This is a genomic window from Streptosporangium album (assembly GCF_014203795.1).
GTDB classification, from domain to species: domain Bacteria; phylum Actinomycetota; class Actinomycetes; order Streptosporangiales; family Streptosporangiaceae; genus Streptosporangium; species Streptosporangium album.
Window position 1 is genome coordinate 343372 of the sequence record NZ_JACHJU010000001.1, and the last position, 911847, is coordinate 1255218.

A 911847-nucleotide genomic window follows, 5' to 3' on the forward strand; every position below is an offset into this window, starting at 1 on the left:
CTGGATTCGGCACCCGAGATGGTGGCCGCCCGTCCCGGTCAGACGATCATCGCGGACAAGAACTACTACGGCCGCGCCTTCGAGCAGGCCCTCACCGAGCGTGACCTGAGGCTGCTGCGCCCAGCCCGCAAGGGTGAGCCCGAGCGGGCCGGAGCACGCTTGTTCAAGCCGTTGCGGCAGACCATCGAGTCGATCAACCAGACCTTCAAGGGCCAGCTCGACCTGGAACGACACGGTGCCCGTACTCCTGCTGGCGTCATCATCCGCGTACTGACACGGATCCTGGCACTGACCGCCGCAATCTGGCACAACGACAAGACTGGACAACCGATCAAGCGATCCCTGATCGCCTACGACCACTAACTGTGACCGAAGCCCTTGGACTCAATCATCTAGGCGTGGAGCGAGGGCGTCCATGATGCGAGCGTGCAGCCACTCCGGCGGCTCGTCGGCTGGCGGTTCATCCGGGAGGTCTGTGGTCATGCTGCCCATGCTCACCTCGGCCGGTGATCGCCCGCAGGGTTTCCAGCTACTGCCCGCCTCGTAGGCCGGGCGGTAGCGCGCCGGAGGATGGCGCAAGATCCCGTCCGCACGCCAGGACCACACCCGGTTGGGCGGAACCGAATCGGACTTGGATGCGAGCCAGCGACAAGCCGGAAACCTCGCTGTCCCGAAGGACAAGGGTGCGGCTGACGGCCGAATCGCGAAGCTTCCAGGTATGCGAAAGGCCGCCCTACCAGATCCAGCAGAGCGGCCTTCGTCGTGCGTGAACTAATTACGGACGATTGACCACACCCCATCAGCCTTGATCGATGCATACCGTGCACCAGGGGGCAGTGCGACGCTGCCGTTGTAGGCGCCGACCTGGCAATCCCCTCGAACCGTAGAGACTTCTGTTGTGGTGATCTCTCGCTTTAGGATCTTGCTAGTGCGCTGCGCGCCCTCGCTGGGGCAGGCCCTGGCCTGCCCGCACTCCTGCCGCCCGGGGCCGTAGAGGTCTCCGGGGTCAAGGGCGGCCGAAGGCCGTCGCGCAGCGATCGCGTCAGCGACCCTTGAGGCCGGAGCAGGCGGCCCCGGACACTGCGCGGCGCATCCCCCGGCCCGCACGAGGTATTCGATCAGGAGAACGTGGCGGCTCATGCCGCCTCCTTCCGGTCGTGCCGCGCAGCGGCCCTGCGTTTCCTCTTGTCCTCCTTCTTCTGCCGTGCCGCGGCCCGCAACCGCCGCTGAACCGACGGATCCAGCCGCTCGAACTCCACCGGCGAAAACATCGCGTTCGTCGAGTGCAGCCGCATCGTGTTGAAGTCGTCGATCCAGGCGGCGATCGCACGACGAGCCTGCTCACGGGTGGCGAACGGCTCGCGGCGCAGTAACTCGAACTCCACACTGGAAAAGAACGACTCGGCCGCGGCGTTGTCCAGCGCCGAACCAACCCGCCCCATCGACTGGACGATGCCCATCCGCTCACAGGCCTGCCGGAAGTCGGCCGCGGTGTACTCCGACCCTTGATCACTGTGAAACTTCACGCCCGCGACATCGCCGCCCCGCAGTGCGACCGCCATCTGCAGCGACGCGGTGGCCAGCGCGGCTCCCTTATGCGCGCTCATCGCGAACCCGAGCACCCGGCGGGAGAACAAGTCCTCGGTGGCCGCCAGATACAGCACGCCTTCAGCGGTGGGGATCTCAGTGCCGTCCCCGCACCAGGCCACGTCCGGCCCGGGGGCGGTGAAGTCCCGCCGCAGATGGTCATCGGCCCGCCACCGGCCCCGGCCCAGCCGGGTGGTGTTCTTGCGCTTGTTCCTGGGCCGGGCCACCAACGCACGTTCAGCCATGATCGCGGCCACGGTGTTCTCGCTCACCCGCCAGCCCAGCCGGCGCAGCCGGGCGGTGATCCGTGGTGATCCCTCAGCGCCTTTGCGCTGGTGAAACAGCGAGACGATGGCCTCGGTCAGCCGTATTCGGCGGCGTTCACGCTCACTCGGGCCCTCGCGCCCCCGCCGCGACCACTTATAAAACCAGGACTGCGACACCTCCAGCGCCCGGCACGCAACCGCGTGCGCAACGCCGTGCTCGGCCCTCTGAGCGGCGATGAAGCCGGCCATGCTCACCTGCCCATCGCGTCCTTGACCCAGAGGGCCACCGAGCGCTTGAGCACATCACGCTCCATCGCCAGCTCCGCGACCTCCCGGCGCAGCCGGACCAACTCGGCCCGCTCGTCCTCGCCCAGGCCGCCGTTGCCGGCCCGGCGCCGCTGCCGGGCCATGTTCACCCAGTTGGCCAACGTACCCGCGTTGACGCCCAACTCCCGGGCCACCCGCACGATCGGCCTGCCCGTCTCCTCCACGATCCGGACCGCACCGTCCCGGAAGTCCTGCTCGAACCTTCGCCGTGTCTCTGTCATCGCCGTCCCCCTTAAGGCGATATCTCTACGTTACGAGGGGAAGCCCAGACCTTGTTCGCCACCAGGTCATGGGTTCGACCGTTTGCGTCCAGCGTCCAGACAGAGAAGTAGCCCTCACCGCTGTGGCGGATCTTCAACCGGTGTAGGCCGCGGCTGGTGCTGCTCAGCCGGATGACGTCGTCTCCTGTGCCTCGGGTGGTGATTGACCAGGCGCGCGATTTAGTGAGGGGGAGGACTTCCAGGGACCATGCGCCGTCAGCTTTGATGCTGAACGCGGCGGTCTTGTTGGAACTGCTGGTGTTGAACGCTGCGGTCCCTTTGTAGGCGCCGACCTGGTTTGCGAGGAGGTCGTTTTCTTTGCCTGCTGGGTTGAGTGTCCACACGGAGAAGTAGCCCTCCCCCTCGTGGGTGATCTTGACGATGCCTGGGGCGGTGGTGGCCCGGATGCGGATCAGGTCGTCTCCTTCGCCCTCGTAGTGAGTACCTGCTGTGGTCGAAGGCGTTGCGGCGTTAGCCGGCGGGGCGATGAGCATGGCTGACGCCAGCGCAGCAAGTGCGGCGAGTATGCGAAGGGGGCGCATGATGTGGCTCCAGGGCAGGGAGATGGTCTGGGAGAGAAGACGCGTGAGATGTGTGCCAGGTGCACATGCGGGGCTGGTGTGCTGGGATCGTCGTTCATGATCTTGCCGAGCGTTGTCTCGAACGCCTCGGCCTGTTGCGGAGTCGGTTCCTTCGACACTCGCAATGAGGTTGACGTTTCGCCCGTCGCAGGACGGGTTGGGGCTATCAGCCTCCTGCTTGGCCTCGTTGATGCCCTGGAGGAGGGTGTTGCCGCCCTGGGCGCCTCAGCGTGGTGATGGGTTCCAGGGGTCAGGCGGCCAGGTCGTACAGGAGGCGCCGACGCTCGCGCTCGGTCAGCCCGCCCCACACGCCGCACGGCTCGCCGCGCTGCAGCGCGTACTCAAGGCACTCGGCACGCACCTCGCATCTGCGGCAGATCCGCTTCGCTGCTTTCGGGGAGCAGCCCTGCTCGGGGAAGAACGTCTCCGGATGGACCTCGCCGCACCGGGCGAAGTCCCGCCAGGTGGACGTGTCGTCGGTCACGTCGTCGTACTGACGCTCTGGCCAAGCTCGTACGGTCACGGCTTCTCCTACCGATCAAGAACCGAGGGTCGGCAAGGTGGCGAAGGCGATCACAATCGCGACCGCTCCCCCGCCTAGTAGTACTTCGTTAAGTTACGAAGTGTTATGGGGCGCGTACATTTGATGGCATACGTGGCAAGCGCCGGTCCAGGTGGCGAGTAAAGCCTGGAGTTCGCCGAGAACCTCATACAAGGTCAGGCCGGCGCAGGGACTTTTGGGTCTAGCCGTAGTTCGGTACAGAATACCTGCGCTAATGCGGCCAGGGTGACGTGGCGGTGCCAGCCGAAGAAGCTCCGCCCCTCAAAATGCTTGAGGCCAAGACCGGTATTGAGCTCCCGGTAGTCATGCTCGATCCGCCAGCGGATCTTGGCGAGCCGGACGAGTTCGCGCAGCGGAGTCTCGGCGGGGAGATTGGTGATCCAGTAATCGGTGGGTTCGGATTCGCCTGCCGGCCATTCCACCAGCAGCAAACGCGCAGGCAGGCTGCCGTCGGGGTTGCGGGGGATGTCTTTGTTGGCCAAGAGAACCGGTAGAGCCATGAAGCGTGATCGCATTTTCGCGCCCGGATTACCGCTGGTCTTCCTTGTGCCTTGCCGCCAGGTCACCCGCCGCAGATTCGCCCGCCCTGCCGCCAATGCGAGATTGCGCAGATTCGATGGCTTGCCTGGATAGCGTGGTCTCGGCGGGCGCCCCTTGCCGCTGTACTCCGGCAGTTCAGGCACCGCATCTCCGGGATAGGCCGACAGATCATCGGAGACGGCCGCCACGTAAGACAGGCCGCGGTCCTCCAGTCCCAGCCGGAAAGCGGTGCAATCGCCATAACCGGAGTCAAAGACCACCGGAAGATCGGTGCCGACTCCCCACTCGTCGTACATCTGGTCGATCATGTTTAACGCCAGTCGCCACTTCTCCTGGTGACCGACGTCCTGAGGGATCTTGCACCGGTCGCGGCGCTTGTGGACCGTTTCCGCCTGAACCGGATCCTCGATCTTGGCCGGGTCCCACGACTCGGGGATGAACAGCCGCCAATTGACCGCGGACGAGGCATGGTCGGTGACCAGATGTGCGCTGACGCCGATCTGGCAGTTTCCGGTCTTGCCCAGGGCTTGTTCGTGAATAACTGTCAGAGTTGATCTGCGGGGCAGTCATCGGCGGACGTAATACGATCTTGCAGTTGCTCGAGCGTACGTGCGGGCGATCCGGGGATCGGCGTGACGGAGATTTTGTGCAGGTCGAGGATCCGGTGGCCATCTTGGAACTGGTTGGACAAGTTGGTGCGGGTGACGCCCAGCAGGCGGGCTAGGAGGGTGCTGGTCGCGGCCTTGCGGCGACGGAGTAAAGCGGTCAGGAGCCGGTGGAAGTGATCTAGGCTGCTGGTCTGCGGATGGAGGTAGCGGCGCGGGCGGTGGAAACGGCGTTGAAAGGCCGCCTCTGCCAGCGCGTCCCAGTAGGGCTCCGAGATCTGCACCAGGCGGGCGAAGTCCGAGCGCGGCATGCCGGTCAGGGCCGGATCGGTGAGCATCCAGGTCACGTCCGGATCGATCGGTTGGTTGGTCTCGGCTTCTTCGGAAAGTCTGGGAGGGGTGGGGGCCAGGGTGTAGTTCCAGTCGCCGTGGAATGCATCGGGTGTGATCGGCAGGGCATGGAACTCGGCGGGCGTGACGGCGGTGCCCAGTGGGTAGTTGCCGGTGTCCAGTTCGGCGCTGACTCTCAGTCCGGCCTCTGTTGTCGTCGCGGCGATCGTCTCGATGACGACCTGGTAGCTGGTCAGCGGGCGGCCACGCCAGTTGGCGGTGATGTGGCAGAACATCCGGTGCTCGATCTTGTTCCACTTCGAAGTGCCGGGAGGAAAGTGGCAGACCGTGATCTCAAGGCCGCTCTCGCGGGCGAAGTCGTGTAGTTGCTTCTTCCATGTCCAGTAGCGGGGGTTGTTGGAGCCACCGGCGTCCGCGGTGATCAACAGCCGGGTGGCGTGCGGGTGGTCGAGACAACCGCGGCGTCGCCACCAGCGGCGGACGGACTCCACCGCGAACTCGGCGGTGTCGTGATCGGTTCCGACGTTGACCCAGCCGCTGTTGGTGGCGAGGTCGTAGATTCCGTAGGGGATGGCCACTGGCTGGTCGCTGGTGACGAGGGTGTGGCTGTCCACCTTGATCGGGTTCTTTCCCGGTTGCCAGGTACGTCCAGGCCGGTCGCGGTTGCCGAGCCACTCTTTGGCTTTGGTGTCGATGCTGATCACCGGCTGGTCGTCGTCGAGGAAGGCGGCGGCGGTGGCGTTGAGATGGGCAAACTGGGCGTCGCGATCCGGATGCCGGGTGCCTTCGGTGGTCTTGGCCGTGCCCTGCAGGCTGTAGCCCAGGCCGTGCAGCAGGTGGCCGACGGTTGTGGCACCGATCGGATGCTTCTGCGCGGAAAGGGCATGGGCCAGGCTGCGCAGCGACAGCGTGGTCCAGCGCAGTGGGGAGACGGGGTCGCCGCGAGTGTGCGGCTCGATCAGTGACTCAAGGGCCGGTAGCAGGCCGGGGTCGGTGACTGTCAGCGGTTTGCGCCCGGCGCCCGAGGCCCGGATGCGGCGGGTCGGCGCGGGGTGCGTCTCCAGCTCGATGATGCCACGCGCGATGGTGGCGGTACTGATGCCGGAGGCTGCGGCCACCAGGGCAATCCCGCCATGGCCGAGCACGGCGGCCTCGCTGGCCAGGTAGAGGCGACGGCACCGCTCGTCAAGGTGCGGCAGGATCTGCTCGAACTTGGCCCGCAGCTCGGCTGCGGGTACATCTTCCTTCGAAGAGGCGGTCATGCTCCAGCGTCTCACCGTCGACCCGGTCCCGCAGATCAACTCTGACAGTTATTCACGAACAAGCCCCCAGCGTCCCGGAATACATCCGGGCCACTCCCGGAGAATTCGGGCCGTCCTTGGGGAAGCCGACATCGTCGATGACGACCGCCTGCGGACCGATCCGTTCCAGCGCCCAATGTGTGAGGTTTTCCCGGACCGGTTCGTAGTCCCAGGTCGAGTCGGCCATGAATTGCTGTAACCGCTGGGTGTCAACTCCCAGACGCTCCGCCATCGGATCCATCGACTTGCGCCGCCCGTCCAGCATCAGCCCCCGCAGATACAACTCGCCGGTGGCGAGTTGATCACGGCGACGAAGCACCCTCCGCAGCATCTGATCTGCAAACTTCTCAAGCCGCGGGCGCACCGGCGCCATCTCGTCAGGTGTCACGACAACATGATCCCGAAGTGACTTCTCAAAATGATCACGCTAGGTGATCGACAATCTAACGAAGTACTACTAGAGAGACGATCATGAAGGTCGAGACGCGCAACGGCATGTCGCGCAGCGAGCGATACGCGACGTCGCTGGCGGCCAGGGCCAGGCCGCCGAGCAGGAGAGCGGCGATCCCCGGTGACAGGACCGGTGCGAAGTCGAGCACGGCGGGCAGGGAGATCAATCCGGCCAGGCCGATGATGATCGCGGCGATCGCGGTCATGATCCTCATCGGGCGGCCCGGACGTGCAGGGCGGGGGCGCCGACGTTCGAAGGCGAGGGGCATGTCGAGATCGTCATGGGGTTCGTCGCGGCGGAGCGGCGGCGGGTCCGGGTCCATCTGGCGGTCTCCGTTCGTGATCTTGTCTGGTTACTGTGCGTGCGCGGGCGCCGAGCCATGCCCGGTGTTGCAGGTGACTGTGACGTGCACTGTGACAGGGACGCTGTTCCGCCTCGTGTCTTTAAGGGGGAGCGGGGAAATGGCCGTCACAGCACCGGGGAACTGTGACGATCTTCGGCGTCACAGTTCCGCGTCACAGTTCGCCATCCGGTGACTCTGGGTAGTCGTCGAGGTCTCCCCGGCGGGTGTGGATGACCTCGAACACGCCGAACGTGTCGGTCTCTTGAATGCAGCCCCAACCCATGAGGATCGGGCGGCACTTGCGCACCCACGACTCACCCCGCCGGGCCCGCCGTTCGAGTTCGTCGTACAGGTCCGACCAGCGGAACCGGTTGCCCTCGCCGATCTTGGCGTGCAGGACGTCGAGCAGGATGTCGAGGGCCTCGTCGCGGTGCACGATCGGCCGGAAATGGGCCTCGTCGGGGTCTTCGGGAAAGTCCATGTCCCGGCCGGGCAGCATGCCGCCGTCGTCGACCTCAGTCTCGACGCCGTGGCGTTCGAGTTCGGCGATCGCCTCATCGAGCACGGGCTGCGCCTCGGGGCTCTCGCTGAGGGTGATCGCCAGGTCGCCGACGACGGCGCCGGCGACCTGCTCGCGCTCGGCCTGTTCTTCCTCGGGGCCGGGCTCGGTCTCGTCGTCGTAAGGGTCGCCGAGGTCGAACCCGGTCTCGGGCTCCTCGTCGAAAGGCGTGGGCTCGCTGCGGCGCTCGGCCGCCGACGGCTTGGGCGGCAGGGGCTCGGCGGGGATCGTCACCCTCGGGGCCAGCCGGTCGTCGAGCAGCACGGCGCCCTGCAGCGGCGCGGGGCCGGCGAACGCGTACTGCCGGGGGGCACGGTCGCGCTCGGCGGCCCGGGCAGCGGCGAACCGCTCGTACGGCTCGCCCCACGACTCAGCCGTGACCGGGTCGAGCGGGTCGACCAGGTGCATGTACTCGGCGATCGCGCCCGTGATGTCGGACCCGTCGCGGGCGGGCCGGGCGAACCGCGCGGGGATGGCCTGGCGGTTCAGCGGCAGGTGCCCGAGGGCGGCGTAACACATGCCGCCCTGCCGGTTGCCCCACGCCCACGGCGTCGCGCCCATGTCGAGCAGCTCGGGCGGCATGACGAGGGCGGCGTCGTCGGGGTCCTTGACCCCGAAGTGCAGCAGGTCGCCCGCGTTCGAGCGCAGGTTCGTGTCGATCTTGTCGTGCTTGGCGATCTGCACCTCGGGCATGAGCTGAATACCCACCGAGGCGGCGCGCTCGGAGAGCTGCGTCATGTGCGGGTTGTTGAACAGCGCGGCCGCCTCGTACACGTGCACGAGCAACCACGTCAGGCCACAGCCGGGTTCCCACTCGCGGCACACCTTGCCGAGCAAGTTGCGGCGCGGATCACCGAGAAAAGCCGCCCGTCGCGGGATCGTCACGTTCACGAGGCGATGGAAGAACGCGCGGATCGCCGAGGGGTGGGTCAGCACGTAGGCCGCGCCCTCGCCGATCGCGCCGAGCTGCTGGTCGGCCTTGACGGGGTCGCACAGCACGATCGCCGCGTCCTTGCGGGTGGCGACGCACACGTCGATCTGCTCGCCCGCCAAGCCCTTGCCCGAGCGGGTCATGCCGACGATGGTCATGTGGGAGTGCGGCTTGTCCTCGCCGTCCTCGGTCTTGGCGGCGACGTGCGGCAGCAGCAGGGACAGGTCGAGGCCATCGCGGTACTTCCCGAGGCCCTCGATCGGCTCGACGATCGACTCGCCCGGCGCGGTCGGACCACCCCACGGGAACGGCCTCTTGAGCGGGTCGACGCGCAGGATCGTCACGCCGACCTTGTCAAGGTAGTCGCCGACGGCGACCGTCGTGCCGCCGAGGATGCCGCCGCCGAAGCGCGTGAGCTTCTGCAGCACGCCGCGCTCGGTAAGGTCCTCGGGCACCTCGCCCTCGCCGAGTTCGATGCCCACGTGCAGCACCTCGGGCGTGTTGGCGAACACGGTCATCTGTGAGTCCTTGACCTGCGGCATGTGCTCGGCGGTGAACTGCTGCCAGCGGACGGGCACGTTCCCGGCAGCCGCGCCGAACCCACCGGCGGCGCGTTCGAGCTCGCGCATCGCTGAGGAGGTATGCCGCCTGTTCCAGATCATCGCCGACGCGACACCGAACACCCCGGCGGCGATGAGCACATACTTGTTCGGGCCGTACGCCACGGTGTAGGCGATGACGCCCACGGACGCAGTCACGTTGAACAGTTCGTGCCAGCGGCCGAGGTCACGCCGCCGAGTCAGGTGCAGCGACACGTACAGCATGACCGCCCCGGCGACCGCGATGCAGAACGCGGTGAACGCCTGCACATCGTAGTGCCGGGCGAGCCACCAGGCGGCCGGGGCGATGCCAATCGCGGTGACGACCAGGACCCACGGGGCCAGCACACGCCACAGGGCCGACAGCTCGCCCCCGACCTCGCCAAGCTGGCGGCGGGTCTTGCGTTCAACCTTGCGTTCCTCACGCAGGCTGCGATTCGTCAGCACCATGATCAGAGTTCCAATTTCTCGTCGTCCGGGCGCTTGGGCCTGCCCTTGCCCTTGCCGTACTTTTTGTCGCGCAACCCGTCGACCGCGACACCGCAGTGCTTCTCGAACGAGGGGTACAGCGAGCGCACCCCGGCGCGAGCGAGCTTGAGACACACGGCGGCCGTCACGAGGCCGACGGTCGCCCGCATCGCCCGCAGGTACTTGTCATCACCCTGGTCGACGCCCTGGCGCTGTGCTTCCTTGAGCAGCGCGTAACAGCGCTTGAGCAGCTCGCGGCGGCGATCGGAGAACTCGTGTTCGAGGTCGCGCAGCAGTTCCTCGGCATAGCGGCCGTACAGGCGTATCTGCTCGGGCTTGCGGGTCGGATATTTGACCAGGTCAGCGGCACGGCGTGCCATGCGTCACCACTCCAGCGCTCGGGGGTTGTGCGGGTCTTCTGGATCTTCTGGGTCGGGGATGGCACCGGGCGGCCAGATCATCGGCTCAGCCAGTTCGGGCGGCTCGACGTCGTCGCGTTCAGCGGGGTACAGATGCGGGGCCGCCGCGCGGGCCGCGCTGCGCAACTTCCACCACAGGCCGGCCAGCAGGCAGGCCAGCAGCACCGCGGCCAGGACGACGCCGAGCAGCATCAGCGCGACAACGACTGAGGCGATCAGCAGGGCAACGCCGAGCACAACCTTGGCCAGACGACCGATGATCTGCCTGGGACGCCGATAGAGCCGCTGCTGCCGCCACCAGATGACCGGCGGGATCCCGTCGTACATGGAGCGGCGGAACCCGGCAGCGAAGGCGAGCGCCGCAACGATCAGGAACAGGTACATCATCGGCGCCTCTTCCTCGCTCGGGCGGAGATGCCGAGCCGGTCGCCGAGCTGCTGGCACCAACCGGGCAGGGCAGCGCCGATCAGGAGCCCGAACAGGAGCCCGGCGGCGACACCGGCCAGCTCGCGATCCAGGCCCCACTGGATCAGGCCCAGCCGCACCGTGGCCGAGAGCACAGCAACGACGACCAGGAGAGCTGGCATCCGCGGCGTGCGGGAACTCCTGGCGGCAGCAGACGGTAACGGCGCGGTGGGAGGTGCGGCCGATGCCGGTCGGGCAACGCGGTGAAAGGTGGAGGACTCCTCGCTCATGCCGTCACCTTCTTCGTCGTCGCTGCGCGGGCCAGGCAGCACAGGATCCGGTCGACGAGTGCCAGGGCAACGATGCGAGCGGTCACCGCGCGCCGCCCGCCGGGCCGCGGCCGTTGAGCGGCACGAGTGTGCCGGTACGGAGGAACTCCTCACGGTCGATCGGGTGACCGTCAAGCACGCCCGGAAAGTCGTCGTCCTCAGGCTCCGGGCCGCTTCCGTTCGTCGCTGCGGCGCGGTCGCGCCACGCCTGCCGCAGCGCCGTGATCCCGGGGCCGGCCAGCATCTCGGCGGGGGTCATGCCAGCGGTCAGCTCTTCATCGGTCGGCTCGTCGACCTTCGGCACGGAGATGGCATGGTGACCGTTCAGAGCGGTGGACAGGATCGCGTTCTTGAGCGCGAAGTCGGTCCGCTCTGCATCCTCGTCGTACCGGTCCTCGCCGGGCTCGGCGGCCTTCAGCGCGGGTGGCACGGGCGGTTCTGGAGTGGGCTCCTCGACGGTCTGCTCCTGCCGCTCCCGATCCACCTCGGCAATGAGGTCTTTCGCCTCTTGGGCCTCGATGCCCCACCGCTCCTTCAGAGGCCGCCAGCCGAGCCTTTTGCGGCCCGGCTCCAAGCTCTCCTCATAGGCGAGCCGTGCCGCCTCGTACCGGTCGACTGCCACGAGACGAACGGTCTCCGTGACGGTCTTGATGATCGTCTCGGGCTGGCACACGTGCTCCGGCTCGGACTCTGCTACAGGCTCTGGAGGGGAGGTCTCAAGCGCCTGGCGGGCGCTGCGCACCAGCCACATCAACAGCTCGTAGGCGAGCACGAATGCCACCGGCGCGAGTGCGCTGAGCAGGCGCGATCCCAGTCCGCCGTTCCACCCCTGTGCCACGTTCGCCACGAGCGTGACCACGCAGCCGAGCATCAGCGCGATCCATACTCCGAGTGGCACGGGGATGTTCCGGCGGGAGCAGTAGACCATCACGAGCGACGCCATGACGATCACGCCGTCCGACATGGCCGGGTAGAGGATCGCCATGTCGTGCGGCTCTCCGAGCGCGAGCGCGAGGGCGTAGAAGTGGTGGTACGAGACGTAGGCGGCGGCTCCGGCGACGCCCAGCAGGATGGCGATTGCGACGCCCCGGATCAGCCGGTCACCGGATGCCTCCGTGCCAGTCGCCGGCCGCGCCTGCGAGGTGGCCGAGGCCTTCTTGGTACGGGCTCGAAACGGGGCCGCCGCGAGGCTCCACATGCGGCCGAGGATCCGGCGGCCGTGCCACTTCAGCTCCATGTCGGCTCCTCCTTGACGATAGGTGTATTTGCACCTCAAGCTAAGGTGCAAATACACCTACCGTCAAGGAGACTCCAGAGATGACCGGGAGATTGCTTCGTGCACAGACACCCAGCTACCGTGATCGTGTGCCCAACCAGCCGAAGACGCCCAACAGGACCTTGCGCTTCGGCGACCCGGAATGGGAGGGATTCGGAGTCTTCTCCGAGGCGCGGGGCAGCGACCGCACCAAGATCCTCGCCCTGTTCATCGACGCCTGCCTCGGCCGACCCGTCCAGCTCCCCGCCCCACTGCCGCCGGCCCACTTCGCGGCCCTCCTGAAAACGGCGGCAAGCGAGACCGAGAAGGCCCTGCAGGCCGAAACGAACGACAGCAGGCGCGAAGTGCTCGACCGCAAGCACAAGGCGCTCCAGGCCCTGGCCACCGAAGCCGCCGAACGCGCCAGCCAGCAACTCTCGTAGACTGGACAGCGAAGAGCGCCGGCCCGGGGAAGGGCCGGGGCTCTCGCATCTGGGCAACTGGAGCAGGATGTCCACCGGCGCCCCAGCCGCGACACACAGGGGCCGTACGGTAGCAATCGATGCCCCCACGGTGGCCACCTCGTCGGCGACGTCCATCATTCCCTTCGGCCTGGCAAGGAAATCGCCAACGGCACCCCCGAGGACTCTTCGGCTGCCGGGGCAACTCGCCGAGCGGATGACCATCGCTCGCGAGAAACTCGGCGAGACGGCCGCCCGGAACGAGGTGGTCGTCCTCGACGCCGAACTGGCCCGCTCAAGAGCGTGGTCCGCGACAGCTGGCGGCCTCTTCTCGCCAGTTAGCGAAGTCGGCGATCTCCTCGAAAGTGGCAGCCCCCGAGGCTCGTAATGGCGCACAGGTGCGCATGTCGAGCTCGAATGTGTCAGCAGGGCTACCGGTAGCCATAAACGGACATTAGTGGACATTAGCATATCTTCTAGATTTTTCTGCGCTTCAGTGTCGCTCTAGGTCGGTCAACGCTGCTCCAGGACAATGAAGTAATCCCAACGACTTTCACGTGATCTTGCCGTACTCGATGTGGGTGAGAACGAGAGCGGCCTTGGCGATATCGCCGACTCGGCTGGGGCTGAGCGTGATGTGCTGAAGCGTCCGCCAGCGTTGCTCCAAGAGCGCGAAGCCACGTTCTCCCAGGCAGCGCAGAGAACGGAGAAGCGCGTTTCTGGTACGGGTGTCAACGTCCAGGTCCCGTCCGTCGGCGGGCTGCTTGACCGGGACGTAGATGCCGATGCCTGCGCCTTCGTAGCCCGAGTCGGCCAGCAGCGGCATGTCCCTGAGATAGGGGCGGATGGCATCGAGAACCTGTTCTCGCGCTGCGGTGATGTCGTGGGTGGAGCCGGGAAACGCTCCGGATATCCAGATCGGGAAGCCGCCGGGCTGCATGAGGGCTTGGAGGTTGGCGGCGAAAGCGCGGGCCTTGCCGGAGTACCACGCGTCGATCTCCTTGCCCTTCACGCTGGTCTTCTTCTCGCCGACCCGGTCGATGCTCGTCAAGGTGCCGTCGATGATCAGGTGAGGCAGTCCGTCGTCGCGGGCCCGCTCCAGTGCGTCCTTCAGTTCGGGTGCCTGCTCTGCCAGGACATCGATGACTTCGTCCAGGTAGCGGTAGGAGGTGGAGCGGGACAGGCCGAAGCCTCGGCCGAGGTTGGGGATGTCGCCGCCGTTGCGGAACCACACCAGACCGAATACCGCCTGCCACCAGGTGGTTCGCTTCCTGGTGCCCTTGCGGGTGCCGCGCACGCGTCGTTCGCGACCCAGCAGCTTGGAGAGATAGGAAACCAGCTCCCGTGGGACGTCGAGGATGGCACGATAGGAAATCACGTGGAGTCCTTCGGAGATTACGGATCGTGAACAATCCGCTTCTATCGGGGACTCCACGGTCATGTCAGGCGAACGACGGCACCTCTACATCTCGGCCGCTTCGCGCAGGACCATCCCGTTTTGCCTGCTGGGATTACCTCAATCAACGCCGCTAAAGGCCAGCCAACGCCACTAAAGGCCGTTTAACGCATTTGTTGTTCGTTTCGAATTACGGATAACCCTGACTTTGATGATGGTGTTTCACCAGGTCGGAGCCCATTTGATAGTTTGCATTGCCTTGTTCGCATCCCACGTACAAAAAAGGCTGTATTGTTACGGCCAGCAACGAGAAAGCCCGGCCCCTCGGCAAAGGGGTCGGGCTTCTGTAGAACAACTGGACCTGGGTCCGAGCGCTGTTCTGGGCTGTCAACGCTGTCCAGTGTAGCGCTCTGCCGCCGAGCGGTCTCCAGGTCCGGCGACCGCCTGTGTCTCAACGACAGCGAGGAAGCGCCCCATGAGCGACAGCAAGAACTTCTGCATAAGCGTGACCGTCCCGGAGAGCTGGGGGCGACAGGTGCGGGTCGTCATCCTCACGATTGTGGTGATGGTCCTCGTAGTCGCGTACGGCCGCGAGGACCTGCTCGCACTCCTGGCGCACCCATAGTGCCGTGAGCGCCTCGGCTCGCCGGCCCCACCAGGATGCTCCTTATCCTGAGCGCACGCCCTACAACGAGGGCGTCTCCACCGTCGAGTCAGACGTCGCCGAACTGCTGACCGGGCAGGTCGAGATTCGTGACCTGCTGGCGCGTGTCGTGGCCTGGCTCGAAGGCGTACAGCCCTCGCAGGCCTCGCAGACCCACCTGCGAAGAGCCTCCGCCGTATGGCGGGGGTTCTTCCTTACGTTCCACCGGAACGACGAAAGGCCCCCAGCCTCGGCCGGGCTCTCGTACGTGCGGGCCGGCCGTCGCGGAGTGGGATTCCACGACGACCGGAGCTACGGTCCTCACCAAGAAGATCAACCTTATGTACATCCCACCATGCCTCACTGGCAGATGGACAACCTGTCGAGCAACTCCGCCAACACCAACGTCCCACGGCCAATTCGGTCGCGGGACGTTTTCATGATCGTGCGCATCTCATGCGCAAAAATCTTGGGTTTCCATGGGGGGCGCTGGGGTCTGATGACACATCACTTGTTGCGTTTCCGCTGGTCAGAGCCTAGATCGAATCCGGGACCAGCAGGGCTACGCACTCCACGTGGTGGGTCATCGGGAAGGCGTCGAAGGCACGCAGGTCGGCCAGTCGGTAGCCGCGCTCGGCGAACAGGGCGAGGTCGCGGGCGAGGGTGGCCGGGTCACAGGAGACGTAGACGATCCGGGTGGCCAGGAGGGTGGAGACCTGGTCGACGACCTCACGGCCCAGGCCGGCCCGGGGCGGGTCGACGACCACCAGGTCCGCCCTCTCGATGTCGAAGCGGTCGAGGGCGTTCTCGACGCGGCCCCGGGCGAAGCGGGCCTGGGGCAGGTCCCGGAGGTTGCGTTCGGCGTCGCGCACGGCGACGACGTCGGATTCGATGCCGAACACGGCCCCCTCGGGACCGACGGCCTCGGCCAGGCCGGCGGCGAACAGGCCGACGCCGCAGTAGAGGTCGAGGGCCCACTCCCCCGGCTGCGGGTCGGCGAACTGAAGCACCGCGGCGAGCAGCGTGGCGGCGGCGCCGGGGTGGACCTGCCAGAAACCGCTCCCGGTGACCTGGAAGTCGCGGTCGCCGACCCGCTCGGTGAGGTGGTTGCGGCCGTGGACCACGCGGGTGCGGCCCTTGCCCTCGTCCACGAACACGGCCACGCTCGTGTCGAGGTCGGGGATGGCCACCGTACGGCGGGGCTTGGGCGCGACCACGACGGCCTGGTCCCCGCCGCTGGAGGCGATGACCTCGACCGAGGAGGCGTTGCGCCAGTTCATGACCTCGGCACCGACGTTCTCCACCTCGGGGTGGGCGATCAGGCAGAGATCCACCGGCTCGATGTCGTGGGAGCGGTGACGGCGCAGGCCCGCGACACCCTCGCGGTCGACGGCGAACTGGACACGGGTGCGCCAGCCCAGGCCGTCGGGGGCGCCCGGCACCTCCTCGACGACGCCCTTCCAGTCGATGCCGGCCAGCCGCTTGAGCTGCTCGACCACCACATCGGTCTTGAGCAGGCGCTGAGCGTCGAGAGAGGCGTGCTGCCAGTCACACCCTCCGCAGCGGCCGGGACCCGCGAACGGGCAGGGCGGGGTCACCCGGTCGGCCGAGGGCTCCAGGATCTCGACCGCGTCGGCCCGCAGGAACCTGCTGGTCTCCTCGGTGATCTCCGCGAGCACGCGCTCGCCGGGGAGTGCGTGCCGGACGAAGACCACCCGGCCGTCATGACGGGCAACGCACCAGCCGCCGTGTGCGACCGGTCCGATCGTCAGTTCAATCGCCATGCCATGCCCCCAGGGTCCGTCGTGGTCAAGCCTCCCTACGTCAGGAGTACACAGGAAAGGTTATGCCTTGCCGTCCTCGCCTCGGGCCACCCCGTCACCGGCCTCCGCGTTCCGGGCGGCCTCCTCGTGGCGATCCTGGAGGCCGGCGGCCTCACGCCGGCGGCGGCGGACGGCGTGGGGGGCGTAACGCTCGGGGCGACCCTTGAGCCGGTCGGAGGAGTGCAGCTGCCAGGGCACGCTGGTGACCATCACACCGGGCTGGAAGAGCAGGCGGCCCTTGAGCCGGAGCGCGCTCTGGTTGTGCAGGAGATGCTCCCACCAGTGACCGACGACGTACTCCGGGATGTAGACGGTCACCACGTCGCGGGGCGAGCGGCGGCGCAGCGACTTGACATACTCCAGGACCGGCCGGGTGATCTCTCGGTAGGGGGAGTCGAGCATCTTCAGCGGCACCGGGATGCCCCGCCGCTCCCACTCCTCCTGCAGTGTCCGGGCCTCCTCCCCCTCCACCCCCACGGTGATCGCCTCCAGTGTGGAGGGCCGGGTGGCACGGGCGTAGGAGAGCGCGCGCAGGGTCGGCTTGTGGATCTTGGAGACCAGGACGACGGCGTGGTTGCGCGCGGGCAGCATCGACTCGTCCAGCTGGGAGTCCTCGGGCACGGCGAGCTCGCGCGCCACGTTCTCGTAGTGGCGGTGGATGGCCTTCATCATCAGGAACAGCACCGGCATGGCCACGCAGACGATCCAGGCGCCATGGGTGAACTTGGTGAGCAGCACGACCACCAGCACCACGCCGGTCATGACGCCGCCGAAGAAGTTGATGACCCGCGAACGCCTCATCTGCGCCCGGACCCTGGGATCGGTCTCGGTCTTCAGATGCCGGGTCCAGTGCCGCACCATGCCGGTCTGGCTCAGGGTGAACGACACGAAGACGCCCACGATGTAGAGGTTGAGCAGACGGCTGACGTCGGCCTGGAAGCCCCACAGCAGCAGGCAGGCGGCGGCGGCAAGGATGACGATGCCGTTGGAGAAGGCCAGCCGGTCGCCCCGGGTGTGCAGTTGGCGCGGGAGGAAACGGTCCTGGGCGAGGATGGAGCCGAGCACCGGGAAACCGTTGAAGGCGGTGTTGGCGGCGAGGAACAGGATCAGCGCGGTGACGGCGGCGATGACGAAGAAGAACACCGATCCGTTGCCGAAGACCGCCTCGGAGACCTGCGCGATGATCGGCGGCTGGTAGTAGCCGGGCCCGGCCGGCCGGCCGTTGATGAGCACGTCACGGGCGGCGGAGACGGGGTCGGCGAGCTTGACGCCGGAGGCCAGGCCGAGCGTGATGATGCCGACGAACATCGTCACCGCGACCAGGCCCATCAGCAGCAGCGTGTCCGCGGCGTTCTTGCTCTTGGGCTTGCGGAAGGCGGGCACGCCGTTGCTGATGGCCTCGACCCCGGTGAGTGCCGCGCAGCCGGAGGAGAATGCCCGCAGGATCAGGAAGGCCGCCGCGAAGGACGTCAGGTGGGTCTGCTCCGTCACGATCTCGTAGCCGGCGGTGGGCGCGCGCAGCTCGTCGCCGAGCACGAGCAGCCGGAAGCCGCCCCACACGATCAGGCCGATGACCGCGAACATGAACGCGTAGGTGGGGATGGCGAAGGCCGCGCCGGACTCGCGGATGCCCCGGAGGTTGACGATCGTCAGCAGCACGACGATGACGATCGCGACCAGCGGCTTGTGCTCGGCGACGTAGGGGATCGTGGCGCCCACGTAGTCGACGCCGTTGGCCACCGACACCGCGACGGTGAGGATGTAGTCGACCATGAGGGCGCTGGCGACGGTGAGGCCGGCGTTGCGGCCCAGGTTGACGGTGGCCACCTCGTAGTCGCCGCCGCCGCTGGGATAGGCGCGCACGTTCTGCCGGTAGGACGCGACGACCGTCAGCATCACCAGGACGACGGCGGCCGCGACCCAGGGGGCGAAGCCGTAGAAGGCGACTCCGCCGATGGAGAGGATGGCGAGGATCTCCTGAGGGGCGTAGGCCACCGAGGAGAGGGCATCGCTCGCGAAAACGGGCAGCGCGATCCGTTTGGAGAGCAATTGTTCATGCAGTTGTGTGCTGCGCAGGGCACGTCCGATGAACAGGCGCTTCACGAGGTCCGTCACCTTCGACACGTCTGCCGATGCTAGTCCCCATTGGCGCATCCCGCTGACGCGGCGCTCCCTGGGCGGGCCATACTGGCTAAGTACATCGGGAACAAGATCCGCCTCAACCCGACCGGCGGGGGAGCATGCATATCGTGATCATGGGGTGTGGCCGAGTGGGTTCGACCTTGGCGCACATCCTGGAGGACAGCGGCCACTCGGTCGCGATCATCGACCGTGACCCGCAGGCGTTCCGCCGCCTGCGGGCCGGCTTCCGAGGTCGCCGGGTGACCGGGGTCGGTTTCGACAAGGACGTCCTGGAAGAGGCAGGTATAGAGTCGGCCGGCGCCTATGTGGCGGTGAGCAGCGGCGACAACTCCAACATCATCTCCGCCCGGGTCGCCCGCGAGACGTTCGGCGTCGACAACGTGGTGGCCCGCATCTACGACTCCCGGCGGGCGGAGGTCTACCAGAGGCTGGGCATCCCCACCGTGGCCACGGTCCGCTGGACCGCCGACCAGGTCCTGCGCCGGGTGCTGCCCGAGGGCGCCGAGCCGCTGTGGCGCGACCCGACCGGATCCGTCGTGCTGGCCGAGGTCGCCTACCACGCCCGATGGATCGGCACCAGGATCAAGGACCTTGAGGAGGCCGCGGGCACGCGCACGGCGTTCGTCAACCGGCTGGGCGAGACCCTGCTGCCCAAGAGCGACTCCGTGGTGCAGGAGGGTGACGTCCTGTACGTCATGGCGGTCGAAAGTGACATGGACCGCATCAACAAGGTGCTGTCCGGTGCGCCGGAGGAGGATCACTGATGCGCGTCACCATCGCGGGAGCCGGAGCGGTCGGCCGGTCGATCGCCGCCGAACTCCTGGAGAACGGGCACGAGGTCCTGCTCATCGACATCGATCCCAAGGCCATCAAGATCGACACGGTGCCCCGGGCGGAGTGGCTCCTCGCGGACGCCTGCGAGATCTCCTCCCTGGACGAGGCCGGCCTGGCCGACTGCCACGTGGTCGTCGCCGCCAGTGGCGACGACAAGGTCAACCTCGTCGTCTCCCTGCTGGCCAAGACGGAGTACGGCGTGCCGCGCGTGGTCGCCAGGATCAACCACCCCAAGAACGAGTGGCTGTTCAACGAGTCGTGGGGGGTGGACGTGGCCGTCTCGACCCCTCGCCTGCTGAGCGCCCTGGTCGAGGAGGCGGTGAGCGTCGGCGACCTGGTCCGGCTGATGACCTTCCGCCAGGGTCAGGCCAACCTGGTCGAGCTCACCCTGCCCGAGGACGCGCCGGTGGTCGGCCAGCGCGCCGGCTCGGTGCCGTGGCCGAACGACACCGCCCTGGTCGCGATTCTGCGCGAGGGACGTGTGCTGGTGCCCACCGCGGACGACCCGCTGGAGGCCGGGGACGAGCTGATGTTCGTCGCCAGCCAGGAGGTCGAGGAGGAGCTGGCCCGGCTCCTGTCGGCGCACCGCTCCGTCCGCTGAGAGACCACCGGTCCCGTACGGCGTGCCGTACGGGACCGGTCTGCTTCCAGCGACCGCTGCGGGCTCAGGGCAGCGCGGGTGGCCGGACCGGGGTCCGGCCTCTGGACAGCAGCCACACCATGGCGGCCAGGCCCGCGACCTGCAGCGGCCAGCCCATCACGATCTTCAGGATGCCCAGCTCGGCGACGGCGTCGTTGCCGCCGATCAGGTAGACGGGGAGCTGCACGGCCACCCGGACCACGCACGGGATGAGCAGCATCCAGGTGAGCCGGGAGCAGAGCCGCACGACGGCCGGATCGGCGCGCCAGCCCGTCGGGTCGCCGGTGACGGATCCGATCATGAAGCCCACCACCGGCCACCGGGTGACGATCGACAGCAGCATCGCCACCGAATAGGCGGCGTTGTAGAGGATGCCGGGCAGGTAGACGGCTCGCGCCTCGCCGGTGCGAGAGGCGAAGAACGCGCCCACGCCGATGCCGACCAGGCTGTTGAGCACGAACTGCGGCGTCGAGCGCTGCAGCAGCCGCACGATCAGCAGCACCACCGCGGCGGAGATGCTGACGATCAGGGACGTCTTGAGGTCGGAGGTGACGATCCACATCACGGTGAAGGCGATCGTGGGCACGGCGGCCTCGACGATGCCGCGCACCCCACCCAGAGCCTTGGCGAGCTGGACGCGTATCGCCGCCTCCACCGTGTCGTGGGCGGCGGTCTCATCAGTGGTGGTCATGTTCTCGCTCACCGCTCTGTGGTCGTCGATCGTTCACGCACCGCCCGCCGGACGGAGCTCGTATCGGGGGTTGAACATCACCTTGCGCCCGTCCTGCACGCTGACGAGTCCCTCGGCGAGCACCATCCGGCCCGGCTCGATTCCGGCGATCTTCCGGCGGCCCAGCCAGATCAACTCGATCACGTCCGAACCGTCGTAGAGCTCCGCTTCGAGCGCGGGGGCACCCCCACGAGGCCTCAATGTCACCGTACGTAGCGTACCGGTAACACAGAACCGCCGGCGCCCGGCGCACGAGACGATGGGAGTGGCGCCGTGGCGATCGAGGTCCTGCTGGAGTTCGGTGGCCTCCATCTCGGCCTGACTTGTGGTCAGGCGCCGGAAGAAGCCCCGAAATCCGCCCTGTTTATGCGGTTCCTGAGAACCCACGACCTCTCCTTCACATACGTGTCGAATCAGCCTACGCGATTCAACCCGTCAGCGAATCTCCGCTATCTCCGGACCGCGCTTGAACGGGTTGAGGTCGGGCACGTGGCCTTCGGCCGCCTGCTGCTCCATCGCCTGCCTGGCCTCCGGCGGAAGGCGCAGCCCGATCGCCTCCTTGGGCGCCATCGGCTCGTCCCCGCGGACCACGACGATGTCGCGGATGACGCTCTCCAGCGTCGCGGCGGCCTCGGCGTCCAGCGCGGCACGCCCGCTGATCACCGCGCGGAGGAACCAGCGCGGGCCGTCGACGCCGATGTAGCGGACGGGCTGGGCGACGCCGTCGGCCGGAACCTTGGCGGCCAGCTCGACACCGAACGGCCCCTCCCGCTCCTCGGTGGTGCCCCCGGCGCTCTTGACTCCCCCGGCGAGCTCGTCGCGCACCTCGTCCCAGATGCCGTTGCGCTTGGGCGCCGCGAACGCGTGCACCTGGAGGGCGCTCTCGTCCACCATGATGACCGCACCGACGATCTGCTCACCGGCCAGGTTGAGTTGCACCTCGAATCCTGGGTCGACCGGCAGGTGCATGCCACCGAGATCGACCCGCTCCCGCTCGGGGTACGGCTCGCCGGAGTCCCATGGGCCGGACTCACGTGCCGGGACCTGCTCGACCGGCTCGACCTCCTCGGCTCCTGCTGGGAACTCCTCGCGACGGCGACGTCCGAACACTTTCCTCACACTCCTTGAAGTCAACGGCCGGTGGATCCGAACCCGCCGGCGCCTCGCGCCGATCCGGGCAACCGGTCCACCTCGTAGAACGCGGCTCTCTCCACCCGCTGGATCACGAGCTGCGCGATTCGATCCCCCCTGCGCAGCCGTAGCGCGTCCTTGGTGTCGGTGTTGAGCAGCGTCACTCTGATCTCGCCCCGGTAGCCCGCGTCGACGGTGCCGGGCGCGTTCACGATCGTCACGCCGTGCTTGGCGGCCAGACCGGAACGCGGATGGACGAACGCGGCGTACCCGTCGGGCAGGGCGATCGCCACCCCGGTGCCCACCATGACCCGTTCCCCGGGGAGCAGTTCGACGTCCTCGGCGGCGTAGAGGTCCGCGCCCGCGTCGCCCGGGTGGGCGTAGGACGGTAGCGGCAGTTCGGCGTCGAGCCGGTGGATCAGCACCTCGACGTTGTCGGTCACGGGTTCACCTCGTACTCGTGGTGTTCGTCGATGATGGCCTGGGCATCTCCGTGCTTGGCGAAGTGCTCCATGCCCACCTCGACGAAGAGGGCGGCGGCCCGTACGGCGACCGGGCCGTCCGGCGAGCCGATCCGCCCCTCAGCCTCAAGGTACGCCTTCCGGCCGGATACTCCGGTACACCAGGCACGCAGGTGCAGAGTGGTGCCGACCGGGACCGGCGCGAGATAGTCGGTCTCCAGCCGTCCGGTGACGTAGGGACGCTGCAGAAGCCAGATGGACATGCCGATGACCTCGTCCATCGCCGTTGCCAGCACGCCGCCGTGCGCGAGGCCCGGCGCGCCCTGGTGTGCCTCCCCCACGGTGAACTCGGCCGTCACCGTGATCCCGTCAGGGGAGGTGGCGTTCAGATGGAGGCCGGTCGGATGCCGGTCGCCGCAGCCGAAGCAGTGGCCGTAATGCGGGCCGAGCGGGGCGCCGGGGGCGGGCGCGCCGGGGAGCGGCTGCGGCCGGACCGCTCCCGGCGGAGGGGTTGTCACGGTGGAACGGGTCACGGAGCAGAACGTTACTCCCTGGGCTGCGGTGACTTCTCATTCACCGGCTCATCGGGCTCGGGTGGCTCCGCCACCGGTCCGGGCGCTCCTTCGGGCACCGGTCCGGGCGGTCCTTCGGGCACCGGTCCGGGTGCCGGTGGAAGGGCACGCTGATGGCCTCTGAGCTCGGGTAGCGCCCGGTAGATCACGGCGGCGACCGGCACCGCCACCGCCGCCCCGGCGATGCCCGCCACGATGCCGCCCACGGCGAGCACCAGGATGATCGCCAGCGGGTGGAATTTCAGTGCCCTGCCGACGATCAGCGGCTGGAGCACGTGGTTCTCCAGTTGCTGCTCCACCACCAGGATGCCGAGGAAGATCAGGGCGTAGATCGGGCCCTTGGCGCCGAGGGTGACCAGGGTGGCGACCGCGCCGGCGAAGAAGATGCCGACGATGGGGATGAAGCTGGCCAGGAAGATCAACACCGCCAGCGGCGCCCAGAGCGGAACGCCCATCCCGGCCAGCACGACACCCATGATCACCCCGTGGACGGCGGCGACCGCCACGGTGCCCTGCACGTAGTGCGAGAGCGTCACCCAGGCGGCCCGGCCCGCCCGGTCGACGCGGGGCGCGGCCCCCCCGAAGGCCTGCAGGAACCACGACCAGATCCGGTCGCCGTCCTTGAGCAGGAAGAACGTGACGAAGAGCAGCAGCACGATGGAGGCCAGCACCTCCAGCGCCACCGTGGCGCCGGTGAGGACGGTCTGGGTGATCTGGTTGCGCTGCGCCGTGACCTGCTTGGTGACCTCGTCGATCCACGCGGTGATCTGATTCGGCTGCAGGTGCAACGGCCCGGTGTAGAGCCAGTTCTCGATGGTCTTCGCGGTCGCCCGCACCTGCTCGACCAGCCGGGGGAATTCGTCGTTGGCCCGCAGCCCGATGAACCAGCCGATGCCCCCCAGCACCGCCAGCGCGATCAGAATGGTGATCCACGTGGCGTAGATCGGCCGCATCCCCCTGTTCCGCAGCCACCGGGTGACCGGGAACAGCAGCGCGGTCAACAACAGCGCGACGGCCACCGGCAGGACCACGATGTGGAGTGTGGCGATGAACTGGGCGAAGTAGAACACCGCCCAACCGATGATGATCAGACACAGACTCCACGCGGCCAGGCGGAGCAGCGTGCGGGGCACCAGCTGGGTCAGTCGTTCCCGATCGGAGATCACACCCCAAGACTGGCACGCCGCATCCGGGAATGCGCGCGGTTATCGGCCGGACGCGGAAAGGAGGGGTCCTCGCCGGACCCCTCCCACCGTGCCACGTTGCGGGCCGGGTCAGCGCTCCTGCGGCGGCCGGTAGATCACCCTGTCGTCGAGGTAGCAGCTGCAGCTTCCACACCCTGGAGTCATAACCTGTCCTCCCCTCGCTTGTCCTTCCGACCGTACGGCCGAGACCGTCCGCCCGAAAGGACAGAGTTGCGTACGGAATCAGGCGAGGGCGACCTCCACCACCAGATCGCCGTCGCCCGGCTGGAGCACGAACTCCTCGATGACGCCCGCGCCGCACAGGTCGTCCTGCGCCTGCCGTACGAGATCGGCCTGGGGGCCGGTGACGGTCAGCCGGGAGACCTCTCCGCGCATCGAGAGCCTGGCGTCGGACTTGGCCTTGCGCACCCGGCCGAGCACCGTGGCCACCACCGGGAGCAACTCCGCGTCGCCGTCCCGCTCGGCGGCCGTGGGCCAGGGCACCCGGTGCACCGACCCCTCGCGCCACCAGGACCAGACCTCCTCGGTGACGAACGGCAGGAACGGGGCGAACAGCCGGAGCATGACGTCCAGCGCCTCGCGCAGCGCCGCGTGGGCCGAGCGGGCGGCCGGGCCGGTGTCGTAGGCGCGGGCCTTGACCAGCTCCAGGTAGTCGTCGCAGAACTCCCAGAAGAACCGTTCGGTCCGCTCCAGCGCCCGGGTGTGGTCGTAGGCCTCGAACGCCTCGGTGGCCTCGCGGACCACCTGCGACAGCCGGGCCAGCATCGACAGGTCGATCGGCTCGGTGACCTCGCCGCCGTCCTCCCCCAGACCCAGGACGAACCTGGAGGCGTTCAAAATCTTGACCGCCAGGCGGCGGCCGATCTTGAACTGTCCCTTGTCGAAGGTGGCGTCGGTGCCCAGGCGCCCGCTGGCGGCCCAGTAACGGATCGCGTCCGAGCCGTACTCCTCCAGCAGGCCCATCGGCGTGACGACGTTGCCCTTGGACTTGGACATCTTCTTGCGGTCCGGGTCGAGGATCCATCCGGAGATCGTGGTGTGCTTCCACGGCAGCACACCGTGCTCCAGATGGGAGCGGACGACGGTCGCGAACAGCCAGGTGCGGATGATGTCCTGCCCCTGAGGTCGCAGATCCATCGGGTAGACCCGCTCGAACAGGTCGTTGTCCTGCTCCCAGCCGCCCACGATCTGCGGGGACAGGGACGAGGTCCCCCAGGTGTCCATGACGTCCGGGTCGGCGATGAAACCACGCGGCTTGCCCCGTTGGTCCTTGGTGTAACCGGGCGGCACCTCGGTGGAGGGGTCCATGGGCAGCGTGGACTCATCCGGCAGGATGGGCGAGGAGTAGCCGGGTTCGCCCGCGTCGTCCAGCGGATACCAGACCGGGATCGGGACGCCGAAGAAGCGCTGCCTGGAGATCAGCCAGTCGCCCGCCAGGCCCTCGACCCAGTTGTCGTAGCGGGCCTTCATGTGGGGCGGGTGCCAGGAGAGCTCCTCCCCCCTGGCCAGCAGGGCATCCCGGAGGGCGCGGTCGCGTCCTCCGTTGCGGATGTGCCACTGGCGGGTGGTGACGATCTCCAGCGGCTTGTCGCCGTTCTCGTAGAACTTCACCGCGCGCTTCACCGGCCGCGGCTCGCCCTCCATGCCGCCGGACGCGCGCAGCAGCTCCACGATCCGCTCGCGGGCGCCGTGCACGGTCTTGCCCGCCAGCTCGGCGTACGGCTCCGCGGGGACGCCCTCGGGCGCCTCGGGGAGCATCCGGCCGTCCCAGCCGATGACGGCCCGGGTGGGCAGGTCCAGCTCGCGCCACCAGGTGACGTCGGTGATGTCGCCGAAGGTGCAGATCATCGCGATGCCGGAGCCCTTGTCGGGCTCGGCCAGGTGGTGGGCCAGCACCGGCACCTCGACGCCGAACAGCGGCGTCCTGACCATGGTGCCGAACAGCGGCCGGTAGCGCTCGTCGTCGGGGTGGGCGACCAGCGCCACGCAGGCGGGCAGCAACTCGGGGCGGGTCGTCTCGATCCAGACGCGGTCACCGAACCCCGCGGCCCGCTGCTCGGCCGAGAGCGTGAATCCGAGCCGGTGGAAGGAGCCGGGCCACTCCCGGTCCTCCAGCTCGGCCTGGGCGACGGCCGTACGGAAGGTGACGTCCCACAGCGTGGGCGCCTCCGCCACGTAGGCCTCACCGCGGGCCAGGTTTCGCAGGAAGGCGCGCTGGGAGGCGGCGCGCGCGCCGCCGTCGATGGTGGCGTAGGTCAGCGACCAGTCCACCGACAGGCCGAGGCGCCGCCACAGCTCCTCGAACGCCTTCTCGTCCTCGATGGTGAGCCGCTCGCACAGCTCGATGAAGTTGCGGCGCGAGATCGGCACCTGCCGCTTGGCGTCGGGTCTGGCCGGCGGTTCGAACTGCGGGTCGTAGGGGATGGAGGGATCGCAGCGCACGCCGAAGTGGTTCTGCACCCGGCGCTCGGTGGGCAGGCCGTTGTCGTCCCAGCCCATCGGGTAGAAGACCTCACGGCCGCGCATGCGCTGGAAGCGGGCGATCGTGTCGGTGTGGGTGTAGGAGAAGACGTGGCCGACGTGCAGGGATCCGGAGACGGTCGGTGGCGGGGTGTCGATCGAGTAGATCTCCTCCCGCGTGCGCGACCGGTCGAAGCGGTAGGTGCCCTCGGCCTCCCAGCGGGCTACACATACGGCTTCCAGCCCGTCGAGAGTCGGTTTCTCGGGCATGGGCGCATGGCGCGGTCGCTGTTGTGTCATGCCTCCCCATGGTAGGGCTTCACGCGACATCCGGCCGGGGAGGACTAGTGTTTCTGGTGCAGAGTGGAAAAAGGGGAGGACCCAATATGGCCGGCAAGACCGAGAAGCAGGACATGGCCTGGCGGGCCATCGGAGGCCTGGTGGGGCTGGCCACCGCCTGGGCCGCCAGGAAGGTCATCGGGTTCGCCTGGGAGAAGACCACCGGCAAGAAGCCCCCGTCGGACAACGAGTCCCTGGACATCAGTCTCGGTGAGGCGATCGGCTACGCCGTGGTGATGGGGGTGGGCATGCAGGTCGCGCAGATCCTGACCGCCCGCACCGCCCGGAAGCGTTACAACGCCTGGAAGGCCGTGAAGGACACGGCCAGGGACGTAACCTCCTGACGGTGGGGCGTGCCGCGGCGCGGAGGGTCAGGACTCCAGGGCGGCGAGAAACTCCTTCGCCCAGCGGTCCACGTCGTAGGTCGCCACCCGTCTGCGCAACGAGCGCATCCGGCGGGACAGATCGTGCGGCGTGGCCCGCATCGCGGTCAGCATCATCCGCTTGAGTCCGTCGATGTCGTAGGGGTTCACCATGAACGCCTGGCGCAGCTCGTCGGCCGCACCGGCGAACTCGCTGAGCACCAGCGCGCCGCGCAGGTCGTTGCGGCAGGCGATGTACTCCTTGGCGACCAGGTTCATCCCGTCGCGCAGCGGGGTCACCACCATCACGTCGGCGGCCAGGTAGAGCGAGGCCAGCTCGTCCCTGCCGTAGGACTGGTGCATGTACTGCACCGGCTGCAGGCCCAGCTCGCCCTGCTCCCCGTTGATCCGGCCGACCTGCCGATCGATCGAGTCGCGCAACCGGACGTACTCCTCCACCCGCTCCCGGCTCGGCGTCGCGATCTGCACGAACGCCGCCTCCCCCGCCTTGATCGAGCCCTCGCAGAGCAGCTCCTCGAACGCCTTCAGCCGCTGGCCGATGCCCTTGGTGTAGTCGAGGCGGTCGACGCCGAGCAGCACGCACTCGGGGTCGCCCAGCTCGGCGCGGATCTCCTTGGCCCGCTCGATGATGTGCGGCTCGCGGACCAGGGAGTCGAACTCGCCGAAGTCCACGGAGATGGGGAACGCCGCGACCCGGACGACCCTGTCGTCCACCTGGATCTCGTTCTTCTGGTGCTGCAGGCCCAGCAGGATGCGGCAGAGCCGGATGAAGTTGGACGCGCCACCGGGGCGCTGGAACCCCACGAGGTCGGCGCCCAGGAGGCCCTCCACGATCTCCTTGCGCCACGGGAGCTGGGAGAACAGCTCGACGGGAGGGAAGGGGATGTGCAGGAAGAAACCGATGCGCAGGTCGGGGCGGAGCTTGCGCAGCATGGCCGGGACCAGCTGGAGCTGGTAGTCCTGAACCCACACCACCGCGTTCTCCGCGGCCTCCTCGGCGGCGGCGCGGGCGAAACGCTCGTTGACCGTCCGGTAGGCCTCCCAGGTGGTCCGCGAGTAGACCGGGGGGGCGACCACGTCGTGGTAGAGGGGCCAGAGGGTGGCGTTGGAGAAGCCCTCGTAGTAGAGCTCCACCTCCGACTCCGACAGCGGCACGGGGATGAGGTGCATGCCGTCGTGGTCGAAGGGCCCGAGCTGCTCGTCGGGGGCGCCGTGCCAGCCGATCCAGGCGCCCTCCCGGCGCTGGAGGACGGGGGCGATCGCGGTGACCAGGCCGCCGGGGCTGCGCCGCCAGGTGTCCTCCCCCGCCCGGTCGACGGGAAGGCGGTTAGCCACGATCAGAAACGGACTGCGGCCCTGCACAAATTCCTCCAGATAGTAGTCTTACCCGTAACGACTACCCAATCTGGGCGTTTCTATGACTTTACAGGTGGAAGTGTCCGGTTAATCCTTAGATCCGCCCGGACCATCGTGGCGAGCTTCCGGGTGGCGGCGCGGTTGAGCGCCCCGCCGGCCACGGCGCCGGTGAGGAAGGGGCCGAGCGTGGTCAGGTTGCGCCCGAGGGTACGCATCAACCGGTTGCGCAGCGCGGTCTTGGTGGCGGTGCCCAGCGCGACGGTGACCGTGGCGGGGGACATGGGGTCGACCCCGCGCTGCTTGGACCAGGCGGTGACGAAGGCCATCGCCCGCTGGGAGCCGTTACCGGGCACCGGTATGCCGTAGACCTCGTGAAGCTCGGCGATGAGCTTGACCTCGATCGCGGCCACCACGAGAGTCTCGGCCACAAGCTGGGCGGGGGCGGACAGCAGCAGGGGCGGAGCGGCGAACTCGGCCGCCGCGAGGGCCCCGCCGATGGCGCCGACCGTCATGGTCGCCTTGGACGCGGTGCGCGCCAGGTCGTCCGCCAGCGCCTCGGAGGTGAGACCGTGGTGGTGTTCGGAGAGGGTGGCGAGATCGCGGATCGGGATGCGGGGGGCCACGGCCATGAACATGTCGGCCAGCCACCGGCCCCGGCCCGTCCCGGATGCCTTGGCCTTCTTCGCCCCTGTGGTCAGCCTCGTCGTGAGGCGGCCGAGCAGCCGTCGCCGCTCGGCGCCATCCATGTCGCCGGGCTCCGCGAGCCTGCCGACGATCTCGGCCACTTCGTGCTCCGGTGTGCCGGCCGACCCCTCGGCCGTGGAGTCGTCCGGCTTGGCACCGGTCCCTCTGTTCTCTGACGGCATGTCTCGGAACCTCCTCAAGGCTTGTCCTGGGGCCCTACCCTTCCATTGGAGAGCACACTTCGGACAGGCCGTCGGAATGATCGTCAGGCCGCGCACTCCCGGCAGATCTGCTGGCCGTTCCTTTCAACGGCGAGCTGACTGCGGTGATGCACCAGGAAGCAACGCCCGCAGGTGAACTCGTCGGCCTGACGAGGAATCACCCGGAGCGAAAGCTCCTCGTTCGACAGATCCGCACCCGGCAGTTCGAGCGACTCGGCGAGATCCGTCTCGTCGATGTCGATGCTGCCCGAGGACTTGTCGGTACGGCGTGCCTGCAGTTCCTGAAGACTGTCCTCATTGAGGTCGTCGTCGGTCTTGCGTGGGCTGTCGTAATCGGTTGCCATCGGTCTGCTCCATCCCCCTCATCTATCTGTCTGCGCCGGCTCGCGCGTATGTAACGCACGAGAGGCCCAACTTGTGCCCAATCCGACAGAGAGATTCCTGCTTCGGTACCCCGCTGGAATAGGCGCTGAACCTCCCTACACGTGAGGGACCCGCCGCCAATAGGCATGGTTAGCCAAATATGGCGTAAACCACAGCGTTGGCGACATGAACCACCGTGTTCGACGGCACATCCAACCACATGTACGGCGTGAACGAGACGCCCCCCGCCGGATCAGCGTGCCTGGAGTCTCACAGTCACCACCAGACCTCCTCCGTCCCTGGGAACGGCGGTCACGTTGCCCCCGTGAGCCCGCACGACCGCACGGACGATGGACAGCCCGAGACCCGCTCCCCTGGCCGATTCGACCCGGTCGGCGTTGAGCCGCCGGAACGGCTCGAACAGGCTGTTCACCTCGTATGCGGGCACATGCGGCCCCGTGTTGGCCACCTGAACAACCAGTGCCCCCTCCACCATTCCCGTACGTACCCACAAACGTCCGGATTCGGGAAGGTTGTGCTTTATCGCGTTCTCCACGAGATTGGCCACGCAGCGCTCCAGCAGCACCGGATCGCCTTCGGTGGCGGCGTTCCGGAGCTCGGCGGTCATGGTGACCCCGGCCTCCTCGGCACGCGAGGTGAGCTGGTCAACGGCGGTCTCGGCGACGTCCTTCATGTCCACCGGCTTGCGCACGCTAAGCTCACGCTCGCTGCGGGCCAGGAGCAGCAGGCCCTCGATGAGCTGTTCGTTGCGGGCGTTGACCTCCAGGAGCGTACGGCCCAGCGCCTTGAGATCCCCCGACGCCTCGGGGTCTCCCAGGGCGATCTCCAGGACCGTCCGATTGATCGTCAAGGGGGTCCGGAGCTCGTGTGAGGCGTTGGCCACGAATCTTCGCTGTGTGTCGAACGCCACATTGAGCCTGGTCAGCATGGCGTCGAAGGTATCGGCCAGTTCCTTGAGCTCGTCGTTGGGCCCCTTGAGGTCGATCCGCTCGTGGGCGAGCGTGGTGCCGGAGAGCTTGCGGGCCGTCGTGGTCATCTGCTGGATCGGCTTGAGCGCCCGGTCGGCGACGAGATAACCGATGATGACCGCCAGGATGCCCACGCCCGCCAGGGCCATCAGCGAGCGGCTGAGCAGGGCGTTACGTGCCTCATAGACCGCGGCGACCCGGGCCAGGTTCCACTGCTCCTGGAACTTCTGCTCGTAGAGGGCCGGCGCGTCCGGCAGGCTGACGTGCGGCCAGGCCTCGTTGATGGCCCAGCCCACCATCATGTAGATCACGAACAGCAGGAGCATCCCTGCCACGAAGAACAGCACGCCGTAGGTGATGGTGAGCCGCCACCGGATGCTGACCCGGTCGATGACCGCCCTCGCCCAGTCGGGGATCGTGGGCCGCACCGGAGGGACACCCGTCGGCGGCGGCCCGTCCCATACCGGCGGTCCGGTCGGCGGCGGGGCCTGGGCCCGGACCGGAGAGGTGAAGGACGGCCGCTCGCCCTTCCTGGCCTCCCTCTCGGAGTGCGGGCTGATCATCGGATGGGTGGGCACGGATCCGCGCGGCTCACCGGCCGGAACGGCGGCGCGCCGTTCCTCTCCCCCGCTCTCTGGAACACTCACAGCTTGTATCCGACTCCGGGCACCGTCTCGATCACCTGAGGCTCGCCCAGCTTCTTCCTCAGCGTCATCATGGTGACGCGCACCACGTTGGTGAACGGGTCGATGTTCTCGTCCCAGGCCTTGTCCAGCAGATCCTCCTGGCTGACGACGGCGCCCTCGGCGCGCATCAGCTCCTCCAGGACCGCGAACTCCTTCTTGGTGAGCGCGACCTCCTGACCGTCCCTGGTGACCAGCCGCTTGCCCGGGTCGAGGCGGACCCCGGCCCGTTCCAGCACCGGCGGCAACGCCGGGGCCGAGCGGCGGCCCAGCGCCCGCACCCGCGCGACGAGCTCGATGAACACGAAGGGTTTGGCCAGGTAGTCGTCGGCGCCCAGCCCCAGCCCCTCCACCTTGTCGTCGACGTCCCCGGAGGCGGTCAGCATCAGGATGCGCGACGCGGTCCGCTCCGCCACCAGGCGGCGGCAGACCTCGTCGCCGTGGACCTTGGGCAGGTCCCGGTCCAAGACGATCACGTCATAGTCGATGTAGCCGGTCCGTTCCAGCGCGCTGGCACCGTCGTAGGCCACATCCACGGCCATGGCCTCCCGCCGGAGCCCGGTCGCGATCGCGTCGGCGAGCACCCGCTCGTCCTCAACCACAAGCACCCGCACGGCCTTTCGTACCTCCTGTGAAATAAGGGAGAGCCGCTGAGCGGCCTCCCATTGTCGGCACACTCCCCGTAAGCCGGCGGTAAGGCCGGTGCCCCAACAACCACAGTCCGTGATGTGTGACACATACAGGTTTAGCCGATACGCGTTGCTGGGTACAGCCGGAGCCAACCCCCATACCAGCTTTACCCTTCAGTCCCCCTTGAGAAAGAAGGTGAGATGGGCGAGTTCACCACCACGATCGAACACCGCCTCGACCAGGCCTACAGGAACCTGCAAGAGGCCGAGTCGAGCGGCGACGACTACCTCGCCGACACCCTCACCGCCGAGATCGAGGATCTCCGCCGTCTGGCCACAGACAACGGCGTCCCCATCCAGCGCTGATGTGAAAAGCCCCCCGGTGCGTCGCCGGGGGGCTTTTTCATGTGCCGGCCGGGCCTTGCGCGGCCGGCATGCCTTCAGGCGTCGCGCTCCGGGTTCAGCGGTACCAGCAGCTCGTGCAACTCCTCGAACAGGCCCGGCGCCGCGCAGAGCGTGAGCTCCGGGTTGGCCGGTCTGCCGTTCAGACCGCCCAACCTGGCTCCCGCCTCGGTGGCGACGAGACCACCGGCCGCGTAGTCCCAGGCCTGCGGACCCCGCTCGTAGTAGCCGTCCACCCGGCCGGCCGCCACCGAGCACAGGTCCGCCGCCGCCGAACCGGCCCGGCGGATGTCGCGCACGCGCGGCACCACGTGGGTGAGCACCTCCGCCTGGACCTTCCGCCGCCCGACCTCGTAACCGAACCCGGTGGCGATCAACGCCCGGTTCAGCGGCACACCGGTGTTGCAGTGCAGCCGCTCCCCCGCCAGCCACGCGCCCTCGCCCTTGGCCGCGGTGAAGACCTCCCCGCGGGGCACCACGTTGACCACGCCGGCGACGACCTCGCCGTCGACCTCGACCGCGATGCTGACCGCCCAGTCGGGCAGGCCGTACAGGAAGTTGACCGTCCCGTCGATCGGGTCCACGATCCAGCGGACCCGGCCGCCGCCGGTCGAGCCGCCCTCCTCGCCGAGGATCGCGTCATCCGGCCTGACCGCCTTGATCCTGGCGCGGATCAGCTCCTCCGACGCCCGGTCCAGCGCGGTCACCACGTCGGTGGGGCTGGACTTGGTGGCCAGCACCTCGGGCCGGGCGGGCCGTTTGGCCAGGAGCATCTCCCCGGCCTCCCGGGCGATCTCCTCGGCCAGGTGGGCGAAGGTGCCCACGGTCTCCACCGTCACGATCGCTCCCCCCTCATCGTCGTTTCGCGGGGCGCGCCGGGTGGCCGGTCCGGTTCACGAGAGCGACTCCGGCCGCTTCCACTCCCGGCCGAGAACGTGCTGGTCCAGGAAGGCCAGCACCGTCTCGTACCAGACGACGGCGTTGCCCGGCTTGAGCACCCAGTGGTTCTCGTCCGGGAAGTACAGGAACTTCGACTCCACGTCCGAGCGCTGCAGGTCCCACCACAGGCGCAGGCCCTCGCCGATGGGCACCCGGTAGTCCTTGTCCCCGTGGATGACCAGCATCGGCGTGGAGATCTCCGGCAGGGACAGGTGCGGGGAGAGCTTGCCGTACAGCTCACCGCCGACCGGCCCGAACTCCCGCTGCCAATAGGCGGGGGCGTCGGTGGTGCCGGCGAACTGGTCCAGGTTCCAGAGCGAGGCGTGGGTGACGATCGCCTTGAACCGGTCGGTGTGCCCGGCGACCCAGTTGGCCATGTAGCCGCCGAACGATCCGCCCATGGCGGCGGTCCGGGTGGCGTCCACCTCGGGCAGCTCCAGCGCGGCGTCGGTGATCGACATCAGGTCGGCGTGGGTGCGCGGGCCCCAGTCGGCCCAGCCGCGCCTGATCATCTCGGGTCCGTAACCGGTGGACAGGCAGGGGTCGGGCAGCAGGACGGCGTAGCCGTGCTGGGCCATGATCCACGGGTTCCACCGCCATGACCAGTCGTTCCAGCTCGACAGCGGGCCGCCGTGGATCCAGAGCAGGAACGGCGCGGGGTTCTCCGCCGAGGCCCCCTCGGGCAGCACGAGCCAGGCCCGGACCGTCGCACCGTCGTCGGTGGTCGCGGTGACCTCGGTCAGGGTGCCGGGCAGCTCCAGCTCGGGCGCCGGGGAGGCCAGCTCCTCGACCGTGCCGTCGGCGGTGACGCGGACCGGTCCGGCGGCGCGGTCCACCGCGCTGCGCAGCGCGTAGACGGCGCCGTCGGAGGCGACGTTGAGCGAGGAGTAGGCGCCGTCGTCGGGCGTGAGCCGCGCCGGCTCGGAGCCGTCGGCGGGGACGTGGAAGATCGGGCGCCGGCCGTTGTGGTCGGCGGCCACGTACAGGGAGCGCGAGTCGGGAGCCCAGGCGATGTCCGCCGGCCAGAGCTCGCCGCCGGCGGCGTGCCCCTCCCCGGTGGCCAGGTCCACGACCCACAGGGTGGGTTCGGGGATGCTCTCGGCGGTGGCCTGGTTGGCGCGCACGCACACGACCAGACGCCCGTCGGGAGAAACCTTGATCGGACCGTCGAAGTCGTGGCCGTCCTGCTCGGCCAGGACCCGCTGGGCTCCGGCGTCGGCCGTCTCGATCGCCACCAGCCGGGAGCGCGTCTCGCCGGCCGGCAACAGCACCGTCCAGGTCGTCACGACCGTCCCGCCGTCGGGGGTCACGTCGTAGGAGGCCTCGGTCAACGCCTTGCCCGGCTGCGGGGTGAGGTCCCTGACCTCGGTCAGCCGGTCGTCGCCGAGGTTCCCGGCGAACAGCCGGGGCTCGCCGGGGCCGAGGTCATGGTCCCAGTAGCGCACCGGGGAGCTCTCGTGCAGGATCGCGCTGATCCCGGCCTCCTTGCGGGCCTTGCGCCGCTCGTCCTCGGTGGCCTCGTCACCGGGCAGGACGTCGGAGCCGAAGACCACGCTCCGGCCGCCGGTCGCGAAGCCCGCCACGCCTCCGGGCCGGGAGGCGATCTGCCTGGCCTCGCCGCCGGCCGCGGGCAGCAGCCAGAGCGCCGGGACCTCCTCGTCTGCGTCCTTGACGGTCGGGTCGGGGCGGCGCGAGCCGAAGAGCAGATCACCCTCGGAGGTGAACTCGGCGCCGGCCTCGCCCTTGACTGATCTGGTCAGCCGGTACGGTCTGCGCCCGTCGAGGGGGATCTCCCACAGGGACGTTCCGTAGGACTTGCCGTCGGCGTTCAGGGCCTGCACGATGCTGACCAGACGGGTTCCGTCAGGGGAGAGCCGCAGGGACGCCACCCGCGGTACGCCGACATAGTCGCGAATGTCGTTGAAAGGGGTCACCCTCCGAACCTACATCGGGCGTCGTCACCGGTCGCGCATCCGTAGGGGCCCGCCACCGAAAAACCAGATGTGACCATGCATGAGGACGTCCCGGCATGCGGTTTGATGAATGCCATGGGGACCTATGACGCATTGCTCGTCGTCTCGTTCGGAGGGCCGGAGAAGCCCGACGACGTGATGCCGTTTCTGGAGAACGTCGTGCGGGGCCGGGGGATCCCGCGCGAGCGGCTGCTGGAGGTCGAGGCTCACTACCAGCGTTTCGGCGGGATGAGCCCGATCAACCAGCGGTGCCGCGACCTGATCACGGCGGTCGGCCCGACCATCGACCTGCCGGTCTACTGGGGGAACCGCAACTGGCATCCCTATCTGGAGGACACGCTCCGCCAGATGGCCGCCGACGGCGTGCGCAGGGCGGCGGCGTTCGTCACCGCCGCCTACAGCTCCTACTCGGCCTGCCGGCAGTACATCGACGACATCGCGCTGGCCAGGGCCGCGGTGGAGGGCGCCCCGGAGATCGTCAAGCTCCGGCACTACTTCGACCACCCCGGCTTCGTCGCGGCCATGGTGGAACACACCCGCGAGGCGCTCGCGGAGCTGCCGGCCGAGCACCGGGACGCCGCGCGCCTGGTCTTCACCGCACACAGCATCCCGACGTCGATGGCCGACACGGCCGGCCCGCAGGGCGGGGCCTACGAGGCGCAGCTACGCCGGGCGGCCTCGTTGATCACCGCCGAGCTGGGCGGCGACCGGCCGTGGGACCTGGTCTGGCAGAGCCGCAGCGGCGCCCCGCACATCCCCTGGCTGGAGCCCGACGTCTGCGACCATCTGCGGGAGGTCGACGCCCCCGCGGTGGTGCTGGTGCCGATCGGGTTCGTCTCCGACCACATGGAGGTCGTCTACGACCTCGACGTGGAGGCGGTGGAGGTGGCCGAGGAGATCGGTCTCCCGCTGGCCAGGGCCGCCACCGCGGGCACCCACCCCCGGTTCGTCTCGATGATCGGCGAGCTGCTGGCCGAACCGGAGCCGGTGGCCTGCGCGGCCACCTGCTGCCCCGCCCCACCGCGCCGCCCGGTCCAGCCGTCGGGGGCGGGCCGTCAGGGGTAGGCGCGGGCGTAGCCCTGGGAGATGGACATGACCTTGGCGACATACGACCAGGAGTGGTTGTAGAACCAGATGGCCTTCTCCAGCTTTTTGCCGCCCTGCCCCGCTCCGTTGGCGCACAGGTAGCCGGCCGCCGAGGGGACGGCGTCGTAGGGGCTCCAGATGTTCGCGACGCCGTCGCCGTCGCCGTCCACACCGTAGGTCTTCCAGGTGGCGGGCATGAACTGCATGGGCCCCTGGGCTCCCGCCGAGGACGGCCCGTTGTTGCGCCCGTGCGAGCTCTCCACCTGGCCGATCGCGGCGAGCACCGTCCATGACAGGCCAGGGCAGGCCACGGCCGACCTGCGATACAGCTCCAGGTAGCTGCCGGGCCGTCCGACGGCCACCTGCCGGACCGCGCCCGGCTGCCTGCCGGTGGTGGCCTCGTCCGTGGTCGCGTTCTCCGTGGCGGGCCTGCCGATGGTGGGCTTCTTCACGGCGGCCGTACGGCCCGCGCCCACGGTGACCACCTGGGCGCCGGAGCTCAGCAGCCTGCGCACCCGGGCGTTCAGGGTGGCCACGGCCTTCTGCGGACCGTTCACCAGCAGTGCCACGCCCGGCAGCAGCCCGAGCCGCCGCCCGGTCTCGGCGCTCACCAGGCCGTCCACGCCGGGCAGGCCGAACGGGGCGGAGGCCGCGACCCTGAGCCGGATGCCGCCGTCCACCTGGTACTGCGAGCCGAGGGCCAGCCCGAGACGGCGCACGGCCGAACTGTCGGCGACGAACTCTCCCGCGGCCAGCGCGCTCCAGACGCCGGGCTGCTCGGCCACGGCCTTCGGCGCCCAGGTGCGGAACCGGGACGGATCGACCGCGAGCAGGTTGAGTCCGACCCCGGAGACCTTGACCGCGCCCCCGTCGAAGGAGTCCACCTTCTCCACATACTTGAGCTGGGAGATGTCCTCCAGGGTCTGCTGGGACAGTGTCGCCTGGGAGATGACCAGCAGCCGGGGCGGCGTGAGGGCGATCTCGGCGCTCTGGGGTGCCGGGGTGGGGCTGGCGACCGGAGGGCTGGGCACAGGGGTGAGCGCCGCCAGGTCCCGGACGCCGGACTCGGCCGCGGCGACCGTGAGAGAGCCGGTGGGACGGGTGACGACGAACACCACGCCGCCGACGACCGCGAGCGCGACCACGACGGCGAGTATCGTGACGAAAGCCCACAACCGGGGAAGATGCGACACCGCGCTCACGTTAGCCCCAACAGGCCGCGGCGCGTGCCATTGCCAGGAAAATAGCTTGCCAGGCAGTGGTTTGGTGCGAAATCGTCGGTACGATCTACGTCTGAAACGCGCAAGGGGGAACCGCCGGTGGTCGGGCCGTACCGGGAAATGTTCAGCGCGCCCGGGGTCAAGGGGTTCGTCATCGCCGGGCTCATCGGGCGGATGCCGATGTCCATGCTCGGCATCGGCATCATCCTGCTCATCGAGGCCCTCACCGACTCCTTCGCCATGGCGGGTGCGGTCGCGGCCACCGTCAACGTCTCCTACGCCGTCGCCGCCCCCCTGACGGGGCGCCTGGTGGACAGGTTCGGCCAGGCCAGGGTAATCGTCCCGCTCACCCTGACACAGGGTGCCGCGCTGACGGCCCTGATGCTGTGCGCGCATCTCCGGGCACCCTCATGGGTCCTGTTCGCCGCCGGCGTCGTGACCGGCGCGAGCTCGGTGTCGCTCGGCTCGCTCGTGCGTGCCCGCTGGTCACACCTGCTGGCAGGGTCGGCCCGGCTGCACGCGGCGTTCTCCTTCGAGTCGGTCGCCGACGAGATCGTCTTCGTCGCCGGGCCCGCGCTGGTCACCGCCCTGGCCACCATGGTCAACCCCTACGCCGGCCTGATCGTGGCCCTGGCCTGCCTGGTCGGGGGCACTCTCGCCTTCGCGGCGCAGCGCGGCACCGAGCCACCGGTCCGCCCGTACGACAGGCACTCGGGCACCCCGATCACCATTCCCGGCGTCGTCCTGCTGTCGTGCGTCTTCCTGGCGATGGGCGCGGTCTTCGGCTCGCTGGACCTGATCACGGTGGCGTTCGCCGAGGAGCACGGCGCCAAGGCCGCCGCCGGGCTGCTGCTCGCCGCCATCGCCTGCGGAAGTCTGGTCTCCGGGCTCTGGTACGGCGCGCGGCAGTGGAAGGTCTCCCTGCGCCGCCGCTTCGTCCGCGCCCTCGGGGTCTTCGCACTCGGGCTGACCCCGATCATCCTGATCGGCGACGTCAGGGTGATGGCCCCGGCGCTGTTCCTCGCCGGGCTGGCCATCTCTCCGACGATCATCACCGGCTACACGCTGATCGAGCGGATGGTCCCGGCCAACCTGCTCACCGAGGGCATGGCGTGGCTCTCCACCGCGATCGGGTTCGGCGTGGCGCTCGGCGCCTGGGCGGGTGGCCGCCTCACCGACGCGTTCGGCGCTTCCAACGCCTACGGGTTCTCCTTCGCCTGTGCCCTCCTCGCCGTGATCATCGGCGTGGGCGGCTCCGCCTGGCTGCGGACCCCTGTCCCCCAGCAGCAATCATGAGTATTGTTCACCTTCGCGAGCGGAGCGAGGGTGGACATGAGCGAGATCTTCCGTAACTGGGCCGGGAACCAGTCCGTCACTCCGGCGGAGGTCCGCGCCCCCTCTTCGACCCGGGAGGTGGCGCGGGCCGTACGGGACGCCGGCGCCTCGGGACGCCGGGTCCGCATGGTCGGCACCGGCCACTCCTTCACCGGGGTGGCACTCACCGACGGCCTGCTGCTGCGGCCCGACGCGCTGACGGGGATCCGCGAGGTGGGCGACGGCTGGGTGACGGCGGCCGCGGGGACACCGCTCAGCGCACTCAACGAGGAGCTCGCCCGGATGGGCCTGGCCCTGGCGAACATGGGCGACATCACCGCCCAGACGCTGGCCGGAGCCATCCAGACCGGCACCCACGGCACCGGCAGGGAGATCGGCGGGCTGGCCGACCAGGTGCTCGGGCTGGAGCTGGTGCTCGCCGACGGCGAGGTCGTCACGGTGTCCGGCGGCGGCACGGGGAAGATCCGCGACGGGGTCGGCGAACGCGACCTGTTCGACGCGGCCCGGGTCGGCCTGGGCGCGCTCGGCGTGGTGACGGCCGTGACCTTCCGGGTGGAGCCGTCGTTCCTGCTGCGCAGCACCCGGCAGCCGATGCCGCTGACCGGGATCCTCGACTCGCTCGACGCGCTCACCTCGGAGAACGAGCACCTGGACTTCTTCTGGCTGCCGCACACCGACACCTGCCTGACCAAGCGGAACAACCGGAGCCCCGGACCGGCGGACCCACCGGGCGCGTTCCGGCACTGGCTGGACAACAGGTTCCTGGAGAACACCTTGTTCGGCGCGTTGTGCGGGATCGGCGGGCGGTTCCCGGGCGCCGTCCCCCGGCTCAACGCGATCTCCGCGGCGGCGCTGTCGGCCTCCACCCACACCGACGCCTCCTACAAGATCTTCACGAGCGTGCGGGACGTGCGATTCCTGGAGATGGAGTACGCCATCGCGCGCGAGCACCTCGGCCAGGCGCTCCGCGAGACCCGTGATCTCATCGAGCGACGGGACTGGAAGATCACCTTCCCGATCGAGGTGCGGGTCACCCCGGCGAGCGACGCGTGGCTGTCCACCGCCTACGGCAGGGACTCGGCCTATGTCGCCTGCCACGTCTACCGGCCGACGCCGAACCCCGCCTACTTCGAGGGCGTCGAAGAGATCATGACCAGGCTGGGCGGGCGCCCGCACTGGGGCAAGCTCCACACCCGTGACGCGTCCTACCTGGCCACGGTCTACCCCAGGTTCGGCGACTTCTCGGCGCTGCGGGACCGGCTGGACCCGCGGCGGATCTTCGCCAACGACTACCTGGACACCGTCCTGGGCTGACCCGCCTGCGGAGCTCCGGCGTCTCTCCGCGCCGACTCCGCGCCGACTCCCCGCCACATGGTCCGGGTAAAGGTCTGAGCAAAGCCTCCCACGAAGAACGACGCGTCGGCGTGTCTGCCGTTGCTGCGACGGGTCCGACGGGCAGATTCGCAGACGCCCCGCGCCACTCGACCCCGAGGGAGTCCGCTGGAGATGACCTTCTCCCGCCGTTCAGACCCGCCGCCACTCCGCCCGGAGACCGGCAGGCCCGTCGCAGCGCCGTCTTTCGGCTCTTGGCCCAAGTTCACAACGGCACCCGGAGTTATTCGGGAGAATCCGTCGAGGACCCTGAACGTGCTGCTCCATACCGGTACCCGATAACAGATGAATGGAGCAAATGTGACCGGCGTCACATCGCTGCGAGCCCCATCCAGGAAGGCGATGTTCGGACATGCCGGGTACGGTGCTGGCAGGCAACCGGCACACGCGAGAGACTCAAGGGTCCGGGGGAAGATTGAGCACGACGACGAAGGGACTCGCATGCAGGAGCTCCGACTCGTCGCGGTGAGTGAGGACGGGACCTATCTCGTGCTGGCGACAGCCGGCCGGGGGACCCGGTTCACGCTGCCCGTCGACGACCGGCTCCGTGCTGCCGTCCGCGGCAACTTCTCCCGTCTCGGCCAGTACGAGATCGAAGTGGAGAGTCCGTTGCGCCCCAAGGAGATCCAGGCCCGGATCCGTGCCGGCGAGACCGCAGAGGAGATCGCCGCCACGGCGGGTATCCCGGTCGAGCGGGTGCGGTGGTTCGAGGGCCCCGTGCTCCAGGAACGTGAGTACATGGCTCAGCAGGCGCAACGCTGCGCCGTGCGACTGCCGGGCGACTCCGCTCCCGGTCCCACCCTCGGCGACCTGGTCGCCGAGCGGCTGACCCGTCGCGGCGTGCCCGCGGACGAGATCGAATGGGACTCCGCCAAACGGGACGACAACCTGTGGCGGATCAAGCTCGGTTTCGTTTGGAACGGTCACAGCCGCAACGCCGAATGGATCTTCGATCCGCGCCGGCGTCACATCACACCACACGACGACGAGGCCATGCGCCTGTCCGCCGGCGAATACGTCGAGCCGGTCGAGGACTCCATCGTCACGCCGTTCGTGCCGCGCGTGGCCAAGCTCGCGCCGGTGCCGCCGCTGGCACCCGAACCGCTGAACCAGCCGCCGGTCTCGTTCCCCTCGGTGGTGCGCGCCGAGCCGCCGCCCCCGACTCCGACGGCCCCGGCCAAGCCCGCGTTCGCCCAGCCCGAGGCTCCTGCGGCCTCCGTCCAGCCCGAGGCTCCGGCCGTCTACGAGCAGCCGCCGATGCCGCCGATCCCGCCGGGATACGAGCCTCCCAAGATCTCGGTGCCACCGCTGCGCGCCCCGGACCAGCCCGGATACGGGCCGGTCAGGACGCCCGAGCCGGTCAGGACGCCCGAGCCGGTCAGGACGCCCGAGCCCACACCGGCCGCGCCCGAACTCCCCGCCGCGTGGGGACCGGTCAGGACGCCCGAGCCGGAAAGGACACCGGAGCCGGTCAGGGCGCCCGAGCCCGCCGCCGCGGAGGGACCGGAGAGGACGCCCGAGCCCGCCGCCGCGGAGGGACCGGAGAGGACGCCCGAGCCCACGCCGGTCCCGTCACCGCCCACCGTCGCGCGCGAGCAGGCCGAGACTGCCGGCGCCGAGTCCGAAACCGTCGTCGTCCCGCAGGTCGCCGAGGCCTCCCCGGCGTCCGAGGCGGCTCCCCCGGCCGAGGTCACGCCCGAGCCGGCACGGCCCGAGTCCGTCCGGGAGCAGTCCCCCGCTTCCGGGACGGAGACCGCGCGCGAGGAGGAGTCCTCCGCCCACGGGCCCGCGGCCGAGACGGCACCGCCTCAGGACGCCTCGATAGCCGTGCCCGCGGCACGTGTCAGCGGAGACGAGCGGGCGCCCGAGGCCGAGCCGGTCGAGGAGGACACGCGACCGGCGGACACGGCGGCGGCGCGGAAGGCCGAACTCGAAAAGCCTCCGGCGGAGAAGCCCTCGGAGCAGCCGAAACCGGCGCCGGCACCGGCACGTCCCGCGAAGAAGGCCCGGGGACGGCGCGCGTCGGTGCCGACCTGGGACGAGATCATGTTCGGCGCCCGCCGCCAGGACTGACCGCACCGCGGCGGAGCGGGGGGTGACCGGAAGACACCGGTCACCCCCCGCTCCGCCGTACGGGGCCGTGGAAGACGGTCAGAGCCGTCCGTCCGCGACGAACGGGGCGAGCCAGCCAGGCGTCACCTCGGCGGCGAAGGCCACGCCCTCGGTCTCGCCGACGTCGATCGCCTCGTAGCCTCCGGTGCCCGCGCCCACCCCGGCGACCACGGTCAGCAGGCCGGCACGGCGCTGGAACCACGTCTGCCGCAGGGTCCACCCGACCAGGGCCCGCTCCTCCACCACGGCCTGGGAGCGGCGCAGCGACCCCGACCGGACCGACAGACGGGCCCCGTCGTAGGTGTGGCCGAGGGACCGGTAGCGGTCCAGGCCGAGCGGGACGCCCAGCACCGCGAGGATCAGAGCCGGCACCGCGAGCCCCCACCAGAGCGGCGACCACACCGTGGCCGCCGCCGCGCAGAGGGCGATCACCAGCCACGGGAAGACCGCCCGGAACAGCCGGCGTCTGCGCGCCGCCACCGGGTGCGCGCGCAGCCCGGTGGCGATCGGGCCGATCGCCTCACCCACCACGTCGAGCACGACGGCGCGGGGAGACACGGGCATCAGCTGGCCCCGGGTCTCCGAGTCGCCGAGACCCGTCACGATCGCCCACGCGCGGCCGAACCCCGCGCCGCGCTCGGCCAGTCCCTCGACCAGCTCGAACCCGCGCACCCTGCGCCGTTCCAGAGACACGCTCCGGCGGGTGAGCAGGCCCCGCTCGGCGACGAGGTAGCCCTCTCTGCCACGCAGGGTGAAATTCCAGTTGAACACGGCGTACATGACCATGCCGGCGACCGGCATGGCGAGCACCAGCAGCACCAGCGCGACGACGAGAAGAACGGGATGGCCCCAGAGCCACTCCCCCGCGCTCACCACGACCCGCCCGTCGATCCTGAGCTCCGAGCCCCACTGGAACAGCAGGCCCACGGCACCGGCCACCAGCGCGAACGGGGTCAGCAGGTAGGCGCCCGACAAGGGTCCGTAGGCAAGCCATCTGCGCGGCACCACGAAGAACACCCGCTCGGGGGTCGTCTCGCCGACCTCGTGGCGGGCCGTCAGGGGATCCGCCGTTCCCACCGGCACGCCGGAGGCGGTGAGCGGATCGGCGGACGGGTCGCCCACCGGCACGGTGGGGTCCGGTGCGCCGGCCGCCCCCTGCGCCTGGGCGCGCCGGGCCATCCGGGCCCGGGCATGCCAGAGGAGCACGGCCTTGAGCCGTTCCGCCTCCTCGACGGTCACCCCGTCAAGCTCGCCCTCCTGCTTGTCGCCGCCCGCCCCGGTGTCGATCCTGAGCACGGCGATGCCGAGCACGCGGTGCAGCGGCGGGTTGCTGACGTCGACGCCGCGGATGCGCTCCAGCGGAATCGTCCGCACCGACCTGCTCACCAGTGCCCTGGTGAGCTCCAGCCTGTCGCCGACGACCTTGTAGGTGAAGGTCGCCCAGCGGATGGTGGCGTAGAGGACCGACCCCACGACGCCGAAGGCCGCCCATCCGAACGAACTCGGTGAGAACCCGCCGAGGAACAGGACGCCCGCCAGCGGAAGGACGAGCGAGGGCAGCATCCGGATCGGATCCGTCAGCAGCACCTTGGGGCTGAGCCGCAACGCCGGGCTGAAGGGCGGCGGGCCGTACCCCTGACCGCCGGGCACGGTCTGGACACCCTCCGGAACGGCCGGCGGCCACGGGGGTCCGGTTCCACCTTCGGGTGCGACCGGCGGGGGGTTCTGGAAGGGCGGCTCCGCGCGGCCCTCGCGGACGCCCGGCTCCCCGTGGGGACGACGGTCGTCGGGAGACTCGGTCACGTCGCGTCGTCCCTCAGCTCTTCGGACCGCCGGGCGAGCCCCTCGGCCAGGGCGGCGGCGACCCCGTAGTCGAGACCCTTGATCGTGGACGACCCCGCGTGGGAGGCGGTACGGATCTCGACCGTGGCCAGTCCCAGGGCCCGCTCCAGCGTGCCCTGCGCCTTGTCCACCGTCTGGATCCGGCTGACGGGGACGAACGTCCATTCCCTGGCGATCCATCCGGAACGCGCGTAGACGACGTCACCGCTGAGCTCCCACCGGTGCACGGCATAGCGCCAGAACGGCTCGGCGATCGCGCCCGGCACGACGAGCACCGCCACGAGGACCGGCAGCCACCAGATGTGGTCCACCATCCAGACGGGCAGCCAGGACCACCGGGCGCCGTCGATCCATCGGGTCAGGAAGAAGGAGCCACCGACCAGGACGACGGACCAGAACACCCCTTCCAGCAGCCACAACGCGACCGCCTTGCGGGACACCGGATTGGCGGGGGGACGGAGTGGAACATGATCGCGGCCGAGGCTCCACCCGCCGTGCTCACTCATGCGACCTGCCACCGCGGCCCTGTCCGTGACATCGCTCTGCTCCTCCGCATGGTCGCTCACGCTGTCAGCCTAAACGGTCGCGCCCGGGCGGGCAGACCGTCGTGTCAGCGATCTGTCAGCCGCTCCTCCGCCGTGTCAGGCGCCGATCAGAAAAGTGTCAGTGGGGCCGTGCACTCTGATGACGGTCACTAGGGAGAGAGGCTGATCATGCGATATGCCATCCAGGCAGAGGGTCTGGTGAAGCGGTACGGGGAGACCCGCGCGCTCGACGGGGTCGACCTCGCCGTGCCGCAGGGACGGCTGCTCGGTGTGCTGGGCCCGAACGGGGCCGGCAAGACCACCGCCGTGCGGATCCTGGCGACGCTGCTCCGCCCCGACGAGGGCACGGCCTCGGTCGGCGGGTTCGACGTGACCGGCCAGGCCCACCAGGTGCGGTCGCTGATCGGCCTCACGGGGCAGTACGCCGGGGTCGACGAGACTCTCACCGGGGTGGAGAACCTGGTGATGATCGGCCGCCTGCTCGATCTGTCCCGGGTGGACGCCAGGGCCCGGGCCGCCGAGCTGCTGGAGCGGTTCGAGCTGACCGGCGCCGGGAGCCGGGCGGCCAAGACCTACTCGGGCGGCATGCGCCGCCGTCTCGACCTGGCGGCCAGCCTGGTCGGGCGGCCCCAGGTGCTGTTCCTCGACGAGCCGACCACCGGCCTCGACCCGCGCAGCCGCACCGAACTGTGGAGCGTGGTGCGCGATCTCATGGCCGACGGGGTCACGGTGCTGCTCACCACCCAGTATCTGGAGGAGGCCGACCAGCTCGCCGACGACATCGTGGTGTTCGACCACGGCAGGGTGATCGCCTCGGGCACCTCCGACGAGCTGAAGGCGACCACGGGGGCGCAGGTCCTGGAGGTCCGGCCGCTCCGGGCGGAGCACCTGGACCTGGTCGTCCAGGTCGTCACCGACGTCGTCGGCGACGTCCCCGGCGTGTCCGGCGGGAAGATCGTGGCGGCCGTGCACGACCCCGCGGTGGTGCCGGCGATCGTACGACGGCTGGACGACCTCGGAGTCGTCGCCTCCGAGATCTCGCTCCGCAAGTCCAGCCTCGACGAGGTGTTCCTCGCCCTGACCGGCCACCCCGCCGAGGACAGACCCACCGACAACAGAGAAGAGGTGTTCGCGTGACCACGATGACCGTTCCGGTCCCGGCTCCGGCCAGGCGGGTCGGCCTGGCCGCGGGGTTCCGCCAGACGATGACGCTCACGTGGCGCAGCCTGGTGCAGATCAAGCACAACCCCATGGAACTGCTCGACCTGAGCGCGCAGCCGGTGATGTTCCTCCTGCTGTTCACCTACGTGTTCGGCGGCGCCATCGCCGGAAACACGGAGGACTACCTGCAGTTCGCGCTGCCCGGCCTGGTCGTGCAGAACGCGCTGTTCGCGACGTTGACCACGGCGATCGGTCTCAACACCGACATCACCAAGGGCGTCTTCGACCGGCTGCGCAGCCTGCCCATCGCCCGCACCGCACCGCTGGCGGGCAGGATCATCGCCGACACCGCCAAACAGCTCTGGGCGCTGTTCCTGTTCCTGGGGATCGGCACGATCCTGGGTTTCCGGATCCAGACCGGGGTGGCGGGTGTGCTGGGCGCGGTGGCGCTGCTGCTGGCCTTCGCACTGGCGATGTCCTGGATGTCGGTGCTCATCGGCCTGAAGGCGAAGGACCCGGAGAAGGTGCAGATCTTCGCGTTCTCGCTGATGATGCCGCTGACGTTCACCAGCAACGCGTTCGTGCCGACCAACACGATGCCCGGCTGGCTGCAGGTGTGGGTGGACGTCAACCCGGTGACGCAGCTCGCCGACGCCGTCCGCGGCTTGCTGATCGGCGGCGAGGTCGCCGGACCGGCGATCAACTCGCTGCTCTGGGCGGTCGGGCTGGTGGTCGTCTTCGCCCCGCTGGCGATCCGCGCCTTCCGCAGCCGGACCTAACCTGTCCGGAGTGTACGGCGGCCTGCCCGCCGGAAGACGGCTGTCGACGAGAATCGGGGTGGTTGCGTGCTGGTGGTCCATGGTGCCTGGGTGGACGGGCGGCTGGGGGTCTGGGCGGAGGACACCGCCTTGGCCCCGGGGTCCGCTTCCCGTGCCACGTTCCGCCCTCATCCGTTCGCGGCTCCCGTGGCCGCCCTCGGCGCGGTCCTCCCCGCGAGCGCCTCGCGCTCCCCTGCCGCGGCCGAGGAGCGCGAGCTGACGATCCTGCTCCCCGGCTCCGTCCGGGGTCCGCTGCCCTCGCCCGAGTCCGGGCTGGCGCGCTCGGCGCGGAGCTCGCAGAGTTCGCGGATCTCCGCCTGGCGCGTCCCCGCGCTGCTGCTCCACCCGGCCGGCGCACTCGCCCTGCTCGATTCCCTGTCCCGTCCGGACGCGGAGCCGTACGGCCTCGGTCCCGAGGATGAGCCCGTATGGGCCCCCGGCCTCTCCCTGCGTTACTTCGCCGTGGTCGCCGAACACGCGCGGAGCCTGGTCCGGCGCGGCCGGATCCTGCCCCGGCTCATGCACCAGGACGGTGAGTACGCAGCCCGCTGGCGGCCCGTGCTGACCGGCGCCGATCCGGCGGCGATCGGCGACCTGGCCGCCGCCATGCCCCGGGTCTGCAGGGCCGTGCCCGGGGAGCGCCCGTCGGCGGACGTGCTGCGCGAGGCACTGAACGGCCTGGTGGACGGCGCGGCACGGCTGTCACTGCCCGAACGCCTCATCCTCGGTCATCGGCCGGGGACCAGGGCTCCGCTGCCCGACCGCTGGCTGTACGCGCTGACCGGCGAGGACGCCACGCTCACGGCCGTCAGGGACACCGAGGCGGCCGCGCTGTCCGACGCCCTCGACGGCTGGTCCGCCTCGGCACACGAGCTGGACGGGCCGGTCCGGGCCTGCTTCCGGCTCATCGAGCCCGCCGGTGAGGAGGAGTCCTGGAAGGTGGAGTTCGGCCTCGTGCCCGGCCGCTCCCAGGCCGGCTCCGGCCGTCCGCCTGCCGGGGCGGACGACGCAGGCGGACCGGTCGGCTACCTGTCGGCCGACCAGATCAGAGCCGGGGAGAGCGCCCCCTGGCTGCCGGAGCGGCCCCAGGAGGTCCTCCGCGCCGACCTCGGCCGAGCCGTCCGGCTGCATCCCGACCTCTACGGTGCGCTGCGCGACCCCGAGCCGTCCAGCCTGGCGGTCGAGACGGCATGGGCCTTCTCCTTCCTGCGCAACGGCGCGCCCACGCTCAGAGCCGCCGGTTACGGCGTGCGGCTCCCGGCGTGGGCGGGGCGCCAGGGTCTGGGCCTGAAGCTGACCACACGCGCCGTCCCCGGCGAGGAGGGGTCCGGACTGGAGCGGCGGGTGAGCTTCCGGCTGGACGTGGCCGTCGGCGACCACACGATCACCGGGGAGGAGCTGGCCGAGCTGGCCGGGCTCAGGATCCCGCTGGTTCAGATCAGGGGGCAGTGGGTCGAGCTGGACGACCAGCAGATCAAGGCGGCGCTGGAGGTCGTCGAGCAGCGGGGCGGCGGCGAGATGACCATGGGTGAGGTGGTCCGCAAGGTCGTGGACGGCGGTGACGAGGACCTGCCGCTGGTCGCGGTGGACGCCGACGATCTCCTGGGGGATCTCCTCTCCGGTGAGGCCGAGCGCCGCCTCACCCCGGTCGCCGTGCCACGGGCTCTGGAGGGGACCCTCCGCCCCTACCAGGAGCGCGGCCTGTCCTGGCTGAGCTTCCTGTCGGGCCTGGGCCTGGGCGGCGTCCTCGCCGACGACATGGGACTCGGGAAGACCGTCTCCACCCTCGCCCTGCTGCTGTCCGAACGCGAGGACGGCATCCCCCTGCCGACCTTGCTGGTCTGCCCGATGTCGCTGGTCGGCAACTGGCAGAAGGAGGCTGCCAGGTTCGCTCCCTCGTTGCGGGTCTACGTCCACCACGGCGGCACGCGCAGACGGGACGACGGGCTGTCCGCGGCGGTGCGGGAGTCCGACCTGGTCGTCACCACGTACGGCACGGCACTGCGGGACCTGGGAGCGCTGGCGGGCCTGAAGTGGGGCAGGGTGGTCTGCGACGAGGCCCAGGCGATCAAGAACGCTGCGGCGCAGCAGTCGCGGGCCGTACGGGCGATCCCGGCGCGCACCCGGCTGGCGCTGACCGGCACCCCGGTGGAGAACCACCTGGCGGAACTCTGGTCGATCATGGAGTTCTGCAACCCCGGGCTGCTCGGCCCCGCCAAGCGGTTCCGCATGCGCTACCAGGAGCCGATCGAGACGCGGGGCGACAAGGACGCCGCCGGGGCGCTGAAGCGGGCCACCGGGCCGTTCGTGCTGCGCCGCCTCAAGACCGACAAGACGATCATCTCCGACCTGCCCGAGAAGCTGGAGATGAAGGTCTGGTGCACGCTCACCCCGGAGCAGGCGGAGCTGTACAGGGCCGTGGCGAACGACATGCTGGACAGGATCGGCGGCTCCGAGGGCATCGAGCGGCGGGGCAACGTGCTGGCGACCATGACGAAGCTGAAGCAGATCTGCAACCACCCCGCGCATCTGCTGCGGGACGGCTCGCAACTGGCCGGGCGGTCGGGGAAGCTGGCCCGGCTGGAGGAGCTGGCGGAAGAGGTCGTCGAGGAGGGCGACAAGGCCCTGGTCTTCACCCAGTACACCGAGTTCGGCTCCCTGCTGCAGCCCTACCTGGCCGCCCACCTGGACCGCCCGGTGCTGTGGCTGCACGGCGGGCTGTCCCGGAGGCGGCGCGAGGAGCTGGTCGAGCGGTTCCGCCTCGACGACGAGCCGATGCTGTTCCTGCTGTCGCTCAAGGCCGCGGGCACCGGCCTCAACCTGACCGCCGCCAACCACGTGATCCACGTGGACCGGTGGTGGAACCCCGCGGTGGAGAACCAGGCGACCGACCGGGCCTTCCGGATCGGCCAGACGAAGAACGTACAGGTCAGGAAGTTCATCTGCGTGGACACCCTGGAGGAGCGGATCGACGACATGATCGAACGCAAGAAGGCGCTCGCCGAGAGCGTCGTCGGCACCGGCGAGGACTGGATCACCGGCCTGTCCACCGAGCAGTTGCGCGAGCTGTTCCGGCTCGGCCCCGGGGCGGTGAGCTGAATGCCCCTTGAGAACGACGCGGACGGCTCGGCGGCGGAGGTGCCGTTCGGCGAGCGGCCGGCCGACTTCTACTCCCCCGCCGTCTCGCTGAGCCGGTTGCGTCCCCGGCCGGACCCCGCGACGGCCCCCGCGGACCTGCTGCTGCGGGCACTGGAACCACCACCGGTCAAGGTGCGGCACATCCCGCTCGTCGACCTGTTGAGGAAGCCCTACCGGGAGCTGGGCGGCGAGTAGGGCTCCCCTCCCCTGCCCGCGACGGCGACGATCTCCTCGCGGGACAGGAGCCGGCCGCGCTCGTAGCACCGGGAGTATTCCTCCCGGCCGAGCGCGGCCATCGTGCGCTCGGTGATCCGCACATGGTCGAAGTCGACCACCGCGTCGATGCCCCGGACCGTCGCGGCGCCCCCGAGAAGCATGGCGGCCGTGGCCGGGTCGCCCTCCGACAGCACCAGCCCGGCGGAGCCGATCAGCACGAGGCCGAGCACGGCCACCTCCGCCGACTCCAGTGCCTGCCGCAGTGCGACGCCGAGCAGCCGCCGGCCGCGGGTGAGGTCTCCCTCCTGCTCCGCCAGCAGGCCCAGCGCCGCGTTGACCGAGGCCTGGGTCGACAGCGGGACGCCGGGCGTCTCGTCGATCACGCGCATGGCCTCGGCGTAGTAGTGCCTGGCCTCGTCGAGCCCGCCGTCCTCGCGGGCGAAGTCTCCCCGGGCGCTGAGCAGGTTCAGCATGGCGATCCGGTCGCCGTTCCTGACGGCCTCCTTGAGGGCGTCCTCCAGGATCTCCTCCGCCGCCGCCCGGTCTCCCGCGAGGTTGAGCCCGAGTGCCAGCCGGGAGCGCATGTAGGCGACCTCGTCGACCGCGCCGATCTTCTCCATCAGGGCGATGGCCTCGTGGACCGCCTCCAGCGCCCGTGTGGGCTCGCCGTGGAGGAAGTCCAGCTCCGCCAGCTCGGCGAGCACATTGGCGATGCCCCAGCGGTCCCCGATCTCCCGGAAACCGCGCAGGGCGGCCGCCAGCTCGGTCCGGCCCTCGGCGATACGCCCCGCGAAGAAGTGCCCGTACCCCTCGAACAGCCGCGCCGAGGCGATCACCCACGGGTCGGGGTGGGCGAGCATCTCGTCGAGATAGTGGTCACCGCCCGTGAACACGCCGGTGAACAGCGCGATGATCGGCCCCGCCATCACCACCAGGGGATGCCACGGCCGGGGCAGCCCCTCGCGCGCCAGCCGTACCACCTCGGCCAGCTCGGCCCGCGCCCTGTCGAGCTCGATCCCGGCACCCGCCGCGTTGGCCCCGTAGGAGGCGCGGGCCAGGACGAGCGAGGCGAGGTCCGCGCCGTCTCCCACCAGCCCGAGCACCTCACGCGCGCGCCGGGCGCCTTCGATCCGGTAGCCGCGCAGCCACCAGTACCACCCCAGGGCGCCGACCATCCGCAGCGCCAGATCGAACCTGGCCGTCTCGACGGTCCATCGGAGCGCGGCCGACAGGTTGTCGTGCTCGGCGGCCATCGCGGCGACGGCGGCGAGCTGCCCGGCACCGCGGAGACCGGGATCGGACGTCTCAGCCAGTTCAGTGAAGAACACCGCGTGCGCCAGCCGTACGCGGTCGTGCTCGCCGGCCTCGGCCAGCCGCTCGGCGGCGTAGGCACGGATGGTCTCCAGCATCCGGTAGCGGACGACGGCGTCGTGGCTGTGGGCCACCACCAGCGACTTGTCCACCAGCCGGGCCAGTACGTCGAGCACGTCGGCCCGTGCCAGACCCTGCCCCGAGCAGATCGCCTCGGCGCAGTCGAGGGCGGCGCCTCCCGCGAAGGCGGACAGCCTGCGGGCCAGCGTCCGCTCCTGCTCGTCCAGCAGATCCCAGCTCCATCCGACCACCGCGCGGAGCGTCTGGTGGCGGGGCAGCGCCGTACGGCTGCCGCCGGTCAGCAGACGGAAGCGGTCGTCGAGCCGGTGCGCGATCTGCTCGGCGGAGAGTGAGCGGAGCCGGGCGGCCGCGAGCTCGATGGCGAGCGGCATGCCGTCGAGCTCACGGCAGATCCGCACCACCGCGGCGGCCTCGGCCTCGGGCCGGTATCCGGGGCGGACGGCCGCGGCGCGTTCGGTGAACAGACGCACGGCCGGGTATCCGAGGGCCTCGCCCGGATCACCGTCCCCGGGAGGGAGATCGAGCGGAGGCACCGGCCAGGTCATCTCGCCGGTGATGCCGAGCGGCTCGCGGCTGGTGGCCAGGACGCGCACCCCGGGGCACGCCGCCAGGACCTGGTCGGCGAGCGCCGCCGCCGCCTCGACCACATGCTCGCAGTTGTCCAAGACGATCAGGAGCCGTTTGCCCGCGAGGCCCGAGACGAGGCGGGCCAGCGGGTCACGGGCGGCGGGCACCGCGATCGCGGCGGCGGGAGAGGCCACAGGGGACGGATCGCGTAGTTCCAGTGCCGAGAACACCGCCTGCGGAACCTGGCTCGGCTCGGCCACCGGGGCGAGCTCCACCAGCCACACCCCGTCGGGCATCCGGCCGGCGACCGCCTCGGCCGACTCGATCGACAGCCGGGTCTTGCCCGCCCCGCCGGGACCGAGCAGGGTGACCAGCCGGTGGCCGGCGAGGAGCTCGGTCGTCCGTGTCACGTCGCGTTCCCGGCCGACGAAGCTGGTGATCCTGGCCGGCAGGTTGCCCCGTCGCGGAGCCGCGAGCGGTGCGGCGCTCTCCACCGGAGGCGGATGGGGCGGACCGCCACCGCCGGCCGGCGAGCCGCTCTCACCGGCCGGCGGGAACCGTAGACCGTTCTCGGCCCACTCGTGGCGCAACATGGAGAGGTGGAGAGCGGCCAGCTCGGGCGAGGGATCCGCGCCGAGCTCGTCGGCGAAGGCCGCGCGGGCGTCCTCGTAGGAGGCCAGGGCCTCGACGTGGCGGCCCGAGCCGTACAGGGCGCGCATGAGCTGGCCGCGGAACCGCTCACGCAGCGGATGGGCGGCGATCAGCGCGGGCAGCTCCGCGGCCACCTCGGTCTGCCGTCCGAGCAGCAGCTCGGCCTCGACCCGATCCTCGACGGCGGCCAGGCGGAGCGTGTCCAGCCGGGCGACCGCGGCGGTGACGGAGTGGTTGCCCGGCAGGCCGGCCAGGGCGGGCCCGCGCCAGAGCGCGAGCGCCGCGTGGAGCGCGGCGGCGGCGTCGCCCGGGGCGCCCGCCATGAGGAATTCGCGGCCCTCGGCTGCCAGCCGGACGAACCGGTGGGCGTCCACCCGGTCGGGGTCGACGGCCAGCCGGTAGCCGGCCGCACCGGCCTCTACCAATCCACGCTGATCGGCCAGAACAGTACGTAATCGGGAAATCAACGCCTGCAATGCGTTTCCCACCGCGTTCGGCGGACAGTCCTCCCACACCCCGTCGACCAGCCGGTCGATGGACACGACCCGGCCCGCGTCGAGAAGCAGCAGGCCGAGAAGGGTGCGCAGGCGTTGCCCGGTGATCTCGACCGCCTTGCCGCGACGGCGGATCTCCAGGGGCCCAAGGATGGCGAAGGTCATTTCCGTGTCCAACCTCACCCCCTCCATGCTTTGATTCTGTCCGATTCCCGAGCATTTCCGCGCCATGGAACCTCGCGATCCGGTCTGCGCATCTTCCAGACCCGCGTAGCATCATCGGGCATGGGGCAGCCGAATACGTCTACGCGCCGCCCGCGGCAGGCCATCGGAATGGTGCTCGCCGCGGCGTTCGTTGTCGTCTCATCCGGCTGTGGGATGGTGGGGAGCTCCGCCTCTGCCGACAGGCTGCAGCTGGAGCCGATCAGCGTTTCGAGTCCCCGGCTGAAGGACGGCGCACCTCTGCCGTCCGGCTACTCATGCAACGGTTCGGCCGGCAATCCACCTCTGCGGTGGTCGCGGGTGCCGGACAGGACCAAGTCCGTCGCGATCGTGGCGGACAACAACGCACGCACCGGTGGAGAGGTGAACTGGGTCGTGTTCGACATCGACCCGCGCACCAACGAGTTGGCCGAGGGCAGCGTCCCGGTGGGAGCCGTGGAAGGAAGCACGACAGGTGGCAAGGTGGGCTATACCCCTCCATGCCACGCCCAGGAGAACTATCGTTTCACTGTCTACGCGCTCGACAGCAAGGTCGACCTCAGAAAGGGTGCCTCCCTCGACGAGACCTTGAAGAGCATCGCGGACAAGACGATCGCCTGGGGACGGCTCACCGCGGCACACATCGAGTGACAGGCCAGACACCGGAGGTAGTAGTGGTTACCGATTCTTCACTTAGGGTGTGACAACGCTCATAGTGGTCCGACACAATCAGATCCAATGTCCGAGCGCAGGTGATGCAAGGGGGCAGGTCGCGTCGATGGCCGCGCGACCTCACCGGCGCCGCTGGAAGGCCATGGCCTTGAGGGTGGTGCAATGATCGCGGTCGTAGTGAGTTTGGTCGCCGTCGTGCTCCTCGTGCTCGTCGTCGTGGCACTGGGAATGCGGTCGATGAACCGCAGGGAGAGCGCGCTCCCCGCAGAGCGCCTGCGTGAAATGGCGGAGAAGGAGGCGCAGACGCCCGCCACGTCCATCGACGACTTCGCGACACGCGAACCGAAGATGAACCACTTCTCGCCTGACCTCACCCCGTTCGACGAGCCCAAGCCGCCGCGCCAGCCGCGCCCGGCGAGCTCGCGCGGCAAGAGAGGCATGAACGAGTTCGGCCAGGCCGACGACTACGACGACGACTACTGGACACGGCTCCAGGCTGACGAGGGTGGTTTCGGAGGGTCCTTGGCAGCTCGGATGGGTGCCAGCCGTCCCGTCGAAGGCGATGATCCGTCGCGAGCGGACGCCAACGCGGCCACCATGCAGGTGCCGCTACCGAGCAGATCCCCCTCTCCCCGGGTGGACGCGGACGCGGTGACCACGCAGGCACCGCTGCCGAGCAGGACACCGGCGCCCCGGCCCGCACCGGCACCGGCACCGGCACCGGCCCCCGTGTCGGCCTCGGCCTCCCTGCCGTCGGGCCTCGACGGCCTTGTCGGACCGGTGCAGCCGAATCCGGCCCCCACCAGCGCCGCACTCGCCGAGCAGAGGACGGTCACCTTCGCGGCTCCCACGCCCGGCGCCTTCGGCGAGAGCCGTACGCCGCGCTCGAGTTCCCGCAGAAGCAGCCGTAACTCCGGTCCGGGTAACGGCTCCCCCTCCCGTCCCGACCCGCTGAACGACCCGCTGGGCGGCTCCTATCCCCGTAGCACGGGCTCGGCGGCCTCCAGCGGTTCCATGCCGGCGCTCGGCGGTTCCGCCGGCTCGGATCACGGCACCGGCCCGCTCGCCCCGATGCCTCCGATGGGCCCCACGACCAGTGGCGGCTTCCCCGCGCCGGGCCCGGATCTGCTGGGGGCGCCCTACGGCGCCACCCCGGAACCGCCCGTCTCCGACAACCCCTGGGCCCAGGCCACCGCTCCGGGCTCCGGAGGCTGGCCGGCCACGAACGCCGCCGACATACTCGACGACCCCGCGCCGTCCTACAACTCGTACCAGACGCCGGTGTACGACGCTCCGCCCGCGGCTTCCTACGAGGTGAGGCCCGGCTGGGCCACCATCGACGACGACACGCTCACCGGACCGACTTCGGCGATCTCCACACCGACCGGCCCCTCCCGCAGCGTCTCCTCCCATGAGGACCGTGCGGCCGAGGCGCGGCCGGGCGGGAGATACGGCTACGACCCCCAGCAGCGCTCCACCCCGGCGACGTCCGGTGCCTGGCCGGAACCCACCTCCGGAAGCGGTGACGGCGCGAACACGAGCTGGCCCAGCTACGGCGACCTCTACGGCACCACTCCCGCCGTCACTCCCGACGGACAGGGCCACGGCGACTCCCGCGGCAACCACCACCGGGCGCAGGAGCCTGACTATCCCGACTATTACCGCTGATTCCCCCTCCCTCGGTAAAGGCCGCCGGTAACCGCCCAGGCGGAGGGAGGGGACATCATAGAGTCTGCCCATGGAGGCAGACACGAAGAGTGACACCGCCCGCACCGAGAGTCGCTTCATGTCCGTGGTGCGGCACGATCTACCCGCCTCTCTGGTGGTCTTCCTGATAGCGGTCCCTCTCTCCCTCGGCATAGCGGTGGCCTCGGGAGCACCCCTCGCGGCCGGTCTCATCGCCGCCGTGGTGGGGGGTGTGGTGGCGGGCTTCCTGGGCGGCTCTGCCGTCCAGGTGAGCGGCCCCGCCGCAGGGCTCTCCCTGGTGGTCGCCGATCTGGTCCTGACATACGGCTGGCGCGCCACCTGCATGATCACTCTGCTGGCGGGTGTCCTGCAGCTCCTCCTGGGGCTGTTCCGGGTCGCCCGCGCGGCGCTGGCGGTCTCTCCGGCCGTGGTGCACGGCATGCTCGCCGGAGTCGGCGCGGTGATCGCGCTCTCCCAGTTGCACATCGTGCTGGGCGGCAGCCCGCAACGCTCCGCCATCGAGAACCTGGTCGAACTGCCTCAGCAGATCATCCACAACCACAACCACGCGGTCTTCGTCGGCCTGCTCACCATCGCGGTCCTGGTCGGCTCGGCCCGGCTGCCACAGCGGCTGCGGATCGTCCCGGCGCCGCTGGCGGCCCTGCTGGTCGCGTCGGTGACCGCCGGGGTGTTCGGCTGGGATGTCACCCGGGTCGACCTCTCCCAGAGCCTGAGCGAGTGGTCCACGCCGGTCTGGCCGCGAGGTGACTGGCACGCGGTCCTCGGAGCGGCGATGCTGGTCGCCCTGCTGGCCGGGGTGGAGTCGCTCCTGTGCTCGGTGGCCACCGACAAGCTGCACAACGGCAAGCGGGCCGACCTGGACAGGGAACTCACCGCCCAGGGCCTGGCCAACATGGTGACCGGCGCGCTGGGCGGCCTGCCCGTCGCGGGGGTCGTCGTACGCAGCGCGGCCAACGCCCGCGCGGGTGCGCGGAGCCACTGGTCGGCGATCCTGCACGGCGGGTGGATTCTGGTGCTCACGGTCTGTCTGGGATGGACGATCAGACTCATCCCCATGGAGGCGCTCGCCGCGCTGCTGGTCTTCATCGGCGTCCAGATGATCAACATGGGGCACCTGCGCAACCTGCGCGGCCACGGCGAGGTGCGGGTCTACGTCATCACCATGGCCGGAGTCGTGCTGCTCGGTCTCGCCGAAGGAGTGCTGTTCGGCCTGGGCCTCGCCGCGCTGTCCGCGCTGCGCCGCCTCACCTGGATCACCGTACGGGCCAGGCCCGAACCCGACGGCCGATGGCATGTGCTGATCGGCGGCTCCCTGACCTTCCTCGGCGTGCCGAAGCTCACCTCGGAGCTGCAGGCCATCCCGTCCGGGGCGGGGGTCCAGCTGGACCTGAACATCGACTTCATGGACAACGCCGCCTTCGAGGCCGTCCATGCCTGGCGGCAGGAGCACGAGCGCGGCGGTGGCACGGTGGACATCGACGAGGTCCACGACGAGTGGTACGCCATGGCCGCCAGCGGCGCCCGGATGTTCCCTGCCAAGACGCCGCCGCGCGCGCCGGAGCGCTGGTGGCTGCCCTGGGCCCACCGGCGGAGACAGCCTGTCCCCGAGGGTCCCCGGCCCCTGACCCGGCACACGCCGGCGGCGGGCAGCCCCGCCGTACCGGACCTGCTCGCCGGGGCGCGGGAATTCCACCGTCGTACGGCGCCGCTGGTCCGTCCGTTCCTGCGTGCGATGGCACGCGGGCAGGAGCCCTCCCATCTCTTCATCACCTGCGCGGACTCCCGGGTCGTGCCGAGCCTGATCACGGCCAGCGGCCCGGGTGACCTGTTCACCGTCCGCAACATCGGCAACCTGGTGCCGCGCCGCGGCTCGGCGTCCCCGGACGACTCCGTGGCCGCGGCGATCGAGTACGCCACCGAGACGCTCAACATCCAGACCATCACGGTCTGCGGCCACTCCGGCTGTGGGGCCATGGCCGCGTTGCTGAGCGGTGGTGAGAAGGCGTCGTACATGCCGGCGCTCGATCGCTGGCTGCGCCATGGCAACCACAGCCTGGCCAGGTTCATCGCCGGCGAGAGCGACGGCGCCGACGACGGCCCGCTGGACCGCCTCTGCAGGGTCAACGTGATCCAGCAGCTGGAGAACCTGCGGACCTATCCCGAGGTCGACCGGCTCGTCCGCGAGGGGCACCTGCAACTGGTGGGCCTCTACTTCGACATCGGCACGGCCCGGGTCCATGTCCTGGAAAAACCGCCGGTCACCGCCAGTCCGCTCTGAGCGGACGGCTTGCGCCAAGGCCCACGCGGCGGGGCTGCGCTGCCGTCCCGTCGCCGAGACCGTCCGCGACACCTGGGCCTGGCTCCGCGACCTCCCGGCACAGGATCGTTCCTTCGGCAGGCACGGCATCGACCCCGAGAAGGAGGCCGCGATCCTCGCCGAGTGGGCATAGGGGAAGGCCGCGCTGTCAGGCGTGGCCGTCGAGGAGCCCGGCGTCGTGGACGAGCAGCGCGATCTGGACACGGTTGTTGAGGCCGAGCTTGGCCAGGATGGCGGAGACATGGGTCTTGACCGTGGGGACGCCGAGGTAGAGCACGGCGGCGATCTCGGCGTTGGACCTGGCCTGGCCGACCGCGAGGGCGACCTCGCGCTCGCGGTCGTTCAACAGGGCCAGGCGGTCCGTGGCGTGGCTGCGACGCCGGTCGTGGTCTCCGTCGGCGACCCGGGCGATGAGGCGCCGGGTCACCGACGGGGACAGGACCGGGTGGCCCCGGGCCACCTGGCGCACCGCGGTCACGATCTCCTCGGGTGGGGTGTCCTTGAGGAGGAATCCGGCGGCTCCGGCACGGAGGGCGCGCAGGACGTGCCCGTCGGCGTCGAAGGTGGTCAGAACGATGACCTCCGGTGCGCGGCCGCGGGCGCGCAGGCTCTCGGTGGCGGTCAGCCCGTCCATCATGGGCATCCTGATGTCCATCAGGATCACGTCGGGGGCGTGCCGGTCGACCAGGGCGAGCGCCTGGGCGCCGTCACCCGCCTGGGCGACCACCCGGATGTCGGAGGCGCCGCCCAGCATCATCGCCAGGCCGGCGCGGACCAGCGGGTCGTCGTCGACGATGAGCACGCCGATCGCCGGGGGCTCGGGGGTGCTCACGGTGCCCATGGTAGCCAGGCCGCCAGCCGCCAGCCGCCGTCGGCGGCGGGTCCGTGCTCCAGGTGCCCACCGGCCAGGTCGACACGTTCGGCCAGGCCCACCAGCCCCTGACCGGGCCGCCCGCCGGGCATGGGCGCCGCGGCGGGGGCGGTGTTGCCCACCTCCACGGTCAGTCCCCGGCCCGGTGCCCCCGCCAGGCGTATGCGCACCCCGGCTCCCGGGGCGTGCTTGCGGGCGTTGGTCAGGGCCTCCTGCACGATCCGGTAGGCGGTGCGGCCCACCCGGTCCGGGGCGGTCCCGACGACGTCCTCAGACAGGTCCACCCGCATCCCGGCCTGACCTGACTCGTCGGCGAGTTGCCGGACGTCGGCCAGGGTGGGCTGGGGCAGCTCGCCGACCGGGGCGCGGAGCACGCCGACGACCTCACGCAGGTCCTGCAGCGCCTGGTGAGCGCTCTCCCTGATCACCTTGGCCGCGCGGGCCACGTCTTCCGCGGGGGCGTCGGGGCGATATTCCAGCGCGCCGGCGTGCACGCTCAGCAGCGACAGCCGGTGGCCGAGCACGTCGTGAATCTCCCGGGCGATCGCCTCGCGGACGTGGTGCTGGGCCTGCTCGGCGCGGAGGAGGCTCTCGGTCTCGGCGCGGGCCGCGCGGTCACGCAACGAGAGCACGAGCTCGCGCCGGTGGTGGACGAACAGGCCCCAGCCGACCGCGGCGCCCTGGAGGGCGACACCGAACGCCAGCAGCAGAAGAGAGGACGTATCCGGCTCGGGACGCAGTACGACGTAGACGACGGCCGTGAGCAGGCTCAACACGAAGACGGCCGCCGTGGTCCGCGGGTGCCGGTGCACCGCGACCGTGAACAGCGCCGCCAGCATCGCACCGGCGACCAACTCGAAGAACGCCGACAGGGTGACCAGCACCACGGCGAGCTCGACCGGCCGGCGGCGGCGCAGCCACAGAGCGGCGCAGCTCAACGCTCCGGCGAGCTGGTCGAGGTTGAACAGCCACCTCGGTGACAGGAAGGGTGCCTGCAGGCGCTCGGCGGACACCAGGAGCCCGAAGGCGACCGCGAGCAGGAACAGGGCGATGTCCACGGCCCAGTCGCGGGGGCTCCGCCGGGGCGCGGAGGCGGTCACAGATCCATTCATCCTTCCCGGAGCGTACGGCGTCGGAGGAGGTATCGGCCGTTGCGCGCAGCGGCCGATACCAAAGTCTCGGCACACGGTACTTCCGTCGGCCATGACGGCCGGGAGCGGCTACACCGGTCGAGGTGGGAGATCCCGATGACCGATCCCCGGCCACGGCACCGATCCCTAGCGTCGAACCATGCGTAAAGCCATCCAGTCGCTGGGGGTCGTCATGGTCCTCGAGGGCGTCAGCGGGACCATCGACCACCTGGCCGTCCAGCCCTTCTTCGGGCTGTTCCTCAACTTCTTCAACCGCGTGATCGTCAGCCGCGTGGACTTCCTGGCCGACCACGCGCTCTACGCGAACCTGAGCCTGGCGGCCCTGGGGGTCGTCGTGGTCGTCGCCGCCGACCGGACCCAGCCGTCGTGACGTCCAGGATCGCCTCACCCGATCCGCAGCCCCAGGGGCACCGGCCCGCGTCCGCCCCGGCCGACCACCCCGGTGGCTCCGGGCGCACGGCCCGACCCGCCTCTCGTGGGGGGCGGGCGCTACGACGCATCGCACCCGCGGTCGGGCTGTTCTTCCTCGCCCCGCTCATCGCCGAGTATCTGCTCGGCAACATCCCCACATCCGAGATCGCGGGCGCGCTCCTCCTCGCGCCGATGTATGGCGGCGGGGCGGTCCTCATCCGCGAGGCGGCCCGCCGTACCGGGCGCGGCTGGCCCACTGTCATCCTGCTGGCCTCGGCATACGGTGTGCTCGAAGCGGGCCTGCTCGACCAGTCGCTGTTCAACCCGTCCTTCGAGGGCTACGACTTCCAGGGCGCCGCGCACATCCCGGTTCTGGGGATCAGCGCCCACTATGTTCTGACCTTCGTCGGCGGGCACGCGATCTGGAGCATCGGGGTCCCGATCGCCGTCGTCGAGACCCTGGTCCCCCGTCGGAGCACCACCCCCTGGCTGGGCGGGTCCGGCCTGGCCGTCACCTGCCTCCTTTTCGTCTCCGGCTCCGCCGTCATCTTCTACGGCATATCCGAAGACGAACGGTTTCTGGCGTCGGCGTCCCAGGTGATCGGCGCCGCTGCCGTGATCGCGATCCTGATCGGTACCGCGTTCGCCGTCGGGCGGCGTCCCCGGCCGAGGATCGACCGCCGGGCACCGGATCCGTGGCTGGTCGGCACGGTCGCCCTGGCCGTGTCGGGACTGTTCTTCGTCCGGCCCGAAAGCTGGCCGGGCACCGCCCTCGGCGTCGCGCTCATCGCCCTGATGACAACGGTGGTCGCCCGGTGGTCGCGGCGTGCGGGATGGGCCGCCTCCCACCGGCTCGCACTGGCCGGCGGCGCGCTGCTGACCTACGTCTGGGCCGGTTTCCTCCTGCTCTCCCTGGAGAACTCCGCGAGCACCGCCAACCTGATCGGCCAGGCGATTCTCGCTCTCGGCGCGGTCGTCCTCCTCGCCGTGGCCGCCCGAAGGACGAGACGGACATGGACGGCGGCGCCATGAGCCGGCCGATCCGACCGGCCTCATCAGCGACGGCATCCGTTTCGGGGACGAAAACCTCGTGGCCGAGCAGACGGATCGATCTTCCTCCGCCGAGGACGGTTGATCCGTCCCAGCCGGGGAAACGGAGGGTACAAAGAGAAGAGGCTCCGCCATGACCGATGCTCTGCGCCTGCCGGTGAGGTCCCAGGACACGACGCTGATCCTGCGGCCCGAAGGGGAGCTTGACGTGAACACGGCGGTGCAGTTGCAGGACTGGCTGGACGACTACCTCGACGGCGGCCCCCGCGCGACGACCCTGGTGGACCTGTCCGGCCTCACCTTCATCGACTCCCCCGGGTTGGCTGTGCTGCTGGCCATGCGCCGGCGACTGGCCGACGGCGACGCGGTCGTCGCCTACGCCGACCCGGCCCCGCAACCCGCGCGGCTGCTGCGCATCACGGGCCTGGCGGCCAACCTGCCGGTCTTCGACACGCTGGACGAGGCCCTGCGGTCGCTGGACGCCGGGTAGCGGTGGAGGACCGGCGATCCGTCCGGCCGGAGGTCAGGAGCGGGATCGCAGGGAGGCGACGGCGTCGGCGGCGGTGGGCTGCACCGCGAAGGCCTGGACGAGCCCGGTCACCCGGAAGATCCTGTTCAGCCGGGAGTTGAGGCCGGTCAGGACGACGCTGCCGCCGCGCTCCGACAGCAGCGTGCGAATGGCGAGGAAAATCCTGATACCGGTGGAATCGCAGAAGTCCAGAGCGGTCAGGTCCAGCACCAGGTCACGATGGTCCGGGGTGAGAACGGTGCGGATGTCGGCGCGCAACTGCTCGGCGTTGGTGAAATCGAGGTCCCCGGACAGGGCGACTACGGGCACGGACGCCACAGACTGCTGCGCCCCGTCCTCAAGGGTGAATCGGACGACGGCGGTCACCGGGATATCCCTCCAATCGGAGCGGACAGGGCGTCGATGACGGGAAGCCGGTGCCGGTCGCCATGGCGGCCGGCGAGGCGTTCACATCGCTCACCCGCTTGCTCACATCCTTCACGGAGCACTCAACGGGTCGCCCCGCAGGCGAGATCACTGCAGGGACGGCCACGCACATCCTACCTGTCGCCCCGAACGCCTCTCCAGCCGTCACGCCGACGGCTCCTCTCTTCCGGCCGGTCCCACCCGCTCCCGATGCCGATGCCGTATCCGGGTCCGGGACCGGGTCCGGCCACATGCGTCACGCGGCGACCGGGACGAGGTCTCGTCGGCTGGTCAGGCCGATGTGCTCACCGTAAGCCTCACCTCACGTATGAAGAGATCTCCGGCACTGATAGGAAGGTGTACGGCCTGCGCTGAAACCCGCGGACGTGAGGAGCCTGTCATGCTGTTCGAGGCCGGGCGTGGCCCGGCATTCACCCTCTCATGCGACGTGCACGAGAGGGCGACCATCATCCGTGTCGGCGGAGAGCTCGGGTTCACCTCGGCTCCGCTCCTCCGGGAGCAGCTGGACCGTTTCCGGGGGCCCGGTACGGCCTTCCTCATCGTGGATCTGACGGATGTCACCTTCTGCGATTCGGTCGGGCTGAGCGAGCTGGTCTCCGCCCTGCAGCACAGTGAGGCCGTGGGCACCCGGTTCGCGCTCAGCGGCGTTCACGGCTACCTGGCGCGCGTGCTGACCATCACCGGTCTCCGCAAGACCTTCGAGATCCATCCCGGCCCCGAGGACGCGCTGCGCCAGGCGTCGGCGGCCCGGCCTGACGGCGGGCGTGCCGGCTCGCCGGAGCCGGACGACGCCCCGCCTCCGCCCGCGCCCGCGTCATGACCGGTCCTCGCCAGGCACCCGCACCGGAGGGTGGTGTGGTCTCAAGTCGCCTGCAAGCCCGCTGTCCTATCTCTTGAGACGTACGGAAGTCCCATCCCCAGTCTCAGGAGAGAAGATCATGCGTGGTGCCCTGCGCTTTTCCCTCGGATTCACCACCGCCGTTCTGGCGCTCGGCCTGCCGTCCACCGCGACGGCGGGGACGGGCACATCGGCGGCATCCGCCGCAGCGATCTGAGACGGGAACGCCTTCTCCCGGCACTCCGGCCCCCCGGTCGTTACCGTCTCGTGAGCGGTCTCCTCGGCGGCTCCGTCAACGGCACCGACGATCGATTCGAGGATCTGGCTCGCTCGGTGCCTGTTCGCGCGGTGAGGGGCGCGCTTGTTGCGTCGGATGCTCTTTCTCGAACTCTTGTCGTTCTCACCGTAGGCATTGCGGCGATCCTTGGCGTAACTCAGCCGCTTAGCTTGCCTTTTAACCTCTGGCCTGCTGCATTGCGGCTCTGGCTGTCTCCATGCGGGATCCGGTTTCCCCTGTCGGAGGCAGGGCTGCCATAGTCGTTAGGTGGATCATCGTTCCCGCCCCTGGGTTCAGCGACGGTTGCGGTCGCTGGTTTGGCTGGAGTTGCTCAATATCCCACTGCAGGCGGTGGTCTGGTTCGGCGTGGTGGGGTTTCCGGTGACAGCGGGAAACAGCGTGGGTTTCGCGTTGTTCGCGCTTCTCTTGCTGGAGGGAGCCGGGTATTGGTTTGCCAAACTCCGCCAGATCGCCACGCGAAACAGGTCCCTCCCAGGAGCTGGAGCCTTCGTGGTCGCCCGCAGGGGTAACGTTGCCGTGCTGGTCGCTGGATTGCTGTTCATCGTCTGGGCGGTGGTGATCGATCCGGGGGCGGGAAGCTGGCCCGGTCTGGGGTTCGGGCTGTTTGCGGTGCTGGAGCATGTGAATTACTTCCATGTCCAGCTCATGTACGACACCGCTGAGGATCTCCGCTACCTGCGCTCGCGTGGCTTGCGCCGCGCCCATCTGGCCCGCGATCTCGCAGTCCAAGGAAGAGTGCGTCGCCTATCGCGCCCGTGATGACGAACGGTGGCCCTCGAGACCAACGCGGCTCCGCCGTTGGCCGGTTTGTTGAGGCGAGTGGAGGTTTGGTCGTTCGCGGGACATGGAGACGGCCTTGGCGTGATCATGTGCGTTGCTGAAGACGCTGACGATCACTACCAAGGCCGTGAGGATGAGTGTGCTGAACGAGGCTGCCCGTGTCGAGTCCCTGACTGTGTTGTCCCGGTTCCGGACCGGCTTCTATGACTGCCTGAGCGCGCGGGCTGATGCACTGTTCGAGCTAGCGGAGGCGTTGCTGTGTACCGACGGACCGGTCAAGACGCTGGTGGATCTGGCGTTGGCGCCCGAGCACCGGCGCGGTCATGGCGCGTTGTACGACGGGTTGAACAGCGGCCGGATCGAGGTGGCCCGGTTGCGCCGGTCGCTGTCGGCCCTGCCGCTGCCGCGGGCCGCCGACGGGCGGATCGTGCTGGCGGTCGATGTCAGCCCGTGGCTGCGCTCGGACGCCCCCACCAGCGCCGAGCGATTGTTTTGTCACGTCTACGGGCGGGCCAAGAGCGCCTCGCAGTTCATCCCCGGCTGGCCGTACTCGTTCGTCGCGGCGCTGGAAAGCGGCCGCACCTCCTGGACCGCGATGCTGGACGCGATCCGCTCGGGCCCCGAAGACGACGCCACCGCGGTCACCGCCACCCAGCTACGCGAGGTGGTCCAGCGACTGCTGGACGCCGGCCAATGGCGCCCGGGCGAGGCGGACATCCTGATCGTGGCCGACGCCGGCTACGACGTGACCCGGCTGGCTTTCCTCCTGGAAGATCTGCCTGTTGAGCTGCTGGGACGGATCCGCTCCGACCGGGTCTTGCAGCTCCCGGCACCTCCACGTCTGCCCGGAACCAATGGCCGCCCGGCCAAGCACGGCGGCCCGTTCGCGCTCGGCGACGCCACCACCTGGCCCTCGCCGCATATCGTCACGACCACCGAGACCACCCGCTACGGCACTGCCACCGCCACGTGCTGGGATCGGCTGCATCCCCGGCTCACCCACCGCGCGGCCTGGCTGGATCACCAGGGCGAACTGCCGATTCTGGAAGGATCACTGATCCGGCTGCAGGTTGAGCGCCTGCCCGGCAACAACGAGCCCAAGCCGGTGTGGCTGTGGTCCTCGCACACCGGCCTGACCGCAGACCAGGTCGACCGGCTCTGGCAGGCGTTCCTGCGCAGGTTCGATCTTGAGCATACCTTTTGGCTGTTCAAGCAGACTCTGGGCTGGACCACGCCCAAGATACGGGCTCCTGAAGCCGCCGACCGGTGGACCTGGCTGATCACCGTCGCGCACACCCAACTCCGTCTGGCCCGCCACCTGGCCGAGGACCTACGCCGCCCGTGGGAACGGCCCGCCGCCCCGGGCCGTCTCACTCACCCCTGCCCGGGTGCGGCGCGGCTTCCGGAACATCCGCGAGAAGACCACCTGCCCCGCCGGTGCACCCAAACCCGGAAAGCCCGGCCCCGGACGACCACCCGGCTCCACGAACCGCCGACCGGCACCCCACTACGACGTCGGCAAAACCATCAAGCGAGAAACCACCCTCGCTGCCCGGCTCGGACAGACAGGTTAAAGATCAACTTAGAGGGCGTTTGAGAAGGTCAGCTTGAGGGGTGGAGTTGCGCCACTTCAAGGAGTCGCATCAGCTCACGGAGCCGGTTGGCAGACTGCGGACATGTTCGGGGAGCGCGGCATGTCACGTATGCGGCCACCGTGGCCGCAGCGTCGATCATTGGGAGGCTGAGGCCTCCTTGACCGCGGCGGACAGCCAGACGGTCAGCGCGGTGAGGGTCACGACGGCGATGACGATCAGTGCGGGAAAGTACCAATCTGGGAAAAGAAGCCCGAGATCGACATCGCCAGAGGGGTATAGCACGATCGCGTAAGTGCCCAATACGGCCAGGGCGAGAGTGAACAGGTAGACCATGCTGGCGGCCGTGCACAGCACGAGGCCGCTGACGGTGGATCGACGATTCAGCCAGCCACCCAGCGCGGCGAGTACGGCCGCCTCGACGGCGAGGATGAGAGTGATGCCGAGCGTCACCTTCCGCGCCCACGCGATCTCGTTGTCCAGCCGGCTTGGCAGCAAGTCGTTCCAGGGCTCGTGCCAGGAGTTGAGCCCCGTTTGGGCGGCCAACTGGAGCGCGATCAGGGTCACTCCGGCGTACAGCAACGGCGCTGCCAGAGTGCACAGCAGAGCGGGCGAGCGTTTCAGGTGTCGCAGGTCCATGATCGATTAGACGGCTGACTCAAACTGAGCGTTCCGCGACGGATCACCTCTAGGTGCTTGAGATGGTGATCATCTCTGTCAGTTGCAGATGCAACGGGCCTGGCGTTGGGCGGGTCCGCCGCGAGTAAGGCGACGGGCAATACCGGCGATGGCGGCCCAGCGGATGATCGCCGCAGACACCGCGGGATCGCGTTCGTAGTCGCGAGCCAGACGGCGGCAGGCGGTCAGCCAGGCCAACGTCCGCTCGACCACCCACCTGCGTGAGATGACGTTGAACCCACGCTGGGCAGCGGGCTTGCGCACGATCTCCAGGGTGGTGCGCAGCGTGTCATGAGTCCAGTCCACCAGCCGTCCGGCGAAGCCTTGGTCGGCGAAGACATGCCGGATCGGGGTGGTCAGGTACGTCGACAGCAAGGTGGTCTTGGCGCCGTCACGGTCTTGCCAGCTTGCGGCCATCACTGCGACCGTGACCAGCAGGCCGCTGGTGTCGGTGACGATGAACCGCTTGCGGCCGTTGACCTTCTTGTTCGCGTCGTAGCCGCGGCTGTCGCGGCCGACTGTGTCGGCGCCCTTGACGCTTTGCGAGTCGATGATCCCCGCCGACGGCTCATCGGCGCGGCCGGCCTGCCGGCGGGCCGACATGCGCAATTCGGTCAGCAGCATCTCGGTGACGCCGGCTTCTTCCCACTGCTGGAAGTACCAGTACACGGTCTGCCATGGCGGCAAGTCGGTGGGCAGGTACCACCATGGACAGCCGGAGCGCACCACGTACAGGATCGCGTTGACGATCTCCCTGCGCGGATGCTTCTCCGGACGTCCGCCGGTGTTTGGCTCGGGCAGTAAGGGCTCGATCAGCTCCCACTGCGCGTCGGTCAGGAGGGCGTCGCGCAGGAGCGACCAGGCGTCGCCCCGGGCAGGTTCGGCGATGGCGGCGCGCACCGCGATGTCGAAGTCCGCCTCGCCGAACCGGATCCGGAACCCGGGCACGCTCGCCCGCGCCCGGTAGTCGGCGATCAGCCGCTGGACCGATTCGGACCCGCGCTCCGTCAGACCGTCGAGTGTGGAGCTGATTGACCAGTGATCGGTGCGCTCGTGTTTGGCGAACAGGATGGGCAGGACCTCGGCCGTCAGGAAGGGGGCGTCAAGGCGCAAGGTGAGCTTGCTGCCGCGCCCCAGCATGCGCCCAATCTCCCCGTCCGCGTCGCTGGAGCCCAGCATGGCCTGCATCTGGAACAGCAAGACTTTGGCGCGGTCACGGCCGAAGCGCGCGGCCTCCTCCAACACCGCCAGCGGGCCGTCGACCTCGCCTGCCAGGCTCGCCAGGCGGGCTTGCTCGATCTTCGCGTCCCATTCGCGCTGGGTCTCGCACTGTGGGCGGTCCAAAGCGTGGAAGTCGGCATAGAAGTCGTACATCAGCTCATAGAAGGAGCCGTGCCGCTGCGGGCCCATGGCCGTCCAGGTGAACAGCTCGTACGCCGCCCGTTCACCGTGCTCGTCCACGTCTTTCGGGTCGAGGAACACCACGCCCGCGTCCGCCTCCAGCGAGATCTGCAGCGATCACCCGAGGAGGACGGCGACATCCTCCTCGTCATCCTCGTCATCGATGTCATAGCAGTCCTCGGCCCACGGCGAGTCCAGATCGCGCAGCCACCCGATGTCACCGGTGCCGCAGAGCCGGTGGACGAACCTACCCGCGTCTCGCCAGCCGTCGGTCGTCAGGAGGAACTCCCGGAAGGACCGCGGCAACACGCACCCCAGCCGCGCCTCCGCCGCGGCCACCTGCTCAGCGGAGGCGGGCGGGAAGCCCAGCCAGCCATCGCTGACCGGCTCCTCGAACGCCGAGTGTGGCTCCACGTCGTAAACGGCGAGCCACTCCCCGCTCCAGCGCCTCAGGAACGGTTTCCAGGCGGCACGGTCCACGCGGCACTCCTCCATGTCGGTGATGTCACGCTCATCCCAGCAGAGGCCCCCGACAGAGCGGGCCGATATGGCCGTCATGAACCGGTAAGTTCCTGGGGGTGTCACGCAGCCCCTGGCGCTGGTGGGCTGCGGCCCTCCTTGCCGCCTCCTCCGGCCTCGCCGTCAACTGGTTCCTCCCGGACGGGTTGATCGTCTCCGGTGGGGATCCGCGCTGCCTGGGTCCCGCGGTGACCGACCAGGTTCCGGTGCATGTGGTGTACGGCTGGCTCCCGGTGGTCTGGTACGGCGGGGTGCCCGCCGTCGTCCTGGGCCTGCTGGCCACCTGGATCGGGCTGCGACACGGCCACCCTCGGCTGGGACGGGCAATCGTGCGGGTCCTGGTGGTGATGCCGCTGGTCGCGTACGGGGTGTGGCCGCTCGGGTTCACGGTGGACATGCTCATCGGCGGTGACTGCGTCGACGCCTGGGGCGGCGTGCGGGGCCTGCTCTTCTTCCTCGGCCCGGAGCTTCCTCCGTTGCTGGCGGCCGCCTGCATGCTCGCCGCGACGAGGACGGCCCGGCCCGGGGGGTCGCTGCGCCGGGCCGTGGTGGCGCTGGTCCCGCTGATGCTTCTGGCGTTCCTCCCGGTCACCGATCACGCACCCGGGGCCGTGTCCGACTGCCCCGCTGACGCGAGCGACTTCGTCTGCCTGGTGCGGCAGAGCGGCGACGGACCCTACAAACGGCTGCCCGACCGGGAGTTGCTGGCCTTCGGGCGGCAACTGTGCGAGGCGTACGTCAGGAAGGATCCGGCGGAGATCGCCCGTATCCAGCAGCGGGACGGCGTCCACGTCCTGTCGATGGCAGGCACCCTGGCCGGGATCTGCCCCCGGGCGGCGGCGGACCTGCGGGCACAGCGCGAGCAGCAGAGCCGGGAAATGGACGAGTGGGAGGCGCAGGAACAGCGCAAGTGCGACGAGGCGCCCCGGCACCGGCCCAGGCTCCGACCGGTCAAGGTGTTCCGCGAGCGGACCTGGACCGACTACGGCGTGCTGGAAGGCTACGGCGACGCCACCGTCGCCAATGACGTCGACCCCGGCGCGTTCGGCTCCGACCTGCTGGATGCCGCGCAGCGGGACGGGCTGGTGGCCGTGTCCCAGGGGGCGGTCAACGTGCTGGTCGACTCCGACATGGACGTCTGCCTGACCGGTGAGCTCTACCGCCGCCGCCCGCCGGTGGAGACCAGGGGCTGGGACCGGGTGGTCGAGTTCGGCCTGGGCACCTCCTCCGGCCGGATCGAACTCGCCGACCAGAGCGGCGGCGACCCCCTGCCCAACCTCGCCGGCCTGGGCAAGGGCCATTATCGGATCCGCCTGCACTACCGCGTCTCCGAACGCGACGACTCCCAGCATCTGCTGATCATGTCGTTCCCCGGAAGGAGTGATCGCACCGTGAACCTGAAGCGCTGACCACACCTCCGGGCGTCCTTTCACTCCAGAACGCGCTCCAGCCCGGCGTGCGGTTCAGGTTCTGGATCGACCGGTGGACAGGACGGGTTGCACAGCACGTCGACCCGGACATCGGTGACCGGCGCGGTGATCTGCTCGACGACGTCGGCCGGGATCGTGCCGTCCATGACAACGAGCCGCTGAATCAAGACCTCCGTCTCGGCGAGGGCGAGTCCCCTGGTGCGGCACGTGCCGCACGTGGCCTCGTCCCTGACGATCGGGAAGGCGTTGAGGATGTGGGCGGCATCGTCGCGGGAGTGCCGTAGGGCGAGGGCGGACGAGTCGGCCTGTGGGCCGGGTTCTCATTCCGCATGCCTATGACCTGCGGCGGAATCAGGGGTATCGCCTCTGAGCTACCAGAACGCTGCCGTCAATTGACAGCGTTCGCCGCTGTCTTCCAACGCCATGTGCCCCCGATGTGCCCCCTACGCTTCCGCGTCATCCTCAAGGACCGTCATCCACGCCGGCGCTTCCACGGCGCGAACGCCTTCCCCGGACAAGCGAACGCGACCCGTTCCGAAGCCACCGGATTCCGAAACCGATCAGCCACATCTGGACGGCCAGCAACGGAACCGCCGACAGCATCCCCGTAGTGAAAGCCTCCTCCATCGCGGGCGAGCCACCACAGTCCAGGACACCGCCCCGTTCGTACTGCCCACACTGGACTCCGCGGATGACGCTCATCACGACGAGCCAATCCGCGAACGCGAGCACCGGCAGCGACATCACCGCGACGAAAGCGGCACAGCCCGCCCTGCCCTCCCCCGCCGTGCCCGTTCTGACCGGGACCGACTCAAACCGCCGGCCCATGTCCTGCTCCCGCCTCATGTGAACGAAGCCAAGCATGGATATGTGATAGATCCGAGGAGAGGATGTGAAGGTTCTGCACATCAGGCCCATGCGGCCCGCTTCGATACGGAGCGATCCTGACGCCAACTTGGTCCCCGCCGAGAACCGGCATGTGCCGGCATGTCGGCGTTCAGCACGGTGACCACTGCCTGCGTCAGCGGACGAACTCGCCCACCTGCCAGCGGTCGTCACCGGCCTCCCGCCACAGACAGGCGGTCACGACCGGCATGCCGTCCTCGTCGCAGAACGCGGGCTCTTCCACACAGTGACGAAAGACTTCGGGGACCGAGTCGAGCACCCCTGGCCGCGGCCCGTCGTTCCCGTACGGACTCATCAGCGCCTCGTGATCAAAACCGCGGATGTATGCGCCCCCGCTGAGAAGACGATGGAGCGTTCGTCTCCGGGGCCGTTACGCATCGAGGCCATCTCCTCCACCGGACCCCGGCCTGCATCGAAGGAGCGATAACGGCTCTCCCAGTCCGGGCTCAGGATGGCCTCCAAAATCGTGTGCCCTCGTTACGCCCTGCCCTCGTAGATCTGGGTGATCTTGGATGTCCGATCCGGTCACCTGCGAAAACAGCTCGATCATGGGGATGAGCAGCGGTTACGCTTGCGGGCGTCTCGCGTCACTTCTCGCTGCTTTTGGTACTCCCACGGAACAGCGACGGAACAGAGCAGAAGCTTGGAGGCGCCCGTGGCGATGCCCAGGAAGGGCTCACGGCCCATCAGCGTCGACGGCACCGCCTTCCGCTGGCGGATCCGGCACAGGCCCACCTACTGCCAGGGCAATGGCTGGAGTCCCCTCACCGTCACCGTTGAACGGACCGAGGAGCCGGGACGTGTTCTCGTGGTGTCACTTCCCTGCGCCCGGCCGGACAACCGGCTCGGAGAACGGACGATCGCGGTCCGCCCCGCCCTCGTCGCCGGATGCATCCGGCGAGCCATCGAACAGGGATGGAACCCCGGGCAACCGGGCGCGGCATTCACCCTCACCGTCACCGAGGACGAACTGGCCGTGCTCCTGGGCCAACCGCCTCAGTACCTGATCCCCTTCCTCTGGGGCATGATCCCCGAAGGCGGAGGCATCGAGGACCTCCCTCGATGCACCCAAATCTGGATCCGGGACAAACAGCACACCAGCCAGGCACCTTCTAATCCGTAGGGAAGGGCAGGCCCCTTGTCGATGGCCGGCCTGCCTGCTCAGACGGTAGATGCGGATTGGTGGAGTGTGACCATGTGAGGGGGTGTTGCTGTACGGCGCTCGTCGTGAGCCGCGGAGTGGCTAGCCGGGCGATCACTTCACGTTCACCTTTATTCGCGCGGGCTTTGATGCACGGCGCGCCCAAGATCGGCGACTTGGAACAAATCCTCAGGATTCACGCACTGTCGGCCCAACCTTTGGTCTCCTCACCGGCGTCGGTAACGGTTGAGAGGAGTCATGTTGGACCGCAACGACAGCTTCCGTGAGTTCGTCGCGGCGCATCAGCAGTCGCTGATGCGCACGGCATACCTACTCACGGGAGACGCCCACCTCGCCGAAGACCTGCTGCAGAGTGTCCTGCTCAAGTTGCTCGGACGCTGGCCCAAGCTCTCACATATCGACAGCCCGGAGGCGTACGCGCGCAAGGCTCTGCTGAACCAGCACATCTCGTGGCGGCGGCGCCGGGCCAGCACCGAGCTGCCGAGCAGCGCGCCGCCGGAACTGTCCTACTCGAGCGAGAACTCCACGGTCGTACGGCTCGCCGTGCGTCAGGCACTTATGCGGTTGTCTCCGCGGCAGCGAGCGGTGATCGTGCTCCGTTTCTACGAGGACCGCACGGAACGCGAAACCGCCGAGTTGCTCAACTGCTCGATCGGCACCGTGAAGAGCCATGCCCACCACGCGCTGGCCCGCTTACGCGATCTAGCGCCCGACCTGGCGCCGAGGTTCGCTGAATTGAACGACATCCAGGAGGCACGCCGATGACCTGGCTACGGGGAGTGCTGAACGACCTGGCTGAGGATTCGCCTCAGGTAGACCTGGCCGAACGGACCATCAACATCTACAAGCGCAGGCGCCAGAGTGTCATCTCACTCGTCGCGGCCGCGCTGGTGGTCGTCACCGCGCTCGGCGTGACAGCCGTTGTACGGCTGCTGCCCACCCAGCCGGGCGTTGCAACCACCCCAGATATGGTCACCGATCTCCCCGCGCGTGGGGTCGGCCCACTGAGCCACGCCTACAAGACGTTCTGCCAGCCGGAGCACGGCAAGGTCCCGCCGGACTGCAGGGACGGCGGCTGGAGGGTGGTCACCCAGACCGGCAGGACCTACCACGTGCCGCAGGCGCTTACCAGCCTCAGCGCCTACCGGGGAGTAGGACTGCGGGACAGTCCGCTGGCGATCAGCCAGGACGGTCGCAAGATCGCCTACTACAGTGCCACGGAGAGCACTTTCGTGGTCCGCGACCTGGCCTCGGGTGAGCAACTGACGGCCCCGACCAAGGTCCCGCAGGCGTGGCTCGGCAGCATTTCCCACCTGCTGCTGTCCGGGGACGGCCGCTTCCTGGCCTTCACCAAGAACCCGGCGTTGAAAGACCCGGCCATGCTCATCGACATGCGCGAGCGCATGGTCCGCCCCCTGCCGAACGACTGGAACCCCATCGGCCTCTCAGACGACGGCAACACAATCACGCTCGCGCAGTACGCGCCCAAATCACGGCTGCAGACGATATCGAGGCTGTGGGCGACCTCCACGGCGGGCAACGCCACGGCCGTCGAACTGCCGCAGAACTACCACTTAAGCCCACTCGCCTCCGACGGAAAGACCGTCATGGCGATCGAGAATCGCAGCACGCTCTCCGAGCCCTGCCGTAAAGGCGACCTCGTACGCCTCGATGCGCGGACGGGCAAGGCGCTCCAGAGGATGACTGTGAGCGGACTGCCTGCGGATGCCAACGGGATCTCGTTGCGTACGTGGCGCAACGCCACCGAGGTGACAGCTCTGACCATGTCCATCCGATGCGGGCCGGCCCCCAAGAACGATCCAGGCCCATCCGAGGAACGGCGCTTCGATCCACCCTACGAGACCATGACCGCCTACGCGGTGAACACCAAAACGGGCAAGGCTCGAAAGATCGCCACCTACACCGCGCAAAGCTACTTCGACATCGTCCTCCCCGGCCCCACAGGGGCACTTTGACTCAGGTCGTTCGTGGGGCGGTAGTCACCCTCGGCGGCACCGCCGTCCCCCGGGACCATGCCGAACCCTTCCCAAGGCGGCATCCGCAGGAAGTGTGCTGCGGGTGCCGCCGGATTCCCGGGAGCCGACGCCCTCTCGCATCTGTTCTCCAAGCCGGCCGAGAAGGCGGGGCTCGGGCACTGGCAACCGTACGAGCTGCGGCACTCCCGAGCCCTCGCTCATGCTCGCGCAGGTGACTCCGTTGCACGTCGTCTCCGATGTCGTCGGGCACGCCAGCATCGCGATCATCAAGGACGTCTACGGGCACCTCATGGAGGGCGCCAACCGCCGTCACGCTCAAGATTCCGGACGCTGTCTCGCCACCCTCGGCATCACGTAATCAAACCGGACAAAACGCGAGAACGCCGGAGCCTTGCGGCGACGTCAGCATCGGCGGCGCAGGCGATGGGGAACGCCGCGCCGTCACCGGTGCCCTCTCCGACGAATTCGCTGCGCCGATGGCCAAACTCCAAGCAGCCCACCTAGCTGCGACATTTCGTCACGTATCTACCTCTTCCAGATTCTCTGTCAGGTTATGTCCCTGACTATCCAGAAGCTGCTAGGCACCCCAAAGGGCGCTTTCTATGCAAAACCCACACGCATCGCTGATACCGTTTCGCCGTCATGATCACTCAAGTCTCGTAGGGAGAAATACTCTTATGGCACTGACTGACAGCGGCGGTTCATCATCGAGAATCCTTCCCGGCCTTCTACCACGTACCACGGCGCTGACGATCGCATTCGGACTGGTGTTCGCGCAGGTTGCTCAACCGGCGACTGCCAGCACCGGCGCTCACAGCGCCCAAACCATCGCCTCGGTTGAGGGCGACGACACCGGACCAGCTACCGGGGTCGGCACCGACATCATCGACGAGTCGGACGTCAGCGCGGCGGCCGCCTCAAATTGCCAGTGCGTCGCGTTCGTGCAGCGGTACTACGGGCTGACCGGACAGATGAGGAACGCCACCGACATGGGTGCCGTCCTGAAGCAGAACAGGTTCCAGTATGTCGGGCACGGCATAGCACCCAGGAAAGGTGACGTAGCCGTGTGGAAGGACACCTACTACCCACGCTTTGGGCACATCGCCATCGTCGAGTCGGCGACCTGGGACTCGCCTGGTTGGATCGTCAAATTCCGCGGCGCTAACCAGGGCGGGTCACTCTTCACGCAGAAGAACTGCCGAAATGTCAGCATTAGGGCAAACATGGGCTACACTGCGGCCTACTACTACCGCCGCTAAGCGCGAGCGGTCCCCGCCAGGATGCGAGACCGGCTCGACCCACCTGGTGGGCATGACTCAGGGGCCCGGCGTTCTCGCGTTTTGTCCGGTTTGATTACGTGATGCCGAGGGTGGCGAGACAGCGTCCGGAATCTTGAGCGTGACGGCGGTTGGCCTTGGCGATGTTGGTCCGGCCGCAGAACTTCAAGATTCCGATGGCCAGATTCCGCAGGGCTGCCATGACCGCGGGTCCCGATCCGGTGCGGACCTGGCTGGCGTCCTCGCGGTAGGTGACGTCGCGGATATGGTGCAGGGCCTCGATCTGCCAGTGCGCGCGGATCCACGCGGCGAGGTCGGCGGGCCGGGCCTGATGCGGGGCCAGGCTGGTGACGGCGTAGACGGTGACGGTCTTCCACCGCCCGCCCGCGCGGGGCCTGGGAGCCACCCGTGTTAGCAAGCGTGTTAGCAGGTAGCGTCGATGATCTAGAAAGCGAGAAGGCCCGCTACCATGTTTTCCCTGGTCACGGGCCTTCCTTGTCTGGCGCGGCCGAGAGGACTCGAACCCCTAACCTTCTGATCCGTAGTCTCAGGCATAGGGTCCAGACAAGTTCACTGAGGTTCGTTTCTCCTGGTAGCGGCCTCTCGCGCATCGCGACGAACCCCAGTGAACTCGCGCTGGTTGCTACAGCCGTTGCTACAGCGGCGTTGTCGCCTACCTGTCCATACGAATGACGGCGTAGGTGCAACGTCTACGCGGTGGGTGGCGTCTCGTCATCCACCGCACGTGGCCTGAGTCGTGGGAGCCCTCAGCGTCAAGCAAGTCACTCGCGATGCGCACGGCCGCCTGGTCGAGCTGATGCGCTTCATCGCCAACCCGCTGCGGGTCCGGTTGCTGGAGGAAGGCCTACCGCTGACGCCGCCAGCGTAGAACTACGGATCACACGGGCTCTGCCCCGTGGTCCTGGGCAATGCGGTCGATGTGCGCGGCGAGCTCGAAATCCTTCTCCGTGAGCTGGTTGCCTGAATCGTGGGTCGTGATCGAGAACGTGATCCGCTGCCACCTGATGTCGATGTCCGGGTGATGCCCGACCTCGCGGGCCTTCGCCCCGACATACAAGGCCAGGTGCAGACACTCGTGGTAGGTGTGAGCGAACGTCCGGGCGATCGCGTCACCGCGCCGCTGCCAACCCGGAAGGTCAGCGAGACGGCGGGTCATCTCCTCGTCGGTCAACGGCTGAGGGGGCATCGAAGTCCTCTGAGTCAGGCAGTGATCGCCTTTAGCATCTCACTCACCTGCCGCCCATGGGAGGTTCGAGCCCACGGCCTCATCGCCGGACGGATCCCGAGCAGCGCGGTCTTCATCCGCGCCGAACCGGTCTCCCGGATCAACCGCACTACGTTGCCCGCAGTGGCCACGGCGCGCTCGGCTTCTCCGCTCGCGGCAAGCGCCGTCGCGAACCGGGCCTGAAACACACCGACGTCGCGCTGCGACTGCGACGGCTGCCGCTCCAGAGCGCTTTCCCACAGCGCGGCCGCCTCACCGTGCAGACCCAGCCGCCCGTAGCAGGTGGCGCGCTGAATACTGAGGTACTGCGGGGTCCGGCGGGCAGCATTGCCCCACGCGAAATCGTCGTCGATCGCGTCGGTCAGGTTCGCCGCTTCGTCCAAAGACCGCTCGCATTCGCGCCGGTTTCCCATGAGGGAGCGGCCATGCGCCTCCTGCTGCAGCGCCAAGATCTGGACCTTCGGGCACAGCTGACGGTGATCAGCGAGCACGGCCGAGGCGAGATCCACCACACCAGCGCCGTCCCCGGTGTCGGTCCGCAGCATCGCCTTGTTGACCAAGGCGTACCCGATGAGCTGCGGGTCGTGGGCGCGATGAGCCATGTCCAGCGTCTCCGCCCGCCAACCAGCGGACTGTCGAAGGTCGCCGGCGTCCTGGTAGAGCCAGCCGACCAACGCGGCATACGCGGTGCCGACGCGCAGCAACTCCCGGCGAAGCGCGTCCGAAGCTTGCCCGGCCAGCTCGCCGATGAGCCGATGCTGAGCGATCACCGTAGGGATCAAATGGTGCGGGCCAAGGTACATGTCGGCCATGTAATGACCATGAAGCTGGGTTGAGAAATAGCCGACCAATTCCGGCGCAACATGATGATTCGGCAAGGCAGGACTTTCATGAGGTGTGATCTCCCAAGGCGCGGAGAGGTCCCCGGGCCTTGTGTCGGAGCCAAGAAGCTCATCTTCGCTCAGGTCGAACACCCGACACAGCAAGGTGACGTAGAGCGAGCTCGGACGCCATGCCCCGCTCTCCCACTGACGGATCGAGCGACAGATGCTCTCAGTTGTCGCCAGCTGCACATCATGCCCCGCCGCCTCCCTCAGTCGCGCAGCCAGGCCCTTCTGAGACAGCAGGTGATCCCTGCGTCCCTGCCGTATCAGCGCCGCCCATGGGGTCGGTTCATCGAGCATCTGTGCACCTCGTCGACAGTCGGATGAGAGGGGGAGGAAGGAGGAAGGCCGCCCCACCTTCCTCAAGCATCCTCTTGCTTCCTCTCCCGGTAAGCGGTTCCGAAAGGTTCTTATTGTTTTGACGCATTAAACGGGCCCGTTAGGACGCGGTCAACGCCTAACGGGCCCTTAATCGGACATCGGAGGTCCGACCCGTGAACCACGCTAGTACAACTCCCTTATATGGGTCGATGGATTCTCCCCTTCTGAATTCCAGACAAATAGAACATAACGACGCCGAGGAGTGCAGCGACGCAAAAGCGGAAAAGCACGACAAGGCGTTGGCTGCCGTGCAGCGACTGCTGAAGGTCCGGGGAGCTCACTCTTACGTCGTTCACACGCACCACCTGAGCCTGTTCGGCGATGGCCGACCGTTCCCGCTGGGAAAGCGCCAGCGGTACACCCCCGAACTGGTCGTTCACAGCGACGTAGGATGGGTGATCGCCACGGTGGCCATAGGGCAGCGCTCCGGCTGCTACCTGGTGTCCATATCGCAAGGCCCCAACCTCGAGACAGTGCCCTCTGCGCATCCTGAAATGGTCGCGAACCTGGTCCTCACAGCACAGCCAGCAGCACAGCCAGGCGGTACGGCATGACGAGCACCGCCACGAGCACCGACATGACGGGCACCGTGGAGCCACGGCTCCGCGTCCCCTTCGTCATCGCTCACGCGGGCGAAAGCGCGCCGCAATCTCTGTCGTTCGTCAATAAGCCGTTCAGCGGCCTGCGGCTTGTCTACGACAACCCGCGCCGTGGCGATGAGGTTGGCAGAGTACTTCGCGCCCGAGTCCTGAACAACCGGCGTGGTGAGCCGCAATGGAAGCTGCTCAACACGGCTCGCCAGTGGCGATGCATGGAAAAGCTCCTGTGCCAGGTCTGCGGCCGAGTCGCGACAGACCCGAAAACGGGCCGCATCCCGTGGATCACCACCGCCACCGCGTTCCGCGAGATCCCCGGAGACGCGGACAGCGGCCTGACCAGCGCGCCCCCGACCTGCGCCGCGTGCATCCCGGAATCGCTCAGCATGTGCCCTCGGCTTCACGTGTCATCCGCCGTCTGGACCGTGGCCCGCCGCGAGCCCGCAGCGATCCTGGCGGACATGTACAGCCCCGACCTGAACGGGAGACCCGTTCACACAGGTGAACGCAACTTCTTCGTTGGCCTGGACGAGCCGGACCTGCTTCGTTATGCGCTCGCCACACAGTTGGTCGTCCGTATCGAGGACATGCAGCCCGCGCCGCACCTGGCGGGCACCCCCTAAGCCCGCGGCGGCACGGAGAGTCCTCCTCCCGTGTCGCCGCGACAAACTCCCCGCGAGCGGCGGTGCGCGACTTACCGGGCCGCTCGCGGGGTTCGACGGACCGCACGACACCGTGGCCACGAGACGAAATCGCCCTTCACCCCTCGCCAGAGGTGCGCGCGAAGAGCGACAACCCTCTCGTGGCCACGGGCACCACGGCTCCTTCCCCCCTCTATGAAAGGAACGCCACGAGATGGAAGGACGATTAGAGTTTGATCGGTGGTTCGGCCGACCTGGGACACTGGTACTTCAGCCGACCACGCTATGCAATCTCGATTGCGTGTACTGCTATCTGCCGTTCCGGCGACTCAGCAATGAGATGTCCCCCGAGATCGCCCAGGCCGTTGCCGACTCGGCTGCGGATCTGACCGACCCCGGCGGCCAACTGGATATCGTGTGGCACGGCGGGGAGCCCCTGGCCCTGGGCCAGCGCAAGTTCACCGCCCTGCTCGCGCCGTTCGAGCAGCTCCGTCACGCGGGCCGAATCCAGCACAGCGTGCAGACCAACGCCACGCTCATCGACGACGAGTGGTGCGACCTGCTCGCCCGTTACCAAGTCCGCGTCGGCGTCAGCATCGACGGCCCAGCGGCTCTGAACACCCGACGGGTCGACCTTCGCGGCCGGCCTGCCTTCGACCGGATCGTGCGCGGCATCCGCCGCCTGCGTGACCACGGCATCCGCTTCTCCGTGATCGCCGTCGTGGGGACCGAAGGCATTGAGCAGCCCGAGTCCCTCCTGGACTTCCTCGCAGACCTGGGGCCGCACACCATCGGCCTGAACGTGGAGGAGATGGAAGGCGTCAACGACCAGCGGTGCGGGATCGCCCAAGACCAAGCCGAGCGATTCTGGCAGCGGGTCCTGAACTGGCGCAGGACCCACGACGGAGGACCTGCGTTGCGGGAGCTCGACCGACTCGCCGACTACCTGTACCTCGCACGCAGCGGGCAGCGCGACGAGTGGTGCAGATACGGCCTCGATCCGATTCCGACAGTGTCGGTGGATGGAGACGTGGTGCTGATGTCGCCCGAGCTGGCTGGCATCAGCGACGACGCCTACGGCGACTTCCTCGCCGGGAACGTCCGCTCCCAGAGCATCTCCAGCATGCTGGCCCAGGCGCACCGGCTGCGCTACGTCCGCGAGTTCATGACCGGCCTGTCCCGCTGCCAGGCCGAATGCGAGTTCTTCGACTTCTGCCGGGGCGCGCAGGCATGCAACCGCTACTTCGAGAACGGCAGCTTCGCCACGACGGAGACCGACTACTGCCGACTCACCCGTCAAGCCCTCATCACCGCTCTGCACACCTCAACCAAAAAGGAGATCGCAGCATGACCATGCTGGAGTGCCTGGCCACCACGGATGCGAAGGTGGTCGACGACCTGATCAGTACCAGCACCTTTGAGAACCCCGATCCGATTCGAGCCGCCAAGTTCGACAACAAGCCGAGCTGGGACAACGGCAAGGGCGGATTCAACAACAAGCCGAGCTGGGACAACTGGAGCAAGAAGAAATAGCAGATGACCGTCGTGGGCGCGGGATCACCGCGCCCACGACGGGACCAATATGGAAGGCAAGACAATGGAAACCGCCGTACGCCAGACGAGCGTTACGCTGCCCGACCTGGACGACGCCGACCTGGACGAGGTCGATTCGCTGGAAGGCGAGCACGGCAAGCTGCGCGACTTCCGATACGCCGACGCCAGTCTGCGCGAGCTGCCCCTGTCGGGAACCCAGCTCATGGACGGGCGCATCACCGGCCTCACCACCCAGCGTGCCCGCCTGGAGGAACTGCGCCTGCACTCGGTGGAGTTCTCCGACTGCGACCTGTCCGGCCTCCGCTGGGAGGACAGCAAGCTCTCCAGGGTCGTGTTCGTCGACTGCAAGATGCTCGGCGCTGCGTGGGAGAACGTCACGCTCGATGACGTGGTCTTCGAGCGGTGCAAGTTCGACCTTGCCGCCTTCACCCACATGCGCGCCATCGGGGCAGTCATCTTCTCGTCCTGTTCCCTGCGTGAGGCGAGGTTCTCCGCAGCCGACCTGAGCGATGTGGCGTTCGACGAGTGCGACCTACACCTGACGGAGTTCGATGGCGGCACCTATCGTGGTTGCGACTTGCGCGGCAACGACCTGTCCGGCCTTCGCGGCGTGACCGCGCTCAAGAAGATCATCGTTGATCGGCCGCAGCTCCAGGGCCTCGCCGAGGCGTTCGCGGCCGAGCTGGAGATCACCGTCAGTTAGGACTACGACAACTGCTGCACGGGAGGCGGAGACATGGGCGTACGACTGCTGTTCGACCAGTTCAGCGACATCCAGGGACGTATCGACATCGGGGACGTCAGGCAGGCGGGCGACACGCCGGGCTACGACGACGGCGTGGCCGTCGTCCCACGTAGGGGCTGGGCAGCCCTCAGAGAGGAAGAGGCCGAACGATTCCGGCCCGACGCTGACACGCCGCTCAGCATGACGATCGAACTGGTCAGCCAGGATTTGCCGGTCTTCGCCTCCGACGACCTCCAAGCCCGTGTGGATGCCGCAGCCGCTCTCGACCCGCTGGAAGGCCGCTGGCCGCACAGGCGCCTCGCCTGCACAGCCAGCCCGCCCGGCCAGCTCACCAGCACCGAGGACTCCACGACTGGCCACCGGATCGGACTGCACGTCGACAACTTCGACCGGCTGACCTACTCTGCCCGGCAGAACAGCCGCCGACGCCTCTGCCTCAACCTGGGACCCGGCACCCGCTATCTCCTGGTCGGCGACCGGGACATCAAAGAGATATGCCGCGCCCTGGGCTGTGACCAGGACAGGTACTACCCGCACACCGACGACCTGCGCCGTTACGTCGCAGATGGGCACACACTGCGGTGCCTCCGCATCCGGCTTGACCCCGGCGAGGGATACATCGCCCCCACGGAGTTCCTGCCGCACGACGGTTCTACGGCCGGCATGCGGGAATGGTCACTCGCCGCCTTCTGGCTGGGCTGAGCCGCCCAACGCAAAGAAGCCCCGCCCGTCTCCGAAGAGACGAGCGGGGGCTTCTTTGAAGTCCAGCTACGGCCGGTTTCCCGGACGGCCGTACGGAGCGCCGCCTCACGACGGTGCGGTCTCGCGGTGCTCCGGGATGGGCGCCCCCACTCCTCCCGAATTCACCAAGAGAAGCAGGGCGCTTCGCAAACCGCCACGGACATTTCCAGCACTTGTACGGCGCGTCGCCCAAGGTGTCCTGCTACACGTCGTAGACCTGGAGGACCTCGTCACCGTAGTGGTTAATCACCTTAACCGCGATCTTGCCAGTGGCCGGAGACCGGAACGGCTGCGAACGCGTGGTGTAGAGCGCAGCCCAAGCGTCCTCGTCGATGTCGGCCTTGAGTGCCTGCTTGAGCCGCTTGTACGGATCGTTGCCACCGGTGAAGTAGCAATGCCGGACGAAGAACGACTCGCCGTCGTAGTCCGTGTCGATCATCCAGAGGGCGATCTCGTTCGTGCCGTTCGAGCGGATCGCGCCCTGGGTCGGGTCGTAGACGTCAATGCCCCGGATCTCCACCACAACGCCTTCAGCCGTCTGCTGGATGTCGATGTCCGGCTCGCCGAAGACCATGAACAGGTTGCCGCTGCCGGTCTTCGGCGCCATCACGGAATCCGACAACGACACCGATGAATGGCGGACTGGCATACCGGAGAGCCACCACCTCCAGATCGGCGACATTCTGCTCTCCGCAGTAGTCGCTGGCCGTGCCAAGGCGGCTCGCGTCGAGGAATCCCACCTGCCAGCCGCAGCTGCAGGCTGTGTCTCCCCACTCCGCCGGCCAGACGCGGTAAGCGAGGCTGCTCTGCAAGATCATGAGGCATGGGCATGGCCGGCTACTGCTCGAAGACGCGGTCCATGACGGCCTGGCCTCATCCCTATGGCGGAGACGGATGATGACCAGCACGGCTAATGTTGATCCCATGGTCGAGCGGCGTCCCTTGATCGTGCGCAGGCTCCGGCCCGGCCACTGGGTGGCCGTCGACGCGATCGCCGCTGTCGTGCTCGCCGTCGCCTTCTGCGCGGCGGCCTGGCTGGCGTCGCAGTACGCGACGATCCCGCTGATCGCCGTCGCCTGCCTGCCGCTCGCGGTGCGGCGACTGTGGCCGTTGCCGGTGTTCTCGGTGGTCCTGGCGGCGACGGCGGTCGCGCCGCTCGCCGGGTGGGAGGAGGCGTACCCGGCGCTGGCGGTGGCTTTGCATGCCGTGGCCCTCCTCGAACCGCGGCGGCCCGCGGCGGTCGCGTTGATAGCCGCCCTGACGCTCACCGCGGTGGGTCAGGCCGTCGCCTCGGTCTCGTGGGCCTTGGCGCTGTCGGCGTGCGGTTTCGCCTGGTTGGTGCTCGGTCTCGCCTGGATCATCGGCGTCGCGGTCCGGGAGCAGCGCGCGCACGCGGCGCGTGCGGTCGTCCAGTCCGCCCAGGCCGCGGCCACAGCGGAGCGGCTGCGGATGGCTCGCGAGCTGCACGACGTCGTCGCGCACAGCATGAGCCTGATCTCCATGCGCGCCGGCATCGCCAACCACGTCGCCGACACCCACCCCGCCGAGGCGCGCGAAGCGCTGACGCTCATCGAGGACACCAGCAGGAGCGCGCAGGCCGACCTGCGGCGGCTGCTCGGCCTGCTCCGCGACGACCCGGCCGACCGCGAGGCGTGCTACGGCCTGGCCGCACTACCCGGGCTCGTTGTCGGAGCCGCCACGGCCGAGGTGGAGGTGGACCTGTACGTCGAAGCTGGCCTGACGGTCACCGACGGGCTCGCCTTCGTCGTCTACCGCGTCGTCCAGGAGTCGCTCACCAACGTGATCAGGCACGCGGGCCCGACGCGCTGCCGGGTCGCCGTCAGCACGTACGACCGGCGGGAGCTCGTGGTTGAGGTGATCGACGACGGTCGGGGGGAGGCGCCCGGCTGGGGCGGCGGTCACGGGTTGGCCGGAATGAGGGAGCGGGTGACCATGTACGGCGGAACCTTCTCAGCGGGGTCGGAGCCTGGGGGCGGCTTCGCCGTGCGTGCTCGGCTGCCCTTGGAAGGTGAGCGGTGAGCGTGTCCACGGTGCTGGTCGCCGATGACCAAGCGCTGCTGCGGGCCGGGCTGCGCATGCTCATTGACACGGCGCCCGACCTGGAGGCTGTGGGCGAGGTGGGCACCGGGCGGGAGGCGGTGGAACTGGCCAGGCGCCTCCGCCCCGACCTCGTGCTCATGGACGTACGGATGCCCGACCTCGACGGGATCAAGGCCACCGAGCTGATAAGGGCCGACCCGGTCACCGCCGCGGTCAAGGTGATGATGCTGACCACCTTCGACCTCGACGAGTACGTCTACGCCGCGTTGCGCGCGGGTGCCAGCGGATTCCTGCTGAAGGACGCCAGACCGGGCGACCTGCTGGAAGCGTTGCGGGTGGTGGCGGCGGGCCAGGCGCTGCTGGCTCCCTCCGTCACCATGCGGCTCATCGGGGAGTTCGCCAGGCGCGAGCCGGCCGGTGTTCCGGGGGCGTTGGCGGCCAGGCTCGCCCGGGTCTCCGGCCGGGAGCGGGAGGTGCTCGTGCTGGTGGCCAGGGGGCTGGCCAACCCGCGGATCGCCGAGCGGCTCGGCCTCGGCCTGGCCACGGTCAAGACGCACATCCGCAGCCTGCTGGCCAAGCTCGACGTCCACGACCGGGCCCAGCTGGTCATCGCCGCCTACGAGGGCGGCGTGGTCACGGCCGGTTCAGCGCCGGTAGGCGACCTCGGGGAAGGCGGGTGAGGGCCCGTCCAGCAGCGGCTCCTTCTGCTTGCGCAGGTGCAGGTCGAAGAAGGCCAGCGGGTAGGCCTTCTGGAAGGCCAGCGCCCGCTCGGCCGGGATCGTGCCGACGATCTCCTCGACCTCTGCCTTGCTGAGGCCCAGCGGCTTGGCCGACATCGGGATCAGTAGGACGTCGTCGCCGAAGGAGTTGTGGGCCGCCCCCTTGAGTGTGAGGTTGAGCCTCCAGCCGCGCAGGCCATCCCAGAACGTGCGCAACGCCGGGTTGGTCGATATGCCGCCCTTTCCTTCGGTGTCGACCACCAGGTAGGGCCGGTCGAGCCCCGACTGCGCCACCTTGCCGAACACGGCGCCGTCCAGGCCCAGCCCGGCCCTGATGCGTTTGTCGGCGTACATCGCCGAGGAGGTCGCCGCGCCGCCGAGCGAGTGGCCGAACATGCCGATCCGCTGAAGATCGAAGACGTGTGCCTTGTCCAGCGTGGGCAACTGGTCCAGGACGAACCGCACGTCCGCCACCCGGACCTCGACCGCCTTGGCGAAGTCGGTCACCTCGGGCCCGGTCTCCACCCTGCCGTCGGGGAACTCGACCACCGCCGCGTCGTAGGTGTGGTCGATGGTGACCACCACGTAGCCTCGGCTGGCCAGTTCCTCCACGACGCCGGTGCCGTACGCGCGTGAGGCGTTGGCGCCGGGTGAGTAAAGGATCACCGGCAACTTGCCGAGGCCTTGATCGATGGGGGCGCCCTCGTGACCGTCGGTCGTGTCCAGCAGAACAGAACCCGGCTTCAGCCCGTTGTCCTCCAGGTATCGGTCGGCGGCCGCCTTGGGCAGCCAAGGAGCGACTTTGTGGTTCTGCGCATCCTTCGCCGGATACCACAGGCTGACCATCAGTTCGCGCTTGGCGCCCGACGTGGTCCAGGGGTCCTGGCGCGATTGATCGGTCAGGTGTACGGATACGGTTCCCACGGGATGCGGCCCTGTCGGTGAGGGGATCATCAGGCGCTGTGCCTGGACGGTTGCCGGGGCGCCGCAGGCGGAAATCGGCAGGACCAGCGCGAACGCCAGAAGGAGAGCTCGTTTCATACCTTTCACGATGTCGGCCATGACCAGCCGCGGCCTCGGGCGCTGGCACGATCTTCCGCTCAACCCGGGAAGGTAGCGCCCGAGGCCGACTCCACCCTGAGAGCCAGGTCCGGCGCTCGGGTTCGCGCGATGGGATGCGAAGTAAGGACGTTTCCCCTGGTCAGGATCTCCGTAGGGGGCGCCGGAAGCTGCCGGTCGCAAAGGCCACTCCCGGTGATCGGAAGTGGCCTTTGAACTGCGAGCCGACGAGGGGAATCGAACCCCTGACCTTCTGTTTACAAGTCGAATGAAAACCGTCCAGGACCGTCCACCGCTGTCTCGCGCGCCTGGTCGAGCGGGTCTACGGGGTCCGGGAATCCAGGCGTGTCCAGTGTCGTCCAGGACCGTTGTTAGCATCTGCGTTAGCAAGATCACCGTTCGTGGCGTCCGGAGACCTGAGCCGGCTACCGCTCCGCTTGAAGGATCTCCATCGCCTGGAGCACGTCCGTGACAACGTGGTCGGCCTCGTGCTCCTGGTGCTGCGACGTCCCCCGGTCGACCCAGAGCGTGCGGAGGCCGGCGGCCCGTCCCCCACCGATGTCCTTGACGGGGTGATCACCGATCATCCATCCCCCACCGGCCAGACTCATGCCGCACCGCCGGGCGGCGATCTCGAACAGACCGGCATCGGGCTTGCGGATGCCTTCGAGTCCCGAGAGCGCGTAAGCGTCGACGGCCTCGGCCAGTCCCGTCCGCTGGATCTTGCCGAGCTGGTTGTCCGCCGTCCCGTTGGTGACGATGGCCACCTTCCAACCGGTTGGCACAGAGGGAACTCCGCGGCCCATGCCCGGAACGCCTCGTCCAGGTTCACGAGCGTGTTATCCAGATCGAAGAGCGCGAGCCGTTGCACGATCATCACCCTACGGGCAGACGGTCTTCTCAACCGGCAGCGGATGGATACCGGGCTGCAGCGAGGTCGTCGGCGAGGTCCTTTATGGTGAGGTCGGCGTTCAGCGCGGTGACCACCGCCTGTGTCAGCGGGCGGAGGACGTAGACCTGCCGCACCGCTTCGAGGGCCACGGGGACCTCGTAGTAGTCCTCGGCGAACCGCCGGAACGTCTCCGGAGACGGGTCGACGAGCCGCGCGAACAGGTGTGTCGCGCCGTCGGGGTCGCTCACGCCGTCCGGGTAGTCGATCTCGCCGACCTGCCAGCGGTCGTCGCCGGCCTCGCGCCACAGGCAGGCGGTCACGACCGGCATGCCGTCCTCGTCGCAGAACGCGGACTCGGCCACGCAGTGGCGAAAGACCTCGGGGACGGAGTCGAGCACCCCCGGCCACGGCCCGTCGTTGCCGTACGGACTCATCACCGCCTCATGGTCGAAGCCGCGAATGTAGGCACCCGATCCCGAGAAGACGATGGAGTACTCGTCCCCCGAGCCGTTGCGCATGGAGGCCATCTCCTCCCCGGGGCTCCAGTCCGCGTCGAAGGAGTGGTAGCGGCTGGACCATTCCGGGTTCAGGATGGCCTCCAGTACCGCCATGGACCGGCACAGGTCGCGGAGCATTGGGATATCGGGTAGCAGCCGGGCCACGTCATGAGCAGTCATGCAGCTCATCCAATCGGATGCCGGTGACATCCTCCCGATGTGTTCTCCTCCTGGCACAGGGGACTACCAGCACTTCAGCAAGGGCGGCGGCTGAGACCTCGGTCGGCATCGCGGGGTGGTGCCTGACCTGTGGTCCGGCCTCTCATCGGTTCTCGGTGTTTCCGGCCTTCTCACACCCTCGTGTGCCCTCGTTGTGTCCTGCCCTCGTAGATCTGGGTGATCTCCGATGCCCTGCCCGCCCACCTGAGGAAACCTGTCGATCAGGACGCTGAGCAGGGGCTACGGTTGCGACTGGCTTTCATCGTTTCTCGCTGGTCTCGGCCATCCCACGGAACAGCGACGGAACAGAGCAGGAGGTGGCCTCATGGCGATCCCGAAGAAGGGCTCACGGCTCATCACCGTCGACGGCACCATATTCCGCTGGCGCGTCCGTCGTAAGCCCACGTATTGCCAAGGGAACAGCTGGGGCCCGATGACGTTCGCGGTGGAACTGGCCGACGCGTCGGGTCGCGCCCTTCTGGTGTCGCTTCCCTGCTCACGGCCGGACGCGTGGTGGGGAGAGCGGACGATGGCCATACGGCCGGCGCTCGTGACGGCGACCATACGCACGGCACTTGATCACGGCTGGGATCCACGGCAAGCAGGCAACGCCTTCGACCTTGAACTCACTGATGAGGACCTGACCGAGTTGATGAACAGCCAACCGCCGGCCTACGACGTTCCTTTCATGCGGAGATAACTTCCCCGGCGACCAGCACGACCATCCGCTTTCAGGCGGACTGATCATCCTGACCGGCCAAGAAGGCGTACGGACGCCGAGTGGGGTGGGATCGCCTCACCCCCGTATGGGTACACCGACGCCTGAACCCAGCTCCCTGCGGACGGGCAGCAACCGGGACAGCAGAGCCGTGGCCAGCCCGGCGATCAGCCCGGCCTCCAGCATGCGCTCCAGGATGATCATGTGGATGATCCACGGCAGCGCCGCCCTCAAGGGGAGCACCACCAACTCCAGCACGAGGGCGTAGAGCACCGCGGCGGCCAGCCCTGCCACCATGCCCTTGGCGACCGGCGACGTCCCGGACAACCCGGCCACGCCGGCCGCGAGGGCGGCGCCGAAAGCGGCTCCGGCTGCGACGAAGCCCGACAGGGTGGTGCCAGGGCTCTGGAAGACGTAGCCGTTGACTGTGCCCGACACCATCGCCGTGATCATCGCCGCGGCGGCTCCGCAGCCCAGAGCCAGGGCGATGCGGCCATTGCGGCGGGGCATCGGCGGCCGGCGTTCGCCGAGGGTGGCGAGACGTACCGCCATCGGGGCCAGCATGAGCAGGACGATGGCGATCAGCAGCTGGACGCCCAGCGACAGCCGGGTGTCCAGCACGATCTGCGCGCTGATCAGGACGTGTGCCAGCGGGTCGGCTACGGCCGGATATTTCTGGATATGGGCGATGATGATGTCGGTTTGGATGCCGTAGAACGTCCGCGCGCTCAGCGTCACCACCGCTGCGATCAGCAACAGCGGCGCCAGCGCCGACCACAGGCCGTGCACCCGCGGCGCCCACACCCTCGCCACCCACCGCACCCAGACCCCCAGCAGCAGGCCCGCCACCGCCAGCACCACCAGCCCGGCGAGCTGCACCGGCACGGGGAACGGGGCCAGCGCGTGGTCCGTCATCCTGCTCGGGGCCAGAACCCAGCCACCCGCCAGCCCCACGGCCAGGCCCAGCGGCACGTGCACGGCGTCGCTCTCCGCCCCCACGGCCCGCAACGCCCGCAATCCCAGCGCGACGGCCAGCAGCAGGGCGAACACCTCCGCTGGCCACGGCAACGTGTTGGTGCGTCCCTGCGCGGTCAGCGACGTGGCAGGATCCATGGTCAGGGAGAAACAGCCGCCCAGGGCCAGCGGAAAGACGAAGCCCTGGCGCACCAGCGGCGCCTGCTCGTCCAGCGCGGCCCGGCGTACGGCGAGATGCGGGTGGGTGCGCACCCGCAGCGACACCGGCCACCGGCGCGGAGCCGGCGCCTCCTCGAACAGGCGGCGCAGCGGCGTCGCGTCCTCCTGCCACGACAACACGCGGGCGTCGGCCGTCAGCTCACGCGACTGCAGCACCACCGAACGGGTCAGCCACGACAGCACCGCCAGTCCGGCGATCTGGGCGGCGAACAACCACGACAGCACCACGCTCGAGCCGAACGGCATCTGCTCGGACCGCAGGAACGGCGCCTGCTCCGACAGCACCCCGTTCACGGCGGCGAGCAGGCCCGGCACGAGGATCACCGCGGCGTACGATCGCCACATCGCCATCGTCACCGCCGTGATGTCCAGATCCCTGTTGCGCACGTGCGCCAGCTCGTGCAGCACCACCGCACGGAACAGCGCCCGGTCGCGCTCGAACAACATCCAGGTGCCCCGGCTGATCACGACATACCTGTGCCCGGCCCGGCCGAACGCCAGCCCGGCCACCGCGGGGTTGAGCACGTCGAGCAGGAAGACGACCCGGCGGCCGCCGAGCACCTCCTCGGACATCCGCCGCAACTCATCGTGGACCTCGCCGACGACCGGACGCAGCCGCCGGCGGCGGATCCGCCAGGCCGGGCCGAACCAGTACTGCAGCCCTGTGAGCAGGATGAGCGTCGCGAAACAGAGCAACGTGCCCAGCCGGAGATCCTGATCGGCCGCACGGCTCATTACCTCGCACGCAGGATCGTCCCGGCCCTTCAGCGCCGCCAGCAAACACGCCTCCCTGACCTTCGCCGGGACCTCCGACCCATGCGTCGACAGCAGGTCGAACACCCCTGGCCGGTAGATCGCGGTCGTCGCGAACGCCAGACTGATCAGCAGGACGAACGCGGACGCGGTGGCCGACGGGATGCGGCCGTTCATGACGGCTTGCGGGCGAGCTCGCTCACCACCGCATCGGCCAGCGCATCGGCCTGTGTCTCCGATATGCCTATCCGGCGCGCCTTCCGGTACGCGACCTTCCGGATCTCCGCCAGCCGGGCCGGCGGCAACGGCGGCGGGCCCTCGGGCAGCTCCCTCGGACGACGGCGCAACCGGCCGATCAGCCGACCGGTCCACGAGCCGACATCCTTGCCCACATCCATGAGCACCGTGGTCACGACGCCGGAGACGATCGCCGTCACCAGCATCTCGTCCACCCCTGGCAACCCGAACCCGAGCGGCTCCCGATGAGACCTCGACCTGTTCCTGCCGCCGAGCGCGTCCCAGGTCTGATCGAACAGGGGCAATTCGGAAGGAGCGATTCTCGTCACGACTCGACGGCTGAGATCCTTGGCGAACACATCGGACACCTGGGCCTCCAACACGGGAATTCTGTTCCCTGAAATATAGGCAGCCCCGAGGTCCGCTGTCTGTGAATCATTACACTCTGGACCAGCTCGCACTCTCCGCCACTTTTACCGTATAACGCACCCTGCGGCTTGCGGCAAGGCCCGGGGCATGCTGCCTCATCGCGCGGGCACGAATGGTCGTGCTCTCGCTGGGGCCTGGTGAAGGGACGATGTGGAACTGCACGAGGCCCTCCGCGCTCTTCCTCCCGAACGGCTGATCCTGCTCGTCCCCATGGACCGAGAGGAGTATGCGGAGTTCCGCTCGCGCGTGCAAGCCGCCTTGGGGATTCGAACCCCAGACCCCTTCATTACGAGTTAGAACACGATCGTCCAGGACCCTCCACAGCCGTCTTCCGGGCCTGCTCGGGCGGGCTTCATGAGATCCCTCAGTCCACGGTCGTCCAGATCCGTCCAGACCCGTTGTTAGCACCCGCGTTAGCAAGATCGATAATTGCGGCTGGTGGTCACCCCTACTGCCTTCGCACGTAATGGAGTAGGCGCACAGCCTCAACGGTCACTTCCTGCTGAAGAGCAAGATCTCGTTGGAGATCCTGCTTGTCGTACAACTCGTCCCCCATCGTGCTTACCACGGGCACCCACTCGCCGCCGTCGCCGGTTGCGTAGTCCCTCCAGACTGATCCAATGTCCACCGTGTTATGTGCGGCATGGTTACGAGCTTTGATCGCGTGATCAAGAAGGTCTAGAGTGTCCGCCCAGGCGTCTCTATCACCAGCACTGAGCCGAGCCTCTATCTCCCTCAGCCGTTGCCCTGCCGTACGCCGTCTCCTCACAGTGGACGGATCGAGATGATCCAAAATCGCACCTAGAACATCTTCTACCTCGGCCGCCTGCGCGATTATCAGCCCGCGGAGTCGATGCATCGAAACTGAGGTGCCCCGAACCTTCCGGACATTGGCCCGACTACGCGCCGCTGATCCTCCTGGGTGCTGCGGCCGGTCTCCGGCAAGGAGAAGCACTCGGCCTGGCTGTCGACCGGATCAACTTCGCCGAGGGCATGTTGACGGTGGACCAGCAGGTCGTGGTGATCGATCGGCGTCCAACGCTGGCTCCGCCGAAGACGAGAGCATCCGTCCGCAACGTCCCGATACCGGCCGTTCTCGCCGATGCGCTGGCCGAATACATCGACAGGCACAAGCCTGAGGATGTGCTGTTCCGGACGACGCGCGGGAACCTGGTCCGTCGCGACTATTTCAACGCCGACGTCCTGAAGCCCGCGATCTTCTCAGCGGGGGTGCCGGTGGACATGACGTTCCACGATCTGCGGCACACCTTCGCCAGCACGGCACTCGCCGAGGGCGTGCCCATCTCCGAGGTGTCCCGGTGGCCCGGGCACGAGTCCATCACCACGACCGTGGATCTCTACGGGCATCTGGTCCCGGAGGCATCCGAGCGGGCTCGCACGGCCCTGGACCACGCCTTCGCCGCGGCGCTCAGACTTACGTGAATGTGCCCCCATTGTGTCCTCTGAGCACTTCGATCTTGCCGAGCGGAGGCTCCGCCGCAGGTCAGAGGAGGAAAGGGCGGACGAGTCGGCCTGTAGGCCGGGTTTTGTCCTTCACTCGCGTGAAGGGGCGACCATCCATCTAGGGCCGGCGTTGCCGACGGCCTCAAGCGGTCTACCCGCGCGGCTCGGGCGGGCAGCCCTCAAACGTCGCGCGCGGGACGCTCCGGAGAGCGTCCCTTCTTGACCTTGCTCCGGGTGGGGTTTACCAAGCCGCCCACGTCACCGTGGGCGCTGGTGGTCTCTTACACCACCGTTTCACCCTTACCTCCCTTTCGGGAGGCGGTCTGTTCTCTGTGGCACTGTCCCGCGGGTCGCCCCGGGTCGGCGTTACCGACCACCCTGCCCTGTGGAGCCCGGACCTTCCTCGGCGGGTCTCCGAAGAGACCCGACGCGGCCGCCCGGCCGGCTCGTCCGCCGTGTCTCCCAGCCTAACGGTTCCCCAGTGGTCTCCAACCGAACGGCAAGTCGCCTCCGGTGGAATGGGGACCAGGCCGACCCCCGGGGGTCACGAGCATCCGGGGGACGACCGATGAGAGCACGACCGGCCGGGCCGGGTGGGCACCGTACGACGAGGCCCTTCGCATCCGCGTGGGCGGGCGACCGCCGGTTCAGCGCAGATGCGAGGTGTCGTTGAACGCCTTGACCACTGCCGGCCCGTCGGCGTAATACTCGATCTGGGACAGGGCCGCCAGATCAAGATGCATGCGGTACAGCGCGTCCAGGGGAGCCAGCAGCGCGAGCCGGAGCAGCATCTTGATCGGCGTGACGTGGGAGACGGCCAGGACCGTCCTGCCCTCGTAACGCTCGACCAGCCGGTCCCCGGTCGCCTGGACCCGCCGCGCCGCCACCTCGAAACTCTCCCCACCCGGCGGCGCGGCGGACGGGTCCGCCAGCCACGCGGCGAGCTCGTCCGGCCAGCGGCGCTGGATCTCGGTGAACGTGTATCCCTCCCAGTCACCGAAGTCGGTCTCCCTGAGCCCCTCCTCGACGGCCACCTCCAGCCCGAGCCGGGTGGCGACGATCTCGGCGGTGGCGCGGGCCCGCCTCAGCGGGGAGCTGACGACCACCTGGATGCCGTACGGCTCGCGCGACAGCCTGGCCGCGACGGCCTCCGCCTGGGTGATGCCGTTGGCGGTGAGCTCGGGGTCGCCGAGCCCGGAGAACCTGCGCTCGGCCGAGAGCGGGGTCTCGCCGTGCCGCAGCAGGAGCAACGTGGTCGCCACGGTCGTGGGCGGGCGCCAGCCGGTGCCCGCCGCCACGGGTGCCACCGCCTCCTGCCCCGCTGAGACGTCGTCGGAGCCGAGGAGGTCGAGGAGGGAGTCCTGCGCGGCGGCCGGAGAGGCGGAAGCCCTGGCCTTACGGCCGGGCCCCCCCGCCGGGGAGCCGGCCAGTCCGTTCTCCCGGGAGCCGGGGGAACCCGTGGCCGAGGAGCCGCTGAGCCGCCAGGGGCGGCCCTTGGCGGCGGCGTCCATGGCCTCGTTGGCCAGCCGGTCGGCGTCCTTGTTCTTCTCCCGGGGAATCCACCGCCAGGTGACCCTGAGCCGCCTGGCCAGGGCGGCGGCCTCCAGCGCGAGCGGGCGCAGACCCTCGTTCTTGATCTTCCATCGGCCGGCCATCTGCTCGACGACCAGTTTGGAGTCCATCCGGACCTCGACGGCCGCGCCGTCCCCGGCGAGGGCGAGGAGGGACTGCAGTCCCGCGATCAGCCCCCGGTACTCGGCGACGTTGTTGGTCTGGGTGCCGATCGCCTCGGCGGTCTCGACCAGGACCTGGCCGTCCGCGGCGTCCTTGACGACGGCGCCGTAGCCGGCGGGCCCGGGGTTGCCCCGGGACCCGCCGTCGGCCTCGATGACGTAGGAGGTCACAGCCCCGACTCGGCGGTGCGGACGAGGATGCGGCGGCATTCCTCGCAACGGATGACCTCGTCGTGGGAGGACGCCTTGATGCGGTTGATCTCGGCGATGGACAGGCTGGTGCGGCAGCCGAGGCAGCGGGCGCCCTGCAGCATCGCGGCTCCCACCCCGAACTGCTCCCGGAGCTTCTCGTAGAGGGCCAGCAGGTCGGCGGGGATGTCGGCGACGATGCCCGAACGCCTGCCCTTGACCTCGGCGCTCTCCTTGTCGATCTCGGCGAAGGCGGCGTCCCTGCGGTCTTCGGCGGCGTCGCGGCCGGCGGCGAGCCTGTCGCGCTCAGCCACGATCTTGGCCACCTGCGCGTCGGCCGTCTCCCGGCGCTCCATGATCTCCAGCACGACCTCCTCCAGGTCGCCCTGGCGGCGGTTGAGGGAGATGATCTCGGACTGGAGGCTGGCCAGGTCCTTCGGGGAGGACACCTGGCCGGAGTCGAGCCGCTTCTGGTCCCGCTCGGCGCGGACGCGGACCGAGTCGACGTCCGCCTCGGCCTTGGTCTGCTCGCGGGCCAGGTCACCCGCCTCGGTCTCGGCGGCGATCGCCTGGGTCGCGAGCCTCGCCACGCGGGCGGAGATCTCATCGATCTCGGCCAGCTCGGGCAGGGTGCGACGACGATGGGCCAGCCGGTCGATGACGGAGTCGAGTTCGGCCAGGTCGAGCAGACGCTTCTGGGCTGCCGGGGCTGCTTTCACTTCAAATCCTCGCACTCTGCTTTTGTATTCCAGGCGTCCGTGACCGTCTCGGATACGCGCGTCTCAACAGTAATCCCCTTCTCGGCCAATCCGGACGTCAGACGGCGTGCCGCCTCGGCCAGCCAGGGCCATTCGGTGGCCCAGTGGGCGGCGTCGATCAGCGCGGGGCCGCCGGGAGCCTCCATGAATTCGCTCGCCGGGTGGTGGCGGAGGTCGGCGGTGAGGAAGACGTCCACGCCGGCGGCGCGGGCCGTACCGAGGAGGGAGTCTCCCGATCCCCCGCTGACCGCGACCCGCCGGACCTCGCGGTCGAGGTCGCCGGCGACCCGCAGGCCGCCCGCCGTACCGGGGAGCCCGCGCGCGGCCTGCCGGGCGAACGCGTGCAGGGTGAGCGGGGCGGGCAGTGTGCCGATGCGGCCCAGACCGCGCCGGGGATCGTCCGGCGAGGGCTGCAGGGGGGTGAGCGGGCCGGTCAGGCCCACGGCGCGGGCGAGCGCGTCGGAGACACCGGGGTCGGCGACGTCGGCGTTGGTGTGGGCGGTGAAGAGGCCGACGTCGTTTCTGATCAGCGTGTGGACCAGGCGGCCCTTGAAGGTGGTGGCCGCGACGGTCGTGGTGCCGCGCAGGTAGAGGGGGTGGTGGGTGACCACCAAGTCGGCGCCCCATTCCAGGGCCTCGTCGGCGACGGCCGCCACCGGGTCCACCGCGAACAGGACCCGGCGCACCTCGGAGGAGGGGTCTCCGCAGACGAGCCCGACCGCGTCCCACGACTCCGCCCATCGGGGATCGTAGGCCGACTCAAGCTCTTGAACGACATCGGCGAGGGTAGGCACGTGCGCAGACTACCGGCCTGTATCCCCGCGCAGGGGAATCGCCTAATGTAAGCGGATCACCACCCTCGAAGGGCCGGCCCGTCGGTGCCTCCTCCCGAAAGGGTCCGGCCCCGGCTGGACCGTGAGGCTCCGCGTTGACCGGCACCAGCCGTCACGGACGCAAGGAGTGCGGATGAGCCCGACCATCGCGATCATCGGCGCCGGGTTCGGCGGGCTGTGCATGGCCATCCAGCTGGAGCGGGCGGGGATCCGTTCCTACACGGTCTTCGAGAAGGGACCCGGTGTCGGGGGCACCTGGCGGGACAACACCTATCCGGGTGCCGGGTGCGACGTCCCCTCGCATCTGTACTCCTTCTCCTTCGAGAGATACTCCAGCTGGACCCGCCGCTATCCGGGACAGCCCGAGATACTCGGCTATCTGGAGAGGTGCGCCGACAAATACGGCCTGCGCCCGCGGATCCGGCTGAACACCGAGGTCACGGCCGCCGCCTTCGACGAGTCGCTGGGCAGGTGGCGGGTGCACACCTCCTCCGGTGAGGAGCTCTTCGACGTGGTGGTGTCGGCGGTGGGGCAGCTCAACCGCCCGCGGCTGCCCGGCATCCCGGGGATGGCGGACTTCGCGGGCGCGGCGTTCCACTCCGCCCGCTGGGACCACTCCCAGGATCTGACGGGCAGACGGGTGGCGGTGATCGGGAACGGGTCGTCGGCGGCGCAGCTCATCCCTCGGGTGGCCGAGGCCGCCGGGCGGCTGGACGTCTTCCAGCGCACCCCGAACTGGGTGATCCCCAAGCCCGACGCCGTATTCGGCGGAGCCGTCCGGACGGCCCTGCGCCGTCTGCCGTTCCTGCAGCGGGGCTACCGCGAATGGATCTACCGTTACGCCGAGGCGACCCTCTACCGGGCCCTCGCGGGCGGGTGGAGCGCCGGACTTCTGCGCAGGCGCGCCCTGGACCACCTGCACCGCCAGGTCCAGGACCCGCGGCTGCGGGCCAAGCTGACCCCCGGCTACCCGGTCGGCTGCAGGCGGGTCGTCATCGACAGCGCCTTCTATCCCGCGCTGACCCGTCCCAACGTCGACCTCGTCACCGAGCCGATCGTCCGGATCACCCCGGCGGGCGTCGAGACCACCGCCGGCCTCCACGAGGCGGACGTGATCGTCTACGCCACCGGGTTCCAGGGCACCGGTTTCCTGACCCCCATCGACGTCGTCGGCCGCCATGGGCGCCGCCTGGCCGAGGAGTGGAAGGACGGGGCCGAGGCCTATCTCGGCATCGCGGTGCCGCACTTCCCGAACCTTTTCCTGCTGTACGGGCCCAACACCAACCTCGGGCACAGCTCGATCGTCTTCATGATCGAGTGTCAGGTCCGATACATCATGGGCTGCCTGCCGCACCTCGCGCGGAGGGGGCCGATGGAGGTGCGGCCCGAGGCGATGGACGCGTGGCGGCGGAGCCTGGAGCGGGCCATGGACACCATGGTGTGGGGGGCGGGCTGCACGAGCTGGTACAAGAACGCGGCGGGCCGGGTGACCAACAACTGGCCGTCTCCGACGCCGGTCTACCGTAGGCTCACCCGGGCGCCCCGGCCCTCGGCGTTCCGTTTCGCGCGCGGACCCGTCCGGACAGCGGGGGCGGACTGTCGATAACGTCTGAGGCGACGAGAGACACCCGCGAAGAAGGGCCTGCCCGTGTCCGCTGACCTCCACCGTGACGCCGTGGTCGCCGATACCCACAACGACCTGCTGATGGCCGTCACGGCACGGCCTCCGCGACAGTGGGCGTCGTTCTTCCGCGAGCGCTGGCTGCCCCAGCTCCACGAGGGCGGGGTGAACCTGCAGGTGCTGCCGGTCTTCGTCGACGACGCCTACCGGCCGGAGGGGGCGCTCAGGCAGACCCTGCGCATGATCGAGTGCGCGCACACGCTGGCCGAGGGCAACGCCGACGCCGTACGGCTCTGCGTGGACGGCGCGCAGATCGACGAGGCGCTCGGCGAGGGCAGGATCGCCCTGGTGCTGGCGCTGGAGAGCGCCCCGGGCCTGGACGCCAGCGTGGAGCTGCTGCCCACCCTGCACCGGCTGGGCGTGCGGGTCGCCTCGGTCGCGCACTGGGGCCGTACGGCTCTGGCGGACGGCAGCGGCGAGGACGCCACCGGCAGCAGGCTCACCGCGGCGGGGGTGGAGGCGGTCCGGGAGATGGAACGCCTCGGCATGATCTTCGACGTCTCGCATCTGGGAGCCTCCGGGGTGGGACACGTGCTGGAGCTGGCGACCCGGCCGGTGATGGCGACCCACTCCTCGGCCCGCGCCCTGCGCGAGCACCACCGCAACCTGACCGACGACCAGATCCGCGCCATCGCCGCGACCGGCGGCGTGGTCTGCGTCAACTTCCTGGCGGCCTTCCTGTCGGAGGACCCGGCCGAATACACCGTGGACCGGCTGGTGGACCACATCGAGCACGTCGTGAGCGTCGGCGGGATCGACCATGTCGGACTCGGCCCCGACTTCATCCGCGAGGTCATGCACGACGTCACCCCGCCGTGCTGCGAGGGGTTCAGCTACAGCGGCGTCGACGCCATGGCCGCCATCCCCGGGCTGGCGGGCCCCGGCGGGCTGCCGCTGGTCACCGACGCCCTGCTCAAGCACGGCTTCGCCGACGAGGAGATCGTCAAGATCCTCGGCGGCAACGTCCTCCGGCTGTTCCGCGCCGAGCTGGGGGTGCCCGCGTGAACCTCGACCTGATGCTCGCGGACCTGGAGGAGCTCGTCGCCTGCGAGTCGTTCTCCGCCGACCACGGGGCGGTGGCGCGCAGCGCCCGGGTGGTCGCCGACCTGGGGGTGCGGAGGCTCGGCGCGCGGCCCGAGACGATCGTGATCGACGGGGTCACCCATCTGCGATGGACCTTCGGCGCGCCCCGGGTGCTGGTGGTCGGCCACCACGACACGGTCTGGCCGGTCGGGACGCTGGCCGAGCGCCCCTGGTCTCTCGTGGACGGCATCGCCCGGGGGCCGGGCGTGTTCGACATGAAGGCCGGGCTGGTCCAGGCGTTCCACGCGCTGGCCTCGCTGTCGTCGCCGGACGGGGTGTGCCTGCTGGTCACCGGGGACGAGGAGGTCGGTTCGCGGTCCTCGCGCGCGCTGATCGAGGAGTCGGCGCGGGGCTGCGCGGCCGCGTTCGTGCTGGAGGCGAGCGGCGACGGCGGTGCGCTGAAGACCGCGCGCAAGGGCACCTCCAACTACGGGGTCACCGTGCACGGCAGGGCCGCGCACGCGGGGCTGGAACCGGACAAGGGGGCCAACGCCGCCGTCGAGCTGGCCCACCAGATCCTCGCGCTCAACGTGATCGCCTCGTCGGTGGACGGCGGGACGGCACCGGACGACCTGGGGCCGACCACGGTGACGCCGACCGTGCTGTCGGGGGGCACCACCGTCAACACCGTGCCCGCGCTCGCCAGCGTCGAGGTCGACGTGCGGGTGCCCACCGTCGCGGCGCAGAACCGGGTGGACGAGCTGGTGCGGGCGCTCGTCCCCCGGGTCGCCGGGACCCGGCTGGAGGTGAGCGGGGGGCCGAACCGGCCGCCGCTGGAGGAGTCCTCCTCGGCGCGCCTGTTCGAGCTGGCCTGCCGGATCGCGAAGGATCTGGGTATGGAACCGCTGCGGGGGGCGTCCGTGGGAGGCGCGTCCGACGGGAACTTCACCGCGGGAGTCGGCTGTCCGACACTCGACGGGCTCGGCGCGGTGGGCGGTGGCGCGCACGCCCCGCACGAGCACGTGGTCGTCGCCGAGATGCCGGACCGGACGAGGCTGCTGGCCGGGCTGATCACCGCGGTGCTCTCGGGGGAGGACGGCGGGTGAGGGGCGCTGTCCGCGACGACCCGGATGCCGGGGCCGCGGCCCGGGCGGCGGGGGTGCGTGTCGCCGAGCTGTCCGAGCTGGCCGGCTTCGAAGAGGTCTACCGGCTGTTCGACGACATCTGGCAGCCCGATCCCGGCAACCCGCCGATCACCGTCGAGCTGATGCGGGCGCTGTCGCACGCGGGCAACTACGTGGCCGGCGCCTATCGGGGCGATCGGATGGTCGGAGCCTCGGTGGCGTTCCTCGGCGCGCCGGCGGGACAGGTGCTGCACTCCCACGTCACCGGCGCCGTGGCCGGGAGGGGGGTCGGGTTCGCGCTCAAGCTGCACCAGCGCGCCTGGGCCCTTGACCGGGGTCTGGAGCGGATCACCTGGACCTACGACCCGCTGGTGCGGCGCAACGCCCACTTCAACCTGGTCAAGCTCGGCGCCCTGCCGGAGGAGTACCTGCCGTCCTTCTACGGCGCCATGGGCGACGCGATCAACGCCGGCGACGAGTCCGACCGGGTGCTGGCCGTCTGGCGGCTGTCCGAGCCGCAGGTGGTGGCCGCCGTCCGGGGCGAGCCGTACCGGCCGGAGGTCCCGCCGGGTGCGGCGTCCGGGCTGGCCGGACGCGACGACGGGCCGGTCCCCGGTCGCCGGGACGCCCGGGTGGTGCTGGTCGCGACGCCGCCCGACGTCGAGGCGCTGCGCCGTGCCGACCCGGCCGCGGCCGGGTCGTGGCGCCGTGCCGTACGCGACGTGCTGGGCGGGCTGATGGGGGAAGGCGCCCGGGTGACCGGGTTCACCGGCGAGGGCGACTACATCGTGGAGCGGTCCGCCTGAACGGCGGCGACATCGAAGGGGGACGCGGCACAGGCCGCACACCATCATGAAGATCACTGGAATCGAACTGCGGCGGATCGCGATGCCGCTGGTCACGCCGTTCCGCACCTCGTTCGGCACCGAGACCGAACGCGACGTGCTGCTCGTGCGGGTCGTGACACCCGAGGCCGAGGGCTGGGCCGAGTGCGTGGCCATGTCCGAACCGCTCTACTCCCCCGAATACGTCGACGGCGCCGCCGAAGTGCTGCGCCGCTTCCTCATTCCCGCGCTGCCCGCCCACACCGACGCCCACGGCGCGGGCCGGGCGATGGAACCGTTCAAGGGCCACCGGATGGCCAAGGCCGCCCTGGAGACCGCCGTCCTGGACGCCCAGCTCCGCGCCGGCGGCCAGTCGCTGGCCTCCTTCCTCGGCGCCTCGGCCGACCGGGTGCCGTGCGGGGTGTCGGTCGGCATCATGAACTCCGTCCCCGAGCTCCTCGACGCCGTCGGCGGCTACCTGGCCGAGGGCTACCTCCGGATCAAGCTGAAGATCGAACCCGGCTGGGACCTGGCCCCCGTCCGCGCCGTGCGCGAGCGCTTCGGCCCCGAGGTGCTGCTGCAGGTCGACGCCAACGCCGCCTACACCCTCACCGACGCCCCCCACCTGGCCAAGCTCGACGAGTTCGACCTGCTGCTCATCGAGCAGCCCCTGGCCAACGACGACATGGTCCAGCACGCCGAGCTCGCCAAACGGCTGAGGACGCCGATCTGCCTGGACGAGTCCATCGACTCGGCCGCCCACGCCGCCGCGGCCATCACCCTGGGCGCCTGCTCGATCATCAACGTCAAGCCCGGCCGGATCGGCGGCTACCTCGAAGCCCGCCGCATCCACGACCTGGCCCGCGCCCACGGCGTCGCCCTGTGGTGCGGTGGCATGCTGGAGACCGGCATCGGCCGCGCCGCCAACCTCGCCCTGGCCGCGATGCCCGGTTTCACCCTGCCCGGCGACACCTCCGCCTCGCGCCGCTACTACGCCACCGACATCACGCCGCCCTTCGAGCTGCACGACGGCCACCTCGGCGTGCCCACCGGCCCCGGCATCGGCGTCGACCCCGTCCCCGGCATCCTCGACGAGGTCACCACCGCGACGGAGTGGATCACCGTCTAACCGGACAGGTAGCCCTCACGGACTCGGGAGCGGGAGAGCTTCCCGGTGGGGGTGCGGGGCAGTTCGTCACGGAACTCGATGACCCTGGGGTGCTTGAACCGGGCGAGGCGCGGACCGAGGTGCTCCAGCAACTCCTCCACGGTGGGCCGGGGACCGGGTCCGGGCTGGACCAGGGCGACCACGCTGTGGCCCCACTCCTCGTCCGGCACGCCGATGACCGCGACGTCGGCGACCGCCGGATGCTCCAGCAGCGCCGCCTCGATCTCGGCGGGGTAGATGTTCACCCCGCCCGAGATGATCAGGTCGGTACGGCGGTCGCACAGGAACAGGAACCCGTCCTTGTCCATGAAGCCGATGTCGCCGGGGGTGTACCAGTCCCCGCGCATGCTGGAGGCGGTCTTGGCCGGGTCCTTGCGGTAGGTGAATCGGCCGAGCCCCGACTTGATGGAGATCATGCCGGGCTCGCCCGCGGGGACCTCCTCGCCGTCGGCGTCGAGGATCCTCGCCTCGAAGCCGGGGGCCGGGCGGCCGACCGTGCCGGGGTGTTTCAACCAGTCGTGCGGCTTGACGGAGAAGGCGATGGTGGACTCGGTGGAGCCGTAGTACTCGTAGAGGACGGGGCCCCACCAGTCCATGATCTGCTGCTTGACCGCCACCGGGCAGGCCGCGCCGGTGTGGATCACCTGACGGAGTGACGACACGTCGTAGGAGTCCCGGACCTCGGCCGGCAGCCGCAGCATCCGGTGGAACATCGTGGGGACCATCATCGCGTTGGTCACCCGGTGCTTCTCGATCAGTTCGAGGACGACGGCCGGCTCGAACCTGGGTGCGATCACCAGGGTGTGGCCCAGGTGCAGCGCGAACATCGTGTGGGCGCACGGCGCGGAGTGGTACATCGGCGAGGTCACCAGGTGGACCTCGTCGCCCGGCCGCAGGTCGCAGACCTCGCCGACGAACCAGGCGACGAGCGGTATGGCCGCCTCCGGCTCGGCCCCGGACAGCGGCCGCTGCACGCCCTTGGGGAATCCGGTGGTGCCCGAGGTGTACCACATGACCGCTCCGGCGGACCTGTCACAGGGCGCGGTCACGGGCTGGCCCTCGGCCAGCCCGGCGGTCCCGGTGAGGGCACCCGGCACGGGGTGGTCATGGTCGGCGACCACGACCTTGGCGTCGCAGTCGGCCAGGATGTAGGCGATCTCGGCCTCGGTCAGATGCCAGTTGACCGGCACGTAGTACAGGCCGACCTGCCCGGTGGCCATCAGCATGACCACCGCGTCGAGGCTGTTGGGCAGCACCCCGGCGACCACGTCCCCGGAGGTGAGTCCCCGAGCCCGGAGCCCGTGCGACACCTGGTTCACCCTCGCGAGCAGCTCGCCGAAGGTCGTCACCGTGCCGTCGGCGTCGATCACCGCCCGGCGCTCGGGATCGGCCTCCGCGATCCGGTAGAAGCCGGGGAGTGCGCTGATGTCGGCCATGGGGCCCCTTCTCGGGCTCAGAGCTCCAGCGGATCGGCGAGGCGCGCCCGGTGGATCCGCGGCGGGCCGAGGAGCACCTCGTCGGCTTTGGCCCGCTTGTAGTAAAGATGCGCGTCATGCCCCCAGGCGAAACCGGTGCCGCCGCGCATCCGATCCTTGTCCCGCCGCCGGTACTTCATCAAGGTCCGTATCGGCTCCGATCAGCGCGCATTTACGCTGACCAGCGGCGGATCGACGGCACGGAGCGATGCTCTACAGGGGAAGCAAAAGCGATCTTTGCCTTCACTTGGCCGTTAAGCACCAGGAATCGGTAATCATCTCTTCAATGTGATCGTCTGATCTCGGGGGGAGATTGGTGTGATCACACGGAAATCACGGTCCGTACGGACCCGGCTGACGCTGGCCGCCATCGTCGTCGCCGCCCTGGGCAGCCTTCTCGTCACCTCCATGCTGACGATCTCGCTGTACAAAGTGGCGAACGAACTGCGCACGAACGAGGTGGCCGGCGCCGTCCTGGAGATCATCCAGCTTGACAGGCAGTCGACGACGCCCGTCATCCTGCCGCAGGGGGACGCCGCGGGCGTCCAGGTCCTGGACTCGGCGGGACGGGTCGTCGCGTCCACCCCGTCGCTGACCGGCGCCCCCCGGGTAGCGGACTTCGCCCCTCCCGCCGGGAAGGCTCGGGCCGACCAGGAGGTCTGCGGCATCCCCGCATTCCCCGACCGGTGCATGGTGGTCGTGGCCTTCTGGGTCTACCAGCCGCAGGGCGACCTGCTCGTCTACTCCGCCGACGACGTCGTCCCCTGGTACGTCCAGCCGGGGGTGCTCGCCCTGTTCATCGGCGCGTCCCTGCTGTTCACGACACTGGCGGGGTTCGGCACCTACTACCTGGTGACCCGGGCGCTGCGTCCGGTGAGCGACATCAGGGACAACCTCGAGGAGATCACCGCGACCGACCTCGGCAAGCGCGTGCCGGTGCCGCACGCACGGGACGAGATCCGGAATCTGGCCGAGACGATCAACCAGACCCTGGACCGTCTGGAGACGGCGGTGGAGCAGCAGCGCCGGTTCGCCTCCGACGCCTCCCACGACCTGCGCAGCCCGCTCACCGCCATGCGCGCCCAGGTGGAGGAGGCACTGCTGTACCCCGAAGACACCGACTGGAGCGCGAAGGCCACCGCGATGCTCGGCAGCCTCGACCGGCTCCAGGCGATCGTCTCCGACCTGCTGATGCTGACCCGGCTCGACTCCAACGCACGGATGTCCAAGGAGCGGATCGACCTGTACGAGCTGTGCCGCGGCGAGCTGGACCGCCGCCCGCGCCGTGTCCAGGTGATCCGGGAGCTGACCCCGGGGCTCGTCGTGGAGGGCGACCGGCTCCGGCTGTCGCGCCTGCTGACGAACCTGCTGGACAACGCCGAGCGGCACGCCGTGTCGCGGATCTGGGTGAGCACGGCGGAAGAGGACGGCATGGCCGTTCTCGAGGTGCTCGACGACGGCGAGGGCGTCCCCCAAGACCAGTGGGAGATCGTCTTCCGCCGGTTCACCCGGCTGGACGCCTCACGGAACAGGGACGCCGGGGGCACCGGGCTGGGGCTGGCCATCGCCAGGGAGATCGCCCAGGCGCACGGCGGAACCCTGGGCCTGGCGGAGAGCCCGCAAGGTGCACGTTTCCTCCTGCGGCTGCCCCTGATTCGCTAGGGTTCCCCTGTGGCACGGGGATTTGGGGGACTACGCCGCGATGATCTGCTCCGGACCGCCTGTGACGTCATCGCGGCCCGGGGATTCGGGCACACGCGGACGGTGGACATCGCACAGGCCGCCGGAGTCAGCCAGGCGTTGCTGTTCTACCACTTCGAGACGGAGGAGAAGCCGCTCGCCCAGGCCTTCACCTGCGCCGACCCCGACGGCTCGACCTGGCGGATCATCTCGCTGATCGACGGCCTGTCCACGCAGATGACCGTGCACAGGCGTGTGCTGCCCCGGGCCCGCATGGCCGAGCTCGTCCGTACGGCTACCGCGGCGGAGCCGGGCCTGCCTCCTGACGCGCTGTCCTGAGCAACCTGCCGGGCAGCACGACCATGAGCATGGCCAGGGCGATCAGCCCTCCACCCAGGCAGACGGTCCCGGTGAGCGGCTCGCCGTACATCATGACGGCCAGGGCGGTCACCCAGAGCGGCTGGGCCGACAGGATCACCGCGGCGGGCACCGGCGGGACGTGGAGCTGGCCGAACGAGCGGGCCAGGAACCCCAGGGCGCAGGCCACGATCGACAGATGGCCGAGGACCGCCCAGTCGCCCGGCGTCTGGGGCAGGGTGAGACCGTCCGGCGCGGCGAGGGCGCCCGCCATGAGCGCGATGACGCCGAGCTGGATCACCGCGACCGCGTAGACGTCCCGCCGCGACCCGGCGAAACCGCCGAGCACCAGCGTGTGCGCCGAGTACAGCACCGCCGACAGCAGGGTGACGGCCAGCGCGGGGAGGGAGACGCCGCCCCCCTCCTCCTGCAACAGGGTGAAGATTGTCAGAGCGGCCAGCGCGAGCGCCACCGCGGCCCAGGTGCGCCCCGAGACCCTGGCGCCGAGCAGGATCAGCCCGAGGACCGGAGTGATCACTACATTGGAGCCCACGGTGAAACCCGAGACCGACGAGGACAGGTCGTGCAGCGCGACCGCCTGGGCCGTCTGGCCCACGCCGAACAGCAGGCCGAGCAGGACGCCGGTCGACCAGATGCTCTCCGACAGTCCTCGCAGGCAGCCCGGGCTGAGCCCGAACAGGACGAGCGCCGCGATGCCGTACCGCTCGGTGAGCAGGTCGGCCACCGGGATGCGGACGATGAGATCCTTCATCAGCGGGAACGCCGACCCCCAAGCGGCGCTGACGAACATCAGAAGCACTACTCCCACGAGGGGGCGGGGAGTGGATACCACTGCCATGACGGAAGGATCGCATCACTGCGAGCGACCGGACCGTCACGGTAAGGATCGAGAGTGGCCTGAATGCGACGTTGAGTGAAGGAGTTCACACCGGCGGGAGAGCCCTCCCCTCCCCCGGGTCGGGGCCAGGGGCCGGTCGCTGTTCCGACCGGCTCTCCCGCCCGGCGCCGGGGTGCGCGTACGGCGGGCCCCTAACGGAGGTTGCGGGTCAGCAGGTCGATGAGCGGCTCGCGGCGGACGCAGCCGGCCAGGGCGAAGGAGTCGGCCAGCGCGAGCAGGTCACCGTCGGACAGGCCACGGAAGAGCTCGGCGTACTCGGGCAGCAACGCCTGGGCGATGAGGACGTGCCGGACCAGGTCGTCGGTCTGGTAGCGGGCGCCCCACGGGTAGGGGTCCCACGCGGGGAACTCGGTGGCCACGAGCGAGTGCAACGGCGCCGGCACGTCGGCGGACTCCTCCATCGTGGAGCCCCACCGGTCGGCGCCGAGCCGCGCCTTCTTCCCGATGAACGCGCCGAACCGTTCCGTGTACGGCCCGGCCGCGCAGACCAGCCCCTGCAGTCCGACGTCCTTGTAGGTCCACAGGGACCAGCCCGCCCCGTGGGCGTCGTAGGTGTCGAGCTGGTCGGCCAGGATCCGGTAACGCTGCTCGTCGACGGCGGGGTCGCCGGTGTAGACGGGGCCGAACTCGCCGGCCCAGACCGGGGTGCCGGTCTCCCGCTGGAAGGTCGTGCGCCGCTCGAAGGCCAGTTCCAGCCGTGCCCGGTCCACCCACTCGCCCCTGGTGTAGCCGGGGTGGGCGCGGGGGCTTGAAACAGAGCGATGCCAGACCGGCGCCGTCGACGGTCTGGCATCGCCCTGCTGGGAGGCGCCCGCTCACCGCGGTGCGCCGGCTCCGTCTCGCTAGTACGGCAGTCGCCGCCCGTTCGGTGTCCGCAGGTCAAGCTCGATCCTTGCCACAGGTCTTCTGGGCTTGGAGATAAGGATCTGCCGCATCGTACTGACTCCTTTATCAATTACCTGTACGGGCTGGACTGTCATCCCTTACCGGGATTGGGGCATCTCCTCGCGGACGGTCAGTCAGAAAACCGGGCCTGTCGAACGCGTGGACAGCTCGAACCAGACGACCTTTCCGACTCTTCCCCTACGCGTGTGGCCGGTGCCCCAGGAGCGGGACAGCAGGTCGACGAGGAGGAGCCCACGGCCGCCCTCGTCGTTCCCGGGCTCCTCTTCGGCCCTGAGCAGGACGGGGTTTTCGTCCTCGACCTCGCAGCGCAACATGTCGCCCTGGGAGGAAAGAGTGAGAAGTGGCTCTCCCCATCCGTGGAGCAGGGCGTTGGTGACCAGCTCGCTGACGAGCAGTTCGGCGACCTCGCTCTGCTCGTCGTATCCCCAGTCGGCGAGCTGGGCACGGATGAGATGCCGGGCCGCGGGCGTCGAGGAGGCATCGGAGAACAGGACCCACGAGGCCTGCCGGGTGCGTGCCGCGCGGACGGCGTGGGCCACGAGCTCACCAAGTCCGCGCACGAGTCCCTGGAGCCGGCGCCACACCTCCGGGCGACCGTTCTCCGGCCGGGTCAGGGATGCGGACCGGCCTGCCGCCGCACCCTCTGCCGCGGGGCTCCGGCGGCACACAAGTTCAGGCTGCCTGGGCATAGGAACCCCGGTGAGCCGGAATGCTGCGTCCATCGGGCATGAGCTCGCCGGTGTCTTCGAACAGCACCACACCGTTGCAGAGCAACCCCCACCCCTGTTCCGGATGGAACGCCACAAGACGGGCCGCATCGTGATCACGAGCGTCCGCGGGCGGACACGAAGGCTTGTGCTGACACATGACCGTTACCTCGATCCTCATTGATCGCAGGAGAGTCCTTTGGGAGCCACCGGTTCCGGGCTGGTGATGACCGGCATTCCGGTCCGGTTGAGCTGCTTTCGCTATCCACGATGCTCCTACCGGGACCCGGCGTCTGCGCTGGCAGCACCCATTTGGGCTCCATGCCAACCGCACCCCCGGCATACCTGCTAGCTGCAATGCGCCGGCCGGGGCCGGCTGCGATCCTGGATATGTGGCCCTACGTTGTCTCATCGTCGACGACAGCGATCACTTCAAGGAGGCCGCACGCCGTGTGCTCGAACCAGAGGGGATCGCTGTCGTCGGCATGGCATCGACGACGGCCGAAGCTCTCCGGCAGGTAGACGAGCTCCGGCCGGATCTCGTGCTGGTCGACATCGATCTCGGCGAGGAGAGCGGATTCGATCTGGCCTGGCGGCTTACGGACGCGGCGGACGCGGATCCGCTGAGCGTCATCCTGATATCGACCTACGCCGAGAAGGACTTCGCGGAGATGATCGCGACCAGCCCGGCCATCGCGTTCCTGTCGAAGCCAGACCTCTCACGGAGAGCGATCGACGAGATCCTGCAGAGAGCGGGCGACACGGGTCGACCCGATCGAGACTAGCGAGTTCCGAGGAAGGCGATCACCGCGAGGACCCGTCGGTGATCGTCTTCCGTCTCCGGTAGCCGCATCCTGGCCATGATGCTGCGCACGTGCTTCTCGACCGTGCCCTCGGTGATCCAGAGCCTGTGGGCGATCCCGGCGTTCGAGCGTCCCTCCGCCATCAGGGAGAGAACCTCGCGCTCGCGCTGTGTGAGGAGTTCCAGCGGGTCGTTCCGGCGGCGGGCCGTGATGAGCTCCTTCACCAGGCTGGGATCGACGACCGAGCCGCCGTGGACGATCCGTTCGACCGTCTCGACGAAGTCGGTCACACCGATCACCCGGCTCTTGAGCAGGTAGCCGACCCGGTGCCCGGTGGCGAGCAGTTCCATCGCCTGCTCGACCTCGATGTGCGCCGACAGCAGGAGAATGCCCGTCTTCGGGAACTCCTCACGGATCACCCGGGCCGCGTCGAGTCCTTCGGTCGTGTATCCCGGAGGCATCCGGATGTCGACGACGACGAGGTCGGGACGGCACTCGCGGACGAGGGTGAGGAGCTCCGGCGCGTCTCCGGCCTGGCCGACGACCTCGAACCCCGACCGCTCAAGCAGGCTCGCGATCCCCTCTCGCAGGAGCACGTCATCGTCCGCCAGCGCTATCCGCGTCCGCCCTTCGTCCACCGCTCTATCGCCTCTTGCCCGTAATAGTCACACCCGGGTGAAAAGGATCGCGCCTCCCACCAAACACCGGCGATCCGGGTAGTCACCCGCAACGGGGTGACCGATGTCAACTGCGGGCGCAACCGCCCCGTATACCCCGCGTGACATGGGAGTAATATGGTAGTCATGCGCGCGCGGCTATTGTCGTTGCTGTTACGTCCGACGCGCCCACCCCTCATATGGGGGATCAGCGTCGGCGTGTTATGCGTCACGGCAGAAGCCCTCCTGACGTATCCGCTGCAGCAGATCGCGCCGGGGGTCTCCCTGGGCGTAGTTTACCTGCTCGGTGTTCTGGTGGTCTCGTTAGGCTGGGGTCTGGGACTGGGCATGGCGACCGCGGTGGTCAGCGGCATCGCCTTCGACTACTTCAACAACCCGCCCTTCGGGACCCTGACCATCTTCAGCAGCTGGTCGTGGATGCCGCTCGTGATCTTCCTCGTCGTCGCGCTGCTGGCCAGCTGGGCCGCGACGCTGACGCGGTCGCTGGCCGTCGAGGCCGACGAGCGCCGCCGTGAGGCCGACCTCGACGCCAGGCTGGCCCGGCTCCTGCTGCGTACGGAGCATCTGCGCTCGGCGCTGCCGGCGGTCTCCCGCCGCCTGGCACAGGCGCTGGGGCTGCCGTTCCTGGCGATAGAGCTCGGCGCGGTGACCTCCGACGATTCCCATACGGCGTTGCCCCTGTTGGAGGGCGCCGCCGCCCTCGGCACACTCGTCGTCCCCGCCGGCCTGCCGGAGGCCACCCTGCGCCGTCTGAACGAGTGGGTCGTGCCCTCGCTGAACGCGCTGCTGCGGGCGGCACACGATCGTGAGGCCATCGGGCGCGACCTGGAAGCGAGCCGCGACGAGCTCCGCCGGGTCGCACAGGAACAGGCCGCGCTGCGACGTGTCGCGACGCTGGTCGCGCGTGGAGTCTCTCCGGCGGAGATGTTCGGCGCGGTCGCTCGCGAGATGGGGCTCATCCTCCAGGCGGACTGCACGGCGATCGAACGTTACGAACCCGACCGCGCGGTGGTGGTGGGCTCATGGAGCGGGCGCGGCCCCGAGTCCGCACTGCCCCCCGGCTCGCCTCGGCCGCTCGACGAGCAGAGCATCTCGGCGCTGGTGCTGGGGGCCGGGCGGCCGATGCGGATGACGGACTACGACCACGGCCCCGGAGAGATCTCCGAGTGGGCCCGGGCGCAGGGGATCACCTCTTCGATCGGCAGCCCCATCGTCGTCGAAGCACGCCTGTGGGGCGTGATGATCGCTTTCTTCAACGCTCCGGAGCCGCAGCCCGCAAGCGCGGAGGAGCGCATGCTGGACTTCACCGAGCTCGTCGCGACCGCGATCTCCAACGCCCAGGCCCGCGACGAGCTCGCCGCCTCCCGCGCCCGCGTCGTCGCGGCCTCCGACGAGACCCGGCACCGCATCGAACGTGATCTGCACGACGGAGCACAGCAACGTCTCGTCTCGCTCGGGCTTGATCTGCGGGCCACGGAGGCCACCTTGCCGCCCGAACTGGCAGAGCTGAGAACCCGGCTGTCCCGGACCGTTGACGGTCTTACCTCTGTCGCGGAAGACCTGCGGGAGCTCTCCCGGGGCCTTCATCCGGCGATCCTCTCCAAGGGCGGTCTCGGGCCCGCGCTGAAGACGATCGCACGCCGCTCCGCCGTACCGGTCGATCTCGTCCTGAACATCGGCCGGCGACTGCCGGAGAGCGTCGAGGTCGCCGTCTACTACATCGTGTCCGAGGCACTGACGAACGTGGCCAAACACGCCCACGCCACTATGGTGTGCGTCGAACTCGACGTGGAGAGCGCGAGCGTCGAGATCTCGATCCGCGACGACGGACTCGGCGGAGCCGATCCCCACCACGGCTCGGGGCTCATCGGCCTCAGCGACCGCATCCAGGCTCTCGGCGGCAGGATGGACGTCGTCAGTCCCGCGGGAGGCGGCACGACGCTGCTGGCGACGATCCCTGTCTGGAGCGGATGACGGCCGCTCTTCCCCGGTCCTCACCACGGGGCCGGGGCCGCCCTCCGTCGCCGAGACGGCGGGCAGGTCGTCCGGCAGGCGGTCACGGAGTGCGGCGGTGGTGACGACCGCCCTGGCTCCGGCGTCGGACAGCACGTTGACGAGCCGGTCGAAGGGGAGTTCCTGGTGGGCGTAGGCGTCCAGCGCGGATGTTCCCCGAGCCCTTCGCCCGCCTCGACCGGGAGCGGCGCGACCTGATGGAGGCCGACTCGCAGCTGCACGTGCTCGGCGAGGACATCTGCGACCCGTACGGCGGAGCCTTCAAGGTCACCAGGGGCCTGTCCACCAGGTTCGGCGCCCGCGTGCGGTCCACCCCGCTGAGCGAGGGTGCGATCACCGGGGTCGGAGCCGGCCTCGCCCTGGCCGGGGACAGGGCGATCGTCGAGATCATGTTCGCCGACTTCGTCGCGCTCGGGCGGCCCTGCCTGTTCTTCGAGGACAAGGTCCTCTACACCCGGCGGATGTACGAGGGCGGGGTCGTGGACGACCTGTTCCGCTACGAGATCGACGGCGACGTCGCCCGGTTCCGGCAGACCGCGCTGAACGGGACCTTCCGGGAGCCGACCTGGAGGGCGGCGCCATCGTGGTCACCCTGCACGCCGACGCCGCGGTGATCATGGCCGTCCCCGTCGTCTTCCCCGGCCAGATCTGCGCGCTGTCGCTCACCGCCCCGCATCCGGAGGTCGTGGAGACCCGTGACGGCGGCTTCGCCGTACGGAAGGTGGTCAACCTGGGCCTCGCCTACGACCACCGCTACGTCAACGGCCGCGAGTCGGCCGAGTTCCTCGGCGCGCTCAGGACCGCCCTGGAGACCCCCGGCGCCGGCGACCCCCGCTGAACCCCGCACGGGCACCGGCCCGGTTTCCCGGCGGCGGGCAGCGGTGGGAACATGACCTGGTCATGACGAACCAGACGGAAGGCCATCACCGGTGAGGCGGCTACTCACGGTCCTGCTGTTCGCGTGTGCCGCGCTACTCGGCGTGGTCACCCCCGCACAGGCCCACAACGTGCTGATCGGCAGCGATCCCGGAGACGGCGCTCAGCTCGCCACCGGTCCCGAGAAGATCACACTCACCTTCGACCAGCCGGTACGGCAGGGCTTCGCGCAGATCAGCGTGACCGGCCCCGACGGGACCCGCTGGGAGGACGGCACGACGACCGTCAGCGGCCAGAAGGTCAGCGTCGGAGTCAGGCCCCTGGGCCCGGCCGGGCAGTACGCCGTCGGCTACCGCGTCCTGTCCTCCGACGGTCACCCGGTGGCCGACAAGGTGACCTTCACCCTCACCACCGCGGGCACGGGCACCGCGTCCCAGCCGGCCCCGGTCTCCTCGGCCGCCGCGCCGCAGGCGCCCGACCTGAGCGCCCAGGCCGCCGAGGCCGCGCAGAACGGCGGAGCCGGGATGGCCGTGCTGTGGATCGCCTGCGCCCTGGTCGTGCTGGGCGGGGCCACCATCGTGGCGCTGCGCCGTACGAAGGAGCGGGGGACGCAGGGATGACCGTGACCGTCGAACGTGCCCCCGGGGTGGGCACGGTCAGGAAGCTGCTGGCCGGCGGGCTCGTCTCGGGAGCCGTGCTCGCCGTGCTGGCCGCGACGGTGTTCACCGCGCAGGAGGCGGTGCCGGGGATCGCGCTGCCCGGCCCGCTGGTGGAGTACGGCCTGCCGGTGCTGCGGGTGCTGCTGGACCTGGCCGCGGTGGCCGTGGTCGGGCTGAGCCTGCTGCCCAGGATGCTCGGCTTCGACGACCCGGAGCGGACCGAGCCGGTCATGCGCCGGGCCCGGCCGGCGGCGGTGACGTTCGCCTGGGCGTGGGCGGTGCTCGCCCTGGTCGTCATCGTCTTCCAGACCGCCCAGCTCAACCCCGGGCTCGTCCCGACCCCGGGGATGATCGCCGAGTACGTCGACAGCGTCGGCGCGGGCCAGGGGATGCTCTTCAGCGCCGCCTGCGCGCTCACCTACGCCGGGATCGGGCTGCTGGCCGTACGGTTCGGCGAGAAGGTCCCCGCCGAGCTGCGGATCGTGATCGCCTTCTTCGGCCTGCTGCCGATCCCGGTCACCGGCCACGCGGTCGACTCGGTCTGGCACGACCCCATCATGATCTCGATGGAGCTGCACGTGATGGGCGCGGCCGCCTGGACGGGCGGGCTGCTCACGATCGTCACGCTGGTCGCCGGAGACCGTGAGCTACTGGCGCGGGTCCTGCCGAAATTCTCCAGGCTCGCCACCCTGGCGCTGGTCCTGGTCGGCCTCTCCGGCCTGGTGAACGGCCTGGCCTCGATGGCCCTCACGCAGGGGGTGGAGTTGCCGGGCGCGGTGTTCACCAGCGACTACGGGCTGCTCGTGGTGGCCAAGACCGCGTGTGTGGCGCTGCTGATCCCGTTCGCCGCCCACATCCGCTTCCGCCTGCTGCCGCGCATCGCGCGGCGGCAGGGGACGGCGGTCGCGGCATGGGCGGCCGCGGAGATCACCGTGATGGGTCTCGCCTACGGCGTCGCGGTGGCGCTGACCACGGCCTCCATGTCCTGAGCCCGCAGGCGGTAGCGGCTCATGGCCCACTCGCCGCCCACCCACAGGACGGCGAGCATGAGGCCGCCGATCACCATGGTCATGGGCGGCACCAGCGGCGGGGTGTGGTAGGCCACGCTCTGCAGGCGGAGCGCCTGGTCGACGAGGACGGTGGCCGCGAGCGAGCCGGCCAGCGCCCGCAGCACCGGGATCCGGATCAGGAACGCCAGGTCGACGGCGAGCGCCCCGGCGATCAGGAAGATCGGCACCGACGAGCGCGGGAAGTCGGCCAGCGCCAGGAGCGGCCAGATCAGGGTGCGGTAGGCGATGTAGACGCCGATCACGGCGGTGGCCGCGAACATCCGGCCGATCATCGCGCGGGCGAAGACCAGGACGATCACGGCGGCGGCCGCCGCGTAGAGCGGATAGACCTGGTCGGGCACCGGCAGGGAGAATTTGACGACCATCATCCGGTCCACCGCGCGGCCCATCTGGTCGGCGGCGAACTGCAGCAGGGTGGGCTCGGCCTCCGGATGCCCCCCGTCCCAGGCCGCGATGCCGAACACGCCGTACTCCTGGTGCTGTGCCGGGAACCAGACGTTCTCGAACAGGAACACGAAGAGCCCGCCGAGGACCATCGTGCGCGTCCGCCCCGTGGGCGCGCCCATGAACCAGCCCCTGATCACCCCGCAGACCATGAGGAACGTGCCGAAATAGAGCATCATGTGCGACGGGCTCCACGAGGTGATGTCGAGCCCGTTGATCCGGTGGTTGATCAGGTCAAGCGGCACCGCGGTCAGGAAGATCCCGGTGCCCCAGCCGACGAGGCGCTGCGCGGTCCTGTCCACGCCGTAGCCGGTGTAGAGATGGATGATCGTGAGCGTCAGGGCGATGGCCGTGCCGACGCTGTTGAGCAGATGCGGCGGCGCCAGGTCGTCACGGAGCCACTTGAAGTGCCAGGAGACGTCCCAGGAGGCGCCGAGCACCTTGAAGGAGAAGGCCACCAGCCACCCGAGGTACAGCAGCCGGAACAGATCCTCCGGAGTCTCACGGCCGGCCTTCCCCCGGGTCCAGTAGGGCAGGGCCCACTCAATGACTGGAGTGGCTCTTCGTCTGAGGCTCTCGACTGACTTCACGTGTCGAAATGATGCCCGGGCTTTACCTTGCTCCGCAATCGGGAACATCCCTGAGGCATGGGCAGGGTCTCCCCTCCATATCCTGACAATTGCCTGCTTCGGGAGTTTCCGTGTGGGATGGCGGGGCCTGGCCGTCTCAGGTGCCTCTCAGCTCCCCTGAGTAAGCTCTCGGCATGAATCTTGCGGGGAGGTCGTCCACCTGGGTCGCGGTGGTCGCCGTGCTGGTCATCGGGGTCGCGACCTGGCTGCTGTGGCCGTCCGCGCCACAGGTCCGCGTCCAGGACCAGAAGATCACTGTCCTTGACGGGCCCGGCGGCGACCAGCGGGTCACGCTCGACACGAGTTTCTTCCCCCCCGCCGGGGGTGGCAGGGCACCGGCGGTGCTGCTCGCGCACGGTTTCGGCGGCAGCAAACAGAGCGTCCGGGCCGCAGCGGTACGGCTGGCACAGGAGGGTTACGCCGTGCTGACCTGGTCGGCACGGGGCTTCGGCCAATCCACCGGCCAGATCGCACTCAACTCCCCCGACTACGAGGTCAAGGACGTCCGCCAGCTCGTCGACTGGATGGCCAGGCGGCCCGAGGTCCAGCTCGACGCGGCCGGCGACCCTCGGGTGGGCATCGCGGGCGGCTCGTACGGCGGGGCGATCGCGCTGATGGCCGCCGCCTACGACGGCAGGATCGACGCGATCGTCCCCCAGATCACCTGGTATGACCTGGCCGACGCGCTGTTCCCCGACGCAGCCGGCCGGGGGCCGCAGAACGGCGTGTTCAAGCGGATGTGGGCGGGGCTGTTCTTCAGCCGGGGCGGCCCGACGCCCGAGGCGGGGCTGGGCGGGGTGGGCGGACCAGGTGGACGTGCCGCTCCGCCCGCCACGCCGCCCGCCACGCCGCCGACCGCGCAGGAGATCCGGTGCGGCCGGTTCCTCCCGGAGATATGCGACATGTATCAGCAGGTGGCCCAGACCGGCCGGGCGACCCCGGGCGCGATCGAGACCCTGCGCAGGGCCAGCCCGATCTCCGTACCAGGGAAGATCAGGATTCCGACGCTGCTGCTCCAGGGACAGCGCGACTCGCTGTTCCCCCTGGGGCAGGCGGACGCCAACGCCAAGGCCGTCGCCGCGACCGGCGCCCCTGTCGGCGTGGCCTGGTTCGACGGCGGCCACGACGGCGGCAACGGCGAGGTCGACTGGATCCACGAGCGGACCCTCGGCTGGTTCGACCGCTACCTGAAGAAGGACACCGGCACCGACCTCGCGGGCAGCCCGTTCACCGTCACCCGCGACGGCGGCAGGGACCCGGGGACCCGCCGCCCGGTCCAGCTGCACGCCACCGCGGACGGCTATCCCGGTCTGGGCGGCACCGCCCGGACCACGGTGCCGCTCACCGGCACGGACCAGCAGGTGGCCAACCCGCCGGGCGGGTCCCCCGCCTCGATCTCCGCGGTCCCCGGCTTCGGCGCTCTCGCGGGTGGCGCGGGGAACCTGAGCGTGTCCATCGACATGCCGGGCCAGAGCGCCACCTTCGACTCCGCGCTGCTGGCCGCCCCGCTGCAGGTCACCGGCAGCTCCACCGTGAAGGTACGGGTGCACTCGGAGGAGACCTCCGCCGACGGGGGCACCGGCCCGGGCGAGGTGACGCTGTTCGCCAAGCTCTACGACGTGGCCGGGGACACCCAGGCGCCGCTCCTGCCCGAGTCGCTCGCCGCTCCCGTCAGGATCGCCCTTCCCGAAGGCGGCACCGGCGAGGCCGTGGTCAGCCTGCCGGCCATCGATCACCGCTTCGACGTCGGGCACCGGCTGCGCGTCGCCTTCACCACCACCGATCTGGGGTACAACACCCCCTCCGCTCCGGCCGTCTACACGGTCGGCCTGGTCTCGCAGGCCGTGAGCGTGCCGACCGACGCCGCCCTGCGGACCCCCGCCGGCGGGCCCGCCTGGTGGACCTGGGCACTGCCGCTGGCCTCCCTCGTCATCGCGGGAGTCCTGCTGCTCACCGGACGCCGGCGCGGCGAGTACGGCCACGCCCCCGCCCCGGACGCCGTACCCCTGCGGATCGACGGCCTGACCAAGGCCTACCGCAACGGCGAGCTGGCGGTGAACGACCTCTCCTTCACCGTCGAGCAGGGCCAGGTGCTCGGCCTGCTCGGCCCCAACGGGGCGGGCAAGACCACCACCATGCGCATGATGATGGGCCTGATCCACCCCGACGCGGGCGAGATCCGGATCTTCGGCCGCCGGGTCGTCCCCGGCGCCCCGGTCCTGTCCCGGCTGGGCTCCTTCGTCGAGGGCCCCGGTTTCCTGCCGCACCTGACCGGCCGGGCCAACCTGGAGCTCTACTGGAAGGCGACGGGCCGTCCCGCGCAGGACGCCCACTTCGCCGAGGCCCTGGAGATCGCCGGGCTCGGCGGAGCGCTGGAGCGCACCGTGCGGACTTACTCCCAGGGCATGCGCCAGCGTCTGGCCATCGCGCAGGCCATGCTCGGCCTGCCCGACCTGCTGGTCCTCGACGAGCCCGCCAACGGCCTCGACCCGCCCCAGATCCGCGAGATGCGCAGGGTCCTGATCTCCTATGCCGCGCGGGGCCGTACCGTCATCGTCTCCAGCCACCTGCTCGCCGAGGTGGAGCAGACCTGTAGCCACGTGGTGGTCATGCACCGGGGCCGCCTCATCACCGCCGGCCCGGTGAGCGAACTGCTGCGCGGCCGTACCTCCGCCAACGGCTCGGGCACCCGCCTGGAGGACGTGTTCCTGGACCTGATCGGAGAGAAAGCATGAGTGACGTCCACGGCTCCGGTACGGCTCTCGCCGGCTCTCCGGACGGCGGTTCGGCGGCCGGCTACCTGTCCGGACGCACGCTGCCGCTGGCGGTGGAGGCCGTCCGCCAGTTCAAGCGGCGCCGCACGCTGGCCATGTTCGGCCTGCTGCTCGCGCTGCCGTGGGTCCTGGTGATCGCGTTCACGTTCGGCGCCGGGTCCGGCCAGCCGGGCTCCACGCTGCGCATCTCCGACCTGGCGACCGAGGGGGGCCTGAACTTCGCCGCGTTCGCGCTGTCGGTGTCGGTCGGCTTCCTGCTGGTCGTCGCGGTGGCGCTGTTCTGCGGCGACACCGTGGCCAGCGAGGCGAGCTGGTCGTCGTTGCGCTACCTGCTGGCCGCTCCCATCCCCCGCGACCGGCTGCTGCGGCAGAAACTGATCGTCGCCATGGGCTACTCGGCGGCCGCGGTGATCTGCCTGCCGCTGATGGCTCTGCTGGCCGGGACTGTCGCGTTCGGCTGGAACGACGTCCGGGTGCCCGGTACCGGCGAGACCATCGCCGCGCTGGACGTTTTGCCCCGTTTCGGGATTGTGATCCTCTATGCCCTGATCAGCCAGTTCGTGGTCGCCGCACTGGCCTTCCTGCTCTCGGTCAGCACCGACTCCCCGCTCGGCGCGGTCGGCGGGGCGGTCGGCCCGGTGATCGTGAGCAACATCCTGCAGGCGGTGGAGGCGCTCGGCCCGCTCCGGGAGTTCCTTCCGACCTTCTGGAACACGGCCTGGCTGGACGCTCTGGCGCCGCAGCCCGACTATGGCGGCATGATCAAGGGCGTCGCCGTGTCGATCACCTACTCGGCCGTCCTGGTCGCCGTCGCCTTCCGCCGCTTCCGACGCAGGGACGTCGTTTCTTAGCGTTTCGAGGCCACTTTCCGGTTACTTGGATATTCGCCCCGAATATTCGCCGCGCGCGTCTACGACATAGCGGCATGGACGCTTTTCATATATAGGGCTAGCTATGTCCGTTTTTTACCCTTATGAGTTTTTTCATCATGTTCCAGGGTAGGAATCCCGCCGAATCGGAAGCGAGATGCCTCCGACACGTTCAGAGCGACAGACGCCAGTCCTCGGCGGCGTCTTCCCCCGTCCGGCCATTGATCGGTTTCTGGTGGGCGGACGGATCCCAAGACGGAGTGATCGATTGGGGAGTGGTGACCGTGAAGTGCGGAGCACAGATAGCCCTGGCTGTCGGTGCCGGATACCTTCTGGGCCGGCACCGCAAGTTGCGGATGGCGCTCGGGCTGGCGGCGGCCGGCGCGACCGGCAAGCTGGGCGCGGGCGGGAGCGACCTGCTGCAACAGGGCCTGAAGCTGCTGGGCTCCTCTCCGGAGCTGGAAAAGATCGTTGACAGCGTCCGCGGCGAGCTGCTCGAGGCCGGCAAGGCCGCGGCGCGGGCGGCGGCGGGCAAGCAGATCGACACGCTGACCTCCAAGCTCCACAGCCGCGTGGAGTCGTTGCGGACTCCGGGTGGCGGCGGAGATGAGGAAGAAGAGGAAGAAGAGCCCATCCGCGGACGCCAGGCCCGGGGCGGCAAGGGCGGCAAGGCCCGCGCCGGCCGCGAGGAGCCGGAGGACGAGGAAGAAGAGGAGCTCGAAGAAGAGGAAGAGGAGGAAGAGGAGGAGGAGCCGATACCCGCACGCGGGCGGCGCGCCACACGCGGCCGGAGCCGTCCGGTGAGCAGGACCCGCGCCGTGCCCGAAGAGGACGAGGAAGAAGAGGAGGAAGAGGAAGAGGAGGAGGAGGAAGAAGAAGAGGAGCCACCGGCCAAGAGCGCACGACGCCGGGGCGGCGTGCAGCGTGAGAAGGCGGCCGCAGGCAGCCGTCCGGTCCGCCGGACGCGGGGGTGAGCCCGATGGCCGAGGAATCCCGGGCTCAGCCGGCGGAGGAAGCCGGCCCCGCACTCCCCATCGACCAGCTCACCCAGGAACTGCGGAACCTCGCCGAGGCACTCGGGGAGCGGATCCTGTCATCGGCGACCGACAAGATCGGCGGTCTGACCGAGCGGCTGACCGACTATGTCGGCAGCGGTGGAACGGACCTCCTGGGAGCGATCACCGGATCATCGAAGCACCCGATGGCGGCCGGGCTCAAGGGGGTGGCCAAGATGGCCGGGGGCGGCCTGCTCAAGAAGATCACCAGGGGTGGCAAGAGCGGTAAGAGCAAGAAGCTCAAGCTGACCAACATCGTCGAGGCGCTCGACGTGGGTGCCCCACGCAGGCTCGTCTACAACCAGTGGACCCAGTTCGAGGACTTCCCCAGCTTCATGAAGAAGGTCGAGGGCCTCGACCAGGAGACCGACGAGAAGACGAGGTGGAAGGCCCAGATCTTCTTGTCGCACCGGACCTGGGAGGCGACGATCATCGAGCAGGTGCCCGACCGGCACATCATCTGGCGCTCCAAGGGGGCCAAGGGCTACGTCGACGGTGCCGTGACCTTCCACGAGGTCACCCCCGACATGACCCGGATCCTGCTCGTGCTGGAGTACCACCCGCAGGGACTCTTCGAGAGGACCGGCAACATCTGGCGGGCGCAGGGCCGGCGGGTACGCCTGGAGTTCAAGCACTTCCAGCGGCACGTCATGACGCAGACGCTGCTGCACCCCCACGATGTCGAGGGCTGGCGTGGCGAGATACGCGACAGCCAGGTCGTCAAGGACCACGAGACCGCCCTCAAGGAGGAGCAGGAGCAGCAAGAGCAGGAGCAGGAGCCGCAGGACGAGGAAGAGCCGAGGGAGGAGGGGATCGAGGAGCAGGAGGAGGAGCTGGAAGAGGGAGAGCAGGACGAGGAGGAGCCCGAGGAAGAGGAAGAAGAGGAGCCCGAGGAGGAGCCCCGGGCGAGACGCCCGGTACGTCGGCGCCGCGACACGGAGACGGGCGGCGACAGGCCACCTCCGCGCCCCGCCCGCCGCCGGGCCGGCACCCGAGGCGCATGACCCGGAGACCGGGAAGCGGGCACCGAGCCGAGGAGGCAGCAAATGACCATCGTGCAATCTTCGGAAGGCGGGGCAGCCAGTCGTAGGTCTTCATCGAGCCTGGCCGACGTCATCGACACGATCCTCGACAAGGGCATCGTGATCGACGCCTACATCAGGGTCTCACTGGTCGGGATCGAACTCCTGACGATCGACGTGCGCATCGTCGTGGCCAGCGTCGACACCTACCTGCGTTTCGCGGAGGCCGTCAACCGGCTGGATCTCACGCAGACCGGCGGAAAGGGCCTGCCGGAGGTCATGGAGGGCATGACGCAGGGCGTGAGCAAGTCGAAGACCAAGGGCATCACCCAGGGCGTGGTGGAAGCGGCCGGGGAGAAACTGCGCGACCTCGTCGGCGATTCCGATGAGCCCGAGGAAGATCACGAACCGGTCCCCCGCCGGCATCGGAGGCGGGAGGAATGAAATGCCCGGTTCTACCGGAAAGACGCGGACCGCTGGGACGGAGGAAGCCACCCGGCGCAAGCAGAGCAGCGGTTCCTATATCTACGGCATCGTCCCGGCAGACGTCGAGCTTTCCTCCGACGCCCGCGGCCTAGGCGATCCACCGGGGCGGATCAAGCTGGTACGGCACGGCCAGATCGCCGCGCTGATCAGCGAGGTCACTCTGGACCGGCCGCTCGGCAGGCCGGACGACCTGATCGCCCATCAGCAACTGCTGGACGGCGCGGCGGTCGAGGTGCCCGTACTGCCGCTCCGCTTCGGAGCGGTGGTGACCGGCCCGAAGGCGGTCGTCGACGAGCTGCTCCGCCCGTATCACGACGAATTCCTGGCAGCCCTGAACGAGCTTGAGGGGCGGGTGGAGTACGTCGTCAAGGGACGCTACGTCGAGCAGGCGGTGATCGGCGAGGTTCTCGCGGAGAACCCCGAGGCCGCCCGGCTGCGCGAGGAGATTCACGGCCTGCCGGAGGAGGCGACGTGGGACGCGCGGATCCGGCTCGGAGAGGTGGTCGGCGAGTCCGTCGCGGCGAAGCGCGAGGCCGATACGGACATGCTGGTCGACGCCCTCGCTCCGCGGAGCGTCGCCGTCGTCGTACGTGAGCCGACCCATGAGCAGGACGCCGTGCACGTGGCATTCCTGGTCGAGAACGGCCAGGAGGCCGAGTTCAAGAGAATCGTCAAGAAGTTCGGCAAGCAGTGGACGGACCGGGTCACCCTGCGCCTGCTCGGTCCGCTGGCACCGTACGACTTCGTCATGACGCGGCGAGGGGATGAATGACGGATGGAGCTATTCACCATGATCTTCGGCCTGCCGTTCGCTCCGATCCAAGGGTTGATCAAACTCGGTGAGCTGGTGCAGGACCAAGTCGACCTCGAGACCCGGCACCCCGCGGCGGTCCGGCGCCGGTTGGAGGAGTTGGAGGAGGCCCGGCTCTCCGGCGAGATCACCGAGGAGGAGGAGGCCGAAGCGGTGGAACAGGTCCTCGAACAGATGACGGCCCAGCAGGACCTGCCCGGCATCGCCATGCCGAGCAGAGGCGGAGAAGAAGAGGACGAGGGGGGATGACCTCGTGCCGGTCAAACGCGGAACCCGCGACAAGCGCGCCACTGAGACGGAGTCCTCCGACGACCTCTACGAAGAGGACGAGGACGAGACGTACGACGAGGAGGAGGAGGACGACTTCGAGGACGAGGACGACTTCGAGGAGGAGGACGAGCCGCCGGAGGACACTCGGCGCGCGAGCCGGCGGTCACGCGCCCTCTCGGCGGTGACCGCGGGCAAGGCCGGGCTACGGCACATCAGCGACCTGACGTCGAAGGAGGTCGAGGGCGTCACCTTCGTACGGCCGACGGAGGACGGCTGGCAGGTCGGGGTCGAGGTCGTCGAAGACCGCCGGATCCCGTCCTCGGGAGACATCCTCGCGCTCTACGAGGTGGAGATGGACCAGGAGGGGAACCTGCTGTCCTACCACAGGACGCGGCGTTACAAGCGCGGCAGTGGCGACAACTGTGGAGCGTCGTGAGATGACCAATCCAGCACGGTCCGGTTACACCTCCCCACAGGGTTACGGCAGGGGGGCGCCCTCGGGGGGCGGGTCGGCCAACCTGGCCGACATCCTGGAGCGGGTGCTCGACAGAGGCGTGGTGATCGTAGGGGACATCCGCGTGAACCTGCTGGACATCGAGCTGCTCACGATCAAACTGCGGTTGCTGATCGCCTCGGTGGACACGGCGCGGGAGCTGGGCATCGACTGGTGGGAGCGCGATCCGTGGCTCAGCGCGCAGGACGGCGAACTGGAGGAGGAGAACCGCAGGCTCCGTGAGCGGTTCGCCGTCGCGGAGGGCCGCCGGGCGGGACGCCGGCCCCTCGATGCGCGGGAAAAGGCCTCCGGGGCTCGGGAGGAGACCTCCGGGGAGCGATCCCCCAGGGGGAGGGAGCGCGGTGACTGAGGTCGGCACATACGTCTACGCGATCACACGTGAGGCGGGCGGTTCCCCCCCGGCGGATCTGACGGGTGTGGGAGGAGCACCGGTGAGGACGGTCGAGCACGCCGGCCTCGTCGCGTATGTGAGCACCGTTCCCCTGGAGGAGTTCGGGGAGGAGCCGCTGCGACGCTCGCTGGAGGATCTGGACTGGATCGGGGCCACGGCCCGCGCCCACCATCACGTCGTGGAGTCCGTGGCGGAGACGGTTCCGACGGCCCCCGTCCGGCTCGTGACCGTCTACAGCAGCGAGGAACAGGTGAGTGACCTGCTGGCCCGGCGGCACGACGACTTCGTCGCGGTGCTCTCCCGTGTCGTCGGACGCAGGGAGTGGGGTGTCAAGGCGTACGCGGCGCGGGAGACGGCGCCTCCCCCGGCCGAGGAGGAGCCCACCGGAGGGGACGGTCCCGGCACCGCCTACCTGAAACGCCGGCAGGCGAGCCTGCACAGCCGCGAGGACGCGTGGCGTCACACGGCCGCCCAGGCCGAGCGCGTCCACACCACGTTGGCCGACGTCGCCGTCGCGAGCCTGCGCCAACGCCCCCAGGACCCGGAGCTGTCGGGCCGCACCGAGTCGATGGTGCTCAACGGCGCCTACCTTGTCGACGACGACCGCGTCGGCGAGTTCACCGCCGCCCTCGACGCTCTCCGCGAGCGGGAAATCGATCTGGAGCTCACCGGTCCGTGGGCCCCTTACTCCTTCACCGCCCTCGATCTCGACACGGCCGGGCCGGAGGCGCCCGATGCCCCCTAGGATCTCGCGAGGCGCCGCGCCGGCCGCCGAGGGGCGTCTTCCCCCGCAGCGCGTGGCACTCGTCGACCTGCTGGACCGGCTGCTGGCCGGTGGCGTCGTCGTGAGCGGGGACATCGTCCTGTCCATCGCCGACATCGATCTCGTGCGCATCTCGCTACGCCTGCTGATCATGTCCGTCCGGGAAAACGAGACGGCCGGGTGGGAGCCCACGACGGAGCGGGAGACCCGGTATGAACCGGTCTGGAAGTGAGCCCCCCGTGGAAGGCGCGGGCCCGGCCCCGGAGACGCGGCGGCGCGACACCGCGGGAGGGAACACGGCGCCGCCCGACACACCGCGGTCGGACACGGCACCGCCGGACACAGCACAGTCGAATGCGGCGCGGCCGGACACGCCACAACCAGGCAGGGCGCGGCCGGACACGTCGCGGTCGAGCCGCTGGCGCATCGACACCGACTCGGAGAAGGTCGAGCGTGATCTGACCTGCCTGGTGCTCACCCTCGTCGAGCTCGTCCGCCAGCTGGTGGAGCGGCAGTGCGTGCGGCGGATGGAGCAGGGCGACCTGTCCGACGAGCAGATCGAGGCGCTGGGGACGACGCTGATGCGCCTCGAGGAGGCCATGACCGAGCTGCGCGAGCGCTTCGATCTGTCCCCGTCCGATCTCAACCTCGACCTCGGACCGCTCGGGACGCTCCTGCCCACGGACTGAACGGTGCCGCGGCCCCTACCCCCAGTGGGGCGGACGATCCTCCAGCAGGCGGGCGTCATCGTCGTCGTCCGAGCCGCGCCATTCGCCCCACCCGAGATCGGTGTCGTCGCTGGTCTGGTCGGGCAGGATCGGTGGCCCGTCGTCGGAGAGGTCGACGGGGCGCAGGTCGTCGGGCTCGTTCACTGTCACCTGTACATGCTAACCAGCGTCATGGTGGGTCATTCCTCCTCCGGAGAGAGCGTGTCGCCGTACGCCCGCGACTTGATGCCCGCGCGATTGCGGGCCAAAGGACAGGCAAGGGCACAGGCGGTACGATGCTGTGTCAGATGTGAGCTACGCCCCCTGTCAGCTACCCCCGTGAGGCGGCCCATGGCAACGCCATCAGGATGGCGGCGAGACGGCAATCTCCCCAACGAGCTGACCAGCTTCGTGGGACGCACCAGGTTGCTGACCACCCTCCGGCAACGGCTCCGTGAGCACCGTCTGGTCACCGTGACCGGCATCGGCGGTGTCGGCAAGTCCCGGACGGCGCTGCGTATCGCGCATCTGATGCGCGGGCAGTTCAAGGACGGCATCTGGTTCGCCGACCTGGCGCGGCTACAGGACTCCGGGATGGTCCGGCACACGATCACCTCTGCGCTCGGGATCGCCGACCAGTCCTCCCGCTCGGCGGACGAGACGCTGATCGAGTGGCTGGGCGACCGCGAGATCCTCCTGATCATCGACACGTGCGAGCACCTGGTCGACGCCTGCGCCTCGCTCTTCGAGGACCTGCTGACCAGCGCCGGCGGTCTGACCATCCTGGCGACCAGCCGCCAGTCGCTGAACGCCCAGGGTGAGCACACGGTCACCATCCCGCCGCTGGCCGTCCCCGGCGACGTGCCGGGGGAAGACGTCTTCAGCAACGAGGCGGTGCAGCTCTTCGCCGCGCGGGCGTGCGCGGTGGTGCCCACCTTCATGCTGGACGAGCAGAACATCGGCCCGGTGGCCGAGCTCTGCCGCCGCCTGGACGGCATCCCGCTCGCCATCGAGCTGACCGCGGTCCGGATGCGCGCGCTGTCGGTGGAGCAGATCCTCGGTCTGCTGACCGACCGGTTCAGCCTCCTCGCGGGCGCCAGCCGTACGGCGTTGCCCCGCCACCAGACGCTGCGCGCCGCGATCGGCTGGAGCCACGAGCTGTGCGAGCCCGCGGAGCGGCTCCTGTGGGCACGGCTGTCGGTCTTCGCCGGTGACTTCGAGCTCGACGCCGCCCGCTACGTCTGCTCCGGGGATAACCTGCCCTCCGAAGACATTCTCGACCTCATCTCCAGCCTGGTGGAGAAGTCCATCCTGCTGAGCGACGGCACGGTCTCGGGTCACCGCTACCGGCTGATCGACACCCTGCGCCAGTACGGCGAGGAGTGGCTGGAGAAGCTCGGCGAGACCGCAGCGGTCCGGGAGAGACACCGCGACTACTACATGCAGCTGGCCAAGAGGAGCGAGGACGCCTGGTCCGGCGGCCGCCAGGTCTACTGGTACGTCCGGATGCGCCACGAGCACGACAACGTCCGCGTGGCCCTGGACTACTGCCTGCGCGACCCCTCGCAGGTGCAGGCGGGGCTGAAACTCCTGTCCTCCCTGTGGTTCATGTGGGTGGCCTGCGGGCTGGCCCGTGAGGGCAAGGTCTATCTGGAGAAGACCCTGGAGCTGACGCCCCAGCCGAGCCCGGAACGGTGCAAGGCGCTGTGGGTGCTCTCCTACATCCACAGCGCGCAGGGCAACATCGCGGGGGCCATCGACGCGGCCGAGAAGTGCAGTTCGGACGCCGTCCGGGTGGGCGACTCCGGGGCGGTCATCCTGGCCACCAAGATGCTCGGCACCGCCGCGTTCCTCCAGGGCGACCTGCAGAAGGCCAGTGCGCTGCTGGGCGTCGCGATCGAGTTCCACAAGAGCGGCCGGGAGCTCAACCCGGGGTTGCTCCCCTCGATCGTCGAGCTGTCGATGGTGCTGCTCATGCAGAACGACCCGGCCGAGGCCGAGGTGCTGCTGCGCGACTGCATCGCGGTCTGCACCCAGCGCGGCGAGCTGTGGCTGCGCTCCTACGCCATATACGCGCTGGCCAGTGTCCACCAGGCGATGGGCAACACTTCGGAGGCCATGGTCAACGCGCGCGAGTCGCTGCGGATCAAGCGTCAGTTCCACGACGTGCTCGGCATCGGTCTGGCGATCGAGGTGGTCGCCAAGCAGGCGCTGGAGAACGGGCAGCCGCTGCTCGCGGCACGGCTGATGGGTGCCGGGCACGCGAACTGGCGCACCTTCGGGATGCCCCAGATGAACTCGCCGTTCTTCAACTCGGAGCATGACCGGTGCATCAAGGAGTGCAGGCGCGTCCTCGGCGAGCAGACGTACGAGGAGACGTTCTCCCAGGGCAAGAAGCTGAACCTGGAGGAGTTGATCGAGCTCGCACTCGGCGACGAGGAGCAGGACGGCCCGCTCTCCCCGATGCGCTGATCAGTGGACGGAGGTCCCTCCGGCCTGCTGCCGCCAGGCGTCTGTGTAGCGTGAGCTGGTCAGCGAGTAGTCGACGCTCCCGCTGATCCAGAATTCCAGGCCGCGCACGTAGGCGAGCACCGCCTCCGAGCCGAGCGCCTCCAGTGAGGGGCGGACCGCCACCATGTCGGCGATGGCCCGGTTGCGCATCTTGCCGATCGTCTCCATGGCCCGCTGCCTGGAGTAGCGCCGGTGCCTGGCGAGCACGTTCACCAGGTTGTTGCAGGAGTTGCCGCCACTGCTCTCTTTGGCGTAGGAGATGAGGTCGTTGTCCCAGACGACGATGTCGTTGGCGCTCTCGGTTATCGCGCGTATCCCGGGGTGGCGCCATTCGTGAGGGGTGAGACGGCGGCCGCTGGCGACGTCGATGAGGGCGAAGACGGTGAGCATCGCTCCGGTCCGCCGCCTCATGAAGATGTAGTCGGCCAGGGGCGGCACCACCTCGCCATCACGGTTGGCCGCCTCCCAGACCTGGGCGGAGAGATATTCCTTGGTGAGGGTGCGCCAGCGGTCGAGCTGGTCGGCGTCGCCGAGGGCGGCGATCCTGCCCTTGATCTCCAGCAGTGCCTTCGCGAACACGTCGTCGACCGGCTGGCCCACCTCCATGTCGTCCAGGACGGCATGGAACAGGGGCAGGTCGCGTGCCATGTCCGCGGCACGCCGGTCCGACTCGCAGAAGACGTCGTCGAAGGCGAACAGCCACACGCACCAGTCGGTCACCAGACGGAGCGTGTCGTGCTCGGCGTAGGGATACGTCCGGGCGGACAGCCATCCGTATTTCGCCTGCCGGTAGCGCTCCACCGAGTCTGGATCCTGAAGCATCCGCGAGTCGATGAGCCATTCGAGGGTCTCTTTGTCGACCTGTTCGACGTAAGGGTTCACCTCGCTGGGGAAGGGGCAGGGGAGCGGAGGGATTTGGAGATTTCGGGCGGCCTTATGAGCAATACGGGTTCCCACCCGTCAAGAATGGACGAAAAAAGGGTTTTTTCCTATACATCTAACAACACTGCATCATAGGGAATCCGGTTGATGATTGAACCAATTTAGGTATTCATCCTGTCCGAAAATCCGGGCCGCCTCCCTCGCCGATGGAGTGCCCTCGTCCGGATCCGCACCGGCCGAAAGAAGTGCCCGGATCACCTCGGGCTCCTTCTTGAAGACCGCGCCGGACAGCGGCGTCTGCCCGCGGTCGTTCGCCCGCCCCGGGTCGGCGCCCAGGGCGGTCAGGGCGCGGACCGTCTCCGGGTGCCCGTGGTAGGCGGCGAGCATCAGCAGGGTGTCCCCGCTGTCGTTGGACAGGTTGGCCGGGACCCCGGCCTCCACATACGCGCGGAGCCGATCGGTCTGCCCGGTCCTGGCCAGGTCGAACAGACGGGTCGCGAACTCCTCCAGCTCCGGGTCAGGCTGCATGGGATCCATTGTGCCCCGATAGGGTGCCCATTGACCTTGGGGGTAGGCGGAATTCACCGGGGACCCCACGGGTTCATGTGAAGAGACGACCGACGAAAGGCTGGAACACGGTGTTCGACCCGACGGATCTCTACCGGCTCAGCGGAGACGTCCCTGAGCTGACCGATCCGGTGCTGCTCTACCACTTCGACGGGTTCGTGGACGCGGGCGGTGCCGGACGGCTCGCCGTCGGCCACCTGCTCGGCGAGCTGGAGCACCGGGTCGTCGCGACCTTTGACGTGGACCGCCTGCTCGACTACCGGTCCCGGCGGCCGATCATGACCTTCGACACCGACCGATGGACCGACGTGGAGAGCCTGGAGATCGTCCTCCGCCTCGTCCACGACAGCACGGGCACGCCGTTCCTGCTGCTCAGCGGCCCTGAGCCGGACCGCGAGTGGGAGCTGTTCAGCGCCGCCCTCGACGCGCTCGCCACCCGGCTGAACGTGAGCAGTCTGGTGACCATCCACGGCATCCCGATGGCCGTCCCGCACACCCGCCCGCTGGGCGTCACCGGTCACGCGAGCCGCTCCGAGCTCGTCACCGGCCGGACCAGTGACTTCGGCAAGGTCCAGGTGCCCGGCAGCGTGGCCGCGCTGATCGAGTTCCGGCTCGGCGCCAAGGGCCACGACGCCCTCGGCTACGCCGTCCACGTCCCGCACTACCTCGCCCAGGCGGAGTATCCCGCGGCCGCGGTGACCGCTCTGGAGGCGATCACCGCGAGCACCGGCCTGGTGTTCCCGCTGGAGGGCCTGCGCGAGGCCGCCGGCCGGACCGACACCGAGATCGCCGAGCAGATCGAGGCCTCCGACGAGCTGTCCACCGCGATCACCGGGCTCGAACAGCAGTACGACGCGTTCGCCACCGGCTCCCAGCGTGGGAGCCTGATGGCGGAGCCTTCCGAGATGCCCACCGGCGACGAGCTCGCCGCCCAGTTCGAGGCCTTCCTCGCCGAGCGCGACGAGCAGCGCGGTGACTGACATCAGCGTCGGCCTCATCGGGTACGGCGTGGCCGGGGCGTTCTTCCACGCCCCGCTGATCGCCGCGACCCCGGGGCTCCGCCTGTCCACCGTGGTGACCGGCGATCCCGGACGGGCCGCGGAGGTGAGGGAGAAGTACGGCGCGCGGACCGTCGGCGACGCCGCCGAGCTGTGGGACACGAGCGACCTCGTCGTCGTCGCCTCGCCCAACCGCACCCACGTCCCGCTGGCCGAGGCCGCCCTGAAGGCGGGCCTGCCGGTCGTGGTGGACAAGCCGCTGGCCGCCACCGCGGCCCAGGCCCGTGATCTGGTACGGCTGGCACGCGACCTCGGCCTGATGCTGACCGTGTTCCAGAACCGGCGCTGGGACGGCGACTTCCTCACGATCGAGCGGCTGGTCTCCTCCGGGGAGCTCGGCACGGTGAACCGGCTGGAGTCGCGGTTCGAGCGCTGGCGTCCCATCCCCAAGGGCGGCTGGCGCGAGCTCGGCGGCCCCGACGAGGTCGGCGGCCTCCTCTACGACCTCGGCAGCCATCTGGTGGACCAGGCCCTGCGCCTGCTCGGTCCGGTCACCCACGTCTACGCCGAGTCCGACATCCGCCGCCCGGGAGTCGCCTCCGACGACGACACCTTCATCGCCCTCACCCACACCGGCGGCGCCCGTTCCCATCTGTGGGCCAGCGCGGTCGCCCCCCGGCTCGGCCCCCGCTTCCGGGTCCTCGGCTCCGAGGCCGGATATCTGAAGTACGGCCTGGACGTCCAGGAGGACCGCCTGCGTGCCGGTCTGACCCCTGACTCCCCCGGTTTCGGCGAGGACCCCCGGGAACGGTGGGGCACCCTCGGTACCGACGACGCCAACCGCCCCGTCCGCACCGAACCGGGCGCCTACCTCGACTTCTACAGAGCTGTGGCGGCGGGCCTGCGCGACGGCACCCCGCCCCCGGTGGACCCGGAAGAGGTGGTGGAGGCCCTCACCGTCCTGGAAGCCGCCCGCCGGTCGGCCGCCGGACACCAGGTGGTCGCTCTCTGAGCGTGGCCGGAAGGGCCGCCGACCGGATCCTCCAGCAGCGTCGGGAGCCGCCTCCCCGGCCGTGACGGACGGGGAGGCGGCCGGCTCCCGGCCGGGGTCAGTCGCGCAGGCGGGAGCGGAGCGCTCCGGAGTCGGACTCGGTCCACCCCTGGGTGGCGAGCCACGGCAGAGGTCCGCCGAAACGGTCGTCGAGCACCCCGAGGAACTGCTCGATGTACTCCCGGCGTGGCCGGTGGTCGTCGGCCGGGCGGGAGTCGAGGTCGTCGCGGTAGGTGGCACTGCCGCGCAGGCGTGCCAGGATGCCCTCCAGCCGGTCACCGGTGGCGGTGTAGTCGGTGACGATCGCCTCCCGGGTGGCTCCGGCGACCTCCAGCGCCAGGGCGCAGACGACCCCGGTGCGGTCCTTGCCCGCCGCGCAGTGCACGACGGCGGCACCGTCGTAGTGCGCCATGGCGCGCAGCGCGGCCAGCACCGAGTCGGGACGGTCACGGAGGTAGTTGTAGTAGAACCCGGTCACCTTGAGCTCGGCCAGATCCTCCTCGCTCCGCTCCTGCCAGGGCAGCACCCGGTCGGCGTCGATCCGGTCGACCCGGTCGGCCTCGACGTCGGTGTGCCTGCCTCCCTCGGCGAACAGGGTGAGGTGGTGAATGCTGATCTCCGGCACCGCCGTGAGCGGCCCGGGGCCCTCCAGGGACACCTCGGCGCCGGAGCGCAGGTCGATGACATGGCGGAGCTTGAGCTCACCGACGAGGAGCCTGACGTCGCGCTCCGTCAGCCCCTGCAGGTTGTCCGACCGGTACACCCGGCCGAAACTCGTGGTCCCGCCGTCCACCGTGGCGAGCCCGCCGAGGTCGCGAACGTTGACGGCACCTTCAAGATCGATCCATCGCGTGAAGTCGTTCATCATCGATGAGCCTATACGCCGGGGTATGGCCGCGCGGTTAACGCCCGATGCTCATTGCCGCAACGCCGGCGGGCAGGAAGGGCCGCCGATCGCCGTGCCCCTACGCCGCGCGGGCGCCCAACCCGCCTCACTCCCCCGCGCGGCGCAGGAGCTCGAGGGTGCGACCCATTCCCGCCTGGTTACCCAGGCTGCGGTAGATGTCCTGGGCCTGCCTGAGCGGGGGGATCGCCGCCCCGCGGTCACCGGCCTCCAGACGCGCCTCGCCGAGGTAGCGCAGGCTCCTGGCCATCCACCAGCGGTCGTCCAGCTCCTCGAAGGCGTGCACGGCCCGCTGCAGCCACTCCTGTGCCTCCTGGGGACGGCCCAACCGGCTGTGGGCGCGCCCGGCCGACAACTCTGCCCTGGCCACCCCCCAGGAGTCACCGAGCGCGGACAGCATCTCCGTGGCCCGCCGCACGTAGGCCAGTTCGCGGAGCCCGTCCGCCGGGTTGCCGACCTCGCCGGCCGCACGCAGGCACCTGGCCTCCTCCCAGAGCTCGCCCCGGAGCCGGAACGTCTCCGCCGCCCTTTCCAGGCTGAACCCGGCGCGCGCGAAGTCCTGTTCGGCCGCCCTGGTCTCTCCCCGGTCGCGCAGCGCCCGCGCGCTCGCACCCAGTACCTCGCCGTAGGCGCGCAGGGTCTGCGCCTCCGAGTAGCGGTTGCGGTCGTGCTTGAAGACCTCCAGAGCGTCCTCCAGCAGCTCCCTCGCCTCCTCGGGCCTGCGCTGGGCGAGCCGGAGCTCGGCCAGGTTGCGCTGGGTCCTGGCCGACCACCAGCGGTCGTCCTCCCCTTTGAAGGCGGTGATCGCCCCGATCAGGTAACCCTGGCCCCGGTCGAGGTTGCCGTCGCTGAACAGGCTCATGCCGACCGAGCGCATCGCCCGTGCGGCCCACCAAGCCTCCCCGAGGTCGGTGAAGATCTCCAACGCCCGTTCGGCATCCGCTCTGGCGGTCTGGTGGCTGCCCTGCCCACCGGCCACGGCGGCCCGGTCCAGCAGCGCGATGCCCAGGACCCTGGGGTCGTCCATGTGGACCGCGGCCTCGCACACGATCCCGGCGACCGTATGCCAGTCGGACCAGTAGGCGCGCAGCGAGTGGCAGAGCGAGCAGAAGGCCCGGCCCAGGCCCCAGGCCAGCTCCCACATCTCCAGGTTCCGGGCCTGGTTGACGGCGGCGATCAGGCTCAGCCGCTCGGCGTTGAGCCAGTCGGCCGCCGACGCCTGGGCCCGCGTCATCGACCCCGGACCGGTGTTCCTGCCGCTCCGGCCCCAGTCCTGCGGCCAGCGGGCCATGGCCGCACTCTCGGCACGGCGTCGGTAGCCGGACAGCACACGCTCGATGGCCACCCGGCGCCGGCCGTCGCCGTCGCCGGTGACGGCCAGCTCACGGGCGAAGATCCGGACCAGGTCGTGCAGCCGGTAGCGCATCACGCCGGAGAAGTCGACGCCCGAGCACTCGGCGAGCTGGGCGTCGATCAGCGCCTCGAGCTGGTCGGCGCCGTCCAGCTCGGAGGTGGCCAGCAACTCTCCCGCCACCCAGCCCGGCACGTCGGGGGCGGTGAGCAGGCTGAGCAGGCGCAGCAGGCGACGCTGGAGACCAGTGCAGTCGTCGTAACTGAGCTGGAGTGAGGCGCGCACGCTCTTGTCCAGCCTGCGGGCGAGTTCGAGCTGGTCCAGGCGGCGGCGCTCGTCTCTCAGCCGGTCGGCGAGCTCGCGCATGGTCCAGGTCTCCCGCGTCGCCAGGCGACCGCCGCAGATGCTGATGGCCAGCGGCAGATGATCGCACATGCGGACGATCTCCTGGGTGGACTCCAGGTCGCCGGCGACCCGGTCGTCCCCGGCCAGCCGGGCGAGCAGTTCCACCCCCTGCGCCTCGCTGAACACCGAGAGCCGCTTGTCGTAGGTGTTGAGCAGGTACAGCGGCTGCCGTGAAGTGATCATGACAGCGCAGCCCGGCTCGGCCGGGATCAGGTCCTTGATCTGGTCCCCGTTCTGGGCGTTGTCCAGGCCGATCAGGATGCGCCTGCCCTTGGTCCACGTCAGCCAGAGCTTGCGCAGCTCGGTGAGGCCCCCGGGGTCGGTGGTCAGCCGCACCCCCAGTGCCCGCAGGAAGCCGATCAGCACCTCCTCGGGCTGGACGGGCGCCTCCACCGTGCCACGCAGGTCGGCGTAGAGGCGGCCGTCGGGGAATCGGGCGGCGATCTCGTGCCCGAACCTGGCGGTGAGCATGGACTTGCCCACACCGCCCCTGCCGTACACCGAGACGACCAGGGGCGAGGTCTCCTCCTCCGAGCCGCGGGAACGGTCGCGGCCGGCGAACACCTGGCGCAGTTCCGCCAGCGACTCGGTCCGCCCGGTGAAGTGCGCCGCGACCGGGGGCCACTGGTCGGGCGGACGCCAGGACGGGCCCTCGCCCGCGGTGGGCTCCTCCGCCCGCGTGCCGGTGGTCGCCCAGGTGAGCAGGCCGACGAGGAGGGCGGCGAGTACGGTCACGCCGATCTTGGCCGCGGTGGGCAGGTCCCAGACGTCCAGCGAGGTGGCCAGGATGCTGGCCACCGCGGCGGCGATTCCGGCGGCGGCGGGAGCCGCCAGCGAGATCGAGCGCCTCGGCGGTCGCGGACCACGGCGATCAGGCACGTTCGACGGCCCGGGCATCCACACCCCCCGGAGAAGTCCGCGGCACGTCCGCGGCCCCGGCCCAGCCGACGTGTTATATCAAGATTTATTGAACCAGATGACCAACCGGAACGGGTTGCTCCACACGACGTTCACCGGTCGGCTGAATGACGTTCCGTCAAACTCCCGGGGAGGCGCGGCCACGCGCCGGACCCGGGGGCCGAGAGCGCGCTCCCGGCCCCCCGATCCGGCGCGCCCCACCGGCCGGCCGATGACCGGCCGGGGATGTGACGACGGGGTACGGCGTGCGCGCCGTACCCCGTCGCCGGACCGTGCCGGTCCCTTTCGGGGTCTCCTACAGGCCGATCACCTGGCAGGTGGCCTTGGCGGTCTTGGACGGGTCGCTTTCGGAGGTCGCGGTCAGCGTGACCTTGGCCAGGCGGCTGCCGCCGGAGGCCCGCTGGGCCTTGACGGCCACCAGTGCCTGCTTGCCGAAGTCCGCGGTCACCAGCTGGTTCGGCAGCGAGGCCGTCCAGCCGTCGCCCGCGACGGTGGCCGAGAGCCGGTAGACGTCGCTCTTGAGGTAGGCGCTCACGTCCTCGGGGTGCTGCCCCTGGGCGGTGGCGGACCTACCGGTGTTGAACAGCGGGAACCGGCAGGAGGACAGGCCCTTGCCGTCGGGGATCCCGGCGGCGGGGAGCAGTTTCAGGCCGCGCTTCTGCGGCCCGGCGCCGTCCAGGGAGCGGACGGCCACCGTGTAGGACAGGATGCCCTCGCGGTCGCGCTGCACGTCGAGGACGTAGAAGTGGAGCCTGTTGGCCTCGTCCACGTACTCGTACTCGGAGCCGGAGTCGGTGCCCGCGTGGAAGAGGGCGTCCGACAGCTGGCGGTAGTCGCCGATCGTGATGGGCACGGCGGTGCCGTCGGGCAGGACGTAGTCGGTCATGCCGATGTCCTGGGGGTTGGCGTCGACGACCCACTCGAAGGGCGCGCGGTCGGCGTTCTTCGTCTTGGCCAGGAGCACGCCGGAGTCGGGGGTGAAGGAGTCCGCGCCCATCCGGTCGACGACCTCGACGGTGTAGTTGTCGTAGCCGCCGCCGTCGCAGAGCGGGTCCGTCGCGACGTCACAGGCGGGGCTGCGGTCGCCGTCGCCGAAGGCGATGTTGACCCCGGACAGGCCGGTCGGTCCCGGCTGAGCCACCCGGGCGGTCACCTTGGCCACGACGAGACCGGACTCCGCCAGCGCCTCACGGGACAGGCGCAGCACGTTCCGCTCGTCCACCATCGCCAGCTTGATCTTGTTGCGGAGCATGTGCTGGGCGCCCATGGATCCGCCTCCGGTGGGCGGGATCGACCAGCGGCTGTGCGGGCCGCCGGGTCCGTTGAAGCTGCCCCTGCTGAGCATCTCCCAGATGCCGGTGTAGGCCCGGCGCGGCGGCACCCCGAACGGGTTGTTGTAGTTGTCGCCGATGCCCAGGATGTGGCTGAGCTCGTGGGCGTAGACGCCCTGGCCCGAGCTCTCTGCCTGGGTGGACGAGCCTCCTCCGGCGTTGGGCCAGATGGAGGAGGCCGAGGCCCAGGAGGTCCACTCCACGTACCGGGTCTTGGCCCAGTTGGGCAGGGCCGGGTCCGGCGGGCCGAAGTCGTCGGTCACCGCCTCCTTGGCCGGGAACTTGATCGGCCCGAACTCCTGCCAGGTGGCCGATTCGTCCTGGCCCGCGCTCAGATAGAAGACGAAGTCGAATCCGGCGGGGACCTCCTCGCCCTCGGCGCCCACCCACGCGGCCCGGCCGTCGGTCCTGATGTTCTTGTTGCAGCTGTCGCCCGCCGGGCAGGCGGTGCCCCCCTGGAACTCCATCGCGTACTCATGGGACTTGCCCGGCATCTGGTACGGGCCGAAGGAGGTCAGGTCCACGCCGTAGCGGCCTCCGGAGTCCTCCATCCAGTACTCGTGGATGGTGTGGCCGCGGTTGAGCTCGTTGGGGGTGTTGAGGAAGTCCTTGTAGAACTGGGCGACCTTCTCACGGGGGATGTCGTGGGCCTCGGCGCTGGGGTTCTTGAAGACCGTCGAACCCTGGGGCTGGGTGACCACGAACGGCTGGTTGGGATAGTCCAGCAGGACCAGCGCGCCGCGGAAGGTCCGCGTGGAGCCCTTGGCCGCGGGGTCGGCCCAGTTGGTGCCGGGCGGCTTGGTGTAGTCGGCCCACGTCATGTGGTCCGGGTTCTTCCAGTTCTGCGGGTCGACCGGGGCCGGACCACCGGGTTTGGCGCGCAACGTGGCAGCGGGTTCGTCCCGCTGCCAGGGCTGGGTCTGAGGCCACTGGTTGAGGCGCCAGGGGTGTTCGGGCTCGGGGGAGGGCTCAGCGGAGGCGGGAAGGGAGGCGATGCCGATCGGGATCAGCACCACGGCTGCGATCAGTGCTTTCAGCAACCTGGGGGGACGAGTCACGACAAACGACGCTATAGATCGTTTTAAGTAAGATCAACCGACATTCTGTAATGAAGTGATCTACCGGCGCGTCTGGTACCGGATATTTGAGATCAACAGACCGGAGCCCTTAACCCTTCCGAAGGGGACAGACAGACAGGAGTGTCTATGCCGACGCGCCCGGGCCACCTTGTCGGCCCAGGCGCGCTACCAGCGATCGTCGTGCACAGCGCGCCGCTTGTCCTCCCCGTGTGCGGGCCGCCCGTCAAGGGCGGCGCCGTCGCCGTCCGGGGCAACCGGGTGATCAGGATCGGACCTCGCCGGGAGATCGAGCCCGCCTATCCCGACCTCCCCCGGCCCGCTGACCCGCTGGCCCGGCATGATCGTGCCGGGCCTGATCGACGCCCATCTCCGGCTCGGCCGGATTTCCGCCACGGCGTTCGTCCACGGCGTCACCGCGTGCTCGCCCGCGACCCCGACCCGGATCTCGACCGGCTCCTGGTCGAGGCGGTGACGATGGGCGGGGCACGCGCCCTGGGCATGGCCGGGGGGCCGCACCGCCTGGGTTGCCTCGGTCCCGGCAGCCGGGCCGACTTCGCCGTCTTCGCCGTGAATGCCGACGAGCGGACCGCCTACACCGCCCTGCTCCGCGAGGGGCCGGGACGGTGCGTGGCCACGGTCGTCGGCGGCCGGCCCCGCTGGCGCCTCGACGGCGACCGGAACGTCGCCGGCGAGGCAAGGCGTCTCGCCTGATCCCTCCGGTCCGCATGGGCCATCCCAGAAAAGGTCTACTTCCCGTAGAGAGAAACTACCCTAAATGGGGTGTAAGCAGGAAGAATGCAACTTAGGCAGCGTTTTTCTGACCTGCGCTGGCCATGGCGGTCGGAATACGCACTGGTCGCGATCCCTCTCGGGCTGATGCTGGGGATCACGGTCGTCGACGTTCTGACTCCGAACTATATCCATCTGGGCCCGCTGCTGATCTCGGCGCCCGCGATCACGGCCTCGTTCGCCGGCCCCCGGCTCACGGCGGCGATCGGCGTCCTGGCCATCGTGGACCAACTGATCATCGCCGCGCACAACGGCAGCCTGGGCACGCAGAACCTGCAGGCGCAGGCTCTCGCCCTGATGGTGGTCACGGCGTTCGTCGTGATCTATGCCTTCCTGCGGGACCGGGAGCGACGGGCGCTGATACAGGTGCGGTCGGTCTCCGAGGCCGCACAGCGGGTCCTGCTGCGGCCCCTGCCCGCGCGCATCGGCCCGCTGCGGCTCGCCTCCGTGTATCTCGCCGCCGAGGAGGAGGCTCAGATCGGCGGCGATCTGTACGGCGCCGCACGGACCGCCCGCGGGACCCGGCTGATCATCGGCGACGCCCGAGGCAAGGGCCTGGACTCCATCTCCGAGGCCGCCCTGCTGCTCGGCGCCTTCCGTGAGTCCTCTCGCCGCCATGCCAGCCTGCCCGACCTCGCGGCCGAGCTGGAGGAGAGCGTCAACTCGGACCTGGAGCAGTCCACCGAGGAGGAATACGACATCGAAGAGAGCTTCGTCACCGCCGCGGTGCTCGAGATCCCCGACGACGACCCGGTGGTCAACATGATCAGTTGCGGGCACCCCCCGCCGCTGATACTGCGCGGCGACCAGGTCACGACGCTCCACGCTGGCCGGCTCGCGCCCCCGCTGGGCCTGGGCGGGCTCTGCGATCCCGACTACCACGTCGAGACGTTCAAGTTCGAGCCGGGCGACATCCTCCTGCTCTACACCGACGGCGTCATCGAGGCCCGCGATCCCGCCGGCGTCTTCTATCCGCTGACCGAGCGGATCGCCAAGTGGATCGTCGAGTGGGCCGAGGACGGCCCCGAGGCGCTTCTCCAGCACATCCACGACGATCTCCTCGCCCACGTCGGCGGACATCTGGGCGACGACGCCGCCATGATCGCAGTCGAACGCCTCAACAGCGGCGCGGCGACGATCTCGAACGTCGCTTCCCGGGCCTGCTCGCCTCGATCCTGAACGCCACGCCGCCCACACCGGCTCCGTGCCGGATACCGGTGCGGCCGCCGCCGAAGATCGCACGGCAGCAGCCCGGCTTCCGGCGGCTGAGGGGTCCGATAATCGCCGGTGCGGCGCTGCCCCGCCGATGATGCTGGAAACATGACCACGACAGACTTGGCAGAGCAGCAGACCGGCGAGTCGCGCGCGGACGCGCCTCAGGATGACGCCTGGGCGGTGATGGAGAGGTTCTACGTGGCCGAGGCCGCGTACGTGGCCGCGGGCGGATTCGGTAAGGCCGACTATGACGAGGTCGCCGCCTATCTGGATCCTGAGGTCATACTGCACCAGGCCCCCGGGTTGCCGTTCACGGGAACGGGAACGTGGCGGGGCCGTGATGGCATGGAGCGGTTCCTGGCCACGTTCAGCGAGGTCTGGGAGTCGATGGAGTTCCTGGAACAGGAGCACTGGGGCGACGGCGACACCGTCGTGGTACGGAACCGGGTGCGCTTCCGCGCCCGCGCCACCGGCAGGGAGATCGACACCCTGATCCTGCAGATGATCACTGTCAGGGACGGACGCATGCTCGAATGCCGTCCGTTCTACTGGGATCCCACCGCCATCGCCGACGCCTGCCGGCGACCCGGTGACGACGTCGACTGAGTCAGGCCTCCACCTGCCGCTCCCCTACGGGAGGAGCCGGATGCGGGCCCGCATCCGGCCGGGTGAGTGACCCGTTCAACCGTGGCTCGGGCTCACAACCCCGTGCCTCTTCCGAGCCAAGGGCCGGGAGCGAACACGGCCCCGGCGGTGGCCGGCGGGAAGTCCCCCGAGCCGTCCCTGCCCGGGGCGCTCAGCGAGTTGAGGACCGAGACGAGCCGCTTCTCCTCGTAGACGAAATGCGACTCCAGCAGGGCGGCCAGGCCGTCCAGCTCGGCCCGCACGCGCTGCGCCTCGGCCGGGTCCGGGCCCGCCTCAAGGCCGCCGAGCAGTTCTTCCAGCCTGCGCAGGATGTCGGTCACCACGTGGTGGTCGCGCCTCAGCTCTTCGAGCACGGGGCGCAGCTCGGGGAACCGCTCCGCCAGGACGGGGAACGCCCCGTCGTCCTCTCCGGTGTGATGCCGGCTCAGTGCCGAGCAGAACGCCAGGCAGTGCGCCCGTAGCTCCCGGGGACGCTCACTGCGGCCGTCGAGGTAGGAGCCGACGTCCTCGCGGAGCGAGGCCAGCTCCTCGCGGAGCCAGAGGTGAACATTGATCAATTGGTTGCCGAACGCCGCCAGGCGGCCGTCCGGTCCGGTGGGTGTTTCCATGGCTGTCCCATGACTCGGCGCCTCCATGCCCGCAGCGGTCTCTTTGCCGGGTGCACTGCGACGCTGAGGCGGGATTTCATCACCCTTCCGGCGGGACGTCAAATGATCACCGGACAGTGGGTCCGGCCCTGACCGCTTCCCGCTCTCAGGGCGGAGGTCTCCAGCGCGGCGAAGCTCAGCCCCACGCCGCCCGCCTACAGCGCCTACGCCCGCGGATACCGCTCCGCTTCCGGCGGGGAGGCCCCCGAGACACCGGAGAACTCATCCGTCTTCATCGTTTTCCATCCCCGTCAAACACGTTGCGGTCGCCGTCAAAGCGATCGCCCTTGAACGCGCCGGTGAAGGCTGAACCCATGAGCCGGTCGGCCAACCGGATGAGACCGGCGGTCGACCCCGCTGTCGGCCGAGCAATCCGCGCCGGCTTCAACGATCGATGGCGGAAGCCGTACGCTCTTGGGATGCTCAATACCCGCTATGCGCGCTCTGGAATGGTTTGTACGATTGATCACCTTGCCTCCAGGGCGGGCGTGGCCATGCTTGAGCGGGGTGGTTCGGCGGCTGACGCGGCGGTCGCGGCGAACGCCGTGCTCGCGGTGACCGCGCCGCACATGTGCGGGCTGGGCGGTGACCTGTTCGCGCTCGTCCACGACGGCACCGGCACGCCCTCGGCGCTCAACGCGTCCGGGCGGGCCGGATCGGGCGCCGACCCCGAGCGGCTGCGCGCCGAGGGACACACCCGCATGCCGCACCGCCACGACATCCGTTCGGCCCCGGTGCCCGGCTGCGCGGACGGCTGGCTGGCCCTGCACGGCCGGTACGGCAGGCTGCCGATGGCCGAGGTGCTGGCACCGGCGATCGGGCACGCCCGGGACGGGTTCCCCGCCTCGCCGCTGATGGTGCCCGGCCTGGAGACGGTCGGCCCTCTGTGCGAGGACTTCGCCGCGGCCCGGCAGGCCGGTGACCTGATCCGGCGTCCCGGGGTCGCGCGGGCACTGGAGGCGCTGACGGGCGGACGGGACGGGTTCTACCTCGGCGAGTTCGGCGAGGGGCTGCTCGCGGTCGGCGCCGGCGAGTACACCGAGGACGACCTGGCCAAGGACGGCGCGGAATGGGTGGACCCGCTCCGGGCTCGGGCCTTCGGGCACGACGTGTGGACGATGCCGCCCAACTCCCAGGGATACCTGCTACTGCTCGCCCTCGGCATCGCCGAGGGGCTCGATCTGCCCGCCGACCCGGCCGACCCGCTCTGGGCGCATCTGCTGGTGGAGGCCGCGCGGCTGGCCGGGCACGACCGGCCGGAGGTGCTGTTCGAGGGTGCGTCCGTCGACGAGGTGCTGGGGTCGGCCGCCGCACGCCGTACCCTGATCGACCCCGCCGGCCGGATCGCGGTGCGCGACCTCACCGCGCCGGGCGACACCACCTACCTGTGCGTGGTGGACGGCGACGGCATGGGCGTCTCCCTGATCCAGTCGAACGCCGCCGGCTTCGGCAGCCTGGTCTTCGAGCCCCGCACCGGTATCAACCTGCACAACCGGGGCATCGGGTTCTCCCTGGTCCCGGGCCACCCCGCCGAGTACGGTCCCGGCCGCCGCCCGCCGCACACCCTCGTCCCCGCCCTGGTCACCCGCGCCGACGGGTCCCTCCGCTCGGTCGTGGGCACCATGGGCGGCGACGCCCAGCCGCAGATCCTGCTCCAGGTCCTGACCCGCCTGCTCGCCCACGACCAGGCGCCCGGTGAGGCCATCGGCGCCGCCCGGTGGCGGCTGGCCTCCGGTACCGGTTTCGACACCTGGGACACCCCCGACCAGGCCGTGGTCGAGATCGAGGACGGCGGCCCGTGGAGCGACGGTCTGCGCGACCGGGGACACCCCGTCGGCGCCATGCCGTACGGCTCCTCCTTCGGCCACGCCCACCTGATCGACGTGCTGCCCTCGGGCGTCCTGGCCGGGGCGGCCGACCCTCGGTCGATCATCGGGGCGGCCGCGGGACTCTGACCGGGGGATTTACGGCCGCAGAACGGGTAGGGCGGCGATATGAGTGAAATGCCCGCAGACCGCAAGGGTCTGAGCGACGAGCAGGCGGTCGAGGTCGAGGAGTGGACCGACGACCTCGGTCTCCACCACGAGATCCGTGAGGAGGCCCCCGGACACCAGGACACCCTCGACGAGCGCCTCTGGCGCGAGGCCCCGGACCGCGGCCGCGTTCCGCGCGAGGAGAGCCACCGTCTGGTGGCGCCGGACAAGGGCATCGGGCCGGACGAGACGTCCGAGGAGTATGCCGAGGACGTCGGCGCCGACAACGGCGACCTGTCAGCCGAGGAACGCGCCATCCACATCGACCCCAACGCCTGACGCGGGACCACGGTCCCGCCGGCCGCCGGCGGGTCCCGTGGCGACGCCCTCGGGTCGCGGCGGCCTCCGGCCCCGGCTCGCGAGCATGCCGACCAGTGGAAACTGGGCCGGCCCGGGGCCGCGTCGACGGCGCTCCGGGACGTCAGCCGGACGACTTGGCGGTCAGCCCCGCGACCAGGGCGTGCAGGTCGCCGACGACGTGGTCGGCGTCGGCGGCCTCCGGCCGGGCGGCATGGAGGTGGCCCCAGGGACCCCGGCGGATCAGGGCGGTCCGCATCCCGGCCGCGCGGGCGGGCCGGACGTCGTTGTCGAGCCGGTCGCCCACATAGAGGATCTCGCCGGGCTCCCGCCCCGAGACTGCCACGACCTTGGCGAAGAAGGCGGGGTCGGGCTTGGAGACGCCCCAGCCGTCGGAGGTGTGGATCGCGTCGACGGGCAGGTCCATCGCGGCCAGCGCGCCATAGGCCTGCGGGGGCTGGTTGCCCGCGATGATCAGCTCGTATCCGAGGCCGCGCAGCGCGGCCAGGCCGGGCCGTACGTCCGGGTAGAGGTCGTCGGCGTCGAAGTTCACCCGGAGCCCGTCAGGATCGTCGCGCTTCCATGCCTCCTGCTCCGCCTCGACGTCGAACCCCGGCCTGACGATCTGGAAGGCTTCCTCGAAGGACCTGTCCAGCGCTGCCATACCGCCCAGCACGCCGAGCATGGTGAACCGGGTGACGCCGAGCCGGTCGGCCCAGCGTGACCAGATCCGCGTCTCGTCGATCAGCGTCTCCCCGACGTCGAACACCAGCGCCCTGACCACAATCTCCCCCTCTGTTCGGCTCACCGATCCTATGCAGTACGGCCGGGCCAGACCGAACCCGCCGAAGCGGAACGGCGTGCAGGGGGGCCGTGACCGTGCGCATATCTCTCACGCCTGAGGGAATTCGATGGCACACTTAGAGTGTCTGTTCGGACACGAATAGGCACAGTCGATGGTGATGACAGCACAAGGACGACTTCCCCGGCACACCTCCCAGGAGAACCCGCCACCACCTCACCCGGCGAGAGAGCTCTTCGAGTCCCTTCCTTCCACCTTCCGCCTCCGGGCCGAGATCATCGACGGGAACCTCCTCTTGCGCCCATCCGGAACCCCTCAGCACGCCCGCATCGCCAGACGCCTCAGCAGAGCACTGATTCCGGTCGAAGACGCGAACGGATGGGAGAGCTTCTCAGGGGACGTCGACATCTGCATCGAGGGTCCACGTGACACCGTGATCCCCGGCTACTGCCTGGTCCGCGCGGACGCCCCGCTCTGGGGTGACCGGGAGATCCTCTCCTCAGGGCTGATCATGGTGGCCGAGGTCGTCCCACCCGGCAGCATGGAGACAGACCGCGCTACAGAGCCCCGGATCTATGCGGGGTGCGGCATCCCGATCATGCCGATCATCGACCCGGTCGTCTCTCCGCCGATGGTCACCGTCCTCAGCGACCCCGAGGACGGTGCCTACCGGACCATGGCCCACACCGAGATCGGCAAGCCGGTCCGGATCCCCGCCCCCGTCGACTTCGACCTGGACACCTCGATCTTCCTGTGGTCCCCGTCGGACCCGTGCTCCCCCGCCCCGGGGCCCGAACCGTCGGCGGGACTCAGAGCTGGTCCATGACCTTGCGGATGCGCTTGTCGGAGATCGAGTAAGGAGTGCCGAGGGTCTGGGCGAAGTAGCTGACCCGCAGCTCCTGGATCATCCAGCGGAGCTGGCGGACGTCGTCGTCGGAGCGGCGGGCGGGCGGGAGCTTCTCGACCAGGTCGTGGTAGTCGTCTTCGAGGTCATGGACCTTGTGCATCCGCTCCTCGTCACGGAGCCGGTCGTCGGGCAGCTTCTCCAGCCGCCGCTGGGCCGCCCTGAGATAGCGGAGCAGGTCCGGCAGACGCCTGTAGCCCGTGCCGGTGACGAAGCCGGGGTAGACCAGGTCGGCCACCTGGTCGCGGATGTCCTCGACCGCGGCGGTGGAGCGGCCCTCGGGCAGGAGGGTGGTGACCGAGTGCCAGACCCGCAGGATGCCCTCCACCCTGGCGACCGTCTCGGCGGTCGTGTCGAAGAGCTCGGCACGGACCTTGTCGTGCAGGACGGTGAAGGCGGACTCGTCCCAGACCGGCCCGCCGTACTGGCTCATCAGCTCGTCGGCGGCACAGGCGGTGCAGTCGTCGAACAGCGCGACGGCACCGGCGTGCGGGCTGCGGCTGAGGGCGAGCTTGGCCTGGTTGTCCAGGCGGCCGAGCACCCACTTGGCCGGGGACGGGGTGTTGAGCAGCAGCAGCCTGCGGGTGCCCTCCCACATGGCGCGGCGCTGCTCGGCCTCGGTCTCGAACATGCGGACGGCCACGGTGGCGCCCTCGTCGGCCAGCGCGGGATAGGCCTTCATCCGGCGCTGCTCGAAGGTCTTGGGCAGCTCCCCCACGTTCCATGTGGTCAGGCCGGACTTCTCCAGCCCGTCGGCGGCCCTGGACAGGGTCTGGCGGAGCTTGGGGGCGAGCCGACGTTTGAGGTCGGCCAGGTCCTTGCTCTCGGCGAGCTTGTGCTTGCGGCCGTCGATCACCCGGAAGGTGATCTTCAGGTGGTCGGGCACCAGGTCGAGCTGCCACGCCTCGCGCGGCACCTGGACGCCGGTCAGGTTGAGCAGCTCCCGCTCCAGCACCGCGAGCAGCGGCTCCTGGGTGGGCTCGGCCCGCTGGAGCACCTGCCTGGCGTAGTTGGGCGCGGGCACGAAGTTGCGCCGGATGTTCTTGGGCAGGGCTCGGATCAGCGCGGTGAGGAGCTCCTCGCGCAGGCCGGGGATCTGCCAGTCGAAGCCCTCGACGTTCACCTGGTTGAGCAGGGCGAGCGGGATGTGGGCGGTGACGCCGTCGGCGTCGGTGCCCGGCTCGAACTGGTAGGTCAGTGGGAAGCGCAGTCCTCCCTGCCGCCACACGTCGGGATAGTCGCGCTGGCTGACGTCACCGGCCGACTCGCTGATCAGCATCGACTTCTCGAAGCTGAGCAGGTCGGGCTGGTCTGCTCTGGCCTTCTTCCACCAGGCGTCGAAGTGGCGTCCGGAGACGACGTCGGCGGGGACGCGATGGTCGTAGAAGTCGAACAGCGTCTCGTCGTCGACGAGGATGTCGCGGCGGCGGGCGCGCTCCTCCAGCTCCTCGACCTCTTCGAGAAGCTTGCGGTTCTCCCTGAAGAACGCGTGATGGGTCTCCCAGTCGCCCTCGACCAGGGCGTGCCGGATGAACAGCTCGCGGCTCAGCTCGGGGTCGATGCGCCCATAGTTGACCTTTCGCTGCACCACAAGCGGCACGCCGTACAGCGTGACCTTCTCGTAGGCCATCACGGCGCCCTGGTTCTTCTCCCAGTGCGGCTCGGAGTAGGTGCGTTTGATCAGGTGCTGGGCGAGCGGCTCGACCCACTCAGGCTCGATCTTGGCATTGACCCGGGCCCAGAGGCGGGAGGTCTCCACCAGCTCGGCCGACATCACCCACAGCGGCTGTTTCCTGGCCAGCGCGGAGCCGGGGAAGATGGCGAAACGGGCGTTGCGGGCGCCGGCATACTCCGTGAACGGCCGGCGCTGTTCGGTCATCGGCCGGCGCGGTCCGTTCGGAGACCGCTGGGGACCCTCGTTCGCCGTCTTCTTGTCGATGTCCTTGACGCCGACGTGGGACAGCAGACCGGACAGCAGCGACATGTGGATCTTCTGCTCGTCGCCGGGGGTGCTGTTCTGGGTGACGCCGAGGGACTTAGACATCTGACGGAGCTGGCTGTAGACGTCCTGCCATTCGCGTACGCGCAGGTAGTTGAGGAACTCGGACTTGCACAGGCGCCGGAAGGCGCTGGAGGACAGCTCCTTCTGCGACTCCTGAAGGTATTCCCACAGGTTCAGGTAGGAGACGAAGTCCGACTCCTTGTCGGCGAAGCGGCGGTGCTTCTCGTCGGCGGCCTGCTGCTTGTCGGCGGGGCGCTCGCGCGGGTCCTGGATGGAGAGCGCGGCGGCGATGACCATGACCTCACGGACGCAGCCGTTGTTGTCGGCCTCCAGCACCATGCGGGCCAGGCGCGGGTCGACCGGCAGGCCGGCCAGCTTGCGGCCCAGCGGAGTCATCTGCCTGGCCTGGTCGAACGCGCCCAGCTCCTGGAGCAGGTCGTAACCGTCCTTGACCTGGCGCTGGTCCGGCGGCTCGACGAAGGGGAAGGCCCCGATGTCGCCCAGGCCGATGGAGGTCATCTGCAGGATGACCGAGGCGAGGTTGGTGCGCAGGATCTCCGGGTCGGTGAACTCCGGCCGGGTGAGGAAGTCGTCCTCCTCGTACAGCCGGATGCAGACGCCCTCGGAGACACGGCCGCAACGGCCCTTGCGCTGGTTGGCCGACGCCTGGGAGATCGCCTCGATGGGCAGGCGCTGGACCTTGGTGCGGTGGCTGTAGCGGGAGATGCGGGCGAAGCCGGGGTCGACCACGTATTTGATGCCGGGCACGGTCAGGGAGGTCTCGGCCACGTTGGTGGCCAGCACGACCCGGCGGCCGGAGTGCCGCTGGAAGACCCTGTGCTGCTCGGCCGCCGACAGCCGGGCGTACAGCGGGAGGATCTCGGCGTCCTTGCGCTTGGACAGCGCCTCGGCGGTGTCGCGGATCTCGCGCTCACCGCTGAGGAAGACCAGGATGTCGCCCGGGCCCTCGGCGCACAGCTCGTCGACGGCGTTGCCGATCGCCTGGATCTGGTCGTCGTCCTCGGCGATCGGCCGGTAGCGGACCTCGACAGGGTAGGTCCGGCCGGAGACCTCGACGATCGGGGCGTCGCCGAAGTGCTTGGAGAACCGCTCCGGATCGATGGTGGCCGAGGTGATGATGATTTTGAGATCCGGCCGCTTCGGGAGAAGCTGCTTGAGATAGCCGAGGATGAAGTCGATGTTGAGGCTGCGTTCGTGCGCCTCGTCGATGATCAGCGTGTCGTACTGGGTGAGGTCGCGGTCGGTCTGCAGCTCGGCCAGGAGGATGCCGTCGGTCATCACCTTGACGAGGGTGCCGTCGCTCACCTGGTCGGTGAACCGGACCTTGTAGCCCACGGCGTCACCGAGCTGCGTGTCCAGCTCCTCGGCGACGCACTCGGCCACGGTCCTGGCGGCGATCCTGCGGGGCTGGGTGTGCCCGATCAGGCCCCGGACGCCCCTGCCCAGCTCCAGGCAGATCTTCGGTAGCTGGGTCGTCTTTCCGGAACCGGTCTCACCGGCGACGATCACGACCTGGTGGTCGCGGATCGCCTCCAGGATGTCGTCCCTGCGCTGGCTGACCGGCAGCGCCTCCGGATAGGTGACAGCGGGCACCCCGGCACGGCGGGCGGCCACCCGGTGCTCGGCCTTCTCGATGTCGGAGGTGATCTCCGCGGCGATCTTCTGCTGTGCGGCGCGGTTTCTGACCTTGCGCGCGCCGTCGAGCCGGCGCCGGAGCCGTCGCTGGTCACACAGCGTGAGCTCGGGCAGGCGCGCGTGGAGGTCGGCAAGTGGAGATGTCAACGGAGGCGTTCCCATACTGCTTCCAGAGTACTTTCAGCCCGCAAGTCAGGAGCCAACCGCCCATCGTGCCCGACCCTCCGCACGACCGCATCCCAATTTGAAGCGCCCTCCACGGCCGAAGCCGAAAACTCCCGATGTGTTCGACCGGAAACCCTCAGATCGCTAAGGTCGGCTCCGTGGACGAGATCACCGGTGTCGGGCGGCTGCTGGACGGCGCGCGCGCCACGATCCGCCGCCTGCACCCGATGGAGGCGTGGCAGGCCGCCCGCCGGGGGCCATCATCGTGGACACCCGCCCCGAGTTCCAGCGCCGTACGGCCGGCGAGGTTTCCGGGGCCGTCGTCGTCGAACGCAACCATCTGGAGTGGCGGCTCGACCCCGGCTCCGACGCCCGGATCCCGGAGGCCGGCTCCCCTCCCGTCTGAGCCGCCGCCTCCCCACCGGCCCGCGGACGGCGCCGGGCGGGAGGACCTCTCATGCGCCGCGTCCGCGGACGCGGGAAGGGTCCCCTGCCGCAGTGCGGCCGGGGACCCTGCTCGGAACGGTTGACGGACGGTGGTTACGGAAGGGCGGGGTAGGCGTTCTTGAGCAGCTCACGGAACTGCGCGGAGAACCACTGCCCGGAGAGTGGGGCGTTCGGCAGGGAACCGGTCAGGTTGTTGCCGTTGCGCTCGTTGCCGGTGTAGGTCGGGTCGCACATCCGGTCGAAGCCCTTGCCCTCGTCGTTGGGGATGAGCGAGCTGGAGCCGTCGGACTCGCCCGGGGGCTTGATCCAGACGTAGGCGTCCAGGCCGGCGGCGGGGCTGGCCTGCGGGCGCTCGCCGAGGCCGGCGCCGCTCTGGTTGCACCAGTTGCCGGCGTGGATGCGACGGTCCACCCGCGACTGGTCGACGAAGGTGTTCATGTCGGTGGAGGTGCTGGGAGCGGCCGGACGGGCCGTGCCGCCCCACCCGTTGCGGGAGGTGTCGATCAGCATGCCGAGGCCGGACTTGAAGCCCTTCTGGATGAGCAGGGTGCGGAACGCCTGGGCGTAGGAGAGCTCGTCGACGTAGAAGTTCCAGTCGACCCACCGCGACTGGCGGACCGTCTGGCCGTTGACCGTGCTGTTGATGGTGAAGTTCGGCTCCTTCAGAGCCGAGTAGTTGGCGGTGTTGGTGATGAAACCGTCGACGCTGTCGAAGCCGGCCGCGGTGCCGGAGACCGTGCTGGCGAACAGGTCGGCCGAGGGGCCGAAGTTGGTGTCCCAGCCCAGCCAGCCGTGGTGTCCGGCGTCGATGTAGGTGTAGACGTTGTTGATCGCGTGCAGCTTGTCGAGGGCGTACCTGACGCCGTTGACGTAGGCGCCGCTGTCCTTGGCCTCCTGGCACTTGGCCACGTTGAGGTTGGTGATCAGGTTGGGCAGCGAGTCGATCTCGATGACCGTCGCGATCCGGAGCGCGGCGTACTTCGACTCCTTCATGATCGCGGCGATCGGGTCGATGTACTCGGTCTTGTAGCGGTTCAGACCGTTCTGGGCGATGAGTAGCTCACCGTTGGAGGCCAGCGCCGAGCAGTCGCGGTTCGGCAGGTTGTAGATGACGAACTGGATCGTCAGCGGCTTGCTGCCGTTGGCCGCGTCCTGCTTGAGGGCCTCGTCCAGGTGGGCGCGGAGCCCCTTGGCCGAGGCGGTTCCCTCGATGGCGGCGATGCGGTCCAGCCACACGCCGGTCGAGATGTTGGCCACCGCGGAGCCGCCCGGCTCCGCCGCGGCCTTCGCCGACCAATCGGGATTGACGTAGCCGGTGGCCCCGGCGTACGGGTTCTCGACGTGCTCGCCGGTCGGCGGGGTGCCGTCGTCGTCCTCCTCGGTCGCGGTGACGGAGACGCCGGTGTGCCCGGTGGCCGCGGCCGCGATGGTGGCGGTGCCGTTGGTCGCGTCGGCGTCCTGCGCGGCCGAGACGGTCACGTTCTGCGCCGTGTTCCAGTTGGCGGTCGTGAAGGTCAGCGTGGAGGGCGAGATGGTGATGTCGGCGTCACCGGTCTTGGTCAGGTTGACCGTGACGTTGCCGGTGGGCGCCTTGCTGAGCCTGAAGCCCACCGTCTTGGAACTGCCCTCGGGAACGCTGACCGAGGTCGCCGAGGCGACGATCGACGCGGTGCCGGTGTCGGAGCCCACGGTGAAGGGGACCGCGGTGCTCTCCTTGGACAGGACCGGGGACCCGTTGTCGTAGGCCTTGGCCGTGGCGGTGTGGCTGCCCGCCGCCACGCCCGTCGCGGGGTAGCTGTACGGGGCCGAGGTGTCGGTGTTGACCAGTGCGCCGTCGACGTAGAACTCGACCTTGCTGACCGCGCCGTCGTCACCGGCCGTCGCCGCGAGCGGTACGGCGGAGCCCGCCGGAATGGAGGCGCCGCTCACCGGGCTGGTCAGGCTGACCGTCGGAGCCTGGTTGGCCGGCGGCTGCCCGCCGCAGGTGACGCCGTTGACCGTGAAGGCGGTGGGCTTGGGGTTGCTCCCACTCCACGACCCGTTGAAGCCGATGCTGGTCGACGCGCCGGTGGCGAGAGCGCCGTTCCAGTCCAGGTTCTTGGCGGTGACCTGGTTGCCGCTCTGGCTCCAGGTCGCCGACCAGCCCTGCTGGAGCTGCTGGTTGCCGGGGAAGGCGAAACCGAGAGTCCAGCCGGTGAGCGCGTCACCGAGGTTCTTGAGCGTGACGTTGGCGGTGAACCCGCCCTGCCAGTCGTTGGTGCTGTAGGCGACGTCGCACGAGACTGCGGCGTGCGCTGTGGCGGCCTGCCCGGCGGCGAGACCGGTGGCGGCCACGAGCAGGGCCGCCGTGGTCACCGCCCGGGTGCGCCACGCGTGACGGCGCGGATGAGCTCTCATTCGTAATCATCTCCAGGACGAGGGTGGGAGCGCTCCCATAGTCCGGATGTTTCGGGCGTGTGTACAGCTTGTTGCACGCCGCGGGCACTTCGCCAGGACTGTCCCCGCCCCTGACCTCACCGAATGCTTTTCTGGTTCGATGAAAGTTTCAAAGGCCCCGGGTCCGCCCCAGACGGCGGAGCCCGCGAGAGACCGACGATCGCCGGACTCGCCGGACTCCGGACGGCCCGGCCGCGGGGCCTCCGCCGAACGGAGCCTCTCCCACCGGACACGTCATCTCAGGCGGGTCGGGTGCGCCGGCGCCGGGCTTCCCGGTACGGGCCGCGTGACGACGCCCTACTGCTCGGCGGCGGCCATGGCGGCGCCCACGATGCCGGCCTCGTTCTGGAGGGTGGCCGGCACGACGTGCGTGCGCACCTCCACCTTGGGCAGGAACTTGTCCGACTTCTTGCTGACCCCACCCCCGAGGATGATCAGCGAGGGGGAGAACAGCGCCTCCACATGCTGCAGATACTCCTCGACCCGGCCCGCCCATTTGTTCCAGCTCAGATCGCGGTCCTCGCGTGCGTGGTCCGAGGCCCGCTTCTCCGCGTCCTTGCCCCTGATCTCCAGGTGCCCGAGTTCGGTGTTGGGCACCAGGCGGCCGTCGACGAACAGGGCGCTGCCGATCCCGGTGCCGAAGGTCAGCATCAGCACCACTCCTGCCCTGCCGCGGCCCGCGCCGACCGCCATCTCGGCCATCCCCGCCGCGTCGGCGTCGTTGAGCACGATCACCGGCAGCCCCGTCGCCTTGGTGAACAGTGCCCGCGCGTCCTCGCCGATCCACGACTGATCCACATTCGCGGCCGACCTCGTGACCCCGTCCACCACGATCCCGGGAAAGGTCACACCGACCGGCCCGGTCCAGGAGAAGTGCTCGACGATCTGCGCGACCACCGCGGCGACCGCCTTGGGGTCGGCGGGAACCGGCGTCGGGATCCGCAGACGCTCCCGGGTCAGCTCTCCTCTGGCGGTGTCCACCGGCGCACCCTTGATCCCTGACCCACCGATGTCGATTCCCAGTGCTTCCATGACATCCACCTCCTGCTCCGGGCTCCTTCCCCGTGACAGGCCGCTGATGCCCATCCGTGATCCTCCGCGATCCGCTGATACCGATCTGCAGTGAGCGGTCAACCCGGCTGAAAGCGGTCCATCACAGACTGCGGACATCACAGCGGGAAAGGACCCCTCCGATGACACCTCTGCGCACCGCAACCGGCCTCGCCCTGGCCGCCGTCCTCGTCTCGATCGCCCCATCTGCCGCACAGGCCGCAGCCGGTCCCGCCGACACCACCGCGGCCAAGACCACCCAGTGGGGCCCCACCTACTCCCCCGGCCGCAAGGCCAAGGCCCTCGGCTCTCTGACGGCCTCGGACGAGGACCATGAGGACATCCCCGCCGCCGGGACCGTCCGGATCTCCGGCAGGCTCCACGACCTGACCCGCAAGGGCACCGCCTGCGGATGGGCGGTCTTCCGCGTCACCTACCGGACCCCGGACGGGAACCTGCCGTTCAGGCACCGCAGCGTCAGCACCTGCTCGTACGGCACGTCCAAGCCGTTCGCCTTCGCCTACCACGACGTCTACGAGGTCGAGCTCAAGGTCTGCGCCGAGCCCAAGGCCGCCAAGCCGTCACTCACCTGCCTCTACGCCGGCACCTGGAAGGTGCTCTACGTGTCCAGCTGAGCGCGAGGCCTCCTCCCCCGGCAGGCCACGGCGGACCTCTCCGGCCGGGGGCCTTTCGGGACTACCGCGACGGGGAGGGGATCACCCGGGCGGCCGGGTGATCCCCTCCCCAGGAGGGCCGACGCTCCGGCCCGTGCGCCATCAGCCCTCAGCGGCGGCGACACGACGCCGGCGGTGGAGACGGACGGCCAGGGCGAAGCCGCCCAGAAGCAGCGCGACCAGCCCCCCGATTTCGCCCTTCTACCCACCTTCGGCACCCCATAGTGGGACGTGCCTGAAGCGATCGACCACTGGGCGGCCCGGAACCCGGCCGCTCAGCACGGACCGCAGCAAGCATTCGCAATCAGGGAGTAGACAAACGCAAGAAAATGACCACTCATCGCGAAATCACCGGCAGACGCGAGGACGGAGCACCCGTTCCCCGACGAAGGCCGCGCGGGCCCTCGCGATGGGAACCCACACGATCCGCCCTAACGTTTCACGGGACCCGTTGACGCCCTGACCACGAGCTCGGGCTCGAAGAGCAGCTCGTCCGCGGGGACCAGGGCCTTGTCGATCTGGGCGGAGAGAAGGTCGACGACCGCGCGGCCCATCGCGTCGATCGGCTGGCGCAGGGTGGTCAGCGGCGGGTCGGTGCAGTTCATCAGCGCGGAGTCGTCGTAACCGATCACCGAGATGTCGTCGGGGACCGACAGCCCCGCCCGGCGCGCCGCCCGGATGGCGCCCAGCGCCATGACGTCGCTTGCGCAGATGATGCCGGTCACGCCTCGCCGTATCAGCCGGGCCGCCGCCGCGTGGCCGCCCTCCAGGGAGAACATGGTGTGCTCGACGGACTCGGAGTCCAGACCGGCCGCCGCCAGCTTGCGCCGCGAGGGCACATGGTCCGGCGGGCCGAGCACCATGCCGATCCGCTCGTGCCCGAGCGAGCGCAGGTGACCGAGCGCCATCTCGGCGGCGGCCACGTCGTCACACGAGACCTGGGGGAAGGCGAGGTGTTCCACCGCGGCATTGACCAGCACGGTCGGCAGGCGGCGTTCCAGTAGCAGCCGGTAGTGGTCGTGGGAGGCGTCGGCCTGGGCGAACAGTCCCCCGGCGAACACCACTCCCGACACCTGCTGCTGGAGCAGGAGGTCGACGTACTCCGCTTCGGAGACCCCGCCCAGCGTCCTGGTGCACAGCACCGAGGTGAACCCCTGCTGAGCCAGCGCTCCCCCGACCACCTCGGCGAACGCCGGAAAGATCGGGTTCTGCAGTTCGGGCAGGACCAGCCCCACCAACCGGGCCCGGTCCCCGCGCAACTGCGTCGGCCGTTCGTATCCGAGCACGTCGAGTGCCGTGAGCACGGCCTCCCGCGTCGCCTCGGACACGCCGGGTTTCCCGTTGAGCACGCGACTCACCGTCGCCTCGCTCATCCCGACCTTCTTGGCCACCTCTGCAAGCCGTCGCGTCATGGCGAAACTATACGGCGTTGGGCGCAAGTATTTGCGCCTCCTTGCGAAAGTCATCGCATATTTCCCGTATAGCACTCCCCTTCCTGATCATCACTCCCCTTCTCACGCCGCCACCGGAAGTCGCGGAGGTCGCCGGGGAGCTCCGCGTGGGGGCGACGGCGGCGGGCGGAGGATCCACGGGACAGGCCTAAGCCTCCGTGATCCGACCGGCGTTCGCGTGGATGTGCCTGGTGGTGTGCACAGCCTCCAGCATGCGCCGGTCATGGGTGACCAGCAGGAGCGTACCCGGATAGGAGACGAGGGCGGACTCCAGCTGCTCGATGGCGGCCAGGTCCAGATGGTTGGTCGGCTCGTCGAGAACGAGGAGGTTCACCCCACGGGCCTGGAGCAGGGCGAGCGCGGCACGGGTCCGCTCCCCGGGTGACAGCGTGGCGGCCGGGCGTAGCACGTGCGCCGCGCGCAGCCCGAACTTGGCGAGCAGCGTGCGCACGTCGGCGGGGGCCATGTCCGGGGCGGCTGCGCCGAAGGCGTCCAGCAGCGGTTCACCGCCGAGGAACAGGCCCCGCGCCTGGTCCACCTCGCCGACGACCACGCCGGGGCCGAGCGAGACGTTCCCCTCCTGGAGCGGAAGCCTGCCCAGGAGGGCGGCCAGCAACGTGGACTTGCCCGAGCCGTTGGCACCGGTGATCGCCACCCGCTCGGCCCAGCCGATCTGCAGGTCGACCGGGCCGAGGGTGAAGGCGCCTCGCCGTACCACGGCCTCGCGCAGGGTGGCGACGACGGCCCCCGCCCTGGGGGCGACGGCGATCTCCATGCGGAGCTCCCACTCCTTGCGGGGCTCCTCGACCTCCTCCAGCCGCTCGATCATCCGCTCGGTCTGGCGGGCCTTGGCCGCCTGCTTCTCCGTCGCCTCGGTGCGGAAGTTCCGGCCGATCTTGTCGTTGTCGGCCGCCTTGCGCCGCGCGTTCTTGACGCCCTTCTCCATCCAGGCGCGCTGCATCCCGGCCCGCTGCTTGAGCGAGGCGACCGTGCCGGCGTACTCCTCGTACTCGTCGCGGGCGTGCTGCCGGGCGACCTCGCGCTCGGCGAGGTAGGCCTCGTAGCCGCCGCCGTAGACCCCGATCCGCTGCTGGGCGAGGTCGAGCTCGACGACCCGGTTTGCCGTCCTGACCAGGAACTCACGGTCATGGCTGACCAGCACCGTCCCGGCGCGCAGACCGGTGACGAAGCGTTCGAGCCGCTCCAGCCCCTCCAGGTCGAGGTCGTTGGTGGGTTCGTCCAGCAGGAAGATGTCATAACGGCTGAGCAGCAGGGAGGCCATCCCCGCACGGGCCGCCTGCCCGCCGGAGAGCGCCGTCATCGGCCGGTCCAGGTCGACCGCCAGGCCAAGCTCGGCGACGACCTCCTCCGCGCGGTCCTCCAGGTCGGCTCCGCCGAGCGCCAGCCACCTCTCCAGGCCCGTGGCGTAGTCGTCGTCGGCGCCGGGGCGGCCCTCGACCAGCCCCTCGGTCGCGGCGTCCAGCTCACGCTGGGCGGCGGCCACTCCGGTCCGCCTGGCCAGGAAGTCCGCGATCGTCTCGCCGGCCCGGCGTTCCCGCTCCTGGGGCAGGTAACCGACCACCCCCGAGGGGGGACTGAGCCGTACGGTGCCGTGCTCCGGAGGCATCAGGCCGGCGAGGATCCGCATCAGGGTGGACTTGCCCGCGCCGTTCACCCCGACCAGGCCGACGACGTCGCCGGGAGCGACGACCAGGTCCAGTCCGGAGAACAGCGCGCGGTCTCCGTGTCCCGCGGCGAGATCCTTGGCGACGATGGTGGCACTCATGGGGAAACGCTATCTGCTGCCCGCCGCCGGGGTCGCATCCCGCAGGCCGGCCCCTCCTCCCGGAGCAGGCCCCAACCACGACCCCTATTCCCGGCAAATCGGACGTTTACCTTCCAGGCTCCGGAGGTCGTGCCGTCGCGCGGACGCCCGCCCGACCTGCGCGCTTTCCATCCAAACGTTACTCGAAGGATATTTGATCAAGACTTTTCCGCAGCTTTAGACAACTTTCCGGCCAACGGCTCCGTCTATATGAGTGGAAGCGATCACCCCCGACCGCTTCTCTCAACGGGGAGAAGGAAAACTTGATGAAACGGATCGTTGCCGGCCTCCTGTCCGCGGCCGTGGGCGGCTCGCTGCTCCTGTCCACCGGTACGGCCTCCGCTGAGCGCACCGCCCTCAGCGTGCACATCGACGGCGTGAACCCGAATCCGGTCGTCGTGAAGAACGGCGATGACACGAGGGTCACGATCGAGGTCCGCACCACCGAGGCCACCCGGGTCGAGCTCCGCCTCAAGCCGGTCTCCGACCGGTTCCGCGCGCTCGACGCGCAGGAGCCCAAGGTCATCCACGAAGGCGACCTGTGGCGCTTCAGCACGAGCTTCGACGAGAACGACGTCGAGGGCCGCTGGCTCGCGGTCGCCGACGCCTACGACAAGGACGGCAAGAAGGTGACCGACCAGGTCAACTTCTCCGTCAAGCAGGAGCAGGAGAAGGCCGAAACCCGACTGGACCGGTTCTCCGCCGGCCCCGACGTGGTCCGCAAGGGCCGTTCGGTCTACTTCACCGGCCGCCTCCGGGCCGACGACGGTGGCCACTGGAAGGGCGTGGACGGCGAGGAGGTGGGAATCTACTTCCGCTCCCGCGACTCCAGCGCCTGGAAGTGGGTCACCTCCGCCGACACCGGCTGGAAGGGCACCTTCCGTGCCAAGGCTCGCGCCTCCAAGAGCGGTGAGTACCGTGCGGTCTTCGAGGGGAACGACGACCTCGGCGACAGCACCAGCCGGTCCGACCGGGTCCGGGTCTGGTACAGGTAGCCACCTCGGGCGGCGTCCGCCCCGAGCGGGCGAATGACCCACGTTCCCGGTTCACGGGGGGGCACGTAGACGACACGGAGGCCCAGGTCGGCCTGTGCCTCCGTTGTTCTTCTTGCAAAGTCACGCCTATAGCCACAGATAGAGCATTACGCTCAGGATAAGGATCTTCGCGACTGTTCAGGCAAGGGGCGAACGTGGTGGAAGAAGAGTGGGCGAGGCGGGGGATCGACGTCAACACTCCGAGCGTCGCCAGGCTGTACGACTACTACCTCGGCGGCAAGGACCACTTCGCGGCCGACCGCGCCGCGGCCGAGGAGATCCTCTCGATAGCCCCCGAGCTGCGCATGGCGGCCCGGGAGAACCGCGCCTTCCTCGGCCGGGCCGTCAGGTTCGCGGCGGAGGCGGGGATCAGGCAGTTCCTGGACATCGGCACCGGACTGCCGACACGGGGCAACGTCCACGAGGTGGCGCACCAGGTCGCACCGGACGCGCGCATCGCCTACGTCGACAACGACCCGATCGTCCTCGTGCACGCCAGGGCGCTCCTCCGCGATGCCCGTGAACAGGTCACGGTCGCCCCGGGTGACCTACGACAGCCCGAGGAGATCCTGAAATCTCCCGAGGTCCAGCACCATTTCGACTTCTCCGCGCCCATGGCCGTGCTGCTGGTGGCGGTCATGCACTTCATCACCGAGTCCGACGACCCCCGGCGCATCGTGGCCACATTGCGGGACGCCATGCCGTCCGGCAGCTATCTGATCCTCTCCCACGGCACCGGCGAGCACCGGGCCGAGGCCGCGGACAGGGGGACCAAGGTCTACGAGCGCGCCAACTCGCCACTCGTCCTCCGCCCCCGTCAGGAGATCCTCGACCTGTTCGACGGATTCGAACTGGTGGATCCGGGACTCGTCTGGCTGCCCGAGTGGCGGCCGGACGGACCTCCACCTCATGGCGATCCCTCGCAGGAGCTGATCATGTGCGGTGTGGGGAAGAAGGTCTGATGACCGCCCGCCTCGGGCTGGGACTGCCGCAGTACGGCCGGTTCGCCGACCCGGAAGCGCTCGTCACCGTCGCGCGGGAGGCGGAGGCGCGGGGTTTCACCAGCCTGTGGGTGGGCGACCGCCTGCTGACACCGCTCGCCCCCAGGGACCGCTATCCCGGCGGCGACGGCACGATCCCGCACGCGCACCGCACGTTCCTGGACCCCTTCGCGGTCCTGTCAGTCGCGGCCTCCGTCACCTCGCAGATCCGCCTGGGCACCAGCACGCTGAACGCGAACTGGTATCCCCCCGCGCTGCTGGCCCGATCGCTCACCACGATCGACCAGCTCAGCTCCGGCCGCCTGGAGGTGGGATTGGGCCTCGGCTGGTCCCGCGACGAATACGCGGCGGCCGGCATCCCCTGGGAGGGGCGGGCCGCGCGGTTCGACGCCACGCTCGACGCGCTCGAGACCATCTGGCGTGACGACCCGGTGAGCGTCACCGACCGGCGATGGGACATCCCGCCCAGCCACATCTTCCCCAAACCCGCCCAGCTCCCCCGGCCTCCCGTCCATCTCGCCGGTTTCTCACCCGCGGCGCTGGCCCGCGTGGGCCGCCGCGCCGACGGCTGGCTCGCGGCCTCCATGCCTCTGCCCATGTTGACGGCGATGTGGGGAACGGTCAGAGAGTCGGCCGAGCGGAACGGGCGCGACCCGGACGAGGTGCGGGTGATCGTGCGAGCCAACCCGATCGTGGCCGGCTCCCCCTCCGGTGCCGCACCACCGGGGAGCCGGACCGTGGAGCAGATCGGCGATCACCTCAGGGCCACCGCCGAGGCGGGCGTTCACGAGATCTTCCTGGACCTCCAGCAGACCGCGCACGACCCCGCCCACCTGCTCGACCTGGCCGAGGCCCTGCGCAAGGCGTCCGGCCTGTGAGCCGGGTCACTGGTTGACGTCGCGGTCTCCGGGCAGTCGGACGGGCACACGGACCTGAGGGGACTGCGGCGATGATGACAGGTGACTTCTACGACTACTTCGAACTGCTGGACGAGGCGTGGACCAACGCGCGGTTCCCGCACCGGCTCATCCCCGAATTCGCGAAGCTCGACATCGCGGGGCTGCCGTACCGGGGTGCGCGGAGCCTGCTGACCGGGTTCGTGGTGCTGGAGATGAACCGGGTGGGCCCCTCGATGGGGACATTCTTCGGCGTGCACAACGGGCCGGCGATGGGGAGCATCGACCGGCTGGGCTCCGACGAGCAGCGAGAGCGGTGGTTGCCGTCGATGGCCGCGATGGAGAAGATCGGGGCGTTCGCGCTGACCGAGCCCGACGGCGGTTCCGAGTTGCCGGTTCCGGATCCCAGCTGGTTCGGTCCGCCGAAGAACACGTTGTAGCGGTTCACGGGGTCCTGACCTTCCGATCGAGTGGTGCAAGATCGCCCTGAAGTACAGAAGACACCTTAACCACAGACCCCGCTTAAAGATCATTTCCGACACTCCGACCGCCGCAAGGACCGACCAGGCCCGTCCCCGGCCGGCCCTCCACGTCGTTCAGTGGTCGCGACGGGCGACAAGGCGGGCGAGCACCGCCAGCTCGGCGCCCGGCACGGACGCCGAGCCGGCCGCGCCCAGATGGCCCAGCGCCCGCGTCAGCAACTCGTCGGCCTGCGCCTGGCTCCAGGCACGACCGCCCACGGCGTCGACGAGCTCGGCGGCCCGGACCAGATCGGCGTCGGACAGGGGATGCTCCCCGTGATAGAGCCTGGCCAGCTCCCGCCCGGCCGAGGTCGAGGAGGCGAGCGCGGCCACGACCGGAAGGGACTTCTTGCGGCTGCGCAGATCCGAGTAGACCGGCTTACCGGTCACCGCTGGATCTCCCCAGATGCCCAGGAGATCGTCGACGAACTGGAACGCCAACCCCAGATCCCTGCCGAAGGCGTCCAGGTGCTCGACCTGCTCCTGGCCACCTCCGCCGAGCAGCCCACCGAGCGCGCAGGCGCACCCGAGCAGAGCGCCGGTCTTACCCGCCGCCATGCTCAGACACTCGGCGAGCTCGACATCCTGGCGCCGCTCGAAGGCGACGTCGGTGTTCTGGCCTTCCAGCAGCTCCTGGATCGCGACGCTGAAGATCCGCGTCGCCCGCGAGGTGTCGGGATGCCCGCCTGTGGCGAGCACGTCGAAGGCCAGGGTCAGCAGGGCGTCACCGGCCAGGATGGCCGGACTGACACCGAAGACGGTCCAGGCGGTGGGACGGTGGCGCCGGGTCCTGTCACCGTCCATCACGTCGTCGTGCAGGAGGGAGAAGTTGTGCGCCAGCTCGACGGCGACCGCGGCCGGCAGCGCGGCGGCGGCACCACCCCCCACGGCCTCGGCCGCCAGCAGGACGAGCGCGGGACGGATCGCCTTGCCGGCGTCCGCCCCGGCCGGTCGGCCGTGCTCGTCCCACCAGCCGAAGTGGTAGCCGGCGATGCGCCGCATCGATGGGGGCAGCCTGTCGGCCGCCGGGCGCAGGGCGGACTCGACCATGTCGCGACTCCAGTCCAGCACCTCGCGCGCCGAACGCCCCCCGGCTGTCACCTCAACCGCGGTCATGTTCCTCCCTCTCTCAGTGGCCGAGCTCGACGTCTTCGAGGATGCCGAGCGCGTCGGGGACCAGCACGGCCGCGGAGTAGTAGGCGCTGACCAGGTAGGAGATGATCGCCTTCTCGCTGATGCCCATGAAACGGACCGACAGGCTGGGCTGGTACTCGTCGGGAATGCCCGTCTGGTGCAGCCCGACGACGCCCTGGTTGTCCTCCCCCGTCCGCATGGCGAGAATCGACGTGGTGCGGGTGCCGGTGATGGGGATCTTGTTGCAGGAGAAGATCGGGACGCCACGCCAGGCGGGCACGGTGCCCCCGCCGATGTCGAGGCCGACGGGGTAGATCCCGCGGCTGTTGCACTCCCTGCCGAACGCCGCGATGGCGTAGGGGTGGGCGAGGATGAACTGCGTGTTCCTCCGGCGGCTGAGCAACTCGTCAAGGTCGTCAGGGGTGGGAGGCCCGCTCCTGGTGTGGATCCGCTGCTTGAGGTCGGCGTTGTGCAGCAGCCCGAAATCGGGGTTGTTGATCAGCTCGTGCTCCTGGCGCTCCCGCAACGCCTCGATCGTCAGCCTGAGCTGCTGCTCGATCTGGTCCATCGGGTCGTTGTAGAGGTCGGCCACCCGGCTGTGCACGCGCAGCACGGTCTGCGCGACGCTCAGCTCGTATTCTCGGGGCGAGACCTCGTAGTCGACGAACGTCCCCGGCAGGTCCGGCTCTCCCGCATGCCCGGCCGCCATCTCGATGGCGGCCTCCCCATACTTGTTCTGCGGCCCCTTCGGACCGGCCTGTACCCGGTGCAGGTGGGCCTGGAGCGCCTGAGACTGGTCGGCCAGCTCCTGGAACGCCTGCCGGGGCAGGATCATCGCCGTCCCCGCGGTGATCGCCTTGACCGTGAACTCCCACTCCGCCTGCGGCCCCGCCAGCATCTCGTCTCCGAAATGGTCGCCGTTGGCCAGCACCCCCAGGATGACCTCGTCACCGTAGGGTCCGGTGCCGACCTTGTTGAGCTTGCCGTGCGCGATGAGCACCACCTCGTCGGCCGGCCGGCCCGCCTGCGCGAGCACCTCCCCGGCTGCGAACTCCCGCTGCGCGAACCGCTCCCCCAGCGCCTGCAGCAGCTCGGAGTCGTCGAAGTTGCGCAGCGTCGGCAGCTCGCACAGCTCGGCCGGGACCACCTTCACCTGCGATCCGACGGTGGTGAAGCTCACCCGCCCGTCGCCGACGGTGTAGCTCAGCCGCCTGTTCACCCGGTAGGTGCCGCCCGAGACCTGGACCCACGGCAGCATCCTCAGCAGCCACCGGGAGGAGATCTCCTGCATCTGGGGCGCCGTCTTGGTCGTCGTCGCGAGATTGCGCGCCGCGGCCGTACCCAGACTCAACTGCGCCCTGCCGGCATCGAACTCCGTCACAACACACCACCTGTCCGCACTCGTGTCGAAAGAGAGAAATGAGGGGTCGAATCAGAAAAGGGAAGAAGCGGAATCGACCATCGCCAAAGCCGCAACATCGCCCTATTCCTGGCACGAAAATCCGGATGCAGACCGCGATCACGGACAGGACTGATTTTGGAGTTCTCCTAAATAGCCTGTCAAGCATTAAATATTATTTGGCAAAATTCAAACGCTACCATTATCAGGAAATGCGGAACTAAAATATAAAGACTCGGTTTTGACGGTTATCATCATGGATCGCCCACGCCTGCCCCTTGCTGGGCGATCCGGCTTTCAGGCGAGGACCGGGTGGCGGCCAGAGCGGGTGGGGAGCCGTCATGAAGGGGTCACCGGCTCTGTTCCGGAGAGCGCGGCCCACGGGCGATCCTCACCGGGCACCGGGGAGACCGGCCCGCCTCTCCCGGGTCTCACCGGCCCGCGGATCGTACGGCAGTGGCCCCGACCAGGAGATCCCCGGCCGGGGCCACGGTCGGCGCCCGTGCGGGCGGACCGGATGTCGAACAGTCGATCCGGATCCGCTAGCGGACCCCGCGCCTGCCGTACAGGGTGACTGCCAGGTAGACGCCCGCCGCGGCCAGGACCACCTGGATGAGCAGCTGGATCCAGTCGAATCCCCGGGTGACGCCCACTCCGAGCGCGCGGGCGATCGCGGTGCCGATGAGTGCCGCGACGATACCGATCACGATGGTGAGCCAGATCGGGATGCTCTGGCGCCCCGGCAGGACCAGGCGTCCCAGTGCGCCGATGATCGCTCCGATGACGATGGCGGTGATGATGCCGGTAATTGTCATGGTCCACGCTCCCCATACTTGTCTACTGGTCGTATACCCCTAAAGAGAGAATTGACATCCTTCCGGGTCTCAGGACACCGGAATTCCCGAACAGAGGGGCCACGGACCCCCATAACGGCCGGAGCCCACCCCCGCGCCGCCACTCCACGGCCACGGTGCCGCCGGGCGGCGCGGCCCGGTCATCACCGATATGATCTCTCTGTCCGGCCCCGGTCCGGCAGACCGTCGTGCGCGGTCGTTCCGCGTTTCCTCCCCGTCCTGAGGAAAACGGGGCGTCCACGCTGTGGGTGCTTGGCGAGGAGACCACGTGACCACTGGAGAACAGCCCGGCCGGACCCCGCCTCCCGACCTCGACGACACGACCGTCGAGGCGCTGGGCAGATTGTCGGAGGCCCTGGAGACCACCGAACGGGCCCGCGGCCACCTCTACTCCTTCCACCAGCTCACCGGCCACGCCGACCTGCAACTCGACCGTGCCGTGGAGTTGCTGCGCGCCGCCGGCCACGCCGACCTGGCCGACACCGTGGCCGACGAGCTGATCGGCCGCGACGTGCTGCCCGGCCAGTGGACCTTCCAGGTCGTGGAGGAGTACGACGACGGCTACTACCGTTCCTTCACCGAACTCGAGGCTCGGATCAGGGACCGGCTGGCCGGCGGCCGCCGCCACCTGTACGAAGCGCTGATGCGGGCGCGACGTCAGAGCTGAGGACCACATGCCCGAGCCCGCGCGTCCCATCCGCCCGGCGGACGGAACGTAAGCCGGACATCCGCTGCGGGACGGCGCACCGTACAGTGTCGGCATGGGCATGGTCGAAACGGTGGGTCTGGTGCTACACCCGCGACGCGACTCGAAAGTGGCCATCGACACGATCGTGGAGTGGGCCCGCGATCGGGGGGTGACGGTGTACGGCCTGCCCGACGAGATCGGGCGGATCGACTGCAGCGCGGTCGCGGTCGACGCCGACACCCTCGTGGAGTGCGCCGATCTGCTGGTCAGTCTGGGGGGCGACGGCACCATGCTGCGCACCATGCGGCTCATCGCGGGACGGCCCACCCCCATCCTCGGCGTGAACCTCGGCAAGCTCGGCTTCCTCGCCGAGATCGACGTCGACGACCTGCCCTCCGCGCTGTCGTTCATCGACAACCACGAGTACACGGTCGAACCCCGGATGGCGGTGCGCGCGATTCTGCCCGGCGACCAATCCGTGACCGCCTTCAACGACATCGCCCTGGTCCGCATCCCCGGCGACGGGCTGTCCGCGGTGGCGATCTCGGTGGAGGGCCATCCCTTCGTCCGGTACGCGGCCGACGCCGTCATCGTGGCGACGCCCACGGGTTCGACCGCCTACAGCTTCTCCGCGGGCGGCCCGATCGTGTCCCCGACGGTCGAGGGGTTCCTCGTCGTGCCGGCGGCGGCCCACTCGGCGTTCAACCGGGCGCTGGTGCTCTCCGCCGACGAGCAGGTCATCCTTGAGGTGCTCCCGACGAGCGGCCGGCTGGCCGTGGAGGTGGACGGGGCGATCGGCGCCCATCTGTGCGCCGGAGACCGGCTCACCGTCACCGCGATACGTGCCCTCGCCTGGGTCGTACGGCTCGGCACCACGAGCTTCTACGAGCGAGCCCGCCGCAAGCTGCGGGTGAACGACAGCGCCGAGATCGGCTAGGGCGCGTTCTGCGGGTCTTCGCCATGGCGGGACCCGCCTGACCGTCACGCCGACGGTGACGCCCACCATCACTCCTCCCCCGGGTAACGCCACCGGCCTGGTCGGCTGGGCGACCCAGGGTGGCGGAACCACCGGGGGCGGCGGCGCCCTGGACGTCAAGCGGGCCAGTGACCACGTCACCGTCTCTGGAACAGGTTCTTCGACCACGACAAGACCATGCTGCTCGGCCACAGCGACGGCAACGGCGGCGAGGACATCGGGCACCTGCGGGTGACCTACCACCACGACTGGTTCGACGGCACCAACCACTCCGTCAAATCCGGTGCCGGGGACGCCGGGGGGAGCGTGGCCTCCATCCCCTACTCCTACTCGCTCGACCCCGCGGCCAACGTCAAGTCGGTCGTGAGCGCCGGCGCCGGTGCGGGCCGGATCGCCCTCTGATCCCGCCGCGAGCCCTCCGCCGAACTCCCTGAGCGTGACCGGGCCCCCGGGAGCGGGGTCCGGTCACCCCTGGCCCGTATTTCGGCCCCACACGTGGCGGGACCGAAATACCGGGCGTGCCGGGGAGCCTTCGCTATGCTGATCTCTCCCGTCACGGCGGGCTACAGCATCTGGTCTCAGCGTGGAGGCTTATCCGTGCCCGAATGGCCTTCCACCCTCGACGTGACGGAGCTGACGACCGGCGGCTGGCGCCCGACCCCGTTCCGCCAGTTCATTCTCAAGATCCACAGCCGATGCGATCTCGCGTGCGACTACTGCTACATGTACGAGATGGCGGATCAGAGCTGGCGCTCCCGCCCTCGCCAGATGTCCCCGGCGACCGTCGCCGCCGTCGCCACCCGGATCGCCGAGCACGTCCACGCGCACGCCCTGCCCACGGTCGAGGTGGTCCTGCACGGGGGCGAGCCGCTGCTCGCCGGGCAGGAGCCGATCCGGGAGGTGGTCTCCTCGATCCGTTCCGCGGTCGGCCCCTCCGCCCGCGTCGACGTCAGCCTCCAGACCAACGCGACCCTGCTCGACACCGCCTACCTCGAGCTTTTCGCCGAGCTGAACGTACGGATCGGCGTCAGCCTCGACGGCGACGCGGAGATGCACGACAGGAACAGGCGACGCCCCGGCGGTGGCGGCAGCCATGCGGCGGTCGTCGCCGCCCTGGACCGCCTCTCCTCCTCCCCCTTCCGGCACCTGTTCGCCGGCCTGCTGTGCGCGGTCGACCTCCGCAACGACCCGATCGCGACCTACGAGGCGCTCCTGGAGTTCGATCCGCCGGCCGTGGACTTCCTCCTCCCCCACGGCAACTGGTCTGCGCCCCCGCCCGGCCGCGTGCCGGGCTCGGACGCCACGCCGTACGCGGACTGGCTGATCACCGTCTTCGACCGGTGGTACGGGTCTCCCCGGCAGCCGACCCGCATCCGGCTCTTCGGTGAGATCATGCACCTGCTTCTCGGGGGGGTGTCCACGAACGAACAGGTGGGGCTCTCCCCGGCCGGGATGGTGGTGGTCGAGACCGACGGCGGGATCGAGCAGTCCGACATCCTCAAGTCCGCCTACGACGGTGCGGCGTCCACCGGACTGCATGTGGCACGTGACCCCTTCGACGCGGCGCTGGCGCTTCCCTCCGTCGCCGCACGCCAGATCGGCGAGCTGGCCCTGGCGCCGCAGTGCACGGCGTGCCCCGTGGCACGCGTGTGCGGCGGGGGCCTCTACGCCCATCGCTACCGCGCGGGCAGCGGCTTCGCCAACCCCTCGGTCTACAGTCCCGACCTGCTCCGCCTCATCACCCACATCAGGCGAGCGGTCGCAGCTGATGTGTCCACGCTGAAAGGATCTCGATGAACCTCCGTGAACACCGGATTCCCGCGGATACGTTCTCCGATCTGTCGGCGGGCGGGGGTGGCGTGGCGGCAGCACGCCTGCTCGCGGCCACGCAGTACAGCAAGCACGTGCTCCTGGTGCGCGGGGTCGTGGACACGGCTCGGGCGGCCGGGCACCCCCAGGCCGACGACGCGCGCCGGGGCTACGACATCCTCACCGCCGTCCAGGCCGGGCACCCGGAGGCCGTCGACGCGGTGCTGCGCTACCCGGCGGTCGGGGCGTGGGCCCGCCACACCGTCAGGAAGCTCTCCGAACCCGGCGCTCCCGCCGTACCGGCGCAGCTCGGAGCGCTGGCCGTCGCCGCGGCGCTACGATCCGGCACGGCCTGCACGGTCGAAGTGCCCGTGACCGACGGGACGATCACGATCCCCTCCGTGGGACAGGTCCTCGTCCCCGGCGGTGCCGGCCGGGCGACGATCCGCTGTGTTCCGGAAGGGGCGGAGGTCGTGGGAGACGGCTTCCGGATCGAGATCTCCCCGTCCTCCGACGGCGGCACCCCGGGCTGGCGGCCCCTGCGGGCCTTGACGGCCGATGCCGACGGCAGGCGCCTGCGGGTTCTGGTCGACGACCTCGATCCCTGGCGCATGCCGGGCGCGACGGCCCTGAGCGGCCGGCTCAACGCGACGCGGCTGGCGTACTGGCAGTCCACGCTGGACTCGGCCTGGGGCCTCCTCTCCCGGCATCACCCGGCGGTGGCCGACGAGGTCGCCACGGTCATCTCCGTCTTCGCCCCGATGGCCGTGGAGAACGCGGGGCAGTCCAGCGCGACCTCCCGCGAGACCTTCGGCTGCGTGGCGCTCTCGGAGCCACCGGACGGGTGCTCGCTCGCGGTGACGCTCGCCCACGAGGTGCAGCACGCCAAGCTCTCCGCCCTGCTCGACGCCGTTCCGCTGCTCGAACCCGATGACGGTTCGCGGCACTACGCGCCCTGGCGGGACGATCCCCGCCCCCTGGGGGGCCTGCTTCAGGGTGCCTACGCCTATCTCGGCGTCACCGACTTCTGGCGGCGCCAGCGCGCGCATGAGAAGGGCAAGGCCGCCGTCCTGGCCGGCGCCGAGTTCGCCCAGTGGCGGGAGGCGGCGCGCCTGGTCTCCGGCACGCTGGCGGGCAGCGGGCGGCTGACCGCGGCGGGAGAGGTCTTCCTCACCGGAATGATCACACGGCTGGACGCGTGTGCGGCCGAGCCCGTCCCGGACGAGGCCCTGGCGCTGGCCCGCGAGGCGGGCCGGCTCCATCGCGACCGGTGGATCGAGCGTAACGGTTAGGCCCTCTCCCGCGGCCCGGAAGGGACTGCGGGACGGGACTCAGATGGCGGGCGGGTCGAAGTCGAAGTCGAGGCGGTCGTCGCGGGCCGCCACGATGACGTCGGGATGGCCCTGGCCGAGCACGCGGTGGTAGCGCTCGAAGGTGTCGGCCCGGAGGGTGTCCGCCTCCTCGGCATGCCCCTCCGCTCGCAGGTCCTGGACCAGGTTGGTGGCGCAGGCGAGGGTGAGCGGGTGGTCCACTCCGAGGACGTCGCGCAGCCGGAGAAGGGTGTTCTGGCTCAAGGCGAGCGCGTCGGCGCTCTCCCCGAGGACCGCGAGGTCGCTGGCGAGATTGATGGCGCATGTCAGCGAGTAGTGGTGGTCCACGCCGAGTGTCCGGTTGAGACCCTCCAGCGATATCCGGTCGAGCTGCCGGGCCTGCTCGGCGTCCCCGTGGACCCGTAGCAGCAGCGCGAGGTTGGTGGCGCACCCGTAGTTGAAGGGGTGGTCCTCGCCGTACATCGTCGGGTAGCGGGTGGAGGTGTCCCTGAGCAGTTCGAGCGCCTCGCCGGTGCGCCCTCCGGCGCGCAGCGCGTTGGCCAGGCACAGGGCGGCCGCGAGGGTGTCGGGGTGATCCCGGCCGAAGATGCGTTCCTGCCGCTCGAAGGTGTTCTCCGCGAGCTCGAGCGCCTCGTCGATCGCGCCGGCCCGGCGCTTGGCGATGGACAGGTCCTTGGCTGCGCGCAGCGTCCAGGGGTGGTCGGCGCCGAGCTCCTGCAGGCCGTATTCCAGGGCGTCCTCGCCCAGGTCACAGGCCTCGAAGTATTCGCCGCTCAGCCGTACGACGCGGGCGAGGCCGTTGCGGAAGGCGAGGATGTTCTGCTTGCTGGAGCCTGAGCCGGCCCTGCTCTGCACCATGTAGGTTCTTTCGAGCAGTTGGCGGGTCGCGGTGTAGTCGCCGAGCAGGAGATAGTCGATGCTCAGGTTGTTCATCGCGCGCAGCGTCCGCCGGTGGTCCGGCCCGAACACCGCCTCGTGCTGACGCAGGGACTCCTTGTCGTGTTCCAGGGCCGCGGAGAACTCGCCACGTGCCCGGATGTCGGCGCCATAGCTGTTGGTGAGCAGCAGCGTCTCGGCGTGCTCCGGACCGAGCACCTCCACCATGCGGGCGAGCGTCACGCGGTTGAGGTCGTAGGCGGCCTGGTACTCGCCGAGCTCGCGCACGATGATGCCGAGATGGCGCTGGGCTGAGAGGACGTACTCGTCGTCGTCGCTGGAATCCTCCCGCCACCGGGCGAGGAGGCTCTCGACGAGCACCCGTGCCGACCTGAAGTCGCCCGAGGAGTAGAGGTAGCGCGCCACGTCGAGGACGAAACGGCGGACCTGCGGCTCCTGGCTCTGGGCGACACGCGCCGGTGTCACGTGGCCGAGCAGCTCGGAGTAGCGGGGCCAGGCCGTGTTGTCGTCGGGCTCGTCGGGCGCCGCGGCGGCGAGCAGGAGATGCACCTCGTGCCGGAAACTCTGGCTCTCCTGCGCGTTGAGCTCGTCACGGAGAAGCGCCTGGACCAGCCGGTGGACCTGGATGGTGCGGCTGACGGAGTCGAGCCGGACCAGGGCGTAGCGGCCGAGCTCACGGATGGCCCGGCTGACGAGGATGGGGTTGCCGAGCAGCGCGCCGAGCCGGGAGTCGGCCTCCGCCTGCTCGGGCAGCGGCGCGAACACGTCCCGGGGGATGGGCTCGGGGCCGAAGAAGGCGCAGCAGCGCAGGAGCTCGACGGCCGCGGGCATCTTGGAGACGAGCTGCGCCACCGACAGGGACCAGGCGGCGGTCATCGACACCGGGTAGTCCGACGGCTTGCTCTCCGCCAGCAGGAGTGCCGTCTGCTCGTGGAGCAGCCGCAGGTATTCGTCGACGGACATGCCGGTCTCGGCCTGGAGCGCACCGGCCTGCTCCAGCGCCAGCGGCAGGTCTCCGAGCTCCTCCGCCAGCCGGTCGGCCTCGTCGCGGCTCACCGCCTTGGACACCCGCTTGCTCAGGAACTCGATGCTCTCCTCGCGGCCGAACACGTCGACGGCGACCGTGTCGACGACACCCTGCCACCGGTGGTTGCGGGAGGTGATCAGGACGTGTCCCGGCCCGCGGGGCACGATCTCGTTGAGGTCTTCCGGCTGGTCGGCGTTGTCGAATATCAGCAGCCACTTGTCGTACGGCTCGCCTCTGCGCAACGCGTCCAGCACGGCCGCGGCGGCGTCCTCGATACCGGTGGTGGCCGCCGACGGCAGACCGAGGTAGGGGGCGAGCCCGGCCAGGGAGGAGCGGACCAGCATGGGCTGGTCCGCGGGGACCCACCAGACGAGGTCGTAGGCGGACCGGTAGCGGTAGGCGTACTCGATGGCGACCTGGGTCTTTCCGACACCGCCCAGCCCGTGGAGGGCGTGCGGGACCACCGCGGTGACCTCGGCGGTGACTCCCTTGCGCAGCTGTTCGAGCAGATCGTCTCTGCCGGTGAAGTTCTTGTTTCGCTGCGGAACCTTACCCCACACGTCCGGCGACCGCCCCGATGCCCGCGACGTCCCGGAAGAGTGCGAAACAGACACGCGATCGCCTCCACTGACCTAGTTCTGCGCTCATCCTAGAGCCGGTTTAACCGAACGTTTATAAGCCGGTTGGACAGAACCTTCTATTCGACTCGCTTAACTTGAAACACTTTCGTGACAACGGAGGGCGAAAAGAAGTCTCACTCCCCGGGATCATAAGTCACAAAAATCCCTAATAGCTACAAACGTCCTAGTCCATACGGGGTCGAAGTTGACCTCATAACATGGAAGGATGGAGGCGTCAAGGTGTTTGATGAGCCAGGGAGCCCAGGTGGGTGAGCAAGGTACGGATTTCGGCACAGACCTCATCGATGTGACCGATATAAGACTGAGCGACCTCGACGGAGTAGAGGAGTCCAGTCTCGCGCTCGCACTGCGCCGGTTGCTTAGCGAGGAGGACAGCGGCCCGGTCGCCGGATTCACATCGTCAATCTAACAAGGCTTGACGGCACCGCCCTGGATGTGCGAGACAAGGTGTCACAAAGGGACCTTCCACCAATAACCAGGGCGGTGTTGTGGACGACGCGGACTGGCGGCGGCTGATCGACCAACTCCGCAGCGGAGACTGCACGCCTTTTCTCGGAGCGGGGGCCTGTTACGGCACCCTCCCGACCGGCTCTGAACTCAGCAGGAAATGGGCAAACAACTACAAATACCCCTTTCCTGATGACCATGACCTCGCCCGCGTCATGCAGTACGCGGCGGTGCTGGAAGGCGACCCCGTCTCTCTCAAAGAGCAGATCTGCGAATACCTCCGATCGCACGGACTGCCGGACTTCGCCCATGCCGGCGAACCCCACGCGCTTCTGGCCAAGTTCAAGCTGCGTGTCTTCCTCACCACGAACTACGACAACTTCCTGGTGGAGGCGCTGGGGGGCGCGGGCAAAGCAGCCAGCACCGCGATATGTTCCTGGGCCGACCGCAACCCCCAGGAGACACCGGAGCTTCCGGAGCCCTCGGTCGACGAGCCGCTCGTCTACCACCTCCACGGAAGCTGGACCGAGCCGTCGTCCCTGGTCCTCATCGAGGACGACTACCTGGAGTATCTGGCCAACGTGGCGGCGGCCCAGGCCTCCGGCAACCGGACGCTGATCCCCATTCCCGTCCTGCGCGCGATGACCACCCGCCCCCTCCTGTTCGTGGGTTACAGCCTGCAGGACTGGACGTTCCGCGTGCTCTTCCACGGCCTTCTCCGCGCCATACCGGCCGTCCGCCTGCGGCGCCATGTGAGCGTGCAGCTGCTCCCACCGGTGAACACGCCGATAGCCGAGGCCGAGGAGCGGGCGAAACAGTACCTCGTCCGCTACCTGGACGCGGGATGGCGCATCTCGATCTTCTGGGGCACCGCGGCCCAGTTCTGCGATGAGCTGCGGCGCCGGCTGGGACCGGACGCATGACGTCCGCGGGGCACGTGCAGAGCGAGACCGGCCAGCCGTACGTGGGGCTGCGCGCCTTCCGGCAGCAGGACAGGGGCCTGTTCTTCGGCCGCGAGCGAGAGGCGCGGGAGATCGCCACCCTCTGGCAGGCCGACAGGCTGACCGTGATGTACGGCACCTCCGGTGTCGGCAAGACCTCACTCCTGCACGCGGGGGTCCTGCCGTTCCTCGGCTCCGACCGCGTCGACGCCCTGCCGGTGGGAAGGGTCGCCCCGGACCCGGCTCTCCTGGTCTCCACCGCGCCGGTACGGAGCGTCTACACCCTCAGCCTGCTGTCCTCCTGGTCAGCCGCACCCCCCGCCGAGCTCGCCGGCCTGACCATCCGCGACTTCCTCGACCGGCGTCCCGCACGCGTCGACCGCTACGACGATCCCATCCCGACGCTCATCTCCATCGACCAGGCCGAGGAGATGTTCACCGGCGCCCCGTACCAGGAGTCCGACCTGGAGGAGTTCGTCGCCCAACTGGCCGACGCCCTTCAGGCCAACGCGGGACTACGCCTGCTGCTGTCGATGCGCCAGGAGTATCTCGCGTCCATCGTGCCCTTCGAACGCGTGCTGGGCCAGGGCTCCCGCTCCTGGTTCCACCTGCTGCCCTTCCGGCGGGAGACCGCGCTGGAGGCCATCCGGCGGCCGTTGGACGGCACCGCACGCAGGTTCGGCGACAACGCGGCCGAACTGCTCGTGGACGACCTGCAGACCGTGACGATAGACAACGATCAGGGGGAACGGACCGTACTGAAGGTCAGCGGCGTCGAACCGGTGCAGCTCCAGGTGGTCTGCTCCGCGCTGTGGGAGTCGCTGCCGCCGGAGGTCCACGAGATCACCGTCGACCACGTACGGCTGTACGCCAACGTCGACCGTTTCCTGACGGGCTTCTGCAGGCGGATGCTGAAGGAGGTCGCCGAACGGCACAACGTTCCCGAGGGCAGCATCCGCTCCTGGCTCAAACGCGCCTTCATCACCGAGCACGGCACCCGCGGCACCGCCTACGAGGGACTCCACCAGACCTCGGGCATGCCGAACGCGGTGGTCCGGGCCCTGGAGGACCGTCACATACTGAAGGCCGAATACCGGGCGGGCGCCCGCTGGTACGAACTGCAGCACGACCGTCTCATCGCCGCCATCCGGCACACCGATCCCGAGACGTCCCTCCAGGCGGCGCGGACCGCCCTGTCCCGGGCGCAGTGGGCCCACGCGCGGGAGCTGACCGAGGACGCGGTGCGCACGGCGGAGTTCGACGACCTGGGAGTGCGCGCCGGAGCCGAGGCCATCTTCGGTGACGTCGCGGTCGGCACCGGGGAGCCGGAGACCGCGCGGAGACACTACGACGCGGCGGCCGAGATGTTCGCCGTGCTGCAGCGGGCCGACGGTGTGGGCCGGGTCCTCGCCGCCAAGGGACGCCTGTCGCTGAAGCTGGGCGACTTCTCCGAGGCGGTGAGCGCGCTCAGCGCCGCCGTCGCGAGAGTGCCGGGTGACACGTCGGCGCAGACCGATCTCGCGCGGGCTTTCTGGCACGTCGGGCAGCCGCGCGCGGCCCTCATCGTCCTGAACGGCGCTCTCGCCGTCACGGGCGAGACACTGCTGGACGCTCTGGCCCTTCGCGGGGCGATCCTCGCGGACCTGGACCAGCCCAAGGCCGCGCTCCGCGATCTCGACCTCGTCCGCCAGCACCAGCAGCCCGCGACCCTCGCGGCCCGCGCGCTGGCGCTGGCCCTGGCCGGCCGCTTCGACGCCGCCGAGCAGGAGGCGGCCGACGCGATCGCGAACGCGGGACACGACGGTCCCGTGCTGCTCCGCGCCGCCCGTGTCCACGTCATCCTCGGCAACGCCGGAGCAGCCGCCGCTCTGGCCGCCCGGGCGGTCAGAGCGGATGATCCCGCCCTTCCCGAGCATCTGCGGGAGCAGGCCCGTCGTCTGCTTCCGGAGCCGGACTGACGCCCGCCGGCGTGGCCTCCCGCCAGATGTGGTCGAACTGGCGGACCCAGTAGAAGTACCAGCGCTCATTCAGCGAGCGGCTCAACTCCAGGTGCATTCTCGACGAGGTCGAAGAGTTGTGGAAACCATGGATTTCGACGATCGCCCGCCCTTTCGGGGTATCCGGGTCGATGAGCACGATACTGAATCCGGGATTGTACGGCAGGAGCCGATACCGGAACCGTCCCTCCGTCTCCCACTTGCTCATGAGGTCCAGCCGCTCGATCGCGGTGTCCAGTGCGGCCGGAAGCCTCTGTATAGGGAAATCGACGGAATCATCCAGCTGCCGGGAGGCCAGCCTCACCGCGGTCTTCTCCGCCGGGTCGAGAATCACCACACGGACCGCCCCTCCGGCGCGGGCCAGCACGACCTTGCGCAGCACTTCACAGGTCTGGGCGGAGAGCAGGTTCACCGCGGACGGCGCGAACACCCGGACGTCACGCGCGCCGGCCAGAGCCGACGACAACGGCACGGAGTCGAAGGCGGACCTGTCTCCCAGAATGCTCGCGGAGGCCTCGTGATGCTCTTCCGGGAGGGTGAGCCGGTAGACCAGAATTCCCACGCCGGAAAGGAGAGCAGCCCATTTCAGCTGATCCGGGACCACATCTCCGAAGATCGATACAAGGGCGAAGGCGAACACGACGACGGTCACGACATGGGCATCGATGTTCTGCCGGATTCTCAGGTCCTGGATTAGCCGTCGCAGCCAGACCACCACGCCTCCTGTGGGCCTTCTCGCCGCTCACGGCCCATGAGTACATTGTCGACGACGGGAATTCGGAATGCGCGTCACCAAGGCGATTCCGTTGCTGCGGTCTCTCTGCACCGCATTCGCGGATCTCGGGGCGGCGGAAGGCGACCCGGTGATCTCCGGCGGCCGTCGGTCGAGTGCGGGAGACCTGTCCGGCCGATGCCGTCGACACAGGTCCGGCACGCGGAGCGGGCATGCCACACCCGTGAGACGTTCTCCGGCGGGTCAGCCCGCCGGCGGCTGATCACCGGTCGCGGCGCGCCGAGGGGTCCGCCACGGATGGCGGCGGAGCCGCCTCAGGGACGGGACGACGAGCCGTTCACCGTCAGGACGTGCTCCGGCGTCTCGATGGCGGGGAAGGTCCCCGTGTCGATGATCCCATGCTCGTTGTAGGCCGCCTCTATCAGAGCGTGCGCCTTGGGCTCCAGCTTCCACAGGGCCCGGTACTCGCGGGCGGTGGCCAGCGTGATGCCGGCCTCATGGGCGATGTCGGTCGCGCGGGGGACGAACCTGCGCTCGATCTGCTTGTCCCAGTACTCCCGCGCCGAGCGCATCAGAGCCGCGCGCTGAGCCGTGTCGACGACCGGCTGGACGGTCCCCACCAGCTCGACCGCCTCGTCCTCGTCCTCGTCATAGCCCATGGACCTGGACGCGGGCAGTGCCGGGGAGTGCGACTCCCCGGTCTCGGGGGCCCAGGGAACGGGCGGGCTCAGGTCGATCAGGGCGGAGGTGTTGTAGAGCGCTCCGATCTGCGACAGCAGCGCCTCCTGGCGGGCCGTGTCGACGGCCAGGCCGGTGTGCTCCACCGCCCGGTCCATCGCCCGGTCCAGCTTGGTGAGCGCCGTACGCATCCTGCGGTCCGACGCCCCGGCCTCGCGGAGCGCACGGGCACGCTTGGCGGCCAGCGCGACACGGGTGAGCCTCCGGTGGGTGTCCACCTCGCTCGCGGTGCGGTCGCTGACCTCGGCCAGCCCGACGCGGACCAGCATGCGTTCGGGGGTGATCCGCCAGTTGATGCGGGCGCGCCCGGTGATGCGATGGCGCTCGATCGCCATGCCACGCTCCCAGAGCCACGCGGCCACCAGCGGAGCCGCGAGCCGGAAAACGGCCTCGGCGAGGCTGCGGGCGTCCATGCTCGACAGCACCGCGGACAGGCCGGTGAGCGTCCACACCGCGACGCCGTCGATGCCGGCGGAGTAGTTCTCCCTCATGTTGCGGCGGGCCCGCACGGCGCTGGTGATCACAGCGACTTCGATGAACGCGAAGAGCAGGAGCCTCAGGGGACCGTCGAAGCCGAGCACGTCGCCGGAGAAGCGCCACATGCCCTGGGCGGACACTCCGGTGGCGATGCTCGCGGCCACGATGGTGAGGATGTCCTCGGCCGGGCGGGGGGCGACGAAACGGTGGAAGAACCGGTTACCGGCGCGGTAAAGGGCACGGAGGATGAAATAGGCCAAGCCCAGAAGGAGCAGCGCGGTCACGCAGATGATGACCGTTCCGACCGGATGATCCGATGCGAAGGAGGTGATTTGATCGATGGGGGGCATCAGTCACTGTCCGTCATTCTCGATGTCCGACAGGATATGGACGCGATCATTCCAGAATGTTGGCACTTTGTTCGCGGAACGGGGAGGCACCCCTGTGACGGAAGGGAATCCGTGGACCGGTCCGCGAAGACCGGACCGGCGATCTCACTCGGGCGCGGGAACCGGGTCGTCCCCGGCGGAAACCTCCGCTCCGGGCGCGGGGACCGGGTCGTCCCCGGCGGAAACCTCCGCGATGGTGTCCAGGATCTGCCGGCCGTACTTCGCCAGCTTGTTCTCGCCGACCCCGCTCACCTCACCCAGCTCGGCCAGCGACGACGGGGAGCCGGTCGCGATCTCGCGCAGGGTCGCGTCGTGAAAGATCACGTACGCGGGCACGCCCTGCTCCTTCGCGGTGGCGGCACGCCAGGCACGGAGCCTCTCGAACACCGCGACGGCCTCCTCCGGCAGGTCGGCGGAGGCGGCGCGGCGGGCCCCGCCGGCCCGTGACCCGGACTCGGACCTGGCCCGCGCAGCCCGCTCCGGCTCGCGCCGCAGCATGACCTGGCGCCGGCGGCCCAGCACCTCGGCACTCGCGTCGGTGAGCAGCAGCGTGCCGTAGTCGCCCTCGACGGCCAGCAGGCCCTGGGCGAGCAGTTGGCGCACCACGCCACGCCATTCGGCCTCACCCAGCTCCGTGCCGATGCCGAACACCGTCAGGGAGTCGTGGCCGAACTGGGTGACCTTGGCCGTCTCCCTGCCGAGCAGGATGTCGATGATCTGGCCCGCGCCGAACTTCTGGCGCCGCTCACGCTGGAGCCTGAACACGGTCGACAGAAGCTTCTGGGCGACGACGGTGCCGTCCCACGCCTGGGGCGGAGTCAGGCACGTGTCGCAGTTGCCGCAGGCCGTAGCGTGCTGGCCGAAGTAGGCGAGCAACCGCACGCGGCGGCACTCGACCGTCTCGCAGAGAGCCAGCATGGCGTCGAGGTGGGTCTGCAGGCGGCGCCGGTGGGCGTCGTCGCCCTCGGAGGTGTCGATCATCTTGCGCTGCTGCACGACGTCCTGGAGGCCGTAGGCCAGCCAGGCGACGGACGGCAGGCCGTCGCGTCCCGCCCTGCCGGTCTCCTGGTAGTAGCCCTCGACGGACTTCGGCAGATCGAGGTGGGCGACGAACCGCACGTCGGGCTTGTCGATGCCCATGCCGAACGCGATGGTGGCGACCATGACGAGGCCGTCCTCCCGCAGGAAGCGCGCCTGGTTCGCGGCCCGGGTGCGCGCGTCGAGTCCCGCGTGGTACGGCAGCGCCGGGATCCCGTTCTCCACCAGGAACGCGGCGGTCTTCTCGACCGACCCCCGCGACAGGCAGTAGACGATGCCCGCGTCCCCGGAATGCTCGGAGCGCAGCAGCTTGAGCAGCTGCCGCCTGGGTTCGTTCTTGGGCGCTATGCGGTACTGGATGTTCGGACGGTCGAAGCTCGACACGAAGTGATGGGCCTTCTCCAGGTTCAGTCTGGAGGCGATCTCGGCGTGGGTGGCCTCGGTGGCGGTCGCGGTCAGCGCGATACGGGGCACGGCGGGCCAGCGCTCGTGCAGCGCGGACAGGGCGAGATAGTCGGGCCTGAAGTCATGCCCCCACTGGGCCACGCAGTGCGCCTCGTCGATGGCGAACAGGGAGATCGTGCCGCGGTCGAGCAGCCGCAGCGTCGAGTCGGTCCGCAGGCGTTCCGGCGCCAGATAGAGCAGGTCCAGCTCGCCCTCGAGGAAGGCGGACTCGACCTGACGGCGCTCGTCGGGGTCCTGCGTGGAGTTGAGGAACCCCGCCCGCACGCCGAGCGCGGTCAGGGCGTCGACCTGGTCCTGCATGAGCGCGATGAGCGGTGAGACGACGACACCCACGCCTTCCCGCACGAGCGCGGGGATCTGGTAGCACAGCGACTTTCCGCCACCGGTCGGCATGAGCACCAGCGCGTCACCACCGGCCACGACATGGTCGATGATCTCCTGCTGACCTTCCCGGAAGGAGTCGTAGCCGAAGACGCGGTGCAGCACGCGCGACGCGTCGCCCACCTCGGGATCGCTCACGGGGGAAACCATCGGGTCATTCTACGAGGCCCCGTACGGCAGGCCGGTCTTTTCACCCACGACGCGGCCGGGGCCGCTCCCTCCGGGGTCACCTCCTGCCGAAGGCTCCGATCGAGGCATGGAAGAGACCCATCAGCAGGACACCGGTGGCGAGGGCGGCCGCGCCGCCGAGAGGGTGGCGCTGTATGTGGGCTCCGGCCAGGAGTAGCGCCGCGATGCATAACATGGCCCATCCGGGCACCAGCCCACCCGGATCGAGGAGCCCGGACACCGCGAAGAATCCCGACGCGACCACGGTCACCCCCGCCACCGTCAGCGCGAATACGCGAGAGGTTCTATCGTGTGCCATATTATTCGGCATCCGAATCATGTGGGAACGCTAGCATTGGCCGTGTGCAGCCACAAGAGTCCGTCACGGAGAGCCTGGCCTTCCTTCTCGGCAAGCTGGGTCAGATGGCAACCGGCCGGTTCGCCGACCGTCTGGCCCCTCTCGGCCTGCGTCCCCGGCACTGTGCCGTCCTCGAACTGCTGGCCACCGCCCCCCTTGGACAGTTGGCCCTCGCGCAGACCATCGGGGTGACACCCAGCGTCGTCGTCGACATGCTCGACGAGTTGGAGGCCGTCGGCGCCCTACGGCGGGTGCGCGACAGCACGGACAGGCGGCGGCAGGTCGTGGAGATCACGGATGGCGGGCGCGCTCTGGCCCTGTCGGCCGCACGCCTGGCCAAGCAGGTCGACATCGAGCTTCTCCGCGAGCTCGATTCCACGCAGGCAACCGCGGTCCGTGAAGGGCTGGCCCGTGTCGCCGCCGCGCAGGGCCTACCTGTCACAGGGTCCGCGCCCACTCGGAACGCGGCCCCTACGGACCCGGGGCCGGCCACGTGAGCCGGTCAGGACGGTGCGCGAGAACGGCTCACACCAGGGAACCGGCGGGCGCATCGGCCCTCCGGTCCATCCCGCTGCCGGAAGCCGGAAGCGTCAGCCGTCCCCCTGAGTGCCCAGGGGGGTCGACGCGCTGAAGACCAGCGCGGGGGGGACGTTGAGCCAGACCGTACCCGCGGTGTCCACGGTGGCGAAGGTACGGTCCAGAAGCTCACGGAACCGCCAGAACCGCCGGAAGGGCACCACGGTCAGGGTGATGACGGTGCTGAAGGTTCCACCCGGAGCGAGCACCGTCGACACCTCGTCCAGCACGTGCTTCTGCTGATCTCCGTGGAACAGGGTCCACGGGAGCGAGGAGATGACCGCGTCGGCCCGTGCCACCCCGGCCCGCCGTAGGAGTTGGCTCAAGTCCCCGGCATCACCCGCGACCACTTCCAGCCAGGGACGGCTACGCCGCAGGTGGCGGACCATGTCACCGTTGAGTTCGACGGCGAGCTGCCGCCCGCCCTGCGGCAGGCGGTCGCGGATCGCGTCGCTGATCACGCCGCCGCCGGCCCCCAGCTCGACGACCACGGCCCCCTTGGTGTCCGGGACGACGGACGCGGCCAGGCGGGCAACGGCTTTCGAACTGGGCGCGATCGCACCCAGTTGGTACGGATTCCGTATGATCGCGCCGAGGAAGCTGCGGGTGTCCCCCTCGGCGGAAAGCGTCTCAGCACTCATCAGAGACTCATTCCCGCAGCTAGGAGCGTTATGCCGGGTTTACGTGCTTGCTGACCGACATCCCCGGACGCCCTCTCGGCCGGCAGGCCGAGGCCCGCCGGGGCCGCCCCGCCGGGATGAGACCACGGCCATGGATCCCGGCGGCTGCAGGGTGCCGGAAGCCGCGCCCGGCGGCGAGGCCGGGCGCTGCCTACCGGTCGGCTTCCACGCCGTTGGGTACGGTCCGGTCGAGGATATGGGTGTCGGGGAGACGCTGGTCGGCCGGTGTCGACGGGCCGTCGGACAGCGCTGGGGCGGAGTGCGGGGCGGCACGGCCGGACTCGGAGGGTGTTGCCCGTTCCAGGAAGCGGAGCAGTTCGACGGGGAAGGGCAGCACGAGGGTGGAGTTCTTCTCGGCGGAGACTTCGACGACGGTCTGGAGCAGGCGTAGTTGCAGCGCGGCGGGATGCATGGCCATCGTTTCGGCGGCTTGAGCCAGCTTCTTCGAGGCCTGTAGCTCACCCTCGGCGGTGATGATGCGGGAGCGCCGTTCACGTTCCGCTTCAGCCTGCCGCGACATGGACCGCTTCATCGACTCGGGCAGCACCACGTCCTTGATCTCGACACGGTCGATGTGCACGCCCCAGCCCACAGCCGGGCTGTCGATCATCAGTTCCAGGCCCTGGTTGAGCCGCTCCCGGTTGGACAGCAGGTCGTCCAGTTCGCTCTTGCCGATGATCGACCGCAGCGAGGCCAGCGCGACCTGGCGGATGGCGGATTCGTAGTCCTGGACGCCGACTACCACACGTACCGGGTCGACGACCCGGAAGTAGATGACGGCATCCACATGAACCGTCACGTTGTCCCGGGTGATGGCGTCCTGGGCGGGCACCGGCATGGTGACGACCTGCATGTTGACCTTCTGGAGACGGTCGGCGACCGGCATGATCAGGGCGAGTCCGGGACCACGGACCTCGGCGCTGACCTGCCCGAACCGGAAGACGACGCCCCGCTCGAACTGTCTGACGACCCGGACACCGGCCTTCAGCCATATCGCGGCCAGCACCAGGACCGTGATCAGCGCAGAGATGACGATGGTGGTCATTGCGTCCCCCTATGTTCCCCCTCGGTCCTGCCGCCCGAAGGCTCCCTCAGACAGAAACGCCAGGCCAGGCCGGACGACGCGTGGTGCAGGCGTTGCGCATCGGTGTCGAAGGAACACGCACGGTCCGGGCCCTCGACCGGCGACCGGCATTGGATCTCACGCAACGTCCCGCGTTCGCGATCACTGGGCACGGCACACCTCCGGGAGGCGTCTGTCCGTCCGGCGCAGTCTGATGACTTCGCCCATTCGGACACTTTCTATCGTAACTCTGCAGAAAGTTACCGATATGCACCTTTACCGAAAAGACCACGTGGCCCGCATGTAGCCCTGATAGAGCCTGGCCACGAGGCTCTCCCTCTTGCCGGGATCACATATGGATCATCGCGCCACATATGGAGTGAAGCGAGATCCGGGATTTCACCCTCACCGCGCCAGGGCGGCCGGCGGCGGCGCGCACCTGGGGCGGCGGGTGCGCCCAGTCCGCGCCGTGGTGGATCGCGCGTCACCAGCGCGCGGGATCCACCACGGCGAGCCGGGACGGAGGGATCAGGCGAGGTTCAACTGCCAGGAGACGCCGAAGCGGTCGTTGGTCCAGCCGAAGCGCTTACTGAAGCCGTAGGAGCCGAGCGGCATCAGCGGCTCGCCGTTCTCCGACAGCGCCGCGTACAGGCGCTCGATCTCCGCCTCCGACTCGCACTGCACGTACAACGAGACCGACGGGGTGAAGGTGAAGGCGTGCGACACGTTGCTGTCGATGGCCATGTACTCCTGGCCCGCCAGCGTGAACGTGGCGTGCTGCACGCCGCCCTCCACGCCGGGGCCCTCGGAGCCGTAGCGGACGAGAGTGTGGATCTTGGCGTCGTCGAACAGCGACGTGTAGAACGTCACCGCTTCCTCGGCGGCACCTTGGAACATCAGGAAAGTGGTGATCTTCTGCGACATCGGATGGACTCCCGTCAGGGTGTGGAGAAGGTGATGGTGTTCTTGGCCACGGAGGCGGCCTGCTCTCCGGTGGCCCCTTTCTCGGGTGAGCCTCGCCCTTGGCCCGGGGCTCGCGCCGGCTCGGCCAGACACGGCCCCAGAACCGGCGAAAGCGCTCCATCCACTGATCGACCTCGCATAGACGCCGCATCGCCGACGTACAGCCGCCCAGCACCCCGGACCCGCACGCCGGACCCGCTGTCGCGCAGGGCTCGCAGATGCTGCGGGACCGCCGGCTGGGAGATCCCGAACTCCCGCCGAATCACCGCGGTCACCCCACCTGAGCTCGGCTCACCGTCGGCCGGCAGTTCCAAGATCCGGTGCCGGACCGCCAAGGACGTCGAACGCGTGCACTCGACGAGTGTTTCAGCTTGAACTTATATAAGTCAAATACGATAGATGGGGATGCCGTACAGAATCCGGCCGAGCCCAGCGGCGCCACAGGGCCGGTCGCGGCAGCCGGCGGCTGGAGAAAGGCAACCCAGACGGGGACCCGACCAGGGCCGATACTTACCCTGACCTGCGGTTACAGTTCTTGGGGACCCACCAGTGCCCGATCCCGTCCGTGGTCGTTGTCACTCAGTTGGTCACCCAGAACTCACGCTCTCCGCATACCCTCTCGGGCCTTCCCGCAGACGTCCCGTCCATTGCTCCACAACCCGGAGGCCTGGTAGCCGAACTGGTCGAACAGGTCCGCCGTCCTTGTACCAAGTGGGTCGCTTCGCAGTCACCGGCGAGACAGAGCGCGAGTGATACCGGTGGCAATGATGGTGACTCGCACCCGGCCCGCGATGACAAGACCGTAGGCGACCCACTGGCCAGCGCCAGTGAGCATCGGGGGGATGTACGGCTTCTCGGCCGGTTCGCCTCAGGCGAGGGCGGGGGCCGCGAGCATCCCAGAGGCCATGACGCGCAGCGACGCGGCCAGCCGCGTTGCCTCTCCACGCTCCAGCAGCCGCAGGACCGGCTCGCTCTGGAGGCTGCCCAGCAGGATGTGAGCCAGCAACTCCCCGTCCAGGTCGGGGCGCCGCGCGACGATCAGCGCACTGGTGTGGCTGTGCCAGAACCGGTATACGGGATGGTCGCCGTCTTCGCCCCGGCGCTCACCCTGCTCCTTCCACTCCGGCCTGGGCGCCGCCGTAGCGGCGTGGCCGAGCGCCGCGAGGAGCCCCTTGTTGCGGCCGACGACGTCGACGATCGCGTCCAGAAAGGCCATGAGCCGCTCCTCGGGCGGGGCGCCGGGCCCCAGCGGCGGAGGTGCGCTCGCCACGGCCTCCTCCAGGGCGTAGGCCCGCTCCTGCATCAGCGCGACCATCAGTCCCATCCGGCTGCCGAAACGGTGGAACACCGTGCCCTTACCGACCCCGGCCGCGGCGGCGACCTGTTCCATGGAGATCTGCTCGGGCCGGTGCCGGGCGAGTAGCTCCTCGGTCGCTCGCAGGATGGCACGGCGGTTGCGTGCCGCGTCAGCGCGTTCGCGACGCTCCTCGATCATCGGCTTCTCTTCCACGTGGACAACTGGACCAGCGGTCAAGTACTCTCGCATCGAACTTGACCACTGGTCCACTTTATCTCCAACCCGGGAGGACGGCATGCGCCGAATCCGTTATCACGCCTATGGCGGCCCTGAGGTGCTCACCATGGAAGAGGCAGAGACCCCCAGCCCGGGCCCCGGTCAGGTGCGCATCCGCGCCGAGGCGATCGGCGCCAACTTCGTCGACGTGAAGTTCCGCCAGGGACCGGACGCCGGCGGGATCTACCGGCGCGACCTGCCCGCCGTGCTCACCGGCGACGTGGTCGGCGAGGTCGACGCGGTGGGACCGGGCGTCGACCCCGGCCTCACCGGCCGGCGGGTCGCCGCGCTGGCCGAGGACGCCTTCGCCGACCACGTTCTCGCCGACGCCGGATGGCTCGCGCCCGTGCCGGAGGGAATCGACGACGCCACCGCGAGCATGCTGCCGATGGGCGCCCCCGTGGCACTGGGCGCGTTGCGCGCCGCCCGGCTGGCTCCCGGAGAGACTGTGCTCGTCCACGCCGCGGCGGGAGGGATCGGCCATCTGGCCGTGCAACTCGCCAAGATCTCCGGTGCCGGTACGGTGATCGCCACGGCCGGTTCCCGCGCCAAGCTGGACTTCATCCGCGCGCTCGGCGCCGACGCGGCCGTCGACTACTCCGCGGAGGACTGGCCCGAACGGGTGCGCGAGGCCGCGCCAGGAGGAGTCGACGTCGTCCTGGACTCCGTCGGCGGCCGCATCCTGCTGCGCAGCCTCGACCTCCTGGCGCCGTTCGGCCGGGTCGTCGTCTACGGAGCGGCCGGTGGCGAGGCCACCGACATCCCGCTGACCAGCCTGTTCGCGATGAGATCGGTGGCCGGATTCTCGCTGCTCGCCTGGCGTGCGGCCGCGCCGCAGCAGGCACGTGAGGACATGGACCAGGTCGCGCGGCACGCGGTTGAGGGCAGGCTGCGCGCCGCGCTGCACGCCCGGCTGCCGCTCGACGAGGCGGCCGAAGCGCACCGGATCATGGAGAGCCGCTCCCAGCTCGGCCGCGTCCTCCTCGTGCCCTGAGGCCACCAAGAACTCCTGGCTGAATGATCAACGCGCGCCAAGCCCGGAGCCGTGCGGGGTGCGCCGACGGGGTCGTCCGCTTACCGCCCGGGGGTGGCGCTGCCGTCCCAGCTGCGGCAGCAGCGGCTCGATCCGCTCCCACAACTCGTCCGGCACGATCCACGGCCGTCCATCGTTGTCCGGCTCCGTACGTGGTCGTTGCCACCCGGTCGGTCGCTCGCCCACGTCACGTTCCCCGGCAAGGTCACTCTCTACCTCAAAAGGAAGCAAAGAACGGAAGTTCCCGCTCGGCGACCTCACGAAGGAGGCCACAACCCAGCTCCGTAACCGCGCGAGACTCCGTATCCAGCAGCCGATCTACCGGGAGCACAGCTCCTCGGGCCTGGCTTTCACAGCCGCGATTGCAGGCCACGCACCTCAACGAGCAGGACTGATCCAATCGATCACCCCGTGCCGGGCAAACGAACCTTTCTTCACGTCAGGTGATCGGTCTCCGTCGATCAGGCCGCGTGAGGCTCGAACCACACCGAGCCCAGATCATGACCGGAGGTGAGGCGGACATCAGCGTTCAGTGCCGCAGCCAGATGCCGCAGCAAGGCGATCGTCGGAGCGGTTCCGCCTTCTTCGATACACTCGATCTCATCCTCGGTCATGCCCGCACGCTCGGCCAACTCCGCCACGGTCAGCCCAAGCGCACCACGCCGGTCATACAGCGCCTTACCAAAAGCCAACGCCTCGCGGATCATGATCCGTTCGGGATCCTCGGTCTGAGGTTCAGGTCGCACCCAGCGGGTGTGATAACCGGCCATCACACCTTCCTCTCATAGATCTCGGCCACCGGCCCGTGATGGTCGCGTTCACAGACCTTCTGCGCCTGGACCGCCCTGTCGATCTGCCGTTGATCGCGCTGCTTGGCCTTGCGGAAAACCGTGAGCAACACGAGCGTCCTACCCGGAGTACACCAGTACGTCACCCGAGCTGCAACATCACGGAGCCGAACCCGCAGTTCCCAGACCGGCCCTTCCAGATGGTCCGACCACGGACCGCCAAGCTCAGTCCCTTTTTCTGCCAGTAGACCAGCTACCTCGCCAACCCGCTTGAAGTCGCTGTCACTCAGGTTGTCGAGCCACTCACGGACCTCCGGCTCGATCTCAAAGCCATACGGCTTACGACCTGGCGAGGTGGTTTGGCAGCAAAAAGAGAAGCCCCTCGCCTGTTTTCGCAGGTGAGGGGCTTGTGGTGGGCACTACTGGGTTCGAACCAGTGACATCTCGCTTGTAAGGCGATCGGAGCAGGAGCGCGACCAAGGCGTATACCGGCCCTGACCTGGGCGTATGGTCCATGCCCGTCCACCGCTTTCCGGTCCCGTCCGTGGTCGTTGTCACCCAGTTAGTCACACAGAACTGGCGCTCTTCGCAGGCTTTCGCGGCTCCTCCACACAGACGTCCCGCCCGTTGCTCCACAGCTCTGAGGCGTGATGTCCGAACCAGTCGAACAGCCCGTCGTCCTGGTAGTGGCGCAAGCGCAACATCAGCAATTCGCCTCCGCACTCATGGCACAGGAGGATCTGCCAGCCTTGCCGAACGAGTCTCTTCAACCTGGCCGAATCTCCAGTCCAGGCATGAGCCAGGGGTTATATTCCAAAGATGACCTGGGAGATCGTCCTACCTGGAACCCGTAGAGTCCTGGTTCCTGAAACTCTGTGAGAGTGATCCAGACTCGGCGATCCTCGTCGAGAAGGCGATCGACCGGCTCGCCGAGGTCGGCCCCACCCTCGGTCGCCCCTTGGTGGACACGTTGGAGGACGACGACCTGAACAACCTCAAGGAGCTCCGGCCAGGCTCGCGAGGGCGGTCAGAGATTAGAATCATCTTCATCTTCGACCCCGACAGAGAAGCGGTCTTCCTCGTAGCCGGAGACAAGGCAGGCAAGTGGTCGCGCTGGTATGACGAGGCGATCCCGCTGGCCAAGTCTCGCTACATGGAGTACCGCGGGGAGAAGAGGGCCGAGAAGACCAAGGAGGACAGGCGATGAGCCCTGCGCGCCGCTGGCAGGAGGTCAAGGCTGAGACCCACCGGCTCCATCCCGAGCTGGCCGATCCCGAGCGTCAGGCTGCCGCCGAAGCCGAACTGGATGCATATGTGGCGGGTTATCACCTGAAAGAGCTGCGCAAGTCACTGGGTAAAACCCAAGCCGAGGTCGCCGCCGCGCTCGGCATCTCCCAGTCGCGGGTCTCCCAGATCGAAAACGGCGACCCTGACGCCATGGAGTTGGAAACTCTCCGGGCCTATGCGGCCGCGCTGGGCGGACACGTCGAGGTGACGATCAGTGTCGGCCCACACTCAGTCAAGGTCGCCTGAGGTAAGCGCTTGTCTGGGCCACCCCCTCTGTGGCGCGTACGCCCTGCTCACCGTGCCGCCCCGGATGCGGGGCGGCACGGTGATAGCACGGAGCCCCATCCAGAAAGCTTGGATGGAGCTGTTGCGGCTGGTGGGCACTACTGGGTTCGAACCAGTGACATCTCGCTTGTAAGGCGAGCGCTCTACCGCTGAGCTAAGCGCCCCAGAGATCCCGTACGGCAGACGGGATAACACCTTACGCCAATCGGGAGGACTTCAGCACATCCGACGACCATGTGGCGCCGGCGTCGGGGACTCCGGCCGCCCGCCAGCCGAGGAGGGCCGCGCCGAGCATGCCCGCGTTGACGCCCAGGGCGGCCGGGCGGAGCGGGGGCGCGTCGCGGAAGGTCAGGCGCGCGCGGAGGCGATCGGCCAGCGGGTCGGACAGGGTGCGGCCCGCCTCGGACATGCCGCCGCCCAGAACGATCGCGGAGGGGTCCAGGAGCAGCGTGTAGGTGGCCAGGGCGAGGGACAGGGCCTCGACGGCGTCCTCCCACACCTCCGTGGCGAGAGGGTCACCGGAGAGGGTGAGCGCGGCGACCTGTTCGGCCGTGGCGGGTGAGGCGGCACGGGCGGAGTAGCGGCGGGCCACGGCGGAGGCCGAGGCGTAGGTCTCCAGGCAGCCGACCTGGCCGCAGGCGCACGTCTCTCCGGCGGGGAAGACCGGGATGTGGCCGATCTCGCCGCTCCATCCGGCAGTCCCGCCGTACGGCTCGCCGCCGAGGATCACGGCACCCGCGATGCCCGTCCCGATGGGCAGGAACAGGAAGTCGGAGACCTCGCGACCGGCTCCGAGCACGCTTTCGGCGAGGCCTCCGGTGCGCACGTCGTGGCCGAGCATGACGGGCACGTCGAGCGAGACGAAGTCACCCGCCGGGACGTCGCGCCAGCCGATGTTGGCGGAGTAGAGGGCCGCGTCCGCGGTGACCAGTCCCGGTACGGCCAGGCCCACTCCGGCTGGGGTGCCGCCTCCCGCGACGGCGAGGTCGGCGATGAAGGACCGGATCACCTGGACGACGGTGCCGGGCCCTTCGTCACGCGGGGTCGCGCGGCGTTCGGCGAGAACGATCTCCCCCGAGCGGGTGACGAGACCGCCCTTCATGGACGTGCCGCCGACGTCAAGGGCCACAACGAAGGAGCTCATGCACGCATCCAGCAGATCGAAGGGGCGGGATCGAGCCCGACCTTAGCGCACGGGGAGATCGACAGATCCCGCTGCATACCCGCAAACGCATCCAAAGATGATTTATGAGTATTAATGGACCCGCCCAAGGACACGGTTCAACGCGGCTTCGACCTCGTCCGCCAGGCCAGGGGCGTGGGAGGCGGTGAGCTGCTCATCGGTCCGCGCCAGCCGTACCGACCCGCAGGATCGGCATTCCACCTCACCGAGCCGGCAGATGAGGGCGACGGAACCGCACGAGGAGCATGTGTCGAGATCGAGATCGTGGGTGCGCTGGCAGTCCGGGCAGATGAGCACCTGGGTATCCCGGCGTACACCGCGCTTCCACGGGCTGGCGCCACGGACCGGGTCGGTCTGCCTGGCCCCGCAGGAGAAGCAGGGCATGATCGCCTCCGGAAGGTCCGAGACCGGCGGACGCTCCGTGAGCGTCCGCCGGTTCACCGCTTAGGGAAGTTCGGCGAGCACCTTGCGGTACTCGGCGATGTCGCGCGGCTCTGGAATCGGGTTGACGACGTTCCAGCGGATCACGCCCTCGCCGTCGATGATGAAGGTGCCCCGCGTGGCGATTCCCTTCTCCTCATCGAACACACCGTACGCCTGAGCGACCTGTCCGTGTGGCCAAAAGTCGGAGAGCAGAGGGAATGTGTATCCCTCCTGATCGGCCCAGGCGCGGTGGGTGAACACCGAGTCGACCGAGACGGTCAGCACCTGGACGTCCTCGGGCGCGGTGGCGATGAACTCGTCGCGGATGGCGCAGAGCTCACCGTGACAGACGCCGCTGAACGCGAGAGGGTAGAAGATCAGTACGACCTTTTTACCCTGGTAGTCCGAGAGCTTGACCGGAGTGCCGTGCTGATCCTTCAGCTCGAAGTCCGGAGCCGGGGAACCTACCTCGACTGCCATGTGAAAGGTCCTTTCGTCGGATGACCGGCAAACGTCATCATCCTGCCGTACGGCTCGCGTGAGCCGTACGGCAGAGCGGGAGCCCTCAGCGGCGCGCCTTGGGCGTGGCCAGCCTCGTTCCCGACCAGTCGGGGGCGGCACTGATACTGCTGGTCTGCGAGAGACCTGCCGTCGTGGCATCTTCCCCGATGTCGCTTGGCTCCACGTGCCCGTCCCGCCCGGCCTTGGGGGTCAGCAGCCAGATCTGGCCCCCCTCGCTCAGGTTGGTCAACACGCCGCTCAGGGCGTCGAACAGATCGCCGTCACCGTCGCGCCACCACAGCAGCACGATGTCGACGACGTCCTCGAAGTCCTCATCGACCAGCTCGTTGCCGGTCAGTTCCTCGATGGAGTCGCGCAGATCGTCGTCGGTATCCTCGTCCCATCCGATCTCCTGCACCACCTGACCCGGCTTGAGACCGAGTCGTTCGGCCAGGCCGCGTTCGCCCTGCGCCTGACCCGCGGTCGCGCTCACGTTTGTCCCTCCTGCTTGGATGGCCCCGCGATTACACGGTGCTCAAAGTGCTTCGGCACAGTCCACACGCTGTGACCCTCGGTCGTCAACGGTCGCCACGGCAACGACTGGGCTACGTATGAATTAGCCCGACAAAAATGACAAACGGACCTGGCGCTCCTGATTGTCGACGTTGAGATCCACAACGGCAATGGACTGCCAGGTGCCCAGCGCGAGCCGCCCGGACAGAACCGGGACGGTGGCGTACGGAGATATGAGAGCAGGCATGACATGCGACCGGCCATGCCCTCTGGATCCGTGCGCATGCCTCCATCGCTCGTCGGCCGGAAGCAGATCCTCCAGGGCCGCGATCAGGTCGTCGTCGCTGCCCGAGCCGAGCTCGATCAGCGCGATCCCCGCGGTCGCGTGCGGCACGAAGACGTTCAGCAGTCCGTCTCCCCCACATGACCGGACGAAGCTCTCGCACTCGGAGGTAATGTCGTGCACCCGCTCGCGGGAACCCGTTACCACCTCGATTGTCTGAGATCTCACATACCCGATCCTACGATCCATCCTGAGCTGGGACGACGACCGCGCGCGGTCTGGACGACACCGGATGCACACGACCATCGCTGAACCGCACCATATAAGGGGGTACACACCTTATATCTCTCGACTGAATGATCTTTCTTTACCGCCTCAGAGGGAGTGGTTTCCGGTTTCCGGCCGCGTCGCCATCTGGTCCGCCGCCATGGCCGCACGGAGCCCCGTCACGTCCTTGGAACCGGCCGCCACCAGGGATTCCGGGATTAGTCCGCCCCGGACCTCCAGAAACGGGAGATAGGCATGTACCCTTTGGTGGAAATTCGTCCTACCATCGGTGGTCTAGGCCACTTATATGCCCCTGCCAGCAGGGACCTCCTGGTTACCGGTCAGTAGAGATGCACTTTCCGGGGTAAGCGACCAGGATGGAAGACGACCTACACCAGACAAAAGTCCATCCTCGGAAGGCGAGACCCAGTGGCTTCCGGACGCCAGCGTTTCTCGGTCATCAGCGACGGCCTACCCAGCCAGCTCCCTGATGTCGACCCCAGTGAGACCCAGGAGTGGCTTGAGTCGCTCGACAACGTCATCAAGACGGAGGGGCGCACTCGGGCCCGTTACTTGATGCTTCGCCTGCTGGAGCGGGCCCGCGAACACCAGGTCGGCGTGCCCGGCCTGCGCAGCACCGACTACATCAACACCATTCCGCCGGAACGCGAGCCCTGGTTCCCCGGTGACGAATACGTCGAGCGCCGGATCCGCGCCTACATCCGGTGGAACGCCGCCGTCATGGTGACCCGGGCCAACGCCCGCACCAACGTCGGCGGGCACATCGCCACCTACGCCTCGGCCGCGTCGCTCTACGAAGTGGGCTTCAACCACTTCTTCCGCGGCAAGGACCACGGCGAGTCCGGCGACCAGGTCTTCTTCCAGGGCCACGCCGCGCCGGGCATCTACGCCCGGGCGTTCCTGGAGGGCCGTCTCAACGAGGCCCAGCTCGACGCCTTCCGACAGGAACTGTCGCATGGCGTCAAGGGCCTGCCCTCCTACCCGCATCCGCGCCTGATGCCGGACTTCTGGGAGTTCCCCACGGTCTCCATGGGCCTCGGCCCGATCGGCGCGATCTACCAGGCCCGGTTCAACCGCTACCTGCTGAACCGGAAGATCAAGGACACCAGCCGCAGTCATGTCTGGTGCTACCTGGGCGACGGCGAGATGGACGAGCCGGAGTCGCTCGGCGCGATCGGCGTGGCCGCGCGCGAGGAGCTCGACAACCTCACGTTCGTCATCAACTGCAACCTGCAGCGACTCGACGGCCCGGTGCGTGGCAACGGCAAGATCATCCAGGAGCTGGAGTCCTACTTCCGGGGCGCCGGCTGGAACGTCATCAAGGTCGTCTGGGGCCGCGACTGGGACCCGCTGCTGGCGGCCGACGTCGACGGCGTACTGGTCAACAAGATGAACACCGTCCCCGACGGCCAGTTCCAGACCTACTCCGTCGAGAGCGGCGAGTACATCCGCGAGAACTTCTTCGGTGGCGACCCCCGCCTCCGCAAGATGGTCGAGCACCTGTCGGACGAGGACATCCGCAAGCTGTCGCGCGGTGGTCACGACTACCGCAAGGTCTACGCGGCCTACAAGGCGGCCCGCGAGCACGTCGGCCAGCCGACGGTCATCCTCGCCCAGACCATCAAGGGCTGGACGCTTGGCAAGGACTTCGAGGCGCGCAACGCGACGCACCAGATGAAGAAGATGTCCAAGGCCGAGCTGAAGGAGTTCCGCGACCGGCTCTACCTGCCGATCCCGGACTCCGCGCTCGATGCCGACCTGCCGCCCTACTTCCACCCGGGCGAGAACGACCCCGAGATCGAATACATGAAGGAGCGCCGCGCGGCCCTGGGCGGTTTCCTGCCCAAGCGCGTGATGCGCGCCAAGCCGGTCGCGCTCCCGGGCGACGCTGCCTACGCGCAGCTCAAGAAGGGTTCCGGCAAGCAGAACGTCGCCACCACCATGGCGTTCGTCCGGCTGCTGAAGGACCTGATGCGCGACAAGGAGATCGGCCACCGGTTCGTGCCGATCATCCCGGACGAGGCGCGCACCTTCGGTCTTGACGCGATCTTCCCGACCGCCAAGATCTACTCGCCGCACGGCCAGACCTACGACGCCGTGGACCGTGACCTGCTGCTGTCCTACAAGGAGTCGACCGAGGGTCAGATCCTGCACGAGGGCATCAGCGAGTCGGGATCGATGGCCTCGGCGATCGCCGTGGGCTCGGCGTACGCCACGCACGGCGAGCACATGATCCCCATCTACATCTTCTACTCGATGTTCGGCTGGCAGCGCACCGCCGACCAGATGTGGCAGCTCGCCGACCAGATGGGCCGGGGCTTCCTGCTCGGCGCCACCGCCGGTCGCACCACGCTGAACGGTGAGGGCCTGCAGCACGAGGACGGTCACACCCCGCTGATCGCCTCGACGAACCCGGCGGCGGTGTCCTACGACCCGTCGTGGGGTTTCGAGGTGGCCCACATCGTCAGGGACGGCCTGCGGAGGATGTACGGCGAGCGGCCGGAGAACATCTTCTACTACCTGACCGTCTACAACGAGCCCTACCCGCAGCCGGCCGAACCCGCCGACCTGGACGTGGAGGGCCTGCTCAAGGGCCTTTACCGGTTCGCCGCGGCTCCGGCCGCACCGGGCCCGAAGGCCAACATCCTGGTGTCCGGCGTGGCCGGCCCGTGGGCCGTCGAGGCCCAGCGGATGCTGGCCGAGGAGTGGGGGGTGGCGGCCGAGGTCTGGTCGGCCACCTCGTGGGCGGAGCTGCGCCGTGAGGCGCTGGCAGTCGAGGAGCACAACCTGCTCAATCCCGACTCCGAGCAGCGCGTGCCGTACGTGACCCAGGCGCTGTCGGCGGCCCAGGGGCCGTTCGTGGGCGTCAGCGACTACATGCGCGCGGTGCAGGACCAGATCGCCCAGTGGGTCCCGGGTGACTGGACCTCGCTCGGCACCGACGGTTTCGGCCTGTCGGACACCCGGTCGGCGCTGCGCCGCCACTTCCATGTGGACGCGGCGTCCATCACGCTCGCCGTGCTGACCCAGCTCGTCAGGCGCGGTGAGCTCGACGCGACGGTGCTGAACGAGGCGATCGCCAAGTATCACCTGAAGAACGGTGTTACCGAGGCGGGCGGCGCCGAAAGCAACGACACTCAGTCCATGGGGCTGTGATCCTCGCCGGGCGGGTCCTTCTTTGGAAGGTCCCGCCCGGTTAGTGTGGAATCGCTTCCCCCGGCGAACGATTCGAGGGGAGCATTACGTGCGAAGAATCCTGGCGACCGCCAGTGCGACGGCGATCCTGTCCAGCGCGCTGGCCGCCTGCGGCAATGGCGCCATGACCAACGGGTACGGCGCCGCGGGCGGCCCTTCCACCCCGGATTCCGTCCAGAGCCCGGCGCAGGGTTCTGCTGAGCCGGCGGGCCCGATCGCCTGGAGCGCCTGCACGGACCTCGAGCGCCCGGACGGGCAGGCTCCCGCCAAGCCCGACCCCAACCTGCGGTGCGGAAAGCTGAAGGTCCCACTCGACTACGCCAAACCCACCGGCGAGATGCTGGACATGGCGGTGATCAAGGTCAAGGCCACCGGTCCCGGCGAGCGGATCGGTTCCCTGGTCTTCAACTTCGGCGGCCCCGGCGCGTCGGGCGTCGACACCCTGGCCAGAGCCGCCAAGGTCTTCGGCACCCTGCGCGCCCGTTACGACCTGGTCAGCTTCGATCCCCGTGGGGTGGAGCGCAGTTCCGGGGTCAGGTGCGGCGACAGCAAGATCATGGACAAGTTCACCTCGATGAACAGTCTGGCCACCACCCCGGCGGAGCAGGCCGAGATGGACCAGACCGTCAAGGAGTTCGCCGACGCCTGCCAGCAGACCTCCGGCAAGATCCTCCCCTATGTCGGCACGGTGAACGCCGCCCGGGACATGGACCGGCTCCGCGAGGCGGTGGGCGACAAGCAGCTCAACTACTTCGGCATCTCGTACGGCACGCAGCTCGGCGCGGTCTACGCGACCCACTTCGCCAAGAACGTGGGCCGTTTCGTGCTGGACTCCCCGCTCGACCCCAGCGTCGGCCTGGACAAGCGCACGCTGGTCCAGACCCGGGGATTCCAGCACGCCTACGAGGCCTTCCTGAAGGACTGCGTCAAGGGGCCCGGCCCATGCGAGATCGGCGCCGACACGACGATCGCGAACAAGAACGTCGACACGTTCCTGACCGACCTGGAGAAGAAGCCGCTGCAGGTCGGCGCTCGCGAGCTCACCCAGGGACTGGCGAGCACCGGTGTCTCCGCCGCGCTGTACTCCAACCTGACCTGGCCGCTGCTGGAGCAGGGCCTGAGCCGGGGGTTCAAGGGCGACGGCCGTATCCTGCTGGCACTGGCCGACAGCTACAACGGCCGTAAGCCCGACGGGTCCTACTCGACTCTCATGAGCAGCTTCCCCGCCATCAGCTGCGTCGACACCGCCGAACGGCCGACCCCCCAGGAACTGTCCGCGACCCAGGCCGAGGCGATGAAGATCTCCCCGCTCTTCGCCAGCCAGGGCATGGGCAGCATCTGCCGGTTGTGGCCGGTCCCGGGCAGCGACGAGGCCAGGAAGGTGAACGCCGCCGGCTCCGGGCCGATCGTGGTGGTCGGCGGCACCGGCGACCCCGCCACGCCGTACGAATGGGCGCCGAGGCTGACCGAGGATCTCAAGACGGGTGTGCTGGTCACCTACAAGGGCGAGGGCCACGGCGCGTACCTGTCCGGCGACGCCTGCGTGAAGAAGGTCGTCGACGGCTACCTGATCGGTGGGAAGACCCCCGCGAAGGGCACCACCTGTCCCACGTCCTGACGGCGGGAAACGCCCTCCGCACCGCCCGCCGTCTCATCGCCGACAGCGGACGGTGCGGCTACCGGCAGGTCTCCAGCCGGGGTGGATCGGTCGGTGGCGGCCACGGTGGCGGCCACGCCGAGAGCGGCGACCTGCCGCAGCGAGGGCCCGTCGATCAGCTCGCTGGCGATGTACGGCGTCTCGCCGTCGAGGTCGGCGGCGAGAACGCGTGCGGTGCAGAAGGCCGCCACCCGCTGGGTCCCGCTTCGCGTGCGAGCTCGCGCGCGAAGCGGGACCGCGCGTGAGCCTCGCCGGTGAAGCGGACGTGCAGCAGCTTGATCGCGGCGCGCTCCCCGCCGTCGGACTCACCGAGATAGACGATCCCCTGCCCGCCCTCTCCCAGCCTGTCCCTGAGCGTGTAGTCCCCCGACTGCGGCGGGTCCCCGGGCCGCAGCGGTCTGGTCTCCGGCTCGGGGCCGAGCAGCCCGAAGCCGCCACCGTCCAATTGGAGATCGTCAAACGCACGGGACGGCTGAGGTCCCTCGCCGAGGAGGTCACCCAGTCCGTGCTCGGCGAGTACGGACTGACCTACGCCGACTTCGACGTCCTGGCGACGCTGCGCCGGGCCGGAACCCCCTACCGGCTCAAGCCCGGCCGGGCGGGGCGGCAGGGGGATCTCACTCGAGATCCGGGGTCCCCGTGAGCACGCCGGGGATCTGCGGGGAGAACCGCTCCGGCGGATGCTCCGGGGAGACCTCCGCGGTCTCCTCCGCCCAGCGGACGCGGTCGAGCCGGAAGATCCGCGCGTCCTGCCGGAGGCGGCACAGACCCACGAGATACCAGTGACCGCCACGGCCACCCACGAAGATCGCCGGTTCCACCTCGCGCGTGGTGGTCCGGCCCTTGCGGTCCTCGTATTCGATCCGCAGCACCCTGCGGTGCAGCAGTGCCAGCTCGATCACCCGCGACACCCGGGGGTAGGGCTCCGGCTCGGCGGCCGCGCGCGCCGGGGCGAGCGGTTCTCCCTCCCCGGTGCCCTTGGAGGGCGACAGCGCCGCGGTCAGCTTGCGCAGGGCGCTGTGGGCGTGGAGGGCGAGGGGGTCGTTTCCCGACCGTTCGAGCGCCGTGGCCACCGCCACCGCCTCGGCCGGGGTGAAATTGAGCGGGGGCAGGGACATGCTCCTGTCGAGGACGTAGCAGCCGCGCCTGCCGGGCTCGGCGTATATCGGCACTCCCGACCGCTGGAGCGCGGAGATGTCACGCTCGACCGTGCGGACGCTGACCTCGAACCTGGCGGCGAGCTCACGCGCCGACCGGAACCGGGGCGAGATCGCGCGGAGCTCCTCGGCGAGGGCGTAAAGCCGGTCGGTGCGGTCCACACCTATGACGTTACGCGGCGACGCCGACAGCCTCGGTGGGCCCCAATCCCCTTGCCGCGGTTGAACCGACAAAACCACGTCGATAGCCTGTGGCGACACATCTCATTGGAGTTCGATGGCTTCAGGACAAGACCACCCACCGACTGCTGGACGGCCCCCCTCGCCGGTGCCCGCGGCCAAGCCCTCGGGCTTGAAGGCGTCCAAGGCCATCACGCTCACCGGGATCGGCGTCGTCTCGCTGCTCCTCATCGGCTACTGCTCCGCGCAGGACGACTACGACGAGGTGGGCGCCGACTGCGTGGACCTCAACAGCCGTCAGCCGGACGGGTCCTACACCGTCGTGGACGAGGACTACTGCGACGACTCCCACTCGCACTACTACGGCTCCCGCGGCGCCTACGGGTGGTACTACGGGGGAGTGCGGTCCGGCATGCGGATCCTGCGCGGCACCACCGTGCGCCCCTCGGACGTCCACATCACCACTCGCAAGGGCACCGTCATCCAGCGCGGCGGCTTCGGTGGGCGCGGCGGCTGGGGCAGCGGGAGCTGAGCTCGGGCAGATGAGACGCGACACCTCGCTCCCCCGCGACGGCTGGGAGAGCATCATCGAGGGCCAAGGCCTGGCCTACCACCGTTCGGCCCATCCCGAGGGCCTCGACCGCCCCTACTGGGACGAGGCCGCGCAGTACGTCTTCTCCATGGACGAGGTCCTCGACCTGGAGAACCAGGTGGAGGAACTGCACCGGATGTGCCTGCACGCGGTGGAGCACGTCGTCGAGCGCGGCCGCTACGCCGAATTCGCCATCCCCGGATGGGTGGCGCCGGAGATCGCCCGTTCATGGGAGCGGAACGATCCCCACCTGTTCGGCCGGTTCGATCTGCGCTATGACGGGACCGGCCCCGCCAAGCTGCTGGAGTACAACGCCGACACCCCGACCAGCCTGCTGGAGAGCTCGGTCGTCCAGTGGTTCTGGCTGCGGGACCGCTACCCGGACGACGACCAGTGGAACTCCATCCACGAACGGCTGATCGCCCGGTGGCAGCAGATAGCGGCCGGTCTGCCCACCGGACCGGCGCACTTCGCCTGGACCACCATGGACCAGACCGGCGAGGAGGCGATGACCCTCGCCTACCTCCAGGAGACCGCCGACCAGGCCGGGCTGAAGACGATCGCCGTGGCCATGGAGGACATCGGCTGGGACGGCCTCAACCTGCGGTTCGTGGACATGGAACGCCGGGTGATCCGCTCGCTCTGCAAGCTGTACCCGTGGGAGTGGGCGATCGCCGACCCGTTCGGCGCCCATGCGGTGCGCCAGCAGGTCTCGATGACCTGGATCGAGCCGTTGTGGAAGACGCTGCTCTCCAACAAGGCACTGCTCGCGGTGCTCTGGGAGCTGTACCCGGGCCATCCGAACCTGCTCCCGGCCTACCTCGACGGACCCCGCGACCTGTCGTCCTACATCGTCAAACCCCTGCTCGGCAGGGAGGGCGCGAACATGCGGATCGTCACTCCTGACGGCCGCGTCGAGACCGCCGGCGGCTATGGCGCCGAGGGCCACGTCTACCAGGAGTTCCAGGCACTGCCCGTCTTCGACGGCTGGCGCCCCGTGCTCGGCGCCTGGGTCGTCCACGACGAGGCGGCCGGCGTCGGCATCCGTGAGACCTCAGGGTTCGTCACCGACGACACGTCGTCCTTCGTCCCGCACCGCATCGAACTCTGACCCCTGGAGAGAACCCCATGAGCCCCACCCCCCTGCCCAGCCTGGTCCCCGTCCCGATCCGCGGCGAGGCGTTCTCCCTGGCCGAGACCCTCGGACGCGGCGCGCTCGCCATCGTCTCCTACGCCGCGCTCGGTGTGATCCTGCTGATCATCGGCTTCTACGTGATCGACATGGCCATCCCCGGCAAGCTCAGCCACCTGATCAAGTCCGACCGCAACCCCAACGCCGCCCTGCTCACCGGCTCCGGTCTGGCCGCCATCGGGCTGATCGTCGCGGCCTCCATCTGGTCCTCGGGCGGAGCGCTGCACGAGGGCCTGCTCGCGACCGCGGTCTTCGGGCTGGTGGGCATCGCCGTACAGACGGTGGGGATGGTGGTGTTCGACAAGGTCGCCGGGATCTCGGTCCGTGAGCTGGTCCAGGAGCCCGACCTCCAGCCCGGCGCCCGCCTCCTGGCGGTCACCCACCTGGCCATCGGCCTGATCACCGCCGTCGCCGTCATCTGAACCGGGGCCGGCGGGCCGCGCCCCGGCCTGTCCTGCGGACGGACCGGGCGCCCGCGCACAGGCCGTCATCCCGGCCGTCATCCCGACCGGCCCACGGGCGGCGCCGGGGCGACGTTCGGGACAACGGCTGGCGCATCTCACGCGACCTGGCACTCTTAGTGACGTGAGGGAGCGGAACGAGCGAGCCGGCAAACACGACGACGTCGTGATCAAGCTCAGCAGAGAAGAGATCGACCAGAACCGCATACGAGAAGACACCACACTCAGGCTCGAACGGGCCATGGGCACGCTGGGTACGGCCGCCATGTCGAGGATGGACGACCGGCTGATGTGGTTCCGTGCCCTGTCGGCCGAGGACAGATCCTGGGTCGGGCTGGTCGCCCAGGCGGGGATCGCCGCGTTCGTGGAGTGGTTCCAGCATGCCGGGGAGGGCCGTCCGACCCCCAGCATCGAGTTCTTCGGCACCGCGCCCCGGGAGCTGAAGCGCTCCATCTCGCTGCAGCAGACCGTGGACATCGTCCGGGTGGTGGTCGAGGTGGTCGAGGCGCAGACGGGAGATCTGGCCGCGCCAGGCGGGGAGGACCAGCTCCAGCAGGCGATGCTCCGTTACACCCGCGACGTGGCGTTCGCCGCCGCCCAGGTCTACGCGCGTGAGGCCGAGGCGCGTGGCGCCTGGGACGCCCGGCTGGAGGCGTTGATCGTGGACGCGCTGGTCCGGGGTGAGGTCGACGACGGTCTGCACTCGTGGGCCGCCGCGCTCGGCTGGACCTCCTCCCCCATCGTGGTGCTGGCCGGACAGGCGCCCGACGACGACCCGCAGGCGGTGGTCGACGGGCTGCGCGACCGGGGCCGCAGATCCGGGCTGGACATGCTGGCCGGGGTCCAGCACGACCGGCTGATCGTGATCGTGGGGGGTGCGGACAGTGTCAGCGCCGCCGCCAGGCATGTGCTGCCGCGCTTCGGTCCCGGCCCGGTCGTGATCGGACCGGAGGTGAACGACCTGCAGGCGGCCGCGAGCTCGGCACGGGCGGCGATCGCCGGCCTGCGGGCGGCATCCGGGTGGCCGGACGCGCCCCGGCCGGTCCACGCCGAGGACCTGCTGGCCGAGCGGGCGATCGACGGCGACTCCGACGCCAGGGGGCAGTTGATCGAGAACGTCTATCTGCCGCTGGTGGGCACACCGCTCCTCGACACGCTCGCGACCTACCTTGAGCAGGGCACGTCCCTGGAGGCCACGGCCCGGTTGCTCTTCGTCCATCCGAACACGGTGCGCTACCGTCTCCGTAAGATCACCGAGCTGACCGGCTACCAGCCCACGGAAGGGCGCTCCGCCTTCACCCTGCAGGTCGGGCTCATCCTCGGCCGCCTGTCCGAAACGACCGTAATCTAGGGCTCTCTACTTAACGTCCACGAAACTCGCGCTGTAGATTTCCTACAAGAAGATGTGGATAAAGTTCGTTCGTATCCTTATCTGAGTAGCGGACTCCTACAGGGCAGGCTTGATTTCGTGCTCGCCATCGTCGCTCCGGGCCAAGGCGCCCAGACTCCAGGCTTCCTATCTCCATGGCTCGAAATGCCGGGCCTGGCAGACCGCCTGTCTGCCTGGTCCGACCTTGTCGGCCTCGACCTGATCACCTACGGGACCACCGCCGACGCGGATGAGATCCGTGACACCGCCGTCGCGCAACCACTGCTCGTGGCCACCGGGCTGGCCGTCGCCGAGATCCTCGGAGCGTCACCCGACGTCGTCGCCGGGCACAGCGTCGGCGAGCTGACCGCCGCCGCCCTGTCCGGGGTGCTCACCCCGGAGCAGGCTCTGGCCTTCGTCCGCGAGCGCGGCCAGGCCATGGCCAAGGCCGCCGCGGTCACCGAGACCGGCATGGTCGCCGTCCTCGGCGGCGTCGAGGAGGACGTGCTGGCGGCCATCGGCAGGCACGGTCTCACCCCCGCCAACATCAACGGCGCCGGGCAGATCGTGGCGGGTGGGACGCTGGCTCAGCTGGAGGCGTTCAGGGCGGAGCCGCCCGCGCGCGCCCGGCTCATCCCGCTCTCGGTCGCCGGCGCCTTCCACACCGTGCACATGGCCTCGGCGGTCGACTACCTCCGCGAGGTCGTCGCCGACGTCACCCCCGGCGACCCGTCCACCACCCTGCTGTCCAACGCGGACGGCGCGGTGGTCACCAGCGGTGCCGCGTTCGTGGAACGCCTGATCAACCAGGTGGCCAGCCCGGTCCGCTGGGATGCCTGCATGGCCACCATGGCCGGACAGGGAGTCACCGCGATGATCGAGCTGGTCCCCGGTGGTACGCTCACCGGCCTGGCCAAGCGCGCCCTGCGCGGGGTGACCACCGTTGCCTTGAAGACCCCCGACGATCTGGACGCCGCTCGTAAGGTTCTCCATGAATCGGCGTGAGCCCGACGCGGCGAGCGCCGCGGCCCGTGAGGCACAGATGGCTTACGCAGCGAACGAGGAGTGGTGAGCGACGGATGAAGACCTTGCAGGGCGCTCCTGGTGCCAAGATCCTGGCCCTCGGCCACTACCAGCCGTCCAGGGTGGTCACCAACGCCGATCTGTCGGCCACCATCGAGACCAACGACGAATGGATCCAGAGCCGCGTCGGCATCAAGGAGCGCCGGATCGCCTCCGAGAACGAGTCGGAGATCGACCTGGCCGTGCAGGCCGGTGGCAAGGCCCTCGCCGCGAGCGGGCTGTCGGCCGACGACATCGACCTGGTGATCGTCGCCACCTGCACGCTGGAGACGCAGATCCCCAACGCGGCCGGCCGGGTGGCCAACCGGCTGGGCATCGACGCCCCCGGCGCGTTCGACGTGAACACCGCCTGCTCCGGATTCTGTTACGCGCTGGCCGTCGCCAACGACGCGATCCGCGCGGGCTCGGCCACCAACGTGCTGGTCATCGGCACCGAGAAGCTCTCCCAGTGGATCGACTGGACCGACCGGACCACCGCGGTGATCTTCGCCGACGGCGCGGGCGCCGCGGTCGTCGGCCCGTCCGACATCCCCCGCATCGGCCCGGTGGTCTGGGGCAGCGCAGGTGACAAGTCCGACGCGATCATCATCAAGGACCGCGACTCCTTCCTGCACCAGGAAGGCCAGACCGTGTTCCGGTGGGCCACCACCGCCCTTCACCCGGTGGCCAGGCAGATCTGCGAACGTGCCGGGGTGGACCCCGCCGACCTCGCGGCCTTCGTGCCCCACCAGGCCAACCTGCGCATCATCGAAGCCATCGCACGCAAGATCGGCGCCGACAACGCCGTCATCGCCAAGGACATCGTGCTGGCGGGCAACACCTCTGCGGCGTCGATCCCGCTGGCACTGTCCCGGATGGTGGAACGCGCCGAGATCCCGTCGGGCGGGCTCGCCCTGCTGCTGGGCTTCGGCGCCGGCCTGACCTATGCCGGTCAGATCGTCGAGATCCCCTGAGATCCTGTACGGCTGAGCCGTACGGGACCCGTGAAGCTTGTACGGCTCCGCCGTGCAGAACAAGAAGAAATCGAATCCAAGGAGAACACGCGACATGGCCCTGACCGAGCAGGAGATCCTCGCTGGTATCGGCAAGATCATCAACGAGATCACCGGCATCCCGGCCTCCGAGGTCAGCCCGGAGAAGAACTTCGTGGACGACCTCGACATCGACTCGCTGTCCATGGTCGAGATCGCCGTCGCCGCCCAGGACGAGTTCGGCGTCGAGATCCCGGACGAGCAGCTCAAGCACCTCAAGACCGTCAAGGACGTCATCAACTTCATCCAGAGCTAAAGACGTCTGAAGATTTCCCGGCTTTGACCCGCGATTCACAAGGAGCGCAGAACGTGAACACAGACCAGGCACGTGTCGTCGTCACCGGGCTCGGCGCGACGACGCCCCTCGGTGGAGACGTCGCCTCGACCTGGTCGGCGCTTCTCGCCGGTCAGTCGGGGGTCCGCACCCTCACCGAGGACTGGATCGACTCGGTCCCGGTGAAGTTCGCCGCCGTCGCCGCCGTGGACCCGACCGAGGTGCTGCCCCGGCCGGAGGCACGGCGGCTCGACCGGGCCGAGCAGTTCGCACTGGTCGCCGCCCGTGAGGCCTGGGCGCACGCCGCGATAGACAAGGTCGATCCGGAGCGTCTCGGCGTGGTCGTGGGCAGCGGCATCGGCGGCATCACCACGATCCTCGCCGCCTACGACACCTTCAAGGAGAAGGGGTGGCAGCGGCTCTCGCCGTACACCGTCCCGATGCTGATGCCGAACGGCGCGGCGGGATGGATCGGCATCGAGATCGGCGCCCGGGCCGGCGTGCACGCCACCGTGAGCGCCTGCGCCACCGGCGCCGAGTCGATCGGCTACGCCATCGAGATGATCCGCTCCGGACGCGCCGACGTGGTCGTGGCCGGCGGCACCGAGGCGGCCATCCACCCGCTGAACATCGGCTCCTTCGCCGCCATGCGGGCCATGTCCACCCGTAACGACGAGCCCACGCTGGCTTCCCGCCCGTGGGACAAGGGCCGCGACGGCTTCGTCCTCGGCGAGGGCGCCGGCATCGTCGTGCTGGAGTCCGAGGAGCACGCCCTCGCACGCGGCGCCAAGATCTACGCGGTGGCCGCCGGCGTCGGCTACTCGGCCGACGCCCACCACATCGCCCAGCCGGAACCGACCGGCGCCGGAGTCATGCTGGCCATGCGCCGCGTCCTGGAGAACGCCGGCCTCACCGGCCAGGACATCAAGCATGTGAACGCGCACTCCACCTCCACCCCCGCGGGTGACGTGGTGGAGACCATCGCGATCAAGCAAGTCATCGGTTCCCACCCGCTGGTCAGCGGCACCAAATCGATGACCGGCCACCTGCTCGGCGGCGCCGGTGGGATCGAGTCCGTCTTCACCATTCTCGCGCTGCACGAGCGGATCGCGCCCGGCACGATCAACGTGGACGACCTCGACGACGACGTCGAGGTCGACATCGTACGCGGTGCGCCTCGCGCGCTGCCCGACGGACAGATCGCCGCGATCAACAACTCCTTCGGGTTCGGCGGACACGACGTCGCCGTGGCCTTCACCAGCATCTGACAGGGAGCTAGTGATGACTGTGCTCGACAACAGGGTGGTGACCGATGCCTCCGACAAGGAGGCTGTCGATCCCCGTGACCCTCAGGTGCGCCTCGCTGCCCTCTTCGACGAGGGCTCCGTCCGGCTGATCACTCCCGTGGACCGCAGCGGCGTGCTCTCCGCGATGGGCCGCGTCGAGGGCGTGCCGGTCGTGGCGTTCGTCAGCGACGCCCGCGTTCAGGGCGGCGCGATGGGGAGCGAGGGCTGCGAACACATCGTGCACGCCTACGACGTCGCGGTCCGCGAGCGGGTTCCGGTCATCGGCGTGTGGCATTCGGGCGGCGCCCGGCTGGCCGAGGGCGTCGAGTCGCTCCACGCGGTCGGCCGCGTCTTCGCCGCGATGACCCGCGCCTCCGGCGTGATCCCGCAGCTGTCGGTGGTGGTCGGCCCCGCGGCCGGCGGTGCCGCCTACGGCCCGGCGCTGACCGACATCGTGATCCTGGCCGACGAGGGCCGCATCTTCGTGACCGGCCCCGACGTCGTCCGCAGCGTCACCGGCGAGCAGATCGACATGGCCGCCCTCGGCGGCCCCGAACCACACAGCAAGCGCAGCGGCGTGGTCCACGTGGTCACCAAGTCCGAGACCGAGGCCTACGTCCAGGCTCGGCGCCTGGCCGTGCTGCTGGGCCACCAGGGCCGGATCCGCGCCACCGTCGACGAGGTCGACTTCGGAGATCTCCTGCCGGAGAACCCGCGCCGCGCCTACGACGTGAAGCCGCTGGTCAACGGCCTGCTCGATGAGCCGGGCGTCGAGCTGCACCCCAAGTGGGCACCGAACATCGTCACCACGCTGGGCCGTCTCGGAGACCGGACCATCGGAGTGATCGCCAACAACCCCATGCGCCTGGGCGGCTGCCTGGACTCCACCTCCGCCGAGAAGGCCGCGCGGTTCGTCCGCATGTGCGACGCCCTGGGGGTTCCTCTGGTCGTCCTGGTGGACGTCCCGGGTTATCTTCCCGGCGTCGGCCAGGAGCATGACGGCGTGGTCCGCCGCGGCGCCAAGCTCCTGCACGCCTTCGCCGAGGCCTCCGTGCCGCGGGTCACGCTGGTGACCCGCAAGGCGTATGGCGGCGCGTACATCGCGATGAACTCCCGCTCGCTGGGCGCCACCAAGGTCTTCGGCTGGCCGACCACGCAGATCGCGGTCATGGGGGCGGTCGCCGCCGTCCGCATCCTCAAGCGCCGCGAGCTCGCGGCGGCGCCCGACGAGGAGCGCGCGGCCCTGGAGGTCAGGCTCGCCGAGGAGCATGAGATCCTCGCCGGCGGCCTCGACCGGGCCATCGAGCTCGGCGTGGTGGACGAGGTCATCAAGCCCGACGAGACCCGCGGGGCCATTGCCAAGGTCCTGGCGCAGGCCACCCCGGCCCGCGGCGCCCACGGGAACATCCCGCTCTGACCTGCTTCGACGACGCCCCCGCCGGCTCCTGCCGGCGGGGGCGTCGTGATCTTCCCGGTCGCGTCCGCCCAGCGGTGATCTTCCCGGTCGCGTTCCTCCCCGTCGCGTTCCTCCCCCGTTCCCCGTCGCGCCGATGACAAGGATCTTGCTGTGCTGTGTCGTGTCCGTCATGGCTCAACCATCGGCGGCCAGCAGGTTGGTCGGCCCGGTGGTGAGCGCGGCGGAGGAGATCTCCGGGTGCTGGGCCAGGGCCTCGGCGATCTGGACGACCCGGGCGGGCCGGGCGTTGATCCACAGCCGGGCCTCGGCGGGAAGCGTCCACACCGGGTGGGGAATCTCAAAAAGATCGCAAATCAAGGTCAACGCGGTCCGAGGCTCCTGACGCGATCCTTACCGGCACGCCGTGTCACCCCGCACGGGGCCGGGGCGGTCCGCCCGTCCGCCTGCTCACAGCACTCTTCTGGCCCCCGGCAGGGAACGCACCGCATAGGCCAGGCCCCAGCACAGCGGCAGCGCGAAGGCGGCCATCACGGCGAACTTGACGACGGCCGGCGCGTCCAGCGGGCGGAAGGCGTAGCCGAGCCCGACCAGCACCACCGGGTGGACGAAGTAGACCGCGTAGGCGTGCTCGGACAGGAACCGGCCACGCGGGCCCTGCCGGTCGAAGCGCTTACGGAAGAGCCACAGCAGCCCGATGGCGAGGGCGACGGCGAACACCGAGTCCCACACCGCGACGGCCAGCGTCTGCAGGGCGCCGCCGGTGACCGCCGAGAGCGGCAACAGCACCAGCGTCACGACACCGGCGGTCAGGAATCCCAGCCGGCCCGCCCGCGGCGTCAGCGCCTCGAGCCAGCGCCGCCGGTGGGCGAGCACACCGACCGCGAACAGGCCCGCGTACTGCGGCAGGTAGGCGGGTGACGGCAGGCCGACGACCGGCCAGTAGGCACCGATCGGCACGGCCAGCCGCCAGAGGAAGGTGACGGCGGCCAGGCCGAGCGCGAAGGCGATGACCGCTCTCGCGCCCGGTGCCGCCGGGGTGTCCGCGCCGGATACCGGCCGGGCGAAGTGGCGCCAGAGCGCGTAGAGCGCGGCGAACCCCAGCAGCACCTCGACGAACCACATCGGGCCCGGGTCCCAGCTGAAGAGGTAGAACAGCCAGTACGGCAGGTCCGTCACACCGGACGCCGCCTCCACCGAGGAGTAGGAGCCGAAGTTCACCAGGGGGCGCACAAGGAGGAGGAAGATGAGCAGCGGGACGCCGAGACGCATGAGGCGATCCCTGAGGAAAGGCCACGTCCCCTTCCTGTCGTAGGCGCCCGGGGTGAAGAACCCTGAGATGAGAAAGAACAGACCCATGAAGAAGGCTTGGTCGAAGGTGACGAGAATGTCCAGCGCCACGCCTGAGGAGTCTTTGGCAGGTTCGGCGTAGAACCATAGAGGGATGTTGCCGTAGGTGAGGGCGACGTGGTGCAGCACCACGAGCGCGGTCAGCGCGACCCGCAGGTTGTCGATGTAACGCAACCGCGCGGTGGTGGTCTTGGCGGTGACGGTCATGAGTGGGGGGCTTCCTGGGTTCGGGCGGCGTGCTCGAAGAGGTCGGCCAGCTCGTGGGCGTGCGCTTCGAGGTCGTGTTCGGGATAGGCGGTCCAGTAGGCGAACATGCTGTCCACGGCCGCCGAGTGGCTGACGGCCATGACGCGGACGTCGAACGGCCTGAACTCTCCGCTTTCCTGGCCGAAGCGGTAGATGTTCTCCAGCGACTGGAGCAGTTCCTCGCTCGTGTCGATCCCGTAGCGGGGCCTGCCGTCCGGCAGCCGAAGGTTGTAGAAGATCTCGCCCAGCGCCTTGACCTGCGCCGGATGGTCGCGCATGTGCTCGGCGGAGGCGATGATCTGGGTCCGGAGCAGTTCGGTCGCGCTCTCCAGACCCTCGATCCGGGCCAGGACGTGCTGGACGGCCTCGGCGTAGACCTGCGTGACGACCTCCTCCATCAGCTCGTCTTTGCCGGCGAAATGGTAGGAGATGACACCCTTGCTGATGCCCGCGTGCTGGGCGATCCGGGCCAGCGACGCGTTGGCGAACCCCTGCTCGGCGATCACCTCGATGGCCGATGCGACGATCTGCGCCCGGCGGGCCGTCTCGATGAACGACCTCACCTTCTGGCCGCCTGGATTATTTTCTGGCCGCATGGCCAAAATTTAGCACATGCGGGCCGCCATGAGAGGCGTGGACGGCGTGCACCCCGGTGGGCGGGTCACGAGGATCGGGCCCTCGCCCCCTTCCCGAAGGAGGGGAACCCGATCAGACCGCGGCGTGCAGCCAGCGGACGGGCGCACCCTCGCCCGCGTAGCGGAACGACTCAAGCTCCGCGTCCCACTGCTTGCCGAGAAGGCGGTCCAACTCCTCCTCCAGCACCACACGACCCTGGCGCGCCATGAGCATGGCGGAGCGCAACCGGTCTTCGGGCACCAGGATGTCACCCGTGGCGCCGATCACCGCCGTGAACGCGCCAAGGGACGGGGTGTAGGCATGACGGGACCCGTCGGCACCCGGCGAGGCGTCCTCGGTGATCTCAAAGCGGATCCGCTGCCAGCCCATCAACGACGAGGTGATGGCCGCCGCCGTCCCCTGGCGTGCCTCCCACTCGGCCTGTGCGCGCACATGGCCGGGCGCGGCGGGCTGCGGAGTCCAGGTCAGGTCTACGGGCACGCCAAGGACACCCGCGACGGCCCATTCGATATGAGGGCACAGCGCAGGCTGAGCTGAGTGGACGTAAAGCACGCCACGAGCAGACACCGGACCTCCCGTTTCGTACGAGGTGCGCCTTCCCCAACGGCCTCGTCCCAGGATGATCACAAGTGACTGAAGGAGAGACTACCGTCGGTTGTGACGTGGCACCAGAGGGGGGTCATACCGAGATGCTGTGCGGCGGACGCCCCGCTCGGGGCATGCTCGGATGGAAAAGTCCCAGCGACCTGGTGATCACCTCCCGGAGGACCGGATGGACGCCGACATCAAACGGGTAGAACCCATCCCCGGAGCGCCCGCTCTGATCAGGCCGGGCCAGCTTCTGACCGATGCCGCAGGAGCGGCCGCCGTCGCCCGGTGGACCACCGCCGTGAGCGAGGCCGACGGGATCTTCCGCGTACGGCTCTCGCCCGGTGTGGACGTCTGCGACCTGGCGACCACGGTGCGCGATCAAGGCAATCTCGCCTCCCCCAACCACATCCTGGTGGGACAGCCGCTCTTCTTCGGCGGCCCCGCGTCGCGCCCCTTTCCGGCCACTCCCCCTCCTGCGCCCAAAGCTCCCGAGGCGCCCGAGAGCACCGTGACCGTGGCGATACCCGACACCGGGCTGACCGCGCACCCCTGGTGGCAGGAGCGCCCCTGGTGGCGGGACCAGCGGCGCGAGGCCGCCGAACCGCCCGACTCGGACGGCGACGGGAGACTGGACGCCCAGGCCGGCCACGGCACGTTCATCGCCGGGCTTGTCCTGCGATCGGCTCCCGGCGTGCGGGTGCGTCCGCTGCGCGTGCTGAACAGCCACGGCATCGGGGACGAGGCGGGGGTGTTGCGAGCCCTGGCGCGACTCAGGAACGACCCTCCCCAGGTGCTCAACCTCTCCTTCGGCGGACACACCTTCGACGATCACCCGTCCCCGCTGATGGAGGCCGCGTTGAGGGAACTGACGGACACCGCCGTGGTCGCCTGCGCGGGCAACACGGCATCGGACCGCCCGTTCTGGCCCGCCGCCCTACCCGAGGTGATCGCCGTCGGCGCGCTGGACGCGTCCGAGGAGACCAGGGCCCCCTTCTCGGCACACGGCCCATGGGTGAACGCCTGCGCCCGAGGTGAGTGGCTGACCAGTTCCTTCATCGAGTACGAGGCCTTCCGGGGGTATGCGTGCTGGAGCGGGACCTCCTTCGCCGCAGCCGTGGTCAGCGGGGCCATCGCGGCGGCCGCCGGGAGCCGGACGCCGAAGGAGGCCGCGGCTCACATCCTCGATCCGGCGCGGACCCGGCAAATTCCCGATCTGGGGGCCGTTGTGGCCGCACCAAGGTAAAGTCTCACCCAAAGTCTTCGCATGAACACACAGGGTGTTCAATGTGACCTCGGGGGCGCCGGTGAGTGACCAGCACGGGATCAGCGCCGCACTGGCAGGTGACCAGGCGGCATGGGACATGCTGGTCGGCCGTTTCTCCGGGCTGCTGTGGTCCGCGGTGCGGGCCTATGACCTGAGCGCGGCCGACGCGGCCGACGCGGTGCAGGGGACGTGGCTACGGCTGGTCGAGAGCCTGCACACCATCCGCGACCCGGACCGGATCGGCTCCTGGCTGTTCACCACGGCCAAGCGCGAGGCCTCCCTTCTGAGCAGGCGGAACCGGGGCGAACGGCTGATGGCCGACACCGAGCATGCCCATCCCGACCCGGCACGGGCCGGGCAGGTCCACCCCGACCCGGCAGTGACCGTGCTCACCGCCGACGAGGGCCGCCGGCTGTGGCGGGCCGTCGAGGAGATGCACGAGCCCTGCCGCTCACTGTTCCTGCTGATGGCCGCCGCGCCCGACGCGGGCGTCCACCAGCTCGCCGGCCGCCTGGGCATGCCCAGCGGCAGCTACGGCCCTACCCGGGGCCGTTGCCTGAACCGGCTACGCACCATGCTCACCGCCCAGGAGGCGACACCGTGACCCGACATCCTCCCTCGATCGACGACGAGTCCCTCATCGCCGCGCTCCGCCTGACGGGAGGTCACGACCCTGTGCCCGCCCACGTCTCCGCCGCCGCGCGGGCGGTCTACGGACTGCGGATGCCCGGGGCGACCACGGCCCAGCCGGCGGCCACGCCCACCCCGGTGGGCGTCCGGTCCGCCGACGAGCCACGGCTGCTCCGGTTCGCCGCCGCCGAGCTCACCGTGGATCTGGAGGTCACGTCCATGGACGGTCTGGTCGATCTGGCCGGGCAGGTGTCCCCTCCTCCGGAGGCGGGCACGCGGGTGGAGGTCCGCACCCTGCATCTCACCGAGTCGCGTGAGCTCTCCCCGACGGGTCAGTTCGCCGTCACGGGTCTGCCTCCGGGCTGGTTCAGCGTGGTGTGCCACCGGCCGGAACACTCCTCGGTCGCCACCAGCTGGACCCGGATCCGCCCGTAGGTGATCACCGACGCGGTCGCCGCCGCCGAGCACGCCGTGAACCTCTCCAGCAGGGCCCCGGCCCGGGCGCTGGCACTGGCACGCGGCGTGCTCCGTCACGTGTCGGCAGCCGATCCCCACGGTGAGGCCGCCGCGATCGCTTACCGGGCGCTGGCGGTGGCCGCCCGCGAGTTGGGCGACCTGCCGCTGGCCGAGGAGCACCTGCGTCAGGCGGTGAGCATCGCGGTCTCCGCGGGCCTGCCGCACCGGGCCGCCCAGGCACGGCTGTCGTTGGTCCACATCCGCACCGAGCTCGGCCACCCCCAGCAGGCGCTGACCATCGCCGACGCCGCCGAACCCCATCTCACTCCGGTCGAGGTGGCCAAACTCGGCGTCCACCGGGCGGTGGCGCTGGCCCGCCTCGGCCGATACGCCGAAGCCGTCGGCCACTGCGACCGCGCCGTGGAGGCCCTCGGCGACGACGTCGGGTTTCTGGCGGGGGCGATGCTCAACCGGGGCCTGGCCCGGGTGTTCCTGGGCGACTTCGAGGCGGCGGAGGCCGATCTCACCCGGTGCGTGGAGCTGGCGAGAGCTGCGGGCCTGGACCACGTGCTCACGCTCGCCGAGGGCAACCTGCCGTTTCTGGCGGCGCGGCGCGGCGACCTGCCCGGGGCGTTCACGGCCTACCGTCGGGCGGAGAGCAGCCTGGCCGGCTACCCGGAACGGCTGGCCACGATGCGCTGTGACCTGGCCGAGGCGCTGATCGCCGCCCACCTGCCCGGAGAGGCTCGGGTCCTGCTGGACCTGGCGGTGCCGGAGCTGGCCGCGGCGGGGGCGAACACCGTCCTGGCCGAGGCCCGTCTCCTGCTGGCTCAGGCCGAGCTGTGCACCGGCGATCCGCACCTCGCGCGGCAGAGCGCGGAGCGGGCCGCCGCCGATCTGGCCGCGCAGGACCGGACGGTCCTGGCGCCGCTCGCCACCGAGATCCTCCTGCGTGTCCGGCTCATGCTCGGCCCGCCCACCGGGGAGTTGCTCGCCGAGCTGCTCTCGTGTGCGGAGGCCCTCGACGCCGCAGGCCACCGGCAGTCCTCCCGTGCGCTCAGGTTCGCCGGCGCCGAGGTCGCGCTCCAGCTCGGAGCCCGCCCCACCGCCGACGGACAGCTCGCCCGCCTGGCGTCCTCGGGGCCGGACGTGGTGGCGCGCCAGGCGACGGCGCTGCGGCGTGCGCTGGCGGGAGACCGGCGTGGGGCCTTCGCGGCGGTCCGGGCCGGGCTGGTGGAGGTGGGGGCCAACGCCACGGCTTTCGAGGACCCGATGCTGCGCGCCCATGCCGTCAGGGCCGGTGAACCGCTGGCGAGGTTCGGGCTGGCCTTAGCCCTGAAGACCGGGCGGGGCCGTACGCTCCTGGCCTGGGCGGAGCGGTGGCGGGCGGTTGCCGGAGGCGCCGGCAGGCCCGTCGCACCCGACCTGGACGAGTTGCGTACGGCCCTGGGGGACGCGGCGCTGGTGGAGTTCGTCCGTCACACCGACGAACTCGTGGCCGTCGTGGTCACGCGGGACCGCGTCATGCTGCGCCGGCTCGGCCCCTTCGCGGCCGCCGCCGAGGCCACGGTCAGGCTCCGGTACGGCCTGCGCCGGGCGCATCTGCTCGACGGGAGGGCTCCCGGGCTGGCAGGGGAGGCGGCACTGCTGGAGCGGCTGCTCTTCGGCTCGGTGCGCGACCGGCTGGACCACCGGCCGCTGGTGATCGTGCCGACCGGGGCGCTGTACACCCTGCCCTGGCCGATCCTGCCGATGAACTCCGAGCGCCCGGTGACCGTGGCCGCCGGCGCCGCCGCCTGGCTGGCCGGCCACCGGATGCGAGCCGTACGGGAGAGGGGCGTGGTGGCCGTCGCCGGTCCCGGACTGCGGTGCGCGGAGGCGGAGGCGGACATGGTCCGGAGCTGCCATCCGGGGGCGGAGCGGGTCGCGGCGCTGCGGGCGGAGGTGCTGGCGACGCTGGACCGCGCCCACGTGGCGCACCTGGCCGCGCACGGGATGTTCTCCCCGCGTAGCCCGCTGCTGTCCGGCATCGATCTCGACGACGGTCCGCTGATGGCTTATGACCTGCTACGGCTGCGCACCCCGCCGCCACTGGTGGTGCTGTCGGCATGCGACACGGGCATGGCCCGCGCCCCTGCCGACGGGGCGCCGCTGGGACTGGCGGGCACCTTCCTGTCGCTGGGGTCGCAGTGCGTGGTGGCCAGCCTGGTCCCGGTGCGCGACGAGGAGACCTTGACGTTGATGACGGTCTTCCACGGACTGCTGGCCGCCGGTCACCCACCTGCCCAGGCACTGACCATGGCGAGCGGGAAGACGGGTGTGGATGGATTCGTCTGTTTCGGATATGGAGATCAGCCGGTGGCGACCGGCCGTGAGGGGTCGGCGACCCAGTTGGACCAGGATCCGACGTAGAGGGCGGCAGGGATGCCGGCCACCTCCAGAGCCAGCACCTCGTGGGCGGCTGTCACGCCGGAACCACAGTAGGCGCCGACCTGCAGACCGGGGACGGCGCCGAGGGTGTTGAACCGCTCGCGGAGGAAGTCGGGCAGGTGAAAGCGCCCTGCCGGGTCCACGTTTTCGCCTGTGGGGGCGCTGACCGCGCCGGGGATGTGCCCGGCGACGGGGTCGATCGGCTCGACCTCGCCCCGATAGCGCTCGGCGGCGCGGGCGTCCAGGAGCACCCCCTCGGAGGCGAACTCCAGGACCTGCGTGGCCTCGAGCACGGGCATGCCCCCCGGGTGTGCCACGAAGTCGCCGGGCGAGGCCGTCTCCTCCTCCTTGTCGGCCGGCAGCCCTTCGGAGACCCAGGCGCGGAAGCCCCCGTCGAGGACCCGGACGTCCGGGTGACCGAAGTAACGCAGCGTCCACCAGGCCCGGGCGGCGGCCGTGGAGTCGGCCTCGTCGTAGACGACGACGGGCCGGGAGCCGGACACACCCAGGCGGCGCATGGCCTCCTGGAACGCCTCGGCGGAGGGCAGCGGGTGACGGCCGCCGGCCCCGGCCGGGGCGGCGAGGTCGGTGTCGAGGCCGCAGAAGACCGCGCCGGGGACGTGCCCCTCGCGGTAGGAGTCGATGTTGGGCGGCCCGCCACCGAGCTTCCATCGCACGTCCAAGACGGTCGCGCCGGCCAGGCCGGCCAGGCCGGCGGGAGTGATCAGCGGGCTCATCGAATCTCCTCGAACATGAAAGGCCCCAGAGAGGGGACGCGGGACGGTGCCATGCCATGGCTGCTCCGGGAGGGCCCGAGCCCGCTCGACGTCACCGGGTGCTCACCTCCAGCAGGGGAACGTGCTGCTCCGCGGGCGTGAGAGAGCCGTGACAGCCGATGAACGCCGACTCGCGCGGCTCGGCGACCGAGGCGGTGATGGCACAGGCGGCGTAGGGCACGGCGAGGACGTCGCCGACCCGGGGCAGCCATTCGGCACGCACGCGCGGCCCGAACCAGCCTGACTCGACGGCCTCCTCGCGGGAGGCCACCCAGGCCTTCCCGTCCAGGATGTCACGCCATGCGCCAAGGACGGCCCCCGCCGCGCCCGGGTCGGCGTAGACGTGCCGGGCGCGGGTCTCGCCGCCGAGCAGGGCGACGCCCTCGCGCAGCGCGGGCAGGGCGTCCACGTCGATCCGCTCGGTGACGTTGACCATGCCGTGGTCGCCGGTGACGTACATCGCCGTCCCCGGCGGGAGCGTGGCCGCCAGCCGTTCGGCCATCCGATCGACGACGGCGAGCTGCTCCAGCCACTGCGGGCTGCCCCAACCGGTCCGGTGGCCGACTGCGTCGAGGTTGCCGTAGTAGACCGTGACGTGGGAGCGGGGCTCGGCCAGAGCCTGGTGCACCCCTTCGACGCGGTCGTCGACCTCGTCGGCGCCGACGAAGCGCACGCCACGGTAGACGGCCCGGTTGAACCCGGTGGACTCGAACTCCGACGGGGCGACGTAGCTGGCGGAGATCCCGGCCGCCGCGGCGCGTTCGTAGACGGTCGGGGTGGGCTGCCACTCGTCGGGAGGGATCAGCGGGCCCGGGGCGGTCCAGCGCAGGCAGTTGAGAAGGTAGCCGGCGCCGGGTACGGCGAGCTGGTAGCCGAGCATGCCGTGCTCCCCCGGCGGCAGGCCGGTGCCCAGGCTGCCCAGGCTGGTCGCGGTGGTCGCGGGGAAGCCCGCCGTGAGCACCCCGCCAAGCCGGGCGGACAGGAACGGCGCGGTCTCCGGATGGGCGCGGAGCAGATCGGCGCCCAGACCGTCGACGAGGAACAGCAGGACCCGCTCGGCCGGCGTGAGTCCCAGCGGGTTGTCCTCATCCATCCCGAGAACGGCAAGAAGGGAAGAGGACAGGTCGGCGAGCGAGGCCGCGCCGTACGCGGGTACCAGGGGGTTCACGAGGCGGCGCGCGCGGTGGCCTCCGACAGCGCCTTGGCGAAGGCCAGCACATGGGAGACGGCCTCGGGACCGTCGGCCGCCTCACTCACCCGCAGGGAGAGGTCGTCGGCCGTGACGGCGCCGGTGTAGCCGTGATCGGCCTCACAGTTCTCGTCGCCACAGGTGGCCGGCTCCAGGTCGACGTGGGAGATGGCTCCCCAGCCGATGGTGAGCGTGACCTCGGTGGGGGGCACGCCCGGCACGTAGGAGGCGGGGTCGGGGACGACCCGGGTGACGGCGACAGACTGGATACGGCTGAGGCGCACGGCCTCGGTGGTCGTGGAGGCATGGGAGGCCGAGACCCCCTCCACCGGTGGGTGCTCGTCGGTGTGGCAGACGAGGAGCCGGGTGGGTGAGAGCACGAGCACGGTGACGTGCCTGCGCACCTCCATGGCCGGGTCGAAGGTGGCTTCGTGGTGCACCACGAAGGCCCCCACCTGCTCCTTGCCCAGGGCGGAGTCAACCGCGTCGGCGACCAGGTCGGGATAGTAGCCACTGCGGTCGATGGCGTCACGCAGGCCGGCGGCCGAGAGTCGGGTTTCCCTCATGGGTCCATCCTGCCCTGTCCGGGGCAGCGCTTTCACCGTGTGCGCACCCGGTTCGGCCGTCGGCGCAAATCGTGACCCTGGCCGACCATGCCTCCCTTTGCGCGCCACAAGCATTTAATTCAGTTCTTTATAGAAAGATGTACCTATTCGGCTGGTCATGCGCCTTTCGCAGTGCATCATTTGGCCGGGCCTCTCCAAGCAGGTGCCGTGTGTTCGGGCGTGTCAGGCCGGAACGCCCACGGCCGGGACACGCCCGGACGCACGGACATGCTTCAGCCGAGGCGGCGCGGCCCGCCGTCGAGCCGGGGTCCCTCCGGGCTCCTCAGCACGGCACGCGCTCCCAGCACGATCACCCCGGACTCCCCCACCAGCACCGGATCGAGGTCGAGCCTGGCCACCTCGGGAAGGTCGTCCGCCAGCCGTCCGACCCGGATCAGCAGATCCTCCAGCGCCTCGACTGCGACCGGCGGATAGCCGTACTCACCGAAGAGCAGAGGGGCCGCGCGCGGTGACCTGACCAGCTCGGCGGCGTCCTCGCGCGCCAGCGGGGCAAGCCGGTAGACCTCGTCACGCAGCAACCGCGCGGTGACCTCGCCGAGCCCGAAGGAGACGACCGCGCCGAACGCGGAGTCCTCGATGACACCGACCACGGTCGGCACCGCGGGCTGCGGGGCCATCCGCTGCACAGCGAGCACGGCGTCGGGACCGAGTTGCTCCTTCAGACCGGCGAAGGCCTCGCGGACCCCGTCGGGGCCGGAAAGACCGAGACGTACCGTGCCCGCGCGTTTGGCCGCCTCCGGATCGGCCGCCTTCAGCACCACCGGCCAGCCCAGCCGGTCGGCCGCCGCGACGGCCTCCTCCGGAGAGCCCACCACCTGCGCCGGCCACACGGTCAGCCCGTAGCAGGCGAGCAGTTCCGAGGCGTCGGCCTCGGCCGGTACCTCCTCATCCAGCCCGGCCAGCACCAGCCGCTGTGCCGCCGCCGTGTCGACACCCTCGATCTCCTCGTACGTGCCGGCGGGCTGCTTGAGCCAGCGTGCGTGCCGTACGACATGGGCCAGTGCGCGGACCGCCTCCTCGGGTGCCGCGTAGGACGGGATCGAACCGTGCTCGGGGGCGGTGCCGACCCGCAGCTCCGGCAGCATGCCGATCCTGCCCTCGAAGGTGGCCAGCACCGGCTTGCCGCAGTCGCGGGAGACCCGCAGCAACTCGGCGGCGACTTCGTCGGCCCCGCCGGGGATCGGCGGCATGTAGATCGCGACCACCGCGTCCACGTCCGGGATCAGTGAGGTGAGGGCCGTGCCGAACGCGGCGGCGCCGGCCCGCGCGCCGAGGTTGACCGGAGGTAGGGGTTCGAGGCCGGCCCGCGCGCAGGCGTCGACCGCGAGCAGGGCCAGCGCGTCGGAGTTGCTCACCAGACCGACTCTGGGCCCTTCGGGGAGCGGTTGGTAGGCCAGAAGCTGCGCCACGTCGAACTGCTGGATCAGGTCCTCGACCCGGATTACCCCGGTCTGCTCGAACAGCGAGCTCAGCACGGTGTCGGGCAGGCCCAGCACGGGCGCGGCGTGGCCGATGGGCACACCCTGGGTGGTGCCCCCGCTCTTGACCACCACGATCGGCTTGCGCCGGGAGATCCGCCTCGACAGGCGGGCGAACTTGCGAGGGTTTCCCAGTGACTCCAGATAGAGCAGGATCACGTCGGTCTGCGGGTCCTCCTCCCAGTACTGGAGCAGGTCGTTGCCGGAGACGTCGGCGCGGTTGCCCGCCGACACGAACGAGGAGATGCCCATGCCGCGCTGGGCCACCCGCTGCAGCAGCGCCGTTCCCAGGGCACCTGACTGGCTGAAGAAGCCGACCCGGCCCTGGCCGGGAATGGTCGCGGCGAGTGTGGCGTTCAGCCGGATCGCCGGATCGGTGTTGGCGATACCGAGACAGTTGGGTCCGACGACGCGCAGACCGTACGCGCGGGCGATGCGGACCAGTTCGTCCTGCCTGGCCCGCCCCTGCGCGCCCGTTTCCCCGAACCCGGAGGAGACCACGATCAGCCCGCGCACGCCCTTCTCCGCGCACTCCTTCACCACCTCGATCACCCCGTCGGCCGGTACGGCCAGCACGGCGAGATCCACCTCGCCGTCGATGGCCGTCACGCTCGGGTAGGCCCGCACTCCGGCGACGGCCCGCACCTCGCGGTGGACCGGATAGACCGGGCCGGTGAAGTCCGCGCCGAGCAGGTTGCGGAGAACGGTCTGACCGACGCCGCCCGGCTCCCGGCCCGCGCCGACGACCGCCACCGAGCCCGGGGAGAGCAGTCGCTCGATCGAACGCGACTCGGCCCGGTGCTCACGGGAGGCGGTCACCTCCTGGGAGGTCTCGGTCGGGGTGAGGTCGAGGGTCATCCGGACCACACCGTCGGCGAAACGGCTCTGCGCGGTGTAGCCCGCCTGCTTGAGCACCGCCATCATCTTCTGGTTGGCGGGCAGCACGTCGGCGACGAATCTGCCGATCCCCCGTTCCCTGGCGGTCGCGGCCAGGTGCTCCAACAGGACGGAGGCGACTCCGCGTCCCTGGTGGGCATCCTCGACGAGGAAGGCCACCTCCGCCTCTCCCGGCTCGATCCGGTCGTAGCGGATGACCGCCACCATCTCCGTGCCGATTGTCGCGATCAGCGCGACGCGGTCGACGTAGTCGACGTTGGTGAACCGGGTGATCTCACGGTCCGACAGCCGGGGCCGGGGGCCGAAGAAGCGGAAGTAGATCGACTCCTCGGAGAGCCGGGAATAGAAGGAGCGCAACCGGTCGGCGTCGGCGGACCGGATCGGGCGCACATGGGCGGTGCCGCCGTCCGACAGGACGACATACGCCTCCCAGTGAGCAGGATACTGAGAAACCTCCACAGTCCCGAGAGTAAACGTGAATCTCACATGACGGACCAGCGGGGCAAGTTCACGCAACGCTTGTGCATCGACTATGGCCCGGTGTCCGGTCCTGGCCCCATACGCTCGCCGGAAGCTGTTAAGTTTTTCGCGGCTAGAGGCACGTCAGCATCGAAGGCAGCAAGGTGGTGACATCATGGCGCGGGTGGTCGTGGTGGGTGATCTCATGACCGACGCGGTCGCGCGGGCTCGCTACCCGCTGGCCAGAGCCAGTGACACGCCGGCGATCGTCACGATGCACGGCGGGGGCTCGGGTGCCAACATCGCCTCCTGGCTCGCCGTCGAGGGCGCCGAGGTGGCCTTCATCGGACGTCGCGGCGCCGACATCACCGGGCGCAACCGCGACATGGAGCTGATGGGCTACGGCGTCGACGCCCGCCTTGTCATGGACCCCGAGCGGCCGACGGGCACCTGCGTGGTGCTCGTGACCCACAAGGGCGAGCGCACCATGCTCTCCGACCCCGGGGCGAACGCCGCCCTGGCTCCCGAGGATCTGCCCCGCGACCTGTTCTCCTCGGGCAGCCACCTTCATCTGTCGGGATACACCCTGATCAACGAGGGTTCCCGCGAGGCCGGTCTGGCCTCCCTGGAGATGGCGCGGCGCGCGGGGATGTCCGTCTCGGTCGACTGCTCCTCCTCCGCTCCTCTGGAGCGCACGGGGGCCGAGCCCTTCCTTGAGTGGACCCAGAACGCCAAGCTGCTGTTCGCCAACTCCGACCAGGCCAAGGTCCTGACCGGTCGCGACGACCCCGCCGCGGCCGCGAAGGTGCTCACCGCCTGGTTCCCCCAGGTCGTCGTCAAGCTCAACGACGAGGGCGCCCTGTGGTACTCCAACAACCGCTCCGAGCCGGTCAGGGTCCCGGCGGAGAGCGTGGAGCGCGTGGCCGACGGCACCGGTGCCGGCGACGCGTTCACCGCCGGCTTCCTGCCCGCCTGGCTGGAGGACAAGCCTCCCGCAGAGGCGCTGGCCTCCGGCTGCCGCCTGGCATCCAGGGCCATCTCCCATCTGGGCGCCCGCCCCCGCCTCTGATCTCCGTACGGCCCGCCCGAACCGCGGCGGCCCGGCTCCGGATGACCGCTGGGTGGTCAGTGCCGCCGGTTTCTCCGTCAACTCCCCTGGCCGGCGAAGATCGCTTCTTCGATCCGTGTCGTGCCGCCGTTCCTGAGCCAGGTGGGGAAATCGAGCAGGCCGCGATGGCGCTCCCGCAACGCCGGGATATCGGCCCGCCAGAGACCGCGCTCGTCGGCGAAGGCCCGGACGGCGCTCGCGGGAAGTCCGAGGCTTTCGGCGGAGACCTGCCGGTAGCCGATCTCACGGCCGAGGGTGCGTCCGATCAGGGCGACGGTCTCGGCGGGAGTCAACTCGTCTCCGGCGATCTCGATCGCCTGCCCGACGTACTCGGCCGGGTGCGTGAAGGCGAGGGCGGCGAAGGCGCCGATGTCGTGGGCGGCGATGAGCTGTACCGGCGCGTCCGGCGCGAAAAGATGAGTGAGGACACCGTCGGTGATGCCGCCGAGCCCCAATCCCGGGATCGCGTGGTTCTCCATGAACCGGACCGGGCGCAGGACCGTCGCCGGCAGGCCGATCGCGCGGATGTGCTGCTCGATCTCCCATTTGCTCTCCCAGTAACCGATCCCGGTGCGCCGGTCGGCTCCGCCGACGGAGGCGAACACGAAGTGTCCGACCCCCGCGTCCGCGGCGACGTCGGCCAGGTCCCGGCCACGGCGGACCTCCCGTTCCAGATCCTCGTCGTCCGGCGTGACGCCGAACACGCCGTGCGCGCCCGCGATGGCCGCGGCCATCGAGCCGGCGTCGTCAAGGTCTCCGATGACCGGCTCCGCCCCGGCCCGGGCCAGCGCCTGGGCGGCGGGGCCGTCCGGAGTGCGGACGAGAGCACGGACACGCCAACCGCCGGCGAGGAGATGGGTGACGGTGGCCCCGCCCTGCCGGCCGGTCGCGCCCGTCACAAGGATGGTTTTGTTCATAGCTGCCTCCAGAAGATGACTGCGACCCCGGATGTAAATTGAGGATGCCTCGATTAATATATCGAAGCACCCTCGACTTAACAAGAAGGGGTACGGATGGACATGCCAGGAGAGCGACTCCGGATGCGCGCGGACGCGCGACGCAACTACGAGCGCCTGCTCACCGAGGCCGAGACCGCATTCACCGAACAGGGCACCGAGGTGTCGCTGGAATATGTCGCACGGCGTGCGGGAGTCGCGGTCGGCACGCTCTACGGTCACTTCCCGACCCGGCAGGCCCTGCTGGAAGCCCTGATGCGGGACCGCATCGAGGCCTTGGACGCCAGAGCCCGCGATCTTCTCCTGCACCCCTCTCCGGTCTCCTGACGTTGACCGGGCAGGTGACACCGCTCGCCGGATCGCATCAGGCCGTGTCCACCTCCCCCGGGGGCCGGTCTCCGGCGACGGCTGCGTCACATGCCGTCAGCTCGTCACCGCGAGGGCCAGAGGCAGTACGGCGGGGGCCCCGGCATGGCGGATCATGGCGGCGGCGAGCGTCATGCTCCAGCCGGTGTCGACGCGGTCGTCGACCAGCAGGACCGGACCGCCCGCCCCGGCGATCGCCGCGCCGAGTGCCGAGGGCATGGCGAGCGTGCCACGGACGGCCTGAACCCGCTGCGCGCTGTTGAACTGGCGGCCGGGCGGGCCCGCCCGGTATCCGAGGTCTCCCAGATAGGTCAGGCGTCCGACCTCCGCAAGCCGCTCGGCCAGGCTGCGCACCAACTGGGGGCGGCCCGCGGAGGGCATCGCGACCACGGCGACCGGGCGCTGGGCCCACTGCCAGGACGACAGCACCGTGACCACCGCGGCGAAGACCTCGTCGGGGACCGGGCCGTCCGGGGAGCCTTCGGCGAGGAGCCCGCGCAGCCGGTTGCCCCAGCCGATGTCGGTCAGCCGCCCCAGGACGCGGCCGGGCTCGGCGCCCAGCTCGGGCTTGATCCGGCCCTTGAGGTCGGCCAGCCCGGTCGGCCACTGCCTGCGCGCCTCGATCTCCACGCCGGGCCGCTGCAGGCTCTCGGCGGCCTGCTCCACCGCCCTCGCCTCGACCTCAGGCGAGCGGTGCGTGTCCGTGCAGTTGTCGCAGCGCCCGCACGGGGTGGCGGTCTCGTCGTCCAGGCGGTGGCGGAGGAACATCTCCCGGCACTCCGCGGTGTCGAGATAGTCGAGCATGGCCCGCTGCTCGGCCGCACGCTCCGCGGCGACCCGGGCATAGCGGTCGGCGTCGTAGGCCCAATCCTCGCCGGTGGCCTCCCAACCGCCCTTGACCCGGCGGACCGCACCGTCCACGTCGAGCACCTTGAGCATGCTCTCCAGCCGGGTGCGGCTGAGGTCCACTCTGTTCTCCAGGGCGGCAGTGGACAGCACGCCCCCCTCCTCCAGGGCGGCGAGCACGGTCCGCACGACCTGCTCGGGCGGAAAGGCCAGCGAGGCGAAATAGGCCCAGATCTCCCGGTCCTCGGCGCCGGGCAGCAGGATCACCTCGGCCCGCTCGACCCCGCGCCCCGCCCGGCCGACCTGCTGGTAGTAGGCGACCGGCGACGGCGGCGCACCGACGTGGACGACGAACCCGAGGTCGGGCTTGTCGTATCCCATGCCGAGCGCCGAGGTGGCGACCAGCGCCTTGATCTTGTTGTCGAGCAGGGCCTGCTCGGCGGCGAGCCGCTCGGCCTGCTCGGTCTGCCCGGAGTAGGCCGCCACCTCGTGTCCCTGCTCACGCAGGTAGGCGGCGATCTCCTGGGCGGCGGCCACGGTGAGTGTGTAGATGATCCCGGAGCCGGGCAGCTCGTGCAGGGTCTGGGCGAGCCAGGCCAGGCGTTGCTCGGCACCGCGCAGCCGTACGACACCCAGGTGGAGACTCTCACGCTCCAGCGCGCCGCGCAGGACGAGCGTCTCCTCGCCCATCTGCTCGGCGACGTCATGGGTGACGCGGGCGTTGGCCGTGGCCGTGGTGGCCAGGATCGGCACACCCTCGGGCAGGTCCTCGAACATGGTCCGCAGCCGGCGGTAGTCGGGACGGAAGTCGTGGCCCCAGTCGGAGATGCAGTGCGCCTCGTCCACCACGATCAGGCCCGCGCTCTCGGCCAGCTCGGGCAGGATCTGGTCGCGGAAGTCGGGGTTGTTGAGCCGCTCCGGGCTGACCAGCAGCACGTCGACCATGCCCTCGGCGACCTGGCCGTAGATCTGCTCCCACTCCTCGGGATTGGCCGAGTTGATCGTTACCGCGTTGATCCCGGCCCGCTCGGCGGCGGCGATCTGGTTGCGCATCAGCGCCAGCAGCGGCGACACGATGACGGTCGGCCCCTCGCCCAGCTCGCGCAGGAGCGCGGTGGCGATGAAGTAGACCGCCGACTTGCCCCAGCCGGTCCGCTGCACCACGAGCACCCTGCGGCGGTCCATGACCAGCGCCTTGATGGCCGCCCACTGGTCCTCGCGCAGCCGGGCGTGCTCACCGGCCAGCGCCCGTAGCCGTCCCTCGGCCTCTTCTCGCAGCATCTGCTCTTCGCTCACCGGTCATTGGTACCAGGTCCCGGCGACTGTTTCCTGCCGGTACGGCCCGCCTGCCGTACCGGATCGCGTATCGGCGACCACCCCGGCGGATTCCGCGGGGGCCCCGCCCCCGGGGTGGTCCGGGAAAGCCCGCACCCGCGCGCATCCCGCTGAGGATGGATCTCCCCCACCTTGCGACGCCCCGATCCACGTGAGCGCACACGGCCGGCCCCGGGCGCCATCGCCGGTCCGACCTGCCCTCGGCCCGGCGACCGGCACCCCAGGACGGGAAAGGGACGGACCGGTCACACTCCGCACCGTGGTTTGATGCATCTCTATATGGACGTCACAACGTGGTACCTGGAACAGACCTCACGCTCGGACCTGCTCCCCGCGAAACCGCCGGAGATCGAGGTCGACATCGTGCGTGCCGAAGTCGTCTCGCCTGAGTTCAGCCGGTTCCTGAACACGGCCGTGGGCGGTGACTGGCACTGGACCGAGAGGCTGCCGTGGACCTGGCAACAGTGGGCGGACTGGCTCGACGGCGGAGTGGAGACCTGGGTGGCCTACCACCGGGGCACCCCGGCGGGCTACGCCGAACTCCTGCCCGATGACGACGCGGCGGTCGAGATCGTCTACTTCGGCCTGCTGCCCTGGGCGGTCGGCAAGGGCGTCGGCGGCCACCTTCTCGAAGTCGTTGCAGCCCGCGCCTGGGACCTGGCCGAACGGCAGCCGGACCGGGAGCCCACCCGGCGGGTGTGGCTGCACACCTGCTCTCTCGACGGCCCGGCCGCACTGGCCAACTACCGGGCGAGGGGGTTCCGGGTCTACGACAGCAGGCTCAACGTTCCCGGAGACGGATACGAGGGTCCCACGCCCGGCCCGTGGCCGGGAGCCGGCCCTCGTCACCGTCGGATGCCCGGCGCTCCACCGGCCCGCGGATAGGCGGTCGGGAAGTGTCGGGCGGCGTGAGTATGGTATCCATTCGCGGCACAGCGTCCGATCATGTCGATCGGGGTTGAGTACGTGGATCAGCCCCGTCATCATCGAGGAGGTGTCCGGCGGCTCCGTTCCCCGCGGGTGAGCGCACAGGACGCGCCGCCGTACGCTACCGCATCGCCACCGGCACGGGATATACCGATACCCCGCCCACCGGCCTGACGCTCCTCCAGCGAGCCGACGACCGCCGTTACACCACGCAGACAGAAGGAGGATGCGCTTACCTCTCGGCCTGAAAGCCGAGGTGCCCGCGCAGGAAATCAGATGGCCCGACGGACGACCACACCCCCGACTGACGAGGACTTCGAGGAGCGGATCGTCGACATCGACGTCTCCGCCGAGATGCGCGCCAGCTACCTCGAATACGCATATTCGGTCATTTACCAGCGTGCGCTGCCCGATGCCAGGGACGGCCTCAAGCCGGTCCAGCGCCGCATCCTCTACTCCATGAGCGAGATGGGCCTGCGGCCCGACCGGGGGCACGTCAAGTCGTCACGGGTCGTCGGCGATGTGATGGGCAAGCTGCATCCGCACGGTGACACCGCCATCTACGACGCGCTGGTCCGCATGGCCCAGCCGTTCTCGATGCGGCTGCCACTGATCGACGGGCACGGCAACTTCGGCTCCCCCGACGACCTGCCCGCCGCGATGCGTTACACCGAGGCCCGGCTGGCCGCCGCGGCCATGGCCGTGGTGCAGTCGATCGACGAGGACACCGTCGACTTCAAGCCCAACTACGACGGCCAGGAGACCGAGCCCACGGTCATGCCGTCGGCGTTCCCGAACCTGCTGGTCAACGGCGCCGCCGGTATCGCGGTCGGCATGGCGACCAACATGGCGCCGCACAACCTCGTCGAGGTCGTCGCCGCGGCCCGCCACCTCATCAAGAAGCCGGACGCCACGCTCGACGACCTGATGCGGTTCATCCCGGGCCCCGACCTGCCCACCGGCGGCACCATCATCGGCCTGGACGGCGTGCGCGACGCCTACGCCAAGGGACGCGGGACCTTCCGGATGCGCGCCAAGTGCTCGGTGGAGCAGGTCAGCCCCCGGCGCAAGGGCATCATCGTCACCGAACTGCCGTTCAACGTCGGCCCCGAGCGGGTGGTCACCAAGATCAGAGAACTGGTCACCGCCAAGAAGCTCCAGGGCATCTCCGACCTGAAGGACCTCAGCGACCGGCACAGGGGCCTGAACCTGGTCATCGAGATCAAGAACGGTTTCATCCCCGAGGCCGTGCTGGAGGAGCTCTACCGGCTGACGCCGATGGAGGAGACCTTCGGCATCAACAACGTGGCCCTGGTCGACGGCCAGCCCCGGACGCTGGGCCTGCGCGAGCTGCTCCAGGTCTACGTCGACCACCGCCTCGACGTGGTCCGCCGCCGTTCCGCCTACCGTCGCCGTAGGCGGGAGGAGCGCCTGCACCTCATCGAGGGCCTCATCGTCGCCCTGCTCAGCATCGACGAGGTCATCCAGGTCATCCGCTCCTCGGATGACTCCTCCCAGGCCCGCGAACGGCTGATGGAGGTCTTCGAGCTGTCGGAGATCCAGGCCGCCTACATCCTGGACACCCCGCTGCGCCGCCTGACCCGCTTCGACAAGCTGGAGCTGGAGAAGGAGAAGGAGACCCTGGAGAACGAGATCGCCGAACTGACCGCGATCCTGTCCTCCGAGGACAAGCTCCGCAAGGTCGTCTCCGACGAGCTCGCCCAGATCTCCAAGACCTTCGGCACGCCCCGCCGGACGGTCCTGCTGGAGTCCTCCGGTGTCACCAGGAACGTCTCGGCGCCCCTGGAGGTGGCCGACGACCCATGCCTGGTCCTGTTCTCCTCGACCGGCCTGCTGGCCCGTACGACTGACGCCTCCCCGCTGGCGGGCGAGGGCGAGCGCTCAGCCCACGACGTGCTGGTCTCCGTGGTGAACAGCACGGTCAGGGGTGAGGTGGGCGTGGTGACCGACCAGGGCCGGATGATCCGCCTTCAGGTGGTCGACCTGCCGACGCTCCCCCCTTCGGCCAATCCGCCGTCACTGTCCGGCGGGCACCCCGTCTCCGAACACGTCACCCTGAACGCGGGTGAGACAGTCGTGGGCATCGGCTCACTCGACCCCGACGGCCCCGGTCTGGCTCTGGGCACGGCTCAGGGCGTGGTCAAGCGCGTCGTCCCCGACTATCCCGCGAACCGCGACGACTTCGAGGTCATCGGGCTCAAGGACGGCGACACCGTGATCGGGGCGGTGGAGCTGACCGCCGAGGACCACGATCTGGTCTTCATCACCTCCGATGCCCAGCTGCTGCGCTATCCCGCCGCCAACGTCCGCCCGCAGGGACGCCCGGCGGGCGGTATGGCCGGTGTCCGGCTGGACGGCGCGACCACCGCGATCTGGTTCGGTGTGGTAGATCCGGCACGAGAGGCTCGGGTCGTGACGATCGCGGGTTCCTCCACCGCGCTGCCCGGCACCCAGGTCGGCGGCGCGAAGGTCTCCGACTACGCCGAGTATCCGCCCAAGGGCCGCGCCACCGGCGGTGTCAGGGTTCAGCGCTTCCTCAAGGGCGAGGACGTGCTGCTGCTCGCCTGGGCCGGTCCCGCTCCGGCCCGGGCGGTCTCCACCGTGGGCAAGCCGGTCCCGCTCCCGGAGGAGCTGGGCCGCCGCGACGGCTCCGGCGTCCGTCTCACTCATACGGTGGCGGCGGTGGGCGGTGCCCTCGGCGCGGAGCCGGCCCCCACGGAGTCGGCCCCCGCAGAGTGATAGCCCTTCGGGCCCCGGGAGAGGACGCGGAACGCCCACCCCTCCCGGGGCCCGTCCTACGTGAACGCCTCAGCCGCGCTGAGCGCTTCAGTCCACGCAGAGGCAGAACGGATGCCCTGCCGGGTCGAGAAAGACGCGGAAACCATCGTTCTCGCCCGGCTGGTGCGCATGTTTGACCGCGCCCAGTGCGAGCACCTCGGCCTCGGCCACATCGAGGTCGTCCACCGTCACGTCGATGTGGAACTGCTGGGGCCGGTCGGGGTGGGGCCAGTCGGGCGCCCGGTAGTCCTTGGCGAGCTGGAAGCAGAGCCGCCCAGGCTGCCCGTTGGTGACTACCACCCAGTCATCCTCAACAGAGGTGACCTCCCAGCCGAGGAGCGCGCTGTAGAAGTCGGCGAGGCGGTTGGGGTCCGGGCAGTCGAGGACGATCGACCGCATCCGTGCAATTGCCATGATCAGCTTTCCTTCCAGATGACACCACCGTCAAGTTTATGGCGGTGTCCCCTGGGGCTTCAACGAGATGTGACGCCAAGCATGCCCACCCCGCACGGGGCCTCCCGGCCAGTGCCACCGCCATGACCTTGATCCGTCTTTCCCCGACGGGAGGTACCAAACCGAGCACCATCACGCCTCCCGATCCCGGCGCGCCCCGGACGGCGCCCGCGGCCGGACCGGCCGGCCGGAGCCAGGACCGTGGCCTCACCATCGGAGCACGCCTGACGGTGAACCGTTCCGATCAGGTCAGCGAGCTCTGAAGGGCTGCGCGGATCTCCATCAACAGCTGCCAGGGCTCACCAGACTCCCAGGAGCGGACGAGCCCCGTGACCTGCGCGTCCGGCCGGAACCCATCGAGACCGTGCGGACCGAAGCATCCGGCCTCGGCGAGAACGGCAACGAGCGGATCGTCGTCACCGAGCGACCGGGTATAGACCGCCGCATCGAGCAGGGCGAGCGCCGAACGCGCGTTGCGTCCCCCGTCGCGGACCTCCACCCGGTCCAGCTTCCGCCTGCCCTCGGCACGCAGATATTCGGCCAGGGATTCGATCCTGCTCATGACCCTCTCCAAGTTTTCGCACTTTGCGTCACATCATAATCACTGAGAGCGAGCAAGGGTTACGGATCTTCCTCAGCCGAACGGGAGATGCCACCCCAGAACCTCACATGAAACGGGCATGCGGGATTATTGACATATCGATCCGCTGACCGAAGGGTGTGTGTGTGGGTTCCTTCGACGACCTGCTGGCCGCAAACGAAGATTTCTCCGCCACGTTCACCGACGCCGCGCTGACCGGTAGGGCAGCACGCGGCCTGGCGGTGGTCACCTGTATGGACTCCCGCATCGATCCGCTGGGGGTGTTCGGTCTGAAGGCCGGCGACGCCAAGATCCTGCGCAACGCCGGAGCCCGGGTGACCGACGACGTGCTACGGACGCTCGTACTGGCGGTCTACCTTCTGAATGTGGAGCGGGTGCTGGTCATGCCGCACACCGACTGCGGCATGTCGAAAGCCACCGACGACGACGTGCACGAGCTCGCCGCCCGGCACGGCGTCGACACCCGGAGCCTGGAGTTTCACACTGTCCCCGATCAGGACGCCGCCCTGCGGCATGACCTGACACGCATCAGGACCAGCCCGTTTCTCCCACCGGAGCTGGCCGTCGGCGGCGCCATCTACGATGTCCGCACCGGCAGGCTCATGCCGGTCGACATGCAGCGCCCCACCGGCGATCGAGGCCTCACGGCATACCGACCGGCCCGATAAACGCATCTGCCCTCAGACCCGCCGGGAGCGACCGGCCCCGCCCGTGGAGTGACGGGCGGCGGCCGTGCATCCCCTGCGGGGGGCGTGGTCAGGCGTCGATGTGGTCGCGGTCGATCTCGGCCGCGCTGCCGACGATGAACTCCCTGCGCGGAGCCACGTCGCTGCCCATCAGGAGAGCGAAGATGCGCTCGGCCTCTTCGATGTCTTCGATCCTGACCCGGCGCAGAGTCCTGTGACGAGGCTCCATGGTCGTCTCGGCCAGCTGGTCGGCGTCCATCTCCCCCAGGCCCTTGTAACGCTGCACGGGGTCCTTCCAGCGCTTGCCACGGCGCTCCAGGTCGCGCAGGACCCGGTGCAGCTCGGCGTCGGAGTAACAGTAGATGTATTTACTCTGACCCCGGCCGGGGTTGGAGACCTCGATCCGGTGCAGCGGGGGAACGGCGGCGAAGACGCGGCCGGCCTCGACCATCGGTTTCATGTAGCGGTGGAACAGGGTGAGCAGCAGGCAGCGGATGTGCGCGCCGTCGACATCGGCGTCGGCCATCAGGATGACCTTGCCGTAGCGTGCGGCCTCGATGTCGAACGAGCGGCCCGAACCTGCGCCGACGACCTGGATGATCGCAGCGCACTCGGCGTTCTTGAGCATGTCGGCGACGGACGCCTTCTGCACGTTCAAGATCTTGCCGCGGATCGGCAGGAGGGCCTGGAACTCCGAGTCACGGGCCGCACGGGCGGTCCCGAGCGCCGAGTCTCCCTCGACGATGAACAGCTCGCTGCGGTCCACGTCATCGCTGCGGCAGTCGACCAGCTTGGCCGGGAGCGCCGAGTTCTCCAGGGCGGTCTTGCGCCGCTGGTTGTCGCGGTGCTCGCGGGCGGCGATGCGCGCCTTGGCCGCTGCGACGATCTTCTCCAGAGCCGCCCGTAGCTGCGGCTTGAGCACGCGCGACGGATTGGCGAACAGCTCTTTGAGCTCCTTGGAGACGACGTGGGCGACGATCCGGGACGCGGCCGAGGTGCCCAGGACCTCCTTGGTCTGTCCCTCGAACTGCGGCTCGGGGACCCGGACGGTCACCACGCCGGTGAGGCCCTCCAGGATGTCCTCCCGGCTGACCGGGGCGTCGCCGTTCTTCAGCAGGCGGGTCTCGCGCAGTTGCTCGTTGAGCGTGCGGACCAGGGCTCGCTCGAAGCCGTTGACGTGGGTGCCGCCCTTGGGCGTGGCGATCACATTGACGAAGGAGCGGACGGTGCTGTCGTAGCCCTTGCCCCAGCGCAGCGCGACGTCCACGGTGAGCTCGCGCTGGACCTCGGTGGGGGTCATGTGCCCCAGGTCGTCGAGGACCGGCACGGTCTCGTGGAAGTGGCCGACACCCTGCAGCCGCAACACCTGGCAGACGGCCTCGTCGCGGGCGAGGAACTCGGTGAACTCCGAGATCCCGCCGTCGAAGTGGAACTCCTCCTCGGTGGCCTCCTCGCCCCGGCTGTCACGCACGGCAAGGGTGAGGCCGGGCACCAGGAAGGCGGTCTGGCGGAGGCGGACGTGGATCTCGTCGAGGGAGACCTCGGCCTCGGGCAGGAAGATCTGGTGGTCCACCCAGAAGCGGACGCGGGTGCCGGTGACCTTGCGGGCGAGCTCGCCGCCGTCGCGCATGCCGGACTTCTTCTTGAACTTGGCCGTGGGGCCGTCGCCGTCGAAGACCCCCGGAACGCCCCTGCGGAAGCTGATCTCGTGGACCCGGCCGCCGAGGTCGACCTCGATGTCAAGGCGGGAGGACAGGGCGTTGACCACGGAGGCACCGACACCGTGCAGACCGCCCGAGGCGGCGTAGGCGCCGCCGCCGAACTTGCCGCCCGCGTGCAGCTTGGTGTAGACGAGCTCGACCCCGGCCAGGCCGCTCTTGGGCTCGATGTCGACCGGGATGCCGCGGCCGTTGTCGCGCACCTCGATCGACCCGTCAGGGTGCAGCTCGACCTCGATGCGCGTGCAGTAGCCGGCCAGAGCCTCGTCGACCCCGTTGTCCACGATCTCCCAGAGACAGTGCATGAGACCGCGACTGTCGGTTGACCCGATGTACATGCCCGGGCGCTTGCGGACGGCTTCGAGACCCTCCAGCACCGACAGATGACGGGCTGTATAACCCGTCTCCACGCTAACTGCGGTCACACCCACTCCCACTCTGCTCGAACACGTGTGCGCAGCCTACCGTTCTTCCCGCCGCACCGCGTACAAGCTTGCCATCAGGGGCCAACGATGTTACTTCCAGCATGGTCACTGTTACTTCCGGATACTTTCCGCTCTCGGCGTAGCGAGGGGTCGGTTGGGAAGGTTCGCATGGGGTTAGATGTTCTCTCAAGTGACTGACGCCAGATCCTCCGCAAGGGGATGACCTGAAAGGCGATACGTGACTGGAACCCTCGCCCCCGCCAAGCAGCTGAAGGCCACGGACCGCTGTGACCGGTGTGGCGCCCAGGCCTACATCCGCGCAACCCTGCCCGTAGGTGGGGAGCTGCTTTTCTGCGCCCACCACGGGCGGCAGCACGTAGCTGTGCTGAGAGCCAAGGGCGCCGACATCCAGGACGAGTCGGCGCGCCTCAGCGACACCTCTTCAACCGCTGGAAACGACGAACGGTAGGGATCATCAGGGCCGATAGCGATATCGGCCCGACACTGTGAAGTCCTGGCCGCTCGTAGAGCGACCGGGCCGCGACGGCTGATTCCACCCTTACTAAATATGCCTTCTGCACGCCCTGTTCCCACCGTATGTGAGAGCGGGGCGCGCATCATGTCTCGCTCACATGGCCTCGGCGTCGCACCTGCGACACCATGGCCTTGTGGGCGAGCCCTGACGATTCTTCCCGCATGATGCCCTCCCCAAGGCTGCCGCCCCGAGTCGGCCCACCTGTCCACCGTCCGCAGGGCCCGCTCCCCGGCGTCGTTCACCCGGTGGACGGCCGCTCACGCCTGGTCGACAGACGGTCAGAGGCGTCATGGGCCGCCTGTGAGGATTCCAGGCTCCGCCTCTCGCACTACGCTCTGCGACTGTGCTGATTCTGCTGCCACCGTCGGAGGGAAAGGCCAAGCTGGGCAACGGCCCCCTCCTTGACCTGCCCCGGATGAGTTTCCCGTCTCTGAACGCGCCCCGCGAGGCCGCCGTGAACGCGCTCGTCGCGCTCTGCGACGGGCCCCGGGCACAGGCCGTGCTCGGACTGTCGCCGGGGCAGCTCGGCGAGATCGGCAAGAACCGCGGGCTCCGGGCCACGCCCACACTGACAGCCGCCGAACTCTACACCGGGGTGCTCTACGACAACCTCGGCCTGGCCTCGCTGTCCCCGGGAGCGGCCGGACGGGCGGCGGAGAGTCTCGTGATCTTTTCCGGGCTCTGGGGTCTGCTCCGGATCGATGACCGGGTACCGCCCTACCGTCTGTCCATGGGCGTGAGGCTACCGCCCCTGGGCGGACTGGGTGCCTACTGGCGCCGGGTGGTCACTCCGGTACTCGATGCCCAGACCGGTCTGGTGGTGGACCTGCGCTCCAGCACCTACACGGCGGCCTGGCAGCCCGGCGCCCGGGCTGTGGCGGTACGGGTGATCAGGGACGGCAAGGTCGTCAGCCACATGGCGAAGGCCACCCGGGGGGCGATCGCCCGCTCCCTGCTGGAAGGAGGCTGCGACCCGCAGACACCGGAGGAGCTGGTCAAGATCCTGGACGGCCTCGGCCACGCGGTCGGCCTCAGCCAGGCTCCTGCCGGTAGGCGGCCGTGGACCCTCGATGTCATGGTGTGACCCGCAACGGCCCTGCCCCATCCGGCGCCCGGTCCGATGGTCCGTCGTTTCAATGATGAAGGGCCCGCACCGTACGGTGCGGGCCCTTCATCATTGAAAAACCTCAGTCCAGATAGTCGCGCAGCACCTGGGACCGGGACGGGTGACGCAGCTTGGACATGGTCTTCGACTCGATCTGCCGGATGCGCTCACGCGTCACCCCGTAGACCTTGCCGATCTCATCCAGCGTCTTCGGCTGACCGTCGGTGAGACCGAACCGCATCGAGACCACACCCGCCTCACGCTCGGACAGCGTGTCCAGAACGGAGTGGAGCTGCTCCTGCAGGAGTGTGAAGCTGACCGCGTCAGCAGGGACGATCGCTTCGGAGTCCTCGATGAGGTCACCGAACTCGCTGTCCCCCTCCTCACCCAGCGGGGTGTGCAGGGAGATGGGCTCACGACCGTACTTCTGGACCTCGACGACCTTCTCCGGGGTCATGTCCAGCTCGCGGGCCAGCTCCTCCGGAGTGGGCTCACGGCCGAGGTCCTGGAGCATCTGCCGCTGTACCCGGGCCAGCTTGTTGATCACTTCGACCATGTGGACCGGGATGCGGATGGTCCGCGCCTGGTCGGCCATGGCGCGGGTGATCGCCTGCCGGATCCACCACGTGGCGTAGGTGGAGAACTTGTAACCCTTGGTGTAGTCGAACTTCTCGACCGCACGGATCAGGCCCAGGTTGCCCTCCTGGATCAGGTCCAGGAAGAGCATGCCACGGCCGGTGTAGCGCTTGGCCAGCGAGACCACCAGGCGGAGGTTGGCCTCCAGTAGGTGGTTCTTGGCACGGCGACCGTCCTCGGCGATCCACTCGAGCTCGGCCCGGACGTCCACCGGAAGCCTGGCACCGTCGGTGCCGAGCTGCTCCTCGGCGAACAGACCCGCCTCGATGCGCTTGGCGAGCTCGACCTCCTGCTCGGCGTTGAGCAGAGGAACCTTGCCGATCTGCTTCAGGTAGTCCTTGACCGGGTCGGCCGTGGCACCGGCGGCCGCGACCTGCGCCACGGGGGCGTCGTCGTCGTCGTCGGAGAGAATGAGGACCTCGTCCTCGTTCTGCTCGACGGTCTCGGCCTTCGGCTCCTCTTCGGTCTCGGTCTCGGTCTCGACTTCGACTTCCCCTTCCGTCTCGACCTCTACCTCGATTTCGAAGTCCTCGATCTCGACGTCGTCCTCAAGGTCGATGACCTCGTCGTCCTCGCCACCAGCCGTCTTGGGCTTGGAGTCGGACGCGGCCGTGGGTGCGGGCGCCTCTGGCCCCGCCTTCTTCGGCGGGCCGGGGATGGGCTTCTTGGCAGCCGGGGCGACCTTCTTGGCCGGAGCCGCCGGCTTCTTGGCCGCGGGTGCGGGCTCGGAGCCGCTGACGACCGCGGTGACGGTCTCCGGCTGCTCCTTGGCCGCTGCGGCGGTCTTGGTCTTCTTGATTGTGGCGGGAGTGGCGGGGGTACGGCGCTTGTTCGAAGTCCGAGACTTCTTGGGAGCCGCGGAGTCCTCAGCGGTCAGTCGTACGGTGATGCCCTCTTTGCTGAGGCTGCGCAGGATTCCAGCGACCTGCGCCATCGGAATGTCCGCTTCCTCGACGGCCTTGCGGACATCCTCGGACTCGAGGAACCCCTGCGAGCGCCCCCGCTCCATCAGCTGCTGAATGACGGGCTCGTTCAGCTCGGATGGCTTCGAGCGAGTCGAACTTGCAGGCGACACGAACACCTCTCGAAGGAAAGCGTGACGAGAATGGACCCAGATGCCCACTAGGGGCGGATACCTCTAGTTGTCATGATGAACAGGGCCGCGCGAACCGCGACGCACCTGTCCAGCATTGTGGCACGACACCGTGATCCATACGGCCGCCTCCTGGCGGTTGCCCTCCACCCTAGGCCGACCAAGAGAGTAGTGCGTACGGAAGCGAGGCACCGATACCCGAAAGCAACCCTTATGACTGTTTCATTCAGTCACTCTTCGTGGCTGGAGGGACGTGAATCGCCAGCACCGTGACATCGTCATCCTGCTCATACCCAGACAACATCCGATCTACGAGGAAATCCAGCAACATGTGCGGGCTTCCGACGACTTCGGGTGGCGCTTCGGTTACAACAGAGCAAAGTTCAGCGAGTCCGGCATCCAGCCCACGCTTCCGGTTCTCGACCAGACCATCCGAATACAGGACGGCGGTGTGCCCGGGCGGGACGCAGAAACGGAACTGCCTGCGGCTGGTCGGCCAGCCGAGCGGGGTGCCCGGCTCTCCCTCGCACAGAAGCGGCACGCCCTGCGGCGAGACCAGCAGGGGCGGCGGATGGCCGGCCAGCGCCAGCGTCCCCTCCCCCGTGCCGGGTTCCACGACCATGTAGGCGAGGGTCGTGACCTGCTCTTCTTCCTCCGTGGCCTCAAAGACCCTGTCCAGGCCGGTGAGAACCGCCGCAGGCGGCGGGTTGGTCAGCGCCAGGGCCCGCATGGCGTTGCGGATGCGGCCCATACCGGCCGCGGCCTTGACGCCCTTGCCCATGACGTCGCCGACGACCGCCGCGACCCGGCCGTCCTGCAGCACGAACGCGTCGTACCAGTCACCGCCGACCTGCACGTGGCGGCTTCCCGAGCGGAAGCGCTGAGCCAGCACAAGGCCGCGCACCACCGGCAGGCGATCGGGCAGGAGGCTCCGCTGGAGCGTCTCGGCGGTGCGGTGCTCCCGCTCGAACAGGGTGGCCCGCTCGACGGCCAGCGCGCACTGCCCCGCGAGGGCCTCCAGGAACACGCCGTCTTCCTGGGAGATCTTCTGCGAGCGGGTGAAGGAGAACCGCAACGCGCCGAGTGCGCGTCCCGCGGCCAGCAGCGGCAGGCCGACCCAGGCGCGCTCATCGCTGTAGACGACGAAGTCGTTGACGGTCTCCTCGTCGCCCCCGGCGTCCACGAGCTGGGAACGCAGGCTTTCGGGTGATTCAGCGAAAACCGGGCGGCGGCTGTTGACCGCCATGGTCATCACGCTGGAGTGCGAGAGCGGGATCTCCTCGCCGGGCGCGCCGGGAACATCCGGGATGCCACCGCCGTTGACCAGCTTCAGCACGGCCCGGTCGACGTCGAGCAGGGCCACGGCCGAGCGGTCCGCCGCCAGTGCTGTGCGGCCCACATCGATGATGACCTGGACGACCTGCTCGACGGTCAGCGCCTCGGCGAGCAGCGCCGTGGCGCCCTGGAGCCGCGCCGTCCGCAGAGCGGCGGCGCCGAGCTGGTCGGTGAGCCGGCCGCGCATCTCCTCGGCCTCGCGCTGCGGGGTGACGTCGGTGTTGGCGCCCACCCACTCGACCACCCGGCCATGCCGGATGATCGGGACCGCGCGCACCTCGAAGTGGCGGTAACCGCTGGCGCGGGTGCGGACCCGGTAGTTCCACTCGAACATGATCCGGCCGCGCAGCGCCTCCCGCCAGGCCTCCTCCGCGTGCGGACGGTCGTCGGGGTGGACGGCCTCCAGCCAGCCGCGCGCGAGGTATTCCTCCAGGCCCTGGCCGGTGATGGCACGCCACTGCGGTGCGTCCTCCAGCACGGCCCCGCTCGGGGCGGTGATCCGCACCAGCTGGGACTGGGCCTCGACCAGCGAGCGGTAGCGCTCCTCGCTGCGTCGCAGGTCCTCCTCGACCTGCCTGCTCTCGGTGATGTCCACGCCGACCAGGCAGACCGCGCGGAGCGCGCCCTTGTCGTCATGGATCGGGGAGAACGTCAGCGACCAGTGATGGGTCTGCCCGTCCGCGGTGCGCACCCGGATCCGCTGGTCCGTGTCGACCCGGCTGCCCTCGACGACGCCGCGGACCGAATCCTCCACGAGTGCGGTGAGGTCGGCGGAGAGCAACTCGCCCGGGGCCCGGCCCACCAGGCGCTCGACCGGGAGGCCGACCACGTCGGCGAAGACCTCGTCGACCCGCTGGAAACGGCCGTCGGGGTCGAAGAACGCGAAGGCGAACGGCGACTGCGACAACAGGCCCTGCAACAGGCCGGGGTCTGAGATGTCCATACCCGACTCCCGGGGACGGGGCACGGAGGTTTCGGCGCTCACGGTCGGCACCTCCGTCGCGTGCCAGGGTCTCCCACGAGGCACATCTCCAAACTTGCGAATTGGCGTAGCGCGGCTCCGGGGGACCGGATCCTGCAGTACATCATCGGCGATGGGTGTGTGCGGACGGAAGCCCCGCCCATGATGCGGTCGGCGCATACTACGGACCTTCCCGGCCCGAAGGCCGGGAGTTCCGCGCTAACGCGCCAGGTTCCCGGCGTGGGCGTCGCCCGGCCACCGTTCCGCCGGAGCCGAATGGTGGCGCTGTCTCCCACCGTGTCCGCCCCCCTCCGAGGGTCGCGGCGGCAGCCGCACCGCGGTGCGGGTGGCCCGGCTCCTCCCGCGTGTCTCACGTCCTCGCCCTCGCCGACCTGCGTCGGCCTGAGCCCGACGTCCCTCCCACTGCCCTTTCGAAACGCCGGCATGATCGCCGCCGACGCCATCGAACGTATGCGGCCAGGACCCTAGCAGGATCAAGCCGGACCGTCCCGACAACTGCCCACCTCATCTCCATCAGCGTCCCAAGCAAGATCAGGCTACTGACTGATTGGCGATTTGGCTCCCCCTTCGGGGACACTCGTTTACTTCGGAGTCGACAAATCGAGTCAGGATTGGTGTCAGCTTCGGGTGTTGCGCACGGAAGACTTGACACCTGCTTGATAAGTTGTGGAATGAGAACGCACGTCCCCGCCGTCCATCCGGGGGATCGCTCCCCGGGCAAACCGGAGGAATGCGACACACATGCCCGCTCTCGTCATCAGCTTCGCCGGCGGCACGACGACGTCTCACGACCCGGTGAACAGCGCTCTGACCGCTGAGTTCGTCACCGTTCCACTCGACACCGTGACACGGTGTGTGGCCGACGTACGGGCTTGCGCCGAGCATCTGGGGGTCGACGCGACGCCCGAGATGGTCGAGCGTGTCGCTCGCGAGCATCTGCTCGCCCTCGTGAACTCCGCGCCGCCGCCGCGAAGTCCCCGGTAACATCGGGGTCACCGGGCCGTGTTCTACGCACCGTTTGGCCCGGGAATGCGAGAAGGTTGGGGCGTGAGCGAGCAGAGCGAGCGAGCCAATCAGCGCAGCGGCACCGGACTCATACGGCCGACGGAGGAGCCCGCTTGAGCCGGCGACACCGTCGAGATCCCAGAGAGAGCCAGTCACCGGACGAGGTGTTCTCCGAGATGTTGGTCGCCGCCCGCGAACTGCTGGCCGTGCGCAGCCCGCTGGACGCCGAACTCATGGTCTCCGACATGGTCGGGGCCTGGTGGGGGCGGCGTCTGCGGCGGGGCGACGCCGAGCAGGTTCTCGGTGAGGGGCTGGTCGACTACGCGGCGAAGGCCGGCTCACCCGCCGCGCTGACCCTGCTGATCGCGCTGGCCTATCTCGGTACCGCCCGCCAGGCCGCCAAGGCCGAGGGAGCGGCCCTGGCGCTCATCGAACGCGACGTGGCCCGGCCCCGCTGGGCCGACCGGCTGGGCGCGGTGAAGCCGACCGGGTGCTTCGTCTCCCGCGACGCCTACGGCGACCAGGACACCGTGGTGTGCACCTTCGGCTACCGGGGCGCCGACAGCGGCGAGGACCGGCACGCGCTGGTGGTGGTCGTCGACTACAACATGCGGGGGATCGCCCGCGACGCCTGGGTCTCCTCACATGTGGAGAAGCTACTGGAGCAGGCCGGCGCCGAGGCCGGGGCCAACCCGATGCTGAGGTTCGAGGAGATCGAGCCGCAGCAGGCCAGGGCGCTGCTCGAATCAGCCATGAAGGCCACCCTGGAGTACGGCGACCGCAGGACGACCGCACCGGTCAGCGACAGCTACAGCGCCTACCACGCCTTCGCCCGATCCCGGATCAAGGCGCTGCCGCCTGGCCGCAAGCGCCCGGCCCCGCTTCACAGCGAGGCTCCCTACAGCCGCGACCGCCGGGCGATGCTGGCGGCGGAGTTCCTCGCCTCGGACGCGGCCGAGCACCTGTCGGACCCCTCGGCGGCCTCGCGATGCGCCGACCACATCATCGACTACGGCTGCGACCAGGATTTCGGCCGCCCGCTGCGGGTGAGCCCGACCAAATGCCGGACGTTCCTGCTGGACTGGCTGCCGCGCAAGATCATGCTCAGCCCTGCCGAGCAGGAGGCGGTGCCGTACGTGCTGGGGGCCTGGGCGCGCTTCGCGGCGCGCCGGACCGGGCTGGCCGACGAAGGCGTGCGCGCCACGCTTGACGCGATCTGGGAGGCGACGGCCACGTTCGCCGAGGCCTACCGCGACCCGACCACCTTCGGTCTCGACCGTGACCTGCTGGAGCGGCTGCTACCGGATGGCGACCTGTCTGCGCTGGCCCGGCGGGTGTTCGCCTTCCCGTTCCTGCTGGGCACGCACGGCGAGGTGAAGCTCGACCTGCTCAACCCGGCGGATGAGGCCGACCGCCGGACCCTGCTCGGCATCGATCACGGAGGCGAGCTCGACAGGCCTGACTACGACGAGCATCTCGCCTGGCACGAGGAGATCGCCGGCCGCCTCTGGGAAGGTGACCCGCCGCAGCTCTGGGAGGCCGCCCAGCGGCTGCTGGATCTCGGCCACGACCGGCACGACGTGCTGCACGTGCTGATCGAGATCGCCGAACGGATCGGCGACGACCCCGAGGAACTGGCCATCGCCCTCGATGACATCGCGGACATCCCCGACGAACCTCCGGTGTAGGTGAACCATGACGATCGATCTCAACGCCGACCTCGGCGAAGGCTTCGGTAACTGGAGACTGGGCGACGACGCGGCCATGCTCGACGTGGTGACCAGTGCGAACGTCGCCTGCGGGTTTCACGCCGGCGACCCGTTGATCATCCGTCGTACCTGCGCGGCAGCGGTGGACCGGGGTGTGATGATCGGCGCCCAGGTGTCCTACCGGGATCTGGCCGGATTCGGGCGGCGCGAGATGGAGGTGGACGCGGAGGAGCTCTGCGCCGAGGTGCTGTACCAACTGGCCGCGGTGGACGGGATCGCCCGGGCCATGGGCGGCCGGGTCTCCTACGTCAAGCCACACGGCGCGCTCTACAACCGGATCTGCCGCGATCCCGAGCAGGCGGAGGCGGTGGTGGCGGCCGTGGTCGACTACGACCGCAGCCTGCCGATGCTCACCCTGCCCGTTTCCGCCGTCCACGAGATCGCCGCCCGCGAGGGCCTCTCCACCGTTACCGAGGCGTTCGCCGACCGCGCCTATACCCCTGCCGGGACCCTGGTCTCCCGCCGCTCCCCCGGCGCCGTGCTGCACGACCCCGCCGAGGTCGCCGCCCGCGCCGTGCGCATGGTGACCGCCGGGACGGTGACCGCGGTGGACGGCTCCGAGGTCGCGATGGACGCGCGCTCGATCTGCGTGCACGGCGACACCCCGGATGCCGTGCTGCTGGCGCGGGCGATCCGTGACGGCCTGCTGGCCGCCGGAGTGACGCTGAAGGCGTTCCGGTGAGGCCGGGACGATCCACCGGAACGGTCCTGTGGAGGAGGGGATGACACCTTCCCGGACCGGGACCTCCGGCCGCGAGGTGGTGATCCGCCAGGCCGGAGACCACGCCCTGCTGGTGGAGACCGGTTCGCTGGAGGTCTCCCACCGGCTGGACGCCCTTCTGCGGACCCGTCGTCCGGCCGGGGTGGTCGAGATCGTGCCCGGCCCGGCCACCGTCCTCGTCACCGCGCCGGGTGCCGACCTGTCCCGGCTCCGTTCCCGGCTCTCCCTCCTGCTGGCCACGGCGCGCGACACCGGCGACGCCGCCCCCGCGTCCGGTAGGACCGTGACGGTCCCGGTGGTCTACGACGGCGCCGATCTCGACGATGTGGCGGCCCTGAGCGGGCTGTCCGCGCGGGAGGTCGTCGAGCGGCACACCGGCCGGGATCTCGTGGTGGGCTGGCTCGGCTTCGCCCCCGGATTCGCCTACCTCATCGGGCTGGACCCGGTGCTGCACGTACCCCGGCTGTCCACTCCCAGGACCGCGGTGCCGGCCGGAGCCGTGGCGATCGCCGGCCCCTACTCGGCGGTCTACCCCTCGGCCTCGCCGGGAGGCTGGCGGCTGCTCGGGCGCTCCCTGCTGGCGGTGTGGGACGTGGCCGCCGATCCGCCCGCCGTCCTGACCCCGGGCACCCGGGTACGTTTCCAGGCGGTCACCGATTCATGATCGAGGTCATCGCGCCGGGCCCGTACGCCACTGTGCAGGATCTCGGCCGTCCCGGCTACGGCCACCTCGGCGTGCCCCGCTCCGGTGCCGCCGACACGCCGAGCCTGCGGCTGGGCAACCGCCTGGTCGGTAATCCGGAGAGTGCCGCCGGGATCGAGCTGACCTTCGGCGGCGCCCGGTTGCGTTTCATCCGCGGAGCCTGGGCCGCCGTCACCGGAGCCCCCTGCCCGCTGGAAGCGTTGTGGTCCGGCCGGACGGCCGCGCCGGGGATGGCCGCGCCGTTCTGGGTGCCGGCGGGCGGCGAGATCCGCATGGCGACCCCCTCCGCCGGTCTGCGGACCTATGTCGCGGTCCGGGGCGGCATCGACACGCCTGCCGTGATGGGGAGCCGGTCGACCGACTCGCTCTCCGGCCTGGGCCCTCCTCCGCTGCGCCCCGGCACGATCTTGCCCGTGGGGCCGACCGATGGCCTGCCCCCCATCACGGTGGACTCGGCGCCGCCCCGTGCGACCCCGCCGGATGTGCTGCGGGTCCTGCCCGGTCCCCGTGACGACTGGTTCGTCCCCGGCGCGCTGGCCGCCCTGTGCGCGCAGCCGTACCGGGTGGCCCAGGACAGCAACCGGGTCGGCGTGCGGCTGGAGGGCGCCCGCCTGGAGCGCGCCCGTGAGGGGGAACTGCCCAGCGAGGGCATGGTCACCGGAGCCCTCCAGGTGCCGCCCGACGGACGGCCGATCGTCTTCCTCTCCGATCACCCTCCGACGGGCGGCTATCCGGTCATCTCCGTCCTCGCCTCGGCCGACCTCTCCAGAGCCGCCCAGCTCCGCCCCGGCGACCTGGTCGGTTTCCGTCTCGTCCGGCACCCCGGCGGATGACCTAGGCCAGAAGGCCGGCGATCCGCTCGGTCTCGGCGGCCAGGGCCGCAGCCGGGACGTCTTCCAGGAGGTCGACGGTGACCTTGCCGCTCTTCGCCTCCCAGACTCCGGCCACCCGGCCCTGGTGGACCACGACCGGGGAGATCCAGCCGGCGGCCCGTAGCAGAGCTCGCCGAGAAAGCTCAGCGGCTTGAGCAGGGCGCCCCAGCCGGAGGTGAGCGGCTCCCTGAGGTGGTCGTCACCGGTGACGTCGATGACCCCGTCCCCACGAGCTCCTCCCGGGTGAGCACGCGGCCGTCGAGCGCTCTGGGGACCGCGTCGAGGATGGCGGCGACCTCGGCGGCGGTGACGCCGTGGCCACGCTGCCACGACCCCTTTTCCCAGTTGCGGAACGCGCCCAGGACCGCGGTGAAGGAGGCCAGCTCGTCGGCGGGGACCAGGTGCAGGGTGCCGCGCGCCGTCCAGGTCTTGACCAGGGTGCGCTCCTGCCACAGGGCCCCGCCGACCTCGCCGGGGCGGGGGGTCTCGATCTCCGGAGAGCCTCTTCGGCGGATGCGGGCTACTTCACGAAGCCGATGTCCTGATATTTCAGGTCATAGAAACCTCGGGCGCCGTAATTGGCGACGGTGTCCTTGACGGCGACGTTCTGCGGGCGCTGGTAGAGGGTCACCACGTTCACCACCTCCCAGATCAGTTTGTCGGCGGCGTTGGTGTCGGCGATGGCCCGGACACCGTCGAGGTCGGCGGTCGCCTTGTTCATGGCGGCGTCGATCTGCGGCGATCCGATGCGGCCGAGGTTGGCGTTCCACTGCAGCTGCCCCCTGGAGTCCTTGGTGGCGTTGGCGTACTGGCCGTAACCGCTGGAGACGGGGAAGGGCGTGCCCACATAGGCGAAGGCGGTGATGTCGTAGTTGCCGGGGATGACGTATTTGGTGAAGTAGTCGTCGCTGGGCACCGCGTGGATGGTGACCTTGACGCCGATCTCCGACAGCATGCTCTGGATGATCTCGGCCTCGGACTTGGTGAGCTGCAGGCCGGACGGCATGACGAACCGCAGGGCCAGTTCCTGTCCGTTCTTCTTGCGGGTCTGTCCCGAAAGCTTCCAGCCGGCGGCGTCGAGCAGCTGCTTGGCTCTCTCGACGTTGTAGACGCCGATCTCGCCGGCGTTGTCCTGGTAGCCCTCCTGGGTGTTCATGAAGAAGTGGTTGTTGAGCAGGACGATGGGCCAGTCCAGGCCCTGCAGCTCGGACTGGGCGATGGCCTGGCGGTTGATGCCCATCGCGATGGCCCGGCGGACGTTGACGTCGGAGAGCACCGCGCTCTCGCCGTTCATCGTGATGTGCCGGAAGTCGGGTCCGGCCGCCTGCCGTACGATCGCTCCCTGAGTGCTCTTGGCCCGCGCGTAGTCGGGCGCGGAGGGGCCGACGTCGAAGGTGTCGAGCTCGCCGTTGCTGAAGGCGCCGACCAGCGCGTCACTCTCCAGCACCCGGTAGATGATCTTGTCCAGTTTGGCCCTCTCCCCCCACCAGGCGTTGTCCCGGACGATGGTGATGGTCTTGGCCGTCTGGTCGAAGGACGCGAACTTGAACGGACCCGCGGTCACCGGGATCTTGTTCAGCCAGCCGTCGTTGAATCCGGCGGGGGTGGCGTTGGTCGACTTGGGGTACAGCGGCCCGAACAGCGACTGCCAGTCGCCGAAGGGCTTGGCGAAGGTGATGACGACCTCGTAGGCGTCCTTGCCCTTCCTCACGCTCTCGATGTCCTGGTAGCCGGTGGTGCCCGCGACCCGGTAGTCGCCGTTCTTGCCGTTCATCGCCTGCCACTGGGCCTTGTAGTCCTCCCAGGTGATGGGCTTGCCGTCGGACCATCGGGCGCTCCGGTTGAGCGTCAGCCTGACGACCTGCTTGGGCCTGTCAGCCGTGACCTTCCCTTCTGACAGGTAGTCGGTGTTCGGGGAGATCTCTCCCTTCTCGTTGGAACGGAAGGCCGAGGGCATGAGCGCGTCGATGACTTTCTTGACCGTCGCCAGGTTTCCGTCGACTTGGTTGAGGTTCCAGTTGGTCGGATACTCGTTGAGCCCCCAGCGGAGCAGACCCCCGTCCCGGACCCGGTCCCGGGCGACCGGGTTGATGTCGTAGGCCTTGACGGCCGAGGCGGAACCGGCAGACGACTCGTCTCCGCCGCTCGGGCCGCCCCCGCTCCCGCCCTGGCTGCCACAGCCGGCCAGGGCCAACGAGCCGGCCACGCTCAGAGCGGCGACGAACGCGCCCACGCGCCGGATTGATATCACGGTTCCTCCTGGTTATACGACTTTTAGTTTCTCGGCGAAGTGACACGCGACGCCGTGGTCCTCCTCGAGCCAGCGGACCTGGGGCTCCTCGTTCACGCACCGCGCCTGGCCGGTCTCGTCGAGGGTCTTGAACTTGGGACAGCGGGTGTGGAAGCGGCAGCCGGAGGGAGGGCTGGCCGGGCTGGGCAGGTCGCCTTCGAGCAGGATGCGCCTCCTGGAGCGTTCCCTGTCGGGATCGGGCAGTGGGATCGCCGACAGCAGCGCCTGGGTGTAGGGGTGCATCGGGGTTTCGTAGACCAGATCGACCTGCCCGATCTCAGCGATCTTGCCGAGATACATGACCGCGACCCGGTCGGCGATGTGCCGGACCACGGCCAGATCGTGCGCCACGAACAGATAGGACAGGCCCAGCCGGTTCTTCAGGCCCTCCAGCAGGTTGATCACACCTGCCTGGATGGACACGTCGAGCGCCGAGACCGGCTCGTCCAGCACGAGCAGCCGGGGTTCGAGCGCGAGCGCCCGGGCGATGCCGATGCGCTGGCGCTGCCCGCCGGAGAAGTCCTGCGGGTAGCGGGCGGCGTGGCCGGGGTCGAGGCCGACGAGATGGAGCAGTTCGCGGACCCTCGGGCCCGGATCCCTGGTCCCGTGCGTGCGCAGCGGCTCGGCGACGATGTCGTAAACGGTCATCCTCGGGTCCAGCGACGCCAGCGGGTCCTGGAAGACGACCTGCATGTCCCGCCGGATCGCCATCCGTTCGCGGGCGCCCAGCCTCGCCGTGTCGCGCCCCAGCACCGTTATCGTGCCGCTCTGCGGCCTGGCCAGCTCCAGGATCTCCATCAGCGTGGTCGTCTTGCCGCAGCCCGACTCGCCGACCAGGCCGAATGTCTCCATCCGGCGGATGTCGAAGCTGATGCCGTCCACCGCGTGGACCGTGCCGATCCGCCGCTTGAAGATCGTCCCTTTCATCTGGGGGTAGTGCCTGATCAGGTCCTTGACCTCCAGCACCACGTCACGCTCGTCGCGCGGCGGCCGTACCGGCGGCGGCTCGGCCCCGCGCGCGTCCGGGCCACCGGTCCCCGCCCGGTAGATCTGCGTGGGCGACCAGCCCTCCGCCTCGATCTCGGCCGAGCGGATGCAGGCGACCAGATGGCCGGGGGAACCCACCGGTTCCAGCGGCGGCTCCGCCTCGGTGCAGGCCGGGACCGCTATCGGGCAGCGCGGCTCGAACGGGCAGCCGGGTGGCAGCGCCGCCGGCGACGGCGGATTGCCCTCGATCGGCACCAGCGGCTGCCCGGCGCCCCGGTCCAAGCGTGGGACCGAGGCGAGCAGACCCATGGTGTACGGCATGCGCGTGCGGTAATAGACCTCGTCCACCGACCCGATCTCGACGGGTCGTCCGGCGTACATGACCAGGACACGGTCGACGGACCCGGCCACCACCCCCAGGTCGTGGGTGATCATGACGATCGCCGCGCCGGTCTCGTTCTGTGCCCTCTTCAGCACGTCCAGCACCTGGGCTTGGATGGTGACGTCGAGCGCGGTGGTCGGCTCGTCACAGATGATCACATCGGGATCGTTGGCGATCGCCATCGCGATCATCACCCGCTGGCGCATACCGCCGGAGAACTCATGCGGGAACGCCTTGGCCCGCTGGGCGGCGCTGGGGATGCCGACCAGGTCGAGCAGCTCGACGGCCCGCTCCGCGGCCTGCCCCCTGGTGACCTTCTGATGGATCCGCACGGCCTCGGCGATCTGGTCACCCACCCGGTAGACCGGGGTGAGCGCGGAGAGCGGGTCCTGGAAGATCATCGAGATCGTCTTGCCCCGGAACGCGGCGAGAGTCTTCTCGGACGCCCCGAGGATCTCCCTGCCCTGCAGCCGCACCGAGCCGGTGGCGTGGGCGTGCGGCGGGAGCAGGCCCATCACGGCCAGCGACGTCACCGACTTGCCGGACCCCGACTCGCCGACGACACCGAGCACCTCGCCCGGACGGACCGTGTATCCCACTCCGCGGACGGCGCGCACCGCGTCGGGACCGGAGCCGAAGGTCACGTTGAGGTCGGTCACCTCGAGAACCGGGTCGGTCAGGTCCACCCTGCCGGGCCGGGCTCCTGTGCCCGCCCGGCGCTCGTCACACTCTCTCATCGTCCACCTCTCTTCGCGGTGGGGTCGAAGGCGTCACGCAGGGAGTCGCCGACCAGGTTGACCGCGAACACGGTGACGATCAGCAGTCCGGCGCAGAACCAGAAGGTCCACGGGGCGTAGACGGCCGTCTTGGCACCGTCGGCGATGAGGCTGCCCAGTGAGACGTCGGGCGGTTGGATGCCGAAGCCGAAGTAGGACAGGGAGGTCTCGGTGAGGATCGCGGCACTGACGTTCAGCGTGGCGTCCACGGCCAGCAGCGAGGACATGTTCGGGATGACGTGCCGGAAGATGATCGTCGCCGGGGGGACACCCATGAACCTGGCCGCCTGGATGAACTCCCGCTCCTTCAGCGAGATGGTCATGCTCCGGACGATCTTCGAGGTGACCATCCAGAGGAAGAGCGCCAGCACGAACACGAACAGCACCCACTGGCCCTCGGCGAAGAGCGGCGACATGATCGCCAGGATCAGGAAGGCCGGGAGCACCAGCATCAGGTCGGTGACCCAGGTCAGCGTCCTGTCGGCCCAGCCCATGAAATATCCGGCGAAGGCGCCGACCACGGCTGCCAGCGTGGTGCCGACCACCGCCGCGAGCAGCCCCACGACCAGCGACTTCTGCATGCCGCGCAACGTGACCGCGTACACGTCGGCACCGGTCTGCAGGGTGCCCCACCAGTGCTTGGCGGATGGTGGCTGCAGGAACGCCATGAAGTCCTTGTCGGTGTAGCTCCACCTGCCGAGGTAGGGGCCGACGAACGCCAGCAGGAACATCAGAGCCAGCAGCGCGGCCCCGATCCTGCCCTGGACAGAACGGAGAAAGCGGCCGACGACCACCCGCAGCCGTGACGGCGCCCTGATCCTGCCGACGGCCGTCCCCTGCTCGGCGAGCTCCTCGTCCGCGATGGTCATCTTCTCGCTCACCCCACCCGCACCCGGGGATCGAGGACGGCGTGGAGCACGTCGGAGACCAGGGAGGCGACCAGCACCGCGAAGGCCGCGAAACAGCTGATCGCGGCCACGGTGTTGACGTCGTTGGTGGAGATGGAGTTGACGAGTTGCTCCCCCATACCGTGCCAGCCGAAGATCTTCTCGGTGAAGGTCGTACCGACCAGCAGCGAACCGAAGGTGAAGGCGAAGTAGGTGACCGCCGGGATCAGCGCCGTGCGCAGCGCGTGCCTGATCAGCGCGGTACGGCGGCGCAGCCCCTTGGCCATGGCCGTGCGGATGAAGTCGGCCCCGAGCACGTCGAGCATCATGTTGCGCTGGTAGCGGCTGTAGACGGCGATCAGCCCCAGCGAGAGCGAGAGCGTGGGCAGGACCAGATGCCGGCCCCGGTCCGCCAGCTGGGCGAGGAAGCCCCCCTGCAGCCCGGGAGAGGCCTCACCACTGACCAGGAACACCTGGGCGTCGACCAGTCCGTTGAACCACACTCCGGCGATGATGAGGATGTTGGCCAGCACGACCGTGGGGACCGCGAGGACGACGAAGGAGACACCGGTCGCCAGCCGGTCGAACACGCCGTACTGCTTGACCGCCGCGCAGGCACCGACCAGCACGCCGGCGACACTGCCCAGGACCAGTCCGATGGTGATCAGGCGCAGGGTGACACCGGCCCGCCGCGCGAGGTCGTCCCTGACCGAGTCGCCGGTCACCGTCTTGCCGAAGTCGCCGTGGGCGACGCCGCCCGCCCAGGTCAGATAGCGCTCGAACAGCGGGGTCCTGTCGTTCAGGTTCAGCTCGGTGAGACGCGCGTCGATGACCGCCGGGGGGATCGGCGGGTTGCGGCCCTCATAGTTCGACCGGGGATCGAGCGCGCCGGCCGCCAGCATGTAGGCCAGGCTTGTGGCGACGACGATCAGCACAAGGTAGTTGAGCAGCCTGCGAAGAAGGAATCCCGCCATCGTCTCCCCTCCGAGGTCCCTGCTGTCGGTGGCCATCCTGCTACATCTTGCGCCCGAACAACTACAGAGAGTCCTCAATCAGGGGTGCGATCTCGGTCAAGGGCTGTGTCCGCCGCCCTCACCGCGGAGGTCCACCGGGCGGCACACGGGTCACCCGTGACGGGGCGGGCACGCTCAGGTCGTCGCCCGGCGGACCCGTCCGCGCACCGCGCGGGTCATCGACCGGCGAGCTCGTCCACGGCGGCGCGCAGGTCGGCGCTGGTGATCGTGGTCAGGTCGGCGGCACTGGCGGTGCCGTCTCCCAGCGCGGCCAGGCGCACGTCACGGCGCATCGCGGCACGCTCGAACAGCGAGCGAGCGAACCGGCCGTTTCCGAGGCCGTCGATCAGTCCCTCGTCACAGACCCAGGTGAAGACCTCGGTCAGGTCCCGGTGGGCGGCCTCGTCGAAGCGGTCCCCCGCCCGCTCTGCCAGCAGCCCGGCGATCTCGGCCAGCTCGCCCGGCGTGTAGGACGGGAACAGCACGCGCTGGCTGAACCTGCTGGCCAGGCCGGGATTCGTCGCGAGGAACCCGTCCATCTCCCTCTCGTATCCGGCCAGGACGACCACCAGCCGGTCGCGGTCGTCCTCGGCCCGCTTGAGCAGCGTCTGCACGGCCTCGGCCCCGAAGGCGTCGCCCCCGGCGTAGCCCGAGTTGACCAGGCTGTAGGCCTCGTCGACGAACAGCACCCCGCCCAGCGCCCGGTCCACCAGCTCGTTCGTCTTGATCGCGGTGGCCCCGAGATGCTGGCCGACCAGGTCGGCCCGCTGGGCCTCCACCACGTCGGCCTGGGCGAGCAGCCCCAGCGCGGCGAAGATGCGGCCGAGGATGCGGGCCACGGTGGTCTTGCCGGTGCCAGGCGGCCCGGCGAAGACGAAGTGCCGCATCTGAGGCGGGGTCGGCAGGCCCCGCTCCTGGCGCATCCTGGCCACCCTGAGCTGCGCGGTGATCGCGTGGACCTGTCTCTTGACCGGCTCCAGGCCGGCCATCCGGTCGAGGTCGGCGAGCGCCTCCTCCAACGTGGGCGTGGCCTGGTAGGCGTGGAAGCGGACGGTGAGCTCGCCGAAGGCCTTGACGACGTCCTGCGCGGAGGTGGTCACCAGGTCCTCGGTGGTGGGTGAGCCGCCCGCGCCCACCACCCGCACATCCCGGGCCTGGGCCGCGGCCTCCACAAGGCTGCGTACGAACCGGGCGTTGCCCAGCTCGTCCACGATGGCGCGCCGGTGCACATCCTCGAACCGCGCGAGCAGCGCGGGTCCGGCGTCCCCGGCCATCCGGTCACCGCGCCGTCGCTGCAGCAGCTCGGTGATCTGGAGCAGCTCCTCCGGCGCGTAGCTGGGGAAACGGACCCGGCTGGCGAACCGGCTGGACAGGCCGGGATTGGAGGACAGGAAGGCGGACATCTCCTTCTCGTATCCCGCCAGGATGATGATCAGGCGGTTGCGGTCGTCCTCGGCCCGCTTGAGCAGCGTCTGCACGGCCTCGGACCCGAACCGGTCGGGCTGGCCGTCGCCGGAGTTGATCAGGCTGTAGGCCTCGTCGATGAACAGCACCCCGCCGAGCGCCCGGTCGATCAGCTCGTTCGTCTTGATCGCGGTGGCCCCGAGATACTCCCCCACGAGGTCGGCACGCTGGGCCTCCACCACGTACGGCGTCTCCAGCAGGCCGAACGCGTAGAAGATCTTCGCGACGGTCCTGGCCACGCTGGTCTTGCCGGTGCCCGGAGGGCCGACGAACACGAAGTGCCGCATCGGCGGCTCTGTGGAGTATCCGGCCTCCTTACGGAGCCGCGAGGCCTCGATCGAGGCGGCGATGGAACGCACCTGCTCCTTCACCGGAGCAAGGCCGATCATGCTGTCGAGCTCGCCGAGGGCCTCCTCCACCGAGATCGGGGGCGGCCCGGCCCGCTCGCCGGTCGCGGCGACCGGCTGCCCGCCCTCGCGGACCCGCAGCCGGGCCGGCTGTCCCTCTCCCGCCAGCGCGGCCCTGACCTGGCGGGCCTGGACGAACCGGTAGACCAGCACCGCGGCGGCCACTCCGTACGCGGCCCACAGGACGCCGCCGGGCCACAGCGAGGCGAGCACGAGAGCCACCAGGGCGGCCGGAGCCAGCGCCATGAGCGTGGTCAGCCATGGAGGGACCCAGCGGATGAGGTGGGCGATCCCGGCCACCGGGAGGGCGAGGAACATCAGCCCCGCCGGAGGGACGGGCTGTGCGCCGTACAGGCTCTGGAAGATCAGCAGGAGCAGCGGCCAGGCCGCCACCACCACCAGGGTCGCGGCGGCGCGGGGGAAGCGGAGCGTCAGGGCCATGAAGGCGAGCAGCGTGAGCGCGCCGAAGAACGCGGTGAACGGCGACCAGCCCATGCCCAGCGCCAGACCGACCGCGCCGATCAGCAGCACGACATGGATCAGCCTGCGCAGGAACGCTGAGAGCTGGAAATAACGCAGCCTGACGTGTTCGAACGCATCCCGTGCCGCCGCGCGCCCCGCCGGCCGGGCCCTGTCGGGCTCCCGCATCACGCCTCCCCGGTCCGACCCCGGTTATACCGCACCGGGAAGACGTTTGCGCGTGCCTGGGCGACGCGCCACGCCGCCGTACGACACGATCAGATAAACGGATGAGACCGGATGAACCCTACGATCCGAGCATCACATTCCGGCGACGTGTCCCATCACGGGAAACGCTCCGCTCCCACCGGGGCACTCGGCACGGCGTTCCGACCGGCCGGAGCGGGCTCGCCCGTCACCGCCGGCCACTGCGGCGCCGGGTATCGGGCAGGGGAATGTCACCGGCTGGAAAGAGGGAGCACGGACCTCTCAGCCGGGGCGCGGGCGGCCCTGGTGGCGGCCGGGATACTCGCCGACCATGACGTGCTTGGGGGTGACCCGGAGCACGGCGGCCTCGGTGTCGCCGACGGCGATGCCCCGCACCTCGGCCCAGAACCGGCGGTCCAGCGGATCCGCGACGAACACCGCCACTCTGGGGTCGCGCTCGGCGGCCTCCCACGCGTCGTTGCCGGCGATCAGGCGGAGTTCGCCGTCCGGACCGACCGAGCTGACCGAGCCGACGGCCAGCGCTCGCGGCCCGGTGGGGTCGGCGTAGGCGAGCACCACCTCGCGGGCGTGGGTGAAGGCCTGCCTCACCTCCCCGCTGAGCCCCACCGGGGGCCTGATGTCACCGGGCAGACGGCAACCACCGCTCTCACCCATGATCAGGGATGCCCGCCACGGCCCCGGCACCCCTCGCCACCACGCCCACGCCGACCTCGCGGCGAAGACCGCCACCAGCACGGCCAGCATCCCGATCCCGGTCAGCAGGGACCAGTCGCCCATCACTCCGGGAAATCCCAGCGCAGGTAAGGCCGCCGCCACGCCGAGTGCCAGGGAGGCGGCTACCAGCAAGGCCAGTGCCACCTTGAGCCAGCGGTCCATGGCGAGCACCTGGTGCAGGCAGGGGGCAAGCCCGCCGCGGGCGCGCACCCAGCCGAGCGCGAGCGGGACGGCAGGCGCGGCGAAGGCCCACCCCGGCTCGTCCAGGATGACGGTCACCCCCGCGATCAGGGCCAGTGCCGACCATGCCCGGCCCGCCACCAGCCAGAGGGTCACGTCGATGTCCCGGCGGGCCGTACGGTCCTTGTGGACCGCGGTGAACTCGGCCAGCGCCCTGACCGGCCGTCCCCGCCATGCCTCGACCAGCACGCGTAGGACGATCACGACCGCGCCGTTGAAGATGACCAGCGCGGCGAGGGCCGTCCATACGCCGCCCACCGGTTCCGGCGCCGGGCCGAAGGTGGGCAGAGGAGCCGCCCGGGGCAGGGTGGCGACCGCCGCGACGTAGGCGGCGACGGCGATCAGGGCGATCGAGACGGACATGCCGAGCCACGGATCACGGGAGAGCATGCCGGGAACGTAGGACCAGAGCCTGACCCGGTGGGCCTGCCGGAGGGTGATCACCATGACGGCGGCCATCATCGCCCCGCCGCCGATCCTGGCCTCGGCGGCCGTGCCGGCCCCGAGGGCCACGGCGACGACCGCGATGAGCGACACGGCCAGAAGGACACGGACCTGACGGGACCACACCTCCATGGCCCGCCTGGCCCTGCCGGTCTCGTGAGGGTCGACCGGCCAGGCGGGGTCGTGGTGGCCGCGGGGACGTTCCCATCGCAGGAAGGTCAGGCCGAGGTTGATCCTGGCGCCCGGATGGTCGTCCGGATGGCGCAGCGCATTGCGGTAGGCGGCCTCGGCACGGCGGTACTCGCCGCGCAGCAGTGCGAGATCACCGATGAGGACGTGCGGATCGGGCTCCTCGGGCGCGTAGCGGACGGCCCTGGTCGCCTGGGCCCATGACTCCCGCCAACGCCCCGGCACCCGGCGGAGAGCCGCGCCGAGGCGGAGCCGCGCGGCCCAGGAACCAGGGGCCAGCCGTACGGCCTCCTCGGCGGCGGCCACGGCCTCCGCGTCGCGGCCGAGCCGTTCGAAGGCGAGGCTGGCGAGGCGGTATCCCCAGTCGGTCCCGGATCCGGCCTGTGGATCACGGTCCACCGCCTGGCGGGCGGCTTCCAACGCGCTCTCCGGCCGGCCGCGGCCCAGCCAGGCGGCGGCCACAGCACACCATTCGCGGGGATTATCGGGGTCCAGCGGGGACGGGACCTGAGCGGAGTCCTGCCCGCCGGGACCACTCACCACGATGACTCATGGACCTTGCGCTGACTCCCCACGACCGCAATGGTCCGTGCGAGATCGCTGTTTGCCTAGATGGCGGATATATGCCTGTATCTCTCTAGAGAGGTCGCCCCTGAGGCATGCCGCGAGCATCCGTGCTGGTGAATCATCCGATGCCGTCTCGCGCAGTGCCCCACTTCGCCTAAGCTGCGACACATGTCCGTCCAGGCTGGTAACTCCTGAGCCGCCCATGACCACTATGGGGATCGTGGGCGGCGCGACGCGCGGCGGAAGCGATCCGCAGACGCGTGGGGCCGGCCGCTGGTCGGTTCTGATGCTCCTGTGCTTCAGCCTGCTGCTGATCGCGGTGGACGCCACCGTGCTGCACATCGCGGTCCCCGCGCTGACCGCCGCGCTCGAACCGAGTTCGGTCGAACTGCTGTGGATCATCGACACCTACTCCCTCGTGGTGGCGCCGCTGCTCCTGACCTTCGGCACGCTCGGCGACCGTTACGGACGGAAACGCCTGGTGCTCGCCGGGTACCTGGTGTTCGGTGCCGCCTCCGCGGCGGCCGCGTTCGCCCCGACCCCGCTCGCCCTGATCACCGCCCGGGCGCTCCTCGGTGTCGGCGGTGCGATGATCATGCCTGCCACGCTCTCCATCATCCGGCAGGTCTTCACCGACCGGCGGGAGCGCGCGATCGCGCTGGGCGTGTGGAGCGCGGTCGCGGCGGCCGGAGCCGCCGTCGGGCCACTCATCGGCGGCCTGCTCGTGGAGCACTTCTGGTGGGGCGCCGTCTTTCTGATCAATGTGCCGATCCTGCTGGTGCTGCTGCCCACCGCGGTCAAGATTCTGCCCGAGTCGCGCCCGCGCATCTCGCAGCCCTGGGACGCGCCCAGCGCGCTGCTGTCCGTGCTCGGCATCCTCACCCTGGCCTTCGGCCTGAAAGAGGCGGGATCCGGCCACCCGGGCGGGGTGGTGGCGTTCCTGTGCGGGGCCGGGCTGCTGGTCTGGTTCGTGCGCAGGCAGCGGCGGCTGCCCTTCCCCCTACTCGACCTCGGCCTGTTCGGGCAGCGGGCGTTCTCCGTCGGGGTGGCCGCGGTGATGTTGACGGTCTTCGCGCTGGTCGGGCTGGAGCTGATGCTCGCCCAGTACATGCAGCTCGTGCTGGGCGACAGCCCGCTCGCGGCCGCGGTCCGCATGCTGCCACTGATGATCGCCTCCGTCGCGGGCGGGCTCGCCGGGGCACGGCTGCTGGGCTGGGTCGGGCTGCGTGCCACCATGAGCGGCGGGCTCGCGCTGACCACCCTGTCCCTGCTTCCCCCCTTGGGCTGGGGCACCGAGCCGCATCCCCTGGTGCTCGCGCTCTGCTTCGTCGGCATCGGCTTCGGCATCCAGGTCACCCTGCTGGCGGCCTCCGACACGATCATGTCCTCTGCCCCGGAGTCGCGGGCGGGTTGCGCCGCCGCGATCGAGGAGACCGCCTATGAGCTCGGGGCCGGGCTCGGAGTAGCGGTCCTCGGCACGGTCACCACCGTCGTCTACGCGCCCTCGCTGAGCTCCGTGCCCGGCGTGTCCCCGGATCTGATGGACGTGGCCCGCCAGTCGCTCGCCGCCGCCGCACACGCGGCACAGGAGCTCGGAGGCGCCACCGGGACGGCGCTGCTCGGAGCCGCCCGCGTCGCGTTCGTCTCCGGTCTCCACTCCACGATCATCGTGAGCGTGCTCCTGCTGAGCGCGACGACCATGGCGGTGGCACTCCTGATCCCCCGCCGGTTGGCCGATCGGAACGACACCGGCTGACGGGTTTGGGCGGCCTCTACTCGGTCAGCTATGGGCAAGAACGGGGAATCTGACCAGAATGAGGAACCGTGCGACAGACCCTTAACGATCTTGCCGCCCTTGCCGCCAGGCTCGGGGTGGGTGGAATCTTCTTCGCCAACGGCTGGCACAAACTGGAAGCGGGACTGACCGCCACCGGTGACCAGTTCGCGACCTTGGGCGCCCCGGCCCCTGGAGCCTGGGCCGCCACCACGATGCTGATGGAACTCATCGGCGGAGCCCTGCTCGTGGCGGGACTCGCCGTACCGGCCTGCGGGCTGCTGCTGTTCGCCGAGGCCGTCGCCGTGTCCGTCGTGGCCAGCGGTGAGCAGGGCCTCCCACTGACCGGTGGCGACGTCAACCTGATCGTGGCGCTGGGCGCGGCCTCCATCCTCCTGGCGGTCGGCGGTGCGGGCCGCCTGTCGGTCGATCACATGGTGGTGATCAAGCGGCGTGAGGCCGAGGCCGCCGAGGACTTCGCCGCCGAGACCGAGGCCGACGACGTCATCGCCGCGCTGCGCGAGCCCGAGGTCGTCGATCCCGTCCAGAAGCGACCGGTCCAGGCCGAGAAGCCGGCCCGACGGGGAAGCACGGCACAAGCCCCCGGAACGGACGAGACTCCTCCGGCCGGGAAACCGGCCACGGACAGTCGCGCGGAGAGCTCTGAGACCGGAAAAGACACCGCGGAGTTCCCTGCCGTCCAGCCCCGGGCCCGCCGCCGGAGTGCGGCGAGCGGGTCTGGAGCCACTTCACGGCCGGGGAAGGACGCCGACGCCCTGGTGGCCGGGCGGAAAGAGGAAACGGCCGAAAACTGAACAGGCGGGCTGCGGGAGGCCGCGAGATTGTCAATCGAGGTGGTCACGGACGATCTGGGCCGGCTCGCGACACGAGCCGGCCGACCTGTGATCGGCGTGGCGTGCCCGGCCGACGTGCGCGCTCTGGCCGATGAGCACGGAGGGCTCATCGGACGACGCGTAGCCAGATGTTCGTCGCTCGCGGCGCGTGAGTCAGGCTGATGCGTTCGAGTTTGACATCGGTGCCGCCCGGGCGGTCGAACAGCCGGACGCCGTCGCCGAGCAAGACGGGCGCGACGCACACGAGGATCTCGTCGAGCACCCCCGCGTCGACGCACTGCCGGGCGGTGTCGGCGCCGAGGACGTTGACGTACTTGTCCCCTGCGGCGGCCTTGGCCGCGGCAACGCCGCTGTCGAGGTCACCGACGAAGGTGACCCCCGGCACCGGGGTGGCCGGGGCGTGGTGGGTGAGCACGAACTGCGGTCCGCTCCACCCCCCGCCGAACGGCTTGCCTTCCTTGGCCGTGCCCTTGTGCGGATCGTCGCCGCGGAAGGTCCGGTTGCCGACGAGAAGCGCGCCGATCTTGCCGATCACCTCGTCCACCGTCGGATTGGGCCCGAGGTGCTCGGTCAACCAGGACATGTCCCCACCTGTGCCCGCGATGAAGCCGTCCAGCGACATGGTGACCGAATACAGGACCTTACCCATGATCTACCTCCGTCGAGATCGATGTGATTGACCCCTGTTGAGACGGTGGACCGCGCGAAAACTCATCGGTGCGTCACCGGCAACGTCGCGGGCAGGGCGAATGCCGGGAACAGAGCGGGGTCGTGAAAGGCGGTGATCTCCACGATGTGGCCGTCCTCGATCCGCAGCACGGCGATCGCGAAGGCGCGGTAGACGGAGTCGTCGAGGCCTCGGACGTAGGAGGCCACCGACGGCTGCCGGTTGGCCCGGGCGGGCACCATCCGAAACCGGCCGACATAGTCCGGTGAACCGGCGTCCCAGCTCGCCGCGAGCGAGGCCACGACCGCGTCGCGCCCCTGGAACCACATCGGGTAGGGCGGCATCGTCGCCCGGACCTCCTGGGCCAGCAGGTCGGCTACCGCGGCGAGGTCGGCGCGTTCCACCGCATCCATGTATCGCCGCAGCACGACCCGCTCCTGCTCGGTGGGTTCCGCCGACGGCGCCCATTCCAGACGACGCTCGGGCAGGTGTTCCCTCAGCGTTGCCCGGGCGCGCTGCAACGCGCTGTTCACCGATGCCACGCTGCCCTCCAGCAGCGCCGCGGTCTGCTTGGCCGGCCAGCCGAGCACGTCACGCAGGATCAGCACCGCCCGCTGCCGGGGCGGCAGACACTGGATCGCGGCCAGGAACGCCAGCTCGATCGTCTCTCTGGCGACCACCGCGGCGTCCGGCTCGGCTTCGCTCGGCCCGACCGGCTCCCACAGCCGATCCGGGAACGGCTGCAGCCATGTGGCGTCGGTACGGGGCGACATCCCGACGCTCGGATCCGACGGTGCGGCCAGGTGGTGCGGGAGTAGCCGGCGCGCCCGGCCGTCGAGGGCGTCAAGGCACGCGTTCGTCGCGATCCGGTACAGCCAGGCCCGCAACGTCGAGCGCCCCTCAAACCCACCGAGGTTCTTCCAGGCGCGCAGGAACGTCTCCTGCACCAGATCCTCCGACTCGTCGAACGAGCCCAGCATCCGGTAGCAGTGCACCCGTAACTCCCCCCGATACCGCTCGACCAACGCCGCGAACGCGGACTCGTCACCCGCCCGCGCAGCGGCCACGACCACCTCGTCGTCACCCGCGCTCAACAACCGCCCTCCGCTCCTGTCTCGACCACCGGTCGGCCTCTTGACGAGAACGCTACGACAGATCGTGAGGTCCGCGGGCGGCGGTATAGCCGGCCCGGCCCGAGACGAGGCAGCAACACGATCAGATTGCGAAATATGACTGCCGCATTAGGGACTGATAAATAACCAGCAAGAGAACAGATATGACAACTTTCTAACACTAACGACATTCTTCGGGCAGGTTGAATTCCCACACGCGCCCATCTGACCTTAGGGAGTTTCACTCCGACGCCCCGCCACCCACACGGGTGTCGCCTGTTGATGATCTTGAACTTCTGTTAACCATCACATTCTGGTCACTCACTCGCTTCTGGGTACGGAATTCACTGGTGAGGACATTCGACGGAGAGAGACTCGCTCAACGGGCATCATAGTCACATATGGGCGCTATCAGGAGTTGAGCGGTGATTTCTATAATCACGATACTAATTCGGCTCACCGGTCATTCACCGGCCAGATTTCGATCGAAACGTGAAGAATTGAGACAAGAGTGGTACAGCAATCAAAAGTCCTCCTGGGTAGCCGACTGCTTGCTGTCGCAGTCGCGATGGCAGCCGCCCAAGCCGGCGCCCTGGCCGGCGCGACATCCGCACTGGCCCAGCCAGCCGACACCGTAACGACGGTTTACGCCTGCGTGAAGGCCTACGGGCCCTCCCAGGGAAGGCCCCGCATTCTCGGCACCGGGGTCGCTGTCTGCTATATCGATGAAACGCTGATCTTGTGGAACATCGAAGGCCCCGAGGGCCAAACCGGTCCGCGAGGGCTTCAGGGGTCCATCGGCCCGCAGGGCCCCAAGGGTGACACCGGACCTCAGGGCCCGCAAGGGTGACACCGGACCTCAGGGCCCCAAGGGTGACACCGGCCCGCAGGGATCCCGAGGTGATACCGGACCCCAAGGACCGCCGGGACGCCAGGGTCTGCAGGGCGCCGAAGGCCCGCTCGGCCACACCGGCCCGCAGGGGTCCCGAGGTGATACCGGACCCCAAGGACCGCCGGGAGCCCAGGGGCTGCAGGGCGCCGAAGGCCCGCGCGGCACCAAGGGCGACACCGGCGATACCGGACCCCAGGGACCGCAGGGCGCCGCCGGGCCCCAAGGGCCCAAGGGCGACACCGGCGACACCGGCCCGCAAGGCCCGCAAGGTGACACTGGACCGCAGGGCCCCCGGGGGACGGCAGGCGTCGTCGTGGCTCCTCAGGATGTCAATGAGACCATCACCATCGGCGGTGCCGCCACCGAGACAGCCAGCGCCATATGCCCGATCAACACCACGTTGATCAATGGCGGATACGAGAACCCGGACAGTTTGCTCATCACCGCCAACCTTGCCAACCTGCCCGGCAACTCCTGGGCTGTGACAGCAAAGAACCTCGGCCCTCTGCCTTCACAGATCACCTCTCACGCCACCTGCTGGCCGCTGAGCTGATCTGAGTTTCAAACCGTCCGTGGCCCGGTGCGATCATCCGCGCCGGGCCCACGGCGCGTGCTCCATAAACGGCCTGGCTCCTTCCCATCCGGAGACGCTTTCTGACAGGCGAGTGACGATCTAAGCGGGTGTCGTCTCCCGCGCACCCTGCTAGGCGGGGATCCCGGTCCGGTCGACGATCGCGTTTACGCCCTCCGCTCGAGCGCAGTGGGCACAGCAGAACCAGCGCCGATCAGTCTGAACGCCGTGCCCGACGATACGGACTCCGCAGTGCTCGCATATCGGCGCCATCTGCTGGATCGCACATTCGAAGCTGTCGAAGATGTGCACGGCTCCTTGAGTGTGCACCTCGAAGCTCATGTCGTAGTCGTTGCCACAAACTTCACATTGCGCCACGTTTCCCCCAAATTTTACGGCGACCTGAGGTGGATCCGCCTAGATCGGATCTGCCTTCCTCCTGACCCTCACGGGATCGGGATTCCCTGTGCCTCCGACACCCCGCCTTGCGGAACTCGCACGGCGGTGCGGGGCGGTTGACGCTTCACCGTCCCTCTGATCGCTGAAGCTTTCCACGCCCAGAGACGGCAGGTCCTGCCATCTTGACGTTTTTCACCACGTTCACATCAGCATGCCCGCAATAAGCAGATGAGATGCAGGCGAAAGCCACCCGGCTCACGGGACCTCTCACCGACCACCATTACGCCGAAGACGTCCGAGAGGTGGACTCCGGCCAGCACGGAGAACGCCCTCGCCGCGGACGGTTTCCGTGGTGAGCTGGGGAGTTCGGCACGCTGTCGCCCGCCGTACGGCCGACTCACCCTTGTGGACCACTCCCTGACCGCCCACGCCCAGCCGCCCTGCCAGCCAGTGGTGGCCCAGGCACTGGGCGGATCCCCGTCGACCAGTCCGGGGCTCATCCCGGTCTCCGTCCACCGGCTCATTGAACGTGCCGGTGGACAACATGGTTCGCCCGATGTCACAGACTCGGAAGATGTCTCGTCCTCCTTTTGTGAACGGCGATGAAGAACTCGCGGCCGAGTTCGGGGCCATCAGGCCACGGCTGGTGGGCGTGGCCTACGGCCTGCTCGGCAGCCTCGACGAGGCCGAGGACGTGGTTCAGGACGCCTGGCTCCGGCTGGGCCGGGCGGATCGCGAGCAGATCCAGGACATCACCGGCTGGCTGGTGGTGACAGTGTCCAGGCTCGCGCTGGATGTGCTGCGCTCGGCGCGTGTGCGCCGGGAGGAGTACGTCGGGCCGTGGCTGCCCGAACCGGTGGTGACCGGAGCCGATCCGGCGGACAGGGTGACGCTGGCCGAGTCGATGAGCATGGCGATGCTGGTGGTGCTGGAGTCGCTCAGCCCGGCCGAGCGCACCGCGTTCGTGCTGCACGACGTGTTCGGGCTTCCGTTCGAGGAGGTGGCCCAGGCGGTCGGGCGCTCCCCTGCGGCCTGCCGCCAGCTCGCCGCCCGTGCCCGTAGGCACGTCGCGAGCCGGGCGCCCCGCTTCGAGGTGGACGCGACCGAGCATCGCAGGGTGGTCGAGGCGTTCGCCCGTGCCAGCACGGGTGATGACATCGACGCCCTGGTGGCGCTGCTCGACCCGGACGTGGTGCTCCGCAGTGACGGCGGCGGCGTGGTCAGCGCGGCCAGACGGCCGATCCACGGTGCCGAGAAGGTGGCCCGCTTCCTGATCAGGGTGGCCGGGCGGCTCAGCGTCCGCAGCCGGTTCGCTCCGGCCACGGTCAACGGCTGGCCGGGACTCCTGCGGTTCCGAAACGGCGAGCTGAGTGGCGTCTTCGGACTGACCGTGGCCGACGGCCGGGTCACGGAGATCTTCATCGTGATGAACCCGGAGAAACTAAGGAGTGTTCGATGAAGGCACGGATGAACGTCAGGGAATTCGCCCCCGAGGGCTACAAGGCCATGCTCGGCCTGGAGAAGTACCTGGCCACGTGCGGGCTGCCGCACGCCACGCTGGGGTTGGTGAAGCTGCGGGCCAGCCAGATCAACGGCTGCGGCTTCTGCGTGGACATGCACAGCCACGACGCCAAGAAGGCGGGCGAGAGCGACGAGCGGCTGTTCTCGGTGGCCGCCTGGCGGGAGGCCCCCTACTACACCGACGCCGAGCGGGCCGCACTGGCCCTGGCGGAGGAGGCCACCCGGCTCAGCGACCGCGGGGAGACGGTGCCTGACGACGTGTGGGACGAGGCCGCCCGGCACTACGCGCCGGAGGAACTGGCCGCATTGGTGATCGCGATCGCGGCGATCAACGCCTGGAACCGGATCTCCGTCACCACGCGTACGGTCGCGGGTTCCTTGCGTAACCAAACCGGTTGATCCACGCTGGGCCGCAGGGCTAGGTTGGCTCGTACGGGCATCCGCGCGAGCCGGCCGGCCGCGCGTGTCCGGCGACGTGGATCGTGGTGGACCTGAGGGACAGTGAGCACAAGAGAGGGCACGTACACGTATATGCGACGCATCAGGATCATCCGGCCGCAGCGCCGGCTCCGTCCCGCCCGCATGGCCGGCCTGGACCTGCGGACACCATCGGGCCGCCGCCTCCCCTACTGAGCGGATCTTTACAGCGGTTTTACGCGGCGATCTGTAGATATCTCGCATAACAGATTCGTCACGCCGGGGGGCTCAATGAGGAGATTCGCAGTCGTTCCGCCATACGTCGCGCGACTCAAGATCAGAGATATCCGTTCCGCGCCCCGCAGAAAGACCTCCGCGGATGCCAAGGTCGTCGACCTGCGCGCGTACACAGGGCGGAACATCCTACGGTTCCCGCTCACCAGCGGTCCCACCCCCGCCGCCTGACCCCGGCCCTCGAAAGACCTGCCCCGCGCGGGTCTTTCCCCATTTCCGAGCCTGATTGAATGTCGTTCCATGAGCGATCTATCCGCGACGGAACGGCCCCGGCACCGGCGCCTCCGAGAGAACGGCCGGACTGACAGGACCGCTCTGTACGAAGTGCTGCGCGCCGGGTTCGTCTGCCATCTCGGCGTGGTCGACGGTGGGGTGCCGATGGTGGTTCCCACGGTCTACGGCTTCGACGCCGACCACCTCTACGTCCACGGCTCGGTCGCCAGCCGGAGTCTGACCACGGAAGAGCCGTCCGACGACCCGGCCGCGGATGCCATCGGCTCCGGGAGTGTCGGACAAGGTCCCGGAACGGCTGGGGACACGGTCTGCGTGACGGTCACCCATCTGGACGGCCTGGTCCTGGCCCGGTCGGTCTTCGAGCACGGTGTCAACTACCGCTCCGCCATGGTGTACGGCGTGCCACGGAAACTTGAGGGCGAGGAGAAACTGGCCGCCCTGCGGATCCTCACCGAGCACGCCGCCCCGGGCCAGTGGGACTACGCCAGACGGCCCAGCCGTAAGGAACTCGCCGCGACGACCATTCTGGCGATCTCCCTGGCGGAGGCGTCGGTCAAGGTGAGCTCGGGTCCGCCCGGCGACGGGGACGGGCCGGACGCCGAGTTGGGCCTCTGGGCGGGTGTGCTGCCGCTGGCCACCACCTGGCTGGCCCCGGCCGCCGACCCCCTTCTGCCGGAGGGGATCGCGCCTCCGGATCACATCGACGGCCGTGCGGGGACCCGGCTGTCCTGACCTCCCGCCCGGCGTCCGGCCGTGAGAGCGAGCCCGGCGAGACCCGCCAGGGTGAGCCCGGTGAGGCCCGCGGCCAGGAGCAGGGCACGGGAGGCGCCGTCGGCCGTACCGTGCGCGATGACGCCCATCACCGCCACTCCGAGGATCGCGCCGACCTGACGTGACGCGTTGAGCAGACCGCCCGCCGCTCCCGCCATACCCGGCGGAGCCATCGCGACGACGTCAGAGCAGATCCGCAGGCTGGAAGGGTCTCTCGGCGTCACGCTCTTCGCGCGCACCCCACAGGGCATGCGGCTCACCGAGCCCGGGCGGATCCTGCTCGCCCAGGCCCACGGGCTGCTCGACCACGCCGAGATGGTACGGCTCGCCGCGACCGGGCAGCGGCGGAGGGTACGGGTGGGAACACTGGAGATGCTGGCGGCGACCCGGCTGCCCGGCATCACCCGGCGCCTGGCGGGGCGCCGGCCCGGCATCGACCTCGATGTCACCGTGCTCTCCCAGCAGCCCATGCTCAGCGGGATCGCCCAGGGCACCCTCGACGCCGGCCTGCTGCTCGACTCCGGCGTGCAGCTCGGAGCCCTCGGTTTCGCACCTCCGCCCGGCCTGGACTTCCTCGACGTCGGAGAGGTGCGATTGGCGCTGGTCACGTCCCCGAAGGGACACGCGGACACGCTGCTGACGACCGGTCCGGGCTGTGCGATCCGGATGGCCTGTGATCGGATGACCGGCCTCGGCACCGAACGCCGGGAGCTGCCCAGCGTCGTTACCGTCAGGGAATGGGTCAAGCAGGGGCTGGGCATCGCCCTGCTCCCCGACTTCGCGATCTCCGAAGACCTGGCGGCGGGCACCCTGGTGGAGCTCGAGTTCCCGGCCCCCGCTCTGGTCCTGCGCATGGTCTGGCTCGGCGGGCGCAACAGGTTTTCCCAGACTTGTTCATCGATAGAACGGAATATTATGTTCCATTGGCTATATTGGCATCATGGAGACAACCACCACAGCGCCCATGAGTGGTCGCAGAGCCCAGGCCGCCCGTAACGACCAGGTGATCCTCGACGCCGCCCGCGCGGTCTTCGTCGCCGACCCCGGCGCTCCCATCTCCGCGGTGGCGGAGCGGGCCGGAGTGGGCATCAGCGCGCTCTACCGTCGCTACGCCGGCAAGGAGGACCTGCTCCGCAGGCTGTGCTCGGACGGCCTGAAAACCTTCACCGCCGAGGCGGAGGCCGCCCTGGCCGAGGAGGGCGATCCGTGGAGCGCCTTCGCCGGCTTCATGCGCCGCGTCGTGGACGCCGATGTCCACTCCCTGACAATCAACCTGGCGGGCACCTTCACCCCCGACGAGCACCTCCACCGCGAAGCCGCCCGCGCGTCCGACCTCGCCACGCGGGTCTTCGACCGCGCCGTCCAGGCCGGAGCCCTCCGCCCCGGCCTGGACGCCACCGACATGTCGATGATCTTCGAGCAGCTCGCCGCCCTCCATCTCGGCGACGAGGAGCGCACCTCCCAGATCAGGCGGCGGTACCTGGCTCTGATGCTCGACGCCCTGCGCCTGACCACCGCCCCCTCCCCGCCAGGCCCGGCACCGAGCGCCGAGGAGATCAACAGACGCTGGATCGTCTGACCCGCCTTTTCCCGGGCCTTCCCGGACCGGCGGCCCGGCTTCTCTGCGTTGGCCGATCGGCGGGCAAATTAACCGGAAGGAGGGGGCGGCGGGCATCGAGGGGCCACCAGGCTGTGGATCATGTCCTCGTCTCCTCCACCGCCGCCTCCTTCGCAAGCGCGCGTTCAGGCTCTGGACGCGCTGCGCGGGCTCGCGCTCGGTGGCATTCTGGTCGTCAACATCACCCAACTCGCGTACATGTACCGCTACGACGCCACCGTCTCGGGCCTCATCGTCGACGTCGGCTTCCACCAGCGGTTCTTCCCGATCTTCTCGTTCCTGTTCGGGATCGGATCCGCGCTCTTCCTGGAGTCGGCGCAACGGCGGGCCAAGCGGCCGAGGTTGGTGCTGCTGCGCAGGCTCGTCATCCTGGCCGGGTTCGGCGTGCTGCACCACCTCGCGCAACCGGGCGAGGCGCTGCTGCCGTACGCCGTCTTCGGGATCCTGTTCCTGCTGCCGGCCTCCTACCTGCCGCGCGCGGCGGTGCTCGTGCTCGGCGTCGTCTGCTCGGCGGCCGCGCTGGCCGTGGCCGGGGGCGGAATTCTCCTGGTCCCCGGCCTTTTCCTGCTCGGAACGGCCGCTGCCCGGTCCGGCCTGGTGCGGGACATCGAGCAACGGCCGGGGATGCTCACCGGGCTGCTGGTGACCGGGCTGGTCACCGCCGCCCCCATGGCGCTCTGGTATCTCACGATGCCGCTCCAGGAACGCTTCTTCGGGTACGGCGGGCCGGTCGCGGCCGTCGCCGGGCTGTCCACGGCCATGGCCTACAGCGGCGGCTTCCTGCTGTCCCTGCGCACCCGGACCGGAGCGGCCGCCTGCCGTGCTCTGGCGCCGCTCGGCCGGATGGCCCTGACCAACTACGTGACGGCCACCGCGCTCGTGCTGCTGCTCATCGGACCGCTGGGAATGGTGGAGTCGGAGTCGTACGGCGTGGTCTTCGCCCTGGCCGCCGCGATCATCGCGGTACAGGCGGGGTTCAGCTCCTGGTGGCTGGGCCGCTTCCGGTATGGACCGCTGGAGTGGCTGTGGAGATGCGGCACCTGGTGGCAGGCCGTACCGCTGCGCGCGTCCGGTCCGGGAGAGCCCCCGGCGTCTGCCGGCCCGTCCGGGGAACCACCGTCCCCGCATCGCGTTCACACCGGCGCGCGGAAGGCCCTGCGGTAGGCGGAGGGCGAGGTGCGCATCGCCCTGATGAAATGGTGGCGGAAGGTCACCGGGCTGTCGAAACCGACCGAGAGCACGATCTCCTCGATGGGCACGGCCGTGGACTCCAGCGTCGTGAGACTGGCCGCGACCCGCTGAGAGATCACCCAGCGCAACGGGCTGGTCCCGGTCTGACGGCCGAAGTGCCTGATGAAGGTGCGCTGCGCCATGTGGGCGACCCTGGCCAGGTCGGCCACCGTGATCGGCTCGGCCAGGTGGTCCAGCGCCCAGGCCATCGCGGTGGCCACCGCGTCGTCATCCTCCACCGGGGTGACCGCCGCCTGGATGAACTGCGCCTGCCCTCCCTCCCTGTGCGGCGGGATGACCAGCCTGCGCGCGACCGAGTTGGCCACCGCCGGCCCGTGGTCCTTGCGGACCAGGTGGACCAGCAGATCCAGTCCGGCTGCGCTGCCCGCGCTGGTCAGCACGTCGTCACCGTCCACATAGAGCACGTCCGGATTGACCTTGACCTGTGGAAACCGGCGTTGCAGCAGTTCGGCGTACTTCCAGTGGGTGGTCGCCTCCCGGCCGTCCAGCAGTCCGGCCTCCGAAAGGCCATCGAGATGCCCCTCACCGCTGCACCCCTCTCCGCCGTCATGACGGTCCCCGCCGCAGGCATCGCCTGCGGCTGCTGACCCCCGATCAGGCGCCTCTCCGCAGCCGAGTGCACCGCAGAGCTACGCCGGCGATGCTGGCCTCGATGGACCCGGCGGCGCTCGCCCTCCCCCAGGCACGCCGTACCACGCTGACCACGCTGATCGCCGCCCTGGCGGCCGACGAGATCGACCTCGGCGTCGGAGGCGACTGGCATCGAGCCCGCGCGCAGCTCTCGGCGCTGCCGGGACTCGGGCCCTGGACCGTCGAGACCATCGCGATGCGCGCCCTCGGCGACCCCGACGCCTTCATCCTCACCGACCTCGGAATCCGCGCCGCCGCCCGCGAACTCGGCCTTCCCGTCACCCCTGCCGCGCTCACCCGCCGTGCCGCCGCCTGGCGGCCCTGGCGCGCCTACGCCGTTCAGCACCTCTGGGCCACCGGCGACCACCCCGTCAACCGGCTGCCCGACGCATAGAACCCTGGTACGCCCGGACACGTGACTCCCGGGGCAGATGCCTCCGGTGACGGCGGAGGACAGCGCGCCTTGACAAGATTCACGGCAAGGGCCTGTAATGACTTTCACGTCACGCGTCGTCGGCAGGGAGAACGACGGTGGCATGGAGGTTTCCGTGATTTCGCACGTCACAGACCACGCCTGACCGCATCGTGCCCGCGCCGTTTCGCGCCCGGTAGTGCTGAGCACCGCCATCGCATGCGAGTCCTCCCCGAAACCTGACGGATCTGCGGCCGGCTGACGGCCCGCCGTTCTACGTGCTCATCGAGGCTCCACGCCCGCGGCCGATCCGGCGCGCGGCGGCTTCGCGCCGCCCCCACACCGCACCGCGATCATCATTCATCCGCCACCGCGCATATTCGCGATCTCATTTACGCCTGGAGTAATCAGAGCATGCCCAATCACTTCAACCAGCAGATCATCGAGGAGTTCCGAGCCAATCGAGGACAGGTCGGAGGTCCCTTCGAAGGGGGCCGGTTGCTCCTGCTGACGACCACGGGGGCCAGGACCGGCGCGCGCCATACCACTCCGGTCGGCTACCTACCGGATGGCGAACGCACGCTGATCATCGCCTCCGCCGGGGGCGCGCAGGCCCACCCGGCCTGGTACCACAACCTCCTCGCCGACCCCCGCGTCACCGTGGAGGACGGGGTCTTCACCTACCCGGCGGAAGCGGTCGTCCTGAAGGGCGAGGAACGCGATCGCCTCTTCGCCCGTGCGGTGGAGGCCGACCCCGGATGGGCCGACTACCAGGCCAGGACGGAACGGGTCATCCCCGTCATCGCCCTGAACCCCCTCGGCGGCGGGCCGCCCGCCGGACCGGGAGGAGATTCCCTCAAGACGATCCATGACGCGTTCCGCAGGGAGCTCGCCCTCATCCGCAAGGAACTCGCCGAGTCGGGACCGGGCCTGGGCGCGCAGCTACGCGTCAACTGCCTGACCCTGTGCCAGGGGCTTCATCACCATCACACCGGCGAGGACGGCCGGATGTTCCCCCATCTGGAGGAACACCACCCCGAACTGGCCCCGGCCCTGGCACGGCTGCGCCGCGAGCACGAGGTGGTCGAACGGCTCCTCGTCCAGCTTCAGGCCCTGATCTCCGGCGACGGGCCCGGCCCCGGCGCGGTCCTGGCCGAGGTCGACCGGCTCACCGCGGAGCTGGAAGCCCATCTGGACTACGAAGAGGAGCAACTGGTCCCGATCCTCAACGCGATGACCACCTGAACCATCCGGCGCCGCCGTGGTCTCGATGTCGTCGTGCTGGAAGGCCGTAACGGGGTCGGCGGCCGTACGTCCGGCATCGAGCTCGGCGGCGAGGTCATCGAGGGCGCCGCGGCTCGGACTCTGTCCACCTGGCCGTCTGAGGATCACCGGGCCGCGGTCATCGCAGCCGCAGGGCCGCCATATCCGCGCGGTAGAGAGCAGGGGCGGGGTGCCGGCTGGTCCGCCGGCACCCCGCCCCTGCTCAGACATTTCTCTTCAAAACCCCTGTTCAGCTGCAGCCGCTGGTGGAACCGCAGCCCTCGCAGACATAGCAGCTACCGGCCGGGCGCATCTTGGTGCCGCAGGTCATGCAGAGCGGTGCGTCGGCGGTGCGGCCCTGGTGGGACTCCAGGGAACCGACCCGCTCCGGCGCGGCCGCAGCCGGGGCCTCGATCTGCGGCTGCTCGATCGGCGCCGAGGTGGCCAGCTCGGCGATGACCTCATCGGTCTGGATCGGGGCCGGGTCCTCACCGCGCTGCTGGGCGGCGCGCTCGGAGGCGGAGAAGATGCCGAGGGCGGCCCGCTCGTCGTAGGGCAGGTGATCCAGGGCCAGGCGGCGGAAGATGTAGTCCATCACCGAGGCGGCGATGCGGATGTCCGGGTCGTCGGTCATCCCGGCCGGGTCGAAGCGCATGTTGACGAACTTGCCGACGTAGGTCTCCAGCGGCACGCCGTACTGCAGGCCGATGGAGATGGCCACCGAGAAGGCGTCCATGACGCCCGCGAGGGTCGAGCCCTGCTTGGACATCTTCAGGAAGACCTCGCCGAGACCGTCGTCGGGGTAGGACGAGGCGGTCATATAGCCCTTGGCCCCGCCCACGGTGAAACGGGTGGTGGTGCTGGGACGCTGGTTCGGCATCCGGCGCCGGGTCGGGCGGCTGATCTCCACGACCTGGACCTCGGGCTCCGCGGGCGCGGCCTTCTCCTCGGACTTCTTGCCGGCGACCGAGAGCGGCTGGCCGACCTTGCAGTTGTCGCGGTAGACGGCCAGGGCCTTCAGGCCGAGCTTCCAGCCCTCCATGTAGACCTGCTCGATGTCCTCGACGGTCGCGGACTCGGGCAGGTTGACCGTCTTGGAGATGGCGCCGGACAGGAACGGCTGGGCGGCGGCCATCATGCGGACGTGGCCCATCGGCGCGATCGCCCGCTCGCCCATCGCGCAGTCGAACACCTCGTAGTGCTCGGGCCGGAGCCCGGGGGCGTCCACGACGTGGCCGTGGGCCGCGATGTATTCGACGATCGCCTCGACCTGCTCCTCCAGGTAGCCCAGCTGACGCAGCGCCCGCGGGATCGTCTGGTTGACGATCTGCATGGAGCCGCCGCCGACGAGCTTCTTGAACTTGACCAGGGCGAGGTCGGGCTCGATGCCGGTGGTGTCGCAGTCCATCATGAGCCCGATGGTTCCCGTGGGCGCCAGCAACGAGGCCTGCGCGTTCCGGTATCCGTTCTTGTCTCCAAGGCGGAGGCACTCCTGCCACTGCTTGGAGGCCTCGACGTGGATCGCCCCGTCGATCGCGTCCAGCGTGCGCAGGCCGTCGTTCGCCTCCGCGTGCTTGCGCATGACGCGCTTGTGCGCGTCGGCGTTGCGTGCGTAGCCGTCGTACGGCCCCACGACCGCGGCCAGTTCGGCGCTGCGGCGGTAGGAGGCACCGGTCATCAGCGAGGTGATGGCGCCGGCGATGGCCCGGCCGCCCTCGGAGTCGTAGGCGTGGCCGGTGGCCATGAGCAGCGCGCCGAGGTTGGCGTAGCCGATGCCGAGCTGACGGTAGGCCCGCGTGGTCTGGTCGATCTTCTCGGTGGGGAAGTCGGCGAAGGTGATGGAGACGTCCATCGCGGTGATGATCAGCTCAGTGATCTTCACGAAGTTCGCGATGTCGAAGGAGTTGTCGTCCTTCAGGAACTTCATCAGGTTGATGCTGGCCAGGTTGCAGGAGGAGTTGTCCAGGTGGAGGTACTCCGAGCACGGGTTGCTGGCGGTGATACGGCCCGTCTCCGGACTGGTGTGCCAGTCGTTGATCGTGTCGTCGTACTGGACGCCGGGGTCGGCGCACTCCCACGCCGCCGTCGCCATCTTGCGGAACAGCTTCCTGGCGTCGACCTTCTCGATGACCTCGCCGGTGAGGCGGGCGCGCAGGCCGAACTCCTCGCCCTTCTTCACCGCGTTCATGAACTCGTCGGAGACGCGCACGGAGTTGTTGGCGTTCTGGTACTGGACGGAGACGATGTCCTTGCCGCCCAGGTCCATGTCGAACCCGGCGTCGCGCAGCGCGCGGACCTTGTCCTCCTCGCGCGCCTTGGTCTCGATGAACTCCTCGATGTCGGGGTGGTCCACGTCCAGGACGACCATCTTGGCCGCGCGGCGGGTGGCGCCACCGGACTTGATGGTGCCCGCGGAGGCGTCCGCGCCGCGCATGAAGGAGACCGGGCCGCTGGCCGTACCGCCGCTGGAGAGCAGCTCCTTCGACGAGCGGATCCGGGAGAGGTTGACACCGGACCCCGAACCGCCCTTGAAGATCACACCCTCTTCCTTGTACCAGTCGAGGATGGACTCCATCTGGTCGTCGACGGCCAGGATGAAACAGGCGCTGACCTGCTGCGGCGAGGCGGTCCCCACGTTGAACCAGACCGGCGAGTTGAAGCTGAAGACCTGGTTGACCAGAGCGTGCTTGAGCTCGTGGTCGAAGATCTCGGCATCCTCGTCACTGGCGAAGCAGCCCTCCTCGACCGCGGTCCTGGTGTAGACGCCCACCACCCGGTCGACCAGCTGCTTCAGGCTCCACTCGCGCTGCGGGGTGCCGACCGCGCCACGGAAGTATTTGGTGGTCACGATGTTGGCGGCGTTGACCGACCAGGAGTCGGGAAACTCCACGCCCCGCTGCTCGAAGTTGATCGAGCCGTCCCGCCAGTTGGTCATCACGACGTCACGGCGCTCCCAGTGCACTTCGTCATAGGGATGCACCCCGGGAGTGGTGAAGATCCGCTTCATCTTCAAACCCTTGCGCAACCGCTTGCCCCCACGCGCGGCTGCGCCACTGACCGTCTCCGTCATGACTTCCCCCTTCCGGGGCTCCGCAGAGCCCTCGAGTCGGACCACATCAACGCGCCGCCTTGTCCCCCGGCGCTCGGGGTGTGATTCAGCCCTGCTTGGCAGGACGATCCGCCCTTAACTGCATGATTTCGGTCTCGAAATCCGCCAGGGTCTCGAAACTCCGGTAGACCGAGGCGAATCGCAGGTAGGCCACCTCGTCCAGTTCGCGGAGCGGTCCCAGGATCGCCAGCCCGACCTCGTGGGCCGCGATCTCCGCCGACCCGGTCGCCCGGATGCCCTCCTCCACCCGCTGACCCAGCTGGGCCAGCGAGTCCTCACTGACCGGGCGTCCCTGACATGCCCGCCGGACGCCCGCGATCACCTTTTCCCTGAAGAAGGGCTCGGTCACCCCGCTGCGCTTGCTGACCATGAGCAGCACGGTCTCCTGCGTGGTGAACCTGCGCCCGCACTCCGGGCATGTGCGCCTGCGGCGGATGGCCCCGCCGTCCTCGGTGGACCGGCTGTCGATGACCCGCGTGTCAGGGTGCCGACAGAACGGACAGTGCACGCGTCGCCTCCTTGGCCCGGCAAGCGGCCCACCCTTCAGCCCACGTCCACGGTGTCCATGCCGAGATGCTCGCGCACATATCGAATGGTCGAGATGCGGTAATGGAAACACAATCTATGGTGAAGTGCGCCGAAGATGCCACTAGATGTTGTGGTCCAACGGTAGAAGTGTCGGCCCATGAACGCAAGTTGAGAAGGCCCTGCCGGGCGAAGTCGCTGATCAGCGCACCCCATTCGCACGGGCCGGGCGTGTCGCCCCTCCGGAGCGCTCTTCAGGAGGGGGAGCCGTCCGGCAGGTAGAGCCGGGTCCCCGGCTGGATCACGGAGCCGGACAGCCCGTTGAGATCCATGATCCGGCGGACCGTCGGGGCGAGGTCGCCCTCCCCGGTGACCGCGTCCGCGATCCCCCACAGCGTGTCGCCACCATGGACCACGACCCGCGACAGCCCTCCGCGCCCCTTCCGCTCAACCGCCGAGGCGGCGTCGATGCGCGCGGCGACCCAGAGCACCCCCAAGGCGGCCAGCACGAGAGCGGCCACCATCACACCCCTCCCCCGCCTGGTGAGCCGGAGAGGCGCACCAGAGTATCGGATGTTCCCCGCCGGACCGGGCCGCCGGGCGGGTGCCCGCCCAGCTCCCCCCGCCGCCACAGCCGTTTTCATGATGGCCCCCCCGAGCCTTCGACCTGGCCGAACACATATCGAAGAAAGATCAGCGAATCGAACACGATGTCGATCGAACTCCCGTACGATGTTGTACACCACTCCGCCGTTGATTTCCCGAACGACTCGAACAATTGTTTGAATATGATCTTCAACAGGGGTACGGTCGCCGTGTGCGACGGAAGAAACACAGATCGGGAGGCGAGGAGATCGCATGAGCGAGCACGACAAGAACGGTTCGGCTGTCAGTGACCTGGCGGTGCGCAGGCGTGACTCCCTTGGCCTCACCCCCAGGCAGCGGAAGATCCTTGAGGTGATCCGCGACTCGGTGCAGCAGCGCGGCTACCCGCCCTCCATGCGAGAGATCGGCGAGGCGGTGCAGCTCACCAGCACCTCCAGCGTGTCGCACCAGTTGACGGCGTTGCAGCGTAAGGGATACCTGCGCCGTGATCCGCACCGTCCCCGCGCGCTCGAGGTCCGCCTTCCCGGAGAGCCGGCGCTGTGGATGGATCCCGCCGGCACGGGTGATGACGAGACCCCGATCAGCCGCCCGACCGCGGCCTACGTGCCGCTTGTCGGCCGGATCGCCGCCGGTGGCCCGATCCTCGCCGAGGAGAGCGTCGAGGACGTCTTCGCCCTCCCCAAGCAGCTCGTCGGCGAAGGCACGCTCTTCCTGCTCCAGGTGACCGGCGACTCGATGATCGAGGCCGCCATCGCCAACGGCGACTGGGTGGTCGTCCGCCAGCAGCCCGTCGCGGACAACGGCGACGTGGTCGCCGCGATGATCGACGGCGAGGCCACGGTCAAGACCTTCAAGCGCAAGGACGGCCACGTCTGGCTCGTCCCGCACAACCCCAACTACGACCCGATCCCCGGCGACGAGGCGACCGTTCTGGGCAAGGTCGTAGCGGTTCTGCGCAAGCTCTGAGCCGGCGCGGCGCGGGAGCGGGCCACCGTGCCCGCTCCTTCCGGCGCTCCCACGACGGCCGCCCCGCCGCGGCGGGGCGGTCACCGCCGGAAGGGGCCGAATCCACCACAGCTCGCCCTACGGAGGCCGTACGGCGGAGCCTCCGTCATCGGGCGGCCGGGCCCGCACTCCCCCTTCCATCCACGACCTGCCGGGCGTTGCCGCCGACGGGCTCTCAGCTGCGTGCGCGGACCAACTCCACGATCGCGGTTATGTCGGAGTCGTTCCAGCCGTGCTCGGCGGCTTCCTCGTAGCGTTGCTCGATCAGCCGGGCGATCGGCAGCCGGAGCCCCTTCGACTCCGCGACCTCGACGGCGAGCCGTACATCCTTGGCACCGAGCCGCGTCGCGAACCATCCGCGGTGGTCACCCTGGAGGATGTCGTCGATCCGGTTGTGCAGGCCGGTCGCGACGGTCGGCCATTGGAAGAGGAGTTCCCTCAGCATCGCCTCGTCGAGCCCAGCGGCCTGGCCTGTCGCCACCGCCTCGGCGAGGACCGCGACCCCCGCCATCATCAGATAATTGTTCAGGAGCTTGAAGGTCAGGGCGCTGCCCGGATCGCGCCCGCAGTACCAGTGGACGGCGAAGAGGTCCGCCCAGAGGGGTTCCAACCGGTCGACGAGACCACGTTCACCGCCCAGCAGGCCCATGGACTGCCCTTCGACGACGGCCTGCGGACCTCCGAAAACCGGGGCGGCCACGAACCGGCCCCCCGGCGCCAGCTCCGCAAGCGCGCGGGACGTGTCCGGAGAGACGGTACTCATGTCCGCCACGACCTGCGCGCCGGGATCCGGTCCGAGGTCGGTCAGCCGCGCCATGACGGCACGGACCGCTTGGTCGTCGGCGAGCGACATCAGCACCGCGCCGGCGTCTCGGGCGGCCTCCGCCGGTGAGGGCGCCTCCACCGCACCTGCATCGACCGCCTCCGCCGCCTTACCGGGTGTCCGGTTCCAGACGGTGACCTCATGACCGTGTTCGAGCAGCCGCCGGGCCATCGCCCGGCCCATGCTGCCCATACCGAGCACCGATACCCGCATGTCCCCTCCCTCTGCTAGCCACTGTCTTCCTCTTCCGGCCGCCGGTCACGCGGGAAGGACACGAAAAGAGGCAGAGCCTTTAATCGATGCCGGGGCGGTCCGCGCGCCCCGGCATCCTGCCGACCTCACCTCGATCTCATCGAGCCGTTCCGCGCCGCGCGAGATACCGCAGATATTCCTTGCGGTTGAGGGGGTTGCCGTCCGACCGCTCACGTACCGGGACCGGCCCGCTCACCCGTCGATCGCCGTACGGCCGTGACCACCAGACCCCTTCGCCATGGGACAGTCCGGGCAGGTGCCGCTCGAACTCGGGCACCTGGCGCGCGGGGATGTCACCTCTGAGCGACCATGTCTCCGTGTCGCCGTAGGACTCCCGGATGTCCGCTCCGAGGGCGGCCAGTTGCGCGGTGACGGCGCTGAGCCCATCAGAGGGGACTTCGACCTCGAAGGCATGGCACGGCTCGTAGACCCGGGTCCCGGCGGTGTCCAGCGCACGCATCAGGACCAGCGGGGTGAGGTTGCGGAAGTCACCGGCCGTGCTGATCGGGGGCGCATAGCCCGTCCGGGTCAGGGTGACGGCGCAGTCGGTCACCGCCCAGCCGTAAATCCCCTGTCCAAGGGTTTGACGCACGGCGTCCTCGATCGCCCGGTGGAAAGGGCGCGGCAGCGAACCGCGTTCGACCTCCCGTCTGAAGGTGATCCCCGGTCCGGCCGCGGGTTCGATCCGCAGCCCGACGGTCGCGAAGAACTCGTTGTGACCGTGCCGGCTGATCTCCTCGTATGCCTCCCCGGCACCCACCGGGCGTTCGATGTAGATCGTCCGGCTCGGCTCGAACACGGCCTCGACGCCGAAGTCGTGGAAGAGCGTCTCCGCGATGACCTCTTTCTGAACCTCCCCGTACAGCACGACCGAGGTGCCCTCACCCGGGACGGCACGCGTGTGGATCAACGGGTCCCGGTCGGCGAGGTTGACGAGCGCGGCGTGCAGCAGCGCGGCCTGCTCGGCCCGCTTGGGCCGGGCGAGGGTCTCCAGGGTAGGCGGGGCGAAGTGCGGCTGCCCGGTGAGCCCGTATGCCGAGCCGATCTGGTCCCCTACCCGGATGTGGGGCAGCCCCCACACCTTCGCGATGTTCCCCGCCGTCAGGTGGCGCGTGTCCCGCCGCGCCGGCCCGACGACCTGGAGCGCGGTGATCTGCCCGTTCTCCTCGCTGACACCGCCGTCCGCCTCCCGCCGGTAGGAGGTGATCCGCTGCCGTGCCCGCACCTCACCGGCGTGCATGCGCAGGTAGGCGATCTTCTCACCGGTGCCGCCGCGCTCGATGGCGAAGACGGTGCCGCGGGGGCCGTCCTTCTCGGTGCCAGGGGCGGGTGAGGGCAGCCGGGACTCCTCGGTGCCCGGCACCGGTGGGAGCAGCCGGGAGATCCCGCCGATGAGCGCCTCGACGCCCTGACCGGTCATCGCCGAGCCGAAGAACACCGGGTGGAGCAGGCCGGCGGCGGTCTGGGTCCGTATCCCGGCCAGGAGCCGGTCGCCGGACGGGATCGCACCGGCGACGAGGCCGGCGAGCAACGTGTCGTCGTTCTCTCCGAGGGTCTCCGCCACCCGGGAGTGGAAGTCCGGGTCGTCCAGGGAGTTCGCGACGGCGCGCGCGTCCGGGGAGCCTGCCTGCCGGACCGTGTTCATGGGGATGATCTGCTGAGCCAGTTTCCGCCGGATGTCCGCCACCAGTCCGTCATGACGGGCGCCGGCGCGATCGATCTTGTTGACGAAGATCAGGGTCGGCAGGCGCATCGCACGCAGAGTCTTCATCAGGACGCGGGTCTGCGCCTGAACGCCCTCCACCGCGGACAGGACCAGGATGGCGCCGTCGAGGACGCCGAGGGCCCGTTCGACCTCGGCGATGAAGTCGGAGTGCCCGGGGGTGTCGATCAGGTTGACCTGCAGGGCGCCGACGGCGAAGGAGGCGACCGCCGAACGGATCGTGATACCCCGCCGACGCTCGATGTCGTCCGTGTCTGTCTGGGTGCTGCCGGTGTCGACGCTGCCGAGCAGGTCGATGGTGCCGGTGTCGAACAGCAGGCGCTCAGTGAGACTGGTCTTGCCCGCGTCGACATGGGCAAGGATGCCGATGTTGAGGATGTGCATGGGTGCTGGAGTCCTCGAAAACTCTCGTCCGGATAGGGCGCTGTGAGGTTTCGAAGGCTCGCCGCATCTCATGCTCCTGGTGATGGCCGGTCTCTGGTCGGCATCCTTCCATCGATGTGCCGAGTATTCGAGTCAATAAACGGTCAGGCGGGGCGCCCGCCGTACGGGCGCCCCGGCATCGCTACGGAACGATGTTGACCAGTTTGGGCGCGCGGACGATGACCTTGCGAGGAGTGCCGCTCAGGAAGGCCTGGACCTTGTCCGAGGCCAGCGCCAGGGACTCCAGGTCGGAGTCGGAGATCTCCGGGGAGACCTCCAGCCGGTCACGGACCTTGCCCGCGACCTGGACGACACAGGTGACGGAGTCCTGGACCAGCAGGGCCGGCTCGACCACCGGCCATCCGGCGGTGGCGACCGAGGCGGGGTGCCCCAGCCGCTCCCAGCCCTCCTCCGCGGCGTACGGCGCGACCAGGGAGAGCATGACCGCCAGGGTCTCGGCGGCCTCGCGGACAGCCGGGTCGGCGGCGCCGGGACCGGAGTCGACGGCCTTGCGTGCCGCGCTCGTGAGCTCCATCATGCGGGCCACCGCGACGTTGAACCGATGGGAGTCGACCAGCTTGGTGACCTCGTCGATGGTCCGGTGGACGACCTTGCGCAACTCCAGGTCACCGGTGGCGGCGTCCACACCGGGCACCGAGGCCGCACCGGCCTCGGCCATGACACGGAACGCGCGGGCCAGGAACTTCTGCGAGGCGGCCGGGGAGACGTCGGCCCAGTCGATGTCGTCCTCCGGCGGACCGGCGAACACCATGGTCAGCCGGACGGCGTCCACGCCGTAGGCGTCGATCTGCTCACCCAGGTCCACACCGTTGCCCAGGGACTTGGACATCGCCTTGCCCTGGTTGACCACCTGGCCCTGGTTCAGCAGGCGGGTGAAGGGCTCGGTGAAGTCGACCATGCCCATGTCGTGCAGGACCTTGGTGAAGAATCGTGAGTACAGCAGGTGCAGCACCGCGTGCTCGACGCCGCCGACGTACTGGTCGATGGGGCCCCACTGGCGGATCTTCTCCACGTCGAACGGACCGTCCTCGTAGGACGGGTCCGCGTAGCGCAGGAAGTACCACGAGGAGTCGACGAAGGTGTCCATCGTGTCGGTGTCACGCCGGGCCGGGCCTCCGCACTTGGGGCAGGAGACGTTGACCCAGTCGTCGGCCGACGCCAGCGGGGAGACGCCCTTGGGAGCGAGCGCCTCACCGCGCAGGTCGGGCAGGGTGACGGGCAGCTGGTCGTCCGGGACGGGGACCTCGCCGCAGTCGGCACAGTGGATGATCGGGATCGGGCAGCCCCAGAAGCGCTGGCGGGACAGCAGCCAGTCGCGCAGGCGGAAGTTGACCGTCGCCTTGCCGGTGCCGCGCCGGGCCAGCACTTCGGTGATCTTGGCGATCGCATCGGCCTTGGAGAGGCCGTCCAGCGGGCCCGAGTTGACCAGGGCCCCCTCTCCCGCGGTGGCGATGCCGGTCTCGCCCGGGTCGGCCAGGCCGGTGTGGACCACGACCCGCACCGGCAGGCCGAAGGTGCGGGCGAAGTCCAGGTCGCGCTGGTCGTGTGCGGGGACCGCCATGATGGCGCCGTGGCCGTAGTCGGACAGGACGTAGTCGGCCGCCCATACCGGCATGCGCTCGCCGTTGACCGGGTTGATCGCATACCGGCCCAGGAAGACGCCGGTCTTCTCCTTGTCGGTGGACAGCCGGTCAATGTCGGACATTTTCGACACTTCTGCCCGGTATGCCTCGAACGCCTCGAGCTGGTCGCCTGTGACGATCTCCTCGGCCAACGGGGCGTCCGGGGCGACCACGAAGAAGGTCGCGCCGTACAGGGTGTCGGGGCGGGTGGTGTAGACGGTGACCGGCTCGTCGCGACCCTCGATCACGAAGTCGACGTCGGCGCCCTCGGACCTGCCGATCCAGTTGCGCTGCATGGTCAGCACGCGCTCCGGCCAGCCGCCCTCCAGCTGGGCCATGTCGTCCAGCAGCCGGTCGGCATAGTCAGTGATCTTGAAGTACCACTGGGTCAGCTCTCGGCGGACGACGACGGCCCCGCAGCGCTCGCACTTGCCGGCCACGACCTGCTCGTTTGCCAGCACGGTCTGGTCGTTCGGGCACCAGTTGACCAGACCGCCCTTGCGGTAGGCCAGACCGCGCTCGAAGAAGCGGATGAACAGCCACTGGGTCCACTTGTAGTACGCGACGTCGCTGGTGTGCAGGCGGCGAGACCAGTCGACGGAGACCGCATAGCGCTTGAAGGAGTTGGCCTGGGTCTCGATGTTGGCGTAGGTCCACTCGGCCGGGTGCGCGTTGCGCCTGATCGCGGCGTTCTCGGCGGGCAGGCCGAAGGAGTCCCACCCGATGGGGTGCAGAACGTTGTAACCCTTCTGGAACCAGTAGCGCGCCAGAACGTCGCTGAGGCCGAAGGCCTCGGCGTGCCCCATGTGCAGATCGCCGGAAGGATAGGCGAACATGTCGAGCAGGTAGCGCCGCTCGCGGGGGTCGGCGGGATCGTCGGAGGCCCGGAAGGGGTCGAGCTCCTCCCACCGCTGCTGCCACTTGACCTGCAGTGCCTGCGGGTCGTAGTGCTGCTCGTCGCTCTGCATGTCGGCTCGCTCGCTCACGTCAATCTTCCCTCGGTATACGTCTGCGCAGATGATCTGACCCATCCGACCCAATAGAAAAACCCTCCGCTCACGCGAAGGGCAGCCGCATCGGCAGGCGTCTAGCGCCGGGAAGGCCGATGCGGCCCGATAAGCAGCAGGGTCTCGGCACGCATATGCCAAGACTATCGCAGTCCGCAAGCCGTATTCATGGCCTGGGGAAACAACTCTGATCACGGCAAACCGGGGACACGGGCGCCGGCAGGTCAGCACAATGGAAACTCGTGCGTCTGGGATGGGTGGAGGCTCGGCGGCGATACGTCCGTTGTGAGCTCACATGTCCCACCAGTTTACTCTTTTCAACGTGGCACACTCAGTCGAGCCGGGGCAGGGCCCGGATCCCTCGGAGGTCGGCCTGCCTATGCAGGACCCGCCCACCGACCCCACCGGACTCCAGTTCAGGGGGGCGTTCTCCAGTTTCCCTGCGAATCACCCCGTCTCACGTGAGACCATGCCCAATACCCCTAATTCGGGCACTCGCCCGGGAGGTAAGGAAGCCATGGCCTCGGAGCAGTCCAGCCAGTCCCACCTGCCTCCGGCATGGCCGGAGGCAGCAAATCCGCCGCCCGCCTGGGCGAGAGACTCTTCGGGCACCAGCCCCCGGCTCCCCCTTCCCCCGGAGGAGCCCGCCGGAGGCAGCCCCTCCTGGCAGGCCAGCGTCCCCGGCAACGGCTCCTGGCAACAGATCTTCGGGACGGCGGATTCCGCCTCCCCGCCTCCGCGAGCCCCGGGACAGCAGCCGGGCGGCGATTCCCAGCAGGCCATGCCGCAGGGGAGCCCCGGCACCTGGCCGCCTGCCCAGCCTTCCCCTCCGGCCGAGAACGGCGGCTGGGGCACGCCACAGGCCTCCGACAGCCGGGGGTGGGACACGGCTCCGGCCACCGAGAACGGCGGCTGGGGGGCGGCTCAGAACGCCGGTAACGGAGGTTGGAGCACGGCCTCGACGGCGAGCGGCGGCGGGTGGAACACCGCCCCGGCGACCGACAACGGAGGATGGGGCAATCCGCCGGCCGAGACGCCGAGCCACGTCTCCTCCCCCTCGTGGACGGTCCCGCCGAGCGCCGGCCCGGCCCCCTTCACGGGCCAGGACCCCCTCACCAGCCCCAACCCCTTCGCCGGACAGGGGCACCCGACCAACTCCAACCCCTTCGCCGGACAGGACCCCCTCACCAACTCCAACCCCTTCGCCGGACAGGGGCACCCGACCGGCCAGCCGAACGCCAACCCCTTCGCCGGACAGGACCCCCTCACCAGCCCCAACCCCTTCGCGGGGCAGGAAGCGTTCCGCAACCCCGTGGGCGACGGCGCCGCCCCGGACAGCCCGCCCGTGTGGGCCCTGGCGGGAGCGACCGCCCCTCCCGGTGCCCCACCGGTTCAGCCGCAGGATCCCTCACAGGGGGCGCCCGCGCACGGTATGCCCCATCACGGCCAATCTCCGACGCAGGGACAGCCGCCCCCGCCCGGGGGGCACCTGAGCCGGGACCCGTCCGACCCCAACAGACCTTTCGTCACCGCCGGCCAGATCAGCGGGCCCAAGACCCCTCCGCCGGAACGTCAGCAGGAACTGTGGAACACGGTCTTCGGCGACAACTACCAGGCCATGGATGACGCGCAGGATCTCGACGAACCGGGCAGGCCGGTCTGGGTCTTCGCACTCGCGGGCTCCGTGGTGATCGCCCTGATCGGTGCCGTGCTCTGGGCTTTCCTGGCCGGCCCGCTGGCCTCCACCAAGGAGGAGGCCACTTCTACGGTGAAGCCTTCGGCGACAGCCAAGAAACCCGCCAAGTCCCAGGCGCCGGGCCGCCTGCCACGCTTCCCGGGCAAGGCCTCGGCGATCGCGGGCACCCTGCCCGACCAGGCCGCGGCGATCAGCTTGGCGAAGCTCGGCACCCCCTGGCGGCAGGACCAGCGGCAGAACATGTCCATCAGCTACGGTTTCACCACCCGTCAGTATGTCCCGGCCGGACAGGACTCCCTCGGCAAGGCGCAGTTCGCCCAGGTGATGTCGGGCGCGCTGTCGCCCCGGCTGAAGAGCAAGTACACCTCGCCGGACAACCTGGCCCCGGTGATCAACGCGGTCGCCTCCGCCGGACGCAAGAAATTCTTCCCCGAGGACAACAGCGCACGCAAGACCGCCCAGCAGACCCTGTCCGTCAACGGCCTGACCGGGCAGCTCGCCGCCTATGAGATCACCTCCGGCGAGTCCACGACGACCATGGTCGTGGCAGCCGTGAGCACCGGCGCCGATCTGCCCTCGATCGTCTACATGTCGGTGCCGGACAGCAAGAAGGAACTGCTGCCCGACATCAACACCGTGTTCAAGTCGATCCGGAAGGCGGCCGCCTGACACCGCCCGGCCCCGAAGAGCGGGACATCCGCCCCATGGGTGTCCCGTGGCTCAGAACGTGCAGTCCATGTGCTTGATGCCGTTGATGAAACTGGAGTGGAGTCGCTCCGGCCTGCCGCCCTCGATCTGCGGTACGCGCCGGAGTAGTTCACGGAACATCACGGTGATCTCACGGCGGGCCAGATGGGCGCCGAGGCAGAAGTGCGGCCCCGGACCGCCGAAGCCCACATGGGGCCCCTCCGCCCGCTGGATGTCGAAACGGTAGGGGTCGGTGAAGACCGCCTCGTCACGGTTGGCGGCCCAGTAGTACAGGACCACCTTCTGGCCCCTGCGGTAGAGCTGACCGTTCATCTCGTGGTCACGGGTCACCTTGCGGCGCATGAAGTTCACCGGCGAGGCCAGACGGACGATCTCCTCGACCGCACCGGGCAGGCGTCCGTCCAGGTCGGCCAGGAGCGACGCCCGCTGATCCGGATTCTGGGTGAGCAGACGCAGGCCGTAGGAGATGGCGTTGCGCGTGGTCTCGTTGCCCGCCACGACCAGCAGGATGAAGAACGACCCGAGCTCCTGGGCGGTGAGCTTCTCGCCGTCGATGTTGGCGTTGACCAGTGACGAGGTGAGGTCTCCCGTGGGGTGCTCGGCCCGGTGCGCGGCGAGGTCCTGGACGAGCTGCTGCAGCTCCATGCCGGCGGTCAGCAGTTTCTCGGCGACCGTGGTCATGTCGTCGCCGCCGTATTCGGGGTCGAACCCGCCGAGGATCACATTGGACCGGTCGAAGACGGAGCCGTAGTCCTTCTCCGGGATCCCCATCATGTCGCAGATGATCTTCAGGGGCAGCTTGGCGGCGACCTCGGTGACGAAGTCGCAGCCGGGCCCCCCGGCGATCAGGTCGTCCACGATCCGTACGGCCGCCGCGTCGACGTCGACCTCGAACTGCTTGATCATCTTGGGGGTGAACGCCCGGGAGACGATCCGGCGGAGCCGTGCGTGCCTCGGATCGTCCATATTGATCATCGACCCGAAGTACTCGGTGAACTCCGGCGGCATGTCCGGGATGTTGGTGGCCCCGCCGTCCCCCGAGCAGAACACCTCGGGATTGCGGCTGGCTTCCAGGATGTCGGCGTGTTTGACCAGCGCGTAGTAACCGGGCCCCCGGGGAGCGAAGGAGAGCTCCGCCTCCTCGTAGAAGGCGGGGCGGTCCAGGCCGCGCAGGAGCTGGAAGGCGTGTTCCCGTTCCGGCATGGGCCTGGCCCAGAAGTCGTAGTCCGACAGATCGAAGTCGGCGGCGGAGACGATGGGCTTCCGCTCGGCTGGCGTCACGCTCATATCGTCAATCATTTTCGCGATCGACCACTTACGTCAATGGAACGCTTCCGAAGTCGCAATCGAGGTGTTTGATGCCGTTGATGAAGCTGGAGCGGAGACGGTCGGGTTCACCGGCGGAGCGGATGTCCGGGATACGGGTGAACAGCTCGCGGAACATCACAGTGATCTCACGGCGGGCCAGGTGGGCGCCGAGGCAGAAGTGCGGCCCCGGACCACCGAAGCCCACATGGGGCCCCTCCGCCCGCTGGATGTCGAAACGGTAGGGGTCGGTGAAGACCGCCTCGTCACGGTTGGCGGCCCAGTAGTAGAGCAGGACCTTGTCGCCCTTGCGGTAGAGGTGACCGTTCATCTCGTGGTCACGGGTGAGGGTGCGGCGCATCCAGGCGACCGGCGAGGCCAGACGGACGATCTCCTCGACCGCACCGGGCAGGCGTCCGTCCAGGTCGGCCAGGAGCAACGCCCGCTGATCCGGATTCTCGCTGAACAGATGCAGACCGTGCGAGATCGCGTTGCGCGTGGTCTCGTTGCCCGCCACGACCAGCAGGATGAAGAACGACCCGAGCTCCTGCATCGTCAGCTTCTCGCCGTCGATGTTGGCGCTGGTCAGGGAAGTGATGAGGTTGTCGCCACCTTCGGCGGCCAGGGAGACGACGAGGTCCTGGAGGCGCTGCCCGGCGCCGAGGAGCAGCTCGGCCGCGCGGTTGATGTCCTGGATGAACTCCGGGTCGCCGCCGGACAGGATGATGTTGGAGGCGTCGAAGACCGTCTGGTAGTGCTCGGGACCGATCCCCATCATGTCGCAGATGATCTTCAGGGGCAGCTTGGCGGCGACCTCGGTGACGAAGTCGCAGCCGGGCCCCCCGGCGATCAGGTCGTCCACGATCCGGGTGGCCTCGACCTGGACGTCGGCCTCGAACTGCTTGATCATCTTGGGGGTGAACGCCCGGGAGACGATCCGGCGGAGCCGTGCGTGCCTCGGATCGTCCATGTTGATCATCGACCCGAAGTACTCACCGAACTCCGAACCCAGGTCCTGGATGGAGGTGGAGCCCCGCCCCGAGGAGAAGACCTCAGGATTGCGGCTGGCCTCGACGATGTCGGCGTGTCTGACCACGGCGTAGTAGCCCGGCCCCGGAGGGGCGAAGCTGATCTCCGGCTCGGCGAACCGGACCGGAGCCGTCTGGGCGCGCAGCAGCGCGAAGGCCGCTTCGCGCTCGGCCATCGGCCGCTCCCAGAAGGTGATGTCCGACAGATCGATGTCCGACAGTGAAACCGTCACACCAGCCCCCAGTAGAACCACATTCGGTTTTTCCGATCCTGCCACAGGATCATCAACCTAACCAGCCCGGGATGAGCCGGGAATGGGGTCTGAGGAACATTGGAACCGGATCGTGCGCTAAGCGTTTGTCCTGGTGAACATCGGTTTGACCGCCGGTGATCGCTACCGGAAGCCTTCGAGGGTCTTGTCGTAGACCTGTGGGAGGTTCACAGTGCCGGTCGAGTCCTTGGGGGGGCGACCGCTGGGGGATCCGGGAGACGTCCATGACGATGACCTCGGTGGCTGACAGCCCCTCGACAGTCTGCGGTGAGCAGCGCGATAACCGCCGCGACAGCCAGATGAGAAGACTGGACGCCGGTCATGCCGCCCGGCGGGCGTCCGCGGTCACGGGCAGGCGGGCCGGTGGCTGGACCGTCGTGCAACGGTCCAGCCGGCCGGACAGCAGTGCCAGGCCCAGCCCGCCGGTGGTCATCAGCGCTCCGACCCAGTTGGGCGCGGTGTAACCGAGTCCGGCGTCGATGGCCAGCCCGCCCAGGCAGGCGGCGATCGCGTTGCCCAGGTTGAAGGCGGCGACGTTGGCGGTGGAGGCCAGGGTGGGGGCGGCCTTGGCGGTGCCGAGCACCCGGGTCTGCAGCGGAGCCACGGTGGCGAAGCCGAAGCCGCCCAGCAACGCGATGGTGACCGCGGCCGGGACCTGGGCGGCGGCGGTGAAGGTGAAAGCGAACACCGATGTTGTGGGACTGCCGGCCTGAGTTGTTCTTCTGGTGGCCGTCGGTTTAGAGTTCCAGGCAGCGTCGCGTGTCGGTGGCGGACTGCGTCAGGCATGGAGGCGTCGGATCCGGAAGGTGGTCATGATGACCCTTTCCCCGTTCCCCACCCGTGGGTGAGAGCGAGAAGAACAGGCTCATAGCCTGGAACCTTGAACTGCAGGCGGCGCATCAACGCCTGCATCGAGCACTGCGCCTCACGCGCGAATCCCTGGAAGCCGGGGACACCGCCTCGGCACGGGCAGACCTCCTGCTGTACTGCAAGGGATTCTGTGCCGCCCTCGACGGGCATCACGTGCGCGAGGACGTCGGGCTCTTTCCCGAACTGTCCGCGCGCCATCCGTCGCTGCGGCCCACGATCGCCAAGCTCCAGCAGGACCACGAGATGATCGCGATGCTGCTCGGGCGGTTGGACCGCGCGATCACCTCGGACGCCACGCCGAGCGAGCTGGCCATGCACCTGGACGGCCTCTCCGCGATCATGGAGTCCCATTTCCAGTACGAGGAGCGCGAACTCCTGGGCGCCCTGTCAACGCTGGACCTCGACGCCGATCCGCATGACCTCCTCGGACCGCTCTGATCGCGGCCTTCCATCCCGTCGTACTGCCCGTGATTCGACGAGACCCTCCTCATTTCCTCCGTACCGAAAGACGACTCATGCCCGACACGCTTTCGCCTTTTCCCGCCTTTTCACCGGACCCGTACGTGCACCCGGTCAACCGGCCGATCGTCACCGAGTTCCGAGCCAACCACGGATCTGTCGGCGGCCCTTTCACCGGAGCCGACCTCCTCTTGCTCACCACGCTCGGCGCCCGCTCGGGACGCCCGGCGACCTCCCCGCTGGCCTACTTCCGCGACGGTGAGCGCCTGCTCGTCGTCGCATCGGCGGGCGGATCCCCCCGCCACCCGGCCTGGTACCACAACCTGCGCTCCCATCCTGAGGCCGTCATCGAGCTGGGCGACCGCACCCTCACCGTTCACGCCGCTGTCACCGAAGGCGCTGAACGCGACGCCCTCTTCGAAAAGATCATCGTCCTGGCCCCCGGCTACCTCGACTATCAGACCACAGCGGGGCGGTCGATCCCCGTTGTCGCCCTGACCCCGACCGGCCCCGCCACCACGTCCTGACCGCCGAACGTCAAGGACGTCGCCCCGGCCGGCGAGGCCACGCGCGGCCAAGGGCCCCGAACCGACGCCAAGATCAGCTTGCTACCGCCGATGCCGGCACTCAGACTCTCCGAAGGCTATGCGCGACCCCTTGGAGGCCACCGGCCGCGTCGACGTTGGCGATTCCCCGCCCGGCGTCGACCGGGCGGCGGTAGCGGAGCGCGTGCGCGGCTACGAGGAGACCGCCCGCCGGCGCGTGGAGGACTTCGCCGCCACCCTATTGCTCCGTTCCTCAAAGGCTGTAGACGAACTGGCGGCGTAGGTGTCTGGGGGCCGGTGGTGGCCGTCCCCAGACCCAGGGTTTGGCCCGCTGGTTGAGCTGGGCGGTGGCGATGCGGGTGGCGTGGTCGATGTCCTTGCTATCAGCGAAGGACACTCCGGCCAGGGCATGGTGGCGGAAGATCCGCCACCACGCCTCCTGCAGATTGAGCCAGCAGGCGCCGACCGGGATGAACGCGTGCTGGATGCGGGGATGGTCGGCCGGCCATGTGCGGGTGGCGAGGCTGTTGTGACCGGACAGGTTGTCGGCGATCACCCAGATGTCACCGTGGCCGGGGTTGGCGTCCTCGAGTCGTTGCAGGAACCGCTGGTAGCAGTCGCTGTTGCGGGAGGCGGCGGTCATGGTGACCGCGGCGCCGTCGGCGACGCGCAGCGCACCGTACACCCAGGTCTTGTCGGGGCCGCGGAAGTATTCCAGCGGCGCTTTGATCCGGTGGCCGTCGGCGGACCAGGCGGGCGCGGGGCCGAAGGTACGCGGGGTCACCGGCCCCAGCTCGTCGGCGCAGACGACGACCGCGCCGTCCGGCGGGTCGGTGTACAGGCCGACGACCTGCGTTCTTTTGCGGCGAAGTCCGGGTCCTTGCTGGTGGTCCAGGACCGGGTGCGGCGCCATCTCACCCCCTCTTTCAGAAGGATCCGGCGCACCTGGGAACGGTGAATGTCGATGCCCTGCTCACGGGCGGCGGCGGTGAGGGCATCCAGGGTCCACACCGCCGGCCCATCCTCGTCGTCGGCCTCCAGCTCACCCCAGGGCTCCCAGCGCAGCCGCCCGGGCGGTATCGTCTTGACCAGCGCGATGAGCCGCGATCGTTCGGCTTGGGTGATCCGCGGTCTGCGACCGGGCCCGGGCCGGTCACCAAGCCCGTCGATGCCTTCGGCGTTGAAGCGGCGCAACCGGCGGCGCACGGTCTCCGGATGACAGCCCAGCATCGCGGCGATGGCCGGGCCGCGCATCTCCTCCCAGCTCAACACGACGATCTGGGCGCGCTGGATCCAGTCGGCCGGGGCGTGCCGGGCACCGGCGAGTTTACGGATCTGGCGTTCCTCCTCGCCGTCTCGCGGCGCTCGAGCGTGCAGCAGTTTCGGCATGATGACACCACCTCCCTGTCATCCACGATGCCCCTGATCAGGATGGCTGGCCACCGCTCAGCTCAACACCCTTTGAGGAACCCAGCACTAGATGATTGAGTCCAGGGGATCGCCTGCGGAAACAGGGCGAGGGCGTTCAGGATCCGTTTGTGACGACAGACCTAAACACCCTCGCCATCGCAATCTACGTCAAGATCGACGACGCGCTGAAGGCTTCGCCGGATTTGGTGCCCTGGCGTCCGAAGGGTGGCATCGCACCTACGCTCAGTGACGCTGAGCTGATCACGCCGGCGGTGATGTCGGCGCTGCTGGGCTTCACCTCCGAGCGGCGCCGGCTGCGCCACGCGTACGCCGAACTGACCGGCATGTTCCCGTATCTGCCTGGCCAGTCGGGCTACGGCAAGCGGCTCCGCAAGGCGTCCGGCCTGGTCCTGCACATGATCAGGATGCTCGCGGCCGACACCTCGCTGTGGAGCGATGACGTGTGGGTCATCGACTCCACCCCGGTGGAGTGCGGCCGCTCCCGGGAGACGGCCCGGCGCAGTGATCTCGCCGGGTGGGCGACTTACGGCTACTGCGCCAGTCACTCCCGGTATTTTTGGGGGTTGCGGCTGCATCTGCTGTGCACCCTGGGCGGGCTGCCGGTCGCCTTCGCGCTCATCGGCGCCAAGGCCGACGAACGAAAGACCCTGCTGGGGATGCTCGACGCCGCCCCCGAGCTGGTGGCGGCCCACCCGGGTCAAACGATCATCGGCGACAAGAACTACTACGGCCGCGCGTTCGAACGGGCTGTCGCCGACCGTGACCTGACCTTGCTGCGGCCGGCCCGCAAGAACGAGCCCGAACGGGCCGGCGCACAGCTGTTCAAGCCGTTACGACAGGTCATAGAGTCGATCAACCAGGCCTTCAAGGGGCAGCTTGACCTGGAGCGTCACGGCGGCCGCACGCCTGCCGGAGTCGTCATCCGCGTGCTTACCCGGATCCTCGCGCTGACCGCCGCGATCTGGCACAACGACAAAACCGGCCAGCCGATCAAACGATCCCTGATCGCTTACGACCACTGAACGTGACCAGACCCCCTGGACTCAATCATCTAGATCCTTGCTGGCGAGGATCTAGACCTGGTGCGCGGTCGCATATGGAGTCAGCGCGAGCACGCCGGTTCCTCGCGCCCGGGTGTCGCGGGTGAGGGCGAGTGGGCTGATGCCGTGTGCGGCGGCTATCTCAGAGGCCAGTCCGAACGCGACCCACTGCCACTCGTCCGCCTGTTCGGGGTCCCGGTAGTACTGGGGAAATTTTCGACGGATACGCAGGTCGGAGCACCCGTGAAGACCTTGGATCACATCCTGGAAGACTGGCTGCTGACCTGCGTATCCGTTGTTTTCTTCGCCGTTACTACCGGGACCCCGAGTAGTTCGCTGGCGCGGGCGGCGGTCTCGTACAACATCGCCCACAGCGTCTTCTCCCGGAGCGGAGCCTCCAGGTCGAACAGCGCCTCGATGTCGGCGACCGCCAGCGCGCGAGTCCGATCAGGGGCGCGTCCTCGCCGCCGGAGCCGACGGGTCGGGTCGGCGGTCAGCCAGCCTTGGTCCATCCAGAAGGCCACCGCGGAGCGGAGCGCGTCCAGGTGCCGGTTGAAGGTCGCGGCGGCTCGGCCGCTCCACTGGCGGGCGAACCATGCGGTGAGTCGGTCGGCGCTCTGTTCGTCGTCGAGCTCGGCAAGGAGGACGTGGGTGCCGGGTGGGGCGAACTCGGTGGTCAGGGCGCGCAGGGTGGAGCGGTAGGCGCGCTGGGTGTTGCGTTGCTCGGGGCCGGACAAGGTGGCCAGGTAGGCGGCGGCCGCAGCAGGCAGCGGAGGTGATCCGCCGCGCTCCAGGCGGTGAAGCTCGCCCACAGCCGCTCCCCTCCCGTTCAGTTATCGCAGATAAACATGTAGAGCTGACCTCAGTGGGACTCTGCAGTTACTTGACCTGGTGATTCTGCACGAATTTGTCCAGCGATCTGCGTGAGTTGTCCACTCCGCCGCCCCGCCCTTGGCAGTGATCTTCCCGCGTTTGTCCTGCAGACGGGGAAGGGAAGCGGCAGTGCTCAGAGCGGGGGGCCCTCGGCGGCGGCCAGCATGTTCTCGATCAGGTCAGCAGCGCGCGGGGTGCCACCCTCGGCCCGGGCGGCGACCTGCAACTGCTTGGACCGGTCGACGCGTTCCGGGTCCGTGACCAGTTCGTTCAGTGCCGCGCGAAGGGTCTCGGCGGTGGCGTCGGCGGTGTCCATGCGGCGGGCGACGCCGAGTTCCACGAGCCGGTCGGCGTTCATGAACTGCTCGGCTCCCTGCGGCACTGCGATCATGGGAACCCCGGCGAGGAGCCCTTCGCCGCAGCCGCCCATGCCGGCGTGGGTGACAAAGGCGTCGGCCTGTTCCAGGATCGCCCGCTGCGGGACCCAGGAGTGCACTTCGACGTTGGGCGGGACGGTGCCGAGTTCCTCGGGGTCGGTGTACTTGCCGATCTGGAGTACGACGTGCCAGCCAGGCAGGTCGCCGAAGGCCGCGATGCACTGGCGGTAGAACGCGGGCTGGCGCGTGTACGCCGAGCCGAGCGAGATCAGCAGCACGTTGTCCGCGGCCGCCGGGCGGGTCCAGCCGTCCGTGTCGGCTGGGGTGTCGAAGCAGGGGCCGACGAAGGTCACCGTGTCGGTGTCGACTCGATCGGCGTGCGGCTGCATCGCTCGCGGGATCAGAGCGAGGGCCCGGGCAGGCGGGCCGGAGAACATGTCCACGTCCGTGGTGGTCGCACCGCAGTCGGCGAGCCACCGCGCGAACCTGTCTCGGTACGCGTCGGCGCCCGGCAGCTTCCGCAGATGCGCCGCGACTTCCTCCTGGTAGCCGTCCCAGCCGACGAACGTCGGGGACAACTGCACGAGGGGACGGCCCTGCACTTCGGCGAGGGCGCGCGCGGCATAGGCGCCGATGTCGTAGAGGTACAGGTCGGCCGGATCGTCATCGTAGGCGGCGCGCAGTCGCGGGAGCGCCTGGACGGCGTCGTCGAGGAAGAGGCTCGCCGCGGCGATGGGATCGGCAGGCCAGTCGTTGTCGGCGACGGGCAACGTGGAGGTGCAGGGCACCAACTCCGCGCCGGCGGACTCGATCCGGTCGGCCACGACCGGATCGTTGGCGTAGGTGACCCGGTGCCCACGGGCCACCAATTCACGGATGAGCGCGAGGCTGGGCAGGACATGGCTGACGATGGGGACGCCGACCATCGCGATATGGGCGCGGCGACGGGACATGGGCGATCACTCGTTTCTGGCGTGGGACGGGTGCGGGCGGTGTGGCGAAGCCGCGATGTCAGGGCTGGTCGATCTGCGTGGCGGCCTCCTCCAGGTCGGCGACGGTCCCCGACATGATCGTCCGCACATGCCTGGTGATGTGCCGCACGGGCCAGTCCCACCACGCCACGGCGAGGAGCCGGGCGATGTCCGCGGCGTCGTAGCGGGTGCGGATGAGCCGGGCGGGGTTGCCGCCGACGATGCCGTAGTCGGGGACGTCGCCGGTGACCACGGCGCCGGCGGCGATGATCGCGCCGTGACCGATGCGTACACCGGGCATGACCGTGGCGCCGTGGCCGAACCACACGTCGTTGCCGACGACCGTGTCGCCCCGGCCGGGCAGGCCGGTGATCAGGTCGAAGTGTTCGGCCCAGGAGCCCCCCATGGTGGGGAACGGGAAGGTGGAAGGACCGTCCATGCGGTGGTTGGCGCCGTTCATGATGAACCGGGTGCCCGTCCCCAGCGCGCAGTACTTGCCGATGACGAGCCGCTCGGGACCGTAGTGGTAGAGAACGTTGCGCGTCTCGAACGCGGTCGGGTCGTCCGGATCGTCGTAGTAGGAGAAGTCACCGACTTCGATCAGCGGCGACTTCACCAACGGCTTGAGCAGAACCACGCGCGGGTGCTCGGGCATCGGGTGGAGCGCGGTGGGGTCGGCGGGAACGGGCGGCATCGTGGAGGCGGTTCCTCTCTAGTGGCCCTAGAGCGACAATTGTCGCGTTAAGATGTTGGCATAGCCCTGCCGCCTTAATCAACTTGGATACTGATTGCCGATGACAGAACCACTGGACACGACATCGGACCGCCGTCCGGGCGGTCGCACCGCCCGCATCCGCGCCCAGGTTCTCGATGCGGTGCGCGCCGAACTCGCTGAAGGCGGTCACGAAGGGCTCACGATGGAGGGGGTCGCGACGCGGGCCGGAGTGCACCGCGCCACGGTCTACCGGCGTTGGCGCGATGTCGGCGGCCTGCTCGTCGACGTCATCGACGCCGCCGGCGAGATCGACTGGCAGCCTCCCGACACCGGCTCGCTGCGCGGCGATCTGACGGCCCTCAACCAGGAGATCCAGGAATCCCTGGTCGTACAGCCGTCGTTCGCCGTCGCCCTGATGGCCGCCTCGTTCCACTCCGAACAGGCCGCGCGGGCCCAGACGCAGCTGTGGACGGACCGATACGCCCAGTGCGAGATCCTCGTCGAGCGCGCCATCGAGCGCGGTGAACTCCCCGCACAGCACACGGACGCGCGGAGCCTACTGATCGCCGCCACGGCGCCGCTCTACCACCAGTTAGTGCTCCTGCGCGCCAATCCGGACCCGCAACTCCCGGAACAAGCCGCAGAGGCCGCAGTTCTGGCGGCTGCCGCAGGTGCCTTCTCCGTCCGTCGGGAAGAGAACGAACGCAATCGCAATCAATAGCGCGACAAGTTCTGGATCACGGTCCAGCAGTTTCGTGCAGAGTCGCACCTCAGTCCGGCGAGGTGTTCGTCCTGCTCGATCCTGCCAGTATCGCAGATAGTGCCGCAGTATCTGCGGTCAATGCTCCCGAGAGAGTCCGGCGCGAAACCACACAGTGCTGACCTGCTCGGACAGGGCTTAGCGCACGATCCGGTTCCGATGTTCCTCAGACCCCGGAATGCGCCCGATCGTGGTCGATGAGCTCCGTACCGCCAGAGAGGTCCGTACGGGCTGCGCACAGCCGATGGCGTGCGAGTCATGCGCCGTCGCGACTCGATGGTCCATCTCAGCGGGATGGCGCTCTGGAGCGTTCCAGATATTGCACCGCTCCAACGACGGGTTATTTACATGCAATTAATTGACTTCAGGCTGTCCGAATCGCTACGTTCGTAATTATGATCACGCCGTGGTCAGCGTGCCCCTCGCCCCTGGGGGGCTTATCCGTGCTCCCACCTCCCGGGAGGCTTATTCATGTGAAAGCCGATCCGCGCTTTCACCGAGCCTCGGGCGGCCGGCACCCTGCGCCTGATGCGCTCACATCCATCGTCAAGCCCATTCCGTGATTTTTGAGGTGACCATGCCAAGGTGTTTCAGAGAAACCGTCACATGTGGTGCGGTGGCGAGAGCGCTGCCGAACCGGAAGGCGGTCGTCGCCGGAGGAAAGAGATGAGGCGGATATGGGGCCGTCTCCTCACCTCTGTCATCATGGTCGGCGCTCTCGTCACCACCATCGCCTCCCCTGCCTTCGCAGGGCAAAACGCCAGTGTGTATTGCGGGCTGACCAAGAGCGACTCCGTAGGCACGTGGAATAATTGCGGCTATGCGCAATTCCTCAGCAATTCCATATACGGCGTCGGCGAAGAACTGCTCGTCGTGACGGACTTGAATGACGACGGCTGGAGCGCCGCCGTACAGAACTACCGCTACGACATGGCCGACCCTGGCCCCTACCTCGGCATCGCCGGTGGAATAAATACCGACAGAGAATATAGATTACACATGCCCGAGGGCACGAAGATCAAGTTCCGGGTCTGTCCCTACAAGGTCAACGCCGGTCTCTACACGAGCCTGTGCGGCCCCTGGGTGACTGGGGTGGCCTGACACGGGCCCCGTGAAGCCACACCGCCAAGAGCCGCCGCGGCACGGATGCGACATGGCACACGGAGGGCGTCTCACCCGGCCCGGACGATGAGGTCGGCGGCCCTTTCGGCGATCATCACGGTGGGGGCGTGGGTGTGGCCCCGGTTGATGACCGGCATGATCGAGGCATCGACGACCCGGAGGGCGTCGACGCCGCGGACCCTCAGAGCCGGATCCACCACCGCGTCGGCATCCTCACCCATCCGGCAGGTGCCCACCGGATGATAAAGGGTCTCGCTGCGCTCGCGGATCCAGCGGGCCAACTCCTCGTCGCTCTCCGCGCCCCAGTACGGATCCATCGGCGGCCCGGCGAACGGACTGAGCGCCGCGGTGGCGAACAGTTCCTTGGCCTTCCTCAGCCCGGCGACCTGCCGCCGGACGTCGGCCTCCGCCGTCAGATAGGCGGGGTCGATGACCACGTCGCGACCGTTGAGGAAGACACGGCCACGGCTTTCGGGCCGGAGCAGGACCGAGGCGATGGTCAGTCCGTGACCGGGTGGCGGGGTGAGTCCGTGGTCGATGAACGGGACGGGAGCGAAGATCAACTCAATGTCGGGGGCGGGCTCGCCGGGAGAGGTGCGGACGAAGGCCACGGCCTCACCGACGTTCGAGGTCAGCATGCCGCTGCGGCCGACCAGGAACCGGAGCAGGTTGCCGGCCGACTCGGCACCCGCGAGCGTGACCGGCCTGGGGCAGTGCAGGATGATGCCCGAGGCCAGGTGATCCTGGAGGCCCCTGCCCACCTGGGGCAGATCGTGAACCGGCTCCACGCCTTCGGCCCGCAGCTCGTCGGCCGCACCGATGCCCGACAGCATCAGCAGGTGCGGAGAGCCGATCGCCCCGGCCGACAGGATGACCTCCCTGCGTGCCCGCACCACCGTGCCGTCGCCGTACTCCACGCCGGTCGCGCGCCCGTCCTCGACCAGCACCCTGCGCACGTGCGAGGAGGTCAGCACAGTGAGGTTCGGCCTGGTACGGGCGGGCCGCAGGTAGGCGTCGGCGGAGCTCCAGCGGCGGCCCCGATGCTGGGTGACGGGGGTCGGGGAGCAACCCTCGTTGGAGGGGCCGTTCAGCTCCTCCAGCCGGGCGATCCCCAGCTCCTCGCACGCCTTGAGGAAGACCGCGGTGGCCGGGTTCGGGGTACGCAGCTCGGAGACGTGGATCGGGCCCGCCGTGCCGTACACGGCCGCCCGGTTGGAGCCGGCGCGGCGCTCGGCCCGCTGGAAGTAGGGCACGACCTCGTCGTAGGACCAGCCGGGAACCTCCCAGCCGTCGTAGTCGGCCCGGTGGCCACGCACCCACATCTGGGCGTTCATCGAGGAAGAGCCGCCGAGCATCCGGCCGCGGGGCCAGTAGAGCTCACGGCCGGACATCTCGGGCTGTTTGGCGGTGGTGAAGTTCCAGTCGCGGTCGGTCTTGAACAGTTTGGGGAAACCGGCGGGCATCCGGACCTCCAGCCCGCCGTCGGGACCTCCCGCCTCAAGGAGGGCCACCGTCGTCGTGGAGTCCGCCGAGAGCCGGTTGGCCAGCACACATCCCGCCGAGCCCGCGCCTACGATCACATAGTCGTACTCCATATGGCCAACGACCCTTCGTCGCACGCATGCACGGACAGCCGGCTCACCACCCCCGTAAGCGAACCCTTATCTGTTCTGCTTACTCCTCGCTGCTTTTCACGTCAATTTGCAACCTCGGTTACCTACCGGTAGGTATTTCGGGGCTGCGAGTATGGGCGCGTCAGAGCTTGTCCGGAGGAGGACCCCCATGCTCAACCTGTCGATCACGCTGGAGGACAGCGTCCGGGAACAGCCCGACCGCACCGCACTGGTCTTCGGTGACCTGAGGCTGTCTTACTCCCTGGTCAACACGGTCGCGAACCAGGTTGCCAACCTGCTGGTCTCCAGGGGTGTCGGCAAGGGCGACAAGGTCGCGCTTGCCTGCCCGAACCTGCCCTACTTCCCCTTCGTGTACTACGGGATCCTCAAGGCCGGCGCCACGGTCGTCCCCCTCAACGTGCTGCTACAGCCCAGGGAGATCGCCTACCACCTGGCGGACTGCGAGGCCAAGGCGCTGTTCTGCTTCGAAGGCACCCCCGAACTGCCGCTGGGCGAGCGCGGGCGGGCGGGCTTCGACCAGGCGGAGACGGCGGAGCACTTCTTCGTGCTGCCGGCCGCCGCGTTCGCCACCGAGTCCGAGCACGGCGAGACGCTGTGGGCGGCGCTGGACGGGATGTCCGGCGAGTTCTCGACCGTGCAGACCGCACCGGACGACACCGCGGTGATCCTCTACACCAGCGGCACCACGGGTCAGCCCAAGGGTGCGGAGCTCAGTCATTTGAACATGCTGCTCAACGCCATGGTCTCGGACGAGATGTTCCCGGGCGGCGAGGGCGGCGACGTCTTCCTGGCGGCGCTGCCGCTGTTCCACTCCTTCGGCCAGACCGTCGTCATGAACCTCGGCTTCCGCCGCCGGGCCACCGTCGTGCTCATACCGCGTTTCGATCCCGGCCCCGCCCTGGAGCTGATGCGCACCGAGAACGTCACGTTCTTCGCGGGCGTGCCGACCATGTACTGGGCCATGCTGGCGAAGATCCACGCTGACGGCGACGAGGTGCCCACCTCTCTCAGGGTCGCGTGCGCCGGCGGCGCCTCCTCACCGGTCGAGGTGCTCAGGGACTTCGAGGCCACCTTCGGTATCGGCATCCTCGAGGGCTACGGCCTGTCGGAGACCTCCCCGGTGGCCAGCTTCAACCAGCTCGGCAGGCCCACCAAGCCCGGCACGATCGGCACCCCGCTCTGGGGCGTGGAGATGAGGCTGATCGACAGCGAGTGGAAGACGGTCGAGGGGCAGGGGCCCGGCGAGATCGCGATCCGCGGGCACAACGTGATGAAGGGCTACTACAACCGCCCCGAGGCGACCGCCGAGGTCATGAACGACGGCTGGTTCCGGACCGGCGACATCGCCACCCGTGACGAGGACGGCTACTACTCGATCATCGACCGGGCCAAGGACATGATCATCCGCGGTGGCTTCAACGTCTACCCGCGCGAGCTGGAGGAGGTCCTGATAACCCACCCCGAGGTCTCCCTGGCCGCGGTGGTCGGGATCTCCCACGATTCGCACGGTGAGGAGGTCAAGGCCTACATCATCCGCACCCCGGGGGCGTCCGTCACCGAGGAGGAGCTGATCGGCTGGTGCAGGGAGAACATGGCGGCCTACAAATATCCGCGGATCATCGAGTTCCGTGACGCCCTGCCGATGACCGCCACCGGGAAGATCCTCAAGCGCGAGCTCAGGTAGCCGGTCTGGAACGCGATACGGCCCGTGCCCGCAAGGGGCCCGGGCCGTACCGCAGGGCCTCGATCAGGGCCAGTCGCGAGAGGGGCGGAGCGGCATGTGCGCCGCGCCCCTGTCGTCGAGCTTCACGCCGAGGATCTGGTGAAGCTGGATCTTGTTGCGTTCGAAGCCGACCACGCAGCCGGCCATGTAGAGCCGCCAGACCCTGGCCGTGCCCTGGCCGACCTCCTCTACCGCCTCGTCCCAGTGCTCGTCGAGGTTGGCGCACCAGTAACGGAGGGTCTGGGCGTAGTGCTCGCGCAGGTTCTCCTCATGGCGGATCTCGAAGCCGAGGTCCTCCATCTGGCGGACCAGGTAGCCGACCGACTCCAGCTCCCCGTCGGGGAAGACGTAGCGGTTGATGAAGCCGCCGGCGTTGATGGTCTTCTCGGTGCCGGTCGGCCGGGTGATGCAGTGGTTGAGGATCCGGCCGCCGGGGTTGAGCTTGTCGTAGAGGAAGCGGAAGTAGAACGGCAGCTGTTCCTTGCCGATGTGCTCGGTCAGGCCGATCGAGCTGACCGCGTCGAAACCGGTCTCCCTGACGTCCCGGTAGTCCATGTAACGGACCTCTGCCAGGTCGCCCAGCCCCGCGTCGGCGATGGCCTTCTGCGCCCATTCGGCCTGCTGGCGCGAGAGGGTGACTCCCAGCGCCTTCACGCCGTACTCGCGGGCCGCGTGGATGACCATGCCGCCCCAGCCGCAGCCGACATCCAGCAGCCGCATCCCCGGCTTGAGGTCCAGCTTCCGGGCGACCAGGTCGAACTTGGCGTACTGCGCCTCCTCCAGCGTGGACTCCTCGCCGGGGAAGACCGCGCAGGTGTAGGCCATGGACGGGCCCAGCACCCACTCGTAGAACGTGTTGGAGACGTCGTAGTGATGATGGATCGCCTCGGCGTCGCGCTGCTTGGCGTGCCTGCTGCCCATCTTGGCCAGCATGCTGCGCCGCATCTCCTGGGGAGGAGGCTGCACCCGCATCAGCAGGGGCTTGACGCCGAGGGCTCGGACGGCCGCCAGCTTCTCGCTCGTCGGGATGTCGTTGATGGTGAGCGACCACATCCGTGACAGCAGGTCGTACATGTCGCCCTGGACATCGAGATGCCCGGAGACGTACGCCCGTGCCAGACCGAGCTCTCCGGGAGCCTGTGCCAAGTAGGCGACCGCTGCCGGAGACTTCACCTCGATGCTGATGTCCGCGCTGTCCGGACCGGCCTTGCTTCCGTCATAGGCGGCGAAGCGGATGTCCGCCTCGTTCCCTATGACCTTCTCGAAGATCTCTGCCAGCTTCACAGAAACAACCTCCTAACGCCCCCGTACACATTTGTCGTAGAGGTTGAGCAACCGGCCACCCGCGTCGTATGCCCGTTTGACCGGCCAGTAGGCGATTCCGTTATAAAAACGCCAGAAATCGTCACGGGAGTAGAACGACGTCGAGTAGAGCGACTTGTGGCCGTCCAGCTCGTGCACCTTGTTCTCGATGAGACGGTTGTAGTAGCCGTCGAACTGACCCCGGGGTAGGGGGACGGTCCCCCAGAAGCCGAAGTTGACGTACAGCCGTCCGGGCTCCAGCGGGTAGAGCGGCCACTCGCCGGTTGACTTGAGCGGGCACATCCACACCGGCTCCATGCCGACCTTGTCGTGGAAGAACTCCAGGAACTCGGCGCCGCGCTCCACCGGCACCTCGATGTCCTGGATGACCGACTCCTGGATGGGCTGACCCCGCCACCGGTCCACCCGGGCGATCACTCCGTACTTACGGTCCAGGCCGACGAGCCTGCGGTAGACGTCGGAGCGCATCCACTTGCGCGGCATCAGGGAGCGGACGAGCGCTCCCTGCACCCCGAACGCGCGCGAGCACCAGAACCAGTCGGTGTCCCAGCGCCACAGGTAGTCGCGGATGCTCAGCCAGTCACGCGTCCTGGTCTGGATCGACCGATAGTAGATGCGCATACCGGTGTAGTCGGAGAGATAGGGAGCACGTTCGGCGAACCGGCCGACGGTCACATAGAGCTCGCCGGGGCCGAAGAACGTGCCGTCCACGAAGTCGATCGGCTCACCGTCGTGCTCGCCGCTCTCGCAGATCTCCTTCATCGCGATCATGCACTTGTCGGCATCGGTGAACGGGATGTGGGTCAGCCGGACGTACGGCTGGACGGGCTTGAGCTTGATCCGGATCCGGAGGGCGTAGCCGAGCGTGCCGTAGGAGTTGGGAAAGGCACGGAACAGGTCGCGGTGCTCGTTGTCGTCACGCGCCACGATGATCCGGCCGTCGCCGGTGAGGATCTCCAACTCCTCCACCGACTCGTGCGGGAGCCCGTCACGGAAGCTGGTGGACTCGATGCCCAGCCCGGTCACCGCGCCGCCCAGCGTGATCGTCTTCAACTGCGGGACGACGTACGGCATGAGCCCGTGCGGGAGCGTGGCGTCCACCAGGTGCTCGTAGGTGGTCATGCCCTGGACCTCGGCGGTCATGGTCACCGGATCCACCTCGATGACCTGGTCCAGATCCCGGGCCGACAGCTTCGCTCCGGAATCCCCGTCCCGGAAACGGAACAGGTTGGTGGTCGCCTTGGCCAACCGGGGCGCCGCGCCCTCGGGGATCGCGGCGTAGGACTCCCTGATCTGCTCTACGGCGCGCCGATGCGCCGCCATCTGTGTCATCTGTTGCACAGGACCTCACCCCCAGAGCCCTCATAGTAAAGATCGCCCCTAGCACGTTATATCTCGGGTCTCTCTGGAGCCAGGTGGGACACGTTAAACGCGCGAAAACTCTACACAGGCCCCGTTTGAAGGCGACGGCGGACCACCGGTTCCACCCCGTTGAGCACTCCGGCCACCGGGCGCCCCTCCACCGCCGCCGCCAGATTGTCCAGGACGAGGCGGACCAGACGGCCGGTGGACTGCGGGGTCACCCTGGCCACGTGCGGGGACAGCAGCACCCGGGGGCTGTCGCGAGCAGGGCGTCCCGGTCGCGGGCGGCCGGGACGGACACGCTGACCCGCTCGCTCAGCGGGCCGAGGAGGTTGCGCAGCGCCTCCTCGGCAGCGACGGCAGCGCCAGCACCCTCCAGGTCACGTCACTCGCCTCCGCGCGGGTGGAAGCTCTTGAACGCCTGGTTCATCCGGCCCAGCTGGCTCCTCCACTCGTTCCCGGTGGTGGTCCAGGTCAGCACCATGACCGTGTCGCCGACCCCGATGAACCGGCGCGTCTCGTGGTAGGTCACTCCGGCACGGGCCCAGGGCGCGCCGCCGCTGTCCTTCATCGTCCAGGTGAAGGACCAGTCGAGCCCGGTGCCGTAGGACAGGGGGATGCGCGCGGTGTCCTCGGAGGCGATCTCGCTCCACTGCGCCACGTCGGTCCTGACGGTCTCCTGGAGCGGGTCCAGGCCGTCGTGGGGACCGGGAAGCACCTCCACCGACATGTGCGCTCCGCCGTCGCGGCGCAGCCACTGGGTGTAGCCCGTCTCGGGGGCCCAGTCCTCCTTCCAACCGGCCGGATACCGGATCGACCAGTTCTCCGGGGCTCTGGCCTGCCACAGCTTCCACTGCTGCGCGGCCTCGGCCGGAGGCCGGCTCTTCGACGGCCTGGGGGAAGGGGGCGCGCTCGGCTGCTCCGTCGCGGCGGCCGAGGCCTCGGCGGTGGAGGTGTCCGAGACGGGGGCGGCCTGCGCGGCGCCCGGCGTGTCGGGCCGTGTCATCGCTATGGACGCCGCCGCTCCTCCCCCGGCCAGGACCACCACGGCGGCCACGATCAGCGGGACCCGGCCGCGTCCGCCGTCCCGGCGCCGCCGGACGGGGGTCTGAGAGGTGGGCGTCTCCTGCCTGCGGTGCCGCTCGGTACGGCGCGGCGCCTCCGTGGGGGCGCCGCTCGCCTCGGCGAGCATCATGTCGACCTGCTCGGGGCTCAGCCGGCGGGCGGGGTCGCGCTGGAGCATGCCCATGAGCACCTCCCGCATCGCGGGGGGCACCCGGCTGAAGTCGGGCTCCTCGGTGAGGAGGGCGCCGAGGGTGGCGATGGCGGTGGTGCGCTCGAAGGGGCCATGGCCCAGCAGCGCCGCGTAGAGGGTGGCGCCGAGGGCCCACAGGTCGGACCAGGGGCCGGCCTCGTCGGCCGTGGCACGTTCCGGCGGCAGGAAGCTGGGCGAGCCCGTCACCATGCCGGTCTGGGTCAGCGAGGTGTCGCCTTCCACGGTCGCGATGCCGAAGTCGGTCAGCACGGCCCGGCCGTCGGGGGCGATGAGGATGTTGCTGGGCTTGACGTCGCGGTGCAGGATCCCGGCCTCGTGTGCCGCCCGGAGCGCCGACAGCACCTGGCGGCCGATGTCGGCCACCTGCTGGACCGGCAGGGGGCCGAACTCGTCCAGGCCCCGGGCCCTGACCAGTTCCATGACGATCCAGGGGCGGCCGTCCTGCTCGGCGACGTCGTAGACCGCCACGATGCCCCGGTGGTTGAGCCGGGCGGCGGTCCTGGCCTCGCGCGAGGTCCGGGTCAACTGACGCTCGTGCTCCGCGGGGGCGAGGTTCGGCGGGAGCAGTACCTCCTTGACGGCGACCGGGCGGTCGAGGAGCATGTCGTACCCCTCCCACACCACACCCATGCCGCCCCGGCCGAGCTCCCTCAGCAGTCGGTAACGCCCAGCGACCACCCGTTCACCGTGCGGATATGTCATCGCGTAACCCCTAGGTCCCATTCAGCTAAGGCGCAAGTTTCCCATACACCCACGCGCCGCGCGGCCGCACACCGGATGTCTTGCCAGGGAAAGCCGAATGTTGTTCTACTTGCCCCGGGGGGAAGGCCGCATATCACCAAGCGATTGTTTGACGTAGCCGTACCGGACCGCGTTGAGACCACACCCGAGGAGATGCCGATGGAGCGCGTGACCAGGAAGGGCCCACTGGCCGGAGTGCGCGTGCTCGAACTGGCGGGCCTGGCCCCCGGGCCGTTCGCCGGAATGATGCTGGCCGACCACGGCGCGGAGGTTCTCCGGGTGGAGCGCACCGCCACCGTCGCCGCCGCCGGCGACAGACCGCGCCCCGACGTGATGGACCGGGGCAAGCGGACGATCGGCCTCGACCTGAAGTCCCCCGAGGGCGTGGCGGCGTTCAAGGAGCTGACCGGGAACGCCGACGTGGTCATCGAGGTCTACCGTCCCGGGGTGGCCGAGCGGCTCGGCATCGGCCCCGCCGACCTGCACGCCGTCAATCCGCGGCTGATCTACGGGCGGATGACAGGCTGGGGCCAGGAGGGCCCGCTGGCGCCGACCGCCGGACACGACATCGACTACATCGCGATCTCCGGCATCCTGTCGATGCTGGGCCGCGAGGGCGAACGGCCCACCCCGCCGATCAACATCCTCGGCGACTTCGCGGGCGGCGGACTGATGCTGGCGTACGGCGTGCTGCTGGCGCTCATCGAGCGGGAGCGGACCGGCGAGGGCCGGGTCGTCGACGCGGCCATGGTCGACGGGGCGGCGACGCTGTTCGCGATGTTCTACCAGGGCGTCCAGAGCGGCTTCTGGGGGCCGCGCGGGACCAACCTGCTCGACACCGGAGCGCCCATGTACGACACCTACGAGACCGCCGACGGCCGCTTCCTCGCGGTCGGGGCGCTGGAGCCGCAGTTCTGGGCGGAGATGGTCACGCTGATGGGACTGGAGGACCTGCCCGACCGCAACGACAGGTCCCAGTGGCCCGCGCTGCGCGAGCGGCTGGCCGAGGCGTTCCGGTCCAGGACCCGCGCCGAGTGGGAGGCGGTGTTCGACGGTTCGGACGCGTGCGTCTCCCCCGTGCTGGAGATGACCGAGGCCGCCGACCACCCGCACAACAAGGCCCGCGGCACCTTCGTCGAGGTCGGCGGCGTCCGCCAGCCCGCCCCCGCGCCACGCCTGCTCGGTGTGTCCGGACAGGATCTCTCTCCCGCGACCCGGCTGGCGGACCTGTCCTCGTGGGGCCTGCCGGAGGAGGCCGCCGCCAGGCTGCGCGCGGCGGGAGTGCTCGCGTGACCTGATCCCCGCAGTTCACGGGCGGTGCACCTGGCACAGGTGTACCGCCCTTTGTCGTAGATATTGTTTGATATGTAGTAGATGTACTACATTCGTACACATGAGTACTGCGGTGAGTGTTCGCGGGCTGCGGATGACATACGGCGCGGCCGAGGTGTTGCAAGGAGTCGACCTTGAGATCAGGCGGGGCGAGATCTTCACTCTGCTGGGGCCCAACGGAGCGGGCAAGACCACCACGATCGAGATCCTGGAGGGCTTCAGGACCAGGTCGGCGGGCGAGGTGAGCGTGCTGGGGACGGACCCCGCGCGCGGCACCGACGCCTGGCGGGCCAGGCTCGGGATCGTGCTGCAGAGCTGGCGCGACCACCCTCGCTGGAGCGCCGGGGACCTGCTGGCCCACCTCGGCGAGTTCTACGACGACCCTCGCGACCCGGACGAGCTGCTGGCCGCGCTGGGCCTGACCGCGCAGGCCGGGCAGCGGGTGAGCCGCCTGTCGGGCGGCCAGCGCCGCCGGCTGGACGTCGCACTGGGCATCGTGGGCCGCCCCGAGCTGCTGTTCCTCGACGAGCCGACGACCGGGTTCGACCCGGAGGCCCGGCGGGAGTTCCACCTGCTGATCGAGAAGCTGGCCGCCGACGAGGGCATCACGGTGCTGCTGACCACGCACGACCTCGCCGAGGCCGAGAAGCTGGCGCACCGGACCGCGATCCTGGTCGGCGGGGAGATCGCCGTGTGCGGGACCCCGTCCGAGCTGGCGGAGGCCGTACAGGCCCAGTCGCGCGTCCGCTGGCTGGAGGACGGCAGGGAGCGGGTCCTGACCACATCGGACCCGTCCCAGGCGGCCTGGGAGCTGCACCGCAGGTTCGACGGCCCGGTGCCCGGCCTGGAGATCCGGCGCCCGTCGCTGGAGGAGAACTATCTGAGCCTCATCGGGAGGGCGGCATGAACGTCAGAGCACTGCGCATCGGAGTACGGCGGGGCTGGAGAGAGCAGCTGCACCTGGTCAAGGACCGCAGGGAGCTGATCACCGCACTGATCGGCACGGTAGGGGTCTTCGCCCTGCTGATCCTCTGGATCGGCGACGGTCAGGTCGAGGAGACAGGCGTCTCCCAGGGCACGTTCATGACGATCGGGTTCCTGGCCCTCACCGTCTTCTCCCAGGGTCTGACGACCCTCCCGGTGGCGATCGCCAACGACCGCGAGGACGGGACGCTCCTGCGGCTGCGGACCGTCCCCGGCGGGATTCCCGCCTACCTCATCGGCCGGGTGGTGACCGCCCTGTGCCAGATCGTCGTGCAGGGCGTGCTGATCCTGGGCACCGGCGTCGCGCTGGGCGGGGTGAGACCACCCCACGACTGGCTGACCATGGCCTGGGTGCTGCTGCTGGGCACGTTCGCCGTGGTGCCGCTGGGAGTGGCCATCGGCTGTCTGGTCCCCAGCCCGAAGGCCGCGGGCGCGATGCTGGGGCTGCCGATGATGGTCCTGATGGTCACCTCGGGGGTCATGCTCCCCGTCACGTTCATGCCCGAGGTCGTCCAGTGGATCTCCCAGGCGTTCCCGCTCTACTGGCAGGGACTCGGCCTGCGGGCGGCGTTCATGCCCGACGCCATGCTCGCCGTCGAGATCGGCCAGAGCTGGCGCCTGCCCTGGGTGGGCGCCGCGCTCGCGACCTGGACGGTCGCGGGGATGCTGCTGGCACCAGGGCTGATCCGCCGGGTCACCCGCCGCGAGTCCGGATCCCGGCTCGCCGAGCGGCAGCTCGTCGCCCAGGGCTGACAAGGGCTGGGAGACTGCTGGGATGTCCGCGGAAGATGTGTACAACCGGATCTCGGTGCTGAGAGCCGAGCGCGGTGTCTCACGCAAGGATCTGGCGGCCGCGCTGGGTGTCCACTACCAGACGATCGGCTACCTGGAGCGCGGGGAGTACAGCCCGAGCCTGTTCCTCGCCCTGCGCATCTCCGAGTACTTTGAGGTTCCGTTGGAGGTCGTTTTCTCCCTGAAGCCGTTCCCCCGGCTGGGCAGCGAGGTGAAGTGATGGGTGAACTGACCCCCAAACAGCTGGAGACCCGCTATCGCGACTGGCCTCCGCGCTCCTGGTATGCCACCCGCAGGAACCGCCGGCTCCTCGCCGGCGCGGGTGCCGGCTCCGCCGGGCTGATCTGGGTCAGCGCGATCGTGTGCTGGTATCTGGCGCCGAGCGACCTCGCCATGTGGACCACCTTCGCCCTGGGAGGGTCCGCCCTGGTGATCTACATCGTGGTCTACTCGGCGCTGGTCGGGGCCACCCGCGGCGTGGTCGGCCTCGCCGAGCGCTACCTGGACGAACGCCAGTCCCTCGAGCGTCAGAAGGCCCAGGCCGACGCCCGGCGGGGGACGACGGCGGTCCTCATCGCGCTCGGGGCGATGTTGTCGTTCGCCGTATCCGGGGCCGAGATGACCATCCGGATCCCAAGTGCGGCGATCGTCATGCTCATGTACGCCGTGGTCACGACGCATCTCATCCTGCCGTCGCTCCTGATGGGCTGGCGGATGCCCGACCCTCCGCCGGACGACGAAGACGACCGGGATGACGGAGACGACAGCGACGACGAGGGACACGACCGGATCGGAGAGGTCTCCGGCCGGACCGGGAACGGTCAGCCCATCGACGGGAACACCGCGACGTAGAGGTCCACGCCCGCGGGATGGTGGATCTCCACGTCGGTGGTGAAGGCGCGGGGCGGGGCGCCGCCGGACTCGGTGTGCTCCCACACCCGCTGCCACGTCTCCTGGAGCGCTCCAGGCATCGGCCCTCGGGCTTCCAGCCTCAGCGCCTGGCTCCTGGGCACCCGGACCGCGACCATGCCCTCGGGCAGCGCGGCGGCGGTGCGGACGGCCACCCCGACGATCTGGGTGTAGGCGCCGTGGTGATCGCTCTCGTAGTCGGTCAGCACGGCGTAGACGTTCTCGTCCACCCGTCCGGGGACATGGGCGAAGGCACCGGGCACACCCGCGCGCGCCCACAGCGCGCCGAGCCGGCCCTTGCCGGCCTCCATCTCGTCGGCGTTGGAGGTCCGTACGGCATGGCCAACGACGATCATCTCGGGCCGATCAACAACGATCACAGCGCCTCCTCACGGCCACCCATTAAATTCGAGCAAATGGGATCTTAGTCTCCGTTTCGACTGGTAGACCCCTCTTCGCCGTCCCCGAAACGGGGAACGTTCACCTTGGCCCACGCACCGGATAAGGTGGACGAACGTGAAGTTCCTCAACGAGATGGCGCCCGCCCACGACCTGACCTACAGCGATGTGTTCATGGTCCCGTCGCGGTCGTCCATCGCCTCCCGGCTCTCCGTCGACCTGTCGACCCACGACGGCACCGGCACCACGATCCCGATCGTCGTCGCCAACATGACGGCGGTCGCGGGACGCAGGATGGCCGAGACCATCGCCAGGCGCGGCGGCATCGCCGTGATCCCGCAGGACATCCCGATCGACGTCGTCGCCGACGTCGTCGGCTGGGTCAAGGCGCGGGACCTGGTCCACGACACCCCCCTCACCCTCACCCCGCACGACACCGTCGGCGAGGCCCTCAACCTGCTGCCCAAACGGGCCCACGGCGCGATCATCATCGTCGACTGGGAGAACCACCCGATCGGCGTGGTCACCGAGGGCGACTGCAGCGGCGTGGACATGTACACCCAGCTCTCCCAGGTCATGTCCGACCACCTGCTCACCCTGCCGGCCGGGCTCGACCCGCGCGAGGCCTTCGACCGGCTCCACGGGGGCCGGCACCGGCTCGCCCCGATCGTCGACGGCGAGGGCCGCCTGGTCGGCATCCTGACCCGGACGGGCGCGCTGCGGGCCACGCTGTACAGGCCCGCGCTCGACACCTCCGGCAGGCTGCGCGTCGCCGCCGCCGTCGGCGTCAACGGCGATGTGGCCGCCAGGGCCAAGGAGCTTCTCGAAGCCGGGATCGACTGCCTGGTGGTGGACACCGCCCACGGCCACCAGGACAAGATGATCAGCGCGCTGCGGGCGGTCAGGGCGCTCGACCCGGACGTGCCGGTCGCCGCGGGCAACGTCGTCACCGCCGAGGGCGTGCGCGACCTGGTCGAGGCCGGGGCCGACATCCTCAAGGTCGGCGTCGGCCCGGGCGCGATGTGCACCACCCGGATGATGACCGGCGTCGGCCGCCCGCAGTTCTCCGCCGTCCTGGAGTGCTCCGCCGAGGCCCGCCGCCTCGGCCGTCACGTCTGGGCCGACGGGGGCGTCCGCCACCCGCGCGACGTGGCCCTCGCCCTGGCCGCCGGGGCGGCCAACGTGATGATCGGTTCCTGGTTCGCCGGGACCTACGAGTCGCCGGGTGACACCCGCACCGACGCCGACGGGCGGAAGTACAAGGAGAACTTCGGCATGGCCTCGGCCCGCGCGGTGAAGCTGCGCACCTCCGAGGACTCCCCCTTCGAGCGGGCCCGCAAGGCGCTGTTCGAGGAGGGCATCTCCACCTCCCGGATGTATCTCGACCCGGTACGGCCCAGCGTCGAGGACCAGGTCGACGCCATCGTGGCCGGTCTTCGCTCCTCGTGCACCTACGCGGGCGCCTCCACGCTGCAGGAGTTCCACGAGCGCGCGGTGGTCGGCATCCAGAGCTCGTCCGGCTACACCGAGGGCATGCCGCTCCACCAGAGCTGGTAAGCCGTCCGCAAGGAAGGTCTCTCCCGGGACCACCCGCGGCTGCGTGAGGAGTACGCCGCCCGGTGAGGCGGCCCTCCTCACCCCACGGATCCGGAGCTCAGCCCTTGACGCTGCCCGTCAGCAGGCCGCGGACGAAGTAGCGCTGCATCGACAGGAAGACGGCCAGCGGGATGACCACCGAGACGAACGCGCCCGAGGTCAGGCGCTGCCACTCGTTGCCCTTGGTGCCGGCCATCTGCGCCAGCCGCACCGTCATGGGGGCGGTCTCCGCGGTGCCGCCGGCGAAGATCAGAGCCACCAGGAGGTCGTTCCAGACCCAGAGGAACTGGAAGATGCCGAAAGTGGCCAGCGCGGGACCGACCAGGGGCAGGACGAGCTTGCGCAGGATCGCGCCGTGGGTGGCGCCGTCCACCCTGGCGGCCTCCATCAGCTCACCGGGCAGTTCGGACATGAAGTTGTGGATCAGGAAGATGCCCAGCGGCAGCGCGAAGCAGGTGTGGGCGAACCAGACCTGCACGAAACGGCCGGGTCCCTCCAGATCCCAGGCGGGCAGGATGTGGACGCCGAAGACGTCCACGCCCTGGGAGAAGAACGACAGCAGCGGGACCAGCGCCATCTGCAGCGGCACGATCTGGAGGGCGAAGATGCCGATGTAGATCCATTCGCGCCCCCGGAACGGCAGCCAGGCCAGCGCGTAGGCGGCGAAGGTGGCCAGGGCGAGCGGGAGGAGCACCGACGGGATCGTGATGACGATGGAGTTGATCAGGAAGCTGGCCATCTGGCCGGAGGACGAGGAGGTGCCGAACAGCACCTGCTGGTAGTTCTCCAGGGTGAGCTGCGGGTCGGAGAAGAACGTCCACCAGCCGGTGGACTTGATCTGGTCCTCCGGGCGCAGCGAGGAGAGCAGCAGGCCGAAGGTCGGGGTGGTCCACAGGACCGCGATGACGATCGCGACGGCGCTGGCGACCTTGCCGCTGAGCCCCCGCCGGACGCGCTGCGGCGCGGTCGTGGCCCGGGGACGCGCCACGCTCTGGGTCAATGTGGTCACGCGGACTCCTTCGCCGGCCACGTCGCCGTGGCGCCGTGCACGCCGGCTCGCCTCCGCATGTCTGCTCGCTCGCTCACCGGACCTCCCTGCGCTGGCGGATCTGGTAGATCACGATGGGCGTCACCAGGGCGAACAGGAAGACCGCGAGCGCCGCGCCCTTGCCGGTCTCGCCGTAGCGGAACGCCTGGTTGTACATCTCGTTCGCGATGACGCTGGTGTCGAACTGGCCGCCGGTCATCGTGCGCACGATGTCGAACAGCTTCAGCGTGCCGATCGACTGGGTGACCAGGACCACGATCACGGCCGAGCGGATGGAGGGCAGCGTCACGCGGAAGAACATCTGCGTCGGGCTCGCCCCGTCCAGCCGGGCGGCCTCGACGATCTCCGCCGGGATTCCCTTGATCGCCGCGGAGAGCACCACGGTGGCGAAACCGGCCTGGATCCAGACCATCACCGCGATCAGGAACAGCGTGTTCAGCGGAGGATCCTGCAGCCACTGCCGGGGTTCGCCGCCCAGGGCGACCACGAGCTGGTTGAGCAGGCCGATCTGGTCCTGGTCGTCGGCACGGTAGGCGTAGACAAAGCGCCAGATGATGCCCGCGCCGACGAAGGAGATCGCCATCGGCAGGAAGACCAGTGACTTGGCGAGCGACTCGAACCGGGTGCGGTCCACCAGGACGGCGTAGAGCAACCCGACCGAGGTCACCAGCAGCGGAACGAGCAGGACCCAGATGAGCGTGTTGCGGAGCACGGTCAGGGCCTCGGGCTGGGTGAACATCCAGGCGTAGTTGTCCAGGCCCACCCATCGCATGCCGTCGCCGCTCATGAACGACAGCAGGGTCGTCCGTACGGCGGGCACCACCAGGCCGATGGCCAGCAGGACGATCGCGGGCAGGAGCAGGATCGTCGCGTGGGTCCAGGCTCGCCGCCGCATCGGGGCGCGGTCGACCAGCAACAGGATCACCGCGACCACCACGAGGAAGGCGGCGATGCCGATCAGCAGCTGGACGAGCTTGGGCTGTTCGGCGGCGAAATCGAAGTCCATCGGAGGGATCTCCCGGGAGGATCATGCCGATACGGGCGATGCATCCGGCCCTGCAAGCCAAGCAGGGCCGGATGCATCGTCACATATCAGGACTTGGGCCAGGAGGCGTCGATGTAGTCAAGGACCGTCTTGGTGTCCTTGCCGTTGATCCAGTCGGTCATGCCCTTCCAGAAGGTGCCCGCGCCGACCGCGGCCGGCATCAGGTCCGAACCGTCGAACCGGAAGACCGTGTCCGGGTTCTGCAGCATCTCCATGGAGAGCTTGTCGATCGGGTTCTGCGCCAGGTCGGGGTCCACACCCTTGCGCGCGGTGACGTACGTCGCCAGCTTCATCCGGGCCGCCGGAAACTCCGCCGAGGCGAGGTAGGCCTGCACGGCCTGGACCTCGGGGCGGTCGGTGAAGGCCGCCACGAACTCGCCCGCACCGAGGACCGGCTTCTTGGACGGGTCGTTGCCCGGCAGGTAGAAGGCGAACACGTCGCCGTCCTCGGCCACCTTGGTGCCCTCGGGCCAGAAGTTGGCGTAGAAGGACGCCTGGCGGTGCAGCGCGCACTTGCCCTGCGTGATCGGGACGCCGCCCTCCTGGAAGGCGGTGCTGGCGATCGACTTCACCGGGCCGTAGCCGCCGTTGACGAACTTCTCGTTCTTGAGGATCGCGCCGACCTTGTCCACCGCGGCGACGACCTTGGGATCGTTGAACGCGAGCTTGTGGCTCACCCAGTCGTCGTACCCCTCGGGGCCGGCCTCGCGGAGCATGATGTCCTCGACCCAGTCCGTCGCCGGCCAGCCGGTCGCGTCACCGGACTCGATGCCGGCGCACCACGGCTTGACGCCGGAGCCGGCGATGGTGTTGGTGAGGGTCATCAGCTCGTCCCAGGTCGTGGGGACGGTCCAGCCCTTCTCCTTGAACATCTTCGGCGAGTACCAGACGAAGGACTTCACGCTGGCGCCCAGCGGCGCGCCGTAGAAGGTGCCGTCGACGGTCGAATACTTGGCCCAGTCCGGCGACCAGCCCTCGCCGAACAGTTTCTTCACCTCGGCCGAGGCGGGCTTGAGCTTGCCGGCCTTGGCGAAGCGCTCCAGCAGACCCGGCTGCGGGAAGAAGGCGATGTCCGGCGGGTTGCCGCCGTCGGCGCGCACCTGGATCTGGGCCTCGAACTCGCCGGTGCCCTCATAGGTGATCTTCATCCCCGTGCACTTCGCGAACGGCTTCCACGCCTGCTCGAAGAGGTCGGCCTCGGTGTCACGGATCGAGGAGTAGATGCTGACGGTCTTGCCCGCGTGGTTACCGTACTTGGTGAAGGCCGCGCATTCAGCCGACGTGCTGCTGCCGCCTCCGCCCGCCGATGGCTTGTTCTCCGTGGATGCGCAGGCGGTGGCGACCAGCGCCAGCCCAATGGTGCCCGCCACCAAGGTGACGCGGTTGGTCCGTGAGAGGAGCGACATGGACCTTCCTCCATATAAAGTTGCCGGGAAGTGTGAGAGCGCTCTCTGGAAGAGTCGTCTGCGCACTCTCCGATGTCAATAACTGTGATATTACGGTTACAGTCCCATTTTTCTTGACATGCAACTTGGACAAGCGTGATGCTCCAGAGAGCGCTCTCACAGAACTGCGGAACAGAATGGAGCGGCGAGGATATGACCATCTCCGCTGAAAAGTCCCCCATCCTCAAGGACTCCGGCGTGCTGAGGTTTCCCGAGGGCTTCGTCTGGGGCGCCGCCACCGCGGCCTACCAGATCGAGGGCGCGGCCCGGGACGACGGCAGGGGTCCCTCCATCTGGGACACCTTCTCCCGGACCCCCGGCAAGGTGCATGCCGGGCACACCGGCGACGTGGCCTGCGACCACTACCACCGCTACCCCGAAGACGTCCGCCTCATGGGCGATCTGGGCCTCTCCGCCTATCGCTTCTCCATCTCCTGGCCTCGCGTCCAGCCCGACGGCTCCGGCCCGGCCAACCCGCGCGGCCTGGACTTCTACGACCGCCTGGTGGACGAGCTACACGGAGCCGACATCACCCCGATCGTGACGCTCTACCACTGGGACCTGCCGCAGACCCTGGAGGATCGAGGCGGCTGGACCAACCGGGAGACCGCCGAACGGTTCGCCGAGTACGCCGAGTACGTACACGCGCGGCTGGGCGACCGGGTCGAGACGTGGACCACGCTGAACGAGCCCTGGTGCTCGGCCTTCCTGGGCTACGCGTCGGGCATCCACGCGCCTGGCCGTACCGAGCCGGAGCTGAGCTTCGCCGCCGTCCACCACCTGCTGCTCGGCCACGGGCTGGCGGTCGGGGCCCTGCGCGCGGCGGGGGCGGACCGGATCGGCATCACGCTCAACCTCTCGCCGGTGCTCGGCGAGGACGCCGAGGCGGTGTCCGTCGTGGACGGCCTGCAGAACCGGATCTTCCTTGACCCGGTGCTGCGCGGGGAGTACCCCGCCGACGTGGTCGGGCGGGCCGGCCGCTTCACCGACTGGTCCTTCGTCAGGGACGGCGACCTGGAGGTCATCAGCCGGCCGATCGACCTGCTGGGGGTGAACTACTACAATCCACAGACCGTGGCCGCCCGCACCGGCGAACCCGCCAACCCCGTCTACCCGGGCAGCGAGGGGATCGCCTTCCCCCGCCCCGATGTGCCGAAGACCGCGATGGGCTGGCCGGTCCAGCCGTTCGGGCTGACCGACCTCCTGGTGCGGCTGTCGCAGGACTACCCCGGCACCCCGCTGATCATCACCGAGAACGGCGCGGCCTTCGACGACGTCGTGGAGGACGGCCAGGTCCACGACACGGACCGCGTGTCCTATCTCGACGGGCATCTGCGCGCCGCCCACGCCGCCATCGAGGCCGGTGCCGATCTGCGCGGCTACCTGGTCTGGTCGCTGCTGGACAACTTCGAGTGGGCCGAGGGCTACAACAAGCGGTTCGGCGTCGTGCACGTCGACTACACCACGCAACGCCGTACCCCCAAGGACAGCGCGCTCTGGTACCGCGAGGTCGTCCGCCGGAACGGGCTGTGAGAGTCCGGCCGACTCTGGAGAAGGTCGCCGCCCGGGCAGGGGTGTCCCGGGCGACCGCCTCACGAGTGATCAACGGCTCCTCCCGGGTGGCCCCGCAGATCCGTGAGGCGGTGAACCGCGCCGTGGAGGAGCTGGGCTACGTCCCCAACCAGGCGGCGCGGAGCCTGGTCACACAGCGGTCCGACTCGATCGCCCTGGTGTTCCCCGAGCCGGCGACGCGCGTCTTCTCCGACGACCCGACCTTCGCCGGGATCATCTGGGGGGTCAGCATGGAGATCGAGAAGGCCGACAAACAGCTCGTGCTGATGCTCACCGGTCCGGATGGCAGCTACCACCGGGTCGAGCGCTACGCGACCAACGGGCACGTGGACGGTGTGATCGTCGCGTCGATGCACGGGACCGATCCGCTGCCGGGAATCCTGACCCGGCGGGGCGTCCCGGTGGTCTGCAGCGGCCGTCCCGGCGTGCCCAGCGATCTGCCCTACGTGGACATGGACAACATCGGCGGCGCCGAGCACGCGGTCCGGCACCTGGTGGAACAGGGCCGCCGCCGGATCGCGACCATCGCCGGTCCCCAGGACATGATCGCCGGAGTCGACCGGCTCTCCGGCTACCGCAACGTCCTGCGGGACTCCGACCGCCGTTCCATCGTCGCGGTCGGCGACTTCACCCGGGAGTCCGGCGCGGTCGCCATGCGCCAGCTCCTGGCCGACGACCCGGAGCTGGACGCGGTGTTCGTGGCCAACGACCTGATGGCGCTGGGCGCGTTGCGGGCGCTGCGCCGGGCGGGCCGGGGGGTCCCCTGCGACGTCGCCGTCGTCGGCTTCGACGACATCCCGGCCGCGGCCTACGCAGAGCCGCCGCTGACCACCGTCCGCCAGCCGACCGTGGAGATGGGCCGCCGGCTGGCGCGCATGGTGCTGAACCCCGAGGAGCGGGCGCCGCTGGTGCTCCCCACCGAGCTGGTGGTGCGGGAGTCTACGAAGATGACCTGACGACGAGCTCCGTAGGCATGATCACCGGGTCGGTGGGGCCGTCCGCCAGGAGGCCGAGCAACAGGCGGACCATGGCGGCGGCCTGCTTCGCGTGCGAGGTGTGGACTGTGGTGAGCGGCGGATCGGTGTAGCGGGCGGCCTCGATGTCGTCGTAACCGACGATGGCGACGTCGTCGGGGATGCGGCGGCCGGCCTGCCGCAGCGCGTGCATGGCGCCGATCGCCATCAGGTCGTTGGCGGCGAACACCGCGTCCAGCTCCGGGTCGTCGGCCAGGAGCTGGCGCATGGCGACCGCGCCGGACTCCCGGGTGAAGTCGCCGACCGCGATGATGGAACGGCGGTCGGAGTCCTGGAGCACCTGCCGGTATCCGGTGAGCCGGTCCTGACCGGCGATCATGTCCAGCGGTCCGGCGATCGTCGCGATCCGCCGCCTCCCCCGCTCCAGCAGGTGACGCACGGCGACGGCGGCGCCGCCCACGTTGTCGTTGTCCACGTAGGGGATGGCGACCGGCACGGCCGGCCGGCCGTACGAGACGACCGGGACGCGCAGCCGGGTGAGCGCGACGGGCAGCGGGTCGGCGCCGTGACTCGACACGAGCATGACACCGTCCACATGGCCGCCGGCGATGTAGTTCTCCGCCCGGGCGTGACTCTGGGGGGATCCGGCCAGCAGGAGCACGACCTGCATGTTGACGGCCTCCAGCTCGATGCTGGCCGAGCGGATCACGGTGGAGAACATCGGATCGTCGGAGAACACCCGGTTCGGGGACTCCGAGACGACGAGCGCGACCGAGTTGGTCCGCTGGGTGACCAGGTTCCTCGCCGCCCCGTTGGGAACGTAGCCCAGCTCCTCCACCGCCCGCAGCACCATCTCGCGGATGTCCGGGGTCACCGTGGTCTGACCGTTCACCACCCGGGAGACGGTCGACCGGGAGACTCCGGCCCGGGCGGCGACCGCCTCCAAGGTGGGTCGTCTCATCTAGCTCCCCCGTAGTCCGTTCCGCTTGATGACCTCGCTGTACCACAGCGCGCTGTCCTTGAGCAGGCGTCGCTGGGTGGCGAAGTCGACATGCACGATGCCGAACCTGCGCCTGTACCCCTCGGCCCACTCGAAATTATCCAGCAGCGACCAGACCAGATAGCCCCGCACGTCCGCCCCCTCGGCGATCGCGGCGTGTACGGCGCGCAGATGGCCGTCCAGATAGCCGGTCCTGCCGGTGTCGTGGACCCGGCCGTCCTCCACGACGTCGTCGAAGGCGGCGCCGTTCTCGGTGACGATCAGGCCGACCTCGGGATAGTCGTCGGCCAGCCGCAGGAGCAGGCGCGACAGTCCGTTGGGCACGATCGGCCAGCCCATCGCGGTGACCGGCGCGTCGGCCGTGCAGAAGCGGACGTCCTCGCTGCCCGGCCATGCCGCGTCGGCGGCCTCGCCGGGCCCGGACTCGACCACGCAGGGGTTGTAGTAGTTGATACCGATCATCTCGATCGGCTGGTGGACGGTTCCGAGGTCGCCGTCATGGATGTGGGCGAGACCGCCGTTGCGTTCGACGATCGTGAGCAGGTCCGCGGGATACTCCCCACGCAGCGCGGGATCGAGGAACTGCCGGACGAGCAGGGTGTCGATCCGGTTCACCGCCTCGGCGTCCGCCGCCGACGGCTCGGCCGCCGGGTCGCGCACCTGCGCGGGAGTGATCACCGGCGCGAGGTTGAGCACCAGCGTGATCTCCTCGGCTCCTCCGGCGCGGAGTGCCTGCGTCGCCAGCCCGTGCCCCAGCAGCAGGTGGTGGGCCGCTCGCAGCGCGGCGGCGGGGTCCTGCCTGCCCGGCGCGTGGACCCCGTTTCCGTAGCCGAGGAAGGCCGACACCCACGGCTCGTTGAGGGTGGTCCAGTGCTGGACCCGGTCCCCCAGCCGCTCGTGTACGGCCCGCGCGTAGTCGGCGAACCGGTGGGCGGTGTCCCGCGCGGGCCAGCCGCCGGCGTCCTCCAACGTCTGGGGCAGGTCCCAGTGGTAGAGGGTGGCGTACGGCGTTATCCCGGCCTCCAGCAACCTGTCGACCAGGCGACTGTAGAAGTCCAGGCCCCGGGGGTTGATCCGGCCGGTGCCGTCGGGCTGGACGCGAGGCCAGGCGACGGAGAACCGGTAGGCGGCGAGTCCCAGGTCGCTCATCAGCCGGACGTCGTCGGCGTAGTGGAAGTAGTGCTCGCAGGCCACGTCACCGGTGTCACCCCCGGCGACCTTGCCCGGCGTGCCGGAGAAGGTGTCCCAGATCGACGGCCGCCTGCCGTCCTCCTTGACCGCCCCTTCGATCTGGTAGGACGCGGTGGCCGCGCCCCAGACGAAACCGGTGGGGAAGTCCGCGCGCCCCTGTGTGAGGGAGGCCCCCCGAATGCCGACCGCGGTCATCCCTTCACAGCTCCTTGCATGATTCCTCCGATGATCTGCTTGCCGAGCAACGCGAACACCGCGACCAGCGGCAGGGTGCCGAGCGTGGTGCCCGCCAGCCCGAGCACGTAGTCGTTGACGTATCCGCTGGCCAGAGTGGACAGGGCGACCTGCACCGTCGGGTCCTCCGGGGTCAGGACGACCAGCGGCCAGAAGTAGTCGTTCCAGGCCGACATGAAGGTGAGCATGCCGAGCACGGCCGCCGCGGGGCGGGCGGCCGGGAGTACGACGTGCCAGAAGAGGCCCCAGGTGGTGCAGCCGTCAACCCGGCCGGCCTCCAGCAGCTCGGTCGGCAGGGCCCGGGACAGGTACTGGGTCATGAAGAACACGCCGAACGCGTTGATGAGCGCGGGCGCGATCAGCGCGTACATGGTGCCGGTCCACTCGAGTTTCACCATCAGCATGTACAGCGGGATGATCCCGAGCTGGGCCGGAACCATCATGGTCGCCACGGTGAGCACCAGCAGGACGTTCCTGCCGCGGAAACGCAGCTTGGCGAAGGCGAACCCGGCCAGCGTGGACAGGAACATCACCGCGATCGCGATGGAGCCGGACACCAGGACGGAGTTGAGCATCGCCAGTGCGAAGGGGACCGTGTCGAAGACGCGGGCGATGTTGGCGAAGAGGTTGCCGCCGGGCAGCAGCGGGGGTGGGACATCCGCCAGGGCCGCGTTGTCCCGGGAGGCCACCACGACGCTGTAGTAGAGCGGCAGCGCCGAGAAGAACGCCACCGCGGTCAGGGTGAGATAGGTGAGCCTGCGGGCGGCGCCGGAACGGGACCGTCTGGCCGCGGGGACGGTGGTGCGGGGGCGCCGGGCCGCGGGGGCGGCGGTGCGGGCGCTCACGTCAGTCCCCCCTTTGCTCGGCGGGTGAGCAGATAGTTGACGCCCGCGACCAGGACGATGAAGACGAACATCATCCAGGAGATGGCCGAGGCGTAGCCGAAGTCGAGCTTGGTGAAGTTCTCGTAGATGAGCAGCGAGAGCGTCTGGTACTGCCGGTCCGGGCCGCCGGAGATGCTGTAGGTGCCGAACAGGAGTGGCTCTGCGAGAACCTGCATGGCGCCGATCGTCGAGGTGATGACGACGAAGATGATCGTGGGTCTGATCATCGGAATGGTGATCTTACGGAGCTGGGTGGCTCCGCTGGCGCCGTCGAGGGTGGCCGCCTCGTACAGCTCGCGCGGTACGGCCTGCATGGCCGCCAGGAAGATCAGCGCGTTGTAGCCCGTCCACCGCCACATGATCATGACGGAGATGGCGACGTGGGAGGTCGCCACCCCCTCGTTCCAGGCGACGCCGTCGACGCCGAACCAGCCCAGCATCCAGTTGATCACGCCGAAGTCCCGGCCGAACAGCTGGCTGAAGATGACCACCACGGCGACCACGCTGGTCACATTGGGCAGCAGGAGCGTGACGCGGAAGAAGGTCTGCGCCCGCAGCGGCCGGTTGAGCAGGTGGGCCAGCCAGATGGCCAGCAGCAGCTGCGGGGCGGTGGACAGCACCCCGATGGACAGGGTGTTGAAGGTGGCGTTCCAGAAGTAGTCGTCGGCGAGCAGCGCCCTGAAGTTGTCCAGACCGACGAAGGTGTGCTCGTCCGACAGCAGTGTCCACTCGTGCAGGCTCACCCAGGCGGTGTAGGCCAGGGGGAACAGCCCGAACGCGGAGAACAGCAGGAAGAACGGGGCCACGTAGGCGTACGGCGAGCCCTTGACGTCGAGTTGGTGGACCAGGTGGCGGCGGAGGCGGTGGCGAGATCGCACCGGCCCGTCCGGGGGGACCGCCGCCAGGCGATCCGGTGCGCGGGTGGCCATGGCAGCTCCTTTCGGCGATTCGTCAGGGGTGGGAGGCAGGCGGCCGACCGGTGCGAGACCAGTCGGCCGGGGGAAGGACGGACTACTTGATCCTGCCGACGTCCTTCAGCGCCTGCGTCCAGGCCTCCTCGGCGTTCTGCTTGCCCTGCTCCACCCGCTGGAGGCCGTTGTTGAACGCCAGCAGGACGTCGCCGGCCTTGGGACCCACGTGCTGCGGCTTGAGCGCCTTCGCGGCGCTGGTGAAGATCTTGCCGATCGGCGCGTTGCCGAAGTAGGGGTTGACGTAGTCGGCCACCGCCGGGTCGTCGTACAGGGCGGGCAGCGAGGGCAGCGCGCTGGCCTCCTTGAAGAGCATGATCTGGCTCTCCTTGTTGGTGAGCAGGTCGATCAGCTCGGCGGCCTCCTTGGGGTGCTTGCCCTGCTTGGGCAGCATCAGGTGGGTGCCGCCCTGGTTGCCGCCGCCACCGGGCACCGCGGCGATGTCCCAGGCGCCCTCACCGGGCTTCTGGTCCTTGATCGTGCCGGTCTTCCAGGCCGGGCAGACCATGGTGGCGAAGGTGCCCTTGGCGATCCCGGTGTTCCACGGCGGGGTGAAAGCGGCGAGTTTGGCCGACAGGCCCTCGTCAACGATCTTCACGGACATGTCGTAGGCCTTGCGCACCTCCGGGTTGGTGCCGGCCACGATCTTGTACTGGTCGTCGTAGAACCCGACGGGGGCCTGCTCGACCATGGCGCGGAAGTGCTCACCGGGGCCGTCGGTGAACTTGGCGCCCGCCACCTTGGCCGCGACGAACTTCTTGCCCGTCTCGATGTAGGCGTCCCAGGTCGGCCAGAGCGCCGACACCTCGTCGCGGTCGGCGGGCAGGCCGGCCTTCTTGAACAGGTCGGGGCGGTAGCACATGGCCAGGCCGCCGACGTCGGTGCCCAGTCCCATCAGCGAGGAGCCGTCGTTGGAGACGCCCAACTGCCACTTCCAGTCGAGATACTCGCTCTTGCGCCGCTCCAGGCCGTAGTCCTTGAGGTTGTAGAACTTGTCGGGCACGGGCGTGAAGGCGCCGATGTAGCCGCCCTCGACGGCGACGACGTCGGCGGCGCCCGCACCGGTGGTCAGCTGCGTGATGAGGTTGGTGTGGTGGTCGTTGAACTGCGAGCGGCGCTCCACGATCTCCACGTTGGGGTGGGTCTTCTTGAACGCCTCATACAACGGCGCGTAGTGGAAGTCACTGAACAGCGCGACGGTCAGCTTGATCTTCTCTCCCGGCTGGGAGGCCGACGCACTGCTTCCGGCGGTGCCACCGCCGTCGCCACCACAGGCGGCGAGGCTCACGGCCAGCGCCGACACGGCGACCATCGGGGCGAGGAACCGGTGACGTAGCTTGCGCATGGAACCCTCCTAGGGTCCTCATAAGTGATCATGGAGAGAGCGCTCCCTGAGCAGATTGATGGCAGCGGAGTTACGTGTCAACGACCTCTCCGATAACGATCGCTGTTACCTGCCGGCCCCCTCATGGAGAGCGCTCTCCCGTTTTTCTTTGCGTTTTCGCAGGTCAAATGAGTGGAGGAAGCCTATTTGCAAGATCAAGGGAACGCTCCCAGTAGAAAAAGTCAGATGAACATCGCGTGGCGGCCATATTTCGTAGCGTCGGAAACAGCCCGTGACGGACCGGCCGCCGCCGTCGACCTCCCTTGCAGGGAGCGCTCCCCAGGTTCCCCGCCGACTGGCGGAGCGACGGCCGGCCATCCGCGGCCTCGGCCGGCCCGGTCCGGCCCGCAGGACCCTTCACGGACACCTGTCCGATCCACCGCACCACCCCGGGGACGACGGCCGCCTGCCGGCGGGGAGCCACCTCCGGGAGTCATATGGCCTGCCCCCCTTCCTGGGCCGCCTCGAAAGCGCGACGCAGGAGCCGCCGTGTCCCTCTGTCCCTCATCCGGCCGCCGGACCCCGTAGAGTCGTGCGGCCGGTCGGAAAGCAACCGGCGCGTATCCAATCAAGGAGAACCACGTGGCACTGGAGAAGCCGGAGATCGACTTTCCGGAGGGCGACGCCCCCGCGGAGCTGCAGATCGTCGACATCGTCGAGGGAGACGGCCCTGAGGCCAAGCCCGGGCACAGGGTCAGCGTGCACTACGTCGGCGTCGCCTTCTCCACCGGCGAAGAGTTCGACGCGTCGTGGAACCGCGGTGACGCCTTCGACTTCCAGCTGGGTGGCGGCCAGGTCATCGCGGGCTGGGACCAGGGCGTCGCGGGCATGAAGGTCGGCGGCCGTCGCCGCCTCACCATCCCGCCCCACCTCGGCTACGGCAACCGCGGCGCGGGCGCCCGCATCAAGCCGGGCGAGACGCTCATCTTCGTCGTGGACCTGCTCGGCGTCAGCTGACGTTCCGCCGATGGGCCGTCCCTCCGGGGAGGGACGGCCCATGTCCCCCGGGGATCACTCCGAAAAGCGGGATCCGCACTCCCTGAATGTCACCCCCAGCTCTTAGGCTGGGCCTTGTGTTGTTGATCGATCTTGCGCGCACCTCCGCCGCCGTTGCCGCGGGCTCCGCCCGGCTGGCCAAGGTCGGCCATCTCGCGGAGTTGCTCGGCCGGGTCACGCCGGACGAGGCGGAGATCGCCATCGCCTACCTCTCCGGCGAGCTGCCGCAGCGCCATATCGGCGTGGGTTGGGCCGGCCTGCAGGACCCGCCGGACCCGCGCCTGGCCGCGACCGCCACCCTGCGCCAGGTCAACGACCTCCTCGACCGTGTCAAGGCTCAGGCGGGCCCGGGCTCCCAGGCTGCGCGCAAGGCTCTGATCGCCGAGCTGTTCGGAGCGCTCACCCGCCAGGAACAGACCTTCCTGTTCCGGCTGCTCCGCAACGAGCTGCGGCAGGGCGCGCTGGACGGCGTGATGATCGAGGCCATCGCGAAGGCGGCCGCGGTGCCGGCGACCGAGGTCCGCCGGGCGCTGACCCTCCGTGGCTGGCTACCCGCCGTCGGCGCCGCCGCACTGAGCGGCGGTGTCGAGGCGTTGCGCGCCTTCCACCTGGAGGTCGGCCGCCCGGTGTCGCCGATGCTCGCGCAGAGCGCCACCTCCGTCGCCGCCGCCCTGGGCAAGCTCGGCGGCTCGGCGGCTATCGAGTGGAAGCTTGACGGCGTGCGGGTCCAGGCGCACCGCTCCGGCGACACGGTGAGCGTTTTCACCCGGACCCTCGACGACATCACCGCCCAGGTGCCCGAGCTGGTCGAGGCGGTCCGTGCGCTGCCCTCCGACGACCTCGTCCTGGACGGCGAGGTCATCGCGCTGCGTCCCGACGGTCGACCCAAGCCCTTCCAGGTCACCTCCGGCCGGGTGTCCAGCCGCATCGACGTGACCCGGGTGCGCGAGAAGACCCCGCTCCGCGTGTTCTTCTTCGACGCCCTCCGGGTGGACGGCGCCGACCTCCTGGAGCTGCCGGGCGAGAGGCGTCACGCAGCGCTGGCCGCGGCCGTGCCCCCGGAGCTGGTGACGCCCCGTCTGGTCACCGACGACGTCGCGCGCGGGGAGGCGTTCTTCAAGGACGTCGTCAGGAGCGGCCACGAGGGCGTGGTGGTCAAGTCGCTGCACACGCCCTACGCCGCCGGACGGCGTGGCGCCGGCTGGATCAAGGTGAAGCCCCGGCACACTCTCGACCTGGTCGTCCTCGCCGTCGAGTGGGGAAGCGGCCGGCGCGAAGGCAAGCTCTCCAACCTGCATCTGGGCGCCCGCGATCCGCAGACCGGCGGGTTCGTCATGCTCGGCAAGACCTTCAAAGGTCTGACCGACGAGCTGCTCGCCTGGCAGACCGAGCGCTTCCTGGGGCTTGCCGAGGGGCCTACCGACGGCTGGACGGTCGTCGTCCGGCCCGAGCTCGTCGTCGAGATCGCCTTCGACGGGGTCCAGCAGTCCAGCCGCTATCCCGGCGGGATGGCACTCCGCTTCGCCCGGGTGATCCGCTACCGCCCCGACAAGAACGCCGGAGAGGCCGACACCGTGGAGATGGTGCGCTCCCTCATGCTCTGACCGACTCAGCCGGCCACGCGCCGTGCCGGAGAGCGGGCGGAGGGCCCCTCAGGACGGGAGCGACGGGGCGGACGGCGCCACGGGCGCACCCGGCAGACCGGCGCCGACGGGCAACATCGACTCGCACGCCTTCACCGCCGCGCCGTACTCCCGGGAGAAGGCGTCGACGCGGTCGCCTTTGATGTCGAGGTTGATCAGCCCGTCCGAGGAGACCGTGACCTCGGGAAAGTCAGGCAGCCCGTGCGAGCGCATGCAGGCGGTCCCAAGCCGTTCGCCTTCGCCGAACTGGTCGCCCGGATCCGGGCGCCGGCCAGCTGCTGGCCGCCGGGGGCGCCGCGGTCTCCGCCGAACGGCTCCTGGAGCGGGGCTGGGACGAGTTCGCCGACCCGTTCACGCAGACCGTGAAGGTGACGATCAGCCGGTTGCGCCGCAAGCTCGGCACCCCTCCGCTTATCGAGACGGTCCCGCAGGCCGGTTACCGGATATGAGGCGGACGGTACGGCTGCGTCTGACCCTGCTCTACAGCGGCCTGTTCCTGGTGGCCGGGGTGCTGCTGGTCGCCCTCATCTACTTCCTGGTCGAACACTCGCCCTTCCCCGGACCGCCGGCCGCTCCCGCGTCACTCGGGGGGCTCGACCTGCCGGTCCCGGTGTCCCAGTTGGAGGAGCCGCGGGCCGAGAACCTGCGTCGGCTGCTGGTCAACTCCCTGATCGCGCTGGCGGTCATGGCGTTCGCGTCGATGCTGCTGGGCTGGCTCATGGCCGGGCGCGCACTGCGGCCGCTGGCCGACATGACAACCACCGTCCGGCGTATCACGGCCGACCGGCTCGACCGACGGCTGGCCGCGTCCGGGCCGGACGACGAGCTCAAGGAACTGGCTGACACCTTCGACGAGCTGCTGGATCGGCTGGAGGCCGCGTTCACCGCTGGAGGCCCGCCCCCTCCCGGAAGGCGGGCTTGAGGTGACCGTGGCCCTGGTGTTGTGAGTCGATCCCTGCCGCCCGCCATCCCGGTCGGAACCTGAGGACCGGACCAGCAAGCAAGTGGCACCGGTCTGTCCCTTCCGGCCCCGAACAGGCCGATCTTTATCTAAATTGATCCACTTTCTTGACGAAAGTGGCATAAATCACCATCATCCTATTAACTTGCCTTTACTGATGGTTTGTCGCATATGGTCAACCGCATCACGGCGAGGAACCCCCTGTACCCCGCCGTCGAGATCGGCCGTCGCGCGCCCCCATCTCCCCTGCGCACGGCCCTTCTCCGTCCTGTCCCCGACATTGGATCGTGGTTCCCTTGGGCCTGCACTCCTCCCCCTCCCCTGACTCCTCCCCCTCGCAGAAATCGCCGGCCAACAGGCAGCGCCTGGCCACACTGGCCGCCGGTGTCATGGCGGTGACGGTGGTCTCGGCCACCATCTGGGCGATCTCCGCCGGCGGCGACGCCGCTCAGACGACCGCCTCCGCCGGTCTGGCCGCTGCCCGCTCCCCCGAGACCGGCCCTCCCGTCTCCCCCTCCCCCCAGGAGGCGACAGCCGGGAGCACGACGGCCACCGCCGACCAGTTCACCACGCCACCGCCCGCTCCGGCCGTCACTCCCACTGCGGCATCGGGCAAGGGCCGCACCTCACCGGCGAAGGACGCGTCAGGCGAGGCAGGAGCCGCCACATCGAAGAGCACGCCGAAGACCAAGAAGCCCCGCGCGCCCAAGGTCACCACCAGGCCGAAGGTTCATGTGATCTCCACTGGCTCCTGCGGCGCCTCGTTCTACAACGAGGGGCAGATGACGGCCAGCGGCGAGCGTTTCAACCCTCGGGCGATGACCGCCGCGCACAAGACCCTCCCCCTGGGAAGCAGGGTCCGGGTGACCAACCCCGCCACCGGCGAGTCGGTGACGGTCCGGATCAACGACCGCGGGCCCTATGTGGGCGGGCGCTGCCTCGACCTGTCCAGGGCCGCCTTCTCCGCCATCGGCAGCACCGGCGCCGGTGTCATGCGGGTCAGATACGAGGTCCTCGGCACCTGACCGTGCCCCTTCCGTCCGCGCGGCGAGACGCGGCACCGGACCACCTGAACAGGGCTACTTCACCAGGCGCAGCGTAAGCGGGTAACGGAAACCTCCCTCGCCCAAGGCCGCCAGGCCACCGACCACGGACAGGATCACGCCTCCGATCCAGAGCACGGGCATCAGCACGACGCCCACGAAGGTGATCGCCAGCAGCACGGTGGCCCCAAGCAGGGTCAGCTGGAAGTTGAGCGCCTCCACCGCGTGCTTGCGGATGTAGGGCGAGGTCTTGCCCCCGGCGAGCAGCATGATCAGCGGACCGATCGCCAGCAGGCCGGTCAGCGGCAGCAGGTGCGCCGCCGCCGCGCCCAGGCGTTCTCCTGCCGTATCCGCCCGCATGTGGTGATGATGACCCGGCGCCCCCCAGCCCGTCACGGGCGGATAGGCCGCGGGGGCGACCGGGCGCGAGCCGTACAGCTCGTGCATGATCGGCATGAGGTCGCCATGGACGCGCGCCGTCATCGCGCGTTCCAGCCGGTCGTCGAACTCGAGCTTGTCGAACCGTCCCTCCGCATAGGCGGCCTTGACATGCTCGACCACCTGCTCGCGATCCTGGTTGCTCACCCTGAGGTCAACATGGTTAGGCCGGGCGCCGGGTGCCGGCATGCTCCCGCGCCACGGGCTTCCCGATGGTCTCACTGTGCCTGCCATGAACCGATGTCCCCTTCGTCGCCGCTCTGTCTTCCATGTTTGTCGACGACTTTCGTCCGGTCCATCCGGATGAACCCTTGGATGTCCCTTAGAGTCCACCCTGGCTGTCCACCATGAAACCTCCGGGAGATGTATATAAAGAGTCATGAGATGGCGGGATCGCTATGGGTTGAGACGTCTTCGCGGGCCGAAGATCGCCAAGTTCGACCGTGAGGCAACCGACGCTGATGTCGAGGCGCTCATCGCCTTCGCGAAGTCCCGTCGTGGTGTGGAGTTCTACGTCGAACCGGAGACCTTCGCGACCGACACCACCGCGATGGCCGTCGCCGATGACGGCGAGTGGACCAGGCGCAGGGTCGGTTCACCCGCGGTGATCCGCAAGGTGGCCCGTGACCTGTCCCTTCCCGTCTACGACGTGCAGCTGACCGGTTACCCACCCCGGGTGCGGGCCTATAACGAACGCCGCAGACGCGCCGAGGGCTGACCGCTCACCCAGCTGGAGCCTCCGGCTCCTCCAATAAGGCGATCATGGGGAACAGCCACCCCGTCCGGGGGCTGCCCATTTCCTGGTCCAGCTCCTCGGGGCTGGGCATCCTCTCTCTCAGCACGTGTGGCGGGAGCAGATGGTGGAGTGCGTGCATGAGCAGGTTCGCCATCGAGTATCCCGGGTCGACCTCGCATGCGCGGATGACGGCGATGCCGGCCAGCGCGGAGTCACCGTCACACCAGGCGGCCACGCCGAGAAGGGCCGCGGCCGGAGGCACGAATCTCGGCTCCAGCCGCCGGGTGAGATCCTGCCAGAGCCTGCGGTGGACGTCGCGGGTGTCCTCGGTGGCGAGGGCCCACGCCTCGTCACGGATCCGGATCACCGCCAGGTCCAGCCCCAGCCTGGCCACCTGCTCGTCGTCGAGCCGCTCACCGTGAGCGTATGCGGCGATCGCCGCGCGGACCCGGGCCACCCCGTCGGCGACGAACTCCGCGGCGAACCCTTCCAGGTCCGCGCATCCGGCGAGCCTGCCCCGCAGCTCCTCCGTGACGCGGGCCGTTGCCTGGCGCATGGCCAGCCGGGCGGTCCCGCCGACGGGGTCGAGCGAGCGCTGCAGGGTCTCCCGGTCGGGCAGGGCGACCAGCCCGTGCACGGTGGCCTCGGCGGCGATCACGTTGGCCTCCTGCTCGTATGGCGTGCCGTCGGCTGGGCAGCAGTCGGCCCGGGAACAGATGTAGGACCAGTAGCGGCCGTTCTCCACCCGGAGCGCGTCGACGATGGTGATGTCACCCCGGCGTAGCAGCGTGAGAGCCGCGTCCACGGCAGGGGTGACCAGCGGACCCGGACCGTAGCCGATGACGATGACCTGGCCGATCCGCTCTTTGCGGAGCAACGTGATGATCTGGCCGAGCCCCGGGGAGGGCAGTGGCAGGTCCCATCGGACGGTCAGGTGGAGCCGCCCCCGGGGCGGCCTTCCCTTCAGCCCGATCACGATCAGGCTGTCGGCGGGATGGAATCCCACGAGGTAGGGCACGGCGCCGAGGACGTCCTCGGTGGAGCCGAGGAGCAGGCGAGGTTGCGGGGTGGACAGGACGGGCAGAGCCGGGATGTCGGTTGTCATGGCCGAGAGCCTCGCCGGATTTCGATCAGGCCATCGCGCCGAACCTCGCTCTGTGGACGCCCGAGCCTCCCGACGGCGTCCCTGTGGAAAGCCGTCCTCTCTGTCGGCGTCTCCCTGTCAGGCGGTGGGCAGACCTTGGACGTACGGGGCCGTTCCTGGCCGCCCCTGCCGTGAAGGACGGGGTATGTGCCCTTCGAAAATACCGGTCAGGCGGAGACCAGGCGAGTTCTGACCATGATCGTCCCGCCTGCGACGGCGGCGGGCATCGCGACCACCGCGCCCAGCGGGACGAGGAAGACCAGGAAGAGAAGCCCGCCGAAGCCGAGGGCCGCGGCCTTGTTCCCCCGGAGGACGGCGAAACGGTTCTTGCGCGCCATACCCCGGCGCTCCATGGCCAGCGTGGTGAGCTCGACCGTGAGGAAGAAGCCCGAGACCAGGGCGCCCAGCACCGGCACCACCGTCTGCCCGATCACCGGCACGAAGCCGAGGAAGAACAGCGGGATGGTGAACAGCAGCACGTATCCGAGAGTGATCAGGCTGTCCCTGACGGATCTGGGGATCGACTTCCAGAGAGGGACCTCGTGTCCGCCCGGCACCTCGCCGTAGCTCTCCTCGACCTTCTCCGAGAGCTTTTCGTAGAAGGGGTCACCGACGATCAGGGTCACCGCGGTGAAGGTCACCACGGACAGCACCAGCCCGATGCCGACGATCAGCAGTCCGACCAGGGTCCGGAGGGTGTTCCGTGCCGCCTGGCCCCATCCGTCCGCGAATGGTGTCGCCCACTCGGCGAGACCTCCCGCGTTGGTGCCGAGGAAGTAGAGGGCGACCGCGTAGAGCACGGACACGATCAGGGCGGGGATCAGCCCGAACAGCCACCACCGGGGGGTGCGCGCGACCCAGCGCAGTCCCTGGAAGAAGAACGTTATGCCGTCCACGAAGGAGCGGAAATGACCCATGCCCGGAAGATTAGCGGGATCACCGGATCATCGCGCACGGTGCCGGAGGCCGCCGCTCGGTGCTCCGCCGTACCGGGAGGGGGAGGCCCGTCCGCGGGACGGCGGCGGGGTGGTCAGCTGTTCCGCCAGAGAGTCGGCACGGAGACGCCGAGGGCGGCGAAGAGACGGCGCAGGAGGGGAAGGGAGATGCCCAGGACGTTGCCGTGGTCGCCTTCGATGCCGTCGACGAACCAACCGCCCGCTCCGTCCAGGGTGAAGGCGCCCGCGACGTGGAGGGGCTCACCGGTGGCGACATAGGCGGCGATCTCCGCGTCGGTGGGAGAGCCGAAACGCACGACCGTGGCGCCCACCTCCGCCACCTCCCGTCCGCCGGCGACGTCGATCACGCAGTGGCCGGTGAGCAGGCGGCCCTCACGGCCGCGCATGCTCTCCCAGCGCGAGACGGCCTCCTCGACCGAGGAGGGCTTGCCGTAGGCCTGACCGTCGAGCTCCAGCACCGAGTCGCAGCCGATGACCAGGCCGTCGGTCAGGTCACGCGCCACCACCGCGGCTTTGGCGCGGGCCAGCGCGAGGCAGAGCTCGCTTGGGCCGGCCGCGATGACGGCCTCCTCGTCCACGCCGCTGACGACCACCTTGGGGTCGAGTCCGGCGCTGCGGAGCAGAGCGAGGCGGGCGGGCGAGGCGGAGGCGAGAATGATCTGGGTCACGTCCATCGAGCCTAGGCCCTGTCGGCGAGTGCGGAACCCCCTTGACGGCGGCAAGGACCACGCCCGCTGGGTGCCGCCAGGCGGATGAGGCGGTTCCGGCCCGGGGAGGAGCTACCTCAACCGGACCGAGGCGACCGCGGTGTTGATGTCACGCCAGTATGCGCGCTGGGCGTCGGGGATCGTCACGAAGACCATGGCAGGTCTGGCGGCACCGGGGACCTCCGTCACGACGACGGCGGCCATGGAGAAGCGCGCCTTGGCCTTGATCTTGTATTTCACCCGGTAGGCGAGCAGCCATCCGTCCTCGACCGGTTGGGAGGCGGTCCACGCGATCGTGCTGCCCTTGGGATGGTGGTTGAGCGTCCAGCGGGCGGCCAGCAGCGCGGTCTCCTCCGGAGTGTCCTGCACCTTGATGGGCACGGGGCAGCTCACGAACATCGCCCGGGTGACCCCGCCCTTCACCTTCGGCAGCACCTGCTTGGTGGAGAACGGCGGGGCACCGTAGGTCTTCCACGGTCTGGCGAGCCGGGCCAGCGAGACACCCGATTTGGCGTCCTGCAGCCGGAGTTTGGCCTTGTGCTCCTTGCCGGGCAGCCGCGCCAGCCGCTTGCCGCGTGGCATTCCGGGAACGCGCGGGTCCGACAGGGCCGCGACCACGGCCGCGCTCCGCCCCGGCGCACGGGCCGCGCTCACGGTCGGCGAGGGCGACGGGGAGAGAGACGGGGACGCCGACCCCGAGGGGGAAGGCCCCGGGGAACCGACACCGGGCGAGGGTGTCGCGGCAGATGGCGCGGCGATCGGCCCCGACGCCTCCTCGCCCGGTTGATCTGAGGAGCCGGAATACATGAGCCCGGCAACGGCCGCGACGGCGGCCACGACCACCGCGGTGACCACGGCCAGAATCCGGTAGATCACGCGCATCGGCAGGTCGCCGATGCGCGACCTCTTGACCGGTGATCCCGACAGGTTGAGCGACGGCTTCGGCGGGCCTTCGGCGACCACCTTCGGCAACTCGGACGTGTCCGCCTCGGCGGTCACGTACGTCGGCACAGAACCCGTCCCCCGGGTCCCCGGAGTCCCACCCAACCCATCGAGCACGATCGGGAGCGTACGACAAATCCGGTTTTCCCGTGCGCGATCCCCATCACACTTCGAGAACGAGTGCCTTCCCCCATGGGGCGGAACTCCTGCCTGCGATGACACCGCCGCGCTCCGGCCGTGTCCTCCGGGATCCGCCCCGGAGAACACGGCCGGGCAGCCTCTCCGAGACCCGCTCACCCCCCGCCGGGGAAGTGATCGCCGGCACCGTCACTATGACCTGAGCGGCCCGTGGCCCGCGGTCCGGAAACCGCCGTGCCGCAGCCACGGCGCGTCCGCGACGACCGTGCACGATCCGGGCTCGATCTCGGTGAACCCCGCGTCGCGGACCACCGGCAGACCCGAGCCGACCAGCGCGGCCCATCCGGCGGGACCGGCGGTCCGTACGGCGGCCGCCCGCCCCCGGTCACGCCACGCCTGCCGGGCCTGCTCGTCACTCCCCCACCAGGCGAGCTGGGCCGCGTGCCCGGCCTGCGCCATGGCCTTGCCCGCCGACATCGCAAGCTCCGGATTGATCCAGAGCACCACCTCTCCCGGTGGCCCCGGCGGGGTCGAGTCGGCCAGGTCCGTGCCGGATACCTGGAGCCTGGACAGGTCCCTGGGCCAGTCGTCGAGCGGCACCGGCGGGTGGACCCGGACCTCGGCGGTGCCGGAGGCGACCGTGATGCCGGGCAGGTCGAGCACCCGGCGCCACTCGGCGCCGCGCGCCCGCCGGACGACCTTCCTGATCCCGATGCTCTCCCAGGACCGGACCGGCTCGGCCCATTCGCCGTCACCGAGGGTCCGGGGGTCGTCGAGCAGCGTCAGCACCGCGAGCGCGGCCGCCTCCAGGGCGTCGGTGCGCTCCGGTGGGGCCGCCCGCTCGATCCTGACCACCATGGGGAGCACCTTCTGTCCGGTCATGCAGCACCTGCCCGCCGAGTGTCCCCGGACCCGCCGACCGGCTCGATTCGCTCGTTCACGTCTTCAAGGATGCCCTCTTCGCGATGGCGACCGACATGAGGGCGGCGATCAGGCAGAGGAATCCTGCGACGTACCAGGCGAGGTCGTAGGCGCCGAAGTGGTCACGGGTGAGACCCGCCCCCACCGCGGCGACGGCCGCGCCGATCTGGTGGGAGGCGAAGACCCAGCCGAACACCACCGCGCCCTCGGCGCCGTAGATCTGCCGGCACAGAGCCACGGTGGGGGGAACGGTGGCCACCCAGTCGAGCCCGTAGAAGATGATGAAGACGAGCATGCTGGGCTCGGTGGTCGCTCCGAACAGGCTGGGCAGGAGCATCAGCGACAGCCCGCGCAGCCCGTAGTAGGCGCCGAGCAGGATCCGCGAGTCGACCTTGTCGCTCAGCCAGCCGGACGCGATGGTCCCGACGACGTCGAAGATCCCGACCAGTGCGAGGAGCCCCGCGGCGGTCGGTTCGGCCATTCCGTGGTCGTGGGCCGCGGGGATGAAGTGGGTGCCGACCAGACCGTTGGTGCTCATACCGCAGATCGCGAATCCGCCCACGAGCAACCAGAAGGGACGGGTCCGTGCGGCGCTCCACAGCACGGTGAGCGCGTGCGCGGCGGCCCCACCGGCCCGGATGGGCGGGAGAGTCGTGGCCGCGTCCGGATCGGCGCCCAGGGCGGTGGTGCCCACCTCCTCCGGGCGGTCGCGCAACAGGAACCAGACGAGGGGGACCACGGCGAGCGCGGCGGCGGTGACCGTGACGGCCGCCGAGCGCCACCCCTGGGCGACGGCCAGGTGGGCGAGGACGGGCAGGAAGACGAGCTGCCCGGTGGCGCCGCCCGCGGTGAGGACTCCGGTGACGAGACCACGGTGGCGGACGAACCAGCGCTCGGTGAGCGTGGCGGCGAAGACCAGGGCCATCGACCCGGTCCCGAGACCGACCAGCACGCCCCAGCACAGGAGGAGCTGCCAGGGCGCGTTCATCAGGATGGTGAGCCCGCTGCCCGCCGCGACGAGCAGCAGCGCGCAGGAGACCACCCGGCGCATGCCGAAGCGGTTCATGAGGGCGGCGGCGAACGGAGCGGTCAGGCCGTAAAGCATGAGGTTGACCGAGACCGCCAGCGAGATCGTGCCGCGGGACCAGCCGAACTCCTCCTGGAGCGGGGTGATCAGCACGCCAGGCGTGGCCCGGAACCCCGCCGCGCCCAGGATGGCCACGAACGCGACTCCCGCCACGATCCAGGCGCGGTGCAGCCCACGCGTACGCGTCTGAAGAGTCGTTGTCATGACGCCAATCATGGAGTCCGGCCTTACGGGCTCACGAGTGGCCCGGATGCCAATATTCGCAAATATCGGGCCATGTGGTGATCATGCTGATCTGCGGGCCGGCATGCGCGGGAGAGCCCCCTCCACGCACTCCTCAGCCACGCCGGGTGGGCGGACGGCCGGATCGGCCCGAGTGGCCATGGGCGGAACACCGTTGGACACAAAAGCTCCGCACGCGAGATGCTTTGGCAATCCGATATAGGGCGGAAGTCGTTTTACGGAAAAGGAATTCCTGGACAGCACTCTCCGGCAGACTCCGCGACATGGCCGGCGCCGCCTCCGGGGGCTCGCCGACCCGAAGGCCTCCGGAGAGGCGGGAGGGTCCACCGATCAACTACCCTCAGCGATCATGCTTGTGAACTTCGGTGAGTTTCCCGTCAGTGTTACCAGTATGTTTCGACCATGACGGGGTTTTTGATCACCCCTTACGACTACTCTCCGCGATCTCACATACTGGGACTATTCGGTCAAACGTTACGTTTTTCCTGATCCTCACCAGTTGAGGAGTTTCGCGCTTTGCGCCCGACTTTGTTACAGCTTGGGACGCCGCTGGTCTCAGGTCTGCAACACCCCAGTCCTCCCACTTGTCCGAGAGAGAGTCGCGGTGCTCAGCTTTGTTCGACAATGCTGGCCACTGATCTCAGACCGGACAATTAAAGGAGTACCGCCGTGTTCCATGCGCGGACATCTGGCAAGTTTCTAGCGGTGGTGGCGGGAGGTGTACTCCTGCTGAGCGCCTGCGGGGGCAACGACTCGGCGAGCAAGCCCGCAGCATCGGGCTCCGCTTCGGCCCCTGCCACGGCGAAGACCATCAGCTACGCGTTCGACCAGGAGTTCAGCTCCTACAACGGCAACACCAGCGCGGAGAACGCGGCCCGCAACAACCAGCCCCTGCAGCGCGTCCTGACCGGTTTCTGGTACTACGGCGGCGACGGCGCGGTGACGCCCGACACGGCCTTCGGCACCTACGACAAGGTCTCCGACAAGCCGCTGACCGTCAAGTACACGATCAACCCCGCGGCCGTCTGGTCGGACGGCACGCCGATCGACTGTGACGACCTGGCGCTGTCCTGGGCGGCGAACTCCGGAAAGATCAAGGGCTTCTCCACCGCCGGCACCACGGGTTGGGAGCTCACCGACGCCCCCAACTGTGAAAAGGGCGGCAAGGAGATCACCCACGTCTACTCCGAGCCCTTCGCCGACTGGCGCGGCGGCCTCTACTCCCAGGGCCAGATCATGCCCGCCCACGTGGTGGAGAAGAAGGGCAACATCTCGGAGGAGGAGCTCATCGCCGCCGTCAAGGCGGGCGACGCCAAGAAGCTCGCCGAGGCGGCCAAGTTCTACAACGACGGCTGGATCATGAAGGGCACGCTCCTCAGCGAGGACCTGATCCCCTCCGCCGGCCCGTACAAGCTTTCCAAGATCGACGCCGGGCAGTCGCTGACCCTGGTCGCCAACGACAAGTACTGGGGCACCAAGCCGACGGTCCAGACGGTCGTCGAGCGCTACATCGCGCTGGACCAGCAGGCTCAGGCGCTGCAGAACGGCGAAGTCAACATCGCCGCCCCGCAGCCCGGCCCTGACGTCCTCAACCAGCTGAACGCCCTGGAAGCCGTCACGGTCAAGTCCGGTCCGCAGTACTTCTTCGACCACCTGGACTTCAACTTCGACTCCAGCCCGTTCAAGGACAAGAACCTGCGCGAGGCGTTCGCCAAGTGCGTGCCGCGGCAGCTGATCGTCGACAACCTGATCAAGCCGCTGAACCCCGAGGCGAAGATCCTCGAGGCCCGTATCACCTCCAGCGTGCAGGCCAGCTACCCCGACATCGTCGCCGGCCTGGGCGGCGAGGAGAAGAAGTACGACACGGTCGACATCGAGGGCGCCAAGGCCCTGCTGGAGAAGGCCGGCAAGACCGGACTCGAGGTCAAGATCGGCTACAACACCCCGAACCCGCGCCGCACCTCGGTCGCCCAGCTCATCAGCGACTCCTGCAACAAGGCCGGCTTCAAGGTCAAGGACAACGGCGCCGAGGACTTCTTCGGCACCGGCCTGGCCAACAACACCTACGACGTCGCCCTCTTCGGCTGGACCGGTTCCGCCCTGATCAGCGGCTCCACCTCGACCTACACCACGGCCTCGAAGTGCGACAGCGAGCACAAGGGCAACAACAACGGCTGCTACTCGAACAAGAAGGTCGACGAGCTGCTGAAGAAGGCCAACAGCACGGTCGTCGAGGCCGACCAGACCCCCCTGCTGGCCGAGGCCGAGAAGATCATGTGGCAGGACCTGGCCACCATCCCGCTCTACGAGAACCCGAACCTGACCGCGTGGTCCGAGGGCGTCGAGAACGTCGTCCCGAACCCGACTCAGGCGGGCATCGGCTGGAACATGGACAAGTGGACCATCAGCTAGCCTCATCGCCCCAGATCGCCGGCCGTTTCAGCGGTTGACGAACACCGTCCACACCAGGGTCGGGACCGGAAGGCCACAAGCTACCGGTCCCGACCCTGAGCCACGCAGTCCCTCTTCCAAGAACGGGAGGTGACGAAGTGATCGTCTTCATCGCGCGGAGACTGGTCATCTCGTTCTTCGTCCTCCTGGCGGCGACCTTCATCATTTACGTCCTTACCGCGTTCGCGGGCGACCCACTTGAAGACCTCCGCCAGGATGCCAGCCCACAGAAAGCAACCAAGATCGCTGACCGCGTCGAGCGGATGCAGCTGGACCTCCCTGTCCTCCTGCGCTACGTGGGATGGCTCGGCAGAATCGTCCGCGGCGACCTCGGTGTGAACCGCGACGGACAGGACGTCGCCACCATGCTGGGCGACGCGCTGTCCTCCACCATGCAGCTCGTGCTCGCCGCCACCGTCCTGGCGATCACGGTCGGCATCGTGATCGGCATCGTCTCCGCGCTCCGTCAGTACAGCGGCTTCGACTACACCGTCACCTTCGCCGCCTTCGTCTGCTTCTCCCTGCCGCTCTTCTGGGTGGCGGTCATGCTCAAGCAGTATGTCGCCATCGAGTTCAACAACTGGTTGAAGGATCCGAGCATCCCTCCCGTGGTGATCGGACTTCTGGCGCTCATCGGCGGTCTGGCGTTCGGCGCACTCACCGTGGGCGAGCGGAAGCGCCGGCTCGTCGGCTTCGCCGTGGGATTCGCGGTCAGCGGCGTGCTGTTCACCGTCTTGTCGGTGACCCGCTGGTTCGCCGACCCCGGCCTGGGCACCCCGCTCATCCTGGCCTTCGGTCTCGCCGCAGCGGTCGGCTTCACCGCCCTGGCCGCCGGGCTGCAGTATCGCGGCCCGCTGTACGCGGCGCTTGGCGCGGCCCTGATCGGCGCGCTGAGCTCTCAGGTGCTCGGCTCCGCGATCGCCGACCCGACCTGGCTGGAGATCGGCGGCCTGCTCCTGCTGACGATCGCGGTCTGCGTCGGCCTCGGCTACGCCTTCGGCGGTCTGCAGCGCCAGCAGGCGATCACCGCCACCGTGCTGACCGGCGTGTTCACCGGCGGCATGGTCTTCCTGGACCGGATGCTCCAGGCCTTCGCCCCCTACGCCACCACCGTGCGCGGCCGTCCCATCTCGACGATCGGTGCCCGCACCCCCAACTACAACGGCGACTTCTGGCAGCTCAACCTCGACAGCGCCGGCCACCTGCTGCTGCCGACCATGGCGCTCATCCTGGTCTCGCTGGCCACCTACACGCGATACAGCCGGGCGAGCATGCTGGAGGTCATGAACCAGGACTACGTGCGCACCGCCCGGGCCAAGGGACTGCCCGAGCGCACGGTCGTGGTCAAGCACGCCTTCCGCAACGGCCTCATTCCGATCACCACCCTGATGGCCTTCGACCTCGCCGGAGTGATCGGCGGCGCGGTGGTCACCGAGAACGTCTTCGGCTGGCGGGGCATGGGCTTCATGTTCACCAAGGGACTCCAAGAGGTGGACCCGGCGCCGGTCATGGCGTTCTTCATCGTCACCGGGACCACGATCGTCGTCTTCAACATGATCGCGGACATCCTCTACGCCTACCTCGACCCGCGCATCCGGCTGTCGTGAAAGCATCGGAGATCCACTCATGACACTCAGCGCACAAGCGCCATCGCCGGACAGCGCCGCACAGGGCATAACGATCGTCGCCCGCACCCAGGCCCAGATGGTCCGGCGCCGGTTCTTCCGGCACCGGGCCGCACTGGCCGGCATGATCGTATTCGGCGCTGTCCTCGTGCTGTCGTTCACCTCCATCGGCTTCGCCGGCATACCCGGCTGGTGGGACCAGAGCTACCTGACCACCGGCGCGCTGGTGAACCAGGGCAAGCCGACGCTCAGCGTGATCCCCGAGTTCCTCGGCGGGTCGGGGTTCCATTTCGGGGCCCACCCCTTCGGTCAGGACGACATCGGCATCGACTACTTCGCCAAGACCATGCGCGGCGCCCAGCAGTCGATCATCGTCGCCTTCCTGGTGGGCATCGTGGCGACCACGGTCGGCGCCGTCGTCGGCGCGCTGGCCGGCTACTACCGCGGCCGCGCCGAGGCCATCCTGATGCGCCTCACCGATGTGATGATCACCATTCCGGTCCTGGTCATCGCTGCCGTCGTCGGCCGCCGGTTCGGCGACAGCGGCGTCGTGCTCCTCGGCATCGTCCTCGGCCTGGTGATCTGGCCGAGCATGGCCCGCCTGCTGCGCGGCGAGTTCCTCTCCCTGCGGGAGAAGGAGTTCGTGGAGGCGGCCCGCGCGGTCGGCACCTCCGCGAGCCGGATCATCTTCCGGCACATCCTGCCGAACACCGTCGGCGTGATCATCGTCAGCGCGACGCTCGCCATCGCGAACGCGGTGCTGCTGGAGTCGGCGCTGTCCTTCCTCGGCCTGGGCGTGCAGGCTCCCGACACCTCTCTCGGCCAGCTGGTCAACGAGTACCGCACCGCCTTCAGCACCCGTCCATGGCTGTTCTGGTGGCCGGGCATCTTCATCATCGCCATCGCACTGTCGATCAACTTCATCGGCGACGGCCTGCGTGACGCCTTCGACCCCCGACAGACCCGGGTGCGTGCCTAATGACGACTCCCAACGTGCCGATCGAGCCCCGTAAAGGCGACGTGCACGGCTACGACATCGCCCCCAACCTGCTCGACGCCTCCGGGGAGGTGCACGTCGGCCTGACCTTGGACGCCGTGCGGCCTCCGTCGGAGGAGGAGATCCTCAGGGTCGACAACCTGACCGTGGAGTTCCCGACCGAGGACGGCGTCGTCCGCGCGGTCCGGGGCGTCTCCTACAGCCTGCGCGAGCGCGAGGTGCTCGGCATCGTCGGCGAGTCCGGCTCCGGCAAGTCGGTCTCCTCCCTGGCCGTCATGGGCCTGCTGCCCAAGGGCGCCCGGATCAAGGGACAGATCCTCTTCCGCGGCGAGGACATGCTGAAGATGTCACCCCGCAAACAGCGGGGCCTGCGCGGCCGCAAGATCGCGATGGTCTTCCAGGACCCGATGACCGCGCTCAACCCGGTGCACACGATCGGCGACCAGCTCGCCGAGGCGGTGCTCGCCCACGAGCTGATGCCGCGCAAGATCGCGCTCGCCCGGGCCAAGGAGATGCTCGACCTGGTCGGCATCCCACAGGCCGAGGCACGGCTGCGCAGCTACCCGCACGAGTTCTCCGGTGGCATGCGCCAGCGCGCGATGATCGCCATGGCGGTCATCAACAACCCGGACGTGATCATCGCCGACGAGCCGACCACGGCCCTCGACGTGACCGTCCAGGCGCAGATCCTGGAGAAGCTCCTGGAGGTCAAGGACGCGGTCAACGCGGCCATCGTGCTGATCACGCACGACCTGGGCGTCATCGCGGGCATGGCCCACCGGGTGCTGGTCATGTATGCCGGCCGCCCGGTCGAGATCGGTGAGACCGATCCGGTGTTCGAGGAGCCCCGCATGCCGTACACGGCGGGCCTGCTCGGTTCGATCCCCTCCCTGGAGAACTCCGGCAGCCGGCTCCGTCCGATCAAGGGCACTCCCCCGTCACTGATCAACCTGCCGGCCGGCTGTCCCTTCTCGCCGCGCTGCCCGCTGGCCGACGACACGTGCAGGACCGTCGAGCCGGAGCTGGCCGAGACCGACAGCGGCGGGCACTTCGCGGCCTGCCATCACTGGGACCGGCTGGCCGCGGTCGAGGACCCGACCGTGTTCTTCCGCACCGAGAGCGAGACCCTGGCATGAGCGTGACGACCGAGGAGACGCCCGCTCCGCAGCGGGAACCGGACAGCGGCGACCACCTGCTCGAGGTCAACGACCTGGTGATGAACTTCCCTGTCCGGGGCAGCGGTTTCCTGCGCCGGGTGGTGGCCCAGGTCCAGGCCGTCAGCGGGGTGTCCATGCACGTGGACGAGGGCGAGACCCTCGGTGTGGTGGGCGAGTCCGGCTGCGGCAAGTCGACGACAGGCCGGGCGATCCTGCAGCTGCACAAGCCCACCTCGGGCTCGGTACGGTTCCAGGGCAGGGAACTCACCACGATGTCGGCCAAGCAGCTGCAGCCCGTACGGCGCGACATGCAGATCGTCTTCCAGGACCCCTACGCGTCGCTCAACCCGAAGATGCCGGTCAACGACATCATCGCCGAGCCGCTGAAGGTCCACGACCGCTGGAAGGACAACGGCGCGGAGCGGGTGGCCGAGCTGCTGCGGCTGGTCGGCCTGAGCCCCGAGCACGGCAACCGCTACCCGCACGAGTTCTCCGGCGGCCAGCGCCAGCGTGTCGGCATCGCCAGGGCACTGGCGCTGGAGCCGAAGCTGCTGGTGCTCGACGAGCCGGTGTCCGCGCTGGACGTGTCGGTCCAGGCGGGCGTGGTGAACCTGCTGGAGGACCTGCAGGAGTCGATGGGGCTGGCCTACATCTTCATCGCGCACGACCTGTCGGTGGTCCGCCACATCTCCGACCGGGTCGCGGTGATGTATCTGGGCAAGGTCATCGAGACCGGCCCCCGGGACGACCTCTACGACCGCCCCGCGCACCCCTACACCCAGGCGCTCCTGTCGGCCGCCCCCACGGCCAACCCGAAGGAGGAGCGCGCCAGGGAGCGCGTCATCCTCACCGGCGACGTGCCGAGCCCCCTGGACCCGCCGAGCGGCTGCCGCTTCCGCACCCGCTGCTGGAAGGCCCAGGACATCTGCGCGGTCGAGGAGCCCCCGCTGATCGATCGAGGCAACGGCCACCCGGTGGCCTGCCACTTCGCCGAGGTCACCGCAGGCTGACCGGACGGTCGGAGGATGCGAGCCGTACGGGGTCCCCCGTACGGCTCGCGGCGTTTCCGGGTCGGCCGGACGCTCCGGCCCGGACGGCGGGCGCCGGCCCGCCGGCCACATCCTGGCCGGGGATCCACGGACGCCGGAGTCGAACCTGACGTCAGGTGACAGGTATGGGCGTGAGGATGGGACCAGAACCCGGATTCCAAGGAGAACACCCATGCCCCGCGCCACCGGCACCTTCGGCATCGACAGCTGGGACGCCCAGCCCTACGACGAGGCCGAGGGGGCCGCGCTCTCGCGTGTCCACATCACCAAGACCTTCGACGGTGATCTGCTGGGCACCAGCACCACCGACATCATCACCGCGATGGCCCAGGTCGAGGGCTCGGCGGCCTACGCCGGCTTCGAGCGCTTCACCGGCACCGTCCACGGGCGCAAGGGCACCTTGGTGCTCCACCACACCGCCACCAGCCATGCCGGGGAATCATCCCTGAGCTGGACGATCCTGCCCGACTCGGGAACCGGCGAGCTTCTCGGCATCCGGGGCGGAGGCCAGATCGTCAACGACGACGGCGCCCACTCCTTCCACCTCGACTACGAGCTCGGGTGACCGGCGCACCTGCCGGAAACGGGGTGTCGGTAAGGCTGCTGTCACCAGGTACACGCGTTGACGTTTTGCGCACGTAAGCGCAGCTATTTGAAGGCCCCTCCAGCTATCGAGGCCCGGGCTTGTGGCCATGGTCAGCGCTTGCGGCGAGCGGCGGGGTCACGGCTGGCGACGTGGTCGGCGACGGCGTCGACGCCGGGTCGTGCGTAGCGTTCCAGGGAGCGGACGGAGGCGTGCCGGGAGCGGGCGAGCAGGGTGGGCGTGTTGGTGCCGTCTTCGGCTCCGTGGGTGAGGGCGGAGCGGCGGAGCTGGTGCAGCGTCCAGCCGCCGCGTAGTTCGAGTTCGGCTTCGTCGACGATCCCGGGATGCGCCAGCGGCCGGGTGAGGGCCTCGAACAGCTCGGCGGCACGCCGGTGGGACAGCCGTCCGCGTCCGGTGACCTTGCACACGTCCGTAGTCGGCGTGCGGGCGGGAGCCTTGCGGTCGGTGAGGAAGACCGGCCCGTGAGCGCGGCCCTTGAGGAGACGGGGCAGGAGTTGGGCGGTGCCGGAGTTGGGCGGTGCCGGACTGCCAGTGCACCCGGTCGGTCGCGCCGCCTTTGGAGATGACCCTGCCGCGTTTGTCGACCAGGAGTAGGTCGGCGATGTCGAGGGTGAGGATCTCCTGCGCTCGGGCACACGTCTCATACAGCATCTTCCAGAGGGTCTTCTCTCGGACGCCAACCTTGAGGTCGAACAGGGCGGCGAGCTGATCGCGGGGGCGTTGGCTCCGCGGCGGTCTTTGCCGCGTGGTGGCTGCTGTCCGCAGGCGAGCCAGGCCCATGTCGTCAACGAGATGCGGTGGATCCGCTTCGATGACTCACCGATCCCGGCTGAGCGCAGATAGGTCTCGACCGCGTCGCGATACGTGTCGGGGCGATCTTGGTCGAGGGGGATCACGTCGGCGGTTCTGGCGCTCATGGTCGGGCTCTCCGCTCTGCCGCAGTAAATGCGGCATTTACTGCGGCAGTCATTCTGTGAGGCAGGGGAAAGATCTGCCCCCGGCGTAGAGGGCTGCGGTCGGGCCGAAGAGCGATGGACCGCTTCGGGTGCCGGGCGATGCCGATACAGCGACCCTTATGATCCTTTAACATCTAGGAATCTATAGTGCTAGCAGGCTAGATAAATGGAGGAACCGGTGATCCAGTTCCATCTGGACGGCAGGTCGGGTGTTTCGCCGTACCTGCAGCTGGTCCAGCAGGTCCGGCACGCGCTGCGGCTCGGTCTGCTGCGTGAGGGTGACCAGCTTCCGACCGTCAAGGAGGTGGTGGCGCAATTGGCGATCAACCCCAACACGGTGCTCAAGGCCTACCGGGAACTCGAGCACGAGGGCTTGGCGGCCGCCCGGCCGGGGGTCGGGACGTTCGTGACGAAGACGCTGACCGACGCCTCCTTGGCCGCGCACGGCCCGTTGCGTCAAGACCTGCGGCGCTGGCTGGCCAAGGCCCGCCTGGCCGGCCTCGACGAGGAAAGCATCGAGGCCCTGTTCATGACCACCTTTCGGACCGCCTCTCAGGAGGACATAGCGTGACCGTTGTTCTGCAGGCCCAGGGACTGGGCAAGAAGTACGGCAAGCGATGGGCGCTGAGGGACTGCACCATCGACATACCGGCAGGGCATGTCGTCGGGCTGGTCGGCCCCAACGGGGCCGGCAAGACGACGCTGCTGAAGCTGGCCGGCGGCCAGCTGGAACCGACGTCGGGCACCATCACCATGCTCGGCGGCCACCCTGCCGGCAGCCCGGCGCAGCTGGCCAAGGTCGGCTTCGTCGCCCAGGACACCCCCGTCTACGCCGGGCTCAGCATCGCCGAGCACCTGCGGCTGGGAGCACGGCTCAACCCCGGCTGGGACGCGGTGATGGCGCGGGAACGGATCGGGCGGCTCGGTTTCGATCCCGCCTACCGGGCGGGCAAGCTGTCCGGCGGCCAGCGCGCCCAGCTCGCCCTTACCCTGGGCCTGGCCAAACGGCCCGAACTGCTGATCCTGGACGAGCCGGTCGCCGCGCTCGACCCGCTGGCCCGCCGCGAGTTCCTGCAGGGCCTGATGGAGGCGGTCGTCGAGCACCAGTTCAGCGTGCTGCTCTCCTCCCACCTGGTCTCCGACCTGGAACGGGTCTGCGACTTCCTGGTCGTGCTCGTCGACTCGCGCGTGCAGGTGGCGGGCGAGGTCGACAAGCTGCTGGCCACCCATCACCGGCTCACCGGCCCGCGTCACGACCCCGATCGGCTCCCCGCCGGCCAGCACGTCATCTCCGCCAGCCACACCGACCGGCAGAGCACGTTCATCATCCGCACCGAGGCCCCGATCCACGACCCCGCCTGGACGGTCACCCAGCTCAGCCTGGAGGACCTCGTCCTGGCCTACATGGACCAGCGCACCGCCGAGAACCGGCGGGTCGCCCTGGAGGTGCAGCGATGATCTGGCTGACCTGGCGCCAGTTCCGCGGCTCGGCCGCGATGACGGCCGCTCTGCTCGTCATCCTCGCCGTCGCCCTGGCCCTGACCGGCCCGGGCCTGGCCGCCCGCTACTCCACCGGGATCGCCGGCTGCACCCAGGACAACACCTGCGACCGTTTCTTCAACCTGTTCTTCGACCAATACCAGATCCCCTTCGTGGCCGCCACCCTCGTCGTGCTGCTCCTGCCTGCCCTCGTCGGGCTCTTCTGGGGAGCACCGTTGATCACCCGTGAGCTGGAGGCGGGCACGCATCTGCTGGTGTGGAACCAGAGCATCACCCGCGGCCGCTGGCTGGCGGTCAAGCTCGGGCTCACCGGCCTGGTCGCCATGGCCGCCGCCTGCCTGTGCGGCCTCGCGGTGACCTGGTGGTCCGGACCCCTGGACAAGTCAGCCCCGGAGAACCTCGCCCTGATGGCTCCCCTGGTGTTCGGCGCGCGAGGCATCGCCCCGATAGGATATGCGGCCTTCGCCTTCGTCTTCGTCCTGGGCGTGACCATGGGCATGCTCGTCCGCCGCACGCTGCCCGCCATGGCCCTCACCCTGGCCGTCTTCGCCGCGATCCAGCTCGCCATGCCGCTGCTGGTCCGGCCCCACCTGATCGCTCCGGTGACCGCGACCTTCGAGCTCAGCAAGGCTGAACGTGGAGCACATCGGCATCCAACAGACCGGAGGCGGACCCGCGGACATTCTCCTGAGGTCGGCCGTTCCCGGAAACTCGGGCGCCTGGATCCTGTCCAGCAGCCTGGTCGATCCGTCCGGACGCACGATCGCCGGCAGCGACGAGGCAGCCGCCATCCAGGTCTCCACCACGTCGGGCCCCTGCTCCCCGCAGGGAGCGGGAGCAGGTGGCATGGGCACGTGCATGGCCGAGATCAACCGGCTCGGCTACCGGCAGAAGGCGACCTACCAGCCCCTCGACCGCTTCTGGCCCTTCCAGTGGATCGAGACCGGGATCTACGCCCTCCTCACCCTCGGCCTCACGTGGTTCTCCTTCTGGTGGACCCGGAGGCGTCTGTCATGACCGTCGTCAGGACCGTGGCAGCCGGGCTCGCCCTCCTCCTGGCGGCGGCCTGCACGGCGCCGACGCCGCCGCGAAGCGAGTCGAACGCAGCAGGATCGTCGGCATGCTCGCGGCCCCAGGGGGCCCCGGGGCGGAGACGGCCACCACGATCGACGTCATCGAGCAGGCGTACTCCTGCATCCTCGGCAACTACTACAGCGGCGCCACGCTGGACGCCCGCTCGCTGCCGACCGCCGGATTCGTCGCCTTGACCCAGGAGCTCAGCCGCGACGGGCGCGACGTACCCGAGGCGACCATGCCGGCGCTGACCGGTGACCGGAAAGCCGACTGGGCCGCGTTCGAGACCGTCTACCGGAAGGTCACCGATCAGGTGCCGGACCTGCGTGACAAGCTGGCCGTCGTCACCCTTGAGGCCATCGTGGCCGGCCTGGGCGACAACCACGCCCACTGGGTGCACGACGTCAAGCGGCCACCCGACTACTACGACGGTGACGGCTACGGCCTGGGTCTCCAGGCGAACGTCAACGGCCCACAGGTGGACGGCAACCCCGGCGTCGCCCTCCCCCCGCTGTTCGTCACCACCGTGCAGGGCGGCGCGGCGCAGGCCGCCGGAGTGCGCGCGGGCGACATCATCGAATCGATCAACGGATCGGCGCCCTTCATCGACGGGAAGGCCACCCCCGCGATCGCCGCCCTCTACCCGCAGTACCCGCGAGCCCGCCCGGTCCGGCTGCGGCTCCTGCGGCAGAGCACCGGCCGCCGCTGGAGCGTGACGCTCAAGCCCGGCCTCTTCCAGCAGGATCTGGCCGCCCTGCAAGTAGTGCGGTCGAAGCTGCTGGAAGACGACATCGCCTACGTACGGCTGGCCGGGTTCGCTCCCGACTCCGCGGACAGGGTGCTCAAGGCGATCTCCAGGCTGCGCACCGGCCGGACCCTCGCCGGCGTCGTGCTGGACCTGCGCGGCAACGGCGGCGGCAGCCCCGTGGAGGCGACCCGGCTGCTGAGCGCGTTCGCCCACGGCAAGGTCACCGCCTACCAGTGCACCGTGGACGGCAAGTGCGAGACGTCGCGGACCGACGACACCGTCGAGCTGGTCGACCTGCCGCTGGTGGCGCTCACCGACCGCGGCTGCGCCTCGGCGTGCGAGCACTTCAGCTCCGCGGTCAAGGACCTGCGGATCGGCCGGCTGGTCGGCACCAGAACCGCCGGGGTCATCTCCGGCCCGGCGCAGCCGTACCTGCTGAGCAACAACACCATCCTGACCTTCCCCGCCAGGCACCACCTGGGGCCCGACCGCGAGGTGATCGACCGGATCGGCGTGCCGCCCGATCACTACGTGCCCCTGACGCCGGAGGACGCGGCCGCCGTGCGCGACCCGGCCCTGGCCAAGGCCCTGACCTTGCTGCACAAATGAGGATGGACCTCTCGATGAGACAGATCCTGGCAGCCGCCGCGGGACTGGTGGTCCTCGCCGCGTCCGCCTGCTCCGCACCCGCGCCGCCCCGGTCTGCTCCCAACGCGTCGGCCACGCCGACCGGCCCTGCCACCCTGCCCGCTCCCACCGGCGCCCATCCGGTCGGCACCACCGCCCTGTATCCGAAGGACACCTCCCGCCCCGATCCCTGGAACCTCGACGTCGAAGCCAGGGAGCTCAAGGTCACCCTGTGGTACCCGACCAAGCAGCGGGACGGGCAGCGGGCACCGTACATGACGCCGAAGGAATCGGAGCTCACCCTGAAGGGCTTGAGGATCACGGGCGTGCCGTACGAAACGCTGAGCAAGACGCGAACGAACGCCGTCAAAGACGCCGAACCCGCGGGACGGAAGCTTCCGCTGGTGGTGCTGTCCTCCGGCTTCACCAAGCCGATCAGCACACTCACGTCCCTGGCCGAGGAGCTGGCCAGCCGAGGGTACGTCGTGGCCGGGATCGACCACACCTACGAGAGCTACGCCACGACCTTCCCCGACGGGCGGGTCGCGGAGTGCCTCGCGTGCGACGGCGACACCGACCCTGGCTTCGGCACGGGGGTGGTCCGGGGCCGGGCGGCCGACGTCTCCTTCGTGCTCGACCAGCTGACCTCGAAGTGGGACGGTTCTGACCTGATCGACCGCTCCAGAATCGCGATGGCAGGCCAGTCGATCGGCGGGGCCGGCACCATGGCGGCCATGCTGAAGGACTCCCGGGTGCGCGCCGGAATCGACATGGACGGCACCACCTACGCCCGGATCCCCAAGAGTGGGTTCTCCCGGCCGTTCATGCTCATGGGGTCGCCGCAGCACATCCCCGGCGGCCGCGACAGTTCGTGGGACCGCGACTGGAAGCTGCTGACCGGATGGAAGCGCTGGCTCGTGCTGTCGGGTGCGGAACACCAGTCCTTCACCGACGGCCCGCTGATGGCGGGCGCCCTCGGCGTCACGCCCCCCATCGGCGCTCTGCCCGCGGCGCGCTCCGCCGAGCTCACCCGCACGTACGTCACGGCCTTTCTCGACCAGCACCTACGGGCCAGGCGCCAGCCCCTGCTGGACAAACCGTCGCCACGCTACCCCGAGGTCAAGCTCTGCACCCCGGACAGAAAGACCTGCGAGTAACAGATCGCCACCAGTGCTCCCTGACAGGCGGCGGTCGGTGCGCAGCTGTACCTCGCCGTAGGGCGTCATGTTGGTGTGGAAGATCGGGGTGAGGCCACGGCGATCGGCGTCGGTGAGGACGCCCTGCCACTCCGGCAGGTCGAGAGTGTATTGGATCATGAGCGTGTTGATCAGGCCGAGGCAGCTCTGAAGGATATGAAGGCACAACATGCCGAGCTCTTGTTCCTCGCGCCGGTTGGAGGCGAGTTCGCCGTCGGTTCCGTGCCGCATGGCGCCCTCGACCATCGCGTGCACCTCGGAGGCCGAGCAGCTGATCAGCTGGCTGTGCACGGCCATCGACCCGACGACGTCAACCGTCCAGTAGATCAGCACGCCGCGCTTTGCCCTGCGGTATCGCGAATGCCATTCGGTGAAAATGTTCTGGTCGAAGGCCGAGAAGTGCGTGAAGTCCGAGGCCACAGCGGTGGTGCCCTCGCCCCAAAGCGCCGTCTGCCGGGCTGCGAAGGTGGCGTAGGAAGCCCGGCTAACTTCGAAGACCCACTTAAGCGGTGGGCACGCGGGAAGCAGCCGTCATACCCCGACGAGCCAGCAGGACGAGGCCGATGGCCTGCGCCATGGCGGCGGTGAACAGGACGAGCGCCGCAAGAGGCAACCAGCCGGCGAATTCATGAGAGACACCGGTGGCACCGCCGTCACCGACCATGAACGACCCCCACATGCCGAGGGTGGACAGCACGGTGAGCGGATAGATCGCCCACAAGACGCCCGACAGAACCAGCACTCCATACCTGGTCCACCGCCGTGACCAGGGCAGCAGAAGGGCGATGAAACTCAGGCAGACTGTGACAGCGCCCACCGGAAACGTCCGCCTCCTCACCTCCTCTCGGATCCCGGCCAGATCCTCTGCCAGGCCCGCGGCATCCACGGTGAGGTTTGCGCCATGTCTGAGGTGCATCTCCATATCGTGCTGGATCGTCGCATCGACGGCGTACCGAGTCGCGGCGTGAAGACCGACGGCGTAAACCGCCGAGAGCGCCAGCCCCGACACCATCAGAACCGGCCCACGCCGGACAGCCGCAATCACGTGGCGTCGCCGCAAGCGCTCACCACACGCCTCACCACTGGAGAGGCGATCGAGAAGCCGCAAACTTGCCGACTGCCCAACCCACGGAACAACTGCCTCCTTCAAAGGTGAAATGATCATAGCGAGTGGGCGTCCATCGTCTGCTCCGATATCAGGATCGATGTCAGGATCTGGAAGAACATCGAGCTGGCCGCAGTGCTTCCGAGCCGTCGGCCATCACGGCGTCCTCCTCCCGAAGGTGGCGCCTACGGATGGTGTTTTGGAGCGTCCCCTGGGAGCCTCCAGAGGGGGTCCAGCCCACATACACCCAGAACCCACAACCGGTCTCGATGTACCGGATAAGGGACTGTTATCCGGTACATGCGCCCGGCGCGTTCTCAGCAGACTGTGCCTGGCCGCGACCAGGGGAAAGGCCGGTTCATGATCCACACTCGCGAGTCCTGCGGAACGACCCCGAGGACCGGGCCGCTCGCGCCGGGATGGCGACGCTGCACGCGCAGTTCGACGAGAGCGGCCGACTGCTGGACGAATTGGAGCAGTACGACCAGTTCGCCTACTACGAGCTTTCCTACGACATGGGATCGGGTTCGTTCCAGCACAGCGAGATTGTCATAGCCACCGATCCCGACGAATTGCGGTGGGCCAGCGACTGGATGCTGAAGCCGCATGCTGAGGAGGAGGAACCCGTCCTCTCTGGGGATCTGACGCTCTGGACATACTCGGGCAAGGAGAAGACCAGCATTATCGATCTCGGACGAGCTCGCCGACGGCCGCGCAGACCCGGAAAACAACAAGATCCCGTCCGATCAAGATGATCGGACGGGATCTCGTCAACGTCCTTCAGGCCATCTCAAGAACGGCCCAGAAGTGGAGCTATGGGGATTCGAACCCCAGACCTCCTCCATGCCATGGAGGCGCGCTACCAGCTGCGCCATAGCCCCTCAGATGTTGCGTGATGCCACCGGGCTCTCGCCCCAGCGGCACCACGCCAGTGTATAGGACATCACGCCCTACGCAGTAATCATCAACGGCTATCCCAGCGAGGCGGCACGGCCGATCAGACCGGCGAGATCGGTCACCGCGGCGTCCTCGGTGGAGGCGGCCAGACGCGTGGCGTGCTCGGCGAGCTCTCCGGCACCCACCCCGGCGATCTGCTCACGAGTACGGAGATACTCCGCGAAGGCGGCCGCCACCACGTCCACCTGGAACCTCGGCGACGGCCCACGCCACAGCGAGCCCGACAGGTCGGCCAATTCGAGAGAGCGGCCGGCCTCTCCCGGATTACGGGTGTCGGGGTCCTGCCAGCGTACGGTGGCCATGGCCAGCTGGCCGGAGGCCCCACTGCGCAGCCGCACCTCGTACAGGGCCGTCACCGAGTGCCCCGGGCCGATCTCGCCGCCGTCCTTGGTGTCGTCGCGGAAGTCCTCGGTGGCGAGCTGCCGGTTCTCGTAGCCGATCAGGTGGTAGGACTCCACGGCCGAGGGGTTGAACACGACCTGCGCCTTGGCGTCGCGGGCCCGGAGGTCGAGGTTGGTGGCGAGCTGTTCGACGAACACCTTGCGCGCGTCGTCGACCGAGCTGACGTAGACCGCGGCGCCGTCGCCGTTGTCGGCGAGCTGCTCCATCAGCTGATCTCCGTAGTCCCGGCCGACGCCGACGCAGAGCAGGGTCACCTGCCTGCCTGCGGACTCCCCCACCCTGTCGAGAATGCCCTGCCAGCTGGTGTCACCGGTGTTGGCCAGACCGTCGGAGAGCAGGACGACCCGGTTGGTGGCCACCGGGCGGAAGGCGCGCGCCGCTTCGGCGTAGCCGGTGGTCAGCCCCGCTTCCAGATCCGTGGAGTCCTGGACGGCGAGGCGCTCTATGGCCGCGTGCAACGTTCCCCTGTCGTCGGCCGAGGTCATGGGGACGACCAGTTCGGCCTCGCCGCTGAAGGTCACGACGGAGACCTGGTCTCCCGGTCCGAGCTGGTCGACGAGCTTGTGAAGGGCCTCACGGACCAGATCGAGCCGGCCGGGCTCGCCCATCGATCCGGACACGTCCACGACGAAGGTCAGGTTCGCCGGACGCCGCGCCTCCGCGTCGGCCTTGCGGGTCTGCAGTCCGACCCGGACCAGCGCGGTGCCGTTCTCCGGCATCCGGGCACCGTCCATGTGCACGGTGAAACCGTCGTCTCGGGGTTCCTCGTAGTCCTGGCGGAAGGAGTTGACGAACTCCTCCGGCCGGATCTGGCCCGGCTCGGGCAGCCGGCCTTCCTGGAGGATCCGCCGGGCGTAGCCGTAAGAGGCGGTGTCCACGTCGAGGGCGAAGGTGGAGATCTGGTCGGCGGTGGTGTCCCGCTCCTCGGGGGCACCGGTGTCCCGGTCCTGCGACAGGGACGGGACGGCCTGCCCGGGACCGCGCTTCGGCTCGGTGGCGGGCTTGCTGCTTCCGCTCTCGGAGCCTCCACAGGCGGAGACGAGCAGCAGGGCGATCACGGCGAGGGCAATGGCGAACGTACGCGGATTCATGTCGCCTCCGTAGGATGCGTGTCACCTCCTACGACGACTCTCCTTGCCAGCAAGCCGGGCACTTCACCCAAGCGACTGCAAACCGTGCTCAGTGCGTGATCAGGGTTTCCACTCCGGGTCGCGCCCGCTGAGCCCGAGCGCCTGGTCGAACGGCGAGACACCCTCCGGTACGGCCAGCTCCTCGCCGAAGGCTCCCATCTGCCGGCCCTGCGGGGCCATCTGCCTCATGAAGGCGGCCACGGTCTCACCGGTCTCCGCGTCCACCTCGTAGTCCTGTCCAGTGGCCCGGGCCAGATCCCAGCCGTGGATGACGATGTCGCTCAGGCCCATCTGGAACACGACGGCCATGGGCATCCCCATCGTGGGACTGTCTCCCTCGAAGGCCTCCGGCCGCGACCAGGCGGCGACCATGCCGACGGCGCGGCTCTCGAAGGCGGTGTGCTCGTCGTCCTGCGGCGGCGCCTGCTCCTTGCGCGCCAGCGCGTCGAACAGCGCCGCAGCCCAGGACAGATGGCCGAGCAGTGCCCGCACGTCGAAGTCGGCGCAGGGAGTGGGCAGGCCGCGTTGCTCCTCCCCGATCCCCCGGACGACGGCAGCGGTACGGGCGACGGCATGTGACAGCAGTTCGTTCATGACAGACATGCTTTCCCGCGAACTCATAGCTGTCTTGAAAATATGCGACATAAGATCCCTCAACATGCGTGTATATCTCGGCCTCTCGGCCAAACACCCGGAGACCGGCATCCCGGATGCAATGCTGCACGCCGTCAGGGGCGCGATCGAGGCCGCGTTCCCCGTCCCCGCGGAGGTCATCAGGTCCCGCGAGTGGCATCGCCCCGGCGTCTCCCTGTTCGCCTGGACCAACGAGCCGGACGACTCCCGGCAGCCGGCTCTGCTGGCCACCGGACACGACAGGGTGACCGGGGTGAACGGACATCTGGCCGCTCCCGGCGAGGTCGACCGGCTGGCGGGCATGCCGGAGCTGAGCACCGAGGCGGTCGGCGGGTGCTTCTCGGTGTTCCGCGCGAGCGGTCGTGAGCTGTCGGCCGCTACCGCGATCCACCGGGTATGCCCGGTCTACTACGCCGAGACCCCCGACGTGCACGTGATCGGCAGCCGCGCGCTGCTGGTCCACCTCGCCGCCCGCGGCGACCGGGTCGAGTGGGACGTGCTCGCGCTGCAGTCGTTGATCCGGCAGGGGTACTTCCTCTCCGACGAGACGCCCTACCTCGGGGTGACCGCGCTGCCGCCGTCCTCGTCCGTCACCGTCGCCGGCGGCAGCCGTACGATCGCCCGGACTCCGCTCCCCACCGCGGCGCCCGCCCCCACCTCGCGCAGGCAGAAGAAGGCGCTCATCGAGGAGCTGGCCGACGCGCTGCTCGCGACCGTGGAGCCGCTGCGCGCGGCGGGTGAGCCGGTGAACCTGGCGCTGACGGGCGGCAGGGACAGCCGCCTGGTCGCCGCGGTGCTCCACGCCGCCAAGGTTCCGTTCCGCGCGACCACCAACGGACTGGACGACCACCCCGACGTGGTCATCGCCGGGCGGATCGCCCGGGCGCTCCGCGTCGAGCACACGGTCATCCCCCCGGTCCGCGCGGAGAAGAAGGACGCGATCCTGGTCGAGCACCCGCTCGCGCGGACCTATGAGACGCTGCGCGCCTGCGAGGGCATGACCTCGGCCTACGAGTCCATCGTCGGCTACCTCCCCTACAACGCCAGGCCGACCATGTCCGGGCAGAGCGGCGAGGTCCTGCGCGCGGGGACCTTCCTGCTGCTCCAGTCGGATCTGAGCGCCAAGGCGCTGGGCCGCCGGGTGGACGCCACATTCCTGCGTGATCCGGCGCTGTTCGGCGAGGCGGCCAACGCGCACGCCCGCGAGCTGGCCCGGCCGTGGAAGGAACGGCCGGGGCTGGAGGCGCTCGACCACATGTACGTCTCCTACCGGATCGGCCGCTGGCAGGCCGGCTCCCGGGCGGGGGCCCTGCGCCGGGGCGATCCGATCTGGCCGTTCCTCGACAACCGGGTGGTGCGCGCGGCGCTGGGCCTCGACCAGACCTGGCGGCTGTCGGAGGAGGCGATCTACGAGCTCATCTCCGGGTTCGCACCGTCGCTCCGGAACATCCCGATCGAGGGCAAGCCGTGGCGCTTCAGCGTGGGCAGGCGCTACCACCCCTGGCAGCGGAGGCCACAGTCCCTTACGGCGCCGAAGACCGGTGCCGGCTGGAACTGGCGGACCGGTCCCGGAGAGGCGCTCACGACCGTGCTCCGCGACCATGTTCTCGACCACCTCGACCTGCTGGCCCCGATCGTCAACCCCGACGAGGTCCGCGGGCTGTTCGCCGGACCGGTGCTCAAGAAGCCCACCCAGGCCTGGCACCTCTACACCGTGGCCACGATGCTGGCCGGCGCCTACCCCGGAAAGGCACCCGAGGGTCTCGCCCCCATCCGCGTGCCCATCCCCTCGTGACCTCCCTGCCAGAGCGCGTCGGGGCTCCCGCCGACGACACGCGGGGCATCCTCAATGCGGGCGCGGCCCGTTTCCGCTACGACCGTCACGCCTGCCACCCCTCGCTCTCCCCTTTCGTGGAGCACCACTGGATCATCCGCTGGGACCTGGAGGAACCGTACGAGCAGCGGGTCGTCTCGCATCCGTCGGTGAACCTCGTCTTCCAGGAACGGGGCTCCCAGGTGGCAGGGGTGATCACAGGCGACTACCTGGAGACTCTGACAGGCGCCGGTGTCGTGGTGGCCACCCGCTTCCACCCCGGCGGTTTCCGCCCCTTCGTCGGCGCCCCGGTCTCCACGATCACCGACCGTTCCGTGCCCGTCGCGGAGATCTTCGGCGCCCCGGCCGACGTGACCGCCCGGGCCGTGCTCGCGGCCTCCGACGCCGAGGCCGTCGCCCTGTTGGACGCCTTGCTCCTGCTACGGCTCCCGCCTCGCGATCCGGTCGCCGAGCACGTGAGCGCTCTCGTCGCCTGGATCGCGGAGCACCCCGGGATCACCCGCGTCGACGATCTGGCCGCCCTGCACGGCACGACCGTGCGGACCCTGCAGCGCCTGTTCGACGAATATGTCGGTGTGCCTCCCAAATGGGTGATCCGCCGCTACCGCATCCACGAGGCCGCCGAGCGCGCGACCACCGCCACCGACTGGTCCCGCCTGGCGTACGACCTCGGCTACAGCGACCAGTCCCACTTCACCCGCGACTTCACCTCCGTCGTCGGAGTCCCTCCCACCGCCTACGCACGCACCGTCAGGTCCGGCTGACCTCCCGGCATCAAGGCTGGGCACCGGTCGACGCCGGGCCCGTCTGGGCGATGCGGTCGAGGAAGCCGTTGATGAGTGCCAGTTCGGCGGGGCTGTAGTCGGCGAGGACAGCCGTGAAGTGCCGGCCCTGCTCCGTGTAGAGCGGCGCCAGCTCCGTCGCGGACTTGTCCTCATCGAGGACGACGAGGACTTTGCGGCGGTCGGCCATGTCGCGTTCCCGGTGGACGAAACCCCTTTTCTCCAGCCGGTCGACGACTCCGGTCACCGCACCGGTGCTGAAGCCCGTCAGCTGGGACAGGCGTCCGGGGGTGAGGGGCCCGTTCAGCTCCAGCAGGTGCAGAAACTGACCGTCGCTGGGGCTCAGCCCGATGATATCGGCCGTCCGGGCGTTGAGAAGCACCGTGTTCACGATCACTTGCCGTAGCGACCGAGCGACCGCTTCCACCGCCGATCGCCGCTCCACATCACTCACAGCATGGCAGCTCTCTCTCAAGGTGAGATACTCTACGTGCGAGACTCTCGGGAAAGTAAATTCTAGACGGAGGCCGCGCCAACGAGTGAGTCCACCCCGCATGCCACCGTGATCGGTGCGGGGGCCGACGGCCCGGCCCCGGCCAGGGCCCGCCGAGGCCGACTGGGAGGAGCCGGTGAGCCGGACGGGCGACCAGCCACCGGGCCTCGCCGTCACGGGTTCCGGCACGCGCGACGAGGCCGTCGCGTGCGTCAACGACCACTGGTCCGCCTCTGACGGAGACGGCCCCCGCGTCTGGATCGTCGGTCTCGACCTTGCCTACCACGAGGACCCCGAGTACTGGGCGCACACCATTTACCATGGCGCCGGTTCCTCCTGGTGGAGGCTGGACGGCCCATCCGGGCCTCTCCCGCCTCCGTGAGATCGGTCAGGTGAAAGGCCTTCTCCAGCGCCTGCGCCAACCGCTTCCCACCAACCGGTTCCACCTTGCCCTCCGTCGGGTGAACCCGGCGGCCGCTTCAAGGAAGTCACGCTCGGTGAGCAGCCGTGCGACGTCGAGCCCTTTGCCGCCGCTTACCAGGGAGAGCAGCAGCGCCCGCGCGGTGGGACGTCCGAACGGGTCCTTCCTGAGCGCGGCGGCCACCAGCGGGCGCAGCGTGTCGGGCAGCACGTTCAGGTCCGGGTTCACCGACAGCACCCGGTGCATGATCCCGCCCAGGCTCTCCGCCTCGAACGGGTCGGTGCCGGCCGCCGCGTACATCACGATGCACCCCCAGGCGAACACATCGGCGGGGGCCCCGGCCCGCTGCCCGGTGAAGACCTCGGGCGCCGTACAGGTCGGCGTACCCGTCATCAGCCCGGTCACGGTCAGTGACATCTCCCTGGTCCCGGCGATACCGAAGTCGATCACTCGTGGGCCGTCCGGGCCGAGCAGTACGTTGTCCGGCTTCAGATCCCCATGGACCACTCCGGCATCGTGGATCGCCGTCAGCGCCGCCGCGATGGCCGTAGCGAGCCGGTGTAGGTCGCCGTCGGCGAACCTGCGCCCCCCGGTTATGGCCTTGCGTAGATTCGGCCCTTCCACGTACTCGCTGACGATGTACGGCCGTGGCCCGTCGAGGTGGACGTCGATCACGCTTGCCGTACAGAAAGAGGCGACCCGCTGCGCGGCCGTGGCCTCGCGCCCGAGCTGCGCGGCCTGATCACCATGCAATACCTTGATCACCACTCGGCGGCCGTCCTCGGCGTACGCCTCGTAGACCACCCACTGGCCGCCCGCACCCAGCCGGCCGGCCAGCCGGTACTCTCCGAGCCGCTGCGGATCCCCGTCAGGCAGCGCCGTCGCCATGCCACCACCCCGTCACTCGCGGCCCTTGATGGCTTTGATGCGCAGTGGTGGTACAAGGTTCAGTTTTTGGCCCCCCTTTCCAACCGTCCTTTACCTACCTCCGCTCTTGGTGACCGTCCGCGCCTTCTTGCACGGCCAGGGCGGCAAGCTCGTCGCATGGCGGGCGCTCAGCCCCGCCCGTGGCACCCGGGGATCATCCCGCGACCGCTGTCAGACCGGGATCACTGCCGGCGCTCAGCCTGAATCCACCGAGCGTCTTTGAATGATCGTTTCTAAGTTCGATTCCTCCATGAGGGCCGTTTCTCTCGGTGTTCGGCAGGTGGAGTCCTGTTTTCGGGCGTGATGGGGCCGCCGCTGGCGGGTTCTGCGGCTTGTCCGGGTCATGCGGTTCGGGGCGGTCGGTGGCGGTGTCGCCGGTGGCTGGGTAGGCCGTCAAGGTGCTGGCGGGGTGGTGCCTGTGAGATGGGATATCAAGCGGCTCGGGCGAGCGGTGGCGAGCGAAGCGCGTCGAAGAGGTTCATCCAGGCGGGCTGCCAGGGCCAGTGGCCGGGCAGGTGGAGGGTGATATGGCCGCGCCCGTGCCGGGCGAGGCGGGCGGGTACGGCGATGAGGTGGCGGCGCAGAGTGGCTCCACGTGCTCGTGCGCAGCGGGCTCCGGACAGGCAACCGGCGGCGCGGAGCAGGTTGTGGCTGATCGTGGCCAGTGCCAGCCAGGCGGCGTTGGCCGCGAAATTACCGGAGGGCAGGTGAGCCAGCGGCCCGGAGATCAGATCGGCGAAGATCTGCTCGATGATCGCGTGATCACGATGCTGTCCTTCGGCCTGGATCAGCTCATACGGAGTGTCGGTGAACACGGCGTGGTAGCGATAGCACGGGTGGTGGCCGGGGTCGGTCTGCTCACCCAGTCGTTTGACCCGGCGCACGATCAGGCGGGCGGTTACGGCCTGCCCCTTCTTGGAGGTGAACGCGGTGTAGCGGGTCTCGGCGACCTCGGCATCGGAGATCCACTGCCCGGATTCCTCGTCCAAGATGGCGTTGGGGTAGCTGATCGGGGTCCAGGCGCCCTGGGGGATCGCGGCGATCGCCGCCTTGATTTTGGGGTCCATCTTCGCGGTGAAGGAGAACCGGACATCGGCTCGCCGGCAGGCGCCGATGACCTTGGCGCTGTAGTAGGCCGCATCGCCTCGGCAGAGCAGGATGCCGGTGGCTCCGGCCTCCCGGGCCGTATTGATCGACTCGGTCACGAAGGTGTCTGCGCCGCGGGCGGAGTTGGCGGTGCCGCCGCGCAACCGACTGGCGGTGATGACCGGGGCGGCCAGTGGGGTGGACAGGGCCGAGGCGAGCACGTTGAGACCGCGGACCCGCAGGCTCTTGCCTTGAATCTTGGTGTGCCCGAACCCGGCGCCCTGTTTGGTCGGCCCGTAAATCCGTTTTTGCATCGAGTCCAGATCGAGGAACGCCAGCACGTCCACGCCGGGCAGCAGCGGTGTGTGCGCGGCCAGACGGGCCAGCAGGCGGCGGCCGACCTTCCCGATCTGCCGCACGTTGCCCCACGTCAGACAGCGCAGAAACGACCCGAGCGTGGAGGGGGCGCGGATCCCGGCAAACAACTTATCCATCCCGCCGTGGCGCAGCACGTCCAGATCATCGATGCTGTCGGCCCCGGCGATCATCCCGGCCACGATCGAGCCGATTTTCAGCGGGGCATTCACCCCGAGTCGGTCGGCGATGGTCACGTGCTCCTGAGCCAGACCGGCCAGGTCACAGCGCTCGGCCAGGCGCATCACCGGCAGCAGGCCTGCGTAGGCGACCGTGTGCTGGTCATCGAAGATCGCATGGGTGTGGGCGGGAGCGTGAGACAATCGCACTTACGACGTGCCCTCTTGATTCGGCGGCTGGAAGCGTAGAGAACTCCCATCCTGCCAGGTCAGAGGGCATCGTCATGTCTACGGTCCAGCCCTCACCTGATAACGCTCGGTGGATTCAGGCTCAGGCCTGTTGAGCGCTTACAGCACAGGGCTCTCACTTGGACAAACGTGCCTTACCGCTGGATTTTGGTCCGATGTTCCTCACGGGCCGGTTCCACATACAAGATTTCGGTCATCCGCAGGCGCGAACTTTTATCGCCGCGGGCGCATCCAACTCAAACATGAGAAGACTTCAGCAGAAAATCGCCCTCTCCGCTCTGACCCTTGTCTCAGCTGGAACACTGACCGTGTCGCCTGCCCACGCGACCGCTACCGGCCATGCCGGCTGCCCCACTCCCACCAAGGCAGAGGTCGAACGGTCCAATGCGTCCGCGTCCGACCAGCCGCCGAGGGGCGTCACCGCCATCAAAGGGGTCCGCGTCAACCACATACCGAAGGGCTTTTCCCAGGGACAGACCGTCATCAACAGACACAACGGCATCAGCGAGTACGGCTACCAATGGGTGGACAATCGCGACGATGTGGATCGGAAGCATCGGGCTCTATGGGTGCGGGTGGTCTGCTGGCCGAACGTCCAAAAGCTCTCACAGCTGAGAAACGCTCCGTTCGATCTCGGCAGGTTCTCGGGTGACGTGAGGACCGCAAAGATCGGCGGTCGCGAGACGCTCACCCAGCAAGGCGACGGCGCACTCGGGCACGGGCAGTATGTCGGCTGGGTGGAACGGAAGGGCACGGTGGTCACCGTGATGGCCAGCCAACCGCTCGTCCCGGAGCTTAGCAAGATCATCAAGGGGATCCAGCTACCCTGAGTCGGATACCTTGCCCGCATTCCACGTAATTCTACAGAAAGTGCGGATACCGCTCCACATTGGACGAGTGTGGGCCACTTGTTCCAACTAGTTAGCACGACGAGTAAATTGAGCATTACATGGCGATCCGAATTGGCGGTGAGCAAAGAAACGCGCACATACCGCCAAGCATGTCCACTAATTTAGAGTGGCACTTCTATTACTCTCACCCGACCATTCAAAGAATGGCCTGAGAGCGTTTTCCTGGAATGCGATGGGATAGACAAGACATGTGTCTACTCTCATGAAACGGACCCTTGCGGGCGGCGCCCTCGCCGGGGCCTTCCTTCTTCTGCACTCCCCTGTCCCTGCCTCCGCCTCTGCCGATTCACGGCTTATGGCATCAACGCAGGGCCGTTACGGAGCAACCGGGCTTATCGATTATTCATCGCCGGATCCCTGCCTCCTGCACTACCTCGCCGTCTGCCAGAGTGTCGTCGCCATGCCCCAGATGGTGCACTCGTATAACGTCTGGGACACCCAGGTAGTTGCCCCCACCTCGTCGACACCGCTCATGGACCAAACGGGTTACATCCCCCTGTGCAGGCGAATCGGCCTGCCGATCTCCCTCTGCAAGATCCCTGCGGGACCGCCTGGTCCCGCAGGACCGCAGGGCCCGGCAGGCCCGGCAGGTGCCGACGGCCTTCCCGGACCGCAGGGCCCCGCTGGACCCGCGGGCGCCGACGGCCTTCCCGGACCGGCAGGCGTGGACGGCCTCCCCGGACCGCAGGGTCTTCCCGGCCCCGCGGGCGCCGACGGCCTTCCCGGACCGGCAGGCGTGGACGGCCTCCCCGGACCGCAGGGTCTTCCCGGCCCCGCAGGCGCCGACGGCCTCCCCGGACCGCAAGGACCGGCAGGACCGCAGGGACCGGCAGGACCCGCGGGCGCCGACGGCCTTCCCGGCCCCGCAGGCCCGGCAGGTGCCGACGGCCTTCCCGGACCGGCAGGCATAGACGGCCTCCCCGGACCGCAGGGTCTTCCCGGCCCCGCAGGCGCCGACGGCCTCCCCGGCCCCGCAGGCCCGGCAGGTGCCGACGGCCTTCCCGGACCGCAGGGCCCCGCTGGACCCGCGGGCGCCGACGGCCTTCCCGGACCGGCAGGCGTGGACGGCCTCCCCGGACCGCAGGGTCTTCCCGGCCCTGCAGGCGCCGACGGCCTCCCCGGACCGCAAGGACCGGCAGGGCCACAGGGACCAGAAGGACCGCAGGGACCAGAAGGACCGCAGGGACCGGCAGGACCCGCGGGCGCCGACGGCCTCCCCGGATTCACGGGACCGCAAGGGCCCGAAGGCCCCACAGGCCCCACGGGTCCCCAGGGGCTTCCCGGACCCACAGGTTCCATAGGTGCCACAGGACCCACCGGACCGGCGGGTCCGCAGGGACCGCAAGGGCCGCAAGGACCGCAGGGACCGCAGGGACCGCAAGGACCGCAGGGGCCACAGGGTCTGCCCGGCACGCCGGGCACGACAAGTGCGCCGGGCACGACGGGCGCGCCAGAGGCGACGGGTGTGACGGGCGTATCGGTTCTCGGGCCCCTGGCCTTCTGCCCGACCGTGGCCATCTGCTCGCCCATGGTCGTCTGCGCCCCTGCAGAGATCTGCTGAGGTCTCTGCGGGCCTGATCGATTCCCGTCCCGGCGGGCCGCTCCTGCGGCCTCCGCCCGGAGCGGCGTCCAGAGTGGCCCAGTGGTACAGATGGTAAGCAGTTAGGACATGGAGAGGTGCGGGGCCGTCGCCCCGCACCTCTCCTTTTTCCGGAACCCCGGTCCGCGACGCCCACAGCCGTGCACCGTCCCGTCTCCCCGCATACGCCGATTACCTCATACGACCTATGGACAACGGAGAGTTTTCCTACAACATTGGTTGGGTACCGGTCCCGGCCTACACGTCCAGGAGTCCACCGTGCCGCTCATTCAGCCCGACCCCACGTTCTACCCGTCGGCCCGCGAGGCCATGTCGGCCCCTCGGGAGGGGCTCGCCTACGTCGCCCTGCTGGACACGGCCGGGGAGGGGCGTCCAGACGGGCTCGCCACGATCGACCTGTCCGACGGGACGATCGTCGGCGTGCACGACATGTCCGTCCCGGGTGACGAACTCCACCATTTCGGATGGAACGTATGCAGTGCGGCCCTCTGCCCGTATGCCCCGCACCCCCACGTCGAGCGGCGTTACCTGGTCCTTCCGGGCCTGAAGTCCAGCAGGATCTACATTTTCGATGTCAAGGACGACCCCTGGCACCCCAAGCTCGTCAAGACGATCGAACCGGAGACGGTCTTCAAGAAGACCGGCTACAGCCGCCCGCACACCGTTCACTGCGGCACCGACGCCATCTACGTCAGCGCGCTCGGCAACGTGGAGGGCGACGCCCCGGGCGGGGTTTTCACGCTCGACCACGACACCTTCGAGCCGAAGGGCCGGTGGGAGGCGGACCGGGGGCCACAGGAGCTGCACTACGACTTCTGGTGGCACCTCGGCCACGACACGATGATCACCAGTGAGTGGGGCACCCCCAACCAGATCGAGGCGGGACCCTCGCTGGAGTTGCTGGTCGGCCGCGAGTACGGCCACAAGCTGCATGTCTGGGACCTGTCCAAGCGCAGGCACCTGCAGGAGATCGACCTGGGCGACCAGCACCAGATGGCCCTGGAGCTGCGTCCCGCCCACGACCCGGCCAAGACCCACGGCTTCGTCAACACCGTGATCAGCGTCGAGGACCTGTCGGCGAACATCTTCACCTGGTATCTGGAGGACGGGATCTGGAAGGCCCGAAAGATCATCACCATCCCCGCCGAGCCGGCCACGGCCGACCTGCTGCCGGAGCCGCTCAAGCAGTTCGGCGCGGTACCACCCCTGGTCGGCGACATCTCGCTGACCCTGGACGACCGGATCCTGCTGGTCTCCTGCTGGGGCACGGGCGAGCTGAAGGCCTATGACGTCTCCGACCCCTTCAGCCCCCGCGAGACCGGCTCGGTCCGGATCGGCGGCATCGCCGAGCGCCGTCCTCACCCGGCCACCCCCGGGCGGGCGCTGAACGGCGGACCCCAGATGGTCGAGGCCAGCAGGGACGGGCGGCGGGTCTACTTCACCAACTCGCTCTACCGCTCCTGGGACGACGCCTTCTATCCCGACGGGATCTCCGGCTGGATGGCCAAGGTGGACATCGCCGACGACGGCTCGCTCTCCCTCGACCCCGGTTTCTTCGTCGACTTCGCCCCCGATGGCCGGCGTGCCCACCAGATACGCCTGCAGGGCGGCGACTCCTCCTCCGACTCCTACTGCTTCTCTTGACCACTTCGCTGCTCACGACCTCGGCGGGGCGCGTGCCATGGATCTGACCTCCGTGCTGATCCTCACCGGGCTCGGCGCCTTCCACGGCCTGAATCCGGCCATGGGATGGCTCTTCGCCGTCGCCCTCGGCCTGCAGGAACACTCACGGGTGGCGGTACTGCGCGCGCTGCCGCCCATCGTGCTCGGCCACGCGGGGTCGGTGCTGATCACCCTCGCGCTGGTGTCGGTCGCGCGCCTGGCCGCGCCGCCCAGGATCGTCTCGTACGGCGTGGCGGCCCTGGTCTGCGGATTCGGGGTCTGGCGGCTGGTGAGACGACGCCATCCCCGCTGGGTCGGGATGAAAGTGACCCGGTGGCAGCTCGCCGGATGGTCTTTCCTGATGGCCACCGCCCACGGCGCCGGCCTGATGGTGCTCCCGATCACCCTGCACAACGGGCACGGCACTGCCGAGCTGGCCTCGCAGAGCCTGCTGGCGACCGCGATCCACACGCTGTCGATGCTCGCGACGACCACCGCCGTAGCCATGCTCGTCTATGAGCGGCTGGGAGTCGCGGTTCTCCGCAAGGCGTGGTTCAACCTCGACTACGTGTGGGCCGTCGCCCTGATCGGCGCGGGGGTCTCCGCCGCCTTCACCTGAGGTCCGGCGGACCGGCCCGCCGTCGATGGCACACACCGACGGCGGGCCGTCCAAAGGCCGACCTCGGGGGCCGGATCGGCGGGGGACAGATCTCAGAGGGAGAAGGTGAGCAGGCCCGCGTCGACCACGGACCGGCCGAAGATCCGGGCCAGCTCGGCCAGCCGGGCGAGCTCGTCGTCCGAGAGCGCCGCGTAGGCGGGAAGGGCCAGCTCGTCGGTGCGGTCCTCGATCCGCTGCCGGAATGTCCGCCCCTCCTCGGTCAGCTCTCCGCCGTCCAGCAGGCCGCGCTCGCGCAGCGCCTCCTCGGCCGCCGCCCACTCCTCCTCCGGCCAGCCCCTGCTGGCCTTCAGGAAGGCGGTGGGGGTGGTCCCGGTCGCGCCGTGCAGGACCAGCGCGTCCAGCCCGCCGACGCCCTCGGCCAGCAGCGCCGCGACATGTCCGTCGCCGCGGAACTCACGCAACAGGGTCTGGGCGTGCCAGAGCTCCAGCAGCGGGTCGTCCGGCCATGCCAGTGCGGCGTGCGCGGCGAACAGCGGCCGGCCCTGCAGGTGCTCACCGGCCCTCTCCGCGGCCCTTCTGGCGAGCGCCGCCGTCTCGGCGAGTTCCTTGATCTCGTGGACGCCCGCCCGGCGCAGGGCCGCGCCTGCGGCGTCGAGACGGGCCTCGGTCACCTTTTCCGGGGTCGTGACGTCCCAGGCGGCCGGGAGCGCCTGCCGTACCAGGGTGGGGCAGAAGTTGTAGAAGGTCGCGATGACCAGCTCGGGCGAGGCCGGCCCGAAGGCGGCTCCACGGGAGGCGAAGTAGCCCGCGCGGCGCTTCAGGCCGAGTGCGGCGTAGCGCTCGGCGGCCTCGGGCACGAAGTAGATCATCGCGTGGACGGGTTCCAGGCGGCGCCAGGACTGACGGGCCAGTCGGATGTCGGTCATCATGCCTCCAGAGAGTCGACGAAGCGGGCCATCCCGGCCAGCCAGCGGTCCGGGTCGTCGGCCTTGCGCCGGACGAACTCGGCGACCTCCGGGTGCGGGAAGATGTGGAACCGTTCGGCGTCCAGGCCCTCGATCACCTTTCCGGCCACCGTGTCCGGGTCGAGAATGGCGCCGGAGGCGCCCACGGCCCTGGCCGTGAGGTGGTCCTCGGCGATTCCCTGCTCGAACATGCCGGTGCGCACGCCCTGCGGGCAGAGCACGCTGGCCTTCACCCCCTTGGTGGCGTAGTGGATCGCCACCCACTCGGCGAAGGAGATCGCGGCCGATTTGGTCACCGCGTAGGGGGCGTCGCCGGGGCAACTCACCAGTCCGGCCGCCGAGCAGGTGTTGAGCAGGTAGCCCTCGCCGCGCTCCACCATGCCGGGCACGACGGCCCGCGCCGCGTAGACGTGGGCCAGGACGTTGACCGCGACGGTCCGGGTCCACTCCAGGTCGGTGGCGTCCAGCCCGTGGCCGGTGATGATCCCGGCGTTGGAGCAGAACAGGCCGACCGGCCCGAAGGCGCTCTCGGCCGTGGTGACCAGACCGCGCACGTCGTCCTCGACGGACACGTCGGCCCGTACGGCCACCGCCCTGTCGCCGATCTGTTTGGCCACCTCGGTCGCGCCCACCTCGTCGAGGTCGGCCACCAGCACTCCGGCGGCACCCTCGGCGGCGAACCGCAGGGCCATCGCCCGCCCGATCCCGCTCGCGGCCCCGGTCACCACGACGACCTTGTCCCGCACCCTCATAGAAGCTCCCTCAAACCGACCAGTCGGTATCTGGGAACCTATTCTTACCCGCGAGTAGCCGTCAACGGCGACGCACCACGAAGACGCCCCAGCCGAGGTACCGCCTGCCGTACTCCACGTGCGAGCGGCGCTCGCTCTCCAGGAACGCGCGCACCCCCTCGACGTCGGGATCGCCGGGGTTGTCGCGCAGCCAGTCGCTCAACGTCCACCAGTGGCCCGCCACGTAGCGGTCCCAGCTGTCGGCGTCGGTGAGGACCATCTCCAGCACCTCGACCCCAGCCGCCTCGAACCGATCGAAGGTCCCGGCCAGCGAGGTGAACGCGTCCGGGCTCATGCCGAACGCCTCGTATGCCGCCTCAGGCGGCTCGGAGATCCAGTACGGCTCGCCGACGAGGAGGATGCCGCCCTCCTTCAGCGCGGGGAGCATCAGCTTGAGCGTGCCCTCAAGGCCACCTCCGATCCAGGTCGCCCCGATGCAGGAGACCACGTCGAACGCCCCCGGGTCCGCCAGGTAGGCCCCCGCGTCCCCCTGCTCGAAGCGCACCCGGTCGTCCACGCCGAGCTCCCGGGCCCGTTCCCCGGCCGCGTGCAGGAAGACCTCGCTGATGTCGACCCCGACGCCCTCGATCCCGTGCCGCAGGGACCACTGGCAGAGCATCTCCGCCTTCCCGCAGGCCAGATCGAGCTGGCGCATGCCGGGTGCGAGCCGGGCGACCTCCCCGAGCAGCGTCAGCTTCTCGGCGGTGAACGGATTGAGGATGCGATGACCGCTCTCGGCGATCTCATGAAAACGCAGTGACATGGCGGCCATGCTGCCCGGCGCGCCACCTCCTGCCAATCGGTTTCCGGCGGCACGGCGAGCCGGACCTCCATCCCGCCACGACCCGATCGCCCCCGGCACCGCGCGAGCCCGCGTCGCCCGAGAGCGGAGACCTCACCCGGCTCGGTCGTGGTGCCCGTCAGGCCCGCCGGCCGTCCGGGGCTGCCGGTGCGGGGACGCGGACGGTGATGCCGCCGGGAACGACCTTCCACTTCACCCCGTCGAGCTCGACCTCCATCTGGACGAGCTCTCCCCGGACGTGCCGCAGCCCGGTCCGGCAGGGGGGACCGGGTCAACGAGCCCGCGATAAGCAACCCATGTTGACTAAGTTGGATTTAGTCAACATGGGTTGCTTACATGTCCGGTGTTGAGATTCCCGCTTCCCAAGATCCCGCCGATGGGCTGGCGGCTGTTGCGGCGTTGAGGCGCCTGGCCGATCAGATGGAGGACGCCGCTGTCGAGCAGGCCATGCGGTCGGGCTGGAGCTGGCCGCAGGTCGCCGAGGCGCTCGGAGTAACGCGCCAGGCGGTCCACAAAAAACATGCCAAGCGGCTCATCGCCGCCGGCATCACACTGAGGAGACGCGATCGCCGCCGAGCGGGAAACCACCACACATCAGGTCCTGACCTCGGTCGGACTCGATCACCAAACGATCCGACGCCGCGTGCGGCCGTCCCGCCCGAGGACGTGTCGCTGCGCGCCATCTCGGACATCTGCGGCGTGCCCCGCCTCCCGGCCACCTGGCGGAAGGCGGGGCCGACGAGAGTCAGCGAATCGCGAGTCCGTGCCGTCCTGCACGGCTCGCGCACCCCGAAGGGAAACAACCTCATGCTCACACATGCCGAGCTCCAGCATGCCCTCGACCGGGCCGTGGCCGAAGGCGGTGTTCCCGGCATCCTCGCCGAGGCCCGCGATGGCCATGGGCGGTGGTCCGGCTCGGAGGGAGTGGCCGACACCGCAACCGGCCGTGAACGGCAGCCGCAGGACCGGTTCCGCATCGGCGGCACCACCAAGACGTTCACCGCCACCGTGGCGCTGCAACTCGCGGCCGAACACAAGGTGGGCCTCGACGACACCGTGGAGAAGTGGCTGCCCGGCATGGTCAGCGGCAACGGCCACGACGGCGGCGAGATCACCATCAGACGGCTGCTCAACCACACCAGCGGGATCTTCAACTACACCCAGGACCTGGAGGAGCTACGCCACTGCGACAACTGCGCCCCCAGCAACTCGTGCAGATCGCCATGTCCCATCCGCCCGCCTTCGAACCGGGCATGGACTGGGGGTACTCCAACACCAACTACATCCTCGCCGGGATGGTCATCGAGCGGGCGACCGGCGGGACGTTGGCCGATGAGATCTCGCGGCGGATCACCCACCCGCTCGGCCTGGCCGGGACGTACCTGCCGCGCGGCGATGACCCGACGATATGCGGACCACACTCACGGCACTACTCGAAGTTGTACCTGACCGACCCCGGCGCCGAGATCTACGACGTGACCGAGATGGACCTTGGGGGAACTTACTACAACACAAACGCGCAGGTAGAAGCACTGCAGAAACTGCTACGGAAGCTGCCCGACCTCACCACACCGGCTCCACCGTCCGCCGAGCGGCCCAAACCAGGGCAGGCACGGCAACTCGATGACCGCGAGCCCCAAAAGGCGCTCAGTGGTTCACGGGGCGAAGTGTCAAACTCGCCCGCGAAACCGGCCCGTGTTCCGCCGGGGAACAGGAGCACATAGCGAGTACGGTATCCGCGATGCTCGGCGGCGAACGAGACCCCGCTGACGAGGCTGAGGTCCGCGCGTATGAAGAAGGTCCGGCCGCCGACACCTTCCTTTTCCGCCGCGTCGAGAAACCTCTTCCCCTTCGCCGGATCGGTACCGATGACGATCACTTGGTCGCCCCGGTCGAGGTAGGTATATGCAAGCGCCTCCCCGATACCCGAGGTGCCTCCTGACACAACAATCGTTTTCAGCGCGATCCTCCTCGGAATACAAGTCGCCTTCCGGACACTCCGTCACACCGACTCGGGAACGTCATCATGGGCTACCAGCAGTTTTCCGACCTGCGTCCTCGTGGACCTTGTCCGCGTCGCGGGACGGCGTGGCCGCGGGGGCTGTCGCGGGACGCATCCGGAACGCGGCAATCAACGTGAGGACGACGACCACGGCCATGGCCAGGAAGGCGTCGGAGAAGGCAGCGCCTTCGTGACCGGGGTACAGGGGGTTGATGGCGCCGCTGCCGCTCTGCTGCCTTGCGGTCACCAGCGCACCGAACAGGGCCGGGCCGGCGCCGGCGCCGAGGAACTGCAACGAGGCTAGTTGCAGTTCGATCGCTCGCCAATCCGGCACCTGATGGGCGGGAGCACCCCGAACCCCACCACAGCCGCCTAATTCGTGCCGTAGATCACAGAACCTTTTCGGCGGAGCTATACACAGCTCGCTGACCGGCACCTTTATGACTTGGCGCCGTTTTCGAGGCTGCTGTATCTGTCAAGTGGTTGCCTGGCGGGGTTCTGGGGCGCGTTCGAGGAGCTTGAACAGTTGCCGGGAGAGGGCTCGTTTGAGGCAGCGGCGGGCTTCGCGGGGGCTTGCCTTCGGAGATGCGGCGAGCGATGTAGGCGCGGGTGTCGGGGTCGACGCGGGCCCGGACGAGGATGATGGTGTGGAACGCCCGGTTGAGTCGGCGGTCGCCGCCGCGGTTGAGCCGGTGGCGGTCGCCGTGACGCTGGCGCCAGGGCTGCGGCGAAAGGTCAGCTCGCGCCCGGAACGGCGGGCTTGCCGTCCGTCCAACCGGCCCTGAACGTCTGCACGCCGGACTTGCCGAGCATCGCCTTTCCGCCGTCCTTCAGATCGGTGTATTCGGCCAGCAGCGTCATGGCCTGGGTGTCCACCAGGAGCTGCTGCTTGAGCACCGAGCCCCCGCTGGAGGAGACGGGCAGGGCCAGCTTCCGGCCGGAGCGGCCCAGCGGATCCTTGGCCCAGCCGAGATCGCTGACGCCCTTGGTCGTCTTCAGCACCTGGTAGGCGGCGGCCCTGACCTTGTCCGGCACCGGGTTCACGTACAGCAGCTCGCTCGCCCGCTCGGCCACGTACCGGTCGAGGTTGACCAGCCAGTCCTCCTTCTTGGAGTTCGGGCTGGTGGTCTTGGCCTCCTCTGCGGCCTCGTCGATCCAGGCGTTGACGTCCGCGAGGAGGTGCTTCCTGAGCGCCTCGGCATCCGTGGGCAGCGACTGGAGCTGCTGGTAGGTCACGTACTTCTCGCCCAGGCGGAACCCGTCAGGCTGCCCCTTGGCCACCCCGATGAAGCCCTTGCCCGGTTTGACGGACAGGTGGATCTTCATGCCCTCCGTGCGGTAGTCCCACGTGGTCGGCGAACCGTCGGCGCGCCAGGCCGCCTCGTCTTTCGCGGTCGCGGGCTTGGCGCCCAGCTCCCGGAAGCCGGACCAGCTCTTGCCCTCGGGCGACAGCCAATCGGTGTCGACGCTGCGCTGGGTCAGGTAGTAGCCGCTGCCGACCGCGTGGGGATGGGTCGTGGTGAAGGTCGTCTCGACCCGCCAGTACGCCCCCTTCGGCGCGTCGGCGGACGCGGGGACGGCGGCCGTACCGGCGAAGATCAGCCCAGCGGCAACGGCGAGGGTGAATCTCATTTCGTCTCCTTCAACGGGTTGTCGTCCGCCCAGCGGCTGTCCTGGATCGCGGTGTACGTCAGGAGCAGGCCGTCCGCGGCGGAACGGGTTTCGATGGAAAGCGGTCTGCCGGAGGCGGGGTCGATCACCAGCCGGGTCCTGGTCGCCCCCGCGTAGTTCGGCGGGGCGAACTCCCCGGACTCGTACTCGATCGCCTGCCCGGCACGGCCCAGCGCGTCGGTCACCTGCCCGACGGCGGCGACCCCGGGCGTCGAAGCGAGCAGCCGGTACGCGGCAGCCCTGGTCTCGCTCGTCACCGGCGCGAAGAACAGCAGCCGCGCCGCGGTGTCGATGGTCGTGCGGTCGTCGGCGTCGAAGAGCGCCTTGAGCCCCTCGGGGGTGTCGGGCACCTCGCTCATCTTGGTCAGCGGCTTGCCCGCCGTGAGGATGCGGAAGTCCCAGTCCTCGGTCGACCAGGTCCGCTGCTCGCCAGGCTCCGCCCGTACGACACCGGAGTGTCCCTTCTCTGAGGGCTTGTCATATGTCCATGACGTCGGTGAGCCGTCGGCGCGCCAGGCCGCCTCGTCCTGGGGCGTCGCGGGCTTGATCCCCTGAGGGGTCTGGCGGTACCAGGTGCGTCCTTCGGGATTCGCGGGGATCCAGGTCTCGATCGACTCGCTCTCGCGCAGGACGTACCGGCCGCCGGGCTCGTGGAACTGCCAGCCGTGGACCTCCGTGCTGCCCCACCACGCGCCCTCGTCGGACATGGAGGCCACCGAGGCCGCCGCGACCAGCAGGAACCGCTTGCCATCCGCCTGAGCGACCGTGCCAGAGGTGGCAGGCCCCCTCGGGAACACCGTCGGCGCGATCACGAAGGCCGCCGCGGTCGCGACCCCCGCCAGGCCGAGCCCCAACACGCCCCACCTGACGGCCCTGCGGCTCCGCCGTACCCGCTCCTGGGCGAACGCGGCGGCCAGCCGCTCGCGCCCGGCCCGCTCGACCTCGGGCGACAGCGGCGGCGCGGGTAGCAGCTCCCGCACCGCCCGGTAATCATCCATCAGAGCCTCCAAGCAAGGGGTTGATGCCGCCCAGGGCGGCACGGAGCTTCCTGCGCACCCGCGACAGGCGGGATCCGACGGTGCCATACGGGATGTCCAGCGCCTTGGCCACCTCTTCATGACTCAGCTCGCCCAGCGCGCTCAGCAGCAGCACGTCCCTGTCGCCGTCGGGCAGGGCGCGCAGCTCGGCCGCGAGCCGCCCCTGTGCGCTCGCGGCGTCGATGCGGGTGACCACGCGTTCCTCGTGGCTGTGCTCCGCGCCGCCGTGCGCGGTGGCGCTGCGCTGCAGAGCAGCCAGCCGTCTGGTCTCGGTACGCCGGTGCGACGAGATCAGGTTGGTGGCGAAGCCGTACAGCCACGGACGGACCTCACCGCGCTCGGGATCGAACGTCTCGCGCTTCCGGAACGCGGCGAGGAACACCTCCGCGGTGAGATCGTCGGCGGCCTGCCGGTCGAGCCGCCGTCCCAGGTACGCGTGGATCTCGCTCACATACCGGTCATAGATCTCCCCGAACCGCTCGGGTCTTCGGCGCGACAACGCCAGCAGGGCCGCGTCGCTGATCGCCTCCGTTGGATCGGTGAGATCTGGAGCCGTCATATTGGCAGTCACACCCCTTACTCAACCGATGGGGCATTCTGCTTTCACACCCGCCGCCGGGGCACCGTTCTCAGGCCACTGATCACGGTCCTAGCCGGCGGTCCAGGCGGACGCGCTGGCCTGGTGGGCGCTCACGCCGGCCGGCGATCGATGGCACCCTGAGCTGCCCGCTCATCCCCGACCGGTTCGCGACCGCCACCACCGCCCGAAACCCAGCCCGTCCGCCACAGCCACCCCGCGGGCCACGAACCGCCCTGCCAGCAGGTTCAGGACCCCTGAAACGACAAGATCCCGCCTGATCACTAAGATCAGACGGGATCCCGTCAACTTCCTTCAGGCCATCTCAAGAACGGCCCAGAAGTGGAGCTATGGGGATTCGAACCCCAGACCTCCTCCATGCCATGGAGGCGCGCTACCAGCTGCGCCATAGCCCCTTGCGACGCAGATGAAATCTTAGCCGACGTCGGACACTCCACGCGCCATCATTCCGGCCACAAGGGCGACGGCGGCGGAGGCCGCGGCGCTCACCGTGATGATCGCGAAGGACAGGACGTAGGCGTCGCGGGACGGGACGGCGGTTCCGGCGATGGTGATCGAGGTCAGGAGGGCGGCGGTGACGGCGCTGGAGACGCTGCCTCCGATGGCTCGGACCAGGGAGTTGATGCCGCTGGCGATGCCGGTCGAGTCCATCGGCACGTGTTGTACGGCCAGCGCGCCCAGCGCCGCGTAGCCGATCCCGAAGCCCAGTCCCTGCAGTGCGTTGGCGCCGATCAGGTCGAGCACCGAGGTGTTGAAGAGGGTGAACCAGCCGAACCCGGCCGCGCACAGGGCCGCGCCGAGGGCGAGAGAGCGGGCCGGGCCCAGGAGGGCGGACAGGCGTCCGGACATGAAGGACGCCGCCAGCATGGTCACGGTGCTGGGGAGGGCGTAGAGGCCGACGTCGAGGACCGATCCGCCGAAGCCGTATCCAGCGGACGGCGGTGTCTGGACGAACCCGGAGATCAGGGCGAACGACCCGAACATCGCGAAGCCCAGCAGCAGCGAGGCCAGGTTGGCGGGCAGGGAACGACGGCCGACGAGCAGGTGGAGCCGTACCATCGGCGTTCGGAGCCGGAGCTGGCTGAACACCCACACCGCGCAGAGCACCACCGCACCCGCGAACAGCCCGACGACCCGGCCGGAGCCCCACCCCCAGTCGTTCCCCTTGGATATCGCCAGCAGCAGGAAGACCAGCCAGGAGGAGAGCAGCACCGCGCCGATGAAGTCGGGGCGGCCTCCGGCCCGGACCCCGGTGTCGTGGGCGCTCAGCGCGATGAGCACGAGCGCCGCCGCGGCGAGCCCCGCGGTGATCCAGAAGACCGGGTGGTGGCTGGGGGTGCGGTCGGCGATGATCCCGGTGACGATCATGCCGAGGTTGCCGCCGACGCCCATGGTGGCGCTCACCACGCCGATGGCCGTCATCACCCGGGTGCGCGGGAAACCGTCCCTGATCATGCCGATGGCCAGCGGGATCAGCGCAGCCGAGGCGCCCTGCATGGCCCGGCCGGCGATCAGCACCGCCAGGGAGCCGGACAGGGCGCAGATCACCGAGCCCAGGACGAGCAGCCCGACGGTGAACAGGATCATCCGCTTCTTGCCGTACATGTCCCCGAGGCGGGACAGCAGCGGAGTGGCGACCGCGCCGGCGAGCAGCGAGGCGGTGAAGACCCAGGTGACCTCCGCGACCGGCACGCCGAAGGCGACCATCAACCGGGGTAGCAGCGGGATCACCACGGTCTGCTGGACGGAGACGACCATCCCGGCGATGGAGAGCGCCAGCAGGGTCAGCCAGAGCTGTCTGCCCCGGCGTGCCGTACTCGGCTCGGAGACGGCCGTCCCTGCCACGATCCACCCCTTCACCGCCGGTTTCCCCCGTCAGATGGTAGATCGTACGGAGAAAACGCCACCGGCCGGATCATGTCACGCCGTGGCTACCGTGATACGTCTTTCTCTTATGGCCGTCGAACGCTTTGAGAGACATCGCGACCTGCTGACCGGAGTCGCCTACCGGATCCTGGGCAGCGTGGCCGACGCCGAAGACGTCGTGCAGGAGGCATGGCTGCGCTGGTCGGGGGTGGAGGTGGCCGAGGTGGAAGATGACCGGGCCTACCTGATCAGGGTGACGACCCGCCTCTCCATCGACCGCCTGCGGCGGGCGAAGTCGCGACGCGAGTCATATGTCGGGTCGTGGCTGCCCGAGCTGGTCGGCACCGCACCCGACACGGCCGAGCACGCCGAGCTGACCGCCTCGGTCGAGCTGGCGTTGCTGGTGGTGCTGGAGACCCTGTCGCCGCTGGAACGCGCGGTGTTCGTGCTGCGGGAGGCGTTCGCCCTGTCCTACGTGGAGATCGGTGAGATCATCGGCCGCGCCGAGGCGACGACCCGGCAGCTCGCTCGGCGGTCCAAACAGCACGTGCAGGAGCGCAGGCCCCGGTTCGACGTGGACCGCGACGAGCGGCGCAGGCTCACCGAGCGGTTCATCGGCGCGGCCGCCGGCGGTGATCTGGACGCGCTGACCGCGATGCTCGCCGAGGACGTCTCACTGGTCGGCGACGGCGGCGGGAAGGCCAAGGCCCCACTGCGGGTCATCACCGGCGCGGAGAAGGTGGCGCGATTCCTGTCCTCGATCGCGTCGAAGGAGGGCGCGCGGAGGTTCATGGAGTCGCTGGGCGCCGATCTCGTCCCCGGCTTCGCGGTGGAGTTCAGGGACGTGAACGGCGCCCCGGCGGCCGTGGTGACCGCCGACGGGCGGCCGATCACGGTGTTCTCCCTGGTCATCAGGGACGGTCTGATCGAGACCGTCTTCCTGGTGGCCAATCCGGAGAAACTTGCGCGCCTGTGATGTCACGGATGCCACCGCCGGGTGCGTCGTGAGGGTATGACGCAGAAAATCACCATCATCGGCGGTGGCCTCGCGGGACTCACCGCGGCCATCGCGTGTGCCGAGGGCGGCGCGCGGGTCACCGTCCACGAGGCCCACCGGGCGCTCGGCGGCCGGGCCCGCAGCACCGCCGCGCCGTACGTCGCCAACGACGGCCCCCATGTCTTCTACTCCGACGGTGAGCCGTGGCGCTGGATGGCGGCCCGGGGACTCGTCCAGCCCTTCCGCAGGCCGGCACTCGGTGAGCTCGCCAGGTTCAGGTTCCGGCACGGCTACCGCCTCACCTCGGCTCCGCCCTGGCCGCTGGTGAAGGCGATCACCACCAGGCGGCGGCTCCGTGCCCCGGTGGACGAGGGCTTCGGCACCTGGGCCACCCGGCACCTGGGTGAGGAGGCGATGCGGGCGGCGGCGGGGCTGGTCGGCGTGATCACCTTCGACGCCGATCCGGCACGGCTGTCCGCGGCGTTCGTCTGGGAGCGGGTGCTGCGGGCGGCCGCGCCCCGATATCCGGCTCCGCGCTACGTCGTCGGCGGCTGGCAGCGGGTGATCGACCGGATGGCCGCTCACGCGCGCGGGCTGGGTGTGCGGATCGAGACCGGCACGCGGGTGGACCGCCTCCCCGAGGACACCCCGGTGATCGTGGCGACGTCGCTGGACGCCGCCAGGACGCTGCTCGGCGACGAGTCGCTGCACTGGGAGAGCGGCAGGGCGGTCCTGCTCGACCTCGGTCTCACCAGGCGTCCCAAGGACGTCTTCCTCGTCTCGGACCTGGACGAGGGGGGATTCCTGGAGCAGTACGGCCTGCCGGACGCCTCGCTCGCGCCGGCCGGGCACACGCTGGTCCAGATCGAGATGCCGCTGCGGCAGAGCGAGTCGAAGGCGGAGGCGGTCACCAGGGCGGAACGGCTGGCCGACCTCGGACTGCCCGGCTGGCGGGAGCGGACGACCTGGCGGCGGGAGGCCACCGCGAACGGCCGTAGCGGGGCTCTGGATCTGCCCGGACTGTCCTGGCGGGACCGGCCGGCGATCGACAGGGGGCACGGCGTCTGGCTGGCGGGGGACGCGGTCGCGGCCCCCGGCCTGCTCGGCGAGGTCTCCACGCACAGCGCCCTGATCGCCGCGCGATCCGTGCTCCACGCCGTCGGTTCGCGTGTCCCCGCCTGAGACCGGCGCCTCGCGCGGGAAACCCGCGCGAGGCGCCGGGTGTGGCTAGCGGGCGGTGACGGTGTGCATGATCATCTCGGAACCGTCGTCGGACAGTTCCAGGGTCGCGACGACCGTGCCGAGCTGGGAGGTGCGCGACAGGTGCGTACCGCCGCACGGGATGGCGACCTCGCCCTCGGGCAGGCCGCAGTGCCAGGTACGGCGGGCGGTCAGCTCGGGGCCGGGGTTGTCGACCCAGACGGGGGCGTCGACGGCGACCCACTCCTTGAGCCGGTCGTTGATCCGCTGGACGATCTCCGGCAGCTCCTCCGCCAGCCCCTCGGCGGTGAAGCCCTTGCGGCGCAGGGACTTGCCCAGGCGGTAGACGTCCTGGCTGCCGCCCGGCAGGATCCGTGAGGAGGTGATGGCCGTCTGGTCGAAGTCGGGGTGGCCGAGCCCGTCGGCCGGGATCTCCTTGCGCCACCTGCCGGCCAGTGCCGCGTTGAGCGCGAGCGCGGTGAGGTGGCAGGCGGTGTGTCCGGCCGACAGCGCGCGGCGGTTGTCGGTGTCCACCACCAGCTCGACCTCCCCGCCCGGCACCGGCTCGTCGGTGACGTGGACGACCAGCCAGCTCCAGCCGGGAGTGCCCCGGCGCACCGGGATGTCCTCACCGAGATGGACGGCCTGTCCGCCCTCCTGCACGGCTCCCGTCACGCAGTCGACGACCGTCAGCCCGGCGATGGTCCCGGTGTCGGCGGGCTGGTCCGGCCAGGTGTGGTCCAGCGGGTGGAACGGGGTCTCGGCCACGATCGTCCCGTGCCGGTCCCCCACCGGCACGGCCCCCACGACCGTCGAACGTCCCCGAACCTCACCTGCCGGATAACTGACCAGCGTCGACCCACCGATGTCCATCCCCTCATCATGCCAGTACGGCTTGCACCGCCCCCGAGGAGGCGCAAGCCGTACCGGCGGGGATGACGGTCAGCCGGTGAGGGCCCGCTCGTCCTCCAGGTAGCGGGTGCGGCCCGCGTACCAGCCGGTCACGAGCTGCACCCCCACCACGGCGAACAGGAGCAGGAACGGCAGCGTCCAGCCGCGGGTCGACTCGTACATCACACCGACGATCAGGGGGCCGGCGCCCGCGATGAGATAACCGGCGCTCTGCCCGAAGGCCGACAGCGCGGCCGTGGCCTCCGGGGTACGGGTACGGAGGGCGAGCATGGTCAGCGCGAGCGGGAAGGATCCCATCCCGATGCCGACCAGCATCGCGGACCCCCAGGCCAGATCCGCCGGGGCCAGCCAGAGACCGAGGAAGCCGACCACGTAGAAGGCCACGAACGTCGCCACCACGGGCCGCTGGTCGGCGAACTTCGAGGCGATCCAGGGCACGACCATCGAGACCGGGATGCCGATCGCGGTGAAGACGCCCAGCACCAGCCCGGCCTGGCCGGTGGTGTAACCGCCATCGATGAGGATCTTGGGCAGGAAGCCGAACATGATGTAGGCCACCATGCTCTGCGTACCGAAGTACGCGGCGACCGCCCAGGCCAGCTTGCTCCGGACCAGGGCCCGGGGACCGAGATCGTTGCTGCCCGTGTCCCGCTCCGGCTCACTGCGCAACAGCGCAAGCCACGGAATGGCGGCGACAGCGGCCAGCGCCGCCCACACCCCGAGGGCAACGTGCCAGTTGCCGTCGGCGGCCCGCTCGATCGGCACGGTCGCGGCGGCCGCGAGCATCGTGCCCACCGCGAGCGCGGTGGTGTAGACGGTGGTCATGGTCCCGGCCCGGCCCGGGAAGTGGCGCTTGATCAGGGTGGGGATGAGCACGTTGCCCACCGCGCCCCCCGACAGCGCCAGGGCGCTGCTGAACAGGAACACCCCCGCGGAGCCCACCATCGCGCGGATCAGCAGACCCGCACCGAGAGTGACCAGGGCGAACAGCAGCAGCCGGTGTTCGCCGACCTTCCTCGCCAGCGACGGCGTCATCGCACCGACCGACGCGAAGATGAGCACGGGCAGCGTGGTGAGAAGACCGACGCCCACTCCCGACATGCCCAGGCCCAACGTGATCTGGTCGAGGACCGGCCCCACACTGGTGACGGCGGTGCGCAGGTTCAGCGCGGCGAGGACGATGCCCGCCACGAGCAACCAGGCAAGAGATCCCGTCGTCTTACCGGTGCGGCCCCGTGTCTCCTGGGTTAGCACGGTCATGGGGGTGTCAGTCCTCCTTCGGCCCAGTCGCCCAATCGTAGGATGATTGGGCGACCGCAACTGTAACAGGGAGGAAATGTCGTTCTGTTCCCGCCCCCGCGAACCCCTGACAACATGGAAGCCGGGCCACGCCTCCTCTTACAGGGCGTGACCCGGCTCTTCGACGTCAGACGCGGCCGTCAGATGAGCGGCCCCGGCTCCGCCGGGGGCTCCTCGCCCGGCCGGCGCCCGGTCGTCCGGATGCTGCTCGGTGATCTCGGCTTCGAAATCGCGACGGACCCCGGCGGGCTCCGGCGCTGACTAGGCGCGGCGCAAAAGCCAATAAAAACCGAGGATCGGCAGGACCATCGGGATGAACACGTAACCACTGCCGTAACCCGACCACACCGTGGCACGCGGGAACGCCTCGGGGTCGACCATGCTCAGCGTGCCGACGACGAGGACCCCGGCCATCTCGATGCCACAGGCGATCAGCGCCAGCCGCCGGTTACCCCGGGCCAGTGCCACGGTGAGCACGATGTAGACCACCGCGGCGAACGCCGACAGCGCGTAGGCCAGCGGGGCCTCACCGAACCGCGTCGCGATCTGCACGGCGGCACGCGCCCCCGCGGCGAGGGCGAACACCCCGTAGATCGCGACCAGGGCCCGCCCCGGCCCGCTGCCGATCGCCGGCTCGCTCATACCGCCCCCTGCCAGATCTGCAACAGCCGCCCGACCATGACACAGATCGTGAAGCCCGCCACCGCGATCACGGCCGGCCCCCAGCGCGAGCGCTCACCGACCCCCCAGAACGCCGCAGCCGGCGGGATCACCAGGGTGCCGGCCAGATAGCCGATGAAGGTCGCCATCTCGTCCGGCCGCTCCCCCCGGACCAGCCCGGCGACCGCGAATCCGGCCTGGACCAGCAGGCCGATCTCCAGCACCCCGAGCGCCACGAGCAGAACGGTCCCCATCGGCCTGTCGCGCACGGTGGTCACCAGACTGATCGCCACGATCACCAGGGAGAGCACGATCACGCCGGTCGCGAGCGGGCCGATCATAGAGACATCACAGGGACGGCAGACATGAGCAGTAGGGTACTGCCCGCTCCCCTCGCCCTCCGCTCCGCGGCACGTACGCTGGGGCCATGGAGAAGGTCATGGTCAGCGCCTGCATGATGGGGCGGAAGGTCCGCTATGACGGAGCCGCCAAGACGAGTGGTGACGCGCTGCTGGCCACCTGGCGGCAGGAGGGCCGCCTCGTCCCGTTCTGCCCGGAGGTCGAGGGCGGGCTGCCCGTCCCCCGCCCGGCCGCCGAGATCGAGGGCGGCGCCGGGGGCACGGCCGTGCTCGCCGGAACCGCCCGAGTGCTGGCCACCGACGGCACCGACGTCACGCAGGCCTTCCTGGCAGGCGCCCGGGCGGCACTCGCCGCCGCCCAGGCCCTCGGTGTCAGGGTGGCGATCCTGAAGGAGGGGAGCCCCTCCTGCGGAAGCCTGACCATCTACGACGGCAGTTTCGCCGGCCGCCGCCTGCCCGGCAGCGGCGTCACCACCGCTCTGCTCGAACAGCACGGCATCGCGGTGTTCGGCGAGGACCGCATCCCCGACGCCGGGATACGGCTCCGCGAGCTCGATGGAAGCTGAGCGGCGCTCCTACGTCTTGGTGAGTTCCATGACCCAGTTGGTCTCCCAGGTCTTCTCGCCGTCGGCGGAGAACGCCTGCTCCCAGCGGGCGGAGACAGGCGTGATCTCCGACCAGATGAAACGGGCTCTGATCGGCATGCCCTCGTGGGTGTCGTCGCCGTAGAACTCACCCCGGCCGCCGGCGAACCGGCCCACGACCGGCGGGAAGAGCGTTCCGGTCCGGCTGCTGGCCCAGTAGAGGGACCACTCCTCGCGCTGGACGTCGAACAGCCGCAGGGTGAATCCGGAGAACCCCCTGGTGGGGAAGGTGATCTCGTCGACGTTGGCCGCGCCGCCGAAAACGGGCCTGGCGACCGAGGTCGCGGGGAACTCGTCCCAGTCGGTACTGCCGGCGAACAGCGTGGTGAGCCTGCGGTTGGCCACCGCCCAGGTGCCGGTGAGGAAGTCGAAGTCGTTCATGCGGTGAGACTAAATCCGGACCACTGACACCTACTGTCAGCGTTTTCCAAGATAATTCAGCTCATGCGCGCGAGCCGGCTCCTCTCCCTGCTGATGTTGCTCCAGACCCGTGGCCGGATGACCGCGCAGGAGCTGGCAGCCGAGCTGGAGGTCTCGGTCCGGACCGTCTACCGGGACGTGGAGTCGCTCCACTCGGCCGGTGTCCCCCTGTACGGCGACGCCGGCCCCTCAGGCGGTTACCGGCTGCTGGAGGGCTACCGCACCCGGCTCACCGGCCTGACCTCGGAAGAGGCCGAGTCGCTTTTCCTCGCCGGGATGCCGGGGCCCGCCGCCGAACTCGGGCTCGGGTCGGTGGTGACGGCCGCCCAGCTCAAGCTCATGGCCGCGCTCCCGGTCGAGCTCCGCGACCGGGCCGGGCGGATACGCGAGCGTTTCCACCTCGACACCCCGACCTGGTACCACGGCGCCGACGAGACCCCGCATCTGGCGGCGGTCGCCGACGCGGTGTGGAACGAGCGCCGGCTGGAGATCCGCTACCACCGGTGGAAGGCCCCCCGGGAGGTGGTGCGGAGGCTGGAGCCGTACGGGCTGGTGCTCAAGGCCGGCCGCTGGTACCTCATCGCCTGCGGCGGCGGCGAGGACGTACGCACCTACCGGGTCTCCCAGATCCGCGAGCTGCACACGCTCCCGGAAACCTTCACCCGTCCCGCCGGATTCGATCTCGCCGCCCACTGGAACGGCGCCCTGGAGGAGTTCGAGGCACGGCTCCTGCAGGGCGAGGCCGTCGTCCGCCTCTCGCCGAACGGGATGGAACGCCTGCCCGACATGGTCCGCCCCGCCGTCCTGCGGGCGGCCGAGGCCGGCGCCGAAACTCCGGACCCGGACGGCTGGACACAGGTCACGGTCCCCATCGAGTCGCTCTCGCACGCGCTGAGCGACTTCCTGCGGTTCGGCGAGGACCTGGAGGTCGTCTCCCCCGCCGAGCTCCGCGACCTGATGGCGGCGACCGCCCAGTCCCTGGTACGGCTCTACGATGCGTCTGCGGGCCGGCCGGGGATCAGTAGACGCCCTCAGACCGTGAGACGGTGACGCTACCCGGCTACGTCCTACTCATCCGTGATGCGCCCGTAGTGGCCGCACACCGCCCGCCCCCTTCGCCACCACCGTCTCACGCACTCGGACGAGCTCGCCAACGGCCACGCAGACCTGGAAAACAACGAGATCCCATCCGATCAAGATGATCGGATGGGATCTCGTCAACGTCCTTCAGGCCATCTCAAGAACGGCCCAGAAGTGGAGCTATGGGGATTCGAACCCCAGACCTCCTCCATGCCATGGAGGCGCGCTACCAGCTGCGCCATAGCCCCTGGTCACCGCTTCGAGTGCTCTCGTTGCGGCGCCTCGGAAGCATATAGGGACATCGACATGTTCACCTAATCGACGGCCGTACGGCTCGCGCCCGTCATCTCGGGCGCAAGCCGTGCCACCAGATCAGTCTTCCGTGGCCTCGGGACTGTCGTCACTCTGGACCGGCTCGGGGAGCGTTCCGGCGTTGTGCTCAAGCAGACGCCAGCCCTTGCGCGCCTCCTCCAACACCGACCACGAGCAGTTTCCCAGACCTCCCAGAGCGGGCCAGAGCTCCTCCGGAAGACCCATCAGCCTGGCGATGCCAAGCCGGATCGCCGCCCCGTGGGAGGCGATCACCAGCAGGCCGCCGGAGTCGAGTTCGGCCGCCCAGCGGCGGATCGACGTCGACACCCTCTCGGCCACGTCGGTGACGTGCTCGCCTCCCGGAGCCTCCCAGGCGGTGAACTCGCGGGGCCAGCCGGTGGAGATCTCCTCACGGGTGAGGCCCTCCCACTCACCGCCCCCGCGCTCACGCAGGTCCTTGTCCACGGTCACGTCAAGGCCGGCGACACGGCCGAGCGCCGAGGCGGTGTCCAGCGCCCGCTGCAGGTCGGAAGAGACGATCATGTTGGGGCGGAGCGAGGCGAGCAGCGAGGCGGCGCGGGCCGCCTGCGCCACACCGGTCTCGTCCAGCGGGATGTCGCTGTGGCCCTGGAAACGTTGCTCGACGTTCCACAGGGTCTGGCCATGCCTCAGGCAGACGACACGGCGACTCACTCAGTTACCGCCTCGCGGGCGCGCTGGGCGGCGGCCTGCCGCACGCTGTCCGGCAGGGAGATGGAAGGACAGTCCTTCCACAGACGCTCAAGAGCGTAGAAGGTGCGGTCCTCCTCGTGCTGGACGTGCACGACGATGTCGATGTAGTCCAGGAGAACCCAGCGCCCCTCCCGCTCACCCTCGCGGCGGACGGGCTTGGCGTCGGCCTCGATCCGCAGCCTGTCCTCGATTTCGTCGACGATGGCGCGGACCTGGCGGTCGTTGGTGGCGGAGCAGAGCACGAACGCGTCGGTGATGACGAGCTGCTCGCTCACGTCGTAGGCAAGAATGTCGTCGGCCAGTTTGTCTGCCGCGGCCTCGGCGGCGAGCCTGACGAGCTGTACGGATCTGTCGGTTGCGGTCACGGTGTCGGTTAGTCCTCCTGTAGTCGGCGCTGTCACCTATCAGAGTGCCCGATCGGGCGCCCGTTGAAGAGGTGTCGTAGGTACAACGCCTGCCGTGTGCCACCCGATTCCGCGCCGCAGACGGATCAGCGACCCGGTCAGGGGCTCACGGAGCGGTAAAGACCGCGCTTGTTGATGTACTGAACGATACCGTCAGGCACTAGATACCAGATGGGGCGTCCCGTGGCCACCCGTTCCCGGCACTCCGAGGACGAAATGGACAGTGCCGGAATCTCCACCAGGCTGACCCTGCCCTCCGGCAGCCCCGGGTCGTGCAGATGGTGCCCGGGCCGGGTGGCACCGACGAAGTGCGCGATGGTGAACAGCTCGTCGACGTCGCGCCAGCTCAGGATCTGGGCGAGGGCGTCGGCTCCGGTGATGAAGTACAGCTCGACGTCCGGGCCCCAGGCGGTGGCGATGTCACGCAGGGTGTCGATGGTGAAGGTCGGGCCCGGTCGGTCGATGTCCACCCGGCTCACCGAGAAGCGCGGGTTGGAGGCGGTCGCGATGACCGTCATCAGGTAGCGGTCCTCGGGCGCGGACACCGTCCTGTCGGCCTTCTGCCACGGGCGGCCGGTCGGCACGAAGACCACCTCGTCGAGGTCGAAGTGGTGGGCGACCTCGCTGGCGGCGACCAGGTGCCCATGGTGGATCGGGTCGAAGGTGCCGCCCATGACGCCCAGTCGTCGCTTCCCCTGACCGGTAGGCGCGTTCATCATGGGAGGGACCATACGCGTAAGCCGTGCGCGGCTTTTAGCCGCCCCCCGCGCGTGCCCGACGGACCCGACGTAGCATGCCGGACATGACCACCACCCCGGATCGCAACCGCGTGCAGCTTCCCGGAATCAGCTCACGTGCCTACGAACATCCCGCTGACCGGTCCGCGCTGGTCGCCCTGCGCTCGCTCAGCGGATTCGACACGGTGCTCAAGCAGATGTCCGGACTGATCAGCGAGCGCCGCCTGCGCCTGATCTACCTCGCCTCGGCCGTCCGCACCAGTGACACCCAGTTCCGTGTCCTGCACGACATGGGCCGCGACGCCGCCTACGCGCTCGACCTCCACCGCATTCCCGAGATCTACGTCCAGCAGAACCCGCTGGTCCAGGCGAAGGCGATCGGCTTCGACGACCCGTTCATCGTCGTCTCCACCGGCCTGCTCGACCTGATGGACTCGGAGGAGCAGCGTTTCGTCATCGGGCACGAGACCGCGCACATCCTCTCCGGCCACGCGGTCTACCGCACGATGCTGGACATCCTCACCCGCCTGGCCACCCGGGTGGCCTGGATCCCGCTCGGCTACATCGGCCTGCGCGCGATCGTCGCCGGTCTGGAGGAGTGGCATCGCAAGTCCGAGCTCTCCGCCGACCGCGGTGGCCTGCTCTGCGGCCAGGACCCCGATGCCGCCCTGCGGGCCCTGATGAAGCTCGCCGGAGGGTCGCGCCTGCACGAGATGAACATCGAGGCCTTCCTCGACCAGGCACGGGAGTACGACACGGCGGGCGACGTCCGCGACGGCCTGCTCAAGGTCCTCAACCTGCTCGGCACCACCCACCCGTTCGCGGTCTCCCGGGTGGCCGAGCTGGACAAGTGGCGCCGCGGCGGCGAGTACGACGCGATCATCGGAGGCACCTATCCCCGCCGTACCGACGACGCGAACGCCAAGATCTCCGAAGAGGTCAGAGCCGCAGCCCGTTCCTACCGCGAGTCCTGGTCGCAGTCCCAGGACCCCTTCATCGGCGTCCTGCGCGACGTGGCCGAGGGCGCGGTCAACGCGGGAGAGCGCATCTTCAACCGCTTCTCACGCCGCGACGGTAACTAGACGCCAACCATAAAAAGGTCCAGAAGCTCATCTTCTGGACCTTTTTCGGCGAGGAGCCGACAGCCCTCAGATCAGGAGGGCGATCGCGCGTACGGCTGCCGCGCACAGGGCGACGAACCCGCCCAGCACGGCGAGCGCCCGCAGGCCCTCCTTGCGGAGTTCGGGGATCTCGGAGCTGATCCGCTCGACCTCACGTCCGATGATCCCGCCGCAGACGACCCCGAACACGATGCCGGCGGCGGCGATGGGAGCGGGGCGCAGCCACCACTCCGGCGGCAGGGACGCGCCGAGAGTCAGCCACAGCACTCCGCCCGCGAGCCCCGCCGCCGGCAGCCCCGGCCAGACCAGTGCGGTCAGCAGTGACACCACGAAGGTCAACGGGAAGCTCACGACGCGCAACACACCCCGGGCCCTGGCCGACACGCGTTTCCTGACCAGCCAGTGCCCGACCCAGACCGTGCGGGCCAGGACGGCGAAGACACCGGTGACGGCGAAGGTGGCCAGCGGCCACAGCAGAGTGGCCACCACACACGGCACGGACAGTACGGCCAGCAGGATCAGTGCCGCGTTCCCCGCGGGCAACGGCCCTGCGCGGCCACCGGTCGCGGCTCCCGTGCCCTCTCCCTGACGCCCCTTGGGCGCCCTCCGGGCGGCCTTGGCCCCTGTTCCGCCGGATGCCGGCCGGGCCCCCCGGGACGGCTCACCTGCCCCGGAAGCCGATCGCCCGCCACGGGACGGCCCCTCCCCGGCCGCAGCCGGCCGCGCGCCGCGCGCGACGCCGTCTGTCCCTCCGGTGGACCGTCCCGCCCGTGGCGGCTCTGCGGCCAGAGCTGCCACCGCCTTCCCACCACGGGACGTCCCGTCCCCACCGGCGGCCGGGCGCGTCACGCGCTCGGACGCGGCCGTCTTGGCAGCCGACCGGCCACCCCGCGAGGGCTCCTCCCCCTTGTCGCCCTTGGACCCGGACCTGGCTCGCGCCTCCGGCTTCTTCGACGCGCCGGAGACGGCCCGCTCCGCGACCGGCCTGGCGGTCTTCGGCGGTGCCGGCTCGGAGGCGGCTCGGGCGAGACGCGTGAGGCGGGCGGCCAGGATGGCCGCGGTGGGACGTTTGGCCGCCTCGCGATGGAGAGCGGCCCGGATCAGGGGGAGCAGGGACGCGGGAATGCCCGCCAGATCGGCCTGGCCGTTGAGGATGGCGTACATCTGTGCCTCAACCGTGCCACGGCCGAAGGTGGGACGTCCGGTCGCGGCGAAGGCGACCGTGGCCGCCCACGCGTGCACGTCGGCGGGCTCCCCCACGGGCTCGTCCACGAAGAGCTCGGGGGCGGCGTAGCTCGGGGTGCCGAGGAAGGTGCCGGTCATGGTGAGCCGGGTGGCGTCCAGGACCTGGGCGATGCCGAAGTCGATCAGGATGGGCTCGTCCTCGGCGTTGACGAGCACGTTGGCGGGCTTGAGGTCACGGTGGACGACCCCGGCCGCGTGGATGATCGACAGGGCGGTGGCCAGCCCCTGGGCGAGGGTGACCAGAGCTGCCCCCTGGAGCGGGCCGTCGCGCCGCACGCGTTCGAGGAGGGTGTCCCCCTCGATGTGCTCCATGACCAGATAAGGCCGTTCACAGGCGAGGTCGGCGTCGACGACGCGCGCGACATAGGGGCTCTCGACCCTGCGGAGGGCGCGGACCTCGCGCTCGAGCCGTATTCGGGCCTCCGAGTCGGCGTCGACGGCATCGTGGAGCATCTTGAGCGCGACGCCCTCCCCACGGCGGTTGGTGGCGAGGTAGACGTCCCCCATGCCGCCCCGGCCGAGGCGCTCCACCAACGTGTAGGAGCCGACGCGCCCGAGACGACCCACGTGACCTCCTGCGTCGGCCACATGGGTCCAAGACCGCTGTGCCTACCGGGTTGCTCGCTCCCGCTCGCTTCCCTGCTCTCCAGCCATAGGAGACAACACCATAGCGGGCAGGTGCGACGAATTTCCGGCGGCGCGCCGTACTGGCGGAAACATCAGAGGGGCGGGGTCCCGGCGTCAGGCGGTTTCGGGCGGGTACCCTCCGGTTCGATCGACGGCTGCGGCTGGGTCGCGTCCTCCGGCGTCGGCGGATGTGACGGGGCCACGTCCTCCGACGCCGGCGGCCGTTGCTGGACCGCGGTGGGCGGGATCCGTGACGGGGACTCGTCCTGGATGGGCGGCACGTACGCCGGCGCGTTCTCACGACCCCGCCGGCGCTCCCGGCGGCGGCCGAAAAGGAGGTGGTCCAGGCTGATCCGGCCCGCGCCGCCGGCGGCCAGCAGCAGCGCGGCCGAGCCCAGGGCGCCGACCAGCTCGAATCCACCCTCCGCGATGAGGAGGCCGTTACGCGAGTGCACGAATATGAACGCACCGAGCATGTCCGCGGCGAGCAGAAGACCGACGAGCGGGGTCAACAGCCCCAGGATGAGCAGGATTCCCCCGCCGAGTTCGACGGCCATGGCGAAGCCGGCGGATATCCGGGGCATGGGCACGCCCGCCGAGCCGAACATGGCGGCGGTGCCGTCCAGACCGCCCGTGTTGAGCTTCTGCCATCCGTGCACGACGAAGATGGCACCAAGGACGATCCGCGCGATCAGCGCGGCCAGATCGTACAGGGAACGCCTCACGACCGGCGCTCGCAGTCACGGAGCGGACCGCCCAGCAGGGTGTCCAGCCTGGCCGTGGGCTCGGCTGACAGGCTCCGGCGGCGGGTGCGCCGCCAGCTCACATGTCCCCGCCGCTCCAGCCAGAGCATCAGCCGATCGAGACTGAACAGCACAAGCGCGACAAGCAGGAACGTGACCACGATTTCCATGGAGCCCAGTCAAACCACAGAGGACCACCATTACATGGAGCGACACGCCAATACACGGAGTGACCGTCGGGGTGTGCGCATCACCGCCTGCTCACACCCCGAGGTGTCTCCTACCTGCCGTCCCCGCCGCCGGCCTTGGAGGCGACGACCGTGCCCGCACCGGTGCGCAGATGACCCTCTCCGGTGTAGACCCACTTGGTGGAGGTCAGCTCGGGGAGGCCCATGGGGCCGCGCGCGTGCAGCTTCTGGGTGGAGATGCCGATCTCGGCGCCGAAGCCGAACTCGCCGCCGTCGGTGAACCTGGTCGAGGCGTTGACCGCCACGGCGGCGGAGTCGACCAGGGCGACGAACCTGCGGGACGCGGTGACCGAGCGGGTGACGATCGCGTCGGTGTGGCCCGAGCCGTACTTCCTGATGTGCGCGACCGCGTCCTCCAGCGAGTCGACCACGGCGGCGGCGATGTCCAGCGAGAGATACTCGTCGCGGAAGTCCTCCTCACCGGCCGGCACCACGTCACCGTAGGCCGAGATCCGGGCGTCGCCGTGCACCGTCACGCCCTCCTCGGTCAGGGCGGCCAGCGCGCGCGGCACGAAGGCGTCGGCCACGGCGGCGTGCACCAGGAGCGTCTCGGCGGCGTTGCACACCGAGGGCCGCTGGACCTTGGAGTTGAGCAGAATCGCGATCGCGAGGTCGATGTCGGCGTCGGCGTCGACGTAGACGTGGCAGTTGCCCACACCGGTCTCGATGACCGGGACCGTGGACTCCTCGACCACCGAGTCGATCAGAGAGGCCCCTCCACGCGGGATCAGCACGTCCACCAGGCCACGGGCCCGCATGAGCTCCTTGGCCGAGTCGCGGGTCTGGCCGGGAACCAGCTGCACCGCTCCCGCCGGGACCTCCGTACCCGCCAACGCGTCCTGCATGATCCGGACGAGGACCGTGTTCGACTCGTAGGCGCTGGACGATCCTCGCAGCAGGGTGGCGTTGCCGCTCTTCAGGCAGAGCGCGGCGGCGTCCACGGTCACGTTGGGACGGCCCTCGTAGATGATGCCGATCACGCCGAGCGGCACCCGGAGCTGGCGCAGCTCCAGGCCATTGGGCAGCGTGTTGCCCCGGATCACCTCACCCACCGGGTCGGGCAGGTCGGCGACCTGACGGACCGCCTCCGCGATGGCCCCGACACGGCCCTCGTCGAGCCGGAGCCGGTCAATCATGTATTCGGAGATGCCGCTCTGCCGTGCCCTGTCCACATCGAGCGCGTTGGCCGTGACGATCTCGGCTGACCGCGCCACCAGGGCGTCGGCGATCACCCGGAGCGCGGCGTCCTTCGGGGCCCTCGGCAGCGGGGCCAGCTCGGCGGTGGCCTCTTTAGCCGCCAGGGCTACCTTCAGGAAGTCCTCGGACATCTCGCGCTCCAACGGAACTAGTGGTGGGACTCCAGTATGACGATGTCATCACGGTGGATGAGCTCGCGTTCATATTCCGGACCGAGGCTGGTGGCCAGCTCACGGGTGGAACGGCCCAGCAGCTCCGGGATCTCCCCCGCGTCGAAGTTGACCAGCCCGCGGGCGACCACCCTGCCCAGCGGCCCGCACAGGTCCACCGGGTCCCCGGCCGCGAACTCGCCGTCGACGGCGGTGACCCCGGCGGGCAGCAGCGACTTGCGGCGGCTCACCACGGCCTCGACCGCCCCGGGATCCAGATGGAGCCGTCCCCGGCCGGTGGTGGCGTGGGCCAGCCAGAGCAGCCGGGTGCCGGGATGGCGGCCGTCCGGATGGAAGTAGGTGCCGACGTCGCTGCCCGCGAGGGCCTGGGCGGCGTGTGCGGCCGCGGTCAGGACCACGGGAACGCCCGCCCCGGTGGCGATCCTGGCCGCCTGCACCTTGGTGACCATCCCGCCGGTGCCGACCGCTCCCCCCTTCCCCAGTTCGACCCCGATCAGGTCGTCCGGCCCGCGCACGTCGCCGAGCCTGCGGGCGCCGGGACGGCGGGGGTCACCGTCGTAGAGGGCGTCCACGTCGGACAGGAGCACCAGCGCGTCGGCGCGGGTCAGGTGGGCCACCAGGGCGGCGAGCCGGTCGTTGTCACCGAACCGGATCTCGTCGGTGGCCACGGTGTCGTTCTCGTTGACCACCGGGACGATGCCCAGCTCCAGCAGCCGGCCCAGTGTGCGCTGGGCGTTGACATGGTGCGATCGCCGCATCATGTCGTCGGCGGTCAGCAGGACCTGACCGACGCGCAGGCCGTACCGGGCGAAGGAGGAGGTGTAGCGGGCGACCAGGACCCCCTGGCCGACCGAGGCGGCCGCCTGCTGGGTGGCGAGGTCACGCGGCCGGCTGGACAGGCCCAGCGGGCCGAGACCGGCCGCGATCGCGCCGGAGGAGACCAGCACGAGCTGCGTTCCGGTCCCACGCCGGGCGGCGAGCACGTCGACCAGGGCGTCCACCCGGTCGACGTCGATCATCCCCTGCGCGGTGGTGAGCGAGGACGAACCCACCTTCACGACGAGGCGTGAGGCCGTACGGATCCGATCACGCGCAGACTCCACAACACGCACCTTTCTCGCGAGAGCCGGGGATGAGCAGGTTATCCGAGCCGGTTGTCGGTGCCGCGCGGCCCTTGGTGGACCGCCTCGGCGTTGAGCGTCGGCTGCCAGTCGAAGATGTAGCCGTTCTCCATGGATCCGATGATCACCTCGGCTCCGGCGGTGGCCCCGGCCTTGGTGAGCTCCTCCTCGACGCCGAGCCGCTCCAGCCGGTCGGCCAGGTAGCCGACGGCCTCGTCGTTGGTGAAGTCGGTCTGGCGGATCCAGCGTTCCGGCTTGACCCCGGTGACCTGGAAGGTGTTGTCGTCGACCCGGCGCACGGTGAAGCCCGCGTCGCCAAGCTGCCTGGGCTTGATGACCAGGCGGGTCGGCTCGACCACGGGCGCGGCGGCCCGGGCGGCGGCGACCATCTCGCCCATGGCGTAGGTCAGCTCCTTGAGGCCCTCGTGAGTGGCCGCGGAGATGGAGAAGACCCGCATTCCCCGCTCCTCGAGCATCGGCCGGACGATGTCGGCCAGATCGCGGGCGTCGGGCACATCGGACTTGTTGAGGACGGCCAGACGCGGACGGTCCTCCAGCTTGCCGTACGCCTTGAGCTCGGCCTCGATCGCCTCGTAGTCGCTGATCGGGTCGCGGCCGGGCTCCATGGTGGCGCAGTCGATCACGTGCACGAGCGTGTTGCACCGCTCGACGTGCCGCAGGAACTCATGGCCCAGGCCCTTGCCCTCCGACGCGCCGGGGATGAGGCCGGGCACGTCGGCGACGGTGAAGATGGTGTCACCCGCGGTCACCACACCAAGGTTGGGCACCAGAGTGGTGAAGGGATAGTCGGCGATCTTCGGCCGGGCCGCGGAGAGCGCGGCGATGAGGGATGACTTGCCCGCGCTCGGGAAGCCCACCAGCGCCACGTCCGCGACGCTCTTCATCTCCAGCATCACGTCGAGCTCGTCGCCGGGCTCGCCGAGCAGCGCGAAACCGGGAGCCTTGCGCTTGGTCGAGGCCAGGGCGGCGTTGCCGAGCCCGCCGTGCCCGCCTTCGGCGATCACGTAGCGGGTGCCGGCGCCGACCAGGTCGATCAGGACCTCGCCGGTGTCGGCGTCCTTGACCACGGTGCCGTCGGGCACCGGGAGGATGATGTCGCCTCCGTTGGCTCCGTCGCGGTTGGCACCCGACCCCTGCTTGCCGTTGTCCGCCTTGCGGTGCGGGCGGCGGTGGTACTCCAGCAGCGTGGCGGTGTTCGGGGTGACTTCCAGAATCACGTCACCGCCGCGACCGCCGTTGCCGCCGTCGGGGCCGCCCAGCGGCTTGAACTTCTCCCGATGCACAGAGGCGCAGCCATGTCCCCCGTCACCGGCCTTGATGTGCAGGACCACCTGGTCCACAAAGTCCGGCATGTCTGCCCTCCTACCCATCTGCGGAAATATCCGCTTACAACACCAACAGGGGTGGACCGCTGTATGCGATCCACCCCTGCCGTTAACGTCTGTCGGTGCGGATCTACTCCGCGACCGGGACGATGCTCACTGCGCGACGACCGCGCTTGACGCCGAACTGCACGTGGCCTGCGGCCAGCGCGAACAGCGTGTCATCGCCACCGCGGCCGACGTTGTCGCCCGGGTGGAAGTGGGTGCCGCGCTGGCGGACGATGATCTCGCCGGCGCTGACCAGCTGACCGCCGAAGCGCTTCACGCCGAGTCGCTGTGCGTTGGAGTCACGGCCGTTCCGAGTGGACGACGCGCCCTTCTTGTGTGCCATCTCGCAAAACTCCCGAAACTCAGGCCTGGTCGATGCCGGTGATCTTCACCTGCGTGTACCGCTGGCGGTGACCCTGGCGCTTCTTGTAGCCGCTCTTGTTCTTGTACTTGAGGATCCGGATCTTCGGACCCTTGGTCTCACCGAGAATCTCGGCGGCAACCGTGAACTTGCCCGCCTCGGTGGTCACGTCGCCATCGTTGACGACGAGCACCGTCGGCAGCGAAACCGTGGAACCGACCTCGCCGGCGACCTTGTCCACCTCGAGGACGTCACCGACGGAGACCTTCTGCTGCCTGCCGCCGCAACGAACGATCGCGTACACCGCGGAACCCTTCTTCTGACTACTTGCTCGCCGGATGCTGCGCCCCGCATCCGGCTATGGTCACTGATTTGACCGACGGACCAGGTAGGCGCGCGAACAGGGCGCGCCACGAGCGCACCGGTTCACCAGGGTACCGGATTACCGGTGTCCTGGTCGAACCGGGCGGAACGTCGGAGGTAGCCGACCTGACGGCCGGCTAGGCCTTGCTTGTTGCCGGCCTAGTCAGCCGACTTGGCCTTGCGGGAGCGTCGCCGCCCCCGGCCAGAAGCCTGTACGGCCTGCGCGTCCTCAACTGGAACGTCATCAAGCGCATCGGTCACCGTATCACGGCCAGACTGGCCGCTGGCCGCGACAGCATGGCCCGGGTCCTTGGCGAGCCTCTCGGCGACCGCCTTCTCCACGGCCATCTTGCCCTGGGTGCCACGCGGCTCCGGCTTGCTCTCGACCGGCTCGGCCGAGACGTGGAGCCCGCGGCCGTTGCAGCACTCACAGACGGTCGAGAAGGCCTCCAGAAGGCCCTGCCCGACCCGCTTGCGGGTCATCTGCACCAGGCCGAGAGAAGTGACCTCGGCGACCTGGTGCTTGGTACGGTCGCGGGCCAGGCACTCCAGCAGCCGCCGCAGCACCAGATCCCGGTTGTTCTCCAGCACCATGTCGATGAAGTCGATGACGATGATGCCGCCGATGTCCCGCAACCTGAGCTGGCGGACGATCTCCTCGGCCGCCTCCAGGTTGTTGCGGGTGACGGTCTCCTCGAGGTTGCCGCCCTGGCCGGTGAACTTACCGGTGTTGACGTCGACCACGGTCATGGCCTCGGTCCGGTCGATCACCAGCGAACCGCCACTGGGCAGCCAGACCTTGCGCTCCATCGCCTTGGCGATCTGCTCGTCGATCCGGTAGGCGGCGAAGACGTCGGCGCCGTCCTCCCACCGGGAGAGCCGATCGGCCAGATGCGGGGCGACATAGCGGACATATTCGTCAACCGTCTCCCACACGTCGTCGCCCGCCACGACCAGCGAGGCGAAGTCCTCGTTGAAGACGTCGCGGACCACCCGGACGGTCAGGTCGGGCTCGGAGGACAGCAGCTCCGGCGCGCTGGCCGACTTGGCCTTGCGCTGGATGTTCTCCCACTGGGCCGACAGCCTGGCCACGTCACGCCCGAGCTCCTCCTCCGACGCGCCCTCGGCGGCCGTACGGACGATGACCCCGGCGTTCTCCGGCATCACCTTCTTCAGGATGCTCTTGAGGCGGGTGCGCTCCTTGTCGGGAAGCTTGCGGCTGATGCCGGTCATCGAGCCGTCGGGCACGTAGACCAGGTAACGGCCGGGAAGGCTGATCTGCGAGGTGAGCCGCGCGCCCTTGTGCCCGATCGGATCCTTGGTGACCTGTACCAGCACCGACTGGCCGGACTTCAGCGCCACCTCGATCCGCTTGGGCTGGCCCTCCAGCCCGGCGGTGTCGAAGTTGACCTCGCCGGCGTACAGAACCGCGTTACGGCCCTTACCGATGTCGACGAACGCCGCCTCCATACTCGGCAGGACGTTCTGCACCTTGCCGAGATAGACGTTGCCCACGTAGGACTGGCTCGCCTCACGGTTGACATAGTGCTCGACGAGGACGCCGTCCTCCAGCACCGCGATCTGGGTCCGGCCACCGGTACGGCGGACCACCATCATGCGCTCGACGGACTCCCGGCGGGCCAGGAACTCCGACTCGGTGATGATCGGCGGACGTCTCCGGCCAAGCTCGCGCCCCTCGCGGCGACGCTGCTTCTTGGCCTCCAGCCGGGTTGAGCCGCGGACACTCTGGACCTCGTCCACCGAGGTGCTGCGGCCGGCCCTGGGAGCACGGATCCGCACCACCGTGTTCGGCGGGTCGTCCGGGACCTCACCCTGCTCTTCGGTGCCCCGTCGCCGCCGCCGGCGACGGCGACGCGAGTTACCGCCCTCCGCCTCCTCTTCTTCCTGGTCGGCGTCGGAGGTCGTTTCATCCTCGGGCTGCTCGGAATCGTCCTCGGTCTCGTCCGACTCGCGCGTCTTGCCCCGGCCGCGCCCGCCCCTGCGGCGGCGGCGACGACGGCCACCGGCCTCGTCGTCACCGTCGGTGTCGTCGTCCTCCGGCTCCTCGGCCTCGGCCTCGGCCTCGACGGCCTCCGGCTCGGGCTGCTGCACCGCGGGAGGCTGCTGCACCGGCGCGGGACGGGAGACGGGCTGCTCGGCGCGGTACGGGTCGGGAGCCTGGAAGAGCGGCTGGAACACGGCCGCCGGTGCCTGGAAGGTCACCGAGGGGGTCTCAGCACGCTCCTGCCCGGCCAGTCCGAATGGATTGACGAACAGTCCCGGCCGTTCCTCGGTGACATCCTCACCGGCAGGCTCGTCGTCCAACGGCTCGTTGGCGGGCATCGCGAGCAGCAGCGCCGCCGCGACCTCCTCGGCCTCGGCCGTGGTGATGTCGCCCGGCGCCTCCGCCTCGACCGGCGCCTCCTGCGGGACGGCCTTCTTGCGGGTACGGCTGCGCTTGACCGGTGCGGAAGCCTCCTCGGCGACCGGCTCGGAAACCACCTCCACCGCGCTCTCCGCGATCGGTTCGGAGGCGAGCTCGGCGACCGGCTCCGGCTTCTTGGCACGGCTGCGCCGGGTGGTGGTCGTGGACGCCGTCGTGGCCGCCTTACGCCGGGTAGCGCGCTTGGGCGCCGGTTCCTGAACCACTCCCGGCTCAGGCTCCACAGCCGCCGCAGAGTCCCCGGGCCCCGCGGTCACCTCCGTGGTGGCCTCGGACGCTCCGGTCACCGCGGCAGGCGGCTCCGTGGCCGCCACCACCGGTGGGGCGGGCTCGGGCTCCTCCGGCGGAGGCCCCGCGGGCCGGCTGGCGGCCCGCCGACGGCGTGTCGGCTCTGTATTTTCCTTTATGTCCCCGTCGGGGCCATTGACCCCGACGTTGGGCTCGTTGTCGAGCATGCGGGCGTTCTCCCGTCAGCTCCCGGGCACGTCTCCGCGCCGCGCGGGAGCTCTCGTCTCTCGCTGTACGCCGAGCCTGAGCCCGGCGCCAAGTCCTATAGGTCGCCGCCGATGTACGGGCCCACCGGTTCCGTTTCGCCGCCGCGCGTAATGTCGCGGTCCAGGTCGAACGGGTCGGTGGGCTTACCGGTGTGCACGTCCAGCGGTCCCTGCGCCAGCCTGGTCACCTCGGGGGGCACCGGCGGCGCGAAGTCAGCCACAAGACGCAGTCCAGTAAGAACATCGTCGGGTCGAACGGCAGGAGTTGCGTGCCGTACAACCATGCGAAGTATGACACATGGCTGACTGGACGCCTGACCTGCTGTTGTCTCAGTTCTCTCAATAACCTCAAGGCTCAGCACCGCCTCGCGCGCGTCAAAGCGGCGCGGACCCTTTTTGGTCAGGCGCTCCACCTCGATCCGCTCGGTGGTGGTGAACCGTTCGACCGCCACCCGGGCAAGGGCGGGGTCGGCTTCCGGCAGCCGCATCTCCCAGGCGGAGCACTCCAGCCGGTCGGCCAGACTCCCGGTGCCCGCCTCGACGACGTCAAGCACGTCGAGACCGGTCGGGAGCGAGGTGTCCAGCGCGATACGGAGCCGGTCGGGATCGCAGGTGCGCGTCACACCGATCTCGAGGTACTCGGCCTCGCTGGCGACTCCGGTGGGTGCCACCGCGCCCACGTAGGAGATCCTGGGATGAGGCGAGAAGCCCGCGCTGAAGGCCACCGGCACATCGGCGCGCCGGACCGCGCGTTCCACGGCCCGGGAGATGTCACGGTGGCTGGTGAAGCGCAGCCTGCCACGCTTGGCGTAGCGGACGCGCAGACGCTGCGCCACGGGCGCGGGCGGAGGCCCGTCGGGAGCGGGTTTCAGGGTGGTGTCGTCCTTCCCAAGTCGTGGTCGTCAGTTCGGGACAGGCCGTGCTCACGCACGGCCTATCTCAGACAACCGTCAGCGGCAGCAACTTCTTCCCCGTCGGCCCGATCTGGATCTCGGTGCCCATGGTGGGACAGACACCGCAGTCGTAGCACGGGGTCCATCGGCAGTCCTCGACCTCGACGTCGTTGACGGCGTCCTGCCAGTCCTGCCAGAGCCACTCTCGGTCGAGGCCGGCGTCGAGGTGATCCCAGGGCAGGACCTCGTTCTCCTCACGCTCACGCGTGGTGTACCAGTCGACGTCGATCCCGGCCTTGGCCGTGGCGTCCATCCAGCGCTGGTAGGAGAAATGCTCGCTCCAGCCGTCGAAACGGCCGCCGTCCTCCCACACCGCGCGGATGACGTTGCCCACGCGACGGTCACCCCGCGAGAGCAGGCCCTCAACGATCGAGGGCTTGCCGTCGTGATAGCGCAGGCCGATGGCCCGGCCGTACTCCTTGTCGCCGCGCAGCGCGTCCTTCAACGCCTTGAGCCTGCGGTCCACGGTCTCGTGGTCGGCCTGGGCCGCCCACTGGAACGGCGTGTGCGGCTTGGGCACGAACCCGCCGATGGAGACCGTGCAGCGGACGTCCCGCGACCCGGTGGCCTCACGACCGGCCTTGATGACCTTCTTGGCCAGATCCGCGATGCCCAGGACGTCGACGTCCTCCTCCGTGGGCAGGCCGCACATGAAGTAGAGCTTCACCTGCCGCCAGCCCTGGGTGTAGGCGGTGGTGACGGTCCTGATCAGGTCCTCTTCGGTGACCATCTTGTTGATCACCTTGCGCATCCGCTCCGAGCCGCCCTCCGGGGCGAACGTCAGACCCGAGCGGCGACCGTTACGGGAGAACTCGTTCGCCAGGTCGATGTTGAAGGCGTCGACCCGGGTCGAGGGCAACGACAGCGAGGTGTTGGTGCCCTCGTAACGGTCGGCCAGGCCTTTGGCGACCTCGCCGATCTCGGAGTGGTCGGCCGACGAGAGCGACAGCAGGCCGACCTCGTTGAACCCGGACGCCTTGACGCCCGCGTCGACCATGTCGCCGATCGTGGTGATCGAGCGCTCCCGGACCGGCCGGGTGATCATCCCGGCCTGGCAGAACCGGCAACCGCGGGTGCAGCCGCGGAAGATCTCCACGCTGAACCGCTCGTGCACGGTCTCCGCCAGCGGGACCAGCGGCTTCTTCGGATAGGGCCACTCGTCCAGATCCATGACCGTGTGCTTGTGGACCCGCCACGGCACGCCCGACCGGTTCGGGGCGACGCGCCGGATCCGGCCGTCGGCGTGGTAGTCGACGTCGTAGAACTTGGGCACGTAGACCCCGCCGGACTCGGCCAGCCGCATCAGCAGCTCGTCGCGTCCGCCGGGCGAGCCCTCGGCCTTCCACTCGCGGATGACCTCGGTGATCGCAATGGCGATCTGCTCCCCGTCGCCCAGCACCGCGGCGTCGAGGAAATCGGCGACCGGCTCGGGATTGAAGGCCGCATGGCCCCCCGCGAGGACGATCGGATCGTCATCGCCTCGGTCCGCGGCCATGAGCGGGATGCCCGCCAGATCCAGAGCGGTCAGCATGTTGGTGTAACCCAGCTCGGTCGAGAACGAGAGCCCGAGCACATCGAACGCCCGCACCGGCCGGTGCGCGTCGACCGTGAACTGGGGAACGCCCTCGGACCGCATGAGCGCCTCAAGGTCGGGCCAGACCGCGTAGGTCCGCTCGGCCAGCGTCTGCGGCAACTCGTTGAGGATCTCGTAGAGAATCTGAACGCCCTGGTTGGGCAGGCCCACCTCATAGGCGTCCGGGTACATCAGAGCCCAGCGGACCGTGGTCTCGTCCCAGTTCTTGACGGTCGAGTTGAGCTCACCTCCGACGTACTGGATCGGCTTCTGCACCTTGGGCAGGAGCGCTTCCAGACGGGGAAACAGCGACTCGACAGACATACGGTCAAGCCTATCCGTCTAGAAGGGGTGCCACAGGCGGTCGTCCCCCGCTCGCAGCGAGTCGAGCCGGTTCCGCAGCTCCTCACGGGCCCCGAGGTCGCGATGGGCGTTGCGCAGCACGGCGGTGAGGGTCTGCAGTTCACGCATGTCACGCAGCACCGGGTATCCCTCCCATCGGGTCACGTCGTAGCCGTAGGCCTCGCTGAAATTGGACCGCTGCCGCTCGGTCAGCCCGAAACGCGCCCCCTGCAGGGTCGGGACCAGGTCGATCTCCCTGGGCCCCGCGCACACCCCGTCCCAGTCGCACAGCAGGAAACCGCCGCGTGTGCGGATCATGTTCCCGCGGTGGGCGTCCCCGTGCGTGAGCCCGTACGGCAGGGTGAACTCCACATGTTCGTAGTAGGCCTCGGCAAGCGCGTCGCACCGTTCGAGCAGCCAGCGGCGGTCGCCCTCGTCGAGCGCGAGCCCAGCCGGGATCGCCCGGCGCACCGCTCCGAACGGGTCGTGGGTCGGCAACTCGAACGGTACGGGCGGCAGGTCGTGCAGCCTCCGCAGCAACGGCCCCAGCTGCGCCGGGTCGGGCGGCGGCCCGATGTGCTCCTCGTGGCGCCAGAAGGTCGCCAGGAACCCCTCCGCGACCACCGGCTGCCCGACGTTCAGCGGCCTTACCGTGGGGAATCCCTGCTCTGCCAGCCAGCGGGTGACCCTGATCGACGTCGTCAGCCGGTCGAACCTGCCAGGCGTGGTCGCCTGCGTCAGGCGTACCACCACCCCCTGGGCCGGCAGGTGGTAGACGATGTTGGCGAAGTCGCGCAGCAGGACGGCACCGGAGCTGTCGAGACCGACCTCCCGGCAGGCATGGCTGAGGGCCACGACGGCCCGGGTGAGAACCGATCCTTCTGCCGCGATCGTCATCGCCCGCTCCTGTCCGAGATCGCCTGCCGGGCGTGCTGGGGCAGGCCCAGGACGCAGAAACTCTCGATCTGCCTGGCCATCCGCTCTCCCCCCGTCCGGGAGGAGAGCAGCGCGCGGCCCGTGGTGAGGGTCGTGCCCAGGCTGCCGATGCGCCGGTCGGAGGGGAGGGCGAGGATCGGCGTCATGGCACTCTCCGCACCCGCGGCGTCCCCCTCCATGAGGTGGGCGATCGCCAGATGAGCGCTGGCCATGGACTCGCACCCGTAGGAGCGGTTCTCCGGATCACCGGAGGCGTACAGGGACAGCGACGCTCGCGCCGACTCGATGGCCGCCGCCGGAGCGCCGAGGTGCAGATGGGTGACCGCCGCGTAGTAGTGCTCCTTGGCCGGGCGGAACGCGAACTCACCGGCGATCTCGTCATGCAGTTCGTCGGCTCCCGCGCCCCGGACGTCGGCCGCCTGCCGGAGCGCCTCCGCGGCATCCCCGCCACGGCCCAGCAACGCGTAGGAACGGGCCCGCAGCATGTGCAGGCGAGTGGCTCCGGACCCCACCTTCACGGAGGTCAGCCCGTCCTCCGCATACCTGGCCGCGTCACTGTGGCGGCGGTCCCAGAGTGCCACCGAGGACTGCATTCCACGTGCCCACGCCATCAACGCCGGATGCCCCGCCACCTTGCCGTAGGTCCACGCGGCCCGGGCGAGGGTGTCGGCGGGGACCCGGCGGTCCATGTCCATGCTCACGTTGGCCATCAGTCCGCACAGCGCGCCGGTGAGGAAGTAAAGCTCTCGGGCCTGCCCCGGGTGGATGCGTCTCCGCAGTGCCCTGCGGGTCCGTTCCTGCAGCTCCCGCATCTCCACGAAGAGCGGCAGCGGGGCCTCCACGACGTAGCGTTTACCGACCCAGATCACCTGGGTGCGCAACCGTTCCAGCGCGCCGGACCCCAGCTCACTCGCCTCGGCCTCCTCCGCGTGGGCGCCCGCCTCATCGGCCGCCACCGCGATCAGGTCCAGGGTCGGGGATGGGGACGGCACCGACCGCAGTTCCTCGGGGGTGTAGTCGTTGGCGAAGCCGAGCTGCACCGGCCCGGTCTCGTAGAGACGGCAGAGCAGGTCCGTATAGTCACGATCGGGCCGGGCCCCCGCCTCCCACTCCCGCCAGGAGCGCTCGGACAGCCCGCGTCGCTTGGCCCCCTCCCTGTCGCTCAGGGCGTGGAAGTGCTCGATGGCCTCCTCCACGGTCCATCCGTACGCGAGCCTGCGGCACTTGAACCTGGTCTGCTGCGGGGAGCACGCATGGATCTCGTCGACCATCTGCTGGATGACCGCCGCGGACGGCGGACCCGGCAGGGACGCCAGCGTCCGGTCACGGATGATCGTCGCGTAGGCCAGCGCGGCACGGTCCCCGCTACGTGAGCTCTGGGTCATCGGCTCTTCCGCCGTTCTTCCGGAGGGGACGCCCCCACATCGATGGGCGGACGTCGTCGGGTGGACCTGAGAGCCGGCCGCCGGACCGGGATGGCGCGCCTCTCACGACCCGGCACCGCCGAAGGGCACGACCGTCCCACCGCTGCGGAGCTGAGCCTGGAAGAGCTGCCCGCACAGACTGCTCGGAGTCTCGGCGAACCAGACCGCCGGCGGGCTGCCCGCCGACACAGCGGCCCACCGGCCCTTGCTGAAGACGATCCGATAGTCAGGAAACGCGGTACGCAGCAGTTCCAGTGCTCGTTGCCGCTCGGCGAGTTCCGATATCACGGCCCCTCCGTCATCGCGAGTTCCGTCGTCGTTCCCAGAATGTTCGCTTGACTCCCGCTATGCCAGTGAGAATCCAGGCTCACGGACATGCGGGCGGCTCTCATGTCGGCCTGCCTAGAACGGCTGTTCGCGGATGTGGATGGCTTGAAGCAACCCGACGGCGATCATATTGGCGAAGGTCGCGGTGCCGCCATAGGAGACGAACGGCAGGGGGAGACCGGTGATCGGCATGATCCCGATCGTCATCCCGATGTTGACGAAGGACTGGAAGGCCAGCCAGCAGACGATCACACCGGCGATCAGCGTGCCGAACCGGTCGTCGCACTGCCGCGCGATCCGCATCCCCCGCAGCAGGATCACACCGAGCAGGGCCACCACGGTGACCGAGCCCAGAAAGCCGAACTCCTCCCCCGCCACCGTGAAGATGAAGTCGGTGTGCTGCTCGGGCACGAACCGGCCGGTGGTCTGTCCCCCGTCGAACAATCCCTTGCCGAACAGCTGCCCAGACCCGATGGCGATCAGCGACTGGGTGCTGTTGTAGCCCACGCCGCGCGGATCGCTGGCGGGGTTGAGGAAGGCGGTGAACCGGGCGATCTGGTACGGCTCCAGCACGTTGAGGAACCATACGGCCACACCCGCCCCGATCGCGCTGAGGGCCAGACCGCAGATCCAGCGTTTGCGGACCCCGGCGATGACGAGCGCCGCGGCCGTGATCACTCCGAGGACCATCGTGGTGCCCAGGTCGGGCTGGAGCATGACCAGCCCCATGGTGAAAGCGCTCACCGCCAGCGCTATCCCGATGTCCAGGCCCCGTGGCCGGTCGGCGCTCGTCGCGGACGGGGCCAGCAGCATGGCCAGCATCAGCACCAGACCGAGCTTGGCGAACTCCGACGGCTGGAAGGCGAAACCTCCACCCACCATGATCCACGAGTGAGCCCCGTTCACGGTGGAGCCGAGAGGTGTGAGCACCAGGAACAGCCCGAGCAGCGACAGGCCATACAGCAGCGGCGCATAGGACCGCAGCCTCCGGTGGTCCGCCATCGCCGACACGCCGGTCAGGACGGTCCCGATGCAGAGGTTGAGGATGTGCTTTTTGACCAGCCCGGTGGATCCGGGTGCCCATGTCCTGGTGGACGACCAGACGAGCATCGTGCCGACCACCGCCAGTGCCGCCACGGAGACCAGCAACACCCCGTCCATCCGGCGGACCACAGAGGACACCGTCGCCGCCCTACGGGCGAAGGCCCCTCGTGGCGGTGCCGCCATCGTGCGGGTCACCGCGCCACCGTACCGTCCCGTTTGATCATCGGCGGTTCGGAGGCGGGACGCCCTGCCGGTAGTGCCGCCGGCGCCGGCCCTCCGGTGGGAGTGAAGCCGTATATGCCCTCGTAGATCTTCCGGGCGGCCGGAGCCGCGGTCTCCGCGCCCATCCCACCCTGGGAGACCATGACGACGACCACGAACCGGGGCCTGTCCGTCGGCGCGAACGAGGCGAACCAGGAGGTGTCCGCCTTGCCGTAGACCTCGGCGGTCCCGGTCTTACCACCGATCTTCACCTTGTTCATCGGGAAGCCGACGAAGGCTCCGGCAGCCGTGCCGTCGGAGGGCACATCGCTCAGCGCCCCCTTGATGTAGGCCCGTTCCGTGGCGGAGATCGGCAGCTTACGCACCACCGGCACCTTGATCTCCTTGACCATGCTGCCGTCCGGCCGTACCAACGCCCAGCCCAGCCGGGGACTGCGCAGCTTGCCGTCTCCGACCAGCGCCGCGTAGGCCGCCGCCAGCTGCAACGGGGTCACCAGGACGTCGCCCTGGCCGATGGAGAAGTTGGCCGCGTCACCCGGCCGCCACTGGTAGCCCTCCACACAGTTCTCGTACGCCAGCTGCTTGAGGAAGGCCGCCCGGCTGGGATCACCCTTGGCGACCTCCGGATATCCGGACTTGGCCCGCTTGCAGTTGTCCGTTTTGGTGACCGCCCACAGGTCCTTCTTCCACTGCCGGTCGGGGATCCGCCCGGCCGACTCGCCCGGCAGGTCGATACCGGTGGGACGGCCGAACCCGAAGGCACGCGCCATGTTCGCCATCGGTTCCTTGGTCTTCGCCTTCGCCTTCAGCCCGCCGTCACGCAGCCACTGCTCGTAGGCAGCCCGGTAGAAGATCGTGTCGCAGGACTTCACCAGGGCCGTGTGCAGGGTCATCGTGCCCATCGCGATGCCGTGAAAGTTGTTGAACGGCCGGCTGCCGACCATGAAGGAGCCCGGGCAGTCATACTGGCCGTGCAGCGGGTAACCGTCCTTGAGCATCGCCGACACCGATGTGACCTTGAACGTCGAGCCCGGCGCGAACTCGCCCTTGATGGCACGCGACACCAGCGGCTTGCCCGCCTTGCCGGACAGCAGACGCTGATAGTCCCTCTCCGAGATGCCCCCGGTCCAGATCGCCGGATTGTAGGTCGGCGCGCTGGCCAGAGCGACCACCCTGCCGGTCCTCACGTCGAGCACCACCGCCCCCGCGCCGTCGGCCCGGGGAGCGGACTTCATGGCATCGGCCAACGCCTTCTCCGTCACCGCCTGCACCTTGGCGTCGATGCTGGTGATGAGCGTGTCCCCGGACGTCGACGGCACCTGCCGCTCCACCCCGATCACCTTGCCGAGCCGGTCCACCTGCACCCGCCGTAGGCCGGGCACTCCCCGGAGCGCGCTGTCGTAGACCGACTCCAGCCCGTCCCGACCGACCAGGTCCACCCCGGAGAACACCGTCCTGGACCCGGCGCGCTTCTCCATCTCGGACTGGGTGATCGGCTGCAGGTAACCGAGCGCCTGCGCACCCGCGGTGCTTCCCGGATACTCCCTCACCGCCTGCACCTCGGCGGTCACCCCGGGAAACTCCTCCTGACGCTCCAGTATCTGCAGGGCCTCACGGGTCGTGACGTGGTCGTCGATCGGGATCGGCTGGTACGGCGAGCCGGGCCAGCACGGCCTGGCGACCCCCGGACCGCATGCCCTGATGCGCTCACGCAGATCCGCAGGGCGCCGGTCCAGCACCGTGGCCAGTCGCTGGAGCACGACCCTGCCGTTGCCCTCCATCCGGTTCAGGCTCGTGCGGTCCACCGAGACCACCAGCCTTGTGCGGTTGCGTACCAGCGGCCGCCCCGCCGAGTCGAGGATCTGCCCGCGCACCGCGGGCACCACCACGTCACGGGTGCGTGTCTCCATCGCGGCCGCCACGAACTCCTTGCCGCGCACCACCTGCACCTGCCAGAGTCGTACGGCCAGCAGCGCCAGCAGCGAGACCACCAGCACCTGCAGCACGACCAACCGGCCCCGCATCCGGATCATGTCCGCTCCTCGCCTGACGGCGTGTCCGAGCATGATGGGAAAAAGTCGTGCTCACCGACCCACCCGCTCATATGCGGCCCCGTGCCAGATACCCCGCCGGCTGCAAGGCCCGCGTCCGGGGTCCTCGGACGATTCTCGTCACCGCCCACACGATCAGCGGTGCGGCCAGCACGTTGTAAAGGATCATCTGGGGCAGCACCGTCGTGAGCATGGACCGGTTGATCCGGTCATCTCCGAGCAGTCCACCCACCACCACGGCGATCAGCGGACCGGCGGCCGCACAGGTCAACGTCGTGATCTGCACGGCTTCGGGATGGTTCTCCGCCATCCGGCCGGCCATGAACCCGATCAGGCACAGCACCAGTGCGTACTGCCCGAGCACATGCGCGGCAGGTGGCAGCACGTCGCTGACCAGCCCCGCGCAGAAACCCATGACCGCCCCGGCCACAGCCCCGCGGACCAACGCGTAACCCACCACGGTGAGCAGCACCAGATCGGGCGCACCCACCCCCGGGAGCGGCAGCCGGTTCACGGTTGTCACCTGGACGACCATGACCAGCAGGAGCATCCCCACCGAGATCACATCGCGGCCGCCCACCGTCAGGCCCCCTTCCGCGACACGTCGAGCCTGTGCGACGCCTCGGGTTTCTGCGCCCGGTCGGACTCACCCGGCGGGTTGGGCCTGCCCGGTGCGTTGGGCCGTACCGGGTCACGTGGATCGCGCTGTGGTGCCTGCACCACCACACCGACCACGTCCAGCGCGGTGAGGTCGGCGTACGGCCGCGCGTAGGCGATCCGGGTCAACTCCCCGGGCGTGGCCTCCACCCGCTCCACCACTCCGATAGGCACTCCCGCGACATACGGGACCCCCTTCTGGGAACCGAAACTCACGATCCTGCGGCCTGGAGCAACCTGAGCGGTCGAGTCGAGCAGCCGGAAACGGACCAGACGGCCGTTCTCCCCGACTCCGTGCACCACCCCGATCTCGTTGCTTCCCTCCAACCGCGCCCCGACCGCCGAAGCGGGATCACTGAGCAGGACCGCGGTCGAGGTGGACGTCCCCGTATGGATCACCCGGCCCACCAGGCCGTCGCCGTTCAACACGGTCATCTCCGACCGCACACCGTCGGCGCTGCCCACATCGAGCTCGACCGCCTCCTCGAACCCGGGCGTGCCACGCCGGGCGATCACCTGAGCGGACACGATCTTGTATCCGGCGGTCCCGGCGACCCGGAGCAGACGTCTCAGCTCGGCAGAGTGCCGCCGATCCAGGCTCTGCTCCATCAGGTCGCGCTTGAGCCGCTGGTTCTCCGCGTTCAGCGCGTCAATGCGACGCTGCGCGTCGGGCGCTCCCACCATCGTCTCGAAGAACTGGCCGACCGGCCGGATGACACCGGCCCCAGCGCTCTCCGCGGTGCCGAACAGCGCCGTTCCCGCTCCCCGGAGAGGACCGAAGGGAGAGTCATCTCCTGCCCGATGGTCCACGGTCATGAGCACGAGCGCCGCGGCCAGCAGCAGTCCCAGGCTCATCCGTGCCCGACGCGTGTCTTTCATCAGTGCCGCGGCTCCGGGACCAGGACCTGCTGCAAGGCGTCAAAGTCCTCGACGCACTTACCCGAGCCGAGGGCCACGGAGTCGAGTGCGTTGTCCACCAGATGAATCGGCATACCGGTCTCGTCCTTGAGCCGCTCGTCCATGCCCTTGAGGAGCGCGCCACCTCCGGTGAGCGCGATGCCCCGGTCCATCAGATCCCCGGAGAGCTCCGGCGGGCACTTGTCCAGGGTGGTCTTGACCGCGTCCACGATCGCGTTCACCGACTCCTCGGTGGCCTTACGGATCTCCTGGGCCGATACGATGATCGTTTTTGGCAGGCCACTGACCAGGTCACGCCCCCGGATCTCGGCATGTCCCTCGTCGGGGAGCACACAGGCGGAGCCGATCGCCATCTTGATCTCTTCGGCGGTCCGCTCGCCGAGCATGAGTGAGTATTCCTTCTTCGCGAAGCTGATGATCGCCTGATCCAGCTCGTCGCCGCCAACCCGGATCGACTGACTGGTCACCACACCGCCCATTGAGATGATGGCCACCTCGGTGGTGCCTCCGCCGACGTCGACCACCATGTTGCCGGTCGGCTCGTGCACGGGGAGCCCGGCGCCGATCGCCGCGGCCATCGGCTCCTCGATGATGAAGACCTGGCGCGCCCCCGCCTGATAGCCGGCTTCCTTGACCGCGCGCTGCTCGACCCCGGTGATCCCGCTCGGCACCGCGATGATGATGCGAGGCTTGGCGAAGTGACGACGCTTGTGCACGCGCTGGATGAAGTAGCGGAGCATACGTTCGGTGACGTCGAAGTCGGCGATGACGCCATCCTTGAGCGGTCTGATCGCTACGATGTTGCCCGGAGTCCGGCCAATCATGCGCTTGGCCTCGATGCCGATGGCGACGATCTTCCCTGAGGTCGTGTTGATCGCGACGACGGACGGCTCGTTGAGCACGATGCCGCGACCTCGGACGTAGACGAGCGTATTGGCGGTGCCGAGGTCGACTGCCATGTCGCGGCCGAGAAAAGAAAGCATGCTGCTCATGGGGAAGGCGGCCCTCCTTCCGTGAGGTCGTCGGCGAAAACTACAGAACGCACTCGAATCGTAACGTGACGTACCCACACTTGAGCGCAATGAGCCCTTCAGTTCCAGGAAAATCTTAAGACGTGCCAAATACGTCGAGCCTCGTCACTCCCAGAGTGACGAGGCTCGACGGCGCCAGAGGCCGATAACGCCTAGAAACGGTCCGGGAAGAAGATCTTGATCTCGCGGGCGGCGGACTCCGGCGAGTCGGAGCCGTGAACCACGTTCTCACCGATCTCCAGGGCATGGTCGCCACGGATGGTGCCGGGGGCGGACTTGACCGGGTCGGTCAGGCCGGCGAGGGCGCGGAAGGCCTCGATGGCGCGGGGGCCCTCAAGCACCAGCGCGACCAGCGGGCCGGAGGTGATGAACTCGACCAACTCGCCGAAGAACGGCCGCTCGGCGTGCTCCGCGTAGTGCGTCTTGGCGGTCTCGACGTCCAGGGTGCGCAGTTCCAGCGCCGCGACCTTCAGGCCCTTGCGCTCGACCCGGGCGATCACATCGCCGATGAGACCACGCGCGACACCGTCGGGCTTGATCAGGACAAGAGTGCGCTCGGACACTGAAGTTCTCCTTTGAAAAGCAAAGATGATTCGCGAACGGTGGTGAACGCGCGAAGTTTACCGCCCTCTACCCGATTCCCCGTGGTCGACGGCGTCACGGATGAGCGGACCCCTCTCCCAGCGTGTCCTCCGGAGACGGCGTGGGCGGTGGGACCACCGGCAGCGTGCCGGTCCTGTCCGGCCGGGAGTCCGGCTCCGGCCGCGTCTCGGCCCGGCCCTGCCCACCGGCTCCCTCCGCGGAAGGCGGCCCATCCCAGGCGCCGCCTCCGGCCACAGGTGTGCTCACCTCATCGGGCCCGACGTCTGGAGAACGACGGCCCAGGACCGCGCAGAGCACGATCGTCACGACCACCAGGCCGCCGCCGATCAGGGCCCACAGGTGGAGTGCGCCCACGAAGCCGTCGACCAGCGCCTGGGGACTCCTCGCGTCCTCCAGCCAGGTGACCTGGACACCGCTGCCCAGCAGGAAGCCGGAAAGCACTCCGGGGAAGAGCAGCGACAGCCCGAAGAGTGCCGCGCCGGGCCTGCACGAGCGCAACGCGGAGGTGAGAGCCGCCGAGGCACCGGCTCCGATCAGAACGGACGGGAAGATCAGCACAAGCCCGTCGGAGGTGGGAAGGAGCAGCCGGACGGCGCACAGCCCGGCCACCACGGCCACCAGGCCACCCGCACCGGTCAGAAGCATGCCACCGTCGCCCAACCGGCCCACCAGCACCGCGGCGACAACGCCGATGACCCCGGCGGCCGCGAAAGCGGGCCACAGACCGGACAGACCCGGACCACCCAGCCCGCCGAGCTCGACGGAGGTGACCTGGGCGAAGGTGGGGAGGACGACGATGCCCACCGTGAGCATCGTGTAAGCGGGCGCCCGGCCACCGATACCGTCGAAAGCGCCCAGGGAGGCAGATCCGAAGAGCGCGAGGATCGACAGCAGCGCAGCGAGGATCAGCAGACTCGGAGGCCAGTCGAAGGTGCTTCCCAGGGCCAGCAGGGCAATCCCCGCAGCGGGCAGGGCCGCCATCCGCAGAGGCCCGCGCTCCACGGCGCTCGTCCCGCCGCCCTCGCCGCTTCTCATCCAGAACACGAGGTAGAGAGCGGCCAGCACGAGCGCGACTCCCGTGAGCATCGGGTACGGCTGGAGCGTGACCCTCCAGGACCTCACCTCGTCGAGCGGCCACAGGGCCAGCGCCTGTGCGGCGAGGAGACTCAGCGCGAGCATGCCACCCCACACCGCGCGCAGGAGCGGTGACCGCTCCCAGACTGCCGCCAGAGTGGCGGGCACCAGCAGGCCCGCCCCGACCCCGTGAAGGACCCGCAGGGCCCCCACCGCCAGTGTGGAGTCCGCGTACCCCCCGGCGGCGTCGGCCACCGCGAGCAGGACCAGTCCGGCGACCAGGATCGGGGCCGCGCGCATCCGCTGTACAGCGAGGGCCGCCAGCGGCACGGTGAGCACCATCGCGGGCAGTGCCAGCCCGTGGGCCCGCACCATCGCGACCTTCGAGATCTCGGGGGGCAGCAGGGCGGCCACCACGGAAATGGTGTTGGGGATGGCGACGATCGCCAGTGGAAGAACCACCGCGACCAGCAGCCCGAGGACGACATCGAGCATCACGGAGACACCGAGCGTGCGCGACAGGCCCTCGGGCCCGGCGGTCACCGCCCGAGTCGGCTGAATGGGAGGCACGGCCATGTCGGCCGACTTTAGCGGGAAGTCACGCCCTCGACACGGCGAGCGACGAATATCGCCGTGATCCACAGCGCGGTGAAGATCGCTCCAAGGAAGAACATCGTGGGGACCAGGAAACCCGCAGCGATGGCGAGCACTTGGACCAGGCTTCCCAAGACGTAGGCGAAGGGCCGCTTCAACATTCCTGTGACCAGGACACACAGGACCGCCAGGCCGATCCCGACGGTCACCGCGACAGCCGGCTCAATGTCCTGGGTGTTGATCGCCACCGGAGTGAACAGCCCGATGACGATCGCCTCCATGCCCAGCACGCTGGCACAGAGCCGCCGCATGCCCGGAGTGACTGTGATCATCTCTTGCCTTTCCGCCGTCGCCCGGCTCATGTGGCACCATCGGCCTTGAGCAGCAACCGCGCGTCTCCGGCGGTCACCACCGAACCGGTGATCAACACCCCGGCCCCGCTGAACTCTCCCAAGGCGTCCACCATCCCGATCGCCCGGTCGATCGCACTGTCCAACCGCTCGACCTGGTGGACCCGGTCCATCCCGAAGATCTCCTCAGCGAGCGCGGCGAGATCGTCCACGTCCATGGACCTGGGCGAGGAGTTACGGGTCACCACGATTTCGTCCATCATCGGCTCCATCAACTCCAGGATGCCTTGAACGTCCTTATCCTCGAACACCGCGACCACGCCGATGAGCTTGGCGAAGTCGAATGACTCCTGAACGGCCTCCAGCGTGGCCTGGATCCCGCCCGGGTTGTGCGCGGCGTCCACCAGCACCGTGGGGCCCCGCCGTACGACCTCGAGCCTGCCGGGCGAACTCACCTGAAGGAACGCCTGCCGGACCAGCTCGGGATCGAGTGCGTCCTCCCCGACGCTCAGCGCCTCGACCGCGGCCAACGCGCAAGCGGCGTTGCTCGCCTGGTGCGCACCGTACAGCGGGAGCAGGACGTCGTCGTAGGTGCCCTTGAGGGTCTGCAGGCGGAGTAGCTGCCCGCCGATCGCGATTTCCCTGCCGAGCACGCCGAACTCCAACCCCTCGCGCGCCACAGTGGCTCCCACCTCGGCCGCTTTGCGCATCAGGACCTCGGCTGCGGGAAGTTGCTGCTGAGCGAGTATGGCTGTCGCACCTGGTTTGATGATGCCGGCCTTCTCCCCCGCGATCGTCGCGACGTCGGGGCCGAGATAGTCGACGTGGTCCAGCGAGATGGGGGTGATGACGGCCACCGCGCCGTCGGCGACGTTGGTGGCGTCGAAGCTGCCTCCCATCCCGGTCTCGATGACAGCGACGTCGACGGGGGCATCGGCGAAGGCCGCGAAAGCCATCGCGGTAAGGGTTTCGAAGAAGGAGAGGCGACGTCCCCCTGCGTCGATCATCCCCAGATAGGGGGCGATGTCCTCGTAGACCTCGACGAAGCGCTCCTCGCTCAGCGGGGCGCCGTCCACGGAGATGCGCTCACGCATGGAGACGAGGTGCGGGCTGGTGAAACGGCCGACGCGGAGGTTACGCTCACGCAGAATCGTCTCGACCATACGGGTCGTGCTCGACTTGCCGTTGGTCCCGGCGACATGCACGACCGGGTAGGAATGCTGCGGGGAGCCGAGCAGGTCCATGAGTGCGGCGATCCTGTCGAGAGTGGGATCGAAGTTCCACTCGACGCCGCGTTCCATGATTGCGCGTTCAACCGCTCGATAGTCCACGCCTCAAGCCTACTGACCTCGCCGACAGGTTCCCGACAGGCCCCGGGAAACAGAAAAGGCCACCCCGAAGGATGGCCTTTCCCAAAAGATTGCCCGGCGGCGACCTACTCTCCCACACCGTCCCCGGTGCAGTACCATCGGCGCTGAAGAGCTTAACTTCCGGGTTCGGAATGTAACCGGGTGTTTCCCCTTCGCCATAACCGCCGTAACACTATGAAACTATCAAACACACAACGGTGCCTGCTGTTTCAGAATTGCATAGTGGACGCGGGCAACAACCCTGGCTTCGCGCTGCTCCGGACCCGGCGAAGGGACAGAGCGCTGCAGAAACCAAGCTTATGCTTTGTGGTCAAGTCCTCGGCCTATTAGTACCGGTCAGCTCCACACGTTACCATGCTTCCACCTCCGGCCTATCAACCCAATCGTCTATTGGGAGCCTTACCCACTCTCATGGTGGGAGACCTCATCTCAAGGCGAGCTTCCCGCTTAGATGCTTTCAGCGGTTATCCCTTCCGAACGTAGCCAACCAGCCGTGCTCCTGGCGGAACAACTGGCACACCAGAGGTTCGTCCGTCCCGGTCCTCTCGTACTAGGGACAGCTCCTTTCAAGTCTCCTGCGCGCGCAGCGGATAGGGACCGAACTGTCTCGCGACGTTCTAAACCCAGCTCGCGTACCGCTTTAATGGGCGAACAGCCCAACCCTTGGGACCTACTCCAGCCCCAGGATGCGACGAGCCGACATCGAGGTGCCAAACCATCCCGTCGATATGGACTCTTGGGGAAGATCAGCCTGTTATCCCCGGGGTACCTTTTAGCCGTTGAGCGACGGCGCTTCCACAAGCCACCGCCGGATCACTAGTCCCAGCTTTCGCTCCTGCTCGACCCGTCGGTCTCACAGTCAAGCTCCCTTGTGCACTTACACTCGACACCTGATTGCCAACCAGGCTGAGGGAACCTTTGGGCGCCTCCGTTACTCTTTAGGAGGCAACCGCCCCAGTTAAACTACCCACCAGACACTGTCCCTGATCCGGATCACGGACCGAAGTTAGACGTTCAAAACGACCAGAGTGGTATTTCACCAATGACTCCACCACCACTAGCGTAGCGGCTTCACCGTCTCCCACCTATCCTACACAAGACGTTCCAAACGCCAATGTCAAGCTATAGTGAAGGTCCCGGGGTCTTTCCGTCCTGCTGCGCGTAACGAGCATCTTTACTCGTAGTGCAATTTCGCCGGGTCTGCGGTTGAGACAGCGGGGAAGTCGTTACGCCATTCGTGCAGGTCGGAACTTACCCGACAAGGAATTTCGCTACCTTAGGATGGTTATAGTTACCACCGCCGTTTACTGGCGCTTAAGTTCTCAGCTTCGCCACCCCGAAAGACAGCTAACCGGTCCCCTTAACGTTCCAGCACCGGGCAGGCGTCAGTCCGTATACATCGTCTTACGACTTCGCACGGACCTGTGTTTTTAGTAAACAGTCGCTTCCCCCTGGCCTCTGCGACCCCCACCAGCTCCGAGTGCAAGACTCATCACCAGCGAAGGCCCCCCTTCTCCCGAAGTTACGGGGGCAATTTGCCGAGTTCCTTAACCACAGTTCACCCGATCGCCTTGGTATTCTCTACCTGACCACCTGAGTCGGTTTCGGGTACGGGCCGCCACGACACTCACTAGAGGCTTTTCTCGGCAGCATAGGATCACCCACTTCGCCACAATCGGCTCGGCATCACATCTCAGGATACACAAGAGGCGGATTTACCTACCTCTCTCCCTACATGCTTACCCCAGGACTACCATCGCCTGGGCTGGGCTACCTTCCTGCGTCACCCCATCGCTTACCTACTACCAGATCAGGCCAGGCGTTCAGCCTCACCCACACCCCGAAGGGCGTCAGGGACTTAAGGACCCTTAGTATCACTGGATTCAGTATTGGCGCATCGCAGCGGGTACGGGAATATCAACCCGTTGTCCATCGACTACGCCTGTCGGCCTCGCCTTAGGTCCCGACTTACCCTGGGCGGATTAGCCTGGCCCAGGAACCCTTGGTCATCCGGCGCAGAAGTTTCTCACTTCTGATTCGCTACTCATGCCTGCATTCTCACTCGCACAGCCTCCACAACTAGATCACTCTGCTGCTTCGCCGGCTGCACGACGCTCCCCTACCCATCCACACACCTAGACAGACAAGCTGCCAAGCTAACATGTGAATGCCACGACTTCGGCGGTGTACTTGAGCCCCGCTACATTGTCGGCGCGGAATCACTTGACCAGTGAGCTATTACGCACTCTTTCAAGGATGGCTGCTTCTAAGCCAACCTCCTGGTTGTCACTGCGACTCCACATCCTTTCCCACTTAGCACACGCTTAGGGGCCTTAGTCGGTGGTCTGGGCTGTTTCCCTCTCGACTACGGAGCTTATCCCCCGCAGTCTCACTGCTGCGCTCTCACTTACCGGCATTCGGAGTTTGGCTGACGTCAGTAACCTTGTCGGGCCCATTAGCCATCCAGTGCTCTACCTCCGGCAAGAAACACGCAACGCTGCACCTAAATGCATTTCGGGGAGAACCAGCTATCACGGAGTTTGATTGGCCTTTCACCCCTAAACACAGGTCATCCCCCAGGTTTTCAACCCTGGTGGGTTCGGTCCTCCACGCGGTCTTACCCGCGCTTCAACCTGCCCATGCCTAGATCACTCCGCTTCGGGTCTACAGCATGCGACTCAAACGCCCTATTCAGACTCGCTTTCGCTACGGCTACCCCACACGGGTTAACCTCGCCACACACCATAACTCGCAGGCTCATTCTTCAAAAGGCACGCAGTCACATCACAGACGTCCGAAAACGTCTACGCTCCTACGGCTTGTAGGCACACGGTTTCAGGTACTATTTCACGACCCCTCACCGGGGCGCTTTTCACCTTTCCCTCACGGTACTTGTTCACTATCGGTCATCAGGGAGTATTTAGGCTTACCAGGTGGTCCTGGCAGATTCACACAGGATTTCTCGGGCCCCGTGCTACTTGGGATCCCCTCAAACAGTCGACAAGATTTCGCCTACCCGGCTCTCACGGTCTACGGCGCAACTTCCCAGAAGCTTCGACTATCCCATCGATTTCTCACTGTCTGGAGAAACGGCAGCTCCCCCCAGAGGGTCCCACAACCCCGCACACGCAACGCCTGCCGGCTATCACACGCATACGGTTTAGCCTGATCCGCTTTCGCTCACCACTACTCACGGAATCACTAAATTGTTTTCTCTTCCTACGGGTACTGAGATGTTTCACTTCCCCGCGTTACCACCAACCGCCCTATACATTCAGACGGAGGCAACACCACATGACTGGTGCTAGGTTTCCCCATTCGGACATCCCCGGATCAAAGTCAGGTTGGCGACTCCCCGGGGCTTAACGCAGCCTCCCACGTCCTTCATCGGCTCCTGATGCCAAGGCATCCACCGTGTGCCCTAAAAAACTTGGCCACAAAGATGCTCGCGTCCACTATGCAAATCTCAAACAACAGACAGCAACCAAACCCACCCCACCACCAACACCCATCACCCGATGAGCTGGTCTGGCAGGAGGCCGGCCCCGCACGAGGTCAAACAGACAGCAAACCCGCCACAGCGGGCCCGCCTCAATGTCCGTTTCCTCAGGACCCAACAGTGTGTTCAACCAGCCCGAACCCCCGACACCCCGTTCCCACTCCCTCCACGAGGAGGGCGGTACTAGCGGCCCGGCGACCCGGTCCGGCTGACTAGCCAGTGCTCCACTAATGAGCGCGCCGAGCGTGGAACGTTCGCCCACGGACACGGCATGAACCACAGACCACCACGTGGCCTGCAGCCGATGCTCCTTAGAAAGGAGGTGATCCAGCCGCACCTTCCGGTACGGCTACCTTGTTACGACTTCGTCCCAATCGCCAGCCCCACCTTCGACCGCTCCCCCCAGCAAGCTGGTTGGGCCACGGGCTTCGGGTGTTGCCGACTTTCGTGACGTGACGGGCGGTGTGTACAAGGCCCGGGAACGTATTCACCGCAGCGTTGCTGATCTGCGATTACTAGCGACTCCGACTTCATGGGGTCGAGTTGCAGACCCCAATCCGAACTGAGACCGGCTTTTTGGGATTCGCTCCACCTCACGGTATCGCAACCCTCTGTACCGGCCATTGTAGCATGTTTGCAGCCCAAGACATAAGGGGCATGATGACTTGACGTCATCCCCACCTTCCTCCGAGTTGACCCCGGCAGTCTCCAATGAGTCCCCACCACCCCGAAGAGCGTGCTGGCAACATTGAACAAGGGTTGCGCTCGTTGCGGGACTTAACCCAACATCTCACGACACGAGCTGACGACAGCCATGCACCACCTGTCACCCGATCCGAAGAGGCACCCATCTCTGAGTGTTTCCGGGCGATGTCAAGCCTTGGTAAGGTTCTTCGCGTTGCGTCGAATTAAGCAACATGCTCCGCCGCTTGTGCGGGCCCCCGTCAATTCCTTTGAGTTTTAGCCTTGCGGCCGTACTCCCCAGGCGGGGCGCTTAATGCGTTAGCTACGGCGCGGAAACCGTGGAAGGTCCCCACACCTAGCGCCCAACGTTTACAGCGTGGACTACCAGGGTATCTAATCCTGTTCGCTCCCCACGCTTTCGCTCCTCAGCGTCAGGTAAGGCCCAGAGAACCGCCTTCGCCACCGGTGTTCCTCCTGATATCTGCGCATTTCACCGCTACACCAGGAATTCCGTTCTCCCCTACCTACCTCTAGCCAGCCCGTATCGAATGCAGACCTGGAGTTAAGCCCCAAGCTTTCACACCCGACGTGACAAGCCACCTACGAGCTCTTTACGCCCAATAATTCCGGACAACGCTTGCGCCCTACGTATTACCGCGGCTGCTGGCACGTAGTTAGCCGGCGCTTCTTCTGCAGGTACACGTCAACTTCGTCCCTGCTGAAAGAGGTTTACAACCCGAAGGCCGTCATCCCCCACGCGGCGTCGCTGCGTCAGGCTTTCGCCCATTGCGCAATATTCCCCACTGCTGCCTCCCGTAGGAGTCTGGGCCGTGTCTCAGTCCCAGTGTGGCCGGTCGCCCTCTCAGGCCGGCTACCCGTCGTCGCCTTGGTAGGCCGTTACCCCACCAACAAGCTGATAGGCCGCGAGTCCATCCCCAACCGAAAAAACTTTCCACCACCATCCCATGCGAGAAGTGGTCGTATCCGGTATTAGACCCAGTTTCCCGGGCTTATCCCAGAGTCAGGGGCAGGTTACTCACGTGTTACTCACCCGTTCGCCGCTCGAGTACCCCGAAGGGCCTTTCCGCTCGACTTGCATGTGTTAAGCACGCCGCCAGCGTTCGTCCTGAGCCAGGATCAAACTCTCCAAACAATGTTTGAGAAGTTTCTCCCGGCTGAAAGCACCCGCATCAACATGCGGATGTATCAACCAAAGGAATCCGTCCTCCCACCACAGGCGGGTCGGACGGGGTTGTGCTTCATGCACTGGCTTTTAACACACTGTTGAGTTCTCAAGAAACGGACGCGTTCTCCGTCTTCCTGGCCAGAAGGCCCGGCGTCCGGGGCGTTTCGTTCGTTCCGTTGTGCCTTTATTCTTTCAGGTCCGCGTTTTCGTGTCAAACCAGTCCGTTTCGAACCACTTGACTTGATCTCGCTTGCCTTACCGGAATTCCGGCCGCCCCGTTTCCGGAGCAACCCTTCTAACTTACTCCGACATCCTGCTGTTGTCCAAATCGATGGACGGAACCAGGTTTTCGGTGATCTTTTAGAGGGGGTGCAGGGGCTTGCCCTGCTTGAAGAACTCTAGCAGTCCGCTCGAGCTGCCATGACCCAATTCGCGGTAACAACTAGGTCTTCCCTGAGTCAGCGACTTCCAAACGCAAGAGTCCGGAGTCAACAGACTCCGGACTCTTGATCAAAACTCTGTCTCAGGTGTGTGCTCAGCCGGCGGGGAGTGCGGCGAGCTGAGCGGCAAGCCGTGCGATGTCCTGGTCGGCCTGCTCCGCGCGGGCTCGCACCTTGGCCACCACATCGTCAGGCGCCTTTGCCATGAACTGCTCGTTCCCAAGCTTCGCCGCCACCTGGTCGGCCTCCTTACGCGCCACGGCGAGATCCTTCTCCAGACGCTTACGCTCGGCGACCACGTCGATCGTGCCCGCTGTGTCGATCTCCACGACGATCCCGCCCACGTCAAGGCGTGCGGTAGCGGAGAACGGATCAGAGGGCGGGTCAAGCCGGAGCAGCGACCGAATGGCTCCTTCATGGGAGGCGAGAGCCGTACCGGCGAGTGACAGACGGGCGGCGACACGCTGACCGGGCTTGAGCCCCTGATCGGAGCGGAACCTGCGGACTTCGGTGACCAGGCCCTGAACGGCGAGGATCTCCTCCTCGGCCGAGGCGTCACGCAACGACTCCTGGACCGTGGGCCACGGCGCGACCACGATCGACTCACCTCCTGTGACCGCCCGCCACAGTTCTTCGGTGACGAACGGCACCAGCGGATGAAGCAGCCGCAGGAGCGAGTCGAAGACATGGCCCAGCACCAGCCGGGTGTGCTCCAGACCCGAGCCGATCTGAATCTTGGCGAGTTCCACGTACCAGTCGCAGACCTCATCCCAGGCGAAGTGGTAGAGCAGGTCGGAAATCTTGGCGAACTCGAATTCCTCAAAAGCCGTGTCCACCGACGAGACGATCTCCTGAAGGCGGGAGAGAATCCATCGGTCGGCCGCGGTCAGCTCCTCGACCGGAAGCTCGCCGACCGCTGCGCCGTTCATCAGCGCGAAGCGGGTGGCGTTCCAGATCTTGTTGCAGAAGTTGCGGGAACCGCCGGCCCACTCCTCGCTGATCGCGACGTCCGAGCCGGGGTTGGCACCGCGCAGCAGGGTGAATCGGGTGGCGTCGGCACCGAAGCGATCAACCCAGTCGAGTGGGTCCACGACGTTGCCGAACGACTTGGACATTTTCTTGCCGTACTGGTCGCGGACCATGCCGTGCAGGGCCACGGTACGGAACGGGGGCTGACCATCCATCGCGTAGATGCCGAACATCATCATCCGGGCCACCCAGAAGAACAGGATGTCGTAGCCGGTGACCAAGACGGATGTCGGGTAGAACCTGGCCAGCTCCGGTGTCTTCTCCGGCCAGCCCAGTGTGGAGAACGGCCACAGCCCGGAGGAGAACCAAGTGTCGAGCACATCGGGATCCTGGACGTAACCGGCGGGCGGCTCCTCATCCGGACCGACGCAGATGACCTCACCCGCCGGGCCGTACCAGACCGGGATTCGGTGTCCCCACCACAGCTGCCGCGAGATGCACCAGTCGTGCATGTCGTCGACCCAGTCGAAGTAGCGCTTGGCCAGCTCCGGCGGGTGGATCTTCGTCTGACCGTCACGGACAGCGTCACCCGCGGCCTTGGCCAACGGGGAGACGTTGACGAACCATTGGAGTGAGAGCCGGGGTTCCACCACGGTCTTACAGCGCGAGCAGTGGCCGACCGAGTGGAGGTAGGGCCGCTTCTCCGCGACGATCCGGCCCTCCTGGCGCAGGGCGGCCACGACCGCGGGCCGGGCCTCGAACCGGTCGAGTCCCTGGAAGGGGCCGTGAGCGGTGATCACGCCACGTTCGTCCATGACGGTCAGGGACGGCAGGGAGTGGCGACGGCCGATCTCGAAGTCGTTCGGATCGTGCGCCGGGGTGACCTTCACCGCGCCTGTGCCGAAGGCCGGGTCGACGTATTCGTCGGCCACGACCGGGACACGGCGCCCGGTGAGCGGGATCTCCACCTCACGGCCGATCAGGTGGGTGTAGCGCTCGTCGGAGGGGTGCACGGCCACGGCGGTGTCACCGAGCATGGTCTCGGCGCGGGTGGTCGCGACGACGACGGAGTCCTCGCCGTCGCCGTACCGGATCGAGACAAGCTCGCCCTCGTCGTCACTGTGCTCCACCTCGATGTCCGACAGGGCGGTCAGGCAGCGCGGGCACCAGTTGATGATGCGCTCGGCGCGGTAGATGAGCCCGTCGTCGAAGAGCTTCTTGAAGATCGTCTGAACGGCGCGGGAGAGCCCGGGATCCATGGTGAAGCGTTCGCGCGACCAGTCGACGCCGTCGCCGAGTTTCCTCATCTGGCCGAGGATCCGGCCGCCGGACTCCTCCTTCCACTGCCACACGCGCTCGGCGAAGGCCTCCCGTCCCAGGTCGTGCCGGGAGAGGCCGTCCCTGGCGATCTCACGTTCCACGACGTTCTGGGTGGCGATGCCGGCGTGGTCCATACCCGGCAGCCAGAGCGTCTCCTGGCCGCGCATGCGGGCGCGGCGGGTCAGGGCGTCCTGGATCGAGTGGTCGAGGGCGTGGCCGATGTGCAGGACACCGGTCACATTCGGCGGGGGCAGGACGATGCTGTACGGCTCGCGTTCGCTGCTCGGGTCCGCGGTGAAATATCCCTCCGATACCCAGCGCTCGTAGCTCCGGGTCTCCACGTCGGCGGGTGTGTACTGGGTGGGCAGCTCTGGCGTCGTCACGGTGTCCAATTCTAGGGACGTCCGGGTGGTTGATGTCCCATGGGCGCAAGACTTGCGAAAAGGGGCCCGACCGCTGGTCGGGCAAACCGCGCCCATGCGGGGACTACAGCCCTGTCGCACCGTTTCTTCCGATAACCCGGCGAAGGAGCCAGGGGCAGGGCGGTGGTGCGGGCCTGGGTCGGCAGGCCTGAAAACCGAGCCGGAGACAGCGTGGTCGAGGGCGGCGTCATCGAGTCGGTGCCTGAAACAGCGGCGCCCCCGCGAGTCTCCTCGCGGGGGCGCCGGCCGTACAGGCAGGTCTACGCGGACTTCTCGCGCGGCGTGCGCTGCTGCTTGTTGAGCTGGTCGCGCGGGACAAGCGTCGGGTTGACGTGCTCCAGCACCGACTCGCGGGTGATGACGACACGCGCCACGTCCTGGCGCGAAGGCACTTCGTACATCACCGAGAGGAGGACCTCCTCCAGGATGGCCCGGAGGCCACGGGCACCGGTGCCCCGGAGGATTCCCTGGTCGGCGATCGCCTCAAGGGCGTCGTCGGTGAACTCGAGCTCGACGTTGTCCAGCTCGAACAGGCGGCGATACTGCTTCACCAGAGCGTTGCGCGGCTCGGTGAGGATCTGGATGAGAGCCTCACGGTCGAGGTTCTGCACGCTCGTGATCGCCGGGAGACGGCCGACGAACTCGGGGATCATGCCGAACTTCAGCAGGTCCTCCGGCATGACATCGCCGAAGATGTCAGCGGTGTCGACGTCTTCCTTGGAGTGGATGATGGCGTTGAAGCCGATGCCCTTCCTGCCGACCCGGGACTCGATGATCTTTTCGAGGCCGGCGAAGGCACCGCCACAGATGAAGAGCACATTGGTGGTGTCGATCTGGATGAACTCCTGGTGAGGGTGCTTGCGCCCGCCCTGGGGCGGCACGCTCGCCGTGGTGCCCTCCAGTATCTTCAGCAGGGCCTGCTGCACGCCCTCGCCGGAGACGTCCCTGGTGATCGAGGGGTTCTCGCTCTTTCGAGCGATCTTGTCCACCTCGTCGATGTAGATGATGCCGGTCTCGGCCTTCTTGACGTCATAGTCAGCGGCCTGGATCAGCTTGAGAAGGATGTTCTCGACGTCTTCACCCACATAGCCCGCCTCCGTTAGGGCGGTGGCGTCGGCGATGGCGAACGGTACGTTCAGCATCTTCGCCAACGTCTGGGCGAGCAGTGTCTTGCCGGAGCCGGTCGGGCCCAGGAGCAGGATGTTGGACTTGGCCAGTTCGAGGCCGTCGTCGCGCCCACGCTCACCGGACTGCACACGCTTGTAGTGGTTGTAGACCGCCACGGAGAGAGCCTTCTTCGCCTGGTCCTGACCGATGACGTAGGCGTCGAGGAACTCGTAGATCTCTCTCGGCTTGGGCAGACTGTCCCACTTGAGCTCGGAGGACTCGCTGAGCTCCTCTTCGATGATCTCGTTGCAGAGATCGATGCACTCATCGCAGATGTATACGCCGGGTCCGGCGATGAGCTTCTTGACTTGCTTCTGACTCTTTCCACAGAAAGAGCACTTCAGCAGGTCTCCCCCGTCGCCGATGCGTGCCACCCCAGATACTCCTTTGCGTGGGACCGCCCTGGCTGTCGCGGTCCGTTTCTTCCGACCGGCCCGATACCCGGTACGAAAAGTCATCCCGCTCAGGTTTCGACGTTACCGTCTTCTGAGCCCTCAGTGAGCCCCCTAGCGGCGAGTCGCACCGGAACGTGCCCAATTGGGCACCGTTCCGGTGCGATGGGCCTCGTTAAGAGGCTATGGCCTTGGCGAGCTTCTTGCGGGACGGGATGATGTCGTCGATCAACCCGTACGCCTTCGCCTCTTCGGAATCAAGGATCTTGTCGCGCTCGATGTCCTTGCGGATCGCCGCGGGGTCCTTGCCCGAGTGCCTTGCCAACATCGACTCCAGCTGCGCGCGCATCCGCAGGATCTCCCGCGCCTGGATTTCGATGTCGCTTCCCTGGCCGCCGCCCTCGGTGGAGGGCTGGTGGATCAGGATGCGGGCGTTCGGCAGGGCGAACCGCTTGCCCGGGGTGCCACCGGCGAGCAGCACCGCCGCAGCGGAAGCCGCCTGCCCCAGGCAGACCGTCTGGATCTCCGGCCGGACGAACTGCATCGTGTCGTAAATCGCCGTCATGGCGGTGAACGAACCGCCCGGCGAGTTGATGTAGATGCTGATGTCACGGTCGGGGTCGAGCGACTCCAACGTCAGCAGCTGCGCCATGACGTCGTTGGCCGAGGCATCGTCCACCTGCACGCCGAGGAAGATGATGCGGTCCTCGAACAGCTTGGCGTACGGATTCATCTCCCGCATGCCGTACGACGTGCGTTCGGTGAAGGACGGAAGAACATAGCGGCCGTTGATGTCTCCCGGCCGGATCAACTCACTCACCTTGTGCCCCTTCAGGAGACGGCGCCCGAAGAGGGCACCTGTCGAGCGCTACGCACGACCTGGTCGATGAAACCGTAGTCCTTGGCCTCCTCGGCCGTGAACCAACGGTCACGGTCGGAGTCGGCCTCGATCTGGTCGAGGTTCTGGCCGGTGTGGAAGGCGATGCGCTCGGCAAGGGTCTTCTTGACGTAGAGCATCTGCTCCGCCTGGATGGCGATGTCGGCAGCGGTGCCGCCGATGCCTCCGGACGGCTGGTGCATCATGATGCGGGCGTGCGGCAGAGCGTAGCGCTTGCCCCGCTCGCCGGCGCAGAGGAGGAACTGGCCCATGGAGGCGGCCAGGCCCATCGCGACCGTGCACACGTTGTTAGGCACGTATTCCATCATGTCGTAGATCGCCATACCGGCGGTCACCGATCCACCTGGCGAATTGATGTAGAGCCAGATGTCCCGGTCAGGGTCGTCCGCGGCGAGCAAGAGCAGCTCGGCACAGATCCGGTTGGCGATCTCGTCGTTGACCTGAGTGCCCAGCACGATGATGCGCTCACGCAGCAGCCGCTGGTAGAGCTGGTCTTCGAGCCTGAACGAGCCGTTCGGCTGGCTCATCGACTCGGGCCCGGAGCCGGTCGGCTGGTAGAAGGTCGGCGGGCTGGTCACAGCGTCACCTTCCGATGCGTCGTAATCGATTGGCTTTGCTTGTGACCTTAACGCGCGCCGCCTACCGGACATGCCCCCTCAACGTGCTGTTCGCTGACGGCGCATGCTCGTCACCTCGCCCCAAGCCCCTTCTTGCGCCCCTTCGAGCCCGTTTTCCGCCCGGGTCGTCCCACGTGTCGGGACTCATCTCGGTCCCTGCACACGACTCAGAAGCCGGACCACATATTTGACTGATTTTTTCCCGCACACTGCCCCTTCCGGGGGGAGAACCGCCTCTGGAAGGGAACGCAGGCACCCTCGGTGCCTCTCAGCCGGCCCCCGCGTCTCACAGCGGAGAGGGGGCGGCACGAGAAAAGCGGGACGGGAAACGACGACGCCCCCACCGCGCCTGCGCGGTGGGGGCGTCGTCGTTTGTCGCGGCTGAGCCTACTTCGCGGCCTCAGCGGTCTCCTCAGCGGTCTCCTCGGTCGGCTCCTCGCCGGCCTCCTCACCGTTGATCTCGGTGTAGATGGCCTTGAGGTCCACCTCGTTGCCGGCCTCGTCGGTGACCTTGGCGGCGTCACCGACAACGCTCTTGGCCTTGTCACGGACGATCTCGACCATGGCCAGGGTGAGCTGGTCGTTGTCGGCGAGGTGCTGGGCGAGCGTGTTCGGGGCGACGTTCATCTGCATGGCGCGGCGCACCACGAAGTTGGTCAGCTCCTGCTCGCTGACACCGAGCTCCTCGGCCTTGACGATCTTGTCGAGGACGAAGCCGGTCTTGAGCGCCTTGGCCGCGGTCTCGTCGAACTCGGCGTAACGCTCCTCCTCGGTGGTCTGGTAGAGGCGGAAGTACGCCTCCTTGCTCAGCCCACTCTCGGCGATCTGGTGCTCAAGGTTGTGCCTGCGGTTGTCGACCTCGGCCTTGAGCGCGCTGTCCGGCAGCGGAATGTCGATCTTGGCGAGAAGGGCGTCGAGGGCGTTCTCACGGGCCTGGACGACCTGGTCGATCAGCTTGTTGCGGCGGGCCTGCTCCCGGACGCTGTCCTTGAGCTCGTCGAGGCTGTCGAACTCGCTGGCCAGCTGGGCGAACTCGTCGTCGAGCTCGGGGAGGACCTTCTCCTTGACGCTCTTGATGGTGATGGTGACCACGGCCTCCTCGCCGGCGTTCTCGCCGCCGACCAGGTTGGTGGTGAACTCCTTGGTGTCACCGGCGGACATGCCGACCAGCGCGTCGTCCAGGCCCTGCAGCACCGAGCCGGCGCCGACCTCGTAGGAGACGTCGTTGGCCTGCTGCTCCTCGATGTTCACACCATCGATCGCGGCGGCGAGGTCCATGACGACGTAGTCGGCGTTGGCGGCGGCGCGCTCGACGCCGGTCAGCGTCGCGAACCGCTGGCGCAGGCCGTCCAGCTGGGCGTCGATGTCCTCGTCGGACACCTCGGCGGCCGGGACGGTGACCTCAAGGCCCTGGTAGTCGGGAACGTCGAAGTTAGGACGGATGTCCACCTCGGCGGTGAACTCGACCTGCTCGCCGTCCTCGATCTTGGTGACCTCGATCTCCGGCTGGCTGACCGGGAAGATGTCGCTCGCGTCGACGGCCTGGCCGTAGAGCTTGGGCACGGCGTCGTTGAGGGTCTCCTCCAGCACCACCGCGCGGCCGAAGCGCTGCTCGATGATCCGGGCCGGAACCTTGCCCGGCCGGAAGCCGGGGACGCGCACCTGCTGCGCGACCTTCTTGTACGCCGCCTGCAGGCTCTCGCCGAGCTCCTCGAACGGCACCTCGACAGTGAGCTTGACCCGGGTCGGGCTGAGCTCCTCCACAGCGGTCTTCACGGGGTGGTCTCCTTGATCAAGCTTCGAGTGATCGCGGGCGCGTCAAGTCGTACGGCTACCGCGGCAAGCTCGCGCGCCGCGCCCACATGAGCGGCACCGGGCACAGCCGTCGAGACATGCGAGATTAGGGCATGCTCCACTGTGGCGGGTGTCCAGCGCCGCTGGCCAGTCTAGGGCAGACCTACACCTTGGAGCGACCGCTGCCTGTTCAGTTCTCCTTGATAATGCGCCGCAGGATGTCGGTTGTCTCACTTGGAGTGGTGCTTACCGCGCACAGCCGTTCCATGACCTCGCTGTAACGGTCGACTTCCTCGCGTTTGTCCAGGTAGAGGGCGCTGGCCAGCTGCTCGACGTAGACCACGTCGGGCAGCTCGGGGTCGTGGAAGCGCAACACGCTGAAGGCGCCGCCCTCGGCGTTGTGACCCCCGTAGCTGAACGGCATCACCTGGATCGTGACATTGGTCCGGCGCATGAGGTCCAGCAGGTGCTCCAGCTGGGCCTGCATGACCTCGGTACCGCCGATGGGACGCCGCAGTGCCGCCTCGTCGATGACCGCCCAGAAGAACGGCCCGTCGGTCCGGTTGAGCACCTGCTGGCGCTCCATCCGCAGGTCGACACGGCGGGCGATCTCCTCAGGGGCGACTCCGGCGCTCCCCGCGGTGATGACCGCCCTGGCGTACGCCTCCGTCTGGAGGAGGCCGGGCACGAACTGCACCTCGTAGGTGCGGATCCGGGACGCCCCCTCCTCCAGGCCGACGTAGGTCTGGAACCACGAGGGCAACAGGTCGTTGAAGCGATGCCACCAACCGGGCTCGTTCGCCCTGAGCAGGAGGTCCATCACCGCGGACCGTGCCGCCTCGTCCTGGACACCGTAAAAGGTCAGCAGGTCCGCGACGTCGCGCTCTCTCAGGCCGACCCGGCCGAGCTCCATCCTGCTGATCTTCGATTCGGAACCGCGGATCAGGTGACCCGCCTCTTCCCGGGACAATCCTCTGGCCTCGCGCAGCCGCCGCAGCTGGGAGCCTAGGAGGATACGCAGTGCTGTGGGACCTGATCCCGGTTGAACCTGCGTCACTTCGGCTCCCTCTTGACTTGGGCCAGCGCACACAGTGTCACTACTTCCGGCCTCGATGACAAGGTCTCAAGACCGTGTCCGATTCACCAATCCGTCGCCGTAACCGCCCATGCCGCTGCACATTGCACCTGCACGTGCATTTGGGTCTTGCAGCGGACGTTCCGGTGACCCATGATGGCTTAGTGCATATTGGGCTTATGGTGCACAGGCTCTGAAAACTCACAATGAGCACGGAGACTCACGATGGCAGCGGGAGGTACCGGCAGGATGGTGGAGGAGCCACAATCGGCTGTCGACTACCTGCAGGTGACTCGCGACATCGGCTTCGACGACCTCCTCGCGGCCAACCATTCCGACGCCACGGCGTGCCCGCTCCCCCGGCAGGCCGATTCGGTGAAGACCGCCCGGGATGTGACCAGATCGACGCTGAGCGACTGGGGCCTGTCCGAGCTGAGCGATGACGCGGCGCTGGTGGTTTCGGAACTGGTGACGAACGCGGTCCGTTACGCGCTGTGCCCGCCCAGTCAGATCGAGGCGACCCCGATCACCCTGATGCTGCTGCGCCTGAGCCCCCACGTGCTCCTCGCCGTGGCCGATCCCAGCAACGAGGTCCCCACTCCCAAGAAGCCGGACTTCATCTCCGAGAACGGCCGGGGGCTCTACATCGTGGAGACCTACAGTCAGTGCTGGGGCTGGGACCACCTCAACCGCGGCGGCAAGGCCGTCTGGGCCCTCTTCAGCGGCACCGTCTGAGCCGCTCACCGTCCAGGCCGCTCCACATCGCCGGTCTCCGCCACATGCCGGTCTCCGCCGTACGGCCATCGCCCCCGGAACGCGAAAGGCCGCCTCCGAAGATCGGAAACGGCCTCTAGCTGGCACTACGTGTCGGGGTGACAGGATTTGAACCTGCGGCCCCCTGCTCCCAAAGCAGGTGCGCTACCAAACTGCGCCACACCCCGGTCCGTCGGGTGCGCGCTCGCTCCGGAACTCCGGTACGATTACGCCCTGACGACCGGATGAAGTCTAGACCAGACTGACACCGGCTCGCGCGGACGTAGCTCAATGGTAGAGCCCCAGTCTTCCAAACTGGCTACGCGGGTTCGATTCCCGTCGTCCGCTCAGATGGCAGAAGGCCAGGTCAACCGGCATCCGGCGACCTGGCCTTCTGCTTTCCACTAAAATTTTATGATCTTCCGTGCCACTGGCCTTTTCGTGCCTCTTGGCGTGGCGTTCTTCCGTGCCGCCTTGAGTGCCTGGCCCAACGCCTCAGCGATCACCTTGTCTCGGTCCTGGCTGACGTGCTGATGGATCAACGCCGCCCGCGCCGAGGCGTGCCCCATACGAGTCATCAGCTCCTTGGGGCTCGCTCCGTTCGCCGCCGCCAGGGTGTTGCCGACGTGCCGGAGATCATGAAAGTGGAGATTCGGAAGCTTCACGCCGGCCTGTACCTTTCTCCAGATCCGGCGGTGGTCGCGGCCGGGGTCGAGTATCAGGTCTGGACGGATCTCCAGGACTCCACAGTCGCTTCGGCAATGGTTTCGATGTGGTGCCCGTACGCCAGATGCCCATCAGACACGAAGCTGCCGTCCCTGAACGGCAACCCGCAGAACGTGGCGCGGAAGTACCCGGGAGATCCGCCCGGCGGGAGCGGCGCGTACGCCGCCAACGGCCTCATGTCGTAGCTCGACTGTGCGCCGTGCCTGTTCCGTGCCACCTGATGAGCCGCCACGCGAAGCAGCGCGTCAAGGCCCTTGTCCACGTAGAGCTGCAGCCGGCGGAACTGACCGTCGAGGTACTTCTCATGGGCTCTGGAAGGATGCTGCAGGAGATACGCGCAGACCACAGGCGCGTGCCACCTGTACATCTGAGGATCGGCCTGCTCCTCAGCCAGGATCGCATGGTAGTAGTCTGCGCACACGCCCAGCGGGCCGGCGATCGCACCGCAGTCGCACTGACCCGTGCCGGGGCTGTCTGTCATGGTCGGCAACATAGGTGGCCAGCAACAGCCTTGTCGACGGCATTTCGTGCTACCACGCTGACACACGAAGACGGCCTTGCCCCTCCGGGGGACGAGGCAGGCGGGAAGATCAGGCGGGTGAGGTGCGTGCGTCCGCACGGGGTTCTCAGAAGGCCCCTCGAGCACCCGGCTCCGCCGTCCACGTTGACGCGCGTGACCTTGGGAACCGTCGGCGGGAGCCCGCCGTGGTGGGCGACGACCCACGCCTCGCCGCCGTCCGAGAGGGCACGGAACGCAGCGATCTCGGCACATACCTCATGTATCGGTACAGCATCATGAGATCAACAAATATCTAGAAATCTCCGTCAAGTGCGGACTCAGCCATAGATCATTCTTTACGATTCTCCAAGAACGGCAGTCAAGTCGCACTGGAGGAGAACGTGACGGAGTTCGACGGCGTCATCATCGGTGGCGGTCACAACGGGCTCACGTGCGCCGCCTATCTCGCCAGGGCGGGCCTGTCCGTCGCGGTCGTCGAGCGCAACGACGAGGCGGGCGGCGGCTGCAGCACCCAGGAGCTGACCCTCCCCGGATTCCGGCACAACACCCACAGCAGCTACCACTTCCTGGAGGAGGGGCCGGTGCCGGCCGACCTCGAACTCCAGCGGTACGGCCTGCGCTACGTCTATCCCGAGACACAGCACTCCACGATCTTCAGGGACGGCAGGGCGATCACGGTCTACACCGACCCCAAGCGCACCGCCGAGTCCTTCGCCAGGTTCTCCCGCGCCGACGCGGACCGGTGGCTGGAGTTACACGAGCGCTACGCCGAGGCGGCCAGGGACCTGATGAACGGCTTCCTGTACTCCAGGCCGCTGCCACCTCCGATACTCGCCGAACGGCTCCAGGGCGAGCTGGGCCGGGATCTGCTGAGCTACATGCCTCTGTCGCTGTATGAGGCGGTGGACAGAAACTTCGAGAGCGAACAGGTCAGGGTGCTGTTCAAGTCCTTCCTGCACGCCATCTCGATCGAGAACGTACCCGGGACCGGCGGTTTCTTCCCTCGTCTGCTCTCCCGCATCGCGCGGCTCGGCGTGCCCGTGGGGGGCGCCGTGAACGTGGCGAACGCGCTGCGCGGCGTCATCGAGGAGCACGGTGGCACGGTGATCACCGGAGCGCACGCCGAGCGGATCCTGGTCGACGACGGCAGGGCCGTCGGAGTGAAGCTGGCCACCGGCGACCTCCTCGGCGCACGGCGGTTCGTGGCCAGCGCGGTGGACGCCCCCCAGACGGTACGGCTGGCGGGGCCGGAGAACTTCGGCACCGAGATCGCGGCCAAGGTCGAGGACTACAGGTGGGCCGGGCACAGTCTCGTCACCCTGCACCTCGCGCTCCAGGAGGCGCCGCGGTATCGGGCGGCCGAGTTCGAGCCCGATGTGGACCGGGCCTTCCTCGTCGTCCTCGGCGCCGACGACAGCGAGCAGCTCGGCCGTACCTTCGACCAGATCCACCAGGGGCGACTCCCCGACCGGTTGGCTGGCAACGGCGCGTGCCCCTCGCTGTTCGACCCCTCCTATGCCCCGGACGGCAAGCATGTGGCCTTCTGGTGGCCGTGGGCCCCCTACGACCTCGACGGCGACCCGGAGAACTGGGACCGGCAGCGCGCGGAGGTGGGCGAGCGGTTGCTGTCGGAGTGGGCCGAATACGCGCCCAACCTCGCCCGGGGCTCGGTGCTCGGCAAACGGGTCTTCTCACCACTCGATATCGAGCGGCACTGCGTCAACATGGTCCGCGGCAGTCACCATGTCGGTGCCTACGAGCCCGCCCAACTGGGCGGCAACCGGCCGGTCCCCGAGCTCGGGCAGTATCGCACCCCGATCGACGGCCTCTACCTCTGCGGCGCGAGCAGCCACCCCGGCGGCTCGGTCTCCGCGGCGCCCGGGTACAACGGCGCCAACGCCATCGCCGAGGACCTCGGTCTCACCACCTGGTGGACTCCCGTACCGGCCCCGCGGTGGAGCGAATGAACCGTCAGTTCGTCACCAAAGACCCGGCTGCCGCGGCCTCGCGGATGAGCAGCCCCGCCACCATGCACGAGCAGCTGTCGCTGCTCAACGCGGCGAGCAAGCGGATCGGCAGCACCCTCGACATGTTCGAGACCGGCAGGGAGCTGATGGACGTCGCCGTACCGCGCTTCGCGGACGCGGCGGGCGTCCTCGTCCAGGACCGGCTCATGACCGACGGGGAGTTCCCGCAGCGTGGCACCGACGGCACGGCACTGGTGCGGCGGATCGCGGTCGGTGTGTCCGACCCCGAGCCCGGCGAGTACGCCAGGGCGTTCCCGGTGAACGAGGTCGCCGCCTACGAGGCGTGGACGCCCTACGCCCGATGCATGGCCACCGGCAACCCGATCCTCTACCCCCGCCTGGGCCGTCGGACCGCCGAGGAGATCGGGCGGTTCTGGAAGCGCGACTCGGTGTCCCGGGTGCTGGAGGACAGCTCGTTCCTGGTGGTCCCGTTGAAGGCCCGCGGCCAGGTGCTGGGCTTCGTGATCTTCACCCGCCGGCCCGACACCGAGCCCTTCGAGGAGCAGGACATCGCCCTCGGCGAGGAGCTGGCGGCCAGGACCGCGGTCTGCCTGGACAACGCCCGGCTCTACAACCGCGAGCGCCGTACCGCGCTGACCCTGCAGAGCAGTCTGCTCCCGGCCGATCTCTACCAGCCGCTGGGTCTGACGATCGCCTCTCGCTACCTGCCCGCGAGCGATCTGGTGGGGGTGGGCGGCGACTGGTACGACGTGATCCCGCTGCCCGGCTGCCGGGTCGCTCTCGTGGTCGGCGACGTCATGGGCCACGGCATCAGGGCGGCCGCCACGATGGGCCAGCTCCGCACGGCCGCCCGCACGCTGGCCAGCCTCGACCTCAGCCCTGCCGAGGTGCTGTTCCGGCTCAACCGGATGAGCCAGGACCTGGACGCCACCCAGATCGCGACATGCGTCTACGCCACCTACGACCCGGTCACGAGGAGCTGCGCGATCGCCTCCGCGGGGCACATGCCGCCGATCCTGGTACGGCCGGGCGAAAGGCCCGAACGGCTGGAGTTGCCCCCCGGGCTCCCCCTGGGCATCGGCAACGAGACGGTCGAGATGCACGAACTCGTCCTCCCCCACGACGCCCTCCTGGCCTTCTACACCGACGGCCTGGTGGAGAGCCGGGACCGTGACATCGACGAGGGCATCGGCATGGTGTGCGATCTGCTCGCCGACCGGAACCAGGACCTGGAGGAGGTCTGCGACCGCACGATCGACGCGCAGCGCCCGGGACACGAACGCGACGACATCGCGCTGCTGCTGGCCCGGGTGCGTGAGCTGGGGGAGGATGACATCGTCGAGATCATGCTGCCCCCGGATCCCCGCTCCGCCTCGACGGCCCGCCGCTCCATCCGCGCCACACTGGCCGAGTGGCGGCTGGACGCGATCGCCGACGCCGCCGAACTCATGATCAGCGAACTGGTGACCAACGCGATCAAGCATGGTTCGGGCACGGTCGGGTTGCGTCTGCTCCGCGGTCCCACGCTCGTGTGCGAGGTGACCGACCACTCCCTCGTGATGCCGGTCATGCGCGAGGCCGGGAGTGAGGACGACACCGGCCGGGGACTCCACCTCATCAACTGGCTCGCGCACCGCTGGGGCTCCCGTGTGACGCCCAAGGGCAAGGTCGTCTGGGTGGAGCAGAGTCTGCCGTGAGGTGGGACGCCGGGCGTGAGGTCAGGAGAACGCCCTCTGCTTCAGGGCGGGGAAACGCCCTGCCGCGCGCAGGAAGGTCTTGAACCCGATCCGGGCCATCGCGTTCTCGTCCACGAACTGCCTGGCCGCCTTGAGGGATTCACGCACGGCGGCGAAGCCGTACTCGCGCATCTGCGTCTCGTAGCCGGCGATGGCCTCGATGACGTCTCCCCCGCCGGTGATCGCGAGGAAGAGCAGGCGTGCGTCGCGCAGGGCGATGTTGGCCCCGATGCCCCGCATCGGGGTCATGCTGTGGATGGCGTCGCCGAGCAGGGTGATGTTCGTGGCGGGCCACGGGTCGATCGGCACCGAGGTCCTGATCGGCAGCAGGGAGACGGTGTCCGGATCGGCCAGGGTGACCAGCGTCCGCAGGTCCGGGTGCCAGCCGGCGGTCATCCGGGCCACGGTCTCCTTGAGCCGGTCGGCTCCCATCTCCGCGATGTCACCGGGGAAGCGTCCGTCCGCGGCGCCGTAGGCCCACATGACGTAGCCGGCGGTGTTGTCGTAGAGCGCGCCCTCCCGCTCGGTGCTCCCGATCCCGGAGGGCAGGACCGAGTCGCCGAGTTCGTGCGGGGCGGTGAACATGCCGCATCCCCGCTGGGGGATGACCATGTTGGGCCCCTTCCACAGGCGGTCGGCGATCAGCCCCCGCGTCTCGCCGGTGAGGGGGAACTTGCCCGCGACGGTGACGATGCCGGTGTCGATCCGCTGGGCGTGCGGCAGATACTGCCGCCTGACCCGGGAGTTGCCGCCGTCCGCGGCCACGACGATGTCGGCGGTCGCGGTGGATCCGTCGGCGAAGTGCAGGGTGACGGTCCCGTCTGCTTCCCGGGTGTAGCGCTCGTAGGTCTTGCCGAAGCGGACGACGCCGGTGAGCCCGGACAGCAGCACCTGGCGGAGCGTGATCCGGCTGACCGACTGGTGGGAGTCCACCGGGTCGGTGGCCTGCGGGGTCTCCAGCAGGAGCAGCGGCGCCATCCGCTCGGTGAGGAAGCCGAAGTCCTGCCCGCTCGTGCCGGCGGTGGCGAGGAACGCCTCCCAGAGCTCGGCGGGCAGGCAGTCGCGGAGCGCGTGGGCCCCGTCGGGGTCGATGTGGACGCGATAGCCCTGAAGCCGGTCGCCGGGAGTGCGGTCACGCTCGTAGACCGTCACGTCCACTCCCGCTCCGTGCAGCCCCTGTGCCAGGCAGAGCCCGCCGATGCCACCGCCGATGATCGCCACTCGTGGGTTCGTCATAACCCTCACTATCAACCGCACGGATAAAACTGTCAACCATACGGATGATAAATTCATCTCGATAGTTGACAGTGCTACGGTGAAGCATGGACAAGAGCCCTCGCCGCGCTCCGGCCGAGCGCCGACGCGATCCCGAGCGCACCAGGGAGCGCATCATGGCGGCCGCCAAGGCCGAGTTCTCCGCCAAGGGGTTCGCCGGAGCGAGGGTCAGCGAGATCGCCGCCAGAGCCGGGGTGAACAAGCAGCTCATCTCCTATTACTTCGGCGGCAAGGAAGGGCTCTACCACGAGCTCACCGGCGACTGGCAGCGCCGGGAGAGGGCAGCGGACGTGACCTCGCTCCCGCTGGCCGAGCTCGTGCCGTACTACGTCACAGCCACCGTCCGCGACCGCGACCTCGCCAGGATCCTCATCTGGGAAGGACTGGAGGACCGCGGCGGGGAGAACCCCGACCTGGTGGAGGACATGCGACGCAATCTGGAGGGTCTGCGCGAGCGCCAGCGCGCGGGGGAGTTCCCCGAGGACCTCGACCCCGCCCATCTGCTGCTCATGCTCTTCTCCGCGGCCAGCGCGGGAGCGGTCTTCCCCCAGCTGGTCCGCGCGATCTGCGGCGAGGACCCTGCGTCGGAGGAGTTCGCCGGGCGGTACGGCGAGCAGCTCTCCCGCCTGCTCCGCCACCTCCAGAACAGTCCGGATACCAGCTGACGGCGGAGGCGGCCTCGCCTGCCCGCCCCTCCATCGCGTGGCGGGGACCACACCGAAGGAGCCACCGCGAGCCGGGAGCGCCCGACCCGCCGCCGGAGACGCCGGTCATGCTCCATGGGCACGATGACGACGCCCTTCCCAGGGGTTACGGTCGAAATGACGACTCGGGAGGACATGATGGCTATCGACACGCGTGAGGCCTACCGACGCGCGCTGGACCATTTCGGCGCCCTCGTGCACCAGATCAAGCCCGAGCACTGGGGCAACCAGACACCTTGCGTGGACTGGGACGTGCGCGCTCTCGTCAACCATGTGGTCGGGGAGAGCCGATGGGCCTCGCAGCTGCTCGCCGGACGGACCGTCGCGGACGTCGGTGACGCCTTCGACGGTGACCTGCTCGGCGACGACCCCGTGAAGGCGTTCGACATCTCGGCGACGGCCGCCGCCCAGGCGGTGGGCGGGGAGCGGTCGCTGACACGCGTCGTCCACCTGTCGTTCGGCGACGTGCCCGGCGAGGAGTACGTCACCGAACTGTTCGCCGACGCCCTCATCCACACCTGGGACCTCGCCCGGGCCATCGGCGCCGACGAGCGGCTCGACCCCGAGCTGGTCGAGGCCTGCGCGATCTGGTCCGCCTACGCCAAGGAGGGAGGCGACCGCCAGGCCGCGGCCGCGGGAGAGCACCGGCAGGCGGCCTCGGACGCCGACCCCCAGGCCAGACTGCTCGCCTCGTGGGGCCGTCGCGGCTAGCGAGCCGTCGGCCTCCTGCCGTGGTTGGCCTTCCGCTTCCTGCGTGCCCGGCTCTTACGCGCCCGTCTGCCCATGCCGACCGCCCTTTCTCCCAGGGTCCCGGCCTTCACATTCCTCCTCGCGCGCCCGCCGTACAAGACCTGATGGACGGCCGTGCGACGGTGGTCACGTCCGCGCCGGCCCTCCGGCCCACCCGTCCCCCGCCGGCCTCGCGGGGCGGCGGGCACTGTCGCCCGGCACGGTTCTAGGGTTCCCGCATGAACGCGAAACTGATGGACCGCTGGCGCACCCTGGCAGGGCCCGGAGCGGAGGATCTCGGCCGGGAACTGATCGCCCGGTACGGCGAGCCGCAGCGCAGGTATCACACCGCAGGCCATCTGGAGGCCGTGCTGGCTCACATCGACACGCTGGCGGCGAACGCGGCGGACCCCGACCTCGTACGGCTCGCGGCCTGGTTCCACGACGCCGTCTACGATCCGCGGCGTGGCGACAACGAGGAGCGCAGCGCCCGACTGGCGGAGCGTGCGCTGCCCGAGATGGGACTGCCCGCCGACGCGGTGGCCACGGTGGCCCGGCTGGTCAGGCTCACCGCCACTCACGATCCCGCCCCCGGGGACGCGGACGGCGCCGTACTGTGCGACGCCGACCTGGCGATCCTGGCCACGCCGCCGGAGATCTACGCGGACTACGCGGCGGCCGTACGGCAGGAGTACTCCTTCGTCCCGGACGACGCGTTCCGGGACGGCCGGACGGCTGTGCTGCGCTCGCTGCTCGACCGGCCGGCGATCTTCCGGATCGCCGATCTGGAGGCGCCTGCCAGGGCGAACATCCACGCCGAGCTTGAACGGCTGCGAAACGGTTATTCACCAGGATCAAACACCGATCACCGGTAAGGACTGTGATAATTTGGTGAAATCTGTTTGATTAGGGAGTGGTCAATGCTCGCCCAGCAGCGGCAGCAGGCGATTCTGGACCGGGTGCGCAGCAGTGGCGGGGTCAGGGTCGCCGACCTCGTACGCGAGTTCGGCGTGTCCGACATGACGATCCGCAGAGACCTCGAAGTGCTGGCCGAGCGCGGACAGGTGGCGAAGGTGCACGGCGGAGCCACCGCTGCCGGACCCGGCTCGACCGAGGAGCCGGGGTTCGCCGTCAAGTCGATGCGCCAGCAACCGGAGAAGGAGGCGATCGCCCGGCACGCCGCCCGGCTCGTCCGGCCCGGCACGGCGATCGCGCTGTCAGCGGGGACGACCACCTGGACGCTCGCCCACTTCCTGGTCGACGTGCCCGATCTGACCGTGATCACCAACTCGATCTGGATCGCCGACGTCTTCCACCGCTCGCCCCGCGCCGACCGCACCGTCGTGCTGACCGGCGGTGTCCGCACGCCCTCCGACGCGCTGGTCGGCCCGGTCGCCGTGGCGGCGATCCGCAGGCTCCACGTGGACACCCTGTTCCTCGGCGTGCACGGGATGAGCGCCCGTGCCGGGTTCACCACCCCCAACCTGCTGGAGGCGGAGACCGACCACGAACTGGTCGCCTCCGCGCACCGCCTGGTGGTGCTCACCGACCACACCAAGTGGGGGACGATCGGGATCAGCACGATCGCCGAGCTGGCCCAGGCCCACGTGGTGATCACCGACTCCGGCCTGCCGGACGAGGCCCGTGACGAGCTCGCCGCCCAGGTGGGAGAGCTGATCATTACCCAGCCGCAGCCGGAGAGCGAGGCCATCACCCGATGAAGCGCACGATCACCCACCTGGCGGACGGCCGGGAGCTGTTCTACTTCGACCGCGACGACGCCGCCGACCGCGGTGCGATCGACGGACGCGACCTGCCGTCCCGTCCTCCGGCCTCCGAGCTGCGCTACGACCCGCTCACCGAGGAGTGGATCGCGGTGGCCGGTCACCGCCAGGGCCGCACCTTCCTCCCGCCGGCGAGCGAGTGCCCACTCTGCCCGTCAACTCCCGGCCACCCGACCGAGATCCCCTCGGGGGCCTACGAGGTGGCGGTCTTCGAGAACCGCTTCCCCTCCTTCTCCTCCCAGACGGGCGACTACAGCCAGGTCGGAGGGTTGAGCGAGGTCCGCCCGGGGGTCGGCCGGTGCGAGGTGGTCTGCTTCACCTCCGACCACGACTCGTCCTTCTCCCGCCTCTCCGCCGACCAGGTCGACCTGGTCATGGAGGCCTGGATCGACCGGACGGCGGAGCTGTCCGCGACCCCCGGCGTGGAGCAGGTGTTCTGCTTCGAGAACCGGGGAGCGGAGATCGGCATCACCCTGACCCACCCCCATGGCCAGATCTACGCCTACCCCTACGTGACTCCGCGCACCCGGCTCTCCCTCGGCGCGGCCGAGCGACACCGGGAGCGGACGGGCGGCAACCTGTTCGCCGACGTACTCGCCGCCGAGCGCGAGGCGGAGGTCCGGGTGGTGGCGTCGAACGAGCACTGGACGGCCTTCGTCCCCGCCGCGGCACGCTGGCCCGTGGAGGTTCACCTCTACCCCCACCGGCAGATCCCGGACCTGTGCGCGCTGGAGGCCGCCGAGCGGGCGGCGTTCGGCCCGCTCTACACGGACGTGCTCCGCCGGCTGGACGGACTGTTCGGTGTGGCCATGCCGTACGTCGCGGCCTGGCAGCAGGCGCCGGCGAATGTCGGCCGCGACCTTTCCTACGCGCATCTGGAGCTGTTCAGCATCCGCCGGGCGCCCGACAAGCTGAAGTATCTCGCCGGATCGGAGGCCGCCATGGGGGCCTTCGTGAACGACGTCCTGCCCGAGGAGACGGCACGGCTCCTCAGGTCCGTTGTCACGGAATGATCACTTATTGATCTCAGATTAGGGTCGCATTACCTAGCGTTTACCACTACTATCCTCACCCATCGGAGCTTGTGTCCGATATGCCTAATTCCGGGCGCGTCGCCCGGGAGCCGGGGAACCACCGCACCTGGGGTGAACCACTTCGGTGGAAGGGCCTCCTCCAGCCCGAACCCGTCAGCTAACCCGGCAGGCGCGAGGAGAGGAGAGTCGTGGCGGCTCCATCCCCCACGTTCCGTCGCCATGCGGCTTTGACCGTTTCCCTGATTCTGGCCCTCACGTTCAACCTGGGCACCGCGACCGCGGGCAACGCGGAGCCCCGGCCGGACGAGTCCAAGCTCCGCGCCGAGCTGGTGACACTGAACAAGAAGGTCGACAAACTCATCGAGGCCTACGCGGCCAAACGTGAATCCCTCAAGAAGGCACAAGAGGCCGAGGTGACGGCCAAGGCGGACCTGCGCAGAGCCGAGGAGTCCTACGCCGAAGCCAGCCGGCAGGTCGAATCCATCGCCCAGCTCCGCTACCAGAGCAACACGGGCGACCTGCCCTCACTGCTGTTCTCCGCCGACCTGGGCGGCTCTGTGATCATGGAACAGCTCACCGCTCAGCAGAGCACCTCCCTGCAGGCCTTCGCCCGGAGCCGGGATCTCAGGCAACAGGCGGCGGACAGGGCGGCCCGGCTCACCAAGGAGATCGCCGAGGAGACCCAGGCGGTGGAGGCCCAGCGCAAGGAGGCCGAGAAGGTGATCGGTGACATCGAGGAGAAGCTCGACACGCTCGTCCCCACGGGCTCCGGCCGCCGCGCCGACGGGAGCTGGGCCCCCCAGCTGCCCACGGGCGCCGACAACATCACCGACCGCACCCGGATCATGCGCGGAGCCGTACAGAAACGCTTCTCCCTCCCCTACGAGGTCGGCTGCTACCGTGCCGAGAACGACGGTGGCGAGCACCCGCTCGGGCGGGCCTGCGACTTCATGATGAGCACCGGCGGGTCGATGCCCTCCGCGGCCCATGTCACCCTCGGCGACGAGATCGCCGCCTGGGCCATCGAGAACAGGGCCACCCTCGGTGTCAAATACGTGATCTGGCGCCAGCGCATCAACTCAGGCTCCGGTTGGAGCTCCATGTCTGACCGCGGCGGTGTCACCGCCAATCACTTCGACCACGTCCACATCTCGATGCTCTGAGCCGGGCGCGTCCGATGAAAAAAGATGTGACAGTGGCCACGCGCGCGGTCATGATGGGGCCTCATGGCTGACAATCGCGTTGATCCCCCCTATGTCGCCGACGAACTCCCCATGTTGCGCTCATGGCTGGACTGGCATCGGGAGACCTTGGCCGTCAAGTGCGCCGGGCTGTCGGAGGAGCAGCTCCGGCTGCGCGCGGCCGGGCCGTCGACGCTCTCCTTGCTGGGACTGGTCCGCCATCTGACCGAGGTGGAACGCCACTGGTTCCGTAACATCCTCAACGGCGAGAACAGCCCGGGGATCTACTGGACCGACCAGGAGCCCGACGGCGACTTCGACCTGGTGGACACCGCCTCCGCCGGGGAGGCGTTCGCCCGCTGGCATACCGAGATCGCCCGCGCCCGCGAACTCTCCGCAGGACTGTCCCTTGAGACCGTGGGCAAGCAGCAGCGCAAGGGAGAGGACGTCTCGCTGCGCTGGATCTTCATCCACATGATCGAGGAGTATGCCCGGCACAACGGCCACGCCGACATCATCCGTGAGCAGATCGACGGCGTCACCGGGGAGTAGTGGATTCTCCGGCTCCCTCAACCGCCCCAGCGATCACCTGATCGAGGTCGGCCAGGTCCGCCGGGTGGGCCACGGCCGCTGCGGCGAAGCGGGTGAGCAGCCGGGCGAAGACCTCACGATCGGTCTCGTCCCAGTCGGCGATCAGGCCGTCCAGGTAGATACGCCGGTGGCGGACGACGACCTCCAGCACCCGGTGCCCCCGGCCGCTCAGCACCAGCCGGGCACGCCGGGCGTCCACTTCCGACTCCTCGCGCTCCACGAACCCCGCGCCGATGGCGTCGTTGACCAGCCTGCTGGCCGTGGACGGATCCACGTCCAGCTGCTCGGCGACGGCGCCGACGGTCACCTCGGACAGGTCGAGACTCAGCTTGTGCACGGCGTGGACGACCATCACGTTCGACAGCTGCACCGGCCTCTGCGGGTCCGTCGACCTGCGTGCGCGCAGTGGCCGCGCCCAGATGCGGCGCAACCGGAACAGCGCCACGTCGATCGCCGCTCCCGGCGTCCCGTCCCTCACGGAGCAACTCTACCGGCGCGGGACCCGCCTGCCCCGCGTCCGACGCGGCCCGGCGGATCAGCCGGTGAGACGGATGGGGTTCACCAGGTCGGCGTAGAGGAGCAGGCCGAACAGGATCATCATCGTGAAGGCCAGCGCGTAGGTCAGCGGGAGCACCTTGGCGATGTCCACGTGCGCCGGCTCCGGCCTGCGGGTGACACGGGCGAAGGCTCGCTTGATCCCCTCCCAGAGCCCACCGGCGACGTGGCCGCCGTCAAGCGGCAGCAGAGGGATCAGGTTGAACATGCCGATGGCCAGGTTGAATCCGGCGAGAAGGCTCAGCAGGGCGACGAACTTGTTCTCGGCAGGAGCGGAGGACGCGGCGATCTCGCCGCCGATCCGGCCCGCTCCGACCACGCCGACCGGACCGTTGGGGTCGCGTTCGTCCCCGGAGAAGGCGGCGTTCCAGACGCCGACCATCTTCTGCGGCAGGTTGACCATCGACTCGGCGACCCTGCCGGTGAGGTCCACCATGTGGCCGACCACGTAGCCGATGTTCTGTCTCTCTATGACCTGCGTGGGTGCGACGCCCAGGAAGCCGACGTTCTTCTCGATCTTCTCCGGGTCGTCGACCACCGGCCGGTCCTGGGAGATCAGGGTGACGTTCAGTGTCTGCGGTTTCCCGTCCCGCACGATGCCGAGGGCGATGGGTCCGGCCCCGTTGGCCCTGATCTTCTTGGTGGCCTCCTCCCAGGAGGAGACCGGCACGCCGTTGAACGCCACGATCGTGTCGCCGGGTTTGACACCCGCCTGTGCCGCCGGCGTCGGCGGGTCGGCCGGGGTGCACACCCGGCCCGGCTTCAGTGACTCGCTGTAGGGGATGACGCATTTGGTCATCCCCGACACGACCGGCTTCAGCACCGGGACACCGAAGCCCATGATGACGATGGCGAAGATGATGAACGCCAGCACGAAGTTCATCGCCGGGCCGCCGCTCATGATGATGACCTTCTGCCACCAGGGCTTGCGGTAGAAGACCCGGCCCTCATCTCCCGGTTGGACCTCTTCCAGCGCGACCTCGCGGGCGTTCTCGATCAAGCCCTGCCATGGTCCGGTGGCGGCCGAGCGCACCTTGTTGGGGTCGTCGGTGGGGCGGGGCGGGAGCATGCCGATCATGCGGATGTAGCCGCCGAACGGGATCCACTTCACGCCGTACTCGGTCTCGCCCCGGCGCCATGACCACATGGTCGGCCCAAAGCCGATCATGTACTGCGTGACCTTGACACCGAACCGCTTTGCGGGCACCAGGTGGCCGATCTCGTGCAGCCCGATCGACACCACCAGCCCCAGAGCGAAGACGATGACCCCGATCAGGAAGAGCCAGCTCACAGGTCCATACCCCCGGTCACGGATTATCGACGACGCCCATACGAGATTAGCCGAAGTATCCGGGACCGGGACCCCCCGTAGGCAAGGGATGTCGATCGAGCCACTTGCGTGAGCTTTACGAAATAGAGACACTTTGCTGACGGTATGCAATCATTCGATCACCCATAGAGAATACGCGTGAGAGGAGAGCCTTGATCGGGATCCTGGTGGCCGAGCACCTTCCGCTGGTACGGCGAGGCCTGGTGGCGTCGCTGGAGTGTGAGGCCGACCTGAAAGTCGTCGCCGACGTGGGCAGCGGAGAGGACATCATCCCCTCCGCCCTGGAGCACGGCCCCGATACGGCGGTCATCAACCTGGATCTCCCCGGTGTCGACGGGTTCACCGCGGCGCTCCAGCTGCACGAGAGCGCCCCCGAATGCCGGGTCCTGCTGCTGTCCCGAGCCCCCAACCCGGGTCAGGTCCGCCGGGCGTTCGCCGTCCACGCGCTCGGATTCATGAGCCTGAACGTGGGGCCCGAGCAGCTGGCCGAAGGCGTCCGCCAGGTGGCGGCCGGCCGGCGGACGGTGGACTCGGAGCTCGCGGTGGCCGCCCTGGAGTCGGCTGAGAACCCGCTGACCCGCCGCGAGCTGGACGTGCTGCGGCTGGCCGCCCAGGGGGCACGCTCCAACGAGATCGCCGACCAGCTGTTCCTGTCGGTGGGAACGGTCCGGAACCACCTGTCGCGGATCATGTGCAAGACACACGCCCGCAACCGCCTCGACGCCGTGCGGATCGCCGGAGACTCCGGCTGGTTGTGACGCCTCGGGCGGGTCCGCGCACTGAGGGCGGCGACCGCGGTCAGGGGCGCCAGATGAGGATCAGAGCGCAGTCGTCGTTGTGCCCCGCCGACATCGAGGTGACCAGCTCGCGGGCACCCTCACGGAATCCGGAGGGCAGCATCCGCTCGGCCTCGCCCAGCAACCGGTCGAGGCCCGCGTCGATGTCGCGGCCGGGCTGCTCGATCAGCCCGTCGGTGTAGAGCATGAGCGCCTCGCCCTTGCGGAGCGTGCCGCGGTCCGGCTCGCAGTGCAGGTCGGGGACGATGCCCAGGACCACGCCCTTGGCCGGAGAGACCCGCCAGGTGCCGGCGCCCGCCTCGAACTTGACCACCGGCGGGTGACCGGCCGAGGTGATCACGTATTCGCCTGTGACGAGGTTGAGCCGCACATGGACGGCCGTGACGAAGCCCTCGGCCTCGCGCAGGCGGTGCAGGTAGGTGTTGCAGGCGGGCAGGAAGTCGGTGACCGAGCCGAGCAGACCGCCGAAGGTGCCCGACAGCATCAGGGCCCTGGTGCCCGCGTCGACGCCCTTTCCGGACACGTCGACCAGGGCGAGCTCCACCGTGTCGCCCTCGCGCATGGAGACCAGGAAGTCACCGCCGAAGGAGGAGCCGCCGGCCTGTTCGAGCACCACCCGCGAGTCCCAGTCCTTGGGCAGCGGGGGCAGCTCGCTCTGGCTCTTGAGCCGGTCACGCAGCTCCAGCAGCATGACGTCGCCGCGCAGTCCCTGCACGCCGAGCTTGCCCCGGGTGCGGGCCATCAGTGCCGCCAGCACGGTGGTGAAGCCGAAGGTGGCCAGCAGTCCCGGGCCGATGTGTCCCACCCCGCGCACGATGCCCACGTAGAGCAGGGCCGCCGCGACCGCGCACAGCAGCTTGGCCAGGCTGCGCAGCCTGAGCTGGAGACCGCCGACGAGGGTGATCGGGATCATGAGCGCCGGTGAGAACCACTCCATGGAGAACCGGGCGGCCAGGACGCCGAGCACCAGACTCAGCACGATCAACGTGATGAGCAGGTTGCGGTCGCGGGCCAGTGGCCCACGGCGCAGGAAGCGCACGATGGGCACCAGGAGGGGGACCCGCACCAGGAACGCGCGGAGCCCCGGAGGGATCAGCGGCACAGGACGGGAACTCATGATGGGTTCGACTGTATCGGGCCGTCCCCCGTTTGGGCAGCCCACTTGACCAATGCCTTGATCATTAAGGGCGGATATTGAATGGCCGGAACGGTTTGCCCCATCTACCGTAGGAAAAATGAGTCTTAGCCTGCGCCCGATGACAGAGAACGAGTGGTCCGACTGGATCGCGGTCGACGAGGAGGCGTTCGGCAACGCCGTACCCCCGCACCGGGCGGAGCTGTTCAAGGGCACGACGGAGTTCGACCGCTCGCTGGGCGCCTTCGAGGACGACCTGCTCGTGGGTGTCACCGCGGTGTGCAGTTTCACCATGACGGTCCCCGGCGGGCCGATCCCGGTCGGCGGCGTCACCGCGGTCGGTGTACTGCCCTCGCACCGCCGCAGGGGGATCCTGTCCGCGCTGATGACCCGCCAGCTCAACGACCTGCACGAGCGGGGCGAGGCGGTCGCCGCGCTCTACGCGTCCGAGGCGGCGATCTACGGGCGCTTCGGGTACGGCCGGGCCGCGGACAACCTCTTCTTCGACATCCCCACGCGCGGCTCGACCTTCGCCCCGAGCGCCCCCGTCGACCCCGCACTGCGGCTGCGCGTCGTCAGGCCCGCCGAGGCCAGGGCCACCTTTGAAAAGATCTTCGAGGCGGCGCTCGACGGCCGCCCGGGCCTCTACGCACGTACGCCCGCGCGGTGGGACGGGGTGCTGTCGGACCACGAGGCCGACCAGGGAAGCGCCGGGCCGCTGCGCGCCGTGGTCGTCGAGGACGACGGGGGCCCCCGCGGCTACGCGCTGTTCCGGATCAAGCCGGGTGTCACCGCCCATGACGTGCCGGACAGCGAACTGCGGCTCAAGGAGCTGTTCGGCCTGGACCCGGCCGCCTACGCGCTGCTCTGGCGGCACCTGCTGGACCGCGACCTGGTCGCGCGTGTCCGGGCCGCGCAGCGCCCGGCCGACGACCCGCTCATCCACCTGCTGGCCGAGCCGCGCCGGCTCAACGCGGGGTGGCTGGACGACCTGTGGGTCCGCATCGTGGACGTCGAGCGGGCGCTGCCCGCGCGCCGTTACTCGGCACCCGTGGACGTGGTGATCGACGTCGAGGACGCGCTCTGCCCGTGGAACGCCGGCCGCCTGCGGTTGACGGCCGACGGCTCCGGCGCCCGGTGCGTGCCCACCGACGAGCCGGCGGACCTGACGCTTCCGGTCTCGGCTCTGGGGGCCGCCTACCTGGGCGGTCGTCCGCTCACCCCGCTGCAGGCCGCGGGTGTGGTGCGCGAGTCGCGGGCCGGGGCCGTACGGGAACTGTCGGTCGCGATGGCGTGGGAGCCCGCCCCCTGGGCCGGTCTGGTCTTCTGACCGGCAGGCGACGACCGTGGCGGCGCGGGACGGGCGGGTTAGGGTGACGACATGGCGCTGCAGAGCTTGCAGATAAGCACGATCACCGCGATGCGGGCCCGGGATGTCTCCCGGCCCACGCAGAGACAGCAGGAGGGCGCCGACCGGCGTCCGCTCCGCGACGAGACGCCGCGCAGGGAGCCTCCTACGCGCGGGGAGCCGCCCCGCCACAGGTCGACGCCTCCGCCAGACGCCTCCTGACGGCGGGGTCTCCATATCGGGGTCGCCGGCGAAACGCCTGCCCGCCCGTTACGGGCGGGCAGGCGGGCTTCCGCGGAGCGGGCGGCGATCGGTCCGGGTCTACGGCAACGACGGGAGCTGGCCGATGGTCTCGTAGGAGGTGAGCTGCGCGATCCGGCGGTTGTGCCGCTCGGCGCCCGAGTAGGCGGTGCTCAGGAAGACCTCGACGAACCGGGTCGCGTCCTCCTGCGTGTGCATCCGCGAGCCGACGCTGACGACGTTGGCGTTGTTGTGCTCGCGGGCGAGCCTGGCGGTCTCCTCGCTCCACGCCAGGGCGGCGCGGATGCCGCGCACCTTGTTGGCCGCGATCTGCTCCCCGTTGCCCGAGCCGCCGATGACGATTCCCAGGCTGCCGGGGTCCTCCGCGACGCCTTCGGCCGCCCGCAGGACGAACGGCGGGTAGTCGTCCTCGGGGTCGTACACGAACGGCCCGCAGTCCGTCACCTCGTGGCCGTGCTCCTTCAACCAGGAGACGACGTGATTCTTGAGCTCATAGCCGGCATGGTCGGCACCGATGTAGACGCGCACCCGCCCAGTTTTGCAGGTGTGTGTGGACGGCTCGACCCCCGCCCCCACTAGAGTAACGACCGGTATGCCATTCCAACCCTTACAAGAGAGAGTCCCCATGCGTGACATCCGAGTGGTCGGGGATCCGGTCCTGCGCACGCCCGCCGAGCCGATCGTCGACTTCGACCGCGACCTGCGCCGCCTGATCGACGAGATGTTCGCCGCCATGTACGCCGCGCAGGGCGTCGGCCTGGCCGGTCCGCAGATCGGCGTGTCGAAACGGATCTTCGTCTACGACTGCAGCCACCGCAAGGGCCATGTGATCAATCCCGTGCTGACGGTCGACGACGAGGAGGAGGTCGTCGACGAGGAGGGCTGCCTGTCGGTGCCCAGCCGCGACACCGGCACACCGATCTACGCCAGGACTCCCCGGGCCGCCGGGGTCACCGTCCGCGGTCTCGACCGCCTGGGCCGGCCGGTCCAGTACAGGGCCCGTGGCCTGCTGGCACGCTGTTTCCAGCACGAGACCGATCACCTTGAAGGGCTGCTCTACGTCGACCGCCTCGCCAAGGACGCCGCACGGAAGGTCCTCCTCCAGGCGCCCTGACCGGCCGGGCTCCGCGCCGTCAGCCGGACGAGTCCGCGCCGGCGCTTCCGCCGCCCCTCCCGCTCCGGCGCAGCAGCGGCCAGGCCGCCAGGCCGAGGCCGGCCACGAGGAGCAGCGCGATCATGACCCACTCGTTCGAGCCGCCGGGACCGTAGACGTGGCCCCGGCGGCCGGTGTCGAAGGCCCTGACCACCTGGCCGGGAACGAACGTCTCCCGGTCGGCGCCGTAGAGCGTGATCTCCGGGCGTAGCCGCCTGCCGCTCCGGAACTCTCCCAGCCAGCTGCACTGCTCGTGGCCGGGATGCTGGACGCACTCGACCCGTTGGGCGGTGAAGGTGCCCCATGTGCCCGCACCGCGGAGGGCTGCCAGAGCCGATCCGAGGTTCGTTGCGGCGAGCAGCACCAGCATCAGCCCGCCCACGATGATCACCAGGTCGAACGCGCCCAGACGCTTGGTGCCCAGTTTCATCCGGCGCCCTTCTGAGAGGCGGAACTTCCCTCAGCACTGGTTTACCCGGAACATTCCGTGGTGGCCATACGTGCGACACCGATCAGCACCGTCGGATAAGCCGGCCAGGGGTGGGGCGGTGGCCTCCGGGGGGTCACAGCTGGATCGACTTGATCTCCAGATACTCCTCAAGCCCGAACTCGCCCAGCTCGCGTCCCAGGCCCGACTGCTTGTAGCCCCCGAAGGGAGCCAGCGGGTTGAACTGGCCGCCGTTGACGGCCACCTGGCCGGTGCGCAGGCGCCGCGCGACGGAGATCGCGCGTTCCTCGCTGCCCGCCCACACCGCGCCGGCCAGTCCGTAGGGAGTGCCGTTGGCGATGGCGACGGCCTCGTCCTCGCCGCGGGTGTAGGGGATGATCGTCAGAACCGGACCGAAGATCTCCTCCTGCTCGATCACCATCCCCGGCTCCACCCCGGCGAACACCGTGGGCTCCACGTAGAAGCCCCGGTCCAGGGGCCGGTCGGTGCCTCCGGCGACCAGCCGGGCCCCTTCCTCCTGGCCCCGGTTGATGTAGCGGACGACCCGGTCGCGCTGCACGGCGGAGACCAGCGGGCCGAGGCGGGTGAGCTCGTCGAAGGGGTCGCCGACGGTGTATTTTCCGGCGGCCTCGACGGCGAGCCCGACGACATCGTCGTACTGGTCCCGATGGACGATCATGCGTGTCCAGGCCGAGCAGGTCTGACCCGAGTTGAGGAAGGCGTTGGCCACGGTCACCTTGGCCGCCGCGGCCAGGTCGGCGTCCGGCAGGACCACGCTGGCCGACTTGCCGCCGAGCTCCAGGGCCACCCGTTTGACGGTCTCGGCTGCGAGCGAGGCGACCCGCCGGCCCGCCCTGGTGGAGCCGGTGAACGACACCATGTCCACGTCGGGATGGGTGACCAGCGCCTCCCCTATCACCGGGCCATAGCCACTCACCATGTTGAACACCCCGGCGGGCAGCCCGACCTCGTCGAAGATCCCGGCAAGGGCGAAGGCCGCCAGCGGCGCCACCTCGCTGGGCTTGAGCACCACCGTGCACCCCGCGGCGAGGGCCGGGCCCACCTTGCACACGATCTGGTGGAGCGGGTAGTTCCACGGCGTGATGGCGGCGATCACACCGACCGGTTCCCGGAAGATGCGGGAGTTGCCGACCCGGCCGCCCTCGAAGTCGTAGGTCTCGGCCAGCTGGCCGTAGAAGGCCAGCACCCCGGCCGGCATCAGCGTCTGCACCTTCATCGCCACGCCGTACGGCGCACCCATGTCCGTGGTGATGATCCTGGCGATCTGCTCGGAGCGTTCTCGTATCAGCTCGGCGGCCGCGGCGAGGATCTTGCCCCGCTCGGCGGAGGGCGTGCCCGACCACGAGGGCAGGGCCGCGCGGGCGGCGGACACGGCGGCCTCGACGTCGGAGGGCGAACCCGCGGGCACCCTGTCGATGGCCTCCTCGGTCGCGGGGTTGACGACGTCGATGCTCTCGCCCGACGCCGACGCCCGCCAGGCTCCGTTCAGATAAAGGTGACGCATAGCTCTCATCCTTGCGTGTGAACTGTCATAAGGCGAGAGCCCGGCAGGTCACGGGATGCCGACTCGGCCGCGTCAAGATCGAAATTCAGCCGGATGTGGCTTTCCCTCGTATCGAGCACGCGGCCGCCCTCCGCGAGGAGGGTACGGCGAAGGATCCCCATAAGTAATAAATTACCGAGATCCTTAAGAACTCGTAATATCCATATAAAAGTGGATGGCTACCCTCCAGTGTCCCCGTCCTACCCGGTTGGACGGGCGAGGAGGACGGGGCGCGCGGGTCAGTCGAAGATCGGCCCCCGGGTGCGGGAGCGCTTGATCTCGAAGAAGCCGTCGGTGCCGGCCACCAGGCGGACGCCGTCCCAGAGCCTGCCCGCCTCTTCGCCCTTGGGCGCCGGCGAGACGACCGGGCCGAAGAACGCCACATCCTCGACCGCGATCACCGGGGTGCCGACCTCCTGGCCGACCCGGTCGATGCCGTCGTTGTGCGAGGCGCGCAGGGCCTCGTCGAACTCCTCGGAGTCCATCGCGTCGGCGAACCCACGGTCGAGCCCGGCCGCCTCCAGCGCCTCCTCGATGGTCTCGCGGAGCGTGTCGAGCTGCTTGAGCCGGCCCTGGTTGTGGAAGCGGGTGCCGAGCTCGGTGTAGAGCCGGCCGACGGTCGCGGAGTCGTACTTCTGCTGCACCGCGGCGACCACACGGACCGGGCCGATGGCCTTGCCGATCATCTCGCGGTAGCTCTCGGGCACGTCCTTGCCCTCGTTGAGCACGTTGAGGCTCATGATGTGCCAGCGCGGCTCGATCGGCCGCACCTTCTCCACTTCCAGCAGCCAGCGGGAGGTCATCCACGCCCACGGGCAGAAGGGGTCGAACCAGAGGTCGACCGGGGTGCGCTCAGTCATCTCTCAGCTTTCTGATCGTGAAGGTTCTTCACGTAGCGACAACCCATGTCGCCAAGTCCCCTATTCCAGGTAGCGATTACTGCGTTGACGGGCCGCTTTATCCTCAGATGAAGCGATCTGCTCGCTCCGAGGCCTTCAGGGCGGCGATCTTCTGTCTCACGTGGCAAGATTCAGGAACCCCTTCGCAACGGAGCGGGGGAAGTTGTGACGAGGGAGCGGTAGTGGCAGGCAATCTGACCCGTGACGAGGCCCGTGCGCGCGCGCGTCTGCTCAGTGTGCAGTCATACGCGGTGGAGCTCGACCTGACCGAGGGTGAGGAGCGTTTCGAAAGCGTCACCACGGTCCGGTTCACCAGTGCTCAGCCGGGTGCGGACACGTTCATCGACCTGGCCGACGCCAAGGTGCGCAAGGCCGTGCTGAACGGCACCGAGCTGGACGTGAGCGCCTACGACCAGGAGACGGGACGGCTACCGCTGCCGGGACTGGCCGAGACCAACGAGCTGCGCGTCGACGCCGACTGCTCCTACACCCGCACCGGCGAGGGCCTGCACCGCTTCGTCGACCCGGTCGACAAGAGCGTCTACCTGCACAGCCAGTTCGAGACGGCCGACGCCCACCGGATGTACGCCTGTTTCGACCAGCCCGATTTGAAGGCGACCTTCGAGCTGACCGTGCTCGCGCCCTCCTACTGGGAGGTCATCTCCAACTCGGCGCCCGACGCCGCCGAGGACCTGGTGGAGCACCACGGCCGTCACGGCGCTCTCCAGGCCGCCAAACGGTGGCATTTCCCCGCCACCCCGGTGATGTCCACCTACATCACCGCCCTGTGCGCCGGGCCGTACCACAAGGTGACCTCCGAGCACGACGGCATCCCGCTGGGCCTTTACTGCCGCGCCTCGCTCGCCGAGCACCTCGACGCCGACAACCTCTTCGAGATCACCCGGCAGGGCTTCGACTTCTTCCACAAGGTCTTCGGCGTCCGCTACCCGTTCGGGAAGTACGACCAGCTCTTCGTACCCGAGTTCAACGCGGGCGCGATGGAGAACGCCGGCTGCGTGACCTTCCTGGAGGACTACGTCTTCCGCTCCCGCGTCACCGACGCGATCATCGAGCGCCGCGCCGAGACGATCCTGCACGAGATGGCGCACATGTGGTTCGGCGACCTGGTCACCATGCGCTGGTGGGACGACCTGTGGCTGAACGAGTCGTTCGCCACCTACGCGTCGGTGCTCTGCCAGGCCGAGGCCACCCGCTGGGGCCAGGGCGCGTGGACGACCTTCGCCAACGTGGAGAAGTCCTGGGCCTACCGCCAGGACCAGCTGCCCTCGACCCACCCGATCGCCGCCGACATCGTCGACATGCACGCGGTCGAGGTCAACTTCGACGGCATCACCTACGCCAAGGGCGCCTCGGTGCTCAAGCAGCTCGTCGCCTACGTGGGACTGGACAACTTCCTGGCCGGTGTCCGCGACTACTTCAACGAGCACGCCTGGGGCAACACCACGCTCGCGGACCTGCTGGCCGCACTGGAGCGCACCTCGGGCCGTGACCTGTCGTCGTGGTCCAAGGAGTGGCTGGAGACCTCCTGGGTCAACACGCTGCGCCCGTCGTTCACCACCGACGCAGAAGGCCGTTTCCTCGAGTTCGAGGTGCTGCAGGAGGCCCCGGCCGACTATCCGACGCTGCGTTCGCACCGCGTCGCCATCGGCCTGTACTCCCTGCAGGGGGAAGCGCTGGTCCGCACCAGGCGGGTCGAGCTCGACGTGGTCGGCGCCCGTACGGCGGTGACCGAGCTGGTCGGCGAGGTCCAGCCCGACCTGATTCTGATCAACGACGACGACCTCACCTATGCCAAGATCCGGCTCGACGAGCGCTCGCTGCGGACGCTGGTGGACGGCGGCATCGCCCGTTTCACCGAGTCGCTGCCGCGCGCCCTGTGCTGGTCGGCCGCCTGGGACATGACCCGTGACGCAGAGATGTCCACCCGTGACTACGTCGCGCTCGCCATCTCCGGCATCGCGTCGGTCAAGGACATCACCGTCGCGCAGACGGTGCTCCGCCAGGCCCGCCTGGCCGTCCAGCAGTATGCCGACCCGGCCTGGCGCGCCCAGGGGCTGACCCTGCTGACCTCCTCCCTGCGCTCCCTGGTCGCCGGGGCCGAGCCCGGCTCCGACCACCAGCTCGCCTATGTCAACGCCCTGTCCGCCGCGGCGACCTCCCCCGAGGACCTGGCGTTCCTGGCGGGCCTGCTGGACGGCTCGACCGTGCTCGACGGCCTGACCGTGGACACCGACCTGCGCTGGACCCTCATCCAGGCCCTGGTCTCCGGCGGCGTGCTCGGTGAGGGCGACATCGCCGAGGAGCTCCTGCGCGACGCCACGGCCACCGGTGAGCGCTCCGCCGCGCTGTCGCGCGCGGCGATCCCGACGGCCGAGGGCAAGGCGAAGGCCTGGGCCGCGATGACCGAGGGCAAGCTGAGCGGCGCCCTGCTCCGATCGACCATCGTCGGGTTCATGGACCCGCGCCACCCGGATCTGCTGGAGCCGTACGCCACGAAGTACTTCGAGGAGATCGGCCGGATCTGGAAGACCTGGACCTTCGACAGCGCCCAGAACTTCGCCACCGGCTGCTACCCGGCCCTGTCCATCTCCCCGGAGACCGTCGCCAGGACCCAGGACTTCATCTCCGCCCAGGAGCCCCCGCACGCCCTCAGGCGCCTCCTGCTGGAGGGCGCCGACGGCATCGGCCGCGCCCTGCGCGCGCAGGCCAAGGACACCTCCGCGGCCTGACCCCTCTCCACCCCGAGCGCCCCTCGCCGTCACGGCGGGGGGCGCTCGTGCGCTCCCGGCGACGTCGGACGGCCGGCCGTCGCCAGGTCGTGCCCCGGCGCCAGCGAGACGAGCGCGCCGACGTGCCGGGCGATCCCGCCCTCAACCTGGTCGGCGTCTACCGGAGTTCCGCGACCACGGTACGGCAGGCCGGAGGCGTTCCGGCGAGGTGGCGGCAGCACGCCGAGCGGGTCCGCGCTTGCCTGGACGCCTACCGGCCCTGACCGCGCCACCCGGGCCGGCGGCCGGGCCGCAGCGTCACGATCGATGCGGTGATCACCGCCACCTGATGATAAGAACATGCTTTACCTGGGAGAACACATCGAGTCCGTACTATGCGCTGATAACGCCATTTGTCGTTCTGACGCCATGAGAAGGTGATCAAGTGGAATCCGCACATGATCTACTCGTCTCCCTGGCGCGCAGATATGCCTTCGGCGACCTCGGGGCGCTCGCCTCGGGCATCGTCGGAGACGCCGACGAGATCGAGGCGGTGTGCGAGTTCGGGCAGCGACTGCTCTCGCTCGACGCCGAGGACTTCGCCGCCGAGGCGCGGGCCGTACCCAACGATCTGAGGCGCCGGGCACGGGCGTGCACCATGCCGCAGACCCCGCGGGAGCAGCCGCGCGGCGCGCTGGAGTCACTGCGACCCGCCTACGGGCTGCTGCTGGAGACGATCGCGGTCCGCTGGCACCGGCGCGAGCTGAGCTCCATGGTGGCCGCCGTCCACATCGCCAGCGAGTATCTGCCGCTGCTCGCCTTCGAGTCGGTGCTCGGCAACGCGGGCGATCCGGTGCGCTGGCCTCCCGGTCTCAGCGCCCCGGGCAGCAGGTTCGGCGTGATCGGCGACCGCGCGTGCGACCACACGAAGCCGGAGCAGTCGGCCGCCAGCAGGACCCTGCGGGTGGCCGGGGAGCCCGCCGAGGGCTGGCGAGCCTACCTGGACCGCCAGCACAGCCAGGTCTCGGGCGCGCTCGCCACCTGTGTGGCCACCTGCCGCAACCCCTGCACCGCGATGGACTGGGTGGAGCCCGGCCGCCGAGAGGACCTCTCCGCACGCGCCCGGGTGGCGCTGACCTTCGCCGACACCCCCCTGGTACGGCTGCGCCACGCGGCCCCGGTGGGCCACGGGTTCGGCGTGCCCTCCCCCGAGGAGGTCCTCGACGCCTGGCAGCGCAGCCAGACGATCCTGAGCAAGACCGAGGTGGGCGCCGAGGCGGCCATAGACGACGGCTTCCCCCTGCCGGGCCTGCCCCGCCTGTTCGCCGCCATCGCCGCCGCGCCCGTGCTCCCCTCGACACTGCTGGAGGACATCACCGTGCATCTGGTGAAGCTCCTGCGCTCCCGGGAAGCGGGTGACCCGCCTCCGAGACCCGCCCGGACGGCCGGGCAAGAGCGGTGAGGCGGAGGGCCGGGCGCCGTTTTGCATTGACCGGTGTAAAATCTGTAGCGTTCCCTCATGGCTAGACCGAGGACATTCGACGAGGAACGGGTCCTGGACACGGCGATGCGCGTCTTCTGGGCCAACGGCTACGAGGCCACCACGACCCGGGATCTGTGCGAGGCCGTCGGCCTGGACCGCAGCAGCGTCTACAACGCCTTCACCAGTAAGCACGAGCTGTTCAAACGTGCGCTGATCCGTTACATCGACACCATGACCACCGCCCAGCGGGAGATCCTGGAGGACCAGGGCCGGCCGGCCGTCGAGCGGATCCGCGCACTGTTCGCCAAGATCGTCAATGATGAGTCCGAGAATCGGCGGAACGGCCGCGGCTTCGGCTGCCTGACCGTCAACACCACGGTGGAGCTCGCCGGGCGCGACGCGGAGATCGCCCGGCTGCTGGATCGCGACACGACCAGGCGACTGGAATCCTTCCGGACCGCCATCGAGGCAGGGCAACGCGACGGCGACATCGCCTCCACGCGGGACCCGGACGCACTCGCCCGGTTCGCCAACGCCGTGATCGCCGGAATCCGGGTGGCCGCCCAGGGCGGCGCGGACCGCGCCGCCCTGGAATCCATCGCGGGAACGGCGTTGGACACCCTGACCCACTGACCCGCCGGCCGGCCCACCCACCCACCGCAGGCCACCTGCGACGCATCCGCACGCCCGAATTTTGCATCGATCGATGCAAAACAGTAGCCGCCGAACACAGGAGCACCCGTCATGCCCCGTGCTGTCTACATGCTGGCGGTTCAGCTGTCGCGTCCGCAGGTCCGCGGCCGGGCCATCGCGGTGGTCATGAACGGGTTGATGGCAGGCACCCTGCTGGGCCTGCCGCTGTCCACGCTGATCGGAGAACATCTGGGCTGGCGGGCCGCCTTCTGGGCCGTCAGCGCCCTCACCGTCCTCGCCGCGCTCGCCACGATGATCGGCGTGCCCCGGCTGGAGCGCGCCGAAGGCCACGGCGGCGGTTTCCGGCAGGAGGCCGCCGGCTTCGCCCTGCTCGCCCACCTCAGTGGCCCGTCGGTGGTGTTCATGCTGGGCATCGGCCTGGTCGGCGTCACCATGAACCCGGCGATGGTCACCCGCGTCCAGCGCACCGGCAACACCGGGCCACCGGTCAACACCGTCCACTCCTCCTTCATCACCCTGGGTGTCATCATCGGCTCCTCGGCCGGGGGGATGGCCATCGACGGCTTCGGCCTGCGGGCCCCGCTCTGGCTCGGCGCCGCCCTGGCCACGCTCGGGCTCCTCACGCTTCTCCCCGAGCTCGTCCGCCGATCCGCGCCGGTGCCGTCATCGGACGGGCCCCTCACGGACATGGGATCCGTCACGGACGGGAAGAAGCAGGCGGCCTAGGAGGACCCGCCGCAGACGCCGGACGGAGCGCAGTGCCCCGCTGCGGGCACCGGCTGGACGGCGGGGGCCATCGGCCTGCCGAAGAAGTCCCACGACGTGATGGCCTGACCGATGACCAGCGAGAGAGCGCAGCAGATGACGGAGGCCGCCAGCAGGATCCTCCCTCTCCGGATGTAACGCTTCTTGGCGTCGGCGAGAGCACTGAGGGCCCTGATCCGCAGCAGGAGCTGATCGGCCCGGACACGGGTGTCTCGTCTGGCCGTGCGCGCCCTCAGCTCCGCGAGGGCGCTACGGGCGAAGGCACCGGCCCGGGAGTCTTCAGGCTCGGTGTCATCGGCCCTCGGGCTCTCGGCGTGCGTGCGTGCGGCGTAGGAACGGCGGCGCTCCACCGTCCGTCCGGCAAGCCGCGCGCTGCGGGGGTAGAGGGCTCCGACCAGCATCAGGATTCCCGTCACGCAGAAGAAGACACCTGTCCACCAGAGCCACTCCACCTCGCCGGGTAACCTGTCCGGCCTCCAGCCGTTCCCCAGGAACACACCGGCGACGGCCGCCGCCAGCAGCACGGCGGCCTTCCGGTCGGCCATGCCGATGTCGACGCGCACGTCGGCGAGCACCCCCGTGATGTAGGAAAGGGTCTCGTCCCGATCCTCCCCCACCGCGCCTCCCCCGGAGATCCGACCCGCCAGCGTGTCACGTACGGTTTTCAGCACTACCCGATTATGCGAGAAACCGACCTCCTCCCGGCTCTGAAAAGACCGGGAACTCCCCCGCCACCGGCGTACCGCCCCGCGGGACGCGCAGCTTTCCGTGACGGGTCACCTGGAGCGGGAAGCCAGGTCCGCGAGCAGTCCCACGCCGGTGACGAGGCCGCCCGCCAGATCTCCCCCGCCGAGGGCGTGCGCCATCCTCATGGCGGTCAGATGGCACTCCACGTCCGGGAGCCTCCACCTTGCCTGGGGGCCTGTGACGATCTCCAGGGCCCTTCCCGCGGGATCGACGAAGACGAGCACGGCCCGTGCGGCCTCCTCACCCAGCGCGGCGTGCAGCCGTTCGGAGAAATGGCGGTGCGGGCCGACGGCCGGCCCGAGATAGGCGGCGAAGCGCAGGCCGCTGCGGTGCTCGGCGGCGCGGAGCGCCTCACGGACGTTTTCGGCCTGGGACGGGCTCAGGACCCGCATCGCCCTCACCATCCCGCCGACGCCCCGCCGACGTGCCGGCCCGGCTCGGAGAGCTCCGCCAGCGAGACCCAGTCCACCTGCGACGCCCGAGCCCGGAAGTCGTCCCCGTCCGCCGGCAGCGGAGCGCAGGTGCCCTCGCCCCGCTCGCTGTGGAACGGGCCGCCGAACCAGACCGCACAGGCCGAGGTGGTCCGGGCCGCGTTCCGGCGCACCTTGCCGGGAAGGGTCACCAGCAGAGTGATGATCAAGAACAGACTTGCGGAGACCCCGATGAGAAATCCGAGGACCTGGATCGCGTCCACACCATCAACGGTAGACCTGTGGTGAAAACTCGTCGAGGGCGCTCCCCGACAGCCGGTGGACATCCGCCGGCTCCGATCACGGGGAGGAGATCACGCCCCGCGCAGTAGGAGCAGATGGCCGGGTTCTCTAGAGAGGAAATGTGTAGATACCCGGATCAGAACGGCGCTATGCAAGTGACGGTGGTCACAAAAGTATGAGATACCTAATACTAGGCACCCCCGGGGACGTCAGCTACCGTGAGTGACGTGGATTCCGGTCAGGTACCAGAAGACGGTAACACTACGTCACCTATTTGGGTCAATGACCGACCGGCCGAGGACAGGCCGACGTCTCGACCCACCGCACCCGCGTCTGCTTACGCACCCGTTGAGCGCGCTTCCCTGCGCAGTCTGCTCGACCATCCCAAGTACCTCCACCTGCGGCGTCGCGTCCTGATCGCGGTCGGGGTGGGAGTGGTCGCGGGCATCCTGCTGTCGAGTTGGCGGCTGGGGGTCACCGCCGCCGTCCTGGCCGCGATCGTCGACACGGTGCTGCGTGCCCGCACCGCCTCGACCGTGCCGGCCTGGCGGCGCGCCTCGGTCGCGGAGCGACGGACGGAGGCCCAGCTCAAGAGGCTGGAGCGAGGTGGCTACCGCACCCTGCACGCCCGCGCGATCCCCAACAGCGAGGCCCAGATCGACCACCTGGTCGTGGGCCCCACCGGCGTGTACGCCGTGGACTCGGAGAAATGGGACAAGCGACTGCCTGTCCGGGTCCAGTCGCACCGCAAGCTGTTCCACGGGCCGTTCAACCAGAAGCCCCGTCTCGACGAGGCACGCTGGGAGGCGTCCCAGGCGGCCGAGCTGATCGGTGCGGCACTCGGCCACGAGGTGGCGATCGTCCCGTCCCTGGCGATCTACGGGCCGGCGATCCCCTGGAAGATCCTCAACGTCCGCGAGGTCGACGTCTTCGACGGCAGCCGTGTCCGTAAATGGATCACCAAGCGCGAACGGTCACTCACCGACGCCGAGATCCAGAGGATCTACGAGGCGGCCGAGCAGGTCCTGCCCGCCCGCTACCCCGAGTCCTGACGCCGGCGTCGTCTCCGTATCCGACGGGAGCCACCCGCGGGATGCCCCGGACATCTCGCGCCGATGGCTCCCGTCCCGCTTTCACACCCCGGACATCTCGTGTCGTGGACAGGGCGTCTCACGCACCGGGCGGTGGCCGTACCATTTGAGGACACGGTTTCAATGATGGGAGAAGCCTCATGCCCGCCCTCAGGTCGCGTACGGTCACCCACGGCAGAAACATGGCCGGAGCCAGAGCCCTGCTCCGGGCGACGGGCGTAGCCGGCGGCGACTTCGGCAAACCCATCATCGCGGTGGCCAACAGCTTCACCCAGTTCGTCCCCGGGCACGTCCATCTCCGCGAGGTCGGCGACGTGGTCGCCGGGGCGATCCGCGAGGCCGGCGCGATCCCGCGCGAGTTCAACACGATCGCGGTCGACGACGGCATCGCGATGGGCCACGGCGGCATGCTCTACTCGCTGCCCAGCCGCGAACTGATCGCCGACGCGGTCGAATACATGGTGAACGCGCACTGCGCCGACGCTCTCATCTGCGTCTCCAACTGCGACAAGATCACCCCGGGCATGTTGCTGGCCGCCTTGCGGCTCAACATCCCCACGGTCTTCGTCTCCGGCGGCCCGATGGAGGCCGGCAAGACGCCCAACGGCAAGCTCGACCTGGTCGACCCGATGATCGCCGCCGCCGACGACGGCGTCTCCGACGCCGAGCTGCTGGAGATGGAGGAGAACGCCTGCCCGACCTGCGGTTCGTGCAGCGGGATGTTCACCGCCAACTCGATGAACTGTCTCGCCGAGGCCATCGGCCTGGCGCTGCCGGGCAACGGCACGATCCTGGCCACGCACAAGGCGCGCAAGAAGCTGTTCCAGGACGCCGGGCGCCGGCTGGTGGAGATCACCCGCCGCTACTACGAGCAGGACGACGAGACGGTCCTGCCGCGGAGCATCGCCACCAAGGACGCCTTCGAGAACGCCATGGCCCTGGATGTGGCGATGGGCGGCTCGACCAACACGATCCTGCACATCCTCGCCGCGGCCCGCGAGGCCGAGGTGGACTTCGGGCTCAAGGAGATCAACGAGATCTCGCTGCGGGTGCCGTGCCTGTGCAAGGTCGCCCCGGCCACCGCGAAGTACCACGTGGAGGACGTCCACCGCGCCGGAGGCATCCCCGCCCTCCTCGGCGAACTCGACCGGGGCGGTCTGATCCACCGCGACGCCTTCACCGTCAACGGCGGCACGATGGGCGACTACCTCGCCGACTGGGACCCGCAGTCGGCCACCGCGCTGCCCGAGGCACTGGACCTGTGGCACGCCGCCCCCGGCAACGTCCGCACCGTCAAGCCCTACTCGCAGGAGGCCCGCTGGGAGTCGCTCGACCTCGACCGGTCCGAGGGCTGTGTGCGCGACGTCGAGCACGCCTACACCCGCGACGGCGGACTGGCCGTCCTCTATGGCAACATCGCCACGGAGGGCTGCATCGTCAAGACCGCCGGTGTCGACGAGTCGATCTGGAGGTTCTCCGGGCCCGCCGTGGTCTTCGAGTCCCAGGACGACGCGGTCGAGGGCATCCTGAACAACAAGGTCACGGCCGGTGACGTCGTGGTGATCCGCTACGAGGGGCCGAAGGGCGGGCCGGGCATGCAGGAGATGCTCTACCCGACCTCCTTCCTGAAGGGCAAGGGTCTGGGCAAGGCCTGCGCGCTGGTCACCGACGGGCGCTTCTCCGGCGGCACGAGCGGGCTGTCCATCGGCCACGCCTCCCCCGAGGCCGCAGAGGGCGGCACCATCGCGCTGGTCGAGAACGGCGACATCATCGAGATCGACATCCCGGGCCGTTCGATCGAGCTGAAGGTCTCCGAGGAGGAGCTGGCCACCCGCCGCGAGCGGCTCGTGGCCGACCTGGGCGGCTACCGGCCGCGTGACCGCCACCGCCCGGTGAGCGCCGCGCTGCAGGCCTATGCCGCACTGACCACCTCGGCCTCCACAGGCGCCTCCCGGGACCTGTCCCAGCTCTCCCGCTGACGGCGCGATCCTGTCGGGTACGTCATGCCGTACCCGACAGGATTTTCGAAAAATGTCAGTGCCGAGCCGTACCATCAGAGTATGGCTACCGTCACGAAGCCCCACGCCAGCCCGCTGACAACCGCCGAGATCGCCGCCCTCGCCCTGTCCCTAGCACACCTGGGTTCGGGCCCGCAGGCCACCGCCGCCCGCAGCGGCCTGCGCCACGCGTTCGAGCACCTGGAGCTCGACGACGTCGTCGCCTCCACCCTGTCAACCCTCACCGACCCGATGCCGGGCCCGGTCGCCGACCGAGCCCGGACCATCGCCGGCGCGATCACCTCACGTCTCGTGATCCGCCTGCACTACCGTGACGTGTCCGGCCGGATCACCGTCCGCGACGTCGACCCGGTGACGTGCATGGTCCATCGCGACTACTGGTATCTCGTGGGGATGTGCCGCATGCGCGGCGCCATCCGGGCCTTCCGGTTCGACCGGATCGTCGCCACCGAACCCACCTTCCTGCCCGCCCAGCCGCATCTGGCCGACCACTTCCTGCCCTTCCAGGGCAAGCGCGCCGTCCAGAGCAGGCAGGCGGCCTAACCGCAGCAGCCTCCGCCACAACATCCGCCGCCACCGGCCGGTCGGGGAGCCGGGGCGCCGGACCCGCCGGTGACGGCGACCGTGGACAGCAGCTTGACGGTGTCGTCATGGCCCTGCGGGCAGAGCGCCGGGTCGCCGGATCTGGCCATCGGGCGGGAGAGCTCGAAGGTGGACCCGCAGGCGCGGCAGCGGAAGTCATAGCGAGGCATGGCACACAGGTTACCCAGGTCACCGGAGGTCCGCAGAGAGCCTCGGCATTCAGGACCCTGTCGGCCGCTCCGTCTGGCCGTCACCGCTCGGATCGGCCGGCAGGGTCTCTCCGGCGGGAAAGACGTCGATCAGGTGAAGCTGATCGCGGCGTAGTCGGCCACCGGCCGGTAGCCGATCGCCTGGTAGATCGAGTTGGAGATGGGGTTGGACAGGTCGGTGAAGAGCAGGACCTCCGTGACACCTCCTGCCAGCGCCTTGGCGGTCACGGCGTGGGCGACCGCCGCGCCGTAGCCCTTCCTGCGGAACTCCGGAGGCGTGTAGACCGGGCCGACCCGGGACATGCCCGCGATGGGCGAGGAGACCCCGGCGAACGCGACAGGTCGCCCGTCCACCTCCCACAGGAGGAGCTCCTCACGGCTGATCCTGCTGGCCACCAGTGCCCTCAGCTCGGCGGGCACGACCCCGCCGGCCTCGGACTGGAAGTCGTTGGACCATCTGACCACCTGGTCGAGGTCGTCCGTGACGGCCGTCCGCGCGGCTCCTTCGGGAAAGGGCCGGGGCGGGACGAGCGCGTCGAGCCGGTAGAGGCGCTCGGAGCGGCGCTCCGCCTCGGGCCGCCACCAGGCGCCCGCGAACGCCTCTACCTGCGCGAGTGGCCCGGAGACACCGGGGACCACCCGTTCGGACTCGATCAGCCGGGTGGCGAGTTCGCGGACGGTCTCTGTGGGGATGTCGGCGAGCAGCAGGGGGTGGGGCGGGGTCTGACTCGCCGCGGCGACGGTCTCACCGTCCCGCTCCAGCCAGGCCAGCAGCACGTCGTCACCCCACAGACCGGCCCGGATACCGCGCAGGAGCGTGAGCGGCACGGTGTTGCGGACCGGATCTTTCAGCAACCACGGCTCCGCCGCCCCGGCATACACCTCGACATTGGAGGTGAACATCCATCCCATATGTCGATTGTGCCGAACGGGACGGGCCGGGGCGAACGGTTGTCACACTGTGGTCAGGCCGCGCTCTCCGCCAGGTAGGGCGCCCAGAGGGGATCACCGACGCCGTGCGCGCCGATGAGCCGCCAGTGGACGCCGCGTGGCACCACCGGGACGACGCTCAGCGTCCATCCCAGTTCCTCCAGCATCCGGTCCGCCTTGCGGTGGTTGCACGACGTGCACGAGGCCACGCAGTTCTCCCAGGTGTGGGGGCCGCCTCGCGAGCGCGGGATCACATGGTCGATGGTCTCGGCCCGCTGGCCGCAGTAGGCGCACCGGTAGTCGTCCCGGCGCATCAACGCGTTCCGGGTCAGCGGGATCCGCGACCGATAGGGGATACGGACATATCGACGAAGCCTGATCACCGACGGCACGTCGAGCGTGCGGCTCGCCGAGCGGAACACGGCGCCCCGCCCGTCGCGATGCACGACATCCGCCTTCTCCCTGAGCACGAGGACGACCGCACGGTGCAGGGAGAGGGTGGCCAGGGGTTCATAGGTGGCGTTCAACAGCAGGACCTGGCGCATCAGCGGGCCCTTCCCGCTGCACTACGCGTCAGTTGAGGGGGCACGCCGTTGCGTGCCCCGGTTGGCGGCCCCTCCTGGGGCCCGGATGCTTCCGTCACGAGGACCTCCGCCGGACGGCCCAGCGGATGGTCACCACGGCGCCGTCCTCAACCAATATTGGCTTCTGCATCGTCGTTCCCGCCACTCATAAATGAGCCACCCATACATGACTGAAGGGACGCCTGGTACGTTTTATGCCCGCATTACTGGTTTTTAACTCCTCCTGTGGCAGATCAGATACACCCCTGCGCGGGTGGGCCCGCGCTGTCGTCCGGAGGTCGTAGGGTTCCTCCCATGACGCGACAGCCTTACCCTCCTGCCAGCCGTGACGGACTTGTCGAGGACCTGCACGGCACCCCGGTCCCCGACCCCTACCGGTGGCTGGAGGATCCCGGCGACCCGGCGACCAAGTCGTGGCTGGCGGAGGAGGAGCAGCTGTTCACGGCCGAGATGGGAGCCCTTCCGGGACGGGAGGGGTTCAAGGCGCGGATCGCCGAGCTCCTGCGGTCCGGTTCTGTCGGCGCACCGGTGTGGCGCGGCGAGCGGCGGTTCTTCATGCGCCGCACCCCGGAGCAGGAGCACGCGGTGCTCTACACCGTCGACCCCGACGGCACCGAGCAGGCGCTGCTGGACCCCATGGCGCTCGACCCGACCGGTCTCACCACCCTCGACTCCTGGCAGCCCGACAAGGAGGGCCGCCTGCTCGCCTACCAGGTCTCGGTGGGCGGCGACGAGGAGTCGAGCCTCTACCTGATGGACGTCGCGCTCGGCCACCGGATCGAGGGGCCGATCGACCGCTGCCGCTACTCCCCCGTGGCCTGGCTGCCCGGCGGGGAGGCCTTCTACTACGTGCGCAGGCTGCCCTCCACCGAGGTGCCCGAGGGGGAGGAGCAGTTCCACCGCCGGGTCTACCTGCACAGGGTCGGCACCTCCACCGAGGACGACGTCCTGATCTTCGGCGAGCACATGGAGAAGACCAACTACTACGGCGTCGCGGTCTCCCGCGACGGCCGCTGGCTGCAGATCTCCGCCTCCCGAGGCACGGCTCCGCGCAACGACCTGTGGGTGGCCGACCTGTCGGCCTCCTCCCTCTCCTCACCGGAGCTCGTCGTCGTCCAGGAGGACGTCGACGCCCAGAGCGCCCTGCACTTCGGCCGTGACGGCAGGCTCTACGTGTTCACCGACCGCGACGCCCCACGCGGGCGGATCTGCGTGACCGACCCCGCCACCCCCCAGTTCGAGCACTGGCGCGACCTGATCCCGCAGGACCCGGAGGCCGTGCTGTCGGACTTCGCGATCCTCGACGACCTGGACCGGCCGGTCATGCTGGTCGGCTGGACCCGCCACGCGATCAGCGAGATCTCCATCCACGACCTGGGCACCGGCGAACGTGTCGGAGAGGTGCCGACGCCCGGCCTGGGCACCATCGGCGGCATCAGCGAGCGCCCCGAGGGGGGTCACGAGGCCTGGTTCGGCTACACCGACAACACCACCCCGCCCAGCATCCAGCGCTACGACGCCCGCACCGGTGAGACCACCCTGTGGGCCGCCTCCCCCGGGGCGGTCGAGGTGCCCGCGGTCGACACCGCGCAGGTGGTCTACCGCTCGGCCGACGGCAGCGAGGTCCACATGCTGGTGATCTCCAAGCCCGGAACCGAGGGGCCGCGGCCGACCATCCTGTACGGCTACGGCGGCTTCGGCATCTCGATGACCCCCGGCTACTCGGCGTCGATCCTGACCTGGGTGGAGTCGGGCGGCGCCTACGCCATCGCCCAGCTGCGAGGCGGCGGTGAGCAGGGCGAGGAGTGGCACCGGGCCGGAATGCTCGCCAACAAGCAGAACGTCTACGACGACCTGCACGCGGCGGCCGAGCACCTGATCGCCACCGGCGTCACCACGCCCTCCCAGCTGGCCATCTCCGGCGGCTCCAACGGCGGCCTGCTGGTCGGCGCGGCCCTGACCCAGCGCCCCGAGCTGTACGCGGCCGTCGCCTGCTCGGCCCCGCTGCTGGACATGGTCCGCTACGAGCTGTTCGGCCTCGGCGCCACCTGGAACGTCGAGTACGGCTCCGCCGAGAAGCCCGACGAGTTCGCGTGGCTGTACGCCTACTCGCCCTACCACCGGGTCCGCGAGGGCGTCTCCTATCCGGCGACGCTCTTCACCGTCTTCCAGTCCGACACGCGGGTCCACCCGCTGCACGCCTGGAAGATGTGCGCGGCCCTCCAGCACGCCCAGGCCGGAGACAGGCCGATCCTGCTGCGCAACGAGACCGAGGTGGGTCACGGCGCCCGTGCGGTCAGCAAGACCGTCGAGCTCGCCGCCGACCAGCTCACCTTCCTCGCCCACCACACGGGCCTGGCCTCATAGCCGGAGTCGGATGTGCTCCCGGGACCTCCGACACCGGCCCCGGGAGCCGGGCCGACCCGGTGCGAGGGCAGGAGTCGCGCGAGAAGAACCGGATGTCGGGGCCGGTGGTTATGGTCAAGCCATGGAGGACGCCCCCGTGGCCGATGGCCTCACCTTTCTGGCGGGAGAGCCGAACGCTCTGCTTCGGAACCTACCGTCCGTGACCGTCGGCGGCCTTCCACAGCCGTCCGGCACGCCTCAGCGGGGGAAGACGATGGTCTTGTGACCGTCCAGCAGGACGCGCTGCTCGGTGTGCCACCGTACGGCGCGGGCCAGCGCCTGGCACTCGACGTCACGGCCGATGGCGGCCAGGTCCTCGGCCGAGTGGGTGTGGTTGACCCGGGCGACCTCCTGCTCGATGATCGGGCCCTCGTCGAGGTCGGCGGTCACGTAGTGGGCGGTCGCCCCGATCAGCTTCACCCCGCGGGAGTGAGCCTGGTGGTACGGCTTGGCCCCCTTGAACGACGGCAGGAACGAGTGGTGGATATTGATCACGTTCCCGGCGAGCTTGACGCAGAGGTCCTCCGACAGCACCTGCATGTAGCGGGCGAGCACCACCAGGTCGGCCTGGTAGTGCTCGACCAGGGAGAGGATCTCCGCCTCCTGCCGCGACTTGGTCTCGGCGGTGACCGGCAGGTGGTGATAGTCGATGCCGTACGACTGGGTCAGCGGGCGCATGTCGGGGTGGTTGGAGGCCACCGCGACGATCTCGACGTCGAGCAGGCCGGAGCGCATCCGGTAGAGCAGATCGTTGAGGCAGTGCCCGAACTTGCTGACCAGCACCAGCACACGCGGCTTGACGGCCATGTCCCGCAGCTTGACGTCCATGCCGAAGTCGGGGGCGAGCGCGGCGAAGGCCGTATGGAGATCTCCGTCCGAGAGCGTGGAGGAGAACTGCACCCGCATGAAGAACCGCTCGGCGGCGGGGTCCCCGAACTGCTGGCTCTCGATGATGTTGCAGCCCCGCGCGGCCAGGAGGCCGGAGACGGCGGCCACCACACCGGGCCGGTCCGAACAGGACAGTGTCAGCACATACTGGGTGGCGGAGCTCATGCGGCCCCCTCGTCCAACGGCCTGGAGGCCGCGCCCGGCCTTCTGACTCGCTCACTCATCGACTACCTCCAGCATGGAGATCTCCGCCTGCGCAGAGGGGTCGTTGACGCCTTCGCCCTCGGCGCGGTCGGATCGTACGGTACTTTCAGGCTGACCTGGGCAGAGTACAGCGCACCGCTCACCTCTGCCCGCACCTTGCCGCGCTGGAGCAGCGGTGGATCCCGTGAGGTCGCGTGACAGGTCGGGAGAGCGCGGACCGGCCGGGACGGCATGCTCGTGGTTGCGCGCCCTGCCCGGCGGTCAGGGCACACGGGGCACACCGGTCCGGAATCCGGGGACTCGCCGTCCATCATCCGCCCGATCTGTGGGTAGGCATCTCCGTATCCGGTGCACGGGGAGGTGCCTCCCTCGCATCGCGAGCGAGGCAGCCGTCGTCCGCCTGTGCTGCCACGGCCGGACCACCCGGTCCTTCGCCCGCTGCCCGGTGGGAGGTGGAAGCGTGAGCGTGGTCGCCCTGTCGTCGCTCGCCGGACTCTTCGCGGTCGTCACCGGAGTCAACGACGGCGGTGCGCTGCTGGCGACCAGCCTGAAGGTCTCCAGCATCCCGCCGCTGTCCGGTGTGCTCGTGATGATGGTCATGGTCGCGCTGGTCCCCCTGCTGACCCACCGGGTCGCCACGACCTTCACCACCCGGCTGGCGGGCGCGGACGGGCCCTCCGGGCAGGCCACGCTGGCCGTCGCCATGCTCTCCGCACTGACCGTCGTCGCGGTCCTCAACAACCGGGGGCTGCCCACCAGCCTGACCCTCGCCATCATGGGCGCCCTCACCGGCGCGGGCCTGGGCTGGGGTCTGCCCGTCTCCGGCGGCGCGGTGCTGTTCGTGCTCGTGGTCGCGCTGGCGGCGCCGATCGTGGGAGCGTTGCTGGCGATCGTGGTGCGCCGGTGGCTCATCCGGTGGGCGCACGGCCGCAAGCTGCGGCAGTGGCACCGGGCCGGGTTCACCCTGCAGTGCCTGGCCTACGCGGCCAACGACGGCCAGAAGATGCCGGCCGTCTTCATGCTCGCCCTCGGCCTCTACGCCCCTCCGCTCTCCATCTGCCTGATCGTGGCGGCGCTGTTCGGGATCGGGGCCCTGTACGGCCTGCCACGTGCCGGCCGCATGCTCAGCCGGACGATCATCGCCTCGCGTCCGCTGGACGGGGTGACCGCCGAACTGGCCAGCGGAGCCGCCGTGATCGGCTGCGCCGCGATCGGCGCGCCGGTGAGCATGACCCAGACGATCGCCGGAGCCCTCATCGGAGCCGGAATGGCCAAAGGCGCGGGCCGGGTGCGCTGGCATTCCGCCACGAGGATCGCCCTGGCCTGGGCGCTGACGCTGCCGGCGAGCGGGCTGCTCGCCGCGGCGGCGGCACTCATCATTCGAGGGGTGATCGTGTGAAACGACTGCGGCGTGTGCGGGATCTACTGGCAGGTCGTATGGACAGTGCGCTCACCGAAGCACTGATCGGGCAGTTGGAGGCCACGAAGGAGGGCGCCTGGCTGGCCATGGCCATGATCGGTGGTGACACCGCCCGTACCGACGCCCACGAGCAGATGCGGACCATCGAGCATCGCGGCGACACCGAACGGGCACGGCTGGTCGAGGAGCTGTCCGGATCCCTGGTGACGCCGATCGACCGTGAGGACCTGTTCCGGCTCTCCCGCTCGATCGACGACGTGCTCGACTCCCTCCGCGACTTCGTCCGGGAGTCACACCTCTACCGCGTCCGCGACCAGCAGCGTTTCGCCCCCATGCTCGATCAGGTGATCGTCGGTATCGACGCTCTGGAGATCGCGGTCCGCGACCTGGCGTCTCGCTCTTCCGTGATCACCCATAACGCGCTGGAGGCGAAGAAGGCCAGCGGCACCCTCCGGCGCATGTACCAGTACGAGATAGCCCGGATCTTCTCCGGCACGATCAGCGCGGAGACCATGAAGGAGCGGGAGCTGGTCCGTCGTCTGGAGATCGTCGGCATCGCGATCGGCGAGGCGGCCGACGCCATCACCGACGGTGCGATGAAACGCTAACCTCGGCGCTCGCGACCCCCGCGTTCCGGATCGACGGGCGGACCGGGGACGCGGGCCGCCCGGAACCGTCCGGTACGGCCCGCACCCGGCAGGTCAGGTGACGCGGAGGTCGTCGATGGCCCAGTACCAGTCGTTGTCGGCGTTGGAGTAGCGGAAGCGGACGGTCATCCGGGTGGCACCCGCCGGGACGGCGACGGGGATGGACTCGACCTTGGAGATGGCGTCGGCGGTGTAGGCCTTCACCACCTTGGTGCGGCCGCGGTCGAAGGAGACCAGGACCTGGGCTCTCTGTCCGCCGTTCTGCCGGTAGTGGGTGACGTAGCCGATCCTCACCGCGTGACGGCCGGCCACGGGGTACGGCGCGCTGGCGAGGGTGGAGTTGAAGGTGCCGGTGCCGTGGGGACGGTCGTCCCACTCGTCGGAGTCGGCCACCGCGAACACCCCGCGACCGCGGACGAACAGCTCCCGCCACTGGTCCCGCTGGGCGCGCGACCAGAACTCGTCCGTCGTGAACGACCAGCCGCGCCACTCCTCGACGCCCCCCGAGGGCAGCCCCCGGTTGTCCACCGACCAGCCGGGAGGCGCGGTGTGGGTGAACCCCCTGACCTCGGCCGGGATGCCGGTCTCGCGGACCCGCCTGCCGAGGGGGAGGCGGTCGAAGGGGTCGGCGGAGCGGAGCACGATGGACCTGCCGTCCAGACCCGCCGGACGCGGAAGGCCCAGCTGGCCGAAGACGGTGGCGGCCACGTCGACCAGACGGGTGCCCACGGGGGTGGCTCCGGCGGCGATGCCGGGGCCGGCCGCCAGGACGAAGGTGCGGCGCTCCTCGATGGTGGAGCCTCCGTGACCGCCGGCATCGGTGTGGCCGTGGTCGGTGGTGACGATCACGGTCCACCGCTCGCCGGGGTAGGCGGGGCGGCTCTGGACCGCGGCGAGGAGCCGGCCGACGTAGGTGTCGACGGTGGCGATCGCGTTCAGATAGGCCTGGCTGGCGGCACCGCTGTCGTGTCCGGTGATGTCGACGTTGCCCAGGGAGACGAAGGCGACGTCCGGGTCGCGGTCACGGAGCACCTTCTCGGAGACCGCGATGACCCGTCCGTCCTCGACGGGGTATCCGTCGGAGTCCCCGTCGAGGACGATCCGCGCGTCGATGCCGGGGCCGAAGGCGCCCTGGTCGCCGAGGGGCCGCCAGTCCATGGCGGCGTAGGTGGAGTAGGCCGGGTTGACCTTTTCCAGCCTGGTGAGGAAGTCGGGGTAGAGGTCGTAGCGCTTGCCCGCGAAGGTGTTGTTCCTGACCTTGTGCTTGTCCGGCCAGGTGCCGGTGGCGATCGTGGACCAGCCGGGGCCGCTGGAGGTGGCGGCCATCGGCTGCGTGTAGAGCAGGCTGGTGCCGAAGGTGCCGTGGGCGATCAGTGCGTCGAGGTTCGGCGCGTCGGCCGCGGCGATGCGGTCATGGCGCAGGCCGTCCAGCCCGATCACCAGGACCTTGTCGGCGCTGATGCCGTCCGGGACGTCCGGAACCGGGACGGGGCCTGCCTGGGCCTCCGTGGTGTTCACGGCCTTCTCGGAGATGAACGCCGGGGCGGGACCGCCGGGTGTGGAAGTGCCGGGCCCGGCCAGGGCGGCCGTCGCCGGGATCAGGATCGTGGCCGCGACCGCCGTCGCCACCCCCGCGTTGCGTAGGCGCATGAACGTCCTTCCTCGCTGGCCGGAGCGCTCCGGCGCTGCGCGAGGACCTCCGACACGGTTGACCGCGTAAAGGTTGCCAGGATGGGGACGTCTCCGCAGGTCATCTGGCTTTTCAGTAGCTGTTGTGGGGGGCATTGAACCGATAGATGGTGATAGCGTCCGAGGCCTATGAGCGACTCTCAAACGAGCGCGAGCGGCCCCCGGACGAGTGACCGGGCGGCGGCACGGGTGGTCTGCGTGGACGGCGGGGGCCGGGTGTTGCTGATGCACTGGCGCGACCCGGTCAGCGGCGTGACCCTGTGGGAACCGCCCGGCGGCGGGATCGACCCGGGCGAGACGCCCTTCGAGGCCGCACGGCGGGAGTTGGCCGAGGAGACCGGCCTGCCGGGCGGGGCGGTGCTGAACCGGTGGGTGCCCGTGCGCCGGAAGTTCGACTGGCTCGGCACCCACTATGTGAAGACCGAACGGTTCTATCTGGCCAGGTTCGACGGCACCCCCGAGGTGCTCCCCATCGCGTTCACCGCCGAGGAGAACGACACCTGGCTGGGCTCCGGCTGGCTCTCCCCCGCGGAGATGGCAGAACTCCCCGACCGGCTGGAACCACCGGACCTGGTGGAGGTCGTCTCCCGGGTCACCCTGCTGGGGTGACCACACCCGTCGCTCCGCCGGGGGCCGGAGCCTCGTAGCCGGCGCGGTTGACGGCTACGAGGACGGTGTCGAGCCGGGCCGACCGGGGCTCAATGCTGTGCGGCGGCCTCCGGCGGGCCGGAGGCCGCCGCAGCCGCCAGGGATGGGGCGAGCCTTTTCATCCCTTGTGGATGACGCTGGAGGCCCCCCTCAGTCTGGTGGTGCCAGATTTGTGGAAAATGATCTTCTTCATCGCACCCCCACGGGAAAACGGCTGCAGGTACGAAGAATAAATACTCGAATATTTCACTAAATCACAATGTTTAATGATGAACTATTGATAAATTCACTCAAACTGAACATTATGGGACATCGCTGTGACGAGGTCCTTTTCTCCATAAAGCACAACACACCCACCGCGCTCTTCCCTGCTGATCTCACGCCAGCCGTACTTGCGGTAGAGCTCGATCGCGGCGGGCTGGTTCAGCGTGGTGTCTCCGCAGAGCCGTACGTAACCAAGCTCGATCGCCCGTGCCTCCAGCGCCCCGATCATCTGAGCGCCCAACCCGTGCCGCTGGAACTCCGGATGGACCCGCATACGGCACATCTCGGCGACCTGGTCGTCGACCCGGCGGAGCCCGCCCATCGCGATGACCCGCCCACCGGGAACCTCTCCGACGAGGAAGTCTCCCCGATCGGCGATGTAGATCTCGTTGATCCGAGGGAAGTCGTCCTCGTAATAGACGCCGTCCCCCGGCGCGAGGCCGACCTGGGCGAGACAGATCTGGTGCAGCGCCCAGACGGACTCCAGGTCGGACCAGCGATAGCGCCGTATCCTCATATATCGACCTCGGCCGGATCCACCACCGGTGTGGCGCGCAGCGCCTCCAGGTAGACCTTGAGCTCGGGGTGGTTGGGGTCCTTGGCCTCCACAGCCTTGGCCACCTCGTGGGCGCGCTGCATGAGGATGTCGGGCCGGCAGCCGTCACCCAGACCGGCGAGCGTGAGCTTGGCTATGGACAGCGCCTCGTCGAGGTCACCCTCCAGGAGCTTGCACGTCGCCCGGTCGAAGTTGATGAAGGTCGGGTCGAGCCAGTCCGCCGGGCCGTACTTGGTGAGGGCCTGCTCCAGGATGAGGTCGGCCTCCATCGCCTGCCCCAGCTTCACCAGCGCGTCCCCCTGGTGGAAGTAGAGCTGGCGCTCGGTGTAGCCGAAGGTCGAGTCGTCCTGCTCGGCCGCGGTCATCTGGGAGAACGCCGCCCGGGCCCGGGACAGCGCCCGCTTGGCCTGGTCGACCACCTCCTTCTTACCCGAATTCGACATCATCGCCAGCGCGCGGGCCTCGACGACCGGCGCCATGGCCTGGGCCGCGCAGGGCGTCTGACCGGCCAGGTCACGACTCTTCCTGGCGAGGTTGAGCGCCTCGCGCGGGTCTCCGTAGTAGAGCGGGACGAGGGCCTCCCTCGCGATGACCCAGGCCCGTAGCGCCCGGTCCCCGGTGTCGTCGGCGGCCGTCCGGCCTGTCCTGAAGAAGGACCGGGCCATCCTGTGATCGCCGAGATTCACCATGATCATGCCGCTGAGCCCGGAGAGCTGAGCCGCCATACGGCACAACCGCTCCTGCAGGTCCACCGGCTGGCGTCGCTCCATGGCCTTGCGCACGGCGCTGAACTCCAGCAACACGTCGCAGAGCAGCCGCAGGGGCGGGGTGTTCATGTACTGCCGGCCGAAGCCGATGGTGGCTTCCTCCCACTGGTCGAGCATCGCGGGCGAAACGGTGGCCGACACCAGGGTCTCGTCCATCCTTCTGCGGATGTTCTCCACAGATCCGAGCACCTGCCCGTCCAGCGCGATGCCGGTACCGGCCAGGAACTGTAAAAGCGTCCTCCGTAGCACGTTCTCGTCCTCCTCGCCCCTGTCCGCAGAGGAGTCGCCACCGATCGGCCGGATCGACAGCCCACGCGGATCAGGAGAAGTGTCAGGTCTTCCATCCTGGAGATCGCCTCGGACGACACCGGGCATCTTGTGACCGTGGCCGCAGATGCAGGGGCCGTCATAGCCGAGGGAGACGGGCTCGACCCGGTAGGCCGTACACAGGTAGTGGAGGTATTCGGGCCCCGGCCTCTTGAGCCCGCTCTCGTAAGCGGACAGGAGCGTCTCCCCGATGCCGGGCGCCGCCTTGCCGTCGCGCTCGAACAGCGCCCTTATCTGTTCGATCACGTCGGCGAGAGCGACACCGTGCGCAAGGCGGTGACCCTTGATGCGCGTGGTCCCGAACTGTGGACCGCACTTGTCGTGGATCTCCTCGGCTATCTGAGCCGAGCCACGCCCTGCAGCCAGGCCTTTGGCCCGGATCTGCCTCGCTAACTCTGTCTCCCTGTGCTGCCTGCCGGACATACCGGCCCCTCTCTCGTGGCCAGCTGGGACTGCCTGGCACACTGGTTCCTGACCGGTCCGGTCCCGCTGACACAGTGTGACGTGGATGTCGCACTGTGCCTACTGAGAATGATGGACCAACTTTGGCTTATCCGGAACGCATGAATAGTGCTATCGGCTAAGGATCGTCCACCACTGGACTGTTTCTTTCAACCCGCATGGGAGAAGGCATACCCCGATCCCGGTTTTCCCTCCGTTGACCCGCGCGGCCAGGTGAGTCATCTTTGGCCAACCAGCATCGATTCACGCAATCAAGCGAACATGATTCGGTGCCGGAGCAGGCGACCAAGAGGAGGGACGAGGTGGGGGAAGACGATTTCGGGCACCTGGAGCGGTTGGTGTCAGAACTTGACTCTCATGGGCTGCATGCCCGAGTGGTGCGGACCCAGTCAGGCCGGGCCTTCGTGCGCGTGATCAATCCGAACGCGACCAGCCTGGCGGAGAACGTCACCTGCCGGGCGCAGGCCGCCCCCAGTCCCCGGGATTGGTACTACTGGTGGTCCTGGGGAGAGCGGATGCACACAGCACAGGACCCCGCCGGTGCCGCGACCAAGGTCGCACGCGTGCTTGCCGCGGTGGGGGAGTGAGCTAGCGATGGTCCGGATGGGGTCGCAGCCGTCCGGGCCCGTCGCACTCACTGCGGCTCAACGGGCCGGCGGGGTGTCCGGTGCGGAGCGTCCTCGGACGCTGGGCACCTCGCCGACTCTGAGAAAGCTCACCACAGACTGCCGCCCGGACCCGTCCGGACGGTGATCGGAGGGATCCCTCTCGGCAACGGCACGGGACAGGCTTCCGGGTGCGTGCCCCGTCCGAGCCGTCCGTCACCGGAGCATCCGACCCACCCCCGCGGCCCAGGTCCGGATGTCCCCGTCTTCCCCGGCGTGATGTGACGGCGGCCGGTTCGGTCGGCAATATGAAGAGGCAAGGTAACTTGCCCATATGTCGGCCGCCCCGATCCGAGAGGGATCCACTCCGTGTTCCTGTTCGCCCCCACCCCCACTCCCCCTCCCACCAGTGACTCCGGGTTTGAGGAACTCCTCAGGGCAGGTGTGGGCTTAACCAGGGGGTGCGAGAACGGTGGGGGGGTAGTCTGCAACCTCATGCAGTCCTTCCTGCCGGCCGCCTGGGCACCCGCGATCGCCGGTGCGCTCGCCATCCTGCTCATCGTGGTCATCGCGCTGATCCTGCGCAAGATCGCCAACCGGCTGATCACGCGGGTCGTGCGGCGTGCCTCCTCCTCCAGCGGCGGCTCGATCGCCGGGCGGCTGCGCGGCAAGCAGACGACGACGCTGGAGGGGCTGGACGCGGTCGCCGCCGAGCGGCGCAGGCAGCGCGCGGAGACGATCGGCTCGGTGCTGCGGCCCGTCGCCTCGATCGTCATCCTCGGCACGGCGGCCCTGACCGTCCTGGATCGGCTCTCCATTCCCATCGCCCCTCTGCTGACCAGCGTCGGCATCGTCGGCGTGGCCGTCGGCTTCGGCGCCCAGGAGCTGGTGAAGGACTTCATCGCCGGCATGTTCATGCTCCTGGAGGACCAGTACGGCGTGGGCGACGTGATCGACGCGGGCGCGGCGGTCGGCACCGTCGAGGCGGTCACCCTGCGCATCACCCAGCTGCGCGACGTCGACGGCCGGGTCTGGTATGTCCGCAACGGCACCATCACCCGCGTCGGCAACGAGTCCCAGGGCTGGTCCCGAGCCACCGTGGACGTCCCCGTGGCCTACGCCTCCGACATCCCCGCGGTCCGCGACCTGCTCAAGGACGTGGTCGAGGACATGTGGAACGAGCCCACCTACCGCAGCGTCATGGTGGAGGAGCCCCAGGTCTGGGGGATCGAGCAGATCTCCGACACGGCCATCGTGTTCCGGATCAGCGCTAAGACGATCCCCGCCCGGCAGGCCGAGATCGCCCGCGAGCTGCGTATCCGGATCAAGTCCGCCCTCGACCGGGCTTCGATCGCGATCGCCGGCTGACGTCGCTTAGGCTTGGGGGTGTGTCCGCCATCCCCGAGGAACCCCAGTCCTTCTACGACGCCGTTGGTGGCGAGGTGGCCTTCCGGCATCTCGTCCACCGCTTCTACGAAGGCGTCGTGAGTGACCCGCTGCTGCGTCCGCTCTACCCCGAGGACGACCTCGCCGGGGCCGAAGACCGGCTCCGTCTCTTCCTGATCCAATACTGGGGCGGCCCCAACGCCTACAGCGCGCAACGCGGACATCCGCGGCTGCGGATACGGCACAACCCCTTCGTCATCGGCTCGGCCGAGCGCGACGCCTGGCTGAAGCACATGCACGACGCGGTGGTCTCGCTGGAGCTCCCCGACGACCTGGAGAAGCGTCTGTGGGACTACCTCGTCTACGCGGCGCACAGCATGGTCAACGCTCCTGACGCATAAACTCGGTCAGGTAAGGGCAATCCATGCACATGGAAACCCCCTGGTGGCGTGATGCCGTCGTCTACGAAATCTATGTTCGCAGCTTCGCCGACGCCTCAGGAGACGGCGTCGGCGATCTGGCCGGTATCCGGCAGCACCTGCCCTATCTCGCCGAGCTGGGCGTGGACGCGATCTGGCTGACCCCCTTCTACCGCTCCCCCATGGCCGACGGTGGCTATGACGTCGCCGACTACCGCGACGTCGACCCGCTGTTCGGCACATTGACCGATTTCGACGCGCTCGTCGCCGACGCCCATGGTCATGGTCTCCGGGTGATCGTGGACATCGTGCCCAACCACAGTTCATCCGAGCATGAATGGTTCAAGGCGGCACTGCGGGGCGAGGGGCGCGACCGCTACCTCTTCCGCGACGGCGGAGACCTGCCGCCCAACAACTGGCAGTCCACCTTCAGCGGCCCCGCCTGGACGAAGGCACCCGACGGGCAGTGGTACCTGCACCTGTTCGCCCCCGAGCAGCCTGACTTCAACTGGCGTAACCCCGAGGTCCGGGACGAGTTCCTCGACGTGCTGAGGTTCTGGCTGGACCGGGGGGTGGACGGGTTCAGGATCGACGTGGCGATGGGCCTCTACAAGGCCGAGGGGCTGCCCGACACCCCTCCGGAGGACCAGGCGTTCAAGGCCGAGTCGCCGATCTGGGGACAGCCGGAGGTGCACGAGGTCTACCGGGAATGGCGCAAGGTGCTCGATTCCTACCCGGGCGAGCGGATGGCCGTCGGCGAGGTGTGGACCGACTCCCCCGAGGACCTCGCCCTCTACATCCGCCCCGACGAGCTGCACCAGAGCTTCAACTTCTCCTGGCTGGAGGCCCCCTGGTCCGCCCCGGCGTTCCGGAAGATCATCGATGAAACTCTGGCCACCGTCACCGCTCCGACCTGGGTGCTCTCCAACCACGACGTGGTCCGCCACGTCACCCGGTACGGCGAGGGCCTGGTCAACTCCACGACGGGGCCGGCCCGTGCCCGGGCGGCCCTGCTGGCCATGCTCGCCCTGCCGGGCTCGGCGTACCTGTACCAGGGGGAGGAACTCGGCCTGCCCGAGGTGCGGGACCTTCCCTCCGAGTCGCGGCAGGACCCCATCTTCGCGCGCTCGGAAGGCACCCTGCCCGGCCGGGACGGCTGCCGGGTCCCCATTCCCTGGTCGGGGATCGCCGAGCCGTACGGCTTCTCACCCGACGGCGCCCGGCCCTGGCTGCCCCAGCCGGCCGAGTGGGCCCCGCTGACCGCCGAGCACCAGGCGAGCGACCCTGGTTCGACGCTGGGCTTCTACCAGGAGGCCCTGCGTGCCCGCCGTGAACTGCGCGGCTCACTCGGCGACGAGATCACCTGGCTGGACTCCTCGGAGGGCGCGCTCTTCTTCAGCCGGGGGCCGCTGACCTGCGTCATCAACTGCGGCTCCGAGCCGGTGCAGCTTCCGCCGCACGACCGGGTCCTGATCGGCAGCGCCCCGGTGGACGGCTACCTGCTCCCCCCGGACACCGCGGCCTGGCTCCACACTCCGTAGCGGGCTCCCCTGCTCCCGGCGAGCCGCCGGGTCCACAGGGCGCTGCCCGGCACGTGCGGCAGGCCACCACGCCTCCGGCGGGGCACCGCCCCGGTACACGTGCTCCGGGCCGCCGGACGCCGGGCCTGACCGCCTGCGTCCGGCGGCGGATCATGGAGCGGGAGCAGACCGGGCGCTGGAGCGGGGGCAGGACCGTCATGGAGCGCCGGAGGATCAGCCGCGGGGCGGCGAGGTGAGCAGGGCGACGGCCATCTCCCGGACCGATGTGGTGAAGCGCCGCGGATCGTCGCGTGTCAGGTGCCTGATCAGGTTGCTGTCGAACACCGAGAGCAGCGCGTGGGCGAGAAACTCCGTGTCGAGATCGGGGCGCTCCTCGGCCAGCAGTGCGCTGATGTGGCTGTGCCAGAACCGATAACTGGGATCGGCCTGCTTGTCGGCGGCGCATGCCTGGTCATGGGCGGACAGCAGGGCCGCGTTCTGCTCGGCAATGCCTGCCAGACCGTCCAGGAAGGCCAGCAGTCGCTCCCGGGCGGGTGTTCCCGGGCCCAGCGGCGGAGGTCCCTGGATGACGGCCTCACGCAGGGCGACCGACCGTTCCTCGAGCAGGGCCTGCATGAGACCGGCACGGCTGCCGAAGCGGCGGAAAATCGTGCCCTTGCCGACGCCCGCAAGGGCCGCGACCCGGTCGAGTGACACATGCTCGTTGCCGCCCTCTTCCAACAGCCGCTCCGCGGCCCGGAGGACCGCTCGCCGGTTCCGCTAACAGGGCCCGGACGGATACCCATCGCTTCGCGAAGGGGCCGACGGGATACCCATCGCCTCGCAAGGAGAACCAGTGAGCATTCGCGCGCTCATCGTCGACCCGGCCGCCCCCGCGGCCCTCCGGCTCGGAGATATCGACGACCCGGCCCCGCGCCCACACCAGACGGTGATCGATGTCCGGCACATCTCCCTCAACCGCGGCGAGATCGCCTTCGCCCGCCAACAGGCGCCGGGGACCGTGCTGGGCTACGACGCCTCCGGCATCGTGTCGCGGGCCGCCGCGGACGGCAGCGGGCCGGCCGTCGGGACCCGCGTCGCGGCCTTCGGAGCGGGGGCCTGGGCTCAGCGCATGGCCGTCGGCACCGACTCCGTCGCCGAGATCCCGGACGAGGTCGACCTGGCCGACGCAGCGGCTCTGCCGATGGCCGGCGTCACCGCGCTGCGCACGTTGAGGGCGGCACCGATCCTGGGGAAGCGAGTGCTGATCTGGGAACGTTCAGAACATCGGCTGGGCCTCCGACGAGCCGGCTGTGTTCGCGCCGTACTCGCTCTTCTCAATCGGCCCGTCCAAGTCGATGAACACCTTCGGCGACGCCACCGGGTTCGGTGAGGACCTGTCCACGCTGCTGAGGTTCGTCGCCGAAGGCAGGCTCCGGCCAGGGGTCGGATGGCGCGCCCCCTGGGAGCGGATCGCCGACGCCGCCCGGGAGCTGCTCGACCGGCGGATCCCCGGCAAGGCCGTACTCGACGTCGGCCCCTGACCCGGATTCTCCGAGGGCGCAACCCAGTCGTTCAGGGCGGGGTCAACACGGGGCGGTCCCCCGCGAGGTGAATCTCCTCCCGCCATGCGCGGGAGGCGGAACGGTACGCGGCCGCATGGCTGCCCGGCCCCGGAAACGGTGAGTCCCCGGCCTCCGCCACGGGGCGGAGGCCGGGGACTCACCGTGCGGTCCGCGTCAGTCGCGGGTGAGCTTGCGGTAGGTGACACGGTGCGGACGGGCCGCGTCGGCACCCAGACGCTCGATCTTGTTCTTCTCGTAATCGGCGAAGTTGCCCTCGAACCAGAACCAGTTCGAGCCTTCCTCCCACGCGAGGATGTGGGTGGCGATGCGGTCGAGGAACCACCGGTCGTGCGAGGTGATGACCGCACAGCCCGGGAACTCCAGCAGGGCGTTCTCCAGGCTGGAGAGCGTCTCGGTGTCGAGGTCGTTGGTGGGCTCGTCGAGCAGCAGCACGTTGCCGCCCTGCTTGAGGGTGAGCGCCAGGTTGAGCCGGTTGCGCTCTCCGCCGGACAGGACGCCCGCCTTCTTCTGCTGGTCCGGGCCCTTGAACCCGAACGCGGCGATGTAGGCGCGAGACGGCATCTCGACCTGGCCGACCTTGATGTAGTCGAGCCCGTCGGAGACGACCTCCCAGACGTTCTTCGCCGGGTCGATCCCTCCCCGGCTCTGGTCGGCGTAAGAGATCTTGACGGTCTCGCCGACGACGATCGCGCCGTCGTCGGGCGTCTCGCCGCCGGTGATCATCCGGAACAGGGTGGTCTTGCCGACGCCGTTCGGGCCGATGACGCCGACGAGGCCGTTACGCGGCAGGTCGAAGGAGAGGCTCTCCATCAGGACGCGGTCCTCGAAGCCCTTGGTGAGCTTCTCCGAACGGATGACCGTGGTGCCCAGGCGCGGGCCCGGCGGGATCTGGATCTCTTCGAAGTCGAGCTTGCGGTGCTTGTCGGCCTCGGCGGCCATCTCGTCGTAGCGCTGCAGACGTGCCCGGCTCTTGGTCTGGCGGGCCCGGGCGTTGGAGCGGACCCACTCCAGCTCCTCCTCCAGGCGCTTCTTGCGCTTGGCGTCCTTCTGGCCCTCGAGCTTGAGCCGCGCCGACTTGGCCTCCAGGTAGGTGGAGTAGTTGCCCTCGTAGGCGTGGCAGCGGCCGCGGTCGAGCTCCAGGATCCACCCGGCCACGTTGTCCAGGAAGTAACGGTCGTGGGTGACCGCCAGGACGGTGCCGGGGTATTTCTCCAGGTGCGACTCCAGCCACTGAACGCTCTCGGCGTCGAGGTGGTTGGTGGGCTCGTCGAGCAGGAGGAGGTCGGGCTGCTCCAGCAGCAGCTTGCACAGCGCGACCCGGCGCCGCTCACCACCGGAGAGCTGGGTGACATCGGCATCCGGCGGCGGGCAACGGAGCGCGTCCATCGCCTGCTCGAGCTGGCTGTCGAGATCCCACCCGTTACGGTGATCCAGCGCGTCCTGAAGCTTGCCCATCTCGTTGAGCAGCTCGTCGCTGTAGTCGGTGGCCATCAGCTCGGCGATCTCGTTGAACCGATCGAGCATGGCCTTGGTCTCGGCGACGCCCTCTTCGACGTTGCCGAGCACGGTCTTGGATTCGTTGAGCGGGGGCTCCTGCTGAAGCATGCCGACGGTGAAGCCGGGCATGAGCCGGGCGTCGCCGTTGGACGGCTGCTCCAGACCCGCCATCATCTTCAGCAGCGTCGACTTTCCGGTGCCGTTGGGGCCCAGGACGCCGATCTTGGCGCCCGGCAGGAACGACAGCGTCACGTCGTCGAGGACGACCTTGTCGCCGTGCGCCTTGCGCACGCGCTGCAATGTGTAGATGTACTCCGGCATACCGTCTAGCTTAGGGCCTGTCGGGCTTAGCTAGGGGCGGCCTCGGAGCCAGGCCTGCGAGCCGGGGGCACAACCGTTGCGGGCAGGCAGATCCGGTCACGGCCGAGCTCCTTCGCGCGGTAAAGGGCCAGGTCCGCCGCGGCGAGCAGCTCGATCAGGTCGTCGCCGTGCATGCTCATGACCGCCACACCGACCGAGATGGTCACAGTGATCAGGTTGTCGTCCGCGGGAACCGCCATCCGCCCGATGCGGGACCGGAGCCGCTCGGCGACCCTGCGGGCCTCGGTCACGTCGGCCCGGGGCAGCAGGACGACGAACTCCTCGCCACCGAAGCGGCCCACCACGTCGTAGTCACGGAGCTGACTGCGGATGGTGGCGGCCACCCCGATCAGGACCTGGTCGCCGATCAGGTGGCCGTAGGTGTCGTTGACCCGCTTGAAATGGTCGATGTCCACGATCAGCAGGGCCAGCGTCTCGCCGGTGCGGCGTGCCCTGACGATCTCGGTGTCCGCTTCACGCTGCCAGGCCGCGGCGTTGAGCAGGCCCGTCTTGGAGTCGGTGCGGGCCGCCGCCTGGAGCTGGGCGTGGAGCAGGCTCCGCTGGAGCAGGACCACCGGAGGCAGCGCCAGCACCAGCAGCGCCGGGTTCAGGCCGCAGGTGATGGCGACGATCACCCCGAGGCAGAGCTCGACCACGTCGAGCAGCAGGCTCTCCCGGTTCCACAGCACCTCCCGCCAGCGGCTGTCGGGGGCGGCGGTGTGCGCGGCGACGGCGATCAACGCGGTGTTGAGCACGGTGAACAGGACGGCGGAGCCGACGGCGACGGCGATCGTCGCGCCGTCGCCCGCGATCAGGGCGGTCAGGTCGCCGGCGACCGTGTGGAACAGCACCGACGCGGCGCATCCGGCCAGGCCGATCGCGGCCGAGCTGAACACCCTCCGGTAGAGGACGGTCTCCCTCACCCGTTTCTGCAGGAGGATCTGGAGCGGGATGGGGGCGAGAAGCGCGTATACGGGAGGGAGGAGCAACGCGGCGGGCAACCACCAGGCGGACAACAGGTCGCGGGAGACACCGGCCGGCATGCCCAGCCTGCGGGTCGCCTCGATGCAGACGGCGCCACATGCCATCAATGCGGTGAAGGTCAGCAGGTCATGCCAGCGGAACTCAGTCGACAGAGCGAAAAGACCGATCGCGACCAGAGCCAGCGCCACGATTCCGCAAAAGTAGACGACCAGTGCACGACGCTGCCCAAGCAAGGGCCACCGATCGACCAGGACGGTCACACCGCTGCGGGGTTTGGCCGAGGTGTGAATGGGTGCCGCCATGTCGCCCCCTTCTCCGACTAACGATGTGTAACACGATAGTTGCGGAGTGTGCGGCGCGCGACGGTAACCGCTACCTTTGGCAGAGTGGGCCCCTCATCAGGTGGCTCACACCTGGGAATCGCTCACTCCGCGAGCGGACCGTGAGGGAAGGAGCAGCCATGCTGCGGGGCGTGACCTGGACCTGACAGATGCTTCGAGCATCTGACACAGGCGAGATGACCATCGGCCTGTTTTCTCGGCGCCACCGCCTCCTCTGGCGGGGCACCGACCGCGCTCGGCCGATGCCCCCTCCCTCTTTCGGCCCTCTCCGGAGACCCGCGCCGTGTCCGGTGCCATGCTGCCGACGGTTGTCTCAGGCCACCATGGGCACCTCTGCGGGCCACGGCGTTTCGTCCCCGGATTCTCCGTCTCTCGTCATCGCCTTCCCGCCGATCATCTTCCCCTGTCCGGCGTCCGTCTCCCTCTCGGACACGCCGTGATCTTCTGTGTTGGCTCCGTTTCCAGCGACGTCCTCCTGCGCCAGGCCGCTTCCCGCCCCGGCCGTCTCCTCATCCGTCCCGGGATCCGTCTCGGGCTTCACCAGGCTCAGGAGGCCGGAACCGCCCGCCGCCACGGAGGCGGCGCCGCCCATGGCCCAGTCATGGGTCTCGCGGTCGAGCTCGGTCCGCTCTTTGCGGCCCAGTGAGGGGGCCGTGCCTCCCCGCTGCGGCTTGCTGAAGCTTCCCAGGCCCCAGCGCAGGTCGTGCCCGAGCGAGTTGGCCTCCACCTCGGGCATGAAGCGGCGCTCACCCTCATGGGTGAACTCGCGGATCCGCAGCCGGCCCTGGACGACGACCGGCTGGCCCACGTGGACCGACTGGGCGACGTTGTCGGCGAGCCCGCGGAAACAGCGGACGCCGAAGTAGGTCGTCTCGCCGTTGCACCACTGCTGGTTCTCCCGGTCGAAGTAACGGCTCGTGGAGGCGACCTTGAGCGAGGTGACGCGTGACCCGTCGGGGAAGGTGTGCTGGCGCGGCGGAGCCGCGACGTTACCGGTCAGCGTGACGTGGATGTCGTTCATCGTGTCTCCCTTGGAAGCGGGCGGACTGCCCGTGACATGGAGAACACGATGGCCCGTGCCGCCTCCGGCGGGGGCCGCCGAACCACGCTCTGTGGATTGCCTGACGCGGATGCCGCGGACCTGTGGACAGCCGGGGATTACCCCCGCACGCCCCGCACAGCGGAGGAGAACTCGTTGTATCTGGCCAGCTCGCGCTCCACCGGCTCGATGACCATGGTCGCGGCCACCCCGCCCACCCTGCGGCGCATCTCCCGTTCGAGCCGGTCGCGCTCGTTTCCCGCGCCGAGCACGACGAAGTTACGGCTGGCCACAGCGGTGAGCAGGCCGAGCCCCAGGACCGAGAGGACCATCAACCCCACCCATGGCAGCGAGGCCGCCTCGCCGAACACCGCCAGGCCCTCCGGCAACGTCCCCGCGCCGAACACGCCGTAGGCGAGAGCCGTACCGAGCCAGGCGAGCCCCGCGACGGACAGCAGGACCAGCAGGTACTGCCAGACGAGGAGCAGCCGCCACCAGCCGGGGACCCGGTCCAGGCGCGGCGCGACCTCCGACAGCTCCTCGGAGAGCACCTGGGGAAGCTGGACCGAACGGGAGCGCGCGGCCTCCTTGATGCCGTTGCGCCAGGACTCGTGCATGCCGGAGGTCAGCCCGTCGGCGAGCGCCTGCACCGCGTTGTCCACCTCGGCCGGCTGCGCGCTGACGGTGCCTCCGGTGAGGCCTCGGATCTCGTCCCTGAGGTCTCCCAGGCGCAGGCTGTTGAGCGGGTCGGGCCGGAATCTGGCGGCCCAGCGGGTGTACGGCCAGCCGACCCACTCCATGGACCGCACGCCGTACACGTTCTCCATCGCCTCGCCGACCGCCGGCACCCCGACCGCGTCGCAGAGCGCGTCGGTCAGGCCGATCCGGCGGGCGTCGTCGATCGAGGCGGAGAGGGCGGGGGCATCGTCCACCGGCATGATCTTCGCCAGGCGGAGCGTGAGCCGGTCGAGGTCGGCCTCCAGGCGCTGGACGGCCGCTCTGCGCCTGACCACGGTCTGGGCGAGGACGGCCTTGAGACCGTCCACCCCCCTGCCGGTGATCGCGGAGGTGGTGACGATGACGGGATTCTCGACGCCCTCGCGACGGAGCAGGTCCTCCAGGTCCGCGACGCACTCGACCAGTTCCTCCGGCTCCAGCCGGTCTACCTGGTTGAGCACGAAGATGGTCACCGCGTCCTGCCCCGCCAGCTCGGTCACGTAGCGGCGGTGGGTGGAGGCGTCGGCGTACTTCTGCGGGTCGAGCACCCACACGACCAGATCGGCGACCTGGATCAGCCGGTCCGCCTCGGTGTCGGTGAGCGCCCGGATGGAGTCGTGGTCGGGCAGGTCGAGCAGGATCAGCCCGTGGAGCTGGCTCTCTCCCCTGTCCAGGGCGCTGGCCCTGGCGAAGCGGTGCCGCCACTGGATCTGCAGCCAGTCGAGCAGCGGTCCCGCGCCGTCCAGACCCCAGACGCAGGCGTGGGTGCGCGCCGTGGTGGGGCGGCGGACCCCGGTCGGCGACAGCTCCAGCCCGGAGATCGAGTTGAACAGCGTCGACTTGCCGCTTCCGGTGCCTCCGGCGAGGGCGACGACGGTGTGGTCGGAGGAGAGCTTGAGCCGGTCACCGGCGCGGAGCAGCAGCTGCCCGGCCTCGGACAGGAGCTTGGGATCGACTCTGCCCGGTCCCAGTTCCACGATCCGCGCCAGCGCGGCGAGCCGGCTGCCGAGACCTTGGCGGGTCTGGGTGGTGCCAACAGTGGTCATGGCTCGCTTACCGTTCCTCTTTCGCTGCGCGGACCGCTCGTCCCCTGCGGGCCGTCGTGCCGGGGGCGCCCGGTGAACACCGTGCTCACCGCGTCGGGCCCGCGCCCAGTCATCGATCGCTCACCGCTGCCCGCCGTCCGTGGCGGGCGCGAGGAGAACACCGCGCCCACCACGTCGGATCCACCTGTCATCGGGCGGCCTCAAAGCTGTAGGTCGCCTGGTGAAGGCGGGTGGCGGCGGACTCGTCGGGGATGCCCGCGCCGTCGAGGGCCTGGATGTAGCGCGACATCTCATCATCGAACAGCATGCCGATCCGGGCGCGCAGGTCGCTGCGGACCTTGGCGCCGATGGTGCGCAGCGACTCGGCACCGAGGAGCGCGTGTACCAGCCGCTGCGGCAGGGCGCCGGTGCCGGCTCCCTCGCCCTCGGCGGAGCCGTCTCCGAGAAGTCCGATCGCGAAGATCAGCGACAGGGACTCGATGTCGAACGACACCAGCCTGGCGACCGCCCGCTTGGTGACGCCCTCCGTGCGGATCAGCTCGGTGATGTGCTCCTGCCAGGCCGCGACGGTCCGGCCGGTCCTGCGCAGCAGTTCGTCGGAGGCGCGGCCGAGCTCCGGGGCCCCGGCCAGGGTCTCCCCGGCGCCGGAACGGTGCAGCCAGCGTGCGACGGCGTCCTCGGCGGCCCGCTGCGCCGCCGAGACGATGAGGGACTCCACCGCGGCCCTGAGGGCGGACTTCAGCGCGCTGAGCCGCTCGGGAGCCTGGTGACTCGCCTTTCCCGCGAACCGGCCGGGCTTGCGCAGATGCAGGGTCCGCATGAGGTCACCGGAACCGGCGAAGTCCTGCCACCGGGCGAGCACCTCACCACGGAGCAGCGAGCCGTTCCCGGTCGCCTGCTCGATCTCGGCGAGCGCACCGGCGTAGGCGGCGTCCACGTCACCGCGGAGCTCGCTTCTGAAGACCACCTGGGCCTCCAGTTGCCTGGCCAGGGCGGGGATCCGGGTACGGAAGCTGTCGAGCACCCCGGACAGGGTGGCCTGTACGGCCTGCGCCCGGCGCTGGTCGTCGACCGACAGCTCGGTCAGCCACAGCCGGAGCTCGGTGACCTCGTGGTCGGGGAGCATGCCGTCGGCGACCTTGCTCTCGTTGATGACGAACCGATCGACATCGCCGAGGCCGTACTCGTTGAGCATCCTGAAGAAGTGCTTGGTGACCACGTCCCGGGACTTGGCCGGCACCCGGGAGAGCACGATGACCAGCCGGGCTCCGCGCTCCTTGGCCAGGCGGAGGAGCCGCCAGGCGGGGGCGTCGGCGTAGCGGGCGGCGGTGGTGACGAAAATCCACAGATCGGCCGTGTCGAGCATCCGGTGGGCGATCTCGTGGTGCTCCTCGACGACCGAGTCGATGTCGGGGGTGTCGAGCAGGGCCACGCCCGGAGGGAGGCGTTCGGTGGAGACGAGCACGAGGCTGCCGGGAGTCGCCTTGGGGCCGGGTGCGGCCTGCCGCCGCAGGCTGCCGAGCAGATCACCGCTGGCGAACCACTCGTGGTCGTCGGGGTGGCAGGCGAGGACCGGCGTGCCGGTGGTCGGGCGGCGCACACCGGTGGCGCTGACCTTGGCGTTGGCCAGGGTGTTGAGAAGCGTGGACTTGCCCGCCCCCGTGGACCCCGCGACCACGACGAGCGCCGGCGCGGTGCTGGTGCGGACCCGCGGGATCACGTAGTCGTCGAGCTGGGCCAGGATCTCGCTCTGGGTCCGTCTGGCCTCCTCTGCTCCGGGGAGGTCCAGGCCGAAGCGGAGATCGGAGACGCTGGTGCGGAGAACGGCGAGCGCGCCGGTCAGGGCTTCGGAGACGGCGTACGGCAGCGGCGTCTCCCGCACCCGGTCACGCCGTGCCCACTCGGCCTGCTCACCTGCGTAAGCGTCGTCTCCGGTGTCGTCGGCATCGGCCTCGGCGGCCACGTCGTCGTCACCGACGGGCCCGGAGACACCGGGGTCCGTGCCCGCGCCGGTGCCGGTCTGGTCCGTCTCGGGCTCTTCTTCCCCGTCAGCGCGGAGGTCGTGGGTGTCACGGGCGGCGCGGGGAGCGGGGGAGGCACCGTCCGCGGACGGGCCGCCAGGTGCGTCGGATGCCCGCTCGCCGCTCCGCGGGGAGACCGCGAGGACGTCGGCATCCGCCTGGAAGGCGGCGAAGGCGCCACCTGGTGACGAGACCGCCTCACCGGCCGGCGGGGAGGGGGCCGCGGCACTGCCCGGGGAGGAACCGATGGCGTCGCGCTCCTCACGGGGAGTGGGCGCGCCATCGGTCAGAGACGCGATCGTCGCCTCCGCGGCGGCGGCAGCCGCCCGGAAGGCCGCGAAGGCGTCATCCTGCGACGCGGCACCGGCCCCGGGGGAACCGACACCGGGGGAACCCGCACCGGGAGAGACGGCACCCACCCCACGGAAACCGGCCCCGGAAGACGGACCAGCGGCACCGACCGGCCCCGACGACCCGGCCGGAACCTCACCGGCACGGGAAGCGGCACCACCACGCCCACGAGCGGACCCGGCACCCCCCTCACCCGACCCAGAAGCGACGACACCCCCACCGCTCCCAGCGGAAACACCCTCACGCCCCCCCGCAGGAGAGGCGGCCACACCACCCGTCAACGACGCGATCGTCGCCTCCGCGGCGGCGGCAGCCGCCCGGAAGGCCGCGAAGGCGTCATCCTGCGACGCGGCACCGGCCCCGGGGGAACCGACACCGGGGGAACCCGCACCGGGAGAGACGGCACCCACCCCACGGAAACCGGCCCCGGAAGACGGACCAGCGGCACCGACCGGCCCCGACGACCCGGCCGGAACCTCACCGGCACGGGAAGCGGCACCACCACGCCCACGAGCGGACCCGGCACCCCCCTCACGACCCCCCGCAGGAGAGGCGGCCACACCACCCGTCAACGACGCGATCGTCGCCTCCGCGGCGGCGGCAGCCGCCCGGAAGGCCGCGAGGGGGTCGTCCGGGGCAGGAGTCGGGGCGGTCTCCTCACCGGTGGCGGGCCGTCGGGACACCGAGGCCGCATCGTCGTCGGGACGGATGGCCCCGAATGTGACCGTCTGCTCGCCGGGGAACTCGGCGTCGTCCGCGGGGGCGCCGGGTGACGCCTGAGAGGGGGCGGCGAGGCGGTGGTCGCGCTCGCTCGGATGGGTGGGCTTGTTGGCAGCCGACTTCACGGTACCCGCTCCGCTCGAACCATCTCGACCTCCTGGCCGACCTTCACGACATCGCCAACGATCACGATCGCAGGTGGCCGAATCCCAGCCGCGGTCACGCGCTCCGCCACGGTGGAGAGCGTGGCGTAAAGAGCGCGTTGGGTGGGAAGAGTACCGTCCTGTACCACCATTACGGGAGTTTCTGGCGAACGTCCGTCATGGATGAGTGTTTCGGCAATAGTGCCGATCCGTTCGACGGCCATCATGAGCACCAGGGTTCCACCGGAACGCGCCAGATTCGGCCAGTCGACGGTGGATCGGGCGTCGCCGGGCGGGACGTGAACGGAGATCACGTGGAACTCCTGGCTCACGCCGCGATGGGTCACCGGCACGTTGGCCGCCGCGGGCACCGCGACCGGGCTGGTGATCCCGGGGACGATGGTCACCGGGATCCCCTCACGGGCGCAGGCGAGCATCTCCTCACCACCCCTGCCGAAGACGAACGGGTCGCCGCCCTTGAGGCGGACCACGAACTTGCCCTGCTTCGCGTGCTCGATCAGCAGCTCGTTGATCCTCTCCTGGGCCATGTAGCGACCGTAGGGGATCTTCGCGGCGTCGATCAGCTCGACGTCCGGGGAGAGCTCGTCGAGCAGGGCCTGCGGTGCGAGGCGGTCGGCGATGACCACGTCGGCCTGAGCGAGCAGCTGACGCCCTCGGACGGTGATCAGTCCGGGGTCGCCGGGGCCACCGCCGACCAGGGCGACGCCGACCGGTTTGGTGCGGTTACGCCGGGCGTCGACCGTGCCGTCGCGCAGCGCCTCCACGACGGCGTCCCTGATCCCGGCCGCCCGGCGGGGGTCGCCACCCGCGGTGACGGCCACGCCGATCTCCCCCACGCGCCCCGCGGCCGGGGTCCAGGCCGCCGATGCGTCCTTGTCGTCGGCGCGCACGCACCAGATCCGCTTGGCCTCTGCCTCGGCGGCCACCGCGGTGTTCACCGCCCGGTCGTCCGTGCAGGCCTGGACCAGCCAGGCCCCGTCCACGTCACCGACCTGGTACGGCCTCGCCTGCCAGATCACACGGCCGGTCGCGATGAGATCGTCGAGGGCATGCGTGACGCTCGTGGAGACGATGGTGACCAGGGCGCCTGCCTCAAGCAGCGCCGGGACCCGCCGTTGAGCGACGCGCCCTCCGCCCACGACGAGCACCCGCCGCCCGGAAAGGCGCAGACCGAGCAGGTAGGGCGACATGGTGACAGATCTCCCGTTCGAGATTAATCGTGAAGCACGATGCGTTAAGAGGTAAACCTACCGGCTAATGGCCCGCTGTTTGCTGCTCACGTGTTAACAGCGTAAAGAAGCACCTGACCACAATTCACCCGCGGAGTCGAGACCTCGGCGGATCATGCTTCCTTGTCGGTGACCCCGGCGGAATCAAAGGTGGCCACCTCGTGCATCACCCTGACCGCGGCGCAGACGAGCGGGTGGGCGAGCAGGCCTCCGGTGCCCTCTCCTAGCCGGAGTTCCAGCTCGACCAGGGGCCGCAGGTCCAGGTGTTCGAGCGCGGCGCGGTGGCCGGGCTCGGCCGAACGGTGCCCGGCCACGCAGTGGTCCACCACGTCGGGAGCCAGCGCGGCCGCCGCCAGCGCGGCCGATCCCGCGATGACACCGTCGAGGATGACCGGCACCCTCAGCGCCGCTCCTCCCAGGATGAATCCGGCGATCGCCGCGTGCTCCAGCCCGCCGACCGCGGCCAGCGTCTCCAGCGGCGGCACAGCCCGGCCCGCCGCCGACGCCTGCTCCCGCTCCGGCGCAGCCGGGCTCGCCGCCGACGTGCGCTCCGGCGCGTCGGCGGAGCCGTTCTCCGCTCCGCCGTCCAGGCCGTTCACCCGCAGGGCCCGCCGGACCGTCTCGACCTTGCGGGTCAGGGTCTCGTCGTCGATCCCGGTGCCCCTGCCGGTCACACCCGCCGCGTCCTGGCCGGTGAACGCGCAGATCAGCGCGGCGGAGGCGGTGGTGTTGGCGATGCCCATGTCCCCGGTGATCAGGCAGCGGGCCCCTTGGCCGACGAGCTCGCGGGCCACCGCGATCCCGGCCTCCAGCGCCGCGACCACCTGCCCGGCGGTCATCGCCGGCCCGCGTGACAGGTCGGCCGTGCCGTACGCGACCTTGCTGACCGTCAGTCCCGGCGAGGGATGCAGATCGGCGGCCACTCCGACGTCGACGACGGTCACCGAGGCGCCGACCTGGGCGGCGAAGGCGTTGACCACGGCTCCGCCCGCGAGGAAGTTGCCGACCATCTGCACGGTGACCTCCTGCGGCCACGGGCTCACCCCCTGGGCGTGGACGCCGTGGTCGGCGGCGAAGATCGCCAGAGCCGCGGGGGCCGGGAGCGGCGGCGGGCTGACGGCCGCGGCTCCGGCCAGCCGTACGGCCACCTCCTCCAGCACACCGAGGGCACCCCGGGGCTTGGTCAGGCTGTCCTGGTGGGCCCGGGCCGCGGCGAGGGCCGCCGGGTCCGCGGGCCGGATCGCGGCGACGGTCTGCTCAAGAATGGTCATACCGTCCAGTGTCCCCCGGGAACGGCGTCTCCCGGAAAGATCACCAGGTGATCCCGCTGAGCGCCTCCTCGTAGCGTTCGACGATCACGTCGGCCAGGCCCTCGCAGTCGCCGATGACCTCGGCACAGCGGACGTCGAGGTCGGGGTGGCCCGCGGCGTAGGCCATGGCCTGGGCCCAGACGCGGTCCAGCACGCCACCGGCGAACAGCAGGTAGGGGACGACGATCACTCGCTTGGCGCCGAGGCGGCGGCAGCGCTCGATGCCGCCGGGCACACCGGGTGGGGTGAGGGAGACGAAGGCGGTCTCCACGGTCATGTACTCGTGGGCGTGGGTCTCCCAGAACAGGCGGGAGACCCGGTGCACGTCGGCGTTCGTCTCGGGGCTGGTGGAGCCGTCACCGACCAGGACCACGGCGGTCTCGCCGATCTCGATGCGCTCGGGTTCGTCGTCGAACGGCACGGCGGCCGCGGGGACCAGGCGGAGGCTGGCGACCTCGGCCGCGGCGTCGGCCAGGCGCTCGGCGAGCAGTGCCAGGATGCGGGGGTCGGCCCCCAGGGGGCGGCCGTAGTCGCAGGCGAGCATGGGATGCCGCTCGTGCTCGCGGGCCATCGCACCGAGGATGTCGGCGCCGATCCGCGCGTCCCCGGTGAGACTCAGCGGCAGCGCCACCATGCGGTGATGCCCACGCGCCACCAGCGAGGCGACCGAGTCGCTGAGGCGCGGTCTGGCCTTGGAGACGTATCCGCCGGACACCTCGGCCGCCGTCTGGTCGAGACGGCAGCGCAGCCTGTGGACGAATCTGCCGAATTCAGCAGATCCATCGTCATCATGCGAGCCCTGCCCGATGAGCAGCAGCGGCGGTTTCATGGAAACAGGACTCCAATGACCTTGACCTGGGGATACGCAACAGCGATTCGCGAGGATATCCGATAACGCCACGGCATGGACAGGTAACGGTTCCGCAAAGGCATGACTGATCAAGGCCGGGCGGATCACATGGGGACGGCGGGACGAGAGATGTCCTTGATCAGGTGAGATCGGCTCTGAGGAGGCCGAACACGACGACGTCGTGCGGGCCGTCGTCCTCCAGTTCGGCGGCGCGCAGCACACCCTCCCTGACGAACCCGGCCTTCTCCGCCACCCTGAGCGAGGCGGTGTTGTCCAGATTGGCGCGGAGTTCGATCCGGCGCAGGGAGGTGGCCGCGAACGCCCAGCGGGCCAGGCCGCGCACGGCCTCGGGGGCGTAGCCGCGTCCCCGGTGCAGCGGGTGCACGCCGTACCCGACCTCGGTGGTTCCGGTCCCCCACAGGGTCTTGAACAGGCTGATCGCGCCCACGACGAGCCCGTCGGCGTCCATCGCCAGGTGCACGCCCTGGCCGGAGTGGCGCAGTTCGTGCACGCCACGGGCGAGCCATTGCGTGATGCCGGACGGGTGACCGGGCGCGCCAGGCGGGAGGAAGGCGTGGCGTGCCTCGATGACGGAGCGGATCCGGCCGGCGTCGGCCGGGGCGAAAGGACGGAGAGTGAGCCGTTCGGTCGTGACGGACGGATCGGGCATTCGCGCGGTCACACGCTCTCCCTGGGGCGGAAACGGAGGGGTGCACAGCTCATCCCAGTGGGGCATACCCACGCAACTCGGCGGCCCGGCCCCGGGAGGGCGGGGCCGGGTCAGCGGACGATCACGACCTCCAGCGTGCGGGGACCGTGAACGCCCTCGACCCGGTTCAGCTCGATGTCACTGGTCGCCGAGGGGCCGCTGATCCAGGTCAGCGGCCGGGCCGGGTCGAGCATCCGCACGGCTTCTGGCACGCCCGCGACGATCTGGCCGGCCCGCACCACGCACAGGTGGTAGTCCGGCACCAGGGTCAGCGCCCGCCGTCCCTGTCCGGGGCCGGCGTCCAGCACGATCGTGCCGGTCTCGGCGATCCCCAGCGCGCACCCCGTGACCACGCCGTCGGCCGCGTCCAGCGCCGCCGCGCTCAGCGCGGGCTCGTCCCCCAGGATCGCGGCGGTTCCGGGCCCGGCGGCGCCCTCCCGCGTGGCCCCGTCGGCTCCGGGTTCAGGTGCCGCGTGCCCGGGACGGTCGGCCGCCGCCTCGACGGCCGACCGCACGGCCCGTGCCCACTCCTCCGGCAGCCCGTCGGGGACGACCAGCCGGGTGGCCGCCCGGCGTCGCAGCGCCGCCGTGATCGCCTCCGCCGCCTCGGCCGCGTCCACCACATGGACGACGGCCCGGTAGTCGGCCACGCGCTCGGCGAACAGCTCCACCACGCCGTCCGTGCCCGGCGACGTGCGGTAGGCGCGGGTGATCGCGACCTCCGGGGCGCCGGCCACGGCCGCGCGGATCCGCGACAGGATCAGCTCCCTGCCTCCGGTGGACGTGCCCGTCCGCGTTCCTCGCGTCGCTCGGCCGCTCATCGGGTGCCTCCGTCGGTCCGGCCCCACCAGTCGCGGAAGGACTCGGCGGGGATGTCGGGGATGTCACGGGTGTCGGTCCAGGCGGACAGCGGGCCGGGCAGACGTCCGGGGACGAACCTGCGCAGGCGGCCGCCGAGGCGCTGGGCGCCGGCCAGCCGTGCCGGACTGTTGAGCACCCAGCCGGCCGCGCGCATGCCCAGACGTTCGGCACGCGGGTGACGGGCCTTGCCGCGCAGATGGATCAGGACCTCGGGGATGTCGATCGCCACCGGGCAGGCCTCGAAGCAGGCGCCGCAGAGGGTGGAGGCGTACGGCAGGGAGGCGTCCAGCTCCGATTCCATGCCGCGTAGCTGCGGGGTGAGGATCGCGCCGATCGGGCCGGGGTAGACGGAGCCGTAGGCGTGACCGCCCGCGCGCTCGTAGACCGGGCAGACGTTCAGGCAGGCCGAGCAGCGGATGCAGCGCAGCGCCTGGCGGCCGACCTCGTCGGCGAGGACCCGGGTACGGCCGTTGTCGAGCAGGACGAGATGGAACTCCTGCCCCTCGACCGCGCCGGTCCAGGTCGAGGTGTAGGGGTTCATCCGCTCGCCGGTCGAGCTCCGGGGCAGCAGCTGGAGGAAGACCTCCAGGTCCTGCCAGGTCGGCAGCAGCTTCTCGATGCCGACCACGCTGATCAGCGTCTCGGGGAGGGTCAGGCACATCCGGCCGTTGCCCTCGGACTCCAGCACGACCAGCGTGCCGGTCTCAGCGATCATGAAGTTCGCACCGGAGATCGCGACCTTGGTGGACAGGAAGCGTTCCCTCAGGTGGAGCCGGGCGGCCTCGGCGAGGGCGCGGGGCTCGTCGGTCAGCCCCTCGGGGGCCGCGCGGCCGAAGGAGGCCATCTTCTCCTGGAAGATCTCGCGGATCTCCGACCGGTTGCGGTGGATCGCGGGGACCAGGATGTGGGAGGGCCAGTCGTCGCCGAGCTGCACGATCAGCTCGGCGAGGTCGGTCTCGTAGGCGGAGATCCCCTGGTCCTCGAGTGCCTCGTTGAGGCCGATCTCCTGGGTGGCCATCGACTTGACCTTGACCACGGTGGTCTCGCCGGTCGCCTTGACCAGGCCGGCGACGATCCGGTTGGCCTCCTCCGCGTCGGCCGCCCAGTGGACGTGCCCGCCGGCCGCGGTGACCGCCTCCTCCAGCTGGAGGAGGTAGCGCTCCAGGTTGCGCAGGGTGTGGTCCTTGATCTCCTTGCCCGCGGTCCGGAGCTCCTCCCAGTCGGGCAGCTCGGCCACCACGGAGGCCCGCTTGCCGCGGATCGTGTGCGTGGCCTTGCGCAGGTTGAACCTGAGCTGGGAGTCCTGTACGGCCGCCGCGGCGTTCTGGGGGAACGCGGGCATGCCGAGGAACGTGTTGCCGCCGCTCATCGCGCGTCCCCTCCCCCGGGCGCCGGTGTCGCGTGGCCGTGCGGGGACCGGTCGGTGGAGAAGACCGGCGTGCGCATGATGTCGATCATCGAGTGGCCTCCGTGGTGGCGAGGATCTCGGCGAGGTGCATGATCCGGACACCGGCGCGCTGGCGTTTGAGGGTGCCGCCGATGTGCATCAGGCAGGAGTTGTCCGCCGCGCAGAGCACCTCGGCTCCGGTGGCCATGATGTTGCCCACCTTGTCGCCGCACATGGCGGCGGAGACGGCCGGGTTCTTCACCGCGAAGGTGCCGCCGAACCCGCAGCACTCCTCGGCTCCGGGGAGGGGGACCAGCTCCAGCCCTCTGACCTGCTGGAGCAGGCGGGTGGGCCGGTCGCCCAGGTGGAGGCCGCGCAGGGAGTGGCAGGTCGGGTGGTAGGTCACCCGGTGCGGGAAGGACGCGCCGACGTCGGTGACGCCGAGGACGTCGACGAGGAACTCGGAGAGCTCGTGGACCTTCGGCACCGTCGCGGCGGCCTCGTCGGTCCCCACCAGCCGGGGGTACTGCTCGCGGACCATCGCGGCGCACGATCCCGACGGCGCGACGACCGCGTCGTATCCGGCGAAGACGTCCAGGAAGTGCCGCGCCAGCCGTCTCCCCTCCTCGGGGTATCCGGTGTTGACGTGCATCTGGCCGCAGCAGGTCTGCGCCTGAGGGAACTCGATGTCGCATCCGAGGCGGCGCAGCAGTGTCACGACCGCCCGCCCGGTGCCGGGGAACAGCGTGTCGTTCACACACGTGATGAACAGGGCGACGCGCATGGCACTCCTTCCGCTGTTTGGTCAGACCACAGTATGGTCTGACCATATTTCGCCACAAGAGGAGGTCCCTTGAGCGGATGGCAGCCCGTCCGACGCACCCGGGCGTTCGAGGACGTGATCGCCCGGATCGAGGAACGCATCGCGGGCGACGGGCTCACGGTCGGCGACCGCCTGCCGGGCGAGCGCCAGCTCGCCGAGCAGCTCCAGGTCAGCCGGTCGTCGGTGCGCGAGGCGATGCGTGTGCTGGAGACGCTGGGCGTGGTGTCCTCACAGGCCGGACGGGGCCCCGACGCGGGAGCCGTACTCATCTCACGGCCCGCCGGGGCCCTGACCGACCTGCTCCGGCTGCACCTCGGCCTGTCGAGCCTCTCCCTTGAGGAGGTCATCGACGCCCGGCTGATGATCGAACAGTGGTCCGCCGCGCGCGCCGCCGTCCAGGGGGCCGACCTGTCGGTCCTGGGCGGCGCGCTGGAGCGGATGGACCACGCGGCGACGGCCGAGGATTTCGTCGAACACGACACCGCCTTCCACGTCGCCATCGCCGAGGCCTCGGGCAACCGTCTGATCGCCGCCATGATGCGTTCCCTGCGCGACTCGGTCCGCCGCTACGCCATCGAGGCGGTCGAACGCCTCGGCGACACGAGCGGGCTCAGGGCCGACCATCATCGGATCCACCGGGCCATCGCCTCCGGAGACCACGTGGAGGCGTCGGCCGCCGTCGCGACCCACCTGCGGCGCGCCTATCCGGACATCTCACCCACCTCGACCCCCTCGGCCACCCCGCGGAGCTCGGGCGCCGAAGACCGGGGTCGGCCCGAAGACCGAGCCGGGTCCGAAGACCGAGCCGTCTCCGAAGGAGAAGGGCGGCACGAGGAACGGAGGCGGTGCGACGAACGGGGGCGGCCGGACGGAGTCGGCTGAACGGCAGTTCGCGCCGGAACATACCGCCAGCGCGTCGAGCTGCTGATCGAACTGGGCGATGACGGCCGGCGAGACCTCGGAGACGAGGTTGTGCAGCTGGTAGGGGTCCCTGGCGAGGTCGTAGAGCTGGTACTCACCGGTCGAGTAGCGGACGAAGGTGTTCTGGGAGGTCCGCATGCCCTGGTAGGCGGGGACCGGCGTCTGCCGGCCCGACTCCTCGCTGGTCGGGCGGTAGAACTCCAGCAGGACGTTCTGCCGCCAGCGGGGAGGTGTCCGGCCGCGCAGGAGCGGGAGCAGGGACCTGCCCTCGGTGAAGGCGGGGAGCTGGGCCCCGGCGAGCTGGGCGAAGGTCGGGGAGAGGTCCACGTTGGCGCCCATCTCGCTGACGACGCCGAGGGGTTTGACCCCCGGCCCGCGGACCAGGAGAGGCACCTTGATCGACTCGTCGAACGGGGTCGTCTTGCCCTGGGCGAGGCGGTGCTGGCCCAGATGGAACCCGTTATCGGAGCTGAAGAATATGTAGGTGTTCTCCAGCTTCCCCGCCGCTCGCAGGGTCTCCACCAGGGCGCCGACCATGTCGTCCACGCCGAGCATGGCCCGGAGTCGGCGGCGGTAGCGCTCGTCGATCTTCTCGACCGTCCGTGTCGTGAACCTCGGACGCGAGCTCAGCCAGCGGGGCTCGGCGCTCACGTCCGGCTGGTCGAAGGACGGGGGCCGGGGAGCGGTCGCGTCGGCGAAGTCCCCGGCGTGCCGGGGCGCGTAGTTGGACGGGTTGTGCGGGGCGATCGGGGCGAGGTACAGGAAGAACGGATCGGTGCTCGCCTGGGAGACGAACGCATCGGCCTTCTGGCTGAGCACGTCCGCCAGATAGTCCTCCGGCGCGTAGCCGTGGTCGGTCAGCAGCCCGTTCTCGTTGAGCGTGTATCCGTACTCGTTGTAGAGCTGGCGGACCGGGACGTCCCACTCGTCCCAGCCCGGCGGCACATATGTGGCTTCGGCGGCCCCTCCGGGGTAGTGATTTAGATATTTGCCCATTAATCCGGTGCGATAGCCGGCCGATTTCATCCACGTGCCGATAGTGGAACGCTCCAAACCAGAATTATGGAACTTTGTGAACCCCCCCTCGGGCGCCGTGTTGGTCAGCACGCCGTGGCTGTGAACGTACTGGGAGCGCAGGATCGACGAGCGCGAGGGACAGCACCAGGAGTTCGACACGAAGAACTGCTCAAAGCTGGTGCCCTGCAGGGCGATTTGATTCCATATATTCGGGAATTTCTGTAAATCCCCTGCCTCCAGGTCATCGACAAGGATGAACACGATGTTCGGTCGTTCGGCGACCTGGGCAACGGCGGGAGCGACTCCCGAGGCCGTGAAAACGGCCAGCAACATCAGACACAGGGCCTTGCGGACAGCGTTGAGCACAAAGGCTCGTTTCCCAGAAGGCCGAATATCGACACCTCCCTATCGACCAGTCAAGATAGAACGTGTTCTAATTAAGGTGCGTTTATCCGTCTGGAGGCCCCCTGTGAGCACTGACCTGAAGCTCGGCCTGAACCTCGGCTACTGGCAGCGGAACGCCGACGACGCCACCGAGGTCGTCCAGGCCGCGGAACGGCTGGGCTACGACTCCGTCTGGACCGCGGAGGCCTACGGCAGTGACGCCTTCACCCCTCTGGCCTGGTACGGCGCGCGTACCTCCCGCATCAAACTGGGCACCTCCGTGGTACAGATCTCGGCCAGGACACCGGCCGCGACCGCGATGACCGCGATGACGCTCGACCACCTGACCGGCGGGCGGCTGCTCCTGGGCGTCGGCGCCTCCGGACCACAGGTGGTCGAGGGCTGGTACGGCATGCCGTTCCCCGGCCCGCTCGCCCGGACCCGCGAGTACGTCGAGATCATGCGCAAGGTCTGGCGCCGCGAGGAACCGGTGACCAGCGACGGCGCGCACTACCCGCTCCCCTACCCGGGCGGCGCCAACCTCGGCAAGCCACTGAAGCTGATCACCCATCCGCTACGCGAGGAGATCCCGCTCTACCTCGGCGCCGAAGGTCCCCGGAACGTGGCGCTCGCCGGCGAGATCGCCGACGGCTGGCTGCCGCTGTTCGCGCTCCCGGAGAAGACCGAGCAGATGTACGGCCCGTCGCTGGCCGGCGCCCGGCCCGGCTTCGACATCGCCGCCATGGTCATGGTGATGATCACCGATGACATCAAGGGAGCGCTGAACGGCGTGAAGATGATGCTGACGCTCTACATCGGCGGCATGGGGGCCAAGAGCCGCAACTTCCACGCCGACATCATCGGCAGGATGGGGTATGCCGAGGCGGCCCAGGAGATCCAGTCGCTCTATCTGGCCGGGCGCAGGGACGAGGCCTTCAACGCGATCCCGGACGAGCTGGCCGACGGCATCTCGCTGGTGGGCCCGGCAGGACGGATCCGCGAGCGCCTGGAGCCGTGGCGTAAGAGCCCGGTCACGAGTCTGCTGGTGATGGGACCGCGCGACGAGACCTCACTCAGGACGGTCCGCGACCTCGTCCTGGGCTGATCCGGGGCGGCGGCTACGACCCCACCATCGTGCCGGACGGCGACTTCGACGCCCGCCGGCTCGACGAGGCGGCCCGCGACCGGCCCGTGGTGCTGCGCGCGTACGACCACCACACCGTCTGGTGCAACACCGCCGCCCTCGCGCGCGCCGGAATCGGTCCCGGCACGCCTGATCCCCGGATCGGCCGGATCGTACGGCGCGAGGACGGCAGCCCGCTCGGCACCCCGCGCGCGGAGTGCCGTCCTTCCGCGCCAACCTCTGTCATGCCACGCAGCCACTGCGGGACACCGACGGCCGACACTCGTTCAGAGCTCCTTTCTCGCGCCGTTGAGAGAGCGGGCGACAGCCGTGCCGCCCTCTCCTCCGTCCCGCGTCCTTGCCGGCGCGGAGTCGAGGTGCTCCTCGGCGGAAACGGCCCGGCAGAGCGCTGCTAGTCCGGACGGGGGGCGGGGTTGGCGGTGACGGAACGCAGCAGCGGAGCACTCGCCGCACCGGCCCCGACCACCCCGGCGAAGCCGAGGGCCACGCAGACGGACAGGGTGATCGCGCCGGTGAGGTTCATGGCGGAGAGCGCGAACGGCAGGGCGCAGAACACCCCGATCGCGATGGCACCGCCGCCCATGACCGTCAGCGGGATCAGCGTCTCGGCGCGACGGGCCCTGTTCAGCACCTCCAGCGGGGTTCCCGCCAGGCGGAGCAGGGCATAGGTCTGCCTGCGGTCCAGGATCGAGGAGGCGGCGGTGATCCCGGCGCTGGCGATGGCGACCAGGAACGAGACCGCGAGCACGGTGACCGTCCCGGTGCCGATATCGCCGAGGAGGCGGTTCGACAGCTCCCCGTCGGCGTCCAGGGTCGCGCCGTGTCCCGGCACCAGGCCGTCGAGGGCGGTGCGCGCCCGGTCGACCGTCTCGGTGTCACGCTCCTGGAGGGAGGCGGTGAGCACCTTGGTCCCGCCCTCGCCGCCACCGACGTCGATCCCGGCGAGGATTCCCGCCGCGGACAGGCGCTCGCGGGCCCCGGCGGTCGCCTCGGCCACCTGGGACGAGGGGACGGACAGGTGCAGGTCGGTGGCGTTCGCGTTGCCGAGCAGGCCGCTGTCCGGGCTGAGGAAGCCGATGAACCCGGCCACGAACCCGGTCATGGCGACGCCGCTCACGGTCCGCCAGGCGGCCCTGGGATCGTCCATCAGGCGGCGCCCGGCCAGCAGGCGGGCCGGACGGCGCGCCGTGCGCGCGGTGATCCGGCCGATCAGGCCGATCACCCACGGGCCCACCAGGTTGATGGCCAGGAAGGCGAGGCCCAGGACGACGGCGATCACTCCGGCGCCGACGCCCACCCCGAGCGTGGGTACCACGGCGAGGATCGCCAGCAGCGCGACGACCCGGACGGAGCGCATCGCCGGAGGTGTCTCCCGCTTGGCGACACCGAGCGGGCTGACCACGACCCGGCGCAGGCCGACCACCGCCGACAGGCCGACGAGCAGCGGCACGGCCACCAGAACGGCGAGCACGGGGAGCACCCCGGGCCACGCGTCGGAGACGAACCAGGTGCCACCGGCGATCTCGATCCCGGTGATCAGCGGGATGGACAGGCCGTAGAGCACGGTGCCCAGCACCGCTCCGCCGAACGCGATGATCACCGCCTCCGCGACGGTCATCGTGACCACCTGGCCGGGGGTCGCGCCCACCAGCCGGAGCGCGGCCAGACGCTGGTCCCGGCGGGCCACGGTGAGCCTGGCCGCCGCGCCCCCGAACACCAGCAGCGGCACGACCATGAGAACGCTCGCGATCAGTCCCAGCGCCTTGTACACCTCCGCCGTCTGCGTCGGCTCCCCGGTGAAGCCGGAGATCTTCGTCGGCGCGATGGCGGCACCGGAAGGAACGGAGGCACCCGGAGGCCTGCCGTCCGCCGGCGCGGTCATCAACGGGGAGTCCGGTGCCTGCCCGCGGACCGCGACGAGTTCACCGGGGTGGACCAGTGCCTCGTCGCCGACCGTTCCGCCGATCTTCGTGGGGAATCGGTGGGCGAGCTGGTCGGCCGGGAGACTTACGGTGAGTTCGGCCAGCGCGGGAGAGAACCAGACCTCGCCCGGGACCGGGAAGCGGTCCAGGCCCGGCGGCGGGGCCGTCCCCGGTTTCAGCGCCGCCAGGTCCACCACCGTGATCGCGCTGTCGCGCACGTAGTCCGTGTGCACGGCCTCGATCGCCACGGCCTTGCCGGTGGCCGTGACCGGGTTGCGCCACGCCTCCCGGTCGGCCCGGCTCTGGAAGGCGAGGTTGGCCGTCACGGCGAAGAGCAGCAGGGCGGTGGAGACCGCCACCGCGATCGCGGTCAGCACCGCCCCCAGCAGGCCGCGGCGGCCGCCGCCGCGCAGCAGCCGCCAGGTCAGGCCCATCAGCCCGCTCATCCCGTCACCTCGGGGGTCTCGGGAGCCCTCAGCGCACCGGGGACGTGGTGGACGGCCGGCCGGCGCGCGGCGTCGTGGTCAGCGGGGGATGGCGCACCGTACCGGGCGGGGATGAGCCGGCCGTCGCGGACCTCGACCACGCGGTCGCACCAGCGGGCCACCTCCACGTCGTGGGTGACGACCACCAGCGAGGCGCCGTTGTGCTTGGTGGCCTCCACCAGCAGGCGCATCGTGTCGTGGCCGGTGGCCTGGTCGAGCGCGCCGGTCGGCTCGTCGGCGAAGATCACCGCCGGCCGGGTGACCAGGGCGCGGGCGATCGCCACCCGTTGCGCCTGGCCGCCGGAGAGCTCCCCGGGCCGGCGTCCCTCCATGCCGCCGAGGCCGAGCGGGCCGAACCATTCACGGGCCTGCCGTACGGCGTCGGCCCGGGACACGTTGCCGAGCATGAGGGGCAGCGCGACGTTCTCCTCGGCCGGAAGCTCCGGCAGGAGCTGGCCGAACTGGAAGACGAACCCGAACCGGCTGCGGCGCAGGGCGCTGCGCTCCCGCTCCCGCATCGTGTCGACGCGCCCGCCGAGCAGGTGCACCTCACCCGTGTCCGGCTTCATGATCCCGGCGAGGCAGTGCAGCAGGGTCGACTTGCCCGACCCGCTCGGCCCCATGATCGCTACAGCCTCGCCCGCGTGGACGGCCAGGCCGACGCCTCCCAGCGCCACGGTCGGGCCGAACCGCTTGACCAGGCCGACCCCTTCAAGAACAACACTCATGCCGATGACCCTCCCGCGTACGGGCATCGCGGTGGATCGGCCGACCGTCCGATCCATCGGACGGGCCATCGTCCGAAAGTCGGAGAGCCCACGACGGGTGGCAGAATCCATCAGGTGACAATTCGGGTGCTCATCGCTGACGACCAGGAGCTGGTGCGTGCCGGTTTCCGGATGATTCTGAACGCACAGGAGGACATGGAGGTCGTGGCGACCGCCGGGGACGGCGCCGAGGCGGTCGAACACGCGAGGAGGCTCCGGCCCGATGTGTGTCTGCTCGACATCCGGATGCCCAAGCTGGACGGTCTTGAGGTCACCCGGATCCTGGCCGGCCCCGGCGTGGCCGATCCGCTGCGGGTGGTCATCGTCACGACCTTCGACCTCGACGAGTACGTCTACGGCGCGCTGCGCGCGGGCGCGACCGGGTTCCTGCTCAAGGACAGCGGGCCGACGCTGCTGATCGAGGCGATCCGGGCCGCCGCCGCCGGGGACGCGCTGGTGTCGCCGTCGGTGACCGTGCGCCTGCTCGAGCACCTGGCCCACCCCCGGGCCGGCTTCGGCCGATCGCTCGCCGACCCCCTCACCGAGCGCGAGCTGGACGTCGTCCGTCTGGTGGCCAGAGGCCGGACCAACCAGGAGGTCGCCGCGGAGCTGTTCGTCTCGCTCTCCACGGTCAAAACGCACCTGGGGAGCATCCAGGTGAAACTGGGCGCCAGGAACCGGGTGGAGATCGCCGCATGGGCCTGGGAGTCAGGTGTGGTGAGCTGAGCCGCCGGGCGCGGGGAGCGGATTAGCGGAGGAGCGGACGGGATAGAAAAAGGGCAAGTCCTTCAGCGCATGCCGGGGGGAGACACACATGCGCTTCATCCCATCGCTACAAAAAAGATCCGTTTCGGCCGTCTATCTGACCCTTACTGCCCAAATAGTGACCACCACCGCGTTGACGGCTTTCGAACAGGTCCGCGGCCGGCGACTGGCCCGGGAGATCTCGACGCTCGGCGGCGACCCCCACGCCCCCGGTGCGCAGGCCGTCGTCGGCGCGGTCACCCTCTTCGCCATCCTGATCATGCTCGTCGCCGTGACCACGGTCGCGGCCGTCGTGGCCTATCTCACCTGGCTGGTCCAGGCCCGTCGGACCGCCGTTCCCCGGGCGTCGGCGACCTCGGTCCTGGTCGCCTGGCTTGTGCCCGGCGTCGACCTGATCGCCCCGCCACTGCTGGTATATCGCCTCTGGTGGGCCTCCCGCCCGCCCGCGGACCGTCACGGCCGCTGGGTGGCGCTGCTGGCCGCCTGGTGGCTGAGCTGGCTGGCCATGCTCGTCCTGGTGCCCGTAAGGCTGTCGCTCGACAGCGTTCCGGGGGACGCCAGCCTGACCGGCCTCGGCCCGCTCGAGCTGGCCGCCGTCGCGGTCTCCGCCCTGCTGTGCGCGGCAGTCGTCCGGCAGATCACCCAGATCCAGACCACGGGCACCCGCTACCCGCGGCGGGCGCAGGATCGTCCGGTCGCCTCATGGGCGGACCCTGCGGCGCATGAGGCCCTTCCGCAGATCCTCACCAGGCAGGTGCCCGTGCAGCAGGCCCATCCCACCGGTCATTGACCACGGGGACGCCGGCCGGGCGGGGCGGGCCGTCAGTCCCACGCCCTCATCAGCAGCCAGCCCTCGCCGGCGGTGTCGAAGCGGAGCTCGTAGGTGCCGAGGCCGGCCTCGACCCGCCAGAACCGGCGCTCCCCCGGATCGGCCTCGGAGAGCTTCCACCCCTCTCGCGAGACGACCCAGTGGTCCAGCACCCGGCGGACGGCGTGCAGCCGGTCACGCCAGACGAACTGGACCGGCCGGCCCTCCTGGGTCCACACCTGGATGGGGTCCCCGTAAAGTCTGCTCAAAGCGCCGCTTCCCTCCCGTGGCCTTCGGATGGGCACCCGGGGGAAGACGGGCCCTGCCGTATCGAACATACGTTCTTACAGGGTCGGGCGCAAGTCCCCCACCTGCCGCACCAGTGGATTGGCGTCCACGGAGTTGTGGATCCCGAAGGTCACACTGCCCGCGCGGTAACGGTCGTCGGACCATTCGACCGGGCGGCCCTCGTGGGTGGTGGTGGCCCGCCTCTGACGCAGCAGCGGGCTGCCCCGCCGTACGGCCAGCAGCCGGGCGTCCTCCACTCCCGCCGCGACCGCGTCGATGAGGTGCTCGCCGTAGGCGAAGACAAGGCCGACGCTGTCGTAGAGAGCCTGGGTGACCGACTCGCACCCGGGGTCGATCCGCTCGACGGCCGGAGCGATCCATCCGGCGTAGACGGTCCGTTCCAGCATCACCGGCTCACCCTCAAGGGAGCGGAGCCGCAGGACCGACAGCACCTGCTCGCCCGGCTGGAGTGCCAGCCGTACCGCCTCGGTGGCGTCCGCGCCCCGGCGACGCTGCTCCAGCACGCGCCCGCTGACCCGGTAGCCCATCGCCCGCGCCCACTGCGCGAAGCTGTGCAGCTCGGCGAAGCTCTGGCTCCGCTCGCGGCCGAGCACGATACGTCTGGCCCCCTGCCGGGAGCCGACCATGCCCTCGGTGACGAGCACGGCCACCGCCTGGCGGACCGTGCCGCGCGAGGCCGTGAAACGGGCGGCGAGCTCGGCCTCGGTGGGGAGCTGTGCCCCCACGGCGTACTCGCCGCGCATGATCGCCTCCCGCAGCTCCGCGGCGATCCCCACGTAGCGCGCCGTCACGGTCGCCCCCGCCTGGCGGCCCACCGGCCCCGCCACCCCGCCCGGTCCCTCACGCCCGCCCCTCCGTCCCGGCCCGGACACCGCCGGAACCTCCACCGCTGCGCACAGGTGGCAGCCGATGCGCCTCCACCATAAACACGCGCGGACCGCTCATGAAACCGCAGCTCTTTAGTTCCACCGGCGTACGTTGGGCGTTCATCGGATCGAAACCGATTACCGGCTTTCTGGGTCTAGCTTGTTTGTACAAGTTCGCCTACTTTCGTTGCATATTGCACGCCCCCCTTGGGAGAAAACGTGATCGCATCCCGAGTCCGTTTCGCAGGTCTGGCCGCGTTCCTCCTCGTAGGCGCCACAGCATGCGGAGCAGCCCCGACCACCGCGGCGCCGTCCGCCTCCACCTCCGGCGGCGGGTCCGCGGCGGGTACGGACGCAAGGACCGCCGCCTCCGCGGCCGACTTCGGCGGGCTGGACAAGCTCGTCGAGGCGGCCAAGAAGGAGGGCAAGCTCCACGTCATCGCCCTGCCGCCCGACTGGGCCAACTACGGAAAGATCATCGAGGCCTTCACCGCGAAGTACGGCATCGCGATCGAGAGCGAGACTCCCGACGCCGCCAGTGCCGACGAGATCAACGCGCTGAAGACCCGCAAGGGCCAGGACCGGGCCCCCGACGTGGTCGACGTCAGCCAGTCCTTCGCCATCAGCGGCGCCGCCGAGGGACTGTTCACCCCCTACAAGGTCCAGACCTGGGACAAGATCCCCGACAACCAGAAGGAGCCGAGCGGCCTCTGGTTCAACGACTACGGCGGCTACGTCTCGATCGGCTGCGACGCCAAGAAGATCGCCACCTGCCCGGAGAGCTTCGCCGACCTGCTCAAGCCCGAGTACAAGGGCAAGGTCGCGATGAACGGCAACCCGACCCAGTCCGGCTCGGCGTTCGCGGGCGTGTACGCGGCGGCGCTGGCCAACGGCGGCTCCTTCGACGACATCCAGCCCGGTCTGGACTTCTTCAAGAAACTGAAGGCCGCGGGCAACTTCAACCCGGTGGAGACCACCCCCGCCACCATCGAGAAGGGCGAGACCCAGATCAGCATCGACTGGGACTACAACAACGCCGCCTACGCCCCCAAGATGGCCGGCAAGGGCCTCGACTGGAAGACGGTCATCCCCTCGGACGGCAAATACTTCCAGCTCTACGCGCAGGCGATCAACAAGGACGCCCCGCACCCGGCCGCCGCCCGCCTCTGGCAGGAGTTCCTCTACAGCCCCGAGGGCCAGAACCTCTACCTCGGCGGCTTCGCCCGCCCGGTGCTGCTGCCGGCCATGAAGGCCGACGGCACGGTCGACAAGACGGCGGAGGCCAACCTCCCCCCGGTCGAGGGTGAGCCCACCTTCCCGACCGAGGCTCAGACGGCCAAGGCCAAGGAAGTCCTGACCGGCGGCTGGAGCGCCGCCGTCGCCGGCTGATCCGGATGACGACCGACGCGGGTACGGCCGTCCGGGACGGCGGCCGTACCCGGCCCACCGGCTGGACGGCCGCGCTGCCGCTGCTCGTCTTCGTGGCGCTGGCGTTCGGGATCCCGGTGGTCGCGCTGCTGTTCGGCGCGTTCACCGTCCGGGATCCCGCGACCAAGGTCTCCGCCTTCACCACCGCCAACATGACCGAGAGCCTCCGGGGCAACTACCTCGCCACCCTCCTCGGCAGCGTGAAGCTGTCGGCGGTGGTCGCGGTGCTCGGCGCCGTCCTGGGCACCTTCCTGGCCCAGGCCGTGGTCACCTCCCGGTTCCGGGCGCTGCGCGAGTCGGTGCTGACCGCCTCGGGCGTGCTCGCCAACTTCGGCGGCGTGCCGCTGGCGTTCGTCTGGGTCGGCACGCTGGGCAACTCCGGCGTGATCACCAATGTCTTCGGGCTGGGTGACGCCGGCTGGAGCCTGTACAACTTCTGGGGCCTTGCCCTGGTCTACATGTATTTCTCGGTGCCGCTGATGGTGCTCGTCGTGGTGCCCGCCCTGGACGGCCTGAAGCCGCAGTGGCGGGAGGCCGCCGGCAACAGCGGCGCCACCGCCTGGCAGTACTGGCGGCACGTCGGCATCCCGGTGCTGGTCCCCTCCCTCCTGGGCGGGGTGGTGCTGCTGTTCGGCGGCGCGTTCGCCGCCTACGCCACCGCCAAGGCGATGGTCGGCAGCACGGTCCCGCTGGTCACCCTGCAGATCGCGGACGCCCTCACCGGTGACGTGCTCATCGGCCACGAGAACATCGCGCTCGCGCTCAGCCTCGACATGATCGTTGTCGCGGGCCTGGTGATGGCGGTCTACCTGCCCCTGCAGAAGAGGAGCAGCCGATGGCTGCGGTGACCCCGATCCTGGATACCCCGCCGGCCGTCTCGCACGACCGCCCACGGCGCCCCCGCGTCTGGCGCGGCGTGGTGCTTGGAGTCGCGGCGCTCTACTTCCTGGTCCCGTTGGGGGCCTCGCTCTGGTTCGCCGTCTACAACGAGCAGCGGGGCTTCTCCCTCGACGTCTTCTGGAAGATCTTCACCGCCGAGGGCTTCGGGAAGAGTGTCCTGCTCTCCCTGGCCCTGGCCGCAACCACGATCGCGGTGGTGCTCGCGCTCACCCTGCCCGCGATGCTGGCCGTACGGCTCGGCGCGCCCCGGCTGCGGCCGGTGCTCGAGGTGATCTGCACGCTTCCGCTGGTGGTGCCGCCGATCACGTTCGTGACCGGGATCGGCACGGTGCTGCGCTGGGGACCCGACTACCTGGCCGCCACGCCGTTCTGGGCGACCCTGATCGCGATCCAGAACGAGACGTTCCCGGTGGTGCTGGTGCTGGCCTACGTGGTGCTGGCGCTGCCGTTCGTCCACCGCTCGCTGGACGCGGGGCTGCGCGCGATCGATGTGGGCACGCTGGTCGAGGCGGCCCGCAACCTGGGCGCGTCATGGCCGCACGTGATGTTCCGGGTGATCATTCCCAACCTTCGCTCGGCGATCGCCAGCGCCTCCTTCCTCACCCTCGCGCTGGTGCTCGGTGAATACACCATCGCCGCGCTGCTCGGCTACGGGACCTTCCCCGTCTGGATCCTGACCGTCTCCGGGTCCGACGGCCAGCTCTCGGTGGCCGTCTCGATCCTCAGCCTGCTGCTCATCTGGCTGCTGCTGCTCACCCTCTCCAGCGGCGGTTCCAAGCGAAGGAGTTCCTCATGACCGCCGGCGTCGAGTTCCGGGGGCTGCGCCGCGTGTTCGGCCGCACGGTCGCCCTGGACGGCCTGGACCTGACCGTCGAGCCGGGTGAGCTGATCGCCCTGCTGGGCCCGTCGGGCTGCGGCAAGACCACCGCCCTGCGATGCGTGGCCGGGTTCGAGCACCCCGATTCGGGCGCCGTGCTCATCGACGGCGAGGACATCACCCGCCGGCCCGCCAACCGCCGCGACGCGGGCATGGTCTTCCAGTCCTACAGCCTGTTCCCCAACCTGAACGCCCGCGACAACGTGGCGTTCGGGCTCCGCGTCCGCAAGGTGCCCGCCGCCAGGCGGCACGCCAGGGCGGCCGAGCTGCTTGAGCTGGTGGGCCTCCCCTCACACGCCGAGCGCTACCCGCACGAGCTCTCCGGCGGCCAGCAACAGCGCGTCGCCCTGGCCAGGGCGCTGGCGCTGGAGCCCCGGGTGCTGCTGCTGGACGAACCGCTGTCCGCGCTGGACGCCAAGGTCCGTGTCACGCTGCGCGAGGAGATCCGGCGGCTCCAGCTTGAGCTGGGCATCACCACGATCTTCGTGACCCACGACCAGGAGGAGGCCCTGTCGGTCGCGGACAAGGTCGCGGTGCTCCGCGCGGGGCGGCTGGAACAGTGCGCCTCCCCCGCGGAGGTCTACGACCGGCCGGCCACGCCGTTCGTGGCCGAGTTCGTCGGCACGATGAACCACATCCCCGGCCGCGTGTCCGGCGACCAGGTCACGGCTCTGGGGCAGCTTCTCACGGTGGACGGCCCGCTGCCCGCCTCCCCTGACGTGGACGTGCTGGTCCGCCCCGAGGCCGTGCTCGTCACGCCCGCTCCGGAGGGCAGGGCGCTGATCGTGGCGTCGTCGTTCCGCGGCGCCTCCGCGCGGCTGCGGGTGCGGCTGGACGGACTGGAGGTCCTCTCCGACGTCCCCGGCCACGACGCGGTACGGCTGGCACCCGGCACGCGGGTGGACCTCACGCTCGTGCAGCGGCCCGTCCTGGTCGCCGAGCGCACCGCGGCGGCCGGCCGGACGCCGGACGCCGCCGGACCCGCGCCCGCCGAGCTGGAGAACCCCGCCGGTGTCGGCTGAGGCCGGGCCGCGTGCCGTCCTGTTCGACATGGACGGCACGCTGGTGGACACCGAGGGACTGTGGTGGGAGGCCTGCGCGGCGGTGGCGGCGGAACTCGGCCTGGATCTGACCGAGGCCGACACCACCCACGTACTCGGCCGCCCCATCGAGCGGACCGCCGCCCATCTCGTCCGGCGGTCCGCGCGTCGGGACGGGCCCTTCCCGGACGCCGAGGACATCGCGGAGTGCGATCGGCTCTCCCCGGACGCCGAGACCGTCGGCGCACGGCTCACCGAGGCGTTCGCGGAGCGGATCGCGCGCGGGGTGACGCCGCTGCCCGGCGCGATCCGGCTGCTGGACGAACTGGGGGCGGCGGGCGTGCCGGTGGCCCTGGTCAGCGCCTCGCCCCGGCGGATCGTGGACATGGTGCTCCGGACGGTCGGGGCACAGCGGTTCCGCACGGTCGTGGCGGCCGAGGACACGGCGCGCGCGAAGCCGCTGCCCGATCCCTACCTGAAGGCCGCCGCCGCGCTGGGCGCCCGTCCCGCCGAGTGCGTGGCGGTCGAGGACAGCCCCACCGGCCTCGCCGCGGCCCGCGCCGCGGGCTGTCAGGTGGTGGCGGTGGCGGGCGGCACGGCGGTGCCGTACGGCGTGCTGAGCGTCGGCAGCCTGGAGAAAGTGGATCTGACACTGTTGCGCCTGCTGACGGCGGGGAAGATCTCGGTAAGCTGAGCCACTTCACGTGACGGTATATGCGGTTAGGTATGACGGTGAACGACCTCACTTCGGATGATCCCGTTCAAATCGGGCGATACCGCGTGCTGAGCAGGCTGGGCCGGGGCGGGATGGGCACGGTCTACCTCGGCGACTCCCCCGAGGGCCAGCGGGTGGCCATCAAGGTGATCAATCCGGAGTACAGCCAGCACGACCAGTTCAGGATGCGTTTCCGCCGGGAGGCCGACGCCGCCCAGCGGGTCCGCCGGTTCTGCACCGCCGCGGTCATCGAGGCCGCGCTCGACGGGGATCAGCTCTACGTCGTCACCGAGTACGTCTCCGGTCTCAACCTTGAGGAGGCCGTGCAGTCGGGAGGGCCGCTCCGCGGCTCCAGCCTCGACGCGCTGGCGGTCGGCGTGGCGACCGCCCTCACCGCCATCCACGGCGCCGGGGTCGTGCACCGCGATCTCAAGCCGTCCAACGTGCTGCTCTCCCCGTTCGGCCCCCGGGTGATCGACTTCGGCATCGCCCGGGCGCTGGACACGCTCAGCGGGATCACCGGGACCGGGGAGATCGTCGGCACGCCCCGCTACATGGCGCCCGAAGTCCTGCGCGGCGAGCCGGTCTCCCCCATGTGCGACGTGTTCTCCTGGGGCTGCCTCATCGCCTTCGCCGCGAGCGGCAAACCGCCGTTCGGCGGGGAGGCGCTGGCCGCGGTGGTGTATCAGGTGCTGAACACCGAACCCTCCCTGGATGGCCTGGAGCCCGCCCTGCGCGAGCTGGTCGCCTATGCCATCGCCAAGGACCCCAGGAACAGGCCCACCTCCCAGCAGCTCCTCGACCACCTCGTCGGACGTTCCGCCGCTCCCGAGCAGACCGCCCACTCGGTCCAGACGGTCTGGCAGCAGAGCCCGCCCACGATCCACGGGACCACCATGTGGGCGGACGCCGTGGCAGCGGGACACCACACCGGTCCGGGCATGGGCGCCTCCTTCGGGGCCATACCCTCCGGACGGTCGGCGCGGAGGAAGAAACTGATCACCGGAGCGGCGGTGGCGGCCCTGATCACGACGGGCGGCGCCCTCGCCCTCTACCTCGCGCTCTCTCCCGGCGGCCCACCCGAGAACCTCTCCGCGCTGTACCAGGACGACTTCACCCAGAGCCGGAGCGGCTGGAGCGGCGGCATCTACGACGGGAGCGCCCCCCAGGGCTACGCCCCCGAGGGCTACTACGCCGTCGACGTGGACGGCGACAATCCCGTCGTGCGGCAGAAGGCGCCGATCCCCTTCCTGACCGCGCCACCCGCCACCCCCGACCCCACGGCCAGCCCCACCCCGGTCATACCAGGCCGGCTGCTGCTCGGCGTCGACGTCGGAATCCGCGACGGCAGCAGCGGCCTGGGCGAGTACGGGCTGTTCTGCCGGGGTGAGGACACCTACGACGCGACCCGCTACGAGTTCCTGCTCGACACCAGCGGCGGCGTGCGCATCCGCAAGAGCGTCAAGAACGCCGGGGGGGAGCTCACCAAGGCGGTCCAGGTCGACCTGCCCAAGGGCGAGCCCGCCCATCTGCAGGCCGAGTGCTCCAGCACCCCGGAGGGCGTGCAGCTGACCATGTGGGTCAACGGCGAGCAGGTCCAGTCGGCGCTGGACACCAGCCCGCTCCCACCGGGCGAGGTCGGCCTGCTCGCCCGGGTCGGCGAGAACGGCAGGTCCCAGCTCCGGGCCTCCTTCGACAACTTCACCCTGGACGGCGCGCTCGAGGGAGCGGTCTCCAAAAGCCCCTGACCGGGAACAGAGCGTGATCGCCACGGAGTTGGGAAGGATCGAAGCACTCGACTGAGCGAAGGAGTCCAGCACGATGCGCGCCATAGTCGTCTCCGCCACCGGCGGTCCCGAGGTCCTCACCTACACCGAGCATCCGGATCCCGTGCTGAACCCCGGTGAGGTGCTGGTCGACATCGCGGCCGGCGGCGTGAACTTCATCGACGTCTACCAGCGGATGGGCCGCTACCCGCTATCCCTCCCCTTCGTCCCCGGCAACGAGGGCGCGGGCACCGTCGCCGCGGTCGGCGAGGACGTGCGGGGGATCTCCGTGGGAGACACGGTGGCCTGGGCGAACGTGATGGGCAGCTACGCGGAGAAGGCCGTGGTGCCCGCGTCCCACCTGGTCGCCGTGCCCGACGGCGTCACGGCCGACACCGCGGCGGCCCTGATGCTCCAGGGGATGACCGCGCACTACCTGACCCATTCCACCTACGAGGTGAAGCCGGGCGACGACGTGCTGGTACACGCCGCGGCCGGAGGCGTGGGCCTGCTGCTCACCCAGATCGCCAAACTGCGCGGCGCCCGGGTGATCGGCACGGTCTCCACCGAGGAGAAGGAGAAGCTGGCCCGGCAGGCGGGCGCCGACGAGGTGATCCGCTACGGAGGATTCTCCGAGGCGGTCCGCGAGCTGGCCGGTTCCGGCGTGCACGTGGTCTACGACGGAGTGGGCGCCGCCACCTTCGACGGGAGCATCGCCTCGCTGCGCCCGCGCGGCATGATGGCCCTGTACGGCCAGGCCAGCGGCCCGGTCCCGCCCATCGACCCGCAGGTCCTCAACAAGGGCGGCTCCCTCTTCCTGACCCGGCCCACGCTCGTCCACTACATCGCCACCCGCGACGAGCTGGCCTGGCGGGCGAGCGACCTCTTCGGCTGGGTCGCCTCGGGACAGCTCCAGGTGCACATCTCGCACCGCTACCCCCTCGCCGAGGCCGCCCGCGCCCACGAGGACCTGGAGGCGCGCCGCACCACGGGCAAGCTCCTGCTCATCCCCTGACCGCCCCGCCGTGCGGTCGCCACCGGGTGGCGACCGCACGGCAAGCTTTGGACGCATTTAAAACTCGCCTCGCATCGGCTCAACGGATGAGGCGGAGTCAGGCTCATTCCGGCCGGGACTGCTCCCCGAGGCCGACGGGGAAGGCGTCGAAGTGGACGATGACGCGCGCGGTGTCCGGCGTCTCCTCGCCCCTTCTCCCCTCCCCCGCCCTCTCCTGGTAGGCGTCGAGAACCCGGGAGACGTCCCGCACGAGGTCGGCGAGCTCCTCCCTGGTCAGGCGGAGTGCCGTCTGAGAATGGGTTCCGGCCTCCAGCCACGGACGCGGGGTGGTCCGCGACTCCTCCACCCAGTAGGTGAGCTCGGCGCCCCGCTGGCGCACCATCTCGGCGAGCAGGAACTCGGCGGCCTGGGCCGTCTCGGGGTCGCGGCGGAACCGGTCACCGTCGAAGGAATAGTGACCGGCGCGCCACCAGCGCTCCCTGCCCCTCCCCCGCTCCGGCACGTCCTCGATGAGTCCGTGCCGCGCGAGCCGGCGTAGGTGGTAGCTCGTCACCCCGGTGTTCTCCCCGGTCCTGGCGGCGAGCTGCGTCGCCGTCGCGGGGCCGTGGTGCTCCAGCAGCTCCAGGAGCCGGAGCCGGGAAGGATGGGCGAGCCCCTTGAGCGCCGAGGCGTCGAGTTCGCGAGTCTTGTCATCCACTGCGTGCAGCCATATCTTTGCAAAGGAACATTTGCATACTTTCCTTTAAACAATACCGGAGGCCCTTGTGATCGGACCGTCGTTCCGCTGGCTGTGGGCCGCCTCCGGCCTGTCGAACATCGGCGACGGCATCGTGCTCGTCGGTGTGTCCCTGATCGCGGTGACCCTGACCAGGTCGCCGCTGCTGGTGTCCCTGGTCAGCGCGGCGGCGACGCTGCCCTGGCTACTGTGCGCCCTGCACGCGGGCGCCATCGCCGACCGGCACGACCGGCGCCGGATCATGGTCATGGCGAGCTGGAGCCGGGCCGGTGTGCTGGCGGCGCTGGCCGTGACGGCGTGGCTGGGGACGCTCAGCCTGCCGGTGCTCCTCGCCGGAGCGCTCCTGCTCGGCATCGCCGAGGTCTTCTCCGACACTTCGGCGCAGTCCGTGCTGCCGATGGCCGTACCGCGCGATCGACTCGACACCGCCAACGGCCGGCTCATGGCCGTGCAGACGGTCGGCAACAACTTCCTCGGGGGCCCGCTGGCCGGGGTCCTGATCGGGATCGGTTCGACCGCGGTGCTCGGGGCGCCCGCGCTGCTCTACGCCATGGCGGGGCTGGCCCTGCTCGGCATGCGCGGGCGCTTCCGGGTCGAGAGCCCGTCGACGCGCTCCCTGCGCGCCGACATCACCGACAGCCTGCGCTACCTGCGAGACCACCGCGTCCTGCGGGCCCTCGCCGTCTTCTCCGGCGTTCTCAACTTCGCCAACGCGGCCTACTTCGCGGTCTTCGTGCTCTGGGTGGTCGGCGAGGAGTCACCGGTGGGGCTCTCAGCCAGTGGCTACGGCATCCTCATGGCGGCGCTGGCCGCCGGGGCGGTGACGGGCTCCCTGCTGGCCGGCCGCCTGACCCGCCGCGCCGGGCAGGTCAGGACACTGCTGACCGCCGACCTGGTCAACAGCCTCCTGCTGCTGGTGCCCGTCCTGATCCCCACCCCGGTCGCGATCGGCGTCACCGCCCTGCTCCTCGGCGCGACCAACGCCGTCACCAACGTCATCGTGGTGTCGCTGCGGCAGCGGCTCATCCCCGAGGACCTTCTCGGCCGGGTCAACGCGGGCTACCGCCTGATCGGCATGGGGGCCTCCCCCCTCGGTGCGGCGGCCGGCGGGCTCCTCGGCTCCCAGGCCGGGCTGCCCGCCGTCTTCTACACCGCCGCCGGACTGTGCGTCCTCGCGGTCGCCCTGGTCGCCCGCACCGTTTCCCCCCGCTCCGTGGCCGCCGCCGAGGCGGTCACCGAACGGCCCGCGGGCCTTCACGCGCCCGCCGGGGCGGCGCCCGGCCGTCCCGCTGAATGACCGGGCAGCGGACAAGGCGGCCCGAGCCCGGGCCGATCGTCAGACGATCCACCGGGCGGATGATCAGGGCAGCGGGTGGGCGGGCCAGTCCAGCAGCCGGGCGCCCAGCACCGCCGTCTCCAGGGTGAACCGCTGGGTGGGGTCGTCGGGTGAGAACCCGGTGAGGCGGCGGATCCGCTCCAGCCGGTAGGTCACCGCCCGGGTGCTGACGCCGAGCCTGCGCGCCGCGGCGGTCTGGTTGCCCTGCGAAGCGAAGACGGCCTCCAGCGTGCCGAGCAGCGGCTCCGGGCCGCCCCGGGCATCCAGCAGCGGGCTGAGCACGGTCGTCACCAGATCGTCGATCGCCGCCCTGTCCCGCAGGAGCACCGGGAAGACCAGCAGATCGGCGGCCTTGAGCACGGATGCCCGCAGTCCCAGCCGGTCGCCGAGCTCGATGGCGCCGGCGGCCTCCCGGTAGGAGGTGACCACGCCACCGGGCCCCCGGTGGGGCCGCCCCAGCCCGACCCGCCAGCCGGGCGCGAACAGCTGTCTCACGTGGTGGGTGAACTCCCCCGTCGCCACGGTGAGGCTGCCCGGCACGACGCACACCAGCCCGCCGTCGCGTACCGCGACCAGCACGTTGTGCGAGCCGAACCGGGAGACCATCGCCTCCTCGATCCGCCGGGCCACCACGTCACCGTCTCCCGCCTCGCCGGCGTACGGCGGGCCCGAGGAGCGGGCGACCGCGACCACGTAGGTCTCGGCCAGCCTGAGCCCGAAGTGCTCGGCACGCTCGGCGAGCCGGTCGGCCCGGCCCTGGAGCAGGTCGTCAACGAACTCCCTGCGCGCGGTCTCCTCCTGGCGCAGGGCCAGCCGCTGGGCGTTCTCGTAGCCCTCCATCAGGGCCGAGACCATCCGCCTGAGGGCCGGGAGCGGGACCGGGACCACGGGTTCGGCCATGATCAGGGCGGCCTCGACGAGCGCGCGCAGCGGCACGCCCGACTCGGCGGCCCGCGCGCCGGCGGCGCGGTAGTCGTCCAGCGCGTCACGGCCGGGCAGCCGCCCGGTCGCGGCGGCGGCCGCCAGAACACGGGGGTGTCCGCCGAGCAGGCCGGCGGGCACCCCCGGGACCTCGTCCATCAGACTCCTACGTCACGCCGATCGAAGGCGAGGATCGCGGTCAGGAGCAGCGCCACCGTCGCTCCCGCGAGAACCAGATAATCACCGGTGGGGAAGCCCTGGTAGAGGGGCCTGCCGTCGAGGTAGTAGTGGAACGGCGAGACCCACCGGAGCCAGGCGATCGCGTCCACGTTTTTGCCCATGGTCTCGATGACGTAGCCGCCCACCGCGACCACCCCCACCACGGCCATGGCGATGTTCCTGCGCCCCACGGCGGCGCCCACCGCGAGGGCCAGCGTGCCGAAGAACAGACCGAGCAGGAGGATCCCGGTGTGACCGGCGAGGATCCGGCCGGGCGCCACGTTCAGCCCGACGGCGGACGTCAGCGCCCACACCGCGAGGAACGTCACCACCGCCAGGCCCAGCAGGCCGAGGGCGAGAGCGGCGAAGCGCTCGAAGACCAGCCGCCTGCGGTCGATCGGCAGCGTGAGGGTCAGCTCCAGCGTGCCGGACTCCTCCGGCTGCGCGAGGGCCCGGTTGCCGAGGATCGAGGCGCAGACGACGAACAGCATCGGCCCGAACAGCTGGTAGACCAGGCTGTGCAGGTAGCCCACGCCGCTGGTGAAGTCCTCCATGCCTCCCATCAGGTCGCGCATGGCACCGGGGAACTTGGCCAGCGCGGCCGGGCCGTACACCTCGGGGTCCCTGGTCATGCTGGGATAGAACGACAGGTACAGCCCGCAGAACGCGGTGATGCCGATGGTCCAGCCCACCAGCGCCCTCCGGTAGTCCCGCAGGCTCTTAGACACCAGTACGGGCATGGCGCTCCCCCTCCTCGCTGTAATAGGTGAGGAAGATCTCCTCAAGATCGGGATCGGCGCTGACCATGTGCACCACCGTGAACCGTGCCGCCGCCTTCACCAGCGCGTCGGGACGGCCGTCGATCGTAACGCGGACGCTCGTGCCCTCCACCCGCAGGTCCCGCACGCCCGGGAGATTCTCGAACGCCTCGCGGGGCACCGGCGCGTCGAAGTGGAACTCCACCGTCCGCACCGCCCTCTCCCGTAACGCGGCGACGTCCTCCACCGCCACCAGCCGCCCGGCGCGCACGATCCCCACCCGGTCGGAGACGTTCTCGGCCTCGGCGAGCACGTGTGAGGACATCAGCACGGTCCGGCCCGAGGCGCGGACCTCCCGGACCATCGCCAGGAACTCCTGCTGCACCAGCGGGTCCAGGCCGCTGGTCGGTTCGTCCAGGATCAGGAACTCCGGCTCGTGCATGAAAGCCTGGATCAGGCCCACCTTCTGCTTGTTGCCCTTGGAGAGCTTGCCCATGGGCACCGACAGGTCGGCTTCCAGCCGTTCGGCCAGCCTGGTGATCCGTTCCCTGGGCACGCCGCCGCGCATCCCGCCCAGGAAGGTGAGATAGTCCCTCGCCCTCTCCCTGCCCTCCAGGGTCAGCTCCCCGGGCAGGTAGCCGATCCGGCCGCGCACCCTCGCGTCGCGCGGATCGACGCCGAGCACGGTCACCCGGCCGGCGGTGGGCCTGATCACGTCGAGGAGCAACCTGATCGTGGTCGTCTTCCCCGCACCGTTCGGGCCGAGGTACCCGAACACCTCTCCGGGACGGATCACGAGGTTGAGATCCTCGAGCCCCCGGCGCCTACCGTAGAACTTGGTAAGTCCCTCGGTCTCCACTACCGCTGTCATGCCGTTGATGGTGCCCGCCCGCCCTCGCCCCGGCCATTACCGGAGTCGGACAGTTGACCGCCCGTTCGTTGCCCGTATCCGGAACCCACCGCCGGCGACCACGCCCCACCACGCGGCACGGGCCCGCCGTACGGCACCGCCCGCGGTCGAGTGTCGCGTGCTCTCCGACCTTACGGATCATGTGGGCCTCCACGCCGGCGGGGTGGTGCCTTGCGATCTGCCGCAAAGGCCGCGGAAGATCGAGCCTCGACGATCTCCGTGACAGGGGGGTGCCCAGATCAGCCAGGGCTATCGTGAAGGCATGAATGTGGACACGGCCTTCGTGCTCGGCGGCGGCGGGGTGCTCGGCGCGCACGAGGTGGGCATGCTGCGGGCGCTGGACGAGGCGGGCATCAAGCCGGACGTGATCGTCGGCACGTCCGTGGGCGCGCTGAACGGCGTCATGCTCGCCGCCGCCCCCGGCGACGCGGTCGCCGACCTGGCCGGGCTGTGGCGCTCCGACGTGGTCCGCACGGCCTTCGGCGGGTCGTGGATGACCCGGTTGTCCACCCTCGCCAGGAGCGGCACCCACCTGCACTCCCCCGGCCCGCTACGCGACCTGCTGACCGAGATGCTCCCGGTCTCCCGCATCGAGGATCTGGCCGTGCCGTTCCAGTGCGTGGCCGCCTCCGTCGAGCGCGCGACCGCCCATTGGTTCACCGAGGGCCCCGTGGTCGACGCGGTCCTCGCCTCCTGCGCCGTCCCCGGCCTGCTGCCCCCCATCCGCATCGGCGACGACCATTTCTTCGACGGCGGGCTGGTCCACAGCATCCCGGTCGGCCGGGCCGTCGCCCTCGGCGCCCGCCGCATGTACGTCCTGCACGTCGGCCGGATCGAACGGCCCCTGGTCGCTCCGCGCCGCCCGTGGGAGGTCGGCCTGATCGCCTTCGAGATCGCCCGCCGTCACCGTTTCACCGAGGAGATGGCCGCGCTGCCCTCCGACATCGAGGTCCACATCATGCCCGCCGGCATGGATGCCCGCCCCGGAGTGGATCTCTCGCAACTGCGCTACCGGGATTCATCGCGTATATCTGGATATATCGACCGCGCCTACCGGGCTTCGTCCCACTATCTGGCCCAGCACTCGCCCCGCTGATCCAGGCCCGGCCAACGGCCGGGCCCGAGGGCCGGACCGTCCGGGGCCCGCCGGTCCGTACGGCGCCGGTCCGGCCGTCCGGGCCTGCCGGGTTCTACAGCCGGTCAGGCCATCAGGGGCCACGTCCAGGAAGGAGAGGCCCGTGCTCCCTCCCCGTTTCCTGCGCCGCCTGGTCCTCGCGCCGCTCGTCATCGTGCTCGCCGTGGCCGCGGTGGTCACGCTCCCGATCTGGCTGCTGGTGGTGGCGGCGGCCTCCCTGCGGCTGCCGCCCCCGCAGCGGCGCGGCACCCGGCTGGTCTGGTTCGCGGTGGCGTGGCTGACCCTGGAGACGATGGCGCTCATCGCCTGCTTCGGCATCTGGGTGACCTCCGGATTCGGCGGGCGGCTCAGCCGGGACGAGTACGAGGAGCGGCACTACGCCCTCATCAAATGGTTCCTCTCCAAGGTGTACGAGGCGGCCGAACGGATCTTCGGCCTGAGCGTCGAGATCGACGGGCCACCACCGCACCCGGACGAGCTCTCCCGGCGGCTGACCCGCCCGGTCATCGTCCTGTCCCGCCACGCGGGCCCCGGCGACTCCGTCCTCCTGGTCCACCATCTCCTCAGCGCGTACGGCAGGCGCCCCAGGATCGTGATGAAGGCGGCCCTGCAGCTCGACCCGTCCCTGGACGTGCTGACCAACCGGCTGCCCAACGCCTTCGTCCCCCGCAACGTCGATTCGGGCGGCATCATCGCCGAGATCCGCCGGCTGGCCTCCGGCATGGACGCCGACGACGCCCTGGTGATCTTCCCTGAGGGGGGCAACTTCACCCCCAGAAGGCAGGCTCGGGCCATCCGCCGCCTGGAGCGCAAGGGCCTGGCCGAGGAGGCCGCCCGCGCCCGCCGCCTGAACCACCTGCTGGCCCCCCACCCCGGCGGGGCCATCGCCGCCATCGACGCCTGCCCGGCCGCCGACGTGGTCTTCGTCGCCCACACCGGCCTGGACGACCTGGTGACCCTCGGCGACCTCTGGCGCAAGCTGCCCGTGCGGGCCGAGGTCAGGGCCACGTGGTGGCGGGTGAGCGCGGCCGACGTGCCCCGCGACGACGAGGACCGGATCCGCTGGCTCTACGACCACTGGGAGCGGATCGACGTCTGGATCGCCGCCAACCACAGCGCCCCGGCGGGCGGAGACTGAGAGCCGCCGTACCGGGCCGAGGCGCGGACGGCTCCGACGGGGCACCGGTTCCCGGACCCCGTCACTACACGCGCTCGACCTTTGCGAAGTCCGGGGAGGCCGGCCAGCGGGCCGAGATCGGAGACGGCCGTCTCCTGGAGACGGAGCTCCCGAAGTCCCCGGCAGTTCTCCGCGAGAGTGGCGAGGCCCTCCTGGATGTCCGCTCCGCGGAGGCAGACGCTCACCAGGTTGGGGAGACTCGCGAAGATCGCCGTGTCCCGCAGATGGCGCGCTCCGTGCAGGGTCAGGTTGCTGAGCCCGGTATGCCGGGCGACCGGACCGAAGTCCCGGACCGATGTCACGCCCCTGAGCAGGAGCGAATCGAGCCGGGGCAGGGAGTCGAGGAAGGCCAGGCTTCCCTCGAAGTCGAGGTCCAGCAGGTTCAGATGCCGCAACTCAGGCAGGCGGGCGAGAAACCCGAGGTGGCGCAGGCTGCCCAGCAGGCGCGGGTTCTCGATGTTCAGCGTATCGAGGGGCAGGACGGCGTCCGCAAAGACCTGGGCGGCGTAGTCGTCATGGTCGAAGTAGTCCCACCCGGTGACCAGCTCCCGCTGGACGTCCTCGCGGGGATCTCCCCGGTATCCGGCGAGCTTCCCCCGGGCGCGTTGGCGTGACCGGCGGCCATCACCACCGTCTCGCGCCACTGGTCCAGGTGTGCCCGTTCGACCAGCGGCTCCACGTCCGCGTCGTCGGTGGCCTGCTTGGCCGCGAGATACTCCTGCACCGTCCGGTGGACGAAGTCGATCCGGCCCGGCACCGGTTCCCGGATCACCCCGCTCCGCTGCAGCAGGTGGTCGAGCACCGCCTCGGCTGTCGCGTCCACCCGGGGCATGGTCCGGATCTTCTCCTCGACCCGTTTGAGCGCCGTGGCCTTGGACAGCTCCGACCGCCCCCAGACGGCGAGCTGCCAGGCCAGGTCCTGCAGCACCCGCACCTTCTGCTCGGGTTCGAGGACGACCTCGGCGGCGATCCCGCGTTCGGCGTCCCGGCGCTCCAGCAGCAGCTCCAGCGCCGCCGCGTACAGCCCCATCCTGCTGCACGGCAGCTGCTTGCCGCGGTCCAGGTTCAGCGCGCACAGCATCGCCGCGAGCAGCGGCGCCGAGGCGAGCATCTGCAGATGAGGGCTGCTCTCGAACCGGGCCAGCAGCGCGCCCTCGTACTCGTCCAGCCTCTCGGATGCGCACGGCAGGCTCGGTGGCCCTCGCATCGCCGCGTGCCACTGCCGTACGAGCTCGCGCAGGTCGGTCGGGGTCATCGGCTCCAGCGCCACCGGCGAGAAATCCTCCTCATCGAGCCAGCGCGTGTCGGCCGCCGCCGGGCGGGAGGTGACGACGGTCCTGGTCCCGGGATAGGCGGCGAGCAGGTCGCCGCGCGGGAGTACGGCGGGCGCGTCGAGCGAGCGGGCCAGGAGACGGCCGAGCGCCGCGGACACCTGCTGGCCGAGGGCGGCGATCCGCTCCTCGACGGACGACAGGCGGCCGAGGACCTCGGTGGCGGCCCGGGGCAGATACTGCGGGAGCTGCTGGAGGATCCGGACCAGGCAGTCGAGGCACTCGTCCAGCAGCACGTCGTACAGCCGCGCCCCGGCCTCACCGAGCTGCCGAGCCGGGTCGGGCAGGCCGGACCGGATGTCCTTCGCGAGCTTGATCGCGTCCATGTCGGCGGCCGGCACGGCCCGGTCGGAGAGGTCGGCGTTCCGCTCCTCCCTGCCCGCCCGGACGGCGAGGCCCTCCCGCAGGGCACGTCCCGCGACGGCCTTTCCCGTCGCGGCGACGACAGCTTCCAGTCCGGACATCCTGCTCCTCGGCGCGCGGTGGAATTCGCCTCCAATGATCACCGAAAAAGCCGTGAAGCACGGAGAAATCCGCCAATCGGCAGGCGCCGGACCGGATTCCGCTACCAGTCCTGGGAGAGGCCGGACATGCGACGGAGGTATTCGTCCTCGTCGATCTCACCGGCGGCGTAGCGGCGCCTGAGGATCTCACGGGGGTCGTCGGAGAGAGGCCGGGGCCTCCTGGACGCGCGCAGCACCAGAGCGACGCCGAGGACCACCGCGGCGACCACGGCGACCACAGCGATAATGAAAAGGATCAGCACGACCCGGGTCATCGTCCACCTCCCACGCCTCTATTGTGCGAGAAATCCGGGGCTCCGCGCGGTGTTCCGCCCGGAGGCAGGACGGGCAGTCCCACGGGGGCGCCGCCCTCCAGCAGCCGTACCAGGGCACCGGTGTCGACATGCTGCTCGATCAGGTCACCCAGGGCGTCCAGCCGTTCCTCGCGCAGCGCGGCGAAGGAGACTCCGGGGGCGGGGACGAAGTCACGGCCGGAGACGGCCGCCACGTCGGCGAGGAACGCCCGGCGGAAGTCGTCGTTCTCCAGAGCCCCGTGCCAGGTGGTCCCCCAGACGGAACCGGCCCGGCAGCCGTCCAGGAACGGCTCGCCCCCATCGGCCGTCACGACGCCGTGGTGGATCTCGTAGGCCGCGACGCGGCAGCCGTACGCCTCGCCGACCGGGCGGCCCAGCGTCTTGGCCACGGCGAACTCCACCGTCGCGGGCAGCAGTCCGAGCCCCTCGACCGGCCCCGCCCCGGACTCGACGTCGTCGCGGATGATCCGGGCGAGCATCTGGTAGCCGCCGCAGACGCCCAGCACGGCCCTGCCGGGCAGGGCGTCGGCCAGGCCGGTGGCGCGCAGCCAGGCCAGGTCGGAGACCGTCGCGCGCGAGCCGGGCAGCACCACCAGGTCGGCGTCGTCCAGCTCGGCGGGCGAGGTCACGTAGCGGACCACCACGCCCGGCTCGCAGGCCAGGGCGTCCACGTCGGTGAAGTTGGAGATGCGCGGCAGCCTGACCACCGCGACCCGCAGGCTCTGCCCGCCGTACGGCGCGCGCACCCCGGCCGCGGGCCGGTTGTCCAGGGCGAGGGAGTCCTCGACATCCAGCCAGAGACCGTCCAGCCAGGGCAGCACACCGTACACCTCGCGGCCGGTCAGCTCCCTGATCATGTCGAGACCGGGTTCGAGGAGCTCGCGCGCCCCCCGGAACTTGTTGACCACGAACCCGGCGATCAGCGCCTGGTCGGCGGGCTCCAGCAGCGCCACCGTCCCGTACAGCGAGGCGAAGACCCCGCCCCGGTCGATGTCGCCGACCACGACGACCGGCAGGTCCGCGGCGCGGGCCAGGCCCATGTTGGCGATGTCGCCCCGGCGCAGGTTGATCTCCGCCGGACTGCCCGCGCCCTCGCAGACCACCACGTCGTAGGTGTCGCGCAGCCGTTCCAGCGCGTCCACGGCGATCTGGCGGAGGTGCTCCTTGACGTCCCAGTACTCCATGGCGTCCACGTCGGCCAGCGGCCTGCCCATGACCACGACCTGGCTGCGCCGGTCGCTGCCCGGCTTCAGCAGGATCGGGTTCATGTCCGCGCTGGGCTCCAGGCCGCACGCGGCGGCCTGCATCGCCTGGGCCCGGCCGATCTCCGCGCCGTCGGCGGTGACGAAGGAGTTCAGTGACATGTTCTGCGCCTTGTACGGCGCGACCTTCACACCCTGTCGGGCCAGCCAGCGGCAGATCCCGGCGGTGACGACGCTCTTGCCGGCGTCGGAGGTGGTCCCGGCGACCAGCAGGGAGCCCTTCATACGCCCCCCACCGGATGCGGCCGGGCAGCGACGCTCTCGCCGATGGCGAGAGTCCTGACGGCACCGGGACAGGACAGGATCACGGGCGGCTCCCCGGACGGATCGACAATCATGGTGCCCAGCATGACGCGCCCCCTCCCGGACGGCCACCCGGGCCCCGGGCCCCCTACCGGCGCGGCCCGCGGAACGCCGCGAACACGGCCAGACCGGCGGCGGCGAGACCCACCGCCCGTGCCAGCCGTACGGACCTGCGGATGTCGGCGACCGACGGCCTGGGCCCGTCGCCCATCTCTGGCCGGTGCTCGACGCGGTGGCCGTAGACGTTGGTGCCGCCGAGCGTGACGTCCAGCGCGCCGGCGAAGGCCGCCTCGCACCGGCCCGCGTTGGGGCTCGGGTGACGGTGTCCGTCCCTGCGCAGCACGGCGGCCGCCCGGCGGACCGAGCCGCCGGCCAGGGGGGCGGCGAGGGCCGTCAGCACCCCGGTGATCCGTGCGGGAACATAGTTGGCCACGTCGTCGAGCCGGGCCGCGGCCCAGCCGAACCGCTCGTAGCGGGAGTTGCGGTGGCCGACCATCGCGTCCAGCGTGTTGACCGCCCGGTAGGCCAGCAGCCCCGGCACCCCGGCCACCGCGCCCCAGAACAGCGGCGCCACCACGGCGTCGGAGGTGTTCTCCGCGATCGACTCGACGGTGGCCCTGGCCAGCTCGGAGGCGTCGAGCAGCGAGGGGTCGCGCCCGCACAGGTGCGACAGCCTCCCGCGCGCCCCGGTGAGGTCGCCGGCCTCCAGGAACTCCGCCATGGCCACGCCCTCGCGTCCCAGCGTGGTGCCGCCCAGCACCGACCAGGTCGCCAGGGCGCTCAGCGCGCCCCGCGCCACCGGGTTCCCCGCCCGGGTCGCGACGAGGCCGAGCAGCGCCGCCGGGCCGACGCACAGTGCGGTGTAGAGGACCCCGCTGGGCCGGGCGTCGCCGTACACCCGCCTCTCCAGGGCGGCGGCGGCCCGCCCGAACAGCGCCACCGGATGCCCGCGCCGGGGGTCGGCGAGCACGGCGTCGACGGCCACGCCGGCGAGCATGCCGAGCGCCTCGGCCCGCCTCGATGCGGATCGGCCTGTCGTTCGCCTGGAGGTGGAGTGGTCAGATGAGATGCGCATGGAGCTCATCCTGGTGGGTCTCCAGCCAGGCGCAGGCCCGGCGGATGCGCTCCCCGGCGCCGCCCGCCCACATACGGGCCCAGCCGCCGCCCGCGGTGGCGGCCTTGACGCGCATGGCGTGGTAGGAACGGTCGAAGCGGAGCCGGGCGAGGTCGAGCAGGCGGCGGCGCTCGCGCGGGGTCAGGCCGTACGTGTCGCAGAACAGCCGCAGCCGCGGACCCACCGCCAGATCACGCCGGATCGGCTCCAGGTCGAGGGGGTCGGCGATCGGGGCCCAGTGCCGTAGGGCGGTCACCACGTCGAACAGCCGGGTCGTCGGCCGGGCCATGTCGAAGTCGATCAACGCGACGGGGAGCCCGCCACGGAAGATCACGTTGTCGAGGTTGATGTCGCAGTGGCCGATCAGCTCAGGAGCCGCGTCGTCGTTGGACCCGGCCTCCCAGGCGGCGTCCGGCGGCGGGACGAAGCTCGCCGAGGCGTCGTGGAAGCGCCGCAGCAGCGCCGCCAGGGCGGCCAGCGACTCGTCGGTGACCGCGCAGGCCGTCAGCGGCGCGGTCGCGGAGTCGCCGTCGATATAGGTCAGGATCTCCCTGCCGTGGCTGTCCAGGCCCACGACACGGGGCGCGCCGTCGAACCCCGCCGACTCAAGGTGGCGCAGCAGCGCGTGCACGGACGGAGTGGAGAGCCGGACGGGCCGGCGGACGGTGTCACCGACCCGCACCACCCCGTCGGTCACGTCACCGCCCAGCAAAGGAATCTCCTCTTGGGCTGCGACGGCGAACATGGCATACGAGCCTAGACCGATTTCGGATGCTCCGTCTGCGCTCTTGCGGATCTCCGGACTATCCGTAAAGCAGTCCCGCGTGAAGGTTCCAGAGTGCTCGTTCCCGGCCATCGGCGCCGGTCAGCCGCTCGGGCCACCTCGTGCACGTGACCGGCCCCCGGCATCGTAGAGTGATCCTCGCGACACCTGTGCCGATCCGATGCATGGACACTCCCCGGATCATGCACAATTAGGCGGGAGCGCCCTTAGCTCAGCTGGATAGAGCATCGGACTTCTAATCCGACGGTCGCAGGTTCGAATCCTGCAGGGCGCACCACCGAGACCAGGTCATCCGTACGCTGACCTGGTCTTTCGCATGTCACCGGCCTGAGCCACCCATGCAGCCGCAGGCAGCGAAAAGCAGCCGTATGCCACCGGTCGCGGAACATACGCGGAATGCTCTTGGTCGTGTTTTCCCAGGTGGAGTCGGGGATTTCGGAGACGTGCGGAACGATTCCGGGGCTGGAACGACGAAGGACCCCGAGGAGTCCCGGGGTCCTGTCGGTACGTGGTGCTGATGTCGTCATGCGGCGAGCGCGTCCAGGATGCGTTGGTTCGCCACGTTGAGGGGCCGAGATCATTTCGGACAGCTTCTTTGCGGCCAATTCATGCTGCGAGCTGTCGATCCAGATACTCGTTGTAGACCTCTAGCGGGGTCCTATAGCCGAGTCCTGAGCCTGAATCCACCGAGCGTCTTTGAATGATCGTTTCTAAGTTCGATTCCTCCATGAGGGCCGTTTCTCTCGGTGTTCGGCAGGTGGAGTCCTGTTTTCGGGCGTGATGGGGCCGCCGCTGGCGGGTTCTGCGGCTTGTCCGGGTCATGCGGTTCGGGGCGGTCGGTGGCGGTGTCGCCGGTGGCTGGGTAGGCCGTCAAGGTGCTGGCGGGGTGGTGCCTGTGAGATGGGATATCAAGCGGCTCGGGCGAGCGGTGGCGAGCGAAGCGCGTCGAAGAGGTTCATCCAGGCGGGCTGCCAGGGCCAGTGGCCGGGCAGGTGGAGGGTGATATGGCCGCGCCCGTGCCGGGCGAGGCGGGCGGGTACGGCGATGAGGTGGCGGCGCAGAGTGGCTCCACGTGCTCGTGCGCAGCGGGCTCCGGACAGGCAACCGGCGGCGCGGAGCAGGTTGTGGCTGATCGTGGCCAGTGCCAGCCAGGCGGCGTTGGCCGCGAAATTACCGGAGGGCAGGTGAGCCAGCGGCCCGGAGATCAGATCGGCGAAGATCTGCTCGATGATCGCGTGATCACGATGCTGTCCTTCGGCCTGGATCAGCTCATACGGAGTGTCGGTGAACACGGCGTGGTAGCGATAGCACGGGTGGTGGCCGGGGTCGGTCTGCTCACCCAGTCGTTTGACCCGGCGCACGATCAGGCGAGCGGTTACGGCCTGCCCCTTCTTGGAGGTGAACGCGGTGTAGCGGGTCTCGGCGACCTCGGCATCGGAGATCCACTGCCCGGATTCCTCGTCCAAGATGGCGTTGGGGTAGCTGATCGGGGTCCAGGCGCCCTGGGGGATCGCGGCGATCGCCGCCTTGATTTTGGGGTCCATCTTCGCGGTGAAGGAGAACCGGACATCGGCTCGCCGGCAGGCGCCGATGACCTTGGCGCTGTAGTAGGCCGCATCGCCTCGGCAGAGCAGGATGCCGGTGGCTCCGGCCTCCCGGGCCGTATTGATCGACTCGGTCACGAAGGTGTCTGCGCCGCGGGCGGAGTTGGCGGTGCCGCCGCGCAACCGACTGGCGGTGATGACCGGGGCGGCCAGTGGGGTGGACAGGGCCGAGGCGAGCACGTTGAGACCGCGGACCCGCAGGCTCTTGCCTTGAATCTTGGTGTGCCCGAACCCGGCGCCCTGTTTGGTCGGCCCGTAAATCCGTTTTTGCATCGAGTCCAGATCGAGGAACGCCAGCACGTCCACGCCGGGCAGCAGCGGTGTGTGCGCGGCCAGACGGGCCAGCAGGCGGCGGCCGACCTTCCCGATCTGCCGCACGTTGCCCCACGTCAGACAGCGCAGAAACGACCCGAGCGTGGAGGGGGCGCGGATCCCGGCAAACAACTTATCCATCCCGCCGTGGCGCAGCACGTCCAGATCATCGATGCTGTCGGCCCCGGCGATCATCCCGGCCACGATCGAGCCGATTTTCAGCGGGGCATTCACCCCGAGTCGGTCGGCGATGGTCACGTGCTCCTGAGCCAGACCGGCCAGGTCACAGCGCTCGGCCAGGCGCATCACCGGCAGCAGGCCTGCGTAGGCGACCGTGTGCTGGTCATCGAAGATCGCATGGGTGTGGGCGGGAGCGTGAGACAATCGCACTTACGACGTGCCCTCTTGATTCGGCGGCTGGAAGCGTAGAGAACTCCCATCCTGCCAGGTCAGAGGGCATCGTCATGTCTACGGTCCAGCCCTCACCTGATAACGCTCGGTGGATTCAGGCTGAGTGAAGACGCTTCCGATTATAGAAGACCTCGATGTATTTGACAACATCGCGTCGCGCCTTTTCTCGCGTGGTGAAGATCATACGATTCAGCGACTCGTTCTTCAGTGCACCGAAGAACGATTCCGCCATGGCATTGTCATAACAGACCCCAGTCCGGCCAACGGACTGGCGTATTCCCAGTTCCTTGAGTTTCCTGGCGAAGTCATATGAGGTGTAGTTGCTCCCGCGATCGGAATGAAAAATCGCATCAAGGGCGATGCGCACGTTCGTCGCGGCCATATCGATCGCGGCCTCGATGAGCGACGTCTTGTAGTGATCGGCCATCGCCCAGCCGACGACCGCCTTGGTATGGCAATCGATGACGGTCGCCAAATAGAGGAAGCCTTCCCAGGTCGGGATGTAGGTGATGTCCCCGACGAACTTGGTGCCCGGTGCGTCGGCGGTGAAGTCGCGGCGCACCAGGTCGGGAATGCCGCGGAAGTCGCCCTGCTCGGTGGTGGCCGGCCGCCACGGCTTGGGCTGGCAGGGCACCAGCTCCAGCTCGCGCATCAGCTTGCGGACCAGCTCATCGGATACCTGCTCGCCGGTGCGCGCCAACTCGGCGTGGACGCGCCGGTAGCCGTAGGTCTCGTCGCTGTCGGCGAAGATCTTCGTGATCCTCGCCTTGAGGTGCTCGCGCCGCTGGGCGGTCGCCGAGGCCGGCCGGTCGAGCCATTCGTAAAAACCCGACTTCGACGCTTCCAGCCATTCGCACATCCTGGAGATCGGGTAGTCGGCCTTCTCCGCGTCGATGAGCTCGTACTTCTCGCTCACCGATACTCCGAGGCAAAGTAGGCCGCCGCTTTTCCCAGGAACTCGTTCTTGCTGCGGAGTTCCCGCACCTCTCTTTCGAGTTCGCGCAGTCGCCCGCGCTCGCCGGTCGTGAGTGGCTCGTCCTCCATCGAGTGTGTCCTTCGATAGGTGTTCACCCAGTTCCCGAGCGTCGCCTCGTGAATTCCGAGTTCCCGGGCAACCTGAGCGATAGGACGGGGTCCATCCAGGACCATCTTGACCGCCTCATCCTTGAACTCAGGTGAAAACTTTCTGCGATTCTGCGGCACGTACCTTCCCTTTCCCGATGGCCAAATTTTAGTGGGGCCAATGTCCGGAAGGTTCTGGGCACCTCAGTACCGGCGATGGCACCGCCACACCGACAACCAGCACCTATGCGCCGTCGTCGACAGAGGGCCAACGCTGTCTGATCCGAAGCTATACACCGGTGGTGCCGTCGATGCGTTCCCGGAGCAGATCCGCGTGGCCGTTGTGGCGGGCGTATTCCTCGATCATGTGGACATAGATCCAGCGGAGGTTGACGTCCTGCTCCATGAAGCGGCCAGTGTCGGTCAGAGCACGGTCTGCGCAGAGTTCGCGGGCGCGTGCGATCTCCGCGTGCCAGGTGGCGACGGCGTCGCGCAGGGTGGCGCCCTCGGCCAGTTCGAAGCCGCCGTCAGGGCCAGACGGGTCGGCCTGAGGATCGTAGATGGGCGGCGCCTGTTCTCCGGCGAACACTCGGCGGAACCAGTTCCGCTCCACCTCTGCCATGTGCTGGACGAGGCCGGTCAGCGTGAAGCCGGACGGCGGCACGGACGCGACGGCGGCCTGCTCATCGTCCAGGCTCTCGCACTTCATGGCGAGGGTGGTGCGGTGAAAATCGAGCCAGCTTTCGAGCGTGGTGCGCTCGTCGACGTTCAGGGGCGGCATGGGGCGTTCGGTGGTACTCACCGGTCGATTATCGCCAGCGGACGAAGCCGTAGTCCAAGGGATCTGGTCACGTTCAGTGGTCGTAGGCGATCAGAGATCGTTTGATCGGCTGGCCGGTTTTGTCGTTGTGCCAGATCGCGGCGGTCAGTGCGAGAATCCGCGCAAGCACGCGGATGACCACCCCGGCAGGCGTGCGACCACCGTGACGCTCCAGGTCAAGCTGCCCCTTGAAAGTCTGGTTGATCGACTCGATGACTTGACGCAACGGTCTGAACAGCTGTGCTCCGGCCCGATCGGGCTCGCCCTTGCGGGCCGGACGCAGCAAGGTCAGCTCACGGTCGGCGACAGCCCGCTCGAACGCGCGGCCGTAGTAGTTCCTGTCACCGATGATCGTCTGTTTCGGATGGCCGGCCAGCAGTTCAGGAGCCTCGTCGAGCATCCCAAGCAGCGTGTCGCGCTCGTCGGCCTTGGCCCCACTCAGCGCGAACGCGACCGGCAGCCCGCCCAGGGTGCACAGTAGATGCAGCCGCAACCCCCAGAAATACCGGGAGTGACTGGCGCAGTAGCCGTACTCGGCCCACCCGGCCAGCTCGCTGCGCCGGGCCGTCTCCCTCGACCGGCCGCACTCCACCGGGGTGGAGTCGATGACCCACACGTCGTCGCTCCACAGCGACGTGTCGGCGGCGAGCATTCTGATCATGCTTAATACCAGGCCGGATGCCTTGCGTAGTCGCTTGCCGTAGCCCGACTGGCCAGGCAGATACGGGAACATGCCGCTGAGCTGGGCATGGGCGTGGCGTAGCCGGCGCCGCTCGGAGGTGAAGCCCAGCAGCGCCGACATCACCGCCGGCGTGACCAGTTCAGCGTCACTGAGCTTGGGCGCGATGCCGAACCTCGGACGCCAGGGCGCGAGGTCCGGCGATGCCTTCAGCGCGTCATCGATCTTGACGTAGAGTGCCGTTACGAGGGTGTTCAGGTCGTTCGTCACACATCGATACTGAGCACCCTCGCCCTATTTCCGCAGGGATCCCTTGGACTCATTCATCTAGGCTCCACTCCACGTCGAAGGCCACTTCCCATGATCAGGAAGTGGCCTTTTCGATCTTGTACAGCTGCAAAATACAGCTACGAGTCCAGCCGATCGCCGAGCTTCTTGAGGGCCTTGCGTGTCTCCTCCGATGGGACCTCGCTGTAGATGTTCATGGTCACCGAGATCTGGGAGTGCCTGAGGATCTGCATGGCCGCGCGCGGGTGGACGTCGAGGGCCACGAGCAGGGACGCGCAGGTCTTTAGTGAAGTAGTCGGTGACCCCGGCCAGCCGCCATATGCCGCCGCTGGTGGTCTCGTACTCGGAGAAGTCCAGTTGCCCCACCTGGTTGGGGCCGTCCGGCGGCTCGGCGTTGCGGGCCTTGGCCGGCTCCCGACGTTCACGGCCCGGCCCTGCCCAGCCAAAGTGAAACCTTGACTATCCAAGGCATCCACATATAAACAAATGAGAAACCACGTAAATCAGTAGTGAACCCACATGGCTTAGCCGGCGTCCCCAGCGTTCCCGCCGTCGGGAGTCCCTCGTCCCCACCGAAAGGGGCAGTCCTATGAGGTTCTTAACGATCATCCTGATCGCCGCAGTGATGATCGCGACCGGTGGGACGAGCCCCGCTGCGGCCGCGGGAAGAACGACGTCGTTATGCGCACGTCCGCCCTCTCTCGTGACCGCAGTCAAGATCAGCTGCGGTGCCGCCTGGGGAGGACAGGTGGGCGCGCTCGCCGTCGCCGCTGAGGATGTGGTGATCAGCGTCGACAACGAAGGCATCGATCCCGCGATGGTGGAGCGGATGATCGAGCTTAAGGGGTTGGATCAGGGGCTCCTGAGCGACGTCATCAGGAACACCATCGAGACCTACGCCCTGGGCCCCCCGGATCCCGACATCCGCTGGTTCGACTTCGACGGCACCATCGTGAACGCGAACGGCGAGCTGGCGATCGTCATCCCCCAGGAGGATGTCCAGGCCGAGATGGAAGATTGGGTGATCACGACCGTCGCCGGGACCATCGGGCAGTTTGCCGGGCTCACGGCGGGTGCGATCTGCCTGGCGACCTTCGCTGTCGGCGCCGCCGCGGCCGGCCCCGTGTGCGGGGCCGTCTTCGGTTTCACGAACGCGTTCGTGTGGAACCTGTTGAGTTCGGTGCTCAGCGGTAAGGACCCGGGCGACGGCAAGGTCCTGCTAGCAGCGCTCTGTACCGGAGTCGTCGCCGCCGCCGGCGGTGCAGTATGGGGCAACGCCCTGGCACCGTGGGTGGCCGAACGCGCGCAACCCATGCTCATTCGGCTGGGCAAAATCGTCGTCGACGCCGCCCGCTCCCTCGCTTGGTGGCTCGGGGATGCGGTGATGTCCGCCGGTGTCTGGGTGGCCGCGCAGCTGGTCATTCTGGGCCGGGTCATCTACCCCATGATGGTTGAGGCGGCTCGGCGCCTCGGCTACCCCACTCCCGCCTCGAATATGCGCATCATGCCGCTGGGCGATTCGATCACCCAGGGGATGGGCAGCCCGACGCGGTCGAGTTACCGGGCCGAGCTGTGGGAGGGGTTGGATCCGGTCACCGACGTGATGAACTTCGTGGGCACCCAGAAAAGCGGCAACGTGCCCGACAACGACCACGAAGGCCATATCGGGTGGCGTATCGACCAGATCGCTGCGGTCGCCGAGTGCGCGCTGCCGTACTACCGGCCCAATGTCGTGACCCTGCACGCCGGCACCAACGACATGAACCAGAACTACGCCGTGGAGACGGCGCCGCAGCGGCTGGTCCAGCTGGTCGAGCGGATACTCGCGCTCTCGCCGGGGGTGACGGTGCTGGTCGCGACCCTGGTGCCGTCCACCAAGTCCGATGTGGGCCCGCGCATCCAGGAGTACAACCGGCGCATCATCCCGCTGATCCAGCAGCTGCGTGACCAGGGCAAGCGGGTGCGCCTGGCCGACATGAGCGCGGTGACCACCGCCGACCTGTACGACCAGCTCCACCCCAACGACACGGGGTACCGCAAGATGGGGGAGTCGTTCACCCTCGCCGTCAACCAGGCCGCGGCCGGTGGGCTGATCGTGCCGGTGTCCGGCGGGCAGGAGGGGCAGAACCCGTGTGTCGGGCAGGTGGTCCCCGTGACGTGGGAGAACTGGGGGCGGATCGCCCCCGGGGTGGGCCCCGGCATCTCGCGGGACCAGGTGCAGTTCGCCGACGTCAACGGTGACGGCCGCGACGACTTCCTCACCGTGGACGCCGAAGGGCGCGTGCAGGCCCACCTCAGCGTCAATGGAACCTTCACTTCCTGGGGTGAGATCGCCCCCGGGGTCGGCGTTCCGGGCAGTCGGGTCCGCTTCGCCGACGTCAACGGCGACGGCCGCGACGACTATCTGATCGTGGCGGAGAACGGCGCCGTGGCGGCCTGGCTGAACACGCCCGGCGGCGGTGGCCGGCCGTCGTGGTCCCTGTGGGGTCCGGAGCCCTGGTACTCCGCTGGCCTGATCGCCACTGGCGTCGGCGCGCCCGACAGCCAGGTCCGTTTCGCCGACGTCAACGGCGACCGCCGCGCGGACTATCTCGTCCTGGCCGACGACGGGTCCGTACGCGCCTGGCTGAACACCCCTGGCAGTGGCGGCCGGCCGTCGTGGAGTTCTCTGGGGCAGATCGCCGCCGGCACGGGGTCGCCGGGCTCGCACGTGCGCTTCGCCGACACCGACAAGGATGGCCGGGACGACTACCTCGTCGTGGGCGACGACGGTTCCATCACCGCCTGGCGGAACGCGCCGGGCAACGGTGGCGTACCGTCCTGGTCCTCCCTGGGCCGGATCGCGACAGGGGTGGAGGGGGGCTCCCGCGACGCGGTGCGCCTGGCCGACTTCGACGGCGACGGCGACGCCGACTACCTCGCCGTGGACGAGGACGGGGGCGTGCGCCTCTGGCTCTACGGCGGCCCTGGCTCCTGGGCTTCCCAGGGTGCCGTGCTCGCCGGTCAATCCGGGGCGAAGGTACGGTTCGCGCAGATCGAGGGCGACGCCCGGCAGGACTACCTGATCGTGGCGGACGACGGGTCCGTACGCGCCTGGGTGAACACGCCCGGAAACGGCGGCAAGCCCTCCTGGCAGAGCCTGGGGATGATCGCGCCGGGAGTGGGTGCGTCCGGCGACCGCGTCCAGCTCGCCGACATCAACGCCGACGGCCGCGACGACTACCTCGTGGTGCAGGACAACGCATCGGTGTCAGCCTGGCTGAACACGCCCGGAAACGGCGGCAAGCCCTCCTGGCAGAGCCTGGGGGTGATCGCGCCCAGGGTGCAGGGCGTCACCGGGGACATGGTCCGGTTCGCCGACTACGACGGCGACGGCCGTGACGACTATCTCGTGGTCTCCGACAGCGGCGCCGTGCGTGCCTGGCGGAACACCCCTGGGAACAACGGCATCCCTTCTTGGTCTGCCCGCGAAGTCCTCGCCGCCGGAGTCGACGGCGCCACCCGCGACAAGCTCCGCTTCGCCGACATCGACGCCGACGGCCGCGACGACTACCTCATTGTCCAGGACAACGGAGTGGTGCTGGCCTGGGTGAACAACGGTGGCGAAGGGTCCGGCGGCTGGATCAACCAGGGGACGTTCGCGTCCGGAGTCAGTGGCGCCACCCGCGACAAGCTCCGCTTCGCCGACGTCAACGGCGACAGCCGGGCCGACTACCTGATGGTGTCGGAGAGTTCGGCGGTGGATGCCTGGCTGAACCGGGCCGGGGCCTGATCGCCGTACGTGCGTGCCGACGGGGGCTCCCCGTCCGTGCCGGGGTGGAGGCTCGGCCACCGCGACCGGCAAGACACGGGCCGACATCCCTTCCGATCGGGGATCCCGGCGGATCGCTGCGAACAACTCGGCCTTGCCCTTGTTCTGGTGCCAATCCACGCCTACATAGCCAGTTGGGCCCGCTCAACGGTCCATCTCCTTGCACGACTGGCTGGCCGCGCACGCGGTCACGCCCGTCGCCTATGGTCGAGGAGTTGCTGCGCTACGAACCACCGGTGCAGATGCTGACCGGCCGCAGTACGCTGGCCGACATCGACCTTGCCGGCACCACCATTCCCAAAGGCGCACCACTCGCGCTGGTGCTCGGCGACCGCGACCCCGACCGCTTCCCTGATCCGGACCGCTTCGACCCCGACCGCTTCCCTGATCCGGACCGCTTCGACCCCGACCGCACCGACAACCAGCACCTCGGCTTCGGCAGCGGCATCCACTACTGCTACAGGCCCCGCTCGCCCGGGTCGAGGCGCAGGTCGCGTTGTCCGCGCTGGCCCGCCGACTGGTGTAACCCCGGCTGGTCACCGACCCGCCACCGTACCGGCCCAGCCCAGCCCTGCGCGGCCCCCGCCACCTCTTCGTCGACATCGACGCCATCGCCCCGGCAGCCGAGGCAGCGATCGGGGTGCAGCCCCGCGAACGGGTGCCGCGACCGGCCCACGGATAGCACGCCGGTCTGTCCGGAATCTCTGGAGCACCTCAACGCAGCCACAGCGCGCGTCGCGGCAACGGCGCAGCATCGGCCGGCCCCTGGAGCACCTGCCAGAACATCCACGAATTGACCGCGCCGACCAGTAGCAACCCACCCAGCACCGCGAGCAGCGAGGTCTCGTCGGCGAAGCGGGAGGGCGGATACCACTGGACCACGGTCCAGGCCGGATCAAGGGAATCCCGGACCAGGCTGACGACGACCGCGACCACCACGGCCACCATGTTGGCGATTGCCGCTAATCGCCCCAGACGGTATCTCTGCACTGCATGCCGCCCTTTCCGCGCGAAAGGGCCGATCGTAGCGCCCACCTGGCGGCGCCTGTGCGCGAACCGTTCACAAGGTGATCAACCGAGATTTTCTCCAAGCCGCTGGAGGGCGCGCAACAGGCCACGTGTGCGAGAAAAGACAGGTCGCGTCGTCAGTGTCCGGTCAGGGCGTGGTCGATCGTCAGTGGGGAGTCGCAGCTCAATGGAGTGCGCTGACCATGAACGTTGGCCGGGCTTCCGGGGCCGACCCCAGTCCGGATTCATCTCTGAAGCGACGCGCCGTCGAACCCGGTGAACGTGGGTGGATACCGCACTAGCTCGGCTCGCGCCGTTGACTGTTCGACGGCAGGGCGGCCGGTCGCGAGTTCGGGAACGTACTTGTAGATGGTCGAGCGGCTGACACCCAGGAGTCGGGCGATGGAGGAGACGGTGTTCTCCGGCCGGGTGAGCAGGTCGCGGGCGTGCCGAACCTGCTCGGAGGTCATCGCCGGAGGGCGTCCCAGGCGCTGACCGCGAGCGCGAGCGGCGGCCAGGCCCTCGTGGGTGCCCTCGACGATGAGCTCGCGGATGAACTCCGCCAGGGCGGCGAAGACGTGGAAGACAAGGCGGCCGCCGGTGGTGGTGTCGAGGGCTTCCTTCAGGGACCGGAAGCCGACGCCGCGGCGGCGCAAATCGGCGACGATCGTGATGAGGTCCTGGAGGGAGCGAGCGAGCCGGTCGAGCGAGGGGACGATCAGGGCGTCGCCGGGCCGCAGGTAGTCCAGGGCCTTGGCGAGATCTTCGCGGTCGGTGTTCTTGCCGCTCAGCTTGTCGGCGAAAATGCGGATGCAGCCGGCGGCTTCGAGCGCGCGAGTCTGCCGGTCCAGGCGCTGATCGCGTGTGGAGACCCGGGCATAGCCGACCAGCGCTCCGGTGAGGACGGCGGGTTCGGTGCCAAGGAGGTCGTCGGCGGCCTGGAGGATCACTGTGGAGGGGGCCGAACCGTCGGGGAGCGTCGTCGCACCTCAGAAGTGTCGAGAAAATGGTCTCGCGAGAGTTGATGAACACGCTGAATTCTCAACACGTTTTCCGACACTCGGGCGGCCTGTCGGCGGTTCGTGAAGAGGACTCCGGTCAAGGTGTTGAGAAACGATCGTTATCTTGAGCCGCTGAGCGATGTATGGCCTCTGACCTGGACAGCCTCGTTGCAGACGGTGTCCGCAACGAGACCGATGTGGTCCTCGTGCGGCAAAGCCGTGCAGACCCTGGCGACTGACCCTTAAGGGCGATCTCGGCCGGGGTCGTGCTGTGGTTCACGCGGAAGTGACCCAGTCGTCCACCAGAGCGCAGAGCTGATCCAGGGCGGCCTCCACGCGCTCACGGTCGCCGGTCGTGAGGAAGTCGATCTGCAGCCCCGTGTACGCCGAGTTGGCCAGCGTGGAGACCCGCAACGCGTCGGCCTCGGCCATGCCCCGCTCGCGCAGTAGCCCCGCCACGAACTCCGACCGGTCCGCCAGCAGCCTGGGCACGTGACCGGCCAGCTTGCCAGCCGCGGCCAGGCCCTCGATCTCGTGGATCAGGCGGGCGACCGGCAGGTTCTCCTCCCGCGTCTGCCAGTCCCAGGTCCGCCGGATGATCGTTCCGACGCTGTCGGAGCCCGACCAGCCCGGCAGCGAGCGCAGCCAGGCCCGGTGCCGCTCGTCCAGGCGTTCCATGGTCGCCGAGAGCAGGGTCTCCTTGTCGGCGAAGTGATGGGTCAGCACGCGCGTGGACTTGCCCAGGTGCTGGGCCAGCGGGCGCATCGACAACGTCGAGAGGCCGTGTCCGGCCAGGTAGTCGACGATCTGGTCGAGCAGCTCCGCGCGGCGTTGCGGGTCGGCGGTCCTGGCCATCGCAATTTCCTTTGACGTCATTGAGGTGACGACTGTTACCTTAGCGGGGAAACACTCGTTACCTTAATCAAGGGGATATCCATGCCTGTCGCCGTACGGCAGCGGCTGCCCGCGTGGCTGTTCGCCCTGGTGTTCACCACGTTCGCCTTCGCCACGGACGACTACGTGATCGCCGGGGTGCTGCCCGCGATCTCGGCGGACCTCGGTGTCAGCGAGGCCGCGGGCGGGCAGCTTGTCACCGTCTTCTCGCTCGCGTTCGCGCTGGCGGCGCCCGTGGCCTCCGTGGTGACCGCCACCTGGCCCCGGCGCGGGCTGCTCACCGGGGCGCTGGCGGTGTTCGTGGTGGCGAACTGGGCCGGGGCTTTCACGACCTCGTACGCGCTGCTCATGGGGCTGCGGATGCTGGCCGCGGTGGCGGCGGCGGCCGTCGTGCCCGCCGCGTACGCCATCGCGACCACCCTCGCCCCCGAAGGGCGGCAGGGGCGCTACCTGGCACTGGTGATGGGCGGGCTGACCGGGTCACTCACGCTCGGCGTGCCCATCGGCACCTGGGTGGGCGCCGCGTTCGGCTGGCAGGCCACGTTCGGCCTCGGCGGGGCGCTGGGGCTGGTTGCGCTGGTGGCGATCAGGAGGACGCTGCCCGAGACGCCTCCTGCGCCCGCCATGCCCATCCGGGACCGGCTGGCGCCGCTGGCCGGCCCTCGGGTCCTGCTGGGACTGCTGGGGATCGTGGCGATCGTCCTGGGCAGCATGATGGTGCTGACCTACCTCTCGCCGTTCCTGCATGACCTGGCCGGGGCGGGACCCGCCGAGCTCGGGTGGGTGTTCGTGCTGGCCGGCCTCGCCGGGTTCGCAGGCGGGCAGTTCGGTGGGCGGGCCGCCGACCGATGGGGATCCTATCGAGCGCTGATCACCGGGGTCGTGGGGTTCGCGGCGGTGATGGCTGTCTTCAGCGCCTGCTGGTTCCTGCGGCCGGTCCCGTTGCCGGCGCTGCTGCCGCTGTTGCTGGTATGGGCGGCCGTGTCCTGGTGGATCCCGCCGCCCGCGCAGACCCGGCTGCTCGCCCTGGCCGGCCCGGCGGGGCCGCAGGCGCTCGCGCTCAACAGCAGCGCCGTCTACGTCGGGGCATCGGTCGGCGGCGCGGTCGGCGGACTCGTGCTCGGCGGGCACGGAAGCGGCTGGCTGCCGGGCGTGGCGGCCGGCGTCGAACTGGCCGCCCTCGCGCTCTTCTGGCTGGCCGGACGCGTCAGGTGAAGACCGGCTCCGCCGGGCCGGTCTTCCTCCCTACTCAGCGCGCGCCGACAGCTTGCCACTTGCCGGCGCCTCGCCGCAGTGATGCTCCACGGAAGGCAGGAGCGATACCGAGCCGTCGCGCGCCACGGGCGCCCTGCACAGCGACGCGATGAATTCCGCGACGTCTTCCAACCGGACGTCCCGCCAGTCAAGCCCTTGCCGGTGCAGGAAGACGAACCAGTCCTTCAGATCGCGCGCGTATGCCTTGACCGTGTTTGGGGACCGTTCGATCGAGCACTGTCCACGACTCACGCCGGCTGTCGGGCAACAGCACCCGCTGAACACGCATCGCTCCTCCGCGAGATCCACGTGATGGACAGCGGCAGATAACCACGTCCAGCAGGCAGATCTCGCAAACTGAGTCATCCGTGTTCAACGTGAAAGAGAGTGCTTCCCAGGCTCAAGATAACGAACGATTTACAACACCCCCGACGCCGCCTCTCACGTCGGAATCTGGGTCAGCGGGCGGTCAGTCCGGTGAGCAGGATCGCTGCAACCGAACGGGGGCTGTCCTGAAGCCGCTGCGGGATCCTGCGAACGCTGTGGACGAATAGTTCAACGCTGGGGTTGTTCGGGTTTGCATACGACTGCGGCGTTGGCCAGAGTGCGGATGGCATCGGTGATGGCGCCATTGACAGCCGGCAACAATGGGCGGCGGAGGGCGTGGCCTGGAAGTCGGCGGTCGCGGGTGTGCGGACGTCATGTCGCCGCGCCGCTTGACCCTGACGCAGGGTCAAGCTCTCAGCATGGTGGCATGACCACGGAAACCAGTGCGATCGAAGTCGCCGGGCTGCGCAATTCGGACGGCGACCACGACGATGATGGAGAGCGGGCTGAGAGAGGCGACAGGACGATGCGGCACTTCACGATCCACCACGACGGCGTCACGATCCCGGTGTCTCGCGACGGCCGAGGACGACCGCTGGTCCTGTGCCCTGGGCTGAACTCGACGCAGGCCGACCTGCACGAGCTGGCGGAGCTGCTGCGGGCCGACCACGACGTGGTGACCTTCGACCTGCGGGGCCATGGCCTCGCCTCGGCCGCCGACCGGTACTCCTTCGAGGCCTTCCTCAGCGATCTCGTCGCGGTGATGGCGGAGCTGGGAAACCTCGGCCTGCCCGCGGCGCCAGTGCTGGTGGGCTACTCGTTGGGCGCGGACCTGGCCGTGCACTACGCCTGCGAGCATCCTGGCGCCGTCGCCGAGCTTGTCCTCATCGACGGGGCGAACCCGGTGCCCGAACCGTTCATCACCGAGGCCGTCCTGCCGGAGTTCCGCGCCATGTGGGAGGACCTGGCGACGCAGCAGGAGGCCGAGCGGGGCACCGCGCGTCGGGTGCTGCTCACCGCCCAGGAGATTCTCGACCTGAACGTCGAGGTCGATGTGGTCCGGTCCGAGATCCTCGACCGATACAGAAAGATCGACCGGCCCATCAGCATGATCATGTCGACCTCGATGGCCGGCGACGACGGCGAAGGGCACGCGCCGCGGTTCAACCAGAACTGGCGTGCCGGCGTCGAGCGACTTGTCCGCGAGCACCCGCACATCGCCACCACCTGGCTCAACGCCGACCACGGGCTGGTCTTCACCCACGCTCCGGAGATCGCCCAGATCATCCGGAGTGCACAAGACCCGGCCTCGTAAGCGATTCCTGGGAGGCCGGCCTGATGCTGACCATCGGCGAACTGGCGTCGTACGCCGGAGTGACGGTGCGCGCGGTGCGGCACTACCACGCCAAGGGGCTGCTGCCGGAGCCGGAGCGGGACCACTCCGGCTACCGCAGGTACGACGCCGGCGCCGTGGTCGAGCTGATCAGGATCCGGACCCTCGCCGAGGCCGGCGTCCCGCTGACGCGGGTGCGGGAGCTGCTGCGGGCCGACGAGGAGGAGTTCGCCGCAGCGATCACAGACATCGACAAGCGGCTGCGGGCGGAGATCCGCGAGCGACAGCGGCATCGCGAGCGGATTGCCCGGCTCGCCTCCGGGGACAGCCTGGCGCTGCCCTCGGAGGTGGTCGAGTATCTCGACCGACTGCGGGCGCTCGGGGTCGACGAGCGGATCGTCCAGGCCGAACGCGACGGCTGGATCCCGCTGGCCGCGCACTCACCCGAGCGGGTCCCAGAGTGGATGGCACGCAAGCGGGAGCAGATCGCCGACCCGCGCCTCGTCGACTTCTACCTCACCCTGGGCCGGGCTCTCGACCGAGCCGACGACGACCCGCGGCTGGTCGAGCTAGCCGACAAGCTGGCCGCCTACATCACGCGTGTGGCCGACGAGCGGGGCGAGGACTATGTCGACGACACCGATATCGAGTCACCGCTTGTCAAGCTGATGGACACGCTGGCGTTCGACACTGTGCCGCCGGCGCGTCGGCTGATCGAGCTGCTGAAGCAGCGAGGATGGACGGGCTGGACCAAGCTCGAGCGCGTGGCCCCCACACCGGGTACGGCTCCCCGATAGTGTCCAGTACGGGCAGGAAGACACCGCAGTACGGCGATCCGGGCGCTATCGGTGACGGCGGGCAGGGTCCTGCCGGGCGAGGCGACGGCTTGGTCCGATCGCAACAACCCGAGCGACGGACCGAATACACGACAGTGGATTACGCGAGGTCGCCAGTTCTGTCCCCTCATGCACCGCCGAGCGAGCCGAGGGTGCCGATGCTCAGTCGGGCGTTCAGGTCGAGGCGCACCTCGCCGTAGGGACGCACATGCAGCCAGAACAGCGGGGTCAGGCCGCGCCGGTCGACCGGTGTGAGCAGGGCGGCCCACTCGGGCTCGGCGAGGACATCTTGCAGCATCAGGACATTTACCATGATCGGGGTTGAGGAACAGCGGAACAGCCATTGGCGGTACGCCGCTGCGTCGCAGGTCGCGGAAGGCCATGCAGGGCGTCGGGCGGTGTTTCCCGGGGCCGCGCCCTCGCGTCAGCGGGCCCTGAACGCCTGACCCTTTCGCATTCGACCAGCTCACCGCCACAACGAGAAACAAGATCTTTCTCACCGCCAACGGCCGTTCCGCTGTTCCTCAACCCCGATCACCGCTAGATCTCCCCGTCGGAGCCGGTGGCGACGATCCGCAGGGCGCACAACGTCAGGTAGTGCCGGTCGTGCGAACCGAGGCCGAGGTAGGTCTCCAGCGGCGCCTGCTCGAGCAGATCAAGGACGGCGGAGATGTGGCGGGCGTGGGCGGCCTGCCGGACCAGTTCGGCGTTCGCGCCCGAGCGTTGACCGCGGGGCGTCCGGAGGAACCTCTCATGAGCCTCGACGAGAGCGGCGATCTCCTCCGGGGTCGGCGGCTCGGGCACCGGAGGCGCCGCGTCCCCCTGATCGGCCTCCCTCAGGATCTGCTCGATCCACGGGGCGATCTGCAGGCGGTCGGGGCAGAGCTCGACGAACCGCCGCGCCCGGTCCGCCTCGTTCCGCCACGCGTGCAGCTTCGCGATCTCACGTGGCAGCCCGCGGGTGTGCACGCCCGCCGGGTCGCCCGCCCTGACCCGCTCGACCACCTCGCCGGCGAGCCGGAGCAGGTCCTCGAAGGTCGCGGTGTTCGGCGGCGGCCACGCGGGCGGCTCGGCCGGGCTCGGGGTACTGCCGCGGAAGGATTCGACCAGCTCGTCGAGGGGAGGGGCGGCCCCGTCCGCGGCCGCGGGGGCGTTCGGAAAGATCTCCAGGCCGCCCCAGCGCACCGGCCAGGCGAACCGGCGATCCACCGACCAGGCCAGCAGCGCGTCCAGGTCACGTTCCCGGCCGGGAGGGGCGAGCACCAGGCCGGGCTCGAACGCGGCACCCCAGGTGCGCGCGTCCAGCGCGAAAGCGGGATGGGGCTCGAAGTCCAGGCCGAAGTCGTCCCCGTCCTCGACCAGCGGGTTCTCACCGGGCGGCTGCCGCAGGAACTGGAATGCGCCGACCACCTCACCCGTCCTGGCCCGGACGAACCGCAGCCCCGGAATCGTCCCGTTGCCCTCGTCGAGCGAGGTGACGATGACGAGCATGTCGTCCGCGCCCCACAACACCCCCTCGGCGCCCTCCGGCACCTCGATCGTCCGCAGTCGTTCGGGGCGTTCGCCCAGGTCCCAGACCTCGGCCCGGCCCTCGTCGGTCAGGCACGCGGCCCGGCCGCCGTCGGGCGACCACGCCCACGCGGTGAGGTCGGGCGTGAAATACCTGGTCGGGCTGAGCGCCAGGTCCAGGTCATAGTCGTGCTCGCCGCTCGCCCAGAGGATGCTCACGCCCGGGCGCGCGCCCGCGTCGTCGTCCGCGGGCACCACGACCGCCAGCCGCCCGGCCGGGCCCCAGGACAGCAGCGCGGCACCCGGGCGGGCGGCGTGCGCCGCCACCGGCTCCCCGGTCACCGCGTCACTGATCATCAGCTGGCCGTCCCGCTGGTGGGCCAGGTGCCGTTCGTCCGGGCTCCAGGCCGGCAGCGGGCCGTCGAGGTCGTGGGTGTCCCTCAGCCAGGCGACCCTGCGCGAGGCGACGTCGATGGAGCACGCCCACCCGGACTCCTCGTATCCGTAGACGCGCTCGCCGTCCTTCGACCACGCGGACCAGTCGAGGCAGAGCGGCTCCCCGTCGAGCACGGCGAGCATCTTCTCAGACAGCGACTCGACCGGTACCAGAGCCTCGACGTCCTCGATGTCATCGGCGTCCTCCAGCGAGACGAGCCGGCCCCGCTGCTCATCCCGGTACCAGCCGCCCCACATCACCACGCGCTCGCCGTCGGGCGCGAAGGCGAAGCACGGTCGCGAATCACTCACGTTCACCTGGGCGATCGGCTCGCCCGCCGAGCTCTCCGGGTCGCCGAACGATTCCCAGACCCCCACCCTCGACTTTTCGTGCACCACCGCGACCCGGGAGGCATCGGCCGACCACTGGATCATGTGCCGGTCGCTCTCCCAGCCCACGCCGCCGGGAATTCCGTCGATGACGTTGACGCACCGGCCGGTGGCGACCTCCCAGATCTGCAGCACGCCGCCGTCGTCGAACTCCTCGCCGACCCTGCTCCCGATCGCCAGGTATCGGCCGCAGGGGCTGAGCGCGTGCGTCAGAACCTTGGCCCGGTGCGTGTCGGCATGGCGGAGCAGGGCTCCGTACGCCTTGATCTTTCCGGTCGCGTAGCGGTGCGCCTCGGTGACGCCGTGCGCCCGTTCCAACGCGGTGAGCGCGGCGCGGAGCGGCGGCAGGTCGCGTTCGGGCGTGAACGCGGACCAGTCGGCGGCGCCCAGCGTCTCCCGTGCCGCGTCGGGATCCTCGGCTATCTCGGGGAACTTGCCAGAAATGATCATGTCGCCAGACATTAACGGACATGGGCGACAGTCGCGGATGGATCGCGGAACGGCCGTGCCGGGGCCACCCGAGGGCGCGGGGCGTTCACCAGACCGCCGTCCTTGGCCATCAACGCTACGGCGATCGCGCCGCACACCGCGCCCCAGGGCCGGGGTTGAGGAACAGCGGAACAGCCATTGGCGGTACGCCGCTGCGTCGCAGGTCGCGGAAGGTTATGCAGGGCGTCGGGGCGGTGTGTCCCGGGGCCGTGCCCTCGCGTCAGCGGGCTCCAACCGCCTGGCCCTTTCGCATTCGACCAGCTCATCGCCACAACGAGAAGCAAGATCTTTCTCACGTGTGTCCAGTAGGGATAGGTGGTTGATCGAAATGTGTGGTTAACGATTGATCTCGTAAGTTCGTCGTCGCTTGCCGGTGTGAGTCCGGTCCGGGTAGTCGTCAGGGAGCCCGGTAGCAGGCTGGCGGCTCCGTCTGGAAACGGTCGGGGTCGAAGCCCAGCGTCAAGCGTCCCTTGGGGGCGTGCAACTGTGCGGTCCGCAGCATGAAGCGAAGCCTGCCGCGTCGTTAGATCTCTCACCCGGTGACGGGTGGGGCGAGGGGATGCCGAGCCCGGGTGAGAAGGGCGAAGGCCATGGAAGCGGTGAAGATCCTGAAGATGCAGCCGTGAAGGATCCCCCGGCGTAGAGGGCGTGGAACGTACAGATAGTGGCGGCGGGAACTGGAGAGGCCCTCCCCGGCCCGGTGACCTGCGCAGTCGTGTTGCCGGAGCGTGGTGTCCCATAACCGATGACCTCGGGAAGTGGATCACTGGCCGGGTGGGCGTCGGAGGGGGCCGTAGTACCGCTTGAGCCGATCGGACAGCATAACCGGCGGTGAGGGAAGGGCCCCTGCTTCGTCGACGCGTGCTGATGCAGACGCCCCAGATGATGCTGGGGCAGATGGAGGTGCCCGGTGAGTGCCGGGGTTTCGGCTGGTCCCACCGCCCTGGTGAAGGCTCCCTTGGACAAGGTGCGTGCCCTGCAGCACACGCTTTACCGGACGGCCAAGGCCGATCCCGGGCGACGGTTTCACGCGCTCATGGACAAGGTCTCCCGCAGGGACGTTCTGTGGCGTGGGTGGGCCGCGGTGCGCGCCGACAACGGCGCACCCGGCATCGACCGGACCACTTTGGACCAGATCGAACACGAGTACGAGGCAGTCCGCCTTGTGGACGAGCCGGCCGCCGAACTGCAAGAAGGCCGATACCGTCCGCTGCCCGCGCGCGGGGTAATGATCCCCAAACCGGGACGGGCGGAGGAGTACCGGCCGCTGTCGATCTCGACGGTTCGGGACCGGGTCGTGCAGGCCGCTTTGAAGATCGTGCTTGAGCCGGTGTTCGAGGCGGACTTCGCGACGTGCAGCTTCGGGTTCCGGCCGAAACGCGCGACTCACGATGCTCTTCAAGTCGTCATCGATGAGGCTTGGCGGGGCCGCCGGTGGGTGGTCGAGCATGGTGTGATCGTCCGGTTCGCCGATGACCTGCTGGTGATGTGCAGATCCCGGCAGCAAGACCGCCACCATCCTGGCCCGCGGGCTCGACAAGCTCGCACCGTGGTTGAAGCACGCGAACGCACCGGCGGTAGTCTCTGGACCAAAGAGATCGGCGGAGCGACGCTCGAGCTCAGCGGCCAGTGGGTCTCCCCAGACCAGACAGCTCTGATCGACATGATCGAAGCCGGGCCGCGAGACGTACAGCAGGCCGACGCCATGACGACCCCTGTCACCGAGGCGCGCCGTGAACATCTGCTGGGCTGCCGTCGCCCCGTACTTCGGGCCCGAGACGCTCGACCCTGTTGTCTACTTCGAGAGCGACTGGGCGAGCGAGGAGTGGACGCGTCGGCGCACAGCTCCGCACCGCCGACACCCACAATCGGTGCCCGACCCGGCACCGGCTGAACCACTCCAGACAGGAGAACGACGATGAGCAGCAGTCCCGCCTACCAGGTGACCGACCCGGCGACGGGCGAGGTCGTCGAGACCTTCGAGCCGGCGACCGACGCAGACGTCGAGGCCGCGCTGACGGCCGCCGCTGCGGCGTACGCGACGTGGAAGGACGTCCCGATCACCCGACGTGCCGAGATCGTCAGTAAGGTCGCAGCACTGTTCGCCGAGCGCGCGGATGAGCTCGCCGCGATCGCGACCCAGGAGATGGGCAAGCCGGTCTCGGAGGGAGTGGGGGAGGTCGAGTTCTGCCAGGCGATCTTCGACTACTTCGCGACCGAGGGCCCGACGCTCGCTGCGGACCAGCCGATCAAGACGTTCTCAGGCGGAAAGGCGGTCGTACAGAAACTGCCTGTCGGCCCCCTGCTCGGGATCATGCCGTGGAACTTCCCGTACTACCAGATCGCCCGTTTCGCGGCGCCCAACCTGATGCTGGGCAACACGATCATCCTCAAGCACGCCGAGTCGGTGCCGAGGTCGGCGCTCGCAGTCGAACAGATCATGAAGGACGCCGGCGTGCCAGAGGGCGCGTACGTCAACCTGTTCGCGACCCACGAGCAGATCGAGACGATTATCGCCGACCCACGGGTGCAGGGCGTCTCGCTGACCGGGTCCGAGCGGGCCGGTGCGATCGTCGCGTCGCTCGCGGGGAGGAACTTGAAGAAGTGCGTGCTCGAGTTGGGAGGCTCGGACCCTTACGTGATCCTCGACAGCGACGACGTCGCGGAGGCGGCGGAGACGGCGTGGGCCACCCGCATGTACAACATGGGCCAGGCCTGCAACTCCAACAAGCGCATGATCGTGATGCATGACATCTTCGATGACTTCGTCTCGGAGCTCACCCAGAAAGCGCTCGCGATCGAGCCGGAGTCATTCGCCCCGATGTCATCTCGGGCGGCTGCTGAGACGCTCGCGGCCCAGGTCGACGACGCGGTCAGCAAGGGAGCGACACTGCATGCCGGCGGTGTGCTCAGTGACGCCCCGGCGGCGTACTACTCGCCTGCTGTCCTCACGGGTGTCACCCCGGACATGCGGGCCTATGGCGAAGAGCTGTTCGGGCCGGTCGCCGTGGTCTACAAGGTCGGCAGCGACGAGGAGGCTCTGGAGCTGGCGAACGACACGCAGTACGGACTGGGTGGCGCGGTGTTCAGCACCGACGTGGATCGAGCCACATCCGTGGCCTCATTGCTCGAGACCGGGATGGCGAACGTGAACACCCCGGCCGGTGAAGGCGCAGAAGTTCCGTTCGGCGGGGTGAAGCGCTCCGGGTTCGGCCGCGAGCTCGGCCCCCTCGGCATGGACGAGTTCGTCAACAAGCGGATGTTCTTCGTCGCAGACTGACAGCGCCGCCGCGTGATGAGGCCGACGGCTCCGGATCCGTCGGCCTCATCACGCCCCCGCTCTCGAAACTGAGCCCTCAGTTGCCTTCCTTATCGCCGATCTAGAGAACCCGACCGGCTCGATCGGGGGCGCGAGGCCGCCGGCGCGTTCGGGTGCGGCGGGTAGCGGTGGCGGCAGAAACGTGGGCTCGGCCTCGGCCACCGTACCGCCCACGAATGCCATGGCGGCCCGGTGACCAAGGTGGGGCGCGAGCAGCTCGATCGCCTCCCGCACGGTGGCGCGCCCCTCTTCGCTCATGCCGTCCGCGTGGGCGAGGGCCAGCTCGACGGCCAGACCGTCGCAGGCGCGCAGGCACTTCATGGCCAGCTCGACGACCTGGCCGGGGGACGCGGGCAACAGACGCAGGTAGTCGCGAGCATGGGCGGTCGCCTCGGCGGGCGAGCGGCCGGTCGGCGATCATCGCCAGGATGAGCTTCACGTCGTTATCGGGGCCGGCCCACTGCGGTGCGAAGTCGCGCCGGTACAGTCAGGACGCCACGGCCGCGCCGACACTTTCGGCCGCACCGCAATCTCGCGCCCGACGGTGCACCGCCTTCTGTCCGGCGACCAGGCGAGCCACAGCCGTGAACGACCGCTCCCGGAATTGTCGCCCGAACCTGGTAGGACAGAACTCCGCGCCCCCGCGGCTGGACGTGCGCGGGAGCGAGGGCCTGCGGCTGCGCCCCGTGCGGCACGAGCACCTCACCGTCCTACGGTTCGAAACCGGCGGGCTGCCCGGCCACGTCGTCCGCGCCCTCTCGAAGTGCGAGTTGCCCACGCTGGAGCACTTGGAGCTGTGACTCGGCGTCTCCGATTACGGAGGTGACGCCACCGTGGGCGACATGGAGGGCATCCTGTCGGGAACGGGGCTGCCCACACTGCGACGACTCGGGCTGCGCAACAGCGAGATCCAGGACGAGGTGGCCGCCGCCGCCCAGGCGCAGCGTGCTCGATGCGTGCTCGCATGCCCCGGAACGCGCCGTCAGGACCCGCCACAACCCGCCATCGGAACGGCGACCGGCAAGTCGACGCTGTCGCCGCCTTCGACGTGGCTGTCCTGCCACACACGTATACGGTCGCCATCCAGCGCGATTCTCGGCGTCGGATCATGGCCCAGCCACGGATACTCGCCGCTCAGCACCTGTGACCACTCCCGCCAGGATTCCAGACCACAACAGCACCCCGGGACGATGGCCGGGCCGGCGTTGAGGTCGCGTACCTCCAGGCCACCCGGAAGGATCAGGTCGTCCTGTTCAAGAAGCGCCCTGATCACGGTGCTGGCATCCGCCTCGGCCAGGTCTAACCCATCTTCATCACGCAGATGCACCTCGGCCAGAGTGGCGATGACCGCACCGATCTCGGCAGGAGTGAGGTGGCCGGAGATCGCGATCGTGCTGAAGGCATCCAGATCAGCGACCATCCAGGCTTGAAAGACGTCGATCGGGCGTATCTCCACCATGGGGACGATGCGCACCGCCTGAGCGTCAGAGGCCACGAGGGTGCCTCGACAGCCAGTCGGAGTGCGCCGCCTTCAGCCGGTCGCCCGCCGCGGAGATCCCGACGGTTTCTTCTCCGGCACCATAGGTCGCCGTCACGATGTGGACCCGCTGCCCGGTGAAGAACTCGTCCAGGACGGTGTTGTGCCGATACAACAGGATCGCGTACTCGCTCTCGTCGTCGGGGTAGCGTTGCGAGTCGGGAAGGCTGTGGAAACGGACCCACCGATCGGCATAGACGTTCTTCAGCTCGTATGCCAGCGGTGGGCACTCCGGCCACTGCCTCCGCCACAGCACCGACAGTTCCGGCCACCCTGACCCCGATATCTCGGTCATCTGCACTCAGGCAGGCTAGAGATCACGCATGACGCCAGCAAACCATTTCCGGCCTGGCACTGTTATCTCATCGGCGCAGACCCGCGCCGATCGCGGAAGCCGACTCGCCGAAGCAGCCCGCCAAGGCATGCTGAAGATGGCGCGAGCGTACGGCTGCCGCCCAGCTACCGACCACCACGAGTTGCATTTCCCGTTGCAGTTCAGGACCGTTCAAGGCCGTCCAGGATGGACCACCCACACCCGCTGACCTAATGAGAGTTACCGGGTCACTCCACCTGTTGGGGCTGAAGATCATGCGGTGGCCGGGGTAGACGACATCGCCGCCGTCGGCTCAAGGCGACGGCGCGGCGCCGTGAATGGTGCCGGCCGCCTACTCGAAGAGGGACGGGTCTCCGGTGCCTCGGCGGAGGATCTCAGGCTCGCCCTGCGAGAAGTCGACGACCGTCGTCGGGGTGGCGCCGCACTCGCCGGAGTCGATGACGGCGTCCACCACGTGGTCGAGCCTCTCCTTGATCTCCCAGCCCTGCGTCAAGGGCTCGGTCTCATCGGGCAGCAGCAGGGTGCTCGACACCAGCGGTTCGCCGAGCTCGGCCAACAGCGCCTGCGTGACGACGTGATCGGGGATCCGGACGCCGACCGTCTTCTTCCGGGGATGCAGCAACCGCCGCGGCACCTCCTTGGTCGCGGGCAGGATGAACGTGTAACCGCCGGGGGTCGCCGCCTTGACCGAGCGGAACAGCGCATTGCTTACATGCACGAACTGGCCGAACTGGGCGAAGTCCCTGCAGACCAGGGTGAAGTGGTGGTCACTCCCGAGGCTGCGGATCTCCCTGATCCGGTCGATGCCCTCCTTGTTGCCCAGCCGGCACCCCAGCGCATAGCACGAGTCCGTCGGGTACGCGATCAGCCCGTCCGTATGCAAAAGCTCGACCACCTGGTTGATCAGCCGAGGCTGAGGACTGTCCGGATGCACATCGAAGTACTTCGCCACACCCCAGAGCTTAGAAGCGGACACTCCACCGCATGACACACGACCCGCGAAGACGGCCCGCAGGTGCCGGGTGAGGTTTGGAGTTACTGGTGTGTCCCGAGTCTCGTGGAGTCGTTCGGCTGCAAACCGGGCGTAGATTCTGTCACCTGGCTGGTTCGCCTGGTGAGAGGATCTGTGCCACCAGGCCGCGGACGAGGTCGAGCAGGTACGGCAGGCGCAGGACCCGTCCGCCACCTCCGGGCAGCGGAACATGCAAGGGATGAGTCAGAAGGACGTCACCACGCGCCGGGTGGCCATGTCGACGATGACGTGGCTCGTCTGGTCGTCGAGTTGGTCGTCGACGACGAGCATGTGCCCACGCATGGCCAGGGTTCGGCTGGTCACCGAACTGTTCAGCTTGACGGGCGGAATGAGGTCGGCCCCTGTCGCCACATTCCTGACCAGGAGCTGCTTGCCTGCCGCAATGGCCATCACCGGGGTGCCCCGCCACATGCCGGTCGCCAGCGCCTGAGGGAAGCCGCTGACGGCCCAGCCGTTGACGCGCCGGCCCGCCTCCAGGTCGAACACCTGAACGGAGCCCTCGCTGAGGGTGACCGCGACCGGCCTGCCGTTGACCTTCGCCAGGCCGAGCCCGGTGATCTGCCGTTTGCCTATGCGCATCGGCGAGTGGACCGGCGAGCGGCTCTCGAGATCCCACACCCGCAGCGTGCTCTCCGCACGCGGGTCATCGAAGTCGTGGTCGTCCTCGTCGTAGGCCTTTCCGTCTCCTGCCGCGACTATCAGCGTCCTGCCGCCGAGCCTGGCCACCGCCACCTGGCTGACTCCGGCGCGGAAGCCGGTCAGCGGTGACCTGAGCTCCTTGCGGTTCGCCAGGTCCCAGATCCGCACCGAGGGGTCCTCCTCTCCGTGGCCGGTGACCACGATGCGCCGCCCCCGGTGGCGGCCGACGGCGACCGAGGTGAGGTAGTGCGGTGTCAGCACCCGCGTTCCGATCCTGCTGTAGGTGGTCAGGTCCCAGGCCTGCCAGCCGCTGCCGTCGTCGGCGATTCCGATCGTTCCATCCACGGCCATGCCGAGCGCGCGGTCCACGTCCGACCCGTGCGCCACCGCCTGTTCCCGCCCCGATGCCAAGTCGAAGGAGCGGACCGCGTTGTCGGGACCGCCGGTTACGACCAGGCCCCCCTCCGCGGCCACGGTGCTCACCGGGCCGTCGACCCGGAAGGAGGTGACGGTCTGGCCGTTCTCCGGGTTCCACGCGACGATCTCGGCGCCGCCCTCGAGATCTCGGTCATCCGACCGCGGCGTTTCCTCCACGGAGAGCACCACGGTCGTGCCGCGATGGGTCGCGAGCGCGGTGTCGTCGGCATCGGAGCGGCCGTAGTGACGTTGCTCGATCCAAGGCAGGAACGACCGCGTGACCAGGTCGTAGACGCGCACCCCGTAGCGGTCCGTCGGCATCAGCACCACGGGGTGGCCGCCTATGGTCGCCACCTCCAGGTCCTCGAAGCTCGGTGGAGTGTCATCCCGCTCACCCATCTCGTCGGAAAATTCCAGCTCGCCGCCGCGCGCCCGCCCGGTGCGCAGATCGTAGGACAGCAAGAACTCCGACGTGCCCGCGAGCAGGACGGGAACCCCCTGGACGTCGGCCACGCCAAGCCATTCGCCGGAGTTCCAGTCCCAGATCCGATGACGCAGCCTGCCCGAGGTTACGTCGAACGACTTGACGCCCTCCTCGGACCAGGTCACGGCGATCCCCTCGTACGCGGTCAGCGCGCGCACGTCCTCGCCCGCCGCGAGCGCGGGTCCACGCCGGGTACGGCTGCGCAGGTCCCATGCCTCGACCGTCCCTTGGCGCGTGGTCACCAGCACCAGCGGGACGCCGTCGAGCACGGTGTACTCGATCGGGGCCAGGCCGGGGATCGGCTTGCCGATCGGCCGCAGCGTGGTCGCGTCTCGGACCTGGACCAGGCCCTCCCGTCCTGCGCTCAGCACCACCTTCCGGCCCTTGACCTCGCCGATCGCGACCTCAGTGACGTCGATGTGGCCCTTCGGGTCGCTCTGGATCGGGGGCTTCGCCTGCGGGGTGGCCGCCTGCGGGGTGGCCGCCTGCGTGATCGGCGCCGCCGTACGGGGAGGTACCGGCTTCTCGGCCGAGCACGAGGCGCATGCCAGCAAGAGAATCGCGGCGATCATGGCCTTCACTGACGAGCCCCTGCCGCACCTGCTGACCGGCCCACGCGCAGTGCGCTCAGCCGAGGCAGACCGACTCTGGGTGCGACTCGTCGACGTTGACCGGGCACTGACCGGGCGCCGGTACGCAACGCCGCTGGACCTGGTCTTAGGGCCTGTTTTGAGTTCAGGTCGTGTGGCGGGCGCGAGGCTGCGGACCCAAAGGACGGCGCCGCGTAGGTGGAGTCCGGCGAGGTAGCTGCCGGGGGTCTTGTCGTAGCGGGTGGCAAGGCCCCACCACTCCTTCATCTTGTTGATGCAACGCTCGACGGAGCTGCGCTCCCTGTACAGCTCGGGGTCGTGACCGACGGGGCCGCGGACCTTGATGCCCTCGATGCGTCGAACTGCCGCCGCAGGCCGGGGACAGGACCCCGCTCGCCCATCGGCAGGAACGGTTCGACCAGCTCCCACTCACCGTCTGTCAGATCACCTCGCGCCACACCCAGGCTTCTACCAGGTCAAGCACGTGTCACGAGGCAGAACCCGCGAACTCATGATCTAAACCCGGAACAGGCCCTACAGCTTCAAGGCTCCCGCGCTCCGTCGTACGCCTCGCGTGCCTCGAAGACGTCGTCCAGCCTGTCCTCGACCCACCGGGTCAGCGTCCACACCTGCTCGGCGACCTCATGGCCCATGGGCGTCAACGAGTAGTCGACGCGTGGTGGGATGACGGGCTTGGCGTCGCGGTGGACGAAGCCGTCGCGTTCCAGGGCCTGGAGGGTCTGCGCGAGCATCTTTTCGCTCACACCTCCGACGTGGCGACGCAGTTCACTGAAGCGATATGAGCGCTCCAGCAGTGCGGCCAGGATCAGCACGCCCCAGCGGCTGGTGACATGTTCGAGCACCAGCCGTGAGGGGCATTCCGCGCGATTGACGTTCGGCGGCGATCCGAACGCCTCGGACACCACGGGCCCTCCGGATACCGACCTCTCCCTTACGTTCACACCAGTAGCTTACTTCAAAGTGGGTACTTACAGAAAAACCAGTACCGATCGTAGGGTGAGCTCCGGGTGCAGGACATGCACCTATGACACACATTCAATGGGAAGAAGCACTTCGATGAGCATCGTCATCACTGGGGCGACCGGACAGCTCGGCCGTATGATCATCGCGGATCTGCTTGCCGCGGGGGTACCGGCGGACGGGGTCACGGCCGTCGCACGCAGCAAGGAGAAGGCTGCCGATCTGGTCGTGAAGGGGATTCAACTGCACATCGCCGATTACGACCAGCCCGAGACCTTCACGGGGGCGTTCCGGCCCGAGGACCGCGTGCTGCTGATTTCCGGCACCGACGTAGGCAAGCGCACAGCCCAGCACGCCGCGGTGATCGACGCGGCGAAGGCTGCGGGCGTGGCACAACTGGGGTACGTCGGCGTGTTCGGCGGGCCCAAGGCCGACTTCCTGCTCGCGGGCGACCATCGCGAGACCGAGCAGATGATCCTCGACTCCGGTCTGCCGTATACCTTCCTGCGCAACAACTGGTACTCGGACATGTACGTCGGCGACCTCCCCGGCATAGTGGAGCGTGGCGCCATCGTCACCAACATCGCTGTGGGAAGCCGCATCGCCACTGCCCCGCGCACCGACTACGCCGCGGCTGCGGCGGTCGTCATGAAAAATGACGGGCATCTGAACAAGGCATACGAACTGGGCGGCGACACCGCGTGGTCGTTCGAGGAGTTCGCCGAGGAGGTGTCGCGGCAGACCGGCAAGAACGTCATCCACACCTCCGTCACTGCCGCCGAGCGCAAGGCGCGCCTCACCGGCGCGGGGGTCCCTGCGTCCTTCGCCGAGATCCTCGTGGACGTGGACAACGCCATCGGCCGGGGCGCACTGTCCTTCACGCCGGGCGACCTCTCGCGGCTCATCGGCCGCCCGACGACGCCGATCGCCGACTCGATCGCGACAGCGCTGGCGTCCCCGGCGTCCTGAGGCATCCGCCTCGGCGACCTGAAAGACTCCAGCCTTCCGGCCGCTCCGATGCACTGTCTCGGGGCGGCCGGAGGAACATCAGGACGAAAAGGCTGATTGGCGATTCGCCTGTCAGGAGTCGCCGAACATCATGCGATGCCCGTTGGCGGTGTCCATGTACTCGCGCACCCGATGGATCAGCCCGTCCCGCAGCTCGAAGACGAGACAGTAGTCGTTGCGGTAGACATTGCCGTTGGCCGGCGTAGCCTGCATGGTCTCCTCCACCACGACCACATCGCCGTCGGCGGAGAACCCGCGGAAGTCCACCGTCACATCGGCGACGAACATGCGTGGGAAGTCGACGGTGAGGAAGTGGACGATGGCGTCCCTGCCCACCATGTGGTGCGTCGCGCCGAGTGCGACGGCGGTCGCGTTCCCGGGGCGGGGCCAGCCATTCCGCGTCCTCGGTGAAGAACGTCGCGATTCCCGTCGGTTCTGCCGAGCCGGCAACCGTCCTTGGCCTGGCAGAGCGGCGGCGAGCCGGCGGCCTGCCAGGCCTGCTCGTCGGCGGACGTGAGAGGTGCGGCGGACAGGTCCTTGCGTTCCTTCAGCCGGCTCCCGTCCCGATTCCGCCACAGGACGTCCCGAACACGCTGCTCAACGATGTAACGACCGCCGCGAGCGACGGACGACGGCGAACCGGTCGGGATCGATGACCGGGCCGTCAAGGGAGGTGGTCATGCAAGGGTCTCCCCTGGCAGGGAACATGGACACCTATGATTGCCCGCTCCCCGGGGACCCTTCCGCCGGACTTCTGGCGGGTCCCTCCGCGTCAGGCTCACCGGGGACACAGAGGGCGGCGCTCTGTTCACTCCCGTGACCCGCCGCCCTCGTTCGACTTCGACCGCGCACCCGCTTACCGGCCGTCAGCGGAACAGGCAGCCGGCCGCGTACGTCGGAAATACAATCCGCCGGCTCGCGAGAGTGCTCGGCCGAAGGGCTAGAAGCGGTAACGCAGGACTGTGGTTCCTTTTCGGGACCAGGCTGCGCTGTGTGCCGACAGGCGGTTGAACATACGGAGGGCCGGCGGGAACTCGGCGACCTCGGGTTCGCGCGTGAGCAGGATTTCCTTGACCAGTTTCAGACCGGGGACCCAGCGTTCCGGTTCGCGGGGGTCGTCGAAGCCGGGAGACTTGAGGAGGCCTGCGATGGATTGAGTGCCGCGGTAGCGTTTCGCCGCCCAGATGGCGAATCTGCTGTAACCGTTGAAGGCTATCTCTCCGCTGGGGAAATGACCGGTGAGGCGGTTCAGCAGGGAGATCATGTCTTCCTCGGCGAGGAACGCCAGCAGGCCGTCGGCGACGATCACGGCCGGCCGGTCGGCGGGGAGCGCGTCCAGCCAGTCCGGGTCGGTCAGGTCCGTGCCTATGCCGTGGGCGTTCGCGCGCTCTGTCATCACCCTCTGCCGAGCGGTGATGACATCGGGGAAGTCGACGTCGTACCAGTCGACGGTGGACGGCGGGGCGATGCGGAACATCCGGCTGTCGAGCCCCGCTCCCAGGTCGAGCCCGACCGCGTCCGGGTGGCGGGCGATGAAATTCGCCGCTATCTCGTCCAGTTTCTTGGCCCGATGCGCGATGCCGATGATGGGGCTCTCGCTGAGCTTGAACCTGGCGCAGTCGTAGTCGAGTTTTCGGACGATCTCGTCGGCCGTCCTGTCGCCGAGGATGGAGCGCGGCCTGCGGTTGTCGAGCGCCCTGCCGCACAGCGTCAGCCACAGGCTGTCTTCCACAGGGGTGAAGGCCGGAAGGGAGATTCCCATGTGTTCAGTCCTTTTTCTGTTGCTGTGGATCCGGATCGGCCAAAGCGTCCCGGGCCGCCTTCAGCGGAGCGTCGTCCGTGTACAGGCCGCGGGTGTAGAGCTCAAGCGACGGCAGTGCCATCCGGCGCAGCACCTCGGGGCCGAAGCTCTCATAACCGAGCGAACGCGCCAGGGGTGGCGCCATCGTCAGCATGGCCAGGCTGGTCAGCACACTCAGCACCGCCAGCGCTCGCGGATCCGAGGACGGGCGCATGGTGCCGTCCGCGATTCCGGCCCTGATGATCGCCTCGGATTCGTCCACCATCGTGTTCACGAACGTGCCGGCGGCGGGTGAGTCGTCCTCGATCGCGCGTGCCATGTACTGCACCTGGAGCCGGTAGGCATCGGGGTTCGACAGGTAGTCGCGGAGCACGTCCTGCATTCCGGCTGGACGTGCGTCATCGTGCGCCCTCTGGACCAGGACCTGAAGGACGTACTCGTCGCAGACGCTCCGCAGTCCCTCCTTGCTGCCGAAGTGGTGAATGACCAGGCCGGCGCTGACCCCCGCCGTCGCCGCGATGGCCCGCAGATTCGCCTTCTGGAAACCGTCGCGGACGAAGTGGGCGATGGCGGCGTTACGGATCTTCGCCTGAGCAGTCAGATCCGCGGAAGGGGGACCACTCGAATGTGCTGAACGCATGTTTAGAACACTATACAGTTGTTTAATCCGGCGCAAGGGTCTGGTTCTCTCCGCCGGAGGGCGGTGACCACGCCGATGTACCGGGTGGGCCGGGGCGGCCGGATCGGCAGACTGAGGGCGGCCGGAGCAGGCCGCCACAGCGCGGCGCGTCTTCGCGGGGCGGGCCGGACGCTACGTGATGACCTCGACCATGGAGGTGTACGACCCGGCCACCTCCGACCTGCTGCGACCTTTCCGCCCGGACGTCGCGGTCACCGAGCAGTCCGTGGACCCCGCGCTCTGGCCCGTCCGGCCTTCCCCCTCCGGAGGCTCCGGAGACGAGGCCACCGACTACGCCGAGGGAAGCGGCGGACCTGGCCCTCACCTCTGACGAGCCGGCCCGGCCCGGGCCGGGCCGGGCTACGGTCGCGGCAGGCCGGTGGCGGGGTCGACGGCGGCGAGGAACACGTCGCCGTTGCCGGGCGCGGTGCCGCCGCCGGGGGTTCCGTAGGTCAGCCCGGTCACCAGCACGTTCCCGTCCGGGGTCGGCGTCGCGTAGAGGTCCGGCTCGGCGAACGGGTCGACGCCGTCGTCGCGTGCCGTGCCGAACTGCGCGGCCGCCTGCTGCTCCCCCGTGCCCGACAGGCGTACGGCCAGCACGTCGGCACCACCTGCCGCCACGCCGACCCGGCCGCGGGTGTATCCGATCACCTCGACGGCGCCGCCGGGCAGCGCGGCCACGCCGGCGCCCGCGTCCGGAGCCGGAGTGGCGAAGGTCTTCCGCCACTTCTGCCTGTTGCCGGAGGTGTACGCCACGGCCAGGAGGTCGCCGTCGCTCTCACCGGTGGCCACCGCGAGTCCGGCGGTGGTCACCGTCACCGCGCTGAGCCGGTCGTCGCCGCTGCCGCCCACGGCGGACACCCACTGGGGGGTGCCGTCCACGCCGTATCTCGCGATCCAGCCGTCCAGCCCGCCCAGCGCCGGTGCGCCGGGCAGTCCTGCCGTGTCGCTGCCGACCACGGAGACGCCGGTGTCGTCCACGGCCACGCCGTAGGCCTTGTCCTCGCCGGCACCGCCGAGCTGGCGCGTCCAGGCGATCTGCCCGTCTGCGCCGATCCGGGCCAGGATGGCGTCCTTGTCGCCGCTGTTCGTCCCGGCGAACGCGCCCTTGGTGTAGCCGACCACGTATCCTCCGCCGTCCGGGGCGGCGGCCAGCCCGTAGACGCGGTCCGCCGCGTCGGCCGCGCCGAACTGGGTCAGCCACCGGACGGCGCCGCTCGCGTCCAGCCGCACCACGAACGCGTCGTCGGCGGTGTTGCCCGGATGGTGGCCGTCCAGGTCGCCCTTGGTGTAGCCGGCGGCCAGCACACCGCCGTCGGGCAGGGCGGCGACGCCGTACAGGCGTTCGTCGGCGGCGGTGCCGAGCTGCCTCGTCCACCGGGTGGTGCCGTCCGGGCTCCGGCGGATCAGGACCGCGTCCAGCTTGCCCGCGTACGGCCGGCCGTCGACGGGACCGCTGGCGGCCAGCCCCAGGGTCACCGAACCGTCGGCGTGCGCCGCCACGCCGCCCGCCCAGTCGGTGCCGGCGGTGCCGTACAACGGCGCGGGCAGCCCGGCCGGCGGGACCACGCTCAGCGTGGGGCCGAGGTCCGCCATGCCCTGCTCGAACGCGGGCGCCCAGACGCTCCAGTCGTGGCCGCCGTCCAGGATGCGCATCTCCGCCGAGATGCCCGGTGCCCGCCGTACCGTGTTGTAGAGCGCCTCGGATTCGAAGTCGAGGTCGTGGTGCGCGTCGGCGGGGTCCGGGTTGGCGTACTCGTCGTCGCCCACCGCGATGAACAGCCGCACGGGCCGATCGGGATCCATGCCGGTCAGCAGGTCCGGGTAGTTGAGCTCCTTGTACACGTCGTCGGCGAACTTCTGGTCGCCGAGGCCGAACGCGCCGTAGTCGCGGGCCGACGAGTCCGCGGGCGGCAGCGGCGTGTAGACGGCGGGGCTGAGGACGAGCGCGCCGCCGAAGAGGTCCGGGTGGGCCAGGGTGAAGCGCAGCGCGCCGTAGCCGCCCATGGAGTAGCCGCCGACCATCCGCGCGTTGCGGATCGGCGCGGTGCGGTAGGTGGAGTCGACGTGGTTCACCAGGTCGCGGGTCAACGCGGTCTCCACCGGCCTGCCGGGCGCGTCGGTGCCGGTGTATCGCGAGTCCACGTACCAGCTGCCGCCTCCGTTCCAGGGCGCGTCCGGCATGACCGCGATGAGGCCGGGGATCCGCCCGTCCTGGATCATCCGGTCCAGCGTCTCCTTGACCCGGGTCCACGCCTGCATCGTGTCGCCCCTGCCGTGGAGGAGGTAGAGCACGGGGTAACGCTGCGTGCCGCGGGCATAGCCATACGGCAGGTAGACGTTGTACGCGATGGGTCCGCCGAGCGCGGCGGACTGCGCGGAAGCCGCGGTGATCGTGCCGGCCTGGATCTTGCCGACCTGCGCCTGACCCGGTACGGCCAGCAGGGCGACAAGGGCCAGAGCTGCCAGAACACCCAGCCCGCGCCATCGCGAAACGGCCATCGGGTCACTCCTTGGTCGTGCTGTAAACGTTTACAGCAGATAGGTCCGCATACGTGGACCTTGAGATTGTTTCCGGCGAGTTTCTCCGTCCGCACCGCCGATGTCAATAGGCACGTCTCCGGCCGCGGGTCAGATGCCCGTGCACCTGACCCGCGCCCCGTGGAGGCCGACATGGCCGGACGCCACCGGGATGGCATGCTGACAGGGTGGCCGAATCTGACGTGCGTCTGCGCATCGACGCCGAACTGCTGCTGTTCCTGCCCGCGAGCCGCCGAGGCGAGTGGCAGCGGGTGACACCCGACGGGACCTCGACGCTGGGGCACGTCGTGCAGTCGGTCGGCGTTCCGCTGCCGGAGGTGGGGTCCATGACCGCCGGCGAGGTGGTGGTCGGCCCGGCCTACCAGCCCGCCGCCGGTGACGTGATCCGCGTCCACGCCATGCCCCGCCCCCAGCGGGTGCCCCTCGAGCCCGGGCAGCTCGCGCCCCGGTTCCTGCTCGACGTCCATCTCGGCACCCTCGCGCGGCGGCTCCGGCTGCTGGGCGTGGACGCGAGCTACCACAACGACATGGACGATCCCTCACTGGTCGTCGAGGCGAACGCCGAACGCCGCGTGCTGCTGACCCAGGACCACGGCCTGCTGCGCCGCCGGGCGCTCTGGTTCGGCGCCTACGTGCGGGGCAACAGGCCACAGGACCAGCTCAGCGACCTGCTGGAACGGTTCGCTCCCCCGCTGCGGCCGTGGACCCGCTGCACGGCCTGCAACGGGGAGCTGGCGCCCGTCGACAAGGGCGAGATCGAGCGCCAGCTGGAGGCCGGCACCCGGCGCTCCTACGACGCCTATGGCCGCTGCCCGGAGTGCGGCCGGATCTACTGGCGCGGCGCGCACAGCGACCATCTGGAAGAGATCGTGCGGTCGGCGGTGCGCGTGGTCAGTTCCAATCCGTAGATGCGGGGCCCGGGCGCCCGCCGATCCGCGTGGGTGGACGGTTTCCGTCGGCCGGAGCGGAAGCCGTACCGGCTGACGACCTTGCGGAGTGGACCAGGACGGTCTTCTCTCGCCGGGCGGAAGCCGTGCCGATTCACGACCTGGAGAGGCGGACCAGGGCGCTGGCGTGGTCGCCCCTCGGCAGGTCCAGGCGGAGACCGTGGCTGAGCAGCACCGCCCCGGAGTGGCCCGTCCCCCGCTCCGCGTCGAGTCGGTGTTGTCGGAGGTCCACACCTCGTCGGTACGGCTCAGCATGCCGAAGTCGACCCGCCCGCCGCCCCCGGCGCAGCCTTCGATGCGGAGCCCCGGGTGGCCGGCGCGCAGCCGGCCGCCTCGGGCCGGGCGAAGTCGAGCACGAGCTGGTTGCGCAGGGTCGTATGGGACCGGTTGGGCTGGTGGATCACCCAGTCGGGGTGCGCGCGGTAGAGGTCGCTGTCGGGGTTGACCGTCTCCGGATGCCTGCTGGAGCCGTAGGCTCTCTCCGCTGGGGCCCGAGAAGCGCTGCACGGCAGCCATCCGGCCCCGCGGACCGTCCGCGCGTTCCACGACCTTGGCCTGATAGATCGGGAATTGTCGCCGGAACACTACAGTCCATGGCTATGAACTGGTCACCACAGATTGAGGCGCTCTGCGCGCAACTGGTCGAGCACTACGTCTTCCCCGAGGTCGGGGCGGAGGTCGCGGAGCTCCTGCGGAAGCGGCTGAACGAAGGCGCCTATGCCGAGATCTCCGGAGACGAGGCCTTCGCCGAGGCGGTGACCGAGGACCTCCAGTCGGTCAACGGCGACAAGCACCTGCGGCTGATCCACAGCATCGACGAGGTGCCGGTCGACGATCCGGTCGACACCGCCCTGTACCGGGCGGAGATCTCCCTGTCGGGGTACGGCTTCGCCCGCGTGGAGCGCCTGCCCGGAAATGTCGGATATATCGACACGACGACGTTCTGCTGGCCCGAACTGGCCGGCGACCGGGCGGTGGCGGCGATGACGCTGGTGGCCGACACCGACGCGCTCGTGTTCGACGTGCGCCGCAACCGGGGCGGCTCGCCCGGCATGGTGGCGTTGATCTGCAGCTACCTCTTCGGCTTCGACGAGCCCACCCACCTCAACTCCATCTACTGGCGCGAGACCGGCGACAACCACCAGTCCTGGACCCTGCCCTACGTCCCCGGCCCGCGCTTCGGCCCCGACAGACCGATCTACGTCCTGACCGGCCCGCTGACGTTCTCCGGAGCCGAGGAATTCGCCTACGACCTGCAGACCCGTGAGCGTGCCACGATCGTCGGCGAGCGCACCAGGGGCGGCGCCAACCCCGGCACCCGCTACCGCGTCGGCCCGCACCTGAAGTCGGCCGTCCCCTCGGGCCGCGCCGTCAACCCGGTCAGGGGCGACAACTGGGAGGGCGTCGGCGTGGCGCCGGACATCGAGACGGCGGCCGAGGACACGTTCGACCGGGCCTACGGCCTGGCGCTGCGACACGTCCTCACGCTGGGCGAGGACGGCGCCCGCCGCGCGGTGGCCGCCGAGGCCCGCGAGGCCCTCGCTTCTCTCCAGCCGCGCTGACCCGCGAGGTCGGGGACACGGCGGAAACGGGCCGGGCACCCGACCAGGGGAACCACCCGCGCATCCGCGGGGCAGTCACCCGCCGGACCAGGGGGGCTGCCCCTCCCGGGCGTACACGGCGGCCAGGGCCGTGCCCAGGCCGCCGAACATGAGCGCTATCAGCAAGGTCCACATCCACGCGGCCGCGATCATTGAGATCGTTCCAACTTGAAGTTGCTGGTCAGGGGCCTGGTGTGATCCGTTGAGGGCATGCTCTGGCTGGTGGTGGGTACTGATCATGGTGGGTGATCATCGGTCAGCGGGTGTGTTCGGTGATGGCCAGGACCATCAGCGCGCGGAGCAGCTTGGTGACGTGGATGGCGTCCAGGCGGAGCTTGGTGAGGATGCGCCAGGCCTTCAACGTGGCGAAGCCGTGCTCGACGGGGGCGCGTTCGGCGCTGATGAGCCGGTTGACCTGCTTTTGCGCGGGGGTGAGGGGCCTGCCGCGGGTGGCTTTGCGGCCGGTGATGATGACCGGATTGTCGTCATCGTCGTCCAGGCCGACGAAGCCGAGGTCGGCGATAGCGCCCAGCCCGGCCTCGCGCAGGCGGGCGGTGAGGCGGTTGTGCCGGGCGGTGGTGATCTCCGATGCGCGACCAGGCCGGACGGCGGAGACCCACAGCAGGTTGCCGCGGGTGTCGGTGAGCGCCACCACGAGCAGCCCGTGGGCCTTGTGCTTGCCCGAGTAGTTCCTGCGGTTGTCGGCTCCGGTGCGGCGGCGGGTGCGGATCAGGGTGCCATCCAGCAGGACGACCTCACCACCGGCTTTGGCGATCTTCTTCAGGGCGCGGTCCAGGCGGGGTGCGCGGGCGGCGAGCAGTTCGACGGTCTCCAGCATCCAGCGTCGCACGGTGGAGGCCGAGACGTTGTTGGCGCCGGCCATGTCGGCCAGGCGCTGGTCATGGCGTAAGACGGCCAGCACGATGGTGGCGATCTTCCCGGCGGGCAGTTTCCGCCAGCGCGAGCCGATGGTCTTGAGATGAGCGCGCAGCAGGTCGGCCAGGAAGGTGAGGGTTTGGGTGGACAGCGGCAGCATGCAGGAGTAGACAGGCGAGGGCGTGTCTTCGGCGGACGTCGAAGCCTTCGACGTTGTCGATGTCGTGGTTTTGGTTGTGGTCACACGCCGCCAGGCCCCCGCCGGGGACACGCTCGGGATGTTTCACCCGGGCAGGGCCTGGCCAGGGGCTGCGGGAAGCGGCAGTGGGCGCAGTGGGCCGCCCGAGGTCAGGGGGCGAACGCGCCGCTGGGGGTCTTGCGCAGCCAGCCCCGCTCGGCCAGCCGGTTCAGCTTGGCCCGCACGCCTTCGACCTGCCCCGATTCGGTGGAAAGGCTGAGCTGGGCGCAGATCGCCTTGCAGATGAGGGGGCCGTCGGCGGCGCGTACCGCGGCCAGTAGCGCCTGGTAGTCGGCGGGCAGCTCATCAGTGCCGGCAGCGTGGTGACGGTGCGGGATCAGCAAACCGCCGGGCACGGGCACGGACGCGGGTACGGGTACGGGTATGGGGCGCAGCTCTATCCCCTGGGAGGCCTGCTCTGCTGCCTGGGCTGGGGTGAGCATCACCTGGTAGAACGGCGTCGGCTCACCGCCGGGCTCGCCGGGTGCGTTGAGCTGCTCGGCGGGATCGTCGGCGAGGAGTTCCTTGACCACCTGCTCGGCCACACGCAGCCGGTCCATCTCGTCTTCGGTCTCGGCCAGTTGCTCGCGCAACCGATCGGCGTGCGTGCCCAGCGCGACCAGGCGCATGGTGATGCGCTCCAGCAGCGGTGACGACATGGCTTCCCCCGGCCGACAAGACAACGATTACCTGGCGAGATCACCAGGACACGGACGATAACGACCCCAGGCCGGGCAGCGCAGACGAAAGCCGGAAGATCCACATTTGCCCCCGGCGGACGATCGAGACCCATGATCCCAGCCGTCTACCAGGAGAGAGCACACTCAACACCGCCAGGCCACCCCCTCCGACCTGCGAGGACAGGATGGAACTAGCTCATTGAGCAGCAGCGACTTACGAGCCCCGCGCAGCTCGGAAACCGACACCGGATCAGAGACGGGGTCGGGCCGGCGCAGCAACGGCGGGAGATTGCTGATGTCGTCGGACGGTTCGGCGTCAACCTCTGGGACGCCGACGGGCCCAGAACCAGAGCCGGACACGATCTCCGACATCTCGGGAAAGGTAGTCATACGCTCGCCCTCCAGCAAGCTGGCGCGCTTCAGGCCCAAAGCCAACTGTCCCGGCACGGTGCCGGAACTCCACTGCGCGCCGTCACGAGGGCGGCGAGCGCCGTCACGTACCCCACCGGCTCTGGAGTCCGGGAAAGTGCCGTGCCGACCGGTGTTCCACGGTTCTAGGCGAGCTGCTGATCAGCCGAATCAGATCCGGACTCCCGTCATCGACGGGGGCCAGCCGCTCTTCACGCCCCAGGTCCAACCCTGATACGTGCAGTTCCGTATAACCGGAGCGGTGCGCGGTCGGTACAGATCACCTGTACCGACCGCGTTACCGTACTTCATTGCGCAGACCGAGTTGGAGAATCGAAGTGGCCACTATTGTGTACCGCTCATTTCTTGGGCGCAGCCGCCAGCTTCGCTTGCAGGTTTAGTTGCTGAGCAACACGACTGGACTGGCCGTGGAAGCTCTGTCTCCAGACATCCCGGCCGCTCTTATCCGCGCCGCCATCGCCACCGTGCGCTGGTGGCCCATAATCACCACACGGGCGGCCGCCTCAGCACGCAGTCGGGCCACCAAGGGGATTCACCATCGCGCGGTCTGGCGGCGGAGCAGGTCGCCGATGGCGCCGCCGAAGGGGTTGGCGTTCAGGTGCGCGTACGGATACGGCGAGGCGGTGCGCCGGGTCTGCGGATTCCACGGGTAGATGTGGATGCGGGTGCCGAAGCGGCGGTGCAGCCAGCCGGCGGTGGCGCCGCTGGGAATCCGCCAGACCGCCGTCACCCTGGCCCCGGCATGGATCGAGCGCGAGTTCCAGTACTGGCACCTCTTGGCGCTGCCGCTCGGCCTGGAGGAGATCCCACTCGATGACGCCGAGGTCTCCGGGCTCGTACAGATCGGCCTCCATGACGCGATCTCGCTCGCGGCTGGCGACCGCACCGAGGCCCCGGCCCGCTATCTGATCCGGTCAGGAGACAGCCGCGAATATCAGGACGCGACGCTGACCCGAGACGACCTCGTGCCCGGCTACCTCGACGAGGACTCCGATCGGCTCTACCTGCGGTTGTTCGTCGCCGCGCACCGCTACCTGCAAGGCGAGCACGACCGCCTGTTTTGGTGACCACGGAAAGGACCGACCGCTGATGTCCTTCAGCACCGGCCGTTCGATCGCTGTTGTCCTCGGCACCCGACCAGAGATGATCAAACTGTCGGTGCTGATCACCCTGCTCGGCGACCAAGCGCGCGTGATCCACACCGGCCAGCACTACGACCCGACGATGACGGGCGATTCGGCTTCCACCGTCCACCGTCCCCACCTGCAAATGAAAGTCGGCGGCCAGCACCGCGGCGTCCAGATCGGCGCCGCTACCGCCCAGCTCACCCAGGCGTGGCACGACGACCCGCCCGCGGCGGTCATCGTGCAGGGCGACACCAACGCGGCCCTGGCCGGCGCCCTGGCCGCCAACGCCATACATGTCCCACTCATCCACGTTGAAGCGGGACTGCGCAGCCACGACCGCGCGATGCCCGAAGAACACAACCGCATCGTCATCGACCACCTCGCCGACCTGTGCTGCGCGGTGACGTCGCAGAACGTCGCGAACCTGTGGGCCGAAGGCATCCCCGACAGCCGGATCGTGCTGACCGGCAACCCCATCGTGGAGGCAGTCCACCTGACAGAGAGAGATCACGCCGCAGCGCTGCGCCTCACCGCTCCGCTGGGCGGCGAACCCTACGCGGTGTCCACACTGCACCGGCCAGAAAACGTTGACGACCCCGACCGGCTCCGCCGCATGCTGACCAGCCTCGCCACGCTCGACCTGCCGGTTCTGCTGGTGATCCACCCACGCACCCGGCAGCGGGTGCAGCAGTTCGGCCTCAGCGATCTCTTGGCCCAGCTGCACGTCCCCGACCCACTCAGCTACCCGGCGTTCCTCGCGCTCGCCGAACAAGCCTCCTTGCTGATCTCCGGCTCAGGAGGCATCCAGGAGGAGGCCGGCATCCTCGGGGTGCGTCTGCTCGTGCTGCGCCGATCCACCGAACGCCCAGAAGCCCTGAGCGCGGACTGCGCGCTGATTCCCCAGCCCGAACAGCTCCCCGCACTCGCCCGGTCGATGGCCAAACTGGGTAAGCCGTCGCCGGGCGTCACCCCGTTCGGCGACGGCCAGGCTTCCACGCACATCGCGGATCTCACCGACATGCTTGCCACGAGCGCGCCCTGACCCCCGGATGCCCGCCCTACAACGTGAATAACGCCCGCCCGGTCGCCGAAGGGAGAAGACCGAGCGGGCGTTCTCTTGCTCTGTCAGGCCTTGGCCGCTTCCCGCAGCTTCATGCGGGCCTTGTGCCAGTCAGTGCGGCGAGTATCTGTTCGAGGTCGGTGATGCGGCGGTGCAGGGCCTGGATGGCCACCAGAGCAACACCGTTGGCATCGACACCGGGGATCATGGTGTCGGTGTCGCCCAGGCCGAAGGTGGCATGCCAGTCCTGGGCCATGGGCCCCAGGTGCCGGACGTGGTCGGGTTCCCACTCGTACCGCCAGCTGCTGATGGGCAGGCCCGCGACCTTGTCCAGGATGTCGTACCCGTTGACCGGCTCGGCGGTCAACGCCCGTTCCGCAACCGCGATGCCGGGTGGCGGGGGCTGCGCGTAAGGAGGTGGGGCTGTTTGGCGGCTCGAACGGTCCCATCGACTCCGCCAGGCGCGGAATGCTCTCACCGATCCCAGCAAACGGGGGTGACAGCGGTCTTGACATTGCGGTCGCTGAACAGGAGTGAACCAAGCGGAACCCAGGCTTGCACGGCGACGTCGGCATGGGCAGGGACGGCGGCCAAGGCTGCCATCCCGGTGGTGGTCAGGAAGCCGGACAGCAGAGTGATGATCCGGGTTCGTGTGGACATGAGATCGCTGGTCCTTTCGATCGGTGCGCCCGGTCATGGGCGCACCGGCAGGATGCCCCATCTCCAACTCATTGTAAATAGATAGCCACGTGGAGTAATAATCGACAGGAGTGGATCGGCCGTCCGGAGAACCAGCCGACGTCCGGAGAGTTGGCGTCTGCGGCGTAGCAGGCGCGGTGCGCGGCGATCACGTCGCCAGGAACCCTGATAGTCGGCCATGGCATCTCCCCCGGGTGGTGCAGGTACCGGGCGATGATGCCGCGTTGGCGCAGATAGGTACGGTTGGCGTGGGAGGAGTACGCCTTGTCGGCGGCCACCGCGCCCGGGCGGGTGCGCGGGCGGCCGATGAGCAGGCGGACCTTGACGCGGGCCAGGACGGCGCGAAACTGCGGGCTGTCTCCGGCTTTGGCCCGGAGTCAGAGCGAAGGACAGCGGACGGCATCGCCGGTCGGCGGACAGGTGGACCTTGCTGGTCAGCCCACCCCGCGAACGACCCAGCCGGGCCACCGTCAGCCGGATCCTGCGCCGCAGTCTTAGGGCGCGCAGAGAATTAACACGCTTGTTTGATCTCGGTCCTCGCTATGTCGTGGCCCTCGGCGAGGAAGGCGGCGACATCCGACGGTGTGCGGAACCGTGCGGTGGAGGGCGTGATGATGTGTCTGTGCTGGTCCAGGAGGGGGCGGACATCCCTGACCGCGCGGCTGATGGCGGCCCTGTCGAGGTTGAACAGTTCTCCCACGAGCTCCTGGGTCCCGACTTTACGCAGGTAGAGGATGGTGGCCAGGATTCGGTCGGCGGCCGAGAGCTTGTTCTTGGCTCCGGCTCCGGGGGCGCGGTGGCGGTCGTGGCCGCGTCGGGTACGGCGATCGTCTTCGCGGCAGGCCCCCAGTGGGCCGGTCAGTTCGGCGATCAGGTCATCGAGCTGCCGGCCCCGACGATGACGAGCCCTGCCCTGGAGCCGGTCAGGAAATCAGCCACCGGTCACCTCTCCTGCAGTCGCGATCACGGTGTCCTGCTCCTAGGGTGTCATCTGGTGGTAGAGCGGCAAGGTCAGCGAGTTCCGGGTGACCTGCTCGGCGGCGGGCAGCGGAGCGTTCTGCGGGCTGGGCTACAAGCCGATTCTGGCCAACTCCTCCCGGAGCCGTGCCGGGGGCAGGTGCGGTACCGTCGCCTCCTTGACTTCGGGCAGGTTGAAGACCAATGCGTCACTGTCCAGATGGAGCCCGGCCGGACCGGTGGCGCCGTCGAAGCTGCGCGACTCGCCGTTGTAGTAGCCGCCCCTGCCATACCGCAGGCGGATGTCTCGCACCCCGGGCCGGGCTTTGGTCAGGCAGGCGCCCATGGGCAGGCCGTTCACGGTCCGGGCGAGCTCGGTGTGCGCGTTTCCCGCAACAACCAGCGTGGGCGCGGTGGTTTCCAGGACCTTGGCGGCCATGCCCGCGTCGCGAGCGGACCAGTCGCCGGTGAAGTACCGCATCGAGTCGAACAGCATCACCGGCAGCGGGCCGAGTTCGCCGAGCACGGCGAAGTGACCCGCGGTGATCCGGCCGTCGCCCAGCCACCAGAACGGGTGATCGGCCGGCGTGCCGTCTCGTAAGAACCCGGTGAGTTCCTCCGGCCACTCCAGTGCCAGGTTGTCCAGCCCGAGCAAGCGCATAAGCGTGAGGATGACCAGCGGGTTCTCCCTGACGCCGTGCACCTCGCCGAGCAGCAGTAGCCCGGAGTCGGCAAGGGATCGGCGGGCGGCGGTAAGCGCGTCGGGCTCGACGGGCAGGTCGAACTCCTCGACCTCGAACGCGGCGATAGCGCGTAGCAGGTCGTCCATGATCTGCACTGACGGCATTTTCCCGATAATGAATATGCCGTGCCAGGAGGTCAAGCAGTCCCCGGCCCGATTCAGATGGACATGGACGAGGTTCTGGCCGGCGGCGATCTCAAACCAGCCAGCCGCGGCGACGTAGCGCCCCTGAACGCTGGCTGCACCACGGCGAGCAGTACAGCCGCGCCCGGACCAGTCCTTGGTCGGGTATGGGTTGGGCGCAGACCCGGCAGCAGCCGGCCGTGATGACGGGTGCGAGGCCGGTCAGCAGCCGTTCAACGCTGGCCAGCTGGCCGGGTAGTGGGTCGTCATCAGCGCGGCAGCCGGTGGCGCCCAGGTCGGCCAGCAGCCGGGCGAACAGCGCGCGCAGCTCGGTCAGGTCGCGTCGGCGGACGCCCAGCAAGGCCAGGTAGTCCTCGATCGGCCAGGTAATCAGGGCGCCGGCGCGGGTGAGATAGACCCCCACCGCGTCGATGCCGTACCGGTCGCTGAAATCCATCAGGGTGTAGCCCAGCAACTGCTGGATGGTGACCAGGCTGAAAGCGTGCACATTGCGGGTGCTTTTGACCTCGAGCAGGATCCCGTCCGCGATCAGGTCGGCGTCGGCCGAGACGTAGGTGCTGCCGTCGAAGGTCGGCCCGGGCCGGCATCTGCTCGGTTCGGTGGTGGCTCTGAGCTGCCCCAACGGCCCCTCCTCGGCGGCGTGCAGTTGGGCGAGCACGTCGTCGATCAGATGGCGGTGCGGCACAGCCAGCAGCATCTCCAAGGACAGCTCACCGGACGCGGAGAAGGCGGTCGCACCCAGCGGGGTGTCGGGGAAAGCGAAAGGGTTGCGGTAGTTCAAGGCGTACCAGGCCGCGGCCAGCAGCATCCGCGCCAGACGTTCTTCGTCTTCGTCGGTACGCAGCATCGGGGTGCGTCGATCGGCCAGGGCCAGGCCGGCAACGGTGGTCGCGATCCGCTCGGCGAGTTGGTGGCCGACCTCGGCCAGGTTCTGCCAAATGCGTCCGCGCGGGGAGTTCGCGGCGGGTCCGCACAACGCGATGCCCGCCATCGTGGCAGCGTCGACCGGGGCGGCGCAGGTGAAAGCCAACCGTAGCCGCTGGTCAACAGCGGTGCCCACGGTGCCAGCCTCATACCCCACCCCATCGCCGGGCAGGATCAAGGGACGGGCTGGGAGCCGGGCCCGGTAGGTAGCGCGCAGGGGGCGGCTGCCCGCGGACAACTCCTGGTCCAAAAAGCGCCGCAGCGGGGTGCGCGGTGATGCCAGCCCCTGGGTGAGGCTCATTCTTCGACGGTAGGTGGTGCCCGGTGATGGGCCGCACCCGGGGCGCTCATCCCTGTGGCTGACCTGCAGCCCATGCGGGGCGTAGAAGCAGAGGCGAGCCACAGCGAGGCGCCCCTTTACCGGCCGGTAGCGAGGGTCATTGCCCTGTCGGGCTTACGTGGTCTGTCTTCATGCAAGGGGGCTACCCGAGATGCCCCGCAGGTCGTGGGTGACGGCAGTGGGTCACTTGCGAGCGCGTCGGCCAGTGGTGCGCAGGTCACGGATTTGTGATCTCATCGGTTTGCGCGTTCAGATTAACCGCGCCGGCTGTCTGTGAGACGGTGCGGGTGTTTTCCTTATCCGCACCGAGGAGCCGCGCGATGGTGGTTCGAGATGTGTACTTCCTCGCCCTTCACGAGCCCTACCTCTCTCCGGAGCACTCCGTAGCGATCAACGCCACGCTCGTGCACGCGCTGACGCTGCTGCATCCGGCCGTTCCTCAGCCTGAGGGTGGGTTGATGTACCGCTGCCTGACCGAGTTTCCTGATCGGAGCCCAGGATGTGTGGTGCCGTTGTCGACGTTGACCTTCGAGTTGGACGGCGGACAGGGCTGGGATCGGATCGGTGACTGGGAGCAGGTGGTGCAGGCCGTGGTCACGCTGGCACGCGCCAGGCGGTGCGATGCCATGCCCCTGGGGCTGCCTCAGGCGGCGGCCGTGCTTTTGGCCAATGGCCCTACCACCATCACCACCCTGTATTCCACCGACGGCACGCGATCACAGGCCGATCCAGTCGAACGGCAGTGGCACGTGGATGAGCTCACCGCTTTGGTTCGTGAGTTCATCACGCAAGGCGCGTTCTGGCCGGGGGAGGGCATCCTGCCGCCGCCCGAACACCCCGCAGCTCTGCCGTACAAGCCCTACAAGCCGGGCTTGCGCGGGTTTCGGTTCAGCAGCGAGATGGAACCGTAAGCCCACAGTCGGCGCGCTCTGGTGAACGCCGGCCAGCCGGACGCGCCAGCGGGTGAAGGCAGGTCTGCGGGACGAGCAACCGCGATCCTCGGAACGTACCCGGGGAGCGCGCAATCGTCCACACTCCGCGTCATAGGGCCGCCGTGAACTCCCCGAACGGTACGGCCAGCCGCCGAAGATCGATCGCCCTTTTCTCCAGCTCGGCTATGACGGCGGCGTCGTGAGTCATCCACCCCCCGGACTGGAGCCCGATCTCACCATAATCGTGGATCAATGCCGTATGCCGGTCAAAGATGAGGAAATCAAAATGGTCTTCGTCGGGAAACCTCATGGCCGGGTCGCAGCGCACCACTTCGATGTTCTCACCGATCCTCACCCGGATCCGGTAGGCGACCAGCTCGTAGTCGAGGTAAGGCGTCAGCGGTTCCTGAACCAGGCGGATCCGCGCGTAGTCGATGCCCTTTTGCTCGACGTCCTCGTACAGTGACCTCTCGGCCTCCGACTCCTGCCGCAGCAATCTCTCGGCCTCCCGGACGTCACCCCGTTCATACGCGGCCTGGGACGTGGTCACCTCGCGCTCCCGATAGCTCTGCCAGCACTCAAGCTTGAGGAACCGTGACTCCGTCCGCGACCAGGCGTCCAGAAAGCACGTCCCGAACGCGTCGAGATCCAGCCGCCTGCCTGACCTTGTTGCCCACTGCGGGGGACGCATCTACCGCTCCAGAATGTCGCTCTTCGCCGATTTCCTAACGAAGACTCTCGTGTATTACGCCCGGTACCGGAATGCCTCGCGGAGGTCGCGGGGGCTTCACTGTTCTCTGGGCGTGGTCAGGCGCGCACGTCGGCGCGTTCCCGGACGAGGCTGGCGGTGTCGGGGTACAGGTCGTAGAGGGCTTGCAGGGCAATGCCGGCCTGGGCGTCGGTGATGGGCGAGTCGAGCTGGCGTTGCACCGTGTCGCGGACGGCGGTGGCGAACTCCGGCGGCCAGGTGAGGGCCCGGAGTCCTTTGATAATGCCGGTGTGGGCGTCGACCAGGACGACCGACACGATCAGGTGCTTGCCCTCTGGGTCGATGGGGCCGCTTTGGTCGCGCGCCGTTTCGTCTCGGGTCACCTGGTAGGGGGTGTCGGCCCGCTGGAGCGTGCCGAACCGGAAGGCCAGGACCGCGATGCCGTCCAGTTCCACCCATGCCCACTGGGGCAGCCCGCCGCGGATCTCGTGGACCTCTGCGGCAGTGGGGCTGGGGTAGAACAGGGCCAGTTCGCACCCGTCCGGAGTGAGTCGCAGTTGCATGGCCTGTGGCCACTGCTTAGAGCCTGTTACCCGGGTTCGACAGATGATTGTTCTACTAGGGGCATCAATGCCTGCCTGAACAGCGGAAACGCCTAGGGCGCGCCGGAAGGGCGTGTCACTAGGCGTGCAGGTGGTCGCGAGGCGGGACTCGGGCCGGCGGTCAGTCGGCGACGGCCAGATCGAGGATTTTCTTGGGCGCGGGGACGTCGAGGGCGGTGAACAGGTCGCGCTGGGGCTTGGTGAGCTCGGTGGACTGGCGGAAGGTGCCCGAGGGGCCGGTGTAGGCGATGACGTGCAGGCGCTGCAGTTCGGCGCGCAGCGTGGTCCAGGTCTGGCCGGTGGCGTTCTCGGCGACGCGGATCAGCAGCAGGGCGAGCCAGCAGAGCAGGACATGGGCGCGGATGCGGTCTTCGCGGCGGTGGTAGACGGGCCGCAGGTCGATGATCGATTTCATGTCGCGCCAGCCTCGTTCCACCTGCAGGAGTTGCTTGTATCCAAGCGCGACATCCTCGGGGCTCAGGCTGGGGTCGCTGCAGCGCAGCAGGTACTTGCCGTCCAGGTTCGTCTCGCGTTCGATCTTCGCGCGGTCGACGCGGAGTAGTCCACCGGGCGTCTGGCGTAGGAAACGGTGCAGGCCTGGCTTGGTGGAGATGACTCCGGCGAGCTCGGCTCGTTTGGTGCGGCTGAGGGTGTCGGTGCCGTCGATCATCTCGGTCAGCTGGGAGATGAGTTGCTCACGGACGGCGGCATCGCGGACGGCCTGATCGGGGTTATAGCAGATGATGAAGCGGTCAGCCGATCCGATCTTCACCTCTTTGACCTGCAGGTTGTCGGCGACGGTGGCATAGCGGCCCTGCCGGGACAGGGCCGTCTTGGCCTCGGCGGTGCCCGAGCGGAGCTTCTCGCCGATGATGTAGCCGGTGCCCCCTTGCATCAGAGCCTTGCGGTTCGTGGCGGAGGAGAAGCCTCGATCGGCCACGTAGATGACCTTGGACAGCGTCCATTCGCGCAGGTCGTCGCGGACCTGGCGGATGAGGGCCGAATCGCCGGTAGCGCCCGGCCAGGACCAGACCCGCACCGGAATGCCGTCGCGGGTCACCGCCATGCCGACCACGACCTGCGGGAGATCAGGCCGTGAGTCCTTGCTCTTGCCGTAGGAGCGGAACCCGCGCAGCTTCACCTTCTCCCCGGCGCCGTCTGGGTTGTCGTCGCCGGTGGCGGACGGGCCGGCGGGCTGGTCGAGGAGGCGGCCTCGCTCGTCGCGAGCGACGGGCTCATCGGCCTGATCGGTCTCGAAATACGTGCTGGTCGTATCGAAGAAGATCAAGTCGACTTCGAGGTTCAGCAGGTCGGTGACCTGGAAGTACACGTCCTTGGCCAGGACGGGTTCGATCTCGGCCAGCCAGTCCATTGCCCGGTGGCAGGCCTGCTCGTCGATGACGGTCAGGCCGTCGATGTGCACGTCGGAGTTGATCCACTCGGTCGCGGCCGGCTTGGACGACGGCGCGAGCGCCCGGTTGGCGACCAGCGCGAACAGCGTCCGCTCGGCTCGGGCGTCCATCCGCCGCCCGGCCAGCAGCCGCTTCATCGTGGCGTCGATGCCCAGCCGTCGCCACAGCCCGTCGAGCATGTGGGTGCCGCCCAGCGGGCGTGCCTCCAGGAATTCCAGTCCCGCCGGGGCGCTCAACACTGCGGCACGGTCCGGATCGAGCAGTCGGCCTAGCGACACGACCAGCCGCTCGATCGCGGCCCGGTCCAACTGGTCGGCGCGGCCGAAGGAGTGCAGCACCTTGGTCCGGGACCGCTGCGCGTCGGCGTCCCACTCGTTGTGGGCCAGTTGGAGGTAGCGGATCTCCTGGCCATCCTTGGTCCGCCGGGTCGCAGTCTTCACGTACATGCCACTAGACGATACCGCTATATCCCCGCGTAAATAGCCATCTTAGAGCGAAAGCGTGTCACTAGGCGATTTCGTTGTTTCCGCTAGCCGTGCGACCTGTGACCTGCACGTACAGATCCATAATGTCCCCGAAAGCCCGATGATCTGTCGAACCCGGGTGTTAGCGATCGGTTTGGGTGGGTTGGTGTGTCGGCTCTGGAGACAGGAGAGGGCTTCTGGTAGACGACGGGTGCGGTTCCTCCTGAGGGAGCGCGCGGTGGGCCGCTGCCCCTGGAGTCTGCTGACGTCAGGGGCGCACAGCCTCACGGGCTTGCGGTCCAGCGCTCAGTCCGCGCCTCGGACGCTGGCGAACAGCTCCGTGAGTGGAGTTGCGGGCCGGGCTCAAGGGGGGCTAATTAGGGAGCGCCTCCGGCGGGTGGGTGGGGCGTTAGAAATCTCGCCCGTCCGCGACGAAGTTGTACACTTCCTCGTCGAAGGGGCCGTGATACTCGCCCATCGCGCCGCTGAGGTCGACGTCGGTACTCGGGAATGCGGTCCGGAGCCGCTCCATCATGTGCTCGGACAGATAGTGGTGGTGGAGGTCCAAGCGCCGCAGATGAGTCAGAGGTTGGCCGGAGAGCAGACTCTCGGCTCCCTCGTCGGTGAGTGTTCCCCGTGCCAGGCTCAGCGACCGCAGGCGAGCCACCACGGGAGCGGTCGCCACCCTCTCAGCGATCTCGTTCTGTACCGCGCTGTTCTCCAGGCCGAGGAATCGCAGTGAAGGCAGCCGCTCACCGCTCAGGACCGGCTCCAGATCGTACTCGTCGGCCACCTCACCCTCGCCGTCATCAACGCCGAGCCATACGTCCAGGCGCTCCAGCACTGGCAGGTCGCTGGCCGCCACCGCCTGCATGACATCGGACGGTAGGCAGCAGGACTCGAGCCGCAGGGTCTTCAGCACGGCATGGTGGAAGGGCCGCAACTCCAGCCCCTGCTTTCCCCGTACCTCCAGCCGCTCCAACAGCGGGAAGCGTTCGGCTACGGGCGTAAGATCGGTCTGCCAGATCCACTCAAACGACCTCTCGTCGCCGAGAAACAACGCCTGGAGGTTTGGGAAGCGGTCGGCTGCCTCCAGCAGGAACGTGGCGGCGGCCGGACCGTCGAAGCCAGTGAAGCCCATGACCAGGACGTTCACCTGCGTGGTGTCGACCGCCCCGAGAAAGCGCTCGAAGACCTCGTGGAACTCGGGCGGACCGGAGACCGGCGCGCTGAGGTGCCAGGCCGGACCCTGCGGGACGACGCCGCCAGCACCGCCCGGATCGAACTCCACCACCGACTGGCCATGGAACTCCTTGCTGCGCTGATAACCAGGCATCAACCCTCGCCCTTCCTCTACCAAGACGCATCAGGCTATCGCGAACAAATATGGGTGCGGTTCCTCCTGAGGGAGCGCGCGGTGGGCCGCGCAGCTCAACCAGTCCCCGAGAAGGAACCGCACCCTTGGATGACTGTCTACCGGTTTCCTGCCGCCAGCGCCGGTTGTGTTGTGCCCGGTTGTCTGTGCCGGGATCGGGTCCGGTCGTATCCGTCGGATCTGACCGATGAGCAGTGGCGGGTGCTGCGGCCGGAGGCCGAGGCGGTGATGGCCGAGTTGCGCAGGGGCCCGGGCGGTGCGCCGATGCGCCATGATCTGCGGGCGGTGCTGGACGCGATCGGCTATGTGACCAGGTACGGGATCGAGTGGCGGGCCATGCCGGTGGACTTCCCGCCGTGGCCGGCGGTGTATGCGTTTTTCGAGCGCTGGTCCGCCCGGGGGATGCCGCAGCGCTTGGTGGATCGGCTACGCGGCCGGATCCGGGTCGCGGCCGGCCGCAAGGAGACGCCGACCGCGGCGGTGATCGATGCGCAGAGCGTGAAGGCGGCCGAGACCGTCGGCCCGGCCACCTGCGGGTACGACGGCGGTAAGAAGATCAAGGGGCAGAAGCGGCATATCGCGGTCGACACGCTCGGCCTGCTGATCTGCGTGATCGTCACCGCGGCCTCGGTGCAGGACCGTGACGGCGCCGCTCCGCTGCTGGCCCGGCTGACCGAGAAGTTCTCCACCATCAGCCTGGTATGGGCTGACGGCGGTTACGCCGGACGGCTGGTCACCTGGACCAAGAAGGTCCTGGCCTGCACCGTCGAGATCGTCAAGCGCAGCGACGACATGAAGGGATTCGTCGTGCTGCCCCGCCGGTGGGTGGTGGAGAGGTCCTTCGCCTGGCTGATGCGACACCGCCGTCTGGTCCGCTGCTACGAACGAAAACCCGAGCATCACGAAGCCATGGTGCTGTGGGCCGCCGCCCACCAGATGACCCGCCGCCTCGCCCGTGACCTGGCAGGACTGCCGGCCCACGGCCGCTGGAGCGACCCTCCACCGCTACCGGCGCCAACCAGCCCCGACCGGCGCGACAAGGTCCTCGAACTCATGGCCGCCCAGCCCTGGCGGGCATGGAAGGGCACCGAACTGGCCGCCATCCTCGGGATCCACAACGTCAACAGCTTCCGCGTCCAACTGTCCCAATGGTCACACCAAGGCCACATCAACAAGATCGGCCCTGCCCTCTACGGACCCGCACTTAAGCATCTGTGAACAGGCTCTTACGGGTCTGGCTGTAGGGCTCGCCGACCGCGTAGCGGTACGTCATTGATGACCTTTCTTGCCGGGCTCTGTCGATTGTGGTGGGGCGGGCTGCAGGAAGCCCTTGGTTTAGTCGGTGAAGGCGCGGTGCATGGCCCGGGCGGTGGCCTTGGCGTGCTCGGCTTCCCGCTCGGCCACAAGGTCGGGGTGGAGGGCATCGAACGCGTCGAGGGCTTTCTCCGCCGCCTCTGCTTCCGCCTCGGCGGCCATGACGGGCCCCCACGATGCTTCGTGGTCCTGGGCGTTGATGCTGGCGGTCTCGGCCTTGCCGTACGCGATCTCCAACGCGGTGACCAGTTCGGTTCGCTGGCCTTTCGGGGTCTTCTCCCATGCTTCCCGCTCCGCGTCGAGAACGGTCTGGAGGGTGGCGGCCTCCTCGTCGGTGATCTGCAGGACCTTGCGGGAGCCGATGGCCTTGACCATCTCGCCCTGTCGCCCGTCCGGCTTGGGTCGGAGGTGGATGTTGCCGGAGGTGTACGGCTGGCCGTCTATGGAGACGTCCCAGTGGATGGCCATCATCTCGTGCGGCTGGTGTGTGTGGCGGGTGATGGTGGCAGTCCGGCCGTCAGTGAGGGTTTTAGTGAGTGGCTTCAAGATGACGGTCCTTCCTGAGGCAGTGCAGAGCGGGTGTTGGCTGTGGTGGGGCGGCCGCGTGGCCGCTGGATTTTCGCCCACCACGGGTCGCAGTCGCTGGGCAGGTAGCGCAGGCGGGGCTCGCCGGGGTTGACCGGTTGGGGCGGGGCGGGCACGGCGGGGTCAGCCTGGTGGTCGCGTTCGGATCGTTGCCAGGCGCGGGTGACGGCGCCCCGGTCAACCTTCCAGCGGCGGGCCAACTCCGTCTTGCTCAGCGGCCAGTTTTCGGCCATGGGTGGTTCTCCTCCGGGCGGGGCGGCGTACCGCCCCGCCGTGTTCAGCGGTGGTGCTTTGTGCAGGTCAGGCGAACGACAGCATGTAGTCGGGATCGCGGTTGCACCGGTTGCAGACTCTTCCGGCGATGCCGGAGGAGTCGCGCCGGTCATGGCGGGCGGTGCCCTGGTGGCACTCGTCTACGGGCATTTCCCCATCATTGCCGGCATCCTCCTGACCGCCCTGGGCATCGAGGGCGTGGTCGCACACATCGGCGATGGCGAGCCGCTGGGGGTGTTCTCCGCCCTCGCGCTCTACGGCGGCGTCGCACTGTATCTGCTCGGACATCTGCTGTTCGGGCTGCGCATGCACGGCGCTCTGAACCGCCCGCGGCTGCTCGCGGCATGTGCCTTGTCGGCGGCCGCGCCGATCGCCGTGGCACTCACACCGCTGGCCAGCCTGACCGGCGTGGTGGTCATCCTGGTCGCCCTGATCGTCGTCGAGACCATGCACATACGGCGAGCAGAAATGTGCAAAGACACAAGAGTTCTGGGGCTCGTTCTCCCCATACATGACTGATTGCGTGGTACCTGCCTGCTGAGAAAGGACGGACGATGACCAACGACCGCCGCAGCGCGATCTCGCTGCAAGTCAACGACGTAACGCACCGGTTGACCGTCGACAACCGCACGACGCTGCTCGACGCGTTGCGCGAGGATCTCGGCCACACCGGTCCGAAGAAGGGCTGCGATCACGGGCAATGCGGGGCGTGCACCGTGCTGCTCGACGGCAGACGCGTGGTGTCCTGCCTGACGTTGGCAGTCGCCGCCGAAGGCACCGAGGTCACCACCATCGAAGGCGTCAAGCATCCGCTCCAGGCGGCCTTCGTCGAGCATGACGGTTTCCAGTGCGGCTACTGCACGTCCGGGCAGCTCTGCTCGGCTGTCGGGATGCTGGCCGAGCACGCGGCGGGCTGGCCCAGCGCAGTGACTGCCGATGTCTCTCCCGATGCCCCGCCGCCGGCCTTGGACGCGGCAGAGGTGCGTGAGCGGATGAGCGGCAATCTGTGCCGCTGCGGGGCGTACCCAGCGATCGTGCGTGCCGTAATCGAGGTGGCGGGATGAAGGAGTTCGCCTACCGGCGCGCGACGGACCTCCGTGACGCGCTGATCGCGGGCAGCGGCGGCGCGCGCTACCTAGGCGGTGGCACGAACCTCGTCGACCTGATGAAGGACGGAGTCGAAGCACCCGACCGGCTGATTGACGTGCGGCAGTTGCCATTTGCCGGAATCCGCGAGACACCGGACGGCGGACTGCTCATCGGCGCCACGACCACCAACAGCGACCTCGCAGCCCATCCCGAGATACGGCGGCGCTACCCGGCGCTGAGCCAGGCGGTGCTGGCTGGCGCGTCCGGACAGCTGCGCAACATGGCCACGGTGGGCGGCAACCTCCTTCAACGGACCCGGTGCGCCTACTTTGCCGACCCCTCGCAGGCCTGCAACAAGCGACTGCCCGGCAGCGGGTGTCCCGCGATCGCCGGGGAGCACCACAACCACGCCATCCTCGGCAGGTCGCCACATTGTGCCGCCACCCATCCCTCGGACATGGCGGTGGCGCTGGTCGCGTTCGACGCGGTCGTGCGCTACGAGACGCTCGAGGGCGTGGGCGAGATCCCGCTGGAGAAGTTCTACCTGCCCGTCGGCGATACACCGCAGCGGGAGACGGCCCTGCCACCGGGAGCCCTGATCACGGCGGTCGTCCTCCCGGGATCTGCGGTTTCCCCGCGGTCGCGCTATCGGAAGGTGCGCGAGCGTGCGTCGTATGCCTTCGCCACCGTCTCCATCGCTGCCGGCTTGGACGGTGACAGGGGCTCGGCACGGATCGCCCTCGGCGGTGTCGCCTCGCGGCCGTGGCGTGCTCGGACCGCCGAGTTCTTCCTGCTGGAGGGTCCCACCACCGCCGACAGATTCCGAGCCGCCGCCGATGCCGAACTGTCGGCCGCCGAACCGCTGCCCGGCAACGGATACAAGGTGACGCTCGCCCGCAACCTGATCGTGGCGGTCCTGGAGGAGGTCCACGCATGAACACCACAACCGGCGCCATCGGGATCGCCCGGCCCAGGATCGAGGGACGGGCCAAGGTCACCGGAGCCGCACGCTACGCCGCCGACGTGCCGACGCCGAACCTGCTCTTCGGCTCGGTCGTTCTGTCCACCGTGTCCCGGGGGCGCATCCATGGCGTCGACGTCTCGGCCGTCCAGGACATGCCCGGCGTGGTGGGCGTGATCCACCACACCAACGCGCCCCGCCTCAACCCGAAGGCAGGAGGCTTCTTCGGCCCGGACGGCCAGTTGCAGCTGTTGCAGGACGCGGTGATCCCCTTCGCCGGCCGGCCCGTCGCGCTCGTCGTGGCCGAGACGCTGGAGCAGGCGCAGGCGGCAGCCGCCGCGTTGCCGGTGACCTACGAGGAGGAGCCGCACGATACCGCCTTCACCGCCGATCATCCGGCGGGCCGTCCGGCGGTGACGATCTTCGACGGCCCCGTGGACGTCGGTGACGTCGAGGCCGAGCTGGCCGCGTCCGCCGTGGTGGTCGAGGAGCGCTATCGCACGCCCGAGGAGCATTGCAGCGCGATGGAGCCGCACTCGGCGACCGCGTGGTGGGAGGGCGAGCGCCTGGAAGCCATCGACTCCAATCAGGGGCCGTTCACCATAGCCGCCACCATGGCCACGCTGTTTTCCCTGAGCCTTGATCAGGTGCACATCCGCACCGAGCATGTCGGCGGCGGGTTCGGCTCCAAGGGGTTGTGTGGCCCTCAGCTGATCCTGGCCGCGATGGCCGCGCTGCGGTTTCGGCGGCCCGTACGGGTCACGCTGACCCGCGCCCAGGTGTTCCTCACCACTGCGATGCGGCCGGCCACCGATCAGCTCATCCGGATCGGCGCCGATGCCGACGGCCACCTGCGGGCGATCTGGCACGAGCCCGCTTTCGAGATCTCTCCGCTGGCGGAATACATCGAGGGCTGCACCGAGCTCACCAAAACCCTCTACGCGGCGACGGCCATCCGGACGAACCTCACCGCAGTCCCGCTCGACGTCCTGCCGCCGAGCTCGATGCGCGGACCCGGCGCCGTTCCCGGCTCGTTCGTCCTCGAATCCGCCATGGACGAGCTGGCGGAGAGGCTGGGCCTCGATCCCCTGGAGCTGCGGCTGCGCAACGAGCCGGTGGTCGGTCCCGTGTCCGGCCTGCCGTTCAGTAGCCGAAACCTCGTCGCCTGCCTGCGAGAAGGCGCGCGCAGGTTCGGCTGGGACACGCGAGATCATCGGCCGCGGCTGCGGCGTGAAGGAGCCCTGCTGATCGGCACCGGGCTGGCCGCCACGTCCTTCAGCGCCGGTGCGTTCCCCTCGTCGGCATCGATCACCGCCGAGCCGGACGGGACCTTCATCGTCGCCATCGGCGCCACCGACCTCGGCACCGGCGCACGCACCGCGCTGACCGCGATCGCCGCCGACGCGCTGGCCGTCGGCACCGAGCGGATCCACCTCAAGATCTCCGACAGCGCCCTCGGACCCGCCTGGGCCGCGGGCGGATCTCGGGGAACCACGTCCTGGGCCTGGGCGATCGCCGAAGCGGCGGCGAAGCTGCGCGACCAGGACTACCGCGGGACGGTCACGGTCGACACCAGCCAATCGCTCGGCGACCTGCCCTCCCAGGAACGGCACGCCTACAGCGCCATATTCGCCCAGGTGAGCGTCGACCCGGCGACCGGCGAGGCGCGCTTACGCCGGCTGCTCGGGATGTTCGCCGTGGGCCGGGTGGTCAACCCGCTCATGGCCCGCAGTCAGGTCATCGGAGGGATGATCGGCGGGCTGTCCATGGCTCTGCACGAGGAAGGTGTTCGCGATCCGGTCTCGGGCCGGCACGTCAACGCGGACTTCGCCGGCTATCACATCGCCGCGCACGCCGACGTGCCCGACATCGAGGCCGACTTCGTGCCCGACTACGAACCCGGCATTCCCATGGGCATCAAGGGCGCCGGTGAGATCGGCAATGTGGGTACGGCTGCCGCGATCGCGAACGCCGTCTGGCATGCCACGGGGGTCAGGCAGCGGTCCTTGCCGATCCGGCTCGACCGGGTGCTCGAGGCGTGAGCAGGTTTCAGCGCGCCGCCCCCGCGGGAAGGCGCGTGGCGTCCTGGCTGGGTGACATGCCGAACTGGCGGCGGTACTCGCGGCTGAACTGGGACGGACTCTCGTAGCCCACTCGGCGGCTGACGGCGGCGATGTCAGCCGGGGCTGCGGCGAGCTGAAGCCGGGCCTGCTGGAGCCGGATCCGCTTCTGGAATTGAATCGGGCTCATCGCGGTGACGGCTTGAAAGTTCCGATGGAAGGTGGAGACGCTCATGCTCGCCACTTTGGCCACGTCCTCGACGCGGAACGGCTGGGTGTAGTGGTCGCGGATCCACTGGATGGCGCGGGCGATGTGGCTGAGGCTGCTGTCGGGCAGCCCGAACTGCCGGACGATCGCGCCCTGATCGCCGGTGATCAGGCGCCAGAGAATCTCGCGTTTGATGAGCGGCGCGAGGACGGTGATGTCACGGGGGCGGTCGAGCAGGCGCAGCAGGCGGATGACGGCATCGAGGAGCTCGGGGGAGGCGGTGCTGACGGCCAAGCCGGGTGGCACGCCCTCACCGTGCTCCGGCAGCTCACCCGGCGCCGCCTGCAACAGCACCTCCGCCACGGCAGCCGGGTGCAGGGTCAGCCCGACGCCCAGCCCCGGCAGCTCCGCACTGGCCCTGGCGAAGTGAGCGGTCACCGGGAGGTCGACCGAGGCGATGAGGTATTGCCCCTCACGGTACTCGTACACCTTCTCGCCCAACGCGAAGCGCTTCGTGCCCTGGGCGACGACGGCCAGCACCTTGCCATAGGTCGTCGGCGTCGGTGGCTGGGGCTGCTCGGCCCTGAAGATCAGGACATCTTCGATGGGGGTGGCGAGATCGGGCCGAGCATGGCGGTGGAGGAGGTCGCGAAGCTCGTCGAGGGCCATGATCCCCATCCAAACACCACGCGAGACCTGGAGACAACGAAGCCGACGCCGCAGACACGCACCAGTCGATAACACGCGGCAAGGTGCCTGCGATGACCGGATTATCACATCCCATCCGCAACAGGGCGATGAAGGATTCAGTCAAGTTACGACGATTCCCTCTGACGACGTGGTGATCCTCATTTGGCACCTGCCTTTTCTCACTGAGATCGTTTCATCCTGAAGGTGCTGGTCAGGCGCCTGGTGTGATCGAGTGAGGGTGTACTCGCGCTGGTCGCGGGTGGTGATCATGCCGGGTGATCGTCTGTCATCGGGTGTGCTCGGTGGTGGCCAGGACCATCAGGGCGCGCAGCAGGGTGGTGGCGTGGGTGGCGCGCATGCGGACCTTGATCAGGATGCGCCGGTTCTTCAGGGCGGCGAAGCCGTGTTCGACGGGGGCGCGTTCGGCACTGATCAGCTGGTTGGCCTGCTTTTCGGCCGTGGTCAGGGGGCGGTTGCGGGCGGCTTTGCGGCCGGTGATGATGACCGGGTCGTCGGGGTTGTCGTCCAGGCCGACGAAGCCGAGATCGGCGATGGCGCCCAGCCCGGCCCTGCGGAGCTGCTCGGTGAGCCGGTTGTGACGGGCGGTAGTGATCTCGCTGGAGCGGCCAGGCCGGGCGGCCGAGATCCACAGCAGGTTGCCCTTGCGGTCGGTCAGGGCCAGCACCAACACCCCATGGACCTTGTGTTTCCCCGAGTAGTTCTTGCGGTTGTCGGCGCCGGTGCGGCGGCGGGTGCGCACCAGGGTGCCATCCAGCAGCACCACTTCACCCCCGGACTTGGCGAGCTTCTTCAGGACGCGGTCCAGGCGGGGCGCGCGGGTGGCCAGCAGGTCGATGACCTCCAGCATCCAGCGGCGCACGGTGGAGGCCGAGACGTGGTTGGCGCCGGCCAGGTCGGCCAGGCGGTGATCGTGGCGGAGGAAGGCGACCACGATGGTGGCGATCTGGCCCGGGGACAGTTTCCGCCACCGTGAGCCGATCACCTTCAGATGGCCGCGCAGCAGGTCGGCGACGAAGGTGAGGGTTCGGGTGGACAGCGGCAGCAGGCAGCGGTAGACAGGGGACGGCGCGTCCTCGGCCGTGGTGTTGGTTGTTGTCACAAACCGCCATGCCCCCGGCTGGGGGCGCGCTCAGGCTGTTCGCCCGGCGATGCCCTGGTCAGGGGCTGGTCAGGGATAGCGACCCCGGTATCGGGGCCGCGTTGGTCAGGACGACGGGGCGAACGCGCCGCTGGGGGTCTTGCGCAGCCGGCCTCGCTCGGCCAGCCGTTTCAGCTTGGCCCGGACCCCCTCCACCTGCCCTGAGGCGACCGGCAGTCCGAGCTGCTCGCAGATCGCCTTGCAGATCACCGGGCCGCCGGCGGCGTCTACCGCGGCCAGCAGCGCCTGATAGTCGGCGGGCAGGTCCCCGGCGTCATCGGCTTCGTGTCGGAAGGGGATCAACCGGCCGCCGGACAGAAACTCCACGCCCCGTTCTGCCTGGGCCGCGGCCCGGGCCGCCGTCAGTGCCACCCGGTACACCGGTGTCGGCATATCGGCCGGGTCTTGGCCGGCACCGCACGCCTGCTCCGCAGCGGGGACTTCGGCGAGGATCTCCTTGACGACCTGCTCGGCCACCCTCAGCCGGTCCAGGTCGTCTTCGGCTTCGGTCAGCTGGGTACGGAGCCGTTCGGCGTGCGCGGTCGTGGAGACCAGTCGCGCGGTGATCTCCTCCAGCAGCCTCTGCGACACGGGCGTCCTCCGGCAGCGACACGTCTGTTACCTGGTGAAAGCATCCGGACACGGACGATAACGATCCGGGTCGTGTCGTCGCAGTCGAATCACGGAAGGTCCGCATTTGTCCGTGGCGGACGATCAACGGCGATGATCACCACCATCCACCAGCAGAGATCACGCCAATCCCAGCCAGGCCATCCGCTTCCACCTGCGGAAACAAGATGGAATTAGCTCATTGACGACCATCACGAGCCCCGGCAAAGGTACGCCGGAAAGCCGACATGATCTCGGCGGCCTAGGAGCCTGCTCCTAACGTGAGAACCTCCTCGGAGAGGAGATCCTGCGACGAAACATGCGGAAGTCTGGAGACATGAAGAGCGTCGCTACTGCCGCACTACTTGCGTCCCTTATCGTCACTCCTCCATCGTCACCGCCCGCCCTTCACTCGTGCGCCGCCGCGACCCAGAAGTGCGAGGGTACGATCTCGGTTCCGCTCGACTGGAGCGACCCCGACTCCGAAAAGATCACCGTGGCGTTCGCCTGGCTGCCCGCGAAGGGTGCGACGGGGACGATCCTCGCCGATCCCGGTGGGCCCGCAGCCGCGCTGCCCGCACTGCCGATCATCGTGGAGTCGCTCGGTCCCGTGCTCGACCGGCAGAACCTGCTGGTGGTCGAACCGCGAGGGCAGGGAAAATCGAGCCCGCTGCTCTGCCCTGACATCGACCTCAACGTGCAGTCCACGATCGCCGCGTGCGCCACCCTGCTCGGGCCGCGTACCCAGTTCTTCACCACCGACCAGACCGTGGCCGACCTCGACGCTGTACGGCAGGCGCTGGGCGTGCCCAGGGTGAGCTTCTACGGCAACTCCTACGGAACCGTCTTCGCCCAGGCCTACGCCACGCGCTTCCCGGCGAGCACGGCCGCGGTGTTCCTCGACAGCGTCGTCCTCACCACCCGCGCGGGCTACACCGACTGGGGGATGCGCATGCGCCTGAGCAACCTCGACCTGGTCTGCGACGCGTCCGTCGCCTGCAGGCGGCTGCCGGGAACCCCGTCGGGTATCTTCACGCGCCTGGTGAAGACGCTTCGCGCCCACCCCGACCCGGAGGCGCCCATCGCCACGCTGGCGGCACTGGGGCAGTACGCCTCCCAGCCGGTGATCGGCCGCGAGATCGTGGCGGCCGCGGCCGCCTACCTCGGCGGCGACCCGCTCCCGCTGCGCAGGCTCGCGACGGAGGCGGGCTCGGCGCCCTACCCGCCGCTCAAGGGCGCGCACTGGGCCGGCTACCTCGCCTACGTATGCGGCGACGGCGCGTTCCCCTTCGACAAGGCCGCCTCCCCGGCCGAACGTGACCGCCAGCTCAGGGCGTTCTACGCCAAGGAGCGTCCGGCCTGGCCGTTCACGCTCGCCGAGCTGGGTGGCAGCACGCTGTACGACTTCTGTGTGAACTGGCCGACCCCGCGGCAGAGCCCGCCCGTGCGCCCCGGCTCGACCTATCCCGCCGTCCCCGCCCTGACCGTGGCGGGCGACTTCGACACTCACACCCCCGCCGAGGTGGCCGCGCTGACCAGCCGGTTCCCGAAGAGCACGTTCTCCCAGGTCCGCTACGGCGTGCACAGCATGGCGTGGTCGGAGGGGTGCGTGCGTGAGGGTATGCGCGCCTTCCTCGCCGCCCCCGCGCACCCGGCCACCGACCCCCGTTGCGACCTGGAGAACTATAAGGCGGTCGGGTCGTTCCCCGTCTCGGCGAAGGACGTCGCGCCCGTCCGCTCGGCAGCTCTGTCACGCGCCGAGCGGACGCTCGTCGCGGGCCTCTACGCCACCGCCGACGACGCGCTGGCCCGCCGCAATCCTCTGGCGAGCCTGCACGCCAGGATGACCACCGAGGCGGGGCTGCGCGGGGGCCGCGTCGACTTCGACGACAATAACAACGTCATCCGCCTCCACGCAGCGAAGCTCGCAGGGGACTTGCCTGTGACCGGGACCATCACGCTCGGCGCGAAGGTGAGCGCCGAACTCGTGACGGGCGGGCGCACGGTGAAGCTGTCGTGGACGCCCTTCCTGGCCAAGGACCGGATCACACTGAGCGGCTCGCTGAACGGCCGTGCTTTTACGGCCGTCACGTGATCAACTCACGGCCTGGAAATCCCGAAGCCACGGCCAGCGAGCGTCTGACGGCCCTGTGGCAAAATGACATGGATGCGGTTCCATGCCGATCTGCACATCCACTCGCAATACTCCAGGGCCTGCAGCAAGTAGTAGGCGGCTAGGTGCTGCGTTCCTGAATGAGGGTGTACATTCCTGCTGACCTGGGGCGATGATGGTCTCAGGGGGGATTGTCATGCCGAAGTTGTTGTTTGCGCGTCCGCCGGTGGACGCCGAGGAGGCGCGGTACCGGCACGGGCCCGAAATCCTGGAAACGGGGAGGCGGCACACCTTGGGTCCCAGGAGGGCGCCACGCCACTCGTCCCGCCAGTCTTCGAGAGGCTGAGCGTCCTCTCCGGTCGTCTGGCGCACCTCGTCGGTCACCGTGTCGCAGCCGGTCACTCGGGCGTGGAAGCCGGCCCGCGACCCCGCATGGCTCCGGCGACTTTGATGCCCTACCCCTAAATTGGTAAGTAAAAATCTAATTTGATACGGTCGTGTCGTGCGACTGACAAAGTTCACCGACCTGGCCCTGCGCGTCACCATGCGCCTGGCGGTCACGGAGCAGGGGGTGACCCTCACCACCCGGCAGGTGGCCGAGGCGATGGCGATCCCCTACACCCACACCGCCAAGGCCATCGCCCGGCTCCAGCACCTCGGGGTGGTGGAGGCTCGCCGGGGGCGCGGCGGCGGCTTGGAGCTGACCGGCTTCGGCCGTACGGCGTCGCTGGGCTGGCTCGTCCGTGAACTGGAGGGCGAGGAGGAGGTCGTCGCATGCGAGGGGGAAACCCCTTGCCCGCTGCGTGCCGCCTGTCGCCTGCGCGGCGCACTACGCAACGCCCAGCGTGCTTTCTACGCGTCGCTGGATCCGCTCACCGTGGACGATCTGGTCGCCTCGCCGACCGGGCCGGTACTGCTCAGCCTCAGCTGATCGACGGCATGCGCCCGACTCCTCGAAGGCGGCCTCAAATATGAAGATCATTTACTAGTTTGGAGAATGCTGTGCTCTCTCCGGAGTCGACCGTGACCGTCCGGGCCACCCTGCCCGTGATCGGCGGTGCCATCGAGAACATCACCGCACGTTTCTACGAGACGATGTTCGCCGACAACCCCGAGCTGCTGCGGGACCTGTTCAACCGGGGAAACCAGGCCAACGGTGAACAGCGCAGCGCACTCGCCGGATCCATCGCGGCCTTCGCCGCCGTCCTGGTGGAGCGTTCCGACGGCCGACCGGACACGATGCTCGCCAGGATCGCGAACAAGCACGCCTCGCTCGGCGTCACCGTCGACCAGTACGAGATCGTCCACAAGTATCTCTTCGCCGCCATCGCCGAGGTGCTGGGAGACGCCGTCACCCCCGAGGTGGCCGCGGCCTGGGACGAGGTCTACTGGCTGATGGCGGACGCGCTGATCACCCTGGAGACGGGTCTCTACCGCGACGCGGGCGAGGGCCGGCTGCAGGCCACGGTGCTCGACCGGCGGCGCGAGACCGAGGACGTGATCTCGTTGACCTTGCGACCGGCGACCTCGCTGTCCTTCAAGCCCGGCCAGTACGTCAGCGTCGCGGTCCCCCTGCCCGACGGCACCCGGCAGATCCGCCAGTACAGCCTGTCGTGCGCCCCCGAGCGGGACGACTGGAGGATCACTGTCAAGCGGGTGCGCGGCGGCGACGTTCCCGACGGGGAGGTGTCCAACTGGTTGCACGCGAACGTCCAGACCGGCGACGCGTTGACGATCTCCCCGCCGTTCGGCGACCTGGTCCTGTCCCCGGGCGACACCCCGCTGCTGCTCGCCTCGGCCGGAATCGGCGCCACCCCCATCCTGTCGATGGTCGACCACCTCGCCGCCACCGGCTCCACCCGCCGGGTCACCGTCGTCCACGCCGACCGCTCCCCGGCCGACCACGCCCACCGCGAGGAGCTCGAGCGGCTGGTCGCCGACCTGCCCGACGCCACCCTGCACCGGTGGTACGAGGAGCCGGGCGACTGCTCCTGCCGGCCCGCCCCCAACATCGGGCAGGCCGACCTGACCGAGACCGACCTGCCCACCGGATTGACCGCCTATCTCTGCGGGCCGCTGCCGTTCATGCGCAGTGTCCGCTCCCAGCTCCTCCGGCGAGGCGTGCCCGCCTCCGACATCCACTACGAGGTGTTCGGCCCCGACCTGTGGCTGGGACGGAGCTGATCAGAGGCGTGGACCTCACGCAACCGCCGCGGCCGTCGGGCCGGACCCGGCGACCGGGGAAGGCGCGCCTGCCGTACTCGATCCGGACGCCATGCTCCACCACGTGGCCGCGCAACCGCGGGGCGAGTTCGCGGACGGCGGCGAAACCGAGGCATCCGGTGGGCTTGACGACGATCTTCATGACGGACGCGAAGGTTCGCATGCTCTCGACGAGCTCGGCGTCGGTGACGGTGAGGATGTCGTCGACGTCACGACGGATGATGGCGAACGTCTGGGTGCCGAGGCGCTGGGTCTGCGCACCGTCGGCGATGGTCTTCGGGGTGTCGATGCGGACGATGGACCCCTGACGCAGGGACCGCTGGCCGTCGTTTCCGGCTTCGGGCTCGACTCCGTACAGCTTGCAACCAGGTGACAGCGCCTGGGCCGACAGCGCCGTGCCAGACAGCAGGCCGCCCTCGCCCAGAGACACGAACAGTGCGTCGAGGTCGCCGACCTCCTCGAACAGCTCCTTGGCGGCGGTGCCCTGGCCGGCGATCACGTGGGGATGGTCGTACGGCGGGATCAGCGTGAGACCCCGCTCGGCGGCCAGCACACGGCCGATCGCCTCCCGGTCCTCGGTGTAGCGGTCGTAGGTGATGACCTGCCCGCCATAACGGTCGGGTGGCCGGAGGGAATCTCACCCTCCGGCTCCCACAGATCCGGACGTAAGCCTCTCGACTTATCCGGCTCCTGTCATCCAGCTCGCGCCGCTGCTGATCTCCTGAGCGCATTCCGCTTCCAGTGCGCGAAGAGCCCCGGATAAGATCTCATGATCTTCTTCAGGGTCTCCCACGCCCGACGTGGAGAGCGCCGCAGGTGCTTGTACTTCCGTCGGGCCCACCGAACGAGATACTGATCGACGTGAGACAGCACATGAGCCGCCTCCGACGGGCGAAAGCGCCCGAAGTAGACGGCCCACGGCCCGACCTTGACATTGATCAACTTGGCGATGTCCTTGAAGCTCAGGTCGCTGCGCAGGTGAAATCGCATCCGGCGTAGTTCCTGCCGGATCGCTTTGGCGCTGCTACCGCTGATGGCCGGAGAGAAGGTCGTGAACAGCGCTCCGCCCTTCTGGATGGCCATCCGCGGTTTGAAGGTGTACCCCAGGAAGTCGAACGTCACGGTGTCGTGCCTGCCGTAGCGTCCAGTCTGCTTGCAGTACACAATGCGGGTTTTGTCCGGATGCAGCTGCAACCCGCCACACTCCGCCAGTCGCCGGGCGATCGCCTCTTTCACCCTGCAGGCCTGCTGCTCGCTCACACAATGCACGATCACGTCATCGACGAACCGCTCGAACGGCACAGACGGAAATTCTCTGGCCATCCACGCATCGAAGGCGTAACGCATGAACAGGTTGGCGATCAGCGGGAAGATCGACGCGCCCTGGGGGCTGCCCCGATCCCGCGCGGCAAGCGTTCGGTCCGGCATCGACAGCGGGGCCTTCAGCCACCGCTCGACATACAGCAGGATCCACGCCTCGGCGGTGTGGGCAGCGATCGCCTTGAGGATCAGATCGTGATCGAGATTGTCGAAGAAACCCGCGATGTCCAGATCGATCGCCCAGGCACACCGGAAGCAGCGCTCCCGGCAGGTGGCCACCGCATCCAGCGGCGACCTGCCTGGCCGATACCCGTAGGAGTCTTGGTGGAATATCGGTTCCACCAACGGCTCCAGATAGGCGACCGCCACCGTCTGCGCGATGCGATCTGCAACGCACGGCACTCCAAGAATCCTCGATCCCGAGCCGCTCTTCTTGGGGATCTCCACCATCCGCACCGGGGCCGGGAAGTAACTCCCCGACGACATCCGGTTCCACAGTTTGTACAGGTTGTCCTTGCGGTCCTGTTCGAACTGCTCGACCGTCACGCCATCGACCCCGGCCGCCCCCTTCTTACTCCTGACCTTCTCAAACGCCGTCACGAACACCTGCCTGGAGATGTCGTACGGCTTCGAGCCTGGCTCGTTCATCCGGCTCCTCCCGAGAACTTCGGTTGACCATCAGACAAACCTGAATGACCCGTCCCCTTCGCTCCACGCCCATTACGGCGCTTCACCGCTACTACGAGACGGTCCGCCCCTGTGCCCGGCCACCGGTACTCAGCCCCTTGCAAGCTCATCGCTCCTTGGGGTTCTCCCTCTCGCCCCGACTGGCCGCCGGGGACACTTTCACGGGCGACAGGTTCCCGCGTTCCATGCCAGAGCCCAGATCAAGCTCGCGCCATCTCCATGCCGGACGCCGCCCGAGCGGTAGACAGGTATCCCCCGGGCTTGTCCCGAAGGCAAGAGCAGCCCCCGGTTTCGACGTCGTCTGTTTCTTTCGACACTTCAGCGATGGTTCGCTCGCGCTCGCCTTCTTGATCCCTACCTGACGCGGTCCCGCCGCACCGTTTCCGCATCGCTCACCACCCCGGCTCTTAACCGACGCAGCATGCGGTGGTTTGGGGCCTCCTCCTGCAAGGCGGCTCCGGAGGGCCTACCTCCATCTCCAGCACAGTTACACACAGCCACGAACGTCCGACTACATCGGACCCTCCTCACTGCGCTCGCGGCGCACGCTCATCGAAGTTGATCGGGGTTGCGCGCGTCGCGGACATGTGCCAGCCGGCGGGAGAACATGCCGCACGAACGTCCTTGCGGGCTGAAGATGGGGCCGTCGCTCACCGCGTACCCGATCGCGGCAAGGACCGAGCGCGCGACGGCCCCCCGGATGGAGGGCCTGTCGCAGCGGGCCTTGGCGCGCAAAGTACGCGGTTTCACGTCGGACGGTGGCCGAGGTGTTGAAGTCCCCATTCCGGCCGCGATGCTAGATCACGACGTGATCGTTGAGGTGGGAGGGACTGCGCCGGTAAAACAACGCCTCACAGCCCATGCGATGCTGGACGCCGCCGATCAACACCCGCAAACACCGGAGGTGGGCGCGACGGACGCGGAGACCACGCCGACGCTCTTCTGACCGGCCCCGGGCCCGGGTCTGTTCCCCGGGGATAAATGTCGGAGCGCTCTGATAAACGTGGGCCATGGGTGTGAGTGTCGATGAGCTCTTGGAAATGTTGGACAGGCTGCCAGAGGTCGCGCAGAGCGAGGGCGGCAACTGGATCTCGCTGAAGGTGCGCGGCAAGGGCTTCGGCTACCTGTGGCAGGAGACGGAGACCGTGGGGCTCAAGGCGACGATCGAGGAGCAGATCGCGCTGGTGGCGGAGCGTCCGGAGGTGTTCGAGGTCCAGTTCACCGCGGGCCGGTTCGGCTGGGTCGTGGTGCACCTTGCGAAGATCGATCCGGAGGAGCTGTTCGAGCTGGTCACCGAGGCGTGGTGTCTGACGGCACCAAAGGGGTTGGTCGACGCCCACGAGGCCGGGCGGTAGCCCGTACGACGGGTGGAGGGTGAGAGGCCGGGCGGGCCCGCGTGGGTGGCGCGGGCCCGCTCGGATGTCATCGGACGGCCGTGTCCCCGTGCTCAGCAGCCCCGGACGGCGAAGGCCAGGAACTGCGTCATCTCCTGGCTGTCGAAGTTGTCGTCGGAGCCGATCACCAGCGTGCACTCACCCGTGGTGAGGCGCGGCCCCCAGGCGAGGCTCTCCAGGTTCTGCACCGGCGGATGGAACGAGCTGAGATCGGAGATGAGTCGCTTGGAGACCGAGCGGTACGGCCCGCCGGTCGCCAGGCTGTTCCTGGCCAGCACGTTCGTGGCGTCGTGCAGATCGACCTCGTACAACTTGACCCGGTAACCGACGCCTTCGATCCAGGAACGTTCGAGTGCGAGATACCGGTGGTCGTCGATCCCCAGGATCTCCGAAACGCCGCTGTCGGAGTGCCCGGACGGCGGGACCGGCGCCGTCGGCAGCGGGTCGATCGGATAGGCGTACTGCCCGCGCAGCCGTCCGTGGCGGTCCCACACGGTGATGCGGGCCGGCGCGCCCCGCTCGACGGTGGGGAGATCCCCGTCCTCGTACCGAGGGCCTTCCACGATGGCCGCGATGGTGTGCGGGGTGAAGGTCAGGCCTTCGAACCCGAAGTTGCGCCGGGGTCCGCTGGTGGTGTCGGTCAGCTTGAGGTTGCCGGGGATCGGCAGCTCACCGAGATTCCGGCCTTCGCGGTCGGCCCAGCGGACGGACAGGTCGGATACCGGGATCGTGGGGTGTGTCTCGTCCGGCCTGTCCCCTTCGTTCCCCCACAGGACCCGGCGGCCCCACCGGTCGAAGCGGATGGTCTCGGGATCCGCGGAGTCGGGCTGGCCGTATGCCGGGTAGGGACTTCCGTCCGGACGCAGGAGGGTGGTGACCCCGGTGAGTTTCACCCCGCTGAACTTTCCGGTCACCCGGTCGATGTCCAGCCGGCCGGTGTAGAAGCGGGCCGGGTTGTAGCGCCACCGGTCGTCGGAGACGAAATACCAGGTGCCGGTGCGCGGGTCACGGTCAAGACCGGACAATCCGCCGACGGTGGTGCCTTTGAACTGCATTTTGTACGGCAGGCGCTGCTCGCCGAGGAACCGGGTGATCCGGAGATCCTCCGGTGGCGTCGTGTCCGCCGTCGAGGGCCGCACGCCGACGGCCCCGAGGCCGATCGCCGCCGCGAGCGCGACGGCGGCCCTTGTCATTCTTCGCGAATTTGTCACGCGTTTCTCACATCCCGCAATCGCTCCATTGAAACCAGCGGGAATATGAGACCGCAGATCAAAGAAAATATCTACGGGAATCGGCGTCCGGACGTTTTTTGACTCGCCCTGAGGATAGACCTGACCAGCCACTTTCATCTTTGAATAAAAGAATCGCGATAGTGAGCACTAAAGACCGAAACCCAGCATCAATTACGGCTTTACCGCACCGGAAACCGCGACCTTCCGAGAGGGCGGGTCATTGGGGCGCGCTCACCGGACGTGCGGTCAGACCCTGGCGTTCCGGTCCGCCACCGCGGACGGGTGGTCTCCGGCCGCCAGTCGCAGCGTCCGGCACACGTGGTCGACGACCACCGGATCCAGATGCTTCATCACGCACAGGCGCAGGACCCGCTCGGTCCCGCCCGCCCCTTCAGGCCGGGCGAGGGTGTTGCCCGAGACCCACAGGCTCGTCATCGGAGCGGCGGCGACCTCGGCCCGGAGCCGTTCCAGCAGGCGGCCGACCGGGTCTCCCCCGGTGCGCCCTCCCGGCTGCGCGACCGAGAGGTTGAGGATGTTCAGGTCGGGGTCGTAGCTGCTGACCAGCCGGAGCCCCTGGCTCCGCGCGCCGGGCGGGTCGGCCTCCGTGAAACGCCGGTGCAGCCGCCGCGCGGTGGCGATGCAGCCGCCCAGCAACCGCCCGTACCCGCCGGCGTGCAGGCCGATCGTCCGGTGTGCCGCCCAGACCGCCGCGGCCGCGGCCCCCGGCCGGGCGCCCTCCAGTGTGTGGGTGCCGAACGCCGGCCGGCCGTCCCACTCCTGGGCGAAGTACGCCGAACGGCCGGCGATCACGGCGGCCGCCCGCCTGTCGCGCAGGACCAGCCCTCCCGCCGGGTAGGGGACATGGCCGCCCTTGTGCGGGTCCACGGTCACCGAGTCGGCGAGGGGAAGGGCCCGGAACGCCTCGTAGACCTCGGGCTTCACCCGCGCGGAGGAGGAGGCGGCGGCCACGTCCTCGTACGGCAGCATCGCGCCGTCCCCGTCGAGGCAGACGGCACGGCAGTAGCCGCCGAACGCGGCGTCGACGTGCAGGTAGAAAGACGCGCCGTAGCGCCGTTCGCACCAGTCGCGCAGCCGTACGACACCGCGCAGGTCGTCGACGCTGCCCTCCCCCGTGCTGCCGAGCGTCGCGACGACGGCCACGATGGGCCGGCCGCGTTCCAGCAGGTCGCAGACGCGCCGCCGCAGGGCGGGCAGGTCGATGCGGTGGTCGCGGTCCAGCCCGACGACCTCGACGTCACCGGGATCGAACCCGAGCAGGTCGGCGCACTTGTCCCAGGCGTAGTGGGCGTTCGCGGCCAGCAGCAGCTTCCCCGCCCCCTGCGTGCCGCGCCGGCGGGTCTCGCCGGAGAGCCGGCCGACACGCGCCGGCACCCCCCTGCCGGTCAGGGCGTCCACGAGGTCCAGGACCCCGTCCACCGGCAGGTTCACCAACCTCGCAGGCGGGATGCCCGCCACGAGGTCACGCGTCCGCGGGTCATCGGCGACGGCCGCGGGGAGGCTGCGCAGGTTACGCGCGATCCATATGGCCTCGTAGTTCGCCGCATGCCCGCCGGACGACAGGTGGGCCCACCCGCGATCCGGGTGGTAGCCCACCAGACGGCACAGGTCGTCGCCGACCTCGTGTTCGAGCCGGGTGGTGACCGGTGACGCCTCGGACGTGACGTTGTTGGGGTTGTAGAGCATGGCGCACAGGTAGGCGAGACTCACCGCGATCGGGGTGTCGGGGGTCATGTGGGCGAGGTACAGCGGCGACGGCCACGGCGTCGACTCGCGCGCCAGGCGCCCGGACAGCTCCCGGATCAGGCTCCGGACCTCGCCGATGCCGGGTCCGGAGTCACCCACGTCCGCGGGCGGACCGGCCGCGTCCACACACGACCCGTGCCAGTCGTAGTAGTCGCCGACGAGTTCACGGAGCATTTCCATGAACGCGGCGCGGTTTCCGGGGCCGGGGAACAGGCCCGCCCCGGGAGCCCCGGTCACTCCCGCTACGACCTGGTCAGCGCCGCCATCCGGTCGAAGACGAGTTCGAGCTGGTCCCACGCCTCCTCGCACGTCCTGGACAGCTGCGGGAAGCGCGCCGGAGGCAGCGTGCGGAGGTGGTCGCGCCCGATGTCCCTGTGGTCCCCGTCGACCTCGGCGTGGACGTCGAAGTACGAGGTCTCGGCGGCGGGACCGTCCTGGAAGGCCGACCTGGTCCTCTCGCCGAACACGTGGCAGCTGGACTCCACGACCATGTGCACGATCACGATCTTCGCGGCCTCGTCAGTGCTGTGCATCTGCATGACGAACCAGTTGCCGGCCGCCTCCAGGATCGGATCGTAGACATTCGCCGACACGGCATGGCGGTCCCGCAGCAACCGGTCATGGCCGAACTCGTCCCGCAGATGGTCCGCGTAGATCTCCCGGAGCGACGGGTCCGTGCATACCGACTGCCGGGCGTAGAGCATCCTCTGGAAGAAGACCGACCAGACATAGAGCACGGAGACGAACCGGTCACGCAGCACAGGTTCGCGGTGCATCCTTCCGCTGTCGAAGAGCGCGAACAGCGGATGCTCGGCGAAGCGGCGGAGCCTGGAGTCGTTGAGCCGCTCCAGTCCGGCCATCGAGTCCGAGACCACCTCGGCGAAGCGCACCCGGGGCGCGTTCTCGTTCTCGTACAGCCCCGCCCCCTCGAACTGCACAGAAAGTCCCTGGAAGTCCTCGCCGGGCCCGGTGTGGAAACCGTGCCGTGCCCCCGGCGGGACGCACACCACGTCGCCCTCGCCGAGGGACTCCTCCAGATCGCCGACCAGCCGCACCGAGCCCTTGCAGACGAGGATCATCGACTTGGTCGGGTGCTGGTGGACGTCCAGCCGCTCGCCGTCGCACAGCCGTACCCAGGCGAGCGAGAACCGGCCGTGTTCCGGCAGGAACCGGGCGAGGGCGTCGTGGCGCCGGAAGTCACGGTGCTCCCCGAGCCAGTGGGTCTCCCCTCCCACCTCGACGGAGGGGATGGCGCGGATGTCGGCGCGGGCGACGGTCACGACGGGGGTGAGCGACGGAGGTTCGATCGTGATGGTCTGATCAGTCATGGTGCGGTCCTTGTCCAAATCATTGAGTGAGGATCGGCGCGGGCGGAGCGTGGCCGGGCTCCGCGCTCAGCGCCGCGATCAGCTGGGCGTTCTCGTGCCGGGATCCCACGGAGACGCGGATGCGCCGCTGCCAGCCCTCGGGGTTGATCACCGCGTCGATCCGCGCGTGCCGCAGGGCGGCCGCCGCGCCGGTGAGGTCCCCGACCTCGACGGTGACGAAGCCCGCGTCCCCGAAGACCCTGATCACCCGCGGGCACCGGGACAGGGCCGCCACCAGCCGGCCGCGTTCCTCGACGAAGGATTCGATACGGCGGCGCAGGACGGACGGATCGGCCAGCTCGTCCAGTGCCCGCTCGATCACCGGGACGGGGACGGCGAACGGCGGGCGGACCTCTCCTATGGCCGCGACGACGACGGGATCCGCCAGGATGGCGCCGAGCCGCAGGCCCGCCATCCCGAACCCCTTCGACAGCGAGCGCAGCACGATGAGGTTGGGGTGGGCTCCCACCCGGTGCCGGTGGGAGGCGCGCGTGTCGAACTCCACGTACGTCTCGTCGATGATCACAAGTCCTTCGAAGCGATCCAGCAGGCGGTCGAGGTCCCCCGCGTCCAGGCGGGTGCTCGACGGATTGTTGGGGTCGCAGAGCAGGACGCCCCTGACGGGCAGGGAGACCAGACGCTCGACGTCAAGACGGTCGAAGCGCTCCCCGCCCAGCGGCACCGGGCACCGGGCTATGCCGTGTATCGCCGCGAGCCTGTCGAAGAACCCGAAGTTCGGCGGGGTGACGGCGACCGCGTCGGCTCCCGGCTCGAAGAAGGTCCGCAGGACGAGGTCGAGGGCGTCCACCGCGCCCCGGGTCATGAGGACGTTCTCGCCGTCCCACCCCCGGTAGGGAGCGGGCTGGGGCGGCGGCTCGACCGCGTCCAGCGCGGCGAGGTAACGGCGGGCGAGCACACCCAGATCGTTGTCGGGATAACGGCGGTACGCCCCCCCGAAGGGATTCTCGTTGGAGCGCAGGTTGATCAGTCCCCGGCTCTCCGGGCGTGGACCGGACGGTCCGGCCGGTCCCAGCTCCCGGACCGCTTCCCGGACACGGTTCCCGGCTCCGACCCGCATGTGTTTCTCCTCTGACGGCTGTTCGGGGCGCGGAGAGGCTCTGAGGAGCGGAGCTGGCCCGATCGCCAGAGCCTCTGAACGGATGAGCTCCTGTCACTGAGAGCGCCGGACGGCCCTCAGGATCACCGGTCGCGCGGACTCTCAGAACTTCCCGAAGGCCAGGTTCCCAGGGGCGGCCACGTCCGAACTCCGGTAGAACTCCTCGACCCCCTTGGCGAACTCGGCCCTGGTCACGAAGCCGTCCATGTCGATGTCCAGACGGCTGAACCCCTCCCGGCTGTCGGCCGCGGGGACACCGATCCTCTTGTCCAGCGTGGTCCACTCGTCCCGGCTGATACGGCCGTCCCCGTCGATGTCGATGACGTCGAACGCCGCCATGCCGAGCTGGATGGCCTGCGCCATGACGCTGTCGGACTCCGCCAGGCCGATGAACTCCTGCCGGCTGACCCGCTGGTCACCATCGTGGTCCAGGGAGTCCTGCAGCGCGTGCCATAGCTTGTCCCCCTCCTTGAGGACCTTCTGGCTCTCGCGGGAGCTCGGCTCCACCCCCGCGGCCTCGCAGATCCGCTGGGCGAACATCCTGATGTCGGCCTGCTCGATGAACCCGTCTCCGTCGAAATCGAGGAGTTCGAAGTGCCTGGCAAGCTTGCGGCCCTTGACTTCTGTTTTCATTTCTCTCCCTCGCGCGTGGGCAGCGCCCTGAGGCCGCACTTCACGGAGACGTGTGCGATCGCCCTCGGCCAGCCCGTTTCTGCAGGTCAAGCGAGGAATTTCCCATGCGATCGACTCTCATTCGGCGCATGATCAAAGATCATCCAAAGCCGGACCTTGGCGGGAAATCGCACGTCAACTCTTTCCGGGACACGTACCGCACCAAGATCCGCAGCAAGCCCGCCGGTCGCCGGAAGCGGTCAGACGGCGCCGGTCCGGGCGTGGCCGCCTACCGGCTGCGCCGCAGGAGCATGGGGACGATCTTCCCCCGGGCGTTCTTCGCGAACTCGGCGCTGTCGTTGACCCTCGGGAAGGGCTCGTCGGGCACCGGCACGCCGAGGAACGCGCAGAGCGGCTCCCAGCCCTGGCTGACCTCGTACACGAGCAGCCGTTCGGGCGGGATCACCGTCGTGACCTCCTCGATGTGCGACCGGAACGCCTTCAGCAGGCGGTCGGGATCACTGCCGCCACCGCCGAGGGACCGGCCGTCGACGGTCAGGCCGGTCATCTTGACGAACGCGGCGAAGTCGGTGTCCAGCAGGGCCGAGAGCCGGTACATCACACTGCCGGGGAACCTGGCGCCACGGTCGCGCTGCTTGAGGATCGTGGCGTTCATGCTGGCCAGCCAGCGCTCGGGGTCCCGCACGGTGAGGAGGACCTTCGCCTCGGGGTAGTGCTCGGCCAGCTCGCGCCAGTAGGCGGCGGACGGCCAGTCCACACAGGAGTCGTAGCCGCCCAGAAGGTCGTCCCAGTCCACCGGCCGCCCCTCCGCCATGGCGGTCCACCGGCGGACCTGTTCCGGCCGTGCCATCACCTCCATCATGTGGTGGCACGGCCCGAAGCCGAGCCGCTCCAGCGCGCTCTTGAGTGAGAGCGTTCCCGTACGGCCGAAGCCCGCCCCGATGACCCGCATTATTCCCACCATTTCGATCGGGAACTGCTGAATGTCTACACCAGCAATGTTCCACTGACGGCGGGCACCGGCAAGGTTTCTCGATGACGGTCGGGCGGACTGCCGCCCCGGGGCGGAGAACCCGCCCGGATCGGGCTCCGTCAGCGGTAGCGGTAGCAGTAGTTGGACTTGTTCTTGAAACGGTGGAAGACACCGGGCTGCTTGTACCGCCAGCGGCAGCCGGCGTCACGCCGGCTCTGGGACAGATACATGGTCTTGTCGCCCTTGCGGATGACGCAGTAGGCGCCCGGCTTGGGAGTCTCCCGATACTCCACCCACTCCCAGCCGAGTGAAACGCAGTACGCCGTGAAGTTCCCGGGACCGACTTCGACGAGCCGGGCCGGGGACGGCGTGGGCGACGGATCGCCGGTCGAGGGCTCGACCACGGTCGGCCGAGGTGTGGTGTGGCCGGCCGGCTTCTCCGGCAGTTCCGTGGTGGTCGCGGAGACCTGGGAGGCCTGCGGGCTGCCGGTCCTCGACGCGGACGCCCCGCCGGTGGGCACCAGGGCGGTGCGGAGCGCGATGCCTCCCACGACGACCGCGGCGACGGAGACGGAGACGACCATCGCCCGCGTCCCCCTCCGCCGCTTCGGCGCGCCCGGAGCCGGGGCACCGTCCGCCGCGCCGGGAGTGGTCTCCCTGCCCGACGCGCCCGCCTCCCCCGTCCGGGACGGCAGCCGCAGAGCGTCGTCTCCCCCGGCACCGCCGGGGAGCGGGGCGGCATGGGACTGCGGGGCGTGCGGGGCCCCTCCCCTTCCGCGTACCAGGCGGTCGAGGATCTGCTGTGCCGACGGCCGCCGGCGCGGGTCCTTGGAGAGGCATTCGGCGAGAAGATCCCGCAGCGGGGCCTCGATCCCGTCGAGGAGGGGATCGAGGTTCAGGATCCTGTTGATGATTGCGGGGATGGCGTCGTTGCCGAACGGCGGGCGGCCGGTGGCCGCGAAGGCGACGGTGGACGCCCAGGCGAACACGTCCAGCGCGAGGCCGAGCTCGCCGGCGGACAGCTGCTCCGGCGCCATGTAGGCGGGTGTGCCCACGACCTTGCTGGTCATCGTGCTGGTCCCGGCGAGGGCGCGGGCGATGCCGAAGTCGATGACCCGTGGACCGTCCGGGCCGATCAGCACGTTCTGCGGCTTGAGGTCCCGGTGGACGATCCCGGCGTGGTGCAGGGCGACCAGGGCGGTGGCCATGCCGATGGCCAGACGTTCCAGGGCACTGTCCCGGCGGGGGCCTTCCGTGGTCACCAACTGCTGGAGCGAGGGCCCCGGGACGTACTCGCTCACGATGTAGGGGCGGCTGCCCGACATGCCGAAGTCCAGGACCTGTGCCGTGCAGAAACGGGCGACCCGCTTGGCCACCTCCAGCTCCCGCGCGAAGTCGTCACGGGCGACCGGATCCTGGCCGAGCCGGGCGTGCAGGAGCTTGATCGCCACGAGGTCACCGGAGTCCGATTCCCCCAGGTAGACGAGGCCCTGCCCTCCTTCCCCGATCCTGCCGGTGATGCGGTGGGCACCGAGCCGTACGGGATCACCTGGCTCCAGAGGTTGGGCGTCCGGCATGTGCTCTCCGGGGGGTATGGAGTGTTTGATGAGAACTCTAACCAGAGCGCGCTCATCTCGCAGGTGACCACCGCACATGCCGGTACGGCGGGCCGTCCGGCTGAGGCCACCCGTTCCGGCGCGCACCGCCGCCCGCGGTGCGCCTAGAGGCGGACGATCATTTTGCCGGTGTTCTCGCCGCGCAGCAGCCCGAGGAAGGCCTGCGGGGCGTTCTCCAGCCCGTCGACCACCGTCTCCGAGAAGGAGAGCTTGCCCTCGCGCAGCCAGCCGCCCATCTCGGTGACCATGTCGGGCATCCGGGCGGAGTGGTCGGTCACGATGAACCCGCGCAGGGTGAGCCGCTTGCCGATGACCAGGGCGAGGTTGCGCGGTGCGGGAGTGGGCTCGGTGGAGTTGTAGACCGCGATCGCGCCGCAGATGGCGACCCTGCCACCCAGGTTGAGCGAGCCGATCGCGGCTTCGAGATGGTCGGCGCCGACGTTGTCGAAGTAGACGTCGATGCCGTCGGGGGCCGCCTGGCGGAGCTGCTCGGCGACCGGGCCTTTCTTGTAGTTGAAGGCGGCGTCGAAGCCGATCTCCCGCAGGTGGGCGACCTTCTCGTCGGAGCCCGCGCTGCCGATGACGTGGGAGGCGCCCTTCAGCTTGGCGATCTGGCCGGCGAAGCTGCCCACCGCACCCGCGGCACCCGAGACGAACACCGCGTCGCCGGCCTTGAAGGACGCGACGTCGAGCAGCCCCGCGTAGGCGGTGAGGGCGGGCATGCCGAGCACGCCGAGGTAGGCCGAGGGGGACATGCCCTCGATCGGGTCGAGCCTGCGGGCGTGGGCGGCGTCGAGGACGGCCTGGTCGCGCCAGCCGAGGCCGTGCAGGACGAGGTCACCCTTGCGCAGGTCGGGTGAGAGCGACTCGACGACCTCGCCGATCGCGCCGCCGTCGAGGGGTTCGCCGAGCTGGAACGGCGGTACGTAGGACTTCACGTCGTTCATCCGGCCCCGCATGTACGGATCCACCGACATGAAGAGGTTGCGGACCAGGATCTGGCCGTTGCGGAGAGCGGGGAGTTCCGTCTCGGTGAGCGCGAAGTTGTCGGCGGTCGGCCAGCCGGAGGGGCGCGACGCGAGGGTGATCTGACGCGGCATGGTTTACCTCAATCAATAGTTGACGTACATAAACTATAATCATGAGTATGACCGTGACAAGTGACGTGGTGGCCCTGATCGGAGAGATCACGGCGCGCTACAACGCGGAGTACGAACGGGCCGCCGTACGGCATCGGCTGACGGCCCTGCAGGCGAAGGCACTGATGCTGGTGGCCGCCGAGTCCCTGCCCATGCGGCGGATCGCGAGCACCTTCAACTGCGATCCGTCGAACGTCACCGGGATCGTGGACCGGCTGGAGAGACGCGGGCTGGTGCGGCGCGAGCCGAGCCCCACCGACCGCAGGGTGAAGAACATCACGCCGACCGACCGGGGAAGGCAGGTGGTCGACGATCTCCGCGGCTCGCTCGGATTCGCCGCCGCCCCGCTCGGCGCCCTGAACGAGGCCGAGCGGGTCCAGCTCCGTGATCTCCTGCGGAGGATGATCGCCTGATCGGCGCCCGGCGGGATCAGCGGGCGGCAGCCGGACCGGCGCCCGGGAGGAAAAGAAGCCGGGGCCGTGGCGTCTTGCCGAATGCGCCCGTAGGTGACACGTTCGAAGATGGCCTTGCCGACAAGCCTTGGGGGTGCTTTCCCGGCCATGGACGACCACACCACCGGATCCAGCGACCACACCCACGATGACCTGCCGAAACTGCCATTCGTACGGGACAGCCCGCTCCGGGTGCCGGAGGCGTACCGCGCGCTGCGGGCCGCCAGGCCGGTGACCCGGGTCCGGACCCGGGTGGGTGACGTCGCCTGGCTGGTCTCCGGCTACGAGGAGGCCAGGCAGGCCTTCGCCGACCACCGTCTCGGCCGTTCGGCACCCTTCCCGGAACGGGCCGCCCGGATCTCCGACTCGGTCCTGATCGGCGGCCCGCGCGGCGACATCGCGACCGAGAAGGCCAATCACGACCGGATGCGCCGGATGCTCGTACCGGCCTTCTCCGCCCGCCGGATGACCGCGATGGAACCCCACGTCCAGCAGCTCGTCGACGACCTGCTGGACCGGATGGCGGAGCTGCCACGGCCGGCGGACCTGCGCCAGGAGCTCTCCCTGCCGCTGCCGGTGCTGGTGATCTGCGAGCTGCTCGGCGTGCCGTACGGCGATCGCGCGCACTTCAGGAAGCTGGCCGACGCGATCACGGATCTGAGCGATCCGGAGCGGGCCGGGACGGCGATGGACGGGCTGACCGACTACACCCGCGCCCTCCTGGTCGGCAAGCGGGCGGAGCCTGCCGAGGACGTGTTCTCCGACCTGGCCACCATGGAGGCGCCCGACGAGGAGATCGCCATGCTCGCCGCCGGGCTGCTGTTCGCCGGGCACGAGACGACGGCCAACCAGATCGACTACGGCACGCTGCTGCTGCTCACCAATCCGGCGCAGCGTGACGCCCTGCGCGCCGACCCGTCGCTGGCGGGCGCGGCGGTGGAGGAGATCCTGCGCATGGCCGCGCCGGGTGACCACGGCCTGCCCCGGTACGCCCACGAGGACGTGAGCATCGGCGGTGTGACGATCAGGCGCGGCGAGGCGGTGCTGATCTCCACCGCGGCGGCCAACCGCGACGAGCGGGCGTTCCCCGAGCCCGAACGTTTCGACATCGGCCGCCCCCTCGGCGATCCACATCTCGGGTTCGGCTACGCGGGCCGCTACTGCATCGGGGCGAGCCTGGCCCGGGTGGAACTCCGGACGGTGTTCGGCACCCTGTTCCGCCGCTTCCCGGACCTGGCGCTCGCCGTGCCCGCCGAGGAGCTGGTGGAGCGTGAGGCCTCCCTCACCGGGGGCTTCACCCGCATCCCGATCACCTGGTAGCCGAGAGACCCCGCGGGACGCGCGGCCGCGTCAGAGCCGGATCGTCCCGAAGAGGAGATAACGTCAGGAGTGGCAGAACCCGGGGAAGCCGGTGGTGCGTCCTGTGAACGGACCACCTCGGCGCACAGTCTCAAGACGCCGCTGCGCGCGTTCCTCCGTACCGAGACCAGCAGTGCCGTAGCCCTGCTCATCGCGACACTGGCCGCTCTCGCCTGGGCGAACCTCGGCCCGTCGTCGTACGACGCCGTCTGGGGGACGCCGCTGTCCGTCACCGCCGACGGTTTCGGCGTCTCCCTGGGCCTGCGTCAGTGGGTCAACAGCGGGCTGATGACGTTCTTCTTCTTCGTCGTCGGGCTGGAGGCGCGCCGCGAGTTCGACATGGGAGAGCTACGGGACCGGCGGCGGCTCGTGCTGCCACTCGCCGCAGGCCTCGGCGGGATGATCGTGCCCGTCGCGATCTACCTCGGCATGAACGCGGGCCGCCCCTCCGCGCACGGCTGGGGCGCGGCGATGTCGACGGACACGGCGTTCGCGCTCGGCATGCTCGCACTGTTCGGGTCCCGCTTCCCGGCACGGCTGCGGACCTACCTGCTCACGATCACCGTGGTCGACGACCTCGTCGCGCTCGGGGTCATCACGATCTTCTACAGCGAGCAGGTCAGGCTGGGGGCGCTGCTGGCCGGGGCCGGGATTTTCTGCCTGATCCTGCTCATCCGCGCGGCCGGCGTGCTCCGCGGGCTCCCCTACGCGCTGCTCGGAGCCGCGGCGTGGGTGGCGCTCCTCAAGTCCGGCGTCGAGCCCATCGTCATCGGCCTGGCCATGGGGCTGCTGACCTACGCGTCCCCGGCCGCGCGCGGCGATCTCGAACGCGCGACGGATCTCTTCCGGCTCTTCCGCGAGCAGCCGACGCCGCAGCTCGCACGTTCGGCCAGTATGGGGCTGGCCTCGACGATCTCACCGAACGAGCGTCTGCAGCAGCTCTACCACCCCTGGGTGAGCTATCTCATCGTGCCGCTCTTCGCGCTCTCGAACGCGGGGATAACGATCAGTGGCGAGTTCCTGGCGCGGGCTCTCACCTCACCGATCACCCTGGGGATCCTGCTGGCCTACATCGCGGGCAAGCCGATCGGGATCATCGGTTCCTCCCTGCTCGTCACGTGGCTGAGCCGCGGCCGCATCCGCCCGCCCGTCGGCTGGGCCGCCGTCACCGCCACCGGCACGATCGCCGGCATCGGCTTCACCGTGTCCCTGCTGATCGCCACTCTCGCCTTCAGCGGCCCACAGCTGGAGCAGGCGAAGTTCGGCATCCTCACGGCGGCGCTCTGCGCGCCCCTCATGACCTGGATCGTCTACCGGGTGACCGCGCTGCTCCCCAAGCGACGCCGGATCCGGGCGCTGCTGGGCACCGCCGAGAGCATCATCGACCTTGCCGCCCCCGTCGATCCGGACCGCGACCACCTGCGCGGTCCGCGGGAAGCGCCGGTGACCGTGGTCGAGTACGGGGACTTCGAGTGCCTCTACTGCGGCCAGGCGGAGTCGGTCATCCGTGAGCTGCTCGCCGACCTCGGCGACGTCCGCTACGTGTGGAGGCACCTGCCGCTGCACGACGTCCATCCCTATGCCCAGCTCGCGGCGGAGGCGACGGAGGCGGCGGCCGAGCAGGGGTCGTTCTGGGAGATGCACGACCTCCTGCTCGACCACCAGGGCGCTCTCCGGGTCGGCGATCTGATCGGCTACGCCGAGGAGCTCGGGCTCGACGTCGACCGGTTCCACGACGACCTGCGCGACGGCGCCGGAGCCGCCCGGATCGCCGAGGACGTCGACTCCGCCGATCTGAGCGGTGTGTCCGGGACACCGACGTTCTTCATCAACGGGCGGCGGCACCACGGGGCCTACGACATCGCCACCCTCACGTCGGCCGCCCGGGCCGCCCGGGCGCGCGCGGCCCTGAAGTCATGGTCGTGACCTCGCGGGACCGCGCGCCCCCTTTTCCTCCTCAGCCGACGTCGACCCAGTCGAGGGTCCGGTCGACGGCCTTCTTCCAACCGGCGTACCCCTCGGCCCGCTGCTCGTCGGACCACTGCGGCTGCCAGCGCCGGTCCTCGTTCCAGTTCTGCTTCAACTCCTCCGTCGACTTCCAGAACCCGACCGCCAGCCCCGCCGCGTAGGCCGCCCCCAGCGCCGTGGTCTCGGCCACCACCGGCTTGGACACCGGCACCCCCAGCACATCGGCCTGGATCTGCATGCACAGCTCGTTGGCCGTGACCCCGCCGTCGACCCGCAGCACATCCAGCGCCACCCCCGAATCCTGCCGCATCGCCTCGACCACATCCCGGCTCTGGTAACAGATCGCCTCCAACGTGGCCCGCGCGATATGCGCGTTGGTGTTGAACCGCGACAGCCCCACGATCGCCCCCCGCGCGTCCGATCGCCAGTACGGCGCGAACAGCCCCGAGAAGGCCGGCACGAAGTACACCCCGCCGTTGTCGGCCACCTGCCGGGCCAGCGCCTCACTCTCCGACGCCCCCGAGATGATCCCCAGCTGATCCCGCAACCACTGCACCGCCGAACCGGTCACCGCGATCGACCCCTCCAGCGCGTACACCGGCCGATCCGCCCCGAACTGGTAACAGACCGTGGTCAGCAGCCCGTTCTTCGACCGCACCAGCTCATGCCCGGTGTTCAGCAACAGGAAGTTCCCCGTGCCGTAGGTGTTCTTGGCCTCCCCCACCTCGAAACACACCTGCCCCACCGTGGCCGCCTGCTGGTCACCGAGATCACCCGAGAGCGGCACCTCACCCCGCAACGGACCGTTGCTTCTGGTCAGGCCGTAGAAGCCGGGGTTGGAGGAGGGCTGGATCTCGGGCAGCATCTGCCGGGGGATGGTGAAGAAGGACAGCAGTTCGTCGTCCCAGTCGAGCGTCTCCAGGTCCATGAGCATCGTCCGGCTGGCATTGGTCGGGTCGGTGACGTGCACACCGCCGTCCAGGCCGCCGGTGAGGTTCCACAGCAGCCACGTGTCGGTGTTGCCGAATATCGCCTCACCGGCCTCGGCCGCCTGGCGGACCCCGTCGACGTTCTCCAGGATCCACTGGATCTTGCCGCCTGAGAAGTAGGTGGCCGGCGGCAGACCGGCCTTCCGCCTGATGACGTCCCCCCTCCCGTCGCGGTCCAGCGCCGCCGCGATCCGGTCGGTCCGGGTGTCCTGCCAGACGATGGCGTTGTAGTAGGGGCGGCCGGTGATCCGGTTCCAGACCACGGCCGTCTCGCGCTGGTTGGTGACGCCGAGCGCGGCGAGGTCGGACGCCGACAGGTTCGCCCTGTTCAGCGTCGTCTCGATCACCGCGCGGGTGCGCTCCCAGATCTCCGTGGGGTTGTGCTCGACCCAGCCGGCCCGCGGCAGGATCTGCTCGTGTTCGAGCTGGTGGCAGGCGATCTCGTTGCCACCGTGGTCGAAGATCATGAAGCGGGTGCTCGTGGTTCCCTGGTCGACGGCTCCGACGAAGTCAGGCATGGGTGCTCTCCTTCAAACATGGGTCGGCTGCGGGGGCAGCGCCTTTCAGGCGGTCTCGTAGTCGGCCGGCGCCGGCACACGGCCCGCGCCGGGGTCCTCTTCCGCGGGCAGGAAACGGGCCACCAGAACCTGGTAGAGGCCCGCACCGAGTAGTCCGCCGATCACCGGTGCCACGATGGGTACCCAGAAATAGAGCTGGCCGTACTGATCCTGCCAGGCCGTCTCATAACCGGTGAGGAACGACGCGAGCCGGGGCCCGAAGTCACGCGCCGGGTTGATGGCGTAGCCGGCGTCGGTGCCCCAGGCCATGCCGATCGCCACCACGATCAGGCCGACGACGAAGGGCGCGAGGTTGGCCGCGGGTGACGAGTTGCGCGCGTCGGTGACGGCCAGGATCAGGAAGAGCAGGATCGCGGTGCCGATGATCTGGTCGCGGAACCCGCCCCAGGTGCCGACCGGCAGTTCTCCGTTGCCCGGCAGGGTGGAGAAGACGCCCTGGGTCTTGACCGTGAACCCGGGGTCGACTTTGGCGAGGACCTCGGAGTAGTTCCACCGCACGATCAGGGCCGCCACGAACGCGCCCGCGGTCTGGGCCAGGGAGTAGGGCAGCACCTTGCGCCAGGAGAAGCCCTTGAAGGCCGCGAGGGCGATCGTGACCGCCGGGTTGAGGTGCGCCCCGCTGATCCGGGCCGCCACGTAGACGCCCAGGGTGACGCCCAGTCCCCACGCCCACGAGATGCTGTCGTGGTCGCCGATGCCGCCGGCGACCACCTGGGCGACGACCCCTACCCCGAACAGGATCAGGATCATGGTCCCCGCGAACTCGGCGGCCAGCTCACCGAGTAGTCCTCTGGCCTTCAGTCGTTCCGCCACGTCTCCTCCTCACGGTGCCGTGCTGCTTCACCAGCCCGCGCCGGGGCTCCGCGGGGAGCCGGGTGCCGGCGGATGGCCGTGCAGGAAACCGCCCGAGGAGGCGGTCCTCTTGGCTGTTCGGGACGTTAGGCGCGAAAAGTGACCGGGTCAACGGCAGGCTGACGACAATGTCGAACACTGGTCAGGAATACCTGTCGGTAGTAAAATCGGCGGGCTGTGAGACAGCGCTCGGAGCCCGGCGACGCCGGTAGAGCGGAGACCGTCTCTTGATGGGTGCCGACATTGCCTGACGACCACCGTCCCGTTCACCACCACCCTCATGCCCGGCTCCGTCCAGTCGATTGAGCGCGGGGCGGCCATCCTGCGGCTGCTCGCCCGGAGCCCGGGACAGCTGGGCATCGGGGAGATCGCCGGCTCCCTGGGCCTGGCCAGGAGCACCGCCCACGGCCTCGTGCGCACCCTCCAGCGCGTCGGTTTCGTGGAGCAGGACCGGGTGACGTCCAAATACCAGCTGGGGGCGGCGCTGCTCCACCTCGGCACCAGCTATCTCGACGTCAACGAGCTGCGTTCGCGCGCGATCAACTGGGCCGACGCGCTGGCCGCGCGCAGCGGGGAGGCGGTCAGGATCGGGACGGTCCTCGACGGCCAGGTCCTCGTGGTCCACCATGTCTTCCGGCCCGACGACACCCTCCAGACACTCGACGTCGGATCGCTGCTGCCCATGCACGCCACCGCGCTCGGCAAGGTGCTGCTGGCCTACGACTCCGGGGCGGCCGCCGCCGTGCGGGGCGGGGATCTCCAGGCTCGCACCCGCCGGACCATCACCACCCCCAGGGCTCTGACCAGGGCTCTGACCAGGACCAGGGAGGTAGGTTGGGTGACCGAGGTCGAGGAGATGACCGTCGGGGAAGCGGGCATCGCCGCACCGATCCGCGGCTACGGCGGCCTGGTGGTGGGGGCCATGGGCATCTCCGGCGCGGTGGAGCGGATCTGCGACAGCAGAGGGCAACCGAACTCCGCTCTGGTGACCTATGTTCGAGATGCGGCCCGTGCCGTGTCCCGGGACCTCGGGGCGTCCCGATACTGACCGTCCCGCAGCCGCCCACGTTCCAGGTGAGGACGCCATGCCCACGCGCTACGTGATGGCCATCGACCAGGGCACGACGTCGACGCGGTGCATCCTCTTCGACCATCGGGGACATCTCGTCTCGGTGACCCAGCAAGAACACCGGCAGTACTTCCCCCGGCCGGGATGGGTCGAGCACGACGCGGTCGAGATCTGGCGCAACCTGGAGCGGATCGGGCCCCGGGCGCTCGCCCAGGCCGGTGTCGGCCCCGAGCAGGTGGCGGCCATCGGCATCGCCAACCAGCGGGAGACGACCGTCCTGTGGGACAGGAGGACCGGCGAGCCCGTCGGCCGGGCCGTCGTATGGCAGGACACGCGGACCGGCGCCCTGGTGGAGGAGCTCTCCCACCGGCCGGAGGCGAAGACGGTGCAGGAACGCTGCGGTCTGCCGCTCGCCGCCTACTTCTCCGCGCCACGCATCCGCTGGCTCCTCGACCACACCCCGGGCCTCCGGGAGCGCGCCGAGCGCGGCGAGGTGCTCTTCGGGACGATGGAGAGCTGGCTCATCTGGAACCTGACCGGCGGGCCGGACGGCGGTGTCCACGTCACCGACGTCACCAACGCCAGCCGTACCCTGCTGATGGATCTGGCCACCCTGGAGTGGGACGAGGAGCTTCTCGCCTTCTTCGGCATCCCCCGCCGGATGCTGCCGCGGATCCGGCCGTCGGCGGAGACGTACGGCACCGCCCGGCGGATCTTTCCCGGCGTGCGCATCGCCGCAGCGCTCGGCGACCAGCAGGCGGCGCTGTTCGGGCAGAACTGCTTCGCCTCCGGCGAGGCCAAATGCACCTACGGGACGGGCAGCTTCCTGCTGCTCAACACCGGGACCGTACCGGTCCGCTCGGCCCACGGCCTGCTGACGACCGTCGGCTACCAGATCGGCGAGCAACCGGCGGCGTACGCGCTGGAGGGGCCGATCGCCGTCACCGGCGCGCTGGTGCAGTGGTTCCGTGACGGGCTGGGCCTCATCAGCAGCGCGCCGGAGATCGAGACACTTGCCCGGACCGTGCAGGACAACGGCGGCTGTTACATCGTCCCCGCGTTCGCCGGGCTCTTCGCGCCGCACTGGCGCAGCGAGGCGCGGGGGGTCATCGTGGGGCTGACCTCCTACGTCACCAAGGGGCATCTGGCCCGAGCCGTGCTGGAGGCGACCGCGTGGCAGACCCGCGAGGTGGTCGACGCGATGAACGCCGACTCCGGCCTGGCGTTGAAGACGCTCAAGGTCGACGGCGGCATGACCGCCGACAACCTCCTCATGCAGATCATCGCCAACGTGCTGGACGTGCCCGTCGAGCGTCCCATGGCGGTCGAGACCGTGTCCCTCGGCGCGGCCTACGCGGCGGGTCTCGCCGTCGGATACTGGCCGGACCTCGAGGTGCTCCGGCGTAACTGGCATCGGGCCGCGCAGTGGAGCCCGCGCATGGACCCCCGGCTCCGTACCGAGGAGCACGTCAACTGGCAGCGGGCCGTCGAACGCGCCCTGGGCTGGGTCAGGCCGGTGCCCGGCCCCGGCTGACGGCGAGGAGATCCCCGAACGCCTGCGGCCCTACACCGCGAAGACGGCGTTGTAGGTGACCTCGGCGAGCACCTGCTGGCCGGAGGCGTTGGGATGGAAGTAGTCCCAGGGGCTGAGCTGGGACAGCGCGAACGGATAGCCGAAGACGGCGCCGCCGTCGTAGCGGCAGGTGGCCTGCTCCGCGCAGACGCCGGCCAGCACCGCGTTGAACTCGGTCACTCTCGTGCGTACCCGCTCACGCCTGTCGGCGTCGGCCTGGCCGGTGGAGCGGGGGTTGGCCAGCATCGACCTGCAGATGCCGAGGGTGGCCCAGGCGGCGCGGGCCGAGGAGCTGTCCTTGCCGACCTCCCAGAGCCGCTTGATGTCGGGGATGCTGGAGACGAAGATCTCCGCAGCGGGCAGGCCGGTGGTGAGCGTCTGCATCGCCGTACGGAACCTGGCCTCGAAGTCGGCCACCGAGGTCATCCCCGACTCCGAGGACGTGCAGGCGTCGTTGGCGCCGATCAGGATCGTGACGTAGCCGGCTCCCTGGGAGACGGCCTGCTGGGCCTGCCCGGCCATGTCGGCGACCTTCGCGCCCGTGCGGCCGTCGTTGTAGGCGACAAGGGAGAGGCTGTCGGCCCGCAGGCGCCGGTAGTGGCTGTTGACCGCCGAACTGGACCCGGTGGACCAGGATCGGGAGGGGCAGTCGAGGTAGAAGCCGCAGGCGTTGAACCCGCGGGTGATGGAGTCACCCATCGAGGCCATGGTGCCGATGGCGGCCGAGGAGGTGTCCGCCACGGCGGTCGCCGGGGCGGACACGAGGATCACTGCCGCGATGAGGGTGAGGGTCCGGCGGGGGATGTTCAATCTGGCCTCCAGGGTTTCCCCCGATCGACTCTGCTGATCAGAATGTCGGCGCGTTTCACCCCGTTGACAAGAATCCATTACAAGTTACTGACCAGCCAGTAAGGACTCTTTCCGGTCACGCCACGGACATCATCACGGCGTCCATCGCCCCAACGTAACCCGGCGCGGCCGTCTGTCCCCGGACGACACTCGCAGGTGTCGGCCTCAGGACGCGCGCCCCGCCAGGAGCGCCGCGGACCGCTCCGCGGCCCTCCGTTCCACGATCATCCGCAGGGCGCGAGAGGGGCTCCACTAAGGTCTTGCACACTTATCCCCCTCATCACGGAGTTCCTCCCCCTATGACCACCGCACTCCGGGCCACACTGGCCTTCGCCCTCCTCGCCGGCTTCTACGTCCTGGTCGGGCTCATCCTCGCGGCCGCCGTGTTCTTCGACGTCTCGCTGTTCATCGACTTCCACGCCAACGCACTGAAGATCGCCGGCCTGCTGACCCTCGCGGCCGGCGCGCTCGTCCGCGCGCTGTGGATGGTCAGCCGCAGAAAGGACGGCGAGCAGCCGGGTGTGGCGGTCTCCCGGGAGCACGAGCCGGAGCTGTGGCGGACGGTCGAGGAACTGGCCCGGCGCGTGCAGACCTCGCCGCCCGACGAGATCCGCCTGGTCGCCGAGGTGAACGCCGCGGTCTCCGAGGACACCCGCCTGCTCGGCCTGCGCGCCACCGGGCGCCGCATGTACATCGGGTTGCCGCTGCTGCAGATCCTCACCGTCGACGAGATGCGTGCCGTACTCGGCCACGAGCTGGGCCACTACAGCGGGGCGCACACCCGGCTCGGCGCGCCCGTCTACCGCGGCAGGGTGGCGCTGGTCGCGGCCGTCCAGGGGCTGGGCGGCCATCCCCTGGTACAGCGGCTGTTCTCCTCCTACGCGAAGCTCTACCTGCGCGTCTCGCAGGCCGTCTCGCGCCGCCAGGAGCTGGAGGCCGACGCGTTCGCGGTCTCCATCGCGGGCAGGGAGGCGATGGCGGGCGCGCTGCGCGAGATCCACATCGCCGCGCTGGCATGGGAGCGGTTCATGGAGCACTACATGGCCCTGGCCGGATCGGGCGGCAACCGTCCCGCGGAGGTGCTGGCGGGATTCCGCGCGATGCTGAGCGACCCCGCCGGGCAGGCCGAGCTGGCCAGAGCCGGTGAGCAGCCCGAGGAGACCTCTCCCTACGACTCCCATCCCAGCCTGCGGGAGCGGCTCGCCGCGATCGCCCTGCTGCCCGAGCCGGAGCACGCGCCCGACCCCCGGCAGGCGACCGCGCTCCTGGTCGACCCGGCGGTCGCCGCGGGCGCCGTCGAGCACACCGTCTGGAGTCCCGAGGCGCTGGCCGGATTGCGGCCGGTGTCCTGGGAGGACCTCGTCGCGCAGGGAATGTACGACATGCGCAACGCCGAGGCGCTGCACGACCTGTCCGTCGCCGGGCAGCGTGTCATGGGCGCCCCTGTGCCCTATCTCGACGCGGCCTTCGAGGCACTCGCCCAGGGACGGCACGCCGCCCTGGAGGCCGAGCTGCGACAGCTCGGCTGGAACCCCTCCGACACGCTGCTCGCGAACGTGCTGGGACAGGCCCTGGAGGCGACGCTGATCCAGCACGGCCAGGCACGGTGGACGCTCTCCTGGTCGGCTCCCGCCCGGCTGCTGTTCACGGACGGCGAGGAGGTCACGGTCACCCGGTACGCGGCAAAGGTGGCCGCCGACCCCTCGGAGGTCCCCGGTATGCGCGCCTGGCTGGCGGGGCTGGGCGTCGCACCCGACTACACCCCCGCCTGAAGCGGCGCCCCCCTTGCGGGGACCACGGGATCCTCACCCGAGTTTTTAGCATCCTTGTGATGGCGGACGGCAACGGACGGAGCAGAATAGGGACAGATGCCACAAAGTACGCGAAATATCTCTTTTCGCCGCGCGTCGAGAGGATGCCCCGATGATCACCATCGACATTCCGAACTGGGCCGCCCGCATGCGCGCCTGGAGGCGCGGCCGCCTGTGGAGCCGGCACGAGCTCGGAGGGCGGCTGGCCGACACCGCCGACGAGACGGCCCGTGACCGCCTGCCCAGCCAGGAGAAACTCTCCGAGATGGTCCGCTCCTGGGAGGCCGGGGAGCAGCGGCCCGACGAGCTGTACGCGGAGCTGCTGTGCCGGGCGTTCGACATGAACGAGGCGGAGCTGTTCAGCGGGGAGGCGGCCGGCACGACGCTCTGGCATCACCTGACCGGCATCCCGCTGCTGGCGGGGGTGTTCTCGGCCGAGGAGGAGGAGCGCGCCGGCCGGGCGATCGAGAACCCCCAGCGGGTCGACGACCGGACCGTGGCCTACCTCCAGACCGTCCTGCGGGCCTACTCACGACCGGATCTGCGCCCGGCGCGCACAGCCGGTGTGCTGTCTCCCCTCTTCGCCGCGATCGACGGACTGCACCGTGACGCCGGATCGGGTGTCCGCCAGGCACTGCTCATGCTCAGCGCGGAGGACGCCGAGCAGATCAGCCGCATGCACTACGAGGCCGGCGACCTCAACGAGGCGCTGGCCTGGTCGGACCGGGCCCTGCTCGCGGCGCACCAGGCCGGGGACGAACGGCTGATGGCGTACACGCTCGCCCGCCGGGCCGGCCTCCAGGACGCCCGGAGCAACCCCGAGCAGGTGATCGACCTCGCCGTCGCGGCCCGCGAGCACGTCCTCTCCCCGCATCCGCTCGACGCCATGGCACGCTGCCACGAGGCGCAGGGCCACGCCATGGCGGGGGCCGAGGACATGTGCCACCGCCGCCTGGAGGAGTCCGCGGAGGAATCCGGGCAGGGACCCGAGGAGAGCCCGGAGAACGACACGCTCAAGGTGTCCGACCACCTCGCCGAGCTCCACACCACCCTGGCCGCCGGATGTCTCATCCAGCTCCACCATCCCGCCGACGCGATCGAACTCCTGGAACGGGATCTCCCCGGAGCCCCGTCCACCTACGCCACGGCCTACACCATGGCCCGCCTCGCCCATGCCTACGCCGACGCGCACGAGGCAGAGCGTTCGGCCGGAGTCGCCCGTCAGGCCCTGACGCTGTCCCGCCTGACCGGCGCACGCCGGGCCCTGGAGGAGCTCCGCCTCGTCCAGGGCGGCCTCCACCGGCTGCCGCACCCGCGCTGACGGCCGGCCTTCCCCGCCGTGAAGCGGACGGCGGGGACGCTCCGGCGAGACCTCTCAGCGCGGCCGGAACACTCCGGCCCGTGCCGCGGCGAGGACCGAGGCGGCGGCGCGGCCGGAGCCTGCCGGTCGCGTGGCGGCCCGGGGCTTCTGGAATCGGTGCCCGATGCGGGGGTATGGACATCGGATGAGCATCCAGAAGGAACTTCAGCAAGTCGAAGAGGATCTGAAGAGGCTCCGTAACGAGGTGGCCGAGCTGCGCAGGCAGGTCGGCGAGCTCGGGCCGACGGACGCCGCCGAGCGGTCGGCGCTGATCAACATGGCCGACGAGCAGGAATCCCTGGCCAACGAGCTGGAGGCCCGGCACGAGGGGCTGCTCAAGCAGATCGGCGACAGCGGTTGCCTCGACTCCCAGAGTCCCTGACCGCGCCCGTCCGGATACGGTGCGGCGGCCAGAATTTTCGGACACCCGGTTATATGCGACCTCGAATGGTAACGATAAGAACGAATCACCATCGGGGGGATGAAATGATCAATAAACTTCACAAAATGGGCATAAAGTCCAACACGATGTACATGGCCGGGATCGTGTCGATCGGCCTGTCGGTCGCGGCATGGCTGTGCTCGGAGTCGCTCGAGAAGGCGGGGAGAGACCGGGCGGACAGGTGGGGAATCTTCATCGGCGAGTGGGCACCGACATTCTTCGCAATGGGGGTCGCGCTCCGTATTGAGGAGACGCACACCGACACCCGCGCGATGGGCGGAGAGATGATGGAGGAGACCTACCGCGAGAGCAGGATGCCGTCCCGCGCCGGCGTCTGACCAGTCAGGCGGCCCGGCTCACGGCCGCCTGACGATCGCCGGATGCCTCGGATCGTCGGCTCGGACGACCACGTCGGCGGTGCCGACCGGCCCGGCCTCGCGCTCGTAGCGCGCGTAGGCGGGCAACGTCCACTGCTGTTCCACGCCGGTCCGCCGGGCCAGCGCGCCGGGCGAGAGCCACAGGTGCACGGTCAGATCGAAGGGGAGGCCCCGCCCCAGCAGCAGTGCTCCGTCCAGCAGAAGCACCCCGCCCCGAGGCACGGTGACGTACGGCGCGCGCGTCGCCCTGTCGACGGTGCTGTCCCACAACGTGGGCAGGACCTTGCCGGATCGGCCCGGTCCGAGCGGGCCGAGCACCTCGCGGTCCAGGGCTCCGGAGTCGAGCCAGTCGGTGTAAAAGGCATCCGGGTCGGTCCGGCCGTACTCGAGGCGCAGCGACGCCGGGCGCAGGAAATCGCCGGCGGAAACCCGGAGGACCTCGCGACCACGGAGACGGAGCGGGTCCACCAGCGCGTCCGCGAGCCGTTCCGGCCGCGCGGCCGGTGCGCCGTCGAGGGCCACCCGGACCCAGGAGTCCGGAGCCGCCGAGGCGATCCGGTCGGCGAGCTCTTCGACCAGCAGCGCAGGGGAGATGGGCCGTATGTCCATACAGCCCATCTTTCACCGACGCGCCGGCACCTCGGACGCGAACACCCCGGCCCGCACCCGGCGGATCGCGTGGGAGTCCGGGGGGTCACGTGGGAGTCCGGGCAGTCACACGGGAGTCCGGGCAGTCACACGGGAGTCCCGGGGGGGATCATCTTCCCCGTCGACGGCACCGCACCCCCCTCTTCCGGTACGGCTCCGGCGAGAACCGGATGAGGCGAAAAACTTCGTTCACGCGATATGAGCCAGTCAATCATCATGATCTAGTCAAAGTCGGGCGTTATCCGGCTCAAAAGTTGGCGCAGCGTGTTGTCAGGCGATGACTGGCGGTAACGATCCCTGTGGATCGTACTGGCGTGGCCGCGAGGGAATGTCGGCCTCCCGATCGTGAACCGTCCTTCAGGACGCACATTCGGAGAGGCGGCGTGACCGTCGCGCCCTCTCTTCACAACGATCTCGGCAGGCCACCCATGGAGACAGTGATGTCAGGAGAACTTCGATGATCAAACGCGGTAAACCCACTAAGAACGGGCAGGTCAAGATCACCTTCACGGTGCCGGCCGAGCAGCCTATGGGCGGGATCTCACTCGTCGGCGACTTCAACGACTGGGATCCCTACGCCCATCCGATGCAGCGCAAGGACAACGGCACCTACCAGGTGAGCCTGACCGTCCCGTCGCAGCAGCCCATCCGCTTCCGCTACCTGGCGGACGGCGGCGTGTGGTTCGACGACGCCGACGCCGACCACCACGACGAGCACGGCGGACGCCTGAACCCGGTGGCCCGGTAGGACCTGCGGGCGAAAGCGTCGCGGCGTCCGTCGCGCGGGGATCGGCACATGACCGCCCGCGGCTCCGGCGGACCGCGCCGCAGGACAGAGTTCCGCCGTCTCCACGATCGCCATTCGCCGGGACGGCCTCCCCCCTCCTGTCCGGGCATGACGGCTCCGGCCCAAGCCTCTTCCCGTTACCCGGACACGTCCGGGAACATCTCGTCGATCACGCCGACGGTGTCACGGGCGAGCTGCAACTCCTCACGCGGTCGCACCACCAGCACCGGCACGGCGCCCGGCGGGCTCACCGCTCCGTCGGCCTCCGGGTCGGCCCCGGGGGCGGCCCGGGCGGGCGGCTCGACGCCGAGGAGCCCGAGCCTGCGGCAGACGGCCTCGCGGACCTCCGGCTGATCCCAGCCGATCTCCCCGGTGAACACCAGCGCGTCCAGCCGGTCCAGGCTGGTCGCGGCGGCGGCGATCTCCCGGCTCACCCGGTGGGCGAACACCTCCAGCGCCAGCACGGAGGCCCGGTCGCCGGCGCCCACCAGGTCCCGCGTGTCACCGGACCTGCCGTCCGACAGCCCGAGCAGCCCGGACCGGTGCTCCAGCCCGTCGCGCAGCTCTTCGAGAGAGAGCCGGGAGTCGGAAAGGAGCCACAGCAGCATGCCGGGATCGACGCTCCCCGATCGCTTGCTCATCGGCACCCCCTCAAGGGGCGTGAAGCCCATGGAGGTGTCCACGCTGCGGCCCTCCCGGACCGCGCACACCGAGGAACCCCCGCCGAGATGGGTCAGGACGAGGTGCAGGGTGTCGGCGGGCCGCCCCAGCAGCTCCGCCGCCCGCCCCAGCGCCCAGGTGTAGGAGAGCCCGTGGAAACCGTAGCGGCGTAGGCCGTACCGGCTCCTCCACTCCGGCGGCAGCGCATAGGTCGCGGCGCTCTCGGGCAGGGTGACGTGGAAGGCGGTGTCCGGGCAGAGCACGTGAGGGATCCCCGGCAGCAGCCGCCGGCAGGCCTCGACGAGCGCGAGGGCGGGCGGCACGTGCAGTGGAGCGAGATCGGCGCACCCGCGCACCGCGGCCAGCACGTCGTCGTCGACGACCGTCGGCCGCCGCACGGCGTCGCCGCCGTGCACCAGACGGTGGCCGGCCGCCACGGGCTCGCATCCGGGCTCGGCACCGAGAAAGTCCGACACCGTCTGTTCGGCACCGGCCGGATCAGGGCTCTGCTCGCTGTGCTCGGTGCGCAGGACCCTGCCGTCCCGGACCAGGTGGAGCTGGAGACTCGATGATCCCGCGTTGACGGTGAGCACTGCCGGATCGGTGATTGCCATGGTTTCCGGGTGCCCGCAACGGCAGGCGGCAAACGATCCACCGGATCCGGAGGATCGATCCGGTTCAGGCCTTCCGGCGGGAGACCGGCTCTTCCACCGGACACGGGACGTGCGACGTGCGACGTGCGACCGGCCTCCGCCACCACCCCCGGAGCTGGCTTGTATAAGCGCGCGCCGATATAGTGGCGTTCATGCACGCGTTCGACGTTCTCGGCGATCCGGTGCGGCGCCGGATCCTGGAGCTGCTCGCCGAAGGCGAGCACTCCGCCGGCCAGATCGGCGCCGTCGTGCAGGAGGAGTTCGGGATCTCCCAGCCCGGAGTGTCACAGCACCTGCGCGTGCTACGCGACAACGGCTTCGCGACCGTCCGGGCCGAGGGCACCCGGCGTCTGTATGCCGTCGACCCCGCACCGCTGCAGGAGGTCGACACCTGGCTGGAGCGCTACCGCCGGTTCTGGGACCAGAGCCTGGACGCCCTCGGCACCGAGCTCGCGCGGGGAAAGCGTGAGCGTCGCATGAGGCCTGCCAACACGCCCGGGGCAGGAGACAGGGACGACATCTGACCGACGTCGCCAACCTCCTCCGACATCGAACAACCACCCAGAGTGACCAATCGGTCACCCGCGACAGGCGTTCCCCCGGCGTCCGTCCCGGTCCGATCGCGACGTCCGGCCCCCGCCCCCGGCCGCGAACCTCCTGACAGGAGCATTCCCGCCGACCTGTTGAAGTGCCCCGAAGCACCGGCGTACGGTGGGGGTAGCGGTTTCCGTCTCTACGCGGCTCCCCACAGGGGCGCTGTCTCCAACACCCGTGGACAGCGGGGCATCATGACTCGACTTTCCATCACGGTGAGCGACCATCCACGGTTCTCGGTGGTCTCGCTCACCGGCGATCTAGACAAACTATCGGCGCCACCGCTTGAGGAAGCGTTCACGGCACTGCTGACGCGCGGACACGTCAGGATCATCATCGACACGACGGATCTGGGTTTCTGTGACTCCTCGGGGGTCTGGGTGCTCCTGGCGACCATGCGCCGCACCTACGAGCAGAACGGCTGGCTCCGCCTTGCCGGAGTCAACGGGTTTCTCGGCCGTCTCCTGGAGTTGACCGGGCTGCGCGCGGCATTCCCCATCGACCGGGACGTGAACGAGTCGCTGCGGCAGGCCGCGGAAGGAAGAGGCGTCCCGGTCTCCCGATGACCTCCGGCGCGCCGGTGCCCGTCTCCCGGCGTGGTCGCCGTCAGGCGCGGTAGAGGACGGCGTTGATGCCGAGCGCCGCCGCGGCATGGACGTTGTCGGCGCGGTCGTCGACGAAGGTGACCTCGCCGGGATCAGCACCGAGCCGGTGGAGCACCTTCTCGAAGATGGCGGCGTCGGGCTTGGCGAGAGCCAGGCGGCAGCTGTAGAAACGGTGGTCGAACGGCTCGGCCCAGGGGGCGTCGTCGATGGCCGTCGCCAACGGCTCGGGGGCGTTGGACAGCAGTGCGAGCCGGTGGCGGCCGGTGAACTCACGGAGCATGTCCAGGCCGGCGGGGTTGAGGTGGGACCAGCTCGCGACGTCGGCGGCGTTGAGCGCGGCCACGACGGGGTCGGTGTCGGCCAGATCCCGCTCCAGGACGTTGCTCCAGTAGAGGTGGGGAGCCTGACCGCGATCGTAGGGATCCCGGTGGCGCCAGTAGAGGTCGCGGAAGGCCGCGGGATCCCGGCCGGCGAGGGCGGCCATGCCGTCCATCTCCCCGGCCGGCTGCGGCAGGGAGATCACCTCTCCGTAGTCCAGCAACATCCAGGTCGTCATGCGCTCTCCCAGGTCGGTCCGGTGCAGGTGACCGGCCGCCGCGGGCGGGGAGCCTGGCCACCCGGAGCCGTGACAGCGCCGAGCGCCGAGGCCGGTGACCGCGTCCCGCCACAGCGGAGGCCGTCGAGGTTCATTCGAACATGACTTATGTTCGTTTGCAACAGGAGAATGTGCTTTTCCACGCCGCGCCGTACCGCCGTCATCCACCTCCCGGACCGGTGACCGCCCGGCGAGACCGGGCTCCGGCGCCCCCCGATCGCTCGTCCGGGTGGCCGGAGACACGTCCTCGCAGGGTGCGTGACCAGCGGCTCCGCACCTCCTAGTCTGATCGGACAGCCATGCCGATCCCGGGGGGAACCGAGGATGTCCCGCACCCGCATCACCATGGACAACGCCGCCCTGCGCGATGTCGCCATGCGCGCCGCCACCGGGAAGAGACCGCGGTTCGACGCCCGCACCACCCAGGTGGTGCAGCGGATCATGGCCTCACACGGCGGCGGACCGGTCGACGAGGTGGACGGGGCGCTGCGGGCGGCACTGCTGCAGCTCCCCGGGATCCAGCAGTTCGACGGAACACAGATCCGCAGGTGGGCGACCCAGATCAGCCTCCGGCAGGATCCGCTGGCCGAGGCGTAGGGGGCGTCAGCCGCGCAGATGCTTGCTGACGCCGGCGAGGACGAGCTCCGTACCCATCAACTTGATCGACGGCGAGGACCACCGCGACGACGTGGCCACCTGGGGTTTTCGGTGGTGGGCGGGGCTCTGCCGTGCCGGTCCGCATACCCCGTAACCATAAACTCTCACCATGATTCGTCCCGCAACGCCGGATGACATCCCGGCGATCATCCATATGATCCGCGAGCTCGCCACGTACGAAAAGGCACTGGACAAGGTCGAGACCACCGAGGAGCAGTTGCACGAGGCGCTGTTCGGGCCCTCCCCCGCCGTGTTCTGCCACATCGCCACCGACGATGACAACGGGGTGGCCGGGTTCGCGCTCTGGTTCGTCACCTACTCCACGTGGCTGGGCAGGCACGGCATCCATCTCGAAGATCTCTTCGTCCACCCCGGCCACCGGGGAGCGGGACACGGGAAGCAGCTCCTCATCGAGCTCGCCCGCATCTGCGTGGAACGGGGGTACGGGCGGTTCGAATGGTCGGTCCTCGACTGGAACACCCCGTCCATCGAGTTCTACCGGTCGCTCGGCGCGGAGCCGCTCGACGAGTGGGACATGTACCGGCTCACCGGGTCGGCGCTGGAGAAGCTCGCCGCCACCGAGAGCCCGCGATAGGGCTCGAATGAGCTTCCCGATTTTCTCGATACGACTTTCACTAACCAAATTAGACATTCTTCATCCTTTCTAAATATGGGGGGTTGTTTGATTAGCGCGCTGTTGATTAATCTGTAACGGGCGCGGGGGCACCGCCTTCTGACCTGTTTCTGTACAGCGCGCCATACGGGGAGTTCGTCGTGGCTGACCTCGATCGCGAGGCGATGCGGGCGGTGGTGGAGCGGATCCAGCGGCTGTCGGACGAGCACTGGTGGGCGCTCGCCCCCTCCTGCCGCCTGATGGAGGGCGACGCGTGGGTGGGACCCACCGGAGCCCGGTTCGGCACCCAGCTCAACGCCGACCAGCGGGAGCTACGTGACCTGCTCGCCAGGGCGGTGCACAGCGCGCAGAGCAGGCTGGCGTCTCTGCCGGGCACGGCATGACCGCCGCGGAGTTCAGCGGGGTCAGGCAGCCCGAGTTCGACACGATGGCCGGCAAGCACACCCAGGCGGCCGGGCGGATCGAGCAGCTGGCGGAGAGTCTGTACGGCGAGCTGCACGGCGCCGGGCTGGACACCGCTCCGGCGCTGCGCCTGCGCGAGCTGGCCGGCAGGGTCGGCAAGCAGGCCGAGGACCTGCGGCGGCGGCAGGCGCTGATCCGCGAGATGGAGCAGCAGAAGGTCAGCTTCGGGACCTCCACGACCGCCGGGTCCTTCATGGAGATGCCCGACGGGCTGGATGCCGCCCAGGGCCTGCTGGACGGGACCCTGGCCGCCCGCCTCGCACGCGCCGCCGCGGGCGGGGACACCAAGGCACTCGCCCAGCTGCAGAAATACGCCGGCCGGGCGGCCGATCCGGAGTTCGCCGGGGCGTTCCTGAAGAAGCTGGGAGCAAAGGGGATCACTGAGCTGCCCGGCACGCTCGCGGCCCGGCTCCGGGATGCGTCGAAGCGCGGGGAGTCGGCGCGGGTGAACGACCTCTCCACGCAGGGCAAGGAGGCGCTGCGCCTGCTGAGCACGGCTCTCGCCGCCGGAACCGATCCGAAGAACAAGGCCTATGCCGGCGACGGGTTCCTCAAAGAGCTCACCGTGCAGGGCCGGGCGGACCATACCGTCGGCGACGTGACGTACGCGGGATACCAGGCCCAGGCGCTGGTCTGGGGCGCTCACGACGGGAAGACGCCGTTCTCTGGGAAGTTCATGCAGACCGTCGGCGGCGACGCGGTCGCCTACGAGAAGGAGCAGTACAAGGACAGGTGGGCGGCGAGCCAGGACGCGCTCGGCAAGGCCGTCGGCGGCCGGCAGGTCCCCCTGTTCGACCTGGCCGCCACGCTGGGACTGGGCTCTCTGCTGAAACCGGTCACGGGGACGGCGACGGGCTCCGGCAAGTGGGTCAAGCCGGTCAAGACGGCGGTCGTGGAGGACCTGCTCCACGCGGCCGAGTCCGGCAAGGAGGCATCGCAGGCACTGTTGAACCACACCCCGCCGGGGTGGAAGGAGCCGGTGCTCGACCACCTGCTGACCACCCGGCTGGGCGCCTTCGACTACACCGGCGGCTTCGGATCGTTCGGCAACGTGCTGCTGGCCGGCACGACCGGCCAGGACGCCACCTCCAAGAAGCTGGCCGCCGAGCTGACCAAGACCATGGCCGACCAGGCTCGGGGTGCCTTCGGCAAGGCGGGCGACGGCAACATGGAGATCACCGACCGGGCCGCCCTCGACCGGCTCGCCCCGCTGCGCTACCCCTTGGCCCGCGCGATGGCGGCCAACATCGACCAGGTCTCCAACCTCCTCCTCAACCACGCCACCTTCGGCCGGGCCGACGCCACCGACATGTCCTACGCATTGGCCCTGGCCACCCGCGACGACGCCGGGTTCGAGGCGCTGATGCGGGCACAGACCGAGCACATGAAGGCGGCGCTCGACAGCATGCCCCCGGTGGGCCTCGACAGCTCCAACCTCAAGCAGCTCGGCTTCACCAAGGCCGACCTCAAGACGTTCGACTTCGACGAGGACGGCCGGATCGGCAAGACCGACGTCGGGCAGTTCCTCGTCGACAACATCGTGGGCGAGGCGCGCCCCTTCTCGCACATCGTGGAGATCCGCCGCCAGGCGCTGATCGCCGAGGGGCTGGACGACAAGAAGGCGAGCGAGGCGTTGCAGACCATGGTCCGTGACACGATCGGGCTGATCCCGGTGCCGGGCGCCAAACAGGTGGGCGAGCTGGCCACCGGTGCCTTCGGGTCGCTGCTCACCAGCCAGTACGACAAGGCGACCGGGGCCGGCTACGACGCGGCTGCCAAGTGGGCCGCCGGGCTGATGTCGGAGAAGGGGCTGAGCCTGGACGAGACGTACGAGAGTCTGGCCGACAACCGGCTCGCCACGGAGAGGCTGGCAGAGCAGATGATCGCCACCGCCATGCTGAAGAAGGGCATGCTCGACGAGGTCGACCTGAAAGGCCAGCCCTTCACGACCGGGACTCCGCCGACGATCAAACCCTTTGCCGAGATGAGCCCGTCGGAGTACAGCCAATTCCTTACGTGGGTCCACGAAAACGGCAGAGGCAAGGACCTGCATGACCGCTTCAGGGGCACCTTCCGCGTAACCAGCGAGGTAGATGACTACCTCAACCTCCAGATCCCTTCTTCGGGGGGCAGTAAGTGAGGCTCTACAACCTCATGGTCGCGCTTGCCGTTACCACGATGTTCGCCGGGGCGTGCACTCCAGGGGATGCGGCTCTCTCCACACCTGCGCCAGGCAACACAGGCGTGATCGTTGATTCGCCTCCCTACCTCTGCAAACTTGTACCTGACCAGGCATTCCGGCTGGTTAGTGGCGCGAAGGGCTCTCTGAGCGAGAAGACGAATGGCAATGAAACGAATGGTGACTGCGGGACGCCGGGGGCCATACCCAAATCGTTAGACGTCGCTTGGATGCAGGAGGCTCCTCAATCGACGCGTGAGTACCTGGACGGAGTCATGGATGACAGACGAAAGGTCTTCACCAGGCATGGAGCGGCTACTTTGCCCGCCGATCTTGGCGAGGGTCTAGCGGTGCATCTTGCATATGCGGGAGTTGACGAGCAGCCATATCAGGTGGTTGCGAGGTTTTCCTGCGGCGGCAAGCAGCGGATCATCACCCTCTACCTGGCCCAGATCGCCAAGGGCAGGGACGGGGTCAGGGACATGATCGAGCTGATGCGGATCGCTCAGAAGCGCTACGGCCAGCTCTACGCATGCACGCCCGGCAAGTAGCGGGGTGAGCCGAGTGCGCGGTGACTCGGTCCGTTCCCCAGTGTCATAGGGAGTGCCGCTTCAGGGTCCCGTCAGTTGGAACCAGACGACGCGGCCGGTCGGGGCCTCCTGCCAACCCCAGGCCGATGCCAGTTCCTGGACCAGCCAGAGGCCGCGTCCCCCGCCGCTGTCGAGGCCGACGTCCGTGCAGACCCGGGGCTGATGTCCGGTCGATCCGGCGTCGATCACGTCGACATGGAGCGTTCCATCGCAGTTGGCGACGGCCACGGTGACCCGTCCGTCGGGGAGGCGTCCGGAGTCGGAGTGACGCACCGCGTTGGTGACCAGTTCGCTGACAAGCAGCAATGCGTCGTCGGCCTGGGCGTGTTCCACCACTTGCAGCAGGAGACCGACGTACTTCCGCGCTATGGGGACGGAGTCGACCTGGGCGGGTAAGCAGATCTGCCCCAGCAGGCAGGGTGGTTTCACCGCGCCACCTCCATGAGCCGCTCGGCCGCCTCCCGCATCCTGCTGCGGCCCGGCTGGTCGCGGCCCCGCCGGTCACGGCTCGGCCGACTGCGACGCCGGTCCCAGGTGAACACCGAGGTACGGCCCCGCTGCGTCGTGGTGACTCTTCCTGGTCCCGGCGGCACGAAGATCTCCACGCTCGGCCGTCGGCCGGGAGAGAGCCTGACCACGGAGTCGAACCCGAGATCGTTCAACTCCCAGGCCAGCTCCACCAACTCCCCACCCCACCCCTCAAGATCACGAACTCTCATCCCTCGCCCGCCCTTCATGAATCCCGACGCCCTTCGGCGCTAGCTGCGCACGCCCGATCTCTACTGAGAGTCATCGGGTGCACACGTAGAGCATGTAGGGGGATGATTGGATGCGCCACTAGAAAAGCAAATTTGCTCTATGAAAAGCGCTGACACTCTGCGTGGCGAAGCGGATACTGTGGGCTCCAATTCAAGGGAGGCTGAACATGAGGCAAACGGGGAGTCCCACAGTGCGCAGGCGTCGCCTGGCCTCAGAGCTTCGCCACTTGCGCGAACGCGCTCAGTTGACGCTGGAGGAGGTCGGTCGGCAACTCGGGTGGTCCACCTCGAAGATCTCGCGGATCGAAACCTCCCGTGTGGGAGTCGTTCCCAAGGACATCGGGCGCCTTCTTGATCTTTACAAGGTTGACGATTCCAGGCGGGAAGAACTGCTCAAACTCACGCGTGACGCTCGGAAGAGGGGCTGGTGGCACGCCTATGACGATCTTTCCGATGAGTATGCCGCCTATATCGGACTTGAGGCCGAAGCGACCTCAATGCGCAGCTTTGCCTCCGTTGTCCTTCCCGGTCTCCTCCAAACGGAGGACTACGCTCGCGCTGTCATCCGCGCCGGACTGGTTCTCTCACCTCCGGGTGAAGTCGAACATCGCATCGAGATCCGCATGGCCCGGCAAGCGCTACTTTCGCAGACCGAGCCCCTGCGGCTCTGGGCCATACTGGACGAAGCCGTCATCCGGCGCGTTATCGATGGGCCTGCTGTGATGCGTTCCCAGTTCCAGCGACTACTTGATATCTCTGACCTGCCGAACGTCACGGTTCAAGTGCTGCCCTTCGCCGCCGGGGCACATTCGGGCACAAGCGGCGCATTTCAAATCATGGAGTTTCCTGAGCCCGCTGATCCGGATGTGGTGTTCCTGGAGAATCTGACAGACAGCCTCTATGTAGAGCGCGACGCGGATGTATACCGTTATACAGTGGCATTTGACCACCTGCGCGCCAAAGCGCTGGATCCGGACGACTCCCGGCGTCTCATCATGGAGACGACTGCTCAACGCGGTTAACCGTTGCGAAGGGGATGCGGAATGTCAGAGAGAGATCTGTCTCACGTCATGTGGCGAAAGAGTTCTCGCAGCGGCGCTGGCCAAGACTGCGTCGAAGTAGGGGTCTGGCATAAGAGTTCCCTCAGCGGTAACGGCCAGAACTGCGTCGAAATCGCCCTCGCCGACACCCCTCACCCCGGAGCCGACCCCGCCCCGGACGCCGACCGCCTCTTCCTGGTCCGCGACTCCAAGGACCCCGACGGCCCGGTCCTATCCTTCACCCCCGCCGAGTGGGACGCCTTCCTCACCACCATCAAGAACGGCACCCTCACAGCGGATCGGGTGCTCTGACGCCGCCGGACGAGCCAGTGGTTCAGCGACGTCCACGTTCAAGCATGAACACCGGTTGCTACGCCTTCGGAGACCACTCGTTGGCGAAGGCCTCCATCTGCTTGATCACGAGGTCCACGGCCGCGCGTTCCTCCTCGGGCGGGTAGTCGAACTTCGCCAGCAGGCGCCGGACGCGGCTGCGCAGCTTGGCGCGCACCGGCTCGCGGGAGAGCCAGTCGACGCTCAGGTTCTTGCGGATGTCGGTGACCAGCGCGCGGGCGATCTCCGCGAGGGTGTCGTCCCCCATGAGAGCCTTTGCGAGGCCGTGATTGGCCACGGCGTCGTAGAAGGCGAGTTCGGCGTGGTTGAGCGGAGGGTCGAATCGCTCACCGCGCCGAGCGTCCGCGGAGACCTCCTTGGCCATGGCGACCAGCTCGGCGATCATTTCGGCGCTGGTGAGCTGCTGCCGCATGTAGCGGATCATCAGGTCTTCGAGGCGCTCGGTGAAGCTCTCCTGGCGGACGATGTTGTGCCGGGTCACCTCGCGCATCTTCTGCTCGATCAACCGGCGCAGCGCCTCGGCGACCAGGTGAGGTGTCTCGGACTCCTGGATCTTGCGCAGGTGCTGGTCGCTAAGCTGGGTGATGTCAAGCTGGTCGAGTTGCTGGACTCGGTGCGCTGGGAGCGCGAGGCCCGCTACTGGGACGGCGTCGCCGCCAGTGCGAACGCCCAGGGGACCCTCAACTTCGGTGGCGGGGCCAAGGACTCCGGCGGGCGGGTCGCCGACGCCCTGTTGCACCCCGACACCGAGCACGGCCGCAAGATCCGCGGCTGGTAATGAAAGTCACGCGAGCCCGGGCTGCGCCGCCATACCCGCGTAGCCCGAATCCGCGCCAGCGACACTCGGCGCAAGCTCCAGCTCAGGAGGAGACCTCACCTGATCGCAACAACGGCGGGATCAGCAGCGACGCGACCCCCCGGTGGTAGAGGGCTGCGGGCCTACCAGTCTCGGAAAAGCGACGTTCGCCCGTGGGTTCGAGAAACCCTTCCGTCCGTGTCACCTTCCTGCGGAAATTGCTGGGATCGAGGTTGAATCCCCATACGGCCTCGTAGATACGGCGTAGGTCGCCGACGGTGAAGGGTTCGGGGCAGAACGCCGCGGCCACCGTCGTGTGCTCAAGCTGCGACCTCGCCCGCTCCAGCCCGTCGCGCAGTATCGCGGTGTGGTCGAAAGCCAGCGACGTGTCGTCAGAGAGGGCGGACGAGACCGGTTCCCAGCGTGCTGCTGTGGCATCGGTGCCGGCGACGGGCAGCGGCAGATCGGGGCCGAGTGCCAGATAGGCCACCGTGATCACTCTGCCTCGCGGATCACGATCCGGGTCGCTGTAGGCATGCAACTGCTCCAGATGCAGCGTGCGGCCGTCAAGCCCGGTCTCCTCACTCAACTCCCGCAGCGCGGCCTCATCCAGGGTCTCCCCGTCACGGACGAACCCGCCCGGCAGCGCCGACTGCCCCAGGTACGGCGTGTTGCCGCGCTCGATCAGCAGGACCTGCAGCTGATCCTGCCGGACAGTGAAGATCACTAGATCGACCGTCACAGTGACCGGCGCCCGGGTCCGGCTGGATCTTTCCATCACAAGCACACTGTAGCTAAAGGTCACCTTGACTCAAACCGTCGAGGCAACTTATGGTCAAGTGGACCTAAACGAAGAGCGGAGGATGGCGACTTGGCCCGATCCAGAGCAGTACGCGGAGGAAAAGAACACTGCGAGACCATGAGGGAGGATGCGGCCACGCGGCACCTCTGCGCAGGCGTGTATCTCGATCCCGCCTTCCGCCGAGTCGTCCTTCGCCAGGTGCACAACGACACGACACGCATGGTCGCCCCGTCCTACGGCTTCGACCTCATCCCGGTCGTGAGGCACGCCTGGAAGTCATGGGGCTTGGAGATGGGGCAGCACGTGTGCGTCCTGGCGGTGTTCGTGACCGGCTTCATGGTCAATCCGCCGGCCATCCTCGCCGTCGCCAGCGGGCTCGGCTTATGGCACCTGTCTCGGCTGATGGTCAGGAGCGCCGTGGCGGTGCTCCCGCTCCGGAGCAAAGAGGCGATGGACAGGTTGCTGTGGCGGACGAGGTGGCGCAGCGAGTCAGACGAACTGCGGCAGCAGACGCGCCTCCTCCAGCTCAGTGGTGTGGGGTGCGGCGTCCTCATCGTGACGCCACCTCTGATCGCCGGAATCTCCCAGACGTCTCTGGACGAGATGGCGATAGCGGCGGTGCTCTTCACGCTGCTCATCGTCCTCGCAGTGGCAGGAAGGGGCGCCATCCACCAGTTGTGCCTCAACCGCATGCACGATACGGGCCCCCTGCGCCCCCGGAAGCTCACCCGGCGGGAGCAGACGATCAACGATCAGCAGTCCCATCCCTATGTCGTTTATCGCAGGCCCTCTCCTCAGGAAACCGAAGAAAGCAAAGAGGATCTCGACTTCGATCTGCTGGACAGCAAGACAAGTCCGTTCGTAGGAAGCGGCAAGCTTATTCATCGGTGGACTCCTCCGCTCACAATTCAACTTCTAAGCAGCGAAGGTGGGCCGAATATTTCAATGGAGGAGCGTGAGCGGATGGCTCCGCCGTTCAAAGCGCACGAGCTTGTTGCGCACCTGAAAGAGGCGATGGGCGCGATGGGAGACGCCAGCGACCCGACCAGGTTGCGAGGCTTCGATAGAAACGATCGGCTCTATATAGCAGAGGCCGATGTTCCACCTGGCCCTGAATGGCTAAGAGAGCGACCCGATCGAGACGACATAGGCAGAATCGTCGATGACCCCCATGGCATCGCCCATCATTTTTTGGAGATCCGCACAAGCGTCACCGGCGAGGTGATGACAACGGTTTTCCTGCGGGTGAGCATCAAGGGTCGAGCTCTCAGCCTTGACTTTGCCGCCTGCGCGTTGACCCGCACGCCAGCCGAATACCACCTCCTCAACGCTTTCAAAGAAAACGACAGAAGCGCGGTGCTGCGTTCCGCGTTTCGTGGGCTGCGCAACCTGCCAGCTGGGGTGGCGGAGGCACGGAGTCTGGTCGAAGCCCCCTCATTCCTGATCGGCGCCGCATTGGCGCGGAGGAACCGCTTACTCGTTCCTCGCCGCGGAGCGACCATCGGCGCCCAGTTGAGCATTAGAGAGGAGAAGTCCGTTCCTTGGAACCAGGCGCAACTGGACAAGGCAACGATATATGACTATATGAAGCTCATCGAGCAGCGACTGTTGAAGGCCGCCGAAGAATTCCTGGAGTCAAAAAAAGTCGACACATCGGCATTCAATAAAAAGGCGACCAGTATCGTCAACATGGGCGTACTCAGCATGGGGGGAAAGATCGAAATGAAGCAGTCGGCGGTTGGCGCAAATGCTCAAGTCCGCCCCGACACCCGCGAGTCCGATGACAGCTACGGGGATTCCCCCATGGAGTAAGGAGAAATCATGAACGGCAACAGCGGCATCGTCAACTACGGCGGGTCCATGGAGGTCAGCCAGTCCGCGGTCGGGCACGGGGCGACGGTCAACGTACCGGCCGACCGCGAGAAGAAAGCAGCGAACGCCAGGCGCGCCGACGTCGGGGTGATAACCATCCTCACCGAGGAGGCCAGAGCGATCCACAACGTGCTCGGTCTGGAGCGCGCCCAAAGTAGCGAACTCCCTTTCTTCGAAGGAATCGTGAACGTCCGCGGCGTGGCCACCCGGGTCGCCGCGATCCGCGCCCTGGCTCAGGGGCAGAGGTCGACCATGATGGCCTTCGACAATCTTCGGCGGCACTACAACCCTGCGGTCGTCGTCCTCACCGGGATCGGCGGGGGCATCCACAAGGACATCGCAGTCGGCGACGTCGTCCTGGCCACCCGGGTCGTCTACTACGACCTCCGCAGGGAAACCCCTGATGGACGGCAGCACAGAGGCGAGGAGCGGGAAACGCCGGCTGCGATCGGCCACGCCGTCCACGCCTTCTTCACCGACTACGGCGAGCCTGCCAAGTTTCACACCACCGACACCGACGGCACCGTACGCGACTACCGAGTGCTCACCGGGCCGATCGGCTCGGGTGAAGCAGTGATCGCGGACGCAGAGTCGGAGATCATCCGATACCTGAAAGCCTTCAACGACAAGATCCTCGCCGTGGACATGGAAGCTGGCGGCCTAACCCAGGCCTTTCACGAGCGGGACGGGTCCCAGACCGTGATCGGCTGGGCCGTCGTACGGGGGATCTCCGACGATGCCAGCTCGAAGAAGAACGACGACTACCACGAGATCGCCGCGCGGCACGCGGCGACGGTCCTGCGCAACCTCCTGCCCTATCTGATGATCGGCAGGACCTGACGCCCTGACTTTCCCGCGGCCTTCAATGAAGGAGACGAGAGATGGACGCGTTCGCGCTCGGTGTGGTGAGCTCCCTCCTCGCCACCGCCCTCACCGTCGTGGGAGGCTGGGCTTTCTCCATGCGTTCCCGCCAGTGGCCTGTCGCGCTTCTCTCCCGCCTGACAGGTCTGGGAGTCCGTCGCGTCCTCTCCCGGCAGTCCCTGGCCTCCCGGGAGTTGGCGACCGAGCTGGCCCGCGCACGCTGGGTGCGTGTTCTCGCCGGTCGCGGCAACGAGCTGACCCGCGACGGGTTCGCCGCCGTCTGGGAGGCCACGGGCAGGCGTCTGGAGTCCGTACAAGTCCTCCTGCCCGACGCCGACCTCGGTCCCGGGTCCTGGCTCTCCAGACGGGAGGAGGAGATGCGCCGGGTGGATCTGGGCTTCTCCTCCGGACTTCTCACCGAGCAGGTTCACATCAACGCTGCCTATGTGAGTGAGGTCGCCCGGCACCGCGAGCACGTCTCGCTGCGGTTCTACGATCTACCGAACGTGCACCGCGTCATTGCCACCGACAACGTCGCCTACCTGACCATCTACCAGCAGGCGGAGCACGGCCGTAACTCGCCGTGCATCGTCGCGCACCGTCCCGGGCTGATGTACGACTACGCGCTCCTTCTATTCACCACCGCCTGGGACCACAGCCGCCCGGCGGAGTCGAGTCAGAGTTGATGTCGCCGCATCACGTCATACGGCCGACTCGTGCCCGTTCGATACGGGGGCAGCCGGTTCTTCGAGATCGGTGTCGAGGCCATGCCGTACAGGTAGGACGTGAGCGTGTGGAAAAGGCGCTTGGGAAGGCGTTCGACTCCGCTCATCACGTTCTGGCCGTTTGGGAGGCAGAGGCGCGGCTCCTGCTGTTTCCCGACGCTCTGGCGGCGCTGGTGGCGGGGTGGAAGCTTCCGCAGAAGTACTGGGGAAAGGACACCGGCAGGCTCACCGATCCCAAGCGGATCCTGGTGGAAGAGATCAGCAAGTCGGGCAGGAAGTATCGGGAGTCCGACGCGCCCGATGTCCTGGAGAAGGCCATCGCCCTCGGGAAGCTCGGCAATCCTCTGGGCTCGAATCGTTCCTGGAAGCAGCTACGGGATAACGTCGAACGTTGCTGCTCGAAACACATCTCAGTCTGAAGGTCTTGTGCTGATGGGGCAGGCAGATCCCTCGTCCGCCTGGGGCATCGGAAGACCGTGTACGGGCCTCTGCTCTGATTGAGATCGTTCCAACTTGAAGTTGCTGGTCAGGGGCCTGGTGTGATCCGTTGAGGGCATGCTCTGGCTGGTGGTGGGTACTGATCATGGTGGGTGATCATCGGTCAGCGGGTGTGTTCGGTGATGGCCAGGACCATCAGCGCGCGGAGCAGCTTGGTGACGTGGATGGCGTCCAGGCGGAGCTTGGTGAGGATGCGCCAGGCCTTCAACGTGGCGAAGCCGTGCTCGACGGGGGCGCGTTCGGCGCTGATGAGCCGGTTGACCTGCTTTTGCGCGGGGGTGAGGGGCCTGCCGCGGGTGGCTTTGCGGCCGGTGATGATGACCGGATTGTCGTCATCGTCGTCCAGGCCGACGAAGCCGAGGTCGGCGATAGCGCCCAGCCCGGCCTCGCGCAGGCGGGCGGTGAGGCGGTTGTGCCGGGCGGTGGTGATCTCCGATGCGCGACCAGGCCGGACGGCGGAGACCCACAGCAGGTTGCCGCGGGTGTCGGTGAGCGCCACCACGAGCAGCCCGTGGGCCTTGTGCTTGCCCGAGTAGTTCCTGCGGTTGTCGGCTCCGGTGCGGCGGCGGGTGCGGATCAGGGTGCCATCCAGCAGGACGACCTCACCACCGGCTTTGGCGATCTTCTTCAGGGCGCGGTCCAGGCGGGGTGCGCGGGCGGCGAGCAGTTCGACGGTCTCCAGCATCCAGCGTCGCACGGTGGAGGCCGAGACGTTGTTGGCGCCGGCCATGTCGGCCAGGCGCTGGTCATGGCGTAAGACGGCCAGCACGATGGTGGCGATCTTCCCGGCGGGCAGTTTCCGCCAGCGCGAGCCGATGGTCTTGAGATGAGCGCGCAGCAGGTCGGCCAGGAAGGTGAGGGTTTGGGTGGACAGCGGCAGCATGCAGGAGTAGACAGGCGAGGGCGTGTCTTCGGCGGACGTCGAAGCCTTCGACGTTGTCGATGTCGTGGTTTTGGTTGTGGTCACACGCCGCCAGGCCCCCGCCGGGGACACGCTCGGGATGTTTCACCCGGGCAGGGCCTGGCCAGGGGCTGCGGGAAGCGGCAGTGGGCGCAGTGGGCCGCCCGAGGTCAGGGGGCGAACGCGCCGCTGGGGGTCTTGCGCAGCCAGCCCCGCTCGGCCAGCCGGTTCAGCTTGGCCCGCACGCCTTCGACCTGCCCCGATTCGGTGGAAAGGCTGAGCTGGGCGCAGATCGCCTTGCAGATGAGGGGGCCGTCGGCGGCGCGTACCGCGGCCAGTAGCGCCTGGTAGTCGGCGGGCAGCTCATCAGTGCCGGCAGCGTGGTGACGGTGCGGGATCAGCAAACCGCCGGGCACGGGCACGGACGCGGGTACGGGTACGGGTATGGGGCGCAGCTCTATCCCCTGGGAGGCCTGCTCTGCTGCCTGGGCTGGGGTGAGCATCACCTGGTAGAACGGCGTCGGCTCACCGCCGGGCTCGCCGGGTGCGTTGAGCTGCTCGGCGGGATCGTCGGCGAGGAGTTCCTTGACCACCTGCTCGGCCACACGCAGCCGGTCCATCTCGTCTTCGGTCTCGGCCAGTTGCTCGCGCAACCGATCGGCGTGCGTGCCCAGCGCGACCAGGCGCATGGTGATGCGCTCCAGCAGCGGCGACGACATGGCTTCCCCCGGCCGACAAGACAACGATTACCTGGCGAGATCACCAGGACACGGACGATAACGACCCCAGGCCGGGCAGCGCAGACGAAAGCCGGAAGATCCACATTTGCCCCCGGCGGACGATCGAGACCCATGATCCCAGCCGTCTACCAGGAGAGAGCACACTCAACACCGCCAGGCCACCCCCTCCGACCTGCGAGGACAGGATGGAACTAGCTCATTGTGTGAGCGAGCAGCAGGCCTGCAGGGTGAAAGAGGCGATCGCCCGGCGACTGGCGGAGTGTGGCGGGTTGCAGCTGCATCCGGACAAAACCCGCATTGTGTACTGCAAGCAGACTGGACGCTACGGCAGGCACGACACCGTGACGTTCGACTTCCTGGGGTACACCTTCAAACCGCGGATGGCCATCCAGAAGGGCGGAGCGCTGTTCACGACCTTCTCTCCGGCCATCAGCGGTAGCAGCGCCAAAGCGATCCGGCAGGAACTACGCCGGATGCGATTTCACCTGCGCAGCGACCTGAGCTTCAAGGACATCGCCAAGTTGATCAATGTCAAGGTCGGGCCGTGGGCCGTCTACTTCGGGCGCTTTCGCCCGTCGGAGGCGGCTCATGTGCTGTCTCACGTCGATCAGTATCTCGTTCGGTGGGCCCGACGGAAGTACAAGCACCTGCGGCGCTCTCCACGTCGGGCGTGGGAGACCCTGAAGAAGATCATGAGATCTTATCCGGGGCTCTTCGCGCACTGGAAGCGGAATGCGCTCAGGAGATCAGCAGCGGCGCGAGCTGGATGACAGGAGCCGGATAAGTCGAGAGGCTTACGTCCGGATCTGTGGGAGCCGGAGGGTGAGATTCCCTCCGGCCACCCGACCGTTTTTTCGATCCTCCAGGAAGGCAGAAAAAACGCGACCCGCTTCTTCCTTTGTCCATCCGGTACAAAACTTTTATTCGGAATCCGAGAAGAAATCTGGGATCTCAGAGAAGCAGGATCTGACGAGCTCCAGGTCCGCCACAGGCAGATTTCGAGATGGCCGGAATTATCGCCAGCCATCGATAAGCCTCTGAATTTCCGTTTTTGTGCGACCGAATCGCGCGATGCATTCGCTACCGGGGAGTCCATTGACAATGTAGGCACCCTCGATAAGTGTATCCAACATCAGATGGTGCTCCCGCAATGATTTAAGCGCCATTTCGTACTCTCCGGCAGGCCGGTTAAGATTCATCGACTTAGCGTCACTCCGGTTTTGTTGGTGAAGTGCGTCGGCAGGACGCGAAAAGCCGATCCGGCCACCGCTCGATGAGGATCATGTTCGCCGATGGTCTAGCTGGCGCCTATGCCATCAGAGCCGGGCTCGCCAATGCCACTACCAGTGACAATGCCTCAGAGATCACTAAATGTGGCTGGCATACTAGGACCACTCGGCACAATCGCCCGTATTTAACGCTCAGAGGGCGGTTATAGAGATCCTATAACCGCCCTCACAGATTGACGGACAACGCTAACGGCAACAAGGCTAGTCACATAGGCATAGGGACCGCCGCCTTGCGACCCTTTTCATATGTCCGCCGTCGTCTAGAGATTTGCCCACCTATTCGGCCGATCGTCTTCTAATCAATTCCTCGAAGGGGCCCAAACTTCGAAGGCGAACGCGCATCACCGTTGTCCTCATGCCACTGGCAATGGGTAGCAGTCACAAAGTCGGGACCGCCGTTGATCAGGAATATTTTTCCAAACTCCGGCTCTCGGATGCCGAATTCTGACAACTTGGGATCGGTTGATGAAGCGAACTCTTCGAGAGTTAGGCGATTGTATTCAGAGCTGACCTGCATTCGCTCGACGTTACTAAAAAGCAGATCGATTCGTTTGGTAGAATCGTTTATATCGATGCTTCTTAACAGGAGCTGTGAATAGCTCACGGTGTAGTGCCAGAGCCGGAACTCCCGCACCCAAGCAGCGATCTTTGTCATCTCACTCTCCCAAAAATTCAGGGAGTGGGACATCCACTACCTTCCCATTGCGGTAGAAGGTTATACTGCTCCAGTCCCGGTAGCCCCTCCGTACCGAGTCTCCGACGATTCTCATCTCACGCTCCGTTGTGAACCAGTTGTCACCGCCACCTCGATTGTACGCCGACTTAAAGGCGAGGGCCGCATCGTCCGCGTGATCGAAGCCATCGAGGTTAATATGAATTCTATTCCCCGGCTTGTAAAAGGCTACATCTCGCACGGATCCAAGCGCCTCGTCTCTAGTTTTGTCGAGGAAGTGAGTGAGTTCGCGTGAATCCGCAAAATTGCGGAGATCGCCTTCTTTTCTGATGCCGAGAGCCACTTCACCACAGCCGCCCGAGTTATGGACGAGGATCGGCGCAGCGCCTGCCTGCACGTAGTACGTGTGGATGTCGGCGATGGTGAGGTTATGGACTCGCTGGTAGGCACTCCATTTTTTGATCGATGCGACCTGGACGTGGGTGCCAGCGGCGGTCCGTAGCCACATGCCGGGCTTGAGATCCTTGGCGTTGACCCATTTGTGCAGTGCGGGTACCCAGAAGGGGTGGATCTCGGTGGCGATGACCAGGCCTGACTTGCCACCCTTCTTGCCGTCGGTGTCGACGGTGATCTGGACGAGGTTCTTGTCGTCCTCGCCGGTGATTAGGGCGATGACGGGCTTGGCTTCGGTTTTGCCGGTTTCCGGGTCGGTGGCCAGCACCTTGTCGCCGACCTTGACGTCCTCGATCGGTTTGCGGGTGCCGTCGGCCATGAGGACTTCAGTGCCGGGCACGAAGCTTTGGGGGCAGGCCTTTGAGATCCCCTTGACCGTGCGCGCGACCCGGCTGGCCTCGGCAATCATTGATGCGATCTTGCCGATGCCAGCGGTGATGGTTTCTGCGAAGGCCCATGCACACGCTTCGGCGTCACTCCTGGCGCATTCGACATAGTCGTCTACAAAGAATGACCAGGCTGTGTTCCACGCCGCACTTCCGAGAGCCCGCACATTAGCCGGATCGCCCGGCGCCTTGTAATCGGGAGTTACCGCATAGGGGGCGAAGAGTTCTCTGACGGGCTTGCGCTGGGATATTACCTTTTCCGTCAGAACATCGTCAGGCAGATTGACGTTTTTGCTGAGACTTGATGTAGACGGGTTACAGGCTGCGCCGCCGGGATTTCCGCAGGGGATTCCCGCTGCGTCGGGCATGTGGCCGTCGAGTTCGATGCCGGTGATGGGGTTGCCGCCGGTGAAGGCGTAGCGGTTGGACGTCCAGGGGTCGGTGCCGAGGGACAGATCGGCGAGGGCGCCGTTGTAGGAGTCGAGGGTGAGGAAGCGGTTGAGGCCGGGGTTGTAGTCGCGGAACCCCATGTCATACATGCCGGTGGAGTTGTCCCAGCGCTTGGCGTTGAAGCGGTAGGGGTTGTACTCCTCCTTGGCGGTGGGGTCGACGGGGTCGGGTTTGTCGACGCCGGTGAAGAGTTTGTCGTCGTTGGATCCGTAGGCGGTGTAGCCGTAGGTGGCGCGGGTGTCACCGGTTTCGGAGGTGAGGGTTTCGACGTCGGTGTGGGCGTTGTAGCCGTAGTAGGAGGATTCCTCGCCGCCGTCGGTCTTGATCTTCACCTGCGACAGTCGCTCGCCCCAGGGGCTGTATTGGAAGGAGCGGGTGAGTTTCCCGGCGACTTCCTCGTCCAGGACTTCGGCCGACAGACCGAGGTAGGAGTAGGCGGTGGTCTTCGCGCTCGCGGTGCCGGTCTTCTCGGTCTTGGTGGTGGTGCGGTCCAGCGGGTCGTAGGTGTAGGTGGTGACGGTACTTCCCGCGTCGCCGAGTTTTTCGTGTTTGACGACGTGGTCGAAGCCGTCGTAGGTGTACTTCTCCTGGGTCTTGCCGCCGCCGGTGATGGTACGCAGCCGGCCGTAGGGGTCGTAGTTGAAGGTGGAGGTGGCCCCGGCGGCGGTTGAGGTCATCAGCCGGTTGCGGTCGAAGGTGAAGGTGGTCTGCTTGCCCTGGACTGTCTGGTCGTAGACGTTGCTGTTGGCGTCGTGGCTGTAGGTGTCGGTCTCCGCGGCGCCACCGCCGATGGGGGTCTTGACCGATTTGGCGATCCGGTCGCGGGGGTCGTAGGTGTAGGTGTAGTCGTTTTCCAGGTAGGCGCCGGGGTTGTCGGCGTTCTGGATTTTCGCCAGGTCGCGAGCCCGGTGCAGGTTGCCCTGGTAGCCGATGGTGTGCTCGGAGACCACCGTGGCGTTGGGCTTCTTTTCGATGCTGTGGCGCAGCAGGCTGTCGAGGAAGTAGTCGTAGGTGACGGTGTTGCCGTTGGCCTTGGTCTCGGTGAGGCGTTCGGCCTTGGGCGTGTAGGTGTAGGAGGTGGTCTTCGGGCCGGTGTCGGTGGCCGACTTCTTGTTGACGATCTGGTCGACCAGGTCGCGGACGTCGTAGCGGTAGGTGGCCAGCGTCTTGTCGTGGGTGCGCTCGGTGACGGCGCTGTTTTCGTTGTAGGTGTAGCCGGTGGTGTTCTTCACCACGCTGTTGAGCTTTTCGAGGATCCGATCGACCTGGTTGAGGCCGGTGTAGGCGATGTCCCAGGTGTCGATCTTCGCGGTGGGCGAGCGGTCCTCAAGGAGGGTCAGGTTGGCGTTGGGGTCGTAGGTGTAGGCGAAGTCCTTCTTTTCGGTGTCGGTGGTGCCGGTGGTGTCGCGCACCAGCTTGACCGCGTCGGCGGCGACGGTGCCGTTGGCCTCATCCGTCAGCGTGACGGAGTGGGTGTTGCCCTCGGTGAAGGCGAACTCGCCCAGGCTGACCCACTCACCCGCGCGAGTGGTCTGGTCGATGGTGGCGGTCGCCTGGCCGCCGTCGTGCTTGATCGTGTACTTGGCGTTCGACGCGGTCGCGCCAGTGGGGTACTTGACTTCAACCTTGTACTTTCCGGCGGACGGGGTGGTGAGGTTCCAGGTGAAGGACGACGAACCGGTGCCAGCCGGGGCGATGGCGTAGTCATAACCGGTGAACCCGGTCCCCGGCTCGACCGTGGCCGCCAAACCGGTGCCGCTGTTGGTGCCGATGGTGGTCCAGGAGCCGGTCGCGGTGACCTGACCGGTGTCGGAGTTGTCGTCCAGCACCACGTCCAGGCCGAGCGGGGCGCCGTCGTCGGAGTGGGTCTTGAGCTTGCCGTCGGGGAAGTAGGACCAGTCCAGTGCCCGCTGGGAGGAGCCGCCCGCGCTGGTGACAGTGCGGTTGGTCTGCGCTCCGAGGGTGTTGTAGTCGTAGGTGGTCTTGATGTCCCACGGGTCGGTGGTGGTCTTGGACCAGCCGTTGTCCCAGTAGGTCATCGTGGTGATGTTGCGGATGCTCTGCCCGTGCGAGGGCGGCGCGGAGACCTCCTTCAGCCGGGACACCTGGTCGTAGGCGTACTTCACCGAGTCGGGGGTGTTGTACTTCGGATCGTCGGAGTCGAACGGGAAGATCTCCTCGGCCGGGCGGTTGAGCTTGTCGTATTTGGTTTCGGCGATGAAGTCGGCCGCATCGTCGGTGGTCTCCACCCCGCGCGGGGTGATGACCTTGGTGCGGTTGCCGACCTGGTCGTAGACGAACTGCGTGGTGGTGTACTTGATCGTCCCGTCGGTGGCCGAGTGCGGGACCTTGGTCTCGGTCACCGCGCCGCGCTTGTCCGACGTGATGAGGGTGGTGTTGCCCTCGGCGTCGGTGGTGGTCTTGACCAGGCCGTCCAGGTCGACTTCGCTACTGGTCTCGTGCCCGGCCGCGTCTTTGACCTTGGTGAGGCGGTGGTTGCGGTCGTAGGTGGAGATGGTGGTGTAGTCGCCGGCATCCGCGGTGGCGTTCTTCCGCGGGTCGACGACCTTGGTGATGTTGCCGACGTTGTCGTAGGTGTAGGTGATCTTGTGCTGGGCGGCGTTGAGCACGTCGGTCAGCTGGTAGATCGGGTCATACACATACGTGGTGGTGAAGTCGCCCGCCTCGGTGGTGAGGTTGCCCTTCGGCTCGGTCTGCGTCTTGAGGTTGCCGGCCAGGTCGTAGGTGAAGGACGCCTTACGCTCCGGCCCGTTCTCGGTGTCCTTCGGTAGCAACGACTCCAGCAGTTGGTCGGCGTCGTCGTAGATCGCGGTCGAGACCGCCCCGTTGGGCGCGGTCGCCTTGGTGATGTTGTCGTTGCGGTCGTAGACCGGGGCCGGAGTGGTGATGAACTTCCCGGTGTCCTGGTCCTTGGGAGTCTTGCTCTCCAGTGGCCGGGTGAAGATGTCGTAGGTCTGGGTGGTCTTCTTGCCCAGCGCGTCGGTCACCGAGGTTACGCTGCCGCGCACGTCATACGACGTCACCGTGGCGTTGTTGTACGCGTCGGTGATCTTCTCCGGGTAGCCGGTGGGGTGGTAGTCGCCGTAGCTGGTGGGGTTGTCGTTGGCGTCGGTGCTCTTGGTCAGCTGGCCGAGCGGGTCGTAGTCGTAGGAGGTGGTGTAGTCCCCGGCCGCCTCCGAGGCGACGCCGAGCGGGTCGGTGACCGTCTTGAGGTTGCCCTTGGCGTCATAGCCGAAGTTCCACTTACGGCCCTCGGGGGACGTCTTGGCGGTCAGGTCGGCGACGTAGCCGTTCAGGAAGCTCTGATAGCCCAGCACCGTGGGGGCGGTGTTGTTGTGGGTGGCCTCGGCGTCTTTGAGTTCCAGCGGGTAGCCGGTCTTCTGATCGAACTTCCAGGTGGCGAACGCGCCGTTGGCCTCGGTCAGCGTCTTGACGTTGTGATCGGGGTCCCACTCCAGCGCGGTGGTCTCGTTCTTGGCGTTGGTGATCGACTCCGGCCGGCCGTAGGCGTCCAGCACGTATGTGGTGGCGTGCTGCAACGGGTCGGTGACCGTGGCGTGGATGATGCCGCCCTGCGGGCCGTCGGGATCGACGTAGTCGAACTTCGTCACCCCGCCCAACCGGTCGGTGAGCGTTTCGATCTTCCACTTGTCCTTGGGGTCGACCGGCGCCTCGTAATACTTCAGCTTCGTGGTGTTGCCCTGCGGATTCGTGCTGGTGCCCCGCGGGTCCTTCACCGCCACGAGCTTGACGTTCTTGTTGCCCTGAGTGGCGTCGTAGGTGAAGCGGAACGTCTTGGCCTCGGGATCGCCGGCGCCGTCGACCATCTTGGCCATCAGGCCCTTGTCGCTGTAGGTGAAGGTGACCTTTCGTTCGGCGATGTCGGTGATCGACTCCACGGTGTCGATGATGTGCGGGTTGGTCAGCTTGGTGTCGTTGACCTCGGTCCCGGCGTCGTTGATGTAGGTGTAGTCCTGGCCCTTTTTGTAGTAGTTCAGGGTCAGGGTGCGCCGCCCGGCGGCGTCGGTGATGTAGGTCAGGAACTTGGTCGGCTTGTTGTTGGACTTACGGCGTTCGTAGGTGAACGACATGGTGTTGCCGTTCTTGTCGACGATCGCCGACTGGAACCCCTCGTCGTCGTAGAAGAACTGAGCTAGTTCCATCCTGTCCTCGCAGGTCGGAGGGGGTGGCCTGGCGGTGTTGAGTGTGCTCTCTCCTGGTAGACGGCTGGGATCATGGGTCTCGATCGTCCGCCGGGGGCAAATGTGGATCTTCCGGCTTTCGTCTGCGCTGCCCGGCCTGGGGTCGTTATCGTCCGTGTCCTGGTGATCTCGCCAGGTAATCGTTGTCTTGTCGGCCGGGGGAAGCCATGTCGTCGCCGCTGCTGGAGCGCATCACCATGCGCCTGGTCGCGCTGGGCACGCACGCCGATCGGTTGCGCGAGCAACTGGCCGAGACCGAAGACGAGATGGACCGGCTGCGTGTGGCCGAGCAGGTGGTCAAGGAACTCCTCGCCGACGATCCCGCCGAGCAGCTCAACGCACCCGGCGAGCCCGGCGGTGAGCCGACGCCGTTCTACCAGGTGATGCTCACCCCAGCCCAGGCAGCAGAGCAGGCCTCCCAGGGGATAGAGCTGCGCCCCATACCCGTACCCGTACCCGCGTCCGTGCCCGTGCCCGGCGGTTTGCTGATCCCGCACCGTCACCACGCTGCCGGCACTGATGAGCTGCCCGCCGACTACCAGGCGCTACTGGCCGCGGTACGCGCCGCCGACGGCCCCCTCATCTGCAAGGCGATCTGCGCCCAGCTCAGCCTTTCCACCGAATCGGGGCAGGTCGAAGGCGTGCGGGCCAAGCTGAACCGGCTGGCCGAGCGGGGCTGGCTGCGCAAGACCCCCAGCGGCGCGTTCGCCCCCTGACCTCGGGCGGCCCACTGCGCCCACTGCCGCTTCCCGCAGCCCCTGGCCAGGCCCTGCCCGGGTGAAACATCCCGAGCGTGTCCCCGGCGGGGGCCTGGCGGCGTGTGACCACAACCAAAACCACGACATCGACAACGTCGAAGGCTTCGACGTCCGCCGAAGACACGCCCTCGCCTGTCTACTCCTGCATGCTGCCGCTGTCCACCCAAACCCTCACCTTCCTGGCCGACCTGCTGCGCGCTCATCTCAAGACCATCGGCTCGCGCTGGCGGAAACTGCCCGCCGGGAAGATCGCCACCATCGTGCTGGCCGTCTTACGCCATGACCAGCGCCTGGCCGACATGGCCGGCGCCAACAACGTCTCGGCCTCCACCGTGCGACGCTGGATGCTGGAGACCGTCGAACTGCTCGCCGCCCGCGCACCCCGCCTGGACCGCGCCCTGAAGAAGATCGCCAAAGCCGGTGGTGAGGTCGTCCTGCTGGATGGCACCCTGATCCGCACCCGCCGCCGCACCGGAGCCGACAACCGCAGGAACTACTCGGGCAAGCACAAGGCCCACGGGCTGCTCGTGGTGGCGCTCACCGACACCCGCGGCAACCTGCTGTGGGTCTCCGCCGTCCGGCCTGGTCGCGCATCGGAGATCACCACCGCCCGGCACAACCGCCTCACCGCCCGCCTGCGCAAGGCCGGGCTGGGCGCTATCGCCGACCTCGGCTTCGTCGGCCTGGACGACGATGACGACAATCCGGTCATCATCACCGGCCGCAAAGCCACCCGCGGCAGGCCCCTCACCCCCGCGCAAAAGCAGGTCAACCGGCTCATCAGCGCCGAACGCGCCCCCGTCGAGCACGGCTTCGCCACGTTGAAGGCCTGGCGCATCCTCACCAAGCTCCGCCTGGACGCCATCCACGTCACCAAGCTGCTCCGCGCGCTGATGGTCCTGGCCATCACCGAACACACCCGCTGACCGATGATCACCCACCATGATCAGTACCCACCACCAGCCAGAGCATGCCCTCAACGGATCACACCAGGCCCCTGACCAGCAACTTCAAGTTGGAACGATCTCATTGACGAGCATCATGGGGAAGCGATGGCCCGCCAAGGTGTCGGGCCGTACCTCCGCCTCGTCCCCCTGAATCTCGACCTGTCAGGAGCGCCCCTCCCCCGATGTGAAGACATCATGCCGAGATCCTTTTCCTCACCAGAGGCGCCTGCCGGTCAGGACCCGGCGGGACCTCTGAATGTTTCATGCGCCGTATCCCTTTAACGCCTTTCTGACCTGCACAGATGCCTTATGGCCCACCATAGGGAAAGCCTGCCGTTTACACCCCGGTAACAGCGACCTAGAGTTCGTTTCGCGTGAGCGCCTCACCGCCATTGATCAGTAATTCGTCATCCTCCGAAAGGGAGGGTAGTTCTGTGAGTAAATGGCGAAGTATCGCTGTCGCCGCCGCGGTCGCGCTCATGTCCACCCTGCTCGCCGTCGTTCTCGTGCCCGGCCCGGCCTCAGCGCACGGCGCCATGATGGTGCCGGGCAGCCGCACCTACTTCTGCTGGCAGGACGGCCTGTCGTCGACGGGGCAGATCATCCCCATCAACCCCGCCTGCCAGGCGGCGGTGGACCAGAGCGGGGCCAACTCGCTGTACAACTGGTTCAGCGTCCTGCGGTCCGACGGCGCCGGGCGGACCTCGGGGTTCATCCCCGACGGCCAGGCGTGCAGCGGCGGCAACCCCGGATACAGCGGGTTCGACCTGCCGAACGCCGACTGGCCGGTAACCCACCTGACCTCCGGATCTCAGATCCAGTTCAAGTACAACAAGTGGGCCGCCCATCCCGGCTGGTTCTACCTCTACATCACCAAGGACGGGTGGAACCCCAACCGGGCACTCACCTGGGGCGACCTTGAGTCGCAGCCCTTCCACACCGCCGATCACCCGGACAGCGTCGGCTCCCCGGGCACCAACGACGCCAACTACTACTGGAACGCCACGCTGCCCTCGGGCAAGTCCGGCCGCCACATCGTCTACTCGGTCTGGAAGCGGTCCGACAGCACCGAGACCTTCTACAACTGCTCCGACGTCGTCTTCGACGGCGGCAAGGGAGAGGTGACCGGCGTCGGCCGGCCGGGGCCGACGCCCACCCCGACGCCCACCCCCACGGTGACGCCGACGGGGACACCAACCCCCACTCCGACGCCCACTCCGGGCGGGAGCGGGTGCACCGCCACCTACCGGACCGTCAACTCCTGGCAGGGCGGGTTCCAGGCCGAGGTGACCGTGGCCAACCCCGGTACCTCCAGCCTCAACGGCTGGACGGTGAAGTGGACGCTCGGCAGCGGCAGCAGCATCACCAGCCTGTGGAACGGCACGTACACCGCCTCAGGATCCGCCGTCACCGCCAAGAACGCCGACTGGAACCGGACCGTGGCGCCCAATGGCTCGACCACATTCGGATTCACCGGCGGGGGGACCAGCGGTTCTCCCGCCCTCACCTGCACCAGCCCCTGAAAGGGGCCGGGTCCCGGCCGGCCTTCACCCAGATCACCTGTGGCTGAGGAGAGCCTGTCGGCCTTGCTTGCCGTAGCGCTGCTTGAAGCGCTCCACGCGACCGGCGGTGTCGAGCACCCTGCCGCGGCCGGTGTAGAAGGGGTGACTCGCGGACGAGACGTCGACGTCGACCACCGGGTAGACGTTGCCGTCCTCCCACTCGACGGTCTTGTCACCGGTCACGGTCGAACGGGTGAGGAAGGCGAAGTCCGCACTCGGGTCGCGGAAGACGACCGGGCGGTAACCGGGGTGGATTGCCTGCTTCATGGTTATCGGTCCTCTCGGAACGGGACGTGCTCGCGGATGATCGGGTCGTACTTGGTGAGCGTGAGCCGGTCAGGGTCGTTCCGCCGGTTCTTGCGGGTCACGTAGGTGTAGCCGGTGCCCGCGGTCGACCGAAGCTTGATCACGGGGCGTAGCTCGTTTTTGGCCATCTCTGGCTCCTCCCGGGTTGGCGGACCATGCGACGAGGACGATAACCATTTCCATTCCTGCGGCATTCCCGCCCGGAGGACCCGTCTTCACTCCCCCGGTGTCTTCCCCGTCACGGGTCGCCCGGCATGCCCGTATCCGCGACATCCCTCCGCTTCAAGGTCGCAGGATGAGACGTCCCCGTACCCCGCCCGACTCGATCCGCCGATGGGCGTCCGCGGCCGCGGGTAGAGACGGTCGGCGGGCACGACGGCGAACCCCGCGAACGATCCCTGTCGGCCGCCATGGCCGAGACTGTTGCACCAGACCCGGTCACCGGGCCGGAAGGGCGACTCTGGCGAGCCGGTGAGGCGTACGGCGCCGGCCAGATCCCGGCCGACCACGAACGGGAAAGGGGTCGGGGTGGGATAGCTCCCCGACCGGACCAGCGTGTCCACCGGGTTGACCGTGAGGACTTCGACCTCGACCAGCACCTCGCCGGGGCCCGGAACGGGGACCGGAAGCTCGCCGAATGTGATCGACTCCGGTCCGCCCAGCGCGGTGACGTAGGCCGCCGGCATGACCTCGGGAAGTTGCGACTGGACACCCTTCATCACGACGACCAGTGTGGCAAGCGCCCGGATGTGCCGGGAAACCGACCTGCCGCCCCGTGAAGGCCCGGCCGTACGGCATCGCCTTCCAGCCGGAACGGATCGACGCGCTCCACCTCCGCGCCCTGTGCGGCCGTTGAACGCGGTGGCACCTATCCGGCCGGGCCCATTGCTTCTCCTCTCACCCCTAAATAAACCGATTGAACCGTTTAATACCGAACTGCTAGACAGCTGTTCGATCCTGTAAGTCATCAACCGGACGGAGCGAATTCTTGCTGGCGGGAAAACTCATGCGACTGCGACCGATGGAGCCGTCCGAAGCGGAATCCCTGTGGCGGTGGAACAGCGACCCCGAAGTCATGCGCTGGATGAACGACGGCTACCCGCAGACACTCGCCCAGGTCGTCGAGCGCTGCGAGGGACGCGCGACCAACTCCTACGACAACGTCCTCCTTGGGATCGAGACACTGGACGAGGGCCGGCTCATCGGGCTCGTCCGGCTGGGCGACACCCAGCCGGAGATCGGCAACGCGGAGCTCGACATCTACATCGGCGAGAAGGAGTTCTGGGGTAAGGGCTACGCCACCGACGCCACCCGGGAGATCTGCCGGTACGGCTTCGACAAGATGCGGCTGCACTCGATCACGCTCTGGGCCGTCGCCGAGAACACCGGGGCGATCCGGGTCTACGAGAAGGTCGGCTTCGTCAAGGACGGCAGGCGGCGCGACGCGTTCCGCCGTGACGGCGAGTGGCACGACATGTTCCTCATGACCCTGCTGGAGGGCGAACTGCTGGACTGAGCCCCCTCGCCGAGCGGAGAAGGCGCATTATCAGCGGGTGAGGACGCTGGTGTGTCCAGCGGTTTCATAAGCCGCTCCGAGCAGGTTCTTGCTCCGCAACCATGCGGTCTTCTTCCCGATCGACCAGGTGTCGTCGAAGGTCCACCGCTGGCCGCCGTTGCCGGTGCAGCAGAAGGTCGCCACCGACTGCTCGTCATGCTTGACGGTGCATCCCGGCACGCCGGCCACCAGGTTGGCGTAGCCGCAGGCGGCACGCCCGCCGGCATGCCGTAGCCGCCCGTCGAATTCAACGATGACGTCACCTAGGGTTGCAATGACGTCAAAATGACGTCATAGTGATGCGTATGGACGTCACGCCCTTCGTCGAGAATCTCCGCCGCGCGCTGGCCGCGTCGGCGGCGGTCGCCGACGCCGAGACCCGGGCCGCCGTGGAGAACCTCACGACGGCACTGGACTCCGCTGTCAGGCTCACTCTCATCGACGCGCTCTCCGCCGCCGCCGACGAGGTCACCCGGGAGCTCGCACCGGGCTCCGTCGAGGTGCGGATCCGCAGTCGCGAGCTTGAGTTCGTGGTGACTCCGCCACCGGCGGACGCCTTCACCTCGCCGGGCCCGCCCCCGCCTCCCGCTCCCCCCGCTCCCCCCGAGCCGCCCCTGCCTCCCGGTGACGCGGGCACCGCACGCGTCACGCTGCGGCTGCCCGAGCCGCTGAAGGCCCAGATCGAGGAGGCCGCCGGCGTGGAGGGCGTCTCCGTCAACGCCTGGCTGGTCAGGGCGGTCTCGACGGCCCTGACCGAGACCCCGCGTGAGCCCCGCGGACCCCGCGCGCCCGTCATCGGAAAGCGCATCAGCGGCTGGGTCCGCTGACCCCCACAACCTCAAGACCCCCGCAACCCCCTGAAGGAGATCTCGCCGTGCCCGCATTCCCGACCTCAGGCCCCGTCACCCTCCACGTGAAGTTCCCCGCAGGCGATCTCGACATCACGGCCACACAGCGCGAGGACGCCGTGGTCGAGGTACGGCCCGCCAACCCGTCCAGATCCGCCGACGTCCAACTCGCCGCCGACACCCGGGTCGAATACGTCAACGGCACCATCCACGTCGAGACGCCCGAGCGCCCTCTGTCGATGGGCCGCAGCCCCAGGCTGGAGGTCCTCATCGGCCTGCCGGAGGGGTCACGGGTCGACTTCAAGACCGCCTCGGCCGACGCCCGGATGGCCGGGCCACTGGGCGAGGTCTCCGTCAGGACGGCCTCCGGCGACACGCGGATCAGCCATTGCGCCACACTTGACGTCAATACGGCCAGTGGTGACGTCATCTGCGACGTCACCGGGGGTGACGTCCGCCTGAAGTCCTCGTCCGGAGACATCCGCCTGCGCGAGGTGTACGGCAAGGCGGAGATCGTCACCGCCTCGGGCGACCTCGACCTCGGCGTGGTCGGCGGCGGCGCCACCGTCAAGTCGGCCTCCGGGAATGTCCGGATCGGCGGAGCCGGCGAGTCCGTCCAGGTGAAGGGCGCGTCGGCCGATGTCACCGTCGAGTCGATCACCGCCGGAGCCGTCTCGGTGACCACCGCCTCGGGCGACGTCAGGATCGGTGTCGCCGCGGGCACCAGCGCGTGGCTCGACGTCTCCTCGCTCTCCGGCAGGGTCGCCTCCTCCCTCGAACAGAGCGATCGGCCCGCCGACGACGGAGCGAAGGCGGAGATCCACGTTCGGACCCTGTCCGGCGACATCTCCATCATCCGCGCACACGCATAGAACACTCACAGAGGGAAGGTTCACCATGAACGACCTGCAGACCTACACCTGGTGCCGGCAGCGGCACGCCGAGTTGATCGCCGAGGCCGAGGTCTGGCGCGGGCTGCCGAAGCGTCCCGGTGTCACCCGCCGCTGGGCGGCCCAGGCCCTCCACGGGCTCGCCGACCGGATCAGCCCGGCACCCACCGGCGGATACGGCTCCCGCCCCACCCCCCGCAGGCCGACGACCGCCTGAACCCGGTGTCCGTCAAGCGGCCGTCGTCCCCGCATTACTTCGCCGAGGCAACGGACGCGTCGAGCTTTCTGAGCTTGCCCGTCGAAAATCCCCTTCAGCCGCATAACGCCCCCATTCCGCATACGTGAATGGGCGGCATGCGATGGCGCGGGAGGACGCAAAGGGGTCAGGGGCCGGCTCACGTTCCACAGCCGTAAGGTCCGATCGACACCGGCAGCACCGCATGCCAGCCCCAGAAACATACCTTTCCCGCGAATAGCGACTTATGCAATGCTGACCGGCGTGCCCCCTATTTCACAAGTCGCCCTGGGATTTCTCGTCACGTTCATCGCCATCCGCATCAATGGTTTCGACCTTCTCGTCGATGCCGTCGGATGGGCGGCCGTCGCGTCGGGGCTCTCCCGGCTGGAGACGACCGTGGACCGCGGTTTCGCCGGCGCCAAGGTCAGCGCGGTCGTCGCCTGCCTGGTCTCCATCCTCCTCCTCTTCGGGCCCACCCGGGCGGCGCTGATCACGACGGTTTACACCGTCGTCTCCCTGCTCACCGTGTGGCTCATCGCCACGGTGGTCATGCGACGGGCACAGGCTCGCGGCGACATCTCCACCGCACAGACGTTCAACGTCATCCGGCTGACCGAGGCGATCGTCCAGATCCTGGCCGTCGCCGTCCTCGTCGTCGGCGGACCGGGAGGGATCGTGATCATCAGCGGGATCATCGGCTTCGTGGTCTACATCTGGTTCGTCGTCAGCCTCATCCGCCTGAACCGGCTGCCGTACTTCGTCTAGAGCCTGTCCTGCGAATCATCGAGCCAGGTCAGGGCCGCGATGAGCAGGATCCGCACGCGGTAGAGGACGGCGTGTTTGGCGTAGCGCGAGGCGCCGAAAGATCCGAAACGCCTGAAACGCGGAGCATCCACTGATTATGATCATGGACCATGTCAATTTTCCGAACCATAACGGGCCGACGCGCTGCGATCGCACTGGCCACCACCTCGATGCTGTTGGGCGCCGCGGTGCCGCCCGCTCAGGCCACCGACGACAGCGAGGTGGCCGGCTTTTTGCAGAACGTCATGACCGAGCTGCGCTTCGAGCAGGTCCTCGACCTGGCCCCGCCGGGATCCTCACAGGCCCGGACGCTTACTGACGTGGTCGATAAGGATGCGAAGACAGCCAGCGACTATGCCCAGCTGTTCGCGGAGGCCGCCGACCCCAAGCCGATCGTCCAGCAGCCGCAGCTCGACGTGACGGTGCTGGAGCTGGACTGGCGGGGCCGGCCGGTGTCGTCAGGCACGGTGCTGATGAGCCCGCAGTATCCGCGCGGGATCGTCGTGCCGGTGGACGAGAACTTCCACACGGACCAAGTGCGATGGCGGCAGTGGGACGACGCCGGATGGTACGCCAACCAGGGCAAGGGAACCGTCGACGTGGTGCCGGGACGGGAGAACGCGCCAATCGACTTCATGCTCCCCTACCCGGCCTCCGTCCTGAAGCTGATGGTCAACTTCGGGGTGCTGCGGCTGGTGGACAAGGGTGAGATCAAGCTCGAGGACACCTATGACTACCAGCCCACGACGATCAGCTCGCTGTGCGGTGGCCCGACCAGCAACACCATCGGCGCCTACATGGACGCCTCGATCACCTCCTCGTCCAACAGCGCGTCTTGCGCGCTGGTGAAGCTGCTGCACGATCGCGGTGCGGTGGACGAGCTCAACAAGACCTTCCAGGACCTGGGCCTGGAGACCATGCAGCTGAAGAACACCAACCCGGCCAACGGCGGCCGCTGGTCCAACCCGGTCACGATGAGCTCGCTGGACACGGCCAAGCTGCTCGCGCTGGTCAACGGCGTACTGGGCGAGGCGTGGACCGCCCCCGACGGCAAGCCGGTCACCGGCGACGTGCTGAGCCTCGCCTCCCGCCAGGTGTTCAAGAAGCTGCTCGGTGAGCAGGGCTTCAACGACATGCTCTCCACCGCCAACCGGTGCGGCAGCGCCTACCCGGCTCCGGGCATCCCGCAGCGGGTGGCGTCGCGGTGGGTGGCCGCCGACGGCACGGTGACCGTCGCGGGCAACAAGTTCGGCCAGGACGTACGGCCCTGCAACCAGCAGGCGCAGGTCACGTTCGCGCACAAGACCGGGTGGGTCGGCAACTCAGGGGCCGACGCGGGCATCGTCAGGTCCCTGCCGGGCAAGAACGGCCGCAACTACGTCGTCGTCGCGTTCACCAACCTCGGCACCCAGTACGTCGACGCCAACCGGCCGGCCACCGCGCCCGGTATCTTCCCGGTCACCTACACCGAGAAGCTGGCCCGGCTGGGCCTGGCGATCGACCGGTACGAGGCGACCTCCTACGGCCGTCGCACCGAGAACTGAGCACCCCCGGCCCGCCGCTCCGGCGGCGGGCCGGGCAACGCCGACCGTCGCGCATGCGGCATCGACTGCGCGGGCCGGCCGCCGCTGTGGGCGTGGACTGGGCCGGATACCCGCGATGACCGGGTGGCGTTGACGGCGGAATTGCTCCTCAACCCTGATGGTCCGGAGGAGTACGGCCGCATCAGAGATCCAAAGGACACTCCATAGGGGCATATCCGGCGGAAAAGCTCAGACGGACGGGTCCCGCGTGAACCGTCCCAGGTGCCGATGAAAACGCTCCGCGCTCTCCTGGCGTGACGTCGCTCTCCATCCGCACGCGGACCGGCCCGCTGTCAGAGCGACGCGGTAGCTTGGTGCCTGCTCACCACGGCTGCCCACCACAGCTGCCCACCACAGAGGAAGAGAGACCGTGACGACGTCTATTCATCAGCGGATCGCCGAAGAGCTGGGGGTGCGCGAGCGGCAGGTGCAGGCGGCCGTGGATCTGCTCGACGGCGGGGCCACCGTGCCGTTCATCGCCCGTTATCGCAAGGAAGCCACCGAGATGCTCGACGACGCGCAGCTGCGCACGCTCGAGGAGCGGCTGCGCTACCTGCGGGAGCTGGAGGAGCGACGGGCCGCGATCCTGGAGTCCATCCGCAGCCAGGGCAAGCTCGACGACGCCCTCCAGGCGCAGATCGCCGCGGCCGACTCCAAGGCCCGGCTGGAGGACATCTACCTTCCCTACAAGCCCAAGCGGCGGACCAAGGCGCAGATCGCCAGGGAAGCGGGGCTCGAGCCGCTCGCCGACGGCCTGCTCGCCGACCCGTCGGTCGACCCCCAGGCCGCCGCGGCCGCCTTCGTCGGCGAGGGGGTGGCCGACGCCGCCGCCGCGCTGGACGGGGCCCGGGCGATCCTGGTCGAGCGGTTCGGCGAGGACGCCGACCTGGTCGGGGAGCTGCGTGAGCGGATGTGGGGCAAGGGGCGCCTGGTAGCGGCGGTCCGCGAGGGCAAGGAGGAGGAGGGCGCCAAGTTCTCCGACTACTTCGACTTCGCCGAGCCGTTCACCAAGCTGCCCTCCCACCGGATCCTGGCGATGTTCCGGGGGGAGAAGGAGGAGATCCTCACCCTCACCCTGGAGCCGGAGCCGGAGCCCACCGGCACCTACGAGGGACGCATCGCCCACCGTTTCGGCATCTCCGACCAGGGACGCCCCGCCGACAGGTGGCTGGCCGACACCGTCCGCTGGGCCTGGCGCACCCGCGTCCTCGTCCATCTCGGCATCGACCTGCGGATGCGCATGTGGCAGGCCGCCGAGGACGAGGCGGTGCGGGTGTTCGCCGCCAACCTGCGCGACCTGCTGCTCGCCGCCCCCGCGGGCAGCCGCGCGACCATGGGCCTCGACCCGGGTCTGCGCACCGGGGTGAAGGTCGCCGTGGTCGACGCGACCGGCAAGGTGCTGGCCACCGACACGATCTACCCCCACGAGCCGCGCCGCCAGTGGGACCAGTCGCTGGCCACCCTGGCCGCGCTGGCCAGGAAGCACGACGTGGAGCTGGTCTCGATCGGCAACGGCACAGCCTCGCGGGAGACCGACAAGCTCGCCGGCGAGCTGGTGAAGCTGGTCCCCGGGCTGACCAAGATCGTGGTGTCCGAGGCCGGGGCGTCGGTCTACTCCGCCTCGGCGTTCGCCTCCCAGGAGCTGCCCGGCATGGACGTGTCGCTGCGCGGCGCCGTGTCGATCGCGCGCCGGCTCCAGGACCCGCTGGCCGAGCTCGTCAAGATCGATCCCAAGTCGATCGGCGTGGGCCAGTATCAGCACGACCTCGCCGAGACCAAGCTGTCGCGCTCGCTCGACGCGGTGGTCGAGGACTGTGTGAACGCCGTCGGAGTAGACGTCAACACCGCCTCGGCACCGCTGTTGACCCGCGTCTCGGGCATCGGCTCCGGCCTGGCCGAGAACATCGTCCTGCACCGCGACACCAACGGCCCGTTCCGCTCCCGCAAGGCGCTCAAGGACGTGGCCAGGCTCGGCCCCAAGGCCTTCGAGCAGTGCGCGGGCTTCCTGCGCATCCCCGGCGGCGACGATCCGCTCGACGCCTCCAGCGTGCACCCGGAGGCCTACCCCGTGGTGCGCCGGATCCTGTCGGCCGCCGGCGGCGACATCAGGAAGGTGATCGGCGACGGCACGGTCCTGAGGACCCTGCGCCCGCAGGACTTCGTGGACGACACCTTCGGTCTGCCGACCGTCACCGACATCCTGTCCGAGCTGGAGAAGCCCGGCCGCGACCCGCGTCCGGCCTTCAAGACCGCGACCTTCAAGGAGGGCGTGGAGAAGCTCTCCGACCTCCAGCCGGGCATGCTGCTGGAGGGAGTGGTCACCAATGTCGCCGCCTTCGGCGCGTTCGTCGACGTCGGTGTGCACCAGGACGGCCTGGTCCACGTCTCGGCCCTGTCGCACACCTTCGTCAAGGACCCCCGCGAGGTGGTGAAGCCCGGTGACATCGTCCGGGTGAAGGTGCTCGACGTCGACATCCCCCGCAAGCGCATCTCCCTCACCCTCCGGCTGGAGGACGAGCCCGCCAAGGGCTCCGGCCGGCGCGACCAGCCGGACGGCGCGCGACGTGACGGCGGCGACGGCAGGCGGGGCGGCCAGCAGGGACGTGCCGGCGACCGGCAACGGCAGGACCGCGGCGGCCAGCAGGGACGCGGCAACGGCCAGCAGCGCAACGCGCCGAGTGGCGCGATGGCCGATGCGCTGCGCCGCGCCGGCCTCGACGGCGGCAATCGCTAGACGCCCCCTTCCGCCGCCGCGTTCAGCGGCGGCGGAGCAGGGCGGAGACAGCCAGGACGAGCAGGACGCCGAGGCCGATCGGGAGCCAGGTTTTCATCGCATGTCATCCTTGCTGAAGCGAGGCTGATACGCGCCGCGTCATAGCTTCGCGGGCGCCGGTTCCGCGTCCTCCCGGTGGTGACGGATCAGCGCGACGGCGACCGAGGCCACCGGAGCGGCCAGGAAGGCTCCGACGATCCCGCCGAGGACGCTGCCCAGCGCAATGATGATCAAGATGACCGCGCTGGGCAGTTCCAGCGCCCTGCCGTAGATCTGTGGCGCGAGCACGTGCCCCTCAAGCTGCTGGATCAGCACGGTGACCGCGACCACGATCAGCGCCACCCCCCACCCCTTGGCCACGAAGGCCACGACCGCCGCCAGCAGACCCGCCGCGAACGCGCCCACGACCGGCAGGAACGCCCCGGCGAACGTCAGCACGGCCAGCGGCAGCGCGATCGGCACGCCCAGGATCCACAGCGCCATGCCGATGAAGAAACCGTCGACCAGGCCGACGACCGCCACCCCGCGGATATAGCGGCCGACGACGTCGAAGACCACGTGACCACTCTCGAGGACGGGCCGCCTGACCCTCCTGGGCATCAGATCCGTGAGCCATCGGACGAGACGGTCACCACCGTGCACGAAGTAGATGGACAGGATCATGGCCAGTACCAGGCCGACCAGCATCTCCCCCACCGTGCGCGCGCCCGCCAGCGCACCGCTGGCGATCTGCCCGCCCCGGCCGCTCAGATACCGCTTCGCCTGGTCGAACAGCTCCGCGGACTTCTCGGTGCTCAGGCCGAAGGAGGTCGCCAGCGACTGCAGGTCGGCGGTCGCCTTGCCGAAACTCTGCCCCAGCTCGGTCACGCCGGCGATCGTGGGCGGTACGAGCAGCGCGACGAACCCCGCGAAGAGGAGGAATCCGCCGAGACACACGACGACGGTGGTGAGCGTCCGCCCCAGCCCGTGTCTTCTGAGCCGGCGGTAGGGCGGCATCAGGAGCGTGGTGATGCCCACCCCGAGGATGATGGGGATGGCCACCGACTGGACCAGATAGAGGACCCACAGAACCACCGCGGCCAGGGCGATGATTCCGAGCAGCCGCCAAGCCGTGTCGCCCGCTCTCCGCAGCGCACCGTCACCCTCGGCCGCTGGGCCGCTCCGCTCCCCCATGCTGAGCCCCTTCCCAGCGTGGATCATCAGCAACCGCTTCGAGCTGTGTGGATAGTCTCGACGGGGTTCTCACTCTCCTGGCGCGCAGCTGGCCGCGGCCATTTCCGGTGCGGGACGCGATGCCCGCGTGCGCCACACCGGCCCGGCCACGCGCTGCGGCTCTCCACTGGGACGGGGAGCGGGGACGGCGATGGGGACGGCGGGGACCGGGCGGCGGCCGGGAGCGCGTCCGGCCGCCAGCACCAGGCCGAGCATGACCAGCACGGCCACCTCGAAGACCACCACCAGCCGCTGGGTGACCCCCGCGGGGATGTCGTCGTTGGTCAGGTCGAAGCCGACCGTCCGCACGACGTACGGCAGGACCACCAGGACCAGGACGCCCAGGGAGGCCATGCTCAGCAGCCGCACCGCCCGGGAGTAGGGGCTGGCGGCGTACCGCCGGGCCAGCATCAGTCCCGCCACCGGCATCGTCAGGAAGGCGACGAACGCCGCATACCTGTGGATGCCACCGGACATCGACAGCGGCACCCCGGGTTCGTCGGTGGGGAAGGCGCCGATCAGCAGCATGCACAGACCCCAGGTCACGACCAGCAGCGCGGCCTTGCGGTCCTCGCCGCGACGGGCGAGCGCGGCCCCGAAGACCGTCGCGCCCACGGCAAAGAACGTGAGCGAGACGGGCAGCAGCCACCCGTCCGGCTCGAACGCGTACTCACTGATCACGGTGTGCACCGGATCAAGGCCCGTGACCACGTGCAGCCCGAGCATCGCCACGGCCCCCGCGCCGATCGCCGCGTGGCCACCCATAATCAACCTGGATCCCGAAGAAGCCTGACTCCCCATGGCTCAACCATGGCGACGGGCGGCTTCCCGGAATACCGGAAATGATCCCCAGTCATCCCTGAGCGATCCCGGAGAGACCCCAGGGCAGGGTAGTGCCGGCCCCCAGGGGATCGGTCCGCCGTCACGGCTGTGAACTGGGTAAAAGCCGTGGATGGTAGAGCCTGCCCCCTCAGGGTCGTGGCTCCGGGGGGACCCCGCTTGACTTCGAGCGCGCTCTAAGGAGCAGGGTTGTGCCCATGGGGATCACCATCCAGGAGGCCTCGCGCACGTCGGGGCTGAGCGCGCACACGCTGCGCTACTACGAGCGCATCGGCCTCATCCACGAGGTGGAGCGGGACGCGGGCGGGCGCCGCAACTACACGACGCCCGATCTGGACTGGCTCGCCTTCCTCATCAGGCTCCGCTCGACCGGCATGCCCATCGCGGCCATGTGCCGCTATGCCGAGCTGCGCAGGCAGGGGCCGGAGACCTTCGCCGAGCGGCGGCGGATGTTGCAGGCCCACCGCGAGCGGGTCAGAGCACAGATCGCGCAGCTCACCGAGGACCTCACGGTCCTCGACTACAAGATTGACTTCTATACCGCGCAGGAGAGCGAATGAACAGGCGTCATCTCGGTCAGGGAGGCCCGGAGGTCTCCGCCATCGGGCTCGGCTGCATGGGAATGTCGGAGTTCTACGGCGTGGCCGACGAGACCGAGTCGATCGCGGTCATCCACCGCGCCCTCGACCTCGGGGTCGATTTCCTCGACACCGCCGACGCGTACGGCCGGGGCCACAATGAGGAGCTGGTCGGGCGGGCCATCTCCGGCCGCAGGGACGAGGTGGTGCTGGCCACCAAGTTCGGCATCATCAGGAGCGACGACCCGGCTTTCCGCGGCGTCGACGGCAGCCCCGCCTACGTGAAGAAGGCGGCCGAAGCCTCGCTGCGGCGGCTGGACGTGGACCACATCGACCTCTACTACCTGCACCGCCGCGACCCGAAGGTGGCCATCGAGGAGACCGTCGGAGCGATGGCCGAGCTGGTGGCCGAAGGCAAGATCGGCCGGATCGGCCTGTCGGAGGTGAGCGCCGAGACGCTGCGGAAGGCGCACGCCACGCATCCGATCTCCGCCCTGCAGAGCGAGTATTCGCTGTTCACCCGGGGGCTGGAGGAGGAGATCCTGCCGACCGCCCGTGAGCTGGGGATCGCGCTGGTGGCCTACTCGCCGATCAGCCGGGGACTGCTCGGTGGCACGATGGCCCCCGCCGGGGAACTGCCCGACGACGACTTCCGCAAGAACATGCCCCGGTTCACCGGCGAGGGCGGAGCCCGGAACGAGGCGCTCGTCGGCGAGGTCCGCAAGATCGCCGAGGAGGTGGGCTGCACCCCGGCCCAGCTCTCCCTGGCCTGGCTGCTGTCCCGGGGGGAGGATGTCATCCCGATCCCGGGCACCAAGCGGCTGCGCTACCTGGAGGAGAACACGGCGGCGGCCGGCATCACGCTGACCCCCGGCCAGCTCGCCGCGCTCGAAGCCGCGGTCCCGGCCGGGTCCGTCGTGGGCGAGCGCTACCCGGACATGTCGTCCATCGAGCGCTGAACCGCGCACAGCCGTACCGCGCGCCGTACCCGCGCCTCTGCCGGGTACGGCGCACGGGCCGCTCTCCCGCCGGGCACGGCCCGGCAGGCCGCCTCACAGCCGGAAAAGTCACAAAAAATATGGAACCGGCAGATAAGCGGGCGATAAGGATTCTGTAACCCTAAGGCAACCTCAGATGGTTACCCTGCCGTCACATGCACAGTAAGAAGCTCGCCATCGTCGGCGTGGCCACCCTGGCGGCCCTGGCCGTCCCGGCAGTGGCGTATGCCTCCCCCGACACGTCGGTGACGGTGACCGTGATGGGTACCTCGGACCTGCACGGCAACACTCTGAACTGGGACTACTTCAAGAACAGCGCGTTCACCGACAGCAAGGGCAACGTCGTCGGCCTGGCCAAGGTCTCGACGCTGGTGAACAAGATCCGCACCGAGCGCGGAGCCGACCGGACCCTGCTGTTCGACTCCGGCGACACCATCCAGGGCACGCCACTGGCCTACTACTACGCCAAGATGGAGCCGATCAACGAGACGGGCAAGCTCCACCCGATGGCCCGCGCGATGAACGCCATCGGATACGACGCGGTGACCCTGGGCAACCACGAGTTCAACTACGGGCTGCCGTTGCTGGCCACGTGGGTGAAGCAGATGAAGGCCCCGGTGCTCGGCGCCAACGCCGTCAACGCCGGGACGGGCCTGCCCGCCTACCAGCCGTTCACCATCAAGACGATGCGGATCAAGGGCGAGAAGCCCGTCCGGGTCGGCGTGCTCGGCCTGACCAACCCGGGTGTGGCGATCTGGGACAAGGCCAACGTCGAAGGCAAGCTCCGCTTCACCGACCTGGTCAAGAGCGCCAAGAAGTGGGTGCCGGTCATCCGCGGCCTGGGCGCGGACGTGGTCGTGGTCACCGCGCACGCGGGCGACAGCGGGATGTCCTCCTACGGCGGCGACCTGCCCGTCGAGAACGCCTCGGCCATGGTCGCCGAGGAGGTGCCGGGCGTGGACGCGGTGCTGTTCGGTCACGCGCACAACGAGGTGGCCCAGAGGTTCGTCACCAACAAGGCCACCGGCAAGCAGGTGCTGCTCACCGAACCCGGCAAGTGGGGCCAGCGGCTGAGCGTGATGGACTTCCAGCTCACCAAGAAGCGCGGCGAGTGGGCGGTCACCGGCGCGTCCTCCAGCACGCTGAACACCAACACGGTGGCCGAGGACCCGAAGATCGTCGCGCTCATGAAGGAGCAGCACGACACCACGGTCAAGTACGTCAACACGGTGGTGGCCCAGTCCAAGGAGGAGCTGCTCGCGGCCGAGTCGCCCTACAAGGACACTCCGATCCTGGACTACATCCAGAAGGTCCAGACCGAGACGGTGAAGAAGTCCCTGGAGGGTACGGCGGACGCCGGGCTGCCGGTGCTGTCGATCGCCGCGCCGTTCAGCAGGACCGCGACCTTCCCGGCCGGACCGGTGAGCGTGCGTGACATGGCGGGCCTGTACATCTACGACAACACGCTGATGGCGGTGAAGCTCACCGGCGCCCAGCTCAAGGACTACCTGGAGTACTCGGCGAGGTACTACAACCAGCTCGCGCCGGACGCCCCGGTCGACCTGGCCGCGCTGACCAACGCGGGCGGCACCCCCGACTACAACTACGACCAGCTCTCCGGCGTCACCTACGACGTGGACGTCGCCAAGCCGGCCGGCCAGCGGATCGCCGCCCTGTCCTACCAGGGGCAGCCGGTCGCCGCCGACCAGCAGTTCGTGGTCGCGATCAACAACTACCGCCAGTCGGGCGGCGGTGGCTTCCCGCACGTCACGACCGCCCCGGTGGTCTACAACGCGCAGGTGGAGATCCGCCAGGCGCTGATCGACTACGCCACGGCGACCGGGACCATCGACCCGGCCGGGTTCGCCGAGGCCGGCTGGAAGCTGACCCGCGACGGCAAGCCGCTCTTCTGACGTTCGGCCGCATCAGCGGCGATCAGCATCGCCGAGCGGTCCGCGGACCGCTCGGCGATGCCTACCGCGCACGCGCCAGTGATCTTCCGGCGAGCCCGCCCGGTGCGGTCACCGGTGAGGTTTCGGAACGGCCTTAATGATCTTCGCCGCTTCCGCCGGCGTGATGGTCCTCGAGGTGACCAGGCGGGCCGTCGCCTTCGCCACCTGGACGACCAACTCGGCCCCCGAGTACTTCTCGTCCTCGATCACATCCTCGATCGTGCACCCGTCAGGCCGGTACCGGTTGGTCACCCCGCTGTCGTTGCCCTTGACGACGACGGTGGCCGACAGGTCGGAGCGCCAGAGCGCGGTGGACTGGACACCGAAGTCGGTGACCGTGCCGGGGGTGGTGACGCCTCGCCTCAGCCCAGGCGGGAGGCGAGGATCCCGGCGCGGGCGAGCTGCACCTCGCGGGCCTTCTTCGCCGCGTAGCCCAGCAACGGGCCGTTCCACGCGTGCACCACGAGCGTGTCCTCGACCTCGGTCCCGCCGTCCTTCTCGTCGAGCACGAACCGGTAGTCCAGCCGCACCCCGCCGGGGCTGTCCACCTCTCCCTCCACGGTCAGCGGCGTGCTGCGCAGCGTCACCTTGATCAGGTTGTCGTATCTGACCAGTCCGAAGAACCTGAAGCGCTCAACCGAGGTGTAGCGGGTCTCCTCCCCGTCCTGCCGGATGTCCCTGACCGCGACGACCAGCGGGGAGAGCCCCACATAGCTCTGCGGCTGGCTCAGGTGCGCGCGGAGCGCCGCCGGAGTGTTACGGACGTGAAAGGTATGACGAAGCGTGGCCTTTGGCACCGTTCTGCCCCCGTATGAAGATTTTTACTGGGAGACACTAACGGGTTCGGCCATGTACCACCGGGCATGTTGCTCACCTCGTGTGAGGGAATCGAGCCGGCGGGGCAGCTCACGGCGGGAGAAGGGATCGGCCCCGGCGTTGCGGATGTGGATGCCCACCGCGTACATGTCCCGGACCTCCATGAGGGTGGAGTAGCCCGGCCAGGAGCGCAGGTCGCTGCCGTAGGCGTCGGCGAAGGCGTCCACGTCGGCGGCGGTCAGGCCGAAGCGGCGCTGACCGTGGTAGGTGTGGACCAGGTCCCACTCGCGGGGACCGACCGCGACGCCGTCCCAGTCGCAGAGCACCACATGTCCGTCGGCGCAGCGCAGCAGGTTGTCGATCCAGGCGTCACCGTGCAGCAGCACCGGGGAGCCGTCCACGTCGAGGTCCGACCAGCGCTCGGTCAGCTCGGCGATGCGGTCGCGCAGCCAGGCCCGCTGGCAGGTGGTGAGCACCGCGGAGCGGTCCACCGCACGGCGTATCTCGGCCAGTGGGTCGGCGAATCGGTTCAGCGCCACCGGCGGCACCGGCAGCAGGTGCAGGCTCCGCAGGATCTCGCCCAGCTCGGTGGTGGTGGGACGGCCGCTGGCCGGGACGTAGTGCCAGAAGGTCACGACCCTGCCGTCGTGGACCACGGGCTGGTCGGAGATCTCGTCGGCCGGGCGCACCGCGGGGAATCCCTGCTCGGCCAGCCAGCGGGCCACCGCGAGCACCATCGGCAGGCGGGTCAGCGCGTTGGGCGCGGTGGCGATCCTCACCACGATCTCGCTGCGCAGCTTGAAGACCGCGTTGCTGCGCACCCGCAACAGCTCGGCGTCCCGATGGTCGATCCCGAGGTCCTCGCAGACTTCACGCAGAACCGTGAAGGCCTCCTCCGCGAGCGATCCCATCAGCTGGCCGGCGTGGCGTCGGCGAGCAGCTCGGCCAGGCGGCGCACCGCCACCGACCTGTGCCGGGCGGGCGGCACCTCCGACAGCAGCGCCCGGGCCCGGTTGAGCACGATGGAGGTGCGATGCTCCGGCGGCACCTGGAGCAGGGCCTTCTCCGCCAGGTGGCAGGCGTCATCGACCTTGCCGTCACGGATCAGGTGCGTGGCCTGGTCGAGCAGGATGAGCACCGGGTCGATGGCGTAGGGGCCGGAGGGGCCGGGAGTCCAGTCGACCTCCTCCCCCAGCTCGATCAGGGTGCCGATCCGGTAGAACTGCAACCGCCGCTCCGAGAAGCGGAACGCCAGATGGTCGTGGCCCTCCGGCGGCATCCTGGAGAAGATCCGCTCAGCCTCGGCCAGCGCGACCCTGGCCGCCTTGTGCTCGCCCAACCTCGCCAGCGCCCGCGCCTCCGCCGCCGCACCGAGTGCCGCCGGCGAGCTGGGCGCGCTCCCGGCGAGCATCCGGGCCTCGCGGGCGAGCCGTACGGTCTCGGCCAGGTCGCCGTAGTAGTAGGGGAGCATCGCCTCCTGCGCCCGGACCAGGGCGCGCAACCGCAGGTCGCCCATGTCGTCGGAGGCGATGCGCGCGGTGCCGTACCAGGCGTGCGCCTGACGGGTGTCACCGAGCTTCATCAGCGCGTCGGCCGACAGCAGGGCGAGCATCACGGTGGCGTTGAGCAGGCGGCGCTGGGCCATCGCGGGCTGCCGGGTCGCCGACAGCGTCCGCACATCCGACAGCTCCAGCATCAGCCGGTAGAGCATCGGCAGGGGGGCGCTGGTGATGTACTCGCGGCGATAGCGCAGCACCTGCTCGTCGAGCCGGTCGAGCTGGTCCTCGGAGACGGTGGCCAGGGCGAGCGTGCGGTCCAGGTCCTGACGGGTCCGCTCGACCTCGGCGAGCAGCCGCCCGCTCATCGCGGACCGCGAACCGAGCAGCGCGTGGTGGAACAGCGCACGGCGCTCGATGTCGTCGTCGATCCGGTCCTCCGCCTGGTACGGCGAGCGGCCGTCGACGCCGGAGACGACCACGACCCTGGTCCCGCCGTCGTCCTCGCAGTAGTCGCCGGCGAGGCCGAGCCGTACCGCGTTGGCCCGGTAGAGCCGGGCCAGCAGCTCGATGGTCTGCGGGCGGGGCCTGGCGCGGTTGTTCTCCCACGCGTTGAGCAGATCGATGCTGGCCCGCGCCGCACCCAACTCCTGGCGCTCGCACAGCTCCTCCAGCTCCTGGACGGACTGCCTGGCCGACCATCCCCGTGCCAGCCGGTGCGCCTTGAGCAGGCTCACCCCGCAGCAGCCGTGAATGGCCTGTGTGGTCTGCCAGAGCGTCCACTGACGGGCCTCGGCCTGTCCCCGCCAGCGTCGCGCGCACGCGGGGGAATGCTCACCTCGGGCCACACTGCCCTCCCGTCGCTGTTTACACAAGATTAATGAGAGCGCACCACAGCGTAAGCGTGCCTGTGCATTGCATTCCCTTTAATCGCGAGTTATCCACGGAACATCGGTGACTTTCCGGTCTATTCCACTGATCCCGCCCCCGTCTGACCGGAGGCCGATTGCCTGACCTGCCACGAAACCTCACTCTGCAGAGAGAAAGCATCGTCGTCCGCCAGGAGCAAGCCGGATGAGGACAGACCACGGCGACGCCGCCGATCACCTGCGACGGTTGGCCGCCCAACTGGAGGCGCACTCCTTCCAGGTACGCCTGAAAGCGCCCGCGGGGCTGTTCCCGCGTCTACACGTGATCAACCCGATGGTCCCGGCCATGACAGAGGACGTCCTCGCCGCCCACGAGGCGGACGGCGAATGGTGGTTCTGGCTGTCGTGGGCCGGCCGTATCGGACATGCCGAAGATGTCGCCACAGCTGCGGAACGTGTGGCTAGTGTGCTTCATGTGATACGCAGATAGGTGATTCTTGGGCTTCACATGGGTAACACCCGATGATCAAGCCCTTGAAAGGAGCAGGACCGTGAAAAGGATTCAGGTCATTCAACGTCCGCGTCCACCGCGTGAGCCTGCGCCGCTCGACCTGCGGAGCCCGTCCGGCAGGCACCTGCCTTTCTGACGGCTCCGGCAGCCGGGAAAAGGCCGTCCGCGGAACGCCGGCCGGCTCCTGCCCCGCGTGCGCGGACCCCGCAAGTCCACGCGGTAAGAGCTCGTCAAGCGTTCTGCAGGTGCCCCGGGCGACCTTTTACCCATGACCGATGCCCCGTTCCCCGTCAGTGTCAGCGTGGTGGTCCCCGCACTGAACGAAGCCGCCAACCTTCCCCACGTCTTCGCGACCCTGCCCGCCTGGATCGACGAGGTCATCCTCGTCGACGGCAACTCCGTCGACGACACGGTCGCCGTCGCCGGCGCCCTCCGTCCCGGTCTGCGCGTCGTCACCCAGACCCGCAGAGGCAAGGGCAACGCCCTCACCGAGGGATTCGCCGCGGCCACCGGCGACATCATCGTCATGATCGACGCCGACGGGTCCACCGACGGCCGGGAGATCATCGCCTTCGTGACCGCACTGATCGAGGGCGCCGACTTCGCCAAGGGCTCCCGCTACGCCCCCGGAGGCGGATCCGACGACCTCAGCCCGATCCGCTCGCTCGGCAACAAGGCGCTCACCCTGGTGACCAACCGGCTGTACGGCACGCGCTACACCGACCTCTGCTACGGCTACAACGCCTTCTGGGCCCGTCACCTCGACGCCATGGCCCTCGACTGCGACGGCTTCGAGATCGAGACCCTGATGAACGTCCGCGCCGCCCAGGCCGGACTCGTGATCCGCGAGGTCCCCAGTCACGAGCGCAGCCGCATCCACGGCGCCAGCAACCTGCACGCCGTGCGGGACGGCCTGCGGGTGCTCCGGACCATCCTGCGCGAGCGCACCCGCCGCACGGACCGGCCCGTCGCGGTTCTCCAGGAACCCGCAACGGCCTGATCGGGGCGGACCCGCCCCGTCCCCGGCCCGCCGAGTTCACGTCCAGGGAGATGGTGTGCGGGTGATCTAGGCCTGGCGTTGGCACGGGTGAGATCCATGTGACAAGAGACGGCCACTCCGTAATCCTTCGATTCGCTCATATCAACACGAAGGGGACGAAGTGGCCGTCAATGACATTGTGCCCGCTGCCGGGGAGTACTTGGAAGACACCCTGGCCGCGGCGAGTCCGGACCTGCTGCGCACGATGATCCGGGAGTTCGCGCAGCGGATGATGGATGCCGAGGTCGAGCAGCTGTGCGGCGCCGGCTACGGCGAGATCAGCAGCGAGCGGGTCAACACCCGCAACGGCTACCGTACGCGGCCGTGGGACACCCGGGCCGGGAGCATCGAACTGGCCGTGCCCCGGCTACGACAGGGCTCCTACTTCCCGGACTTCCTGCTGGACAAGCGACGCCGGGCCGAGCGGGCGCTCACCTCGGTGGTGGCGACTTCCTACCTGCTCGGGGTGTCGACGCGGCGGGTGGAGAAGCTGGCCGAGGCGATGGGCATCACCTCGTTGTCGAAGTCGCAGGTCTCGGCGATGGCCGCCGAACTCGACGGCATGGTGGAGCAGTTCCGGTCCCGGCCGCTGGACGCCGGCCCGTACACCTTCGTCTGGATCGATGCCCTCACGCAGAAGGTCCGCGAAGGCGGCCGGACGGTGACCGTGCACGCCCTGGTCGCCACCGGTGTCAACGCCGACGGCCTGCGCGAGATCCTCGGCCTGGACGTCGTCTCCAGCGAGGACGGCGCGGGTTGGCTGGCGTTCCTGCGCGGCCTGGTCGCCCGCGGCCTGTCCGGCGTGCTGATGGTGACCTCCGACTGCCACGCCGGGCTGCGCGACGCGATCGCCTCCACTTTGCCGGGCGCATCCTGGCAGAGGTGTCGAACCCACTACGCGCGAAACTTGATCACGCGCGTTCCGAAGTCGGCCCAGCCATGGGTGGCCACCATGCTGCGCACCATCTTCGAGCAGCCTGACGCCGAGTCGGTCTATGCCCAGCATCGTCATGTCGTGCAGGTACTGGAGGCCAAGTACCCGAAGGCGGCCGAGCATCTGGACGAGGCCCGCGAGGACATCTTGGCCTTCGCCGCCTTCCCCAAAGCCGTCTGGCGTCAGACGTGGAGCAACAACCCTCAGGAGCGCCTGAACAAGGAGATCAGGAGGCGGACCGACGTCGTCGGTATCTTCCCCAACCGCGACTCGATCGTCCGGCTCGTCGGCGCGGTACTGGCCGAGCAGAACGACGAGTGGACCGAACAGCGCCGCTATATGGGGCTGGAGGTCCTCGCCGAGTGTCGCAAGAACACCGATTCACCCGATTCTAAAAATAAGACAAACGATGCTAAAGTGACTATTGAGGCGATTGCTTCCTAATAGTCACCGATTACGGGTGGCCTTCTCAAACACCACCTCCCTGGACGCGGCCCCCGCCGAACAGTTCGATCGCGTCTCTGGCCACCGCCGACAGGAACTGCGCACCGGTCACCGGAGTGGCCCAGCCCTTTCCGCACGACGGTGAGATCACCGGAACGGGCGGCGGCTCCGCGGCGAATCCGTTCAGGACGGTGAGCGCCGACCCCCCGCCGAGCGCAGCGGGCTCCGATTCGAGAACCCCTCGCGCCTCCGCGGAAAGCTCCGCAGCAGAGGCACGCTCGGCCAGGTAGCGGACCGCGGCGCGCAGGCCGCCTGGCCTACGACCGCTTTCTCGCCGAGAGGCCGGTCAGCGTGTCGCAGTGGGGCGTGGTGACCGGCCGGGAGGCGATGTCGTCCAGGTCGATGGACACCACCAGCGGCTCCGCCCCGGGCAGCCATCCTCACCCCAGCCGGCCGAGAACACGTGGAACTCGCCAGTCCGCTGGTCACCTGACACAGGTCCCCCCGACTCCCAGGAATTGACGTACGGGACGGGGCGGCTGGGTCAGATCCGGTCCTGATCCGATGCCGGGTCACCGAGCCATCGGTCGAACCACTCGCGAGTACGCCGGAGTAGATCGAGCTGGTGATTGCGCTCCCTGATCGAGTGTCCCTCTCGCGGGTAGACGACGAACTCGTGCTCGACGCCGAAATGACACAGCGCGCGATGGAAGAACGTCGCCTGGCCGAGCGGCACATTCGTGTCGTTCTCACCGTGCAGGATCAGAACCGGGGTGCGGACCTTCGAGGCGAACGAGATCGGGCTGAGCTGGTCGTGGCGGTGCGGGCCGGGCCCCTCCCAGCCGCGACTGCCGCTGAGCCCTGCCTCCAGGGCTCCCAGTTCGCCGGTCGCGGCCTGCATTCCCCAGTCGCTGATCCCGGCGCCCATCAGTGCGGCCTTGAACCGGTCGGTCTGCCCGATCGCCCACGCGGCCATGAATCCACCGTGGCTCCATCCGCCGATTCCGAGCCGATCCGGATCCGCGACCCCGTCGGCGATCAGCAGGTCGATCCCGCTGACGATGTCGGTCCATTCGTCAAGGCCGACCTTGCCCGCGACCGCCGCCGCGAACTCATAGCCATGTCCCTGGCCACCCCGCGGGTTGGGCAGGAAGACCGCATATCCCGCGGTCGCGAGCCACTGCCCCGGAGGGAACGAGCCGGCGTTGAACTCGTCGGCGTGCCGGTCATAGGGGCCGCCGTGCACCAGGGTGATGAGCGGGAACGGGCCGTCCTGTCGGCGCTTGCCTGCCGGCAGGATCAAGAGCCCGTCGAGGTCGAGCCCGTCGCCGGCCTTGTAGGAGAGACGTTCCTGGGTTCCCCACCTGATCCGGCGCAGATTCGGCCTGATGTCGCTGAGCCGGACCAGCCGACCACCGGGAGGTCCGGCATGAACGTCCTTCGGCTCGTAGGCCGTGCTCGCCAGCGCGGCGACCACCTCACCCGAGCGGCTCACCGTCAGCGAATCGACACGGCCGTCCCGCGTGGACACATGCCGGAAGCGCTGCAGGCCGGGGTCGAGCCGGTAGATCGCGGTGTCGAGTCCGTCGGCGAACAGCGCCAGGGGCGCACCGTCGGCGACCTGCACCAGGTGGGTCGGGCAGACGGTCATACCTGCGGTCAGGTTGCGATGCTCTCCTGCAGCACCGGCTGCGGGCACGGTGACATCGAAAACGGCGAAGCCGTCGACCGAAGCAGGAGGGGGCATCGCCAGGTAGGCCACACGCCAGGCGTCGTGGACGCTCCACCAGGCCGGAGAGCACGCCTCCAACTCGATCCGGCCGAGATCGTGGACCGCGCCGGTCCCGGGATCGACCACATGCAACTCGGCGGTGAACGTGCCGGGATCGATCTCCGGGCAGGCCCAGCTGATGACCGCCAAAGGTCCGCCATCCGGCCGCTGGACCACTTCGACGACGTGCCTGTCGCCGAGTCCGTCCACCACGCGCAGCTCGTGCGTGCCGAGATCGAACAGGCGCAACCGGCTGCAGGGCACCCGCTCTCCCCACACCATCGCGTCGTCGCGCTCGGTCTGCCGGCGCTCGTCCTCCTGGCTCGGCTCATCCGCGGCGATCAGGGCGACCACCTCGCCATCGGCGAGCGGCCAATGGTCCACGATCCCGCCTCGCCAGGTGGTCAGGGCCTCGGACTCACTGCTGTCGAGTCGTATCCGGTGCAGTTGGCGGTCCGACCGGAAGAAGATCGACGCCGAGTCCGGCGCCCACCGCGGGACGCCCTCGCATGCCGTACCGGAGGTCAACTCCCTGGGAGGTGAGCTTCCATCAGCGGCGGCGACCCACAATGCGCTGACCGGGCGCCGGCTCCGGCCGATCGAGGCCACCACGTAGGCAACCCAGACGCCGTCCGGGGAGATCACCGGAGATCGCGGCACAGCGCTGTCCACGATCAGCTCAGCGGTCAACTCCGGTGCGTTCTCACTCATGCAGTGTGCCCTTCCATTCCGTCATCAGGGGTACCCGCGCATCCTGCCGTAGCGGGATACAGGATGTCGTGGCCACTTCAACTGGCACTGGCCACTGCTTTGGCCACATCGGCCGGCAATTGGCCAGGTCCCGTGTCACCTGACACGCGGATGAAGAATTGCGAAGGTAACCGCTGCGCATGATCTGAACTGGAGCTACCCTAGGTCTAGACAGACTAGACAGGAGGTAGTCCATGAGTGGATGGCAGGTCCAGGAGGCGAAACAACGCTTCAGTGAGGTTGTGCGGCGTGCGGTAAGCGAAGGCCCTCAGGTGGTCACCCGGCACGGAGAAGAGGTCGCCGTCGTCATCGACATCGCCGAATACCGCCGCCTCAAAGGCGATGCCCCCGACTTCAGGCAGTTCCTTCTTGCCGATCCCGACTGGGACGACGACATAGAGTTCCCGCGGAACCAGGACCTTCCCCGAGAGGTCGATCTCGACTGATGGGCATCGGCTACCTGCTCGACACGAATGTCGTCTCCGAAACCCGCAAGCGGAACGGAAGCCCTCAGGTCAAGGAATGGATCGGCGCAGTTCACGGGCCCACTCTTTATCTCAGTAGCTTGACGGTCGGCGAGATTCGCTGCGGAATCGAACTACGCAGGCGCCGGGACCCCGTACAGGCAACCGCTCTGGAGCGCTGGCTCCATGGCCTTCACCGGCAGTTCGGCGACCGCATCGCTCCCGTCACCCCGGAGATCGCCGAGGAGTGGGGAAGGCTCAACGCCGTACGCCCGCTCCCGGTAATGGACGGCCTGATCGCGGCGACGGCCAGGGTGAACGGCTGGACCCTGGTCAGCCGGAACGCCAAAGACTTCGCCGGCACGGGAGTGTCCATCGTCAACCCGTTCGAGCCGTCCGACTGACGGCCAGGATCAGGCGAACTTGGACTTCGGGCGCTCCTGCAGGACGCCGTCCACGTAGACGTCCACCTTCTCGTCGTAGAAGGAGACCAGCCCGGCGATGCGGCGGCTCTCCTCCAGCGGGGTCCGGTAGGACCAGGCCAGATCCGCGTGCCCGTTCACCGACCAGTATTCGGCCGTCCCCTTGTAGGGGTACAACATTCATTGAGTCATTGTCAGCAACCGGCGTTCACGCTGGGTGACAGCTGCTTGTGAGCTTGCTCCCGGTGGAAGAGGACGAGCGCCGCGGCGACGATACCGCCGATCTTCCAAGGGCACTTGCTGACGTTCCGCAGTGCCTTGAACCGCATCTTGAGCTGGGCGTTCGCTCGTTCGGCGAGGGCTCGGAGCGCACCGTGGACCTTGTTGTACTGGATCTGATCGTCGGTGAGTGTGCCACCCCGAGACCTCTTGTACGGCAGGCGAAACCCCATACCCGCATCGACGTAGCCGAGGTCGGCCAACGTGATCAGCCCGTCCTCGGCGGCCTTGGCCAGCAGGTCGAGGAGGCCGTGCAGGCGGGCACAGGTGAGATCGTGTTCACGGCCGGGCCGTACCTCAGAAGTCCACAGCGGGTCGCCGCCGGGGCTGGACAGGACCTGAATGTTGCCGCCGTGCTGCTTGTGTTTTCCACTCCACCACAGGTCGGCGCCGTTCGGGCCCAGGGCGCGGCAGCGGTCGGTTTCGATCAGCGTGCCATCCAGATGCAGGTGGGTGTAGCCGGCGGCCTTCGCCGCCGTGAGCGCCTCCTGTAGCGTCGGCGCCTGGGCCTTCAATACGGTGACCCCTTCTTCGACGTACCGATCACAGGTCGCGTGCGAGATGGCGTTATCGGCGGCCAGCCGGGCGATCCGAGCGCCGTCCACCAGCCAGCGGATGATCAGAACGGCCTGCTTGAACTCGCCCAGCGCCCGAGTGCCCGCGCGGGTGCGGCGCCGTACCCGCTCGGCGCGCAACAGCCCGGCCAGAAACAGCACAACCTCGCGCGGCATGTCCAACTCGGCTGTGTAGGTGATACTGGAGGTCACGTGAAGCCCTTGTGTGCGGTGCGGTGGATCCTTCGACAAGACCCACCCCTACCAGGGGCTTCACGCTTTTCTCTACTTGATCACTCCCACGCCCGCCGTGATCGGCTACACACGGTCATCGACCGTTGCTGACAACGTCTCATTGAGGCTGTCATTTTCAAACGGTGCTTATGCTGAGGAGAAGATCAGCATCGGGCTCAGCCGAACAGGTCGACCAGCACCGCCCATGCTCTGCCTTGATCAGTCACGTGTGAGGCGTGAGCGCGTCTTGTTGGTGTGAAGCCGATCTTCGGCCGTCTTGTCGATCATGTTTTCAAGCTGCTGGGCAGCGGTCCGACCCGGCTGTCGCGTCGGGTCGGCGTCGGTTCCATGGGCCGACGTGGGGGGTTTCCTCCGAAGTCTGCGGTCAAGGGACATGAGTGGTGGCGTCAGCCGGGCGGGGCCAGGGCGAGCGCGAAGGTGAAGCAGGCGAGCAGGTCGTCGGCCCAGGGCCAGGTCTGGGGGATCTTGAGCTTGCGTTTGCGCCGGCCGCGCACCAGCCGGACAGCGGTGTGCAGAAGCCGGTAGCGCAGTGTTTTGGGTTCAGCGTGGGCCATGGTCCCGGTCAGGCACAGCAGTCGTAGCCGGCACAACAGGTCAGTGGCGATCGCGGCGGCGACACACCATGCGGCGTTGACCTGCATGGATGTGCTGGGCAGGCGACCGAGCCCGGTGGATTTTCCATTCCGGATGCGGTCCTCGACCCGGGCGTGGACGCGGTGGCGGGCTTCGAGGAAGTCAAGCTGACGACCGGGCGTGTTGATGACGAACAGGCCGTAGCGCCATCCGTCGGCCTCCTCCAGCAGCGACAACTGAGCGCCGCTGCCGGGACGTTCACGGCGGCAGATCACTCGCATGTCGGCGGGCCAGCCGGCCAGTCGGTCGCCGCCGACGCTGCGGCGGAGCAGTCCGGTGAGTTCGACGACACCGGCGGCGTCGAGGTCGCGCGCCTTGCCATCGGCATCGATAACGTGCTGCCAGGCGTCTTCGGGCTGCAGGCGGATCGCGTTCTGTTCGCGTTCGCCCAACTCCCCGCCGATGGAGTACTCCAGGCGGTGGCCGCGGCGGCGGGCCAGGTCGTGCAGGTGATCGATGAAGTCGTGGGTGGCGCCCGCCCCGTCGGTGGTGATCAGCAGGTTGCGCCGGTACGGCCAGGGGACAGCGGCGATCGAGGCGTCGACCACGGTGATGTGATCGCGTGCCGTGTTCGATCCTGCTGTGCCGGGCCGGAGCTTGACCACCAAGGCCTCGCCGGTGTTGTCGCAGAACGACGCGAGGGGGTGGCAATCCCCTCGAAGTTGGCCGCGGCGCCCTCCTTGTCAGAGTGACTGGCGATCATGGTTGCGTCCAGTCGGATCCGGAGGCAATGAGGTTGAAGGGGTGGCGATTGCGGCTGGACCGGTACGGTTTTGCCCATGCAGATCATCTATCGTCCACGTTGGTCGCTCGCCTTTTTCTCTGGTGGAGTCGGTGCCGTCGTGCTCGCTGTCGTCTATTGCCTCCTGGCCATCGCCCTTGGCTTGCCCGCGAATTTAATGGCAACGGTTACCGTGACCGTGAGCGTGGTGTATCTGCTTTTCATCGTGATGAAGGTGCGGCGCCGAAGTCTGACGGTCACCGAGGAGGGAATGATCGCTCAGAGAGATACCTTCAGGGTTGCGGTGAGCTGGGCGGACTTCGTTGATGTGCAGCCCAGACGCATTGGTGGCCTGTATCCGGTCGACGTGATGACTTTTAGCGTCGGTGCCGTGGAGCCGGTGGATGTGAGAGGCCGTCGACGGAAGGCAGTTCCCCCGAAGGTGCACACGATCGGTGCCGATCGACGGATTCAGGTAGGCGTCTACGCCCCTGATTGGCGGACGGGGCCGATCGGCGAGCTGGTCGCGCGTCACTCCTCGCCGGGCCAGGATGTCTCGCCCTGATGCGGCGGTGCGCCGCTGGGGTGGGTGAGTGCATTGAGCTAGTTCCATCCTGTCCTCGCAGGTCGGAGGGGGTGGCCTGGCGGTGTTGAGTGTGCTCTCTCCTGGTAGACGGCTGGGATCATGGGTCTCGATCGTCCGCCGGGGGCAAATGTGGATCTTCCGGCTTTCGTCTGCGCTGCCCGGCCTGGGGTCGTTATCGTCCGTGTCCTGGTGATCTCGCCAGGTAATCGTTGTCTTGTCGGCCGGGGGAAGCCATGTCGTCACCGCTGCTGGAGCGCATCACCATGCGCCTGGTCGCGCTGGGCACGCACGCCGATCGGTTGCGCGAGCAACTGGCCGAGACCGAAGACGAGATGGACCGGCTGCGTGTGGCCGAGCAGGTGGTCAAGGAACTCCTCGCCGACGATCCCGCCGAGCAGCTCAACGCACCCGGCGAGCCCGGCGGTGAGCCGACGCCGTTCTACCAGGTGATGCTCACCCCAGCCCAGGCAGCAGAGCAGGCCTCCCAGGGGATAGAGCTGCGCCCCATACCCGTACCCGTACCCGCGTCCGTGCCCGTGCCCGGCGGTTTGCTGATCCCGCACCGTCACCACGCTGCCGGCACTGATGAGCTGCCCGCCGACTACCAGGCGCTACTGGCCGCGGTACGCGCCGCCGACGGCCCCCTCATCTGCAAGGCGATCTGCGCCCAGCTCAGCCTTTCCACCGAATCGGGGCAGGTCGAAGGCGTGCGGGCCAAGCTGAACCGGCTGGCCGAGCGGGGCTGGCTGCGCAAGACCCCCAGCGGCGCGTTCGCCCCCTGACCTCGGGCGGCCCACTGCGCCCACTGCCGCTTCCCGCAGCCCCTGGCCAGGCCCTGCCCGGGTGAAACATCCCGAGCGTGTCCCCGGCGGGGGCCTGGCGGCGTGTGACCACAACCAAAACCACGACATCGACAACGTCGAAGGCTTCGACGTCCGCCGAAGACACGCCCTCGCCTGTCTACTCCTGCATGCTGCCGCTGTCCACCCAAACCCTCACCTTCCTGGCCGACCTGCTGCGCGCTCATCTCAAGACCATCGGCTCGCGCTGGCGGAAACTGCCCGCCGGGAAGATCGCCACCATCGTGCTGGCCGTCTTACGCCATGACCAGCGCCTGGCCGACATGGCCGGCGCCAACAACGTCTCGGCCTCCACCGTGCGACGCTGGATGCTGGAGACCGTCGAACTGCTCGCCGCCCGCGCACCCCGCCTGGACCGCGCCCTGAAGAAGATCGCCAAAGCCGGTGGTGAGGTCGTCCTGCTGGATGGCACCCTGATCCGCACCCGCCGCCGCACCGGAGCCGACAACCGCAGGAACTACTCGGGCAAGCACAAGGCCCACGGGCTGCTCGTGGTGGCGCTCACCGACACCCGCGGCAACCTGCTGTGGGTCTCCGCCGTCCGGCCTGGTCGCGCATCGGAGATCACCACCGCCCGGCACAACCGCCTCACCGCCCGCCTGCGCGAGGCCGGGCTGGGCGCTATCGCCGACCTCGGCTTCGTCGGCCTGGACGACGATGACGACAATCCGGTCATCATCACCGGCCGCAAAGCCACCCGCGGCAGGCCCCTCACCCCCGCGCAAAAGCAGGTCAACCGGCTCATCAGCGCCGAACGCGCCCCCGTCGAGCACGGCTTCGCCACGTTGAAGGCCTGGCGCATCCTCACCAAGCTCCGCCTGGACGCCATCCACGTCACCAAGCTGCTCCGCGCGCTGATGGTCCTGGCCATCACCGAACACACCCGCTGACCGATGATCACCCACCATGATCAGTACCCACCACCAGCCAGAGCATGCCCTCAACGGATCACACCAGGCCCCTGACCAGCAACTTCAAGTTGGAACGATCTCATTGGGTACGGCGGGCGCGCGGTGCGGCGCGCCGCCGCTTGATACCTCACAAGAACAATTCGGCAAACTGTCCTTGGGAGAGTGATCCACTCCAGATGGCAGAGGAGCCGCATTGATGAGCCTTACCTGGTCAAACATGATCGGCGCGACCGCCGCGTCTTTGTACGCGGCGCAGGGCGGCTACATGGTCATGACTGGTCGGTTCCCTCGCCTGCATGCCATCGAGTTCCGGCCCGGCCGCGACGAGCCTCGCCGTTGCGGCTGGGGGATGTTGCTGGTTGCGGCCTTCCTCTTCATCGCGCTGGCATGGGTCGTTGTGGACTCGTGGCCCTCTGGGTTGTCCCTGGCGCTGATCGTGTCCTCGTTCGGCTGTCTGGTGGCGGGGATCTGGCTGATGGTGCCGAGGAAGCGGCCCCGCAAAAGCTCCTCACCAGGTTGAGAATCCCGGTCTTCCCGATAAGGCATCCGAACTTTCGGCAACCGCCCGTCGCCTGCGTTCCGCGTAATTCGGAGCGGCTAGAGCTCGAAACCGGTGCTTGACCTGGGGAAACGCGTGGAGACACACCGGATGGGCGTTTCTCTAGTCCGCGCACAGGTCCGAGCTTAGGAAGGATCAGGAGAGAGCAGCGAGCTCGATGATCTGCTGGGGCGCAGCGATACCGAGTTTGGTCAGCAGGTCGCGGTGGACCTTGGTGGGCTCGGTGCGCTGACGGAAGCGGCCCGCGGGGCCATGGAAGGTACCGATCTGCAGACGGTTGAGGTGACGGCGAATGCTCACCCAGGTGTCGCCGACGGTGTTTTCGATGATGCGGACCAGCAGCAGGGCCAGCCAGCACAAGATGACATGGGCGCGGATACGTTCCTCGCGGCGGTGGTAGACGGGCCGCAGATCGATGATCGACTTCATGTCGCGCCAGCCGCGCTCGACCTGCAAAAGCTGCTTGTAGCCGACGGCGATGTCGGCGGCCGGTAGATGCGGGTCCGAGCAGCGCAGCAGGTATTTGCCGTCCAGGTTGGCCTCAGCGTTGATCGCGCGGGCGTTGATCCGTAAGCGCCCGCCGGGGGTGGTGCGCAGATAGCGGTTCAGCGCGGGCCTGGCGCTGATCTTCCCGCGTAGCTCGGCCCGTTTGATCACGCTCAGCGTGTCGGAGCCGTCGATCAGCTCGCGCAGTTGGGTGATGAGTTGCTCGCGGACGTGGGCGTCGCGGGCGGCCGCCTCGGGGTTGTGGCAGATCACGAACCGTTCGTGCTCGCTGACCTTGACCTCTTTGATGCGCATGTTCGCGGTGATGTCGGCGTAGCGGCCCTGCCGCGACAGCGCGGTGGTGATCTCGGGGCTGTCGGAGCGCAGCTTCTCGCCGATGATGTAGTGATGATCGCCCCTGCGCGGGTAGCGGCGGTTGGCCGCGGAGGCGAACCCGCGGTCGGCCACCCACACGATCTTGGACAGGGTCCAGTCCCGCATGTCGTCCTTGACCTGCCGGATCAACGCTGAATCGGAGGTGTTGCCCGGCCAGGACCATACCCGGACCGGGATGCCGGAGCGGGTGACGGCCATGCCGATGACGATCTGCGGCAGGTCGTCGCGGGAGTCCTTGGACTTGCCGTAGGTGCGAAATCCGGCCCTGTCCTGCTCGCCGTCGCCGTCGCCGTCGCCGTCGGATGCGGATGCGGATGCGGATGCGGATGCGGATGCGGGTGGGGAGACCGGCAGTCCGTGCTCGTCGCGAGCGATCGGCTCGTCGGCCTCGTCGAGTTCGAAGTAGGTGCTGGTGGTGTCGAAGAACAGCAGGTCCACCTCCAGATTGAGCTGGTTGGCGACCTGGTTGTAGATCTCGGCCTCCAGTCGTTCGCGGACGTCGTGTAGCCAGTCCATGGCCCGGTAGCAGGCGTCGTCGCTGGTGGCGGCCAGGCCGTCGATGTGGGCATCGTTGCTGATCCAGTCGGCGGCAGCCAGTTTGGACGACGGAGCCAGGGCGCGGTTGGCGACCAGAGCGAACAGCACCCGCTCGGCCGAGACGTCACGGGGCCGGCCGCGGCGGCCCTGCAGGAGCTGGATGAGGATCTGGTCGATGCCCAGCCGGCGCCATATCTGGTCCAGTGCGTAGGTGCCGCCGTAAGGGCGTGATTCTAGGAACGCCAGGCCGGGGGCCGTGGTGGCGGCCAGTGCTTCGGCCGGGTCCAGCAGCTTGGATAGAGAGGCGACCAGCCGGGTGATCGCGGTGCGGTCGAGTTGGTCTTCCCGGCCGAAGCTGTGCAAGATTTTGGGCACGGAGCGACCTGCGACCGGGTCCCACTCGTTGTGGGCCAGGTGCAGGTAGCGGACTGCCGTGCCGTTCTTGGTCTTCCGGCTGGTGGTCTTCACATACATCGTCTCTAGACGATACCCACCCAAACCCGGAGCTAACGGGGCAATCTGCCCAGGCGTTTCTCTAGGCGATTTCAGGCCGCAGCTCTAGTCACACCATTCTGACCTGCAAGTTTACCCGGTCGGAGTCTCTAGTGACCGCTAATTACGCGGAACTCGGGTGCTTGCGCAGGTCGTAATTGCGGAATACCCGCTGGTTGTGGGCGAGCGTCGAGACCCAGGTGGCCGCGTCGTTGACCGCGCGTAGAGTCGCCTCCAGCGCCGCCGCCTGCTCAGGCGTCGGCAGGAGCTTGACCCGCACCACCAGCTTCATATCGAACACTCTAGCATTAGGTCCATGTCACCGAGATGGGGACCGAATCCCGACATCCGCCGAGGCCGCGCCGTGGTCCACAACCTGCACGCCCACTTGGTCTTCACCCCAAAGTATCGGCGAGGTGTGTTCACCGACGAGATTCTGCGTCGCTGCGAAGACATCATGATCGAAGTGTGCGACAGTTTCGGGGCGGAGCTGGTCGAGTTCAACGGCGAGGAAGACCACGTGCACCTGCTCGTGCACCACCCACCCAAAGTCGCCCTCTCGACGCTGGTAAACAGCCTCAAGGGCGTGTCTGCCCGGCTACTCCGCAAGGAGTATCCGGCACATATCCGTAAGTATCTGTGGGGCGGGCATTTCTGGTCGCCGTCGTACTTCGCCGCCTCCTGCGGCGGCGCACCCCTATCGATCATCAAGGAGTACATCGAAAACCAGAAACGTCCGGGCTGAGCCGCTCGACGGCCTACCGGTCACCACACCGCTCGGGCCTTGGCGGCCCTCCCGCGCTGTCGTTTCCTCCCGGGCACGAACGCCCGGGGTTCCACGCCAGATCACGCTGAACTAAGAACCGTTACCGGGAGACGACGATGGCTGGCGACCGTCGGACCGTCGATCACGGGCGGGCTGCAGGCCGTCGCGAGGTTGCCGTCACCGCTCACCCTGTGGCTTGCGCCAGGTCATGATCTCGGTCGCCGGAAGACACTCGGCGAAACGGTTGTCGGGTGACGCCTCCTGCAAGAGCGCCCGCAGGTCCCGCTCGAAGTCCGCCAGCCTGTCTTCGAAGAGGTGCGGCGCAGAGTGAGATAGGGAGAACACCCACGCCACGATGTCGTCCGCGCTGCGCTCGACCACCTGCCCGGCCGGAATGACGTGCCGTTCGAAGGCCTCGAACCCGGCTTTCGCAAGGACCAGGTCCTCGCGGTTCTGCGTGCCGTTGGGAAGTGTTCCCTGGCCCGCACGGCGAACAGGGCCTAGATACCGCCGCGCCAGTTCACGGATCTCGGCGTTGGGCGGGGCAGGATGCGAAGGCGATGGTGGCTGCGGCTGCGGTACCGATTCCCCGGACTGGTCCTTAAGGTCGCTCATGTGGACGAACGCGCCACCTGGCTCCAGCATCTCGAAGACGGTCGCGGCGACTCGGTCCCGGTCCGTCCAGTGGAAGGAATTGGCGAACACGACGACGCGGAACTCACCCAGGCCGGCCGGCAGGTCCTCGGCTCGGGCAGTCACCCAACGCGCGTTGGTTACCCCGCGACGCTTGGCCTGTCGCTCGGCCTCGGCCAGCATGTCTTCATCTGGATCGATGCCGACCGCCTCGGTGAAGCACCGCGCCATGGCGAGCAGCACGGTGCCCGGCCCACAGCCGACGTCAAGGAGTCGGCCCCGGCCGTCCAGGCCGACGGCCGTGGCCAGTGTTTCGGCAAAGCCCGGAGCATACGGCAGCCGGCCGCGCTCATAGAAGGCTGCACTTCCCTGGAATAGTGTGCTGTCCCACTGCCATCCATCAGGCATATCAATTCCCCTCCATGAGTTGACGAAGTCGCCAGCAGATCCGAGCCTGTCGGCGACGTCGCGGTCATCGTGACCCTATCGACCCAGGTGAAGACGCAGATCCCGCAGGTTCTGTACGGACTCAGCGATGAAGACCAGCGGCTTGGCCGCCCTGCCGTGGCGCCGTGACTTCACTGGCTCGTGTGGCGATCTGTCCGAAGATTGGCATGCCGAGGTCCACATTGGTCGGCCGTCGTGCCGCTTCCAGTTGGGCGAGCTTCTCCTGTGCTCCGGCGAGGCTGACCTTGAGTCCTTCGACTCCGATTAGTTGTCGGCGGTTGGGATCAAGGGATCGAGCGATGGTCGGCGCCGTCGTTCACCCCAGCCTTCGGTCAGGAGTCGATGCGACCCGGCGGGTTCTGCTCGGCCGCGATATCGCGGCGGCGAAAATCCTGCACGGGAGGCTGCTCGGCAAGGTCGAAGGACGTCTTCCTCAGGGCCACGGCCTGTGACCGCTCTTCGGGGTCCGCCATCGCCTGCAGCCTTTCCAGGTCGGCGGTGGCTTCGGGCGCGAGCCGCACACGGCGTCGGCCGCGAGCCGCCCGCACACCGCCGATGTCCGCGAGGGCGACCGTGGACGACCACCGGCAGATCGTCGTTCTTGACACTCGCCTCTCATTAGAAGATAGTGCCACTATCCAAATCTAGATAGCACAACTACCCAATTAGGAGGAGCGGTGGAAACGATCATCGTTCTGGTGATTGCGCTGCTGGGCTTCCGCACACTGGGAGCGCTCGGCGTCAGTCGGTTCACCTCATGGCCGATCAGCGCGGCACACGCGATGGCCGTCATGGTGGTCATGGCCGCCAGTGCGCACTTTGTTCCGGCAAGCGTCACGGTCATGCCCAACCACGCCGACTTGGTGCGCATGGTGCCACCCGTCGTGCCCTTCGCCGACGCCGTAATCTACGCGACCGGCGTGCTGGAACTCCTCGGTGCGGCGGGACTGATCATCGCCAGGTCCCGCCGGGCCGCCGGGATCAGCCTCGCGGTGCTCTTCGTGCTGCTGCTTCCGGCCAACGTCTACGCCGCCGTCGCCGATGTGCCGTTCAACGGCGGCGAGGCGTCCCCGCTCTGGTTCAGGATTCCCGAGCAGGCCCTGTACATCGCCGTCGCGCTCTGGGGGACCCGGTCGGCGCCGCACGGATGGCCGGCTTTCTCAAGGTCACGTCGTGCGTGGCCGGAGTCGGCGGAGACTCCGAACCGGCTCGAGCCCGAAAGGGACCTCTCCTCTCGTTGACACGAGATCACCGGCCGGCGGCGGGACGGGACCACGGCCGGATGGGCATGGCGGTCCGTCCGAGGCGGACCCGCCCAGGGCTAAGCCTTCGGTCGCGAAAAGAGAAGCGACGGCCGTACCCGCCGGTGCGCCCTGCCCTCAGGACAGCGCCGACAGCCGCTCGTACTGCTCGTCGGACAACTTCACGGACAGCGCGCCCAGGTTCTCCTCCAGGTGGGCGAGCGAGGTGGTGCCCGGGATCGGGATGATCGTCGGCGAGCGTCGCAGCAACCAGGCGAGCATGGTCTGCGCCGGGGTCGCGCCCCCCTCACTCGCGACGCCGGCCAGCGGGCTGCCTGAGCCGGTGTGCCCGCCCATCGCGATCGGGAAGAAAGGCAGGAATGCGATGTCGTTCGCGGCCGCGTAGTCGACGACGTCCTCGTCTTCCCGGGCCACCAGGTTGTACATGTTCTGCACGGCCGCGATGGGCGTGATGTGGGCGGCCTCGGCGAGCTGCTCGACGCTTACCTTCGACAGCCCGATGTGGCGTACCTTGGCCCTCGTCCCGCAACTCCTTCAGCGCGCCGACCTGGTCGGCCAACGGCACCGTGGGGTCCACCGCGTGCAGCTGCAGCAGGTCGATCCGCTCCACCCGCAGCCGTTGCAGGCCCAGCTCCACGGCCCGCCGCAGCAGCGCCACCGCGGTCTCGCGCTCAGCCGGGGCCCGCCAGATGTGCGCCTGGTCGGCCGGGCGATGTGGGCCCGGCCGGCGGTCAGCCCGGGCTGAGGAAGTGGCCGTCGGTCCTGATGGCCTCGCCGGTGGTGTTGGTGTTGGCCTCCGAGCAGAGAAAAACGATCATGCGGGCGACGTCGTCGGGATGGGTGACCCGCCGGGTCGCGGCGGCCGCGCCGGCCTTGTCGATCAGCTCGGCCGGCATCTGCCTGTCCGCGGGGGTGAAGCCCGGCATGACCACGTTGGTGAGGATGCCCTCGGCGGCCAGCTCCCGGGACATGACCCGGGTCAGGCCGTGCAGCCCCGCCTTGGCGGCGACGTAGGAGACGTTGCCGGGGAAGCCGTCCTCGACCAGCCCCGTGGAGACGTTGACGATGCGCCCCCAGCCACGTCCGCGCATGTCGCCCAGGACGGCGCGGGCGAGCAGGTAGGGGCCGACGAGGTTGGCGGTCACCGACGAGGTGAACCGCTCGGGCGGCGCGGTCTCGAACAGCTCGCCGGGATCCGGCCATGAGGGCCAGTGCACCGCGTTGTTGACCAGGACGTCGACCGGCCCGAGCTCCCGGCGGGCGTGTCCGACGGACCTCTCCAGCGAGTCGGAGTCGCCGAGGTCGAGCTGCCAGCCGATCGCATGGCCTCCGCGCTGCTCCGCCAGGGCGACCGTCTCCTCGGCGGCCTCCCGGTTGGTGTGGTAACCGACGGCGACCAGCGCCTTCTCCTCCGCGAAGGCCAGGGCGGTGGCCCTGCCGATGGACGAGCTCGCGCCGGTCACCAGCACGACCTTGCCTGCCAGACCGAGTTCCATGCTCTCTCCTTGATCGTTATTCGGGTGGGGTTTACGTGAGGTTGTGACGGATGCGGTCCAGCAGTCCGAGGAGCTGCCGGACATCGTCTCCGGCGAGTCCGGCGGTGGCCAGGTCCTCCACGCCGGCCCACGCCGCGACGACGGCCTCGACGACGGCCTCGCCCTGTCCGGTCAGCCGCAGGCGGGTCACCCGGCGGTCCCGGGGGTCGGCGGTCCGTTCCACGAACCCGCTCCGCTCCATGCGGGTGATCGCCTTGGCGATGGTGGGCTGTTCCATGCCGATCCGCTGGACCAGCTCCGCCTGCGTGCTGTCGGGGTTGCGGTGGAGGTCGACGATCAGGAGCTCCTGGCCGAGATGCAGGCCGAGCTCCGCCATCCGGCGCTGCATCTCGGTGCGGTGCGCCCTGGTGACCTGGGCGAGCGCGTAGCCGACCGGCCCCGTACTCGCGGCGACCTCGCGTCCGTCGGTCACACCGGCACCGCCTGACGGCCGTCCGCGGTGCGGGCGAGAAGGCGGCGCCACAGCTGCGCGACCTCGTGACGCGGCTCCTCGCCCACGAGGTTTCCGGCGTCGTCGACATGCCTGTGCGCGGATCCGACCGTCACATCGAGGTCGGTGAGGACCTCCGCGCCGGCCCGTCGCAGGAGATCGGCGAGCTGGAGTTGCGCGAACGCCCCACCGAACCGGTTGGGTGACGCGCTCATGAGCATCACCGGTCTGCCCATCAGAGGCCGGGGCGGCGCGGGGACCGAGAGCCAGTCGACGATGTCCTTCAGACGACCGGGGATGTTCCGGTTGAGCTCGGGTGTCACCAGCAGCAGGATGTCGGCCCTTGACACCCGGTCACGCAGAGCGCCGACGGCTGCGGGAAACGGTCGCCCGGGAGCCGCCTCGACATGGGGAAGCCCGGTGTGGTCGTCCCACACCTCCACCCGGAACGGGTCGGGAGCCAGGTCCCGCGCGGCCAGCGTCAGGGCCCGGTTGAACGACTTCTCCCGCGTGCTCCCGCAGATGGCCAGCACATCGATGATTTCCATAGTCGGCTATTTTATAGCCGACTATATACATCCGCAAACGGGCCCGGCCGGCCCTGGGAAGGCGGCCGGGCCCGGAGGTCAGCGGAGCAGTGCCCTGCGCAGCGCGACTACCCGCTCCGCGGCGGCACGGCGACTGATCCCCGCGCCGGGCGCCATCACGTCGAAGCCGTGGAAGGCGCCGGGGTAGAGATGGAACTCGGTGGAGACGCCGGCCCACGCCAACCGCTGCGCGTAGTCGACGCACTCGTCCCTGAAGACCTCCAGCTCGCCGACGTCGATGTAGGCGGGCGGCAGGCCCGACAGGTCGGTCGCCCTGGCAGGGGCGGCGTACGGTGACACCCCGTCGGTACCGGCGGCGTCGCCCAGCAGGGCGGTCCATCCGAAGAGGTTCGCGGCCCGGTTCCAGACGATCGCGTCGGTGAACTCGTGGCTGGACGGCGTGGTGTTGCGATCGTCGAGCATCGGGCAGATCAGAAGCTGGAACGCCAGCGGCGGGCCGCCCCGGTCGCGGGCCAGCAGCGCGGTGGCCGCGGCCAGTCCACCCCCGGCGCTGGCCCCGGCCACGGCGAGGCGGTCCGGGTCGATGCCCAGGTCCGCCGCGTTCTTGGCGGTCCAGACCAGGCCGGCGTGGCAGTCCTCCACCGGCGCCGGATGCGGGTGTTCCGGCGCGAGGCGGTATTCCACCGAGACGACCACGCACCCCACCTTGACGGCCCACTTCGCCAGCATCGGATCCTCCGTCTCGACGGAGCCGATGATCATGCCTCCGCCGTGGATCCAGTAGAGCCCCGGGATCGCCTCCCGCCGCCCGGTGGGCCGGTAGATCCGCAGCCGGACGTCGGGCTCGCCATCGGGGCCGGGCACCACCCGGTCCTCGATCGTGAGCCGGCCGTCCGGCACGAACGGGGGCATCGCCGCCTGGGCGGCGGCCAGCTCGGCGCGGATGCCGGGCAGGTCCTCGGGCCGCAGGTCGCCGATGTCGATCGCCGGGAGTGGGGCCTCCGCGAGGGCGACGGCCAGCTCGGCATCAAGGTTCGGATGAAACGCCATGCCACTCACCTCGGGAAATCTCGGCAGAACTCAGCGAAAGGCGGCAGGGCCGGTCCGCACATCCGGCCCTGTCCTTGGAGCATGCCCGGACATCACCGCCCCGCAACCGCCGAACGGGGACAAGGCGACGACGTACGGCCCGCCCGCCGAGCGCTACCGGCCCGCCCCCGCCCCGGCCTCCGGCCGGGACCGGCCGCCCCCGCCCCGGCCTCCGGCCGGGACCGGCCGCCCGCTCCCCCTGCGGGACGCAGGGCTCCGGCGAGGACGACGGCGGCCAGGGTGATGGCCGTGATCATGCCGAACGTGGCGGGCAGCGAGGTCACATCGGCGATCCACCCGGTGGCGGCGGGGGCCACGAGCCCGGCCAGGTAGGTGATCGTCGCGACTCCCGCGATGCCCAGGCTGGGGGTCGCGGCGGCGTTCCCCCCGGCGGCGAAGCACAGCGGCACGATCACAGCCACGCCCAGTCCGAGCAGGGCGAACCCGGTGATCCCCAGCAGCGGGGTGCGGGCCATGACGATCACGACTCCGCCGAAGGCGGCGAGCAGACCGCCGGCGCGGACGGTCGCGACCGGTCCGAGCCTGCGGACGATCAGGTCTCCGGCCAGCCGGGTGACCGCCATGGCCAGGGCGAAGACCGCATAGCCGGCGGCGGCTGCACCGGGGCCGGCGCCGGTGACATCCTTGGCGTAGACGGCCGCCCAGTTCATGCTGGCCCCCTCGACGAAGGTGGCGCAGAATCCGACGGCCCCGATGGCGAGGATCGCCCTCGGGGGCGCGGCGAACCGCGGCGGCGCCTGCTCACCGGGCTCGGGCCAGGTGTCGAGCAGTCGGCGGCCCGCCACGGCGCCGACGGCCAGCAGCACCAGCGCCATCACCGAATGGTGGACGCGCGCGTCGATCCCGGCCTGCGCGGCGACCACCCCGGCCCCCGCACCGGCCAGGCTGCCCATGCTCCACATGCCGTGCAGTCCGGACATGATCGAGCGCTCCAGGCGCCGTTCGACGATCACCCCCTGGGCGTTCATCGTGACGTCGCACATGCCGGCCGCCGCGCCGTACACCAGGAAGGCGGCGCACAGCCAGGGAAGTCCGGGAGAGAGCATGGGGAGGGCCAGCGCCGCGCACCACAGGGCGAGCAGGACGCGGGTGGCCGCACGCCCGCCGTAGCGGTGGACGAGGCGCCCGGCCATCGGCATGGCGAAGAAGGCACCGACCGCGGGGCAGAACAGGGCGGCGCCCAGGGCCGCGGGCCCAAGCTGGAGATGGTCCTGCAGCCACGGGATACGGGTCGCCATGCTCCCCCCGACCGCGCCGTGGACGGCGAACACCGCCGCGATCGCAAGACGGGCACGTTGATTGTCGTTGCTCACGGTGCTAAAAATTAACAGGAAGGCTGCCTGATTAAAAGAGGACAGATTGAAGACCGCGACCCCGCAGACGGCCCGGGCGATCAACGACCGCCTCGCCCTCGACCTGCTGTTGGAACACAGGTCCTTGACCGCTCCCCAGTTGAGGGCGCTCATCGGCCTCTCCCGCCCGACCGTGTCGGACCTCGTCGAGCGCCTGCGGGTGAACGGGCTGATCGAGGTCGTCGGCGAGAGCGGCGAGGAGCGCCGGGGGCCGAACGCCCGCGTCTACGGCATCGTGGCCGACCGCGCCCACGTGGCCGGGGTCGACGTACGGCGCGACACGGTCAGCGTGACCGTCGCCGACATCACCGGCCAGACCGTCGGCTCCGCCACACGCCCGCTGGAGACCGGAAGCCCCGTGGGGACGGGAGGCACCGGGGGCCCCACGGCCGCGGAGAACGCCGGGCACTCCGCCGAGGCGGGCGGCGACCTGGCCAGGACCATCGCCGCCGCCGTCGCGGAGGCGGCGGGCCCGCGGAGGTTGCACGCCGTCGTCGTGGGCGCCCCGGGAATGGTGAATCCGCAGAGCGGCGAACTGGTGGCCGACAACGGCGTGCCCGGCTGGCGGCCGCACATGCTGCAGGCCCTGCGTCACCGGATCGACGCACCGGTGACCCTGGAGAACGAGGTCAATCTCGCCGCCGTGGCCGAGCACCGCGCCGGGTCCGCACGGGGGCGCGAGGACTTCGTCCTGCTCTGGCTGGACGAAGGGGTGGGCGGGGCGGTGACCCTCGGCGGACGGCTGCGCAGGGGAGTTTCGGGAGGGGCGGGCGAAGTCGGCGCCCTCGGCCTGCGTGACGGGTTGTTCTGCGACGTGGCGGGCTCCGGTGTCATCGGCGGACTCGACCAGGACTCCCTCGCGGCCCGGATCGCCGAGGGCGCCTTCACCTCGGTCGCGCTGCTGGACCCCGGGCTCGTCGTCCTCGGGGGGAAGACGGGCCGTTCCGGCGGCGACCCGCTGGCCGCACGGGTCAGCGAGCACCTCGCCGGGCTCTCCCCCGTTCCGACCCAGGTCCGCGCGAGCACGGTGGAGGGGAACGCGATCCTTCACGGAGCCCTGTTCACGGCCCTGTCCATCGCGCACCGGGACATCTTCGGCGAGGTGCCCGCCTAGGGCGGGGCTCCTGGACCCTCGCCCGCGCAGGCCGGTGCGTCCACGCCGGGGTCCTCCCCCGCAGCGGTCGCGCTCTCGCCGGGTCGCCAGCAGCGGGACGGCCCCCGGAGCCTCCTAGGCGGCCTCAAGCGCCTCGGCGACAGAGGGGAACACCTCGAACACCTGGGCCAGGCCGGCGAGGTTGAGGCGTCGTACCAGGTTTCCCTGGATGCCGGTCAGGATGAACCGAACCCCCCTGGCCTGGCCCTGGTGGCGCGCCTGGAGCAGCTCGCCTATCCCCGAGGAGTCGCAGAAGGTGAGGGCGGAAAGGTCGAGGATCAGAGTCTGCGACTGCAGGGCGTTCCATGCCCTGTCCATCTCCGCCCGTAACACGGGGGTGTGGTAATGATCCAGCTCGCCACTGGCCCGCACGACGAGCGTCGCGCCGTGTAGACCGGATGTGGCGGTGAAACTCGGCTCCGGCTCATTTCCGACCAACATGATCAACCTTCTACCCTGGCCTCTCCCAGCCATGTAACTTTCTCATACGGGACAGGCCGCCCTGACGGGCCGGGTGCCGGGTGCGCAGGCGACATCCCCGTTCCCTACCGCGCCCGCGGGCCGGACCGGCTGTGGATCAGCGGGATCGGCGCCGACCACCCGGGGCAGGTGCTCTTCCTGCGCTTCGACGGCACGAGATGGTCACGCGAGTACGGTCCGCCGTTCCGGGCACACGAGGAGGACCAGCAGTACGAGGAGAGCGACGAGATCAACCACACCGCGATCGCCCGGGTGCCGGGCACCGGCACACCGCGGGCGGTGGGGTCGGTCGGTGTGGGGGACGACGAGGACGATTTCGTCCTGCGGCGCTGAGGGATGTACGGAGTTGTCGGTGGGCTGACGTAGCCTCTCTCAAACTCCAACAAAAGGGAGTGTGAGATGAAAAGAGTACGAATCGTTCACAGGCCCCGTCCGCCCCGCAAGCCCGCCCCTCTCGACCTGCGCACGCCCTCAGGACGCCGCCTTCCCTTCTGAGGTCACCTCGGGACGGTCCCCCTGTCCCGCCAGGAACAGCCGGTTCACGAACCAGAGAACCACGCCCACGGCGATCAGCACGCCCGCGCGGAGATAGACGTCGCCACCGCGCCCCGTGAAGGGCAGCGCCAGCACAAGGCAGACCACCGCGCCCAGCGCCGGCATCCACCTCGGCGCCCGGTAGTGATCGTGCTCCACCCGGTCCTTACGGAGGACCAGCACGGCCACGTTGACCATGGCGAACACGCACAGCAGCAGGAGCACCGTCGTGTCCGCCAGGTTGCCCACATCGCCCGTGGCGACCAGCACGGCGGCGATGCCCACGGTGAACACGATGGCGACCCACGGGGACGACCTCGTGGGATGGACCGCCGCGAAGACCCTCGGCACGATCCCCTCCCGCGCCATGCCGTACACCAGCCGTGAGGCCATCAGCATGTTGATCAGCGCGGTGTTGCCCACCGCGAGCAGCGCGATCAGCGCGAACAGCTTGGGCGGGAAGGCCAGGCCCGCGACCTTGACGACCTCCAGGAGCGGGCCGGTCGAGCTCTTCAGCGTCTCGGTGTCCACCAGCATGGTCGCGGTGAACGCGACCGCCATGTAGATCACCGCGGCCACGGCCAGGCCGCCGAAGAGCGCGCGGGGGTAGTCGCGCTGCGGATCCTTGGACTCCTCGGCCAGGTTGACCGAGTCCTCGAAGCCGAGCAGCGCGTAGAAGGCGAGGGCCGTGCCGCCGAGGACGCCGAGGAACGCGCCGTTGGCAGGGTGGAACGAAAGGGCCCTGGCGGGCTCGCCCCCGCCGGACAGCAGCGCGTAGATCCCGATCGCGATGACGACCAGCAGGCCGAACGCCTCGATGACGGTCAGGACGACGTTGACCTTGATGGACTCGGAGATCCCGGCGAAGTTCACCAGCGCCACGACGCCGAGGAAGATGAACGCGCCCACGACGACCGGCAGCGTGACGAACTCGCCGAGGTAGTCACCGCCGAACGCCCGGGCCGCGGCGCTCGCCGAGGTGATGCCGCTCATCAGTACGGCGAAAGCCACAATAAAGGTTACAAAAGGGATGTTGAACGCTTTATTCGCATAGAGCGCGGCTCCTGCAGCTTGCGGATATTTCCCGACAAGTTCGGCATAGGCCGACGCCGTCAGCGCGGCCAGCACGAAAGCGACGAGGAACGGCACCCACAGGGCCCCGCCGACGTATCCGGCCACCTTCCCGACCAGGGCATATATCCCCGCACCGAGGATGTCTCCTATCACGAACAGCAGGAGAACCCTGCGTCCGATCACCCGCTTGAGCGAGTGCTGGACGGGACCAGGACCAACGATCGCCTCAGCCATACACCCCTCTTACCCAACGCGCATCAGAAATCACCCTGAGTAACAGGAATCTCTTTCTGTAAGCGCAATGAAAGTGATCCGCAAGGGTGAGTGCCTACCGTCTGATCTGTCATGAAATGCAATGAAAGGCAGAAATGCTCACCGCTCTCACCTCCCGCCGTATCGCCGTCGCCGCCGCGGGGGTCGCTCTCCTGTCGATGACCGCCGCCTGTGGCGGGTCCGGTAACGCCGCGCTCTGCACCGAGGCGCAGCAGCTCATCACGAGCTACACCTCGTCCATGGCCTCCAACGTCGGAGACCTGGAGAAGTTCAACCAGTCCAACCAGAAGCTCGGCGATGACCTGAAGGCACTGGCGGCCAAGTCTGACGGCGACGCGGCCTCCGCGATGAACGACGTCGCCGCCTCCATGAGCGGTCTGAAGATCGACGCCAAGGACCCGGCCGCGGCCGCCGCGGCGCTGCCGGAGTTCAGCAAGAAGCTGACCGAGGCCGGCGTCAAGCTCCAGACCGCCTGCTCCTAGCGGAGCCCGTGCCCCCGGGAACGGGAGGCACCTCCCCGGTACGGCCGCCGCTCCGCCTGCGGGGGGCAGCGCGGCGCGGCGGCCGTACCGGCTGCACGGCCCGGGACGGCCGGAGTCAGCCCCGGCCCGTGCGGGCCTGCCGGTAGCACTGCTCGAAGCCCTCCAGCACCATCGGCCACGAGCTGCGGACCGGCTCCGTCTCCCGGTTGTGCGCCGCGATCGACTCGCGCAGCTCACGGTCCCCGGCCAGCCTGGCCACCGACGCGACCAGGTCCTCGAAACTCCGCCCGAGCAGCCCCTCCTTACCCGGACGGACGAAGTCGGCCACCCCGCTCTGGGCCCGCGCGACCACCGGGACACCCGCCGCCCTGGCTTCCAGCGCCGCCAGGCCGAAGGACTCGCGGGGCGCCGGGGCGACGAACACGTCGGCGGAGAAGAGCAGCTCGCGGATCTGGTCCCGGCTGTAGCGGCCGGGCAGCGAGACCCAGCCGCCCATCCCGTTGGCCCGCAGGTAGCGCTCCATCTGTGAGCGCGCCGGGCCGTCCCCCACGATGGTGGCCCGCATCGGCGTCTCCTGCGGCACCCGGGCGCGGGCCTCCTTCAGCAGCCTGAGCAGCCGGACGGGCTGCTTGCGGGGGGCCAGCCGTCCCACCGCGACGACGTGAACGGCCTTGTCGTCGGGCTCGCGCCGTACGACGGCCGAGGAACGCCAGCCGGAGACGTCGAGGCCGTTGGAGACCACGTTCACCGGCACCTTGCGCCCGGCCACCCCCCGGATCGGCAGGGCCGCGGCCTCGCTCACCGCCGTGCCCACCAGCCCCCAGCGGTGCCACTCGAACAGCATCCGCAGTCCCCGGTAGAGCGCCCGGGTGACCGGATCCCACATGCTGTGCACGGTCACGACCACGGGCAGGCCCAGCCGTACGGCCGCGCGGACGCCCATCCAGGCGAACGGCGAGACCGCGCCCGTGTGCACGTGCACCACATCGGGGTGCCGTGCCCTCATCAACCGCAGCAGGTGCCCCACCCCAAACGGATGAACGGGCAGATCAAAGGGGAGCTTGGCGACGATACGGTATACACCGGACAGGGGTTCTCCGGGGGTCGCGGTCGCCACCTCGACCTCGTGACCCGCCTCCCTCTGCATCCGGACCAGATCGCCGACCTGCACCTCGATCCCGCCGAGACGCGGCAGGTAACAGTCACTGACGTGGAGGATCCTCACCGTGCCAGCGTAGCCCCGCGTGAGATCATGCCTGCGTGCCCGCCAGGGCGGACCCCCGATGACACCGAACGGAGTGAACCGCGATCGACACCGTCAGGACAGCCGTGTTCTTCCATGCCCATCCCGATGACGAGGCCCTGCTGACCGCGGGCACCATGGCGATGCTCGCCGCCGAAGGTCACCGGGTGGTCCTCGTCGTGGCGACCTCCGGCGAGCGCGGCCAGGCCGACCTCGCACCCGGCGAGGCGCTGGCCGCCGCGCGCATCGCCGAACTCTACAAGTCTGCGGCGGCGCTCGGCTGCGCCCGGGTGGTCAACCTCGGCTACGGCGACTCCGGGCTGGCCCCCGGCGGGGGGATCGCCGACGACCGGCCGGACAACGCGTTCATCGACGCCGACGCCGAGGAGGCCGCCCGGCGGCTCGCCGCCGTCCTCACCGAGGAGGACGCCGACCTGCTGACGACCTATGATCCCGCCGGAGGTTACGGCCACCCCGACCACGTCCAGGTGCACAGGGTCGGCGGCCGGGCCGCCGAGATCGCCGGCACCCCGATCGTGCTGGAGGCCACAGTCAACCGCGACCCCCTGCTCAAGGGGCTCCGGCTGGTCCGCAGGTTCTACCCCCAGCTCGACATCCGCTCCTTCGAGCAGGCCTACTCCCCCGGCGAGGTGATCACCCACCGGGTCGGCGTGCGGCGGTTCGCCCGCCAGAAGCGGGCCAGCATGGCCGCCCACGCGTCCCAGGCCACCGGCGCGGACACCCGCACGCTCGGTGTCATGCTCAAGATCCCGCACCCCCTCTACCGCCTCGTCTTCGGCACCGAGTGGTACGTCCGGCGCGGACTGCCGACCGGCACGAGGCTGCGGCATCCCTTCGAAGTTCCTTCCAAAGGATGAGCCGCCAACCGGCAGACTGGTGTGAGGGGGTTACATGAAGAACAGATGGGTCCAGGTCGGGCTGTCGGTCGTGTCGCTGGCACTGGCCGCCACGCTCGTGCGCTTCCTGCCGCAGATCGTGGCGGCGCTCACCGGCAAGCACGTCTCCTGGTCGCAGATCGGCGCCCAGTTCTCCAGCCTGAGCTGGCAGATGGTCGCGCTGATGACCGTCGTCTGGCTGGCGAGCCTGCTGGCCTACACGTTCGTGCTGACCGCCTCCCTGCCCGGCCTGACCCACCTTCAGGCGCTGACGCTGAACGCGGCCGGCAGCGCGGTGAGCAACCTGCTCCCGTTCGGTGGCGCGGCCGGGGTGGCGATGACGATCGCGATGACCAAGGGGTGGGGTTTCTCGCTCCGGGCCGTGGTGGTCTCCACGCTCTCCAGCGGCATCTGGAACACCCTCTTCCGGTTCATCCTGCCCGCCGTGGGCATCGTGGCCCTGCTGGTCAGCGGCCAGCGACTCAGCCCGGCCGTGACCAACGCCGGCTGGGTGGGCTCGCTGTCCCTGCTGGCCCTGGTCGCCGTGGTGGCCGCCGCCCTCTACTGGGACCGTGCCGCCGCCGGGCTCGGCCGCGCCCTCGACGCCGCCACGCGGCTGCTCCCGCCCAGGATCCGCCCCGCCGAGCACTCCCCCTCCGGGGCGCTGGAGAAGCTGCGCGCCGACACCTCCGAGGTCGTACGGCACCGCTGGCCGGGACTGACCATCGGCATGATCTTCTTTCTCGGGTTGCAGTGGCTGTTGCTGGTCTGCTGTCTGCAGGCCACCGGCGCCTATCCGGGGCTGGCACAGTCGATCGCCGTGTTCGCCCTGTCCAGGGTGCTGACCAGCGCTCTGGTGACTCCGAGCGGCGCCGGGATCATGGAGGCCGGGACCGTCGGCGCGCTGGTCTTCTTCGGCGCGCCGCTCGATTCCGCGACCGCCGCGGCACTGCTTTTCGGCTTCTGGACCTACACTGTCGAAATCCCCTTCGGCGGCCTGGCGCTCGGCGCGTGGGCGCTTCTGCGCCGGCGTGAGAACGCCGCTTCGGCCCCCGCGAAGGAGCCGATCAGCCGCTAGATTGGGAAATACCTTGTGCGTGATTCGAAGGCCCGCATAGCGTGGCGGCTGACATGGTGGCGTTCCGGGTTCTCGGTCCGGTCGAGGCGCATTCCGGTGATGACGAGCTCGACCTAGGCGGGTTGCGGCAGCGTGCCGTCCTCGCCCGACTGCTGGTGGCACGCGGGCAGGTGGTGCCCGTCGACTCCCTCCTCTACGACCTATGGGCCGATGACTCCGCCAAAGGCGCGCAGTCGGGCCTGCAGGTCTACATCTCCCGTCTGCGCCGGGTCCTCGAACCCGGCCGTCCGCGTGGGGGACCCAACCGGCTGCTGGTGACGGTCGCCTCCGGCTACGCGCTCCGGGTCGCCCCCGAGCAGGTCGACGCCCTCCGTTTCGAGGTGCTGGTCCGCACGGCCGGAGAGCATCTGGAGAACGACGACCCCTCCTTGGCTCGAGGCCGCCTGGAGAAGGCCCTGGGGCTGTGGCGCGGCACCCCCTACTCCGACTTCGCCGACCAGCCGTGGGCCGAGGCCGAGGTCAACCGGCTGGCCGAGCTGCGCCTGGTGGCCCGTGAGCGGCACGCCGACAGCGGTCTGCGCCTGGGCATGGCCGCCGAGGCGGTGCCCGACCTGGAGGCCCTGACCACCGAGCACCCGCTCCGCGAGGAGGGCTGGCGGCTGCTGGCCCTCGGCCTCTACCGGTGCGGGCGGCAGGGCGACGCGCTGGCGGCGCTGCGCAAGGCCCGCACGATCCTCGCCGACGAGCTGGGCATCGACCCGGGCCCGGCGCTGCGCAGGCTGGAGTCCGACATCCTGGCCCAGGATCCGGGCCTGCAGCTCGCCGCCCCGCCGACTGGACGGCAGCGCCTCCTGGTGCCCGCCGACACCTGGCCTCCCCGGCCCACGGCCGCGCCGGTGGAGCTGCCGCCGCTGGAGCCCGAGCCGTTCGTCGGCCGCGACGCCGAGCTGACCCGGCTGACCACGGCCGCGGCCCGGACCGGCCGCTTCACGGTCGCGGTGATCGGCGGCGACGCGGGCGCGGGCAAGACCACACTGGTCCGCCAGCTCACCAGACGGCTCTCCGAGGACGGCTGGGGCACCGCGTCCGGCGCCTGCCCCGACAGCAGCGCCACCCCTCCCGGGTGGGCCTGGGTGGAGATCCTGCGTACCCTGGTGAACGCGGCCGGCCCCGGGGAGTACGCCCCGCTGCTCGCCCCGCTGCTGGACGACGCGGCTCCCCCGCCCGACGACGACCAGGTCTCCGGCGGCTTCCGGCTGCACCGGGCGGTGGGCGGCTATCTCGCGGCCGTCGCCAAGGACACCCCGATCCTGCTGACCCTGGAGGACCTGCACTGGGCCGATGACCAGACCCTCGCGCTGCTGCGCGCACTGCCGAGCCTGCTTGCCACCAGCCGTGTGCTGCTGGTGGTGACCTGCCGTGACAGCGAGCTGAGCGACCAGCAGGCCGACGTGCTGGCCGCGCTGGCCAGGCTCGGGCCCGTCCGGGTGGGCCTGACCGGTCTCGACCCCAAGGCGGTGGCCGAGCTGGTCCGCGCGACCTGCGTGCGCGAGGTGGACGAGGAGGCGGTCAACAGCATCGTCGAGCGGACCGGCGGCAACCCCTTCTTCGTCCGGGAGACCGTGCGCCTGCTCGACGCCGAGGCCGTGAGCGACCGCGCCACGGCCGCCGAGGTGATCTCCGGGGTGCCCTCCGGCGTCCGCGACGTGCTGCGGCGGCGGATCTCCCGGCTGCCCTCGGCGGCCCAGCAGATCCTGCTGCAGGCCGCGGTGATCGGCCGTGACGTCGACGTGGACGTGCTGGTGGACGTGACGGGCGACGAGGACGCCGTGGTCGACGCGGTGGAGGCGGCGCTGCTCGCCGGGCTGGTCACCGAGCCGGGTCCCGGCATGCTCCGCTTCGACCACGACCTGGTCCGCGACACCCTTTACTCCGACGCCTCCCGGCTGCGCCGTTCCCGGCTGCACGCCTCGGTGGCCGCGGTGATCGAGCGCAGGAACCCCGGCGACGTGGCCGCCCTCGCCCACCACTACGACGCGGCGGGCACCGCCGAGACGGCCATCAAGGCGGTGCACTACGCCGGGCTGGCCGCCGAGCAGGCCGAGCGCCGGTTCGCCCACCGGGAGGCCGCCTCGTTATGGGAGCAGGCCATCGCCGCCTTCGACCGGTCCGGCATCACCCACACCCCCGACAGCACCAAGGAACGCCTGCTGCTGACCCTGCGTCTGATCAAGGCGCTGGCGCTCTGCGGCGACATGGCCGCGGCCCGCGGGCGGCGGCGCGAGGCGATGGACGCCGCCCTGCCGCTGGGCAATCTGGAGCTCACCGCCCGGGTGGCGGCCTCGCTGGCCGTACCGCACAAGGGCATGGCCCGCGACTTCACCCGCACCGCGTGGGAGATCGTCGACGTCGCCGAGCAGGCGCTGGTCGAGCTGCCCGCCGCCGAGCAGTCACTGCGCGCGAGCCTGCTGGCCACGCTCGCACTGGAGCTGGAGGGCTCGGCCACCCCCCGCGGCGAGCAGGCCTCGCTGGAGGCCGAGGAGCTGGCCCGGCGCAGTGGTGACCCGGCGCTGCTGGCGACCGCGCTGAGCGGCCGGCTGCGGCAGTCCTACGGCATCACCCCGGTGGGCGAGCGCGAGGTCATCGGCCGGGAGCTGCTGGAGGTCGGCAAGAGGACCGGTCAGGTCGCGGTCCAGGCACTGGCCCATCTCGTGCTGATGGAGTGCGCGGCCGCTTCGGGCGCGTTCGCCGACGCCGACGCGCACGTGGCCGCCGCCGAGCGGCTCGCCCGGCAGTACGGCCTGCCCGCCCCGGCCGCCGTCGGGGCCTGGTACGCCGGGCAGCGCCTGATGATCGCCGGTGACTTCGCCGGCGCGGAGGGCGCCTACCGCGACGCCGCCCGGCTGACGGCCCGAGCCGGCATGCTGGAGGGGCGCCAGGACCTGCCGCTGATCACGACGTTCTGCCTGCACCTCGTCAACGGCCGGGCCGCCGACATGGTGGAGCCCCTTGCCGAGGCCCACCAGCGCGGAGCCAAGTGGACTCTCGACGCCTACGCGGTGGCCCTGGCCTCCGCCGGGCACACCCGCGACGCGCGGGCGGTCATCGCGGTGAAGACGCCGGTCCGCCCCGACTTCCTCTACGAGCTGGCGATGATCTGGCGGGCCCTGGCCGGCATGTTGCTGAACGACCGGGAGCGGATGGTCGAGGCCTACGACACGCTGAAGCCGTTCGCCGAGCGGATCGCGGGGGCGGGCACCGGTGTGGTGGCGCTGTGGCCGGTCGCGCTGACCCTCGGTGACCTGGCGCTCAGGCTGGGCTTCGCCGACGCGGTGAAACCCCATTACGAGAAGGCGCTCTCGGTGGCACAACGGGTCGGTGTGGCCCGCTGGGTGGAGGCGGCGCAGCGGGCGCTCAGCAGCTGACGAGAAACTTCCCGCTGTGCAACCGGGCACCGCCGGAGACGGACAGCTCCGCCCGGTACCAACCGGGATTGTCGATCACGCTCGGCTGCCACTTGGCGCTCCGGCTCCGACCGGCGAAGCCGGAGTTCGTGATCATGTATGTCCGCCAGTTCCGGGTGGCAGGGCTCCAGCGCTGCAGGCGCCAGCCGTACGAGACGGCGCTCTCCGGACGGGGATTGTCGATCACGCTCTGGACCAGGTAGGTCTTCTCGCACGGCCGTGATCCGGCGAGCGGGGCGACGGTGATCGCTCCGGCGACCGCGGCCCGTGCCGCGGTGCTCGACTCCGACTTCGACTCTGTCGGCAGGCTGACCGCCCGGGTCCCGACGGTCTGGGCCCGAACGATCCGGGCCGGGGTGGTCCGGGTCTGGGTGGTCCGGGTCTGGGTGGTCCGGGTGGTCACACTCGCCGGGGCGGCCTGGACGGAGGCGTTGTGGGACGCCTCCACCCCCACGTAGGCGCCGGTGAAGGCCAGCGTGGCCACCAGCAGTTTCACGACGCTCGCGGTCCCACTCGCCACCACCGGCGCCACACTGCTTCGCGGACTCATGACACACGCCCTTCCTCGTTGCTACAGGTTTATGCCTCGAGGGTTGATCTCTGCTTGATGTCCGCTTGCAGGGGGCATGTCATCCGCCCAGGTAAGCCTGACCTAATATTGGAGGCGGGCGGACCGAGCGACGCGGTGGGGGTGGTCAGGTGCGACTCCTTGTGGCGAACATCCCCGATCCCACATCCGCCTCCTTCCTGGGGATGCCGCTGTGGCTCTGGGTCCTCCTCGGCGGGATCGGCCTCTTCGGCGTGTTCCAGTGCTACTACTGGATCGGCCACAAGCTGGGGCCCCGGCTCTACGCGTCCCGTCTGGGCCGGAAGATCGACGAGAAGAACATCCTCACGGTGGAGAACGCCGTCAGGAGGTGGGGCGCGCTCGCCGTCTACGGCTGCTTCTGGGTGCCGGGGCTGCGGCACACGCTGCCGTGGGTGGCGGGGGTGCTGCGGGTCTCCTACCCCTGGTATGTCGTGGCCAGCGCGCTCGGCTGCCTGACCTGGGTCCCGGTGACGTCCTTCGGCCTCTACTCGCTGATCTGGGGCTGGCTGAAGCTGGCCGCCGAGTCGCCGTTCCTGGCGGGCGGGGTCGCCGCGGCGCTGCTCGCGGCGATCGTCACCGTCGTCTGCCTCCGTCGTCGCCGCGGGGCTCCGCGGCGGACGGAAGACGAGTTCACCAACGTGTGAGCCGTCCGTACGGCTGGAGGCACGGCGAAGGCCACGCCTGTACGGCCCCGCGCACGGGGTGCGGGCACGGCAAGCCTCCGAGGGGGGTGAGCGGCCCCGCCCGTGCGGTGCGCAGGCAGGGCCGCGGGCGTCAGGGCGTGGTCGCCGCGGTGAGCGCCGAATCGTCGACCTTCGCATCCGGAGCGTTCTTGCGGACCGACTCGATGCCGCTCATGCAGGCCGCCCTGGTGTTGTACCCCTCGCTGACCGCGATGGTCTGACCATTGGTCGCCACGAGCTTGAAACGGAACTCGCCGCGCTTGTCCTTGGTGATCATGAACTTCCCTGGCATGTCATCTCCCCCGAATCCAACAGCAGGCCTGACAGGGATGATTTCCGCCCTGATCTTGTCCATACGGCTCGAATGTCAACGTTTTAATAGCCAAAGCGCCAAGATCTGCATATCGACGGCCGGCTCTGTCACCATGTCCCTCATGCGAAACGGGGGAATCCGCCTCATCATCTGCGCCGCCCTGGCCGCCCTGGCCACCGGGTTCGCCACGCCCGCCCATGCCCAGCAGGGCAATCAGCAGCTCTCCCGGCGGCTGGTCCAGCAGGACGCTCCGGCGGTGGCCGCGCGGGCCGCCTACCTGTTCGACGCCACGACCGGAACGGTCCGCCTCAGCAAGCAGGCGACCCGCCGACTGCCGGTGGCCAGCCTGACAAAGGTCATGACGGCGTATGTCGTCCTGCGGGAGGCGAAACCGGACGACGTCGTCACGATCAACTCCGGCGACGTGCGGCACGCGACGACGAACGGCGCGACCGCCGCGAACCTTCGCGCGGGTGAACGCCTGACCGTCAGGGATCTGCTCTACGGCGCGATGCTCCCCTCTGGGGCGGACGCCACCCACGCACTGGCCCGCGTCTACGGCCCGGGCGACAGCAGGTTCGTGGCCAAGATGAACGCCACGGCCCGCTCCCTCGGCCTGACCCGCACCCGCTACGGCAATCCCGACGGGCTGCCCAAACCGAGCCCGGGCTACTCCACCGCCCAGGACCAGGCCAAGCTGGCCGAGGTGGCGCTCCGCGATCCGGTGCTGCTGGCCATCGCCTCCACCGCGCGCCACGCCGTGGCGGCGTCGAAGGTGCACCTGGCCCACGTCTGGACCAACAGCAACAAACTGCTCGGCGCGTCGGCCGGGGCCGTGGGCCTCAAGACCGGCTACACCCAGGCCGCCGGCTACTGCCTGTCGTTCGCCGCCGACCGTGACGGCCATCGGATCGTCGGCGTCCTTCTCGGCGACTCCAGCGCGACCCGGCGCTTCCAGACCGCAGCCCGTCTCCTGAACTGGGCCGGCGAACAGACGGCCGGTGGCGGCAGCGAGGACGTCTAGCGGATCGTTGAGGACATGGGCGGCGCGGTCCGCCGGCCGCCGCCCAGGCCCGCGGCGTCCGGCTCGGCGAAGCGCAGCAGGGCGTCGGCCTCCCGGATCAGCTCGGAGAGCGCGCTCTCCGGCAGGGGCTCGAAGGGGGTCATCCGCAGGACGGCGGCCTTACGTCCGCGTTCCACCTGCCAGGTGCCGCGCACCGAGCCGTCCCAGAGGAAAGCGGCCCGCACGCGGAGGTTCTTGGTGACGACCCGTCCCCGATACTCGTCGGCTATGACACGGGTGCGGTCGGCGTGTGCGAGCCCAGCCAGCTGTCCGCCGGCGTGAAGTCCACTATCCGGGGGAACGCCCACCGGTCCTCGGTGGGCACCATGACCAGCGGTAGCTGAGTCCGTACGGCATAGCCCCGCGCCTGGTCGTTGACCTCGGGAAACTCCTTCTGGAGCAGGCCGCGCAGCGTGGTGAAGTCACGGGCCCGCTCCTGGAGGATCCGGCGGGCCACCGGGAGCAGCCTGTCGAGGTCCAGGCCGTCGAACAGGTCGGCGCGGCCGGCCACGGCGGAGGAGAGCGCGGGTCCCAGCGTCAAGCGGAACGCCGCATCTAGTCAAGACATCCGCAAATCGGTAAAGTACCGCCACATCACTGAAATATCAGTGGAATGTCAAAACCGAGGCTCAGTGCGGACCGTTCTGGCGCTGCAGCAGACCAACCAGAAGAAGGTGAAGCGTGAAGAGGTCACTCAGGATCAGCAGCGCCGCGGCACTGGCCGTGGGGCTCGTTACGCTCGCCGGCTGCGGCGGCCAGGAAACCACCGCGACCGCGCAGGGCGAGTCTTCCTTCGGAGAGTGCGAGGTCACCAAGAACCCGCCGATCCACAAGCTGAGCACGATGAAAGAGGACGTGCTCACCGTCGCGGCCTCGCTGCCGTTCCCCGCCGGATACCGGGGCAACACCCTGGAGAGCGTGGACGGCGGGTACATGTACTGCCTCGACGCCGAGATCGCCAACCGGGCGGGCCTGAAGAAGATCAATTTGGTCAACGCCCCGTTCGAAGCGCTCGTCACCGCCAAGTCCTCCAGCTTCGACTTCGCGGTGTGGGACATCTACGACACGCCGGAGCGCCGCAAGGCCGTGGACTTCTCCGTCCCGTACAACACCTACGGGACAGGTGTGCTGGTCAAGGCCGGGTCGGGCCTCACAGCCGCGTCGATCAAGGGGTCCACTGTCGGGGTGCTCACCGGTTCAGTGCAGCTGAAATACGTCCAGGACACCCTGAAGCCCAAGCAGGTCCGGGTGTTCAGCTCCAACGACGACCTCTTCAACGCCGTCCTCGCCGGCCAGATCGACGCCGCGCTGAACGACACGGCCACCGTGATGCCACGGGCCGCCAGTTCCGGGGACAAGCTCAAGGTGATAGGCGCCTACCCGGTCGGCGGCGACGTCGCCGCTCTCTTCCCCAAGGGCTCGCCGAACGTCGCGATCGTGGACCAGATCCTCGCCGACATGAAGAAGGACGGCACCCTGGACGCGATCCTGAACAAGTGGCTCAACCCGATTCTCGGCGGGGACCCCGGCAAGCTCCCCGACTGGGCGGCCTGATCATGAACATCCAGGCGTCCGGCAGGACCGCGGCCGGTCTCGCCCTCGACGGCAGGGCCCCGGAGCCCGCCCGTCCTCTGAGCACCAACGGCTATCTCAGCGGTGCCGCGGTTCTGGCCCTGCTCACCATCGTGCTCTGCTACGGGCTCGCCGGCGCGACCCTGCCAGCCGGGCAACCGCTGCGCGTCCTCCTCGGGATCGTGCTGCCGGCGGCGGTCGTGGGCGGGCCCCTGCTGGTCGCCTTCCGCCGGAGCAAGCTGTCGGACCAGGAATGGGAGACCGGCGACCACGTATCCGCGCGCGTGTCCGCCGCCCGGTCGAGGAACGCCTCCATCGCCTCGCTGGGCCTGACCGGCTTCATCGCGGTCGTCTCGCTGGCCGGCCTGCTCGTCTTCACCAACGACGGCGCCGTGCAGAAGACCTTCTTCAACGGCGGGTTCATGGCGAAGAGCGCGGTGGACATCGGCAGGGCGTTGCTGATCAACGTGGAGATCGCCGTCGGCGCGCAGTTCCTCGCGATGGTGTTCGGACTCGTCCTCGCCATCGGGCGGCTGCTCCCCGGCACGGGTTTCTGGCCCGTGCGCGCGCTCTCCATCGCCTACATCGACGTCTTCCGCGGCATCCCGTCGGTAGTGCTGATCTATCTGGTGTGCTTCGGGCTCCCGCTCACCGAGGTGCCGATCCTCAGCGAGGGAGACCCGATCGTCTATGCGATCGTGGCGCTGGCGCTGACCTACAGCGCGTACAACGCCGAGCTCTACCGCGCGGGCATCGAGTCCATCAACAAGAGCCAGACCTCCGCGGCCCTGTCCATGGGCCTGTCCCAGCCCGACGTGCTCAGGTTCGTGATCCTCCCGCAGATGTCGCGGAACATCGCGGCGCCGATGCTGAGCACGTTCATCGGACTGCAGAAGGACACCGCACTTGTGATCGTCGTCGGCATCATCGACGCGTTCAGCCAGGCGAAGATCTACTCGGCCAACGACTTCAACCTCTCAGCGGTGACGGCCGTGTGCTTCCTGTTCGTCCTCATCACGATCCCGCAGACCCGCCTGGTCGACTACCTGCTCGCACGGTCGAGCACGAGGAAGAGGGGGATCTGAACCGATGTCGACCGCATTCGTGGAACTCGACCAGGTCACCAAGGAGTACGGCGACCACAGGGTCCTCGATCAGGTGGACCTCGTCGTCGACCGGCACGAGGTCGTGACCCTCATCGGCGCGTCGGGGTCGGGCAAGTCAACGCTCCTGCGCTGCGTCAACGGGCTGGAGACGATCCAGGGCGGCCGGATATCGCTGAACGGCGACATCATCTCCGGGGAGGGGGTCGATCTCGTCAAGCTCCGCCGCAGGGTCGGGATCGTCTTCCAGAGCTTCAACCTGTTCCCCCACATGACGGTGCTGCGGAACTGCACGCTCACGCCGGTACGCGCGGGCGTGGCGACCAGGGAGCAGGCCGAGGCCGATGCCCGCGTCATGCTCGAACGGGTGGGGCTGAAGGACAAGGTCGGCGCCTACCCGGAGCAGCTGTCGGGCGGCCAGCAGCAACGGGTGGCGATCGCCCGGGCCATGTTGATGCGGCCGCAAGTGCTGCTCCTGGACGAGATCACTTCGGCTCTGGACCCCGAGCTGGTGATCGAGGTGCTCAATCTGGTCCGCGAGCTGGCGAAAGACGGCATCACGATGATGATGACGACGCATGAGATGCCCTTCGCCCGGGAGATCTCCTCCAAGATCTGTTTCTTGCACAAGGGCACGATCCTTGAGCAGGGGCGTCCGGCTGAGATCTTCGACGCACCCCGCGCGCCGGAACTGAAGACGTTTCTCAGAAAGATCCACGAAGCCGGCCGGGACTGACCGTCCCAGCAGGCCACACGACCGAATCAACGATCACGGGGAAAACCGGAAATGAAGCAGAACTACGACGTCAAGAACTTCTTCACCTACCTCGGTTATCCGAGTGGGGACCAGCCGTACTGGTGCGAGAACCTCCGGAGCCTCTCGGTGTACTGCCGGGGCGATGCGGCGAACCTCGAGGCGCTGCTGGAGCCGACCCCGTTCGAGCTGGCCGACGACCGCTTCGTCGTGCAGATCGCGGACTTCGGCAACGCCACCCCGGGTCCCTTCTACGACTCCGGCGTGGTGATCCCGGTCCGTTACAAGGATCATGTGGGGGTCAACTACTACTTCGAGTACGAGGACCAGCCGTGGAGCGTGGCGTTCGGCCGCGAGGTCTGGGGCTATCCCAAGCACTACGGGGAGATCGAGCTCACCGACGGCGAGGGCGGTGTCTCCGGAACGGTGAGGAGGGCCGGTAAACTGATCTTCGGAATCTCGATGACACCCGACGCCGGCTACTCGAACGAGTCCTGGGCGGACATGACGATGTACCCTCACCTGCAGGTCCATGCGCTCCCCAAGGCCAACGAGCCCGGCTTCACGACCTTTGAGATCGTCTCCCGCGACACCTCCAAGGACTTCGTCCTCAACCGGAAGACCTTCGGACCCGCCGAGGTCGAGTTGAGCTCGACACTCTCGGTCAACGGCGTGGAGCTCAAGCTGGTCGAGATCCTGGGCGGCGAGTACTCCGTGGGTGACTATGCCTGCACCGTCGAGAACGGCGTCTCCGTCGTGATCGACGACCTGCTGGCCGGCCCCGGCGGCGTCCATGACGAGGTCCGTCCGCTCTGATGACAGCCTGCTGAGAGTCGTGCGTGCGGTGGCGTCCGCGGGCCGGACGGGTGAAGCCACACGCGGAGAGGTCGTGCATAGTGTGTTCCGCCTACGTCGCCGACAATTCGGAGACGGGCCCTGGAGAACCATCGGTTTCCAGCCTGCTGAGCGAGTCCGCCACCGCCGCGCTACGGTCGCGTCTGGTGCGGGTCGAGATCATGCCGGGTGAACGGCTGAGCGAGCCGGAACTCCGCGCCAGCCTCGGAGTGGGGACGTCCCCGGTGCGTGAGGCGATCCGGCGGCTCGAGTTCGAGAAGCTGATCGTGATCTACCCGCGCAGCGGTACGTTCGCCACCGACATCGCCCTCAAGGACTCGCGGTCCGTCATGGAACTGAGGCTCCAACTGGAGGGGCTCGCCGCCTCTCTGGCGTGCGGCCGGGGATCGAGGGCGGAGAAGGAGCAACTGATCGCAATCGCGGAGCGGCAGTTCGAGACCGATGACCTGCAGCAGTGCATCGACCTCGATGCGGCGTTCCATCACGGTATATACCGGATGACCCGCAACGACTATCTCACCACCACGGCCGAGATCCACTTCAACCTCGCCCTGCGCCAGTGGTACTTCTGCTCGAAGGTGGTACAGACCCCCGACTGGACCGGCGTCGATCACCGGCCGCTGGCCGAGGCGATCGCCAGGGGGGACGCGGAATCAGCCGGCAGGCACATCCGCGAGCACGTGCTGCATGACTCTCAGCAGGTTGTCGACATCCTCACCAACTACGGGCTGTAGACGTTCGGTGCTCCTCCGTTGGGCACCGTGAAGGAGAATCCCGCGAGATGTCGATCGTCTTGAACGACCTCTTCTCTCTGAGCAGACGCGGTGGCGGCTGGGTGGTGGCGATGTGAGTCCGCGGGCGTCCGTCCCCCGTATGGATTCGAGACGCCAACGGCCCCGGACGGGGGCACAGGGCTTGTCCGGGCGGCGTGGTCAGTCCCGGCCGTGGGGCGGGTCCGCCGCGCCTGCGCGCATGAGGCCGTGGCAGGCGATGGCTGCGGCGGCGACCACGTTGAGGGAGTCGACGCCGAGGTCCATGGCGGCCGGGCTCATCGGGATGCAGACCGGGTGGTCGGCCTCGTGCAGCCAGCGCGAGGAGAGCCCGTCTCCCTCCGAACCGAGCAGCAGGGCGACCCGGTCGGCCATGGCGACCCCGTCCAGGGACGCGGCGGACTGGTCGGGGGTCAGCGCGAGCGTCTGGAAACCCGCCGCCCGGAGTTCCGCCAGGCCGTCGTACCAGTTGGTCATCCGTGCGTACGGGATGGCGAAGACCGCGCCCATGGACACCTTGACCGACCGCCGGTAGAGGGGGTCGGCGCAGCGGGGCGACAGGATCACGGCCTCGACGCCCAACGCGGCCGCGCACCGGAAGATCGCTCCGACGTTGCCGTGGTCGACGAGGTCTTCGAGGACGAGGACGCGCCGGGAGGCACCGCGCAGGATCTCGCCCACCTCGGGCAGTCCGCGCCGCTCCATGGCGGCCAACGCGCCCCGGTGCACCGGGAAGCCCGCGATCGCCTCCATGACGTCGTCGTCCACCACGTAGACCCGGTCGCCGAGCGTGTCCAGCAGGTCGGCGAGCGGGTCGGCCCAGCGCCGGGTCAGCAGCACCGAGCGCACCGGGTATCCGGCGGCGACGGCCCGGCGGATCACCTTCTCCCCCTCCGCGATGAAGAGGCCGTGCTCGGCCTCCAGGCTCTTGCGCAGCTCGACGTCGCGCAGGTTGGCGTAGTCGGCGAGGCGGGGATCTGAGGCGTTAAACACCTTCGAATACTGCCATGACCCGCCTGAGCTGCCACATCAGCGCATAGAGGAGCAGCAGGGCGCAGCAGCCCGCCACCACTCCGGCGCCCACCCTGGTGATCGTCTGGGCCCAGCCGGTGGCCGGGAAGGCGATCGGCCAGATCACCGCGCCCAGTGCGGTGGCGGCCAGGGTCGACAGGATCACCCCACGCCGTACCCCGGCGGGGAGCGTGAGCCGCTCCGGCGCCGCCACCGGCTCCATCCGCGACAGCCCGCGCCAGGCCCACCAGGCGACGACGGCCAGGCCGGCCACCGTGGACAGGTACTGCAGCAGGCGGAACATCGGGAGCGGGCCGACCGCCGGGGCGGCCAGCCACTCCCAGCCCCAGATGCCCTGGCTGTAGTGGTGGGTGAAGGAGTCCCACAGCTTGTGGGTGCAGGCGCCGACGATGCCGCCCGCGACCACGGCGGGCAGGTGCCGCACGCCGTACCGCCCGGGAGCCAGCGAGGCGACCCTGCCCGCCAGGCTGGGAGGGAGCAGCGTGGTCAGCGGGTCGCGGAGCAGGCCGTGGAAGGCGGTGAGCAGGATGACGACGGCGAACGGGGCGATCGTGAAGACGCCCCGGGTGGAGTGCCAGAACGTGTAGTCCGGCAGAAAGGGCAGGAAGATCGGCAGGTCGGGCACCATCGCGCCCAGAGCCAGTGCCCAGGGGTCCAGCAGCCGCCGCATCCGCGCCGAGGAGACCAGCGGTAGCACCGCGGCGACGTGGCTGGGAGTGAACGGCACCGACTTCCCCCTTGTGGATCTGCTGGCCTTTTCCTCCGGGAGACTACGCGGCTCCGGTTGCCACCGAGAGCTTTCGCCTCACCCGGGGAGCCGGACCCGTCATCGGCTATTACTGCGGGCCGTAACAGCCATACAGGACGGCCAAAAGCTGGAAGCCGGCGCTCCCCTCGCCGCCGAACCCGCCGCCCTCTCCCAGAACGCAGATGGTGGCTACCGACGCGTACGGTGATACGTGCAGCAAAAGGAGTGTTTTGCCACGGTAAGTCTTCCCAGTACAGTTCCCTGAACATTGCGGAAACCTCCTTATGGGTGACCCGCTGGCTTCAGGACATCGAGACCGAAGAGGGCATCGTGGGCGGACGTCACCGGACGGATGAACTCGACGACGGCTACACCTCCTATCAGGAGGCGCCTCGGCGACGCCGCAACGGACCGGGCAAGGTGCTCGTCCCGCTGGCCGGATCCGTCGCCCTCGCGGTGCTGCTCGGTGTCGCCGCCTTTGTGATCATCAACCGGGACCGGGGATGCGCCGGGGACGAGGTCGCCCTCCGGGTCACCGCCTCTCCCGACATCCAGCCCGCCGTGTCGCAGATCGCCGATCGCTTCAACAAGGCCCGCCACGACACCGGCGGAGGGTGTGCCACCGTCACCGTGACCAAGGGCGTGCCGGCGACCGTGGCCTCCGGGCTGGCCGGCGGCAAGGCCGCCGCGATGGACATGTGGATCCCCGACTCGACGCTGTGGGTGACCAACCTGCGGACCAAGAACCCCGAGGTGCCCGCGCCCGGCGCGTCCGTGGCCCAGTCCCCCATCGTCATGGTGGCCTCCGGCTCGGTGGTCCCGAACCTGAGGAAGAGCTTCGGCGCGGCCAGTTGGGACGGCATGATCAATGCCGCGAACGTGGCGAACGTCGAGGGGCCGGGCCGCAAGGTGCGCGTGCTCGCGCTGGACCCCTCCTTCAACGCCGCGGGGCTCGGCGCCCTCCTGGCCGCTGCCGGGGTGGCCACGTCCTCGGGCGTCGGCCAGGAGCAACTGGTCGGCGCGCTCAAGACGCTGTCCGGATCGGCGGTCCGCGACCAGGACGCGCTGCTGGCCAGCCTCGGCGTCAAGGGCAGCCGCGCCCCGCTCGGCGTCGCCTCGGAGCAGGGCGTCTGGGCGTTCAACACCGTCAAGAAGCCGGAGGTGCCGGCCGTACCGCTCTATCCGGCCGAAGGCACCCTCAACCTCGACTATCCGGTGGTGATCACCGCCAAGACCGCCGCGGCCCGCAAGGCCGCCGAGGCGTTCCAGCAGGAGTTCGCCACCGGCGCCGCGCAGAAGACACTCCACGACCAGGGCTTCCGTACTCCGGACGGCAAGGGCGGCAAGGCGGTCTCCGACGCCGGGGGCTTCCAGGCCAAGGCCCCCCGGGCGCTGAAGATGCCCGACGCCAAGACCGTCGCGGGGATGTCGCAGTCCTGGTCCCGGCTCAACCTCGGCACCCGGCTGCTGGCGCTGCTGGACGTCTCCGGCACGATGGCCCTGCCGGTCCCCGGCACCGGCTCGGACCGGATGCGGGTGATCTCCAAGATCGCCGTCGAGGGCATGCGGCTGTTCCCGGCCAAGAGCGAGATCGGCGTGTGGGAGTACTCCACGCACCTCACCGCCGACGGGCAGGATTTCCGCAAGACCGTCCCCGTCGGCCCGCTGACCGAGAACATCGGCGGCGTGCTCCGCAAGGATCTGCTGGTCCAGAAGTTCTCCGCCATCCAGGCCAAGCCCACCGGCGACACCGGCCTGAACGACACTCTCAAGGCGGCCTACGGGCAGATGACCAAGGAGTATCAGGGCGACAAGATCAACACGGTCCTGATCCTCACCGACGGGGCCGGCAACGACGACCCGGACGGCGGCGTCTCCAATGAGGAGATGCTCCGGTATCTGAAGAAGACCTACAACCCGGAGAAGCCGGTCAGCATCCTGCTCATCGCCTTCGGCCCCGAGGCCGCGAAGGGCAAGAAGCAGATGGACGCGCTGGCCAAGGCGACGGGCGGTGAGGCGTTCATCGCCACCGACATCCTTCAGGTCCGCAAATTCTTCCTGAAGGGCATGGAGCGCCGCCTCTGCGCTCCCAACTGCTGACCTCCGGCCCTCTTCCGTCCCGTACGGCCGGCGTCCCACAGGCCCCAGCCGTTTCAGTTTTACCAGTTCATGCCGGTCCGGCATGGTATCGACCGGTTAGGACAACCCGTCCCGGCCAGGTGGCGTCCTACGCGTGTGGGGTCTCGGGCATGGCCCGTGAACGAGCCCGTCCTGCGGGGAGGAATGTCCGTGCCCGGATGGCCGGCCGTCGGCCGAACCGACGACCAACAACTTGTGGAGGCGCTCCGGCGTGCCGACGCCACGGCGCCCGCGAGCCTCTACGACTCCTATGCCGAACGTCTCAGCGACTACGCCCATTCGCTGCTGGGGGACCGGGAGCGCGCGGCCGAGGCCGTGCACGCCGCCCTGGTCACCGCACACGGCTGTATCGAGCGGCTGCGCGAGCCGGGCCGGCTGCGCCCCTGGCTGTACGCGCTCACCCGGTCCCGGTGCGCGGTCAGGACACGGGGGTCGCAGGGCTCGCGGAGTACGGCGGCCGCCCCGGCGTACGACGACCACGACACCCCGGAGGAGCGTGAACTGGCCGCGCTGGTGCACGAGGCACTGGCCGAGCTGAGCGGGCAGGAGCGCGAGGCGCTGGAACTGTCACTCCGGCACGACCTCAGCACCGCTGAGGCGGGAGCGGTGCTCGGGCTGTCCTCGCGCCAGGCCACGACGCGGCTCGGCCATGCCCGTGAGCACCTGGAGAACTCGGCCGCCGCCGTGATCCTGGCCAAGGTCGGCCGGGCGCACTGCCCGGACCTGTCGGCGATGGTCGACTCGTGGGAGGGCCCGCTCACCACGATCCTGCGCAGGCGGCTCTCCAGCCACATCAGCCGCTGTGAGGTCTGCCTCGAACGGCGGGAGCGTCATGTTTCGGCCGGACGGCTGCTCGACATGGTGCCCGTGGCCTTCCCCCCGCTCTCCCTGCGCCGCCGGGTCATCGAGACCTGCGTGAACCCCGACCTCGCGGCGGCGCGCGCCTCCATCGTCGAGGCGGGTGACCGTTTCGACCGGACCGGCTTCCCCGCCCCGGCCGAACGTCGCGGGAAGGGACGGCGGTCGATCTCGCCGGCACAGCGCCGCAGGCCCTCCCGGCGGACGGCCCCCGTGGTCGCGGCCGTCGCGTGCGTGCTGGCGGCCGCCGGAGCCGTGGCCGTGATCGCCGGGCAGAACGCGAGCGACGGGCGGGTGACACGGGCCGAGGCCGCCCCGGACCGGGTGCCCGCGCTGATCACCCTGGAGCCCGAGCAGGAGTCCCCGCCACCGGATCCGGCCCCCTCTCCGACGGCCACCCCCGCCGGCGAGAGAAGCGAGGAGGACAGGAAGGCCTCCCTTCCCGTTCCAACACCCCGCCCGGCCCGGTCGGTGCCGGCCCGGCGGCCGGTTCCCGACCGGCCGCGCACCACCCGCACCCCGGCCCCTCCGCCCTCGGCCGGACGGCTGGCCGTCACATGCCCCGCCGACATCGGAGAGGGGGCGGGCACGATCCAGCTCTCCGCGCGCAACGCCGCGGTCTCCTGGTCGGCGACCACCTCGGGCGGGCTGAACGTCCACCCTCAGCGCGGGCAGCTCAAGGCCGGAGCCAAGAGCGTGATATGGGTCACCGCCGCCGACCCCGGAGAGAGCGGCAGCGGGCGGGTCGCCTTCAAGTCCGCCGGAGGCAACTCCAACTGCGCGATCTCCTGGGAGACCGCCGAGCAGGAGGTCCCGGACCCGCCGGAGGACCCGCCACCGACGCCGACGCCCACGTCTGCGCCCTCCACCGCGCCCAGCGCGGAGCCGGAGACGACATGATCCTTTGACTTGGTGTTGGGCAACACCATGACTTATCTTTGCGAACCGGTAAACCATCGGCTGATGTCAAGCGTCGGCATTGACGTGCATACGGAGCGGTTGTTCACATGAAGTGTGATCAACCACTTGATCATCAGCCAGAGACCGGGGGCCGGGAGATGCCAGCCAAGCGCGGGGTGTTGAGGGGGGCGTTCGCCCTTGTGTGCGCGGCGGGGGCCGCGCTCGCACTCGCCGACGTCGACACTCCGCTACGAATGATCTTTACCCCGCTGTTCCTTCTGGCGGTTCCCGGGATCGCCGCAATGGGACTGTTGCGTGATCGTGACCCGCTTACTGCACTATCGGTAGGGGTAGCGACAAGTCTTCTGGCAAACGTTCTCCTTGCCACCGCGATGCTCACTTTTGACGCATGGTCGCCTCGGGCGGGAGTGGTGACGATTGCGGTGCTCGGCGGCTTCATATATGTCCTGGGCCTGGTTTACCGGGGGAATGGAAGCATGCAGACCGGACAGGGGGGCGGTTGAGGGTGAAGATCAGCATTGTGCGCCCGCGAGATCTCGGCGAGTCCGAGGTGTTCCGATGGCGTGAGATCCAGAGAACATCGGCCAGCCTCGACAACCCCTTCCTCTCCGTGGACTTCACCTTGGCCATGGGGAGGCTGCGTGACTACGTCAGGGTCGCGGTGATCGAGGACGGCGGCGAGATCGTGGGGTTCTTCCCCTACGAGCGGCACGGCTTCGGCATCGGCAAGCCCCTGGGTGGCTTCCTCACCACCTGCCACGGGCTGATCTCGGTGCCCGAACTGAAGATCGACCCGCGTGACCTGCTCCGGGCCTGCAAGCTGTCGGCCATCGACTTCGACCACCTGGTCGCTGGTCAGCCCACGTTCGCACCGTATGAGACGGATGTCCGACCGGCACCCGTCATGGACCTCAGCGGCGGCTTCGACGCCTACATCGAGCAGGTGCGCGCCGCCTCGGCGAAGAACTACAAGACCGTCCGCTACAAGGAGCGCAAGCTCGGCCGGGAACAGGGCGAGATCCGCTTCGCGTGGGACTCGCCGGACGTCGGGGCGCTGCGCACGCTTCTGGGCTGGAAGTCCGACCAGTACCAGCGGACCGGGCGGGTCGACCGCTTCGCCCAGCCGTGGATCGTGCGGCTCGTCGAGGAGATGCACTCCCAGCGGTCCGACGACTTCGCCGGCGTACTCACCATGGTCTACGCCGGAGACACTCCCGTCGCCGGACACTTCGGTCTCCGTACGGCACACACCCTGGTGGGATGGTTCCCCGCCTACGACTCGGCCTTCGCGCGCTACTCCCCCGGGATCATGCACCACCTGCACATGGCCGAACACGCCGCGAACGCGGGGCTGCACCAGGTGGATATGGGCAAGGGTGGCCGGGAATACAAGGAATGGCTTAAAACCGGCGCCCTGATGGTCGCCGAGGCCCGCATCTCACGTCCGTCTCCGATGGCCGCCGCCCAATGGCTGGGCAGGGTCCCCGTCAACAGACTCCGCACCGTCGTAGTGGACAACCCCACCCTTTTCCGGGCCGCGGATCGGGTTCTCAAGGGCTACGGCAGGGCGAGATCCGCTCTCCGACCGCGTTCGGCCGCACAGCAATCGCCCAAGGCGCAGTAACCGCACCTCCCTCACCGCGGTGACCGCGCTCCCTTCGACCGCGTCTCCAACAGCTCTTTCAGTCAGCTCTCCAGTCCCCGACGCAAGGCATCCCTCGATCACTGTCGCGCCGTTCTCCCCGCACCCCCAAGAACGAGCGCACGGAAGGACAAAAGGAATATCCGCCATCATGAATCCCGAGACCGTCAGGCAGAACGGTAAGCAGCTCGGCATGTTGCGCTCCATGCCGCCAATCGAGCGATTCACACCGCTCACCCCTCACATGGCCATTTCCCCGACCGTCAGCGTCGTCGTGCCCGCGATGAACGAAGCGGAGAACCTCCCGCACGTCTTCGCCACCCTGCCGCAGTGGATCGACGAGATCGTGCTCGTCGACGGCAACTCGGTGGACGACACCGTCGCCGTGGCCAAGCGGCTGCGGCCCAACGTACGGATCGTCACCCAGCGCGGCAAGGGCAAGGGCGACGCGCTGTCCGCCGGCTTCGCCGCGTGCACCGGCGACATCATCGTGATGATCGACGCCGACGGGTCCACCGACGGCCGCGAGATCATCCAGTTCGTGGGCGCCCTGGTCACCGGGGCGGACTTCGTCAAGGGGTCCCGCTACGCCGCCGGCGGGGGCAGCGACGACCTGACCTTCAGCCGCCGGGCCGGCAACAAAGTCCTCACCACCCTGGTGAACATGATCTACGGCACCCGCTACAGCGACCTGTGCTACGGCTACAACGCCTTCTGGTCACGGCACCTGGAGGCGCTTGACCTCGACTGCGAAGGTTTCGAAGTCGAGACGCTGATGAACATCCGCGCCGCCAAGGCCGGGCTCCGCGTTCACGAGGTGCCCAGCCACGAACGGTGCCGGATTCACGGCGAGAGCAACCTGCACGTGGTCCGCGACGGCCTGCGCGTGCTGCGGACCATCATCCGCGAGTGGCACCAGCAGCCGGCCGCACCGGCACCCGAGCCCGCGGCCACTCCGGCGGCGGACCAGGGCGCGGCATAGCCATGAAGAGCAGTGTCGTCATATGCGTCTACACCGAGGAACGCTGGGAGGACATCCGGGCGGCCGTCGAATCGGTCGAGAACCAGCGGCGCAGGCCGTACGAGATCATTCTGGTCGTCGACTACAACACGGACCTGCACCTGAGGCTCAAGCAGGAGTATCCCGGCGTACTCGTGGTGGAGAACACGAACGAGAAGGGGCTGTCCGGCGGCAAGAACACCGGTGCGGCGACCGCCTCGGGCGACATCGTGGCCTACCTCGATGACGACGCGGTGGCCGAACCTGGCTGGCTGGAGGCTTTGGAGGAGGGTTTCCAGGACCCGACCATCGTGGGGGTGGGCGGGCAGACCAGGCCGCTGTGGGCCACGGGGCGCCGCCCCCGCTGGTTCCCGCACGAGTTCGACTGGACCGTGGGGTGCACCTATCGGGGCATGCCCACGGTCCGGGCTCCGATCCGCAACGTCATGGGCGGGAACGCGGCCTTCCGCAGGGAGGCCGTCGGCGCCGTCGGCGGTTTCCACACCGGGATCGGCCGCAGCGTCCAAGGACGTAAGAGCCGCCCGCTCGGCTGCGAGGAGACGGAGTTCTGTATCCGGCTCTCCCAGAGCCGGCCCGGCGCGGTGATGCTGTTCGAACCGGACGCGGTGATCGGGCACAAGGTCTCCGTGCAACGGGCGGGATTCGCCTACTTCAGGTCGCGGTGCTACGCCGAGGGCCTGTCCAAGGCCCTGGTCGCGTCGAGCGTCGGCACCGATGACGGGCTGTCGAGCGAGCGGGCCTACGCGATGAAGGCCCTGCCCCTGGGGGTGCTGCGCGGTGTCGGTGAGGCACTGCGCGGCGACCTCCCGGGGCTCGGCCGCGCCGCGGCCATCGTGGTCGGCCTGGCCTGGACCACCTGGGGTTACGCGGTCGGTACGGCGCGTCTGAAGTTGGGGCGATCATGATTCGTGTTCCGATCCTGATGTACCACTCGGTGAGCGACCACCCGAACGACGAGACGCGCCCGCTCGCGGTCTCGCCGGGACGGTTCGCCGACCAGCTGGGCGTGCTCCGCGATCGGGGCTTCACTCCGATGACGCTGTCCGACCTGATCGCGGGGATGCACAGGACCGCGGCGATGCCCGACCGGCCCGTGGCCATCACCTTCGACGACGGATACGCCGACTTCCACAGCGAGGCGCTGCCCGTCCTTGAGCGGTTCGGCTATCCGGCGACGGTCTTCGTGACCAGTGGCTGGGTCCAGGACTCCGGCCCGGCGGAGGCCGGACGGCGGCTGGCGCCCATGCTGACCTGGAGCCAGGTGCGCGAGGCGGTCTCCTGCGGTGTGGAGATCGGCGGTCACAGCCACAGCCATCCGCAGCTCGACCAGCTGCCGGGCAGGGAGCTCCGTAACGAGCTGCGCACGAACAAGGCCATGCTCGAAGATCAGATCGACCGTCCGGTGGCCACCATGGCCTACCCCTACGGCTACTCCAGCGCGCGGGTCCGCCGGGAGGTGCGCAAGGCGGGCTACTGGACCGCGTGCGCGGTGGCCAACGACACCGTGCGCGAGGGCGACGAGCTGCTCGCCCTGCCTCGCCTGACGGTCACCGAGCAGACCTCGATGGTCAAGTTCGGCAAGGCCATCGACGGGCAAAGTCTCTCTATGCTCTACATGAAGGAACGTGCCCTCACCAAGGGATACGCGCTGGTGCGGCGGACCCGTTACGGGCTGCGGCAGATCTCTTCGAAGTATGCGCCGGGGCAGGTATTGGGCGGTGACTGACACGGACCTCCACGGGGGGAGGGCGGGCCGGCGACGGGGGACGCTGCACACCCTGTGGGGTCGTCTCCCCAGGGATCTGAACGACCCCCTGTTGCGCAACGCCTACTCGCTGATCGTCAACGCGGGGGCCGCCGGGGCACTAGGCCTGGCCTACTGGACGATCGCGGTGCGGACCTACAGCGAGAGCGACTACGGCCGCGCCTCCGCGTTGATCGCCGCGATGCGCCTGCTCGCGGGGATGACCGCGTTCGGGTTCGTCGGCGCGCTGACCCGTTTCCTCCCCGAGGGAGGCAGGGCGACGGGACGCCTGGTCGGCTACACCTATCTGGTGGGCGGTGGCGCGGCGTCCGTCGCCACCGTGATCTTCCTGTTCACGCTGGACATGTGGGGCCCCAACTACAGCGGGCTGAACGGGCTCGGCATGGCCGGCTGGTTCCTGCTGTCGGTCTTCCTGTGGTGCGTGTTCACGGTCCAGGACGTGGTGCTGACCGCACTGGGCAAGGCCACCTGGGTGCCTCTCATCGGGATAGCCGTCGGCCTGTCGAAGATCGTGCTGCTGGTCGTGCTGGCCCCGGCCTTCCCCGGCGCGGGGATCTTCCTGGCCTGGACGATCCCGGTGGCCGTCACGGTCATCCCGATCAGCATTGCGATCTTCGGCAGGCTGGCCCCCCTGGCCGCCATGCGCAACGCCCACCAAGCCCCGCCCCGGTTCCGCCGGATAGGCCGTTTCCTCGCCGGGGACTTCCCCGGCACGCTGTTCATCCTGGCCAGTGTCTATCTCATGCCGGTGCTGGTGTTCGCGGGTGTGGACGCGCGGACGGCGGGATATTACGCCGCGGCGGTCACCCTGGTCGGTGTCTTCGACATGCTCGCGCTCAACATGGCCATCTCGCTGACCATCGAGGGGTCGGGAGATCCGTCGCTGCTCGCGGGTAAGTGCATGCTGGCGCTCCGGCGGACCATGATGCTCCTGGTCCCGGTGGTGCTGGTGACCGCGCTGGCCGCGCCGCTCATCCTGCGGCTCGGCTGGGGTGCGTCGTTCTCCGAGCACGGTGCGAGCGTGCTGCGGCTGCTCGCCCTGGCCTCCATCCCCCACGCGGTCATCGAGATCTACCTGGGGGTGCTCCGCGCCCGCAGCCGGGTGCGGACGCTGCTCGCGCTCCAGGCGCTGCTGTGCGTTCTGGTCGTGGGCCTGTCGTTCACCCTCTTCCAGTTCTACGGCATCACCGGCGTGGGCATGGGGACGTTCACGGCCCAGGTGATCGTGGCGGCCGTCGTCGCGCCGGGCCTGGTGAAGGTGCTGCGAGGCGCACGGGCGACAAGCGCCGACCTCTCCCCGGACGAGACCCCGACGCTGGTAATGATGATCGTCGACGCGCAGCCCACCCTGGCCTCCGCCCCCGTCAGGAAGCCTCCGGCCGAGGCCGCGGCACCCGCGCGACCGCGCGCACCGTGGCTGGCACAGGCGAGGCGGTGGCTGCCCCCGCTGATCACCGCTGAGGGTCTGCTCGTCGTCGCGCTCGGCTCCGCGGCCTCGGGACCGTCCGCCTTCCTGTCGGCCACCGTGCCGGCCCTCGGCGGTGTCGGACTGGTGGTCGTGGCCTTCGCCGCGGAACTGGCCATGGCACGCAGGAAGGTGGTGCTGTGGGCGCAGCTCGTCACCGTGACCCTCTGCCTGCACGGCCTGGAGGCCCTGAGCGGCTCGGCCGGGAGCCTCGCCGGGAAGGTGGCGCAGATCATGGCCACCGGAAAGGCCCCCGGCGGTGAGTGGCTCCTCGCCCTGCCCGCCTTCTTCGCCCGTGTCATGGGGATCGCCGATCCCACCCCGGTGCTGGTGTGGGCTCCGGTCCTCTTCGCCGTGGCGGCGCTCGCCCCCGCGCTGCTGGCCGCCAGAGCCGTCCACCGCGACGAGCGGTTCCACTGGCCGTCGGCCATGCTGGTGACGGTCGGCCTCTGGATCGCACCCGCTGAGCGCATCCAGACGTCTCTGCTCTGCCTGCTCGGCCTCTGCGCTCTCGCCCTCACACTGGTACTGGCGCGCAAAGGGCGACGGCGCTCCGAGACGACGGTGGCGGCCGACGACCGGACGCTGAGAACCGCGGCCTAGGCGGACGTGATCGCGGCGTCCGCCACCTGATCTTCAATTTTTGACGTCCTAACGAAAGGACCCCCTGTGGACCACTGGCCGACGGTTACCGCCGTGATCCCGACCCGCAATCGCACCGGTCTGCTCAAGGAGACCATCGACTCGATCCTCGGCCAGGATTATCCGGGCGAGGTGACCTGTGTCGCTGTCTTCGACCAGAGCCCGGTGGAGGAGTCGGTCGCCCGTGACACCCCGGGCCGCCGGGTTCTGGTGACCGAGAACACGCGGAACCCCGGGATCGCCGGAGCACGTAACACGGGCGTGCTTCTGGACGACGGCGAGCTGGTCGCCTTCTGCGATGACACCGATCTGTGGCTGCCGCACAAGCTCCGGTCGCAGGTGACCGCCCTCGGCTCGGGTCATTTCGTGACGTGCGGGGTGGAGCTGTTCAACGACAAGGTCACCTATGCCAGATCCGTGGCCGCCCCGTCGGTGACCATGAAGGACCTGCTGCACAAGCAGCTTCCCTCGATGCATCCCTCCACCTACCTGATGCGCCGTGAGGCGCTGGTCAACGGTTTCGGGCTGGTCAGCGAGGAGCTTCCCGGCGGGTACTGCGAGGACTACGAGCTGCTGCTGCGGGGTGCCCGGTTCGGGCCGATCACCAACCTGCCCGAGACCGGGGTGCGGCTCAGAATGCACAACGGCTCCTACTTCTCCATCGTCGAATCCTGTGGAACGATCTCCTCCGCACTCCGCTGGATGCTGGAGCACTACCCGGAGTTCGAGAAGGCGCCGAGCGGTTACGCCCAGGTCGCCGGGAAGATCGCCTTCGCCGAGGCCACCCTGGGACACACCTCGCAGGCACTTCACTGGGTCGGCCAGATCATGCGGCGCCGCCCCTGGGAGCCCCGCGCCTACCTGGCGCTGGCCGTCGCCGCCGGGGTGCCGGCCGACGCGATCGTCAGCCGGCTGCAACGGATAGGCCGCGGCATATGAGAAGCGACGTCATCCGGCCGTAAGCGCTCGGCTCGGCCGGATGACGTGGCCGGGGGTGAGAGGCGTGTGCCGCCTCACATCCGGCCGCCTCCTTTCCCCGCCCGGACCCTGCGTCCATGCGCTCGGCGCGCGGTCCGTCACGGGCGGCCAGGTGCTGATCACCCCGGCCATCGGCGAGACCGTGGTGTTCGTCGTGCCCCCGTTTGCTGGAGTGAGCCGCGTTTACCTGGCCGATCCGCTCCACGCCCACCAGATCACCGCATTTTTGACCGAACTAGATGTTCGCACGACAGCTGAAGCGGGATGGAAAGCGTAAGGTCACAGCAAGCTGTCAGTCCGTGACGCAAACGCCTCTTTTTATGCTGGCCATAGATTTTCTCGGCCATAATTTGGTACAAAAATTAATTAAATTTCAAACAAACGGGAAGTCGCGCCCATGTTGGCCTTAACTGCTCCGCCAGCACCAGACGCCTGGACAATCACATGAGTCTGCCCGCGAAGAGTCGGCACGGCCGGCCGGCGGGAAGGCTCTCGGCATCGCGATGGGTCCTCATCGGCCTGGCCCTCGCCCTCGTCGTCACAGTCGGCGTCTACACGTACAACTCCTCGGAACAGCAGGGCCCCAGCGCCCAGGCGCCGGTGGTGCCGGGAGGCAAGGCTCCGGACAAGTCGTGCACCCCCACGGCACAGCTCGTGCCGCCCTGCGGAGCCTGGTGGGGCATGCACGTGCCGCCCGGCGACAACCCCAACATGCGCCCCAGCCTGACCGCGATGGAACAGAAGCTCGGACGTAAGCTCGATATCACCATCAGCTATCACGATATGTCCGACAGTGACTCCGGGCGATTCTTCCGGAACGACGAGAGCCAGGTCGTCAACGACCACATCCTGCTCCTCGCCTGGGAGTCGTCGATCTGGCAGGACAACCTCGACATCGCCTGGCGCGACATCGCGGCCGGACACTACGACCAGGCGATCACCGACCAGGCCGCACGGGTGAAGAAGTACGGTAAGCCCATCCTGGTCGGCTTCGACGGGGAGAAGGACCGTGACGAGAGCGGCCAGACCCCGGCGGAGTACGTCGCCGCCTACAAGCGCATCGTCGACGGCTTCCGGAAGGCGGGCGCGACCAACGCGCTCTGGGTCTGGGGCGTCACCGGCTACTACCCGTTCCGGGACAGGTGGAAGGCCTACTACCCGGGCCACTCCTACGTCGACTGGATCAGCTACGACCCCTACAACTTCGCGACCTGCCGCGGCGCCACGTGGCAGGACTTCAAGCAGACCGTGCAGCCCACCTACAATTGGTTCCAGCAGAACGGCTTCGCCAACAAGCCGTTGATGCTCGCCGAGTACGGCACGGAGAGCCACAAGAGCGACGCCTCCGCACGCGCCGACTGGTACCTCGACATCCCCGAGGCGATGAAGACCATGCCCAACCTCAAGGCGATCATCCAGTGGAACAACGTCGACGCTGACCGGTGCGACTTCTCGCTGACCGGCCCCGGTGTCGTCCAGGCGTTCGCCGAGGCCGGTAAGGATCCCTACTTCCGGCAGCCCATGGTCCGGCAGCCGACCGGCTGAGATCCGGGCCGGATATCCACCCGTCCGCTCTCCCTCCGGATCGGCGGAGGAGGAACACCCGGTCGACCGGCGGCGATCACAACGGACCCGGTCCGTTCTCAGGCGTCCGCGCCTGAGAACGGACCGGCCGACATGCCTTTCTTGGAGCGCTCCCTGCCCGCGTGCGGAGTAAAGTCTGGGCCAGACATTCGCATCGACCCAACCAGGAAAGGGTGCGCGTGGAGGGCAGGAAGGCCGAAGAGGTAATCGATGAATCGATCACCCGCCCCATAGGTCGATCGGCCACCGGCCCGGCCCAGCAGTCCGAAGACGCCCGGCCTGCGGTGAACGGGGCACCCGAGGCCCTCGAAAGCCCGGAAGAGCCCGAAGATCCGTCCGGCGTAGAGGAGGTCAGCGGGACCGCGGACCTTGACGGCCCCCGGGACCTCACCGATGCCGAGGACTCCGAGCAGACCAGAGTCTTCCGGAGGCCCGAGGCGACAGGAGCTCCGGCGAAGACCGCACGGGAGGACGGAACCACCCCGGACGAGCCGGACGAGCCCGCACAGGAAACCGGAACCACCCCGGACGGACCCGACGAGGACGCCGAGGAGGTGGTGGTGGTGGTCCTCCTGCCGCTCGCCGAGGACGTCTCCTCCGTCACCACCTGGCACATCCCGGCCCGTGACGAGGAGGCTCCCGCGCAGGAGACCGTCCTCCCGTCCCTGGCGGTCGTCATCGTCAGCGGCTCCCCCGAGTCACGCCCCCGACTGTCCTCCATGGTCGAGGCGCTACGTGCCCAGCAGCCGGCTCCGGAGGAGATCGCGCTGGTCGTCGTCGACTGTCCCGAGCTGGCCACCTGGGCCGAGGCCACCCTCGACGACGTCGTGGTCGTACACGGCCAGGAGGTCACCGGCGCCGCCTCGGCGCGGAACCTGGGTCTGGCGAGCGTGCATGCTGACGTGGTCGCGTTCCTCGACGAGGGCTCCGCCCCCGAGCCCGGCTGGACTGCATCCCTGCTGGACGCCTACGCCGACGACGACGTGATCGGAGTGCGCAGCCGGCTCGCGGTGCGCTGGGACACGGGCAAGCCCGACTGGTTCCCCGTCGAGCTGGTGTGGGTGCTGGGGGTGCCGCGCACCGGCTCACCGCTCGAGACGGGCCCGATCGACGACCTGTACGGCGGAGCCATGTCGTTCCGCCGCGAGGCGCTGGCCGAGGCGGGGGGCTTCCCCGAAGAGCCGGACCGCGTGCCCGGCGACGCCGTGGCCGAGCCCGCCGGCGGGGTGACGAGCGAACTCGGCTCCCGGCTGCGGGATCTGAGACCTGACGCGAAACTTCTCCGGCAGCCCTCGGCGGTCGTGCGACTGAACGTGCCGGCGCAACGCTCCCGGCTCTCCTACTTCCTGGCCCGGTGCGTGGCCGAGGGCCGGTCACAGGCCGGCGTGCCGTGGCGGACCAGCGGGCGGGAGGGGCTGTCGGCCCGTCTCGCCCCGATCAGGAGGGGGCTGCCCAAGGCTGCATTCCGGGCCGTGACCTTCACCGGGCCCGCCGACGTGAAGGGCTGGAAGGCCCTGCTGGTCATGCTCGCCGGTCTGGTGGCGCTCAGTCTCGGCTACGCGACCGGACGGCTGCGCACGACACGGCCCGACGGGACGGCCCGGCAGGCGTCCGTCGTGACGTGGTTCCTCGCCCGTACGGCGCTGCCGGCGGCCGCCGTACTCTGGGGGCTCTCGCTACGCGAGGTCAACCTCGACCGGATGACCGACCTGGGACTGCTCACCGTCCTGCCCATCACGTTCTGGGCCGCGATCGTCGTCATGGTGGTCGGGTTCGTCGCCCTGCTCGGCGACCGGCGGGCCCTCGAACTCTGGCACGCGGGTTACACCCTCGTGCTGATCGCAGTGCTGCACGCGACCCCCGCTCTGCTCTATCCGTCCCTCCGTTACTCATGGGCCTGGAAACACGTCTCGGTCATCGACTACCTGATCCGGCACGGTGCGACCGACCCCGAGATCAGCCCGCTGTCGGCCTATCACCAGTGGCCGGGGTTCTTCTCCTTCTTCTCCCTGATGACCGAGATGGCCGGCCTGGACAACTCGCTGAGCATCGCCGTCTGGGGACCCGCCGCCTTCAACGCCGCGATGCTCCTGCCGCTGCTGCTCCTGTTGCGGACGGTGACGCGCAACCGCCAGCTGGTCTGGGGCGCCGTGTGGGTCTACTTCTCCTGTTCCTGGGTCGGGCAGGACTACTTCTCACCGCAGGCCACCACGCTGGTGCTCTACCTGACCGTGCTCGTGGTCGTGGTGCGGCGCTTCCGGCGGGGACCGATCAGGGCGGGTGACGACCCTCAGGGGCTGGCGGCCGAGCCGCCGCCCGTCTCCGACACGTTCACCCGCCTGGTCTGGACGTGCCTGCTGATCCTCCCGATCGTCGCCATCGCCTCGTCCCACCAGCTCACGCCGCTGGTGCTGACGGCCGGCCTCTTCGCCCTGTTCCTGTTGCGCCGCCATCGCAACCTGGGCATCCTGCTCATCACCGGCCTCGCCGTGGCGGCGTGGGATCTCGGTGCCGCCCGCCAGCTGCTGGCGAGCAGGTTCAACGACATCGTCGAATCACTCGGCGACGCCGGCGGCAACCTCAACGCCGGCTTCATCGCGCTCGGTACGGCCTCCCCGGGACAGGTGATCGTCGCCTACGCCGACCGTGCCCTCTCCGGCGGGCTGTGGGTGCTGGCCTTCGCCGGTGCCTTCGTACGCCGCGGCTGGCTCAGGCGTCCGGGCCTGCCGCTGCTCATGATCGGGCTGAGCCCCCTGCTTTTCCTCGCCGGGGGGAGCTACGGCGGTGAGATCATCTTCCGCGTCTACCTGTTCACCCTGCCGCTCACGGCGTTCCTGGCCGCGGCCTTGTTCCTGCCCGCCCGCCGGACCTGGATCCGCGCCCTGGTCCTGCCCCTGGTCTTCCTGCTCATGATCACGGGCTTCTTCTTCGGCAACTACGGCAAGGAGCAGACCAACTACTTCACGGCGGACGAGGCCCGGCTCGTCCAGCAGCTCTACCGGGTGGCCCCGACCGGCTCGGAGATCGTGGCGCCGACGTTCTACGTCCCCGGGGCGTATGACTACTACGAGCGCTACGACCACACCTGGCTGGACGAGCTGCCCCCGTCGCGCACCGCCGTGAAGAACCTGCCGGCGTACGTCCCCACCCTGCCGGAAATGGTGAAGAACCCGCTGCCGTCGGTGATCAGCCTGATGTCGAAGCTCCCGCCGGGAGCGAAGGCGTATCTGGTGCTCAACCGCGTGCAGAAGGTCGCCACCGAGACCATGGGCATCTTCCCCAAGGGGACGGTCGACCGGCTGAGCCGCGAGGTGGCCGCGTCGGACCGTTTCAAGGTGCTGACCCGCAACTCGGGCGGCGTCATCTACGAACTCGTCCCGAAGACACCGTGAGCCTGAGGAACCATGAGCAAATCACGCTGGCCGTTGCTGCTGCTCGCCACCTCCGGGTGGCTCACGCTGCTGGTCACGCAGGTCGCGGACACCGGCCCGCTGCGCGTCACCGTGTCGGTGGTCTTCCTGCTCACCTGCCCGGGCGCCGCCGTGCTGGCCCTGGCCCGTCCCCTGCTCGGCCGCCGCGACCATACGGGAGACGCCATGGAGAGCATGGCGCTCACGGTGGCGATCAGCGTCTCCGTCGGCATCATCGTGAGCGAGGCGTTCTTCATGAGCGGCACGTTCACCATGCGCGCCGCGGTGACGGTGCTGGCCGCCATCACCTCGGCCGCGGCCCTGGGAGCGCTGTTCACCGGATGGCTCGCCCGGCGGCGCCCGGCCGGGCGCCGCGCGCGGGAGGAGCGAGAGGAGCGAGAGGAGCCGGCGCCCGTTTCGGACGCCTCCTGACCTCGGGTCCCCGGGACACCCGCGTCCTCGGGGCTCCGGGCGGGTGCTCCTCTAGCGCTCGTCGAGTGCCCGGTGAGCCCTGGCGATCAGGGTCGGCACGGAGGCGCCGATCTCCTCGAAGCCCTCGCCGACGGTCTTGCCCTGTGTGAACCGGGCGTGGATGCCCTCCACGATGACCGCGAGCTTGAAGTTGCCGAACGCCAGGTAGAAGTCCAGGTCGGTCAGGTCGGCCCCGGAGACCTGCGCGTAGTGCGCGGCGAACTCCTTGGTGGTGAGAAAGCCCGGGGTGAGCGTGATGTCGCCGGCCACCGGGATGGAGGAGCGCTCGACGTCGTCCGGATCCTGCCAGTAGGTCAGGGTGAGGCCGAGGTCCGCGACCGGGTCTCCCAGCGTCGACATCTCCCAGTCGACCACCGCGCGAATCTTGGGGACGGCGCCCGGCGCGAGCCGTACCAGTGTGTTGTCGAGACGGTAGTCGCCATGCACGAGGGCGCCCGGGGAGAGGCGGGGGAGCCGCTGCCGCAGGCGGTCGGCGAGCCGGTCGTACTCGGGAAGTTCACGGGTTTTCGAACGCGTCCACTGCTGACCCCACCGTTCCAGCTGGCGGGCCATGTAGCCGTCGGGGCGGCCGAAGTCGCCCAGGCCGACCGCGTCGTAGTCCACGGCGTGGATGGCCGCCAGCACCTCGGCGAGCCGCTCCGACAGCGCCCTGGCCTGCTCCGGCGACAGCTCCACGTCCGCGCGGCTGCGGACGGCCTCGCCTTCGACGTGACCCATCAGGTAGAAGGGCGCTCCGATCACGTCCTCGTCGGTGCAGAGCGCGACCGGCTCGGGCACCGGCACCGCCGTCTCGGCCAGCGCCGAGATGACCCGCCATTCCCGGCGCATGTCGTGTGCCGTGGGCAGGACGTGGCCGAGAGGGGGACGGCGCAGCACCAGCGGGCGGCTCTCCGTCTCGACCCGGTAGGTCAGATTGGATCGGCCGCCGGAAATGAGAGAGATCCCGGTGGGCTCTCCCACCTCGGCGACGTTGGCGGCCATCCAGGCGACGAGGCGGGACCAGTCGATACCAGGCGTACTCATAGCCCACTATTAGAACGCCACTCGGCTTTAGTTGGCCAGCCGGGGGCCGATCAGGTCGGCGACCACCGTGATTCCGCGCCGGACGTCGGCCAGCGAGGCGGAGCCGTACCCGATCACCAGCCCGTGCCGGTGCTCCTCGCCGTGGTGGTGCCGGGCCGTCGAATCCAGCAGCACGCCGCGCTCGGCCGCCTCCGCGAGGAGCGAGGGGATGGTCTGGGCGGGGAGTTCGACCATGACGTGCAGCCCCGCGGTGTCGCCCATGACCCTGGGGCCGAGGACGTCCACGATGGCGGCGCGGCGGCGGGCGTACTCCAGCCGCATGCGGCGTAGGTGCCGGTCCAGGTCACCGCGTTCCAGCATGACGGCCACCGCCTGCTGGGCCGGCCCACTGGTGCGGTCGCTCAGACGCGTGCGGGTCGCGGCGACGGCGGCGAGCAGGTCCGGTGCGGCGACCAGCCAGCCGACCCCGATGTCGGGGGCGAGCGACTTGGAGAGCGTGCCGAGCAGGACCACCCGGTCCGGATCGAGGCCGTGCAGGGCGGGCAGCGGGGCGACGTCGTAGCGGAACTCGGCGTCGTAGTCGTCCTCCACGATGACCGCGCCGGTACGGCGGGCCCAGTCGAGGAGGCGCTCCCTGCGCGGGACGGGGAGGCGTCCTCCCAGGGGATATTGGTGGGCGGGTGTGGTGTAGAGGACGCGCAGGCCGTCGGGGAGCCCGTCGACGACGACACCGTCCTCGTCGACCGGGCAGGGCACGATCTCGGCGCCCCGCGCGGCGAAGACCTCTCTGGCGACGCGGTAGCCGGGGTCCTCGACGCCGGCCCTGTGCCCGGGACGCAGGAGCGTGGCCGCGACGAGGTCGAGACCGTTACCGGTGCCCCTGGTGACCATGATGTTCTCCGGTCCGACGGCGATCGCCCGGGTCCTGCGCAGGTGCACGGCCAGGGCCTCGCGGAGTCCGGGCAGGCCGAGGGGGTCGGGCCTGTCCCCCGGCGGCAGGTCGGCCGCCCTCCGCCACGCCCTGCGCCAGGCCGCCTCGTCGTAGTCACGGACCCACGGCTGCCCGGGCCGCAGGTCGACCATCTGCTCACCGCGCCCTCTGGCCGCGGGCACCGCGCCGGCGCCGTCCGACCGCCTTGGGCCACCGCCGTACGCGCGCCGGGCGGAAGGGGGCGGGTGCGGTTCGGCGGGCGCGCCGGAGCCCGAAGGGCGCGGGGCCGACGGAGTGTGGATCACCAGGTCCGCCACGTAGGTGCCGGAGCCATGGCGGCCGTCAAGCCACCCCTCGGCGTAGAGCTGCTGGTATGCCTCGGTGACGACGGTGCGGCTGATGGACAGCTGGCGGGCGAGAGCGCGGGTGGAGGGCAGGCGCTCGCCGGATTTGAGGGTGCCGTCACGCATGGCGGTGCGGAGCCGGTCGCCGAGCTGGACGGTGAGGGCTGCGGCAGCCTCACGGTCTACCGAGACGGGCAGGTCAACAGGGGTGCGTGGCAAAGTGGTCTCCCAGAAGCAGGAAGAAGTGGATGTGTTCTCGATATCCACTTCTTCCTAGGGTAGAGCCATGCTCTCCATGACTCCCCGCACCACGCTCAACCGCTCCAAGGACCGGGGCCGGACCGACCGTGAAGACCTGTACGCGGTGCTCGACGCCGGTCTGGTCTGCCATCTGGGCGTCGTGGTCGACGGGTCCCCGAGAGTCGTCCCCACCGGCTATGGCCGGATCGACGACACTCTCTACCTGCACGGATCCACCGGCGCCACCTCCCTGCGAGGCACCGGCGAGATCTGCGTCACGGTGACCCACCTGGACGGCATCGTGCTGGCCCGCTCGGTCTTCCATCACTCGCTCAACTACCGCTCGGCCATGATCTACGGCCGGCCCCGTCTCGTCGAGGAGGACGGGGAGCGCCTGGCCGGCCTGCGTGCGATCACCGAGCAGCTCGCCCCGGGCCAGTGGAGCGCCGCGCGCCCGCCGAGCAGGAAGGAGCTCGCGGCGACCGCCGTCCTGGCCCTCTCCCTGGCCGAGGCGTCGGTGAAGGTGCGGAAGGGCCCCCCGCTCGACGACGAGGAGGACTACGCGCTGCCGGTCTGGGCCGGTGTGCTGCCGCTCCACTCGTCCTGGGGGACCCCGCAGACCGACCCCGCCATGACCGTGGACCTGGAGATCCCCGAGCACATCGCGTCCCGAACCATAACCTTCCGGTAAGCCCTCTCCGGCAAACCGGGCGCGCGGCGCGGACGTCCTAGCACGTAGTGCGGCAGCTCACTCTTCCTCGCCCGGTTCCGGGCCGAGGCCCGGCTGGTGGTGATCGCGGGCGGTGTCAGCGCGTACGTGCCGGCGGGCGCGCGGGTCCCGGAGATCCAGCCGATCGAGATCGTCGCCGCCGAACCGTCGCCGATCCGGGGCGCTCCCAGGTGGAGGGCCCCGACCCCCCCAAACCAGACATACGCTGACAATTCCCACAGCATGAGACCGTTTAGTGATTGATGAGCAGAAGTTGATCGGCTGACGCTAAGCTGCGGTCCGTCTGTTATGGGTGGGGGCCCGGACACCTAGGAGACCGTATGTACGGCATGCCATCAGCCTGGCGAGTCCCCGGATACACCGAGATTCGCGAGTTGGGTGTGGGCGCCGCCGGGCGCGTGGTGATGGCACGGCACGACGCCGATGACATCCTGGTAGCGATCAAATACCTGTCCGACGAGCTCAGGAGTGACGTCGGCTTCGTCGCGCGCTTCCGGCACGAGGCCCGGGTGCTCAACACCTTGGACAGTCCTCATGCCGTCCGGCTGTACGACTACATCGAGTCCGGTGAGGGCGCGGCCATCGTCATGGAACTGGTGGACGGCGTCTCCCTGCGCGCGCTCCTGCGCTCGGAGGGGCCGACCGGCCCCGAGGCCGCCCTGCTCGTGCTCAAGGGCGCCCTGCTCGGACTGGCGACGGCGCACACCGCCGGCATCGTGCACCGCGACTTCAAGCCAGAGAACGTGATGGTCGAGTCCGACGGCACGAGCAGGCTCGTCGACTTCGGCATCGCCATCCGCTCGGGCGACGGTGACACCCCCGCGGGCACCCCGCCCTACATGGCCCCCGAGCAGTGGGCGGGCGCACCGGCCGGACCGTCCACCGACGTCTACGCCGCGACCGTCGTGTTCTTCGAGTGCCTGACGGGCACCAGGCCGTTCCGCGCGACGAACCTCGCCGCGTTGGCCCGGCAGCACCAGTCCATGCCACCGCCCGTAGAGGAGGTGCCGTCGGCCCTGCAGGGCCTGGTGGAGCGAGGCCTGGCCAAGCATCCGGCCGACCGCCCGCCGACCGCCACCGCCTTCCTCACCGAGCTGGAGGCGGTCGCCGCCGACGCCTACGGGCCGGAGTGGCAGGAACGGGGCCGCCGCCGGCTGGCCGGGCTCGTCGCGATCTTGGCCTCGCTGCTCCCGCTGGAGATCATCGAACCCGAGACCAGCACATCGCTGGCCCGGACGGAGTTCGGCGGGCACTCTGCCACGTCGACGTCCGACAGCGTTCGCACCACGTACGCATCCGGCAGGAAGTCGGTGCTCAGAAAGACGAGCACCAAGTTCCTGATCGGCCTCGGGTGCATCGCGGTGATCAGCGGGGTGAGCGTGGTACTGGTCAACGCCAGCGACAGCACCCCGATCCAGGCGCAGAGTGTGGTCAGCACGCCAAGCGTGTCCCCCTCCTCCGAGCCGGTGGAGTCGGTCATCCCTGACGACGAGACCGACGAGCCCACGCAGGAGCCGACGGCGGAGAGCACACCGGCACCGACGCAGAGCACGAGCACCGCGGCCAGCCCGCCCCCGGCCGTGCCCAGCGCGAGGCCGACCTCGGCGCCCACACCGTCACCGACGCATACCGGGAAACCGACGAAGAAACCCACAAAGAAGCCGACGAGCGCGCCGGCCCCGTCAGAGGACAGCTCTCCCCTCGACATCGGGGACAGCACTCCGACCAGGAGCCCGTCGGCGCGGCCGACCCCCACCCGGACGACACGGCCCACAACACCGCAGCCGACGGCCTCCTCCTCCTCCTCCTCAACGCCGACCGGCTCGGAGGGCACCCCCACCGCCTCGGAGCCGACGAACGGCGGGGAGAGCCCCAGCGGCCAGGGCACACCGCAGCTGACCTCGTCACCCACGCCCCCCATCGAGACGGTCCCCGCGGCGGTCCTGCTCTTCGGACTGATGACGGGCGGCGCCGTTCCGTTCACACTGGCGGTGAAGCGCGGGATGGCCGGACGCCGCCGGAGGCGGCGCTAGACGGCGGGACGGAAACGACGATGAACACCGACCGGGGCGGCCTCGCCGGATTCCGGCTCACCCACCGGACCTGGACGGACGAGCTGGGCACCTGGTCGTCGGCGGTCGCGGCCGACGGGCGGCCGGGGAGCGCGCTCAGCTTCGACCCACGGCTGGTCGCCGATCCGGCGACGCGTGAACGCCTGGTCGCGGCCGTGGTCTCCGACCGCAGGCTGGTCCAGGGCGGCGTGACCGGGCTGGTCCCGGTCGCCGACCTGGTCGCCGCCCAGGGCGAGGTCTGGCTGCTCACCACCGAGCCGGTCAGCCCGGCCGTGACCGATTTACTGCCTCAGACGGCCGGCGTCCCCCGGCCTGACGCGGGCAGCGCGGCCACCATCCTGGTGGAGGTCGCACAGACGCTGCTGGCCGTACACGCCGCCGGGCTCGCCCACGGCGCGCTCCACCCCGGCACCGTGGTGATCGCTCCGGACGGGTCCGCCCTGCTCGCCGAACGGGGTCTGGCCGATGCGATATACGGACGGCTCCCGGCCCCGGAACGCGATGTCGCCGCCTGGGCCTCACTGGCCCGCGGGCTGGCGGCAAGCTGGGCGGCGGCCTCGCCGGGGGCGGCCGGGCTGTTCGACCGGGCGGCGTCGACGGCCTCCACCCACGGGCTCGCCGCGGCCCGCGACGTCCTGCTCTCCGGAGGTGACCTGCTGCCGCCGGGGTTCACCACCCGGGACAGGCTGGTGGAGACCATCCACCGGTGGTCGTCGGACGACCTGCGGACGGGGGGCGGGCAACCCGCTCCGGCGTTGTCCGCTCCGTCCGCTCCGTCTGCTCCGTCCGCTCCGGACGAGGGCGACATCGTCACGCTGCTGCATCCGCCGAAGAACGGCGAGAGCCACACCGACGACGTGGTGATGCGGTTCGGCCCCGGCGTTCCGGTGGAGACCACGGCGGTGCGGCTCTGGCGGACCGGCCGGGACTCCCAGAAGACCGAATCCCCCGCCGGCGGGCTCCGGGCGCTGGGCGCTCCGGCCAGGCGGCGTCGTCGCCGGACGGCTCTGTCCTCGGTGATCCTCGCGCTGATGGTCGTGGCCGCCCTGCTGGCCTGGCTGCTCCGGTCCTCTCCGGCTCCGCTGGAGGTGACGGCGATGAAGGTGGTCGCGCCGAAGAAGGCGCAGGGGTGCGACAAGGCCGTCAAGGTCAGGGGCGTGCTCACCACCAACGGCTCGGCCGGAGAGATCCACTACCAGTGGAAGCGGAGCGACCGCGAGGAGACGATCGAGCAGACCGACACAGTGACGGCCGGGAAGACCTCGCACGAGGTGATCCTCCTGTGGTCGGCCAAGGGCGAGGGAAGCTTCAGGGCGACGGCCACGCTACGGGTGCTCTCTCCCCTTCCTGCGGGGAAGAAACTCCAGGACAGGGCGAGTTTCACCTTCACATGTTGATAAACGACCATCAAGGTCCACAATGCACGGCAAACCGGTTCTTACTACTCTGGCGGCCATGACCACGCAGACCCCCTCCGGGTGGTATCCCGACCCCTACGGTTCACCCCAGCTGAGATGGTGGGACGGCAACCAGTGGACCGACGCCACCCACCCGGCGGACGCGCCTGCCGGGCAGGCCCTGTCTCAGACGCCGCAGACCGGACCGTCACCCCAGCCCGCGCCCCAGCAGGCAGGTCCGCCCCAGCAGGCAGGTCCCTCCGGTCCCACGGGGCCGTGGAGCCAGCCCGTTCCCCCGCCCCAGGGTCCGGGGACGCAACCGAACTGGGGCGCCGGCCCGCCTAGCGGGGCGACGATGCAGATGCCCGCCGGGGGGTACGGCCTCCCCACCGGCCCCCCGCCCGGCAAGAGCAGCCCGTGGCCGTGGATCCTGGGCGGCGGCGCGGTGGTGGTCGTGGTCGTCGGGATCGTGATCGCCGCGATGTTCCTGATGAATCCCAACGGCAGGCCGGTCGCGAGCGACCCCGCCCCCGTCCCGGGGGTGACGACCGAGGATCCGGCCTTCCCGCCGAGCCCCGAACCGTCGGCCCCGCCGTCCGATGAGCCGGACAGCGGCAACACCGACCTGCCCCAGCCGCAGGACGGGCGTCTCAAAGATCCGGTGACCGGCCTGTCCTACGCGTTCCCCGGTTCCCCCTGGAAGGTGCCGGAGAGGGTCGGCGGTGGCCCGCTCGGGTTCACCTGGTCCAGCGCGGCCGTGGCGACCGCCCAGGAGAACTACGACGGCCAGGGCAACAACTGGGTCGGCAACGTGTTCGTCGGGGAGCTCCCCGACAAGTTCGGCTACAACGGGGTCGCCACCATGCGGAAGACGGCCGCCACGCTGCTGCTCGCGACCGAGGAGAACTTCTACAGCCCCGGGCACGGGCGGAAGATCGTGCGGAACAAGGCCGTCAAGGTGGGCGGCAAGGACGCCTGGGTGCTCATGTTCGACCTGGACTTCTCCAAGGAGTCGGCGGCCAACGGCTGGAAGTGGAAGAAGGAACGGGGCGCCTTCGTGATCGTGGATCGGGGAGAGGGCGCACGTCCGGCGCTGGTCTACGTGTCCGCGCCCGACAATCTGGGCGTCTCGGTGACCAATCGTGTCGTCGACTCGCTCAAGCTCTCCTGAAGGGAGTACTACCCTGAAGGCTATGAGTGACCTGCTGGTCTGGATCGACTGTGAGATGACCGGGCTCGACCTCGGCCGGGACGCGCTCGTCGAGGTGGCCTGCGTGGTCACCGACGGCGAGCTGAACCAGCTCGACAAGGGGGTGGACGTGGTCATCAAGCCCCCGCCCGAGGCGCTGGCGCAGATGTCGGAGGTGGTCAGGGAGATGCACACCGCCTCCGGGCTGCTCGACGAGCTCGGCGGCGGCGTCACGCTGGCCGAGGCCGAGACCCTCGTGCTCGACTACATCAGAAGCCACATCCGGGAGCCGAAGAAGGCGCCGCTCTGCGGCAACTCCATCTCCACCGACCGGTCGTTCCTCTCACGCGACATGCCGGCCGTGGACACGTTCCTGCACTACCGGATGATCGACGTGTCCTCGGTGAAGGAACTCGCCCGCCGGTGGTACCCGCGGGTCTACTTCGCCTCGCCCGAGAAGCAGGGGGGACACCGGGCGCTGGCCGACATCGTCGAGAGCATCCGCGAGCTGCGCTACTACCGCGCGGCGATCTTCGTGGCCCAGCCGGGTCCCGACTCGGCCACCGCCCGCGAGCTGGCTGAGGGCGTCTCCACCCCGGCGTCCTGAGACCACATGGGAAACCGAGTACGAAACGACTCCCGGAAACCGCTACACTTTCCATGTGCTGCTGCGGCAGACCTGGTGGGCGTAGCTCAGTTGGCAGAGCGCTAGGTTGTGGTCCTAGATGCCGGGGGTTCAAGTCCCCTCGCTCACCCCATGAGAACGGCCGGTCCTACGGGACCGGCCGTTCCGTTTTATCCTCACTTCCGACTTGCCCACCAAAGATGGATATTGCGGGTTATGCTCGCTGCTATCGCTACGCCGTAAGACCGGGGGTTTCGGCGACCTGACTGTGTTGCAGCCACGGAGGCCGGATGAGAGTCGACGACGCCCCCTTCGACGCGGAGCCCAGGGTCGAGACGGGCTTGAGCAGGCGGGAGACCGAGGTCATGGAGCTGATCGCCACAGGTCGTTCCAACGGGCAGATCGCCCAGCACCTGTTCCTCAGCGAGAAGACCGTGAAGAACCACGTGAATCGGATCTACGCCAAGCTCGGCGTGGACTCGCGGGTCACCGCGATCGGCCTCTGGCAGCGACGGGTCGCCCACGAGGATCCCTCGCGCCTCTGAGAAGCCGGACGACCTGCGCCGCCGGAGGCCGGGTGCGCCGCCCTCTACGCGGAGATCTGTAGGTCCCGGGACGCCTCCAGGGCACGGCCGATGGCGTCCGCACCCTCCTGCAACTCCTCGGAGGTGACCGAGAGTGCCGGGCGGAGCCGTACCGACCGCTCGCCGCAGGGCAGGACGAGCACGCCCTCGTCATGCCTGAGGCGGGCCACCACGCGGTCGCGCTCGGCCGGTTCCGCCAGGTCGAACGCGCACATGAGGCCGCGTCCCCGGGCGTTCTCCACCGTTTCCGGGAATCGGGCCTGGATCTTCAGCAGCGCGGTGAGGAGCTCGTGGCCGAGCTCCTGGGCGCGCGGGATCAGGCCGTCGCGCTCCACGATCTCCATGATCCGGCGGGAACGGACCATGTCGACCAGCCCACCGCCCCAGGTGGAGTTGATCCGGCCGCTGACCTGGAACACGTTGTCCGCGATCAGGTCCACCCTGCGGCCCGCCATGATCCCGCCGACCTGCACCTTCTTCGCGAAGGCCACGATGTCCGGACGGAGACCGAGCTGCTGGTAGGCCCAGGGGGTGCCCGTGGTCCCGGCACCGGTCTGCACCTCGTCCATGACGAACAGCGCGTCGTGCTCGTGACAGAGCGCCTCCATGGCCTGCAGGAACTCGGCGCGCATGTGGTTGTCGCCGCCCTCGCCCTGGATGGGCTCGGCGATGAAGCAGGCGATGTCGTGCGGATGGCGCTCGAAGGCCGCTCTCGCCTGGGCCAGCGCCCGCGCCTCGGCCGCCTCGACCCCGCCGAAGTGGATGGCCGGCACCTCGATCCGCGGCCAGCCGAACATCGGGAAGCGGTCGGTCTTGACCGGTTCGGTGTTGGTCAGCGAGAGGGTGTAGCCGCTGCGGCCGTGGAAGGCCCGGGTGAGGTGGAGCACCTTGGTGCCGAGCTCCGGGGAACGGCCGCATGCCTCGTTGTGCCGGCTCTTCCAGTCGAAGGCACACTTCAGCGCGTTCTCGACGGCCAGTGCGCCTCCCTCCACGAAGAACAGGTGCGGCAGCTCAGGGTCGCCGAGGACCCGGCTGAACGTCTCGACGAAGTCCGCGAGGTGGACGGTGTAGAGGTCGGAGTTGGCGGGCTTGTTGGCGGCGATCCGGCCGAGCAGGGCGAGGAAGTCCGGGTCGTCGTCGAACGGGTTCACGCCGAGCGGCGCCGAGGCGAAAAAAGTGTAGAAGTCCAGGTAGCTCCGGCCGGTGCGGGCATCGACGAGCCGGGAACCCCGGCTCCGCTCAAGGTCCAGCACCAGCCGGTAGCCGTCGACGAGTAGGTGACGGGTAAGGCGGCCGTGCACGTCCATGTCCCCTCCACAGTGAGTCGGACAGATGATTCCCCGCCAACGAGGCATCTATATGGAGACATTACGCATGAGATTTGATTCTTGTGAAGATTCTGCGGCAATCACATGATGCGCGGAACGGTGCCCGACGTGCCCGGCCTCCGGGAGCCCAGCGCCCTGACCCGGAAGGCCAGCGCCACCAGGGCGACGCCGTACACGATGGCCATGGTGGCGATGAGCCAGACGACGGCCAGCGCGCCCGAGGTGGGCCAGACGAACAGCAGGATGCCGAACAGCACCGACAGCACGCCGCTGACGATGAACATCCACTCCCCGGCCATCTCCCTGCGCAGCCGGATCGCCGCCACGATCTCGACGATGCCGGTGACGACGGCCCAGCTCGCGATGACGAACAGCAGGGCGAGCGCGGTCATGCCCGGCCAGACGAAGGCCAGGATGCCGGCCAGAACGCTGAGGACACCGTAGACGATCATCCATGTCCGTGAGCCCGAGCGCCACGAGCCGAAGATCGCGAACACGCCGTTGACGATGGCATAGGCACCGAAGACGACGACCAGCGCGAGGACCGTGATGGCCGGCCAGAAGACGGCCAGCAGGCCGAACAGGATCGCACACACCCCACGGATCAGATGCGCCCACCACGTGCGGGACAGGCCCTCCCCCACGGCTTCCCCCGTGCGAGACATCTTTTCCATGTGCCCCCCTCTCCTTCACGCGCCCTTCTGCTGTGATCGATTCCTTTCCAGAAGATCGCCAACACGAGACCACAATTCGGTCAAATCGGAGTTATCGTCCATCTCAGGCCTCATCTCCCTCCAAAAGGAGCCTCCGTGTCCCTCCGCGAATCCGCCACCGACATGCGGGACGAGCTGGTCCGTCTCCGCCACGCCCTGCACCGCGAGCCCGAACTCGGCCTCGACCTGCCGCGGACCCAGGAGAAGGTGCTGGCGGCGCTGTCAGGCCTCCCCCTGGACGTGCGGCTCGGCGAGCGGCTGAGCTCGGTCACGGCCGTGCTGCGGGGTGCCCTGCCGGGCCCGACCGTGCTGCTCCGAGGCGACATGGACGCCCTGCCGGTCTCCGAACGCGGCGGGGAGGTCGTCTCACAGGCGGAAGGCCGGATGCACGCGTGCGGCCATGACCTGCACACCACCATGCTGGCCGGGGCCGCGCACCTGCTGGCGGCCAGGCGCGACCGGCTCGCCGGGAACGTCATCTTCATGTTCCAGCCGGGCGAGGAGGGACCGGGCGGCGCGAAGATCATGATCGACGAGGGCGTGCTGGACGCGGCGGGCGAGCGCCCGGTCGCGGCCTACGCCCTCCATGTGATCAGCTCGGTGCTCCCCCACGGGATGTTCATCACCAGGGGCGGGCCGATGATGGCCGCCGCCGACAGACTCGTGGTGACCGTGCGCGGCGCGGGCGGCCACGGCTCGACCCCCCACCACGCCAGGGACCCGATCCCCGTCGCGTGCGAGATGGTCACCGCCCTGCAGACCATGGTCACGCGGGGGTTCGACGTGTTCGACCCGGTGGTCGTCACCGTCGGCAGCTTCCACGCGGGCACCGTCGACAACGTGATCCCGGACGAGGCCCGGTTCGAGGCGACGATCCGGTCGTTCTCCGCGGCCTCCCACGCACGGGTCCAGGAGCGGGCGGTGGCCCTGGTCAGGGGCATCGCGGCGGCGCACGGGCTGGAGGTGGAGGCCGGCTACGAGGTGAACTACCCGGTCACGGTCAATGACCACGCCGAGGCCGACTTCGTCGGTGGGGTCGTCCGCGAGGCGTACGGCGAGGAGCGGTTCGTCACGGCTCCCCAGCCGTTCACCGGCTCGGAGGACTTCTCGTTCGTCTGCGACCAGGTGCCCTCGGCCTTCGTGGCGCTCGGCGCGTGCCCGGCGGACGCCGATCCCGCCAAGGCCGCCTACAACCACTCCGCCGAGGCCCGGTTCGACGACGCCGTGCTGCCGGACGGCGCCGCGCTCTACGCGGAGCTCGCGATGCGCCGCCTCGGGCTCGAGCTCTCCCGCTAATGGGAGCTACCGGTTCTGCTGTTCGGGCAGACTCGGTGCCTGGTAGCCGCTGGTGAGTGAGCACTCCCTCGTCCTGGACTATGAGTCCTGGTGTCAGACCGTGCCCTCACCGGTGGTCAGGGGTCTTGATCGCTGATGGGATGTCGTGCCCGCCGATCGCATGGCGTGAGCACTTGTCCATTAGGTCGCCGACCGGCTCCTGCAGGCTGCTGGAACTGTTGTCGAGCTCTTGGAGTGACGGATGCTGTTCGTCGGAGACGACTGGGCCGAGCAGCATGTGCGCCACGAAGCGCGCGAAGTCGAGCGGAGGTGAGAGACCTTCGCCTCCTGGCCGTCGCAGCGGCTGGGTGAAGCTGGGGGCAGCCTGATCCGGGAGTCGCCGGGGAGGGTGGGAGCAGCCCCGACAACGCCGGGACGTGCCGAGACTGTCAGACGGTGCGGGTCCGGTTAGCGAGACAGGAAGGTGTACGAGAGAAACCAGTGCCTGACGCCCCTTAACGGCCCACCAGCTCAAACCTGACGGATATGGGCTGGGTGCGGTGCGTCCCCGCTCGTGTGCATCGGCGGGGAACTCCTCGGGACCATGTGAACCACCCCGGGGAGGCCACGACGAAGGTCTGCGGCGTAGTCGTGGCGATGCCGCAGGGGTAGAGCTGGACGCCTCACCTGTCGATCGACTTCGTGACGAACGTGGGAACCGTCCGGTGCCGCCCTCGCCCCGCGCGGCCAGCGTGGCGGAAGGGCAGGCGCGACGTCTGCTGATGGCATCGGGCGGGGCGGAGGCTCCGTAGTAGTCCGAGGCCGGGAAAGCCGGCCACATGGCGAAGGGAGCCAGCAAGTCAGTGGTGGAAGTACTGGAAGACCAGGAGGTTCGCTGGTGAATACGAGTGATCCGTCGTGGGGCCTGTTGAGGGCCGAGCGACGGGTACTGGAGATCCAGACCAAGCTGCACCGTTGGGCGACCGATGATCCTCATCGTCGGTTCGACGATCTGTTCAACCTCGTCACCGATCCCGGCTTTCTGCTGATGGCTTGGGAGCGGGTTGCGGGGAACAAGGGCGCACGCTCGGCCGGAGTCGACGGGATAACCGCCGCCTTCGTCCAGGAACGGATCGGGACTGAACAGTTCCTGGAGGAGTTGCGTGAGCAGCTCAGGAACCAGACGTTCCGGCCCGTTCCGGTCAGAGAGCGGATGATTCCCAAGCCGGGGACGCGCAAGCGCCGCCGTCTGGGGATCCCGACGATCGCCGACCGGGTGGTCCAAGCGTCCTTGAAGCTGGTGCTGGAGCCGATCTTCGAGGCGGATTTCCTTCCGTGCTCGTATGGGTTCCGGCCGAACCGGCGAGCGCACGACGCGATGGCCGAGACGCGCTTCCTGGCATCCAAGACCTACGAATGGGTACTGGAGGGCGACATCAAGGCCTGCTTCGACGAGATCTCGCACCCGGCCCTCATGGACCGGGTGCGCGGACGGATCGGGGACAAGCGCGTGCTCGCGCTGGTAAAGGCGTTTCTGAAGGCGGGCATCCTCACCGAGGTCGGCACGTCCAAGGAGACCGTCACCGGCACCCCGCAAGGAGGGATCTTGTCTCCGCTGCTGGCCAACGTGGCTCTCTCGGTTTTGGACGAGCACTTCGTCCAGGCACCGGGCGGAGCGCGTTCGACCACGAAACAGCGCTGGACCCGCCGCCAGAAGGGGCTGCCCAACTACCGGTTGATCCGGTACGCGGACGACTGTGCGCCACGAACGCTGATGGAGGTTGTGATGTAGAAGATCGCGAGCTTCGGATGCGGTGCTGTGCTGGTGATGGAGGTAGGTCCTCCGGGATCGCTCACGCAGGGGGAGGTCCCAAACCACCGCGAGTTGCTGCGGCTCAATGGCCGTGGTGGTGAGCGTCGCGGAAAAGGCGCACGAGATGCGTCAGGTGTGAGCCGAGAAGGCGAACGAGAGTGAACCACTGATGAAACGTCGAAAGCGTAGCGGCGTCATCGAAACCGGGGTCCAGTTGTTGCCCCGGGATGAGCCTGGCGGGTGCCTGCTTGCTGGCCAGGTGGTGACCGGCGTCAAGGTGGCGCGAGTTCGGCTTGGGCGCCAGTACGGAACGTGGGAACCTGCCGTCTCAGCGGTGTCGGGCGCGTGTTGGAGCGTCCGGCCGAAGGGAGTACCCCAAGCAGCGGACACTGCAAGGGGCCGAGTACCGGGGCGAGGCGGAGGGACGGACCGGCTCGTAGTAGTGCAGAAGCGCCGTAATGGGCGTGGAGCGAAGGGGCCGGGTCGCCCGGAGTCGCTTGGTGGTCAACCGGCTGGTCATCCGATCGGGCCGGGAGGAGCCAGGTGAGCGAACTCAGGCAGCAGGACAAGCCGTTTCAGATCGACAAGTGGAAGGTCTGGGAAGCGTTTCAGAGAGTCAAGGCCAACAAGGGGGCGGCGGGGGTCGATGAGGAGTCGATCGCGCAGTTCGAGGCCGATCGGGACCGGAATCTGTATCGGATCTGGAACCGGTTGTCCTCAGGCTCGTACTTCCCGCCGCCGGTGAAAGCGGTGGAGATCCCCAAGCCGCAAGGGCGAGGGGTGCGGGTGCTGGGCGTGCCGACCGTGGCCGACCGGGTGGCCCAGACGGTGGTGCGGATGTATCTGGAGCCGAAGGTCGAACCGATCTTCCATCCGGATTCCTACGGCTATCGGCCGGGCAAGTCGGCGCTGGATGCGGTTGGGGCGTGCCGGGTGCGGTGCTGGCGGAAGGATTGGGTGATCGACATGGACATCCGGGCCTTCTTCGACACCGTGCCGCATGACCTGGTGCTCAAGGCCGTCGCCAAGCACCTTTCACCGGATCAGCGGTGGATCCTGTTGTATGTCCAGCGGTGGTTGACCGCTCCGATGCAACGGCAGGATGGCACCCTGGTCGCCCGAGATCGCGGGACCCCGCAGGGGTCGGCGATTTCACCTTTGCTGGCTAACCTGTTCATGCATTACGCGTTCGACGCCTGGCTGGCCCGGGAATTTCCGGCGCTTGGGTTCGAGCGTTACTGCGATGACGCGGTGGTGCACTGCGGCAGCCGCCGGCAGGCCGAATACGTGCGAGACGCGATTGCAATGCGTCTGGCGCAGGTCGGCCTGGAGTTGCATCCGGACAAGACATGCATCATCTACTGCAAGGACGCCGACCGGACGGGCTCGCACGAGCACACCCGGTTCACGTTCTTGGGCTATGAGTTCCGGCCCCGGCTGGCCAAGAACAAGCACGGCAAGCACTTCGTGTCGTTCTTGCCCGCGGTCAGCACGCAGGCGATGAAGGCGATGGGAGCGGTGATCCGCTCCTGGCATCTGTCCCGGCGCAGTGACAAGTCTCTGGACGACCTTGCCCGCATGTTCAACAGCATCGTGCAGGGGTGGATCAACTATTACGGGCGCTTCTACCGGTCCCGGTTGCTCTCCTTCCTCCGGCATCTCAACAAGCTCCTGGTGGGCTGGGCGTGCCGGAAATACAAACGGCTCAAACGCCGGGAACGGCGCGCGATGGCCTGGCTGGCCGAGATCGCCCGGCGATCTCCCCGCCTGTTCGCGCACTGGCGTCTCGGCGCTCGTCCTGACGGCTGGGCGATGGGAGCCGGATAAGCCGAGAGGTTTAAGTCCGGTTCTGCGAGAGGCCGGGGGTGCGATTCCCCCGGCCTACTCTCCTCGTCATTCTGGTCTCGGGCACTCGGGAACACACCGAGGCACTGCTCCCCGAAGTAGCGGAAGTCCTCGCCACCGTTGGGCTGCGGCTCTCGGAGGAGAAGACCCTGATCACTCACATCGACGAGGGCCTCGACTTCCTCGGCTGGCGCATCCAGCGCCACCACAAGCGAGGCACCGACCAGCAGTTCGTCTATAACTACCCGGCCAAGAAGGCACTTCGGTCCATCAAGGCCAAGACCAAGGCGATCTGCCGGATGAACGTCAGCCTGCCGCTGGCAGTCCTGCTGCATAAGCTCAACAACGTGCTGCGGGGCTGGACCGCCTACTTCCGGCCAGGGGTCTCCGCCCGCGCCTTCCAATACCTCCGCATGATCGTCTGGCGACAGGTGTTCGGATGGCTGCGACGCAAACACCTCAACGCGGGCTGGAAGGAACTGCGCCGCCGCTTCTGCGACGGCGGATGGTGGCCACGCGATGGAGAAGTCGTCCTGTTCAACCCCGGCTCGGTGGCCACCACGCGCTACCTCCCCCGAGGGACAAAGATCCCATCGCCCTGGCCCAGCACACGCTGAGGACACCAACAGTCCAAAGGGACTTGTGGAGAGCCGGATGCGGGGCCAACTCGCACGTCCGGTTCGGGAGGGCGGCATGGAGAAACGGACCGGGTGAAACCCCGGCACCGCGCTCCATGCCGACCCCACCACGACGTGGAGGTCCAGGACGAGGCGGGGCAGGTCCTCAAGCGGGTACGGCTGCCCGAGGGAATGGCCGGGATCTCCCGGTTCCACGAGCTGGTGGCCCGCTTCGTGGCCGAGGACGCCGAGCCCTCGGATGTGCTGGTGTGCATCGAGACCGACCGGGGCCCGTGGGTGCGGGCGCTGCGGGCGGCCGGGTACCGGGTGTTCGGGGTGGACCCCAAGCAGGCCGCCCGGTACCGGGAGATCTTGAGCAGCTCGGGAGCCAAGAGCGACAAGGGCGACGCGCACGCGCTGGCCGACATGCTCCGCACCCGCCGCCGCCAGTTGCGGGAGGTCGCCGGGGACTCCGAGGTCGCCGAGGCCGTCAAGGTCGTCACCCGCGCGCATCAGACACTGCTGTGGGAGCGCACCCGGCACATGCTCCGGCTGCGGGTGGCGTTGCGGGATTACTTTCCGGCGGCGCTGGAGACCTTCAAGCCTCTTGGCCTGACCTCGGAGGCGGTGTTGAAGCTGCTGGCCAAGGCACCTACCCCGGCCTCGGCGGCGAAGCTGACGATCAGCCAGATCAGCGCGGCGCTCAAGGGCCGCCGGGACATCGCGGGCAAGGCCGAGGCGATCCAGCAGGTGCTGCGTGGCGAGCATCTGGGCCAGGCCGACCTGGTCACGGCCGCTTACGCCGCCTCCGTCCGTGCCCTGGTCGCGGTCATCACCACGCTGAACACCGAGATCAAGACGCTCGAAGGCGAGGTCGAGGCGCATTTTGGCCGGCACCCGGACGCTGAGATCATGCTCAGCCAGCCCGGCCTCGGGGCTGTTCTCGGCGCCCGGGTGCTCGCCGAGTTCGGGGACGCTCCCGGACGCTATGCCTGCGCCAAGGCTCGCAAGAACTACGCCGGAACCAGCCCGATCACCCGCCAGTCCGGCAAGATGCGCACCGTCCACGCCCGGTTCGTCCACAACGACCGCCTCGTCGACGCCCTCCACCTCCAAGCCTCCTGCGCGATCCTGCACGACCGCGAGGTCCGCGCCTACTACGACCAGCTACGCGCCCGCGACGTCGGGCACAACGCCGCTCTCAGACAGGTCGGCAACCGCCTCGTCGGCATCCTCCACGGCTGTCTCAAGACCCGCACCCACTATGACCAGACAACCGCCTGGTCTCACCGATCCCAGGATCTCGCGGCTTGACATCCAAGCTCCAGGGATGTCTGACCCGAGGGCGCCGGGGCCGTGGCCGGTGTGGTCCACGGCGCGGGCCTGCCCAGCTCCGCCGCCCAGTCGCGGGCCATGTCGGCGGTGGAGCGGAACAGCCCTCCGCGGCGGGTCCGGCCCGGCCCGCGTGTCCGCGGCCGGTGACGTGGTTCTAGGCGCCCGCCGAGTAGACCACCAGTGAGACCGCTATGTACTGGACCACGTAGGCGGCGACGGTGAGGGCGTGGAAGACCTCGTGGAAGCCGAACCAGCGGGGTGAGGGGTCGGGGCGGCGCAGGCCGTAGACGATGCCACCCGCCGTGTAGAACAGCCCGCCCACGAAGATCAGGGTCACCGCGACCGGCCCCGCACCCTCCATGAGCTGGGGCAGCACGAAGACGGCGGTCCAGCCGAGACCGATGTAGAGCGCGGTGGACAGCCATCGGGGGGCGCCGGTCCACAGCACCCGGAACAGCACTCCGGCGACCGCGCCGGCCCAGATCACACAGAGAACCGCCGTCCTGGCCGGTCCGTCCAGGGCGAGCATCGCGAAGGGGGTGTAGGTGCCCGCGATGATCAGGTAGATGTTGGCGTGGTCGAGACGGCGCAGCACCTCCTCAAGGCGCGGGGAGAGCGTGCCCCGGTGGTAGGTGGCCGAGATGCCGAAGAGCAGGCCCGAGGTGACCGCGTAGATCGCGGCGGCGAGCCGTGACTGCAGGGTGGGGCCCAGGGCGACCAGGACGAAACCGGCGGTGAGCGCGACGGGCAGGGCTCCGGCGTGCAACCAGCCACGGAGGCGGGGCTTGATCGACTCTGGGAGGGTGAATCTCTCAGAAGAAGTCGTGGTCATGAACCTACGGTACCGTAAGTTACGCCAACGTAGGTTGTGATCTGCCCTACAGGCCGGAACGGCTCCGCCACCCGGCCTCACCCGCCCGCGCCCAGCCGGCACACCCCCCCGGAACGCCCTCAGAGCGCCCGCAGGAAACGCGCCGCGATGGGCACGGCCGTCTTCGCGCCACTCCCGCCGCCCTTCACGAAGACGGCGAAGGCGACCTTGCCGCGGTAGCCGACGAACCAGGCATGCTCCTCCCCATCACCCGCCTGGGCGGTCCCCGTCTTGCCCGCCGTACCGGGAGGGAGATCGGCGGACGAGGCGGTTCCACTCGACACGACCGCCCGCATCATCGCGCGCAGGGCGGTGACCGTGCCCTGCGGCAGCGGGACCGCCTCCGCGCGCGTCGCGCGTCCCGCCACCATCACCGGCCGGTGCCAGGAGCCGTCCTGTACGGCGGCGGCGACCAGGGCCATGCAGAGCGGGCTGGCCAGCACGGAGTGCTGGCCGATGGCGTCGGAGGCCAGCTCGTCGGCGGTGCCGTGGGGCTCTATCTCGCCGCAGGACCCCTGGTCTCCGATGCTCTTGCCGAACCCGAACAGCTCGGCGGCCTTCACCAGGCCGCCCCCGGACAGCAGGCGGACCGACTGCTCGACGAAGGCCGTGTTGCAGGAGAGCGCGAAGGCGTCGGTCAGCGTGATGGTTCCGGGGACGGCCTGCCCTCCGGCGTTGTGGAACGGGCGGCCGTCCGGGGGCGTGTAGGTCGCGGGGCACGACACCCGCGAGTCCGGGGTCAGGCCGCCGGCGAGCAGTGCGGCGGCGGTGACCACCTTGAACGTCGACCCCGGCGGGTAACGGCCGAGGAAGGCGCTCTGTCCGCCCAGCTCCCCGCCCAGCCGGTCGGCGACCGCGAGCACCTCGCCGGTGCCGGGCTCGACCGCGACGATCGCCGCGGGCGAGCCCACCCCGTCCAGCGCCCGGGCCGCCGCGGCCTGGACCGGCCGGGAGAAGGTGGTGCGGATCTTCTCGGCGGAGGGCGGCGCGAACGTCATGAGCGCATCGGCCGTCCCGTCCGCCCGGACCGCCTCCAGCGCGTAGCCGCTGTCGCTCGGCTCGGAGTCGGCGCCGAGCGCGCCGAGGTAGCTCTCGGCGCCGCTGTCGCGCGGGAACCGCGCGCCGGAGCGGGTGACCGGCTCGGCCGCGGGTGCCACGACCTCCCTGAACTGGATCCGGCCGCCGTCCTTGAGCGCCGGATGGAGCGTCTCCGGCGCCCAGAGCACCTTCCACCGCCCGTCCCGCAGGATCAGCCGCAGCGTCGAGGAGAACGGCCACGCCCCCAGGTCTTTGATCCGCCTGACTCCCTGGAACGGCAGCTCCGCCGCCCGCTCCCCCTGCCGCTTCAGCGTGCCCGGCGTGAGGTCCAGCGACTCGATGTCCAGGTCGCGGCTGAAGGCGAGGTGCCGCTCGGCGAAGTCGGCGGGCAGGTCGGCGACCAGGCGGCTCATCGCGCCGATGTCACTGTCCTCCCAGGCCGCCAGATAGGCCTGGGCCACCTCCTCGGGTCCGGCCTCCGTCCGGCCGCTCTCCGTCCCCGTGGGGCGGACAAGCACGTAGAGTCCGGCCGCGATGAGGGTGAGCACGACGGAGGTGAGTGTGAGGACCGCTCGACTACGCATACGGTTTCTCCCAAGAGTGTCCCCCAGCGTTGTATATCAGAGGGAAGAGGGATCAAAGGTGATGGTCAGGCGGGAACCACAGAGGCCGATGCCAGGCCGTTATCCGGTGACCTTCGGAGAGGTCGAGCTCCTGGGAGACCTCGACCGCCCCTCCGGCTGGGTGATCTCCAAGGACGGTGTGCCCCAGTCCTACGTCGACCTGGACGACCCCACCTACCTCGACTTCGAATACGTCCAGCTGATGGCCATCGTGATCGACCTTCTCGACGAGGGCCCGCTGGACGCCGTGCACATCGGGGGCTGCGGCTGCACCCTCCCCCGCTACGTGGCGGCTACCCGCCCGGGGTCGCGGCAGATCGTCGCCGAGCCGGACGGGGGGCTCGTCCAGCTCGTCAGGGACCAGCTCCGGCTGAAGTCGGTCCCCCGACTCAAGGTCAAGATCCTTGACGGCCGTACGGCCACCGCCGAACTCCAGGACGCCTCGGCCGACCTGGTGGTGCTGGACGCCTTCAGCGGCGCCACGATGCCGCTCGATCTGGCCACCTCCGAGTACATGGGCGAGGTCGCCCGCGTCCTGCGCCCGGCCGGGACGCTGCTGGTCAACGTCGCCGACGGCAAGGGGCTGGCCTTCGCCCGCCGGGTGCTCGCCACCGTCGGCGCCGCCTTCCCCCACCTGGCGCTGCTCGCCGACCCCGGCGTCATGCGGGGACGCCGCTTCGGCAACCTCATCGTCGCCGCCTCCCGCACCGGCCTTCCCCTCTCGGGCCTGGCCCGCCGGGCCGCCGGCGGACTCGCCCAGGCCCGGTGTGTGTACGGCGAGGACCTGACCAGGTTCGTCGCCGGCGCCCTCCCGCTCAACGACGGCACCCCCGTCGTCGTCCCTGTGCCGCCTCCGGGGGTGTTCGGCTGAGAGCGTGTCCCAGCAGTGGTCGTGCGGTCCGGTGGGCTCAGCCGATGTCCAGGACCGCCTTGCCGTGCAGCCGACGGCCGAGGAGAGCCTCGACGGCCTCTGCGGCCTTATCCCAACCGCCCCGCCAGGAGATCTGCGGGTCCAACCGGCCGGTCGCGACCTGCCCGGCCAGCCAGGTCAGGTCCGGGGCCAGCCCTGGGCAGGCGAGCAGGAAGAAGGTGACGATCGAGCGGTCGTGGCGGCCCTGGTCTCCGAAGAGCATCCCGAACGGGAAATGCTCTCCCTCACCCGTCATGTGCCCGACGGACACCAATGTGCCACCCTCGGAAAGCTTGTCGTAGGCGTCCACGACCTGGGGACACGGGACGTACGGCCGGAATCCCACGCACGAAAGATCCCCGCTCTCCGCCGCCGGACGGCCCCGTCGATATATTCTTGGTATTTCCTACTTTTAATAAGTGATATTTCCGGCACGCCGGTTACCGCCGGCGTGCCGTGTCCACACTTCACAGCACGGAGGTGCACATGTCCGAGGCTCCGCCCTATGGTTCCGCAGGCGCGTCCGGGGGGAGATCCGCCGCGTGGCAGGGACCGCCCGCCGAGCTGGCGATGTCTCCGGACGATATGAAGACATCCATCACGAGGGCGTTCGACGCCGAGAGCACCGACCTCACCGGCGCGCTCATCAGGGAGGTGAACGAACTGATCGCGGTGGGTGACTTCTGGGGCGGCGACGAGGCGGGCATGAAGTTCTACAACGGCGACGCCGAGGTGCCCGGCTACGCGGCGACGGCCGAAGGGATCATGACCGAGACGGGCGCCATCCCGTTCTTCTACAGCGGCGTCGCGGCCCGCCTTTTCTGCATGGGGGCCACCGTGGAGGCCGCCGACTGGGCGAGCATGGCCGAGATGCCCTGGGTCCTCCGGTGAGGCTCAACCGCTCGGCACTGTTCCCGCTGGGGGCGGCGGGCATGCTGGGGGTCGTCCTCAACGACATCTACCGGCGGTGGCCGGAGGGCGACCCGGACGGGGCACGCCGGGCCGCCGCCGTCTGGAGGTCGATCGGCACGCTGGTCGCGACATCCCAGGGGGACATGGAGCGGCAGGCCGCGCGCGTGTGGCGGGACAATCCCAGCGAGGGCAGCGAGGTGTTCCGTGCTTTCTGGCAGGGGGGCCTCATCTCCCGTTCCCTGCCCCCCGGCGTCCAGGGTCCGACCTCTTCCATATCCTTCCCCGACTACGCCGAAGCGGTCGCGGCGCACTGCGAGCGCACCGCGGAGGCGTGCGAGGAGTACGCCGAGGCGGTGGAGGCCACCCAGCACGCGCTCAAGGTCCTCGCGGCGACCGAGGTCGCGCAGCTGTTGTTCGCCGGAGCCTGGCCGGTGGTGGGCGGCCCCGGCGCCGCCGCCATCAAATGGGCGGCGGACAAGCTGCGCAGGCAGTATCAGATCGAGTATCTGATGATGCTCTTCCAGAGATACGTCGCGGAGATCGTGCGGAAGAAGCTGGCGAACTACGCCGCCGGAAGCGCCTTCTTCGCCCTCGGCGACACCACCCTGTCGATCGGCACCAAGGCGGCGTTCGGCGACGGCCCCGGATCGTTCGAGGACAACGCCACGATGACCATGAAGGACTTCGCCGCCTGCCTGGTCTTCTTCGGCGTCTGGGACCTCACCAGGGTCGGCCCTCTGGGCAAGGTGCTCGACAACGACGCGGGTAACTTCGCCTCCTTCTACATCGGCTCGAACTCCTACACCGTGGCGAACAACGCGATGAACGGAAAGAGCGGAACGGACCTGCTGCCCACCTTGAAACAGCTGATGGCCAAGGCCGCGGTCGGCACCATGCAGGCGGCCAAGACGCCGGAGTGAGCCGCACCGGACAGGGGGCCGGGACGCCGGGGCGAGACCACCGCACCGGAGAGCCGGGGCGCCGGAGCGGAGCCCGCCGGACGGCCTCCCTCAGCCCAACGCGGGCACCCAGGCCCGGAGCCGGGTGCCCTCGCCCGGCCCACCGGCCAGATCCAGCCCCCCGCCGAGGGCGGACATCCGGTCGGCCAGCGGGCCCAGCCCCCCGCGGCCGGCCGCCGCCGGATCGAATCCCTTCCCGTCGTCGGAGACCACCACCTGCAGCCGCCCGCCGGCCTGCGTCAGCCGTACCTCGATCCGGGAGGCCGCGGCGTGCTTGAGCGCGTTGGCGATCGCCTCGCTCACCGTGAAGTACAGCGCGCCCTCGATCTCGTCGGGGAAACGCCGTGCCCGCAGCCCTGTCTCGGCGGTCACCGTCGTGGCCACCGGCAGGCGCGAACAGCGCTCCTCGACCGCCTCCACCAGCCCGGCCTGGCTGAGCACGGACGGATGGATGCCCGCCGCGAGCTCCCGCAGGTCGGTGAGGGTCTGCCGGGCCTGTTCACGCAGGTCTGCCAGGGTTTCGGGGCCACCACCGGTCGCCCGGGCCAGTTCCAGCCCGGCGATCAGCGCCACGAGCTGCTGCTGCGCCCCGTCGTGGATGTTGCTCTCGATCCGCCGCCGCTCGGCCTCCTCCGCGTTGACCAGCCGGGCCGCCAGCCCGGCGCTCTGGATCGCCAGCGCCACCGGCACCGCCAGCGCCTGGAGCAGCCGGCGGTCCTCGGCGGTGAAGCGCCCCGCCGTCCTGGGACCACACGCGATGTGCCCCAGCCCGGCCGGCACGGTCAGCACGGCCTCACCGTCCTCGTCGCCCGACACCACCCGGGTGCCGTCCGCGAGCGTGACGGCCGCCCAGCGGGCCTCCAGCCCGGCCCGTACGGCTCCCGCCAGCCTGCCCAGCTGCTCCGCCGGCTCGGCCTCCTCCAGCGCCGGGCCCAGCTCCGTCAGCAGCTCGTCCACCGTCGGCCGGAGGTCGAAGACCAGGAAGATCCGGGAGCCCCTGATCCCCACCCCGATGTCGAGGAGGTTGTGCCGGAACACGGTCGCGATGATCGCGACGGCCGGCGAGGCCATGGCGCTCATCAGGCCGATCCAGGCGCCCAGACCGAGACCGGTGCGCCCGCCCACCGCGATCAGCACGCCCCCGCCGAGGGTCCCCACGGCTCCGGCGATCATCCAGCGGAGCCTGCGGCGCTCGGTGGCGTCGCCGCGCCGCAGGCGCAGGACCAGGGAGACCAGCACCGACAGCGCCATCAGGAAGGTCACGAGCTGTCCCAGGCCACCCACGGACGCGGCCACCAGCCCGGCCGTCCCGCTGAGCCCGAGCGGGTTGCCTCTGGAAACGACGACGTAAATCTCGTCGGGGCTGAGCAACACCCCCGCCCAGTGCGCGGTGATGGCCGCCCCGGCGACCCAGACGCCGATCCGCCAGCGGCGCGAGGGCAGCCGCCCGTCAGGGAACAGGAGAGGGATGAAAACCCAGGTCAGACCGTAGAAAATGGTGGACAGCGAGGTGAACAGGGCGCCGAGGACCGCGAGAGGGCCGTGGCCGGTGGCGTCCCTGAGCAGGAGACCGACACCGAGTATGCCGAGCCCCAGGCAGTCGGCGGCGGCCAGGAGCAGCCAGCCGTAGACGTTGTCGGGACGCCGGACCGCGACGAGCCAGCCGATCGCGGGCAGCGCCAGGCACACCACGATGAACAGCCACTCGCTGAACGGCGCGGGCAGGCCGCTCTCCAGCAACGTTCCCGCGCTGATACCGGCCGCGGCCACCACGGCCGCCGACGCGGCCGGCACGCGGGAGAAGGGCTCGGGGGGCATGGAACGCAGCCTGACCTGCCAGGGGACTCTCCGTCTATGGGGTTGTCCGCACATCTGGTGCAGTCTGCCGCACATCGTGGAACGGAGGATGACCGGATGGTGCGGCAGGCGTGGCCCTGCCTAGTTTGGAGATCAGGACGATAACCGCAGGTTGCGGCGGCGACGCCCGATCCGGCAGAGGAGCTTTCCGTGCGACTTCCGTTCCGACAGACATATGCCCTGGCTCTCGGCCTCGCCATGGCGGCCGTCCCGGCGACCGCACTCGCGAGCGGTGCCCCGGCGGCGCCGGCACCCGCTGCGGTCACCGCGGCCCCGCAGATCCCCGACAGCCCGGTCGGCAGGCAGCTGAGCTGGTATCTCGACGCGGTGCCGAGGGCCCCCATCCCAAACGCCGAACTGGAGGAGCATCTCAGCGCGGATTTCCTCAAGGCCATCCCTGCCGACGACTTCAACGCGTTCACCAAGAATCTCAAGGGTCTGACACTGGAGAAGCTGACCGCCGTCAAGCCCACGAGACTGGTCGGCCTGGCATCGGTCGGCGGGCACACGTTCGTCCTCACCATCGCGGTGGACGGCGACGGCAGGATCAACCGGCTCGGCCTGGACCCCGGGCCGGCGCCCGTCCCTCCGGCTCCGACGAGCTGGGCCCAGCTCGACACCCGGCTGAGCAAGGCCGCGCCGGAGACGGGCTTCGCCGCCGCCGAGATCGACTCCCGGGGCCGGTGCGAGGTCGTCCACGGCAAGGCCGTGGACGAGCCCCGGCCACTGGGCTCGATGTTCAAGCTCTACGTGCTGGGCGCGGTCGCCGAGAAGATCCGCGACGGCGGGCTGAGCTGGGACACCAAGCTCACGATCAAGCCCGAGTGGAAGAGCGTGGGCGAGGACGGGCTGGTCGACCGGCCCGACAACAGCACCACCACGGTCCACGAGGCGGCGAAGCTGATGATCTCGATCAGCGACAACACCGCCACCGACATCCTCATCCACACGGTCGGGCGCAAGGCCGTCGAGGCCAAGGTGCGCACGTGGTCCGGCCACGTCAAGGAGAACATCCCCTTCCTCACCACGCGCGAGCTGTTCCTGCTCAAGGGCGTGAACTATCCCGCGCAGGCCAAGACCTATCTCGCGCTCAACCCCGCGAGGAAACTCGCCTACCTCAAGAAGACGGTCGCCAAGCAGTCGCTGTCGGACATCAAGATCTGGACCACGCCTCGCGAGAACGACACGCTGGAGTGGTTCGGCTCCCCGCGTGACGTCTGCCGCGCCTACGCGGGACTGGTGAAACTGAACTCCAAGCAGCTGAACGAGACACTGTCGGCCAACGACGGCAGCCTCAAGCTCGCCCCGGAGAAGTGGCCGACGGTCTGGTTCAAGGGCGGCTCCGAGGTCGGGGTGGTGAACACGAGCTACCTCGCCCGCTCGGCCAGGGGGAAGGTCTACGTCGTCACCACCATGACCGCCAACCCCCAGACGGCCATCAACGAGAACACGGCCGTCCCCGAGATCATCTCGCTGAGCCGGGGCGCTTTCGCACTGGTCGAGGCCAGGTGACCGGGTAGCTCCGCGACCGCGGCGTCCCTGGCGCCGCGGTTCTGGCCCATCATGGAATAGTTGAAGAATCAACTGAGTTGATGACAGCGAATTCCAGAGAAGGAGACCGAGATGCCCGCCGTGACCGTAGAGAACCCGCTGACCCTGCCCCGCCTGCCCCAGCCGCTCGACGCGGTGCGCGAGCGCGAGGTGCTGACCGTGACGACCGCGCCCAGCGGCTTCGAGGGCGAGGGCTTCCCCGTCCGCAAGGCTCTCGCGACGATCAAGCCCCAGTATCTCGACCCCTTCATCATGATGGACCAGATGGGCGAGGTGGACTACGCGCCGGGTGAGCCCAAGGGCACCCCCTGGCACCCGCACCGGGGCTTCGAGACCGTCACCTACATGATCGACGGCGTGATGGACCACGCCGACTCCCACGGCGGCGGCGGCACGATCTCCGACGGCGACACGCAGTGGATGACCGCCGGCGGAGGCATCCTGCACAAGGAGGCTCCCCCGGAGTGGCTGGTCCAGAAGGGCGGCCTGTTCCACGGCATCCAGCTCTGGGTGAACCTGCCGGGCAAGGAGAAGATGGTCGAGCCGAAGTATCAGGACATCGGCAGGTCCAACGTCGTCCTGCTCAGCAGCCACGACGGCGGAGCGCTGGTCCGGCTGATCGCGGGCGAGGTCGGCGAGTTCACCGGCCCCGGAAACACGCGGACGCCGATCACCCTGCTGCACGCCTCCCTCAGCCCCGGCTCCCGGCTCACGCTGCCCTGGCGCAAGGACTTCAACGCGCTGGCCTACGTCCTTTCGGGACGGGGCGCGGCCGGCGCCGACAGGCAGCCGATCGAGTCGGGCCAGCTCGCGGTCTTCGACGGCTTCGGCACCCTGCCCGGCCTCGGGACCGAGGGCGAGAGCCTCACCCTGTGGGCATCCGGCACCCAGGAGAGCCGGAGCCCCAACCTGGAGGTCATCGTGCTCGGCGGGCGGCCGATCGGCGAACCTGTCGCGCACTACGGCCCGTTTGTGATGAACACCCAGGAGGAGCTCGTCAAGGCGTTCGAGGACTACCAGGCCGGCCGCCTGGGCACCATCCCCGCCGGTCACGCCTGACCCCGGCATAGCCGGCGGACCTCGGGGCGGCGGTCACCGCGGCCACCACGGCGTATCGCCGCCCCCGTTGTGCCTCGTCAGGACGGACCGTCACCGTCGTCATACCGTCGATGCAACACTGATCGTCTTACACTCCTGGCCGGGCACCGTGGCGAGGGATGTGCCTAGCTTTCGGTGAGGGTGACGCAGGCGACCCGAGGGCCCGCGGTGCCCGCGTCGGCTCCGGCCCTCACGGTCGGCTTGGCGTGGATCACCAGGGAGTGGGGCACCCGGTCAGGGGCGAACGCCCACTGCTGTTTGGCGGTTGCGGTGGCGGCGCCCTGGGCGTCGGTGGTGAAGTCCAGCCACACCTCGTTGGTGGCGCTCGCGTGGGAGTGGACGTGCTGGTAGTGCGGACCCGAGTCGTCGGGCTTGATCCCGCACGGGGCGATGTGCAGGTGCGCGCCGTAGGTCCGGTTGGGCAGCAGCCCTCCGACCGTGACCGTGGAGGTGGCGAGCACCGCCCCCGACTCGGCCACGACCTCGGCCGAGGCCCCGAGCGGCGCCAGCTTGGTGTCGTAGGTCACGGCCAAGGCCTTGGGGGCCGGCTTGGTGAGCGTGCCACCCCCGGCGAGCCGGATCCCCGTGGGGCTCGGATCATGTGCGACCGGATGGGTGGTGACGGTCGTCGACTGGCCGCCACAGGCCACGCTCAGCAGACCGACGGCGGCGAGAGCCACGAGAACGCGCATCCAACAACTCCTTGACCAGACACGGATCAGACACGGCGAGCAAGGGACCCACTGTAACGAGTGATCAAGCAATCACAGTGGGTATTCGCATTGTCCGATCCGCGCGAGTCCCGCGGCTCCCGGATCCGTCAGGCGTGGGACGCGGCGATCGCGTCGATGCGGGCGGCGAGGGTGAAGTCCATCTCGGTCAGGCCGCCGGCGTCGTGGGTGGACAGGGTCAGGTGGAGGGTGCGCCAGCGGATGTCGATGTCAGGGTGGTGGTTGAGCTTCTCGGCCTCGACGGCGACCTCGTCGACGATGCGGATCGCGGTCGGGAAGTCGGAGGCTTTGATCGTGCGGCGGATCTCGTTGCCCTCGCGCCGCCATTCGGGCACGTCGGCCAGTCTCCGGTCCACCGAGGAGTCGTCAAGCAGGTCCATCCGTCCAGGAGATCACGTCTGCGGCGGACGCACAAAACCAGACGGCCCATCGGCGCGTCCGACAACGGAGTGGACCGGCGGACGTGGCGCGGACGCTCCGGCTCCGACCGGAGCCGGAGCGTGGGCCGTCGCCACCGTCGGACACGGCAGCCATACAGAGGTTTGCTGCTTAGCGCGATATAGCCATACTTTTGCTGACATGTTGCTGGCGGAGCAGCGTCGTCTGCTGTGTGAATACGGCCGCAAGGCCGCCGAGACCGGGCTGGTCGTCGGCACGGCTGGAAATCTGAGCGCCCGGGTCGGCGACCTGGTCGCGGTGACGCCCAGCGGGGTCTCCCTCGACCGGCTGGAGCCCGAGGCCTGCCCGGTGATCGACGTCGGGGGCCACCTGGTCGAGGGGGAGCTGCAGCCGTCCTCCGAGACGCCCATGCACCTGGCGCTCTACACGGACACCGGTGCCCAGGCCGTCGTGCACACCCACTCCACCTTCGGCACGGTCATCGCCACGACCATGACCGAGCTGCCGCCGATCCACTACAGCGCGCTGCTGCTCGGCGGCACCGTCAAGGTCGCCGACTACGCCACCTTCGGCACCCCCGAGCTGGCGGACTCCGCCAGGGCCGCCCTCAAGGACAGGCGGGCCGCGCTGCTGGCCAACCACGGCGGGGTCACCGTCGGCGACGACCTGCACGGGGCGTTCGAGGCGACCCGGCTGCTGGAGTGGCTCTGCGAGGTCTACGTGCGGGCCAAGGCCGTCGGGGAGCCCCGGGTGCTCACCGAGGAGCAGCTCTCCGCGGTGGTCCAACGGGCCTTCTCCCCTCCCGTCTTCCCTCGCCGGCCCGCCAGCCCGTGAAGACCGGCCCCACCGCCTCCCCACCGACTCCCGACCTCGTGAGGATCGACATGCCCCTGCAGCTCACCGGCGCCCCCGGCGACCCGGATCTGATCCGCCTGCCCTGGGACGTCCCCCTCGAACAGTGGCCGGCGCACCACCTGGTCTCGCTGCCGCGCGGCATCTCCCGTCACGTGGTGCGCTTCGCCCGGCTCTCCGGCAGGGTCTACGCGATCAAGGAGATCAGCGAGTACTACGCCAAGCGCGAGTATCGCCTGCTGTGGGACCTGCACCGGCTCGACACCCCCTCGGTGGAGCCGGTGGCGGTGGTCACCGGGCGGACCGGCGCGGCCGGGGAGCCGCTGGACTCCGCGCTGATCACCCAGCACCTGCAGTTCTCCCTGCCCTACCGGGCCGTCATGTCGGGGACGCTCCGGCCCGACACGCTCACCCGGCTGCTCGACGCGCTGGCCGTACTGCTGGTCCGGTTGCACCTGAGCGGTTTCTACTGGGGCGACTGCTCGCTGTCGAACGTCCTGTTCCGCCGGGACGCGGGGTCCTTCGCCGCCTACCTGGTGGACGCGGAGACCGGCGAGCTCCATCCCATGATCAGTGAGGGCCAGCGGCTGTACGACATCGACGTCGCGCACACCAACATCTTCGGCGAGATGCTCGACCTGGAGGCCGGCGGCCTGCTCCACCCCTCCACCGATCCCGAGGAGGTCGCCGACTCGGTCTGCTCGCGCTATCACGCGCTCTGGGACGAGCTCACCTCCGACGAGATCATCGAGGAGGTCGACTGGCACATGATCGACCAGCGGATCCGCCGGCTGAACTCCCTCGGCTTCGACGTCGCCGAGATGATGGTCCGCCGCAAGGCGGGGACGGGGCGGCTGATCGTCCGCCCGAAGGTCGTGGACGCGGGTCACCATCAGCGCAGGCTGCTCCGGCTCACCGGCCTGGACGTGGAGGAGAACCAGGCCAGGCGGCTGCTCAACGACCTCGACTCCTTCAGGGTGTCGTACGGCCTGCGGTACGAGGACGAGGCGATCGTGGCCCACCGGTGGCTGGCGGAGGTCTTCCATCCGACGGTGGAGGCCGTGCCCCAGGAGCTGCGGCTCAAGCTGGAACCGGCCCAGGTCTTCCACGAGGTGCTCGACCACCGCTGGTTCATGTCCGAGGCGGCCGGAAACGATGTCGGCCTTCCTGTCGCCGTGGAGTCTTATGTGAAGAACATTCTTGTTTTCAAGCCGGACGAGCAGGCACTTATCACCGAAGACTGATGGGCGATTTCCCCTCCGGGATATACATCCTTATACGCGGTTATTAAATCATTCACCTCCGCGCACATCAGTTTCAAATGGGACACATGGTTCCCTCGAGATATCCCTACGCTGGCCGGGCGACGTCGTGAAGTCGTTGGCGAGGGAGCCCCCGTGCTTGGAATCGAAGACTGCCTCACCGAGGTCATGGCCATCCCCGGAGCGCTGGACGCGATCCTGATCGACCAGACCAGCGGGACGGCCGTAGGGGTCGGCGGCAGCCGTCGGACCGGCGTGGAGCAGTCGGCCGCCGGGTTGAGCGAGACCCTGCGAGCAACCCTGGACGGACTCGCCACAACCTCCCCCAGCGGAACGGTCCGGATCAGCGACATGATCATAACCACGGATAGCGGACATCATTTATTAAGGCCACTGGAAACGGTTTTCGACGGCCCACTGGTGATTTACGTCCGGCTCGATTTGGAGCGCTCGAATCTGGCCCTGGCCCGCCACCGTCTTCAGGCGCTGTCCAGCCGCCTGATAACGACGTGAGCCATGCCGACCGTGGAGAGCGTACTCAGCGGGCTGGCCGACGACCGCGCCACCGGTGCGCTCCGGCTGGGCAAGGCCGGGATGCTCTATCTCACCGGTGGCCGGGTGACCTACGCCGAGAGTCCGGCCGCCCCCCGGCTGGAGGATCTCCTGACCTCCGGCCGCAGAATCTCCGCCCATGCCGTACGGCAGGCCAGGCAGGCCGCCACCGAGGACCGGTGGGGCGGTGAACTCCTGGTCGCCCAGGGCGTCCTCACCCGGGGCGAGCTGGAGTTCTGCGTACTGAACTCGGTGCTCGACGCCGTGTACTTCCTGTTCGAGGCGACCGGTCACCGGCCCAGGTTCCGGCGGGGAGACCGGCACTGGCTCGGGCCTCAGTGGTATTTCGACGTGACCGGACTGCTCCGGGAGTGCAAGCGAAGGAGGGCGCAGTTGAACCAGGCCTGGCCGTCCGACGAGCTGGACGCGCTCCCGGTCGTCCCGGTGGGCCGCGTCACCGCCCAGCGGGTGGTGCTGACCTCGCTCCAGTGGGAGGTGCTGGTCGGCGCCGACTCCGCGGCGACCCCGGGGGACCTGGCGCGCAAGCTCGGCCGCCCGGCCTACTCGGTGCTGCTCGCCGTACGGCAGCTCGCCGCGGCAGGGCTGCTGCACACTCCCCAGGCCGGATCCGGCACCGTACCCGGCGCGCTGCCCAAGCGCGTGAAGAACGGCGCCGGAGGCCCCGGGGAACCGCCGGACACCGCGACGGGCGCCACCGGACCGTCCGCGCCGCTTTCGCCGCTTCCGCACGCGACAGGGGATCCCGCCGACGTCAACCTGCTCATCCGGCTCAGAGACGCATTGGAGGCATTGACGTGAGCCTGGTCCGATGCCGATGAGGCTCCGGACGCTGAAGCTGCTCGGAAGGAGGATGCCAGTGGAACTGCGTGACGAGATACAGCGGGAGATGGCGCTGCTGCGTGAGCGCATACCCGATGTGAACGGGAGCATCGCCTGCAGCGTCGACGGCCTGACGATAGCCAGCGATCTGAAAGAGGACGTCGAGCAGACCGGCGCGCTCTCCTCGGCGGTCCTGGCCCTCAGCCGCCGGCTGATGAGCATGGCCGGCAAGGGCACCTTCGAGGAGACCTTGATCTCCGGAACCAACGGTTACGCGGCCTTCTACGCCGCCGGCCCAAAGATCGTCCTCACAGTGCTGGCCCGCCCGGGCACCAACCTCGGGCTCCTGCGACTGGAGGGTCGCAAGACGGCGGTGACTCTGGCCGCCATCACATCCCGCATATCGATATCTCAGTGAATCGGAGACGCAAATGGGCAACATGGACATCTCGCTCAAAGAGATGATGGGGATCGACGGCGCCCTCGGCGCGGTGGTCGTGGACTACAACAGCGGCATGGCTCTGGGTGCCCTCGGTGGCTCCAAGGACCTCGACCTCCAGATCGCCGCGGCCGGCAACACCGAGGTCGTCAAGGCCAAGATGCGGACGATGGAGTCACTTGGCCTCAAGGACGGCATCGAGGACATCCTCATCACGCTCAGCGGTCAGTACCACGTGATCCGCCCGGTCAACGGCCGGGGCGGCAAGGGACTCTTTCTCTACGTGGCGCTCGACCGCGCCCGGGCCAACCTGGCGCTCGCACGGCACATCATGCGCGGCATCGAGGAGCGGCTCGAGGTCTGATCCTCCGGTACGGCCCGCACCCCGGGAGGCGCGGGCCGTACCGGAGCTCACCACCCGGCGGCGGTGAGCTCGTCGATCGCGTCGGCGAACTCGGGCCAGAGCGGGCGGGGCAGATCGTGGCCCCTCCGCGGGGTCCGCTCCTGCCTCTGATCCGGCATACGAGCCGGCGGATGCTCACCGGAAACCGCCCGGAGAGGCACCAGGAGGGCTCGGCCCTCCCGCCGATTACTTGTTGACCACCGTGGGCGGGGTGGCCGGGTTGTTGTCGACACGGCCCCACGCGCCGGCGGAGAACGGCACGGGCTGGTTCTTCTTACCCGGGCCGGTGCCCCACTTGGTGATCACGTAGTCGACCTTGATGTGGCCCGCGCCGCCGTTGCCGTCCACACCGAGCGTGTCGGGGTTGAACGTGCCGCCGGTCAGATCGGCGAAGGTCTTGGCGTCAAGGTCGATCATGACACCGCTGCTGGAGGGCACTCCGGGACCGCGGTCGCCGACGAAGAACTTGACCTTCTTGCCCTGGTAGACGACATAGCCCTCGGTCATCAGCGGCCAGCTCGGGCTGGCGATCATGCCCTTCTGCATCGGCTTGCCGCTCGCGGGCAGGCCGGTGTCGCCGGCGCGGCCTGAGGAGTCGTCCCAGAAGTACGAGGCCTTGGTCGAGCCGTTCAGCAGGACGACCTCGGAGCCGGACTCGGAGCCGGGCTTCGCGGAGGTGGTCTTGACCATGGCCGGGGCCGCCAGGGAGGCACCCTTGACCGCGATGGGGAGCACGGAGGTGGTGTCGGCCGTGGCGGGAAGCGCGGAGGGGAGCACCGAGACGACGCTCGCGGAGGTGAGAACGCTCGCGCCGAGGAGAGCGGCGACGACATATCGGTTCTTGCGTATGCCAAGGGAGAAGCGCATGGGAGGAAGACTCCTTCGCGAGGGAACGGGGAGACGCGGGTGCCACACAGGAGAGGCACGGGCGGATACGCGCTCACAGAGAGAGAGGAAGTGCCGGCGGTCCCGGGCACTACGCGAGGCGCGTCGGGGGGCGCCGCGTTCGAACGCGGCAATGAAGTCTTAGGAGGCCGGTACGGATGAGGCAGATACCAGCGGGAAGGGAGCGCAACGTCCCATGAGTGATGTCCTCTCCATCTCGTCTACCGGGTTAGCTGACGGATTCGGGCGGTGGAGTTGCCCTACCGCCGCATGATCGCGGCGGATTCACCCCATGAAGTGGGTCCCCGGTTCCCATGGCCCTGACGGCTTCCGGGATTCGACGCCGGCCGGCCGCTCCTTCCGCTGAAGGGCAGGTCGCCAACCGAACACAAATAGGACACTAGCGCCCATTCGAGGACAAAGCAAAACAAAACCCATGATAGACCCAGAAGATCTACCTTTATCGGCCAAGAAAGCCCTATTAGCCACCGCTTGACCTTCCGGACGGTGCGTCGAACCGGCCGGAACCACCGGGAAAACCGTTCGGCAGTTTCCGTTGATCATGCCTATGAGCTGGGCATTCTTCCCGATGACAGCCAAAGGAGGGATGATTCGACGAATATTCGCACGATCAATGCGAGGGGCACGGCGACCGGTACGCCGATCCTTCTGTCAACGCTTCTTTTTACCTCCACACAGGCCCATCGAGCAGGGAAATGGCACATCAACCGGTCGGAGCACACCCTCTGGAAGATCCAGAAGCGTCAGGACCGCCGCGGGTAAAGCCTCGGTCATGACCGGCGACCCCCAGCCGCTGTAGCGTGTACGGGTGCTGATCGCCTTCGGCTGCGCGGTGCTGTTCGCGGCCCTCTACGCGCTGGCGATGTACAGCACGGCCGGGCCGGCGGCACTCGGAGCGGTCGCCGTGACGCTGGCCGTCGCCCTCGTAGCCGTCTTGCACGGCCAGACACTCCGGGACGCGGCCGACCTCGAAGCCATCCGGCGCGTCCTGCGAGCCGACAAGCTCATCCTCGTCGGCCGTTCCTGGGGCGGCTCACTCACCGCGCGCTACCTGGCCGCCCACCCCCGGCACGTGGCCAAGGCGGTCTTCGTCTCTCCGGGAGCGCTCCGGGAAGGCGCCTACCCCGCCCACGCGCTGGTGCCCGACGACGAGGCCGACCCCCGCCCCGCGCTCCGCTCGGCCAAGGTCCCGGCGCTGATCCTGCGGGGCGAGTGCGACTACCTGAAGCCGGAGGTGGCCGAGGACTACCGGCGTACCCTGCCGGGCTCCACGCTCGTCGCTGTCGCAGGCGCGGGCCACTCCATCACCACCGAGCAGCCCGAGTATCTCCCGCTGCTCCGAGACTTCCTGCTCAGCTGATCAGTCCCACCAGAACGACCAGGCGTTCCTGCCTCTGATCTGCTCCGCGTAGTCGACCAGCGTCCCCGCGCTGTAGATGACGCTGTCGGGGCAGAACGTCCAGTGCTCGGCGGCGACGTGCAGGGCGTGTTCCGGGGTGACCGGGGGCGCGGCGACGCTCAGGTCAAGGGTGTTGAAGCCCATGCCGACCACTCGCACGCCGAACCTGTCCTCCCAGCTCCGCACCACGGCCGCGAGCGGGACCATCCACTCGTTGTGGTTCAGCGCGCCCTGCCACCCCATGACGGCCAGCGCGTCGGCCCCCCGCTCCGCCGCGACCAGCCCGAGCGGGGTCCTGCGCTCGGCGACCATCCCGGCGTACCAGTCGGCGACCACGCCGGGATCGGCGGCGAGCTCGCCGGACGGGGCCGGGCCGGGACACCGCGGTCCGAACGGGTCAAGCAGCTCCAGCTGGTCGACATGGGCCTTCTCGGTCCAGTCCGACCACACCTCGGCCATGAAAGCGGCGGGGTGGTAGTTGTCGATCTCGGCAACCGCGTCCGGGGCGATCTGGCCCGCCGACCACGGCTGGACGGAGTCCTCCAGCAGCACCGGCCACAGGCCCGAACGCCCGTGCTCCCCCCGTAACTCGGTCCAGAGCTCGCCGGCGACCGCCTCGTCACTCAGCCAGAACGCCGGACGGTGGCCGGCCACAGACCCCGCGTAACCGGGATCGGGCCACACCACGTCTCCGGGCGGCAACGCGGTCGCAAGCGTGCGTCCCTCACCGCCGTCGGGGAACAGCCGGCCCAGCACTGGCGGAAGTTGCCCACGCTCGCAATCGCTCATCCCTACCGATCCGATCCTGACCACGGACCAATTTTGGCGTGTCGGCGCCCAGAGCGACAGTTAGCCCCCGGGACCGGGCGGAAATCAGCGGGATCCGGTGGACGGGTCAGGGGTTCCTCGCCGCCTGTGACAGGGACACCCGCAGAATCGTCCCCGGCTGGTCCTGCCCCAGGGCCCCGACGGACTTCTGTACGGCGAGCAGCCGGTTCAGGTGGTCCTGGATGACCGGCTCGGCGGCCTTGGCGAGCGCCTTGACCTGTGGCACCGACCCCTTGTCGATCTCATTCCTGGTCGCGCCCAGGGCCGCACGGTGACTGTAGATCATCGTCTTGGTCCAGGCCTTGTCGAACGCCGCGCCGGACAGGGCGTCCAGTTCCTTGGCCTTGGCCTGCTGGCGTGCCGTGGGCTGCGTGGGCAGAGCCACCTTCAGACGCTGCGCGATCTGCTTGAGCCTGCTTTCGAGCTTGGTGTGGCCGGCGGCGAGGACGGCTCCGACCGAACGGACGTCCTTGGCCTTCCCCTTGCGCTCAGCGGCTTTGCCGGCGGCGATCTCAGCGAGATTGCCCTGATGCGTCTGGATCAGATACTGCACATCCTGCGCCGGCACCTGACGTCCGTGCGAGGAGGTCGAGGTCGGCTTCGGCGTGGGTGTCGGCGCCAGGGCCGATGCCGGTGAGGCGCTTGCCAGCAGCGCCAGCACGGCAACGGATGTCGCCGCGAGTGCCGTGAACGGAGTACGTGGTGCCATCACTACCTCCGGGAATGCATCCGGGCGGATTTTCCACCGCCACTTAGGCCCTTCCCGGCTCAGGGCTTTCCATGTGGACAAAAACCCACAGGAGCCCCAAATACCCCTATTTCATTACATTACACAGCGGTTCCATCCCAAGAGCTCGGCGCGGTGCGGCGGGCATCCCCGCCGCACCGCGCCGTACCGGCCTAAGGCCTGCCCGGTATGTCAGGTCTTCCTGGCATGTCAGGCCTGCCCGGCATCTCACGGCCGCCCGGCATGTCACGGCCGCCCGGCACATCGCGCCCGCCCGGCCTGTCGCGCCCGCCCGACATGCCGGGTATCTTCCTGGCGCCCACCGCCATCGCCGCCAGCCCGAGCAGCAGGATGACGATGCCGGTGATGACGTTGTTCCAGATGCTTCCCCTCATCGCCGAGCCTGTGAGCCAGGGAGCAATGATGGTCCAGACTCCGATGATCGGCACGATCCAGCTCAGCCCGTAGGTACGGCCGTAGGCCGACGCGAACCCGATGGCCAGAGCGGCAAGCGCCACGCCGGTGACCAGATTGCTCACGGAGAGCCTGGACAGGCCGTTGAAGCCGACCACCCAGGGAGAGATCGCCAGGTACAGCCCCGCGAGTATGGTGAGTCCCTCGATTACCTGGGCCGGCTTGCTGGAGCCCGCTCGCTCGTACCGCTCTCGCATCTCGATGAGATCGGGATGGTGTTCTAGGCTTGCGGGTCTGCTCATGACCCACGCCCCCCTCCGACTTTCGTACGGAATGGTTTTATACCCATATACCCGGCATGAGCGGATAAAAAGTACGAAGCGTGACAAATCTTGCCATGCTGGAGGCTCCCCGGCCTGTCGGGCGAGACCGGCGCAGCTGCCGGGGCCTGCCTCAACTCCCGCGACCGCAACCTGCTGGGATTCCGCAGGGACCTGCTGACCGCCGCCGCCTACGGGGTCGACCAGTTCCTGTTCGTCTACGGCGACAAGCCCACCGCGGGCGGGCGGACCAGCGATCTGAACGTACGCGCGATGATCGAGGAGGTCCGCGCCGCGTCACAGGAGGCCGCGTTCGCCGGGACACGGCCGTTCCGGGTCGGTACGGCGACGGGCCTGCGCCCGCTGCCCGCGTGGAAGCGCACCGCGGACTTCGTCTTCGTCCAGGTCAGCTTCTCCATGGAGGCCCTACTGCGATGGCGCGAGGCCACCCCGGTGGACGTGCCGGTGTACGCGGGGGTGATGGTCCTGGCCAGCGAGGCCCATGCCCGACGGCTCGCCGCGGTCATCCCAGACATCGACATTCCGCAAAAGCTTGTCGAAAAGGTGTCCGGCGACCGCGATGCGGGCGTTGAGGCCGCCTGTGAGCAGGTACTCCGGATCAGGGAGTCCGGAGCCTTCGACGGGATCCATCTCATCCCGGTGGCCCGATACCGGGAGGTGGCGGCCCGGCTGGAGTCCGTACTCGCCTGATCGACGCCCTCGCACGGCTCACGGACAGGGCGCTCGCCGGCGTCCGCCGCGTCAACGGCCCCGAGAAGGGCGATCGCTGTGATCAAGTCCACCAACGTCGTCGTAGACGGCGGGTGAGAGCCCGTCGTCGCGGACGGAGAGGGGCAGCGCGACGCCGGCCTGGTCACCGCCCACCGGGCCGGCCGCTCGGTCTTCTACGCCCGCACCGCGGTGGCCGACTCCCTCCTCGCGGCCGCGCCCGCGTGAGGTCCGGCAGCTGAGCGCCCGCCCGGCGGCTATGCCGCGGAGAGGGCGTCCACCGGCCGGACGCGCAGCGCGCCCATGGTCGTCGGGATCGTGGCCAGCATCACCAGCAGGAAGGCACCGCCGACGACGGCGAGGTACATCCACGCCGGGCCGGACGCGATCGGCGAGCCTGTTTTGACCATGCTGTAGGGCACCGTCGTGGCCGCGGCGGCGAGAGTGCCCAGCACGACGGCGATGCCGGCGGTGACGACGGCCTCGATGGCGACCATTTTCAGCACCTGGCCACGGGTGGCGGCCGACAGCCGCAGAAGGCCGAACTCGCGGCGTCGCCGGCGGGTGGCGGCGACGAGCGTGTTGATCACCACGATCGCCGAGAATCCGATGATCATGATGACGATCAGGTAGTTCACGGGTGCGAGCTGCGCGCTGACATCGCCCGCGACGGCGGGTCCGCGATGGACGCTGTCCTCGGTGCTCTGCATGTAGAGGGTTCCGGCCGCGATGCCGACCAGGAGGATCAGCGGGGACGCCACGCCGGCGCTGTGCCCCGCACGGACGTGGGCGTTGCGGGCGGCCAGCCGGGTGGTGGCCCCGAGCCGGGCGTTGGAGAGCCACCTGACGGGCGTCACGGCCAATGGGCTGAGCAGCGCGAGTCCGACGGCGACGGCGACGCCCGCCGGGCCGGCGGTGCTGGAGAGCAGCGGGCCGTCCGCCATGAAGAGGGTCGCCGCCGCCAGGCTCAGACCGACGGCCAGCAGCCCCAGGCCGCTGACCGCCCGAGCGCGGGCGAGCGGCCGAGCCGACGGCGACGCCTCGCTCAGAGCGCGCACGGGCGGGATGGACGCGGCGCGCCCGCTGGAGATCAGGGCGGCACCGACCGCGGCGGACAGGGACGTGCCCGCGCCGATCGCGACGCAGAGCCAGCCCGCGCTCAACGCGGTGGGGGCGCTGACCAGGCCGCCGCCCACCAGCCGCCCGAGGACGACCGAACCAAGCGCGATGCCGGGCAGCAGGCCCGCGGCGACCGCCGGCAGCGCCACGATCGCCGTCTCCAGCACGACGTTCTGCCGGATCTGCCGGGGGGTGGCGGCGATGGACCGCAGCAGCGCGAGCTCCTGCTCCCGGTGCTGGATCGTCAGGGAGACGGTGGAGACCACGCCGAAAGCCACGATCGCCACCGTCCACCCGCCCAGGATGGCGGGCAGCATGATCAGGAAACCGGCGCTGCGGCCGGTCTCCAGACCGGTCTCCAGCAGGCTCGCGAACGCGGTGAGCAGGGCGGTGCCGGCCGTCATCACGGCGGCCGGGGCGAAGTACGACCCGATGTGGGCGCGGACGGTGAGGACGGCCAGTCTCCACATCATCGGGCACCGCCGTCCCGGCGGTCCTGCCCGGCGGATCGGGGCGCCGTGGACAGCTGGGCCATCCGCGCGGCCACCGCCGCGGGGTTCGGCCGCGGCATGGTGTCCACGATCCGCCCGTCGGCGAAGAACACGACCGTGTCGGCATAGGACGCGGCGACCGGGTCATGGGTCACCATCACGATCGTCTGCCCGGTCAGGGTCACCGCCTCCCGCAGAATGCCGAGCACGTCGCGCGCGGCCTGGTGTCCAGCGCGCCGGTGGGCTCGTCCGCGAAGACCACGGCGGGCTGGGAGAGCACGGCGCGGGCGATGGCCACGCGCTGCTGCTGGCCGCCGGACAGCTCCGCCGGCCGGTGGTCGATCCGGTCGGCGAGCCCCAGCCGCGCGAGCAACGCCCGTACGGCCCGCTCGTCGGGGTGGCGACCGGCGAACTCGAGGGGGAGAGCGACGTTCTGCGCCACCGTCAACGTCGGCACGAGGTTGAACGACTGGAAGACGAATCCCATGCGGTCGCGTCGCAGCCGGGTCAGAGCCGTCTCGTCCAGGTCGCCCAGCTCGTGACCGTCCAGGACCACGGACCCGGATGTCGGCCGGTCAAGCCCGGCGGCGCAGTGCAGCAGGGTGCTCTTCCCCGAGCCCGACGGACCCATCACCGCGGTGAAGGTGCCCCGCGGGATGCGCATCGTCACCCGGTCCAGCGCGGTCACGACGGCATCGCCGTGCCCGTGGCGCTTGACCACGTCACGGAGTTCGAGTGCGTGTTGCGCCATTGTGGGCGACATTGGTGAGTACGCCGTACGAGTCATAAATACACCGTACCCCATCTAGGGGTTGAATGATTTATCGACGATAAAGCCCCAGTTCAGATGGGCGAAAAGCTTCGCGGCGCGTTCACCGTCTATAATTTCGTCACGACACGATTTCCGTGACGAAAATCAGAGGGGGTCCCAACCGTGCCAACGTGCGAGATGTGCGGACGGACGCTGCGCCTTGCCGAGCGAGGGCGTCCGCCGCGCTACTGCTCACGCGCGTGCCGGGCGAGGGCCTACCGGATGCGGGTCGCGGACCGCTCGGCGACCGGCGCCCGGGCCGACACCGGAGGCGACCCCCAGAACGGTGCCGGAGCCCGCGCCGGGACCGGCGCCCGGGCCGAGGCCGGAGGCGACGCCCGGCAGGCGCCCGAGAGCGCCGAGACCGGCATTCCGGAAGGGACCTTGGACCGGCCGCTCATCGTGCGCGCCGCGATCGAGCTCGCCGACCATGACGGCGTCGCCGCGGTGTCCATGCGGCGCGTCGCCACGGAGCTCGGGGTGGGGGTGATGTCGCTGTACCGCTACGTGGCAAGCCGTGAGGAACTCAACGACCTGATGGTGGACACCGTCTTCGGGGAACGGCCACTGCCCGAACCGGGCCCGGACGGCTGGCGGGCCAAACTGGAGCTCTCCGCCCGCGAGGAGTGGGCGCTCTACCGGGATCACCCCTGGGTGTCGTACCTCGTCGCGGTCACCACCCGGCCGCCGATCGCCCCGAGCCTCATGGCGTACACCGACTGGCGCATGCGGGCCCTGGACGGCCACCGCCTGGACTTCGCCACCATGGTCCAGGTCGCCATCATGATCGGCACATACCTGCAGAGCGCGGCCATGCCCCTCGCCCACGAGGCGCAGGCGGCGCGGGTGACCCGCCACACCCGGCAGCAGTGGGCGGACGCCCGGCAGGACGCGCTCCACCGCACCATGCGCACCGCACGGCTCCCCATGGTGTCGGAGTTCGGCACCGAGGCGTTTCAGGCATCCGAGCCGGAGAACATCTTCGAGTTCGGCCTCCACCGCATGCTCGACGGCATCGCCACCCTGCTCGAACAGGTCTGACCGCCCGACATCGCCCGGACGGCGCAGCACATTCGACGTGGGCCTCCGGCACGGAACGGCAGGCGAGACGCCGGCGGGGTCTCCTGCGGCTCAGAACTCCCGCAGATTAGACATTGCGGCGCGACCTGCGCCAGCAACCGGCTGATCGACCTGACCCCGGCCGCCTACAGCCGGATCGCCAGCCTTTCGGCCGGCCTTCGGCCATGCGAGATCTCGACCCCCTAGGAGGCCCGTCGATGACCAGCAGAAGGCAGATACTCAAGTCCGCCGTGCTCGGAGGCGGGGCAAGCATCGTCGCCGCGACCGCGCTGGGCTCGCTCGGCCCGGAGGCGGCCTTCGGCGCCGCCGCACCCGAGGTCGAGCCCGGCACGCCCGACCCCAACTTCGCCGAGGGCCGGATCCGTTCCATCAAGGACAACACGCTCCTCGTCCTGGGGTCGAACCTGGTGTTCCACAGCATCAGAGTCGTCGACGGCACGAGCCTGTGGAAGCTGGGTCCCACCACCTTCGACCAGGCCAGACCTGGTGACGGCCTCTACGCCCGGGGTGTCCGCATGCCGGACGGGGTACTGGCCGCCGAGTCGGTGTGGCTCAACATCGTCAACCTCAAAGGCCATGTCCGCAACATCACCAGCGAGAAGATCCACCTCGACCACAACGGGCAGGAGGTCCTCTGCCACCGCGTGGCGGGCAAGTCGGTCGCCGTCTACTCCGACGCACCGCCCTCCGCCGACCTGTCACTGCTGCGCGTGGGCCAGCACGTGCAGGTCCTGGGCGCCTGGCGCCCGGATACCAACGAGGTCGACATCGCCACCGTCTTCTCCCCTCACTAGGAGCGACAGATGCATGGGATCGCCGCGCTGCAGCCGTACGTGATCAGTCTCTTCCTGCTCTGGGCCGCCCTGGTGAAACTGCTCGACCGGCGAGTGCGGGCGCAAGCCGGGCAGACCGCCCTGGCCCGGCTGGTCGGCTCGGCACGTGCGGTCCCCGCGCTCCGGATCGTCGGAGTGCTGGAGCTCGTGGTGGCGGCCGCGTTGCTGCTGCCACCCGCCCTCCCCGTGGAGGGTGCGGCCGCCGCCGTGCTCTCCGCGGGATTCCTCGCATATCTCACCTACGCGCACCTGGCCGCGCCCACCTCGTCATGCGGCTGCCTGGGCTCGCACTCGCGGCCCGTGAACTGGCGCGGTTTCGCCCGGGCGGCGCTTCTGCTCGCCATGAGCGTCGCGGCGGTCTGGGCGCGGCCGTATCCGGCGACCCCATGGCTCGTGGCGCTGGGCCTGGCGGAGGCCGTTGCCCTGCTGGGGCTCTCGGCGGAGCTGGACCGCCACTGGCTGATGCCCCTGCGCCGGCTTCTCGTACGGCTGCGCAAACCGCTCGCCGTACCCTCACCACAGGAGATCCCGCTGGAGGTCACCCTGCGCCTCCTCTATCTCAGCCCCGCCTACTGCTCGGCGTCCGCACAGCTCACCTCGGACGTCCAGGACGTGTGGGACGAGGACGGCCTGCGGTTCGTGGTCTACGCGGCCGGAGGGCGTACGGCGGTGTTCGCCGTTCCGCTCCCCTGCGACGATCCATCGGCCGTCCGCGTCGCCCTCACCGACGAGCCCGCGCTCATCTGACGTGCCGCTGACGTGCCGCCCGTCCCGGACCCGCTGATTAGTCGAAGCCGACGATCGGGCGGATCCGGCGCCGTCACGCTCCGCCGGCCAGGCGGGCGATCTCGTCGCGTACGGCGCGGCTGAGCCCGCCGAGGAGCCGATCGGCACGGCCGTCCGAGGTCGCGGACAGCAGTTCCGCGACGACGGCGGGCGGCACGTATCCGAGCACCCGGCGGGCGCGCCGCACCGTCATCGCCTCCACCAGGCGGACCGCGGCGGGGACGATGCCGAGCGCGCCGAGGACGGCGGCCGTGACACGGTCATCCGCGTGCGCCAGGATGCTCGCGCTCCGGCTGGGGGGCATCGCGCCCACCAGCCTGGCCGCCCGACGCGGGGTCATGTGGTCGATCACCCGCGCGGCTCGCGGCGGCGGCAGCAGCGCCAGCACCTCGGCTGCCGTGCCCGGCGCCTCCGCCGCGCCGTCCAGGAGCCGCCCGGCGGCCTTCGGCTCCATCGAGCCGAGCAGGGTGGCGGCCTCCTGGCGGGGCCGATCGAGCAGCGGGCTTCCGCCGTCGCGGCCTTCCCCCGCCCGGACCGGATCCCGGACCGGCCCCGAGTCCTGCGCATCGTGTCCACGCCGCGCCTCCCGGCCCGTTCCCGAGCCGATGCGCCGCTCCGGCTCCTCCCGTCCACGGGGCCGCGGCGCCGGGCCCGCGAGGATCGTGTCCAGCCGCCACCCCAGCTCGGCCGCCCCCGTCCGCCGGGCGGGGACGGTGACGAGCAGGCCGGCGATCGCGTCGGCGAGCGGACCCGGTCGCCGGAAGCGCGGCGGACGCCCGGCGGCGACCGCCCGCGTCGTTTCGATCAGGCTGTCCCGGAGGAACGGTGAGTAGCCCTCCAGCGCGTAGAACAGTGTCACTCCCAGCGACCACAGGTCCGACTCCGGCCCCACCGCGTGCCCGTCGATCCGTTCCGGCGCCATGAACTCGACGGTTCCGAGCAGCATGTTGGTCGACGTGAGGCCGCTCTCCCCGGCGATCCGCGCGATACCGAAATCGACCAGGAAGACCCGGTCGTCGGGATCGACGATGATGTTGGCCGGTTTCACGTCCCGGTGCAGCACCTGTGCATCGTGCACGGCGGCCAGCCCGGCCAGCACCTCGCGTCCCACCCGGGCGATCTCCCGCTCGGAGAGGATCTGCCGCTCGATCCGGCGGTTCAGCGACGTGCCCTCGATGTACGCCATGACGATCCACGGCGACCCGTCGTCCATGAAGGCGTCGTAGATGTCGACGACCGCCGGATGCCGGATCCGCGCGGCGGCACGCGCTTCGCGCAGTGCCCTCTCCCGCCGTACGGCCATGTCCTCGCCGTGCGGCGCCAGCACCATCTCTTTGAGCGCGACGGATCGCCGCAGCGTCCGGTCCCAGGCGAGCCACACCGTGCCCATGCCGCCTCTGCCGAGCCGGGACCGCAGCTCGTACCGGCCTTGGATGATTCGTGCCGTCATCCGGTGGCCTCAGTCCTCGTCGGGGAGCAGTTCGATCCCGCCCGAGCGCTCCGCACCCGGTCCCGGCCTCCGCAGGATATGGGTCTCCGTCATGCCGCGCAGAGCCTGGTCTTCCAGGGGCCCGTACTCGTAGTCGGGTTCGGTCGGCTCGGCCTGGGTGCCGTTCGGTCCCTGGGGCGGCCGCGCCTCCTCCCCGAAGGTGGCGCCGGGCCGTCGCGACGTGTCCTCGCGGGGTGACCAGATGCGCCAGACGCTGTCCGACCCGCCGGGCTCCGTCGGCCGGGACCGGGACCCGGCGCGGACGCCGAACTCCTTGCGCACGCAGTCCAGGTCCCGGCGCTCGGCGAACGCGAGCGCCTTGTCGTAGACGCCGGGCCGCTGCATGAGCTTCACCGCGACCGGCAGGCACTCGATGAGCAGGAACAGTGCGAACAGCAGCAGCCGGGCCATGCTGAGCGTGAAGTCTTTGCCGGTCAGCTCGTTGAGCGCCCGGAGCCGGGTGAGCAGCCCGTCGGTGGCCAGGTTGTTCTCGGTGAAGGACCGCTGGATCCAGCTCTGCTGCTCGACCGCGGCGTCGAGCTGACGCTGGACCTTGGGCAGCGCCTCCTTCGCGGCGGCGAGCCGGGTCTCCTTGGCCTGTTCCCCGGTCGCGTTCAGCTCCCGCTTGCGGCCCTCTATCTGCCGGGTGAGCAGCTCAATGCGCTCCTTGTCCTTTTCGTATGCACGTCGGCTCTCCTGAGCGAGTGGACCATTGCCCTTTTTGACACAGTTTGGACCACCATAGAGCTGACACTGCCACTCTTTGTAGTGTTTGTCCGCTTGCTTCTGCCCATCGGCGCGCTGGACTGACAGCGCCTTTATCTTCGGGTCCTGTTCCAGGTCAAGGGGAATGTCGCCGCCGGAGGAAATCACCTGCTGCAGATCGGCCACCTCCTTGCGGAGCTGGTCGACGCCCTTCCCCACTGCGCCCTGCTCCTGCCGTACGGCGAAGGTGTTGGCGCGCTGCTGTTTCATCTCGGCGATCTGGGTGTCGATCTCGGCCTTGAAAACCTGCAGCACCAGAGGAGTGGAGATCACCAGGCCGAGCACGACGGCGATGAGGATGCGCGGCACGGCCAGCGTCCAGCGGTTCGGCGCGTCAGGTTTGATGGTGGAGACAAGCCACCGGTCGAGGCTGAGGATCGCCAGGCCCCACAGCAGAGCGACGACCACGGCGACGACGATGTTGACGCCGAGCGCGCTGTTGAGGGCGAACGTCATGGAGACGACGGCGAGCACGCTCGTGGTGAGGACGGCGCCCCCGATGCCCTCGAATTTGCCGCGTTCGGTCGGGCACGTCCGGAGAATCTCAGGGCGCGCTCCTGACAGCGCGATCAAACCCGCAGACAGCGCGCTCAGGAAACCTCTCATGCTCCTCCTCGGAAAGGGACCTCACCACATCAGCGCCGATTGGAACGGCGCCGGGCCATCGAAGGGGTTATCATAAGCGCCCAATGTCGCATTTACCGATACCCCATCGAATTTCATCGAGGAAGCCCGACACGACGCCTCGCCCCAGCAATCCCCCTAACGTTATATACGCCGACTAATCGGGATGCCGGGGACATAGCGCAGCTAATACGACATACCTATGGAGAACTCCTCGTGCCGGAGCCCGACAGGGATCTGAACAGGAAGGCGATCGCCCAGGCCCTGGCCGACCTCGCCGACACCGACAGCCTCATCCTGGTGGAGGTCGCCGCCGACGGCATCACCACGTTCCTGCTCCACCGGGACGACAACGGCCGCCCCCGCGGCCGGAGCTGGTCGGTGACCTGGCCGGGCCTCGCGGGCGAACGCGGATGGGACGCCGATCCGGCCGGGACCCGGGAGGCCGTGCTCCGCGCGACCCGCGCCTCCTCGTCCTCCGCCGACGTGATCCTGGTCGCCGAGTCCTCCGCCGATCCGCGGGTCGAGCAGGCCCTCGCCTGGCTGCGCGCGGCGCATCCCGCCTCGCAGGTGCTGCGAGCCGGAGCCCCGATCGCCGCACGAATCCGGGAGGTCATCGCGGACGACCCGCTGACCAGGTCGTACGAGCTGGTCGTCCTCGTCGACCCGGGCACCGGCCGGCCTCGGCTGACCAGCAGGCAGCTCTTCCCCCTCGGCTCCCGCCCGGGGGCCCGGACCCGGGTCGCCCTCCGCTGCGAAGCCGCGGGCGCGCACGGCACCGCGTTCGCCGTGGTCACCTGGCAGGGTCCGGAGCCGCGGCTGCTGTCCGTCCAGTCCGCCCCGGTCATACCCGGCCGGTATGAGGTGACCGCCGAGCTGGTACGGCCCGGCCGAGTACGGTTCACCGGCCTGCCCGCGCTCTCGCCCGATCCCCGGGACTGGAATCAGCTCGTCGCCGCGCTCCCGGATCGGCTGGCGAGGGGCACCGGCCCGGCGCATCTCGTCTGCGCGGTGGAGGTCTGCGGAGCGGACGACCAGGTCGCGGAACGGCTGAGCCGGGCACGTCAGATGATCAGCTCTGCCTCCGGCGGACTCGGCGACCTGCTCCGGGTCTCCCTCCTCGCCTACGCGGCGCACTCGTACGACCCGTCGGCGCCGGAGTTCCCGGTGCGGGTCGCGGCCTGGGAGGCCGGCGCGGGAGAGGCCCTGAACGCGCTCGGCGCGCTGGAGGAACAGGGGGTGGTGACCAGGGGATATCCGTACCATCCCCACGCGGCGCAGCTTGAGGACATGCTCGCCGTGGTGGTCGAACGGCTCGGCCGGGCGGATCCGACGCCCGCCGTCATCCTCACGGTCGGAGGCCGCCCGCCACACCCGGCTCGCACCGACCAGTCCAGGATCCTGCCCTGCCCCCACCGGCACGACTGGCGGAAGCTGAGCGCCGCCCTGCAGCAGCGGCAGGGCACGGTGCTGGGCGCGATCTGCGACCAGCCCGCCGACCAGGCGCACCAGGCGTGGCACCGGATCGGCGCGGCGGCCCTGGCCCATCTGGAGGCGGTGGACGTGCGCGGCCTGGCCGCCGATCTCGGCCTGGTCGCCCCCTCCCCCGTCCATCTCCCGTTCCCCCTGCTTGACGAGACGGAGTGACGACGCACATGCAGCCCGATCCGAGCCGGGGACGTCCCGATCACAACATCGCCATGTGGGGCGCTCCCGGCAGCGGCAAAACCACTCTGCTGGCGGCGTTGTTCATCGCCCTGACCAGGAGCAACGACGACTGGAAGATCATCGGATCCGACCCCGCGTCGTCGGACTACCTGATCGAGAAGACCAACGCCCTGTTGCGGGGCAAGCTGTTCCCCGAGGCGAACATGGCCCTGGAGCGCTATAACTGGACGCTGATCGGCCCCGCTCTCCGGAAGCCCGGCTTCTGGGGCAGGAAGGCCAAGCCGGGGCCGCCGACCCGGATAGGCATCGGCATGATCGACGCTCCCGGAGGATGGTTCGGCCCGGGACGGCACCCGGCGAGCGGCCCGAGCGCTCCGGGCGGCTCGGAAGACCCGCGTCTGCAGGAGCTGCTGGACAATCTTGAGCGGAGCCGGGGCATCGTCTTCCTCTACGACCCGATCAGGGAGTTCACCCTCGGGGACGCCTTCGACCACATGCACGCCCCGCTCACCCGGCTCGCCGAGCGGATGCTCGCCGCCGGCGAGTTCGCCGACGGGAAGCTGCCGCACCACATCGCCGTGTGCGTCACCAAGTTCGACGACCCCCGGGTGCTGGAGACGGCCGAGAAGCGGCGGCTGCTCACCGTCGACGTCGACGATCCGTACCAGCTGCCCCGGGTGACCAGCGAGGACGCGCGGGAGCTGTTCCACGAGCTGTGCCAGGTGTCGGCCAGCGGCAACGCCGACATGGTGCTCAACGCGCTCGACCAGTTCTTCCACCCGGATCGGATCCGTTTCTTCACCACATCCTCGATCGGCTTCTACGTGGACCGGCGCACGAAGCGTTTCGACTGGGACGACTTCCAGAACATGGTCCCCGGAGAGGCGGACGAGGACTCACGCATCCGGGGGCAGTTGCATCCGATCAACGTGGTGGAGCCCATGCTCTGGCTGGGGCAGCGGCTCGCCGCGATCCGGCCGGCGACGGAGCTCTCGTGACCAGCCGCGAGATCGGATTCGAGTGGGCGCTGGAGGGGAAGCGGCCCGGCGCCCACGACGACTACGAGCTGCTCTCCTGGAGCGACGACCGCCTCGGGCCTGAGGTGTTCGAGGAGATCAGGAGCAGGTATGCCACGGGTCTCTCGGCGGATCTGCCCCAGGTGACGATCGCGGTCGCGGCGACCAGGGAGCGCGAGCGGGTGTCGCGCCACATCGTGCTCGCGGCCCAGGAGTGGTCCAGGCACCGGGACGCCACCAACCGCAAGATCGCCTACACCCGCTGGTTCTACGTCCCGTACCAGGAGCTGGCCGTCCATCAGGTGTCCTACGAGGCGCTCTACCACGCCCTCGCGGACCTGCCGGTGACCCCGTCCCCTCCTCTGGTCGTACCCGTGCCGGAGTTCGACCCCACGACCCTCGACCCCGGGCCGGACGCGCGGTGCGCCGCCGCGCTCCTGCTGACCGGGCGGCCCGTCTGCGTGGTGGGCGCGGACAGAGTTCCCATGATCGAACGGTTGCGCTTTCTGGACACCGTCGCCGCACTCCTGCCGTACGGCATGCGGACGAGGCTGACCGCGGCGACCTGGACCAGCAGCACGGCCCGGCACAAGATCAGGCTGTCCTTCGCGCGGCACGCGCCGGAGAACGCCTACGAGGTGCGGTGGGGCCATGGAACGGAGATCCCCTGGCGGGACGGCCGGGCGAACGTGTGCCTGGGCCTGCTGGCCCAGCCCGATGTCGAGCTCGCGGACATGCTGCGGAGGCTCGCCGGGCTGACCGATCCGCTGTCGTTCGGCCCCGAGGACCTACCGGACGCCGCACGGCTGCTCGAAAACTCCAGCTCCGGACTGCTGCCCTCCGACGCCACCGGCGTGTGGTGGAAGCCGAAGCACCCAAGTTCGGAGGATCCCCGGACCGGGGGCCCCGGTGCGGGCACGAGCGTCGCGGCGGGGCATCGAAAGGCCCTGCCCGGCCCCGGCGCGCCCGGTTTCGAGGATCGCGAGCCGGTTCCGGGAGGAGGAGGCGTCGTCCCGGGAGCCGGGGCGGCCCCGCCCGCCCCGGGACCGGGTGAGCGGTGGCCGACCTCGCCCGTACGCAGGCTGTGGAAGTGGCTGGGCCCGGGCACCGGCGAGGGGCCGGCCGTACGCGCACCCGGTGCGACGCCCGATGTCGTGCCCGAGAACCGGGCCACGCCCGCCACGGCGACCGTGCCCTACCGGCCGACGGCCGCCGCGGGCCCGGTCCCGCGCACCGCGCCGCCCTCGATGCGGACCGCGCTCGGCGGACTGGAACAGGCTGACCGCGGGAGCCGGCCCCGGCCCGGCTGGGGCCTGCACGGCAAGGTCACCGTGGTCGTGGCTTTCGCGACGCTGGCCATCACCTTGATCGGCACCGGTGTCGTCGCGATGCTGCGCGCTCCCGGCGGCGATCCCCCCGCCGAAGGGGACGCGGCCGGAACGGGACCGGTCACGGTCGTCGTCCAGGCCCCGTCCGGGCAGGAGGACGCGTTCGCCAGGAACGTCGTGGCCGAGGTCGTCCGGCGGACGGGCTACCAGATCCGGCTGAGCGACGCCCCCGCCGCGACCGCGCCCGTCGCGGAGCCGGCCGTGGTCCTCGTGGAGATCCCTCCCGCGGATCCCGCCCTCTCGGGTGCCCTGCCGGCGTGGCCCGTGAATCCACTGGCGGCGCAGGGGTTCTCCGAGGTCGCCGCCATCCCTGTCCCGAACCGGGACGTCCTGGTCTACGACATCGGTCTGATCAGGCCGGAGAAGTTGACGGCGGCCTTCGCACATCCGGACGATGAGGTCCGGATCTCGGTGCCGGACGCCTCCCAGGAGGGGCCCTCTCGGGAGCGGCCTGAGCAGATCCTGCGGCAGCGCCATCCCTGGCTGCGTCTGGAGACCGTCCCGGCGCTCGACCCACTGCGCGCCCTCCGGGACAAAGCGGTGCAGGCCGCCATCGTGCCCCGCGAGGCCGCCCACGACAGCGGTTATCACCGATCGGAAGCGCTCGCCGGGCTGCCGAGCCGCTCGCTGCTCGTTCTGTGCAACCAGGCCGCTGGCCGCGCGCTGCGCGACGCGCTGGGCACGGTCGCCCGATCCATCGACCCCGGCAGGCTGGCATCGGAGGACTTCGACTCCCCGGTGACGGCGGCCGCCCGGCTGGTCGAGTCGGCCGCCCTGCCGCCACCATCCGGCGCCGTCCCCCATGCCGGCGATCGGGGGCAGGACTCCTTCTGGCCCGCCCTCTCCCTGGTCTCCGCCGGGGGCGCCGCCGGGTTCCTGGCCCTCCTGCTGGCGATACGGCTGCCGGCCAGGATCGAGCCGCGCCGGCACCCGCCGCGCCCGCCGTCCGCGCCGTAGTCCTTCACCGGTCGTCGTCCCAGGAGAGGGCGGCCATCCGCCAGCCTTCCGGCGTGCGCAGGAAGTGGATGCTCTTCGTCCCCGCCCCGGCGAATGGCCTGCCGAGGTGAACGCCGCGCTTACGGTAGTGGCACAACCGTTGCGCGACGTCGCCGAAGATCTCCGTGCGCTCCCAGATCTCCTCCTCGGCGAACTCGGTGAGCTCGCCCGAGGTCAGCAGCTTCTGTCGCGGCTCGGCGAACGAGTCCAGGTCGTAGACCTCCTGCTGCGGTCCGCCCTTGACGATGATTCCCCCCGGGACGAAGAGCCGGCGGATCACACCGACGTCCGGGCGAGCGCCGCCCGCGTTGGCGAACAGGCGGAAGAAGGCCGCCGTCAGCTCGTCGATCTCGGCCTTGTCCGCGTCGCTCCGCGCCCCGCGGGCGCGCCACTCGTCGGCGAGTACCGACCAGATCTCGATGTCGATGCGCCGGCTCTCGCCCGGGTAGACCTGCCGCAGGGTACCGTCGCGGGTCATGCCCAGCCGCTTGGCGACGTTGATGCTGCGCACGTTGTCGGCGTTGGTCCGCCACTCGACGCGCTGGATGCCGCGCTCCCTCACCGCCCAGTCGACGATCCGCTCGATGGCGCGAGTGATCAGCCCGTGCCCCTCCGCGCCGGGTTCGAGCCAGCAGCCCGCCTCGCAGACGCCCAGCGCGGTGTCGAACGACACGAACATCACGCCACCGACGAGTGTGCCCTCCAGCCAGATCCCCCAGATGCCACCCGCGTCCTGTGACCGCCTGTCGGCGTAGCGCCGCAACACCGCACGGGCCTCGGCGAGGTCGGTGGCGACGAACGTCGGCGACACCCACGGCGAGATGTTCTCACGCGCCCGGTCGAGGTGGTCGAGGAACTCCTCGGCCAGCCACGGCTCAAGCGGCCGCAGCTCAGCGCGGGCGGTGAGGGAAAGGGCGAACATCGGGCCTCCGGGAAAATTCATAACAAACGTTCGGTATGTAGACTAGTAGGCCATGAGCCCCCCCCGCACCGACCACGACGCCCGCCGCCACGACGTCTCCGAGGCGGTCTGGCGGGTCCTCGCCGAGCACGGGTTCGCCGGCCTCACCCTGCGCGCGGTCGCGGCGGCCATGGGGGCTTCCACCGGGCTCGTCACGCACTACTTCGCAGGCAAGCACGAGCTGATCGCCCACGCCCTCGACATCCTGGAGGCACGCACGCAGCAGCGCCCGCGCCTGAAGGCGCCCGCGATCGGACTGCCCACGCTGCGCGCCCACATGCTCGACATCCTCCCGCTGACATCGGAGGGTGTGGCGATGAACCGGATCTGGGTCGGCTCCTGGGACGTGGCACTCTCCGACCCCGCGCTCTTCGCCGCGCAGGCCACCCGGTATGAGCGCATCCGCGCGGGGCTGTGCACCGCGATCGAAGACGCGCAGCGCCTGGGCGAGCTGCCCACCCTGGCCGATGCGCAGCGGCTGGCGGCGACCGCGCTGTCCTTCACGCACGGCCTGGTGGTGCAGGCGCTCTTCGCCCCGGAAAGGTTCCCGGCGGAGCACCAGATCGAGCTCGTCGACGACTTCCTCGCCACACTCACCGCTGAGCGCGATCGTGGATGGCCGACGGACCCGTCAGGATGGTCACACAAACAAGAAAGCCCAGGCCAAATGCATTGACCTGAGCTTTCTGCCGGTGCGCCGCCAGGGACTCGAACCCCGGACCCGCTGATTAAGAGTCAGCTGCTCTAACCAACTGAGCTAGCGGCGCGTGAAGCCCTTGAAGGATAGCGCACTTCGCCGGACGCTTCGAAATCAGCGGAGATCAGCGACTAAGGTAGAACAACATTCGGTCCTGTACTGGGAGTGCACATGTGGTTCGCCTCGCCCGCCGACGTCCGGGAGCGGCTCAGCGCCGTGGACTACCTCACGGACGACTCCATCGCGACCTCGGTCTTCCTGGCCGGCGCGCTCGGCAAGCCGCTGCTGGCCGAGGGGCCCGCGGGGGTGGGCAAGACCCAGCTCGCCAAGGCCGTGGCGGCGGCGACCGGGGCCCAACTCGTCCGGCTGCAGTGCTACGAGGGGCTCGACGAGGCCAGGGCGCTGTACGAGTGGAACTACAAGAAGCAGCTCCTGCGCATCCAGGCCGGCAACGGCGAGGACTGGGACGCCACCCACGACGACATCTTCACCGAGGAGTTCCTGCTGGAGCGGCCCCTGCTCCGGGCGATCCGGTCGCAGACGCCGACGGTCCTGCTGATCGACGAGACCGACAAGGCCGACGTGGAGGTGGAGGGCCTGCTCCTGGAGATCCTCTCCGACTACCAGGTCACCATCCCCGAGCTCGGCACGATCGCCGCCGTGCGCCGGCCGTACGTGGTGCTGACCTCCAACGCGACCCGCGAGCTGTCGGAGGCCCTGAAGCGGCGCTGCCTCTACCTGTATCTGGAGTATCCGGCGCCGGAACGCGAGCGCGACATCGTGCTGGCGCAGGTGCCCGCGATCGAGGCGGGCCTGGCCGAGCAGCTCGCCCGTACGGTCGCCACCCTGCGCGCCCTTGAGCTGAAGAAGTCCCCCTCGATCGCCGAGACCGTCGACTGGGCCCACACGCTGCTCGCGCTGGGCCGGACCGAGCTGGACGCGGAGACGGTCGGCGCCACCCTCGGCGTGGTGCTCAAGCACGCCGCCGACCAGACCCGCGCCCGCAAGGAGCTGGCGCTGTGAGTCTTCTTGACCGGCATGTCGGCTTCGTGCACGCGCTGCGCGAGGCCGGGCTGCCGGTGTCGCTGGCCGAGGGGCTGGACGCGGCGCGGGCGCTGCAGGTGATCGACCTGGCCGAGCGGGAGTCGCTGCGCGCCGCCTACGCCTCGACCCTGGTCAAGCGGCCCTCGCACCGGCCGGGTTTCGACACGCTCTTCGACCTGTGGTTCCCCGCCTCGACCACCGGACTTTCCGGCTCGCGCACGGAAGGCCCGGAAGGCCCGGGAGGCTCGGAAGGCGACCCGGACGCCCTGGACCTGGAGACCGCGGAGGTCCCACAGCTGCGGGACCGGCTGGCCGAGCTGCTGCTGGGCGCCGATGGGATGAACGAGTTCGCCCGCGCGATGGTGGAGCGGTTCGGCCGCCAGACCGCCGGGCCGGGGCGGCAGAACTGGTTCTCCTACTCGGTGCTGCGAGCGCTCTCCCCCGAGACGCTCATGGCCCGGCTGCTGGCGGAGGTGCTGGCCGGCCGGGAACGCGGCGGTCTGGCCGAGAAGGTCGCGCGGCAGCGGATCGGCGAGAACACCAGGCGCTTCGAGGACGCCGTCTCCACCGACGTGCGCCGCCGGATCGCCGAGGACTCCGGGATCGAGCGGATCGCGCGCTCCGCCGTACGGCCTCCACTGGAACAGCTCGACTTCCTGCGGGTGACGAAGGCCGACCTGGCCAGGCTGCGCCGGGAGGTCCACCCGCTCGCCCGCCGCCTGGCCACCCGGCTGACCGTCAAGCACCGGCTCGGCCACCGGGGCCGCCTGGACTTCCGCCGGACCGTGCGGGCCTCGCTGTCCAGCGGCGGCGTGCCGCTGACCGTCTTCAACAAGCCGCGCCGCCCGCACCGGCCCGAGCTGGTCATCCTCTGCGACACCAGCGACTCGGTCGCCTCCTTCGCCCACTTCACGCTGCTGCTGACCTACGCGCTGCGCGAGCAGTTCGCCAAGGTCCGCGCGTTCGGCTTCGTGGACACCGTGGACGAGATCACCCGGTTCTTCGTCCCCGGCGCCGACGTGGCCGAGGCCATGACCCGGCTGGCCGCCGAGGCCGACATGGTGCGCTTCGGCCGGACCAACTACGGCAACGCGTTCGAGAGGTTCGCCGAGCGGTACGGCGACGCCGTCGGGCCGAAGACGTCCCTGCTGATCCTGGGCGACGCGCGCTCCAACTACCAGCGGCCCGCGCTGGAGACGCTGCGACGGCTGAGTGAGGAGGCCCGGCACGTCTACTGGCTCAACCCGGAGCCGATGAGTCAGTGGGACACCGGCGACTCGCTGGCCACGGCCTACGGCGAGGTCGTCCCGATGCACGAATGCCGCAACGTCGTCCAGCTCGCGGCCTTCGTCGAGGAACTCGCCTGACGATTCACGGTGATCGACGCCTTCTTGCCGAACGGCGGATGGGACGGTCGCCGCAGGTGTTCGCGGATCGGACCGCGGGCGGCTCCAGGATGTTCTGACCCGATCACTCCTGCGCCGGATGCGCATACCGCCAACGGACGAAAGCCAGTACGGCAACACCGCCGAAGTAGGCGACCAGCACCTTCACGGGCAGGCCCGCCGGTCCGTGGTAGCCCAGACCGGCCAGGGCGAGGGCCAGAAGCCCGGCGAGCACGGCACCGACCCCGGCGATCGTCAGCGCCGTGGGCAACACGCCCCTCACCACACTCATAGAATCGGCCCGCAACCTCGTACGCTGCTCGAAACGCCCGAACACGGCGACGAGAAGGGCGAGGATCAGCGCCAGGCAGGCGAGCCAGGGAACGCGCAGGAGCAACCAGAGTGCCGACCCGGGCGTGGCGTCGGGCATCACCGCCGTTCCGTAAAGCGCCAGGACACCGATCACGACGGCGGTCATGTGCCAGAGGAAGAGCGTCATGATCACCGAGTTGACCGCCACGACGACGGTCCACGGACCCAGCCGTTGCAGCCACCGGTTCCCCCGGTCACGCATCCACAAGGCGATTCCCGCCTGCGTGACGGCCAGAGCCAGGAGGGCCAGCGTGGGCGGGGAGGTGTTCTGTACTTTCTCCTCCCCGAACCCCACCATGCTGACCGGATAGGGGCCGACCACCGTGAGAAGCACGAGAGCGATGAACCCGACCGCCGCCATCGGCAGAGCCACGCTCCGGCGGGATGACAGGCGCCCGTCCTGCCAGGCGAAACCGAGTTGATGCACAGCCAGCCAGGCGAGCAGGAAGTTCGCCTGACCCACGTAGGGAACGGCCGGCACCAGACGGGCCAGGTCGCCCCCGCCGACCAGGGCCGCCAGGACAATCGGCACGGCCAGACCCGCACGACGGTGCAGGGCGTACATCGGCGGGGTGAGGACCATCACGGCGATGTAGGCGACCAGGAACCACAACGGAATCGAGGCCAGCCAGACCGCCGTGCCGATCAGAGTGGGCTCCGCACCCAGGGCCCCGGCCGTCAGGGCCGCCACCACCATGCCGCCCAGCAGCATCGTTGTCGGAAGCAGAAGCCGAGCGCTCCGGCCCAGCACCCAGCCCGTGGCGTTGCCGCGCCGCCTGAGATGGGAGGTGAAGGACGCGGCGTTCGCGAAGCCGCCGACCAGGAAGAACAGGGGCATCACCTGGAACAGCCACGTCAGCGGGCGGGTCCACGAGGCGACCTGGAGGATGCTCCCGCCCTGGAAGCCCTTGCCGTCGCGAGTCACATAGATCGCCAGCCAGTGCCCGACGACGACCGCCGTGATCGCGACGGCGCGCAGCAGGTCAACATAGCGCTCCCGCTGCGGTGGTGTTCGCTCAGCCAGCCGCCGCATCTGCCGCGCCATCCGCTGAGCGACCCGAACAGGGTACGCCGCCATGTCCCCGACGCTTGACATGATGAGAACATTCCTCCATCTCCGTCATATCAAGCGGCTTCCCATAGAGACGGCGAGTCCCCGCTGCGGATCAGCGTCGCGAGAAACAGCGGGGCGAAGAGCGTTTCCAGGGAAGGGTCAGCGGTCCGCGCCGAAGGCCCGCAGGAACGTGGCGACCGCCGCGCGGCTCACGATCCGCAGCTCTGCGTCGGGAACGCTCCGGGTGCCCAGCCTGGGACCGGTCGTCGCAACACCGCAGCAGCAGCCGGTAAGCCACGTTCTCAAGCTTGGCCCGCACATCGCCGTCGCCGTCATCGAGCAGTCGCTCCACCACGGCCAGGTTCTCGGCCATCACCTCGGCCGAGGCCGCCCCCATCGCGTGGCGGAAGAGCGTCTCCTTGTCACCGAGGTGGTTGTAGACGGTGTGCTTGGCGGCACCCGCCACCTCCGCGATCTCCTCCATGCACGCCCGGGCATAGCCCCGGTCGGCGAACACGGTGAACGCGGCGCTCAGGATCGCCTCCCGCTTGTCGATGCGCCCATGGGAGACCGCTCGTCCCGGCGTCGCCGAAGTCCTCACTCCGCTCATCCCGCCACCGTACCCGCTCGTATCCCTCACTGCACCAGCCAGTGCATTTGACTGCACTCGCTCGTTGCCAACGTACTGAGATGACCAATAAAATGCACCCGTCAGTTCAATTCTCTCAAGGAGGCGTCAGGTGAAGACTGTTGTGATCGCGGGTGGTACGGACGGAATCGGGAAGGCGCTCGCCGCCACCTGCCTGCGGCGAGGTGACACGGTCGTCGTCATCGGCCGCAGTGCGGGAAAGGGGCGGGCGTTCCTCGACGCCGCCCCGGAGATGGGCGCCGGAGAACGGGCCTTCTTCGTCCAAGCGGACCTGAGCCTGACGGCGGAGAGCGGAAGGGTCATCGAGGAGGTCACGGCCCGATTCCCGGTGGTGGACACGCTGGTGCTGTGCGCGCGGCACTACCGCACGGAACGCGTGGAGACGGTCGAGGGATTCGAGGAGAACTTCGCGCTGTTCTACCTGAGCCGCTATCTGCTCGGGCACGGTCTCGCCGCGTCGCTGGAGAAGGCGGACAACCCGGTCGTCGTGAACGTGGCCGGGCCCGGCGCGAGCCTGTCCGTGGTCAACTGGGACGACCTCGAACTCAGGCGCGACTACGACGGCGGCGCGGCACTCGGACAGGGAGGCAAGCTGAACGACCTGCTCGGCGTCGCCTTCGCCGAGAAGTACGGGGCGAGCGGCATCCGATACGTCCTGATCCACCCGGGCGTCACGGCGACCAGTTTCTCCGGTGTGTACGACGCGAGGGCGCTGGAGCACATCGAGGCGATGAAGAAGTACGCGAAGCCGGTGGAGGCGGCCCTTCCCCCGATCACCACCGCGATCGACGCGCCGCCCGCGCAACCGCTGAGCGCCTTCGTGGAGGGACGGCGGATCAGCGTGGAGAACGGATCCTTCGACAAGGGCGCGGCGAGGCGGCTCCAGGCCATCACCGAGAGACTCCTCCCGGCACGCTGACGGACCGCCCAGACCTCCCGCCGCGCTGTGCGGGCCCGGCTGTCAGGAATCTCGCCTGAGGGTGAAGGTCGGTCGGTACGGGTCCATCCCGATAATCAGGTCAGACGGTCGAAGTCTCCGGCCTTGACGCCGCCGGCGAAAGACCGCCACTCGGCGGGGGTGAAGAGCAGCTTGGGTCCGTCGGGGTCCTTGCTGTCACGGACCGCGACCGCACCGGGCACATTGGAAGCGACCTCGACACACTGCCCGCCGTTGTCCGAAGACCACGATGACTTCCGCCACACGGCAGCACTCAGGTCCATTCCCGTCTCGCTTCCTCGATCATTTTGAGGGACATGTGATCAGGGTAAGCCCATCGGCGTATCGCTTCATAGCGGTTCCATATCGAGGTCACATAGATAGGGTCAGTCGTAACCTGCCCCTGTACCGGGGAATCCGCGTGGATGATGCCTGGCTGCCCGTTCGGAAGCTCAGCGATCATAAAAGGCCCGGCCAGTCCAGACATGCACTCCGAATCGACGACCTGAATAGAGATGGCGGGCCGCTGAGCGACCTCCAGTAAGTAGCCGAGCTGTTCACGCATCACCTCCGGGCCATTGACCCGGCGGCGCAGGACGCCTTCGTCGATGAGGACCAGGAGCAGAGGAGGATTGTCCTTGTCGAGGATCTGGCCACGCCGCATGCGGGCCTGAACACGCTCTTCAACCTCATCAGGAGTAGCCCGGGGGCCATGGGCGAAAAGGTGGCGGGCGTAGGACTCCGTCTGCAGGAGACCGGGGACGAGCAGCGGGTCCCAGGAGCGCAGGACCAGGGCGGTGGGCTCGATCCCCTCGGCCCAGCTCGTGAACCAGGCCGGGCTGCCCGGACGGGCGATGAGGCGCCGGTGCAGCCCGGCGAAGAGCGTGCCGCCGCCCGCGCCGAAGAGCCGGTCCAGCCGCTCGGCGTCGGACTTCGACGGCGTCCGGGTGGCGGCCTCCAGACGGCTCACCTGGGTCTGCGTGCACCCCAGCCGGGAGGCCACGGCGGCCTGGGAGAGCTGGGCCTCCTCGCGCAGGCGGCGCATCTCGGCACCGAACCGCACCCGAGGGGAATCGGGACCGGAAAAGGCTCGACGCTCATCGCATTCCTCCCCAAAAGAGAAAAACGGACTTTCCACTCCGACGGCAATACCAGAGGCCGGTTTCGACAGACCGATGCCTGACATTACCTGCCATCCATCAGCCCACCGGTCCGGCCATTGTTCCACCTGCCGCAAGGGCAATCTAAGCACACGCCTTCTCTTTCCGGCAGGAAGGAAAAGAAAGCGGGAAGAGCCCCTTCGGACAGGAGAAGAACGAGTAATGCGCGATCAGGAAAACAGCCTTTCCCGTTCCGCCCGCATTCACCGGAAGCCCCCGAATCCCACGACCGCGGAGCAGCAGGAGCGGTTCATCCACCTGGTGCGGCTCGGCTGGGACCTGCGCACTCTCGGGGTGCGCACCTCGCTGGTCCTGCCGGTGACCGGGCAGCCCATCCTGGAGATCCACTCGACGGCCGGCACTCTGGCCCGGATCACGGTCATCCGGCGCTACTGCGGCTGGGTGTTCACCTGGCGGCCGTGGTGGGCGCGCCTGTGGCGGCGGGGCGAATGGGTGCTGGCCGAGGCCGACAACGCGGCCGACATCGTCATGGCCGAGGTGACCGCATGAGATCGCAGGAGCAGACCAGCCCCCACGACGACACCACCCCGGGGTCATCCGCTCCGGGCGCCACGTGGAGGTCACCGACGACGGCTCGGCCACCAGCAGCCCGGCCGTGCACGTGCCGGACGCCGATGCCAACGGCGGCCGGGGCCTGTGGCTGGTGGATCTGCTCGCCACCGCGTGGGGCTCCCGCCACGACGACGAGGCAGGCAGGTCGGTCTGGTTCCAGGTGGCGGGGTGACCTCCGCCGACCGGGTGACCCTGATCGGGCACTCGTTGGGGCGTCCGGACACTCCGAAGGCGCTGGGTTAACCAGTCGCTACTTCAGAACCCACAGTTCGTACTTGGGCTTGCCATCCCATCCACTCGCGTAATAGCGGCAGTCATAAGAGCCTCTACCCCCACGGGCGCTCCCTGGTTGTGAACCATCGCCCGCGAGAAGATTCACGCACGACGGCACGCGGCCCGGGACGCCTTCGACGGCGGGTTCGGCCAGGCCACCCTCGTCGCCGCAGGTCTGGCGATCGCCACCGCGGCGCTGACCGCGCTCGCCCTGCGCGAGCCGTACCGAAACACACGGAAGGACGGACAATGATGGCCGTTGAAACCTTGACGCGCGTGCGCGGCCTACGCCTGGCCTCGGTCGACTTCGGCGGTGAAGGCAGGCCGGTGCTGGCGCTGCACGGCCACTTCGGCCGTGCCAGGGCGTTCGCGCCGCTGGCCGCCGCCCTCGCACCCGAGTACCGGCTGATCGCGCTGGAGCAGCGCGGTCACGGTCACAGCGACCGTGGGGACGGCGACTTCAGCCAGGACGCCTACGTGGCCGACGCCGCGGAGTTCCTGCGCGGGCTCGGCCTCGGCCCGGTGATCGTACTCGGCCACTCGATGGGCGGCGTGACCGCCTTCCATCTGGCCGCACGGCACCCCGAGCTGGTCCGCGCGCTGGTCGTCGAGGAGGGCGGCGCGCTCAACCGGCAGCCGGAGGTGCCTCACCCGGTGCTCGACATACGCGACTGGCCGTGCCGGGCGGCCACGCTGGGCGAACTACGCCGCCAGATCGAGGCGCGCGGCATTCCCGACGCGAGCTACTTCCTGGAGAGCGCCGTGGAACACCCCGACGGCTGGGGGCTCCTGTTCGACTACACCGACATGATGGACTCCCAGCAGGCCCTGGTCGGCGACTGGTGGGCCGACTGGCTCGGCTCCACCTGCCCTGCCCTGTTCGTGCACGGCCTTGACAGCCTCATCCTGCCCACCACGATGGCCAGGCAGATGGCCGAACGCCGGCCGAACACCGTGCTTCGCGAGCTGCCCGGCTGCGGCCACTGGGCGCACGACGACGACCCCGCCGGATTCACCCGCGCCGTACGGGAATTCCTCGCGACCGTGTAGGGGCCGCCTCAGCCGGGCGGCATCGCCCCACAGCACCGCGTCGAGGCGTTCTTCGCCGGCGGTCGCGGCGGCCAGGCTGACGCCGCCTCGCCGTACGGCGCTGCGACGTGGGCCGGTCAGCCCATCCGGCGCAGCACCCGGGCGGCGGTCCGGGCGAGCAGTTCCACCTGCTGTCCGTCGAACTCCGCCCGGGGCCCCTGCGTGATCCAGCGGGCCACCAGGCGCGGCTTGAGCAGCGTGAGCCCCTCGGCGGTGACCGTCCGCCGGATCTTCCCGCCGTGTACGGCGAGCAGCGGTTCGATCGTGACGGGGATGCCGGACTCGCGGGAGAGCACCTGGGCCAGCGCGTCGGAGGCGTCGACGAGCGCCTTGGCCACCTTGGTGCCGTACTTCTCGCCGAGGAACAGCCGCTCGCCGTACCGGGCGATCTCGGTGTCGGGGTCCCACGCCTCGTTGTCGACGACCCAGATGCCGCCGGGGCCGATGACGAGATGGTCGATCGACGCCTGGCCGGGCACGGCGCGGCCGTCGAGGACCTGGTAGCCGCGCCTGCGGAGTTTGCGGCGGAGCAGCTTGCCGGTGATGGTCTCGCCGCGGCGCCTGCCCCGCCAGACCGCGGTGGCCTCGTAGGAGTGCCAGGCCCAGAACGCGTCGGCGGCGCCGACCAGCAAGCCGGCCAGGATCCCGATCACCGGGGGGCTGGGCAGCGCGAACCGGTAGGCGAGCACCAGGCCCGCCACCAGGCCCACTGCGGCCTTGACCATGCGCATCTTCCGGCGCTGGTCGGCGTCCTTGATCCAGAACTGCTCGTACATGACCTGGGGCGACAGGCCGTGAACCTGGTCGTCGGGCGTCACGTAGATTGATCCGCCGGGCACAGCGAACTCCCCAAGGGTCGGTGAGTGCAAGGAGACGGATCTGCGACGCTGAAGATCCCCAACTATGGAATACCCAAGTGGGGGCTCCAAGCATCCGAAGGTGACGCAACTAACACGCCTCGGATACCCGTCCATGGGTTAACCGACCAGTCGGTATGCTGTCCGCACCACATTTTGGGGGAGATCGATGACTCAGGACCAGGAGCCGGTACGGCAGCGCCTGCTCGCCGAGGCCACCCGCCTGTTCGCCGAGCGGGGCTTCGAGAGCACCTCGGTGCAGGAGATCGTGACGGCGGCCGGCGTCACCAAGGGCGCCATGTACCACTACTTCGACTCCAAGGACGACCTGCTCCACGAGATCTACGGGCGGGTGCTGCGCATGCAGATGGAGCGGCTCACCCACTTCGCCGACGGTCCCGGCCCGCTGGCCGAACGCCTGCACGCCGCCGCCGCCGACGTCGTGCGGACCACGGTGGAGAACCTGGACGACTCCAAGATCTTCTTCCGCTCCATGCACTCGCTCGCCCCCGACACCTACAAGAGCGTCCGAGCCGAGCGCCGCCGCTACCACGAGTGCTTCCGCGACCTCGTCACCGAGGGCCAGCGCGCGGGCACCTTCAGGGACGACACCCCCGCCGAGATCGTCGTCGACTTCTTCTTCGGCTCGGTCCACCACCTGGGCACCTGGTACAGCGCGGAGGGCCCGCTCTCGGGCGCCGAGGTCGGCGAGCACTTCGCCGACCTGCTGCTCACCTCACTGCGACCGGATCGGCCGGCACTCCCCGGGTGACCCTCCGCCCCACCTCGGCCCAGGCCCCGGCGCGCTCGCCATCCGGATCGTCGACACCCTGATGTACGGCGTGGCGGCCCGACGAGTCACCCGCCGGCGGCGCGGGTGAAGCGGGCGCCCCACTCTCGGACGTGCTCGGCGAACTCGGGCGGGCCGAGCACCTCGAACCCCACGCCGATGCCGCCCAGGGCCTGCGCCGGCCAGTCGAGCACATCGGTGGCCATCCGTACCCGGCATCGCCGGTCGTCGACCTCCTCGACCGTCCCCCACCGGCCGACCATGGAACGGACCGTCGCCGCGGGCGCGTGCACCAGCGCCTCGACGGTGTAGGCCGGGGAGACGTTGTCGTTCCCGGCCCGGACGAACGCCGCGGCGTCGGTGGCGGGCAGTTCGCGCGGCCGGAACCGCTCCCCGGTGCTGCGCGGATCGTCGAGCCGGTCGAGCCGGAAGCTGCGCCAGTCGTGGCGGACCAGGTCGTAGGCGACCAGATACCAGCGGCGCCCGAGCGAGACCAGCCGGTGGGGCTCGACATGGCGCGCCGTCTGCGCGCCGTCTCGCGCCGTATAGGAGAACCGCAGCCGCTCCTCGTCCCGGCAGGCCTGGGCGACGGCCGTCAGAGCCTCCGCGCCGACGGTCGGGCCGGGGCCCGAGGGGGCGGGCACCGTCACCGCGCGCAGCGCGTCGACCCGCCGGCGCAGCCTCGGCGGCATGACCTGCACGACCTTGGTGAGCGCGCTGATCGAGAACTCCTCGATCCCGGCGACCGCCCCCTGCGCGGCGGTCTGCAGCCCGATGGCGAGTGCGACCGCCTCGTCGTCGTCGAGCACCAGCGGGGGAAGCACGGCACCGGCGGCGAGCTGGTAGCCGCCGTCGACGCCCCGGTGGGCCTCCACCGGGTAACCCAGCTCGCGCAGCCGGTCGACGTCGCGGCGCAGGGTGCGGACCGACACCTCAAGCCGGTCGGCCAGCTCGCCGCCCGGCCAGTAGCGGTGGGTCTGCAGCAGGGAGAGCAGCCGCAGCGTCCGTGAACTCGTGTTCGCCATGTCCTCACGATCCCCGCTATTCAGGACAGAAACTGACCTTTGTCGAGCCTAACGTGGTTCTCACGGCCGGGTCGAGGGTCCGATCGCGGACCATCGGCCGACCGACAAGAGGAGAAACATGACCGCCGACACGGGAACGAGCGCCCGGCGCGCCCCCGGCGACGCGGTCGCCCCCACCGCCCACCGGCGGCGCCCCCACCACCCCCCGAGGAGATCCGAGATGACCGGCACGCCGGCGCTCTCCCAGCGCGTCCTCAACCGGACGCTGCTCGAACGTCAGCTGCTGACGCGCCGTACCTCCCGCTCCGCCCTCGACGTCATCGGACACCTCGTCGCGATGCAGGGGCAGGAGCCCAACTGGCCGTACCTGGGGCTCTGGACCCGGCTGGACGGCTTCCGGCACGAGGATCTGACGGAGCTGCTCCAGGACCGGAGCGTGGTGCGCTCCACGATGGTGCGCCGCACACAGCACCTGGCCCGTGCCGACGACTTCCGCTGGCTGCGGCCGACGATCCAGCCCCTCCTCGACCGCGGCGCGCGCGCCTCCTACTACGCCGAGGAGACCGCGGGGCTGGACCTGAGCGAGCTCGCCGAAGCCGGACGGGAACTGCTGGCCGACCGGACCCTTCCCCGGCGGGAGTTCAACCGGATGCTCGCGGAACGCTACCCGGGCCGCGACGGCCGCGTGCTCGGCGCGGCGGTGGAGCTCCAGGTGCCGGTGGCGCACGGACCGCAGGCCGGTGTGTGGGGCGGCTGGGGCACCCGCTCGGGGATCCCGGTCACCGTCGCGGAAACATGGATCGGCCGTCCCCTGACGGAGGCGCGGGTCGACACGCTGATCCACCGTTACCTGGCGGCGTTCGGCCCGGCCACCGTCATGGACGTCCAGGCCTGGTCCGGGCTGACCCGGCTGCGCGAGGTGGTCGACGGCATGCGGTCACGGCTGCGGGTCCTCCGCGACGGGCAGGGCAGAGAGCTCTTCGACCTCCCCGACGCGTCCCTCGCCGAGGCGGACGCGCCCGTGCCGGTGCGGTTCATACCCGCCTACGACAACCTGCTCCTGGGGCACGCCGACCGGACCCGCGTGATCAGCGAGGAGGACCGGAAGCGGGTGATGCCCGGCAGAGCACTGGTGCTCCCCACCTTCCTCGTCGACGGCCTCGTCCACGGGACCTGGTCGGTGAAGGGCTCGACGCTGCTCATCTCGTCCTTCCGGCCGCTGTCGCGGGCGGACGGCGAGGCGGTGCTGGAGGAGGCCGGGCGCCTGCTCGCCTTCGTCGCCCCGGACGCCGCCCGGCGCGAAGTCGTGTTCACCTGAGCACGGCCGGCGCCGGTCTCCCTCTTCCGGCCGGAGAGACGATCCACATTGCGGAATAAAGCATTCCGTTCTGATATTATGGAACAGATCGAACCGTTCCGCCAAAGAACCCCTCAACGCACCCACGATCGCGGGAGCACCGCTCCCCCGTGGCGCCACGTCCCCGAACGACATGCTCTGGAGGAGCGATGACGACCCTCGACACCCGCCCGGCGGAAGCATCCGGACACGCCGGGGCCGCGCCGTACAAGTGGCGCTGGCCCGCGCTCTTCGTGATCCTCGCCGGTTCCGTGATGGAGCTCCTCGACGCCACCGTCACCAGCATCGCCGGCCCGACCATGCAGGCCGACCTCGGCGGCGGGACCTCGATGATCCAGTGGCTCGGCGTGGCCTACACGCTGGCCATGACAGCCGGGCTGCTCACCGGCGGGCGGCTGGGTGACATCGTCGGCCGCAAGCGGATGTTCCTCATCGGCGCGACCGGCTTCGTGGTCGGCTCGCTGCTCTGCGCCGTCGCCGTCTCGCCGGAGACCGTGATCGCCGCCCGGGTGGTCCAGGGCCTGTTCGGGGCCGCGATGGTCCCGCAGGGGCTCGGCATGATGAAGGAGATGTTCCCGCCCAAGGAGCTGCAGTCGGCCTTCGCGGCGTTCGGCCCGATCATGGGACTGTCCGCGATCGGCGGGCCGATCCTGGCGGGCTGGCTGGTCGACGCCGACTTCTTCGGCACCGGCTGGCGCATGATCTTCCTGATCAACCTGCCGCTCGGCCTGGTCACGGTGGCGGCCGCGATGAGGTTCCTGCCCGCCACCCGCCGGTCCGGGGCGGTCAGGCTCGACCTGCCCGGCGCGCTGCTGGCCTCCCTCGGCTCGCTGCTGATCGTCTTCCCGCTGGTCCAGGGCCGCGAGCACGGCTGGCCCGCCTGGACGTTCGTGATGATGGCCGCTTCGGTGGCGGTGTTCGCCTTCTTCGGCTGGTACGAGTCGCGCAGGAGCCGCCGGGGCGGCGACCCGCTGATCGCGCCGAGCCTGTTCCGCAAGCGCGCGTTCATCGGCGGGATGTTCGTCGGCACGATCTACTTCTCCGCGTTCACCGGGTTCGGCCTGGTCTTCAACCTCTACACCCAGCTCGGCCTCGGCTACACCCCGCTGAAGGCCGGTCTGGCCGGTGTCCCGCTCTCCGCGGGCATGATCGTCGGAATGGGTGTCATGCAGGCGGTCAAGCGGCACGGCCGCAAGGTGCTGCTGGCGGGCGCCGTGATCATGGCGGCCGGCGTCGTCGCCCTCCTGCTGCTTCTCGGTCCCGAGACCGGCCCCTGGCGGCTCGCCCCCGCCCTGCTCGTCACCGGCCTGGGATCGGGCCTGGTCATGGGCCCGTACTTCCAGATCGCGCTGTCCGGCGTCGACCCGCACGAGACCGGCTCCGCCTCCGGCACGCTGACCGCGCTCCAGCAGCTCGGCGCGGCGCTCGGCGTGGCCCTGCTCGGCACCGTGTTCTTCGGCGCACTGGGCGGTGACCCCACCGTCGCGGCGCAGCACACCTTCTGGGTCGTCGCCGGCATGGTCGCGCTGACCTTCCTGACCGGCTTTCTCCTCCCCCGGTACGCCCGGGAGGACGCGGAGCCCGTGCGCTGACCTTCCCCCGGGGGTACGGCCGGCGCCCGGGTGCCGGCCGTACCCCCGGTCCGATCTCGCTCGGCGCCCACCCGGCGGGACGCACGGCGGTAAGGAAGACCGGGCTCCACTGCCTCCGACAGGCGACCACCGGCGGTGCGAGCGGGCTCGGCCGAGTGGTCAGACCTGGTTGAGGCCGCCGTCGACGAACAGCTCGGTGCCGGTGACGAAGCCACTCTGGTCGGAGGCGAGGAAGAGTGCGGCGGAGGCGGCCTCCTCGGGGCGCCCCGTCCGACCGAGGGGCACCTGGCCCGCGAGGTGGCCCTTGAGCTGCTCGGCCTGCTCCCGGTCGGCTTCACCCTCCAGACGGATGGGTGAATGTTCCTGACGCAGGCCAGCCGGAAAATGGCACCGACCGGCGAGCATCGCGCACTGGGGACAGCGAGATGGCAGGTCGGGTAAAGGGAACTGTCGCGTTCCCATTTCGCGGCGGTGCGGGTACGGCCGGCAGAGCACGGATCTGCTGCTACGCGCGCTGGCGCCGATCCGCTCGAATGCCGGCCCGGCTGCCGGCCGCATGGCCACCGGGCCTGCGACGGGCCGTGTTCCCGGCATGATCACAGAAGGGTTGCATGTCAGGGACTCCGTTAGTCGGGACTGGAAGGGCACCGGAATACTGTCACCTCCGTTTGTCCTCCTTGAGGAGTCTCTCGTGTACCCGGTAGCACCCCCCGTGCCCATGCGTCCGATCCACGGTTTAGCGAGGGTGGCCGTCGCGATGCTGGCCATCGACTCCCTTGTGGGAGTGATTGCGGCCGTTGTCAGCGCGCAGCGCGCTGCCCTCATTGACCGGATCATCGCCGACCCCGAGGCCGTCGACCCCACTGAGGTCGAAGCCAGTGAGTCATTGTCAGCAACCGGCGTTCACGCTGGGTGACAGCTGCTTGTGAGCTTGCTCCCGGTGGAAGAGGACGAGCGCCGCGGCGACGATACCGCCGATCTTCCAAGGGCACTTGCTGACGTTCCGCAGTGCCTTGAACCGCATCTTGAGCTGGGCGTTCGCTCGTTCGGCGAGGGCTCGGAGCGCACCGTGGACCTTGTTGTACTGGATCTGATCGTCGGTGAGTGTGCCACCCCGAGACCTCTTGTACGGCAGGCGAAACCCCATACCCGCATCGACGTAGCCGAGGTCGGCCAACGTGATCAGCCCGTCCTCGGCGGCCTTGGCCAGCGGGTCGAGGAGGCCGTGCAGGCGGGCACAGGTGAGATCGTGTTCACGGCCGGGCCGTACCTCAGAAGTCCACAGCGGGTCGCCGCCGGGGCTGGACAGGACCTGAATGTTGCCGCCGTGCTGCTTGTGTTTTCCACTCCACCACAGGTCGGCGCCGTTCGGGCCCAGGGCGCGGCAGCGGTCGGTTTCGATCAGCGTGCCATCCAGATGCAGGTGGGTGTAGCCGGCGGCCTTCGCCGCCGTGAGCGCCTCCTGTAGCGTCGGCGCCGGGGCCTTCAATACGGTGACCCCTTCTTCGACGTACCGATCACAGGTCGCGTGCGAGATGGCGTTATCGGCGGCCGGCCGGGCGATCCGAGCGCCGTCCACCAGCCAGCGGATGATCAGAACGGCCTGCTTGAACTCGCCCAGCGCCCGAGTGCCCGCGCGGGTGCGGCGCCGTACCCGCTCGGCGCGCAACAGCCCGGCCAGAAACAGCACAACCTCGCGCGGCATGTCCAACTCGGCTGTGTAGGTGATACTGGAGGTCACGTGAAGCCCTTGTGTGCGGTGCGGTGGATCCTTCGACAAGACCCACCCCTACCAGGGGCTTCACGCTTTTCTCTACTTGATCACTCCCACGCCCGCCGTGATCGGCTACACACGGTCATCGACCGTTGCTGACAACGTCTCAGTGGATCACGGCAGGATCCGGTGAGCGCGGCGAACGCGCTGACCGCCCGGTGGACGGCGATCTGCCCGCGGACCCGGCCGCCGATCAACTCCGGCTCGACGCCTGGGCAGCCGGACAGACCGGCGGGCTCATCCCCGCCCTGCCCGTCTCCGTGACCGACGAGACGCTCCTGGTCCTGGCCGGCGCGCTCACCGTCCGCACCACCTGGCTTCGCCCGTTCACCGACGGCGTCGACCTGGTCGAAATCGGACCGTGGGCTGGACGCGAGATCGCCGTGCTGCACCGCAGCACCCGGGTGCTCGGCCGAGCCCGGCTCGCCGAAACCCCGACCGGCCCGCTGACTGTGCTCCGCGTCATGGGCACGGGTGGAATAGACGTCCACCTCGTCCTCGGCGAGGAGCCCCGGAAAGCCGGCGAGGTCCTCACCGCGGGCATCGACGTACTGGCCGGGCGCTACCCCGCCGTGCAGGCCGACGCCCTCCCCTGGGGGAATCCGGGCCCCGGAATCACCGTGCACTCCGTCCGCGCCCATGAGCCCGACGACCTGCTGACCGTCACGGTGCCGTTGCGAGTGGCTCAGTCCTGTTGGAGTACGGACAGGACGTTGCCGGCGGGGTCCTTGAACCATGCGATGTACGGCCCGCCGCCCCGCCAGACGCCCTTCTCGTCCATCTCCATGCCGGCGTACCTCTCGAAGCGGACTCCGCGTGCCGCGAGCTCGTCCACCGCGGAGTCGATGTCGGCGACCGGGAAGTTGAGGATCGTGAAGGTCGCCGGTGCGTGGTCCCGCTTGGGATAGACCAGCGTGTCCCGGTCACCGGCGATGTGCAGCGTGAGCATCCCGTTCTTCTCGGACACCCGCAGGCCGAGCGTGTCGCCGTAGAACCGCCTGGCCGCCGGGATGTCGTCCACCGAGAATCCACTGAACGCCCTGGTGTGCTCGAACATGGTGCTCCCTCTGTCGGGTGTGTCCGGTAAATGATGCAACTCAATCTTGATTTGTTCTATCGGATGGCCGGAGTAGATCTCCAACTCCCGCGTCGGCCGTGGTCTCCAGGCCAGAGCCGGGCAGCGAGACAGTCCATGCAAATAGTTGACACTGACTAATCAGTCTCGGATAGTAGAACCTGTCTAGGGATTGAGGGGTTGTGGAGAAGCGACGCAAGGTGGCCAACCCGTTGGCGCTGGCGGTGCTGGCCGAGCTGCTGATGGAGCCGTTGCACCCCTATGAGATGGGACGGCGGCTCAAGGAGCACGGCAGGGATCGCAACATCAAGTACACCCGGGGTTCGCTCTACATGGTGGTGGAGCAGTTGGAGAAGGCCGGCTTCGTAACCGAGCACGATACGATCCGCGACACCCAGCGACCGGAGCGGACCCTCTACCGGCTCACCGACGAGGGCAGGGACGAGCTGTACGACTGGATGCGCGATCTCGTCGCCGACCCCCGGCACGAATACCCGCACTTCGGAGTCGCCCTGTCGTTACTGGCCGTGCTCCCACCGGAGGAGTCGGCGGGACTGCTCAACCGCCGGCTGGTGGCGTTGACCGACGAGCGCGACCGACTCCGTGCCGCGGTCCAGGCCGCCGCCGAAGCCGGTGTCCTGTGGGTGTTCCTGGTCGACGACGAGTATCGGATCGCGACGCTGGACACGGAACACCGCTTCGTCACGGGACTCATCGCATCGATCCAGCAGCCGGACTACGTCCGGGCATGGCAGGAGTTCTTCGGGAGGCAGATATGACACGTGTCAGGAAGGCGTTGGTCATCGGGGGTGGCATCGCCGGGCCGGCGGCCGCGATGGCGCTGCAGAAGGCCGGGATCGAGCCGGTGCTGTACGAGGCGCATCCGCAGAGCGCCGACGGCGCCGGGGTGTTCCTGACCCTGGCGTCCAACGGAGTGGACGCGTTGCAGACGATCGGTGCGGACCGGACGGCTCTGGCCGCGGGATTCCCCACCCCCGTCATCGCACTGCGTAGCACGACCGGCAAGAGCCTGGGTGAGACCCGCACCGGCCTGACCCCGCCGGACGGCACGACCAGCCGCACCGTCAAGCGCGCCGACCTTTACCGGGCACTCCACGAGGAGACCGCCTCGCGCGGCATCCGGATGGAGCACGGAAAACGTCTGGTCGCCGTCGAGGAGACCGGCGACGGCGTGCGGGCGATGTTCTCCGACGGCACCGAGGCGATCGGTGAGGTGCTGATCGGTGCGGACGGGGTCCACTCCACGGTCCGCACGCTCATCGATCCGGCAGCACCCGCACCCGTCTACTCCGGCCTGATCAGCCTCGGCGGCTACACCGGAGACGCCGCGGTGGACGACGCCCCGGGCAGCTACACCATGATCTTCGGCAAGCGCGCGTTCTTCGGGTTCGCCATCGCGCCCGGCGGCGAGGTGTGGTGGTTCGCCAACGTGCCCCGCTCCCGGGAACCCGCCCGTGGTGAGGTCGAGGCGATCAGCGGCCAGGAGTGGCAGCGCCGGCTGGTCGAGCTGTTCACCGAGGACGCCGGCCCCGCGGTCCGGCTCATCCAGGCCAGCGCCCACCAGGACATCATGAAAGCCACCGCGGTCCACTCCGTTCCGCACCTGCCGACCTGGCACACCGACCGCATCGTCGTCATCGGAGACGCCGCGCACGCCCCGACCCCCACTTCGGGGCAGGGCGCCTCCCTGTCGATCGAAGACGCCGTCGTGGTCGCCAAGTGCCTGCGCGACCTACCCGGCCCGCAGGCGCTCGCGCGCTTCGAGGCACTTCGCCGGCCCAGAGCCGAACGCATCGTCAAACAGGCCGCCAGGATCAACAGCGGCAAAGTCGCCGGACCCGTCGGCCGGTTGTTCAGGGACGCGATGCTCCCTCTCATCCTCAAGATGGTCGCCGACAGCAAGCAGGCGCGGCAGGTCTACGACCATCACATCGACTGGGACGACGCCACCAGGTCTTAACCCCGGGCCACCTCCCAGGGTGCCGATAGGGGTTCCGCGTGCATCCGGGTCAGGCGGGGGCGGGCAGGTCCGCGAGGACGGCCAGGGCGTCCCGGTGGGCGCCGGGGGTGCCGAGTGCGATCTCGGTGGACTTCGCGCGCTTGAGATACAGGTGAAGCGGGTGCTCCCAGGTCATCCCGGTCCCGCCGTGGAGCTGCACAGCCTCCTCGGCGACGTGCAGCGCCACCTCCGAACACCAGGACTCCGCCACCGCCGACGCCGCCTCGATCTCCAGCGCGGTCTCCGCGTCCGGAGCCGGACCGGCCGCCAGCAGGTCGGCGGCGTTCCTGGCCGCCGCGCGGGCGCGCACCACGTCCAGCCAGAGGTCGGCCATCCGGTGTTTGATCGCCTGGAAGGAGCCGACCGGCCGGGCGAACTGGTGGCGCCCCTTGATGTAGGCGAGCGTCGTGTCCAGGCACCACTCGGCGACCCCGAGCTGCTCGGAGGCGAGCAGCCCCGCGCCGAAGGACAGCACCTTCCGCACGTCGAGGCTGCCGATCACCTCTCCGGGGGTGTCGGAGAACGTGACGGTGGCGACCGGCCGGGTCAGGTCCAGCGACGGCACGACCTCGATCCGGACGTTCTCCGCCGCCACCCGGTAGAGCTCCGTCCCGACGGGGACGAGCAGCACGTCGGCCACGTCCGCGCCCGCCACCGCCCTGACCTCACCGCTCAGCGTCCCCCGGTCCGTGACCGTGACGGTCTCCGGCAGCGGCCGGTACGGCGAGGCCGCCAGCGAGACGGCCAGCGCCGCCGTGGTCTCACCGGAGGCGAGCTCCCGGAGGAGATCCTTCTCGCCGGCCTGGAGCAGAGCCCGTGTCGCGAGGACCGAGCTGGTGAGGAACGGCACCGGCGCCACCGCCCGGCCGAGCTCCTCCAGCACCACCGCGACCTCGCGCGCCGACGCCCCCGCCCCGCCATACTCCTCGGGCACGAGCAGGCCCGCCACCCCGATCTCCCGCGACAGCGTCCTCCACAGGTCCATGTCGTACGGCGAGGCGGACTCGATCCGCTTCAGCACGGCGTCGGGCCCGCAACGGTCGGCGAGCAGGTCCCGCACGGAGGCCCGGAGCTCCTCCTCGACCTCGGTATACAGGAGCGTCATCGGGGCAGGTCCTTCCAGGGCACGTCCTTGTCGACGCGGGGTTCGGATGGCAGACCGAGGACGCGCTCGGCGACGATGTTGCGCAGGATCTCCGAGGTGCCGCCCTCGATCGAGTTCCCCTTGGCCCGCAGGTAGCGGTATCCGGGACCACGGCCGAAGAAGTCGACGCTGTCGGAGCGGCGGAAGGTCCAGTCGTCGTAGCCGAGTCCCTCCTCGCCGCGCAGCTCCACGTCCAGCCCGGACAGCGCCTGGTTGAGCGAGGCGAAGGAGAGCTTCATGCCCGAGCCCTCCGGTCCCGGCTGGCCGGCCGAGAGCTGCTCGCGCAGCCGGGAGCCGGCCAGCCGCGTCACCTCGGCCTCCACCCAGAGCCGGAGCAGCCGCTGGTGCAGGTCGTGGGTGCGCAGCTCGGGGCGGGACCGCCAGGTGTCGGCGACCAGGCCGATCATGCCGCCGCCCCGCCGTACCGGTGCGCCGCCGATCGCCACCCGCTCGTTCATGAGCGTGGTCTGCGCGACCCGCCACCCGTCGCCCACCTCGCCGAGCCGCAGGTCGTCGCCGAGCCGTACTCCGGTGAGGAAGACCTCGTTGAACTCGGCCTCGCCGGTGATCTGCCGCAGCGGTCTGACATCGACGCCGGGGGCGTGCATGTCGCACACGAAGTAGGTGAGCCCCCGGTGCTTGGGCACGTCCACGTCGGTCCGGGCGACGAGGATCGCCCAGCGGGCGTGGTGGGCGCCGGAGGTCCACACCTTCTGCCCGTCGACGACCCACTCGTCACCGTCCCGGACCGCCCGGGTGCCGAGGGTCGCCAGGTCCGATCCGGCGCCGGGCTCGCTGAAGAGCTGGCACCAGATCTCCTCCCCCGTCCACAGCGGGCGCAGGAACCGTTTCTTCTGCTCCTCGGTGCCGAATGTCAGGATCGTCGGCGCGGCCATGCCCAGCCCGATCGCCTGCACCCCGGTGTCGGGCTGCGGGGTCCCGGCGAGCTCCCGCTCCACCACGTTCTGCAGCTCCCGGGGGGCGCCGAGCCCGCCGAGCCCCTCGGGGAAGTGCACCCAGGCCAGGCCCACGTCGAACCGGGCCCGCAGGAACTCCAGCCGGTCGGCCGGGTCGTACCCGGCCAGGAGCGCGGCGGCGCACTCCCTGATCGTCTCTTCGTCCAACGCCACGAACACTCCTTTATAGGGATCCCGGGGCAGAGACCCGCGGCTTCAGCCATAGGCAGGACATGCCTACCTGCGTTCGGTTATGGTCGTGCACGGGCTTGCGATAACCAAGCGGGCCTTGCACGGTCGTAAGGTTCTCGCCGCCGGGCTGGCGGAGAGGTGAAACGCCTGCGGAGCTGATGTAAGACACGGCACTCGTTCCGGGTGTCTGCGATCGGCCGTGAAACAGGAATTCCAGCTTGTGAAGGCTGGAATCCCCCGGCTCAGTCCGGGGGAGATGTCAAGTGCTTCTTGAGCTCGCGGTAGGCCAGCGAGCGCTTGTGCACCTCGTCGGGTCCGTCGGCGAGCCGCAGGGACCGCGCGCCCGCCCAGAGGCCGGCCAGCGGGAAGTCCTGGCTGACGCCTCCGGCGCCGTGGGCCTGGATGGCCTTGTCCAGGATCCACTCCACGTCGCGCGGAGTGGCGATCTTGATGGCCTGGATCTCGGTGTGGGCGCCGCGGTTGCCGACGGTGTCCATCAGCCAGGCGGTCTTCAGCACCAGCAGGCGGAGCTGCTCGATCTTCACCCGCGACTCGGCGATCCAGTCCTGGACGACCCCCTGCTGGGCGATCGGCCTGCCGAACGCGGTCCGCGACAGGGTGCGCGCGCACATCAGCTCGACGGCCCGTTCGGCCATGCCGATCAGCCGCATGCAGTGGTGGATGCGGCCGGGGCCGAGGCGCGCCTGGGCGATCGCGAAGCCGCCGCCCTCCTCGCCGATCAGGTTGTCCACCGGGACCCTGACGTCGTCGAACGCGATCTCGGCATGGCCGCCGTGGTCGGCGTCGGAGTAGCCGAACACGTGCATGCCGCGCCGGACGTCCAGGCCGGGCGTGTCGCGCGGCACCAGGACCATGGACTGCTGCCGGTGCGAGGACGCCTCCGGGTCGGTCTTGCCCATCACGATGAGGATCCGGCAGTTGGGGTTCATCGCCCCGGAGGCGAACCACTTGCGGCCGTTGATCACGTATTCGGAGCCGTCCCGGACGATCGACAGCGCGATGTTCGTGGCGTCCGACGAGGCGGAGTCCGGCTCGGTCATCGCGAACGCCGACCGGATCTCCCCGCGCAGCAGCGGCTCCAGCCACTCCTCGCGCTGCCACTCGTTGCCGAACATGGACAGCACTTCCATGTTGCCGGTGTCCGGGGCGGCGCAGTTGGTCGCGGTGGGGGCGATCCTCGGGGAACGGCCCATGATCTCGGCGAGTGGGGCGTACTGCAGGTTGGTCAGCCCCGCGCCGTGCCCGCCGGGCAGGAACAGGTTCCACAGCCCCCGCTTGCGCGCCTCCTGCTTGAGATCCTCCATCAGCGGGGGGCTGGCCCACCCGCTCTCGGCCGCCTGGGCCTCGAAGGCCTCCTCCGCCGGGTAGACGCACTCGTCCATGAAGTCGAGCAGTTGCCCGCGCAGCTTCTCGGTCGTGGCGTCGAACGCGAAATCCATGGGTTCTCCTCACGGTCTCCCAGGAGCGTACCGACCGGACGGTATGAGTGTCGACACGTCCCCTGAACCTGACGTCGTGACACCCGTGTCCTCCGCGACCCCGGAGGACGTCCGCGAGAGTCAGGAGGCGGGCGCCGCACCGAGCAGGCCGTACAGGGACGTCTTCATGTTCGCGACGAAGGCGTCACGGGTCTCGGGGGCGACGAGGTCCAGGGACAGATACGGGTTGAGGTCCTCCAACTCGACCAGGAGGAGTTCGCCGTCCGGGGTGCGGCAGGCGTCCACGCGCTGGATACCGTGTTCGATGTCGTTCCAGTCGACGAAACGCTGCGCGAAGACCAGGTCCGGCGCGGTGGCCTCGTACGGTTCCAGGTCCCATCGCCGGTCGGGCCGGGGTGCGTGCAGGGCGTACTGGAAGACGCGGTCGATGAAGTAGAACGAGACCTCGTACCGGAAGCGGACGCGCGGCTGGACGAGGACGTCGTCGTAGGTCAGGTCCCCCAGCCGGTCCCGGGGGACGAATTCCAGGCCGATGGAGTCCGCGCCGAGCTTGGGCTTGACCACGTACTCGTCCGACTCGGGCAGGCGGCCGACGTCCCGGGGACGGTCGATGGTCGGGATGACCGGATACCCCGCGGCGCTCAGGTCCAGGAGGTACTGCTTGCCGACCATGTCGGCCTTGCCCGTCAGCTGGCTGTAGACGCGCACGCCGCCGCTGAGCGCCCGGTCGCGGAAGTCGTCGTACGTCGCCTGGTAGTTCAGCACGGGCCCGCTGTTGCGGACCACGACCGCGTCGAAGGCGCCCATCAGCGCGACCGCGTCCAGCGGATGACACAGGGCGACGTCGAACTCCTCGCGCAGCCGCGAGGTCAGGAAGATGTCCTCGTCGCAGTACCGGCGCCCTCGGGCTTGGTAGGCCAGGTCGCTGACGTACAGGAGTCGGGGCTGGGCGGTCGGCATGTCTCTCCTGGAAGGTCGAGTGCTCGCCAAACTACCGACCCCCGGCACGGACCGCGCGGCGGCCCCCGGTCCGCCGGGGTGCGGCACCGGTGACCTCGTGGAGCCGACTGACGCGTGTTCGACATCGACGCGCCGATCCGAGCGGAGGCCCCACGGGCGGGCACCCCTCACGAGCGCGCGTACGGCGCCGGCCACCTCATCGGGACCCGCCGCCGGTCAGCACGTCCAGCAGGTCACCGTCGCAGGACAGCGCGGCCTTCCGCATCGCCGCGACCCGCGCGCGCTGCTCGCCCGCCGGCGCCGCGCGCAGCGCGCGCCAGGCCGAGCCGGCCATCGCCTCGACCTCACCGTCCGGCGAGTAGGTGTCACGCAGGGGCTTGAGATCCCCGATGAGCCAGGCCGCGGCCACGGTCCGCGCGGCCTGCAGACGGGCGAACCCGTCAACGGCTTCTCTGTCCCCAGAGAAACACAGCGGTGTCCCGGCACCGGCGACCAGGCTGCGGGTGAGCTCCTCCCCCGTCGCGCCGCTGATGGCCGGATCGTCGAAGTCGACGAACACGACACCGGCGCGCTGCGGACTCGTCTCGTCCGGCTGCCACATGCGGGTGGTCTCGCGGACCGAGGCCGGCGGATCCGGCAGCTTTCCCAGCAGCCGCAACGCTTCGCGGGCCGGACCGGCGAGTACGGCGAGCCGCGGCTCGTGTATTTGCATGACGCAGACCTGACCGGCGCACACCGGTACCGCCGCCGCCTCGTTCACGACATAGGTTTGCTCCCGATCCGGCGGCAGGAGCGGCAGCGCCACAGCCACCCCCAGCACCGCCGGCAGCAGCGCGAGCAGCCGCGCACGCGCTCCCGCGGCCACCAGCAGCAGGAACCCCGTGGCGGCGAGGCCGGCCAGCCAGACACCCTGCCCGAGGTTGACCCGGCCCGCGATGACGAGGGAAACGTCGCGCACGCCGGTCAACGCCGGCGAGAGCAGCGTGATCCGGTCCGGCGTCCCACCGTCCATGGCCGCCTCTCCGTCCAGGAACACCAGGGCCATGAGCGCCGCCGCGGCGAGCGCCGGCGGGGTGAGCACGGACGGGAGTGCCCTGCCGACCCCCATGCCCAGCCAGGCGCCGGCGACGAGCGCCAGCACCCCGACCACCGGGATCGGCAGCCAGGAGAGGTGGAAGTATCCGCCGGCGGCGACCACCTGGACGCCACCGACGAGGAACAGCAGCAGGTAGGCGGCGGCCAGCAGGAGCGCCAGAGCGCCGGCGGTCCTCGCCGCGCGGTGCCAGGCGGGGCGGGGCGTGGTCGCGAACAGCTCCGACACCCCCGAACGACGGTCGCGCAGCCCCTGCAGCGCTCCGGCCCCCACCACCAGGGGCCACAGGAATGTCAGCAGGTAGCGCTCCCACTGAGCTGCGGACGTCCACTGCGCCGTCCACAGCTTGGTGCCGTTCCACCACGGCCCGCCGAGCAGATACAGGAAGGCCAGCGCGGCCACCAGGAAGAGTCCGCCCGCCCAGGGCGCGATCGACCGCCGGAGTTCGATCCGCAGGGTCCGCCCGTTCACCACGCGCCCCTCTCCGGCTGGTGGCGCGCGAGCAGTGCCGAGTAGCCGCGCTCGATCGGACTGTCCCCCGCGTGCTCCGGTCCGCCCGCTCTGACCAACTGGTCCGGCGTGCCCTGGAACACCAGCCCGCCGTCCGCGACGAGCACGACATCCGTGCAGGCGGCCGCGACGTCCTCGACGAGGTGTGTCGACACGACGACGCAGCTGTCGGCGCCGAGCTGCTGGAGCAGCTCGCGGAAGCGCAGCCGCTGCGCCGGGTCGAGCCCGACCGTCGGCTCGTCGAGCAGGAGGATCCGGGGATCGTTGACGATCGCCTGCGCGACCCCCGCACGCCGTACCATGCCGCCGGACAGCGTCTTCATCCGATGGTCGGCACGGTCCGCCAGGCCCACCCGCTCGACGGCGTGCTGCGCCGCCGCCGGGATGTCCTTTCCGGGCACCTCCCTGAGCCACGCCGTGTACTCGACGAACTCGCGGACCGTGAAGCGTCTGTAGTAGCCGAACTCCTGCGGCAGGTAGCCGATCCGGCGACGCAGTTCCCGCCGGTCGGCACCGTCTCCGGCGGGCGTGCCGAGCAGTTCGAGGGTCCCCCCCGCCGGCCGGAGAACCGTGGCCAGGGCACGGATGAGGGTCGTCTTCCCGGCACCGTTGGGCCCGAGCAGGCCGTGCACCCCGGCGCCGAGCGCCAGGTCCAGCCCGTCGACGGCCAGCTTGCGGCCCGCCCGCACCTTCAGCCCCTCAGCCCGGATCTCCCAGGCGTAGGCCGTCGGTGCGACTTCGGCCGCGCCTATCGCGCGTGTCATGTCAGATCCCTTCCAGTCGTCAGATGTCGGCGCCGAAGCGCGTGTAGGTCTCCTTGCGGGCCACCACGACGGCGACCCCGAGCGCGAAGATCGCCCCCCATACGGGCAGGCCGTCCGGGCGCAGGGCGAAGGAGGTGTGGCCCAGCGCCACGGCCGGCGCCACGATCACGGCCGCCCAGGCCGCCACCAGCACGACCGCCGCACGCGTCATCCCGACCAGCCCGCCGAGCGCGAGGGTTCCGGTGGTGAAGGCCAGACAGGGCAGCAGCCACTGCGCGACCATGACGCCCGTCGCCCACCCGGCCACCAGCAGTGTGGGGATCACCACGACCAGCACGGAGGTCGTCTGCCGGAGCACCAGGTTGAGACCGGCTCTCGGAGTCGAGGTGGTCAGCTCGTACGCCGGATCGAGCCCGCGTGCCCACGAAACGGCGACGCCCAGCACGGGCAGCACCGGCGCCATCAGCAGCACCAGCGAGAAGTCGTCGCCGAATGGCTCGGTCTTCATCCTGTCGAGCACCAGGGCGAGGAGCGTGACGGACACGCTCATGCCCAGCCACGGCGCCATCACCGGTGTCATCCAGGTCACGGGCATCCGGCCCCATCGCCGGCGGGGCGGTGCCGGGGCGACCCCGGCCAGCCGCGGTCCGAGCTCCGCCCAGACGTCCTCGACCAGCGACGCCACCGCCGGCGCCTGTCTGCCGACGGCCGCGGAGAGCCGCCCGCGGCACGTCGCGCACGCCTCCAGGTGGGCTTCGAGCGCCCACAGCTCGTCAGCCGCGATCCCCGTCTCGCCGCGTGCGTAGCGGCCGATGAGCCCCTCGGACGCGTGTTCCACGTTCATGCCAGCATCTCCCGCATCGCGATCCGTGCCCGCCGGGCGCGGGTCTTGACGGTGCCTTCCGGCAGCCCGAGCAGAACCGCGGTCTCACGGACGGACAGCCCGTCGAGCACCATGGACTGCAGTACATGCCGCAGCTCCGGCGCGAGCCGGCGCAGGGCGTCTCCGATGTCGCCGCCGACCGTCTCGGCCAGCGCCTCGTCCTCGGCGGCCGGCGCGACGGCCTCGACGGTCATCGCGTCGGGCAGCCGGGTCTGGTGCGCTCGCCGGCGGAAGGCGTCGACGAGCCGACGGGCCGCGATCGTCCACAGCCAGCCGACGGCTGTCCCGTCAGCCGACGCGCCCGCGAACGCGCCCGCCGCCCGCCACACCGCCAGGTAGGTCTCCTGCATGACTTCGGCGACGATCTGCTCGTCGGCGCAGCGGCGGCGCAGCCGCACCGCCAGCCACGGCGACGTGCGCCGGTAGAGCTCCTCGAACGCGATGCGGTCGCCCTTGGCGACGAGCCGGACGAGATGTTCCTCGTCCATCTCGGCCGGCGTTCCCTGTCTTCGTCTCACATCCCACAGACGCCGCTCGCCGGCCGGGCGGTTTTCCGCACCGGGGTGACGTGCGTCACAGACGGTTCCGGCCTCCACCGCCGGGAGGGACTCCCGGCGGTGGAGGCTCAGGGCGTGCCCAGCATGCCCCTCAGCAGTTCCTCGACCCCGAGTCTCAGGTCGTCCGGGGTCGGCTCCGTTCCGGCCCCGGCGGGCGGGGGTGGCGGGGACCAGCGGGCCGAGCTGCTCCGCCTGTTCGGAAAGTGGCACGACCCGATCCCGGCGCTGCTCGCCGAGGCCGCGCCGGAGAGCGTGCTCAGGAACGACGTCCACTACCTCGCGACCCCGCCGCCCGCCATGCACAGGGGCAGGGTCGCGCTGCTGGGAGACGCGGCCCACGCCATGACACCCAACCTGGGGCAGGGTGCCTGCCAGGCGATCGAGGACGCGGTGGTGCCGGCCCACATCGTGGGAGACGGGGAGGCGGCGGGCGCCGCGACCGGCCCGATGGACGAGGTGCTCGGCTGGACCCCGCCCGGGACTCCTACGACGCCTTCGACGTGACCGGGGTGGTCTCCGGGACGGGGGTGCGGCCGGCGCCGTGGTCCGGGGAGAGCCGGCCCAGCGTGACGGTCCCCCAGATCAGCAGCGCGGCGGCGAAGAGCGCCGGGATCACGTTCCCCAGGCCACTCGGCATCGCCTCGTCGAGCAGCAGCGCCCCGGCGAGGATCGAGGTGATCGGGTCCACCACCTGGACCGCCGCGTAGGCGATGCCGAAATAGCCCACCTCGTAGGTTTTCTGCAGCAGCACCACCGCGCAGACCAGCAGCACCGGGATGGCCAGCGTGAACCAGCTCAGCAGCCTGCTCAGGTCACCTCCGAGGCCGCCGCCCACCACGCGGACGAAGGTGGAGACGCTGGCCGTCACCGCGCCCGCGCCGACCGACAGCAGCAACGCCTTGGCCGAGCCTTTCGCCTTGCGCGCGGCCAGGTGGGCGGCCAGGACGACCAGCCCGACGCAGCCGAGGAAGCCGAACGCCTCCTGATTGGTCATGTGCGGTGTCACGCTGTGCGCGGGAACGAGCAGCATCAGACCGAGCAGGCCGACGGCCACCGCGATCGATCCCGTTATCTCAGCCCGGTGCGGGCGCCTGCCGTGCAGCATCGCGGCGAGCGGCACGGCGAACACCAGTGTCGCCACGCTGATGGGCTGCACCACCACCAGCGGCGCGAAGCTCAACGCCACGGCGTGCATGGACGCTCCGGCGAACCCGATCACGCCGCCCAGCCACCAGCGGGGCCGCTTCATCAACCGGAGCGAGGCCCCTTCGGAGACCGCCTCGAACTGCTGGAGCGCGGCTCCCAGCGCGTAGCCCAGCGCACCGACCAGGGCGATGGACATCCCAACCCACGTCATCGCCACCCACCGGGGGCATGCAGGCAAGGGTAAAGAAACGACAGTTGGGTCATCACGCAAGCTTAGAGTGCCCGGTGAGTGGGTAACGGGCTGCCCATGTCGGACCTGGCGGCCCCGGGAACGGAACCCCTCCCCCGGGCCGCCCTATGGCCGGCCGGGGTGAAGGGCGATCCCGCACCGCGGTGAGGGGCAGCGGATGCGGTGTCTAGTCCCGGGTCGGGCAGACGCAGAACAGGTGCCCCTCGGGGTCGGCGAGCACGACCCAGCCTCCCTCGCCGGGCTGGAAGCCGGGCTTGGTGGCTCCGAGCTCCAGGTAGTCCTGGACCGCAACGTCCACGTCGGGGACGCGGACATCCAGGTGGAACTGCTTGTCGGCACCCGGCCAGGCGGCCGGCTTGCGGTCGAGGTTCTGCTGGAAGTAGATGCTCATAGTGCCGTCGCCGATGCCGGCGTAGGTGTCCTCGGCGTACTGGACCTCGTAACCGAAGACGGCGGCGTAGAACTCCGCGAGCTTCTTCGGCTCGGCGCAGTCGATGGTGATGGCGAGAAACTTCGCGGTCGTGGTCATGAATCTCACCCTTCCGTCCATACCTGTCAGGTGACGTCAGGTTTATCGACGGAGTCGGGTTCCGGACGGACCGGATCATCGGTGCGGACCCTCCACACGCCCTCTCCGGGCGCGACGCCACGACGATCGACCTCCCGCCGGGCGATAACCGTTGGCCGAGACGCCCGTCGCCTGGTTAGAGTCGACCTGTGACGACGCTCATCATGTCCCCTCCGACCGCCCGCTAGCGGGCGCTCCTCTCTCCTGACAGACCGGATCAAGCGATCCGGTGGGTGGCTGCTGCCCGCATACGTGCGGCCTGACGACAACCACCTCATCTGGAGAGATATCCATGACGCACGTCTCCGTACGGCGGGGCCTGCTGTACGTGTCGATCGCGGCGACCGCCTGGGGTTCCGGCGGCGCCGCCGGAGCGCTGCTCCACCGGGCGGGCGCCCTCGGCCCCGTCCCGGTCTCGTTCTGGCGGTTCGCCTGCGGCGCGGCGCTGCTCCTGCTGGCCACCCGCCTTTTCGGTCTCGGGCGCGCCGGCGGTCCCGGACGCACCGCCGGCCTCGGGCGGATCGTGGTCACGGGCATGGCGATGGCCGTCTACCAGACGGCCTACTTCGCTGCGATCACCGAATCCGGCCTGGCCGTGGCGACCGTGATCACCATAGGCGCCACCCCGGTCTTCGTGGCCGCCGGAGCACGCCTGCTGCTGGGCGAGCGACTCGGCGCGACCGCGCTGGGCGCGGTCGCGCTCGCCCTGACCGGTCTGGCCATGCTGACCCTCGACGGCGGATCGGCCACCTTCTCGGTGGCCGGTGTCGGCTGGGCACTGCTCTCGGCGGCCGGCTACGCGGGGGTGACCCTGCTCAACCGGGCCCGCCCCGGCGAGCCGTACGCCACGGCCATGGGCGGGTTCGTCGTCGGAGGGCTCTGCCTGCTGCCCGTCGCGCTGGTCCAGGGCCTGCTACCGCAGGGCGACCCGCTCGTGTCCTGGTCGGCCATCCTCTACCTCGGCGCGGTCCCGACGGCCCTGGCCTATGGCCTCTTCTTCACCGGTCTGGCCGCGGTGCGGGCCACGACGGCCTCGGTGATCTCCCTGGTGGAGCCGGTCGGCGCGGCGGCCATCGGCGTGCTTCTCCTCGGCGAACGGCTCACCCCGCAGGCCGTCGCGGGGGCGGTCCTGCTGCTGGCCGCCGTGGGCCTGCTCGCCCTCGGCGAGAGGCGCGGGACCGTGGAACCGGTCGCCATGTGAGAACGGCGGCTTCACGGCTTTCCCCATGACCGGCAAGGGAAAGCGTTTCTCCTGCGGCAGATCGGCGGACTGGGACAGGAAGGGCTGGGTGGACGGATACAACGCCGGCCACATCCGGTTCTGCGAAAAGCCCGGCTGAATCCCGGGAAAGGCCCGGGGTTTCCGACACCCCGGGCCTGCGGCGTCCACGGCGGGGAGAGTCAGCCGAACATCTCGGGCTCGGCGGCGCTGATCTGGTCGTAGAGGGGCTGGAAGTTGATCCAGCCGACCAGGTCGTTGCCGATCTGGCCGTGGGTGAGTTTGGCGTTCTCGTGCTCGATCGGCACCGTCGGACCGGCGGCCTTGGCCAGGAGCTGGGCCTGGCACGAGCGCTCCATCGTGATGAACCACCAGGCGGCGGCGTCCACGCTGTCGCCCACGGTCAGCAGGCCGTGGTTGCGCAGGATGACGGCTTTGTGCGAGCCGAGCGCGGTGGCGATACGACGGCCCTCCTCGGTCTCCACGACCACGCCCGTGTAGTCGTCGAACAGCCCGTGGTCCTCGTAGAAGGCGCAGGCGTCCTGGGTCAGCGGCTCCAGGAGCGCGCCCAGCGACGACAGGGCCTTGCCGTACACCGAATGGCTGTGCGCGGCGGCGACCGCGTCCGGCCTGGCCTGGTGGACCATCGCGTGGATCGCGAACGCGGCCTGGTTGACGTGGTAGCGGCCCTCGACGACCTGACCCTGGTGGTTGACGAGGATCAGGTCGCCGACCCGGATCTGCTTGAAGGACATGCCGAACGGGTTCACCCAGAAGTGGTCGGTGTGCTCGGGGTCGCGGGCGGTGATGTGCCCGGCCACACCCTCCTCGAAGCCGAACCGGCCGAACAGCCGCAGGGCGGCCACCAGGCGTTCCTGGCGGTGCCGGCGCTCGTCGGCCACGCTGTCGAACTTCTGCGGCAGCCGGAAGGTGAGCTGGTCGGTGGGGATCGGCTGCAGGTCGGACAGGCTCATCGTGCCTCCAGGGCGGAAGGGTCGAGGTCGGCGGGCGTACGGTGACCCGCCAGCCCGAGGGTGAGGTCGAGGTCGGCGAGCAGGCTCCGCACCGCGTGACGGACGCCGTCCTCGCCGCCGGCCGCCAAGCCCCAGACGTACGGCCTGCCCAGCAGGACGGCCCGCGCTCCGAGGGCGAGTGCCTTGACGACGTCGGATCCGGTGCGGATCCCGGAGTCGAACAGCACGGTCAGCCGGTCGCCCACGGCGGTGGCGACGGCGGGGAGCGCGTCCAGCGACGCCATGGCGCCGTCGATCTGCCGGCCGCCGTGGTTGGAGACGACGACGCCGTCCATCCCGGCGTCGGCCGCGCGCAGGGCGTCGTCCACATGCTGGACGCCCTTCAGGACGATCGGCCCGTCCCAGTTGTCGCGGAGCAGGGACAGCCGGTCCCAGGTGTGGGAGCGGCCGTGGAACATCGGCGCCCACTGCAGGATCGCCGCGTTCAGGTCCTCCTCCACCGGGCGTTCCAGCCGGGACCGGAAGACGGGGTCCGACAGCGGGATCGCCAGGCCGGTGCCGCGCAGGAACGGCAGGTAGGCGTGGTCGAGGTCGGTGGGCCGCCAGGCGAGGGTCCAGGTGTCGAGGGTGACGACCAGGGTGTCGTAGCCGTTCTTGGCCGCCCGGTCGAGCAGGCTGAGCGTGACCTCGTCGTCGTGCGGCCAGTAGAGCTGGTACCAGCGAGGCCCGTCCGCCTCGGCGACCTCTTCGAGGGTGTGGGAGGAGGCGGTGCTCAGCACCGTGGGGATGCCGAGCGAGGCGGCGGCCCTGGCGGTCGCGAGTTCGCCGTCCGGGTGCACGATCGACTGCACGCCGATCGGGGCGAGCGCGACGGGCGCGGGGTAGGTCCTGCCGAAGAGTTCGGTGCCGAGGTCCCTGACCGAGACGTCGCGGAGCATCCGGGGCACGATCCGCCACCGGTCGAACGCCTCGCGGTTGGCCCGGTCGGTCGCGCCCGTCCCGGCCGAACCGGCCACGTACCCGTAGGCTTCGGGGTCGAGACGCTCCTTGGCGGCCTGTTCGAGCCGGGCGATGTCCGTCGGGTACGGCGGGCGCAGGCCGGCGAGCCCGTTCAGGTAGATCTCGTACTGGTAGTCAGAGAAAGCCACAGCCCAAGCCTGTCCCTTATAAACCGGCGCGTCCATATACAACCAGAATATCGTTCGACGGGGTCGGAGGGTTTCTCCGGAGGACTCCGGATGGTCCCCGCGGCAGCCCCGGCGCCGGGAGCGGACCGGACGCGGCGGTGGCGCCGTGCCGGACCATGTGAGGCGCGGTTGCCCAGCGGTCCCCCGAGGCGGATGATCCATCCGGTCGGTACCGTGATGCGACAGCGGGAACGTGTTCCCGGGAACGGGCGTTGGAGGAAACGTGGCCTTGATAACTCAGCTCCTCAGGCGTTTCCTGGAGCGTCCCGGCTCCATCGACCTGGCGCCGTTCGAGCGGACCGTGTCGTCCGCCGGCGCCCGGGAGGAACGTCTCAAGGAGCTCGCCGAGCTGCCCCGGCCCTCGGTGGACGACCTGGCCGAGTTCTGCGCGATCATGCGGGAGGCCGCCCGCCGCACGCTCGGCCTGCGGCCGTACGACGTGCAGCTCGTGGGCATGCTCGCCCTGCTGTCCGGCAACGTCGCGGAGATGGCCACCGGTGAGGGCAAGACGCTGTCCGGGGCGATGGCCGCCGCCGGATACGCCCTGCAGGGCAAGCGGGTGCACGTGATCTCGGTCAACGACTACCTGGCCCAGCGGGACGCCGAGTGGATGGGCCCGCTGTACGACTCGCTGGGCGTCTCGGTCGGCTGGATCGCGGAGACCTCCACGCCGGACGAGCGCCGGGCCGCCTACGCCAAGGACGTCACGTACGGGGCGGTCAGCGAGATCGGCTTCGACGTGCTCCGGGACCGGACCCGCACCGACCCGACCGACCTGGTCGTGCCGGAGCCGGGTGTGGCACTGGTCGACGAGGCCGACTCGGTGCTGGTGGACGAGGCCAGGGTGCCGCTGGTGCTGGCCGGGGCCACCGACCCGGGCGACGCCGTGCCGGAGATGGCCGCACTGGTCCGCCAGCTGGTCAAGGGCTACCACTACGAACTCGACGACCAGGCGCGCAACGTCCACCTGACCACCAAGGGCATCGACACCGTCGAGCAGGCGCTGGGCCTGGAGCTCTACGACGACGCCGCCACGCTGACCGAGGTCAACCTGGCCCTGCACGCCCACGCCCTGCTGGTCAAGGACGTCGACTACATCGTGCGCGACGGCAAGGTCCACCTGATCAACCCCTCCCGGGGCCGGGTGGCGCTGCTGCAGCGCTGGCCGGACGGCCTGCAGGCCGCGGTCGAGGCCAAGGAGAGGCTGGCCCCCTCGGAGACCGGTGAGATCCTCGACTCGATCACCGTCCAGGGGCTGATCACCCGCTATCCCGAGAAGTGCGGCATGACGGGCACGGCGGTCGCGGTCGGCGACCAGCTCCGCGAGTTCTACGACCTCAAGGTGGCCGTGGTCCCCTCCAACCGGCCGTGCGTGCGGACCGACGAGCCCGACCGGCTCTTCGAGTACGCCATGGACAGGGACCACGCGCTCGTCGACGAGATCGTCGAGGTGCACGCGACCGGGCGGCCGATCCTGATCGGCACGCTGAACGTGGCCGAGTCCGAGCGGCTCTCCCTGACGCTCGCCGGGCGCGGCCTGGAGTGCGTGGTCCTCAACGCCAAGAACGACGCCGAGGAGGCGTCGATCATCGCCAGGGCCGGGGAGCGCGGCGCGATCACCGTCTCCACCCAGATGGCGGGGCGCGGCACCGACATCCGTCTCGGCGACGGCGTGGACGAGCTCGGCGGGCTGTACGTCATCGGCTCCGGCCGGCACACCAGCAGCCGCCTGGACGACCAGCTCCGCGGCCGCGCGGGCCGCCAGGGCGACCCCGGCGGGTCGATCTTCTTCGTCAGCGGCGAGGACGAGCTGATCACCCACTACGTCGCCGACGAGTACGCCAAGGGCGTGCCCGACCGTGCCCTCGTGGGCCACGCCCAGCGCGTCGCCGAGGGCGTCAACATGGAGATCCACCGCAACACCTGGCGCTACACCCGTCTCCTCGAAGACCATCGGAGCAAAGTCCTCGGCCTGCGGGAGAAGGTCCTGCGCAGCGACTCGGCCGGCGACGCGCTCGCCGAGGCCCTCCCCGAGCGGTGGTCGGAGCTGACCGGCACCGCCGGCGAGGAGGTGCTCCAGGAGGCCGCCCGGCAGATCGTCCTGTTCCATCTCGACCGCGGCTGGGCCGAGCACCTGGCCTTCCTGGCCGAGCTCCGGGAGGGAATCCACCTGCGCGCCCTCGGCCGGCTCAGCCCGATCGAGGAGTTCAACAAGGAGGCGCGGCTCACCTTCGAGCGCCTGCTGGCCGAGATCGAGTCCCGCTCGATCACCACCTTCGAGACCGCCACCATCACCGCCGACGGTCTCGACCACGACGGCGCGGGCCTCAGGCGTCCCACCGCCACCTGGACCTACCTCGTCCAGGACAACCCCTTCGGCACCGAGTGGGAGCGCATCCTCAACCGCCTAACCACCAAGGTCCGCCGCCGCTGACCCCCGTCACGGAACGGATGCCGCACCGGGAACCGTACGTTTTCACGCGCTGAGCCGGCCTATGCGGGATTCCGACGGTTCGAGCAGGGCGGCGCCGTCCCGGACCGAGACACCCGCCGCGCATGCCGGCGGGCGGTCGTCATGGGCTCACCGCCACGCCGTACGGGCTGTTGCCGACGGTGACGGTCGCGACGACCTTGAGGGTCTTCGGATCGATGACCGTGAGGATGTCCGCTCCCTGCGCCGTGACGTAGACCGCGCCGGAGGTGGCCGCCACGTTGAACGGGTCGGTGCCCGGGGGGCCCACGGAAACGGTCGCCGAGACACGGTTGCCACGGGTGTCGACCACGGATACGTTGCCCGGGCCGAGAACGGTGACGTAGGCCGACCGGCCGTCCGGTCCGAGCGCCACGTCGAAAGGCCCCTCGCCGACCGGCACGGTAGCCGTGACCGTGCCGGTACGGGTTCCGACGGCCGAGACGCTCGCCGCCGTCTCGTCGGCGACGTAGACCGACCTGCCGTCCGGGGTGACGGCGACGCCCACCGGGGAGCGGCCTGCGGGGAGGACCCGGACGGACCGACGCGTACGGGTGTCGATGACCGACACGCTGCCCGACCCGGCGTTGGCGACGTAGGCCGCAGCGCCGTCGCGACTGACGTCCACGCTCACCGGGGAGACGCCGACGGGGATGGACGCGGTCACCCGGTTGGTCCGGGTGTCGAGCACCGAGACGCTGTTCGAACCGCCGTTGGCGACGTAGAGGAATCTGCCGTCCGGGCTCAGATCGACACCGCTGGGGTTCTTGCCGACCGGTACGGTCGTGACGATCTTGTTGGTCCGGGTGTCGAGCACCGAGACCTCGGCCGATCCGTTGTCGGCGATGTACGCGTGCCTGCCGTCGCGGGCGACCGCGACGCCTTCGGGCGCCGAGCCGGCCGGTACGGTCTCGGTGACCTTGTTCGTCCGGGCGTCGATCACGGAGAGGGTGTCGTCGAGCTGGTTGGTGACGTACACGTGGCCGCCGGCGCTCGGAAGGACGGCCGCGGAGGGCATCGAGGCCGAGGCCGGACTGACCGGCGCGGCGGAGAGAGCGGACGCCAGCAGGAGCCCGACGCCGGCCCCCGGCACCGTCCGGGGCGCCTTCCCTCGCTGCCGGTCGGCGGTGTCGGCTCGGGTTCGCCGGAGGAAACGCATTGTGCCTCCCATGCACATCGCAGGGGTTCGGTCTGTGGCCCGGACGGCCTTTCGACGGAGACCGGTCCCGGCCGGAGGCGGCGGTCAGGTCAGGAGACCACGGGCGTAGTAGTCCCGGTTGTCGCGCACGCCGGGAAGGGCGAAGAAGTAGCCTCCGCCCCGCGGACTGATGAACGGCACCAGCGCTTCGCCCTCCAGCCGGTTCTGCATGGTGATGTAGGTGTTGAGCTCACGCTGGAAGCAGCAGAACGCGTGCCCCAGGTCCAGGCCGCCGTGTTCGTCGGGGCTCCGGTCGTAGTCGTAGCTGCGACGCAGGATGGTGCTGGTCGATGCGGTCTGCGGGGTCTGGGGATTGGCGAGGCGGATGTGGCTGTCAAGCGGAGTGATCAGTCCCTGCGGGTCGTTGGTGTAGATGGGATCGAGGAGGTCCGAGGCGTTCTCGTCCAGGGCGTACATCGGGGCGCCGCTGTCCTTTCGGCGGCCGAAGATCCGCTCCTGCCGGGCAAGGGGCAGCCTCTGCCACGCCTCGATGTTGAAATGGACGATGCGCAGCGCCTGGTAGGTTCCGCCCGCCGCCCAGGCGGGCTCAGCGGTGTGCGGCTGCGCCCAGACCAGTCGGTCCATCTGGGCCGTGTCCGTGGTGTCCGGGTTGGCGATGCCGTCTTTGAAGCCGAACCAGTCCCGCGGGGTGCCGACGGGACGCGGTGGATTGCGCTGGGCATTGACGCGCCAGCGCGTCCTCATCGCACCGTTGGTGTGGGCCAGGATGTCGAGCAGTGCGTGCACCGTCGTGTCGCGGTGATCGGCGCACATCTGTATCAGCACGTCGCCCTGGGACAGCGCGGGGTCCAGGTCGTCGTGACGGAAGGGCTGCATGGTGATGAGCTGGGCCGGTTTGCGCGCGCCCAATCCGTATCGGTCGTCGAAGAGGGTCGCGCCGAGGGCGAGGGTGATGGTGAGGTTGTCCGGTACGACCTTGGGTCCCAGGATGTCGTTGTCCGGTGGCGCTGAACCCCGGGGAGCCTTCGGCGGCGTGCCACCCGCGGTGAGGAAGCGTGCCCGCGCGGTCAGCGTGCGGAACAGGTCGGTGAGTTCTCTGCGGTCAGAGGTGGTCACGTCGAAGGAGATGAAGGTCCCGATCGGCTGCGGCGGAGTGGCGATCCCCGCCTGGTGGTAGCCGTGGAAGGGAATGGCACCTGTGCTCGCGCTGCCGCCGCTCGCCGTGCCGGCGCCGGGCAGGCTCCTGCCCGCCGTTCCGACGAGGCCGGCGGCGACTGTTCCCTGAAGGAACGACCGCCGCCCGAAGGCGCCCGCGGGGCATCCTCCGCCGCTCCACCCGTCCTCCGGTACACGGTGCCTTCTGTCAGACATGCTTCTCCCCTGACAATGAGCCCGTACTGTGCCGCGGCCTGTTCCCCTGGCTGAACCCAACCGAACGGTTACGACCACCGTGGATGCTTCCCGAGCAGCCCATGGGTCGCGGCCTTCCAATCGGAATAAATCCACCGATTAGCCACATACCCGACAATCATCACGATATTCCTAAGGGCCCGTCCGCAAGCATGCCCAGGTCGCACCACGCCGCGCTGCCCGACCACCTGCGCGCCGACCTGGACCGCGAGCCGTACCGGCCGCTGTGGGCCGTCGGCGCCGGAGACCATGCGGCGGCATCACGACATTCATTACGCGATCAGTAATGGTTTTACAGATCTCTGGCCGGTTATCGTGTTATTTGTGACCTCCACCAGCGCGGCCCGGCCCGTCGGCGAACTTCTGCGCCAGTGGCGGGAGCGCCGGCGGATGAGCCAGATGGACCTCGCCATCCAGGCCGACATCTCCACCCGGCATCTGAGCTTCGTGGAGACCGGCCGGTCCAGGCCGAGCCGGGACATGATCCTGCATCTCGCCGAGGAGCTGGACCTCCCCCTCCGCGAGCGCAACCATCTGCTGCTGTCAGGCGGATTCGCACCGGTCTACGCCGAGACACCGCTCAACTCGCCGCAGATGTCCTCGGTCAGAGAGGCCCTCGGCCAGGTGCTGAGCGGGCACGAGCCGTACCCGGCGGTGGTCGTGGACCAGCGCTGGAACCTGGTGGACCGCAACGCCGCCACCGGCGTGCTGCTGCGCGGCGTCGCGCCGGAGCTGCTCGTCCCGCCGGTCAACGTGCTCCGGCTGAGCCTGCACCCCCGAGGGATGGCCCAGCGGATCATCAACCTGGGTGAGTGGCGCGCCCACCTGCTCCACCGGCTGCGCCGCCAGATGAGCCTCACCGCCGACCCCGACCTGGCCGCACTCTGGCACGAGCTCGACGGGTACCCCTGTGACCAGCCGGAACCCGAGATAGAGCGGCCGGGCCCCGGTGACATCGTGATCCCGTTGCGCCTGCGGCGCGGCTACCGGGAGCTCGCCTTCTTCAGCACGATGGCCACCTTCGGCACCCCGCTGGACATCACCGTCGCCGAGCTGGCCATCGAGGCGTACTTCCCGGCCAGCCCCGAGACCGCCGCCTACCTGCAGCACCAGCACCACCCGGACTAGACGGCGGAGCCGGCCGCCCCGGTGTGGCCCTGGGTGTGGCCGCCGTCGAGGCGGGCGAACTGCCGGACGAGACCGACGCGGACCAGCTCGCCTTCGAGCTGAACGGCGTCGCCCTGGCGGCCGGCCAGGCCATCCAGCTCCACCACGACCCCGAGGCACCCACCCGCGCCCACCGCGCGATCACCCGCCTCCTGTCCCGCTGAGGCGGCCCGGAGGGGGCATGCCACCGAAGTGTTCCGGCGGTCGCGTTCACGTCGGTCCAGGGCGGCCCACCGTCGTCAGCCCGCGGCCGTCCCGCCCTCGGCCGCGGCCACCGGCCGGTAGGTGAGGACGATGACACCCGAGCTGAACGTCGTGGTGTCCAGGAGCTCCAGGGTCGCCTCGGCGCCCTCCCTGAACAGGCGCTGCCCTTCCCCGCGGACGACGGGGTGGACCCAGATCCGATACTCGTCGAGGAGGCCGTGCTCCATCAGCGCGTCGGTCAGCCGGCCGCAGCCGAACATCAGGATGTCCTGGCCGGGCTGCTGCTTGAGCTCGGTCACCGCTCCGACGAGGTCGTCCCCCGCGATGACGGTGGAGTTGTTCCACTCGTCGGCCTTCTCCAGGGTCGAGGAGACCACGTACTTGGGCAGGCCGTTCATCCGGTCGGCGTAGTCGTTGCCGCCCATGGCCGGCCAGGCCTGCGCGAAGCCGTCATAGGTCACCCGCCCCATCAGCAGGGCGTCGCTGGAGAAGAGCAGGTTGTAGGCGTAGGCGAGGTACTCCTCCGTCCCGTACTGCAGGGACCAGAGGTGGGGGTTGTCGATGAAGCCGTCCAGCGTCGCGTAGGTCGAGGCGACGATCTTCCGAACCGGCTTGCCCATGGGTTTCTCCTCAGAGGTTTCAGCAGGTCCATAACCCGCCCGGCGGCCGCGACACCACGAGGGGCTCCGGCACGGGCAGGTCCTCGGCCTGCTCCGGGGTGCAGGTGGTTCCCGATTGCAAAATAAAGTTTGTACGTAAAAAACTAGCTTGTCAATGGCCTGTGGAAGCGTGGCCGGGGAGACGGGTCCGGCCGGGGTGGAGATCGCGGAGAGCCCGGAAAGGCGGCGAGGGCGGCACCACGGGACAGGGCATCCGCGACGGACACCCCGATCACCACCTGCCCCGGCCCGGCCACCGATCGAGGACGGCCTCCCAGGCGGCGGCGTCCATCGGACCCTGCAGCCAGCCCGCCGGCGACTCCCAGGTCATCCCGGCGGCCCTGAGCCGGTCGGGGTCGGCGAGCACGGCGCACCGCCGGTCGACCGGCAGGGCCATCAGCTCGGCGCGGGCGGCCAGCATGCCGAGGGCGCGGGGGATCTGCCCGTCACGACGGTGCCTGCGGCCCGACGGATGCCAGGCCGATAGGGCTGGCCGTCGGTCAGGATCGGTCGTGCTGGTATCCGGCCGCCGCCAGGACGCGGTCGCGCGAGGCGCGCACGTCCTCGCGCAGCGCGGTCAGGTCGATGTCGAGGACGGTACCGGCCCACTTGCGGACCTGACCGGCGATGAAGACGGCGTCGATGTTGCGGGGGTCGGAGCCGAGCACGAGGGTGCCGATCGGGTCGTTGAGCGGCATGTTGTTGAGGTCGTCGGCGCGGACGACGAGCACGTCCGCCTGCTTGCCGGGGGTGAGGGAGCCGGTGACGTCGCTGAGGCCGATGCTCCTGGCGCCCTGCAGGGTGGCGAAGTCGAGCACGTCGTGCACCCCGATCCGGGTGGGCGGCTCGCCGGTGCCGTAGACGGCGTTGACGGCGCGCATGCGCTGGATGGCGTGCAGGGCGCGCATCTGCGTGAACATGTCGCTGGCCAGCGCGACCTCGACGTCGATGCTCAGGCTCGGCCGGATGCCGACGGCGAGTGCGTCGTCGACGGCCGGGACGGCACTCTCCAGGCCGATCTGGGCGTCCGAGGTCGGAGCGAGCGAGACGGCGGCGCCGGCGCCGGCAATCGCCTGCCATGCCTGCGGGGTCAGGCCCGTGCAGTGGATGAGCGCGACGTCCGGCCCGAGCAGCCCTTGTTTGGCCCAGCCGAGGATGGCCTCGGAGGAGGGCAGGCCGAAGACGGCGTCGATGCTGACGCCGATGCCGAGGTCACGCGCGGTGTGGGCGAGACGTTCGCCGTAGGCGAGGTCGGGGCCGGCGATCTCGGCGGTGGCGAGCGTGGCCAGGCGCAGGGTGAGGAGCCCGCTACCGGAGGCGAAGTAGGTGTCCTGGAGCCGGGTCAGGTCGGCGGGCCATTGGCCGTCCCAGTCGCCGAAGTGCGGGCGCATCGAAGCGTGCACGCCACGGATGCCGGTGTCGACCAGGGCACGGATGGCGGCGTCGGAGTGGGCTGCGGTGCGGGAGTTGTGGGAGAAGTCCAGCATGGTGGTGATACCGCTGTCGATGGCGGTCAGCGCGGCCAGCTTCGTCCCGATGTACATGTCCTGCGGCTGGTACGCCGGAGCGATCCCGGCCAGGGTGGAAGTGACATATTCGCCGAGGTCATTGACGTCGGGCATGACCCGGCGCAGCTGGGCCTCCCAGGCGTGCCGGTGCGTGTCGACGAAGCCGGGGGCCAGGATGGCGCCGGTGACGTCGATGATCAAGGCGCCCTCGGCTTGGAGGTCCGGGCCGACGGCGGCGATCCGGCCGCCTTCGATGAGCAAGTCGGCGCGGGGCAGGACGCCGAGGCCTGGGTCCATGGTGACGATGACGGCTCCGGTGAGCAGGATGCGACGCCCGGGGTCGGCGTCACGGCGGCGCAGTTCGTGCAAGATTGCGGTCATGGTGGGCTTCCTTCGGCAAGAGGGGGAGTCAGTCGTGAGTCAGGTATCGCCACTTGGTCATGCGACGCCGCAGGTCCAAGGTGGTGGCGTTGCCGGAGAAGGTGCCGTCGCCGCGATGGTGGAACTCACCCGTTCCGCGTCTGCCCGGATCGATCCAGGCGCGCTCGCCCTTGAGGATCCACAGGCCGTGGTCGTCGACGAGCCGGTCGTCGGCGACGGTGCATTCGATGTTGGCGAAGCACTCGGTGACGAGAGGTGCCCGAACCACGGCGCCGGGTGCCGGGGTGAAGCCGAACCGCTGCCATTTGTCGACCTCGCGGCCGGAGACGTTGCCGACGTCGACCACGCGTTCGGCCAGGTCAATGGAGGGGATCGCGATGACGCACTCGCCGGTGGTGCGCAGCGCGTCGTAGCTGTGGTCCCAAGGGCCCAGAATGAGCCCGATGAGGGCGCCGTGGGCAACCGGCATGTTGAAACCGTTGGTCATCAGGTTGGCGCGCCGGCCGTCGAAGGTGGACACCATGATGACCGGTCCGGGTTCGAGCAGCCGGTGCACCTGCTCCAGCGGGTAGTCCACGAAGTCGAAGGTGGTCATGGTCGGAGCCTTTCGTCGCACCGGGGTGAACGGCCGACGGCCGTTCACCCCGCCGGTTCAGTGCGCTCTAGATGGCCTGGGCGGTGGGCAGGATGGTGATCTCGGTGAGGTTGACATGGCGGGGCACGGCGGCCATGAACGCCACTGTCTCGGCGACGTCGGCCGACTGCAGGACGTCGATCTGGTCGATGAGATCGGCCATGAGCTTGCTCGCGTCCGGGTCGGTGACATGGTCGGGCAGCTCGGTGTCGACCATGCCGGGTTCGATGGTGGCCACGCGGATGTTCTTACGACCGAGCTCGACGCGCAGCAGCCGGGTGAGGTGGCTGATGTAGGCCTTGGTGCCGGAGTAGACGGAGAACTTCTCCAGGATCCGGGTGGCGGCGATCGAGGATGTGGTGATGAGGTCGGCGGACTTGCCCGCTTCGGCGGCGGCCGTCAGGTGCGGCACGAAGGCGCCGATGACGTTCATGACGCCGGTGATGTTGAGGTCGATCTGGCGCTGCCAGTCGTCCTGGCGCAGGTCGGTGATCGGGGAGACGAGCTGGACACCGGCGTTGTTGAAGACCAGGTCCGCCTGGCCGAACCGCTCGGCGATCTGCTGGGCCGCGGCGTGGACGGCGTCGCGGCCGGTGACGTCCACAGGCACCGCCATCGCGGTGCCTCCGGCGGCATGGATGCGCTCGACGAGCGCTTCGAGCTTGTCCTTGCGCCGGGCGAGCACGGCGACCTTGGCTCCGAGCTCGGCCAGGCGGCTCGCGGTGGCGGCGCCCATGCCGCTGGAGGCGCCGGAGATGACGGCCACGCGGTCGGCCAGCGGCGTGCCGGTGAGCAGAGCAGACATGACAGATACCTCTTTCAACGGTGGGGTCAGGCGGCGGCGTCGTGAGCGGTGGCGGCGGACTTGGCCCGCCAGGGGTTCAGGTCGTCGTGGATCTGGTCGAGCTTGACCTGGAGCCGGTCGATGCTGTCGGGCCCGAGGTAGAGGTGGGTGGGCAGCGTGTCCTGGCTGGTGACCTCGTAGATCAGGGCCGCGCCCTTGACTGGGTCGCCGAGCTGCGTGTGGCTGGCCATCGCGGCCCACTCGATCGTCACATGGGCGGGAGTGCCGTCGTAGGCGGCGATCCTGTTCGCGGCCAGCGACAGCGAACTGGCGTCCAGGAAGTCGGTACGCAGCACGCCCGGCTCCACCACCATGGATTGGATGCCGAACGGCGCCAACTCCTTCAACAGCGCCTCGCTGATCCCGGCCACAGCGAACTTCGAGGCGCAGTACATGCTCACCCCCGGCTCGCCCTCGAAACCGGATCGAGAGCCGATGTGCACGAGCTTGCCGGAACCCTGACGACGCATGACGGGCAGCACGGCGCGGGTCATGTCGATGAGGCCGAAGACGTTCAGGTCGAACAGTGAGCGGGCCTCTGCGTCGGTGATCTCCTCCAGTGCCCCGAGCAGGCCGCGGCCGGCATTGTTGACAAGCACGTCGATGGCGCCGAATCGGTCAACCGCGGCCTGGACGGCGGCGGGGATGGCCGCGCTCTCGGTGACGTCAAGGGCGACGGTGAGCACGTTGCCCGCCTTGTCGAGGTCCTCCGGCACGCGGTTCGGATTGCGCACCGCGATCACGACGTTGTCGCCCTTGTCGACGGCGGTATGGGCGATCTCCGCGCCCAGACCACGGGATGCTCCGGTGATGAACCAGGTGGTCATAACGGTGCCCTTCGTTCCGTACTCTTTGCCTGACACGGATGAGTTTGCCGAGGTCAGCGGAGCGGAAGAAGGTCACGGAATTCCTGGGAGTGATTTACCTAGGAACCGGGTCTGTAGACGTCGAAGAGGCCAGAGCATGGCCCCGGCCTCATCGTGTCCTGCCAATTGCTGGTCGCCTAACCTGGCCGCTTGTTTCCGGCCGAGAGCGCGCCGGCGGCGGCCTCCGGCGTGCGGGCCATGGCTTGGTCGGCCTGCACTCGTAGCCGCTCGAATGCGGCGGCGGTCGTGGAGGCAGGCTCGGCCTGGTAAACGACGAGCTGCTGGTGGGGGGCGCCGTTGACGGTGAATGCCGAGAATTGGATGTACAGGTCGCCGACGTGTGGGTGACGCAGGTGCTTGCCTTCCTGCGTCTTGGGCTTCACGTCGTGGCGGCTCCACAGATCGGCGAACTTCGGGCTTGCGCTCGACAGCTCCTCCACGACCTCGCTGAGCCGTACGGACTCCGGATCGTGGCCGTAGGCGGCGCGCAGCTCAGCCACGCAGGAGTGCGCCGCCCGCTCCCATTCCTGGTAGAAATCGCGTCCTGCCGGATCCAGGAAGACCATGCGGGCCAGGTTGTCAGCCGGAGCGAAACCTTCGTGCAACGCCGCGGCCAAGGTGTTGCACGCCAAGATGTCCAGAGCCGGGCCCAGCGCGAACGCCGGTGAGGTAGACCAGCCGTCCATGAGCTGAAGCAACTGCGGGCTGACGGATGTGCCCTGAACTCCGCTCCAGGCGCGAGCCGCCGACGGCTGGACCAGCCGCCACAGATGCTCCGTGGCCGCCGGATCCAGCAGCAGCGCGCGGGCCAGCGCCTCGACCACCTGCGGAGACGGGCTGGACTCGCGTCCCTGCTCCAGCCGCACGTAGTAGTCGCTGCTCATCCCGGCCAGCATCGCCACCTCTTCACGCCGTAGCCCCGCGACCCGTCGGCGCCCATACTCAGGCAGCCCCACGTCCTCAGGTTTGAGCGTTTCGCGACGGGCGCGCAGGAAGTCACCCAAGGGCGTGCCGTCGCTCATGTCGTAGCCGCGCGGAGGTGTCCGTCGCAGCGTCGTGCTGCAGGCCTGTGCATGGGTTCCTCTCCATCAAAAGGTGATCGTGATCTTGCCTTGTACGTGGCGTTCGGCGAAGTCGATGAGGGCTTGACGGACGTGAACGAAGGAGTACTCGGCGCTGATGGGGACGTGAAGGGTGTCGCGCGCCGCTTGATCGGCCAACATGTCGAGCCACCCTGCCGGTGTAGACAGCGCTCACTCCGTCGAGGAATTCCCGCGGACCGCCGAGGGACGAGACGATCCGGCCGCCCGGACGGGCAGCGGCCGCCGTAACGGCCAGGTCCTGCCCGGCGTTGGCCACGTCGATCACCACCTGGACGCCCTCGCCCGCCAGGGCGAGCACCTGAGGCGCTATGTCGTCCTTGGTGTAGTCGACGGTGAGATCGGCGCCGAGGCCGTCCAGGAATGGCCCGTCCTCGGCCCGTCCTGTGGCGATCACCCGGGCGCCGGCCTGCTTGGCCAACTGCACCACGAAGGAGCCGACGCCACCGGCGGCCCCGACGACCAAGACGTCCATTCCGGGCGACAGGTCCGCGGCCGCCACCAACGCGGCAGCGGTCATCGCGCCCGTAGGCAGGCTCGACGCTCGCCGCACGTCCAAGTTGGCTGGGTGTTTGGCGCTGGAGAAGTCATCATCGACCAGCGCGTATTCGGCCAGCGTGGCAAAACTTGCGCCGTTCCAGGCCAGGACGGGGTCGCCCACGGCGAACCGGGTGACGTCCCGGCCCACCTCTTCGACGACGCCGGTGACATCCACTCCCGGCACGAAAGGATGGGTGACGGGCATCGCCTTGCGCATCGCTCCAGTGACCAGCTTCACATCGACCGGGTTCAACGCCGCCCCCTCCACCCGGACCAGCACCTGGTGCGGGCCTGGAACGGGGACGGGGACGTCCTCGATGGACAGCTTCTCCAGCGGCCCGTACGCGTGAGAGACCAAGGCCCTCACCGATACCTCCCTTTCTCCTGGCTTGAGCAATCAGCGCCCCGACATCGGCGAAAAATACCCAAATCGGATAGGTCTTTACCCGACTTTGACGGGGCAGACCCTGCTTTTGCGTGCTTTGTGGAGATCTTGCCGAGGCGGCGAGTGGCATGTCGCGTGCAGTCAGATTCAGCAGGTACGGCCCGAGATGCGCGTCCCGGTGGCCGGCACTCAGCGCCTCACCCGCTGCTGCGGCAGCGGAGGAACGGCCGATCAGTGCTGGACGGCCAGCGTGCTCAGCATGGCCAGAGCCTCCGCCGAGCGAAACCCCGGCTCGGCCGGTTGGGCGATCAGACGCTGACCCGGAGCGCTGGCGATCGGGAAGACTTCGGATTTCAGGTGCAGTTCGCCCACGTCGGGGTGGAAGAACCTGCTGCCCTGCACCATGGCCCCGCGTGGTTCGCGCCCGGCCCACAGCCGCCGGAAGTCGGCGCTGCTGATCGACAGCTCACCGATCAGTTCCCGGACGCGCTGCTCCTGGGGGGCCTCACGAGCCAATTGGCGCAGGTCATGCACAGCGGCCCGCGCGCTGAGATCCCAGTCGCGGAAGTACTCTCTCCCGGCAGGATCGAGGAAGATCATGTGAAGCATGTTGTCGCCAAAGGTGAAGCGGCTGTGCAGCACCTCCGCTAGCGGATTGCGCGCCAGCACGTCCTGAGACCGGCCCAGGACGTAGGCAGGGGCACTGCTCCAGTCGTTGAGCAGCCGTATGACTCGCTGGCCGACCCGTTCGACGCGATTCGGCCGCCGTCGCCTCTGCACGGGGCGGGCCAGCCGGTGCAACTCCACCACAGCCGCTTCATCCAGCCGCAGCGCGTGAGCCAGAGCCTTCACGGTCTGCTCGGTGGGGTGGAGCTCTCGTCCCTGTTCCAGCCGGATGTAGTGGCCGACGCTGATACCGGCCAGCCGTGCGACCTCCTCACGGCGCAGCCCAGGGACCTGACGTCGGCCCTGGATCGCCAATCCCACCTGCTCCGGCCGCAGTTGCGCACGGCGAGCGCGCAGGAACGCTCCCAGGGGATGGGGCGCCTCACTGTCCATGACCCCGAGATTAGGTGAGGGACCAGCCACGCGATGCCGCCTAGCCTGGGTGCGTTGCACCCAGGCAAGCACCACGCCCTTCATCTGACCGAGTGGCATCGGGCTCGGGATCGCCAGGTACGGCGCGTGCGCGAGCTCATCACCCAGGCCGGGCAGCGATTCGACTACGCCGCCATTCGGCCCGGTGCTCGGGTCGGTGCCATGAAGTGCAAAGTAGCTCTGTGTAATCGCTTGTCAGTGTCGGCAGACCTTCGACCGCTGGGAAACCGCCCAGGGCTCAGCTGCACCAGCGCCCGCTACGAGCTTGCTTCGGCGCGGAATACCGGCCAAAAGTATCGGCGTGAGCCGCACGACCCTCCTTTTGCCCGATACCGGCGACGGACCGGGCGGGCCAGGCTGCACCCCCATGTCACCTCAATCTCCCTCGCGGGAGCGCATCTCCGCGCTCGATGTTTTACGCGGATTTGCGCTGTGCGGGATCCTGCTGGTCAACATCCCGGAGATCGCCGGTCTCGACATCGGGGAGCGGGGCTCTGCGGCGGGTCTGGACAACGCGGACGCCTGGCTGCAACTGCTCGTCATGAGCCGCTTCATGCCCATCTTCGCCCTGCTGTTCGGCATCGGGTTCGCGCTTTTGGTGGACTCCGCTGCGGACCGCGCCGCTCGCCCCCGGCTTCTCCTGCTGCGTCGGCTCTTGGTTTTGCTCGCGATCGGCCTGGTGCATCTTCTGTTGCTGTGGCAGGGAGACATCCTGAGCGCCTACGCCATCGTCGGCCTTGTTGTTCTGCTGCCTTCGACCTGGCTGCCGCGGTGGGCCGTGGCCGGCCTCGCCGCCGTGCTCATCGTGGCGTCACTGATCTCCAGCGACGGCCAGATCACGCTGGTCCACCGCGTCAGCGAGGTCGCTGGGCTGTTCCTGCTGGGATCGGCACTGGTCCGCTACGGGGTCGTCGCCCGGTTGGAGCAGTCCACCCGGGTTCCGGCCATGCTGGGCCTGGCCTTCGCGGCGGGGGCGGCGCCTGGTCTGTTGCTGCAGGCCGCGTCGGCGGCAGGCGGTCCGAACGATTCGGACTTCGGGTTTTTGGTCGTCGCCGCCGGGCCGCTGCTCGCGGGGGCATACGTGTGCGCCCTGCCGGTCCTGCTCAGAACACCGCTGCGACCGGCGTTGCGGGCTGTCTTCGCGCCGCTGGGCCGGATGGCGCTGACCAACTACCTGACCGCCACGATCCTCGTCCTGGCGCTCGGCCCTGTCCTCGACGGCCAGCCGCACGACTCGGCTGCGGTGTTCCTGACCGCCGGCGCCGTGCTCGCCACTCAGTGGCTGTGCTCCACCCTCTGGCTGCGCCGATACCGCTACGGCCCTGTCGAGTGGCTCTGGCGCTGGGCCACCTGGGCGCACCGCCCCGCTCTTCGCCGCACGTCGCCCGCCGCGCTGGGTTGATCAGCTTGGTGGCCATGAGCAGCACGAACAAGTCCAGATCGTCGTCGATCGCCTGGCCTCCAGATGCCGGACGATCGCGCCCACCATCGCCGTCCGCCCAGGTCGGCGTTCTCCTACCGAACGCGGCCCCAGCCCCAAAGTGGGCCGGTCCGCGCAGGTCATCGGACTTCAGAGAAGATCGTGTTCTCGGAAGCGGAGATGGCCACAACTTCCGAGAACATGCACGGCTGAGAGGCGAAACCCCAGCTCGGCACTTCCGAGAACAGGACCGCGTCGCTAGTTGGCGGCTGAGGACACGTTCGGGAGGAGGAAACCAGGTATGGCGGTATTGGACGATCACATCGCTGACCGACGGATGTGGCGCCGATGCGGCGATCCTCCCCGCAAAAGCGGCTATTTCCCTCCGGGTACCTGTTCCTTGACCTCGTCGTAGCCGACCTTGGTGGGTGCCGCGGTCGGCGCGTAGATCACGCGGATCACGCCCGTCGGAAACGCCTCCGTCGCCGTCATTCTCAGGTGGTACGGCGCGTCGCCGTCGTCGAACAGCTTGCGGCCCTTACGCGCCGCCACCGGATGCACCAGCAGGCGCAGCTCATCGACCAGCCCCGCGGCGAGCAGTTGCTGCACCACGGAGATCGACCCGGGGATGAGGATGCCTCTGATGCCAGCATCGGCCTTGAGCGAGGTGACGGCATCGAGGAGGTCGCCCTTGATCAGCTCGGAGTTGCGCCAGGAGAACTCCAGCGGCTGGCGCGAGACGACCACCTTGCGCACGTCCCCGAGTTGCTTGGCGAACTGTGCGTCGTCCCCACCCGCGGCCTCGCGGTCGGGCCAGGAACCGGCGAAGCTGTCGTAGGTCTCGCGGCCGATGAGCAGCACGTCAGCGGTGTCATAGTCCTCGCCGACGGCGCGGCCCATGTTCTCGTCGAAGTACGGGAAGTGCCAATCGGGGTCGATCTCGGCCACACCGTCGGCCGAGATGAACAGCGTGGAGATGATCTTTGCCATCGAGATGATCCCTTCAAGTCAGGTGGTGTCGGTAGATAGACCGGCGCAGCATCCCAAACTTATCGGCCGGCCACAGCATCGCGGGGCTTGATCGACAACGGAACGGTGGATGGCGGCAACTCCGCCCGCGTCGGCCTGTTAACGCCACTGACCGTTCCGTTGTCGATCAAGCCCCGGCACTGCCTGGCGCCGCTGCACGCCACGGTGGAAGTCGTGGTGACCACTGCCTCGTCGACCGGATCCCATCGCCGGGTGCCCTCCTGCGATGGGCCCGCCTCCGCTGGGTTGACCCTGTTTGAAGCGGCCTAGCCCAATAGCCTTCCGGACATGACCCTCGACACTCCTTCCCCGGGCCCCGCCGATCCGCTGACCCCCTATCTACAGGTGGCCGACGCGCTGCGGTCCCGGATCATGCACGGCGACCTGGCGCCCGGCGACAAGCTGCCCTCTCAGAGCCTGCTGACAAAGGCTTAAGTGCTCGGGGCCCCAGTAGCAATGAAGAAATTTCCAGCGGATACGCAGGTCGGAGCCTCTGTGAGTGCTTTCGAGCACGGACTGGAAGACGGGCCGCCGACCTGCATATCCGTTGTTTCCTGCGCCGTTACTACCAGGACCCCCTTCGGCAACGGCCGCTTCTACGGCCGGTTCATGCTCGACCCCACCCCGGGGACGATCCCGCCGTTGCAGGCGCGCCTGGTCGCGGTCACCCTGGCCGATCAGGCGGGGTCGGCGCTGGACACCGCCGCAAGCGACTCGGGGGGGGTGACGGCCGGCTCAGGTGGCGGGGGGAAAGACGATCGGCAGGCGCAGGCGGCAGATGACGGCGTCGGTGTTGCGGCGGATCGCCCGGTCCAAGACGGCGCCGCGCTGGTTTTGCAGCAGGCGCTGCCAGGGCTTGGGCAGGTGCATCTCCGGGATGAGCACGACGATCCGCTTGTGGCCCTCTTCGGCGGAGATGGCGCGCAGGTAGTCGATGATCGGCCGGGTCAGTGAGCGGGTGCGGCTGGGCAGGATGACGAGGGGGACGTCGGGCCGCCAGGCGTTCCACGCCTGGCGCACTGCGTCGGCGGATCCGGCGTCGGGGTCTTCGGGATGGACGACGGTGAGCGCGCGGACCTCGTCACCCAGGGACAGCGCGGCGCTGAGGGCTTCTTGGGTGAGGAGGTTGACCGCGCCGACCGGGACGATGACCAGACAGCGGCGGGGCATGGGGCGGGCGGGCAGCTGGCCCAGATGCAGGGCGGCGCCGATGCGCCGGTAGGTGCGGTGCACCGTCTCGAACAACAGGACCAAGACGGCGACGGCCACGAACACCAGCCAGCCGCCCTCGTGCCATTTGGCTACCAGCTCCACAACCAGCGCCACGGCGGTCAGCAGCGCTCCCAGCCCGTTCAAGGTGGCATGCCCGCGCCAGCCGGGGCCGCGCTCCAGGCGCCAGTGTCGGACCATGCCGATCTGGGAGAGGGTGAAGCCGATGAACACGCCGATGGCGAAGATCGGCACCAGCGCCTGGGTGTTTCCCTCCGCCGCCAGGATCAGGATCAGCGCGAGAACGGCGAGTACGGTGACGCCGTAGCGGTAGACCTGCCTGTCGGCGCGCAGGGCGAACACGTGCGGCAGGTGGTGGTCGCGGGCCAGGCGTGAGGCCAGGACGGGCAGGCCCCCGAAGGAGGTGTTGGCCGCCAGGGCCAGCAGCACCATGGTGGCGAACTGCACGATGTAGAAGGCGAGGTTGTGGCCGAGCGCGGCGTCGGCCAGCTGCGCCAGCACGGTTTTGGTAGGGCTCGGGGCGATGCGGAACTTGCCGATCAGCAGCGACAGGCCGATCAACATCACCCCGAGCAGGACGCCCAGGGTGACCTCGGTGCGCTGGGCCCGCTGGATGCGGGGGGTGCGGAAAGTAGGAACGGCGTTGGCGATGGCCTCCACCCCGGTCAGGGCCGAGCAGCCGTTGGCGAAGGCGCGCAGCAACAGCACCGCCCCGACCGCGGCGGTGGCCGAGCCGGTCGGGTGGGCGGGCTCGGTCGCGGGCTGGCCGCGCAGCAGCCCGGCCACTACGACGGCGGCGATCGCCACGACGAACACCACCGTCGGGGCGATCATCACCTTCGCCGACTCCGCGACGCCGTACAGGTTGACAGCGGTGATCAGCACCAACACGAGCACGCACAGCAGTACCCGCTCGCCGTGCAGGGCGGGGAAGGCCGAGGTGAAGGCGGCGACGCCGGCGGAAACCGCCACCGCGACGTTGAGCACGTAGTCGATGATCAGTGAGGCGGCGGCGACCAGGCTGACCCGCCGCCCCAGATGCCGCCCGGCCACGGCGTAGGCGCCGCCGCCGTCGGGGAAGGCGGCGATCACCTGCCGGTAGGAGGCGGTCAGCGCGACCAGCAATACCACGATGGCCACCGTGACTGGCAGGGTGAACCCCAGTCCCCGGCTACCGGCCACCGCCAGCACGATCACGATCGCCTCTGGCCCGTAGGCCACCGACGACAGCGCGTCCAGCGACAGCGCCGCCACTGCCTGCGGCACGGTGAGCCGGTCCCGCTCACGATGCCGGAGCGCGCCGCCGCCTGCGGAGCGATTCACCCCTTTTGCATCTTCAGCGCCCGCAGACACCAGCCCTCTCCATCTCCCCGGCTCACGCCGCCGCTCCCGCCGAGGTGATTCCCTTAAAACCCCTGTTCAGCGCCCCTGAAAGCCCATAACTCCTCTTGGGTGAGGATCGAAGGCACCTCTGCACAGCGCGAAACCGGGGTTGAGGAACATCGGTACAGCGGTTAGGGCGCGTCGGGAATCAACACGCTGGTTTGATCTTCGGGATGAGGATGACTCCTTCTGCTGCAGCGAACGCGATGAGGTCGGACAGCGTCATGAGGCGGATCCGGGTGGGCGCGATGGAGTGCTCGCGCTGGTCCAGCAGCGGCCGAATCTGGCGTTCGGCGGTGGCGATCGTCCCTGTGACAACGCCGAATAGGTCGGCCAGCACGTGCTGTGGCACGCGGAAACGCAGGCGTAAGACGGTCACCAGGGTTTTTTCGGCGATAGTTAGCGCAGCCGGGTGGCCTCCGCCGGGCTTGCGGATGGGCGGGCCTCCACGTCGGGCATGCAGTTCGGCCTCTCGCTGAACATGGTAGGGAATGACCAGCGCGGTGGTCAGCTGGTCCCAGTCGGCGGACGTCATCTCTGTCAGGGGTCCAGCCCACATAAGGTCAAAACCCACATTCAGTGGATCATGAACCGGTCTTTCCCCTGGTCGCGGCCAGGCACAGTCTGCTGAGAACGTGCTGGGTGCATGTACCGGATAACAATCCATTATCACGTACATGGCCTGCCGCCGACGTTGCCATCGTGGAGCCGGTGATAAAGACCGCGCCGGGCGGCGCGCCCGGCCGGCAGAGGTCCCGGCGGCGATCAGGTCTGATGCGGTGTCGCGCCAGCGACCGTGTCAGCACGGGGGTCCCGGTAGTCCTGGCCAAAAAATCAACGGATATGCAGGTCACAGCCTCAGCTGAGGGTCATCCAGCGCGGTCCGCAAGGGCCTGCCGACCTGCATATCCGTTGAAAATTTCGCCAATACTACTGGGACCCCGAGAGGTGTGAACTTTGCATGATTGCGCTCCGCAAAGGCGACAAAAGTTACCTCTCGGTGGTTGTAGCGCCTATCCGTGGCAACCTACGCTTTTTTGGTAGGCACCTCGTTAGGTGAGGCGTCTGTCCGGATACAGGCCACTGACCCCACGACGTCGAGAGACGCCCAGGTTCAGGACACCTCTCCCCGGCTTAAGGGGTGAGGCCAGGTGGCTTCCCGCGGACTTTTCGCGGGCATACGCCGGGCAGTGCCGAAGCTCTTACGAGATGTGGGGTGCGCCACCCGTTGTGGAGTGGGTTCCCCGTCGTGGATGCGGCACCGCACGGTTGCGATGCCCGGCCGGACGGAGGTGAGGATGTGTCAGGAAGCCATTCGGGTCGAAATCGGCCTGAAACCCGTGTGTCCTCATCTACCTCCGGCACGCGATAGCCACCTTTCTCGCGCCTCGCGCCTGCCTCGCCCACCCGAGTACGGCCCGCGAAGAGCGGTACCTTGCGCCCTGTTCGTGAGGAGGGCGGCTACACGCGTGCCCCTGACAGCTCGTTGCGGGCTGAGAGGGGTCCAGCATGGTCACCACCGACACCCCTGTGACCGGCGGTATCGCCACCGACCGTCGCGGGGCGGTGCTGGACAGCGCCCACGTCGGCGACATCCGTGGCGCCCTGGGCACCATCCGACACGGCGACACGGCGCCCCGGCTGGGCCTGTCTGCCAAGTTCAAGACGCTACTGGCGATCATCGGTCCCGGCCTGATCGTAATGGTCGGAGACAACGATGCCGGTGCGTTCGCCACCTACGGCCAGGCCGGCCAGAACTACGGCACCAAGCTGCTGTGGACGTTGCTGCTCCTGGTCCCCGTCTTGTACGTCAACCAGGAGATGGTGCTGCGCCTGGGCGCCGTCACCGGTGTCGGCCACGCCCGCCTGATCCTGGAGCGGTTCGGCACGTTCTGGGGTGCCTTCAGTGTCATCGATCTGTTCATCCTCAACGCCCTCACCCTCATCACCGAGTTCATCGGCATCACCCTCGCCGCCGGGTACCTGGGCCTGCCGAAGATCCCCTCAGTGATCCTGGCCGGGCTGGTGATCGTGGCGGCGGCCTTCACCGGGTCCTTCCGCCGCTTCGAGCGGATCGCCATCGCGCTGTGCGGCGCATCGCTGTTGCTCGTCCCTCTCTACGTCATGGCGCACCCGGCCGCCTCGCAGATGGCACACGACTTCCTCGTCCCGTCGCTGCCCGCCGCCTCCGGCCAGATGGCCACGCTGATGCTGCTCATCATCGGGGTCGTCGGCACGACCGTCGCCCCGTGGCAGCTGTTCTTCCAGCAGTCCTACATCGTTGACAAGCGCATCACTCCGCGCTTCATGAAGTATGAGAAGGCCGACCTGTGGATCGGCATCCTCGTGGTGATGATCGGCGCTGCCGCGATGATGGGCTTCACCGCCGCGATCTTCGAGGGGACCAAGGGGTTCGGGAACTTCACCGACTCCGCCGACATCGCGCACGGTCTGGAGGCCTATGCGGGCAGGATCGCAGGGGGACTGTTCGCCGTCGCGCTGCTGGACGCCTGCGTCATCGGCGCGTTCGCGGTCTCCCTGTCCACCGCCTACGCCATCGGAGACGTCCTGGGACTGAAGCACTCACTACATCGGCGGATCACGCAGGCCAAGGGCTTCTACGCGGTGTACGCCGCTCTGATCATCCTGTCGGCGGCCGTCGTACTGATCCCCGGCTCGCCGCTCGGCCTGCTCACCGAGGGCGTGCAGGCCCTCGCAGGGGTGCTGCTGCCCAGCGCCTCGGTGTTCCTGCTCATGTTGTGCAACGACAAGCAGGTCCTCGGGCCATGGGTGAACGAACGCAGGACCAACCTGCTCGCCTCAGCAGTGGTCGGCGTGCTGGTCACCCTGTCGATCGTCCTCACCGCCGCGGTGCTGTTCCCGGGCATCACAGCGACCCATATCTTCATGATCATTGAGGCGTGTGGCGCGGCCGGGATGCTCGCCATCGGATACGCCCTCGCCCGCCGCCACTTGACCGCCGCAGGCGCGGCGGACGGGCCGATCGACCGCACCGGCAAGGACACCTGGCGGATGCCGCCGCTAACCGCGCTCACCAGGCCGGTCATGTCCACCGGACGCAAGGTCGGCATGGGCGTTCTACGCCTCTACCTGGTCGTCGCCATGGCGCTGGTCATCATCAAGATCGCCCAGATGGTGCTCGGCCACTGAACCTCACGGCTGCGGAACCACTCGTTTACATAACCGCTTTACCGGCCGCTCCACCGGTCCCCTGTGACTGAGATCCGGCGTATCGGCCATGACGTGAAGGAGGGGCGGTGATCGATCATGTACACCCTGACCACCACCGAGTTCGCGCTGCGTTTGGCCGCCGGGGCAGGCTGCGGCGCACTGATCGGCATCGAACGCCAATGGCGCGCCCGCATGGCCGGACTCCGCACCAATGCCCTCGTCGCAGCCGGGGCCACCTTGTTCGTCCTGTACTCCGTCGCCGTCGGTGACACCGGCAGTCCCACCCGGGTCGCCTCCTACGTGGTGTCCGGCATCGGCTTCCTCGGCGCCGGAGTAATCTTGCGCGACGGATTCAAAGTCCGCGGTCTCAACACCGCCGCCACTTTGTGGTGCTCAGCCGCCATCGGCGTCTTGGCCGCCTCCGGACAGTTCACCTTCACCGGCCTTGCCACCGCCACCGTCGTGGTCATCCACCTCCTCGGCCGGCCACTGGGACGGCTCATCGACCACGACGTCCCTGACGCCGACGAGGACCTACAGGCTCAACACCACCGGCACCGGCCAGAGCAGTCTCACCGCCCACCTGCTCCTGAACGCGGACGCCCGCTTGGAGCATCTCACCACCGGCCTCTTTCTCGACCCCGGGCCTAGCCTGCGCGACCCCGCAGCAGCCGAAGTCTAGAGTCACTGAGGGTGAGGAAATCTATGCTCGGGCAGTCCGCCCTTCACCGCACCCAGGGCACCTTCATCACCGGCAGCACCTGTGCCGCACTCGCAGGAGACGCACACCTGCCCCACTACGGCCATGCCGCAGCCCTGATCGGCATCTCGATACTGCTGGCCATCCTGATCATCGTCGCAATCGCCATCTTCCGATCCGGACGAAAATGAAGGCCCTCCGCTCGGGTCCGCGCGATGAGCCCCAAAGTATCTGTGCGTAATCAGTCGGAGGGCTGAGGTCCCTCTCTGTAATCAGGAGTAGCTGGACCGTTCGGAGCGTCCCAGCTGAGCTCGCCCGGATGACTAACTTCCGGAATTGCTCAATTCCGGAAGTAAACTGTGGGAATGACTTCCGGAAACGCGCAGAAGCAGGTATCACAGGACGGCGAAACAGCTTCCGGAAACACGCAACCGGTTCCGCGCGGACGCCAACCGGTCCACCTGCCCCCTATCTATGAGGAGGTGCTCGCCTCCTACGCGGCCGCGCTGGAGGGCTCGCCGCTGGCCGACTCCAGCAAGGCCAAGTACCGCTCACGGGTGCGCGGCTTCCTCGCCTTCCTCGCCCAGGCCGCCGCCGACGGCGCTCTGGACGGCGACCCGCTCACCGACCCCACCGCCGCCGCGTGGGCGGTGCGCGACTACCGACGCCACCTGAAGAACGGCCGACGCGCCTCCACCACGATCGACAACGTGCTGGCCGCCATCGACGACTTCCACGCCCGCCGAGCCCTGGCCGTCACCGCCGCCCGCCGCGAACGCGCCCAGCGCCGCACCGCGCCCAAGGCCCTGAACGAGCGACGCGCACGCCGCTACCTGCGGGAGGTGGAGAAGAACGCCCCCTCTCGCGACGCTGCGATCGCGCTGCTGCCCTACTTCGCGGGCCTGCGCATCAGCGAGGTCGTCGCCCTCGACCTGGCCGACGTGCGCCTCTCAGCCCGCAAGGGCGAACTGCGGGTACGCGGCAAGGGCCACGACGGCGGCAAGATCCGCACCGTCGACATCCACCCCGACCTGCGCACCGTCCTGCAGACCTGGCTAGAGGCCCGCACGAACTGGCCCGGCTCGGCCGACACCACGGCGCTGCTGCTCAACCGCCGCGGCGGCCGCCTGACCGACCGCGCCGCCCGCGACATCATCATCCGCCCGGGCGAGACCGCCGGCATCAACGACGACCCCGCCGAACCCTTCGGCCCGCACGTGCTGCGCCGCACCTTCGGCACCCAACTCGTGCGCGCAGGCAAGGACCTGATCTTGGTCGCTGAGCTGATGGGACATGAGCGCCTCGACACCACCCGGCGGTACACCCTGCCCACCTCAGCAGACCGGGCCGCAGCACTCGACGCACTCATCACGGACCACTGACCTGCGCAAACGTTGCTCCCTTGGGCCTGGTGACACTGTTACTTACCCGCCGCCCCGCCTTGCGCAGCGCCTTCCGGACGGCCTCGGCGTCCCGGTCACGCATCGTCCACAACGGCCGTCTGCCCTCGCCGTACCCGAATTCCAGCGCGCCCTCGCTACCCCAGCCACAGAGTCCCTGCATCACTGCAGGTAAAGGGCATATCCGACGAAAGTTTCGTCAGGACTACTGGGACCCCTAAGGGATCGAAGGGAGAGACGCGCTGCAGTGTTTTGGTGCAGCGGTCGTCAGGCCCCCGTCCGAAGGTCGGGGCGAAGCCTTCCGCGCACGCGTAGCTCTGGGCCGGGCTATTCGAGCCACAGCACGGCATCCGGCTCCGCGCCGACCGTGTCCGTCTCAGCTCATGGACAAAATCCTGCCCAGCCACCCGGCGCGTGCCTCTCGGGCGTTCCGAGACAGCACCGCCTGCGGCACCAGGCCGTCGAACCCGTGGAAGCCGCCGGGCCACACGTGCAGTTCAGCACTCCCCCCGGCCTGCCAGATACGACTGGCGTAGGTGGCATCCTCGTCGCGGAAGGTCTCGGCGGATCCCACGTCGATGAACGCGGGCGGCAGCCCAGACAGGTCCGCCGCCCGCGCCGGCGCCGCATAGGGGGAGACGTCGTTGGTGCCCCGGGCGTCGCCGAGTAGGGCCGTCCATCCACCCTGGTTGGACGCCTGGTCCCAGAGGCCCAGCCCAGCCAGCTGGCGCGCTGAGGCAGTGTCGTTGCGGTCGTCGATCATCGGGTACATCAGCATCTGCGCGAACAGGGCCGGGCCGCCACGGTCACGGGCCATCAGGGCCAGGGCCGCAGCCAGGCCACCGCCGGCGCTGCGCCCGGCGACGATAATCCGCTCAGGATGGAAGCCGAGTTCCTCGGCGTGTTCGGCGGTCCACGCCAAACCGGCGTAACAATCCTCGACCGGACCGGGGTGCGGGGTCTCCGGTGCCAGCCGGTATTCCACCGACACCACGGCCGCGCCTACCTCCTGGGCCATGTCGAGCATCTCCGGGACTTGTGACCGGTTGTCGCCCATGACCATGCCACCGCCGTGCATGTAATAGATCACCGGAACAGGCACAGCCGCCGCCGCCGGCCGGCAGATCAGCAAGGAGACGTCCGGAGCGCCCTGAGGTCCTGGCACCGTCCGCTCTTCGACGGTGAAGGCGCCACCCTTGCTGAACGCCTCGTGCGGCGCAGGTTGCATGCCGGGAGGGCCCTGGCGGAGGGTCGGCAGGGCGGTGAGGTCGCTGAACGCGTCGGGCGGCAGGACCTCGTTGATCATGCGCAGGGCCGGTTCGAGTTCCGGGTCGAAAGGTGGAGGCGGGCCGACGGGAGCCTGAGATGGATCAGAGACGAAGGCGGTCATTGTCAACTCCAAGAGTGATGTGATCAAGATCTTCATGTTCGGTGGTCTTCGGCAAGGGATCTGCCGCCATGCGGCGGATTGTGAACGCCACATGGCGGTGGCCGTATCCGCAGCACGGTGCAGGGGGCGTTGCGCATGGCAGGGGGGTCCGTCCCCGTAACCACCGCCGAGCACCGGCTGCCAAACGGGCGGGAGTCCGCGGACTCGCCTATGGCGGCCATCGCCGCCACCAGCCGACCAGGTGGATCACGTCGCGTCACCGAATCGAGCCGCAGAAGCCCTCGCGGCCGACGGCTCGACGATTCCGCCGTTCGACTGGTTGAGCGATAGGGGGGATCTCGTTCAAGACCGCTCGAGCCGAGCTCGACCGGCACCGGCACTGCTGGCCCCCGGATCGGTTCCGCCATCCGGACCCTGCGGGATCTCGCCGGCGCTGGATCGCGCTGAAGCGGAGGCATCCGTGGCGTCTGACGGTGTTCCGCCCTCGGACGGTCGCGGTGGGAGGGCCTTGGGCGATGACAGCACGGTGGCCGTGAGGAGGAAGGCGGCGACGAGGAGTCCGGCCGCGACGCCGAAGGCCAGGCGATAGCCATAAGTAGAAGCTGCAGCGGCGCTCTCGGCGCTGGGAAGCAGGTTCTGCGCATGTGAGCTGGCGAGGGTGGCCAGGGCCGCGACGCCGAGGGCTCCCCCGATCTGCTGGGTGGTGTTGAGCAGTCCAGAGGCCAGGCCCGAATCGCTGAGTGTGGCGCCGGACATGGCCAGGCCGATGACCGCCGGAAGTGCCAGGCCCGCGCCGGCTCCGAGCAGGACCACGGCCGGAAGGACGTCCATGGTGTAGGTGGCGTGCAGGGGGAGGCGGGCGAGCAGCAGGAGAGCGGCCACCGTGGATACCAGGCCGGCCAGCAGCACGGTGCGGCCGCCGAAGCGGGTCATGAGCCGTGCGGACAGGCCGAGTGAGATCGCCGCGATCACGATGGGACCGGGCAGGTAGGCCAGGCCGGTTTCGATGGCGCTGTATCCGTTGACCGATTGAAGGTACAGGGCCAGAAGGAACTGAAACCCGAACAAGGCGGCCACGAAGAGGATCTGGACGACGTTGGCCCCCCAGAGGTAACGCGACCGGAAGAGGCGCAGCGGTAGCAGCGGGCTGCTCACCTTGGCCTGTCGCAGGACGAACCCCGCGAGCAGGACGATCGACGCAGCGCCGAGGCCGAGGGTGTGGGCCGAGCCCCAGCCGTGTTCCTCGGCCTTGTTGATGGTGTAGACGAGCAGCATCAGTCCTGAAGTGACCAGGAACGCGCCGAGCAGGTCGGCTCCCGCGCCGAACCCGAGCCCGCGGTCGGGCTGGAACAGGCGCGCGGCCAGGGCCACGATGACGATCCCGATGAGGACGTTGATGTAGAAGATCGAATACCAGCCGACGGCCTGGGTGAGGACTCCTCCGGCGATGACGCCGATCGAGCCCCCGGCCGCGGCCACGAAGCTGAAGACGCCGATCGCCTTGGCCTGTTCGCGGGGTTCGGTGAACATGGTCACGATCATGCCCAAGGTGACGGCGCTGGCCATGGCGCCGCCGACGCCCTGAAGGAACCGTCCGGTGATCAGCAGTTCCTGGCTTCCTGACAGGCCGCAGAGTAGTGAGGCCGCGGTGAATGCCGTGATGCCGGTCAGGAACATGCGTTTGCGGCCGATGAGGTCGCCGAGCCGCCCGGACAGCAGGAGCAGTCCACCGAATGCGATCATGTAGGCGTTGACGAGCCAGGAGAGACTGGTCTGGGAAAAGTGCAGGGCTGAGCCGATGGTGGGCAGCGCCACGGTGACGATGCTCCCGTCGAGGACGATCATCAGTGTTCCCGCGCAGAGCACGTACAGCGCGGGCCAGCGCATGCGGTCGGCCCGGTTGGCTGTCTCGCTCAAGGGTCACCTTCGTTCCTGAGTAGATGGCTTGTTACCGAGGCCATCATTTGTGACCATGGAGGCCTAGCGGAAGAAGGCACATTCATGGTCCAGAGGAACACCGATGTATCAGCGCAGGTCCACGACTCGCATGACTCGGCGGCCTGCACGGTGCTGGAGGTGCTCGACCGGGTCAGCGGCAAGTGGACCATCGGGATCCTGCTCGCGACCGCGCACGGCCCGGTGCGGTTCACGGAGCTGGAGCGGACGGTCCAGGGCATCAGCCGGCGCATGCTGACGCTCACCCTGCGCAATCTGGAGCGTGATGGCCTGCTCGTCAGGACCGTCTATCCGACGGTGCCGCCCAAGGTCGAGTACACCGCTACCGAGGTCGCGCTGGAACTGTACGCATCCTTGGCCTCGCTCACCTCGTGGGCGGAACGGCACCGCGCCACGATCGCCGCCGCCCGCGACGCCTACGACCGCAGCATGGAGTAGGGGTTGTAGCCAAGGTAAGCCCAAACCCCACAATGGCGATCTTGGTTGAGTCGCAGGCCGACGGGCGAGCAGCGCCGGCCCGCCTGGGTTGACGCTGCAAGGTGCCCGGGATGGAGACGACCCCGAGACTGTGATCGCGAGTCGGGCCCGCGATCGGTTCTTAGATAACCTTCGTTATCTGGCAAGATAGCGATCACGGACCCCCTGCGAGCTGGGCGAGCGTCGTTCACTGCGAAAGCTTCGTTTCCCGGTTATCTGGCAACTCGGCGAACGGGAGGACCGCACCGTGGATCCGATCATCGTCGAGCAACTCGGCCGCGCCCACCCGCTCGCCCGGCACCTGGACGACTTTCTCACCGACCTGGCCAACGCCGGAGCCTCCTCGCATACCCGGCGCGCCTACCGCGGAGACCTGCTGCGGTTCGCCGCCCACCACGACGGCGAAATCGGCGCGCTGACCGCGACGCCGATCCGCGCCTACCTGGCCGAGCTCGCCGAGCTGTCGCCGGCCAGCCGCAAGCGCAAGCGCGCCGCCGTCGCCTCCTTCACCAAGTGGGCGGTCCGTCACGACCTGCTGCAGGCCAACCCGATGGATCGGATCGACACCGTCAAAGTGCCCAAGACGCTGCCCCGCCCGGCCAGCGCGGCCGACGTCGCCAAGGTCTTGGCCGCGATCTGCACCCGGCGCCCGCGCAAGGACCTGCCGCTGGACCGGCTGCGCGACCGGGTGCTGTTCGAGACCGCCTACGTCTGCGGCGCCCGCGCCTCCGAGGTGTGCGGCCTGTACGTCGAAGACCTGGACCTGCGCCTGGACGACGAGCACGTGCGCATCCACGGCAAGGGCGGCAGCGTACGCACCGTGCTGCTGGACGACCGCGGCTACGTCGCACTGCTCAAGCTCTACCTGGTCCGCACCGGCTACACCGCCGGGCCGCTGTTCCGGGCCAGCATTAACGGCGCGGGTGGGCCGCTGTCCTACGACGCCGCCCACCACCGCTGGCAGCGTTACTGCGCCGACGCCGACGTGGAGATCGACATTCACCAGCTGCGCCACGCCCACGCCACCGAACTCATCAACGTCGGCGTCACCATCGAAGCCGTCCGCCGCCGTCTCGGCCATGCCTCGACCGAGACCACCCAGCTGTACGCGCTGCTGGACGACAAGGTCGCCGACGCTGAGATCCGCGCCGCCCGCCGACGCCGCGACCAAATGGGCCGCTGATCAAACCTGTTCCGCTCGATGCTCATGCCCAGGCCAGCACTCCGATGCATTGACCAGGGCCAACGCGATCGCATGTACCTGGTGACAGCTTCGTTAACGACAGGCCGACACCTACGCCGCCAGTTCATCTACAGCCTTTGAGGAACGAAGCACTACGGTGGTTTGTTAAGGCGGGGCGTAGAGGTCGAGGGACCGCCCCGCGGTGACGGCTGTGACCAGGGCCTGTAGTTCAGCGGGCGGGGGCCTGCTCGACCAGTTGCGCCACCAGCGTTGCAGCAGTGCGCAGGGGGTCAGCCAACCGCGGACGTAGCGGACGGCGCGGGGCCAGCACAGTGGCACGGGTGGCACTGTGGCGGTGGGCCCCCCTCTCTCCGCCGTCGGTGTCGGCCGGGGCGGGCGGGAGGTGTGGTGGCGGGACCGGATCGGCGGGCCGGGCATGCCGGCAGAAGGTGAACGCGCAGGCCACCAGGGCCCAGTGGCGGCGGATCGCGGCATCGGAGCGGACCTGGAAATCGGCCCACCCGAGTTCGTCCTTGACCTGCTTGTAGCCCTGTTCGATCCACGTCCGCAGGCCGTAGAGGCGCACGATCTCGGCCAGGCCGGCGGCCGGATGCGGGCTCCAGGCCGCACGGACGCTCCCAGGGCGGGGCAGGTTGGTGGCCAGATACCAGGTCGCCTTGGCCGGCAGCGTCGCCGGGTCGGCGGTCGCGACGATCAGCCGGACCGCCTGGTGCGGGCCGTAGCCGCCCAAGACCGCGTCCGCGGCCCACCACACGGTGCTACGGCCATCGCGAAACCGCCGCACGACCTTGGTCCAGGCGCCCGGCGCTTGGGGACCTCCCCAGGCAAGCTCACGGGCGGCGTCGATCGGCGTGTGCGCCTCATCCACCGGAGCCCAGGAGCCCTGGTGCGGCTTGAGCGCGAGCACGAACGGCCAATCCAGCGGCCCACAGTTCAGCGGTGAAGGCCGCATTGTCGCCGTAGGCGCAGTCGGCCACCAGCGCCCGAAACGGCACGGCGGCGGCCTGAGCCCGACCTGCCAGAGCGGCCGCGAGCTGCGGCTTGGTGCGAAATGCCGGATCGCTGCGGCCGCGAGGCAGCCGAGCGGCGGGGGTGTAGGGCACCGCGTGCAGCGGGTAGTAGACCCGCTCGTCGGCCCAGAGTGTGGTCACCGCCACGATCCCGTTCTCGATCTTCCCGACCGAGCCCAGATACTGGTGGGCGGTGTGCGCGGTGGCGGTGCCGTCCTTGCGGTCCCCGGTGTCATCGACCACCAGCACCCCGCCCGCATGCGGCGCGGTCACCGGATCGGCCCGCAGCAGCTCAAGGCGCCGGGCGTTGACTTTCTCGTGATCCCACGGCGACTCCGACTCAGAAGAACTGCAGCCGCTGCACCGCCGCATTCTGGGCCCCGACCACCGGCTCCGCACCGGCCAGGGCCGTCAGCGTCTTGTTCCGGTCCCGCGGCAACAACAGCCCGGCCAGATATTCGCGGAACCCCCGGCGCTGCGCGAGCGAGCACCACAGATCATCGAACCGGGCCGCGTACTCCTCCAACGGACCCGGCGCCGGTGGACACGGACGCCGCGCGGTCACCACCACGACCACCCCCGAACAGCACCAACTACCCCTATCCACCGGCTTACCGCGACATCGACCCCATGTCAACAAACCACCGTAGTGCTCCGTTCCTGAATGAGGGCTGATATCCCTGTTGACCTGGGGCGATGATGGTCCCAGGGGGGATTGTCATGCCGAAACTGCTACATGCGCGTCCACCGATGGACGCCGAAGAGGAACGACAGATCCGCAAGCTGGCCGGGGCCCGTCACGCCCCGGGCGACTGGATCATGCGGGCGCAGATCATCGCGTTCAGCTGGCAGGGACTACGCACCAGCGCCATCGCCGCCAAGCTGGGCTGTCACATGCAGACCGTGCGCGAGCGGATCGAGCGCTTCAACACCGAAGGCCTGGCCGGGCTCGGCGACCGGCCCGGAGCGGGCCGCAAACCCCGGATCACCGAGGTCGAACGCGGGCGCATCATCGCCCTGGCGCGCTCGACCCCGCCCGGACGGCTGGCCCGCGACGAGGCCGGCGACCTGGCCGCGGCCGACGAGAGCGGCCCACCGCAGTGGACGCTGGACAGCCTGACCGCCGCCGCCCGCGCGGCAGGTATCACCGTCGCGCGCAGCCAGGTCCGCCGGATCCTGCTCAAAGAGAAGGTTCGCCGGCGCCACACCCGCTCCTGGACCGAATCGACCGATCCGGACTTCGCCCCAAAAGGCACCCTCCGGGATGAAACTGGGGGTGGAGCTGTCCGTCGACGTCGGCCGGTTCATTGAGATCGTTCCAACTTGAAGTTGCTGGTCAGGGGCCTGGTGTGATCCGTTGAGGGCATGCTCTGGCTGGTGGTGGGTACTGATCATGGTGGGTGATCATCGGTCAGCGGGTGTGTTCGGTGATGGCCAGGACCATCAGCGCGCGGAGCAGCTTGGTGACGTGGATGGCGTCCAGGCGGAGCTTGGTGAGGATGCGCCAGGCCTTCAACGTGGCGAAGCCGTGCTCGACGGGGGCGCGTTCGGCGCTGATGAGCCGGTTGACCTGCTTTTGCGCGGGGGTGAGGGGCCTGCCGCGGGTGGCTTTGCGGCCGGTGATGATGACCGGATTGTCGTCATCGTCGTCCAGGCCGACGAAGCCGAGGTCGGCGATAGCGCCCAGCCCGGCCTCGCGCAGGCGGGCGGTGAGGCGGTTGTGCCGGGCGGTGGTGATCTCCGATGCGCGACCAGGCCGGACGGCGGAGACCCACAGCAGGTTGCCGCGGGTGTCGGTGAGCGCCACCACGAGCAGCCCGTGGGCCTTGTGCTTGCCCGAGTAGTTCCTGCGGTTGTCGGCTCCGGTGCGGCGGCGGGTGCGGATCAGGGTGCCATCCAGCAGGACGACCTCACCACCGGCTTTGGCGATCTTCTTCAGGGCGCGGTCCAGGCGGGGTGCGCGGGCGGCGAGCAGTTCGACGGTCTCCAGCATCCAGCGTCGCACGGTGGAGGCCGAGACGTTGTTGGCGCCGGCCATGTCGGCCAGGCGCTGGTCATGGCGTAAGACGGCCAGCACGATGGTGGCGATCTTCCCGGCGGGCAGTTTCCGCCAGCGCGAGCCGATGGTCTTGAGATGAGCGCGCAGCAGGTCGGCCAGGAAGGTGAGGGTTTGGGTGGACAGCGGCAGCATGCAGGAGTAGACAGGCGAGGGCGTGTCTTCGGCGGACGTCGAAGCCTTCGACGTTGTCGATGTCGTGGTTTTGGTTGTGGTCACACGCCGCCAGGCCCCCGCCGGGGACACGCTCGGGATGTTTCACCCGGGCAGGGCCTGGCCAGGGGCTGCGGGAAGCGGCAGTGGGCGCAGTGGGCCGCCCGAGGTCAGGGGGCGAACGCGCCGCTGGGGGTCTTGCGCAGCCAGCCCCGCTCGGCCAGCCGGTTCAGCTTGGCCCGCACGCCTTCGACCTGCCCCGATTCGGTGGAAAGGCTGAGCTGGGCGCAGATCGCCTTGCAGATGAGGGGGCCGTCGGCGGCGCGTACCGCGGCCAGTAGCGCCTGGTAGTCGGCGGGCAGCTCATCAGTGCCGGCAGCGTGGTGACGGTGCGGGATCAGCAAACCGCCGGGCACGGGCACGGACGCGGGTACGGGTACGGGTATGGGGCGCAGCTCTATCCCCTGGGAGGCCTGCTCTGCTGCCTGGGCTGGGGTGAGCATCACCTGGTAGAACGGCGTCGGCTCACCGCCGGGCTCGCCGGGTGCGTTGAGCTGCTCGGCGGGATCGTCGGCGAGGAGTTCCTTGACCACCTGCTCGGCCACACGCAGCCGGTCCATCTCGTCTTCGGTCTCGGCCAGTTGCTCGCGCAACCGATCGGCGTGCGTGCCCAGCGCGACCAGGCGCATGGTGATGCGCTCCAGCAGCGGTGACGACATGGCTTCCCCCGGCCGACAAGACAACGATTACCTGGCGAGATCACCAGGACACGGACGATAACGACCCCAGGCCGGGCAGCGCAGACGAAAGCCGGAAGATCCACATTTGCCCCCGGCGGACGATCGAGACCCATGATCCCAGCCGTCTACCAGGAGAGAGCACACTCAACACCGCCAGGCCACCCCCTCCGACCTGCGAGGACAGGATGGAACTAGTAGGGCTTGGTTACCTCGGGTAGGGGACGGTATGTCACCTGTTTGGGGGTGAGGGAAGATGACCCCTCAAGAACTCGAGGCCGTGCGGGCGCGGCTGGAGACGTTTGCCGCTGAGATGTTCTCCGGTTTCGCCCGTGCTGATCAGCGGCGGTGGGGCGAGCGGTATGTGCGCGGCCTGCTGACCGACGGAGCGCGGAAATCGATGGAGCCGATGGCGGCCCGGCTGGGCGTGGACCGCCAAGGGCTGCAGCAGTTCTGCACCGATGCCCCCTGGTCGCATCAGCTGGTTTTGGCCGAGCTGGCCTGGCGGATGGACGCGGCGATCAACCCGGCCGCCTGGGTGGTCGATGATGTGTCCTTTGTCAAGGACGGCCAGGAGTCGCCGGGCGTGGCCGCGCAGTATTGCGGGGCGCTGGGCAAAACCGCGAACTGCCAGGTCGCGCCGAGCGTGCATCTGGTCACCGACGCCGCCTCCTGCCCGGTGAACTGGCGGCTGTTCGTGCCCGAGCAGTGGGATCCGGCCTCACCGCGCACGGAGGATCCGGCCGCGGTGGCGGCACGCCGGCAGCGCTGCCGGATCCCCGCCGACGTCGGTCATGTGCCCAAGTGGCAGCTGGCTCTGGACATGATCGACGAGCTGGAGAGTTGGGGGCTGGATCCGCCGTTGGTGGTCGCCGATGAGGGCTACGGTCAAGACGGGGCCTTTCGCCTGGGCCTGACCGAGCGCGATATTCCCTACGTGGTGGGGGTGCGTTCCGATACCGCGCTGCTGGAGGCCGAGGCCTGCCGCAGCGTCGCGCCGTATGCGGGGACCGGGCGGCGGCCGGTGCCCCGCTACCGGCAGCGGCGCATCAGCGCCCGGCAGTTGGTGCTGGAGGGCGGGCGGCGCGCGCTGCACACAGTGCGGTGGCGGATGGGGTCCAAGGGGCCGTTGCGCTCGCGCTTTGCCGCGCTGCGGGTACGGCCGGCGGGCGTGCGGATCCGCCGCGCTTACGCGGGCGGGGAGTTGCCGGTGTGCTGGCTGCTAGCCGAATGGCCGCCCGGTGAGCCGGAGCCGGTCAAGTACTGGTTGTCCACGCTGGAGGCCGATGTTCCATTGCGGCGTCTGGTGGGTCTGGCGAAGATCCGCTGGCGCATCGAGCACGACTACCGTGAGCTGAAGACCGGCCTGGGCCTGGACCACTTCGAGGGTCGCACGTGGAGCGGTTGGCATCATCACGTCACCCTGGTCTCGGTCGCTCACGCGTTCTGCACCCTTGAAAGGCTCAACCCAAAAGCGCCGGCTGCGGCTTGAGCACCTACCGGGTCATCGCCGAGTTGCAGCTGCTTCTGGCCTGCTGGGCCGGTATCTGCCCCACCTGCCGCCGCGCGTTACCCAGACATGCCCAGCCCGTCCCCACCTAACCAAGCCCTACTAGCTCATTGGCGGGGAACTCCTCGGGACCATGTGAACCACCCCGGGGAGGCCACGACGAAGGTCTGCGGCGTAGTCGTGGCGATGCCGCAGGGGTAGAGCTGGACGCCTCACCTGTCGATCGACTTCGTGACGAACGTGGGAACCGTCCGGTGCCGCCCTCGCCCCGCGCGGCCAGCGTGGCGGAAGGGCAGGCGCGACGTCTGCTGATGGCATCGGGCGGGGCGGAGGCTCCGTAGTAGTCCGAGGCCGGGAAAGCCGGCCACATGGCGAAGGGAGCCAGCAAGTCAGTGGTGGAAGTACTGGAAGACCAGGAGGTTCGCTGGTGAATACGAGTGATCCGTCGTGGGGCCTGTTGAGGGCCGAGCGACGGGTACTGGAGATCCAGACCAAGCTGCACCGTTGGGCGACCGATGATCCTCATCGTCGGTTCGACGATCTGTTCAACCTCGTCACCGATCCCGGCTTTCTGCTGATGGCTTGGGAGCGGGTTGCGGGGAACAAGGGCGCACGCTCGGCCGGAGTCGACGGGATAACCGCCGCCTTCGTCCAGGAACGGATCGGGACTGAACAGTTCCTGGAGGAGTTGCGTGAGCAGCTCAGGAACCAGACGTTCCGGCCCGTTCCGGTCAGAGAGCGGATGATTCCCAAGCCGGGGACGCGCAAGCGCCGCCGTCTGGGGATCCCGACGATCGCCGACCGGGTGGTCCAAGCGTCCTTGAAGCTGGTGCTGGAGCCGATCTTCGAGGCGGATTTCCTTCCGTGCTCGTATGGGTTCCGGCCGAACCGGCGAGCGCACGACGCGATGGCCGAGACGCGCTTCCTGGCATCCAAGACCTACGAATGGGTACTGGAGGGCGACATCAAGGCCTGCTTCGACGAGATCTCGCACCCGGCCCTCATGGACCGGGTGCGCGGACGGATCGGGGACAAGCGCGTGCTCGCGCTGGTAAAGGCGTTTCTGAAGGCGGGCATCCTCACCGAGGTCGGCACGTCCAAGGAGACCGTCACCGGCACCCCGCAAGGAGGGATCTTGTCTCCGCTGCTGGCCAACGTGGCTCTCTCGGTTTTGGACGAGCACTTCGTCCAGGCACCGGGCGGAGCGCGTTCGACCACGAAACAGCGCTGGACCCGCCGCCAGAAGGGGCTGCCCAACTACCGGTTGATCCGGTACGCGGACGACTGTGCGCCACGAACGCTGATGGAGGTTGTGATGTAGAAGATCGCGAGCTTCGGATGCGGTGCTGTGCTGGTGATGGAGGTAGGTCCTCCGGGATCGCTCACGCAGGGGGAGGTCCCAAACCACCGCGAGTTGCTGCGGCTCAATGGCCGTGGTGGTGAGCGTCGCGGAAAAGGCGCACGAGATGCGTCAGGTGTGAGCCGAGAAGGCGAACGAGAGTGAACCACTGATGAAACGTCGAAAGCGTAGCGGCGTCATCGAAACCGGGGTCCAGTTGTTGCCCCGGGATGAGCCTGGCGGGTGCCTGCTTGCTGGCCAGGTGGTGACCGGCGTCAAGGTGGCGCGAGTTCGGCTTGGGCGCCAGTACGGAACGTGGGAACCTGCCGTCTCAGCGGTGTCGGGCGCGTGTTGGAGCGTCCGGCCGAAGGGAGTACCCCAAGCAGCGGACACTGCAAGGGGCCGAGTACCGGGGCGAGGCGGAGGGACGGACCGGCTCGTAGTAGTGCAGAAGCGCCGTAATGGGCGTGGAGCGAAGGGGCCGGGTCGCCCGGAGTCGCTTGGTGGTCAACCGGCTGGTCATCCGATCGGGCCGGGAGGAGCCAGGTGAGCGAACTCAGGCAGCAGGACAAGCCGTTTCAGATCGACAAGTGGAAGGTCTGGGAAGCGTTTCAGAGAGTCAAGGCCAACAAGGGGGCGGCGGGGGTCGATGAGGAGTCGATCGCGCAGTTCGAGGCCGATCGGGACCGGAATCTGTATCGGATCTGGAACCGGTTGTCCTCAGGCTCGTACTTCCCGCCGCCGGTGAAAGCGGTGGAGATCCCCAAGCCGCAAGGGCGAGGGGTGCGGGTGCTGGGCGTGCCGACCGTGGCCGACCGGGTGGCCCAGACGGTGGTGCGGATGTATCTGGAGCCGAAGGTCGAACCGATCTTCCATCCGGATTCCTACGGCTATCGGCCGGGCAAGTCGGCGCTGGATGCGGTTGGGGCGTGCCGGGTGCGGTGCTGGCGGAAGGATTGGGTGATCGACATGGACATCCGGGCCTTCTTCGACACCGTGCCGCATGACCTGGTGCTCAAGGCCGTCGCCAAGCACCTTTCACCGGATCAGCGGTGGATCCTGTTGTATGTCCAGCGGTGGTTGACCGCTCCGATGCAACGGCAGGATGGCACCCTGGTCGCCCGAGATCGCGGGACCCCGCAGGGGTCGGCGATTTCACCTTTGCTGGCTAACCTGTTCATGCATTACGCGTTCGACGCCTGGCTGGCCCGGGAATTTCCGGCGCTTGGGTTCGAGCGTTACTGCGATGACGCGGTGGTGCACTGCGGCAGCCGCCGGCAGGCCGAATACGTGCGAGACGCGATTGCAATGCGTCTGGCGCAGGTCGGCCTGGAGTTGCATCCGGACAAGACATGCATCATCTACTGCAAGGACGCCGACCGGACGGGCTCGCACGAGCACACCCGGTTCACGTTCTTGGGCTATGAGTTCCGGCCCCGGCTGGCCAAGAACAAGCACGGCAAGCACTTCGTGTCGTTCTTGCCCGCGGTCAGCACGCAGGCGATGAAGGCGATGGGAGCGGTGATCCGCTCCTGGCATCTGTCCCGGCGCAGTGACAAGTCTCTGGACGACCTTGCCCGCATGTTCAACAGCATCGTGCAGGGGTGGATCAACTATTACGGGCGCTTCTACCGGTCCCGGTTGCTCTCCTTCCTCCGGCATCTCAACAAGCTCCTGGTGGGCTGGGCGTGCCGGAAATACAAACGGCTCAAACGCCGGGAACGGCGCGCGATGGCCTGGCTGGCCGAGATCGCCCGGCGATCTCCCCGCCTGTTCGCGCACTGGCGTCTCGGCGCTCGTCCTGACGGCTGGGCGATGGGAGCCGGATAAGCCGAGAGGTTTAAGTCCGGTTCTGCGAGAGGCCGGGGGTGCGATTCCCCCGGCCTACTCTCCTCGTCATTCTGGTCTCGGGCACTCGGGAACACACCGAGGCACTGCTCCCCGAAGTAGCGGAAGTCCTCGCCACCGTTGGGCTGCGGCTCTCGGAGGAGAAGACCCTGATCACTCACATCGACGAGGGCCTCGACTTCCTCGGCTGGCGCATCCAGCGCCACCACAAGCGAGGCACCGACCAGCAGTTCGTCTATAACTACCCGGCCAAGAAGGCACTTCGGTCCATCAAGGCCAAGACCAAGGCGATCTGCCGGATGAACGTCAGCCTGCCGCTGGCAGTCCTGCTGCATAAGCTCAACAACGTGCTGCGGGGCTGGACCGCCTACTTCCGGCCAGGGGTCTCCGCCCGCGCCTTCCAATACCTCCGCATGATCGTCTGGCGACAGGTGTTCGGATGGCTGCGACGCAAACACCTCAACGCGGGCTGGAAGGAACTGCGCCGCCGCTTCTGCGACGGCGGATGGTGGCCACGCGATGGAGAAGTCGTCCTGTTCAACCCCGGCTCGGTGGCCACCACGCGCTACCTCCCCCGAGGGACAAAGATCCCATCGCCCTGGCCCAGCACACGCTGAGGACACCAACAGTCCAAAGGGACTTGTGGAGAGCCGGATGCGGGGCCAACTCGCACGTCCGGTTCGGGAGGGCGGCATGGAGAAACGGACCGGGTGAAACCCCGGCACCGCGCTCCATGCCGACCCCACCACGATGTCGAGCTGATGGATGCCTCGGGGCGCAGGTTGGCCAAGGCCCGCCTGCCCGAGGGAGTGGCGGGGATGACCAAGCTGCACGCGATGATCGCCGAGCAGTTCGATGAAGCGGCCGAAGAGGCGGAGGTGGTGATCGGGATCGAGACCGACCGTGGCCTGTGGGTGCAGGCGCTGGTCGCCGCCGGATACACGGTGCTGGCGGTCAACCCGCTGCAGGCGGCACGGTACCGGGAACGGCTGAGCGTCTCGGGCGCCAAGAGCGACGCGGCCGATGCGCACATGCTGGCCGACATGGTCCGCACCGACTCCCACCAGCTGCGCCCGGTCGCCGGCGACAGCGCCGAAGCCGAGGCGATCAAGGTGGTGACACGGGCGCATAAGACATTGATCTGGGAACGGACCCGCCATGCTCAGCGGTTGCGGCACGCGCTGCGCGACTACTTCCCCGCGGCCCTTCAGGCGTTCGAGGACCTGGCCGCGGCCGACACGTTGGAGTTGCTGGCCAAGGCCCCTGATCCCGCGTCGGCGGCCAAGCTGACCATCAGCCAGATCAGCGCCGCGCTCAAACGCGCTCGCCGCCGGGGTGTTGCCGACAAGGCCGCTGCGATCCAGGCCGCGCTGCGCACCGCGCACCTGGGCCAGCCCGCGGCCGTGACCGCTGCCTACGCCGCCACGGTGGGTTCGGCGGTTGCGGTCCTCACCGTGCTGGGCGAGCAGATCAAGGCTCTGCAAGGGCAGGTGGAGGACCATTTTGGCCGGCACCCGGCCGCTGAGATCGTCTTATCGCAGCCTGGGCTGGGGCCGGTCCTCGGCGCCCGGGTGCTCGCAGAGTTCGGCGACGCCGAAGGCCGCTACGTCAGTGCCAAAGCACGCAAGAACTACGCCGGCACCAGCCCGATCACCCGGGCTTCCGGCAAGAAGAAGGTCGTGCTCGCCCGATACGTGCACAACGACCGGCTCGTCGACGCCCTCGATTCTCAAGCCTTCACCGCCCTGCAGGCCTCGCCGGGTGCCCGCGCCTACTACGACCGGCTCCGCGCCCGCGATGTCTGCCATCACGCTGCCCTGCGCCAGGTGGCCAACCGCCTCGTCGGCATTCTGCACGGATGCCTGAAGACCAGCACTCTCTACGACGAGGCAACCGCCTGGTCACACCACACCAAACCCCTTGCCGCTTGACACCTAAGCTCCTGGGATGTCTTTACGTCTGGTGGCGGCGACCCGAGCGGAGGGCCTCATCGTGCAGGCCACAACGTTATTGATCTTGTACTGCGGCTTTTCGGCGCACCTTGGCTGGACCCCACTGTCTGTTCAATCTGGTGACGGCAGCGATCGACCGGTACGGCTACATCGTGGTGTGGCGGGACATGTCGAAGCTGTCGCGGTGCTCCAAGGCCTGGAACTCCTATAGCTACGACGAGCCGCAGAGTAGCGGTGGGCAATCTTGCAGATTCGTTGCGTAGTGGTTGCAAGAGGGTCAAACCCAAAGCAGGGCCCTCTGGGATTCATGACCGTGATCCCTGTCTGTTCGGAGATCACGGGCTGGAGGGCCGAGGTGCGTGCGGAGTGGGACCCAAATGAGCTCATCGGTTCGTGGACCCTGGTCGAGGGAAACTGGGAGCTGATCAAGAACAAATCCGGGGCGACACGCCTGGGGTTCGCGTTGATGCTTAAGTTCTACGAGATCGAGGGACGGTTTCCCGCAGGTCCGGAGGAGATTCCACAGGTTGCGGTCGCCTACGTCGCGTCGTTGGTAAAGGTCGAGCCGGGAATGTTCGCCAAGTACCGCTGGTCAGGCCGAACGATCGAGTACCACCGCAAGCAGATCCGGGAGGCGTTCGGGACGCGGCCGCCGACCGAGGAGGACGAGGAGCGGTGGGCGCGGTGGATGGCCGACGAGTTGTGCTCGACGGAGACGAACCGGGACCGGCTGGCTGAGGCGGTGCGGCGGCGGTGTCGGGGGGTGACGAGCATGCGAACGAAAAGTCTCGTTTAGCGGGGCTCGGAGTAGGGGTTAGCGTGAACGGCCGCTCTAACGTGCTTACCTGCGGAATCGTGCTGCTCGGGACGTCGTCTGGGCCGCTTGCGGGTAACGGTTCGCGTGACCGTGCACGGGATCAACGCCAGGAATGTCCGCAACGCCGCCGAATGGCGCGGAGCGTAAAGGCGGTAGCCGTGCGGCGAGCGCTCGGCCAGCGGCAGGATCCCCGCCTCCTCGTAGTTGCGCGCCGTTTGGTGTGCAGGCCGTACTCGCGCACCAGATCGATGAGCCGCAATCACGCTTTGAAGGTATGCCGTCATTAACAGGTGGAAAAGCCATCAAAGTTTACACTTTGGGTTCAAAGATACAGTCGAAGGCATGACAGTTTTGATCCGGGACGCCGCCCATCCCTTCACCGGCGGCGCCCTCACTGCGCTCCTGTCTCCCGCCACCCGGCTGCTCGGCCTCGGCGAGCCCACCCACGGCGTCGAAGTCTTTCCCGAGCTGCGCAACGAACTCTTCCGCCACCTCGTCGAACACGAGGGCTACCGCTCGATCACTATGGAGAGCGACTGCCTGTCGGCCCTGGCCGCCGACGCGTACGTCACCGACGGCATCGGGACCCTCGACGACGCGATGAGCCTAGGCTTCAGCCACAGCCTCGGCGCCTCACCCGCCAACCGCGAGCTCGTGCGCTGGATGCGCGCCTACAACGAACAGCGTCCGCCGCACGAGCGGCTCCGCTTTTACGGCTTCGATGGCCCTCTGGAGATGACCGGCCCCGCCAGCCCTCGCCCAGCTTTGACCGCACTGCACGACTACCTCGCCGCCCACCTCGACCTGGCCTGGAGTCGCGAGACCCTCGACGATCTGCTCGGTTCCGACGAGCGCTGGACCAACCCGGCCGCCACCACGGATCCCACCCAGTCCGTCGGCCGCACCCCCGAGGCCAAGGAACTGCGCCTGGTCGCCGACGACCTGCGCGTGCTGCTCGCCGCGCACGCCCCCCACCTGACGGCCGCCACCTCCCCCGACGACCGGTGGCGCGCCGGCCTGTACGCCCGCACCGCGGCCGGGCTCCTGCGCTACCACGCCGGCATGGCCGGCACCGCGGCCACCCGCGTCGGCACGCTGATGTGCCTGCGCGATGCGATGATGGCCGACAACCTCGACGTCCTCGTCGGCCGCGAGGCCCTTCGCGGCCCCACCCTCGCCTATGCCCACAACCGCCACCTGCAGAAAGACAGGAGCCGCTGGCTGCTGCCGGAGGGCTGGGGCCCCCTGGCGGGCCGGACGCTGGAGTGGTGGAGTGCCGGGGCGATCGTCGGCACACGCCTCGGCGACCAGTACGCCTTCGCCGCCACCACCTTCGGCACCCGCGGCTCCGACATCCCCCAGCCCGACACCCTCGAAGGGCTACTGTCGGCCCTCCCTGACGCCCGCGCCGTCATCGATCCCGTCCGCCTCACCGCGGTCCTCGACTGGAAGCCGACGCCCCGCGTCCCGGTCGACCACACTTACCTCCCCCTTGACCCGGCCACCACCGACCAGACCGACGCCATCGTCTTCGTCAAGGAAATCTGAGCCACCCTATGGCCAGGGTGTCCACTCGCGACTGTTCCGTAAGAGGATCCCTCAACGGAACACCGGCCGACGGGAACGGAGCCCCAGGTCAGGGTCTTCCGTATGGGTGTTCCGCGAACCGTCCCGGTGAAGGGGGGCTATACGGAACACTACGCAGAGCTACTTTGGGTCTCATCGCAGCTTCCCGAGTGGAGGGCCGTCTTCGCCGCGCTGGCCGAGTTCATCCGCGAACTCATCGTCGCCGGCACCCGCGAGGGCCTAGCCGCAGCCAAGGCACGCGGCCGGGTCGGTGGCCGCCCCACCGTGGTCACACCCGACCTGCTACGCGCCGCCCGGGACATGCTGCCCAACCCCGAACACTCGGTGACCTCGATCGCCAAACTCCTCGGGGTGAGCCCGGGCACGCTCTACAACCACATCCCCAACCTGCGCGAACTGCGCGCTGGCCGCCGCCCGTCCGCACTGGAAACAGGCAGCCGATAATCCGCACTCCCTATCAGCGCGGGCTCTGGCCAGCCCATTGTCCCTTTCCGGCGTACTTGGTCTGCCCCCCTAGTTGGCGGCTGAGGACACGTTCGGGAGGAGGAAGCCAACTTGTACGTGGCCGCGGAGAACGCCGGAGCACAGCCGCTGATCGCCAACCGCACCGCGATCGGCCCATGGGAGCAGTTCGACATCGTCGCCGGCTGAACACCGGCATCCGCGTCGGGCGAGCCGCCAGGCCCGCCCGACGCTCCGCACCTCGTCATCGCGCGCATGCGAGCATGCTCGCCATTTCGCGCATGCGAGCATGAGGAGGCGGGCGATCCACCGCCGTCACCGCACGGCGACGGCGGTGAGCCGCGCGGCCGTCACAGCCGGGCGTCCAGGCCGTCACAGCCGGGTGAGCTCCAGATAGGAGACGGCCGGCATGGGGAGGGTGAAGCTCAGCCGCAGGGCCCCCTCCTCCACACGGACCGTGCGGGCGGGTTCCAGCTCCTGCAGGCTGTTCGCCGCGTGGAGCCGGTCCCACTGCCCGCCCTCGGGCCAGTCGGCGCCGCCGCCGACCTCAGCCCAGACCGCCCGGATGTTGGAGTGCCGCTCGTCGATCCGGTGATGGCTGAGCGTGTACTCACCCGGGACCAGCCCCTCGACGGTGAGGGCGACCTCACGGGACAGGCCCTCCTCGCCTCCGGCCTGGTCCTGGTTCAGGGTTCCGTTCCACACCAGCACCCCGACGCCACCGGCGGCCGAGCGCGCCGCCCACATCTCGACCCCCGCCGTGTCACCCGTCGCCGAACAGGCCAGCTCGTCGGCGCCCAGCCGGTCGGCCAGGGCGAGCGCGAAGTAGCGGGGCTTGCGCAGGTTGCCGACGGTGAACAGGCCGAACCCGCCGTGGAAGAGGGCCGGCGGGCGGCCCAGCTCCTCGAAGTGGTCGGAGGCCACCCAGTGGGCCAGCGCGTCCACCCGGCCGGCCGCCGACTTCATCCCGTGCAGCAGGAAGGTCGCCCCGAAGGGTCCGTCGCCGATGCCGTGGAAGTGGGTGGGGGTGGGGCCCCACTCCGTCCACCAGATCGGCGTGCCCTCGCGGCCGTGCCGTTCCAGGGTGGGACGCCAGTCGAGCGGGGCGTTGCCGTAGGTGTGCGTGGAGACGAAGTCGAGCGCGGCGCCCGAGGCGTCCACGTGGTCGATCAGCTCCTGCACCCAGCCGTTGGCCGCCGACGACGGGCCGCCGACGCGGATGTCGGGATGGACGTCCTTGACCGCCGCGGCCGACACGTCGTACAGCCGGAAGAACTCCTCCGGCGTGCCGCTCCAGAAGACCTCCAGGTTGGCCTCGTTCCACACCTCGAAAGCCCAGTTGTCGATCACCTCACGCAGGCCGTAGCGGTCGACGAGGTGCTGGGTGAGGGCGCGGACCAGGTCGCCCCACCGGCCGTAGTCCTTCGGCGGGGAGATGATCGCCCCGTAGCCGAAGACGGTCTTCGAGGGGTCGGAGGCCAGGTCGCGCGGCATGAACGACAGCTCCACGATCGGCCGCATGCCGAACGAGGTGACCGTGTCGTAGACCTCGTCCACCTTGCCGAAGTCGTGCACCGGCACGCCGTCGACCTCCCGGTAGACACCGAGGTCGTCGCAGAGGATCGCGTGGGCGCGCACGGTCTCGACGCCCAGCTCCTCCCGCATCGTCCGCAGGGCCCCGGTCAGCTCGGAACCGATGGGACGGCCGCCCACGGTGTCGGCGGACAGCATGTACGACAGGTGCTCGGAGCCGATCATGTACTTCCACGGCCGGGGCAGGGGCCGCGTGGTCGTGGAGGCGTCGACCCGCAGGGTCACCGTCCCCGGCGCGGCGAGCGGCGCGGCGAACACCGGCTCGGTGAAGGGCCCGGCCGCGTCCATGGTGGTGACGGCCGCGACCTTGTACCAGGCGGGTCCCTGGCCGGTGTCGACGAACCTCGGCTCCGGTACGGCCGGCACGTCGACGTCGCGCTGTTTGGTCGAGCCGTACGGCCCCGCCTCCCGCGGCGCGCGCTGGACGATGTAGCCGATGGCCCCGGCCACCGGTTCCCAGGTCAGCGTGGCGTGCCCGCCACCGGCGGTGGCACGCAGGCCGGCGGGGGCGGCGACCTCGACCTGCCCGGCCGCGGCCACCTCCCCCGACGCCTTGTGGATGCGGGCCTGCCAGTCCTGGCGTGCGGCACCGGCCGTGCTCATGGATATGTCTCCCCGATGGTCGGTCATGCGTGGATGTGGTCGGTCGTTCACTTGGGGGGCACGACGGCCCACTCCTCCTCGCCCAGCACGGGGGCGAGCTTGGCCGTGACGTCGCGGGTCGCGAAGTGGCGGCGCAGGCTGTCGTCGGCGAGCGCGTTGCCCAGCGCCATCATGATCATGCCCTGGTCGAGGGCGAGGTACTGTCTGGCGACCTTGCCGCTACGCACGGCCACCGCGTCGTAGAACCCTCCGGGTCCGTAGGAGTCGAAGTCCGCCTTGATCTTTGCCAGGTTGGTCAGGGCCTCGCCGGGCGCGTAGCGCAGTGCGAGGAAGGACGCGTGCGGGGTGACCACTCCGTCCCCGTAGGACGCCGGCTCCGGCTGGGCCTCCCGGCAACCCTCGAACCCGTAGTCGACCGAGGTGCGCTCCTGGTCGGAGGTGTAGCCCGGGGTGTCCATGCCGATCGCGTCCACACCGTACTCGCGGTAGCCGCCGGCCGGGTTGCCGGACGGGGAGAAGCCCCAGTAGCCGTACTTGGCGTCGTTCATGCCGTGCTCGATCTGGGCGGCCACGTAGACCGGCTGGTTGCGCCCCCAGCTGCGGGCGCCCCAGACGTCCTCGGGCACGAGCTGGGGCACCATCAGCTCCTCGAACATGCTGCCGCCCCAGGTGGGCACCAGGCGCATGCCGCGGTAGCCGTACGTGCCCTCGAAGACCCTGACGCCCCGGTGCGTCTGCCAGGTCCCGACCGGCTTCTGCTCCGCCCAGGACCAGTCGCAGGTGTCGGGGAAGGTCCGCCACATGCCGTAGTAGTGCTCGGGCGGGAGCTGGCCGAGGGCGATGCCGACGTAGGTGGCGATCCGGACCTCGGTGAGCGCGCCGTAGTGGTGGCAGGTGGAGTAGACCGTGGTCCCGGAGCCGTTGTAGTCGCTCTCGACCGAGCAGCCGGCGGGCTTGGCCGGCCAGAACCCGCCGCGCAGCAGGCCCGTGCCCGCGTCGGGCTGCGCCGCCGGGTCGTAGTAGGAGCGGAAGTCCATGCCGCCGAGCAGCGTGCCGGCCTGCCTGGATGCCTCGGGTACGGCGCTGCGGACCATCATCAGGGCGGCGGCGAGCCAGCCGTTGTCCACGCTGGACAGGAACGGCTGGACGGCGGAGCCGTCCTCCGGCCAGGTGCGCACGAGCTGGAGGGTGTGCGGGTCGTACCAGTTGTAGAACTGGCCGGTCGGGGCGTGACGCTCCAGTTCGGCCGTCGAACCGAGCGCCTTGACGACGCGCCGGCGGGCCTCGCCCGGGGAGATGAGGTGGCTGTCGCGGGCGGCCACCGTGCTCCACAGGTAGCTGGCGATGTTGGTCGGTGAGGTCACCTTGGCGCGGGTGCCCGGGTCGAGCGAGCCGTCGATCTTGTCGGCGGGCAGGCCGGTCGCCGGGTCGACCATCGCGGTCATGGACCCCCAGGTGTCCCTGGCGTAGCGGCGCAGCACCTGCTGCCGGGAGGACGCGACCGCGGGTGAGGGGGTGACTCCGGGAGAGGAGACGGCGGGTGGCGGGGTGGCGGATACCGGAGAGGGGGTGCCGGGTGACGGACTGGCCGACGCGGGAGAGGGGAGGGCGGCGATCAGGGCGAGGGAGGCGGCCAGGGCGGTCGCACGGCGACGATGTCTGGGGGGCATGGGGCTTCCTTACTTGAGTCCGGTGGAGGCGATCCCCTGGGTGAAGAAGCGCTGGAGGAAGACGAAGACGACGAGGACGGGCAGCACGACGGCCACCGCCCCGGCGATGAGCAGGCCGTACTGGGTTCCCTGGTAGCCGTTGAAGATCGCCAGGGCGACGGGCAGCGTGTACCTGTCCTCGCTCTGGGCCACCACGGCGGGCCAGAGGAAGTTGTTCCACGAGCCCAGGAAGGTGATCAGGCCGAGCGTGGCCAGGGCGGGCTTGCAGAGCGGCAGGACGATCCGGAAGAAGATCCGGAACTCGCGGGCGCCGTCCACCCGCGCGGCGTGGATCAGCTCGTCGGGGATGTCCGCGATGAACTGGCGCATCAGGAAGATCCCCAGCGGGGTGACCAGGCCGGGCAGGATGATCCCGAGGAAGGTGTTGACCAGGCCGAGCTTGGCGATGAGCACGAACTGGGGGATCATCACCACGATGGCGGGCACCGCCATCTGCGTGAGGACCAGCACGAAGATCACATTCTTGCCGCGGAAGGGCAGTTTGGCGAAGGCGTAGCCGACCATCGAGCAGAACAGCAGGTTCCCCGCGACGACGGCGGTGGCGACCACCGCGCTGTTGAGGAACACCTGCCCGATGTCCATCTTCTCCAGCAGCTCGCCGTAGTTACCGAGCGTCCACTGACCGGGCAGGAAGGTCGGCGGATCGCGCCTGATCTCGGTCTCGGGCTTGAACGAGGTGAGCAGCGTCCAGACGAACGGGAGCACGACGAGGACGAGTCCCACGCTGAGCAGCACGTACGTAGAGGTGCGACGTCTCATCTGGCCCTCCCGATCCGGAACTGCAGGACCGCCAGGGCGACGATCACGGTGAACAGGACGGTGGCCGCGGCACCGGCGTAGCCGTAGTTGCCGGAGCCGAACTGGTTGTAGATGGCGAGCGAGGCCGAGGTGGTCGCTCCCGCGGGACCGCCCCGGGTCATCACCAGCGGCTCCTCCATGAACTGGGCGAAACCGATGGAGCTGTAGACCGTGCAGAACAGCAGCGCCGGGCGGAGCATCGGCAGCGTGACGGAGCGGAACCGGTCCCAGCGGCCCGCGCCGTCGACCTCCGCCGCCTCGTACAGCTCCCTGGGGATGCCCTGCAGGGCGGCCAGCAGGACGACCATGTCGAATCCGAAGCTCCGCCAGGCGGTCATGACGATGATCACCGGGAGTGCGAGGCCCTCGTCGGCGAGCCAGCGGGGGCCGTCCACGCCCACCACGCCGAGCAGCTGGTTGATCAGCCCGGCGTCGGGTTCGAGGAGGAACCTCCAGGCGACCGCGATACCGACGATGCTGGTGACGTAGGGCAGGTAGTAGCCGAGCCGGAAGAACGCGGCGGGCAGCCGGCCGATCCCCGAGTTCAGCGCGACGGCCGCGCCCAGGCCCAGGACGATGGTGAGCGGGAGCGCGGTCACCACGAAGACCAGCGTGTTGACCGCCGCCTTGCGCATGAGCTCGTCGTCGAACAGCCGGAGGTAGTTGTCCAGTCCGACGAGGTTCACCCCGAGGGGGTCGCGCACGTCGGTGCTGCGCATGTCGGTGAAGCCCATCGCGAGCTCGACCAGCAGCGGGCCGGCCCAGAACACCGCAAACGTCACGACGAAGGGCGTCACGAAGACCCAGGCGAGGCCGGTACGGCGGAGCGCACCCCGTGGGCGTTCCCTCATCGGAGCCGGTCCGGTGGAACCGCGCGCGTCCACCCGCTCGCTGACCGCCATGCTCAGACCCCGGTCCCGATCGTCTCGGCCTGCGCCTGGACGGCCTTGGCCGTCTCCTCGGCCGTCTGCTTGCCCAGGGCCATCTTCTCGATCTCGGTCTCCATCACCTTGGCCACCTGCTCCCAGGTCGGAACGGCCGGGACGGCCTTGGCGTCCTTGAGCGAGTCGCCGAAGACCTTGACGCGCCCGTCGGCGGTCAGCGCCGGATCCTGCCAGGCGGCCTCGACGCTGGGCAGCGCGCTGACCTTGGTGTACCAGGTGGCCTGGACCTTGGGGTCGGTGAGCCAGCCCAGGAATTTCCAGGCGGCCTCACGGTTCTTGGAGTTCTTGAAGACCACCATGTCGCTGCCGCCGACGAGGCTGGTGCCGCCGGCGCTCCCCCTGGGGTAGGGGGCGACGCCCAGCTTCTCGCCGAAGCCCTCGCCGCCCTCCTTCTCCAGGCCCGCGATCATCCACGGGCCCGAGTAGAAGGCGCCGACCTTGCCCTTGACGAACGTCTGGGGGAACGCCCCGGTCGGCTGGTCGGTCCGGGAGAGCTTGCTCTCGAAGAACGAGCCGTACTGCTTGAGCGCCTGGATCATCTGCGGGGTGTCCAGCGTCCACTTCCCGTCGGAGATGATCTCGCCGCCCGCCTGCCAGACCAGTGGCAGCACCTCCTGCCAGGAGCCCTGCCGGAAGTTCTGCTCGACGCCGAGGGAGGCGCCGCCCCTGTCCTTGAGCGCCTTGACGAAACTCGTGGTCTCCTCCCAGGTCGTGGGCGGCTTCACGCCGGCCTTCTCGGCCAGGTCCTTGCGGTAGTAGAGGGCGCGGGTCTCGACGTACCACGGCACGCCGTAGGCGGTCCCCTCCACCTCGACCGTGCCCCACGCCCCGGGGAAGAACACCGACTTGTCGATCAGGTTGCCCGGGGTGGGTTCGAGGGCGCCGGTCTTGGCCATCTCGCCCATCCAGGTGCTGCCCAGCATGGTGACGTCGGGCGTGGCGTTCCCCGCGATGGCTGCGGTGATCTTGTCATGGGCGACGTCCCAGCCGAGCGGGGTCACCTTGACCGTGATGCCGGGGTTGGCCACCTCGAAGTCCTTCGCGAAGGCACCCAGCGCCTCCCCCTCGGCGCCGATCGCCCAGACCGTGACCTCGCCTGTGGCCTTACCGGTGTCGACGTCCTTGGCCTGCTCGGCGACTCCGTCACCACTGCGGCCGCATCCGGCGAGCACGAGCCCGAGCGCGACGATGCCGACGGCGTACTTCTTCACTTTTCCTCCAGGGGGTGAGGACCGCAGCTCGATCGGACGATCAGCTGGGTGGAGAGGATCTGGCAGCTCGGAGCCGTGCGGGCACCGGTGATGAGCTCGTCCAGCGCCCACGCGGCGCGGGCGCCGAGGAGACGCATGGGCTGGCGCACGGTGGTGAGGGCGGGGCGGGCGTGGCGGGCGGTCATGATGTCGTCCCAGCCGGTGATCGCCACATCCCCCGGCACGTCGAGGCCGAGCTCCTCGGCCGCCAGGATGACGCCGAGGGCCACCTGGTCGTCGGCGCAGATCACCGCCTCGGGACGGCTGCCTCCCCCGAGCAGCGTCCGTCCGGCCGCGTAGCCGCCCTCCACCGTGAACTCGCACGGCAACGGCTCGGGAGACCGGATCCCGTGGCCGGTGAGAACCCGCCGGACCCCCGTCCAGCGCTGGGTGACGTCGCCCTGGTCGTCGGCTCCGGCCAGGGCGAAGGTCGTGTAGCCATGGCCGAGCAGGTGGGCGGCGAGCGCCTCGGCGGACTCGACGTTCTCGCTGGAGACCACGTCCACTCCGTCGACGGGATCGCGGGCGAGCATGACCAGCGGCATCCCGGTGCGGACGATCTCGGCCACCACGGCGTCCTCGACCGTCCTGCCGAAGATCACCATTCCGTCCACCCGGCCGACCAGGTCCCTGACCAGGTCTTGTACGGCCGCCCGCCCGCGGGTGGACAGGATCAGCACCGAACGGCCCAGCTCGGAGGCCACCTCCTCGTACCCGAGGAGCACCTCGGCGAAGTAGGGGCCCGACAGGTCGGGGAAGACGATCCCGTTGGCCGCGTGGCGGCCCTGGGCGAGGGAGACGCCGAGACGGCTCGGGGTGAAGCTGAGCTCCTCGACCGCCTTCAGCACCCGCTCGCGGGTTCTGGCCGCGACCGGCCCGGTGCCGCGCAGAGCCCGGGAGACCGTGGCGATGGAGACTCCCGCCCGCTGCGCCACCTCGTAGATGGTCGCACCCTGACCTTCGTCACCGTTTGGCACCTGTCATCCGATCTGCCAGTGAATGGAAGCGCTTACACTCAGCGGCGGACGGCGAGTGGAAGCGCTTACAGTGGAGTGATCGGAGTCTGTCATCACGCGGAATCAGCGGTAAAGACCTGTTGCCGGACCGTTACCGAAAGCTCACCGGCACTGCCGGGTCTCCGTGACACCGCGGGCCGTGGATGCCTTCCTTCTTCGCGACCGCCAGCGGCCCCGCGTTCCCCGGATCCTTGATCTTGAGTACGGCTCCGCCGTCCCCGACCCCGGCTGCCGCCGTCGCCTTCCCCGGGGCGGCGCCTCCGCAGGCGGCAGCGAGCGCGGTGAGCGACAGCGCCGCGACCACGACCGCGGTGCGCGTCCGTCGACGAGATGTCCACATGATGAATTGGCCCCTTACAGGTCTGAATGGTGAAGATGCGCGCACGCCTGACGTAGCGAGGGCGTGGTGACGTGCGGGAACGGAGGCTGAGGCTCAACGCTGGGAACGGAGCGCGCTCACGGACAGAGACTGCTGTCCAGGCGCATGAAGTCGACGACCCGGCGGAGGGTCAGGGGGACGTACGGCACATTTCCTATATTTCAGGTAGGTTTAACCTAAGTCAAGCCCGGTCCGCATACTGACACCCGGAGCCGGCCGCGGAGAGGGCCCGCGTGCGCCTGTCCGCCCTGCGGGACCCGCGCCTTTCGGGTGAAGAGCGGGGCCGTTCAGGCCTGGACCGGTGATCGGCGCGTGGACCGCGCCGTGGACACGCCGGCGTTCGGTGATCTTCGAGTGCGGGGTGGCGCGGATAGAGTGGCCACAACCATCGGGGGTTACTCATGAACGTCGGCCTTGGCCTGCCCATCAGCGATCCGCCGGCGCTGCTCGACTGGGCCCGGCATGCCGACGCCGGGCCGTTCACCACCCTTGCCCTGCTGGATCGTCTGGCGTACGACAATCCCGAGCCCCTGGTGGCACTGGCCATGCTCGCGGGTGCCACCACCCGCGTCCGGGTGCAGACCGAGGTCCTGCTCGCCCCCTTACGGCAGCCCGCGCTGATGGCCAAACAGGCCGCGACTCTGGACCGCATGTCGGGCGGCCGTCTCACCCTCGGCATCGGGCTCGGGGCACGGCGGGACGACTACCGGGCCGCCGGGGTGGACCTCCACGGCCGCGGTGCGCTGCTCGACGAGATCATGACGGTGATGCGCCGCGTCTGGCACGGCGAGCCGTACGGGGACGGAGTGGGCCCTGTCGGGCCCGCGCCCGCCCGCGAAGGCGGACCGGAGGTGCTGTTCGGCGCCTTCAGCCCGGCGGCGATCCGGCGCATCGCCCGCCTCGGGGACGGCTTCCTGTGCGCGTCCCCCCTGGCAGACGTGGACCGACTGTTCCGTGCCACCGAGCATGAGTGGCAGGCCGCGGGCCGCAGCGGCCGTCCCAGGCTGGTCGCCCAGGTGAACGCCGCCCTGGGGCCGGATCCCGTGATCGAGGAGGCGCGCGACGCACTCCACCGCTACTACAGCGGGTCCGAGTACATGGACATGCCGGCCGACTACGCCGACGTGACCGTGGAGAGAATGCTCACCACTCCCGGCGAGATCCGCGACGCCCTTACCCGGTTGAACGATCTGGGAGCCGACGAGGTCATGTTCTACTGCTGGTCCGGGGACGCCGATCAGGTCGACCGTTTCGCCCAGTCACTGGCCCCGTGATCCACGCCGGAACCTGAGCGATCCGGGTCGCGGCGATATCCCCGCCGGCCCGGCCGTCGGTCAGGCCTACGCGTGGAGCGTCTTCAAGCCGCCTCTGGAGTCGGCGCTTCACATTGAGCTGCCGCAGGGTACGGCAGGCGGTCTCGGCGGCCACCTGGACGACACGCATGCCCATCACTCCTCGCTGCCTTCACACACAGCATCGGACCTCACGTTGACTTGAGGTCAAAGAATCGTGATGGGCATCACATGATCACGATCGTATGCTTGCACATACCGCCCGATACCATCCGCCAGAGGCCAGAGGATCATGACCGTGCTCCGTTCTCCCGATGACCTGCCGGACTACCGCAGCCGCGTGCGGGGCTGCCTCCTGGGCGGTGCGCTCGGCGACGCGCTGGGAGCCCCCGTCGAGTTCGAGTCGGTCCGCAGGATCCGCGAGCAGTACGGCCCGGCGGGAGTGACCGGGCTGGTGACCGACTGGCGCGGCAAGGTCGGCCTGATCACCGATGACACGCAGATGACGCTGTTCACCGTGGAGGGCCTGATCCGCCGGCCGGAGGTCGCCGCCCTGCGGCGGGCCTACCTGCGCTGGCTGGACACCCAGCAGCACCCCTCCCCTCCCCCGGCCAACGGGGTGATCCGCACCGGCTGGCTCCGCGAGCAGGCGTGGCTCTACTCCAAGCGGGCTCCCGGCAACGCCTGCCTGTCGGGGCTGCTCCACGGGCAGGCGGTCGCCCCCGCGCCGTTCGGCGAGCGGGGACCGGTCAACCCCGACTCCAAGGGCTGCGGGACCGTCATGCGCTCGGCCCCCTTCGGCCTGCGCGCGCCGAGCCCCCGGCACGCTTTCGAGCTGTCGGCCGAATGCGCCCAGATCACCCACGGCCACCCCACCGGCTACCTCGCCGCCGGCGCCTTCGCCGCCGTCGTGCACTTCCTGATGGAGGGCGGACCGCTCGCGGAGGCCGTACGGAAGGCGACGGACCTGCTGATGGCCTACCCCCGCCACGAGGAGACCACCCGGGCGCTGCGCGCCGCCGTGGACCTGGCGGCGGAGGGCGCTCCCAGCCCGGAGAAGGTCGAGTCGCTCGGCGGGGCGTGGGTGGCGGAGGAGGCCCTGGCCATCGCGGTCTACTGCGCCCTGGCGTACCCGGAGGCCCACGAGCTCCCGCAGGCGTTGCTGCTCGCGGTCAACCACTCCGGCGACAGCGACTCCACCGGAGCGATCTGCGGCAACCTGCTCGGAGCCCTCCACGGTGAGACGGCGCTCCCCGCCAGGTGGCTGGCCCAGCTGGAGGGCCGCGACGTCATCGTCGAACTGGCCGACGACTTCACCGCGCAGCCGGCCGGGGATCTGGGGCACGAGAAGTATCCCCGCGACTGACTCCTACCGGGGCACCGGGGAGGGGACCCGCAGCGGTGGAAGGCTGGGCGGCGTGGCCGTGGAGAAGGCGCCCGTCAGCATCGTGGAGACCGTGTAGAGGTTCCAGGCGGCGTCCATCCGCCGTCTGGGGAAGGCCGCCGACAGGGTGGCCGTGCCGGTCTCGTCGAAGACGCAGGCGAGTTCGCCGGCCGCGTCCGGGCCGGCGATGCCCGCCCACAACAGGTCGGCCAGCTCCGGCGGAGGGCTCAGCCGCCAGTTCCAGGGTTTTCCGCCCGCCCCGGGCAGGTCGCCCACGGCAGGGCGGCCGAGCCCCCGCCACCGCGGGCGGAGCCGGTCCATCAGCGTGCGGTCGGGACGCTCGGTTTCGAAGCGCCATGGGCTGCCCTCCACGGGGACGCCGCGCAGCTGCGGCGCGAAAGCGGTGATCACGTCGTGGACGACCTCCTCCGAGCGCCGCCACAGCGGGTCGATGCCCAACGCGGTCCGGACGACCAGGTTGTCGAGGAACGGCGGGACGGGATTTCCGGTGCGCAGCAGCGACGCGCGCGACGCGGCGTGCCAGCGGCCGACCCGGTACGTCAGATACAGGTGGTCGAGCGCCCGCACGCCGTCCGCACGGCAGCGGTCCTGCCAGGGGGCGGCCAGCGCGCGGCCGTGCTCCTTGGCCTCCCGCGTCAGCAGGTCGGCGTTCTTGCCGAAGAGGGTGTCCACCCGGCGCAGGACGGCCCCCGGACCCAGCTCGGCCTGGTTGTACAGGAAGCCTCCCCGCAGGATCTCCCCGCCGTGCCCGGACATCCGGGGTGTGGGATCGAACCGCACGGCACCTGGAACGTTCTCGTACGCCGAGATCATGCCCTCGCAGGCGGCCAGCGCGTTGTGACTGCGGACGAGGGGATGGGGGACGATCAGATCCGCGCCGTCCTCGGACCGTTTCGGCTCGGCGGCGCGGTGCTCGACGCCGAGCGCCGCCGCCACGCGCCGGGCGATCACCACGTCCGGGTGCCCGTCGTGCCCGGAGGTCGCCGTGGTGAACGGGATGCCGGCGCTGTGCAGCAGCGCGGCGAGCAGCCGGCTGTCACGGCCGCCGGTGAGCGAGAGCCGTACCGGCTCCGGCGTGTCCCGCAGTGGTCGCACCGCGGTGAGCAGCGCGTCGGCGAGTTCGGCGACCTGGGCCCGCTTCTCCCGCTTGGAGGCCGGCTTCGGACGCGCCTCGGGGAGGGGGGCCACCGTGACGGTACGGCGGCCCGCCGCGATCCTGATCTCCGCCGCCGGCGGCAGCGCGCCGACCCGGTCGAACGGCGTCTCGTCGGAGAGGAAGTAGCCGATCCGCGCCATCGACTGCAGCGCGGGCAGGTCCCAGACGATCCCGGGCCTGCTCGACGCGGTCTCGGCGGCGCGGGCGACGAGGTGGACGAGCAGGGCCCGGCTGCCGACGACGTGCACGTCCGAGGTCTCGGTGTGGAAGACCGGGCACACCCGGGTGAACCCGGTGGCCGCGCTCAGCTCCTCCTCATCGGCCCGGAAGATCGAGAAACAGCCGCCGGTGCGGATGACGGCCGCACCCAGCCGGGGGGCGCCCAGCAGCCGGTCCACCTCGGCCGGTTCGGCGAGGTGCCCGGTGAGGCCCGCCACCCGGCCGCCGGCCGAGCAGATGATCGGCGGTCCGTGGCCTTCGGGCTCGTTGGACCAGGAGAGCAGCGCCGTGCCGCCGGTGGCGGAGTGCCACTCGCGTGCGGTCACGGTCGCGGCCGGCACCGGGAAGGCCCGTGTGATCGCCTCGCGGGCCACGGCGAGCGCCGTGGGAGGCAGCGGGGTGCCCGGACGTTTGGCCGTGACTGCCAGATGGACGCGCAACGGGGACTCCAGTTCTGTGGCTTACCCCCTTACTCCGCCGATGCCGCGATCCTCTTTCACGCCTCACCACGATCCGCCGGCCGAGCGTGGCGTGGTCACACGCTCTTCCGGCGGGATCTCAGACGATCACATGGCGGGTCCTCGCCGGTGATCGTGGTGCTCCAGGACCCGGGCGAGCAGCCGGGTCAGCTGGTCCCGCTCCTCGGACGACAGGGGGGCGAAGATCGCGTCCTGGACCCCGGCGAGGATCTCGTCGAGCTCCCGCAGCCGCTCGCCCCCGGCGGGGGTGAGCGTGATGACGTTGCGCCTGCGGTCCGCCGGGTCGGGATCGCGCTCGACGAGACCCCAGGCGGCGAGTTCGTTGATCGCCCCGACGATGTAGCTGCGGTCGATGCCGCAGCGGCGCCCCAGGCTCGCCTGGCTGGCGGGGCCGAACTCCTCCAGCGCGGCGAGCAGGGCGTAGTGGTAACGACGGGCGTCGGTGGTGCCGAAGGCCTCCCACAACAGCCTGCCGGCGTGCGTCGCCGTATGGGTCAGCAGCCAGCTCGGAGTGCCTTTCAGCCGGGCGGGGGTGGTGTCGTCGGCCGTCGTCTCCATGCGATCCAGCCTAACAAACTTGTTGGTCACACCCACGACTGTTATCGTTGGCCAAGCCAACGTTGGCCTGACCAACATTAATGTCGTCCTTATGAGGTTCCCCCATGAGTACAGCCGTCGCGGCACCGGCCCCACCCGACTCACGACGCTGGCGGGCGCTGGGGGCGATCGCCGCCGGCCAGTTCATGATCGCGGTCGATGCCACGATCATGAACATCTCACTGCCCTCCGCACAGCGGGCCCTGCACCTGCCGGACTCCGGCGCGCAGTGGGTGATCACCATCTTCGCCCTCTGCTACGGCGGGCTCCTCCTGCTCGGGGGCAGACTGTCCGACCTGATCGGCCGCAGGAACTGCCTGCTGATCGGGCTGGCCGGGTTCGCCGCGGCCTCGATCCTGGGCGGGGCGGCCGTCAACCCGGCCATGCTCCTGCTCTCCCGGGCGCTGCAGGGAGTGTTCGGAGCCCTGTTCACCCCCTCCGCCCTCGCCCTGCTCGGCACCACGTTCACCACCCCCGCCGAGCGCGGCAAAGCCTTCGGGATCTACGGAACCGTCATGGGCAGCAGCTCTGGCATCGGCCTGATGCTCGGCGGGGTCCTCACCGACACCCTCGGCTGGCGCTGGAGCATGTACGTGAGCGTTCCCATCGCGGTCGCCGCCGCGGCCGGCATCGCCCACGCCGTCCGGCCCGCCCCCCGCCAGGCCGGAACCCGGGTGGACGTCACCGGCGCGGTGCTGGCCACCTCCGGGTTCATGGCACTGGTCTTCGGGCTCACCCGGGTCAGCTCCGACGGCTGGTCCGCGCCCCTCACGATCGGCAGCCTCGTGGCGGGGGCGGCCCTGCTGGCGCTGTTCGTCCTCCTCGAGAGCCGGATCGCCCAGCCGCTGCTGCCGCTGCGTGTCGTCCTGGACCGCAGCCGGGGCGGCGCCTACCTCGCGGTCCTGTGCATGGCGGTGGGCAACTTCGCCGCGTTCTTCTTCCTCACCTTCTTCCTGCAGAACGTCCTGGAACTCTCCCCCCTCGTGACAGGGCTCGCCTTCCTGCCGTACACCGCCGCCATCATGATCGCCGTGCGCCTCGCCAAAAGGCTCCTGGAACACGCCCCGGTGCGGCTGCTGCTCTGCTCGGGACTGCTGTCGACCGCCCTCGCGCTCGCGCTGTTCGGCCTGCTCCGCCTCGACAGCGGCTACGCGTTCCCCCTGCTGCCGATCCTCGTGCTGCTCGGAACCGGAAACGGCTGGGTGCTGGTGACCGCCAACAGCACCGCGACCCTCGACGCGGGCCCGGACACCGCGGTGGCCGGGGCCACCGTGATGACCTCGATGCAGATCGGCGCCTCACTCGGCATCGCGCTGCTCGGCACCGCCGCCGGTACGGCCACCGCCGCCTTCCTCGGCTCCCACCCCGGGGCCACGGGCCTGGCCGCACGCGCCACCGTGCACGGTTACACCGTCGCCGGCATGGCGGGCGCCGCCTTCCTCTGCCTGGCGGCCCTCACCGTCTTCCTCGTCGCCGGCCAGAAAGGATCCGGCGGGCGATGAACCGGCGCGACCGCGGAACGGCCCCCGCGGCCCGCCGGAGATCCTTGAAACAGACCTTCCACTTCCGACCCGGCGGTCCCGCACCCGGGACACGTCCACCGAGGAGACACTCATCATGATTCTGGTAACCGGCGCAACCGGAAACGTCGGCCGCAACGTGGTACGGCAACTGCTCGACGCGGGCGAGAAGGTGCGGGCGATCACCCGCCACCCCGAGAGTGCCGGGCTGCCGGACGGCGTCGAGGTGCTCCCCGGCGACCTGACCCGGCCCGAGACGCTGCCCGCCGCGCTGCGAGGGGTCGAGCAGGCGTTCCTCTTCCCCGTGTTCGGCTCGCTGGACGACTTCCTCCGGATCGGAAAGGAGTCCGGGCTGGAGCAGGTCGTGCTGCTGTCCTCGGGGGCGGTGACCTTCCCGACGCCCAACTGGATCGGGGACCGGCACCTCGAGTGCGAGCGGGCGGTAGAGGAGTCCGGCCTGTCGTGGACCCATGTGCGGCCGGGCATGTTCATGGCCAACGACCTCGCGTGGGCCGCGCAGATCGCGGCCGGCGATGTGGTCCGCGCGCCGTACGGGGACGCGGCCGCGGCGCCGATCGACGAGCGCGACATCGCCGCGGTCGCCGTCCGCGCCCTGCTCGATCGGCAGGCCGGGGAGGCGCACCTGATCGGCGGGCCGGAGTCGCTGACCCAGATCGAGCGGGTGCGGATCCTCGGCGAGGCGATCGGCCGCGAGCTGCGGTTCGAGGAGCTGCCGAGGGAGCAGGCCAGAGAGCACATGATCGGTCAGCTCCCCCCGCAGGCGGTCGACTTCATGCTCGACGGGCTCGCCTCGGCGGTCGGCCGGACGGCGGAGGTGTCGCCCGTCGTCGAGCAGGTCACCGGCCGCCCGGCCCACACCTACGCCCAGTGGGCCGCCCACCACGCGGACGACTTCCGCCGCACCCCGGCCTGACGACCGCGTAACGGACCGGCCGGTTCCAGAAGGAGCCGGCCGGTCCGTACGGGCACCGCCAGGGACGAGAAGTGAAAACTGAGATCACCGGCCCGGCCGGCTACGCGCCGGGGCCGGAGTGCGGGGACGCCTGGGCCGCGGCGATCTCGGCGAACACCTCCATGAGCTCCACGAGCTCCTTCTCGGCCTTGCGCCGGGCCAGGACCGGCTCCGCGAGGTCGGGCCGGACCGCGATCAGGTCGGCGATCTGAATGATCAGCGAGCGCCGCACGGACCGGTCGGGGTGGTTCATCAGCCGGGTGACGGCGCGCACGTAGCGAGGATCGCCCGGCTCGGGTGGGCGGCGCTTGATCCGCCTCATGAAGTGGGCGGCGGTGACCCGGTGCAGGGACCGGATGATCTCCCTTGCCGGCGGCATCGGATCGGCGAGCAGCACCACCAGCATCTCCTCCTCCGTCACCGTTCCGACCGTCCCAATGACCTCCGCGACCGTGGCCTCGACGGATCCGGCCTCGTCACCGGTGACGGTCACGAACCGGCAGCCGATCCCGTGGGATTCGCCGTACAGGACGAAGGTCTCCCCGGAGACCTGCCAGCCGAGCTGCGTGACGTCGTAGTGGCCGTACGGCAGGTCTGTCGTTTTCGTCCAGCCGCTGCTGCGGGCGTGCGCGACGAGGGCCGCCACATCCGCGTCGTCGGTGAGGACCAGGCTGTGTTCGTGCCGGAACCGGCTCATTCGTCGTCCTCTTCTTCCTCGTCGTCGTCCCATGCCTCGACCGGGTTTCCGTCACCGTCGACGATCAGCGGCTCACCGCCGAAGTAGTCGCCGAAGGCGTTGAAGGTGTCCGGCCCGGCCCCCCGCTGGATGAGGTTCTCCAGCTCGGCGAGGTTCTCGGGGTCGGTCTCGGTGAGGGCGAGCTCGTAGAGCAGGAAGTCGTAGCGGTACCAGGCCGCGACGATGAACAGCTGCCGCCGCACCTCCGGGTGGGGGTGGCCCGCGTACTCGCGCAGCCGCAGCGTCCGGCGCAGGTCTCCGTTGTGCAGTGCGGCGAAGATCCGCAGGGCCTGGGCGAGCTCCTCGGGGTCGCCTGACGGGTCGAGGGCCTTCTCCAGATCCGCTTCGGTGCTGTAGTCGTAGCAGGTCAACGCGCCGATGACGTCCAGCGGAAGGTCGTCGGGGAATGACGCGCCGAACAGCTCGGCCGCCCTGGCGATGATCGGCCGATGGCTTTCGGGGGCGGGCCGGTAGCGCACCGCGACACAGACCGCCATCCGGGTGTGGATCTCGTAGGAGAGATAGGACCGGGAGTGCAGCGTCCGCCAGGTCATCGACGGGACGCGGCCGAGGCGCTGCTGCATGGTGCCCTTCGAGGCGGCGATCATCTCGATGGGCCGCACGGAGCCCAGGTCGTCGCGGAACGGGTCGTCCAGGAGATTGCTCCCCCATGCCTGGGGTTCCACGAAACCCACAAAGGTGTGGTAGCGGTCCAGGTCATGGCCGTTGATCTCGACGGGTTCGCCCGAGTAGACGTTGGGCACCATGACGTCGTCGCGCCAGCCCAGGAACCCCCGGCTCCGACCGGTCATGTCCAGGCGGGTCAGCGCGGGGCGCGGGTGGACCCCGTCCAGGACCTCCCGTACGGCGTCGCCGGTCGGCTCGATCGGAACCCAGAGCCAGGCCGGGTAGAAGTCGCCGAGCGCGCACCACAGCCGGTCGGGCTCGGCGGGATCCAGATACCACCGGGTCGTGCACTCGTAGCCCACGCCCCGCCGGACGACCTGCGGGCCGGTGCCGACGAGGAGCTTGCCCTCCCGGATCCTCGCGTCCTCCGCGTCGAGTGCCCCGTTGGACATCGTGCCGGAGCGGGACTCGCCGGAGTCGGTGTCCGGAGATCCGGCGGGCGGGTGCCAGGTGATGCCCAGCTCGGCTCCGACCGCGTCCGTGGTGAGCGGGTCCCACCACGGCGGGGATGTTCTCATGCAGGCGCCTTCCGTTGACGAGAACGGCCCTGTGGCCGGTTTCTCGCATGGGACGGACTCGAGATGATCTTCCCGAGACAGGTAAGAGAGTGTCCTATCGCCCAATAACGGCTGTCCACCGGAACCAAAGAACATCTTGGGATAAGTTCACCGGGAAAACAGATCACTTCTCATCGCACACGCCTCACGACGCGGACCGAACACGTCCTCCGTGACCTGGGCCCGAAGACCGGGAGACCACCCGATGCACCCCCGACCGCCCGCTGTACGGCTCTCCGCGAGCAACCCGATCACCGAACTCCTGTCCTGCCCGCCCGAGCTGCTCGACACCACCCTTGACCAGCTCCGGACGCTGGTCGTGGTGCGCGAGACCGGCTCGGCCCTGCGTGCCGCCCGGACCCTCGGCAGGGAGCAGTCCAGCATCCAGAAACAGCTCGACACCCTCAACCACAACTTCCAGGCCCTCTGTGGCGAGATGCTCGTGACCAAGCAGGGCCGGGGCAGGGACTTCCTGTTCACCGCGACCGGGGAGACGGTGGTGGAGAGCGCCCGCCGTACGCTCGGTCAGTGGCTGGAGGAGATCAACGCGTGCCGCCGCCACATCGGCAGCACCCTCACGGCCGGCACCACCGAGTTCACCCTGTGGCTTCTCTCCCGGGCGTGGGAGAGGCTCTCCGACGAGTTCGTCCGCCGCGAGATAGACTTCCGGATCGTTCACATCAGGACCAGGGACTTCTGGACCCAGCTGGAGACCGGCCAGGTGGACCTGCTCTGCGGCAGCCTCGTCACCCAGGTCGGCGACAAGACGCACCACAAGAGGTACGACGTCATCGAGTGGCGTCGCGGCACCCCCGTGCTCCTGACGAACCTGCCGGTCACCGAGCTGCCCTCGGCCTCCGTCGGTGCGAGCGAGCTGGACAGGCTACCGCTGATCGTCCCCGGCAGCGGACTGATCGCGGACTTCCTCGCCCGGTGGTACGGTCCCGGCTTCCGCAACCGGCTGCGCATCGTGGCCGACATCGACGACGTCCAGTACGGCATCGCGCTGATGCGTTCCCGGATGGCGTCCGGCTGCATGATCGTGACCCGGACCCTCGGCCGCCGCGCGGTGGAGCGGGCCGCGGCCGAGGGGAGCGAGCTACGCGTCGTCGAGCTGACACACGACCTGGAACCCAAGCTGGAGACGGTCTCCGCGATCTTCGCCCGGAAGGGCGAGCGCGAGCGGTACGGCTCCGACCACCCGCTCAACCTGCTCTGGGAGGCGCTCCGCCACGAGGTCGCCGAGACCGGACACCTGCCGGCATCCGCCTGACCTCTTCCCCGCACGGGGCCGATGTCCGCTCGGCTCAGCCGGTCGCGGCCTCCTGCCGGAACCAGTCGAGCACCTTCGGCATGGAGCGCCTGACCGACCCGTTGTGGTCCACGTCGCCGACCTCGGTGAGGCTCGCGTCGACGCCTCCCGCACGCAGGTCCTTCAGGCAGTCCGTGGAGTTGGCGATGCCGGGGTAGCGAGTCGCTCCCCCGAAGTCGATCAACGAAACGACATGGCTCACGTGGCCGGCGCCTGTCCGCGTACGGCCCGGTGAGAGGTGTTGGCGGTGGTGGCAGCGGCGATCACCTGGGTCAGCATCTGGTGGAGATGCCGGAGTTCGCCCAGTTCCATCCCCAGGCGCTCGACGATCGCCGCGGGGATCTTCTCTGCTTCGCCGCGCAGGTGCCGGCCGGCCGGAGTGAGGGTGACCGCGAGGGAGCGCTCGTCTTCGCTGGCACGCAGGCGATGGACGAGCCCACCGGCCTCAAGGCGTTTGAGCAGGGGTGACAGCGTGGCAGGCTCCAGCTGGAGCATCCGGCTGAGGTCCTTGACCGACAACGGCGCGTGTTGCCACAGCGCCAGCATCACCAGGTATTGGGGATGGGTCAGCCCCATCGGCTCCAGCAGGGGGCGGTAGACCGCGATCACGCCGCGTGAGGCGACCGCCAGGGCGAAGCACACCTGATTTTCCAGGGACAGCGGGTCGGGAATGTCGCCGAAGTCACTCAAGGGCACCTCCATAGAAGCCGAATCTCATGCTATAACAGTTAGTGTACGAACAGTTAGTGTACTAATCCTCAGGCGGCCAACCGTACGGCTCACTCGTCGTCGAACGCGGATCCGCCTCGTGACACCGCCACCCGCACCGAGCAGATGGGCAGCCGGATGAACACTCACGCCACCCCAGGGGCTGCCATGTCTCCTCGGAAGAGGAAAACCCTGGAAGAGCGGATCGCCGACCGTCAGGCGCAAAGACCTCCGTTGCGAGAAGGGAAGCAGTTCGAGCACGGGCCCGCCAAGTTCGTGTTCATCTTCCTCATCGTGCTCGTCGTGGTGCTTCACCTCGTCGGTCTCGTCGTCCTCATGGTGTTGGACCTTAATCAGTAGCGCCGTGGCAGGCCCTGTCTGCCGGTCAGGCCGGCAAGCGCCCCGTAGCGCCCTTCGAGTGCGGCAGGCCTGTCCCGCGCCGTCCCCGCCGAAGCGTCTCACCGGGATCAGGTTGACACCGCATCCGTGGATCGCCACCCACCGCCGATCACCGGACGACAGGCGTCTCGGCACGCTGTCCGCACACCTCGAAGCGCTGGATCTCCGGGAGGTGACGCTGCCATTCCTGCAGGGTCATGGTCTGGCCGGCCCTGGCGCAGACGGCCGCCGCGGCCCGTCCCCCGTCGAGAGGATGCCGGCGCACGACGCCCTCCGATGTCGCGCTGTACAGCGTCTTGCCGTCCGCGCTGAACGCCACCGAGGAGCCCCCACCGAAGCCGGGCCCTGTCAGACCGTCGAACACGACACCGAGGGGTTGCCTGTCCGGCACGTCCCACAGCCGGATCCGGTCGCCGGACTCGTACGAGGCGAGCGTACGCCCGTCCGGCGACCAGGCGAGGAATACGCCGTCACCCGCGGTGGGGAGATCTCCGACAAGAGAGGTGAGGCCGGAGTCCCACAGGGAGATCCGGCCGGATCCGCTGAAGGCGATGAGCCCCCCGTCGGGGCGGAAGGCGTATGGGCTTAAGAGACCGCCAAGACCTTCGGGCCGCGGGCGCAGGACGCCGCTCGCCGGGTCGAGGAGTTCGGGGGTGGTACCCGCCACGAGAAGCCCCCCGTCGGGGTGGAAGGCCATGAAGCCGCCGGCGGGCACATCGGCGAGGGTGACCGAGCCGTTCTTCAGGTTCCACAACTCGACGGGAAGGACGCCGTCCCTCCCGGTGGTCGCGACCGCCAGTGTGCCGCCGTCCGGGCTGAACGCCAGGCTGCCGGCGCCCGTGGCCTGCCTGTTCGAGATCGCGAAGGAGGTGAGCAGCCTGCCCGAACTCGTGTCGGCGACCCTCACCCGCTTTCCCGCCGTGTCCCCGAGGGCCACGCGCCTGCCGTCGGTGCTGAAGACGAGCACGTTGGCCCGCCCCGCGATGGGCGCTCCGATCTGCCGGGCCTCGCGGACGTCCCAGAGCCGCGCCTCGTCACGCGCGCCTGTCACGAGGATCCGCCCGCCCGGCCCCAGGAGCGTGCTGCCGTCAGGCGTGCCCACGGCCACGGGCCTGTCGAACAGCGGTGAGATGTCGAGCGTGTGGATCCTCCCGCCCTGGACCGCCACGCGCAGCACCTGATCCGCCTCGTCGATGCGGAGGGTGTCCGGCAGGTCGGGCAGCCGTCGATCCATGACGGTCCGTCCGTCGGTGCTCCGCTGCACGGTCAACTCGCCGAGCAGGCTCCAGTGCGCCAGGAATCGGGCGCTGAAGGCGACCCGCCTTCCGTCGATCCCACCGAGGTACTCCGTCACGGGGTCGCCCGAGGGCACGCGCCTCACCAGCACCCTTCGCTGCTTCGACGCCGTGACGAACGCGAGGGCCTGGCCGCCCGCGCTGAACTCGACGTCTTCGAGGTGCTGCTTCAGGGGCAGCCATGGTGCGGGGATGCGCCTGCCCTTGCGCAGGTCCCACAGCTCGGCTCTGCCTTCGCCGGTGGAGGACACCACGCCGAGGCTGCGGTCGGCGTTCACGGCGTCCAGGCCCGCGCCCGATCCCGCCCGGAGCCGCGTGCGGCCGGCTACGTCCCACCACCGGCTCGCATAGTCGCCTTCGGGGACGGCCAGCAACCGCCCGGTGCCGTCGAAGATCATCTCGCCCGGCTGGAACTCTTCGACGCCGGCCGCGAATCCGCTGCCGACGGGCCTGCCCGTGGTGATGTCCCACAGCCGCACGTTGTGATCGTCTTGGAGGGCGAGCGTCCTGGTGTCGGGGCTGAGCGCCGCCTTCCTGACCGTCTTGCCCACGCCGGAGAACGTGCGGATCCGGCTGTGTGCCCGCACGTCCCAGAGCCGTACCAGGCCGCTCTGCACGGCTGCGAGCACGTGGCCGTCGCGGCTGAGGGCGTAGACCGTGTCGGGGCTCGCGTACGGATCGGTGAAGGAGTCGGTCATGGGTTGGGACAGCGACTCGTAGAGCGCTCCGCGCGACTCGGGCAGTGCGGGGGCGAGCCGCCACGCCACCGCGCTCAACAGCATCGCGAGTCTGGGATCGCTCTGGCGCAGGTCGGCGGCGCGCAGCGCGAGCGATCGGGCCGTGGCCATGTCCCGCTGCCGGTCGGAGACTCCCCGGCGATGTTCTGCCAGGCCGAGCCCGCCGAGCGCGGCCACCAGCAGGACGGCGAGCGTGGCGGCGAGCAGACCCCGGCGTCTGGACTGCCGCCTGGTCTGCCTTGCCGCGGCGTCGAGGAACTCGCGCTCCAGTTCCAGCAGCGTGATGTCCCTGCGCTCGGTGGCGGCCCACCGCAGGGTCCTGTCGAGGCTGGAGCCGTGCAGCAGGTCGCCGGGCTTACGGCCGTGACCGTCCCAGAACCGGGCGGCCTCGGTCAGCCGACGATGGATGGGCAGGCCCTCGCGGTTGTCCGCCACCCACTGCCGCAGCCGCGGCCACGCCTGGATCAGGGCGGGTCTGGCCAGCGTGTAGGCGGAGTCCACCTCGGTGATCAGCCCGGCTGCGCCGTAGAGGGTCAGCAGTGAGTCGACGGCGCCGGAGTCCATGAGCTCCGCGCGGGAGACCCGCCTGATCGTCTCGTCGCCGTCGACCATCCGCAGGAAGACCTCGGGCGCGACGGCTCTCTCGCCCTCGGAGAGCTCCTCGAAGAGTTCCTCGGCGATCGTGCCCAGATCCGGAGCCGCCGGGCCCTTCAGCGAGGCGGCCGCGGTACCGCCCTCGGTCAGCAGTTCGTCGTCGTCCAGGTCGCCGAGCAGAGCGAGCAGGACGCCCTTGGCCGAGGGCCGCCGGACGGGATCCCGCGAGAGCGCCGTGGCCACCAGCCCGCTGAGAGGTTCGGTCAGCGCGTTCAGATCGGGCCGGAAGCCGAGTATGCCGCTGGCGACCGCCATGGGGTTCTGGCTCCGTACGGCGTCACGCCCCGACGCGGAGAACAGCACCACCAGCGCCCAGGCCCAGATGTCGGCGGCGGCCGTGGCGCCGCGGCCCGCCAGGACCTCCGGCGCCATGTAGTTGGGCGTACCCATGATCGGACCCGTCGTGGTCGGCCCCACCTCCCGTGCCACGCCGAAGTCGATCACCCGCGGCCCATCGGGGCTCAGGATGATGTTGTCGGGTTTGAGATCGCGGTGGACCAGCCCGACCTGGTGGATGGCGGCCAACGCGGTGGCGACGCCGATGGCCAGGCGCCGCAGTGCGTCCCCTCCGTACGGGCCCGCCTCACTGATCACCTGGCGCAGGGTGGGACCGGGGACGAATTCGCTGACGATGTAGGGCTCGGCCACGTCCAGGCGGGTCTCGATGACCCTGGCGGTGCAGAACGAGGCCACCCGCTGCGCGGCCGCGGCTTCGGCGGCCAGCCGGGACCGGGAGGCCGGGTCGTCGACCCTGGGCACCTTGACCGCGACCCGCTCCCCGGCCTCACCGTAGGCCTCGTAGACCACCCCCTGCCCGCCGGCGCCCAGCCGACCCGCCAACCAGTAGGGACCTAACCGCTGCGGGTCGGAAGGAGCAAGAGGAGTCATCAATATGGAATTCTGAGGATCAAGTGATCAGTTGTCCGTCGTACCGAGGAAATTCACATGGAATTTCGCATCATGGGCGCACTTGAGGTGCGTGACGGCGCGGAGAACCGGACCCCGACCGCACCGAAGCACAGAGATCTGCTGGCGATGTTCGTGCTGAACGCCCGACGGCCGCTGACGGTCGGGCGGCTGCGCAAGCTGCTGTGGCCCCGCGAGGACGGGGAGCGCTCCGACTCGCTCGTGCGGGGGTACATCGGCCAGCTCCGGCAGTTGATCGGCAAAGATGTGATCACCACTGTGTCGGGGACCTACACGCTGGCAATCGAGGAGGAGCAGCTCGACGTCGACCGCTTCAGGCGGCTCGTGGCACGGGGATCGCGTGAGGATCTTCAGGAGGCACTCGCCCTGTGGCGGGGCCCGGCGCTGGAGGACGTCGACCCCGACGCCGGGCGCTGGGTGGAGACCGGGCGACTGCGCGAGGAACTGCAGGAGCTGCACCTGCTTGCCCTGGAACGCCGCGTCGGCTACGAACTCGACGCGGGCCTCCACCGTGAGGTCCTCGCGGAGTTGCGGCGGCTGGTCGCGCAGCATCCGCTCTGGCAGCGCTTCCACGGCCAGTACATGCTCGCGCTCTATCGCAGTGGCCGCCGCGTGGACGCGCTGAACGCCTACTCCGCGCTGCGCGACGAACTCGACGAAGGGCACGCCGTCGAGCCCGACGCGGAGCTTCAGCTCCTCTACCACCGGATGCTCCACGACGACGTCTCGCTGCACGTCTCCGCCGGCCCGCCCGTGCTCCTGCCGCGCGATGTGGCCGACTTCACCGGCAGGCAGGATCTGCTCGACCAGGTGATCGGTGACCAGGTCGTCGTCCACGGCGCGGCGGGCGTGGGCAAGTCGGCGCTGGCCGTGCACGCCGCGTGGCAGCAGCGGGAGCGCTTCCCTGACGGGATCCTCTACGCCGACCTGCGCGAGACGACCGCTCCCGCCGCGGTGCTCGAGGACTTCCTGCGCTGGCTGGGCTGTCCCGCCCAAGCCGTTCCCGCCACCCTCGATCGGCGCGAGCGCCTGCTCCGCACGTACGCGGCCAACCGGCGGCTGCTCGTGCTGCTCGACAACGCCGCCGACGAGGGCCAGGTCCGGCCGCTGCTGACGGCGTGCCCGACGGTCGTCACAAGCCGGTCCACACTCGGCGGGCTCACCGGCGCGACCCGCGTGCCCGTCGGCGTGCTCGATGATGACGACGCCTCCGACCTCGTCTCCAGGCTGATCGGGCCGGGGCGGGCGGCACAGGCCGCGACGGCACGGCTCGTGCGCCTGTGCGGCGGCCTGCCCATCGCGCTGCGGATCGCCGGATCCCGTCTCGCCGCCCGCCCCGCCTGGACGGTCGACTACCTGGTGGGTCTGCTTGCGGACGAGCATGGGCGGCTCGACCGGCTGCACGCGGGCGACCAGGCCGTCCGCGGTGTGTTGCGTCTCGGCTACGACGGCCTGCCCGAGCCGGCCAGGCGCACGCTGCGCCGGCTCGGCACGCTGTCCGCGCCCGACTTCGCCGACTGGGTGGCCGCGGTCTTCGGCGGCCACGCGGAGGCACTGGTGGAGGCGGGCCTGCTGGAGACACACGTGATCGATGTCGCCGGCCAGGTCCGCTACCGGCTGCACGACCTCACCCGGCTCTTCGCGCGAGAACAGCTGGATGCCGACGCCGCCCACGAGGCGCTGTCGGACCTTCTGGCGGTCGCGATGACGAGGGTCCAGGCCTCGCGGTTCACCCTGGTCTCCGGCGGACCGGCCTCCCCGCCCGCCGCGACGACGGACATCAGGCAGTCGGTGGAGTGGCTGCACGCCGAGCGGGTGTTCCTGGTGAACCTCGTCGACGACCTGCACGGCGCCGGACTGTGGGAGGAGAGTTGGCGGTTGGCGCACCTGCTCACCCCGTTCCTCGAACGACAGCGATTCCTGCAGGACTGGCGGCGGACCTGCGAAACCGGTCTCGAAGCCGCCCGCCGTACGGGCAGCGCCCGCGGCGTCGCCCTGCTCCTGCGCGACCAGGGCGACCTGCACCGTGCCGAACGGCAGTGGGACCTGGCGCACGATCGGCTCAGGCTGGCACTGAGCGCGTTCCTGCGCGAGGGCACCGCGCGGGACGTGGCCCACACCCGGCGCAGGATCGGCCAGGTCCATCTGGAGCAGGGCAGACTGAACGAGGCGGAAATCAACCTCGTCAAGTGCCTCGCCGCGTTCGAGAACACCAAGGACATCGCGGAGACGCTCTGCGTGCTGGGCTCGGTGGCACACCGGGCGGGCCGCTTCACGGAGGCGGCCGAACGCCTTTGCGATGCGGCCGCGCGCCTGGCCGATCTGGGCGAGCGCCACCGGCACGCGGACGTGCTGCTGGAGCTGACCGCGGTACGGCTGGCGCAAGGCCTGGTCCCCGACGCCAGGCAGGTGGCGCAGCAGGCGAGAGGCATCGCCGTACGCCTCGGCGATCGACTGCTCGACGCTCGCGGGCTGCTGATGCTCGCACGCGTCAACCTCGCCGAGGGTGCCACGGAACGGGCGCGTGACCTGGCCGGGGAAGCACTGAAGATCTTCGACGAAGCCGGCGACGACCAGGGCAGAGGCGAGGCGCTGGAGGTGCTCCGCGGGACCTGACAGATCCTCAACGTTTCCTCAACGCGCCCCGTCCTACCTTCTTCTCACACAGCACGAGAGAGGAAGACGACATGAAGCCGATCTCAAAGATCAGCGCCGCTGTCGTGGCCGGCGCGCTGTCGCTGGGCACGATGGCCGCCACCGCGGAGGCCTCGTCGGCCACCCCGGCCAAGGCCACCGGCACGGCCGTGGTCAGCGCCGCCTCGGCCGGCTACCTGAGCGGTAGCTGCCGGGCGAGCCGGGGTAACTACGGCAACCTCAAGGCGTACTACTACACCTCCGGCAGCAAGGACTACTTCAACCAGTTCAACTGGTACCTCGCCGGGCCCGGGCTCAGGAACAAGAACAACGTCTACCTGAGGGTCCGGGAGCACCTGAACGGCCGGGCCGACCGGACGCTCTGGTCCTGGGCGTCGGGGGACAACGTCCGGCGGGGTACCGGTGGATACTCGGCACGACCCGGCGTCGGGGTTCCGCGGCGGGCGAAGGTCCACGTCGACTTCAGCTTCATCTTCGACCGCAGCGGCAGCGATCCGCGCTGCACCGGCCGTACCAACAGCGTCTGATCTCTGCTCCGTGACAGATGGTGGCGCGCCGCGCACCGGCGCGCCACCCGGACATCCGAACGAAGGTGATCATGAAACCCGCAGCGGTCTCCGCACTGTCGACCGCGGTCGTCACGGTCGCCGCGCTGGCGGTCGGCGCCTGTTCGCCGCCCGCGCCCGCCGGTTCCGCAGCGGCCCGCGCCGCCGAGCCCGGCGCCGTGCTGATCGCCGCGTCCCCCGAAGGCGCCGTGCTGCTCGACCCGCGCACGGAGTCCTTCCTGGGCATCGCCAGAAACGGACAGCGGATCTGGCAGGACCGGACGGCCTACCAGCGTGGGTCGGATGCCATCTGCCTGGCACGCTGTCCGGACGCGGTCTTCTCCGGCACATGGGACGCGGCCGGTCCCGACCCGTCCCCCCGGCAGCCCACGCCTACCGGCACCCGCCCCTTCTCCACCACGGACTCCCCGATCCGCCGGGTGCTGACGGCGCGCTCCCCGTCCGACGCCGTTATCGCCGAGGGCCCCGCGGACGGCGTCGGGCGGCTCCGCCTGGTGCGTCCCGACGGACCATCCATCCAGGTGCCCGTGCCCGCGGCGGCCGATGTCGTCTGGAGTGAGAACCCGGCCCGCACGGCGGCTCTCGCGGTGGCGCGCGGCCCCGAGGACAAGAGCGAAGCGCTGTGGTTCCAGCGCGACCGAGGCGGATGGCGGCCCCTGTCCGGCCATCTACCGGCGGGCCCGGCATGGGGCGCCTGTACGGCGGGGCACGGCGAGCTCGCCGTACTCGTGGGAGCCGAACCCATGCTGATCCTGCGGCGCGCGCGCACGGTGCCGATCAAGACCGATCTGGAGATGACCGGTGAATGCGCGGCCGGCCAAGCCGGCGCCGTCGTGCTGGCACGCTGGAAAGACGATCGGGGCAGGCCCCATACGGCCATCCGCGGAGTGGGCGCTTCGGGCGCGCAGACCTGGGCTCGGGATATCCCAGCCGAGGTACAGGTCAGGGCCGAGCCCTCCGGTGAGCGATTCGTCCTCGTGTACGACGGCACCGCCGAACTGGTCGACCAGCGAGGGCGGACAACCGAGACGCACACCGGCGTGCTGTCCGCCGCCTACACCGAGGTGGCGGAACTCGTCCTGCTACGAGACGACTACAGCGTCCAATGGCTGACATCGTGATGCCGGACCCTCCGCCGGGCATGGGCGGTGCCGCGGCCTCCGGACCTGACCGTCACCCCGGCGGAGGAGAAGGCCGGACGGCGGCGATGACGAATGCGGTCGCCGATCGCCTCGTCGGAGTGACGGCTGCCGAGGCCGCCGGTGATGTAGAGCTTGGTGGCGACCATGTCGTCCCAGAGCCGGTCGAGCGCCTCGAACAGCGAGCGGTCGCCGGTCTCCAGGTAGATGTCGGCCGCGCCCGCCGCGAGGTAGGTCATCCGTACGGCGTGTCCGGTGACCGAGGGCAGCTCGCGGAAGGGCAGGTGGTCCTGGAAGTACTCGGGGGGGGAAGATCGTGTGTTTCAGTTTCCCCAGGCCCCGCCGGTCCACGAACAGGCCCGCCTGGACGAGGTAGGCGCGGTTGCCGGTCTCCCTGAACAGCTCGACCAGGGCCATCTCGACCTCGGGGTGACCGCAGACGCCCTCCTCCCCGCCGGGCCCGAACCGCTCCACCACCAGGTCGGCGAACTTCACCGCCGCCGAGAGCAGCCGCCCGTCGCCCATCCGCCGCCTGGCGGCGACCGCGGCCTGGATGAGGTGGCCCAGGTTGTAGAGCTCGTGACCCCAGGCGAGGTCTTCCCACGGCTTCTTCGCGCACGCCGGGTCCTGGAAGAAGGAGTTCAGGTAGCCGTCCTCGGCCTGCACCCGCTCAAGCAGTTCCACGACCTCGTCGAAGAACTCCCGCGCCTCGTCCGGCGCGGTGCCGGCGCCGATCTCGTACGCCACCCCTTCGACAGGGCCCCGGCAAAGTGGAAGTTTGTCCGATTCGGTGGACCGTAGTCGAGCCCGCGTCACCAGATGACCTGCGATGACACTCTGGTTGACCAGTCGCTCGAAACGGACATCGCGGTACGTTCGTCGACTTTGCCGGGGCCCTGGCCAGACCGAGGGGATGGAGAAGCTGCGTCCTGAGGACATCGCCGAAGCGGTCTCCTACATCGTCACCCGGGACCGTCGCGTGTCCGTCAACGAGATCCTCATCCGGGCCGGCGAGCAGACCTGGTGACCGGGAACAGCGGTGGCCAACCCGCCGGATCGCGCCGTGACACGGTCAGGGGAAAGTTTCGGCAGGTGCAGGGATTCGTTGATCAAGGACGGTGTGTGGCGGGAGTGACCGACTGCGGAAGTGGATGAGAGTCGTGACGGTCACGACCCAGCAAGACACCGGAGGAACCCCGTGGGACGCTTCTTCACCAGGACCGGCGGCCTGACCGCTATCGCGCTGCTCGCATCGGCGATGCTCGCCCCCATGACGGCCGCGCCCGCCCAGGCCGCCGCGGCGCGCCCGTGCGCGATGCCCGCGTCCGCCCCGGCCGTGCCCGCCGACGCCGCTTCGGCCTCGCGGACCGCCGCGGCTGAGCCGGCCTACTTCAAGATGACGACCGCCGGCTCCAGCGAACCGTTCATCATCCAACTCACCGACCCCGCGCTGATCGAGCACGCCAGGAAGATCCTCCGCGGCGAGGAGACCGAGAAGACCCACGTCATGGGCCGGATCATCAAGAGGCCGGCCCCCTACAACCCGCACTACGGCTTCTACCTCGACCCGAAGACGATCAACTTCTTCGAGATGGCCATCGAGGTCTGCGACGCGACGCTGACCTACACCGAAGACCACCTCGACGAGGCCTGCGGCGCCTTCCTGCCCGGCTGCTACTTCTGCCCCTGGACCTCCAAGCTGGTCGGCGAGGTCCCCGCCCCCTGACCCCTGACGGGAGTCTCCGCGTCCAGGCGGCCACCACTCACGCCTGATCGGTGGCCGCCCGGACCCGGAGCGGGCGGATCCTCCCTCACCCGGGGAACACGTCGCGGTCGGAAGGACGGCGGCAGCGCGCACCCCAGCCGCTCCTCCAGCGCGGCCACCTCCGCCTCGGAGGCCGGTGGAAAACCGAGCCAGGTGTCATCGACCGGCTCCACGGCCCCGGAAGACGGTTCCACATCGTGCAAGGCGGCCCGCTCCTCGCTCCAGCGCTCCAGCGCTCCAGGAACGGCTTCCAGTCCCCACGATTCACCCGGCACTCCTCAATGTCGGCGATGTCGCGCCCATCCCAGCAGAAGCCATCGACATCAAGGGCGATAACCGTCCCGCAATAACGAATGATTTCGCATTAGCCCCTTCAAAGTCGCCTTTATCGCATTAAGGTGAAAAAGGGAAAAATAGCGGGAGGGAGCGGAGGCCGATGGCATCGGGAACGGGGCCGTTGTCGCCGGACTTCACCGGGATCGACCCCGAGCTGATGCAGGGCTTCGTCACCGCACTGGAACGCGGTCGCGACGTGATCGGCGAGCAGTCCGAGCGGATCCGCCAACTGCTCGCCACGGCGCAGGTGTCGGCTCTGGGCCTGCAACCGATCAAACAGGTCGAGGGCTGGATCGACGACGAGCTGCCGGGGCTGCGCAAGCGCAACGAGACCATCCGGGCAAGCGAGAATTTCGCGCCCTGGATGCCCGGCTCCGGACTGGTCGGCTACCACGAGGGGAAGATCCTCTCCCCTGCGGAGGCGCAGAAGCAGGGCACAGCACTGGGCAAGCGCTTCCTGGCCATCGAGCCGGTGGACACGCCCTGGTTCGGACGCCCCTCCTCGGACGCGTACGCGCGAATCGTCAAGGAGCTGGCCGCCCACAAGAACGACGCCGACTTCACCGCCGCCTTCTTCGCCGCCCTCGGCACAGAACGCACCCTCGAACTCCCCACCCTGCTGCGCAAGAACCTGGACTCCCCCAGCCCCCAGCCGTCCGCCGGCCCGATCCGTCCCGATGACGAGGTGCTCCGCGCGGTGAGCCAGGCATTCGGTACGGCGGTCACCGCGGGATCGCGCGTCCCGGGCTTCGCCACGATCAAGGACGCGATACGGAGCGCGGGTCCCAAGGCGGGCCTGCTGCTGAGCGGGGGGAAGTTTCCCGCCGAGTGGCTGACGGACGTGGTGCTGAAGCAGGGGCTGGCCGATCCCAAGAAGATCGGTACGGGATTCCTCTACGCGCTGGGCAACAACCCGGCCGCCGCGCGGCAGGCGATCGCGGCGGTGGCCGGGCCGTACGCCAAGGACCAGACGAAGCTGAAGACGTTCCTGAAGAACTTCAACGATCACGCCGGTGGCAAGCACCTGAGCGCGTCCGACAAGAGAGACGCCTTCGGGCGCATGCTGGCCGCGGCCTCGGGCGCCTACGACGAGGAGGACGGCAGGCACAGCGCGGAGTCGGCCGCGTTCGCCTTCACCGTGATGACGACGCTCGACGATCTCAGACTCGGTCAGGAGGTCCGGGTCCACCTGGCCGAGATCGCCGGCGCGTACACCACAGAGATCACCGAGGGCGCGAACATCGGTGACGCGAACATGACCGAGGACAGCGCGCTGAAGCCCTCTACCTCGGCGTTCGGCCTGAAATCGGCGTTCACGCTGAGCCCGAAGGACACCTACCGCTTCCTCAAGCTCTTCGCCGACTCGGCCGAGAACCTCGCCCCGTTCGACGAGGGGATGGGCCGGTTCTCGCAGAAGGTGATCGCCGACGCGTCGGCGATCACCAGGAAGACCGGCGACGTCGAGCACCTGGACCGGGTGTTCACCGCTCTGGGAAACGCGCGGGGCTTCGAGCTGGCCGCCATCGAGAAAGTCCAGGGCAACCTGGACATGATCGACAAGCAGCGGGACGACCTGGTGGGGTTCATCCGCGACACGGCCATCGGAGGGGCGAGCATGGTCCTGGCGCCGACCACGAGCGCGACCCTCGCCTGGTCCGCGCTGAGCACCTCACTCTCCGCCAAGGGTGCCTTCGGCGGAGACGACGAGACCCGGGTGAACCGGGCCGACAAGGAGGACGACCTCGCGACGCTCGGCCGCCAGCACACCTACGCGCAGGTGCTGATGGCGAACGGGTTCACCCCGAAGGTGACGCCGACCGAGTATCAGGCCGACTGCCCGCCGGGGGTGGCCATCGCGGACGCGAACGGGGAGCTGAGGCCGTTCGCCGATTTGATCAAGCAGGGGAACAAGGGGCTTGAGGCGTTCGAGAAGTGGGCGGCGGTCAACGGGATGGGCCGCGATGACGACCTCTCGTTGGGAGAACTATCCAACAGAACGGCGAATCGATTCGACGGCGGTAACAAGCGAGGGCGAGGGCGTGCGCTGGCTTTCGACAGCTAACTCATGAGGCTGGGAGGCACTCGGTTTCACCTCGGACCAGATACTGCCCGTTAGCCGGAGACGCCAAGATGATGATCGTTTTGTACTCGTCATTGGCCAGCCGGATCGGGGCATTGCCACGATCCTCAACAATCCGATAAGGAGCAACCGAGGAGAGCGCACCCACCATAAAGGTATTGAGCCCATCAGGGTTGCTCTGTGGTGCGGAATCCCTGGCCGTAGCAGCAAAAGTTCGCTTGGCCTTGCCCTCGCCACAGGGAATATCGCGTCCACCGGGATCTGTGACACGGACATCCAGAACGTGGCTTTCCTTCATCAACTCAGTGATGTGCGACTTGAGTGTCTCCCCTGCTTCCGCCGCCGTAGGCCCGCTGTCACCGCACCCGGACACCGCCAGCAATACCACCCCGCACACCACGACGCCGCGCCGTACAGAACCTGCCATGAATTCCTCCGGGGCTGGCCGATATGCCGTAGATCCAATAATGTCCAATGGAACCGCCGTTGTATCCGTATCCGAAGGGGATATATGAATCCTCAGCCGGAGAATCTGGTGCCCAACCCGCGGCGCCAGGTGCTGGAGCAGACATTGGCGGAGGTCAGGGCACGGGTCGCCATCCTGGAGGCCGCGCTCGACCCCGCGCACGGCCAGTTCACCGGACAGCCCGTGTGGGTGGGGCCGACGGCCCGGCGGTTCGCCGAGGACCTCACCGCCCGCCGCGTACGGCTCCGCCAGGCGGCCAGAGCACTCGTCGACGCCCTCGAAGACGAACTCCGCTCCGTCCCGGCGAAGGTCCCGCCCTCCGCCGCACGGCATTGACGCATCAGGCCGGAATCCAGCGGGGAATCAATACCCGCCATGCGATTCCGAATCGATGACGGAGGGGAAGCAGACGGATACCGAGGGTGCCGTTTCCTCTGGAATACGAAAGTGGCGCCGGACCCCCCCGATGGAATCGGGAGCCCGGCGCTTGCGCTTTCTCCGGCCACGTCTCCGATGCCTCCAGAAACTTGGCACGTTCCACGAACAGCGGCCACCACTGCTGACCTCTGTCCAGCCACTCGGTCACGATCCACGCGGCAAGGCATGTGAAAACGAGCGGGTGTCAGAACATCAAGATCTCGATACCCTTTACCGGCGTGGCCGGGGAGTGATCTTCAGGTTGGTGTCAGTGATGTGGTGGTCGCCACCCACAGGCTCACGCGGCCGAAAGCCCTTCGGCCGCAACCGCTTTAGACGCGTGTTCACGAACTCGACTATTCCTATTAGGGATGTGGTCATCAGGTGTCGATTTCATCTGGCTTCATGAGATCAACCCAGGCTGGCCTCGCGGCTGCCGCCGCGACCAGACGCAGATTCCTGACCGTGACCGGCACGGCCGCCGCCTTAGCCTTGACCGGCACCCTTCCCGGCATTCGCAGCGCCCACGCGGCATCCGCGGTGAATGTGGACCGTCAACCCCTCTTCACCCTGGGGATCGCGTCCGGCGACCCACTGCCCGACGCGGTGGTGATCTGGACGCGGCTGGCGCCAGAACCACTGGCGCCGTTCGGCGGGATGGACCAGCGCCCGGTAACGGTCCAGTGGCAGGTGGCCGAGGATGAGGCGTTCCACCGTGTCGTGCGCCGCGGCACTGCGACTGCCCGGCCCGAGTACTCCCACACCGTCCATGTCGATGTCCAGGGCCTGCGTCCGTGGCGGCACTACTTCTACCGTTTCCGGGTCGGGGGGCAGATCAGCCCCGTCGGCCGCACCCGTACCGCTCCGGCCCCCGGCGACGCCGTCTCCGCGATGACCTTCGCCTTCGCGTCCTGCCAGGCGTGGTTCGAGGGCTACTACACCGCCCTCGCCGACATGGCCCGCCGCGACCACGACGTGATCCTCTTTCTCGGTGACTACATCTACGAGTTCGGCGCCGACAAGGGCATCCGCCCCGACTCCGGGGAACCCCATGCCATGCGCCAGACGGTGACACTCGACGACTACCGGGAGCGGTACGCCCTGTACAAGATCGACCCGGATCTGCAGGCCGCGCATGCCGCCGCGCCCTGGATCGTCACGCTCGACGACCACGAAGTCGTCGACAACTGGGCCGACGAGGCGCACCCGAGCGCCCCGCCGGCAAGCTTTCTGGTCCGGCGCGCCAATGCCTTCAGGGCCTATTGGGAACACATGCCGCTGCGCCTGTCACAGCTGCCGAACGGGCCGGACATGCAGCTGTACCGGCGCCTGCGCTATGGCACCTTGGCTGAGTTCAGCATTCTCGACACCCGGCAGTACCGCTCGGACCAGGCGGGCGGCGACGGCGAGAAGCCGCCCAACCCAGGATCGCTGGACCCCAGCCGCACCATCACGGGCGAGGAGCAGGAACGATGGCTGCTCGACGGGCTGGCCGCCTCCGGAACACGATGGAACGTCATCGGGCAGCAGAACGCCATGGCCCAGCTCGATGTCCAGGCCGGGCCGGGCATGGTGGTGCCGATGGACACCTGGGACGGTTACGTCGGCTCTCGCAACCGGGTGCTCGGCGGCGCCCACGAACGCGGCGTCAAGAACCTTGTCTCCTTGGGCGGAGACCTCCACCGCAGCGTGGCCTCCGACCTCAAACTCGACTTCGCCGATCCCGCATCGCCCACCGTGGGTACCGAGTTCGTCGGAACCTCCATCACCTCCGGGCTTGACGGTGTCGACCACGACCAGGTCGGCCTGACACTGCTCGCCGAGAACCCGCACATCAAATACCACAACTTCCAGCGAGGCTACGTCACCTGCACCGTGACCGAACAGGAGTGGACCGCGGACTACCGGGTGGCTGACCGTGTCACGACCCCCGGAGGCACCGTGACGACCCGTGCGAAGCTCGTCGTCGAAGACGGCCGAGCCGGCATCCAGACCACCTGAGTCTCCGTAATGGACAGGATCTCCATCATGCTGAAGCAGCGCATCGCGCGGACCGCCCTGCCATCCCTGGCCTTGTGCACCGCCATGGTCGCCGCGCTGGCCATGGCGTCTCCGGCGAACGGGGCCTCCGGCCGCTCGAAGCCGAAGGAACAGATCACCATGGCGGCCAATCCGGCCGCGCTCGACATCATCCCGCTGCCCTGCTTTTCCGGCAGCTTCCAGGCCACCATGACCAACACCGGGCAACAGGCCCAGTTTGCCGATATGACACTGAGCGCCCAAAAACCGATCACTCTGTCCCGGGACATCTTCTCCAGCTACCTTCCGGCCGTCGATCCCGACCAGCCGGTGAGCACTCCGGTCGAGGTTCGCGCCCCCCGGGACACTCCACCGGGTACCTATGACGTCCTGCTGGCCATGAATAAGCAGGAGCTCCGCGTGCCGGTTCGGGTGCAGGAGCCCCCGGCCAAGGGGCCCGGCGACAACGTGGCGCTGGGAGAGCAGGCGTTCGCCTCCTCCGCTCATGGCAATTTCCCGGTCTGCGGTGGTGTCGATGGGAACAAGGACCATGCCCAATGGAGCACCCGCACCGGGTGGAACGACGCCACGCCGACAGTCTTTCCCGACAGCTACGGGGTCCGTTTCCCGACGCCGCAGCGGATCGACCAGGTCGAGCTCCTGACCTTGGACAGTGCGTCGTCCCCGGCCACTCGCTATGGGGTGAGGGACTGGGACGTCCAGGTCCTCACGGACGGCCAGTGGCAGACGGTCGCCCAGGTACGCGGCAACACCTCTGGACTCGTGACCTCGCAGTTCGCCGCAACCACCGCCGAGGCCGTACAGGTCGTCATCTACGCCTCGAACGACGCCAGGTACTCGCGCATCATGGAGATGGAGGTCCGCGGAGCGTAGCCCCGGGCTCGGCCGATTCAGGGTCCTGGTCATATGAGTCCGAGGATTCCCGTCAAGGCTGTCCCGGCCGGCCCGGACCCTGTTCTCGGAAGTACTGAGCCGGGTGTTGGGACCGGTCCGTGCCGTGTTCCCGGAAGCCGGTGAGCTGAGGGCTTCCGGGAACACGGTCTTCTCAGAACTTCCCCGGAGTTCGAATGTTGACGTAATCGGCGAAATCGGCGGCATCCAGCGCCGCCGTAGCGGTGACGCTCGGGTAGTACTCGGAGATCCGCTCTGCCGAAACCCCGTCCCGGAGCAGTGCGGCAACCTCGTCATAGGGGACGCGGGTGCCCTCGATCATGGGAACCCCACCGCGAACCGCCGGGTCTACCGTCACGTGGGTGCGCGGCTGCAGCAACGACGGGATGTGCCTGCCATCACGATAGAACGGTTGCAGGACGTCGACCAGCTCGTGGATGACCACGTTGGCCTTCTTCCGCGCCAGGTCAACTGCCTGATCGGGCGCGGCCAGATAAATGCTGCTGCCATCGGCGACCAATGTGTAGGACGACAGGTGGTCGCTTTCTTTCAGATCATCACGGAGGGTGTCGAGCGCCCGTCTGACTTTCTGCAGTGAGGCACTGTTACGCAGCTTGACGCAGGTCCGCAGCGCCACCACGTCGCGGAAGGAGTAGAGAACGGGGCGCGTGCTGGAGATCTCCGGTATCAACACCGCGCCACGGCTCACGCCGGCCTTGCGCCAGTGTGCGAGCTGGCGCAGCGTGGCGCCCGACAGCGCCGCAGCCAGCTTCGGGTCATAAGCCATCACCTCACCCCTCCCATAATCCGTGATCCGCATCCCTGCCCGGCCATCATCGCAAATCTGTCTGAGCTGGTCAGGCGCTACGCGATCTCGCTCTCCACCGTTTCGGACACTTCTGGCGGAATGCGGTGGCTGAACGGCTCCTCCGAGAGCGCCGGTGGGGCCGCCAGGGTGCACCAGACGATCTTTCCGCCCGAGGTCGGGCGGTAGTAGCCCCAGCTCCGGGCGAGCAGGTCGACAAGGCAGAGGCCGCGCCCGCCTTCGTCGTCCGGATCGGGGACCCTGAGGACGGGCGGGGTACGGCAGGCGTCCCAGACGCGCAGCACGACCGCGTCTCCGACCGGGTAGAGATCCAGCCAGATGTGATTCGGACTCGCGTGCGCCACCGCCTCCATGATGGCGGGAAGCTCCATCACGGCGGGGGATTCCGTGACGGCGTGCGGCGAGACGTGCGGGGCGTGTGCCTTGATCGCGTTGGAGACCAGCTCGGAGACGACGAGCTGGGCCGTCTCGATCAGGTCGTCCCGCCGCCAGCCCTCCAGTACGCGCTGGACACGTGCACGCGGGCGTAGTAGGGCGAGGTCGGGAAGACGGAGAGCTCCAGGTGGTGCTTTCCGGTGGTGACATCGGTCATCGTTCACCCGCTCCTGGTCGGCGCGTCAGGTGTCAGGGCATAGGACCGGCACCGTTCACAGACGGGGGCGGCTGCTCTCCCCGCACGGGGGCGACGGGGGCACGGTGCCGGTCCTACGGGAGGTACGACCGGGGAGCGGCAGGGGGCTGCCGGGGTCGTACCGCTTGCGCCGGGCGGACACCCGACAGGGGTGGGCCGCATCGGGAGGGAAGCTCGCCCGCCCGGCTGACTGGGGAAATCACACGTTCGGCCATCCGGAGAGGAACCGACCCGGAAGGCTTTACGTTGAGAGCATGCACCATCACAATGAGTGAATGCAATATAGGCGTTTACACTGGCCGCATAATCCGGAAAGGCGTTAAAGATGCAGGACAAACCCGATTTGGGCGCAACCGCACCTCTACCACGGGCCCGACGCCAGCCACCCACGGTGCGCCTGCGCCGCCTGGCAGCCAAGCTGCGCCACCTCCGCGAGGCGGCCGGACTTTCCCAGACCGAGGTAGCAGAGAAGACCGATGTCAACCTCGCCACGCTTCACCGCATCGAGACGGCCAAGACCAAGCCGCAACTTCGGACCCTCATCGCCCTGCTCGACGCATACGGGATCACCGGCACCGAGCGCGCCGACCTGATCGCCCTCCAGAAGGAGGCCAAGCAGCGCGGCTGGCTGCACAGCTTCGATGCCGATCTTCCCGACCAGTACACTGCTCTCATCGGCCTGGAAGCCGAAGCTCAGCAGGCCATCAACTACGAGTCGCTGTTCATCCCAGGTCTCCTGCAAACCGAGGACTATCTGCGAGCGATGATCCGTGGTGTGCGACCGACCGCTACAGACGAAGAGATCGAAACACGCGTCGCCGCACGCATGCAGCGGCAGGTTCTGTTGGAGGGCGACGCTCCTCTCCGACTATGGGCGATCCTGGACCAGGCCGCGCTGTGCCGGATGGTCGGGAACGAAGCCGTCATGCGTGACCAGTTCGCGCGTCTCGCCCAGCAGGCCCAACGTCCACACATCACTATTCAGGTCATCCCGTTTTCCGCTGGAGCCCACCCCGGAATGCCGGGCAGCTTCATCGTCCTGAAGTTCCCCGCACACGATCCTGATGTGATCTACATCGACAGCATGGCCGGCGACTTGTTCCTTGAGAAGGAAGAGGATATTCAGAGGTATAACGATATTTGTGAGCATCTTCGTGCGATAGCGCTCAGCCCTGCCGACACAGCCGCGCTCATCGCATCTCTAAGCGAAGATCACCAGTGGAAGGAAGCGCAGGATGCAGCAACCTGACCTCTCAAAGGCACACTGGTACAAGAGCACCCTCAGCGCCGATGGCGCGAGCTGCGTGGAAGTCGCCTTCGTCAAGGATGCCGTCGCTGTACGCGACACCAAAGACCGCGAGGGCGGCACGCTCGTGTTCCGCCGCGACGAGTGGGCGAACTTCATCGGAGGAATCAAGGCCGGCGGCTTCGACCGCCTTTCCTGATCGACAGGTCCCCTTCCTGGATCACTGCCACCTTCCGGGGTGCGCCATCGCGTCGCGAAACGCGCACATCCCGGGATGACGCCGCAGCCGAGATCGCGCACCGGCTTTTGCCAGGAGCGCGACCAGCGACACCCCACGGAGAACGAGCCTGCCACCAGAGCCGCGAGGAGACTCTCCAGGACGCCGACGAGGGCGTGGGCCGCTCGTCCCGGTCGCGATCTTCGCAGATCACATTCGTTAAAGGCCCGGCAAACAACGGAAGGCTTCGTTACGGTTACCCGCTGTGTCCGTAGACGTTGGCAGAAACCAGCTCCGTGCGAGTTTCGCCGCTCACCGGGACGCCTCACACGCTTTGGAGGAGGGTGCCTCCACGGCGCTGCTCCTCTTCTACAGCGTCGAGTGCGGGCTGAAGGCGATCCTCCTCGATCGGCGTAATTGGCGATCCACCTCGGACTTGCCGAAACATCTCAAAAGCCACAATCTCCATGATCTCGCCAAGGAACTTCTTCTCCCCTCGCCGCTCTGCGAGCTGATGGTTGACTGCACCGGTCGGAAGGGGCCTGGGGAACGGGTGGCCTTCGGAGACCTGCACCAGGCCTGGAGGTACGGCCGAGCCCTGGAGAAGAAGGGCGAGGAGAGAGCCATAGCCGTGTTGCGCGAGCTTCTGGGCTGGTGTCAGCGAGAATTGAGAGTGTGATCATGCCGGAGCAGGAGATCAGGACCCCCGAGCACATCTACACCTGGGTCGATGTGGACGCCCATCTCGCGGCCATGGCAATCGACGGCCAGTGGCCGGACTGGCTCCACGAGTGCGACGCCTTCTGGGACGGCCTCGATGTGACGATCGCTCCGCACGCGCTGCCGCAGGAGGCCCTGTCGTGGCTGGGTGACGTGTTCGGGGTCGGCTCGACAATGCCCCATGAGGGCGAGACCGTTCTCCGGCTCGACGACGTCCCCGGTCACCCTTCCGCCAGGCTGCTCCCGATCTCGGTGCGTCAGCGGGAGTTCGAAACGCCCCGGCGGGAGCCCCGGTGGCGGGAGCGGCGCATCGTCCGCGGCCTCGGTGAGCCGCTCCCCCGGCCGGAGGCCCCGTTCCCCTGCAACGTGCGGATCGCGGCGCTGCACTCCTTCAAGGGCGGGGTGGGGCGGACCCTCCACGGGGTGGCTCTCGCCGACGCCGTCGCCCAGCGCGGCGATCGGGTGCTGCTGGTCGACGCCGACCTGGAGGCTCCAGGGATCACCTGGATGTTCGGCGCGCACGGCAGGCGTGTCGACTTCGGCTACGAGGACTTCCTGGCGCTGCTCCACTCCTCCGAGGACGGCCGTCCCGGCGACGCGGTGACGCTGGGCGCGGCCTACCTGCCGAACCAGATGATCGGCAACGTGGTCGTCATGCCCACCCGGCGCTCGCTGCGGGACATCGCCCCGCCACGGCTCGAACCCACTGACCTGCTGACCCCGGACCGCTCGATCTACTACCTGACCGAATCCCTCGCCGAGCTCGCCGACCGGCTCGGCGCCCGGACGGTTCTGATCGACCTGCGTGCGGGAAGCAGCGAGCTCGCGGCTCCCGTACTGCTCGACCCGCGCGTCCAGCGGATCTTCGTCACCACCGTCAGCGACCAGGCGTTGTACGGCACCGTCCGCACCATCCAGGAGCTCGGCCGGCGCGCGCCGACGCGGGCCGACGACCCGGCGAGCGTGGCCGTCATCACCCAGTTCCGGCAGGAGGGCCACCGGGAGCTGGCAACCTCGGCCGCGACCATGCTCCGCGACGCGATCTCCGGGACGCTCGAACAGACCGCCCCGGAGGACGAGGACCGGACCGTCGACCGTGACGTCACGCTGGAGCCCATCTTCAGCGTGTTCCAGGATCGGCTGCTGGCGCTGCCCGCCTCCTGGGAGGCCGTCGTGGAGCTGGTCCGGCGCCAGCAGCTCGCACAGACGCTCGCGCCGCTCGTCGAAGGGCTCACCCCTCCGAAGGATGTGGTCCTCACCGATGGAGCACTTGCCACGGATACGCTCTCCGTGGCGAAAACCGACGACCTCGCCTACCGGCGCGGAATCCTGAGCGGGTTCGCGGGTCGGCTGGCATATGCCGAGACGGCGGACGACACGGACTTCCTGCCGACCGAGTCCCTGCGGAACATGCTCGCCTCCCACCGGACCGAGCCACCGCTGTGCGTGGTCACCGGAGCCAAGGGGTCGGGGAAGACCTTCACCCAACTCCAGATGTGCTTCCGGAAGACGTGGCGTGATTATGCGCGAGACGTCGGCGTTGAGAGCGTGACCCTGGACACCCTCCTGGCGCCGGTGCTCGTCTCCCAGAACCTCAGCGACTCCGCGCGTGAACGGATCAGCACGATCCAGCGAGATGCCTCCGCCTCACCGGACATCGAGCCCGCAACACAACGCGAACTGCTCGATCTGATCGACGGCGCGCTGCGTTCGGAGCTGACCAATATGCAATGGCGGCGGATCTGGCTGACCTGTATGGCCCGGGCCGTGGGGATCGACGCCTCCCCCGAGGACGTCGAGGAGAAACTGGTCGACTTCGGCTCCGCGAATACCAGGATCTTCCTGTTCGACGGGCTTGAGGATCTTCTTCAGGATCTCCTCGACAGCGACGTCCAGCGGCAGGCGCTCCGCGTCCTGCTCATCGACTGTCTCGACTGGCTGCGCAGCCTTCGGGGCAGACCGCTCGGCCTGGTGATCTTCGTCCGGCGCGATCTCGTCCAGTCGGCCATCCGGCAGAACTACGAGCACTTCTTCGCCCGGTACAGAGACTACGAGCTCAAGTGGAACCATTCCGAGGCCCTGCGGCTGGCCCTGTGGGTGGCGCAGCGTTCCGGAGCCCTTCAGGGCCTCACCCCCGAGGAGGTGGCCGCGGTGAAACCTCAAGGTCTCAGCGCGATGCTCCACCCACTCTGGGGAGAGAAGATGGGCTCTCCCAAGTCACGCGAGGCCCGCTCGGACGGATGGTTCCTGGCGGCGCTCTCCGACTTCACCGAGCAGATCCAGGCACGCGACATCGTGATCTTCATCAAGGAGTCGGCCGCCTTCTCGGTGGAGGACAGCCGCTGGCCGACCCGCCTGCTCGCTCCGGCGGCGATGCGGAAGGCGCTCGTCCAGTGCAGCCTGGTGAAGATCCGCGCCATCACCGAGGAGAGCCCCCAGGTGGGCGAGCTGCTCAAGCACCTCGACGGCCTCACCTGGGAGAAGAAGAGAATCCCCTTCAGCCCCGAGACGGTCGAACTGTCCAACCAGAGCCTGGAACTCCTCGCGGCCAATGGAGTCGTCTTCCGCGAGGAGGACCAATACTGGATCCCCGAGATCTTCCGCCACGGTCTCTCCTTCAAGGCCACCGGCCGGCCGAAGATCCTGGCGATCGCCAACCTCGTCCGCCAGCAGAACAACCTCGACTGACAGACGGAGCCTCTCTGATGCCACAGCGTCGACAGAGCCGACAGGAGCTGAGCGACCTCATCGATGAGATCCAACTCGTCCCCCTCATCCGGGAACGACTCGCCGACTCGGCGGCCGGCCGCGATCTCACCCTGGAGGAAGTCGCCGACTCCCTCGGAATAAAGATCGAGGAGCGCGACACCGGTCCCTCGGGCGGACACGAACCGGGGGGCACGTGGGCCGGCCGAACCTGAAGTGCCTCTCTCACGCCGCTGTCAGAACCACGGCCCCGGCATGTTGAGGATTTGATCGGGTTTGATTCTTTGCGTGTGACCGGTGCCGACCTTCGCGGCCGGTAATCTCTGCCCCAATCCGGGCATGAGAGGGGGCACGACTCCCCAAGATCGGGGTTCTCACACCAACCGATCTCCAGGGGGAATCGTGCCCGCTGCCGCCCTATCATCGCCGACCAGCCCCGCCCGAGGTGCCGGCTTGGGTCATGACGTGCCATCCGGTCGTGGTGGTGAGGGCGGGCTGAGGGCGCGATTCCGGGTTATCTGTGACAAACGGGCCGTCTACAACACGCTGCATTCCCTGGAGTCGATTTTGGCGGTGGCCGCGTTCGGTACGGCGACGGTGGGAGGGGACACGGTGACCGCGATCAGCCGGATCCGGGCCGCGTTGCTGCGCGCCGGTGTGCTGCGGGCGGTCATCGCGCTGCCACCGGGATGTGCGCCCCCACACAGCGTCGCGCTGCATCTGTGGGTGCTGCGAGCGCCCGATGGGAGCGGTGTCGATCCGGGTTCGGAGGTCCTCCTGGTGGACGCCGCCAGCACGCAGCCGGAGGTGACCGGGAGGGCGCAGCGGACGGGCAGAGCGGGGATCGACTGGCCGCTCCTGCGCAGGAGCGTGCTGTCGGCCGTACGGACGGAGGGCGGCCCCGGGGACCAGACGTGCGCCTGCGTTTCCCGACCGGTGATCGAACTGCTGGACGACGAGATCGACCTTACCCCGGCCCGGCACGTCCCCGACATCGCGGCGGCGGGTCTGGGCTTGCGACGGTCGTGGGCCCGGTTCGGCGCCCTGCTCGACGAACTGCATGACCTCACCACGACGCTGTCCCAACTCGAACTGAACGCCGAGGACGGCCCCGACCAGGGCGCGGTGACCGTAAGCGACCTGGCGCGGGCTGGGGCGCTCTCTCTGCGGACCGGTCAGCATCCGGCGGACGACACGGTGCTCACCGGTGACGCGCCCGCGGATGCCGTACCAGTCCTCACGGTCTCCGACGTGCTGGCCGGTGGCAGACCGCCCGGCTGGCTGCCGGCACAGGAAGCCTCGGAAGGGGGGAAAAGGGGCATCCTCACGGTGACCGCTCCCGGGGAGGTGGTGATCGTCGGTGCCTACCGGGCGTTCGACGCCTGGGTGGACGTCGACGCCCCCACGGTGCTGGGCCCGCAGCTCTTCGCCGTGCGGGTGGACCCCGCCCTGCTCGACCCATGGTTCCTGGCGGGCTGCCTACGGGCCCCCACCAACGCGAGGCGGGCGGGCACTCACGCGTCGTCGTCCTCTCGGGTCGACATTCGCAGGCTTCAGGTCCTGCGGATTCCCCTTGAGGAGCAGCGCCGATACGGCGAGGCGTTCCGGAGACTGTCGGCCTTCGAACGATCGCTACGGGAAGCGGGGACGGTGGGCAGGGAGCTGGTCGGCGGCATGATCGACGGCCTGTCGACTGGAAAGCTGCCACGCCGCCGAGGGTGAGTGGCGACGGACGGTATACGAGGCCAGAGGTTCCGGCCACCTCGGCAGGCGTTCCCTCGGCGCTCCGCTGTGGGACGGACCGCATACGGAGGGTCGCGGAACCATCACCGTCTGGGATGTGACACCGTGGACATGTATCTCATGAACCGCATACGCCACCTCCACCACGGGGGATGCCGGCGCGAAGAGGAGAGATCATGTCGAAACCGCCGCTTCCCGAGGAAGCAGTCGCCATGCTGAGGAAGCCGAACCACGCCGTCATCGCGACGCTCCGGCCCGACGGCCAGCCGGTGTCCACGGCCACCTGGTATCTCTGGGACGACGGCCGGATCCTGGTCAACATGGACGAGGGCCGCAAGCGGCTGGACCACCTGCGCAACGATCCCCGGGTCACGCTCACCGTGCTCGACAAGGACGACTGGTACACGCACATCAGCATCATCGGGCACGTCGCCGACATACGTGACGACAAGGATCTGACCGACATCGACCGGCTGGCCCAGCAGTACCTCGGGAAGCCTTACCCGCAGCGGGACCGCGACCGGGTCAGCGCCTGGATCGAGATCGACAGCTGGCACGGCTGGGGCACGTTCAAGGACAGCAGCCAGCCCGGCTGACGCCCACGGCCCGGCCGGGCGTCGGTGCGCGGGGATCGTGGGAGCGACGGGATCGAGCAGGGGTGCCGCCGCCGGTCGACGTACCGGGTCAGCGGTCGCTGAGGCCCGCGAGGATCGCCCGCACCTCCGCCACGTCCGCGTGCTGCGAGCCGTACATCCGCTCCAGGTCCGGCAGCAGGCCGACCAGCGTGTCCTTCGCCCGCGCCCTGTTGCCCGAACCGAACTCCATCAGCCCGATCTGGCACCGCAGTTCGAGGATCCGCTCCCGGTCGGCGCCGAAGCGCCTCTCGTCGTCCAGGAGCCGGCGGAGCTGGGCCAGGGCGAGGTCGGTCTCCCCCACCGCCGCGTGGCAGTTGGCCTCCATCAACCGGCACCGCAGGGCGAGGTTGTTGTGCGGTCCCTCCACCGCGGCGACGTCGGCCGCCAGCCGCTGGAACTCGGGCGCCGCGCGGCGGTAGTCCCCGGCGAGGAAGAGGGCCTCGGCGAGCTCGATCCGCAGGTCGACCACCTCGGAGCTCGCGGGACCGAACGAACCGGCGGCCAGGCCCACGAGCTCGGCCAGCACGTCTGCCGCCTGGCCGAAACGGGAGGCCGCCTTGAGCTTCTCCGCCTCCTTGCGGGCGCGTTCGATGTCGTCGCGCCCGATCTGCGCCAGCCCCCCGGCGTGCCTGATCCGTGCCGGCCGCATCGGGTAGGCAGGCCGCCGGTCGCCGTCCGGCGGTGGGGAGGTCATGCGTCCGACGACGGTGGCGTACATCCGCACCGGGTGGGGCGTGTCCAGGTTCACGTAGCCGGGGAAGGACGGCAGCTCGTGGCAGAAGTCCAGGAGCCGCTCGTAGACGACGTCCGCGCTGCGCGGCCGTTTCTCCGGTTTCTTGGCGAGCAGTCCCAGGACGAGCCGTTCCAGCCCTTCGGGGACGTCGCGCCGCCTGGTGCGCAGCGGCCGGGGCGAGGCGTCGGTGTGGTTGCGCATCGTGGCCAGCGCCGTGGGTGCGGCGAACTGGTTGTCCCCGGCGAGCATCTCGTCCAGGATCACGCCGAGCGAGTAGAGGTCGCTCTGCGGGCCGGCCGCCCCGGTCAGGGCCTGCTCGGGGGCCATGTACGACGGTGTGCCGAGCACCTCGCCCGTCCCCGTGATCGTCGTCGTGTCCGTGGAGGCGAGCGCGGCGGCGATGCCGAAGTCGAGGACCTTGACCGTGCCGTCGGGGCAGAGCATCAGGTTGCCCGGCTTGAGGTCCCGGTGGACCAGGGAGTCGGCGTGGGCCACGGCCAGGACCGAGCACACCTGGGCGGCGATCGCCACGGCCCAGGCGATGGGCACCTGGGTCTCGTCGAGCAGCGCGGAGATGGGGCATCCCCTGACGAGCTGCATGACCATGTAGAGGTCGTCGCCGTACGGCCCGCAGTCGTAGACGGTTGGCACCCCCGGGTGTTCCAGCCGGGCCGTGATGCGTGACTCGCGCACGAACCGTCTGGCCAGGTCCTCGTCCGGCCGGCCATCGGGAAATCTATCGAGTTTGATGAATTTGATGGCGATCTGCCGGTCCAGGCGGTTGTCGTAGCCGAACCAGACCTCTCCCATTCCGCCGGAACGGCGGGAGCGGGGATCCAGCTCGTAACGGCCATCGATGATCGCCCCTCTGCTCACAACAACCCACTCCCGGAAAAGGAGATCCTTTGTCAGGAAAAATTTATAAATTTACCGGGAAAAAAGTACAGGATTATCCAGCGTAGCGTGGACACGATTCCGCCCGCGGGTGAAATACCCTTGGCCGGAGCGGGTCCGCGCTGATCCCGGCGAGGTCCCAGGTCATCGCCCCCACCTGGGGGTTGCGACCGTCGCGGTCCGGCCGTCCGCGTCCAACGCCACCGCATTCACCTCATTGCCGGGCACATCGAGAGCGGCCACCTGGACCGGATGGGAGGGGTCCGTCACATCCCATACATCCGCACCACGCCTGCTGCCGGTCACCGCCGTGCGCCCGTCGGCGCTCAACGCCGCCGCCTCGACATCGTCGGTGCCGGGCAGGGGGCCTCGGCGCTCGGAGATCACGGAATCCACCAGGGCGGACCATATGTGAGCATCCGGATGGATACGCATCGCGATCAGGCCCGGGAGCACGGCATCGAATTGCTTGACGCCCCGGAGCTCCGCGCCATGGAGCGCCGGTTCCCTGGCGCTCGCGATGCGCGTCACCTCGCGCTGACGGACCGCCTCGACAAGGGCGGCACACAACACGACCACCAGAGCGAGAAGCAAGCGAACGCGCGTCATGCGCAGACCCTAGTCGGAGGAGCTCGGGCTTGGTCATTCCAGCGCTTTACGACGCAATGCTGATAATGTAAGGCGCCTCCTTGTAACCACCTAGCCGAATTATGATCCCGCTGTCAGGATGTTCCTTGCGCACGCCGTCCCATCTTGCATCCATATATGCACTCCCATATTTGGTGAGCAGGCCGCAGATGGTCCCCATGGCAGTTCGCAGGCTCGTGGGCGCAGGGAAGGCATCATCGGAGTGCTCCGGGGAAGTGCAGGAACAGCGAGCGGGATACGGCGCAGCCGGCTGATAAAAGACCGGTCCGTGCTGAACTTCCGGGGGTGACCGGCAGCCCGACTGCGTGAAGTCCCTACGGGGTGTTAGGTAACTCGGGAGGCCCGATCAGACCGAAAATCGTTTCGGTCGTATTGGTTGCCCCGGCCATCGCGGCTTTCGGAGACGTCAACAGCGCGGACGCCGATCCGGTACGGCCTGCGGGGGCAGGATGTACACGCTGACCGGCCCCCGAGGCGCTCACCCCCGGCGTCAGGCGTCCCTCCGGCTGATCGGCGGCCGGGCCAGGGTGCCGATCGTGACCATGTTCGACCTCGACGCCTACGAGAGCGGCCTCGTCACGGCGGCGGGCGGAGGGTCCGTCCCGCCGCGCTGACACCTCGGCGACCGGGGCGGGAGTCGCCGACAGGTAGGGCACGGCGTGGCACCGGGGAAGGCAGTGCCCGTGGCCAGGACCCGCCCCCGGCCCCGGACCCGGTCGGCCCACAGGGCGGAGCAGCGCTATACCCCTGGAGTAACGCTGCTACCGAAATCATGTTATCGTTGATAACGTCAGGTTGAGACGGACCTCAACCCAGCGGAGACGAGGAGCAATGCCATGAGCGAGCAACCGACCACTTCACGCCGGGTGGCCGTCGTCACCGGCGGGTCCCGCGGCATCGGCCGGGAGAGCGCCGAGCGGCTGGCGTCCGACGGGTTCGCCGTCGTCGTCAACTACGCGGGCAACCAGACCGAGGCCGAGGCCGCGGTCTCGGCCATCGTCGCCGCCGGTGGGCAGGCGATCGCCTTCCGCGCCGACGTGGCCGACGAGGCCGCGGTGTCGGCGCTCTTCGACGTGGCCGAGAAGACCTACGGGGGAGTCGACGTGGTCGTGCACGCGGCGGGCGTCATGACGCTGGCCCCTCTGGTCGACACCGACCTGGACGCCCTGGACCGGATGCACCGCACGAACATCCGCGGGACGTTCGTCGTCGACCAGCAGGCCGCACGCCGGCTGCGCGACGGCGGGGCGATCATCAACTTCTCCAGCTCCGTGCTGTCGCTGGCCATCCCCGGCTACAGCGCCTATGCCGCCAGCAAGGGGGCGGTCGAGGCCATGACCCTGATCCTGGCCCGGGAGATGCGCGGGCGGGACATCACCGTCAACGCCGTGGCCCCCGGACCGACCGCCACCGCGCTGTTCCTGGACGGCAAGGACGAGGAGACCGTCGCGAGGATGGCCGCCCAGCCGCCGCTGGAGCGCCTGGGCACCCCACGGGACATCGCCGAGGTCGTCTCCTTCCTCGCCGGCCCCGCCCGCTGGGTCAACGGCCAGGTGCTGCGCGCCAACGGCGGCATCGTCTGACGCGCGCCCGTGTTCCCCCGCCCTTCCCGCTCAATCAACCGAGGAGTTCCGTCATGGGCAAGACAGTCTTGATCACGGGTGCCGGTTCCGGTTTCGGGGCGCTGACCGCACGAGCGCTGGCCCAGGCCGGGCACACCGTCTACGCCGCGATGCGCGACACCACCGGCCGCAACGCCGGCCGTGTCGCCGATGCCAAGGCCTACGCCGCCGAGCAGCGGGTGGACCTGCGCACCGTGGAACTCGACGTGCTCTCCCAGGAGTCCGCCGACGCCGCCGTCGCCACCGTCCTGGCCGAGGCCGGTGCCCTCGACGTGCTCATCCACAACGCCGGCCACATGGTCACCGGCCCCACCGAGGCCTTCACCCCCGAGGAGCTGGCGGCCGTCTACGACACCAACGTGCTGGGCACCCAGCGCGTCAACCGGGCCGCCCTGCCCCACCTGCGCGCCCAGCAGAGCGGCCTCGTGCTGTGGATCGGCTCCACGTCCACCAGGGGCGGCACCCCGCCCTACCTCGCCCCGTACTTCGCCGCCAAGGCCGCCATGGACTCCCTTGCCGTCTCCTACGCCGCCGAACTGGCCCGCTTCAACATCGAGACCTCCATCGTCGTGCCAGGCTCCTTCACCTCCGGTACCAACCACTTCGCCACCGGCGGACATCCCGCCGAGCAGACCGTCATCCCCGCCTACGAGGAGCGCTACGCCGGCCTGATGGACCAGGTCTCGCAGCGCCTGGCCGCCCTCGCACCGGCCGGCGCCGACGTGTCCCAGGTCGCCGACGCCATCGTCGAGGTCGTCGACGCCCCGCACGGCACCCGGCCGTTCCGCGTCCACATCGACCCCGCAGGGGACGGCGCCGAGGAGGTCAGCCAGGTCGCCGACCGCATCCGCGCCGAGTTCCTCACCCGCATCGGCCTCGAAGACCTCCTCATCCCCCACACCACCGCCTGACCTTCGGCCGGGAGGAGGACGGGTCGCCGCGCTTAGCATCGCTACGCTGATCTTGATAGCGTCGTTTCCATGAGTACGCGAACACGCATCCTGGAAGTGGCGGCCGGCCTGGTCGCGGAGTCTCCGGACGGGGATGTCTCCACACGGGCCGTGTGCGAGGCCGCGCAGGTGGGCGCCCCGGCGCTCTACCGGCACTTCAAAGACAAAGAGGGTCTGCTGTCGGCCGTCGTCGACTATGGCTTCGACAAGTACCTGGCGACGAAGCGGCGGCGCAGCCCCGGCGCAGACCCCGTGGAGGACCTGCGCAACGGCTGGGACAGCCACGTGGACTTCGCCCTGCAGAACCCGAACCTGTACCGGCTGATGAACTCCCCCGCGATGCGCACACCGCCGGCCGCGGCGCTGGAGTCCCATCAGATCCTCACACGGGACCTGGAACGGGCGGCGGCACAGGGCAAACTGCGCCTCGCCCCCGAACTCGCCGCCCAGATCGTCATGTCGGCCAACGTCGGTGTGGCGCTGATGCTTGTCTCCCGCCCTTCGACCTTCACCGACAAGAGCATGTCGCGGCGCGTACGCGACGCCGTGCACGCGGCCGTCTTCACCCCGGACGTGACCGGCCCGCGCACCGCCTCCGACGACTCCGGGAGCGGCGCGGACGACGTGCAACTGCCCTCCACGGCAGCCCGGTTGAGCGCGCTGCTGCGCCAGTCGCCGGACTCGGCGCTCAGCGCCGCCGAAACGGCCCTGATGACCGAATGGCTGGACCGGCTCTCGAACACTCCCCCGAACCGGTAACCGTTTCCTTGCCGCTGAGACATCCGCTTCTTCGCCGCTGGAACACCCTCGGTGTGCTCACCCGGTCATCCGGGCAGCACGTTGATGTCGCCGGAGCCTGTGGTCATCGTCACCTTGTGCGGGGAACTCACGACGTTCTTCACGGAAACCTGGATTTCGCCCGATCCCGCCTTGGTTCTCACTTCGTACGGCCCGTCGGGGACGTGGAGGGTCGCGTTGCCCGAACCGGTCTTCATGTCGACGCCGCCGGGGACGGCGGTGTACTTCAACTCGGCATCGCCCGATCTGGTCTCGACGGAGACCTGCTCTCCCGCCAGGCCTGTGCCCTTCACGTTGCCCGATCCCACGGAGACGCCGATCGGCCCCGTCAGGGACGTCAGCGTGATGTCACCCGAGCCTCCGTCCAGGTCCACCTGCAGCCCCTTGGGGATCTCGATCTTGTAGTCGACGCCGCAGTTGTCCCACTTCGCCGGGCAGTCATAGGACATGGACAGCAGGTCGCCGTCGACCTTGTGCTCGGTCTCGGGCTTTTCGTCATTCCACCGGAGCATCTCGACGACCCGGACGGCGTTCCCACCGGTCTCGGTGATGTCGGCGTCACCGGACCCGCTCTTGAGGCTCAGCTTGGCCACCTTGTCCGTCACCTGGTACGTCACGGTGTCCCGGTTGGCGGAGCCGCCGATGCTCGTCAGCCCGCACCCCGTCAACAACGCCGCGGAGACCAGCAGGCCGCCTGCCATCACGATCGTCTTCATGCCTTGGATCATTGCGCGGACGTCGCCGCCGCGCATCGGGGGACGCCCCTGAAGGGCCCCTCGGGGAAACCCTGAACGTGCCGCCCGGGACGGCGGCCACGGCTCAGGTGGCGCCGGGTCCGGTCGGCAGGCGCATGGCCCCGAACCCGAGAGGCCACCGGCCAGGCCCCGGCCTCCGCGTTCCCGTGACCTCGGGCTGAGCAGGCAGATGGAGGGCGCCTAACCTGGGGAGATGGCATTCATCCCACGACGCATGCCGACCGCGGCGGCACTCGTTCTGCTCAGCGTGACCGGCATCGCCATGACGACGGCTGCGGCGTCACCGCCGGGGACCCCTCCCCCCGGCCCACCGCAGACGTTCACCGCCACGGTGACGCCGGTGTCCCCGGACCAGCTGAGCCATTCCTGGCGCCGAGGTTGCCCGGTGCGTCCCGACGACCTCAGGATGATCAGCATGACCTACTGGGGTTTCGACGGCAGGCCCCACACGGGAGAGCTGGTGGTCAACAGGTCGGTAACCGGCCAGGTCGTCTCGGCCTTCAAGAAGTTGTACGGTCAGCGCTTCCCCATACGGCAGATGCGACGGGTGGACGTCTACAAGGGCAGCGACGACGCCTCCATGGCGGCGGACAACACCTCGGCCTTCAACTGCCGGCGCGTCGAGACCTCAGGCAGTTGGTCGCAGCACGCCTACGGCCTGGCGATCGATGTCAACCCCCGGGAGAACCCCTATATCCACCCCTATCCCGGCGGCACCGTCGATCCCGCGAACGCGAAAGACTACGTTCGGCGGCCCCTGCACCGGCCGGGGGTCATCAACCCCGGTGACGACGTGGTGAGCGCGTTCAAGAAGATCGGCTGGGGCTGGGGCGGGTCCTGGTCGAGTGAGAAGGACTACCAGCACTTCTCCCAGAACGGACGGTGACGTCTCCGCGATGGCGTCTCCCGATGCCGTGCCACCACCGGAAAGAGCGGGGGCGCCATGCCGGGCGAGACTCTCGCCTGGTTAGCGTGAGCTGTATGGACAACGCTGATCGGAGAGCGGCTGCGGACCTGATGATGGCTTCCGCCCGCGTGTGTGCCGCTCTGCTTGCACTCGTCATGATCTTCAGTGGGTTTTCCGGTGCCCGTGCCGCGTACGCGTCTGCGTCTGAGGCCGCTCTGCCGCCCCCGTCGCCGGGACGGCAGCTCATCACCGTGACGGCGGACTCCTACCAGAAGACCACTGCCACACTGGTCGCCTACACCGCAGAGGACGGCCGGTGGGTGAAGGTGTACGGGCCGTGGACAGCGAACGTCGGCGAGAACGGCATCGCCCCGCCAGGCCAGAAGCGGGAGGGCGACGGGCGCACCCCGTCCGGCACGTACGGGTTCGACTTCATGTTCGGGATCAAGCCCAACCCCGGTGTGAAGTTCCCCTACCGGCAGGTGTTCTCCTACGACAAGTGGGATGACGACCCCACCAGCCCCCTCTACAACGAGTGGGTGGATACCCGCTACGCCGATCCCGGCGCCAATCCCGAGAGCATGATGAACCCCCCGGCATACAACTATGGTGCCGTGATCGCCTACAACACCAAGGCTCGCACCCCCTACCTGGGTAGCGCGATCTTCCTCCACGTCAGCACCGGCGCGCCCACCGCCGGCTGCGTCAGCCTGCCGGTCGACGAACTGCTGCAGGTGCTGCGCTGGATGGATCCGAAGCACTCCCCGCAGATAGACATCAGAGTCGCGTGACGCGGGAGCGGTGACTCGTCCGCGTGTCGGCGGAGACTTCGGGCGGGTTGCCGTCGTGCGCTCCGGGTGGGGCGGCCGAGCCCACGCCGCCCGGCGGCGGCCCCGGCGTCAGGGCCGCCGCCGGAGCTGCTCTCACCCGCTTTCCCCCCGGATGAGAACAGCTCTCGCACCAGGCCCCTCAGCCGCAGTGCACCCCGTGCACCTCGCGCTTGGTGTTACCGATCCACCCCGAGACGTCAATGCACTTGTGCCTGGCCGAGAGGTACACCGGGCCCGCGTACTGCGCGAACTGCCCGTAGTCATGGTCGGCAAACGTGCCCTTGGAGAGGCTGATGGTCACCGACTTGTAGGTCACGCCGACCCTGGAGCCACGGGCGATGGCGCAGTTCTTTCCGTTGCGGGAGTTGTAGTAGAGCTCGATGACACCCTTCTTCGGGCCGCTCTTGGGGATGTTGTAGGTGTCGATCAGGCTGTAGCCGCCGCAGGGGACGGCCGCGTTCGCCGGGGCCGTACCGGCCACCAGGCAGGTGGAGACCATGACCGCGCCCGCCAGAGCCGCGAACTTGCTCCGAGTGTTCATGCGTTTCCTTTCCGATCATCGACGTCCCACCGAAGCCCCGGGGGCTCCGCGAGGACCGAAGGAACTAATGATCTTATAGAGGTTTTTGTCAGGTCATGAGGCGGGTGGTGAACCTGTGCGCAGCCGACGGGATCCGCCCAGGTCGGCGACCCGGACGGGGAACAGGCCACCTGGCGCATCGTCTGTCGCGGACCGCCCGCCCGCCGGCCGGGAACGTCTCCGGCGATTCGGATCTCCGCGCGCGATCTTGACTATATTTCGTTCAACGAAATATAGTCCTCCGTACGCCTGGGAGATCATCTGCGGCATTCGCCGTTTCCGCGGCTTTCCGCATCACCAGATGTGGAGCCGCCTCGACAGCCACCGCCGTCCAGCCTCGGCCACGGCTTACGTGTCAGCCGGTTCGAGAGCACCCGGTCGCATCGGGATCAGGAACAGCCGAGGGCGACTTTCCGCCGTTCCCACCGGACTGGACGACGGAGCCCCTGGGCGGCCTCCGGTCGAGGGGGCGCGGCAGAATGTCCGGCATGGAAGCCCGCATCGCGATAGCCCCGTCCGCCGAAGTGGGCAAGGCCTACGGCCGCGCCAACTCCCCCGGCATCGACCACCTGCGCTCGGAGATCGAGAAGGCCGTGGCCGGCGGCGGCGGCGTCAACGTCGCCCCGGCCGAGGCCAACGGGCTCGTCTGGCTCATCCCCGGCGAGCCGGAACAGCTCCGGCAGACGCTGGACGACCATCCCGGGATCGGGTGGGTGCAGTTCCCCTGGGCGGGGGTGGAGCGGTTCGCGACGTCCGGTCTCTTCCACCGGCCGACGGTCTTCACCTGCGCCAAGGGGTCCTTCGCCGGGCAGGTCGGCGAGCACGCGCTGCTGCTGATCCTGGCCTGCCTGCGCAGCGTCGTACGGCAGGCGCGGACGCCCCGCTGGCACGCGGTGGATCCCCGGTCCCTGCACGGGCGGCGGGTGACGATCCTCGGTGGCGGCGGCATCTCCGCCGAGCTCGTCCGTCTCCTGCAGCCCTTCGGCTGCCGGATCCGGGTGATCCGCCGCCGGGCCGAGAAGGTCGAGGGCGCCGAGGAGACGCTGCCGCCGGCGGCGTTGCACGCCGCGCTTCCCGAGACCGACGTCCTGGTGGTGGCCCTCGCCCTGACCTCCGAGACGAGGAACATCATCGGTGCCGCCGAGCTGGCGCTGCTGCCCCCGCAGGCCGTCGTCGTCAACGTCGCGCGTGGTGCGCACATCCAGACCGACGCGCTCACCGAGGCCCTGCGCGCGGGGACGATCTCCGCCGCCGGCCTGGACGTGACGGATCCCGAGCCGCTCCCCGAGGGGCACCCCCTGTGGGACGACCCCAGGGTTCTCATCACCTCACACTGCGCGGACTCCGCCGAATACGTCCTGCGGATGCTCTGCGAGCGGGTGGAGCGGAACGTGCGCCACCTGCGGGAGGGCCGGCCGCTCGAAGGGGTGATCGACCCCGCCACGGGATACTGACCGCGCCGCGCGTGCTTCCGCCGTCAACCCGTGATGGGTACGGCGCCCGTCGCGGTGGAGATCATGTCCTGGTAGACGAGCGGGTCGGTGGTGGAGGCGCCGAGCCGTACGGTCTTGTTGGTGCCGTGGTAGTCGCTGGAACCGGTGACCCGGAGCCCGAGGTCGCGGGCGAGGGCGCGCACGTGCGCACGGTCGGCGGCCTGGTGGTCCATGTGGTCGGCCTCGATGCCCCACATACCCGCCTCAGCCAGTTCGGCGATCAGCGTGTCGGGCACGAGGTGGCCGCGGCTGCTCGCCCTGGGGTGTGCCAGCACCGAGACGCCGCCGGCCTCGTTCACCAGCCGGACCGCGGTGAACACGTCGATGTCGGCCTTGGGCAGGTAGTAGCGGCGCCCCAGCCATTCCGGGGCGAACGCCTCGTCCACCGTCGCGACCAGGCCCCGTCTGATGAGAGCCCGGGCGAGATGGGGGCGGCCCACCGTGCCGCCGGCCACGTACTCGCGGATCTCGGGCACCGTGACGTCGATGCCGCCGGCGTTCAGCAACGCCACCATCTTGTCCGCCCGCTGCTCGCGGGACCGGCGCACCCGGGCCATCTCCTCGGCCAGCGGCCCGTGGCCGGGGTCGAACAGGTAGGCCAGCAGGTGCAGCCCCATCGTCGGCTCGGCGCCGTACCACCGGCAGGAGAGCTCGGCGCCGCGCACCAGCGTCAGTCCGGGGGGCAGAGCGGCGGAGGCGGCCTCCCACCCGGCGGTCGTGTCGTGGTCGGTGAGCGCCACCACGTCCAGCCCTGCCGCGCCCGCCTCCTCCACCAGCGTTCCGGGAGAGTCGGTGCCGTCGCTGGCGGTGGAATGGGTGTGCAGGTCGATGCGCATACAGCCAGCATTCCAGCGATCCTGCCGGTATGCGGTCCGATCCGGCCGGAAGCCACGCCGGGGACCTTCCCGGCACCGGACCGGCCCCCTGAGGCCGCCGGCGCGCCTCAGCGAACGATCCGCCTCAGCGACCGGTCCGCCTCAGCGAGCGGTGCCGCCGATCACCCGTGCGGCGGCGAGGTAGGCGGCGAGCAGGCTCTCGGCGACCGCCGTCACCGCCTCGTCACCCGGCAAAAACTCCGGGGTGTGCAGGCCAGACGACGTGTCGACCCCCACGAACATCATCAGGGACGGCATGACCGACGCGTAGCGGGCGAAGTCGTCGGCTCCGCAGGAGCGCAGCGTGGCGGGGGCGTGATAGCCGTACTCGGCGTCCGCGTTGGGGCCGGTGAAAAGGTCGAGAAGGTGGGCGGTCTCCTCGGCGAGGCAGGCGTCGTTGACGAGCACCGGCTCCCCGCGCGCGATGACCACCTCCGCCTCGCAGCCGTGGGCGCGGGCGACCCCGTCGGCGATCACGCGGAACCGGTCGTGGAGCTGGCCGCGCCAGGTCTCCGACATCGTGCGGATGGTGCCCCGGGCGACGGCGTCCGCGGGGGTGGCGTTGGGGGCGGTGCCCGCCGTGACTGTTCCGAAGGTGACCACGGTCGGTGTCATCGGATCGGAGTTGCGGCTGACGAGCTGTTGCGCGGCCACGATGATCTGGGCGAGCGCCAGGATCGGGTCACGGGAGAGCTGGGGATAGGCGGCATGCCCGCTCTGGCCCCGGACGATGAGCGTGAACTCGTCGGCGGAGGCGTTGACCGCGCCGGGCGTGCAGGCTGTCTCACCGGCGCCGAGCACCGGCTGGACGTGTGCGGCGACCATCGCGCGGACCTGGTGCCGGTCGAGCGCGCCGGACTCGACGATGTCGAGGGCCCCGGAGGGATAGGTCTCCTCACGCGGCTGCAGCACCGCGACCAGCGGCGTGGGTGCGCCCACGCGGTCGACCGCCCTGGTCAGCGCCACCAGCGCGGCAAGGTGGACGTCGTGGCCGCAGGCGTGCATGGCGCCGTTGTGCGCGGCCCAGGAGACGCCCGTCCGCTCGGCGATCGGCAGGGCGTCCAGCTCACCGCGCACGCCGACGGCCGGACCGCCGCCGCCGATGCGCAAGAGCGCCCCGGTGCCGGCCACCTCTTCCAGCGCGGCGCCCTCGGGCAGGGCGTCCAGGACGCGCCTGCGCGTCGGCCCCTCCTTGCCGGACACGCACGGCTCGGCGTGCAGCTCGCGTCGCAGGCGATGGGCGGAGGGCAGCTCGGCGTGGAGTGCGGCGCGGAGCCGCCCGCGGATGCCGGTCACGTGTTCTCTCCGTTCCTAGGGCCGTGGTCGCCCTTCACCTGGTCCCCGTCGAGGTCATGCGTGCATGCGGGGATGCCGGTCACGCTTCCTCCCCGAGGCCGTAGACGCGGCGGGCGTTCTGGGCGCCGATCATCGTGGCGACCCGCACCGCCTGTGCCTCACTCCACTCCCCGTCCGCGACGAAACCCGACAGGACACGGGTCATCGCACGGCGCCAGAGCAGCGCACCGAGGTGGTGGAGCTCGGCGGGGCCCCAGGCGTCCGAAGAGAAGAGGATCTTGGCGAACGGTGCCAGCTCCAGGCTCTCGGCCACGACGGCCACGCTCCGCGCCCCGGTGTAGTTCACTCCGAGCCCGACGTCGAAGTAGACGTTGGGGTAGACCTGCGCGAGGAAACCGGCGTTGCGGTGGAACGGGTAGCAGTGCAGCAGCAGCAGGGGGACACCCCTGGGTTCGGCGAGCTCGATGAGGCCACGCAGCAGCAACGGGTCGGAGCGGTGGAGATCGACGTCAGGGTCGCCGTAGCCGACGTGGAACTGGAGCGGCAGGCCACGTTCGATCCCCTTCCAGATCAGGTGGCGCAGCAGCACCGGATCGTCGACGCGGGCTGTTCCGCTCTCCGCTGACCTCCGCAGCCAGCGGTCGGCCGCCGCCGTCACCTCGGCCCGGGTCGGCGGGCCGGGCTCGAAGTCGAGCCCGTGGCGGTAGGCGACGATGGTCTTCAGACCGCGTGCCGTACGGCTGCGCTCCCACAGGGCCGTCTCGAAGGCGGCGGCGAACCCGGCGGCTCCGACTCCCTCCGCGGCGACCCGTTCGGCGACCGACTCCAGCCGGACGACCTCGTCGGCCGGCCTGCCGGTGACGGCGGCCATCCGCGCCGGGTCGAGGATCTCGTCTCCCCGGTAGCCGGTCTCCACCAGGAAGTGGCCGATCCCGCTGGCGGCCAGCAGGCGCCGGTTGACCTCGTCGGTCCCGAGCTCGTGACGGCGGGCGAGGTAGGTCTCCGGTTCGGTGTGCGGGTCGAGGCCGAGCACGGGCGCGCAGTGGCGCAGGACGGCGAACCCGATCTGGGAGTCGAACTGTGTCATCCAGGAGGGCACCGGCCGGTTGGACTCGGTGATCAGTTCCTCGAACTCCCGTCGCGGCGCATCGCCCGCCAGGGCGCCGTGAACGTGGTGGTCCACCAGTGCGATCGTCTCGACGGCCCGGGCCAGGGACTCCCCACGCCCCGGGGACCCCGCCCGATCCGGCGGGTTGAAGGACTCAGTGGACATCGGCGATCCTCCGGCAGCGCTCCGCGTCGTCCAGTCCGGCCAGCGCGTCGAGCTCGGCCCGCCTGACGGCGAGATAGGTGGTGAGCAGGTCAGGAGCGAAGAAGCCGCTGACGACCTCGTCCTTCTCCAGGGCGTTGAGCGCCTCGTCCTGCGTCTTCGGCAGCGGGGGCACGACGGAGAGCTCCGCCTCGGTGGCCGACTCCGGCCAGACGACGGGCTCGGGGTAGCCGCGCCGGACTCCCTCCAGCCCGGCGCGGAGCAGGGCGCCGAGCGCGAGCCAGGGGTTGGCCGTGGCGTCCGCGGCCCGGTACTCGAGGTTGAGCTGGGCTCCGGCGTCCGGCCCGGTCCCCGGGCAGATGCGGAGCATGGCCTCCCGGTTGCGCTCGGCGAGGAACACCCCGCCGGCGCTCCACCGGTGCGGGGTCAGGCGCAGGAAGGACACCGGGCACGCGGCCGTCACGGCGGTCAGCGCGGCGGCATGGCGCAGGATGCCCGCGGAGAAGCGCGTTCCCAGCTCCGACAGCCCGCCCGGCCGGGAGGGGTCGTGAAGGACGGGGCGGCCGTCGGCGTCGCGGAACGACAGGTGGATGTGCACGCCGTTCCCGGTGCCCACCGGGTCGAGGAGGGGGGCGAAACAGGCCCGCAGCCCGCGCCGCCGGGCGAGGTCGCGGACGAGCTCGCGCAGCAGCACCGCCCGGTCGGCGGCGACGACGGCCTCGGCCGGGCTGAGCGTGATCTCGTGCTGTGCCTCGCCGTACTCCGGCAGCCACGTCTCGGGGTGGAACCCGGCCTGCTCCAGGAGCGTCACCAGGTCGGATCCGAAGGGCTCGGCGGTGCGGTACCGCTCGAAGGAGAACGGCGGCGAGGGCGCGGTGCCCGCCAGCGTGAACTCGTGCTCGAACGAGGCGATCACGGTGATGCCGAGCTCGGCGCGGAGCTCCTCGACGGCCGAGGTGAGGAACCCGCGGGGACAGCACTCCCAGGGAGTCCCGTCGGGCAGCGTCTGGTCCGCGAGATACAGCCGCGTGCCCGGTACGTCGCCGTCGGCGGGGATGTCGACGCGGGTGGCGGGGTCGGGCAGGAGCCGCAGGTCGCCCGCGGAGCCGAACACGCTGTCGGCGATCGCCCCGAAGCCGGTGATGGCCAGGTCGGCGGGGACCCAGCCGGTCCCGCTCCGCAGCAGCGCCTCCTCCCGGGAGGAGGGGACGGCGCGGCCGCGCAGCTGTGCGGCCAGGTCACAGGTCGCGACGTAGACGGTGGGCGCCTCGGTCATGGCGGGCTTGGGCTCCAGGGTGTCGGACGGCTGGGATCGGGACGGGGTCATACCCTGACCGCATTCTCGTGCGGGTCGGTGGCGGGGTCTCCTGGCTCGGTCAGCTCGGCCGTCAGGCGCTCGCCGATCCGGCGCGCCAGCTTCGGCGCGGCGAGCACGGCCGCCATGCCCGCCAGGCACCAGGCAGCGGCGACCCACGGGAAGTAGCTGAGCGGGCTGTCCTGTCCCACCGACTGTTCGTAGAAGACGAAGCACAGGTAGGCGATGGCGAGCACCGGGATCACGATCTCGTAGCGGGGGATCCGCCCGCGCCCGGAGAGGATGAACGCGATCACACCCGCCCCGGCGACCGCGTAGGCCACCAGCAGGCAGAGCACGCCGAGGGTGGCGAACCAGTAGTAGGCGTCGAAGGCGGGGACACCGGTCAGGTCGAGGATCATGTCACCGGCCACGGCGAGGACCAGCGCGGCGACCAGCGCGGCCGTGGGGCTTCCGGTGCGCCGGTCGACGCCCTTGCCGTCCGTGCCGAAGCCGACGGTCTGGGCGAACATCACCAGGACGTACAGGCCGCCGGTGAGCAACACGCTCCCGGCCAGGGCACGCGGGACGTTGCGGCGCGGGTCGGCGGTCTCCTCACCCAGCGACGCGCACGCCTCGAAGCCCGCCCAGGACAGGAACGCGAACACCGTGGCGGTCATCACCGCGCTCATCGTGGTGTCGCCGAGCCCGAACACCGAGAAGTCGAGCGTCTGCCCGCCGGGCGCGTTGCCGGCCCCGGTGCGGATGACGATGATGGCGCTGAGCACCAGCATGCCGATGATGCCGACGCCCTCGACGATCAGCAGGGTCCGCGCCGTGATGCGGGACTCGCGGGAGTTGACCGCCCAGGCACCCACGGCGGCCACGACCGTCACGACGGACCAGGGGATGTGCGCGGAGAGACCCATCGCGGCGGCGAACGCCTCGGTGAACACCGCGGTCGCCGCCAGCGTGCACACGGCGAAGAAGAGGTAGGTCCCCAGCAGCGCGAACCCGCCGAAGAACCCGGCCCGGGGGCCGAGGGTCACCCCGGCCAGGGCGTAAACGGAGCCGGCGTGGTTGAAGTGCCGCGTCAGCCGGACGAAACCGTAGGCGACCAGAGCGACGCCGACCAGACCCAGCACGAAGACCAGAGGCACGGCCTTGCCGACGGTGACGTCGCCCACGATCTCCTCGCACTGCCGGAGCCGTTCCTCTCCTTCCTTACCCAGCCTCGCCATCACTCCCGCGACCACGGTCTCCACCAGCGCGAGCGCCGGAACGAGACTGTCGAACGGACTCGGCGCCTCGACCCGGACGGGGATCACCAGGTCGGCCGCCTCCGCGGCGGGAGACAGCCACGGATCGGTGAAGAGCACGACCTTGGCCCCTCTTCCGTGCGCGCGGCGGGCGAACTCGACGACGTCGCGCTGGTAGCGCCGGTAGTCGAACACGACGACGACGTCACGCCGCCCGACGTCCACCGAGAACGCGGCCAGGCTCTCGGGCCGGGGATCGAGCACGCGGGTGCCCGGCCGCAGCAGCCGCAGATGCAGGTCGAGATACTCGGCGAGGATGTGCGAGAACCGTCCCCCGATCAGCGCGATGCGGCGAGCCGGGTCGGCCAGCAGGTCCACGACCGCTTCCAGTTCGGGGTCAGACAGCGCCGCGAACGACTCGTCCAGCCGCTGCCGGAAGGTCGCCCCGGCCGACACCCGCAGGGACTGCGGAGCGCCTCCGGCACCGACCTGCTGGGCGAGGGTCAGCGGCGAGGCCCGCCGCGCCTCGATCTCGTCCCGCAGATCCTGCTGGAACGCCCGGTATCCCGCGAAACCGAGCCGGGCCACGAACCGGACCACGGTCGGGGCGCTCACCCCGGCGCGCTCGGCCAGTCGCGTCGCGGTCTCCAGTCCGGCCGTGGGGTAATTGGCAAGCAGGGTCCGGGCGACCAGCCGCTCCCCCGCCGAGGCGCCGTCCAGGCTGCGCCGGACCCGCTCGGCGACGGAGACGAAGATCTCCAGCCCCTCCCCCGGCCCGCCGGCCCGGCCCGCCCCGTCCTCCCCGGCCACCTCCGGCGCGGACACGCCTTCCCACTCCGCCCTCTCGCCCCCACCAGTCATCGGAACCACCTCTCGGCCGTGTCGGGTTCTCCGCCACCTCATTCTGGCTGGTCGGCCCCTCCGGGAAAGCAGCGGGAGAAAGCCTCCCGGAGGAGGGCACGGAGGGACGCCCGACCCGGATGTCGACGCATAGGGCGACGTTCGGTCGCACAGACCGAGGGCCCCTACTTCAAGCCCAACTCGCCGCCGGCTCCCGGGAAGGGACCGGCGGAGAGGGAGACCGGTCCGGCGCTCAGGGCCCGTGGCGCGCGACCGCCCGACGGACCTCCTCGCGCGCCATGGGCCTCCCGCGAGGAAATTCCCCGGACCCATGTGCACAATGTGTAGCGATCAGTAACTCACTGTCGTCACATGGGAAGGAACCATCCGTGCGCACCCGTCTCGCCCTCGCTGCCGCCGCCCTGGCCGCAGCCACCCCCATCGCCCTGGCCGCTCCCGATGCCCTGGCGGCCGCGGCCTCCCCCGTGGAGCCGGGCACCTACGAGATCGTCAACGCCAGGGGAACCTGCCTGCGCGGCGAAGGCAACTTCAACTCCAAGACAGTCGTCGGCAGGTGTGACACCGAATGGGAGGTGACCCCCAGCGACGACGGCAGCGGCTTCACCGTCAAACACGCGACCACGGACAACTGCCTGACCACCGCCCTGGAGCCGATCTATCCCCCGTTCGCCGCCACGTTGCCGTGCGGCACGGTCCACGGCGCCTCGTGGAACTTCGCCGACGCCGACGGCGGCCAGGTCATCATCTTCCGCGAAAACTCCTACCTGACCGACATAGGCGACAACCGCCCCACCGTACTGCTGGGGCCCGGCAACGCCGGCCAGAAGTGGATCCTCCGGCGGACGTGAGCGGTGACGCGCGCCGGTCTCCCGGCGGCATCTCGACCGTCTGACGCTCAGCGGCTTCCGCCTCTGCCGGCCGACGTCGTGGCCGCCGGTCAGGTCCGCGGCGAGGAGGGACGGGCTTGACCGGCGGCGACCGTCAGCACCATGAGGGTCGCGATCGCACCACCGCACACCATGACGGCCGAGGGGGAGGCGGCGTCCACCACGACACCCCCGAGCAGGGCCCCGATGGCGATGGTGGCCTGGAAGGACGAGGTGAAGAGGATGGAGGCCGCCTCCGTCGCGTGGGGGGCCGAGGTGGAGAACCAGGTCTGCGAGCAGACCGGGACGGCTCCATAGGCCAACCCCCACAGAACGAGCAGCACGATCGCGCCGGTCTCCCCCCTGCCGAGAACCGGGAGCAGCGAGGTCGCGCCGGCGAGCACGCAGCCGCTGACGGCGAACGTGGCCCTCAGGTCACGGGTCACCGTCACCCCCGCGATGAAGTTGCCGACGATGCCGGCGACGCCGTACGCGAGCAGGAATGTGGTGATCAGACCGGGGCTCACCCGGGTGACCTGCTGCAGGAAGGGCGTCACATAGGTATAGGTCCCGAAGTGGGCCGTCACTATGAGAAACGTCAGAACGAGCCCGACCCGGATACCGGTGCCGCGGATCAGGTCGCCGAGGACCTTCAACCGCGTCACCTGGACGGCCGGCAGCGGCGGCACCAGCACGATCAGCGCGAGGAACACCCCCACCGTCATCACCCCCATGACGACGAAGGCCGCCCGCCAGCCCATGAGGTGCCCGATGAGGGTGCCCGCAGGCACCCCGAGCACGGACCCCAGCGGGACGGCGGAGAAGATCACCGCGGTCGCCGTGCCGACCTGCTCCGCCCGCACCAGCCGTACGGCGAGGCCGGCGCCTATCGACCAGAAACCACCGATGACCAGCCCGACCAGGATCCTGGAGACCACCATGACCCAGTAGGCCGGTGCGGCGGCCGCGAGGAAGTCCGCGACGGCCAGCAGGAGCATCAGGGCACACAGCATCAGGCGCCGGTCGAGTCGCCCGGTCGCGACGGTGACCGCCGGGGCGGCGATCGCGGCCAGGACGCCGGGCACCGTCATCATCAGGCCCGCCGCGCCGTCGGAGACGTCGAAGTCGGCCCCGACGGACGTCAGCAGGCCGATCGGCAGGATCTCGGCGGTGACGATCGAGAAGATCCCCGACATCACCGAGACAACGGCCAGCCAACCGATCAGCGGTGATCGTGTCGGCACGGCGGAGACGGCGGCAGAGGCGGCGGCGGTGGGCATGGGCTCAGTCCAGCAACCCTGACGGCCGGGGGCTGGCGGGTTTGAGACCTCACCACAAGGTTCCGGAGCAGAGGCGACGCCCGCGCGCGGCCTGCCCCGTCCCTCAGGACAGCGGGCGCGCCGCCGTGGTCTTGTGCAGGTAGATCAGCGCGTCGTAGGACTTCCCGAGTGAGACCATGCGCTCGGGCTCGGGCCAGAGTCTTCCGGCGTCACGCGTGCGCCGGGGCCTGTCGAGCCAGGCGCGGGCCGAGGCGGACATGGCGCGCAGGTCCAGGAAGTAGTCGGACGAGCTGACCCGGCTCAACGTCTGGTTGTTGCCTCCCCTCGCGGGGAGCCCGACCGTGACGGTCCGCCACCGGCCGTCCGCGTCCTGCGCCCTGAAGGATCCCTGGCCGAAGGCGAGCCCGGCGGTGACGTAGCGGGCGCCCAGCCGGTCGCGCAGGAAGGCGCCCTGCACCTTGGGATAGAGCGTGGCGTCATACGGCGCGTATGCCACGTGCGCGTTGTGGGCCGACAGGAGGATCTTCGCCCCGGTGTGCTCGTGCCACCACGCGACGTTGTCGGCCATGATCTTGTCCCGGTAACGGAGTCCCTTGCTCACCTGCTCCGGATCGGTGGCGTCGAAGGTCAGCGCCGTGGCGCTCTGGACAATGGAGCGCGCGCTCTGCACGGCCCACGCGTGTTCGTCCCGGTCCGGCCCCGGATGCCGTCGCAGCAGGTCCAGGGCCTGGCCGGCCTGGGACACCAATGCTTGGCGCTCGGCCGGCGGTAGACCCAGGAAGGCGTCCGCGTCCCGGACGGCGCGCAGGTTCCGGTAGTCGGCGTCGATCTCCGGCAGGAGCGTGGGCCGGTGACGTCGCACGTAGCCGGTGACCAGCTTGACGAGCTGCCCGCCGACTGCGGGATAGTTGGCGTCGTCACCCATGAACCGGACCTTCTCCGCGTGGTGCGTGTTGTGGTCGCGCATCCACCTGATGAGGTCCAGATACTCCTGGACGGTCCACATGTCCAGCTTCCTGAACTCCTCCTTCATGATCTTCTCCGGATCGCCCTTCCCATGGAGGACATAGGCGTCCAGCCGCAGTCCGGCGCTCCAGCCCGCTTCGAGCGCGAACGTCGTGAAGCCCTTCTTCTCGACGAGGTAGCGGAACACCCTGTGCTTCATCGTGAAGAACTCGCGGGCACCGTGCGTGGCCTCGCCCAGCCCCACCACTTCGGCGTCGCCCACCGCCCGGCCGAGCGGGCGGAGGTCGCCGAGATCGCCGGACGGCGTGGTGAGGCGCAGGGGATGGGCTTTCTGCCGCAGTTCAGGAACGGGGTCGTAGCCACCCGCCGCTGAGGCGGGCGACACCGAGGCGACCGTACTCACGGCCGCCAGCGACGCGGCGGCAAGAGGTATGAGGAACCGGCGCCGACGGGATGCGCTCTGCATGCGGTCTTCTCCTGGTGGATCGGAATGCTCTGTCCGGCCAGCATGTCGGCGGGGCGGGGCGACCACGATGCGGCCAGCAGGAAGATCGGCCGTACCGGTGGCGCCACCCGGCCGGTACGGCCCGCGTCAGGCGGAGCCGTCGAGGACGTCGCGCACCCGGGCCGCGAACGCCTCCGGGTGGGTCAGGTTGCCGTTGTGGCCGCCGGGGAACTCCACCAGGTCGACGCCGCCGACCAGCTCCGCCAGGACCTGCGCGCACCGGTAGTCGAAGAGGTCCCGTGGGGTGGTGCGGCCGCCGGCGGGCACGATCCGGGTCGGACCGCCCTTCAGCTCGGCGACACCGGCGGCGTCCAGGGTGTCGCGGCGGGCCGCGGTGAGGTCGTGTTCGAGGAAGAACGCGAAGTTGGCGCGTCTGACGTCGTTGATCGGCTGCGGCCGGAGGCCGGGTTCCGTCTCCTGCGAGGTGGGGTCGATGCCGAGGGCCTCCGCGACCTTCTTGACGGCCGGGAGCCAGCCTTCACCGCGGTAGGTCTCCTGGATGTCACCCAGCTTCCGGTCCGCGGAGTCCCGTTCGGCCGCAGGCAGCAGCCGCAGCGCCACGGGCTCGTGTGCGATGAGCGTGCCCACCTGCCCGGGGTGTTCGACGGCCAGGTGGAGTCCGATGACGGCGCCGAGGCTGCAGCCCAGCATGAACGCCGGTTCGTCGGTCAGCGCGGCCAGCAGGTGGTGGACGTCGTCGGCGTGCGTGCCGATGGTCAGCGGCTGCGCCGGGTCGCTGATCGTGCTGCGCGACAGGCCCCGGCGGTCGTAGGTGACCACCGTGTAGTGGTCGACGAGCCGGTCGACCAGGTCGGCGGTGCGCGTGGCGTCGCCCTCCCCGCTCTGCGAGACGAGCAGCAACGGTCCGGCGCCGCTGAGTTCGTAGTAGAGGTCGGCTCCGGGCACGGGCAGCGTGTCCGTCTTCATGGTGCTCATCTGAGTCCTCCGAGGGGCTGGTGTTTCACTCCGTTACCTCGGCGACCCTAATCCATCAGATTAGATACATCAACATAGATGCATCTAATCTGATGCATCGATCTTGATGTATCGTCGCGGACATGAACGGAGTCGAGCTGTTCCTTCTGGGACGGACCCTGATGAAGATCGGCGAGGAGGCCCTTCCGTCCGAGGGCCTCGGCAGGCAGTCCACCGGTCACCGGTCGGTCCTCATCGTGGTGAGCGACATCCGCGACCACCCCGTCAGCTCCGTCGGTGAGATCGCGGCGAGGACGGGCCTCCCGCAGAGCCAGGTGTCCGCCTGCGTCGCCCGGCTCCGCGAGGCGGGCTCCATCGTGACGGCGACCGACCCCCAGGACCGCCGCCGGCTCCTCGTACGGCAGGCCCCCGAGATCTCCGAGCGCGTGGCGGCGGTCCGCGCGGCCCCCATCGACACCGCGCTGGCCGCCGCGCTGGGCACCGACGATCCGCAACTGCTCGGGGAGGTCGCCGCCGCCCTTGAGACACTCGCGCGACATCTGTCGCCGCAGGCGCTGACCCGCCTGCATTCGGGAGGGCAGCCGGGTCAGGCGGGCTGAGGGAGCGGCTGGGCGATGATCGCCGGGTGGTAGCGCCGGCCGGGCGCGTTGACCACGCCGAAGGGCAGCTCCGTGGCCCGTCCGGGCGCCCGATGACCTCCCAACGCCGGCGGAGGCGGACGGAGAGCGCGCCCGCGGAGAGGAGGAAGGACGGCCGCCGCCCCGCCCTGCGGGCTCGCCGGAACTCTCCGGAAAGGAGATCGGAACCGGCGGTCCGCGCCATAAACGGATGACCGTTTTCCCTTACGGAGACGTGCTCTTACGGCGGTCCCGTGAGGCGAAGGAGAAAATCTTCATCGCCGCTCTCTCTTTTGTCAAATGTCTTTACATCGGTGGATTTCATTACTTACCGTGTCAAATCTCCGGGCTTTCCGATCACCGGGAGGCTTCCCCCCTGGAGGAGGATCCATGGTTTCTGTCCAGGTCCGCCGGTCGTACCGCCTCGCGGTCGCGTCCGCCGGCCTGCTCGCCGTCATGCTGGGCACGCTCAGCACGCCGGCGAGCGCCGATCCGGCCGAACCACTGGCCGACGCCTTCACCGGCTCGGCCGCGACCTACGAGGTGCCCCGCGACCTGCTCGTCGCGGTCGGCTACGCCGAGACCCATCTCGACGGGCACAAGGGCGAGCCGAGCGCGAGCGGCGGCTACGGGGTGATGCACCTCGTCAGCAACCCCACCGTCCACGCCCTGGAGCAGGCCGCCAAACTGACCGCCCAGCCGGTGGAGACGCTCAAGACCGACGACGCGGCCAACATCGCGGGCGGCGCCGCGGTGCTGCGCGCCTACGCCGACGAGCTCGGGCTGGACGCCACTGCCCGGAAAGACGCCGGCAAGTGGTACTCGGCCGTGGCCAGGTACGGCAACGCCTCCTCCCCCGAGGTGGCCCGGCTGTACGCCGACACCGTCTACGACCTGCTCGCCAAGGGCGTCAAGGCGGCGACCCCCAGCGGCGCCGTGACCGTCGCACCGCAGGCCGTGACACCCGACCGAGGCGCCTACGCCAAGGCCGCCGACCTGAACGCGCCCAGCCTGGCGGCGGCCGTGGACTACCCCGCAGCCCACTGGGTGGCCGCCAGCTCGTCCAACTACACCGTCTCCAACCGGCCCACCAGCAACGCGATCGACCGCATCGTCATCCACGTGACCCAGGGCTCCTACGCCGGCACCATCTCCTGGTTCCAGAACCCCGCCGCCCAGGTCTCCGCGCACTACGTGGTCCGCTCCTCCGACGGCGACATCACCCAGATGGTCCGCGAGAAGGACCGGGCCTGGCACGCCCGCGACTGGAACAGCCGCTCCGTCGGCATCGAGCACGAGGGCTACGTCGACAACGCCTCCTGGTTCACCGACGCGATGTACCGCGCCTCGGCCGCGCTGACCCGCAACATCGCCGACCGCTACGGCATCCCCAAGGACCGCGCCCACATCGTCGGGCACGTCGAGGTGCCGGGCAACGACCACACCGACCCGGGGCCCAACTGGAACTGGACCACGTACATGCAGTACGTCACCGGCGGCACGCCCCCCACCTGGTCCACCATCGTCGACAACAGCACGGCGGGGAAGTTCACCGCCAGCGCCAACTGGGGCACCTCGACCTACTCCACCCAGCGCTACGGCGCCGACTACCGGTTCGCCGACCCGGTGAGCCTCAGTGACACCGCCTGGTACCGGGCCACCATCCCCAGCGCGGGCACCTACCGGGTCGAGGCCTGGTATCCGGCCCTCTCCGGCTACAACAGCGCCGCGCCGTACATCGTCGCCACCTCCAGCGGCAACACGACGGTCTACGTCGACCAGCGCACCGGCGGCGGGAGCTGGCGCAGCCTCGGCACCTTCACGCTGAACGCCGGGGACTACAACGTCGTCGGCGTGAGCCGGTGGACGTCCGGCACGGGACTCGTCATCGCCGACGCCGTCCGCATCAGCCGTCTCTGACGGCGGGCAGCACCGCGCTCCACAGGGAACGCCTCCGGCGGACGTCCGCCGGAGGCGTTCTCCGTGTGGGGGCCGGGCCCCCTCAGGAGAGCTGAGGGCCCTCCTGAGAGGCGTACTTCAGCGCGCCGACCACATCGGGGTCGATGGAGAAGAAACTG

Annotated in this window: 870 protein-coding genes, 9 tRNA genes, 3 rRNA genes, 1 other RNA gene, 21 pseudogenes and 3 riboswitches (2 of these 907 cut by a window edge); of the genes and pseudogenes, 429 read left to right on the top strand and 475 right to left on the bottom strand. The window is 69.2% G+C overall.

What is annotated here, in order from left to right; translation table 11 throughout:
* Positions 1-363: the end of an IS982 family transposase gene (locus tag FHR32_RS01495; protein ID WP_184752293.1), read on the top strand. It extends 552 nt beyond the left edge of the window; 363 of the gene's 915 nt are visible here — the last part of the coding sequence; the start codon falls outside the window, past its left edge; it ends in the stop codon at positions 361-363.
* 773 nt (positions 364-1136) lie between these two features.
* Here the strand turns inward: FHR32_RS01495 and FHR32_RS01500 are convergent.
* The 13 genes and pseudogenes from FHR32_RS01500 to FHR32_RS01560 all read right to left on the bottom strand — a co-directional run bounded on the left by FHR32_RS01500 (position 1137) and on the right by FHR32_RS01560 (position 12121).
* A complete protein-coding gene (locus FHR32_RS01500) occupies positions 1137-2102 on the bottom strand; it encodes an IS3 family transposase (protein ID WP_246466380.1) in 966 nt (321 codons plus the stop codon).
* A 2-nt stretch (positions 2103-2104) separates the two neighbouring features.
* Complete coding sequence (locus FHR32_RS01505; protein WP_184752295.1) at positions 2105-2401, bottom strand: transposase; 297 nt, start codon at positions 2399-2401, stop codon at positions 2105-2107.
* An 11-nt stretch (positions 2402-2412) separates the two neighbouring features.
* The gene (locus FHR32_RS01510; RefSeq protein WP_184752297.1) at positions 2413-2982 is read right to left on the bottom strand and encodes a hypothetical protein; all 570 of its coding nucleotides are present in this window, start codon (positions 2980-2982) and stop codon (positions 2413-2415) included.
* 289 nt (positions 2983-3271) lie between these two features.
* A complete protein-coding gene (locus FHR32_RS01515) occupies positions 3272-3544 on the bottom strand; it encodes a WhiB family transcriptional regulator (RefSeq protein ID WP_184752299.1) in 273 nt (90 codons plus the stop codon).
* Positions 3545-3738: 194 nt separating this feature from the next.
* Positions 3739-4650: pseudogene (locus tag FHR32_RS01520) on the bottom strand (IS701 family transposase); the annotation flags it as partial.
* 39 nt (positions 4651-4689) lie between these two features.
* Positions 4690-6341: pseudogene (locus FHR32_RS01525) on the bottom strand (ISAzo13 family transposase).
* A gap of 64 nt (positions 6342-6405) precedes the next feature.
* Positions 6406-6768, bottom strand: a pseudogene (locus tag FHR32_RS01530) (transposase); the annotation flags it as partial.
* A gap of 55 nt (positions 6769-6823) precedes the next feature.
* Positions 6824-7036, bottom strand: a complete 213-nt coding sequence (locus FHR32_RS01535) for a hypothetical protein (RefSeq protein ID WP_184752303.1) — start codon at positions 7034-7036, stop codon at positions 6824-6826.
* Positions 7037-7346: 310 nt separating this feature from the next.
* Positions 7347-9713 (bottom strand): DMT family transporter, encoded by a 2367-nt coding sequence (locus tag FHR32_RS01540; RefSeq protein ID WP_184752305.1) that lies wholly within the window; start codon positions 9711-9713, stop codon positions 7347-7349.
* A gap of 2 nt (positions 9714-9715) precedes the next feature.
* Positions 9716-10111: a hypothetical protein gene (locus tag FHR32_RS01545; protein ID WP_184752307.1), complete on the bottom strand. Its 396-nt coding sequence runs from the start codon at positions 10109-10111 to the stop codon at positions 9716-9718.
* Between the two features lie 3 nt (positions 10112-10114).
* Positions 10115-10537 carry a hypothetical protein gene (locus tag FHR32_RS01550; protein ID WP_184752309.1) on the bottom strand — a complete coding sequence of 141 codons (423 nt, stop codon included), beginning with the start codon at positions 10535-10537 and terminating at the stop codon, positions 10115-10117.
* Complete coding sequence (locus FHR32_RS01555) at positions 10534-10737, bottom strand: hypothetical protein (protein ID WP_184752311.1); 204 nt, start codon at positions 10735-10737, stop codon at positions 10534-10536. Before FHR32_RS01555 ends, FHR32_RS01550 begins: the two co-directional genes overlap by 4 nt.
* 190 nt (positions 10738-10927) lie before the next feature.
* Positions 10928-12121, bottom strand: coding sequence for a DUF2637 domain-containing protein (locus FHR32_RS01560; RefSeq protein WP_184752313.1), 1194 nt, complete (start codon positions 12119-12121; stop codon positions 10928-10930).
* A gap of 128 nt (positions 12122-12249) precedes the next feature.
* On the opposite strand from FHR32_RS01560, the gene FHR32_RS01565 reads away from it, so the two are divergent.
* Positions 12250-12582 carry a hypothetical protein gene (locus tag FHR32_RS01565; RefSeq protein WP_184752315.1) on the top strand — a complete coding sequence of 111 codons (333 nt, stop codon included), beginning with the start codon at positions 12250-12252 and terminating at the stop codon, positions 12580-12582.
* A 571-nt stretch (positions 12583-13153) separates the two neighbouring features.
* Here FHR32_RS01565 and FHR32_RS01570 read toward each other — a convergent pair.
* Complete coding sequence (locus FHR32_RS01570; protein ID WP_184752317.1) at positions 13154-13978, bottom strand: transposase family protein; 825 nt, start codon at positions 13976-13978, stop codon at positions 13154-13156.
* Positions 13979-14471: 493 nt separating this feature from the next.
* Here FHR32_RS01570 and FHR32_RS01575 point away from each other — a divergent pair, with 493 nt between their 5' ends.
* Positions 14472-14621, top strand: a complete 150-nt coding sequence (locus FHR32_RS01575) for a hypothetical protein (protein ID WP_184752319.1) — start codon at positions 14472-14474, stop codon at positions 14619-14621.
* A gap of 554 nt (positions 14622-15175) precedes the next feature.
* Here FHR32_RS01575 and FHR32_RS01580 read toward each other — a convergent pair.
* Together FHR32_RS01580 and FHR32_RS01585 are read right to left on the bottom strand one after the other, a co-directional pair.
* A complete protein-coding gene (locus tag FHR32_RS01580) occupies positions 15176-16423 on the bottom strand; it encodes a class I SAM-dependent RNA methyltransferase (protein ID WP_184752321.1) in 1248 nt (415 codons plus the stop codon).
* Between the two features lie 60 nt (positions 16424-16483).
* A complete protein-coding gene (locus FHR32_RS01585) occupies positions 16484-18586 on the bottom strand; it encodes an APC family permease (protein WP_184752323.1) in 2103 nt (700 codons plus the stop codon).
* 116 nt (positions 18587-18702) lie between these two features.
* On the opposite strand from FHR32_RS01585, the gene FHR32_RS01590 reads away from it, so the two are divergent.
* Positions 18703-19368, top strand: coding sequence for a potassium channel family protein (locus FHR32_RS01590; RefSeq protein WP_184752325.1), 666 nt, complete (start codon positions 18703-18705; stop codon positions 19366-19368).
* Positions 19368-20039, top strand: a complete 672-nt coding sequence (locus tag FHR32_RS01595; RefSeq protein WP_184752327.1) for a potassium channel family protein — start codon at positions 19368-19370, stop codon at positions 20037-20039. The genes FHR32_RS01590 and FHR32_RS01595 overlap by 1 nt, the downstream gene beginning before the upstream one ends.
* A gap of 64 nt (positions 20040-20103) precedes the next feature.
* On the opposite strand, the gene FHR32_RS01600 is transcribed toward FHR32_RS01595, so the two are convergent.
* The 7 genes from FHR32_RS01600 to valS all read right to left on the bottom strand — a co-directional run bounded on the left by FHR32_RS01600 (position 20104) and on the right by valS (position 26937).
* Positions 20104-20769, bottom strand: coding sequence for a DUF3159 domain-containing protein (locus FHR32_RS01600; protein ID WP_184752329.1), 666 nt, complete (start codon positions 20767-20769; stop codon positions 20104-20106).
* Positions 20770-20802: 33 nt separating this feature from the next.
* Positions 20803-21015, bottom strand: a complete 213-nt coding sequence (locus FHR32_RS01605; protein WP_425584198.1) for an OB-fold nucleic acid binding domain-containing protein — start codon at positions 21013-21015, stop codon at positions 20803-20805.
* A 228-nt stretch (positions 21016-21243) separates the two neighbouring features.
* Positions 21244-21918, bottom strand: a complete 675-nt coding sequence (locus tag FHR32_RS01610) for a DUF3710 domain-containing protein (protein WP_184752333.1) — start codon at positions 21916-21918, stop codon at positions 21244-21246.
* 20 nt (positions 21919-21938) lie between these two features.
* Positions 21939-22382, bottom strand: a complete 444-nt coding sequence (gene dut, locus FHR32_RS01615; protein ID WP_184752335.1) for a dUTP diphosphatase — start codon at positions 22380-22382, stop codon at positions 21939-21941.
* On the bottom strand, positions 22379-22933 hold the full coding sequence (locus FHR32_RS01620) for a PaaI family thioesterase (protein WP_184752337.1): 555 nt from the start codon (positions 22931-22933) through the stop codon (positions 22379-22381). The genes dut and FHR32_RS01620 overlap by 4 nt, the downstream gene beginning before the upstream one ends.
* Positions 22934-22944: 11 nt before the next feature.
* Positions 22945-24138 carry an AI-2E family transporter gene (locus tag FHR32_RS01625; protein ID WP_184752339.1) on the bottom strand — a complete coding sequence of 398 codons (1194 nt, stop codon included), beginning with the start codon at positions 24136-24138 and terminating at the stop codon, positions 22945-22947.
* 261 nt (positions 24139-24399) lie between these two features.
* A complete protein-coding gene (gene valS, locus FHR32_RS01630) occupies positions 24400-26937 on the bottom strand; it encodes a valine--tRNA ligase (protein WP_184752341.1) in 2538 nt (845 codons plus the stop codon).
* A gap of 86 nt (positions 26938-27023) precedes the next feature.
* Between valS and FHR32_RS01635 the strand changes: the two genes are divergently transcribed.
* Entirely contained in the window at positions 27024-27320 is a 297-nt protein-coding gene (locus tag FHR32_RS01635; RefSeq protein WP_184752343.1) for a DUF4235 domain-containing protein, read from the top strand.
* A gap of 27 nt (positions 27321-27347) precedes the next feature.
* On the opposite strand, the gene FHR32_RS01640 is transcribed toward FHR32_RS01635, so the two are convergent.
* The 5 genes from FHR32_RS01640 to FHR32_RS01660 all read right to left on the bottom strand — a co-directional run bounded on the left by FHR32_RS01640 (position 27348) and on the right by FHR32_RS01660 (position 32269).
* Positions 27348-28721 (bottom strand): alpha,alpha-trehalose-phosphate synthase (UDP-forming), encoded by a 1374-nt coding sequence (locus tag FHR32_RS01640; protein ID WP_184752346.1) that lies wholly within the window; start codon positions 28719-28721, stop codon positions 27348-27350.
* 53 nt (positions 28722-28774) lie between these two features.
* A complete protein-coding gene (locus FHR32_RS01645; RefSeq protein WP_184752348.1) occupies positions 28775-29581 on the bottom strand; it encodes a hypothetical protein in 807 nt (268 codons plus the stop codon).
* 83 nt (positions 29582-29664) lie between these two features.
* Positions 29665-29964, bottom strand: a complete 300-nt coding sequence (locus FHR32_RS01650) for a DUF4193 domain-containing protein (RefSeq protein ID WP_184752350.1) — start codon at positions 29962-29964, stop codon at positions 29665-29667.
* 272 nt (positions 29965-30236) lie between these two features.
* On the bottom strand, positions 30237-31535 hold the full coding sequence (locus FHR32_RS01655; protein ID WP_184756300.1) for a sensor histidine kinase: 1299 nt from the start codon (positions 31533-31535) through the stop codon (positions 30237-30239).
* A gap of 80 nt (positions 31536-31615) precedes the next feature.
* Complete coding sequence (locus tag FHR32_RS01660) at positions 31616-32269, bottom strand: response regulator transcription factor (RefSeq protein ID WP_184752352.1); 654 nt, start codon at positions 32267-32269, stop codon at positions 31616-31618.
* Positions 32270-32485: 216 nt separating this feature from the next.
* Here FHR32_RS01660 and FHR32_RS01665 point away from each other — a divergent pair, with 216 nt between their 5' ends.
* Positions 32486-32650, top strand: coding sequence for a hypothetical protein (locus FHR32_RS01665; RefSeq protein ID WP_184752354.1), 165 nt, complete (start codon positions 32486-32488; stop codon positions 32648-32650).
* A gap of 74 nt (positions 32651-32724) precedes the next feature.
* Here the strand turns inward: FHR32_RS01665 and FHR32_RS01670 are convergent, their stop codons facing one another.
* Positions 32725-33519: an inositol monophosphatase family protein gene (locus FHR32_RS01670; protein WP_184756301.1), complete on the bottom strand. Its 795-nt coding sequence runs from the start codon at positions 33517-33519 to the stop codon at positions 32725-32727.
* Between the two features lie 60 nt (positions 33520-33579).
* Positions 33580-35559, bottom strand: coding sequence for a prolyl oligopeptidase family serine peptidase (locus FHR32_RS01675; protein ID WP_184752356.1), 1980 nt, complete (start codon positions 35557-35559; stop codon positions 33580-33582).
* A gap of 114 nt (positions 35560-35673) precedes the next feature.
* Here FHR32_RS01675 and FHR32_RS01680 point away from each other — a divergent pair, with 114 nt between their 5' ends.
* Positions 35674-36663, top strand: a complete 990-nt coding sequence (locus FHR32_RS01680) for a ferrochelatase (protein ID WP_246465896.1) — start codon at positions 35674-35676, stop codon at positions 36661-36663.
* On the opposite strand, the gene FHR32_RS01685 is transcribed toward FHR32_RS01680, so the two are convergent.
* Entirely contained in the window at positions 36654-37877 is a 1224-nt protein-coding gene (locus FHR32_RS01685) for a lytic transglycosylase domain-containing protein (RefSeq protein ID WP_312881851.1), read from the bottom strand. The two genes, FHR32_RS01680 and FHR32_RS01685, sit on opposite strands and share 10 nt — an antisense overlap.
* Positions 37878-38024: 147 nt before the next feature.
* Between FHR32_RS01685 and FHR32_RS01690 the strand changes: the two genes are divergently transcribed.
* From FHR32_RS01690 to sepH, 3 genes are all read left to right on the top strand, one after another.
* The gene (locus FHR32_RS01690; protein ID WP_221465211.1) at positions 38025-39200 is read left to right on the top strand and encodes an MFS transporter; all 1176 of its coding nucleotides are present in this window, start codon (positions 38025-38027) and stop codon (positions 39198-39200) included.
* A gap of 36 nt (positions 39201-39236) precedes the next feature.
* On the top strand, positions 39237-40553 hold the full coding sequence (locus FHR32_RS01695; protein ID WP_184752364.1) for a D-arabinono-1,4-lactone oxidase: 1317 nt from the start codon (positions 39237-39239) through the stop codon (positions 40551-40553).
* Between the two features lie 519 nt (positions 40554-41072).
* Positions 41073-42704 carry a septation protein SepH gene (gene sepH, locus FHR32_RS01700; protein ID WP_184752366.1) on the top strand — a complete coding sequence of 544 codons (1632 nt, stop codon included), beginning with the start codon at positions 41073-41075 and terminating at the stop codon, positions 42702-42704.
* 78 nt (positions 42705-42782) lie between these two features.
* Here sepH and FHR32_RS01705 read toward each other — a convergent pair whose 3' ends face one another.
* Positions 42783-44546 carry a PH domain-containing protein gene (locus FHR32_RS01705; protein ID WP_312881852.1) on the bottom strand — a complete coding sequence of 588 codons (1764 nt, stop codon included), beginning with the start codon at positions 44544-44546 and terminating at the stop codon, positions 42783-42785.
* Positions 44543-45151 (bottom strand): PH domain-containing protein, encoded by a 609-nt coding sequence (locus FHR32_RS01710; protein ID WP_312881853.1) that lies wholly within the window; start codon positions 45149-45151, stop codon positions 44543-44545. The genes FHR32_RS01705 and FHR32_RS01710 overlap by 4 nt, the downstream gene beginning before the upstream one ends.
* 147 nt (positions 45152-45298) lie before the next feature.
* On the opposite strand from FHR32_RS01710, the gene FHR32_RS01715 reads away from it, so the two are divergent.
* The 4 genes from FHR32_RS01715 to FHR32_RS01730 all read left to right on the top strand — a co-directional run bounded on the left by FHR32_RS01715 (position 45299) and on the right by FHR32_RS01730 (position 50442).
* The gene (locus FHR32_RS01715) at positions 45299-46267 is read left to right on the top strand and encodes an ATP-binding cassette domain-containing protein (protein WP_184752368.1); all 969 of its coding nucleotides are present in this window, start codon (positions 45299-45301) and stop codon (positions 46265-46267) included.
* Between the two features lie 5 nt (positions 46268-46272).
* Positions 46273-47070: an ABC transporter permease gene (locus FHR32_RS01720; RefSeq protein WP_221465579.1), complete on the top strand. Its 798-nt coding sequence runs from the start codon at positions 46273-46275 to the stop codon at positions 47068-47070.
* A gap of 66 nt (positions 47071-47136) precedes the next feature.
* A complete protein-coding gene (locus FHR32_RS01725; RefSeq protein WP_184752372.1) occupies positions 47137-50208 on the top strand; it encodes a DEAD/DEAH box helicase in 3072 nt (1023 codons plus the stop codon).
* Positions 50209-50442 carry a hypothetical protein gene (locus FHR32_RS01730; protein WP_184752374.1) on the top strand — a complete coding sequence of 78 codons (234 nt, stop codon included), beginning with the start codon at positions 50209-50211 and terminating at the stop codon, positions 50440-50442. It abuts the gene before it with no gap.
* On the opposite strand, the gene FHR32_RS01735 is transcribed toward FHR32_RS01730, so the two are convergent.
* Positions 50418-53732: an AfsR/SARP family transcriptional regulator gene (locus tag FHR32_RS01735; protein ID WP_184752376.1), complete on the bottom strand. Its 3315-nt coding sequence runs from the start codon at positions 53730-53732 to the stop codon at positions 50418-50420. The two genes, FHR32_RS01730 and FHR32_RS01735, sit on opposite strands and share 25 nt — an antisense overlap.
* 213 nt (positions 53733-53945) lie before the next feature.
* Between FHR32_RS01735 and FHR32_RS01740 the strand changes: the two genes are divergently transcribed.
* The 4 genes from FHR32_RS01740 (at position 53946) to FHR32_RS01755 (ending at position 58597) form a co-directional block, all read left to right on the top strand.
* Entirely contained in the window at positions 53946-54419 is a 474-nt protein-coding gene (locus tag FHR32_RS01740; RefSeq protein WP_246466393.1) for a YbhB/YbcL family Raf kinase inhibitor-like protein, read from the top strand.
* Positions 54420-54602: 183 nt separating this feature from the next.
* Entirely contained in the window at positions 54603-56108 is a 1506-nt protein-coding gene (locus tag FHR32_RS01745; RefSeq protein WP_184752380.1) for a hypothetical protein, read from the top strand.
* A gap of 70 nt (positions 56109-56178) precedes the next feature.
* Positions 56179-58425 carry a SulP family inorganic anion transporter gene (locus FHR32_RS01750; RefSeq protein ID WP_184752382.1) on the top strand — a complete coding sequence of 749 codons (2247 nt, stop codon included), beginning with the start codon at positions 56179-56181 and terminating at the stop codon, positions 58423-58425.
* Positions 58385-58597, top strand: a complete 213-nt coding sequence (locus tag FHR32_RS01755) for a hypothetical protein (RefSeq protein WP_312881856.1) — start codon at positions 58385-58387, stop codon at positions 58595-58597. The genes FHR32_RS01750 and FHR32_RS01755 overlap by 41 nt, the downstream gene beginning before the upstream one ends.
* Positions 58598-58612: 15 nt before the next feature.
* Here the strand turns inward: FHR32_RS01755 and FHR32_RS01760 are convergent, their stop codons facing one another.
* Both FHR32_RS01760 and FHR32_RS01765 read right to left on the bottom strand, forming a co-directional pair.
* The gene (locus FHR32_RS01760) at positions 58613-59305 is read right to left on the bottom strand and encodes a response regulator (RefSeq protein ID WP_184752384.1); all 693 of its coding nucleotides are present in this window, start codon (positions 59303-59305) and stop codon (positions 58613-58615) included.
* On the bottom strand, positions 59293-60447 hold the full coding sequence (locus FHR32_RS01765) for a sensor histidine kinase (protein ID WP_184752386.1): 1155 nt from the start codon (positions 60445-60447) through the stop codon (positions 59293-59295). The genes FHR32_RS01760 and FHR32_RS01765 overlap by 13 nt, the downstream gene beginning before the upstream one ends.
* 178 nt (positions 60448-60625) lie before the next feature.
* On the opposite strand from FHR32_RS01765, the gene FHR32_RS01770 reads away from it, so the two are divergent.
* From FHR32_RS01770 to FHR32_RS01780, 3 genes are all read left to right on the top strand, one after another.
* Positions 60626-60856 (top strand): hypothetical protein, encoded by a 231-nt coding sequence (locus tag FHR32_RS01770; protein WP_184752388.1) that lies wholly within the window; start codon positions 60626-60628, stop codon positions 60854-60856.
* A complete protein-coding gene (locus tag FHR32_RS01775) occupies positions 60853-61929 on the top strand; it encodes an AF_0692 family protein (protein WP_184752390.1) in 1077 nt (358 codons plus the stop codon). Before FHR32_RS01770 ends, FHR32_RS01775 begins: the two co-directional genes overlap by 4 nt.
* A gap of 151 nt (positions 61930-62080) precedes the next feature.
* The gene (locus FHR32_RS01780; RefSeq protein ID WP_184752392.1) at positions 62081-62437 is read left to right on the top strand and encodes an STAS domain-containing protein; all 357 of its coding nucleotides are present in this window, start codon (positions 62081-62083) and stop codon (positions 62435-62437) included.
* A gap of 33 nt (positions 62438-62470) precedes the next feature.
* Here FHR32_RS01780 and FHR32_RS01785 read toward each other — a convergent pair whose 3' ends face one another.
* The gene (locus tag FHR32_RS01785) at positions 62471-62842 is read right to left on the bottom strand and encodes an STAS domain-containing protein (RefSeq protein WP_184752394.1); all 372 of its coding nucleotides are present in this window, start codon (positions 62840-62842) and stop codon (positions 62471-62473) included.
* Positions 62843-63281: 439 nt separating this feature from the next.
* On the opposite strand from FHR32_RS01785, the gene FHR32_RS01790 reads away from it, so the two are divergent.
* The 3 genes from FHR32_RS01790 (at position 63282) to FHR32_RS01800 (ending at position 66415) form a co-directional block, all read left to right on the top strand.
* The gene (locus FHR32_RS01790) at positions 63282-63722 is read left to right on the top strand and encodes an STAS domain-containing protein (protein WP_184752395.1); all 441 of its coding nucleotides are present in this window, start codon (positions 63282-63284) and stop codon (positions 63720-63722) included.
* Positions 63723-64284: 562 nt separating this feature from the next.
* A complete protein-coding gene (locus FHR32_RS01795) occupies positions 64285-64797 on the top strand; it encodes a hypothetical protein (protein ID WP_312881857.1) in 513 nt (170 codons plus the stop codon).
* 154 nt (positions 64798-64951) lie between these two features.
* Positions 64952-66415 (top strand): NF041680 family putative transposase, encoded by a 1464-nt coding sequence (locus FHR32_RS01800; RefSeq protein ID WP_221465212.1) that lies wholly within the window; start codon positions 64952-64954, stop codon positions 66413-66415.
* Positions 66416-66548: 133 nt separating this feature from the next.
* On the opposite strand, the gene FHR32_RS01805 is transcribed toward FHR32_RS01800, so the two are convergent.
* From FHR32_RS01805 to FHR32_RS01815, 3 genes are all read right to left on the bottom strand, one after another.
* Positions 66549-67049 carry a hypothetical protein gene (locus FHR32_RS01805; protein ID WP_184752397.1) on the bottom strand — a complete coding sequence of 167 codons (501 nt, stop codon included), beginning with the start codon at positions 67047-67049 and terminating at the stop codon, positions 66549-66551.
* Between the two features lie 78 nt (positions 67050-67127).
* A complete protein-coding gene (locus FHR32_RS01810; protein WP_184756305.1) occupies positions 67128-67976 on the bottom strand; it encodes an IS5 family transposase in 849 nt (282 codons plus the stop codon).
* A 630-nt stretch (positions 67977-68606) separates the two neighbouring features.
* Positions 68607-69047, bottom strand: coding sequence for an SMI1/KNR4 family protein (locus FHR32_RS01815; protein WP_184752399.1), 441 nt, complete (start codon positions 69045-69047; stop codon positions 68607-68609).
* Between the two features lie 20 nt (positions 69048-69067).
* Here FHR32_RS01815 and FHR32_RS01820 point away from each other — a divergent pair, with 20 nt between their 5' ends.
* Positions 69068-70417 carry a hypothetical protein gene (locus tag FHR32_RS01820; RefSeq protein WP_184752401.1) on the top strand — a complete coding sequence of 450 codons (1350 nt, stop codon included), beginning with the start codon at positions 69068-69070 and terminating at the stop codon, positions 70415-70417.
* A 20-nt stretch (positions 70418-70437) separates the two neighbouring features.
* Here the strand turns inward: FHR32_RS01820 and FHR32_RS01825 are convergent, their stop codons facing one another.
* Both FHR32_RS01825 and FHR32_RS01830 read right to left on the bottom strand, forming a co-directional pair.
* Positions 70438-70584 carry a hypothetical protein gene (locus tag FHR32_RS01825; RefSeq protein ID WP_184752403.1) on the bottom strand — a complete coding sequence of 49 codons (147 nt, stop codon included), beginning with the start codon at positions 70582-70584 and terminating at the stop codon, positions 70438-70440.
* A 316-nt stretch (positions 70585-70900) separates the two neighbouring features.
* On the bottom strand, positions 70901-71302 hold the full coding sequence (locus FHR32_RS01830; protein ID WP_184752405.1) for a hypothetical protein: 402 nt from the start codon (positions 71300-71302) through the stop codon (positions 70901-70903).
* Between the two features lie 697 nt (positions 71303-71999).
* Here FHR32_RS01830 and FHR32_RS01840 point away from each other — a divergent pair.
* The 5 genes from FHR32_RS01840 to FHR32_RS01860 all read left to right on the top strand — a co-directional run bounded on the left by FHR32_RS01840 (position 72000) and on the right by FHR32_RS01860 (position 75762).
* Entirely contained in the window at positions 72000-72467 is a 468-nt protein-coding gene (locus FHR32_RS01840) for a hypothetical protein (RefSeq protein WP_184752407.1), read from the top strand.
* Between the two features lie 276 nt (positions 72468-72743).
* Positions 72744-73271, top strand: coding sequence for a SigE family RNA polymerase sigma factor (locus FHR32_RS01845; protein WP_376773266.1), 528 nt, complete (start codon positions 72744-72746; stop codon positions 73269-73271).
* A complete protein-coding gene (locus tag FHR32_RS01850; RefSeq protein ID WP_184752409.1) occupies positions 73268-74482 on the top strand; it encodes a TolB-like translocation protein in 1215 nt (404 codons plus the stop codon). The genes FHR32_RS01845 and FHR32_RS01850 overlap by 4 nt, the downstream gene beginning before the upstream one ends.
* Positions 74483-74714: 232 nt before the next feature.
* Positions 74715-74861 carry a hypothetical protein gene (locus tag FHR32_RS01855; RefSeq protein WP_184752411.1) on the top strand — a complete coding sequence of 49 codons (147 nt, stop codon included), beginning with the start codon at positions 74715-74717 and terminating at the stop codon, positions 74859-74861.
* Between the two features lie 319 nt (positions 74862-75180).
* Positions 75181-75762 carry a CHAP domain-containing protein gene (locus tag FHR32_RS01860; protein ID WP_184752413.1) on the top strand — a complete coding sequence of 194 codons (582 nt, stop codon included), beginning with the start codon at positions 75181-75183 and terminating at the stop codon, positions 75760-75762.
* Positions 75763-75856: 94 nt separating this feature from the next.
* On the opposite strand, the gene FHR32_RS01865 is transcribed toward FHR32_RS01860, so the two are convergent.
* From FHR32_RS01865 to FHR32_RS01875, 3 genes are all read right to left on the bottom strand, one after another.
* Positions 75857-76186: a hypothetical protein gene (locus FHR32_RS01865; RefSeq protein ID WP_184752415.1), complete on the bottom strand. Its 330-nt coding sequence runs from the start codon at positions 76184-76186 to the stop codon at positions 75857-75859.
* 492 nt (positions 76187-76678) lie between these two features.
* Positions 76679-76987 carry a 4a-hydroxytetrahydrobiopterin dehydratase gene (locus tag FHR32_RS01870; protein ID WP_184752417.1) on the bottom strand — a complete coding sequence of 103 codons (309 nt, stop codon included), beginning with the start codon at positions 76985-76987 and terminating at the stop codon, positions 76679-76681.
* Between the two features lie 14 nt (positions 76988-77001).
* Complete coding sequence (locus FHR32_RS01875) at positions 77002-78210, bottom strand: helix-turn-helix domain-containing protein (RefSeq protein WP_221465213.1); 1209 nt, start codon at positions 78208-78210, stop codon at positions 77002-77004.
* 230 nt (positions 78211-78440) lie between these two features.
* Here FHR32_RS01875 and FHR32_RS01880 point away from each other — a divergent pair, with 230 nt between their 5' ends.
* The 6 genes from FHR32_RS01880 to FHR32_RS01905 all read left to right on the top strand — a co-directional run bounded on the left by FHR32_RS01880 (position 78441) and on the right by FHR32_RS01905 (position 82529).
* Positions 78441-78845 carry a hypothetical protein gene (locus FHR32_RS01880; RefSeq protein ID WP_184752419.1) on the top strand — a complete coding sequence of 135 codons (405 nt, stop codon included), beginning with the start codon at positions 78441-78443 and terminating at the stop codon, positions 78843-78845.
* Positions 78842-79510 carry a hypothetical protein gene (locus tag FHR32_RS01885; RefSeq protein WP_184752421.1) on the top strand — a complete coding sequence of 223 codons (669 nt, stop codon included), beginning with the start codon at positions 78842-78844 and terminating at the stop codon, positions 79508-79510. The genes FHR32_RS01880 and FHR32_RS01885 overlap by 4 nt, the downstream gene beginning before the upstream one ends.
* 232 nt (positions 79511-79742) lie before the next feature.
* The gene (amcB, locus tag FHR32_RS01890; protein WP_184752423.1) at positions 79743-80879 is read left to right on the top strand and encodes a cyclophane-forming radical SAM peptide maturase AmcB; all 1137 of its coding nucleotides are present in this window, start codon (positions 79743-79745) and stop codon (positions 80877-80879) included.
* Positions 80876-81061 carry a multiple cyclophane-containing RiPP AmcA gene (gene amcA, locus FHR32_RS01895; protein WP_184756669.1) on the top strand — a complete coding sequence of 62 codons (186 nt, stop codon included), beginning with the start codon at positions 80876-80878 and terminating at the stop codon, positions 81059-81061. The genes amcB and amcA overlap by 4 nt, the downstream gene beginning before the upstream one ends.
* Before the next feature lie 49 nt (positions 81062-81110).
* Positions 81111-81785 (top strand): pentapeptide repeat-containing protein, encoded by a 675-nt coding sequence (locus tag FHR32_RS01900; protein WP_184752425.1) that lies wholly within the window; start codon positions 81111-81113, stop codon positions 81783-81785.
* Positions 81786-81818: 33 nt separating this feature from the next.
* Entirely contained in the window at positions 81819-82529 is a 711-nt protein-coding gene (locus FHR32_RS01905) for a hypothetical protein (RefSeq protein ID WP_184752427.1), read from the top strand.
* Between the two features lie 241 nt (positions 82530-82770).
* Here FHR32_RS01905 and FHR32_RS01910 read toward each other — a convergent pair whose 3' ends face one another.
* A complete protein-coding gene (locus FHR32_RS01910) occupies positions 82771-83175 on the bottom strand; it encodes a hypothetical protein (protein WP_221465214.1) in 405 nt (134 codons plus the stop codon).
* Positions 83176-83492: 317 nt separating this feature from the next.
* On the opposite strand from FHR32_RS01910, the gene FHR32_RS01915 reads away from it, so the two are divergent.
* Together FHR32_RS01915 and FHR32_RS01920 are read left to right on the top strand one after the other, a co-directional pair.
* The gene (locus FHR32_RS01915) at positions 83493-84608 is read left to right on the top strand and encodes a sensor histidine kinase (RefSeq protein WP_184752429.1); all 1116 of its coding nucleotides are present in this window, start codon (positions 83493-83495) and stop codon (positions 84606-84608) included.
* 2 nt (positions 84609-84610) lie between these two features.
* Positions 84611-85309 carry a response regulator gene (locus FHR32_RS01920; RefSeq protein ID WP_184756308.1) on the top strand — a complete coding sequence of 233 codons (699 nt, stop codon included), beginning with the start codon at positions 84611-84613 and terminating at the stop codon, positions 85307-85309.
* On the opposite strand, the gene FHR32_RS01925 is transcribed toward FHR32_RS01920, so the two are convergent.
* From FHR32_RS01925 to FHR32_RS01935, 3 genes are all read right to left on the bottom strand, one after another.
* On the bottom strand, positions 85274-86389 hold the full coding sequence (locus FHR32_RS01925; protein ID WP_184752431.1) for an alpha/beta hydrolase family protein: 1116 nt from the start codon (positions 86387-86389) through the stop codon (positions 85274-85276). The genes FHR32_RS01920 and FHR32_RS01925 overlap by 36 nt on opposite strands.
* A 443-nt stretch (positions 86390-86832) precedes the next feature.
* Positions 86833-87192, bottom strand: a complete 360-nt coding sequence (locus FHR32_RS01930) for an HAD family hydrolase (protein WP_312881859.1) — start codon at positions 87190-87192, stop codon at positions 86833-86835.
* A gap of 115 nt (positions 87193-87307) precedes the next feature.
* Positions 87308-87976, bottom strand: coding sequence for a hypothetical protein (locus FHR32_RS01935; RefSeq protein WP_184752433.1), 669 nt, complete (start codon positions 87974-87976; stop codon positions 87308-87310).
* Positions 87977-88340: 364 nt separating this feature from the next.
* Here FHR32_RS01935 and FHR32_RS01940 point away from each other — a divergent pair, with 364 nt between their 5' ends.
* A complete protein-coding gene (locus tag FHR32_RS01940; RefSeq protein WP_221465215.1) occupies positions 88341-88715 on the top strand; it encodes a hypothetical protein in 375 nt (124 codons plus the stop codon).
* Between the two features lie 96 nt (positions 88716-88811).
* On the opposite strand, the gene FHR32_RS01945 is transcribed toward FHR32_RS01940, so the two are convergent.
* Both FHR32_RS01945 and FHR32_RS01950 read right to left on the bottom strand, forming a co-directional pair.
* Entirely contained in the window at positions 88812-90857 is a 2046-nt protein-coding gene (locus FHR32_RS01945) for a M48 family metalloprotease (protein WP_184752436.1), read from the bottom strand.
* Positions 90854-91222: a hypothetical protein gene (locus FHR32_RS01950; RefSeq protein ID WP_184752438.1), complete on the bottom strand. Its 369-nt coding sequence runs from the start codon at positions 91220-91222 to the stop codon at positions 90854-90856. Before FHR32_RS01950 ends, FHR32_RS01945 begins: the two co-directional genes overlap by 4 nt.
* Positions 91223-92264: 1042 nt before the next feature.
* Between FHR32_RS01950 and FHR32_RS01955 the strand changes: the two genes are divergently transcribed.
* On the top strand, positions 92265-92789 hold the full coding sequence (locus FHR32_RS01955) for a tyrosine-type recombinase/integrase (protein WP_281390904.1): 525 nt from the start codon (positions 92265-92267) through the stop codon (positions 92787-92789).
* Positions 92790-92866: 77 nt separating this feature from the next.
* On the opposite strand, the gene rnpB is transcribed toward FHR32_RS01955, so the two are convergent.
* The 4 genes from rnpB to FHR32_RS01975 all read right to left on the bottom strand — a co-directional run bounded on the left by rnpB (position 92867) and on the right by FHR32_RS01975 (position 96284).
* Positions 92867-93259, bottom strand: an RNA gene (rnpB, locus tag FHR32_RS01960) — RNase P RNA component class A.
* Between the two features lie 198 nt (positions 93260-93457).
* Positions 93458-94714, bottom strand: coding sequence for a bifunctional RNase H/acid phosphatase (locus FHR32_RS01965; RefSeq protein WP_184752440.1), 1257 nt, complete (start codon positions 94712-94714; stop codon positions 93458-93460).
* Positions 94711-95451, bottom strand: a complete 741-nt coding sequence (locus FHR32_RS01970; RefSeq protein ID WP_184752442.1) for a zinc ribbon domain-containing protein — start codon at positions 95449-95451, stop codon at positions 94711-94713. Before FHR32_RS01970 ends, FHR32_RS01965 begins: the two co-directional genes overlap by 4 nt.
* Entirely contained in the window at positions 95448-96284 is an 837-nt protein-coding gene (locus tag FHR32_RS01975; protein ID WP_184752444.1) for a Nif3-like dinuclear metal center hexameric protein, read from the bottom strand. The genes FHR32_RS01970 and FHR32_RS01975 overlap by 4 nt, the downstream gene beginning before the upstream one ends.
* A gap of 172 nt (positions 96285-96456) precedes the next feature.
* Between FHR32_RS01975 and FHR32_RS01980 the strand changes: the two genes are divergently transcribed.
* Genes FHR32_RS01980 through menC form a run of 5 tightly spaced genes read left to right on the top strand, consistent with a single transcriptional unit; the run spans position 96457 to position 102104 of the window.
* On the top strand, positions 96457-97929 hold the full coding sequence (locus tag FHR32_RS01980) for a flavin-containing monooxygenase (RefSeq protein WP_184752446.1): 1473 nt from the start codon (positions 96457-96459) through the stop codon (positions 97927-97929).
* A 42-nt stretch (positions 97930-97971) separates the two neighbouring features.
* Entirely contained in the window at positions 97972-99009 is a 1038-nt protein-coding gene (locus FHR32_RS01985) for a dipeptidase (RefSeq protein ID WP_184752448.1), read from the top strand.
* Entirely contained in the window at positions 99006-100133 is a 1128-nt protein-coding gene (locus FHR32_RS01990) for a M20 family metallopeptidase (protein ID WP_312881865.1), read from the top strand. The genes FHR32_RS01985 and FHR32_RS01990 overlap by 4 nt, the downstream gene beginning before the upstream one ends.
* The gene (locus FHR32_RS01995) at positions 100130-100957 is read left to right on the top strand and encodes a GNAT family N-acetyltransferase (RefSeq protein WP_312881867.1); all 828 of its coding nucleotides are present in this window, start codon (positions 100130-100132) and stop codon (positions 100955-100957) included. Before FHR32_RS01990 ends, FHR32_RS01995 begins: the two co-directional genes overlap by 4 nt.
* 46 nt (positions 100958-101003) lie before the next feature.
* Entirely contained in the window at positions 101004-102104 is a 1101-nt protein-coding gene (gene menC, locus FHR32_RS02000) for an o-succinylbenzoate synthase (RefSeq protein WP_184752450.1), read from the top strand.
* Here the strand turns inward: menC and FHR32_RS02005 are convergent.
* Positions 102101-103579 (bottom strand): AMP-binding protein, encoded by a 1479-nt coding sequence (locus FHR32_RS02005; protein ID WP_184752452.1) that lies wholly within the window; start codon positions 103577-103579, stop codon positions 102101-102103. The genes menC and FHR32_RS02005 overlap by 4 nt on opposite strands.
* A 17-nt stretch (positions 103580-103596) precedes the next feature.
* Positions 103597-103758 carry a hypothetical protein gene (locus FHR32_RS02010; protein ID WP_246465900.1) on the bottom strand — a complete coding sequence of 54 codons (162 nt, stop codon included), beginning with the start codon at positions 103756-103758 and terminating at the stop codon, positions 103597-103599.
* 178 nt (positions 103759-103936) lie between these two features.
* On the opposite strand from FHR32_RS02010, the gene FHR32_RS02015 reads away from it, so the two are divergent.
* On the top strand, positions 103937-105280 hold the full coding sequence (locus tag FHR32_RS02015) for a sensor histidine kinase (protein WP_312881869.1): 1344 nt from the start codon (positions 103937-103939) through the stop codon (positions 105278-105280).
* A gap of 9 nt (positions 105281-105289) precedes the next feature.
* On the top strand, positions 105290-105637 hold the full coding sequence (locus FHR32_RS02020; RefSeq protein ID WP_184752454.1) for a TetR/AcrR family transcriptional regulator: 348 nt from the start codon (positions 105290-105292) through the stop codon (positions 105635-105637).
* On the opposite strand, the gene FHR32_RS02025 is transcribed toward FHR32_RS02020, so the two are convergent.
* From FHR32_RS02025 to FHR32_RS42765, 4 genes are all read right to left on the bottom strand, one after another.
* Positions 105594-106514: a DMT family transporter gene (locus tag FHR32_RS02025; protein ID WP_184752456.1), complete on the bottom strand. Its 921-nt coding sequence runs from the start codon at positions 106512-106514 to the stop codon at positions 105594-105596. The two genes, FHR32_RS02020 and FHR32_RS02025, sit on opposite strands and share 44 nt — an antisense overlap.
* Positions 106515-106705: 191 nt before the next feature.
* Entirely contained in the window at positions 106706-107284 is a 579-nt protein-coding gene (locus FHR32_RS02030; RefSeq protein ID WP_246465902.1) for a glycoside hydrolase family 5 protein, read from the bottom strand.
* Positions 107285-107593: 309 nt separating this feature from the next.
* Positions 107594-108040: an ATP-binding protein gene (locus FHR32_RS02035; protein WP_184752458.1), complete on the bottom strand. Its 447-nt coding sequence runs from the start codon at positions 108038-108040 to the stop codon at positions 107594-107596.
* Between the two features lie 112 nt (positions 108041-108152).
* Entirely contained in the window at positions 108153-108347 is a 195-nt protein-coding gene (locus FHR32_RS42765; RefSeq protein WP_221465587.1) for a DUF5999 family protein, read from the bottom strand.
* 232 nt (positions 108348-108579) lie between these two features.
* On the opposite strand from FHR32_RS42765, the gene FHR32_RS02040 reads away from it, so the two are divergent.
* Complete coding sequence (locus FHR32_RS02040) at positions 108580-108972, top strand: response regulator (protein ID WP_184752460.1); 393 nt, start codon at positions 108580-108582, stop codon at positions 108970-108972.
* On the opposite strand, the gene FHR32_RS02045 is transcribed toward FHR32_RS02040, so the two are convergent.
* On the bottom strand, positions 108969-109628 hold the full coding sequence (locus tag FHR32_RS02045; protein WP_184752462.1) for a response regulator: 660 nt from the start codon (positions 109626-109628) through the stop codon (positions 108969-108971). The genes FHR32_RS02040 and FHR32_RS02045 overlap by 4 nt on opposite strands.
* Positions 109629-109865: 237 nt before the next feature.
* On the opposite strand from FHR32_RS02045, the gene FHR32_RS02050 reads away from it, so the two are divergent.
* The 5 genes from FHR32_RS02050 (at position 109866) to FHR32_RS02070 (ending at position 114204) form a co-directional block, all read left to right on the top strand.
* Positions 109866-111641 (top strand): sensor histidine kinase, encoded by a 1776-nt coding sequence (locus FHR32_RS02050; protein WP_184752463.1) that lies wholly within the window; start codon positions 109866-109868, stop codon positions 111639-111641.
* Positions 111642-111829: 188 nt separating this feature from the next.
* Positions 111830-112294 (top strand): hypothetical protein, encoded by a 465-nt coding sequence (locus tag FHR32_RS02055; RefSeq protein ID WP_246465906.1) that lies wholly within the window; start codon positions 111830-111832, stop codon positions 112292-112294.
* On the top strand, positions 112264-112518 hold the full coding sequence (locus FHR32_RS43960) for a 2-oxo acid dehydrogenase subunit E2 (RefSeq protein ID WP_312881871.1): 255 nt from the start codon (positions 112264-112266) through the stop codon (positions 112516-112518). The genes FHR32_RS02055 and FHR32_RS43960 overlap by 31 nt, the downstream gene beginning before the upstream one ends.
* 91 nt (positions 112519-112609) lie before the next feature.
* On the top strand, positions 112610-113176 hold the full coding sequence (locus tag FHR32_RS02065; protein WP_184752464.1) for a copper resistance CopC family protein: 567 nt from the start codon (positions 112610-112612) through the stop codon (positions 113174-113176).
* The gene (locus FHR32_RS02070) at positions 113173-114204 is read left to right on the top strand and encodes a CopD family protein (protein WP_184752465.1); all 1032 of its coding nucleotides are present in this window, start codon (positions 113173-113175) and stop codon (positions 114202-114204) included. Before FHR32_RS02065 ends, FHR32_RS02070 begins: the two co-directional genes overlap by 4 nt.
* On the opposite strand, the gene FHR32_RS02075 is transcribed toward FHR32_RS02070, so the two are convergent.
* Complete coding sequence (locus FHR32_RS02075) at positions 114162-115319, bottom strand: hypothetical protein (RefSeq protein ID WP_184752466.1); 1158 nt, start codon at positions 115317-115319, stop codon at positions 114162-114164. The two genes, FHR32_RS02070 and FHR32_RS02075, sit on opposite strands and share 43 nt — an antisense overlap.
* A 173-nt stretch (positions 115320-115492) precedes the next feature.
* Here FHR32_RS02075 and FHR32_RS02080 point away from each other — a divergent pair, with 173 nt between their 5' ends.
* From FHR32_RS02080 to FHR32_RS46535, 12 genes are all read left to right on the top strand, one after another.
* The gene (locus FHR32_RS02080; protein ID WP_184752467.1) at positions 115493-118093 is read left to right on the top strand and encodes an alpha/beta fold hydrolase; all 2601 of its coding nucleotides are present in this window, start codon (positions 115493-115495) and stop codon (positions 118091-118093) included.
* A complete protein-coding gene (locus FHR32_RS02085; RefSeq protein ID WP_184752468.1) occupies positions 118090-118983 on the top strand; it encodes an ABC transporter permease in 894 nt (297 codons plus the stop codon). The genes FHR32_RS02080 and FHR32_RS02085 overlap by 4 nt, the downstream gene beginning before the upstream one ends.
* A gap of 296 nt (positions 118984-119279) precedes the next feature.
* Complete coding sequence (locus FHR32_RS02090) at positions 119280-119975, top strand: hypothetical protein (RefSeq protein WP_184752470.1); 696 nt, start codon at positions 119280-119282, stop codon at positions 119973-119975.
* Positions 119976-119980: 5 nt separating this feature from the next.
* Positions 119981-121060, top strand: coding sequence for an SRPBCC family protein (locus FHR32_RS02095; protein ID WP_184752472.1), 1080 nt, complete (start codon positions 119981-119983; stop codon positions 121058-121060).
* Positions 121061-121102: 42 nt separating this feature from the next.
* Positions 121103-121522: a gas vesicle protein GvpJ gene (gvpJ, locus tag FHR32_RS02100; RefSeq protein WP_184752474.1), complete on the top strand. Its 420-nt coding sequence runs from the start codon at positions 121103-121105 to the stop codon at positions 121520-121522.
* A gap of 1 nt (position 121523) precedes the next feature.
* Complete coding sequence (locus FHR32_RS02105; RefSeq protein ID WP_184752475.1) at positions 121524-122336, top strand: GvpL/GvpF family gas vesicle protein; 813 nt, start codon at positions 121524-121526, stop codon at positions 122334-122336.
* Between the two features lie 3 nt (positions 122337-122339).
* Positions 122340-122624 (top strand): gas vesicle protein GvpG, encoded by a 285-nt coding sequence (locus FHR32_RS02110; protein WP_184752477.1) that lies wholly within the window; start codon positions 122340-122342, stop codon positions 122622-122624.
* Between the two features lie 4 nt (positions 122625-122628).
* The gene (locus FHR32_RS46530; protein WP_184752479.1) at positions 122629-123081 is read left to right on the top strand and encodes a gas vesicle protein GvpO; all 453 of its coding nucleotides are present in this window, start codon (positions 122629-122631) and stop codon (positions 123079-123081) included.
* A 1-nt stretch (position 123082) separates the two neighbouring features.
* Positions 123083-123508, top strand: coding sequence for a gas vesicle protein (locus FHR32_RS02120; protein WP_184752481.1), 426 nt, complete (start codon positions 123083-123085; stop codon positions 123506-123508).
* Entirely contained in the window at positions 123501-124295 is a 795-nt protein-coding gene (locus tag FHR32_RS02125) for a GvpL/GvpF family gas vesicle protein (RefSeq protein WP_312881877.1), read from the top strand. Before FHR32_RS02120 ends, FHR32_RS02125 begins: the two co-directional genes overlap by 8 nt.
* Positions 124285-124545 (top strand): gas vesicle protein, encoded by a 261-nt coding sequence (locus FHR32_RS02130; protein WP_184752485.1) that lies wholly within the window; start codon positions 124285-124287, stop codon positions 124543-124545. The genes FHR32_RS02125 and FHR32_RS02130 overlap by 11 nt, the downstream gene beginning before the upstream one ends.
* Positions 124546-124552: 7 nt before the next feature.
* Positions 124553-125002, top strand: coding sequence for a gas vesicle protein K (locus tag FHR32_RS46535; RefSeq protein WP_312881879.1), 450 nt, complete (start codon positions 124553-124555; stop codon positions 125000-125002).
* Positions 125003-125017: 15 nt separating this feature from the next.
* Here the strand turns inward: FHR32_RS46535 and FHR32_RS02140 are convergent, their stop codons facing one another.
* Positions 125018-125191, bottom strand: coding sequence for a hypothetical protein (locus tag FHR32_RS02140; RefSeq protein WP_184756670.1), 174 nt, complete (start codon positions 125189-125191; stop codon positions 125018-125020).
* 180 nt (positions 125192-125371) lie between these two features.
* Between FHR32_RS02140 and FHR32_RS02145 the strand changes: the two genes are divergently transcribed.
* Positions 125372-127492, top strand: a complete 2121-nt coding sequence (locus FHR32_RS02145) for an ATP-binding protein (protein ID WP_184752487.1) — start codon at positions 125372-125374, stop codon at positions 127490-127492.
* Here FHR32_RS02145 and FHR32_RS02150 read toward each other — a convergent pair whose 3' ends face one another.
* Complete coding sequence (locus FHR32_RS02150; protein WP_184752489.1) at positions 127493-128413, bottom strand: 4-epi-cubebol synthase; 921 nt, start codon at positions 128411-128413, stop codon at positions 127493-127495. It abuts the gene before it with no gap.
* A gap of 129 nt (positions 128414-128542) precedes the next feature.
* Positions 128543-128950 carry an ankyrin repeat domain-containing protein gene (locus FHR32_RS02155; RefSeq protein ID WP_184752491.1) on the bottom strand — a complete coding sequence of 136 codons (408 nt, stop codon included), beginning with the start codon at positions 128948-128950 and terminating at the stop codon, positions 128543-128545.
* A 101-nt stretch (positions 128951-129051) separates the two neighbouring features.
* Here FHR32_RS02155 and FHR32_RS02160 point away from each other — a divergent pair, with 101 nt between their 5' ends.
* Positions 129052-129960: a proteasome assembly chaperone family protein gene (locus FHR32_RS02160; protein WP_184752493.1), complete on the top strand. Its 909-nt coding sequence runs from the start codon at positions 129052-129054 to the stop codon at positions 129958-129960.
* The gene (locus tag FHR32_RS02165; RefSeq protein WP_184752495.1) at positions 129953-130990 is read left to right on the top strand and encodes a Gfo/Idh/MocA family oxidoreductase; all 1038 of its coding nucleotides are present in this window, start codon (positions 129953-129955) and stop codon (positions 130988-130990) included. The genes FHR32_RS02160 and FHR32_RS02165 overlap by 8 nt, the downstream gene beginning before the upstream one ends.
* 97 nt (positions 130991-131087) lie before the next feature.
* On the opposite strand, the gene FHR32_RS02170 is transcribed toward FHR32_RS02165, so the two are convergent.
* The 3 genes from FHR32_RS02170 to FHR32_RS02180 all read right to left on the bottom strand — a co-directional run bounded on the left by FHR32_RS02170 (position 131088) and on the right by FHR32_RS02180 (position 136996).
* The gene (locus tag FHR32_RS02170; RefSeq protein WP_312881880.1) at positions 131088-131897 is read right to left on the bottom strand and encodes a tyrosine-protein phosphatase; all 810 of its coding nucleotides are present in this window, start codon (positions 131895-131897) and stop codon (positions 131088-131090) included.
* Between the two features lie 124 nt (positions 131898-132021).
* Positions 132022-134586 (bottom strand): tetratricopeptide repeat protein, encoded by a 2565-nt coding sequence (locus FHR32_RS02175; RefSeq protein WP_184752497.1) that lies wholly within the window; start codon positions 134584-134586, stop codon positions 132022-132024.
* A gap of 316 nt (positions 134587-134902) precedes the next feature.
* Positions 134903-136996 carry a M6 family metalloprotease domain-containing protein gene (locus tag FHR32_RS02180; RefSeq protein WP_312881882.1) on the bottom strand — a complete coding sequence of 698 codons (2094 nt, stop codon included), beginning with the start codon at positions 136994-136996 and terminating at the stop codon, positions 134903-134905.
* Between the two features lie 147 nt (positions 136997-137143).
* On the opposite strand from FHR32_RS02180, the gene FHR32_RS02185 reads away from it, so the two are divergent.
* The 3 genes from FHR32_RS02185 (at position 137144) to FHR32_RS02195 (ending at position 139627) form a co-directional block, all read left to right on the top strand.
* Complete coding sequence (locus tag FHR32_RS02185; RefSeq protein WP_184752499.1) at positions 137144-137728, top strand: amidohydrolase family protein; 585 nt, start codon at positions 137144-137146, stop codon at positions 137726-137728.
* Positions 137729-137893: 165 nt separating this feature from the next.
* Positions 137894-138985: a PP2C family protein-serine/threonine phosphatase gene (locus FHR32_RS02190; protein ID WP_221465219.1), complete on the top strand. Its 1092-nt coding sequence runs from the start codon at positions 137894-137896 to the stop codon at positions 138983-138985.
* 141 nt (positions 138986-139126) lie between these two features.
* Positions 139127-139627, top strand: a complete 501-nt coding sequence (locus FHR32_RS02195; protein ID WP_184752503.1) for a nuclear transport factor 2 family protein — start codon at positions 139127-139129, stop codon at positions 139625-139627.
* A gap of 92 nt (positions 139628-139719) precedes the next feature.
* On the opposite strand, the gene FHR32_RS02200 is transcribed toward FHR32_RS02195, so the two are convergent.
* On the bottom strand, positions 139720-140274 hold the full coding sequence (locus tag FHR32_RS02200) for a hemerythrin domain-containing protein (RefSeq protein ID WP_184752505.1): 555 nt from the start codon (positions 140272-140274) through the stop codon (positions 139720-139722).
* A gap of 488 nt (positions 140275-140762) precedes the next feature.
* Here FHR32_RS02200 and FHR32_RS02205 point away from each other — a divergent pair, with 488 nt between their 5' ends.
* Both FHR32_RS02205 and FHR32_RS02210 read left to right on the top strand, forming a co-directional pair.
* Complete coding sequence (locus FHR32_RS02205) at positions 140763-142268, top strand: gamma-glutamyltransferase family protein (protein WP_512700842.1); 1506 nt, start codon at positions 140763-140765, stop codon at positions 142266-142268.
* 39 nt (positions 142269-142307) lie between these two features.
* On the top strand, positions 142308-142625 hold the full coding sequence (locus FHR32_RS02210) for a DUF5709 domain-containing protein (protein ID WP_184752509.1): 318 nt from the start codon (positions 142308-142310) through the stop codon (positions 142623-142625).
* A 142-nt stretch (positions 142626-142767) separates the two neighbouring features.
* Here FHR32_RS02210 and FHR32_RS02215 read toward each other — a convergent pair whose 3' ends face one another.
* Entirely contained in the window at positions 142768-143427 is a 660-nt protein-coding gene (locus tag FHR32_RS02215; RefSeq protein ID WP_184756317.1) for an HAD family hydrolase, read from the bottom strand.
* A gap of 178 nt (positions 143428-143605) precedes the next feature.
* Between FHR32_RS02215 and FHR32_RS02220 the strand changes: the two genes are divergently transcribed.
* Positions 143606-144271, top strand: a complete 666-nt coding sequence (locus FHR32_RS02220; RefSeq protein WP_246465908.1) for a Uma2 family endonuclease — start codon at positions 143606-143608, stop codon at positions 144269-144271.
* On the opposite strand, the gene hrpA is transcribed toward FHR32_RS02220, so the two are convergent.
* On the bottom strand, positions 144255-148169 hold the full coding sequence (gene hrpA / locus FHR32_RS02225) for an ATP-dependent RNA helicase HrpA (RefSeq protein WP_184752513.1): 3915 nt from the start codon (positions 148167-148169) through the stop codon (positions 144255-144257). The two genes, FHR32_RS02220 and hrpA, sit on opposite strands and share 17 nt — an antisense overlap.
* A 238-nt stretch (positions 148170-148407) precedes the next feature.
* On the opposite strand from hrpA, the gene FHR32_RS02230 reads away from it, so the two are divergent.
* Complete coding sequence (locus tag FHR32_RS02230; RefSeq protein ID WP_221465220.1) at positions 148408-148578, top strand: rhodanese-like domain-containing protein; 171 nt, start codon at positions 148408-148410, stop codon at positions 148576-148578.
* Positions 148579-148712: 134 nt separating this feature from the next.
* On the opposite strand, the gene FHR32_RS02235 is transcribed toward FHR32_RS02230, so the two are convergent.
* Positions 148713-151016 carry a glycoside hydrolase family 6 protein gene (locus tag FHR32_RS02235; protein ID WP_184752515.1) on the bottom strand — a complete coding sequence of 768 codons (2304 nt, stop codon included), beginning with the start codon at positions 151014-151016 and terminating at the stop codon, positions 148713-148715.
* Positions 151017-151352: 336 nt separating this feature from the next.
* Positions 151353-152087 (bottom strand): polyphosphate--glucose phosphotransferase, encoded by a 735-nt coding sequence (gene ppgK, locus FHR32_RS02240; RefSeq protein ID WP_184752517.1) that lies wholly within the window; start codon positions 152085-152087, stop codon positions 151353-151355.
* A gap of 161 nt (positions 152088-152248) precedes the next feature.
* Here ppgK and FHR32_RS02245 point away from each other — a divergent pair, with 161 nt between their 5' ends.
* Complete coding sequence (locus FHR32_RS02245) at positions 152249-152740, top strand: hypothetical protein (RefSeq protein WP_184752520.1); 492 nt, start codon at positions 152249-152251, stop codon at positions 152738-152740.
* Positions 152741-153210: 470 nt separating this feature from the next.
* Here the strand turns inward: FHR32_RS02245 and FHR32_RS02250 are convergent, their stop codons facing one another.
* Both FHR32_RS02250 and FHR32_RS02255 read right to left on the bottom strand, forming a co-directional pair.
* Complete coding sequence (locus FHR32_RS02250) at positions 153211-154191, bottom strand: LacI family DNA-binding transcriptional regulator (RefSeq protein WP_184752522.1); 981 nt, start codon at positions 154189-154191, stop codon at positions 153211-153213.
* A gap of 187 nt (positions 154192-154378) precedes the next feature.
* Positions 154379-156016, bottom strand: coding sequence for an ABC-F family ATP-binding cassette domain-containing protein (locus FHR32_RS02255; protein WP_184752524.1), 1638 nt, complete (start codon positions 156014-156016; stop codon positions 154379-154381).
* 305 nt (positions 156017-156321) lie between these two features.
* On the opposite strand from FHR32_RS02255, the gene FHR32_RS02260 reads away from it, so the two are divergent.
* The 4 genes from FHR32_RS02260 to FHR32_RS02275 all read left to right on the top strand — a co-directional run bounded on the left by FHR32_RS02260 (position 156322) and on the right by FHR32_RS02275 (position 159426).
* On the top strand, positions 156322-157050 hold the full coding sequence (locus FHR32_RS02260; protein ID WP_184752526.1) for a hypothetical protein: 729 nt from the start codon (positions 156322-156324) through the stop codon (positions 157048-157050).
* Positions 157051-157244: 194 nt separating this feature from the next.
* Positions 157245-158051 carry an SAM-dependent methyltransferase gene (locus tag FHR32_RS02265; protein ID WP_184752528.1) on the top strand — a complete coding sequence of 269 codons (807 nt, stop codon included), beginning with the start codon at positions 157245-157247 and terminating at the stop codon, positions 158049-158051.
* On the top strand, positions 158051-158968 hold the full coding sequence (locus tag FHR32_RS02270) for a TIGR03619 family F420-dependent LLM class oxidoreductase (RefSeq protein ID WP_184752530.1): 918 nt from the start codon (positions 158051-158053) through the stop codon (positions 158966-158968). The genes FHR32_RS02265 and FHR32_RS02270 overlap by 1 nt, the downstream gene beginning before the upstream one ends.
* Positions 158969-159039: 71 nt before the next feature.
* Positions 159040-159426, top strand: coding sequence for an acyl-CoA dehydrogenase family protein (locus FHR32_RS02275; RefSeq protein ID WP_246465909.1), 387 nt, complete (start codon positions 159040-159042; stop codon positions 159424-159426).
* A 156-nt stretch (positions 159427-159582) separates the two neighbouring features.
* On the opposite strand, the gene FHR32_RS02280 is transcribed toward FHR32_RS02275, so the two are convergent.
* The 3 genes from FHR32_RS02280 to FHR32_RS02290 form a co-directional block, all read right to left on the bottom strand.
* Positions 159583-160623 (bottom strand): family 2 encapsulin nanocompartment cargo protein polyprenyl transferase, encoded by a 1041-nt coding sequence (locus FHR32_RS02280; RefSeq protein ID WP_184752533.1) that lies wholly within the window; start codon positions 160621-160623, stop codon positions 159583-159585.
* Between the two features lie 13 nt (positions 160624-160636).
* Positions 160637-162022 carry a family 2B encapsulin nanocompartment shell protein gene (locus FHR32_RS02285; RefSeq protein WP_184752535.1) on the bottom strand — a complete coding sequence of 462 codons (1386 nt, stop codon included), beginning with the start codon at positions 162020-162022 and terminating at the stop codon, positions 160637-160639.
* A 560-nt stretch (positions 162023-162582) separates the two neighbouring features.
* The gene (locus FHR32_RS02290) at positions 162583-162855 is read right to left on the bottom strand and encodes a GlsB/YeaQ/YmgE family stress response membrane protein (protein WP_184752537.1); all 273 of its coding nucleotides are present in this window, start codon (positions 162853-162855) and stop codon (positions 162583-162585) included.
* A 307-nt stretch (positions 162856-163162) separates the two neighbouring features.
* On the opposite strand from FHR32_RS02290, the gene FHR32_RS02295 reads away from it, so the two are divergent.
* The 5 genes from FHR32_RS02295 (at position 163163) to FHR32_RS02315 (ending at position 167659) form a co-directional block, all read left to right on the top strand.
* Positions 163163-163561 carry a hypothetical protein gene (locus tag FHR32_RS02295; protein WP_184752539.1) on the top strand — a complete coding sequence of 133 codons (399 nt, stop codon included), beginning with the start codon at positions 163163-163165 and terminating at the stop codon, positions 163559-163561.
* A 94-nt stretch (positions 163562-163655) separates the two neighbouring features.
* Positions 163656-164519 carry an NAD(+)/NADH kinase gene (locus FHR32_RS02300; protein WP_246465911.1) on the top strand — a complete coding sequence of 288 codons (864 nt, stop codon included), beginning with the start codon at positions 163656-163658 and terminating at the stop codon, positions 164517-164519.
* A gap of 216 nt (positions 164520-164735) precedes the next feature.
* Positions 164736-164960, top strand: coding sequence for a hypothetical protein (locus tag FHR32_RS43975; RefSeq protein WP_246465913.1), 225 nt, complete (start codon positions 164736-164738; stop codon positions 164958-164960).
* A gap of 195 nt (positions 164961-165155) precedes the next feature.
* Positions 165156-166355, top strand: a complete 1200-nt coding sequence (locus FHR32_RS02310) for an FxsB family cyclophane-forming radical SAM/SPASM peptide maturase (protein ID WP_312881886.1) — start codon at positions 165156-165158, stop codon at positions 166353-166355.
* The gene (locus tag FHR32_RS02315) at positions 166352-167659 is read left to right on the top strand and encodes an HEXXH motif domain-containing protein (protein WP_184752543.1); all 1308 of its coding nucleotides are present in this window, start codon (positions 166352-166354) and stop codon (positions 167657-167659) included. Before FHR32_RS02310 ends, FHR32_RS02315 begins: the two co-directional genes overlap by 4 nt.
* A 39-nt stretch (positions 167660-167698) precedes the next feature.
* Here the strand turns inward: FHR32_RS02315 and fxsT are convergent, their stop codons facing one another.
* Positions 167699-170182, bottom strand: a complete 2484-nt coding sequence (gene fxsT / locus FHR32_RS02320) for an FxSxx-COOH system tetratricopeptide repeat protein (RefSeq protein WP_312881887.1) — start codon at positions 170180-170182, stop codon at positions 167699-167701.
* Positions 170183-170489: 307 nt separating this feature from the next.
* Between fxsT and fxsA the strand changes: the two genes are divergently transcribed.
* The 3 genes from fxsA to FHR32_RS02335 all read left to right on the top strand — a co-directional run bounded on the left by fxsA (position 170490) and on the right by FHR32_RS02335 (position 173609).
* On the top strand, positions 170490-170672 hold the full coding sequence (gene fxsA / locus FHR32_RS47105) for an FxSxx-COOH cyclophane-containing RiPP peptide (protein ID WP_376773267.1): 183 nt from the start codon (positions 170490-170492) through the stop codon (positions 170670-170672).
* A 79-nt stretch (positions 170673-170751) separates the two neighbouring features.
* A complete protein-coding gene (locus tag FHR32_RS02330; protein WP_184752549.1) occupies positions 170752-171633 on the top strand; it encodes an SIR2 family NAD-dependent protein deacylase in 882 nt (293 codons plus the stop codon).
* The gene (locus FHR32_RS02335) at positions 171630-173609 is read left to right on the top strand and encodes an nSTAND1 domain-containing NTPase (protein ID WP_184752551.1); all 1980 of its coding nucleotides are present in this window, start codon (positions 171630-171632) and stop codon (positions 173607-173609) included. Before FHR32_RS02330 ends, FHR32_RS02335 begins: the two co-directional genes overlap by 4 nt.
* Here the strand turns inward: FHR32_RS02335 and FHR32_RS02340 are convergent.
* The 4 genes from FHR32_RS02340 to FHR32_RS02355 all read right to left on the bottom strand — a co-directional run bounded on the left by FHR32_RS02340 (position 173536) and on the right by FHR32_RS02355 (position 178356).
* A complete protein-coding gene (locus FHR32_RS02340; protein WP_184752553.1) occupies positions 173536-174363 on the bottom strand; it encodes a hypothetical protein in 828 nt (275 codons plus the stop codon). The genes FHR32_RS02335 and FHR32_RS02340 overlap by 74 nt on opposite strands.
* 332 nt (positions 174364-174695) lie before the next feature.
* Positions 174696-175880: a hypothetical protein gene (locus FHR32_RS02345; RefSeq protein WP_312881889.1), complete on the bottom strand. Its 1185-nt coding sequence runs from the start codon at positions 175878-175880 to the stop codon at positions 174696-174698.
* A gap of 210 nt (positions 175881-176090) precedes the next feature.
* Complete coding sequence (gene recQ, locus FHR32_RS02350) at positions 176091-178019, bottom strand: DNA helicase RecQ (RefSeq protein ID WP_221465221.1); 1929 nt, start codon at positions 178017-178019, stop codon at positions 176091-176093.
* 76 nt (positions 178020-178095) lie between these two features.
* Positions 178096-178356 (bottom strand): hypothetical protein, encoded by a 261-nt coding sequence (locus tag FHR32_RS02355; RefSeq protein WP_184752557.1) that lies wholly within the window; start codon positions 178354-178356, stop codon positions 178096-178098.
* Positions 178357-178400: 44 nt separating this feature from the next.
* Between FHR32_RS02355 and FHR32_RS02360 the strand changes: the two genes are divergently transcribed.
* A complete protein-coding gene (locus FHR32_RS02360; protein WP_184752559.1) occupies positions 178401-178892 on the top strand; it encodes a MarR family winged helix-turn-helix transcriptional regulator in 492 nt (163 codons plus the stop codon).
* Positions 178893-178985: 93 nt separating this feature from the next.
* On the opposite strand, the gene FHR32_RS02365 is transcribed toward FHR32_RS02360, so the two are convergent.
* The 4 genes from FHR32_RS02365 to FHR32_RS02385 all read right to left on the bottom strand — a co-directional run bounded on the left by FHR32_RS02365 (position 178986) and on the right by FHR32_RS02385 (position 183187).
* Complete coding sequence (locus tag FHR32_RS02365; protein WP_221465222.1) at positions 178986-179612, bottom strand: class I SAM-dependent methyltransferase; 627 nt, start codon at positions 179610-179612, stop codon at positions 178986-178988.
* A 190-nt stretch (positions 179613-179802) separates the two neighbouring features.
* Entirely contained in the window at positions 179803-180696 is an 894-nt protein-coding gene (locus FHR32_RS02370; RefSeq protein WP_184752561.1) for a slipin family protein, read from the bottom strand.
* Positions 180697-181242: 546 nt separating this feature from the next.
* On the bottom strand, positions 181243-181638 hold the full coding sequence (locus tag FHR32_RS02375) for a VOC family protein (protein ID WP_184752563.1): 396 nt from the start codon (positions 181636-181638) through the stop codon (positions 181243-181245).
* A gap of 907 nt (positions 181639-182545) precedes the next feature.
* A complete protein-coding gene (locus tag FHR32_RS02385; RefSeq protein ID WP_221465223.1) occupies positions 182546-183187 on the bottom strand; it encodes a TetR/AcrR family transcriptional regulator in 642 nt (213 codons plus the stop codon).
* A 130-nt stretch (positions 183188-183317) separates the two neighbouring features.
* Here FHR32_RS02385 and FHR32_RS02390 point away from each other — a divergent pair, with 130 nt between their 5' ends.
* The gene (locus tag FHR32_RS02390; protein WP_221465224.1) at positions 183318-184244 is read left to right on the top strand and encodes a quinone oxidoreductase family protein; all 927 of its coding nucleotides are present in this window, start codon (positions 183318-183320) and stop codon (positions 184242-184244) included.
* Between the two features lie 500 nt (positions 184245-184744).
* Here FHR32_RS02390 and FHR32_RS02395 read toward each other — a convergent pair whose 3' ends face one another.
* Positions 184745-185053: a helix-turn-helix domain-containing protein gene (locus tag FHR32_RS02395; RefSeq protein WP_184752567.1), complete on the bottom strand. Its 309-nt coding sequence runs from the start codon at positions 185051-185053 to the stop codon at positions 184745-184747.
* Positions 185053-185469, bottom strand: a complete 417-nt coding sequence (locus tag FHR32_RS45700; protein ID WP_281390906.1) for a type II toxin-antitoxin system RelE/ParE family toxin — start codon at positions 185467-185469, stop codon at positions 185053-185055. Before FHR32_RS45700 ends, FHR32_RS02395 begins: the two co-directional genes overlap by 1 nt.
* 572 nt (positions 185470-186041) lie before the next feature.
* Between FHR32_RS45700 and FHR32_RS46540 the strand changes: the two genes are divergently transcribed.
* Both FHR32_RS46540 and FHR32_RS02410 read left to right on the top strand, forming a co-directional pair.
* On the top strand, positions 186042-186278 hold the full coding sequence (locus FHR32_RS46540) for a type II toxin-antitoxin system RelE/ParE family toxin (protein ID WP_345003220.1): 237 nt from the start codon (positions 186042-186044) through the stop codon (positions 186276-186278).
* Complete coding sequence (locus FHR32_RS02410) at positions 186275-186604, top strand: helix-turn-helix domain-containing protein (protein WP_184752569.1); 330 nt, start codon at positions 186275-186277, stop codon at positions 186602-186604. The genes FHR32_RS46540 and FHR32_RS02410 overlap by 4 nt, the downstream gene beginning before the upstream one ends.
* 128 nt (positions 186605-186732) lie before the next feature.
* Here the strand turns inward: FHR32_RS02410 and FHR32_RS02415 are convergent.
* From FHR32_RS02415 to FHR32_RS02440, 6 genes are all read right to left on the bottom strand, one after another.
* A tRNA-Val gene (locus FHR32_RS02415) sits at positions 186733-186807 on the bottom strand.
* Between the two features lie 32 nt (positions 186808-186839).
* Positions 186840-187787 carry an ROK family protein gene (locus FHR32_RS02420; protein ID WP_184752571.1) on the bottom strand — a complete coding sequence of 316 codons (948 nt, stop codon included), beginning with the start codon at positions 187785-187787 and terminating at the stop codon, positions 186840-186842.
* Positions 187788-187898: 111 nt separating this feature from the next.
* On the bottom strand, positions 187899-188210 hold the full coding sequence (locus FHR32_RS02425) for a hypothetical protein (RefSeq protein WP_184752573.1): 312 nt from the start codon (positions 188208-188210) through the stop codon (positions 187899-187901).
* Between the two features lie 60 nt (positions 188211-188270).
* Positions 188271-188729 (bottom strand): peroxiredoxin, encoded by a 459-nt coding sequence (locus tag FHR32_RS02430; RefSeq protein ID WP_184752575.1) that lies wholly within the window; start codon positions 188727-188729, stop codon positions 188271-188273.
* 85 nt (positions 188730-188814) lie between these two features.
* Positions 188815-189243 (bottom strand): DUF3052 domain-containing protein, encoded by a 429-nt coding sequence (locus FHR32_RS02435; RefSeq protein WP_184752577.1) that lies wholly within the window; start codon positions 189241-189243, stop codon positions 188815-188817.
* A gap of 123 nt (positions 189244-189366) precedes the next feature.
* On the bottom strand, positions 189367-189774 hold the full coding sequence (locus FHR32_RS02440; RefSeq protein WP_184752579.1) for a secondary thiamine-phosphate synthase enzyme YjbQ: 408 nt from the start codon (positions 189772-189774) through the stop codon (positions 189367-189369).
* Between the two features lie 468 nt (positions 189775-190242).
* On the opposite strand from FHR32_RS02440, the gene aceE reads away from it, so the two are divergent.
* Both aceE and FHR32_RS02450 read left to right on the top strand, forming a co-directional pair.
* Complete coding sequence (gene aceE / locus FHR32_RS02445; RefSeq protein WP_184752580.1) at positions 190243-192990, top strand: pyruvate dehydrogenase (acetyl-transferring), homodimeric type; 2748 nt, start codon at positions 190243-190245, stop codon at positions 192988-192990.
* Positions 192991-193078: 88 nt separating this feature from the next.
* A complete protein-coding gene (locus tag FHR32_RS02450; RefSeq protein WP_184752582.1) occupies positions 193079-194647 on the top strand; it encodes an alpha/beta hydrolase in 1569 nt (522 codons plus the stop codon).
* On the opposite strand, the gene FHR32_RS02455 is transcribed toward FHR32_RS02450, so the two are convergent.
* A complete protein-coding gene (locus FHR32_RS02455; RefSeq protein WP_184752584.1) occupies positions 194593-194877 on the bottom strand; it encodes a hypothetical protein in 285 nt (94 codons plus the stop codon). The genes FHR32_RS02450 and FHR32_RS02455 overlap by 55 nt on opposite strands.
* Before the next feature lie 74 nt (positions 194878-194951).
* On the opposite strand from FHR32_RS02455, the gene FHR32_RS02460 reads away from it, so the two are divergent.
* Positions 194952-195329, top strand: a complete 378-nt coding sequence (locus tag FHR32_RS02460; RefSeq protein ID WP_184752586.1) for a hypothetical protein — start codon at positions 194952-194954, stop codon at positions 195327-195329.
* On the opposite strand, the gene FHR32_RS02465 is transcribed toward FHR32_RS02460, so the two are convergent.
* Complete coding sequence (locus tag FHR32_RS02465; RefSeq protein ID WP_184752588.1) at positions 195304-196005, bottom strand: helix-turn-helix transcriptional regulator; 702 nt, start codon at positions 196003-196005, stop codon at positions 195304-195306. The genes FHR32_RS02460 and FHR32_RS02465 overlap by 26 nt on opposite strands.
* Positions 196006-196120: 115 nt before the next feature.
* Here FHR32_RS02465 and FHR32_RS02470 point away from each other — a divergent pair, with 115 nt between their 5' ends.
* The 9 genes from FHR32_RS02470 (at position 196121) to FHR32_RS02510 (ending at position 204728) form a co-directional block, all read left to right on the top strand.
* Positions 196121-196555 carry a hypothetical protein gene (locus FHR32_RS02470; protein WP_246465916.1) on the top strand — a complete coding sequence of 145 codons (435 nt, stop codon included), beginning with the start codon at positions 196121-196123 and terminating at the stop codon, positions 196553-196555.
* Positions 196556-196565: 10 nt separating this feature from the next.
* On the top strand, positions 196566-197726 hold the full coding sequence (locus FHR32_RS02475) for a glutathionylspermidine synthase family protein (RefSeq protein ID WP_184752590.1): 1161 nt from the start codon (positions 196566-196568) through the stop codon (positions 197724-197726).
* 17 nt (positions 197727-197743) lie between these two features.
* A complete protein-coding gene (locus FHR32_RS02480; RefSeq protein ID WP_184752592.1) occupies positions 197744-198229 on the top strand; it encodes a DUF350 domain-containing protein in 486 nt (161 codons plus the stop codon).
* A 280-nt stretch (positions 198230-198509) separates the two neighbouring features.
* Positions 198510-199619 carry a PucR family transcriptional regulator gene (locus FHR32_RS02485; RefSeq protein WP_184756323.1) on the top strand — a complete coding sequence of 370 codons (1110 nt, stop codon included), beginning with the start codon at positions 198510-198512 and terminating at the stop codon, positions 199617-199619.
* 117 nt (positions 199620-199736) lie between these two features.
* A complete protein-coding gene (locus FHR32_RS02490) occupies positions 199737-200642 on the top strand; it encodes an ACP S-malonyltransferase (protein WP_184752594.1) in 906 nt (301 codons plus the stop codon).
* A 74-nt stretch (positions 200643-200716) separates the two neighbouring features.
* The gene (locus tag FHR32_RS02495) at positions 200717-201673 is read left to right on the top strand and encodes a beta-ketoacyl-ACP synthase III (protein WP_184752596.1); all 957 of its coding nucleotides are present in this window, start codon (positions 200717-200719) and stop codon (positions 201671-201673) included.
* A 94-nt stretch (positions 201674-201767) separates the two neighbouring features.
* Complete coding sequence (locus FHR32_RS02500; protein WP_184752598.1) at positions 201768-202007, top strand: acyl carrier protein; 240 nt, start codon at positions 201768-201770, stop codon at positions 202005-202007.
* A 53-nt stretch (positions 202008-202060) separates the two neighbouring features.
* On the top strand, positions 202061-203293 hold the full coding sequence (fabF, locus tag FHR32_RS02505; RefSeq protein ID WP_184752600.1) for a beta-ketoacyl-ACP synthase II: 1233 nt from the start codon (positions 202061-202063) through the stop codon (positions 203291-203293).
* Positions 203294-203306: 13 nt separating this feature from the next.
* Entirely contained in the window at positions 203307-204728 is a 1422-nt protein-coding gene (locus FHR32_RS02510; protein WP_184752602.1) for an acyl-CoA carboxylase subunit beta, read from the top strand.
* Positions 204729-204902: 174 nt separating this feature from the next.
* Here the strand turns inward: FHR32_RS02510 and FHR32_RS02515 are convergent, their stop codons facing one another.
* The 4 genes from FHR32_RS02515 to FHR32_RS02530 all read right to left on the bottom strand — a co-directional run bounded on the left by FHR32_RS02515 (position 204903) and on the right by FHR32_RS02530 (position 207524).
* Positions 204903-205052, bottom strand: a complete 150-nt coding sequence (locus FHR32_RS02515) for a hypothetical protein (RefSeq protein ID WP_184752604.1) — start codon at positions 205050-205052, stop codon at positions 204903-204905.
* Positions 205053-205175: 123 nt separating this feature from the next.
* Complete coding sequence (locus FHR32_RS02520) at positions 205176-206282, bottom strand: acyltransferase family protein (protein ID WP_184752606.1); 1107 nt, start codon at positions 206280-206282, stop codon at positions 205176-205178.
* Positions 206279-206917 carry a TetR/AcrR family transcriptional regulator gene (locus tag FHR32_RS02525; protein WP_184752608.1) on the bottom strand — a complete coding sequence of 213 codons (639 nt, stop codon included), beginning with the start codon at positions 206915-206917 and terminating at the stop codon, positions 206279-206281. The genes FHR32_RS02520 and FHR32_RS02525 overlap by 4 nt, the downstream gene beginning before the upstream one ends.
* A 112-nt stretch (positions 206918-207029) precedes the next feature.
* Entirely contained in the window at positions 207030-207524 is a 495-nt protein-coding gene (locus FHR32_RS02530) for a DUF3145 domain-containing protein (RefSeq protein ID WP_184752610.1), read from the bottom strand.
* A gap of 205 nt (positions 207525-207729) precedes the next feature.
* On the opposite strand from FHR32_RS02530, the gene FHR32_RS02535 reads away from it, so the two are divergent.
* The 4 genes from FHR32_RS02535 (at position 207730) to FHR32_RS45705 (ending at position 212310) form a co-directional block, all read left to right on the top strand.
* Positions 207730-208791, top strand: a complete 1062-nt coding sequence (locus FHR32_RS02535; protein WP_184752612.1) for a S8 family peptidase — start codon at positions 207730-207732, stop codon at positions 208789-208791.
* Between the two features lie 61 nt (positions 208792-208852).
* A complete protein-coding gene (locus FHR32_RS02540; protein WP_184752614.1) occupies positions 208853-209416 on the top strand; it encodes an RNA polymerase sigma factor in 564 nt (187 codons plus the stop codon).
* On the top strand, positions 209413-209877 hold the full coding sequence (locus FHR32_RS02545; RefSeq protein WP_184752616.1) for a hypothetical protein: 465 nt from the start codon (positions 209413-209415) through the stop codon (positions 209875-209877). Before FHR32_RS02540 ends, FHR32_RS02545 begins: the two co-directional genes overlap by 4 nt.
* Positions 209878-212310 (top strand): CHAT domain-containing protein, encoded by a 2433-nt coding sequence (locus tag FHR32_RS45705; RefSeq protein ID WP_184752618.1) that lies wholly within the window; start codon positions 209878-209880, stop codon positions 212308-212310. It abuts the gene before it with no gap.
* Here FHR32_RS45705 and FHR32_RS02555 read toward each other — a convergent pair.
* From FHR32_RS02555 to FHR32_RS02570, 4 genes are all read right to left on the bottom strand, one after another.
* Positions 212250-213065 (bottom strand): sulfurtransferase, encoded by an 816-nt coding sequence (locus FHR32_RS02555; RefSeq protein ID WP_184752620.1) that lies wholly within the window; start codon positions 213063-213065, stop codon positions 212250-212252. The two genes, FHR32_RS45705 and FHR32_RS02555, sit on opposite strands and share 61 nt — an antisense overlap.
* 91 nt (positions 213066-213156) lie before the next feature.
* Complete coding sequence (locus FHR32_RS02560) at positions 213157-214272, bottom strand: alkaline phosphatase family protein (protein ID WP_184752622.1); 1116 nt, start codon at positions 214270-214272, stop codon at positions 213157-213159.
* Positions 214269-214859, bottom strand: a complete 591-nt coding sequence (locus tag FHR32_RS02565; protein WP_184752625.1) for a DUF5998 family protein — start codon at positions 214857-214859, stop codon at positions 214269-214271. Before FHR32_RS02565 ends, FHR32_RS02560 begins: the two co-directional genes overlap by 4 nt.
* A gap of 272 nt (positions 214860-215131) precedes the next feature.
* Complete coding sequence (locus FHR32_RS02570; RefSeq protein WP_312881895.1) at positions 215132-217753, bottom strand: bifunctional acetate--CoA ligase family protein/GNAT family N-acetyltransferase; 2622 nt, start codon at positions 217751-217753, stop codon at positions 215132-215134.
* 175 nt (positions 217754-217928) lie between these two features.
* Here FHR32_RS02570 and FHR32_RS02575 point away from each other — a divergent pair, with 175 nt between their 5' ends.
* Positions 217929-218822: a carbohydrate kinase family protein gene (locus FHR32_RS02575; protein ID WP_184752629.1), complete on the top strand. Its 894-nt coding sequence runs from the start codon at positions 217929-217931 to the stop codon at positions 218820-218822.
* Between the two features lie 77 nt (positions 218823-218899).
* On the opposite strand, the gene FHR32_RS02580 is transcribed toward FHR32_RS02575, so the two are convergent.
* Positions 218900-219778, bottom strand: a complete 879-nt coding sequence (locus FHR32_RS02580) for an NmrA/HSCARG family protein (protein ID WP_184752632.1) — start codon at positions 219776-219778, stop codon at positions 218900-218902.
* Positions 219779-219874: 96 nt separating this feature from the next.
* On the opposite strand from FHR32_RS02580, the gene FHR32_RS02585 reads away from it, so the two are divergent.
* Entirely contained in the window at positions 219875-220144 is a 270-nt protein-coding gene (locus tag FHR32_RS02585) for a TetR/AcrR family transcriptional regulator (protein WP_184752634.1), read from the top strand.
* 96 nt (positions 220145-220240) lie between these two features.
* Here the strand turns inward: FHR32_RS02585 and FHR32_RS02590 are convergent, their stop codons facing one another.
* Positions 220241-222310, bottom strand: coding sequence for a RecQ family ATP-dependent DNA helicase (locus FHR32_RS02590; RefSeq protein ID WP_184756324.1), 2070 nt, complete (start codon positions 222308-222310; stop codon positions 220241-220243).
* A 333-nt stretch (positions 222311-222643) separates the two neighbouring features.
* Between FHR32_RS02590 and FHR32_RS02595 the strand changes: the two genes are divergently transcribed.
* The gene (locus FHR32_RS02595; protein ID WP_184752636.1) at positions 222644-223249 is read left to right on the top strand and encodes a GNAT family N-acetyltransferase; all 606 of its coding nucleotides are present in this window, start codon (positions 222644-222646) and stop codon (positions 223247-223249) included.
* Between the two features lie 318 nt (positions 223250-223567).
* Complete coding sequence (locus tag FHR32_RS02600; protein WP_184752638.1) at positions 223568-226051, top strand: DNA gyrase/topoisomerase IV subunit A; 2484 nt, start codon at positions 223568-223570, stop codon at positions 226049-226051.
* An 87-nt stretch (positions 226052-226138) separates the two neighbouring features.
* Here the strand turns inward: FHR32_RS02600 and FHR32_RS02605 are convergent, their stop codons facing one another.
* Positions 226139-226504: a VOC family protein gene (locus tag FHR32_RS02605; protein ID WP_184752640.1), complete on the bottom strand. Its 366-nt coding sequence runs from the start codon at positions 226502-226504 to the stop codon at positions 226139-226141.
* A 283-nt stretch (positions 226505-226787) separates the two neighbouring features.
* Complete coding sequence (locus tag FHR32_RS02610) at positions 226788-227105, bottom strand: hypothetical protein (RefSeq protein ID WP_184752642.1); 318 nt, start codon at positions 227103-227105, stop codon at positions 226788-226790.
* Between the two features lie 164 nt (positions 227106-227269).
* Between FHR32_RS02610 and FHR32_RS02615 the strand changes: the two genes are divergently transcribed.
* Positions 227270-227812, top strand: coding sequence for a beta-class carbonic anhydrase (locus FHR32_RS02615; RefSeq protein ID WP_184752644.1), 543 nt, complete (start codon positions 227270-227272; stop codon positions 227810-227812).
* Positions 227813-227900: 88 nt separating this feature from the next.
* On the opposite strand, the gene FHR32_RS02620 is transcribed toward FHR32_RS02615, so the two are convergent.
* On the bottom strand, positions 227901-229973 hold the full coding sequence (locus FHR32_RS02620) for a DNA gyrase/topoisomerase IV subunit B (RefSeq protein ID WP_184752646.1): 2073 nt from the start codon (positions 229971-229973) through the stop codon (positions 227901-227903).
* A gap of 238 nt (positions 229974-230211) precedes the next feature.
* Here FHR32_RS02620 and FHR32_RS02625 point away from each other — a divergent pair, with 238 nt between their 5' ends.
* On the top strand, positions 230212-230442 hold the full coding sequence (locus FHR32_RS02625) for a DUF7455 domain-containing protein (protein ID WP_184752648.1): 231 nt from the start codon (positions 230212-230214) through the stop codon (positions 230440-230442).
* A gap of 409 nt (positions 230443-230851) precedes the next feature.
* The gene (locus tag FHR32_RS02630) at positions 230852-231592 is read left to right on the top strand and encodes a YaaA family protein (RefSeq protein ID WP_184752650.1); all 741 of its coding nucleotides are present in this window, start codon (positions 230852-230854) and stop codon (positions 231590-231592) included.
* 103 nt (positions 231593-231695) lie between these two features.
* On the opposite strand, the gene FHR32_RS02635 is transcribed toward FHR32_RS02630, so the two are convergent.
* Positions 231696-233324 (bottom strand): RNA polymerase sigma factor, encoded by a 1629-nt coding sequence (locus FHR32_RS02635; protein ID WP_184752652.1) that lies wholly within the window; start codon positions 233322-233324, stop codon positions 231696-231698.
* Between the two features lie 244 nt (positions 233325-233568).
* On the bottom strand, positions 233569-235662 hold the full coding sequence (locus tag FHR32_RS02640) for a SpoIIE family protein phosphatase (protein WP_184752654.1): 2094 nt from the start codon (positions 235660-235662) through the stop codon (positions 233569-233571).
* 738 nt (positions 235663-236400) lie between these two features.
* Between FHR32_RS02640 and FHR32_RS02645 the strand changes: the two genes are divergently transcribed.
* From FHR32_RS02645 to FHR32_RS02665, 5 genes are all read left to right on the top strand, one after another.
* A complete protein-coding gene (locus FHR32_RS02645; RefSeq protein ID WP_184752656.1) occupies positions 236401-236643 on the top strand; it encodes a hypothetical protein in 243 nt (80 codons plus the stop codon).
* 197 nt (positions 236644-236840) lie between these two features.
* Positions 236841-238352, top strand: a complete 1512-nt coding sequence (locus FHR32_RS02650; protein ID WP_221465614.1) for a hypothetical protein — start codon at positions 236841-236843, stop codon at positions 238350-238352.
* A 7-nt stretch (positions 238353-238359) separates the two neighbouring features.
* Positions 238360-239115 carry a LamB/YcsF family protein gene (locus FHR32_RS02655; protein WP_184752658.1) on the top strand — a complete coding sequence of 252 codons (756 nt, stop codon included), beginning with the start codon at positions 238360-238362 and terminating at the stop codon, positions 239113-239115.
* A 40-nt stretch (positions 239116-239155) separates the two neighbouring features.
* Positions 239156-239818, top strand: coding sequence for a 5-oxoprolinase subunit B family protein (locus FHR32_RS02660; protein ID WP_184752660.1), 663 nt, complete (start codon positions 239156-239158; stop codon positions 239816-239818).
* The gene (locus FHR32_RS02665; protein ID WP_184752662.1) at positions 239815-240690 is read left to right on the top strand and encodes a 5-oxoprolinase subunit C family protein; all 876 of its coding nucleotides are present in this window, start codon (positions 239815-239817) and stop codon (positions 240688-240690) included. The genes FHR32_RS02660 and FHR32_RS02665 overlap by 4 nt, the downstream gene beginning before the upstream one ends.
* Position 240691: 1 nt before the next feature.
* Here FHR32_RS02665 and FHR32_RS45710 read toward each other — a convergent pair whose 3' ends face one another.
* The 8 genes from FHR32_RS45710 to FHR32_RS02700 all read right to left on the bottom strand — a co-directional run bounded on the left by FHR32_RS45710 (position 240692) and on the right by FHR32_RS02700 (position 251752).
* Positions 240692-240823: a hypothetical protein gene (locus tag FHR32_RS45710; RefSeq protein WP_281390821.1), complete on the bottom strand. Its 132-nt coding sequence runs from the start codon at positions 240821-240823 to the stop codon at positions 240692-240694.
* 49 nt (positions 240824-240872) lie between these two features.
* Entirely contained in the window at positions 240873-241277 is a 405-nt protein-coding gene (locus FHR32_RS02670; RefSeq protein WP_312882635.1) for a DNA glycosylase AlkZ-like family protein, read from the bottom strand.
* On the bottom strand, positions 241250-242980 hold the full coding sequence (locus FHR32_RS02675; RefSeq protein ID WP_184752664.1) for an ABC transporter family substrate-binding protein: 1731 nt from the start codon (positions 242978-242980) through the stop codon (positions 241250-241252). Before FHR32_RS02675 ends, FHR32_RS02670 begins: the two co-directional genes overlap by 28 nt.
* 12 nt (positions 242981-242992) lie before the next feature.
* Positions 242993-245125 (bottom strand): dipeptide ABC transporter ATP-binding protein, encoded by a 2133-nt coding sequence (locus FHR32_RS02680; RefSeq protein ID WP_184752666.1) that lies wholly within the window; start codon positions 245123-245125, stop codon positions 242993-242995.
* Positions 245122-246033 (bottom strand): ABC transporter permease, encoded by a 912-nt coding sequence (locus tag FHR32_RS02685; protein ID WP_184756327.1) that lies wholly within the window; start codon positions 246031-246033, stop codon positions 245122-245124. The genes FHR32_RS02680 and FHR32_RS02685 overlap by 4 nt, the downstream gene beginning before the upstream one ends.
* Before the next feature lie 8 nt (positions 246034-246041).
* Positions 246042-247025 (bottom strand): ABC transporter permease, encoded by a 984-nt coding sequence (locus FHR32_RS02690; protein ID WP_184756326.1) that lies wholly within the window; start codon positions 247023-247025, stop codon positions 246042-246044.
* 215 nt (positions 247026-247240) lie between these two features.
* Positions 247241-249583: an AAA family ATPase gene (locus FHR32_RS02695; RefSeq protein WP_184752667.1), complete on the bottom strand. Its 2343-nt coding sequence runs from the start codon at positions 249581-249583 to the stop codon at positions 247241-247243.
* 300 nt (positions 249584-249883) lie between these two features.
* A complete protein-coding gene (locus FHR32_RS02700; protein WP_184752669.1) occupies positions 249884-251752 on the bottom strand; it encodes a CHAT domain-containing protein in 1869 nt (622 codons plus the stop codon).
* 226 nt (positions 251753-251978) lie between these two features.
* Between FHR32_RS02700 and FHR32_RS02705 the strand changes: the two genes are divergently transcribed.
* Together FHR32_RS02705 and FHR32_RS02710 are read left to right on the top strand one after the other, a co-directional pair.
* Positions 251979-253532: an MFS transporter gene (locus FHR32_RS02705; protein WP_184752671.1), complete on the top strand. Its 1554-nt coding sequence runs from the start codon at positions 251979-251981 to the stop codon at positions 253530-253532.
* Between the two features lie 68 nt (positions 253533-253600).
* Positions 253601-254365, top strand: a complete 765-nt coding sequence (locus FHR32_RS02710; protein ID WP_184752673.1) for a DoxX family protein — start codon at positions 253601-253603, stop codon at positions 254363-254365.
* Between the two features lie 145 nt (positions 254366-254510).
* Here FHR32_RS02710 and FHR32_RS02715 read toward each other — a convergent pair whose 3' ends face one another.
* A complete protein-coding gene (locus FHR32_RS02715) occupies positions 254511-255053 on the bottom strand; it encodes a dihydrofolate reductase family protein (RefSeq protein WP_184752675.1) in 543 nt (180 codons plus the stop codon).
* Positions 255054-255115: 62 nt separating this feature from the next.
* Positions 255116-256165, bottom strand: coding sequence for a sigma-70 family RNA polymerase sigma factor (locus FHR32_RS02720; protein ID WP_221465228.1), 1050 nt, complete (start codon positions 256163-256165; stop codon positions 255116-255118).
* A gap of 1223 nt (positions 256166-257388) precedes the next feature.
* On the opposite strand from FHR32_RS02720, the gene FHR32_RS42775 reads away from it, so the two are divergent.
* Positions 257389-257628, top strand: a complete 240-nt coding sequence (locus FHR32_RS42775; protein WP_221465229.1) for a hypothetical protein — start codon at positions 257389-257391, stop codon at positions 257626-257628.
* Between the two features lie 150 nt (positions 257629-257778).
* Here the strand turns inward: FHR32_RS42775 and FHR32_RS47760 are convergent, their stop codons facing one another.
* Positions 257779-258024 (bottom strand): metallothionein, encoded by a 246-nt coding sequence (locus FHR32_RS47760; protein WP_312881902.1) that lies wholly within the window; start codon positions 258022-258024, stop codon positions 257779-257781.
* A 613-nt stretch (positions 258025-258637) separates the two neighbouring features.
* On the opposite strand from FHR32_RS47760, the gene sigJ reads away from it, so the two are divergent.
* From sigJ to FHR32_RS02740, 3 genes are all read left to right on the top strand, one after another.
* The gene (gene sigJ, locus FHR32_RS02730) at positions 258638-259504 is read left to right on the top strand and encodes an RNA polymerase sigma factor SigJ (protein ID WP_312881903.1); all 867 of its coding nucleotides are present in this window, start codon (positions 258638-258640) and stop codon (positions 259502-259504) included.
* The gene (locus FHR32_RS02735) at positions 259501-259965 is read left to right on the top strand and encodes a carboxymuconolactone decarboxylase family protein (protein ID WP_184752678.1); all 465 of its coding nucleotides are present in this window, start codon (positions 259501-259503) and stop codon (positions 259963-259965) included. Before sigJ ends, FHR32_RS02735 begins: the two co-directional genes overlap by 4 nt.
* A gap of 552 nt (positions 259966-260517) precedes the next feature.
* Entirely contained in the window at positions 260518-261243 is a 726-nt protein-coding gene (locus FHR32_RS02740) for a pyridoxamine 5'-phosphate oxidase family protein (RefSeq protein ID WP_184752680.1), read from the top strand.
* Here FHR32_RS02740 and FHR32_RS02745 read toward each other — a convergent pair.
* The gene (locus FHR32_RS02745; RefSeq protein ID WP_184756671.1) at positions 261207-261506 is read right to left on the bottom strand and encodes a hypothetical protein; all 300 of its coding nucleotides are present in this window, start codon (positions 261504-261506) and stop codon (positions 261207-261209) included. The genes FHR32_RS02740 and FHR32_RS02745 overlap by 37 nt on opposite strands.
* On the opposite strand from FHR32_RS02745, the gene FHR32_RS02750 reads away from it, so the two are divergent.
* The 3 genes from FHR32_RS02750 to FHR32_RS02760 all read left to right on the top strand — a co-directional run bounded on the left by FHR32_RS02750 (position 261412) and on the right by FHR32_RS02760 (position 264064).
* Positions 261412-262278: a LysR family transcriptional regulator gene (locus tag FHR32_RS02750; protein ID WP_184752682.1), complete on the top strand. Its 867-nt coding sequence runs from the start codon at positions 261412-261414 to the stop codon at positions 262276-262278. The genes FHR32_RS02745 and FHR32_RS02750 overlap by 95 nt on opposite strands.
* Positions 262247-262861, top strand: coding sequence for a TetR/AcrR family transcriptional regulator (locus FHR32_RS02755; RefSeq protein WP_184752684.1), 615 nt, complete (start codon positions 262247-262249; stop codon positions 262859-262861). Before FHR32_RS02750 ends, FHR32_RS02755 begins: the two co-directional genes overlap by 32 nt.
* Positions 262862-262981: 120 nt before the next feature.
* Positions 262982-264064 carry a DUF418 domain-containing protein gene (locus FHR32_RS02760; RefSeq protein WP_184752686.1) on the top strand — a complete coding sequence of 361 codons (1083 nt, stop codon included), beginning with the start codon at positions 262982-262984 and terminating at the stop codon, positions 264062-264064.
* Here FHR32_RS02760 and FHR32_RS46545 read toward each other — a convergent pair.
* On the bottom strand, positions 264034-264555 hold the full coding sequence (locus tag FHR32_RS46545; RefSeq protein ID WP_312881907.1) for a helix-turn-helix domain-containing protein: 522 nt from the start codon (positions 264553-264555) through the stop codon (positions 264034-264036). The genes FHR32_RS02760 and FHR32_RS46545 overlap by 31 nt on opposite strands.
* Before the next feature lie 212 nt (positions 264556-264767).
* Here FHR32_RS46545 and FHR32_RS02770 point away from each other — a divergent pair, with 212 nt between their 5' ends.
* On the top strand, positions 264768-265175 hold the full coding sequence (locus FHR32_RS02770; protein WP_221465230.1) for a DNA-3-methyladenine glycosylase family protein: 408 nt from the start codon (positions 264768-264770) through the stop codon (positions 265173-265175).
* Between the two features lie 432 nt (positions 265176-265607).
* The gene (locus FHR32_RS02775) at positions 265608-266438 is read left to right on the top strand and encodes a nitroreductase/quinone reductase family protein (RefSeq protein WP_184752688.1); all 831 of its coding nucleotides are present in this window, start codon (positions 265608-265610) and stop codon (positions 266436-266438) included.
* A gap of 268 nt (positions 266439-266706) precedes the next feature.
* Here the strand turns inward: FHR32_RS02775 and FHR32_RS02780 are convergent, their stop codons facing one another.
* The 3 genes from FHR32_RS02780 to FHR32_RS02790 form a co-directional block, all read right to left on the bottom strand.
* Positions 266707-269526 (bottom strand): vitamin B12-dependent ribonucleotide reductase, encoded by a 2820-nt coding sequence (locus FHR32_RS02780; protein WP_184752690.1) that lies wholly within the window; start codon positions 269524-269526, stop codon positions 266707-266709.
* Between the two features lie 85 nt (positions 269527-269611).
* Positions 269612-270073 carry a transcriptional regulator NrdR gene (gene nrdR, locus FHR32_RS02785; RefSeq protein ID WP_184752692.1) on the bottom strand — a complete coding sequence of 154 codons (462 nt, stop codon included), beginning with the start codon at positions 270071-270073 and terminating at the stop codon, positions 269612-269614.
* 271 nt (positions 270074-270344) lie between these two features.
* Complete coding sequence (locus FHR32_RS02790; protein ID WP_184752695.1) at positions 270345-270614, bottom strand: LysM peptidoglycan-binding domain-containing protein; 270 nt, start codon at positions 270612-270614, stop codon at positions 270345-270347.
* Between the two features lie 334 nt (positions 270615-270948).
* Between FHR32_RS02790 and lexA the strand changes: the two genes are divergently transcribed.
* Positions 270949-271662, top strand: a complete 714-nt coding sequence (gene lexA, locus FHR32_RS02795; protein ID WP_184752697.1) for a transcriptional repressor LexA — start codon at positions 270949-270951, stop codon at positions 271660-271662.
* A 214-nt stretch (positions 271663-271876) separates the two neighbouring features.
* Here the strand turns inward: lexA and FHR32_RS02800 are convergent, their stop codons facing one another.
* From FHR32_RS02800 to leuS, 3 genes are all read right to left on the bottom strand, one after another.
* A complete protein-coding gene (locus FHR32_RS02800; protein WP_184752699.1) occupies positions 271877-272737 on the bottom strand; it encodes an NAD(P)-dependent oxidoreductase in 861 nt (286 codons plus the stop codon).
* Between the two features lie 136 nt (positions 272738-272873).
* A complete protein-coding gene (locus FHR32_RS02805; RefSeq protein WP_184752701.1) occupies positions 272874-274883 on the bottom strand; it encodes an elongation factor G in 2010 nt (669 codons plus the stop codon).
* Between the two features lie 181 nt (positions 274884-275064).
* Entirely contained in the window at positions 275065-277533 is a 2469-nt protein-coding gene (gene leuS, locus FHR32_RS02810; protein WP_184756329.1) for a leucine--tRNA ligase, read from the bottom strand.
* A 556-nt stretch (positions 277534-278089) separates the two neighbouring features.
* Here leuS and FHR32_RS02815 point away from each other — a divergent pair.
* On the top strand, positions 278090-279937 hold the full coding sequence (locus tag FHR32_RS02815; protein WP_184752703.1) for a hypothetical protein: 1848 nt from the start codon (positions 278090-278092) through the stop codon (positions 279935-279937).
* Between the two features lie 51 nt (positions 279938-279988).
* Here FHR32_RS02815 and FHR32_RS02820 read toward each other — a convergent pair whose 3' ends face one another.
* From FHR32_RS02820 to FHR32_RS02830, 3 genes are all read right to left on the bottom strand, one after another.
* A complete protein-coding gene (locus FHR32_RS02820) occupies positions 279989-281263 on the bottom strand; it encodes a cytochrome P450 (RefSeq protein WP_221465231.1) in 1275 nt (424 codons plus the stop codon).
* Positions 281264-281291: 28 nt separating this feature from the next.
* On the bottom strand, positions 281292-282485 hold the full coding sequence (locus FHR32_RS02825) for a cytochrome P450 (protein WP_246466439.1): 1194 nt from the start codon (positions 282483-282485) through the stop codon (positions 281292-281294).
* A 415-nt stretch (positions 282486-282900) separates the two neighbouring features.
* Entirely contained in the window at positions 282901-283269 is a 369-nt protein-coding gene (locus FHR32_RS02830) for an MFS transporter (protein ID WP_184752709.1), read from the bottom strand.
* 152 nt (positions 283270-283421) lie between these two features.
* Between FHR32_RS02830 and FHR32_RS02835 the strand changes: the two genes are divergently transcribed.
* A complete protein-coding gene (locus tag FHR32_RS02835) occupies positions 283422-283889 on the top strand; it encodes a hemerythrin domain-containing protein (protein WP_184752711.1) in 468 nt (155 codons plus the stop codon).
* A gap of 77 nt (positions 283890-283966) precedes the next feature.
* Positions 283967-284437 carry a nitroreductase family deazaflavin-dependent oxidoreductase gene (locus FHR32_RS02840; protein ID WP_184752713.1) on the top strand — a complete coding sequence of 157 codons (471 nt, stop codon included), beginning with the start codon at positions 283967-283969 and terminating at the stop codon, positions 284435-284437.
* A 271-nt stretch (positions 284438-284708) separates the two neighbouring features.
* Here the strand turns inward: FHR32_RS02840 and FHR32_RS02845 are convergent, their stop codons facing one another.
* Both FHR32_RS02845 and FHR32_RS02850 read right to left on the bottom strand, forming a co-directional pair.
* Entirely contained in the window at positions 284709-285350 is a 642-nt protein-coding gene (locus FHR32_RS02845) for an IS630 family transposase (protein ID WP_221465620.1), read from the bottom strand.
* Positions 285236-285844, bottom strand: a complete 609-nt coding sequence (locus FHR32_RS02850; protein ID WP_184752715.1) for a helix-turn-helix domain-containing protein — start codon at positions 285842-285844, stop codon at positions 285236-285238. The genes FHR32_RS02845 and FHR32_RS02850 overlap by 115 nt, the downstream gene beginning before the upstream one ends.
* A 149-nt stretch (positions 285845-285993) precedes the next feature.
* Between FHR32_RS02850 and FHR32_RS02855 the strand changes: the two genes are divergently transcribed.
* On the top strand, positions 285994-286908 hold the full coding sequence (locus FHR32_RS02855) for an IS982 family transposase (RefSeq protein WP_184752717.1): 915 nt from the start codon (positions 285994-285996) through the stop codon (positions 286906-286908).
* A 51-nt stretch (positions 286909-286959) separates the two neighbouring features.
* On the opposite strand, the gene FHR32_RS02860 is transcribed toward FHR32_RS02855, so the two are convergent.
* The 4 genes from FHR32_RS02860 to FHR32_RS02875 all read right to left on the bottom strand — a co-directional run bounded on the left by FHR32_RS02860 (position 286960) and on the right by FHR32_RS02875 (position 289841).
* A complete protein-coding gene (locus FHR32_RS02860; RefSeq protein WP_184752719.1) occupies positions 286960-287187 on the bottom strand; it encodes a hypothetical protein in 228 nt (75 codons plus the stop codon).
* A complete protein-coding gene (locus tag FHR32_RS02865) occupies positions 287184-287738 on the bottom strand; it encodes a site-specific integrase (RefSeq protein ID WP_184752721.1) in 555 nt (184 codons plus the stop codon). Before FHR32_RS02865 ends, FHR32_RS02860 begins: the two co-directional genes overlap by 4 nt.
* Positions 287739-287932: 194 nt before the next feature.
* Positions 287933-289129, bottom strand: a complete 1197-nt coding sequence (locus tag FHR32_RS02870; protein ID WP_246465925.1) for a macrolide family glycosyltransferase — start codon at positions 289127-289129, stop codon at positions 287933-287935.
* 58 nt (positions 289130-289187) lie between these two features.
* Complete coding sequence (locus tag FHR32_RS02875) at positions 289188-289841, bottom strand: CatB-related O-acetyltransferase (RefSeq protein WP_184752723.1); 654 nt, start codon at positions 289839-289841, stop codon at positions 289188-289190.
* Positions 289842-289941: 100 nt separating this feature from the next.
* Here FHR32_RS02875 and FHR32_RS02880 point away from each other — a divergent pair, with 100 nt between their 5' ends.
* A complete protein-coding gene (locus FHR32_RS02880) occupies positions 289942-290583 on the top strand; it encodes a TetR/AcrR family transcriptional regulator (protein WP_184752725.1) in 642 nt (213 codons plus the stop codon).
* A 744-nt stretch (positions 290584-291327) separates the two neighbouring features.
* On the top strand, positions 291328-291723 hold the full coding sequence (locus FHR32_RS02885) for a hypothetical protein (protein ID WP_184752727.1): 396 nt from the start codon (positions 291328-291330) through the stop codon (positions 291721-291723).
* A gap of 71 nt (positions 291724-291794) precedes the next feature.
* Here FHR32_RS02885 and FHR32_RS02890 read toward each other — a convergent pair whose 3' ends face one another.
* Positions 291795-293339, bottom strand: a complete 1545-nt coding sequence (locus tag FHR32_RS02890) for a GMC family oxidoreductase (protein ID WP_184752729.1) — start codon at positions 293337-293339, stop codon at positions 291795-291797.
* 187 nt (positions 293340-293526) lie between these two features.
* On the opposite strand from FHR32_RS02890, the gene FHR32_RS02895 reads away from it, so the two are divergent.
* Entirely contained in the window at positions 293527-295062 is a 1536-nt protein-coding gene (locus tag FHR32_RS02895) for a long-chain-fatty-acid--CoA ligase (RefSeq protein ID WP_184752731.1), read from the top strand.
* A gap of 63 nt (positions 295063-295125) precedes the next feature.
* Here FHR32_RS02895 and FHR32_RS02900 read toward each other — a convergent pair whose 3' ends face one another.
* The 4 genes from FHR32_RS02900 to FHR32_RS42780 all read right to left on the bottom strand — a co-directional run bounded on the left by FHR32_RS02900 (position 295126) and on the right by FHR32_RS42780 (position 299740).
* Positions 295126-296385 (bottom strand): class I SAM-dependent methyltransferase, encoded by a 1260-nt coding sequence (locus FHR32_RS02900; RefSeq protein ID WP_184752733.1) that lies wholly within the window; start codon positions 296383-296385, stop codon positions 295126-295128.
* A 12-nt stretch (positions 296386-296397) separates the two neighbouring features.
* The gene (locus tag FHR32_RS02905) at positions 296398-297756 is read right to left on the bottom strand and encodes an FAD-binding oxidoreductase (RefSeq protein WP_184752735.1); all 1359 of its coding nucleotides are present in this window, start codon (positions 297754-297756) and stop codon (positions 296398-296400) included.
* A gap of 110 nt (positions 297757-297866) precedes the next feature.
* Positions 297867-298034 carry a hypothetical protein gene (locus FHR32_RS02910; RefSeq protein WP_246465927.1) on the bottom strand — a complete coding sequence of 56 codons (168 nt, stop codon included), beginning with the start codon at positions 298032-298034 and terminating at the stop codon, positions 297867-297869.
* 137 nt (positions 298035-298171) lie between these two features.
* The gene (locus tag FHR32_RS42780) at positions 298172-299740 is read right to left on the bottom strand and encodes a serine/threonine-protein kinase (RefSeq protein WP_312881915.1); all 1569 of its coding nucleotides are present in this window, start codon (positions 299738-299740) and stop codon (positions 298172-298174) included.
* A 222-nt stretch (positions 299741-299962) separates the two neighbouring features.
* Here FHR32_RS42780 and FHR32_RS02920 point away from each other — a divergent pair, with 222 nt between their 5' ends.
* The 5 genes from FHR32_RS02920 (at position 299963) to FHR32_RS02940 (ending at position 303763) form a co-directional block, all read left to right on the top strand.
* Positions 299963-301096, top strand: coding sequence for a CaiB/BaiF CoA transferase family protein (locus FHR32_RS02920; protein WP_184752737.1), 1134 nt, complete (start codon positions 299963-299965; stop codon positions 301094-301096).
* A gap of 100 nt (positions 301097-301196) precedes the next feature.
* Positions 301197-302042: an ABC transporter ATP-binding protein gene (locus tag FHR32_RS02925; RefSeq protein ID WP_184752738.1), complete on the top strand. Its 846-nt coding sequence runs from the start codon at positions 301197-301199 to the stop codon at positions 302040-302042.
* Positions 302039-302872: an ABC transporter permease gene (locus FHR32_RS02930; RefSeq protein WP_184752741.1), complete on the top strand. Its 834-nt coding sequence runs from the start codon at positions 302039-302041 to the stop codon at positions 302870-302872. Before FHR32_RS02925 ends, FHR32_RS02930 begins: the two co-directional genes overlap by 4 nt.
* Positions 302873-302894: 22 nt before the next feature.
* Positions 302895-303131, top strand: coding sequence for a helix-turn-helix transcriptional regulator (locus FHR32_RS02935; protein ID WP_184752743.1), 237 nt, complete (start codon positions 302895-302897; stop codon positions 303129-303131).
* Complete coding sequence (locus FHR32_RS02940) at positions 303131-303763, top strand: hypothetical protein (protein ID WP_184752746.1); 633 nt, start codon at positions 303131-303133, stop codon at positions 303761-303763. The genes FHR32_RS02935 and FHR32_RS02940 overlap by 1 nt, the downstream gene beginning before the upstream one ends.
* Here FHR32_RS02940 and FHR32_RS02945 read toward each other — a convergent pair.
* On the bottom strand, positions 303733-304200 hold the full coding sequence (locus FHR32_RS02945; RefSeq protein ID WP_184752748.1) for a GyrI-like domain-containing protein: 468 nt from the start codon (positions 304198-304200) through the stop codon (positions 303733-303735). The two genes, FHR32_RS02940 and FHR32_RS02945, sit on opposite strands and share 31 nt — an antisense overlap.
* A gap of 136 nt (positions 304201-304336) precedes the next feature.
* Here FHR32_RS02945 and FHR32_RS02950 point away from each other — a divergent pair, with 136 nt between their 5' ends.
* Positions 304337-305776, top strand: coding sequence for a GuaB1 family IMP dehydrogenase-related protein (locus FHR32_RS02950; RefSeq protein WP_184752750.1), 1440 nt, complete (start codon positions 304337-304339; stop codon positions 305774-305776).
* A 97-nt stretch (positions 305777-305873) separates the two neighbouring features.
* Here FHR32_RS02950 and FHR32_RS02955 read toward each other — a convergent pair whose 3' ends face one another.
* From FHR32_RS02955 to FHR32_RS02965, 3 genes are all read right to left on the bottom strand, one after another.
* The gene (locus tag FHR32_RS02955; RefSeq protein WP_184752752.1) at positions 305874-306824 is read right to left on the bottom strand and encodes a carbohydrate ABC transporter permease; all 951 of its coding nucleotides are present in this window, start codon (positions 306822-306824) and stop codon (positions 305874-305876) included.
* 73 nt (positions 306825-306897) lie between these two features.
* Positions 306898-307869, bottom strand: coding sequence for a carbohydrate ABC transporter permease (locus FHR32_RS02960; protein ID WP_184752754.1), 972 nt, complete (start codon positions 307867-307869; stop codon positions 306898-306900).
* An 86-nt stretch (positions 307870-307955) separates the two neighbouring features.
* Positions 307956-309314 carry an ABC transporter substrate-binding protein gene (locus FHR32_RS02965; protein ID WP_184752756.1) on the bottom strand — a complete coding sequence of 453 codons (1359 nt, stop codon included), beginning with the start codon at positions 309312-309314 and terminating at the stop codon, positions 307956-307958.
* Between the two features lie 192 nt (positions 309315-309506).
* Here FHR32_RS02965 and FHR32_RS02970 point away from each other — a divergent pair, with 192 nt between their 5' ends.
* Positions 309507-310886, top strand: coding sequence for a GH1 family beta-glucosidase (locus FHR32_RS02970; RefSeq protein ID WP_184752758.1), 1380 nt, complete (start codon positions 309507-309509; stop codon positions 310884-310886).
* On the top strand, positions 310883-311881 hold the full coding sequence (locus FHR32_RS02975) for a LacI family DNA-binding transcriptional regulator (RefSeq protein ID WP_184752760.1): 999 nt from the start codon (positions 310883-310885) through the stop codon (positions 311879-311881). The genes FHR32_RS02970 and FHR32_RS02975 overlap by 4 nt, the downstream gene beginning before the upstream one ends.
* Here FHR32_RS02975 and FHR32_RS02980 read toward each other — a convergent pair.
* From FHR32_RS02980 to FHR32_RS03000, 5 genes are all read right to left on the bottom strand, one after another.
* Positions 311865-312860, bottom strand: a complete 996-nt coding sequence (locus FHR32_RS02980; protein ID WP_184752762.1) for a LacI family DNA-binding transcriptional regulator — start codon at positions 312858-312860, stop codon at positions 311865-311867. The genes FHR32_RS02975 and FHR32_RS02980 overlap by 17 nt on opposite strands.
* Positions 312861-314285, bottom strand: coding sequence for a GH1 family beta-glucosidase (locus FHR32_RS02985; protein ID WP_184752764.1), 1425 nt, complete (start codon positions 314283-314285; stop codon positions 312861-312863).
* Complete coding sequence (locus tag FHR32_RS02990) at positions 314282-315169, bottom strand: carbohydrate ABC transporter permease (protein WP_312881920.1); 888 nt, start codon at positions 315167-315169, stop codon at positions 314282-314284. The genes FHR32_RS02985 and FHR32_RS02990 overlap by 4 nt, the downstream gene beginning before the upstream one ends.
* The gene (locus FHR32_RS02995; protein ID WP_184752766.1) at positions 315166-316137 is read right to left on the bottom strand and encodes a carbohydrate ABC transporter permease; all 972 of its coding nucleotides are present in this window, start codon (positions 316135-316137) and stop codon (positions 315166-315168) included. The genes FHR32_RS02990 and FHR32_RS02995 overlap by 4 nt, the downstream gene beginning before the upstream one ends.
* An 82-nt stretch (positions 316138-316219) precedes the next feature.
* Positions 316220-317521, bottom strand: a complete 1302-nt coding sequence (locus tag FHR32_RS03000) for an ABC transporter substrate-binding protein (protein ID WP_184752768.1) — start codon at positions 317519-317521, stop codon at positions 316220-316222.
* Positions 317522-318142: 621 nt separating this feature from the next.
* On the opposite strand from FHR32_RS03000, the gene FHR32_RS03005 reads away from it, so the two are divergent.
* Together FHR32_RS03005 and FHR32_RS03010 are read left to right on the top strand one after the other, a co-directional pair.
* Entirely contained in the window at positions 318143-318517 is a 375-nt protein-coding gene (locus FHR32_RS03005) for an FKBP-type peptidyl-prolyl cis-trans isomerase (RefSeq protein WP_184752770.1), read from the top strand.
* Positions 318518-318633: 116 nt separating this feature from the next.
* Complete coding sequence (locus tag FHR32_RS03010) at positions 318634-320160, top strand: ATP-dependent DNA ligase (RefSeq protein WP_184752772.1); 1527 nt, start codon at positions 318634-318636, stop codon at positions 320158-320160.
* Positions 320161-320208: 48 nt separating this feature from the next.
* Here FHR32_RS03010 and FHR32_RS03015 read toward each other — a convergent pair whose 3' ends face one another.
* Positions 320209-320412: a hypothetical protein gene (locus FHR32_RS03015; protein ID WP_184752774.1), complete on the bottom strand. Its 204-nt coding sequence runs from the start codon at positions 320410-320412 to the stop codon at positions 320209-320211.
* 59 nt (positions 320413-320471) lie between these two features.
* On the opposite strand from FHR32_RS03015, the pseudogene FHR32_RS03020 reads away from it, so the two are divergent.
* From FHR32_RS03020 to FHR32_RS45715, 3 genes and pseudogenes are all read left to right on the top strand, one after another.
* A pseudogene (locus tag FHR32_RS03020) lies at positions 320472-320648 on the top strand (winged helix-turn-helix domain-containing protein); the annotation flags it as partial.
* Complete coding sequence (locus FHR32_RS03025; RefSeq protein ID WP_184752776.1) at positions 320645-321121, top strand: HAMP domain-containing protein; 477 nt, start codon at positions 320645-320647, stop codon at positions 321119-321121. The pseudogene FHR32_RS03020 and the gene FHR32_RS03025, both read left to right, overlap by 4 nt.
* A 326-nt stretch (positions 321122-321447) precedes the next feature.
* The gene (locus FHR32_RS45715) at positions 321448-322185 is read left to right on the top strand and encodes a septal ring lytic transglycosylase RlpA family protein (RefSeq protein ID WP_312881922.1); all 738 of its coding nucleotides are present in this window, start codon (positions 321448-321450) and stop codon (positions 322183-322185) included.
* A gap of 54 nt (positions 322186-322239) precedes the next feature.
* Here the strand turns inward: FHR32_RS45715 and FHR32_RS03035 are convergent, their stop codons facing one another.
* Entirely contained in the window at positions 322240-322788 is a 549-nt protein-coding gene (locus FHR32_RS03035) for a DUF1707 and DUF4870 domain-containing protein (protein ID WP_312881923.1), read from the bottom strand.
* Positions 322789-323020: 232 nt separating this feature from the next.
* Between FHR32_RS03035 and FHR32_RS03040 the strand changes: the two genes are divergently transcribed.
* Positions 323021-323359, top strand: coding sequence for a hypothetical protein (locus FHR32_RS03040; protein WP_184752780.1), 339 nt, complete (start codon positions 323021-323023; stop codon positions 323357-323359).
* A 4-nt stretch (positions 323360-323363) separates the two neighbouring features.
* On the opposite strand, the gene FHR32_RS03045 is transcribed toward FHR32_RS03040, so the two are convergent.
* The 6 genes from FHR32_RS03045 to FHR32_RS03070 all read right to left on the bottom strand — a co-directional run bounded on the left by FHR32_RS03045 (position 323364) and on the right by FHR32_RS03070 (position 329476).
* On the bottom strand, positions 323364-324482 hold the full coding sequence (locus FHR32_RS03045) for a DUF4192 domain-containing protein (RefSeq protein ID WP_184752782.1): 1119 nt from the start codon (positions 324480-324482) through the stop codon (positions 323364-323366).
* A 206-nt stretch (positions 324483-324688) separates the two neighbouring features.
* Positions 324689-325438, bottom strand: coding sequence for an EI24 domain-containing protein (locus tag FHR32_RS03050; protein ID WP_184752784.1), 750 nt, complete (start codon positions 325436-325438; stop codon positions 324689-324691).
* 113 nt (positions 325439-325551) lie between these two features.
* Positions 325552-326145, bottom strand: a complete 594-nt coding sequence (locus FHR32_RS03055) for a Maf family protein (RefSeq protein WP_312881924.1) — start codon at positions 326143-326145, stop codon at positions 325552-325554.
* 111 nt (positions 326146-326256) lie between these two features.
* On the bottom strand, positions 326257-327195 hold the full coding sequence (locus FHR32_RS03060; protein ID WP_184752788.1) for a hypothetical protein: 939 nt from the start codon (positions 327193-327195) through the stop codon (positions 326257-326259).
* 261 nt (positions 327196-327456) lie between these two features.
* On the bottom strand, positions 327457-328146 hold the full coding sequence (locus FHR32_RS03065) for an aminoacyl-tRNA hydrolase (protein ID WP_184752790.1): 690 nt from the start codon (positions 328144-328146) through the stop codon (positions 327457-327459).
* A 55-nt stretch (positions 328147-328201) separates the two neighbouring features.
* A complete protein-coding gene (locus FHR32_RS03070; protein ID WP_246465929.1) occupies positions 328202-329476 on the bottom strand; it encodes an MFS transporter in 1275 nt (424 codons plus the stop codon).
* A 744-nt stretch (positions 329477-330220) separates the two neighbouring features.
* Here FHR32_RS03070 and FHR32_RS03075 point away from each other — a divergent pair.
* The 6 genes from FHR32_RS03075 (at position 330221) to FHR32_RS03100 (ending at position 337359) form a co-directional block, all read left to right on the top strand.
* A complete protein-coding gene (locus FHR32_RS03075) occupies positions 330221-331927 on the top strand; it encodes an ABC transporter family substrate-binding protein (RefSeq protein ID WP_312881928.1) in 1707 nt (568 codons plus the stop codon).
* A gap of 137 nt (positions 331928-332064) precedes the next feature.
* Complete coding sequence (locus tag FHR32_RS03080; RefSeq protein ID WP_184752796.1) at positions 332065-333573, top strand: ABC transporter permease; 1509 nt, start codon at positions 332065-332067, stop codon at positions 333571-333573.
* A 19-nt stretch (positions 333574-333592) separates the two neighbouring features.
* Positions 333593-334570 carry an ABC transporter permease gene (locus tag FHR32_RS03085; RefSeq protein ID WP_184752797.1) on the top strand — a complete coding sequence of 326 codons (978 nt, stop codon included), beginning with the start codon at positions 333593-333595 and terminating at the stop codon, positions 334568-334570.
* Entirely contained in the window at positions 334570-335724 is a 1155-nt protein-coding gene (locus FHR32_RS46550) for an ABC transporter ATP-binding protein (RefSeq protein WP_184752799.1), read from the top strand. The genes FHR32_RS03085 and FHR32_RS46550 overlap by 1 nt, the downstream gene beginning before the upstream one ends.
* Positions 335721-336755, top strand: a complete 1035-nt coding sequence (locus FHR32_RS46555; RefSeq protein WP_184752801.1) for an ABC transporter ATP-binding protein — start codon at positions 335721-335723, stop codon at positions 336753-336755. The genes FHR32_RS46550 and FHR32_RS46555 overlap by 4 nt, the downstream gene beginning before the upstream one ends.
* Before the next feature lie 211 nt (positions 336756-336966).
* Complete coding sequence (locus FHR32_RS03100) at positions 336967-337359, top strand: DUF3224 domain-containing protein (protein WP_184752803.1); 393 nt, start codon at positions 336967-336969, stop codon at positions 337357-337359.
* Positions 337360-337490: 131 nt separating this feature from the next.
* Here the strand turns inward: FHR32_RS03100 and FHR32_RS42785 are convergent, their stop codons facing one another.
* The gene (locus FHR32_RS42785; protein ID WP_221465234.1) at positions 337491-337805 is read right to left on the bottom strand and encodes a site-specific integrase; all 315 of its coding nucleotides are present in this window, start codon (positions 337803-337805) and stop codon (positions 337491-337493) included.
* Positions 337806-338532: 727 nt separating this feature from the next.
* On the opposite strand from FHR32_RS42785, the gene FHR32_RS03110 reads away from it, so the two are divergent.
* The 5 genes from FHR32_RS03110 to FHR32_RS03130 are packed head-to-tail and all read left to right on the top strand — an operon-like array spanning position 338533 to position 343460.
* A complete protein-coding gene (locus tag FHR32_RS03110) occupies positions 338533-338925 on the top strand; it encodes a GntR family transcriptional regulator (protein WP_312881933.1) in 393 nt (130 codons plus the stop codon).
* Complete coding sequence (locus FHR32_RS03115) at positions 338922-339812, top strand: ABC transporter ATP-binding protein (protein WP_184752807.1); 891 nt, start codon at positions 338922-338924, stop codon at positions 339810-339812. The genes FHR32_RS03110 and FHR32_RS03115 overlap by 4 nt, the downstream gene beginning before the upstream one ends.
* Positions 339809-341122 (top strand): ABC-2 membrane transporter-related protein, encoded by a 1314-nt coding sequence (locus FHR32_RS03120; protein WP_246465931.1) that lies wholly within the window; start codon positions 339809-339811, stop codon positions 341120-341122. Before FHR32_RS03115 ends, FHR32_RS03120 begins: the two co-directional genes overlap by 4 nt.
* A gap of 44 nt (positions 341123-341166) precedes the next feature.
* Entirely contained in the window at positions 341167-342285 is a 1119-nt protein-coding gene (locus tag FHR32_RS03125) for a S41 family peptidase (RefSeq protein ID WP_246466452.1), read from the top strand.
* A 14-nt stretch (positions 342286-342299) separates the two neighbouring features.
* Complete coding sequence (locus FHR32_RS03130) at positions 342300-343460, top strand: alpha/beta hydrolase family protein (protein ID WP_184752809.1); 1161 nt, start codon at positions 342300-342302, stop codon at positions 343458-343460.
* 24 nt (positions 343461-343484) lie between these two features.
* Here the strand turns inward: FHR32_RS03130 and FHR32_RS03135 are convergent.
* Positions 343485-343991, bottom strand: a pseudogene (locus tag FHR32_RS03135) (Tn3 family transposase); the annotation flags it as partial.
* A 10-nt stretch (positions 343992-344001) separates the two neighbouring features.
* Positions 344002-344649, bottom strand: coding sequence for a hypothetical protein (locus FHR32_RS03140; RefSeq protein ID WP_184752811.1), 648 nt, complete (start codon positions 344647-344649; stop codon positions 344002-344004).
* Positions 344650-345023: 374 nt separating this feature from the next.
* Here FHR32_RS03140 and FHR32_RS03145 point away from each other — a divergent pair, with 374 nt between their 5' ends.
* Positions 345024-345359: a hypothetical protein gene (locus tag FHR32_RS03145; RefSeq protein WP_184752813.1), complete on the top strand. Its 336-nt coding sequence runs from the start codon at positions 345024-345026 to the stop codon at positions 345357-345359.
* A gap of 53 nt (positions 345360-345412) precedes the next feature.
* Here FHR32_RS03145 and FHR32_RS03150 read toward each other — a convergent pair.
* From FHR32_RS03150 to FHR32_RS03160, 3 genes are all read right to left on the bottom strand, one after another.
* Positions 345413-345485 (bottom strand) — tRNA-Ala (locus FHR32_RS03150).
* Positions 345486-345575: 90 nt separating this feature from the next.
* The gene (locus tag FHR32_RS03155) at positions 345576-347054 is read right to left on the bottom strand and encodes a vWA domain-containing protein (RefSeq protein ID WP_184752815.1); all 1479 of its coding nucleotides are present in this window, start codon (positions 347052-347054) and stop codon (positions 345576-345578) included.
* 99 nt (positions 347055-347153) lie between these two features.
* On the bottom strand, positions 347154-347687 hold the full coding sequence (locus FHR32_RS03160) for a TIGR03086 family metal-binding protein (RefSeq protein WP_184752817.1): 534 nt from the start codon (positions 347685-347687) through the stop codon (positions 347154-347156).
* 64 nt (positions 347688-347751) lie between these two features.
* Between FHR32_RS03160 and FHR32_RS03165 the strand changes: the two genes are divergently transcribed.
* Entirely contained in the window at positions 347752-349521 is a 1770-nt protein-coding gene (locus FHR32_RS03165) for an asparagine synthase-related protein (protein ID WP_184752819.1), read from the top strand.
* Positions 349518-350324 (top strand): helix-turn-helix domain-containing protein, encoded by an 807-nt coding sequence (locus FHR32_RS03170; RefSeq protein WP_221465235.1) that lies wholly within the window; start codon positions 349518-349520, stop codon positions 350322-350324. Before FHR32_RS03165 ends, FHR32_RS03170 begins: the two co-directional genes overlap by 4 nt.
* Before the next feature lie 10 nt (positions 350325-350334).
* Here the strand turns inward: FHR32_RS03170 and FHR32_RS03175 are convergent, their stop codons facing one another.
* Positions 350335-350733 carry a MarR family winged helix-turn-helix transcriptional regulator gene (locus FHR32_RS03175; RefSeq protein ID WP_221465236.1) on the bottom strand — a complete coding sequence of 133 codons (399 nt, stop codon included), beginning with the start codon at positions 350731-350733 and terminating at the stop codon, positions 350335-350337.
* A gap of 178 nt (positions 350734-350911) precedes the next feature.
* On the opposite strand from FHR32_RS03175, the gene FHR32_RS03180 reads away from it, so the two are divergent.
* Complete coding sequence (locus FHR32_RS03180) at positions 350912-351217, top strand: hypothetical protein (protein WP_184752823.1); 306 nt, start codon at positions 350912-350914, stop codon at positions 351215-351217.
* Positions 351218-351223: 6 nt separating this feature from the next.
* Here FHR32_RS03180 and FHR32_RS03185 read toward each other — a convergent pair whose 3' ends face one another.
* The gene (locus tag FHR32_RS03185; protein WP_184752825.1) at positions 351224-352144 is read right to left on the bottom strand and encodes a serine/threonine-protein kinase; all 921 of its coding nucleotides are present in this window, start codon (positions 352142-352144) and stop codon (positions 351224-351226) included.
* A gap of 470 nt (positions 352145-352614) precedes the next feature.
* Positions 352615-354012, bottom strand: a complete 1398-nt coding sequence (locus FHR32_RS03190; RefSeq protein WP_184751892.1) for an IS1380 family transposase — start codon at positions 354010-354012, stop codon at positions 352615-352617.
* A 158-nt stretch (positions 354013-354170) separates the two neighbouring features.
* On the opposite strand from FHR32_RS03190, the gene FHR32_RS03195 reads away from it, so the two are divergent.
* The 5 genes from FHR32_RS03195 to FHR32_RS03210 all read left to right on the top strand — a co-directional run bounded on the left by FHR32_RS03195 (position 354171) and on the right by FHR32_RS03210 (position 358843).
* The gene (locus FHR32_RS03195) at positions 354171-354881 is read left to right on the top strand and encodes a hypothetical protein (protein ID WP_246465933.1); all 711 of its coding nucleotides are present in this window, start codon (positions 354171-354173) and stop codon (positions 354879-354881) included.
* Between the two features lie 671 nt (positions 354882-355552).
* Positions 355553-355873 carry a hypothetical protein gene (locus FHR32_RS42790; RefSeq protein ID WP_221465237.1) on the top strand — a complete coding sequence of 107 codons (321 nt, stop codon included), beginning with the start codon at positions 355553-355555 and terminating at the stop codon, positions 355871-355873.
* Between the two features lie 75 nt (positions 355874-355948).
* Positions 355949-356263 carry a hypothetical protein gene (locus tag FHR32_RS42795; protein ID WP_221465238.1) on the top strand — a complete coding sequence of 105 codons (315 nt, stop codon included), beginning with the start codon at positions 355949-355951 and terminating at the stop codon, positions 356261-356263.
* A 557-nt stretch (positions 356264-356820) separates the two neighbouring features.
* Complete coding sequence (locus FHR32_RS03205) at positions 356821-358206, top strand: selenium-binding protein SBP56-related protein (RefSeq protein WP_184752828.1); 1386 nt, start codon at positions 356821-356823, stop codon at positions 358204-358206.
* Between the two features lie 37 nt (positions 358207-358243).
* Positions 358244-358843, top strand: a complete 600-nt coding sequence (locus tag FHR32_RS03210) for a hypothetical protein (protein ID WP_184752830.1) — start codon at positions 358244-358246, stop codon at positions 358841-358843.
* 92 nt (positions 358844-358935) lie between these two features.
* On the opposite strand, the gene FHR32_RS03215 is transcribed toward FHR32_RS03210, so the two are convergent.
* The 3 genes from FHR32_RS03215 to FHR32_RS03225 all read right to left on the bottom strand — a co-directional run bounded on the left by FHR32_RS03215 (position 358936) and on the right by FHR32_RS03225 (position 361362).
* Positions 358936-359769: an SCO6745 family protein gene (locus FHR32_RS03215; RefSeq protein ID WP_184756336.1), complete on the bottom strand. Its 834-nt coding sequence runs from the start codon at positions 359767-359769 to the stop codon at positions 358936-358938.
* The gene (locus FHR32_RS03220) at positions 359769-360560 is read right to left on the bottom strand and encodes an SDR family oxidoreductase (protein ID WP_184752832.1); all 792 of its coding nucleotides are present in this window, start codon (positions 360558-360560) and stop codon (positions 359769-359771) included. The genes FHR32_RS03215 and FHR32_RS03220 overlap by 1 nt, the downstream gene beginning before the upstream one ends.
* Before the next feature lie 61 nt (positions 360561-360621).
* The gene (locus FHR32_RS03225) at positions 360622-361362 is read right to left on the bottom strand and encodes an SAM-dependent methyltransferase (protein ID WP_246465938.1); all 741 of its coding nucleotides are present in this window, start codon (positions 361360-361362) and stop codon (positions 360622-360624) included.
* A 486-nt stretch (positions 361363-361848) separates the two neighbouring features.
* Between FHR32_RS03225 and FHR32_RS47765 the strand changes: the two are divergent.
* Both FHR32_RS47765 and FHR32_RS47115 read left to right on the top strand, forming a co-directional pair.
* A pseudogene (locus FHR32_RS47765) lies at positions 361849-362547 on the top strand (serine hydrolase domain-containing protein); the annotation flags it as partial.
* A 77-nt stretch (positions 362548-362624) separates the two neighbouring features.
* Positions 362625-363125: a serine hydrolase domain-containing protein gene (locus tag FHR32_RS47115; RefSeq protein ID WP_376773359.1), complete on the top strand. Its 501-nt coding sequence runs from the start codon at positions 362625-362627 to the stop codon at positions 363123-363125.
* Positions 363126-363172: 47 nt separating this feature from the next.
* Here the strand turns inward: FHR32_RS47115 and FHR32_RS47120 are convergent.
* The 8 genes and pseudogenes from FHR32_RS47120 to FHR32_RS03270 all read right to left on the bottom strand — a co-directional run.
* A pseudogene (locus FHR32_RS47120) lies at positions 363173-363346 on the bottom strand (short-chain dehydrogenase); the annotation flags it as partial.
* A gap of 79 nt (positions 363347-363425) precedes the next feature.
* Positions 363426-363737: a hypothetical protein gene (locus FHR32_RS03240; protein ID WP_184752836.1), complete on the bottom strand. Its 312-nt coding sequence runs from the start codon at positions 363735-363737 to the stop codon at positions 363426-363428.
* Positions 363738-363792: 55 nt separating this feature from the next.
* Positions 363793-364098, bottom strand: a pseudogene (locus FHR32_RS03245) (hypothetical protein); the annotation flags it as partial.
* A 40-nt stretch (positions 364099-364138) separates the two neighbouring features.
* The gene (locus tag FHR32_RS03250; RefSeq protein ID WP_184752837.1) at positions 364139-365035 is read right to left on the bottom strand and encodes a hypothetical protein; all 897 of its coding nucleotides are present in this window, start codon (positions 365033-365035) and stop codon (positions 364139-364141) included.
* The gene (locus FHR32_RS03255) at positions 365032-366072 is read right to left on the bottom strand and encodes a hypothetical protein (protein WP_184752839.1); all 1041 of its coding nucleotides are present in this window, start codon (positions 366070-366072) and stop codon (positions 365032-365034) included. The genes FHR32_RS03250 and FHR32_RS03255 overlap by 4 nt, the downstream gene beginning before the upstream one ends.
* Positions 366065-366670 carry an RNA polymerase sigma factor gene (locus FHR32_RS03260; RefSeq protein ID WP_184752841.1) on the bottom strand — a complete coding sequence of 202 codons (606 nt, stop codon included), beginning with the start codon at positions 366668-366670 and terminating at the stop codon, positions 366065-366067. Before FHR32_RS03260 ends, FHR32_RS03255 begins: the two co-directional genes overlap by 8 nt.
* A gap of 361 nt (positions 366671-367031) precedes the next feature.
* A tRNA-Ala gene (locus FHR32_RS03265) sits at positions 367032-367104 on the bottom strand.
* 19 nt (positions 367105-367123) lie between these two features.
* On the bottom strand, positions 367124-368554 hold the full coding sequence (locus FHR32_RS03270) for an MFS transporter (protein WP_184752843.1): 1431 nt from the start codon (positions 368552-368554) through the stop codon (positions 367124-367126).
* A gap of 109 nt (positions 368555-368663) precedes the next feature.
* Between FHR32_RS03270 and FHR32_RS03275 the strand changes: the two genes are divergently transcribed.
* Together FHR32_RS03275 and FHR32_RS03280 are read left to right on the top strand one after the other, a co-directional pair.
* Positions 368664-369551 carry an RNA polymerase sigma-70 factor gene (locus FHR32_RS03275; protein ID WP_184752845.1) on the top strand — a complete coding sequence of 296 codons (888 nt, stop codon included), beginning with the start codon at positions 368664-368666 and terminating at the stop codon, positions 369549-369551.
* Between the two features lie 36 nt (positions 369552-369587).
* Positions 369588-370754: a phytoene desaturase family protein gene (locus FHR32_RS03280; RefSeq protein ID WP_184752846.1), complete on the top strand. Its 1167-nt coding sequence runs from the start codon at positions 369588-369590 to the stop codon at positions 370752-370754.
* Between the two features lie 45 nt (positions 370755-370799).
* On the opposite strand, the gene FHR32_RS03285 is transcribed toward FHR32_RS03280, so the two are convergent.
* On the bottom strand, positions 370800-371645 hold the full coding sequence (locus FHR32_RS03285) for an alanyl-tRNA editing protein (RefSeq protein WP_184752848.1): 846 nt from the start codon (positions 371643-371645) through the stop codon (positions 370800-370802).
* A gap of 69 nt (positions 371646-371714) precedes the next feature.
* Positions 371715-372944 (bottom strand): CynX/NimT family MFS transporter, encoded by a 1230-nt coding sequence (locus FHR32_RS03290; RefSeq protein ID WP_184752850.1) that lies wholly within the window; start codon positions 372942-372944, stop codon positions 371715-371717.
* A 147-nt stretch (positions 372945-373091) separates the two neighbouring features.
* Between FHR32_RS03290 and FHR32_RS03295 the strand changes: the two genes are divergently transcribed.
* Positions 373092-373244, top strand: coding sequence for a hypothetical protein (locus tag FHR32_RS03295; protein WP_184752852.1), 153 nt, complete (start codon positions 373092-373094; stop codon positions 373242-373244).
* On the opposite strand, the gene FHR32_RS03300 is transcribed toward FHR32_RS03295, so the two are convergent.
* A complete protein-coding gene (locus FHR32_RS03300; protein WP_184752854.1) occupies positions 373245-373625 on the bottom strand; it encodes a hypothetical protein in 381 nt (126 codons plus the stop codon). It abuts the gene before it with no gap.
* Positions 373622-373984 (bottom strand): hypothetical protein, encoded by a 363-nt coding sequence (locus FHR32_RS03305; protein ID WP_184752856.1) that lies wholly within the window; start codon positions 373982-373984, stop codon positions 373622-373624. The genes FHR32_RS03300 and FHR32_RS03305 overlap by 4 nt, the downstream gene beginning before the upstream one ends.
* Before the next feature lie 86 nt (positions 373985-374070).
* Here FHR32_RS03305 and FHR32_RS03310 point away from each other — a divergent pair, with 86 nt between their 5' ends.
* Complete coding sequence (locus FHR32_RS03310) at positions 374071-374568, top strand: 2-thiouracil desulfurase family protein (RefSeq protein WP_184752858.1); 498 nt, start codon at positions 374071-374073, stop codon at positions 374566-374568.
* A gap of 9 nt (positions 374569-374577) precedes the next feature.
* On the opposite strand, the gene FHR32_RS03315 is transcribed toward FHR32_RS03310, so the two are convergent.
* A complete protein-coding gene (locus FHR32_RS03315; RefSeq protein ID WP_184752860.1) occupies positions 374578-375027 on the bottom strand; it encodes a hypothetical protein in 450 nt (149 codons plus the stop codon).
* Positions 375028-375090: 63 nt separating this feature from the next.
* Between FHR32_RS03315 and FHR32_RS03320 the strand changes: the two genes are divergently transcribed.
* Complete coding sequence (locus FHR32_RS03320; RefSeq protein ID WP_184752862.1) at positions 375091-376116, top strand: helix-turn-helix transcriptional regulator; 1026 nt, start codon at positions 375091-375093, stop codon at positions 376114-376116.
* Between the two features lie 205 nt (positions 376117-376321).
* On the opposite strand, the gene FHR32_RS03325 is transcribed toward FHR32_RS03320, so the two are convergent.
* The 4 genes from FHR32_RS03325 to nadD all read right to left on the bottom strand — a co-directional run bounded on the left by FHR32_RS03325 (position 376322) and on the right by nadD (position 378313).
* A tRNA-Ala gene (locus tag FHR32_RS03325) sits at positions 376322-376394 on the bottom strand.
* 124 nt (positions 376395-376518) lie between these two features.
* Positions 376519-377151, bottom strand: coding sequence for a histidine phosphatase family protein (locus FHR32_RS03330; RefSeq protein ID WP_184752864.1), 633 nt, complete (start codon positions 377149-377151; stop codon positions 376519-376521).
* Positions 377148-377555, bottom strand: coding sequence for a ribosome silencing factor (gene rsfS, locus FHR32_RS03335; RefSeq protein ID WP_184752866.1), 408 nt, complete (start codon positions 377553-377555; stop codon positions 377148-377150). The genes FHR32_RS03330 and rsfS overlap by 4 nt, the downstream gene beginning before the upstream one ends.
* A gap of 137 nt (positions 377556-377692) precedes the next feature.
* Positions 377693-378313, bottom strand: coding sequence for a nicotinate-nucleotide adenylyltransferase (nadD, locus tag FHR32_RS03340; RefSeq protein WP_184752868.1), 621 nt, complete (start codon positions 378311-378313; stop codon positions 377693-377695).
* A 74-nt stretch (positions 378314-378387) separates the two neighbouring features.
* Here nadD and FHR32_RS03345 point away from each other — a divergent pair, with 74 nt between their 5' ends.
* Positions 378388-379413, top strand: coding sequence for a M48 family metallopeptidase (locus tag FHR32_RS03345; protein WP_184752870.1), 1026 nt, complete (start codon positions 378388-378390; stop codon positions 379411-379413).
* Positions 379414-379479: 66 nt separating this feature from the next.
* Here FHR32_RS03345 and FHR32_RS03350 read toward each other — a convergent pair whose 3' ends face one another.
* The 32 genes from FHR32_RS03350 to FHR32_RS03505 all read right to left on the bottom strand — a co-directional run bounded on the left by FHR32_RS03350 (position 379480) and on the right by FHR32_RS03505 (position 419769).
* The gene (locus tag FHR32_RS03350; RefSeq protein WP_184752872.1) at positions 379480-381264 is read right to left on the bottom strand and encodes a serine/threonine protein kinase; all 1785 of its coding nucleotides are present in this window, start codon (positions 381262-381264) and stop codon (positions 379480-379482) included.
* A 152-nt stretch (positions 381265-381416) separates the two neighbouring features.
* Positions 381417-382049: a DoxX family protein gene (locus tag FHR32_RS03355; RefSeq protein WP_184752874.1), complete on the bottom strand. Its 633-nt coding sequence runs from the start codon at positions 382047-382049 to the stop codon at positions 381417-381419.
* Positions 382046-382237, bottom strand: a complete 192-nt coding sequence (locus FHR32_RS03360) for a hypothetical protein (RefSeq protein WP_184752876.1) — start codon at positions 382235-382237, stop codon at positions 382046-382048. Before FHR32_RS03360 ends, FHR32_RS03355 begins: the two co-directional genes overlap by 4 nt.
* Before the next feature lie 110 nt (positions 382238-382347).
* The gene (locus tag FHR32_RS03365) at positions 382348-383643 is read right to left on the bottom strand and encodes a glutamate-5-semialdehyde dehydrogenase (RefSeq protein ID WP_184752878.1); all 1296 of its coding nucleotides are present in this window, start codon (positions 383641-383643) and stop codon (positions 382348-382350) included.
* Between the two features lie 17 nt (positions 383644-383660).
* The gene (gene proB, locus FHR32_RS03370; RefSeq protein WP_184752880.1) at positions 383661-384785 is read right to left on the bottom strand and encodes a glutamate 5-kinase; all 1125 of its coding nucleotides are present in this window, start codon (positions 384783-384785) and stop codon (positions 383661-383663) included.
* Between the two features lie 38 nt (positions 384786-384823).
* The gene (gene obgE / locus FHR32_RS03375) at positions 384824-386176 is read right to left on the bottom strand and encodes a GTPase ObgE (RefSeq protein WP_184752882.1); all 1353 of its coding nucleotides are present in this window, start codon (positions 386174-386176) and stop codon (positions 384824-384826) included.
* A 103-nt stretch (positions 386177-386279) separates the two neighbouring features.
* The gene (rpmA, locus tag FHR32_RS03380; RefSeq protein ID WP_184752884.1) at positions 386280-386537 is read right to left on the bottom strand and encodes a 50S ribosomal protein L27; all 258 of its coding nucleotides are present in this window, start codon (positions 386535-386537) and stop codon (positions 386280-386282) included.
* Between the two features lie 19 nt (positions 386538-386556).
* Positions 386557-386859 (bottom strand): 50S ribosomal protein L21, encoded by a 303-nt coding sequence (gene rplU / locus FHR32_RS03385; protein WP_030924785.1) that lies wholly within the window; start codon positions 386857-386859, stop codon positions 386557-386559.
* Positions 386860-387077: 218 nt separating this feature from the next.
* Positions 387078-389816 carry an Rne/Rng family ribonuclease gene (locus tag FHR32_RS03390; RefSeq protein WP_184752886.1) on the bottom strand — a complete coding sequence of 913 codons (2739 nt, stop codon included), beginning with the start codon at positions 389814-389816 and terminating at the stop codon, positions 387078-387080.
* 95 nt (positions 389817-389911) lie between these two features.
* On the bottom strand, positions 389912-390691 hold the full coding sequence (locus FHR32_RS03395; RefSeq protein WP_184752888.1) for a TIGR03936 family radical SAM-associated protein: 780 nt from the start codon (positions 390689-390691) through the stop codon (positions 389912-389914).
* Positions 390692-390794: 103 nt separating this feature from the next.
* On the bottom strand, positions 390795-392705 hold the full coding sequence (locus FHR32_RS03400; RefSeq protein WP_184752890.1) for a TIGR03960 family B12-binding radical SAM protein: 1911 nt from the start codon (positions 392703-392705) through the stop codon (positions 390795-390797).
* 18 nt (positions 392706-392723) lie between these two features.
* Positions 392724-393620 (bottom strand): phosphotransferase family protein, encoded by an 897-nt coding sequence (locus FHR32_RS03405; RefSeq protein WP_184752893.1) that lies wholly within the window; start codon positions 393618-393620, stop codon positions 392724-392726.
* Entirely contained in the window at positions 393617-395044 is a 1428-nt protein-coding gene (locus FHR32_RS03410) for an NsdA family TPR-like regulatory protein (protein ID WP_184752895.1), read from the bottom strand. Before FHR32_RS03410 ends, FHR32_RS03405 begins: the two co-directional genes overlap by 4 nt.
* A gap of 102 nt (positions 395045-395146) precedes the next feature.
* On the bottom strand, positions 395147-395371 hold the full coding sequence (locus FHR32_RS03415; protein ID WP_184752897.1) for a hypothetical protein: 225 nt from the start codon (positions 395369-395371) through the stop codon (positions 395147-395149).
* A gap of 114 nt (positions 395372-395485) precedes the next feature.
* Positions 395486-396649, bottom strand: a complete 1164-nt coding sequence (rodA, locus tag FHR32_RS03420) for a rod shape-determining protein RodA (protein ID WP_312881945.1) — start codon at positions 396647-396649, stop codon at positions 395486-395488.
* Positions 396646-398709, bottom strand: a complete 2064-nt coding sequence (mrdA, locus tag FHR32_RS03425) for a penicillin-binding protein 2 (RefSeq protein WP_184752899.1) — start codon at positions 398707-398709, stop codon at positions 396646-396648. Before mrdA ends, rodA begins: the two co-directional genes overlap by 4 nt.
* A gap of 67 nt (positions 398710-398776) precedes the next feature.
* Positions 398777-399307 carry a rod shape-determining protein MreD gene (gene mreD / locus FHR32_RS03430; protein ID WP_184752901.1) on the bottom strand — a complete coding sequence of 177 codons (531 nt, stop codon included), beginning with the start codon at positions 399305-399307 and terminating at the stop codon, positions 398777-398779.
* A gap of 2 nt (positions 399308-399309) precedes the next feature.
* On the bottom strand, positions 399310-400263 hold the full coding sequence (gene mreC / locus FHR32_RS03435; protein ID WP_184752903.1) for a rod shape-determining protein MreC: 954 nt from the start codon (positions 400261-400263) through the stop codon (positions 399310-399312).
* A complete protein-coding gene (locus tag FHR32_RS03440; protein WP_281390824.1) occupies positions 400263-401294 on the bottom strand; it encodes a rod shape-determining protein in 1032 nt (343 codons plus the stop codon). Before FHR32_RS03440 ends, mreC begins: the two co-directional genes overlap by 1 nt.
* A gap of 191 nt (positions 401295-401485) precedes the next feature.
* On the bottom strand, positions 401486-401896 hold the full coding sequence (gene ndk / locus FHR32_RS03445) for a nucleoside-diphosphate kinase (RefSeq protein ID WP_184752905.1): 411 nt from the start codon (positions 401894-401896) through the stop codon (positions 401486-401488).
* Positions 401897-401990: 94 nt separating this feature from the next.
* Positions 401991-403586 (bottom strand): hypothetical protein, encoded by a 1596-nt coding sequence (locus FHR32_RS03450; protein WP_184752906.1) that lies wholly within the window; start codon positions 403584-403586, stop codon positions 401991-401993.
* An 11-nt stretch (positions 403587-403597) separates the two neighbouring features.
* Positions 403598-403936 carry a DUF4233 domain-containing protein gene (locus tag FHR32_RS03455; RefSeq protein WP_184752908.1) on the bottom strand — a complete coding sequence of 113 codons (339 nt, stop codon included), beginning with the start codon at positions 403934-403936 and terminating at the stop codon, positions 403598-403600.
* Between the two features lie 26 nt (positions 403937-403962).
* Positions 403963-405255, bottom strand: coding sequence for a bifunctional folylpolyglutamate synthase/dihydrofolate synthase (locus FHR32_RS03460; protein ID WP_184756340.1), 1293 nt, complete (start codon positions 405253-405255; stop codon positions 403963-403965).
* A 121-nt stretch (positions 405256-405376) separates the two neighbouring features.
* A 5S ribosomal RNA gene (gene rrf / locus FHR32_RS03465) occupies positions 405377-405493 on the bottom strand.
* Positions 405494-405630: 137 nt separating this feature from the next.
* Positions 405631-408760, bottom strand: a 23S ribosomal RNA gene (locus FHR32_RS03470).
* Between the two features lie 378 nt (positions 408761-409138).
* Positions 409139-410660: ribosomal RNA gene (locus tag FHR32_RS03475) — 16S ribosomal RNA — on the bottom strand.
* Together the 16S, 23S and 5S rRNA genes form the textbook arrangement of a ribosomal RNA operon.
* A gap of 568 nt (positions 410661-411228) precedes the next feature.
* The gene (locus FHR32_RS03480) at positions 411229-413814 is read right to left on the bottom strand and encodes a valine--tRNA ligase (RefSeq protein WP_184752910.1); all 2586 of its coding nucleotides are present in this window, start codon (positions 413812-413814) and stop codon (positions 411229-411231) included.
* A gap of 290 nt (positions 413815-414104) precedes the next feature.
* Entirely contained in the window at positions 414105-415385 is a 1281-nt protein-coding gene (gene clpX / locus FHR32_RS03485) for an ATP-dependent Clp protease ATP-binding subunit ClpX (protein ID WP_184752913.1), read from the bottom strand.
* Positions 415386-415578: 193 nt separating this feature from the next.
* Positions 415579-416223, bottom strand: coding sequence for an ATP-dependent Clp protease proteolytic subunit (locus tag FHR32_RS03490; RefSeq protein ID WP_184752914.1), 645 nt, complete (start codon positions 416221-416223; stop codon positions 415579-415581).
* Positions 416224-416234: 11 nt separating this feature from the next.
* Positions 416235-416879 (bottom strand): ClpP family protease, encoded by a 645-nt coding sequence (locus tag FHR32_RS03495; protein ID WP_312881951.1) that lies wholly within the window; start codon positions 416877-416879, stop codon positions 416235-416237.
* Between the two features lie 426 nt (positions 416880-417305).
* Positions 417306-418694 (bottom strand): trigger factor, encoded by a 1389-nt coding sequence (gene tig / locus FHR32_RS03500; protein WP_184752916.1) that lies wholly within the window; start codon positions 418692-418694, stop codon positions 417306-417308.
* Between the two features lie 208 nt (positions 418695-418902).
* Positions 418903-419769 (bottom strand): Sco1979 family transcriptional regulator, encoded by an 867-nt coding sequence (locus FHR32_RS03505; RefSeq protein WP_184752919.1) that lies wholly within the window; start codon positions 419767-419769, stop codon positions 418903-418905.
* A gap of 243 nt (positions 419770-420012) precedes the next feature.
* On the opposite strand from FHR32_RS03505, the gene FHR32_RS03510 reads away from it, so the two are divergent.
* A complete protein-coding gene (locus FHR32_RS03510) occupies positions 420013-420522 on the top strand; it encodes an ATP-binding protein (RefSeq protein WP_246465940.1) in 510 nt (169 codons plus the stop codon).
* Positions 420523-420654: 132 nt separating this feature from the next.
* Here the strand turns inward: FHR32_RS03510 and FHR32_RS03515 are convergent.
* Positions 420655-420728, bottom strand: a tRNA-Pro gene (locus tag FHR32_RS03515).
* A gap of 89 nt (positions 420729-420817) precedes the next feature.
* Here FHR32_RS03515 and FHR32_RS03520 point away from each other — a divergent pair.
* Positions 420818-420888 (top strand) — tRNA-Gly (locus tag FHR32_RS03520).
* A gap of 370 nt (positions 420889-421258) precedes the next feature.
* On the opposite strand, the gene FHR32_RS03525 is transcribed toward FHR32_RS03520, so the two are convergent.
* Entirely contained in the window at positions 421259-421747 is a 489-nt protein-coding gene (locus FHR32_RS03525) for a DUF5946 family protein (protein WP_184752921.1), read from the bottom strand.
* Between the two features lie 419 nt (positions 421748-422166).
* On the opposite strand from FHR32_RS03525, the gene FHR32_RS03530 reads away from it, so the two are divergent.
* Positions 422167-423753: a phytoene desaturase family protein gene (locus tag FHR32_RS03530; protein ID WP_184752923.1), complete on the top strand. Its 1587-nt coding sequence runs from the start codon at positions 422167-422169 to the stop codon at positions 423751-423753.
* A complete protein-coding gene (locus FHR32_RS03535) occupies positions 423750-425471 on the top strand; it encodes an ATP-binding SpoIIE family protein phosphatase (RefSeq protein WP_184752925.1) in 1722 nt (573 codons plus the stop codon). Before FHR32_RS03530 ends, FHR32_RS03535 begins: the two co-directional genes overlap by 4 nt.
* Positions 425472-425492: 21 nt before the next feature.
* On the opposite strand, the gene FHR32_RS03540 is transcribed toward FHR32_RS03535, so the two are convergent.
* Positions 425493-426746: an FAD-dependent oxidoreductase gene (locus tag FHR32_RS03540; protein ID WP_184752927.1), complete on the bottom strand. Its 1254-nt coding sequence runs from the start codon at positions 426744-426746 to the stop codon at positions 425493-425495.
* An 86-nt stretch (positions 426747-426832) separates the two neighbouring features.
* Here FHR32_RS03540 and FHR32_RS03545 point away from each other — a divergent pair, with 86 nt between their 5' ends.
* Together FHR32_RS03545 and FHR32_RS03550 are read left to right on the top strand one after the other, a co-directional pair.
* The gene (locus tag FHR32_RS03545; RefSeq protein WP_184752929.1) at positions 426833-427450 is read left to right on the top strand and encodes a TetR/AcrR family transcriptional regulator; all 618 of its coding nucleotides are present in this window, start codon (positions 426833-426835) and stop codon (positions 427448-427450) included.
* 156 nt (positions 427451-427606) lie between these two features.
* On the top strand, positions 427607-428200 hold the full coding sequence (locus tag FHR32_RS03550) for a TIGR03086 family metal-binding protein (protein ID WP_246465942.1): 594 nt from the start codon (positions 427607-427609) through the stop codon (positions 428198-428200).
* Here FHR32_RS03550 and FHR32_RS47770 read toward each other — a convergent pair.
* On the bottom strand, positions 428197-428577 hold the full coding sequence (locus FHR32_RS47770) for a 50S ribosomal protein bL37 (protein ID WP_486389396.1): 381 nt from the start codon (positions 428575-428577) through the stop codon (positions 428197-428199). The genes FHR32_RS03550 and FHR32_RS47770 overlap by 4 nt on opposite strands.
* Between FHR32_RS47770 and FHR32_RS03555 the strand changes: the two genes are divergently transcribed.
* The 5 genes from FHR32_RS03555 (at position 428458) to FHR32_RS03575 (ending at position 432769) form a co-directional block, all read left to right on the top strand.
* Entirely contained in the window at positions 428458-429093 is a 636-nt protein-coding gene (locus FHR32_RS03555; protein WP_221465241.1) for an HD domain-containing protein, read from the top strand. The two genes, FHR32_RS47770 and FHR32_RS03555, sit on opposite strands and share 120 nt — an antisense overlap.
* 45 nt (positions 429094-429138) lie before the next feature.
* Positions 429139-429939, top strand: coding sequence for a DeoR/GlpR family DNA-binding transcription regulator (locus tag FHR32_RS03560; protein WP_184752931.1), 801 nt, complete (start codon positions 429139-429141; stop codon positions 429937-429939).
* Positions 429936-431015, top strand: coding sequence for a galactose-1-phosphate uridylyltransferase (gene galT, locus FHR32_RS03565; RefSeq protein ID WP_184752933.1), 1080 nt, complete (start codon positions 429936-429938; stop codon positions 431013-431015). The genes FHR32_RS03560 and galT overlap by 4 nt, the downstream gene beginning before the upstream one ends.
* Positions 431016-431086: 71 nt before the next feature.
* A riboswitch (cyclic di-AMP (ydaO/yuaA leader) is annotated at positions 431087-431222 on the top strand.
* Positions 431223-431263: 41 nt separating this feature from the next.
* Complete coding sequence (locus tag FHR32_RS03570; RefSeq protein WP_221465242.1) at positions 431264-432199, top strand: coiled-coil domain-containing protein; 936 nt, start codon at positions 431264-431266, stop codon at positions 432197-432199.
* Positions 432200-432262: 63 nt separating this feature from the next.
* Positions 432263-432769, top strand: coding sequence for a DinB family protein (locus FHR32_RS03575; RefSeq protein ID WP_184752937.1), 507 nt, complete (start codon positions 432263-432265; stop codon positions 432767-432769).
* On the opposite strand, the gene FHR32_RS03580 is transcribed toward FHR32_RS03575, so the two are convergent.
* Together FHR32_RS03580 and FHR32_RS03585 are read right to left on the bottom strand one after the other, a co-directional pair.
* Positions 432756-433286, bottom strand: a complete 531-nt coding sequence (locus FHR32_RS03580; RefSeq protein ID WP_184752939.1) for a MarR family winged helix-turn-helix transcriptional regulator — start codon at positions 433284-433286, stop codon at positions 432756-432758. The two genes, FHR32_RS03575 and FHR32_RS03580, sit on opposite strands and share 14 nt — an antisense overlap.
* A 57-nt stretch (positions 433287-433343) precedes the next feature.
* Positions 433344-434654, bottom strand: a complete 1311-nt coding sequence (locus FHR32_RS03585; protein WP_184752941.1) for a M50 family metallopeptidase — start codon at positions 434652-434654, stop codon at positions 433344-433346.
* 191 nt (positions 434655-434845) lie between these two features.
* On the opposite strand from FHR32_RS03585, the gene FHR32_RS03590 reads away from it, so the two are divergent.
* Positions 434846-435451, top strand: a complete 606-nt coding sequence (locus tag FHR32_RS03590) for a response regulator transcription factor (protein WP_184752943.1) — start codon at positions 434846-434848, stop codon at positions 435449-435451.
* A gap of 40 nt (positions 435452-435491) precedes the next feature.
* Here FHR32_RS03590 and FHR32_RS03595 read toward each other — a convergent pair whose 3' ends face one another.
* Entirely contained in the window at positions 435492-436607 is a 1116-nt protein-coding gene (locus FHR32_RS03595) for a PP2C family protein-serine/threonine phosphatase (RefSeq protein ID WP_184752945.1), read from the bottom strand.
* 118 nt (positions 436608-436725) lie between these two features.
* On the opposite strand from FHR32_RS03595, the gene FHR32_RS03600 reads away from it, so the two are divergent.
* A complete protein-coding gene (locus tag FHR32_RS03600) occupies positions 436726-437955 on the top strand; it encodes a GNAT family N-acetyltransferase (protein WP_184752947.1) in 1230 nt (409 codons plus the stop codon).
* A 339-nt stretch (positions 437956-438294) separates the two neighbouring features.
* Here FHR32_RS03600 and FHR32_RS03605 read toward each other — a convergent pair whose 3' ends face one another.
* A complete protein-coding gene (locus tag FHR32_RS03605; RefSeq protein WP_184752949.1) occupies positions 438295-438762 on the bottom strand; it encodes a ribose-5-phosphate isomerase in 468 nt (155 codons plus the stop codon).
* Between the two features lie 97 nt (positions 438763-438859).
* Here FHR32_RS03605 and def point away from each other — a divergent pair, with 97 nt between their 5' ends.
* Positions 438860-439348 (top strand): peptide deformylase, encoded by a 489-nt coding sequence (def, locus tag FHR32_RS03610; protein WP_184752951.1) that lies wholly within the window; start codon positions 438860-438862, stop codon positions 439346-439348.
* A 19-nt stretch (positions 439349-439367) separates the two neighbouring features.
* Here the strand turns inward: def and FHR32_RS03615 are convergent, their stop codons facing one another.
* The 3 genes from FHR32_RS03615 to FHR32_RS03625 all read right to left on the bottom strand — a co-directional run bounded on the left by FHR32_RS03615 (position 439368) and on the right by FHR32_RS03625 (position 442259).
* A complete protein-coding gene (locus tag FHR32_RS03615) occupies positions 439368-439817 on the bottom strand; it encodes a hypothetical protein (RefSeq protein ID WP_184752953.1) in 450 nt (149 codons plus the stop codon).
* A 133-nt stretch (positions 439818-439950) separates the two neighbouring features.
* The gene (locus FHR32_RS03620; protein ID WP_184752955.1) at positions 439951-441360 is read right to left on the bottom strand and encodes an aldehyde dehydrogenase family protein; all 1410 of its coding nucleotides are present in this window, start codon (positions 441358-441360) and stop codon (positions 439951-439953) included.
* 278 nt (positions 441361-441638) lie between these two features.
* Positions 441639-442259 (bottom strand): mycothiol-dependent nitroreductase Rv2466c family protein, encoded by a 621-nt coding sequence (locus FHR32_RS03625; protein ID WP_184752957.1) that lies wholly within the window; start codon positions 442257-442259, stop codon positions 441639-441641.
* Positions 442260-442480: 221 nt separating this feature from the next.
* Between FHR32_RS03625 and pepN the strand changes: the two genes are divergently transcribed.
* The 5 genes from pepN (at position 442481) to FHR32_RS03650 (ending at position 447890) form a co-directional block, all read left to right on the top strand.
* Entirely contained in the window at positions 442481-445048 is a 2568-nt protein-coding gene (pepN, locus tag FHR32_RS03630) for an aminopeptidase N (protein ID WP_184752959.1), read from the top strand.
* Positions 445049-445095: 47 nt separating this feature from the next.
* Positions 445096-445311, top strand: a complete 216-nt coding sequence (locus FHR32_RS03635) for a hypothetical protein (RefSeq protein WP_184752961.1) — start codon at positions 445096-445098, stop codon at positions 445309-445311.
* 161 nt (positions 445312-445472) lie between these two features.
* Positions 445473-446489 (top strand): hypothetical protein, encoded by a 1017-nt coding sequence (locus FHR32_RS03640; RefSeq protein ID WP_184752963.1) that lies wholly within the window; start codon positions 445473-445475, stop codon positions 446487-446489.
* Between the two features lie 57 nt (positions 446490-446546).
* The gene (locus FHR32_RS03645; RefSeq protein ID WP_184752965.1) at positions 446547-447143 is read left to right on the top strand and encodes a TetR/AcrR family transcriptional regulator; all 597 of its coding nucleotides are present in this window, start codon (positions 446547-446549) and stop codon (positions 447141-447143) included.
* Positions 447144-447254: 111 nt separating this feature from the next.
* Positions 447255-447890, top strand: coding sequence for an MFS transporter (locus FHR32_RS03650; protein ID WP_246465946.1), 636 nt, complete (start codon positions 447255-447257; stop codon positions 447888-447890).
* On the opposite strand, the gene FHR32_RS03655 is transcribed toward FHR32_RS03650, so the two are convergent.
* From FHR32_RS03655 to FHR32_RS03665, 3 genes are all read right to left on the bottom strand, one after another.
* Complete coding sequence (locus tag FHR32_RS03655; protein ID WP_184752967.1) at positions 447887-448600, bottom strand: Pycsar system effector family protein; 714 nt, start codon at positions 448598-448600, stop codon at positions 447887-447889. The two genes, FHR32_RS03650 and FHR32_RS03655, sit on opposite strands and share 4 nt — an antisense overlap.
* 105 nt (positions 448601-448705) lie before the next feature.
* Complete coding sequence (locus tag FHR32_RS03660) at positions 448706-449068, bottom strand: TPM domain-containing protein (protein WP_184752969.1); 363 nt, start codon at positions 449066-449068, stop codon at positions 448706-448708.
* Between the two features lie 5 nt (positions 449069-449073).
* Positions 449074-449370 carry a hypothetical protein gene (locus tag FHR32_RS03665; RefSeq protein WP_184752971.1) on the bottom strand — a complete coding sequence of 99 codons (297 nt, stop codon included), beginning with the start codon at positions 449368-449370 and terminating at the stop codon, positions 449074-449076.
* Between the two features lie 447 nt (positions 449371-449817).
* Here FHR32_RS03665 and FHR32_RS03670 point away from each other — a divergent pair, with 447 nt between their 5' ends.
* The 3 genes from FHR32_RS03670 (at position 449818) to FHR32_RS03680 (ending at position 453041) form a co-directional block, all read left to right on the top strand.
* Positions 449818-450441 carry a nuclease-related domain-containing protein gene (locus FHR32_RS03670; protein ID WP_312881960.1) on the top strand — a complete coding sequence of 208 codons (624 nt, stop codon included), beginning with the start codon at positions 449818-449820 and terminating at the stop codon, positions 450439-450441.
* A gap of 179 nt (positions 450442-450620) precedes the next feature.
* Complete coding sequence (gene ilvD, locus FHR32_RS03675; RefSeq protein WP_184752975.1) at positions 450621-452459, top strand: dihydroxy-acid dehydratase; 1839 nt, start codon at positions 450621-450623, stop codon at positions 452457-452459.
* 81 nt (positions 452460-452540) lie between these two features.
* A complete protein-coding gene (locus FHR32_RS03680; protein ID WP_184752977.1) occupies positions 452541-453041 on the top strand; it encodes a helix-turn-helix transcriptional regulator in 501 nt (166 codons plus the stop codon).
* On the opposite strand, the gene FHR32_RS03685 is transcribed toward FHR32_RS03680, so the two are convergent.
* The 3 genes from FHR32_RS03685 to FHR32_RS03695 form a co-directional block, all read right to left on the bottom strand.
* Positions 453038-453250, bottom strand: a complete 213-nt coding sequence (locus FHR32_RS03685) for an FmdB family zinc ribbon protein (protein WP_184752979.1) — start codon at positions 453248-453250, stop codon at positions 453038-453040. The two genes, FHR32_RS03680 and FHR32_RS03685, sit on opposite strands and share 4 nt — an antisense overlap.
* 129 nt (positions 453251-453379) lie before the next feature.
* Positions 453380-454201: a GNAT family N-acetyltransferase gene (locus tag FHR32_RS03690; RefSeq protein WP_184752981.1), complete on the bottom strand. Its 822-nt coding sequence runs from the start codon at positions 454199-454201 to the stop codon at positions 453380-453382.
* Positions 454202-454254: 53 nt separating this feature from the next.
* Positions 454255-454764 (bottom strand): HNH endonuclease, encoded by a 510-nt coding sequence (locus FHR32_RS03695; RefSeq protein WP_184752983.1) that lies wholly within the window; start codon positions 454762-454764, stop codon positions 454255-454257.
* Between the two features lie 333 nt (positions 454765-455097).
* Between FHR32_RS03695 and FHR32_RS03700 the strand changes: the two genes are divergently transcribed.
* The gene (locus FHR32_RS03700; protein WP_184752985.1) at positions 455098-457170 is read left to right on the top strand and encodes a prolyl oligopeptidase family serine peptidase; all 2073 of its coding nucleotides are present in this window, start codon (positions 455098-455100) and stop codon (positions 457168-457170) included.
* A 237-nt stretch (positions 457171-457407) separates the two neighbouring features.
* Here the strand turns inward: FHR32_RS03700 and purU are convergent, their stop codons facing one another.
* A complete protein-coding gene (gene purU / locus FHR32_RS03705) occupies positions 457408-458262 on the bottom strand; it encodes a formyltetrahydrofolate deformylase (protein WP_184752987.1) in 855 nt (284 codons plus the stop codon).
* A gap of 499 nt (positions 458263-458761) precedes the next feature.
* Here purU and FHR32_RS03710 point away from each other — a divergent pair, with 499 nt between their 5' ends.
* Together FHR32_RS03710 and FHR32_RS03715 are read left to right on the top strand one after the other, a co-directional pair.
* Positions 458762-459700 (top strand): inorganic phosphate transporter, encoded by a 939-nt coding sequence (locus FHR32_RS03710; RefSeq protein WP_184752989.1) that lies wholly within the window; start codon positions 458762-458764, stop codon positions 459698-459700.
* Positions 459697-460329: a DUF47 domain-containing protein gene (locus FHR32_RS03715; RefSeq protein ID WP_184752991.1), complete on the top strand. Its 633-nt coding sequence runs from the start codon at positions 459697-459699 to the stop codon at positions 460327-460329. Before FHR32_RS03710 ends, FHR32_RS03715 begins: the two co-directional genes overlap by 4 nt.
* A gap of 93 nt (positions 460330-460422) precedes the next feature.
* Here the strand turns inward: FHR32_RS03715 and FHR32_RS03720 are convergent, their stop codons facing one another.
* Positions 460423-462018: an alkaline phosphatase family protein gene (locus FHR32_RS03720; RefSeq protein WP_184752993.1), complete on the bottom strand. Its 1596-nt coding sequence runs from the start codon at positions 462016-462018 to the stop codon at positions 460423-460425.
* A gap of 168 nt (positions 462019-462186) precedes the next feature.
* Between FHR32_RS03720 and FHR32_RS03725 the strand changes: the two genes are divergently transcribed.
* Positions 462187-462666, top strand: coding sequence for an NUDIX hydrolase (locus FHR32_RS03725; RefSeq protein WP_184752995.1), 480 nt, complete (start codon positions 462187-462189; stop codon positions 462664-462666).
* Positions 462667-462991: 325 nt separating this feature from the next.
* Here FHR32_RS03725 and FHR32_RS03730 read toward each other — a convergent pair whose 3' ends face one another.
* Entirely contained in the window at positions 462992-463486 is a 495-nt protein-coding gene (locus FHR32_RS03730; protein WP_184752997.1) for a GNAT family N-acetyltransferase, read from the bottom strand.
* The gene (locus FHR32_RS03735) at positions 463483-464865 is read right to left on the bottom strand and encodes an NsdA family TPR-like regulatory protein (protein ID WP_312881964.1); all 1383 of its coding nucleotides are present in this window, start codon (positions 464863-464865) and stop codon (positions 463483-463485) included. Before FHR32_RS03735 ends, FHR32_RS03730 begins: the two co-directional genes overlap by 4 nt.
* Positions 464866-465383: 518 nt before the next feature.
* Here FHR32_RS03735 and FHR32_RS03740 point away from each other — a divergent pair.
* The 4 genes from FHR32_RS03740 (at position 465384) to FHR32_RS03755 (ending at position 469032) form a co-directional block, all read left to right on the top strand.
* Complete coding sequence (locus tag FHR32_RS03740) at positions 465384-465668, top strand: hypothetical protein (protein ID WP_184753001.1); 285 nt, start codon at positions 465384-465386, stop codon at positions 465666-465668.
* Positions 465669-466181: 513 nt separating this feature from the next.
* A complete protein-coding gene (locus tag FHR32_RS03745; protein ID WP_246465948.1) occupies positions 466182-467054 on the top strand; it encodes a mechanosensitive ion channel family protein in 873 nt (290 codons plus the stop codon).
* 20 nt (positions 467055-467074) lie between these two features.
* Positions 467075-467473 carry a globin gene (locus FHR32_RS03750; protein ID WP_184753005.1) on the top strand — a complete coding sequence of 133 codons (399 nt, stop codon included), beginning with the start codon at positions 467075-467077 and terminating at the stop codon, positions 467471-467473.
* Between the two features lie 29 nt (positions 467474-467502).
* Positions 467503-469032, top strand: a complete 1530-nt coding sequence (locus tag FHR32_RS03755; protein WP_246466472.1) for a glycoside hydrolase family 13 protein — start codon at positions 467503-467505, stop codon at positions 469030-469032.
* A 213-nt stretch (positions 469033-469245) separates the two neighbouring features.
* On the opposite strand, the gene FHR32_RS03760 is transcribed toward FHR32_RS03755, so the two are convergent.
* The gene (locus FHR32_RS03760; RefSeq protein ID WP_246465950.1) at positions 469246-469752 is read right to left on the bottom strand and encodes a TetR/AcrR family transcriptional regulator; all 507 of its coding nucleotides are present in this window, start codon (positions 469750-469752) and stop codon (positions 469246-469248) included.
* Positions 469753-469867: 115 nt separating this feature from the next.
* Here FHR32_RS03760 and FHR32_RS03765 point away from each other — a divergent pair, with 115 nt between their 5' ends.
* The gene (locus tag FHR32_RS03765) at positions 469868-470404 is read left to right on the top strand and encodes an alcohol dehydrogenase catalytic domain-containing protein (protein ID WP_221465244.1); all 537 of its coding nucleotides are present in this window, start codon (positions 469868-469870) and stop codon (positions 470402-470404) included.
* Positions 470370-470555: a zinc-binding dehydrogenase gene (locus FHR32_RS42800; protein ID WP_221465245.1), complete on the top strand. Its 186-nt coding sequence runs from the start codon at positions 470370-470372 to the stop codon at positions 470553-470555. The genes FHR32_RS03765 and FHR32_RS42800 overlap by 35 nt, the downstream gene beginning before the upstream one ends.
* Before the next feature lie 195 nt (positions 470556-470750).
* On the opposite strand, the gene ettA is transcribed toward FHR32_RS42800, so the two are convergent.
* The 12 genes from ettA to FHR32_RS03825 form a co-directional block, all read right to left on the bottom strand.
* A complete protein-coding gene (gene ettA / locus FHR32_RS03770) occupies positions 470751-472415 on the bottom strand; it encodes an energy-dependent translational throttle protein EttA (protein ID WP_184753009.1) in 1665 nt (554 codons plus the stop codon).
* Between the two features lie 26 nt (positions 472416-472441).
* The gene (locus FHR32_RS03775) at positions 472442-473740 is read right to left on the bottom strand and encodes a GGDEF domain-containing protein (RefSeq protein ID WP_184753011.1); all 1299 of its coding nucleotides are present in this window, start codon (positions 473738-473740) and stop codon (positions 472442-472444) included.
* Positions 473741-474092: 352 nt separating this feature from the next.
* Positions 474093-474800, bottom strand: a complete 708-nt coding sequence (locus FHR32_RS03780) for a single-stranded DNA-binding protein (protein ID WP_184753013.1) — start codon at positions 474798-474800, stop codon at positions 474093-474095.
* A gap of 137 nt (positions 474801-474937) precedes the next feature.
* On the bottom strand, positions 474938-476581 hold the full coding sequence (locus FHR32_RS03785) for a GTP-binding protein (RefSeq protein WP_184753015.1): 1644 nt from the start codon (positions 476579-476581) through the stop codon (positions 474938-474940).
* Between the two features lie 187 nt (positions 476582-476768).
* Complete coding sequence (locus FHR32_RS03790; protein WP_312881965.1) at positions 476769-479021, bottom strand: GTPase; 2253 nt, start codon at positions 479019-479021, stop codon at positions 476769-476771.
* A 773-nt stretch (positions 479022-479794) separates the two neighbouring features.
* The gene (gene cobA / locus FHR32_RS03795; RefSeq protein ID WP_184753017.1) at positions 479795-481027 is read right to left on the bottom strand and encodes a uroporphyrinogen-III C-methyltransferase; all 1233 of its coding nucleotides are present in this window, start codon (positions 481025-481027) and stop codon (positions 479795-479797) included.
* A 152-nt stretch (positions 481028-481179) separates the two neighbouring features.
* Positions 481180-482337 (bottom strand): nicotinate-nucleotide--dimethylbenzimidazole phosphoribosyltransferase, encoded by a 1158-nt coding sequence (locus FHR32_RS03800; RefSeq protein WP_184753018.1) that lies wholly within the window; start codon positions 482335-482337, stop codon positions 481180-481182.
* 40 nt (positions 482338-482377) lie between these two features.
* Positions 482378-483205, bottom strand: coding sequence for a sirohydrochlorin chelatase (locus FHR32_RS03805; protein ID WP_184753019.1), 828 nt, complete (start codon positions 483203-483205; stop codon positions 482378-482380).
* Between the two features lie 160 nt (positions 483206-483365).
* Positions 483366-483908 (bottom strand): GNAT family N-acetyltransferase, encoded by a 543-nt coding sequence (locus FHR32_RS03810; protein ID WP_184753020.1) that lies wholly within the window; start codon positions 483906-483908, stop codon positions 483366-483368.
* A gap of 98 nt (positions 483909-484006) precedes the next feature.
* Positions 484007-484756, bottom strand: a complete 750-nt coding sequence (locus FHR32_RS03815; RefSeq protein WP_184753021.1) for a LutC/YkgG family protein — start codon at positions 484754-484756, stop codon at positions 484007-484009.
* Complete coding sequence (locus FHR32_RS03820) at positions 484753-486165, bottom strand: lactate utilization protein B (RefSeq protein ID WP_184753022.1); 1413 nt, start codon at positions 486163-486165, stop codon at positions 484753-484755. The genes FHR32_RS03815 and FHR32_RS03820 overlap by 4 nt, the downstream gene beginning before the upstream one ends.
* Positions 486166-486250: 85 nt before the next feature.
* Complete coding sequence (locus FHR32_RS03825) at positions 486251-486967, bottom strand: (Fe-S)-binding protein (RefSeq protein ID WP_184753023.1); 717 nt, start codon at positions 486965-486967, stop codon at positions 486251-486253.
* A 69-nt stretch (positions 486968-487036) separates the two neighbouring features.
* Between FHR32_RS03825 and FHR32_RS44015 the strand changes: the two genes are divergently transcribed.
* Positions 487037-487888 (top strand): FadR/GntR family transcriptional regulator, encoded by an 852-nt coding sequence (locus FHR32_RS44015; RefSeq protein WP_246465952.1) that lies wholly within the window; start codon positions 487037-487039, stop codon positions 487886-487888.
* Positions 487889-487930: 42 nt separating this feature from the next.
* Here the strand turns inward: FHR32_RS44015 and FHR32_RS03830 are convergent.
* A pseudogene (locus FHR32_RS03830) lies at positions 487931-489277 on the bottom strand (sulfatase family protein); the annotation flags it as partial.
* 136 nt (positions 489278-489413) lie between these two features.
* Between FHR32_RS03830 and FHR32_RS03835 the strand changes: the two are divergent.
* Complete coding sequence (locus FHR32_RS03835; RefSeq protein ID WP_184753025.1) at positions 489414-490433, top strand: LLM class F420-dependent oxidoreductase; 1020 nt, start codon at positions 489414-489416, stop codon at positions 490431-490433.
* Positions 490434-490462: 29 nt separating this feature from the next.
* Positions 490463-490867: an amidohydrolase family protein gene (locus tag FHR32_RS03840; RefSeq protein ID WP_312881966.1), complete on the top strand. Its 405-nt coding sequence runs from the start codon at positions 490463-490465 to the stop codon at positions 490865-490867.
* Here FHR32_RS03840 and FHR32_RS03845 read toward each other — a convergent pair.
* Positions 490864-492840: an FtsX-like permease family protein gene (locus FHR32_RS03845; protein WP_246465954.1), complete on the bottom strand. Its 1977-nt coding sequence runs from the start codon at positions 492838-492840 to the stop codon at positions 490864-490866. The genes FHR32_RS03840 and FHR32_RS03845 overlap by 4 nt on opposite strands.
* On the bottom strand, positions 492837-493607 hold the full coding sequence (locus FHR32_RS03850; protein WP_246465956.1) for an ABC transporter ATP-binding protein: 771 nt from the start codon (positions 493605-493607) through the stop codon (positions 492837-492839). Before FHR32_RS03850 ends, FHR32_RS03845 begins: the two co-directional genes overlap by 4 nt.
* A 114-nt stretch (positions 493608-493721) precedes the next feature.
* Between FHR32_RS03850 and FHR32_RS03855 the strand changes: the two genes are divergently transcribed.
* A complete protein-coding gene (locus FHR32_RS03855; protein WP_184753026.1) occupies positions 493722-494372 on the top strand; it encodes a response regulator in 651 nt (216 codons plus the stop codon).
* A 157-nt stretch (positions 494373-494529) separates the two neighbouring features.
* Positions 494530-495201, top strand: coding sequence for a DUF4328 domain-containing protein (locus tag FHR32_RS03860; protein WP_312881968.1), 672 nt, complete (start codon positions 494530-494532; stop codon positions 495199-495201).
* 32 nt (positions 495202-495233) lie between these two features.
* Here the strand turns inward: FHR32_RS03860 and FHR32_RS03865 are convergent, their stop codons facing one another.
* Positions 495234-495488, bottom strand: coding sequence for a DUF6504 family protein (locus tag FHR32_RS03865; protein ID WP_184753028.1), 255 nt, complete (start codon positions 495486-495488; stop codon positions 495234-495236).
* Between the two features lie 75 nt (positions 495489-495563).
* On the bottom strand, positions 495564-496400 hold the full coding sequence (locus tag FHR32_RS03870; protein WP_312881969.1) for a GntR family transcriptional regulator: 837 nt from the start codon (positions 496398-496400) through the stop codon (positions 495564-495566).
* A gap of 213 nt (positions 496401-496613) precedes the next feature.
* Between FHR32_RS03870 and FHR32_RS03875 the strand changes: the two genes are divergently transcribed.
* The 7 genes from FHR32_RS03875 to FHR32_RS03905 all read left to right on the top strand — a co-directional run bounded on the left by FHR32_RS03875 (position 496614) and on the right by FHR32_RS03905 (position 504135).
* Positions 496614-497783: an ABC transporter substrate-binding protein gene (locus tag FHR32_RS03875; RefSeq protein ID WP_184753029.1), complete on the top strand. Its 1170-nt coding sequence runs from the start codon at positions 496614-496616 to the stop codon at positions 497781-497783.
* A 5-nt stretch (positions 497784-497788) separates the two neighbouring features.
* Positions 497789-498670, top strand: a complete 882-nt coding sequence (locus FHR32_RS03880) for an ABC transporter permease (protein WP_184753030.1) — start codon at positions 497789-497791, stop codon at positions 498668-498670.
* Positions 498658-499518 carry an ABC transporter permease gene (locus FHR32_RS03885; protein WP_184753031.1) on the top strand — a complete coding sequence of 287 codons (861 nt, stop codon included), beginning with the start codon at positions 498658-498660 and terminating at the stop codon, positions 499516-499518. The genes FHR32_RS03880 and FHR32_RS03885 overlap by 13 nt, the downstream gene beginning before the upstream one ends.
* Positions 499515-500621 (top strand): ABC transporter ATP-binding protein, encoded by a 1107-nt coding sequence (locus FHR32_RS03890; protein WP_184753032.1) that lies wholly within the window; start codon positions 499515-499517, stop codon positions 500619-500621. Before FHR32_RS03885 ends, FHR32_RS03890 begins: the two co-directional genes overlap by 4 nt.
* Entirely contained in the window at positions 500611-501333 is a 723-nt protein-coding gene (locus FHR32_RS03895) for an HAD family hydrolase (RefSeq protein WP_312881971.1), read from the top strand. Before FHR32_RS03890 ends, FHR32_RS03895 begins: the two co-directional genes overlap by 11 nt.
* Before the next feature lie 86 nt (positions 501334-501419).
* The gene (locus FHR32_RS03900) at positions 501420-503102 is read left to right on the top strand and encodes a serine/threonine-protein kinase (RefSeq protein ID WP_312881972.1); all 1683 of its coding nucleotides are present in this window, start codon (positions 501420-501422) and stop codon (positions 503100-503102) included.
* Positions 503103-503175: 73 nt separating this feature from the next.
* Positions 503176-504135 carry a quinone oxidoreductase family protein gene (locus FHR32_RS03905; RefSeq protein ID WP_184753034.1) on the top strand — a complete coding sequence of 320 codons (960 nt, stop codon included), beginning with the start codon at positions 503176-503178 and terminating at the stop codon, positions 504133-504135.
* Between the two features lie 103 nt (positions 504136-504238).
* Here the strand turns inward: FHR32_RS03905 and FHR32_RS03910 are convergent, their stop codons facing one another.
* On the bottom strand, positions 504239-504832 hold the full coding sequence (locus FHR32_RS03910; RefSeq protein WP_184753035.1) for a winged helix-turn-helix domain-containing protein: 594 nt from the start codon (positions 504830-504832) through the stop codon (positions 504239-504241).
* 67 nt (positions 504833-504899) lie between these two features.
* Here FHR32_RS03910 and FHR32_RS03915 point away from each other — a divergent pair, with 67 nt between their 5' ends.
* Positions 504900-506168, top strand: coding sequence for an MFS transporter (locus FHR32_RS03915; protein WP_184753036.1), 1269 nt, complete (start codon positions 504900-504902; stop codon positions 506166-506168).
* Between the two features lie 63 nt (positions 506169-506231).
* On the opposite strand, the gene FHR32_RS03920 is transcribed toward FHR32_RS03915, so the two are convergent.
* Genes FHR32_RS03920 through FHR32_RS03930 form a run of 3 tightly spaced genes read right to left on the bottom strand, consistent with a single transcriptional unit; the run spans position 506232 to position 508976 of the window.
* Positions 506232-507287: a PucR family transcriptional regulator gene (locus tag FHR32_RS03920; RefSeq protein ID WP_184753037.1), complete on the bottom strand. Its 1056-nt coding sequence runs from the start codon at positions 507285-507287 to the stop codon at positions 506232-506234.
* A complete protein-coding gene (locus FHR32_RS03925) occupies positions 507287-508087 on the bottom strand; it encodes an ABC transporter permease subunit (RefSeq protein ID WP_184753038.1) in 801 nt (266 codons plus the stop codon). The genes FHR32_RS03920 and FHR32_RS03925 overlap by 1 nt, the downstream gene beginning before the upstream one ends.
* Complete coding sequence (locus FHR32_RS03930) at positions 508068-508976, bottom strand: ABC transporter ATP-binding protein (protein ID WP_184753039.1); 909 nt, start codon at positions 508974-508976, stop codon at positions 508068-508070. The genes FHR32_RS03925 and FHR32_RS03930 overlap by 20 nt, the downstream gene beginning before the upstream one ends.
* A 301-nt stretch (positions 508977-509277) precedes the next feature.
* Here FHR32_RS03930 and FHR32_RS03935 point away from each other — a divergent pair, with 301 nt between their 5' ends.
* Positions 509278-510111, top strand: coding sequence for a patatin-like phospholipase family protein (locus FHR32_RS03935; RefSeq protein ID WP_184753040.1), 834 nt, complete (start codon positions 509278-509280; stop codon positions 510109-510111).
* A gap of 142 nt (positions 510112-510253) precedes the next feature.
* Positions 510254-511288, top strand: a complete 1035-nt coding sequence (locus tag FHR32_RS03940) for a 1-acyl-sn-glycerol-3-phosphate acyltransferase (protein ID WP_184753041.1) — start codon at positions 510254-510256, stop codon at positions 511286-511288.
* On the opposite strand, the gene FHR32_RS47125 is transcribed toward FHR32_RS03940, so the two are convergent.
* The 6 genes from FHR32_RS47125 to FHR32_RS03965 form a co-directional block, all read right to left on the bottom strand.
* Positions 511219-511722 carry a leucine-rich repeat domain-containing protein gene (locus FHR32_RS47125; protein WP_376773269.1) on the bottom strand — a complete coding sequence of 168 codons (504 nt, stop codon included), beginning with the start codon at positions 511720-511722 and terminating at the stop codon, positions 511219-511221. The two genes, FHR32_RS03940 and FHR32_RS47125, sit on opposite strands and share 70 nt — an antisense overlap.
* Before the next feature lie 65 nt (positions 511723-511787).
* The gene (locus FHR32_RS03945) at positions 511788-513122 is read right to left on the bottom strand and encodes an NACHT domain-containing protein (RefSeq protein ID WP_184753042.1); all 1335 of its coding nucleotides are present in this window, start codon (positions 513120-513122) and stop codon (positions 511788-511790) included.
* A 101-nt stretch (positions 513123-513223) separates the two neighbouring features.
* Positions 513224-513436 (bottom strand): SHOCT domain-containing protein, encoded by a 213-nt coding sequence (locus FHR32_RS03950; RefSeq protein ID WP_184753043.1) that lies wholly within the window; start codon positions 513434-513436, stop codon positions 513224-513226.
* Positions 513433-514962: a cobyric acid synthase gene (locus FHR32_RS03955; RefSeq protein ID WP_184753044.1), complete on the bottom strand. Its 1530-nt coding sequence runs from the start codon at positions 514960-514962 to the stop codon at positions 513433-513435. The genes FHR32_RS03950 and FHR32_RS03955 overlap by 4 nt, the downstream gene beginning before the upstream one ends.
* 166 nt (positions 514963-515128) lie before the next feature.
* Complete coding sequence (locus tag FHR32_RS03960) at positions 515129-516115, bottom strand: cobalamin biosynthesis protein (protein WP_281390827.1); 987 nt, start codon at positions 516113-516115, stop codon at positions 515129-515131.
* Complete coding sequence (locus tag FHR32_RS03965) at positions 516099-516899, bottom strand: phosphotransferase (RefSeq protein WP_184753046.1); 801 nt, start codon at positions 516897-516899, stop codon at positions 516099-516101. The genes FHR32_RS03960 and FHR32_RS03965 overlap by 17 nt, the downstream gene beginning before the upstream one ends.
* A gap of 239 nt (positions 516900-517138) precedes the next feature.
* Between FHR32_RS03965 and FHR32_RS03970 the strand changes: the two genes are divergently transcribed.
* Positions 517139-517215, top strand: a tRNA-Arg gene (locus FHR32_RS03970).
* A gap of 631 nt (positions 517216-517846) precedes the next feature.
* Here the strand turns inward: FHR32_RS03970 and FHR32_RS03975 are convergent.
* The 6 genes and pseudogenes from FHR32_RS03975 to FHR32_RS03995 all read right to left on the bottom strand — a co-directional run bounded on the left by FHR32_RS03975 (position 517847) and on the right by FHR32_RS03995 (position 522377).
* On the bottom strand, positions 517847-519244 hold the full coding sequence (locus tag FHR32_RS03975; RefSeq protein ID WP_184751892.1) for an IS1380 family transposase: 1398 nt from the start codon (positions 519242-519244) through the stop codon (positions 517847-517849).
* A gap of 115 nt (positions 519245-519359) precedes the next feature.
* On the bottom strand, positions 519360-520340 hold the full coding sequence (locus FHR32_RS03980; protein ID WP_376773360.1) for an IS3 family transposase: 981 nt from the start codon (positions 520338-520340) through the stop codon (positions 519360-519362).
* Positions 520238-520468: pseudogene (locus FHR32_RS47130) on the bottom strand (transposase); the annotation flags it as partial. The gene FHR32_RS03980 and the pseudogene FHR32_RS47130, both read right to left, overlap by 103 nt.
* Positions 520469-520616: 148 nt before the next feature.
* Positions 520617-521129 (bottom strand): DinB family protein, encoded by a 513-nt coding sequence (locus FHR32_RS03985; protein ID WP_184753048.1) that lies wholly within the window; start codon positions 521127-521129, stop codon positions 520617-520619.
* A 52-nt stretch (positions 521130-521181) separates the two neighbouring features.
* Positions 521182-522096 (bottom strand): IS982 family transposase, encoded by a 915-nt coding sequence (locus FHR32_RS03990; protein WP_184753049.1) that lies wholly within the window; start codon positions 522094-522096, stop codon positions 521182-521184.
* 137 nt (positions 522097-522233) lie between these two features.
* Entirely contained in the window at positions 522234-522377 is a 144-nt protein-coding gene (locus FHR32_RS03995; protein ID WP_221465247.1) for a hypothetical protein, read from the bottom strand.
* 440 nt (positions 522378-522817) lie between these two features.
* Here FHR32_RS03995 and FHR32_RS04000 point away from each other — a divergent pair, with 440 nt between their 5' ends.
* Together FHR32_RS04000 and FHR32_RS46560 are read left to right on the top strand one after the other, a co-directional pair.
* Positions 522818-525886, top strand: a complete 3069-nt coding sequence (locus tag FHR32_RS04000) for an FG-GAP-like repeat-containing protein (RefSeq protein WP_184753050.1) — start codon at positions 522818-522820, stop codon at positions 525884-525886.
* Positions 525887-526167: 281 nt separating this feature from the next.
* Positions 526168-526323: pseudogene (locus FHR32_RS46560) on the top strand (cytochrome P450); the annotation flags it as partial.
* A 59-nt stretch (positions 526324-526382) separates the two neighbouring features.
* On the opposite strand, the gene FHR32_RS46565 reads toward FHR32_RS46560, so the two are convergent.
* The 4 genes from FHR32_RS46565 to FHR32_RS04020 all read right to left on the bottom strand — a co-directional run bounded on the left by FHR32_RS46565 (position 526383) and on the right by FHR32_RS04020 (position 528789).
* The gene (locus tag FHR32_RS46565) at positions 526383-526610 is read right to left on the bottom strand and encodes a hypothetical protein (protein WP_312882671.1); all 228 of its coding nucleotides are present in this window, start codon (positions 526608-526610) and stop codon (positions 526383-526385) included.
* A gap of 29 nt (positions 526611-526639) precedes the next feature.
* The gene (locus tag FHR32_RS04010) at positions 526640-526873 is read right to left on the bottom strand and encodes a hypothetical protein (protein ID WP_184753051.1); all 234 of its coding nucleotides are present in this window, start codon (positions 526871-526873) and stop codon (positions 526640-526642) included.
* 305 nt (positions 526874-527178) lie between these two features.
* Positions 527179-527883 carry a recombinase family protein gene (locus FHR32_RS04015; RefSeq protein ID WP_184753052.1) on the bottom strand — a complete coding sequence of 235 codons (705 nt, stop codon included), beginning with the start codon at positions 527881-527883 and terminating at the stop codon, positions 527179-527181.
* Between the two features lie 327 nt (positions 527884-528210).
* On the bottom strand, positions 528211-528789 hold the full coding sequence (locus FHR32_RS04020; RefSeq protein ID WP_184753053.1) for a TetR/AcrR family transcriptional regulator: 579 nt from the start codon (positions 528787-528789) through the stop codon (positions 528211-528213).
* Positions 528790-528870: 81 nt separating this feature from the next.
* Here FHR32_RS04020 and FHR32_RS04025 point away from each other — a divergent pair, with 81 nt between their 5' ends.
* A complete protein-coding gene (locus FHR32_RS04025; RefSeq protein ID WP_184753054.1) occupies positions 528871-530043 on the top strand; it encodes an MFS transporter in 1173 nt (390 codons plus the stop codon).
* A 30-nt stretch (positions 530044-530073) separates the two neighbouring features.
* Here the strand turns inward: FHR32_RS04025 and FHR32_RS04030 are convergent, their stop codons facing one another.
* Positions 530074-530367 (bottom strand): site-specific integrase, encoded by a 294-nt coding sequence (locus FHR32_RS04030; protein ID WP_221465248.1) that lies wholly within the window; start codon positions 530365-530367, stop codon positions 530074-530076.
* A gap of 469 nt (positions 530368-530836) precedes the next feature.
* On the opposite strand from FHR32_RS04030, the gene FHR32_RS04035 reads away from it, so the two are divergent.
* Both FHR32_RS04035 and FHR32_RS04040 read left to right on the top strand, forming a co-directional pair.
* Positions 530837-531724: an alpha/beta fold hydrolase gene (locus FHR32_RS04035; RefSeq protein WP_221465249.1), complete on the top strand. Its 888-nt coding sequence runs from the start codon at positions 530837-530839 to the stop codon at positions 531722-531724.
* A gap of 23 nt (positions 531725-531747) precedes the next feature.
* Positions 531748-532539, top strand: a complete 792-nt coding sequence (locus FHR32_RS04040) for a MerR family transcriptional regulator (RefSeq protein WP_184753055.1) — start codon at positions 531748-531750, stop codon at positions 532537-532539.
* Positions 532540-532705: 166 nt separating this feature from the next.
* On the opposite strand, the gene FHR32_RS04045 is transcribed toward FHR32_RS04040, so the two are convergent.
* Together FHR32_RS04045 and FHR32_RS04050 are read right to left on the bottom strand one after the other, a co-directional pair.
* Positions 532706-532876, bottom strand: coding sequence for a hypothetical protein (locus tag FHR32_RS04045; protein ID WP_221465250.1), 171 nt, complete (start codon positions 532874-532876; stop codon positions 532706-532708).
* Positions 532877-533118: 242 nt separating this feature from the next.
* A complete protein-coding gene (locus FHR32_RS04050; protein ID WP_184753057.1) occupies positions 533119-535362 on the bottom strand; it encodes a WD40 repeat domain-containing protein in 2244 nt (747 codons plus the stop codon).
* Between the two features lie 1123 nt (positions 535363-536485).
* Here FHR32_RS04050 and FHR32_RS42805 point away from each other — a divergent pair.
* Complete coding sequence (locus tag FHR32_RS42805; RefSeq protein ID WP_221465251.1) at positions 536486-537295, top strand: FAD-dependent oxidoreductase; 810 nt, start codon at positions 536486-536488, stop codon at positions 537293-537295.
* 24 nt (positions 537296-537319) lie between these two features.
* Entirely contained in the window at positions 537320-538681 is a 1362-nt protein-coding gene (locus tag FHR32_RS04065) for an NAD-dependent succinate-semialdehyde dehydrogenase (RefSeq protein ID WP_184753058.1), read from the top strand.
* A gap of 48 nt (positions 538682-538729) precedes the next feature.
* Here FHR32_RS04065 and FHR32_RS04070 read toward each other — a convergent pair whose 3' ends face one another.
* On the bottom strand, positions 538730-539077 hold the full coding sequence (locus FHR32_RS04070; RefSeq protein ID WP_184753059.1) for a hypothetical protein: 348 nt from the start codon (positions 539075-539077) through the stop codon (positions 538730-538732).
* A gap of 296 nt (positions 539078-539373) precedes the next feature.
* Between FHR32_RS04070 and FHR32_RS04075 the strand changes: the two genes are divergently transcribed.
* The gene (locus FHR32_RS04075) at positions 539374-539520 is read left to right on the top strand and encodes a hypothetical protein (RefSeq protein ID WP_184753060.1); all 147 of its coding nucleotides are present in this window, start codon (positions 539374-539376) and stop codon (positions 539518-539520) included.
* A gap of 182 nt (positions 539521-539702) precedes the next feature.
* Here FHR32_RS04075 and FHR32_RS04080 read toward each other — a convergent pair whose 3' ends face one another.
* The 5 genes from FHR32_RS04080 to FHR32_RS04100 form a co-directional block, all read right to left on the bottom strand.
* Positions 539703-540194, bottom strand: a complete 492-nt coding sequence (locus tag FHR32_RS04080; RefSeq protein WP_184753061.1) for a hypothetical protein — start codon at positions 540192-540194, stop codon at positions 539703-539705.
* 10 nt (positions 540195-540204) lie between these two features.
* Entirely contained in the window at positions 540205-540552 is a 348-nt protein-coding gene (locus FHR32_RS04085) for a DUF3885 domain-containing protein (protein ID WP_184753062.1), read from the bottom strand.
* Between the two features lie 370 nt (positions 540553-540922).
* A complete protein-coding gene (locus FHR32_RS04090; RefSeq protein ID WP_184753063.1) occupies positions 540923-541543 on the bottom strand; it encodes an L-threonylcarbamoyladenylate synthase in 621 nt (206 codons plus the stop codon).
* A gap of 264 nt (positions 541544-541807) precedes the next feature.
* Entirely contained in the window at positions 541808-543736 is a 1929-nt protein-coding gene (locus FHR32_RS04095; RefSeq protein WP_221465252.1) for a WD40 repeat domain-containing protein, read from the bottom strand.
* A 560-nt stretch (positions 543737-544296) separates the two neighbouring features.
* Positions 544297-544617, bottom strand: a complete 321-nt coding sequence (locus FHR32_RS04100) for a winged helix-turn-helix transcriptional regulator (protein WP_312881981.1) — start codon at positions 544615-544617, stop codon at positions 544297-544299.
* A 214-nt stretch (positions 544618-544831) separates the two neighbouring features.
* On the opposite strand from FHR32_RS04100, the gene FHR32_RS04105 reads away from it, so the two are divergent.
* Complete coding sequence (locus tag FHR32_RS04105; RefSeq protein ID WP_184753066.1) at positions 544832-545704, top strand: SDR family oxidoreductase; 873 nt, start codon at positions 544832-544834, stop codon at positions 545702-545704.
* Positions 545705-545815: 111 nt separating this feature from the next.
* On the opposite strand, the gene FHR32_RS04110 is transcribed toward FHR32_RS04105, so the two are convergent.
* From FHR32_RS04110 to FHR32_RS04120, 3 genes are all read right to left on the bottom strand, one after another.
* Positions 545816-546319, bottom strand: coding sequence for a nuclear transport factor 2 family protein (locus FHR32_RS04110; protein ID WP_312881983.1), 504 nt, complete (start codon positions 546317-546319; stop codon positions 545816-545818).
* Between the two features lie 364 nt (positions 546320-546683).
* A complete protein-coding gene (locus FHR32_RS04115; RefSeq protein ID WP_184753068.1) occupies positions 546684-547505 on the bottom strand; it encodes a class I SAM-dependent methyltransferase in 822 nt (273 codons plus the stop codon).
* A gap of 4 nt (positions 547506-547509) precedes the next feature.
* The gene (locus FHR32_RS04120; RefSeq protein ID WP_184753069.1) at positions 547510-548184 is read right to left on the bottom strand and encodes a TetR/AcrR family transcriptional regulator; all 675 of its coding nucleotides are present in this window, start codon (positions 548182-548184) and stop codon (positions 547510-547512) included.
* Between the two features lie 178 nt (positions 548185-548362).
* On the opposite strand from FHR32_RS04120, the gene FHR32_RS04125 reads away from it, so the two are divergent.
* Positions 548363-548554, top strand: a complete 192-nt coding sequence (locus FHR32_RS04125; RefSeq protein ID WP_184753070.1) for a hypothetical protein — start codon at positions 548363-548365, stop codon at positions 548552-548554.
* Positions 548555-548583: 29 nt separating this feature from the next.
* On the opposite strand, the gene FHR32_RS04130 is transcribed toward FHR32_RS04125, so the two are convergent.
* Positions 548584-550725, bottom strand: a complete 2142-nt coding sequence (locus FHR32_RS04130; protein ID WP_184753071.1) for an alpha/beta hydrolase-fold protein — start codon at positions 550723-550725, stop codon at positions 548584-548586.
* A gap of 206 nt (positions 550726-550931) precedes the next feature.
* Between FHR32_RS04130 and FHR32_RS04135 the strand changes: the two genes are divergently transcribed.
* Positions 550932-551672 (top strand): Mut7-C RNAse domain-containing protein, encoded by a 741-nt coding sequence (locus FHR32_RS04135; RefSeq protein ID WP_312881984.1) that lies wholly within the window; start codon positions 550932-550934, stop codon positions 551670-551672.
* 133 nt (positions 551673-551805) lie between these two features.
* On the opposite strand, the gene FHR32_RS04140 is transcribed toward FHR32_RS04135, so the two are convergent.
* From FHR32_RS04140 to FHR32_RS47140, 3 genes and pseudogenes are all read right to left on the bottom strand, one after another.
* Positions 551806-551943, bottom strand: coding sequence for a hypothetical protein (locus FHR32_RS04140; protein WP_184753072.1), 138 nt, complete (start codon positions 551941-551943; stop codon positions 551806-551808).
* Positions 551944-551972: 29 nt separating this feature from the next.
* A pseudogene (locus FHR32_RS47135) lies at positions 551973-552119 on the bottom strand (hypothetical protein); the annotation flags it as partial.
* Positions 552098-552271, bottom strand: a pseudogene (locus FHR32_RS47140) (alpha-galactosidase); the annotation flags it as partial. The pseudogenes FHR32_RS47140 and FHR32_RS47135, both read right to left, overlap by 22 nt.
* Positions 552272-552310: 39 nt before the next feature.
* Here FHR32_RS47140 and FHR32_RS04150 point away from each other — a divergent pair.
* Positions 552311-553273 carry a S41 family peptidase gene (locus tag FHR32_RS04150; RefSeq protein WP_184753073.1) on the top strand — a complete coding sequence of 321 codons (963 nt, stop codon included), beginning with the start codon at positions 552311-552313 and terminating at the stop codon, positions 553271-553273.
* Between the two features lie 75 nt (positions 553274-553348).
* Here the strand turns inward: FHR32_RS04150 and FHR32_RS04155 are convergent, their stop codons facing one another.
* From FHR32_RS04155 to FHR32_RS04170, 4 genes are all read right to left on the bottom strand, one after another.
* Positions 553349-553552 (bottom strand): hypothetical protein, encoded by a 204-nt coding sequence (locus tag FHR32_RS04155; protein ID WP_184753074.1) that lies wholly within the window; start codon positions 553550-553552, stop codon positions 553349-553351.
* 16 nt (positions 553553-553568) lie between these two features.
* The gene (locus FHR32_RS04160) at positions 553569-554348 is read right to left on the bottom strand and encodes a transposase family protein (RefSeq protein WP_184753075.1); all 780 of its coding nucleotides are present in this window, start codon (positions 554346-554348) and stop codon (positions 553569-553571) included.
* Positions 554349-554536: 188 nt separating this feature from the next.
* Complete coding sequence (locus FHR32_RS04165) at positions 554537-555085, bottom strand: hypothetical protein (protein ID WP_184753076.1); 549 nt, start codon at positions 555083-555085, stop codon at positions 554537-554539.
* Positions 555086-556067: 982 nt separating this feature from the next.
* Positions 556068-556265, bottom strand: coding sequence for a hypothetical protein (locus FHR32_RS04170; protein ID WP_184753077.1), 198 nt, complete (start codon positions 556263-556265; stop codon positions 556068-556070).
* Between FHR32_RS04170 and FHR32_RS04175 the strand changes: the two genes are divergently transcribed.
* Both FHR32_RS04175 and wecB read left to right on the top strand, forming a co-directional pair.
* Positions 556231-556602 carry an NUDIX hydrolase gene (locus FHR32_RS04175; protein WP_184753078.1) on the top strand — a complete coding sequence of 124 codons (372 nt, stop codon included), beginning with the start codon at positions 556231-556233 and terminating at the stop codon, positions 556600-556602. The genes FHR32_RS04170 and FHR32_RS04175 overlap by 35 nt on opposite strands.
* Positions 556603-556624: 22 nt before the next feature.
* Positions 556625-557704: a non-hydrolyzing UDP-N-acetylglucosamine 2-epimerase gene (gene wecB / locus FHR32_RS04180; protein WP_184753079.1), complete on the top strand. Its 1080-nt coding sequence runs from the start codon at positions 556625-556627 to the stop codon at positions 557702-557704.
* Between the two features lie 109 nt (positions 557705-557813).
* On the opposite strand, the gene FHR32_RS04185 is transcribed toward wecB, so the two are convergent.
* The 6 genes and pseudogenes from FHR32_RS04185 to FHR32_RS04210 form a co-directional block, all read right to left on the bottom strand.
* Entirely contained in the window at positions 557814-558089 is a 276-nt protein-coding gene (locus tag FHR32_RS04185) for a tail fiber domain-containing protein (RefSeq protein WP_184753080.1), read from the bottom strand.
* A 107-nt stretch (positions 558090-558196) separates the two neighbouring features.
* Positions 558197-558382 (bottom strand): hypothetical protein, encoded by a 186-nt coding sequence (locus FHR32_RS04190; protein WP_184753081.1) that lies wholly within the window; start codon positions 558380-558382, stop codon positions 558197-558199.
* A gap of 248 nt (positions 558383-558630) precedes the next feature.
* Positions 558631-558925: pseudogene (locus tag FHR32_RS04195) on the bottom strand (transposase); the annotation flags it as partial.
* Between the two features lie 7 nt (positions 558926-558932).
* On the bottom strand, positions 558933-559295 hold the full coding sequence (locus FHR32_RS45725) for a transposase family protein (protein ID WP_184756353.1): 363 nt from the start codon (positions 559293-559295) through the stop codon (positions 558933-558935).
* 195 nt (positions 559296-559490) lie between these two features.
* Positions 559491-560225: a hypothetical protein gene (locus FHR32_RS04205; RefSeq protein WP_184753082.1), complete on the bottom strand. Its 735-nt coding sequence runs from the start codon at positions 560223-560225 to the stop codon at positions 559491-559493.
* 91 nt (positions 560226-560316) lie between these two features.
* Entirely contained in the window at positions 560317-561489 is a 1173-nt protein-coding gene (locus tag FHR32_RS04210) for a hypothetical protein (protein ID WP_221465253.1), read from the bottom strand.
* 359 nt (positions 561490-561848) lie between these two features.
* Here FHR32_RS04210 and FHR32_RS04215 point away from each other — a divergent pair, with 359 nt between their 5' ends.
* Entirely contained in the window at positions 561849-562439 is a 591-nt protein-coding gene (locus FHR32_RS04215; RefSeq protein ID WP_221465254.1) for a hypothetical protein, read from the top strand.
* Between the two features lie 130 nt (positions 562440-562569).
* Here the strand turns inward: FHR32_RS04215 and FHR32_RS04220 are convergent, their stop codons facing one another.
* The 4 genes from FHR32_RS04220 to FHR32_RS04235 form a co-directional block, all read right to left on the bottom strand.
* Positions 562570-563151 carry a DUF6879 family protein gene (locus FHR32_RS04220; protein WP_184753083.1) on the bottom strand — a complete coding sequence of 194 codons (582 nt, stop codon included), beginning with the start codon at positions 563149-563151 and terminating at the stop codon, positions 562570-562572.
* Positions 563152-563267: 116 nt separating this feature from the next.
* On the bottom strand, positions 563268-563732 hold the full coding sequence (locus FHR32_RS04225; RefSeq protein ID WP_184753084.1) for a hypothetical protein: 465 nt from the start codon (positions 563730-563732) through the stop codon (positions 563268-563270).
* Between the two features lie 160 nt (positions 563733-563892).
* Positions 563893-565629 carry an IS1634 family transposase gene (locus tag FHR32_RS04230; protein WP_184753085.1) on the bottom strand — a complete coding sequence of 579 codons (1737 nt, stop codon included), beginning with the start codon at positions 565627-565629 and terminating at the stop codon, positions 563893-563895.
* 427 nt (positions 565630-566056) lie between these two features.
* Positions 566057-566983: an STM4015 family protein gene (locus tag FHR32_RS04235; RefSeq protein ID WP_184753086.1), complete on the bottom strand. Its 927-nt coding sequence runs from the start codon at positions 566981-566983 to the stop codon at positions 566057-566059.
* Positions 566984-567112: 129 nt separating this feature from the next.
* On the opposite strand from FHR32_RS04235, the gene FHR32_RS04240 reads away from it, so the two are divergent.
* Complete coding sequence (locus FHR32_RS04240; protein ID WP_221465255.1) at positions 567113-568240, top strand: IS5 family transposase; 1128 nt, start codon at positions 567113-567115, stop codon at positions 568238-568240.
* Positions 568241-568357: 117 nt separating this feature from the next.
* On the opposite strand, the gene FHR32_RS04245 is transcribed toward FHR32_RS04240, so the two are convergent.
* From FHR32_RS04245 to FHR32_RS45730, 3 genes are all read right to left on the bottom strand, one after another.
* Complete coding sequence (locus FHR32_RS04245) at positions 568358-568882, bottom strand: hypothetical protein (protein WP_184753087.1); 525 nt, start codon at positions 568880-568882, stop codon at positions 568358-568360.
* Positions 568879-569154: a hypothetical protein gene (locus FHR32_RS04250; protein WP_184753088.1), complete on the bottom strand. Its 276-nt coding sequence runs from the start codon at positions 569152-569154 to the stop codon at positions 568879-568881. Before FHR32_RS04250 ends, FHR32_RS04245 begins: the two co-directional genes overlap by 4 nt.
* A 67-nt stretch (positions 569155-569221) precedes the next feature.
* Entirely contained in the window at positions 569222-569344 is a 123-nt protein-coding gene (locus FHR32_RS45730) for a hypothetical protein (protein ID WP_281391037.1), read from the bottom strand.
* On the opposite strand from FHR32_RS45730, the gene FHR32_RS04255 reads away from it, so the two are divergent.
* From FHR32_RS04255 to FHR32_RS04270, 4 genes are read left to right on the top strand one after another with little or no spacing between them, the layout of a single operon-like run.
* Positions 569324-569713 carry a low temperature requirement protein A gene (locus FHR32_RS04255; RefSeq protein WP_184753089.1) on the top strand — a complete coding sequence of 130 codons (390 nt, stop codon included), beginning with the start codon at positions 569324-569326 and terminating at the stop codon, positions 569711-569713. The two genes, FHR32_RS45730 and FHR32_RS04255, sit on opposite strands and share 21 nt — an antisense overlap.
* 35 nt (positions 569714-569748) lie before the next feature.
* Positions 569749-570258, top strand: coding sequence for a 2Fe-2S iron-sulfur cluster-binding protein (locus FHR32_RS04260; protein WP_184753090.1), 510 nt, complete (start codon positions 569749-569751; stop codon positions 570256-570258).
* A complete protein-coding gene (locus tag FHR32_RS04265) occupies positions 570255-571220 on the top strand; it encodes an FAD binding domain-containing protein (protein WP_184753091.1) in 966 nt (321 codons plus the stop codon). The genes FHR32_RS04260 and FHR32_RS04265 overlap by 4 nt, the downstream gene beginning before the upstream one ends.
* Positions 571217-573286 (top strand): xanthine dehydrogenase family protein molybdopterin-binding subunit, encoded by a 2070-nt coding sequence (locus FHR32_RS04270; RefSeq protein ID WP_184753092.1) that lies wholly within the window; start codon positions 571217-571219, stop codon positions 573284-573286. Before FHR32_RS04265 ends, FHR32_RS04270 begins: the two co-directional genes overlap by 4 nt.
* A 7-nt stretch (positions 573287-573293) precedes the next feature.
* Here the strand turns inward: FHR32_RS04270 and FHR32_RS04275 are convergent, their stop codons facing one another.
* The 3 genes from FHR32_RS04275 to FHR32_RS04285 form a co-directional block, all read right to left on the bottom strand.
* Entirely contained in the window at positions 573294-574190 is an 897-nt protein-coding gene (locus FHR32_RS04275; RefSeq protein ID WP_246465963.1) for an AraC family transcriptional regulator, read from the bottom strand.
* Positions 574191-574488: 298 nt separating this feature from the next.
* The gene (locus FHR32_RS04280; protein ID WP_184753093.1) at positions 574489-575322 is read right to left on the bottom strand and encodes a transposase family protein; all 834 of its coding nucleotides are present in this window, start codon (positions 575320-575322) and stop codon (positions 574489-574491) included.
* Positions 575323-575427: 105 nt separating this feature from the next.
* A complete protein-coding gene (locus tag FHR32_RS04285) occupies positions 575428-575952 on the bottom strand; it encodes a hypothetical protein (RefSeq protein WP_184753094.1) in 525 nt (174 codons plus the stop codon).
* 514 nt (positions 575953-576466) lie between these two features.
* Here FHR32_RS04285 and FHR32_RS04290 point away from each other — a divergent pair.
* The 3 genes from FHR32_RS04290 to FHR32_RS04300 all read left to right on the top strand — a co-directional run bounded on the left by FHR32_RS04290 (position 576467) and on the right by FHR32_RS04300 (position 580267).
* A complete protein-coding gene (locus FHR32_RS04290; protein ID WP_184753095.1) occupies positions 576467-578065 on the top strand; it encodes an alpha/beta fold hydrolase in 1599 nt (532 codons plus the stop codon).
* A gap of 520 nt (positions 578066-578585) precedes the next feature.
* Positions 578586-579014, top strand: coding sequence for an RrF2 family transcriptional regulator (locus FHR32_RS04295; RefSeq protein WP_184753096.1), 429 nt, complete (start codon positions 578586-578588; stop codon positions 579012-579014).
* Positions 579015-579085: 71 nt separating this feature from the next.
* Positions 579086-580267, top strand: a complete 1182-nt coding sequence (locus FHR32_RS04300; protein WP_184753097.1) for a globin domain-containing protein — start codon at positions 579086-579088, stop codon at positions 580265-580267.
* Here the strand turns inward: FHR32_RS04300 and FHR32_RS04305 are convergent.
* Both FHR32_RS04305 and ltrA (FHR32_RS04310) read right to left on the bottom strand, forming a co-directional pair.
* A pseudogene (locus FHR32_RS04305) lies at positions 580167-580913 on the bottom strand (pyridoxal-phosphate dependent enzyme); the annotation flags it as partial. The gene FHR32_RS04300 and the pseudogene FHR32_RS04305 overlap by 101 nt on opposite strands.
* A gap of 86 nt (positions 580914-580999) precedes the next feature.
* Complete coding sequence (gene ltrA / locus FHR32_RS04310) at positions 581000-582232, bottom strand: group II intron reverse transcriptase/maturase (RefSeq protein WP_221465257.1); 1233 nt, start codon at positions 582230-582232, stop codon at positions 581000-581002.
* A 688-nt stretch (positions 582233-582920) separates the two neighbouring features.
* On the opposite strand from ltrA (FHR32_RS04310), the gene FHR32_RS04315 reads away from it, so the two are divergent.
* Both FHR32_RS04315 and FHR32_RS04320 read left to right on the top strand, forming a co-directional pair.
* Positions 582921-583259, top strand: coding sequence for a hypothetical protein (locus FHR32_RS04315; protein ID WP_184753099.1), 339 nt, complete (start codon positions 582921-582923; stop codon positions 583257-583259).
* 64 nt (positions 583260-583323) lie between these two features.
* Positions 583324-583668 (top strand): MmcQ/YjbR family DNA-binding protein, encoded by a 345-nt coding sequence (locus FHR32_RS04320; protein WP_184753100.1) that lies wholly within the window; start codon positions 583324-583326, stop codon positions 583666-583668.
* Between the two features lie 92 nt (positions 583669-583760).
* Here FHR32_RS04320 and FHR32_RS04325 read toward each other — a convergent pair whose 3' ends face one another.
* From FHR32_RS04325 to FHR32_RS04360, 8 genes are all read right to left on the bottom strand, one after another.
* Complete coding sequence (locus FHR32_RS04325) at positions 583761-584900, bottom strand: esterase-like activity of phytase family protein (RefSeq protein ID WP_184753101.1); 1140 nt, start codon at positions 584898-584900, stop codon at positions 583761-583763.
* A 285-nt stretch (positions 584901-585185) separates the two neighbouring features.
* Entirely contained in the window at positions 585186-586940 is a 1755-nt protein-coding gene (locus FHR32_RS04330) for a pyridoxal phosphate-dependent decarboxylase family protein (RefSeq protein WP_184753102.1), read from the bottom strand.
* 5 nt (positions 586941-586945) lie between these two features.
* A complete protein-coding gene (locus FHR32_RS04335) occupies positions 586946-588031 on the bottom strand; it encodes a cupin domain-containing protein (protein ID WP_184753103.1) in 1086 nt (361 codons plus the stop codon).
* A 19-nt stretch (positions 588032-588050) separates the two neighbouring features.
* Positions 588051-589148 (bottom strand): pyridoxal phosphate-dependent aminotransferase, encoded by a 1098-nt coding sequence (locus FHR32_RS04340; RefSeq protein WP_184753104.1) that lies wholly within the window; start codon positions 589146-589148, stop codon positions 588051-588053.
* A 141-nt stretch (positions 589149-589289) separates the two neighbouring features.
* Positions 589290-589820: an EF-hand domain-containing protein gene (locus tag FHR32_RS04345; RefSeq protein WP_184753105.1), complete on the bottom strand. Its 531-nt coding sequence runs from the start codon at positions 589818-589820 to the stop codon at positions 589290-589292.
* 268 nt (positions 589821-590088) lie between these two features.
* Entirely contained in the window at positions 590089-590772 is a 684-nt protein-coding gene (locus FHR32_RS04350) for a sulfotransferase family protein (RefSeq protein WP_184753106.1), read from the bottom strand.
* A 140-nt stretch (positions 590773-590912) separates the two neighbouring features.
* Positions 590913-592370, bottom strand: a complete 1458-nt coding sequence (locus FHR32_RS04355) for a serine/threonine-protein kinase (RefSeq protein ID WP_184753107.1) — start codon at positions 592368-592370, stop codon at positions 590913-590915.
* A gap of 143 nt (positions 592371-592513) precedes the next feature.
* Positions 592514-593509 carry an NADP-dependent oxidoreductase gene (locus FHR32_RS04360; RefSeq protein WP_184753108.1) on the bottom strand — a complete coding sequence of 332 codons (996 nt, stop codon included), beginning with the start codon at positions 593507-593509 and terminating at the stop codon, positions 592514-592516.
* 47 nt (positions 593510-593556) lie between these two features.
* Between FHR32_RS04360 and FHR32_RS04365 the strand changes: the two genes are divergently transcribed.
* The 3 genes from FHR32_RS04365 (at position 593557) to nhaA (ending at position 597285) form a co-directional block, all read left to right on the top strand.
* Complete coding sequence (locus tag FHR32_RS04365; RefSeq protein WP_221465258.1) at positions 593557-593961, top strand: MarR family winged helix-turn-helix transcriptional regulator; 405 nt, start codon at positions 593557-593559, stop codon at positions 593959-593961.
* A gap of 147 nt (positions 593962-594108) precedes the next feature.
* The gene (locus tag FHR32_RS04370) at positions 594109-595320 is read left to right on the top strand and encodes a cytochrome P450 (RefSeq protein ID WP_184753110.1); all 1212 of its coding nucleotides are present in this window, start codon (positions 594109-594111) and stop codon (positions 595318-595320) included.
* Between the two features lie 69 nt (positions 595321-595389).
* The gene (gene nhaA / locus FHR32_RS04375) at positions 595390-597285 is read left to right on the top strand and encodes a Na+/H+ antiporter NhaA (protein ID WP_184753111.1); all 1896 of its coding nucleotides are present in this window, start codon (positions 595390-595392) and stop codon (positions 597283-597285) included.
* A 31-nt stretch (positions 597286-597316) separates the two neighbouring features.
* Here the strand turns inward: nhaA and glpK (FHR32_RS04380) are convergent, their stop codons facing one another.
* Together glpK (FHR32_RS04380) and FHR32_RS04385 are read right to left on the bottom strand one after the other, a co-directional pair.
* Entirely contained in the window at positions 597317-598834 is a 1518-nt protein-coding gene (gene glpK / locus FHR32_RS04380) for a glycerol kinase GlpK (protein ID WP_184753112.1), read from the bottom strand.
* 45 nt (positions 598835-598879) lie between these two features.
* Positions 598880-599707, bottom strand: coding sequence for an MIP/aquaporin family protein (locus tag FHR32_RS04385; RefSeq protein WP_184753113.1), 828 nt, complete (start codon positions 599705-599707; stop codon positions 598880-598882).
* Positions 599708-600026: 319 nt separating this feature from the next.
* On the opposite strand from FHR32_RS04385, the gene FHR32_RS04390 reads away from it, so the two are divergent.
* Complete coding sequence (locus FHR32_RS04390) at positions 600027-600794, top strand: IclR family transcriptional regulator (RefSeq protein WP_184753114.1); 768 nt, start codon at positions 600027-600029, stop codon at positions 600792-600794.
* 37 nt (positions 600795-600831) lie between these two features.
* Complete coding sequence (glpK, locus tag FHR32_RS04395) at positions 600832-602349, top strand: glycerol kinase GlpK (RefSeq protein WP_184753115.1); 1518 nt, start codon at positions 600832-600834, stop codon at positions 602347-602349.
* A 30-nt stretch (positions 602350-602379) separates the two neighbouring features.
* Here glpK (FHR32_RS04395) and FHR32_RS04400 read toward each other — a convergent pair whose 3' ends face one another.
* Entirely contained in the window at positions 602380-603198 is an 819-nt protein-coding gene (locus tag FHR32_RS04400; protein WP_184753116.1) for an SGNH/GDSL hydrolase family protein, read from the bottom strand.
* Between the two features lie 338 nt (positions 603199-603536).
* On the opposite strand from FHR32_RS04400, the gene FHR32_RS04405 reads away from it, so the two are divergent.
* The 4 genes from FHR32_RS04405 (at position 603537) to FHR32_RS04420 (ending at position 607188) form a co-directional block, all read left to right on the top strand.
* Positions 603537-605009: a M48 family metallopeptidase gene (locus tag FHR32_RS04405; protein ID WP_184753117.1), complete on the top strand. Its 1473-nt coding sequence runs from the start codon at positions 603537-603539 to the stop codon at positions 605007-605009.
* Between the two features lie 151 nt (positions 605010-605160).
* The gene (locus tag FHR32_RS04410) at positions 605161-606369 is read left to right on the top strand and encodes an NsdA family TPR-like regulatory protein (protein WP_184753118.1); all 1209 of its coding nucleotides are present in this window, start codon (positions 605161-605163) and stop codon (positions 606367-606369) included.
* Between the two features lie 184 nt (positions 606370-606553).
* The gene (locus tag FHR32_RS04415) at positions 606554-606790 is read left to right on the top strand and encodes a hypothetical protein (protein ID WP_184753119.1); all 237 of its coding nucleotides are present in this window, start codon (positions 606554-606556) and stop codon (positions 606788-606790) included.
* Positions 606791-606915: 125 nt separating this feature from the next.
* A complete protein-coding gene (locus tag FHR32_RS04420; RefSeq protein WP_246465967.1) occupies positions 606916-607188 on the top strand; it encodes a hypothetical protein in 273 nt (90 codons plus the stop codon).
* 18 nt (positions 607189-607206) lie between these two features.
* Here the strand turns inward: FHR32_RS04420 and FHR32_RS04425 are convergent, their stop codons facing one another.
* Entirely contained in the window at positions 607207-607836 is a 630-nt protein-coding gene (locus FHR32_RS04425; RefSeq protein WP_184753121.1) for a nucleoside/nucleotide kinase family protein, read from the bottom strand.
* Positions 607837-608332: 496 nt separating this feature from the next.
* Between FHR32_RS04425 and FHR32_RS04430 the strand changes: the two genes are divergently transcribed.
* Positions 608333-608623 (top strand): isoamylase early set domain-containing protein, encoded by a 291-nt coding sequence (locus FHR32_RS04430; protein WP_184753122.1) that lies wholly within the window; start codon positions 608333-608335, stop codon positions 608621-608623.
* 176 nt (positions 608624-608799) lie between these two features.
* Here the strand turns inward: FHR32_RS04430 and FHR32_RS04435 are convergent, their stop codons facing one another.
* Entirely contained in the window at positions 608800-609936 is a 1137-nt protein-coding gene (locus tag FHR32_RS04435; RefSeq protein ID WP_184753123.1) for an acetate/propionate family kinase, read from the bottom strand.
* Positions 609937-610127: 191 nt separating this feature from the next.
* On the opposite strand from FHR32_RS04435, the gene FHR32_RS04440 reads away from it, so the two are divergent.
* Both FHR32_RS04440 and FHR32_RS04445 read left to right on the top strand, forming a co-directional pair.
* Positions 610128-610499, top strand: coding sequence for an ArsR/SmtB family transcription factor (locus FHR32_RS04440; RefSeq protein WP_184753124.1), 372 nt, complete (start codon positions 610128-610130; stop codon positions 610497-610499).
* A 264-nt stretch (positions 610500-610763) separates the two neighbouring features.
* Positions 610764-611135 (top strand): STAS domain-containing protein, encoded by a 372-nt coding sequence (locus FHR32_RS04445; RefSeq protein WP_184753125.1) that lies wholly within the window; start codon positions 610764-610766, stop codon positions 611133-611135.
* A gap of 40 nt (positions 611136-611175) precedes the next feature.
* Here FHR32_RS04445 and FHR32_RS04450 read toward each other — a convergent pair whose 3' ends face one another.
* On the bottom strand, positions 611176-611730 hold the full coding sequence (locus FHR32_RS04450; RefSeq protein ID WP_184753126.1) for an HAD-IA family hydrolase: 555 nt from the start codon (positions 611728-611730) through the stop codon (positions 611176-611178).
* Between the two features lie 363 nt (positions 611731-612093).
* Here FHR32_RS04450 and FHR32_RS04455 point away from each other — a divergent pair, with 363 nt between their 5' ends.
* From FHR32_RS04455 to FHR32_RS04475, 5 genes are all read left to right on the top strand, one after another.
* Entirely contained in the window at positions 612094-612366 is a 273-nt protein-coding gene (locus FHR32_RS04455; protein WP_184753127.1) for a hypothetical protein, read from the top strand.
* A 169-nt stretch (positions 612367-612535) separates the two neighbouring features.
* Positions 612536-613021, top strand: a complete 486-nt coding sequence (locus tag FHR32_RS04460) for a GNAT family N-acetyltransferase (protein WP_184753128.1) — start codon at positions 612536-612538, stop codon at positions 613019-613021.
* 179 nt (positions 613022-613200) lie between these two features.
* Positions 613201-613443, top strand: a complete 243-nt coding sequence (locus FHR32_RS04465; RefSeq protein ID WP_184753129.1) for a hypothetical protein — start codon at positions 613201-613203, stop codon at positions 613441-613443.
* On the top strand, positions 613440-615662 hold the full coding sequence (locus FHR32_RS04470; protein WP_184753130.1) for a hypothetical protein: 2223 nt from the start codon (positions 613440-613442) through the stop codon (positions 615660-615662). Before FHR32_RS04465 ends, FHR32_RS04470 begins: the two co-directional genes overlap by 4 nt.
* A gap of 431 nt (positions 615663-616093) precedes the next feature.
* A complete protein-coding gene (locus FHR32_RS04475; RefSeq protein ID WP_184753131.1) occupies positions 616094-616252 on the top strand; it encodes a hypothetical protein in 159 nt (52 codons plus the stop codon).
* A 60-nt stretch (positions 616253-616312) separates the two neighbouring features.
* Here FHR32_RS04475 and FHR32_RS04480 read toward each other — a convergent pair whose 3' ends face one another.
* Both FHR32_RS04480 and FHR32_RS04485 read right to left on the bottom strand, forming a co-directional pair.
* A complete protein-coding gene (locus tag FHR32_RS04480; RefSeq protein ID WP_184753132.1) occupies positions 616313-616720 on the bottom strand; it encodes an ATP-binding protein in 408 nt (135 codons plus the stop codon).
* Positions 616717-617010 (bottom strand): hypothetical protein, encoded by a 294-nt coding sequence (locus FHR32_RS04485; protein WP_184753133.1) that lies wholly within the window; start codon positions 617008-617010, stop codon positions 616717-616719. Before FHR32_RS04485 ends, FHR32_RS04480 begins: the two co-directional genes overlap by 4 nt.
* 206 nt (positions 617011-617216) lie before the next feature.
* Here FHR32_RS04485 and FHR32_RS04490 point away from each other — a divergent pair, with 206 nt between their 5' ends.
* Entirely contained in the window at positions 617217-618071 is an 855-nt protein-coding gene (locus FHR32_RS04490; RefSeq protein ID WP_184753134.1) for a helix-turn-helix domain-containing protein, read from the top strand.
* A gap of 21 nt (positions 618072-618092) precedes the next feature.
* A complete protein-coding gene (locus FHR32_RS04495; RefSeq protein WP_184753135.1) occupies positions 618093-618401 on the top strand; it encodes a DUF397 domain-containing protein in 309 nt (102 codons plus the stop codon).
* 58 nt (positions 618402-618459) lie between these two features.
* Here the strand turns inward: FHR32_RS04495 and FHR32_RS04500 are convergent, their stop codons facing one another.
* The gene (locus tag FHR32_RS04500) at positions 618460-619026 is read right to left on the bottom strand and encodes a DUF3387 domain-containing protein (RefSeq protein ID WP_312882637.1); all 567 of its coding nucleotides are present in this window, start codon (positions 619024-619026) and stop codon (positions 618460-618462) included.
* Between FHR32_RS04500 and FHR32_RS04505 the strand changes: the two genes are divergently transcribed.
* Entirely contained in the window at positions 619003-619218 is a 216-nt protein-coding gene (locus FHR32_RS04505) for a hypothetical protein (RefSeq protein ID WP_184756673.1), read from the top strand. The two genes, FHR32_RS04500 and FHR32_RS04505, sit on opposite strands and share 24 nt — an antisense overlap.
* Positions 619219-619300: 82 nt before the next feature.
* Here the strand turns inward: FHR32_RS04505 and FHR32_RS04510 are convergent, their stop codons facing one another.
* Positions 619301-620014, bottom strand: a complete 714-nt coding sequence (locus FHR32_RS04510; protein WP_184753136.1) for an NUDIX hydrolase — start codon at positions 620012-620014, stop codon at positions 619301-619303.
* Positions 620015-620194: 180 nt separating this feature from the next.
* Between FHR32_RS04510 and FHR32_RS04515 the strand changes: the two genes are divergently transcribed.
* From FHR32_RS04515 to FHR32_RS04530, 4 genes are all read left to right on the top strand, one after another.
* Positions 620195-621850: an AbeC-like domain-containing protein gene (locus FHR32_RS04515; RefSeq protein WP_184753137.1), complete on the top strand. Its 1656-nt coding sequence runs from the start codon at positions 620195-620197 to the stop codon at positions 621848-621850.
* A gap of 9 nt (positions 621851-621859) precedes the next feature.
* Entirely contained in the window at positions 621860-622750 is an 891-nt protein-coding gene (locus tag FHR32_RS04520) for a 5'-methylthioadenosine/S-adenosylhomocysteine nucleosidase family protein (RefSeq protein WP_184753138.1), read from the top strand.
* Between the two features lie 41 nt (positions 622751-622791).
* Entirely contained in the window at positions 622792-623457 is a 666-nt protein-coding gene (locus FHR32_RS04525) for a hypothetical protein (RefSeq protein WP_184753139.1), read from the top strand.
* A 107-nt stretch (positions 623458-623564) separates the two neighbouring features.
* On the top strand, positions 623565-623915 hold the full coding sequence (locus FHR32_RS04530) for a hypothetical protein (protein WP_184753140.1): 351 nt from the start codon (positions 623565-623567) through the stop codon (positions 623913-623915).
* Between the two features lie 182 nt (positions 623916-624097).
* Here the strand turns inward: FHR32_RS04530 and FHR32_RS04535 are convergent, their stop codons facing one another.
* Both FHR32_RS04535 and FHR32_RS04540 read right to left on the bottom strand, forming a co-directional pair.
* Positions 624098-624877, bottom strand: coding sequence for a transposase family protein (locus FHR32_RS04535; protein WP_184753075.1), 780 nt, complete (start codon positions 624875-624877; stop codon positions 624098-624100).
* A gap of 188 nt (positions 624878-625065) precedes the next feature.
* The gene (locus FHR32_RS04540) at positions 625066-625614 is read right to left on the bottom strand and encodes a hypothetical protein (protein ID WP_184753076.1); all 549 of its coding nucleotides are present in this window, start codon (positions 625612-625614) and stop codon (positions 625066-625068) included.
* A 224-nt stretch (positions 625615-625838) separates the two neighbouring features.
* On the opposite strand from FHR32_RS04540, the gene FHR32_RS44030 reads away from it, so the two are divergent.
* Positions 625839-626405: a group II intron maturase-specific domain-containing protein gene (locus FHR32_RS44030; protein ID WP_184753141.1), complete on the top strand. Its 567-nt coding sequence runs from the start codon at positions 625839-625841 to the stop codon at positions 626403-626405.
* 814 nt (positions 626406-627219) lie between these two features.
* Here FHR32_RS44030 and FHR32_RS04550 read toward each other — a convergent pair.
* Positions 627220-627579, bottom strand: a complete 360-nt coding sequence (locus tag FHR32_RS04550; protein WP_184753142.1) for a hypothetical protein — start codon at positions 627577-627579, stop codon at positions 627220-627222.
* 1 nt (position 627580) lies between these two features.
* The gene (locus tag FHR32_RS04555; protein ID WP_184753143.1) at positions 627581-633070 is read right to left on the bottom strand and encodes a golvesin C-terminal-like domain-containing protein; all 5490 of its coding nucleotides are present in this window, start codon (positions 633068-633070) and stop codon (positions 627581-627583) included.
* Between the two features lie 206 nt (positions 633071-633276).
* On the opposite strand from FHR32_RS04555, the gene FHR32_RS04560 reads away from it, so the two are divergent.
* From FHR32_RS04560 to FHR32_RS04570, 3 genes are all read left to right on the top strand, one after another.
* The gene (locus FHR32_RS04560) at positions 633277-633825 is read left to right on the top strand and encodes a hypothetical protein (RefSeq protein ID WP_184753076.1); all 549 of its coding nucleotides are present in this window, start codon (positions 633277-633279) and stop codon (positions 633823-633825) included.
* A gap of 188 nt (positions 633826-634013) precedes the next feature.
* A complete protein-coding gene (locus FHR32_RS04565) occupies positions 634014-634793 on the top strand; it encodes a transposase family protein (protein WP_184753144.1) in 780 nt (259 codons plus the stop codon).
* Positions 634794-635248: 455 nt separating this feature from the next.
* On the top strand, positions 635249-636337 hold the full coding sequence (locus FHR32_RS04570) for a lytic polysaccharide monooxygenase auxiliary activity family 9 protein (RefSeq protein WP_184753145.1): 1089 nt from the start codon (positions 635249-635251) through the stop codon (positions 636335-636337).
* A 33-nt stretch (positions 636338-636370) separates the two neighbouring features.
* Here the strand turns inward: FHR32_RS04570 and FHR32_RS04575 are convergent, their stop codons facing one another.
* The 3 genes from FHR32_RS04575 to FHR32_RS04585 all read right to left on the bottom strand — a co-directional run bounded on the left by FHR32_RS04575 (position 636371) and on the right by FHR32_RS04585 (position 637401).
* Positions 636371-636643, bottom strand: a complete 273-nt coding sequence (locus FHR32_RS04575; RefSeq protein ID WP_184753146.1) for a type B 50S ribosomal protein L31 — start codon at positions 636641-636643, stop codon at positions 636371-636373.
* Positions 636644-636645: 2 nt separating this feature from the next.
* On the bottom strand, positions 636646-636810 hold the full coding sequence (gene rpmG, locus FHR32_RS04580; protein ID WP_184753147.1) for a 50S ribosomal protein L33: 165 nt from the start codon (positions 636808-636810) through the stop codon (positions 636646-636648).
* Positions 636811-636897: 87 nt separating this feature from the next.
* Complete coding sequence (locus tag FHR32_RS04585; RefSeq protein ID WP_246466517.1) at positions 636898-637401, bottom strand: alcohol dehydrogenase catalytic domain-containing protein; 504 nt, start codon at positions 637399-637401, stop codon at positions 636898-636900.
* A 287-nt stretch (positions 637402-637688) separates the two neighbouring features.
* On the opposite strand from FHR32_RS04585, the gene FHR32_RS04590 reads away from it, so the two are divergent.
* The gene (locus tag FHR32_RS04590) at positions 637689-638198 is read left to right on the top strand and encodes a GNAT family N-acetyltransferase (protein ID WP_246465971.1); all 510 of its coding nucleotides are present in this window, start codon (positions 637689-637691) and stop codon (positions 638196-638198) included.
* Between the two features lie 30 nt (positions 638199-638228).
* Here FHR32_RS04590 and FHR32_RS04595 read toward each other — a convergent pair whose 3' ends face one another.
* Positions 638229-638417, bottom strand: a complete 189-nt coding sequence (locus FHR32_RS04595) for a hypothetical protein (protein ID WP_221465260.1) — start codon at positions 638415-638417, stop codon at positions 638229-638231.
* A gap of 125 nt (positions 638418-638542) precedes the next feature.
* Here FHR32_RS04595 and FHR32_RS04600 point away from each other — a divergent pair, with 125 nt between their 5' ends.
* The 4 genes from FHR32_RS04600 (at position 638543) to FHR32_RS04615 (ending at position 640978) form a co-directional block, all read left to right on the top strand.
* Entirely contained in the window at positions 638543-639064 is a 522-nt protein-coding gene (locus FHR32_RS04600) for a hypothetical protein (protein ID WP_246465974.1), read from the top strand.
* Between the two features lie 47 nt (positions 639065-639111).
* Entirely contained in the window at positions 639112-639957 is an 846-nt protein-coding gene (locus FHR32_RS04605) for a DUF4097 family beta strand repeat-containing protein (RefSeq protein ID WP_184753150.1), read from the top strand.
* A 25-nt stretch (positions 639958-639982) separates the two neighbouring features.
* Complete coding sequence (locus FHR32_RS04610; protein ID WP_184753151.1) at positions 639983-640192, top strand: hypothetical protein; 210 nt, start codon at positions 639983-639985, stop codon at positions 640190-640192.
* Positions 640193-640474: 282 nt separating this feature from the next.
* Complete coding sequence (locus tag FHR32_RS04615) at positions 640475-640978, top strand: hypothetical protein (protein ID WP_184753152.1); 504 nt, start codon at positions 640475-640477, stop codon at positions 640976-640978.
* Here FHR32_RS04615 and FHR32_RS45735 read toward each other — a convergent pair.
* Positions 640975-641109 (bottom strand): hypothetical protein, encoded by a 135-nt coding sequence (locus FHR32_RS45735; protein WP_281390831.1) that lies wholly within the window; start codon positions 641107-641109, stop codon positions 640975-640977. The two genes, FHR32_RS04615 and FHR32_RS45735, sit on opposite strands and share 4 nt — an antisense overlap.
* Before the next feature lie 18 nt (positions 641110-641127).
* Between FHR32_RS45735 and FHR32_RS04620 the strand changes: the two genes are divergently transcribed.
* Positions 641128-642561 (top strand): serine hydrolase, encoded by a 1434-nt coding sequence (locus FHR32_RS04620; RefSeq protein WP_184753153.1) that lies wholly within the window; start codon positions 641128-641130, stop codon positions 642559-642561.
* Positions 642562-642970: 409 nt separating this feature from the next.
* Entirely contained in the window at positions 642971-645334 is a 2364-nt protein-coding gene (locus FHR32_RS04625; RefSeq protein WP_184753154.1) for a Tex family protein, read from the top strand.
* Between the two features lie 138 nt (positions 645335-645472).
* On the opposite strand, the gene FHR32_RS04630 is transcribed toward FHR32_RS04625, so the two are convergent.
* Complete coding sequence (locus tag FHR32_RS04630) at positions 645473-646546, bottom strand: AI-2E family transporter (RefSeq protein WP_184753155.1); 1074 nt, start codon at positions 646544-646546, stop codon at positions 645473-645475.
* Positions 646547-646615: 69 nt separating this feature from the next.
* Positions 646616-647350, bottom strand: a complete 735-nt coding sequence (locus FHR32_RS04635) for a DUF998 domain-containing protein (RefSeq protein ID WP_184753156.1) — start codon at positions 647348-647350, stop codon at positions 646616-646618.
* 272 nt (positions 647351-647622) lie between these two features.
* On the opposite strand from FHR32_RS04635, the gene FHR32_RS04640 reads away from it, so the two are divergent.
* The 3 genes from FHR32_RS04640 to FHR32_RS04650 all read left to right on the top strand — a co-directional run bounded on the left by FHR32_RS04640 (position 647623) and on the right by FHR32_RS04650 (position 650914).
* Positions 647623-647985 (top strand): MerR family transcriptional regulator, encoded by a 363-nt coding sequence (locus tag FHR32_RS04640; RefSeq protein WP_184756358.1) that lies wholly within the window; start codon positions 647623-647625, stop codon positions 647983-647985.
* Positions 647982-648962 carry an aldo/keto reductase gene (locus tag FHR32_RS04645; RefSeq protein ID WP_184753157.1) on the top strand — a complete coding sequence of 327 codons (981 nt, stop codon included), beginning with the start codon at positions 647982-647984 and terminating at the stop codon, positions 648960-648962. The genes FHR32_RS04640 and FHR32_RS04645 overlap by 4 nt, the downstream gene beginning before the upstream one ends.
* A 194-nt stretch (positions 648963-649156) precedes the next feature.
* On the top strand, positions 649157-650914 hold the full coding sequence (locus tag FHR32_RS04650; RefSeq protein ID WP_184753158.1) for a bifunctional metallophosphatase/5'-nucleotidase: 1758 nt from the start codon (positions 649157-649159) through the stop codon (positions 650912-650914).
* A gap of 108 nt (positions 650915-651022) precedes the next feature.
* Here the strand turns inward: FHR32_RS04650 and FHR32_RS04655 are convergent, their stop codons facing one another.
* Genes FHR32_RS04655 through FHR32_RS04670 form a run of 4 tightly spaced genes read right to left on the bottom strand, consistent with a single transcriptional unit; the run spans position 651023 to position 654113 of the window.
* A complete protein-coding gene (locus FHR32_RS04655) occupies positions 651023-651406 on the bottom strand; it encodes a hypothetical protein (RefSeq protein WP_184756674.1) in 384 nt (127 codons plus the stop codon).
* Positions 651316-651750 carry an SRPBCC family protein gene (locus FHR32_RS04660; protein ID WP_184753159.1) on the bottom strand — a complete coding sequence of 145 codons (435 nt, stop codon included), beginning with the start codon at positions 651748-651750 and terminating at the stop codon, positions 651316-651318. Before FHR32_RS04660 ends, FHR32_RS04655 begins: the two co-directional genes overlap by 91 nt.
* Before the next feature lie 24 nt (positions 651751-651774).
* Positions 651775-652680, bottom strand: coding sequence for a phosphotransferase enzyme family protein (locus FHR32_RS04665; protein WP_246465976.1), 906 nt, complete (start codon positions 652678-652680; stop codon positions 651775-651777).
* Positions 652680-654113 (bottom strand): helix-turn-helix domain-containing protein, encoded by a 1434-nt coding sequence (locus tag FHR32_RS04670; RefSeq protein ID WP_184753160.1) that lies wholly within the window; start codon positions 654111-654113, stop codon positions 652680-652682. The genes FHR32_RS04665 and FHR32_RS04670 overlap by 1 nt, the downstream gene beginning before the upstream one ends.
* 226 nt (positions 654114-654339) lie before the next feature.
* On the opposite strand from FHR32_RS04670, the gene FHR32_RS04675 reads away from it, so the two are divergent.
* The 3 genes from FHR32_RS04675 (at position 654340) to FHR32_RS04685 (ending at position 657062) form a co-directional block, all read left to right on the top strand.
* Complete coding sequence (locus tag FHR32_RS04675) at positions 654340-654624, top strand: hypothetical protein (protein ID WP_184753161.1); 285 nt, start codon at positions 654340-654342, stop codon at positions 654622-654624.
* 289 nt (positions 654625-654913) lie between these two features.
* On the top strand, positions 654914-655645 hold the full coding sequence (locus FHR32_RS04680; RefSeq protein WP_184753162.1) for a glycosyltransferase family 2 protein: 732 nt from the start codon (positions 654914-654916) through the stop codon (positions 655643-655645).
* 160 nt (positions 655646-655805) lie between these two features.
* On the top strand, positions 655806-657062 hold the full coding sequence (locus FHR32_RS04685) for an IS256 family transposase (protein ID WP_184753163.1): 1257 nt from the start codon (positions 655806-655808) through the stop codon (positions 657060-657062).
* 25 nt (positions 657063-657087) lie between these two features.
* Here FHR32_RS04685 and FHR32_RS47145 read toward each other — a convergent pair whose 3' ends face one another.
* Together FHR32_RS47145 and FHR32_RS04695 are read right to left on the bottom strand one after the other, a co-directional pair.
* Complete coding sequence (locus FHR32_RS47145) at positions 657088-657369, bottom strand: ABATE domain-containing protein (RefSeq protein ID WP_184756360.1); 282 nt, start codon at positions 657367-657369, stop codon at positions 657088-657090.
* A 237-nt stretch (positions 657370-657606) separates the two neighbouring features.
* Positions 657607-659544, bottom strand: a complete 1938-nt coding sequence (locus tag FHR32_RS04695; RefSeq protein ID WP_184753164.1) for a S9 family peptidase — start codon at positions 659542-659544, stop codon at positions 657607-657609.
* 233 nt (positions 659545-659777) lie between these two features.
* Here FHR32_RS04695 and FHR32_RS04700 point away from each other — a divergent pair, with 233 nt between their 5' ends.
* Together FHR32_RS04700 and FHR32_RS04705 are read left to right on the top strand one after the other, a co-directional pair.
* Positions 659778-660029: a type II toxin-antitoxin system Phd/YefM family antitoxin gene (locus tag FHR32_RS04700; RefSeq protein WP_184753165.1), complete on the top strand. Its 252-nt coding sequence runs from the start codon at positions 659778-659780 to the stop codon at positions 660027-660029.
* Positions 660029-660451 carry a type II toxin-antitoxin system VapC family toxin gene (locus tag FHR32_RS04705; protein ID WP_184753166.1) on the top strand — a complete coding sequence of 141 codons (423 nt, stop codon included), beginning with the start codon at positions 660029-660031 and terminating at the stop codon, positions 660449-660451. Before FHR32_RS04700 ends, FHR32_RS04705 begins: the two co-directional genes overlap by 1 nt.
* 9 nt (positions 660452-660460) lie before the next feature.
* On the opposite strand, the gene FHR32_RS04710 is transcribed toward FHR32_RS04705, so the two are convergent.
* From FHR32_RS04710 to FHR32_RS04720, 3 genes and pseudogenes are all read right to left on the bottom strand, one after another.
* Positions 660461-660649, bottom strand: coding sequence for a DUF427 domain-containing protein (locus FHR32_RS04710; protein WP_184753167.1), 189 nt, complete (start codon positions 660647-660649; stop codon positions 660461-660463).
* 14 nt (positions 660650-660663) lie between these two features.
* Positions 660664-661479 carry an HARBI1 family protein gene (locus tag FHR32_RS04715; protein WP_184756361.1) on the bottom strand — a complete coding sequence of 272 codons (816 nt, stop codon included), beginning with the start codon at positions 661477-661479 and terminating at the stop codon, positions 660664-660666.
* A 464-nt stretch (positions 661480-661943) separates the two neighbouring features.
* A pseudogene (locus FHR32_RS04720) lies at positions 661944-662825 on the bottom strand (transposase); the annotation flags it as partial.
* Positions 662826-662969: 144 nt separating this feature from the next.
* Between FHR32_RS04720 and FHR32_RS04725 the strand changes: the two are divergent.
* The 4 genes from FHR32_RS04725 (at position 662970) to FHR32_RS04740 (ending at position 665788) form a co-directional block, all read left to right on the top strand.
* The gene (locus FHR32_RS04725) at positions 662970-663476 is read left to right on the top strand and encodes a hypothetical protein (RefSeq protein ID WP_184753169.1); all 507 of its coding nucleotides are present in this window, start codon (positions 662970-662972) and stop codon (positions 663474-663476) included.
* Positions 663477-663730: 254 nt separating this feature from the next.
* The gene (locus FHR32_RS04730) at positions 663731-664279 is read left to right on the top strand and encodes a hypothetical protein (RefSeq protein WP_184753076.1); all 549 of its coding nucleotides are present in this window, start codon (positions 663731-663733) and stop codon (positions 664277-664279) included.
* 188 nt (positions 664280-664467) lie between these two features.
* A complete protein-coding gene (locus FHR32_RS04735) occupies positions 664468-665247 on the top strand; it encodes a transposase family protein (RefSeq protein ID WP_184753075.1) in 780 nt (259 codons plus the stop codon).
* A gap of 217 nt (positions 665248-665464) precedes the next feature.
* Positions 665465-665788 (top strand): hypothetical protein, encoded by a 324-nt coding sequence (locus FHR32_RS04740; protein ID WP_184753170.1) that lies wholly within the window; start codon positions 665465-665467, stop codon positions 665786-665788.
* 174 nt (positions 665789-665962) lie between these two features.
* Here the strand turns inward: FHR32_RS04740 and FHR32_RS04745 are convergent, their stop codons facing one another.
* Both FHR32_RS04745 and FHR32_RS04750 read right to left on the bottom strand, forming a co-directional pair.
* Positions 665963-667720, bottom strand: a complete 1758-nt coding sequence (locus tag FHR32_RS04745) for an IS1634 family transposase (RefSeq protein WP_184753171.1) — start codon at positions 667718-667720, stop codon at positions 665963-665965.
* Positions 667721-667862: 142 nt separating this feature from the next.
* On the bottom strand, positions 667863-668039 hold the full coding sequence (locus tag FHR32_RS04750; RefSeq protein WP_221466175.1) for a hypothetical protein: 177 nt from the start codon (positions 668037-668039) through the stop codon (positions 667863-667865).
* Positions 668040-668054: 15 nt separating this feature from the next.
* On the opposite strand from FHR32_RS04750, the gene tnpA reads away from it, so the two are divergent.
* Positions 668055-668483, top strand: a complete 429-nt coding sequence (tnpA, locus tag FHR32_RS04755; RefSeq protein WP_184753172.1) for an IS200/IS605 family transposase — start codon at positions 668055-668057, stop codon at positions 668481-668483.
* Between the two features lie 198 nt (positions 668484-668681).
* Here the strand turns inward: tnpA and FHR32_RS04760 are convergent, their stop codons facing one another.
* Complete coding sequence (locus tag FHR32_RS04760; protein WP_184753173.1) at positions 668682-669545, bottom strand: class I SAM-dependent methyltransferase; 864 nt, start codon at positions 669543-669545, stop codon at positions 668682-668684.
* Between the two features lie 371 nt (positions 669546-669916).
* Complete coding sequence (locus FHR32_RS04765; RefSeq protein ID WP_184753174.1) at positions 669917-670192, bottom strand: hypothetical protein; 276 nt, start codon at positions 670190-670192, stop codon at positions 669917-669919.
* 69 nt (positions 670193-670261) lie between these two features.
* On the opposite strand from FHR32_RS04765, the gene FHR32_RS04770 reads away from it, so the two are divergent.
* Positions 670262-670825: a DoxX family protein gene (locus FHR32_RS04770; RefSeq protein WP_221465262.1), complete on the top strand. Its 564-nt coding sequence runs from the start codon at positions 670262-670264 to the stop codon at positions 670823-670825.
* Positions 670826-670963: 138 nt separating this feature from the next.
* On the opposite strand, the gene FHR32_RS04775 is transcribed toward FHR32_RS04770, so the two are convergent.
* From FHR32_RS04775 to FHR32_RS04800, 7 genes and pseudogenes are all read right to left on the bottom strand, one after another.
* Positions 670964-671347: an aldo/keto reductase gene (locus FHR32_RS04775; protein ID WP_312882639.1), complete on the bottom strand. Its 384-nt coding sequence runs from the start codon at positions 671345-671347 to the stop codon at positions 670964-670966.
* Between the two features lie 73 nt (positions 671348-671420).
* Positions 671421-671504, bottom strand: a pseudogene (locus tag FHR32_RS47150) (hypothetical protein); the annotation flags it as partial.
* Between the two features lie 73 nt (positions 671505-671577).
* Complete coding sequence (locus tag FHR32_RS04780) at positions 671578-672342, bottom strand: SDR family NAD(P)-dependent oxidoreductase (protein ID WP_184753175.1); 765 nt, start codon at positions 672340-672342, stop codon at positions 671578-671580.
* Between the two features lie 31 nt (positions 672343-672373).
* Positions 672374-672814 (bottom strand): MarR family winged helix-turn-helix transcriptional regulator, encoded by a 441-nt coding sequence (locus FHR32_RS04785; protein WP_184753176.1) that lies wholly within the window; start codon positions 672812-672814, stop codon positions 672374-672376.
* Positions 672811-673380, bottom strand: coding sequence for an NADPH-dependent FMN reductase (locus tag FHR32_RS04790; RefSeq protein WP_184753177.1), 570 nt, complete (start codon positions 673378-673380; stop codon positions 672811-672813). The genes FHR32_RS04785 and FHR32_RS04790 overlap by 4 nt, the downstream gene beginning before the upstream one ends.
* A gap of 78 nt (positions 673381-673458) precedes the next feature.
* Positions 673459-674430 carry an alpha/beta hydrolase gene (locus tag FHR32_RS04795; protein WP_184753178.1) on the bottom strand — a complete coding sequence of 324 codons (972 nt, stop codon included), beginning with the start codon at positions 674428-674430 and terminating at the stop codon, positions 673459-673461.
* 92 nt (positions 674431-674522) lie between these two features.
* Positions 674523-675803, bottom strand: a complete 1281-nt coding sequence (locus FHR32_RS04800) for an MFS transporter (protein ID WP_312882006.1) — start codon at positions 675801-675803, stop codon at positions 674523-674525.
* A 46-nt stretch (positions 675804-675849) separates the two neighbouring features.
* On the opposite strand from FHR32_RS04800, the gene FHR32_RS04805 reads away from it, so the two are divergent.
* A complete protein-coding gene (locus FHR32_RS04805) occupies positions 675850-676956 on the top strand; it encodes an ROK family transcriptional regulator (protein ID WP_184753180.1) in 1107 nt (368 codons plus the stop codon).
* A 114-nt stretch (positions 676957-677070) separates the two neighbouring features.
* Here FHR32_RS04805 and FHR32_RS04810 read toward each other — a convergent pair whose 3' ends face one another.
* On the bottom strand, positions 677071-677436 hold the full coding sequence (locus FHR32_RS04810; protein ID WP_184753181.1) for an STAS domain-containing protein: 366 nt from the start codon (positions 677434-677436) through the stop codon (positions 677071-677073).
* 168 nt (positions 677437-677604) lie between these two features.
* Between FHR32_RS04810 and FHR32_RS04815 the strand changes: the two genes are divergently transcribed.
* Positions 677605-677808 carry a hypothetical protein gene (locus tag FHR32_RS04815; RefSeq protein ID WP_184753182.1) on the top strand — a complete coding sequence of 68 codons (204 nt, stop codon included), beginning with the start codon at positions 677605-677607 and terminating at the stop codon, positions 677806-677808.
* Between the two features lie 138 nt (positions 677809-677946).
* On the opposite strand, the gene FHR32_RS04820 is transcribed toward FHR32_RS04815, so the two are convergent.
* On the bottom strand, positions 677947-679317 hold the full coding sequence (locus FHR32_RS04820) for an APC family permease (RefSeq protein ID WP_184753183.1): 1371 nt from the start codon (positions 679315-679317) through the stop codon (positions 677947-677949).
* A 134-nt stretch (positions 679318-679451) separates the two neighbouring features.
* Between FHR32_RS04820 and FHR32_RS04825 the strand changes: the two genes are divergently transcribed.
* On the top strand, positions 679452-679838 hold the full coding sequence (locus FHR32_RS04825) for a DUF8711 family protein (protein ID WP_184753184.1): 387 nt from the start codon (positions 679452-679454) through the stop codon (positions 679836-679838).
* Between the two features lie 115 nt (positions 679839-679953).
* Here the strand turns inward: FHR32_RS04825 and FHR32_RS04830 are convergent, their stop codons facing one another.
* The gene (locus tag FHR32_RS04830; protein WP_184753185.1) at positions 679954-681063 is read right to left on the bottom strand and encodes a glycosyltransferase family 4 protein; all 1110 of its coding nucleotides are present in this window, start codon (positions 681061-681063) and stop codon (positions 679954-679956) included.
* Positions 681064-681167: 104 nt separating this feature from the next.
* Between FHR32_RS04830 and FHR32_RS04835 the strand changes: the two genes are divergently transcribed.
* The 3 genes from FHR32_RS04835 to FHR32_RS04845 are packed head-to-tail and all read left to right on the top strand — an operon-like array spanning position 681168 to position 686480.
* A complete protein-coding gene (locus tag FHR32_RS04835; protein WP_184753186.1) occupies positions 681168-681959 on the top strand; it encodes a PIG-L deacetylase family protein in 792 nt (263 codons plus the stop codon).
* A gap of 34 nt (positions 681960-681993) precedes the next feature.
* Entirely contained in the window at positions 681994-683055 is a 1062-nt protein-coding gene (locus tag FHR32_RS04840) for a lysylphosphatidylglycerol synthase domain-containing protein (RefSeq protein WP_184753187.1), read from the top strand.
* Positions 683056-683096: 41 nt separating this feature from the next.
* Complete coding sequence (locus tag FHR32_RS04845) at positions 683097-686480, top strand: ATP-binding protein (RefSeq protein WP_312882008.1); 3384 nt, start codon at positions 683097-683099, stop codon at positions 686478-686480.
* On the opposite strand, the gene FHR32_RS04850 is transcribed toward FHR32_RS04845, so the two are convergent.
* Positions 686470-687069 (bottom strand): hypothetical protein, encoded by a 600-nt coding sequence (locus FHR32_RS04850; protein ID WP_184753188.1) that lies wholly within the window; start codon positions 687067-687069, stop codon positions 686470-686472. The genes FHR32_RS04845 and FHR32_RS04850 overlap by 11 nt on opposite strands.
* A gap of 149 nt (positions 687070-687218) precedes the next feature.
* Here FHR32_RS04850 and FHR32_RS04855 point away from each other — a divergent pair, with 149 nt between their 5' ends.
* Positions 687219-687752, top strand: coding sequence for a DedA family protein (locus FHR32_RS04855; RefSeq protein ID WP_184753189.1), 534 nt, complete (start codon positions 687219-687221; stop codon positions 687750-687752).
* A 130-nt stretch (positions 687753-687882) separates the two neighbouring features.
* Here the strand turns inward: FHR32_RS04855 and FHR32_RS04860 are convergent, their stop codons facing one another.
* Positions 687883-688083, bottom strand: coding sequence for a YegP family protein (locus tag FHR32_RS04860; RefSeq protein WP_184753190.1), 201 nt, complete (start codon positions 688081-688083; stop codon positions 687883-687885).
* A gap of 142 nt (positions 688084-688225) precedes the next feature.
* On the opposite strand from FHR32_RS04860, the gene FHR32_RS04865 reads away from it, so the two are divergent.
* On the top strand, positions 688226-689128 hold the full coding sequence (locus FHR32_RS04865; protein WP_246465978.1) for a D-alanyl-D-alanine carboxypeptidase family protein: 903 nt from the start codon (positions 688226-688228) through the stop codon (positions 689126-689128).
* Here the strand turns inward: FHR32_RS04865 and FHR32_RS04870 are convergent.
* Positions 689125-689475 carry a DNA glycosylase AlkZ-like family protein gene (locus tag FHR32_RS04870; RefSeq protein WP_184753192.1) on the bottom strand — a complete coding sequence of 117 codons (351 nt, stop codon included), beginning with the start codon at positions 689473-689475 and terminating at the stop codon, positions 689125-689127. The genes FHR32_RS04865 and FHR32_RS04870 overlap by 4 nt on opposite strands.
* On the bottom strand, positions 689394-689708 hold the full coding sequence (locus FHR32_RS04875; protein WP_184753193.1) for a DNA glycosylase AlkZ-like family protein: 315 nt from the start codon (positions 689706-689708) through the stop codon (positions 689394-689396). Before FHR32_RS04875 ends, FHR32_RS04870 begins: the two co-directional genes overlap by 82 nt.
* A 140-nt stretch (positions 689709-689848) precedes the next feature.
* On the opposite strand from FHR32_RS04875, the gene FHR32_RS04880 reads away from it, so the two are divergent.
* The 5 genes from FHR32_RS04880 to FHR32_RS04900 all read left to right on the top strand — a co-directional run bounded on the left by FHR32_RS04880 (position 689849) and on the right by FHR32_RS04900 (position 694185).
* Complete coding sequence (locus tag FHR32_RS04880) at positions 689849-690721, top strand: ABC transporter substrate-binding protein (protein WP_184753194.1); 873 nt, start codon at positions 689849-689851, stop codon at positions 690719-690721.
* A gap of 2 nt (positions 690722-690723) precedes the next feature.
* On the top strand, positions 690724-691824 hold the full coding sequence (locus FHR32_RS04885) for an amino acid ABC transporter permease (RefSeq protein WP_184753195.1): 1101 nt from the start codon (positions 690724-690726) through the stop codon (positions 691822-691824).
* 4 nt (positions 691825-691828) lie between these two features.
* Positions 691829-692578: an amino acid ABC transporter ATP-binding protein gene (locus FHR32_RS04890; protein WP_184753196.1), complete on the top strand. Its 750-nt coding sequence runs from the start codon at positions 691829-691831 to the stop codon at positions 692576-692578.
* Between the two features lie 51 nt (positions 692579-692629).
* Positions 692630-693412 carry an acetoacetate decarboxylase family protein gene (locus FHR32_RS04895; RefSeq protein WP_184753197.1) on the top strand — a complete coding sequence of 261 codons (783 nt, stop codon included), beginning with the start codon at positions 692630-692632 and terminating at the stop codon, positions 693410-693412.
* An 80-nt stretch (positions 693413-693492) separates the two neighbouring features.
* On the top strand, positions 693493-694185 hold the full coding sequence (locus FHR32_RS04900) for a GntR family transcriptional regulator (protein WP_312882009.1): 693 nt from the start codon (positions 693493-693495) through the stop codon (positions 694183-694185).
* 198 nt (positions 694186-694383) lie between these two features.
* Here FHR32_RS04900 and FHR32_RS04905 read toward each other — a convergent pair whose 3' ends face one another.
* Entirely contained in the window at positions 694384-695214 is an 831-nt protein-coding gene (locus tag FHR32_RS04905) for a TrmH family RNA methyltransferase (protein WP_184753199.1), read from the bottom strand.
* On the bottom strand, positions 695207-695980 hold the full coding sequence (locus FHR32_RS04910; protein WP_184753200.1) for a DUF4184 family protein: 774 nt from the start codon (positions 695978-695980) through the stop codon (positions 695207-695209). Before FHR32_RS04910 ends, FHR32_RS04905 begins: the two co-directional genes overlap by 8 nt.
* A 309-nt stretch (positions 695981-696289) precedes the next feature.
* Between FHR32_RS04910 and FHR32_RS04915 the strand changes: the two genes are divergently transcribed.
* From FHR32_RS04915 to FHR32_RS04970, 12 genes are all read left to right on the top strand, one after another.
* On the top strand, positions 696290-698101 hold the full coding sequence (locus tag FHR32_RS04915; RefSeq protein WP_312882010.1) for a substrate-binding domain-containing protein: 1812 nt from the start codon (positions 696290-696292) through the stop codon (positions 698099-698101).
* A 189-nt stretch (positions 698102-698290) separates the two neighbouring features.
* The gene (locus tag FHR32_RS04920) at positions 698291-699898 is read left to right on the top strand and encodes an RNA polymerase sigma factor (RefSeq protein WP_184753201.1); all 1608 of its coding nucleotides are present in this window, start codon (positions 698291-698293) and stop codon (positions 699896-699898) included.
* A gap of 541 nt (positions 699899-700439) precedes the next feature.
* Positions 700440-701543 carry a GNAT family N-acetyltransferase gene (locus tag FHR32_RS04925; RefSeq protein ID WP_312882012.1) on the top strand — a complete coding sequence of 368 codons (1104 nt, stop codon included), beginning with the start codon at positions 700440-700442 and terminating at the stop codon, positions 701541-701543.
* A gap of 169 nt (positions 701544-701712) precedes the next feature.
* The gene (locus FHR32_RS04930) at positions 701713-702543 is read left to right on the top strand and encodes a glycosyltransferase family 2 protein (protein ID WP_184753203.1); all 831 of its coding nucleotides are present in this window, start codon (positions 701713-701715) and stop codon (positions 702541-702543) included.
* 2 nt (positions 702544-702545) lie between these two features.
* Positions 702546-703487, top strand: coding sequence for a glycosyltransferase family 2 protein (locus tag FHR32_RS04935; protein ID WP_184753204.1), 942 nt, complete (start codon positions 702546-702548; stop codon positions 703485-703487).
* Positions 703484-704308 (top strand): polysaccharide deacetylase family protein, encoded by an 825-nt coding sequence (locus tag FHR32_RS04940; RefSeq protein ID WP_184753205.1) that lies wholly within the window; start codon positions 703484-703486, stop codon positions 704306-704308. The genes FHR32_RS04935 and FHR32_RS04940 overlap by 4 nt, the downstream gene beginning before the upstream one ends.
* Positions 704301-706415, top strand: a complete 2115-nt coding sequence (locus tag FHR32_RS04945) for a lipopolysaccharide biosynthesis protein (RefSeq protein WP_184753206.1) — start codon at positions 704301-704303, stop codon at positions 706413-706415. The genes FHR32_RS04940 and FHR32_RS04945 overlap by 8 nt, the downstream gene beginning before the upstream one ends.
* A gap of 66 nt (positions 706416-706481) precedes the next feature.
* A complete protein-coding gene (locus tag FHR32_RS04950) occupies positions 706482-707393 on the top strand; it encodes a glycosyltransferase family 2 protein (protein ID WP_221465265.1) in 912 nt (303 codons plus the stop codon).
* Positions 707394-707544: 151 nt separating this feature from the next.
* Complete coding sequence (locus FHR32_RS04955) at positions 707545-707709, top strand: hypothetical protein (RefSeq protein ID WP_184753207.1); 165 nt, start codon at positions 707545-707547, stop codon at positions 707707-707709.
* 167 nt (positions 707710-707876) lie between these two features.
* Positions 707877-708977 (top strand): glycoside hydrolase family 26 protein, encoded by a 1101-nt coding sequence (locus FHR32_RS04960; RefSeq protein ID WP_184753208.1) that lies wholly within the window; start codon positions 707877-707879, stop codon positions 708975-708977.
* A gap of 218 nt (positions 708978-709195) precedes the next feature.
* On the top strand, positions 709196-712408 hold the full coding sequence (locus FHR32_RS04965; RefSeq protein ID WP_184753209.1) for a glycosyltransferase: 3213 nt from the start codon (positions 709196-709198) through the stop codon (positions 712406-712408).
* 12 nt (positions 712409-712420) lie between these two features.
* Positions 712421-712858: a hypothetical protein gene (locus tag FHR32_RS04970; protein ID WP_184753210.1), complete on the top strand. Its 438-nt coding sequence runs from the start codon at positions 712421-712423 to the stop codon at positions 712856-712858.
* A gap of 51 nt (positions 712859-712909) precedes the next feature.
* Here the strand turns inward: FHR32_RS04970 and FHR32_RS04975 are convergent, their stop codons facing one another.
* Entirely contained in the window at positions 712910-713941 is a 1032-nt protein-coding gene (locus FHR32_RS04975) for a phosphotransferase family protein (protein ID WP_184753211.1), read from the bottom strand.
* 27 nt (positions 713942-713968) lie between these two features.
* A complete protein-coding gene (gene pdxR, locus FHR32_RS04980; RefSeq protein WP_184756365.1) occupies positions 713969-715435 on the bottom strand; it encodes a MocR-like pyridoxine biosynthesis transcription factor PdxR in 1467 nt (488 codons plus the stop codon).
* 67 nt (positions 715436-715502) lie between these two features.
* On the opposite strand from pdxR, the gene FHR32_RS04985 reads away from it, so the two are divergent.
* The 7 genes from FHR32_RS04985 to FHR32_RS05015 all read left to right on the top strand — a co-directional run bounded on the left by FHR32_RS04985 (position 715503) and on the right by FHR32_RS05015 (position 722014).
* On the top strand, positions 715503-716147 hold the full coding sequence (locus FHR32_RS04985) for a pyridoxamine 5'-phosphate oxidase family protein (protein ID WP_184753212.1): 645 nt from the start codon (positions 715503-715505) through the stop codon (positions 716145-716147).
* Between the two features lie 359 nt (positions 716148-716506).
* Positions 716507-718219: a serine/threonine-protein kinase gene (locus FHR32_RS04990; RefSeq protein ID WP_184753213.1), complete on the top strand. Its 1713-nt coding sequence runs from the start codon at positions 716507-716509 to the stop codon at positions 718217-718219.
* A 20-nt stretch (positions 718220-718239) separates the two neighbouring features.
* A complete protein-coding gene (locus FHR32_RS04995) occupies positions 718240-719655 on the top strand; it encodes a protein kinase family protein (RefSeq protein ID WP_184753214.1) in 1416 nt (471 codons plus the stop codon).
* A 58-nt stretch (positions 719656-719713) separates the two neighbouring features.
* Positions 719714-720826: a DUF2510 domain-containing protein gene (locus FHR32_RS45745; protein WP_221465266.1), complete on the top strand. Its 1113-nt coding sequence runs from the start codon at positions 719714-719716 to the stop codon at positions 720824-720826.
* Between the two features lie 22 nt (positions 720827-720848).
* Positions 720849-721451 carry an oligoribonuclease gene (orn, locus tag FHR32_RS05005; RefSeq protein WP_184753215.1) on the top strand — a complete coding sequence of 201 codons (603 nt, stop codon included), beginning with the start codon at positions 720849-720851 and terminating at the stop codon, positions 721449-721451.
* A 75-nt stretch (positions 721452-721526) separates the two neighbouring features.
* A tRNA-His gene (locus FHR32_RS05010) sits at positions 721527-721602 on the top strand.
* A 157-nt stretch (positions 721603-721759) separates the two neighbouring features.
* A complete protein-coding gene (locus tag FHR32_RS05015; protein WP_184753216.1) occupies positions 721760-722014 on the top strand; it encodes a helix-turn-helix domain-containing protein in 255 nt (84 codons plus the stop codon).
* Between the two features lie 44 nt (positions 722015-722058).
* On the opposite strand, the gene lat is transcribed toward FHR32_RS05015, so the two are convergent.
* Both lat and FHR32_RS05025 read right to left on the bottom strand, forming a co-directional pair.
* Positions 722059-723360, bottom strand: coding sequence for an L-lysine 6-transaminase (lat, locus tag FHR32_RS05020; protein ID WP_184753217.1), 1302 nt, complete (start codon positions 723358-723360; stop codon positions 722059-722061).
* A 101-nt stretch (positions 723361-723461) separates the two neighbouring features.
* Positions 723462-724055, bottom strand: coding sequence for an HdeD family acid-resistance protein (locus FHR32_RS05025; RefSeq protein ID WP_246465982.1), 594 nt, complete (start codon positions 724053-724055; stop codon positions 723462-723464).
* A gap of 135 nt (positions 724056-724190) precedes the next feature.
* Between FHR32_RS05025 and FHR32_RS05030 the strand changes: the two genes are divergently transcribed.
* On the top strand, positions 724191-725390 hold the full coding sequence (locus FHR32_RS05030) for a M20 metallopeptidase family protein (protein ID WP_184753218.1): 1200 nt from the start codon (positions 724191-724193) through the stop codon (positions 725388-725390).
* 106 nt (positions 725391-725496) lie between these two features.
* Here the strand turns inward: FHR32_RS05030 and FHR32_RS05035 are convergent, their stop codons facing one another.
* Complete coding sequence (locus tag FHR32_RS05035; protein ID WP_184753219.1) at positions 725497-725667, bottom strand: hypothetical protein; 171 nt, start codon at positions 725665-725667, stop codon at positions 725497-725499.
* A 600-nt stretch (positions 725668-726267) separates the two neighbouring features.
* Between FHR32_RS05035 and FHR32_RS46570 the strand changes: the two genes are divergently transcribed.
* The 4 genes from FHR32_RS46570 to FHR32_RS05055 all read left to right on the top strand — a co-directional run bounded on the left by FHR32_RS46570 (position 726268) and on the right by FHR32_RS05055 (position 730958).
* The gene (locus FHR32_RS46570) at positions 726268-727161 is read left to right on the top strand and encodes a reverse transcriptase domain-containing protein (RefSeq protein ID WP_184753220.1); all 894 of its coding nucleotides are present in this window, start codon (positions 726268-726270) and stop codon (positions 727159-727161) included.
* A gap of 564 nt (positions 727162-727725) precedes the next feature.
* Entirely contained in the window at positions 727726-729009 is a 1284-nt protein-coding gene (gene ltrA, locus FHR32_RS05045) for a group II intron reverse transcriptase/maturase (RefSeq protein ID WP_184753221.1), read from the top strand.
* A 38-nt stretch (positions 729010-729047) separates the two neighbouring features.
* Positions 729048-729644, top strand: coding sequence for a group II intron maturase-specific domain-containing protein (locus tag FHR32_RS44045; RefSeq protein ID WP_184753222.1), 597 nt, complete (start codon positions 729048-729050; stop codon positions 729642-729644).
* 93 nt (positions 729645-729737) lie between these two features.
* A complete protein-coding gene (locus FHR32_RS05055) occupies positions 729738-730958 on the top strand; it encodes an IS110 family RNA-guided transposase (RefSeq protein WP_184753223.1) in 1221 nt (406 codons plus the stop codon).
* A gap of 175 nt (positions 730959-731133) precedes the next feature.
* On the opposite strand, the gene trhA is transcribed toward FHR32_RS05055, so the two are convergent.
* Together trhA and FHR32_RS05065 are read right to left on the bottom strand one after the other, a co-directional pair.
* Positions 731134-731811, bottom strand: a complete 678-nt coding sequence (gene trhA / locus FHR32_RS05060; protein ID WP_184753224.1) for a PAQR family membrane homeostasis protein TrhA — start codon at positions 731809-731811, stop codon at positions 731134-731136.
* Between the two features lie 119 nt (positions 731812-731930).
* On the bottom strand, positions 731931-733472 hold the full coding sequence (locus FHR32_RS05065) for a penicillin-binding transpeptidase domain-containing protein (protein WP_184753225.1): 1542 nt from the start codon (positions 733470-733472) through the stop codon (positions 731931-731933).
* 88 nt (positions 733473-733560) lie between these two features.
* On the opposite strand from FHR32_RS05065, the gene FHR32_RS05070 reads away from it, so the two are divergent.
* Entirely contained in the window at positions 733561-734382 is an 822-nt protein-coding gene (locus FHR32_RS05070; protein ID WP_184753226.1) for a spermidine synthase, read from the top strand.
* A 37-nt stretch (positions 734383-734419) separates the two neighbouring features.
* Here the strand turns inward: FHR32_RS05070 and FHR32_RS05075 are convergent, their stop codons facing one another.
* Positions 734420-734767, bottom strand: coding sequence for a zinc-binding dehydrogenase (locus tag FHR32_RS05075; protein ID WP_312882018.1), 348 nt, complete (start codon positions 734765-734767; stop codon positions 734420-734422).
* 239 nt (positions 734768-735006) lie between these two features.
* On the opposite strand from FHR32_RS05075, the gene FHR32_RS05080 reads away from it, so the two are divergent.
* Positions 735007-735312 (top strand): hypothetical protein, encoded by a 306-nt coding sequence (locus FHR32_RS05080; protein ID WP_184753227.1) that lies wholly within the window; start codon positions 735007-735009, stop codon positions 735310-735312.
* Positions 735309-736253, top strand: coding sequence for a WXG100-like domain-containing protein (locus tag FHR32_RS05085; RefSeq protein WP_184753228.1), 945 nt, complete (start codon positions 735309-735311; stop codon positions 736251-736253). The genes FHR32_RS05080 and FHR32_RS05085 overlap by 4 nt, the downstream gene beginning before the upstream one ends.
* Before the next feature lie 90 nt (positions 736254-736343).
* On the opposite strand, the gene FHR32_RS05090 is transcribed toward FHR32_RS05085, so the two are convergent.
* The gene (locus FHR32_RS05090) at positions 736344-738110 is read right to left on the bottom strand and encodes a sensor histidine kinase (RefSeq protein WP_184753229.1); all 1767 of its coding nucleotides are present in this window, start codon (positions 738108-738110) and stop codon (positions 736344-736346) included.
* A gap of 189 nt (positions 738111-738299) precedes the next feature.
* Here FHR32_RS05090 and FHR32_RS05095 point away from each other — a divergent pair, with 189 nt between their 5' ends.
* Both FHR32_RS05095 and FHR32_RS05100 read left to right on the top strand, forming a co-directional pair.
* Positions 738300-739661, top strand: coding sequence for a serine hydrolase (locus FHR32_RS05095; RefSeq protein WP_184753230.1), 1362 nt, complete (start codon positions 738300-738302; stop codon positions 739659-739661).
* 111 nt (positions 739662-739772) lie between these two features.
* The gene (locus tag FHR32_RS05100; RefSeq protein ID WP_184753231.1) at positions 739773-740759 is read left to right on the top strand and encodes a pirin family protein; all 987 of its coding nucleotides are present in this window, start codon (positions 739773-739775) and stop codon (positions 740757-740759) included.
* Positions 740760-740923: 164 nt separating this feature from the next.
* Here FHR32_RS05100 and FHR32_RS05105 read toward each other — a convergent pair whose 3' ends face one another.
* Positions 740924-741490 (bottom strand): superoxide dismutase family protein, encoded by a 567-nt coding sequence (locus FHR32_RS05105; protein ID WP_184753232.1) that lies wholly within the window; start codon positions 741488-741490, stop codon positions 740924-740926.
* 128 nt (positions 741491-741618) lie between these two features.
* Complete coding sequence (locus FHR32_RS05110) at positions 741619-741909, bottom strand: 4a-hydroxytetrahydrobiopterin dehydratase (protein WP_184753233.1); 291 nt, start codon at positions 741907-741909, stop codon at positions 741619-741621.
* 199 nt (positions 741910-742108) lie between these two features.
* On the opposite strand from FHR32_RS05110, the gene FHR32_RS05115 reads away from it, so the two are divergent.
* From FHR32_RS05115 to FHR32_RS05140, 6 genes are all read left to right on the top strand, one after another.
* A complete protein-coding gene (locus tag FHR32_RS05115; RefSeq protein WP_184753234.1) occupies positions 742109-742762 on the top strand; it encodes a class II aldolase/adducin family protein in 654 nt (217 codons plus the stop codon).
* Positions 742763-742812: 50 nt separating this feature from the next.
* Positions 742813-744024 carry a DUF4032 domain-containing protein gene (locus tag FHR32_RS05120; protein ID WP_184753235.1) on the top strand — a complete coding sequence of 404 codons (1212 nt, stop codon included), beginning with the start codon at positions 742813-742815 and terminating at the stop codon, positions 744022-744024.
* Between the two features lie 153 nt (positions 744025-744177).
* On the top strand, positions 744178-744555 hold the full coding sequence (locus tag FHR32_RS05125; RefSeq protein WP_184753236.1) for a roadblock/LC7 domain-containing protein: 378 nt from the start codon (positions 744178-744180) through the stop codon (positions 744553-744555).
* 3 nt (positions 744556-744558) lie between these two features.
* Positions 744559-745413: a DUF4388 domain-containing protein gene (locus tag FHR32_RS05130; protein ID WP_184753237.1), complete on the top strand. Its 855-nt coding sequence runs from the start codon at positions 744559-744561 to the stop codon at positions 745411-745413.
* Positions 745414-745465: 52 nt separating this feature from the next.
* Positions 745466-745852: a roadblock/LC7 domain-containing protein gene (locus FHR32_RS05135; protein WP_221465267.1), complete on the top strand. Its 387-nt coding sequence runs from the start codon at positions 745466-745468 to the stop codon at positions 745850-745852.
* Between the two features lie 13 nt (positions 745853-745865).
* Positions 745866-746237: a hypothetical protein gene (locus FHR32_RS05140; RefSeq protein WP_184753239.1), complete on the top strand. Its 372-nt coding sequence runs from the start codon at positions 745866-745868 to the stop codon at positions 746235-746237.
* Positions 746238-746462: 225 nt separating this feature from the next.
* Here the strand turns inward: FHR32_RS05140 and FHR32_RS46575 are convergent, their stop codons facing one another.
* Positions 746463-747143 (bottom strand): hypothetical protein, encoded by a 681-nt coding sequence (locus FHR32_RS46575; protein ID WP_184753240.1) that lies wholly within the window; start codon positions 747141-747143, stop codon positions 746463-746465.
* Positions 747144-747364: 221 nt separating this feature from the next.
* Positions 747365-747514: riboswitch (cyclic di-AMP (ydaO/yuaA leader) on the bottom strand.
* Positions 747515-747990: 476 nt separating this feature from the next.
* Here FHR32_RS46575 and FHR32_RS05150 point away from each other — a divergent pair.
* Positions 747991-748542 (top strand): alpha/beta fold hydrolase, encoded by a 552-nt coding sequence (locus FHR32_RS05150; protein ID WP_184753241.1) that lies wholly within the window; start codon positions 747991-747993, stop codon positions 748540-748542.
* Here the strand turns inward: FHR32_RS05150 and FHR32_RS05155 are convergent, their stop codons facing one another.
* The 3 genes from FHR32_RS05155 to FHR32_RS05165 all read right to left on the bottom strand — a co-directional run bounded on the left by FHR32_RS05155 (position 748543) and on the right by FHR32_RS05165 (position 750852).
* Positions 748543-749337, bottom strand: a complete 795-nt coding sequence (locus FHR32_RS05155; RefSeq protein ID WP_312882020.1) for a DUF4253 domain-containing protein — start codon at positions 749335-749337, stop codon at positions 748543-748545.
* A gap of 139 nt (positions 749338-749476) precedes the next feature.
* Entirely contained in the window at positions 749477-750118 is a 642-nt protein-coding gene (locus FHR32_RS05160) for a DUF4142 domain-containing protein (protein WP_184753243.1), read from the bottom strand.
* A 191-nt stretch (positions 750119-750309) separates the two neighbouring features.
* On the bottom strand, positions 750310-750852 hold the full coding sequence (locus FHR32_RS05165) for an SPW repeat protein (RefSeq protein ID WP_184753244.1): 543 nt from the start codon (positions 750850-750852) through the stop codon (positions 750310-750312).
* A gap of 90 nt (positions 750853-750942) precedes the next feature.
* On the opposite strand from FHR32_RS05165, the gene FHR32_RS05170 reads away from it, so the two are divergent.
* Positions 750943-751581 (top strand): methylenetetrahydrofolate reductase, encoded by a 639-nt coding sequence (locus FHR32_RS05170; protein ID WP_246465985.1) that lies wholly within the window; start codon positions 750943-750945, stop codon positions 751579-751581.
* Positions 751582-751856: 275 nt separating this feature from the next.
* Here the strand turns inward: FHR32_RS05170 and FHR32_RS05175 are convergent, their stop codons facing one another.
* On the bottom strand, positions 751857-753191 hold the full coding sequence (locus FHR32_RS05175) for an FtsX-like permease family protein (protein WP_184753245.1): 1335 nt from the start codon (positions 753189-753191) through the stop codon (positions 751857-751859).
* Positions 753188-753996 (bottom strand): annotated as a pseudogene (locus tag FHR32_RS05180) (ABC transporter ATP-binding protein). The gene FHR32_RS05175 and the pseudogene FHR32_RS05180 overlap by 4 nt, the downstream one beginning before the upstream one ends.
* A gap of 147 nt (positions 753997-754143) precedes the next feature.
* Between FHR32_RS05180 and FHR32_RS05185 the strand changes: the two are divergent.
* The 3 genes from FHR32_RS05185 (at position 754144) to FHR32_RS05195 (ending at position 756680) form a co-directional block, all read left to right on the top strand.
* On the top strand, positions 754144-755061 hold the full coding sequence (locus FHR32_RS05185) for a TetR/AcrR family transcriptional regulator (RefSeq protein ID WP_184753246.1): 918 nt from the start codon (positions 754144-754146) through the stop codon (positions 755059-755061).
* Between the two features lie 236 nt (positions 755062-755297).
* Positions 755298-755894, top strand: coding sequence for a cell wall protein (locus tag FHR32_RS05190; RefSeq protein WP_184753247.1), 597 nt, complete (start codon positions 755298-755300; stop codon positions 755892-755894).
* Between the two features lie 9 nt (positions 755895-755903).
* Entirely contained in the window at positions 755904-756680 is a 777-nt protein-coding gene (locus FHR32_RS05195) for a MauE/DoxX family redox-associated membrane protein (protein ID WP_184753248.1), read from the top strand.
* Positions 756681-756753: 73 nt separating this feature from the next.
* Here the strand turns inward: FHR32_RS05195 and FHR32_RS05200 are convergent, their stop codons facing one another.
* Entirely contained in the window at positions 756754-758169 is a 1416-nt protein-coding gene (locus tag FHR32_RS05200; protein ID WP_184753249.1) for a protein kinase domain-containing protein, read from the bottom strand.
* Positions 758170-758178: 9 nt separating this feature from the next.
* Positions 758179-759579, bottom strand: coding sequence for a DUF4407 domain-containing protein (locus FHR32_RS05205; RefSeq protein WP_184753250.1), 1401 nt, complete (start codon positions 759577-759579; stop codon positions 758179-758181).
* A 234-nt stretch (positions 759580-759813) separates the two neighbouring features.
* Here FHR32_RS05205 and FHR32_RS05210 point away from each other — a divergent pair, with 234 nt between their 5' ends.
* From FHR32_RS05210 to FHR32_RS05220, 3 genes are read left to right on the top strand one after another with little or no spacing between them, the layout of a single operon-like run.
* Positions 759814-761244 carry a hypothetical protein gene (locus FHR32_RS05210; RefSeq protein WP_184753251.1) on the top strand — a complete coding sequence of 477 codons (1431 nt, stop codon included), beginning with the start codon at positions 759814-759816 and terminating at the stop codon, positions 761242-761244.
* Entirely contained in the window at positions 761241-762263 is a 1023-nt protein-coding gene (locus FHR32_RS05215; RefSeq protein WP_312882021.1) for a hypothetical protein, read from the top strand. The genes FHR32_RS05210 and FHR32_RS05215 overlap by 4 nt, the downstream gene beginning before the upstream one ends.
* Positions 762260-764626, top strand: a complete 2367-nt coding sequence (locus FHR32_RS05220) for a hypothetical protein (RefSeq protein WP_184753252.1) — start codon at positions 762260-762262, stop codon at positions 764624-764626. Before FHR32_RS05215 ends, FHR32_RS05220 begins: the two co-directional genes overlap by 4 nt.
* A 4-nt stretch (positions 764627-764630) precedes the next feature.
* Here the strand turns inward: FHR32_RS05220 and FHR32_RS46580 are convergent, their stop codons facing one another.
* Entirely contained in the window at positions 764631-765587 is a 957-nt protein-coding gene (locus tag FHR32_RS46580) for a GNAT family N-acetyltransferase (RefSeq protein WP_184753253.1), read from the bottom strand.
* Positions 765588-765639: 52 nt separating this feature from the next.
* On the opposite strand from FHR32_RS46580, the gene FHR32_RS05230 reads away from it, so the two are divergent.
* Positions 765640-766302, top strand: coding sequence for a TetR/AcrR family transcriptional regulator (locus FHR32_RS05230; protein ID WP_184753254.1), 663 nt, complete (start codon positions 765640-765642; stop codon positions 766300-766302).
* 17 nt (positions 766303-766319) lie between these two features.
* Here the strand turns inward: FHR32_RS05230 and FHR32_RS05235 are convergent.
* Positions 766320-766393 (bottom strand) — tRNA-Lys (locus FHR32_RS05235).
* 101 nt (positions 766394-766494) lie between these two features.
* On the opposite strand from FHR32_RS05235, the gene FHR32_RS05240 reads away from it, so the two are divergent.
* Both FHR32_RS05240 and FHR32_RS05245 read left to right on the top strand, forming a co-directional pair.
* Entirely contained in the window at positions 766495-767346 is an 852-nt protein-coding gene (locus tag FHR32_RS05240) for an AAA family ATPase (RefSeq protein WP_184753255.1), read from the top strand.
* Entirely contained in the window at positions 767343-768734 is a 1392-nt protein-coding gene (locus FHR32_RS05245) for a vWA domain-containing protein (protein ID WP_184753256.1), read from the top strand. The genes FHR32_RS05240 and FHR32_RS05245 overlap by 4 nt, the downstream gene beginning before the upstream one ends.
* A 103-nt stretch (positions 768735-768837) precedes the next feature.
* On the opposite strand, the gene FHR32_RS05250 is transcribed toward FHR32_RS05245, so the two are convergent.
* Together FHR32_RS05250 and FHR32_RS05255 are read right to left on the bottom strand one after the other, a co-directional pair.
* Positions 768838-770220 (bottom strand): acyltransferase family protein, encoded by a 1383-nt coding sequence (locus FHR32_RS05250; RefSeq protein WP_246465987.1) that lies wholly within the window; start codon positions 770218-770220, stop codon positions 768838-768840.
* Between the two features lie 70 nt (positions 770221-770290).
* The gene (locus FHR32_RS05255) at positions 770291-770788 is read right to left on the bottom strand and encodes a TetR/AcrR family transcriptional regulator (protein ID WP_221465268.1); all 498 of its coding nucleotides are present in this window, start codon (positions 770786-770788) and stop codon (positions 770291-770293) included.
* 130 nt (positions 770789-770918) lie between these two features.
* Here FHR32_RS05255 and FHR32_RS05260 point away from each other — a divergent pair, with 130 nt between their 5' ends.
* On the top strand, positions 770919-771746 hold the full coding sequence (locus FHR32_RS05260) for an SDR family NAD(P)-dependent oxidoreductase (RefSeq protein ID WP_184753257.1): 828 nt from the start codon (positions 770919-770921) through the stop codon (positions 771744-771746).
* A gap of 95 nt (positions 771747-771841) precedes the next feature.
* Here the strand turns inward: FHR32_RS05260 and FHR32_RS05265 are convergent, their stop codons facing one another.
* A complete protein-coding gene (locus tag FHR32_RS05265) occupies positions 771842-772048 on the bottom strand; it encodes a DUF397 domain-containing protein (protein WP_184753258.1) in 207 nt (68 codons plus the stop codon).
* On the bottom strand, positions 772039-772950 hold the full coding sequence (locus FHR32_RS05270) for a helix-turn-helix domain-containing protein (RefSeq protein ID WP_184753259.1): 912 nt from the start codon (positions 772948-772950) through the stop codon (positions 772039-772041). Before FHR32_RS05270 ends, FHR32_RS05265 begins: the two co-directional genes overlap by 10 nt.
* A gap of 136 nt (positions 772951-773086) precedes the next feature.
* On the opposite strand from FHR32_RS05270, the gene FHR32_RS05275 reads away from it, so the two are divergent.
* The 3 genes from FHR32_RS05275 (at position 773087) to FHR32_RS05285 (ending at position 774820) form a co-directional block, all read left to right on the top strand.
* Positions 773087-773434, top strand: a complete 348-nt coding sequence (locus FHR32_RS05275; protein WP_184753260.1) for a hypothetical protein — start codon at positions 773087-773089, stop codon at positions 773432-773434.
* A gap of 64 nt (positions 773435-773498) precedes the next feature.
* Positions 773499-773669, top strand: coding sequence for an ATP-binding protein (locus FHR32_RS05280; RefSeq protein WP_184753261.1), 171 nt, complete (start codon positions 773499-773501; stop codon positions 773667-773669).
* A gap of 350 nt (positions 773670-774019) precedes the next feature.
* Positions 774020-774820: an alpha/beta fold hydrolase gene (locus FHR32_RS05285; RefSeq protein WP_281390834.1), complete on the top strand. Its 801-nt coding sequence runs from the start codon at positions 774020-774022 to the stop codon at positions 774818-774820.
* A 116-nt stretch (positions 774821-774936) separates the two neighbouring features.
* Here FHR32_RS05285 and FHR32_RS05290 read toward each other — a convergent pair whose 3' ends face one another.
* Complete coding sequence (locus FHR32_RS05290) at positions 774937-775698, bottom strand: nuclease-related domain-containing protein (RefSeq protein WP_184753262.1); 762 nt, start codon at positions 775696-775698, stop codon at positions 774937-774939.
* Positions 775699-775885: 187 nt separating this feature from the next.
* Here FHR32_RS05290 and FHR32_RS05295 point away from each other — a divergent pair, with 187 nt between their 5' ends.
* Positions 775886-776488: a TetR/AcrR family transcriptional regulator gene (locus tag FHR32_RS05295; RefSeq protein ID WP_184753263.1), complete on the top strand. Its 603-nt coding sequence runs from the start codon at positions 775886-775888 to the stop codon at positions 776486-776488.
* An 86-nt stretch (positions 776489-776574) separates the two neighbouring features.
* Here FHR32_RS05295 and FHR32_RS05300 read toward each other — a convergent pair whose 3' ends face one another.
* Complete coding sequence (locus FHR32_RS05300; RefSeq protein ID WP_184753264.1) at positions 776575-777531, bottom strand: helix-turn-helix transcriptional regulator; 957 nt, start codon at positions 777529-777531, stop codon at positions 776575-776577.
* Between the two features lie 118 nt (positions 777532-777649).
* Here FHR32_RS05300 and FHR32_RS05305 point away from each other — a divergent pair, with 118 nt between their 5' ends.
* Both FHR32_RS05305 and FHR32_RS05310 read left to right on the top strand, forming a co-directional pair.
* The gene (locus tag FHR32_RS05305; protein WP_246465989.1) at positions 777650-778849 is read left to right on the top strand and encodes a winged helix DNA-binding domain-containing protein; all 1200 of its coding nucleotides are present in this window, start codon (positions 777650-777652) and stop codon (positions 778847-778849) included.
* Positions 778850-779037: 188 nt separating this feature from the next.
* Positions 779038-780480: an MFS transporter gene (locus tag FHR32_RS05310; protein WP_184753265.1), complete on the top strand. Its 1443-nt coding sequence runs from the start codon at positions 779038-779040 to the stop codon at positions 780478-780480.
* Between the two features lie 159 nt (positions 780481-780639).
* On the opposite strand, the gene FHR32_RS45750 is transcribed toward FHR32_RS05310, so the two are convergent.
* On the bottom strand, positions 780640-780885 hold the full coding sequence (locus FHR32_RS45750) for an SDR family oxidoreductase (protein ID WP_281390835.1): 246 nt from the start codon (positions 780883-780885) through the stop codon (positions 780640-780642).
* 352 nt (positions 780886-781237) lie between these two features.
* Between FHR32_RS45750 and FHR32_RS44060 the strand changes: the two genes are divergently transcribed.
* Positions 781238-781396 (top strand): hypothetical protein, encoded by a 159-nt coding sequence (locus tag FHR32_RS44060; protein WP_184753266.1) that lies wholly within the window; start codon positions 781238-781240, stop codon positions 781394-781396.
* Here the strand turns inward: FHR32_RS44060 and FHR32_RS05325 are convergent.
* The 3 genes from FHR32_RS05325 to FHR32_RS05335 all read right to left on the bottom strand — a co-directional run bounded on the left by FHR32_RS05325 (position 781370) and on the right by FHR32_RS05335 (position 783311).
* Positions 781370-782185: an HARBI1 family protein gene (locus FHR32_RS05325; RefSeq protein WP_184756372.1), complete on the bottom strand. Its 816-nt coding sequence runs from the start codon at positions 782183-782185 to the stop codon at positions 781370-781372. The genes FHR32_RS44060 and FHR32_RS05325 overlap by 27 nt on opposite strands.
* A 116-nt stretch (positions 782186-782301) precedes the next feature.
* A complete protein-coding gene (locus tag FHR32_RS05330) occupies positions 782302-782895 on the bottom strand; it encodes a hypothetical protein (protein ID WP_184753267.1) in 594 nt (197 codons plus the stop codon).
* Between the two features lie 44 nt (positions 782896-782939).
* On the bottom strand, positions 782940-783311 hold the full coding sequence (locus FHR32_RS05335) for a VOC family protein (RefSeq protein ID WP_184753268.1): 372 nt from the start codon (positions 783309-783311) through the stop codon (positions 782940-782942).
* Between the two features lie 200 nt (positions 783312-783511).
* Here FHR32_RS05335 and FHR32_RS05340 point away from each other — a divergent pair, with 200 nt between their 5' ends.
* Together FHR32_RS05340 and FHR32_RS05345 are read left to right on the top strand one after the other, a co-directional pair.
* On the top strand, positions 783512-784108 hold the full coding sequence (locus FHR32_RS05340) for a PadR family transcriptional regulator (protein WP_184753269.1): 597 nt from the start codon (positions 783512-783514) through the stop codon (positions 784106-784108).
* On the top strand, positions 784105-785310 hold the full coding sequence (locus tag FHR32_RS05345; protein ID WP_184753270.1) for an FAD-dependent oxidoreductase: 1206 nt from the start codon (positions 784105-784107) through the stop codon (positions 785308-785310). Before FHR32_RS05340 ends, FHR32_RS05345 begins: the two co-directional genes overlap by 4 nt.
* A gap of 49 nt (positions 785311-785359) precedes the next feature.
* On the opposite strand, the gene FHR32_RS05350 is transcribed toward FHR32_RS05345, so the two are convergent.
* From FHR32_RS05350 to FHR32_RS05385, 8 genes are all read right to left on the bottom strand, one after another.
* Positions 785360-786454 (bottom strand): acyl-CoA dehydrogenase family protein, encoded by a 1095-nt coding sequence (locus FHR32_RS05350; protein ID WP_184753271.1) that lies wholly within the window; start codon positions 786452-786454, stop codon positions 785360-785362.
* Positions 786451-787623 (bottom strand): acyl-CoA dehydrogenase family protein, encoded by a 1173-nt coding sequence (locus FHR32_RS05355; protein ID WP_312882030.1) that lies wholly within the window; start codon positions 787621-787623, stop codon positions 786451-786453. Before FHR32_RS05355 ends, FHR32_RS05350 begins: the two co-directional genes overlap by 4 nt.
* Before the next feature lie 260 nt (positions 787624-787883).
* Complete coding sequence (locus FHR32_RS05360) at positions 787884-789101, bottom strand: acyl-CoA dehydrogenase family protein (protein ID WP_184753272.1); 1218 nt, start codon at positions 789099-789101, stop codon at positions 787884-787886.
* 120 nt (positions 789102-789221) lie between these two features.
* Complete coding sequence (locus FHR32_RS05365) at positions 789222-790061, bottom strand: ATP-grasp domain-containing protein (protein WP_184753273.1); 840 nt, start codon at positions 790059-790061, stop codon at positions 789222-789224.
* A gap of 196 nt (positions 790062-790257) precedes the next feature.
* Entirely contained in the window at positions 790258-791625 is a 1368-nt protein-coding gene (locus tag FHR32_RS05370) for a hypothetical protein (RefSeq protein WP_184753274.1), read from the bottom strand.
* Entirely contained in the window at positions 791622-792428 is an 807-nt protein-coding gene (locus FHR32_RS05375; protein ID WP_184753275.1) for an ABC transporter ATP-binding protein, read from the bottom strand. The genes FHR32_RS05370 and FHR32_RS05375 overlap by 4 nt, the downstream gene beginning before the upstream one ends.
* A gap of 19 nt (positions 792429-792447) precedes the next feature.
* The gene (locus FHR32_RS45755; RefSeq protein WP_184753276.1) at positions 792448-793272 is read right to left on the bottom strand and encodes a zf-HC2 domain-containing protein; all 825 of its coding nucleotides are present in this window, start codon (positions 793270-793272) and stop codon (positions 792448-792450) included.
* On the bottom strand, positions 793269-793799 hold the full coding sequence (locus tag FHR32_RS05385) for an RNA polymerase sigma factor (protein WP_184753277.1): 531 nt from the start codon (positions 793797-793799) through the stop codon (positions 793269-793271). Before FHR32_RS05385 ends, FHR32_RS45755 begins: the two co-directional genes overlap by 4 nt.
* A 153-nt stretch (positions 793800-793952) precedes the next feature.
* On the opposite strand from FHR32_RS05385, the gene FHR32_RS45760 reads away from it, so the two are divergent.
* The gene (locus FHR32_RS45760) at positions 793953-794372 is read left to right on the top strand and encodes an FAD-dependent monooxygenase (RefSeq protein ID WP_376773361.1); all 420 of its coding nucleotides are present in this window, start codon (positions 793953-793955) and stop codon (positions 794370-794372) included.
* On the opposite strand, the gene FHR32_RS05395 is transcribed toward FHR32_RS45760, so the two are convergent.
* Positions 794353-795225, bottom strand: coding sequence for a DMT family transporter (locus FHR32_RS05395; protein ID WP_184753278.1), 873 nt, complete (start codon positions 795223-795225; stop codon positions 794353-794355). The genes FHR32_RS45760 and FHR32_RS05395 overlap by 20 nt on opposite strands.
* Before the next feature lie 205 nt (positions 795226-795430).
* A complete protein-coding gene (locus tag FHR32_RS05400) occupies positions 795431-795793 on the bottom strand; it encodes a VOC family protein (RefSeq protein WP_184753279.1) in 363 nt (120 codons plus the stop codon).
* 331 nt (positions 795794-796124) lie between these two features.
* Between FHR32_RS05400 and FHR32_RS05405 the strand changes: the two genes are divergently transcribed.
* Positions 796125-797033, top strand: a complete 909-nt coding sequence (locus tag FHR32_RS05405; protein WP_184753280.1) for a DMT family transporter — start codon at positions 796125-796127, stop codon at positions 797031-797033.
* 200 nt (positions 797034-797233) lie between these two features.
* Here FHR32_RS05405 and FHR32_RS05410 read toward each other — a convergent pair whose 3' ends face one another.
* Both FHR32_RS05410 and FHR32_RS05415 read right to left on the bottom strand, forming a co-directional pair.
* Entirely contained in the window at positions 797234-798025 is a 792-nt protein-coding gene (locus tag FHR32_RS05410; RefSeq protein ID WP_184753281.1) for a class II aldolase/adducin family protein, read from the bottom strand.
* A complete protein-coding gene (locus FHR32_RS05415) occupies positions 798022-799173 on the bottom strand; it encodes a lactate 2-monooxygenase (RefSeq protein ID WP_312882032.1) in 1152 nt (383 codons plus the stop codon). The genes FHR32_RS05410 and FHR32_RS05415 overlap by 4 nt, the downstream gene beginning before the upstream one ends.
* A gap of 262 nt (positions 799174-799435) precedes the next feature.
* On the opposite strand from FHR32_RS05415, the gene secA2 reads away from it, so the two are divergent.
* Entirely contained in the window at positions 799436-801646 is a 2211-nt protein-coding gene (gene secA2 / locus FHR32_RS05420; RefSeq protein ID WP_184753283.1) for an accessory Sec system translocase SecA2, read from the top strand.
* Positions 801647-801785: 139 nt separating this feature from the next.
* Here the strand turns inward: secA2 and FHR32_RS05425 are convergent, their stop codons facing one another.
* Together FHR32_RS05425 and FHR32_RS05430 are read right to left on the bottom strand one after the other, a co-directional pair.
* A complete protein-coding gene (locus FHR32_RS05425; RefSeq protein ID WP_184753284.1) occupies positions 801786-802841 on the bottom strand; it encodes a YVTN family beta-propeller repeat protein in 1056 nt (351 codons plus the stop codon).
* An 84-nt stretch (positions 802842-802925) separates the two neighbouring features.
* A complete protein-coding gene (locus tag FHR32_RS05430) occupies positions 802926-804212 on the bottom strand; it encodes a Dyp-type peroxidase (protein ID WP_184753285.1) in 1287 nt (428 codons plus the stop codon).
* A gap of 191 nt (positions 804213-804403) precedes the next feature.
* On the opposite strand from FHR32_RS05430, the gene FHR32_RS45765 reads away from it, so the two are divergent.
* From FHR32_RS45765 to FHR32_RS05440, 3 genes are read left to right on the top strand one after another with little or no spacing between them, the layout of a single operon-like run.
* Positions 804404-804538, top strand: coding sequence for a hypothetical protein (locus tag FHR32_RS45765; protein WP_281390836.1), 135 nt, complete (start codon positions 804404-804406; stop codon positions 804536-804538).
* Between the two features lie 37 nt (positions 804539-804575).
* Positions 804576-805379, top strand: coding sequence for a helix-turn-helix domain-containing protein (locus FHR32_RS05435; RefSeq protein ID WP_425584234.1), 804 nt, complete (start codon positions 804576-804578; stop codon positions 805377-805379).
* Between the two features lie 23 nt (positions 805380-805402).
* On the top strand, positions 805403-805582 hold the full coding sequence (locus FHR32_RS05440; RefSeq protein WP_221465271.1) for a TetR family transcriptional regulator C-terminal domain-containing protein: 180 nt from the start codon (positions 805403-805405) through the stop codon (positions 805580-805582).
* A 75-nt stretch (positions 805583-805657) separates the two neighbouring features.
* Here FHR32_RS05440 and FHR32_RS05445 read toward each other — a convergent pair whose 3' ends face one another.
* The 9 genes from FHR32_RS05445 to FHR32_RS05485 form a co-directional block, all read right to left on the bottom strand.
* Complete coding sequence (locus FHR32_RS05445; RefSeq protein ID WP_184753286.1) at positions 805658-806242, bottom strand: dihydrofolate reductase family protein; 585 nt, start codon at positions 806240-806242, stop codon at positions 805658-805660.
* A 271-nt stretch (positions 806243-806513) separates the two neighbouring features.
* Entirely contained in the window at positions 806514-806702 is a 189-nt protein-coding gene (locus tag FHR32_RS05450; RefSeq protein WP_221465272.1) for a hypothetical protein, read from the bottom strand.
* 79 nt (positions 806703-806781) lie between these two features.
* The gene (locus tag FHR32_RS05455) at positions 806782-808170 is read right to left on the bottom strand and encodes an amidohydrolase family protein (RefSeq protein ID WP_184753287.1); all 1389 of its coding nucleotides are present in this window, start codon (positions 808168-808170) and stop codon (positions 806782-806784) included.
* A gap of 28 nt (positions 808171-808198) precedes the next feature.
* The gene (locus FHR32_RS05460; RefSeq protein ID WP_184753288.1) at positions 808199-808765 is read right to left on the bottom strand and encodes a flavin reductase family protein; all 567 of its coding nucleotides are present in this window, start codon (positions 808763-808765) and stop codon (positions 808199-808201) included.
* Positions 808766-808832: 67 nt separating this feature from the next.
* Positions 808833-809609 carry an SDR family oxidoreductase gene (locus tag FHR32_RS05465; protein ID WP_184753289.1) on the bottom strand — a complete coding sequence of 259 codons (777 nt, stop codon included), beginning with the start codon at positions 809607-809609 and terminating at the stop codon, positions 808833-808835.
* Between the two features lie 26 nt (positions 809610-809635).
* Positions 809636-810475, bottom strand: coding sequence for an SDR family NAD(P)-dependent oxidoreductase (locus FHR32_RS05470; protein WP_184753290.1), 840 nt, complete (start codon positions 810473-810475; stop codon positions 809636-809638).
* Between the two features lie 176 nt (positions 810476-810651).
* On the bottom strand, positions 810652-811536 hold the full coding sequence (locus FHR32_RS05475; RefSeq protein ID WP_184753291.1) for a helix-turn-helix transcriptional regulator: 885 nt from the start codon (positions 811534-811536) through the stop codon (positions 810652-810654).
* Positions 811511-812521 carry an NADP-dependent oxidoreductase gene (locus FHR32_RS05480; protein WP_184753292.1) on the bottom strand — a complete coding sequence of 337 codons (1011 nt, stop codon included), beginning with the start codon at positions 812519-812521 and terminating at the stop codon, positions 811511-811513. The genes FHR32_RS05475 and FHR32_RS05480 overlap by 26 nt, the downstream gene beginning before the upstream one ends.
* Positions 812522-812770: 249 nt before the next feature.
* Positions 812771-813598 (bottom strand): helix-turn-helix domain-containing protein, encoded by an 828-nt coding sequence (locus tag FHR32_RS05485; protein WP_184753293.1) that lies wholly within the window; start codon positions 813596-813598, stop codon positions 812771-812773.
* Between the two features lie 406 nt (positions 813599-814004).
* Here FHR32_RS05485 and FHR32_RS05490 point away from each other — a divergent pair, with 406 nt between their 5' ends.
* Entirely contained in the window at positions 814005-815039 is a 1035-nt protein-coding gene (locus FHR32_RS05490; RefSeq protein WP_184753294.1) for a DUF418 domain-containing protein, read from the top strand.
* A gap of 393 nt (positions 815040-815432) precedes the next feature.
* Here the strand turns inward: FHR32_RS05490 and FHR32_RS05495 are convergent, their stop codons facing one another.
* On the bottom strand, positions 815433-816047 hold the full coding sequence (locus tag FHR32_RS05495; protein ID WP_184753295.1) for a dihydrofolate reductase family protein: 615 nt from the start codon (positions 816045-816047) through the stop codon (positions 815433-815435).
* A gap of 87 nt (positions 816048-816134) precedes the next feature.
* Here FHR32_RS05495 and FHR32_RS05500 point away from each other — a divergent pair, with 87 nt between their 5' ends.
* Positions 816135-816356 (top strand): hypothetical protein, encoded by a 222-nt coding sequence (locus FHR32_RS05500; RefSeq protein WP_184753296.1) that lies wholly within the window; start codon positions 816135-816137, stop codon positions 816354-816356.
* 18 nt (positions 816357-816374) lie between these two features.
* The gene (locus FHR32_RS05505) at positions 816375-816521 is read left to right on the top strand and encodes a GntR family transcriptional regulator (RefSeq protein ID WP_184753297.1); all 147 of its coding nucleotides are present in this window, start codon (positions 816375-816377) and stop codon (positions 816519-816521) included.
* A 300-nt stretch (positions 816522-816821) separates the two neighbouring features.
* Here FHR32_RS05505 and FHR32_RS05510 read toward each other — a convergent pair whose 3' ends face one another.
* Positions 816822-818639: an APC family permease gene (locus tag FHR32_RS05510; RefSeq protein ID WP_184753298.1), complete on the bottom strand. Its 1818-nt coding sequence runs from the start codon at positions 818637-818639 to the stop codon at positions 816822-816824.
* Between the two features lie 208 nt (positions 818640-818847).
* The gene (locus tag FHR32_RS05515; protein WP_184753299.1) at positions 818848-819234 is read right to left on the bottom strand and encodes a helix-turn-helix domain-containing protein; all 387 of its coding nucleotides are present in this window, start codon (positions 819232-819234) and stop codon (positions 818848-818850) included.
* Between the two features lie 506 nt (positions 819235-819740).
* Positions 819741-819917, top strand: a riboswitch (M-box (ykoK) riboswitch).
* Positions 819918-820208: 291 nt separating this feature from the next.
* Between FHR32_RS05515 and FHR32_RS05520 the strand changes: the two genes are divergently transcribed.
* From FHR32_RS05520 to FHR32_RS05535, 4 genes are all read left to right on the top strand, one after another.
* The gene (locus FHR32_RS05520; protein WP_184753300.1) at positions 820209-821870 is read left to right on the top strand and encodes an NRAMP family divalent metal transporter; all 1662 of its coding nucleotides are present in this window, start codon (positions 820209-820211) and stop codon (positions 821868-821870) included.
* A gap of 117 nt (positions 821871-821987) precedes the next feature.
* Positions 821988-822542, top strand: coding sequence for an MgtC/SapB family protein (locus tag FHR32_RS05525; RefSeq protein ID WP_184753301.1), 555 nt, complete (start codon positions 821988-821990; stop codon positions 822540-822542).
* Positions 822543-822596: 54 nt separating this feature from the next.
* Positions 822597-822782, top strand: coding sequence for a hypothetical protein (locus tag FHR32_RS05530; RefSeq protein WP_184753302.1), 186 nt, complete (start codon positions 822597-822599; stop codon positions 822780-822782).
* Between the two features lie 291 nt (positions 822783-823073).
* A complete protein-coding gene (locus FHR32_RS05535) occupies positions 823074-823973 on the top strand; it encodes a tyrosine-type recombinase/integrase (protein WP_312882033.1) in 900 nt (299 codons plus the stop codon).
* Positions 823974-824367: 394 nt separating this feature from the next.
* Here FHR32_RS05535 and FHR32_RS05540 read toward each other — a convergent pair whose 3' ends face one another.
* Both FHR32_RS05540 and FHR32_RS05545 read right to left on the bottom strand, forming a co-directional pair.
* Positions 824368-825381: an alpha/beta hydrolase gene (locus tag FHR32_RS05540; RefSeq protein WP_184753304.1), complete on the bottom strand. Its 1014-nt coding sequence runs from the start codon at positions 825379-825381 to the stop codon at positions 824368-824370.
* A 342-nt stretch (positions 825382-825723) separates the two neighbouring features.
* Positions 825724-827298, bottom strand: a complete 1575-nt coding sequence (locus FHR32_RS05545; protein WP_246465991.1) for an MFS transporter — start codon at positions 827296-827298, stop codon at positions 825724-825726.
* Positions 827299-827382: 84 nt separating this feature from the next.
* On the opposite strand from FHR32_RS05545, the gene FHR32_RS05550 reads away from it, so the two are divergent.
* Together FHR32_RS05550 and FHR32_RS05555 are read left to right on the top strand one after the other, a co-directional pair.
* Positions 827383-827775 (top strand): winged helix-turn-helix transcriptional regulator, encoded by a 393-nt coding sequence (locus FHR32_RS05550; protein ID WP_184753305.1) that lies wholly within the window; start codon positions 827383-827385, stop codon positions 827773-827775.
* 286 nt (positions 827776-828061) lie between these two features.
* Positions 828062-828997: a tyrosine-type recombinase/integrase gene (locus FHR32_RS05555; protein ID WP_184753306.1), complete on the top strand. Its 936-nt coding sequence runs from the start codon at positions 828062-828064 to the stop codon at positions 828995-828997.
* 229 nt (positions 828998-829226) lie between these two features.
* Here the strand turns inward: FHR32_RS05555 and FHR32_RS42830 are convergent, their stop codons facing one another.
* The 3 genes from FHR32_RS42830 to FHR32_RS42840 are packed head-to-tail and all read right to left on the bottom strand — an operon-like array spanning position 829227 to position 830635.
* Positions 829227-829925, bottom strand: a complete 699-nt coding sequence (locus tag FHR32_RS42830) for a hypothetical protein (RefSeq protein WP_221465273.1) — start codon at positions 829923-829925, stop codon at positions 829227-829229.
* Entirely contained in the window at positions 829879-830400 is a 522-nt protein-coding gene (locus FHR32_RS42835) for an IS701 family transposase (protein ID WP_221465274.1), read from the bottom strand. Before FHR32_RS42835 ends, FHR32_RS42830 begins: the two co-directional genes overlap by 47 nt.
* Complete coding sequence (locus FHR32_RS42840; RefSeq protein WP_221465275.1) at positions 830369-830635, bottom strand: hypothetical protein; 267 nt, start codon at positions 830633-830635, stop codon at positions 830369-830371. Before FHR32_RS42840 ends, FHR32_RS42835 begins: the two co-directional genes overlap by 32 nt.
* Before the next feature lie 143 nt (positions 830636-830778).
* Between FHR32_RS42840 and FHR32_RS05565 the strand changes: the two genes are divergently transcribed.
* Positions 830779-831339: a helix-turn-helix domain-containing protein gene (locus FHR32_RS05565; RefSeq protein ID WP_246465993.1), complete on the top strand. Its 561-nt coding sequence runs from the start codon at positions 830779-830781 to the stop codon at positions 831337-831339.
* 100 nt (positions 831340-831439) lie between these two features.
* Here the strand turns inward: FHR32_RS05565 and FHR32_RS05570 are convergent, their stop codons facing one another.
* The gene (locus FHR32_RS05570) at positions 831440-832219 is read right to left on the bottom strand and encodes a transposase family protein (RefSeq protein ID WP_184753075.1); all 780 of its coding nucleotides are present in this window, start codon (positions 832217-832219) and stop codon (positions 831440-831442) included.
* Positions 832220-832407: 188 nt separating this feature from the next.
* Complete coding sequence (locus tag FHR32_RS05575) at positions 832408-832956, bottom strand: hypothetical protein (RefSeq protein WP_184753076.1); 549 nt, start codon at positions 832954-832956, stop codon at positions 832408-832410.
* 274 nt (positions 832957-833230) lie between these two features.
* Between FHR32_RS05575 and FHR32_RS05580 the strand changes: the two genes are divergently transcribed.
* From FHR32_RS05580 to FHR32_RS47635, 9 genes are all read left to right on the top strand, one after another.
* Positions 833231-834466 carry an IS701 family transposase gene (locus FHR32_RS05580; protein WP_184753308.1) on the top strand — a complete coding sequence of 412 codons (1236 nt, stop codon included), beginning with the start codon at positions 833231-833233 and terminating at the stop codon, positions 834464-834466.
* A gap of 445 nt (positions 834467-834911) precedes the next feature.
* Entirely contained in the window at positions 834912-835805 is an 894-nt protein-coding gene (locus tag FHR32_RS46585) for a reverse transcriptase domain-containing protein (protein WP_184753220.1), read from the top strand.
* 564 nt (positions 835806-836369) lie between these two features.
* Positions 836370-837653: a group II intron reverse transcriptase/maturase gene (gene ltrA / locus FHR32_RS05590; RefSeq protein WP_184753221.1), complete on the top strand. Its 1284-nt coding sequence runs from the start codon at positions 836370-836372 to the stop codon at positions 837651-837653.
* Between the two features lie 38 nt (positions 837654-837691).
* Positions 837692-838288 (top strand): group II intron maturase-specific domain-containing protein, encoded by a 597-nt coding sequence (locus tag FHR32_RS44080; RefSeq protein ID WP_184753222.1) that lies wholly within the window; start codon positions 837692-837694, stop codon positions 838286-838288.
* Positions 838289-838381: 93 nt separating this feature from the next.
* Positions 838382-839602, top strand: coding sequence for an IS110 family RNA-guided transposase (locus tag FHR32_RS05600; protein ID WP_312882034.1), 1221 nt, complete (start codon positions 838382-838384; stop codon positions 839600-839602).
* A 328-nt stretch (positions 839603-839930) separates the two neighbouring features.
* On the top strand, positions 839931-840419 hold the full coding sequence (locus tag FHR32_RS05605; RefSeq protein WP_184753310.1) for a DUF4158 domain-containing protein: 489 nt from the start codon (positions 839931-839933) through the stop codon (positions 840417-840419).
* Positions 840420-840782: 363 nt separating this feature from the next.
* Positions 840783-841988 (top strand): erythromycin esterase family protein, encoded by a 1206-nt coding sequence (locus FHR32_RS05610; RefSeq protein WP_184753311.1) that lies wholly within the window; start codon positions 840783-840785, stop codon positions 841986-841988.
* Positions 841989-842090: 102 nt separating this feature from the next.
* On the top strand, positions 842091-842471 hold the full coding sequence (locus FHR32_RS05615) for a serine integrase family protein (protein WP_281390838.1): 381 nt from the start codon (positions 842091-842093) through the stop codon (positions 842469-842471).
* Between the two features lie 111 nt (positions 842472-842582).
* Positions 842583-842678 (top strand): fascin domain-containing protein, encoded by a 96-nt coding sequence (locus FHR32_RS47635; protein ID WP_425584235.1) that lies wholly within the window; start codon positions 842583-842585, stop codon positions 842676-842678.
* 183 nt (positions 842679-842861) lie between these two features.
* On the opposite strand, the gene FHR32_RS05620 is transcribed toward FHR32_RS47635, so the two are convergent.
* The 7 genes from FHR32_RS05620 to FHR32_RS05650 form a co-directional block, all read right to left on the bottom strand.
* Positions 842862-844685, bottom strand: coding sequence for a GH39 family glycosyl hydrolase (locus FHR32_RS05620; protein WP_184753312.1), 1824 nt, complete (start codon positions 844683-844685; stop codon positions 842862-842864).
* Between the two features lie 47 nt (positions 844686-844732).
* On the bottom strand, positions 844733-846355 hold the full coding sequence (locus FHR32_RS05625; RefSeq protein ID WP_184753313.1) for a glucoamylase family protein: 1623 nt from the start codon (positions 846353-846355) through the stop codon (positions 844733-844735).
* A 9-nt stretch (positions 846356-846364) separates the two neighbouring features.
* The gene (locus tag FHR32_RS05630) at positions 846365-847174 is read right to left on the bottom strand and encodes a carbohydrate ABC transporter permease (RefSeq protein ID WP_184753314.1); all 810 of its coding nucleotides are present in this window, start codon (positions 847172-847174) and stop codon (positions 846365-846367) included.
* Positions 847171-848115 (bottom strand): carbohydrate ABC transporter permease, encoded by a 945-nt coding sequence (locus tag FHR32_RS05635; RefSeq protein WP_221465276.1) that lies wholly within the window; start codon positions 848113-848115, stop codon positions 847171-847173. Before FHR32_RS05635 ends, FHR32_RS05630 begins: the two co-directional genes overlap by 4 nt.
* A gap of 2 nt (positions 848116-848117) precedes the next feature.
* Positions 848118-849368 (bottom strand): sugar ABC transporter substrate-binding protein, encoded by a 1251-nt coding sequence (locus FHR32_RS05640; protein WP_184753315.1) that lies wholly within the window; start codon positions 849366-849368, stop codon positions 848118-848120.
* Positions 849365-850384, bottom strand: coding sequence for a LacI family DNA-binding transcriptional regulator (locus tag FHR32_RS05645; protein ID WP_184753316.1), 1020 nt, complete (start codon positions 850382-850384; stop codon positions 849365-849367). The genes FHR32_RS05640 and FHR32_RS05645 overlap by 4 nt, the downstream gene beginning before the upstream one ends.
* A 130-nt stretch (positions 850385-850514) precedes the next feature.
* Positions 850515-850763: a hypothetical protein gene (locus FHR32_RS05650; protein ID WP_221465277.1), complete on the bottom strand. Its 249-nt coding sequence runs from the start codon at positions 850761-850763 to the stop codon at positions 850515-850517.
* A gap of 440 nt (positions 850764-851203) precedes the next feature.
* On the opposite strand from FHR32_RS05650, the gene FHR32_RS05655 reads away from it, so the two are divergent.
* Together FHR32_RS05655 and FHR32_RS05660 are read left to right on the top strand one after the other, a co-directional pair.
* Positions 851204-852076 carry an LLM class flavin-dependent oxidoreductase gene (locus FHR32_RS05655; RefSeq protein WP_184753317.1) on the top strand — a complete coding sequence of 291 codons (873 nt, stop codon included), beginning with the start codon at positions 851204-851206 and terminating at the stop codon, positions 852074-852076.
* A 310-nt stretch (positions 852077-852386) separates the two neighbouring features.
* Positions 852387-853460: an ADP-ribosylglycohydrolase family protein gene (locus FHR32_RS05660; protein WP_184753318.1), complete on the top strand. Its 1074-nt coding sequence runs from the start codon at positions 852387-852389 to the stop codon at positions 853458-853460.
* 3 nt (positions 853461-853463) lie between these two features.
* Here FHR32_RS05660 and FHR32_RS05665 read toward each other — a convergent pair whose 3' ends face one another.
* Together FHR32_RS05665 and FHR32_RS05670 are read right to left on the bottom strand one after the other, a co-directional pair.
* Positions 853464-855314 carry an asparagine synthase-related protein gene (locus tag FHR32_RS05665; RefSeq protein ID WP_184753319.1) on the bottom strand — a complete coding sequence of 617 codons (1851 nt, stop codon included), beginning with the start codon at positions 855312-855314 and terminating at the stop codon, positions 853464-853466.
* Positions 855315-855440: 126 nt separating this feature from the next.
* Positions 855441-855911, bottom strand: coding sequence for a MarR family winged helix-turn-helix transcriptional regulator (locus tag FHR32_RS05670; protein WP_184753320.1), 471 nt, complete (start codon positions 855909-855911; stop codon positions 855441-855443).
* A 104-nt stretch (positions 855912-856015) separates the two neighbouring features.
* Here FHR32_RS05670 and FHR32_RS05675 point away from each other — a divergent pair, with 104 nt between their 5' ends.
* Together FHR32_RS05675 and FHR32_RS05680 are read left to right on the top strand one after the other, a co-directional pair.
* On the top strand, positions 856016-857452 hold the full coding sequence (locus FHR32_RS05675) for an MFS transporter (RefSeq protein WP_184753321.1): 1437 nt from the start codon (positions 856016-856018) through the stop codon (positions 857450-857452).
* A gap of 115 nt (positions 857453-857567) precedes the next feature.
* Entirely contained in the window at positions 857568-858404 is an 837-nt protein-coding gene (locus tag FHR32_RS05680) for an NmrA family NAD(P)-binding protein (protein ID WP_184753322.1), read from the top strand.
* 100 nt (positions 858405-858504) lie between these two features.
* Here the strand turns inward: FHR32_RS05680 and FHR32_RS05685 are convergent, their stop codons facing one another.
* Together FHR32_RS05685 and FHR32_RS05690 are read right to left on the bottom strand one after the other, a co-directional pair.
* Positions 858505-859140 carry a hypothetical protein gene (locus FHR32_RS05685; protein WP_184753323.1) on the bottom strand — a complete coding sequence of 212 codons (636 nt, stop codon included), beginning with the start codon at positions 859138-859140 and terminating at the stop codon, positions 858505-858507.
* The gene (locus tag FHR32_RS05690) at positions 859137-860384 is read right to left on the bottom strand and encodes a hypothetical protein (RefSeq protein WP_184753324.1); all 1248 of its coding nucleotides are present in this window, start codon (positions 860382-860384) and stop codon (positions 859137-859139) included. The genes FHR32_RS05685 and FHR32_RS05690 overlap by 4 nt, the downstream gene beginning before the upstream one ends.
* Before the next feature lie 244 nt (positions 860385-860628).
* Here FHR32_RS05690 and FHR32_RS05695 point away from each other — a divergent pair, with 244 nt between their 5' ends.
* A complete protein-coding gene (locus FHR32_RS05695) occupies positions 860629-861696 on the top strand; it encodes a LysR family transcriptional regulator (protein ID WP_184753325.1) in 1068 nt (355 codons plus the stop codon).
* A gap of 34 nt (positions 861697-861730) precedes the next feature.
* Here FHR32_RS05695 and FHR32_RS05700 read toward each other — a convergent pair whose 3' ends face one another.
* Positions 861731-861937 (bottom strand): hypothetical protein, encoded by a 207-nt coding sequence (locus tag FHR32_RS05700; RefSeq protein ID WP_184753326.1) that lies wholly within the window; start codon positions 861935-861937, stop codon positions 861731-861733.
* The gene (locus tag FHR32_RS05705; protein WP_184753327.1) at positions 861934-862425 is read right to left on the bottom strand and encodes a MarR family winged helix-turn-helix transcriptional regulator; all 492 of its coding nucleotides are present in this window, start codon (positions 862423-862425) and stop codon (positions 861934-861936) included. Before FHR32_RS05705 ends, FHR32_RS05700 begins: the two co-directional genes overlap by 4 nt.
* A gap of 186 nt (positions 862426-862611) precedes the next feature.
* Here FHR32_RS05705 and FHR32_RS05710 point away from each other — a divergent pair, with 186 nt between their 5' ends.
* Complete coding sequence (locus tag FHR32_RS05710) at positions 862612-862803, top strand: hypothetical protein (RefSeq protein WP_184753328.1); 192 nt, start codon at positions 862612-862614, stop codon at positions 862801-862803.
* 148 nt (positions 862804-862951) lie between these two features.
* Here FHR32_RS05710 and FHR32_RS05715 read toward each other — a convergent pair whose 3' ends face one another.
* Positions 862952-866416 carry a WD40 repeat domain-containing serine/threonine-protein kinase gene (locus tag FHR32_RS05715; RefSeq protein ID WP_184753329.1) on the bottom strand — a complete coding sequence of 1155 codons (3465 nt, stop codon included), beginning with the start codon at positions 866414-866416 and terminating at the stop codon, positions 862952-862954.
* Between the two features lie 57 nt (positions 866417-866473).
* Between FHR32_RS05715 and FHR32_RS05720 the strand changes: the two genes are divergently transcribed.
* The 3 genes from FHR32_RS05720 to FHR32_RS05730 all read left to right on the top strand — a co-directional run bounded on the left by FHR32_RS05720 (position 866474) and on the right by FHR32_RS05730 (position 870797).
* Complete coding sequence (locus FHR32_RS05720; protein ID WP_184753330.1) at positions 866474-869071, top strand: AfsR/SARP family transcriptional regulator; 2598 nt, start codon at positions 866474-866476, stop codon at positions 869069-869071.
* A gap of 71 nt (positions 869072-869142) precedes the next feature.
* Complete coding sequence (locus tag FHR32_RS05725) at positions 869143-869637, top strand: hypothetical protein (protein WP_184753331.1); 495 nt, start codon at positions 869143-869145, stop codon at positions 869635-869637.
* A 71-nt stretch (positions 869638-869708) separates the two neighbouring features.
* Entirely contained in the window at positions 869709-870797 is a 1089-nt protein-coding gene (locus FHR32_RS05730; RefSeq protein WP_184753332.1) for a hypothetical protein, read from the top strand.
* Here the strand turns inward: FHR32_RS05730 and FHR32_RS42845 are convergent.
* Both FHR32_RS42845 and FHR32_RS47155 read right to left on the bottom strand, forming a co-directional pair.
* A pseudogene (locus FHR32_RS42845) lies at positions 870770-871102 on the bottom strand (beta-L-arabinofuranosidase domain-containing protein); the annotation flags it as partial. The gene FHR32_RS05730 and the pseudogene FHR32_RS42845 overlap by 28 nt on opposite strands.
* Before the next feature lie 94 nt (positions 871103-871196).
* Positions 871197-871754 (bottom strand): annotated as a pseudogene (locus tag FHR32_RS47155) (beta-L-arabinofuranosidase domain-containing protein); the annotation flags it as partial.
* Between the two features lie 259 nt (positions 871755-872013).
* Between FHR32_RS47155 and FHR32_RS05745 the strand changes: the two are divergent.
* Entirely contained in the window at positions 872014-872541 is a 528-nt protein-coding gene (locus tag FHR32_RS05745) for a BP74-related protein (RefSeq protein ID WP_312882042.1), read from the top strand.
* A 475-nt stretch (positions 872542-873016) separates the two neighbouring features.
* On the top strand, positions 873017-874978 hold the full coding sequence (locus tag FHR32_RS05750) for a DUF6571 family protein (protein WP_184753333.1): 1962 nt from the start codon (positions 873017-873019) through the stop codon (positions 874976-874978).
* 1 nt (position 874979) lies between these two features.
* Here FHR32_RS05750 and FHR32_RS05755 read toward each other — a convergent pair whose 3' ends face one another.
* Complete coding sequence (locus FHR32_RS05755; protein ID WP_184753334.1) at positions 874980-875423, bottom strand: hypothetical protein; 444 nt, start codon at positions 875421-875423, stop codon at positions 874980-874982.
* An 84-nt stretch (positions 875424-875507) separates the two neighbouring features.
* On the opposite strand from FHR32_RS05755, the gene FHR32_RS05760 reads away from it, so the two are divergent.
* The 3 genes from FHR32_RS05760 to FHR32_RS05770 all read left to right on the top strand — a co-directional run bounded on the left by FHR32_RS05760 (position 875508) and on the right by FHR32_RS05770 (position 878792).
* Complete coding sequence (locus FHR32_RS05760) at positions 875508-875798, top strand: hypothetical protein (RefSeq protein WP_184753335.1); 291 nt, start codon at positions 875508-875510, stop codon at positions 875796-875798.
* 486 nt (positions 875799-876284) lie between these two features.
* Positions 876285-877880 carry an alkaline phosphatase D family protein gene (locus FHR32_RS05765; protein ID WP_184753336.1) on the top strand — a complete coding sequence of 532 codons (1596 nt, stop codon included), beginning with the start codon at positions 876285-876287 and terminating at the stop codon, positions 877878-877880.
* A 27-nt stretch (positions 877881-877907) separates the two neighbouring features.
* Positions 877908-878792: a galactose-binding domain-containing protein gene (locus FHR32_RS05770; protein WP_184753337.1), complete on the top strand. Its 885-nt coding sequence runs from the start codon at positions 877908-877910 to the stop codon at positions 878790-878792.
* Positions 878793-878964: 172 nt separating this feature from the next.
* Here the strand turns inward: FHR32_RS05770 and FHR32_RS05775 are convergent, their stop codons facing one another.
* Positions 878965-879597, bottom strand: coding sequence for a DUF433 domain-containing protein (locus FHR32_RS05775; protein WP_184753338.1), 633 nt, complete (start codon positions 879595-879597; stop codon positions 878965-878967).
* A gap of 77 nt (positions 879598-879674) precedes the next feature.
* Positions 879675-880235 carry an ATP-binding protein gene (locus FHR32_RS05780; protein WP_184753339.1) on the bottom strand — a complete coding sequence of 187 codons (561 nt, stop codon included), beginning with the start codon at positions 880233-880235 and terminating at the stop codon, positions 879675-879677.
* A gap of 357 nt (positions 880236-880592) precedes the next feature.
* Between FHR32_RS05780 and FHR32_RS05785 the strand changes: the two genes are divergently transcribed.
* From FHR32_RS05785 to FHR32_RS05815, 7 genes are all read left to right on the top strand, one after another.
* A complete protein-coding gene (locus tag FHR32_RS05785; RefSeq protein ID WP_184753340.1) occupies positions 880593-881516 on the top strand; it encodes a helix-turn-helix domain-containing protein in 924 nt (307 codons plus the stop codon).
* Entirely contained in the window at positions 881503-881712 is a 210-nt protein-coding gene (locus tag FHR32_RS05790) for a DUF397 domain-containing protein (protein ID WP_184753341.1), read from the top strand. The genes FHR32_RS05785 and FHR32_RS05790 overlap by 14 nt, the downstream gene beginning before the upstream one ends.
* A 283-nt stretch (positions 881713-881995) precedes the next feature.
* Positions 881996-882409 (top strand): hypothetical protein, encoded by a 414-nt coding sequence (locus FHR32_RS05795; RefSeq protein ID WP_184753342.1) that lies wholly within the window; start codon positions 881996-881998, stop codon positions 882407-882409.
* A gap of 2 nt (positions 882410-882411) precedes the next feature.
* The gene (locus FHR32_RS05800) at positions 882412-885138 is read left to right on the top strand and encodes a MinD/ParA family ATP-binding protein (RefSeq protein ID WP_184753343.1); all 2727 of its coding nucleotides are present in this window, start codon (positions 882412-882414) and stop codon (positions 885136-885138) included.
* 17 nt (positions 885139-885155) lie between these two features.
* The gene (locus FHR32_RS05805) at positions 885156-885371 is read left to right on the top strand and encodes a hypothetical protein (protein ID WP_184753344.1); all 216 of its coding nucleotides are present in this window, start codon (positions 885156-885158) and stop codon (positions 885369-885371) included.
* 250 nt (positions 885372-885621) lie between these two features.
* A complete protein-coding gene (locus FHR32_RS05810) occupies positions 885622-886878 on the top strand; it encodes a restriction endonuclease subunit S domain-containing protein (RefSeq protein WP_184753345.1) in 1257 nt (418 codons plus the stop codon).
* Positions 886879-887075: 197 nt separating this feature from the next.
* Entirely contained in the window at positions 887076-887495 is a 420-nt protein-coding gene (locus tag FHR32_RS05815; RefSeq protein ID WP_184753346.1) for a PPOX class F420-dependent oxidoreductase, read from the top strand.
* 88 nt (positions 887496-887583) lie between these two features.
* Here the strand turns inward: FHR32_RS05815 and FHR32_RS05820 are convergent, their stop codons facing one another.
* Positions 887584-889143 (bottom strand): serine/threonine-protein kinase, encoded by a 1560-nt coding sequence (locus tag FHR32_RS05820; RefSeq protein WP_221465279.1) that lies wholly within the window; start codon positions 889141-889143, stop codon positions 887584-887586.
* 162 nt (positions 889144-889305) lie between these two features.
* Positions 889306-889770: a hypothetical protein gene (locus tag FHR32_RS05825; RefSeq protein WP_184753347.1), complete on the bottom strand. Its 465-nt coding sequence runs from the start codon at positions 889768-889770 to the stop codon at positions 889306-889308.
* Between the two features lie 488 nt (positions 889771-890258).
* Between FHR32_RS05825 and FHR32_RS05830 the strand changes: the two genes are divergently transcribed.
* From FHR32_RS05830 to FHR32_RS05845, 4 genes are all read left to right on the top strand, one after another.
* Positions 890259-890423, top strand: coding sequence for a hypothetical protein (locus FHR32_RS05830; RefSeq protein WP_184753348.1), 165 nt, complete (start codon positions 890259-890261; stop codon positions 890421-890423).
* Between the two features lie 222 nt (positions 890424-890645).
* Positions 890646-891392 (top strand): SDR family oxidoreductase, encoded by a 747-nt coding sequence (locus FHR32_RS05835; protein WP_184753349.1) that lies wholly within the window; start codon positions 890646-890648, stop codon positions 891390-891392.
* A 53-nt stretch (positions 891393-891445) separates the two neighbouring features.
* Positions 891446-892342, top strand: coding sequence for an SDR family oxidoreductase (locus tag FHR32_RS05840; RefSeq protein ID WP_184753350.1), 897 nt, complete (start codon positions 891446-891448; stop codon positions 892340-892342).
* Between the two features lie 69 nt (positions 892343-892411).
* Positions 892412-893140, top strand: coding sequence for a TetR/AcrR family transcriptional regulator (locus tag FHR32_RS05845; protein ID WP_184753351.1), 729 nt, complete (start codon positions 892412-892414; stop codon positions 893138-893140).
* 65 nt (positions 893141-893205) lie between these two features.
* Here the strand turns inward: FHR32_RS05845 and FHR32_RS05850 are convergent, their stop codons facing one another.
* Entirely contained in the window at positions 893206-893895 is a 690-nt protein-coding gene (locus tag FHR32_RS05850) for a DUF4097 family beta strand repeat-containing protein (protein ID WP_184753352.1), read from the bottom strand.
* Positions 893896-894127: 232 nt separating this feature from the next.
* On the opposite strand from FHR32_RS05850, the gene FHR32_RS05855 reads away from it, so the two are divergent.
* A complete protein-coding gene (locus FHR32_RS05855; protein ID WP_246465996.1) occupies positions 894128-894820 on the top strand; it encodes a M15 family metallopeptidase in 693 nt (230 codons plus the stop codon).
* A gap of 272 nt (positions 894821-895092) precedes the next feature.
* Entirely contained in the window at positions 895093-895632 is a 540-nt protein-coding gene (locus FHR32_RS05860; RefSeq protein WP_184753353.1) for a L,D-transpeptidase family protein, read from the top strand.
* Positions 895633-895810: 178 nt separating this feature from the next.
* On the opposite strand, the gene FHR32_RS05865 is transcribed toward FHR32_RS05860, so the two are convergent.
* Positions 895811-896212, bottom strand: coding sequence for a hypothetical protein (locus FHR32_RS05865; protein WP_184753354.1), 402 nt, complete (start codon positions 896210-896212; stop codon positions 895811-895813).
* 527 nt (positions 896213-896739) lie between these two features.
* Between FHR32_RS05865 and FHR32_RS05870 the strand changes: the two genes are divergently transcribed.
* Positions 896740-897705, top strand: coding sequence for a D-isomer specific 2-hydroxyacid dehydrogenase family protein (locus FHR32_RS05870; RefSeq protein WP_184753355.1), 966 nt, complete (start codon positions 896740-896742; stop codon positions 897703-897705).
* 23 nt (positions 897706-897728) lie between these two features.
* On the opposite strand, the gene FHR32_RS05875 is transcribed toward FHR32_RS05870, so the two are convergent.
* From FHR32_RS05875 to FHR32_RS44090, 5 genes are all read right to left on the bottom strand, one after another.
* On the bottom strand, positions 897729-898580 hold the full coding sequence (locus FHR32_RS05875) for a PHP domain-containing protein (protein WP_184753356.1): 852 nt from the start codon (positions 898578-898580) through the stop codon (positions 897729-897731).
* A gap of 141 nt (positions 898581-898721) precedes the next feature.
* On the bottom strand, positions 898722-899915 hold the full coding sequence (locus FHR32_RS05880) for a M20 metallopeptidase family protein (RefSeq protein ID WP_184753357.1): 1194 nt from the start codon (positions 899913-899915) through the stop codon (positions 898722-898724).
* A 79-nt stretch (positions 899916-899994) separates the two neighbouring features.
* Positions 899995-901188 (bottom strand): amidohydrolase family protein, encoded by a 1194-nt coding sequence (locus FHR32_RS05885; protein WP_184753358.1) that lies wholly within the window; start codon positions 901186-901188, stop codon positions 899995-899997.
* Positions 901178-902512: a glutamine synthetase family protein gene (locus FHR32_RS05890; RefSeq protein WP_246466001.1), complete on the bottom strand. Its 1335-nt coding sequence runs from the start codon at positions 902510-902512 to the stop codon at positions 901178-901180. The genes FHR32_RS05885 and FHR32_RS05890 overlap by 11 nt, the downstream gene beginning before the upstream one ends.
* Positions 902509-904599 (bottom strand): amino acid permease, encoded by a 2091-nt coding sequence (locus tag FHR32_RS44090; RefSeq protein WP_246466003.1) that lies wholly within the window; start codon positions 904597-904599, stop codon positions 902509-902511. Before FHR32_RS44090 ends, FHR32_RS05890 begins: the two co-directional genes overlap by 4 nt.
* Before the next feature lie 368 nt (positions 904600-904967).
* On the opposite strand from FHR32_RS44090, the gene FHR32_RS05905 reads away from it, so the two are divergent.
* A complete protein-coding gene (locus FHR32_RS05905) occupies positions 904968-905447 on the top strand; it encodes a ricin-type beta-trefoil lectin domain protein (protein ID WP_184753359.1) in 480 nt (159 codons plus the stop codon).
* Between the two features lie 89 nt (positions 905448-905536).
* Here FHR32_RS05905 and FHR32_RS05910 read toward each other — a convergent pair whose 3' ends face one another.
* The 3 genes from FHR32_RS05910 to FHR32_RS05920 all read right to left on the bottom strand — a co-directional run bounded on the left by FHR32_RS05910 (position 905537) and on the right by FHR32_RS05920 (position 909152).
* The gene (locus FHR32_RS05910) at positions 905537-906745 is read right to left on the bottom strand and encodes an MFS transporter (protein ID WP_184753360.1); all 1209 of its coding nucleotides are present in this window, start codon (positions 906743-906745) and stop codon (positions 905537-905539) included.
* 103 nt (positions 906746-906848) lie between these two features.
* Entirely contained in the window at positions 906849-908177 is a 1329-nt protein-coding gene (locus FHR32_RS05915; RefSeq protein WP_184753361.1) for an erythromycin esterase family protein, read from the bottom strand.
* 126 nt (positions 908178-908303) lie between these two features.
* The gene (locus tag FHR32_RS05920) at positions 908304-909152 is read right to left on the bottom strand and encodes an alpha/beta fold hydrolase (protein WP_246466005.1); all 849 of its coding nucleotides are present in this window, start codon (positions 909150-909152) and stop codon (positions 908304-908306) included.
* 122 nt (positions 909153-909274) lie between these two features.
* Between FHR32_RS05920 and FHR32_RS05925 the strand changes: the two genes are divergently transcribed.
* Complete coding sequence (locus tag FHR32_RS05925; protein WP_184753362.1) at positions 909275-909751, top strand: MarR family winged helix-turn-helix transcriptional regulator; 477 nt, start codon at positions 909275-909277, stop codon at positions 909749-909751.
* Between the two features lie 408 nt (positions 909752-910159).
* Entirely contained in the window at positions 910160-911689 is a 1530-nt protein-coding gene (locus FHR32_RS05930; RefSeq protein WP_184753363.1) for a golvesin C-terminal-like domain-containing protein, read from the top strand.
* Positions 911690-911771: 82 nt separating this feature from the next.
* On the opposite strand, the pseudogene FHR32_RS05935 reads toward FHR32_RS05930, so the two are convergent.
* Positions 911772-911847 (bottom strand): annotated as a pseudogene (locus FHR32_RS05935) (STAS domain-containing protein) (its annotated part continues 236 nt past the right edge of the window); the annotation flags it as partial.

Bases quoted from the DNA above. Each gene is read 5' to 3' on its own strand.
- FHR32_RS04445 (WP_184753125.1), top strand. From the start codon at position 610,764: ATGACTCGACTTTCCATCACGGTGAGCGACCATCCACGGTTCTCGGTG.
- FHR32_RS04865 (WP_246465978.1), top strand. From the start codon at position 688,226: ATGCGAAACGGGGGAATCCGCCTCATCATCTGCGCCGCCCTGGCCGCC.
- FHR32_RS02760 (WP_184752686.1), top strand. From the start codon at position 262,982: ATGTCCTCGTCTCCTCCACCGCCGCCTCCTTCGCAAGCGCGCGTTCAG.
- FHR32_RS02425 (WP_184752573.1), bottom strand. From the start codon at position 188,210: ATGCCCTGCTTCTCCTGCGGGGCCAGGCAGACCGACCCGGTCCGTGGC.
- recQ (WP_221465221.1), bottom strand. From the start codon at position 178,019: ATGGTTTCCCCCGTGAGCGATCCCGAGGTGGGCGACGCGTCGCGCGTG.
- FHR32_RS02525 (WP_184752608.1), bottom strand. From the start codon at position 206,917: ATGCGGCCAGAAAATAATCCAGGCGGCCAGAAGGTGAGGTCGTTCATC.
- FHR32_RS05265 (WP_184753258.1), bottom strand. From the start codon at position 772,048: ATGGACCTGAGTGCTGCCGTGTGGCGGAAGTCATCGTGGTCTTCGGAC.
- FHR32_RS02080 (WP_184752467.1), top strand. From the start codon at position 115,493: ATGAATCTTGCGGGGAGGTCGTCCACCTGGGTCGCGGTGGTCGCCGTG.
- FHR32_RS03510 (WP_246465940.1), top strand. From the start codon at position 420,013: ATGGCAGCGGGAGGTACCGGCAGGATGGTGGAGGAGCCACAATCGGCT.
- FHR32_RS42765 (WP_221465587.1), bottom strand. From the start codon at position 108,347: ATGTGTCAGCACAAGCCTTCGTGTCCGCCCGCGGACGCTCGTGATCAC.
- FHR32_RS01655 (WP_184756300.1), bottom strand. From the start codon at position 31,535: ATGATCAGCCCGCACTCCGAGAGGGAGGCCAGGAAGGGCGAGCGGCCG.
- FHR32_RS05770 (WP_184753337.1), top strand. From the start codon at position 877,908: ATGCTGAAGCAGCGCATCGCGCGGACCGCCCTGCCATCCCTGGCCTTG.
- FHR32_RS03440 (WP_281390824.1), bottom strand. From the start codon at position 401,294: ATGAGCAGCATGCTTTCTTTTCTCGGCCGCGACATGGCAGTCGACCTC.
- FHR32_RS02850 (WP_184752715.1), bottom strand. From the start codon at position 285,844: ATGCCGAAACTGCTGCACGCTCGAGCGCCGCGAGACGGCGAGGAGGAA.
- FHR32_RS04050 (WP_184753057.1), bottom strand. From the start codon at position 535,362: ATGATCATTTCTGGCAAGTTCCCCGAGATAGCCGAGGATCCCGACGCG.
- FHR32_RS02780 (WP_184752690.1), bottom strand. From the start codon at position 269,526: ATGACGGAGACGGTCAGTGGCGCAGCCGCGCGTGGGGGCAAGCGGTTG.
- FHR32_RS05275 (WP_184753260.1), top strand. From the start codon at position 773,087: ATGCGCGATCAGGAAAACAGCCTTTCCCGTTCCGCCCGCATTCACCGG.
- FHR32_RS04440 (WP_184753124.1), top strand. From the start codon at position 610,128: ATGCACGCGTTCGACGTTCTCGGCGATCCGGTGCGGCGCCGGATCCTG.
- FHR32_RS03650 (WP_246465946.1), top strand. From the start codon at position 447,255: ATGCCCCGTGCTGTCTACATGCTGGCGGTTCAGCTGTCGCGTCCGCAG.
- FHR32_RS01790 (WP_184752395.1), top strand. From the start codon at position 63,282: ATGCTGTTCGAGGCCGGGCGTGGCCCGGCATTCACCCTCTCATGCGAC.
- FHR32_RS04410 (WP_184753118.1), top strand. From the start codon at position 605,161: ATGATCACCATCGACATTCCGAACTGGGCCGCCCGCATGCGCGCCTGG.
- FHR32_RS01870 (WP_184752417.1), bottom strand. From the start codon at position 76,987: ATGCCCCCTCAGCCGTTGACCGACGAGGAGATGACCCGCCGTCTCGCT.
- FHR32_RS05840 (WP_184753350.1), top strand. From the start codon at position 891,446: ATGGGCAAGACAGTCTTGATCACGGGTGCCGGTTCCGGTTTCGGGGCG.
- FHR32_RS04970 (WP_184753210.1), top strand. From the start codon at position 712,421: ATGAGCAAATCACGCTGGCCGTTGCTGCTGCTCGCCACCTCCGGGTGG.
- FHR32_RS05620 (WP_184753312.1), bottom strand. From the start codon at position 844,685: ATGAGCACGGCCGGTGCCGCACGCCAGGACTGGCAGGCCCGCATCCAC.
- FHR32_RS01945 (WP_184752436.1), bottom strand. From the start codon at position 90,857: ATGAACGGCCGCATCCCGTCGGCCACCGCGTCCGCGTTCGTCCTGCTG.
- FHR32_RS04740 (WP_184753170.1), top strand. From the start codon at position 665,465: ATGAGCCTTACCTGGTCAAACATGATCGGCGCGACCGCCGCGTCTTTG.
- FHR32_RS04265 (WP_184753091.1), top strand. From the start codon at position 570,255: ATGAAGGAGTTCGCCTACCGGCGCGCGACGGACCTCCGTGACGCGCTG.
- FHR32_RS04430 (WP_184753122.1), top strand. From the start codon at position 608,333: ATGATCAAACGCGGTAAACCCACTAAGAACGGGCAGGTCAAGATCACC.
- FHR32_RS03885 (WP_184753031.1), top strand. From the start codon at position 498,658: ATGGCTGCGGTGACCCCGATCCTGGATACCCCGCCGGCCGTCTCGCAC.
- FHR32_RS01815 (WP_184752399.1), bottom strand. From the start codon at position 69,047: ATGACGGCCATATCGGCCCGCTCTGTCGGGGGCCTCTGCTGGGATGAG.
- FHR32_RS02590 (WP_184756324.1), bottom strand. From the start codon at position 222,310: ATGCTGCGAGAAGAGGCCGAGGGACGGCTACGGGCGCTGGCCGGTGAG.
- FHR32_RS02095 (WP_184752472.1), top strand. From the start codon at position 119,981: ATGGCCGAGGAATCCCGGGCTCAGCCGGCGGAGGAAGCCGGCCCCGCA.
- FHR32_RS01905 (WP_184752427.1), top strand. From the start codon at position 81,819: ATGGGCGTACGACTGCTGTTCGACCAGTTCAGCGACATCCAGGGACGT.
- FHR32_RS01650 (WP_184752350.1), bottom strand. From the start codon at position 29,964: ATGGCAACCGATTACGACAGCCCACGCAAGACCGACGACGACCTCAAT.
- FHR32_RS02420 (WP_184752571.1), bottom strand. From the start codon at position 187,787: ATGAGCTCCTTCGTTGTGGCCCTTGACGTCGGCGGCACGTCCATGAAG.
- FHR32_RS02805 (WP_184752701.1), bottom strand. From the start codon at position 274,883: ATGCACATCCTCAACATCGGCATCCTTGCCCATGTCGACGCGGGCAAG.
- FHR32_RS02375 (WP_184752563.1), bottom strand. From the start codon at position 181,638: ATGTCGCAGAAGATCACCACTTTCCTGATGTTCCAAGGTGCCGCCGAG.
- FHR32_RS05875 (WP_184753356.1), bottom strand. From the start codon at position 898,580: ATGCGCATCGACCTGCACACCCATTCCACCGCCAGCGACGGCACCGAC.
- FHR32_RS45745 (WP_221465266.1), top strand. From the start codon at position 719,714: ATGACCACGCAGACCCCCTCCGGGTGGTATCCCGACCCCTACGGTTCA.
- FHR32_RS04370 (WP_184753110.1), top strand. From the start codon at position 594,109: ATGGACGACCACACCACCGGATCCAGCGACCACACCCACGATGACCTG.
- FHR32_RS03695 (WP_184752983.1), bottom strand. From the start codon at position 454,764: ATGCGCCAGGTCCTGCTGTTGAACGCCACCTATGAACCCCTGGCCACC.
- FHR32_RS04565 (WP_184753144.1), top strand. From the start codon at position 634,014: ATGCTGCCGCTGTCCACCCAAACCCTCACCTTCCTGGCCGACCTGCTG.
- mrdA (WP_184752899.1), bottom strand. From the start codon at position 398,709: ATGATCCGGATGCGGGGCCGGTTGGTCGTGCTGCAGGTGCTGGTGGTC.
- FHR32_RS01690 (WP_221465211.1), top strand. From the start codon at position 38,025: ATGTTCAGCGCGCCCGGGGTCAAGGGGTTCGTCATCGCCGGGCTCATC.
- FHR32_RS02170 (WP_312881880.1), bottom strand. From the start codon at position 131,897: ATGATGAACGACTTCACGCGATGGATCGATCTTGAAGGTGCCGTCAAC.
- FHR32_RS03950 (WP_184753043.1), bottom strand. From the start codon at position 513,436: ATGACCCGGGTCGTGCTGATCCTTTTCATTATCGCTGTGGTCGCCGTG.
- FHR32_RS01760 (WP_184752384.1), bottom strand. From the start codon at position 59,305: ATGGGCACCGTGAGCACCCCCGAGCCCCCGGCGATCGGCGTGCTCATC.
- FHR32_RS03745 (WP_246465948.1), top strand. From the start codon at position 466,182: ATGCAGTCCTTCCTGCCGGCCGCCTGGGCACCCGCGATCGCCGGTGCG.
- FHR32_RS05230 (WP_184753254.1), top strand. From the start codon at position 765,640: ATGAGCCCCCCCCGCACCGACCACGACGCCCGCCGCCACGACGTCTCC.
- FHR32_RS03310 (WP_184752858.1), top strand. From the start codon at position 374,071: ATGGAGAAGGTCATGGTCAGCGCCTGCATGATGGGGCGGAAGGTCCGC.
- FHR32_RS03160 (WP_184752817.1), bottom strand. From the start codon at position 347,687: ATGAACGAACTGCTGTCACATGCCGTCGCCCGTACCGCTGCCGTCGTC.
- FHR32_RS04460 (WP_184753128.1), top strand. From the start codon at position 612,536: ATGATTCGTCCCGCAACGCCGGATGACATCCCGGCGATCATCCATATG.
- FHR32_RS02500 (WP_184752598.1), top strand. From the start codon at position 201,768: ATGGCCCTGACCGAGCAGGAGATCCTCGCTGGTATCGGCAAGATCATC.
- FHR32_RS04315 (WP_184753099.1), top strand. From the start codon at position 582,921: ATGCCGCACGAACGTCCTTGCGGGCTGAAGATGGGGCCGTCGCTCACC.
- FHR32_RS02885 (WP_184752727.1), top strand. From the start codon at position 291,328: ATGGTCGGCGCTCTCGTCACCACCATCGCCTCCCCTGCCTTCGCAGGG.
- FHR32_RS02205 (WP_512700842.1), top strand. From the start codon at position 140,763: ATGGTTTGTACGATTGATCACCTTGCCTCCAGGGCGGGCGTGGCCATG.
- FHR32_RS03185 (WP_184752825.1), bottom strand. From the start codon at position 352,144: ATGGCGACGGCGCTGCCTGACGGGGATCCGCAGCGGCTCGGAGAGTAC.
- FHR32_RS04640 (WP_184756358.1), top strand. From the start codon at position 647,623: ATGGGGATCACCATCCAGGAGGCCTCGCGCACGTCGGGGCTGAGCGCG.
- FHR32_RS04085 (WP_184753062.1), bottom strand. From the start codon at position 540,552: ATGACCGAGATATCGGGGTCAGGGTGGCCGGAACTGTCGGTGCTGTGG.
- FHR32_RS04455 (WP_184753127.1), top strand. From the start codon at position 612,094: ATGTCCCGCACCCGCATCACCATGGACAACGCCGCCCTGCGCGATGTC.
- FHR32_RS45755 (WP_184753276.1), bottom strand. From the start codon at position 793,272: ATGAACGTGGAACACGCGTCCGAGGGGCTCATCGGCCGCTACGCACGC.
- FHR32_RS05760 (WP_184753335.1), top strand. From the start codon at position 875,508: ATGAATCCTCAGCCGGAGAATCTGGTGCCCAACCCGCGGCGCCAGGTG.
- FHR32_RS05375 (WP_184753275.1), bottom strand. From the start codon at position 792,428: ATGACACGCGCGATAGGCGCGGCCGAAGTCGCACCGACGGCCTACGCC.
- FHR32_RS05105 (WP_184753232.1), bottom strand. From the start codon at position 741,490: ATGCGCGTTCTCGTGGCTCTCGCCGCCGTCGGTCTGCTGAGCGTGGCC.
- FHR32_RS02740 (WP_184752680.1), top strand. From the start codon at position 260,518: ATGAGCGATCTATCCGCGACGGAACGGCCCCGGCACCGGCGCCTCCGA.
- FHR32_RS02495 (WP_184752596.1), top strand. From the start codon at position 200,717: ATGAAGACCTTGCAGGGCGCTCCTGGTGCCAAGATCCTGGCCCTCGGC.
- FHR32_RS04575 (WP_184753146.1), bottom strand. From the start codon at position 636,643: ATGAAGCAGGCAATCCACCCCGGTTACCGCCCGGTCGTCTTCCGCGAC.
- FHR32_RS03960 (WP_281390827.1), bottom strand. From the start codon at position 516,115: ATGCGCATCTCATCTGACCACTCCACCTCCAGGCGAACGACAGGCCGA.
- FHR32_RS03890 (WP_184753032.1), top strand. From the start codon at position 499,515: ATGACCGCCGGCGTCGAGTTCCGGGGGCTGCGCCGCGTGTTCGGCCGC.
- FHR32_RS04960 (WP_184753208.1), top strand. From the start codon at position 707,877: ATGAGTCTGCCCGCGAAGAGTCGGCACGGCCGGCCGGCGGGAAGGCTC.
- FHR32_RS05610 (WP_184753311.1), top strand. From the start codon at position 840,783: ATGACAGTTTTGATCCGGGACGCCGCCCATCCCTTCACCGGCGGCGCC.
- FHR32_RS04340 (WP_184753104.1), bottom strand. From the start codon at position 589,148: ATGCGGGTCGGAGCCGGGAACCGTGTCCGGGAAGCGGTCCGGGAGCTG.
- FHR32_RS05800 (WP_184753343.1), top strand. From the start codon at position 882,412: ATGCCGGAGCAGGAGATCAGGACCCCCGAGCACATCTACACCTGGGTC.
- FHR32_RS03070 (WP_246465929.1), bottom strand. From the start codon at position 329,476: ATGACAACGACTCTTCAGACGCGTACGCGTGGGCTGCACCGCGCCTGG.
- FHR32_RS02660 (WP_184752660.1), top strand. From the start codon at position 239,156: ATGACACCTTCCCGGACCGGGACCTCCGGCCGCGAGGTGGTGATCCGC.
- FHR32_RS04890 (WP_184753196.1), top strand. From the start codon at position 691,829: ATGTCGACCGCATTCGTGGAACTCGACCAGGTCACCAAGGAGTACGGC.
- FHR32_RS03015 (WP_184752774.1), bottom strand. From the start codon at position 320,412: ATGCGCTCGCACGGGCTGCCTGACTTTCCCGAGGTCACGGTCTCCTCG.
- FHR32_RS03400 (WP_184752890.1), bottom strand. From the start codon at position 392,705: ATGTCTGTCGAGTCGCTGTTTCCCCGTCTGGAAGCGCTCCTGCCCAAG.
- FHR32_RS04390 (WP_184753114.1), top strand. From the start codon at position 600,027: ATGCCCGGCTCCGTCCAGTCGATTGAGCGCGGGGCGGCCATCCTGCGG.
- FHR32_RS05130 (WP_184753237.1), top strand. From the start codon at position 744,559: ATGCCGACCGTGGAGAGCGTACTCAGCGGGCTGGCCGACGACCGCGCC.
- FHR32_RS01980 (WP_184752446.1), top strand. From the start codon at position 96,457: ATGAGCCCGACCATCGCGATCATCGGCGCCGGGTTCGGCGGGCTGTGC.
- FHR32_RS03945 (WP_184753042.1), bottom strand. From the start codon at position 513,122: ATGTCCGGACTGGAAGCTGTCGTCGCCGCGACGGGAAAGGCCGTCGCG.
- FHR32_RS03805 (WP_184753019.1), bottom strand. From the start codon at position 483,205: ATGAAACCGCCGCTGCTGCTCATCGGGCAGGGCTCGCATGATGACGAT.
- FHR32_RS04680 (WP_184753162.1), top strand. From the start codon at position 654,914: ATGACCGATGCCCCGTTCCCCGTCAGTGTCAGCGTGGTGGTCCCCGCA.
- FHR32_RS04405 (WP_184753117.1), top strand. From the start codon at position 603,537: ATGACCACCGCACTCCGGGCCACACTGGCCTTCGCCCTCCTCGCCGGC.
- FHR32_RS05805 (WP_184753344.1), top strand. From the start codon at position 885,156: ATGCCACAGCGTCGACAGAGCCGACAGGAGCTGAGCGACCTCATCGAT.
- FHR32_RS05330 (WP_184753267.1), bottom strand. From the start codon at position 782,895: ATGGGCGCGGACGGAGTGCACGGTGATTCCGGGGCCCGGATTCCCCCA.
- FHR32_RS03930 (WP_184753039.1), bottom strand. From the start codon at position 508,976: ATGACAGCGGTAGTGGAGACCGAGGGACTTACCAAGTTCTACGGTAGG.
- FHR32_RS03280 (WP_184752846.1), top strand. From the start codon at position 369,588: ATGACGCAGAAAATCACCATCATCGGCGGTGGCCTCGCGGGACTCACC.
- FHR32_RS05885 (WP_184753358.1), bottom strand. From the start codon at position 901,188: ATGTCCACTGAGTCCTTCAACCCGCCGGATCGGGCGGGGTCCCCGGGG.
- ilvD (WP_184752975.1), top strand. From the start codon at position 450,621: ATGCCCGCCCTCAGGTCGCGTACGGTCACCCACGGCAGAAACATGGCC.
- sepH (WP_184752366.1), top strand. From the start codon at position 41,073: ATGCAGGAGCTCCGACTCGTCGCGGTGAGTGAGGACGGGACCTATCTC.
- FHR32_RS01735 (WP_184752376.1), bottom strand. From the start codon at position 53,732: ATGACCTTCGCCATCCTTGGGCCCCTGGAGATCCGCCGTCGCGGCAAG.
- FHR32_RS04990 (WP_184753213.1), top strand. From the start codon at position 716,507: ATGTACGGCATGCCATCAGCCTGGCGAGTCCCCGGATACACCGAGATT.
- FHR32_RS04335 (WP_184753103.1), bottom strand. From the start codon at position 588,031: ATGACTGATCAGACCATCACGATCGAACCTCCGTCGCTCACCCCCGTC.
- FHR32_RS05065 (WP_184753225.1), bottom strand. From the start codon at position 733,472: ATGCGTAGTCGAGCGGTCCTCACACTCACCTCCGTCGTGCTCACCCTC.
- FHR32_RS04700 (WP_184753165.1), top strand. From the start codon at position 659,778: ATGAGTGGATGGCAGGTCCAGGAGGCGAAACAACGCTTCAGTGAGGTT.
- FHR32_RS03780 (WP_184753013.1), bottom strand. From the start codon at position 474,800: ATGAACGACATCCACGTCACGCTGACCGGTAACGTCGCGGCTCCGCCG.
- FHR32_RS05850 (WP_184753352.1), bottom strand. From the start codon at position 893,895: ATGAAGACGATCGTGATGGCAGGCGGCCTGCTGGTCTCCGCGGCGTTG.
- purU (WP_184752987.1), bottom strand. From the start codon at position 458,262: ATGAGCTCCGCCACCCAGTATGTGCTGACACTGTCCTGTTCGGACCGG.
- FHR32_RS05870 (WP_184753355.1), top strand. From the start codon at position 896,740: ATGGAAGCCCGCATCGCGATAGCCCCGTCCGCCGAAGTGGGCAAGGCC.
- FHR32_RS04675 (WP_184753161.1), top strand. From the start codon at position 654,340: ATGAGGACAGACCACGGCGACGCCGCCGATCACCTGCGACGGTTGGCC.
- FHR32_RS01540 (WP_184752305.1), bottom strand. From the start codon at position 9,713: ATGGTGCTGACGAATCGCAGCCTGCGTGAGGAACGCAAGGTTGAACGC.
- FHR32_RS05520 (WP_184753300.1), top strand. From the start codon at position 820,209: ATGGTCACCACCGACACCCCTGTGACCGGCGGTATCGCCACCGACCGT.
- FHR32_RS03290 (WP_184752850.1), bottom strand. From the start codon at position 372,944: ATGACCGTGCTAACCCAGGAGACACGGGGCCGCACCGGTAAGACGACG.
- FHR32_RS02105 (WP_184752475.1), top strand. From the start codon at position 121,524: ATGCCCGGTTCTACCGGAAAGACGCGGACCGCTGGGACGGAGGAAGCC.
- FHR32_RS04695 (WP_184753164.1), bottom strand. From the start codon at position 659,544: ATGAGTGAGAACGCACCGGAGTTGACCGCTGAGCTGATCGTGGACAGC.
- FHR32_RS03540 (WP_184752927.1), bottom strand. From the start codon at position 426,746: ATGACGAACCCACGAGTGGCGATCATCGGCGGTGGCATCGGCGGGCTC.
- FHR32_RS03525 (WP_184752921.1), bottom strand. From the start codon at position 421,747: ATGACAGACAGCCCCGGCACGGGTCAGTGCGACTGCGGTGCGATCGCC.
- valS (WP_184752341.1), bottom strand. From the start codon at position 26,937: ATGACACAACAGCGACCGCGCCATGCGCCCATGCCCGAGAAACCGACT.
- FHR32_RS04150 (WP_184753073.1), top strand. From the start codon at position 552,311: ATGAACTGGTCACCACAGATTGAGGCGCTCTGCGCGCAACTGGTCGAG.
- FHR32_RS04975 (WP_184753211.1), bottom strand. From the start codon at position 713,941: ATGAGTACGCCTGGTATCGACTGGTCCCGCCTCGTCGCCTGGATGGCC.
- FHR32_RS02390 (WP_221465224.1), top strand. From the start codon at position 183,318: ATGGAAGAGGCAGAGACCCCCAGCCCGGGCCCCGGTCAGGTGCGCATC.
- FHR32_RS05775 (WP_184753338.1), bottom strand. From the start codon at position 879,597: ATGGCTTATGACCCGAAGCTGGCTGCGGCGCTGTCGGGCGCCACGCTG.
- FHR32_RS01510 (WP_184752297.1), bottom strand. From the start codon at position 2,982: ATGCGCCCCCTTCGCATACTCGCCGCACTTGCTGCGCTGGCGTCAGCC.
- FHR32_RS04215 (WP_221465254.1), top strand. From the start codon at position 561,849: ATGGTGGTTCGAGATGTGTACTTCCTCGCCCTTCACGAGCCCTACCTC.
- FHR32_RS03025 (WP_184752776.1), top strand. From the start codon at position 320,645: ATGAGGCGGACGGTACGGCTGCGTCTGACCCTGCTCTACAGCGGCCTG.
- FHR32_RS04895 (WP_184753197.1), top strand. From the start codon at position 692,630: ATGAAGCAGAACTACGACGTCAAGAACTTCTTCACCTACCTCGGTTAT.
- FHR32_RS01845 (WP_376773266.1), top strand. From the start codon at position 72,744: ATGTTGGACCGCAACGACAGCTTCCGTGAGTTCGTCGCGGCGCATCAG.
- FHR32_RS01545 (WP_184752307.1), bottom strand. From the start codon at position 10,111: ATGGCACGCCGTGCCGCTGACCTGGTCAAATATCCGACCCGCAAGCCC.
- FHR32_RS03120 (WP_246465931.1), top strand. From the start codon at position 339,809: ATGATCTGGCTGACCTGGCGCCAGTTCCGCGGCTCGGCCGCGATGACG.
- FHR32_RS03225 (WP_246465938.1), bottom strand. From the start codon at position 361,362: ATGTCACTGCGTTTTCATGAGATCGCCGAGAGCGGTCATCGCATCCTC.
- FHR32_RS03690 (WP_184752981.1), bottom strand. From the start codon at position 454,201: ATGGGATGGATGTTCACCTCCAATGTCGAGGTGTATGCCGGGGCGGCG.
- FHR32_RS04665 (WP_246465976.1), bottom strand. From the start codon at position 652,680: ATGGGATCGCTCGCGGAGGAGGCCTTCACGGTTCTGCGTGAAGTCTGC.
- FHR32_RS02985 (WP_184752764.1), bottom strand. From the start codon at position 314,285: ATGACCGCGGTCGGCATTCGGGGGGCCTCCCTCACACAGGGGCGCGCG.
- FHR32_RS05015 (WP_184753216.1), top strand. From the start codon at position 721,760: ATGAGAGTCGACGACGCCCCCTTCGACGCGGAGCCCAGGGTCGAGACG.
- FHR32_RS01935 (WP_184752433.1), bottom strand. From the start codon at position 87,976: ATGACTGCTCATGACGTGGCCCGGCTGCTACCCGATATCCCAATGCTC.
- FHR32_RS02300 (WP_246465911.1), top strand. From the start codon at position 163,656: ATGGGCATGGTCGAAACGGTGGGTCTGGTGCTACACCCGCGACGCGAC.
- FHR32_RS05305 (WP_246465989.1), top strand. From the start codon at position 777,650: ATGACCGCCGACACGGGAACGAGCGCCCGGCGCGCCCCCGGCGACGCG.
- FHR32_RS01575 (WP_184752319.1), top strand. From the start codon at position 14,472: ATGAGCGACAGCAAGAACTTCTGCATAAGCGTGACCGTCCCGGAGAGC.
- FHR32_RS01860 (WP_184752413.1), top strand. From the start codon at position 75,181: ATGGCACTGACTGACAGCGGCGGTTCATCATCGAGAATCCTTCCCGGC.
- FHR32_RS02335 (WP_184752551.1), top strand. From the start codon at position 171,630: ATGACGTCCGCGGGGCACGTGCAGAGCGAGACCGGCCAGCCGTACGTG.
- FHR32_RS03450 (WP_184752906.1), bottom strand. From the start codon at position 403,586: ATGGCCGTGCCTCCCATTCAGCCGACTCGGGCGGTGACCGCCGGGCCC.
- FHR32_RS03545 (WP_184752929.1), top strand. From the start codon at position 426,833: ATGGACAAGAGCCCTCGCCGCGCTCCGGCCGAGCGCCGACGCGATCCC.
- amcB (WP_184752423.1), top strand. From the start codon at position 79,743: ATGGAAGGACGATTAGAGTTTGATCGGTGGTTCGGCCGACCTGGGACA.
- FHR32_RS02645 (WP_184752656.1), top strand. From the start codon at position 236,401: ATGCCCGCTCTCGTCATCAGCTTCGCCGGCGGCACGACGACGTCTCAC.
- FHR32_RS01765 (WP_184752386.1), bottom strand. From the start codon at position 60,447: ATGAATGGATCTGTGACCGCCTCCGCGCCCCGGCGGAGCCCCCGCGAC.
- FHR32_RS02485 (WP_184756323.1), top strand. From the start codon at position 198,510: ATGGGCACGCTGGGTACGGCCGCCATGTCGAGGATGGACGACCGGCTG.
- FHR32_RS04705 (WP_184753166.1), top strand. From the start codon at position 660,029: ATGGGCATCGGCTACCTGCTCGACACGAATGTCGTCTCCGAAACCCGC.
- FHR32_RS04420 (WP_246465967.1), top strand. From the start codon at position 606,916: ATGGGCATAAAGTCCAACACGATGTACATGGCCGGGATCGTGTCGATC.
- FHR32_RS05450 (WP_221465272.1), bottom strand. From the start codon at position 806,702: ATGCTGGCCGCCCGCGCCGAGCTGATGGCCCTGCCGGTCGACCGGCGG.
- FHR32_RS02470 (WP_246465916.1), top strand. From the start codon at position 196,121: ATGGCTTCAGGACAAGACCACCCACCGACTGCTGGACGGCCCCCCTCG.
- FHR32_RS02715 (WP_184752675.1), bottom strand. From the start codon at position 255,053: ATGGGTAAGGTCCTGTATTCGGTCACCATGTCGCTGGACGGCTTCATC.
- FHR32_RS01500 (WP_246466380.1), bottom strand. From the start codon at position 2,102: ATGGCCGGCTTCATCGCCGCTCAGAGGGCCGAGCACGGCGTTGCGCAC.
- FHR32_RS04525 (WP_184753139.1), top strand. From the start codon at position 622,792: ATGGACGCGTTCGCGCTCGGTGTGGTGAGCTCCCTCCTCGCCACCGCC.
- FHR32_RS02800 (WP_184752699.1), bottom strand. From the start codon at position 272,737: ATGCGGGTATCGGTGCTCGGTATGGGCAGCATGGGCCGGGCGATGGCC.
- FHR32_RS04065 (WP_184753058.1), top strand. From the start codon at position 537,320: ATGAGCAGCAGTCCCGCCTACCAGGTGACCGACCCGGCGACGGGCGAG.
- FHR32_RS02235 (WP_184752515.1), bottom strand. From the start codon at position 151,016: ATGAGAGCTCATCCGCGCCGTCACGCGTGGCGCACCCGGGCGGTGACC.
- FHR32_RS03155 (WP_184752815.1), bottom strand. From the start codon at position 347,054: ATGAATCCGCGTACGTTCGCCATTGCCCTCGCCGTGATCGCCCTGCTG.
- FHR32_RS03800 (WP_184753018.1), bottom strand. From the start codon at position 482,337: ATGACCATTCTTGAGCAGACCGTCGCCGCGATCCGGCCCGCGGACCCG.
- FHR32_RS04125 (WP_184753070.1), top strand. From the start codon at position 548,363: ATGACCTCGACCATGGAGGTGTACGACCCGGCCACCTCCGACCTGCTG.
- FHR32_RS02820 (WP_221465231.1), bottom strand. From the start codon at position 281,263: ATGAGCGTGACGCCAGCCGAGCGGAAGCCCATCGTCTCCGCCGCCGAC.
- FHR32_RS02580 (WP_184752632.1), bottom strand. From the start codon at position 219,778: ATGAACAAAACCATCCTTGTGACGGGCGCGACCGGCCGGCAGGGCGGG.
- obgE (WP_184752882.1), bottom strand. From the start codon at position 386,176: ATGCCGGACTTTGTGGACCAGGTGGTCCTGCACATCAAGGCCGGTGAC.
- rpmA (WP_184752884.1), bottom strand. From the start codon at position 386,537: ATGGCACACAAGAAGGGCGCGTCGTCCACTCGGAACGGCCGTGACTCC.
- FHR32_RS05335 (WP_184753268.1), bottom strand. From the start codon at position 783,311: ATGTTCGAGCACACCAGGGCGTTCAGTGGATTCTCGGTGGACGACATC.
- FHR32_RS05445 (WP_184753286.1), bottom strand. From the start codon at position 806,242: ATGGGCAAGCCGGTTCGGAAGATCGTCGCCTCGACCTACGCGACGCTG.
- FHR32_RS04230 (WP_184753085.1), bottom strand. From the start codon at position 565,629: ATGTACGTGAAGACTGCGACCCGGCGGACCAAGGATGGCCAGGAGATC.
- FHR32_RS04320 (WP_184753100.1), top strand. From the start codon at position 583,324: ATGGGTGTGAGTGTCGATGAGCTCTTGGAAATGTTGGACAGGCTGCCA.
- FHR32_RS02960 (WP_184752754.1), bottom strand. From the start codon at position 307,869: ATGGACTTCGATTTCGCCGCCGAACAGCCCAAGCTCGTCCAGCTGCTG.
- FHR32_RS02110 (WP_184752477.1), top strand. From the start codon at position 122,340: ATGGAGCTATTCACCATGATCTTCGGCCTGCCGTTCGCTCCGATCCAA.
- FHR32_RS01850 (WP_184752409.1), top strand. From the start codon at position 73,268: ATGACCTGGCTACGGGGAGTGCTGAACGACCTGGCTGAGGATTCGCCT.
- FHR32_RS02695 (WP_184752667.1), bottom strand. From the start codon at position 249,583: ATGCGGGAGCCCGACAGGGCCCGGCCGGCGGGGCGCGCGGCGGCACGG.
- FHR32_RS03085 (WP_184752797.1), top strand. From the start codon at position 333,593: ATGACACTCAGCGCACAAGCGCCATCGCCGGACAGCGCCGCACAGGGC.
- FHR32_RS05070 (WP_184753226.1), top strand. From the start codon at position 733,561: ATGCCAGGCCGTTATCCGGTGACCTTCGGAGAGGTCGAGCTCCTGGGA.
- FHR32_RS04490 (WP_184753134.1), top strand. From the start codon at position 617,217: ATGAGGCAAACGGGGAGTCCCACAGTGCGCAGGCGTCGCCTGGCCTCA.
- FHR32_RS05385 (WP_184753277.1), bottom strand. From the start codon at position 793,799: ATGGACGAGGAACATCTCGTCCGGCTCGTCGCCAAGGGCGACCGCATC.
- FHR32_RS02565 (WP_184752625.1), bottom strand. From the start codon at position 214,859: ATGAGGGAAACCCGACTCTCGGCCGCCGGCCTGCGTGACGCCATCGAC.
- FHR32_RS05835 (WP_184753349.1), top strand. From the start codon at position 890,646: ATGAGCGAGCAACCGACCACTTCACGCCGGGTGGCCGTCGTCACCGGC.
- hrpA (WP_184752513.1), bottom strand. From the start codon at position 148,169: ATGGGAACGCCTCCGTTGACATCTCCACTTGCCGACCTCCACGCGCGC.
- FHR32_RS05785 (WP_184753340.1), top strand. From the start codon at position 880,593: ATGCAGGACAAACCCGATTTGGGCGCAACCGCACCTCTACCACGGGCC.
- FHR32_RS03815 (WP_184753021.1), bottom strand. From the start codon at position 484,756: ATGAGCGGCCGAGCGACGCGAGGAACGCGGACGGGCACGTCCACCGGA.
- FHR32_RS03560 (WP_184752931.1), top strand. From the start codon at position 429,139: ATGCTCGCCCAGCAGCGGCAGCAGGCGATTCTGGACCGGGTGCGCAGC.
- FHR32_RS03680 (WP_184752977.1), top strand. From the start codon at position 452,541: ATGGCTACCGTCACGAAGCCCCACGCCAGCCCGCTGACAACCGCCGAG.
- FHR32_RS04325 (WP_184753101.1), bottom strand. From the start codon at position 584,900: ATGACAAGGGCCGCCGTCGCGCTCGCGGCGGCGATCGGCCTCGGGGCC.
- FHR32_RS02680 (WP_184752666.1), bottom strand. From the start codon at position 245,125: ATGAGAGAGTGTGACGAGCGCCGGGCGGGCACAGGAGCCCGGCCCGGC.
- FHR32_RS03595 (WP_184752945.1), bottom strand. From the start codon at position 436,607: ATGAGTTCCCGTCCTGTGCCGCTGATCCCTCCGGGGCTCCGCGCGTTC.
- FHR32_RS03210 (WP_184752830.1), top strand. From the start codon at position 358,244: ATGGATCTGACCTCCGTGCTGATCCTCACCGGGCTCGGCGCCTTCCAC.
- FHR32_RS04105 (WP_184753066.1), top strand. From the start codon at position 544,832: ATGAGCATCGTCATCACTGGGGCGACCGGACAGCTCGGCCGTATGATC.
- FHR32_RS05910 (WP_184753360.1), bottom strand. From the start codon at position 906,745: ATGCCCACCGCCGCCGCCTCTGCCGCCGTCTCCGCCGTGCCGACACGA.
- FHR32_RS05695 (WP_184753325.1), top strand. From the start codon at position 860,629: ATGCACCCCCGACCGCCCGCTGTACGGCTCTCCGCGAGCAACCCGATC.
- FHR32_RS03820 (WP_184753022.1), bottom strand. From the start codon at position 486,165: ATGAGCGGCGGCAACACGTTCCTCGGCATGCCCGCGTTCCCCCAGAAC.
- FHR32_RS02775 (WP_184752688.1), top strand. From the start codon at position 265,608: ATGCCCAATCACTTCAACCAGCAGATCATCGAGGAGTTCCGAGCCAAT.
- FHR32_RS05140 (WP_184753239.1), top strand. From the start codon at position 745,866: ATGGGCAACATGGACATCTCGCTCAAAGAGATGATGGGGATCGACGGC.
- FHR32_RS04220 (WP_184753083.1), bottom strand. From the start codon at position 563,151: ATGCGTCCCCCGCAGTGGGCAACAAGGTCAGGCAGGCGGCTGGATCTC.
- FHR32_RS05165 (WP_184753244.1), bottom strand. From the start codon at position 750,852: ATGAGCAGACCCGCAAGCCTAGAACACCATCCCGATCTCATCGAGATG.
- FHR32_RS02685 (WP_184756327.1), bottom strand. From the start codon at position 246,033: ATGACCATCGCGGACGAGGAGCTCGCCGAGCAGGGGACGGCCGTCGGC.
- FHR32_RS02005 (WP_184752452.1), bottom strand. From the start codon at position 103,579: ATGGCCGACATCAGCGCACTCCCCGGCTTCTACCGGATCGCGGAGGCC.
- FHR32_RS01805 (WP_184752397.1), bottom strand. From the start codon at position 67,049: ATGGACCTGCGACACCTGAAACGCTCGCCCGCTCTGCTGTGCACTCTG.
- FHR32_RS03320 (WP_184752862.1), top strand. From the start codon at position 375,091: ATGCGCGCGAGCCGGCTCCTCTCCCTGCTGATGTTGCTCCAGACCCGT.
- FHR32_RS05790 (WP_184753341.1), top strand. From the start codon at position 881,503: ATGCAGCAACCTGACCTCTCAAAGGCACACTGGTACAAGAGCACCCTC.
- FHR32_RS03685 (WP_184752979.1), bottom strand. From the start codon at position 453,250: ATGCCTCGCTATGACTTCCGCTGCCGCGCCTGCGGGTCCACCTTCGAG.
- FHR32_RS42835 (WP_221465274.1), bottom strand. From the start codon at position 830,400: ATGCGGCGGTGCAGCGGCTGCAGTTCTTCTGAGTCGGAGTCGCCGTGG.
- FHR32_RS01680 (WP_246465896.1), top strand. From the start codon at position 35,674: ATGGGGACCTATGACGCATTGCTCGTCGTCTCGTTCGGAGGGCCGGAG.
- FHR32_RS05410 (WP_184753281.1), bottom strand. From the start codon at position 798,025: ATGAGCCTGTCCGACCTGCAGCCGATCCCCACCGACCAGCTCACCTTC.
- FHR32_RS03825 (WP_184753023.1), bottom strand. From the start codon at position 486,967: ATGCGCGTCGCCCTGTTCATCACGTGTGTGAACGACACGCTGTTCCCC.
- FHR32_RS04035 (WP_221465249.1), top strand. From the start codon at position 530,837: ATGACCACGGAAACCAGTGCGATCGAAGTCGCCGGGCTGCGCAATTCG.
- FHR32_RS45760 (WP_376773361.1), top strand. From the start codon at position 793,953: ATGCCCCTCAGCAGTTCCTCGACCCCGAGTCTCAGGTCGTCCGGGGTC.
- FHR32_RS01825 (WP_184752403.1), bottom strand. From the start codon at position 70,584: ATGGACGGCACGATCCCGGCCGACGTCGTCGAGCAGATCACCGCGCCG.
- FHR32_RS05465 (WP_184753289.1), bottom strand. From the start codon at position 809,609: ATGTCTGCTCTGCTCACCGGCACGCCGCTGGCCGACCGCGTGGCCGTC.
- FHR32_RS03920 (WP_184753037.1), bottom strand. From the start codon at position 507,287: ATGGACGAGGTCCCGGGGGTGCCCGCCGGCCTGCTCGGCGGACACCCC.
- FHR32_RS02055 (WP_246465906.1), top strand. From the start codon at position 111,830: ATGTTCCCCGAGCCCTTCGCCCGCCTCGACCGGGAGCGGCGCGACCTG.
- FHR32_RS03550 (WP_246465942.1), top strand. From the start codon at position 427,607: ATGACGACTCGGGAGGACATGATGGCTATCGACACGCGTGAGGCCTAC.
- FHR32_RS03360 (WP_184752876.1), bottom strand. From the start codon at position 382,237: ATGGAAATCGTGGTCACGTTCCTGCTTGTCGCGCTTGTGCTGTTCAGT.
- FHR32_RS03785 (WP_184753015.1), bottom strand. From the start codon at position 476,581: ATGACCACTGTTGGCACCACCCAGACCCGCCAAGGTCTCGGCAGCCGG.
- FHR32_RS03460 (WP_184756340.1), bottom strand. From the start codon at position 405,255: ATGGAACGCGGCGTCGAGTGGAACTTCGATCCCACTCTCGACAGGATC.
- FHR32_RS04350 (WP_184753106.1), bottom strand. From the start codon at position 590,772: ATGCGGGTCATCGGGGCGGGCTTCGGCCGTACGGGAACGCTCTCACTC.
- FHR32_RS02395 (WP_184752567.1), bottom strand. From the start codon at position 185,053: ATGGCCGGTTATCACACCCGCTGGGTGCGACCTGAACCTCAGACCGAG.
- FHR32_RS02995 (WP_184752766.1), bottom strand. From the start codon at position 316,137: ATGGCCACCCGCGCACCGGATCGCCTGGCGGCGGTCCCCCCGGACGGG.
- gvpJ (WP_184752474.1), top strand. From the start codon at position 121,103: ATGACCATCGTGCAATCTTCGGAAGGCGGGGCAGCCAGTCGTAGGTCT.
- FHR32_RS02870 (WP_246465925.1), bottom strand. From the start codon at position 289,129: ATGTCCCGTCGCCGCGCCCATATCGCGATGGTCGGCGTCCCCATCGTC.
- FHR32_RS04360 (WP_184753108.1), bottom strand. From the start codon at position 593,509: ATGCCGCGTCAGATCACCCTCGCGTCGCGCCCCTCCGGCTGGCCGACC.
- FHR32_RS04165 (WP_184753076.1), bottom strand. From the start codon at position 555,085: ATGTCGTCACCGCTGCTGGAGCGCATCACCATGCGCCTGGTCGCGCTG.
- FHR32_RS04780 (WP_184753175.1), bottom strand. From the start codon at position 672,342: ATGGAACTCGGTCTGGCAGGCAAGGTCGTGCTGGTGACCGGCGCGAGC.
- FHR32_RS02260 (WP_184752526.1), top strand. From the start codon at position 156,322: ATGAAACGGATCGTTGCCGGCCTCCTGTCCGCGGCCGTGGGCGGCTCG.
- FHR32_RS05115 (WP_184753234.1), top strand. From the start codon at position 742,109: ATGTTGCTGGCGGAGCAGCGTCGTCTGCTGTGTGAATACGGCCGCAAG.
- FHR32_RS05300 (WP_184753264.1), bottom strand. From the start codon at position 777,531: ATGGCGAACACGAGTTCACGGACGCTGCGGCTGCTCTCCCTGCTGCAG.
- glpK (WP_184753112.1), bottom strand. From the start codon at position 598,834: ATGCCTGACTTCGTCGGAGCCGTCGACCAGGGAACCACGAGCACCCGC.
- FHR32_RS03390 (WP_184752886.1), bottom strand. From the start codon at position 389,816: ATGCTCGACAACGAGCCCAACGTCGGGGTCAATGGCCCCGACGGGGAC.
- FHR32_RS01505 (WP_184752295.1), bottom strand. From the start codon at position 2,401: ATGACAGAGACACGGCGAAGGTTCGAGCAGGACTTCCGGGACGGTGCG.
- FHR32_RS02430 (WP_184752575.1), bottom strand. From the start codon at position 188,729: ATGGCAGTCGAGGTAGGTTCCCCGGCTCCGGACTTCGAGCTGAAGGAT.
- FHR32_RS05650 (WP_221465277.1), bottom strand. From the start codon at position 850,763: ATGTGGACATCTCGTCGACGGACGCGCACCGCGGTCGTGGTCGCGGCG.
- FHR32_RS02650 (WP_221465614.1), top strand. From the start codon at position 236,841: ATGTTGGTCGCCGCCCGCGAACTGCTGGCCGTGCGCAGCCCGCTGGAC.
- FHR32_RS01550 (WP_184752309.1), bottom strand. From the start codon at position 10,537: ATGATGTACCTGTTCCTGATCGTTGCGGCGCTCGCCTTCGCTGCCGGG.
- FHR32_RS05575 (WP_184753076.1), bottom strand. From the start codon at position 832,956: ATGTCGTCACCGCTGCTGGAGCGCATCACCATGCGCCTGGTCGCGCTG.
- FHR32_RS05720 (WP_184753330.1), top strand. From the start codon at position 866,474: ATGGAATTTCGCATCATGGGCGCACTTGAGGTGCGTGACGGCGCGGAG.
- FHR32_RS02475 (WP_184752590.1), top strand. From the start codon at position 196,566: ATGAGACGCGACACCTCGCTCCCCCGCGACGGCTGGGAGAGCATCATC.
- FHR32_RS04130 (WP_184753071.1), bottom strand. From the start codon at position 550,725: ATGGCCGTTTCGCGATGGCGCGGGCTGGGTGTTCTGGCAGCTCTGGCC.
- FHR32_RS02610 (WP_184752642.1), bottom strand. From the start codon at position 227,105: ATGAGCAGGATCGAATCCCTGGCCGAATATCTGCGTGCCGAGGGCAGG.
- FHR32_RS03955 (WP_184753044.1), bottom strand. From the start codon at position 514,962: ATGAAGGGCTCCCTGCTGGTCGCCGGGACCACCTCCGACGCCGGCAAG.
- FHR32_RS04760 (WP_184753173.1), bottom strand. From the start codon at position 669,545: ATGCCTGATGGATGGCAGTGGGACAGCACACTATTCCAGGGAAGTGCA.
- FHR32_RS04620 (WP_184753153.1), top strand. From the start codon at position 641,128: ATGTCAATTTTCCGAACCATAACGGGCCGACGCGCTGCGATCGCACTG.
- FHR32_RS03965 (WP_184753046.1), bottom strand. From the start codon at position 516,899: ATGTTCGCCGTCGCAGCCCAAGAGGAGATTCCTTTGCTGGGCGGTGAC.
- FHR32_RS04495 (WP_184753135.1), top strand. From the start codon at position 618,093: ATGTCAGAGAGAGATCTGTCTCACGTCATGTGGCGAAAGAGTTCTCGC.
- FHR32_RS04935 (WP_184753204.1), top strand. From the start codon at position 702,546: ATGAAGAGCAGTGTCGTCATATGCGTCTACACCGAGGAACGCTGGGAG.
- FHR32_RS02025 (WP_184752456.1), bottom strand. From the start codon at position 106,514: ATGGCAGTGGTATCCACTCCCCGCCCCCTCGTGGGAGTAGTGCTTCTG.
- FHR32_RS05565 (WP_246465993.1), top strand. From the start codon at position 830,779: ATGGACGCCGAAGAGGAACGACAGATCCGCAAGCTGGCCGGGGCCCGT.
- FHR32_RS02120 (WP_184752481.1), top strand. From the start codon at position 123,083: ATGACCAATCCAGCACGGTCCGGTTACACCTCCCCACAGGGTTACGGC.
- FHR32_RS03925 (WP_184753038.1), bottom strand. From the start codon at position 508,087: ATGCCCGTACTGGTGTCTAAGAGCCTGCGGGACTACCGGAGGGCGCTG.
- FHR32_RS02655 (WP_184752658.1), top strand. From the start codon at position 238,360: ATGACGATCGATCTCAACGCCGACCTCGGCGAAGGCTTCGGTAACTGG.
- FHR32_RS04520 (WP_184753138.1), top strand. From the start codon at position 621,860: ATGAACGGCAACAGCGGCATCGTCAACTACGGCGGGTCCATGGAGGTC.
- FHR32_RS04820 (WP_184753183.1), bottom strand. From the start codon at position 679,317: ATGGCTGAGGCGATCGTTGGTCCTGGTCCCGTCCAGCACTCGCTCAAG.
- FHR32_RS04425 (WP_184753121.1), bottom strand. From the start codon at position 607,836: ATGGACATACGGCCCATCTCCCCTGCGCTGCTGGTCGAAGAGCTCGCC.
- FHR32_RS05350 (WP_184753271.1), bottom strand. From the start codon at position 786,454: ATGACGCTCCTGTATACCGAGGTCGAGGAGGAGCTCCGGGCCTCCGTG.
- FHR32_RS02905 (WP_184752735.1), bottom strand. From the start codon at position 297,756: ATGACACAGATGGCGGCGCATCGGCGCGCCGTAGAGCAGATCAGGGAG.
- FHR32_RS03935 (WP_184753040.1), top strand. From the start codon at position 509,278: ATGAATGTGGACACGGCCTTCGTGCTCGGCGGCGGCGGGGTGCTCGGC.
- FHR32_RS04190 (WP_184753081.1), bottom strand. From the start codon at position 558,382: ATGTCCACACGAACCCGGATCATCACTCTGCTGTCCGGCTTCCTGACC.
- FHR32_RS05710 (WP_184753328.1), top strand. From the start codon at position 862,612: ATGTCTCCTCGGAAGAGGAAAACCCTGGAAGAGCGGATCGCCGACCGT.
- FHR32_RS04020 (WP_184753053.1), bottom strand. From the start codon at position 528,789: ATGGCCAGGACCGCCGACCCGCAACGCCGCGCGGAGCTGCTCGACCAG.
- FHR32_RS04095 (WP_221465252.1), bottom strand. From the start codon at position 543,736: ATGATCGCCGCGATTCTCTTGCTGGCATGCGCCTCGTGCTCGGCCGAG.
- FHR32_RS02195 (WP_184752503.1), top strand. From the start codon at position 139,127: ATGACCACGACAGACTTGGCAGAGCAGCAGACCGGCGAGTCGCGCGCG.
- FHR32_RS03255 (WP_184752839.1), bottom strand. From the start codon at position 366,072: ATGGATGATTACCGGGCGGTGCGGGAGCTGCTACCCGCGCCGCCGCTG.
- FHR32_RS04885 (WP_184753195.1), top strand. From the start codon at position 690,724: ATGAACATCCAGGCGTCCGGCAGGACCGCGGCCGGTCTCGCCCTCGAC.
- FHR32_RS03145 (WP_184752813.1), top strand. From the start codon at position 345,024: ATGGCGACGCTGCACGCGCAGTTCGACGAGAGCGGCCGACTGCTGGAC.
- FHR32_RS05920 (WP_246466005.1), bottom strand. From the start codon at position 909,152: ATGAGCACCATGAAGACGGACACGCTGCCCGTGCCCGGAGCCGACCTC.
- FHR32_RS02605 (WP_184752640.1), bottom strand. From the start codon at position 226,504: ATGGCAATTGCACGGATGCGGTCGATCGTCCTCGACTGCCCGGACCCC.
- FHR32_RS05765 (WP_184753336.1), top strand. From the start codon at position 876,285: ATGAGATCAACCCAGGCTGGCCTCGCGGCTGCCGCCGCGACCAGACGC.
- FHR32_RS05255 (WP_221465268.1), bottom strand. From the start codon at position 770,788: ATGAGCGGAGTGAGGACTTCGGCGACGCCGGGACGAGCGGTCTCCCAT.
- FHR32_RS05615 (WP_281390838.1), top strand. From the start codon at position 842,091: ATGGGTGTTCCGCGAACCGTCCCGGTGAAGGGGGGCTATACGGAACAC.
- FHR32_RS03045 (WP_184752782.1), bottom strand. From the start codon at position 324,482: ATGACAACCGACATCCCGGCTCTGCCCGTCCTGTCCACCCCGCAACCT.
- FHR32_RS05915 (WP_184753361.1), bottom strand. From the start codon at position 908,177: ATGCAGAGCGCATCCCGTCGGCGCCGGTTCCTCATACCTCTTGCCGCC.
- FHR32_RS04435 (WP_184753123.1), bottom strand. From the start codon at position 609,936: ATGGCAATCACCGATCCGGCAGTGCTCACCGTCAACGCGGGATCATCG.
- FHR32_RS05690 (WP_184753324.1), bottom strand. From the start codon at position 860,384: ATGAGAACATCCCCGCCGTGGTGGGACCCGCTCACCACGGACGCGGTC.
- FHR32_RS03645 (WP_184752965.1), top strand. From the start codon at position 446,547: ATGGCTAGACCGAGGACATTCGACGAGGAACGGGTCCTGGACACGGCG.
- FHR32_RS05685 (WP_184753323.1), bottom strand. From the start codon at position 859,140: ATGAGCCGGTTCCGGCACGAACACAGCCTGGTCCTCACCGACGACGCG.
- FHR32_RS01580 (WP_184752321.1), bottom strand. From the start codon at position 16,423: ATGGCGATTGAACTGACGATCGGACCGGTCGCACACGGCGGCTGGTGC.
- FHR32_RS04160 (WP_184753075.1), bottom strand. From the start codon at position 554,348: ATGCTGCCGCTGTCCACCCAAACCCTCACCTTCCTGGCCGACCTGCTG.
- FHR32_RS47115 (WP_376773359.1), top strand. From the start codon at position 362,625: ATGTCCCATCCGCCCGCCTTCGAACCGGGCATGGACTGGGGGTACTCC.
- FHR32_RS01900 (WP_184752425.1), top strand. From the start codon at position 81,111: ATGGAAGGCAAGACAATGGAAACCGCCGTACGCCAGACGAGCGTTACG.
- FHR32_RS03625 (WP_184752957.1), bottom strand. From the start codon at position 442,259: ATGACTGAGCGCACCCCGGTCGACCTCTGGTTCGACCCCTTCTGCCCG.
- FHR32_RS04590 (WP_246465971.1), top strand. From the start codon at position 637,689: ATGCGACTGCGACCGATGGAGCCGTCCGAAGCGGAATCCCTGTGGCGG.
- FHR32_RS02085 (WP_184752468.1), top strand. From the start codon at position 118,090: ATGAGTGACGTCCACGGCTCCGGTACGGCTCTCGCCGGCTCTCCGGAC.
- FHR32_RS46550 (WP_184752799.1), top strand. From the start codon at position 334,570: ATGACGACTCCCAACGTGCCGATCGAGCCCCGTAAAGGCGACGTGCAC.
- FHR32_RS03050 (WP_184752784.1), bottom strand. From the start codon at position 325,438: ATGGGTCATTTCCGCTCCTTCGTGGACGGCATAACGTTCTTCTTCCAG.
- FHR32_RS05855 (WP_246465996.1), top strand. From the start codon at position 894,128: ATGGCATTCATCCCACGACGCATGCCGACCGCGGCGGCACTCGTTCTG.
- FHR32_RS04930 (WP_184753203.1), top strand. From the start codon at position 701,713: ATGAATCCCGAGACCGTCAGGCAGAACGGTAAGCAGCTCGGCATGTTG.
- ppgK (WP_184752517.1), bottom strand. From the start codon at position 152,087: ATGGAAGCACTGGGAATCGACATCGGTGGGTCAGGGATCAAGGGTGCG.
- FHR32_RS01695 (WP_184752364.1), top strand. From the start codon at position 39,237: ATGAGCGAGATCTTCCGTAACTGGGCCGGGAACCAGTCCGTCACTCCG.
- FHR32_RS05405 (WP_184753280.1), top strand. From the start codon at position 796,125: ATGACGCACGTCTCCGTACGGCGGGGCCTGCTGTACGTGTCGATCGCG.
- FHR32_RS04825 (WP_184753184.1), top strand. From the start codon at position 679,452: ATGCTCACCGCTCTCACCTCCCGCCGTATCGCCGTCGCCGCCGCGGGG.
- FHR32_RS03165 (WP_184752819.1), top strand. From the start codon at position 347,752: ATGCGTGTATATCTCGGCCTCTCGGCCAAACACCCGGAGACCGGCATC.
- FHR32_RS46555 (WP_184752801.1), top strand. From the start codon at position 335,721: ATGAGCGTGACGACCGAGGAGACGCCCGCTCCGCAGCGGGAACCGGAC.
- FHR32_RS05815 (WP_184753346.1), top strand. From the start codon at position 887,076: ATGTCGAAACCGCCGCTTCCCGAGGAAGCAGTCGCCATGCTGAGGAAG.
- FHR32_RS01715 (WP_184752368.1), top strand. From the start codon at position 45,299: ATGCGATATGCCATCCAGGCAGAGGGTCTGGTGAAGCGGTACGGGGAG.
- FHR32_RS04610 (WP_184753151.1), top strand. From the start codon at position 639,983: ATGAACGACCTGCAGACCTACACCTGGTGCCGGCAGCGGCACGCCGAG.
- FHR32_RS04995 (WP_184753214.1), top strand. From the start codon at position 718,240: ATGAACACCGACCGGGGCGGCCTCGCCGGATTCCGGCTCACCCACCGG.
- FHR32_RS05325 (WP_184756372.1), bottom strand. From the start codon at position 782,185: ATGCCGCGCGAGGTTGTGCTGTTTCTGGCCGGGCTGTTGCGCGCCGAG.
- FHR32_RS04205 (WP_184753082.1), bottom strand. From the start codon at position 560,225: ATGCCGTCAGTGCAGATCATGGACGACCTGCTACGCGCTATCGCCGCG.
- FHR32_RS04725 (WP_184753169.1), top strand. From the start codon at position 662,970: ATGCAGATCATCTATCGTCCACGTTGGTCGCTCGCCTTTTTCTCTGGT.
- FHR32_RS01750 (WP_184752382.1), top strand. From the start codon at position 56,179: ATGGAGGCAGACACGAAGAGTGACACCGCCCGCACCGAGAGTCGCTTC.
- FHR32_RS05110 (WP_184753233.1), bottom strand. From the start codon at position 741,909: ATGGACCTGCTTGACGACTCCTCGGTGGACCGGAGACTGGCCGACGTG.
- fxsA (WP_376773267.1), top strand. From the start codon at position 170,490: ATGAGCCAGGGAGCCCAGGTGGGTGAGCAAGGTACGGATTTCGGCACA.
- FHR32_RS01560 (WP_184752313.1), bottom strand. From the start codon at position 12,121: ATGGAGCTGAAGTGGCACGGCCGCCGGATCCTCGGCCGCATGTGGAGC.
- FHR32_RS45730 (WP_281391037.1), bottom strand. From the start codon at position 569,344: ATGCCCGTAGACGAGTGCCACCAGGGCACCGCCCGCCATGACCGGCGC.
- FHR32_RS03620 (WP_184752955.1), bottom strand. From the start codon at position 441,360: ATGCGTCACCTTTATCTGAACGGAGCCTGGCGGGCGTCGGCGTCGGGC.
- FHR32_RS03880 (WP_184753030.1), top strand. From the start codon at position 497,789: ATGACGACCGACGCGGGTACGGCCGTCCGGGACGGCGGCCGTACCCGG.
- FHR32_RS04470 (WP_184753130.1), top strand. From the start codon at position 613,440: ATGACCGCCGCGGAGTTCAGCGGGGTCAGGCAGCCCGAGTTCGACACG.
- FHR32_RS04560 (WP_184753076.1), top strand. From the start codon at position 633,277: ATGTCGTCGCCGCTGCTGGAGCGCATCACCATGCGCCTGGTCGCGCTG.
- FHR32_RS05475 (WP_184753291.1), bottom strand. From the start codon at position 811,536: ATGAGCGACGGCACGCCCTTGGGTGACTTCCTGCGCGCCCGTCGCGAA.
- FHR32_RS05925 (WP_184753362.1), top strand. From the start codon at position 909,275: ATGAACGGAGTCGAGCTGTTCCTTCTGGGACGGACCCTGATGAAGATC.
- rpmG (WP_184753147.1), bottom strand. From the start codon at position 636,810: ATGGCCAAAAACGAGCTACGCCCCGTGATCAAGCTTCGGTCGACCGCG.
- FHR32_RS02585 (WP_184752634.1), top strand. From the start codon at position 219,875: ATGGACATGCCAGGAGAGCGACTCCGGATGCGCGCGGACGCGCGACGC.
- FHR32_RS04235 (WP_184753086.1), bottom strand. From the start codon at position 566,983: ATGCCTGGTTATCAGCGCAGCAAGGAGTTCCATGGCCAGTCGGTGGTG.
- FHR32_RS03220 (WP_184752832.1), bottom strand. From the start codon at position 360,560: ATGAGGGTGCGGGACAAGGTCGTCGTGGTGACCGGGGCCGCGAGCGGG.
- FHR32_RS03130 (WP_184752809.1), top strand. From the start codon at position 342,300: ATGAGACAGATCCTGGCAGCCGCCGCGGGACTGGTGGTCCTCGCCGCG.
- FHR32_RS02595 (WP_184752636.1), top strand. From the start codon at position 222,644: ATGGACGTCACAACGTGGTACCTGGAACAGACCTCACGCTCGGACCTG.
- FHR32_RS04715 (WP_184756361.1), bottom strand. From the start codon at position 661,479: ATGCCGCGCGAGGTTGTGCTGTTTCTGGCCGGGCTGTTGCGCGCCGAG.
- FHR32_RS04240 (WP_221465255.1), top strand. From the start codon at position 567,113: ATGACTGTCTACCGGTTTCCTGCCGCCAGCGCCGGTTGTGTTGTGCCC.
- FHR32_RS03065 (WP_184752790.1), bottom strand. From the start codon at position 328,146: ATGACCGGACAGAAGGTGCTCCCCATGGTGGTCAGGATCGAGCGGGCG.
- FHR32_RS02940 (WP_184752746.1), top strand. From the start codon at position 303,131: ATGGGTGAACTGACCCCCAAACAGCTGGAGACCCGCTATCGCGACTGG.
- FHR32_RS04450 (WP_184753126.1), bottom strand. From the start codon at position 611,730: ATGACGACCTGGATGTTGCTGGACTACGGAGAGGTGATCTCCCTGCCG.
- FHR32_RS03755 (WP_246466472.1), top strand. From the start codon at position 467,503: ATGGAAACCCCCTGGTGGCGTGATGCCGTCGTCTACGAAATCTATGTT.
- FHR32_RS04115 (WP_184753068.1), bottom strand. From the start codon at position 547,505: ATGGGAATCTCCCTTCCGGCCTTCACCCCTGTGGAAGACAGCCTGTGG.
- FHR32_RS04860 (WP_184753190.1), bottom strand. From the start codon at position 688,083: ATGCCAGGGAAGTTCATGATCACCAAGGACAAGCGCGGCGAGTTCCGT.
- FHR32_RS03455 (WP_184752908.1), bottom strand. From the start codon at position 403,936: ATGATCACAGTCACTCCGGGCATGCGGCGGCTCTGTGCCAGCGTGCTG.
- FHR32_RS03275 (WP_184752845.1), top strand. From the start codon at position 368,664: ATGGCCGTCGAACGCTTTGAGAGACATCGCGACCTGCTGACCGGAGTC.
- FHR32_RS05200 (WP_184753249.1), bottom strand. From the start codon at position 758,169: ATGACGGCACGAATCATCCAAGGCCGGTACGAGCTGCGGTCCCGGCTC.
- FHR32_RS02155 (WP_184752491.1), bottom strand. From the start codon at position 128,950: ATGGATCCCATGCAGCCTGACCCGGAGCTGGAGGAGTTCGCGACCCGT.
- FHR32_RS02790 (WP_184752695.1), bottom strand. From the start codon at position 270,614: ATGGTGGCCGCTCTCGTGCTGGCCGCCTTGGGGGTGCTCTGGGTCGCC.
- FHR32_RS05470 (WP_184753290.1), bottom strand. From the start codon at position 810,475: ATGACCACCTGGTTCATCACCGGAGCATCCCGTGGTCTGGGCGCGGAG.
- FHR32_RS02970 (WP_184752758.1), top strand. From the start codon at position 309,507: ATGACCATCTCCGCTGAAAAGTCCCCCATCCTCAAGGACTCCGGCGTG.
- ettA (WP_184753009.1), bottom strand. From the start codon at position 472,415: ATGCCGGAGTACATCTACACATTGCAGCGCGTGCGCAAGGCGCACGGC.
- FHR32_RS03905 (WP_184753034.1), top strand. From the start codon at position 503,176: ATGCGCGCCATAGTCGTCTCCGCCACCGGCGGTCCCGAGGTCCTCACC.
- FHR32_RS03575 (WP_184752937.1), top strand. From the start codon at position 432,263: ATGGCTGACAATCGCGTTGATCCCCCCTATGTCGCCGACGAACTCCCC.
- FHR32_RS02965 (WP_184752756.1), bottom strand. From the start codon at position 309,314: ATGTCGCTCCTCTCACGGACCAACCGCGTCACCTTGGTGGCGGGCACC.
- FHR32_RS05660 (WP_184753318.1), top strand. From the start codon at position 852,387: ATGACCGTGCTCCGTTCTCCCGATGACCTGCCGGACTACCGCAGCCGC.
- cobA (WP_184753017.1), bottom strand. From the start codon at position 481,027: ATGTCGCCCTACCTGCTCGGTCTGCGCCTTTCCGGGCGGCGGGTGCTC.
- FHR32_RS04355 (WP_184753107.1), bottom strand. From the start codon at position 592,370: ATGCCGGACGCCCAACCTCTGGAGCCAGGTGATCCCGTACGGCTCGGT.
- FHR32_RS05400 (WP_184753279.1), bottom strand. From the start codon at position 795,793: ATGACCACGACCGCGAAGTTTCTCGCCATCACCATCGACTGCGCCGAG.
- FHR32_RS45765 (WP_281390836.1), top strand. From the start codon at position 804,404: ATGCCCAGGTCGCACCACGCCGCGCTGCCCGACCACCTGCGCGCCGAC.
- FHR32_RS02010 (WP_246465900.1), bottom strand. From the start codon at position 103,758: ATGAAGTACCGGCGGCGGGACAAGGATCGGATGCGCGGCGGCACCGGT.
- FHR32_RS02270 (WP_184752530.1), top strand. From the start codon at position 158,051: ATGACCGCCCGCCTCGGGCTGGGACTGCCGCAGTACGGCCGGTTCGCC.
- menC (WP_184752450.1), top strand. From the start codon at position 101,004: ATGAAGATCACTGGAATCGAACTGCGGCGGATCGCGATGCCGCTGGTC.
- FHR32_RS05505 (WP_184753297.1), top strand. From the start codon at position 816,375: ATGACCCTCGACACTCCTTCCCCGGGCCCCGCCGATCCGCTGACCCCC.
- FHR32_RS03555 (WP_221465241.1), top strand. From the start codon at position 428,458: ATGAACGCGAAACTGATGGACCGCTGGCGCACCCTGGCAGGGCCCGGA.
- FHR32_RS05845 (WP_184753351.1), top strand. From the start codon at position 892,412: ATGAGTACGCGAACACGCATCCTGGAAGTGGCGGCCGGCCTGGTCGCG.
- FHR32_RS05025 (WP_246465982.1), bottom strand. From the start codon at position 724,055: ATGGAAAAGATGTCTCGCACGGGGGAAGCCGTGGGGGAGGGCCTGTCC.
- FHR32_RS04635 (WP_184753156.1), bottom strand. From the start codon at position 647,350: ATGGGTGGCCACGCGGCGATCGGCGCGGGGGCCGTGGCGATGCTCGGG.
- FHR32_RS02480 (WP_184752592.1), top strand. From the start codon at position 197,744: ATGAGCCCCACCCCCCTGCCCAGCCTGGTCCCCGTCCCGATCCGCGGC.
- FHR32_RS04645 (WP_184753157.1), top strand. From the start codon at position 647,982: ATGAACAGGCGTCATCTCGGTCAGGGAGGCCCGGAGGTCTCCGCCATC.
- FHR32_RS03615 (WP_184752953.1), bottom strand. From the start codon at position 439,817: ATGAAACTGGGCACCAAGCGTCTGGGCGCGTTCGACCTGGTGATCATC.
- FHR32_RS01535 (WP_184752303.1), bottom strand. From the start codon at position 7,036: ATGACCGCGATCGCCGCGATCATCATCGGCCTGGCCGGATTGATCTCC.
- FHR32_RS04710 (WP_184753167.1), bottom strand. From the start codon at position 660,649: ATGTTGTACCCCTACAAGGGGACGGCCGAATACTGGTCGGTGAACGGG.
- FHR32_RS05365 (WP_184753273.1), bottom strand. From the start codon at position 790,061: ATGCCGACCGCCCAGCCCCGACTCCTGTACGTCAGCGACCTGGCCTAC.
- FHR32_RS03410 (WP_184752895.1), bottom strand. From the start codon at position 395,044: ATGACCCAGAGCTCACGTAGCGGGGACCGTGCCGCGCTGGCCTACGCG.
- FHR32_RS02880 (WP_184752725.1), top strand. From the start codon at position 289,942: ATGACAGAACCACTGGACACGACATCGGACCGCCGTCCGGGCGGTCGC.
- FHR32_RS05175 (WP_184753245.1), bottom strand. From the start codon at position 753,191: ATGATGTGGAGACTGGCCGTCCTCACCGTCCGCGCCCACATCGGGTCG.
- FHR32_RS01800 (WP_221465212.1), top strand. From the start codon at position 64,952: ATGAGTGTGCTGAACGAGGCTGCCCGTGTCGAGTCCCTGACTGTGTTG.
- FHR32_RS03850 (WP_246465956.1), bottom strand. From the start codon at position 493,607: ATGAGTGTTGTTCTTGAAGGGGTCGGCCTGGTCAAGCGGTTCGGCCCG.
- FHR32_RS05540 (WP_184753304.1), bottom strand. From the start codon at position 825,381: ATGACCGCCTTCGTCTCTGATCCATCTCAGGCTCCCGTCGGCCCGCCT.
- FHR32_RS04650 (WP_184753158.1), top strand. From the start codon at position 649,157: ATGCACAGTAAGAAGCTCGCCATCGTCGGCGTGGCCACCCTGGCGGCC.
- FHR32_RS01645 (WP_184752348.1), bottom strand. From the start codon at position 29,581: ATGCCGTCAGAGAACAGAGGGACCGGTGCCAAGCCGGACGACTCCACG.
- FHR32_RS05190 (WP_184753247.1), top strand. From the start codon at position 755,298: ATGACCAGCAGAAGGCAGATACTCAAGTCCGCCGTGCTCGGAGGCGGG.
- FHR32_RS01770 (WP_184752388.1), top strand. From the start codon at position 60,626: ATGCGTAAAGCCATCCAGTCGCTGGGGGTCGTCATGGTCCTCGAGGGC.
- FHR32_RS04840 (WP_184753187.1), top strand. From the start codon at position 681,994: ATGAAGAACAGATGGGTCCAGGTCGGGCTGTCGGTCGTGTCGCTGGCA.
- FHR32_RS05080 (WP_184753227.1), top strand. From the start codon at position 735,007: ATGAAGACATCCATCACGAGGGCGTTCGACGCCGAGAGCACCGACCTC.
- FHR32_RS04275 (WP_246465963.1), bottom strand. From the start codon at position 574,190: ATGGGGATCATGGCCCTCGACGAGCTTCGCGACCTCCTCCACCGCCAT.
- FHR32_RS05675 (WP_184753321.1), top strand. From the start codon at position 856,016: ATGAGTACAGCCGTCGCGGCACCGGCCCCACCCGACTCACGACGCTGG.
- FHR32_RS03600 (WP_184752947.1), top strand. From the start codon at position 436,726: ATGAGTCTTAGCCTGCGCCCGATGACAGAGAACGAGTGGTCCGACTGG.
- FHR32_RS03125 (WP_246466452.1), top strand. From the start codon at position 341,167: ATGCCGGCGCTGACCGGTGACCGGAAAGCCGACTGGGCCGCGTTCGAG.
- FHR32_RS02370 (WP_184752561.1), bottom strand. From the start codon at position 180,696: ATGACCACCATCGTCATCTCTGCGCTGATCACGGTCCTGGTGCTGGCC.
- FHR32_RS02510 (WP_184752602.1), top strand. From the start codon at position 203,307: ATGACTGTGCTCGACAACAGGGTGGTGACCGATGCCTCCGACAAGGAG.
- FHR32_RS03845 (WP_246465954.1), bottom strand. From the start codon at position 492,840: ATGAGCGGGCTGATGGGCCTGACCTGGCGGCTGCTGCGCGGCGGCGGC.
- FHR32_RS01910 (WP_221465214.1), bottom strand. From the start codon at position 83,175: ATGGCGCCGAAGACCGGCAGCGGCAACCTGTTCATGGTCTTCGGCGAG.
- FHR32_RS04795 (WP_184753178.1), bottom strand. From the start codon at position 674,430: ATGGCGTTTCATCCGAACCTTGATGCCGAGCTGGCCGTCGCCCTCGCG.
- FHR32_RS05490 (WP_184753294.1), top strand. From the start codon at position 814,005: ATGTCACCTCAATCTCCCTCGCGGGAGCGCATCTCCGCGCTCGATGTT.
- FHR32_RS04155 (WP_184753074.1), bottom strand. From the start codon at position 553,552: ATGATCAGTACCCACCACCAGCCAGAGCATGCCCTCAACGGATCACAC.
- FHR32_RS04550 (WP_184753142.1), bottom strand. From the start codon at position 627,579: ATGACAAAGATCGCTGCTTGGGTGCGGGAGTTCCGGCTCTGGCACTAC.
- FHR32_RS01555 (WP_184752311.1), bottom strand. From the start codon at position 10,737: ATGCCAGCTCTCCTGGTCGTCGTTGCTGTGCTCTCGGCCACGGTGCGG.
- FHR32_RS05530 (WP_184753302.1), top strand. From the start codon at position 822,597: ATGCTCGGGCAGTCCGCCCTTCACCGCACCCAGGGCACCTTCATCACC.
- FHR32_RS04025 (WP_184753054.1), top strand. From the start codon at position 528,871: ATGCCTGTCGCCGTACGGCAGCGGCTGCCCGCGTGGCTGTTCGCCCTG.
- FHR32_RS05655 (WP_184753317.1), top strand. From the start codon at position 851,204: ATGAACGTCGGCCTTGGCCTGCCCATCAGCGATCCGCCGGCGCTGCTC.
- FHR32_RS05750 (WP_184753333.1), top strand. From the start codon at position 873,017: ATGGCATCGGGAACGGGGCCGTTGTCGCCGGACTTCACCGGGATCGAC.
- FHR32_RS05090 (WP_184753229.1), bottom strand. From the start codon at position 738,110: ATGCCCCCCGAGCCCTTCTCCCGCGTGCCGGCCGCGTCGGCGGCCGTG.
- FHR32_RS01720 (WP_221465579.1), top strand. From the start codon at position 46,273: ATGACCGTTCCGGTCCCGGCTCCGGCCAGGCGGGTCGGCCTGGCCGCG.
- FHR32_RS02690 (WP_184756326.1), bottom strand. From the start codon at position 247,025: ATGGCGGGATTCCTTCTTCGCAGGCTGCTCAACTACCTTGTGCTGATC.
- FHR32_RS05310 (WP_184753265.1), top strand. From the start codon at position 779,038: ATGACGACCCTCGACACCCGCCCGGCGGAAGCATCCGGACACGCCGGG.
- FHR32_RS44090 (WP_246466003.1), bottom strand. From the start codon at position 904,599: ATGACTGGTGGGGGCGAGAGGGCGGAGTGGGAAGGCGTGTCCGCGCCG.
- FHR32_RS04735 (WP_184753075.1), top strand. From the start codon at position 664,468: ATGCTGCCGCTGTCCACCCAAACCCTCACCTTCCTGGCCGACCTGCTG.
- FHR32_RS04745 (WP_184753171.1), bottom strand. From the start codon at position 667,720: ATGTATGTGAAGACCACCAGCCGGAAGACCAAGAACGGCACGGCAGTC.
- trhA (WP_184753224.1), bottom strand. From the start codon at position 731,811: ATGACCACGACTTCTTCTGAGAGATTCACCCTCCCAGAGTCGATCAAG.
- FHR32_RS05495 (WP_184753295.1), bottom strand. From the start codon at position 816,047: ATGGCAAAGATCATCTCCACGCTGTTCATCTCGGCCGACGGTGTGGCC.
- FHR32_RS02275 (WP_246465909.1), top strand. From the start codon at position 159,040: ATGATGACAGGTGACTTCTACGACTACTTCGAACTGCTGGACGAGGCG.
- orn (WP_184753215.1), top strand. From the start codon at position 720,849: ATGAGTGACCTGCTGGTCTGGATCGACTGTGAGATGACCGGGCTCGAC.
- FHR32_RS02575 (WP_184752629.1), top strand. From the start codon at position 217,929: ATGGCGCGGGTGGTCGTGGTGGGTGATCTCATGACCGACGCGGTCGCG.
- FHR32_RS02930 (WP_184752741.1), top strand. From the start codon at position 302,039: ATGAACGTCAGAGCACTGCGCATCGGAGTACGGCGGGGCTGGAGAGAG.
- FHR32_RS02665 (WP_184752662.1), top strand. From the start codon at position 239,815: ATGATCGAGGTCATCGCGCCGGGCCCGTACGCCACTGTGCAGGATCTC.
- leuS (WP_184756329.1), bottom strand. From the start codon at position 277,533: ATGCAGAGCGACGAGCAGCACTACGACCCGCAGGCACTGCAGGTCAAG.
- FHR32_RS01745 (WP_184752380.1), top strand. From the start codon at position 54,603: ATGATCGCGGTCGTAGTGAGTTTGGTCGCCGTCGTGCTCCTCGTGCTC.
- FHR32_RS05285 (WP_281390834.1), top strand. From the start codon at position 774,020: ATGATGGCCGTTGAAACCTTGACGCGCGTGCGCGGCCTACGCCTGGCC.
- FHR32_RS04730 (WP_184753076.1), top strand. From the start codon at position 663,731: ATGTCGTCACCGCTGCTGGAGCGCATCACCATGCGCCTGGTCGCGCTG.
- FHR32_RS05425 (WP_184753284.1), bottom strand. From the start codon at position 802,841: ATGCGTTTCCTCCGGCGAACCCGAGCCGACACCGCCGACCGGCAGCGA.
- FHR32_RS02535 (WP_184752612.1), top strand. From the start codon at position 207,730: ATGGACGCCGACATCAAACGGGTAGAACCCATCCCCGGAGCGCCCGCT.
- FHR32_RS04120 (WP_184753069.1), bottom strand. From the start codon at position 548,184: ATGCGTTCAGCACATTCGAGTGGTCCCCCTTCCGCGGATCTGACTGCT.
- FHR32_RS01885 (WP_184752421.1), top strand. From the start codon at position 78,842: ATGACGAGCACCGCCACGAGCACCGACATGACGGGCACCGTGGAGCCA.
- FHR32_RS02355 (WP_184752557.1), bottom strand. From the start codon at position 178,356: ATGGCACACGATAGAACCTCTCGCGTATTCGCGCTGACGGTGGCGGGG.
- FHR32_RS03660 (WP_184752969.1), bottom strand. From the start codon at position 449,068: ATGCGGGTCCTGAGCCCGTCCCAGGCCGAAAACGTCCGTGAGGCGCTC.
- FHR32_RS05515 (WP_184753299.1), bottom strand. From the start codon at position 819,234: ATGACGTCCGCCGACTGGGACCAGCTGACCACCGCGCTGGTCATTCCC.
- FHR32_RS01665 (WP_184752354.1), top strand. From the start codon at position 32,486: ATGGGCGAGTTCACCACCACGATCGAACACCGCCTCGACCAGGCCTAC.
- FHR32_RS02815 (WP_184752703.1), top strand. From the start codon at position 278,090: ATGGCCTCGGAGCAGTCCAGCCAGTCCCACCTGCCTCCGGCATGGCCG.
- FHR32_RS02200 (WP_184752505.1), bottom strand. From the start codon at position 140,274: ATGGAAACACCCACCGGACCGGACGGCCGCCTGGCGGCGTTCGGCAAC.
- FHR32_RS04510 (WP_184753136.1), bottom strand. From the start codon at position 620,014: ATGGAAAGATCCAGCCGGACCCGGGCGCCGGTCACTGTGACGGTCGAT.
- FHR32_RS02935 (WP_184752743.1), top strand. From the start codon at position 302,895: ATGTCCGCGGAAGATGTGTACAACCGGATCTCGGTGCTGAGAGCCGAG.
- FHR32_RS05485 (WP_184753293.1), bottom strand. From the start codon at position 813,598: ATGGACAGTGAGGCGCCCCATCCCCTGGGAGCGTTCCTGCGCGCTCGC.
- FHR32_RS04260 (WP_184753090.1), top strand. From the start codon at position 569,749: ATGACCAACGACCGCCGCAGCGCGATCTCGCTGCAAGTCAACGACGTA.
- FHR32_RS05455 (WP_184753287.1), bottom strand. From the start codon at position 808,170: ATGACCGCAATCTTGCACGAACTGCGCCGCCGTGACGCCGACCCCGGG.
- galT (WP_184752933.1), top strand. From the start codon at position 429,936: ATGAAGCGCACGATCACCCACCTGGCGGACGGCCGGGAGCTGTTCTAC.
- FHR32_RS04850 (WP_184753188.1), bottom strand. From the start codon at position 687,069: ATGAGTCCGCGAAGCAGTGTGGCGCCGGTGGTGGCGAGTGGGACCGCG.
- FHR32_RS02920 (WP_184752737.1), top strand. From the start codon at position 299,963: ATGGAGCGCGTGACCAGGAAGGGCCCACTGGCCGGAGTGCGCGTGCTC.
- FHR32_RS04810 (WP_184753181.1), bottom strand. From the start codon at position 677,436: ATGTTGGTCGGAAATGAGCCGGAGCCGAGTTTCACCGCCACATCCGGT.
- FHR32_RS02315 (WP_184752543.1), top strand. From the start codon at position 166,352: ATGAACCTCCGTGAACACCGGATTCCCGCGGATACGTTCTCCGATCTG.
- FHR32_RS05250 (WP_246465987.1), bottom strand. From the start codon at position 770,220: ATGTCAAGCGTCGGGGACATGGCGGCGTACCCTGTTCGGGTCGCTCAG.
- FHR32_RS03345 (WP_184752870.1), top strand. From the start codon at position 378,388: ATGCCGGACATGACCACCACCCCGGATCGCAACCGCGTGCAGCTTCCC.
- FHR32_RS05865 (WP_184753354.1), bottom strand. From the start codon at position 896,212: ATGAACACTCGGAGCAAGTTCGCGGCTCTGGCGGGCGCGGTCATGGTC.
- FHR32_RS03100 (WP_184752803.1), top strand. From the start codon at position 336,967: ATGCCCCGCGCCACCGGCACCTTCGGCATCGACAGCTGGGACGCCCAG.
- FHR32_RS02145 (WP_184752487.1), top strand. From the start codon at position 125,372: ATGGCAACGCCATCAGGATGGCGGCGAGACGGCAATCTCCCCAACGAG.
- FHR32_RS02175 (WP_184752497.1), bottom strand. From the start codon at position 134,586: ATGCCCGGGCCGTCGAACGTGCCTGATCGCCGTGGTCCGCGACCGCCG.
- FHR32_RS02925 (WP_184752738.1), top strand. From the start codon at position 301,197: ATGAGTACTGCGGTGAGTGTTCGCGGGCTGCGGATGACATACGGCGCG.
- FHR32_RS03775 (WP_184753011.1), bottom strand. From the start codon at position 473,740: ATGGCGGCACCCATTCACACCTCGGCCAAACCCCGCAGCGGTGTGACC.
- FHR32_RS04940 (WP_184753205.1), top strand. From the start codon at position 703,484: ATGATTCGTGTTCCGATCCTGATGTACCACTCGGTGAGCGACCACCCG.
- FHR32_RS44060 (WP_184753266.1), top strand. From the start codon at position 781,238: ATGCTGGCCATCGACTCCCTTGTGGGAGTGATTGCGGCCGTTGTCAGC.
- FHR32_RS02890 (WP_184752729.1), bottom strand. From the start codon at position 293,339: ATGGAGTACGACTATGTGATCGTAGGCGCGGGCTCGGCGGGATGTGTG.
- FHR32_RS05270 (WP_184753259.1), bottom strand. From the start codon at position 772,950: ATGTCAGGCATCGGTCTGTCGAAACCGGCCTCTGGTATTGCCGTCGGA.
- FHR32_RS01925 (WP_184752431.1), bottom strand. From the start codon at position 86,389: ATGAAACGAGCTCTCCTTCTGGCGTTCGCGCTGGTCCTGCCGATTTCC.
- mreC (WP_184752903.1), bottom strand. From the start codon at position 400,263: ATGAAAGACACGCGTCGGGCACGGATGAGCCTGGGACTGCTGCTGGCC.
- FHR32_RS05635 (WP_221465276.1), bottom strand. From the start codon at position 848,115: ATGGCGGTCAGCGAGCGGGTGGACGCGCGCGGTTCCACCGGACCGGCT.
- FHR32_RS02245 (WP_184752520.1), top strand. From the start codon at position 152,249: ATGACACCTCTGCGCACCGCAACCGGCCTCGCCCTGGCCGCCGTCCTC.
- FHR32_RS05715 (WP_184753329.1), bottom strand. From the start codon at position 866,416: ATGACTCCTCTTGCTCCTTCCGACCCGCAGCGGTTAGGTCCCTACTGG.
- FHR32_RS02220 (WP_246465908.1), top strand. From the start codon at position 143,606: ATGACAGCACAAGGACGACTTCCCCGGCACACCTCCCAGGAGAACCCG.
- FHR32_RS05680 (WP_184753322.1), top strand. From the start codon at position 857,568: ATGATTCTGGTAACCGGCGCAACCGGAAACGTCGGCCGCAACGTGGTA.
- FHR32_RS05100 (WP_184753231.1), top strand. From the start codon at position 739,773: ATGCCCGCCGTGACCGTAGAGAACCCGCTGACCCTGCCCCGCCTGCCC.
- FHR32_RS01730 (WP_184752374.1), top strand. From the start codon at position 50,209: ATGCCCCTTGAGAACGACGCGGACGGCTCGGCGGCGGAGGTGCCGTTC.
- FHR32_RS05525 (WP_184753301.1), top strand. From the start codon at position 821,988: ATGTACACCCTGACCACCACCGAGTTCGCGCTGCGTTTGGCCGCCGGG.
- FHR32_RS02555 (WP_184752620.1), bottom strand. From the start codon at position 213,065: ATGAGCCCGCTGATCACTCCCGCCGGCCTGGCCGGCCTGGCCGGCGCG.
- FHR32_RS04210 (WP_221465253.1), bottom strand. From the start codon at position 561,489: ATGAGCCTCACCCAGGGGCTGGCATCACCGCGCACCCCGCTGCGGCGC.
- FHR32_RS03405 (WP_184752893.1), bottom strand. From the start codon at position 393,620: ATGACGATCGCGGCAGAAGGATCGGTTCTCACCCGGGCCGTCGTGGCC.
- FHR32_RS02410 (WP_184752569.1), top strand. From the start codon at position 186,275: ATGAGCCCTGCGCGCCGCTGGCAGGAGGTCAAGGCTGAGACCCACCGG.
- FHR32_RS03285 (WP_184752848.1), bottom strand. From the start codon at position 371,645: ATGGACATCGGTGGGTCGACGCTGGTCAGTTATCCGGCAGGTGAGGTT.
- FHR32_RS02600 (WP_184752638.1), top strand. From the start codon at position 223,568: ATGGCCCGACGGACGACCACACCCCCGACTGACGAGGACTTCGAGGAG.
- lexA (WP_184752697.1), top strand. From the start codon at position 270,949: ATGAGCGAGCACGACAAGAACGGTTCGGCTGTCAGTGACCTGGCGGTG.
- FHR32_RS02280 (WP_184752533.1), bottom strand. From the start codon at position 160,623: ATGACCGCGGTTGAGGTGACAGCCGGGGGGCGTTCGGCGCGCGAGGTG.
- FHR32_RS05240 (WP_184753255.1), top strand. From the start codon at position 766,495: ATGTGGTTCGCCTCGCCCGCCGACGTCCGGGAGCGGCTCAGCGCCGTG.
- FHR32_RS02735 (WP_184752678.1), top strand. From the start codon at position 259,501: ATGAAGGCACGGATGAACGTCAGGGAATTCGCCCCCGAGGGCTACAAG.
- FHR32_RS03725 (WP_184752995.1), top strand. From the start codon at position 462,187: ATGAGCGACTCTCAAACGAGCGCGAGCGGCCCCCGGACGAGTGACCGG.
- FHR32_RS03315 (WP_184752860.1), bottom strand. From the start codon at position 375,027: ATGAACGACTTCGACTTCCTCACCGGCACCTGGGCGGTGGCCAACCGC.
- FHR32_RS04345 (WP_184753105.1), bottom strand. From the start codon at position 589,820: ATGAAAACAGAAGTCAAGGGCCGCAAGCTTGCCAGGCACTTCGAACTC.
- FHR32_RS03305 (WP_184752856.1), bottom strand. From the start codon at position 373,984: ATGATCGGCCCGCTCGCGACCGGCGTGATCGTGCTCTCCCTGGTGATC.
- FHR32_RS05730 (WP_184753332.1), top strand. From the start codon at position 869,709: ATGAAACCCGCAGCGGTCTCCGCACTGTCGACCGCGGTCGTCACGGTC.
- FHR32_RS02290 (WP_184752537.1), bottom strand. From the start codon at position 162,855: ATGACAATTACCGGCATCATCACCGCCATCGTCATCGGAGCGATCATC.
- def (WP_184752951.1), top strand. From the start codon at position 438,860: ATGCGTGACATCCGAGTGGTCGGGGATCCGGTCCTGCGCACGCCCGCC.
- FHR32_RS05295 (WP_184753263.1), top strand. From the start codon at position 775,886: ATGACTCAGGACCAGGAGCCGGTACGGCAGCGCCTGCTCGCCGAGGCC.
- FHR32_RS01940 (WP_221465215.1), top strand. From the start codon at position 88,341: ATGGCGATCCCGAAGAAGGGCTCACGGCTCATCACCGTCGACGGCACC.
- FHR32_RS46580 (WP_184753253.1), bottom strand. From the start codon at position 765,587: ATGTTCGCCCTTTCCCTCACCGCCCGCGCTGAGCTGCGGCCGCTTGAG.
- FHR32_RS05460 (WP_184753288.1), bottom strand. From the start codon at position 808,765: ATGACCACCTTCGACTTCGTGGACTACCCGCTGGAGCAGGTGCACCGG.
- FHR32_RS03260 (WP_184752841.1), bottom strand. From the start codon at position 366,670: ATGACGGCTCCAGATCTCACCGATCCAACGGAGGCGATCAGCGACGCG.
- FHR32_RS02210 (WP_184752509.1), top strand. From the start codon at position 142,308: ATGAGTGAAATGCCCGCAGACCGCAAGGGTCTGAGCGACGAGCAGGCG.
- FHR32_RS03365 (WP_184752878.1), bottom strand. From the start codon at position 383,643: ATGTCCGAGGACTTCCTGAAGGTAGCCCTGGCGGCTAAAGAGGCCACC.
- FHR32_RS02365 (WP_221465222.1), bottom strand. From the start codon at position 179,612: ATGAGTGCTGAGACGCTTTCCGCCGAGGGGGACACCCGCAGCTTCCTC.
- FHR32_RS03040 (WP_184752780.1), top strand. From the start codon at position 323,021: ATGAGATGGCGGGATCGCTATGGGTTGAGACGTCTTCGCGGGCCGAAG.
- FHR32_RS05395 (WP_184753278.1), bottom strand. From the start codon at position 795,225: ATGACGTGGGTTGGGATGTCCATCGCCCTGGTCGGTGCGCTGGGCTAC.
- FHR32_RS46575 (WP_184753240.1), bottom strand. From the start codon at position 747,143: ATGCGCTTCTCCCTTGGCATACGCAAGAACCGATATGTCGTCGCCGCT.
- FHR32_RS01740 (WP_246466393.1), top strand. From the start codon at position 53,946: ATGGTGGGGAGCTCCGCCTCTGCCGACAGGCTGCAGCTGGAGCCGATC.
- FHR32_RS05825 (WP_184753347.1), bottom strand. From the start codon at position 889,770: ATGACGCGCGTTCGCTTGCTTCTCGCTCTGGTGGTCGTGTTGTGTGCC.
- FHR32_RS04045 (WP_221465250.1), bottom strand. From the start codon at position 532,876: ATGCTGCAAGATGTCCTCGCCGAGCCCGAGTGGGCCGCCCTGCTCACA.
- FHR32_RS02875 (WP_184752723.1), bottom strand. From the start codon at position 289,841: ATGCCGCCCGTTCCCGCCGACCCCACCGCGCTCCACCCGATGCCCGAG.
- FHR32_RS05430 (WP_184753285.1), bottom strand. From the start codon at position 804,212: ATGTCTGACAGAAGGCACCGTGTACCGGAGGACGGGTGGAGCGGCGGA.
- FHR32_RS02255 (WP_184752524.1), bottom strand. From the start codon at position 156,016: ATGAGTGCCACCATCGTCGCCAAGGATCTCGCCGCGGGACACGGAGAC.
- FHR32_RS01600 (WP_184752329.1), bottom strand. From the start codon at position 20,769: ATGACCACCACTGATGAGACCGCCGCCCACGACACGGTGGAGGCGGCG.
- FHR32_RS01595 (WP_184752327.1), top strand. From the start codon at position 19,368: ATGCGCGTCACCATCGCGGGAGCCGGAGCGGTCGGCCGGTCGATCGCC.
- FHR32_RS05135 (WP_221465267.1), top strand. From the start codon at position 745,466: ATGCCAGTGGAACTGCGTGACGAGATACAGCGGGAGATGGCGCTGCTG.
- FHR32_RS04600 (WP_246465974.1), top strand. From the start codon at position 638,543: ATGGACGTCACGCCCTTCGTCGAGAATCTCCGCCGCGCGCTGGCCGCG.
- FHR32_RS05120 (WP_184753235.1), top strand. From the start codon at position 742,813: ATGCCCCTGCAGCTCACCGGCGCCCCCGGCGACCCGGATCTGATCCGC.
- FHR32_RS01755 (WP_312881856.1), top strand. From the start codon at position 58,385: ATGTCCTGGAAAAACCGCCGGTCACCGCCAGTCCGCTCTGAGCGGACG.
- FHR32_RS05755 (WP_184753334.1), bottom strand. From the start codon at position 875,423: ATGGCAGGTTCTGTACGGCGCGGCGTCGTGGTGTGCGGGGTGGTATTG.
- FHR32_RS03215 (WP_184756336.1), bottom strand. From the start codon at position 359,769: ATGACCGACATCCGACTGGCCCGTCAGTCCTGGCGCCGCCTGGAACCC.
- FHR32_RS05605 (WP_184753310.1), top strand. From the start codon at position 839,931: ATGACCGTGATCCCTGTCTGTTCGGAGATCACGGGCTGGAGGGCCGAG.
- FHR32_RS05160 (WP_184753243.1), bottom strand. From the start codon at position 750,118: ATGGCACCACGTACTCCGTTCACGGCACTCGCGGCGACATCCGTTGCC.
- FHR32_RS01875 (WP_221465213.1), bottom strand. From the start codon at position 78,210: ATGCTCGATGAACCGACCCCATGGGCGGCGCTGATACGGCAGGGACGC.
- FHR32_RS03720 (WP_184752993.1), bottom strand. From the start codon at position 462,018: ATGCGCCTACGCAACGCGGGGGTGGCGACGGCGGTCGCGGCCACGATC.
- FHR32_RS47770 (WP_486389396.1), bottom strand. From the start codon at position 428,577: ATGGCCTGCGGTGTGATACCTGCGCTGCGGCTCGCCGTACCGGGCGAT.
- nadD (WP_184752868.1), bottom strand. From the start codon at position 378,313: ATGATGAACGCGCCTACCGGTCAGGGGAAGCGACGACTGGGCGTCATG.
- FHR32_RS05580 (WP_184753308.1), top strand. From the start codon at position 833,231: ATGACCCCTCAAGAACTCGAGGCCGTGCGGGCGCGGCTGGAGACGTTT.
- FHR32_RS03535 (WP_184752925.1), top strand. From the start codon at position 423,750: ATGAACCGTCAGTTCGTCACCAAAGACCCGGCTGCCGCGGCCTCGCGG.
- FHR32_RS04555 (WP_184753143.1), bottom strand. From the start codon at position 633,070: ATGGAACTAGCTCAGTTCTTCTACGACGACGAGGGGTTCCAGTCGGCG.
- FHR32_RS42800 (WP_221465245.1), top strand. From the start codon at position 470,370: ATGAACACCTTCGGCGACGCCACCGGGTTCGGTGAGGACCTGTCCACG.
- FHR32_RS04790 (WP_184753177.1), bottom strand. From the start codon at position 673,380: ATGGAAATCATCGATGTGCTGGCCATCTGCGGGAGCACGCGGGAGAAG.
- FHR32_RS01590 (WP_184752325.1), top strand. From the start codon at position 18,703: ATGCATATCGTGATCATGGGGTGTGGCCGAGTGGGTTCGACCTTGGCG.
- FHR32_RS02520 (WP_184752606.1), bottom strand. From the start codon at position 206,282: ATGACCGTCACCGCCAAGACCACCACCGCGCGGTTGCGTTACATCGAC.
- FHR32_RS04225 (WP_184753084.1), bottom strand. From the start codon at position 563,732: ATGCAACTGCGACTCACTCCGGACGGGTGCGAACTGGCCCTGTTCTAC.
- lat (WP_184753217.1), bottom strand. From the start codon at position 723,360: ATGGACGTGCACGGCCGCCTTACCCGTCACCTACTCGTCGACGGCTAC.
- FHR32_RS01915 (WP_184752429.1), top strand. From the start codon at position 83,493: ATGGTCGAGCGGCGTCCCTTGATCGTGCGCAGGCTCCGGCCCGGCCAC.
- amcA (WP_184756669.1), top strand. From the start codon at position 80,876: ATGACCATGCTGGAGTGCCTGGCCACCACGGATGCGAAGGTGGTCGAC.
- FHR32_RS05195 (WP_184753248.1), top strand. From the start codon at position 755,904: ATGCATGGGATCGCCGCGCTGCAGCCGTACGTGATCAGTCTCTTCCTG.
- FHR32_RS04585 (WP_246466517.1), bottom strand. From the start codon at position 637,401: ATGAAGGGTGTCCAGTCGCAACTTCCCGAGGTCATGCCGGCGGCCTAC.
- FHR32_RS05890 (WP_246466001.1), bottom strand. From the start codon at position 902,512: ATGACCCCGTCCCGATCCCAGCCGTCCGACACCCTGGAGCCCAAGCCC.
- FHR32_RS02250 (WP_184752522.1), bottom strand. From the start codon at position 154,191: ATGACGCGACGGCTTGCAGAGGTGGCCAAGAAGGTCGGGATGAGCGAG.
- FHR32_RS02840 (WP_184752713.1), top strand. From the start codon at position 283,967: ATGCCCGACACGCTTTCGCCTTTTCCCGCCTTTTCACCGGACCCGTAC.
- FHR32_RS04985 (WP_184753212.1), top strand. From the start codon at position 715,503: ATGCTCTCCATGACTCCCCGCACCACGCTCAACCGCTCCAAGGACCGG.
- FHR32_RS03250 (WP_184752837.1), bottom strand. From the start codon at position 365,035: ATGAGATTCACCCTCGCCGTTGCCGCTGGGCTGATCTTCGCCGGTACG.
- tnpA (WP_184753172.1), top strand. From the start codon at position 668,055: ATGTCACCGAGATGGGGACCGAATCCCGACATCCGCCGAGGCCGCGCC.
- FHR32_RS04485 (WP_184753133.1), bottom strand. From the start codon at position 617,010: ATGAGAGTTCGTGATCTTGAGGGGTGGGGTGGGGAGTTGGTGGAGCTG.
- FHR32_RS02190 (WP_221465219.1), top strand. From the start codon at position 137,894: ATGCTGGGGATCACGGTCGTCGACGTTCTGACTCCGAACTATATCCAT.
- FHR32_RS05360 (WP_184753272.1), bottom strand. From the start codon at position 789,101: ATGGATTTCGCGTTCGACGCCACGACCGAGAAGCTGCGCGGGCAACTG.
- FHR32_RS02185 (WP_184752499.1), top strand. From the start codon at position 137,144: ATGCCGACGCGCCCGGGCCACCTTGTCGGCCCAGGCGCGCTACCAGCG.
- FHR32_RS02755 (WP_184752684.1), top strand. From the start codon at position 262,247: ATGAGTGGTCGCAGAGCCCAGGCCGCCCGTAACGACCAGGTGATCCTC.
- FHR32_RS05205 (WP_184753250.1), bottom strand. From the start codon at position 759,579: ATGAGAGGTTTCCTGAGCGCGCTGTCTGCGGGTTTGATCGCGCTGTCA.
- wecB (WP_184753079.1), top strand. From the start codon at position 556,625: ATGTCCTTCAGCACCGGCCGTTCGATCGCTGTTGTCCTCGGCACCCGA.
- FHR32_RS04535 (WP_184753075.1), bottom strand. From the start codon at position 624,877: ATGCTGCCGCTGTCCACCCAAACCCTCACCTTCCTGGCCGACCTGCTG.
- FHR32_RS01635 (WP_184752343.1), top strand. From the start codon at position 27,024: ATGGCCGGCAAGACCGAGAAGCAGGACATGGCCTGGCGGGCCATCGGA.
- FHR32_RS02130 (WP_184752485.1), top strand. From the start codon at position 124,285: ATGCCCCCTAGGATCTCGCGAGGCGCCGCGCCGGCCGCCGAGGGGCGT.
- FHR32_RS02895 (WP_184752731.1), top strand. From the start codon at position 293,527: ATGCTCAACCTGTCGATCACGCTGGAGGACAGCGTCCGGGAACAGCCC.
- FHR32_RS05625 (WP_184753313.1), bottom strand. From the start codon at position 846,355: ATGCCCCCCAGACATCGTCGCCGTGCGACCGCCCTGGCCGCCTCCCTC.
- FHR32_RS02705 (WP_184752671.1), top strand. From the start codon at position 251,979: ATGACCACTATGGGGATCGTGGGCGGCGCGACGCGCGGCGGAAGCGAT.
- FHR32_RS04630 (WP_184753155.1), bottom strand. From the start codon at position 646,546: ATGGGGGAGCGGAGCGGCCCAGCGGCCGAGGGTGACGGTGCGCTGCGG.
- FHR32_RS04365 (WP_221465258.1), top strand. From the start codon at position 593,557: ATGACCGTGACAAGTGACGTGGTGGCCCTGATCGGAGAGATCACGGCG.
- FHR32_RS04270 (WP_184753092.1), top strand. From the start codon at position 571,217: ATGAACACCACAACCGGCGCCATCGGGATCGCCCGGCCCAGGATCGAG.
- FHR32_RS04540 (WP_184753076.1), bottom strand. From the start codon at position 625,614: ATGTCGTCGCCGCTGCTGGAGCGCATCACCATGCGCCTGGTCGCGCTG.
- FHR32_RS02825 (WP_246466439.1), bottom strand. From the start codon at position 282,485: ATGGCCGAGCGCGAAGCGGCCTTCGCGCTGCTGCGCGCCCAGACGGCT.
- FHR32_RS01880 (WP_184752419.1), top strand. From the start codon at position 78,441: ATGGATTCTCCCCTTCTGAATTCCAGACAAATAGAACATAACGACGCC.
- FHR32_RS05830 (WP_184753348.1), top strand. From the start codon at position 890,259: ATGTACACGCTGACCGGCCCCCGAGGCGCTCACCCCCGGCGTCAGGCG.
- FHR32_RS04010 (WP_184753051.1), bottom strand. From the start codon at position 526,873: ATGGTGGCCGTGGTGGTCGCGGTCGTCGTCAGCCTGGTCCGGGATTCC.
- FHR32_RS05725 (WP_184753331.1), top strand. From the start codon at position 869,143: ATGAAGCCGATCTCAAAGATCAGCGCCGCTGTCGTGGCCGGCGCGCTG.
- FHR32_RS02980 (WP_184752762.1), bottom strand. From the start codon at position 312,860: ATGAGACGACCCACCTTGGAGGCGGTCGCCGCCCGGGCCGGAGTCTCC.
- FHR32_RS43975 (WP_246465913.1), top strand. From the start codon at position 164,736: ATGCTGCTCGGCCACAGCGACGGCAACGGCGGCGAGGACATCGGGCAC.
- FHR32_RS05345 (WP_184753270.1), top strand. From the start codon at position 784,105: ATGACACGTGTCAGGAAGGCGTTGGTCATCGGGGGTGGCATCGCCGGG.
- FHR32_RS01780 (WP_184752392.1), top strand. From the start codon at position 62,081: ATGACCGATGCTCTGCGCCTGCCGGTGAGGTCCCAGGACACGACGCTG.
- FHR32_RS03000 (WP_184752768.1), bottom strand. From the start codon at position 317,521: ATGCGCAAGCTACGTCACCGGTTCCTCGCCCCGATGGTCGCCGTGTCG.
- FHR32_RS03700 (WP_184752985.1), top strand. From the start codon at position 455,098: ATGACGCGACAGCCTTACCCTCCTGCCAGCCGTGACGGACTTGTCGAG.
- FHR32_RS05035 (WP_184753219.1), bottom strand. From the start codon at position 725,667: ATGCTGCTCGGCCCAGTCGTCTCCGACGAACAGCATCCGTCACTCCAA.
- FHR32_RS03730 (WP_184752997.1), bottom strand. From the start codon at position 463,486: ATGAGGATACGGCGCTATCGCTGGTCCGACCTGGAGTCCGTCTGGGCG.
- FHR32_RS05550 (WP_184753305.1), top strand. From the start codon at position 827,383: ATGGTCCAGAGGAACACCGATGTATCAGCGCAGGTCCACGACTCGCAT.
- FHR32_RS05930 (WP_184753363.1), top strand. From the start codon at position 910,160: ATGGTTTCTGTCCAGGTCCGCCGGTCGTACCGCCTCGCGGTCGCGTCC.
- FHR32_RS03300 (WP_184752854.1), bottom strand. From the start codon at position 373,625: ATGAGCGAGCCGGCGATCGGCAGCGGGCCGGGGCGGGCCCTGGTCGCG.
- FHR32_RS01830 (WP_184752405.1), bottom strand. From the start codon at position 71,302: ATGCTTGGCTTCGTTCACATGAGGCGGGAGCAGGACATGGGCCGGCGG.
- FHR32_RS04415 (WP_184753119.1), top strand. From the start codon at position 606,554: ATGAGCATCCAGAAGGAACTTCAGCAAGTCGAAGAGGATCTGAAGAGG.
- FHR32_RS05670 (WP_184753320.1), bottom strand. From the start codon at position 855,911: ATGGAGACGACGGCCGACGACACCACCCCCGCCCGGCTGAAAGGCACT.
- FHR32_RS02070 (WP_184752465.1), top strand. From the start codon at position 113,173: ATGACCGTGACCGTCGAACGTGCCCCCGGGGTGGGCACGGTCAGGAAG.
- FHR32_RS05570 (WP_184753075.1), bottom strand. From the start codon at position 832,219: ATGCTGCCGCTGTCCACCCAAACCCTCACCTTCCTGGCCGACCTGCTG.
- FHR32_RS04040 (WP_184753055.1), top strand. From the start codon at position 531,748: ATGCTGACCATCGGCGAACTGGCGTCGTACGCCGGAGTGACGGTGCGC.
- glpK (WP_184753115.1), top strand. From the start codon at position 600,832: ATGCCCACGCGCTACGTGATGGCCATCGACCAGGGCACGACGTCGACG.
- FHR32_RS45750 (WP_281390835.1), bottom strand. From the start codon at position 780,885: ATGCTCGCCGGTCGGTGCCATTTTCCGGCTGGCCTGCGTCAGGAACAT.
- FHR32_RS05630 (WP_184753314.1), bottom strand. From the start codon at position 847,174: ATGAGACGTCGCACCTCTACGTACGTGCTGCTCAGCGTGGGACTCGTC.
- FHR32_RS04250 (WP_184753088.1), bottom strand. From the start codon at position 569,154: ATGGCCGAAAACTGGCCGCTGAGCAAGACGGAGTTGGCCCGCCGCTGG.